The sequence below is a fragment of the Pseudomonas sp. CMR5c genome (genome assembly GCF_003850545.1).
GTDB lineage: Bacteria > Pseudomonadota > Gammaproteobacteria > Pseudomonadales > Pseudomonadaceae > Aquipseudomonas > Aquipseudomonas piscis.
In genome coordinates, this window is record NZ_CP027705.1 from 791,843 (window position 1) to 1,689,050 (window position 897,208).

841 protein-coding genes, 9 tRNA genes, 3 rRNA genes, 1 other RNA gene, 3 pseudogenes and 1 CRISPR repeat array (2 of these 858 cut by a window edge) are annotated in these 897,208 nt (G+C 63.4%); of the genes and pseudogenes, 524 read left to right on the forward strand and 333 right to left on the reverse strand.

The genetic code is table 11. The features are described 5' to 3' along the window. A protein-coding gene (locus C4K40_RS03600) for a TetR/AcrR family transcriptional regulator (RefSeq protein ID WP_022642121.1) crosses the window boundary here: on the reverse strand, positions 1 to 100 show its 5' portion. The gene continues 569 nt to the left of window position 1, outside the view; only the first 100 of its 669 coding nucleotides appear in the window; the start codon lies at positions 98 to 100; its stop codon lies beyond the left edge, outside the window. Between the two features lie 94 nt (positions 101 to 194). After that, the gene (locus C4K40_RS03605) at positions 195 to 1,115 is read right to left on the reverse strand and encodes a LysR family transcriptional regulator (protein WP_022642122.1); all 921 of its coding nucleotides are present in this window, start codon (positions 1,113 to 1,115) and stop codon (positions 195 to 197) included. A 125-nt stretch (positions 1,116 to 1,240) separates the two neighbouring features. Between C4K40_RS03605 and C4K40_RS03610 the strand changes: the two genes are divergently transcribed. The 13 genes from C4K40_RS03610 to C4K40_RS03675 all read left to right on the forward strand — a co-directional run bounded on the left by C4K40_RS03610 (position 1,241) and on the right by C4K40_RS03675 (position 21,791). After that, positions 1,241 to 2,590, forward strand: coding sequence for an aspartate aminotransferase family protein (locus tag C4K40_RS03610; protein WP_053132178.1), 1,350 nt, complete (start codon positions 1,241 to 1,243; stop codon positions 2,588 to 2,590). 74 nt (positions 2,591 to 2,664) lie between these two features. After that, positions 2,665 to 4,158, forward strand: coding sequence for a CoA-acylating methylmalonate-semialdehyde dehydrogenase (locus tag C4K40_RS03615; protein ID WP_022642124.1), 1,494 nt, complete (start codon positions 2,665 to 2,667; stop codon positions 4,156 to 4,158). 626 nt (positions 4,159 to 4,784) lie between these two features. Further along, positions 4,785 to 6,321: ribosomal RNA gene (locus C4K40_RS03625) — 16S ribosomal RNA — on the forward strand. Positions 6,322 to 6,444: 123 nt separating this feature from the next. Further along, positions 6,445 to 6,521: transfer RNA gene (locus C4K40_RS03630), tRNA-Ile, on the forward strand. A gap of 10 nt (positions 6,522 to 6,531) precedes the next feature. Continuing rightward, positions 6,532 to 6,607 (forward strand) — tRNA-Ala (locus tag C4K40_RS03635). Between the two features lie 214 nt (positions 6,608 to 6,821). Beyond that, a 23S ribosomal RNA gene (locus C4K40_RS03640) occupies positions 6,822 to 9,713 on the forward strand. Positions 9,714 to 9,853: 140 nt separating this feature from the next. After that, positions 9,854 to 9,969: ribosomal RNA gene (gene rrf, locus C4K40_RS03645) — 5S ribosomal RNA — on the forward strand. The 16S, 23S and 5S rRNA genes sit together here with 2 tRNA genes alongside, the layout of an rRNA operon. 160 nt (positions 9,970 to 10,129) lie before the next feature. Continuing rightward, on the forward strand, positions 10,130 to 13,582 hold the full coding sequence (gene recC, locus C4K40_RS03650; protein ID WP_053136769.1) for an exodeoxyribonuclease V subunit gamma: 3,453 nt from the start codon (positions 10,130 to 10,132) through the stop codon (positions 13,580 to 13,582). After that, complete coding sequence (gene recB, locus C4K40_RS03655) at positions 13,579 to 17,268, forward strand: exodeoxyribonuclease V subunit beta (protein WP_053136772.1); 3,690 nt, start codon at positions 13,579 to 13,581, stop codon at positions 17,266 to 17,268. The genes recC and recB overlap by 4 nt, the downstream gene beginning before the upstream one ends. Then, a complete protein-coding gene (gene recD / locus C4K40_RS03660) occupies positions 17,265 to 19,334 on the forward strand; it encodes an exodeoxyribonuclease V subunit alpha (RefSeq protein WP_053136775.1) in 2,070 nt (689 codons plus the stop codon). The genes recB and recD overlap by 4 nt, the downstream gene beginning before the upstream one ends. 104 nt (positions 19,335 to 19,438) lie before the next feature. Beyond that, entirely contained in the window at positions 19,439 to 20,020 is a 582-nt protein-coding gene (locus tag C4K40_RS03665; protein WP_031320814.1) for a YfiR family protein, read from the forward strand. Continuing rightward, positions 20,017 to 21,282, forward strand: coding sequence for a diguanylate cyclase domain-containing protein (locus tag C4K40_RS03670; RefSeq protein ID WP_022642127.1), 1,266 nt, complete (start codon positions 20,017 to 20,019; stop codon positions 21,280 to 21,282). Before C4K40_RS03665 ends, C4K40_RS03670 begins: the two co-directional genes overlap by 4 nt. 17 nt (positions 21,283 to 21,299) lie before the next feature. After that, entirely contained in the window at positions 21,300 to 21,791 is a 492-nt protein-coding gene (locus C4K40_RS03675) for an OmpA family protein (RefSeq protein ID WP_022642128.1), read from the forward strand. Between the two features lie 72 nt (positions 21,792 to 21,863). On the opposite strand, the gene C4K40_RS03680 is transcribed toward C4K40_RS03675, so the two are convergent. Then, entirely contained in the window at positions 21,864 to 22,814 is a 951-nt protein-coding gene (locus C4K40_RS03680; RefSeq protein ID WP_022642129.1) for a LysR family transcriptional regulator, read from the reverse strand. Between the two features lie 147 nt (positions 22,815 to 22,961). Here C4K40_RS03680 and C4K40_RS03685 point away from each other — a divergent pair, with 147 nt between their 5' ends. Together C4K40_RS03685 and mmsB are read left to right on the forward strand one after the other, a co-directional pair. Further along, positions 22,962 to 24,488, forward strand: coding sequence for a CoA-acylating methylmalonate-semialdehyde dehydrogenase (locus C4K40_RS03685; protein ID WP_022642130.1), 1,527 nt, complete (start codon positions 22,962 to 22,964; stop codon positions 24,486 to 24,488). Positions 24,489 to 24,498: 10 nt separating this feature from the next. Then, positions 24,499 to 25,386, forward strand: coding sequence for a 3-hydroxyisobutyrate dehydrogenase (gene mmsB / locus C4K40_RS03690; RefSeq protein ID WP_022642131.1), 888 nt, complete (start codon positions 24,499 to 24,501; stop codon positions 25,384 to 25,386). Between the two features lie 117 nt (positions 25,387 to 25,503). Here the strand turns inward: mmsB and C4K40_RS03695 are convergent, their stop codons facing one another. From C4K40_RS03695 to C4K40_RS03705, 3 genes are all read right to left on the reverse strand, one after another. Continuing rightward, complete coding sequence (locus C4K40_RS03695; protein WP_022642132.1) at positions 25,504 to 26,022, reverse strand: RES family NAD+ phosphorylase; 519 nt, start codon at positions 26,020 to 26,022, stop codon at positions 25,504 to 25,506. Continuing rightward, complete coding sequence (locus tag C4K40_RS03700; RefSeq protein ID WP_053136778.1) at positions 26,019 to 26,504, reverse strand: antitoxin Xre/MbcA/ParS toxin-binding domain-containing protein; 486 nt, start codon at positions 26,502 to 26,504, stop codon at positions 26,019 to 26,021. The genes C4K40_RS03695 and C4K40_RS03700 overlap by 4 nt, the downstream gene beginning before the upstream one ends. A gap of 123 nt (positions 26,505 to 26,627) precedes the next feature. After that, positions 26,628 to 26,972 carry a cupin domain-containing protein gene (locus C4K40_RS03705; RefSeq protein WP_022642134.1) on the reverse strand — a complete coding sequence of 115 codons (345 nt, stop codon included), beginning with the start codon at positions 26,970 to 26,972 and terminating at the stop codon, positions 26,628 to 26,630. Between the two features lie 262 nt (positions 26,973 to 27,234). Here C4K40_RS03705 and kynB point away from each other — a divergent pair, with 262 nt between their 5' ends. The 3 genes from kynB (at position 27,235) to C4K40_RS03720 (ending at position 30,611) form a co-directional block, all read left to right on the forward strand. Then, positions 27,235 to 27,876 carry an arylformamidase gene (gene kynB / locus C4K40_RS03710; protein WP_053136781.1) on the forward strand — a complete coding sequence of 214 codons (642 nt, stop codon included), beginning with the start codon at positions 27,235 to 27,237 and terminating at the stop codon, positions 27,874 to 27,876. Positions 27,877 to 27,967: 91 nt separating this feature from the next. Next, on the forward strand, positions 27,968 to 28,819 hold the full coding sequence (gene kynA / locus C4K40_RS03715; protein WP_022642136.1) for a tryptophan 2,3-dioxygenase: 852 nt from the start codon (positions 27,968 to 27,970) through the stop codon (positions 28,817 to 28,819). Positions 28,820 to 29,111: 292 nt separating this feature from the next. Further along, positions 29,112 to 30,611: a PLP-dependent aminotransferase family protein gene (locus tag C4K40_RS03720; protein WP_053136784.1), complete on the forward strand. Its 1,500-nt coding sequence runs from the start codon at positions 29,112 to 29,114 to the stop codon at positions 30,609 to 30,611. Positions 30,612 to 30,617: 6 nt separating this feature from the next. Here C4K40_RS03720 and C4K40_RS03725 read toward each other — a convergent pair whose 3' ends face one another. The 5 genes from C4K40_RS03725 to antA all read right to left on the reverse strand — a co-directional run bounded on the left by C4K40_RS03725 (position 30,618) and on the right by antA (position 36,569). Continuing rightward, positions 30,618 to 31,826 (reverse strand): benzoate/H(+) symporter BenE family transporter, encoded by a 1,209-nt coding sequence (locus C4K40_RS03725; protein ID WP_053136787.1) that lies wholly within the window; start codon positions 31,824 to 31,826, stop codon positions 30,618 to 30,620. Between the two features lie 202 nt (positions 31,827 to 32,028). Then, positions 32,029 to 33,429: an amino acid permease gene (locus C4K40_RS03730; RefSeq protein WP_031319922.1), complete on the reverse strand. Its 1,401-nt coding sequence runs from the start codon at positions 33,427 to 33,429 to the stop codon at positions 32,029 to 32,031. Positions 33,430 to 33,649: 220 nt separating this feature from the next. Further along, the gene (antC, locus tag C4K40_RS03735) at positions 33,650 to 34,672 is read right to left on the reverse strand and encodes an anthranilate 1,2-dioxygenase electron transfer component AntC (RefSeq protein ID WP_022638940.1); all 1,023 of its coding nucleotides are present in this window, start codon (positions 34,670 to 34,672) and stop codon (positions 33,650 to 33,652) included. Positions 34,673 to 34,689: 17 nt separating this feature from the next. Continuing rightward, positions 34,690 to 35,181: an anthranilate 1,2-dioxygenase small subunit gene (antB, locus tag C4K40_RS03740; RefSeq protein WP_031319923.1), complete on the reverse strand. Its 492-nt coding sequence runs from the start codon at positions 35,179 to 35,181 to the stop codon at positions 34,690 to 34,692. Between the two features lie 2 nt (positions 35,182 to 35,183). Then, positions 35,184 to 36,569 (reverse strand): anthranilate 1,2-dioxygenase large subunit, encoded by a 1,386-nt coding sequence (gene antA / locus C4K40_RS03745; RefSeq protein WP_053136790.1) that lies wholly within the window; start codon positions 36,567 to 36,569, stop codon positions 35,184 to 35,186. A gap of 370 nt (positions 36,570 to 36,939) precedes the next feature. On the opposite strand from antA, the gene C4K40_RS03750 reads away from it, so the two are divergent. Continuing rightward, positions 36,940 to 37,941 carry a helix-turn-helix domain-containing protein gene (locus tag C4K40_RS03750; protein WP_022638943.1) on the forward strand — a complete coding sequence of 334 codons (1,002 nt, stop codon included), beginning with the start codon at positions 36,940 to 36,942 and terminating at the stop codon, positions 37,939 to 37,941. A gap of 15 nt (positions 37,942 to 37,956) precedes the next feature. Here the strand turns inward: C4K40_RS03750 and C4K40_RS03755 are convergent, their stop codons facing one another. Further along, positions 37,957 to 38,430: an Lrp/AsnC family transcriptional regulator gene (locus C4K40_RS03755; protein WP_022638944.1), complete on the reverse strand. Its 474-nt coding sequence runs from the start codon at positions 38,428 to 38,430 to the stop codon at positions 37,957 to 37,959. 185 nt (positions 38,431 to 38,615) lie between these two features. On the opposite strand from C4K40_RS03755, the gene kynU reads away from it, so the two are divergent. Together kynU and C4K40_RS03765 are read left to right on the forward strand one after the other, a co-directional pair. Further along, positions 38,616 to 39,866: a kynureninase gene (kynU, locus tag C4K40_RS03760; RefSeq protein ID WP_053136793.1), complete on the forward strand. Its 1,251-nt coding sequence runs from the start codon at positions 38,616 to 38,618 to the stop codon at positions 39,864 to 39,866. A gap of 136 nt (positions 39,867 to 40,002) precedes the next feature. Continuing rightward, positions 40,003 to 41,406 carry an amino acid permease gene (locus C4K40_RS03765; RefSeq protein ID WP_053136796.1) on the forward strand — a complete coding sequence of 468 codons (1,404 nt, stop codon included), beginning with the start codon at positions 40,003 to 40,005 and terminating at the stop codon, positions 41,404 to 41,406. A 79-nt stretch (positions 41,407 to 41,485) separates the two neighbouring features. Here the strand turns inward: C4K40_RS03765 and C4K40_RS03770 are convergent, their stop codons facing one another. From C4K40_RS03770 to C4K40_RS03780, 3 genes are read right to left on the reverse strand one after another with little or no spacing between them, the layout of a single operon-like run. Then, positions 41,486 to 41,857, reverse strand: a complete 372-nt coding sequence (locus C4K40_RS03770; protein WP_022638945.1) for a MerR family transcriptional regulator — start codon at positions 41,855 to 41,857, stop codon at positions 41,486 to 41,488. Positions 41,858 to 41,917: 60 nt separating this feature from the next. Further along, positions 41,918 to 42,493 (reverse strand): NAD(P)H-dependent oxidoreductase, encoded by a 576-nt coding sequence (locus tag C4K40_RS03775; protein ID WP_022638946.1) that lies wholly within the window; start codon positions 42,491 to 42,493, stop codon positions 41,918 to 41,920. Positions 42,494 to 42,549: 56 nt separating this feature from the next. Further along, complete coding sequence (locus C4K40_RS03780; protein ID WP_053136799.1) at positions 42,550 to 43,431, reverse strand: LysR substrate-binding domain-containing protein; 882 nt, start codon at positions 43,429 to 43,431, stop codon at positions 42,550 to 42,552. A gap of 108 nt (positions 43,432 to 43,539) precedes the next feature. Between C4K40_RS03780 and C4K40_RS03785 the strand changes: the two genes are divergently transcribed. Next, positions 43,540 to 44,304 carry a sulfite exporter TauE/SafE family protein gene (locus C4K40_RS03785; protein WP_053136802.1) on the forward strand — a complete coding sequence of 255 codons (765 nt, stop codon included), beginning with the start codon at positions 43,540 to 43,542 and terminating at the stop codon, positions 44,302 to 44,304. Here the strand turns inward: C4K40_RS03785 and C4K40_RS03790 are convergent. Continuing rightward, on the reverse strand, positions 44,294 to 44,605 hold the full coding sequence (locus tag C4K40_RS03790) for a putative quinol monooxygenase (protein ID WP_053136805.1): 312 nt from the start codon (positions 44,603 to 44,605) through the stop codon (positions 44,294 to 44,296). The two genes, C4K40_RS03785 and C4K40_RS03790, sit on opposite strands and share 11 nt — an antisense overlap. 207 nt (positions 44,606 to 44,812) lie before the next feature. Here C4K40_RS03790 and C4K40_RS03795 point away from each other — a divergent pair, with 207 nt between their 5' ends. The 9 genes from C4K40_RS03795 (at position 44,813) to C4K40_RS03835 (ending at position 55,372) form a co-directional block, all read left to right on the forward strand. After that, the gene (locus C4K40_RS03795; RefSeq protein ID WP_053136808.1) at positions 44,813 to 45,412 is read left to right on the forward strand and encodes an NAD(P)H-dependent oxidoreductase; all 600 of its coding nucleotides are present in this window, start codon (positions 44,813 to 44,815) and stop codon (positions 45,410 to 45,412) included. Between the two features lie 79 nt (positions 45,413 to 45,491). After that, the gene (locus C4K40_RS03800; protein WP_053136811.1) at positions 45,492 to 46,403 is read left to right on the forward strand and encodes a LysR family transcriptional regulator; all 912 of its coding nucleotides are present in this window, start codon (positions 45,492 to 45,494) and stop codon (positions 46,401 to 46,403) included. A gap of 126 nt (positions 46,404 to 46,529) precedes the next feature. Continuing rightward, positions 46,530 to 47,423 carry an NAD-dependent epimerase/dehydratase family protein gene (locus C4K40_RS03805; protein ID WP_053136814.1) on the forward strand — a complete coding sequence of 298 codons (894 nt, stop codon included), beginning with the start codon at positions 46,530 to 46,532 and terminating at the stop codon, positions 47,421 to 47,423. 296 nt (positions 47,424 to 47,719) lie between these two features. Next, positions 47,720 to 49,387 (forward strand): gamma-glutamyltransferase, encoded by a 1,668-nt coding sequence (ggt, locus tag C4K40_RS03810; protein WP_053136816.1) that lies wholly within the window; start codon positions 47,720 to 47,722, stop codon positions 49,385 to 49,387. 158 nt (positions 49,388 to 49,545) lie between these two features. Further along, positions 49,546 to 50,991, forward strand: coding sequence for a SulP family inorganic anion transporter (locus tag C4K40_RS03815; protein ID WP_022638954.1), 1,446 nt, complete (start codon positions 49,546 to 49,548; stop codon positions 50,989 to 50,991). 216 nt (positions 50,992 to 51,207) lie between these two features. Beyond that, the gene (locus C4K40_RS03820) at positions 51,208 to 52,557 is read left to right on the forward strand and encodes a gluconate:H+ symporter (protein WP_053136819.1); all 1,350 of its coding nucleotides are present in this window, start codon (positions 51,208 to 51,210) and stop codon (positions 52,555 to 52,557) included. Next, positions 52,558 to 53,418 carry a MurR/RpiR family transcriptional regulator gene (locus tag C4K40_RS03825; RefSeq protein WP_053136823.1) on the forward strand — a complete coding sequence of 287 codons (861 nt, stop codon included), beginning with the start codon at positions 52,558 to 52,560 and terminating at the stop codon, positions 53,416 to 53,418. Position 53,419: 1 nt separating this feature from the next. Next, on the forward strand, positions 53,420 to 54,886 hold the full coding sequence (locus C4K40_RS03830; RefSeq protein ID WP_053136826.1) for an amidohydrolase family protein: 1,467 nt from the start codon (positions 53,420 to 53,422) through the stop codon (positions 54,884 to 54,886). A gap of 117 nt (positions 54,887 to 55,003) precedes the next feature. Beyond that, a complete protein-coding gene (locus C4K40_RS03835; RefSeq protein WP_022638957.1) occupies positions 55,004 to 55,372 on the forward strand; it encodes a glyoxalase superfamily protein in 369 nt (122 codons plus the stop codon). 75 nt (positions 55,373 to 55,447) lie between these two features. Here the strand turns inward: C4K40_RS03835 and C4K40_RS03840 are convergent, their stop codons facing one another. The 3 genes from C4K40_RS03840 to C4K40_RS03850 all read right to left on the reverse strand — a co-directional run bounded on the left by C4K40_RS03840 (position 55,448) and on the right by C4K40_RS03850 (position 60,337). Then, complete coding sequence (locus tag C4K40_RS03840) at positions 55,448 to 58,627, reverse strand: efflux RND transporter permease subunit (protein ID WP_053136829.1); 3,180 nt, start codon at positions 58,625 to 58,627, stop codon at positions 55,448 to 55,450. A gap of 20 nt (positions 58,628 to 58,647) precedes the next feature. After that, the gene (locus tag C4K40_RS03845; protein WP_053136832.1) at positions 58,648 to 59,802 is read right to left on the reverse strand and encodes an efflux RND transporter periplasmic adaptor subunit; all 1,155 of its coding nucleotides are present in this window, start codon (positions 59,800 to 59,802) and stop codon (positions 58,648 to 58,650) included. A 91-nt stretch (positions 59,803 to 59,893) separates the two neighbouring features. Beyond that, positions 59,894 to 60,337, reverse strand: a complete 444-nt coding sequence (locus tag C4K40_RS03850; RefSeq protein ID WP_022638960.1) for a carboxymuconolactone decarboxylase family protein — start codon at positions 60,335 to 60,337, stop codon at positions 59,894 to 59,896. A gap of 111 nt (positions 60,338 to 60,448) precedes the next feature. Between C4K40_RS03850 and C4K40_RS03855 the strand changes: the two genes are divergently transcribed. Further along, a complete protein-coding gene (locus C4K40_RS03855; RefSeq protein WP_022638961.1) occupies positions 60,449 to 61,369 on the forward strand; it encodes a LysR substrate-binding domain-containing protein in 921 nt (306 codons plus the stop codon). A 24-nt stretch (positions 61,370 to 61,393) separates the two neighbouring features. Here the strand turns inward: C4K40_RS03855 and C4K40_RS03860 are convergent, their stop codons facing one another. The 3 genes and pseudogenes from C4K40_RS03860 to C4K40_RS32175 form a co-directional block, all read right to left on the reverse strand. Further along, complete coding sequence (locus C4K40_RS03860; RefSeq protein WP_022638962.1) at positions 61,394 to 62,422, reverse strand: AraC family transcriptional regulator; 1,029 nt, start codon at positions 62,420 to 62,422, stop codon at positions 61,394 to 61,396. A gap of 151 nt (positions 62,423 to 62,573) precedes the next feature. Further along, positions 62,574 to 63,437: a methyl-accepting chemotaxis protein gene (locus C4K40_RS32170; RefSeq protein WP_371263511.1), complete on the reverse strand. Its 864-nt coding sequence runs from the start codon at positions 63,435 to 63,437 to the stop codon at positions 62,574 to 62,576. A 42-nt stretch (positions 63,438 to 63,479) separates the two neighbouring features. Next, positions 63,480 to 64,379, reverse strand: a pseudogene (locus C4K40_RS32175) (methyl-accepting chemotaxis protein); the annotation flags it as partial. Between the two features lie 473 nt (positions 64,380 to 64,852). Here C4K40_RS32175 and C4K40_RS03870 point away from each other — a divergent pair. After that, positions 64,853 to 65,530, forward strand: coding sequence for a histidine phosphatase family protein (locus C4K40_RS03870; protein ID WP_053136838.1), 678 nt, complete (start codon positions 64,853 to 64,855; stop codon positions 65,528 to 65,530). Positions 65,531 to 65,566: 36 nt separating this feature from the next. Here C4K40_RS03870 and C4K40_RS03875 read toward each other — a convergent pair whose 3' ends face one another. From C4K40_RS03875 to C4K40_RS03885, 3 genes are all read right to left on the reverse strand, one after another. Next, complete coding sequence (locus tag C4K40_RS03875) at positions 65,567 to 66,145, reverse strand: DUF2589 domain-containing protein (RefSeq protein WP_022638964.1); 579 nt, start codon at positions 66,143 to 66,145, stop codon at positions 65,567 to 65,569. A 68-nt stretch (positions 66,146 to 66,213) separates the two neighbouring features. Then, complete coding sequence (locus C4K40_RS03880; protein WP_022638965.1) at positions 66,214 to 66,870, reverse strand: DUF2589 domain-containing protein; 657 nt, start codon at positions 66,868 to 66,870, stop codon at positions 66,214 to 66,216. 81 nt (positions 66,871 to 66,951) lie between these two features. Then, entirely contained in the window at positions 66,952 to 67,335 is a 384-nt protein-coding gene (locus tag C4K40_RS03885; protein ID WP_053136841.1) for a hypothetical protein, read from the reverse strand. Between the two features lie 168 nt (positions 67,336 to 67,503). Here C4K40_RS03885 and C4K40_RS03890 point away from each other — a divergent pair, with 168 nt between their 5' ends. After that, positions 67,504 to 68,061 (forward strand): pesticin C-terminus-like muramidase, encoded by a 558-nt coding sequence (locus tag C4K40_RS03890; RefSeq protein WP_022638967.1) that lies wholly within the window; start codon positions 67,504 to 67,506, stop codon positions 68,059 to 68,061. A gap of 38 nt (positions 68,062 to 68,099) precedes the next feature. Here C4K40_RS03890 and C4K40_RS03895 read toward each other — a convergent pair whose 3' ends face one another. Further along, entirely contained in the window at positions 68,100 to 68,558 is a 459-nt protein-coding gene (locus C4K40_RS03895) for a hypothetical protein (protein WP_022638968.1), read from the reverse strand. 358 nt (positions 68,559 to 68,916) lie between these two features. On the opposite strand from C4K40_RS03895, the gene C4K40_RS03900 reads away from it, so the two are divergent. After that, the gene (locus tag C4K40_RS03900; protein ID WP_031319928.1) at positions 68,917 to 69,252 is read left to right on the forward strand and encodes a hypothetical protein; all 336 of its coding nucleotides are present in this window, start codon (positions 68,917 to 68,919) and stop codon (positions 69,250 to 69,252) included. Positions 69,253 to 69,328: 76 nt separating this feature from the next. Here C4K40_RS03900 and C4K40_RS03905 read toward each other — a convergent pair whose 3' ends face one another. Together C4K40_RS03905 and C4K40_RS03910 are read right to left on the reverse strand one after the other, a co-directional pair. Next, on the reverse strand, positions 69,329 to 70,795 hold the full coding sequence (locus C4K40_RS03905) for a glycosyltransferase family 39 protein (RefSeq protein ID WP_053136844.1): 1,467 nt from the start codon (positions 70,793 to 70,795) through the stop codon (positions 69,329 to 69,331). Between the two features lie 234 nt (positions 70,796 to 71,029). Beyond that, positions 71,030 to 71,530, reverse strand: a complete 501-nt coding sequence (locus C4K40_RS03910) for a hypothetical protein (protein WP_172681683.1) — start codon at positions 71,528 to 71,530, stop codon at positions 71,030 to 71,032. Between the two features lie 367 nt (positions 71,531 to 71,897). Here C4K40_RS03910 and C4K40_RS03915 point away from each other — a divergent pair, with 367 nt between their 5' ends. Beyond that, positions 71,898 to 72,215: a hypothetical protein gene (locus C4K40_RS03915; RefSeq protein WP_022638973.1), complete on the forward strand. Its 318-nt coding sequence runs from the start codon at positions 71,898 to 71,900 to the stop codon at positions 72,213 to 72,215. A gap of 52 nt (positions 72,216 to 72,267) precedes the next feature. Here C4K40_RS03915 and C4K40_RS03920 read toward each other — a convergent pair whose 3' ends face one another. Then, complete coding sequence (locus C4K40_RS03920) at positions 72,268 to 73,050, reverse strand: helix-turn-helix transcriptional regulator (RefSeq protein ID WP_053136847.1); 783 nt, start codon at positions 73,048 to 73,050, stop codon at positions 72,268 to 72,270. Positions 73,051 to 73,164: 114 nt separating this feature from the next. On the opposite strand from C4K40_RS03920, the gene C4K40_RS03925 reads away from it, so the two are divergent. The 3 genes from C4K40_RS03925 (at position 73,165) to C4K40_RS03935 (ending at position 76,311) form a co-directional block, all read left to right on the forward strand. Further along, a complete protein-coding gene (locus C4K40_RS03925) occupies positions 73,165 to 74,037 on the forward strand; it encodes an EamA family transporter (protein WP_022638975.1) in 873 nt (290 codons plus the stop codon). Positions 74,038 to 74,148: 111 nt separating this feature from the next. Next, positions 74,149 to 75,789 (forward strand): glycosyltransferase family 39 protein, encoded by a 1,641-nt coding sequence (locus C4K40_RS03930; RefSeq protein ID WP_053136850.1) that lies wholly within the window; start codon positions 74,149 to 74,151, stop codon positions 75,787 to 75,789. Between the two features lie 72 nt (positions 75,790 to 75,861). Then, entirely contained in the window at positions 75,862 to 76,311 is a 450-nt protein-coding gene (locus C4K40_RS03935) for a GNAT family N-acetyltransferase (protein WP_031319931.1), read from the forward strand. Between the two features lie 66 nt (positions 76,312 to 76,377). Here the strand turns inward: C4K40_RS03935 and C4K40_RS03940 are convergent, their stop codons facing one another. Beyond that, complete coding sequence (locus C4K40_RS03940) at positions 76,378 to 77,316, reverse strand: cyclase family protein (protein ID WP_022638978.1); 939 nt, start codon at positions 77,314 to 77,316, stop codon at positions 76,378 to 76,380. A 237-nt stretch (positions 77,317 to 77,553) separates the two neighbouring features. Between C4K40_RS03940 and C4K40_RS03945 the strand changes: the two genes are divergently transcribed. Further along, entirely contained in the window at positions 77,554 to 77,805 is a 252-nt protein-coding gene (locus C4K40_RS03945) for a helix-turn-helix transcriptional regulator (RefSeq protein WP_022638979.1), read from the forward strand. After that, positions 77,805 to 79,001, forward strand: a complete 1,197-nt coding sequence (locus C4K40_RS03950) for a type II toxin-antitoxin system HipA family toxin (protein WP_053136854.1) — start codon at positions 77,805 to 77,807, stop codon at positions 78,999 to 79,001. The genes C4K40_RS03945 and C4K40_RS03950 overlap by 1 nt, the downstream gene beginning before the upstream one ends. A 48-nt stretch (positions 79,002 to 79,049) precedes the next feature. Here C4K40_RS03950 and soxR read toward each other — a convergent pair whose 3' ends face one another. Then, entirely contained in the window at positions 79,050 to 79,535 is a 486-nt protein-coding gene (gene soxR / locus C4K40_RS03955) for a redox-sensitive transcriptional activator SoxR (protein WP_022638981.1), read from the reverse strand. A gap of 96 nt (positions 79,536 to 79,631) precedes the next feature. On the opposite strand from soxR, the gene C4K40_RS03960 reads away from it, so the two are divergent. Then, complete coding sequence (locus C4K40_RS03960; RefSeq protein WP_235777270.1) at positions 79,632 to 80,831, forward strand: efflux RND transporter periplasmic adaptor subunit; 1,200 nt, start codon at positions 79,632 to 79,634, stop codon at positions 80,829 to 80,831. A gap of 12 nt (positions 80,832 to 80,843) precedes the next feature. Further along, complete coding sequence (locus C4K40_RS03965) at positions 80,844 to 84,005, forward strand: efflux RND transporter permease subunit (protein WP_022638983.1); 3,162 nt, start codon at positions 80,844 to 80,846, stop codon at positions 84,003 to 84,005. A 99-nt stretch (positions 84,006 to 84,104) separates the two neighbouring features. Here the strand turns inward: C4K40_RS03965 and C4K40_RS03970 are convergent, their stop codons facing one another. From C4K40_RS03970 to C4K40_RS03980, 3 genes are all read right to left on the reverse strand, one after another. Next, positions 84,105 to 85,160 carry a hypothetical protein gene (locus tag C4K40_RS03970; RefSeq protein WP_053136859.1) on the reverse strand — a complete coding sequence of 352 codons (1,056 nt, stop codon included), beginning with the start codon at positions 85,158 to 85,160 and terminating at the stop codon, positions 84,105 to 84,107. A gap of 101 nt (positions 85,161 to 85,261) precedes the next feature. Next, positions 85,262 to 85,639: a RidA family protein gene (locus C4K40_RS03975; RefSeq protein ID WP_022638986.1), complete on the reverse strand. Its 378-nt coding sequence runs from the start codon at positions 85,637 to 85,639 to the stop codon at positions 85,262 to 85,264. Positions 85,640 to 85,667: 28 nt separating this feature from the next. After that, a complete protein-coding gene (locus C4K40_RS03980) occupies positions 85,668 to 86,804 on the reverse strand; it encodes an FAD-binding oxidoreductase (RefSeq protein WP_053136861.1) in 1,137 nt (378 codons plus the stop codon). Between the two features lie 166 nt (positions 86,805 to 86,970). Here C4K40_RS03980 and C4K40_RS03985 point away from each other — a divergent pair, with 166 nt between their 5' ends. Next, positions 86,971 to 87,588, forward strand: a complete 618-nt coding sequence (locus C4K40_RS03985; protein ID WP_022638988.1) for a helix-turn-helix domain-containing protein — start codon at positions 86,971 to 86,973, stop codon at positions 87,586 to 87,588. Between the two features lie 51 nt (positions 87,589 to 87,639). Here the strand turns inward: C4K40_RS03985 and C4K40_RS03990 are convergent, their stop codons facing one another. After that, complete coding sequence (locus C4K40_RS03990; protein ID WP_053136865.1) at positions 87,640 to 88,545, reverse strand: proline iminopeptidase-family hydrolase; 906 nt, start codon at positions 88,543 to 88,545, stop codon at positions 87,640 to 87,642. An 89-nt stretch (positions 88,546 to 88,634) separates the two neighbouring features. Next, a complete protein-coding gene (locus C4K40_RS03995) occupies positions 88,635 to 89,396 on the reverse strand; it encodes a LuxR family transcriptional regulator (protein WP_022638990.1) in 762 nt (253 codons plus the stop codon). Between the two features lie 164 nt (positions 89,397 to 89,560). Between C4K40_RS03995 and C4K40_RS04000 the strand changes: the two genes are divergently transcribed. From C4K40_RS04000 to C4K40_RS04030, 7 genes are all read left to right on the forward strand, one after another. Then, the gene (locus C4K40_RS04000; protein ID WP_053136868.1) at positions 89,561 to 90,448 is read left to right on the forward strand and encodes a proline iminopeptidase-family hydrolase; all 888 of its coding nucleotides are present in this window, start codon (positions 89,561 to 89,563) and stop codon (positions 90,446 to 90,448) included. A gap of 3 nt (positions 90,449 to 90,451) precedes the next feature. Continuing rightward, positions 90,452 to 91,399, forward strand: coding sequence for an ABC transporter permease (locus C4K40_RS04005; protein ID WP_053136871.1), 948 nt, complete (start codon positions 90,452 to 90,454; stop codon positions 91,397 to 91,399). Continuing rightward, positions 91,396 to 92,247: an ABC transporter permease gene (locus C4K40_RS04010; protein ID WP_053136874.1), complete on the forward strand. Its 852-nt coding sequence runs from the start codon at positions 91,396 to 91,398 to the stop codon at positions 92,245 to 92,247. The genes C4K40_RS04005 and C4K40_RS04010 overlap by 4 nt, the downstream gene beginning before the upstream one ends. Continuing rightward, entirely contained in the window at positions 92,244 to 93,230 is a 987-nt protein-coding gene (locus tag C4K40_RS04015; protein ID WP_053136877.1) for an ABC transporter ATP-binding protein, read from the forward strand. Before C4K40_RS04010 ends, C4K40_RS04015 begins: the two co-directional genes overlap by 4 nt. Beyond that, on the forward strand, positions 93,227 to 94,198 hold the full coding sequence (locus C4K40_RS04020) for an ABC transporter ATP-binding protein (RefSeq protein WP_053136879.1): 972 nt from the start codon (positions 93,227 to 93,229) through the stop codon (positions 94,196 to 94,198). The genes C4K40_RS04015 and C4K40_RS04020 overlap by 4 nt, the downstream gene beginning before the upstream one ends. 28 nt (positions 94,199 to 94,226) lie before the next feature. After that, on the forward strand, positions 94,227 to 95,741 hold the full coding sequence (locus C4K40_RS04025) for an ABC transporter substrate-binding protein (protein ID WP_053136882.1): 1,515 nt from the start codon (positions 94,227 to 94,229) through the stop codon (positions 95,739 to 95,741). Between the two features lie 240 nt (positions 95,742 to 95,981). Then, the gene (locus C4K40_RS04030; protein WP_053136885.1) at positions 95,982 to 97,103 is read left to right on the forward strand and encodes an acyltransferase; all 1,122 of its coding nucleotides are present in this window, start codon (positions 95,982 to 95,984) and stop codon (positions 97,101 to 97,103) included. 992 nt (positions 97,104 to 98,095) lie between these two features. On the opposite strand, the gene C4K40_RS04035 is transcribed toward C4K40_RS04030, so the two are convergent. From C4K40_RS04035 to C4K40_RS04100, 13 genes are all read right to left on the reverse strand, one after another. Continuing rightward, positions 98,096 to 101,113, reverse strand: coding sequence for a type I restriction endonuclease subunit R (locus tag C4K40_RS04035; RefSeq protein ID WP_053136887.1), 3,018 nt, complete (start codon positions 101,111 to 101,113; stop codon positions 98,096 to 98,098). 179 nt (positions 101,114 to 101,292) lie between these two features. Continuing rightward, positions 101,293 to 102,615, reverse strand: coding sequence for a restriction endonuclease subunit S (locus C4K40_RS04040; RefSeq protein ID WP_124421260.1), 1,323 nt, complete (start codon positions 102,613 to 102,615; stop codon positions 101,293 to 101,295). Next, entirely contained in the window at positions 102,608 to 105,007 is a 2,400-nt protein-coding gene (locus C4K40_RS04045; RefSeq protein ID WP_053136890.1) for a class I SAM-dependent DNA methyltransferase, read from the reverse strand. The genes C4K40_RS04040 and C4K40_RS04045 overlap by 8 nt, the downstream gene beginning before the upstream one ends. Positions 105,008 to 105,221: 214 nt before the next feature. Further along, positions 105,222 to 105,542, reverse strand: coding sequence for a hypothetical protein (locus tag C4K40_RS04050; protein ID WP_053136893.1), 321 nt, complete (start codon positions 105,540 to 105,542; stop codon positions 105,222 to 105,224). Next, on the reverse strand, positions 105,539 to 106,519 hold the full coding sequence (locus tag C4K40_RS04055; RefSeq protein WP_053136998.1) for an integrase domain-containing protein: 981 nt from the start codon (positions 106,517 to 106,519) through the stop codon (positions 105,539 to 105,541). The genes C4K40_RS04050 and C4K40_RS04055 overlap by 4 nt, the downstream gene beginning before the upstream one ends. A 947-nt stretch (positions 106,520 to 107,466) precedes the next feature. Next, complete coding sequence (locus tag C4K40_RS04065) at positions 107,467 to 108,723, reverse strand: integrase domain-containing protein (protein ID WP_053136895.1); 1,257 nt, start codon at positions 108,721 to 108,723, stop codon at positions 107,467 to 107,469. 187 nt (positions 108,724 to 108,910) lie between these two features. Beyond that, positions 108,911 to 109,304, reverse strand: a transfer-messenger RNA (tmRNA) gene (gene ssrA / locus C4K40_RS04070). A gap of 87 nt (positions 109,305 to 109,391) precedes the next feature. Beyond that, complete coding sequence (locus C4K40_RS04075) at positions 109,392 to 109,679, reverse strand: hypothetical protein (RefSeq protein ID WP_022642139.1); 288 nt, start codon at positions 109,677 to 109,679, stop codon at positions 109,392 to 109,394. A 134-nt stretch (positions 109,680 to 109,813) separates the two neighbouring features. Then, positions 109,814 to 112,624, reverse strand: a complete 2,811-nt coding sequence (locus tag C4K40_RS04080) for an FAD-binding and (Fe-S)-binding domain-containing protein (protein WP_053136898.1) — start codon at positions 112,622 to 112,624, stop codon at positions 109,814 to 109,816. Beyond that, a complete protein-coding gene (locus tag C4K40_RS04085) occupies positions 112,621 to 113,292 on the reverse strand; it encodes a lactate utilization protein (protein ID WP_053136901.1) in 672 nt (223 codons plus the stop codon). Before C4K40_RS04085 ends, C4K40_RS04080 begins: the two co-directional genes overlap by 4 nt. Beyond that, a complete protein-coding gene (locus C4K40_RS04090) occupies positions 113,292 to 114,746 on the reverse strand; it encodes a LutB/LldF family L-lactate oxidation iron-sulfur protein (RefSeq protein ID WP_053136905.1) in 1,455 nt (484 codons plus the stop codon). Before C4K40_RS04090 ends, C4K40_RS04085 begins: the two co-directional genes overlap by 1 nt. Further along, entirely contained in the window at positions 114,743 to 115,567 is an 825-nt protein-coding gene (locus C4K40_RS04095; RefSeq protein WP_053136908.1) for a (Fe-S)-binding protein, read from the reverse strand. The genes C4K40_RS04090 and C4K40_RS04095 overlap by 4 nt, the downstream gene beginning before the upstream one ends. 136 nt (positions 115,568 to 115,703) lie before the next feature. Next, positions 115,704 to 117,398: a lactate permease LctP family transporter gene (locus tag C4K40_RS04100; protein ID WP_053136911.1), complete on the reverse strand. Its 1,695-nt coding sequence runs from the start codon at positions 117,396 to 117,398 to the stop codon at positions 115,704 to 115,706. Between the two features lie 260 nt (positions 117,399 to 117,658). On the opposite strand from C4K40_RS04100, the gene C4K40_RS04105 reads away from it, so the two are divergent. Beyond that, positions 117,659 to 118,426, forward strand: a complete 768-nt coding sequence (locus C4K40_RS04105; protein WP_022642144.1) for a GntR family transcriptional regulator — start codon at positions 117,659 to 117,661, stop codon at positions 118,424 to 118,426. 81 nt (positions 118,427 to 118,507) lie between these two features. Here C4K40_RS04105 and smpB read toward each other — a convergent pair whose 3' ends face one another. Then, a complete protein-coding gene (smpB, locus tag C4K40_RS04110; protein ID WP_022642145.1) occupies positions 118,508 to 118,990 on the reverse strand; it encodes an SsrA-binding protein SmpB in 483 nt (160 codons plus the stop codon). Positions 118,991 to 119,106: 116 nt separating this feature from the next. Between smpB and C4K40_RS04115 the strand changes: the two genes are divergently transcribed. From C4K40_RS04115 to C4K40_RS04125, 3 genes are read left to right on the forward strand one after another with little or no spacing between them, the layout of a single operon-like run. Beyond that, positions 119,107 to 120,510 carry a sodium-dependent transporter gene (locus C4K40_RS04115; RefSeq protein ID WP_053136913.1) on the forward strand — a complete coding sequence of 468 codons (1,404 nt, stop codon included), beginning with the start codon at positions 119,107 to 119,109 and terminating at the stop codon, positions 120,508 to 120,510. A gap of 7 nt (positions 120,511 to 120,517) precedes the next feature. Continuing rightward, a complete protein-coding gene (locus C4K40_RS04120; protein ID WP_022642147.1) occupies positions 120,518 to 120,952 on the forward strand; it encodes a type II toxin-antitoxin system RatA family toxin in 435 nt (144 codons plus the stop codon). Next, positions 120,945 to 121,259 (forward strand): RnfH family protein, encoded by a 315-nt coding sequence (locus tag C4K40_RS04125; RefSeq protein ID WP_053136916.1) that lies wholly within the window; start codon positions 120,945 to 120,947, stop codon positions 121,257 to 121,259. Before C4K40_RS04120 ends, C4K40_RS04125 begins: the two co-directional genes overlap by 8 nt. Positions 121,260 to 121,322: 63 nt before the next feature. Here the strand turns inward: C4K40_RS04125 and C4K40_RS04130 are convergent, their stop codons facing one another. Beyond that, positions 121,323 to 121,850, reverse strand: a complete 528-nt coding sequence (locus tag C4K40_RS04130; protein ID WP_022642149.1) for an outer membrane protein assembly factor BamE — start codon at positions 121,848 to 121,850, stop codon at positions 121,323 to 121,325. A gap of 98 nt (positions 121,851 to 121,948) precedes the next feature. Between C4K40_RS04130 and fur the strand changes: the two genes are divergently transcribed. Further along, positions 121,949 to 122,356 carry a ferric iron uptake transcriptional regulator gene (gene fur, locus C4K40_RS04135; RefSeq protein WP_031320826.1) on the forward strand — a complete coding sequence of 136 codons (408 nt, stop codon included), beginning with the start codon at positions 121,949 to 121,951 and terminating at the stop codon, positions 122,354 to 122,356. Positions 122,357 to 122,461: 105 nt separating this feature from the next. Here the strand turns inward: fur and recN are convergent, their stop codons facing one another. Then, entirely contained in the window at positions 122,462 to 124,135 is a 1,674-nt protein-coding gene (recN, locus tag C4K40_RS04140) for a DNA repair protein RecN (protein WP_022642151.1), read from the reverse strand. Between the two features lie 250 nt (positions 124,136 to 124,385). On the opposite strand from recN, the gene grpE reads away from it, so the two are divergent. From grpE to C4K40_RS04180, 8 genes are all read left to right on the forward strand, one after another. Further along, the gene (grpE, locus tag C4K40_RS04145; protein ID WP_022642152.1) at positions 124,386 to 124,952 is read left to right on the forward strand and encodes a nucleotide exchange factor GrpE; all 567 of its coding nucleotides are present in this window, start codon (positions 124,386 to 124,388) and stop codon (positions 124,950 to 124,952) included. Between the two features lie 102 nt (positions 124,953 to 125,054). Further along, positions 125,055 to 126,971, forward strand: coding sequence for a molecular chaperone DnaK (gene dnaK, locus C4K40_RS04150; RefSeq protein ID WP_022642153.1), 1,917 nt, complete (start codon positions 125,055 to 125,057; stop codon positions 126,969 to 126,971). Positions 126,972 to 127,292: 321 nt separating this feature from the next. Beyond that, positions 127,293 to 128,417 (forward strand): molecular chaperone DnaJ, encoded by a 1,125-nt coding sequence (dnaJ, locus tag C4K40_RS04155; protein WP_022642154.1) that lies wholly within the window; start codon positions 127,293 to 127,295, stop codon positions 128,415 to 128,417. A gap of 10 nt (positions 128,418 to 128,427) precedes the next feature. Then, positions 128,428 to 129,234, forward strand: a complete 807-nt coding sequence (dapB, locus tag C4K40_RS04160) for a 4-hydroxy-tetrahydrodipicolinate reductase (RefSeq protein ID WP_031320828.1) — start codon at positions 128,428 to 128,430, stop codon at positions 129,232 to 129,234. 255 nt (positions 129,235 to 129,489) lie between these two features. After that, positions 129,490 to 130,626 (forward strand): glutamine-hydrolyzing carbamoyl-phosphate synthase small subunit, encoded by a 1,137-nt coding sequence (gene carA, locus C4K40_RS04165; protein ID WP_053136919.1) that lies wholly within the window; start codon positions 129,490 to 129,492, stop codon positions 130,624 to 130,626. Between the two features lie 128 nt (positions 130,627 to 130,754). Then, on the forward strand, positions 130,755 to 133,976 hold the full coding sequence (gene carB / locus C4K40_RS04170; protein WP_053136922.1) for a carbamoyl-phosphate synthase large subunit: 3,222 nt from the start codon (positions 130,755 to 130,757) through the stop codon (positions 133,974 to 133,976). Beyond that, positions 133,973 to 134,449, forward strand: a complete 477-nt coding sequence (gene greA / locus C4K40_RS04175; RefSeq protein WP_053136925.1) for a transcription elongation factor GreA — start codon at positions 133,973 to 133,975, stop codon at positions 134,447 to 134,449. Before carB ends, greA begins: the two co-directional genes overlap by 4 nt. Positions 134,450 to 134,477: 28 nt before the next feature. Continuing rightward, positions 134,478 to 134,882, forward strand: a complete 405-nt coding sequence (locus C4K40_RS04180) for a hypothetical protein (protein WP_053136928.1) — start codon at positions 134,478 to 134,480, stop codon at positions 134,880 to 134,882. Between the two features lie 12 nt (positions 134,883 to 134,894). Here C4K40_RS04180 and C4K40_RS04185 read toward each other — a convergent pair whose 3' ends face one another. Further along, positions 134,895 to 135,203: a YhbY family RNA-binding protein gene (locus tag C4K40_RS04185; protein WP_022642160.1), complete on the reverse strand. Its 309-nt coding sequence runs from the start codon at positions 135,201 to 135,203 to the stop codon at positions 134,895 to 134,897. A gap of 106 nt (positions 135,204 to 135,309) precedes the next feature. Between C4K40_RS04185 and rlmE the strand changes: the two genes are divergently transcribed. The 18 genes from rlmE to C4K40_RS04275 all read left to right on the forward strand — a co-directional run bounded on the left by rlmE (position 135,310) and on the right by C4K40_RS04275 (position 152,032). Next, complete coding sequence (gene rlmE / locus C4K40_RS04190; RefSeq protein WP_031320836.1) at positions 135,310 to 135,939, forward strand: 23S rRNA (uridine(2552)-2'-O)-methyltransferase RlmE; 630 nt, start codon at positions 135,310 to 135,312, stop codon at positions 135,937 to 135,939. A 201-nt stretch (positions 135,940 to 136,140) separates the two neighbouring features. Further along, positions 136,141 to 138,045: an ATP-dependent zinc metalloprotease FtsH gene (gene ftsH / locus C4K40_RS04195; protein WP_053136931.1), complete on the forward strand. Its 1,905-nt coding sequence runs from the start codon at positions 136,141 to 136,143 to the stop codon at positions 138,043 to 138,045. Positions 138,046 to 138,053: 8 nt separating this feature from the next. Further along, positions 138,054 to 138,905, forward strand: coding sequence for a dihydropteroate synthase (gene folP, locus C4K40_RS04200; RefSeq protein ID WP_031320839.1), 852 nt, complete (start codon positions 138,054 to 138,056; stop codon positions 138,903 to 138,905). Positions 138,906 to 138,921: 16 nt separating this feature from the next. Next, positions 138,922 to 140,259 carry a phosphoglucosamine mutase gene (glmM, locus tag C4K40_RS04205; RefSeq protein ID WP_022642165.1) on the forward strand — a complete coding sequence of 446 codons (1,338 nt, stop codon included), beginning with the start codon at positions 138,922 to 138,924 and terminating at the stop codon, positions 140,257 to 140,259. Between the two features lie 66 nt (positions 140,260 to 140,325). Continuing rightward, on the forward strand, positions 140,326 to 141,081 hold the full coding sequence (gene tpiA / locus C4K40_RS04210; protein ID WP_031320841.1) for a triose-phosphate isomerase: 756 nt from the start codon (positions 140,326 to 140,328) through the stop codon (positions 141,079 to 141,081). Positions 141,082 to 141,085: 4 nt separating this feature from the next. Beyond that, a complete protein-coding gene (gene secG / locus C4K40_RS04215; protein WP_083456985.1) occupies positions 141,086 to 141,469 on the forward strand; it encodes a preprotein translocase subunit SecG in 384 nt (127 codons plus the stop codon). Positions 141,470 to 141,498: 29 nt separating this feature from the next. Continuing rightward, positions 141,499 to 141,584 (forward strand) — tRNA-Leu (locus C4K40_RS04220). 96 nt (positions 141,585 to 141,680) lie between these two features. Beyond that, positions 141,681 to 141,757: transfer RNA gene (locus tag C4K40_RS04225), tRNA-Met, on the forward strand. A gap of 130 nt (positions 141,758 to 141,887) precedes the next feature. After that, positions 141,888 to 142,346: a ribosome maturation factor RimP gene (gene rimP, locus C4K40_RS04230; RefSeq protein ID WP_053137000.1), complete on the forward strand. Its 459-nt coding sequence runs from the start codon at positions 141,888 to 141,890 to the stop codon at positions 142,344 to 142,346. Positions 142,347 to 142,393: 47 nt separating this feature from the next. Next, a complete protein-coding gene (gene nusA, locus C4K40_RS04235) occupies positions 142,394 to 143,875 on the forward strand; it encodes a transcription termination factor NusA (RefSeq protein WP_053136934.1) in 1,482 nt (493 codons plus the stop codon). Between the two features lie 26 nt (positions 143,876 to 143,901). Further along, positions 143,902 to 146,415 carry a translation initiation factor IF-2 gene (gene infB / locus C4K40_RS04240; protein WP_053136938.1) on the forward strand — a complete coding sequence of 838 codons (2,514 nt, stop codon included), beginning with the start codon at positions 143,902 to 143,904 and terminating at the stop codon, positions 146,413 to 146,415. Positions 146,416 to 146,574: 159 nt separating this feature from the next. Beyond that, on the forward strand, positions 146,575 to 146,976 hold the full coding sequence (rbfA, locus tag C4K40_RS04245) for a 30S ribosome-binding factor RbfA (RefSeq protein ID WP_053136941.1): 402 nt from the start codon (positions 146,575 to 146,577) through the stop codon (positions 146,974 to 146,976). 3 nt (positions 146,977 to 146,979) lie between these two features. Continuing rightward, the gene (gene truB, locus C4K40_RS04250) at positions 146,980 to 147,897 is read left to right on the forward strand and encodes a tRNA pseudouridine(55) synthase TruB (RefSeq protein ID WP_053136944.1); all 918 of its coding nucleotides are present in this window, start codon (positions 146,980 to 146,982) and stop codon (positions 147,895 to 147,897) included. A gap of 140 nt (positions 147,898 to 148,037) precedes the next feature. Continuing rightward, positions 148,038 to 148,307, forward strand: a complete 270-nt coding sequence (rpsO, locus tag C4K40_RS04255) for a 30S ribosomal protein S15 (RefSeq protein WP_022642180.1) — start codon at positions 148,038 to 148,040, stop codon at positions 148,305 to 148,307. Positions 148,308 to 148,505: 198 nt separating this feature from the next. Then, positions 148,506 to 150,611 carry a polyribonucleotide nucleotidyltransferase gene (gene pnp, locus C4K40_RS04260; protein WP_053136947.1) on the forward strand — a complete coding sequence of 702 codons (2,106 nt, stop codon included), beginning with the start codon at positions 148,506 to 148,508 and terminating at the stop codon, positions 150,609 to 150,611. Positions 150,612 to 150,739: 128 nt separating this feature from the next. Continuing rightward, positions 150,740 to 150,815 (forward strand) — tRNA-Thr (locus C4K40_RS04265). A gap of 161 nt (positions 150,816 to 150,976) precedes the next feature. Then, the gene (locus tag C4K40_RS31835; protein ID WP_083456986.1) at positions 150,977 to 151,513 is read left to right on the forward strand and encodes an integrase arm-type DNA-binding domain-containing protein; all 537 of its coding nucleotides are present in this window, start codon (positions 150,977 to 150,979) and stop codon (positions 151,511 to 151,513) included. A gap of 282 nt (positions 151,514 to 151,795) precedes the next feature. Next, complete coding sequence (locus tag C4K40_RS04275) at positions 151,796 to 152,032, forward strand: hypothetical protein (RefSeq protein ID WP_124421261.1); 237 nt, start codon at positions 151,796 to 151,798, stop codon at positions 152,030 to 152,032. 351 nt (positions 152,033 to 152,383) lie between these two features. Here the strand turns inward: C4K40_RS04275 and C4K40_RS04280 are convergent, their stop codons facing one another. Both C4K40_RS04280 and C4K40_RS04285 read right to left on the reverse strand, forming a co-directional pair. Continuing rightward, the gene (locus tag C4K40_RS04280) at positions 152,384 to 153,247 is read right to left on the reverse strand and encodes an HNH endonuclease (protein ID WP_218188689.1); all 864 of its coding nucleotides are present in this window, start codon (positions 153,245 to 153,247) and stop codon (positions 152,384 to 152,386) included. A gap of 265 nt (positions 153,248 to 153,512) precedes the next feature. After that, positions 153,513 to 154,502 (reverse strand): hypothetical protein, encoded by a 990-nt coding sequence (locus tag C4K40_RS04285; RefSeq protein WP_124421262.1) that lies wholly within the window; start codon positions 154,500 to 154,502, stop codon positions 153,513 to 153,515. Positions 154,503 to 155,331: 829 nt separating this feature from the next. Here C4K40_RS04285 and C4K40_RS04290 point away from each other — a divergent pair. Continuing rightward, entirely contained in the window at positions 155,332 to 156,243 is a 912-nt protein-coding gene (locus C4K40_RS04290; protein WP_053136950.1) for a toll/interleukin-1 receptor domain-containing protein, read from the forward strand. A gap of 154 nt (positions 156,244 to 156,397) precedes the next feature. Here C4K40_RS04290 and C4K40_RS04295 read toward each other — a convergent pair whose 3' ends face one another. Both C4K40_RS04295 and C4K40_RS04300 read right to left on the reverse strand, forming a co-directional pair. Then, a complete protein-coding gene (locus C4K40_RS04295; protein WP_053136953.1) occupies positions 156,398 to 156,964 on the reverse strand; it encodes a hypothetical protein in 567 nt (188 codons plus the stop codon). Between the two features lie 560 nt (positions 156,965 to 157,524). Continuing rightward, a complete protein-coding gene (locus C4K40_RS04300; protein WP_053136956.1) occupies positions 157,525 to 157,938 on the reverse strand; it encodes a hypothetical protein in 414 nt (137 codons plus the stop codon). Positions 157,939 to 158,236: 298 nt separating this feature from the next. On the opposite strand from C4K40_RS04300, the gene C4K40_RS04305 reads away from it, so the two are divergent. After that, positions 158,237 to 158,533 (forward strand): DUF6388 family protein, encoded by a 297-nt coding sequence (locus tag C4K40_RS04305; RefSeq protein WP_164485011.1) that lies wholly within the window; start codon positions 158,237 to 158,239, stop codon positions 158,531 to 158,533. A gap of 63 nt (positions 158,534 to 158,596) precedes the next feature. Here C4K40_RS04305 and nadC read toward each other — a convergent pair whose 3' ends face one another. Continuing rightward, positions 158,597 to 159,445, reverse strand: a complete 849-nt coding sequence (nadC, locus tag C4K40_RS04310) for a carboxylating nicotinate-nucleotide diphosphorylase (RefSeq protein ID WP_053136962.1) — start codon at positions 159,443 to 159,445, stop codon at positions 158,597 to 158,599. A gap of 362 nt (positions 159,446 to 159,807) precedes the next feature. On the opposite strand from nadC, the gene C4K40_RS04315 reads away from it, so the two are divergent. From C4K40_RS04315 to C4K40_RS04335, 5 genes are all read left to right on the forward strand, one after another. After that, on the forward strand, positions 159,808 to 162,036 hold the full coding sequence (locus C4K40_RS04315; RefSeq protein ID WP_053136965.1) for a DUF1631 domain-containing protein: 2,229 nt from the start codon (positions 159,808 to 159,810) through the stop codon (positions 162,034 to 162,036). 63 nt (positions 162,037 to 162,099) lie between these two features. Further along, a complete protein-coding gene (ampD, locus tag C4K40_RS04320; RefSeq protein ID WP_022642186.1) occupies positions 162,100 to 162,660 on the forward strand; it encodes a 1,6-anhydro-N-acetylmuramyl-L-alanine amidase AmpD in 561 nt (186 codons plus the stop codon). Next, a complete protein-coding gene (ampE, locus tag C4K40_RS04325; RefSeq protein WP_053136966.1) occupies positions 162,657 to 163,493 on the forward strand; it encodes a regulatory signaling modulator protein AmpE in 837 nt (278 codons plus the stop codon). Before ampD ends, ampE begins: the two co-directional genes overlap by 4 nt. Before the next feature lie 180 nt (positions 163,494 to 163,673). Beyond that, entirely contained in the window at positions 163,674 to 165,704 is a 2,031-nt protein-coding gene (locus C4K40_RS04330; RefSeq protein WP_053136969.1) for a methyl-accepting chemotaxis protein, read from the forward strand. Between the two features lie 164 nt (positions 165,705 to 165,868). Then, positions 165,869 to 166,240, forward strand: coding sequence for a hypothetical protein (locus tag C4K40_RS04335; RefSeq protein ID WP_053136972.1), 372 nt, complete (start codon positions 165,869 to 165,871; stop codon positions 166,238 to 166,240). On the opposite strand, the gene C4K40_RS04340 is transcribed toward C4K40_RS04335, so the two are convergent. Further along, complete coding sequence (locus C4K40_RS04340; RefSeq protein ID WP_053136976.1) at positions 166,226 to 167,017, reverse strand: TatD family hydrolase; 792 nt, start codon at positions 167,015 to 167,017, stop codon at positions 166,226 to 166,228. The genes C4K40_RS04335 and C4K40_RS04340 overlap by 15 nt on opposite strands. Positions 167,018 to 167,020: 3 nt before the next feature. Continuing rightward, positions 167,021 to 168,016 (reverse strand): catabolite repressor/activator, encoded by a 996-nt coding sequence (cra, locus tag C4K40_RS04345; RefSeq protein ID WP_053136979.1) that lies wholly within the window; start codon positions 168,014 to 168,016, stop codon positions 167,021 to 167,023. A gap of 297 nt (positions 168,017 to 168,313) precedes the next feature. Between cra and ptsP (C4K40_RS04350) the strand changes: the two genes are divergently transcribed. From ptsP (C4K40_RS04350) to C4K40_RS04425, 18 genes are all read left to right on the forward strand, one after another. Beyond that, positions 168,314 to 171,175 carry a phosphoenolpyruvate--protein phosphotransferase gene (gene ptsP / locus C4K40_RS04350; protein WP_053136982.1) on the forward strand — a complete coding sequence of 954 codons (2,862 nt, stop codon included), beginning with the start codon at positions 168,314 to 168,316 and terminating at the stop codon, positions 171,173 to 171,175. After that, on the forward strand, positions 171,175 to 172,116 hold the full coding sequence (pfkB, locus tag C4K40_RS04355) for a 1-phosphofructokinase (protein WP_053136985.1): 942 nt from the start codon (positions 171,175 to 171,177) through the stop codon (positions 172,114 to 172,116). The genes ptsP (C4K40_RS04350) and pfkB overlap by 1 nt, the downstream gene beginning before the upstream one ends. An 11-nt stretch (positions 172,117 to 172,127) precedes the next feature. After that, positions 172,128 to 173,879 (forward strand): PTS fructose-like transporter subunit IIB, encoded by a 1,752-nt coding sequence (locus C4K40_RS04360; RefSeq protein ID WP_124421263.1) that lies wholly within the window; start codon positions 172,128 to 172,130, stop codon positions 173,877 to 173,879. Positions 173,880 to 174,776: 897 nt separating this feature from the next. Next, on the forward strand, positions 174,777 to 175,154 hold the full coding sequence (locus C4K40_RS04365) for a hypothetical protein (protein WP_053138509.1): 378 nt from the start codon (positions 174,777 to 174,779) through the stop codon (positions 175,152 to 175,154). A gap of 156 nt (positions 175,155 to 175,310) precedes the next feature. Continuing rightward, positions 175,311 to 175,583, forward strand: coding sequence for an S-type pyocin domain-containing protein (locus C4K40_RS32180; protein WP_177336497.1), 273 nt, complete (start codon positions 175,311 to 175,313; stop codon positions 175,581 to 175,583). A gap of 140 nt (positions 175,584 to 175,723) precedes the next feature. Next, a complete protein-coding gene (locus tag C4K40_RS31705) occupies positions 175,724 to 175,987 on the forward strand; it encodes a hypothetical protein (protein WP_053138512.1) in 264 nt (87 codons plus the stop codon). Continuing rightward, positions 175,984 to 176,250: an immunity protein gene (locus C4K40_RS04375; protein ID WP_256224310.1), complete on the forward strand. Its 267-nt coding sequence runs from the start codon at positions 175,984 to 175,986 to the stop codon at positions 176,248 to 176,250. Before C4K40_RS31705 ends, C4K40_RS04375 begins: the two co-directional genes overlap by 4 nt. Positions 176,251 to 176,861: 611 nt before the next feature. Next, complete coding sequence (locus C4K40_RS04380) at positions 176,862 to 177,239, forward strand: DUF6124 family protein (RefSeq protein ID WP_053138516.1); 378 nt, start codon at positions 176,862 to 176,864, stop codon at positions 177,237 to 177,239. A gap of 155 nt (positions 177,240 to 177,394) precedes the next feature. Beyond that, positions 177,395 to 177,661 (forward strand): S-type pyocin domain-containing protein, encoded by a 267-nt coding sequence (locus tag C4K40_RS32185; RefSeq protein ID WP_177336498.1) that lies wholly within the window; start codon positions 177,395 to 177,397, stop codon positions 177,659 to 177,661. Between the two features lie 99 nt (positions 177,662 to 177,760). Then, the gene (locus tag C4K40_RS31715) at positions 177,761 to 178,057 is read left to right on the forward strand and encodes a hypothetical protein (RefSeq protein ID WP_218188701.1); all 297 of its coding nucleotides are present in this window, start codon (positions 177,761 to 177,763) and stop codon (positions 178,055 to 178,057) included. 14 nt (positions 178,058 to 178,071) lie between these two features. Then, a complete protein-coding gene (locus C4K40_RS04390) occupies positions 178,072 to 178,335 on the forward strand; it encodes an immunity protein (RefSeq protein WP_083457021.1) in 264 nt (87 codons plus the stop codon). Positions 178,336 to 178,939: 604 nt separating this feature from the next. Then, positions 178,940 to 179,317, forward strand: coding sequence for a DUF6124 family protein (locus tag C4K40_RS04395; RefSeq protein ID WP_053138523.1), 378 nt, complete (start codon positions 178,940 to 178,942; stop codon positions 179,315 to 179,317). Between the two features lie 405 nt (positions 179,318 to 179,722). Next, positions 179,723 to 182,809, forward strand: coding sequence for a type I-F CRISPR-associated helicase Cas3f (gene cas3f, locus C4K40_RS04400; RefSeq protein WP_053138525.1), 3,087 nt, complete (start codon positions 179,723 to 179,725; stop codon positions 182,807 to 182,809). 131 nt (positions 182,810 to 182,940) lie between these two features. Beyond that, positions 182,941 to 184,293 (forward strand): type I-F CRISPR-associated protein Csy1, encoded by a 1,353-nt coding sequence (gene csy1 / locus C4K40_RS04405; protein ID WP_053138528.1) that lies wholly within the window; start codon positions 182,941 to 182,943, stop codon positions 184,291 to 184,293. Continuing rightward, a complete protein-coding gene (gene csy2 / locus C4K40_RS04410) occupies positions 184,286 to 185,269 on the forward strand; it encodes a type I-F CRISPR-associated protein Csy2 (RefSeq protein WP_022642201.1) in 984 nt (327 codons plus the stop codon). Before csy1 ends, csy2 begins: the two co-directional genes overlap by 8 nt. A gap of 18 nt (positions 185,270 to 185,287) precedes the next feature. Further along, the gene (gene csy3, locus C4K40_RS04415) at positions 185,288 to 186,310 is read left to right on the forward strand and encodes a type I-F CRISPR-associated protein Csy3 (protein ID WP_053138531.1); all 1,023 of its coding nucleotides are present in this window, start codon (positions 185,288 to 185,290) and stop codon (positions 186,308 to 186,310) included. Between the two features lie 3 nt (positions 186,311 to 186,313). After that, positions 186,314 to 186,877 (forward strand): type I-F CRISPR-associated endoribonuclease Cas6/Csy4, encoded by a 564-nt coding sequence (cas6f, locus tag C4K40_RS04420; RefSeq protein ID WP_053138534.1) that lies wholly within the window; start codon positions 186,314 to 186,316, stop codon positions 186,875 to 186,877. Positions 186,878 to 187,007: 130 nt separating this feature from the next. Beyond that, positions 187,008 to 188,055: direct repeats of the CRISPR family, unit length 28 nt; unit sequence GTTCACTGCCGTATAGGCAGCTAAGAAA. 230 nt (positions 188,056 to 188,285) lie between these two features. Beyond that, a complete protein-coding gene (locus C4K40_RS04425; RefSeq protein WP_053138537.1) occupies positions 188,286 to 189,827 on the forward strand; it encodes an alkaline phosphatase in 1,542 nt (513 codons plus the stop codon). A 112-nt stretch (positions 189,828 to 189,939) separates the two neighbouring features. Here the strand turns inward: C4K40_RS04425 and C4K40_RS04430 are convergent, their stop codons facing one another. Both C4K40_RS04430 and C4K40_RS04435 read right to left on the reverse strand, forming a co-directional pair. Beyond that, positions 189,940 to 192,471 carry a sulfite reductase flavoprotein subunit alpha gene (locus C4K40_RS04430; protein ID WP_053138540.1) on the reverse strand — a complete coding sequence of 844 codons (2,532 nt, stop codon included), beginning with the start codon at positions 192,469 to 192,471 and terminating at the stop codon, positions 189,940 to 189,942. Between the two features lie 152 nt (positions 192,472 to 192,623). Next, complete coding sequence (locus C4K40_RS04435; RefSeq protein ID WP_053138542.1) at positions 192,624 to 194,900, reverse strand: TonB-dependent siderophore receptor; 2,277 nt, start codon at positions 194,898 to 194,900, stop codon at positions 192,624 to 192,626. Positions 194,901 to 195,108: 208 nt separating this feature from the next. Here C4K40_RS04435 and C4K40_RS04440 point away from each other — a divergent pair, with 208 nt between their 5' ends. Then, entirely contained in the window at positions 195,109 to 195,789 is a 681-nt protein-coding gene (locus C4K40_RS04440; protein ID WP_053138545.1) for a Fe2+-dependent dioxygenase, read from the forward strand. A gap of 3 nt (positions 195,790 to 195,792) precedes the next feature. Beyond that, positions 195,793 to 196,692, forward strand: coding sequence for a tetratricopeptide repeat protein (locus C4K40_RS04445; protein ID WP_083457023.1), 900 nt, complete (start codon positions 195,793 to 195,795; stop codon positions 196,690 to 196,692). 93 nt (positions 196,693 to 196,785) lie between these two features. Here C4K40_RS04445 and C4K40_RS04450 read toward each other — a convergent pair whose 3' ends face one another. The 5 genes from C4K40_RS04450 to C4K40_RS04470 all read right to left on the reverse strand — a co-directional run bounded on the left by C4K40_RS04450 (position 196,786) and on the right by C4K40_RS04470 (position 201,998). Next, positions 196,786 to 197,949: a type III PLP-dependent enzyme gene (locus tag C4K40_RS04450; protein WP_053138548.1), complete on the reverse strand. Its 1,164-nt coding sequence runs from the start codon at positions 197,947 to 197,949 to the stop codon at positions 196,786 to 196,788. Between the two features lie 579 nt (positions 197,950 to 198,528). Then, entirely contained in the window at positions 198,529 to 199,686 is a 1,158-nt protein-coding gene (locus tag C4K40_RS04455) for a betaine/proline/choline family ABC transporter ATP-binding protein (protein ID WP_053138550.1), read from the reverse strand. Then, the gene (locus tag C4K40_RS04460) at positions 199,683 to 200,351 is read right to left on the reverse strand and encodes an ABC transporter permease (RefSeq protein ID WP_022642285.1); all 669 of its coding nucleotides are present in this window, start codon (positions 200,349 to 200,351) and stop codon (positions 199,683 to 199,685) included. The genes C4K40_RS04455 and C4K40_RS04460 overlap by 4 nt, the downstream gene beginning before the upstream one ends. A 12-nt stretch (positions 200,352 to 200,363) precedes the next feature. Further along, positions 200,364 to 201,257: a glycine betaine ABC transporter substrate-binding protein gene (locus C4K40_RS04465; RefSeq protein WP_053138553.1), complete on the reverse strand. Its 894-nt coding sequence runs from the start codon at positions 201,255 to 201,257 to the stop codon at positions 200,364 to 200,366. 24 nt (positions 201,258 to 201,281) lie between these two features. Further along, on the reverse strand, positions 201,282 to 201,998 hold the full coding sequence (locus C4K40_RS04470) for an ABC transporter permease (RefSeq protein WP_053138556.1): 717 nt from the start codon (positions 201,996 to 201,998) through the stop codon (positions 201,282 to 201,284). A 463-nt stretch (positions 201,999 to 202,461) separates the two neighbouring features. On the opposite strand from C4K40_RS04470, the gene C4K40_RS04475 reads away from it, so the two are divergent. Further along, on the forward strand, positions 202,462 to 204,045 hold the full coding sequence (locus C4K40_RS04475; protein WP_022642288.1) for a peptide chain release factor 3: 1,584 nt from the start codon (positions 202,462 to 202,464) through the stop codon (positions 204,043 to 204,045). 235 nt (positions 204,046 to 204,280) lie between these two features. Further along, entirely contained in the window at positions 204,281 to 204,523 is a 243-nt protein-coding gene (locus tag C4K40_RS04480; protein WP_022642289.1) for a hypothetical protein, read from the forward strand. 105 nt (positions 204,524 to 204,628) lie between these two features. Here C4K40_RS04480 and C4K40_RS04485 read toward each other — a convergent pair whose 3' ends face one another. From C4K40_RS04485 to C4K40_RS04535, 10 genes are all read right to left on the reverse strand, one after another. Beyond that, complete coding sequence (locus tag C4K40_RS04485; protein ID WP_022642290.1) at positions 204,629 to 205,597, reverse strand: peptide ABC transporter ATP-binding protein; 969 nt, start codon at positions 205,595 to 205,597, stop codon at positions 204,629 to 204,631. Further along, a complete protein-coding gene (locus C4K40_RS04490) occupies positions 205,597 to 206,565 on the reverse strand; it encodes an ABC transporter ATP-binding protein (RefSeq protein WP_022642291.1) in 969 nt (322 codons plus the stop codon). Before C4K40_RS04490 ends, C4K40_RS04485 begins: the two co-directional genes overlap by 1 nt. Positions 206,566 to 206,575: 10 nt before the next feature. Next, positions 206,576 to 207,487: an ABC transporter permease subunit gene (locus C4K40_RS04495; protein ID WP_053138562.1), complete on the reverse strand. Its 912-nt coding sequence runs from the start codon at positions 207,485 to 207,487 to the stop codon at positions 206,576 to 206,578. An 11-nt stretch (positions 207,488 to 207,498) separates the two neighbouring features. Further along, positions 207,499 to 208,509 (reverse strand): ABC transporter permease subunit, encoded by a 1,011-nt coding sequence (locus tag C4K40_RS04500; protein WP_053138564.1) that lies wholly within the window; start codon positions 208,507 to 208,509, stop codon positions 207,499 to 207,501. Positions 208,510 to 208,581: 72 nt separating this feature from the next. After that, positions 208,582 to 210,177, reverse strand: coding sequence for an ABC transporter substrate-binding protein (locus C4K40_RS04505; RefSeq protein ID WP_031320887.1), 1,596 nt, complete (start codon positions 210,175 to 210,177; stop codon positions 208,582 to 208,584). A 78-nt stretch (positions 210,178 to 210,255) separates the two neighbouring features. Beyond that, complete coding sequence (locus tag C4K40_RS04510) at positions 210,256 to 211,632, reverse strand: OprD family porin (protein ID WP_022642294.1); 1,377 nt, start codon at positions 211,630 to 211,632, stop codon at positions 210,256 to 210,258. A 169-nt stretch (positions 211,633 to 211,801) separates the two neighbouring features. Continuing rightward, positions 211,802 to 213,403 (reverse strand): ABC transporter substrate-binding protein, encoded by a 1,602-nt coding sequence (locus C4K40_RS04515; RefSeq protein ID WP_053138567.1) that lies wholly within the window; start codon positions 213,401 to 213,403, stop codon positions 211,802 to 211,804. A 279-nt stretch (positions 213,404 to 213,682) separates the two neighbouring features. Beyond that, positions 213,683 to 215,308, reverse strand: a complete 1,626-nt coding sequence (locus C4K40_RS04520) for an ABC transporter substrate-binding protein (RefSeq protein ID WP_053138570.1) — start codon at positions 215,306 to 215,308, stop codon at positions 213,683 to 213,685. Positions 215,309 to 216,012: 704 nt separating this feature from the next. Further along, positions 216,013 to 216,576 (reverse strand): helix-turn-helix domain-containing protein, encoded by a 564-nt coding sequence (locus tag C4K40_RS04530; protein WP_022642296.1) that lies wholly within the window; start codon positions 216,574 to 216,576, stop codon positions 216,013 to 216,015. A gap of 227 nt (positions 216,577 to 216,803) precedes the next feature. Continuing rightward, positions 216,804 to 217,523, reverse strand: a complete 720-nt coding sequence (locus tag C4K40_RS04535; RefSeq protein WP_022642297.1) for an SIMPL domain-containing protein — start codon at positions 217,521 to 217,523, stop codon at positions 216,804 to 216,806. 256 nt (positions 217,524 to 217,779) lie between these two features. Here C4K40_RS04535 and C4K40_RS04540 point away from each other — a divergent pair, with 256 nt between their 5' ends. From C4K40_RS04540 to C4K40_RS04550, 3 genes are all read left to right on the forward strand, one after another. After that, complete coding sequence (locus C4K40_RS04540) at positions 217,780 to 219,042, forward strand: ATP-binding protein (RefSeq protein ID WP_022642298.1); 1,263 nt, start codon at positions 217,780 to 217,782, stop codon at positions 219,040 to 219,042. After that, positions 219,035 to 219,595 (forward strand): response regulator transcription factor, encoded by a 561-nt coding sequence (locus C4K40_RS04545; protein ID WP_053138573.1) that lies wholly within the window; start codon positions 219,035 to 219,037, stop codon positions 219,593 to 219,595. The genes C4K40_RS04540 and C4K40_RS04545 overlap by 8 nt, the downstream gene beginning before the upstream one ends. A 98-nt stretch (positions 219,596 to 219,693) precedes the next feature. Beyond that, entirely contained in the window at positions 219,694 to 221,421 is a 1,728-nt protein-coding gene (locus C4K40_RS04550; RefSeq protein WP_053138580.1) for an ABC transporter ATP-binding protein/permease, read from the forward strand. 64 nt (positions 221,422 to 221,485) lie between these two features. Here C4K40_RS04550 and C4K40_RS04555 read toward each other — a convergent pair whose 3' ends face one another. Together C4K40_RS04555 and C4K40_RS04560 are read right to left on the reverse strand one after the other, a co-directional pair. Beyond that, positions 221,486 to 221,677 (reverse strand): hypothetical protein, encoded by a 192-nt coding sequence (locus tag C4K40_RS04555; protein ID WP_022642299.1) that lies wholly within the window; start codon positions 221,675 to 221,677, stop codon positions 221,486 to 221,488. 13 nt (positions 221,678 to 221,690) lie between these two features. Next, positions 221,691 to 223,328, reverse strand: coding sequence for a hypothetical protein (locus C4K40_RS04560; RefSeq protein ID WP_053138576.1), 1,638 nt, complete (start codon positions 223,326 to 223,328; stop codon positions 221,691 to 221,693). Positions 223,329 to 223,578: 250 nt separating this feature from the next. On the opposite strand from C4K40_RS04560, the gene C4K40_RS04565 reads away from it, so the two are divergent. Next, a complete protein-coding gene (locus tag C4K40_RS04565) occupies positions 223,579 to 224,520 on the forward strand; it encodes an AEC family transporter (RefSeq protein ID WP_022642301.1) in 942 nt (313 codons plus the stop codon). 45 nt (positions 224,521 to 224,565) lie between these two features. Here the strand turns inward: C4K40_RS04565 and C4K40_RS04570 are convergent, their stop codons facing one another. The 6 genes from C4K40_RS04570 to gatC form a co-directional block, all read right to left on the reverse strand. Next, a complete protein-coding gene (locus C4K40_RS04570) occupies positions 224,566 to 224,946 on the reverse strand; it encodes a carboxymuconolactone decarboxylase family protein (protein ID WP_022642302.1) in 381 nt (126 codons plus the stop codon). Next, the gene (locus C4K40_RS04575) at positions 224,943 to 226,007 is read right to left on the reverse strand and encodes a calcium/sodium antiporter (RefSeq protein ID WP_031320889.1); all 1,065 of its coding nucleotides are present in this window, start codon (positions 226,005 to 226,007) and stop codon (positions 224,943 to 224,945) included. The genes C4K40_RS04570 and C4K40_RS04575 overlap by 4 nt, the downstream gene beginning before the upstream one ends. A gap of 48 nt (positions 226,008 to 226,055) precedes the next feature. Beyond that, positions 226,056 to 226,430 carry a septal ring lytic transglycosylase RlpA family protein gene (locus tag C4K40_RS04580; RefSeq protein ID WP_031320891.1) on the reverse strand — a complete coding sequence of 125 codons (375 nt, stop codon included), beginning with the start codon at positions 226,428 to 226,430 and terminating at the stop codon, positions 226,056 to 226,058. A 115-nt stretch (positions 226,431 to 226,545) separates the two neighbouring features. Then, positions 226,546 to 227,991 (reverse strand): Asp-tRNA(Asn)/Glu-tRNA(Gln) amidotransferase subunit GatB, encoded by a 1,446-nt coding sequence (gene gatB / locus C4K40_RS04585; protein WP_053134116.1) that lies wholly within the window; start codon positions 227,989 to 227,991, stop codon positions 226,546 to 226,548. A gap of 10 nt (positions 227,992 to 228,001) precedes the next feature. Beyond that, on the reverse strand, positions 228,002 to 229,453 hold the full coding sequence (gene gatA, locus C4K40_RS04590; RefSeq protein WP_053134119.1) for an Asp-tRNA(Asn)/Glu-tRNA(Gln) amidotransferase subunit GatA: 1,452 nt from the start codon (positions 229,451 to 229,453) through the stop codon (positions 228,002 to 228,004). Positions 229,454 to 229,469: 16 nt separating this feature from the next. Then, on the reverse strand, positions 229,470 to 229,757 hold the full coding sequence (gene gatC, locus C4K40_RS04595; protein ID WP_022642307.1) for an Asp-tRNA(Asn)/Glu-tRNA(Gln) amidotransferase subunit GatC: 288 nt from the start codon (positions 229,755 to 229,757) through the stop codon (positions 229,470 to 229,472). A gap of 211 nt (positions 229,758 to 229,968) precedes the next feature. Between gatC and mreB the strand changes: the two genes are divergently transcribed. From mreB to tldD, 8 genes are all read left to right on the forward strand, one after another. Beyond that, positions 229,969 to 231,006, forward strand: coding sequence for a rod shape-determining protein MreB (gene mreB, locus C4K40_RS04600; RefSeq protein ID WP_022642308.1), 1,038 nt, complete (start codon positions 229,969 to 229,971; stop codon positions 231,004 to 231,006). Between the two features lie 142 nt (positions 231,007 to 231,148). Next, a complete protein-coding gene (gene mreC / locus C4K40_RS04605; protein ID WP_083456936.1) occupies positions 231,149 to 232,231 on the forward strand; it encodes a rod shape-determining protein MreC in 1,083 nt (360 codons plus the stop codon). Next, the gene (gene mreD / locus C4K40_RS04610; RefSeq protein ID WP_022642310.1) at positions 232,231 to 232,722 is read left to right on the forward strand and encodes a rod shape-determining protein MreD; all 492 of its coding nucleotides are present in this window, start codon (positions 232,231 to 232,233) and stop codon (positions 232,720 to 232,722) included. The genes mreC and mreD overlap by 1 nt, the downstream gene beginning before the upstream one ends. Positions 232,723 to 232,765: 43 nt before the next feature. Then, positions 232,766 to 233,362 (forward strand): nucleoside triphosphate pyrophosphatase, encoded by a 597-nt coding sequence (locus C4K40_RS04615; RefSeq protein ID WP_053134121.1) that lies wholly within the window; start codon positions 232,766 to 232,768, stop codon positions 233,360 to 233,362. A 56-nt stretch (positions 233,363 to 233,418) separates the two neighbouring features. Continuing rightward, the gene (gene rng, locus C4K40_RS04620; protein ID WP_022642312.1) at positions 233,419 to 234,876 is read left to right on the forward strand and encodes a ribonuclease G; all 1,458 of its coding nucleotides are present in this window, start codon (positions 233,419 to 233,421) and stop codon (positions 234,874 to 234,876) included. A gap of 75 nt (positions 234,877 to 234,951) precedes the next feature. Beyond that, on the forward strand, positions 234,952 to 238,755 hold the full coding sequence (locus tag C4K40_RS04625; RefSeq protein ID WP_053134124.1) for a YhdP family protein: 3,804 nt from the start codon (positions 234,952 to 234,954) through the stop codon (positions 238,753 to 238,755). A 58-nt stretch (positions 238,756 to 238,813) separates the two neighbouring features. Next, positions 238,814 to 239,653: a carbon-nitrogen hydrolase family protein gene (locus tag C4K40_RS04630; protein ID WP_031320894.1), complete on the forward strand. Its 840-nt coding sequence runs from the start codon at positions 238,814 to 238,816 to the stop codon at positions 239,651 to 239,653. A 26-nt stretch (positions 239,654 to 239,679) separates the two neighbouring features. Beyond that, the gene (gene tldD / locus C4K40_RS04635; protein ID WP_053134128.1) at positions 239,680 to 241,122 is read left to right on the forward strand and encodes a metalloprotease TldD; all 1,443 of its coding nucleotides are present in this window, start codon (positions 239,680 to 239,682) and stop codon (positions 241,120 to 241,122) included. A 49-nt stretch (positions 241,123 to 241,171) separates the two neighbouring features. Here the strand turns inward: tldD and yjgA are convergent, their stop codons facing one another. Continuing rightward, entirely contained in the window at positions 241,172 to 241,693 is a 522-nt protein-coding gene (yjgA, locus tag C4K40_RS04640) for a ribosome biogenesis factor YjgA (RefSeq protein WP_022642316.1), read from the reverse strand. A gap of 108 nt (positions 241,694 to 241,801) precedes the next feature. On the opposite strand from yjgA, the gene pmbA reads away from it, so the two are divergent. The 6 genes from pmbA (at position 241,802) to C4K40_RS04670 (ending at position 247,085) form a co-directional block, all read left to right on the forward strand. Continuing rightward, on the forward strand, positions 241,802 to 243,148 hold the full coding sequence (gene pmbA / locus C4K40_RS04645; RefSeq protein ID WP_053134131.1) for a metalloprotease PmbA: 1,347 nt from the start codon (positions 241,802 to 241,804) through the stop codon (positions 243,146 to 243,148). A 164-nt stretch (positions 243,149 to 243,312) separates the two neighbouring features. After that, a complete protein-coding gene (locus C4K40_RS04650; RefSeq protein ID WP_053134134.1) occupies positions 243,313 to 243,708 on the forward strand; it encodes a hypothetical protein in 396 nt (131 codons plus the stop codon). Next, positions 243,701 to 245,077 carry an aspartate ammonia-lyase gene (locus C4K40_RS04655; RefSeq protein WP_022642319.1) on the forward strand — a complete coding sequence of 459 codons (1,377 nt, stop codon included), beginning with the start codon at positions 243,701 to 243,703 and terminating at the stop codon, positions 245,075 to 245,077. The genes C4K40_RS04650 and C4K40_RS04655 overlap by 8 nt, the downstream gene beginning before the upstream one ends. A gap of 27 nt (positions 245,078 to 245,104) precedes the next feature. Next, positions 245,105 to 245,548, forward strand: coding sequence for a hypothetical protein (locus C4K40_RS04660; protein ID WP_022642320.1), 444 nt, complete (start codon positions 245,105 to 245,107; stop codon positions 245,546 to 245,548). A 1-nt stretch (position 245,549) separates the two neighbouring features. Continuing rightward, positions 245,550 to 246,161: a superoxide dismutase gene (locus C4K40_RS04665; protein WP_022642321.1), complete on the forward strand. Its 612-nt coding sequence runs from the start codon at positions 245,550 to 245,552 to the stop codon at positions 246,159 to 246,161. Positions 246,162 to 246,191: 30 nt separating this feature from the next. Next, positions 246,192 to 247,085, forward strand: coding sequence for a ZIP family metal transporter (locus C4K40_RS04670; RefSeq protein WP_031320901.1), 894 nt, complete (start codon positions 246,192 to 246,194; stop codon positions 247,083 to 247,085). Between the two features lie 28 nt (positions 247,086 to 247,113). Here C4K40_RS04670 and C4K40_RS04675 read toward each other — a convergent pair whose 3' ends face one another. The 10 genes from C4K40_RS04675 to C4K40_RS04720 form a co-directional block, all read right to left on the reverse strand. Further along, positions 247,114 to 247,386: an HPr family phosphocarrier protein gene (locus tag C4K40_RS04675; protein ID WP_022642323.1), complete on the reverse strand. Its 273-nt coding sequence runs from the start codon at positions 247,384 to 247,386 to the stop codon at positions 247,114 to 247,116. A gap of 16 nt (positions 247,387 to 247,402) precedes the next feature. Then, positions 247,403 to 248,260: an RNase adapter RapZ gene (gene rapZ / locus C4K40_RS04680; RefSeq protein WP_011059266.1), complete on the reverse strand. Its 858-nt coding sequence runs from the start codon at positions 248,258 to 248,260 to the stop codon at positions 247,403 to 247,405. A gap of 2 nt (positions 248,261 to 248,262) precedes the next feature. Next, positions 248,263 to 248,727, reverse strand: a complete 465-nt coding sequence (gene ptsN, locus C4K40_RS04685; RefSeq protein ID WP_022642324.1) for a PTS IIA-like nitrogen regulatory protein PtsN — start codon at positions 248,725 to 248,727, stop codon at positions 248,263 to 248,265. Positions 248,728 to 248,739: 12 nt separating this feature from the next. Next, on the reverse strand, positions 248,740 to 249,045 hold the full coding sequence (hpf, locus tag C4K40_RS04690) for a ribosome hibernation-promoting factor, HPF/YfiA family (protein ID WP_011059268.1): 306 nt from the start codon (positions 249,043 to 249,045) through the stop codon (positions 248,740 to 248,742). Between the two features lie 159 nt (positions 249,046 to 249,204). Beyond that, on the reverse strand, positions 249,205 to 250,698 hold the full coding sequence (locus C4K40_RS04695) for an RNA polymerase factor sigma-54 (RefSeq protein ID WP_053134137.1): 1,494 nt from the start codon (positions 250,696 to 250,698) through the stop codon (positions 249,205 to 249,207). A 182-nt stretch (positions 250,699 to 250,880) separates the two neighbouring features. Next, a complete protein-coding gene (gene lptB / locus C4K40_RS04700; RefSeq protein WP_022642325.1) occupies positions 250,881 to 251,606 on the reverse strand; it encodes an LPS export ABC transporter ATP-binding protein in 726 nt (241 codons plus the stop codon). After that, a complete protein-coding gene (lptA, locus tag C4K40_RS04705; RefSeq protein WP_053134140.1) occupies positions 251,606 to 252,151 on the reverse strand; it encodes a lipopolysaccharide transport periplasmic protein LptA in 546 nt (181 codons plus the stop codon). The genes lptB and lptA overlap by 1 nt, the downstream gene beginning before the upstream one ends. Then, positions 252,138 to 252,710 carry an LPS export ABC transporter periplasmic protein LptC gene (gene lptC / locus C4K40_RS04710; RefSeq protein ID WP_022642326.1) on the reverse strand — a complete coding sequence of 191 codons (573 nt, stop codon included), beginning with the start codon at positions 252,708 to 252,710 and terminating at the stop codon, positions 252,138 to 252,140. Before lptC ends, lptA begins: the two co-directional genes overlap by 14 nt. Before the next feature lie 10 nt (positions 252,711 to 252,720). Continuing rightward, positions 252,721 to 253,245 carry an HAD family hydrolase gene (locus C4K40_RS04715; protein WP_022642327.1) on the reverse strand — a complete coding sequence of 175 codons (525 nt, stop codon included), beginning with the start codon at positions 253,243 to 253,245 and terminating at the stop codon, positions 252,721 to 252,723. Continuing rightward, positions 253,246 to 254,220 carry a KpsF/GutQ family sugar-phosphate isomerase gene (locus C4K40_RS04720; protein WP_031320905.1) on the reverse strand — a complete coding sequence of 325 codons (975 nt, stop codon included), beginning with the start codon at positions 254,218 to 254,220 and terminating at the stop codon, positions 253,246 to 253,248. 263 nt (positions 254,221 to 254,483) lie between these two features. On the opposite strand from C4K40_RS04720, the gene C4K40_RS04725 reads away from it, so the two are divergent. The 10 genes from C4K40_RS04725 to hisC all read left to right on the forward strand — a co-directional run bounded on the left by C4K40_RS04725 (position 254,484) and on the right by hisC (position 262,470). After that, complete coding sequence (locus C4K40_RS04725) at positions 254,484 to 255,293, forward strand: ATP-binding cassette domain-containing protein (RefSeq protein WP_022642329.1); 810 nt, start codon at positions 254,484 to 254,486, stop codon at positions 255,291 to 255,293. Beyond that, positions 255,293 to 256,090: a lipid asymmetry maintenance ABC transporter permease subunit MlaE gene (gene mlaE, locus C4K40_RS04730; protein ID WP_022642330.1), complete on the forward strand. Its 798-nt coding sequence runs from the start codon at positions 255,293 to 255,295 to the stop codon at positions 256,088 to 256,090. Before C4K40_RS04725 ends, mlaE begins: the two co-directional genes overlap by 1 nt. Continuing rightward, positions 256,090 to 256,557: an outer membrane lipid asymmetry maintenance protein MlaD gene (mlaD, locus tag C4K40_RS04735; RefSeq protein ID WP_011059277.1), complete on the forward strand. Its 468-nt coding sequence runs from the start codon at positions 256,090 to 256,092 to the stop codon at positions 256,555 to 256,557. The genes mlaE and mlaD overlap by 1 nt, the downstream gene beginning before the upstream one ends. Positions 256,558 to 256,568: 11 nt before the next feature. Further along, positions 256,569 to 257,222 (forward strand): phospholipid-binding protein MlaC, encoded by a 654-nt coding sequence (locus C4K40_RS04740; RefSeq protein WP_022642331.1) that lies wholly within the window; start codon positions 256,569 to 256,571, stop codon positions 257,220 to 257,222. Beyond that, positions 257,219 to 257,524 carry a lipid asymmetry maintenance protein MlaB gene (locus C4K40_RS04745; RefSeq protein WP_022642332.1) on the forward strand — a complete coding sequence of 102 codons (306 nt, stop codon included), beginning with the start codon at positions 257,219 to 257,221 and terminating at the stop codon, positions 257,522 to 257,524. Before C4K40_RS04740 ends, C4K40_RS04745 begins: the two co-directional genes overlap by 4 nt. Before the next feature lie 118 nt (positions 257,525 to 257,642). After that, the gene (locus C4K40_RS04750; protein ID WP_022642333.1) at positions 257,643 to 257,882 is read left to right on the forward strand and encodes a BolA family protein; all 240 of its coding nucleotides are present in this window, start codon (positions 257,643 to 257,645) and stop codon (positions 257,880 to 257,882) included. A gap of 22 nt (positions 257,883 to 257,904) precedes the next feature. After that, positions 257,905 to 259,170 (forward strand): UDP-N-acetylglucosamine 1-carboxyvinyltransferase, encoded by a 1,266-nt coding sequence (murA, locus tag C4K40_RS04755; RefSeq protein ID WP_053134143.1) that lies wholly within the window; start codon positions 257,905 to 257,907, stop codon positions 259,168 to 259,170. Positions 259,171 to 259,295: 125 nt separating this feature from the next. Next, a complete protein-coding gene (gene hisG / locus C4K40_RS04760) occupies positions 259,296 to 259,931 on the forward strand; it encodes an ATP phosphoribosyltransferase (protein ID WP_053134145.1) in 636 nt (211 codons plus the stop codon). 155 nt (positions 259,932 to 260,086) lie between these two features. Further along, positions 260,087 to 261,415, forward strand: a complete 1,329-nt coding sequence (hisD, locus tag C4K40_RS04765; protein ID WP_022642335.1) for a histidinol dehydrogenase — start codon at positions 260,087 to 260,089, stop codon at positions 261,413 to 261,415. Between the two features lie 2 nt (positions 261,416 to 261,417). Further along, positions 261,418 to 262,470, forward strand: a complete 1,053-nt coding sequence (hisC, locus tag C4K40_RS04770) for a histidinol-phosphate transaminase (RefSeq protein WP_053134148.1) — start codon at positions 261,418 to 261,420, stop codon at positions 262,468 to 262,470. Between the two features lie 90 nt (positions 262,471 to 262,560). On the opposite strand, the gene C4K40_RS04775 is transcribed toward hisC, so the two are convergent. The 3 genes from C4K40_RS04775 to algW all read right to left on the reverse strand — a co-directional run bounded on the left by C4K40_RS04775 (position 262,561) and on the right by algW (position 266,646). Next, positions 262,561 to 263,280 (reverse strand): DUF4198 domain-containing protein, encoded by a 720-nt coding sequence (locus C4K40_RS04775; protein ID WP_053134546.1) that lies wholly within the window; start codon positions 263,278 to 263,280, stop codon positions 262,561 to 262,563. 21 nt (positions 263,281 to 263,301) lie between these two features. Beyond that, a complete protein-coding gene (locus C4K40_RS04780) occupies positions 263,302 to 265,407 on the reverse strand; it encodes a TonB-dependent siderophore receptor (RefSeq protein WP_053134150.1) in 2,106 nt (701 codons plus the stop codon). Between the two features lie 84 nt (positions 265,408 to 265,491). After that, entirely contained in the window at positions 265,492 to 266,646 is a 1,155-nt protein-coding gene (gene algW / locus C4K40_RS04785) for a Do family serine endopeptidase AlgW (protein WP_022642338.1), read from the reverse strand. A 103-nt stretch (positions 266,647 to 266,749) separates the two neighbouring features. Here algW and C4K40_RS04790 point away from each other — a divergent pair, with 103 nt between their 5' ends. From C4K40_RS04790 to cysN, 4 genes are all read left to right on the forward strand, one after another. Continuing rightward, positions 266,750 to 267,508 (forward strand): Nif3-like dinuclear metal center hexameric protein, encoded by a 759-nt coding sequence (locus C4K40_RS04790; RefSeq protein WP_022642339.1) that lies wholly within the window; start codon positions 266,750 to 266,752, stop codon positions 267,506 to 267,508. 213 nt (positions 267,509 to 267,721) lie between these two features. Then, on the forward strand, positions 267,722 to 268,639 hold the full coding sequence (gene cysD / locus C4K40_RS04795) for a sulfate adenylyltransferase subunit CysD (protein WP_022642340.1): 918 nt from the start codon (positions 267,722 to 267,724) through the stop codon (positions 268,637 to 268,639). A gap of 104 nt (positions 268,640 to 268,743) precedes the next feature. Beyond that, on the forward strand, positions 268,744 to 269,085 hold the full coding sequence (locus tag C4K40_RS04800) for a four helix bundle protein (RefSeq protein WP_022642341.1): 342 nt from the start codon (positions 268,744 to 268,746) through the stop codon (positions 269,083 to 269,085). 53 nt (positions 269,086 to 269,138) lie between these two features. Beyond that, positions 269,139 to 271,037, forward strand: a complete 1,899-nt coding sequence (gene cysN / locus C4K40_RS04805; protein ID WP_053134153.1) for a sulfate adenylyltransferase subunit CysN — start codon at positions 269,139 to 269,141, stop codon at positions 271,035 to 271,037. A gap of 115 nt (positions 271,038 to 271,152) precedes the next feature. Here cysN and C4K40_RS04810 read toward each other — a convergent pair whose 3' ends face one another. From C4K40_RS04810 to C4K40_RS04820, 3 genes are read right to left on the reverse strand one after another with little or no spacing between them, the layout of a single operon-like run. Continuing rightward, complete coding sequence (locus C4K40_RS04810) at positions 271,153 to 272,058, reverse strand: acyltransferase (protein WP_053134156.1); 906 nt, start codon at positions 272,056 to 272,058, stop codon at positions 271,153 to 271,155. Further along, a complete protein-coding gene (gene pta, locus C4K40_RS04815; RefSeq protein ID WP_022642344.1) occupies positions 272,059 to 274,158 on the reverse strand; it encodes a phosphate acetyltransferase in 2,100 nt (699 codons plus the stop codon). It abuts the gene before it with no gap. A gap of 58 nt (positions 274,159 to 274,216) precedes the next feature. Beyond that, complete coding sequence (locus tag C4K40_RS04820) at positions 274,217 to 274,555, reverse strand: DUF3565 domain-containing protein (protein ID WP_083456939.1); 339 nt, start codon at positions 274,553 to 274,555, stop codon at positions 274,217 to 274,219. Here C4K40_RS04820 and C4K40_RS04825 point away from each other — a divergent pair. The 3 genes from C4K40_RS04825 (at position 274,524) to C4K40_RS04835 (ending at position 276,929) form a co-directional block, all read left to right on the forward strand. Then, entirely contained in the window at positions 274,524 to 275,009 is a 486-nt protein-coding gene (locus tag C4K40_RS04825) for a peptidylprolyl isomerase (RefSeq protein WP_022642345.1), read from the forward strand. The two genes, C4K40_RS04820 and C4K40_RS04825, sit on opposite strands and share 32 nt — an antisense overlap. A gap of 121 nt (positions 275,010 to 275,130) precedes the next feature. Then, positions 275,131 to 275,613 carry a glutathione peroxidase gene (locus C4K40_RS04830; protein ID WP_053134161.1) on the forward strand — a complete coding sequence of 161 codons (483 nt, stop codon included), beginning with the start codon at positions 275,131 to 275,133 and terminating at the stop codon, positions 275,611 to 275,613. Positions 275,614 to 275,825: 212 nt separating this feature from the next. Beyond that, the gene (locus C4K40_RS04835; RefSeq protein WP_053134164.1) at positions 275,826 to 276,929 is read left to right on the forward strand and encodes an NADH:flavin oxidoreductase; all 1,104 of its coding nucleotides are present in this window, start codon (positions 275,826 to 275,828) and stop codon (positions 276,927 to 276,929) included. On the opposite strand, the gene C4K40_RS04840 is transcribed toward C4K40_RS04835, so the two are convergent. Both C4K40_RS04840 and C4K40_RS04845 read right to left on the reverse strand, forming a co-directional pair. Beyond that, positions 276,926 to 278,206, reverse strand: a complete 1,281-nt coding sequence (locus C4K40_RS04840) for a glycosyltransferase family 1 protein (protein WP_053134166.1) — start codon at positions 278,204 to 278,206, stop codon at positions 276,926 to 276,928. The two genes, C4K40_RS04835 and C4K40_RS04840, sit on opposite strands and share 4 nt — an antisense overlap. 39 nt (positions 278,207 to 278,245) lie before the next feature. Then, on the reverse strand, positions 278,246 to 278,956 hold the full coding sequence (locus C4K40_RS04845) for a DJ-1/PfpI family protein (RefSeq protein WP_022642349.1): 711 nt from the start codon (positions 278,954 to 278,956) through the stop codon (positions 278,246 to 278,248). Between the two features lie 121 nt (positions 278,957 to 279,077). Here C4K40_RS04845 and C4K40_RS04850 point away from each other — a divergent pair, with 121 nt between their 5' ends. Continuing rightward, entirely contained in the window at positions 279,078 to 280,073 is a 996-nt protein-coding gene (locus C4K40_RS04850; RefSeq protein ID WP_053134169.1) for a GlxA family transcriptional regulator, read from the forward strand. Between the two features lie 14 nt (positions 280,074 to 280,087). On the opposite strand, the gene cysZ is transcribed toward C4K40_RS04850, so the two are convergent. Continuing rightward, on the reverse strand, positions 280,088 to 280,843 hold the full coding sequence (gene cysZ, locus C4K40_RS04855; RefSeq protein WP_022642351.1) for a sulfate transporter CysZ: 756 nt from the start codon (positions 280,841 to 280,843) through the stop codon (positions 280,088 to 280,090). Between the two features lie 310 nt (positions 280,844 to 281,153). On the opposite strand from cysZ, the gene trxB reads away from it, so the two are divergent. Next, positions 281,154 to 282,116 carry a thioredoxin-disulfide reductase gene (gene trxB, locus C4K40_RS04865; protein WP_053134173.1) on the forward strand — a complete coding sequence of 321 codons (963 nt, stop codon included), beginning with the start codon at positions 281,154 to 281,156 and terminating at the stop codon, positions 282,114 to 282,116. Between the two features lie 66 nt (positions 282,117 to 282,182). Here trxB and C4K40_RS04870 read toward each other — a convergent pair whose 3' ends face one another. The 6 genes from C4K40_RS04870 to C4K40_RS04895 form a co-directional block, all read right to left on the reverse strand. Continuing rightward, positions 282,183 to 282,521 (reverse strand): HopJ type III effector protein, encoded by a 339-nt coding sequence (locus tag C4K40_RS04870; RefSeq protein WP_022642352.1) that lies wholly within the window; start codon positions 282,519 to 282,521, stop codon positions 282,183 to 282,185. Next, positions 282,514 to 282,810 (reverse strand): DUF1244 domain-containing protein, encoded by a 297-nt coding sequence (locus C4K40_RS04875; protein ID WP_022642353.1) that lies wholly within the window; start codon positions 282,808 to 282,810, stop codon positions 282,514 to 282,516. Before C4K40_RS04875 ends, C4K40_RS04870 begins: the two co-directional genes overlap by 8 nt. A 63-nt stretch (positions 282,811 to 282,873) precedes the next feature. Then, positions 282,874 to 283,254 (reverse strand): dihydroneopterin triphosphate 2'-epimerase, encoded by a 381-nt coding sequence (gene folX, locus C4K40_RS04880; RefSeq protein ID WP_031320912.1) that lies wholly within the window; start codon positions 283,252 to 283,254, stop codon positions 282,874 to 282,876. After that, complete coding sequence (gene folE / locus C4K40_RS04885; RefSeq protein ID WP_053134175.1) at positions 283,255 to 283,815, reverse strand: GTP cyclohydrolase I FolE; 561 nt, start codon at positions 283,813 to 283,815, stop codon at positions 283,255 to 283,257. 22 nt (positions 283,816 to 283,837) lie between these two features. Next, a complete protein-coding gene (gene folM, locus C4K40_RS04890; protein ID WP_022642356.1) occupies positions 283,838 to 284,548 on the reverse strand; it encodes a dihydromonapterin reductase in 711 nt (236 codons plus the stop codon). 118 nt (positions 284,549 to 284,666) lie between these two features. Then, a complete protein-coding gene (locus tag C4K40_RS04895) occupies positions 284,667 to 285,236 on the reverse strand; it encodes an antibiotic biosynthesis monooxygenase (RefSeq protein ID WP_053134180.1) in 570 nt (189 codons plus the stop codon). Positions 285,237 to 285,447: 211 nt separating this feature from the next. Between C4K40_RS04895 and C4K40_RS04900 the strand changes: the two genes are divergently transcribed. Further along, positions 285,448 to 286,404, forward strand: a complete 957-nt coding sequence (locus C4K40_RS04900; RefSeq protein ID WP_022642359.1) for a MerR family transcriptional regulator — start codon at positions 285,448 to 285,450, stop codon at positions 286,402 to 286,404. Positions 286,405 to 286,421: 17 nt separating this feature from the next. On the opposite strand, the gene C4K40_RS04905 is transcribed toward C4K40_RS04900, so the two are convergent. Together C4K40_RS04905 and C4K40_RS04910 are read right to left on the reverse strand one after the other, a co-directional pair. After that, positions 286,422 to 287,027 (reverse strand): hypothetical protein, encoded by a 606-nt coding sequence (locus C4K40_RS04905; protein ID WP_022642360.1) that lies wholly within the window; start codon positions 287,025 to 287,027, stop codon positions 286,422 to 286,424. A 51-nt stretch (positions 287,028 to 287,078) separates the two neighbouring features. Next, positions 287,079 to 287,552, reverse strand: a complete 474-nt coding sequence (locus C4K40_RS04910; protein ID WP_022642361.1) for a PAS domain-containing protein — start codon at positions 287,550 to 287,552, stop codon at positions 287,079 to 287,081. Positions 287,553 to 287,706: 154 nt separating this feature from the next. Between C4K40_RS04910 and C4K40_RS04915 the strand changes: the two genes are divergently transcribed. After that, positions 287,707 to 288,162 (forward strand): flavodoxin, encoded by a 456-nt coding sequence (locus C4K40_RS04915; protein WP_053134183.1) that lies wholly within the window; start codon positions 287,707 to 287,709, stop codon positions 288,160 to 288,162. Here the strand turns inward: C4K40_RS04915 and C4K40_RS04920 are convergent. Next, positions 288,143 to 289,039: a LysR family transcriptional regulator gene (locus tag C4K40_RS04920; protein WP_022642364.1), complete on the reverse strand. Its 897-nt coding sequence runs from the start codon at positions 289,037 to 289,039 to the stop codon at positions 288,143 to 288,145. The genes C4K40_RS04915 and C4K40_RS04920 overlap by 20 nt on opposite strands. Positions 289,040 to 289,137: 98 nt before the next feature. Here C4K40_RS04920 and C4K40_RS04925 point away from each other — a divergent pair, with 98 nt between their 5' ends. The 5 genes from C4K40_RS04925 to C4K40_RS04945 all read left to right on the forward strand — a co-directional run bounded on the left by C4K40_RS04925 (position 289,138) and on the right by C4K40_RS04945 (position 293,088). Beyond that, positions 289,138 to 289,524: a CidA/LrgA family protein gene (locus tag C4K40_RS04925; RefSeq protein ID WP_022642365.1), complete on the forward strand. Its 387-nt coding sequence runs from the start codon at positions 289,138 to 289,140 to the stop codon at positions 289,522 to 289,524. After that, positions 289,514 to 290,200 carry an LrgB family protein gene (locus tag C4K40_RS04930; RefSeq protein ID WP_053134186.1) on the forward strand — a complete coding sequence of 229 codons (687 nt, stop codon included), beginning with the start codon at positions 289,514 to 289,516 and terminating at the stop codon, positions 290,198 to 290,200. Before C4K40_RS04925 ends, C4K40_RS04930 begins: the two co-directional genes overlap by 11 nt. A 143-nt stretch (positions 290,201 to 290,343) precedes the next feature. Beyond that, the gene (locus C4K40_RS04935) at positions 290,344 to 291,126 is read left to right on the forward strand and encodes a class II aldolase/adducin family protein (RefSeq protein ID WP_022642367.1); all 783 of its coding nucleotides are present in this window, start codon (positions 290,344 to 290,346) and stop codon (positions 291,124 to 291,126) included. After that, entirely contained in the window at positions 291,126 to 292,028 is a 903-nt protein-coding gene (locus C4K40_RS04940) for an alpha/beta fold hydrolase (protein ID WP_022642368.1), read from the forward strand. The genes C4K40_RS04935 and C4K40_RS04940 overlap by 1 nt, the downstream gene beginning before the upstream one ends. A gap of 148 nt (positions 292,029 to 292,176) precedes the next feature. Further along, the gene (locus C4K40_RS04945) at positions 292,177 to 293,088 is read left to right on the forward strand and encodes an SDR family oxidoreductase (RefSeq protein ID WP_053134189.1); all 912 of its coding nucleotides are present in this window, start codon (positions 292,177 to 292,179) and stop codon (positions 293,086 to 293,088) included. Between the two features lie 491 nt (positions 293,089 to 293,579). Here C4K40_RS04945 and C4K40_RS04950 read toward each other — a convergent pair whose 3' ends face one another. Further along, positions 293,580 to 294,377, reverse strand: coding sequence for an IclR family transcriptional regulator (locus tag C4K40_RS04950; protein WP_053134192.1), 798 nt, complete (start codon positions 294,375 to 294,377; stop codon positions 293,580 to 293,582). Between the two features lie 167 nt (positions 294,378 to 294,544). On the opposite strand from C4K40_RS04950, the gene hmgA reads away from it, so the two are divergent. The 4 genes from hmgA (at position 294,545) to C4K40_RS04975 (ending at position 299,470) form a co-directional block, all read left to right on the forward strand. Then, entirely contained in the window at positions 294,545 to 295,849 is a 1,305-nt protein-coding gene (gene hmgA, locus C4K40_RS04955) for a homogentisate 1,2-dioxygenase (protein ID WP_053134194.1), read from the forward strand. A gap of 3 nt (positions 295,850 to 295,852) precedes the next feature. After that, positions 295,853 to 297,157 (forward strand): fumarylacetoacetase, encoded by a 1,305-nt coding sequence (gene fahA, locus C4K40_RS04960; RefSeq protein WP_022642372.1) that lies wholly within the window; start codon positions 295,853 to 295,855, stop codon positions 297,155 to 297,157. Between the two features lie 156 nt (positions 297,158 to 297,313). Further along, complete coding sequence (maiA, locus tag C4K40_RS04970) at positions 297,314 to 297,952, forward strand: maleylacetoacetate isomerase (protein WP_022642373.1); 639 nt, start codon at positions 297,314 to 297,316, stop codon at positions 297,950 to 297,952. 147 nt (positions 297,953 to 298,099) lie between these two features. Next, positions 298,100 to 299,470 (forward strand): aromatic acid/H+ symport family MFS transporter, encoded by a 1,371-nt coding sequence (locus tag C4K40_RS04975; protein ID WP_053134197.1) that lies wholly within the window; start codon positions 298,100 to 298,102, stop codon positions 299,468 to 299,470. A 12-nt stretch (positions 299,471 to 299,482) separates the two neighbouring features. Here C4K40_RS04975 and C4K40_RS04980 read toward each other — a convergent pair whose 3' ends face one another. Both C4K40_RS04980 and C4K40_RS04985 read right to left on the reverse strand, forming a co-directional pair. Next, positions 299,483 to 299,950 carry a GNAT family N-acetyltransferase gene (locus C4K40_RS04980; RefSeq protein WP_022642375.1) on the reverse strand — a complete coding sequence of 156 codons (468 nt, stop codon included), beginning with the start codon at positions 299,948 to 299,950 and terminating at the stop codon, positions 299,483 to 299,485. A 72-nt stretch (positions 299,951 to 300,022) separates the two neighbouring features. Beyond that, a complete protein-coding gene (locus C4K40_RS04985) occupies positions 300,023 to 300,829 on the reverse strand; it encodes a SirB1 family protein (protein WP_022642376.1) in 807 nt (268 codons plus the stop codon). A gap of 181 nt (positions 300,830 to 301,010) precedes the next feature. Between C4K40_RS04985 and C4K40_RS04990 the strand changes: the two genes are divergently transcribed. Next, positions 301,011 to 302,030 carry a Glu/Leu/Phe/Val dehydrogenase dimerization domain-containing protein gene (locus C4K40_RS04990; protein ID WP_031320914.1) on the forward strand — a complete coding sequence of 340 codons (1,020 nt, stop codon included), beginning with the start codon at positions 301,011 to 301,013 and terminating at the stop codon, positions 302,028 to 302,030. Positions 302,031 to 302,136: 106 nt separating this feature from the next. Further along, on the forward strand, positions 302,137 to 302,391 hold the full coding sequence (locus tag C4K40_RS04995) for a hypothetical protein (protein ID WP_022642378.1): 255 nt from the start codon (positions 302,137 to 302,139) through the stop codon (positions 302,389 to 302,391). Positions 302,392 to 302,593: 202 nt separating this feature from the next. On the opposite strand, the pseudogene C4K40_RS05000 reads toward C4K40_RS04995, so the two are convergent. Both C4K40_RS05000 and C4K40_RS05005 read right to left on the reverse strand, forming a co-directional pair. Beyond that, positions 302,594 to 302,848: pseudogene (locus tag C4K40_RS05000) on the reverse strand (YebG family protein); the annotation flags it as partial. Between the two features lie 8 nt (positions 302,849 to 302,856). After that, positions 302,857 to 303,069 carry a hypothetical protein gene (locus C4K40_RS05005; protein ID WP_124421265.1) on the reverse strand — a complete coding sequence of 71 codons (213 nt, stop codon included), beginning with the start codon at positions 303,067 to 303,069 and terminating at the stop codon, positions 302,857 to 302,859. 62 nt (positions 303,070 to 303,131) lie between these two features. Here C4K40_RS05005 and C4K40_RS05010 point away from each other — a divergent pair, with 62 nt between their 5' ends. Then, the gene (locus C4K40_RS05010) at positions 303,132 to 303,632 is read left to right on the forward strand and encodes a phosphate-starvation-inducible protein PsiE (protein ID WP_022642380.1); all 501 of its coding nucleotides are present in this window, start codon (positions 303,132 to 303,134) and stop codon (positions 303,630 to 303,632) included. Here C4K40_RS05010 and C4K40_RS05015 read toward each other — a convergent pair. The 3 genes from C4K40_RS05015 to C4K40_RS05025 form a co-directional block, all read right to left on the reverse strand. Further along, the gene (locus C4K40_RS05015; RefSeq protein WP_053134199.1) at positions 303,629 to 303,946 is read right to left on the reverse strand and encodes a DUF3509 domain-containing protein; all 318 of its coding nucleotides are present in this window, start codon (positions 303,944 to 303,946) and stop codon (positions 303,629 to 303,631) included. The genes C4K40_RS05010 and C4K40_RS05015 overlap by 4 nt on opposite strands. 219 nt (positions 303,947 to 304,165) lie before the next feature. Beyond that, a complete protein-coding gene (locus tag C4K40_RS05020) occupies positions 304,166 to 305,467 on the reverse strand; it encodes a serine/threonine transporter (RefSeq protein ID WP_031320915.1) in 1,302 nt (433 codons plus the stop codon). Between the two features lie 63 nt (positions 305,468 to 305,530). Then, positions 305,531 to 306,907 (reverse strand): L-serine ammonia-lyase, encoded by a 1,377-nt coding sequence (locus C4K40_RS05025; protein WP_022642383.1) that lies wholly within the window; start codon positions 306,905 to 306,907, stop codon positions 305,531 to 305,533. Between the two features lie 135 nt (positions 306,908 to 307,042). On the opposite strand from C4K40_RS05025, the gene C4K40_RS05030 reads away from it, so the two are divergent. Continuing rightward, positions 307,043 to 307,990 (forward strand): LysR substrate-binding domain-containing protein, encoded by a 948-nt coding sequence (locus tag C4K40_RS05030; protein ID WP_053134202.1) that lies wholly within the window; start codon positions 307,043 to 307,045, stop codon positions 307,988 to 307,990. Positions 307,991 to 308,202: 212 nt separating this feature from the next. Beyond that, positions 308,203 to 308,610 (forward strand): HPF/RaiA family ribosome-associated protein, encoded by a 408-nt coding sequence (locus C4K40_RS05035; protein WP_031320917.1) that lies wholly within the window; start codon positions 308,203 to 308,205, stop codon positions 308,608 to 308,610. A gap of 62 nt (positions 308,611 to 308,672) precedes the next feature. On the opposite strand, the gene fecA is transcribed toward C4K40_RS05035, so the two are convergent. The 3 genes from fecA to C4K40_RS05050 all read right to left on the reverse strand — a co-directional run bounded on the left by fecA (position 308,673) and on the right by C4K40_RS05050 (position 312,757). Further along, entirely contained in the window at positions 308,673 to 311,030 is a 2,358-nt protein-coding gene (gene fecA / locus C4K40_RS05040) for a TonB-dependent Fe(3+) dicitrate receptor FecA (RefSeq protein WP_053134205.1), read from the reverse strand. Between the two features lie 234 nt (positions 311,031 to 311,264). After that, positions 311,265 to 312,230, reverse strand: coding sequence for a FecR domain-containing protein (locus C4K40_RS05045; protein WP_053134207.1), 966 nt, complete (start codon positions 312,228 to 312,230; stop codon positions 311,265 to 311,267). A gap of 8 nt (positions 312,231 to 312,238) precedes the next feature. Then, positions 312,239 to 312,757, reverse strand: a complete 519-nt coding sequence (locus C4K40_RS05050; RefSeq protein ID WP_305728855.1) for a sigma-70 family RNA polymerase sigma factor — start codon at positions 312,755 to 312,757, stop codon at positions 312,239 to 312,241. A 182-nt stretch (positions 312,758 to 312,939) separates the two neighbouring features. On the opposite strand from C4K40_RS05050, the gene C4K40_RS05055 reads away from it, so the two are divergent. From C4K40_RS05055 to C4K40_RS05110, 12 genes are all read left to right on the forward strand, one after another. Next, entirely contained in the window at positions 312,940 to 313,245 is a 306-nt protein-coding gene (locus tag C4K40_RS05055) for a DUF3649 domain-containing protein (RefSeq protein WP_053134213.1), read from the forward strand. Continuing rightward, positions 313,242 to 314,819 carry a PepSY domain-containing protein gene (locus C4K40_RS05060; protein WP_031320919.1) on the forward strand — a complete coding sequence of 526 codons (1,578 nt, stop codon included), beginning with the start codon at positions 313,242 to 313,244 and terminating at the stop codon, positions 314,817 to 314,819. Before C4K40_RS05055 ends, C4K40_RS05060 begins: the two co-directional genes overlap by 4 nt. After that, on the forward strand, positions 314,820 to 315,146 hold the full coding sequence (locus C4K40_RS05065) for a DUF3325 domain-containing protein (RefSeq protein WP_022642391.1): 327 nt from the start codon (positions 314,820 to 314,822) through the stop codon (positions 315,144 to 315,146). It abuts the gene before it with no gap. A 14-nt stretch (positions 315,147 to 315,160) separates the two neighbouring features. Next, positions 315,161 to 315,736 carry an RNA polymerase sigma factor gene (locus tag C4K40_RS05070; protein WP_053134216.1) on the forward strand — a complete coding sequence of 192 codons (576 nt, stop codon included), beginning with the start codon at positions 315,161 to 315,163 and terminating at the stop codon, positions 315,734 to 315,736. Beyond that, positions 315,733 to 316,722 carry a FecR family protein gene (locus C4K40_RS05075; protein WP_053134219.1) on the forward strand — a complete coding sequence of 330 codons (990 nt, stop codon included), beginning with the start codon at positions 315,733 to 315,735 and terminating at the stop codon, positions 316,720 to 316,722. Before C4K40_RS05070 ends, C4K40_RS05075 begins: the two co-directional genes overlap by 4 nt. 168 nt (positions 316,723 to 316,890) lie before the next feature. Further along, positions 316,891 to 317,298 carry a biopolymer transporter ExbD gene (locus C4K40_RS05080; RefSeq protein ID WP_022642394.1) on the forward strand — a complete coding sequence of 136 codons (408 nt, stop codon included), beginning with the start codon at positions 316,891 to 316,893 and terminating at the stop codon, positions 317,296 to 317,298. A 4-nt stretch (positions 317,299 to 317,302) separates the two neighbouring features. After that, a complete protein-coding gene (locus C4K40_RS05085) occupies positions 317,303 to 318,088 on the forward strand; it encodes an energy transducer TonB (RefSeq protein WP_022642395.1) in 786 nt (261 codons plus the stop codon). Between the two features lie 42 nt (positions 318,089 to 318,130). Beyond that, complete coding sequence (locus C4K40_RS05090) at positions 318,131 to 320,371, forward strand: TonB-dependent receptor (protein WP_022642408.1); 2,241 nt, start codon at positions 318,131 to 318,133, stop codon at positions 320,369 to 320,371. Between the two features lie 28 nt (positions 320,372 to 320,399). Continuing rightward, the gene (locus C4K40_RS05095) at positions 320,400 to 321,041 is read left to right on the forward strand and encodes a MotA/TolQ/ExbB proton channel family protein (protein ID WP_022642409.1); all 642 of its coding nucleotides are present in this window, start codon (positions 320,400 to 320,402) and stop codon (positions 321,039 to 321,041) included. 131 nt (positions 321,042 to 321,172) lie between these two features. Next, on the forward strand, positions 321,173 to 322,876 hold the full coding sequence (locus C4K40_RS05100; protein WP_053134222.1) for a bifunctional UDP-sugar hydrolase/5'-nucleotidase: 1,704 nt from the start codon (positions 321,173 to 321,175) through the stop codon (positions 322,874 to 322,876). A gap of 312 nt (positions 322,877 to 323,188) precedes the next feature. Next, entirely contained in the window at positions 323,189 to 325,624 is a 2,436-nt protein-coding gene (locus C4K40_RS05105; RefSeq protein WP_053134225.1) for a TonB-dependent receptor, read from the forward strand. Continuing rightward, positions 325,624 to 326,688 (forward strand): hypothetical protein, encoded by a 1,065-nt coding sequence (locus tag C4K40_RS05110; protein WP_022642413.1) that lies wholly within the window; start codon positions 325,624 to 325,626, stop codon positions 326,686 to 326,688. Before C4K40_RS05105 ends, C4K40_RS05110 begins: the two co-directional genes overlap by 1 nt. Before the next feature lie 8 nt (positions 326,689 to 326,696). Here the strand turns inward: C4K40_RS05110 and C4K40_RS05115 are convergent, their stop codons facing one another. Then, the gene (locus C4K40_RS05115; protein WP_053134228.1) at positions 326,697 to 327,572 is read right to left on the reverse strand and encodes a helix-turn-helix domain-containing protein; all 876 of its coding nucleotides are present in this window, start codon (positions 327,570 to 327,572) and stop codon (positions 326,697 to 326,699) included. A 154-nt stretch (positions 327,573 to 327,726) separates the two neighbouring features. On the opposite strand from C4K40_RS05115, the gene C4K40_RS05120 reads away from it, so the two are divergent. Continuing rightward, on the forward strand, positions 327,727 to 328,626 hold the full coding sequence (locus C4K40_RS05120) for a DMT family transporter (protein ID WP_053134231.1): 900 nt from the start codon (positions 327,727 to 327,729) through the stop codon (positions 328,624 to 328,626). 54 nt (positions 328,627 to 328,680) lie between these two features. On the opposite strand, the gene C4K40_RS05125 is transcribed toward C4K40_RS05120, so the two are convergent. The 3 genes from C4K40_RS05125 to C4K40_RS05135 form a co-directional block, all read right to left on the reverse strand. After that, positions 328,681 to 329,049: a hypothetical protein gene (locus C4K40_RS05125; protein ID WP_124345789.1), complete on the reverse strand. Its 369-nt coding sequence runs from the start codon at positions 329,047 to 329,049 to the stop codon at positions 328,681 to 328,683. 174 nt (positions 329,050 to 329,223) lie between these two features. Beyond that, positions 329,224 to 330,201, reverse strand: coding sequence for a D-glycerate dehydrogenase (locus tag C4K40_RS05130; protein WP_053134233.1), 978 nt, complete (start codon positions 330,199 to 330,201; stop codon positions 329,224 to 329,226). A gap of 105 nt (positions 330,202 to 330,306) precedes the next feature. Continuing rightward, on the reverse strand, positions 330,307 to 331,275 hold the full coding sequence (locus C4K40_RS05135; RefSeq protein ID WP_022642418.1) for a LysR family transcriptional regulator: 969 nt from the start codon (positions 331,273 to 331,275) through the stop codon (positions 330,307 to 330,309). A 272-nt stretch (positions 331,276 to 331,547) separates the two neighbouring features. Here C4K40_RS05135 and C4K40_RS05140 point away from each other — a divergent pair, with 272 nt between their 5' ends. Genes C4K40_RS05140 through C4K40_RS05155 form a run of 4 tightly spaced genes read left to right on the forward strand, consistent with a single transcriptional unit; the run spans position 331,548 to position 336,342 of the window. Continuing rightward, positions 331,548 to 333,059 carry an efflux transporter outer membrane subunit gene (locus C4K40_RS05140; protein WP_053134236.1) on the forward strand — a complete coding sequence of 504 codons (1,512 nt, stop codon included), beginning with the start codon at positions 331,548 to 331,550 and terminating at the stop codon, positions 333,057 to 333,059. Positions 333,060 to 333,070: 11 nt separating this feature from the next. Then, entirely contained in the window at positions 333,071 to 335,278 is a 2,208-nt protein-coding gene (locus tag C4K40_RS05145; RefSeq protein WP_053134240.1) for an FUSC family protein, read from the forward strand. Next, a complete protein-coding gene (locus tag C4K40_RS05150) occupies positions 335,268 to 335,468 on the forward strand; it encodes a DUF1656 domain-containing protein (RefSeq protein ID WP_007930063.1) in 201 nt (66 codons plus the stop codon). Before C4K40_RS05145 ends, C4K40_RS05150 begins: the two co-directional genes overlap by 11 nt. A 10-nt stretch (positions 335,469 to 335,478) precedes the next feature. Next, complete coding sequence (locus C4K40_RS05155) at positions 335,479 to 336,342, forward strand: HlyD family secretion protein (protein WP_022642420.1); 864 nt, start codon at positions 335,479 to 335,481, stop codon at positions 336,340 to 336,342. 42 nt (positions 336,343 to 336,384) lie between these two features. Here the strand turns inward: C4K40_RS05155 and C4K40_RS05160 are convergent, their stop codons facing one another. Both C4K40_RS05160 and C4K40_RS05165 read right to left on the reverse strand, forming a co-directional pair. Then, a complete protein-coding gene (locus C4K40_RS05160; RefSeq protein WP_022642421.1) occupies positions 336,385 to 337,410 on the reverse strand; it encodes a hypothetical protein in 1,026 nt (341 codons plus the stop codon). Between the two features lie 49 nt (positions 337,411 to 337,459). Beyond that, positions 337,460 to 338,458, reverse strand: a complete 999-nt coding sequence (locus tag C4K40_RS05165; RefSeq protein WP_172681663.1) for a hypothetical protein — start codon at positions 338,456 to 338,458, stop codon at positions 337,460 to 337,462. Positions 338,459 to 338,777: 319 nt separating this feature from the next. Here C4K40_RS05165 and C4K40_RS05170 point away from each other — a divergent pair, with 319 nt between their 5' ends. Next, positions 338,778 to 339,173 (forward strand): DUF3592 domain-containing protein, encoded by a 396-nt coding sequence (locus C4K40_RS05170; protein ID WP_022642423.1) that lies wholly within the window; start codon positions 338,778 to 338,780, stop codon positions 339,171 to 339,173. Here C4K40_RS05170 and C4K40_RS05175 read toward each other — a convergent pair. The 3 genes from C4K40_RS05175 to C4K40_RS05185 all read right to left on the reverse strand — a co-directional run bounded on the left by C4K40_RS05175 (position 339,159) and on the right by C4K40_RS05185 (position 341,645). Next, entirely contained in the window at positions 339,159 to 340,226 is a 1,068-nt protein-coding gene (locus tag C4K40_RS05175; protein ID WP_124421266.1) for a sel1 repeat family protein, read from the reverse strand. The two genes, C4K40_RS05170 and C4K40_RS05175, sit on opposite strands and share 15 nt — an antisense overlap. Positions 340,227 to 340,321: 95 nt before the next feature. Beyond that, positions 340,322 to 341,146: an SDR family oxidoreductase gene (locus C4K40_RS05180; RefSeq protein ID WP_053134246.1), complete on the reverse strand. Its 825-nt coding sequence runs from the start codon at positions 341,144 to 341,146 to the stop codon at positions 340,322 to 340,324. A 34-nt stretch (positions 341,147 to 341,180) separates the two neighbouring features. Then, positions 341,181 to 341,645, reverse strand: a complete 465-nt coding sequence (locus tag C4K40_RS05185; protein WP_053134249.1) for a hypothetical protein — start codon at positions 341,643 to 341,645, stop codon at positions 341,181 to 341,183. A gap of 876 nt (positions 341,646 to 342,521) precedes the next feature. Between C4K40_RS05185 and C4K40_RS05190 the strand changes: the two genes are divergently transcribed. Next, positions 342,522 to 342,788: a DUF3077 domain-containing protein gene (locus C4K40_RS05190; RefSeq protein ID WP_053134252.1), complete on the forward strand. Its 267-nt coding sequence runs from the start codon at positions 342,522 to 342,524 to the stop codon at positions 342,786 to 342,788. A 287-nt stretch (positions 342,789 to 343,075) separates the two neighbouring features. On the opposite strand, the gene C4K40_RS05195 is transcribed toward C4K40_RS05190, so the two are convergent. The 13 genes from C4K40_RS05195 to yaaA all read right to left on the reverse strand — a co-directional run bounded on the left by C4K40_RS05195 (position 343,076) and on the right by yaaA (position 361,096). Then, on the reverse strand, positions 343,076 to 344,527 hold the full coding sequence (locus tag C4K40_RS05195; protein ID WP_022642429.1) for a mannose-1-phosphate guanylyltransferase/mannose-6-phosphate isomerase: 1,452 nt from the start codon (positions 344,525 to 344,527) through the stop codon (positions 343,076 to 343,078). 98 nt (positions 344,528 to 344,625) lie between these two features. Further along, complete coding sequence (locus tag C4K40_RS05200) at positions 344,626 to 345,282, reverse strand: alginate O-acetyltransferase AlgF (protein WP_053134255.1); 657 nt, start codon at positions 345,280 to 345,282, stop codon at positions 344,626 to 344,628. A 17-nt stretch (positions 345,283 to 345,299) separates the two neighbouring features. Continuing rightward, positions 345,300 to 346,472 carry an alginate O-acetyltransferase gene (locus tag C4K40_RS05205; RefSeq protein WP_053134258.1) on the reverse strand — a complete coding sequence of 391 codons (1,173 nt, stop codon included), beginning with the start codon at positions 346,470 to 346,472 and terminating at the stop codon, positions 345,300 to 345,302. Between the two features lie 11 nt (positions 346,473 to 346,483). Next, positions 346,484 to 348,061 (reverse strand): MBOAT family protein, encoded by a 1,578-nt coding sequence (locus C4K40_RS05210; protein ID WP_053134260.1) that lies wholly within the window; start codon positions 348,059 to 348,061, stop codon positions 346,484 to 346,486. A 210-nt stretch (positions 348,062 to 348,271) separates the two neighbouring features. Beyond that, positions 348,272 to 349,396: a mannuronate-specific alginate lyase gene (locus C4K40_RS05215; RefSeq protein ID WP_053134263.1), complete on the reverse strand. Its 1,125-nt coding sequence runs from the start codon at positions 349,394 to 349,396 to the stop codon at positions 348,272 to 348,274. Between the two features lie 8 nt (positions 349,397 to 349,404). Beyond that, a complete protein-coding gene (locus C4K40_RS05220) occupies positions 349,405 to 350,853 on the reverse strand; it encodes an alginate O-acetyltransferase (RefSeq protein ID WP_022642434.1) in 1,449 nt (482 codons plus the stop codon). Positions 350,854 to 350,864: 11 nt separating this feature from the next. Then, positions 350,865 to 352,451: a mannuronan 5-epimerase AlgG gene (gene algG, locus C4K40_RS05225; RefSeq protein WP_053134265.1), complete on the reverse strand. Its 1,587-nt coding sequence runs from the start codon at positions 352,449 to 352,451 to the stop codon at positions 350,865 to 350,867. 26 nt (positions 352,452 to 352,477) lie between these two features. Beyond that, a complete protein-coding gene (locus C4K40_RS05230) occupies positions 352,478 to 353,935 on the reverse strand; it encodes an alginate export family protein (RefSeq protein WP_256224161.1) in 1,458 nt (485 codons plus the stop codon). Positions 353,936 to 354,009: 74 nt separating this feature from the next. Further along, entirely contained in the window at positions 354,010 to 355,404 is a 1,395-nt protein-coding gene (gene algK / locus C4K40_RS05235) for an alginate biosynthesis TPR repeat lipoprotein AlgK (protein WP_053134269.1), read from the reverse strand. Between the two features lie 2 nt (positions 355,405 to 355,406). Beyond that, positions 355,407 to 356,576 (reverse strand): alginate biosynthesis protein Alg44, encoded by a 1,170-nt coding sequence (locus tag C4K40_RS05240; protein ID WP_022642438.1) that lies wholly within the window; start codon positions 356,574 to 356,576, stop codon positions 355,407 to 355,409. 35 nt (positions 356,577 to 356,611) lie between these two features. Then, positions 356,612 to 358,093: a mannuronan synthase gene (gene alg8 / locus C4K40_RS05245; RefSeq protein WP_053134273.1), complete on the reverse strand. Its 1,482-nt coding sequence runs from the start codon at positions 358,091 to 358,093 to the stop codon at positions 356,612 to 356,614. Between the two features lie 95 nt (positions 358,094 to 358,188). After that, positions 358,189 to 359,505 (reverse strand): nucleotide sugar dehydrogenase, encoded by a 1,317-nt coding sequence (locus C4K40_RS05250; protein ID WP_022642440.1) that lies wholly within the window; start codon positions 359,503 to 359,505, stop codon positions 358,189 to 358,191. Positions 359,506 to 360,316: 811 nt separating this feature from the next. Further along, the gene (gene yaaA / locus C4K40_RS05255) at positions 360,317 to 361,096 is read right to left on the reverse strand and encodes a peroxide stress protein YaaA (RefSeq protein ID WP_053134276.1); all 780 of its coding nucleotides are present in this window, start codon (positions 361,094 to 361,096) and stop codon (positions 360,317 to 360,319) included. A 274-nt stretch (positions 361,097 to 361,370) separates the two neighbouring features. On the opposite strand from yaaA, the gene C4K40_RS05260 reads away from it, so the two are divergent. The 3 genes from C4K40_RS05260 (at position 361,371) to C4K40_RS05270 (ending at position 365,269) form a co-directional block, all read left to right on the forward strand. Continuing rightward, positions 361,371 to 362,495, forward strand: a complete 1,125-nt coding sequence (locus C4K40_RS05260) for a polysaccharide deacetylase family protein (RefSeq protein WP_022642442.1) — start codon at positions 361,371 to 361,373, stop codon at positions 362,493 to 362,495. Between the two features lie 357 nt (positions 362,496 to 362,852). Continuing rightward, entirely contained in the window at positions 362,853 to 364,247 is a 1,395-nt protein-coding gene (locus tag C4K40_RS05265) for a PhoH family protein (RefSeq protein WP_022642443.1), read from the forward strand. A gap of 104 nt (positions 364,248 to 364,351) precedes the next feature. Next, positions 364,352 to 365,269, forward strand: coding sequence for a LysR family transcriptional regulator (locus tag C4K40_RS05270; RefSeq protein WP_053134279.1), 918 nt, complete (start codon positions 364,352 to 364,354; stop codon positions 365,267 to 365,269). Between the two features lie 6 nt (positions 365,270 to 365,275). On the opposite strand, the gene C4K40_RS05275 is transcribed toward C4K40_RS05270, so the two are convergent. Further along, positions 365,276 to 365,722 (reverse strand): DMT family transporter, encoded by a 447-nt coding sequence (locus C4K40_RS05275; protein ID WP_022642445.1) that lies wholly within the window; start codon positions 365,720 to 365,722, stop codon positions 365,276 to 365,278. 188 nt (positions 365,723 to 365,910) lie between these two features. On the opposite strand from C4K40_RS05275, the gene moaC reads away from it, so the two are divergent. The 4 genes from moaC (at position 365,911) to C4K40_RS05295 (ending at position 368,067) form a co-directional block, all read left to right on the forward strand. After that, positions 365,911 to 366,384 carry a cyclic pyranopterin monophosphate synthase MoaC gene (gene moaC / locus C4K40_RS05280; RefSeq protein ID WP_022642446.1) on the forward strand — a complete coding sequence of 158 codons (474 nt, stop codon included), beginning with the start codon at positions 365,911 to 365,913 and terminating at the stop codon, positions 366,382 to 366,384. Next, positions 366,381 to 366,623 (forward strand): MoaD/ThiS family protein, encoded by a 243-nt coding sequence (locus tag C4K40_RS05285; protein ID WP_022642447.1) that lies wholly within the window; start codon positions 366,381 to 366,383, stop codon positions 366,621 to 366,623. Before moaC ends, C4K40_RS05285 begins: the two co-directional genes overlap by 4 nt. A 1-nt stretch (position 366,624) precedes the next feature. Next, positions 366,625 to 367,077, forward strand: coding sequence for a molybdopterin synthase catalytic subunit MoaE (gene moaE / locus C4K40_RS05290; protein WP_022642448.1), 453 nt, complete (start codon positions 366,625 to 366,627; stop codon positions 367,075 to 367,077). Between the two features lie 213 nt (positions 367,078 to 367,290). After that, positions 367,291 to 368,067: an ABC transporter substrate-binding protein gene (locus C4K40_RS05295; RefSeq protein WP_053134282.1), complete on the forward strand. Its 777-nt coding sequence runs from the start codon at positions 367,291 to 367,293 to the stop codon at positions 368,065 to 368,067. A 52-nt stretch (positions 368,068 to 368,119) separates the two neighbouring features. On the opposite strand, the gene C4K40_RS05300 is transcribed toward C4K40_RS05295, so the two are convergent. The 5 genes from C4K40_RS05300 to C4K40_RS05320 form a co-directional block, all read right to left on the reverse strand. Further along, positions 368,120 to 368,749, reverse strand: coding sequence for a transcriptional regulator (locus C4K40_RS05300; protein WP_022642450.1), 630 nt, complete (start codon positions 368,747 to 368,749; stop codon positions 368,120 to 368,122). Between the two features lie 85 nt (positions 368,750 to 368,834). Next, complete coding sequence (locus tag C4K40_RS05305; RefSeq protein WP_053134285.1) at positions 368,835 to 369,962, reverse strand: FAD-binding oxidoreductase; 1,128 nt, start codon at positions 369,960 to 369,962, stop codon at positions 368,835 to 368,837. Between the two features lie 34 nt (positions 369,963 to 369,996). Then, positions 369,997 to 370,950: an ornithine cyclodeaminase family protein gene (locus tag C4K40_RS05310; RefSeq protein WP_053134288.1), complete on the reverse strand. Its 954-nt coding sequence runs from the start codon at positions 370,948 to 370,950 to the stop codon at positions 369,997 to 369,999. Between the two features lie 124 nt (positions 370,951 to 371,074). Continuing rightward, positions 371,075 to 372,553 (reverse strand): ATP-dependent RNA helicase RhlB, encoded by a 1,479-nt coding sequence (gene rhlB / locus C4K40_RS05315; protein WP_031320938.1) that lies wholly within the window; start codon positions 372,551 to 372,553, stop codon positions 371,075 to 371,077. A 96-nt stretch (positions 372,554 to 372,649) separates the two neighbouring features. Then, complete coding sequence (locus tag C4K40_RS05320) at positions 372,650 to 373,306, reverse strand: alpha/beta hydrolase (RefSeq protein ID WP_053134291.1); 657 nt, start codon at positions 373,304 to 373,306, stop codon at positions 372,650 to 372,652. A gap of 262 nt (positions 373,307 to 373,568) precedes the next feature. Between C4K40_RS05320 and C4K40_RS05325 the strand changes: the two genes are divergently transcribed. From C4K40_RS05325 to C4K40_RS05345, 5 genes are all read left to right on the forward strand, one after another. Beyond that, positions 373,569 to 374,228 carry a FadR/GntR family transcriptional regulator gene (locus C4K40_RS05325; RefSeq protein ID WP_022642455.1) on the forward strand — a complete coding sequence of 220 codons (660 nt, stop codon included), beginning with the start codon at positions 373,569 to 373,571 and terminating at the stop codon, positions 374,226 to 374,228. A gap of 14 nt (positions 374,229 to 374,242) precedes the next feature. Next, positions 374,243 to 375,511: a CynX/NimT family MFS transporter gene (locus tag C4K40_RS05330; protein ID WP_022642456.1), complete on the forward strand. Its 1,269-nt coding sequence runs from the start codon at positions 374,243 to 374,245 to the stop codon at positions 375,509 to 375,511. A gap of 98 nt (positions 375,512 to 375,609) precedes the next feature. Further along, entirely contained in the window at positions 375,610 to 376,080 is a 471-nt protein-coding gene (locus tag C4K40_RS05335) for a nuclear transport factor 2 family protein (protein ID WP_053134294.1), read from the forward strand. Between the two features lie 43 nt (positions 376,081 to 376,123). Beyond that, positions 376,124 to 376,453 (forward strand): GIY-YIG nuclease family protein, encoded by a 330-nt coding sequence (locus C4K40_RS05340; protein WP_022642458.1) that lies wholly within the window; start codon positions 376,124 to 376,126, stop codon positions 376,451 to 376,453. A gap of 87 nt (positions 376,454 to 376,540) precedes the next feature. Continuing rightward, positions 376,541 to 377,476: a glutathione S-transferase family protein gene (locus tag C4K40_RS05345; protein ID WP_031320940.1), complete on the forward strand. Its 936-nt coding sequence runs from the start codon at positions 376,541 to 376,543 to the stop codon at positions 377,474 to 377,476. Between the two features lie 16 nt (positions 377,477 to 377,492). Here C4K40_RS05345 and C4K40_RS05350 read toward each other — a convergent pair whose 3' ends face one another. Continuing rightward, on the reverse strand, positions 377,493 to 377,846 hold the full coding sequence (locus C4K40_RS05350; RefSeq protein ID WP_022642460.1) for a glutaredoxin family protein: 354 nt from the start codon (positions 377,844 to 377,846) through the stop codon (positions 377,493 to 377,495). Next, positions 377,846 to 378,850 carry a nucleoid-associated protein YejK gene (yejK, locus tag C4K40_RS05355; RefSeq protein WP_022642461.1) on the reverse strand — a complete coding sequence of 335 codons (1,005 nt, stop codon included), beginning with the start codon at positions 378,848 to 378,850 and terminating at the stop codon, positions 377,846 to 377,848. The genes C4K40_RS05350 and yejK overlap by 1 nt, the downstream gene beginning before the upstream one ends. A 396-nt stretch (positions 378,851 to 379,246) precedes the next feature. Here yejK and C4K40_RS05360 point away from each other — a divergent pair, with 396 nt between their 5' ends. After that, a complete protein-coding gene (locus C4K40_RS05360; protein ID WP_022642462.1) occupies positions 379,247 to 379,528 on the forward strand; it encodes an HU family DNA-binding protein in 282 nt (93 codons plus the stop codon). A 93-nt stretch (positions 379,529 to 379,621) separates the two neighbouring features. On the opposite strand, the gene rlmF is transcribed toward C4K40_RS05360, so the two are convergent. From rlmF to C4K40_RS05385, 5 genes are all read right to left on the reverse strand, one after another. After that, a complete protein-coding gene (gene rlmF, locus C4K40_RS05365) occupies positions 379,622 to 380,647 on the reverse strand; it encodes a 23S rRNA (adenine(1618)-N(6))-methyltransferase RlmF (protein WP_022642463.1) in 1,026 nt (341 codons plus the stop codon). A 157-nt stretch (positions 380,648 to 380,804) separates the two neighbouring features. Then, positions 380,805 to 383,651, reverse strand: a complete 2,847-nt coding sequence (locus C4K40_RS05370) for a valine--tRNA ligase (protein ID WP_053134297.1) — start codon at positions 383,649 to 383,651, stop codon at positions 380,805 to 380,807. Between the two features lie 119 nt (positions 383,652 to 383,770). Continuing rightward, the gene (locus C4K40_RS05375; protein ID WP_053134300.1) at positions 383,771 to 384,229 is read right to left on the reverse strand and encodes a hypothetical protein; all 459 of its coding nucleotides are present in this window, start codon (positions 384,227 to 384,229) and stop codon (positions 383,771 to 383,773) included. A gap of 7 nt (positions 384,230 to 384,236) precedes the next feature. Further along, complete coding sequence (locus C4K40_RS05380; protein WP_022642466.1) at positions 384,237 to 384,665, reverse strand: DNA polymerase III subunit chi; 429 nt, start codon at positions 384,663 to 384,665, stop codon at positions 384,237 to 384,239. A 60-nt stretch (positions 384,666 to 384,725) separates the two neighbouring features. Continuing rightward, positions 384,726 to 386,216, reverse strand: a complete 1,491-nt coding sequence (locus tag C4K40_RS05385; RefSeq protein ID WP_053134303.1) for a leucyl aminopeptidase — start codon at positions 386,214 to 386,216, stop codon at positions 384,726 to 384,728. 306 nt (positions 386,217 to 386,522) lie between these two features. On the opposite strand from C4K40_RS05385, the gene lptF reads away from it, so the two are divergent. The 8 genes from lptF (at position 386,523) to pdxJ (ending at position 394,963) form a co-directional block, all read left to right on the forward strand. Then, on the forward strand, positions 386,523 to 387,641 hold the full coding sequence (gene lptF / locus C4K40_RS05390) for an LPS export ABC transporter permease LptF (RefSeq protein WP_053134306.1): 1,119 nt from the start codon (positions 386,523 to 386,525) through the stop codon (positions 387,639 to 387,641). Continuing rightward, entirely contained in the window at positions 387,634 to 388,695 is a 1,062-nt protein-coding gene (gene lptG, locus C4K40_RS05395; RefSeq protein WP_022642468.1) for an LPS export ABC transporter permease LptG, read from the forward strand. Before lptF ends, lptG begins: the two co-directional genes overlap by 8 nt. 166 nt (positions 388,696 to 388,861) lie before the next feature. Then, on the forward strand, positions 388,862 to 390,661 hold the full coding sequence (gene lepA, locus C4K40_RS05400; RefSeq protein WP_053134309.1) for a translation elongation factor 4: 1,800 nt from the start codon (positions 388,862 to 388,864) through the stop codon (positions 390,659 to 390,661). 5 nt (positions 390,662 to 390,666) lie between these two features. After that, entirely contained in the window at positions 390,667 to 391,521 is an 855-nt protein-coding gene (lepB, locus tag C4K40_RS05405) for a signal peptidase I (RefSeq protein WP_016967828.1), read from the forward strand. A gap of 205 nt (positions 391,522 to 391,726) precedes the next feature. After that, positions 391,727 to 392,416 carry a ribonuclease III gene (gene rnc, locus C4K40_RS05410; protein ID WP_031320944.1) on the forward strand — a complete coding sequence of 230 codons (690 nt, stop codon included), beginning with the start codon at positions 391,727 to 391,729 and terminating at the stop codon, positions 392,414 to 392,416. Further along, on the forward strand, positions 392,409 to 393,311 hold the full coding sequence (gene era / locus C4K40_RS05415) for a GTPase Era (protein WP_022642471.1): 903 nt from the start codon (positions 392,409 to 392,411) through the stop codon (positions 393,309 to 393,311). Before rnc ends, era begins: the two co-directional genes overlap by 8 nt. A gap of 110 nt (positions 393,312 to 393,421) precedes the next feature. Beyond that, positions 393,422 to 394,111 carry a DNA repair protein RecO gene (gene recO, locus C4K40_RS05420; protein ID WP_022642472.1) on the forward strand — a complete coding sequence of 230 codons (690 nt, stop codon included), beginning with the start codon at positions 393,422 to 393,424 and terminating at the stop codon, positions 394,109 to 394,111. A 108-nt stretch (positions 394,112 to 394,219) separates the two neighbouring features. Beyond that, positions 394,220 to 394,963, forward strand: coding sequence for a pyridoxine 5'-phosphate synthase (gene pdxJ / locus C4K40_RS05425; RefSeq protein ID WP_053134312.1), 744 nt, complete (start codon positions 394,220 to 394,222; stop codon positions 394,961 to 394,963). 93 nt (positions 394,964 to 395,056) lie between these two features. Here pdxJ and mltF read toward each other — a convergent pair whose 3' ends face one another. Then, a complete protein-coding gene (mltF, locus tag C4K40_RS05430) occupies positions 395,057 to 396,517 on the reverse strand; it encodes a membrane-bound lytic murein transglycosylase MltF (RefSeq protein ID WP_053134316.1) in 1,461 nt (486 codons plus the stop codon). 286 nt (positions 396,518 to 396,803) lie between these two features. Here mltF and purL point away from each other — a divergent pair, with 286 nt between their 5' ends. Further along, positions 396,804 to 400,700 (forward strand): phosphoribosylformylglycinamidine synthase, encoded by a 3,897-nt coding sequence (gene purL / locus C4K40_RS05435; protein ID WP_022642475.1) that lies wholly within the window; start codon positions 396,804 to 396,806, stop codon positions 400,698 to 400,700. Positions 400,701 to 400,704: 4 nt separating this feature from the next. Continuing rightward, entirely contained in the window at positions 400,705 to 401,016 is a 312-nt protein-coding gene (locus C4K40_RS05440; RefSeq protein ID WP_053134319.1) for a YqfO family protein, read from the forward strand. 75 nt (positions 401,017 to 401,091) lie between these two features. Here the strand turns inward: C4K40_RS05440 and nagE are convergent, their stop codons facing one another. The 7 genes from nagE to C4K40_RS05475 form a co-directional block, all read right to left on the reverse strand. Next, positions 401,092 to 402,798, reverse strand: coding sequence for an N-acetylglucosamine-specific PTS transporter subunit IIBC (gene nagE / locus C4K40_RS05445; protein WP_053134322.1), 1,707 nt, complete (start codon positions 402,796 to 402,798; stop codon positions 401,092 to 401,094). A 24-nt stretch (positions 402,799 to 402,822) separates the two neighbouring features. Next, positions 402,823 to 405,339, reverse strand: coding sequence for a phosphoenolpyruvate--protein phosphotransferase (gene ptsP, locus C4K40_RS05450; protein WP_053134325.1), 2,517 nt, complete (start codon positions 405,337 to 405,339; stop codon positions 402,823 to 402,825). A gap of 27 nt (positions 405,340 to 405,366) precedes the next feature. Then, entirely contained in the window at positions 405,367 to 406,389 is a 1,023-nt protein-coding gene (locus C4K40_RS05455) for an SIS domain-containing protein (RefSeq protein WP_124421267.1), read from the reverse strand. Further along, the gene (nagA, locus tag C4K40_RS05460; RefSeq protein WP_053134329.1) at positions 406,370 to 407,476 is read right to left on the reverse strand and encodes an N-acetylglucosamine-6-phosphate deacetylase; all 1,107 of its coding nucleotides are present in this window, start codon (positions 407,474 to 407,476) and stop codon (positions 406,370 to 406,372) included. The genes C4K40_RS05455 and nagA overlap by 20 nt, the downstream gene beginning before the upstream one ends. Positions 407,477 to 407,505: 29 nt before the next feature. Further along, positions 407,506 to 408,237, reverse strand: a complete 732-nt coding sequence (locus C4K40_RS05465; RefSeq protein WP_053134332.1) for a GntR family transcriptional regulator — start codon at positions 408,235 to 408,237, stop codon at positions 407,506 to 407,508. Positions 408,238 to 408,507: 270 nt separating this feature from the next. Further along, positions 408,508 to 409,011 (reverse strand): murein L,D-transpeptidase family protein, encoded by a 504-nt coding sequence (locus tag C4K40_RS05470; protein ID WP_022642484.1) that lies wholly within the window; start codon positions 409,009 to 409,011, stop codon positions 408,508 to 408,510. A gap of 48 nt (positions 409,012 to 409,059) precedes the next feature. Next, positions 409,060 to 409,611: an NUDIX hydrolase gene (locus C4K40_RS05475; protein WP_022642485.1), complete on the reverse strand. Its 552-nt coding sequence runs from the start codon at positions 409,609 to 409,611 to the stop codon at positions 409,060 to 409,062. A 149-nt stretch (positions 409,612 to 409,760) separates the two neighbouring features. Between C4K40_RS05475 and C4K40_RS05480 the strand changes: the two genes are divergently transcribed. The 5 genes from C4K40_RS05480 to purT all read left to right on the forward strand — a co-directional run bounded on the left by C4K40_RS05480 (position 409,761) and on the right by purT (position 412,996). Further along, positions 409,761 to 410,360 carry a CoA pyrophosphatase gene (locus tag C4K40_RS05480; RefSeq protein WP_022642486.1) on the forward strand — a complete coding sequence of 200 codons (600 nt, stop codon included), beginning with the start codon at positions 409,761 to 409,763 and terminating at the stop codon, positions 410,358 to 410,360. Between the two features lie 55 nt (positions 410,361 to 410,415). Then, positions 410,416 to 410,940: a gamma carbonic anhydrase family protein gene (locus C4K40_RS05485; RefSeq protein ID WP_053134561.1), complete on the forward strand. Its 525-nt coding sequence runs from the start codon at positions 410,416 to 410,418 to the stop codon at positions 410,938 to 410,940. Further along, positions 410,937 to 411,152 (forward strand): DUF1289 domain-containing protein, encoded by a 216-nt coding sequence (locus C4K40_RS05490; protein WP_022642488.1) that lies wholly within the window; start codon positions 410,937 to 410,939, stop codon positions 411,150 to 411,152. The genes C4K40_RS05485 and C4K40_RS05490 overlap by 4 nt, the downstream gene beginning before the upstream one ends. Before the next feature lie 100 nt (positions 411,153 to 411,252). Continuing rightward, positions 411,253 to 411,720, forward strand: a complete 468-nt coding sequence (locus C4K40_RS05495) for a preQ0 transporter (protein ID WP_053134335.1) — start codon at positions 411,253 to 411,255, stop codon at positions 411,718 to 411,720. A gap of 94 nt (positions 411,721 to 411,814) precedes the next feature. Next, the gene (gene purT / locus C4K40_RS05500) at positions 411,815 to 412,996 is read left to right on the forward strand and encodes a formate-dependent phosphoribosylglycinamide formyltransferase (protein ID WP_053134338.1); all 1,182 of its coding nucleotides are present in this window, start codon (positions 411,815 to 411,817) and stop codon (positions 412,994 to 412,996) included. A 93-nt stretch (positions 412,997 to 413,089) separates the two neighbouring features. On the opposite strand, the gene C4K40_RS05505 is transcribed toward purT, so the two are convergent. The 3 genes from C4K40_RS05505 to C4K40_RS05515 all read right to left on the reverse strand — a co-directional run bounded on the left by C4K40_RS05505 (position 413,090) and on the right by C4K40_RS05515 (position 416,738). Continuing rightward, positions 413,090 to 414,406: an MFS transporter gene (locus C4K40_RS05505; protein WP_053134341.1), complete on the reverse strand. Its 1,317-nt coding sequence runs from the start codon at positions 414,404 to 414,406 to the stop codon at positions 413,090 to 413,092. A 289-nt stretch (positions 414,407 to 414,695) separates the two neighbouring features. Continuing rightward, positions 414,696 to 415,916 (reverse strand): HlyC/CorC family transporter, encoded by a 1,221-nt coding sequence (locus tag C4K40_RS05510; protein WP_053134344.1) that lies wholly within the window; start codon positions 415,914 to 415,916, stop codon positions 414,696 to 414,698. Positions 415,917 to 415,925: 9 nt separating this feature from the next. Next, positions 415,926 to 416,738 carry an inner membrane protein YpjD gene (locus C4K40_RS05515; RefSeq protein ID WP_053134347.1) on the reverse strand — a complete coding sequence of 271 codons (813 nt, stop codon included), beginning with the start codon at positions 416,736 to 416,738 and terminating at the stop codon, positions 415,926 to 415,928. Positions 416,739 to 416,946: 208 nt separating this feature from the next. On the opposite strand from C4K40_RS05515, the gene ffh reads away from it, so the two are divergent. The 6 genes from ffh (at position 416,947) to C4K40_RS05545 (ending at position 421,023) form a co-directional block, all read left to right on the forward strand. Next, a complete protein-coding gene (gene ffh, locus C4K40_RS05520; protein WP_022642494.1) occupies positions 416,947 to 418,323 on the forward strand; it encodes a signal recognition particle protein in 1,377 nt (458 codons plus the stop codon). Positions 418,324 to 418,573: 250 nt separating this feature from the next. Further along, entirely contained in the window at positions 418,574 to 418,825 is a 252-nt protein-coding gene (gene rpsP, locus C4K40_RS05525) for a 30S ribosomal protein S16 (RefSeq protein ID WP_003198088.1), read from the forward strand. 5 nt (positions 418,826 to 418,830) lie between these two features. Further along, positions 418,831 to 419,367 (forward strand): ribosome maturation factor RimM, encoded by a 537-nt coding sequence (rimM, locus tag C4K40_RS05530; protein WP_022642495.1) that lies wholly within the window; start codon positions 418,831 to 418,833, stop codon positions 419,365 to 419,367. A gap of 2 nt (positions 419,368 to 419,369) precedes the next feature. Further along, positions 419,370 to 420,122, forward strand: coding sequence for a tRNA (guanosine(37)-N1)-methyltransferase TrmD (trmD, locus tag C4K40_RS05535; RefSeq protein ID WP_031320952.1), 753 nt, complete (start codon positions 419,370 to 419,372; stop codon positions 420,120 to 420,122). Between the two features lie 45 nt (positions 420,123 to 420,167). Continuing rightward, complete coding sequence (gene rplS, locus C4K40_RS05540) at positions 420,168 to 420,518, forward strand: 50S ribosomal protein L19 (RefSeq protein ID WP_053134351.1); 351 nt, start codon at positions 420,168 to 420,170, stop codon at positions 420,516 to 420,518. A 91-nt stretch (positions 420,519 to 420,609) separates the two neighbouring features. Beyond that, entirely contained in the window at positions 420,610 to 421,023 is a 414-nt protein-coding gene (locus C4K40_RS05545; protein ID WP_022642499.1) for an acyl-CoA thioesterase, read from the forward strand. A 3-nt stretch (positions 421,024 to 421,026) separates the two neighbouring features. Here C4K40_RS05545 and C4K40_RS05550 read toward each other — a convergent pair whose 3' ends face one another. Then, positions 421,027 to 422,829 carry a sodium:proton antiporter gene (locus C4K40_RS05550; protein WP_053134354.1) on the reverse strand — a complete coding sequence of 601 codons (1,803 nt, stop codon included), beginning with the start codon at positions 422,827 to 422,829 and terminating at the stop codon, positions 421,027 to 421,029. 106 nt (positions 422,830 to 422,935) lie between these two features. Here C4K40_RS05550 and xerD point away from each other — a divergent pair, with 106 nt between their 5' ends. From xerD to C4K40_RS05580, 6 genes are all read left to right on the forward strand, one after another. Further along, positions 422,936 to 423,832, forward strand: coding sequence for a site-specific tyrosine recombinase XerD (xerD, locus tag C4K40_RS05555; RefSeq protein WP_053134357.1), 897 nt, complete (start codon positions 422,936 to 422,938; stop codon positions 423,830 to 423,832). 147 nt (positions 423,833 to 423,979) lie between these two features. Further along, the gene (locus tag C4K40_RS05560; RefSeq protein ID WP_022642502.1) at positions 423,980 to 424,711 is read left to right on the forward strand and encodes a thioredoxin fold domain-containing protein; all 732 of its coding nucleotides are present in this window, start codon (positions 423,980 to 423,982) and stop codon (positions 424,709 to 424,711) included. Positions 424,712 to 424,848: 137 nt separating this feature from the next. After that, positions 424,849 to 426,153, forward strand: coding sequence for a homoserine dehydrogenase (locus C4K40_RS05565; protein WP_022642503.1), 1,305 nt, complete (start codon positions 424,849 to 424,851; stop codon positions 426,151 to 426,153). 104 nt (positions 426,154 to 426,257) lie between these two features. Next, entirely contained in the window at positions 426,258 to 427,667 is a 1,410-nt protein-coding gene (gene thrC / locus C4K40_RS05570; RefSeq protein ID WP_053134360.1) for a threonine synthase, read from the forward strand. 93 nt (positions 427,668 to 427,760) lie between these two features. Continuing rightward, positions 427,761 to 431,351 carry an ATP-binding protein gene (locus tag C4K40_RS05575; protein ID WP_124421268.1) on the forward strand — a complete coding sequence of 1,197 codons (3,591 nt, stop codon included), beginning with the start codon at positions 427,761 to 427,763 and terminating at the stop codon, positions 431,349 to 431,351. A gap of 91 nt (positions 431,352 to 431,442) precedes the next feature. Next, positions 431,443 to 432,705 carry an EAL domain-containing protein gene (locus tag C4K40_RS05580; RefSeq protein WP_053134366.1) on the forward strand — a complete coding sequence of 421 codons (1,263 nt, stop codon included), beginning with the start codon at positions 431,443 to 431,445 and terminating at the stop codon, positions 432,703 to 432,705. Here the strand turns inward: C4K40_RS05580 and C4K40_RS05585 are convergent. Further along, complete coding sequence (locus C4K40_RS05585) at positions 432,702 to 433,364, reverse strand: response regulator transcription factor (protein WP_031320957.1); 663 nt, start codon at positions 433,362 to 433,364, stop codon at positions 432,702 to 432,704. The two genes, C4K40_RS05580 and C4K40_RS05585, sit on opposite strands and share 4 nt — an antisense overlap. A 207-nt stretch (positions 433,365 to 433,571) precedes the next feature. Here C4K40_RS05585 and C4K40_RS05590 point away from each other — a divergent pair, with 207 nt between their 5' ends. Further along, the gene (locus tag C4K40_RS05590; RefSeq protein WP_053134369.1) at positions 433,572 to 433,859 is read left to right on the forward strand and encodes a DUF3509 domain-containing protein; all 288 of its coding nucleotides are present in this window, start codon (positions 433,572 to 433,574) and stop codon (positions 433,857 to 433,859) included. A 167-nt stretch (positions 433,860 to 434,026) separates the two neighbouring features. On the opposite strand, the gene C4K40_RS05595 is transcribed toward C4K40_RS05590, so the two are convergent. After that, the gene (locus C4K40_RS05595; protein WP_022642512.1) at positions 434,027 to 434,878 is read right to left on the reverse strand and encodes a TIGR02285 family protein; all 852 of its coding nucleotides are present in this window, start codon (positions 434,876 to 434,878) and stop codon (positions 434,027 to 434,029) included. Positions 434,879 to 434,918: 40 nt separating this feature from the next. Then, complete coding sequence (locus C4K40_RS05600; protein WP_031320958.1) at positions 434,919 to 436,118, reverse strand: CaiB/BaiF CoA-transferase family protein; 1,200 nt, start codon at positions 436,116 to 436,118, stop codon at positions 434,919 to 434,921. A 296-nt stretch (positions 436,119 to 436,414) separates the two neighbouring features. Between C4K40_RS05600 and C4K40_RS05605 the strand changes: the two genes are divergently transcribed. The 6 genes from C4K40_RS05605 to C4K40_RS05630 all read left to right on the forward strand — a co-directional run bounded on the left by C4K40_RS05605 (position 436,415) and on the right by C4K40_RS05630 (position 446,595). Next, positions 436,415 to 437,035, forward strand: coding sequence for a YjfI family protein (locus C4K40_RS05605; RefSeq protein WP_022642514.1), 621 nt, complete (start codon positions 436,415 to 436,417; stop codon positions 437,033 to 437,035). Between the two features lie 15 nt (positions 437,036 to 437,050). Further along, complete coding sequence (locus tag C4K40_RS05610; protein ID WP_022642515.1) at positions 437,051 to 437,746, forward strand: PspA/IM30 family protein; 696 nt, start codon at positions 437,051 to 437,053, stop codon at positions 437,744 to 437,746. A gap of 66 nt (positions 437,747 to 437,812) precedes the next feature. Then, the gene (locus C4K40_RS05615) at positions 437,813 to 438,454 is read left to right on the forward strand and encodes an OB-fold-containig protein (RefSeq protein WP_053134372.1); all 642 of its coding nucleotides are present in this window, start codon (positions 437,813 to 437,815) and stop codon (positions 438,452 to 438,454) included. A gap of 36 nt (positions 438,455 to 438,490) precedes the next feature. Next, on the forward strand, positions 438,491 to 440,563 hold the full coding sequence (locus tag C4K40_RS05620; RefSeq protein ID WP_022642517.1) for a flotillin family protein: 2,073 nt from the start codon (positions 438,491 to 438,493) through the stop codon (positions 440,561 to 440,563). Positions 440,564 to 440,712: 149 nt separating this feature from the next. Further along, on the forward strand, positions 440,713 to 445,860 hold the full coding sequence (locus tag C4K40_RS05625; RefSeq protein ID WP_053134375.1) for a DNA repair ATPase: 5,148 nt from the start codon (positions 440,713 to 440,715) through the stop codon (positions 445,858 to 445,860). Positions 445,861 to 445,905: 45 nt separating this feature from the next. Beyond that, positions 445,906 to 446,595, forward strand: a complete 690-nt coding sequence (locus tag C4K40_RS05630; protein ID WP_053134380.1) for a phospholipase D-like domain-containing protein — start codon at positions 445,906 to 445,908, stop codon at positions 446,593 to 446,595. 24 nt (positions 446,596 to 446,619) lie between these two features. On the opposite strand, the gene C4K40_RS05635 is transcribed toward C4K40_RS05630, so the two are convergent. Next, the gene (locus C4K40_RS05635) at positions 446,620 to 448,356 is read right to left on the reverse strand and encodes a hypothetical protein (RefSeq protein ID WP_053134383.1); all 1,737 of its coding nucleotides are present in this window, start codon (positions 448,354 to 448,356) and stop codon (positions 446,620 to 446,622) included. Positions 448,357 to 448,574: 218 nt separating this feature from the next. Here C4K40_RS05635 and C4K40_RS05640 point away from each other — a divergent pair, with 218 nt between their 5' ends. From C4K40_RS05640 to C4K40_RS05650, 3 genes are all read left to right on the forward strand, one after another. After that, complete coding sequence (locus tag C4K40_RS05640; protein ID WP_022642523.1) at positions 448,575 to 449,117, forward strand: YaeQ family protein; 543 nt, start codon at positions 448,575 to 448,577, stop codon at positions 449,115 to 449,117. A 217-nt stretch (positions 449,118 to 449,334) separates the two neighbouring features. Next, on the forward strand, positions 449,335 to 451,044 hold the full coding sequence (gene recJ, locus C4K40_RS05645; RefSeq protein WP_022642524.1) for a single-stranded-DNA-specific exonuclease RecJ: 1,710 nt from the start codon (positions 449,335 to 449,337) through the stop codon (positions 451,042 to 451,044). A gap of 301 nt (positions 451,045 to 451,345) precedes the next feature. Continuing rightward, the gene (locus C4K40_RS05650) at positions 451,346 to 452,452 is read left to right on the forward strand and encodes an NADH:flavin oxidoreductase/NADH oxidase (protein WP_053134386.1); all 1,107 of its coding nucleotides are present in this window, start codon (positions 451,346 to 451,348) and stop codon (positions 452,450 to 452,452) included. Positions 452,453 to 452,517: 65 nt separating this feature from the next. Here the strand turns inward: C4K40_RS05650 and C4K40_RS05655 are convergent, their stop codons facing one another. Beyond that, positions 452,518 to 454,143 (reverse strand): glucan biosynthesis protein D, encoded by a 1,626-nt coding sequence (locus tag C4K40_RS05655; RefSeq protein WP_031320959.1) that lies wholly within the window; start codon positions 454,141 to 454,143, stop codon positions 452,518 to 452,520. Positions 454,144 to 454,343: 200 nt separating this feature from the next. On the opposite strand from C4K40_RS05655, the gene C4K40_RS05660 reads away from it, so the two are divergent. Further along, positions 454,344 to 454,877, forward strand: a complete 534-nt coding sequence (locus tag C4K40_RS05660; protein WP_053134388.1) for a GNAT family N-acetyltransferase — start codon at positions 454,344 to 454,346, stop codon at positions 454,875 to 454,877. Here C4K40_RS05660 and C4K40_RS05665 read toward each other — a convergent pair. The 4 genes from C4K40_RS05665 to C4K40_RS05680 form a co-directional block, all read right to left on the reverse strand. After that, positions 454,874 to 456,067: a DUF418 domain-containing protein gene (locus C4K40_RS05665; RefSeq protein WP_053134391.1), complete on the reverse strand. Its 1,194-nt coding sequence runs from the start codon at positions 456,065 to 456,067 to the stop codon at positions 454,874 to 454,876. The genes C4K40_RS05660 and C4K40_RS05665 overlap by 4 nt on opposite strands. Before the next feature lie 2 nt (positions 456,068 to 456,069). Further along, positions 456,070 to 456,666 carry a TetR/AcrR family transcriptional regulator gene (locus C4K40_RS05670; RefSeq protein WP_022642529.1) on the reverse strand — a complete coding sequence of 199 codons (597 nt, stop codon included), beginning with the start codon at positions 456,664 to 456,666 and terminating at the stop codon, positions 456,070 to 456,072. 133 nt (positions 456,667 to 456,799) lie between these two features. After that, positions 456,800 to 457,816, reverse strand: coding sequence for a hypothetical protein (locus tag C4K40_RS05675; protein ID WP_053134394.1), 1,017 nt, complete (start codon positions 457,814 to 457,816; stop codon positions 456,800 to 456,802). Next, positions 457,809 to 458,258, reverse strand: a complete 450-nt coding sequence (locus C4K40_RS05680; protein WP_022642531.1) for a hypothetical protein — start codon at positions 458,256 to 458,258, stop codon at positions 457,809 to 457,811. The genes C4K40_RS05675 and C4K40_RS05680 overlap by 8 nt, the downstream gene beginning before the upstream one ends. A gap of 232 nt (positions 458,259 to 458,490) precedes the next feature. Between C4K40_RS05680 and C4K40_RS05685 the strand changes: the two genes are divergently transcribed. The 8 genes from C4K40_RS05685 to C4K40_RS05720 all read left to right on the forward strand — a co-directional run bounded on the left by C4K40_RS05685 (position 458,491) and on the right by C4K40_RS05720 (position 467,929). Further along, a complete protein-coding gene (locus tag C4K40_RS05685) occupies positions 458,491 to 459,216 on the forward strand; it encodes a tellurite resistance TerB family protein (RefSeq protein ID WP_022642532.1) in 726 nt (241 codons plus the stop codon). Between the two features lie 264 nt (positions 459,217 to 459,480). Then, a complete protein-coding gene (locus C4K40_RS05690; protein WP_371263479.1) occupies positions 459,481 to 461,043 on the forward strand; it encodes a methyl-accepting chemotaxis protein in 1,563 nt (520 codons plus the stop codon). Beyond that, complete coding sequence (locus tag C4K40_RS05695) at positions 461,043 to 461,579, forward strand: chemotaxis protein CheW (protein ID WP_053134403.1); 537 nt, start codon at positions 461,043 to 461,045, stop codon at positions 461,577 to 461,579. The genes C4K40_RS05690 and C4K40_RS05695 overlap by 1 nt, the downstream gene beginning before the upstream one ends. Then, positions 461,576 to 462,850, forward strand: coding sequence for a protein-glutamate O-methyltransferase CheR (locus C4K40_RS05700; protein WP_053134405.1), 1,275 nt, complete (start codon positions 461,576 to 461,578; stop codon positions 462,848 to 462,850). Before C4K40_RS05695 ends, C4K40_RS05700 begins: the two co-directional genes overlap by 4 nt. Beyond that, a complete protein-coding gene (locus C4K40_RS05705) occupies positions 462,847 to 463,533 on the forward strand; it encodes a chemotaxis protein CheW (protein WP_053134408.1) in 687 nt (228 codons plus the stop codon). The genes C4K40_RS05700 and C4K40_RS05705 overlap by 4 nt, the downstream gene beginning before the upstream one ends. Further along, a complete protein-coding gene (locus tag C4K40_RS05710; protein ID WP_053134410.1) occupies positions 463,530 to 465,872 on the forward strand; it encodes a hybrid sensor histidine kinase/response regulator in 2,343 nt (780 codons plus the stop codon). Before C4K40_RS05705 ends, C4K40_RS05710 begins: the two co-directional genes overlap by 4 nt. After that, the gene (locus tag C4K40_RS05715) at positions 465,869 to 466,879 is read left to right on the forward strand and encodes a chemotaxis response regulator protein-glutamate methylesterase (RefSeq protein ID WP_053134412.1); all 1,011 of its coding nucleotides are present in this window, start codon (positions 465,869 to 465,871) and stop codon (positions 466,877 to 466,879) included. Before C4K40_RS05710 ends, C4K40_RS05715 begins: the two co-directional genes overlap by 4 nt. 48 nt (positions 466,880 to 466,927) lie before the next feature. Next, complete coding sequence (locus C4K40_RS05720; RefSeq protein ID WP_053134414.1) at positions 466,928 to 467,929, forward strand: PleD family two-component system response regulator; 1,002 nt, start codon at positions 466,928 to 466,930, stop codon at positions 467,927 to 467,929. Positions 467,930 to 467,934: 5 nt separating this feature from the next. Here the strand turns inward: C4K40_RS05720 and C4K40_RS05725 are convergent, their stop codons facing one another. Beyond that, positions 467,935 to 468,438, reverse strand: coding sequence for a hypothetical protein (locus tag C4K40_RS05725; RefSeq protein ID WP_053134416.1), 504 nt, complete (start codon positions 468,436 to 468,438; stop codon positions 467,935 to 467,937). A gap of 188 nt (positions 468,439 to 468,626) precedes the next feature. Between C4K40_RS05725 and prfB the strand changes: the two genes are divergently transcribed. The 6 genes from prfB (at position 468,627) to C4K40_RS05755 (ending at position 474,923) form a co-directional block, all read left to right on the forward strand. Further along, positions 468,627 to 469,722 (forward strand): peptide chain release factor 2 gene (gene prfB, locus C4K40_RS05730; RefSeq protein ID WP_103324112.1). Its coding sequence is split into 2 segments (ribosomal slippage): positions 468,627 to 468,698 and positions 468,700 to 469,722, totalling 1,095 coding nucleotides; the frame shifts between segments, so codons are not numbered across the junction. A gap of 91 nt (positions 469,723 to 469,813) precedes the next feature. Further along, entirely contained in the window at positions 469,814 to 471,316 is a 1,503-nt protein-coding gene (gene lysS / locus C4K40_RS05735) for a lysine--tRNA ligase (RefSeq protein WP_022642542.1), read from the forward strand. A gap of 105 nt (positions 471,317 to 471,421) precedes the next feature. Then, the gene (locus C4K40_RS05740; RefSeq protein WP_022642543.1) at positions 471,422 to 472,138 is read left to right on the forward strand and encodes a TetR/AcrR family transcriptional regulator; all 717 of its coding nucleotides are present in this window, start codon (positions 471,422 to 471,424) and stop codon (positions 472,136 to 472,138) included. A gap of 134 nt (positions 472,139 to 472,272) precedes the next feature. Continuing rightward, a complete protein-coding gene (locus C4K40_RS05745) occupies positions 472,273 to 473,550 on the forward strand; it encodes a flavohemoglobin expression-modulating QEGLA motif protein (RefSeq protein ID WP_053134418.1) in 1,278 nt (425 codons plus the stop codon). 102 nt (positions 473,551 to 473,652) lie between these two features. Next, positions 473,653 to 474,600 (forward strand): alpha/beta hydrolase, encoded by a 948-nt coding sequence (locus tag C4K40_RS05750; protein WP_031320967.1) that lies wholly within the window; start codon positions 473,653 to 473,655, stop codon positions 474,598 to 474,600. Next, positions 474,597 to 474,923 (forward strand): hypothetical protein, encoded by a 327-nt coding sequence (locus C4K40_RS05755; protein ID WP_031320969.1) that lies wholly within the window; start codon positions 474,597 to 474,599, stop codon positions 474,921 to 474,923. The genes C4K40_RS05750 and C4K40_RS05755 overlap by 4 nt, the downstream gene beginning before the upstream one ends. Before the next feature lie 103 nt (positions 474,924 to 475,026). Here C4K40_RS05755 and C4K40_RS05760 read toward each other — a convergent pair whose 3' ends face one another. The 3 genes from C4K40_RS05760 to C4K40_RS05770 form a co-directional block, all read right to left on the reverse strand. After that, positions 475,027 to 475,809, reverse strand: a complete 783-nt coding sequence (locus C4K40_RS05760; RefSeq protein WP_022642546.1) for an OmpA family protein — start codon at positions 475,807 to 475,809, stop codon at positions 475,027 to 475,029. Positions 475,810 to 475,858: 49 nt separating this feature from the next. After that, positions 475,859 to 476,272, reverse strand: a complete 414-nt coding sequence (locus C4K40_RS05765) for a DUF4398 domain-containing protein (protein WP_022642547.1) — start codon at positions 476,270 to 476,272, stop codon at positions 475,859 to 475,861. 272 nt (positions 476,273 to 476,544) lie between these two features. Further along, complete coding sequence (locus tag C4K40_RS05770) at positions 476,545 to 476,889, reverse strand: hypothetical protein (RefSeq protein WP_022642548.1); 345 nt, start codon at positions 476,887 to 476,889, stop codon at positions 476,545 to 476,547. A gap of 203 nt (positions 476,890 to 477,092) precedes the next feature. Here C4K40_RS05770 and ppc point away from each other — a divergent pair, with 203 nt between their 5' ends. From ppc to C4K40_RS05805, 7 genes are all read left to right on the forward strand, one after another. Further along, the gene (gene ppc, locus C4K40_RS05775) at positions 477,093 to 479,723 is read left to right on the forward strand and encodes a phosphoenolpyruvate carboxylase (protein ID WP_031320971.1); all 2,631 of its coding nucleotides are present in this window, start codon (positions 477,093 to 477,095) and stop codon (positions 479,721 to 479,723) included. A 289-nt stretch (positions 479,724 to 480,012) separates the two neighbouring features. Continuing rightward, positions 480,013 to 480,660: an adenylate kinase gene (gene adk / locus C4K40_RS05780; RefSeq protein ID WP_022642550.1), complete on the forward strand. Its 648-nt coding sequence runs from the start codon at positions 480,013 to 480,015 to the stop codon at positions 480,658 to 480,660. Positions 480,661 to 480,749: 89 nt separating this feature from the next. Further along, positions 480,750 to 481,424, forward strand: a complete 675-nt coding sequence (gene tsaB / locus C4K40_RS05785) for a tRNA (adenosine(37)-N6)-threonylcarbamoyltransferase complex dimerization subunit type 1 TsaB (protein WP_022642551.1) — start codon at positions 480,750 to 480,752, stop codon at positions 481,422 to 481,424. 187 nt (positions 481,425 to 481,611) lie between these two features. Continuing rightward, positions 481,612 to 481,911 carry a hypothetical protein gene (locus tag C4K40_RS05790; protein WP_053134421.1) on the forward strand — a complete coding sequence of 100 codons (300 nt, stop codon included), beginning with the start codon at positions 481,612 to 481,614 and terminating at the stop codon, positions 481,909 to 481,911. After that, complete coding sequence (locus C4K40_RS05795; protein WP_164485045.1) at positions 481,908 to 482,768, forward strand: DUF72 domain-containing protein; 861 nt, start codon at positions 481,908 to 481,910, stop codon at positions 482,766 to 482,768. The genes C4K40_RS05790 and C4K40_RS05795 overlap by 4 nt, the downstream gene beginning before the upstream one ends. 30 nt (positions 482,769 to 482,798) lie before the next feature. Next, positions 482,799 to 483,632 carry an oxaloacetate decarboxylase gene (locus C4K40_RS05800; protein WP_053134427.1) on the forward strand — a complete coding sequence of 278 codons (834 nt, stop codon included), beginning with the start codon at positions 482,799 to 482,801 and terminating at the stop codon, positions 483,630 to 483,632. A 12-nt stretch (positions 483,633 to 483,644) separates the two neighbouring features. Continuing rightward, positions 483,645 to 484,343 carry an extensin family protein gene (locus tag C4K40_RS05805; RefSeq protein WP_053134430.1) on the forward strand — a complete coding sequence of 233 codons (699 nt, stop codon included), beginning with the start codon at positions 483,645 to 483,647 and terminating at the stop codon, positions 484,341 to 484,343. Positions 484,344 to 484,352: 9 nt separating this feature from the next. Here the strand turns inward: C4K40_RS05805 and C4K40_RS05810 are convergent, their stop codons facing one another. Next, complete coding sequence (locus C4K40_RS05810) at positions 484,353 to 484,970, reverse strand: hypothetical protein (RefSeq protein ID WP_022642555.1); 618 nt, start codon at positions 484,968 to 484,970, stop codon at positions 484,353 to 484,355. A 93-nt stretch (positions 484,971 to 485,063) separates the two neighbouring features. Here C4K40_RS05810 and C4K40_RS05815 point away from each other — a divergent pair, with 93 nt between their 5' ends. Beyond that, complete coding sequence (locus tag C4K40_RS05815; RefSeq protein WP_022642556.1) at positions 485,064 to 485,846, forward strand: class I SAM-dependent methyltransferase; 783 nt, start codon at positions 485,064 to 485,066, stop codon at positions 485,844 to 485,846. A gap of 16 nt (positions 485,847 to 485,862) precedes the next feature. Here the strand turns inward: C4K40_RS05815 and C4K40_RS05820 are convergent, their stop codons facing one another. Next, positions 485,863 to 486,507 carry a TetR/AcrR family transcriptional regulator gene (locus tag C4K40_RS05820; protein ID WP_031320976.1) on the reverse strand — a complete coding sequence of 215 codons (645 nt, stop codon included), beginning with the start codon at positions 486,505 to 486,507 and terminating at the stop codon, positions 485,863 to 485,865. A gap of 94 nt (positions 486,508 to 486,601) precedes the next feature. Here C4K40_RS05820 and C4K40_RS05825 point away from each other — a divergent pair, with 94 nt between their 5' ends. Together C4K40_RS05825 and C4K40_RS05830 are read left to right on the forward strand one after the other, a co-directional pair. Continuing rightward, on the forward strand, positions 486,602 to 487,690 hold the full coding sequence (locus C4K40_RS05825; protein WP_053134433.1) for an efflux RND transporter periplasmic adaptor subunit: 1,089 nt from the start codon (positions 486,602 to 486,604) through the stop codon (positions 487,688 to 487,690). 6 nt (positions 487,691 to 487,696) lie between these two features. Next, positions 487,697 to 490,753 carry an efflux RND transporter permease subunit gene (locus C4K40_RS05830; RefSeq protein ID WP_022642560.1) on the forward strand — a complete coding sequence of 1,019 codons (3,057 nt, stop codon included), beginning with the start codon at positions 487,697 to 487,699 and terminating at the stop codon, positions 490,751 to 490,753. A gap of 55 nt (positions 490,754 to 490,808) precedes the next feature. Here the strand turns inward: C4K40_RS05830 and C4K40_RS05835 are convergent, their stop codons facing one another. From C4K40_RS05835 to plsB, 3 genes are read right to left on the reverse strand one after another with little or no spacing between them, the layout of a single operon-like run. Then, positions 490,809 to 491,498, reverse strand: a complete 690-nt coding sequence (locus tag C4K40_RS05835; RefSeq protein ID WP_053134435.1) for a DUF4197 domain-containing protein — start codon at positions 491,496 to 491,498, stop codon at positions 490,809 to 490,811. A 24-nt stretch (positions 491,499 to 491,522) separates the two neighbouring features. Continuing rightward, the gene (locus C4K40_RS05840) at positions 491,523 to 491,921 is read right to left on the reverse strand and encodes a YbaY family lipoprotein (RefSeq protein WP_022642561.1); all 399 of its coding nucleotides are present in this window, start codon (positions 491,919 to 491,921) and stop codon (positions 491,523 to 491,525) included. A gap of 52 nt (positions 491,922 to 491,973) precedes the next feature. Continuing rightward, positions 491,974 to 494,478, reverse strand: coding sequence for a glycerol-3-phosphate 1-O-acyltransferase PlsB (plsB, locus tag C4K40_RS05845; protein ID WP_053134438.1), 2,505 nt, complete (start codon positions 494,476 to 494,478; stop codon positions 491,974 to 491,976). Positions 494,479 to 494,866: 388 nt separating this feature from the next. Between plsB and C4K40_RS05850 the strand changes: the two genes are divergently transcribed. Further along, on the forward strand, positions 494,867 to 495,076 hold the full coding sequence (locus tag C4K40_RS05850) for a cold-shock protein (protein WP_022642562.1): 210 nt from the start codon (positions 494,867 to 494,869) through the stop codon (positions 495,074 to 495,076). 108 nt (positions 495,077 to 495,184) lie between these two features. On the opposite strand, the gene C4K40_RS05855 is transcribed toward C4K40_RS05850, so the two are convergent. From C4K40_RS05855 to C4K40_RS05870, 4 genes are all read right to left on the reverse strand, one after another. Beyond that, on the reverse strand, positions 495,185 to 495,562 hold the full coding sequence (locus tag C4K40_RS05855; protein WP_053134441.1) for a hypothetical protein: 378 nt from the start codon (positions 495,560 to 495,562) through the stop codon (positions 495,185 to 495,187). A gap of 85 nt (positions 495,563 to 495,647) precedes the next feature. Next, entirely contained in the window at positions 495,648 to 496,457 is an 810-nt protein-coding gene (locus C4K40_RS05860) for a putative RNA methyltransferase (protein WP_053134445.1), read from the reverse strand. Next, the gene (gene dapE, locus C4K40_RS05865; RefSeq protein WP_053134448.1) at positions 496,457 to 497,608 is read right to left on the reverse strand and encodes a succinyl-diaminopimelate desuccinylase; all 1,152 of its coding nucleotides are present in this window, start codon (positions 497,606 to 497,608) and stop codon (positions 496,457 to 496,459) included. Before dapE ends, C4K40_RS05860 begins: the two co-directional genes overlap by 1 nt. 196 nt (positions 497,609 to 497,804) lie before the next feature. Then, positions 497,805 to 500,396 (reverse strand): glycosyltransferase, encoded by a 2,592-nt coding sequence (locus C4K40_RS05870; protein WP_053134451.1) that lies wholly within the window; start codon positions 500,394 to 500,396, stop codon positions 497,805 to 497,807. A gap of 218 nt (positions 500,397 to 500,614) precedes the next feature. Here C4K40_RS05870 and tcdA point away from each other — a divergent pair, with 218 nt between their 5' ends. Continuing rightward, positions 500,615 to 501,424, forward strand: coding sequence for a tRNA cyclic N6-threonylcarbamoyladenosine(37) synthase TcdA (gene tcdA / locus C4K40_RS05875; RefSeq protein WP_371263477.1), 810 nt, complete (start codon positions 500,615 to 500,617; stop codon positions 501,422 to 501,424). Between the two features lie 126 nt (positions 501,425 to 501,550). Here tcdA and C4K40_RS05880 read toward each other — a convergent pair whose 3' ends face one another. The 4 genes from C4K40_RS05880 to C4K40_RS05895 form a co-directional block, all read right to left on the reverse strand. Next, complete coding sequence (locus tag C4K40_RS05880; protein ID WP_022642567.1) at positions 501,551 to 501,958, reverse strand: SufE family protein; 408 nt, start codon at positions 501,956 to 501,958, stop codon at positions 501,551 to 501,553. Further along, on the reverse strand, positions 501,955 to 503,160 hold the full coding sequence (locus C4K40_RS05885) for an aminotransferase class V-fold PLP-dependent enzyme (protein ID WP_053134458.1): 1,206 nt from the start codon (positions 503,158 to 503,160) through the stop codon (positions 501,955 to 501,957). The genes C4K40_RS05880 and C4K40_RS05885 overlap by 4 nt, the downstream gene beginning before the upstream one ends. Before the next feature lie 81 nt (positions 503,161 to 503,241). Then, on the reverse strand, positions 503,242 to 504,276 hold the full coding sequence (gene dapD / locus C4K40_RS05890) for a 2,3,4,5-tetrahydropyridine-2,6-dicarboxylate N-succinyltransferase (RefSeq protein WP_053134461.1): 1,035 nt from the start codon (positions 504,274 to 504,276) through the stop codon (positions 503,242 to 503,244). A gap of 33 nt (positions 504,277 to 504,309) precedes the next feature. Then, positions 504,310 to 504,618 carry an arsenate reductase gene (locus C4K40_RS05895; protein WP_235777349.1) on the reverse strand — a complete coding sequence of 103 codons (309 nt, stop codon included), beginning with the start codon at positions 504,616 to 504,618 and terminating at the stop codon, positions 504,310 to 504,312. Between the two features lie 288 nt (positions 504,619 to 504,906). On the opposite strand from C4K40_RS05895, the gene C4K40_RS05900 reads away from it, so the two are divergent. Then, positions 504,907 to 506,553: a Na+/H+ antiporter gene (locus C4K40_RS05900; RefSeq protein ID WP_022642570.1), complete on the forward strand. Its 1,647-nt coding sequence runs from the start codon at positions 504,907 to 504,909 to the stop codon at positions 506,551 to 506,553. A gap of 121 nt (positions 506,554 to 506,674) precedes the next feature. Here C4K40_RS05900 and dapC read toward each other — a convergent pair whose 3' ends face one another. From dapC to map, 3 genes are read right to left on the reverse strand one after another with little or no spacing between them, the layout of a single operon-like run. Next, positions 506,675 to 507,874, reverse strand: coding sequence for a succinyldiaminopimelate transaminase (gene dapC / locus C4K40_RS05905; RefSeq protein ID WP_053134462.1), 1,200 nt, complete (start codon positions 507,872 to 507,874; stop codon positions 506,675 to 506,677). Between the two features lie 39 nt (positions 507,875 to 507,913). After that, the gene (locus tag C4K40_RS05910; RefSeq protein ID WP_053134466.1) at positions 507,914 to 510,616 is read right to left on the reverse strand and encodes a [protein-PII] uridylyltransferase; all 2,703 of its coding nucleotides are present in this window, start codon (positions 510,614 to 510,616) and stop codon (positions 507,914 to 507,916) included. 47 nt (positions 510,617 to 510,663) lie between these two features. After that, positions 510,664 to 511,446 (reverse strand): type I methionyl aminopeptidase, encoded by a 783-nt coding sequence (map, locus tag C4K40_RS05915; RefSeq protein WP_022642573.1) that lies wholly within the window; start codon positions 511,444 to 511,446, stop codon positions 510,664 to 510,666. A gap of 408 nt (positions 511,447 to 511,854) precedes the next feature. Here map and rpsB point away from each other — a divergent pair, with 408 nt between their 5' ends. The 23 genes from rpsB to ispD all read left to right on the forward strand — a co-directional run bounded on the left by rpsB (position 511,855) and on the right by ispD (position 538,137). Continuing rightward, positions 511,855 to 512,592 carry a 30S ribosomal protein S2 gene (rpsB, locus tag C4K40_RS05920; RefSeq protein ID WP_053134469.1) on the forward strand — a complete coding sequence of 246 codons (738 nt, stop codon included), beginning with the start codon at positions 511,855 to 511,857 and terminating at the stop codon, positions 512,590 to 512,592. A 202-nt stretch (positions 512,593 to 512,794) separates the two neighbouring features. Further along, complete coding sequence (gene tsf, locus C4K40_RS05925; RefSeq protein ID WP_053134472.1) at positions 512,795 to 513,661, forward strand: translation elongation factor Ts; 867 nt, start codon at positions 512,795 to 512,797, stop codon at positions 513,659 to 513,661. A 207-nt stretch (positions 513,662 to 513,868) separates the two neighbouring features. Next, positions 513,869 to 514,612 carry a UMP kinase gene (gene pyrH, locus C4K40_RS05930; protein WP_007924076.1) on the forward strand — a complete coding sequence of 248 codons (744 nt, stop codon included), beginning with the start codon at positions 513,869 to 513,871 and terminating at the stop codon, positions 514,610 to 514,612. After that, on the forward strand, positions 514,609 to 515,166 hold the full coding sequence (frr, locus tag C4K40_RS05935; RefSeq protein WP_022642578.1) for a ribosome recycling factor: 558 nt from the start codon (positions 514,609 to 514,611) through the stop codon (positions 515,164 to 515,166). Before pyrH ends, frr begins: the two co-directional genes overlap by 4 nt. Positions 515,167 to 515,182: 16 nt before the next feature. Continuing rightward, complete coding sequence (gene uppS / locus C4K40_RS05940; protein WP_053134475.1) at positions 515,183 to 515,938, forward strand: polyprenyl diphosphate synthase; 756 nt, start codon at positions 515,183 to 515,185, stop codon at positions 515,936 to 515,938. Further along, positions 515,938 to 516,744, forward strand: coding sequence for a phosphatidate cytidylyltransferase (locus C4K40_RS05945; protein ID WP_022642580.1), 807 nt, complete (start codon positions 515,938 to 515,940; stop codon positions 516,742 to 516,744). The genes uppS and C4K40_RS05945 overlap by 1 nt, the downstream gene beginning before the upstream one ends. After that, entirely contained in the window at positions 516,741 to 517,931 is a 1,191-nt protein-coding gene (gene ispC / locus C4K40_RS05950; protein ID WP_053134476.1) for a 1-deoxy-D-xylulose-5-phosphate reductoisomerase, read from the forward strand. The genes C4K40_RS05945 and ispC overlap by 4 nt, the downstream gene beginning before the upstream one ends. Before the next feature lie 49 nt (positions 517,932 to 517,980). Next, positions 517,981 to 519,333, forward strand: a complete 1,353-nt coding sequence (gene rseP, locus C4K40_RS05955) for a sigma E protease regulator RseP (RefSeq protein ID WP_053134478.1) — start codon at positions 517,981 to 517,983, stop codon at positions 519,331 to 519,333. Between the two features lie 74 nt (positions 519,334 to 519,407). Continuing rightward, the gene (bamA, locus tag C4K40_RS05960; RefSeq protein WP_031320983.1) at positions 519,408 to 521,798 is read left to right on the forward strand and encodes an outer membrane protein assembly factor BamA; all 2,391 of its coding nucleotides are present in this window, start codon (positions 519,408 to 519,410) and stop codon (positions 521,796 to 521,798) included. 45 nt (positions 521,799 to 521,843) lie between these two features. After that, on the forward strand, positions 521,844 to 522,347 hold the full coding sequence (locus C4K40_RS05965) for an OmpH family outer membrane protein (RefSeq protein WP_031320985.1): 504 nt from the start codon (positions 521,844 to 521,846) through the stop codon (positions 522,345 to 522,347). A 3-nt stretch (positions 522,348 to 522,350) separates the two neighbouring features. Next, entirely contained in the window at positions 522,351 to 523,406 is a 1,056-nt protein-coding gene (gene lpxD, locus C4K40_RS05970; protein ID WP_031320987.1) for a UDP-3-O-(3-hydroxymyristoyl)glucosamine N-acyltransferase, read from the forward strand. Between the two features lie 113 nt (positions 523,407 to 523,519). Then, a complete protein-coding gene (fabZ, locus tag C4K40_RS05975; protein WP_007924058.1) occupies positions 523,520 to 523,960 on the forward strand; it encodes a 3-hydroxyacyl-ACP dehydratase FabZ in 441 nt (146 codons plus the stop codon). After that, positions 523,957 to 524,733 carry an acyl-ACP--UDP-N-acetylglucosamine O-acyltransferase gene (gene lpxA / locus C4K40_RS05980; protein WP_053134480.1) on the forward strand — a complete coding sequence of 259 codons (777 nt, stop codon included), beginning with the start codon at positions 523,957 to 523,959 and terminating at the stop codon, positions 524,731 to 524,733. The genes fabZ and lpxA overlap by 4 nt, the downstream gene beginning before the upstream one ends. Positions 524,734 to 524,735: 2 nt before the next feature. After that, complete coding sequence (lpxB, locus tag C4K40_RS05985; protein ID WP_053134483.1) at positions 524,736 to 525,866, forward strand: lipid-A-disaccharide synthase; 1,131 nt, start codon at positions 524,736 to 524,738, stop codon at positions 525,864 to 525,866. Continuing rightward, the gene (rnhB, locus tag C4K40_RS05990; RefSeq protein WP_172681665.1) at positions 525,863 to 526,510 is read left to right on the forward strand and encodes a ribonuclease HII; all 648 of its coding nucleotides are present in this window, start codon (positions 525,863 to 525,865) and stop codon (positions 526,508 to 526,510) included. The genes lpxB and rnhB overlap by 4 nt, the downstream gene beginning before the upstream one ends. A gap of 207 nt (positions 526,511 to 526,717) precedes the next feature. Further along, positions 526,718 to 530,245, forward strand: a complete 3,528-nt coding sequence (gene dnaE, locus C4K40_RS05995) for a DNA polymerase III subunit alpha (protein WP_022642587.1) — start codon at positions 526,718 to 526,720, stop codon at positions 530,243 to 530,245. A 138-nt stretch (positions 530,246 to 530,383) separates the two neighbouring features. Next, the gene (locus tag C4K40_RS06000) at positions 530,384 to 531,331 is read left to right on the forward strand and encodes an acetyl-CoA carboxylase carboxyltransferase subunit alpha (protein ID WP_022642588.1); all 948 of its coding nucleotides are present in this window, start codon (positions 530,384 to 530,386) and stop codon (positions 531,329 to 531,331) included. A gap of 132 nt (positions 531,332 to 531,463) precedes the next feature. Further along, positions 531,464 to 532,780, forward strand: coding sequence for a tRNA lysidine(34) synthetase TilS (gene tilS / locus C4K40_RS06005; protein ID WP_053134567.1), 1,317 nt, complete (start codon positions 531,464 to 531,466; stop codon positions 532,778 to 532,780). 274 nt (positions 532,781 to 533,054) lie between these two features. Further along, positions 533,055 to 534,686, forward strand: coding sequence for a CTP synthase (locus C4K40_RS06010; RefSeq protein ID WP_031320990.1), 1,632 nt, complete (start codon positions 533,055 to 533,057; stop codon positions 534,684 to 534,686). A gap of 5 nt (positions 534,687 to 534,691) precedes the next feature. Further along, on the forward strand, positions 534,692 to 535,537 hold the full coding sequence (gene kdsA, locus C4K40_RS06015; RefSeq protein WP_053134569.1) for a 3-deoxy-8-phosphooctulonate synthase: 846 nt from the start codon (positions 534,692 to 534,694) through the stop codon (positions 535,535 to 535,537). 155 nt (positions 535,538 to 535,692) lie between these two features. After that, the gene (gene eno, locus C4K40_RS06020) at positions 535,693 to 536,982 is read left to right on the forward strand and encodes a phosphopyruvate hydratase (RefSeq protein ID WP_022642592.1); all 1,290 of its coding nucleotides are present in this window, start codon (positions 535,693 to 535,695) and stop codon (positions 536,980 to 536,982) included. A gap of 172 nt (positions 536,983 to 537,154) precedes the next feature. Then, positions 537,155 to 537,433, forward strand: a complete 279-nt coding sequence (gene ftsB, locus C4K40_RS06025) for a cell division protein FtsB (RefSeq protein ID WP_022642593.1) — start codon at positions 537,155 to 537,157, stop codon at positions 537,431 to 537,433. Beyond that, positions 537,430 to 538,137, forward strand: a complete 708-nt coding sequence (ispD, locus tag C4K40_RS06030; RefSeq protein WP_053134486.1) for a 2-C-methyl-D-erythritol 4-phosphate cytidylyltransferase — start codon at positions 537,430 to 537,432, stop codon at positions 538,135 to 538,137. Before ftsB ends, ispD begins: the two co-directional genes overlap by 4 nt. 37 nt (positions 538,138 to 538,174) lie before the next feature. On the opposite strand, the gene C4K40_RS06035 is transcribed toward ispD, so the two are convergent. Then, positions 538,175 to 539,074 (reverse strand): LysR family transcriptional regulator, encoded by a 900-nt coding sequence (locus tag C4K40_RS06035; protein ID WP_022642595.1) that lies wholly within the window; start codon positions 539,072 to 539,074, stop codon positions 538,175 to 538,177. A gap of 106 nt (positions 539,075 to 539,180) precedes the next feature. On the opposite strand from C4K40_RS06035, the gene C4K40_RS06040 reads away from it, so the two are divergent. The 8 genes from C4K40_RS06040 (at position 539,181) to rpoS (ending at position 546,477) form a co-directional block, all read left to right on the forward strand. Then, positions 539,181 to 540,293 (forward strand): S-(hydroxymethyl)glutathione dehydrogenase/class III alcohol dehydrogenase, encoded by a 1,113-nt coding sequence (locus C4K40_RS06040; RefSeq protein WP_022642596.1) that lies wholly within the window; start codon positions 539,181 to 539,183, stop codon positions 540,291 to 540,293. A 91-nt stretch (positions 540,294 to 540,384) separates the two neighbouring features. Beyond that, positions 540,385 to 541,230, forward strand: coding sequence for an S-formylglutathione hydrolase (gene fghA, locus C4K40_RS06045; protein ID WP_053134489.1), 846 nt, complete (start codon positions 540,385 to 540,387; stop codon positions 541,228 to 541,230). Between the two features lie 102 nt (positions 541,231 to 541,332). Then, a complete protein-coding gene (gene ispF, locus C4K40_RS06050; RefSeq protein ID WP_053134494.1) occupies positions 541,333 to 541,806 on the forward strand; it encodes a 2-C-methyl-D-erythritol 2,4-cyclodiphosphate synthase in 474 nt (157 codons plus the stop codon). Next, positions 541,803 to 542,861 carry a tRNA pseudouridine(13) synthase TruD gene (gene truD, locus C4K40_RS06055; protein ID WP_053134496.1) on the forward strand — a complete coding sequence of 353 codons (1,059 nt, stop codon included), beginning with the start codon at positions 541,803 to 541,805 and terminating at the stop codon, positions 542,859 to 542,861. The genes ispF and truD overlap by 4 nt, the downstream gene beginning before the upstream one ends. Further along, positions 542,849 to 543,598 (forward strand): 5'/3'-nucleotidase SurE, encoded by a 750-nt coding sequence (gene surE / locus C4K40_RS06060; protein ID WP_022642598.1) that lies wholly within the window; start codon positions 542,849 to 542,851, stop codon positions 543,596 to 543,598. The genes truD and surE overlap by 13 nt, the downstream gene beginning before the upstream one ends. Positions 543,599 to 543,639: 41 nt before the next feature. Continuing rightward, positions 543,640 to 544,275 (forward strand): protein-L-isoaspartate(D-aspartate) O-methyltransferase, encoded by a 636-nt coding sequence (locus C4K40_RS06065; RefSeq protein ID WP_172681667.1) that lies wholly within the window; start codon positions 543,640 to 543,642, stop codon positions 544,273 to 544,275. 208 nt (positions 544,276 to 544,483) lie between these two features. Next, positions 544,484 to 545,359 carry a peptidoglycan DD-metalloendopeptidase family protein gene (locus tag C4K40_RS06070; RefSeq protein ID WP_083456937.1) on the forward strand — a complete coding sequence of 292 codons (876 nt, stop codon included), beginning with the start codon at positions 544,484 to 544,486 and terminating at the stop codon, positions 545,357 to 545,359. 110 nt (positions 545,360 to 545,469) lie between these two features. Next, a complete protein-coding gene (gene rpoS / locus C4K40_RS06075) occupies positions 545,470 to 546,477 on the forward strand; it encodes an RNA polymerase sigma factor RpoS (protein WP_031320993.1) in 1,008 nt (335 codons plus the stop codon). A gap of 515 nt (positions 546,478 to 546,992) precedes the next feature. Here rpoS and fdxA read toward each other — a convergent pair. Together fdxA and mutS are read right to left on the reverse strand one after the other, a co-directional pair. Then, positions 546,993 to 547,316: a ferredoxin FdxA gene (gene fdxA, locus C4K40_RS06080; RefSeq protein ID WP_022642601.1), complete on the reverse strand. Its 324-nt coding sequence runs from the start codon at positions 547,314 to 547,316 to the stop codon at positions 546,993 to 546,995. 143 nt (positions 547,317 to 547,459) lie between these two features. Beyond that, on the reverse strand, positions 547,460 to 550,039 hold the full coding sequence (gene mutS, locus C4K40_RS06085; protein ID WP_053134498.1) for a DNA mismatch repair protein MutS: 2,580 nt from the start codon (positions 550,037 to 550,039) through the stop codon (positions 547,460 to 547,462). Positions 550,040 to 550,225: 186 nt separating this feature from the next. Here mutS and C4K40_RS06090 point away from each other — a divergent pair, with 186 nt between their 5' ends. From C4K40_RS06090 to recX, 80 genes are all read left to right on the forward strand, one after another. Beyond that, on the forward strand, positions 550,226 to 550,969 hold the full coding sequence (locus tag C4K40_RS06090; RefSeq protein WP_083456938.1) for an XRE family transcriptional regulator: 744 nt from the start codon (positions 550,226 to 550,228) through the stop codon (positions 550,967 to 550,969). 522 nt (positions 550,970 to 551,491) lie between these two features. Further along, positions 551,492 to 551,842, forward strand: a complete 351-nt coding sequence (locus C4K40_RS06095; RefSeq protein WP_022642604.1) for a phage holin family protein — start codon at positions 551,492 to 551,494, stop codon at positions 551,840 to 551,842. A 95-nt stretch (positions 551,843 to 551,937) separates the two neighbouring features. Beyond that, positions 551,938 to 552,549, forward strand: a complete 612-nt coding sequence (locus C4K40_RS06100) for a hypothetical protein (RefSeq protein ID WP_246195900.1) — start codon at positions 551,938 to 551,940, stop codon at positions 552,547 to 552,549. Continuing rightward, positions 552,546 to 553,136: a phage baseplate assembly protein V gene (locus C4K40_RS06105; RefSeq protein WP_053134500.1), complete on the forward strand. Its 591-nt coding sequence runs from the start codon at positions 552,546 to 552,548 to the stop codon at positions 553,134 to 553,136. The genes C4K40_RS06100 and C4K40_RS06105 overlap by 4 nt, the downstream gene beginning before the upstream one ends. A 43-nt stretch (positions 553,137 to 553,179) precedes the next feature. After that, the gene (locus C4K40_RS06110; RefSeq protein ID WP_022643381.1) at positions 553,180 to 553,365 is read left to right on the forward strand and encodes a hypothetical protein; all 186 of its coding nucleotides are present in this window, start codon (positions 553,180 to 553,182) and stop codon (positions 553,363 to 553,365) included. A gap of 4 nt (positions 553,366 to 553,369) precedes the next feature. Continuing rightward, entirely contained in the window at positions 553,370 to 553,696 is a 327-nt protein-coding gene (locus tag C4K40_RS06115; RefSeq protein ID WP_053134502.1) for a GPW/gp25 family protein, read from the forward strand. Further along, on the forward strand, positions 553,693 to 554,574 hold the full coding sequence (locus tag C4K40_RS06120; protein WP_053134505.1) for a baseplate J/gp47 family protein: 882 nt from the start codon (positions 553,693 to 553,695) through the stop codon (positions 554,572 to 554,574). Before C4K40_RS06115 ends, C4K40_RS06120 begins: the two co-directional genes overlap by 4 nt. 1 nt (position 554,575) lies before the next feature. Then, entirely contained in the window at positions 554,576 to 555,181 is a 606-nt protein-coding gene (locus C4K40_RS06125) for a phage tail protein I (protein ID WP_053134510.1), read from the forward strand. After that, complete coding sequence (locus C4K40_RS31840) at positions 555,178 to 557,013, forward strand: phage tail protein (RefSeq protein WP_256224155.1); 1,836 nt, start codon at positions 555,178 to 555,180, stop codon at positions 557,011 to 557,013. The genes C4K40_RS06125 and C4K40_RS31840 overlap by 4 nt, the downstream gene beginning before the upstream one ends. Positions 557,014 to 557,016: 3 nt before the next feature. Continuing rightward, complete coding sequence (locus tag C4K40_RS06135; protein WP_256224156.1) at positions 557,017 to 557,550, forward strand: phage tail assembly chaperone; 534 nt, start codon at positions 557,017 to 557,019, stop codon at positions 557,548 to 557,550. 99 nt (positions 557,551 to 557,649) lie between these two features. Further along, positions 557,650 to 558,816, forward strand: a complete 1,167-nt coding sequence (locus tag C4K40_RS06140; protein ID WP_053134521.1) for a phage tail sheath family protein — start codon at positions 557,650 to 557,652, stop codon at positions 558,814 to 558,816. A gap of 12 nt (positions 558,817 to 558,828) precedes the next feature. Continuing rightward, positions 558,829 to 559,338 carry a phage major tail tube protein gene (locus C4K40_RS06145; protein WP_022643387.1) on the forward strand — a complete coding sequence of 170 codons (510 nt, stop codon included), beginning with the start codon at positions 558,829 to 558,831 and terminating at the stop codon, positions 559,336 to 559,338. A 12-nt stretch (positions 559,339 to 559,350) separates the two neighbouring features. Beyond that, complete coding sequence (locus C4K40_RS06150) at positions 559,351 to 559,656, forward strand: phage tail assembly protein (RefSeq protein ID WP_022643388.1); 306 nt, start codon at positions 559,351 to 559,353, stop codon at positions 559,654 to 559,656. A gap of 135 nt (positions 559,657 to 559,791) precedes the next feature. Beyond that, positions 559,792 to 562,362 carry a phage tail tape measure protein gene (locus C4K40_RS06155; protein ID WP_053134524.1) on the forward strand — a complete coding sequence of 857 codons (2,571 nt, stop codon included), beginning with the start codon at positions 559,792 to 559,794 and terminating at the stop codon, positions 562,360 to 562,362. 9 nt (positions 562,363 to 562,371) lie between these two features. Beyond that, positions 562,372 to 563,217: a phage tail protein gene (locus C4K40_RS06160; RefSeq protein ID WP_022643393.1), complete on the forward strand. Its 846-nt coding sequence runs from the start codon at positions 562,372 to 562,374 to the stop codon at positions 563,215 to 563,217. Then, positions 563,192 to 563,398, forward strand: coding sequence for a tail protein X (locus C4K40_RS06165; RefSeq protein ID WP_022643394.1), 207 nt, complete (start codon positions 563,192 to 563,194; stop codon positions 563,396 to 563,398). Before C4K40_RS06160 ends, C4K40_RS06165 begins: the two co-directional genes overlap by 26 nt. Positions 563,399 to 563,456: 58 nt before the next feature. After that, on the forward strand, positions 563,457 to 564,500 hold the full coding sequence (locus C4K40_RS06170) for a phage late control D family protein (RefSeq protein ID WP_053134527.1): 1,044 nt from the start codon (positions 563,457 to 563,459) through the stop codon (positions 564,498 to 564,500). 87 nt (positions 564,501 to 564,587) lie between these two features. Beyond that, on the forward strand, positions 564,588 to 565,739 hold the full coding sequence (locus C4K40_RS06175) for a glycosyl hydrolase family 18 protein (protein WP_256224158.1): 1,152 nt from the start codon (positions 564,588 to 564,590) through the stop codon (positions 565,737 to 565,739). A gap of 51 nt (positions 565,740 to 565,790) precedes the next feature. Then, entirely contained in the window at positions 565,791 to 565,982 is a 192-nt protein-coding gene (locus tag C4K40_RS06180) for a hypothetical protein (protein WP_022643397.1), read from the forward strand. A 91-nt stretch (positions 565,983 to 566,073) separates the two neighbouring features. Next, positions 566,074 to 566,565, forward strand: a complete 492-nt coding sequence (locus C4K40_RS06185) for a phage tail tube protein (RefSeq protein WP_053134530.1) — start codon at positions 566,074 to 566,076, stop codon at positions 566,563 to 566,565. 8 nt (positions 566,566 to 566,573) lie between these two features. Further along, positions 566,574 to 566,921: a phage tail assembly chaperone family protein, TAC gene (locus C4K40_RS06190; protein WP_022643399.1), complete on the forward strand. Its 348-nt coding sequence runs from the start codon at positions 566,574 to 566,576 to the stop codon at positions 566,919 to 566,921. Positions 566,922 to 566,950: 29 nt separating this feature from the next. Then, on the forward strand, positions 566,951 to 567,205 hold the full coding sequence (locus C4K40_RS06195; RefSeq protein WP_031321344.1) for a hypothetical protein: 255 nt from the start codon (positions 566,951 to 566,953) through the stop codon (positions 567,203 to 567,205). Between the two features lie 57 nt (positions 567,206 to 567,262). Then, positions 567,263 to 568,678: a phage tail tape measure protein gene (locus C4K40_RS06200; protein ID WP_053134532.1), complete on the forward strand. Its 1,416-nt coding sequence runs from the start codon at positions 567,263 to 567,265 to the stop codon at positions 568,676 to 568,678. Between the two features lie 38 nt (positions 568,679 to 568,716). Further along, positions 568,717 to 569,055 carry a phage tail protein gene (locus C4K40_RS06205; RefSeq protein WP_022643403.1) on the forward strand — a complete coding sequence of 113 codons (339 nt, stop codon included), beginning with the start codon at positions 568,717 to 568,719 and terminating at the stop codon, positions 569,053 to 569,055. Next, a complete protein-coding gene (locus C4K40_RS06210; protein ID WP_124421269.1) occupies positions 569,052 to 570,869 on the forward strand; it encodes a pyocin knob domain-containing protein in 1,818 nt (605 codons plus the stop codon). The genes C4K40_RS06205 and C4K40_RS06210 overlap by 4 nt, the downstream gene beginning before the upstream one ends. Continuing rightward, on the forward strand, positions 570,869 to 571,255 hold the full coding sequence (locus C4K40_RS06215) for a hypothetical protein (RefSeq protein ID WP_124421270.1): 387 nt from the start codon (positions 570,869 to 570,871) through the stop codon (positions 571,253 to 571,255). The genes C4K40_RS06210 and C4K40_RS06215 overlap by 1 nt, the downstream gene beginning before the upstream one ends. After that, the gene (locus C4K40_RS31485; protein WP_157064364.1) at positions 571,221 to 571,391 is read left to right on the forward strand and encodes a hypothetical protein; all 171 of its coding nucleotides are present in this window, start codon (positions 571,221 to 571,223) and stop codon (positions 571,389 to 571,391) included. The genes C4K40_RS06215 and C4K40_RS31485 overlap by 35 nt, the downstream gene beginning before the upstream one ends. A gap of 159 nt (positions 571,392 to 571,550) precedes the next feature. Beyond that, positions 571,551 to 573,611 (forward strand): pyocin knob domain-containing protein, encoded by a 2,061-nt coding sequence (locus C4K40_RS06220; protein WP_053134536.1) that lies wholly within the window; start codon positions 571,551 to 571,553, stop codon positions 573,609 to 573,611. A gap of 45 nt (positions 573,612 to 573,656) precedes the next feature. Beyond that, the gene (locus C4K40_RS06225) at positions 573,657 to 574,340 is read left to right on the forward strand and encodes a phage minor tail protein L (RefSeq protein ID WP_053134540.1); all 684 of its coding nucleotides are present in this window, start codon (positions 573,657 to 573,659) and stop codon (positions 574,338 to 574,340) included. Between the two features lie 2 nt (positions 574,341 to 574,342). After that, on the forward strand, positions 574,343 to 575,119 hold the full coding sequence (locus C4K40_RS06230) for a C40 family peptidase (RefSeq protein ID WP_085599321.1): 777 nt from the start codon (positions 574,343 to 574,345) through the stop codon (positions 575,117 to 575,119). Positions 575,120 to 575,174: 55 nt separating this feature from the next. After that, positions 575,175 to 575,807, forward strand: coding sequence for a tail assembly protein (locus C4K40_RS06235; protein ID WP_053135694.1), 633 nt, complete (start codon positions 575,175 to 575,177; stop codon positions 575,805 to 575,807). Between the two features lie 64 nt (positions 575,808 to 575,871). Further along, entirely contained in the window at positions 575,872 to 576,480 is a 609-nt protein-coding gene (locus C4K40_RS06240) for a tail assembly protein (protein WP_053135691.1), read from the forward strand. Between the two features lie 60 nt (positions 576,481 to 576,540). Then, positions 576,541 to 579,633, forward strand: coding sequence for a host specificity protein J (locus tag C4K40_RS06245; protein WP_053135688.1), 3,093 nt, complete (start codon positions 576,541 to 576,543; stop codon positions 579,631 to 579,633). After that, on the forward strand, positions 579,630 to 579,917 hold the full coding sequence (locus tag C4K40_RS06250) for a hypothetical protein (RefSeq protein WP_124421271.1): 288 nt from the start codon (positions 579,630 to 579,632) through the stop codon (positions 579,915 to 579,917). Before C4K40_RS06245 ends, C4K40_RS06250 begins: the two co-directional genes overlap by 4 nt. After that, a complete protein-coding gene (locus C4K40_RS06255; protein ID WP_124421272.1) occupies positions 579,917 to 580,600 on the forward strand; it encodes a hypothetical protein in 684 nt (227 codons plus the stop codon). Before C4K40_RS06250 ends, C4K40_RS06255 begins: the two co-directional genes overlap by 1 nt. Before the next feature lie 58 nt (positions 580,601 to 580,658). Next, entirely contained in the window at positions 580,659 to 581,243 is a 585-nt protein-coding gene (locus C4K40_RS06260) for a hypothetical protein (RefSeq protein WP_053135685.1), read from the forward strand. Beyond that, positions 581,240 to 581,422 carry a DUF2635 domain-containing protein gene (locus C4K40_RS06265; RefSeq protein WP_022642608.1) on the forward strand — a complete coding sequence of 61 codons (183 nt, stop codon included), beginning with the start codon at positions 581,240 to 581,242 and terminating at the stop codon, positions 581,420 to 581,422. The genes C4K40_RS06260 and C4K40_RS06265 overlap by 4 nt, the downstream gene beginning before the upstream one ends. Continuing rightward, on the forward strand, positions 581,422 to 582,918 hold the full coding sequence (locus C4K40_RS06270; protein WP_053135682.1) for a phage tail sheath subtilisin-like domain-containing protein: 1,497 nt from the start codon (positions 581,422 to 581,424) through the stop codon (positions 582,916 to 582,918). The genes C4K40_RS06265 and C4K40_RS06270 overlap by 1 nt, the downstream gene beginning before the upstream one ends. Before the next feature lie 63 nt (positions 582,919 to 582,981). Beyond that, positions 582,982 to 583,329, forward strand: a complete 348-nt coding sequence (locus C4K40_RS06275; RefSeq protein WP_022642610.1) for a phage tail tube protein — start codon at positions 582,982 to 582,984, stop codon at positions 583,327 to 583,329. Further along, on the forward strand, positions 583,326 to 583,622 hold the full coding sequence (locus C4K40_RS06280; protein WP_053135679.1) for a phage tail assembly protein: 297 nt from the start codon (positions 583,326 to 583,328) through the stop codon (positions 583,620 to 583,622). Before C4K40_RS06275 ends, C4K40_RS06280 begins: the two co-directional genes overlap by 4 nt. A gap of 130 nt (positions 583,623 to 583,752) precedes the next feature. Next, positions 583,753 to 585,837, forward strand: a complete 2,085-nt coding sequence (locus C4K40_RS06285; protein WP_083456957.1) for a phage tail protein — start codon at positions 583,753 to 583,755, stop codon at positions 585,835 to 585,837. Continuing rightward, the gene (locus C4K40_RS06290; protein WP_053135676.1) at positions 585,824 to 587,062 is read left to right on the forward strand and encodes a DNA circularization protein; all 1,239 of its coding nucleotides are present in this window, start codon (positions 585,824 to 585,826) and stop codon (positions 587,060 to 587,062) included. The genes C4K40_RS06285 and C4K40_RS06290 overlap by 14 nt, the downstream gene beginning before the upstream one ends. 3 nt (positions 587,063 to 587,065) lie before the next feature. After that, entirely contained in the window at positions 587,066 to 588,106 is a 1,041-nt protein-coding gene (locus C4K40_RS06295) for a phage baseplate assembly protein (protein ID WP_053135673.1), read from the forward strand. Between the two features lie 83 nt (positions 588,107 to 588,189). Further along, positions 588,190 to 588,699 (forward strand): phage baseplate assembly protein V, encoded by a 510-nt coding sequence (locus tag C4K40_RS06300; RefSeq protein ID WP_022642615.1) that lies wholly within the window; start codon positions 588,190 to 588,192, stop codon positions 588,697 to 588,699. Continuing rightward, on the forward strand, positions 588,699 to 589,097 hold the full coding sequence (locus C4K40_RS06305) for a phage GP46 family protein (RefSeq protein WP_022642616.1): 399 nt from the start codon (positions 588,699 to 588,701) through the stop codon (positions 589,095 to 589,097). The genes C4K40_RS06300 and C4K40_RS06305 overlap by 1 nt, the downstream gene beginning before the upstream one ends. After that, on the forward strand, positions 589,087 to 590,127 hold the full coding sequence (locus tag C4K40_RS06310; RefSeq protein ID WP_053135669.1) for a baseplate J/gp47 family protein: 1,041 nt from the start codon (positions 589,087 to 589,089) through the stop codon (positions 590,125 to 590,127). The genes C4K40_RS06305 and C4K40_RS06310 overlap by 11 nt, the downstream gene beginning before the upstream one ends. After that, a complete protein-coding gene (locus C4K40_RS06315; RefSeq protein ID WP_053135666.1) occupies positions 590,115 to 590,714 on the forward strand; it encodes a YmfQ family protein in 600 nt (199 codons plus the stop codon). The genes C4K40_RS06310 and C4K40_RS06315 overlap by 13 nt, the downstream gene beginning before the upstream one ends. 10 nt (positions 590,715 to 590,724) lie before the next feature. After that, a complete protein-coding gene (locus C4K40_RS31845) occupies positions 590,725 to 591,663 on the forward strand; it encodes a hypothetical protein (protein ID WP_053135664.1) in 939 nt (312 codons plus the stop codon). Positions 591,664 to 591,665: 2 nt separating this feature from the next. Continuing rightward, complete coding sequence (locus C4K40_RS06325) at positions 591,666 to 592,064, forward strand: phage tail assembly chaperone (RefSeq protein WP_053135661.1); 399 nt, start codon at positions 591,666 to 591,668, stop codon at positions 592,062 to 592,064. A 13-nt stretch (positions 592,065 to 592,077) separates the two neighbouring features. After that, positions 592,078 to 592,998, forward strand: a complete 921-nt coding sequence (locus C4K40_RS06330; RefSeq protein WP_053135657.1) for a hypothetical protein — start codon at positions 592,078 to 592,080, stop codon at positions 592,996 to 592,998. Continuing rightward, entirely contained in the window at positions 592,998 to 593,516 is a 519-nt protein-coding gene (locus tag C4K40_RS06335) for a phage tail assembly chaperone (RefSeq protein ID WP_053135655.1), read from the forward strand. Before C4K40_RS06330 ends, C4K40_RS06335 begins: the two co-directional genes overlap by 1 nt. Positions 593,517 to 593,655: 139 nt before the next feature. Next, positions 593,656 to 594,585 (forward strand): hypothetical protein, encoded by a 930-nt coding sequence (locus tag C4K40_RS06340; protein ID WP_053135652.1) that lies wholly within the window; start codon positions 593,656 to 593,658, stop codon positions 594,583 to 594,585. Then, the gene (locus C4K40_RS06345) at positions 594,586 to 595,077 is read left to right on the forward strand and encodes a tail fiber assembly protein (protein WP_022642623.1); all 492 of its coding nucleotides are present in this window, start codon (positions 594,586 to 594,588) and stop codon (positions 595,075 to 595,077) included. A 103-nt stretch (positions 595,078 to 595,180) separates the two neighbouring features. Beyond that, positions 595,181 to 596,074: a hypothetical protein gene (locus tag C4K40_RS31720; RefSeq protein WP_053135649.1), complete on the forward strand. Its 894-nt coding sequence runs from the start codon at positions 595,181 to 595,183 to the stop codon at positions 596,072 to 596,074. After that, positions 596,075 to 596,572 carry a phage tail assembly chaperone gene (locus tag C4K40_RS06355; RefSeq protein ID WP_083456956.1) on the forward strand — a complete coding sequence of 166 codons (498 nt, stop codon included), beginning with the start codon at positions 596,075 to 596,077 and terminating at the stop codon, positions 596,570 to 596,572. Positions 596,573 to 596,584: 12 nt separating this feature from the next. Continuing rightward, on the forward strand, positions 596,585 to 597,148 hold the full coding sequence (locus C4K40_RS06360; protein ID WP_053135646.1) for a glycoside hydrolase family 19 protein: 564 nt from the start codon (positions 596,585 to 596,587) through the stop codon (positions 597,146 to 597,148). Positions 597,149 to 597,178: 30 nt separating this feature from the next. After that, a complete protein-coding gene (locus tag C4K40_RS06365) occupies positions 597,179 to 597,694 on the forward strand; it encodes a hypothetical protein (RefSeq protein WP_053135643.1) in 516 nt (171 codons plus the stop codon). An 18-nt stretch (positions 597,695 to 597,712) separates the two neighbouring features. Then, the gene (locus C4K40_RS06370) at positions 597,713 to 598,237 is read left to right on the forward strand and encodes a hypothetical protein (protein ID WP_053135640.1); all 525 of its coding nucleotides are present in this window, start codon (positions 597,713 to 597,715) and stop codon (positions 598,235 to 598,237) included. Positions 598,238 to 598,240: 3 nt separating this feature from the next. After that, positions 598,241 to 598,852 carry a phage baseplate assembly protein V gene (locus tag C4K40_RS06375; protein WP_053135637.1) on the forward strand — a complete coding sequence of 204 codons (612 nt, stop codon included), beginning with the start codon at positions 598,241 to 598,243 and terminating at the stop codon, positions 598,850 to 598,852. Between the two features lie 10 nt (positions 598,853 to 598,862). Further along, positions 598,863 to 599,195: a phage baseplate protein gene (locus C4K40_RS06380; RefSeq protein ID WP_053135635.1), complete on the forward strand. Its 333-nt coding sequence runs from the start codon at positions 598,863 to 598,865 to the stop codon at positions 599,193 to 599,195. Beyond that, positions 599,192 to 600,187, forward strand: coding sequence for a baseplate J/gp47 family protein (locus C4K40_RS06385; protein ID WP_053135631.1), 996 nt, complete (start codon positions 599,192 to 599,194; stop codon positions 600,185 to 600,187). Before C4K40_RS06380 ends, C4K40_RS06385 begins: the two co-directional genes overlap by 4 nt. After that, positions 600,184 to 600,918 (forward strand): phage tail protein I, encoded by a 735-nt coding sequence (locus C4K40_RS06390; RefSeq protein ID WP_053135627.1) that lies wholly within the window; start codon positions 600,184 to 600,186, stop codon positions 600,916 to 600,918. The genes C4K40_RS06385 and C4K40_RS06390 overlap by 4 nt, the downstream gene beginning before the upstream one ends. Beyond that, positions 600,915 to 601,451, forward strand: a complete 537-nt coding sequence (locus tag C4K40_RS06395) for a phage tail protein (protein ID WP_053135623.1) — start codon at positions 600,915 to 600,917, stop codon at positions 601,449 to 601,451. The genes C4K40_RS06390 and C4K40_RS06395 overlap by 4 nt, the downstream gene beginning before the upstream one ends. Positions 601,452 to 601,558: 107 nt before the next feature. Beyond that, positions 601,559 to 602,311: a hypothetical protein gene (locus C4K40_RS06400; protein ID WP_053135620.1), complete on the forward strand. Its 753-nt coding sequence runs from the start codon at positions 601,559 to 601,561 to the stop codon at positions 602,309 to 602,311. Positions 602,312 to 602,322: 11 nt separating this feature from the next. Continuing rightward, a complete protein-coding gene (locus C4K40_RS06405) occupies positions 602,323 to 602,559 on the forward strand; it encodes a tail fiber assembly protein (protein ID WP_053135617.1) in 237 nt (78 codons plus the stop codon). Between the two features lie 87 nt (positions 602,560 to 602,646). Beyond that, positions 602,647 to 602,850, forward strand: coding sequence for a hypothetical protein (locus C4K40_RS06410; RefSeq protein WP_022642635.1), 204 nt, complete (start codon positions 602,647 to 602,649; stop codon positions 602,848 to 602,850). Positions 602,851 to 602,852: 2 nt separating this feature from the next. Then, positions 602,853 to 604,019: a tail protein gene (locus C4K40_RS06415; RefSeq protein WP_022642636.1), complete on the forward strand. Its 1,167-nt coding sequence runs from the start codon at positions 602,853 to 602,855 to the stop codon at positions 604,017 to 604,019. Then, the gene (locus C4K40_RS06420) at positions 604,019 to 604,525 is read left to right on the forward strand and encodes a phage major tail tube protein (protein ID WP_022642637.1); all 507 of its coding nucleotides are present in this window, start codon (positions 604,019 to 604,021) and stop codon (positions 604,523 to 604,525) included. Before C4K40_RS06415 ends, C4K40_RS06420 begins: the two co-directional genes overlap by 1 nt. A 258-nt stretch (positions 604,526 to 604,783) precedes the next feature. Beyond that, complete coding sequence (locus C4K40_RS06425) at positions 604,784 to 605,353, forward strand: phage tail assembly protein (RefSeq protein WP_022642639.1); 570 nt, start codon at positions 604,784 to 604,786, stop codon at positions 605,351 to 605,353. Beyond that, positions 605,350 to 605,475, forward strand: coding sequence for a hypothetical protein (locus C4K40_RS31850; RefSeq protein ID WP_256224213.1), 126 nt, complete (start codon positions 605,350 to 605,352; stop codon positions 605,473 to 605,475). The genes C4K40_RS06425 and C4K40_RS31850 overlap by 4 nt, the downstream gene beginning before the upstream one ends. Positions 605,476 to 605,481: 6 nt before the next feature. Further along, positions 605,482 to 607,980, forward strand: a complete 2,499-nt coding sequence (locus C4K40_RS06430) for a phage tail tape measure protein (protein WP_053135612.1) — start codon at positions 605,482 to 605,484, stop codon at positions 607,978 to 607,980. After that, a complete protein-coding gene (locus tag C4K40_RS06435) occupies positions 607,980 to 608,363 on the forward strand; it encodes a phage tail protein (RefSeq protein WP_053135610.1) in 384 nt (127 codons plus the stop codon). Before C4K40_RS06430 ends, C4K40_RS06435 begins: the two co-directional genes overlap by 1 nt. Then, complete coding sequence (locus C4K40_RS06440; protein ID WP_022642643.1) at positions 608,356 to 608,568, forward strand: tail protein X; 213 nt, start codon at positions 608,356 to 608,358, stop codon at positions 608,566 to 608,568. Before C4K40_RS06435 ends, C4K40_RS06440 begins: the two co-directional genes overlap by 8 nt. Positions 608,569 to 608,577: 9 nt before the next feature. Further along, a complete protein-coding gene (locus C4K40_RS06445; RefSeq protein ID WP_022642644.1) occupies positions 608,578 to 609,588 on the forward strand; it encodes a contractile injection system protein, VgrG/Pvc8 family in 1,011 nt (336 codons plus the stop codon). A gap of 64 nt (positions 609,589 to 609,652) precedes the next feature. Further along, the gene (locus C4K40_RS06450; RefSeq protein WP_022642645.1) at positions 609,653 to 609,826 is read left to right on the forward strand and encodes a Com family DNA-binding transcriptional regulator; all 174 of its coding nucleotides are present in this window, start codon (positions 609,653 to 609,655) and stop codon (positions 609,824 to 609,826) included. A 224-nt stretch (positions 609,827 to 610,050) separates the two neighbouring features. After that, positions 610,051 to 610,233, forward strand: coding sequence for a hypothetical protein (locus tag C4K40_RS06455; RefSeq protein ID WP_022642646.1), 183 nt, complete (start codon positions 610,051 to 610,053; stop codon positions 610,231 to 610,233). A 150-nt stretch (positions 610,234 to 610,383) separates the two neighbouring features. Continuing rightward, positions 610,384 to 610,698 (forward strand): hypothetical protein, encoded by a 315-nt coding sequence (locus C4K40_RS06460; RefSeq protein WP_124421273.1) that lies wholly within the window; start codon positions 610,384 to 610,386, stop codon positions 610,696 to 610,698. A gap of 189 nt (positions 610,699 to 610,887) precedes the next feature. Beyond that, a complete protein-coding gene (locus C4K40_RS06465) occupies positions 610,888 to 611,388 on the forward strand; it encodes a CinA family protein (protein WP_053135608.1) in 501 nt (166 codons plus the stop codon). A gap of 83 nt (positions 611,389 to 611,471) precedes the next feature. Beyond that, entirely contained in the window at positions 611,472 to 612,524 is a 1,053-nt protein-coding gene (gene recA / locus C4K40_RS06470) for a recombinase RecA (protein ID WP_053135606.1), read from the forward strand. Positions 612,525 to 612,532: 8 nt separating this feature from the next. Beyond that, positions 612,533 to 613,000, forward strand: a complete 468-nt coding sequence (gene recX, locus C4K40_RS06475; protein WP_022642650.1) for a recombination regulator RecX — start codon at positions 612,533 to 612,535, stop codon at positions 612,998 to 613,000. 40 nt (positions 613,001 to 613,040) lie between these two features. Here the strand turns inward: recX and C4K40_RS06480 are convergent, their stop codons facing one another. Continuing rightward, positions 613,041 to 614,159 (reverse strand): LOG family protein, encoded by a 1,119-nt coding sequence (locus C4K40_RS06480; RefSeq protein ID WP_053135603.1) that lies wholly within the window; start codon positions 614,157 to 614,159, stop codon positions 613,041 to 613,043. A gap of 452 nt (positions 614,160 to 614,611) precedes the next feature. Here C4K40_RS06480 and C4K40_RS06485 point away from each other — a divergent pair, with 452 nt between their 5' ends. Next, positions 614,612 to 614,806 (forward strand): hypothetical protein, encoded by a 195-nt coding sequence (locus C4K40_RS06485; protein WP_022642652.1) that lies wholly within the window; start codon positions 614,612 to 614,614, stop codon positions 614,804 to 614,806. Here the strand turns inward: C4K40_RS06485 and C4K40_RS06490 are convergent, their stop codons facing one another. Beyond that, the gene (locus C4K40_RS06490; protein WP_022642653.1) at positions 614,807 to 615,232 is read right to left on the reverse strand and encodes a quorum-sensing-regulated virulence factor family protein; all 426 of its coding nucleotides are present in this window, start codon (positions 615,230 to 615,232) and stop codon (positions 614,807 to 614,809) included. Positions 615,233 to 615,421: 189 nt separating this feature from the next. On the opposite strand from C4K40_RS06490, the gene C4K40_RS06495 reads away from it, so the two are divergent. After that, complete coding sequence (locus C4K40_RS06495) at positions 615,422 to 616,132, forward strand: tRNA-uridine aminocarboxypropyltransferase (protein WP_031321021.1); 711 nt, start codon at positions 615,422 to 615,424, stop codon at positions 616,130 to 616,132. On the opposite strand, the gene C4K40_RS06500 is transcribed toward C4K40_RS06495, so the two are convergent. Beyond that, on the reverse strand, positions 616,116 to 617,024 hold the full coding sequence (locus C4K40_RS06500; protein ID WP_053135600.1) for a DMT family transporter: 909 nt from the start codon (positions 617,022 to 617,024) through the stop codon (positions 616,116 to 616,118). The two genes, C4K40_RS06495 and C4K40_RS06500, sit on opposite strands and share 17 nt — an antisense overlap. 233 nt (positions 617,025 to 617,257) lie before the next feature. Here C4K40_RS06500 and erdR point away from each other — a divergent pair, with 233 nt between their 5' ends. Further along, positions 617,258 to 617,908, forward strand: a complete 651-nt coding sequence (erdR, locus tag C4K40_RS06505; RefSeq protein WP_022642656.1) for a response regulator transcription factor ErdR — start codon at positions 617,258 to 617,260, stop codon at positions 617,906 to 617,908. 75 nt (positions 617,909 to 617,983) lie between these two features. Continuing rightward, entirely contained in the window at positions 617,984 to 618,346 is a 363-nt protein-coding gene (locus tag C4K40_RS06510) for a diacylglycerol kinase (RefSeq protein ID WP_022642657.1), read from the forward strand. On the opposite strand, the gene C4K40_RS06515 is transcribed toward C4K40_RS06510, so the two are convergent. Then, a complete protein-coding gene (locus C4K40_RS06515) occupies positions 618,343 to 619,269 on the reverse strand; it encodes a LysR family transcriptional regulator (protein WP_053135597.1) in 927 nt (308 codons plus the stop codon). The two genes, C4K40_RS06510 and C4K40_RS06515, sit on opposite strands and share 4 nt — an antisense overlap. 119 nt (positions 619,270 to 619,388) lie before the next feature. Between C4K40_RS06515 and fpr the strand changes: the two genes are divergently transcribed. Continuing rightward, positions 619,389 to 620,168, forward strand: a complete 780-nt coding sequence (gene fpr, locus C4K40_RS06520) for a ferredoxin-NADP reductase (RefSeq protein WP_003198368.1) — start codon at positions 619,389 to 619,391, stop codon at positions 620,166 to 620,168. Positions 620,169 to 620,237: 69 nt separating this feature from the next. Here fpr and tsaA read toward each other — a convergent pair whose 3' ends face one another. The 5 genes from tsaA to rimO all read right to left on the reverse strand — a co-directional run bounded on the left by tsaA (position 620,238) and on the right by rimO (position 624,172). Further along, entirely contained in the window at positions 620,238 to 620,933 is a 696-nt protein-coding gene (gene tsaA / locus C4K40_RS06525; RefSeq protein WP_022642660.1) for a tRNA (N6-threonylcarbamoyladenosine(37)-N6)-methyltransferase TrmO, read from the reverse strand. An 11-nt stretch (positions 620,934 to 620,944) separates the two neighbouring features. After that, positions 620,945 to 621,406: a DUF1456 family protein gene (locus C4K40_RS06530; protein WP_022642661.1), complete on the reverse strand. Its 462-nt coding sequence runs from the start codon at positions 621,404 to 621,406 to the stop codon at positions 620,945 to 620,947. A gap of 53 nt (positions 621,407 to 621,459) precedes the next feature. Next, positions 621,460 to 622,170, reverse strand: coding sequence for an rRNA pseudouridine synthase (locus tag C4K40_RS06535; RefSeq protein ID WP_053135594.1), 711 nt, complete (start codon positions 622,168 to 622,170; stop codon positions 621,460 to 621,462). An 82-nt stretch (positions 622,171 to 622,252) separates the two neighbouring features. Continuing rightward, positions 622,253 to 622,726, reverse strand: coding sequence for a GNAT family N-acetyltransferase (locus C4K40_RS06540; protein WP_053135591.1), 474 nt, complete (start codon positions 622,724 to 622,726; stop codon positions 622,253 to 622,255). Between the two features lie 108 nt (positions 622,727 to 622,834). Further along, positions 622,835 to 624,172 carry a 30S ribosomal protein S12 methylthiotransferase RimO gene (rimO, locus tag C4K40_RS06545; protein WP_022642664.1) on the reverse strand — a complete coding sequence of 446 codons (1,338 nt, stop codon included), beginning with the start codon at positions 624,170 to 624,172 and terminating at the stop codon, positions 622,835 to 622,837. Positions 624,173 to 624,529: 357 nt separating this feature from the next. Between rimO and C4K40_RS06555 the strand changes: the two genes are divergently transcribed. Both C4K40_RS06555 and C4K40_RS31490 read left to right on the forward strand, forming a co-directional pair. Then, a complete protein-coding gene (locus C4K40_RS06555; RefSeq protein WP_371263495.1) occupies positions 624,530 to 626,371 on the forward strand; it encodes a potassium transporter Kup in 1,842 nt (613 codons plus the stop codon). A 167-nt stretch (positions 626,372 to 626,538) separates the two neighbouring features. Beyond that, complete coding sequence (locus C4K40_RS31490; RefSeq protein ID WP_157064370.1) at positions 626,539 to 626,694, forward strand: hypothetical protein; 156 nt, start codon at positions 626,539 to 626,541, stop codon at positions 626,692 to 626,694. Here the strand turns inward: C4K40_RS31490 and C4K40_RS06560 are convergent. The 4 genes from C4K40_RS06560 to C4K40_RS06575 all read right to left on the reverse strand — a co-directional run bounded on the left by C4K40_RS06560 (position 626,676) and on the right by C4K40_RS06575 (position 631,236). Then, positions 626,676 to 627,968 (reverse strand): virulence factor family protein, encoded by a 1,293-nt coding sequence (locus tag C4K40_RS06560; RefSeq protein WP_053135581.1) that lies wholly within the window; start codon positions 627,966 to 627,968, stop codon positions 626,676 to 626,678. The two genes, C4K40_RS31490 and C4K40_RS06560, sit on opposite strands and share 19 nt — an antisense overlap. After that, positions 627,968 to 630,610: a bifunctional lysylphosphatidylglycerol flippase/synthetase MprF gene (gene mprF, locus C4K40_RS06565; RefSeq protein ID WP_053135578.1), complete on the reverse strand. Its 2,643-nt coding sequence runs from the start codon at positions 630,608 to 630,610 to the stop codon at positions 627,968 to 627,970. The genes C4K40_RS06560 and mprF overlap by 1 nt, the downstream gene beginning before the upstream one ends. Positions 630,611 to 630,885: 275 nt before the next feature. Then, positions 630,886 to 630,962 (reverse strand) — tRNA-Met (locus C4K40_RS06570). Positions 630,963 to 631,159: 197 nt separating this feature from the next. Further along, positions 631,160 to 631,236 (reverse strand) — tRNA-Met (locus C4K40_RS06575). A gap of 291 nt (positions 631,237 to 631,527) precedes the next feature. Between C4K40_RS06575 and dinB the strand changes: the two genes are divergently transcribed. Further along, positions 631,528 to 632,592: a DNA polymerase IV gene (gene dinB / locus C4K40_RS06580; protein ID WP_022642667.1), complete on the forward strand. Its 1,065-nt coding sequence runs from the start codon at positions 631,528 to 631,530 to the stop codon at positions 632,590 to 632,592. Between the two features lie 56 nt (positions 632,593 to 632,648). Here the strand turns inward: dinB and C4K40_RS06585 are convergent, their stop codons facing one another. The 4 genes from C4K40_RS06585 to C4K40_RS06600 all read right to left on the reverse strand — a co-directional run bounded on the left by C4K40_RS06585 (position 632,649) and on the right by C4K40_RS06600 (position 637,428). Then, positions 632,649 to 633,602, reverse strand: a complete 954-nt coding sequence (locus C4K40_RS06585) for a hypothetical protein (RefSeq protein ID WP_022642668.1) — start codon at positions 633,600 to 633,602, stop codon at positions 632,649 to 632,651. 17 nt (positions 633,603 to 633,619) lie between these two features. Then, a complete protein-coding gene (locus C4K40_RS06590; protein WP_031321022.1) occupies positions 633,620 to 635,335 on the reverse strand; it encodes a proline--tRNA ligase in 1,716 nt (571 codons plus the stop codon). Between the two features lie 129 nt (positions 635,336 to 635,464). After that, complete coding sequence (locus C4K40_RS06595) at positions 635,465 to 637,030, reverse strand: AmpG family muropeptide MFS transporter (RefSeq protein WP_053135575.1); 1,566 nt, start codon at positions 637,028 to 637,030, stop codon at positions 635,465 to 635,467. A gap of 44 nt (positions 637,031 to 637,074) precedes the next feature. Then, entirely contained in the window at positions 637,075 to 637,428 is a 354-nt protein-coding gene (locus C4K40_RS06600; RefSeq protein WP_053135570.1) for an MGMT family protein, read from the reverse strand. Between the two features lie 147 nt (positions 637,429 to 637,575). Between C4K40_RS06600 and C4K40_RS06605 the strand changes: the two genes are divergently transcribed. Further along, a complete protein-coding gene (locus C4K40_RS06605; protein ID WP_031321023.1) occupies positions 637,576 to 638,583 on the forward strand; it encodes a DUF481 domain-containing protein in 1,008 nt (335 codons plus the stop codon). 94 nt (positions 638,584 to 638,677) lie between these two features. On the opposite strand, the gene C4K40_RS06610 is transcribed toward C4K40_RS06605, so the two are convergent. Next, a complete protein-coding gene (locus C4K40_RS06610) occupies positions 638,678 to 638,887 on the reverse strand; it encodes a cold-shock protein (protein WP_010445013.1) in 210 nt (69 codons plus the stop codon). A 351-nt stretch (positions 638,888 to 639,238) separates the two neighbouring features. Here C4K40_RS06610 and dcd point away from each other — a divergent pair, with 351 nt between their 5' ends. Both dcd and C4K40_RS06620 read left to right on the forward strand, forming a co-directional pair. Further along, positions 639,239 to 639,805: a dCTP deaminase gene (gene dcd / locus C4K40_RS06615; protein WP_003258001.1), complete on the forward strand. Its 567-nt coding sequence runs from the start codon at positions 639,239 to 639,241 to the stop codon at positions 639,803 to 639,805. A 105-nt stretch (positions 639,806 to 639,910) separates the two neighbouring features. After that, a complete protein-coding gene (locus tag C4K40_RS06620) occupies positions 639,911 to 640,123 on the forward strand; it encodes a hypothetical protein (protein WP_022642673.1) in 213 nt (70 codons plus the stop codon). A gap of 50 nt (positions 640,124 to 640,173) precedes the next feature. Here the strand turns inward: C4K40_RS06620 and C4K40_RS06625 are convergent, their stop codons facing one another. The 7 genes from C4K40_RS06625 to C4K40_RS06655 form a co-directional block, all read right to left on the reverse strand. After that, positions 640,174 to 640,938: an ABC transporter ATP-binding protein gene (locus C4K40_RS06625; RefSeq protein WP_053135568.1), complete on the reverse strand. Its 765-nt coding sequence runs from the start codon at positions 640,936 to 640,938 to the stop codon at positions 640,174 to 640,176. A gap of 13 nt (positions 640,939 to 640,951) precedes the next feature. Continuing rightward, on the reverse strand, positions 640,952 to 642,070 hold the full coding sequence (locus C4K40_RS06630) for a succinylglutamate desuccinylase/aspartoacylase family protein (protein WP_053135565.1): 1,119 nt from the start codon (positions 642,068 to 642,070) through the stop codon (positions 640,952 to 640,954). Positions 642,071 to 642,094: 24 nt separating this feature from the next. Then, a complete protein-coding gene (locus C4K40_RS06635; RefSeq protein ID WP_022642676.1) occupies positions 642,095 to 642,805 on the reverse strand; it encodes an ABC transporter permease in 711 nt (236 codons plus the stop codon). Further along, positions 642,802 to 643,530 carry an ABC transporter permease gene (locus tag C4K40_RS06640; RefSeq protein ID WP_053135562.1) on the reverse strand — a complete coding sequence of 243 codons (729 nt, stop codon included), beginning with the start codon at positions 643,528 to 643,530 and terminating at the stop codon, positions 642,802 to 642,804. The genes C4K40_RS06635 and C4K40_RS06640 overlap by 4 nt, the downstream gene beginning before the upstream one ends. Before the next feature lie 56 nt (positions 643,531 to 643,586). Further along, complete coding sequence (locus C4K40_RS06645; protein ID WP_031321029.1) at positions 643,587 to 644,369, reverse strand: transporter substrate-binding domain-containing protein; 783 nt, start codon at positions 644,367 to 644,369, stop codon at positions 643,587 to 643,589. A 285-nt stretch (positions 644,370 to 644,654) separates the two neighbouring features. Next, positions 644,655 to 647,084 (reverse strand): penicillin acylase family protein, encoded by a 2,430-nt coding sequence (locus tag C4K40_RS06650; protein WP_053135559.1) that lies wholly within the window; start codon positions 647,082 to 647,084, stop codon positions 644,655 to 644,657. A gap of 146 nt (positions 647,085 to 647,230) precedes the next feature. Continuing rightward, positions 647,231 to 647,869, reverse strand: a complete 639-nt coding sequence (locus tag C4K40_RS06655) for a glutathione binding-like protein (protein ID WP_022642681.1) — start codon at positions 647,867 to 647,869, stop codon at positions 647,231 to 647,233. A gap of 144 nt (positions 647,870 to 648,013) precedes the next feature. Here C4K40_RS06655 and C4K40_RS06660 point away from each other — a divergent pair, with 144 nt between their 5' ends. Further along, positions 648,014 to 648,562 (forward strand): cysteine hydrolase family protein, encoded by a 549-nt coding sequence (locus C4K40_RS06660; RefSeq protein ID WP_022642682.1) that lies wholly within the window; start codon positions 648,014 to 648,016, stop codon positions 648,560 to 648,562. Positions 648,563 to 648,615: 53 nt separating this feature from the next. On the opposite strand, the gene C4K40_RS06665 is transcribed toward C4K40_RS06660, so the two are convergent. The 4 genes from C4K40_RS06665 to C4K40_RS06680 form a co-directional block, all read right to left on the reverse strand. Beyond that, entirely contained in the window at positions 648,616 to 648,810 is a 195-nt protein-coding gene (locus tag C4K40_RS06665) for an SEC-C metal-binding domain-containing protein (protein ID WP_031321030.1), read from the reverse strand. Positions 648,811 to 648,816: 6 nt separating this feature from the next. Beyond that, on the reverse strand, positions 648,817 to 649,302 hold the full coding sequence (locus C4K40_RS06670; protein ID WP_053135552.1) for an LEA type 2 family protein: 486 nt from the start codon (positions 649,300 to 649,302) through the stop codon (positions 648,817 to 648,819). Positions 649,303 to 649,368: 66 nt separating this feature from the next. After that, positions 649,369 to 649,845 carry a YchJ family protein gene (locus tag C4K40_RS06675; protein ID WP_022642685.1) on the reverse strand — a complete coding sequence of 159 codons (477 nt, stop codon included), beginning with the start codon at positions 649,843 to 649,845 and terminating at the stop codon, positions 649,369 to 649,371. A 4-nt stretch (positions 649,846 to 649,849) separates the two neighbouring features. Continuing rightward, the gene (locus C4K40_RS06680) at positions 649,850 to 650,347 is read right to left on the reverse strand and encodes a DUF6231 family protein (protein WP_022642686.1); all 498 of its coding nucleotides are present in this window, start codon (positions 650,345 to 650,347) and stop codon (positions 649,850 to 649,852) included. Positions 650,348 to 650,537: 190 nt separating this feature from the next. On the opposite strand from C4K40_RS06680, the gene C4K40_RS06685 reads away from it, so the two are divergent. The 3 genes from C4K40_RS06685 to C4K40_RS06695 all read left to right on the forward strand — a co-directional run bounded on the left by C4K40_RS06685 (position 650,538) and on the right by C4K40_RS06695 (position 652,448). Continuing rightward, the gene (locus C4K40_RS06685; protein ID WP_053135549.1) at positions 650,538 to 651,227 is read left to right on the forward strand and encodes an OmpA family protein; all 690 of its coding nucleotides are present in this window, start codon (positions 650,538 to 650,540) and stop codon (positions 651,225 to 651,227) included. Between the two features lie 191 nt (positions 651,228 to 651,418). Continuing rightward, positions 651,419 to 651,697, forward strand: a complete 279-nt coding sequence (locus tag C4K40_RS06690) for a DUF1145 domain-containing protein (RefSeq protein ID WP_022642688.1) — start codon at positions 651,419 to 651,421, stop codon at positions 651,695 to 651,697. Further along, positions 651,690 to 652,448, forward strand: a complete 759-nt coding sequence (locus C4K40_RS06695) for a hypothetical protein (RefSeq protein WP_022642689.1) — start codon at positions 651,690 to 651,692, stop codon at positions 652,446 to 652,448. The genes C4K40_RS06690 and C4K40_RS06695 overlap by 8 nt, the downstream gene beginning before the upstream one ends. A gap of 52 nt (positions 652,449 to 652,500) precedes the next feature. On the opposite strand, the gene C4K40_RS06700 is transcribed toward C4K40_RS06695, so the two are convergent. Continuing rightward, positions 652,501 to 652,965, reverse strand: coding sequence for a CopD family protein (locus C4K40_RS06700; protein WP_053135546.1), 465 nt, complete (start codon positions 652,963 to 652,965; stop codon positions 652,501 to 652,503). Between the two features lie 99 nt (positions 652,966 to 653,064). Here C4K40_RS06700 and dinG point away from each other — a divergent pair, with 99 nt between their 5' ends. After that, a complete protein-coding gene (gene dinG, locus C4K40_RS06705) occupies positions 653,065 to 655,209 on the forward strand; it encodes an ATP-dependent DNA helicase DinG (RefSeq protein WP_022642691.1) in 2,145 nt (714 codons plus the stop codon). Positions 655,210 to 655,284: 75 nt separating this feature from the next. On the opposite strand, the gene C4K40_RS31495 is transcribed toward dinG, so the two are convergent. Further along, positions 655,285 to 655,434, reverse strand: coding sequence for a hypothetical protein (locus C4K40_RS31495; RefSeq protein ID WP_157064369.1), 150 nt, complete (start codon positions 655,432 to 655,434; stop codon positions 655,285 to 655,287). Positions 655,435 to 655,558: 124 nt separating this feature from the next. Here C4K40_RS31495 and C4K40_RS06710 point away from each other — a divergent pair, with 124 nt between their 5' ends. The 4 genes from C4K40_RS06710 to pdxH all read left to right on the forward strand — a co-directional run bounded on the left by C4K40_RS06710 (position 655,559) and on the right by pdxH (position 661,264). Next, positions 655,559 to 657,919, forward strand: a complete 2,361-nt coding sequence (locus C4K40_RS06710) for a beta-galactosidase (protein ID WP_053135543.1) — start codon at positions 655,559 to 655,561, stop codon at positions 657,917 to 657,919. A gap of 105 nt (positions 657,920 to 658,024) precedes the next feature. Continuing rightward, complete coding sequence (locus C4K40_RS06715) at positions 658,025 to 659,170, forward strand: serine hydrolase domain-containing protein (protein ID WP_022642693.1); 1,146 nt, start codon at positions 658,025 to 658,027, stop codon at positions 659,168 to 659,170. A gap of 140 nt (positions 659,171 to 659,310) precedes the next feature. After that, the gene (locus C4K40_RS06720; RefSeq protein WP_053135540.1) at positions 659,311 to 660,591 is read left to right on the forward strand and encodes an OmpA family protein; all 1,281 of its coding nucleotides are present in this window, start codon (positions 659,311 to 659,313) and stop codon (positions 660,589 to 660,591) included. A 25-nt stretch (positions 660,592 to 660,616) separates the two neighbouring features. Then, positions 660,617 to 661,264: a pyridoxamine 5'-phosphate oxidase gene (pdxH, locus tag C4K40_RS06725; protein WP_053135537.1), complete on the forward strand. Its 648-nt coding sequence runs from the start codon at positions 660,617 to 660,619 to the stop codon at positions 661,262 to 661,264. Positions 661,265 to 661,274: 10 nt separating this feature from the next. Here pdxH and C4K40_RS06730 read toward each other — a convergent pair whose 3' ends face one another. Further along, positions 661,275 to 661,511, reverse strand: a complete 237-nt coding sequence (locus tag C4K40_RS06730; protein ID WP_022642696.1) for a hypothetical protein — start codon at positions 661,509 to 661,511, stop codon at positions 661,275 to 661,277. Positions 661,512 to 661,685: 174 nt separating this feature from the next. On the opposite strand from C4K40_RS06730, the gene C4K40_RS06735 reads away from it, so the two are divergent. Beyond that, the gene (locus C4K40_RS06735) at positions 661,686 to 662,150 is read left to right on the forward strand and encodes a glycine zipper 2TM domain-containing protein (RefSeq protein ID WP_031321034.1); all 465 of its coding nucleotides are present in this window, start codon (positions 661,686 to 661,688) and stop codon (positions 662,148 to 662,150) included. 78 nt (positions 662,151 to 662,228) lie between these two features. Here C4K40_RS06735 and nhaA read toward each other — a convergent pair whose 3' ends face one another. Then, on the reverse strand, positions 662,229 to 663,416 hold the full coding sequence (gene nhaA / locus C4K40_RS06740; protein WP_053135534.1) for a Na+/H+ antiporter NhaA: 1,188 nt from the start codon (positions 663,414 to 663,416) through the stop codon (positions 662,229 to 662,231). A gap of 321 nt (positions 663,417 to 663,737) precedes the next feature. Here nhaA and C4K40_RS06745 point away from each other — a divergent pair, with 321 nt between their 5' ends. Then, entirely contained in the window at positions 663,738 to 664,832 is a 1,095-nt protein-coding gene (locus tag C4K40_RS06745; protein ID WP_022642699.1) for a PLP-dependent cysteine synthase family protein, read from the forward strand. A 42-nt stretch (positions 664,833 to 664,874) separates the two neighbouring features. Here C4K40_RS06745 and C4K40_RS06750 read toward each other — a convergent pair whose 3' ends face one another. From C4K40_RS06750 to C4K40_RS06760, 3 genes are all read right to left on the reverse strand, one after another. Then, positions 664,875 to 666,488 carry an NAD(P)/FAD-dependent oxidoreductase gene (locus tag C4K40_RS06750; RefSeq protein WP_053135530.1) on the reverse strand — a complete coding sequence of 538 codons (1,614 nt, stop codon included), beginning with the start codon at positions 666,486 to 666,488 and terminating at the stop codon, positions 664,875 to 664,877. A 112-nt stretch (positions 666,489 to 666,600) separates the two neighbouring features. Further along, on the reverse strand, positions 666,601 to 667,275 hold the full coding sequence (locus tag C4K40_RS06755) for a COG3650 family protein (protein ID WP_022642701.1): 675 nt from the start codon (positions 667,273 to 667,275) through the stop codon (positions 666,601 to 666,603). 71 nt (positions 667,276 to 667,346) lie between these two features. Beyond that, positions 667,347 to 667,946 carry a short chain dehydrogenase gene (locus C4K40_RS06760; RefSeq protein WP_053135527.1) on the reverse strand — a complete coding sequence of 200 codons (600 nt, stop codon included), beginning with the start codon at positions 667,944 to 667,946 and terminating at the stop codon, positions 667,347 to 667,349. Between the two features lie 105 nt (positions 667,947 to 668,051). Between C4K40_RS06760 and C4K40_RS06765 the strand changes: the two genes are divergently transcribed. Beyond that, complete coding sequence (locus tag C4K40_RS06765) at positions 668,052 to 668,960, forward strand: LysR family transcriptional regulator (RefSeq protein WP_022642703.1); 909 nt, start codon at positions 668,052 to 668,054, stop codon at positions 668,958 to 668,960. Between the two features lie 52 nt (positions 668,961 to 669,012). On the opposite strand, the gene C4K40_RS06770 is transcribed toward C4K40_RS06765, so the two are convergent. The 9 genes from C4K40_RS06770 to C4K40_RS06810 all read right to left on the reverse strand — a co-directional run bounded on the left by C4K40_RS06770 (position 669,013) and on the right by C4K40_RS06810 (position 676,650). Further along, positions 669,013 to 669,510, reverse strand: coding sequence for a DoxX family protein (locus C4K40_RS06770; protein ID WP_053135523.1), 498 nt, complete (start codon positions 669,508 to 669,510; stop codon positions 669,013 to 669,015). A gap of 19 nt (positions 669,511 to 669,529) precedes the next feature. After that, positions 669,530 to 670,282, reverse strand: coding sequence for a DNA-binding domain-containing protein (locus C4K40_RS06775; protein WP_053135521.1), 753 nt, complete (start codon positions 670,280 to 670,282; stop codon positions 669,530 to 669,532). After that, on the reverse strand, positions 670,279 to 671,163 hold the full coding sequence (locus tag C4K40_RS06780; RefSeq protein ID WP_124421381.1) for a DUF692 domain-containing protein: 885 nt from the start codon (positions 671,161 to 671,163) through the stop codon (positions 670,279 to 670,281). The genes C4K40_RS06775 and C4K40_RS06780 overlap by 4 nt, the downstream gene beginning before the upstream one ends. A gap of 28 nt (positions 671,164 to 671,191) precedes the next feature. Further along, on the reverse strand, positions 671,192 to 671,494 hold the full coding sequence (locus tag C4K40_RS06785; protein WP_053135514.1) for a DUF2282 domain-containing protein: 303 nt from the start codon (positions 671,492 to 671,494) through the stop codon (positions 671,192 to 671,194). Between the two features lie 154 nt (positions 671,495 to 671,648). Continuing rightward, positions 671,649 to 672,350, reverse strand: coding sequence for an ABC transporter ATP-binding protein (locus tag C4K40_RS06790; protein ID WP_022642708.1), 702 nt, complete (start codon positions 672,348 to 672,350; stop codon positions 671,649 to 671,651). After that, positions 672,351 to 673,118 (reverse strand): high-affinity branched-chain amino acid ABC transporter ATP-binding protein LivG, encoded by a 768-nt coding sequence (livG, locus tag C4K40_RS06795; protein WP_053135511.1) that lies wholly within the window; start codon positions 673,116 to 673,118, stop codon positions 672,351 to 672,353. It lies immediately after the preceding gene. Further along, positions 673,115 to 674,371, reverse strand: a complete 1,257-nt coding sequence (locus C4K40_RS06800) for a high-affinity branched-chain amino acid ABC transporter permease LivM (RefSeq protein ID WP_053135508.1) — start codon at positions 674,369 to 674,371, stop codon at positions 673,115 to 673,117. Before C4K40_RS06800 ends, livG begins: the two co-directional genes overlap by 4 nt. Next, the gene (livH, locus tag C4K40_RS06805) at positions 674,368 to 675,291 is read right to left on the reverse strand and encodes a high-affinity branched-chain amino acid ABC transporter permease LivH (protein WP_022642711.1); all 924 of its coding nucleotides are present in this window, start codon (positions 675,289 to 675,291) and stop codon (positions 674,368 to 674,370) included. The genes C4K40_RS06800 and livH overlap by 4 nt, the downstream gene beginning before the upstream one ends. Positions 675,292 to 675,522: 231 nt before the next feature. Next, a complete protein-coding gene (locus C4K40_RS06810; RefSeq protein WP_022642712.1) occupies positions 675,523 to 676,650 on the reverse strand; it encodes a branched-chain amino acid ABC transporter substrate-binding protein in 1,128 nt (375 codons plus the stop codon). Between the two features lie 339 nt (positions 676,651 to 676,989). On the opposite strand from C4K40_RS06810, the gene C4K40_RS06815 reads away from it, so the two are divergent. Beyond that, complete coding sequence (locus C4K40_RS06815; RefSeq protein ID WP_022642744.1) at positions 676,990 to 677,295, forward strand: DUF2288 domain-containing protein; 306 nt, start codon at positions 676,990 to 676,992, stop codon at positions 677,293 to 677,295. 262 nt (positions 677,296 to 677,557) lie between these two features. Here the strand turns inward: C4K40_RS06815 and C4K40_RS06820 are convergent, their stop codons facing one another. After that, positions 677,558 to 679,738, reverse strand: coding sequence for a hypothetical protein (locus tag C4K40_RS06820; RefSeq protein WP_031321055.1), 2,181 nt, complete (start codon positions 679,736 to 679,738; stop codon positions 677,558 to 677,560). Positions 679,739 to 679,936: 198 nt separating this feature from the next. On the opposite strand from C4K40_RS06820, the gene C4K40_RS06825 reads away from it, so the two are divergent. Then, on the forward strand, positions 679,937 to 680,833 hold the full coding sequence (locus tag C4K40_RS06825) for an NAD(P)-dependent oxidoreductase (protein ID WP_083456955.1): 897 nt from the start codon (positions 679,937 to 679,939) through the stop codon (positions 680,831 to 680,833). Here C4K40_RS06825 and C4K40_RS06830 read toward each other — a convergent pair. Together C4K40_RS06830 and C4K40_RS06835 are read right to left on the reverse strand one after the other, a co-directional pair. Beyond that, positions 680,724 to 683,003, reverse strand: coding sequence for a bifunctional diguanylate cyclase/phosphodiesterase (locus tag C4K40_RS06830; RefSeq protein WP_053135502.1), 2,280 nt, complete (start codon positions 683,001 to 683,003; stop codon positions 680,724 to 680,726). The genes C4K40_RS06825 and C4K40_RS06830 overlap by 110 nt on opposite strands. Before the next feature lie 144 nt (positions 683,004 to 683,147). Beyond that, positions 683,148 to 683,516 (reverse strand): YkgJ family cysteine cluster protein, encoded by a 369-nt coding sequence (locus tag C4K40_RS06835; protein WP_053135500.1) that lies wholly within the window; start codon positions 683,514 to 683,516, stop codon positions 683,148 to 683,150. A gap of 299 nt (positions 683,517 to 683,815) precedes the next feature. On the opposite strand from C4K40_RS06835, the pseudogene C4K40_RS06840 reads away from it, so the two are divergent. Next, positions 683,816 to 685,186: pseudogene (locus C4K40_RS06840) on the forward strand (spinster family MFS transporter); the annotation flags it as partial. Between the two features lie 75 nt (positions 685,187 to 685,261). Here C4K40_RS06840 and rapA read toward each other — a convergent pair. Next, complete coding sequence (rapA, locus tag C4K40_RS06845) at positions 685,262 to 688,111, reverse strand: RNA polymerase-associated protein RapA (protein WP_053135497.1); 2,850 nt, start codon at positions 688,109 to 688,111, stop codon at positions 685,262 to 685,264. 217 nt (positions 688,112 to 688,328) lie between these two features. Here rapA and C4K40_RS06850 point away from each other — a divergent pair, with 217 nt between their 5' ends. Then, on the forward strand, positions 688,329 to 688,670 hold the full coding sequence (locus C4K40_RS06850; protein WP_022642750.1) for a hypothetical protein: 342 nt from the start codon (positions 688,329 to 688,331) through the stop codon (positions 688,668 to 688,670). Here the strand turns inward: C4K40_RS06850 and C4K40_RS06855 are convergent. From C4K40_RS06855 to gcvA, 3 genes are all read right to left on the reverse strand, one after another. After that, a complete protein-coding gene (locus C4K40_RS06855) occupies positions 688,667 to 689,863 on the reverse strand; it encodes an aminotransferase class V-fold PLP-dependent enzyme (protein WP_053135714.1) in 1,197 nt (398 codons plus the stop codon). The genes C4K40_RS06850 and C4K40_RS06855 overlap by 4 nt on opposite strands. A 5-nt stretch (positions 689,864 to 689,868) precedes the next feature. Beyond that, positions 689,869 to 690,339 (reverse strand): RidA family protein, encoded by a 471-nt coding sequence (locus tag C4K40_RS06860; protein ID WP_053135494.1) that lies wholly within the window; start codon positions 690,337 to 690,339, stop codon positions 689,869 to 689,871. Between the two features lie 88 nt (positions 690,340 to 690,427). After that, entirely contained in the window at positions 690,428 to 691,300 is an 873-nt protein-coding gene (gene gcvA / locus C4K40_RS06865) for a transcriptional regulator GcvA (RefSeq protein WP_218188679.1), read from the reverse strand. 175 nt (positions 691,301 to 691,475) lie between these two features. On the opposite strand from gcvA, the gene C4K40_RS31500 reads away from it, so the two are divergent. Together C4K40_RS31500 and ccoM are read left to right on the forward strand one after the other, a co-directional pair. After that, positions 691,476 to 691,619, forward strand: a complete 144-nt coding sequence (locus tag C4K40_RS31500; RefSeq protein WP_162165142.1) for a hypothetical protein — start codon at positions 691,476 to 691,478, stop codon at positions 691,617 to 691,619. A gap of 144 nt (positions 691,620 to 691,763) precedes the next feature. After that, positions 691,764 to 691,880 (forward strand): cytochrome c oxidase subunit CcoM, encoded by a 117-nt coding sequence (gene ccoM, locus C4K40_RS32080; protein ID WP_007959205.1) that lies wholly within the window; start codon positions 691,764 to 691,766, stop codon positions 691,878 to 691,880. Positions 691,881 to 692,031: 151 nt separating this feature from the next. Here the strand turns inward: ccoM and C4K40_RS06870 are convergent, their stop codons facing one another. Continuing rightward, positions 692,032 to 693,507 (reverse strand): inorganic phosphate transporter, encoded by a 1,476-nt coding sequence (locus tag C4K40_RS06870; protein ID WP_053135489.1) that lies wholly within the window; start codon positions 693,505 to 693,507, stop codon positions 692,032 to 692,034. A 372-nt stretch (positions 693,508 to 693,879) separates the two neighbouring features. Then, positions 693,880 to 694,080 carry a hypothetical protein gene (locus tag C4K40_RS06875; RefSeq protein WP_022642757.1) on the reverse strand — a complete coding sequence of 67 codons (201 nt, stop codon included), beginning with the start codon at positions 694,078 to 694,080 and terminating at the stop codon, positions 693,880 to 693,882. A 637-nt stretch (positions 694,081 to 694,717) separates the two neighbouring features. Here C4K40_RS06875 and pcaR point away from each other — a divergent pair. The 9 genes from pcaR to pcaC all read left to right on the forward strand — a co-directional run bounded on the left by pcaR (position 694,718) and on the right by pcaC (position 704,297). Beyond that, positions 694,718 to 695,560: a pca regulon transcriptional regulator PcaR gene (pcaR, locus tag C4K40_RS06885; RefSeq protein ID WP_053135486.1), complete on the forward strand. Its 843-nt coding sequence runs from the start codon at positions 694,718 to 694,720 to the stop codon at positions 695,558 to 695,560. Positions 695,561 to 695,859: 299 nt separating this feature from the next. After that, the gene (locus C4K40_RS06890; RefSeq protein ID WP_053135482.1) at positions 695,860 to 697,206 is read left to right on the forward strand and encodes an MFS transporter; all 1,347 of its coding nucleotides are present in this window, start codon (positions 695,860 to 695,862) and stop codon (positions 697,204 to 697,206) included. 209 nt (positions 697,207 to 697,415) lie between these two features. Next, complete coding sequence (locus C4K40_RS06895) at positions 697,416 to 698,276, forward strand: CoA transferase subunit A (RefSeq protein ID WP_022642761.1); 861 nt, start codon at positions 697,416 to 697,418, stop codon at positions 698,274 to 698,276. Then, positions 698,273 to 699,052 (forward strand): CoA-transferase subunit beta, encoded by a 780-nt coding sequence (locus C4K40_RS06900; RefSeq protein WP_053135479.1) that lies wholly within the window; start codon positions 698,273 to 698,275, stop codon positions 699,050 to 699,052. Before C4K40_RS06895 ends, C4K40_RS06900 begins: the two co-directional genes overlap by 4 nt. After that, positions 699,049 to 700,254: a 3-oxoadipyl-CoA thiolase gene (gene pcaF / locus C4K40_RS06905; protein WP_172681673.1), complete on the forward strand. Its 1,206-nt coding sequence runs from the start codon at positions 699,049 to 699,051 to the stop codon at positions 700,252 to 700,254. Before C4K40_RS06900 ends, pcaF begins: the two co-directional genes overlap by 4 nt. 116 nt (positions 700,255 to 700,370) lie before the next feature. Further along, complete coding sequence (locus C4K40_RS06910; protein ID WP_031321069.1) at positions 700,371 to 701,666, forward strand: MFS family transporter; 1,296 nt, start codon at positions 700,371 to 700,373, stop codon at positions 701,664 to 701,666. 45 nt (positions 701,667 to 701,711) lie between these two features. Further along, positions 701,712 to 703,076, forward strand: coding sequence for a 3-carboxy-cis,cis-muconate cycloisomerase (locus C4K40_RS06915; RefSeq protein ID WP_053135472.1), 1,365 nt, complete (start codon positions 701,712 to 701,714; stop codon positions 703,074 to 703,076). 11 nt (positions 703,077 to 703,087) lie between these two features. Next, a complete protein-coding gene (gene pcaD / locus C4K40_RS06920) occupies positions 703,088 to 703,876 on the forward strand; it encodes a 3-oxoadipate enol-lactonase (protein WP_053135469.1) in 789 nt (262 codons plus the stop codon). A 22-nt stretch (positions 703,877 to 703,898) separates the two neighbouring features. Continuing rightward, positions 703,899 to 704,297: a 4-carboxymuconolactone decarboxylase gene (gene pcaC, locus C4K40_RS06925; RefSeq protein WP_053135466.1), complete on the forward strand. Its 399-nt coding sequence runs from the start codon at positions 703,899 to 703,901 to the stop codon at positions 704,295 to 704,297. A gap of 86 nt (positions 704,298 to 704,383) precedes the next feature. Here the strand turns inward: pcaC and adeC are convergent, their stop codons facing one another. From adeC to emhA, 3 genes are read right to left on the reverse strand one after another with little or no spacing between them, the layout of a single operon-like run. Then, positions 704,384 to 705,847 carry an AdeC/AdeK/OprM family multidrug efflux complex outer membrane factor gene (adeC, locus tag C4K40_RS06930; protein ID WP_022642767.1) on the reverse strand — a complete coding sequence of 488 codons (1,464 nt, stop codon included), beginning with the start codon at positions 705,845 to 705,847 and terminating at the stop codon, positions 704,384 to 704,386. Continuing rightward, the gene (locus C4K40_RS06935) at positions 705,844 to 708,984 is read right to left on the reverse strand and encodes an efflux RND transporter permease subunit (RefSeq protein ID WP_022642768.1); all 3,141 of its coding nucleotides are present in this window, start codon (positions 708,982 to 708,984) and stop codon (positions 705,844 to 705,846) included. The genes adeC and C4K40_RS06935 overlap by 4 nt, the downstream gene beginning before the upstream one ends. 3 nt (positions 708,985 to 708,987) lie before the next feature. Beyond that, positions 708,988 to 710,145, reverse strand: coding sequence for an efflux RND transporter periplasmic adaptor subunit EmhA (gene emhA, locus C4K40_RS06940; RefSeq protein WP_053135463.1), 1,158 nt, complete (start codon positions 710,143 to 710,145; stop codon positions 708,988 to 708,990). 265 nt (positions 710,146 to 710,410) lie between these two features. Between emhA and emhR the strand changes: the two genes are divergently transcribed. Together emhR and C4K40_RS06950 are read left to right on the forward strand one after the other, a co-directional pair. Further along, positions 710,411 to 711,043 (forward strand): efflux system transcriptional repressor EmhR, encoded by a 633-nt coding sequence (emhR, locus tag C4K40_RS06945; RefSeq protein WP_022642770.1) that lies wholly within the window; start codon positions 710,411 to 710,413, stop codon positions 711,041 to 711,043. 165 nt (positions 711,044 to 711,208) lie between these two features. Beyond that, a complete protein-coding gene (locus tag C4K40_RS06950) occupies positions 711,209 to 712,093 on the forward strand; it encodes a DMT family transporter (RefSeq protein WP_053135460.1) in 885 nt (294 codons plus the stop codon). 71 nt (positions 712,094 to 712,164) lie between these two features. Here C4K40_RS06950 and C4K40_RS06955 read toward each other — a convergent pair whose 3' ends face one another. The 3 genes from C4K40_RS06955 to C4K40_RS06965 are packed head-to-tail and all read right to left on the reverse strand — an operon-like array spanning position 712,165 to position 714,737. After that, positions 712,165 to 713,214 (reverse strand): alkene reductase, encoded by a 1,050-nt coding sequence (locus C4K40_RS06955; protein ID WP_053135457.1) that lies wholly within the window; start codon positions 713,212 to 713,214, stop codon positions 712,165 to 712,167. 35 nt (positions 713,215 to 713,249) lie between these two features. Next, the gene (locus C4K40_RS06960; RefSeq protein ID WP_053135454.1) at positions 713,250 to 714,416 is read right to left on the reverse strand and encodes an MFS transporter; all 1,167 of its coding nucleotides are present in this window, start codon (positions 714,414 to 714,416) and stop codon (positions 713,250 to 713,252) included. 18 nt (positions 714,417 to 714,434) lie between these two features. Further along, positions 714,435 to 714,737 (reverse strand): helix-turn-helix transcriptional regulator, encoded by a 303-nt coding sequence (locus C4K40_RS06965; protein WP_022642772.1) that lies wholly within the window; start codon positions 714,735 to 714,737, stop codon positions 714,435 to 714,437. A gap of 154 nt (positions 714,738 to 714,891) precedes the next feature. On the opposite strand from C4K40_RS06965, the gene C4K40_RS06970 reads away from it, so the two are divergent. After that, positions 714,892 to 715,482: an ACP phosphodiesterase gene (locus tag C4K40_RS06970; RefSeq protein WP_022642773.1), complete on the forward strand. Its 591-nt coding sequence runs from the start codon at positions 714,892 to 714,894 to the stop codon at positions 715,480 to 715,482. A gap of 6 nt (positions 715,483 to 715,488) precedes the next feature. Here the strand turns inward: C4K40_RS06970 and C4K40_RS06975 are convergent, their stop codons facing one another. Together C4K40_RS06975 and olsB are read right to left on the reverse strand one after the other, a co-directional pair. Further along, a complete protein-coding gene (locus C4K40_RS06975) occupies positions 715,489 to 716,283 on the reverse strand; it encodes a lysophospholipid acyltransferase family protein (protein ID WP_053135451.1) in 795 nt (264 codons plus the stop codon). Continuing rightward, a complete protein-coding gene (gene olsB, locus C4K40_RS06980) occupies positions 716,283 to 717,038 on the reverse strand; it encodes an L-ornithine N(alpha)-acyltransferase (RefSeq protein WP_022642775.1) in 756 nt (251 codons plus the stop codon). Before olsB ends, C4K40_RS06975 begins: the two co-directional genes overlap by 1 nt. A 141-nt stretch (positions 717,039 to 717,179) precedes the next feature. Between olsB and C4K40_RS06985 the strand changes: the two genes are divergently transcribed. The 9 genes from C4K40_RS06985 (at position 717,180) to C4K40_RS07025 (ending at position 726,546) form a co-directional block, all read left to right on the forward strand. Then, entirely contained in the window at positions 717,180 to 718,076 is an 897-nt protein-coding gene (locus C4K40_RS06985) for an acyl-CoA dehydrogenase (protein ID WP_022642776.1), read from the forward strand. Positions 718,077 to 718,149: 73 nt separating this feature from the next. After that, a complete protein-coding gene (locus C4K40_RS06990; protein WP_022642777.1) occupies positions 718,150 to 719,247 on the forward strand; it encodes a serine hydrolase in 1,098 nt (365 codons plus the stop codon). After that, positions 719,244 to 719,573: a hypothetical protein gene (locus tag C4K40_RS06995; RefSeq protein WP_022642778.1), complete on the forward strand. Its 330-nt coding sequence runs from the start codon at positions 719,244 to 719,246 to the stop codon at positions 719,571 to 719,573. Before C4K40_RS06990 ends, C4K40_RS06995 begins: the two co-directional genes overlap by 4 nt. A 121-nt stretch (positions 719,574 to 719,694) precedes the next feature. Beyond that, positions 719,695 to 720,870 (forward strand): M20 aminoacylase family protein, encoded by a 1,176-nt coding sequence (locus tag C4K40_RS07000; RefSeq protein ID WP_022642779.1) that lies wholly within the window; start codon positions 719,695 to 719,697, stop codon positions 720,868 to 720,870. A 102-nt stretch (positions 720,871 to 720,972) separates the two neighbouring features. Further along, positions 720,973 to 722,283 carry an MFS transporter gene (locus C4K40_RS07005; RefSeq protein WP_022642780.1) on the forward strand — a complete coding sequence of 437 codons (1,311 nt, stop codon included), beginning with the start codon at positions 720,973 to 720,975 and terminating at the stop codon, positions 722,281 to 722,283. Then, the gene (locus tag C4K40_RS07010) at positions 722,280 to 723,743 is read left to right on the forward strand and encodes an amidase (protein WP_053135448.1); all 1,464 of its coding nucleotides are present in this window, start codon (positions 722,280 to 722,282) and stop codon (positions 723,741 to 723,743) included. Before C4K40_RS07005 ends, C4K40_RS07010 begins: the two co-directional genes overlap by 4 nt. Before the next feature lie 84 nt (positions 723,744 to 723,827). Next, positions 723,828 to 724,601, forward strand: coding sequence for an IclR family transcriptional regulator (locus C4K40_RS07015; RefSeq protein WP_022642782.1), 774 nt, complete (start codon positions 723,828 to 723,830; stop codon positions 724,599 to 724,601). Between the two features lie 204 nt (positions 724,602 to 724,805). Further along, positions 724,806 to 725,387: a YceI family protein gene (locus tag C4K40_RS07020; protein WP_022642783.1), complete on the forward strand. Its 582-nt coding sequence runs from the start codon at positions 724,806 to 724,808 to the stop codon at positions 725,385 to 725,387. Position 725,388: 1 nt separating this feature from the next. Continuing rightward, the gene (locus tag C4K40_RS07025; RefSeq protein ID WP_053135445.1) at positions 725,389 to 726,546 is read left to right on the forward strand and encodes a phosphatidylserine/phosphatidylglycerophosphate/cardiolipin synthase family protein; all 1,158 of its coding nucleotides are present in this window, start codon (positions 725,389 to 725,391) and stop codon (positions 726,544 to 726,546) included. 241 nt (positions 726,547 to 726,787) lie between these two features. On the opposite strand, the gene bglX is transcribed toward C4K40_RS07025, so the two are convergent. Beyond that, a complete protein-coding gene (bglX, locus tag C4K40_RS07030) occupies positions 726,788 to 729,079 on the reverse strand; it encodes a beta-glucosidase BglX (protein WP_053135442.1) in 2,292 nt (763 codons plus the stop codon). A 332-nt stretch (positions 729,080 to 729,411) separates the two neighbouring features. Between bglX and C4K40_RS07035 the strand changes: the two genes are divergently transcribed. The 7 genes from C4K40_RS07035 to C4K40_RS07065 all read left to right on the forward strand — a co-directional run bounded on the left by C4K40_RS07035 (position 729,412) and on the right by C4K40_RS07065 (position 734,746). Then, positions 729,412 to 730,020, forward strand: a complete 609-nt coding sequence (locus C4K40_RS07035) for a LemA family protein (protein WP_022642785.1) — start codon at positions 729,412 to 729,414, stop codon at positions 730,018 to 730,020. Continuing rightward, positions 730,020 to 730,943 (forward strand): YgcG family protein, encoded by a 924-nt coding sequence (locus C4K40_RS32085; protein ID WP_022642786.1) that lies wholly within the window; start codon positions 730,020 to 730,022, stop codon positions 730,941 to 730,943. The genes C4K40_RS07035 and C4K40_RS32085 overlap by 1 nt, the downstream gene beginning before the upstream one ends. Positions 730,944 to 730,976: 33 nt before the next feature. Then, the gene (locus tag C4K40_RS07045; RefSeq protein WP_053135711.1) at positions 730,977 to 731,729 is read left to right on the forward strand and encodes a YgcG family protein; all 753 of its coding nucleotides are present in this window, start codon (positions 730,977 to 730,979) and stop codon (positions 731,727 to 731,729) included. Positions 731,730 to 731,759: 30 nt separating this feature from the next. Further along, positions 731,760 to 732,377 (forward strand): TPM domain-containing protein, encoded by a 618-nt coding sequence (locus tag C4K40_RS07050; protein ID WP_022642788.1) that lies wholly within the window; start codon positions 731,760 to 731,762, stop codon positions 732,375 to 732,377. A 129-nt stretch (positions 732,378 to 732,506) separates the two neighbouring features. After that, positions 732,507 to 733,727, forward strand: a complete 1,221-nt coding sequence (locus tag C4K40_RS07055) for an SAM-dependent methyltransferase (RefSeq protein WP_053135439.1) — start codon at positions 732,507 to 732,509, stop codon at positions 733,725 to 733,727. A gap of 120 nt (positions 733,728 to 733,847) precedes the next feature. Further along, positions 733,848 to 734,429, forward strand: coding sequence for a DJ-1/PfpI family protein (locus tag C4K40_RS07060; protein WP_022642790.1), 582 nt, complete (start codon positions 733,848 to 733,850; stop codon positions 734,427 to 734,429). 14 nt (positions 734,430 to 734,443) lie between these two features. Next, positions 734,444 to 734,746, forward strand: coding sequence for a ribbon-helix-helix domain-containing protein (locus C4K40_RS07065; protein WP_022642791.1), 303 nt, complete (start codon positions 734,444 to 734,446; stop codon positions 734,744 to 734,746). 147 nt (positions 734,747 to 734,893) lie between these two features. Here C4K40_RS07065 and C4K40_RS07070 read toward each other — a convergent pair whose 3' ends face one another. The 7 genes from C4K40_RS07070 to C4K40_RS07100 all read right to left on the reverse strand — a co-directional run bounded on the left by C4K40_RS07070 (position 734,894) and on the right by C4K40_RS07100 (position 742,565). After that, the gene (locus tag C4K40_RS07070; protein WP_053135436.1) at positions 734,894 to 735,514 is read right to left on the reverse strand and encodes a hypothetical protein; all 621 of its coding nucleotides are present in this window, start codon (positions 735,512 to 735,514) and stop codon (positions 734,894 to 734,896) included. Between the two features lie 80 nt (positions 735,515 to 735,594). Next, entirely contained in the window at positions 735,595 to 735,813 is a 219-nt protein-coding gene (locus tag C4K40_RS07075) for a hypothetical protein (protein ID WP_256224202.1), read from the reverse strand. 197 nt (positions 735,814 to 736,010) lie between these two features. Beyond that, on the reverse strand, positions 736,011 to 738,572 hold the full coding sequence (locus C4K40_RS07080; RefSeq protein ID WP_053135433.1) for a TonB-dependent receptor: 2,562 nt from the start codon (positions 738,570 to 738,572) through the stop codon (positions 736,011 to 736,013). A 121-nt stretch (positions 738,573 to 738,693) separates the two neighbouring features. Continuing rightward, positions 738,694 to 739,656 carry a FecR domain-containing protein gene (locus C4K40_RS07085; protein ID WP_022642795.1) on the reverse strand — a complete coding sequence of 321 codons (963 nt, stop codon included), beginning with the start codon at positions 739,654 to 739,656 and terminating at the stop codon, positions 738,694 to 738,696. Then, positions 739,653 to 740,201, reverse strand: coding sequence for an RNA polymerase sigma factor (locus C4K40_RS07090; RefSeq protein WP_022642796.1), 549 nt, complete (start codon positions 740,199 to 740,201; stop codon positions 739,653 to 739,655). Before C4K40_RS07090 ends, C4K40_RS07085 begins: the two co-directional genes overlap by 4 nt. Positions 740,202 to 740,355: 154 nt before the next feature. Continuing rightward, positions 740,356 to 741,939 carry a rhodanese-related sulfurtransferase gene (locus C4K40_RS07095; RefSeq protein ID WP_053135430.1) on the reverse strand — a complete coding sequence of 528 codons (1,584 nt, stop codon included), beginning with the start codon at positions 741,937 to 741,939 and terminating at the stop codon, positions 740,356 to 740,358. After that, positions 741,936 to 742,565, reverse strand: a complete 630-nt coding sequence (locus C4K40_RS07100) for a cysteine dioxygenase (RefSeq protein WP_053135427.1) — start codon at positions 742,563 to 742,565, stop codon at positions 741,936 to 741,938. Before C4K40_RS07100 ends, C4K40_RS07095 begins: the two co-directional genes overlap by 4 nt. 106 nt (positions 742,566 to 742,671) lie before the next feature. Here C4K40_RS07100 and C4K40_RS07105 point away from each other — a divergent pair, with 106 nt between their 5' ends. The 18 genes from C4K40_RS07105 (at position 742,672) to C4K40_RS07190 (ending at position 762,294) form a co-directional block, all read left to right on the forward strand. After that, on the forward strand, positions 742,672 to 743,571 hold the full coding sequence (locus tag C4K40_RS07105; RefSeq protein ID WP_022642800.1) for a LysR family transcriptional regulator: 900 nt from the start codon (positions 742,672 to 742,674) through the stop codon (positions 743,569 to 743,571). Between the two features lie 156 nt (positions 743,572 to 743,727). Continuing rightward, complete coding sequence (locus tag C4K40_RS07110) at positions 743,728 to 744,549, forward strand: ABC transporter permease (protein ID WP_053135424.1); 822 nt, start codon at positions 743,728 to 743,730, stop codon at positions 744,547 to 744,549. 3 nt (positions 744,550 to 744,552) lie between these two features. Continuing rightward, complete coding sequence (locus C4K40_RS07115; protein WP_053135420.1) at positions 744,553 to 745,347, forward strand: ABC transporter ATP-binding protein; 795 nt, start codon at positions 744,553 to 744,555, stop codon at positions 745,345 to 745,347. Next, positions 745,344 to 746,543 (forward strand): acyl-CoA dehydrogenase family protein, encoded by a 1,200-nt coding sequence (locus C4K40_RS07120; RefSeq protein ID WP_053135416.1) that lies wholly within the window; start codon positions 745,344 to 745,346, stop codon positions 746,541 to 746,543. Before C4K40_RS07115 ends, C4K40_RS07120 begins: the two co-directional genes overlap by 4 nt. Further along, positions 746,540 to 747,478: a D-isomer specific 2-hydroxyacid dehydrogenase family protein gene (locus tag C4K40_RS07125; RefSeq protein WP_053135413.1), complete on the forward strand. Its 939-nt coding sequence runs from the start codon at positions 746,540 to 746,542 to the stop codon at positions 747,476 to 747,478. Before C4K40_RS07120 ends, C4K40_RS07125 begins: the two co-directional genes overlap by 4 nt. A 202-nt stretch (positions 747,479 to 747,680) precedes the next feature. Continuing rightward, entirely contained in the window at positions 747,681 to 748,490 is an 810-nt protein-coding gene (locus C4K40_RS07130) for a class II aldolase/adducin family protein (RefSeq protein WP_053135410.1), read from the forward strand. Between the two features lie 11 nt (positions 748,491 to 748,501). Further along, entirely contained in the window at positions 748,502 to 749,464 is a 963-nt protein-coding gene (locus tag C4K40_RS07135; protein WP_022642806.1) for an ABC transporter substrate-binding protein, read from the forward strand. A 37-nt stretch (positions 749,465 to 749,501) separates the two neighbouring features. Next, the gene (locus C4K40_RS07140) at positions 749,502 to 750,725 is read left to right on the forward strand and encodes a dipeptidase (RefSeq protein WP_053135407.1); all 1,224 of its coding nucleotides are present in this window, start codon (positions 749,502 to 749,504) and stop codon (positions 750,723 to 750,725) included. A gap of 206 nt (positions 750,726 to 750,931) precedes the next feature. Further along, the gene (locus C4K40_RS07145; RefSeq protein WP_053135403.1) at positions 750,932 to 752,509 is read left to right on the forward strand and encodes an FAD-dependent oxidoreductase; all 1,578 of its coding nucleotides are present in this window, start codon (positions 750,932 to 750,934) and stop codon (positions 752,507 to 752,509) included. Positions 752,510 to 752,598: 89 nt separating this feature from the next. Beyond that, the gene (locus tag C4K40_RS07150) at positions 752,599 to 753,096 is read left to right on the forward strand and encodes a RidA family protein (RefSeq protein ID WP_022642810.1); all 498 of its coding nucleotides are present in this window, start codon (positions 752,599 to 752,601) and stop codon (positions 753,094 to 753,096) included. A 25-nt stretch (positions 753,097 to 753,121) separates the two neighbouring features. Then, on the forward strand, positions 753,122 to 755,590 hold the full coding sequence (locus tag C4K40_RS07155; RefSeq protein WP_053135399.1) for a TonB-dependent siderophore receptor: 2,469 nt from the start codon (positions 753,122 to 753,124) through the stop codon (positions 755,588 to 755,590). Positions 755,591 to 755,593: 3 nt separating this feature from the next. After that, positions 755,594 to 756,556, forward strand: a complete 963-nt coding sequence (locus tag C4K40_RS07160) for an aliphatic sulfonate ABC transporter substrate-binding protein (RefSeq protein WP_053135396.1) — start codon at positions 755,594 to 755,596, stop codon at positions 756,554 to 756,556. Positions 756,557 to 756,845: 289 nt separating this feature from the next. After that, positions 756,846 to 757,622, forward strand: a complete 777-nt coding sequence (locus C4K40_RS07165; RefSeq protein ID WP_022642813.1) for a 2OG-Fe(II) oxygenase — start codon at positions 756,846 to 756,848, stop codon at positions 757,620 to 757,622. A gap of 4 nt (positions 757,623 to 757,626) precedes the next feature. Beyond that, a complete protein-coding gene (locus C4K40_RS07170; protein ID WP_053135393.1) occupies positions 757,627 to 758,376 on the forward strand; it encodes a tRNA-dependent cyclodipeptide synthase in 750 nt (249 codons plus the stop codon). A gap of 74 nt (positions 758,377 to 758,450) precedes the next feature. Beyond that, positions 758,451 to 759,878 (forward strand): MFS transporter, encoded by a 1,428-nt coding sequence (locus tag C4K40_RS07175; protein ID WP_022642815.1) that lies wholly within the window; start codon positions 758,451 to 758,453, stop codon positions 759,876 to 759,878. Between the two features lie 13 nt (positions 759,879 to 759,891). Continuing rightward, a complete protein-coding gene (locus C4K40_RS07180; protein WP_031321091.1) occupies positions 759,892 to 761,223 on the forward strand; it encodes an LLM class flavin-dependent oxidoreductase in 1,332 nt (443 codons plus the stop codon). Positions 761,224 to 761,285: 62 nt separating this feature from the next. Continuing rightward, positions 761,286 to 761,624: a YegP family protein gene (locus tag C4K40_RS07185; RefSeq protein ID WP_031321093.1), complete on the forward strand. Its 339-nt coding sequence runs from the start codon at positions 761,286 to 761,288 to the stop codon at positions 761,622 to 761,624. A gap of 166 nt (positions 761,625 to 761,790) precedes the next feature. Beyond that, positions 761,791 to 762,294 (forward strand): hypothetical protein, encoded by a 504-nt coding sequence (locus C4K40_RS07190; RefSeq protein WP_022642818.1) that lies wholly within the window; start codon positions 761,791 to 761,793, stop codon positions 762,292 to 762,294. 67 nt (positions 762,295 to 762,361) lie between these two features. On the opposite strand, the gene C4K40_RS07195 is transcribed toward C4K40_RS07190, so the two are convergent. Both C4K40_RS07195 and C4K40_RS07200 read right to left on the reverse strand, forming a co-directional pair. Next, entirely contained in the window at positions 762,362 to 763,249 is an 888-nt protein-coding gene (locus C4K40_RS07195) for a dihydrodipicolinate synthase family protein (protein ID WP_053135390.1), read from the reverse strand. A 34-nt stretch (positions 763,250 to 763,283) separates the two neighbouring features. Continuing rightward, on the reverse strand, positions 763,284 to 764,066 hold the full coding sequence (locus tag C4K40_RS07200) for an aldolase (protein WP_053135387.1): 783 nt from the start codon (positions 764,064 to 764,066) through the stop codon (positions 763,284 to 763,286). A gap of 161 nt (positions 764,067 to 764,227) precedes the next feature. On the opposite strand from C4K40_RS07200, the gene C4K40_RS07205 reads away from it, so the two are divergent. Next, positions 764,228 to 764,770, forward strand: a complete 543-nt coding sequence (locus C4K40_RS07205) for a helix-turn-helix domain-containing protein (RefSeq protein WP_022642821.1) — start codon at positions 764,228 to 764,230, stop codon at positions 764,768 to 764,770. Positions 764,771 to 764,911: 141 nt separating this feature from the next. Here the strand turns inward: C4K40_RS07205 and C4K40_RS07210 are convergent, their stop codons facing one another. Beyond that, entirely contained in the window at positions 764,912 to 765,931 is a 1,020-nt protein-coding gene (locus tag C4K40_RS07210; RefSeq protein ID WP_053135384.1) for a DUF4917 family protein, read from the reverse strand. A 157-nt stretch (positions 765,932 to 766,088) separates the two neighbouring features. Between C4K40_RS07210 and yiaY the strand changes: the two genes are divergently transcribed. From yiaY to C4K40_RS07250, 8 genes are all read left to right on the forward strand, one after another. Beyond that, a complete protein-coding gene (gene yiaY, locus C4K40_RS07215; RefSeq protein ID WP_053135381.1) occupies positions 766,089 to 767,237 on the forward strand; it encodes an L-threonine dehydrogenase in 1,149 nt (382 codons plus the stop codon). A gap of 82 nt (positions 767,238 to 767,319) precedes the next feature. Further along, positions 767,320 to 768,060, forward strand: a complete 741-nt coding sequence (locus C4K40_RS07220) for a hypothetical protein (protein ID WP_053135379.1) — start codon at positions 767,320 to 767,322, stop codon at positions 768,058 to 768,060. 10 nt (positions 768,061 to 768,070) lie between these two features. Beyond that, the gene (locus C4K40_RS07225) at positions 768,071 to 768,796 is read left to right on the forward strand and encodes a hypothetical protein (protein ID WP_053135376.1); all 726 of its coding nucleotides are present in this window, start codon (positions 768,071 to 768,073) and stop codon (positions 768,794 to 768,796) included. A 3-nt stretch (positions 768,797 to 768,799) separates the two neighbouring features. After that, entirely contained in the window at positions 768,800 to 769,216 is a 417-nt protein-coding gene (gene fos, locus C4K40_RS07230; protein WP_022642826.1) for a fosfomycin resistance glutathione transferase, read from the forward strand. 126 nt (positions 769,217 to 769,342) lie between these two features. After that, positions 769,343 to 769,981: a LysE family translocator gene (locus tag C4K40_RS07235; RefSeq protein ID WP_053135372.1), complete on the forward strand. Its 639-nt coding sequence runs from the start codon at positions 769,343 to 769,345 to the stop codon at positions 769,979 to 769,981. A gap of 110 nt (positions 769,982 to 770,091) precedes the next feature. Then, entirely contained in the window at positions 770,092 to 771,441 is a 1,350-nt protein-coding gene (locus C4K40_RS07240; RefSeq protein ID WP_022642828.1) for a sensor domain-containing diguanylate cyclase, read from the forward strand. Between the two features lie 125 nt (positions 771,442 to 771,566). Beyond that, complete coding sequence (locus C4K40_RS07245) at positions 771,567 to 772,091, forward strand: DUF4142 domain-containing protein (RefSeq protein WP_022642829.1); 525 nt, start codon at positions 771,567 to 771,569, stop codon at positions 772,089 to 772,091. A gap of 192 nt (positions 772,092 to 772,283) precedes the next feature. After that, entirely contained in the window at positions 772,284 to 773,054 is a 771-nt protein-coding gene (locus C4K40_RS07250) for a GNAT family N-acetyltransferase (RefSeq protein ID WP_053135369.1), read from the forward strand. 42 nt (positions 773,055 to 773,096) lie between these two features. On the opposite strand, the gene C4K40_RS07255 is transcribed toward C4K40_RS07250, so the two are convergent. The 5 genes from C4K40_RS07255 to C4K40_RS07275 all read right to left on the reverse strand — a co-directional run bounded on the left by C4K40_RS07255 (position 773,097) and on the right by C4K40_RS07275 (position 777,520). Then, the gene (locus C4K40_RS07255; protein WP_053135366.1) at positions 773,097 to 773,873 is read right to left on the reverse strand and encodes an AraC family transcriptional regulator; all 777 of its coding nucleotides are present in this window, start codon (positions 773,871 to 773,873) and stop codon (positions 773,097 to 773,099) included. A 101-nt stretch (positions 773,874 to 773,974) separates the two neighbouring features. Next, complete coding sequence (locus C4K40_RS07260; protein ID WP_053135363.1) at positions 773,975 to 775,243, reverse strand: FAD/NAD(P)-binding oxidoreductase; 1,269 nt, start codon at positions 775,241 to 775,243, stop codon at positions 773,975 to 773,977. Next, positions 775,240 to 775,473 carry a (2Fe-2S)-binding protein gene (locus C4K40_RS07265; protein ID WP_022642833.1) on the reverse strand — a complete coding sequence of 78 codons (234 nt, stop codon included), beginning with the start codon at positions 775,471 to 775,473 and terminating at the stop codon, positions 775,240 to 775,242. Before C4K40_RS07265 ends, C4K40_RS07260 begins: the two co-directional genes overlap by 4 nt. Next, complete coding sequence (locus C4K40_RS07270) at positions 775,470 to 776,591, reverse strand: FAD-binding oxidoreductase (protein ID WP_053135360.1); 1,122 nt, start codon at positions 776,589 to 776,591, stop codon at positions 775,470 to 775,472. Before C4K40_RS07270 ends, C4K40_RS07265 begins: the two co-directional genes overlap by 4 nt. Next, entirely contained in the window at positions 776,588 to 777,520 is a 933-nt protein-coding gene (locus C4K40_RS07275) for a 4-hydroxyproline epimerase (protein ID WP_053135357.1), read from the reverse strand. Before C4K40_RS07275 ends, C4K40_RS07270 begins: the two co-directional genes overlap by 4 nt. Before the next feature lie 319 nt (positions 777,521 to 777,839). Between C4K40_RS07275 and C4K40_RS31505 the strand changes: the two genes are divergently transcribed. Together C4K40_RS31505 and C4K40_RS07280 are read left to right on the forward strand one after the other, a co-directional pair. Next, complete coding sequence (locus C4K40_RS31505; protein ID WP_157064368.1) at positions 777,840 to 777,992, forward strand: hypothetical protein; 153 nt, start codon at positions 777,840 to 777,842, stop codon at positions 777,990 to 777,992. 109 nt (positions 777,993 to 778,101) lie between these two features. Further along, positions 778,102 to 779,673, forward strand: coding sequence for an APC family permease (locus C4K40_RS07280; protein ID WP_022642836.1), 1,572 nt, complete (start codon positions 778,102 to 778,104; stop codon positions 779,671 to 779,673). Between the two features lie 118 nt (positions 779,674 to 779,791). On the opposite strand, the gene C4K40_RS07285 is transcribed toward C4K40_RS07280, so the two are convergent. Next, the gene (locus C4K40_RS07285; RefSeq protein ID WP_053135354.1) at positions 779,792 to 781,969 is read right to left on the reverse strand and encodes a TonB-dependent siderophore receptor; all 2,178 of its coding nucleotides are present in this window, start codon (positions 781,967 to 781,969) and stop codon (positions 779,792 to 779,794) included. Between the two features lie 200 nt (positions 781,970 to 782,169). Here C4K40_RS07285 and C4K40_RS07290 point away from each other — a divergent pair, with 200 nt between their 5' ends. Then, a complete protein-coding gene (locus tag C4K40_RS07290; protein ID WP_022642838.1) occupies positions 782,170 to 782,724 on the forward strand; it encodes a GNAT family N-acetyltransferase in 555 nt (184 codons plus the stop codon). Positions 782,725 to 782,766: 42 nt separating this feature from the next. Here the strand turns inward: C4K40_RS07290 and C4K40_RS07295 are convergent, their stop codons facing one another. Continuing rightward, positions 782,767 to 783,141, reverse strand: a complete 375-nt coding sequence (locus C4K40_RS07295; RefSeq protein WP_053135351.1) for a hypothetical protein — start codon at positions 783,139 to 783,141, stop codon at positions 782,767 to 782,769. A gap of 161 nt (positions 783,142 to 783,302) precedes the next feature. Further along, complete coding sequence (locus C4K40_RS07300; protein ID WP_031321097.1) at positions 783,303 to 783,590, reverse strand: hypothetical protein; 288 nt, start codon at positions 783,588 to 783,590, stop codon at positions 783,303 to 783,305. 577 nt (positions 783,591 to 784,167) lie between these two features. On the opposite strand from C4K40_RS07300, the gene C4K40_RS07305 reads away from it, so the two are divergent. From C4K40_RS07305 to C4K40_RS07315, 3 genes are all read left to right on the forward strand, one after another. Then, the gene (locus C4K40_RS07305) at positions 784,168 to 785,943 is read left to right on the forward strand and encodes a sensor domain-containing phosphodiesterase (protein WP_053135348.1); all 1,776 of its coding nucleotides are present in this window, start codon (positions 784,168 to 784,170) and stop codon (positions 785,941 to 785,943) included. A 181-nt stretch (positions 785,944 to 786,124) separates the two neighbouring features. Beyond that, positions 786,125 to 787,213, forward strand: coding sequence for a hypothetical protein (locus C4K40_RS07310; protein ID WP_164485012.1), 1,089 nt, complete (start codon positions 786,125 to 786,127; stop codon positions 787,211 to 787,213). Positions 787,214 to 787,366: 153 nt separating this feature from the next. Next, entirely contained in the window at positions 787,367 to 787,795 is a 429-nt protein-coding gene (locus C4K40_RS07315; protein ID WP_053135343.1) for an SMI1/KNR4 family protein, read from the forward strand. Between the two features lie 119 nt (positions 787,796 to 787,914). On the opposite strand, the gene C4K40_RS07320 is transcribed toward C4K40_RS07315, so the two are convergent. From C4K40_RS07320 to C4K40_RS07340, 5 genes are all read right to left on the reverse strand, one after another. Further along, on the reverse strand, positions 787,915 to 788,367 hold the full coding sequence (locus C4K40_RS07320) for a hypothetical protein (protein ID WP_053135340.1): 453 nt from the start codon (positions 788,365 to 788,367) through the stop codon (positions 787,915 to 787,917). A 392-nt stretch (positions 788,368 to 788,759) separates the two neighbouring features. After that, a tRNA-Gly gene (locus C4K40_RS07325) sits at positions 788,760 to 788,833 on the reverse strand. Positions 788,834 to 788,985: 152 nt separating this feature from the next. Next, positions 788,986 to 789,870, reverse strand: coding sequence for an alpha/beta fold hydrolase (locus C4K40_RS07330; protein ID WP_022642845.1), 885 nt, complete (start codon positions 789,868 to 789,870; stop codon positions 788,986 to 788,988). 324 nt (positions 789,871 to 790,194) lie between these two features. Then, positions 790,195 to 790,887 (reverse strand): pseudouridine synthase, encoded by a 693-nt coding sequence (locus C4K40_RS07335; RefSeq protein WP_053135337.1) that lies wholly within the window; start codon positions 790,885 to 790,887, stop codon positions 790,195 to 790,197. A 33-nt stretch (positions 790,888 to 790,920) separates the two neighbouring features. Beyond that, positions 790,921 to 791,145, reverse strand: a complete 225-nt coding sequence (locus C4K40_RS07340; protein ID WP_083456954.1) for a cysteine-rich CWC family protein — start codon at positions 791,143 to 791,145, stop codon at positions 790,921 to 790,923. A gap of 266 nt (positions 791,146 to 791,411) precedes the next feature. Between C4K40_RS07340 and C4K40_RS07345 the strand changes: the two genes are divergently transcribed. Next, entirely contained in the window at positions 791,412 to 791,792 is a 381-nt protein-coding gene (locus C4K40_RS07345; RefSeq protein WP_053135334.1) for a hypothetical protein, read from the forward strand. A 31-nt stretch (positions 791,793 to 791,823) separates the two neighbouring features. Here C4K40_RS07345 and C4K40_RS07350 read toward each other — a convergent pair whose 3' ends face one another. After that, a complete protein-coding gene (locus C4K40_RS07350; RefSeq protein WP_053135331.1) occupies positions 791,824 to 792,936 on the reverse strand; it encodes an enoyl-CoA hydratase/isomerase family protein in 1,113 nt (370 codons plus the stop codon). Positions 792,937 to 793,067: 131 nt separating this feature from the next. Here C4K40_RS07350 and ung point away from each other — a divergent pair, with 131 nt between their 5' ends. Further along, a complete protein-coding gene (gene ung / locus C4K40_RS07355; RefSeq protein WP_031321099.1) occupies positions 793,068 to 793,760 on the forward strand; it encodes a uracil-DNA glycosylase in 693 nt (230 codons plus the stop codon). Between the two features lie 42 nt (positions 793,761 to 793,802). Here ung and C4K40_RS07360 read toward each other — a convergent pair whose 3' ends face one another. From C4K40_RS07360 to C4K40_RS07380, 5 genes are all read right to left on the reverse strand, one after another. After that, on the reverse strand, positions 793,803 to 794,831 hold the full coding sequence (locus C4K40_RS07360; RefSeq protein WP_053135329.1) for an AbrB family transcriptional regulator: 1,029 nt from the start codon (positions 794,829 to 794,831) through the stop codon (positions 793,803 to 793,805). Beyond that, positions 794,824 to 796,338, reverse strand: a complete 1,515-nt coding sequence (locus C4K40_RS07365) for a tripartite tricarboxylate transporter permease (protein ID WP_053135326.1) — start codon at positions 796,336 to 796,338, stop codon at positions 794,824 to 794,826. The genes C4K40_RS07360 and C4K40_RS07365 overlap by 8 nt, the downstream gene beginning before the upstream one ends. Before the next feature lies 1 nt (position 796,339). Continuing rightward, positions 796,340 to 796,798 (reverse strand): tripartite tricarboxylate transporter TctB family protein, encoded by a 459-nt coding sequence (locus C4K40_RS07370; RefSeq protein ID WP_053135323.1) that lies wholly within the window; start codon positions 796,796 to 796,798, stop codon positions 796,340 to 796,342. Positions 796,799 to 796,856: 58 nt separating this feature from the next. Beyond that, complete coding sequence (locus tag C4K40_RS07375) at positions 796,857 to 797,843, reverse strand: tripartite tricarboxylate transporter substrate binding protein (protein ID WP_053135321.1); 987 nt, start codon at positions 797,841 to 797,843, stop codon at positions 796,857 to 796,859. Positions 797,844 to 797,945: 102 nt separating this feature from the next. Further along, positions 797,946 to 799,232 (reverse strand): OprD family porin, encoded by a 1,287-nt coding sequence (locus tag C4K40_RS07380; protein WP_053135317.1) that lies wholly within the window; start codon positions 799,230 to 799,232, stop codon positions 797,946 to 797,948. A gap of 233 nt (positions 799,233 to 799,465) precedes the next feature. On the opposite strand from C4K40_RS07380, the gene C4K40_RS07385 reads away from it, so the two are divergent. Further along, positions 799,466 to 800,137 carry a response regulator gene (locus C4K40_RS07385; protein WP_022642855.1) on the forward strand — a complete coding sequence of 224 codons (672 nt, stop codon included), beginning with the start codon at positions 799,466 to 799,468 and terminating at the stop codon, positions 800,135 to 800,137. Beyond that, positions 800,130 to 801,527 carry a sensor histidine kinase gene (locus C4K40_RS07390; protein ID WP_053135315.1) on the forward strand — a complete coding sequence of 466 codons (1,398 nt, stop codon included), beginning with the start codon at positions 800,130 to 800,132 and terminating at the stop codon, positions 801,525 to 801,527. The genes C4K40_RS07385 and C4K40_RS07390 overlap by 8 nt, the downstream gene beginning before the upstream one ends. 9 nt (positions 801,528 to 801,536) lie before the next feature. Here C4K40_RS07390 and C4K40_RS07395 read toward each other — a convergent pair whose 3' ends face one another. Further along, the gene (locus tag C4K40_RS07395; RefSeq protein ID WP_053135312.1) at positions 801,537 to 802,358 is read right to left on the reverse strand and encodes an HDOD domain-containing protein; all 822 of its coding nucleotides are present in this window, start codon (positions 802,356 to 802,358) and stop codon (positions 801,537 to 801,539) included. 37 nt (positions 802,359 to 802,395) lie between these two features. Continuing rightward, positions 802,396 to 803,337 (reverse strand): folate-binding protein YgfZ, encoded by a 942-nt coding sequence (locus tag C4K40_RS07400; RefSeq protein WP_053135309.1) that lies wholly within the window; start codon positions 803,335 to 803,337, stop codon positions 802,396 to 802,398. Between the two features lie 149 nt (positions 803,338 to 803,486). Here C4K40_RS07400 and C4K40_RS07405 point away from each other — a divergent pair, with 149 nt between their 5' ends. Both C4K40_RS07405 and C4K40_RS07410 read left to right on the forward strand, forming a co-directional pair. Next, positions 803,487 to 803,741: a succinate dehydrogenase assembly factor 2 gene (locus C4K40_RS07405; RefSeq protein ID WP_022642859.1), complete on the forward strand. Its 255-nt coding sequence runs from the start codon at positions 803,487 to 803,489 to the stop codon at positions 803,739 to 803,741. Beyond that, entirely contained in the window at positions 803,725 to 804,177 is a 453-nt protein-coding gene (locus C4K40_RS07410; protein WP_031321101.1) for a protein YgfX, read from the forward strand. Before C4K40_RS07405 ends, C4K40_RS07410 begins: the two co-directional genes overlap by 17 nt. Here C4K40_RS07410 and nadB read toward each other — a convergent pair. After that, positions 804,140 to 805,762, reverse strand: coding sequence for an L-aspartate oxidase (nadB, locus tag C4K40_RS07415; RefSeq protein WP_022642861.1), 1,623 nt, complete (start codon positions 805,760 to 805,762; stop codon positions 804,140 to 804,142). The two genes, C4K40_RS07410 and nadB, sit on opposite strands and share 38 nt — an antisense overlap. A 558-nt stretch (positions 805,763 to 806,320) precedes the next feature. Here nadB and rpoE point away from each other — a divergent pair. The 4 genes from rpoE to C4K40_RS07440 all read left to right on the forward strand — a co-directional run bounded on the left by rpoE (position 806,321) and on the right by C4K40_RS07440 (position 810,140). Further along, positions 806,321 to 806,902, forward strand: coding sequence for an RNA polymerase sigma factor RpoE (gene rpoE, locus C4K40_RS07420; protein ID WP_022642864.1), 582 nt, complete (start codon positions 806,321 to 806,323; stop codon positions 806,900 to 806,902). 31 nt (positions 806,903 to 806,933) lie between these two features. Continuing rightward, a complete protein-coding gene (locus C4K40_RS07425; protein WP_022642865.1) occupies positions 806,934 to 807,521 on the forward strand; it encodes a sigma-E factor negative regulatory protein in 588 nt (195 codons plus the stop codon). 8 nt (positions 807,522 to 807,529) lie between these two features. Then, the gene (locus C4K40_RS07430) at positions 807,530 to 808,486 is read left to right on the forward strand and encodes a MucB/RseB C-terminal domain-containing protein (RefSeq protein WP_053135306.1); all 957 of its coding nucleotides are present in this window, start codon (positions 807,530 to 807,532) and stop codon (positions 808,484 to 808,486) included. A gap of 223 nt (positions 808,487 to 808,709) precedes the next feature. Beyond that, a complete protein-coding gene (locus tag C4K40_RS07440; protein WP_022642868.1) occupies positions 808,710 to 810,140 on the forward strand; it encodes a DegQ family serine endoprotease in 1,431 nt (476 codons plus the stop codon). Between the two features lie 75 nt (positions 810,141 to 810,215). Here C4K40_RS07440 and C4K40_RS07445 read toward each other — a convergent pair whose 3' ends face one another. Then, a complete protein-coding gene (locus C4K40_RS07445; RefSeq protein ID WP_031321103.1) occupies positions 810,216 to 811,649 on the reverse strand; it encodes a M48 family metalloprotease in 1,434 nt (477 codons plus the stop codon). A 222-nt stretch (positions 811,650 to 811,871) separates the two neighbouring features. Here C4K40_RS07445 and C4K40_RS07450 point away from each other — a divergent pair, with 222 nt between their 5' ends. Further along, positions 811,872 to 812,111, forward strand: coding sequence for a sulfurtransferase TusA family protein (locus tag C4K40_RS07450; protein WP_011059792.1), 240 nt, complete (start codon positions 811,872 to 811,874; stop codon positions 812,109 to 812,111). A gap of 33 nt (positions 812,112 to 812,144) precedes the next feature. Then, positions 812,145 to 813,215, forward strand: coding sequence for an AI-2E family transporter (locus C4K40_RS07455; protein WP_022642870.1), 1,071 nt, complete (start codon positions 812,145 to 812,147; stop codon positions 813,213 to 813,215). A 48-nt stretch (positions 813,216 to 813,263) separates the two neighbouring features. Here the strand turns inward: C4K40_RS07455 and C4K40_RS07460 are convergent, their stop codons facing one another. Together C4K40_RS07460 and C4K40_RS07465 are read right to left on the reverse strand one after the other, a co-directional pair. Next, positions 813,264 to 813,737 (reverse strand): peroxiredoxin, encoded by a 474-nt coding sequence (locus C4K40_RS07460; protein ID WP_053135301.1) that lies wholly within the window; start codon positions 813,735 to 813,737, stop codon positions 813,264 to 813,266. 10 nt (positions 813,738 to 813,747) lie between these two features. After that, positions 813,748 to 814,308, reverse strand: coding sequence for a glycine cleavage system protein R (locus C4K40_RS07465; RefSeq protein WP_022642872.1), 561 nt, complete (start codon positions 814,306 to 814,308; stop codon positions 813,748 to 813,750). 326 nt (positions 814,309 to 814,634) lie between these two features. Here C4K40_RS07465 and dapA point away from each other — a divergent pair, with 326 nt between their 5' ends. The 13 genes from dapA (at position 814,635) to C4K40_RS07530 (ending at position 826,832) form a co-directional block, all read left to right on the forward strand. After that, a complete protein-coding gene (dapA, locus tag C4K40_RS07470; protein WP_022642873.1) occupies positions 814,635 to 815,513 on the forward strand; it encodes a 4-hydroxy-tetrahydrodipicolinate synthase in 879 nt (292 codons plus the stop codon). A gap of 17 nt (positions 815,514 to 815,530) precedes the next feature. Beyond that, positions 815,531 to 816,646, forward strand: coding sequence for an outer membrane protein assembly factor BamC (bamC, locus tag C4K40_RS07475; RefSeq protein WP_031321104.1), 1,116 nt, complete (start codon positions 815,531 to 815,533; stop codon positions 816,644 to 816,646). Positions 816,647 to 816,650: 4 nt separating this feature from the next. Then, positions 816,651 to 817,409: an MBL fold metallo-hydrolase gene (locus C4K40_RS07480; protein WP_053135300.1), complete on the forward strand. Its 759-nt coding sequence runs from the start codon at positions 816,651 to 816,653 to the stop codon at positions 817,407 to 817,409. Between the two features lie 28 nt (positions 817,410 to 817,437). After that, a complete protein-coding gene (gene purC, locus C4K40_RS07485; protein WP_053135296.1) occupies positions 817,438 to 818,151 on the forward strand; it encodes a phosphoribosylaminoimidazolesuccinocarboxamide synthase in 714 nt (237 codons plus the stop codon). Positions 818,152 to 818,235: 84 nt separating this feature from the next. Then, positions 818,236 to 818,325: transfer RNA gene (locus tag C4K40_RS07490), tRNA-Ser, on the forward strand. Positions 818,326 to 818,784: 459 nt separating this feature from the next. Beyond that, positions 818,785 to 819,249: a macro domain-containing protein gene (locus tag C4K40_RS07495; protein ID WP_053135295.1), complete on the forward strand. Its 465-nt coding sequence runs from the start codon at positions 818,785 to 818,787 to the stop codon at positions 819,247 to 819,249. 301 nt (positions 819,250 to 819,550) lie between these two features. Beyond that, positions 819,551 to 820,219: a class I SAM-dependent methyltransferase gene (locus C4K40_RS07500; protein ID WP_031321106.1), complete on the forward strand. Its 669-nt coding sequence runs from the start codon at positions 819,551 to 819,553 to the stop codon at positions 820,217 to 820,219. Positions 820,220 to 820,557: 338 nt separating this feature from the next. Beyond that, entirely contained in the window at positions 820,558 to 821,271 is a 714-nt protein-coding gene (locus tag C4K40_RS07505; RefSeq protein ID WP_022642879.1) for a GntR family transcriptional regulator, read from the forward strand. Next, positions 821,268 to 822,056: an SDR family oxidoreductase gene (locus tag C4K40_RS07510; RefSeq protein ID WP_022642880.1), complete on the forward strand. Its 789-nt coding sequence runs from the start codon at positions 821,268 to 821,270 to the stop codon at positions 822,054 to 822,056. The genes C4K40_RS07505 and C4K40_RS07510 overlap by 4 nt, the downstream gene beginning before the upstream one ends. Before the next feature lie 102 nt (positions 822,057 to 822,158). Further along, positions 822,159 to 823,091: a 3-keto-5-aminohexanoate cleavage protein gene (locus tag C4K40_RS07515; protein ID WP_022642881.1), complete on the forward strand. Its 933-nt coding sequence runs from the start codon at positions 822,159 to 822,161 to the stop codon at positions 823,089 to 823,091. 67 nt (positions 823,092 to 823,158) lie between these two features. Then, positions 823,159 to 824,037: an SMP-30/gluconolactonase/LRE family protein gene (locus C4K40_RS07520; RefSeq protein ID WP_053135292.1), complete on the forward strand. Its 879-nt coding sequence runs from the start codon at positions 823,159 to 823,161 to the stop codon at positions 824,035 to 824,037. A 65-nt stretch (positions 824,038 to 824,102) separates the two neighbouring features. Then, positions 824,103 to 825,425 carry an MFS transporter gene (locus tag C4K40_RS07525; protein WP_053135288.1) on the forward strand — a complete coding sequence of 441 codons (1,323 nt, stop codon included), beginning with the start codon at positions 824,103 to 824,105 and terminating at the stop codon, positions 825,423 to 825,425. 69 nt (positions 825,426 to 825,494) lie between these two features. After that, positions 825,495 to 826,832 (forward strand): MFS transporter, encoded by a 1,338-nt coding sequence (locus tag C4K40_RS07530; RefSeq protein ID WP_053135284.1) that lies wholly within the window; start codon positions 825,495 to 825,497, stop codon positions 826,830 to 826,832. 51 nt (positions 826,833 to 826,883) lie between these two features. Here C4K40_RS07530 and C4K40_RS07535 read toward each other — a convergent pair whose 3' ends face one another. The 5 genes from C4K40_RS07535 to C4K40_RS07555 all read right to left on the reverse strand — a co-directional run bounded on the left by C4K40_RS07535 (position 826,884) and on the right by C4K40_RS07555 (position 833,163). Beyond that, on the reverse strand, positions 826,884 to 827,900 hold the full coding sequence (locus C4K40_RS07535) for an Ldh family oxidoreductase (RefSeq protein WP_053135282.1): 1,017 nt from the start codon (positions 827,898 to 827,900) through the stop codon (positions 826,884 to 826,886). Positions 827,901 to 827,997: 97 nt separating this feature from the next. Further along, positions 827,998 to 829,575, reverse strand: a complete 1,578-nt coding sequence (locus C4K40_RS07540) for an aldehyde dehydrogenase (NADP(+)) (RefSeq protein ID WP_053135277.1) — start codon at positions 829,573 to 829,575, stop codon at positions 827,998 to 828,000. Positions 829,576 to 829,692: 117 nt separating this feature from the next. Next, on the reverse strand, positions 829,693 to 830,637 hold the full coding sequence (locus C4K40_RS07545) for a dihydrodipicolinate synthase family protein (protein WP_022642888.1): 945 nt from the start codon (positions 830,635 to 830,637) through the stop codon (positions 829,693 to 829,695). Between the two features lie 188 nt (positions 830,638 to 830,825). Continuing rightward, complete coding sequence (gene abaF / locus C4K40_RS07550) at positions 830,826 to 832,199, reverse strand: fosfomycin efflux MFS transporter AbaF (protein ID WP_031321114.1); 1,374 nt, start codon at positions 832,197 to 832,199, stop codon at positions 830,826 to 830,828. A 298-nt stretch (positions 832,200 to 832,497) separates the two neighbouring features. Continuing rightward, a complete protein-coding gene (locus tag C4K40_RS07555) occupies positions 832,498 to 833,163 on the reverse strand; it encodes a GntR family transcriptional regulator (protein WP_022642890.1) in 666 nt (221 codons plus the stop codon). 152 nt (positions 833,164 to 833,315) lie between these two features. On the opposite strand from C4K40_RS07555, the gene C4K40_RS07560 reads away from it, so the two are divergent. From C4K40_RS07560 to C4K40_RS07570, 3 genes are all read left to right on the forward strand, one after another. Then, positions 833,316 to 834,242 carry a LysR substrate-binding domain-containing protein gene (locus tag C4K40_RS07560; protein ID WP_022642891.1) on the forward strand — a complete coding sequence of 309 codons (927 nt, stop codon included), beginning with the start codon at positions 833,316 to 833,318 and terminating at the stop codon, positions 834,240 to 834,242. A 95-nt stretch (positions 834,243 to 834,337) separates the two neighbouring features. After that, the gene (locus tag C4K40_RS07565) at positions 834,338 to 835,525 is read left to right on the forward strand and encodes a low temperature requirement protein A (protein WP_022642892.1); all 1,188 of its coding nucleotides are present in this window, start codon (positions 834,338 to 834,340) and stop codon (positions 835,523 to 835,525) included. Positions 835,526 to 835,604: 79 nt separating this feature from the next. Beyond that, complete coding sequence (locus C4K40_RS07570) at positions 835,605 to 835,970, forward strand: 5-carboxymethyl-2-hydroxymuconate Delta-isomerase (protein WP_053135709.1); 366 nt, start codon at positions 835,605 to 835,607, stop codon at positions 835,968 to 835,970. Positions 835,971 to 836,174: 204 nt separating this feature from the next. On the opposite strand, the gene C4K40_RS07575 is transcribed toward C4K40_RS07570, so the two are convergent. From C4K40_RS07575 to C4K40_RS07595, 5 genes are all read right to left on the reverse strand, one after another. After that, positions 836,175 to 837,113, reverse strand: coding sequence for a LysR family transcriptional regulator (locus tag C4K40_RS07575; protein ID WP_031321117.1), 939 nt, complete (start codon positions 837,111 to 837,113; stop codon positions 836,175 to 836,177). A gap of 168 nt (positions 837,114 to 837,281) precedes the next feature. Next, positions 837,282 to 838,202, reverse strand: coding sequence for a DMT family transporter (locus C4K40_RS07580; protein ID WP_022642896.1), 921 nt, complete (start codon positions 838,200 to 838,202; stop codon positions 837,282 to 837,284). A 31-nt stretch (positions 838,203 to 838,233) separates the two neighbouring features. Then, positions 838,234 to 839,418, reverse strand: a complete 1,185-nt coding sequence (locus C4K40_RS07585) for a cyanate transporter (RefSeq protein ID WP_053135274.1) — start codon at positions 839,416 to 839,418, stop codon at positions 838,234 to 838,236. A gap of 157 nt (positions 839,419 to 839,575) precedes the next feature. Continuing rightward, the gene (gene cynS, locus C4K40_RS07590; RefSeq protein WP_053135271.1) at positions 839,576 to 840,046 is read right to left on the reverse strand and encodes a cyanase; all 471 of its coding nucleotides are present in this window, start codon (positions 840,044 to 840,046) and stop codon (positions 839,576 to 839,578) included. A 35-nt stretch (positions 840,047 to 840,081) separates the two neighbouring features. Further along, on the reverse strand, positions 840,082 to 840,741 hold the full coding sequence (locus tag C4K40_RS07595) for a carbonic anhydrase (RefSeq protein WP_053135268.1): 660 nt from the start codon (positions 840,739 to 840,741) through the stop codon (positions 840,082 to 840,084). Between the two features lie 108 nt (positions 840,742 to 840,849). Here C4K40_RS07595 and cynR point away from each other — a divergent pair, with 108 nt between their 5' ends. Next, complete coding sequence (gene cynR / locus C4K40_RS07600; RefSeq protein ID WP_022642900.1) at positions 840,850 to 841,737, forward strand: transcriptional regulator CynR; 888 nt, start codon at positions 840,850 to 840,852, stop codon at positions 841,735 to 841,737. On the opposite strand, the gene C4K40_RS07605 is transcribed toward cynR, so the two are convergent. Beyond that, positions 841,716 to 842,498 carry a transporter substrate-binding domain-containing protein gene (locus tag C4K40_RS07605; RefSeq protein ID WP_053135265.1) on the reverse strand — a complete coding sequence of 261 codons (783 nt, stop codon included), beginning with the start codon at positions 842,496 to 842,498 and terminating at the stop codon, positions 841,716 to 841,718. The genes cynR and C4K40_RS07605 overlap by 22 nt on opposite strands. A gap of 174 nt (positions 842,499 to 842,672) precedes the next feature. Between C4K40_RS07605 and C4K40_RS07610 the strand changes: the two genes are divergently transcribed. The 4 genes from C4K40_RS07610 to C4K40_RS07625 all read left to right on the forward strand — a co-directional run bounded on the left by C4K40_RS07610 (position 842,673) and on the right by C4K40_RS07625 (position 845,927). Further along, a complete protein-coding gene (locus tag C4K40_RS07610) occupies positions 842,673 to 843,329 on the forward strand; it encodes a class I SAM-dependent methyltransferase (RefSeq protein WP_022642902.1) in 657 nt (218 codons plus the stop codon). Positions 843,330 to 843,451: 122 nt separating this feature from the next. Further along, positions 843,452 to 844,585: a ribonuclease D gene (gene rnd, locus C4K40_RS07615; RefSeq protein ID WP_022642903.1), complete on the forward strand. Its 1,134-nt coding sequence runs from the start codon at positions 843,452 to 843,454 to the stop codon at positions 844,583 to 844,585. After that, positions 844,582 to 844,875 carry a YcgL domain-containing protein gene (locus C4K40_RS07620; protein WP_031321118.1) on the forward strand — a complete coding sequence of 98 codons (294 nt, stop codon included), beginning with the start codon at positions 844,582 to 844,584 and terminating at the stop codon, positions 844,873 to 844,875. The genes rnd and C4K40_RS07620 overlap by 4 nt, the downstream gene beginning before the upstream one ends. A 119-nt stretch (positions 844,876 to 844,994) precedes the next feature. After that, entirely contained in the window at positions 844,995 to 845,927 is a 933-nt protein-coding gene (locus C4K40_RS07625; RefSeq protein ID WP_022642905.1) for a D-2-hydroxyacid dehydrogenase, read from the forward strand. Positions 845,928 to 845,967: 40 nt separating this feature from the next. Here C4K40_RS07625 and C4K40_RS07630 read toward each other — a convergent pair whose 3' ends face one another. Continuing rightward, positions 845,968 to 846,561 (reverse strand): nitroreductase family protein, encoded by a 594-nt coding sequence (locus tag C4K40_RS07630; RefSeq protein ID WP_022642906.1) that lies wholly within the window; start codon positions 846,559 to 846,561, stop codon positions 845,968 to 845,970. A gap of 270 nt (positions 846,562 to 846,831) precedes the next feature. Between C4K40_RS07630 and C4K40_RS07635 the strand changes: the two genes are divergently transcribed. Then, the gene (locus C4K40_RS07635; protein ID WP_022642907.1) at positions 846,832 to 847,281 is read left to right on the forward strand and encodes a YcgN family cysteine cluster protein; all 450 of its coding nucleotides are present in this window, start codon (positions 846,832 to 846,834) and stop codon (positions 847,279 to 847,281) included. 77 nt (positions 847,282 to 847,358) lie between these two features. Beyond that, complete coding sequence (locus C4K40_RS07640; RefSeq protein WP_022642908.1) at positions 847,359 to 848,594, forward strand: hypothetical protein; 1,236 nt, start codon at positions 847,359 to 847,361, stop codon at positions 848,592 to 848,594. 10 nt (positions 848,595 to 848,604) lie between these two features. Here C4K40_RS07640 and C4K40_RS07645 read toward each other — a convergent pair whose 3' ends face one another. From C4K40_RS07645 to C4K40_RS07660, 4 genes are all read right to left on the reverse strand, one after another. Further along, positions 848,605 to 848,979, reverse strand: a complete 375-nt coding sequence (locus tag C4K40_RS07645) for a DUF2892 domain-containing protein (protein WP_022642909.1) — start codon at positions 848,977 to 848,979, stop codon at positions 848,605 to 848,607. A gap of 83 nt (positions 848,980 to 849,062) precedes the next feature. Further along, positions 849,063 to 849,530 carry an RNA methyltransferase gene (locus tag C4K40_RS07650; protein ID WP_031321120.1) on the reverse strand — a complete coding sequence of 156 codons (468 nt, stop codon included), beginning with the start codon at positions 849,528 to 849,530 and terminating at the stop codon, positions 849,063 to 849,065. Between the two features lie 220 nt (positions 849,531 to 849,750). Beyond that, positions 849,751 to 850,128: a YajD family HNH nuclease gene (locus tag C4K40_RS07655; protein ID WP_022642911.1), complete on the reverse strand. Its 378-nt coding sequence runs from the start codon at positions 850,126 to 850,128 to the stop codon at positions 849,751 to 849,753. Positions 850,129 to 850,177: 49 nt separating this feature from the next. Further along, complete coding sequence (locus C4K40_RS07660) at positions 850,178 to 850,864, reverse strand: spermidine synthase (protein WP_053135262.1); 687 nt, start codon at positions 850,862 to 850,864, stop codon at positions 850,178 to 850,180. 75 nt (positions 850,865 to 850,939) lie between these two features. Between C4K40_RS07660 and C4K40_RS07665 the strand changes: the two genes are divergently transcribed. Continuing rightward, on the forward strand, positions 850,940 to 851,245 hold the full coding sequence (locus tag C4K40_RS07665; protein ID WP_053135259.1) for a hypothetical protein: 306 nt from the start codon (positions 850,940 to 850,942) through the stop codon (positions 851,243 to 851,245). Between the two features lie 18 nt (positions 851,246 to 851,263). Here the strand turns inward: C4K40_RS07665 and C4K40_RS07670 are convergent, their stop codons facing one another. After that, the gene (locus tag C4K40_RS07670) at positions 851,264 to 851,737 is read right to left on the reverse strand and encodes a cyclic nucleotide-binding domain-containing protein (protein WP_053135256.1); all 474 of its coding nucleotides are present in this window, start codon (positions 851,735 to 851,737) and stop codon (positions 851,264 to 851,266) included. A gap of 80 nt (positions 851,738 to 851,817) precedes the next feature. Further along, positions 851,818 to 853,872 (reverse strand): S9 family peptidase, encoded by a 2,055-nt coding sequence (locus tag C4K40_RS07675; protein ID WP_053135252.1) that lies wholly within the window; start codon positions 853,870 to 853,872, stop codon positions 851,818 to 851,820. Positions 853,873 to 853,981: 109 nt separating this feature from the next. Between C4K40_RS07675 and C4K40_RS07680 the strand changes: the two genes are divergently transcribed. From C4K40_RS07680 to C4K40_RS07690, 3 genes are read left to right on the forward strand one after another with little or no spacing between them, the layout of a single operon-like run. Next, the gene (locus C4K40_RS07680; RefSeq protein WP_022642915.1) at positions 853,982 to 854,458 is read left to right on the forward strand and encodes a hypothetical protein; all 477 of its coding nucleotides are present in this window, start codon (positions 853,982 to 853,984) and stop codon (positions 854,456 to 854,458) included. Positions 854,459 to 854,491: 33 nt separating this feature from the next. Continuing rightward, positions 854,492 to 855,268: a class II glutamine amidotransferase gene (locus C4K40_RS07685; protein WP_022642916.1), complete on the forward strand. Its 777-nt coding sequence runs from the start codon at positions 854,492 to 854,494 to the stop codon at positions 855,266 to 855,268. A gap of 10 nt (positions 855,269 to 855,278) precedes the next feature. Continuing rightward, positions 855,279 to 855,821 (forward strand): DUF2937 family protein, encoded by a 543-nt coding sequence (locus tag C4K40_RS07690; protein WP_053135249.1) that lies wholly within the window; start codon positions 855,279 to 855,281, stop codon positions 855,819 to 855,821. A gap of 16 nt (positions 855,822 to 855,837) precedes the next feature. Here C4K40_RS07690 and C4K40_RS07695 read toward each other — a convergent pair whose 3' ends face one another. Further along, positions 855,838 to 856,758, reverse strand: coding sequence for a LysR family transcriptional regulator (locus C4K40_RS07695; protein WP_022642917.1), 921 nt, complete (start codon positions 856,756 to 856,758; stop codon positions 855,838 to 855,840). A gap of 133 nt (positions 856,759 to 856,891) precedes the next feature. Here C4K40_RS07695 and C4K40_RS07700 point away from each other — a divergent pair, with 133 nt between their 5' ends. From C4K40_RS07700 to C4K40_RS07715, 4 genes are all read left to right on the forward strand, one after another. After that, entirely contained in the window at positions 856,892 to 858,175 is a 1,284-nt protein-coding gene (locus C4K40_RS07700) for an MFS transporter (protein ID WP_022642918.1), read from the forward strand. 67 nt (positions 858,176 to 858,242) lie between these two features. Beyond that, positions 858,243 to 858,995 carry a 5-oxoprolinase subunit PxpA gene (locus tag C4K40_RS07705; protein WP_053135246.1) on the forward strand — a complete coding sequence of 251 codons (753 nt, stop codon included), beginning with the start codon at positions 858,243 to 858,245 and terminating at the stop codon, positions 858,993 to 858,995. Beyond that, positions 858,992 to 859,696, forward strand: coding sequence for an allophanate hydrolase subunit 1 (locus C4K40_RS07710; RefSeq protein ID WP_022642920.1), 705 nt, complete (start codon positions 858,992 to 858,994; stop codon positions 859,694 to 859,696). The genes C4K40_RS07705 and C4K40_RS07710 overlap by 4 nt, the downstream gene beginning before the upstream one ends. Next, positions 859,693 to 860,610, forward strand: coding sequence for a biotin-dependent carboxyltransferase family protein (locus C4K40_RS07715; RefSeq protein WP_022642921.1), 918 nt, complete (start codon positions 859,693 to 859,695; stop codon positions 860,608 to 860,610). The genes C4K40_RS07710 and C4K40_RS07715 overlap by 4 nt, the downstream gene beginning before the upstream one ends. 121 nt (positions 860,611 to 860,731) lie before the next feature. On the opposite strand, the gene C4K40_RS07720 is transcribed toward C4K40_RS07715, so the two are convergent. From C4K40_RS07720 to C4K40_RS07730, 3 genes are all read right to left on the reverse strand, one after another. Next, positions 860,732 to 861,910, reverse strand: a complete 1,179-nt coding sequence (locus C4K40_RS07720) for a VWA domain-containing protein (RefSeq protein ID WP_022642922.1) — start codon at positions 861,908 to 861,910, stop codon at positions 860,732 to 860,734. 12 nt (positions 861,911 to 861,922) lie between these two features. Then, a complete protein-coding gene (locus C4K40_RS07725; RefSeq protein ID WP_022642923.1) occupies positions 861,923 to 862,768 on the reverse strand; it encodes a MoxR family ATPase in 846 nt (281 codons plus the stop codon). A 143-nt stretch (positions 862,769 to 862,911) separates the two neighbouring features. Continuing rightward, positions 862,912 to 863,988 (reverse strand): DUF748 domain-containing protein, encoded by a 1,077-nt coding sequence (locus C4K40_RS07730; protein WP_022642924.1) that lies wholly within the window; start codon positions 863,986 to 863,988, stop codon positions 862,912 to 862,914. A gap of 125 nt (positions 863,989 to 864,113) precedes the next feature. Here C4K40_RS07730 and cysK point away from each other — a divergent pair, with 125 nt between their 5' ends. From cysK to C4K40_RS07745, 3 genes are all read left to right on the forward strand, one after another. Beyond that, positions 864,114 to 865,088 carry a cysteine synthase A gene (gene cysK, locus C4K40_RS07735; protein ID WP_022642925.1) on the forward strand — a complete coding sequence of 325 codons (975 nt, stop codon included), beginning with the start codon at positions 864,114 to 864,116 and terminating at the stop codon, positions 865,086 to 865,088. 226 nt (positions 865,089 to 865,314) lie between these two features. Further along, entirely contained in the window at positions 865,315 to 866,253 is a 939-nt protein-coding gene (locus C4K40_RS07740; RefSeq protein WP_022642926.1) for an aspartyl/asparaginyl beta-hydroxylase domain-containing protein, read from the forward strand. Positions 866,254 to 866,604: 351 nt separating this feature from the next. After that, positions 866,605 to 867,468, forward strand: a complete 864-nt coding sequence (locus C4K40_RS07745; protein ID WP_053135243.1) for a DMT family transporter — start codon at positions 866,605 to 866,607, stop codon at positions 867,466 to 867,468. Between the two features lie 76 nt (positions 867,469 to 867,544). Here C4K40_RS07745 and C4K40_RS07750 read toward each other — a convergent pair whose 3' ends face one another. Next, positions 867,545 to 868,489 carry a LysR substrate-binding domain-containing protein gene (locus tag C4K40_RS07750; protein WP_053135240.1) on the reverse strand — a complete coding sequence of 315 codons (945 nt, stop codon included), beginning with the start codon at positions 868,487 to 868,489 and terminating at the stop codon, positions 867,545 to 867,547. 252 nt (positions 868,490 to 868,741) lie between these two features. Between C4K40_RS07750 and C4K40_RS07755 the strand changes: the two genes are divergently transcribed. From C4K40_RS07755 to C4K40_RS07770, 4 genes are read left to right on the forward strand one after another with little or no spacing between them, the layout of a single operon-like run. Then, entirely contained in the window at positions 868,742 to 870,067 is a 1,326-nt protein-coding gene (locus C4K40_RS07755) for an MFS transporter (protein WP_053135236.1), read from the forward strand. Positions 870,068 to 870,098: 31 nt separating this feature from the next. Then, on the forward strand, positions 870,099 to 871,274 hold the full coding sequence (locus C4K40_RS07760; protein ID WP_053135233.1) for an L-rhamnonate dehydratase: 1,176 nt from the start codon (positions 870,099 to 870,101) through the stop codon (positions 871,272 to 871,274). 53 nt (positions 871,275 to 871,327) lie between these two features. Next, positions 871,328 to 872,323 (forward strand): AraD1 family protein, encoded by a 996-nt coding sequence (gene araD1, locus C4K40_RS07765; RefSeq protein WP_053135229.1) that lies wholly within the window; start codon positions 871,328 to 871,330, stop codon positions 872,321 to 872,323. Between the two features lie 40 nt (positions 872,324 to 872,363). After that, the gene (locus C4K40_RS07770) at positions 872,364 to 873,944 is read left to right on the forward strand and encodes an aldehyde dehydrogenase (NADP(+)) (protein WP_053135226.1); all 1,581 of its coding nucleotides are present in this window, start codon (positions 872,364 to 872,366) and stop codon (positions 873,942 to 873,944) included. Between the two features lie 19 nt (positions 873,945 to 873,963). Here C4K40_RS07770 and C4K40_RS07775 read toward each other — a convergent pair whose 3' ends face one another. Next, entirely contained in the window at positions 873,964 to 874,857 is an 894-nt protein-coding gene (locus C4K40_RS07775; RefSeq protein WP_053135223.1) for a DMT family transporter, read from the reverse strand. Between the two features lie 251 nt (positions 874,858 to 875,108). Here C4K40_RS07775 and aceK point away from each other — a divergent pair, with 251 nt between their 5' ends. From aceK to C4K40_RS07805, 6 genes are all read left to right on the forward strand, one after another. Further along, positions 875,109 to 876,830, forward strand: coding sequence for a bifunctional isocitrate dehydrogenase kinase/phosphatase (aceK, locus tag C4K40_RS07780; protein WP_053135220.1), 1,722 nt, complete (start codon positions 875,109 to 875,111; stop codon positions 876,828 to 876,830). Positions 876,831 to 876,921: 91 nt separating this feature from the next. Further along, positions 876,922 to 880,833 carry an ATP-dependent RNA helicase HrpA gene (hrpA, locus tag C4K40_RS07785; protein ID WP_022642934.1) on the forward strand — a complete coding sequence of 1,304 codons (3,912 nt, stop codon included), beginning with the start codon at positions 876,922 to 876,924 and terminating at the stop codon, positions 880,831 to 880,833. 252 nt (positions 880,834 to 881,085) lie between these two features. Next, the gene (locus tag C4K40_RS07790; protein ID WP_022642935.1) at positions 881,086 to 882,207 is read left to right on the forward strand and encodes a beta-ketoacyl-ACP synthase III; all 1,122 of its coding nucleotides are present in this window, start codon (positions 881,086 to 881,088) and stop codon (positions 882,205 to 882,207) included. Between the two features lie 79 nt (positions 882,208 to 882,286). Then, a complete protein-coding gene (locus C4K40_RS07795; RefSeq protein WP_053135218.1) occupies positions 882,287 to 882,901 on the forward strand; it encodes an RNA polymerase sigma factor in 615 nt (204 codons plus the stop codon). After that, entirely contained in the window at positions 882,895 to 883,128 is a 234-nt protein-coding gene (locus C4K40_RS07800; RefSeq protein WP_022642937.1) for an anti-sigma factor, read from the forward strand. The genes C4K40_RS07795 and C4K40_RS07800 overlap by 7 nt, the downstream gene beginning before the upstream one ends. Before the next feature lie 350 nt (positions 883,129 to 883,478). After that, positions 883,479 to 884,813, forward strand: coding sequence for an OprO/OprP family phosphate-selective porin (locus C4K40_RS07805; RefSeq protein WP_022642938.1), 1,335 nt, complete (start codon positions 883,479 to 883,481; stop codon positions 884,811 to 884,813). A gap of 95 nt (positions 884,814 to 884,908) precedes the next feature. Here C4K40_RS07805 and C4K40_RS07810 read toward each other — a convergent pair whose 3' ends face one another. Beyond that, the gene (locus C4K40_RS07810; protein WP_022642939.1) at positions 884,909 to 885,310 is read right to left on the reverse strand and encodes a nuclear transport factor 2 family protein; all 402 of its coding nucleotides are present in this window, start codon (positions 885,308 to 885,310) and stop codon (positions 884,909 to 884,911) included. Continuing rightward, complete coding sequence (locus C4K40_RS07815) at positions 885,291 to 886,661, reverse strand: MFS transporter (RefSeq protein WP_022642940.1); 1,371 nt, start codon at positions 886,659 to 886,661, stop codon at positions 885,291 to 885,293. Before C4K40_RS07815 ends, C4K40_RS07810 begins: the two co-directional genes overlap by 20 nt. 84 nt (positions 886,662 to 886,745) lie before the next feature. Between C4K40_RS07815 and C4K40_RS07820 the strand changes: the two genes are divergently transcribed. Then, a complete protein-coding gene (locus C4K40_RS07820) occupies positions 886,746 to 887,654 on the forward strand; it encodes a LysR family transcriptional regulator (protein ID WP_083456953.1) in 909 nt (302 codons plus the stop codon). Positions 887,655 to 887,724: 70 nt separating this feature from the next. Next, entirely contained in the window at positions 887,725 to 888,849 is a 1,125-nt protein-coding gene (locus C4K40_RS07825) for a GNAT family N-acetyltransferase (RefSeq protein ID WP_053135215.1), read from the forward strand. Positions 888,850 to 888,852: 3 nt separating this feature from the next. On the opposite strand, the gene aqpZ is transcribed toward C4K40_RS07825, so the two are convergent. The 5 genes from aqpZ to C4K40_RS07850 all read right to left on the reverse strand — a co-directional run bounded on the left by aqpZ (position 888,853) and on the right by C4K40_RS07850 (position 894,136). After that, a complete protein-coding gene (gene aqpZ / locus C4K40_RS07830; protein ID WP_053135212.1) occupies positions 888,853 to 889,551 on the reverse strand; it encodes an aquaporin Z in 699 nt (232 codons plus the stop codon). Positions 889,552 to 889,889: 338 nt separating this feature from the next. After that, entirely contained in the window at positions 889,890 to 891,722 is a 1,833-nt protein-coding gene (locus C4K40_RS07835) for an ABC transporter ATP-binding protein (protein ID WP_022642944.1), read from the reverse strand. Between the two features lie 88 nt (positions 891,723 to 891,810). After that, positions 891,811 to 892,374, reverse strand: a complete 564-nt coding sequence (locus tag C4K40_RS07840) for a peptidylprolyl isomerase (RefSeq protein WP_022642945.1) — start codon at positions 892,372 to 892,374, stop codon at positions 891,811 to 891,813. Positions 892,375 to 892,377: 3 nt separating this feature from the next. Then, positions 892,378 to 893,181: an alpha/beta fold hydrolase gene (locus C4K40_RS07845; RefSeq protein WP_022642946.1), complete on the reverse strand. Its 804-nt coding sequence runs from the start codon at positions 893,179 to 893,181 to the stop codon at positions 892,378 to 892,380. A 31-nt stretch (positions 893,182 to 893,212) separates the two neighbouring features. Beyond that, a complete protein-coding gene (locus tag C4K40_RS07850) occupies positions 893,213 to 894,136 on the reverse strand; it encodes a LysR family transcriptional regulator (protein ID WP_022642947.1) in 924 nt (307 codons plus the stop codon). A 50-nt stretch (positions 894,137 to 894,186) separates the two neighbouring features. Here C4K40_RS07850 and C4K40_RS07855 point away from each other — a divergent pair, with 50 nt between their 5' ends. The 4 genes from C4K40_RS07855 to C4K40_RS07870 form a co-directional block, all read left to right on the forward strand. After that, positions 894,187 to 894,501 carry a hypothetical protein gene (locus tag C4K40_RS07855; RefSeq protein WP_053135209.1) on the forward strand — a complete coding sequence of 105 codons (315 nt, stop codon included), beginning with the start codon at positions 894,187 to 894,189 and terminating at the stop codon, positions 894,499 to 894,501. A 158-nt stretch (positions 894,502 to 894,659) separates the two neighbouring features. Continuing rightward, positions 894,660 to 895,259 carry an FMN-dependent NADH-azoreductase gene (locus C4K40_RS07860; RefSeq protein ID WP_022642949.1) on the forward strand — a complete coding sequence of 200 codons (600 nt, stop codon included), beginning with the start codon at positions 894,660 to 894,662 and terminating at the stop codon, positions 895,257 to 895,259. 212 nt (positions 895,260 to 895,471) lie between these two features. After that, the gene (locus C4K40_RS07865) at positions 895,472 to 896,335 is read left to right on the forward strand and encodes a carboxylate/amino acid/amine transporter (protein WP_022642950.1); all 864 of its coding nucleotides are present in this window, start codon (positions 895,472 to 895,474) and stop codon (positions 896,333 to 896,335) included. Positions 896,336 to 896,610: 275 nt separating this feature from the next. After that, a protein-coding gene (locus tag C4K40_RS07870; protein ID WP_053135207.1) for an MFS transporter crosses the window boundary here: on the forward strand, positions 896,611 to 897,208 show its 5' portion. 647 nt of this gene lie beyond the right edge of the window; the window shows 598 of its 1,245 coding nt (coding positions 1–598); the start codon lies at positions 896,611 to 896,613; the stop codon falls past the right edge of the window.

Consider the following 897,208-nt stretch of genomic DNA (forward strand, 5'->3'; position numbering starts at 1 on the left):
CTTCGGCGGCCTGGATGATGGCTTGCTCGTTCTTCTGGCGGATGCGGCTGGCCGGTTTGCCTGGGTGGGCAGCGCTGTGGGCAGGGACTTCAAGGTTCATGGAGGTTTCCGAGCGAGTCTGTGGGGGGCAGCCTGTGCGTTGATAGCCTACCCGGCTTGAACAGACAAGCCTTGGCGCGACAAAAGCCAGCGGCTCATCGGGTGGTCGCCAGGCTTTCCAGGAAACTTTCCAGGACCAGGTGCGGGCGCCGGCCCTTGCGGGTGACCGTCGACAGGTTCAGGTCGTAGAACCTGGACCTGGGCTTGAGTGCCCGCAGCCGGCCTTGCTGTACCCACAGGCTGGCGTAGTGATCCGGCAGGTAGCCGATATAGCGCCCGGTGAGGATCAGGAAGGCCATGCCCTCGCGGTCCGAGGCGCTGGCGGTGCAGTTCAGCGCCTGGTAGCGGGCCTGGATCTCGGCCGGCAGGCGGAAGGTTGGGGCAATGGCTTCCTGGTCGTTGAGACGCTGGTCGTCCAGCTGCTTGTCATCCACATAGAACAGCGGGTGGCCGACGGCGCAGTACAACAGCGAGCGTTCGTCGTACAAGGGTTGGTATTCCAGGCCGGACAGGGCGCTGGCCTGGGGCACCACGCCGACGTGCAGGCGACCGTCGAGTACCCCTTGCTCGACCTCGCTGGGGGCGATCATGCGGATCTGGATCTGCACGTCCGGGCCGCGTTCCTTCAGTTGCGCCAGGGCATGGGTGATGCGCATGTGGGGCAGGGTCACCAGGTTGTCGGTGAGGCCGATGATCAGCTCGCCGCGCAAATGGCGGTGCAAGCCGTTGACCTCGGTACGAAAGCTTTCCAGGGCGCTGAGCAGTTGCAGTGTCGACTGGTAGACCTCACGGCCTTCCTCGGTCAGGGAGAACCCGGCGCGCCCACGTTGGCACAGGCGCAGGCCGAGCCTTTGCTCCAGGTCGCTCATCTGCTGGCTGATGGCCGAGCGGCCGATGCCGAGGACCGTCTCGGCGGCGGAAAACCCGCCGCACTCCACCACGCTGCGGAAGATGCGCAAGAGGCGGATGTCGAAGTCGCTGACTTGCGCCAGTGGGTCGGCTCGATGAAGGCTCATAGTTTAGTGGGCGGCTGACTGAAGGTTATTAAAGTTGGATTTCATCGACTTTATAGCCGTGGCAACTTAGCCGCAACAACGCTGCATCATTCCTACGCCGCTTCATTGCCTTGCGAGGTTTTGCCATGAACATGCCGGAAAACGCCCACCAGTCTCTGGCCAGTCAGCTCAAGCTCGACGCCCACTGGATGCCCTATACCGCCAACCGCAACTTCCAGCGCGACCCGCGCCTGATCGTTGGCGCCGAGGGCAGTTGGCTGGTGGATGACAAGGGTCGCAAGGTCTATGACTCGCTGTCCGGCCTGTGGACCTGTGGCGCCGGCCACTCACGCAAGGAAATTCAGGAAGCGGTGAGCAAGCAGTTGGGCACCCTGGATTACTCGCCGGGTTTCCAGTACGGCCACCCGCTGTCGTTCCAGCTGGCGGAGAGAATCACCGCCCTGACCCCGGGCAACCTGAACCATGTGTTCTTCACCGATTCCGGCTCCGAGTGTGCTGATACCGCGGTGAAGATGGTGCGGGCCTACTGGCGCCTGAAAGGCCAGCCGACCAAGACCAAGATGATCGGCCGGGCCCGTGGTTATCATGGCGTGAACATCGCCGGCACCAGCCTGGGCGGGGTCAATGGCAACCGTAAGTTGTTCGGCCAGGCGATGATGGATGTCGATCACCTGCCGCATACCTTGCTGGCCAGCAACGCATTCTCCCGGGGCATGCCGGAGCAGGGCGGTATCGCCCTGGCCGAAGAGTTGCTGAAGTTGATCGAGTTGCATGACGCTTCCAACATCGCCGCGGTGTTCGTCGAGCCGTTGGCCGGCTCCGCTGGGGTACTGGTGCCGCCACAGGGCTACCTCAAGCGCCTGCGGGAAATCTGCGACCAGCACAGCATCCTGCTGGTGTTCGACGAAGTGATTACTGGCTTTGGGCGTACTGGCGCGATGTTCGGCGCCGACAGCTTCGGTGTGACGCCGGACCTGATGTGCGTGGCCAAGCAGGTCACCAACGGCGCGATCCCCATGGGCGCGGTAATCGCCAGTTCCGAGATCTACCAGACCTTCATGAATCAGGCGACTCCCGAGTACGCGGTGGAATTCCCCCACGGCTACACCTATTCGGCGCACCCGGTGGCCTGTGCAGCCGGCCTGGCGGCCTTGGACCTGCTGCAAAAGGAAAACCTGGTGCAGAGCGTGGCCGAGGTCGCGCCGCACTTCGAGAAAGCCTTGCACGGTATCAAGGGGGCGAAGAACGTGATCGACATCCGTAACTTCGGCCTGGCGGGGGCGATCCAGATCGCGCCTCGCGATGGCGATGCGATCGTGCGTCCATTCGAGGCCGGCATGGCCCTGTGGAAAGCCGGGTTCTATGTGCGCTTCGGCGGCGACACCCTGCAGTTCGGCCCAACCTTCAACAGCAAGCCGCAGGATCTCGACCGTCTGTTCGACGCAGTTGGCGAAGTGCTGAACAAGCTCGACTGATCCGATCCTTCTTATATAGCAGCAGGTGCGAAGTGGTTCGCGCCTGTGCCTTTCCTCTTTCCAGGAGTTTGCGCATGAGCCTGATTTCCCACCTGATCCATGGTGAGTTGGTAAGTGATAGCGGTCGCAGCAGCGATGTCTTCAACCCGTCCACTGGCCAGGCGATCCATAAAGTACCGTTGGCCAGTCGCGAGACCATCCAGCAGGCCATCGATTCCGCCAAGTCGGCATTCCCGGCCTGGCGCAATACACCGGCGGCCAAGCGTGCCCAGGTGATGTTCCGCTTCAAGCAATTGCTGGAGCAGAACGAAGCGCGTATCGCCCAGCTGATCAGCGAAGAACATGGCAAGACCCTGGAGGATGCCGTTGGCGAGTTGAAGCGTGGCATCGAGAACGTCGAGTACGCCTGCGCAGCGCCGGAAATCCTCAAGGGCGAGTTCAGTCGTAACGTCGGGCCAAACATCGATGCTTGGTCCGACTTCCAGCCGCTGGGGGTCGTGGCGGGTATCACGCCATTCAACTTCCCGGCCATGGTGCCGTTGTGGATGTACCCGCTGGCGATTGCCTGTGGCAACTGCTTCATCCTCAAGCCTTCCGAGCGTGATCCCAGCTCCACGCTGTTGATCGCCCAACTGCTGCATGAGGCCGGGCTGCCCAAGGGCGTTCTGAACGTGGTGCATGGCGACAAGACCGCGGTGGATGCGCTGATCGAGGCTCCGGAGGTCAAGGCCTTGAGTTTTGTCGGCTCGACGCCGATTGCCGAATACATCTATGCCGAGGGCACCAAGCGCGGCAAGCGCGTCCAGGCGCTGGGTGGGGCGAAGAACCACGCGGTGCTGATGCCGGATGCCGACCTGGATAATGCCGTCAGTGCGCTGATGGGCGCGGCTTATGGTTCCTGCGGCGAGCGTTGCATGGCGATTTCGGTTGCGGTGTGTGTGGGAGACCAGGTGGCTGATGCCCTGGTGGCCAAGCTGGTGCCGCAGATCAAGGCGCTGAAGATCGGTGCCGGTACTTCCTGCGGCCTGGACATGGGGCCACTGGTCACCGCCCAGGCAAAGGACAAGGTCAGCGGTTATGTGGAAGACGGCGTGGCTGCCGGCGCACAGCTGGTGGTGGATGGCCGTGGCTTAAGCGTGGCGGGTCACGAGGAGGGCTTCTTCCTGGGTGGCTGCCTGTTCGATCGAGTGACTTCGCAGATGCGTATCTATAAAGAAGAGATCTTCGGGCCGGTGTTGTGCATCGTGCGGGTCAACAGCCTGGAAGAGGCCATGCAACTGATCAACGATCATGAGTATGGCAATGGCACCTGCATCTTTACCCGGGATGGTGAGGCTGCGCGCTTGTTCTGCGACGAGATCGAAGTGGGCATGGTGGGGGTCAACGTACCGCTGCCGGTGCCAGTGGCCTACCACAGCTTTGGTGGCTGGAAGCGTTCGCTGTTCGGCGACTTGCATGCCTATGGTCCCGATGGTGTGCGTTTCTACACTCGCCGCAAGGCCATTACCCAGCGCTGGCCGCAACGGGCCAGCCATGAGGCTTCGCAATTCGCTTTCCCTAGCCTTTAAGCAAGACGCTGTTCAAGGCCGGCCCGAGAGGGCCGGCCTTGGCATTTATGGGCTTTTTTGACCGATGTGACAGATTTATGAAAATAAGTGTTGACGGCAGATTCTACAGGTCTATAATTCGCCCCACTTCCGGCGCAGTCGAAACGGAAAACTCCTTGAAATTCAACGAGTTACGAAGATTTCGGCAGCGGTCACGCTTCAGTTCATCGAAGTCCGAAAGGAGCTGATAAGGCAGCGAAAGTAGCCTTGTTAGCGTTTCGATCCTCTCGATCGAAAGCGGTTAAAAAGAGGTGTTGACAGCAGCGTGTAACGCTGTAGAATTCGCCTCCCGCTAACGAGAGATCGAAAGCGCAAGTGGTTGAAGTTACAAAGGAAACTTTGAAAACTTCTTAAAAAAATCACTTGACAGCAAATGAGGCTGCTGTAGAATGCGCGCCTCGGTTGAGACGAAAGATCTTAACCAACCGCTCTTTAACAACTGAATCAAGCAATTCGTGTGGGTGCTTGTGTAGTCAGACTGATAGTCAAAAAGATTATCAGCATCACGAGTGACCATGCGAGAAATCACATAGTCATTTGAGATTGCTGAGCCAAGTTTAGGGTTTCTTAAAAACCCAAGCAGTATTGAACTGAAGAGTTTGATCATGGCTCAGATTGAACGCTGGCGGCAGGCCTAACACATGCAAGTCGAGCGGATGAAGTGAGCTTGCTCACGGATTTAGCGGCGGACGGGTGAGTAATGCCTAGGAATCTGCCTGGTAGTGGGGGATAACGTTTCGAAAGGGACGCTAATACCGCATACGTCCTACGGGAGAAAGCAGGGGACCTTCGGGCCTTGCGCTATCAGATGAGCCTAGGTCGGATTAGCTAGTTGGTGAGGTAATGGCTCACCAAGGCGACGATCCGTAACTGGTCTGAGAGGATGATCAGTCACACTGGAACTGAGACACGGTCCAGACTCCTACGGGAGGCAGCAGTGGGGAATATTGGACAATGGGCGAAAGCCTGATCCAGCCATGCCGCGTGTGTGAAGAAGGTCTTCGGATTGTAAAGCACTTTAAGTTGGGAGGAAGGGCAGTAAGCTAATATCTTGCTGTTTTGACGTTACCGACAGAATAAGCACCGGCTAACTCTGTGCCAGCAGCCGCGGTAATACAGAGGGTGCAAGCGTTAATCGGAATTACTGGGCGTAAAGCGCGCGTAGGTGGTTTGTTAAGTTGGATGTGAAAGCCCCGGGCTCAACCTGGGAACTGCATCCAAAACTGGCAAGCTAGAGTATGGTAGAGGGTGGTGGAATTTCCTGTGTAGCGGTGAAATGCGTAGATATAGGAAGGAACACCAGTGGCGAAGGCGACCACCTGGACTGATACTGACACTGAGGTGCGAAAGCGTGGGGAGCAAACAGGATTAGATACCCTGGTAGTCCACGCCGTAAACGATGTCAACTAGCCGTTGGGGTCCTTGAGACTTTAGTGGCGCAGCTAACGCATTAAGTTGACCGCCTGGGGAGTACGGCCGCAAGGTTAAAACTCAAATGAATTGACGGGGGCCCGCACAAGCGGTGGAGCATGTGGTTTAATTCGAAGCAACGCGAAGAACCTTACCAGGCCTTGACATGCAGAGAACTTTCCAGAGATGGATTGGTGCCTTCGGGAACTCTGACACAGGTGCTGCATGGCTGTCGTCAGCTCGTGTCGTGAGATGTTGGGTTAAGTCCCGTAACGAGCGCAACCCTTGTCCTTAGTTACCAGCACGTTATGGTGGGCACTCTAAGGAGACTGCCGGTGACAAACCGGAGGAAGGTGGGGATGACGTCAAGTCATCATGGCCCTTACGGCCTGGGCTACACACGTGCTACAATGGTCGGTACAGAGGGTTGCCAAGCCGCGAGGTGGAGCTAATCCCACAAAACCGATCGTAGTCCGGATCGCAGTCTGCAACTCGACTGCGTGAAGTCGGAATCGCTAGTAATCGCGAATCAGAATGTCGCGGTGAATACGTTCCCGGGCCTTGTACACACCGCCCGTCACACCATGGGAGTGGGTTGCACCAGAAGTAGCTAGTCTAACCTTCGGGAGGACGGTTACCACGGTGTGATTCATGACTGGGGTGAAGTCGTAACAAGGTAGCCGTAGGGGAACCTGCGGCTGGATCACCTCCTTAATCGACGACATCAGCTGCTTCATAAGCTCCCACACGAATTGCTTGATTCATTGAAGAAGACGATAGAAGCAGCTTTAAGCTCCAAGCTGATAGCTCCAAGCTAACAGTTACAAGCTCGAAATTGGGTCTGTAGCTCAGTTGGTTAGAGCGCACCCCTGATAAGGGTGAGGTCGGCAGTTCGAATCTGCCCAGACCCACCAATTTTGTTATGGGGCCATAGCTCAGCTGGGAGAGCGCCTGCCTTGCACGCAGGAGGTCAGCGGTTCGATCCCGCTTGGCTCCACCATAAACTGCTTCTGAAAGCTTAGAAATGAGCATTCAAATCGAATGTTGATTTCTAGTCTTTTGATTAGATCGTTCTTTAAAAATTTGGGTATGTGATAGAAAGATAGACTGAACACTACTTCACTGGTAGTGGATCAGGCTAAGGTAAAGTTTGTGAATTCAAACTTTCGGCGAATGTCGTCTTCACAGTATAACCAGATTGCTTGGGGTTATATGGTCAAGTGAAGAAGCGCATACGGTGGATGCCTTGGCAGTCAGAGGCGATGAAAGACGTGGTAGCCTGCGATAAGCTTCGGGGAGTCGGCAAACAGACTTTGATCCGGAGATCTCTGAATGGGGGAACCCAACCATCATAAGATGGTTATCTTGCACTGAATACATAGGTGCAAGAGGCGAACCAGGGGAACTGAAACATCTAAGTACCCTGAGGAAAAGAAATCAACCGAGATTCCCTTAGTAGTGGCGAGCGAACGGGGACTAGCCCTTAAGCTTCTTTGATTTTAGCGGAACGCTCTGGAAAGTGCGGCCATAGTGGGTGATAGCCCTGTACGCGAAAGGATCTTAGAAGTGAAATCGAGTAGGACGGGGCACGAGAAACCTTGTCTGAATATGGGGGGACCATCCTCCAAGGCTAAATACTACTGACTGACCGATAGTGAACTAGTACCGTGAGGGAAAGGCGAAAAGAACCCCGGAGAGGGGAGTGAAATAGATCCTGAAACCGTATGCGTACAAGCAGTGGGAGCAGACTTTGTTCTGTGACTGCGTACCTTTTGTATAATGGGTCAGCGACTTATATTCAGTGGCAAGCTTAACCGAATAGGGGAGGCGTAGCGAAAGCGAGTCTTAATAGGGCGTTTAGTCGCTGGGTATAGACCCGAAACCGGGCGATCTATCCATGGGCAGGTTGAAGGTTAGGTAACACTGACTGGAGGACCGAACCGACTACCGTTGAAAAGTTAGCGGATGACCTGTGGATCGGAGTGAAAGGCTAATCAAGCTCGGAGATAGCTGGTTCTCCTCGAAAGCTATTTAGGTAGCGCCTCATGTATCACTCTAGGGGGTAGAGCACTGTTTCGGCTAGGGGGTCATCCCGACTTACCAAACCGATGCAAACTCCGAATACCTAGAAGTGCCGAGCATGGGAGACACACGGCGGGTGCTAACGTCCGTCGTGAAAAGGGAAACAACCCAGACCGTCAGCTAAGGTCCCAAAGTTATGGTTAAGTGGGAAACGATGTGGGAAGGCTTAGACAGCTAGGAGGTTGGCTTAGAAGCAGCCATCCTTTAAAGAAAGCGTAATAGCTCACTAGTCGAGTCGGCCTGCGCGGAAGATGTAACGGGGCTCAAACCATACACCGAAGCTACGGGTATCACGTAAGTGATGCGGTAGAGGAGCGTTCTGTAAGCCTGTGAAGGTGAGTTGAGAAGCTTGCTGGAGGTATCAGAAGTGCGAATGCTGACATGAGTAACGACAATGCGAGTGAAAAACTCGCACGCCGAAAGACCAAGGTTTCCTGCGCAACGTTAATCGACGCAGGGTTAGTCGGTCCCTAAGGCGAGGCTGAAAAGCGTAGTCGATGGAAAACAGGTTAATATTCCTGTACTTCTGGTTATTGCGATGGAGGGACGGAGAAGGCTAGGCCAGCTTGGCGTTGGTTGTCCAAGTTTAAGGTGGTAGGCTGAAATCTTAGGAAAATCCGGGATTTCAAGGCCGAGAGCTGATGACGAGTTACCTTTTAGGTGACGAAGTGGTTGATGCCATGCTTCCAAGAAAAGCTTCTAAGCTTCAGATAACCAGGAACCGTACCCCAAACCGACACAGGTGGTTAGGTAGAGAATACCAAGGCGCTTGAGAGAACTCGGGTGAAGGAACTAGGCAAAATGGCACCGTAACTTCGGGAGAAGGTGCGCCGGTGAGGGTGAAGGACTTGCTCCGTAAGCCCATGCCGGTCGAAGATACCAGGCCGCTGCGACTGTTTATTAAAAACACAGCACTCTGCAAACACGAAAGTGGACGTATAGGGTGTGACGCCTGCCCGGTGCCGGAAGGTTAATTGATGGGGTTAGCGCAAGCGAAGCTCTTGATCGAAGCCCCGGTAAACGGCGGCCGTAACTATAACGGTCCTAAGGTAGCGAAATTCCTTGTCGGGTAAGTTCCGACCTGCACGAATGGCGTAACGATGGCGGCGCTGTCTCCACCCGAGACTCAGTGAAATTGAAATCGCTGTGAAGATGCAGTGTATCCGCGGCTAGACGGAAAGACCCCGTGAACCTTTACTATAGCTTTGCACTGGACTTTGAGCTTGCTTGTGTAGGATAGGTGGGAGGCTTTGAAGTGGGGACGCCAGTTCTCATGGAGCCATCCTTGAAATACCACCCTGGCAACCTTGAGGTTCTAACTCAGGTCCGTTATCCGGATCGAGGACAGTGTATGGTGGGTAGTTTGACTGGGGCGGTCTCCTCCTAAAGAGTAACGGAGGAGTACGAAGGTGCGCTCAGACCGGTCGGAAATCGGTCGCAGAGTATAAAGGCAAAAGCGCGCTTGACTGCGAGACAAACACGTCGAGCAGGTACGAAAGTAGGTCTTAGTGATCCGGTGGTTCTGTATGGAAGGGCCATCGCTCAACGGATAAAAGGTACTCCGGGGATAACAGGCTGATACCGCCCAAGAGTTCATATCGACGGCGGTGTTTGGCACCTCGATGTCGGCTCATCACATCCTGGGGCTGAAGCCGGTCCCAAGGGTATGGCTGTTCGCCATTTAAAGTGGTACGCGAGCTGGGTTTAGAACGTCGTGAGACAGTTCGGTCCCTATCTGCCGTGGACGTTTGAGATTTGAGAGGGGCTGCTCCTAGTACGAGAGGACCGGAGTGGACGAACCTCTGGTGTTCCGGTTGTCACGCCAGTGGCATTGCCGGGTAGCTATGTTCGGAAAAGATAACCGCTGAAAGCATCTAAGCGGGAAACTTGCCTCAAGATGAGATCTCACTGGGATCTTGAATCCCCTAAAGGGCCGTCGAAGACTACGACGTTGATAGGTTGGGTGTGTAAGCGCTGTGAGGCGTTGAGCTAACCAATACTAATTGCCCGTGAGGCTTGACCATATAACACCCAAGCAATTTGCGAACTCGATAGAGACCAGATTGCGGTGTGTGAAGATGACCAACCGAAAGTTTGACACACAAACCTATTACATACCCATTCGCTGGAACGTTGCCCAAACAACGGCTCAGCTACAGAATTTCTTGACGACCATAGAGCATTGGAACCACCTGATCCCATCCCGAACTCAGCAGTGAAACGATGCATCGCCGATGGTAGTGTGGGGTTTCCCCATGTGAGAGTAGGTCATCGTCAAGATTAAATTCCGAAACCCCAATTGCGAAAGCAGTTGGGGTTTTGTCTTTGCGCGGACGAAAAACCATAGCGGCCCACAGCTCTTTGATCGGCTCGGCTGCCAGCCTTCCGTGACAGTGCTAAGGTTCCGCCCTAGCTTTTTGCATTCTCCAAGGAAGCCCTTATGCCGGACGTCTCGTCCATCAACCCTGGTTTCATGGTGGTTCATGGCAATCGCCTGGACGAGTTGCGTAGCCTGGTGGTCAGCTGGATGCGGCGTTACCCACTGGCTCCCCTGGAAAATGAAATCGCCCTGGTCCAGAGCAACGGTATTGCCCAGTGGTTGAAGCTGGCCCTGGCCGAAGATCCAGAGGACGATGACTCCGGCGGTTGCGGCATCGCTGCTGCCATCGATGTGCAATTGCCCGGCAGCTTCATGTGGCAGCTGTATCGCCAGGTACTGGGACGCGACGAAATCCCGCCCAAGTCCCTGCTGGACAAGGCCCCGTTGACCTGGCGACTGATGCGGCTGCTACCGGAGCTGATCGACGAGCCCCATTTCGAGCCCCTGCAACGCTTCCTGACCCACGACAGCGACTTGCGCAAACGCTATCAGTTGGCCGAGCGCCTGGCCGACCTGTTCGACCAGTACCAGGTGTACCGCGCCGACTGGCTGGAAGACTGGGCCGCAGGTCGCCACCAACTGCGCAACGTCCGTGGCGAGCCCAAGCCCCTGACCCCGGCCAACTGCTGGCAGGCCGAGCTATGGCGAGCGCTGCTCCTGGATGTTGGCACCGAAGGCATGGCCCAGAGCCGTGCAGGCGTGCACCAGCGCTTCATCGAACGCATCAACCACCTGCACACCGCCCCCTCTGGCTTGCCGTCCCGGGTGATCGTCTTCGGCATCTCCTCATTACCGGCCCAAGTGCTGGAAGCCCTGGCCGGCCTGGCTCGCTTCAGCCAGGTGTTGCTCTGCGTGCACAACCCTTGCCGCCACCACTGGGCCGATATCGTTGCCGACAAGGACCTGTTGCGCCACCAGTACAAACGCCAGGCGCGCAAGGCCGGCATGCCTCAAGCCCTGGACCCGGAGACCCTGCACCAGCACGCCCACCCCTTGCTGGCCGCCTGGGGCAAGCAAGGCCGGGACTACATCAATCTGCTGGACAGCTACGACGATCCCAACAGTTATCGCGCGGCCTTTCGCGATGGACGGATCGACCTGTTCAGCGAGAGCCGCCCTGCCAGCATGCTCCAGCAGCTGCAGGACGACATCCTCGAGCTGCGCCCCCTCGGCGAAACACGCGAACTGTGGCCAGGGGTCGATCCACAACAGGACCAGTCGATCCGTTTCCACATTGCCCATAGCGCCCAGCGCGAGGTGGAGATCCTCCACGACCAGTTGCTGGCCCGCTTCAGCGCCGACCCCGATCTGCGCCCACGGGATGTGATCGTCATGGTCCCGGACATCGACAGCTACGCACCGCATATTCGGGCGGTGTTCGGCCAGCTGGAGCGTGATGACCGGCGCTTCATCCCCTTTACTCTCACCGACCAGGGCCAGCGTGGCCGCGATCCGCTGCTGATCGCCGTGGAACACCTGTTGAAGCTTCCGGACAGCCGCTTTCCGGTCAGCGAAATCCTCGACCTGCTGGACGTCCCGGCGCTGCGTGCACGTTTCGGCGTCGACGAAGCCGACTTGCCCACCCTGCATCGCTGGATCGAAGGCGCCGGCATCCGTTGGGGCATGAATGCCGAACAACGAGCCGAATTGGGCCTGCCCCAGGAGCTGGAGCAGAACAGCTGGCGTTTCGGTCTGCGGCGGATGCTGCTGGGTTATGCCGTCGGTCGTTCCGCGGCCTGTGGCGGAATCGAACCCTACGATGAAATCGGTGGCCTGGACGCAGCCCTCATCGGCCCGTTGGTGGCCCTGCTCGATGCCCTGCAACTGGCCTACGAGCAGCTCTGCCAGCCCGCCGCGCCGGAGCAGTGGGGCGAACGCCTGCACAATCTGCTGGAGCTGTTCTTCCTGGCCAGCACCGAACATGACGACTACCTGCTGGGCCAACTGGAAGACCTGCGTGAAACCTGGCTCGAAACCTGCGAAGCCGTGGGCCTGCAAGATGAGCTGCCGCTGACCGTGGTCCGCGAAGCCTGGCTGGCGGGCCTCGACCAGGGGCGCCTGTCCCAGCGCTTCCTCGCCGGTGCGGTGAATTTCTGCACCCTGATGCCGATGCGTGCCATTCCCTTCAGGCTGGTGTGCCTTTTGGGAATGAACGATGGCGACTATCCTCGGGCCCAGCCGCCGCTGGACTTCGACCTGATGGGCAGCGACTACCGTCCGGGCGATCGTTCGCGCCGCGAAGACGATCGCTACCTGCTGCTCGAGGCTCTGCTTTCGGCTCGTGACCAGCTCTATATCAGCTGGGTCGGCCGCAGTATCCGCGACAACAGCGAGCGCCCCGCGTCGGTACTGATCGGCCAATTGCGCGATCACCTGGCCAGTGGTTGGCACCTGGCGGACAACGGCCAATCGCTGTTGGAAGAACTGACCCAGGAGCATCCGTTGCAACCCTTCAGCGCTCGCTATTTCCACGACAGCGATCCGCTGTTCAGCTATGCCCGGGAGTGGCAGGTGCTGCACCAGGACCGCGAAGAGCAGGCTGTGGCCGAGTGCCTGGAGCCCTACGTGCAGGAAGAACCCCTGAGCCTGGCCCAGTTGCAGGATTTCCTGCGCCACCCGGTTCGGCATTTCTTCAGCCAGCGGCTCAAGGTGTTCTTCGAAGCGATGGAGGCCCCCCTGGCCGATGAAGAACCCTTCGTCCTCGATGCGCTGCAACGCTACAACCTCAGCGACAGCCTGCTTGCGGCCGCGCTGGCCGATGTCGAGCAACCGGAGCAGGCATTGCAGGACCAGGCCCAGCGTCTTCAGGCCAGCGGCCTGCTGCCCATGGCCGGTTTTGGCGAGTGCCTGCAGCGGGAGTTGATGGAGCCGCTGCCCGACCTGCTGCAACGCTATCGGCAGCTGTTGGCCCTGTGGCCAACGCCCCTGGCCAGCGCCTTGCCCATCAGCCTGGAAGTGCAGGGCGTACGGATCGAAGGCTGGCTCAGTGCCCTGTACCAGCGGGCCGACGGTGGCTTGCTGGCGGTGACCACCATCGCCAACGCCATCGGCTCCACCAAAACCCGCAAATGGCACCGGCTGATCAAGCCGTGGATCAACCACTTGCTGGCCTGTGCCAGCGATTACCGCCTGACCACCGCGCTGGTGGCCAGCGATGACAGCCTGTTGCTGGCTCCTTTGGAGTCGCAAGTGGCCCGGCAGATCCTCGAGGACTTGCTGCGCGCCTGGCAGGCGGGCATGCGCCAGCCATTGCCCGTGGCGATCAAGACCGCCTTCGCCTGGCTGGGCCAGGGCGATCCGGACAAGGCCGCGGCCGCCGCGCGCAAGACCTACGATGGCGATGGCCAGAACAGCCAGGGCGAACGTCGTGAAAGCCCGGCCCTGGCCCGGCAGTTCGCCGACTACAACGCATTGATTGCCGATGAAACCTTCAGCGCCTGGGCCGAAACCCTTTACCGCCCGCTGCTCGATGCACCCTGGCGCTCGGCCCTCGGCGAGGAGGCCGGCGCATGACTGTACAGACTCCCCTGGCCCTGGCTTTTCCCCTGCGTGGCAGCCAGCTGATCGAGGCCAGCGCCGGCACCGGCAAGACCTTCACCATTTCCGCACTCTACCTGCGCCTGGTGCTGGGCCATGGCGGCACGAGGACAGGCTTTGGTCGCGAGCTGCTGCCGCCGCAGATCCTGGTGGTGACCTTCACCGACGCCGCCACCAAGGAATTGCGTGAACGTATCCGCACCCGCCTGGCCGAGGCCGCCCGCTTCTTCCGCGATGAAACCCCGGCCCCGGACGGTCTGATCGAGCAACTGCGCCAAGAGTATTGCGCCGAGCAATGGGCGGCCTGCGCCAACCGCCTGGATATCGCTGCCCAATGGATGGATGAGGCTGCGGTTTCCACCATCCACAGTTGGTGCCAACGGATGTTGCGTGAGCACGCTTTCGACAGCGGCAGCCTGTTCACCCAGACCCTGGAGACCGACCACAGTGACCTGCTGGGCGAGGTCCTGCGCGACTACTGGCGGCTGTTCTGCTATCCGCTGCAAGGTGAGGCGCTGAACTGGGTGCGCAGCCATTGGGTGGGGCCGGCCGAACTGCTGCCCCGGGTCCGGGCGTTGTTCGGCAATGAGCGACGCGATCCACAGGACCAGACGCCCGGCGAGCTGATCGATGCCAGCCTGCAAGAGCGCCGCGCGGCCCTGGTGCAGATCAAGGCTCCCTGGCGCCAATGGGCCGAGGAATTGCGCGAGATCTGCCTGCAAGGGGTGGCGAGCAAGAGTGTCGATGGCCGCAAGATGCAGGCCCGCTATTTCGAGCCCTGGTTCGACAAGATCAGCGCCTGGGCCGAGGACGAGAGCCTCGAGCAACTGGATATCGGCACCGGTTTCAGCCGCCTGACGCCCGAAGGCATGGGCGAAGCCTGGAAGGGCGAGCCTCCCAGCCATCCCGGTCTCGATGCCATGGCCGGGCTCAAGGCCAGCCTCGAGGCCTTGCCCAGCCCGGATGCGGCGGTGCTGCAACACGCGGCGCAGTGGGTCGGGGCGCGGTTCGAGGAAGAGAAGCGCCGTCGCGCCGAGATGGGCTTCGACGACATGCTGTTGCGCCTCGATGGCGCCTTGCAGAATGACGATGGCGGGCGCCTGGCCAGCCTGATTCGCGAGCAATTCCCAGTGGCCCTGATCGACGAATTCCAGGACACCGACCCGGTGCAGTACCGGATCTTCGAGAGCATCTACCGCATCGAGGACAACGACCCGGCGACCGGGCTGTTCCTGATCGGCGACCCCAAGCAGGCGATCTATGCCTTTCGCGGCGCCGATATCTATACCTACCTGCGAGCGCGCCAGGCCACCGATGGCCGCTTGCATACCCTGGGCACCAACTTCCGCTCCAGCCAAGCTATGGTCGCTGCGGTCAACCATGTCTTCCTGCAAGCCGAGCAGCGCCCGCAAGGGCGCGGTGCCTTCCTGTTCCGCGAGAGCAATGGCAACAACCCGGTGCCGATCCTGCCCGTGGCGGCCCAGGATCGCCAAGAGCGTTTGCAGGTCGATGGGCAGCCGCTGCCGGCGTTGAATTTCTGGCTGCTGCCCTCGGAACAACCGGTATCCGGTGCTTTGTATCGCCAGCAACAGGCCGCGGCCTGTGCCAGTGCCATCGTCGGCTTGCTCAACGGTGGCCAGCAGGGCCGCAGCGGTTTCGTTCGCGATCAGCAAGGGTGCACGGGCCTGCTGCCCGCGGACATCGCCATCCTGGTGCGCGACGGCAAGGAGGCCCAGGCCATCCGTACCGAGCTGGCTGCCCGTGGCGTGCGCAGTGTCTACCTCTCGGACAAGGATTCGGTATTCGCCGCCCAGGAGGCCCGCGACCTGCTGGTGTGGCTCAAGGCCTGCGCCGAGCCGGATGTGGAGCGGCCGCTACGGGCGGCCCTGGCTTCGCTGACCCTTGACCTGCCGCTGCTGGAGCTGGAGCGCCTGAACCAGGATGAACTGGCCTGGGAAGCACGGGTCATGCAGTTCCGTGGTTACCGTGGGATCTGGCGCAGCCAGGGCGTACTGCCGATGCTGCGCCGCCTGCTGCACGACTTCCAGCTACCCCAGGCGCTGATGGCCCGCAGCGATGGCGAGCGGGTGCTGACCAACCTCCTGCACCTGTGCGAGCTGCTGCAGCAGAACGCCGCCGAGCTGGATGGCGAGCAGGCGCTGATCCGCCATCTGGCCGAGCACCTGGCGCTCTCCGGACAGGCCGGCGAAGAGCAGATCCTGCGCCTGGAAAGCGATGAACAACTGGTCAAGGTGGTCACCATCCACAAGTCCAAGGGCCTGGAGTATCCCTTGGTCTTCCTGCCATTCATCTGTTCCACCAAACCGGTGGACGGCAGCCGCTTGCCGTTGCATTACCACGATGGCGCCGGCAAGCCCCAGGTCAGCCTGCGGCCCACCGAGCAACTGATCGCCCAGGCCGACGAAGAACGCCTGGCCGAGGACCTGCGCCTGCTCTATGTGGCCCTGACCCGGGCCCGGCATGCCTGCTGGCTGGGGGTTGCCGATCTCAAGCGGGGCAACCAGGGCAGTTCGATCCTGCATCTTTCGGCCCTGGGTTATCTCTTGGGGGGCGGTGCGGCGCTCACTGAATCCACGGGCCTGCAGCGTTGGCTGCTGGATCTGCAGCAAGGCTGCCCGGCCATCGGCGTGGGCGAGTTGCCGGCCGTCGATGAGCAGCGTTTCCATCCGCCTCGCAACCCGGCCCGCCTGCTGGCCCCGCTGGTGCCTGCACGACGTGCGGCGGAGCACTGGTGGATCGCGTCCTACAGCGCCCTGCGCATCAGCGACACCCTGGGCAGTGCCAGCCAGGCGCCGGACGACCCCCAGGCCCAGAAGCTGTTCGACGACGAACGCCTGGATCCCGAGGCCCCTCGGGAAGTGGTCGCCAGCAGTGGCGATATCCACCGTTTCCCCCGTGGACCGAATCCCGGCACCTTCCTCCATGGCCTGTTGGAGTGGGCGGGCGGGGAGGGTTTCGATGCCAGCCCCGAGGCGATCACCGATGCCGTCGCCCGCCGCTGCAACCGTCGTGGCTGGCAAGGCTGGATCCCGACCCTGAGCGGCTGGCTGCAGCATCTGTTGCAGGCGCCGATGCCCATTGGCGATGGCCTGCCGCCGGTGGTGCTGGGACAACTTGACCAGTACCGGGTCGAAATGGAGTTCTGGTTCGCCAGCCACAAGGTCGATGTGCTCAAGCTTGATGAACTGGTGCGCCAGCAGACTCATCAGGGCGCGGCCAGGGTCACCGCCGAGCCGGTGCTGCTCAATGGCATGTTCAAGGGTTTCATCGACCTGACGTTCGAGCACCACGGCCGTTACTACGTGGCTGACTACAAATCCAACTGGCTGGGCGCCGATGACGCCGCCTACACCGAGCAGGCCATGGAACAATCGATTCTCGACAACCGCTACGACCTGCAATACGTGCTGTACCTGCTGGCCCTGCATCGACAGTTGAAAGCCCGCCTGGCCGACTACGACTACGACCGGCACATGGGCGGCGCCTTGTACCTGTTCCTGCGCGGTACCCACTCGGCCAGCCAGGGTGTGTATTTCGCCCGGCCGCCACGACAGTTGATCGAACGCCTGGACCTGATGTTCCAGGGCCGGGCCGAGCCACCCAAGGCCGAACCGGCCTGGGAGCAGGGAGTACTGCTATGACCCCGGACCTGTTTGGCGCCCTGGACGAGCCGGTTCCCCAAGCCCCGGACCTGGCGCCGCTGAGCCATTGTGCCGACCTGTTGCTGTTGCTCGATCGTTGGGTCGCCCGTGGCTGGCTGCGGGCCCTGGACAGGGCCTTCGTCGGTTTTCTCCATGAACTGGACCCGGACTGCGACCCGCTGGTGCTTATGGCTGCGGCCCTGACCAGCCATCAATTGGGACATGGGCACGTTTGCCTGGATCTGTTCGAGACACTCAAGGAGCCGGATTTCGCCCTGTCGCTGCCGCCCGAGGGCGATGTGCAGGGCGGCGCCCCGGTGTTGCCGTCCCAGGTCCTGGCCAGCCTGGAAGGCGCCCACTGGTGCAAGGTGCTGGCCGGCAGCCGGCTGGTGGCCCTGGCGGCGGATCATGGCGAGGCCGCCCGGCAACGGCCGTTGGTGCTGTCGGGCAAGCGCCTGTACCTGAGGCGCTACTGGGCCTACGAGCGGCGCATCGACCAGGCCTTGCGCCAGCGCCTGGCCCAGACCGAGGCGGCCCCGGAACACCTGGCCCGGCGCCTCGACGACTTGTTCGGCGCGGCCCGGCCATCCGGTCCCGTCGACTGGCAGAAGCTCGCCTGCGCCCTGGCCACCCGGGGCGCGTTCAGCATCATCACCGGCGGCCCGGGCACCGGCAAGACCACCACCGTGGTGCGCCTGTTGGCCTTGCTCCAGGGGCCGGCGGTGGAGGCGCGCAAGCCGCTGCGCATCCGCCTGGCAGCGCCCACTGGCAAGGCAGCGGCGCGTCTGACCGAGTCCATCAGCCTGCAGGTTCGCTCGCTGTCGGTGGCCGATGAAGTGCGGGAAAAGATCCCCAGCGACGTCACCACCGTGCACCGTCTGCTGGGCAATCGACCCGGCACCCGGCACTTCCGCCATCACGCCGGCAATCGCCTGCCGCTGGATGTACTGGTGGTGGATGAAGCCTCGATGATCGACCTGGAAATGATGGCCAACCTGCTGGACGCCTTGCCGGCCCATGCCCGCCTGGTGCTGCTGGGGGACAAGGACCAGTTGGCGTCGGTGGAGGCCGGGGCGGTGCTGGGCGACCTGTGCCGCGATGCCGAGGCCGGTTGGTACGATCCTCGGACCCGGGCCTGGCTGGAAGCGGTCAGCGGTGAAGACCTCTCCACCAGCGGCTTGCAGGAAGACACTGGGCACCAGCATCCGCTGGCCCAGCAAGTGGTGATGCTGCGTCACTCCCGGCGCTTCGGCGAAGGCAGCGGCATCGGCCAACTGGCGCGCTGGGTCAACCAGCAGCAAGCCGACGAAGCCCGGCGCCTGCTGGCGGCGCGCAGTCATGCCGACCTGTACTGCCTGGGTCTCAAGGGTGAACAGGATCGGGCCCTGGAGCGGCTGTTGCTGGAAGGTCACGGCGAGGGGCCGCAAGGTTATCGTCACTACCTGAATGTCCTGCGCAGCCAGCGTCCCGCCGCCGACACTGCTGTCGACGACCGGCTCTGGACCGACTGGGCGCGCCATGTCTTGCAGGCCTTCGACCGCTTCCAACTGCTGTGCGCGGTGCGCAAGGGGCCTTGGGGCGTGGAGAACCTCAACCTGCGCGTGACCCAGGCCTTGTTCAAGGCGCGGCTGATCGACAGCGACCAGCAGTGGTACGAGGGCCGGCCAGTGCTGATGACCCGCAACGACTACGGCCTGGGCCTGATGAACGGCGATATCGGCATCGCCCTGCACCTGCCGGAGCAGGGGGGGCGCCAGGTGCTGCGCGTGGCCTTCCCGCGCAACGACGGCCAGGGCGGAGTGCGCCTGGTACTACCCAGCCGTCTGAATGATATCGAGACGGTTTATGCCATGACGGTGCACAAGTCCCAGGGCTCGGAGTTCGCCCACACTGCGTTGATCCTGCCCGATGCGTTGAATCCAGTGCTGACCAAGGAACTGATCTACACCGGCATCACCCGCGCCAAGGACTGGTTCAGCCTGATCGAGCCCCGTGCCGGAGTGTTCGAGGAGGCAGTGCGGCGCAAGGTCAAGCGCTTGAGCGGGCTGATGCTGGAGCTGGACTGACGCCCCGGTTCCAGGCATCTTGCAGCGCTTCGATATCGCGGCACTTTCCTGGGCTGTGCTATCGTTGCGGCATCATTTCCGTGAAAATCAACGAGATTCCCTGCATGGACGTGGCTGTCTTGAGGACAGAGCGTATTTTAGGGTGGCGGCAGTGCGTGCTGTCGACCTTCCTCTGCCTGTTCAGCCTGTTGGCCATCGCTCAGCCGGAGCCCTCGGCCCCGGTCAGCCTGGCCGAGCAGCGCGCGAAGGCGGTGACGCAGGTGGTGCTGGGCATCCTCAGCTACGCTCGTTGGCCGGTGGAGCCCGCCCAGCTGCGACTGTGCGTGGTAGGTCCCACCGAATACACCGACGATCTCCTCAAGGGCGCCACCCAAGCGACCGGGCGCCCGGTAGTGGTGCGCCGCCTGCTGGCCAGCAACCCGAAGATCGCCAGTGACTGTGACTCGGTCTATGTCGGCAAGCTGACCGTCGAGGAGCGCACCCGGCTCTTCAGCTCGTTGACCGGCCAGCCGGTACTGAGCATCAGCGAGGGCGGCGACCAATGCACCGTGGGCAGCCTGTTCTGCCTGCGGGTCAGCGACAGCCAGGTGTCGTTCGAGGTCAACCTGGACTCCGTAGCCCGCAGTGGGGTGAGAATCCATCCCAGCGTGCTGCAACTGTCCCGTCGACGCCCGGCCACGCCATGAAACTGTTCAAGCCCAACCCCCGTCCCACGTTGCGGTCGGTCATAGGTCGCGGCCACCTGGCGGTTGCCTTGCTGGCGATCGGCCTGGCCAGCTTGTCCCTGACTTGCCTGGGCGTGCTGGCACTGCGGGTGTACGCCGACCACAACCTGCACCTGATCGCCCGCTCCATCAGTTACACGGTGGAAGCTGCGGTAGTGTTCAACGACAGCGGCGCGGCCGCCGACTCCCTGGCCCTGATCGCCTCCACCGAAGAGGTGGCCGATGCCAAGGTGTACGACAGCCAGGGCCAGTTGCTGGCCAGTTGGCAGCGCCCCGACAGCGGCCTGCTGGCCAACCTGGAAATGCACATCGCCAGTGCCTTCCTGGAAAAACCCATCAGCCTGCCGATCTTCCGCCAGGGCCAGGAGATCGGCACGGTCAACGTCACCGGCCATGGCGGCAACCTGTTGCGTTTCCTCTTCAGCGGCCTGGTGGGCATCGTGCTGTGCATCGCCTTGAGCGCCTGGGCGGCGCTGTACCTGGCGCGCCGGCAATTGCGCGGCATCACCGGCCCCCTGCGCAGCCTGGCGGACGTGGCCCACGCGGCCCGGCGCGAACGAGCCTTCGACCAGCGGGTGCCGCCGGCGCAAATCGCCGAGCTGGACAACCTGGGCAATGACTTCAATGCCCTGCTCGATGAGCTGGAGGTCTGGCAGACCCACCTGCAGAGCGAAAACGAAACCCTGGCCCACCAGGCCAGCCATGACAGCCTCACCGGCCTGCCCAACCGGGCGTTCTTCGAGGGCCGGCTGATCCGCGCCTTGCGCAGTGCCAACAAGCACAACGAGCGCATGGCGGTGCTGTTCCTGGACAGCGACCGGTTCAAGGAGATCAACGACAACTTCGGCCATGCCGCCGGCGATGCGGTACTGGTGGCGGTGGCGACGCGGATCCGCGCGCAACTGCGTGAGGACGACCTGGTGGCGCGCCTGGGTGGCGACGAATTCGCGGTGCTGCTGACGCCGCTGCACCGGGTCGAGGATGCCCAGCGCATCGCCGACAAGATCATCAGCAGCATGGAGGTGCCGATCCAGTTGCCTGGCAGCCTGTCGATCCTGACGTCGCTGAGCATCGGCATCGCCGTGTACCCGGAGCATGGCGCCACTCCGGGCAGTCTGTTGAACGCCGCCGACGCGGCCATGTACCAGGCCAAGCGTGGCGCGCGAGGCGGGCAACACACAGTGGGGGCGGAGTCCCCCGTCCAGGTTCAAAACAGGAGCTAATTCCCTTGTTTTCATCGATGCAACGTCCGGTTCGACTTTTCAGCACCCTGGTGTTCATGGCCCTGCTGGCCCTGAGTGGTTGCCAGAGCGTGCCGCCCAAGGGGCTGACCCCGAAGCAGATCGCGGTATTGAAACAGGAGGGCTTCGAACTGACGGATGAAGGCTGGGCCTTCGGCCTGTCGGGCAAGGTCCTGTTCGGCAGCGACGTGGAAAGCCTCAATCCGGCCAGCACCGCGATCGTCCAGCGCATCGGCACGGCCCTGCTCAGCGTCGATATCCAGAAGGTGCGGGTCGACGGCCATACCGATGCCTCGGGCAAGGAGGCCTACAACGTGCAACTCTCCGTGCGCCGCGCCAAGAGCGTGGTCAAGGTGCTGACCCAGGTCGGCATGCGTGAAGAGAACATCCAGTTGCGCGGCCTGGGCAGCAGCGAGCCGGTGGCTTCCAACAGCACCCCGGCCGGGCGCACCGAGAACCGCCGGGTATCGATCGTGGTGATCGCCGACTGACCGGCGATCCACGCTATAGCGGCTGTAGTCCTACGGCCGTTTCTCCAGGCCGCGCGCATGCCAGAGGGCCATCTAGGGGGCGCTGAACGACATGTTCCGGCTGTCCCCCATCAACAGGGGCTGGTTCTGCTCGGTCACTTCCCTGATGTAATCCCACAGCAAGGTGATGCGCTTGAGCTTGCGCAGGTCCTCGCGGCAGTACATCCAGAACTGCCGGGTCAGGTTGATTTCCTTGGGCAGCACCGGCAGCAGGCGTGGGTCCTGGGCGGCGAGGAAGCACGGCAGGATCGCCAGCGAGCGGCCCTGTTGCGCCGCCACGTATTGGGCGATGACGCTGGTGCTGCGCAGGTGGGCGCTGGCCCCGGGCACCACGTTGGCCAGGTACAACAGCTCGGAGCTGAAGGCCAGGTCGTCGACATAGCTGATGAACTGATGCTCGCCCAGGTCGCTGGGGCGGCGGATCGGCGGGTGGCGATCGAGGTATTCCTGGGTGGCGTACAGCTGCAGGCGGTAGTCGCATAGCTTGCAGCACACATAGGGCCCGTGCTCCGGGCGCTCCAGGGCGATGACGATATCGGCCTCGCGCTTGGACAGGCTGATGAAGTGCGGCAGCGGCAGGATATCCACCGAGATCGCCGGGTAGGCGCCGAGGAAGTGGCTCAACTGCGGGGTGATGAAGAAGGTGCCGAAGCCTTCGGTGCAGCCCATGCGTACATGTCCGGAGAGCGCCACGCCGGACCCCGAGACCTGCTCGCAGGCCATGTGCAGGGTGCTTTCGATGGCCTCGGCGTAGCCCAGCAGGCGCTGGCCCTCGGCGGTCAGGACGAAACCGTTGGTACGGGATTTCTCGAACAACAGGGTACCCAGGGCGGTTTCCAGCGAGCCGATGCGCCGCGACACCGTGGTGTAGTCCACCGCCAGGCGCTTGGCCGCGCTGCTGGCCTTGCGGGTACGGGCCACTTCCAGGAAGAACTTCAGGTCGTCCCAGTTCAGGCCGCTCAGGGAGGTGATGTTTTTTTGCATGATGGACCGGATTTTATGTGCGTTCTTATTAGAAGTTTGCACATCTATACTCCAAAAACAGTCCGACACCAACTCGCGACGCCTCTCTTTTCAAGGCCTGCAATGCCTTGGCTCCCTGCATAAGAACCCAAGAAGTCAGGAGACCCCATGAACGCATCCCTCCAGTCCGGTGGCACCACCCTGCAGCAGGTCAAGCTGTTGATCGACGGTCAATGGGTCCAGTCCCAGAGCCAGGAATGGCATGACATCGTCAACCCGGCGACCCAGGAAGTGCTGGCCAAGGTGCCATTTGCCACCGCTGCCGAAGTCGACGCCGCGATCGCCGCGGCCCAACGCGCCTTCCAGACCTGGAAACTGACCCCGATCGGCGCGCGGATGCGCATCATGCTCAAGCTCCAGGCCCTGATCCGCGAACACTCCAAGCGTATCGCCCAGGTCCTGAGCGCCGAGCAGGGCAAGACCATCGCCGATGCCGAAGGTGACATTTTCCGTGGCCTGGAAGTGGTCGAGCATGCCTGCTCCATCGGCACTCTGCAGATGGGCGAGTTCGCCGAGAACGTCGCCGGCGGCGTGGATACCTACACCCTGCGCCAGCCTATCGGCGTGTGCGCCGGCATCACCCCGTTCAACTTCCCGGCGATGATCCCGCTGTGGATGTTCCCGATGGCCATCGCCTGCGGCAACACCTTCGTCCTCAAGCCTTCCGAGCAAGACCCACTGTCCACCATGTTGCTGGTGGAGCTGGCGGTGGAGGCGGGAGTCCCGGCCGGCGTGCTCAACGTGGTCCATGGCGGCAAGGAAGTGGTGGATGCCCTGTGCACCCACGCCGATATCAAGGCCGTGTCCTTCGTCGGCTCCACTGCCGTCGGCACCCATGTCTATGACCTGGCGGGCAAGCATGGTAAGCGCGTGCAATCGATGATGGGTGCCAAGAACCACGCCGTGGTGCTGCCTGACGCCAACCGTACCCAGACCGTCAACGCCCTGGCTGGTGCGGCGTTCGGCGCGGCCGGCCAACGGTGCATGGCCACCTCGGTGGCGGTGCTGGTGGGCAAGGCTCGCGAATGGCTGCCGGACATCAAGGAAGCCGCGAGCAAGCTCAAGGTCAACGCCGGTTGCGAGCCGGGCACCGATGTCGGCCCGGTGATCTCCAAGCGGGCCAAGGAGCGCGTGCTGGGCCTGATCGAAAGCGGTATCAAGGAAGGCGCCAAGCTCGAGCTGGACGGCCGTGACGTCAAGGTCCCGGGCTACGAGCAAGGCAACTTCGTCGGCCCGACCCTGTTCTCCGGGGTGACCACCGACATGCAGATCTACACCCAGGAAATCTTCGGCCCGGTGCTGGTGGTGCTGGAAGTCGACACCCTCGACCAGGCCATCGCCCTGGTCAACGCCAACCCCTTCGGCAACGGCACCGGCCTGTTCACCCAGAGCGGCGCGGCGGCACGCAAGTTCCAGAGCGAAATCGACGTTGGCCAGGTGGGGATCAACATCCCGATCCCGGTGCCGGTACCGTTCTTCAGCTTCACCGGCTCGCGCGGTTCCAAGCTCGGCGACCTGGGGCCGTACGGCAAGCAAGTGGTGCAGTTCTACACTCAGACCAAGACCGTCACCAGCCGCTGGTTCGACGATGACAGCGTCAACGACGGTGTGAACACCACCATCAGCCTGCGTTGAGGAGCCTGACATGAACATCGCATTCATCGGCCTGGGCAACATGGGCGCGCCCATGGCCCGCAACCTGATCAAGGCCGGCCATCAGCTGAACCTGTTCGATCTCAACCAGAGCGTGCTGGCCGAGCTGGCGCAACTGGGCGGGCGCATCAGCGCCTCGCCCAAGGCCGCCGCCGAAGGCGCCGAACTGGTGATCACCATGCTGCCGGCCGCCGCCCATGTGCGTAGCGTCTGGCTCGGCGAAGACGGCGTGCTGGCGGGCATCGCCCGTGGCGTGCCGGCGGTGGACTGCAGCACCATCGACCCGCAGACCGCCCGCGAAGTGGCCAATGCCGCGGCCAAGCAGGGCGTGGCCATGGCCGACGCGCCGGTTTCCGGCGGCACTGGCGGCGCCCAGGCCGGCACCCTGACCTTCATGGTCGGGGCCAGCGCCGAGCTGTTCGCCACCCTGCAGCCGGTACTGGCGCAGATGGGCCGCAATATCGTGCACTGTGGCGAGGTCGGCACCGGGCAGATCGCCAAGATCTGCAACAACCTGCTGCTGGGCATCTCGATGATCGGCGTCAGCGAAGCCATGGCCCTGGGTGATGCCCTGGGTATCGACACCAAGGTGCTGGCCGGGATCATCAACAGCTCCACCGGGCGTTGCTGGAGCTCCGACACCTACAACCCGTGGCCGGGAGTGATCGAGACCGCGCCTGCCGCGCGCGGCTACACCGGCGGTTTTGGCGCCGAGCTGATGCTCAAGGACCTGGGGCTGGCCACCGAGGCTGCCCGCCAGGCCCATCAGCCGGTGGTGCTGGGCGCGGTGGCCCAGCAGCTGTACCAGGCCATGAGCCAGCGCGGGGAAGGTGGCAAGGACTTCTCGGCCATCGTCAACAGCTACCGCAAGCCGCAGTAGCCCTTTGCGTGGCGAGGAGCCGCTCCTCGCCACGAATACCGTCTCATGATCGCAGCCCCCCGAATGGGGGCGTTTCCGGGAATCCGCGTCGGGCGGCTTCCCGTTTTTTTTGCCCGCTCAGTTGGGTCGGCCAGCCGGAGTGCGCGCTGGCGGATTGAGGCGGGTATCGAGGCCGAAGCGCTCCTGGATCACCACCTGGTACAACCCCTTGGCCAACAGCGGGTTGATCAGGATGTTCCAGCTGTGGCGCGAAACCGAGGAGGGCACCAGCACGAAGGGATGCTCGGCCAGCAACTGGTCGGCGAATTGCTGCTGGCCGGCACTGGGAATGCCCGGCACCAGCCAGTTGGGATTGGGCACGCGGCCTTCGTCCAGGCGGTAGATGGTCGACGGGTCGTGGATCAGCGCCCCGGTCAGCACATGGGGCACCTGGTCGAGCGCGGCGAACCCCTTGTGCACGGCCACCTCGAGGATCGCCGTGGCAGGGTCGGCGCTGCCGTACACGGCCTTGACCCCCTTGGAGTTCCAGCGCCCGCCGCACAGCTCGGCGCCGATGCCGCTGTCCCAGCTGTCGGCGTGCTGCGCGGCGTCCAGGCGCCAGAAGTGGACGGCACTGCCGCCGGGGACGCTGATCACTGATAGACCCCGTATTCCAGGCGGGTGAGGAACTCATCCACCAGCTCGAAGCCGATGGGGTTGGTCAGCAGGTCCACCGGCTTGTGGCCGTCCAGGGCCATCACCGGCTTGGCCATCCAGTCCTGGGCCTGTTCGCTGCTGCCGAAGATCTCCTGGGCCTTGGACAGGACCTGGGCGAAGCGCACCGCCCGGGCACTCTGCTCCGGGTTCAGCGGTTCGTCGGGAGTCTTCAGGCGCCGGTGCAGGGTGCGCTCGGACAGGCCGATGATCTTGGCCAGGACCTGTTCGTCCTTGAGCATGGGCACCGAAGACACGAACTTGACGATCGCCGCCAGCGGAATGCCTTCCTCGGTCAGGCGATAGATGGAGATGCGGTCGTCGAAACGCGCCCGGCCACCGAGCAGGATCTCCGAGGTCCGATCCTTCAATACGGGTTTGCCGCGTCGTTTCACGGCGATGTCGCTACCGGTCATTGCAACCATGTGCGTGACTCCTGCCTTTGCCATTTGGCAGGGATTATAACGACATTTGGCAGATTGCGCCGAGCCGGGCGTCGCCAGGCCGGGTGGACCGGCCGGACGCTGCCTCGCCTTGTACGGCAGGACTCAGGCGAACACGAAATACTTGCGCACGGTCTGCACCACTTCCCAGGTGCCCCGCATGCCGGGCTCGACCACGAAAATGTCGCCGGCTCGCAGGTGGATCGGCTCCTGGCCATCCGGGGTGATCACGCAGTAGCCCTCCTGGAAGTGGCAGTACTCCCATTTCTCGTAGGCCACCCGCCATTTGCCCGGGGTGCAGATCCAGGTGCCCATGATCTTGCTGCCATCATCGCTGGTGTAGGCGTTGAGGTTGACGGTATGGGGATCGCCTTCGAGTTTTTCCCATTTGCAGGCGTCGAGGACCGGCAGTGGATGGGTATCGCGCAGAACGGTGATGGGCTTGGACATGCTGTGCTCCTGGCAGGTCGCGAACTGGAAAGCGCACCCTATAGCGCACGGCGCCAGTGGGGATGCCTGGACTCGACACCCAGCTATCCAGAAACGCTGCACCGGGGGCTTGGAGCTGCTTGCAGGCTTGAAAGATTCATCCGCCAAATCCGGCTTTATTGGCAGTTCTTGCGAAACATCCAGGGTTGCTCGCGTTATTTCGCAAGAATCTTTACCGGCTTCGCTCGTATCATTCAGTCCGGACCGACCGAGAGCCGCACCCATGGAAAACACTCCCCGCTGGTGGGATATCAGCCCACCCTTGAGTACCGCGACCCCGACCTGGCCGGGGGATACCCCATTCCAGGAGGAGCGCGTCTGGCAGTTCGGGCCCGAGTGCCCGGTGAATGTCGGGCGTATCACCTTGTCCCCCCACACCGGCGCCCATGTCGATGCGCCGCTGCATTACCGCCCTGACGGCTTGCCCATCGGCGAAGTAGCGCTGGATGTGTACATGGGCCCGTGCCGGGTCCTGCACTGCCTGGGTAGCGGCCCGCTGGTGCAACCCGAGGACTTGCTCGGGCGCCTGGACGACCTGCCCCGGCGAGTGCTGCTGCGGACCTATCGTGAGGCTCCGCTGAGCGCCTGGGATCCTGACTTCACCGCCGTCGCCCAGGCCACCATCGACTTGCTGGCCAGCCTCGGTGTGCGCCTGGTGGGCATCGACACACCCTCCCTGGACCCGCAACAGTCCAAGACCATGGATGCCCACAACGCCGTGGCCCGGCATGGCATGGCGATCCTCGAAGGAGTGGTGCTCGACCAGGTGCCCGAAGGCGACTACGAACTGATTGCCCTGCCACTGCGCTTCGCCCACCTGGATGCCAGTCCGGTGCGGGCGATCCTGCGCCCGTTGGCCGATTGATTCCTACAATAACTGATACGGCGGGCCACTCGCGCACCCTTGCCCAGGCACAGGTGCCGGACCCAGCCGACCGAGACGAGGAGCCCACGCGATGAGCCAATGTCCTTTTTCAAGCAATCCACCGGATGAATGGCATAACGCCCAGTTGAATTTCTCCGACTCCATGAGCTACGGCGACTACCTGGACCTGGGGCGCATCCTCAGCGCCCAGCATCCGTTGTCGCCAGACCACAACGAGATGCTGTTCATCATCCAGCACCAGACCTCCGAGCTGTGGATGAAGCTGATGCTCCACGAACTCAAGGCCGCCCGTGAGCAGGTGCGCCAGAGCCAGCTGGCGCCGGCGTTCAAGATGCTGGCGCGGGTCTCGCGGATCTTCGACCAGTTGGTACATGCCTGGGCGGTGCTGGCCACCATGACCCCTTCGGAATACAAGTCCATCCGTCCGTACCTGGGCCAGTCCTCGGGCTTCCAGTCGTTCCAGTACCGCGATATCGAATTCATCCTGGGCAACAAGAGTGCGGCGCTGCTGCGTCCCCATGCCCACCGTCCCGAATTGCTGCAGGCGCTGCAGGAATCCATCGCCACCCCGTCGCTGTACGACGAGGCGATCGCCCTGATGGCCCGCAGCGGCCTGGACATCGATCCGCAGCGCCTGGCGCTGAACAGCACCAGCGCGACCCAGCATGATCCGTCGGTGGAGGCGGCCTGGCGCCAGGTGTATGCCGATCCTGCGAAGTACTGGGACCTGTACCAGTTGGCGGAAAAGTTCATCGACCTCGAAGACTCGTTCCGCCAGTGGCGCTTCCGCCATGTGACCACCGTGGAGCGGATCATCGGCTTCCAGCCCGGCACCGGCGGAACCGAGGGCGTGGGCTACCTGCGCAAGATGCTCGATACCGTGCTGTTCCCCGAGTTGTGGCGCGTACGCTACCCGCAATGACCCAGGCCAGCGCCCTATCAGCCTGTTCACCTAAGCGCGGTGGTCCCCTGTAGGAGCAGCGGCTCGACGCTCGATTGCTCGCGATGCTCGTTAACGCCAGCGCGTGTTTACTGGATGAACGCAGCGCCCTGAAGTCCATCGCGGGCAAGCCTCGCTCCTGGCCATTCCTCGACGGATCGGCATTACGCCTGCCGGGGCGTTTTTCATCGGCCGGCCAGCAGGTGACCGACCAGGTTCCCGGGGTTAAAGTGGCCGCCCTTCAGGCGGACTTTCACTTGCCCAGGCAGACCACATGGCCCAGATATTCGAACTCGAGACCCTGAACATGCGGCTCAACGACCCGGAGTTCCAGGCGTTGGACCTGCATCAGCGCATCCAGCGCGCCCTGTGCGGGCTGATCCTCGATGGCGCCCTCGATCCGGGATTGAAGCTGCCGGCGACCCGGGCCCTGGCCAAGTCCCTGGGGGTATCGCGCGATACCGTGGAGAACGCCTATGTGCAGTTGCAGCGCGATGGCTTCATCGTCCGCCGCGAAGGATCCGGCAGCTATGTCAGCCAGACCATCGGCGCCCAGTTGCGCGGCGCGGCGCGTCGCCGCCTGCGCTGGCAGGAGCAACCGTCCAGTGCCCGGGAGCCGGGTTCGGGCCTGAGCCGCCGGGGGCGGGTGCTATTCGAGCGCGGCGGGGTCAGCGACCAGCAAGTGGTCCGTGCCTTTGCCACGGGCCTGCCGGAAACCCGCAGCTTTCCGCTGGCGGCCTGGGAGCGCCTGCAGCGCCAGGTGCTCAAGGAATCCCGCGCCACGGTGCTGCTGCATGGCGATCCGCAAGGCGCCGAGCCGCTGCGCAAGGCCATCGCCGCCTACCTCAACCTGGAGCGCGGGGCCAAGGTGGTGCCGGGGCAGATCCTGGTGTTGAGCAGTACCCGCCAGGCGCTGTTCCTGTGTGCCCAACTGCTGGTGGACGCCGGCAAGCCGATCCTGATGGAGAACCCCGGCTACTTCGGCGCCCGCAAGGCCTTCGAAGCCGCCGAGGCGCGGATCGTGCCCATCGAGGTCGACGCCCAGGGCCTGCGCACCGACCTGCTGCGGGCCGACCGCAGCGGCGCCCAGTGCGTCTATGTGACCCCATCGCATCAGTACCCCAGTGGCGCCACCCTGGCCCTGGAGCGCCGGCTGGAACTGACCCGCTGGGCCGCCGAGCACCAACGCTGGATCATCGAGGACGACTACGACAGCGAGTTCCACTACGACGGCTTGCCCACTGCCTGCGTCCAGGGCCTGGACCCCTACCAGCGGACGCTGTACATCGGCACCTTCAGCAAGACCCTGTACCCCGGCCTGCGCATGGGCTACATGGTCCTGCCCGATGAGTTGGTGGCGCCCTTCAGCGCGGCCCGCAGCATCATGGACGGCCACACTCCGCAGATCCTCCAGCTGACCCTGGCGCGGTTCATGGAGGAGGGGCACTACAACGCTCACGTGCGGGCCATGCGCAAGCTCTACGCCGGCCGCCGGCAGGCCATGCTCGAGGCCATCGAGCGCCATCTGGCGGGCATCGCCCGGGCCTTGCCGCCGCCAGGCGGCCTGCAGATCCCCTGCCTGCTGGAGCCCGGCTGGACCGAGCACGAGACCCAGCGCCGGGCGGCTGCCATCGGCCTGCAACTGCCCGGGCTCAGCCGGCTGTATGCCGGCGAACACAAGGAGCAAGGCTGGCTGCTGGGTTATGCGTCCCTGAGCGCCCATGAAATCGATGCCGCCATGGCGCGCCTGGGGCAGGCCCTGCGAACCCCTTAGCCAGCCTCAGGAACGTGCGTTGCTGGCGCTGAAGCGGCGATACCGGCCATGGATCAGCAGGTGGGCGGTCAAGCCGGCCAGCAGCCCCCAGAATGCCCCGCCGATGCCCAGCAAGGTGACATTGGCCGCTGTGGCGAGGAAGGTGATCAGCGCGGTTTCTCGGGTCCTGGCATCGGCCATGGCGTTGCCCAGGCTGCCGCCGATGGCGCCCAGCAGCGCCAGGCCCGCCAGGGTGCCGATGAACGCCTTGGGCAGCACCAGGAACAGGCTGGCCAGGGTCACGCCGAAGGTCCCCACCAGGATGTACAGCAGCCCGCAGGCGATGCCGGCGAGGTAGCGCTTGCTCGGGTCCGGGTGGGCATCCTTGCCGGTGCAGATGGCGGCGGTGATCGCCGCCACATTGAAGGCATGGGCACCGAACGGCGCCATCAGCAGCGAGCCCAGCCCGGTGACCCTGAGCAGCGGGTTGGCGCTGGTGGCGAAGCCATCGTTGCGCAGCACCAGCATGCCCGGCATGTACTGGCCGGTCAGGGTGATGACGAACAGCGGCAGCGCCACCCCGAGCAGGGCCTGGACGGAGAATTGCGGAGCGGTGAACAGCGGCGTCGCCAGGCTCGGCTGCAAGGCGCCGAAGTCGATCCGCTGCTGGGCCACCAACAGGCCCAGGCCGATGAGCAGGATATCCACCACGGCGAACCGCGAGGTGAAGCGCCGCAGCAGTGCATAGGACACCAGCAGCACCATCACCAGCCAGGGATCGCTGCTGGCGCCGCCAAAGGCATTGATCCCGAACTGCAGCAGGATGCCGGCCAACAAGCCTGCGGCGATCCCCTGGGGAATCAGCCGCACCAGCTTGTCGAAGGTCCCGGACAGGCCCAGGAGCATGAAGCCCAGGGCCGAGACCATGTAGGCGCCGATCGCTTCGGCGTAGGGCGTGCCAGGCAGTACCGTGGCCAGGAACGCCGCCCCGGGTGTCGACCAGGCGGTGATGATCGGAGCCCGGTGGCGCAGGCTCAGCCAGAGACCGGTGACGCCCACGCCCACAGACACCGCCCAGACCCAGGAGGCGGTCTGGGCCGGCGTCAGGTGGGCCAGTTCAGCGGCCTGGAGCACCAGGACGAAGGTCCCGCCATAGTTCACCAGCACCGAGATCAGCGCCGCCACCGTGGGGGAAAAGAAATCGCTCGGCCTCAGGCCCGCGGTCGTTCTGCTCATATGCCACTCTCCATCCAGGATCCGGTTCCCGGGCCGATATCGCCGGGAAGAGCGTCGATTCTAGAGAGCGAGCGGCCTGGAATTTCAGGCCGCTTGTGTAGATGGCAGCAGACCACTTTTCCGGTGGGCATGAAAAAGCCCGGCCTTGGAGCAAGGCCGGGCTTGGCTTTGCACAGGGGCCTGCACGCGGCCCCTGATGGGGTCAGCGCAGGGCCGGTTGGCTGGCTTTCTTCGCCTGGCTCAGGCGGTAGAACACCCAGATCAGCGCGATCCACACCGGGATCGCGTACACCGAGGCGCGGATCGGCGGGATCATCAGCATCACGCCGATGATCATGACCATGAAGGCCAGGCACAGGTAGTTGCTCAACGGCGACCAGAAGGCCTTGAACGAAGGCACCACGCCTTGCTCGGCCATGGCTTTGCGAAAGCGCAGGTGGGTCAGGCTGATCAGCGCCCAGTTGATCATCAGGGCGGCCACCACCAGGGCGAACAGCAACTCCAGCGCTTCGTGCGGAGCCAGGTAGTTGACCAGCACGCAGAGCATGGTGATCAGCGCCGAGATACCCAGGGCCAGTACCGGTACGCCCTGCTTGTTGAGCTTCATCAGCGCGCGCGGGGCATCGCCCTGTTCGGCCAGGCCGTAGAGCATGCGGCTGTTGCAGTACACGCCGCTGTTGTACACCGAGAGCGCCGCGGTCAGGACCACGAAGTTGAGGACCTGCGCCGCCGCGTCGCTGCCGATCAGGGCGAAGATCTTCACGAAGGGGCTGCTGCTGTAGGAGTCGCCGCCGGCGTTGAGGCTCACCAGCAGCTCGTCCCACGGGTACAGCGACAGCAGCACTGCCAGGGCGCCGACGTAGAAGATCAGGACCCGGTAGACCACCTGGTTGATGGCCTTGGGGATCACCTTGCGCGGTTCGGCGGCTTCGGCGGCGGTGATGCCCACCAGCTCCAGGCCGCCGAAGGAGAACATGATGAAGGCCATGGCCATCAGCAGGCCGGTGCCGCCGTTGGGGAAGAAACCGCCATGGGACCACAGGTTGCTCACCGAGGCCTGGGCGCCGCCGCTACCGCTGAACAGCATGTAGCAGCCCAGCACGATCATGCCGACGATGGCCACCACCTTGATGATGGCGAACCAGAACTCGGCCTCGCCGTAGAACTTCACGTTCATCATGTTGATCAGGTTGACCAGCACGAAGAACACCGCGGCGCTGACCCAAGTGGGGATTTCCGGCCACCAGAACTGGATGTACTTGCCCACCGCCGTGAGTTCGGCCATGCCCACCAGCACGTACAGCACCCAGTAGTTCCAGCCGGAAAGAAACCCGAAGTAGCCGCCCCAGTACTTGTGGGCGAAATGGCTGAAGGAGCCGGCCACCGGCTCCTCGACGATCATCTCGCCCAATTGGCGCATGATCAGGAAGGCAATGAATCCGGCGATCGCATAACCCAGGATCATCGAGGGTCCGGCGGACTTCAGGACCCCGGCCGAGCCGAGGAAGAGTCCGGTGCCGATCGCCCCACCCAGGGCGATCAGCTGAATATGGCGGTTCTTCAAGCCACGCTTGAGTTCACCCTGCTTCAAGGTCTGATCCACTAACTTGCGCTCTCTTCTAGTTGTTATCAGGACCGCTACCCGGATGCAGGCAGCGGTCGCGTCTTATTGTCGACGGGATCAGATATTACTCCGCGTCAAGCTCCCGTAGTAAAGCCGAACACGCCCAAGTCCCTGTTCTTGCTGCCATCTGCCGCTGGGCCGACCTGTGGTCGGGCGGTGTCCGGTGTCCTGGCAGGGCGTTGGGCGATCGCCGGTGGAGTCAGTTGGTACTGTCGGTGAAGCGCTCGTAATACAGCTGGATGTGCTCCAGGCCCTGTTGCTGCTGCCAGGCGCGGATCGAATCGACCATCGGCGGTGGCCCGCAGACGTACATGTCGGCCTCGCTGGTGCGCAGCTCCTCGGTGTCGAAGTGTTCGCTGATGTAGCCGCGCTTGCCGGTCCAGGCCGGATCGGCATCGCTGATCACCGGGGTGAAGCGAAACCCGGGCAGGCGCTCGCCGTAGGCCTGGATGCGCTCCAGCTCGCACAGGTCGGCGCTGTGGCGCACCCCGTAGTACAGGTGCACCGGTTGCTGGCAGCCTTGCTCGACGACCTGCTCGAGCATCGCCAGCAACGCCGACAGCCCTGTGCCGCCGGCCACCAGCAGCAGCGGGCGGCTGACCTGGCGCAGGTAGAAGGCGCCCAGCGGCGCTTCCAGTTCCAGGCTGTCGCCCACTTGGCAACGCTCACGGATGTAGTTGCTCATCGCCCCGTCGGGCAGCAGGCGGATCAGGAATTGCAACTGCTGGTCCGCCGCCGGGCGGTTGGCGAAGGAGTAGGCGCGGCTGGTGCCGGTGCCGGGGATGCCCAGGCGGGCGTACTGGCCGGGCAGGAAGTCCAGCGGAGCCGGGTTGGCCCCAAGGTCCAGGCGCAGGATCGCCGTGCTGTCCGAAACCTGGCGCACCTCCTGGACCGAGGCGCGATAGCGCACCGGCTCGGCGGCGTGGCACAGGCTGGAATCGAAGTCGAAGTAGAACGCCGCATCGGACTGCACCCGGGTCTGGCAGCTGAGCATCTTGCGCTGCGCCAGGTCCTGGGCCGACAGCGCCTCTTCGTCCACGTAGTCCTGGCTGTACTGGCCCGCCTCGCAGCGGCCCTGGCAGGTGCCGCACACCCCCTCGCGGCAGTCCAGGGGGATCTTGATGCCGTTGCGCAGGGCGGCGTCGAGCAATATTTCATTGGCGTGCACCGGGAAGAACAGGGTCTTGCCGTCGGCGAAGCTGAACGCGACCTTGTGCGTCATGGAGAATATCCGTCGAGTCAGAGGTGATAGAAGTCCAGCACCGAGTTGATCTGGTCGTTGAGCAGCACCACGTGCTTGCGCTGGATCAGCCAGCTCTCGCCGTGGGGCTTGAGGTCATAGGTGGCGTGGCCGTAGAACTGCTCGGAGGTGGCCAGGCGGTAGAACAACGTGTGCCAGTTCAGGCGAACCTGCAGCAGCTCTTGCTCGCCTGGGGCGATGCGCAGGTTGCTGACCGTGTGCAGGGTGCGCGGCATCGGGATGGTGGACGCGGCCTTGCCGGTGCGCAGGCGGAACACCCGGTCCTCCAGGCCCGAGCGGTTGCTGTAGTAGATCAGCGACATGCCGCGCTTGGGGTCCTGGGTATAGACATGCTCGGAATCCCATTGGGGCAGGTGGAACACGCTGTCCGGGGCGAACAGTTGCAGGTAGGCGTCCCAGTCCTGGGCGTCGCACAGCTCGGACTTGCGATAGAAGAATTGTTCGATGCGGTATTGCAGTTGTGCATTCATGGTCATGCCTCCCGCAGTTTCAGGGGCCGGCGCTGCAGGCCGTCGAGGAGAAAGCGCTGCCAGTTCTCGTGCTGGTTGACGTACAGCCCTTCATGGGTGATTTCGGTGCCGGTCATGGCCGGCTGGATGTCCAGGTTCCGGGTGTTGGCGGTCGGCCCGGTGGCCCAGCGATGATGGCCGCGGGAGACATCGCTCCAGCGTTCCAGGCGGGCCTGGAAGCCGCGCTGGGCCTCGCGGAATTCCACCAGGTCGTCCGGGGTGCCCATGCCCGAGACGTTGAAGAAGTCCTCGAACTGGCGGATGCGGTTTTCCCGGTCGGCGTCGCTCTCGCCCTTGACCCCGATGCACTGGCTGATGATCTCGGTCTTGTTCCAGGCCATGGGGCGGATGATCCGCAGCTGCGAGCTGATCTGGTCGAGGAAGAACAGGCTGGGGTAGATGTTCAGGTTGCGCAGGCGATGCATCATCCATTCGGCCCGGGCCTGGCCGTGCTCCTCCACCAGGCGCGGCATGATGCTGGCGTAGCCGGAGCGCACCGCCGGGTTGGGCATCTCGCTGAACAGCACGCTGTGGCCGTTGGCGAAGGCGAACCAGCCGTCGTCGGTGGCGGCATCGCCGGCGCCGAGCTTGCTGTAGTCCAGGGTGGCGCTGGCGGTGCCGGTCTCGCTGTTGACCTGCTGGCGATGCTGCACCGTGGCCACGTAGTTGTAGTGCACGGTGCTGACGTGATAACCGTCCAGGCCGTTCTCGTTCTGCAGTTTCCAGTTGCCGTCGTAGGTGTAGGCGGACTTGCCCGGCAGCACCTCCAGCTCGCCGGTGGGCGACTGGGCGACCATCATGTCGAAGAAGATCCTGGCGTCGCCGAGGAAGTCTTCCAGGGAGTCTTCGCCGCTCGCGTCCAGGCTGATGAACACGAACCCCTTGTAACTATCGATCCGGGCTTTCTTCAGGCCGCGGGTGGCCTTGTCGAAATCCTCGGCGTACTCGCCGGGGGCCTTGACCTTCACCAGACGGCCGTCGCTCTTGTAGCACCAGGCATGGAAGGGGCAGGTGAAGGTCGACTGATTGCCCTTGCCGACCCGGGTCAGGGTGGTGCCGCGATGCTGGCAGGCGTTGACCAGCGCATTGAGCCGGCCCTCGCCGTCGCGGGTGATGATCATCGGCTGGCGTCCGGCCCGCATCGTGACGAAGTCGTGGTTGTTGGGCAGTTCGCTTTCGTGACAGGCGTAGATCCAGTTCTTCTCGAAGATCAGCTCCATCTCCAGGTCGAACAGTTCGGGCTCGGTGAACATCTCCCGGGCGATGCGGAACACCCCGTCAGCGGGGCGAAAATCCAGGCAGCCGTGGATGAACTCCTGCCATTGCTCGACGCTTCTTGCACCACTCATGGTCGGTACCTTTTTTATTCAGGCCAATCGGTACGGTCATTAGAGTGAGAGCGGGGCAGGGGTGGCTATCCGCTTAGTCGGCCAAGCGCATCCACAAATTGGCCAGGGTGCCTGTGGCCGCGGTCGAGCACGGGAGATTGGGTGAAAGTCCCCGGCGGCGCCCCGTGTGACGGCCGCAGGGTGGGGAGTTTCTACACGGCAGGTGGCAGCACGAGGGTGGACACGACCCGGATGGCCGGGCGGTTTATCCACTTAGTCGGCTATTGTTATCCACTGGGTTGGCAGCTTCGCCGGTTGGCGCAAAACTTGCCCTGCCAGACAAGACGCGCCGTCAGAGCGCGCTAAAGAAAATTGCCGTGGGTGTGCCGTGATGAACAACAAGGCTGATGGGCAGTTGCGCGATATTCGCGTCGATCACTACGACCTCGAAGGCGCCAGGCGCTGGATGTCGGGCATCTGCGGCCCGCATCGCCTGGAGACCGCCACTCCGGAGCGGATCCGTTTCCACCACAGTGCCCATGTGCTCAGGTCGCGGGCCACCACCCTGGGCATCATCGAGTACGGCACCGACGTGGTGGTGGATATCGAGGATATCGAGCGCTTCAGCAGCTACAGCCTGAGCTTGCCGCTGTGTGGCCAGCAGGAGCTGAGCAAGGACGGCCGCCTGTTGCACTCCGACAGCGCCCATGGGGTGATCATCGCCCCCAATGAAAGCCAGGCGCTGGCCATCTCCGGCGACTGTCGCAAGCTGCAGGTAGTGATTTCCCGGCCGGCCATGAGCGAGGCCCTGGAGGCCCTGCTGCAACGACCGGTGCAGCAGCCGCTGCGCTTCGAGCCGGGCATGGATGCGCTGCATGGCGCGACCGCTTCCTGGTGGCGCATGGCCCGGCACTTCCTCGGCGAACTGGCCCAGGGCAACGAGCTCTACGAGCAACTGGCCTTCACCCGGGAGATCGAGAACTCGCTGATCAAGGGCCTGATCCTGGCCCAGCCCAACAATTACTCCAGCGAGTTGCGCCAGGTGCTCGGGGTCAAGCTGCCGCATTACCTGGTGCGGGCCCGCCAATACCTGCAGGAGCATGCCCGCGAGGCGGTACACCTGGAGGACCTGGAAGCTGCCGCCGGGGTCTCGCGCTACAAGCTGTTCGAGGCCTTTGGCAAATACTTCGCGCTGTCACCGATGGCCTATCTCAAGCGCCATCGACTCAACGGCGTGCGCCAGGAAATCCTCGAGCAAGGCGCGGCGCGCAACATTTCCGAAATTGCCCTGGGCTGGGGCTTCACCCACCTGGGGCGGTTCTCCGCCGAGTACCGCAAGCTGTTCGACGAAGCCCCGAGCGTCACGGCCCAGCGCCATCCGACCCGCAGTTGAGCGGTGGCGCGGCGGTCATTTGCGTGGCACCAGGTCCAGCAGGTTGTTCTGTTCCTTGATCTTCTGCAGGACGATTTCCGAGCGGATGTCGGTGACCCCGCTGGCGCGGTTCAGGTGGTTGACGATGAAGTCCGAGAAGTGCCTGAGGTTGCGTGCCTGGATGCGCAGTACGTAGTTGCTGGCGCCGGTGATCACGTAGGCGGCCATCACCTCCGGCCACTGCTGGACCTTGGCGATGAAGGTCTCGTGCCAGCCTTCCACATCCTGGCGCAGGGACACGTGGACGATGGCCTCCAGTTCGATGCCCAGGCGTTCGGCGTCGAGCTGGGCGCGGTAGCCGCTGATGATGCCTTCGTTCTCCAGCATGCGCAGCCGGCGCAGGCAGGCCGAGGGCGAGAGGGCGACTTTCTCCGCCAGTTCCTGGTTGCTGATGCGCCCGTCCTGTTGCAGGTGATGGAGGATGCGCAAGTCGGTGGCGTCGAGAATCATGGCTGGCATAAATCCACGTTTTTTATTGAAGGTTTAGAATTTAATTCGAGATTAGTACGGGATCGCGCCGCACTTTGCACGAAAATTCTCCATCGCTTCGTTCATTATTTTCCGGGTTTATCCATTGCCGACGCCCTGCGCTCCCGCTCGGGACGGGCAGGGCACTGACCAAGACAGGACTTCCAATGATCGATAAAAACCACTGCCTGTGTCTCGATGAACAAGATGCCCTGGCGCCGCTGCGCCAGCGCTTCGCCTTGCCCGAGGGGATCATCTACCTCGACGGCAACTCCCTGGGCGCGCGCCCCGTGGCCTCCCTGGAGCGGGCCCGGCAGGTGATCGAGCAGGAGTGGGGCGATGGCCTGATCCGCAGCTGGAACAGCGCCGGCTGGCGCGACCTGTCCCAGCGCCTGGGCGATCGCCTGGCACCGCTGATCGGCGCCGATGCCGGGGAAGTGGTGATCACCGATACCACCTCGATCAACCTGTTCAAGGTGCTCAGCGCCGCCTTGCGGGTCCAGGCCGAGCGCGCGCCCGAGCGCCGGGTGATCGTCTCCGAAAGCAGCAACTTCCCCACCGACCTGTACATCGCCGAAGGCCTGACCCAGCTGCTCCAGCAGGGCTATTCGCTGCGCCTGGTGGACAGCCCCGAGCAGGTGCCGGCGGCCATCGACCAGGACACCGCGGTGGTGATGCTCACCCACGTCAACTACAAGACCGGCCACATGCACGACATGCAGCAACTGACCGGGCTGATCCACGAGGCCGGCGCCCTGAGCATCTGGGACCTGGCCCACTCGGCCGGCGCGGTGCCGGTGGAGCTCAAGCGTTGCGGCGCCGACTACGCCATCGGCTGCACCTACAAGTACCTCAATGGCGGCCCCGGCTCCCAGGCATTCGCCTGGGTCGCCCCGGCACTGTGCGACCTGGTGACCCAGCCGCTGTCCGGCTGGTTCGGCCATGCCCGGCAGTTCGACATGGCCACCGCCTACGAACCCAGTAGCGGTATCGCCCGCTACCTGTGCGGCACCCAGCCGATCACCTCGCTGGCGATGGTCGAGTGCGGCCTGGAGATCTTCGAGCAGACCGACATGCAGAGCCTGCGGCGCAAGTCCCTGGCCCTGACCGACCTGTTCATCGAACTGGTGGAACAGCGCTGCGCCGGCCACCAGCTCAAGCTGGTGACCCCCCGTGAGCACGCCAAGCGCGGCAGCCATGTGAGCTTCGAGCATCCCGAGGGCTACGCGGTGATCCAGGCCCTGATCGCCCGGGGCGTGATCGGCGATTATCGCGAGCCGCGAATCATGCGCTTCGGCTTCACCCCGCTGTACACCACCTTCAGTGAGGTGTGGGACGCGGTGCAGATCCTCGGCGAGATCCTCGATGCCAAGACCTGGGCGCAACCGCAGTTCCAGGTGCGCCACAGCGTGACCTGAAGCCGCTAGCCGCTGGCGCAGGCCGCGACCGGGTCCGGCTCGCTCGCGGCCTGCGCCGCATGACGACACTGCGTGGCACAAGGACGCGCCGCCAAATAGATCAACACGTGCACACAACAATAAAGAGGCACTGAACGTGACCACCACCAACAAGGGTTTCGAAGCGATTTCCAATCGCGAGCACGGCCTGAGGCGGCAGCTGACCGCCGGCCAGATGAGCATGATCGCCATCGGTGGAGCCATAGGTACCGGGCTGTTCATGGGCAGCGCCTATGCCATAGGTTATGCCGGGCCCAGCGTGCTGCTCAGCTATGCCATCGGCGCCCTGATCACCCTGCTGCTGATGGGGTGCCTGGCGGAAATGACCGTGGCCCATTCCACCTCCGGCTCCTTCGGCGCCTATGCCGAGTTCTACATCGGGCCCCTGGCCGGTTTCCTGGTGCGCTATGCCTACTGGGCGGCCATCGTCCTGGCGGTGGGGGCCGAGGTCACGGCCATCGCCATGTACATGAAGTACTGGTTCGCCAACGTGCCGGAGTGGGTGTGGATCATCTCCTTCTCCAGCATGCTGATCCTGCTCAACGCCATCAGCGTGAAGACCTTCGGCAACTTCGAATACTGGTTCTCCACCATCAAGATCGCCGCCATCGTCGGCTTCATCATCCTGGCGGTGTACGTGGTGTTCGGCTCCGGCAACCCCGACTACGGAGTGCACAACTACAGCGCCCACGGCGGCTTCTTCCCCAACGGTTTGCAGGGCATGTGGATCGCGGTGATCGTGTCGATCTTCAGCTACCTGAGCGTGGAGATGATCGCGGTGGCGGCCGGTGAGGCCAAGGATCCGCAGCGCGCGGTGAAGCAGGCGTTTCGCGCCACCATCCTGCGCCTGGTGGTGTTCTATCTGCTGACCCTGGCACTGATGCTGGCCATCGTGCCCTGGGTCCAGGCGGGCAAGGCCCAGAGTCCGTTCGTCACGGTGATGCAGACCATCGGCATTCCCGGGGCCACCGGGGTGATGAACTTCGTGATCCTGATCGCCGCGCTGTCGGCCATGAACAGCCAGCTCTACATCACCACGCGGATGATGTTCAGCCTGTCCCGCGCCGGTTATGCGCCCAAATCCATGGGCGCCCTGAGCAAGACCGGGATCCCGCTCAATGCCTTGCTGCTGTCCAGCTCCGGCATCGCCCTGGCGACCCTGATCAACGTGTTCTACCCGGAGAGCTCGTTCGCCCTGATGATGGCGATCTCGATGTTCGGCGCGATCTTCACCTGGTTCATGATCTTCCTCACCCACTACTGCTTCCGGCGCTATCACCAGCGCCATGGCGAGCAGCCGCTGTCGTTCCGCATGCGCCTGTTTCCCTACAGCACCTTGCTCGGCTTGTTCTTGATGGGGGCGGTGATGATCACCACCTTCTTCACCGATGCATTCAAGATGACCCTGGTGTTCGGCGTACCCTTCCTGCTGTTGCTGAGCCTGGTCTACTGGCTGTTCTTCCGCCGGCCCAGGAGCACGGCCGCGTTGTCGCAAGTCTGATGCGCCGCTTCCCGGGCGGCCCTGGCAGACCGTTGAAAAACATAGGCGATGGCAACGCCGCCAGTTTTTCAACGGCCCGCTAGAGGCTGTCCAGGGGGCACTCCTCCCGGGCCTGTTGCAGGCTGTCCTCGAAGGCTTCCAGTCGGGCGTGCAGTTGTTGCAGGTCATCGATCTGGCGCCGCAGGTCGCGCTTCTTGCGCGCCAGGGCCGCCTGGGCCTGGTCCCAGGGGAAGGCCTGGCCCTGGTGGGCGGCGAATACCTGTTGCAGCTCCTTGAGCTTGAATCCCAGCTGTTGCGCGCACTTGATGAACACCAGTTGCTCGACGCTCTGCGCGTCATAGAGCCGGTAGCGGCCCTGGCGCGGCGCTTCGGGCAACAGGCCGATGGCCTCGTAGTGGCGGATGCTCTTGATGGTGGTTCCGGACAATCGCGCGGCTTGGCCGATGTACATGGCGGCTTCCTTGTGCTGAACCGGGCAGGGTGGCCGGGTGCCGCGCATTATCGGGCGGATTCAGCGCCTGGCAAGTCGATCCGCCTGCTGCAACCAGCTGGCGCGGGCCAGGTCGCTGGCGTCCAGCACCGGGCCGAAAGCCAGGGTGCGCAAGGTGCGGATGCCGCAGAAGGCCAGGGTGGTGCGGCGCATCTGGTGCAGGCCGGGCATGCGGTAGAACCAGCGGTAGTACCAGGGCGGGGTGTCCATGGTCACCAGCAGGTCGGCGGTGCGGCCCTTGAGCAACTGCTCGGGAAAGGCCTTGCCGGGGCGGTACTTGAAGGCGTAGCCGGGCAGCAGCACCCGGTCGAGAAAGCCCTTGAGCAAGGCCGGGATCCCACCCCACCAGATGGGGAAGACCCAGGCCAGGTGCTCGGCCCAGAGGATATCGGCCTGGGCTCGCTGCAGGTCGTCCTCCAGTGGCTGGATCCGTCGATAACCCTCCTGCAGCACCGGATCGAAGCGCAGGTCGCCCAGGTACAGGCACCGCACTTCATTGCCGGCCTGCTGCGCCGCGGCGACATAGCGCTCGCTCAATGCCCCGCACAGGCTGGCGCGGGAGGGGTGGCCGAGAATCACCAGGATGCGTTTGCTCATTGCCTTGGTCCTTGAGGAAGAAGCCCGCAGGCTAAGGTCTGCCCCTAGGGGTAGAGTCAAGGTTCGAGCAAGGCCTGGCACAGCTCCTGGGCATACAGCGGCAAGGTGGCAAAACCCCGGGCGCACAGCAGCAACCGGCGCCGGGCCCAGGGCTCGCCCAGGGGCCGGGCATGCAGGGCCAGGTGGCGGTTGCGTTCCACGGCGGCCTGGGGCACCAGGGCCAGCCCGGCGCCACGGGCCACCATGCGCAGGGCGGCGTCGAAGCCTTCGGCGCGGATTCGCAACTGCATGCGCCGGCCCAGGTGCAGGGCCTGTTCTTCCAGGTACACCGCCAGGGCGCTGTGGCTGGCCAGGCCGACATAGTCGTAGGCCAGGGTGTCGCTGAAGCGCGGTTCGGCCTGCTGGCGCAATGGATGGTCCACAGGCATCGCCAGGAACAGCGGGTCGTCGCGAAACGGCCGGCTCTCCAGGCCATGGGTATCCACGGCGTCGGAGACGATGCCCAGCTCCGCCGCGCCCTGGCGCAGGGCATGGGTGATGCGCATGCTGGGCAGCTCCTGCAGCTCGATGTCGACCTGGGGCCGGCCACGCAGAAAGTCCGCCAGCAACTCCGGCAGGTATTCGCTCAGGGCGCTGGTGTTGCACAGCAAGCGCACCTGGCCCTTGACCCCCCTGGCGTATTCGGTGAGGTCCTGTTGCAGGTGCTCGGCATACCGCAGCAGGGTCCGGGCGTGCTGGGCCAGGGCCTTGCCGGCCGGTGTCGGGCTGACCCCGCGACGGCCACGTTCGAGGAACTCGATGCCCAGGGAGCTTTCCATGGCGCGGATCCGCGCGCTGGCGGCGGCCAGGGACAGGTGGCTGCGCTGGGCGCCGGCGGTGATATTGCCGGCTTCGAGGACATTCAAGTACAAGCGCAGGTCCACCAGGTCGAAGTGCATGCGGGGCCTCCACAGCCAGGGTATCGGGAACCAGCCTCTTGTACGGCAAGAGGCTGGCTCAGTATATGGCAGATTTTCAGCGCAGCCGGGCGAGTGCAGGATAGGCCCATGAATACTTCCCTCGCGTTCTATCAGGATCTCGGCCTGGCCCTGTCTTTATGGGTGCTCGGCATCTTCGTCATGGCTGGCATGGTCAAGGGTGTGATCGGCCTGGGCCTGCCCACGGTGGCCATGGGGCTCCTGGGGCTGGCTATGGCTCCGGCGCAGGCTGCGGCCTTGCTGATCATTCCGGCGACCCTGACCAATCTCTGGCAACTGGCTTTGGGTGGGCACCTGCCGGCCCTGCTCAGGCGTTTGTGGCCGCTGTTGTTGGCGACCTGCGCCGGCACCCTGGGCGGCTGCCTGTGGCTGGGCATCGATGGTGGGCCGTGGGTGGTGCGGGGGCTGGGCGCGGCGCTGTTGCTCTATGCCCTGGCGGGCCTGTGCTTACCGCAGCTGCGCATCGCCCCGGCCCATGAGCGTTGGCTGGCGCCCTTGTGTGGATTGGCCACTGGCCTGGTCACTGCGGTCACCGGGGTGTTCGTGATTCCGGCGGTGCCTTACCTGCAAGCGTTGGGCCTGGGCCGCGATGCGCTGGTCCAGGCCCTGGGCCTGTCATTCACCGTCTCGACCCTGGCCCTGGCCGCCGGCCTGGCCTGGGGCGGTCAACTGGGCGGTGCGGAGCTGGGGGCCTCGTTGCTGGCCCTGGTTCCGGCGCTGCTGGGCATGTGGCTGGGGCAGTGGTTGCGCCAGCGCATCAGCGCGTTGCTGTTCAAGCGGGTGTTCTTCATCGGCCTGGCCCTGCTGGGGGCCCACCTGCTCGTCAGCGGCTAGCAGAAGCCGGGCTGAGCATGTCGATGGCGCGGATCTCGAAGTCGCGTTCCAGGTACTCCATGCGAGCATCGCGGAACTGCTTCATGTGCGGCAGGTTGGAGTGCACGTCCAGTGCCTCCTGGGACTCCCAGACTTCGTAGAAGATGAACAGGCTGGGGTCCTGCCGGTCGCGCAGCATGTGGTACTCGATGCAGCCGGGTTCGGCCCGGCTGGCGGCGACATAACCCAGGAACAGCGCTTCGAATTCGGCAGCCCGTTCGGGGCGGGTCTTGGCATGGAGGATGAAAGCCTGGCGGGACATGGCGATGCACTCATGGCAAAGGAAATTGCCAGGGATTCTAAGGCAACAATCAAGGTTTGATTCGTGCCTTTACGGCAAATGTATTTTGAGCGCCCGGGGCTTATTCCCGCGCGAGCCCTTCACTAACCTGCCGCCCTCGTTTTCCACCCCAACGGCCTGGCGTCGCGCGACGCATGCAAGGGGCCGTTCCCGCGACAGGGCCCGCTCATGAAAAAAGTACTGCTGCTCAATGGCGCCAAGCAATTCGCTCACTCCGATGGCCGCTACAACACCACCTTGCATGAGGTTGCGCTGGCGGTGCTGGATCGTGGCGGCCTGGACGTCAAGGTCACCCATATCGACCAGGGCTACGACGCCCAGGAAGAAGTGGCGAAGTATCTCTGGGCCGACGTGATCGTCTACCAGATGCCTGCCTGGTGGATGGGCGAGCCCTGGATCGTCAAGAAGTACATCGACGAAGTCTTCACCCAGGGCCACGGCAGCTTGTATGCCAACGACGGCCGGACCCGCTCCGACGCTTCGCAGAAGTACGGCAGCGGTGGCCTGGTCCAGGGCAAGCAGTACATGCTCTCGCTGACCTGGAATGCACCGCAGCAGGCCTTCGACGACCCGAGCGATTTCTTCGAAGGCAAAGGGGTGGACGCGGTCTATTTCCCGTTCCACAAGGCCAACCAGTTCCTGGGCATGAGCCCCCTGCCGACCTTCCTCTGCGTCGACGTGATGAAGCGTCCGGACGTCGAGGGCGACGTGCACCGCTATGAGCAGCACCTGCGCCAGGTGTTCGGTCTTAAGGCCCAAAGCCGCTAATATCGGTAGGCCGTTCCTGTAGCCGCCGCGCGTCGCAGTCTGCGCGCGGCTACAGCTACCAATCGATAGAGGGTTGCCTGTGAAAGCCAGATCCGACGAACTGCAGATATTCGTCTGTGTCATCGAGTGTGGTTCCATCTCCGCCGCCGCCGAGCAGGTCGGGCAGACGCCATCGGCGGTCAGCCGCACCTTGTCGCGCCTGGAATCCAAGCTCGATACCACGCTGATCAACCGCACCACCCGGCGCATGGACCTGACCGAGGAGGGCAAGTATTTCTTCGAGCAGGCCAAGTCGATCCTCGACCAGATGGACGAACTGGAAGAGCGCCTGTCGTCGCGCCAGCAGACCCCTTCGGGACGCCTGCGGATCAACGCCGCCTCGCCGTTCATGCTGCATGCCATCGTGCCCTACATCGCCGAGTTCCGCAGTCTGTACCCGCATATCCAGCTGGAGCTCAACAGCAACGACCTGATCATCGATCTCCTGGAGCAGAGCACCGATATCGCGATCCGCATCGGCACCCTGGCCGACTCGACCCTGCATGCCCGCTCCCTGGGTTGCAGCCCGTTGCGCATCCTGGCCAGCCCGGCTTACCTGGAACGCCATGGCACCCCACACAGCGTTGCCGAGCTCAGCGCACACACGCTGTTGGGCTTCACCCAGACCGAAAGCCTCAACCACTGGCCGCTGCGCCACCCCCATGGCGACCGCTGGCAGATCCAGCCAGGCATCAGCGCCTCCAGCGGCGAGACCCTGCGCCACCTGGTACTGGAGGGGCAGGGCATCGCCTGCCTGTCGCACTTCATGACCATCGACGACATCCGTGCCGGGCGCCTGACGCCGATCCTCGGCGAGTTCAACAGCGGCTACCGCCAGCCGATCAACGCCGTGTACTACCGCAACTCGCAGTTGGCCCTGCGCATCCAGTGCTTCCTGGACTTCATCCAGAGCAAGCTGGCCGACTACGCTGACCCGGACTTCGAGGGCTGAGGTCCTGCTTCCCTGGCTGGGGATTCGTGATTCCTGCGCAAGAGTGATTTGGTCCAGCCCGGCTGTTTCGTCGGAACAGGCGCGCCGATACTGGCGCCATCACTTATCCACCCAGGGAGTCTCTCCATGAACGTATTCGTTACCGGTGCCGCGGGTTTCATCGGCGGTTCCATCGCCACCGGCCTGGTCAAGGCCGGGCATCAGGTCACTGGCCTGGTGCGCAGCGCCGAGCAAGCCGCCGAGCTGACGGCCCTGGGCATCAAGCCCGTGGTGGGCAGCCTGGACGACAGCGCCCTGCTGAGCGAACAGGCCCGGGCCGCCGATGCGGTGATCAACGCAGCCAGCAGCGACCATCGTGGTGCGGTGGAAGTGTTGCTGGCCGCGCTCAAGGGCTCGAACAAGCCGTTCCTGCACACCAGCGGTTCGAGCATCGTCGGCGACGCTTCCGGCGGCAAGGCCAGCGATACCCTCTACTACGAAGACCAGTTGCCGGAGCCCACCGTGGACAAGGCCGCCCGGGTGGCCATCGACAACCTGATCCTGGCGGCGGCCAAGGACGGGGTGAACTCGGCGGTGCTGTGCAACACCCTGATCTACGGCCACAGCCTGGGCGTCAAGCGTGACAGCGTGCAGCTGCCGCGCCTGCTCAAGCAAGCGCGCAAGAGCGGTGTGGTGCGCCACGTCGGGCCGGGGCAGAACATCTGGTCCAACGTGCACATCGAGGACGTGGTGGCGCTCTACGCCCTGGCCCTGACCGGCAACACCCCGGGCAGTTTCTACTTCGTCGAGAGCGGCGAGGCGTCCTTCATCGACATGACCCGCGCCATGGCCCGTGCCCTGCATCTGGGCGAACCCGAGGACTGGCCGCTGCCTGCCGCCGAGGCCGAGTGGGGCTACGAGATGGCCAACTATGGCCTGGGCTCCAACAGCCGGGTACGCGGCAAGAAGGCTCGCGAGCTACTGGGCTGGGCACCACGGCGGACTTCGGTGCTGGAGTGGATCGAGCACGAGATGGTCTGAGGAGCGGCTGCTCCACTGATCCATCTGCGACAAACGGCTGCCTGCGGGCGGCCGTTTTGCTGTGGGCGTTTGCCCTCCGCGCAACAAAGCGCCTAACAGGCCGTTGAAAAACGTAGGCGAGGCAGCCAGCGCAAGGCGAAAACAGGCGAAAAAGCGCAGTTTACAAATGGTAAATGAGCATTTTGACCGGGCTGGCGCACCAGCCTGTTTTTAACGCAGCGATGGCAACGCAGATAGTTTTTCAACGGCCTGCTAAGGTTCGTCTGGTCTGAAAACAACGACAAAGGACGGACTCCATGGGTATCTTGCCGTGCACGACCCTCACTCTGGGCCTGGCGCTCGCTGCCAGTATTCCAGCCTTCGCCGCGCCCCTTGAAGGCGGTGCGGTGGCCGCACCCAACCAGTACGGCGCCGATGTCGCGGCGCAGATCCTCAAGAAGGGCGGCAACGCGGTGGACGCTGCGGTGGCCACGGCCTTCACCCTGGCCGTGACCTATCCCGAGGCCGGCAATATCGGCGGTGGCGGCTTCATGACGCTGTTCATCGACGGCAAGCCGTATTTCCTCGACTACCGGGAAACCGCGCCCAAGGCCGCGACCCGCGACATGTACCTGAATGACAAGGGCGAGGTGATCGAGAACCTCAGCCTGGTGGGCGCCCGCGCCGCCGGGGTGCCGGGCACCGTGATGGGCCTGTGGGAGGCCCACCGGAAGTTCGGCAAGCTGCCCTGGAGCGAACTCATCACCCCCGCAGTGGCCTACGCCAGGAACGGCTTCAAGGTGGCGGACAAGCAGTACCAGTACCGTGAGGATGCCTTGAAGCTGTTTAACGGCAGCACCAACTTCGGTGATTACTTTGGCAGCATGCAACCCGGCCAGACCTTCCGCCAGCCGGAGTTGGCGGCGACCCTGGAACGCATCGCCGACCAGGGCGCCAAGGAGTTCTACAGCGGCAAGACCGCCGACTTGCTGGTGGCCCAGATGCAGGCCGACAAGGGCCTGATCACCAAGCAGGACCTGCAGGACTACAAGGTCCAGTGGCGCCAGCCGCTGCAGGTGAGTTTCCGTGGCAACGTGCTGTACACCGCACCGCCGCCCAGTTCCGGCGGGGTCGCCCTGGCCCAGCTGATCGGCATCAAGGAGGAACGCGCCGCCGACTTCAAGGGCGTCGAGCTCAATTCGGCCAAGTACATCCACCTGCTGGCGGAAATCGAGAAGCGCGTGTTCGCCGACCGCGCCGACTACCTGGGCGATCCGGCGTTTTCCGAGGTGCCGGTCAAGCCATTGACCGACCCGGCCTACCTCAAGCAGCGCGCGGCCCAGGTCAACCCCGACGCCATCTCGCCCACCGACAAGGTGCGCCCAGGGCTGGAGCGGCACCAGACCACCCATTTCTCCATCGTCGATGCCCAGGGCAATGCAGTGAGCAATACCTACACCCTGAACTGGGACTACGGCAGCGGCGTGGTGGTCAAGGGCGCGGGGTTCCTGCTCAACGACGAGATGGACGACTTCAGCGCCAAGCCCGGCGTGGCCAATGCCTTCGGCGTGGTGGGCGGCGATGCCAATGCCATTGCCCCGGGCAAGCGCATGCTGTCGTCCATGAGCCCGAGCCTGGTGACCCGCGACGGCAAGGTCACCCTGGTCCTGGGCACTCCCGGCGGATCGCGGATCTTCACCTCGATCTTCCAGGTGTTGAACAACCTCTACGACTTCCACCTGCCCCTGGAGAAAGCCGTGGCCGCGCAACGCGTGCATCACCAACTGCTGCCCAAGGACACGATCTACTACGACGCCTATGCGCCGCTCACCGGCCAGGTCGCCGATGAACTCAAGGCCATGGGCTACACCCTCGAGGACCAGGGCTGGGAGATGGGCGATATCCAGGCCATCCGGGTCAATGGTACCCAGCTTGAAACCGCTTCCGACCCACGCGGGCGTGGCGTAGGCAAAGTCGTCAAGTAACCGCTGCGCTCTTGCCTGAGCCGGTACGCCGGTTCCGGCAAGGGCTTGGCTGCGCGCCGACGGCCGGCTGGTCGGCGGCGTTTCGATTCCGTACCATTCCCGCCTGATTTCCCCCGCCATTCCCCGGGCCCCTGCGTGGCCTAACTATCAGGTCAATCATGAAAGCAAAACGTCTGCGTGCCGATGTCCTGGCCGGACTCACCACCTCCTTCGCCCTGCTGCCCGAGTGCATCGCCTTTGCCCTGGTCGCCCACCTCAACCCGTTGATGGGCCTGTACGGCGCCTTCTTCATCTGCACCCTGACCGCGCTGTTCGGCGGCCGTCCGGGCATGGTCTCCGGCGCGGCCGGCTCCATGGCGGTGGTGATCGTCGCCCTGGTGGTGCAGCACGGCGTGCAGTACCTGCTGGCCACGGTACTGCTGGGCGGGCTGGTGATGATCGCCTTCGGCCTGCTGCGCCTGGGCAAGCTGGTGCGCATGGTGCCGCACCCGGTGATGCTGGGCTTCGTCAACGGCTTGGCGATCGTCATCGCCCTGGCCCAGCTGGAGCATTTCAAGAGTGGCGAGCACTGGCTCAGCGGCCAGCCGCTGTACCTGATGGCCGGCCTGGTGGCGCTGACCATGGCCATCGTCTACCTGCTGCCGCGCCTGACCCGGGCGGTGCCGCCGGCGCTGGTGGCGATCCTCGGCGTGGGCCTCCTGGTGTACGTGCTGGGGTTGCCGACCCGCACCCTGGGGGACATGGCCCACATCGCCGGCGGCTTGCCGGCGCTGGCGCTGCCGGACGTGCCCTGGACCCTGGAAACCCTGGGCATCATCGCGCCCTATGCCTTCCTGATGGCCATGGTCGGCCTGCTGGAAACCCTGCTGACCCTGAACCTCACCGACGAGATCACCGAGACCCGCGGCTACACCAACCGCGAGTGCGTGGCCCTGGGCGCGGCGAACATGGTCTCCGGCGTCTTCGGCGGCATGGGTGGCTGCGCGATGATCGGCCAGACCGTGATCAACCTCAGCTCCGGCGGCCGTGGGCGCTTGTCCGGGGTCGTGGCCGGGGTGCTGATCCTGCTGTTCGTGCTGTTCCTGTCGCCGCTGATCGAGCGTATTCCCCTGGCGGCGCTGGTGGGCGTGATGTTCGTGGTGTCGCAGCAGACCTTCGCCTGGGCCTCCTTGCGGGTGGTCAACAAGGTGCCGCTCAACGACGTGCTGGTGATCCTCGCGGTGACGGTGATCACCGTGTTCACCGACCTGGCCACCGCGGTCATGTGCGGCATCGTCATCGCCGCCCTCAACTTCGCCTGGCAGCAGGCCCGCGAGCTGTACGCCGACAGCCACCTGGAAGCCGACGGCAGCAAGCTCTACCACCTGCACGGCACCTTGTTCTTCGCTTCCACCACGCCGTTCCTCAACCAGTTCGACCCGGCCAACGACCCATCGCGGGTGACCATCGACTGTCGGCACCTGAGCTTCGTCGACTATTCGGCCATCGCCGCGCTCATGACCCTGCGCGAACGCTATGCCAAGGCCGGCAAGCAGTTGCGGGTGCTGCACCTGTCCGAGCGCTGCAAGAAGCTGCTCAAGCGCGCCCGGGTCCAGCACGACTGACGGCCTGCGGGCGAGTCTTCGCGCTCGCCCGTCCCGCCCGACATATGTATGAAAATACCCGGTGCCGATTTTCATCACCGGGGCCTTGGCATAGCCATGCACGACAAAGCCTGCCTCTTTACGAAAATCAGTTTCATATGGTTTGAAATTCACTGCCTAAAGTGATTAAAAACTTTCATAACCATTCGAAACGACGCTGTTTTCAAGGAGGTATCCGTGGCTCCTGTATCGGCTTACGGACTGCTGGGTTACGCCGCAGTCGCCATCATCGCGTTGATCGTCCTGATCGCGCGCTACCGTCTCAATCCCTTTATCGTCATTACCCTGGTCTCGGTGGGCCTGGCGCTGGTGGCCGGCATGCCGGCCTCCGGGGTGGTGGCGGCCTATGAGGCCGGGGTCGGCAAGACCCTGGGGCATATCGCCCTGGTGGTGGCCCTGGGCACCATGCTCGGCAAGCTGATGGCTGAATCCGGCGGGGCCGAGCAGGTGGCGCGCACCCTGGTGGCTCGTTTCGGCGAGCGCAATGCCCACTGGGCCATGGTCTGCATCGCCTTCCTGGTGGGGCTGCCGTTGTTCTTCGAGGTGGGTTTCGTGCTGCTGGTGCCGATCGCCTTCACCGTGGCGCGGCGGGTCGGGGTATCGCTGCTGATGGTCGGCCTGCCGATGGTCGCCGGGCTGTCGGTGGTGCATGCCCTGGTGCCGCCGCATCCGGGGGCGATGCTGGCGGTGCAGGCCTACCAGGCACCGGTGGGGCAGACCTTGCTGTACGCGATCCTGATCGGCGTGCCCACGGCGATCATCGCCGGCCCGGTGTATGCGCGGCTGATCGTGCCGCACATCCAGTTGCCGGCGCACAACCCGCTGGAGCAGCAGTTCATCAACCGTGAACCGCGCGTGCGGCTGCCGAGCTTTCGCCTGACCCTGGGCACCATCCTGCTGCCGGTGGTGCTGATGCTGCTGGGTGGCTGGGCCAACTTGATCGCCGCGCCGGGCACCGGCCTCAACCAGTTCCTGTTGTTCATCGGCAACTCGGTGATCGCCCTGCTGATCGCCACCCTGGTGAGCTTCTGGACCCTGGGCCTGGCCCAGGGGCTGAACCGCGAGTCGATCCTCAGGTTCACCAACGAATGCCTGGCGCCGACCGCCGGCATCACCCTCCTGGTGGGCGCCGGTGGCGGCTTGAACCGGATCCTCATCGACTCCGGGGTGACCGAGCAGGTGACCGGCCTGGCCCATCAGTTCCAGCTGTCGCCGTTGTGGATGGGTTGGCTGTTCGCGGTACTGATGCGGGTCGCCACCGGTTCGGCCACCGTGGCCCTGACCACCGCCTCGGGGGTGGTGGCGCCGGTGGCCGTCGGCCTGGGTTATCCCCATCCGGAACTGCTGGTGATCGCTACCGGCGCCGGCTCGGTGATCCTCTCCCATGTCAACGACGGCGGCTTCTGGCTGGTCAAGGAATACTTCAATATGAGCGTCATCCAGACCTTCAAGACCTGGACCGTGCTGGAGACCCTGATCTCGCTGATCGCCTTCGGCCTGACCCTGGTTCTCGCGGAGTTTCTCTAGATGGACATCCTTTACCAGATCCGCTCGCGCCTGGACGATCTCAGCACCGGGGAGGCGCGGATCGCCCGGCTGATGCTCGATGACGTGGGCTTCGCCGCCTCCGCCAGCCTCGAGGAGCTGGCCCGGCGCGCCGAGGTCAGTGCCGCCACCCTGTCGCGTTTCGCCCGCAGCGTCGGCTGCCGGGACTTGCGCCAGCTGCGCCTGCAACTGGCCCAGGCCAGCGGCGTGGGCAGCCGCTTCCTCGATCCGGGGGCGAGCACCGAGGCGTCCGGTTTCTACCGGCAGATCGTCGGCGATATCGAGGCGACGCTGCACCGGCACCTGGCGGGTTTCGAGGAGGCGCAATTCGCCGATGCGGTGCGCCTGTTGGGCCGCGCGCGGATGATCCACGCCTTCGGCACCGGCGGCTGTTCGACCCTGTGCAGCGCCGAGCTGCAGGTGCGCCTGGTGCGCCTGGGCTACTGCATCGCCGCCTGCCATGACCCGGTGATGATGCGGGTGACCGCTGCCTCCCTGGGATCGCAGCACGCAGTGATCGCCTGTTCCCTCAGCGGCCTCACCCCGGAGCTGCTGGACGCGGTGACCCTGGCCCGCAGCTACGGCGCCGCCGTGCTCGCCATCACCTTGCCCGACTCGCCCCTGGCCGGGCTGGCGGACGTGCTGTTGCCACTGCACAGCGCCGAGACCCCGTTCATCTACAAGCCCACCGCTGCCCGCTACGGCATGCTGCTGGCCATCGACGTGTTGGCCACGGAACTGGCCCTGGCCATGCCCGACGACAATCAAGAGCGCCTGCGCAGGATCAAGCTGGCCCTGGACCATTACCGTGGCGGCGCTGACAGCCTGCCCCTGGGAGACTGACATGCGCTACGACACTCTGATCCGCAATGCCCTGGTCATCGACGGCAGCGACCGTCCTGGCTATCACGCCGACCTGGCTATCCTCGACGGGCGCATCCAGCGCATCGGCGAGCTGGCCGGTGCGGTCGCCGAGGTCGAGATCGATGCCGCCGGTCGCGTGCTGGCCCCGGGCTTCATCGATGTGCACACCCATGACGACACGGTGGTGATCCGCCAGCCGCAGATGCTGCCCAAGCTCAGCCAGGGGGTGACCACGGTGGTGGTCGGCAACTGCGGCATCAGCGCTGCGCCGGTGACCCTCAAGGGCGATCCGCCGGACCCGATGAACCTGCTGGGGCAGCGCGAGATGTTCGTCTACCCGCGTTTCGCCGACTACCGCGCGGCGGTGGATGCGGCCCGCCCGGCGGTGAATGTCGCGGCCCTGGTGGGGCATACCGCCCTGCGCAGCAACCATCTGGCGGACCTGTACCGCACGGCCACCGCCAGCGAGATCGCGGCGATGCGCGGGCAACTGCGCGACAGCCTGGAGCAGGGCGCCCTGGGCCTGTCCACCGGGCTGGCCTACGCCAGTGCCTTCTGCGCCGAGACCGATGAGGTGCGTCAGCTGGCCGAGGAGTTGACGGCCTTCGGCGCGCTGTATGCCACGCATCTGCGCAGCGAGTTCGAGCCGGTGCTGGAGGCCATGGACGAAGCCTTCCTGATCGGCCGTTCGGCCAGGGCACCGGTGATCATCTCCCACCTCAAGTGCGCCGGCGCCGGCAACTGGGGGCGCAGCCCGCAACTGCTGGCGGCCCTGGAACAGGCGGCGCAGGAGCATCCGGTGGGCTGCGACTGCTATCCCTATGCCGCCAGTTCCTCGACCCTGGACCTCAAGCAGGTCACCGATGCCTATCGCATCACCATCACCTGGTCCACGCCGCATCCCGAGCAGGGCGGACGCGACCTGGCGCAGATCGCCGCCGACTGGGGCCTGGACCTGCAGGCCGCCGCCAAGCGCCTGCAACCGGCGGGAGCGGTGTACTACGGCATGGACGAAAGCGACGTGCGGCGCATCCTCGCCCACCCGCTGACGATGGTCGGCTCCGATGGCCTGCCGGAAGACCCGTTCCCCCATCCCCGGTTATGGGGCGCCTTTCCCCGGGTGCTGGGCCACTTCAGTCGTGACCTGGGGTTGTTCCCGCTGCACACCGCGGTGCACAAGATGACCGGCCTGTCGGCGGCGCGCTTCGGCCTGCGCCAGCGTGGCGAGATCCGCGAAGGCTATTGGGCCGACCTGGTGCTGTTCGATCCAGAGCGGGTCCGGGACGTGGCCGACTTCCAGGAGCCACGGCGCCCGGCCCTGGGGATCGACGGGGTCTGGGTCAATGGCGTGAGCAGTTATGCCGCCGGCCAGGCCAGCGAGCAGCGCCACGGGCGCTTCCTGCCCCGGGAGGGCGATTTGCGCCAGGGCTTCGATGCGCCAGGCTGATTTGTTGATCGCCGTCACAATGGTGGCGCATTGATATTAAAGAAAGCTCGTGTGGCGCCGAAGTGCTGGCAATCGGGGTCGCTCTCAGCGACCTGTTTCCAGTCAGGGAGTCACCTAATGAGCTTTGGCAAAACCACCCCCGTCCTGCGCATCTTCGATGAAGCCGAGGCCCGGGCGTTTTACCTGGACTTCCTGGGCTTTCACCTCGATTGGCAGCATCGCTGCACCCACGACCTGCCGCTGTACATGCAGGTCTCCCGGGGCGAGTGCGTGCTGCATCTGTCCGAGCACCAGGGCGACGGCAGCCCCGGCGCTGCGCTGCGCATCCATACCGACGAACTGGAAGACTTCCAGCAGCAACTGCTGGCCAAGCAGCTGCCGTTCACCGATCCGCGTATCCAGGCCATGCCCTGGGGCAGCCTGGACATGACCATCGACGATCCGTTCGGCAATCGCCTGGTGTTCACCCGCACCATCAGCGCCTGACCAACCCTCTCGCCGCCAGGCGCGGTGGTCGATGGCAGGCCCTGTCGTGGGTTGCCATCGGGCGTGCTGCCACTGTCAACCGTGGCTCGGGCCCAGTGTTTCTTCAGACACGCTGCTTGAGGGGCGGCCGGGAATGGTGGCTCCGAGCTTTCTCAGCACGACGTAGAACACCGGGGTCAGGAACAGGCCAAACACCGTCACCCCGAGCATGCCGCTAAACACCGTGACTCCCGTGACATGGCGCACTTCGCTACCTGCCCCAGTGCCGATCAGGAGCGGAACGGCACCGGCGATAAAGGCCACGGAGGTCATCACGATCGGTCGCAGGCGCAGCCTGCAGGCTTGCAGCGCCGCGTCGACGGTGCTTTGGCCGTGCATTTCCAGTTCCCGCGCGAACTCGACGATCAAGATCGCGTTCTTGCAAGCCAGCCCCATCAGTACCACCAGTCCCACCTGGACGAAGACATTGTTGTCCACGCCCGCCAGCCAGACCCCCGTCAAGGCGGCAAACAGGCAAATGGGCACGATCAGGATGACGGCAAGCGGCAGCAGCCAGCTCTCGTACAGGGCGGCCAGGACCAGGAACACCAGCATGGCGGCGATCGCAAAGACGATCGCCGCGCTGTTGCTCTGGGTCACTTGCTGGTAGCTCAGGTCGGTCCATTCCAGCTCGATGCCGCGTGGCAGGGTGCGGGCGGCGATCTCTTGCAGTGTCTCGATGGCCTCGCCCGACGACAGGATGCGAGGGTCGGCGTCGCCGATCAGGTCAGCCGCCGGATAGCCGTTGTAGCGCATGACCGGATCCGGGCCGAAGGTCGGCACGATGTTCACCACGGAACTGAGCGGCAGCATTTCGCCCCGGGCATTGCGCACCTGCAGGTTGCCCACATCCGCCCTGGTTTGGCGGAAGCTGGCGTCCGCCTGGGCAACGACCCGATACACCCGTCCCAGCAGGTTGAAGTCGTTGACGTAGACCGAGCCCAGGTAGGTCTGCAGGGTCTCGAAGATGGCTGTCAGCTCCACCCCCTGGGCTTGGGCCCTGGTCCGATCGACCTGCACTTGCAACTGCGGGATGTTGGACTGGTAGGAACTCACCGGGAAGGTCATGCCCGGGGTGCTGGCGATCTCGGCCTGGAACCTGTCCAGCGCCTGCTGCAGTGCCGCGTAACCCAATCCACCCCGGTCCGTCAGGAACAACGCGTATCCGGAGCCGTTGCCCAGCCCCTGGATCGGTGGTGGCAACAGGGCATAGGCCGCCCCATCCTTGATCGCCGCGAACTTGCGGTTCAATTCGGCGTTGATCTGCTCGGCGCTGCGGGAGCGTTGGCCAAAGGGCTTGAGAATGACGTAGGAGGTCACCAGGTTCGGCGTGTTGGTGCTTTGCAGGGCGTTCGAACCGACGTACGAGTTGCTGTAGTCGACACCCTCTACGCTCGAGGCGATGGCCGACATCTCGCGGGCCACGGCCTCGGAGCGGGAAAGCGAAGCGCCCGGGGGCAAGGTGGCTCCGGCGAACAGATAGAGCTTGTCCTGGTTGGGGATGAAGCCGCTGGGAATCGCGTTGAACAGGATCCCGGTGGCGCCGAGCAATGCGCCATACACCGCGAAGACGACTCCGCGCCGTGGCAGCAGGCGGTCAATGCTGGCTCCGTAGCGTTCGGCGTTGAGCTTGAAGAATCGCTCGAACGGTCGCAGCAGCCAGCCCAGGGTTCCATCCATCCAGCGGGTCATGCGGTCCCTGGGGGCGTCATGCCGACGTAACAGGCGGGCCGCCAGGGCCGGCGACAAGGTCAGCGAGTTGACTGTCGAGATCAGGGTCGAAATCGCAATGGTGACGGCGAACTGCTTGTAGAACTGCCCGGTGACGCCACTCATGAAGGCCATGGGAATGAACACGGCGCACAGCACCAGCCCGATCGCCAGGATCGGCCCCGAGACTTCGGCCATGGCCTGATGGGCCGCTTGCAACGGGCTCAGGCCGAGCTCGATGTGGCGCTCGACGTTTTCCACCACCACGATCGCGTCATCCACGACGATGCCGATGGCCAGGACCAGGCCGAACAAGGTCAGGGTATTGATGGAGTAGCCCAGCAGGTACAGGACCGCGAAGGTGCCGACAATCGATACCGGCACCGCGATCAGCGGGATGATCGAGGCCCGCCAGGTCTGCAGGAAGAGCACCACCACCAGGACGATCAGGACCATTGCTTCGAACAAGGTATGGCGCACGGCGCTGATCGATTCGCGGACGAAAACGGTCGGGTCCCAGACACTGGTGTAGCCCACGCCTTGCGGGAACTCCTTGGACAGGCTCGCGAACCGGGCATGGACCGCGTCGGCCACCTCGATGGCGTTGGCGCCTGGCGTGAGGAAGATGCCCACCGCGACTTCCTGGCTCTGCCCGCGAAAAACACGCAGGCTGTAATCGCCCGAGCCCAGCTCGATGCGCGCCACGTCCGCAAGGCGGGTGACCTGGCCGTCGCTACCCGCCTTGATGATGATGTCGCCGAATTCCTGTTGGGTCTTCAAGCGCCCCTGCACGTTGAGCGAAACCAGAAAGTCGGTGGTTGTCGGCGACGGCTCCGCGCCCAGTTGGCCCGCCGAGACCTGGACGTTCTGTTGGCGAATTGCCGCGATGGTGTCCTGGGCCGTGATGCCGCGTGTGGCGAGTTTGTCGGGGTCGAGCCAGATGCGCATCGCATAGTCGCCCGAGCCGTAGAGAATCACCTCGCCGATGCCCGGGATGCGCGCCAGTTCATCCTTTACATGCAGGCGCAGGTAGTTACGCAGGTAGAGCGCATCGAACTGCGGGTTGCTGGAGTACATGTCCAGGTACATCAACGGTGTCGGCGATTGTTTCTGGGTGGTGACTCCGTACTGGCGCACGGGCTCCGGCAAGCGCGAGAGCGCCTGGCTGACCCGGTTCTGGACACGCACCGCCGCTGTATCGGGGTCCACCTTCGGGTTGAAGGTGGTGACCACTTGCAACGTGCCGTCGGAACTGGCGACGGACTTCATGTACAGCATGCCTTCGACGCCGTTGATCGCTTCTTCCAGGACGACGGCGACCGATTCGGCGATTTCCTTGGGGTTGGCGCCAGGGTAGGTGGCTTTCACCACCACGGTCGCAGGCACGACTTCCGGGTATTCGCCAACCGGGAGCAACGGCATGGCAATCAGGCCTGCGGCGAAAATGACCAGCGACAGCACGATCGCGAAGGTTGGCCTGTCGATGAAAAACCTTGAGAAATCCATGGGGGAGGAGCCTTTGGCAATTACTTTCCGATCAAGATCGCGCGGGAGACCTGCAGCGCACTGTCTTCGGGGGGGAGCTCATGGGGGGTGACGGCGGTTCCGCTGGCGTAGATCTGCTGCAGGCCGGCAACGACGATCTTGTCTTCGCGGGTCAGCCCCGCCGTCACGACGCGCTGGTTGCCGACCTGCCTGCCGGTTTTTATGTAGCGTCTTTCGGCGGTGTTTTCCGGGCTCAAGCGGTACACGTATTGTTGGTCCTGGTCAGTCAGGATCGCCCGCTCGGGTACCACGATGACCGGTACCGAACCACCGATCGCAAGTTGCACCCTGGCATACAGGCCGGGGGTCAGCCGTCGCTCCGGATTGCGCACCGTGGCGCGGGCGCGAATGGTCCCGGTGCTTGCATCGACCTGGTTGTCGATGAAGCTCAAGTCGCCCTCGTAGGGGAAGCCTTCGTCGCTGGCCAGGCCAATGCGCACCTGGGTTTCGCGCGATTCTTTCAAGGCCTTTCGAAACCCCGGCACATGGTGCTCGTCCGGATCGAAGTAAACGTAAAGCGGATCTTGGGACACCACCGAGGTAAGGACCGATTGATCGGCGACGGCCAGGTTGCCTCGCGTCAGCTGGGCGCGGCTGGTGCGGCCATCGATGGGCGAGCGGACTTCGGTGAACTCCAGGTTCAGGGCCGCGCTTGCCACCGCCGCCTCGGCGGCATGGACTTCGGCCAGGCTCTGGCCATGGCTGGTGTGCCGTTGCTCGGCCTCTTCCTTGGAGACTGCGTTGAGCTTGAGCAACTGCTGTGCCCGCCGGTCCTGCTGTTCGGCGAACAGCAGCGATGTCCGGGCCCGTTCCAGCTGGGCGCGGGCATTGGCCAATGCGGCGCGGTAGGGGCGCGGGTCGATGACGAAGAGCAGGTCGCCGGCCTTGACCTCGCTACCTTCCCGGTAGGCCACCTGGGTGATGTGGCCGCTCACGCGGGGCAGGATAGCTACGGTTTCCATGGCGCCTATACGGCCATTGAAGCTGTCCCAGGCCTTGACGGGTTGCATGGCAACCCTGGCCACATCCACGACCGGGGCGCTGGCGGCTGTGGTCGGGCCGGGTTCCTTGTTGCAGCCAGTCATCAACAAGAGCGTGATGATGACGACGCTGGCGCTGGTTGATCGGGCACGCACGGGATGGTCCTTGTGTGGCGTTGAAAAAATGAGCGGGCAAGCCGGTATCCGGTTCGCCGATGGCGGCGGGGCGCCTGGCAATCACTGGGGCCTAGTGCTGCGGCTGCATGGCAAAACCGACACCGAAACGGTTCCAGGCGTTGATGGCGGCAATAACGAACGTCAGCTCGCAGAGTTCCTGTTCGCTGAAGTGCCCGCTGACTTCTGCATAGATCTCGTCCGGGGCCTGGCGCTGCGCAACCAGGGTCAGTGTCTCGGTCCACAACAGGGCCGCACGTTCACGGGCGTCGAAGAATGGCGTCTCCTTCCAGGCGCTGATGGCCATCAGGCGCCGGGGCGTTTCCCCGCCTTTCAACGCGTCGGTGGTGTGCATGTCGATGCAGTAGGCGCATCCATTGATCTGGGAGGCGCGGATCCGCACCAGTTCCCGCAGCGCGGCGGGCAGGACGGATTGGGCGGCGGCTTTTTCCAGCCCCATCATCGCCCGCATGGCCTGGGGGGCGGCCTGGTAGTAATCGATGCGTTTGTTGCTCATGGATGTGCTTCTCCTGATGTCGCCACATGTCGTGGAATGGGTGTACTTTAGAAAAAGCCATTACTCGGATAAATTGGCTCCAATCGTTTTGTTTATACGGATATTCGTACAATGGCATTTGACCGGCTGGAGGCCATGCGCGCGTTTTGCCGCATTGTGGAAGTGGGCAGTTTCAGTGGCGCGGCCGATTCGCTGGATCTGGCGAAAACCACGATTTCGGGCCAGGTCCAGGCCCTGGAAAGCTTGCTGGGCATCAAGCTGCTGCACCGCACGACGCGCAAGGTGTCGCCTACCACGGAAGGGGCGGCGTACTACCTGCGCGCACGGGCGGTCATCGATGACGTAGACGAGTTGGAAGCTGCTGTTTCGCAAAGCCGCAATGTGGTTCGCGGCCGGATCAGGATCGAGATGCCATCCCCGGTCGGCATCCTGTTCGTCGTTCCGGCACTGCCGGACTTTGCCGCCAGGTATCCAGAGATCCACCTGGATATCGGCTGCAGTGAGCGGGTGGTCGACCTCGCCCAGGAAGGTGTCGATTGCGCCCTGCGCGGTGGTGTCGTCACAGACCAGGACCTGGTGTGTCGCCCAATCGGGCAGATGCGCTTTTGCCTCTGCGCAGCTCCCCGGTATCTGGCCGGGGTTGCCCCGATCACCGCGCCAACGCAGCTGCCGACCCACAAGCATCTGGGCTTCAAGTTCCCGGTGACCGACCGGCGCTATGTGCCGACGCTCAGGCGCGGGGCGGAAAGCTTCACCCTTGACCAGCCACCTTCCTTGTACTTCAACAACGGTAGCGCCACGGCTGCCGCCGCCATCGCGGGGTTGGGGGTGGCGTTTGTGCCCAGGGCGGAGGCCGAGCCGCATTTTCGCAGCGGGGCGCTGGTCGAAATACTCCCGGATTGGCATATGGCGAGCATGCCCATCTCGGTGGTCTACCCCTATACCCGCCACCTTTCCGCGAGGGTCCGCGCGTTCACCGACTGGGTCACGCTGCTCATGGCCAGCGACCCTCTTTGGGCGCTTTCCCAATAGAACACAAGAAGGCCCGGCCGGGATTCAAGGCCCGGCGGGACCGCGGTGCTTCTGGCGATACTCTCCGGGAGGCATGCCGGTGCGGGTCTTGAAGCTGCGATGGAACGAGCGGGGCTCGGTGAAGCCCAGGCGATCGGCGATGGCCTGGATCGACAGCTCGCTGTGCAGCAGGTGGTGCTCGGCCAGTTCCTGGCGCAGGTCGTCGAGGATCTGCTGGTAGGAGGTGCCGGCCTTGAGCAACTGGCGCTGCAAGGTACTGACCGACACTTGCAGTTGTTCGGCCACCTGTTCCTTGCGCGGCAGGCCATCCTTGAGCAGTTGGCGCAGGACGTTCTGCACCTGCAGCGCCACCGGCGCATCGGCCAGCGAGGCCATCATCGTCTGGGCATGGTCTTCCAGGGTCTTGAGCAGCCGCGCATCGGCCTGGCGCAGGGGCAATTGCAGGTAGTGCAGGGGGGCCACCAGGGCCGAGCAGGGTTGCTGGAACAGCACCGGGCAGCCAAATAGCGCCTCGTATTGTTCGAGCCGGGCCAGTTCCGGCAGTGGATGCTCGAACCACACCGCACCTGGCGAAAGCTGCGAGTCGGCGATCCAGCGGGCATACAGCAGCCAGGAGGCGAGCACGTTTTCCACCAGATGCCGGCGGATGTCCGGGCGTTGGTGGCGGCAGCTCCAGATCAGGCGTACTTCGTCGCCTAGCACTTCGGCGCGGCTGGTGCCCATGTCCCCCACCAGTTTCTCGAACGGCATGATGCGGCCCATGGCTTCGCCCAGGGTCGCGCAGTTCATGGTGATGTAGCCCAGCACGTTCCAGGACCCGGGCTTGACGAAGCGTGCCGAGTTGAGCCCGAACAGCGGGTCGCCCGAATGCAGGCAGAAGTAGTCCAGCAGGCGTTCGTGAACCTCTACCGGCAGGCGCAGGCTGGTGTCGTTCAACTGCGCCGCCTGCAAGCCGGCGGCTGCCAGCGCCGGTTCCGTGGCGATACCCAGCTGCTCGGCATAGAGCAGGTACTTGAGCAGGGGCGGGACCGAGGTAAAACCGAGGCTGGGCATGATTGGGTTCCTGGCAACGAATCCTTCGGACAGCAGGATGGAGACCGGGAAAGGTAAGGGCAAACCGCGAACGCTGTAAATGCCTGTCCGGCAGACCTCATGTAGCCGCTGCCGAAGGCTGCGGCTACATGAGCGAAGGACGCGCTACAAGTCAGACGCGGAAGTGGCTGACCATCATTTGCAGTTGGCCGCCCAGGCGGGCCAGCTCGACGCTGGAGGCCGCGGTTTCCTCGCTGGCGGCGGCGGTCTGTTCCGACACATCGCGCACGTTGATGATGCTGCGGCTGATCTCCTCGGCCACGGCGCTCTGTTCTTCGGCAGCGGCGGCGATCTGCTGGTTCATCGACTGGATGTTGGACACCGTGCGGGTGATGTTCTCCAGGGAGGCACCGGCCTTGCGCGTCAGGTCGACACTACTGTCGGTCAGCACCCGGCTGTTGTGCATCACGGTCGCCACTTGCTGGGTACCGTTCTGCAGGCCGGCCACCAGTTCCTCGATTTCCTCGGTGGACTTCTGGGTGCGCTGGGCCAGGGCCCGGACCTCGTCGGCCACCACCGCGAAACCACGACCGGCTTCACCGGCGCGGGCGGCTTCGATGGCGGCGTTCAGGGCCAGCAGGTTGGTCTGTTCGGCCACGGCCTTGATCACGTCCATGACGCTGCCGATCTTGTCGCTTTCCTGTTGCAGCATGTTCATGGCGTCGGTGGAGCGCACCACTTCGCTGGCCAGGCGCTCGATCTGCTCGATGGCCTGGGCCACCACCTTGTCGCCTTCGCGGGCTTCGCCATCGGCGGCGGCCGCAGCCTGGGAGGCTTCCTCGGCGTTGCGCGCGACTTCCTGCACGGTGGCGGTCATCTCGTGCATGGCGGTGGCCACCTGGTCGGTCTCGACTTTCTGGCTGTTGACCCCGGCGCTGGTTTCCTCGGTCACCGCCGACAGTTCCTCGGCGGCGCTGGCGATCTGGGTCACGCCGTCGCGGATACCGCCGATCAGCTCGCGCAGGGTCACGCCCATGCGGGCGATGCCTTGTTGCAGCACGCCCAGTTCGTCACGACGGGTGACGTGCAGGTCCTGGGTCAGGTCGCCGGAGGCAATGCGCTCGACCGCTACCAGGGTCTCGCGCAGCGGACGGGTGATCTGGCGGGTGATGATCACCGCAGCCAGCACGCCCACCAGCAGCGCCAGCAGGGTGCTGGTCAGTTGCAGGCTACGGGCCTGGGCACTTTCGACATCGCGGCGATCCAGCTGGATCTGGTACAGGGCATCGCTGCGCTCGACGATATCGGCGCCTTGGTCGGTCATTTCCTTGCGTGCCTGCACGGCGTCGGAGAAGGCTGCCTTGAAGGTCTGCAGCGAGCTGCGGTAGCCGGTCAGGGCGGTGGTCAGGCGTTGCAGGACATCGCCCTGGGTGCGGCTGAAGTGCTTGTTCAGCTGCTCGAGCTCAGTGATCGCGGCGTTGAGCTGGGCAACGGCCTTCTGCTCGGTCTCCGGGTTGCTGGTGGTGACGTAGCCACGCACTTCATAGCGGGCCAGCTGGAAGGCTTCCTTGGCCTCGGTGATGGCCTGGAACTGCTCGAAACGCTCGTCGCTCAGGGGCATCTGCTTGACCCGCTCGTTGATCCCGTTGATCAGGTCGTTGGCGTCGTCGGCATTCTGGTTCATGGTCTGGCGCGCGGCGTTGCCGGTGCGGTAGGCGTTGCGCATCTTGTTCAGCGAGTCCTGGTAGGCGGCGATGGTCGCGCCCAGGCCTTGCAGCAGCTTGATGTTCTCCGGGCTCTGGAACGACGCCAGGAGCTTCTTCTGCTGGGCGCTGAAGTCGTCCAGGGTGACCTGGACATTCTGCGCGGCGGTTTCGTCGCCGTTGGTCAGCATGTATTGCAGGCGGGTGACCCGCAGCTTGGTCAGGCCGATGTTCAACTGGGTGATGTCGCTCATCCAGTTGCTGCGGTCGATCATGCCGCCCAGGCTGGTCCAGCCGGTCAGTGCAAGAATGGTGGTCAGGGCCAGGACCAGGCCGAAGCCCAGGCCCAACTTAAGGTTGACGCTGATGTTGGCGAACCAGCTATTCATTGAATTCCTCCAGGAACGTAGCGCTTCTTGATCTCAGTTGGCCGGAAGATTGTTGTTCTTGGTGACCAGCAAGGTGATTTGTAGGGGGTATATCGGCGGGATGTGCCATAGCTAAAACGATTTCGTCGGCATTGCGCCAAGACAATGTTTCAGGCTTTGACGGCTATTTTGCGGGATGAACCACCTGTGCGTTGAGCTTTTTTTCACATTGATTTCACCGCTGCCCCACGGTCATCCCCCTAGAGTCTGGCCGGTCGCTGCCCTTGGGCATGCGGCGCAGCTCGTCTGCCACCAGGCCTGCCTGGCCTTGGCACGGGCTGCTCGATATCCCGGATCATTCTCTGAAGGGCGACTGGAACGTGACCACAAGACTGGTATTGGCGCAGGTCAGGGGCCCATCCCTGGGACGCACCCTGGCCCGTTACAAGCGGCACCTGGCGTGGTTGCTGGGCCTGGGCCTGAGCCTTTTGGCGGGCCTGTACCTGCTCCAGCCGGCGGCGGTTCCCGACCTGGCCCACGGCAATGCCAGTGGGCTCAAGGCATTGGCCAGCAGTTGGGCCAAGGGCGACATGATCGTCCTGGTGCGCCATGTGGAGCGCTGCGACCAGTCCAATGCCCCTTGCCTGGGGCCGGCCGACGGCATCACCGACCGCGCGCGGGACATGGCGGTGGGGCTCGGTGCGCGGTTCGAGCACCTGGGCTTGGCCCATGCCGACATCTACAACAGCCCCCTGACCCGCACCGCGCAGACTGCCGGCTACATGTTCAGCAAGGTCAGCAGCGGCGACAACTGGCTCTTCAACTGCAAGGGCAGCATGTTGCGCGACGCCCTGGCGCACAAGGTCGCCGGACACAACCTGGTGCTGGTGACCCACAGTGAATGCATGGCGCAACTGGAGCGTGACCTGAAGCTGGCGACCCCGACCCTGGGATACGGCGCGGCCCTGTTCGTCACCACCGACACCCTGGACGGCGCACCGAAGATGCTCGGGTCGATCGAAGCCAGCGACTGGCGCTCGGTGGACTTCAAGCGCTGAGGCGAGCGCGCGGCCGCGCCCTGGACGCTGGCGGCTTCAAGGCATCAGCAAGTCTGCTTCTTCAGGCTGGCCGGGCCGCGGTGGCAGGTTCGGCGGGGCATCGCTGAGCCGCTGCGGGCTGATCAGGTTGGTGAACTCTTCGATCAGGCGCTGGATCGCCTCCGGCGGCTCGCAATCGCGAAACTCCATGCTGATCTGCACCTCGTCGGGGTCGCGCTCATGGCCTTCGCGCTTGCCGTGGCCGAAGGTGACGAAGAACTTCTCGCACTGCAGTTCACCGTTCTCCAGGTCGTGGGTGGCCTTCTGCAGTTCGGTGCCTTGCATGCGCACCGAGAGGTCGACGGTCATCTTGTGCAGGGCCAGGCCCTTGGGCGAGACCAGGGCAATCAACGGGACGTTGATGATGTGCTGGTCGTTGAGCGCCACCTCGACCATCTTGGCTTTCATCGGCGTGCCCAGGTCGTTGACGTCGTAGTCGAAGAACTGGTCGAACAGCTTGATGTACTGCTGGGCGATCAGGTTGTGGGTCGCGGCCGCAGCCTGGTGCATGCCCCGGGTGATGTGGCTCAGGTCGCTGGCGGACATGGGCTCCTTGCGGCGGGAAAAAAACGCCATGGATCACGCTCCTGGTTAGGTGGCTTAAGTGCCCCGCCGGATGGGGCGGGGCTCGTTGGCAGAGGCAATCACTCTTTGTCTTTTTTCTTTTCCGCAGGCGCATCAGGCTGCTTCAGCGTATTGGCGGTGGGTAGCTTGTCGGTGTCGGTCGCGGTGGCATTGGGCAGCATCACCGGCTTGGTCGCCGCATCGGTGAGGAAGTCGATCACCCGCATCAGGGCTTCCGGTGGGTCCTGGCGGACGATCTTGGTGTTGATGGCATAGCGTGCGCGGGTATCGGTCTTGCGGGTCTGGGTGGACTTGTGGCTCGCTGCGCCCTTGACCGAGACGCTGAAGGGGCCCCAGCCCATCTTCGCCTCGAAGCTGCCGGAGGCTTCGGTGGAACTGGTGTCCTCGGCCATCTGGCTGATGGTCAGCTCGAATTCGATCGAGCCTTCCTCGATGGTGATGTTGGGGTGACTGATGGCCGCCAGCAGCGGGATGCGCATCGACTTCTTCACCGTGCCCTTGTAGACGCCCTGATCATCCACCAGGGTCTCGTCGTAGTCGAACTGCACCGATACCGCCTGGCCGTTCTGGATGCACACGCCCATCAGGAAGTCCGCGTAGGCTTTGCTCGCGGCGACCTGCGCCTGGATCATCGCCATCAATGGACCGGTGATCATCTTGTCCAGGGGCAGGGCGGCTATCACGCCGCCGATCAGGCCCTTGTCTATTTCTGCCATGGTCTTTCTCCTTGTCGTCTATGCGCTGGTTGCGCACTTGCAGCCTATGCGGGCCGCTGTCGACGCTTCAGCGGGAAGCGATTACCGGGGAGTGTTGGCGTCCAGGCGACGGATGTTGCCGATCTGCCGCAGGCTCAGGCCGTATTTGTCGGCCAGTACGCTGCGGGAGATCCCTCCCAGGCTTTCCAGCTGGATATGCTGGTTGCGGATCTGCCGGCAGAAGTGATCGGCCTTGGGAATTTCCAGGGCCAGGCCGGCGAAACGCTCGATCAGCGCGTCGAGGGCTTCCGGTGGCAGGAGCAGGGCCAGGGACGTGCGTTCGGCGTGCTTGGGGATGTACTTGGGGCGGCCACCGTATTCGCAGGTCAGGCGATAGGCGTTTTCCAGGCCAATGCAATCGATGAGGGCCTGGAGCGAATGGGGAAGTTGGCGAACATCGATAAGGCTGAGGTCTTTTACGTCCATTTGGTACCTCCTTGGAATTATGGATAAAGCCGGTTCGATCCTAAGGAGGTGTTGGTTCCTCTTTGCAGTGGGAAATATCCCCCTTATTGCGGGGAACTATTACAGCCTGACGCTGTATCGGTCGTGGGTGTTGCACTGGATTTTCTTCAACTGGATGAGGGAATTCCCATGTCGCGCTATTCGATCGATTTCAATTTCATCTCCGAACGAGAAGGCGGCGCCCGCACCAAGGGGTATGTGCCCGCCATTGCCCATAGCAAGAGCGGGGTCACGATTGCCACCGGTTTCGACCTGGGGCAGCGCAAGCTGGCGGATCTGCAGGCGCTCAAGCTGCCGGCGGACCTGGTGCGGCGCCTGAGCCCCTATCTGTTCCTGACCACCGTGGACGCGCAGGCTGCACTCGACGAGAACCCCTTGACCATCAGCCCTGATGAAGCGCGCCTGATCGATGAGGCATTCAAGGCACCCTTCATCGAGCAGTTGGCGAAGAAATATGCCGCGGCCAGTGGGCGGGACTTCGCTCAGTTGCCGGCGCCAGCGCAGACGGTGATTGCCTCGGTGGCCTTTCAGTACGGAGACCTGGCCAGCCGCACGCCGAATTTCTGGCGCCAGGTGATTGCTTGCGACTGGGCCCAGGCGGTGGCCAACCTGCGCAACTTCGGTGATATCTACAAGAGCCGGCGCGGCAAGGAGGCCGACCTGCTGAGCTCGCAACTCAAGCCGTGAACAGCACCGCCCGGGCCAGGGTCCGGGCGGTCTGGTTTTCAAGGGCAGGGCAAGGCGAGGAGCAGGCTGACACTGGCCATGGCACCGGCGTCATCGGGGCGAGTGCCGGCGGGCAAGGTGCGCCAGTCCACCAGCAGGCACAGGGCGTTGACCGGCAGGTTGGCGATGCTGCCGATGGGGGCGGTGAATTCGTAGCGGTACAGCGCCTGGGTGGTGTTCTTGGCCCAGACGCTGGTGGCGCTGCCCAAGGTGGTATGGGCCATGTCCGGCAGCTTGTCCTGGCTGATGGTGAAGCGCGGATGCTCGCCCTGCAGGGCAAATGCCCCGTTGTCCCGGGAGCGTTTCCACATCTGCTGCCACTGGTTGCCGGCGGCGGCCTGCTCCAGTGTGGCGGCGTAGGCCTTCAGGGTTGCTGGAGGGGTGCTGGTGGTTTCCAGGGCCTGGGCGGCGCCGGCAAGCAGGCCCAGGGCAATGATCAGTGAACGCAGAATCAACATGGGGTACTCCTTTCCAATCCCTCGCGGGGCTGGTACGCAAACAGGGCAAGGATCTTGGCGCAATCGCGCCGTCCACAGGCAAGGCTTGGCCGGGGCTAGGCAAGCCCGGTGCCGCCCTTGCTCGTCGACGGTTTGCGAACCTTGGCCTGGCTTCGGGTGGTGCTGACAGTGATGGTCATGACTGACTCCTTGAGGGAATGCCCATGGGGGCGCCGGTCATGGTTGCAACAGTGGCGGGGGGTATCAGCGGGAAAGGATTCAAGGGGTGTGCCTGCGCGGATGGGCATTTCAGGGCGCGGCGAGTACAGTGCCGGCGCCCGAGAAATGAATCCCGGGCGCTTTTCCATGGAGTTGCGTTGTGAAATACATCAGTAAAGTCGTTGCTTGCGCCTGTCTCGGCCTGGCGCTTGCCGGTTGCACTGGCACCCCGATGAAAACCCAGCAACTGGACAGCAGCCAGTACACGGTCATCGGCCACAGTGAAGCGACCGCCACCGGGATCATGCTGCTCGGGTTCATCCCGATCCAGCAGAACAACCGTTTCGTGCGCGCCCAGAATGCTGCCATCAAGGCCAAGGGCGGCGATGCGCTGATCAATACCCAGGTCCAGGAAAACTGGTTCTGGGCCTGGGTGCTCAATGGCTACACCACCAAGGTCTCCGGTGACGTGGTCAAGCTGAAGAACCCGCAGTAATCCTGCGCTTGCCGGGTGCGACCTACTCGTTCCGACCAGCTCGACGGCACCCCGATGGGTGCCGTTTTTGCTTGTGTCAGTTGGTGGGTGCCAGGTTGACGAAATAGTAGGCCTGGCGTCCCACCATCATCATTTTCTGCACCCGCAGCGGCGACTTGGGTGGCTCCAGCCCGCCCAGTATCGCCATGTGCTTGGGCGACTCGGCGAGAAACGCCATGAGCTGGGCCTCGGACTCCAGGTCCTGGAGTACCGTCTGGACATAGAACACACTGGCTCCGGCGATGCGTTCGCTGGCCTGGTAGAGCACCAACTGGTGGCCCTCGGCGCGTAGCGCCTTGATCTGGTCGGTCACCGGCACGAAGGACATCTCGCGGTCCAGGCGCGGCGCGAACCACTGGGCGTTCGCCAGGTAGGCGGCCACCACCAGGCTCATGAGGGCAATGACCAGGCCCTTGCGTCGGCGCCCCACCGCGCTCCAGAACCCATTGCCCGTAGCGCGCCGGGCGAGGCGCTGGTACAGCACCGCCCCGTACTCGGCCGCCAGCACCGCCGCTGCCGGGGTCAGCGACATCAGGTACACGGTGCGCTTGCTCGACGCCAGGCATAGCAGGGTGAACTGCGCCAGCAGCCAGAGCACGAAGAACAACAGGTAGCGGTTGTTCGCCAGTTCCTTGCGCCAGTGCCACAGGCCCAGGTAGACCAGGATGTTCCACGGCAGGAAGGCCTGGGGCAGCTTGGCCAGGTAGTAATAGAAGGGTTCGTAGTGGCCGGCCTCGACGAAGGAGCCGCCGAAGCGTCCGATGCTGTTGGTCCACAGCACTTCCGCCAGGGCGGCCGTGCCGCCGCGCTGGTACAGCAGCGCCAGCCAGATCGCCAGGGGCACCAGGCCCAGCAGGGTCAGCAAGGCGGGGCGTACCCAATGGCCCAGGGCCAGGCGCTTGGCAAGCAGGCTGTCCACCAGCAGGTAGGCGAAGATCACCACCCCCGGCATGGCCAGGCCCAGTACTCCCTTGCTCAGGGTGGCGATGGCGATGCCGACGGCGAATGCCAGCCAGGCCAGGGATGCAGGCTGGCGCTCCTGCTGGCGCCGGTGGGCCTGGAAGAACGCCAGCAGGGCCAGGGTCACACCCAGGCTCAGCAGTGCATCCTCGCCCACGCCGCGTACGTTGCTCCAGTAGCTGGCCATGGTCGCCAGCATCAGCCCGGCCATCAGCGCCACTGCGGCGGGACGCCCGAAACGCCGCAACAGGCCATACAGCAGCATGACGCTGAACAGCCCGGCAAAGGCCGAGGCCAGGCGTACCGCCAGGGGCGTACCGCCGAAGGCGCGAATGGCGCCGGCATCGAGCCACAGGCTCAGCGGCGGTTTCTCCAGGAAGGGCACGCCGAACAGGCGCGGAGTGACCCAGTCATCGTCCAGGTGCATCTGCATGGCGATCCCGGCGACCCGGGTTTCGGTGGAACCCTGCAGCTCATGGTTGCCCAGGCCGAAGAAGAACAACAGGCAGGCCAGCAGGAATAGCAGCGGGGCAGGTCGTGACATGGGAGGCGTCCGGGGGCGCAGGCGAGGGCTGCGGGCAAGCGCCGGAGTATACGCAGGCGAGTCTTAACGAATTGTGAACAAGTGGAGGGTTTTGGTGCCGTGCCCCGCTGGAGCAGAGCGGGCGCCAGGCCGCTCCGCGGGTTCAGCTGTTGGTGGCTGGGAGCAAGCGGGCAGCCGGGCAAGCGGGTGGCCGACACGACAGGACGGTGTCGACCGCTGAGAAGCCGGATTCGATCAGGCCGAGGCTCGGCGCAGGTGACGCCCGGTGCGCCACCAGAACACCGCCCCCAGGAAGGCCCCGGAGCCTGTGAACAGCGGCGCCATGACCAAGTAGTCTTCAAGCTCGCCTGCTTTGGGCTCGACCTCGGGCGGGTCGGTGAAGAAGCTGCTCGAGAACATGCTGGCCACCACCGGCATGGTCGGCAGCGAGCCGAGGATGCCGCAGAACAGATAGATCAGCACGTTGCGCCAGGCGAAGCGCTGGGCCAGCCAGAAGAACAGCGCGCAGGGCAGGGCGGCCAGGATGCTGACCACCACGGTGATCAACAGCATCGCCTGCAGCGCGATGGAGAAGATATCGGTGAAGGTCGTCCACAGCGATGCGCTGCTGCTGGCCAGGATCAGCAGCGAGCACAACACCACCACCGCCAGGGCCAGTGCTGCAATACCGATGAAGTAGGTGGCGAACCATTGCAGCGGTTGCACGCTGCGAATGGCCGGGGAGTTATGAGGCATGGGAAGGGTCCGTTTCCAGCTGTTGATGATCGGTCCAAGGTTATCGACGGCGGCGGCGGTGCTGAGTGGAGTTTGTGTGGGTTTTGTGTGGGGCGCTTGCCGGTGGTGGATGACAGCTATCGCCGAAATACTCTATACAGGTGACGACCCGCCGACCTTGCCGCGGGCCTTGTGCTTAGCCCACCCCAAAGGAGATGGAGATGATCAAGTTCCTCAACGTAACCGAGTTGCCCCGTACCCCTGTGCATTGCCATGCCGGCTCCGTCAACGGAGCGATCAATGCCTGGGAGCTGAAAAATCGGGCTCTCAATACGAAGGGGTTTGTTTCATGTCCAAAGAATTACTCGGAGTTTCTGCTGTAGGGCTGATGGTGCTGGGCGAGTTCTGCGCCATCTACAGTGAAGTGGTGGTCGCGCGGCTGGCCCATGCCGGCAACACGGGGAGCAGCGGGCTCTTGGTGCCGGTGCTGATCATGTGCCTGGGCGGCCTTTGCCTGCTGGCGGCCTACTGGCTGGGATACATGGCGGTGGGGGATATCTGGATCGTCACCGTGGTCTCGGTGACTTCGCTGCTGCTCCTGGAACCGCTGGTGATCTGGGCGCTGTTCCAGCAGATGCCCGGGCGCGGTGCGCTGATCGGCTTCTGCCTGGGCGCGCTGGGCATGTTGTCCGCCGTGTTCCTGTAGCGCGGATCTCGCAGGCCGGGCCTGGCAGTTCAACTGCCGGGCCTGCGGCCTTTCAAGCCCGGTCCCGGGCGAAGTAGCGACTGGGTGCCTGCCCCAGGAGCTTGCGAAACACCCCGGTGAAGGCGCTCGGGCTGCTATAGCCCAGGTCCATGGCCACCCGGGTCACGGACTCGCCATTGCCCAGGCGCACCACCGCGGCCAACAGGCAGGCTTGCTGGCGCCATTCCACGAAGCTGATGCCGGTGTGCTGGCGGAACAGGCGGGTGAAGGTGCGGCGGCTCATGCCGGCCCGTTGGGCCATTTCATCCAGTGGCCATTGCAGCGACGGCCGTTCCAGCAGCGTGCGGCAGGCCTTCATCAGGCGTGGCTCGGTGGGAAGCGGGGCGTTGAGCGACAGCGGCGCCATGGCCGCGATCTCGTGCAGCAGCAGGCCCATCAACTGCTCGTGGGCCCCCTCGGTGGCGTAGTGCGCGGGAATGTCCACGGCACGCAGCAGCAACTGGCGCAGCAGCTCGGAAACCTCCAGCACCTGGCAATGCCCCGGCAGGCCCAGGCGTTGCGCAGCCTGCGGGTGGACATAGGTGTTGAGCATCAGTACCGGGCCGCTCATGTGCATGGCGTGGGGCACTTCGGCGGGAACCCAGATCGCCCGGCGTGGCGGCACCACCCAGTTGCCCTGGTCGGTGAATACGCTGATCACCCCGCAAGCGGCGTAGGCGAACTGCCCACGCCGATGTTGGTGCTCGGCAAAGTGCTGTCCGTCCTGGTAGTCGATGGCGGTGACCAGCGCATCCCGGGGGGAATCCTGGTAGGGGTCGAGGGTGATTGGTGGCATGGCCCGAATCTACTGGTATATGACCTGATACTGCAAGCGGGCCAGCGGGCCGCAGGGGATAGTGCCTGCCCGGTCGGGGATTGGCCCGCGGCCGCTTTCCACGGATCGTGCGACATGCAGAACAAACACTTGCTCCTGGCCTTGCTGGTGACGGCCTTGTGGGGCTTGAACTTTCCCATCACCAAGCTCGGATTGGCGAGCATCGACCCATTGCTGCTCACGGCCCTGCGTTTCACCCTGGCGGCGTTGCCCTGGGTGTTCCTGGTGCCACGGCCACAGGTGGCCCTGGGTTGGCTGGTGGCCTACGGATTGATCTTCGGCGTGGCCATGTGGGCGTTGATCAACCTGGGGATCGACCAGGGCGTCGCCCCTGGTACCGCATCCTTGCTGATCCAGTTCAGCGCGTTCTTTTCCCTGGGCTGGGGAGCCCTGCTGTTCGGCGAACGCTTGCGCCCGGCACAGTGGCTGGCCATGGCGATCGCCCTTTGGGGCCTGCTGAGGATCATCGGTTCCAGCCCCGGGCAGGCCACCAGCCTGGGCTATGGTTTGCTATTGGCCAGCGCTTTCAGCTGGAGCCTGGGCAACGTGATCATCAAGCGCTGCGGGGTGCGCGAGGTATTCGCCTTCGTGGTCTGGGCCAGTCTCTTCGCGCCGCTGCCGTTGCTGGTGCTGACCTGGCTGGTCCATGGCCCGGCGCCCTTCGTGCAAGTGCTTGGGCCGTTCCGCTGGAGCGCTGTGCTGTCGCTGTTGTTCCAGGTCTATGTCGCGACGCACTTCTGCTACTGGGGGTGGAACCTGCTGCTGCGCGAGTACCCGGTGTCACGGGTGGCGCCCTTGTCGCTGTTGATTCCACTGTTCGGTACCGCAGGCTCGATGTTGTTGCTGGGCCAAGGCATCAGTCTGGACGACGGATTGTCCATGGCCCTGGTGCTGCTGGCGCTGGTGGTGGGCCAGGTGCGCTGGCGCCAGTTGGCGCTGGCCCGCTGACGAAGCACCGCGATTTTCAAAAGCTCGTTCAGGCACTGTTCAGTGTCCGCTCCGGCAACATTGCCTGCCTCCCGCCGAGCCCAGGCACCGGCACTTTCTGGTAGAGCGAAGATGGTTCGAGAAAAGCGTTTCGGTGCAGAGTCCTGGGCGGTATACCTGGTGGCGCTGGTGTTGTTCACCTGGGGCATCTGGGACGAGCAGCCCCAGGGCTTCGATGGGCGTTGGGCGCTGTTTCTGCAGGAGATGTTCCGTCACGGCGCCAGTTTGTTTCCCACCACCTATGGCCAGCCCTATCCGGACTACCTGGGGACTGCGTCTTTTTTCAGCTACCTGTTCGCCCAGGTGTTCGGCGCCCCCAACCATCTGGCCAATATCCTGCCCACGGCCCTGGCGTCGGCCGGGGTGCTGGCCCTGCTATATCGTTTGCTGGCGCCCCAGGGGCGGACCTGGGCCCTGCTTTCGGTACTGCTCACGGCGCTGACCAGCCAGTTGCTCGACAAGTCGCGTTCGGTTTGCCTGGACCAGATGATTTCCCTGTTGTGCCTGGGCGCCTTCTACCTGCTGCACTCCGGCGAGCAGCTGGGCTCGCGGTGGCGACAACTGGCGGTGTTGCCGCTGCTGGTGCTGGCTTTCGCCATCCGCGGGCCCCTGGGGTTGGTGGAGGTGTGTGGCGTGATCTGCTTCTACTGGTTGCTGGGCGATGCTCGTACCCCAGAAGCGCGCAAGGCGATGTTCATGCGTGTAGTGGGTTACGGCATCGCGGGGCTGGCGCTGCTGGCCGGCTGCTGGTGGCTGCTGATGAAGCTTGCCTATATCAGTGGCGGTGACGGTTTTGTCCAGCAGGTCTACGGCATGCAGGTGCGTGGGCGCCTGGATGAGAGCGGCGAGCCGTTCTACTTCTACTTTCAGCTGTCGCTGTACCGTTACTTTCCGGTCGTGCCCCTGGCCCTGGCCACGCTCTGGGTGCTACGGCGCCAGTGGGCCCAACGCCATGTCGATGCGCAGTTGCAACTGGTGCTGCGCCTGGGGGCTTGTGGCCTGATGATCTTGTTCGGGCTTTCTGTGCCGAGTTTCAAGCGCGCCTATTACATCCTGCCCATGGTGCCGATGTTCGCTGCCGTGGCGGCCTACGGCTTGCTCAACGCCAAGGGATGGCTGGCCCGCGTGGGCCAGGGCTACCAGTGGCTGGTGGCCTTGTTGCCGGGGCTGTGCGTCGTGGTGCTGTTCGTCCTGCGCCATAGCTGGCACAAGCACGGCTACTGGCCGCCGGTGTCGATGCCGTTGCTGGTCGTCATCTTCGCCTTGCTGCAAGCGCTGGCGTTGTACCACTGGCGGCGCACCATGGCAGACCGGGGACGCCGCCTGGTGTTGCTCAGTGGCCTGGCCCTGGCGGCGCAATGGCTGCTGCTGGTATCGGTGGTGGATCCGGCCAAGGACTTGCAGTTCGATACCCAGGGCTTCGTCTCCCAGGTCGAGCGCTTGCGGGCCGAGCGGCCCGGGCCGCTGGTGTTCTTCAACCTCGGCCAGGACACCTGGGCGGTGCGCTACATGATGAACCTGGACTATGACGAACGACCGCTGTTCGTCATGGACGACGCCGTGCAACAACTGGATCGGCTGCCCCATGGCTCTTGGGTGATCGTCGCGCGCAAGGAGCGCGGACAACTCCAGGGCACCGCGCTGGAGCACCTGCAGCCGGTGTACGAGGGGCGCTTGAACGATAATTCCTGCCTGGTGTTCAAGTTGCCCTAGCGCCTTGGCAGCCGGCGCGCCACAACGTAATTTGGCCCTTTGATCAGGGCCAGCCAGGGAGCGCTCATGCAGATGCAGTGTCAGGTACGGGAAGCCGCAGCGACCGATGCCACGCGGATCAGCCAGGTGATACTGGCGGCGCTGCTCACCAGCAATGCCCGGGATTACCCGGCAAGCGTGATCGAGCGGGTCCGGCACAGTTTCACCGCCGCCGGAGTGCTGCAGCTGATGCAGCGCCGACGGATGTTCGTCGCCTGGGTCGATGGCGTGCTGGTGGGCACCGCCAGCCTGGACGCCAACGTGGTGCGTACCATGTTCGTCGAGCCCTCCTGGCATAAGCGCGGTGTCGGCCGGCACCTGATGACCGTCTTGCAGCAGGCGGCCAGGGAGGCCGGCGAGCAGTCGTTGATCGTCCCGGCCTCGATCACTGCCGAAGGTTTTTATGCGCGCCTGGGGTTTCGCACGGTGCGCGAGCAGTTCGACGGCGAGGAGCGGACCCTGGTCATGGAGCGCCCGCTTTGAGGAAGGGCGATAAAAAAGCCGCGCCTTCCGGGGAGGGCGCGGCCGGGTCGTATCCGGGTCAGCCGATCAGTGGATCGCCACCGGGTTGATGTTGACCTGGGTCGAGCCTTTGTACAGCGGTTGGCCGAGGACGAACATGAACTCCCAGGCCTTGTCCCGGACCAGCGCCCGGCTGTCGATCAGCTCCAGGTTGTAGATGCCGTTCTTGGCCAGCATGTACTGGTTGACCGGGAACTCCTGGCCATCTTTGGCCGGGTAGATTTCCGAGGCCCAGGTGTCGCCGCCGAAGGCCACGATCTGCTTGTCCACCAGCCACTTGGCGGCCTCCATGCCGATACCGGGCTCGACCGCGAGGAATTTCTGGTTGTCCTTGCCGATCAGCTCCAGCCAGCCGGTGTTGAACAGCACCACGTCACCCTTGCGGATGCTGACGCCCTGCAGGTCCAGGGCTTTCTGGATGTCAGCGACGGTGAACTCGGTCTTCTCCGGGACTATGGCCTTGCCGTAGACGGCGGTCATGTCCAGCACCACGCCCCGGGTCACGATCGGCGGCACTTTCTCGATGCCGAGCTTCTTCACGCCCTCGACGCTGACGAAGTCCGCCGCGCGATTGCCGTTGTAGTAGACGTTGTCGATACCGATGTGGCCGATCCCGTTGAGCTGGGTGCCGACCCCGGTCCAGCCCACCACCAGTTCATCGTTGAAGGTGAACTTGTTGGGCCCCAGGGAGGTACCGCCGGCTTCGCCGGGTTGCACGTTGGTCAGGTGGAAGCTGCGGTGGCGGAAGGCCGGCAGGTTCTTGTCGATGGGCACCGCCAGCGGGTAGGTCTTGCCGGTCTTGATCAGCTTCGCGGCATCGAGCACCGATTGGGCATCCAGCAGGTTGACCGCGCCGATCTCGTCTTGCGCGCCGTATTTGGAGGGGTACCACTTCTGGGTATCGGCGGCATGGGCCGCACCGATGGAAAACACCAGGGTGAAGGGCAGGATCAAGCGATTGAACATGGGAAAGTCCTTGGCAGGTTGCAGTGGGGCCAAGGTACGTGGCGCGGCCTGGGGGAAACAGGCAGGTATGCTCAATACAGTTGTTCGTAGAAGTCAGCAATAGCGGCTGGAATCCGTATCGCCGATGGTCAGAAGCCGCTTTTCCTGGGCCTCGAATGCAACTGGTCGGAGTCGCTTTGATTTTTTCGTAGGTAATGTATACGTTACTTTAATATCTGATTGTTACGTATATAGAACATGGATCATGCACTCATCACATTGCGTCTAGGTGAGCAGATTCGCCAGCGCCGCCTGAACCGCGGGTTGACCCAGGCCAGCTTGGCCTCCTTGGCGGGCATTACCCGGCAGAAAGTCATAACCATCGAAAGGGGCGATTTGTCGGTGGGCATGATGGCGTACGCACGAGTACTGGCAGCTCTGGACTGTGAGTTCACTCTGATGCCTGCCGCCATGCCCACGTTGGACGAGATCCAGGGAGTGTTCGAGTGATGCCGGCCATGCTGCAAGTCGCAACGCCAGAGGGTGGGAGCGGAAAGGTCTTCAATACCGCCGGGGACTATCTGTTTCGCTACCACGAAGACGCCGTGGCCCAGGCCGCTATCAGTCTGTTGATGCCTGTGCGCCTGGAGGAATACCGCTACCGCGAACTGCACCCGATTTTCCAGATGAACCTGCCGGAAGGTTATGTTCTGGAGCAGTTGCGCAACCGTCTGGCCAAGTTGGTGAGCATCGATCCCATGTTGCTGTTGGCCCTGTCTGGCAGCAGTTCTCCCATCGGCCGGGTAATGGTGCACTCCCCTGAAATCGATGCGCTCTTGCAACGCCAGCAGTTTGCCGGAGAACGGCTTGAGGAAATCCTGGCCTGGGACGGTACCGAGGATATTTTCGCTGGCCTGGTGGATCGCTACATCCTGCGCGCCGGTATCTCGGGTGTTCAGCCCAAGGTGCTGGTGCCTGAGCAGCAGGACGCCATGCCAGCGCGTTTTACCTCGAAGACTTCCGACTTGATCATCAAAAGTGGCCGGGATGAGTATCCAGGGCTGGCGATCAACGAATTTCTTTGCATGTCCATGGCCCGGGAGGCGGGGATTGCGGTTCCGGAGTTCTATCTATCCGCCAACGGCAAATTGTTCGTCATGCGTCGCTTCGATCGGGACGAGCGGCTCGACCCTCTGGGGTTCGAGGACATGGCTGCGCTGATGGGGTTGGGCACCGAACAGAAGTACAGCAAGAGTTATTCGGCGATTGCCAAGGCAGTCCGCCTGTTCTGTGCGCCCGAGCACGTGCGGGGCTCGCTAGACCAGTTGTTTGCCATGGTAAGCCTGAGTTGCATCGTGGGTAATGGCGATGCCCACCTGAAGAATTTTGGCCTGTTGTACTCCGATCCTACCCAGCGCAACGCACGGCTTGCGCCGGCCTACGACATCGTCAATACCACCGCGTACATTCCGGAAGATTTCCTTGCACTGGATCTGCTTGGCAACAAGTCTCTGTTCTCTTCGCGCCAAGGCTTGCTGGAATTTGCCAGGGTCTGTGATGTAGCGCGGCCCGAAGAGGTCATTCGCGAGCAGCTACAAGTTGTGGAGCGGGTGTTGGCCCGTTCGCCAGAGTGGGTTGAACAAGCACCGCAGGTCGTCGCCGCAATCAGGCAGTGTGCCGAGCCGTTCATGAGAACCTTCGGCTAGCTCCAGGCACACGCTGGCAGCCCCGCTAGCCACTGAGCTGCCAGAAACTCAAGCTTCCCCCCGCAATTCCTCCACATCGATCTTCTCGTCGCCGATCCAGCGCCGGGCGCCGCAGCCGTTGCGCGAGTAGATATCCCCCGGGTTGTTCATCTTGCAATGGTCCATGGACATGCAGCCGCAGCCGATGCATTCCTCCAGGCTCATGTTCAGCCGTTCCAGCTCGGCGATGCGCTGTTGCACCCGGGCTTTCCAGGTGGCGGACAGGCGTTGCCAGTCTTCGCCCATGGGGGCGTGGTTGTTGGGCAGGCCGTCGAGCTGCTCGCTGATTTCCTCCAGGGAGAAGCCTACCCGCTGGGCGAACACTATGTAGGCCACGCGCCGCAGCACCGAGCGTGGATAGCGCCGGTGGCCGCTGCCGGAACGGGCTGAATTGATCAGCCCGCGGGACTCGTAGAAACGCAGCGCCGAGGCGTTGACTCCGCTGCGTCGGGCGATTTCGGTGATGGTCAGGTGAGGATCGCCTTGGGAATACATGCTCGCTCCTGGGAGGGCTTTACTTAAAGTTGACTTTAACTTGTACCGTGCCGGCAGCAAAAAAACCAATGTTCGATTGTCGGGGAGTGCATGTTCGTGAATTCAGCCCAGCGAGTTCTCTACCGGGCCCGTGGTGTATCGCGAGGTGTGGCGTTGTACGGCGTGGTTCTGGCCTTGGCGGCCTGTGGTGAAAGCAAGGCGCCCCCGGCGGCGCAGGCTCCGGAGGTGGAGGTCAGTACCCTGGCCTTGCGCAGTATCCGCGAGTGGGACCAGTTCAATGGGCGCATCAGTGCGGTGGACACCGTCGACCTGCGGCCACGGGTCAGCGGTTATGTCGATCGGGTGGCGTTTCGTGATGGTGAACAGGTGCGCCAGGGCCAGGTGCTGTTCGAGATCGATCCGCGGCCTTACCGCGAGGCCCTGGCCAGCGCCGAGGCGCGCCTGCAGCAGGCCCAGGCTTCGCTGCGCCTGGCCAAGGCCCAGGACCAGCGCGGCCAGGCGCTGGTTCGCCAGGCGGCGATTTCTCGCGAGGAGGGCGATATCCGCAGCGCCTCCCTGGGCCAGGGCCAGGCCCAGGTCAATGCGGCCATCGCCGATGTCGCCATGGCCCGGCTCAACCTGGGGTTCACCCAGGTGCGGGCGCCGTTCGCCGGGCGCGCCGGGCGGGCGCAGATCACCGCCGGCAACCTGGCCCAGGCCGACCAGACAGTGTTGACCACGGTGGTGTCCCAGGACCCGATATACGTCTACTTCGATGCCGACGAGCACAGCTTCCTGCGTTACAGCGACCAGGCCGTGGCGGGTGCCCGCCCGGGGCTGGCCCATCAGGTGCGGGTCGGCCTGGCCAGCCAGCGCGACAGTTTTCCCTTCAGTGGCCAGGTGGACTTCCTGGATAACCGGGTGGATGCCACCACCGGCACCATCCGCGCCCGGGCGGTACTGCCCAACCCCGACGGCAAGCTGACCCCCGGGCTGTATGCGCGGGTGCGCCTGGAGGGCGCCGGGGAAACCCAGGCGCTGCTGGTGGACGATCGCGCGATCCTCACCGACCAGAACCGCAAGTACGTGTATGTGCTGGGCCCGGAGGACAAGGCCGTGCGCAAGGACGTGACCCTCGGGCGCTTGCTCGATGGCTTGCGGGTGATCGATTCGGGCCTGGCCCCAGGCGACCAGGTGGTGGTCAGCGGCGCGCAGAAGATCTTCTATCCCGGCATGCCGATCCGCCCCAAGGAGGTGGCGCCGCCCGTCGCGAAGCCGTCGTTGAGTCCTGATGCCCCGGCGTTGTCGGCCCACTGACGGAGACGGAACATGGATTTCTCGAAGTTCTTCATCGACCGGCCGATCTTCGCCATTGTCTTGTCGATCATCATTTTCGCCCTGGGGCTGATCTCGATCCCGCTGCTGCCCTCCGGGGAATACCCCGAGGTGGTGCCGCCCAGCGTCATGGTCCGCGCCACCTATCCCGGCGCCAACCCCAAGGAAATCGCCGAGTCGGTGGCGGTGCCCCTGGAGGAGGCGATCAACGGCGTCGAAGGCATCATGTACATGAAGTCGGTGGCCGGCTCCAACGGCACCCTGGCCCTGACCGTGACCTTCAGCCCCGGCATCGATCCGGACGCCGCCGCAGTGCGGGTGCAGAACCGCGTCAGCCAGGCGTTGTCACGCTTGCCAGAGGAGGTGCGGCAATACGGCGTCACCACCCAGAAGCAGTCGCCGACCCCGCTGATGTACGTCAGCCTGTATTCCAAGGAAGGCCACTACGACTCGCTGTACTTGCGCAACTACCTGACCCTGCACGTCAAGGATGCGCTGTCGCGCCTGCCCGGCATCGGTGATGTCGGGGTCTATGGCTCCGGTGACTACGCCATGCGCCTGTGGCTGGACCCCGATGCTTTGGCGTCTCGCGGGTTGACGGCGGCCGACGTGCTGAGCGCCGTGCGCGAGCAGAACGTGCAGGTCTCGGCGGGCCAGCTGGGGGCCGAACCATCGCCGCAGAAGGCCGATTTCCTGTTGTCGATCAACGTTCGCGGACGCCTGCGCAGCGAGCAGGAGTTCGGCGATATCGTGCTCAAGTCCGGCAGGGACGGCCAGGTGGTGCGGTTGTCCGACGTGGCGCGCATCGAGCTGGGGGCTGGCGACTACACCCTGCGTGCCTCCCTGGACGGCAAGGAGCAGGCCACCGTGGGCATCTTCCTGCTGCCGGGGGCCAACGCCCTGCAAGTGGCCGATGCGGTCTATGCCAAGTTCGACGAGCTGGCGCAGACCTTCCCCGAGGACGTGGCCTACAAGGCGATCTGGGACCCGACGGTGTTCGTCCGCGAGTCCATCGCCGCAGTGCAGCACACCTTGATCGAGGCAGTGATCCTGGTGGTGCTGGTGGTGATCGTGTTCCTGCAGACCTGGCGGGCTTCGATCATCCCGCTGCTGGCGGTGCCGGTGTCGATCATCGGCACCTTCGCCTGGCTCTACCTGCTGGGGTACTCGATCAACACCCTGACGCTGTTCGGCATGGTGCTGGCCATCGGCATCGTGGTGGACGACGCCATCGTGGTGGTGGAGAACGTCGAGCGCTTCATCGCCCAGGGCCTGCGCCCGCGGGAGGCCGCGCACCGGGCGATGAAGGAGGTCTCCGGGCCGATCGTCGCCATCGCCCTGGTGCTGTGCGCGGTGTTCGTGCCCATGGCCTTCCTCTCGGGCGTCACCGGGCAGTTCTACAAGCAGTTCGCGGTGACCATCGCCATCTCCACGGTGATCTCGGCGATCAACTCGCTGACCCTGTCGCCGGCGCTGGCGGCCAAGCTGCTCAAGCCCCACGATGCCCCCAAGGACCCCCTGGAACGCTTGATCCAGCGCCTGCTGGGCGGCTTCTTCAAGGTCTTCAACCGCTTCTTCAATCGCAGCTCCGAGCGCTACCAGGGATCGGTCACCGGGATCCTGCGTCATCGCGGCAGTGTCTTTGCGATCTACGGCCTGTTGCTGGTGGCCACGGTCTGGCTGTTCCAGATCGTGCCCGGCGGTTTCATCCCGACCCAGGACAAGCTCTACCTGTTCGCCGGCACCAAGCTGCCCGAGGGATCGTCGCTGTCGCGCACCGACGAGCTGACGCGCAAGGTCATCGATACCGCCCTGAGCGTGGAAGGCGTGGACATGGCGCCGGCCTTCAGTGGCCTGAATGCCTTGCAGGGGGTGAATACGCCCAACGTGATGGCGGCGTACATCATCCTCAAGCCGTTCGACCAGCGCACCCGCAGCGCCGCGCAGATCAACGCCGAGCTCAACGCCAAGCTGTCGCAACTGCATGAAGGCTTCGCCTATGCGCTGTTGCCGCCGCCGATCCAGGGCCTGGGCAACGGCTCGGGCTACGCCCTGTACCTGGAGGATCGCGAGGGCCTGGGCTACGGCGCCCTGCAAGGGGCCATGAGCGCCTTCCAGGCAGCCGTGGCCCGGACCCCGGGCATGAGCTTCCCGGTGAGCTCCTACCAGGCCAACATTCCCCAGCTGGAGGTGCAGGTCGACCGGGTCAAGGCCAAGGCCCAGGGCGTGGCCCTGAGCGATGTGTTCAACACCTTGCAGGTCTACCTGGGCTCGGCCTACGTCAATGACTTCAACCTGTTCGGGCGGGTGTACCGGGTGATGGCCCAGGCCGACGCCCGTTATCGCCAGAGCGCCGAGGACATCGGCGCGCTGCGGGTACGCAACGACCGGGGCGAGATGGTGCCGCTGGCAGCGATGATCACCGTCACCCACACCTTCGGCCCGGACCCGGTGGTGCGCTACAACGGCTACCCGGCGGCGGGGATGATCGGCGATGCCAACCCCAAGCAGCTGTCCTCGGCCCAGGCCCTGGTCAAGTTGCAGGAGATCGCCGACCAGGTGCTGCCCAAGGGCATCGTCCTGGAGTGGACCGACCTGAGTTATCAACAGGTGACCCAGAGCCATGCGGCGCTGGTGGTCTTCCCCCTTGCGGTGATGCTGGTGTTCCTGGTGCTGGCGGCGCTCTATGAAAGCTGGACCCTGCCCCTGGCGGTGATCCTGATCGTGCCGGTGTGCATGCTGGCGGCGCTGAGCGGGGTATGGCTCAGCGGTGGCGACAACAACGTGTTCGTCCAGGTCGGGCTGGTAGTGCTGATGGGCCTGGCCTGCAAGAACGCGATCCTCATCGTCGAGTTCGCCCGGGAGCTGGAAGCCCAGGGCTGGGGTATCGTCGACGCGGCGCTGGAGGCCTGCCGCCTGCGTCTGCGGCCGATCGTCATGACTTCGGTGGCCTTCATCGCCGGGGCGGTGCCGTTGCTGATCGGTACGGGCGCCGGTAGCGAGATTCGCGCTGCCACCGGGATTACGGTGTTCTTCGGCATGCTGGGGGTGACGCTCCTGGGCTTGTTCCTGACCCCGGTGTTCTACGTGACCCTGCGCAAGCTGGCCGGTGGCTCGGTGCATGCCCTGGCGCAGGCCGAGCCGGTTCAGCCGTAGGGCTGCCTGGCGCAACGAGACAGCGGGTGCCTTCGGGCACCCGCTGTCGGTTCAGGCCGGGCTTTTGTGGCTTGTACCGAGCCTATCCGAGCTGGTGCCTTACGCCAGCGCCAGCCGCCGTGGGCGCAGCCAGCCGATCACCACGGCGGCGATCAGCAGGAACCCCAGGTAGCCGAAGAACGGGTAGACCTGGCCCACCAGGCTGATGAAGCCCACCAGGCTGCCGACGAAGGCCAGGGCCCCGGCCAGGATCGAGCCGATGCGGAACTGCCGGGTGCCGGCGGGCAGCAGGCGGGCGGAGAAGGAGTAGAGGGTGCCGACGGCAGTGTTGAGGATCATGCAGAAGATGATCAGCGCCATCAGCAGGCCCAGGGTCGGCGAGACTTCGCTGGCGATCGACAGCATCGGCATTGGCAACTGCGCCACGCTGTCCAGGCGCGACAGCAGGCCCAGGCTCATCACCAGCATCAAGACGCCCAGCAAGGCGCCACCAAGGATGCCGCCCCACATCGCCTGTTTCTCACCCTTGGCCGCACCACCCATGATCGCCAGGATCGGCACCCCGGCGACGATGTTGTAGGAGACGTAGAGCAGGGCGCCCAGCAGCCAGTGGCTGGCCCCGGCCTGTTGCTGGCTGGCCAGGTGGTCGAGCTGCTCGAAGTCCAGGTGGCGGGTCGCGGCGCCGTACAGGGCGATGCCCACGGCGGTGATGATGAGGAACGGGGTCACCGCGCCGATCATGCCGATCACCTTGTGCACGTCCAGGCAGACGATGGCCACCACCACCAGGGTCACCAGCACGCTGCCGGTGATGGCCGGGATGCCAAACTGCTGCTCCAGCAGGGCGCCGCCGCCGGCGAGCATGACCACGGTCACGGCGAACATGAAGAAGGTGATCATCAGGTCCACCAGGGCGCCCAGGTGCCGGCCGCACAAGGCATGCACCACGTCCTTGTGCGAGGCAGCCCGCAAGCGGCTGCCCAGGCTGGCCAGGGCCATGCCGAGGAAGGTGAACAGCGCGGCGCTGACCACGGCCCCGAGCAGGCCCCAGACGCCGAAGTCGACGAACATCAGCAGCAGCTCCCGGCCGGAGGCGAACCCCGCCCCGACAATCACACCGACGAAGGCGCCGGCGATCTTCAGACTTTCTTTCATGACGATTGGCCTCGGATTGTTCTTGTTATGTAAGGAGGACGCCACGGCGCTGGAGGGCCGTGGTCATCCTGGGCATCGCACTTGAAGGTTGGGCGGGTGGCTCAGTTGTCCCCGACCCAGACCTGGACTTCGATCTCTACGTCCACGCCCAGCGCCAGTTGCGCAGCGACCGTGGAGCGCACCGGGAAACCGTTCTTGAAGTAGCCCTGGTACACCTCGTTGAAGCCGGCGAAGTGCTGCATGTCGGTGATCCAGACGGTGCTTTTCACCACCTGGTCGAAGCTCGCGCCGCACTCGGCCAGGGTGTCGCCGATGCGCTGCATGGCCGCGTCGGTCTGGACGCGAATATCGCCACGTACCACTTCGCCTTCGGCGCTCATGGGGATCTGCCCGGAGAGAAACAGGAAGCCGCCGACCCGGATCGCCCTGGAGAAGGGCAGGGGCAGGGAGCTGGGGTAACGCTGGATTTCGTTGGACATGGAGTATTCCTCGTGGACGGGGTTTGGATTAACGCAAGCGTGCCGGGGCCAGGCGCTGCGGGTCGACGCCCTGGCCCAGCAGTTCTTCGGGGACCGGTTGGCCGAGCAACAGGGCACAGGCCAGTTGCGAGACACCGGCGGCCGACTGGATGCCGTAGCCGCCCTGGGCCGCGAGCCAGAAGAAGCCTTCGCGGTCGTCGTCCCAGCCCACCACCAGGTCGCCATCGGCGACGAAGGAGCGCAGGCCGGCCCAGCTGTGGCGCGGACGGCGGATGTTCAGCGAGGTGGCGTTCTGGATGTGGTAGATGCCGGTGGCGATGTCCAGCTCCTCGGGCATCACGTCCTGGGGCGGCACCGGGTCGGCGTTGGCCGGGGAGCCGAGCAGCTGGCCGGCATCGGGCTTGAAGTAGAAGCTTTCGTCGATGCCGATCACTGCCGGCCAGCGGCTGAAGTCGGTGTCTTGCGGACCTTCGAAGGTGAAGGCGCTGCGCCGGCAAGGTTGCAGGCCCACGGGCGCCACGCCGCACAACCGGGCCACTTCGTCGGCCCAGGCGCCGGCGGCGTTCACCAGGCTGCGGGCCTGCACCTGCCGGCCATCCTTGAGCCTGAGGAGCCATTGGCGGTCTTCGCGGGTGGCCTCGACTATCTGCGCGTCGCACTGCAAGACCCCGCCGGCTCGGCGCATGGCCCGCAGGAAGCCCTGATGCAGGGCGTGCACGTCCAGGTCCTGGGCAGCGGTTTCCAGCATGGCGCCAGCGATGGCCTCGGGACGCAGGCAGGGCACCAGCGCCTGGGCCTGGTCGGCGTCGATCAGGCGCACATTGGCCGAGCGGGCGCGGGTTTCGTCGTAGGTCTGCTGCAATTGATCCAGCTGTTCGTGGTTGGCGACGTACAGGCAACCCCGGGGTTCGAGCAGCGGGTGCTCGCAGAAGCCTTCCGGAGGCCGTTGATAGAAGACCCGGCTGGCGCGGGTCAGGGCCTGGATCTGCGGGGTGCCGTAGGCCTCCATGAACATCGCCGCCGAGCGCCCGGTGGCGTGATAGCCCGGCTGCGATTCGCGTTCCAGCACCAGCACGCTGGCCTGGCCGGCCAGGCGGTAGGCCAGGGAGGCTCCGGCGATACCGCCGCCGATGATGACGAAATCGAAGCATTGGGTGTCGTGCATGGCGAACTACCTTCATTGTCCGGAAAAGGGCTGCGAGATAAATTCTCGCATACGAGAAATCTAAGATATGAGAATTTTCCAGTCAACCGGGAATCATGGGGTAATATTTCGCCATTGGCCCCGGCTCCTGTCGCGGCAGTCCTTATCCGCCTGACAGAGAGCCTCCATGAGTGCCGACCGAGCCCAGCCCGCCTCGTGCTCCCCCGCCCATCCACTGACCGACCGGACCCAGGTCGGGGCGCGCCTGCGCAGCATCCGCAAGGCGCAGAAACTGACCCTCAAGCAGCTCTCGGAGCGCTCCGGCGTGGCGCTGTCGACCTTGTCGAAAATGGAGCTGGCCCAGGTTTCGGTGAGTTATGAAAAGCTCGCGGCGGCGGCCCGGGCCCTGGGTGTGGACATCGCCCAGCTGTTCGCCCCGTCGGCCATGGCCAGCCGGGCGGTGCAGCCCACGGTGGTCAGCACCACCATCGCCGATGCCCCGGGCTACAGCACCGGCAACTATGATTACCACCCCATGGCCGGCGACTTTCCCGGGCGCAACATGACGCCCATGTATGCGCGGATCTTCGCCCGTGAGCTGCAGCAGTTCGAGGACTACATCCGCCACCCCGGGCAGGAGTTCGCCCTGGTGCTGTCCGGGCGGGTGCGCATCCAGTTCGAGACGGGGGAGCAGGTGAGCATCGGGCCGCAGGAAACCGCCTACTTCAACAGCAGCATCGGCCATATCTACCTGGCCGAAGGCGTGGAAGACGCCGAGGTGATGGTGGTGATGTCCGAGCGCTGAGCCCCGGCGCCTGCCAGCCCAGGCCGCGGGAGGCCTGGGGCGAGGGGGAAATCAGCGGGCCAGGGATTCGTCGAGGAATTTCACCACGGTGCCCATGCAGGCCATGCGCTCCTCGATGTGGGGCATGTGGCTGGAGGCTTCGAACAGCGCCCAGCGAATATCCGGCACGAGATCCAGGAACGGCTTGACCACGGTTGGCGTGGCTTCGTCGTGGCGCCCGGAAATCAACAGGGTCGGCACCTTGATCCGGTGCAGGCCATCGACGATGGACAGGTCCTTGGTGTTGCCGATGATGTGGAATTCGTTGGGGCCGGTCATGGCGTGGTAGACGGTCGGGTCGGCATCGACTTGGGCGAAGGTGCGCGCCACTTCGTCCGGCCAGGGGCTGATCCGGCACACATGGCGGTCGTAGAACACCCGTGATGCGGCGAGGTATTCGGCGGCCCCGTAGTTACCGACCCGCTCGTGCTCGAGCAGCGTCTGCTGCACATCCTCTGGCAGGAGCTGGCGCAGGCGATTGGCCTCCTCGACCCAGGTGCGCATGTCCGCCGGGGAGTTGGCGACGATCAGCGCGCGCAGGCCGGCCGGCTGCCGGGCCGCATGGGCGCTGGCCAGCATGCCGCCCCAGGACTGCCCCAGCAGCGCGTAGTCGTTGCTGATACGCAGGTGGTCGAGCAGGTTGTCCAGTTCTTCGAGGAACAGTTGCAGGTTCCAGAACGCAGGGTCTTTTTCCGGCAGGTGGGTCGAGTGGCCGTTGCCCAGTTGGTCGTAGTGGATCACCGGGCGCCCGCTGCTGGCGATATCGCTGAAGGCGTCGAGGTAGTCGTGCGTGCAGCCCGGGCCGCCATGGATGATCACCAGCGGCGTGTAGCCGCTGTCCAGGTCGCCGGTGATGCGATACCAGGTCTGATAGGGACCAAAAGATGCAAAGCCTTCGCGTGTTGCGAGAAATTCCATTTCATGCCGCTCTGTGAAAAACCCTGCAACACAAGATACCGGGACGCGGTCACCGGGATAACTAGAGAAACAGATAGGTTTTTGCCGGCTCAGCTATCCAGGAGGCGGTAGTGGGTCGCCCTGACCACGGCCTGGACCCGGTTCTTGGCACCCAGCTTGTGCATCGCCGAGGTCAGGTGCAGGGTGATGGTGGCCAGCGAGCGGTTCAGGCGGCTGGCGATTTCGGCCGCCGTCAGCCCGTCGGCCGCGAGTTTCAGGCACTCGCGCTCGCGTTTGGTCAGGTGGATCCGGCAGGCCGGGGACTCCTTGGCCAGCAGCGGGAAGGCCGCCTCCTGCAGGGCGTGGGAGATCAGGGTGAAATCCCCCAGGGCCTGGCGGGCATCGGCGAGGGAACTGGCGCTGGTGTCCGAGCGCAGCCCCGTCAGGGTGGCGAAACCGCCCTTGGGCAGGTGGATCGGCACCGTGACCCCGCAAGTCATCTGCGAATCATGCAGGTAGCTGATCACGGGCGCATGGTTGCGGTCCATGAACCGCTGCAGCACCGTCTCGTCTTCCGGGCGATAGGACCAGGCAAAAGGGGAAACGGCATCGACCGCCACGTGCTGGACGGGATCGATCTGGTAGAAGCCTTCCTGGCACCAGAGCGACTGCCAGTCATCGGGGGTGTTGCGCAGCCTGACCACCGAGGGGGTGAGCAATATGCCCTCGTGGTCCAGCGGTACCGGACTGTAGTCGTAGACCAGGGCATCGAAGCCCAGCGCCTGGGCCATGCGCAATACGTTGTCCATCTGTTCGTCCAGGCTCCTGCCGGACACGAGACGGGCATTGAAATCAGACAGCTTGGTCTGCATCCATTCAGCTCCCTTGGCAATTTCAATCCTGAAATCGGGCCGGTAGAATGCCACGCCCGGACAAAGGACTGCCAGACCAAACCTATAGGAAATACTAGGTTATGGACGTACGGCTTCCTCGGTAAGGTTTCGCCAAAAGGGCATTGACCAGATGGAGAACAAGGATGTGGCGTGAAGTCGAGCCAGACCAGCGATACGAAGTGCAAGTCGATGGTCACAAACTGGTGGCCTATGGCTTTGGCGAAGGCGATGAGGTGCTGTTGTGCCTGAACGGCGGCCCGGGCCTGCCCTGCGATTACCTGCGCGATAGCCATGGCTGGCTCAAGGAGCATGGGTTGCGGGTGATTGCCTTCGACCAGCTGGGCACCGGCGCCTCGGACCGGCCCACCGATCCGACGCTGTGGGATATCGGCCGCTATGTGGCCGAGGTGGAGACCGTGCGCCAGACCCTGGAGCTGGGCCAGGTCCACCTGCTGGGGCATTCCTGGGGTGGCTGGCTGGGGATCGAATACGCTATCCATCATCCCCAGGCCCTCAAGACCCTGATTCTGGAGAACACCGCCGGCGACCTGCCGCACCTGTCCCTGGAACTGGAGCGCCTGCGCAGCGCCCTGGGCAGCGAGACCGTGGCCATGATGCAGCGCCACGAGGCCATGGGCACCCTGGATCATCCCCAGTACCAGGCCGCGGTCACCCTGCTCAACTACCGGCACGTGTGCCGCCTGGACCAATGGCCGGCACCGGTGAACCGTTCCCTGGGCGACTGGAACATGGGGCCGTACGTCACCATGCAGGGCCCCAACGAATTCCTCTATACCGGTAATCTCAAGGACTGGAACCGCATCCAGGAGATGGCCAGCTTCCAGATGCCGGTACTGATCACCACCGGCCAGCACGACGAGCTGACCCCGGCCTGCGCCATGCGCATGAAGATGGCGCTCAAGGATGCCCAGTTGCATGTCTTCCCCAACAGCAGCCATATGCCGTTCTACGAAGAACCCCAGGCCTACTTCCCGGTGTTGCTGGACTTTCTGCAGCGCCACCGGAGCTAGTGCATGAACCTGGCGCGTTATCGCTTCATCCTGTCGCGCCCGCTGCAGCTGTTGCCGGTGTTGTTCGGCATCAGCCTGATCACCTTCGTGCTGGTGCGCTCGATTCCTGGCGACCCGGCACGGGCGTTGCTGGGCTCGCGCAGCACCCCGGATGCGTTGATCAAGATCCGTGCCCAGTACGGCCTCGACCAGCCGTTGTGGCTGCAGTACTTCTATTTCCTCAAGAACCTGCTCAAGGGCGATCTCGGCCAGTCGCTGCTGTACAAGGTCGATGCCCTCAAGCTGATTGCCAGCCGCATCGAGCCGACGCTGTTGCTGGTGTCCGGCAGCGTGGTGCTGGCGCTGTTGATCGCCATTCCCCTGGCCACGCTGGCGGCGCGCAACAAGGGCGGCTGGAGCGACCACCTGATCCGCCTGTTCACCACCGCCGGCCTCGGCATGCCGGCGTTCTGGCTGGGGATCATGCTGATCCTGCTGTTGAGCGTGCAGTTGGGGCTGTTCCCGGTCTCGGGTTATGGCCGCACCCTGGCCGACAAGCTGCACCACATGGTCCTGCCGTGCCTGACCATTGCCCTGGCGCTATCGGCGGTGCTGGTGCGCAACCTGCGGGCCAGCATGCTCATGGAGCTGCAGGCCGACCACGCCACTGCTGCCCGGGCCCGAGGCTTGTCCGAAGGGGCGATCTTTCGCCGGCATGTCTTGCCCAACTCGCTGGTGCCGGCGGTCAACCTGCTGGCGGTGAACATCGGCTGGCTGATCAGCGGCACGGTGGTCATCGAAAGCCTGTTCGCCATTCCCGGCATCGGCCAGTTGCTGGTGCGTGGCATCTTCACCCGTGACTACATGGTGGTGCAGGGCGTGGCCATGGTGCTGGCCTGCGCCACGGTGCTGGTCAACTTCCTCGCCGACGTGGTGACGGTGGCGATCGATCCCCGGGTGAACATGCGATGAGCGTCCAGGCCTCGATCCCCGCCGGGCGCCTGGGCCTGGGCTTGCGCAATGGCCGGTTGGCCACGGTGCTGGGCCTGGCCATCGTCGGCGGCTGGTTGCTGCTGGCGCTCTGCGCGCCGTGGGTCGCGCCTTTCGACCCGATCGCGCAGAACACCGATATCCGCCTGTTGGCGCCGAGCCTGGCCCATCCCTTTGGCACCGACAACTTCGGGCGCGATATTCTCTCCCGGGTGATCTGGGGCGCGCGCGTCGACTTGCAGCTGGCGGTGATCGGCGTGTTGTTCCCGTTCCTCATCGGCACTTGCATCGGCGCCTTGGCAGGTTATATCGGCGGGCGTTTCGACACGGTGTGCATGCGCTTGATCGATGTGATCCTGGCCTTCCCGTTCCTGGTGCTGATGCTGGCGATCATGGCCATCCTCGGGCCGGGCCTGAGCAACTTCTACATCGCCATGGCCCTGGTGGGCTGGGTGTCCTACGCGCGGCTGATCCGCTCGCAGATCCTGGTGCTCAAGCACAGCGATTTCGTCCTGGCGGCCAAGAGCCTGGGGTTCGGCCATGGGCGCATCCTGTTCCGCCATTTGCTGCCCAATGCGCTGTTCGGCTCGATCGTGTTCTCCATGTCCGACGCGGTGCTGGTGCTGCTCAATGGCGCAGCGGTCAGCTACCTGGGCCTTGGTGTGCAACCACCTACTGCGGAGTGGGGCACCATGGTCGCCGAGGGCCAGAGCTTCATCACCTCGGCCTGGTGGCTCTGCACTTTCCCGGGATTGGCCATCGTCACCCTGGCCATGGGCTTCAGCCTGTTGGCCGACGGCGTCGCCGAGCACTTCGGGGGGCGCCCATGAGCTCGCCGGTATTGCGTGTCGAAGAACTCAGCGTGATCGCCCACAACGATGGCCGTGAGGTCACCCTGGTGGATCGCTTGTCATTCGACCTGGCCGAGGGCGAGATCCTTGGCCTGGTGGGCGAGAGCGGCTCGGGCAAGACCATGGCCTGCCGGGCGCTGATGCGCCTGTTGCCGGCGACCAACCTGCGGGTCCAGGGCAAGGCCGTGCAACTGGCCGGCCAGGACTTGCTGCAACTGGATGAGGGCGGTATGCGCAGTGTGCGCGGTCGGCGCCTGGGGATGATCTTCCAGAACCCCAGCAGTCATCTCGACCCGCTGATGCGCATCGGCGAGCAGATATCCGAGGGTATCCGCCTGCACCAGGGCGCCTCCAGGCGCGAGGCGCGGGCCAAGGCCATCGATGTGCTGCGCCAGGTAGGCATTCCCGACCCGCAGCGGCGGGTCGACAGCTACCCCCACGAGTTTTCCGGCGGCATGCGCCAGCGAGCGATGATCGCCGTGGCCCTGGGCTGCAATCCCCAGGTGCTGATCGCCGACGAGCCGACCACGGCCCTGGACGTCACCGTGCAGGCGCAGATCCTGCGCCTGCTGCTGGACCTGCGCGACCGGCATGGGCTGTCGATCATCATGATCACCCACGACCTGGGCGTGGTCGCCCAGACCTGCGATGCCATCGCGGTGATGTACGCCGGTCGACTCTGCGAACACGGCGACAAGCAGGCGCTGCTGGCCCATCCACGACATCCCTATACCGCGGCGCTGATCGGTTGCCAGCCGACCCATGGCGCCGGTGAAGCCCGGCTGCGTACCATCGCCGGCCAGCCGCCGTTGCTCGATGCCCTGCCGGCGGGTTGCCGTTTCAATCCCCGTTGCCTCCAGCCGGGCAGCCGTTGCGCGCAGGCGCTGCCGGACATGCAAGCCCTGGGGCAGGGCACGCGGGTGGCCTGTCATTACCCCTTGCTGGCTGGAAGCCCGTCATGAACCTGCTGCAAGTGAAGGACCTAGAGGTGCGCTTCGCCGCTCCCGGCACGGGTTTGTTCGGTTTCAAGCCTCAGTGGCTGCAAGCGGTCAACGGGGTGTCGCTGCACCTTGCCCCCGGGGAAATCCTGGGGCTGGTGGGCGAGTCGGGCAGCGGCAAGAGCACCTTGGGCCGCGCCATCCTGCGCCTGAATGACATCCACGCAGGCCAGGTGCTGTTCGATGGCGTGGACGTGACACGCGGCCGCAAGCCGGATATCCAGCACCTGCGCCGGCAGACCGCGATGATCTTCCAGGACCCCTATGCCGCGCTCAACCCACGCCTGAGCATCGGCCAGGCCATAGCCGAAGTGCTGCGGGTACAGGGCGTGATCGCGGCGCCGTTGATTGCGCGCCGGGTCGACGAGTTGCTGACCCTGGTCGGGCTGCGCCCTGAACTGGCCGGGCGCAAGCCGGGCGAGCTCAGTGGCGGCCAGTGCCAGCGTGTGGGGATCGCCCGGGCGCTGGCAGTGGAACCGCGCTTGATCGTCGCCGATGAATGCGTGGCGGCGCTGGACGTGTCCATCCAGGGGCAGATCATCAACCTGCTGCTGGAGCTGCGCGAGCGCATGAATCTGGCGATCCTGTTCATCGCCCACGACCTGGCGATCGTCCAGCGCCTGTGCAGCCGGGTGGCGGTGATGTATCTGGGGCAGATCGTCGAGCAAGGGCCTACCGATGCGGTGTTCGGTGCCCCACGCCATCCCTATACCGCTGCGCTGATCCAGTCGATCCCGCATATCGACCCCCATCGGCCTTTGGCGAGCGAACCCTTGCCGGGTGAGCCACCCAGCCCCTTGGAACTGCCAGGCGGCTGTGCCTTCCATCCGCGCTGCCGGCAGGCCCGATCCACCTGCGCCGCAACACCGCCACCCCATCGAAACCTGGGTGGGCACAGCTACCGTTGTGTGCTCGCCGAACCCGTGCTTTGAAATACGTTCATCAAAAAGGAGTTTGACCATGCGTTCGAAACACCTGCGGTTGCTGACCGCCGCCACATTGACCCTTTGTTCGTTGGCCGCCGGTATCGCCCAGGCGGCCGGGGTGCTGACCATTGGCTGCCGTGAGGAAAGCACCACCTTCGACCCGATCAAGAGCGCGCAGAACCGCGACAGTTGGGTCTTTGCCAACGTCTACGACGTGCTGGTGCGGGTCGACAACACCGGCACCAAGCTGCTGCCGGGTTTGGCGGAAAGCTGGCAAGTATCTGCCGACGGCCTGACCTACACCTTCAAGCTGCGGCCGGCCAAGTTCTCCGACGGTTCGCCGATCACTGCTGGCGATGCCGCGTTCAGCCTGCTGCGGATTCGCGACAACAAGGGCTCGCTGTGGAGCGATTCCTACAAGATCATCGACAAGGCCCAAGCCACCGACCCGCAGACCCTGGTGGTGACCCTCAAGGCACCGTCCGTGCCTTTCCTCGCGCAACTGGCCACGCCCAACGTCTCGATCCTGTCGCAGAAGGCCATGGAGAAACTCGGCGAGGACGCCTATGCCCAGGAGCCCGTGGCCTCGGGTGCCTTCATCGTCAAGGAGTGGCTGCGCGGCGAGCGCGTGGTGCTGGAGAAGAACCCGCACTTCTGGCAGGCCGACAAGGTGAGCCTGGATGGCGTGGAGTGGATCTCCATCCCGGACGACAACACCCGCATGCTGAAGGTCCAGGCCGGCGAGCTGGACTCGGCGATCTTCGTGCCGTTCTCCCGGGTCGAGACCCTGAAGAAAGACCCGAACCTGGTGATCCACATGGACCCGTCCACCCGTGAAGATCACTTGTTGATCAACCACGATCACGGCCTGCTGGGCAAACCCGAAGTGCGCCAGGCCCTGGACATGGCGATCGACAAGAAATCCCTGGTCGACACCGTGACCTTCGGCCTGGGCCAGGTGGCCTATTCCTACATCCCCAAGGGCGCGCTGTATCACAACGCCAACAACCCGCAGCGCCCCTATGACCCGGTCAAGGCCAAGCAACTGTTGAAGGATGCCGGGGCCTCGGGCCTGAAGCTCAACTACGTGGTCAATGCCGGCAACGAGGCCGACGAGCAGATCGCCGTCCTGGTCCAGCAGCAACTGGCTGCCGTGGGCGTGACTGCCAACCTGCAGAAAGTCGACCCGACCCAGAGCTGGCAGATGCTGGTGGACGGCGACTACGACCTGTCGGTGATGTACTGGACCAACGACATCCTCGACCCCGACCAGAAGAGCACCTTCGTCCTCGGGCACGACACCAACATGAACTACATGACCCGCTACAAGAACGACAAGGTCAAGGCCCTGGTAGCCGATGCCCGGGTCGAGGCCGACCCGGCCAAGCGCCAGCAGATGTACACCGAGCTGCAGGCCATCGCCAAGCAGGACACCCACTGGATCGACCTCTACTACAGCCCGTACATCAACATCTCGCGCAAGAACATCGAGCACTTCCAGCAAAGCCCGCTGGGCCGTCTGTCGCTGGAGGAGACGGTGAAAAACTGAGGGTGATGGACGATGCAGGGAGAGCGCTCGGCGTTGTCCCTGGATGATCGCCCGGGGGGAACTGCACCGAAATGTTTGACCCACAGCGTGTGTGTATTGATGTATCAACGGTGAGTCCGCCCCCGAGATCGGTTGGCTGTATGATGGCCCGAAGTTCGGCCTCGCTCCCATCGAGGAAGAATGAGTTCGCGGAATTCTGATCACAGGGATCAAAAACACGACTAGAGATGGAGTGAGTGGATGGCGAGTCGCCTTTCGTATGTATACGGGTTCGATGCTCTTAGGGCGATTTCGGTTTTTCTAGTTGTGCTATTCCACTTCACCGCTCCGTTTCTTGCCGGACTTTCTGACAGCTGGTTTTTCCCGATAGCCAAAGTACTGGGCAGCGTCGGCTGGGTTGGCGTCGACGTTTTCTTCGTCATCTCTGGCTACCTGATCGCTAAGATATTGGCAGGCGGAGATCCGCTTTCGCTCAATGGATATGCAGGGTTCATCAAGCGCCGTGCCGCCAGGTTGCTTCCGGCGTATATCGTCTGTGTTGCACTGGTCGTTGTGCTCGCGCTGCTGCTGTATCCGAACAGCAAGGTGCTGCGCAACTCGTGGCAACTCTTCGGCATGGTTGCGAATATGGGCCTGAGCTTCTGGGATCGGCTGGCTCTTGTTGATCCAGGTTTTGTCATGGTGCACTTCTGGTCGCTATCAGTGGAGTGGCACTTTTACCTGCTGTTCCCGATCGCTGTGGTGGCTTTTCGATCTATTGCCAGGGCTTCACTGGTGATCATTGCTCTGGCTTTGATTGTCCGGGTTGTGTTCGTCGCTCTCGGGCTGTCGGACAATGCTACTTACTCGTTCTCGCTGTGCCGCTTCGACTCACTTGCAATCGGTGCTCTTGTAGCCACTTCCGATTCATCGGTGCTTAGACGGTATTGGGCCGTATTCATGCTGCTTGGACTTTCCGTATTTTCTATTCTGATGTCGGCGATACTATTGGCCGGAGTTCCGTTCAAAACAATTCCATGGCTTCAGATGTGGGGCTATTCAGCCATATCAGTGGCTGTTGGCCTGTTCATTTTTGGCCTCGTCCGCGCGCCTATCGACTCATTGATAATAAGAGTGCTTGAGTCAAAGCCCTTCGTTGCCATCGGGCGATCCAGCTATAGCATTTACATTTGGCATCTCGTTTTCTACCCGCTGCTGCTCAGCTATGTAACGACGCGCCTCGGGCTGTCAGGTGGAACTGGCTATGTCGTGTTCTTGCTCCTCTCCATATTGGTTACCTGCGTTCTCGGGTATGCGTCCTACACGTTCATCGAACAGAGGTCGATAAGTCGGCCACCACATCGCAACGCTACGATCGCCTAACATTCCTCTTTCCCCGAAGCCGGCACCGAGCCGGCTTTTGGTGCCTGGAGGAAACTCTCATGGCGTACCCGATACGTCCCCAACAACGACCCTGGAAACATCGATTTCAACCGTGCCAATAGCTGGGGCGGCCAGATCAGCAAGGAGCCCGACGGCCGGTTCTGCATCTTCGACACGCCCGAGAGCGGCGGTCGCCTGGACGAGTGCTGCAGATCTCCTGCAACAAGCGGGGCCTGCATCCTATGGCTGCGATCATCCAGCGCCGGGCGTCGGAGATCGAGAACTCTTGATGGGAGTTACTGTGGTGCTGGCGGGCTGCGCAGGTCAGCGAGTGTCCGCGGCTACGGGGTAGAGTTGCCCGTGCAAGTGCTGTGCCGCGCTCTGGAAGTGGTTGAGGGTGAGAGTAGCGAGAAACTTCCCCGCCATGCTTTGGCTCATACACCAACCACCTTGCCGTCATCAAGCTGTCATTCCGGAGCCAAAACCAGCCATCCGGGCACAAAAAAAGCACTTGCGGTATACGCTAAGTGCTTGATTTGTATAGCTTGTTTGGTGGGCCGGGGTAATCTGAAACAAGCCGGTATCTAGCTGTTTTTGTTGCTTAATAATGGATCGGTTAACTCGCTTGGAATACCAGTTGGAACGCCGCGTTATCTGGCTTCCGATGGACGGTAATTTTAAATCCAGCCCCTTTCAGCACTTCGAAGGTTGAAGCTTCCAAGCGAATGGGCGTCATGACGTTACCCGAGACTCATGGCTAGCTGCTGTGAATCGTTGTCCCCTACGGATGTCTCCACCCGAAGGTACAACGTTCACACAGGTTATTTACTTGTCGAAACGCTGCGAAGGCCCCGCCTCCGTTGACTTTGCAAAGAGTCGATCACCGTGAGCCTGTATCGGAGTACCGTTGCGCACGATGAATGTCCCAAGCGTGTGACTCAGTGCTCGCCGTATCGACCGGACATGTTAATCGCACCGAGCTTGCACATGTCTCAGTCCAGCATGCCCCTCATGCTCTGCTGTAACGAAGACTTGAGCGCAGCATCACTGGCTACCAGGCGGTAGAGCTCTAGGTCCTGGCGGCGGCGTATTAGCATGACTTCCTCGAAAATCTTCTCAAACGCCAGTGCTCGATGGTCTTCGTCCTTGCTATTTTGGTACTTGGGCTCAAAGTCGGGATGCTCCTGAATGCCCTTAAGGATGCTCAGAAACTTCACGCGCTTTTCTTCCGTGGTAACCCCCCAGCCCTGGAACCAACGCTCGTTGAAACTCTGGATGATTTGGTCCAGCGGGTCTTTTTCCTGCTCACCGCCATGCACCCCACGCGGATTGGGGTTTGCTGGGTCCAGCTCGGTTTCTGCGTCATCCAGCCCAATGCTGTGGTTCAACTTAACCCGTTCCAGCCCATAGGACGCCAGGTCAACCGAGTTGAGCAGAGCGTCGATTTCGTCGGCGTCTTTGTCCTGCACTTTGAGTTTCGGAATCAGAAACTTGAGAAACCAGAACAGCTTTTCCCAGGCTACAATCTCGTACGGCATGATCGAGGCCATCTGGCCGTAGATCTTTACGAACTGTTTGGCCTTGATCTTGAAATCGACCTTGGCCTCATCCTCCAGCTCTAGTTCCACGTCGAAACGCTCAGCGGCGATATCGATCAGCACAGCCAGCTTTTCAGCATCGACGTTGTCGAAATACTGCGTGGCGAATGCCTCCACCTCCGACCACTCGTATACGCCGACCTCGTCCAGTTGGTCCTTGAGTTCATGCAGCACATTGATATCCGTTGCGCCGGACAGGCTGGTGGCCGTGTAGAACGGGTCGAATGAGGCTTTGATGTCTTCCACTTGGTTGAAGAAATCCAGAACGAACAGATCTTCAGTCTTCTTGCCCCACTTTGGAGCGGCACGATTGAGGCGCGACAGCGCTTGCACGGCGAGTACGTACTGCAGCTTCTTGTCCACGTACATGGCACACAGCTTAGGCTGATCGAAGCCGGTCAGGTACTTGTTGGCCACCACTAGCAAGCGATACTCGTCAGTTTCGAACTTGTCACGAGTGTCCGCTTCGGCGAAGCCGTTGATGCCGGCTTCGGTGTATTCGATACCATCAACCAATTTTTCGCCGGAGAAGGCAATTAGCGCCTTGAACGGGTTGCCGCGCGCCGCCAGCAAGCGGCTGATGGCCTTGTGATAACGGATGGCGGCTTCGATGTTCTGAGTGATGACCATGCCCTTGGCCTGGCCCTTGAGCTTTTTCGGCGTGACCACCTGCTCAATAAAATGCTCCAGCATCACCTCGGCCTTAACGTCGATGGTCTGCTGGTCGCGTTCGACATAGGCGCGTAGCTTCTTCTGCGCTTTCAGCGTGTCAAACAGCGGATTGTCCTCGATGGACTTCTGAATTTCGTAATAGCTGCGGTATGTGGTGTAGTTGGCCAGCACGTCGAGGATAAAGCCCTCTTCAATGGCTTGTTTCATCGAGTACAGGTGGAAGGGCGCGAAGCGGCCATCGGCCTGCCGCTCGCCGAACTTCTCCAACGTGCTGTTCTTCGGTGTAGCGGTGAAGGCGAAGTACGAAGCATTACCGCGCATCTTGCTGTTCTTGATGGCGTTGAGGATCTTCTCCTGAGTGTCGTCTTGCTCGTCGCCGCCCATCACCTTGTTCATCGTGCCATGGCTGCTACCGTCCTGCGAGCTGTGTGCCTCGTCGATGATCACGGCAAAGCGTTTGCTGGCCATGTCGTCGATGCCGTCCACGATCACCGGGAATTTCTGGATGGTGGTAATGATGATTTTTTTGCCCTGCTCCAGCGCCTGCTGGAGATCAGATGACTTCAGCGCCGGAGCGATGATGTTTTTCACCTCGGAGAACTCGCGCAGGTTTTCGCGCAATTGCTTGTCCAGCAGGCGGCGGTCGGTCACCACAATCACCGAGTCGAACAGCGGCACATCCAGAGCGCGCGCGCCGGCAACCTCCAGCGAAGCCGGATAGGTTTCTATCAACTGGTAGGCCGCCCAGGTGATGGAATTCGATTTGCCCGAGCCGGCCGAGTGCTGGATCAGGTAGCGCTGGCCCACACCATGCTGGCTGGCATGCGTCACTAGACGGCGCACCACATCCAACTGGTGGTAACGCGGGAAGAACAGCGTACGCTTGGCTAGTGGTGTCTTACCGCTGCCGTCCAGACGCACGAAATGCTGGATGATGTTGGCCACACTTTCGCGGCTGAAAACTTCCTGCCACAGGTAGGCACTCTTGTGCCCGGCAAGGTTGGGTGGGTTGCCAGCCCCGTGGTTGTGTCCCCTGTTGAACGGCAGGAAGAAGGTCGCAACACCGGCCAACTTGGTGGTCATGTAGACCTCATCAGTATCTACCGTCATATGTACAAGGCAGCGGCCAAATTGCAGCAACGGCTGGTCCGTGTCGCGGTCATGCTTGTACTGCTTTTGCCCGTGATAACGAGCGTTCTGGCCCGTCCAGGGGTTCTTTAGCTCCAGCGTGGCGAATGGCAAGCCATTGATAAACAGCACCAGGTCGATCTCTTCCCGTGAATTACTCATGGAATAACGCACTTGGCGGGTGCTGCTAAAAATATTTGCCGCAAACTGCTGTTTGACCCGCTTCGAACTGCTGGCAAGCGGCGCGGGGTACATCAGGTTGAAGTGAACGTCGTCGATGGCCAAGCCGCGCTTGAGCAGGTGCAGTACGCCGTACTTCCTCGCCAGTCGGTCGAAGCGTTCGAGAATGCGCAGATCCCAGTCGTCGTAGCGCTGCTTGAGACGCTCTAACTCATCTCTTTGGCTGCCTTCAAAAAATAGCCACAAGCAACGGCTATCCACTGCATAGCGGGCATTGAAATCCTGTGCACGGCCTAGTTGGTACCCGTGGTTGAGGTCCGTTGACGCCGGCACCGCCGTGTCACGGGCTGCCGCTTGTTCTTCCAGGCAAGTGCCGGTCAGGTATTTCTCAATGCTAGCTTCCAGCGCCTGTTCGTTGGTCTTGCTTACCATGCCGGCTTCCTTGTGCCTGTTGTAGCTGCCAGGTTAGCCCGGCGCGCAGTACGAATTTCTAAAAATATATAGAACTATCCAGTTAACGGGAGTTGAGATTCTCCACTCGGTTTCCCGCGCCCGCGTTCATAGCTCCCGTAATAGCGATTGCGGATAGCTAAATTCGCGCTTCCCGCTCATCAGGCGAGTTCCTGTTTCTTTCGTTCGGCTGGCTCCACCACCCCTGGCACCTTAATCTTGCCGGTCACAGCGCTATTGATTAGGGTGGATTTGTACTCTATAAGCCTTTTAATTTGACGAGTAATATTGGTTATGGCCTGATCCATTGGGGCTGAATGTTTCTCAATATGCCTACATATTTCAGTTTGTTCATGAGGGCTAGGAAGTAGGGATTTAATTGCGTAGAAATTGTTGTTTGAAAGATTTTGCAACCCTACCGTCATTCCATTTGACGCGCCAGCGTATATGGTCTTATAAGGCCCGGTGTGGAATAAGTGCTCAAAATATTTTGTGACTACATTTTTTTGAGGTGCGAAAACTCCATAGTGGAAAGTTACGATTCCCTCATGGGCAGATTCAAAGAAAACTCCTAAATGCCCTTTGAAGCGATTTACCACTAAATCGCCTGGTAAGCAAAGTTTGAAATTCTTTCTGTGAGCAGGACTAAGGGAGCGTTCCTTCATCTCGTTGGAAGGGACAACTCCGTCGACCTGTGATAGCGACAGTGGCAGTTCATTTCCTTGAATAGGCCTAGTTTCCTCCCTGAAAAGCCGGCGATTATAGACAACCTTCCAATGCGCCGGAATCTGGCCAATCCATTCGATACCGGATTCCCGCACGGGTGCATCCGGATTCAGGCCACGAGTTACGGTCTGCTGGATCAGTATCTGCTTACGTTCTTTGAGCAGATCGATTTGGTGCTCTTTGGTCTGGATCGCCTGATCAATTTGTGCAGTTTTAATAGATAAAAACTGAGCAATAAGCCTTTGCTCTTGAATTGGCGGAGCAAGTGATTTAAAAGATTGAAATACATCCTTCGGGATGGTGTTTCTTAAACCCTTGTACAGGAATTTCAGTCGCTTTCCTGAGTCAAGGCTTAGGTAAAGGTATTGAAGATATTCTGCGTCAAATTCCCTACGTGGGCGGAACACCGTGTAGGCGCCTGTTATCATTCCGTGCAACGAAGAAAGGCCAATTGTTCTAGGCGTTTCCTCAACATCGAATAAGCAGAAAACGAAGTCGCCTGGAGCGACCTCTTGGTAGGTGTCAAACTCTGCGGGAAACTTCCCTTCTGGGTTCTCCATGTCGCGTTTGATAATGCCGCCAAGGGTGAGCGATAACAGCGTATAACGATTGGAGTTCTTTCCTACAAGTTTTTTATTAAGGTCAAGCACGTACCTGTTTGCTAAGGTTCTCCAGTGCATAGGAACACTGCCATAGCACTCAACTCCGGAGGCGCGATAGTTGTCATAGGGCGGCAGAGATTCGAAAGGCTTAGTCATTATGGACTCCCGAAACCTCGTCGATTGACACGCCCAAAATTTCCGCAATCAACCCTTCTGCCTGCTGTTCCAGCGCTACTATCTCGCGCGCTACCTCGTCCATGCTGCGCAGCGGTTGGTATTTGTAGAAGTATTTGTTGAAACTGATCTCATAGCCAATTTTTACCGACTCCAGATTGATCCAGGCCTCGGCGACATGGGGCTGCACTTCGGCCTTAAAGAAGCGGTGAATGGAATCCGCCAGCGGAATGCTTTCGCTGTCGCGCAGGTCGCTGTTAGATTCGTAGGTAATAAATTCGCCGTCCCTGTCGCTGGGGTAGTAGCCGAAGTCCGGTAGGTCGGCCTCGCGGCACTGCAGCCGCTCTAGCAGCGCGGCCAACTCGGAGCGGTCGAATCTTTCTACCTTTCTGATGACCTTGGTAGCGTTTTCATCGTACCAGCTTATCGCATTAAGCACTTGGTTCCGCTCACTGGCGCCGAGTTTTATGCCGGCCTCTTTGCTTAGTTGCTTGAGCACCTTGTCCACCAATTTGGCGAACAAGTTGAAGTCGTCGTAAACGTCGCTGCCGATGGCCTGCATCAGGTAGTTGGCCACGGTTACCAGCAGTGACTGCTTGACCCAGGTTTCTAGGCTCAGCAGCTTCTTGCGTTGCTTGGCGTTGAGTTCCAGGCTCTGTTCCTCGCACCAGGCGAGAATGGCTTTTTCATAGGTGGCCAGGGTTTCATCTTGATACACCGCCTCGCCCCATTGCTCGTAAATCCATTGCATGGGTTCGCGCAGAGCTTTTTCGTACCGCAGGGTTTCAATACGCTCGGCGCTGAACTGCGCCTTGCGCCGGTCTGGCCGTTCGATGCTGACCTTGTGGTAGCCGAAGTCGCGGTTGTCGAACACTTGCGCTGCAATGCCGTCGCCACCGGCCGGGCAGTCGATGCTGGCGAGATTGAGGTAGGTTTCGGTAATCAGTTCAATATGTTCGTGGGCGAATTCGCAGTTTTTGTTGCCCAGGTTTTTGCGCAGTTTGCGGTACAACAGGCTGGCGTCGATCAGTTGCACCTTGCCGCGACGTTGCAACGGCTTGTTGCTAGACAGTAGCCAGATATAGGTGGTGATGCCGGTGTTGTAGAACAGGTTGTTGGGCAGTTGGATGATAGCCTCAAGCAGATCGTTCTCTATGAGATGGCGACGGATATTGCTCTCGCCACCGCCTGCGTCACCAGTGAACAGGCTGGAGCCGTTGTGCACTGAGGCGATGCGCGAACCTAGACCGTTTTCGCCCGGCGGCTTCATCTTGTTGACCATTTCCATCAGAAACAGCAGTTGCCCATCGCTTGAGCGCGGGGTTGCGTCCTGCATTTCGACTTTGCCCCAATAGTCTGCCAGGGCGATCTTGAAGCGCGAGTCGATTACATCCACGCCGTCTTTTATGAACTTCTGCTCGCTGGCCCAGCTTTTACCGTAGGGCGGATTGGACAGCATAAAATCGAAGCGGCTACCGGCGAATTCGTCCACCGAGAGGGTCGAGCCGGGGCGGATGTGAGCAGGGTTGTTACCCTTGATCATCATGTCCGACTTGCAGATGGCATAGGTCTCGTCATTGATCTCCTTACCGTAGAGGTGGATGTCCCGTCGAGTAGTCGAGTCCGGATATTTCTCTTCGATAAAGTTCTGAGACTCGGTGAGCATGCCGCCACTGCCGCAGGCCGGGTCGTAGATGGTCATCACGGTGGGCAAGCGGTCTTTAATCGGGTCGAAGACCAAGTGGGTCATCAGTTCGATCACTTCGCGCGGGGTGAAGTGCTCGCCGGCTTCCTCGTTGTTCTCTTCGTTGAACTTGCGTATCAGTTCTTCGAACACGTAGCCCATGCCAAGGTTGCTCAGGGCTGGTAGACGGTTGCCTTGAGGGTCTTCGCTGTCGTGCGGGGTAAGGTTGATGGTGGGCGAGGTGAATTTTTCCAGTACGTCAAGCAGCACATCTTTGCTGGCCATGTGGCGCATCTGTGACTTGAGATTGAAGCGCCGGATGATGTCTTTGACGTTGTCGCTAAAGCCGTCGAGGTATTCCTCAACGTTGCTCAACAGGATCTGCTGGTTGTTGGTGGCGGTCTTCTGCAGTTGGCTTAGCGTCCACTTGCTGGTGTTGTAGAACACATAACCGGAAGCGGCACGCAGGGCGCTGTCGTCCAGTTCGGTCTGGCTCATTTCATTTTGCTGAAAGGCCAGCTCTTCCATTACCTTGGCCTTGCTCGCCTCCAGGAGAGCATCGAGCCGGCGCAGCACTACCATGGGCAGGATGACGTCACGGTATTTTCCGCGCACATACACGTCGCGCAGGCAGTCGTCGGCAATCGACCAGATAAATGAAACCAGTTTGTTGTGGACCGCGTGGTTCAACTGCAGATACTCCAAATCAAAACGCTGAATAGCAGCGCTGCTAGGTCGGCTGTACCGGACCCATGTGTAAGCTAAGGCGCGCATCTTAACCAATGCAGACGAGCTTTTGGCGGCAGAGATATCAACAAATGGGGAACCGGCCGTTGTAGGTTAGGGTGTCGAGGATGCTCGTGACCAGGTGCTGGAGAGCATAGGAACGCGGTTCGACGGTCAACTATCTTAAGCACCAAGCATCAGCCTGACTCACTTTGCATCGCGACGAGCGGTGAAATACCCAGGATGTCTCTAATCGACGAGCGAGCAACTGCACTGTCAGCAAGTAGTAGTACCGCGTCGCCTGACTGCGCTCGGCTAGGCGATGGTCGAGAAACCATGCGACGTGCTTTCTCTGCCAAGCCCAAGGCGTTTTTCGCTGCCAGCGCTTTGCAATTTCAGCCTGAATGATTTTCGCCTGGCGCACATGTCGTTGCTGGGTTGCGTGCGAGCCGGTCAGAACGCCAGCCAAGAACAGCTCCATGTCGAATGGCTTGCTCATGACCGCCCTCCAATGTAGGCCGCGACCACGTCGATCCGACCGTGCCCCAGCTCGTAGCTGATTTTCCTTCGGGCCTCACGATTTAGATTCCTATCTGCCTGGCAACATTGGCCGCCGTTGATAGGCGCGGGGTGCTGGGTGATTTGCTCATAGCGTTCGCATGCGTACGCTGCTCGTAGCTCATGGAAGCCTTTAAGGTTGTGTGCATGCAGGATGTCCCGCGCAGGGCGGATGCTGTCTTGCAGAAGACTTAGGTAGCTTTCGTGCGGCGCAATCAGGTTGCGGCTGCCCGCAGGCGACACCTGCCGTGCAAACCCAAGCGCACCTCGAATATGGTCGTCCACCGCAATCCAACGCGGTGCCGAAGCGCCAGCGCGGCCGCCTTTAGTACCATCTTGAATGTTAATCCTGCCTAGGTCGTTAGCCTCACGGCTTAGCCGTGGTAGGTCAGCCAACATGGCCTCACGCAAGCGCATGCCGGTGGCTCGTGCTAGCAGAACGATCGCGGCGGCGCGTTGTTGATGTTGGCGGCAAAGTGCATCGACGATCTGCATAACCTGCTTGCGGTCCTGGCCTTGTGGCACAGACTGTCGAACCCCGGTGCGCTGCATACCCAACGCCTTGCTCGGACTTGGCACCTTCACGCACTGATCACCGCGAAGCGCTGCCATGGTCCTGTTAACGCTGGAGAGCCGATTTTGTGCGGTGCTGATGGCGAGGTCGCCGCGCCTAACCTCGTCGCGAAGATATGCCGCATAGTCGACCAACACACTTCGATCAATCTGCCGCGAATCATTGATACCGGGCCCTTGTTCGGAGCGGCACCACTTAACGAATGCCTGCCACCGATCACAGTGCGCTTTTACAGTGCCGTAGTGGCCACCACCGAACATGTCCTTCAACGCTTGCGGCCCCGCGTAGCTCAACTGCCTGCCGTAGCCGAAATTACGGCCATCGCGTCTGCCCACCAATGCCATGTCGGTCTCCTCATCTTCCGATCTCCGATCCTCGCCCCACGTCATCCCGCCAAGAATGCTAAGTGTTATCAGGGATCAAGGCCCCTGCGACCTGTGGGGAATGTCCTCTACGCGGGACTGGCGGCTCCTTACGTCCGGGAGCAAGGGCATCTCATGATCTGGCCTCCTGAACACCGTTACCGGTGGGCGGGTGGAGGCAGCACTGGCTGACGAGACCAGCGCCTGAAGATCCTGAGCCATGTACAAGCAGCAATGCGATGACCGGGGCATGCCTGACTGTCAGTCAGGTGCAGTCCATTCCTTGGTCTGCGGCACCATCATCTACAGCGCGGTTGCTGGTGACATCGGTGTTTGTCACGCCGATTGTCACGAGGGGGAGTGCCGCAAAGCCATGTGCGATTAGGGCTGCAGCAGTGGTAGAAGTGCCCGTCTCTTTCCAGAAGAAAGAGACGGGCACAGGTTGGCGCAAAATTCGGCCAAGCGGATGGGTTGCTGCAGGGCAGCACAGTACTGTGTCGCTGGCGCACAAGGGCCATGAGATTAGAGAGCATCCATCACCGGGGAGGTGACCGGGCGAGCTGCCGGATGCGAATCGCCCTTGGGGAGAACCACTGCGGGAGCGGCGTGACCTTTAAGGTTCGGGTCACCTGGGGTGCTGTCATCGACAGCGCTTGCACGGCCAGTTCTACCCCTGTGGATAAACCCGGTCAAGGGCCGAAATTCAGCGCTCTCGGGGACGTGAAAAGCGGTTATCCACCGGTGGAATTCCGTGGTAAATCCCGGACAATGTCGTGGCTTTTAGCTCTTCAAAGTAAGGTCCATCCAAACAGGGCGGCTTTGCAGCCCTGTTTGGATGGACCCGCGCAGAGAAGCGGATAAGCGAGGCTGCTTTCCCTGAATCTTGAACGCTCAGCTGTTGTCGCTGCCGTTATTGCGCCTGCATAGCGCTAGCGGATCGGCACCACGTTTTTGTCTCTGACTTGGCCGTATGCGGAGGCGAGTAGGCTGCCGGTGGCGGCTTTCTGGATGTACTCACTCCACCAAGCCATCATCGGTCGCCGACGCTCAATGTAGTCGGCTCGGTTGTAGGCACTGCGCACCTCATCCTTGTCGACATGCGCCAGTGCGACCTCAATGAGTTCCGGGTCCCACCCATGTTCATTCAAGATGGTGCTGGCCATTGAGCGCATGCCGTGGCTGACCAACCGATCCTGGAATCCCATGCGTTTCAACGCCATGTTGGCCGTTTGGCTATTAGCGTGGGTGCGTGGATTTCTGTCTGCCGGGAAGACGTATTCGCGATGGCCGCTGTGGGTCTTCAGTGACTCCAACAGTGCGACAGCGTGATCACTCAAAGGAATGCTGTGTGGGCGGCGCTTCTTCATCCGCTCCGCAGGGATAGTCCAAACGCGCCTTTCAAAGTCGATGTCTGCCCAGCGAGTAGTCGCCGCTTCGGCGGGGCGAGTCATCGTGTGCAACTGCCATTCGATCAGACAGCGGGTAGTGCGTTTGATGCTGGCGTTCGCGATCTCCAGCATGAGCTCGGGGAGCTCTTCGGGCGGAAGCGCAGCCATGTTTTCTTTCTTGGGCTTCTTGAATACTGCCCTGATGCCGCTGAGTGGGTTGGCGAAGATCAGGCCGGAATTTACGCCGTAGGTCATGATCTCGTTTAGCCGCTGGCTAAGACGTTTGACCGTCTCCAGGCTGCCTTTCGCTTCGATTGGACGAAGCAACGCGATCACCATCGGCGCGGTGATTTTCGTCAGTGGCGTCGTCTTCAAATCGGGGAACACGTGCAGCGTGAGCGACCGCCAAATGTCCTCGGCGTAGGCCGGGGTGACCGAGTCTTTCTTGAGTTCAAACCAGGCGGTGGCCACGTTCTCGAAGGTGTGTTCCGTTTCTGCGCGCTTGGCTTCATTCAACGTATCGCGCTGCACCTTCGGGTCGATGCCTTGGGCGAGCAGCTCGCGTGCTTCTACCGCCTTCTTTCGGGCATTCGCCAGTGACAGTTCGGGATAGGTCCCGAAGCCGATGTTGATGCGCTTCTTGGTCACCGGTTCGCGGTAGTTGAAATTCCACAGTAACGAGCCGTTGCTGCGTACGCGGAGCTGCAAACCGTCACCGTCAGTAAGGACGTAATCCTTGGACGCCGGTTTGACTCCCTTGAGCTGTCGATCGGAGAGACGGAGGTTTTGAGCAGGCATGAGATTGTCCTCAAGCACTGATTCGGTATTCCAAAGATTAGCACCGGGTGAGCTGGAATACCGTCTGGAATACCCGAACGGCTGGAACTCAAAAACTCTCAAAAGACCGCAAAAACGCTGGAAGCCGCGTATTTACTGGCTTGCAGGCACAAAAAAAGACGTCCGTGGACGTCTTTGATTGATCATTTGGTGGAGCCGGGGGGATTTGAACCCCCGTCCGCCAGTACTCCGCTGTCGGTCCTACATGCTTAGCCGTGTCTATTGAGTTAACCCTCAGCGACCCGACGGGCAGGGTGCTTTGGGCGAGTTGTGTAAGTTTTAGCCGCTTCGTCCACAACGTACTGCACGGCGATTCTGTTCTATATGACAATCATTTCGGGTTTACAGACATCCCCTGATGATTGCTGGACCCGAAGGTACCAGGGGGGAAGGGCTAGCGCCGCTTACGCAGCGAGAGCGTAATCCCCGTAGGTTTCGTCATTGGCAACTATAGGAAGTTGCAACAGTGGATTTACGAGTTCTGTTACCAACTCGGCATGCACCTAAAGTTTCGCAACCGGCGTCGAATCCAAAACGGCCCCGAGCCTGTCATGCATCGACAACAGGTTGGCGGATTCTACGCTAATCGTCGTCAGAAGGCCAACCCGAAGGTTGGCCTTGGTGGCGCGCTACTGATCGCCCTTGGTGTTGTTCTGCAACATCTGGATCGCCTGGGTGGTCAGGGAGATGCAGTTCTTGGTGCCCTGCTCGGTGCCCTTGGCCTGCTCGGCGGTGGCTTGCTGGACCTTGGAGTCGATGTCGCTGCTCAGGGTCGAGCTCATGGCTTCGGTGCTGACCTTGGCGTCGCGGATCTTTTGCAGGTTGATCTGGCACAGGTCTTCTTGCCCGGCGGCGAACGCCGGTGAGGCCAACATTGCAGCAGTGATGAACAGTCCAGCCAGTGCAGAGCGCTTCACGGTCGTCTCCTTGGATCACAGGGGGAAGGCCCACTTTTATCGTGGGCTTGGAGAGTGGACTGCGCCCGTGGGCCGGGGTTCGTTTTTTGTACGAAAAGGCCGGAGCAGGCGCCCGTCGCCGGGCACCTTGGGCCTCAGGCGGACTTGGCGCGGGTGACCCGGTCCACCAGGTAGACCAGCCCGTGATAGTCGATCCCGCCATGTCGGCTGAGGCCGATTTCACAGCTGCGGCTGGTGGAGATGCCTTCGCTGCAGTACTGCACCGCGTCCTTGAGGCTGCGCAGCGAATGGGCATTGAGCTCCGGGGTGGTGAAGCCCTTGTCGCCGGCGAAACCGCAGCAGTGGATGCCTTCGGGGATCACCACGTTGTTGCTGCAACGTCGGGCCAGTTCGATCAGCGCCTGGCTTTCCCCCAGGTGCTGGGTGCTGCAGGTGACGTGCACGGCGATCGGTGCTTCCTGGGGGGTGAACTCCAGGCGATCCAGCAGGTGGGTGCGGATGAAGCGCACCGGATCGTAGAGGTCCAGGCGCACGTCGCCCAGGTCCTGCACCAGGCGCAGGGTGCAGGGGCTGGTATCGCAGTAGATCGGGTCGAGGCCGCCACGGCTGGCGTGGAGCAGGGCGCCGATCAGTTCCTGGCGCTTGTCCTCGGCCTGGGTCGCATAACCCTTGGAAGCGAACGGCTGGCCGCAGCAGAGGTTGTCCAGGTTGTCCGGCAGCACTACCTGGTAGCCGGCCTTCTCCAGCAGGCTGCGGGTTTTCTCGTACAGCGAGTCTTGCTCCTTGTCGCCTGCCGCCGGCCCCATAACCCGCGACACGCAGGCCGCCAGGTACACCACCTTTGGGCGTGAGTCCGGCACGGCCGGGCTGAAGCGAATGGCTTTCTGCGGCTGAGGCATGGCGTTGGTCCATTGCGGCACCCGCCCTTTGGACAGCCGGGTCAGGCCCGCCGACAGCTTGCCCAGGCGCGGCGCCCCCAGCAGCAGGCGTGCGCCATTGGCCACGTGCAACGTAAAGCGAGCGCCTTGCAAGGTGCTGGCGAAGTGGGTGCTGAGCCAGTCGGCGGTGCCGTTATGAGTGGCGTGCTCGCTGCGCAGTTTCTTCACCAGCTCGCCGGTGTTGATGCCCACCGGGCAACGCTGGGCGCACAGGCCGGTGGCGGCGCAGGTGTCGACGCCCTGGTACTGGTAGGCCGCCTCCAGCTCCCTGGTATCGATGCCGGCACGCTTGCGGGCCTGGATATCACGCCAGATGACGATGCGCTGGCGTGGGCTCAGGGTCAGCCCTTTGGACGGGCACACCGGCTCGCAGAAGCCGCACTCGATGCACTTGTCCACAATCTCGTCGGCCGCCGGTAGCGGCTTGAGGTGCTTGAGGTGGATCTGCGGATCTTCGCTGAGCACTACGTCGGGGTTGAGAATGCCGTTGGGGTCCAGCAGGCGCTTGAGCTGCCACATCAGCTGGTAGGCATCGCTGCCCCATTCCAGCTCGACGAAGGGCGCCATGTTGCGCCCGGTGCCGTGCTCGGCCTTGAGCGAACCACCGAACTCCACGGCCACCAGTTGTGCCACGTCATCCATGAAGGCCTGGTAGCGCTGCACTTCCTCAGTGCTGTTGAAGCCTTGGGTGAAGACGAAATGCAGGTTGCCTTCCAGGGCATGGCCGAACAGGATCGCCTCGTCGTAGCGGTGCTTGTCGAACAGCTCGATCAGGCGATTGACACCGATGGCCAGTTGTTCGACCGGGAAGGTCACGTCCTCGATGATCACCGTGGTGCCGGTCTTGCGCACTGCGCCGACGGCCGGGAAGGTGTCCTTGCGGATCGCCCAGAGCTTGGCGTTTTCCTGCGGGTCCTCGCTGAAGTCCACCTGTTTTTCCACCGCGAAGGCGGCCAGGGAATCCATGATCTGCGCCAGTTGCTCATGCAGCAGCGACGAGGAGGCAGCGCGGGACTCGATCAGCAGGGCGCAGGCGTTGGCCGAGAGCTGGCGGACGAAGGCCGGCATGCCGGGCTTGTCCTGCACCGAGCGCAGGCTACGACGGTCCAGCAGCTCCACCGCCGACACCGGCTGGCTCTTGAGCACGGTCACCGCGTTGCAGCAGGTCTCCACATCGGGGAAGACGATCAGGGCCGAGGCCTTGTGCGGATGATCGACCACGGTGTCGTAGGTCACTGCGCTGATGAACCCCAGGGTGCCCTCGGAGCCCACCAGCAGGTGGCTGAGGATCTCCAGCGGCTCGTCGAAGTCCACCAGGGCATTGAGGGATAGGCCGGTGGTGTTCTTCAGCCGGTACTTGTGGCGGATGCGGCTGGCCAGCTCGCTATTGGCGCGGGTGGCGCGGCCCAGTTCCGCCAGGCGTTGCAGCAGCGCAGCGTGGCTGTGGCGAAAGGCGGCGACGCTGGCGGCGTCCTCGGTGTCCAGGCGGGTGCCATCGGCGAGGACCACGCGGATGCCGGCCAGGGTGTGGTAGCTGTTCTGGGCCGTGCCGCAGCACATGCCGCTGGCGTTGTTGGCGACTATGCCGCCGATCTTGCAGGCGTTGATCGAGGCCGGGTCAGGGCCGATCTTGCGTCCGAACGGCGCCAGCCAGGCGTTGGCCTGGGCACCGATGACCCCGGGTTGCAGGCGGATCTGCGCGCCCTGTTCGCGGATCTCCCGGGCGTTCCAGTTATCCCCGAGGACGATCAGCACCGAGTCGCTGATGGCCTGGCCGGAAAGGCTGGTGCCGGCGGCGCGGAAGGTCACCGGTACCTGGTCGCGCTGGGCCAGTTGCAGCAGGGCGACCACTTCGTCCTCGGATTCGACGCGGATCACCAGCTTGGGGATCAGCCGGTAGAAGCTGGCGTCGGTGCCGAAGGCCAGGGTCGAGAGTGGGTCGTCGAAGCGCCGCTCCTGGGGAATCAGGCGCTGGGCATCACGCAGAAAAGCGGCCGGCAGGCTCATTGGTCCTCCAGGATCAGCACCACCAGGTCTTTCGGGCCGTGGGCGCCGTAAGCCAGGACTTGCTCGATATCAGCGGTTTTCGACGGGCCGGAAACCAGCAGCGCGTTGGTCGGCATGCCGGCGGCCCAGTTCATCTGTTGCTGCACCTGGTAGAAGTTGTCGCGGATCTCGCTGGCCTTGAGCAGGGCGAAATGCACCGGTGGCACCAGGCTCATCAGCCGCGGTTCCTCGCGGGTCGGCCAGAGGATCAGGCTGCCGGTGGCGGCGATGGCGCCCAGGGTGCCGGTGAGGCTGGCCGGGGTGTCGTTGAACAGCTCGGCCTTCCATTCTTCCACTGGCCGATCGTAGGTCTTGAGTTCGGGCAGCTCGGGATGTTCGGCCCAGTGCTGCTGCACCTGCTGGCCATGGGCGGTGCCCGGGGCGATCAGCAGGCTGCGCAGCTGGCGCTCCTGGAGCAGGCGGGCGAGCAATCCGGGCCACTCGGCCGCGCAGCTCAGGTGGATCTCGGTGTGCACCGCTTCCATCTGCTTGCGCAACTGCGGGATACGCTGCTCGGCGGTGTAGGTATAGGGCTCGGTGACCAGTGTCTCGTCGAAGTTATCCACAATAGGCGTGGTGCCGCTCAGGCTGTTACGCAGCTTGGCGAGGATGTTGTGCTTGGCACTCATCAGCGATCTTCCTGCTTGGCCAGGTGCTCGCGGGCCAGGTCGTGCAGCGACCGGGCGGCGGGTTTTGGCGCACTGTGGTTCTGGGTCCAGGGGCCGACGTTGCTCGGGGCCAGCGCCCGCAACCGGGTGGCCGCCAGGGTGAACAGGCGATACAGGGTGGGCGAGCTGTTCAGCCGTGCCCAGGCGTTCCAGATGAAACGCTCCTTGCGCGAGAACTTGCTGCCCTGGCCACGCATTACCGGGTGCGGGCTGTCCGGGGCCTTGACGTTCTCTTCGCGCAGGCGCCGCAGCAACGTGGGGATCGGGATCTTCACCGGGCAGACTTCGCCGCAGGCACCGCACAGCGACGAAGCGCTGGGGTGATCCGGGACCTTGGCCAGGCCCACCATGTGCGGGGTGATGATCTTGCCGATCGGCCCCGGGTAGACCTCGCCATAGGTGTGGCCGCCGACCCTCGTGTACACCGGGCAGTGGTTCATGCAGGCGCCGCAGCGGATGCAGTTCAGGGTCTGGCGCAGTTCGCTGTCGGCAAACGCCTGGCTGCGGCCGTTGTCCAGCAACACCAGGTGCACCTCCCGGGGGCCGTCGAGCTCATGCTCTTTGCGTGGGCCGGAGATCATGTTGACGTAGGTGGTGATGGGCTGGCCCAGGGCCGAGCGGGTCAGCAGCGACAATAGCGGTACTACGTCGCGCAGGTTCTCGACCACTTTCTCGATCCCGGTGACGGCGATGTGCACCGGCGGCACGGTGGTGGACATGCGCCCGTTGCCTTCGTTTTCCACCAGCAGCAGGGTGCCGGTCTCGGCCACGGCGAAGTTGACGCCGGAGACGCCGATGTCGGCTTCGAAGAATTTCTGCCGCAGGACCCTGCGACCGATCTGGATGAGTTGGTCGACGTCCTTGGTGTACTCCACGCCAAGTTTGTCGTGGAACAAGGACGCGACCTGACCGGCATTCTTGTGGATCGCCGGCATAATGATGTGTGAAGGCTTCTCGTGGTCGAGCTGGACGATGAACTCGCCCATGTCCGACTCAAGGCATTCAATGCCTTGTTCAGCGAGGACATGGTTCATTTCCATTTCCTCGCTGACCATCGATTTGCCCTTGATCACTTGCCGTGCCTCGTGAGCACGGATGATCGAAAGAACGATGCCATTGGCCTCGTCCACCGTTTCCGCCCAGTGCACTGTCACACCGTTGCGGGTCAGGTTCTGTTCCAGGCGCTCGAGCAGGTCGGGCAGCTTGGACAACGCCCGGGCGCGAATCGCATTGCCCAGGGCGCGCAGGTGTTCGCGCTCAAAGGCATCGCTGAACGAGGCCGCACGCTTGGCCATGAGTGAATCCATGGCGCTGCGAAAGTTGTTGCGCAGTTGCTGGTCACCCAGGGCCTGGTGGGCCCGGGTGCGAAAATCGTCCGCCACCGTCGTGGTCGGAATCAGCTCGGGAGTGCTCATTGGGCACCTCCGGTACGCTGCCAGAGGAAGCTCGCCAGGTGCTGGCCGCGCAATGCCTCTCTTTGTTTCTCCAGGGCACCGTTGATATTCATCAGGCAGCCGCAGTCGGCACTGACCACCTGGTGCGCGCCGGAGTCTTTCAGCGAGCGGGTCTTGTCCGCGACCATGGCGCCAGAGATATCCGGCATTCGGACGCTGAAAGTCCCGCCAAAGCCACAGCATTCGCTTTCGTGGCTGTGTTCTACCCGTTCCACGTTGCCCAGTTGTGACAGCAGCTCACGCCCGTGCAGGTGGGTGTTCATTTCCCGGCGCGCCGAGCAGGAGGTGTGCAACGCCACCTTGATCGGCTCACCGCTGTCCTTGAGTTGCACCTTGCACACATGCAGGAGGAACTCGGCCAGCTCATAGGTGCGTGCGGCCAGGGCCTGCACCTGTGCCAGGGTCTCGGGCTCGTCCTTGAACAAGTCCGCGTAGTGCTCGCGAATCATCCCGGCGCAGGAGCCCGAGGGCACCACCACCGGATAGTCCCCGGCGAACAGCGCCAGTTGTGCGCGGGCCACGGTGCGCGCCTGCTCGGTGTAACCGCTGGTGTAGGCCGGTTGTCCGCAGCAGCTTTGCCCCTGTGGGTATTCCACGCGAATGCCTTCGCGCTCCAGCAGGTGGATCGTATCCATCCCGGCTTCGGGATAGAACAGATCGACCACACAAGTGCCGAACAGGTAGACCCGCGCCGGCTTGGCGCCAGGGTACTGCCGGGGCTCGGCCAAGGGTGGCGCGACACGGGTCGCATTGGGCACGGCGTTGTAGAAAAGCTCGCTCATCAGGCGTGTCTCCGGGTGGTCCCGGTTATTCGTCTGTCGCGGCGGCTGAAAGATAAACCAGCAAGCTTTCAGCAGCCTTGCAGACCGGGTAGTGAATGACTGGCGCCGCGATTCCTTGCGGCGCCATCAGTATTGCCTAGTGCACCAGCATGCCGGTGAACCAGTAGGCCTGGGCCAGGGTGATCAGACCGACGATAGTGGCAAAGAACAGGCTGTGCTTGAGGGTGAAGCGGAACAGATCGGACTCCTTGCCCACCAGGCCGGTGGCGGCGCAGGCCACGGCGATCGACTGCGGCGAGATCATCTTGCCGGTCACGCCGCCGCTGGTGTTGGCCGCCACCAGCAGGGTGTCATTGACCCCCAGTTGATGCGCGGTGGTGGCCTGCAGCGAACTGAACAGGGCGTTGGACGAAGTATCGGAACCGGTGAGGAACACCCCCAGCCAGCCCAGGAACGGCGAGAAGAACGGGAAGGCCGCGCCGGTGGCCGCCAGGACCAGGGCCATGGTCGAAGACATGCCCGAGTAGTTGGTGACGAAGGCGAAGGCCAGCACCATGCCGATGGACAGGATCGGCCAGCGCAGCTCGTAGAAGGTTTCCTTTAAAGTGGTCAGACCAGTTTTGAAGTCGATCTTCAGTACCAGCATGGACAGCAGTGCCGAGAAGAAGATCGCGGTGCCGGTGGCCGAGATCGGGTCGAACTTGAACACCGCAGGAATGGCTGTGGGCGTGGTGACGATCGGCGCCACCTTGATCACCAGCTGATCCAGGTGCGGGATGGCGAAGTTGAACACCCAGGCGTACATCGCGCCACCGGTGGCGAACATCGCCTTGAATGGCTTGAGGGTCCAGATGGTGACCAGCACGGTGAGGATCAGGAATGGCGACCAGGCCTTGAAGATCTGGCCCAGGCTGTAGGGCGAGGCCAGGGTGCTGCGTGGCTGGCCGAAGCCGCCGGCGCTGGCGGTGATGGCGATGTCGGCGCTGACCCCGGGAATGCGCGCGCCGGCGCTGCGCTTGGGTTGCCAGACCTTCAGGAACAGCGTCAGGGCGACCAGGCTGGCCAGGGCCGAGGTGATGTCCGGCAGCTCCGGACCGATGAAGTTCGAGGTGAAGTATTGGGTCACGGCGAAGCTCAGGCCGGCCACCAGTGCCGCTGGCCAGGTCTCCCTGACGCCGCGCAGGCCATCCATCATGAACACCAGCCAGAACGGCACGAACAGCGACAGCAGGGGCAATTGGCGGCCGGTCATGGCGCCGATCTTGAAGGCGTCGATACCGGTCACCTGGCCGGCGACGATGATCGGGATGCCCAGGGCGCCGAAGGCCACTGGCGCGGTGTTGGCGATCAGGCACAGGCCCGCGGCGTACAGCGGGTTGAAGCCCAGGCCCACCAGCAGGGCGGCGGTGATCGCCACTGGCGCGCCGAAGCCTGCGGCACCTTCGAGGAAGGCGCCGAAGCAGAAGCCGATCAGCAGTACCTGCAGGCGCTGGTCGTCGGTGATCGACAGCACCGAGCTGCGGATGATCTCGAACTGGCCGCTCTTCACGGTCAGCTTGTAGAGGAATACGGCGGCGACGATGATCCAGGCGATGGGCCAAAGACCGTAGGCAAATCCATAGCCAGCGGCAGCCAGGGCCATGTCGGCGGGCATCTGGAAGGCGAAGATCGCCACCAGGATCGACAAGGCCAGAGTGATGCTCCCAGCGACATGTCCCTTGAGGCGGAACACGGCCAGAGCCAGGAAGAAGAACACGATCGGGATGACAGCGGCGAGAGCGGACAGGCCGAGGCTGCCGAGCGGGCTATAGAGCTGTTGCCAGGTTTGCATAGTGGGGTGGCCCCTAATTGTTGTTGGTCAGGCACTACTAGCGACTTGGTTAATTGGTAAGACCAATTTACAATCGCTGTTGGCTAGGGTAAAAGCCCGATGCTCGGTGTGTCAATTTGCCGCCCTAGAACTTTTGTCGAAAGCGGGCGCGGGAGCGCATCTGATCGCTGGAAATGTCTGCCTTCTGCCAGGTGTTGGCGCGGCGTGAATAGGCCAGAATAGAGCCCCCCGACGATGGGTCGGAGGCTGGGGAGTGAGTGATGGGGTTTGACCAGATACGCCAGCGCCGTTTGTCCGACGACATAGTCGAGCGCCTGGAAGCGATGATTCTCGAAGGTACCTTGAAGGCGGGTGAACGCTTGCCGGCCGAGCGCGCCCTGGCCGAGCAGTTCGGGGTTTCACGTCCATCGCTGCGTGAAGCGATCCAGAAGTTGACCGCCAAGGGGTTGCTGATGAGCCGCCAGGGCGGCGGCAATTATGTGGTGGAAGCCCTGGGCTCGACCTTCAGCGATCCACTGCTGCATCTTCTGGAAAACAATCCCGAGGCCCAGCGTGATCTATTGGAGTTCCGCCATACCCTCGAAGCGTCCTGCGCCTACTACGCGGCGCTGCGGGCGACCCCGGTGGATCGCGAGCGCCTGACCCAGGCCTTCGAAGAGTTGCAGGATTGCTACGCCCATGCCAATGACGACAGTCGCAGCGAGGAGGGTGCGGCGGATGCCCGGTTCCATCTGGCGATTGCCGAGGCTAGCCATAACGCTGTGCTGTTGCACACCATTCGCGGGCTGTTCGATCTGCTCAAGCGCAACGTGGTGACCAATATCGGCGGCATGTACAAGCAGCGCACGGAAACCCGCGAGATGCTGATCAGCCAGCACCGTGACCTGTACCTGGCGATTATCGAAGGGCGTGCGGAGGACGCGCGCGAAGTCTCCAGTCGGCACATTCTCTATGTGCAGGAGGTGCTCGAGGAGGTGCGGCAGGAAGTACAGCGGGTGGCCCGGGCCGAGCGGCGCAAGGGCATCTGATGCAAATCGCCGGTACTGCGGTTCCTGCATCGATGGTGCAGAAACCGCAGTACCGGCGATGACGACTTCAGGGTAGGACGGTCAGTCTTCCTTGCCCTTGGTCCGCACGGCGCGCTGCAATTCCCGGTCGGAATCGCGCTCGCGCTCGGTGTGCCGCTTGTCATATTCCTTCTTGCCCTTGCCCAGTGCGATCTCGCACTTGACCAGGTGCTTGCTCCAGTAGAGCGAAAGGCAGACGCAGGCATAACCCTTCTGCTGCACCGCGGCGAACAGCTTTTCCAGCTCGCGCTGGTTGAGCAGCAGCTTGCGCGTGCGCGTCGGGTCGGCGATGACGTGGGTGCTGGCGGTGGTCAGCGGGGTGAAATGGCTGCCGAACAGCCAGGCCTCGCCATCCTTGAGCAGCACGTAACTGTCTACCAGTTGTGCCTTGCCCGCCCGCAGGCTCTTTACTTCCCAGCCGGCCAGGACCAGTCCAGCCTCGAAACGATGTTCGATGAAGTAATCGTGACGCGCCTTTTTGTTTTGCGCGATGGTCCCTGTTGGGTGTTTCTTCTGTTTAGCCATAGGGGCGGCATTATAGGGAGTTGCGCGGTCGCCCGCTACGGTGATGCAGCGTGCTTGAGCAGGTTGATTGAATCCCGGACAATGCGCGCTCTTTTTTTCGGTTGGGCGCGTTAACGATGTCGACAGACAGGGTCTCTGTCCACGGCGGCTGGGCAAGCCGCTGGGTCTTTATACTCGCAGCAACTGGTTCGGCCGTAGGCCTGGGGAGCATCTGGAAATTCCCCTATATGGTTGGCGTCTATGGTGGCGGTGCTTTTGTCCTGGTGTTCCTGGCGTGTATCGCCCTGATCGGCTTGCCGGTGATGCTGGCCGAAACCCTGATCGGGCGCCGGGCTCGGCAGAGTCCGGCCAACGCCTTGAAAGTCCTGGCCCAAGAGGCCGGGCATTCGGCCAAGTGGTCCTGGGGTGCCTTCGCCGGAATGATCACGGCGTTGCTGATCCTTTCCTTCTATAGCGTGGTCGGTGGTTGGTCGCTGGACTACATCATCGACATGGGGCGCGGTGATTTCAGCGGCGTCACGGCCGAGCAGGTCAGCGCCTACTTCGCTTCGGTGACCGCCGATCCTTGGCGCCTGACCCTCTGGCACACCCTGTTCATGGCGCTGTCGGCGCTGGTGATCGCCAAGGGTGTGGTCGCCGGGCTCGAGCGTAGTCTGCGGGTCATGATGCCGCTGCTGTTCGTCATGTTGCTGGTGCTGCTGGGCTACAGCATGACTACTGGGCACTTCATGCAGGGCCTGCACTTCATGTTCGACTTCAGCCTGGAGCGCCTGCTGGATGGCCTGTTGCCGGCCATGGGCCATGCCTTCTTCTCCCTGAGCGTGGGGGTTGGGTCGATCATGATCTACGGCGCCTACATGCCCAAGCATTCGTCCCTGGCCGGAACGGTGGTGGGCGTGGCGCTGCTGGACACCTTTGTCTCGCTGTTGGCCGGGATGGCGCTGTTCCCCATCGTCTTCGCGGCGGGCCTGAACCCCAGTGAGGGGCCGGGACTGATGTTCATCAGCCTGCCGTTCGCCTTCGGAAATGTGGCGTTCGGCCAGCTCATGGGCGTAGTGTTTTTCATCCTGGTGGCCATCGCCGCATGGAGTTCGGCCATCTCTCTGCTGGAGCCGATGGTGGCTTATCTTGTCGAGAGGACTAAAATCCGCCGCGCCTGGGTGACATTCTGGCTGGCGTTCAGCTGCTGGTTCGTGGGGTTGGGAACGGTGTTTTCCTTCAACATCTGGCAGCAGGCCAAGTTTTTCGTGAACGAAGGCGGCGCTTTCCACCTCTACCAATGGGGGGCGGCTGGCGGCCTGGACTTCTTCGGCGTGATCGACTTCTTCACCTCGCGGATCATGTTGCCTCTAGGCGGTTTGTGCTTCGTGGTATTTGCAGGTTGGGTGATGGGCCGTGAGGCGGTGCGTGATGAGCTGTCGCTGCGTAGCCCCTTGTTGTTCGCCCTGGCCTTGTTTTTGATGCGCTATGTGGCGCCCGTCGGCATTCTTGTGGTGTTTGCCGCCCAGTTGTGGAAATGAAGCTCACATGACGACCCATATTCAACGCTCGGCCCTTTTGCCCTATCCGGCGCAGTTTCTGTATGACCTGGTCAACGATGTGGCCCGGTATCCGGAGTTCCTCCCTTGGTGTTCTTCGTCCACGGTGCTGGAGAGCAGCGCCGAACAGATGCGTGCCAGCCTGGAGGTGGCCAAGGGGGGGCTGAGCCAGCACTTCGTCACTCGCAACACCTTGGTGCCGGGTCAGTCGATCGAGATGAATCTGGAGGAGGGGCCGTTCAACCAGCTGCACGGCCTGTGGATATTCAAGCCGCTGGGGGAAAAGGCCTGCAAGATCAGCCTCGACCTATCGTTCGACTACGCCGGGCCGCTGGTTCGCGCCACCCTGGGGCCGTTGTTCAACCAGGCGGCGAATACCCTGGTGGATGCCTTCTGCCAGCGCGCCAAGCAACTGCATGGCTGAGCCCATGATGCGGATAGAAGTGGTGCATGCCGCGGTAGATCGCCAATTGCTGGTCGAGGTGCAGGTGCCTGAAGGCACGACCCTGCGTGTTGCGCTGCTGGCTTCTGTCCTGGGCGAGCATTTTCCCGAGCTGGACTTGGCAAGCTGTCCGGTCGGGATCTTCGGCAAGCAGGTCAACGACCCGGGGCGGCATGTGCTCCAGGATGGGGAGCGGATCGAGATCTACCGTCCGCTGTTGGCCGATCCCAAGGAAGTGCGGCGCATGCGAGCGGCCAAGGCTGCCCAGGCGCGCAAGCTCGAAGGGTAGCTGCAGGTTGCGACAGGCAATAAAAAAGCCCGGGTAATCCCGGGCTTTTTAGTGGCCGCAGATTTATTGCGGCGAGGTGTCCAGTGGCTCTGGCGTAGGTACTGGAACGGTTTCGACACCATCCACGTCCTTCTGGATCTGGTCCAGCAAGGAGCCAGGCTTGGCCGGTTTCTCGGCCTTGGGCTTCTCGGCGTTTTCGGCTGGAGTGGTAACGGTGTTGCCGTTCTCTTTACCCAGCAGGGCCTCGTCGCGGCTCACGCCTGGCATGAAGTCGCCGGCCAGGCTGACCAGTTGATCGCCTTCATTGAAGATCAGGCTGATGCGTTCCTGCTGGCGTTCGCCACCACCAGGTTGCAGGCTGTAGAGATAATCCCAGCGATTGGCATGGAACGTGTCGGTCAGCAGAGGGTTGCCCATGATAAACCGTACTTGCCGCCGGGTCATTCCAGGGCGCAACTGGTCTATCATGTCCTGCGTCACGACATTGCCCTGCTGGATGTCGATTTTGTAAACCCCGGGGAATGAACAACCGGCGAGTGCGAGCAGTCCCACGAAGGTGAAACTGGTTAGCAAGAGCTTGGTGTTTTGCATCGGTGGGCGACTTCCACTATCTTGGCTGGGACAACGTAAACCCCGATCATACCCGCATTAAGAGAAGCTGCGAAGCAGCATCGGCGAGAAAGCTGACCATGGTTGAAAATAGCGAACTACGTAAAGCCGGCCTTAAAGTGACTCTGCCACGGGTCAAGATTCTACAAATGCTCGATTCCACCGAGCAGCGGCACATGAGCGCTGAAGATGTCTACAAGGCGCTGATGGAGGCTGGTGAAGATGTCGGGTTGGCCACGGTCTACCGTGTACTGACTCAATTCGAAGCCGCCGGACTGGTGGTACGTCATAACTTCGATGGCGGCCATGCTGTATTCGAACTGGCTGACGGCGGCCACCACGACCATATGGTCAACGTGGAGTCTGGCGAAGTGATCGAATTCTTCGACGAAGAAATCGAGAAACTCCAGAAGGCGATTGTCGAGAAGCACGGTTTCGAACTGGTGGATCACAATCTTGTGCTGTATGTGCGCAACAAGAAGAAATAAGCTTCCTACGCGACTTTCATAGTCGTGAAACGATCGAAGGCGACCCTAGGGTCGCCTTCGTGTTTTCTAGTATGAAGACTCTTATATAAAGGAAGGGGCCGGGGCTCAGGCCTTGGTGGTCACCACCATCTTTTTGGCGTGAGCCAGGGATTCCTTGGTCAGGTCGATGCCGCCCAGCATCCGGGCGATTTCCTCGACTCTTTCGTTTTTACCCAGCTTGGATACCGCGGTATGGGTCGCGTTGCTGCCGCGCACCTTGTGCACGAACAGATGCTGGTGTCCTTGCGCGGCGACCTGTGGCAAGTGGGTGACGGTCAGTACCTGCCCACGCTCGCCCAGGCGCCGCAGCAACTGGCCGACGATCTCGGCGGTCGGCCCGCCGATACCCACGTCGACTTCGTCGAATACCAGGGTCGGGACTCGTGATGTCTGGGCGGTGATGACCTGGATCGCCAGGCTGATGCGTGACAGTTCGCCACCCGAGGCTACCTTGGCCAGGCCCTTGAGGGGTTGGCCGGGGTTGGCGCTGACCAGCAGCTCGACCTGTTCCAGGCCGTGGGGCAGCAGTTCGTCGCCGGCATTGGCTCGTAGTTCGATGGTGAAGCGCCCGCCGGGCATGCCCAGGCGCTGGATCTCCTGCTCCACTGCGTTGGCCAGGCCGGTGGCGGCCTGCTGGCGCAGTTGGCTCAACTCCTGGGCCTTCTCGTGATAATGCCGCGCGAAAGACTGCAGTTCGTCGCCCAGTCGCTCGATGGATTCGTCGTTGGCGTCCAGGGTCTCGATCTCGTCCAGCAAGGTCTGTTGCATCGCGGCCAGTTCGAAGGGCTGGATGCGATGCTTGCGAGCCAGGGTGTAGATGGAGTCGAGACGCTCCTCCAGGTGCTGCAGGCGTGCCGGGTCGGCGTCGAAGTTGTCAACGAAGCGATTCAGTTCCCCCACGGCTTCTTCCACCTGGATCTGGGCGCTGGCCAGCAGGTTGGTAGCCTCCGCCAGGGCTCCTGACGAGCTGCCGATGCTGGTCAGGCGGTTGAGGCTGACGGTCAGGGCGTTGAGTACATTGCCCGAGTCGCTTTCGCTGCACTGTTCCACTACTTGCCGGCAGATGCCCAGCAGGGTTTCGGCGTTGGTCAGGTTCTTGTGTTCCTGCTCCAGTTCCTCGAGTTCGTTCTCGCCCAGGCCGAGGTTTGCGAGTTCTTCCAGCTGGTAGCTGAGCAGTTGGTGGCGGGCTCGTTGTTCGTCGCCGGAATTGGACAGGCGCTCCAGCTCCTGGCGGGTCTGGCGCCAGCGTTGTGCGGCAAGCTGCACCTGGCGCGCCAGGTCGGTGGCGCCAGCATATTCATCCAACAGGCGGCGATGGGTATCGGTCTTGAGCAGCGACTGGTGTTCGTGCTGGCTGTGGATGTCGATCAACAGCTCGCCCAGGGCCTTGAGGTCGCCGAGAGGGCAGGGGGTGCCGTTGATATAGCCGCGGGAGCGGCCTTCGGCGGTGATCACCCGGCGCAGGATGCAGGGGCCGTCGGTGTCCAGGTCGCGCTCGGCCAGCCAGGTGCGGGCTTCTGGTATGTCTCCCAGGTCGAAGGTGGCGAGGATGTCGGCTTTGTCCGCGCCCGGTCGCACCACGCCGCTGTCGGCACGATCACCCAGGGTCAGGCCGAGCGCGTCGAGCATGATCGACTTGCCGGCGCCGGTTTCGCCTGTGATGACGCTCATCCCGCGATCCAGCTCCAGGTCCAGGTGTTCGACGATGGCGTAATTATGTACGGACAGGTGCACCAGCATTAAGGCCGCTCCCAAACTAGATGTCTGGTTATTTATACAGTGTTTTGTTTCTGGCTGACAATGCCTTCCCTTAGCTCGATTCGCTTGGCTGTCGTTGCTCTTTAGCGCGTTCGGGAATGAGGTTGCCCTGGATTTGTCGGTCCGTGCCGACTTTTGCCATGGTGGCGGGCTTGAACCCGGAAAATGCGTCCCCATATAGCTGGGCAGAAGAGTGGGTTCGACCCACGGACGATATTGAAAGGAGAATTTCATGGCTGACGAACAGACCCTGGACACGCAAAACCCGGATACCAATCAGGCCCCCGAGGTTGCGGGTGAAGACCTTGCAGCTCGCGTACAAGTGCTCGAAGAGCAGCTGGCTACCGCGCAGGACCAGGCTCTGCGCGTCGCTGCCGATCTGCAGAACGTCCGCCGCCGTGCCGAGCAGGACGTGGAAAAGGCCCACAAGTTCGCTCTCGAGAAGTTTGCCGGCGACCTGCTGCCGGTGATCGATAGCCTGGAGCGCGGCCTGGAGCTGTCCAGCCCGGATGACGAGAGCATTCGTCCGATGCGCGAAGGCATCGAGCTGACCCTCAAGATGTTCCACGACACCCTCAAGCGCTACCAACTGGAAGCCATCGACCCCCATGGCGAGCCCTTCAACGCTGAACAGCACCAGGCCATGGCCATGCAGGAAAGCGCCGACGTCGAGCCCAACAGCGTTCTCAAGGTGTTCCAGAAGGGTTACCAGCTCAACGGTCGCCTGTTGCGCCCGGCCATGGTCGTGGTCAGCAAGGCTCCAGCACCGGTTTCGCCTTCGATCAACGAGAAGGCTTGAAAACGGCTGTAGAGCCCCCATTTATCAGTCAAGCGTTTAAGTGCTACCGCAGTTTGCCACCACAGCTGCGGCATCCAAATCCAAAGTTTCGGGAGAGTTAACATGGGCAAAATCATTGGTATCGACCTGGGGACCACCAACTCGTGCGTTTCCATTCTTGAAAACGGCAACGTAAAAGTTATCGAGAACGCCGAAGGCGCGCGTACCACTCCATCGATCATTGCGTACGCCAACGATGGCGAAATCCTGGTAGGTCAGTCGGCCAAGCGTCAGGCTGTAACCAACCCGCACAACACCCTGTACGCGGTAAAGCGTCTGATCGGTCGCCGCTTCGATGAAGAAGTGGTGCAGAAAGACATCCAGATGGTCCCTTACAAGATCGTCAAGGCCGACAACAGCGACGCCTGGGTCGAAGTGAACGGCCAGAAGATGGCTCCACCACAGATTTCGGCTGAAATCCTGAAGAAAATGAAGAAGACCGCCGAAGACTACCTCGGCGAGTCCGTGACCGAAGCGGTGATCACCGTTCCGGCCTACTTCAACGACAGCCAGCGCCAGGCCACCAAGGATGCCGGTCGCATCGCCGGTCTGGACGTGAAGCGCATCATCAACGAACCAACCGCGGCGGCTCTGGCCTACGGCATGGACAAGGCCAAGGGCGACCATACCGTGATCGTCTACGACCTGGGTGGCGGTACCTTCGACGTTTCGGTGATCGAGATCGCTGAAGTCGATGGCGAGCACCAGTTCGAAGTGCTGGCTACCAACGGCGACACCTTCCTGGGTGGCGAAGACTTCGACATCCGCCTGATCGACTACCTGGTAGACGAGTTCAAGAAAGAAAGCGGCATGAACCTCAAGGGTGACCCGCTGGCCATGCAGCGCCTGAAGGAAGCTGCCGAGAAGGCCAAGATCGAGCTGTCCTCGAGCCAGCAGACCGACGTCAACCTGCCGTACATCACTGCAGATGCCACCGGTCCTAAGCACCTGAACGTGAAGATCTCCCGCGCCAAGCTGGAGTCGCTGGTCGAAGACCTGGTTCAGCGCACCATCGAGCCATGCCGTATCGCCCTGAAAGACGCCGGTATCGACGTTGGCTCGATCAACGACGTGATCCTGGTCGGCGGCCAGACCCGTATGCCGCTGGTACAGAAAGCCGTGACCGATTTCTTCGGCAAGGAAGCTCGCAAGGACGTCAACCCTGACGAAGCCGTTGCCATGGGTGCTGCCATCCAGGGCGCCGTACTGGCCGGTGACGTGAAGGACGTACTGCTGCTGGACGTCAGCCCGCTGACCCTGGGTATCGAAACCATGGGTGGCGTGATGACCGCGCTGATCGAGAAGAACACCACCATTCCGACCAAGAAGTCCCAGGTGTTCTCGACTGCCGACGACAACCAGGGCGCCGTGACCATCCACGTGCTGCAGGGCGAGCGCAAGCAAGCCGCGCAGAACAAGTCGCTGGGCAAGTTCGACCTGGCCGACATTCCACCGGCTCCACGTGGCGTGCCGCAGATTGAAGTGACCTTCGACATCGACGCCAACGGCATCCTGCACGTAGGTGCCAAGGACAAGGCTACCGGCAAGACTCAGTCGATCGTGATCAAGGCCAACTCGGGTCTGTCGGATGAAGAAATCCAGCAGATGATCCGTGATGCCGAAGCCAACTCGGAAGAGGACCGCAAGTTCGAAGAGCTGGCGACTGCCCGTAACCAGGGCGATGCGCTGGTGCACTCGACTCGCAAGATGGTGGCTGACGCCGGTGACAAGGTGACCGCTGAAGAGAAGACCGCCATCGAAGCTGCCGTGGTTGCCCTGGAGGCTGCCGTCAAGGGCGACGACAAGGCTGCCATCGAAGCCAAGGTCGAAGAGCTGTCGAAGGTTTCGGCTCCGGTTGCCCAGAAGATGTACGCCGAACAGGCCCAGCCTGCTGAAGGCGCGGCCCCGCACGCCGAGTCCGCCGAAAAGGCCGATGACGTGGTCGATGCCGAGTTCGAAGAAGTGAAAGACAACAAGTAATGGCTTGTTGGTCGGCCGGTTGACTGCCTTCAGGCGGTGACTGGTAGGATGTCGCCGCGCGGGAGCTTGCTCCCGCGTTGGCGTGTCTGGAGTCAGTGAATTTCTAACGGCATGCAACCTTGGTTTGCGTGCTGGCGGTCAGCTTCGAAAGCTCCTGCTTTCCAGCTGCGATGACCGCGATGGTCGATCCGCAACCGGGTCGGCTTCCAAGACCAGGATCGTTGAATTGACGTGAGTTGGGTCCGGGCCTGTAGAGGGGCTCAGCGAGTTTGGCGGAGCTCAGGAGGGGTTTGCCGGACGTCCTTAAGAGTGCAAAGACTTATGGCAAAGCGTGACTATTACGAAGTGTTGGGTGTGGAGCGTGGCTCCAGCGAAGCGGAGCTGAAGAAGGCTTATCGTCGCCTGGCGATGAAGCACCACCCGGACCGTAATCCCGGCGACAAAGCGTCGGAAGATCTGTTCAAAGAGGCCAACGAGGCCTATGAAGTGCTGTCCGATTCCAGTAAGCGCGCAGCCTATGATCAGTATGGTCATGCCGGTGTGGATCCGAGCATGGGTGGCGGCGGTGCCGGTTTCGGTGGGCAGAACTTCTCCGATATCTTCGGCGATGTGTTCAGCGACTTCTTCGGTGGCGGCCGCGGCAGCTCGCGCGGCGGCGCCCAGCGTGGCAGCGACCTGCGTTACACCCTGGAGCTGAACCTGGAAGAAGCGGTGCGCGGTACCACGGTCAATATCCGTGTGCCGACACTGGTCAACTGCAAGCCGTGCGATGGTTCGGGTGCCAAGAAGGGGTCGTCGCCGGTCACTTGCCCAACCTGTGGCGGTATTGGCCAGGTGCGCATGCAGCAGGGCTTCTTCTCTGTGCAGCAAACCTGCCCGCGTTGCCATGGCCAGGGCAAGATCATTTCCGATCCGTGCGAGTCGTGCCACGGCGAAGGTCGGGTCGAAGAGTACAAGACCCTGTCGGTGAAGGTGCCGGCTGGTGTCGATACCGGCGACCGTATCCGCCTGTCGGGTGAGGGCGAAGCCGGAACCCAGGGTGGTCCCACCGGCGACCTGTATGTGGTGATCAATGTGCGCGAGCACGCGATCTTCCAGCGCGATGGCAAACATCTGTTCTGTGAAGTGCCGATCAGTTTTGCCGATGCGGCCTTGGGTGGCGAGCTGGAGATTCCGACTCTGGATGGCCGGGTCAAGCTGAAGATCCCCGAGGGCACCCAGACCGGCAAGCAATTCCGGGTGCGTGGCAAGGGCGTGGCACCGGTGCGCGGTGGCGGTGCCGGCGACCTGATGTGCCGGGTTGCGGTGGAAACCCCGGTCAACCTGAGTCGTCGTCAGCGTGAGTTGCTGGAAGAGCTGCGCGGCTCGCTGGAAGGCGATAATTCGCATTCGCCCAAGACCGCTGGCTGGTTCGAGGGCGTCAAGCGCTTCTTCGGCGACCTGTAAGGAGTAAGGCATGCGACGTATAGCTGTGATGGGCGCCGCCGGGCGCATGGGCAAGACCCTGGTCGAGGCCGTGCAGTTGCGCTCGCCGCTCTCCGGCCTGACGGCCGCCATCGTGCGTCCGGGCAGTTCGCTGGTCGGGGCGGATGCTGGTGAGTTGGCATCCCTGGGGCGCCTGGGCGTACCGATGTCCGACAGCCTGGACAAGGTGGTCGACGAGTTCGATGTGCTGATCGACTTCACCCTGCCCGAGGTGATGCTCAAGAACCTGGCGTTTTGCCGCAAGGCCGGCAAGGCCATGGTGATCGGCACCACGGGCTTGGGGGCCAAGGAAAAGCAACTGTTGGCGGAGGCGGGCAAGGAAATCCCGATCGTCTTCGCGGCCAACTTCAGCGTCGGTGTGAACCTGTCGCTAAAGCTGCTGGACATGGCGGCCCGGGTGCTGGGCGATGATGCGGACATCGAGATCATCGAGGCTCATCACCGGCACAAGATCGATGCGCCGTCGGGCACTGCCCTGCGCATGGGTGAGGTGATTGCCAGCGCCCTGGGGCGCGATCTGCAGCAGGTCGCGGTGTATGGGCGTGAAGGCCACACCGGGGCTCGCGAGCGTGAAACCATCGGCTTTGCGACAGTGCGCGGTGGTGACGTGGTGGGCGATCACACCGTGCTGTTCGCCACCGAGGGCGAGCGCCTGGAGATCACCCACAAGGCCTCCAGTCGGATGACCTTCGCCAAGGGGGCGGTGCGTGCGGCCTTGTGGCTGGATGGTCGCGAGCCTGGGTTGTACGACATGCAGGACGTGCTAGACCTGCGTTGAGATGTATCCGGAGCGGTGTCGGGCCTCGAGTTCGGCTCCGCTCCAGGCCGCCAAGCGATGTCCTGTCGCATTCTCCAGCCTTTGAGGCTCATTAACGGTGGACCGAAAAAGCATTTTTCTGTAAGCTACAGCTTTAGTGTGTCCACTAAAAGCGCGCAGATAATTCGGTGAAGAAGCGGGGTGACGTGTCCAAACGTCATTCCGCTTTTTTGCAACCTGCGATCGCCCCTTCAGGCTCTATATACGGGAGGTCTCTTGACTAAGCCAGCCATACTCGCCCTTGCTGATGGCAGCATTTTTCGCGGCGAAGCCATTGGAGCCGACGGTCAAACCGTTGGTGAGGTGGTGTTTAACACCGCAATGACCGGCTATCAGGAAATCCTTACCGATCCTTCCTACGCCCAGCAAATCGTTACCCTGACCTACCCTCATATCGGCAATACCGGCACCACGCCGGAAGATGCCGAGTCCGATCGCGTCTGGTCGGCCGGCCTGGTCATTCGCGACCTGCCCCTGGTGGCCAGCAACTGGCGTAACACCCTGTCCCTGTCTGATTACCTGAAAGCCAACAACGTGGTGGCGATCGCCGGTATCGATACCCGTCGCCTGACCCGCATCCTGCGTGAGAAAGGTGCACAGGACGGCTGCATCATGGCGGGCGACAACATTTCCGAGGAAGCCGCCATCGCCGCAGCGCGTGGCTTCCCGGGCCTGAAGGGCATGGACCTGGCGAAAGTCGTCAGCACCAAGCGGAGCTACGAATGGCGTTCGACTGTCTGGGACCTGAAGACCGACAGCCATGCCACTATCGAGGCCTCCGAACTGCCTTACCACGTGGTCGCCTATGACTACGGGGTCAAGCTGAACATCCTGCGCATGCTGGTAGAGCGCGGTTGCCGCGTCACCGTGGTGCCGGCCCAGACGCCAGCGAGCGAAGTGCTCGCACTCAACCCTGATGGCGTGTTCCTGTCCAACGGTCCTGGCGATCCCGAGCCTTGCGACTACGCGATCAAGGCGATCAAGGAAGTCCTGGAGACCGAGATCCCGGTGTTCGGTATCTGCCTGGGTCACCAACTGCTGGCCCTGGCTTCCGGTGCCAAGACCGTGAAGATGGGCCACGGCCACCACGGTGCCAACCACCCGGTCCAGGACCTGGATACCGGCGTGGTGATGATCACCAGCCAGAACCACGGTTTCGCGGTGGACGAAACTACCCTGCCGGATAACGTCCGGGCGATCCACAAGTCGCTGTTCGACGGCACCCTGCAGGGTATCGAGCGTACCGACAAGAGCGCGTTCAGCTTCCAGGGCCACCCTGAGGCCAGCCCTGGCCCGAACGATGTGGCGCCACTGTTCGACCGCTTCATCAACGAGATGGCCAAGCGACGCTAAGCGCTCGCCTTGAAAGTGTAGCGAGACGCGCCCGAGGGCGGCCCCGGTGAACCGGTGGAGTCCCCTCAGGCGCCTCAGAGAATGTTCAAGACGGCTTGCCGACTGACCTGCGGATTTGAGTGACAACCATGCCAAAACGTACAGACATTAAAAGCATCCTGATTCTCGGCGCTGGCCCGATCGTGATCGGCCAGGCCTGCGAGTTCGACTATTCCGGCGCCCAGGCCTGCAAGGCCCTGCGCGAAGAAGGTTTCCGCGTCATCCTGGTGAACTCCAACCCCGCCACCATCATGACCGACCCGGCCATGGCCGATGCCACCTACATCGAGCCGATCAAGTGGCAATCGGTGGCCAAGATCATCGAGAAGGAGCGTCCTGACGCCCTGCTGCCGACCATGGGCGGCCAGACCGCGCTGAACTGCGCCCTGGACCTGGAGCGCGAAGGCGTCCTGGAGAAATTCGGTGTGGAAATGATCGGCGCCAACGCCGATACCATCGACAAGGCCGAAGATCGCTCGCGTTTTGACAAGGCGATGAAGGCCATCGGCCTGGAGTGCCCGCGCTCCGGTATCGCCCACAGCATGGAGGAGGCCAATGCGGTCCTCGACAAGCTGGGCTTCCCTTGCATCATTCGTCCGTCCTTCACCATGGGCGGCACCGGTGGTGGCATTGCCTACAACCGTGAAGAGTTCGAAGAAATCTGCGCCCGTGGCCTGGACTTGTCGCCAACCAAGGAGCTGCTGATCGACGAATCTCTGATCGGCTGGAAGGAATACGAGATGGAGGTGGTCCGTGACAAGAAGGACAACTGCATCATCGTCTGCTCCATCGAGAACTTCGATCCGATGGGTGTGCACACCGGCGACTCGATCACCGTCGCTCCGGCCCAGACCCTGACCGACAAGGAATACCAGATCATGCGCAACGCCTCGCTGGCGGTGCTGCGTGAAATCGGCGTCGAGACCGGTGGTTCCAACGTGCAGTTCGGTATCTGCCCGAACACTGGCCGCATGGTTGTGATCGAGATGAACCCGCGGGTATCGCGTTCCTCGGCCCTGGCTTCCAAGGCTACCGGCTTCCCGATCGCCAAGATCGCCGCCAAGCTGGCTGTCGGCTACACCCTCGACGAGTTGCAGAACGACATTACCGGTGGTCGTACCCCAGCGTCTTTCGAGCCTTCGATCGACTATGTGGTTACCAAGCTGCCGCGCTTCGCTTTCGAGAAGTTCCCGAAAGCCGATGCCCGCCTGACCACGCAGATGAAATCCGTGGGTGAAGTCATGGCCATCGGCCGTACCTTCCAGGAATCGCTGCAGAAAGCCCTGCGTGGCCTGGAGGTCGGTGTTTGCGGCCTGGATCCCAAGGTCGACCTGGCCAGCCCCGAGGCTGCCGCCATCCTCAAGCGCGAGCTGACCGTTCCGGGTGCTGAGCGTATCTGGTATGTGGCCGACGCCCTGCGCTCGGGTATGAGCTGCGACGAAATCTACGCCCTGACCGGTATCGATCACTGGTTCCTGGTGCAGATGGAAGACCTGATCAAGGAAGAAGAGAAGGTCAAGACCCTGGGCCTGGCCAACATCGACAAGGCGCTGATGCTGCGCCTCAAGCGCAAGGGCTTCTCGGACCAGCGGCTGGCCAAGTTGCTGGGTATCACCGACAAGAACCTGCGTCGTCACCGCCACAAGCTGGAAGTGTTCCCGGTCTACAAGCGTGTCGACACCTGTGCGGCCGAGTTCGCCACCGACACTGCATACCTTTACTCGACCTACGAGGAAGAGTGCGAAGCCAATCCGTCGACCCGCGACAAGATCATGATCCTGGGCGGCGGTCCGAACCGTATCGGCCAGGGCATCGAGTTCGACTACTGCTGTGTGCACGCGGCGCTGGCCCTGCGCGAAGACGGTTACGAGACCATCATGGTCAACTGCAACCCGGAAACCGTTTCCACTGACTACGACACCTCCGATCGCCTGTACTTCGAGCCACTGACCCTGGAAGACGTGCTGGAAGTCGTGCGGGTCGAGAAGCCGAAGGGCGTGATCGTCCACTACGGCGGCCAGACTCCGTTGAAGCTGGCTCGTGCCCTGGAAGAGGCCGGCGTGCCGATCATCGGCACCAGTCCTGACGCCATCGACCGCGCGGAGGATCGCGAGCGCTTCCAGCAGATGGTTCAGCGCCTGAACTTGCTGCAGCCGCCGAACGCCACCGTGCGCAGCGAAGACGAGGCCATCCGTGCCGCTGGTACCATCGGCTATCCGCTGGTGGTTCGTCCGTCCTACGTGCTGGGCGGTCGCGCCATGGAGATCGTCTACGAGTTGGACGAGCTCAAGCGCTACCTGCGTGAAGCGGTACAGGTGTCCAACGACAGTCCGGTGCTGCTCGACCACTTCCTCAACTGCGCCATCGAGATGGACGTGGATGCGGTCTGCGACGGCACCGACGTGGTAATCGGCGCGATCATGCAGCACATCGAACAAGCAGGTGTTCACTCCGGTGACTCCGCCTGCTCGTTGCCACCTTACTCGCTGAGCAAGGAAGTGCAGGACGAAGTCCGCGTACAGGTCAAGAAGATGGCCCTGGAGCTCGGCGTGGTCGGCCTGATGAACGTGCAACTGGCACTGCAGGGCGACAAGATCTACGTGATCGAGGTCAACCCGCGCGCCTCGCGTACCGTGCCGTTCGTTTCCAAGTGCATCGGCACCTCTCTGGCGATGATCGCGGCCCGTGTCATGGCTGGTAAGTCGCTGAAAGAGCTGGGCTTCACTCAGGAAATCATTCCGAACTTCTATAGCGTCAAGGAAGCGGTGTTCCCGTTTGCCAAGTTCCCTGGTGTCGACCCGATCCTCGGCCCGGAAATGAAGTCCACCGGCGAAGTGATGGGTGTGGGTGATACCTTCGGCGAAGCCTTCGCCAAGGCCCAGATGGGCGCCAGCGAGGTTCTGCCTACCGGCGGTACTGCGTTCATCAGCGTACGGGATGACGACAAGCCCCTGGTTGCAGGCGTGGCTCGTGATCTGATCAACTTGGGCTTCGAAGTAGTGGCCACTGCGGGCACTGCCAAGGTGATCGAGGCAGCCGGTCTGAAAGTGCGTCGTGTGAACAAGGTGACTGAAGGTCGTCCGCATGTGGTCGATATGATCAAGAACGACGAAGTCACTCTGATCATCAACACCACTGAAGGTCGTCAATCGATCGCTGACTCCTACTCCATTCGTCGTAACGCCTTGCAGCACAAGATCTACTGCACCACTACGATCGCTGCTGGCGAAGCTATCTGCGAAGCGTTGAAGTTCGGTCCTGAAAAAACCGTGCGTCGCTTGCAGGATCTACACGCAGGATTGAAGGCATGAACAAATACCCTATGACCGTCCAGGGCGCTCGCGCCCTGGAAGAAGAGCATGCTCACCTGACCAAGGTCGTGCGTCCGAAGCTTAGCCAGGACATCGGCACCGCCCGCGAGCTGGGTGACCTGAAGGAAAACGCCGAATACCATGCTGCGCGCGAGCAGCAGGGTATGGTCGAGGCGCGGATCCGCGATATCGAAGGCCGCCTGCAGAACTCGGTGGTCATCGATGTCACGACCATCGCTCATACTGGCAAGGTGATCTTTGGCACCACGGTGGAGATCGCCAACGTCGAGACCGATGAAAGCGTGACCTACCAGATCGTTGGTGAGGACGAGGCTGATATCAAGCTCGGCAAGATCTCCGTTGCTTCGCCAATCGCCCGTGCCCTGATCGCCAAGGAAGAGGGTGATGTGGTTGCGGTCACAACGCCTGGTGGCGTTATCGAGTATGAGATTGTCGAAGTTCGTCACATCTGAAAGAAGGCGCCCGCTGCATGCGGGCGCCATGCTTTGGCAGCTGACCCAGATGTTGTGGGTCGGCGGCTTGTGGCTACTGCATCTTGGGCTGCTGCCAGCTCTTGGGCAGATTGGCCTTGCGCCGTTGTTGATCGAGGAGATCTCGACGCTGCTCAGTGCGCTGCTGGTGGGTTTTTCAGCGGTGTGCCTGGTCCTTCAGACGTTGGTGTTGATCCAGTCCGAGGGGTTGCAGAGCTTGTGGCGGGACATTCGGGGGCAACTGCTATTGATGGCGACGTATGCATGTGCGATGTATTTCGCTGTGCACATACTGTTGCCTGAGTCTCAGCGCTGGCAGCTGTTCAGCTATCTGATCCTGGGATTTTCCGGTTTGCTGCTGGTCTTGCAACCGGTGCCGGGGTGGGGTGGCAGGGTGCGACAAGCACACCCTTGACCCGGGCCGACGTCAGTTGAAGCGATGGACGTTCGACAGTTGCTTGTTTACCTTGGCGTTCTTGCGGTAGATCAGCGCCATTTTACCGATGGATTGCACCAGGTCCGCCTTGCCGGCCTTGCACAGTTCGGTAATGGCTTCCTGGCGCGACTCGCGCTCGAGGATGTTGAGCTTGATCTTGATCAGCTCGTGATCGCTCAAGGCGCGTTCAAGTTCGGCTAGTACACCTTCGGTCAAACCGTTATCAGCCACAGTCAATACTGGTTTCAGATGGTGGCCAATGGATTTGAACTGTTTCTTCTGCTCTTGAGTGAGCGGCATAATCTGACCCCTGCGTCTGATCTTGAAAAAAAGCGGCGGCCAGTTTACCCGAGCGAGTCCGGGACCGCCCAGTTAATCACGACGCGTTTTATTTTTGAGGTGGCCCGTGGCCCGTTCCAAGACTAGCCATAACTGGCTGAAAGAACATTTCAACGACCCATTCGTCAAAATGGCGCAAAAAGATGGGTACCGTTCCCGCGCCAGCTATAAGTTGCTGGAAATCCAGGAAAAGGATCGCCTGATCCGTCCGGGCATGAGTGTTATCGACCTGGGGGCGGCTCCTGGGGGCTGGTCGCAGGTGACCAGTCGTCTGATTGGTGGCCAGGGGCGCCTTATCGCTTCCGATATCCTGGAAATGGACAGTATCCCCGATGTGACCTTCATCCAGGGCGACTTCACTGAAGACGAAGTATTCGCGCGGATTCTTGAAGCTGTAGGAAATTCCGAGGTCGACCTTGTGATTTCCGACATGGCCCCCAATATGAGTGGATTACCAGCCGTAGACATGCCACGAGCGATGTTCCTGTGCGAGCTGGCATTGGATCTTGCCGGTCGGGTGCTGCGTCCGGGTGGCGATTTCCTGATCAAGATCTTCCAGGGAGAAGGTTTCGATGAGTTCCACAAGAGTGTCCGGCAGATGTTCGAGAAAGTGCAGATGCGCAAGCCGACATCTTCTCGTGATCGCTCCAGGGAACAGTACCTGCTGGGGCGTGGCTTTCGTGGGCGCGCCGAGTAAATGAAGGTTTTGGGCGGGGTGATAGGATTTTCGTATTTCGCCCCGTTGGATTAAGCGAATATTGTGTAGTCTAGGTTTCACATAGGGTTACAGACGGCGCCTGCCAGAGCTGTAGGTAATGTAGTAAGTTAGGCCGGTGAATATCATGCGAAGCGCGCGCCAGTAGCGGAGCTTGCTTCAGAGGGTAGTTAATTGAACGACATGGCAAAGAATCTGATCCTTTGGTTGATCATCGCGGCTGTCCTGGTGACGGTGATGAACAACTTCTCCAGCCCTAACGAGCCGCAGACCCTCAACTATTCCGACTTTATTCAACAAGTTAAGGATGGCAAGGTCGAGCGAGTTGCCGTTGACGGTTATGTGATCACCGGCAAGCGCAACGATGGCGACAGCTTCAAGACCATCCGTCCCGCGATCCAGGACAACGGCCTGATCGGCGACCTGGTGGATAACCATGTAGTGGTCGAAGGCAAGCAGCCCGAGCAGCAGAGCATCTGGACCCAGTTGCTGGTGGCCAGCTTCCCGATCCTGGTGATCATCGCGGTCTTCATGTTCTTCATGCGCCAGATGCAAGGTGGCGCCGGCGGCAAGGGTGGGCCGATGAGCTTCGGCAAGAGCAAGGCTCGCCTGCTGTCCGAGGATCAGGTGAAAACTACCCTGGCTGACGTTGCCGGTTGCGACGAGGCCAAGGAAGAAGTTGGTGAGTTGGTTGAATTCCTGCGTGATCCGGGCAAGTTCCAGCGCTTGGGTGGTCGTATTCCTCGTGGCGTGCTGATGGTCGGTCCGCCAGGTACTGGTAAGACTTTGCTGGCCAAGGCTATTGCCGGTGAGGCGAAGGTACCGTTCTTCACTATTTCCGGTTCCGATTTCGTCGAGATGTTCGTCGGCGTGGGTGCCAGCCGTGTTCGCGATATGTTCGAACAGGCCAAGAAACATGCTCCCTGCATCATCTTCATCGATGAGATCGATGCTGTCGGTCGTCACCGTGGTGCCGGCATGGGTGGCGGTCATGATGAGCGCGAGCAGACTCTCAACCAGTTGCTGGTGGAGATGGATGGTTTCGAAATGAATGACGGCATCATTGTGATCGCCGCCACCAACCGTCCTGATGTACTGGATCCTGCGCTGTTGCGTCCTGGTCGTTTCGACCGCCAGGTAGTGGTCGGCCTGCCGGACATTCGTGGCCGTGAGCAGATCCTCAAGGTTCACATGCGCAAGGTGCCGATGGGTGACGACGTTGCTCCTGCAGTGATCGCGCGCGGTACCCCGGGCTTCTCCGGTGCCGACCTGGCCAACCTGGTCAACGAGGCTTCGTTGTTCGCTGCGCGTGGTGGCAAGCGCATCGTCGAGATGAAGGAGTTCGAACTGGCCAAGGACAAGATCATGATGGGCGCCGAGCGCAAATCGATGGTCATGTCCGAGAAAGAAAAGCAGAACACCGCCTACCACGAAGCTGGTCATGCCATCGTCGGTCGAGTAGTGCCTGAGCATGATCCAGTCTACAAGGTCTCGATCATCCCTCGTGGTCGGGCTCTGGGCGTCACCATGTTCCTGCCGGAAGAGGATCGCTACAGCCTGTCCAAGCGCGCTCTGATCAGTCAGATTTGCTCGCTCTACGGTGGTCGTATCGCCGAGGAGATGACCCTGGGCTTTGATGGCGTGACCACCGGTGCCTCGAACGACATCATGCGGGCCAGTCAGATTGCCCGGAACATGGTGACCAAATGGGGGCTTTCCGAGAAGCTGGGGCCGCTGATGTATGCGGAAGAAGAAGGCGAAGTGTTCCTGGGTCGTAGCGCGGCTAGCCAGCATGCCAGTCTGTCTGCTGAAACGGCGAAGCTGATCGACTCCGAAGTTCGCAGCATCATCGATCAGTGCTATGGCACTGCCAAGCAAATCCTTACTGACAACCGCGACAAGCTGGATGCCATGGCAGACGCCTTGATGAAGTACGAGACCATCGATGCCGACCAGATCGACGACATCATGGCCGGGCGCACTCCACGTGAACCTCGTGACTGGGAAGGTGGCTCGGGTACTACGCCTCCAGTGGTGCAGAACGAGCGTCCGGAAACACCTATCGGTGGCCCTGCCGCCGATCACTAAGGTTCTAAATGACTTCTGTTTCTTCCTCCACCCGGTTGCCTTGCGGCAACCGGGTTCTTGATTTAGCCCGTGCGCATGTCATGGGTATCTTGAATGTCACTCCCGATTCCTTTTCCGACGGTGGCCGGTTCAACCAGCTGGATGTGGCTTTGCGCCATGCCGAAGCTATGGTTGCGGCCGGTGCTACGCTGATCGATATAGGCGGAGAGTCGACTCGCCCAGGAGCGCGGGCGGTATCGCCGCTGGAAGAGTTGGAGCGAGTGGCGCCAGTGGTCGAGCGAATAGGTCGCGAACTGGACGTGATCATTTCTGTTGATACTTCGACGCCAGCTGTCATGCGGGAGACCGCGCGGCTTGGTGCTGGGTTGATCAATGATGTGCGCTCGCTTCGTCGTGACGGCGCTCTGGATGCCGCCGCCGCCAGTGGCTTGCCCGTATGCCTGATGCATATGCTCGGTGAGCCAGGGGATATGCAGGACAGTCCGCACTATCAGGATGTGACCCGTGAAGTGGGAGCATTCCTGGCTGAGCGCATGGACGCCTGTGCGGCTGCAGGAATTGATGCGCAGCGGATCATCCTCGATCCTGGTTTTGGTTTCGCCAAGACCCTGCAGCACAATCTGAGCCTGTTCAAGCACATGGAGGCCCTGCACTCCCTGGGGCGGCCGCTATTGGTGGGTGTCTCGCGCAAGAGCATGATCGGCCAGGCCCTTGAGCGTCCCGTAGGCGAACGGCTGCATGGCAGCCTGGCATTGGCTGCGCTGGCTGTGGCCAAGGGAGCGAAAATTATCCGCGTCCATGATGTCGCCGAGACCATGGATGTAGTGCGAATGATTACGGCTGTGGAATCCGCCGAATAAGAATGATGGAGTACCTATGACTAAGAAATACTTTGGCACCGACGGCATTCGTGGCCGTGTGGGCGAATACCCAATTACTCCTGATTTCATGCTCAAGCTCGGATGGGCGGCCGGTATGGCTTTTCGCAGCATGGGCGCTTGCCGGGTTCTGGTGGGCAAGGACACGCGAATTTCCGGCTACATGTTCGAATCGGCTCTGGAGGCCGGGCTGTCGGCGGCTGGTGCTGATGTCATGCTGCTCGGGCCTATGCCGACCCCGGCGATTGCCTATCTGACGCGTACTTTCCACGCAGAAGCGGGCATCGTCATCAGTGCGTCGCATAACCCCCACGACGACAATGGCATCAAGTTCTTCTCGGGAGAGGGCACCAAGCTGCCTGATGAAGTCGAACTGATGATCGAGGAGTTGTTGGATGCGCCCATGACCGTGGTGGAGTCCAGCAAGCTCGGCAAGGTGTCGCGAATCAATGATGCCTCGGGACGCTACATCGAATTCTGCAAGAGCAGTGTTCCCTCCAGTACCAGCTTTGCGGGCCTGAAGATCGTTCTCGACTGCGCCCATGGTGCCACCTACAAGGTCGCGCCGAGCGTGTTCCGCGAGCTGGGGGCCGAGGTCACCGTGCTGTCGGCACAGCCCAATGGTTTGAATATCAACGAGAACTGCGGCTCGACCCATATGGCGCAGTTGCAGGCTGCGGTCCTGGCTGAACATGCCGACTTGGGTATCGCCTTCGATGGTGATGGTGACCGAGTGCTGATGGTCGACCAGACGGGGGCGATCGTCGACGGCGACGAATTGCTGTTCATCATCGCTCGCGACCTGCATGAGCGCGGCAAGCTGCACGGGGGGGTGGTTGGAACCCTCATGAGTAACCTGGGCCTGGAGTTGGCCCTGGCGGACCTGGGTATTCCTTTTGTCCGTGCCAATGTTGGTGACCGCTATGTGATTGCTGAGTTGCTGGAGCGCAACTGGCTGGTGGGTGGCGAGAACTCCGGGCACATCGTGTGTTTTCGTCATGCCACCACGGGCGATGCGATCATCGCTGCACTGCAGGTGCTGATGGCGCTCAAGGCTCGTGGCGAAAGCCTGGCTCAGTGCCGGCAGGGGCTGCGCAAATGTCCACAGGTTCTGGTCAACGTACGTTTTGGTGGTGGTGATAGCCCCGTCGAGCACCCTGCGGTGAAGGAAGCTTGTGAGCGAGTGACTGCTGCGATGGCGGGGCGTGGACGGGTCCTGCTGCGCAAGTCCGGAACAGAGCCTCTGGTGCGGGTCATGGTCGAAGGTGACGATGAAATCCAGGTTCGTGCCTATGCCGATGAGCTGGCAAAACTGGTTGCTGAAGTTTCTGCCTGATTTCAGCTTGCCAGTGGTGTTTTGGTTGGGTAACATCTGCGCCCACTTTGACCGACGAGGTAAAGCATGCGTCGCCCTATGGTAGCTGGTAACTGGAAGATGCACGGTACCCGCGCCAGCGTCGCTGAGCTGATCAATGGCCTTCGTCATCTGGCCTTGCCAAGCGGTGTTGATGTTGCGGTGTTCCCGCCTTGCTTGTACATCAATCAGGTGATTGATGGCTTGAAAGGCAAGTCGATCATGGTCGGCGCGCAGAACTCCGCAGTAGAGCCGATGCAGGGTGCGTTGACGGGCGAGATCGCCCCGAGTCAATTAGTGGATGCAGGTTGTTCCCTGGTATTGGTTGGGCACTCCGAGCGCCGTCAGATGATGGGCGAGCGTGATGTGACTCTCAATCGCAAGTTCGCAGCAGCACAGGCCTGTGGTTTGAAGCCGGTTCTGTGTATAGGGGAGACCCTGGAGCAGCGCGAAGCCGGGAAGACTCTTGAGGTTGTCGGGCGTCAGCTGGGCAGCATCATCGAAGAGTTGGGTGTTGGTGCGTTTGCCAATGCTGTTATCGCTTACGAGCCGGTCTGGGCCATTGGCACCGGGCTGACGGCAACACCGCAGCAAGCTCAGGATGTGCATGCAGCCATCCGCGCGCAGCTGGCGGCAGAGAATTCTGAAGTGGCACGAGGTGTGCGGCTTCTATACGGCGGCAGCGTGAAAGCGGCCAATGCGGTCGAACTGTTCGGCATGCCGGATATCGATGGGGGGCTCATTGGTGGGGCTTCCCTGAATGCAGATGAGTTCGGTGCGATTTGTCGCGCCGCGGGAAACTGAAAAAATGCTGGAAACAGTCGTAGTCGTTTTTCATCTGCTGGGCGCCTTGGGCGTAGTCGCTCTGGTTTTGCTGCAGCAGGGTAAAGGTGCGGAAGCTGGCGCGTCTTTCGGTGCAGGTGCTTCAAATACTGTGTTCGGAAGCCAAGGTTCCTCTACCTTTCTTAGTAAGTTTACTGCTATACTTGCCGCCGGTTTCTTCATAACCAGCTTGGGGTTAGGTTACTTTGCTAAAGAGAAAGCTCACCAGCTGACTCAAGCAGGTCTACCGGATCCAGCAGTACTAGAAGTACCAAAGCAAAAGCCGGCTTCTGATGATGTCCCGGTGCTTCAAGAGCAAAAGTCGGCTAACAGTGTGACTGACGTACCTCCAGCTCCAGAGCAGAAGTAAGAAGAGTTTCAAGCAGTAACGTAGTCTATGCCGAGGTGGTGGAATTGGTAGACACGCAACCTTGAGGTGGTTGTGCCCATAGGGTGTAGGGGTTCGAGTCCCCTTCTCGGTACCAATTATCAGGAGAGCCCGCTGTTGCGGGCTTTCTTGTAGGCGGAAGGTTACATTGACCCAAAATTGGATCAGTCGTATACTTCCGCCCCAGCTTTGACGCGGGGTGGAGCAGTCTGGTAGCTCGTCGGGCTCATAACCCGAAGGTCGTCGGTTCAAATCCGGCCCCCGCAACCAGTTTTAGCAGAGCCCCTTTTCAGGGGCTTTTTGTTAGCTGGACACTTTATAGCGCCGCTGTTCAACGGCGTTTCCGGGATGGGCGTTTCGCCCATTTTTTATTTGCACAAGCATGCACGAGGGGGTTCAGGTGTCGAGCAAGCTAGAACAGTTGCAGGCCTTGTTGGCCCCGGTGGTCGTGGCCCTTGGCTATGAATGCTGGGGTATCGAGTTTTCGGCTCAGGGCCGCCATTCATTGTTGCGCGTTTATATCGATAAAGAAGGCGGTGTACTGGTGGACGACTGTGCCATCGTCAGCCGCCAGCTCAGCGGTGTCCTGGACGTTGAAGATCCAATTTCCGTTGAATACACCCTTGAAGTTTCCTCTCCTGGCATGGAACGCCCGCTGTTCACCCTTGAACAGTTTGCCAAGTATGTCGGTGAGCAAGTGAAGATCAAGCTGCGCTCGCCCTTCGAAGGTCGGCGTAATTTCCAGGGCCTTCTCCGCGGGGTGGAGGAGCAGGATGTCGTGGTGCAGGTAGATAACCACGAGTTCCTGTTGCCGATCGATATGATCGACAAGGCCAACATTATTCCCAGTTTTGACTGAGACGCGGATCCCGCGGATCCAATGGCTTGCGAAAGGCGAGGCGTACGATGAGCAAAGAAGTACTGCTGGTTGTTGAGTCGGTATCCAATGAAAAGGGTGTACCGGCAAGCGTGATTTTTGAAGCGCTGGAGCTGGCCCTGGCCACTGCTACCAAGAAGCGTTTTGAAGACGAAGTGGACCTGCGTGTGGATATCAACCGCCACACCGGTTCCTATGAAACTTTCCGTCGCTGGACTGTGGTCGAAGAAGCCGACCTGGATGATCCGGCGGTGGAGATCTGGCCGAGCAAGGCCCGCGAGACTCATCCCGATGCCAAGGTCGGTGATGTGATCGAGGAAAAGATCGAATCCATCGAGTTCGGCCGCATCGCTGCCCAGACCGCCAAGCAGGTCATCGTGCAGAAGGTTCGCGAAGCCGAGCGCGCACAGGTGGTGGATGCCTACCGCGAGCGTCTGGGCGAGATCATCTCCGGCACCGTCAAGAAGGTGACCCGGGACAACGTGATCGTCGACCTGGGCAACAACGCCGAGGCGTTGCTGGCTCGTGAAGACATCATCTCCCGTGAGACTTTCCGGGTTGGCGTGCGCCTGCGCGCGCTGCTCAAGGAAATCCGCACCGAGAACCGCGGCCCGCAACTGATCCTGTCGCGTACCGCTCCGGAAATGCTGATCGAGCTGTTCCGTATCGAAGTGCCGGAAATCGCCGAGGGCCTGATCGAAGTCATGGCCGCTTCCCGTGATCCGGGTTCGCGGGCCAAGATCGCCGTTCGCTCCAAGGACAAGCGCATCGATCCGCAGGGCGCGTGCATCGGTATGCGCGGTTCGCGCGTCCAGGCCGTTTCCGGCGAATTGGGCGGTGAGCGCGTAGACATCGTCTTGTGGGACGAGAACCCGGCGCAGTTCGTGATCAACGCCATGTCGCCGGCCGAAGTAGCGGCCATCATCGTCGACGAAGATGCCCACGCCATGGACATCGCCGTTGGCGCTGACAACCTGGCCCAAGCCATTGGCCGCGGCGGTCAGAACGTGCGCCTGGCTAGCCAGTTGACTGGCTGGACCCTGAACGTGATGACCGAATCGGACATCCAGGCCAAGCAGCAAGCAGAAACCGGCGACATCCTGCGCAATTTCATCGACGAGCTGGAAGTCGATGAAGAGCTGGCGCAGGTTCTGGTTGATGAAGGCTTCACCAGCCTGGAAGAGATTGCCTACGTACCGTTGGAAGAAATGCTCAACATCGACGGCTTTGACGAAGACATCGTCAACGAGCTTCGCGCTCGCGCCAAGGACCGTTTGTTGACTAAAGCCATCGCTACTGAGGAAAAGCTGGCAGACGCCCATCCGGCCGAAGACCTGCTCTCGCTTGAGGGTATGGACAAGGATTTGGCGATGGAACTGGCGGTGCGCGGCGTAATTACCCGCGAAGACCTGGCCGAGCAGTCTATTGACGACCTGCTCGACATCGACGGCATCGACGATGATCGTGCCGGCAAGTTGATCATGGCCGCCCGAGCCCACTGGTTCGAGTAATAGGCGCGGCCTGAGGAGAGAAGTGCATGACGCAAGTCACGGTGAAACAACTGGCCGATGAGGTCAAAACACCGGTAGAGCGCCTGCTGCAGCAGATGCGTGAGGCAGGTCTGCCGCACACCGCCGCCGAGGAACATGTGAGCGACAGCGAGAAACAATCGCTGCTGACTCACCTGAAAAGCAGCCACAAGGCGAAAGTGGAAGAACCGCGCAAGATCACTTTGCAGCGCAAGACCACCAGCACCCTGCGTGTCGCTGGCAGCAAGAGCATTAGCGTTGAAGTGCGCAAGAAGAAAGTCTTCGTGCAGCGCAGCCCGGAAGAAATCGAAGCCGAGCGCCAGCGTGAACTGGAAGAGCGTCGCGCAGTAGAAAATGCTGCCCGTCAAAAGGCTGAAGAAGAAGCCAAGCGCCGCGCCGAAGAAGAAGCGCGTCGTCAGCCTGCTCCGGTTGCCGAGCCTGTTGTCGAAGCTGTCGCGGAACCAGCCCCGGTGGCGGTCGAGCCTGTGCAGGAGGCGCCAGCGGCGGCTCCAGTTCCGGTTGCGGATGCTCGCAAGAAGGATGAACAGCGTCGTCCGGACAAGTCCCGCAACGACGACAACCGCCGTGGTGGCGATGGCGAGCGCAAGAACGCTCCGCATCGTGCCTCGGTCAAGGAAAAGGCTCCTGCGCCACGCGTTGCCCCGCGTACCACCGACGAAGAAAGCGATGGCTTCCGTCGTGGTGGTCGCGGCAAGGCCAAGCTGAAGAAACGCAACGCTCACGGTTTCCAGAACCCTACCGGGCCGGTGATTCGTGACGTGCAGATCGGCGAGACCATCACCGTGGGCGAACTGGCCCAGCAGATGTCGGTGAAGGCTGCTGAAGTCATCAAGTTCATGTTCAAGCTGGGTACCCCAGCCACCATCAACCAGGTACTGGACCAGGAAACTGCCCAGCTGGTTGCCGAGGAACTGGGCCACAAGGTGACCCTGATCAGCGACACCGCCCTGGAAGATTCCCTGGCCGAGTCCCTGAAGTTCGAAGGTGAAGCGGTTTCCCGTGCGCCGGTCGTGACCGTAATGGGCCACGTTGACCACGGTAAGACCTCGCTGCTGGACTACATCCGCCGCGCCAAGGTGGCTGCGGGCGAAGCCGGTGGCATTACCCAGCACATCGGCGCCTACCACGTGGAAACCGAGCGTGGCATGGTCACCTTCCTCGACACTCCTGGTCACGCCGCGTTTACCGCAATGCGTGCCCGTGGTGCCAAGGCGACCGACATCGTGATCCTGGTGGTCGCGGCGGATGACGGCGTGATGCCGCAGACCATCGAAGCTGTCCAGCACGCCCAGGCTGCTGGCGTTCCACTAGTGGTTGCGGTGAACAAGATCGACAAGCCGGGTGCTGACCTGGACCGTATCCGCAGCGAGCTCGCAGCGCACGGCGTGACTCCGGAAGACTGGGGTGGCGATACTCCGTTCGTACCGGTCTCCGCGAAAATGGGTACTGGCGTCGACGACCTGCTCGAAGCCGTCCTGCTGCAAGCCGAGGTACTGGAACTCACCGCAATGCCTTCGGCCCCTGGCCGTGGCGTAGTGGTCGAATCCCGTCTTGACAAGGGTCGTGGTCCGGTGGCTACCGTGCTGGTTCAGGACGGTACCCTGCGTCAGGGCGACATGGTGCTGGTTGGTTCGAACTATGGCCGCGTGCGCGCCATGCTCGACGAAAACGGCAAGCCGATCAAGGAAGCGGGCCCGGCCATTCCGGTCGAGATCCTCGGCCTGGACGGTACCCCGGACGCTGGCGACGAGATGAGCGTGGTGGCTGACGAGAAGAAGGCCCGTGAAGTGGCCCTGTTCCGTCAAGGCAAGTTCCGCGAGGTCAAGCTGGCCCGCGCCCACGCCGGCAAGCTGGAAAACATCTTCGAAAGCATGGGCCAGGAAGAGAAGAAGACGCTCAACATCGTCCTCAAGTCCGACGTCCGTGGTTCGCTGGAAGCCCTGCAGGGTGCGTTGAACGGCCTGGGCAACGACGAAGTGCAAGTACGCGTGGTCGGCGGCGGCGTCGGTGGTATCACCGAGAGCGACGCCAACCTGGCACTGGCTTCCAACGCTGTACTGTTCGGCTTCAACGTGCGTGCCGATGCCGGCGCGCGCAAGATCGTCGAGCAGGAAGGTCTGGATATGCGTTACTACAACGTGATCTACGACATCATCGAAGACGTCAAGAAAGCCCTGACCGGTATGCTGGGCAGCGACGTCCGGGAGAACATCCTGGGTATCGCCGAAGTCCGCGACGTGTTCCGTTCGCCGAAGTTCGGCGCGATCGCCGGTTGCATGGTCATCGAAGGTGTCGTGCACCGTAACCGTCCGATCCGCGTACTGCGTGAAGACATCGTTATCTTCGAAGGCGAGCTGGAATCCCTGCGCCGCTTCAAGGATGACGCTTCCGAAGTGCGTGCCGGCATGGAATGCGGTATCGGCGTCAAGAGCTACAACGACGTCAAGGTTGGCGACAAGATCGAAGTCTTCGAGAAGGTCCAGGTTGCTCGCAGCCTCTGACTCGCGCACTTCAAGAGCCCCGATGGATCGCCGCATGCAAATGCGCGGCATCGCTGGCGGGCTCTAAACGCAACGCCCGGTCCGGCTTCTGCCAGGCCGGGCGTTTGCCGCTTTCAGACCACACGGGTTTCGCCGTGAGGCAGTAACAGGTAACAAGACATGGCAAAAGAATATAGCCGTACCCAACGCATCGGCGATCAGATGCAGCGCGAACTGGCGCAACTGATCCGCCGCGAAGTCAAGGATCCACGTGTCGGCCTGGTGACCATCACCGCCGTGGACGTCAGCCGCGATGTCGGCCACGCGAAGATCTACATCACCGTCATGGGCCAGGAAGGCGCCGAGTCCATCGCCCAGAGCATCAAGGTGCTGAACTCGGCTGCAGGTTTCCTGCGCATGCAACTGGCCCGCGAAATGAAGCTGCGCAGCGTGCCGCAGCTGCACTTCCATTACGACGAGAGCGTGGCCCGTGGCGCACACCTGTCGGCGCTGATCGAGCGTGCCGTGGCTGAAGACAGCCTGCACGGCGAAGCCTCTGCTCCTGAAGACACCAAGGAGTAAGCGGTGGCCCAGGTCAAGCGTATCCGCCGTAACGTCAGCGGCATCATCCTGTTGGACAAGCCCCTGGGCTTCACCTCCAACGCGGCATTGCAGAAGGTCCGCTGGCTGCTCAATGCCGAGAAGGCCGGCCATACCGGCAGCCTCGACCCCCTGGCCACCGGCGTGCTGCCGCTGTGCTTCGGCGAGGCCACCAAGTTCTCGCAATACCTGCTCGATTCCGACAAGGGTTACGAAACCCTGATGCAAATGGGCAAGACCACCAGCACCGCGGATGCCGAAGGCGAAGTCCTGCGTACCCGCGAAGTGACCGTTGGTCGTGCCGATATCGAAGCGGTATTGCCGGAATTTCGTGGTGAAATCAAGCAGATACCACCGATGTACTCCGCCCTCAAGCGCGACGGTCAGCCTCTCTACAAGCTGGCTCGTGCAGGGGAAGTGGTGGAGCGCGAACCGCGTTCTGTTACTATTGCGCGCCTGGAATTGCTCGCCTGCGAAGGTGACACCGCTCGCCTGGCGGTGGATTGCAGCAAAGGCACCTATATCCGCACCCTGGTGGAGGATATTGGTGAGAAGCTCGGTTGTGGTGCGTACGTCGCGGAACTGCGGCGGACCCAGGCCGGCCCTTTCAGTCTGGCCCAGACGGTCACCCTGGAAGAGCTCGAGGCAGTGCATGCCGAAGGTGGCAACGAGGCGGTTGATCGTTTCCTGATGCCATCGGATAGCGGTCTGCAGGATTGGCCCTTGCTGCACTTCTCGGAACACAGTGCGTTCTACTGGCTCAATGGCCAACCGGTACGCGCTCCCGATGCACCGAAGTTCGGCATGGTGCGGGTACAAGATCACAACGGTCGCTTCATCGGTATCGGTGAAGTGAGCGAAGACGGGCGCATCGCGCCGCGTCGACTGATTCGGTCAGAGTGACCGAAACCAGTCCGGGTAACAGCGGGCTGGCGAGTGTGGCTGTCAGCAGGCACGGTCACCACTCTTTTTTAGATACAGGGATTTGTCCCTGGCCTGTTGAAACTGTTCTTGAACAGTTTCCTGATATAAGGAATGCCCACATGGCACTCAGCGTTGAAGAAAAAGCTCAGATCGTAGCCGACTACCAGCAAGCTGTTGGTGACACTGGTTCGCCAGAAGTGCAAGTTGCACTGCTGACCGCCAACATCAACAAACTGCAAGGTCACTTCAAGGCCAACGGTAAAGACCACCACTCCCGTCGTGGCCTGATCCGCATGGTAAACCAGCGTCGTAAGCTGCTGGACTACCTGAAGGGCAAGGACCTGAGCCGTTACAGCACCCTGATCGGTCGTCTGGGTCTGCGTCGCTAATCAGCGATTGCGCTATGAGGTTGGTTGCTTGCCATGCGTCAGCGGTTTTTCCGCCGGCGTATGGCAGGCTTCCAGCCTCAAGTTTTATCTGGGCTGTAGTTTTACCTGGACAATAAAGGCTGGGCCGATTCCCGCTGTTGCCCAAGAATTTCGCAAGAACACAAGTTTCCCCAAGAGCCACAAAGAAGGTAGGACACCGTGAACCCGGTAATCAAGAAATTCCAGTTCGGTCAGTCGACCGTAACCCTCGAGACTGGCCGTATCGCCCGTCAGGCCTCCGGCGCAGTATTGGTCACCGTTGACGACGACGTCAGCGTATTGGTGACCGTAGTGGGTGCCAAGCAAGCCGATCCAGGCAAAGGCTTCTTCCCTCTGTCTGTCCACTACCAGGAAAAAACCTACGCCGCCGGCAAGATCCCTGGTGGTTTCTTCAAGCGTGAAGGCCGTCCTTCCGAGAAAGAAACCCTGACCTCGCGTCTGATCGACCGTCCGATCCGCCCGCTGTTCCCAGAAGGCTTCATGAACGAAGTGCAGGTTGTCTGCACCGTGGTTTCCACCAGCAAGAAGACCGATCCGGACATCGCTGCGATGATCGGTACCTCCGCTGCCCTGGCCATCTCCGGCATTCCTTTCGATGGCCCGATCGGCGCTGCTCGCGTCGCTTTCCACGAAAGCACCGGCTACCTGCTGAACCCAACCTACGAGCAACTGGCTGCTTCGAGCCTGGACATGGTCGTAGCCGGTACCGAAGAAGCGGTACTGATGGTTGAGTCCGAAGCCAAGGAACTGACCGAAGACCAGATGCTGGGCGCCGTGCTGTTCGCCCACGACGAATTCCAGTCGGTGATCAAGGCCGTCAAGGAACTGGCCGCCGAAGCTGCCAAGCCAACTTGGGACTGGGCGCCTGCCGCCGAAGCTACCGAGCTGCTGGGTGCCATCCGCGCCGAGTTCGGCGACGCCATCTCCCAGGCCTACACCATCACCGTCAAGGCCGACCGTTATGCCCGCCTGGGCGAGCTGAAGGACCAAGTGGTCGCCAAGCTCTCCGGCGAAGAAGGCCAGCCATCGGCTGCCGACGTCAAGGCCGCTTTCGGCGAGATCGAATACCGCACCGTTCGCGAGAACATCGTCAACGGCAAGCCACGTATCGACGGCCGCGACACTCGCACCGTACGTCCGCTGAATATCGAAGTCGGCGTTCTGGCCAAGACCCACGGTTCGGCCCTGTTCACCCGTGGCGAAACCCAGGCCCTGGTCGTCGCGACCCTGGGTACTGCCCGTGACGCCCAGCTGCTGGACACCCTCGAAGGCGAGAAGAAAGACCCCTTCATGCTGCACTACAACTTCCCGCCGTTCTCGGTGGGCGAGTGTGGCCGCATGGGCGGTGCTGGTCGTCGTGAAATCGGCCACGGTCGCCTGGCCCGTCGTTCCGTCCAGGCCATGCTGCCGGACACCGACGTGTTCCCGTACACCATCCGCGTGGTATCGGAAATCACCGAGTCCAACGGCTCCAGCTCCATGGCTTCGGTCTGCGGTGCTTCCCTGGCCCTGATGGACGCCGGTGTACCAATGAAGGCTCCGGTTGCCGGTATCGCCATGGGTCTGGTGAAGGAAGGCGAGAAGTTCGCCGTCCTGACCGACATCCTGGGTGACGAAGACCACCTGGGCGACATGGACTTCAAGGTAGCCGGTACCGCCAAAGGCGTGACCGCGCTGCAGATGGACATCAAGATCAAGGGCATCACCGAAGAAATCATGGAGATCGCCCTGGGCCAGGCCCTGGAAGCTCGCCTGAACATCCTCGGCCAGATGAACCAGGTGATCGGCCAGTCGCGTACCGAGCTGTCGGCCAACGCTCCGACCATGATCGCGATGAAGATCGACACCGACAAGATCCGTGACGTCATCGGTAAAGGCGGCGCCACCATCCGCGCGATCTGCGAAGAAACCAAGGCTTCGATCGACATCGAAGACGACGGTTCGATCAAGATCTTCGGCGAAACCAAGGAAGCTGCAGAAGCTGCTCGCCAGCGCGTCCTGGGCATCACCGCAGAAGCCGAGATCGGCAAGATCTACCTGGGCAAGGTTGAGCGCATCGTCGACTTCGGCGCCTTCGTCAACATCCTGCCGGGCAAGGACGGTCTGGTGCACATCTCCATGCTGAGCGACGCTCGCGTAGAGAAAGTCACCGACATCCTGAAAGAAGGCCAGGAAGTGGAAGTGCTGGTACTGGACGTGGACAACCGCGGCCGTATCAAGCTGTCCATCAAGGATGTGGCGGCAGCCAAGGCTTCGGGCGTTTGATCACCCGCTAGCCTTACGCTGAACACGCAAACGCCCCGACTGGTTCGGGGCGTTTTGCTATCTGCGCTTGATATCTCTTTGCCCTCTTGCCTGGCGCGCCCCAGGCGCCGGTGCTAGGTTTAGCCCACGCCGGTGTAGCTCAGTCGGTAGAGCAGCGCACTCGTAACGCGAAGGTCGCAGGTTCGATTCCTGTCTCCGGCACCATCCAGCTGTTCCGATACGTCTCTCCCTGTATACGGAACCCCCTGAAAAGCTAGCCTAGTAAGGGATTTCTTGTTTCTGCCTATTTCGTTCTGTCTCTAGGTATATACCTGTTTTAGGTATACGTTAGGGTATACGCCGGTTCGACGAGAAAACGTATACCTATGGCACGCACCGTTACCCCCCTGTCAGACCCCAAATGCGAGGCCGCCAAGCCGCGAGACAAGGACTACACCCTGTTCGACGGGCAGGGCCTGTTCCTGCTGGTCAAGAAGAACGGCAGCAAAATCTGGCGCATGAAGTTCAAGCGGCCTGATGGCAGGGAAGGGTTGGCCACCTTCGGCAACTATCCAGCGTTGACCCTAAAGGCAGCACGGGAGCGCGCCGGGTCTTTACAAACTGTAGTAGGAGCCGTACTCGTCATTGTCGGCGCAGTGGTTACCGCACTCGGTGGCGGAGCTGTAGGTGTTCCCATGATGAAAATGGGGGCGGTGGTGGCCATTGGCGGTGTGATTCAAATGCTCAGCCCCCAGGCTGGCGGGCTCAAAACCAGTGCCGCACCAGAGAACACGGCCGGCTACGCCTTCGGCAGCGCTAAGAACACGACGGCAAGCGGCAACCCGGTCCCGATCTGCATCGGTGAACGCCGATGGGGCGGGGCGATCATCAGCGCTGCCATCTACGCAGAAGATCAGGTATAGCTCGGCCCTGGTCGAACCCTTGGGGCCATCGCCAGCAACCGGCCCCGAGTCATAAAGGAGTGATACATTCTTCGTTTTATGGAGAAGATCTCAATGCAAAGGATAGTTGCCCCGTGCTTGTTAAGTGCCCTGTTGGTGGGTTGCTCGACCTCCGCGGTGCCCACCGACAAAGCAAGACAAGTAGGCGCGGACAAGGTGTATTCGTATCAGGCACCCCCTGCTACTCCATACGGAACGCTTACCGTGGTGCGCGGCTCCGGATTCATCAGTGCTGGTTGCGACATGGGTATCTATGTCGATGGTAAGCTTGTGGCCAAGCTGGCAGCGAAAGAAAAGGCCACATTCAAGATCCCGGCCGGCGAAATCATCCTGGGGGCCGGGGTGATCGGCAACGGACTTTGCAGCACCGCTGCGGAGCGCCGGGAGCGAGAAGTTACCCTGAGCGCCGGGCAGACCAAGAACTACCGGGTTTTCATTAGTAGCGAGGCCGATGTCGACATTCTTCCAAGTACCCTTTGAGGTCGCGCACCAGAGAGTTTTTGGCGTTTCCTTGAGGTGGCGAGCTGAAACCATATCATCTCTCACTGGTAGTCTTGCGGACGCGTTGGAACCACACCGATAACCACCCCAAACAACCAGCTTACCGGGTTACCAGCCATCAAAGGGATCTCCGTCACGGAGTTGCCTGGCGCCCACCAGTTTTGATAATTATTAACAGCCTGATTGGCTGGCCAATGTCAGGTTTTCGCGTCGGCCGGATATTAGGTTTTGTTAGGTCGCTGGCGCTGACCAGATCGGCCGGTATCCACCCCAATATCCACGACTTGGCTATCCAGCATGCCACCGCATATTCAAGAATATGCGAAGACATTATGATCCGAGCTTTAAATCAAACGCTTTGTTGTGAACGCGTAAAAAATCTCCAAGGGATCTTGAGTTAGAAGGTGTCATTACGCCCAAGTCAAGCCGCCTACGCTGAAGTTTAAAGTGATTTTCCACCATCGCCGCGTATTTCGGATTTACGTCCAACCGAAATCCATTCGCGTCTTCTCGAAATGTTATCAGGTGGCTATCGAAAAGCTTGTCGATGTGGCTCGCTAAGAGAATGCCGTTGCAGCCATTTCGATGTTCTCCATTTTCACATTCGGCCCACGGTTTGATATGTGAGGCGATCAACATCTCGGGTACGTCGATCCCTGTTAAAGCACAAACCTCACTTCCCCACACGCTCATGACATTTTTCTTAAACTCTCCTTGACCCAGCCTGCACATTACCTCTCTTGCAACTGACGTTTCTCCAGAGGTGACGCGGGTAATTTCTTCAATGTCTTCCTCTAAAGGAGATCTATACTGCCCGCTAGCAGCTATCATTTCGTCGTAGAGAGCTTTGTAATCATCTGAAACAAGCCCTAAAGAGGTGATGTTATTTCCGATGAAAGTGTTGAATGTATGTCCATCTGGCAGCATTTTTTTTGTTATTTCTAGCGGCGGCGCAAGAGGAGTAAGCGCTTCGATCAGATATTTACGTCGCCCCGGTTTATCTGTTTCATCCTCCTTGATATACCTGTAAATTCCGTGAAAAAAATATCGCTTAGGTTTGCCTGCGCTCCCGGAAACCACATGTATTAGGTCGCCGGATCTAATCCTGTTTGAACTTGCAGAGTACATTGCGATCCCGTTGAACTCGCCAAATTCACTTAACTCGTCTTTATTGTAAAGGTGTCTATTCGCCATAGACTTCTTCCCCTTCCATAGGAGTGGCATACCTCATCAGAGGCCCCCGTTGCTTGAAGCAAAACATGGCACGCTGAGGGCTCCGTGACAACCATCAGTTGTACGTGACAATACAAGACTACCTAAGTCTTTGACACTCAGCGCAACGACCACTCAGGGCGGCGGTATGCAGAGAGGTACGCATGATCGGCACGCGCCGGCCGATGCGTACTAGCCCAAGTTCGCACTGAGGTTCGCAACCGCCATTGCGCGAACCTAGCAGGATTTAATCAGCCTCTGCTGATTGTAATTGCTCAGGGAGCGAATCCATCACTGGGTAGGAGATACGAACATAAGCGGAGTTTTCCCAGCGTCGAGTCTTCAAGCGGTTCGCTAGATCGATTGTCTCAGCTGGTGCGCATGATCGGAGCTCGCCTACTTTATGAGCTAGCCCGTGCTCTACCAGAAGCGTGGTATGGTCTTTGATGTTGGTTCCTGTGTCAGTGAATTCAATCACCGCTCCTCCAAGATCAATATGTAGCTCTCCATTCATGTGCTCGTATGAAAAGTTAGTGTGGCCAAGTTCATATAGTGCTAGCAGAACGGCCTCTATTTGTTTTGTAGATTCAGTCCAATCTTCACTGGCTTCTGATTCGGCGATCTCCAATATTCCAAGGAAGTCACTAATGAATAAATTCAGCTTGATCGGCAGATAGACTCGCTGACGACTCCATAGGTCGCATACGAAGAAAATTTCTCGGAAAGATGATCCGCGCAACGCACTTCTGTCAAGGTGATGGACGAAAAGCTGATGGAATATTTCGTCATCCTGTATATGAAACAGGCCGGAAGAATCATTTATTACGAGGTCGACGGTATGGCATGAGTCTAGATACGTTGAGCTTTTTTTACTTTTTTCTTTTATGGCATATGCAATTTTATTTAGAGCTTCTTCGAGGCTGATGACTTTGCGTATTACTGCTATGTTTTCTGAATGTAGGCCGCCATCTTCGTTGTAAATTTCTATTGTATCGACGGTAATTGTGTCTTTGTCCGACCTGAATACTTTTCCAGTTCCGCTCAGAAGATTTTCAAGGTATCCGTCAGCGTGCCGTAGCCTTGCTTCAGTAGCGTCACAATAAACTTCAGTGATTTCGATTCCGTGTATTTGGTTGCTTTTAATAATGAAGTCAGGTGATTCGGTGTGATCTAATAAATCATCAAATAAATGTCCGAAGACTTGTCTGAAAATTTTGAGTTCTTCATCCTTGTTCATGGGGCGGCTTCCAAGGCAGGCGGTGTCATAGGCTATCGCTGTCAGGGCTGGGCCCGACAGCATTTGTCGTTGATCTATCGCTCACATGTTGGAGGTGAAGAAAAACACTGGTCAAGTGAGTTCCCAGATTTTGCTATTTGGTGTGAGACAGGCATGAGACGGAATCCAAGCCGGGCAGGCGTCTGAGGCTTATTGCGTGCGGGTTGCATCAAAGTAGGCTTTCTGGCCGTCTCATACCCCTGACAGGCCCCTGACGGATTTTGGACAGCTTTGTACGGATCAGCGCCAGCACCAGCAGATGGAATGCCGTGGGAGTGGTGGCTTCCCTGGTGCGCAGGAGGATGGCCATCACCGACCGGCGAGTACCCGTCCAAAATTGCAGTGGAATAGCGAAATTCTTGACAGGCCTTGACGGAATTCTTGACAGGGCCTTGACGGATTCAGCCGCTGGCGCTTAAGCAGGATTGGCCGGAGGCCTTGCTGTACAAGGGCTGGCGCTGATTCTGGCAGACCAGTGGGACCGGAGGGCGTCAAGAGTTTCCGAGGATGCTCGTTAAGGGAAAGACTGACATGATCGGACCAGGGCGGCGGGCCAGGCGGCCGACCCCGATTGGATGCTGAGAAGTGGTGAAGACCACCATACCCTAGCGCAAAGGTGTCTCCGAGAAGGATATACCCTCAGAGGTGAGGGCATTGATTGGGGCCGGCCTGCATCTGTGAAACTACCAGTATCGGTCGACTCGACTAAAACTGATGGTCGTAGAGCTAAGGCTCGCTATATTCAGATGCAAACCGTTTACTTCGACAGTTCGACAGCAAGGACGTGTACATGTACAACCTATTCATGACCGCTGGTGAGGACGATTGGAACAACCCCACATGGACGATCGAAACGGGGAGGTTCCTGGAGCATACCGTTACGGTCCTTCAGGAAAGATTCCGGAACCTTACCCCTGATGCTGCCCTGCATCTAAAACAGATTCCTGCTCTGTTCGCATATGAATCATTTCGTGATCAGTCTGCCCGGGTTGGGCGTGTAACCGAAGTCCAGCAACTGCAGAACGCTCTTCGAATCACATTAGCGATAGATCCCGCTGTGGCCCCCATACCTCAGGCCGTCTTGGCAACTCTCTATCCGGACCTCGATATCAATACGCGGAGGTTTGAGCATTGTCGAACACATTGGGCAGTGAAGGATGTTGATTTGGTCGACGTTTTGACCAGGGCGAATCTCCTGGGTATTCCTCAGTTACCACCTCAGCCGATTCCACCTAAAGTGTTCGTTTCCTATTCATGGGATTCGCCTGAGCATCGTCAGTGGGTTGCTCAGTTGGCTGGCACCCTACGCGCCAATGGTATTGATGCCATCCTTGATCAGTGGCACGTGCGCGGAGGAGAAGATCTCGCGGTGTTCATGGAAAGGTCGATTCGGGAGGCGGACCGAGTACTGGTAATTTGTACCGAAGGATATTTTAACCGTGCAATGAATCGACAGGGCGGCGTAGGTTACGAGCACACAATGGTTACCGGCGAGCTTATGAGGAACGTTGGCACAGCCAAGTTCATACCCATCGTTCGGCAGTCCGGTCCCACCGCACTCATCCCTACTGAATTGAACACCCGCTTGAGGTTCAATCTGAGTGCCGGCGTGGGATATGTGGCTGAGTTAGAGGCATTGATCATGGATCTCCACAATGTCCAAACTCAGATGCCCCCGCTTGGTCCGAATCCCTACGCCTGAAAATCCGCTGGCTTCTCCGCATTTTTTATCGAGAATGCAGGGAGGAAGCTGTGAGTGCCATTCGAGGTGCTCACATCGATGTACCTTAGAGTTGCCTGGCTAATTTCACCGAACAGTTTGCGCCACAGGACCTGATTTTGTGGCGCCAGACTGTTCAAGGAATTGGGATAGACTTCACCACATTGAACATGGTCAGCATATCGCTGGCTTCAAGATACGCGGTAAACACCAGTCCATAGGCTCCGAGGACCAAGCCGCACGCAGTCCATTGGCAACAATCTCCTGCTCGTTTATGCCAGGGCTTGCGCTCAGCAAAGAAATACTGAGAAAGGTAAGTGAATGCTGTCGCCAGCCCGGTGAGCAAGATGGCGATTCCCAAGTACATCATCGTCTTACTGAGCGCTTCGATACCTGCGGGCTTCAAAGCAGACCAGGCTGAACCTGCGAACGCCAACAAGGCCGCTGCTGAGCCGCCAGAAATAAGGAGGCATGTTTTCAGTGCTTGGACGCCGGCCTCTATTCCGGAGCGCACCATTTCCACACCCCATTGATGAGTGTGCTCTTCCGATTGTAGGTATTGATCTGGACTTTGAAGCTGACCAGAGTGCTTAAGTGCCTCTAGAAATCCCTCGAGGGAGTCGATGGTGACTGATGTGTCGCCCAAGCCCTTTCGCTCGGTGAGTGCTTTCTGGATGACGTCGATCGTTTGATGGCTGTCCATGGAATCGTGCTCGCGTTGCTGAGTGCTCTATCCTAGCAACACCTCCTAGGCTACGTGCTTATAGGACCGGGCAGGGATTTCGAAGTGGCCAAATTGCAGCTCCCGTTCTTCTGCTGGAGAGTAGAGCCGTCCATTGGTGGTGAAGCGCCACATCCAACGTTCCGGGTAGTGAGGCCTGGCTATACACACCCCCGGCATCGCCAGTTTTTCGCAGTGAGACGACGGATTCATGTCGGCATCCATTGCGCCCAAATACGGCAATGTCTGATTTCGTGGCACGGGGCTGTGTCGCCAACAGTGGGGAGCAGGTGTTGCGATGACAGCGCCCCCATGAAGTGAGTAGGCAAGGTGGCTGTTATGGTTTGTTATGGTGCTGAGCGACTTGCCTGGGGAGGGGTAGATTTCGGTTTAGGTATACGTTTAGGTATACGGAATCGATTGCGTTATGTCGGAATCATTGATTTACGTGGCCTGTAGGTGCCTGATTCGATTCCTGTCTCCGCACCACTGACACCCGACAAAGCCCGCCTGCCGCGGGCTTTTTCTTTCTTGGCTCAGCCTTACCTGACCTTGCGGTTCAAGTTATCCACATCGCGCTGGAGCCGTTGCAGATCGCTACCCTGGTCGCGCAGTTCACGCTTGATGTCGGACAGGTCACCAGAGTTCGAACTGCTGCCGTTGTTGCGCTTGAGGTCGGCAATCGTCCTGGCTTGGTCGTCGACGGTGCGTTTGAGCTTTTCCATCTCGGCGCTGGTGTTCTTCAAGGCGTCCCGCAGTTTTTGCAGGTCCTCGCTACTGAAATCCGAGCTGCGCAGGCTGATATCGCCGCTGGGCGCTCGATGAACAGTGCCAAGCTTGTCGTAGGAGGAAGGGTTGGCGTCGTCGAACTCGACAGCGGCTTGGGCCGTACTGCCCAGCAGGGCCAGGGTGCAGGTTGCGAACAGGATGGGGGCGAAAGAAGAGCGACGGGACATCACTGCAGTTCCTTGTGAGATGCCGATATGGCACATCGCTACGACTGCATCCGACGAACCTTGTTCCCGGGGTGAAGCGAGAAGATACCGCCGTTGCAGGGAAATCTGCGGTTTTTCCCACAAGGCTGCATTGAGTCATATAAATCACCGGCCAAAGCCCCTATATTCGGTCCCTGTCTGAGTACCAGCATGCTGTTTTCAGATGATCCCGAATGGCTCTGCAGGCCGGTTGAATCGAGCGGCCCAGAGATCCCAGCGACCCCGATCCACTTCCATTCCCATGATCAGAGAGAACGAGATGATTCCTAAAGAGGCAAGAATCGACGTAGCGCTTGAAAGGTACCTGGCTGCCACGCCTTCCTTGCAAGAAGAAATCAGCGCCCTGAGCCCTGAGGAACAGAAGCAACAGGCGCAATGGGCCTTTGAAGACGAGGCGGAGTCTCGCGGTATCGAGCCGTGGGAACTGGTGCTCGACCTGGTGGCCGAGACACCCGAGGAGCTGAAGGCCATGCGCCTGGAAGTACACCAGGAGTTTGCCGAGGCACTGGGCATGGATCTTCAGGACTATCTGGAACTCAACGAAATCGACGATTGAGCGCTAGCGGCGGCAAGCTTCAAGAACGCTTCTTGAAGCTTGTAGCCAAACCCGCCGCAGTTTTCAGAGGCTCAGGCGCATGGACAGGTCCAGGGCCTTCACATCCTTGGTCATGGCGCCGATGGAGATGTAGTCCACGCCGGTCTCGGCGATCGGACGCAAGGTACTTTCGTTGATCCCGCCGCTGGCTTCGAGCTTGGCCTGGCCAGCATTCAGGCGCACAGCCTCGCGCATGTCGTCCAGGCTCAACTCGTCGAGCATGATGATATCGGCACCCGCCGCCAGCGCTTCTTTCAATTCCACCAGGCTTTCCACCTCCACCTCCACCGGCTTGCCCGGGGCGATCTTGTGGGCGGCGCTGATCGCCTGGGCGATACCACCGCAGGCGGCGATATGGTTTTCCTTGATCAGGAAGGCGTCATACAGGCCGATGCGGTGGTTGTGGCAGCCGCCGCAGGTGACTGCGTACTTCTGTGCCAGGCGCAGGCCGGGCAGGGTCTTGCGGGTATCCAGCAGCTTGACCTGGGTATCGGCGACAAAGTCCGCCAGGTAGCGAGCGCGGGTGGCCACCCCCGACAGCAGTTGCAGGAAGTTCAAGGCGCTGCGCTCGCCGGTGAGCAGCGAGCGGGCCGGGCCTTCGAGATGGAACAGCGCCTGGTTGGGCACTACCCGCTCGCCATCCGCCACCTGCCAGTGCACGGCGACCCGTGGGTCCAGTTGGCGAAACACCGCATCGACCCAGGCTGTACCACTGATCACCGCCGCTTCCCGGGTAATGATGGTGGCCTTGGCCAGGCGTTCGGCCGGGATCAGTTGCGCGGTGATATCGCCGCTGCCGATGTCTTCCAGCAGTGCGCGGCGCACGTTGGCTTCGATTTCGGCGGTCAGGTCGGCGAGGCGTAGATTCGGCATAACGGACTCCACAAACAAGGTGCGCCGATTATAGGGGCATGGTACCGACGAACCCAAGGCGGCTAATCGGCAACCCCGGGCCGAACCTGTGTTTCGTCGCTTTGTCTTAATTGATGAGAGATTTTTCCTAGAAACCTAAGGGTTATTTCCGAGGAGTCGACAGAGTCTGCTGGCGCAACAGGGGAGTTTTACAAGATAATGCGACTTGTAATTGACGTCATAGCTTTGACGTGTCTTTGGCTTCCCCTTACATGAAGTGCAGCGCAGTGCATTTATGCCTTCGCTCAGAGTCGGCTGTGAGCGTCACCGGCTCGGCAGGACCTTGATATCGAACCGAAGAAACACCTTTGCAGGAGGCTTGGATGCACAACGACGGGAATGTAGTGCCTTTGCGCAAGGCCGCTACAGAACAGGCGAGCGCTTCGCCGTTGGCCCGCCTGCCTGTGATTCTGCTTCAGGTTCGTGACAAGGCCGCCCAGCAGCTGCGCCATGGCTTGCAAGAGCTGTTCGATAACGCCGACGACACCTTGTTCGAGATGGCTGACCGGGCCCAGGACAACATCGAGCAGAACATCCTGTTCGAGGCCATGCGCGACCTGCGCCTGAAGCGCAAGAGCATCGAGCGCGGCTTTCTCGAGAAGTTCTTCGAGGCCTTCGCCGGCCTGGTCCAGTACGACCCGGCCCTGGTCATCGCCCATGCCGCGGCCTACGACCCGGAGCAGCAACCCACCCGCGATGACCTGGAAAAGACCGTCGCCGTGGATGCCATGGTGGCCAAGGTGCTCAACCGGGCCGGCTTCGCCCTGGGGCACCTGACCGCACGCCTGGGAGTATTGCTGGGCCGGCGCCTGGCCGAAGGCGAAAACCCCCTGGGGCCGGCGCTGCTCTGCGAATATTTCCTGCAGGCCGGGCGCAGCCTGGGGGTGGAGATCAAGGTCAAGCTGATCATCCTCAAGCTGTTCGAGCGCTACGTGCTCAGGGAGGCCGAGCAACTCTATGCCGAGGCCAACCAGTTGCTGATTGCCACCGGGATCCTCCCCGACTTGCTGCCGGCCCCGGCGCGGCGTGCTTCGGACCGGGTCCGCGCCGAGGTCCAGGACGAGGCTGGCCAGGGCGGCGCTGGTAAAACCGGACAACATCCCTTCGACGAAAGCGTCCAGGAAGTCTTCGCTGCCCTGCAGACCCTGTTGCTCCATGTGCGCGGCAGTGTGGCGCCGACCCTGGAAGCCAGCGCCGAGACCCAGCCGATTTCCACTCGCGACCTGTTGCGCCTGCTCTCGCACCTGCAGCAGTACGTGCCGCCACCCAGCCTCCAGGACGATTTCGACCTGCGTAACCAGCTGGAGCAGTTGCTGACCCGGGTCAGCGTCAAGAGCGGCAAGTCGCGGGTGGTGGATGTGGCCGACGAAGACGTGATCAACCTGATCGCGATGCTGTTCGAATGCATCCTCGACGACCGCAACCTGCCGGACTCGCTCAAGGCGCTGATCGGCCGCCTGCAGATCCCCATGCTCAAGGTGGCGGTGCTGGACAAGAGCTTCTTCAGCCGTGGCAGCCATCCAGCCCGGCGCCTGCTCAATGAAATCGCCGCCGCAGCCATGGGCTGGGGCGGCTGTGACGACCACCAGCGTGACAGCCTGTACCTGCGTATCGAACAAGTGGTGCAGCGGCTTTTGAGCGAGTTCAGCGACGACCCGGCGATTTTTTCCGAGCTGCTGGCGGACTTCCTGGCCTTCACCGCGGACGAGCGTCGTCGGGCCGAGTTGCTCGAACAGCGCACCCGCGATGCCGAAGAAGGCCGGGCCAAGGCCGAGCTGGCCCGGCGCCGGGTGGAACAGGCGCTGAACCAGGCCTTGCTGGGCAAGGTCATGCCCCAGGTGGTGGTGGATTTCATCCGCGATGCCTGGAGTCAGGTGCTGTTGCTCAGTTGCCTGAAGCACGGCGACGACTCGCCGCAGTGGCAGGCGGCCGAACAGACCATGGAACAACTGATCTGGAGTGTGCAGCGCCACGCCGAGCCGGACACCGCCATGCGCCTGCTGGCCCTGGTGCCCGGCCTGCTCAAGGGGCTGCGCGACGGCCTGAGCGGCGCGGCCTTCGATCCTTTCGCCACCAGCGAATTCTTCGCTCAGCTGGAGCTTCTGCACCTGCAGGTGTTCGAGCACCAGGCCCTGGCCACGCAACAGCCTGTGGTCGCCCAGGAGCCGGCACCTACGGACATGGTCGAGGTGGCCCAGCAGATCGTCCTGCCCAGTGCCGAGGAAGGCCCGCTGGAAGCGGCGCCCCTGGCCTTGCCGGTCAATGACCCGAGCCTGCAACTGGTGGATCAGCTGCGCCTGGGGGCCTGGGTCGAGTTCCAGGAGGATGAAGACAGCATCTTGCGCTGCAAGCTGGCAGCCATCGTTCCCCATCCCGTGGCCAAGTACGTATTCGTCAACCGTACCGGGATGAAGGTGCTGGAGCGCACCCGCATGGGCCTGGCCCTGGAATTCCAGCGTGGCGCGGTACACGCCCTGGACGACACCCTGCTGTTTGACCGGGCTCTGGAATCGGTGATCGGCAATCTGCGGCGCCTCAATCACGGCAAGTGATCGCAACCGGCACCGGGATCGCGGCATACTGGGCCACTCAAGGCTTTAGTTGAAGGAATCGGTATGCGGCTGGACCCTGCCACGGGTTGGTGCGATGGCGTACGTCACTGTCCGTCACCCAATTTCAATGAACGCCCGGCGGGCGAGATTTCCCTGCTGGTGATCCATAACATCAGCCTGCCGCCGGGGCAGTTCGGCACCGGTAAGGTGCAGGAATTCTTCCAGAATCGCCTCGATGTCACAGAGCATCCCTATTTTGCCGGGATCGCCGACTTGCGCGTGTCCGCGCATTTTCTGATCGAACGTGACGGCGCGGTCACCCAGTTTGTCTCCTGTCTGGAGCGGGCCTGGCATGCCGGGGTGTCGAGTTTCGAGGGGCGCGAGACCTGCAACGACTTTTCCCTGGGTATCGAGCTGGAAGGCACCGACGAGCTGCCGTTCACCGATGCCCAGTACCAGGCGTTGAATCTGTTGACCGAGCAATTGCAGGCGGCCTTCAGCGCCATCACGCCACACAGGATTTGTGGCCATAGCGATATCGCGCCCGGGCGCAAGACCGATCCGGGCCAGGCTTTCGACTGGGCACGCTATCGTGCCGCCTTGGAGAAGGGGGAAGGGCAATGAGTTTTCTGGTGTTGCTGCTGGCGGTGTGGATCGAGAAGTTCTCGGCCCTGCGCCAGAAAGTGCAGCGCGACGGCTGGTGGCTGGCGCGCCTGGCACGACTGGAATCGAGCCCGCGCATGGCCGGGCGTCCCTGGAGCCTGCTGGGCTTGCTGGTGCTGCTGCCGGTGCTGGTGCTCGGTTTGCTGTTGCTGATCTTGCAGCCGCTGGCCTACGGCCTGCTGGCGGCGCCGCTGCACCTGCTGGTGGTGATCTACGCCCTGGGGCGCGGCGACTTGCTCGGCGGCCTAGGGCCGTTCCGCGATGCCTGGCGGCGCGAGGACCTGCAAGCGGCGCTGCACGTGGCCAAGCGTGACCTGGGCATTGGTGGCGACAACGGCGAGCAGTTGCTGGAGCGAGTCCAGGGCCACTTGCTGTGGCAGGCCTACCAGGGCTTCTTCGCGGTGATCTTCTGGTACTTCCTGCTGGGGCCGGTGGCGGCCCTGAGTTATCGCCTGCTGGCGCTGGCCGCCGAACACGGCAAGAACCCGGCCCTGGTGGAGCGCGCGGCGCAACTGCGGCATGCCTTCGACTGGCTGCCGGTACGCTTGCTGGCGGCAAGCTTCGCCCTGGTGGGCAACTTCGTGGCGGTGGGCCGGGTGATGCTCCACGAACTGCTCAACTGGCACATCGACGCCGCGCATCTGGTGGAGAAGGTCGGTCTGGTGGCCGCTGAGATCCCGCCGCCAGTTACCGGCCCCGAAGGCATCAACAGCCTGGACCGCATCTGGGAACTGCTGCTGCGGGCCGCCGTGCTCTGGTACGCCGGTTTCGCCCTGTATACCGTGCTCATCTGAGCCTTCTGGCGAGGGGGCCGGCTCCCTCGCCCTGTTCCCCGCAGCGCCGCCCTGGCGCGGTTAACTTTAAGTTACAAAACCTCCTCCGAAATTACGCTATACAGACGGAGCGCCGAATAGTGGCTATCTGCTGCCTTCGCCTGCCTGCCAATAAAAATAAAAGAAAAGGGAGACTTCTTTGTGAAGAGCTTGCTCTATCCCGCTGTCGCGCTGATGAACCGCCTGAGCTTCGGCATGAAGTTCAGCCTGATCAGCGTGCTGTTCTTTGTACCGATGCTGGTGACCAACTTTTATCTGGTGCGCGATTCCTACCGCGAGTTCCAGGGCACCCGGGTCGAACTGCAAAGCCTCGACCTGCTGGGCAGCAGCCTGGCCCTGCGCCGCGACCTGGAGACCCTGAACAACCAGGTGCAAATCAACGCCGGCCTGGGCCAGTCCGGCAAGGCGGGGGACCTGGAGAGTAAGATCGCCGCCCAGGAGCGCCTGGTGCTCGAGCGCCTGCAAGCCATGCAAGCGGTGACCACCGACCCCCAGCAGGTGGAGATCTTCAACGCCAAGCGCGATGAACTGGTGACGGCCTTCAAGGCCCAGCAAGTGGAAAACTCGCTGCTGAACAAGAGCGGGCTGATCGGCAAGCTGCTGGGCAGCGCGCAGCTGTTCAGCCAGATCATCGCCAGCCAGTCGGGCCTCAGCCGCGATGCCCAGGGCGATATCCGCCAGCTCAGCGAGCTGATCACCGGCGTCACCCCGCAAGTCACCCAGATCCTGGGCGAAGGCCGGGCCATGGGCGCCTTCTCCCTGGGCCAGGGCTTTCTCAATTCGTCCTCCAGCACCCGTTTCGACGAGCTGCTGGTGCAGATCGAAAAACTCCAGGCCGAGTATGGCCTCAAGCTCCAGGACGCCCTGGGCTCCAGCCGCGCCGCCCACGATGCCCTCGACGGCGCGGCCAATGCCAGCAAGGCCAGCCTCAAGCAGGCCAGCGAGCTGTTCGAGGAGCAGGTGGTGATGGCCGAGACCCTGGAGGCGCCCTGGCCGGCGTTCTACGAGCAGGTCAGCCAACTGATGGGGCAGACCTACCAGCTCAACGAAAACACCCTGAAGTTCCTCGACGTCGAGCTGCAAAAGCGCCTGGCGCAGAACCGTAGCCACATGGTGCTGCTGGTGGCGGCCCTGGCCCTGGTGTTCCTCTCGATCGTCTACCTGTATGGCGGTTTCTACGCCTCGACCCGCACCACCCTGCGTCGCCTGGGCGCCATGATGGACAAGGTCGCGGCCGGCGACATGACTGTCACGTTCACCGCCCACAGTCGTGATGAGCTGGGAGAGCTGGGCAGCCTGTTCAACGGCACGGTGCTGAAGATCCACGATTTGATCGAGCGGGTCGGGCATACCGTCAGCGAGGTCGAGCGCCAGGCCGGGCAAGTGGAAAACGTCTCGGCCCAGAGCAACCAGGCGGTGGCCGGTCAGCGCAGCCAGATCGAGCAGGTGGCCACGGCGATGAACCAGATGTCCGCCACCTCCCAGGAAGTGGCCCGCAGCGCAGCGGCGGCGGTCAGCAGCGCCCATAGCGTCAACGACGAAACCATCAGTGGCCGGGGCCTGGTGGAATCCCAGCAAGGCAGCATTGCCCGGCTGGCCAGCGAGATCGACCAGTCGGTGCTGGTGATCAACCAGCTGGCCAGCGATAGCCAATCCATCAGCCGGGTGCTGGAAGTGATCAAGAGCATCGCCGAGCAGACCAACCTCCTGGCCCTCAACGCGGCGATCGAGGCGGCCCGGGCCGGTGAGCAGGGGCGCGGGTTCGCCGTGGTGGCCGATGAAGTGCGCACCCTGGCCAAGCGCACCCAGCAGTCCACCGAGGAAATCGAAGACATGATCGGCAAGCTGCACGGCGGGGTCAGTGCGGCGGTCAAGGCCATGGGCAGCAGCCATGCCATGGCCAATGGCACGGTCGATCAGTCGGAGAAGGTCCAGCTGGCCCTGGAAAACATCCTCGGCGCGGTGGGCATGATCGTCGACCAGAACCAGCAGATCGCCGCGGCGGTGGAACAACAGACGGCGGTGGCCCACGACATCGACCAGAACATCGTCGAGATCAACCGCGCTGGTGAACGTACCGCCGAAGGCGCGCACCAGACCGAGGATGCCAGCCGCCAGCTCGCGGCCCAGGTGGTCCAGCTCAAGCAATTGATCGGTGCGTTCCGGGTCTGAGCTCGCCCTGTAGTGCAGCCCGGCCAGGCCGGGCTGCCACAAGCTGTAGTAATTAATCGCTTTGTCTGGGGTGTTTTTCCTGTTTTCCTGCGCGTTTTTTCCGGGCGCCGCCTGCGCCCGGCCAGTCAGCCATGGCGTGTCCATGGCCCTGAGGAAATACGCCGATGACCGTTTCTTCCGGAGTCCTGGGACGCTGCGCCCACTGCCAGGCTCTGCTCGATCTCGAACCCTGGCAACTCAACGCCATGGCCATGCAGGAGCCCTTCGCCTGCAAGCACTGCCACAAGCCGCTGAAGCTCGACTGTCCGGAGCAGATCAAGCGCCTCAAGACCCTGGGCTCGTTCGCCACCCTGCGGGCGCTGTTGATCGTGCTCTGTGCCACGGTGCTGCTGGTGAGCCTGGCGTTGCAGTGGATCGGGCTGCTGGAGCGGAGCCTGCAACTGGGCATCTCGGCACTGGTGCTGGTGGGGTACCTGCTGGTGATGACGGTTGCCCGGCGCCGACAGCGCCGCCCCCTGCTGCTACAGGCCGGCTGAGGACCAGCCGAACACTGCGCAGGCGTTACGGGTGCTGGCGCTGGCCAGGTGCTTGGCGTCGACGCCGATGATTTCGGCCAGGGCCGCGCAGATCTCCGGCAGGTGCTGGGGGCTGTTGCGCTGGTTGGGGTACATCGCCGGGGCCATGTCCGGCGCGTCGGTCTCCAGCACCAGGGCTTCCAGCGGCAACTCGGCGAGCACCTTGCGCAGGCGCAGGGCCTGGGGCCAGGTCGCGGCGCCGCCCAGGCCCAGCTTGAAACCCAGCTTGAGGTATTCCCGGGCCTCCTCGCGGCTGCCGGCGAAGGCGTGGATGATCCCGCCGCGCTGGAGCTTGAAGCGCTTCAGGGTGGCGATCACCGCCGCGTGGCTGCGCCGCACATGCAGCAGCGCCGGTAGCTGGAAGTCCACCGCCAGCTGCAGTTGGGCCTCGAACAGCGCCTGCTGGCGCTCGCGGTCCAAGTGCTGGAGAAAGTAGTCCAGGCCGATTTCGCCCACCGCGCACAGTTGCGGATGCCCGGCCAGGCGCGCCAGCCAATCGCCCAGGTGCTGCAGGTCGGCGGGCTGGTGATCGTCCAGGTACACCGGGTGCAGGCCGAAGGCCGCATAGAGCTGCGGGTCGCCTTGCACCAGGTCCCAGACCCGCTGCCAGTTGCCCTGGTAGACCCCCAGCACCACCATCCGGCCGACGCCCCGGGCGCGGCTGTCGGCCAGCAGCGCCGTACGATCGGCGTCGAAATCCGGAAAATCCAGGTGGGTGTGGCTGTCGATCAGCTCCACGGTTCAGCCCTGCTGGATACGCTGCTTGAAGGTCCGGGCGATGGCCTGTACGCCGGGCTGGTACTGGCCTTCTTCGATAGCCGCCAGGGCCAGTTGCAGGGCGGTGTCGGCGATCAGCTGATGTTGCTGGGCCATGGCGTTGACCGGCAGCGGCAGGAAGTCCAGCAGTTGGGTGTCGCCGAAGGTGCCCAGGCGCAGTGGCCGGGACTTGAGCGGGAAGTCGTGCAGGGCATCGAACACCCCTTGCAGCAGCACATAGGAGGTGGTCACCAGGGCATCGGGCAGGTGGCCCAGGCGCTGCAGCAACTCTTCCATCAACTGCCGGCCGCAATCGCGGCTGAAGGCCTCTCCGTGCTCGATCACTACGTCGCCGCCGAAACCCTCCAGGGCCTGGCGGAAACCCGCGGCCCGTTCCTGGCTGATGCTCAGCTCCGGGCGGGCGCCGAGCAGCACGATCTGCCGGGGCTCGGGTTGCAGCAGGCTCTGTGTCAGGTGCAGGCTGGCTTGCAGGTCGTCGCTGATCACCGAGCAGAACTGCCCGGCCGGCATCACCCGGTCGATGGCGATGATCGGCAGCCCCTGGGCCTGCAATCGCTGGTAGCTGTCGTCTTCCGGCGGCAGGCAGCTGGCGACGATCAGGGCATCGCAGCGGCGCGCGCGAAACAGTTGCAGCAGTTGCCGTTCGCTGTCCGGCGCATCGTCGGAGCTGGCGATCAGCAACTGGTAGCCCCGGGCCCGCGCCCCTTGCTCGAGCAACTTGGCGATCCGTGCGTAGCTGGGGTTCTCCAGGTCCGGGAGAATGAAGCCCAGGGTCCGGGTATGGCGGCTGCGCAGGCCGGCCGCCTGGGGATTGGGAGTGAAGCCGTGTTCTTCGACCACCGCTCGCACCCGCTCCACGGTGGCGTTGCTGATCCGTTGCTGTTCGGCCTTGCCGTTGATGACGTAACTGGCGGTGGTGACGGACACACCGGCCAGTCGAGCGATATCACTGAGTTTCAACCCGGGATTTCCTTATTTTTGGTGCTTGCCCCGACATTTTCGCCAATCCTACCTGATCTGGGCACGCGACCAATGTCGGAAGCGGCAGGCGACCAGCAGGACTTCAAGAGGCGAAGATTATCGAGTAACTTGCCGATCCTGCTAGATTAAACGTTTCAGCAGGCGTATTTTCTGGGCCAAAGCGTAAACGTAGAAGCGCCTCCGCCGGCTGGCCAGTCCCATTTTTGGCCATGACAGCGCCTACGCTGCTGACTTAAAACAATACCTAGCGCTGCCCCGCGCTAAATAGGAGAACCCATGCTCGAACTCACCGTAGAGCAGATATCCATAGGTCAGACGGCTGTGGATAAGTCCGCGGCATTACGCTTGCTGGCCGACAAACTGGTGGCCGATGGCCTGGTGGCCGCGGGTTACCTGAGCGGCCTCGAACAGCGCGAGGCCCAGGGCTCGACCTTCCTTGGCCAAGGCATCGCCATCCCCCACGGCACCCCTGAAACTCGCGACCAGGTCTTCGCCACCGGCGTGCGCCTGCTGCAGTTTCCCGAAGGCGTGGACTGGGGCGACGGGCAGATCGTCTACCTGGCCATCGGCATCGCCGCCAAGTCCGACGAGCACCTGCGCCTCCTGCAACTGTTGACCCGCGCCCTGGGCGAGACCGACCTGGGCCAGGCCCTGCGTCGCGCCAGCTCGCCGCAGGCGTTGCTCAAGCTGTTGCAGGGCGCGCCCCAGGAACTGGCGCTGGATGCGCAGATGATCGGCCTCGGGGTGGCGGCCGAAGATTTCGAAGAGCTGGTGTGGCGCGGCGCACGCCTGCTGCGCCAGGCCGAGTGCGTGAGCAATGGCTTCGCCGCCGTGCTGCAGCAGGTCGAGGCGCTGCCCCTGGGGGATGGCCTGTGGTGGCTGCACAGTGAGCAAACCGTGCTGCGTCCGGGCTTGGCCTTCGTCACCCCGGATAAACCCATCCGTTACCTGGGCCAGCCGCTGAGTGGCCTCTTCTGCCTGGCCAGCCTCGGTGAAGCCCACCAGGCCCTGCTCGAACGCTTGTGCGCCCTGTTGATCGACGGTCGTGGCCAGGAGTTGTGGCGTGCCACCAGCACCCGCGCGGTGCTCGAAGTACTGGGCGGCGAGTTGCCGGCGGACTGGCCCAGCGCCCGGATCGCCCTGGCCAACGCCCATGGCCTGCACGCGCGCCCGGCCAAGGAGCTGGCGCAACTGGCCAAGGGGTTTGACGGCGAGATCCGCATTCGTCTCGCCGACGGCAACGAACCGGCGGTCTCGCTCAAGAGCTTGAGCAAGTTGCTCAGCCTCGGCGTCCGCCGTGGCCAGGTGCTGGAACTGATCGCCGAGCCGAGCATCGCCACCGAGGCCTTGCCGGTGTTGCTGGCGGCCATCGAGCAAGGGCTGGGCGAAGAGGTTGAGCCCTTGCCGACCGTCGCGGCGCCCGTGGACGTGCCGCAAGAACTCGCCGCCCGGGTCAGTGCCCCAGCACCCGGCAGCCTGGTCCAGGCCGTACCGGCGGCCCCCGGGATCGCCATCGGCCCGGCCCATGTGCAGGTCCAGCAGGCCATCGACTATCCGCTGCGTGGTGAGTCCCCCGCCATCGAGCGCCAGCGCCTGCAGCAGGCCCTGGGCGAGGTGCGCGAGGACATCCAGGGCCTGATCCAGCGCAGCCAGGCCAAGGCCATCCGCGAAATTTTCATCACCCACCTGGAAATGCTCGACGATCCCGAGCTGGTGGACGAGGTGCAGGCCCGCCTCAAGCAGGGTGAAAGCGCCGAGGCCGCGTGGATGAGCGTGATCGAAAGCGCCGCCCGGCAACAGGAGTCCTTGCAGGATGCGCTGCTGGCCGAACGCGCCGCCGACCTGCGCGACATCGGCCGCCGGGTGCTGGCCCAGCTGTGTGGTGTGCTGGCGCCGGTGGAGCCGGAGCAACCCTACATCCTGGTGATGGATGAGGTCGGCCCCTCGGATGTAGCCCGCCTGGACCCAGCCCGGGTGGCCGGGATTCTCACCGCCCGTGGCGGCGCCACGGCCCACAGCGCCATCGTCGCTCGGGCCCTGGGCATCCCGGCGCTGGTGGGGGCCGGCGCCGGGGTACTGCTGATGGCCTCCGGCACCGCCTTGCTGCTGGATGGCCAGCGTGGTCGGCTGCATGTCGCCCCGGATCCGGCGACCCTGCAGCGGGCGGTCGAGGAACGCGACAACCGCGAACAGCGGCTCCAGGCCGCCGCCGAACAGCGCCATCTGCCGGCCCAGACCCGCGACGGTCACGCGGTGGAAGTGTTCGCCAACGTCGGGGAAAGCGCCGGCGTCGCCGCAGTGGTGGAGCAGGGCGCCGAAGGCATCGGCCTGCTGCGCACCGAACTGATCTTCATGGCCCATCCCCAGGCCCCGGACGAAGCCACCCAGGAAGCCGAATACCGCCGCGTGCTCGATGGCCTGGGCGGGCGGCCGCTGGTGGTGCGCACCCTCGATGTGGGCGGCGACAAACCGCTGCCCTACTGGCCGATCGCCCAGGAGGAAAACCCCTTCCTAGGCGTGCGCGGCATCCGCCTGACCCTGCAACGTCCGCAGATCATGGAAGCGCAGTTGCGGGCGCTGCTGCGCTCGGCGGACAACCGCCCGCTGCGGATCATGTTCCCCATGGTCGGCAGCGTCGAGGAATGGCGCCAGGCCCGGGACATGACCGCGCGCCTGCGCCAGGAAATCCCCGTGGCCGATCTGCAACTGGGGATCATGGTCGAGGTGCCCTCGGCGGCCCTGCTGGCCCCGGTACTGGCCAAGGAAGTGGACTTCTTCAGCGTCGGCACCAACGACCTCACCCAGTACACCCTGGCCATCGATCGCGGCCATCCGACCCTTTCGGCCCAGGCCGATGGCCTGCACCCGGCGGTGCTGCAACTGATCGACATCACCGTGCGCGCCGCCCATGCCCACGGCAAGTGGGTCGGCGTCTGCGGCGAGCTGGCGGCCGACCCGCTGGCGGTGCCGGTGCTGGTGGGCCTGGGCGTGGATGAACTGAGCGTCTCCGGACGCAGCATCGCCGAGGTCAAGGCGCGCATTCGCGAACTCAGCCTGGCCCAGGCCCGAACCCTTGCTCAACAGGCCCTGGCCGTCGGCAGCGCCAACGATGTGCGCGCCTTAGTGGAGGCCATGTAATGGCGAAGATTCTCACCCTGACCCTCAACCCGGCGCTGGACCTGACCGTGCCCCTGGCGCGCCTGGAAGTGGGGCAGGTCAATCGTAGCGAGGCCCTGCACGTGCATGCCGCCGGCAAGGGGGTGAACGTGGCCCAGGTCCTGGCCGACCTGGGCCATCGCCTGACCGTCAGCGGCTTTCTCGGTGCTGGCAATCCCCAGGCTTTCGATGAGTTGTTCGCCCGCCGTGGGTTCGTCGATGCCTTCGTTCGCGTGCCGGGGGAAACCCGCAGCAACATCAAACTGGCCGAGGCCGATGGACGGGTTACCGACGTCAACGGCCCGGGCCCGCGGGTCGACGCCGTCGCCCAGCAAGCGCTGCTGGCGCGCCTGGAGCAGATCGCCCCCGGGCATGACGCGGTGGTGGTCGCCGGCAGCCTGCCCCAGGGCGTGAGCCCGCAATGGTTCCAGGCCCTGTTGCTGCGCCTGAAGGCCATGGGCCTGAAGCTGGCCCTGGACACCAGCGGCGTTGCCTTGCGTGCCGGGCTGGCGGCCGGGCCCTGGCTGGTCAAGCCCAATGGCGAGGAACTGGCCGATGCCCTGGGCCGGCCGGTGGCCACGCCGGACGACCAAGCCGCCGCTGCGCGCCAGTTGCAGGCCCAGGGTGTCGAGCATGTGGTGGTCTCCCACGGCGCCGAGGGCGTCCACTGGTTCGCCGCTGGCCAAGCCTTGCAGGCGCTGCCGCCCAAGGTCGCGGTGGTCAGTACCGTGGGCGCCGGCGACTCGTTGCTGGCCGGGGTGCTGCACGGCCTGCTCGCCGGCCAGGACGCCCCCCAGGCCCTGCGCACGGCCACGGCCATCGCCGCCATGGCGGTGACCCAGATCGGTTTCGGCATCGGCGACCGGGCACAACTGGCCCGGCTGGAACAGGGGGTGCGCGTGCAGCCCCTGGCAGAACAATAAGAGAGGTGCCCATGAAGTTAGCCATCGTTACCGCCTGCCCCAACGGCATGGTCACCAGCGTGCTCTGCGCACGCCTGCTGGACGCCGCGGCCCAGCGCCAGGGCTGGAGCACCAGCGTCGAGGTCCACGACCCGGCCCGTCCCGAGCGCCAGCTGTCGGCCGCGACCCTGGCGGCGGCCGAGTGGGTGCTGGTGGTCAGCAGCGGGCCTGTGGATCTGTCGCGTTTCGTCGGTAAGCGGGTCTATCGCAGCAGCCCGTCCCAGGCCCTGCAGGATGTGGATGCCTTGCTGCGCCGGGGTGCCGAGGACGCCCAGGTGCTGATGGCCGCGCAAGAGCCGGGCGAGCCCGCGCCCAGCATCGAACAATCAATGCCACGGGTGGTGGCGATCACCGCTTGCCCCACCGGGGTGGCCCACACCTTCATGGCCGCCGAGGCCTTGCAGCAGGCGGCCAAGCGCCTGGGTTACCAGCTGCAAGTGGAAACCCAGGGCTCGGTGGGCGCGCGCAATCCGTTGAGCGCCGAGGCCATCGCCGAAGCCGATGTGGTGCTGCTGGCGGCGGACATCGAAGTGGCCACCGAACGCTTTGCCGGCAAGCGCATCTATCGCTGCGGCACCGGGGTGGCGCTGAAGCAGGCCGAGGCGACCCTGGACAAGGCGCTGGCCGAGGGCCGGCCGGAGTCCGTGGCCAGTGGCGCCCAGGCGCCGGCCAAGCAGGACAAGGCCGGGGTCTACAAGCACCTGCTGACTGGGGTTTCGTTCATGCTGCCGATGGTGGTGGCGGGCGGCTTGATGATCGCCCTGTCGTTCGTCTTCGGCATCACGGCCTACAAGGAGGAGGGCACCCTGGCTGCGGCCTTGATGCAGATCGGTGGTGATACCGCGTTCAAGCTGATGGTGCCGTTGCTGGCTGGCTACATCGCCTACTCCATCGCCGACCGGCCGGGGCTGGCCCCGGGGATGATCGGTGGCCTGCTGGCCAGCACCCTGGGCGCGGGGTTCATCGGCGGTATCGTCGCCGGGTTCCTGGCCGGGTACGCGGCCAAGCTGATTAACCGCTACCTGCAATTGCCCCAGGGCCTGGAGGCCCTGAAGCCGATCCTGATCATCCCGTTGCTGGCCAGCCTGTTCACCGGCCTGGTGATGATCTACGTGGTGGGCAAGCCGGTGGCGGGCATGCTCGGGGCCCTGACGCATTTCCTCGACAGCATGGGCACCACCAACGCGATCCTGCTGGGGGTGTTGCTGGGGGCGATGATGTGCGTGGACCTGGGCGGGCCGATCAACAAGGCGGCCTATGCGTTTTCGGTGGGGCTGCTGGCGTCCCAGAGTTATGCGCCGATGGCTGCGGCCATGGCGGCGGGGATGGTGCCGCCCATTGGCCTGGGCATTGCGACCTTCATCGCTCGGCGCAAGTTCGCCCAGACCGAGCGGGAGGCGGGCAAGGCGGCGCTGGTGCTGGGGTTGTGCTTTATCTCCGAGGGGGCGATTCCGTTCGCGGCCAAGGACCCGTTGCGGGTGATCCCGGCTAGCATTGCCGGTGGGGCGTTGACCGGGGCCTTGTCGATGTATTTTGGCTGCAAGTTGATGGCGCCCCATGGGGGGTTGTTCGTGATGTTGATTCCGAATGCGATCAATCATGGGGTGTTGTATTTGCTGGCGATCGTGGCGGGGAGTTTGTTGACGGCGGGGGTGTATGCGGTGGTGAGGCGGGGGGATATGGGGGTGGAGCCTGAGCCTGGGCAGGTGGGCGGGGCGGCCTGATAGCCGGCCCGGGCTTTTGTTTTGTGTACATATCCGTTGTTGGTGGGGTGGCTTGCTTATGGTTCCGCCCTTACGGCGGGTCACTTTTTTCAAACGCCAAAAAAGTAACCAAAAACGCTTGCCCCCACGTCCGGCCGCTCGCTGCGCTCGGGTTCCCTCGTTCCGGTACTTCTCAGGGGGCATCGCTTCCAGCGATGTCCTCGACTGCGTCGAGGGGCGCTGCGCGCCATTCCCCTGATAAGCACCTGCACTCGGCCTTCCCAGGGGGCGGGTGAGTCAAGATCACCAGCCCCACGGCGCGCCCTACCGGGCGGCGCATCGCGGGGTGTGGTGTGCGTGTTTGGCCCCGCTTTGTGTAGCCGCTGCCGGAGGCTGCGTACGGGCACACAGCGGCCGCCCGGTTCTTGAATCCGCTGAAGGCCTTGCGGTCCTTGTCGCAGCCTCGCCCCGGCTCGACAGCGGCTACAGACTCGCTTTGTGTAGCCGCTGCCGCAGGCTGCGCACGGGCGCGCAGCGGCCGCTGGATCTTGAATCCACCGAATACTTTTTGGCCTTTTCGCTGCCTTCGACAGGCTCAAAACCTATCCAAATCTCTTTCTTTTGTAAGGGGTTTCCGAGAGACTCCGGTGCGCTTGTGCCTGAAGAATCCGCTGGCTAGTCTCCGGTCGTCACTGATCATCAGTGACCGGGTTTAGCAGCCCGACCAAACTCAGGCACGCCAAGCTCCATCTCCATCCGACCAGCATGCGAATGCTGGTCAATGCGTTATGGCAGCTGTACGCGGGGCACCTTCGGGTGCGCTGGGCTTGCCTGACTGCCTGGTCTGCTAACCCGCGTCCAGCTGCCACCCTCCGTTTAGCAGCGATGGGTGAAAGCTCCATAGTCAGGAGTGCCACCATGAAAAAGCTCGTCCCCGATCCACCCATTTTCTCTTCTGTTTCACGTCGCAACCCGGAGCATGACCGGGCCAACGAGGTGATTCTCCATGCGCTGGTGAACACCCGTACCGGCTCGCTGATCCGGACGCTGAAACCCACGGTCGCCGCAGCGGTGGGGCGCGATTTATTGTTCAACGTCCGCTCCGGTATCAGTGCCGAGGAGGCGCTGGTCCATGTGTCCATGCTGCTCAAGGCCGCCGAGGAGGTGTCCGATGAGATCACCGAGCAGGCCAGTGGCGTCGAGCGTGGGTTGATCTGGTCCCTGGTGCATTCGGTGGAGATGGCTCGCGGCGTGGTGGATGCCTTGCTCGATGGCCATCGTCTTTCCTCTGACTGAATACGCACCACCTGTGGCGAGGGAGCTTGCTCCCGCTGGGGCGCTTTCTCGCCCCAGTGCCCGGTGTGCAAGGTCACCAGCCGGACGCCTTGGAGAGTCCGGGGTCTGCCGGCCAAGATCTTCAGTCATGGGCCCGTGCGCAGCTGGCCGTGACCTTTGCTTTACCTTGACCTTCCACCTCGCACCTTGACCTGGACACCTGCGGCGCCCACTGGCTACAGCTCAACCAATCTGCCGATAGGAACTGCACCGCCACCCGTTTATAACGGAGCGAGGATCACTCATGTCGAAGGACGAATCGACACCTTCTCCGAGGTGGCCGACGTCCATTTTGACGATTGCATTATGACCTTCCCCGTCGGTACAGGATTTGCTCCTGACTATGTGATGTTCAATAGCCCTTACGGGGAAGTCAGCGTTAAGGGCTAATACAGCATAATTACGATACGGATAAAATCGACGGCCCTATTCTTGATTTTGATTGGCGTACGGCGATCGTTGATCAGGCAGGCGTGGATAAGTTGAAACTGCATACTAGGCGGTTTGGTGAGTCGCCCGATAATAAAGTAATGATCGATCGTCTGGAGATGATTCTGAAGGGTGAGCTACAGGTCACCGATATTGATAAACGCTTTTATACCCATGAGATTAGGGAGCTAGAGCGTTATAGGAGTCTTGGAGTCAAGGATGGTATGTTGCCGGAAAATATAGCCGAAATTTGGAATAATGCTCACACCGCAACTCTAGAAGATTATAAGGTCAATGAGAAAACGCAGCCTTTATATACGGCTGAGGCTAAAGAAGCGTATCGTAAGGCAGAGGAGGGTAAATGATGTTAGACCTTGAAGGCATTTACAAAAATGAAAGCGTGGAAGATGTTCTTTTGCATTTTGCTCCGCGAACGCCCTATCCAGGCATCGACAGAATGTACGTTGAATATAATTTTGACGTTATTGCAAATGGAGAGCTCTTGCGGACATATCAACGATTACTTAAAGAGGGAAAGTTGGTGGAAAATAAAAAGCCCCTCCCAGAAAAAGGCCCAAACTGGAAAGAGCCGGTCTTTGTTACAGAGAAAAGATACGGTCTTGAATAACTTGTGATGCAACTTGCAGAAAGCCCAGCCCAAACTGGGCTTTTCTGCCCCTGCTAGCCAGGACTTCATATCACTCTCCAGCAGAAGAAGCTTTTCTCCTCGTCCAATCTCTCTCTGTGACCCTCATCCGGGGCGGATGGGTCAGGATCACAAATCGAAGCACAGTGCTCACGTCCGTTTGTACCGCTTCGTGTAGCCGCTGCCGCAGGCTGCGCACGGGCGCGCAGCGGCCGCCTGGATCGTGAGTCCGGCGAAGATTTTGTGGCCTTTTCATAGCCTTCGACAGGCTCAAAACCTATCCAAATCTCTTTCTTTTGTAAGGGGTTTCCGAGAGACTCCGGTGCGCTTGTGCCTGAAGAGTCTGCTGGCTAGTCTCCGGTCGTCACTGATCATCAGTGACCGGGTTTAGCAGCCCGACCAAACTCAGGCACGCCAAGCTCCATCTCCATCCGACCGGCATGCGAATGCTGGTCAATGCGTTATGGCAGCTGTACGCGGGGCACTTTCGGGTGCGCTGGGCTTGCCTGACTGCCTGGTCTGCTAACCCGCGTCCAGCTGCTACTCTCCGTTTAGCAGCGATGGGTGAAAGCTCCTTAGTCAGGAGTGCCACCATGAAAAAGCTCATCCCCGATCCACCCGTTTTCTCTTCTGTTTCACGTCGCAACCCGGAGCATGACCGGGCCAACGAGGTGATTCTCCATGCTCTGGTCAACACCCGTACCGGTTCGCTGATCCGGACGCTTAAACCCACGGTCGCCGCGCCGGTGGGTCGCGATTCATTGTTCGACGTTCGCTCCGGCATCAGCGCCGAGGAGGCCCTGGTCCATGTGTCCATGCTGCTCAAGGCCGCCGAGGAGGTGTCCGATGAGATCACCGAGCAGGCCAGCGGCGTCGAGCGTGGGTTGATCTGGTCCCTGGTGCATTCGGTGGAGATGGCTCGCGGCGTGGTGGATGCGTTGCTCGATGGCCATCGTCTTTCCTCTGACTGAATACGCATCACCTATGGCGAGGGAGCTTGCTCCCGCTGGGGCGCTTTCTCGCCCCAGTGCCCGTGTTCAACTTCATCAATGGGATGCTTTGGCGCACCCGTAATCTGCGGGCCAAGATCCTCGAGCATGGGGCCGTGGGCAGCTGGCCGTGACCTTTGCTTTACCTTGATGTTCCACCTCGCACCTTGACCTGGACACCTGCGGCGCTCACTGGCTACAGCTCAACCAATCTGCCGATAGGACCTGCACCGCCACCCGTTTACAACGGAGCGAGGATCACTCATGTCGCAGGACGAATCGACACCTTCTCCGAGGTGGCTTACGTCCATTTTGACGATTGCATTATGACCTTCCCCGTCGGTACAGGATTTGCTCCTGACTATGTGATATTCAATAGCCCTTACGGGGGAAGTCAGCGCTAAGGGCTAATACAGCATAATTACGATACGGATAAAACCGACGGCCCTATTCTTGATCTTGACTGGCGTACAGCGACTGTTGATCAGGCAGGCGTGGACAAGGTGAAACTGCATACCAGTCGATTTGGGGAGTCGCCCGAAAACAAAGTAATGATCGAGCGTTTGGAAATGATTCTGAAGGGCGAGCTACAGATCACCGATATTGACAAACGCTTTTACACCCATGAAATTAGAGAACTAGAGCGATACAGAAACCTTGGAGTTAAGGATGGTATGTTGCCGGAAAACATAACCGAAGTTTGGAGTAGTACCCATACTGCAACTTTAGAGGACTACAAAGTTAATGAGGGAACTCAGACTTTATATACTCCAGAGGCCGAAGAAGCATATTTCAAGTAAAAGGAGAAACAGCTATGATCGATCTGGAAAACATTTTCAAAAAGGAAAGCGTGGAAGATGTTATTTTGCATTTTGCTCCGCGCATTCCCTATCCAAGAATAGACAGAATTTACGTTAAGTATAATTTCGAGGTTATTGCAAGTGGAGAGCTATTGCGGACATATCAACGATTACTTAAAGAGGGAAAGTTGCTGGAAAATAAAAAGCCCCTCCCAGAAAAGGGCCCAAACTGGAAAGAGCCGGTCTTTGTTACAGAGAAAAGATACGGTCTTGAATAACTTGTGATGCAACTTGCAGAAAACCCAGCCCAAACTGGGCTTTTTTACCCCTGCTAGCCAGGACTTCATATCACTCTCCGGCAGAAGAAGCTTTTCTCCTCGTCCAATCTCTCTCTGTGACCCTCATCCGGGGCGGATGGGTCAGGATCACAAATCGAAGCACAGTGCTCACGTCCGTTTGTACCGCTTCGTGTAGCCGCTGCCGAAGGCTGCGCACGGGCGCGTAGCGGCCGCTTGGATCGTGAGTCCGCCGAAGATTTTGTGGCCTTTCTTAGCCTTCGACAGGCTCAAAACCCATCCAAGTCTCTTTCTTTTGTAAGGGGTTTCCGAGAGACTTCCTGGCGCTTGCGGGTGAGCACTCTGCTCACTAGTCTCGGTTCGTCACTGACCCTCAGTGATCGGGTTTAGCAGCCCGATACCAAGACTCGTAAAGCATCGTCGTCAGCCCGGTTGGTTATCTACCTGCTGGGTTTTGTTATGGCGGCTGTGCGTGGGGCACCCTCGGGTGCGCCGGGTTCCTTGGACCGGTCTGCTAACCCGCGTACAGCTGCCACCCTCACGTTTAGCAGCGTCGGGTGATAGCTCAACTCCAAGGAGCTACACCATGAAAAAGCTCGTCCCCGATCCCCCCGTTTTCTCTTCTGTTTCACGTCGCAACCCGGAGCATGACCGGGCCAACGAGGTGATTTTCCATGCGCTGGTGAACACCCGTACCGGCTCGCTGATCCGGACTCTGAAACCCACGGTCGCCGCAGCGGTGGGGCGCGATTCATTGTTCGACGTCCGCTCCGGCATCAGTGCCGAGGAGGCGCTGGTCCATGTGTCCATGCTGCTCAAGGCTGCCGAGGAGGTGTCCGATGAGATCACCGAGCAGGCCAGCGGCGTCGAGCGTGGGTTGATCTGGTCCCTGGTGCATTCGGTGGAGATGGCTCGCGGCGTGGTGGATGCGTTGCTCGATGGCCATCGTCTTTCCTCTGACTGAATACGCATCACCTGTGGCGAGGGGGCTTGCACCCGCTGGGGCGCTTTCTCGCCCCAGTACCCGGTGTTCGACTTCATCAGCGGGACGCCTTGGAGAGCCCGGAATCTGCTGGCCAGGATCTTCAGTCATGGGCCCGTGCGCAGCTGGCCATAACCTTTGCTTTACCTTGGCCTTGTGCCCGCAAACCCTGGCGCCAGCAGGGGCTGCTTGCTGTTTGCCGGGGTTTGGGGCGTGCCTTCATGCCCTCTATTTGAACTTCCAATACGCCATGGACGAACAATCGGACATTGCTTATAACCGCTAGCGCTCAATGGATGATGCAGCAGGCGGTTGTATTTCATGGAAGACATCAACTCCGCGACTCTAGAAACAACGCTTCATTGCAAACGCGCTCGAACTCCAGGCTTGTCGCGTCGTGCCGCGAACAAGGGCTGGCACACCGCCCAAGACATCTCGCTGCTGGCGCAGTTGGCGGCGCTGCTGCATGACTTGGGCAAGGCCAGCCGGGCCTTCCAGCAGAAGCTGCGGCGCTGCAGCCTGGAACACAACCTGTATCGCCATGAGTGGGTATCGCTGCGGCTGTTCCTGGCTTTTGTCGGGACGGATGATGACCCTGCCTGGCTCCGGCGCTTGGCCTCGCCCAGTGCCGAGGATGATCATGCTTGGCTGTCTGCCGGGCGTTTTCAGCGGGATGGGCTCGATGCCACGACGCCGCCATTCAAGCAGCTCGCGCCCTTGGCGGCTGCCGTGGCTTGGCTGGTGGTCAGCCATCATCGCTTGCCGACGCTGCCCAGCTGGAACGAGGCCGGTGATGGCGAGCAGTCGTGGCTGGGCAAGAAGTCCGCCCGCTTCAATCCCGCGATGCTGGACAACCTGATCGAGGGCATCACCCACGAGTGGAACGAGTGCAGTCGTTCGGCGCCGCTCAACGAGGTCGAGGCATTCTGGCAGTTCGAGCATGGCCTGCCGGTGGTCTATCCCCAGTGGCGGGCCCAGGCGGCCAAGCTCGCCCAGCGGTTGTTGGTGTTGCAAGCCAAACCCGGTCACGGCAATTGGCTGGACAATCCTTATGTGATGCACCTGGCACGCATGAGCCTGATGCTGGGTGATCATCACTATTCCAGCCTGCCGCCGGAGTCGAGCCAGCGAGTCAGGGGCGATGACCAGGGCCTGGTGTTCGCCAATACCCATAGCGACGGCCAGCTCAAGCAGCCCCTGGATGAACACTTGCTCGGGGTTGCTCGCATGACCCGCAGCATCGTTCATGGCTTGCCCGATTTCGAGCGGCACCTGCCGCGTTTGGCGCGTCATGCAGGCTTGTGCAAACGCAGTGGTTCCGGGCGTTTTGCCTGGCAGGACCAGGCGGTGGATGCGGCGACCGGTTTGCGTAGTCAGTCGCAGCGACAAGGGGCTTTTATCGTCAACATGGCCTCTACCGGATGCGGCAAGACCCTGGCCAACGCACGGATCATGCATGCCCTGGCCGACCCCCTGGCCGGCATGCGTTGTACCTTCGCCCTGGGGCTGCGCAGCCTGACCTTGCAGACCGGCAACAGCTACCGCCAGCTACTGAATCTGGGGGATGACGACCTGGCCATCCGGGTTGGCGGCTGCGCCAGCCGGGCGTTGTTCGAGCATTACCAGGCCCGGGCCGAAGCCAGCGGTTCGGCTTCGGCCCAGGCGCTGATCGAAGAAGACAGCCATGTGCGCTACGAGGGTTCGCTGGCCGCCCACGGCCTGTTGTCCAAGGTGGTGAACCAGCCCCAGATCACCGCGTTGCTCAATACGCCCATGCTGGTCTGCACCATCGATCACTTGATGCCCGCCACCGAAGCGCAAAGGGCCGGGCGGCAGATTGCGCCGATGTTGCGCCTGCTCAGCAGCGATCTGGTGCTCGATGAACTGGATGATTTCGACCTGGCCGACCTGCCGGCCCTGACGCGCCTGGTGTACTGGGCGGGTTTGCTGGGCACGCGGGTGCTGTTGTCGTCGGCGACCCTGCCTGCGGCCCTGGTGCAGGGGATGTTCCAGGCCTATGGCGCCGGGCGCCGGCACTATCGGCGCAATCGTGGAGAGCTCGACACGCCTGATGAGATCCCTTGCCTGTGGGTCGATGAGTTCACGGCCCAGCCCTTCAGCTGCCACGACGCCGAGACCTTCAGCCAACAGCATCGGACCTTCGTCGACCAGCGGGTGCAGGCGCTCGGGCGTATCGAGCCCAGGCGGCGTGGCGAACTGGTCGCCTTGAGCATTGGCGTGCTGCCAGTGGCGGACATACGCCGGGCGTTTGCCGAGCAGGTGCGAGCCACGATGTTGCAGGCCCATGCCCGGCATGCCGAGGTGTGTCCGCACAGTGGCAAGCGCGTCAGTTTTGGTCTGGTGCGCATGGCCAATATCGAACCGCTGTTCGATGTGGCCCTGGCCCTGTTCGCTCTCGGTGCACCTGCCGGCCAGCGCATTCATCTGTGCGTCTACCACTCGCGGTTCCCGCTGCTGCTGCGCTCGGCCATCGAGGCGCAGTTGGACACCTGCCTGGACCGTCGCCAGCCGGGCGCGGTTTATGACCAACCACAGATCCGCCAGCTGCTCGACCAGTACCCCGAAGAGGAACATCTGTTCGTGGTGCTGGGGTCGCCGGTCACTGAAGTCGGGCGCGACCATGACTACGACTGGGCAGTGGTCGAACCCTCATCGATGCGTTCGCTGATCCAGCTGGCCGGGCGGGTACAGCGCCACCGCCAGCAGCCGTGCCAGCACACCAATATTTTTATCTTCGATAGCAACCTGCGGCATTTCGAACAACCTGGAGCCGCAGCGTTCATCCGCCCGGGTTTCGAGCATGACAGCCGCCAAGCGGATCACCCCATGCGCCTGGCCAGCCATCGCCTCGGGCAGTTGCTGGATCCGGCCGACTACCAGGAGCTCAGCGCTCGCCCGCGCATTCAACCCAGGGCCAACCAGGCGTGGCGTCCACGGCACAACCTGGTGGACCTGGAGCAGGCGCGGCTCAGCGCACAGATGTTGCCCAAGGATCGCAGCCGCGCAGGCCAACCGGCCCCACGCGGGGTCAAGCCTGTGGCTTTCGATCTGGACGCGGCCTGTGCCTGGCAATACCCCAGGGCGGCCCTGACCTGGGCCTTGCCCCAGCAACAGCCTTTTCGTGAAAACACCATCAGGGAGGCAGAGTTGCTGTGGTTGCCCGATGACGATGAAGAACGTTTGGTCCTGCACCGCATTCATGAGCAGCCCGGCGCGGCGGAGCTGTACCTGCCGGCCCAGCGGTTGCTGGAGAACATCGACCTGCAAGGGGTGTCCGCCCCAGGTATCAGCCCCTGGGGCCAGCATGACTTGTTGTCATTGCTGAACGAACAGGCGGCGATCCAAGGCCTGCCGTTGCGGACCTGCGCCGAGCGCTTCACCACGGTCAAGCTGAGCGCCAGTCCCCAGGGTTGGCGCTTTCATCCGGTGCTGGGGTTTGCCGCAAGAGCTTGAACCACTGCCTCTGCTCAGGGGGCATCGGCCTCTTGAAGGCACAATCGCAGGTTGCTAAAACCCTGGATGGCCAAGAGCCATCAAGGATTGTCACGGACTTGTCATCGACAAGCGCTCTACAGGGAAGGGACATGAATCAAGGAACGAACCCGGCAATACGCTCCAGGCTGTTTCGCCACACCATCAACGCGTTCATCCAGGAACGGCGAGACGCAAAACTGAAAGGCGCTGAGGCCAGTGATGCACTTAGCGCCGCAAAATATGAATACGCCACCTGGCTCGCCGACGCGGCCCGTCGAGTAGGGCAGGTCCAGGCCGTCACCCATGTGCTCAAGGCCACCCATCCCGACGCTCGCGGCAGCAGCCTGCATGTCGCTCCGCAAACATTGCCGCGGCACCGGGAAGTCGGCAGCCACATGCTGGGCAGCGATTACGCGCAGGATATCGTCGGCAACGCCGCCGCGCTGGATGTCTACAAGTTCCTCAAGCTGGAGGTGGAGCAACGTCGGCTACTGGACTGGCTGCTGGAGGACGATGCCGACCTGTTGGCCGCCCTGAGCCCGGACCCGGCCCTGGCGCAAAGTTGGGCCGAAGCCTTCAAGGGCCTGGTTCGCCCCCATCAGACCTTGAGTTCCCACGCCATGGCCAAGCAGGTGTTCTGGTGTGTGTCGGGCGAGCCTGGCGACGATGCCGGTTTCGAACTGTTGCAACCGATGTTTCCCAGCAGCCTGGTCCATGCGGTCCATGCCGATATCAACGATGCACGTTTTGGGGAGCGCAACCAGGCGGCGCGCCAGGCCCGGCGCGAGCGTCAAGCCCACGACGGAATCTATCGCGACTATCCACAACTGGTGATACGCAAGCTCGGCGGGACCAAGCCGCAAAACATCAGCCAGCTCAACAGTGAGCGTGGCGGAGTGAATTACTTGCTGGCGTCCTTGCCCCCTAAATGGCGCCAGCAGCATCCGGGCAACCTGCTGCACCTGGAGTCGGTGTTCAGTCGCCTGCGGCGTTTCGAAGACATGGGCGAGCTGATCGAGGCCCTCTGCCTCCTGCTGCAAGCCGATCCGGCGCGCAGCCTGCGCACTCGGGCTCAACGTGAACGTATAGAGCGCGCCCTGGGCCGGGCGTTGGCGGCCTTTGGCCTGAGCTTGCGGGCCTCTTTACCTCCTGGTTGGAGTCGTGACCGGCACTGCCAGCTGCCGCTGTGCGAACAACTCTGGCTCGACCCGCAACGCGCGCAGTTGGCATCGGCTGATGACCACCAGGACGCGGACCAGGCCTTCGCTGCGGCCTTCGCCCAACGCCGTTGGCCGGACGAGATCGCCCAGCGTTTCGGCCACTGGTTGAATGCCATCCTGCTGCAACGGGGCCTGCCGGTGGGTGATACCGAACAGGCGCATTGGGCGCGGCAGGCGGTGGTCGATGCCGAGATCTCATGCGCTACCCGTGAGGTGGTGGAGCAGGAGGTGCGCCATGGCTGAGTGCCCACATTTCGAGCACCTGCTGGTCATCCCTCACCTGCAAGTACAGAACGCCAACAGCCTTTCCAGCCCGCTGACCCATGGCTTTCCGTCGATCACCGCCTTTCTCGGGCTGATGTGGGCCCTGGAACGCAAGACGGTCGATACGGGCCTGGATCTGCAATTCAACGCGGTGGGCGTGGTGGTCCACGATCACGAAGAACAGGTCACCGCTGGTAATTTCGTCAACACCCTGCGCCTGACTCGCAATCCCCTCAATCGCGATGGCAGCACCGCCGCGATTGTCGAGGAAGGGCGGGTCCATCTGCGCATCAGCCTGGTATTCGCGGTCCAGAGCCAGGCCCTTGACGACCAGCGAAGCACCGTCGCCCGCCAAGTGCGGGAGCTCTTGCTGCAGATGCGTATTGCCGGCGGCAGCCTGATTCCCTCCCGTGCCCCCCAGGGCCAGCAACAGCCCTATTCGATCCCCATGACGGGTGATGAAGAGGCACGGGACGTGTTGTTCTACCAGGCCAAGTTGCGCCTGCTGCCGGGTTTCACCCTGGTGGAGCGCCAGGACCTGCTGGAGCAGCGCCATCGCGATCTGCAAGCCAGGCAACCCGGGGCTTCGGTGTTGGACGCCTGGTTGTCGCTGGCGCGGATCAACTGGTCCAGCGTGGCCCCCGCCGCAGACGGGGAGGCTTCAGGGCCGGTGCAGTGGCGCAACGACCGCACCGACCTCGGCTGGCTGGTGCCGATCCCTGTGGGTTATGGCGCGCTCACCGCCTTGCAGGCGCCGGGCACGGTGGCCAGGGCCCGCGACTCGCAAACGGCCTTTCGCTTCGTGGAAAACCTCTATGGCATCGGGCAGTGGATCAGCCCACACCGTTTGCAATCGCCACAACAATTGCTCTGGTACGCCGACTCTCGCAGCGACCAGGGCCTGTACCGCTGCCGCAACGACTACCGCGCGCCATCGCTGGCGCACCTCGACTGACTTCAAAGGAGTTCGAACATGAGCAATGACGCCCTGAAAACCGCTTCGGTCCTGGCCTTCGAGCGCAAGCTCGACCCTTCCGATGCGCTGTTCCATGCCGGCGACTGGCAGTCGCGCAGTCAGTGGGAGCCGGTGGTGGTGCGGGAAAAATCCGTACGCGGAACCATTTCCAACCGACTCAAGGCCAAGGAGCTGGACCCCGCCAAGCTGGATGCCGCCATCGAGCATCCCAATCTGCAAACCGTGGACGTGGCCACCCTGCCGCACGATGCCGACACCCTGCGGGTCAGCTTCACCCTGCGGGTGCTGGCCGGTACTGGCCAGCCTTCGGCCTGCAACGATTTCGCCTACCGGCAGAAACTGCTGGAGACTGTACAGGGGTATGTCCAGGCCAATGGCTTCGGCGAATTGGCCCGCCGTTACGCCCATAACCTGGCTAACGGTCGCTTCCTGTGGCGCAACCGCATTGGCGCCGAGCAGGTCGAGGTGGAGGTCGAGCATCTGGTGGAGGGCCAGGCGGCGACTCAATGGCGCTTCGACAGCCTGAGCCTGTCCTTGCGCCAATTCGACGCTGCCGGTGAGCACGGCGAGGCCTTGCAGTCGTTGGCTGGCTTGATTGCCCGGGGCCTGGCCGGCGAACAGCATGTGTTATTGCGCATCACTGCCTACGCACGCATGGGCGCCGGGCAGGAAGTGTTCCCGTCCCAGGAGCTGATCCTGGACCGTGGGCGCGGTGACAAGAGCAAGACGCTGTACAGCGTGGGCAACATCGCCGGCATCCACTCGCAGAAAGTCGGCAATGCCTTGCGCAGCATCGACACCTGGTACCAGGGCGCCGACAGCAACGGGCCGATCGCCGTGGAGCCCTATGGTTCGGTGACTACCCAGGGCAAGGCCTATCGCCAGCCCCGCGGCAGCCAGGATGATTTCTACACCCTGCTGGACAGTTGGGTGCTCAAGGATCGAGTACCCGCGCTGGACCAGCAGCACTTCGTGATCGCCACCCTGATTCGCGGCGGCGTGTTCGGCGAGGCAGGTTGAGCCATGGACCATTACCTGGATTTGAAACTGCTGCCGGACCCTGAGTTTCCCGAGCCGCAGTTGATGAGCGCCTTGCTCAATAAATTCCATCGGGCTCTGCACGACCTGCGGCGCAACGATATCGGCATCAGCTTTCCCGATACTCGGCGGCCGATCAGGCATCTGGGTTCGCACCTGCGCATCCACGGCAATCGCCAGGCCCTGGGCCATTTGCTGGCCATCGATTGGCTGGCCGGCATGCGTGACCATGTAGAGATCGGCCAGCCCTGCTCGGTGCCGACGCCGGTGCAGCATCGCCATGTCAGCCGGGTACAGGTCGATAGCAGCCCGGCACGCCTGCGTCGCCGCCTGATCAAGCGCCATGGGTTGACCGAGGACCAAGCCCGCCAGCGCCTGCCCGACAGCGCGGCGAAACGTTGCGACCTGCCGTTCGCGGTGATGCGCAGCCATACCAGCCATCAGCTGTTCAACCTGTTCATCCGCCACGGCCCGCTGCTTGAACAACCACAGCCCGGCACGTTCAACGGCTATGGCCTGAGCTCCAGCGCGACAGTGCCCTGGTTCTGACCCTTTTTTTCGGGTGCAGTGGAGCGCTTTGTAAAATCAATGACTTACAAGGCGCTTCAAAAAAAGGGTGTACAGCAACTTTTAACAGCCTTTCTTTTGAAATTCAGGAGGTTATAGAGAAATTGCTCTAGTTCACTGCCGTATAGGCAGCTAAGAAAGCCCCATTCGCACCATCCCCACCGCTGTTATCGTTCACTGCCGTATAGGCAGCTAAGAAATTCATCTAGAGCCTGCTCCCAGGTGATGGCTTGTTCACTGCCGTATAGGCAGCTAAGAAATGAAACAGTCGGCTAGCAGCGCCAGGACATAGGTTCACTGCCGTATAGGCAGCTAAGAAAAATTCCTTCAGGAATTCAAGATTCTCTCCATCGTTCACTGCCGTATAGGCAGCTAAGAAAGTGGGCCCGCGGTTGTTTTAGTTCATTTCCTGGTTCACTGCCGTATAGGCAGCTAAGAAACAGTTCGTGATCGACGCTGCATTGATCATCTGGTTCACTGCCGTATAGGCAGCTAAGAAAAGAGAACGGTATTCGCGCCCTGGGCAAGCTTTGTTCACTGCCGTATAGGCAGCTAAGAAAGTTACACAAACTGCCTCTGAAGGCTGCACTCCGTTCACTGCCGTATAGGCAGCTAAGAAAAGCAGATTCAGCTCGAGTACTCCCACCAGGAAGTTCACTGCCGTATAGGCAGCTAAGAAATGGAGAAATCCGCCGGCGAGCCGGTGACAGAGGTTCACTGCCGTATAGGCAGCTAAGAAAAAACGGCGCCGGTCATGCGGAACACCAGGCGCGTTCACTGCCGTATAGGCAGCTAAGAAAGAAGCGATGTATGCCGAGCTTACGCGCCTGATGTTCACTGCCGTATAGGCAGCTAAGAAAAGCGACACCTTGGCCTTGGCCAGAGGGAAGCGGTTCACTGCCGTATAGGCAGCTAAGAAATCAGAAACGAAAACCCCTGCATTTGCAGGGATGTTCACTGCCGTATAGGCAGCTAAGAAATTGCCGGCAGCACGCAGGGCCAGGATGCCGCGGTTCACTGCCCTATAGGCGGCTAAGAAAATAAAATTTCTACAGGTCCGCAATCCGGTGTAGTTCACTGCCGTATAAGCAGCTAAGAAAAGGAGTACTTGCTGCTTTGGAGGTTTGGCCATGTTCACTGCCGCACAGGCAGCTAAGAAACCAGTCCTTCAGCGTCCATCGGTGCTGTTCATCTCGATTGCCGAACAGGCAGGCAAAACACAATCCATCATCAATCCATCGGCACCCGTTACTGCCGTAGAGGCAGCTTGAGAGACTTGATGCACTAATCGCTGGCTGGCCTGGGACTCCCGGGCCGGGCGCGTCTTTGTCACATCCCCTTCATCGGCGCTGGCTAAGGTGGCCTCTTTTGACCATGTCAGGGAGTCACCATGAGCGAGTTCAACCTCGGCCGTCGACGGATCATGCAAATCGCCGGGGCGGGGATGTTGCTGCCCAGCCTGGCGCCGGCGGTGATCGCCTCGGTCAAGGATCGGCCCAAGCTCACCGATGGCGTGCAGTCCGGGGACTTGCAGGGCGATCGGGCGATCATCTGGAGCCGCAGCGACCGCCCGGCGCGGATGGTGGTGGAGTGGGACACCCGCAGCATGTTCACCAACCCGCGACGCTTGGTCTCGCCACTGGCCGATGCCCGCACCGACTTCACCGCCCGGGTGGACCTGAGCGGGCTGCCGGTCAACCAGGCGATTTTTTATCGGGTGACCTTCGAGGACGCCCGCACCGGGGTGGCCAGCGAACCCTGGTTCGGCCATTTGCGCAGTGCCCCGAGCCAGCGCCGGGATATCCGTTTCGTCTGGAGCGGCGACACCGTCGGCCAGGGTTTCGGCATCAACCCGGACATCGGCGGCATGCGTATCTACGAGGCGATGCGCCTGCGCCTGCCGGACTTTTTTATCCACAGCGGCGACACCATCTACGCCGATGGCCCGGTGCCGGCTCAATTGACCACCGAGGGTGGGCGCATCTGGCGCAATATCACCACCGAGGCCAAGAGCAAGGTGGCCGAGACCCTGGACGAGTATCGCGGCAACTACCGCTACAACCTGCTGGACGAGAACCTGCGCCGGTTCAACGCCGAGGTGCCGCAGATCTGGCAGTGGGACGACCACGAGGTGGTCAACAACTGGTCGCCGAGCAAGCAGCTGGACGAGCGCTACATGGTCAAGGACATCCAGACCCTGGTGGGCCGTGCGCGCCAGGCCTGGCTGGAGTACGCGCCGATGCGGCGGCAGAGCGCCGACGGTGGCGGGCGCATCTATCGCAAGCTCAGCTACGGGCCGCTGCTGGATGTGTTCGTGCTGGACATGCGCAGCTATCGCGGGCCCAACGACGACAACCTCGGCGGCGAGAAGCCGTTCCTCGGCCGTGAACAGCTGGACTGGCTCAAGCGCGAGCTCAAGGATTCCCAGGCGCAGTGGAAGGTGGTGGCGGCGGACATGCCCATCGGCCTGGGCGTGCCCGACGGCGAGGTCAGCCCCGGCGTGGCGCGCTGGGAGGCCATCGCCAACGGCGACCCGGGCCAGGCCCAGGGCCGCGAGCTGGAGATCGCCGAGTTGCTGGCCTACCTGCGCAAGCATCGGGTGCGCAACCATGTGTGGCTGACCGCCGACGTGCATTACTGCGCGGCCCACCACTACCACCCGGACCGGGCGGCGTTCCAGGATTTCGAGCCGTTCTGGGAGTTCGTCGCCGGCCCGTTGAATGCCGGCAGCTTCGGGCCCAACGTGCTGGACAAGACCTTCGGCCCCGAGGTGGTGTTCCAGAAGGCGCCGCCGACCCAGAACGCCTCGCCGTTCGCCGGGTTCCAGTTCTTTGGCGAGGTGCAGATCGATGGCCAGACGACGGAGATGAGCGTGATCCTGCGTGATCTCGATGGCGTGGCGGTGTTCGAGCGCAAGCTGCAACCGGCCTGATGCGCGCCTATGGCCCATGGGGTAGGAGCGCAGCTCGCCCGCGATGAATGCTAACGCGGTGTCCCAGGTACACCGCATCGCGCTTATCGCGGGCGAGCTTCGCTCCTGCGGGTCAGTAGACGTCGCGGCGGTAGCGGCCTTGTTCGATCAGGCGCTCGACCTGTTCGGCGCCCAGCAGCTCGTTGAGCACCTGGTCCACCCCCGAGGCCATGCCTTGCAGGCTGCCGCAGATGTAGAGCGCGGCGCCGTCGTCGAGCCACTGTTGCAAGGTCGCGGCGGCTTCGCGCAGGCGATCCTGGACGTAGATCTTGTGTTCCTGATCGCGGGAGAAGGCCAGGTCCAGGCGGCTCAGGTCGCCCCGGGCCAGCCATTCCTGCAGCTCGTCCTTGCAGTAGAAATCATGCTCGGCATTGCGCTCGCCAAAGAGCAGCCAGTTGCGTTGCTGGCCCTCGGCGATCCGCGCCTTGAGCAGGCTGCGCAGCCCAGCCAGGCCGGTGCCGTTGCCCAGCAAGATCAGTGGGCAGGGCTCGGCCGGCAGGTGGAAACCGCTATTGCGGCGCACCCGCAGGCTGATGCTCGCGCCTACCTGGACATGCTCGGTAAGCCAGCCGGAGCCGATGCCCAGGCTGCCGTCGGCGTGGCGTTCCTGGCGCACCAGCAGTTCCAGGCAGCCGTCGGCGGCGATCGAGGCGATGGAATATTCGCGCTGGGTCAGCGGCACCAGCGCATCCACCAGGGCCTGGGCATGCAGGCCCACCAGGTGGGCGCGGTTCTCCGGTAGCTGGCGGCTGCCCAGGGCCTGCTCCAGGCTCTCTTCCAGGCCGTCGAGCTGCACCGGGCTCTCGCCGGAAAGCCCCAGGCCCTCGAGGAAGTGGTCCACCAGCCACGGGCAGTTGCGCGGCATGACTTCCACCAGGTCGCCGGCCAGCCAGCTGCTGGTGCCGGGCGGTTGCAATTGCAGCAAATAGACCCCGGAGCCGCTGCTCTCGGGGTTCAGCAGGTGGCGCTGGCTCAGGGTCCAGTTGGCGAAAGCCGGGGCCTGCCACAGGTCCACCGGGGCATGCCCGGTGAGCTGGCCCAGTTGTTGTTGCCAGTGGCGCAGGGCGTAGCTGTCGCCATTGTCGACTTCCACCGGGGTGAACAGGCTGCTGGCGCCCTGGCTCGACAGCCAGGTGTGCAGGCGCCGGGCGAAACCGCAGAACTGCGGGTACTGGCGGTCGCCCAGGCCCAGCACTGCGTACTCCAGGCCGTCGAGGGCCAGTTCGCGGCCCAGCAGCTTGCGCTCGAAGCCCCGGGCGCTGTCCGGGGCCTCGCCATCGCCGAAGGTGCTGACCACGAACAACGCCCGCTGGGCACTGCGCAGGTCCTGCTCGTCCAGGCTGGCCAGCGGGCGGACCCGGGCGCCGATGCCGGCGGCCTGCAATTGCCCGGCGGTCTGCCAGGCCAGTTGTTCGGCGAAACCGCTCTGGCTGGCAAAGCCGATCAGCCAGCCGTTGGTATCGTCGGTGGCCTGTTCCAGGCCCTTGCGGGCGTCCCTGATCTGGCGCTTCTTGCGCCGGCGATCCAGGTACAGCAACCAGCCGGTGATGAAGAACAGCGGCATGCACAGCGAGGCCAGGGTCAGCACGATGCGCCCCACCAGGCCGAAGTAGCTGCCCACGTGCAGGGCGTAGACGCTGGTCAGCAATTGCGCCTTGAAGCTCTTGTCGGCGTAGCGCTCGTGCCGGCTGATGACGCCGGTGGCCGGGTCCAGGGTGATCTGGTTCAGGGCGCGCTCGTGGGGCGAGTCCTTGAGCAGGTAGAACACCGTCGCCGGCTGCCCGGCCACGGGCGGCATGCGCACGTTGTAGGCGCTAAGGTCCTTGCCGGCGGCGCTGTAGATGCTGCTCCACATGGCGTTGTAGTCGGCCACCGGGGCCGGGCCCTTGGCCGGCGGGCCGCCACGCCCGCCCCGGGCGCGCTCGCTGTGTGGCGAGTCGGACAGCAAACGGGTCAGGCCCTTGCTGTACCATTCGTACGACCAGTACAGGCCGGTGAGGGCGAACAAGAGGTAGAACAACAAGCACCAGGTGCCGAACACCGCGTGCAGGTCCCAGTTGAAGGCCCGGCCTTTCTTGGCCCAGTCCAGGGTCAGCCAGGCGCGCCAGCTGGCGACCTGGCGCGGCCAGCGCAGGTACAACCCGGACAGGCAGAAGAAGATCAGGATCAGGGTGCAGGCGCCGGTGATCTGCCGGCCGCTGTCGCCCATGGCCAGGAACCGGTGCAGTTGCAGCATGAAGCCGAAGAAGCCCTGGCCCACGGCCTCGCCGGTGAACTGGCCGGTGTAGGGGTCGAAGTAGCGCATCTGCCCACGGCGTTCCCCGGGCGGCGGGGTGTAGAACACCCGCGCGGCATTGCCGCTGTCGGTCTCGACCCAGAGCATGGACACGTCCTTGCCCTCGGCCGCCTGGAGCTTGGCCACCAGCTCGGCCGGCGGCAGGGTGCCGGCGGGCAGCTTGTCGACCTGCAGCACCGAGGGGTTGAGCGCCCGCAGGATCTCGTCCTCGAACGACACCGTGGCCCCGGTGATGCCCATCAAGGCCAGGACCAGCCCGGCGCTGATGCCGAAAAACCAGTGCAGCTGGAACAGGGTTTTCTTCAACACATCGACCGCCTTGTTCGTCCGAAGAGGTGAAACACGGCGCGCATTATGCCGTGTGTGAGCGAGAAGCATTCTTCTTTACATGCAAAAGCCCCAGGCAGCGGGTGCATGGGGCTTGGGCACCTGTGGCCGGGGCCACAGGGTGTCGCGGTGGATCAGAAGTGGAAGTTGGCACTCATCAGGGCGGTACGGCCTGGGGCCTGGTTGGCGAAGTGCGCCGCGTAGGCCTTGTCGTAGTAGGTCTTGTCCGTCAGGTTCTGCACGTTCAGTTGCAGGTCGACGTTCTTGGTCAGCTTGTAGCTGGCCATGGCGTCGTAGCGGGTGTAGGACGGTACGTAGACAGTGTTCGCGGGGTCGCCATACACGTCGTCGACATAGAAGGCGCCGCCACCGACGGTGAACTTCGAGGTGACGTCGTAGGTTGTCCACAGGCTGAAGCTGTTCTTCGGCGTGTTGGGCATCTGGTTGCCTTTGTTCGAACCGGCGCTCACCACGCCGTTACGTCCGTTCAGGCCTGCATCCACCAGTTCGCTTTTCAAGTAGCTGTAACCGGCGAAGACCTGCCACTTGTCGGTGATCTTGCCGCTGGCGCCCAGTTCGATACCGTCGACGCGGGACTCACCAGCGTTCTGATAGGTCAGAGAGTCCACCAGGATGCGGGTGTTCTTTTTCTCGGTACGGAACACCGCGGCGGTCAGCGAGAGGCGGTTGTTGAGTACGTCCCACTTGGTGCCCAACTCGTAGTTGACGGTTTCCTCGGGTTTCAGGTCGCTGGTGGCCAGGCCTGCCGATAATGGGTTGTCGGCGGCGCCATCCAGTACACCACCGGCGGGATTGGCCGAGGTGGCGTAGGAGGCGTAGATGCTGCCGTTATCAGCTGGTTTCCAAACCAGGCCGGCCTGCCAGTTCCAGAACTGGCTATCGCTTTTGAGTTTGGTCCGGCCGCTGGCGGCATTGGTGTTGGCTTCGGTGTCGAAGGTGTCGTAGCGCACACCCAGGTTCAACAGCCATTGCGGATCCAGCTCGATGGTATCGAAGGCATAGGCGGCACGGCTGGTGGCCTTGGTATTGGTGCCGTAGTAGTTGCGCGCGATGGAGCCGGTCCAGTCGTCATTCGGGTTTGGATTGCCCAGGGACGTACAGCTACCACCACTCGCCTTGCCAGGGGTGCAAGTGGGGTTGGAGTTGGGAGAAACGGTGTAGCTGCTGACCCGAGTTTCTTCGCCGGTGAACTCAAGACCGGTGGAGTAGTTGTGTTTGAAGCCCAGTGCATGGAATTCACCAAACAGATCGGTCTGGTTGGTGGTGGTTTCCGTAGTCGATACCCGGCTGTTGGCTCGACGCCAGACGGTGCCGAACTGGTTGACGTTGTGCTGGCTGTCGTCCGGTTGGGTGAGGATGTAATCCTGGCCGGTGTTGCCATGACGCAGGGTGTTTTTCAGCGTCATGTTGTCGTTCAGGTCATGCTCGATGGAGATGGTGCTGATGTCGGCGCGGGTCTTGCGGAAGTCCCGATGCTTGAGGCCATAGAAGTTGTTGCTATCGCCGCCATCGGTAGGCTTGTCATGCACATGCGGTGCCTTTGCACCGTTGGAGCTGTAGCCATAGGGAATGCCCGAGTCCGGCAGGTCGTCGCTTTCCATATGGTAGTAGCTGAGGTTGACCCGAGTAGGGCTGCCCAGGCCGAAGGTCAGGGATGGCGCCACGCCCCAGCGGTCGTAGTTGATGGAATCACGGCCTGCGACGTTCTGCTCGTGGCTCATCAGGTTCAGACGGAACGCTGCGCCTTCGAGGAACTGGCGGTTGACGTCGAGGGTGTAGCGGCGAGTCTGGTCGGAACCGTAGGTGAAGCCGCCGTTGAGGAAGTCTTGCTGCTTGGGCAGCTTGCTCACCAGGTTCAGGCTGCCGCCTGCCGAGCCGCGGCCGCCGAACGAGGAGTTCGGGCCCTTGCTGACTTCCACCGATTCGATATCGAAGATTTCGCGGCTTTGGCCGCCAGTGTCACGCACGCCATCCAGGAAGGTGTCGCTTTGGGCATCGAAACCACGAATGAATGGGCGATCGCCCTGGGGGTTGCCACCTTCGCCAGCACCAAAGGTGATGCCGGGCACGGTGCGCAGCGCATCTTGCAACGAGGTCGCCGCCGTGTCCTTGAGAACTTGCTGGGGAATGACAGTCACCGAACGAGGAGTATCCACCAGCGGCGCGGTGTACTTCTGCGAGGAAGCCTTTTCCACCTGATAGGACGTCGCGTCCTGGGCCTCGCCAGTGATGCTGGTGGCTTCCAGGGCAATCGCTCCCGAGGCTTTCTTGCCGGTGTCCTCGGCGGCCTGGACCATGTGCGCGGCGGAGCCGGCGGTGATGGCGACGCCGATGGCCGATGCCAGCAAACGTGGCGAACTGACAGCGGATAATGGTTGTTGGCGTGTCATGTCTTGTCCCCTCCCCGAGGTTTTGAGGCCGCGGAATATAGGGGATGCGAGCATTCGTTATCAATTGCGAAATATTGCTATTCGCACTGAATTTACATTCTTTACAATTTATCTTTACGGTTTTTGCATTCCCATCCGTCCCGGGCGTTTTACACAGTCAATAAGAATCAATACCATTGCCGCACTTTCGGCTTCCAGGTACCTGGCCATGTTGCTGCACATCCCCGGCGTGTTCACCCGTGATGAAGTAGGGCGCATCCGCCAAGCCCTGGAGCAGGCGGACTGGGCGGACGGCAAGATCACCGCCGGCTACCAGTCGGCCAAGGCCAAGCACAACCTGCAACTGCCCGAGGGCCATCCGCTGGCCCGGGAGATCGGCGAGGCGATGCTCGAGCGGTTATGGCAGAACCCGCTGTTCATGTCCGCCGCCTTGCCGCACAAGGTGTTCCCGCCACTGTTCAACTGCTACACCGCAGGGGGCAGTTTCGACTTCCATATCGACAATGCCGTGCGCCAGCCCAAGGGCAGCGCCGAGCGGGTGCGCACCGACCTGTCCTCGACCCTGTTCTTCAGCGACCCCGAGGACTACGACGGCGGTGAGCTGGAGATCCAGGACACCTACGGCGTGCAGCGGGTCAAGCTGCCGGCCGGCGACCTGGTGCTGTATCCCGGCACCAGCTTGCACAAGGTCAATCCGGTGACCCGCGGTGCCCGCTACGCTTCGTTCTTCTGGACCCAGAGCCTGGTGCGCGAAGACAGCCAGCGGGCGCTGTTGTTCGAGATGGACGGGGCGATCCAGGAGCTGACCCGGGACATGCCCGAACATCCTTCGTTGATCCGCCTGACCGGCACCTATCACAACCTGCTGCGCCGCTGGGTCGAGGTCTAGGCCATGGCTTTTCGACTGCGCCGCGAGGAAAGCCTCGATGGCGGGCAACTGAGCGCCATGCTCGAAGAGAGCCCGGGCCGCGCCGCCCAGGCGATCCTGCTGGCCGCCGGCGAAGGCCTGGTGGACGCCCAGGCGCTGCTGGGGCAGATCCTGCTCGATGGTCGCGGCATCGAGCAGGACCAGGCCCTGGCCCTGCGCTGGTTCGGCATCGCCGCCCAGCGCGGGCACCTGATGGCGCGCAACATGCTCGGCCGTTGTCATGAACACGGCTGGGGCTGCCCGGCGGACCCAGGCGTCGCTGCCGAGCATTACCGCCAGGCCGCGGCTGCCGGCCTGGACTGGGGCCTGTACAACTACGCCAACCTGCTGGCCACCGGCCGTGGCGTGGAGCAGAACCATGCCCAGGCCCTGGCCTGCTACCAACGCGCCGCGCAGTTGGGCCATGCCAAGTCGATGAACCTGCTGGGGCGTTACCTGGAAGAGGGGCTGGTTTGCCCGGCCGATCCCCAGGCGGCCCGGGATTGGTATCGTCGCTCGGCCGAGGGCGGTGACTTTCGCGGGCAGTTCAGCCATGGGGCGATCCTCGCCGATGCCGGGCGAATCGACGAAGCCCTGGACTGGCTGCAGCGGGCCCTGGCTGGCGGCAACCTGAATTTCCTCCGGGTCGCCCGTGATGCGCTGCTAGAGGCCCGGCATCCACAAGTACGCGCCCTGGCCCTGGCCTATCACCAGCGCGCAGCGCAACTGGGGGATGAGCGGGATGCCGCAAGGCTTGCCGAGTTGGCGGCCACGCTCGACCTGTTGCCTTCTGAGGGCCTGGCCGAGGTGGACGCGGACAGAGTCGTCGAGCATCAGGTGGTGCAGGCTTGGGCCGAGGACCTCTCCAAGGACGCAAAGGTGTAAACCTTATTCAGGACGGCACAGCGCTCATAAAAAAGCCCATGACACGTCATGGGCTTTTTCTTACCGCTTGCAGCTCAAGGCTTGCCGCTGCCGTCAGACGTAGTAGGCCTTCAGCGGTGGGAAGCCGTTGAACTCCACGGCGCTGTAGCTGGTGGTGTAGGCGCCGGTGGACAGCCAGTACAGGCGGTCGCCGATGGCCAGGTTCAGCGGCAGGCCGTACTTGTAGTTCTCGTACATGATGTCGGCGCTGTCGCAGGTCGGGCCGGCAATCACCACTTCTTCCACTTCGCCTTTCTTCTCGGTCCAGATCGGGAACTTGATGGACTCGTCCATGGTTTCGATCAGGCCGGAGAACTTGCCCACGTCGGTGTATACCCAGCGCTCCACGGCGGTGCGCGACTTGCGTGCCACCAGGACCACCTCGCTGACCAGGATGCCGGCGTTGGCGATCAGCGAACGGCCCGGCTCGAGGATGATTTCCGGCAGGTCGTCACCGAAGTCTTCCTTGAGGAAACGGATGATTTCCTCGGCGTAGGTTTCCAGGCTGTTGGTGCGGGTGATGTAGTTGGCCGGGAAGCCACCGCCCATGTTGATCAGCTTCAGTTCGATGCCGTCTTCTTCTTTGAGACGCTCGAAGATCACCTTGACCTTGGCGATGGCGGCGTCCCAGACGCTGATGTCGCGCTGCTGGGAGCCGACATGGAACGACACGCCGTAAGGCACCAGGCCCAGGTCGCGGGCCAGGATCAAGAGGTCCATGGCCATGTCGGTCTGGCAGCCGAACTTGCGTGACAGCGGCCAGTCGGCGGTGGTGGAGCCTTCGGTGAGGATGCGCACGTAGACCTTGGAACCCGGGGCGGCCTTGGCGATGTTGCGCAGGTCGGCTTCGGAGTCGGTGGCATACAGGCGCACGCCCTTCTCGTAGAAGTAGCGGATGTCCTTGGACTTCTTGATGGTGTTGCCGTAGCTGATGTTGGCCGGGTTGACGCCGCGACCCAGCACCTTGTCCAGCTCGTAGATCGAGGCGATGTCGAAGCTCGAACCTTTTTCGTGCAGCAGGTCGATGATTTCCACGGCCGGGTTGGCCTTGACCGCGTAGTAGACCTTGGCGAACTCGAACCCGGCGCGCAGGTCGTCATAGGCCTGGGCGATCATCTGGGTATCGATCATCACGAACGGGGTTTCTTTCTGGTCGGCGAACGCCTTCATTTTCTGAAAGGTTTCGCGCGCGAAATAGTCTTCGACGTTAATCGACATGCGTTGGGAGCTCCTGATGGCAAACGTTGGTAATCAATGGGTGCATATGAACGTCCTCCGTATCCCCACTTTGGTTCGCCTACTTCCCAAGGCATGTCGCCGAAAGCAAAAAGGCCATGGGAAATCTGCCCTTGGCCTTGCTGTCTCGTCGTCAGTACTTGAGCCGGATGGATCGTTTCCAGCATGGACGTTCGGCGCGAACTTTAGGCGGTGAGGGGGCTGAGATCAACAAAAAATGTCGCGTTTTTGCACTTGTCTGACGTGCGTTATCAGCATGTCCTTTTGTAGCCGACACAGATGACCGGCAGATGTTCCCGAAGAATTCCCGAGTGTTAAAAATACCTGCACGTTCGCGGCTTTTGCGCGCCAAGTGGTGGTGAACTGCCGAAGTCGCCAACATCGGCGACGTTAGCGGCGAGAGAGTGGCCAGAGGGGGATTTTGCCTGTTGCACCAGGTGCCGGCGGGTAGCTTTTGCCGGGGCGGCTGTTGATATTTCTTTTCGCTGCCCGGGTGGGTAAAAAAACGCTGGCGAGCAAGCGTGCTTGCTCGCCACGGGTTGGCTTTTGATTATTTATTGATCAGGCACTCACGGCCTCGGCCGGGGAGACGATGTTGGTCTTCATCCCACGGGAGCGTCCCGAGCTGAGATAGGCAGCGATGGACTCCTGGGTCACTTCGCCGAGGAACACCCTTTCGGCGTCCAGCACCGGCAGCCACGAGCGGTTGAACTCGTACATGCGCGACAGCAGGATGCGCAGGTGCTCGTCGTAGGCGGCGGTGGCGTTGAACTGGCGCAGGAACTGGCCGCAGGTGCCGCCCTGGCGGTGCAGGTCGCGGCGCCGTACATAACCCAAGGCTTTGTTCTCGGCGCAGGTCACCACCACGTAGCGCCGGTCGTGCTCGTCCATCAGCTCCAGGGCCTCGGCCACCGGGGTGTCCGGGCTCACCGACGGCGCGTTGTCGGCCGCGTCCTCGGCCTTGACCAGCAGCAGGCGCTTGAGGGTGCTGTCCTGGCCGACGAAGTTGCTGACGAAATCGTCCGCCGGATGGGCCAGCAGGGTGTCCGGGTGGTCGATCTGCAGCAGTTTGCCGGCGCGGAAGATGGCGATCTTGTCTCCCAGCTTGATGGCCTCGTCGATGTCGTGGCTGACCATGATCACGGTCTTGTTGAGCGCCCGCTGCATCTCGAAGAACTCGTTCTGGATCATCTCGCGGTTGATCGGGTCCACCGCGCCGAAGGGTTCGTCCATCAGCAGCAGCGGGGCCTCGGCGGCCAGGGCGCGGATCACTCCGATCCGCTGTTGCTGGCCGCCGGACAGCTCGCGCGGGTAGCGATGCAGGTAGTGCTTGGGTTCGAGCTTGATCATGCTCATCAGCTCGCGGGCGCGGTCGTGGCACTTCTGCTTGTCCCAGCCCAGCAGGCGCGGCACCACGGTGATGTTTTCCTCGATGGTCATGTTGGGAAACAGGCCGATCTGCTGGATCACGTAGCCGATGTTGCGGCGCAGGGTCACTTCGTCCAGGCCGGTGGTGTCCTCGCCGTTGATCAGCACCTTGCCCGAGGTGGGCATGATCAGGCGGTTGATCATCTTCAGCGTGGTGCTCTTGCCGCAGCCGGAGGGGCCGAGGAATACGCAGATCTCGCCTTCGTTGACGGTCAGGCTGACCGAGTCGACGGCTTTGACATCCTTGCCGTTGCTGCGAAAGGTCTTGCTCAGGTTCTGTAGTTCGATCATTTCAGGGCTCCTATTGGGCTCAATCCTTTTGGCGTCAGCGAACGTTGCAGCCATTGCAGAAGCAGGTCGGCAAAGATGGCCAGCAGGCTGACCAGCACGGCGCCGACGATCAGCATCGACATGTCGCTGCGGCTGATGGAGGCCAGGATCAGCACCCCCAGGCCGCCGGCGCCGATGGTGGCGGCGATGGTCATGACACCGATGTTCATCACCACCGCGGTGCGTACTCCGGCGAGGATCACCGGCACCGCGATCGGCAGCTCGACCATGCGCAGGCGCTGGCCGAAGGTCATGCCGATGCCCCGGGCGGCCTCGCGGATGCCCGGTTCGACGCCGGTCAGCGCCAGGTAGGTGTTGCGCATGATCGGCAACAGGGAATAAAGGAACACGGCGGTGATCGCCGGCAGCGGCCCCAGGCCCTGGCCGAACTTGGAGTAGAACGGCAGCAACAGGCCGAACAGGGCGATGGAGGGGATGGTCAGCAACACCGTGGCGCTGGCCTGCAATGGCCCGGCGAGGCTGGGGAAGCGGGTCATCAGCACGCCCAGGGGCACGCCAAAGACGATGGCCAGGGTGACGGCGATGCCCACCAGGGTGATGTGCTGCCAGGTCAGGTGCAGGACCTGGGCCCAATCGAGATGGGAAAAGGCGTTCAAGAATTCCATGTCTTCTCCTCTTTAGTTGATCGGGTGCTGGCGCAGGAAATCTGCGGCCACGGCGGAGGGGCTTTCATGGTCGACGTCGACCCGCGCGTTCAGCTGGCGCATGGTTTCGTCGTCGAACAGCGCCGCCAGCGGCTCGAGCTCGGCGGCCAGTTGCGGGTGAGCGTCGAGGTAGGCCTGGCGCACCACGGGAGCGGCGGTGTAGTCCGGGAAGTAGTGCTTGTCGTCTTCCAGCAATTTGAGCTTGAAGGCGCTGAGGCGTCCGTCGGTGGTGTAGACCAGGCCGGCAAACACCTGGCCATTGCGCAGGGCGGTATAGACCAGGCCGGCGTCCATCTGCCGGGTGTTCTTGCGGGTCAGGGCCATGTCATACAGCTTGACCATCCCGGCCATGCCGTCGGAACGGTTGGCGAACTCGGTGTCCAGGGCCACCAGGCGGTTTTCCCGGGTGTTTTCGTCCAGGGCCCGGGTCAGGTCGCTGATGCTGTTGATCCGTGGATGTTCCTTGGCCACGTTTTCCGGCAGCGCCAGGGCATAGGTGTTGCTGAACTTGGACGGCGACAACCAGACCAGGCCTTTTTTCGCGTCGAGTTCTTTCACCCGGGCGTAGGACTGCTGCTTGTCGAGTTTCTCGTCGATGTGGTTGTAGGCCACCAGCGACACCCCGGTGTATTCCCAGATCAGGTCCAGTTGGCCGCTTTCCTGGGCGCTGCGCGCCAGGTTGCTGCCCAGGCCGCCGGTGACCCGGGTGTCGTAGCCCTTGCTGCGCAGGTACTGGGAGGTGATTTCCGCCAACAGGGTCTGCTCGGTGAAGACCCGGGCGCCGATGCGGATCAGCGGTTTTTCCGCGGCGTGGGCCAGTGCGCTGAAAAGCAGGATGCAGCCGAGTATCAGGCTCAATTTCTTCATGTCGGTTCCTTGTCTCTGACGGGCTTAGGACGGGCGCAGGCCACGTTCCAGCCAGAGGCGGCTGGCCAGGGTCACCAGGCCGTCCAGAAGCAGCGCCAGCAGGGCGGTGCAGGCGGCGCCGAGCAGCAGTTGCGGCTGATTGTTCAGGGCGATGCCGGGGAAGATCAGGCTGCCCAGGCTGTTGGCGCCGATCAGGAAGGCCAGGGGCGCGGTGCCGACGTTGATCGCCAGGGCCACCCGCACGCCGCCGACGATGATCGGCACGGCATTGGGCAATTCGACTTTCCACAGCACCTGGCGCGGGGTCATGCCGATGCCGGTGGCGGCTTCCTTGAGCGAGCCCTGGACGTTCTTCAGGCCTTCATAGGTATTGCGCACGATGGGCAGCAGGGAGGCCAGGAACAGGGCGAAGATCGCCGGCCCGCTGCCGATGCCGAGGACCCCGAGGGCAATGGCCAGGACGGCCAGGGGAGGAATGGTGTTACCGATGTTGAACACTTGCATGAAGCGTTCGGCGCGCCTGGCCATGGCGGGGCGGCTGAGGAGGATGCCGGCGGGAATGCCGACCAGCAGGGCGGCGCACATGGACGCCAGGACCAGGAACAGATGAGCTTGCAGGTAGAACAGTAGATCGTCGCGGTAGTGTTCGATCGTCTTGATGCCGATCCAGTGGACCAGCAGGGCCAGGAGGGCAATGACCGCAGCCCCTCCTATCAGCCCTTTGCCATAGCGAATAGCCACGGGCGGACTCCTTTTTTCTTATCGGTCGGCGGGCGCTTTCCCCTGTGGCAGGGCCGTGGCCGACTGCCGGGAAAGTCCCCGCGAAAAGCAGTTCGTCGAGTGCCGGCAGGGCGGCGGTGAACGAACCATGAGCGCAGCTTCGTCAAGCTAACTTGCTGAAATTCCAGGCATCTGATGAGCGCCTGGCAGGGAAATGGACGTCTCCACCTTTTAAAAGGTTCCATAGTCGGCGGCGTTTGGCCACCCTTGTGGCCGCGACCTCGTAGCGCGAGGCGGTGATCGAGGCGGGGAATCCAACGGGTTCCAGGGCGATGGCCGGGTTGCGGATGATGCGCGCCCGGTCGCAGCCGTCGCTGGCGCTCGACAGCGGCTACAGGGGGATGGCGGGGCCGGACGGTGGTCCGGGAAGGCAGCTTTGCGCTATACTCGCCGCCCTTTTTTGATCACCGCCAGGCGATTTCCCATGACCCAACAGGCCGCCGAAGTCGCGAAACGCCGCACCTTCGCCATCATTTCCCACCCGGATGCCGGTAAGACCACCATCACCGAGAAGCTGTTGCTGATGGGCAAGGCCATTGCGGTGGCGGGTACCGTCAAGTCGCGTAAGTCCGACCGCCATGCCACCTCCGACTGGATGGAGATGGAGAAGCAGCGCGGTATCTCCATCACCACCTCGGTGATGCAGTTCCCCTATCGCGAGCACATGATCAACCTGCTCGACACCCCCGGCCACGAAGACTTCTCGGAAGATACCTACCGCACCCTGACCGCGGTGGACTCGGCGCTGATGGTGCTCGACGGTGGTAAGGGTGTAGAGCCGCGGACCATCGCCCTGATGGACGTCTGCCGCCTGCGGGATACGCCGATCGTCAGCTTTATCAACAAGCTGGACCGCGACATCCGCGACCCGATCGAGCTGCTGGACGAAATCGAGGCGGTACTGAAGATCAAGGCCGCGCCGATCACCTGGCCGATCGGTTGCTACCGCGATTTCAAGGGCGTGTACCACCTGGCGGGTGACTACATCATCGTCTACACCCCGGGCCATGGCCACGAGCGTACCGAGACCAAGATCATCGAGAAGCTCGACTCCGCCGAAGCCCGTGCCCACTTGGGCGACGAGTACGAGCGTTTCCTCGAGCAGCTGGAGCTGGTGCAGGGCGCCTGCCACGAGTTCGACCAGCAGGAGTTCCTCGACGGCCACCTGACTCCGGTGTTCTTCGGCACCGCCCTGGGCAACTTCGGTGTCGACCACGTGCTCGACGCCGTGGTCGACTGGGCGCCGCTGCCGCTGCCACGGGCGGCCAACGAGCGCAGCGTGGCGCCCCAGGAAGAGAAGTTCTCGGGCTTCGTGTTCAAGATCCAGGCGAACATGGACCCCAAGCACCGCGACCGCATCGCCTTCATGCGCATCTGCTCGGGCAAGTACGAGAAGGGCATGAAGATGCGCCACGTGCGCACCGGCAAGGACGTGCGCATCGGCGACGCCCTGACCTTCTTCTCCTCCGAGCGTGAGCAACTGGAAGAAGCCTATGCCGGCGACATCATCGGCCTGCACAACCACGGCACCATCCAGATCGGCGACACCTTCACCGAAGGCGAGGCCCTGGGCTTCACCGGTATCCCGCACTTCGCCCCGGAACTGTTTCGTCGCGTGCGCCTGAAGGACCCGCTGAAGTCCAAGCAACTGCGCCAGGGCCTGCAACAGCTGGCCGAAGAGGGCGCGACCCAGGTGTTCTTCCCCGAGCGCAGCAACGACATCATCCTCGGCGCCGTCGGTGTGCTGCAGTTCGATGTGGTGGCCAGCCGCCTGAAGGAAGAATACAAGGTCGAATGCGCCTACGAGCCGATCACCGTGTGGTCCGCGCGCTGGATTAGCTGCGACGACAAGAAGAAGCTGGAGGAGTTTTCCAACAAGGCGGTGGAGAACCTGGCACTGGACGGCGGCGGTCACCTGACCTACCTGGCGCCGACCCGGGTCAACCTGGCGTTGATGGAAGAGCGCTGGCCGGACGTGAAATTCCGCGCGACCCGCGAACACCACTAAGTTCGCCGGCAACATCCCAAGCCCCGCGGTGCAGGCCGCGGGGCTTTTTTGTGCCTGCTGGCAAGCCCAGGGTGGCACGCACCGTTAGTCGGGCAGGAGCTCCTGGCGAGAGGATCGATAGCTGGCTATCTGGAAAGTCCCGGGTATCGCGACTAGGTTTCAGGTGGTGCTGTGGCCGCTGCACGTCAGGGTTTGCAGCCATCGATGATTCACCTATGAAGGGATGGAATCGGCTATGAGAATTTTTCAACGCGTGGTGCTGCTGATCAAGGTGCTGGTGCTGCTGAGCCTGGGAACCTCCGGGGCCTGGGCCCACAACCTGTTGCAGGTCAAGGAGCCGGGTTACTCGTCGGAGCAGAGCACGCCGGTGCAGATGCTGGCCAAGTCCGAGTCGGAGCCGGGGGATGAAGGGCAGGGCGGCAGTTCGGGGGATGACGACCAGACCACCGACGATGGCGGGGAGCCCGATCAGGGGTGAAAAAAAACCCCTCGCGGCGGATCGATGCGCAATCCGTCGCAAGGGGCCGGTGCAACAAGGTCAAGGCGTCTGCGGTGGTCCCGCAGGCGCCTTTTTCATGCTCGTCTACAAGAACTGCTCGGCGTAGTGGCAAGCCACTTGACGTGTGTCGAGCTGGCGCAGGGCCGGCTCTTCAGTGCTGCAACGCTCGGTGGCGTACGGGCAGCGCTTGTGGAAGGCGCAGCCGGGCGGCGGGTTCAGCGGGTTGGGCAGTTCGCCGGCGATCTTGATCTTCGGTTTGTCCGGGTCCGGGTGGATGGCCGGGGTCGCCGAGAGCAGGGCCTGGGTGTAAGGGTGCAGGGGACGGTTGTAGATGTCCTCCTTGGGGCCCATTTCCACCGGCCGGCCCAGGTACATCACCAGTACCTGGTCGGCGACGTGGCGCACCACCGCCAGGTTGTGCGAGATGAAGACGTAGGCGGTGTTGAATTCCTGCTGCAGGTCCATGAACAGGTTCAGCACCTGGGCCTGGATCGACACGTCCAGGGCCGAGGTCGGCTCGTCCGCCACCAGCACCTTGGGTTGCAGCATCATCGCCCGGGCCAGGGCGATGCGCTGGCGCTGGCCGCCGGAGAACATGTGTGGATAGCGCTGGTAATGCTCGGGGCGCAGGCCCACCTGCTTCATCATCGCCTGGACTTTCTCGCGGCGCTCGGTGGCCGACAGCTTGGTGTTGATCAGCAGCGGCTCGGCCAGCTGGTCACCGATCTTCTGCCGTGGGTTGAGCGAGGCATAGGGGCTCTGGAACACCATCTGCACGTCGCGGCGCAGTTGCTTGCGCTGCTCCTTGGTGGCGCCCTTGACCTCATGGCCGGCGATCTGCAGCGAGCCCGAGGATGGCTCTTCGATCAGGGTCAGGGCCCGGGCCAGGGTGGACTTGCCACACCCGGATTCGCCCACCACGGCCAGGGTCTTGCCGGCCTCCAGTTCGAAAGACACGCCATTGAGTGCGCGGACGGTGGCGTGGCCCTTGAACAGGCCCCGGGACACTTCGTAGTGACGGGTCAGGTCGCGGGCGGTTAGAACGACGGCCATCACGCCACCTCCTGGTTGAGCGGGTAGAAGCAGCGCACCAGGCTGGCGGCTTGCGGATCGAGGCCGGGGCGTTGCTGGCGGCAGTTTTCCTGGACGTAGGGGCAGCGTGGCGACAGCAGGCAGCCCTGGGGCCGGTCATAACGACCGGGAACGATGCCCGGCAGGGTGGAGAGCCGCGAGGCACCGAGGCTGTGCTCGGGAATCGCCGCCAGCAGGGCTTCGCTGTAGGGGTGTGCGGGGATGTCGAACAGCTCCGGCACCTTGCCCACTTCCACGGCCTGGCCGGCGTACATCACGCAGACGCGCTGGGCGGTCTCGGCCACCACGGCCAGGTCGTGGGTGATCAGTACCAGGCCCATGTTCTGCTCTTTCTGCAAGCTCAGCAGCAGGTCCATGATCTGTGCCTGGATGGTCACGTCCAGGGCGGTGGTCGGTTCGTCGGCGATCAGCAGCTTGGGTTCGCCGGCGATGGCCATGGCGATCGCCACGCGCTGGCTCATGCCACCGGACAGCTGGTGCGGGTAGGCGTCCATGCGGCTGGCGGCGCCCGGGATCTCGACCTTCTCCAGCAGTTCGATGGCGCGCTTGCGGGCAGCCCTGCCGGACATCTTCAGGTGCAGGCGCAGCACTTCCTCGATCTGGAAGCCCACGGTGTAACTGGGGTTCAGTGCGGTCATCGGGTCCTGGAAGACCATGGCCAGGTCCTTGCCGACGATCTGCCGGCGCTGGCGGGCGCTGAGCTTGAGCATGTCCTTGCCGTCGAAGGTCAGGGCGTCGGCGGTGACGATGCCGGGATGCTCGATCAGGCCCATCAGGGCCATCATGGTCACCGATTTGCCGGAGCCGGACTCGCCGACGATGGCCAGTACTTCGCCCTTGTCGACCTTGAGGTCCAGGCCGTCCACCACGGGAACTGCCTTGGCGTCGCCGAAACGGACATTGAGATTCTTGATTTCTAACAGTGACATGGGAATCTCCTCAGGCGGCATTCTTGAGCTTCGGATCCAGCGCATCGCGCAGGCCGTCGCCCATCAGGTTGATTGCCAGCACGCTGAGCAAAATGGTCAGGCCAGGCAGGCTCACTACCCACCAGGCGCGTTCGATGTAGTCGCGGGCCGAGGCCAGCATGGTGCCCCACTCGGGGGTAGGCGGCTGGACGCCGAGGCCGAGGAAGCCCAGGGCGGCGGCGTCGAGGATCGCCGAGGAGAAGCTCAGGGTGGCCTGGACGATCAGCGGCGCCATGCAGTTGGGCAGCACGGTGATGAACATCAGGCGCGGCAGGCCGGCACCGGCCAGGCGTGCGGCGGTCACGTAGTCGCGGTTGAGCTCGCCCATGACGGCGGCTCGGGTCAGGCGCACGTAGGACGGCAGCGAGACCACGGCGATGGCGATCACGGTGTTGATCAGGCCTGGGCCGAGGATGGCGACGATGGCCACGGCCAGCAGCAGCGAAGGCAGGGCCAGCATGATGTCCATCAGGCGCATGATGCTCGGGCCCAGCAGGCGCGGGAAGAAGCCGGCGAACAGGCCCAGCAGGATCCCCGGGATCAGCGACATCACCACCGACGACAGGCCGATCAGCAGCGACAGGCGCGAACCCTGGATCAGCCGCGAGAGCAGGTCGCGGCCCAGTTCGTCGGTACCCAGCAGGAACTGTATCTGACCGCCTTCGAGCCAGGCGGGTGGGGTCAGCAGGAAGTCGCGGTATTGCTCGCTGGGGTTATGCGGGGCTACCCAGGGGGCGAACAGTGCGCAGAACACCACCAGCAGCATGAACAGCAAGCCGGCCACGGCGCCCTTGTTGCGGGAGAAGTGCTGCCAGAATTCTTTGTAGACGGACGGGTAAAGCAGGCTTTGATCGACTGCTACCGAGGAAGTTGGAGTGCTCATGAGTCTTGGCCTCAGCGCTGATGACGGATGCGTGGGTTGGCAAAGCCGTAGAGGATGTCCACCACGAAGTTGACCATGATCACCAGGCAGGCGATCAACAGGATGCCGTTCTGCACCACGGGATAGTCCCGGGCGCCGATGGCTTCGATCAGCCATTTACCGATGCCGGGCCAGGAAAAGATGGTTTCGGTCAGGACCGCGCCGGCCAGCAGGGTGCCGACTTGCAGGCCGACCACGGTCAGTACCGGGATCAGCGCGTTGCGCAGGCCGTGGACGAAGACCACCCGGTTGGGCGACAGACCCTTGGCCTTGGCGGTACGGATGTAGTCCTCACGCAGCACTTCGAGCATCGAGGAGCGGGTCATCCGCGCGATCACCGCCAAGGGAATGGTGCCCAGCACGATGGCGGGCAGGATCAGGTGTTCCAGGGCATCGACGAAGGCGCCGGTGTCGCCGGCCAGCAAGGTATCGATCAGCATGAAGCCGGTCTTGGGCTCGATGTCGTAGAGCAGGTCGATACGTCCGGAAACCGGGGTCCAGCCCAGGCTCACCGAGAAGAACATGATCAGGATCAGGCCCCACCAGAAGATCGGCATCGAGTAGCCGGCGAGGGAAATCCCCATCACCCCGTGGTCGAACAGCGAGCCGCGCCTGAGGGCGGCGATCACCCCGGCCAGCAGGCCGATGACGCCGGCGAAGAGCAGGGCGGCCATGGCCAGTTCCAGGGTCGCGGGGAACAGCGAGGAAAACTCGCTCCAAACGCTGGTGCGGGTGCGCAGGGACTCGCCCAGATCGCCATGGGCAAGCTTGCCGATGTAGTCCAGGTACTGGGCATACAGCGGTTTGTTCAATCCAAGGCGTTCCATTGCCTGGGCATGCATCTCGGGGTCGACCCGGCGCTCGCCCATCATGACTTCCACGGGATCGCCGGGAATCATGCGGATCAAGGCGAAGGTCAACAAGGTGATGCCGAAGAATGTGGGAATCAACAACCCCACACGGCGGGCAATAAAACTAAACATCTTCTGAAGTACCTCAATCAGCCGGTTAGGCGTGTCCGCCGCTCCCGGGTCGGGAGCAGCGGGCGTTTCTTATTACTTCACCTGGGTGGTAGCGAAGTTGTTGGTGGTCAGGGGGCTCTGGTGATACCCCTCGACGTTCTTGCGCATGGCGGTGAACATTTTCGGATAGGCCATGGGAATCCAGGGTTGATCCTGCTCAAAGATCAGCTGGGCCTTTTCATAGAGTTCGGCACGCTTGGCAGGTTCAGCCTCGGCGCGGGCCTGGTCGATCAGGTCCTGGAAGGTCTTGTTGCACCAGCGGGCGTAGTTTTCGCCGTTTTTCGCCGCGTCACAACTCAGGTTCGGGGTCAGGAAGTTGTCCGGGTCACCGTTATCCCCGGCCCAGCCCGCGGACACCATGTCGTGCTCGCCGTTCTTCGCGCGCTTGAGCATTTCGCCCCATTCCATCACGCGGATATCCAGCTTGAGGCCGATCTTGGCCAGGTCGGCCTGCATCATCTGTGCGCCCAGCAGCGGGTTGGGGTTGGTCGGGCCGCCGCCGTTGCGGGTGAACAGGGTGATCGCGGTGCCTTCGGGCACGCCGGCTTCCTTGAGCAGGGCGCGGGCCTTGTCCAGGTCCCGGGGCGGGTTCTTCAGGCTGGTGTTGAAGCCCAGCAGGGTCGGTGGGTACGGGCCGGTGCCGACCAGGGCATTGCCCGGGCCATACAGGCTGTTGACGTAGGCTTCCTTGTCGAAGGCGATGTCGATCGCCTTGCGGACCCGCACGTCGCTCATGTACTTGCGGGTGGTGTTCATGGCGATATAGCCGGTGGTCATGGCCGCCAGTTCATGTACCTGCAGGTTCGGGTCGGCCTTGATGCTGGGAATGTCATCGGGCTTGGGATACAGGGCGACCTGGCACTCGTTGGCCTTGAGCTTCTGTAGCCGTACGTTGTTGTCGGTGGTGATCGCCAGGATCAGTGCTTCGGCCGGTGGCTTGCCACGGAAATAGTCCGGGTTGGCCTTGAATCGCACCTGGGCGTCCTTGGCATAGCGGATGAATATGAACGGTCCGGTGCCGATCGGCTTGCTATTGAGCTCGGCGGTCTTGCCTTCCTTGAGCAGCTTGTCGGCGTATTCGGCCGGGAAGATCGACGAGAAGGCCATGGCCACGTCGGCCAGGAACGGAGCTTCGCGGCGGGTCAGTGTGAAGACCACGGTGTGGTCGTCGACTTTCTCTACGCTCTTGAGCAGTTCCTTGAAGCCCATGCTTTCGAAATAGGGGAAACCCACGCTGGACTTGTCATGCCAGGGGTGTTTCGGGTCCAACTGGCGCTGGAAGCTCCAGAGCACGTCGTCGGCGTTCATGTCGCGGGTCGGGGTGAAGTAGTCGGTGCTGTGGAACTTGACGCCCTTGCGCAGGTGGAAGGTGTATTGCAGGCCGTCGGGGCTGATCTCCCAGGACTCGGCCAGGGCCGGCTCGATGTCCGTGGTGCCCGGCTTGAAGTCCACCAGGCGGTTGAAAATGGTTTCCGCCACTGCGTCGGCAGTCACCGCGGTCGTGTACTGGACCATATCGAAGCCTTCCGGGCTGGCTTCGGTACAGACCACCAAGGGTTTGGCCGCGGCGCCCAGGGCGACGCTCAGCAATGCGGCGCTCAAGGCCGCTTTCATGGGTAGCATTTTCATCGAGAACCCCTTTCGAACGATGGAACCAGCGTAGCTTGAAGGGCGGACTCGTCATGAGTCCGCCGTTCGACTGGTGGGTTATAGGATATTGAATGGAACCGTGGTGACCAGGCGGAACTCGTTGATGTTGCCGTCGGCCTGGTACTTGCTGGCGCGGTGGGTGGTGTAGGTCGCGCGGATCGCGGTGGCCTTGAGCGGGCCGCTCTGCACCGCGTAGCTGGCGCCGATGCCGTATTCGTAGTGGGTTTCGCCGTCCATCTTGTTCACGTCGTAGGCGGTACCACGGTAGTGGGTACCGTCGATGCCCCAGCCGCGAGCCTGGTAGAGGTTGAACTTGAGGCCGGGCACGCCGTACTCGGCCATGTTCAGGCCGTAGGCGATCTGGAACGACTTCTCGTTCGGGCCGTTGAAGTCCGAGAGCAGGGAGTTGGCCAGGTAGATGCCGTTGGTTTCGTGCAGGTAGTCGAAGTACTCGTTACCGTTCACCGCCTGGTAGGAGAAGGTCAGGCTGTGGGCCTGGTGGGCCAGGCCCAGGGACAGCGAGTAGGTATCGTTGTCGATCTCGCCCATCTCTTTCTTGCCGGCATCGACGGTCTTGTAGTAGTTCAGGCCGGTGGTCAGGCCCAGCACCGAGCTGTCACCCAGTTCGTGGGTGAAGCCGAAGTAGTACTGGTTCCAGAAGTCTTCCACCTTGGAGGCGTAGAGGCTGGTCTTCAGGCTCTTGAGTGGCTGGTAGTTGGCGCCGATCACGCTGACGCGGTCGGTCTCGGCGCTGTTGTTGGTGTATTCGGAGCGGAATTTCGACAGGCTCTGTTCGGTCCGTGGCGATACCCGATCATAGCTACCGGCGTCGAACGACAGGTTGTTGAATTCTTCGCTGTGGATACTGGCCCCTTCGAAGCTCGAAGGCAGCGGACGGTTGCCGATGACATCGACGATCGGCGTGCTGACGTTCTGCCGGCCGACGGTCAGGGTGGTGTTGGATACGCGGAACTTGACGTTGGCCAGGCCCAGCTTGCTCCACTGGCCCACGGCGTCGCCGTCGGAGTGGGTCAGGGTACGGTTGTTCTTGCCGGCGATGTCCTTGCGGTCACGATCCAGGGCAATGGCGTTGTAGGCGGCGACTTCGGTGCTGACCCCAACGGTGCCTTCGGTGAAGCCGGAGGTGTAGTTGAGGATGGTGCCCTGCACCCAGTTGATACGGCGCGGGGTGGAGGTAGGCTGGCCGTTGTGGTTGTAGGAGAAGCGGTCGTTACGACGCTTCAACTCGTTGGCGTACCAGTTACGGGTGCTCCCGGACAGGCTCTGGCCTTCGATGAACCCCTTGGACTCGGCCTGGGCATTCTTGCTGTTCAGTTCAGTCGGGACGAAGTCCTGGCTGACGCTCTCTGCATAGGCCGTAGCAGTGATGCTACTGATGGCCAGGGCTAACAATGCGCTGCTGCTCAGTTTCATGGGTGATGCTCCTTTGTTTTGTTTTTTTACTTGCCGGTTTTTTTCGGCCGGCTGGCTTTTTGGAACTCATTCAAGGCATCGCAAACGTTTGCAGAGGGCTCATTCTCTGAATCCAGGCAATACGCCTGCATGAGGGCGAGCAACGCCCTCAGGGTTCTAGGCTCATCGGTTATGGGGTCAGGCCGACCCCGGAAAAGGAGTTGCGGCCAAAGGGGCTGACCTTGAAGCCCTCGACTTTCGAACTCAACGGCTGGTTGATCGTCGAATGGGCGATAGGGGTGATCGGCACCTGTTGCTTGAGCAGTTGCTGGGCCTGCTTGTACAACAAGGTGCGCTGGTCGCGGTCGGTGACGATCTTGGCCTGCTTGATCAGCTTGTCGTACTGCGGGTCGCACCACATCGAATAGTTGTTGCCGCCTATGGCATCGCAGCTGTACAGGGTGCCCAGCCAGTTGTCCGGGTCACCGTTGTCGCCGGTCCAGCCGATCAGGCTGACGTCGTGCTCGCCGTTCTTGGTGCGCTTGATGTATTCGCCCCATTCGTAGCTGACGATCTTCACCTTGAGGCCGATCTTCGCCCAGTCCGCTTGCAGCATCTCGGCCATCAGCTTGGCGTTGGGGTTGTAAGGGCGCTGCACAGGCATGGCCCACAGGTTGATCTCCGTGCCTTCCTTGACTCCGGCGGCCTTGAGCAGCTCGCGGGCCTTGTCCGGGTTGTAGGCGGCATCCTTGATGCTGTCGTCGTAGGACCACTGGGTCGGCGGCATGGCGTTGACCGCCAGCTGACCGGCACCCTGGTACACGGCATTGAGGATGGCCGGCTTGTTCACCGCCATGTCCAGCGCCTGGCGCACTTCCAGGCGGTCGAACGGCTTGTGCTGCACGTTGTAGGCGATGTAGCCGAGGTTGAATCCGGGCTTCTCGATCACTTGCAGTTTCGGATCGCTCTTCAGGGCGTCGACATCCGCCGGGCGCGGGTGCAGGGTGACCTGGCATTCGCCGGCGCGCAGCTTCTGCACCCGCACCGAGGCATCGGTGTTGATGGCGAAGATCAGGCGGTCGAGCTTGACCCGGCTCGGGTCCCAGTAGTGAGGGTTGGCGGTGTAGCGGATCTGCGAGTCCTTCTGGTAGCGCTGGAAGACGAAGGGACCGGTGCCGATGGGTTTCTGGTTGATCTGGCTCGGGGTGCCGGCCTTGAGCAGGTGCTCGGCGTATTCGGCGGAAAGGATCGAGGCGAAGCTCATGGCCAGGTTCTGGATGAACGCCGCATCCACGGTATTCAGGGTGATGACCACGGTCAGCGGGTCGGTCTTCTCGACCTTGGCGATGTTCTTGTTCAGGCTCATGCCGTTGAAGTAGGGGAACTCCGTCGGGTAGGCACGGCGGAACGGATGGTCGGCGTCGAGCATGCGGTTGAAGGTGAACAGCACGTCGTCGGCATTGAAATCACGGGTCGGCTTGAAGTACGAGGTGCTGTGGAACTTCACGCCCTCGCGCAGGTGGAAGCTGTACTTCAGGCCATCCTCGGAGATGTCCCAGCGGGTGGCCAGGGCGGGCAAGACGTTGGTCGCGCCTCTCTCGAACTCCACCAGGCGGTTGTACAACGGCTCGGCGGCATCGTTGTCGGTGGCGGTGGTGTATTGCGCGGTGTCGAAGCCGGCCGGGCTGCCTTCGGAGCAGAACACCAGGCTGCGATCGGCAGCCTGGCCCAACGAACTGGCGACCAACAAGCTGCTGCCCAGCAATGCCGGGATGATCAAGGAGTGACGCATGACGATCCATCTCCATTTTTTGTTGTGATGATCAAGGGACCATGGCTCCTTCCTGGAGCCTGTACAGGCCATTGATGCCAAACCATGGTTGCAAAAATGCCCACCGTCGCCCTTGCAAGTTGAAGGCCAGGGCCGTATCCGGCGCGGGCTCTGCAAGTCTTTTCGGGTACGGCTCCGGGATCGCGCGGCTGCGAGGTAGCGCAGTTGCGTCGATGCCGGGGCGGACTCTTTCGGGGGGGCAAGGCGACGGTGGCGTCAGGACGCCACCGTCGTCGCAAGTTACTTGCTGATGCTCACGCCGTAGAAGGAGTTCAAGCCGAACGGGCTGATCTTGAAGTCCTGCACGTTGGCGCGCATGGGTTGGAACACCGTCGAGTGTGCGATAGGTGTCATCGGGACTGCGTCTTTGAGGATGTGCTGCGCCTGCTTGTACAGCTCGGTGCGTTTAGCGACATCCGATGTGGCCTTGGCTTGCTTGATCAAAGCGTCGTAAGGCTTGTCACACCATTTCGAGAAGTTGTTGCCGTTCATGGAGTCGCAGCCGAACAGGGTGCCCAGCCAGTTGTCGGGGTCACCGTTGTCACCGCTCCAGCCGATGATCATCGCCTGGTTCTCGCCGCCCTTGGAACGCTTGATGTACTCGCCCCACTCATAGCTGACGATGTTCACCTTCAGGCCGATCTTCGCCCAGTCGGACTGCAGCATTTCTGCCATCAGCTTGGCGTTGGGGTTGTAGGGACGCTGTACCGGCATGGCCCACAGGGTGATCTGGGTGCCTTCCTTGACGCCGGCTTCCTTGAGCAGTTGGCGGGCTTTCTCGGGATCGTACTTGGCGTCCTTGATGGTGGTGTCGTAGGACCACTCGGTCGGCGGCATGGCGTTGACCGCCAGCTGGCCGGCGCCCTGGTACACCGAATCGATGATCTGCGGCTTGTTCACCGCCATGTCCAGGGCCTGGCGTACCTTGAGGTCGGCCAGTGGGTTGGCGTCGGTGCGGCCCTTGAGGACCGGCATCACGTTGTAGGCGACATAACCCAGGTTGAAGCCGGCCTGTTCAGGCATCTTCAGGTCCTTGTCTTCCTTGAGGGCCTTGAGGTCGGCCGGACGTGGGAAGAGGGTGACCTGGCATTCGTTCTTCTTCAGCTTCTGGATACGCACCGATGGGTCGGTGGTGATGGCGAAGATCAGGTTGTCGATCTTCACGTCTTCAGGTTTCCAGTAGTCCTTGTTGCCGGTGTAGCGGATGTTCGAGTCTTTCTGGTAGCTCTTGAACACGAATGGGCCGGTACCGATCGGCTTCTGGTTGATGTCGCTGGTCTTGCCTTCCTTGAGCAGCTTGTCGGCGTATTCGGCGGACTGGATGGAGGCGAAGCTCATGGCCAGGTTCTGGATGAACGCGGCGTCGACGCTCTTCAGCGAGAAACGCACGGTCTTGTCGTCGAGTTTCTCGATCTTGGTGATGTTGGTGTCCATCCCCATGTCGGTGAAGTACGGGAATTCGGTCGGGTATGCCTTACGGAACGGCATGTCCTTGTCGATCATCCGGGTGAAGGTGAACACCACGTCGTCGGCATTGAAGTTGCGGGTCGGGGTGAAGTACGGCGTGGTATGGAACTTGACGCCTTCACGCAGGTGGAAGGTGTAGGTCAGGCCGTCTTCGGAGATGTCCCAGCTGGTGGCCAGGCCCGGGATGACCGCGGTGCCGCCACGTTCGAACTGGCTGAGACGGTTGAACAGGGTCTCGGCCGAGGCGTCGAAGTCGGTTCCGGTGGTGTACTGGCCCGGGTCGAAACCGGCAGGGCTGCCCTCGGAGCAGAACACCAGATTAGTCGCCGCCTGGGCGATGGGGGCGCTGGCCAGCAGACCGGCGCTGACTAAAAACGGAATGACTGCTTGTTTGAACATGGTGGCCTCATGATTTGTTGTCATTGTTTGTGTTGAGGGCGACCTTGTGAGTCGACCCGCCGATACTTATGCAGGCCCCATACCCAATGCAAGATGTGGGGCCGGCGCAGGTATCAAAGAGTGGAACGAACGTACAGGAATGACGCATTTGTATAAAACTTGACGCATTTGATCGTTTGCGTCGGTTCTTTATGGTGCATCTGCCGCCTTTTTTGTGGGCATGCATGGGCGATTGCGCCCCGTAATGGTGCATGCCTTGGGCGGGCGGCGAGCGATTTGCGCAGCGGATTTCCCGGCGCACGGGCGGTCCTGCAGGAGAACTGCAACGCCATGGCGGCCGGAAGGGAAGACGCGGGGTAATGGTTGCCAACAGCGTGGGGCAGCGGGGAGCCGAGGCTCAGACCGGCGGCTTGCCAAACCTGGAATGGGTGGAACTTACACATGCAAACCTCATTTTTTCTTTTTCTAGGGCTTACCTGAGGGTGGCCTTGTGGGCCGTGGCAACTCGCCTTGCCATGGGAAATGGATGAACCCATGGAGCCTTTGCGGCGATGGCGAGTGCCTGTCATGTGTTTGCATGGTCACTCGCCGATGCCGAAATTAAGTCATGCTGAAATTGCGGTCAACGAAAATTAAGCATGACTAACTTTTCTCCTGCGCAAAGCCTCGTCCTTGAGGCTCGGCAGGCATGGCGGGAATGGGTTTCAGGAGGCGGGGAGGTCGTCGAACAGGCCCATGGTGGTGACGGTCAGGACTTCCGCCGGACCGTCGCCGACATTGGCCAGGAAGTGGGCCTTGGTCGCGTCGAAGTGCACCGAGTCGCCGGGGCCCAGGGGGTATTGCCGGCCTTCGATGGTGTACACGATCTGTCCAGAGAGAACGTAGGAAAACTCCGAGCCATCATGGGAGATGAGTTCTGATTGATATCCCACTGAGATGTTCATCTTCACCGCGTTGATCATGTTTCCGGGAAATGAACTGGACAGGCGCTCATAGGCCAGCGGCTGGCCCTCGATGGTGTAGCGCACCCGTTCGCCGTCGTGGGAGTCGGGCTGGGCCTGGATTGGCTGGTCGAACAGGGCGTTCAGCGGAACATTCAGGGACTTGGCGATGTTGACCAGGGATGAAATGGACACGCCGGTGAGATTGCGTTCTGCCTGGGAGAGGAAGCTGGCAGTCAGACCGGACTCGCTGGCAATCTGACGCAGGGTTTTCTTGGCGGCGCGGCGATAGCGGCGCAGGCGTTCGCCGATGCGATCTGCGGTCATTGAAGAGACTCTTATTGGAAAGCTGCAGTAAAAATACCCGGCGTGTATCTGGCGGACGTCAGCAACGTATGACAGATCCATGACGGGGGCGTCACTGTAACATCACCTTGCTGGTTGGATTCATACACAACGACGCGAGTTTTCCTAATTCGCCAGACGACAGGTAGAAACGCAAAACGGCGACCACGTTTGCACGGGGGCGCCGTTTTGCGTGGTTGATGCGTGGCTTATTGCATCAGCACTTCGATGGCGCCGTCGGCGGTCATGTTGACCTTGCTGGTGCCGGCTTCGACTTCCGGGGTGACGGAAGAGGAAGCGAAGTCCGCGCCGGCGGCCTTCATCATCGGTGCGCGCAGGTAGGGCTGTGGATAGCCGTTGCTGTTGAGGTTCAGGTTGACGATCTTGTAGCCCTTGCCACCCAGGGCCTCGGTCGCCAGCTGGGCCCGGGCCTTGAATGCCTGGACCGCGTCCTTGAGCAGGGCATCCTCGCTGGCCTTGCGGGTCGCAGGGGCGATGGCGAAGTCCATGCCGTCCATCTTCAGGTCGGTCAAGAGTTCGCCGGTCAGCTTGGACAGGGCGGCGAAGTTGGAGCTTTCCAGGCGCAGTTCCGCGCGCTCGCGCCAGCCGGTGATCTTCTGGCCCTTGCTGTCGTAGATCGGGTAGCTGTTGCGGCTACCCTGGCTCAGGGTCACTTCCTTGACCTGGCGCGCCTGTTCCAGGGCCTTGTTCATGGTGGTGCTGATTTCTGCCGCCAGCTTGGCTGGATCGGAGTTCTGCGACTCGCTGTAGAGGGTCACGATCATCAGGTCCCGGGCCACTTCCTGGCTGGCTTCGGCGCGCAGGGAAACCTGGTTGTAATGCAATTCATCGGCGGCCAGGGCAGGCAGGCTGGTGAGGGTGCCGGCGCCAAGGGCCAGAAGGGCGACGCTGCGAGTGAAAGGCTGCATGGGATCTCCTTGAGTGCAGTCCGCAAGCCGAAAGTTCGCGCCTGCGTGAGCGATATGACTCTAGCTTTTATTCCCAGTTGCACCCATTACAACTTTGATACACCTTGGCCTCCCTTATTCCGGGACTTGTGCTTGTAGCTCAAAGCTTGCCGCTTGCCGCTGCTTTTCCTGTGGCGCTTTGCCGCAGTTTGCCTGCGTTGGGGGCTGCTTGGTTATACTCCCGCCGATTGCCCTGGAGCGCTCATCAGGAGAGCTCATGCTCGCCCCCGTAAAATTGCTGTCTGCAACTCGCCAGAACCTCTGGCGCCTGACCTTCATCCGCACCCTGGTTCTGGCCGCTCAGGCCGGTTCGGTGGGGCTTGCCTACTGGCTCGACCTGCTGCCGCTGCCCTGGTTGCAACTGGGCATCACCCTGGTGTTCTCCATGGTGCTGTGTGCCTTCACCGCCATCCGTTTGCGCACCTCATGGCCGGTGACGGAGCTGGAATATGCCCTGCAACTGGCTTGCGATCTATTTATCCACAGCGTGCTGCTGTATTTCTCCGGCGGCTCCACCAACCCTTTCGTCTCCTATTACCTGGTGCCCCTGACCATCGCCGCGGTGACCCTGCCCTGGCGCTATTCGGTGGCACTTTCCGGGATCGCCCTGGCCCTCTATACCCTGTTGCTGGCGTGGTTCTATCCCTTGCAGACCCTGCCCATCGCCCGCGAGAACCTGCAGGTCTACGGCATGTGGCTGAGCTTTGCCCTGGCCGCGGCGGTGATCACCTTCTTTGCCGCACGGATGGCCGAGGAGCTGCGGCGCCAGGAAGAACTGCGGGCGATCCGCCGCGAGGAAGGGCTGCGCGACCAGCAGTTGCTGGCCGTGGCCACCCAGGCCGCCGGCGCCGCCCATGAGCTGGGTACGCCGCTGGCGACCATGAGCGTGCTGCTCAAGGAAATGCGCCAGGACCATCCCGATCCGTTGTTGCAGGATGACCTCAGCGTGCTCCAGGACCAGGTCAAGCTGTGCAAGGAAACCTTGCAGCAACTGGTACGTGCCGCCGAAGCCAATCGGCGGATGGCGGTAGAGATGCAGGATGTGACCCAGTGGCTCGACGAAGCCCTGAACCGTTGGCACTTGATGCGTCCTGAGGCCAGCTATCGTTTCCACCTGCTGGGCCAGGGCCCGATGCCACGCCTGGCACCGCCGCCGGACCTGACCCAGGCGCTGCTGAACTTGCTCAACAATGCCGCCGATGCCTGCCCCGAAGGCCTGGAGGTACGCCTGGACTGGAATGCGGAAGACCTGACCATCAGTATCCGCGACCACGGCGCCGGAGTACCCTTGGCCATCGCCGAGCAGATTGGCAAACCGTTTTTTACCACCAAGGGCAAAGGTTTCGGCCTGGGCCTGTTCTTGAGCAAGGCCAGCGTGACCCGCGCTGGTGGCTCAGTAAAACTCTACAGTCATGAGGAAGGCGGTACGCTCACCGAGCTGCGCCTGCCCCGTGCCGCCCGAGGAGACGACCATGAGTGAAGAGAACCAAGTCGAAGGCGAGGAACTGCCGCACCTGTTGCTGGTGGATGATGACGCTACCTTTACCCGCGTGATGGCGCGAGCCATGAGCCGTCGCGGCTTTCGCGTCAGTACCGCGGGTTCCGCCGAAGAGGGCCTGGCGCTGGCCCAGCAGGACCTGCCGGACTATGCCGCGCTGGACCTGAAGATGGACGGCGATTCCGGCCTGGTGCTGCTGCCCAAGCTGCTGGAGCTGGACCCGGAGATGCGCGTGCTGATCCTCACCGGCTACTCGAGCATCGCCACCGCGGTGGAGGCGATCAAGCGCGGAGCCTGCAATTACCTGTGCAAGCCGGCGGATGCCGACGATGTACTGGCGGCGCTGCTGTCCGAGCATGCCGACCTCGACACCCTGGTGCCGGAAAACCCTATGTCGGTGGACCGCCTGCAGTGGGAGCACATCCAGCGGGTGCTGACCGAGCACGAAGGCAACATCTCCGCCACTGCCCGGGCCCTGGGCATGCACCGCCGTACCTTGCAGCGCAAGCTGCAGAAGCGCCCCGTCCGCCGCTGATCCGCGCCGGGCGCCGTGTCCTCCAGGACAGGTGAAAAAGCGAGCCGATCGACTATGATCGGCTCGATGCTTTCCCCCCTCTCAATCGAGCTCCAATGATGAATCAGAACGCTGAATACTCTGCGGTCAACGATGCCGTGCGCGGGCAATTCTTCCGTCGGGTGTGGGCCATGACCGTGCCCTACTGGCGCAGCGAGGAAAAGGGCAAGGCCTGGCTGCTGCTGATCGCGGTGATCGGCTTGTCGCTGTTCAGCGTGGCGATCTCGGTGTGGATCAACAGCTGGTACAAGGATTTCTACAACGCCTTGCAGAAGAAGGACGAAGCGGCATTCTGGCACCTGATCCTGTATTTCTGCGGCATTGCCGCGGTGGCGATCCTGGGCGCGGTGTACCGCCTGTACCTGACCCAGATGCTGACCATCCGCTGGCGGGCCTGGCTCACCGAGAAGCACTTCGCCCGTTGGCTGGACAACAAGAACTACTACCAGCTGGAGCAGGGCGGTTATACCGACAACCCCGACCAGCGGATTTCCGAGGACCTCAACAGCTTCACCACCAACACCCTGGCGCTGGGCCTGGGGCTGATCCGCAACCTGGTCAGCCTGGTGTCCTTTTCCATCATCCTCTGGGGCGTGTCCGGCAGCATCGAGGTGCTGGGCTATACCATTCCCGGCTACATGTTCTGGTGCGCCCTGGTGTATGCCCTGGTCGGCAGCTGGCTGACCCACCTGATCGGGCGCCGGTTGATCGGCCTGAACAACCAGCAGCAACGTTTCGAGGCCGACCTGCGTTTCTCCATGGTGCGGGTCCGGGAAAACGCCGAGAGCATTGCCCTGTATGACGGCGAGAAGAATGAGAACCAGCGCCTGAGCAGTCGTTTCGGCAAGGTCTGGCACAACTTCTGGGACATCATGAAGGTATCCAAGCGCCTGACCTTCTTCACGGCCGGTTATGGCCAGATCGCGATCATCTTCCCGTTCATCGTCGCGGCCCCACGTTACTTCGCCGGCAAGATCGAGCTGGGCGAACTGATGCAGATCAACTCGGCCTTCGGCAACGTCCAGGAGAACTTCAGCTGGTTCATCACGGCCTATTCCGACCTCGCAGCCTGGCGCGCCACCTGCGACCGTCTGCTGAGTTTCCGCCAGGCCATGAGTGACAACGAGGAACGCCCCCCGGCCATCGACGTGCGAACCGAGGGCAAGCAGCTGCAAGTGCATGACCTGGGCCTGGACCTGGCCGATGGCCGGCACCTGCTGGCCGGTGCGCAGATGACCGTGAGCCCGGGCGAGCGGCTGATGCTCAGCGGTCGCTCCGGCAGTGGCAAGAGCACGCTGCTGCGGGCCATGGGGCGCCTGTGGCCGGCGGGCCACGGCAATATCCGCTTGCCGGACCAGCGTGCGCTGTTCCTGCCGCAAAAGCCCTACCTGCCCATTGGCAGCCTGCGTGAGGCCCTGAGTTATCCACAAGCGGGCGACAGCTATGCCCAGGAACGCTACGAGCAAGTGCTGGATACTTGCCGTTTGGCGCATCTGGTGCCGCGCCTGGTTGAGCCCAATCACTGGCAGCGCATGCTTTCTCCGGGCGAACAGCAGCGCCTGGCCTTTGCCCGGGCGCTGTTGTATGCACCGCAGTGGCTGTACATGGACGAGGCCACCTCGGCCATGGATGAAGAAGACGAAGCGGCGTTGTACCAGGCGTTGATCGACCAGCTGCCGGGGTTGAGCATCGTCAGTGTCGGCCACCGCAGCAGCCTCAAGCGTTTCCATCCGCGGCATGTTCGCATCGACCAGGGCCAGCTGGTGGAGCAGCCCCTGAGCGCCTGATCACCGTCCGGATGTACGAAGGCCCGCCCGGCAGTAGCTGCCGGCGGGCCTTTTTTCGCGGGTGTCAGCCGTTCTTGAGGATAGTGCGGTCGACTCGCACCGCCAGCTGGCCGCTGCCCGGCTTGGCGTTGAAGGCCACGTTGCCGCGTTCGTCGACGCTGGCCCGGGCGATGGGCGCGCCGTTGAGCAGCAGCTCCAGCGGAGCGCCCTTGAGGGATTGGCCGGAGGCCAGTTGCAGGTTCAGATTGATAGCCATGGTGATGTCCTTGTCAGGCGTTGCGGTCGATGAAGCGGGTGGCGTTCTTGTCGATGGAGCCGATCAGCTCCGGTGAGCCGCCACGGAACTGGCGGAACACATTGCGCCCGCTGGCGCCGCTGTTGCTGGTGCCGGCCGGGATCGCCAGGGTCGGCTGGAAGCTGTCGCCGAGCTCGACATAGGCCGACCAGGGGCCGATGTACGACTCGTTCAAGCCATTGGTTTCGCTGACGGCGTAGCGCACCGCGTGGCCTGGCAGCCAGTTCGGTTCGCTGGGGGTGTGGCTCTGCCAGCCATCGGCGACGATCGAAGGCATCGCACCGGGGGTTTCCAGGTAGCCCGCCGGCTTGTTGGGGCTGTAGTTCTTGAGCAGCAGGTAGGTGCTCCAGCCCCACCAGTTGTCGATGGTCTTGCTGTCGTTGAGGTTGTTGACGTCGCTGCGACGCAGCACCTGGTCGCCCTTGGTGACGAACAGTGGCGAGAAGTTGCCGCTCTTGGCGGCGTTCAGGTCCGGCGCCACTTTCAGCGCCGCATAGCTGGCCGGGGCCGGCAGGCTGCCGCTGAGGTAGCTGGCGAAGATCTCGTCGGCCGAGCGTTGGACCGCCAGTTTCACCAGCTGGCGATTGCGGTGGTCGACGCTGTCGAAATAGCGCTTGTCGCCGTAGGAGTGCCAGCGATCGCCCTGGGCGTTGCTGACATTGAGGCCGAACTTGCTGTCCTCGTCATGCATGAAGCGGGTGATCAACGAACCCAGGTCGCTGGGAGTGACCACAGCCGCTACTTGCTTGCGCGGCACCCGTACATGGCCGGCGGAGAACAGGTCGGTGAGGAAGTGGTCGGCGAAGGCGCTCATCGCATAGGCCAGTTCCAGTTGCTTGTCATCCGCGGTCTTGCCTGCCTGCACCGCTTGTTGCAGGGCGGCGGTATGGCCGGCGGTGTAGGCCGCCAGGGCCCATTCGCCGAAATGGTCGGCGTTGTTGGCGGCCAGCTTCAGGTAGCGGCCCAGGGGGAACAGCGCGGATACCGCGCTGCCACCGCCGGTGATCTTGTTCCATTCCTCGGACAGGCTGTCGCCGAGGGCGTCATAGGCCTCATGGGGTTGCTTGCCGTCACGGATGGCCTGGTTGGCGGCGGCGATTTCCTTCTGCATCACGGCCAGGATCTGCCGGGCCTCGTCCTTGGAAGCGGGGAGCACTGCCAGGGAGTTGAATGCGGCGATGAAGCGTTGCACCCGTTCTGCCGGGGTCGCGCCATCGCAGATCGGCTGGTCGGGAATACCGTAGAAGTCACCGCCCAGGGCGACGACCTGGCCGTAGGTCAGGGCCAGGCCGTTGGGCAGGTGCAGTTCGACTTGCCAGGCAGGGATGGCGGGGGCGTCCTTGGCGAAACGCAGCAGGGTGCTGTCGCCGATGGCAGTGTGTTCGCCGCCTTCGAAACGCAGCGATGGCTGGCCCGGTGCCACGGGCTGTGGCTCACGGGGCAGGTGTTCCGGGCGGTGGTACTTGATGGTGTGGTGGCCGTCGGCGACCAGTACCAGGTTGTCGCCATCGCCGTTGATGGCGATGCCTTGTTCGGTGAACAGGCGGTCCAGGTCGGCGATGATCTTGCCGGCATGTTGCGGTTGCTGCTTCTGTGCAGAGATTCCTGACATTTCTAGCTCCTTGATATGTCATGGGTTATTTGAATTTAACTGTATGTATATACAGTTAAAATCGAGGATAAACGAAAATCATTTCCCGTCAAGATGGCAAGCATTCGAAGCAGGATGTTTTTTCGCGTCGGCCGGAGTGATGGTTTGGCGAGGCCTCTGGCCCAAGGGTTGGCGGCTCGCTCCTTGAGCGGCCGCGGAATGATTGGATTACCATTGGCCGCCTTACGACAGGCTCAAGGTCCACCCGCCCATGCTGGCCATCTTTTTCGAAACGCTGACGATCACCGCGCCCGTCTTCGCCATGCTGTTGCTGGGCCTGTTGCTCAAGCGGGTGGGCTGGATCAACGACAACTTCATCCATACCGCCTCGGCCCTGGTGTTCAACGTCACCATGCCGGCGTTACTGTTCCTGGGTATCGTCCACGCCGACCTGCGTTCGTCGCTCAAGCCCGGGGTGCTGGTGTATTTTTCCCTGGCCACCCTGGCGTGCTTCGCCCTGGCCTGGCTCTGGGCGATCTGGCGTTGTCCGCGGGAGGACCGCGGCATCTATACCCAGGGCGCGTTTCGTGGCAACAACGCGATCATCGGCCTGGCCCTGGCGGCCAGCATGTATGGCAGCTACGGCATTTCCCTGGGGGCGGTGCTGGCGGCGCTGGTGATCCTTTTCTACAACACCCTGTCGACCATCGTCCTGGCGGTCTACAGCCCGGTGATCAAGTCCGACCCCTGGAGCATCTTCAAGAACGTGATCAGCAATCCGCTGATCGTCAGCGTGCTGGTGGCCGGGCCATTCGCCTACTGGCAGATCGGCCTGCCTGGCTGGTTGCAGACCTCGGGCCAGTACCTGGCGCAGATGACCCTGCCGCTGGCGCTGATCTGCATCGGCGGCACCCTGTCCATGGCGGCCTTGCGCAACAGCGGGCGGATGGCTATCAGTTCCAGCTTGATGAAGATGATCAGCCTGCCGGCGCTGGCGACTTTCGGCGCCTGGCTTTGCGGCTTTCGCGGGGCCGAACTGGGAATCCTGTTCCTGTACTTCGGCAGCCCCACCGCGGCGGCAAGCTTCGTCATGGCCCGGGCGGCCAACGGCAATCATGAACTGGCAGCGGCGATCATCGTCATCACCACGGTGATGGCGGCAGTGACCACCAATATCGGGATCTTCCTGCTGCAGTGGGGCGGCTGGATCTAGGGGGGGGGGGGGCGCCGGCGCGCAGGGGCGACCGGCGACGAGATATCACTGGTCTTGCTGGTAGGCGTCTATCACTTCCTGGGCGGCGCGAAAGGCATCGACGGCCGCCGGCACCCCGGCATACACCGCGCAGTGCAGCAGCGCTTCGCGAATCTCTTCGACAGTGCAGCCGTTGTTCAGCGCGCCGCGTACGTGGCCCTTGAGTTCCTGCGGGCACTTGAGGGCGGTCAGGGCCGCCAGGGTGATCAGGCTGCGGGTCTTGAGCGGCAGGCCTTCGCGGTTCCACACGCCTCCCCAGGCATGTTCGTTGACGAAGTCCTGCAAGGGTTGGCTGAACTCGGTGGCGTTGCCCAGGGCTCGGTCGACGAAGGCATCGCCCATCACCTGGCGACGCATCTGCAGACCGCTTTTATTGTTCTCGCTCATGGCGTTTCCCTCTTGTGTTGGCGGTGCCAGGCCCGTAGCGAACTGAACAGCAGGAACGCCACCAGCGCCGGCAGGATGAAAAACAGCATCAGGCGCTCCAGCTTGCCCGCCAGGGGCATGCCGGTCGTGAAGGACATCACGTGCAGCCCGTAGGCCAGGTACAGGCCGAGCAGCAGCAAGCCCTCGGCCCGAGTCACGCGGTAGCCTGAATAGAACACCGGCAGGCACAGGATCGCGACACCGAGCAGCACCGGCAGGTCGAAGTCCAGGGCATTGGGCGAGACCGACAGCGGCGTGGGCGCCACCAGGGCGGTGAACCCCAGGACCCCCAGCAGATTGAACAGATTGCCGCCGATCACGTTGCCCACGGCGATATCGCGCTGGCCGCGCAGGGCGGCCAGCAGCGAGGTGGCCAGCTGGGGCAGCGAGGCGCTGACGGCGATCACCGTCAGGCCCATGACCCGCTCCGACAGGCCCAGGTCGTCGGCCACTGTGATCGCGGCGCCCAGCAACAAGTGCCCGGCGAATACCAGCAGGCCCAGGCCCAGGAGGATCAGCAGCAGGCTGCTGAACCAGGGCGCCGGGTGCTTGCGCGCGGGTGGCGCGGGGGAGTGCAGGCGCGTGGCGTGGCGTGACTGGCGCGACAGCAGGGCCAGGTACAGCACCAGCGCCGCCAGCAGGATCGCGCCGTCGAGCGGGCCCAGGTGCTCGTTGTAGGCCAGGGCGAATACCAGCAGGCTGGCGCCGATCATCAACGGGATGTCCAGGCGCACCAGTTGCCGGGAAACCCGTAGCGGAATGATCAGCGCCGAGAGGCCCAGGGTCACCAGGATGTTGAAGATGCTGCTGCCGATCACGCTACCCACGGCGATATCGGTGCTGCCGCCCAGCGTCGCTTGCAGGCTGATGGCCAGCTGCGGGGCACTGCTGCCGAAGGCGACGATGGTCAAGCCGATGATCAGCGGCCGCACATGCAGGCGGACCACCAGGCGCACGGCCGCGCGGACCAGCAGCTCGGCACCGGCGACCAGCATCAGCAGGCCGCTGATGAGCTGGATCAGGCTGAGCAGGGGCAGTTCGGCGAAGGCGGTAATGATGAACTCCGGGAATCAGTCGCTGAGGGCTTGGACACGTACTTTCGCGGTTCCGCTGCGCAGCATGTCCAACTGCTGGGCGGCACCGCGGGATAGGTCGATCAGGCGGCCACGGGTGTGCGGGCCTCGATCGGTGATACGGACCACGACGCGCTTGTCGTTGGCCAGGTTGGTGACTTGCACCCGGGTGCCGAAGGGCAGTTGGCGATGGGCGGCGGTAAGGCCGTTCTGGTCGAAGGCTTCGCCGCTGGCAGTGCGCTTGCCGTGATGCCGGGCACCATAGTAGGAGGCGGTTCCGGTCTCGTCATAACCCCGGGGGTCGACCAGTTGGCTACTGGCGCAGCCGCTGAGCAGTGCCAGCAGGGCGCAGGCGCCGAGCCAGGATTGCAGGGGCGAACGCATGGGGAAAAGGGGGGCGGGCATCGATGGGGAAGGAGGGCTTGCCAGCGAGAACGGCGGTACGCGGACCACGTTTCGACTGGCAAGCCACGGCTTCATGTCCCGGTCAGCCTTCGAGCTTGCTTTTCAGCAATTCGTTGACCTGTTGCGGGTTGGCCTTGCCCTTGGAGGCCTTCATCGCCTGGCCGACGAAGAAGCCGAACATCTTGCCGCGCTTGGCTTCGTCCGCGGCGCGATATTGTTCGACCTGCTCGGCGTTGGCCGCGAGCATTTCGTCCAGTACCGCCGAGATCGCGCCGGTGTCGGTGACCTGCTTGAGGCCGCGCTTGTCGATGATCTCGTCGGCGTTGCCTTCGCCGTTGGCCATGGCTTCGAACACGGTCTTGGCGATCTTGCCGGAGATGGTGTTGTCCTTGATGCGCAGGAGCATGCCGCCCAGTTGCTCGGCCGATACCGGGGCTTGGTCGATCTCCAGGCCCTGCTTGTTCAGCAGGCTGCCCAGCTCGACCATGACCCAGTTGGCCGCCAGCTTGGCGTCGCCGGCGATGTTGGCGACCTTCTCGAAGTAGTCCGCCTGCTCACGGCTGGAGGCCAGTACGCTGGCATCGTATACCGACAGGCCGAACTGTTCCTGGAAGCGCTCGCGTTTCTGCGGTGGCAGCTCCGGCAGGGTCGCGCGCACCTGGGCGAGGAAGGCGTCCTCGATGACCACGGGCAGCAGGTCCGGATCGGGGAAGTAACGATAGTCGTTGGCTTCTTCCTTGCTGCGCATCGGACGGGTCTCGTCCTTGTTCGGATCGTACAGGCGAGTCTGCTGGATCACCTTGCCGCCGTCCTCGATCAGGTCGATCTGGCGCTGGATCTCGGAGTTGATCGCCTTCTCGATGAAGCGGAACGAGTTGACGTTCTTGATCTCGCAGCGGGTGCCGAACTCGGCCTGGCCCTTGGGGCGGATCGAGACGTTGCAGTCGCAGCGCAGGGAACCTTCGGCCATGTTGCCGTCGCAGATCCCCAGGTAGCGCACCAGGGCGTGGATCGACTTGACGTAGGCCACGGCTTCCTTGGCGCTGCGCAGGTCAGGCTCGGAAACGATTTCCAGCAGCGGCGTGCCGGCGCGGTTCAGGTCGATGCCGGTGGCGCCGTTGAACTCTTCGTGCAGGCTCTTGCCGGCATCTTCCTCCAGATGCGCACGGGTGATGCCGATGCGCTTGACGGTGCCGTCTTCCAGGGGGATGTCCAGGTGACCCTTGCCGACGATCGGCAGGTCCATCTGGCTGATCTGGTAGCCCTTGGGCAGGTCCGGGTAGAAGTAGTTCTTGCGGGCGAACACGTTGTGCTGGCCGATCTGGGCGTCTACCGCCAGGCCGAACATCACCGCCATGCGCACCGCTTCCTGGTTCAGCACCGGCAGCACGCCGGGCATGCCCAGGTCCACCAGGCTGGCCTGGGTGTTGGGCTCGGCGCCGAAGGCGGTGGAGCTACCGGAGAAAATCTTCGATTGAGTGGTGAGCTGGGTATGGATCTCCAGCCCGATCACGACTTCCCATTGCATGTGTGTCTCCTCAGAAGCCGGTTGGGGTGCGGGTGTGCCAGTCGGTGTGCAACTGGTACTGGTGCGCAACGTTGAGCAAGCGGCCTTCCTGGAAATACGGGGCAAGCAGTTGCACGCCCACCGGCAGGCCATCGACGAAACCTGCCGGCATGGACAGGCCCGGCAGACCGGCGAGGTTGGCGGTGATGGTGTAGACGTCTTCCAGGTACGCAGCGACCGGGTCGCTGTTCTTGGCGCCGAGTTTCCAGGCCGGGTTCGGCGTGGTCGGGCCGAGGATGACGTCGACTTCGTTGAAGGCGTTCATGAAGTCGTTCTTCACTAGGCGCCGGATCTTCTGCGCCTTGAGGTAGTAGGCGTCGTAGTAGCCGGCGGACAGCGCGTAGGCGCCGACCATGATCCGGCGCTGTACTTCGCTGCCGAAGCCTTCGCCACGGGAGCGGGTGTACAGGTCTTCCAGATCCTTGGGGTTCTCGCAGCGGTAGCCGAAGCGCACGCCGTCGAAACGCGACAGGTTGGAGGAGGCTTCCGCCGGGGCGATCACGTAGTACGCCGGGATCGCGTGCTGCATGTTCGGCAGGCTGATTTCCTTGATCACCGCACCGAGCTTCTCCAGCTCCTTGATGCTGGTGTGGATCAGGTCGGCGATGCGCGGGTCGAGGCCGGCGCTGAAGTACTCCTTCGGCACGCCGATGCGCAGGCCCTGCAGCGAGCCGTTGAGGCTGGCGCTGTAGTCGGGCACGGGTTCATCGATGCTGGTGGAGTCGTTCGGATCGAAGCCGGCCATGCCTTGCAGCAGGAGCGCGCAGTCTTCGGCTGTGCGTGCCAGCGGGCCGCCCTGGTCGAGGCTGGAGGCGTAGGCGATCATGCCCCAGCGGGACACGCGACCATAGGTCGGCTTCAGGCCGGTGAGGTTGGTGAAGGCCGCAGGCTGGCGAATCGAGCCACCGGTATCGGTGGCCGTTGCGGCCGGCAGCAGGCGTGCGGCCACGGCTGCGGCGGAACCGCCGGACGAACCGCCCGGCACGTGCTCGAGGTTCCACGGGTTCTTCACCGCGCCATACCAGCTCGACTCGTTGGCCGAGCCCATGGCGAATTCGTCCATGTTGGTCTTGCCCAGGGTCACGGTACCGGCGGCGGCCAGCTTGGAGACCACGGTGGCGTCGTAGGGCGCCTTGAAGTTGTCGAGCATCTTCGAGCCACAGCTGGTGCGGATGCCCTGGGTGCAGAACAGGTCCTTGTGGGCGATCGGCGCGCCCAGCAGGGCACCGCTCTCGCCATTTGCGCGACGGGCATCGGCGGCCTTGGCCTGGGCCAGCGCGAGGTCTTCGGTGAGGCTGATGAAGCTGTTGATCTGCGGGTCGAGCTGGGCGATGCGCGCCAGCAGGGTCCGGGTCAGTTCTTCGGAGGAGAATTTCTTGTCGGCGAGTCCGCGGGCGATCTCGGCCAGGGTCATGTGGTGCATTGCAGGCTCTTTCCCTTTAGTCGATGACTTTCGGAACCAGGTACAGGCCGTTTTCGACCGCTGGCGCGATGGACTGGTAGGCCTCGCGATGATTGGACTCGGTCACAACGTCTGCGCGCAGGCGCTGGCTGGCTTCCAGGGGGTGGGCCAGCGGCTCGATACCGTCGGTATCGACTGCCTGCATTTCATCCACCAGCCCCAGAATGCTGTTCAGGGCGGAGGTGATGTGTGGAAGATCGCCTTCATTGAGCTTGATGCTGGCCAAATGAGCGATTTTTTCCACATCGGAGCGTTCAAGCGCCATGGGATTCTCCAGTGGAAAACAAAAGCGGAAATCGTCCGCGTGTCAGATTGTCGGAACACTACCGTATTTCTACGGTCTTACGGCCGCGATTGTGGGGGTTGGTGCACAGAAAAGCCGCCAATTTAACATATTGGCGCCTTGCCCAAAATCCCTGTCGTTGTTAGAGTTTGCCGCACTTTTTTACCCACGCGTTGCCTAGGGTCCCTTTCCCATGTTCAAGAAACTGCGTGGCATGTTTTCCAGCGATCTTTCCATTGACCTGGGCACTGCCAACACCCTTATTTACGTGCGCGAGCGCGGTATTGTCCTGAATGAACCATCTGTCGTAGCCATCCGGACCCACGGTAATCAGAAAAGTGTTGTGGCGGTTGGTACCGAAGCCAAGCGCATGCTCGGTCGTACTCCGGGCAACATTGCTGCCATTCGTCCGATGAAAGACGGCGTGATCGCCGATTTCAGCGTCTGCGAAAAGATGCTGCAGTACTTCATCAACAAGGTTCATGAAAACAGCTTCCTGCAGCCCAGCCCTCGTGTGCTGATCTGCGTTCCATGCAAGTCCACCCAGGTTGAGCGTCGTGCCATCCGTGAATCGGCCCTTGGCGCCGGTGCCCGTGAAGTGTTCCTGATCGAAGAACCGATGTCCGCCGCTATCGGCGCCGGCCTGCCGGTCGAGGAAGCCCGTGGCTCGATGGTCGTGGATATCGGTGGCGGTACCACCGAGATCGCCCTGATCTCCCTGAACGGCGTGGTCTATGCCGAGTCCGTCCGTGTCGGCGGCGACCGCTTCGACGAAGCCATCGTCACCTACGTGCGCCGCAACTACGGCAGCCTGATCGGCGAATCCACCGCCGAGCGCATCAAGCAGGAAATCGGCACCGCCTACCCGGGCGGCGAAGTGCGCGAAGTTGACGTGCGCGGCCGTAACCTGGCCGAGGGCGTGCCACGTGCCTTCACCCTGAACTCCAATGAAGTGCTGGAGGCTCTGCAAGAGTCCCTGGCCGCCATCGTTCAGGCAGTGAAGAGCGCCCTGGAGCAGTCGCCTCCGGAGCTGGCCTCGGATATCGCCGAGCGTGGCCTGGTGCTGACCGGTGGTGGCGCGCTGCTGCGTGACCTGGACAAGCTGCTGGCCCAGGAAACCGGCCTGCCGGTGATCGTCGCCGAAGACCCGCTGACCTGTGTCGCCCGCGGCGGTGGCCGTGCATTGGAAATGATGGACAAACACACCATGGACCTGCTCTCCAGCGAATAACTTCGCTGTCGGCATCTATGCTGTTGCGCTCACAGGCAGCACTTTGCAGTGCTGCCTGTCGCGTTTATCTTCTGTCAATCTGCACCCAGGCCGGTTCGACGCCTTATGAATAGACACAACATTTGCCCGGGAGGAGCGGCTTATTAAACCGCTTTTCGCCAAAGGCCCCTCATTGGGCGTGCGCCTCCTCGTGCTGGTCGTGCTGTCGATCACGCTGATGGTGGTCGACGCGCGCTTCACACTGCTCAAGCCGGTGCGTAGCCAGATGTCGCTGGTGCTGATGCAGTCCTACTGGATCACCGATCTGCCGCAACGGCTATGGCAAGGCGTGGCCAGCCAATTCGGCAGCCGCACCGAACTGGCCGCTGAAAACGAAAAACTCAAGACCGAGAACCTGCTGTTGCAGGGGCGCCTGCAGAAGCTTGCGGCCCTGACCGAGCAGAACGTACGTCTGCGCGAGCTGCTCAATTCCTCGGCACTGGTCAACGAAAAGGTCGAAGTGGCCGAGTTGATCGGCATGGACCCCAATCCCTTCACCCACCGCATCCTGATCAACAAGGGTGAGCGCGACGGCGTGTTCCTCGGCCAACCGGTGCTCGATGCCCGGGGCCTGATGGGCCAGGTAGTGGAGCTGATGCCCTATACCTCGCGCGTCCTGTTGCTCACCGACACCACCCACAGCATTCCCGTGCAGGTCAATCGCAACGGCTTGCGCGCCATCGCCAGCGGCACCGGCAATCCGGAGCGCCTGGAACTGCGCCATGTGGCCGATACCGCAGACATCAAGGAAGGCGACCTGCTGGTCAGCTCCGGCCTGGGGCAGCGTTTCCCCGCCGGCTACCCGGTGGCCACCGTCAAGGAAGTGATCCACGACTCCGGCCAGCCGTTCGCTATCGTTCGCGCGGTGCCCACCGCGGCGTTGAACCGCAGTCGCTACCTGCTGCTGGTGTTCAGCGATTCGCGTACCGCCGAAGAGCGCGCCAATGATGCGGCCCAGGCCCAGGAGGCCCAGGACCAGCAAGGTGGCGTCATTGTGCCGGCCACGGTCGCCAAGCCCGCGGCAGCGCCTGCACCTGCAGCGGCCGCGCCGGCCAGCGCTCCTGCGGCAACCCCGGTCAAGCCCGCGGCCCATGCTCCGGCCAAGCCGGTCCACAAACCCGTGGTGAAACCGGCAGCCGCCAAGCCGCCAGCCGCAGCGCCGGCCACCACCGTAGGAAGAGAATAATGGCGGGCACTACCTATTCGAATAACGGCTGGATCGTCTGGCTGACATTCCTGGTGGGCATGTTGCTCAGCGTGTCGCCGATGCCGCAGTTCATGGAGATCCTACGACCCCTGTGGCTGGCCTTGCTGCTGGCATTCTGGAGCCTGGCCCTGCCGCACAAGGTGGGCATGGTCACTGCCTGGTGCCTGGGGCTGGCCATGGACGTGCTGTATGGCACGTTGCTGGGACAGAACGCGTTGATCCTGACCCTGATCACCTTCCTGGTGCTGTCCTTGCAGCAGCGCCTGCGGATTTTCCCGATGTGGCAGCAGAGCCTGGTGATCCTGGTGATCTTCGGCCTGGCGCAGCTGGTGCAACTCTGGCTCAGTGCCCTGACCGGCAACCGCCAGCCGACCTTGGCGGTGGTCCTGCCAGCCCTGGTCAGCGCCTTGTTATGGCCTTGGGTCAGCTTCGGCCTGCGCGGCTTGCGCCGGCGTTTCAAGATCAACTGAGCCGGTCAGGCATTGGCCCGCACCTCGACAGGGAGATGTCTTGATGAATCCGCTCTACCTCGCTTCCGGTTCACCGCGTCGGCGTGAACTGCTCACCCAGATCGGCGTGCCGTTCACTGTCATCGGCGCGGACATCGATGAAACCCCGCTGGCCGCCGAAACCCCTGCCGCCTATGTCGAACGCCTGGCCCGTGGCAAGGCGGCGGCCGGTCGCGCGGCACTGGCCAGCGATTCCACGGCCTGTGTCCTGGGCGCCGATACCGCAGTGGTGCTCGATGGCCGCATCCTCGGCAAACCGAGGGACCAGGCCGACGCTCTGGAGATGCTCATGGCGCTTTCCGGGCGCGAGCATGAGGTGCTGACGGCAGTCGCCCTGCTCGACGGTCAGCGCAGTCAGGCGCGGGTGGTGCGCAGCCTGGTGCGGTTGCGCTCGATCAGCGAACAGGAAGCGACGCGCTACTGGGCCAGCGGCGAACCCCGGGACAAAGCCGGCGGTTATGCGATCCAGGGGCTTGCAGCGGTGTTTGTGGCAGGGCTCAATGGCAGCTATTCCGCGGTGGTCGGCTTGCCAGTGTGCGAAACCGCAGAGCTGCTCGGTGATTTCGGCATTTCCTGCTGGCAAGACGTTCCAGCGCACTAAGGTATTCAATCCGACCCATGCGGCCCTCCATGAACACGTCCGAACGAGACCTTGCCATGAGTGAAGAGATCCTGATCAACATCACACCGATGGAATCGCGGGTGGCGGTGGTCGAAAACGGCGTGCTGCAGGAGGTCCACGTCGAACGTACCCAGCGTCGCGGTATCGTCGGCAATATCTACAAGGGCAAGGTGGTGCGGGTCCTGCCCGGCATGCAGGCGGCCTTCGTCGATATCGGCCTGGACCGCGCGGCCTTCATCCATGCCTCGGAAATCTCCAGCCGCGAGGGCACGGCGGTGGAGAGCATCAGCGCCCTGGTCCATGAGGGGCAGAGCCTGGTGGTACAGGTCACCAAGGACCCCATCGGCACCAAGGGCGCGCGCCTGACCACCCAGCTGTCGATCCCGTCGCGCTACCTGGTGTACATGCCGCGCACCGCCCATGTCGGCATTTCGCTGAAGATCGAGGACGAGGCCGAGCGCGAGCGCCTCAAACAGGTGGTCAGTGATTGCGTGGCCCAGGAGGGCATCCAGGAGGCCGGCGGCTTCATCCTGCGCACCGCCGCCGAAGGCGCCGGCGCCGACGAGATCATGATGGACATCCGCTACCTGCGCAGGCTCTGGGACCAGATTGGCGCACAGATCAAGACCATCGGTGCACCCAATGTGATCTACGAGGACCTGGGCCTGGCCCTGCGTACCTTGCGTGACCTGGTGAGCCCGAAGATCGAGAAGATCCGCATCGACTCCCGGGAAACCTTCCAGAAGACCACGCAGTTCGTTGCCGAATTGATGCCGGAAATCGCCGACCGCCTGGAGCACTATCCGGGCGAACGGCCGATCTTCGACCTGTACGGGGTCGAGGACGAAATCCAGAAGGCCCTGGAGCGCAAGGTACCGCTCAAGTCCGGCGGCTACCTGGTGGTGGACCCGGCCGAGGCCATGACCACCATCGACGTCAACACCGGCGCCTTCGTCGGCCATCGCAATCTGGAAGAGACCATCTTCAAGACCAACCTGGAGGCGGCGACAGCCATCGCCCGCCAGCTGCGCCTGCGCAACCTGGGTGGGATCATCATCATCGACTTCATCGACATGGAAGACGAAGAGCACCAGCGCCAGGTGTTGCGGACCCTGGAGAAACAGCTGGAGCGCGATCACGCCAAGACCAACATCATCGGCATCACCGAGCTGGGACTGGTGCAGATGACCCGCAAGCGCACTCGGGAAAGTCTGGAACAGGTACTCTGCGAGCCCTGCAGCAGCTGTCAGGGGCGGGGTAAGTTGAAAACCCCGGAAACCGTCTGTTACGAGATATTCCGCGAAATCCTCCGTGAGGCCCGGGCCTACCAGGCCGAAGGTTATCGGGTACTGGCCAACCAGAAGGTGGTCGACCGCCTGCTCGATGAAGAGTCGGGCAATGTCGCGGAGCTGGAAGGTTTCATCGGTCGCACCATCAGGTTCCAGGTCGAAACCATGTATTCCCAGGAACAATACGACGTGGTGCTGCTCTGATTCCGCGTGTTCTACATGATTGGAAACGGCTGGCTTCAGCTTTTTGCATGACATTTGCCATGGGAGCCAACTGACATGGAGCGGCTGATCCGCTTGTTCACCACACTGGTCCGCTGGGGACTGGGCCTCTGTACGCTGGCACTGGTGGCGACCGCCCTGTACGTCAGCCTGGGCCGGGAACTGACGCCGCTGGTAGCCGAGTACCAGGCCGAGGTCGAGGCCAAGGTCCAGGACGCCGTCGGCCTGCCGGTGCATATCGGCAGCCTGGAGGGGCGCTGGAGCGGCCTGTCGCCGATCCTCCTGGCCCATGACGTGATGGTGGGCGAGGGCGCCAATGCCCTGCGCCTGGATCGGGTCAGCGTCGCCCCGGACATGCTCGGTAGCCTCTTGGCCCGCGACTTGCGGATCGGCCACCTGGAGCTCAGCGGCCTGAGCCTGAGCTTCAAGGAAGGCGCGGACGGCCAATGGCAGCTCGAAGGCCTGCCGGTGCAGCAAGACCAGCCCTTGGAGCCGGAGCAACTGTTGTCGCGCCTGCAGCAACTGGCGGAACTCTCGGTGCTGGACAGCCAGGTCACCCTGTTGCCCCGTGACCACCAGCCCATCGCCTTGTCGTATGTCGGCCTCAATTTGCGCAGCGGATCCAGCCGCCAACGCCTGGACCTGCGCCTGAACCTGCCGGACGGCCAGCCCCTGGCCCTGAGCTTGCGCACGCGGATCCGCGCCGAGGCCTGGCGCGATGCACAGGCCGACCTGTACCTGAGCCTGCCGCAGAGCGACTGGGCGCGTTGGCTGCCACCGCGCCTGACCCAGCAATGGAAGTTCTCGGAGCTCAAGGCCGGCGGCGAGCTATGGCTCAGCTGGGGCCAGCGCACCGTGCAGAGCGCAGCGCTGCGCCTCAATGCACCGCAACTGACCGGTGCCTACGCCGCGCGTACCCCGGTGACCCTGAAGAACCTGGCGCTCAACGCCAATCTGCAGCGCAATGCCCAGGGCCTCGAGGTGCAGTTGGACTCCCTGGCCTTGAACCTGGGCCAGACCCGCTGGGAGTCGCGCCTGCAATTGCAACAGCGCAATACTGGCGAGCAGAACGAAGAACTCTGGCACCTGCAGGCCGACCGCCTGGACCTGGCGCCCATCACCCCGATCCTCGATGCGCTGGCACCTTTGCCCGAGGGCGTAGCCACGGCTGTCGACCACCTGAAGGTCACTGGTGGGCTGCGCAATGTGCTGCTGGACTACCGACCCCAGGCCACGGGCGATGAGCGCCTGAGTTTCGCCGCCAACCTCGATCGTGTCGGTTTCGATGCCTATCACGGCGCTCCTGCTGCACGTAACGTCAGCGGCAGCATCAGCGGCAACCTGGGCAAGGGCGAGCTGCGCATGGACAGCAAGGACTTCTCCTTGCACCTGTACCCGATCTTCGCCAAGCCTTGGCAGTACATCCAGGCCAACGCGACGCTGACCTGGAAGCTCGACCAGGAAGGCTTCACCCTGATCGCTCCGTATCTCAAGGTGCTGGGCGAGGAAGGCAAGATCGCCGGCGACTTCCTGATCCGCCTGCACTTCGATCATGCCCAGGAAGACTACATGGACCTGCGGGTCGGCCTGGTGGACGGCGATGGGCGCTATACCGCCAAGTACCTGCCCCAGGTGCTCAACCCGGCGGTGGATGAATGGCTGCGCACGGCAATCCTCAAGGGCGCGGTGGACCAGGGCTTCTTCCAGTACCAGGGCTCGCTGAACCACGACGCCATCGAGGCCGCGCGCAGCATCAGCCTGTTCTTCAAGGTGCATGATGCCGAGCTGGCCTTCCAGCCGGGCTGGCCGCACCTGACCAAGGTCAACGGCGACGTGTTCATCGAAGGCAGCCGGGTGCGCATCGTCGCCAGCAACGGCCAGTTGCTCGATACCAAGGTGCGCGATGTGTTCGTCAACATCCCCCATGCGCCGGACGGGCAAAGCTCGCACATGTACATCGACGGCGATTTTGCCGGTGGCCTGGGCGATGGCCTGAAGATCCTCCAGGAGGCTCCGATCGGCACCGCCTCGACCTTCGCGGGCTGGCAAGGCGAGGGCGACCTGCAAGGCAAGGTGGACCTGGATATCCCCCTGGCCAAGGGCGAAGAGCCGAAGATCGTGGTGGATTTCAAGACCGACAAGGCCCGTCTCAAGCTCAGCGAACCGCCGCTGGAGCTGACCCAGCTCAAGGGCGACTTCCGCTTCGACAGCGCCAAGGGCTTGAGCGGCGAAGGGATCAGTGCCCAGGCATTCGAGCGGCCGCTGACGGCGCAGATCTTCGCCGATGGCCGCGCCGGCAAGCTCAATACCCGGGTGGTGGCCAAGGGGCAGGTGGCGGTCAAGAAGCTTACCGACTGGTTGCAGGTCAGCCAGCCATTGCCGGTGTCTGGCGAGTTGCCGTTCCAGTTGCAGCTGAACCTCGATGGCGCCGATAGCCAGCTGATGGTCAGTTCCAGCCTCAAGGGCGCCGCGGTGGACCTGCCGGCACCATTCGGCATGTCCGCCAATACCGGGCGCAACAGCGTGTTTCGCATGACCTTGCAAGGTGCCGAGCGTCGCTACTGGTTCAGTTACGGCGACCTGGCGGGCTTCACCTTCGCCGCCCCCAATGGCAAGTTCGCCGAAGGCCGGGGGGAGTTGTTCCTCGGTGGCAGCGAAGCCCAGTTGCCGACGGTCAAGGGCCTGCGGGTGCGAGGCGTGTTGTCGGAGCTGGATGTCGAGCCCTGGAAGGCCCTGGCCGACCGCTATGCCGGGCAAGACCCCGGAGGCAGCGCCAAGCAACTACTCAGCAGTGCGGACTTCAAGGTCGGCAAGCTCACGGCCTTCGGCAGCACCCTGGACCAGGTCAACTTGTTGCTGACCCGCAAGCCCAGCGCCTGGGAGCTGCAGATCGATAGCCAGCAAGCCAAGGGCAATGTCGGTATTCCCGATGCCAAGGCGGCGCCCATGGCCATCGACATGCAGTACGTCCGCCTGCCGGCTGTCGACCCGACGGTCCAGGCCGATGAAAACGCCCCTGACCCCCTGGCATCGGTGGATCCCAAGAATGTGCCGCCGCTGGACATCTCCATTGCCCAGCTGTTCCAGGGCCCGGACCTGATTGGCCGTTGGGCGCTCAAGGTCCGGCCTACACCCAAGGGCATGTCGTTCAATGGCTTGAACCTTGGACTCAAGGGCATGTTGCTCGAAGGCGACGGTGGCTGGGAGGGGCAGGCGGGGGCCAGCAGCAGTTGGTACCGGGGACGCATCGGTGGCAAGAACCTGGCTGATGTACTCAAGGGCTGGGGCTTTGCCCCTACCGTCACCAGCGAGGACTTTCACCTGGACGTCGATGGCCGTTGGCCCGGTTCGCCGGCCTGGGTTGGCTTGAAGCGTTTCTCCGGCAGCCTCGATGCGACCCTGAACAAGGGGCAGTTCGTCGAGGTCGAGGGCGGTGCCCAGGCCCTGCGGGTATTCGGCTTGCTCAATTTCAACTCCATTGGCCGGCGCTTGCGCCTGGACTTCTCCGACCTGTTCGGCAAGGGCCTGAGCTACGACCGGGTACGGGGCGTGCTGGCGGCCAGCAACGGGGTGTATGTCACCCGTGAGCCCATCGCGCTCACCGGGCCATCGAGCAACCTGGAGCTCAACGGCACCCTGGACATGGTGGCCGACCGGGTGGACGCCAAGCTGCTGGTGACCCTGCCGGTGACCAACAACCTGCCGATCGCCGCCCTGATCGTCGGGGCGCCGGCGGTGGGTGGCGCGCTGTTCCTGATCGACAAGCTGATCGGCGATCGCGTGGCGCGGTTCGCCAGCGTCAAGTACAACGTCAAGGGGCCGTGGAAAGAGCCGAAGATCACCTTCGACAAGCCGTTTTGAGCATCTGCGGCTTGCGTCCATGGAGTAGCATGGCGCTCTACCCAATATGGAGTTCGCCATGTCCCTTGCGGTGATTCAAATGGTCAGCCAGAGCGATGTGCTGGCCAATCTGGCACAGGCTCGCGGCCTGTTGGAGCGAGCCGCTGCCGGCGGGGCGAAGCTGGCGGTGCTGCCGGAAAACTTCGCCGCCATGGGCCGCCGGGACATGGCCGCCGTCGGGCGTGCCGAAGCCCTGGGCGAAGGTCCGATCCTGCCCTGGTTGAAACAGGCCGCCCGCGACCTCAGGTTATGGATAGTCGCCGGTACCTTGCCGTTGCCACCCCAGGACCAGCCCGAGGCCAAATCCAATGCCTGCTCGCTACTGGTGGATGACCAGGGGCAAGTGGTGGCGCGCTACGACAAGCTGCACCTGTTCGATGTCGACGTGGCGGACAATCGCGGGCGCTATCGCGAATCCGATGACTATGCTCATGGGAACCGGGTGGTGGTGGCGGATACGCCGGTGGGGCGTTTGGGGCTGACGGTCTGCTACGACCTGCGTTTTCCCGAACTCTACAGCGAATTGCGCGCTGCCGGGGCTGAGCTGATCACCGCGCCCTCGGCCTTTACCGCCGTGACCGGGGCCGCCCATTGGGAGGTGCTGGTAAGAGCCCGGGCCATCGAGACCCAGTGCTACCTGCTGGCGGCGGCCCAGGGCGGAGTGCACCCCGGCCCCCGCGAGACCTACGGGCATGCGGCGATCGTCGACCCTTGGGGGCGGGTGCTGGCCGAGCAGGAGCAGGGCGAAGGCGTGCTGCTGGCCGAGCGTGACGGCAGCGAACAGGCGTCCATCCGGGCGCGGATGCCGGTGTTCAGCCACCGGCGCATTTTCTCGCAAGGCGTTCAACGACTTGCATAAGTACGACGAATTTAAGGCCAAAGCATATGAGCGGGTTGTTGTCCTCAGTCAGTGAACATCTTCTAGCCCCTGGCGGCGTGACCATCGAAAGCCTGCAAGGCGTGCTGGGCGACCTGGCAGGTCCGGGCATCGATGCTGCCGACCTGTACTTCCAGGGACAGATCTCCGAGTCCTGGTCCCTGGAGGACGGGATCGTCAAGGAAGGCAGCTTCAACCTCGACCAGGGTGTCGGGGTGCGCGCCCAGTCTGGCGAGAAGACCGGTTTTGCCTATAGCAACGCCATCACCCTGGAGGCCCTGGGCCAGGCCGCTCGCGCGGCGCGTTCGATTTCCCGGGCCGGGCAGAACGGCAAGGTGCAGGCGTTTTCTACCCAGGACGTGGCACAACTGTATGCCCCGGACAATCCGCTGGAGGTCATCAGTCGTGCCGAGAAGGTCGAACTGCTCAAGCGCGTTGACGCTGCGACCCGAGCCCTGGACCCACGTATCCAGCAGGTCAGCGTGAGCCTGGCCGGGGTCTGGGAGCGGATCCTGGTGGCTTCCACCGATGGTGGCCTGGCGGCGGACGTGCGGCCGCTGGTGCGCTTCAACGTCAGCGTCATCGTCGAGCAGAACGGCCGGCGCGAGCGCGGTGGCCATGGCGGTGGCGGGCGTACCGACTACCGTTATTTCCTCAGCGAGGACCGGGCCATGGGTTACGCCCGCGAGGCGCTGCGCCAGGCGCTGGTCAACCTGGAAGCGATTCCGGCTCCAGCCGGCACCTTGCCCGTGGTACTGGGCTCCGGTTGGTCCGGGGTGCTGCTGCACGAAGCCGTGGGCCACGGCCTGGAGGGCGACTTCAACCGCAAGGGCAGTTCGGCCTACAGCGGCCGCATCGGCGAGATGGTAGCCTCCAAGCTGTGCACCATCGTCGACGACGGCACTTTGGCCGAGCGCCGTGGCTCGCTGAGCGTGGACGATGAAGGCACTCCCACCCAGTGCACCACGTTGATCGAGAACGGCGTGCTCAAGGGCTACATGCAGGACAAGCTCAACGCGCGCTTGATGGGCGTGGCGCGCACCGGCAACGGTCGCCGCGAGTCCTACGCACACCTGCCGATGCCACGCATGACCAACACCTACATGCTGGGTGGCGAAAGCGATCCGGCGGAAATCATCGCCTCGGTGAAGAAGGGCATCTACTGCGCCAACCTCGGCGGCGGCCAGGTGGATATCACCAGCGGCAAGTTCGTGTTCTCCACCAGCGAGGCGTACCTGATCGAGGACGGCAAGATCACCGCGCCGGTCAAGGGGGCGACCCTGATCGGCAACGGCCCGGAAGCCATGAGTCGGGTATCGATGGTGGGCAACGACCTGTCCCTGGACAGTGGCGTCGGCACCTGCGGCAAGGACGGGCAGTCCGTACCGGTAGGCGTCGGCCAGCCAACTTTGAAGATCGATGCGATCACGGTGGGTGGCACAGGGGCGTGATTGGGCAAGAGACGGCTGGGCTGCCTGGGCGGCCCAGCCGGAGCAAGGCTCAGCGCAGGCCGCGCTGGGTCTCGTCGATGTCGCGGATGTACTTGAAGATCTTGCGGCTGGTGGCAGGGGGCTTGTTATGGGCCACCTCATGCTGGGCCTGGCGGATCAGCGAGCGCAGTTGCTGGCGATCGGCCTCGGGATACTCGCTGACGAACTTGTCCAGCACGTCGTCGCCGCCGGCGATCAGGCGATCGCGCCAACGCTCCAGGTTATGGAAGCGTTCGTTGTACTGCCGGGTGGAGGCATCGAGTTGATCGAGCAACTGCAAGATGGCGTCGATGTCCTGGTCCCGCATCAGCTTGCCGATGAATTGCAAGTGGCGTTTACGGGCGATATGGGCGACATGCTTGGGGGCTTCCGCCAGGGCCCGGCGCAGGGCGTCGGTCAATGGCAGTTTGGCCTGCAGATCGGGTTTGAGAGTGGTAAGGCGCTCGCCGAGATCAACCAGAGCATGCAGCTCGCGTTTGACCTGGGTTTTGCTTTTCTCCCCATCGAGGGAGTCGTCGTAAGAATCAACCATGGTGGCAGTCCGCAAAGAAACGCCGCCATGATAACCAGTCGAGGGCCGCTTGTCCGGCCCGGTCGCTCGCCGGCCTTAATCGAAAGCAGAATTTGAGTGGAGAACACCATGAGTGCAGCACAAAGCGTCGGCCCACAAGCTTTGCCGGCCCTGCAGGAGCAAGTGGAGCAGATCATCGCCGAAGCGCGGCGCCAGGGAGCCAGTGCCTGTGAAGTGGCAGTATCCCTGGAACAGGGACTGTCGACCTCGGTGCGCCAGCGGGAAGTGGAGACCGTGGAGTTCAATCGCGACCAGGGCTTTGGCATCACCCTCTATGTAGGCCAGCGCAAGGGCTCGGCCAGCACCTCCGCCAGTGGTCCGGACGCCATCCGTGAAACCGTGGCCGCGGCCCTGGCGATCGCCAAGCACACTTCCGAGGACGAGGCCTCGGGCCTGGCTGATGCGTCCCTGATGGCTAGCGAGGTGCGGGACTTCGATCTGTTCCATGCCTGGGACATCACTCCCGAGCAGGCCATCGAGCAAGCCCTGGCCTGCGAGGCGGCGGCGTTCGCTGCCGATGCGCGAATCAAGAATGCCGATGGCACTACCCTGAACACCCACCAGGGTTGCCGGGTATATGGCAACAGCCACGGCTTCATCGGTGGCTACGCCTCTACCCGTCATAGCCTGAGCTGCGTGATGATCGCCGAGGCCGATGGCCAGATGCAGCGCGACTACTGGTATGACGTCAATCGCCAGGGTCAGTTGCTGGCGGATCCGGCGAGCATCGGCCAGCGCGCCGCCCAACGTGCCGCCAGTCGCCTGGGCGCTCGCCCGGTGCCTACCTGCGAAGTGCCGGTGCTGTTTTCCGCCGAGTTGGCCGGTGGTCTGTTCGGCAGCTTCCTGGGGGCGATTTCCGGCGGCAACCTGTACCGCAAGTCTTCGTTCCTGGAAGGCGCCCTGGGCCAGCAACTGTTCCCGCAATGGCTGACCATCGACGAGCGTCCGCACCTTCTGCGCGCCATGGGCAGCTCGGCCTTCGATGGCGACGGCCTGGCCACCTACGCCAAGCCTTTCGTCAAGGATGGCGAGTTGGTGTCCTATGTGCTTGGCACCTATTCGGGGCGCAAACTGGGCATGCCGAGCACCGCCAACGCCGGTGGGGTGCACAACCTGTTCGTCACCCATGGCGATGAAGACCAGGCCGCCTTGCTGCGGCGCATGGACCGAGGGCTGCTGGTCACCGAGCTGATGGGCCATGGCCTGAACATGGTCACCGGCGACTATTCCCGCGGTGCCGCCGGTTTCTGGGTCGAGAATGGTGAAATCCAGTTCCCGGTGCAGGAGGTGACCATTGCCGGCAACCTGCGGGACATGTTCAAGCAGATCGTGGCCGTGGGTAATGACCTGGAACTGCGCAGCAACATCCGCACCGGCTCGGTACTGATCGAACGCATGACCGTCGCTGGCAGCTGATCATCGTTTGTGTCTTCAGAACGCGCCGCCCTTTGGGTGGCGCGTTTTTTTATGCCTGGCATTTCCATGGCGGTGCAGGAGCTGGACAAAACCTGTACAAGCCAGATTGATTTGATTCTCAATATCATTTAATAATGAAAATCATTATTCAATGAGCCCAGGTCATGAGTTCTGCCTTGCACGAGCAGCCTTACCTTGAAAGCTGGCGCTGGATGAGCCGCCAGATCCGTTGCGCACTGGACCCGGACGAACCCCGTCTGATCGAGCATTACCTGGCCGAGGGGCGATATCTGGCCTGTTGCACGGCCATATCCGCCTGGACCGTTGCCGAAACCTCCTTCCGTTTGTTGATCGATACCGCAACCGATACCGCGTTGCCCTGGCACTGGCGCAGCTTGTGCCTGGACCAGGCGTGGCGACCTCTGCGCGATATGGAGCGGTTGTCGTTGTGCAAGTGCCGGCTCAAGCGCTGGCAAAGCCATGCCTGGCGACTGGCGACCTGTTCGCTGTTGCCTTCCATTCCCCTGATTGAACTGGTGCAAGGATTTCCCGATGAGTAATACCCGTATCGAACGCGACAGCATGGGCGAGTTGCAGGTCCCGGAGCAGGCGTTGTATGGCGCGCAGACCCAGCGTGCGGTGGATAACTTTCCTATCAGCGGGCAGCGCATGCCGCGGGCTTTCATCCGGGCGCTGATCCTGGCCAAGGCCGCGGCGGCCAGGGCCAACGTCGAGCTGGGCCAGATCAGCCAGTCCCAGGGCAAGGCCATCGTCGATGCCGCCCAGGGGCTGCTGGAAGGCGACTTCATGCAGCACTTCCCGGTGGATGTGTTCCAGACCGGTTCCGGTACCAGTTCCAACATGAATGCCAACGAAGTGCTGGCGACCCTGGCCAGCCGGTTGCTGGGCGAGGTGGTCAACCCCAATGACCATGTGAACTGTGGCCAGAGCAGCAACGACATCATTCCCACCACCATCCATGTCAGTGCCGCCCTGACCTTGCACGAGCAACTGTTGCCGGCCTTAGTGCACCTGGTCGAGGTCATCGAGCGCAAGGCGTTGGAGGTGCACTCGTTCGTCAAGACCGGCCGTACCCACCTGATGGATGCCATGCCGGTACGCATGAGCCAGGTGTTGGAGGGCTGGGCGCAGCAGCTCAAGGCCAACATCGCGCATCTGCAGGATTTGTTGCCGAGCCTGCAGGCCCTGGCCCAGGGTGGTACTGCGGTAGGTACGGGAATCAACGCGCATCCGGAGTTCGCCGCGCGTTTCAGCCGGCAGTTGAGCGAGCTGACCCAGGTGCAGTTCACCCCGGGCAAGAACCTGTTCGCCCTGATTGGCTCCCAGGACACCGCGGTAACCGTCTCCGGGCAACTGAAGGCAACAGCGGTTTCGCTGATGAAGATCGCCAACGACCTGCGTTGGATGAACTCGGGACCACTGGCCGGATTGGGGGAGATCGAGCTGGAGGGCTTGCAACCTGGTTCGTCGATCATGCCTGGCAAGGTCAATCCGGTGATTCCGGAGGCGACAGCGATGGTGGCGGCCCAGGTGATCGGCAACGACAGCGCCATTACCGTGGCCGGGCAGTCGGGTAACTTCGAGCTCAACGTAATGCTGCCGATCATTGCCCAGAACCTGCTGAGCAGTATCGAGTTGCTGGCCAACTCCAGCCGCCTGCTGGCAGACAAGGCCATCGCCAGCTTCAAGGTCAATGAAGCGAAGCTCAAGGAAGCGCTCTCGCGCAACCCGATCCTGGTGACCGCCCTCAACCCGATCATCGGTTACCAGAAGGCCGCGGAGATCGCCAAGACCGCCTACAAGCAGGGGCGCCCGGTGATCGATGTGGCACTTGAACACACCGATCTGTCGCGCAGCCAGCTGGAGGTCCTGTTGGATCCGGAGAAGCTCACCGCAGGTGGCGTGTAACCCCCGTTAGCGCTTTGGAGGTCGATCATGGAGCACTGGAAACGCACGATTGAAAGGGCCAATCGCCTGTTCATGCAGGATGAGCTGGTGGATGCCCGTGAGTTCTACCTGCAAGCGCTGGCATTGGCCCAGGTGCTGTTCGAGCGCTGGCCTGATGCCGACGAAGCGGTGGCGGCCTGCGTGATCTCCCACCACAACCTGGCGGACCTGCATTTACGCCTGAACCAGCCGGAGGAGAGCGCGGAGTATCTCTGCGCTATCCACCAGCGGTTGTTGCAGACCATGCAAGACAACCGCTTGCCCCTGGCGCTGCGTGAAGCGGCCTTGCGCCAAAGCAGCAAGACCTACCTCGAGCTGCTCAATTTCATCGGTGAGCACGGCGCATATCCCCGTTCCCACCGCTTGCTGGACAACAACATTGAGTGCCTGTCTGCGGATAGGCACGGCAGCCCCTCTCATGGAGTGCACTGACATGTCCTTTACCTTGCCTGTTCTGCCGTATGCATACGATGCCCTGGAACCGCATATCGATGCGCAGACTATGGAAATCCACTACACCAAGCACCATCAGACCTACGTCAACAACCTCAACGCGGCGATAGAAGGTACCGAATGGGCCGAGTGGGAAGTAGAGAGACTGGTGGCGAGCATCCAGCAGTTGCCGGAAGGGTTGCGTGCCGCGGTGATCAACCAGGGCGGCGGGCATGCTAACCATTCGCTGTTCTGGGCGGTGATGACGCCTGCCGGCGGGGGTAAGCCCGATGGTGCACTGGCACAGGCCATTGACCGGCATTTGGGTGGGTTCGAGAGCTTCAAGGAGGCTTTCACCAAGGCCGCGCTGACCCGTTTTGGCAGCGGTTGGGCTTGGCTCAGCGTGACTCCGGAGAAAACCCTGGTAGTGGAGAGCAGCGGCAACCAGGACAGTCCGCTGATGAATGGCAACACACCGATTCTTGGCCTGGATGTGTGGGAGCACGCCTACTACCTGCGCTATCAGAATCGCCGGCCCGAATACATTAATGCTTTCTACAACGTGATCAATTGGCCAGAAGTCGCCCAGCGTTACCACGCCGCGATGGCCTGATTTTTCCTTGGATAATAAATAAGGTCGACTATGGGCACAGAGACATTGGCGATCAGCAGCGGACGGATGTTTCGTTATGCCTTCGGTTCGCTGCTGCTGTTGGCGGGTACCGCATTGCTGGTGGCTCAGGGGCTCAACTGGCTGAACCTGGAACCGCGTTTGTTGCGTGCCTTGCAGGGCGGCGCGATCTGCGCCTTGGGTACTGCGCTGGGAGCGGTGCCGGTGCTGGTGATCCGCAAGATGCCGATCGCGGTGAGCGATACCTTGCTCGGCTTTGGCGCTGGAGTGATGTTGGCGGCGACGGCGTTTTCGCTGATCGTGCCGGGCATCGCAGCGGCCCAGGAGCTGGGGCTGTCGGCCTGGGGCGCCAGTGGCCTGGTCTGTACCGGGATCATGCTGGGTGCCCTCGGCCTGTTCCTGGTGGACCTGAAGATTTCCGGCGGCAGTTCGGAGACCCTGGTGGGCACGCCGGAGCATCCAGTCATCGCGCCGCGGATCTGGTTATTCGTCTTCGCCATCATTGCCCACAACATTCCCGAAGGCATGGCGGTCGGAGTGTCGGCCGGCGGCGGCATGGCCGATGCGGATAGCCTGGCCATGGGTATCGCGCTGCAGGATGTGCCGGAAGGGCTGGTGATCGCTCTGGTGTTGGCAGGTGCTGGAATGTCGCGAGTCAGGGCGTTCCTGATCGGCGCTGCTTCTGGCCTGGTAGAGCCAGTGTTCGCCCTGCTTTGTGCCTGGCTGGTGAGCTTGGCACAGGTGCTGTTGCCTTTGGGGTTGGCCCTGGCGGCCGGAGCCATGCTGTTGGTGGTGACTCATGAGGTGATCCCCGAGTCCCGGCGCAATGGTCACGAAAAGCTTGCCAGTCTTGGCTTGTGTATCGGCTTCTGCCTGATGATGGTAATGGACACGGCACTCTCCTGAGTGCCGGCTGGGCAATGCCCGGGCAGGCTTACTCGCCTTCGTCGAAGTAGTTGTTGATCAAGGCGACCAGGGCATCCAGCGCTTGCTGTTCCTGTTCGCCCTCGGTCTTGAGATGGATCTTGGTGCCTTTGCCGGCGGCGAGCATCATCATGGCCATGATGCTCTTGCCGTCGACCATGGATTCCGGCGTCCGGCCAGCGCGAATCTGGCAGGGAAACTGGCCAGCGACGCCGACGAACTTGGCTGATGCGCGGGCATGCAGGCCCAGTTTGTTGATGATCTCGATTTCCAGAGCTGGCATCGCGGGGTAGATCCTTTCAGCTAAGGTCGCGGTGGCGAACCTGGACGTTCTTCAGGGATTTTTGCAGGACCTGGCCCAGGCGCTCGGTCAGGTACACGGAACGATGGTGCCCGCCGGTACAGCCGATGGCGATGGTCACGTAGGCGCGGTTGCTGGCGGCGAAGCGTGGCAACCACTTGAGCAGGTAGCTGGAGATGTCCTGGAACATCTCTTCGACATCCGGTTGCGCAGCCAGGTACTCGGCCACGGGAGCGTCCAGTCCGGATTGGGCGCGCAGTTCGGGTTTCCAGTACGGGTTGGGCAGGCAACGCACATCGAACACCAGGTCGGCGTCCACCGGCATGCCGCGCTTGAATCCGAAAGATTCCACCAGGAAGGCAGTGCCTGGCTCGGGCTGGTTCAACAGCCGCAGCTTGATGGTATCCCGCAGCTGGTAGAGATTGAGGTTGGTGGTGTTGACCTTGAGGTCGGCCAGGTCGACGATCGGCCCCAATAGTTGGGTCTCGTCATGGATGGCCTCGGCCAGCGAGCGGTTGGCGCTGCTCAAGGGATGGCGCCGGCGGGTTTCCGAGAAGCGCTTGAGCAGGGTTTCCTCGTCGGCGTCCAGGTACAGCACATCGCACTGGATGTGCCGGCTGCGAACTTCTTCCAGCAGCTCCGGAAAGCGCGACAGGTGGCTTGGCAGGTTGCGGGCGTCGATGGACACCGCCACCAGCGGTTGCGCCAATTCGGTATGGATCAACGCGCGTTCGGCCAGCTCGGGCAGCAGGCCGGCTGGCAGGTTGTCAATGCAGTAGTAGCCGTGGTCCTCCAGAACATCGAGGGCGGTGCTTTTACCTGAGCCGGAACGGCCGCTGACGATGATCAGACGCATGGTTACCGACCGTTCTGTTCGTCCAGCACGACCTGGTACAAGGCTTCGTTGCTGGTGGCGCTGCGCAGCCGCTCACGAACTTCCTTGCGATCGAGCATGCTGGCGATCTGCCGGAGCAGTTCCAGGTGCGCATCGGTGGCGGCCTCCGGGACCAGCAGTACGAACAGCAGGTCCACGGGAGCGCCGTCGATGGCATCGAAGTCGATCGGGGCGTCCAGGTGCATCAGCGCGCTGATGGGGGACTCGCAGCCTTTGAGGCGGCAGTGGGGAATAGCGATGCCGTTGCCGAACCCGGTGGAGCCGAGTTTCTCGCGGGCGATCAGGCTCTCGAATACGTCCTGCATCTCCAGATCAGGCACTTCACGGCTGATCAGGTTGGCAATTTGTTCGAGGGCGCGTTTTTTACTGCCGCCCGGCACGTTCACCAGGGAACGGCCGGGGGTCAGGATGCTTTCAAGTCGGATCATGGGAGGGGAGTATCAGCGACCCGTGCCTTGGAGAAGGTGGAGTTGCTTTTCCTTATGCTTTTTCAGTTGGCGGTCAAGCTTGTCCGTGAGCAGGTCGATTGCGGCATACATATCGTCATGTTCTGCATTGGCGACGACCTCCCCACCGTGGATGTGCAGGGTCGCCTCGATTTTCTGCTTCAGCTTCTCGACGGCCATGGTGACCTGCACATTGGTGATCTTGTCGAAATGGCGTTCCAGTCGGTCGAGCTTCTCGCCGATGTAGACGCGCAGAGGTTCAGTCACTTCGAGTTGGTGTCCACTGATGTTGACTTGCATACAGCTTCTCCTTCGTTGCCAGTGCATAACGCGGCAGGCCGTTTTGCCTGCCACCTAGACTGTGTCTGAAACCAGCCTGCACATCGATCGGGCTACCTTGCCCGGTCATCGCTCGGCGGGTTTCAAGCACACTCCGAAACGCTGTGGCCAGCCCGGCGGCTACATCAACCGCTTGCGTTCGCTGGAAGGCGCGATCCCAAGGGATTCGCGGTACTTGGCGACGGTCCGGCGGGCTACCTGGATACCTTGTGCCTCCAGTAAACCAGCGATCTTGCTGTCACTCAACGGCTTTTTCTGATTTTCCGCAGCCACCAGTTTCTTGATGATCGCGCGGATCGCCGTAGACGAGCATTCACCGCCTTCGGAGGTGCTGACGTGGCTCGAGAAAAAGTATTTCAGCTCATATATGCCCCGTGGGGTATGCATGAATTTCTGCGTGGTCACCCGGGAAATCGTCGACTCGTGCATGCCCACCGCTTCGGCGATGTCGTGCAGGACCAGGGGCTTCATCGCTTCGTCGCCGTACTCGAGGAATCCGCGTTGGTGCTCGACGATCTGGGTGGCGACCTTCATCAGGGTTTCATTGCGGCTCTGCAGGCTCTTGATGAACCAGCGGGCCTCCTGCAACTGGTTGCGCATGAAGGTGTTGTCCGCACTGGTATCGGCGCGGCGCACGAACCCGGCGTACTGGGCGTTGACCCGCAGGCGTGGCACGGATTCCTGGTTCAGCTCCACCAGCCAGCGTTCGTTGTCCTTGCGCACGATGACGTCAGGAACCACGTACTCGGCTTCGCTGGACTCGATCTGCGAACCCGGGCGCGGGTTGAGGCTCTGGACCAGTTCGATGACCTGGCGCAGTTCGTCTTCCTTGAGCTTCATGCGGCGCATCAGTTGGCTGTAGTCGCGGCTGCCCAGCAGGTCGATGTAGTCGTTGACCAGGCGCTGGGCCTCGGCCAGCCAAGGTGTTCTCGCCGGCAACTGGCGCAGTTGCAGCAGCAGGCATTCGCCCAGGCTGCGGGCGCCGATGCCGGCCGGCTCGAATTGCTGTATGCGGTGCAGCACGGCCTCGACCTCATCCAGCTCGATATCCAGCTCGGGGTCGAAGGCTTCGAGAATCTCTTCCAGGGTTTCGTCCAGGTAGCCCTGGTTGTTGATGCAGTCGATCAGGGTCACTGCGATCAGGCGGTCGGTGTCCGACATCGGGGCCAGGTTCAGCTGCCAGAGCAGGTGGCTCTGCAGGCTTTCGCCAGCCGAGGTGCGGGTGGTGAAGTCCCACTCGTCATCATCGCTGCTGGGCAGGCTGCTGGCGCTGGTCTGGTACACATCTTCCCAGGCGGTATCCACCGGCAGCTCGTTGGGGATGCGCTCGTTCCATTCACCGTCCTCGAGGCTGTCCACCGTCTGGGTGGTTTCCTGGTAGGAGGGTTCCTGGATCTCGGTGTTGGGTTTGGACTCGGTGTTGTCGGCCAGGGGGTCGCTGTTGTCGAAGTCGTCGCCCTCTTCCTGGCGTTCGAGCATCGGGTTGGACTCCAGGGCTTCCTGGATTTCCTGTTGCAGGTCCAGGGTCGACAGTTGGAGCAGGCGGATGGCCTGTTGCAGCTGCGGTGTCATCGTCAGCTGCTGGCCCATTCTCAGGACTAGCGATGGTTTCATGGCAGGGGCTTAACACCTTAATTGCCGGCGCACATGCGCCATCCACTACAGGGCGCCGGAGCGCCAAACATAAGCAAATTATATGCCTGAAACTGAAGTGTTTGCCTAGAGCGCTGTAACAATAAAGTTTGTGGGGTTTTATCGTTCCCAGCGCCCAGGCAATGGGTCCTGCACCTCAGCCCTTACAGGCGGAACTCATGGCCCAGGTAGACTTCCTTGACCAGTTCGTTGGCCAGGATGGTCTGGGAGTCGCCTTCGGCGATCAGTTGTCCGTCGTTGACGATATAGGCGGTCTCACAGATGTCCAGGGTTTCGCGGACGTTGTGGTCGGTGATCAGCACGCCGATCCCCTTGGCCTTGAGGTGGTGGATGATCTGCTTGATGTCGCCGACCGAGATCGGGTCCACGCCTGCGAAAGGTTCGTCCAGCAGGATGAACTTGGGGGCGGTGGCCAGGGCCCGGGCGATTTCCACGCGGCGGCGCTCACCACCGGACAGGCTCATGCCGAGGTTGTCGCGGATGTGGTTGATGTGGAATTCCTGCAGCAGGCTTTCCAGCTCCTGGCGACGGCCGGCCTTGTCCAGTTCCTTGCGGGTCTCGAGGATGGCCATGATGTTGTCGGCCACCGACAGCTTGCGGAAGATCGAGGCTTCCTGGGGCAGGTAGCCGATACCTGCACGGGCGCGGCCGTGCATCGGCTGGTGGCTGACGTCCAGGTCGTCGATCAGGACTCGGCCCTGGTCGGCCTGGACCAGGCCCACGATCATGTAGAAGCAGGTGGTCTTGCCGGCACCGTTGGGGCCAAGCAGGCCGACGATCTGGCCGCTGTCGATGGACAGGCTGACATCACGCACGACCTGGCGGCTCTTGTAGCTCTTGGCCAGGTGCTGGGCTTTGAGAGTTGCCATTACTGGGCCTTTTGCTCGTCGGTTTTCTTTTTCGGCTGGATGACCATGTCGATTCGCGGACGTGGCGCAGTAACCGAGCTGCCGTTGGCGCGACCGGCGTTGGCCACTTGCTTGACGGTGTCGTAGACGATCTTCTCGCCTTCGGTGGTGTTGCCGTCGTTGATGACCTTGGCCTTGTCGATCAGCACGATGCGGTTTTGCTGGGCATGGTACTGGATGGTCACGGCATAGGCCTGGACCGGCTTCGGATCGGTCTGCTTCTGCAGTTGCTCGAAGTAGGCCAGGTTGCCCACCGAGGTCACTACGTCGATTTCACCGGTCTTGGCCCGGGTGATGGTCACGGTATTGCCGGTGATCTTCATCGAGCCCTGAGTGATGATCACGTCGCCCTTGTAGGTGGCCACGCCATTCTTGTCGTCGAGCTGGGCGTCATCGGCCTGGATGCGGATCGGCTGTTGGCTATCGTTCGGCAGAGCCCAGGCGCTCACGCTTCCCAGTGCTGCGCCCAGACTGAGCAAAATAGGGAGGGTTTTAACGAGCCTCATACTGTCCTCTTACGTTCGATAGCAGGTTCATCCTGCCGTCTTTCAAATACGCTTTCATTCCCTTGGCAGTGGTCACGCCGTCGGCGCCGTCGATTCTAACGGCTTGCTCGGTCTGCGCATATTGCTTCTGCGGGAATACTGTCATGCGGCTGGTGGTGATCAGCAGGTTGCGATTTCTCTCGTCGGTGCGGGCCACGCGGACGGAGTCGATCAGCTCGACTTCGGTGCCATCGGGGTTGACCTCGCCACGCTCGCTCTGGACATGCCACGGATAGGTGGTGCCGCGATACATCTGCAGGTCCGGCTTGGTCAGCAGGGTCACTTCGCTGGCCTTGACGTGCTCGACCTTGTCCGAGGTCATCTCGTACTGCAGCTTGCCATCGGGCAGGTACTGCACGCTGTGGGCGTTGATCACGAAGTAGTCGATGGCGCTTTCGTCGACCTGCACCATTGGCTTGTCGAGAAACCGCTCAGGGCTGATGTTCCAGTAACCGACCGCCGCGAACAGCAGGGCGATGGTCCCGAAGATCAGGATGTTGCGAATCTTTTTGCTCAGCATCGGTGGGACCCTATAAATAAGCAGCGTTGGCTGCTTCGAGGCGGTCCTGGGCATGCAGGATCAGTTCGCAGAACTCGCGGGCAGCGCCTTCGCCGCCCCGTGCCGTTGTAGTGCCGTGGGCATGCTCGCGGACGAACGGGGCTGCGTTGGCGACCGCCATGCCCAGGCCGACGCGGCGGATCACCGGCAGGTCGGGCAGGTCATCGCCCAGATAGGCGACCTGTTCATAGCTTAGGCCCAGTTGGGCGAGAAGCCCGTCCAATACCACCAGTTTGTCTTCGCGGCCCTGGTACAGGTGAGGGATTCCCAGGTTCTTGGCCCGGCGCTCCACTACTGGCGTCTTGCGACCGCTGATGATGGCGGTTTGTACTCCGGCTGCCATGAGCATCTTGATGCCCTGGCCGTCGAGAGTGTTGAAGGTCTTGAATTCGCTGCCATCCTCGAGGAAGTACAGGCGCCCGTCGGTCAGCACGCCATCGACGTCGAAGACCGCCAGCTTGATGTGCTTGCCGCGTTGCAGCAGGTCGTCATTCATTTACATCACTCCCGCGCGCAGCAGGTCGGACAGGTTGAAGGCGCCGATCGGGCGATCCTCGTTATCTACCACGATCAGTGCGTTGATTCGATTGTCTTCCATGATCTTCAAGGCTTCGGCTGCCAGCATTTCGGCGCGTGCGGTCTTGCCGCGCAGGGTCATGACTTCATCGATAGTGGTGTGATGGATGTCGATGTTGCGGTCCAGGGTGCGGCGCAAGTCGCCGTCGGTGAAGACCCCGGCCAGGCGCCCGTCGGCCTCGGCGATAGCGGTCATGCCCAGGCCCTTGCGGCTCATCTCCATCAGGGCGTCCTTGAGCAGGGTGCCGCGCTGGACCTGGGGCAGCTGTTCGCCGGCATGCATGATGTTTTCGACCTTCAGCAGCAGGCGACGCCCCAGTGCACCACCGGGGTGGGAGAAGGCGAAGTCTTCGGCGGTGAAGCCGCGCGCCTCCAGCAGCGCCACGGCCAGGGCATCGCCCATGACCAGGGCGGCGGTGGTCGAGGAGGTCGGTGCCAGGTTCAGCGGGCAGGCCTCATGTTCGATATGGGCGTTGAGGTTGACGTCGGCGGCTTTGGCCAGCGGTGAATCAGGGTTGCCGGTAATACTGATCAGTTGGATGCCCAAGCGCTTGATCAGTGGCAACAGGGTCACGATTTCATTGGTGGAGCCGGAGTTGGAGAGGGCGAGGATCACATCGTCGCGGGTGATCATGCCCATGTCGCCATGGCTGGCTTCGGCCGGGTGGACGAAGAACGCCGTGGTGCCGGTGCTGGCCAGGGTGGCGGCGATCTTGTTGCCGATATGCCCGGACTTGCCCATGCCGACCACTACTACTCGACCTTTGCTGGCCAGAATCATCTCGCAAGCACGAACGAAATCTGCGTCGATATGAGGCAGCAAGCTCTCTACTGCCTGGATTTCGAGGCGAATTGTGCGTTGTGCCGATTGAATCAGGTCGCTGGATTGACTCATGTCTGAAATCGTATAGCCCGATGAAAAGGCGGCGATTATAACGGTAATGATCGAATCCCTCACGCAAGTTCGTCAGCCTTTGTCTACTTGCGCAGAGAATCCGGCGATTTTGCCTGTCCTATACCTGAACGGTCATGGCTTCGGCCTTGGGGGCTCTGCATCAGCAGTGATATAGTTCGCCGCCAGTTCGGCCTGCCCAGGGGCACGTGCTCTCGGGAGAGAGCCTAGCGTCCGAGTGTTAGGCTGCATCGCAAGGAGTTTAGATGAGTGCCGACAACGCTTACGCGGTCGAGCTGAAGGGCGTTTCCTTCAAGCGCGGTGCGCGCAGCATATTCAATAACGTGGATATCCGTATTCCGCGGGGCAAGGTCACCGGCATCATGGGGCCTTCCGGCTGTGGGAAAACTACCCTGCTGCGCTTGATGGGCATGCAGTTGCGGCCCAGCAGCGGCGAGGTCTGGGTCAATGGCCAGAACCTGCCGACGCTCTCGCGCAGCGATCTGTTCGATGCTCGCAAGCAGATGGGCGTGCTGTTCCAGAGCGGTGCGCTGTTCACCGACCTGGATGTCTTCGAGAACGTGGCCTTTCCGCTGCGGGTGCACACCCAGCTGCCTGACGAAATGATTCGTGACATTGTCCTGCTCAAGCTGCAGGCAGTGGGGCTGCGTGGGGCCGTCGACCTCATGCCCGACGAACTTTCAGGCGGCATGAAGCGCCGGGTCGCCCTGGCCCGGGCCATCGCCCTGGATCCGCAGATCCTCATGTACGACGAGCCTTTCGTGGGCCAGGACCCGATCGCGATGGGGGTGTTGGTGCGCCTGATTCGCCTGCTCAACGATGCCCTGGGCATCACCAGCATCGTGGTGTCCCATGACCTGGCGGAAACCGCGAGCATCGCCGACTACCTCTATGTAGTGGGTGATGGCCAGGTGTTGGGCCAGGGAACTCCTGCCGAGTTGATGGACTCCGACAATCCGCGTATCCGGCAATTCATGAAGGGCGATCCCGACGGCCCGGTACCGTTTCACTTTCCAGCGCCGGACTACCGCGCAGATCTTCTGGGGAAGCGCTGATGCGCAAGATATCGCTAATCGAGAGGATTCGTCTCTTCGGTCGCTCAGGCATCGATGTCCTGGCGGTACTGGGGCGTTCCACCCTGTTCCTGTTCCATGCGCTGCTCGGTCGCGGCAGCATCGGCGGTGGTTTCGGCCTGTTGGTCAAGCAACTGCATTCAGTGGGCGTCATGTCCCTGGTGATTATCGTCGTGTCGGGGATCTTCATCGGCATGGTGCTGGCGCTGCAGGGCTTCAACATCCTCTCCAGCTACGGTTCGGAGCAGGCGGTAGGCCAGATGGTCGCCCTGACCCTGCTGCGCGAGCTGGGGCCGGTAGTCACCGCGCTGCTGTTCGCCGGGCGCGCCGGTTCGGCACTGACCGCCGAGATCGGCAACATGAAATCCACCGAGCAGCTCTCCAGCCTGGAGATGATCGGTGTCGATCCGCTCAAGTACATCATCGCCCCGCGCCTATGGGCCGGTTTCATCTCCTTGCCCTTGCTGGCCATGATTTTCTGCGTGGTGGGTATCTGGGGGGGCTCGTGGGTGGCCGTCGACTGGCTGGGGGTCTATGAAGGCTCCTACTGGGCGAACATGCAGAACAGCGTGAATTTCAGTAGTGACGTGCTCAATGGCGTGATCAAGAGCATCGTCTTCGCCTTTGTAGTGACCTGGATCGCCGTATTCCAAGGCTACGACTGTGAGCCCACCTCAGAGGGGATCAGCCGTGCCACTACCAAGACCGTGGTGTACGCCTCGTTGGCCGTACTGGGCTTGGACTTTATTCTGACCGCCTTGATGTTTGGAGATTTCTGATGCAAAACCGCACCCTGGAAATCGGTGTCGGCCTTTTCCTGCTGGCCGGCATCCTGGCTTTGCTGTTGCTTGCCCTGCGGGTCAGTGGCTTGTCTCCGACCGCGAGCACCGATACTTATAAACTTTATGCCTATTTCGACAATATCGCCGGTTTGACGGTCAGAGCTAAGGTGACCATGGCCGGGGTGACCATCGGCAAGGTCACGGCAATCGATCTGGACCGCGACAGCTTCACTGGCCGGGTGACGATGCAACTGGAAAAGCGCGTGGATAACCTGCCGACCGACTCCACTGCATCTATCCTGACTGCTGGCCTGTTGGGTGAGAAATACATCGGTATCAGCGTGGGTGGGGAAGAGGCCCTGCTCAAGGATGGTGGAACCATCCACGACACTCAGTCGTCGCTGGTATTGGAAGACCTGATCGGTAAATTCCTGCTCAATACCGTTAGCAAAGACGCCAAATGAGGAGTTTTTCGATGATTTCTATCTTGCGACGTGGCCTGCTGGTGCTGCTCGCTGCGCTGCCGTTGCTGGCCAATGCGGCGAGCCCGACCTCCGCCCATGACCTGGTGCAGGACACTACCAACCGCCTGCTGGCCGATCTTGCCGCCAATAAAGAGAAGTACAAGCAAAGCCCGAACGACTTCTACAACTCCCTGAACGGCATTGTCGGCCCGGCGGTGGATGCCGATGGCATCTCCCGCAGCATCATGACCGTGAAGTATTCGCGCAAGGCCACCCCGGAGCAGATGGCGCGCTTCCAGGAGAACTTCAAGCGCAGCCTGATCCAGTTCTATGGCAACGCGCTGCTGGAATACAACAACCAGGGCATCACCATTTCTCCTCCCAAGGATGAAAGCGGTACCCGTACTAGCGTCGACATGCAGGTCAAGGGCAACAACGGGGCGATCTACCCGGTGTCCTACACCCTGGAGAAGATCAGCGGCGAGTGGAAAATTCGTAACGTGATCATCAATGGCATCAATATCGGCAAGCTGTTCCGCGATCAATTCGCCGATGCCATGCAGCGCAACGGCAACAACCTGGACAAGACCATCGATGGCTGGGCCGGCGAAGTGGCCAAGGCCAAGGAAGCTACCGACAACGCCGCGCCAAAGGCCGAGCAATGAGCGAGGCGGGCGTACGCCTCGGTACCGCCGGGGAGCTGTTGATCAGCGGCGTGCTGGACTATCGCAGCGGCCCGGGCCTGCGCAAGCAGGGTCAGGCGCTGATCAAGTCGAGCCAGGCCTCGGCGCTGGTGCTCGACTGCTCGGCGGTAGAGCGCTCCAGCAGTGTCGGCCTGGCCTTGTTGCTGGCCTTCATGCGTGACGCCCAGGCGCTGGGCAAGGCCGTGAGCGTGCATGCGCTTCCGGACGGCATGAAGGAAATCGCCGAGGTGTCCGGGGTGACCGAGATCCTCGCGCAGCCCTAGTCGCCACAGGGTCACGCAAAGCCCCCCGTCAGAGTCCTGCTTATGCGGGGTTCGCAGGCGCGGGGCTTTTTTGTATGATGTCCGACCCGCGCGCACAGGGCGCCGATTGAGGTTGAGCATGCAGGCCAACGAAGTGAAGAGCTTTCTCGAGGGAAAGCTGCCCGGAACTCAGGTAGAAGTTGAGGGCGAAGGCTGCAACTTTCAGCTGAACGTGATTAGCGACGAACTGTCGGCCTTGAGCCCGGTTAAGCGTCAGCAGAGCATCTATGCCCATTTGAATCCATGGATTGCCAATGGCAGCATCCACGCGATCACCATGAAATTTTTCAGCCGCGCGGCCTGGGCCGAGCGCACCTGAGCCCAAGGGCGTCGAGACTCTTATGGATAAATTGATTATTACCGGCGGTGCTCGCCTCGATGGCGAGATCCGCATTTCCGGGGCCAAGAACTCCGCGCTGCCTATCCTGGCGGCAACCCTGCTGTGCGATGGCCCGGTCACCGTGGCCAACCTGCCGCACCTGCACGACATCACCACCATGATCGAGCTGTTCGGTCGCATGGGCATCGAGCCTGTGATCGACGAGAAACTCAGCGTCGAGATCGACCCGCGCACCATCAAGACCCTGGTGGCGCCTTACGAGCTGGTCAAGACCATGCGTGCCTCGATCCTGGTGCTGGGCCCGATGGTCGCGCGCTTCGGTGAAGCCGAAGTGGCCTTGCCTGGCGGCTGTGCCATCGGCTCGCGTCCGGTGGACCTGCACATCCGCGGCCTGGAAGCCATGGGCGCGCAGATCGACGTCGAAGGCGGCTACATCAAGGCCCGTGCCCCCGAAGGCGGCCTGCGTGGCGCGAACTTCTTCTTCGATACCGTGAGCGTGACCGGTACCGAGAACATCATGATGGCCGCTGCCCTGGCCAAGGGCCGCAGCGTGCTGCAGAACGCCGCCCGCGAACCCGAAGTCGTCGACCTGGCGAACTTCCTGATCGCCATGGGTGCGAAGATCTCCGGCGCTGGCACCGACACCATCACCATCGATGGCGTCGAGCGCCTGCACTCGGCCACCTACAAGGTCATGCCTGACCGTATCGAGACCGGCACCTACCTGGTGGCCGCCGCCGTTACCGGTGGTCGGGTCAAGGTCAAGGATACCGATCCGACCATCCTTGAAGCCGTATTGGAAAAACTCAAGGAAGCGGGCGCCGAAGTCACCACCGGCGGCGACTGGATCGAGCTCGACATGCACGGCAAGCGCCCCAAGGCGGTCAACGTGCGTACCGCTCCATACCCAGCGTTCCCGACCGACATGCAGGCGCAGTTCATTTCCCTGAACGCGATTGCCGAGGGTACTGGCGCGGTGATCGAGACCATCTTCGAGAACCGCTTCATGCACGTGTACGAGTTGCACCGCATGGGCGCCAAGATCCAGGTCGAAGGCAACACCGCCATCGTCACCGGCGCCGACCTGCTCAAGGGCGCGCCAGTGATGGCCACCGACCTGCGGGCTTCGGCCAGCCTGGTGATTTCGGCCCTGATGGCCGAAGGCGATACCCTGATCGATCGCATCTACCACATCGACCGTGGCTACGAATGCATCGAAGAGAAGCTGCAGATGCTGGGCGCGAAGATCCGCCGCGTACCGGGCTAGCCTGCCGTGGGCACAGGGAGGTGCCACAGATTCTTGTTCCACGTCGAGCCTGTCTTCAGGCTCGACGCATGTCTGGCGCCGTTTGCGTCCGGGCATCAGTCGCCGCATAAGGACTTACGTTACTCATGTTGACCATCGCACTGTCCAAGGGCCGTATCCTCGACGACACGCTGCCGCTTCTGGCTGAAGCGGGCATCGTGCCAACCGAGAATCCGGACAAGAGCCGCAAACTGATCATCCCCACGACCCAGGACGATGTACGCCTGCTGATCGTGCGTGCCACCGACGTGCCGACCTATGTCGAGCATGGCGCCGCTGATCTCGGGGTGGCCGGCAAGGACGTCCTGATGGAGTACGGCAGCCAGGGCCTGTACGAGCCGCTGGACCTGCAGATCGCCAAGTGCAAGTTGATGACTGCCGGCGCCATCGGTGCCCAGGAGCCCAAGGGCCGCCTGCGGATCGCCACCAAGTTCGTCAACGTGGCCAAGCGCTACTACGCCGAGCAGGGTCGCCAGGTGGACATCATCAAGCTCTATGGTTCCATGGAGCTGGCACCGCTGATCGGCCTGGCGGACAAGATCATCGACGTGGTCGATACCGGCAATACCCTGCGAGCCAATGGCCTGGAACCCCAGGAACTGATCGCTACCATCAGCTCCCGCCTGGTGGTCAACAAGGCATCCATGAAGATGCAGCACGCCCGCATCCAGTTGCTCATCGATACCCTGCGCAAGGCAGTGGAATCGCGACACCGCGGCTGACTCACATGCGTGGCCCCCGAGCCGCGCCCATCTATCCGCGTCATACCCAGCATGCTCAGGTGCCCACGCGGATGGCCTGGTAGTCTTGCGGCGCCTGAGTCATGCAAAACCAAGCTTGTCCTTTTGTGCATTCGCCAATCAATGAGGCCTTCGCTATGACCGCTCCCACTGCAATTCGCCGACTCAACGCTGCCGATGCGGATTTCGCCCGACATCTGGATCATCTGCTGAGCTGGGAAAGCGTGTCCGACGACGCGGTCAACCAGCGTGTGCTCGACATCATCAAGGCCGTGCGCGAGCGCGGTGACGCGGCGCTGGTGGAGTTCACCCAGCGTTTCGATGGCGTCCAGGCCAAGGCCATCGATGACCTGATCCTCGACCGTGCCCGCCTGGAGCTGGCCCTGACCCGCATCACCCCGGTACAGCGCGAGGCCCTGGAAAAGGCCGCCAACCGCGTGCGCGTCTACCATGAGCGGCAGAAGCAGGACTCCTGGCAGTACACCGAGGCCGATGGCACCGTGCTTGGCCAGAAGGTTACGCCCCTGGACCGCGCCGGCCTGTATGTGCCGGGTGGCAAGGCGTCGTATCCGTCGTCGGTGCTGATGAACGCCATCCCGGCGAAAGTTGCCGGCGTCTCCGAGGTGGTGATGGTGGTGCCGACTCCTCGTGGCGAGGTCAACGAGCTGGTGCTGGCCGCCGCTTGCATCGCCGGGGTCGACCGGGTGTTCACCATCGGTGGCGCCCAGGCCGTGGCCGCGCTGGCTTATGGCACCCAGAGCGTGCCCCAGGTGGACAAGATCGTCGGTCCGGGCAACATCTATGTGGCCACCGCCAAGCGGCATGTATTCGGCCAGGTCGGTATCGACATGATCGCCGGCCCCTCGGAGATCCTGGTGGTGTGCGATGGCCAGACCGATCCGGACTGGATCGCCATGGATCTGTTTTCCCAGGCCGAGCATGATGAGGATGCCCAGGCGATCCTGGTCAGCCCGGATGCCGAGTTCCTCGATCGGGTAGCCGCCAGCATCGCCAAGCTGCTACCGACCATGGAGCGGGCCGAGATCATCAACACCTCGATCAATGGCCGGGGTGCGCTGATCCAGGTCCGCGACATGCAGCAAGCCATCGAGGTGGCCAACCGCATCGCCCCCGAGCACCTGGAGCTGTCGGTGGCCGACCCGCAAGCCTGGTTGCCGCAGATCCGCCACGCCGGGGCGATCTTCATGGGCCGCCACACTTCGGAGGCCTTGGGCGACTACTGCGCCGGCCCGAACCACGTGCTGCCGACTTCCGGCACCGCGCGTTTTTCCTCGCCGCTGGGGGTGTATGACTTCCAGAAGCGCTCGTCGATCATCTTCTGTTCCGAGCAGGGCGCATCCGAACTGGGCCGTACGGCCTCGGTGCTGGCCCGTGGCGAGTCGCTGACCGCCCACGCCCGCAGCGCTGAATACCGTATCGTCGACGACCAAGATCAGGGGCAATGAGCATGAGCAAATTCTGGAGTCCGTTCGTCAAGAACCTGGTGCCCTACGTACCGGGCGAACAACCCAAGCTGACCAAGCTGGTCAAGCTCAACACCAACGAAAATCCCTATGGCCCGTCGCCCAAGGCCCTGGCCGCGATGCAGGCCGAGCTCAACGACAACCTGCGGCTGTACCCCGATCCCAACAGCGACCTGCTCAAGCAGTCGGTGGCCAGCTACTACGGGGTGCAGGCCAACCAGGTGTTCCTCGGCAACGGTTCCGACGAAGTCCTGGCGCACATCTTCCATGGCCTGCTGCAACAGGACCTGCCGCTGCTGTTCCCGGACATCAGCTACAGCTTCTATCCGGTGTATTGCGGCCTGTATGGCATCGATTTCGAGGCGGTGCCGCTGGACAAGCAATTCCAGATCCGCGTGGCCGACTACGCCAAGCCCAATGGCGGCATCATTTTCCCCAACCCGAATGCGCCTACCGGTTGCCTGTTGGCCCTGGAGGCGGTGGAGCAGGTCCTCAAGGCCAGCCCCGATTCGGTGGTGGTCGTGGATGAGGCCTACATCGATTTCGGTGGTCAGACCGCCATCAGCCTGGTGGATCGCTACCCGAACCTGCTGGTGACCCAGACCCTGTCCAAGTCCCGTTCTCTGGCGGGTTTGCGGGTGGGCCTGGCGGTAGGGCATCCGGACCTGATCGAGGCCCTGGAACGGGTCAAGAACAGCTTCAACTCCTACCCCCTGGATCGCCTGGCGATCGTCGGTGCGGCCGCGGCTTTCGAAGATCGCGAGTACTTCCAGAAGACGTGCCAGCAGGTAATTGAAAGTCGCGAATGGCTGGTGGCGCAGTTGCAGGCCAAGGGTTTCGAAGTGCTGCCTTCGGCGGCCAACTTCATCTTTGCCCGCCACCCGCAACACGATGCCGCGGGCCTGGCAGCCAAGCTGCGGGAGCAAGGCGTGATCGTGCGTCACTTCAAGCAGCAGCGGATCGCCCAGTTCCTGCGGATCAGCATCGGCACGCCGGAGCAGAACCAGGCCCTGGTCGACGGATTGGGGCAGCTCTAAGCGGCAAGCTGGAAGCCCTGAGCATGTGCCTGGGGCTTCTCGCTTGCAGCTAAAGGCTTGCCGCTTTGCCACTGCAGCCTGCGGCTGCGCTTATTCGTGGTGCGGTTGTCCCAGGAAGGTCAGGGAGCTGAACAGGCCGCGGGAGGCCGCGTCGGGGTTGTCCTTGAGCGGCACCTCGACCTGCGCGGCGATCACGTTCAAGCCCTCGTTGCGCACCAGTACCTGGGCGCGGCCCTGGGCATCGGTCTCGGTGCTCAGGGTATTGGGTGCATTGCGGTAATCTCCCACCAGCTTCACTCCCGCCGCCGGCTGGCCGTCGAGCAGGACCCGTACCGGCAGGCTCTTGCCGGGGCCCACCAACAGCGGATCGGTCTCGGGCGCGATCACCAGCTTGAGCTGATCGAGGCTGGGCAGCTTCGCTCCGGGCTGATAGATCGCCAGGCTGTACTTGAAGGTATGGGTCGAGGCGATGGCGCCAGGCACCTGGCTACGTCCCTGGTTGATCCACTGTTTGTCGGCGGTTTGCGACCAGGGCCCGTTGTCCAGGGCGACCGCCAGCACAGCTGGAGGCTTGAGCGGTTGCAGCCGGGCGTGATCGGCAAGGCGTTGCACCGTCACCGGGATCATCCTTCCCAGGCTGTCATAGGCCCAGGCGCCGCTGATCTTGCGCGGCTTGAAGGCATCATCCTCGGCGCCATGGCCGTACACCACCTCGATGTTGCCGCGTCGCTGTTCGGTCCACAGGCCATGGGCCACGGCTTGGGTGGTGCCCAGGGTGCCGAGCAGGCCCAGCAGGACAATGGTTTGCATCGATTGCATGGTGGTTCCCTTCTACAGGTTGAGTGTCAGGCTGACGGTGAAGTTGCGCGGTTCTCCCGGGGTGACCCAGTAGTTGCTGTAGGAGCGCTCGTAGTACTTCTCGTCGAACAGGTTGTTCAGGTTCAGGCCCAGGGTCAGGTTGTCGCTGGCCTTGTAGTGGGCCAGCAGGTCCAGGGTACGGTAGGCGGGAAGTTCGAAGCGGCCTCCGGCCTCGCCCGAACGGTCGCCGACATAGGTCAGGGCCGCGCCGATATCCGAGCCCTTGAGGCGACCGTCCTGGAATTCATAGACTCCCAGCAGGCTGCCACTGTGCTTGGCGACCCCGAGAATGCGGCTGCCGGCGGGAATTGCCTGGTCGCCCTTGGTGACTTCGGCATCGATCAGCGCATAAGCGCCAATCACCCGTACCGTGTCGGTCAACTGCCCACTGAATTGCAAATCGAAGCCCTGGCTGCGGGCCTTGCCCATGGCGCGGCTGGAATCGGTGCCGGGATCCAGGGCCAGGACGTTTTCCTTGTCGATGTGGAAGGCGGCAAGAGTGGCGCTCAGGCGTTCGTCGAACAGCTCGCTCTTGATCCCCACTTCATAACCGACGCCTTCCTCGGGTTTGAAGGTCTTGCCGGCAGCATCCACCCCATTGTTGGGCTTGAACGAGGTGGAGGCGTTGGCGAACAGGCCGAACTGCGGAGTCAGTTGATACAGGAGCCCGGCGCGTTGGGTCAGGGCGTCGTGGTTCTGGCGGCTGCGCTTGCCGGTGGCGTGGTCGTCGATCCGTTGCTCGAAATGTTCGAAACGCGCGCCCAGCATGCCGCTCAGGCGTTCGCTGAAGACGATCTGGTCCTGGAGGTTCAAGGCGTGGCTTTCGACGTGCTCGAAAAAGTCAGTGCCGGAGCGCTTGCCGTCGGGCTTGGCCTGGCCGTAGACCGGGTTGTAGATATCGATGGCATAGGGGCTGCCAGCAATGGCGGTGACCCGCTCGTTCTTGCGGTAGTTCTCGTATTCGCTACCGATCAGCAGCTCATGCTGCCAACTGCCGAGGTCGAACAGGCCGCGCAGTTCCAGCTGGGTGATGCTGTCGTGCCAGTTATTGTCGCGCTCGCGGTAGCGCCGGTCGACGGTATGCCGGTCGGCATTCAAGGGGCGGGTTTCCGAGGCGAAGCCCCACAGTTTGCCCTCCTTGTAGTGGCTGGCCAGGCGCAGCTTCCAGTTGTCGTCGAGGTGATGTTCCAGGGTGGCCTGAAGCATGCTGTTGTGGTTGTCGATGTTGCCGTCGCTGGGCTCGCCGAGAAAGGTCGAGCGCGAGACGCCATTCCAGCGGTTGCCGGGGGCGACGATGCCGCGGTCGAAGGTCGAGCTGTGGCGAACGAACTCGCTTTCCAGCAGCAGGCTGGTATCCGGGTTCAACTGCCAGCTCAAGGAGGGGGCGACGAACACCCGGCGACTGTCGACGTGGTCGCGAAAGCTGTGGTTGTCCTCCACCGCCAGGTTGACCCGCGACAGCAGGTTGCTCTGGGCATCCAGCGGGGTGTTGAGGTCCAGTTCGGTGCGGTAGCGATCCCAGCTACCGGCACTGGTGCGCAGGGTGGTGAATGCCTGCGGCTGGGGCTTCTTGGTGACGATGTTCACCGTGCCCCCGGGGTCGCCGCGGCCGTAGAGGCTGGCGGCCGGGCCCTTGAGCACTTCGATGCGTTCGATGCTGGCGGCGTCCGGGGTGCTGGGGTAGCCACGATTGGCGCTGAAGCCGTCCTTGTAGAACTCCGAGGTGGTGAAGCCGCGGATGCTGTATTCATACAAGGTCAGGCCGCCGAAGTTGTTCTGCTTCGAGACGCCTCCGGCGAAGTCCAGGGCCCGCTCGACGTTACTGCTGCCCAGGTCCTGGAGCACGCTGGCGGGGATCACGCTGATGGACTGCGGGATCTCGCGAATCGCCGTATCGGTCTTGGTGGCGCTGGCGGAGCGGGTGGCCCGGTAGCCTTTCACCGGGCCCGTGGCGGATTCGGACTCGCCGCTGATGCGGATGGTCTCCAGTTCCACCGGCTGCGGTTCTTCGGCGTATACGGGATCGGCCAGCAGGCCTAGGGCCAGGCCTGCCAGGGGGAAGATTCTTCGGGGCGTCATGAGGCTGTTCCAATAGCGATATTGAAACAATATAACATGACCAATGAGAGTGTATATTGTTAGCCCGGCATGGCCGGGCTCACATCATTCCTCTTCCTTGACTGGCGCGGGAGGCGGTCGCAGGCCGATCTCGGCGGTCAGCTTGAGTTCCTTGCCGTTGCGCATGACCTGGATCGCCACCTTCTCGGTGGGCTTGATCCGGGCCACCTGGTTCATCGAGCGGCGGCCGTCGCCGGCAGGTTCGCCATCGATGCTGAGGATCACGTCGCCCAGTTGCATGCCGGCCTTTTGCGCCGGGCCATCGCGGAAGATCCCCGCCACCACGATGCCCGGGCGCCCGGCCAGCCCGAAGGACTCCGCCAGCTCCTGGGTCAGCGGCTGCACCTCGATTCCCAGCCAGCCACGGATGACCTGGCCGTGTTCGATGATCGACTTCATCACTTCCATGGCCAGCTTGATCGGGATGGCGAAGCCGATGCCCTGGGAGCCGCCGGACTTGGAGAAGATCGCGGTGTTGATGCCGGTCAGGTTGCCGTTGGCGTCCACCAGGGCGCCGCCGGAGTTGCCCGGGTTGATCGCCGCATCGGTCTGGATGAAGTCTTCGTAGTTGTTCAGGCCCAGCTGGTTGCGGCCAGTGGCGCTGATGATGCCCATGGTCACGGTCTGGCCTACCCCGAACGGGTTGCCGATGGCCAGGGCGACGTCGCCAACGCGGACGTTTTCCGAGCGGCCGACGGTGATCGAGGGCAGGTTCTTCAGATCGATCTTGAGTACCGCCAGGTCGGTTTCCGGGTCGCTGCCGATGACCCGGGCCAGGGTTTCCCGGCCGTCCTTGAGGGCCACCACGATTTGCTCGGCGCCGGAGGTCACGTGGTTGTTGGTCAGCAAGTAGCCTTCGGGGCTCATGATCACCCCGGAACCCAGGCTCGACTCCATGCGCTGCTGCTTGGGTAGGTTGTCACCGAAGAAGCGTCGGAACTGCGGGTCCTCGAACAGCGGGTGGGCCGGCCGGTTGATCACCTTGGTGGTGTACAGGTTGACCACCGCAGGGGCGGCGATGATCACCGCATCGGCGTAGGACACCGGGCCCTGTTGGGTACCAGTGGTTTGCGGCGCTTGCTGCAGGTTCACATCCAGGCTGGGCAGGCCGACCCATTGCGGGTAACGCTGAATAATCAACAACGCGATAAGCACGCCGGCCAGTAGTGGCCAGCCGAAAAAACGCAGAGCCTTGAGCATCGGGCAAGTCCTGGGTGGTTACGAAGGGCTGCGCACGGCCCCATAATGTCGCGCATTATACGAGGCCGCACGCGCCTCTGGACGGGATATTTAGGAGTCTTTCATGGCCGTTGCCCTGAGCACACTGGTAGAAGAAGCGGATCGCTACCTGGGCAGTTCGCGTATCGCCGACTATTGCCCCAATGGCCTGCAGGTCGAAGGGCGTCCACAGGTCATGCGCATCGTCAGCGGAGTCACCGCCAGCCAGGCGTTGCTGGACGCGGCAGTAGAGGCCAAGGCCGACTTGGTGCTGGTCCACCATGGCTATTTCTGGAAAGGCGAGAACCCTTGCATCACCGGCATGAAGCAGCGCCGCTTGAAGACCCTGCTCAAGCATGACATCAGCCTGCTGGCCTATCACCTGCCCCTGGACCTGCATCCGGAAGTGGGCAACAACGTGCAATTGGCCCGGCAACTGGACATCACGGTGGAAGGCCCGCTGGATCCGGAGAACCCCAAGGTCGTGGGGCTGGTGGGGTCCCTGGACGAGCCCGTCACTGCGCGGGACTTCGCCCGCCGGGTACAGGAGGCGATGGGCCGTGAACCGCTGCTGGTGGAAGGCAGCGAGATGATCCGCCGGGTCGGCTGGTGCACCGGCGGTGGCCAGGGTTACATCGACCAGGCGGTGCAGGCCGGGGTCGACCTGTACCTGAGTGGCGAGGCTTCGGAACAGACCTTCCACAGCGCCCGGGAGAACGACATCAGTTTCATCGCTGCCGGCCACCATGCCACCGAGCGTTACGGCGTGCAGGCTCTGGGTGACTACCTGGCCCGGCGCTTCGCCCTGGAGCACCTGTTCATCGATTGCCCGAACCCGATCTGACGGCATTTCGTCAGGTCTTTCCCGGTGGGCCCCGCCGGTTTCGATCGCCGTTTGCGGCCGCATCGGCAGGGCCCGGAACCAGCGAACGGGCGGGTATATTCATATATCGTTTCGTTCTAGTTGGCTCCCTGATTAGAAGAAGGCCGCTGTGCTAGCATGCCCCGCTCGAACACGGCCCGCAGGCCGTCCATAAGAAAGCTTTCGTGAGTAGCCATGGTCGACAAACTGACGCATCTGAAACAGCTGGAGGCGGAAAGCATCCACATCATCCGCGAGGTGGCGGCCGAGTTCGACAATCCGGTGATGCTGTACTCCATCGGCAAGGACTCTGCGGTGATGTTGCATCTGGCCCGCAAGGCGTTCTTCCCCGGCAAGCTGCCATTCCCGGTGATGCACGTCGATACCCGGTGGAAATTCCAGGAGATGTACAAGTTCCGCGATCGCATGGTCGAGGAAATGGGCCTGGACCTGATCACCCACGTCAACCCCGATGGCGTGGCCCAGGGCATCAACCCCTTCACCCACGGCAGTGCCAAGCACACCGATATCATGAAGACCGAGGGCCTCAAGCAGGCCCTGGACAAGCACGGCTTCGACGCCGCGTTCGGCGGGGCTCGCCGCGATGAAGAGAAGTCCCGCGCCAAGGAGCGCGTCTACTCGTTCCGCGACAGCAAGCACCGCTGGGACCCGAAGAACCAGCGTCCCGAGCTGTGGAACGTGTACAACGGCAAGGTCAACAAGGGCGAGTCGATCCGTGTGTTCCCGCTGTCCAACTGGACCGAGCTGGACATCTGGCAATACATCTACCTGGAAGGTATCCCGATCGTGCCGCTGTACTTCGCCGCCGAGCGTGAAGTGATCGAAAAGAACGGCACCCTGATCATGATCGACGATGAGCGCATCCTCGAACACCTCAGCGATGAGGAAAAGGCGCGCATCGTCAAGAAGAAAGTGCGTTTCCGTACCCTGGGCTGCTACCCGTTGACGGGCGCGGTCGAGTCCGAAGCCGAGACCCTGACCGACATCATCCAGGAAATGCTCCTGACCCGTACGTCGGAGCGCCAGGGCCGGGTCATCGACCACGATGGCGCAGGCTCGATGGAAGACAAAAAACGCCAAGGGTACTTTTAAGCTTCGAGTTACAAGCGGCAAGCAGCAAGTTAAAGGCGGTATGCGTAACGTCGTGGTTTGTTGCTTGCAGCCGGTTGTTGCGAGCCGGAATCGGAACACTCGTCATGGATTTCGAGAAACTGATTGTTTGGCAGCGAAGCAAAGCTTTGGCGGTGGGGATTTATAAAGAGTTTGCGCAGTGCGGGGACTTTGGATTCAAGGACCAGATCACTCGCTCTGTTCTTTCGGTGCCTTCCAATATTGCCGAGGGCATGGAGCGTCGTAGCAATAGAGAGAAAGTCCATTTTCTCTGGATTGCGAAAGCTTCTTGCGGCGAACTCCGGACTCAAATCCTTATCGCTCGTGAAATTGCCTACATCGCGAACCCGCTGGCTGAGAATTGGATTAAAGAAACCCGCGAGCTATCGAAGATGCTCAGCGGCTTGATCAAAAAAATTTCTGACTAGCTGTACGCCGACAAGCTTGCCGCTTGAAGCTTACAGCTTGGAGCTTGAACGCTATGAGCCACCAATCCGATCTGATCAGCGAGGACATCCTCGCCTACCTGGGCCAGCACGAACGCAAGGAACTGCTGCGCTTCCTTACCTGCGGCAACGTGGATGACGGCAAGAGCACCCTGATCGGGCGCCTGCTGCACGACTCGAAGATGATCTACGAAGATCACCTGGAAGCCATCACCCGTGACTCGAAGAAGGTCGGCACCACCGGTGACGACATCGACCTGGCCTTGCTGGTGGATGGCCTGCAGGCCGAGCGCGAGCAGGGCATCACCATCGACGTGGCCTACCGTTACTTCTCCACCGCCAAGCGCAAGTTCATCATCGCCGACACCCCGGGCCATGAGCAGTACACCCGCAACATGGCCACCGGCGCCTCCACCTGCGACCTGGCGATCATCCTCGTGGACGCCCGCTACGGCGTGCAGACCCAGACCCGCCGACACAGCTACATCGCTTCCCTGCTGGGGATCAAGCACATCGTCGTGGCCATCAACAAGATGGACCTCAAGGGGTTCGACCAGGACGTGTTCGAGTCGATCAAGGCCGACTACCTGCAGTTCGCCAAGGGCCTGAAGATCCAGCCCACCAGCCTGCACTTCGTGCCGATGTCGGCGCTCAAGGGCGACAACGTAGTGAACCGCAGCGAGCGTTCGCCGTGGTACACCGGCCAGTCACTGATGGAAATCCTCGAGACCGTGGAGGTTTCCGGCGATCGCAACTTCACCGACCTGCGTTTCCCGGTGCAGTACGTCAACCGTCCGAACCTGAACTTCCGCGGTTTCGCCGGCACCCTGGCCAGCGGCATCGTGCACAAGGGCGACGAAGTGGTGGTGCTGCCTTCGGGCAAGAGCAGCCGGGTCAAGTCCATCGTCACCTTCGAAGGCGAACTGGAGCAGGCCGGTCCCGGCCAGGCCGTGACCCTGACCATGGAGGACGAGATCGACATCTCCCGGGGCGACCTGTTGGTGCATGCCGACAATGTGCCGCCGGTGACCGAGAACTTCGAAGCCATGCTGGTATGGATGGCCGAGGAACCGATGCTGCCGGGCAAGAAATACGACATCAAGCGCGCCACCAGCTATGTGCCGGGTTCGATCGCCAGCATCGTTCACAAGGTCGATGTGAACACCCTGGAAGAGGGTGCAGCCAGCGCCCTGCAACTGAACGAGATCGGTAAGGTCAAGGTCAGCCTCGACGCGCCGATCGCCCTGGATGGTTATGAAAGCAACCGCACCACGGGCGCGTTCATCGTCATCGATCGCCTGACCAACGGCACCGTTGGCGCCGGCATGATCATCGCCCAGCCTGTGGCCCACGGCAGCGCCTCCCAGCATGGCAAGCTGGCCCATGTCGCCACCGAGGAGCGTGCCCAGCGCTTCGGCCAGCAGCCGGCCACCGTGCTGTTCAGCGGCCTGTCGGGCGCAGGCAAGAGCACCCTGGCCTATGCCGTGGAGCGCAAGCTGTTCGACATGGGGCGTGCGGTGTTCGTCCTAGATGGCCAGAACCTGCGTCACGACCTGAACAAGGGCCTGCCCCAGGATCGCGCCGGGCGTACCGAAAACTGGCGGCGTGCGGCCCAGGTTGCCCGTCAGTTCAACGAGGCCGGCCTGTTGACCCTGGCGGCGTTCGTGGCGCCCAGTGCCGAAGGTCGCGAGCAGGTCAAGGGGCTGATCGGCAAGGAGCGTCTGGTGACGGTCTATGTCCAGGCTTCGCCAGCCGTATGCGCCCAGCGTGATCCCCAGGGCCTCTATGCCGCCGGTGGCGACAACATTCCGGGCGAGTCCTTCCCCTATGACGTGCCGCTGGATGCCGACCTGGTGATCGACACCCAGTCCGTGTCGCTGGAAGAGGGCGTCAAGCAAGTGCTGGATCTGCTGCGCAAGCGCGGCGCGATCTAAGGTAAGGGCAGCGGCGAGCTTCTAGCTTCAAGCTGCAAGAAAAAGCCCGCGGACAGGTGACTGTCTGCGGGCTTTTTTGTGTCTGTTCGAACGCGAAGCGGCCCTTGCAGGCGCTTCATCGCTTGCCCGGATATTCCCGGTGCAGCTGCTCGAGCAGCGCGTCCTTGGCTTGCCAGCGCTGGTTGATCCAGTCCTGGAAGGCCTGCCGATAAACCGCGTCCTGTTCGTAGTTGCGCCCGATGAACTGCTGGGGAATCGACACTTCTTCGAAACGCACCACCACGTCCTTGAGCTTGCCGCTGAGCAAGTCCCAGAACCCCGGGCGGCCGGCCGGATAGTGGATGCTCACGTCGACGATCGATTGCAGCTGCTCGCCCATGGCATCCAGCACGAAGGCGATGCCGCCGGCCTTGGGCTTGAGCAGGTACTTGAATGGCGATCGCTGCTGGGCATGCTTGGCCTCGGTGAAGCGCGTGCCCTCGACGAAGTTGAAGATACCTACCGGATTGCTGCGGAATTTCGCGCAGGTCTTGCGGGTGGTTTCCAGGTCCTTGCCCTTTTTTTCCGGATGCTTTTCCAGGTAGGCCTTGGAGTAGCGCTTCATGAAGGGAAAGCCCAAGGCCCACCAGGCCAGGCCGATCACCGGCACCCAGATCAGTTCCTGCTTGAGGAAGAACTTCAACGGGCGGATACGCCGGTTGAGCACGTACTGCAGCACCAGGATATCGACCCAGCTCTGGTGGTTGCTGGTGACCAGGTAGGAGTGCTGGTAATCCAGGTCTTCAAGGCCCTGCACGTGCCAGCGAGTGCGGCAGACCAGCTGCATCCAGGCCTTGTTGTTGCTGATCCAGGCCTCGTGGGTGTGGTTCATCAACCAGTGGCTGAAACGCTGGGTGAGGCGCAACGGCAAGGCCTTGAAGAGCGCCACGCAGAACAGGAACGAGCACAGCAAAATAGTGTTGAGCGCCAGCAGCAGCGAGGCGATGGTGCCGCGTACGGCACCCGGTAGAAAGTCCAGCATTCAGGCATCCATGGGTCGGTTGGCAGCTTGGATCGCAGTCAGGGCGATGGTGTAGACGATATCGTCAACCTGGGCGCCGCGCGGCAGGTCGTTCACCGGCTTGCGCAGGCCTTGCAGCATCGGCCCCAGGCTCACGCAATCGGCGCTGCGTTGCACCGCCTTGTGGGTGGTGTTGCCGGTGTTCAGGTCGGGGAACACGAACACCGTGGCCTTGCCCGCGACCTGGCTGTTGGGGGCCAGTTGCCGGGCGACGTTCTCGTTGGCGGCGGCGTCGTACTGCAACGGGCCGTCGATCAACAGCGAGCGCTGGGCTTCATGGGCCAGCAGGGTGGCCTCGCGGACCTTCTCCACTTCTTCGCCGCTGGCCGAGTCGCCACTGGAGTAGCTGATCATCGCCACCCGTGGCGAGATGCCGAAGGCCGCTGCCGAATCGGCGCTCTGCAGGGCGATCTCCGCCAGTTCGCTGGCGCTGGGGTGGGGGTTCATCACGCAGTCGCCGTAAACCAGCACCTGCTCGGGAAACAGCATGAAGAACACCGAGGACACCAGGGTGCAGCCCGGCGCGGTCTTGATCAATTGCAGGGCCGGGCGGATGGTGTTGGCGGTGGAGTGGACGAGCCCGGAAACCAGGCCGTCGACCTCGTCCAGGGCCAGCATCACGGTGCCGATCACCACTGGGTCTTCCAGTTGCTGCTCGGCCATCGGCGCGTTCAGGCTCTTGCTCTTGCGCAGGGCCACCATGGGCTCGACATATCGCTCGCGGATCAGGTCCGGGTCGAGGATCTCCAGGCCCTCGGGCAGCTCGATGCCCTGGGCCCGAGCCACGGCGTGGACGTCGTCCGGCTTGGCCAGCAGCACGCAGCGGGCGATGCCGCGGGCCTGGCAGATGGCGGCGGCCTGCACGGTCAGGGGCTCGCTGCCCTCGGGCAGGACGATGCGCTTGTCGGCTTGCTGGGCGCGCTGGATCAACTGGTAGCGGAACACCGCCGGCGACAGGCGCATTTCCCGCGGGGTGCCACAGCGCTGGTGCAGCCAGTCGGCGTCCAGGTGACTGGCCACGAAGTCGGTGATGATTTCCGCACGCTCGCGGTCATCGATGGGGATTTCCTTGTTCAGGCCGTTGAGCTGGTTGGCGGTGTCGTAGGAACCGGTGCTTACCGACAGCACCGGCAGGCCGGCATTCAGCGCTCCACGGCACAGGTCCATGATCTTCGGGTCGGGCAGGGTGCCGCTGGTCAGCAGCAGGCCGGCCAGCGGTACGCCGTTGATCGCTGCGAGACTCACGGCGAGGATGATGTCGTCACGGTCGCCCGGGGTCACCACCAGCACTCCGGGCTTGAGCAGCTCCACGGTGTTGCGCATGGTGCGCGCGCAAATGATGATCTTGGTCATGCGCCGGGTTTCGTAGTCCCCGGCGTTGAGTACCTGGGCGCCCATCAGGTCGGCCACGTCGCGGGTGCGCGGGGCATTGAGCTCAGGCTGGAACGGAATGCAGCCCAGCAGGCGGAAGTCGCCACTGCGCAACAGCGGCGAATGTTCCTTCAGACGGGCGCTGAACGCCTCGATGCTTTCGTCGGTGCGCACCTTGTTGAGGATCACCCCCAGCACCTTCGGATCCCGTGGGCCACCGAACAACTGCGCCTGCAGCTCGACCCGCCCGGACAGTTCGGTGAGCACTTCGTTTTCCGGGGCCGAGACCAGGATCACCTCGGCATCCAGGCTCTTGGCCAGGTGCAGGTTGACCCGGGCCGCGTAGCTGGCGGCACGGGTCGGCACCATGCCCTCCACGACCAGTACATCCTTGCCGATGGCCGCCTGCTGGTAGAGGGTGATGATTTCTTCCAGCAGCTCGTCCAGCTGACCATCGCCCAGCATCCGCTCCACATGGGCCAGGCCCAGGGGTTGTGGTGGTTTCAGGCCGTGGGTGCGAGCCACCAGCTCGGTGGAGCGTTCGGGGCCGGTGTCGCCCGGATGCGGTTGGGCGATGGGCTTGAAGAAACCGACCTTGAGGCCGGCGCGTTCCAGGGTGCGTACCAGCCCGAGGCTGATGGAGGTCAGGCCCACACCAAAATCGGTGGGTGCGATGAAGAAAGTTTGCATGCGAATTCTCGAAGGGTGCATGGCAAGGGCGACGGTCTTTGGCCGTCTGCCGCGGTAGTCAGGGGCTAAGGTTATCGTTTCCGGCGTCCTGCGCACACCAGCCACAGGCAAAGGGCCGGCCTATTTTTTCTGCCCGCCGCGCTGGGTCCAGGACCCAGGCGCGTGACTGCCATGGTGGCTGGTGGCGCAGGTGCTGGGTGTGGCCGCACGACAGTTCGACCACCCAGTGGCCGTCCTCGTCCTGATGGAAACCGCAGATTGTCGGGGGCTGCTGCATATTCCGTTTGTCCGGGTTCCGTTCGCTTTCGCGCGATTGCTTCGCTAAACTTGGACGTTCTTCATTCTTATGCAAAAGGTCTCGCCCCATGCTGATCGCCGCCAATAAGGCTGTCTCCATCGACTATACCCTCACCAACGACGCTGGTGAGGTCATCGACAGCTCTGCCGGCGGCGCCCCGCTGGTCTACCTGCACGGCGCAGGTAACATCATCCCAGGCCTGGAAAAGGCCCTGGAAGGCAAGCAGGTCGGTGACGAGCTTAAGGTTGCCGTGGAACCTGAAGACGCCTACGGCGAATACGCTGCCGAACTGGTCAGCACCCTGAGCCGCAGCATGTTCGAAGGCGTCGACGAGCTGGAAGTGGGCATGCAGTTCCACGCTTCCGCTCCGGACGGCCAGATGCAGATCGTCACCATCCGTGACCTGGACGGCGACGACGTGACCGTCGATGGCAACCACCCACTGGCTGGCCAGCGCCTGAACTTCCAGGTCAAGGTCGTTGCCATCCGTGATGCCAGCCAGGAAGAAGTCGCCCATGGCCACGTCCATGGCGAAGGTGGTCATCACCACTGAGTTTCTGCGCTAAGCTCAGGATTACTCGAAAGGCGCCCGCGGGCGCCTTTTTAGTCTGCGGCTTTTGGCTGTACTGTCGAGAGGCTGTCTTCTGCAAGAACACGGGAATTTGGAGTTCGTCATGAGTGCTTTTCACGACCTTAAACTGAAAGCCCTGGATGGTCAGGAACTGCCGCTCGCGCCCTTCAAGGGGCAAGTCGTGCTGGTGGTCAACGTCGCTTCCAAATGTGGCCTGACGCCACAATATGCGGCTCTGGAAAACCTCTACCAGCAATACAAGGCCCAGGGTTTCAACGTGCTGGGCCTGCCCTGCAACCAGTTCGCCGGGCAGGAGCCCGGGACCGAGCAACAGATCCAGGAATTCTGCAGCCTCAACTACGGGGTGACTTTCCCCCTGAGCAGCAAGCTGGAGGTCAACGGCCCGGAGCGGCACCAGTTGTACCGCCTGCTGGCAGGCGAGGGTGCGGAGTTTCCCGGGGACATCACTTGGAACTTCGAGAAGTTCCTGGTGGGCAAGGATGGCCGGGTACTGGCGCGTTTCTCCCCGCGCACCGCCCCCGATGATCCCGCAGTGGTCCAGGCCATCGAGAAAGCCCTGAGCTGACTCCGCGCGCCGGGCGCTCGCCCGGCCTGCCGCGCTACCTGTCCGACGCCGCTGCATAGCGGCGTTTTTGCCTCCAGATCACTCAAATCAATAGTGCTGTGCAGTGCCTTGGGGGACGAATATTATCCTCATCATAAGTGCGCCGGGAGCTATACCCGGCGCGGCCTTGTGCGTCGATCCTCGACTCCAGTCCTTTTCTGTCGGAGTGCAGCATGCCTGTCCAAGCCTTGTTCAAACCCTTCCGCCTGGGTGCGTTGGAATTGCCGACCCGTGTGGTGATGGCCCCGATGACCCGCTCGTTCTCGCCGGGCGGCGTGCCCAATTCCAAGGTCATCGAGTACTACCGCCGGCGTGCCGCGGCAGGGGTCGGCCTGATCATCACCGAAGGCACCACCATCGGGCACCAGGCATCCAACGGCTACCCCAATGTGCCGCAGTTCCACGGCGAGGCGGCACTGGCCGGCTGGAAGAAGGTGGTGGACGCGGTACACGCCGAGGGCGGCAAGATCGTCCCGCAGCTGTGGCATGTGGGCAACGTGCGGCGCCTGGGCACCGAGCCGGATGCCAGCGTGCCGGGCTACGGTCCGTGCGAGAAACTCAAGGACGGCCAGGTGGTGGTGCATGGCATGACCCACCAGGATATCCAGGAGGTGATCGCTGCATTCGCCCAGGCCGCCAAGGATGCCCAGGGCATCGGCATGGACGGCGTGGAGATCCATGGCGCCCACGGTTACCTGGTGGACCAGTTCTTCTGGGAAGGCAGCAACCAGCGCACCGACGAGTATGGTGGCGACCTGGCCCAGCGTTCGCGTTTTGCCATCGAGCTGATCCAGGCCGTGCGTGCTGCCGTCGGCCCGGACTTCCCGATCATCCTGCGCTTTTCCCAGTGGAAGCAGCAGGACTACGCGGCCCGCCTGGTAGAGACCCCAGAGGCCCTGGAAGCCTTCCTCAAGCCATTGGTGGCGGCTGGCGTGGATATCTTCCACTGCTCGACCCGGCGCTTCTGGGAGCCGGAGTTCGAAGGTTCCGAGCTGAACCTGGCCGGCTGGACCCGCAAGCTCACCGGCAAGCCCACCATCACCGTGGGCAGCGTTGGCCTGGATGGCGAGTTCCTGCAGTTCATGGTCAAGACCGACAAGGTGGCGCAACCGGCCAGCCTGGAGAACCTGCTGCAACGCCTGGATAACGATGAGTTCGACCTGGTGGCCGTAGGCCGCGCACTGCTGGTGGATCCGGACTGGGCGCAGAAGGTCCGGGACGGGCGTGACCAGGAAATCCTGCCGTTCAGCCGTGATGCGCTGACAACCCTGGTCTAACCACCGGCTCCGGGTGGCGAGGGGGGCAACCCCCTCGCCACGCCGAGCGTCTCGCTGTCGTCCTCTACCAGGCCGGTCGCCCCGGCCACGGCCTGGAGGGCCGCCGTTGGCGCCTCTTGGCAGGCGCTGCGCAATTGCTCCTCGAACTGTTCGATCACCGTTGCCCAGCCTTGGCGGCTGGCGTGTTGGCGGGCGTTGAGGCGTACCCGGCGCAGGGTCTCGGTTTCTTCCAGCAGCCAGCTGGCGGCATCGCAGAAGGCATTCTCGTCACCCGGCATCGCCAGCACGCCGTTGTAGCCGTGACGGATATGTTGCGCCGCCGCAGCCTGATCGTAGGCCACTACCGCCAGGCCTGAAGCCAGGGCCTCGAGCACCACGTTGCCGAAGGTCTCGGTAAGGCTGGGAAACAGGAACACGTCACCGCAGGCGTAATGGGCCGCCAGGGCTTCGCCGCGCTGGCTACCGCAGAACAGCGCTTGGGGCAGGCTGCGCTCCAGGCTGGCCCGTTGCGGGCCATCGCCCACCACGATCAATTTCATCTTGCGCTGCACGTAGGTCGCCTGCAGTTGTTCGAAGCAGCGCTTGAGCAGGCCCAGGTTCTTTTCCGGCGCCAGGCGCCCGACATGGATCACCGCCAGGTCATCCGGCTCCAGGCCCCAGCTGGCGCGCAGCTCATTGACCCGTTTGGCCGGGTGGAACAACTGGCTGTCGACGCCCCGGGACAACAGGGACAGGCGTTCGAAGTGGCGCCGCTCCAGCTCCAGGCGCTGGCTGGCGCTGGGGACCAGGGTCAGTTTCGAGCGGTTGTGGAACCAGCGCAGGTAGTGGGTCAGCAAGCGCGTCAGCAAGCCCAGGCCGTACTGGCTGGAGTACTGCTGGAAATTGGTGTGGAAGCCGCTGACCACCGAGATCCCCAGGCGCTTGGCCGCCCGCAGTGCGGACAAGCCAAGGGGCCCTTCGGTGGCGATGTACAGCACATCCGGGCGCTGGCGTTTCCAGCGGCGCAGCAGCTTGTGCATCGACGACTGGCCCCACTGCAACCCCGGATACCCCGGCAACGGCCAGCCCCGGCACAGCAGCAGGGCCTCGTCGCTGCGCCGGCTCTGGTCGCAGCCCTGGCGCGGGCGCACCAGTTCCACCTGATGCCCACGGGCCCGCAGGCCATCGCACAGGCGGCCAAGGGTATTGGCCACACCGTTGATTTCCGGCGGGAAGGTCTCGGTGATGAGAGTGATATGCAGGGCTGTGCTCATGGCCCCAGTGTCGGCTGGGGCCATGTCGTCATTGTGACCTTGGGATGATGGATTTATGACCGCTCAGCGCTGCGGTTGCAGGGCGTTGCGATAGTGCTTCAGGGCGGTCTCGGTGCTCCGGCGGAAAAAATCCGCATACAACTCCAGGGTCTGGCGGGTCAGTTCGGGGCCGGCCAGCTCCGGGGTGCCGACATTGAAAGGTGCGCGAGGGTGGTACTCGATGGTCAGTTCCAACAGCTTGGCGATCTGCTCGCCCCGCAAGCGGGCCAGTACCATCAACGCCGTCTCGAAGGAGCCGGTGGCGGGGCCTGCACTGTACAGCGGGCCGTCGATCACTACTTCGCCACCGCTGACCGCCGTGGCACCGAATGCTTCCAGGGTATGGGTCAGGTGCAGGTTGGTGGTCGCCCGGCGTCCTTCCAGGAAACCAGCGGCGCCCAGCAGCAGGGCGCCGGCGCAGATGGAGATGACGAAGCGGGTACGTGGGCACTGTTCACGCAGGAACTGGATCAATTGCGGGTCTTCGATCGCCGCCGTGCCCACCGCACCTATCACCAGCACATCGAGGTCGGGCGGGCATTCGTCGAACGTCGTGCTGGCATGGCAGGGGAAGTCCGGCATGGCCATGACCGGATGGCGATCCTTCCACAGCACATGCAGTTCGGTATTGGGTGCCATGCCGAACACCGAGTGGGCGCCGGCGATATCCATCAGGGCGAACCCCGGGGCGATGAGAATCCCGACTTTTAGAGGTGTTCCTGGTTCGATCAGCATCTGAGGTTCCTTGGATTGTGCCGCGGCGGGTGCCGGGCTGGACGTACCTTAATCAGCCTGCACTTGGCGTTTTTGCCAAAAATGCGACAATTCACGCCAACTCCTTCCAGGTATCCAGGTCATGTCGCAGCCGCCCAGGCTCATTCAGTTTCTGGTGTTTCCCGCAGTGAACATGCTCGATCTATCGGGCCCCCTGCGGGTGTTCGCTACCGCCAATGAGCTGCTGGCATTCGCCGGCCAAGCCGCGGCCTATGACGTCACTGTGATCGCTGCCCAGGCACCATTGCTGTCTTCCGAGGGGCTGGAGCTCACCCCGCTGCCATTACCTGATGTCCAGTCGCCCTGCGACACTTTGCTGGTGATCGGTGGCCAGGGAGTGGGGGCGGCCTGCCGGGATGGCGCCCTGCCACGCTGGATCGGACAGAGGGCGCTGGTGGCGCGCAGGTTGGTGTCGATCTGTAATGGTGCCTTTCTGCTGGCGGCCGCGGGGCTGCTCGATGGTCGGCGTGCCGTGACTCACTGGAGCCGCTGCGAAGCACTGGCCCGGCGCTTTCCCCTGGTCCGGGTCGAGTCCGATTCGATCTTCGTCAACGACGGGCCGATCTGGACTTCAGCCGGGGTTACGGCCGGCATCGACCTGGCCCTGGCCCTGGTGGAAGAGGACCTGGGTCATGAGCTGGCCTTGGAAATCGCCCGCTACCTGGTGGTTTTTCTCAAGCGCCCAGGCGGCCAGGCGCAGTTCAGTGTGCCGCTGTTCCTGCAGCACCGTGCCGGCGGTTTTGCCCAGTTGCATGCCTGGATCACCGAACATGTCGCTCAGGATCTGTCGATGGCAGTGCTGGCGCAGCGGGTGGGAATGAGCGAGCGCAGTTTCCTGCGTCACTACCGAGAGCAGACCGGCACTACGCCGGCCAAGGCGGTGGAGCGGATCCGGGTGGAGGCGGCCCGACAACTGTTGGATGAAACCCCGTGGCCGCTCAAGCGGATCGCCCTACGTTGCGGCCTGGGTAGCGAGGCGACATTCCGTCGTGCATTCCAGCGAGTTTTCGGCATCAACGCCCAGGATTACCGCCAGCGCTTCAGCTCTCGCGATGAGGCCAAAGCGCAGGTCCTCTGAGGTGCAGGAAGGGGTCAGCGTGGTTGGCCCGGCAAGTTATCCACACCGCGCTCGCGGACCCAGAACAGGGTCGCCCCGGCCACGGCGGCGGGCATCATCAGGATGTTGACGAAGGGAATCATCAGCGCCAGGTAGACGATGCCGCCGAAGCCCAGGCTCTGCCAGCGCTTGGCCCGCAGCCAGGCAAGCATGTCCTGCCAGCTCATCTTGTGGTTGTCCGCCGGGTAGTCGATGTACTGGATGGCCATCATCCAGATACCGAACAACAGCCACAGCGGCGCGGCCACCAGGTTGACCACCGGGATCAGCGAGAGGATGAACAAGCCGATGGCCCGGGGCAGGAAGTAGCCCAGCTTGCGCATCTCCCGGGACAGGGTGCGGGGGATCATCGCCAGCAGTTCGCCCCAGCTGAAGGGAGGGAAATCATCGGTGCCGCGGACCACGGTCTCGACCTTTTCCGCGAGGAAGCCGTTGAACGGGGCGGCGATGATATTGGCCAGCATGGTGAAGCTGAAGAACACCATCAGCACTACCAGCACCACGAACAGCGGCCACAGGATGTAGCTGAGAAAGCTCAGCCATTGCGGCAGGGTCGGCATCAGGGCGTCGACCCAGAGGCTGAATTGATGACCGGCGAAATAGATCAATCCGACGAACAGCACCAGGTTGACCAGCAGCGGCAAGAGCACGAACAGGCGCAGGCCGGGCGTGAGGATCAACTTGAGGCCCTCGCGCAGGTATTGCGGGCCGGACAAGACAGGGGCGGGCATAGAAGGCTCCGAGCAGAAGGAAAACGCGCCGACCTTACCGGCTTTGCACAAGGGGCGAAAGTGCGGCGCATAGGGCGACATCAACGGTAACAAAGACCTCTTCATACTGGTCTTCAGAAGATAGAGACCGCCTATGAGCTGGATTGTTAAACCGTATTTCCTTAATCTTCGCCCCCTCTATACGCTGCACCCATTATTTTTTGGACGGACGAGTTTTAGCCTTCCCCAAGGTTTCGCCGTCCTTTTTTATTCCAGCCGGCAATCCGGCGTTCCGCGCCAGGGCAGCCGGGCCGGTCGATAGGAGTGAGTCATGTCTGATGTACGTCATTCGCGTGTGATTATTCTCGGTTCCGGCCCTGCCGGTTACAGCGCCGCGGTCTATGCCGCCCGCGCCAACCTGAAGCCACTGCTGATCACCGGCATGCAGGCCGGTGGCCAGCTGACCACCACCACCGAAGTCGACAACTGGCCGGGCGACGTGCACGGCCTGACCGGCCCGGCGCTGATGGAGCGGATGCGCGAGCACGCCGAGCGCTTCGAAACCGAAATCGTCTTCGATCACATCAATGCCGTGGACTTCGCCGCCAAGCCCTACACCCTGACCGGTGACAGCGGCACCTACACCTGCGACGCCCTGATCATCGCCACCGGCGCCAGCGCACGCTACCTGGGCCTGCCATCGGAAGAGGCTTTCATGGGCAAGGGCGTTTCCGCCTGCGCCACCTGCGACGGTTTCTTCTACCGCAACAAGCCAGTGGCCGTGGTCGGTGGCGGCAACACCGCTGTCGAGGAAGCCCTGTACCTGGCCAACATCGCCAGCAAGGTCACCCTGATCCACCGTCGCGATACCTTCCGCGCCGAGAAGATCCTGATCGACAAGCTTCACGCCCGGGTTGCCGAAGGCAAGATCGAGCTCAAGCTCAACGCGACCCTGGACGAAGTGCTGGGCGACAACATGGGCGTGACCGGTGCCCGCCTGAAGAACAACGATGGCAGCTTCGACGAGCTGAAAGTCGACGGCGTGTTCATCGCCATCGGCCACACTCCGAACACTTCGCTGTTCGAAGGCCAGCTGGCGCTCAAGGACGGTTACCTGGTCGTGCAGGGCGGTCGTGAAGGCAATGCCACCGCTACCAGCGTCGAGGGCATCTTCGCCGCCGGCGACGTGGCTGACCACGTCTACCGCCAGGCCATCACCTCGGCCGGTGCCGGTTGCATGGCGGCCCTGGACACCGAGCGTTACCTGGACGGCCTGCAGAACGCTTCGTTCTGATCGTCCTGAAATGAAAAAACCGGCGCAAGCCGGTTTTTTTATGGGTGATGGTCTTGCCGGTGTGGATCAGCGGCGGGTCAGCGGCTGGGCGTTGAACTTCACTCCGGCCAGGCCATGGGCGATCAGGGCGCGGATGTTGCCGTGGTCGCTGCCTTGCGGGGTGGCCAGCACCGAGCGATAGTGCTCGCCGAATGCCAGCAATGCTTCGGCGTCGCTCAGGCCTTCCAGCAGGGCCAGGCCCAGGGTCTTGCACGAGCCTTCGTTCTGCCCGGCGGCGTTTTCCACGCCACCGTTGTTGAACGCCTGGGGCTGGTAGTCATAACCGGCGGCGATGAACGCCAGGGTGTCGGCAAAGGCGTGTTCGCCGCTGTTGAGGCTGGCGCGCAGGGTGTTCAGGTCAGTCATGGGGTTTTCCTTTGGCGAACGCCGCTTGCTGCTCGGCGCTGGCTTCTTTCTGATAGAGATTCTTCCACTCGGCGTAGGGCATGCCATACACCACTTCACGGGCGTCATCGAGGCTGACCTCGATCTGGCGCTGGTCGGCTTCGGCCTTGTACCACTTGGACAGGCAGTTGCGGCAGAACCCGGCAAGGTTCATCAGGTCGATGTTCTGTACGTCCTTGCGGTTGTCCAGGTGGGCCACCAGGCGGCGAAAGGCCGCCGCTTCCAGTTCCAGGCGTTGTTGTTCGGTCATGGGATTCTCCGAGGGGGGACAAGCTCCTGGGGGGTACATGGAGCTTGTCGCTTGAGGCGGTGGTCAGGCTGGATCGCGACTTGCCGCTAACGTGATGGATACCGATTCGGCAAAGCGCAGGGCGTGGGGTTTGTCCACTTCGACCTCGGCGTACTGCACCGAGGCGTTGCTCATCACCAGGTCCAGCAGTTCCTGGGTCAGGCGCTCCAGCAGGGCGAAGCGGTTGCCCTCGACGTGGGCGATGATTGCCTTGGTGATGGTGCGATAGTTCAGCGCGTGATCGATGTCGTTGTCGCGCACCGCATCTTGGGCGGGATACAGGATGGTCAGGTTGATCAGGACATCCTGCTTGTTGAGGATTTCTTCCTCGTTGATTCCGATGTAGGTCCGCAGGAGCAGGTCCTTGACTCGGATACGAGCCATTCCTGGCTGAAGTTGTGGCATTTACTTGCTCCGTCCAATCAATTGCAGGAATTCCTGGCGAGTGGTGCTCGATTCGCGAAAGGCGCCGAGCATCACCGAGGTATGCATGGTGGAATTCTGTTTCTCGACACCGCGCATCATCATGCACATGTGCTTGGCTTCGACCACCACGGCGACGCCGGCGGCCTGGGTCACGCTCTGCATTGCGTCGGCGATCTGCCGAGTGAGATTTTCCTGGATCTGCAGGCGCCTGGCGAACATGTCGACGATGCGCGCGATCTTCGACAGCCCCAGCACCTTGCCCGTGGGAATATAAGCCACATGGGCCTTGCCGATGAAGGGCAGCAGGTGATGTTCGCACAGGGAGTACAACTCGATGTCGGCGACTATCACCATCTCGTCATTGTCGGAGGCGAACAGCGCGCCGTTGACGATTTCCTCCAGCGACTGCTCGTAGCCATGACACAGGTACTGCATGGCCTTGGCGGCACGCTTGGGCGTATCGAGCAGACCCTCGCGCTCGGGGTCTTCGCCGAGACCCTTGAGGATCTCGCGGTAGTGCTGGGGCAGGGAAAGGCTCATGCAAGGTCCTCGCGGGGCCGGTCTATTTGACGTGCCGCCCGCCGTTGACGGTCAGGGTGGTGCCGGTGACATAGGGATTGTCCAACAGGTAGCGCAGGCTCTGGTAGATCACTTGCGCGCCGGGCTCGATGCCCAGTGCGGATTTGGCCAGGGTCTTGGCGCGGTACGCCGCGTCGTCGTCGGGATTGAACAATAGCAGGGCCGGTGCGATGCCGTTGACCTTGATTGTCGGGGCGTACTTGGCGGCGAAAGACAGGGTCAGGCTATCCAGGCCGGCCTTGCTGGCGCAGTAGGCGATGTGCTTGGCGCTGCCCTTGCGGGTCACGTCGTCGCTGATGTGGATGATGTCCGCCGGGCTGCAGGCCTGCAGCAATTGGGCGCAGTGCAGGTTGATCAGGTAGGGCGCCAGCATGTGCACGCCGAACATCCGGGCGAAGGCCTCGGTTTCCTGGCCCGGGCTTTCCTCGAGCCATTCCGAGGCGTTGTGGATGATCGCCCGCAGGCTGTCGGTGCGGGCCTTGAGTTCGGTGATCAGGGCCATGATCCCGGCCTCGCAGGACAGGTCGGCGAACAGCAGGGTCGCGCCCTGCTCACGCAGTGTTTCGAGCCCCGGGCGCTGGCTGCGGTAGGTGACGATCAGCCGATGCCCGTCTTCGAGCAGGCGCAACGCGCAGTGCAGGCCGACACGCTGGCTGGCGCCGGTGATCAGGATCGGTGCGGAGGAAGCGTTCATGGCGGGCTCGCGTCGGCGGGTAGGGCAGAACTATACCAGCGGGGACGCCCGGGCGTGGGATGGATCGGCAGCAAGCCGGCACCGCTCCGTGGTAGGCGGTGGCCGGCTTGGGCGAGGCTCAGGAGTTTTGCGTCGAAGGCGCCACGGGCAGCCGGCGGGGCGGGGCGGCGTTGAGCCAGTTGGCCAGCAGCCGGGTGGACAGCGGGATGAAGAAGTAGACCATCAGTGGGGTCAGGGCCAAGGTGCTGACGAACACCCGGGGCAACATGCCCAGGTCGTTGAGCAGCGGGCCGAGGACGAAGTTGAACAGCAGCGAGACCGGGAAGAACGCCAGCCAGATCGCCACGGCCTGCTTCCAGCGCGGCGGACGCTGTCCGGCGGCGCCGAACCAGCCATCGATACCGCTGACCCGATGTTCCAGTGGATGGGCGAACAGATCGCTGCCCCGGGCCAGCCAGGCGGTACGCGAGGCGGAGTGTTCCCAGGTGTGCAGGGTCTGTTCGTCGGCGAAGCGGAAGATGATCTGGAATTCATCGTCGCCGGGCGGAGGGGCCAGGACGCCGGAGCCCAGGTAGCCGGGAAAGTCGGTGGCCAGTTGCTCGCCTTCGCGCAGCCAGGCGATCAGGTCCTGGTAGCGACCATCGGCAACGCGCCGGGCCACCATCAGGGTGACGGGTGAGGTAGACATCATGTATCTCCGTAAAACCAATACGCTGCCTGGGTAAGGCAGTCGCTGACGGGGCACCGGGGTGTCGGGCCGCACCTTGGACAAGCAAGGATTATTCCTGATTGGCACGGATGTACCAATGACAGTGGTCGGATATTCCCGCCCTTGAAGCTTCGGCACCCTGGGAGAGTAGAATGACGGCCATTTTGTCCATCGGTGTTCTCTCCCCCAGATGCCCGCCACCATTGCACCTTCCGTCACCCACCAGGCTCCGGACGCCCTCGCGCAGGACGAGCTGTTCCCGATCCGCGAGGTTTCCCGCCTGACCGGCATCAATCCCGTGACCCTGCGGGCCTGGGAGCGACGCTACGGTCTGATCCAGCCGACGCGCACCGAAAGTGGGCACAGGTTGTATTCCATGCACGATGTTGAGGCGGTGCGCGAGATTCTCGGCTGGATCGAGCGCGGCGTGGCGGTGAGCAAGGTCGGGCGGATCATGGCCAAGAACCGCGCCGTCCAGACCCAGCTCAAGGCTTCGGCAGACGATGGCCAGCAGGATGAATACGCCCAGTGGCGCGATCAGTTGAAGCTGGCGGTCAATACCTTCGATGAAGAGCAGTTGGAGCGGATCTACGGCCAGGTGTTCTCCAGCTATGCCCTGCCGGTGGTGTTCCAGGACATCTTCCTGCCGTTCTGGAAGCAGCTGCTGCAGCAACGCGACACCTTCGGCCATACCAGCGAATGGCTGTTCCTGGATGCCTTCCTGCGCTCGCGAATCAGCCAGCGCCTGTTGTTGCAGCGCACAGGCTCGCAGCCGCTATTGCTCACCGCATTCAACCAGCAATGCCGTGAGCTGGAGCTGCTGGTGGCGGCGCTGCTGCTGGGGCACGACCAGCTCGGCGTACAGGTGCTGGGGCCGGGAGTACCGCTGGAGGAATTGACCCTGGTCTGTGAAAAGCTCAAGCCCCAGGCCCTGGTGGTGTTCTCCAACCATGCGCCGACGGCCGAGCTGCCCAAGCGTCTCAAGCGCCTGGCGCTGACCCTGGACTGCCCGCTGATGCTGGCCGGGGATGCCGCGGACCTGGCCCAGGACAGCCTGGCGGAGTCGCCAGTGGCCTGCCTGGGTGGAGAGGGGCGGTTGATGCAGCAGCGCCTGCGGCAATTCCTCGGCGGGCACCTGGATACCTGACACCGCGCGCGGATGCCTCAGGCGTGCAGGGCGGGGTGGGAATGGCGGTGTTGCTGGAGGATGAACTGGCGCAGGCGCTCGGTTTCCTCGGCATCGTCCTGCTCCAGGCGATAGGCGTAGAAACCCGCCTCGGTCTCGCGCTCGAAGTGCCCGCGCAGGGCGATCCGCTCATATCCCGAGGGGCTGAACCACTGGGCGAACTGCCTGGGCGGCCGGGTCTTGTTGCGGACTTCCAGCAGCACCCCCTTGAACGACACTTCCCGCACCCACAGGCGCCCGGGCTGGCCCTTGGCATTCTCCAGGGCCACCGGTTCTTCCAGGGCCAGGCGCCATGGCCGCACCATGGGGCCGTCCTCGAAGATGCTCGGTACTCCCAGGCGCAGGTGCAAGGCGTGGAATTCGTCTTCCACCAGGTGCAGCGGGAAGGTCATCTGCTGATTGTCGAAATGCGCCTGGATGGTGACCTTCTCGTTGGCCGCCAGGCGTGTCAGCAAGTCACGGATCTGCGAGCCGCCGTTGACCAGCAGGCTGGATGTGGTGTCGCGCACATTAAGGTGCGGGTTGTGCTGGATGCTCCGGATGAAGTCCAGTTCATCCTGAGTGAGAAGGGCGTCGCGCTGCATGATGTTGCTCGGAAGGTGGAAGACAAGTCAGCGGGGATACCCCTACGACCACTAAACCTGCGACTTATTAGGGCCGTTGGTCGCCTTGAGGGCGGCCAGTTCAGCCCGGGCCTCGGCCAGTTGCTGCTCCACCTGCGAGAGGCGCTGCTGGGCCTTGACCTGTTCGGTGACGTCCTTTTGCACCCCGATGAAATAGTGCAGCCGGTCGCTGTCGTTGAATACCGGGGTGATCGACAGCTCGTTCCAGAAGTGGCTGCCGTCCTTGCGATAGTTGCGCAGCACCTCGCGGCACGGCCGGCCCTCCTTCAGGGCCTGGCGGACCGCCTGCAAGCCTGGCTGGTCCCGATCGCCCGATTGCAGGAAACGGCAGTCCTGGTACAGCACTTCATCGGCGCTGTAGCCGGTCAGTCGCTCGAAGGCCGGATTCACATAGATCAATATGGTGTCCTCGCCTTCCTGCTCGGCGACCACAATCCCGTCGTTGGAGGCGTTGATCATCCGTTGCAGCAAGTGGGCGTTGATCATCCCGGAGTTCCGTCTTCGATCGGCAAGGGCTGGATTCTAAGGCATGCTGGCATTGTGTCTACAGCTGCTTTGCAGCCTGAGGGCGAGCGAAGACGGGATTTTACTCCGTAGCTGTTAATATCCCAGGCTTTTAGTCAGCTTCAGGATCAGATTGATGAAAGTCGCCATCCTTTCCGGCACGGTGTACGGCACGGCTGAAGAAGTCGCCCGGCATGCCGCCAAACTCCTCGACGCCGCGGGCTTCCAGGCCTGGCACAACCCCCGTGCGACCCTGGCCGATGTCCAGGCGTTCGCGCCAGAGGCGTTCCTGGCCGTGACCTCGACCACCGGCATGGGCGAGTTGCCGGACAGCCTGCTACCGCTGTATTCGAGCATTCGCGATCAACTGCCGGCCGCCTGGCGCGGTTTGCCCGGGGCGGTGATCGGCCTGGGTGACTCCAGCTATGGCGATACCTTTTGCGGTGGCGGCGAGCAGATGCGCGAGCTGTTCGCCGAACTGGGCGTACGCGAGGTGCTGCCGATGCTGCGCCTGGACGCCAGCGAGACCGTGACCCCGGAAACCGACGCCGAGCCTTGGCTGGCGGAGCTGGTCAGCGCACTGCGGGGCTGACTGGCTGTTCCCGTAGCAGCGCCAGCCAGGCCTGTGCGGCCTTGGACAGGTAGGCCCCTTCGCGCCAGATGAAGGCAATGTCCCAGCGCAGGTACTCCGGAGCCTTCAGGGTCAGGCGTACCACGCCCGGGCGTACCAGGGCCCGGGCCACCACGCTGGGCAGCAGCACCACGCCCTGGCCCGCCGCCACCAGCGCCGCGAGGAAGTCCGCCTGGCCGCTGCGCCCACCTTCCCTGGGAGTGAACCCCAGCTGCTGGCAGGCCTGGAGCAGGCGGTCGTTGAGCACGAAGCTGCGCTGGTACAGCAGGAACGGGGTATCGGCCAGCTCCTCCAGGCGCACCTTGGCATTCATCGCCAGCGGATGATCGGCGGGCAGCAGGGCATCCAGCGGCTCGTCGCAGAACGGCTGGTAGGCGAAGGCCGGATCCTTGGGAGTCAGGCTGCCGCCCAGTTCCAGCTCGCCGCTGCGTACCGCCTGCTCGACGTTCAAGCTGCCGCCCTCGAGCAAATGCACCTGGATATTCGGATAGCGCCGCCGGTACTCGGCGAAGCGGCTGGCGAACAGCGTATCGCTGCCCAGCATCGGCAGGCCCAGGCGCAGCTCGCCCCGGGTCATGTGGCTCAGGTCGTCCAGTTCGCTGAGCAGTTCATTGCGCAGACGCAGCATGCCCTCGGCCCGTTGCAGCACCACGTTGCCAGCGGCGGTCAGGTGGATGTGCGAACCCTGGCGCTCCAGCAGCGGCGTGCCCAGGCTCTGTTCCAGCTGGGCGACCTGCTTGCTCACCGCCGACTGGCTGATATGCAGGGTCTTGGCGGCCTGGGTGAAGCCGCCCTGGTGGATCACTTCGACGAAGCTGCGCAGTTGCTTGAAATCCATGGTGGTAATTCCAGTTTGGAATGGCTTCCAGTCTAACAATTCGCTTCGGTGATGAAGGGGCTTTTCATAAAATAGGTCCCCGAGAGGACCGAACCACCATGAACATTCCCACCTTGAAACGCTTGGGCCGCCTGCTTTGCGAGCTGGCGGTGCTGCTGGCCATCTATTTTCTCGGCTGCCAACTGGCTACCTGGCTGCCCTGGCCGATTCCCGGCGGGGTCATCGGCCTGGCCATGTTGTTGCTGGCCTTCGCCCTGGGCTGGGTCAAGCCGGCAGCCCTGCAATTGGGCGCTGGCCTCTTGATGGCCGAGATGCTGCTGTTCTTCATCCCGGCGCTGATGAGCCTGCTGGACTACGGCGGCCTGCTGCGCCAGGACGGCTGGCGGATCCTGCTGGTGATCGGCGTCAGCACCCTGCTGGTGATGCTGGTGACCGCGCTGACCGTGGAACTGGTGTGCCGCTGGAGGATGCGCCATGAAGCTTGAGGCGATGCCGATGTTCTGGCTGGCGCTGACCCTCGGCGCCTATCTGTTCAGCCGCTGGATCTACCGGCGCACCGGGCGCTACCTGTTGTCGCCGCTGATCCTGGTGCCGGCGCTGCTGCTGGCGGTCGCGGTGCCATTGCACACCGCCTACGCCGAATATGCCGCCAATACCCACTGGCTGATGCTGGTGCTGGGCCCGGTGACCGTGGCCTTCGCCATTCCCATCTGGCAGCAGCGCCAGTTGCTGATGCGCCATTGGTCGGCACTGCTGCTGGGCATGCTGGCCGGTAGCGCGGCCTCCATCGGCAGCTCCTTCGGCCTGGCCCGGCTCTTGGCCCTGGACAGCTCGGTGACCCTGTCGCTGGTACCACGCTCGATCACCACTCCGTTCGCCATGCCCCTGGCCCACGACCTGGGTGGCGTGCCCGAGCTGACGGCGGTATTCGTGATGTTCACCGGGGTCTTCGGCGCCATGCTCGGCGGCGTGCTATTGCGTTGGCTGCCCCTGCGCAGCGCCCTGGCCCGGGGTGCGCTGTTCGGGGTCGGCGCCCATGGCGCCGGGGTCAGCCGGGCCCACGAAGTCGGGGGCGAGGAAGGCTCGGTAGCGGGGCTGGTGATGGTGCTCACCGGGCTGTTGAACCTCTTCGCCGCGCCTTTGCTGGCGTCGTTGCTTTGACGTGAAGGCCCGGCGGCGTGGCTCGGCCGCCGGCTGACCCGCTCGGCCATCAAGCTGGCTGCCAAGGCGACTCCGTGGTGCGCCAGGGGTGTCTAGACTCCGAGGGTCCTCCTTCCAATAAAAGCCAACATGAGGTCCCAGCCGTGAGCCTAGCCCCCGTTCAATCCACTGCGAGTGTCAAGGACCAGGTCAGCGCCCTGGAATGGCAAACCCGCCTGGACCTGGCCGCCTGTTATCGCCTGGTGGCGATGCATGGTTGGGATGACCTGATCTTCACCCACATCTCGGCCAAGGTGCCGGGCACCGACGAGTTCCTGATCAACCCGTTCGGCATGATGTTCCATGAGATCACCGCATCCAGCCTGGTGAAGGTCGACCAGGCCGGCAACAAGCTGATGGACAGCCCCTACGAGATCAACCCGGCGGGCTACACCATCCACAGCGCGGTCCATGCGGTGCGCCACGATGTGCTTTGCGTGCTGCATACCCACACCGCGGCGGGCGTGGCGGTGTCGGCGCAGCGGCAGGGCGTGTTGCCCATCAGCCAGCAGTCGCTGTTCGTCCTTGCCAGCCTCGGCTACCACCCCTACGAGGGCGTGGCCCTGAACCCCGAGGAGAAGGCCCGGCTGCAGGCCGACCTGGGCGACAACAATTTCCTGATGCTGCACAACCACGGCCTGCTGACCTGTGGTGCGAGCATCGCCGACACTTTCCTGATGATGTTCATCTTCCAGCGTGCCTGTGAAATCCAGGTGCTGGCGCAGAACGGCGGTGCCGAGTTGATCGCCATTCCCGCGCCGGTGCTCAGTGGAGCCAAGGCGATGATCGCCGGGGTCACCCGCAGCGCCCAGGGCATGGGCGGGGTGTTGGCCTGGCCGGCCCTGCTGCGCAAGCTCGAGCAACTCGACCCGGGGTACAAAGCCTGATGCCTCTCGCCGAGATTCCCCTGAGTGTCTGGCGCACCCATGGGCAGGACTTGCAGTTTCGCGGCCAGGCCGTTCGTTACTGGGTGGCCGGGCAGGGCGAGCCGCTGTTGCTGATCCATGGCTTTCCCACCGCCAGCTGGGACTGGCACTACCTGTGGCAACCCCTGGCGCGGCGCTACCAGGTGATCGCCTGCGACATGCTCGGCTTCGGTGATTCGGCCAAGCCCCTGGATCACGACTACAGCCTGCTGGAACAGGCGGACCTGCAGCAGGCGCTGTTGGCGCATCTGGGGATCGCGGGGCCGCTGCACGTGCTGGCCCATGACTATGGCGACAGCGTCGCCCAGGAACTGCTGGCCCGGCATTACGAGGAGCGCATCGAGATCGCCAGTTGCGTGTTCCTCAATGGCGGCCTGTTCCCGGAAACCCATCGTCCGGTGCTGAGCCAGAAACTGCTGCTCAGCCCATTGGGCTGGATGCTCGGGCGCGTGTTCAGTCGCGAGGGCCTGGCCAGGAACCTACAGCAGGTGTTCGGTCCGCAGAGCCAGCCCAGCGAAACGGTGCTGGACGACTTCTGGAGCCTGGTGCAGAGCAACCGGGGGCCGCGCATCCTGCACAAGTTGATCGGCTACATCCCGCAGCGGCGCCAGCAGCGCGAGCGCTGGGTCGCGGCCATGCAGCACGGCGAGGTGCCGCTGCGGGTGATCGATGGCGCCCAGGACCCGATCTCCGGGGCGCACATGGTCGAGCGCTATCGCCAACTGATCCCGCAGCCGGACACCGTGCTGCTGCCGGGCATCGGTCATTACCCGCAGATCGAGGCGCCGCGGGCGGTGCTCAAGCACTACCTGGCCTTTCGCGATGCACTACAGGCTCCAGTCAGCCGCGCCGTAGGCTCCTGAACCCTGCGGGGCACAGCCTCGCTGCGGTCCTGGCTCGACTATCCCGCTGTCTTATCGCGCACCATTCAGCTGCGGCCCTGTTCGTTGTAGGCCCCGGCCGGCTGCCCGACACTCGGATTCTTGTCCATTGGCCCTGCTGGAGTTCGGTATGAGTGAGTCTGTGCGCTTGGAAGACAAAGTGGTGATCATCACCGGGGCCGGTGGTGGCCTGGGGCGTGCCCACGCCTTGTTGTTCGCCCGCCACGGCGCCAAGGTGCTGGTCAATGACCTGGGTGGTTCGGCCCAGGGCGAGGGCGCCAGTGCCTCGGCGGCCGATCGGGTGGTCGCGCAGATCCGCGAGGCGGGCGGAATCGCCGAAGCCAACCACGACTCGGTGACCGACGGCGAGAAGATCGTGCAGAACGCCCTGGATGTCTTCGGCCGGGTCGACGTGGTGGTCAACAACGCCGGAATCCTGCGGGACAAGACCTTCCACAAGATGGACGACACCGACTGGGACCTGGTGTACCAGGTGCACGTCGAGGGGGCCTACAAGGTCACCCGCGCCGCCTGGCCGCACCTGCGCGAGCAGGCTTATGGGCGGGTGATCTTCACCGCCTCCACTTCGGGCATCTACGGCAATTTCGGCCAGTCCAACTACGGCATGGCCAAGCTGGGGTTATATGGCCTGACCCGGACCCTGGCACTGGAAGGGCGCAAGAGCAATATCCTGGTCAACGCCATTGCCCCCACCGGCGGCACGCGGATGACCGAGGGCCTGATCCCGCCCCAGGTGTTCGAGCAGCTCAAGCCGGAACTGGTGAGCCCGCTGGTGGTGTACCTGGGCAGCGAGCAGTGCCAGGAAACCTCCGGCTTGTTCGAGGTCGGTGGCGGCTGGATCGGCAAGGTGCGCTGGGAGCGCAGCCTGGGCGCCGGCTTCGATCCGCGCCAGGGTTTCTCGCCGGAGGATGTCGCGGCCCATTGGCGAGAGATCTGCGATTTCGACGGCGCGGTCCATCCCAAGGACAACCTCGAGGCCCTCAAGGAGATGATGCAGAACCTGCAAAAGTACACGATCTGATTGCGTCCGGCCGCCGCTTCGAACGCTTTCTCCCGGGCCATGTCCGTGCCCTGGAGCGGCGGCCGCAACTACCCTTCACGGGCGTCCTGCCCGGCCATTTTCCCAGGCATAAAAAAGGCCGCTGCAAGAGCAGCGGCCGAAGTAAGACGTTAGATCAAGGAGCTACAAAATCAACGTCAGTGAACCTGGGTGGGCGGCTTGGGTCGAGTCGCTTCAAGCCTGCCGGAATCGGTTGCCGAGAAGCCCTGCACAGCACTTGTCTCGGTGGTGGAGCCAGGCTGTTTGCCGTGACTGCGAAAGAAGAATAAGCCCTGGCCGACCCCGGAAAAATAGCGATTCAGGACAAGGACTGTTACAGCCAGAGCAATAGTCGGGGCTGTCGCCAAGTGCGCATCGATGCTGCTTGCCAGGTGCCAGCCTAGCCATGCAGAAGCCGGCAGATGGCCTGGACGGCGGGTCCCAGGCATTGAGCCAGGTGGGTGCGCAGGCGATTATTCCTGGGGCTGATAGCCCATGCGCCAGCTCACCGTACGACAGGCCGCCAGCAGGCGTTGCGCCGCCGGGCCGTTTTCGTCGGCATGGAACATCGAGGCCGGTCCGACCACCGTCAGCACCGCGGCGATCTTGCCGGTGGCATCGAACACCGGCGCCGACAGGGCATCGACCCCGGGCATCAGCAGCCCGTGGATGTGGTGCAGGCCGCGCTGGCGGATCTGCTCGGCCAGGGCATCGTGGACCTGGCTCTCGGCCAGGGGATGGGCGTCGGCCTCGGCCAGTTCCTCCTGGCGCAGGTCGAGGGTTTCCCGCAGCGGCAGGTAGGCGTTGAACACCAGCCCGGTGGACGAGCTGAGCAGCGGCAGCACCGAGCCCAACTGGGTGACCACGGTCATCGCCCGCACCGCGGGCTCGATGTGCACCACGGTGGCGCCCTGGTTGCCCCACACCGCGAGGAAACAGGTTTCGTTCAAGTCATCGCGCAGCTCGGCCAAGGGCAGGGCGGCGACTTTCAGCACGTCCATGCTGCCCAGGGCCGCGAGGCCCACCCGCAAGGCTTCGCGGCCCAGGCCATAGTGGTTGGTGGCGGTGTTCTGCTCGGCGAAGCCGCTGGCGATCAGTGCCTGCAGGTAGCGATGGACCTTGCTCGCAGGCATCTGCACATGCTCGGCCAGGCGCGAGAGGGACGTGGACGGCGAGAGTTCGGCAAGAGCCTTGAGGATGTCGGTGCCGACCTCGGCCGAGCGGACTTTCTGTTTACCGTTGCTGTCGCTGGTGCTGCGCGGCTTTTCCATGGAGGTGTAGGGGTCCCGTGACAAGTGGCGGTCTTTATAGCTTGACGCTCCTGGGCAATCAAATTACGTTATGCGTAATTGGATTACGATAAAAATAACCCAGGCGTGCCGATAACTCTTGCGAAGGAGTGGTGGGCCCCTGCCTATTCCAACTTCCAGGAGGCTCCATGAACCTCGATTCTTTGGCGTCCGCCCTCAGCTACCAATCCGGCTTCGGTAACGAATTTTCCAGCGAAGCCCTGCCAGGCGCACTGCCCGTCGGCCAGAACTCCCCGCAGAAAGCCCCCTACGGCCTGTACGCCGAATTGTTCTCCGGCACGGCCTTCACCATGACCCGCAGCGAAGCCCGGCGCACTTGGATGTACCGCATCCAGCCTTCGGCCAAGCACCCGTCCTTCACCCGTCTCGAACGCCAGTTGGCGGGCGGCGACCTGGGACAAGTGACGCCTAACCGCCTGCGTTGGAGCCCGTTGTCGATCCCGGCGGAGCCTACGGATTTCATCGATGGCCTGGTGGCCATGGTGGCCAACTCGCCGGCGCAGAAACCGGCCGGCATCAGCGTCTATCACTACCGCGCCAACCGCTCCATGGAGCGAGTGTTCTTCAACGCCGACGGCGAGTTGCTGCTGGTGCCCGAGCTGGGCCGCCTGCGCATCCTCACCGAACTGGGCGTGCTGGAGCTCGAACCGCTGGAGATCGCCGTGCTGCCCCGCGGCCTGAAGTTCCGCGTCGAGCTATTGGACCCGCAAGCCCGTGGCTATATCGCCGAGAACCATGGCGCGCCGCTGCGCCTGCCCGACCTGGGGCCGATCGGCAGCAACGGCCTGGCCAACCCCCGGGACTTCCTGGCCCCGGTGGCCCATTACGAAGACCTGCGCCAGCCCACCGCCCTGGTCCAGAAGTACCTGGGTGAGCTCTGGGGCTGCGAGCTGGATCACTCGCCGCTGGACGTGGTGGCCTGGCACGGCAACAACGTGCCGTACAAATACGACCTGCGCCGTTTCAACACCATCGGCACCGTCAGCTTCGACCACCCCGACCCGTCGATCTTCACCGTCCTGACCTCGCCCACCAGCGTACCGGGCATGGCCAACCTGGATTTCGTGATCTTCCCGCCGCGCTGGATGGTGGCCGAGAACACCTTCCGTCCACCATGGTTCCACCGCAACCTGATGAACGAGTTCATGGGCCTGATCCAGGGGGCCTACGACGCCAAGGCCGAAGGCTTCCTGCCCGGCGGCGCTTCGCTGCACAGTTGCATGAGTGCCCATGGCCCGGATGGCGAGACCTGCACCAAGGCGATCAACGCCCAATTGCAGCCAGCCAAGATCGACAACACCATGGCCTTCATGTTCGAGACCAGCCAGGTGCTGCGCCCGAGCCGTTTCGCCCTGGAATGCGCCGAACTGCAGAACGACTACGATGCTTGCTGGGCTTCGCTGCCCGTCACCTTCAACCCGAATCGGAGATAACCCATGACCTTGTCCACCATCACCCGCAGCTGGGTCGAGTCTGCCAACGGTCACCCCGACTTCCCGTTGCAGAACCTGCCCCTGGGCGTCTTCAGCACCCAGGGCTCGGCACCTCGCAGCGGCGTGGCCATCGGCGAGCAGATCCTGGACCTCGAGGCCGCGCTGGATGCCGGCCTGTTCGAAGGCCCGGCCAAGGCCGCGGTGGAGGCTACCCGTGGTGGCCAGTTGAACGCCTTCTTCCAGCTCGGTCGCCCGGCCCGCGTGGCCCTGCGTGAGCGCTTGCTGGAACTGCTGGCCGAAGGCAGCAGCCTGCAAGGCAAGATCCAGGCCCTGGGGGCGAAGCTGCTGCCCCAGGCCACCGATTGCCAGATGCATGTGCCGGCCAGGATCAATGACTACACCGACTTCTACGTGGGCATCGAGCATGCGCAGAACGTCGGCAAGCTGTTCCGCCCCGATAACCCCCTGCTGCCCAACTACAAGTACGTGCCGATCGGCTACCACGGCCGGGCCTCGACCATCCGCGCCTCCGGTGCCGACGTGCGCCGGCCCAAGGGCCAGACCCTGCCGGCCGGGCAGAGCGAGCCGACCTTCGGTCCTTGCGCGCGCCTGGACTACGAGTTGGAACTGGGGATCTGGATCGGCCAGGGCAACGAGCTGGGCGAGTCGATCGCCATTGGCGACGCCGCCGAGCACATCGCCGGTTTCTGTCTGCTCAACGACTGGTCGGCGCGGGATATCCAGGCTTGGGAATACCAACCGCTGGGGCCGTTCCTGTCCAAGAGCTTCATCACCAGCATCTCACCCTGGGTGGTGACCGCCGAGGCCCTTGAGCCCTTCCGCAAGGCCCAGCCGGCGCGCCCCGAAGGCGACCCGCAACCACTGCCGTACCTGCTGGACAAGCGTGACCAGGCCAGTGGTGGCTTCGACATCGAGCTGGAGGTGCTGCTGCTGACCAGGACCATGCGCGAGCAGGGCTTGCCAGCCCATCGCCTGACCCTGAGCAACAGCCAGTACATGTACTGGACCGTGGCGCAGATGGTGGCGCACCACAGCGTCAACGGTTGCCAGTTGCAGGCCGGCGACCTGTTCGGTTCGGGCACCCTGTCCGGCCCGCAGAGCGGCCAGTTCGGCAGCCTGCTGGAGATCACCGAGGGCGGCAAGAAACCGGTCGAGCTGGCCACTGGCGAAGTGCGCAAGTTCCTCGAGGACGGCGACGAGATCATCCTGCGCGGGCGTTGCCGCCGCGAAGGCTTCGCTTCCATCGGCTTCGGCGAATGCCGGGGTACCGTCCAGCCAGCCCGCTAGCAGGCCGTTGAAAAACGTAGGCGAGGCAGCCAGCGCAAGGCAAAAACAGGCGAAAAAGCGCAGTTTACGAGTGGTAAATGAGCATTTTGAGTCTGTTTTTAACGCAGCGATGACAACGCAGGTAGATTTTCAACGGCCCGCTAAGGGGAGTGCAGTATGGAGCTTTATACCTATTACCGTTCCACCGCGTCCTACCGGGTGCGGATCGCCCTGGGCCTCAAGGGCCTGGACTACCAGGCCATCCCGGTCAACCTGCTGGTGCCCAAGGGCGGCGCCAACCGCCTGCCGGAGTACCTGGAGATCAACCCCCAGGGCCGGGTTCCGGCCCTGCGTACCGACCAGGGCGACCTGCTGATCCAGTCGCTGGCGATCATCGAGTACCTGGAGGAGCGTTATCCACAGGTGCCGCTGCTGCCCGAGGATCTGGTCGGCCGTGCCCGGGCCCGGGCCGTGGCGTCCATCATCGGTTGCGACGTGCATCCCTTGCACAACTCCAGCACGCAGAACCTGCTGCGTGAATGGGGCCATGAGGAGGCGCAGTTGCTGGTGTGGATCGACCACTGGATCAGCCAGGGCCTGGCAGCCCTGGAACAACTGATCGGCGATGCCGGCTTCTGTTTCGGCGAGCAGCCGGGACTGGCCGATGTGTTCCTGATCCCGCAGCTGTACGCTGCCGAGCGCTTCAAGGTGTCGTTGGAGGCCTACCCGCGGATTCGCCGGGTGGCCGCGCTGGCTGCCGAGCATCCGGCGTTCCAGGCCGCGCACCCGGCCAACCAGCCCGACACTCCGGCCTGACCCTGGGCGCCCTGGCCCAGGGCGCACCCGGCCCCTGCAGCCGCTTTGGAGCGGCTGCAGGATCTTGAGTCCCACCACCAGAGGATCTGCCCAGGCACCTCTCGCATCACCCTCCATAACCATAAGAAACCGAACAGGTACCTTGCGATGCAAAACCAGATTGCCAGCTTTCGCGCTGCGCTCGACGCCCGCCCGGTGTCCGGCTACCAGTGGTCGTTGTTGTTGCTCCTCGCCTTGCTGCTGGTCACCGATGGCTACGACGCCCAGGTCCTGGGCTACGTGGTACCGGCCCTGGCCCAGGACTGGGGCCTGGAGAAAGCCGCCTTCGGCCCAGTGTTCAGTGCCAACCTGCTGGGCCTGACCCTGGGCTCCCTGGCGGTGACGCCCCTGGCGGATCGTTTCGGCGTGCGCCGGATCCTCCTGGGCTGCGTGCTGATCTACGCCAGCCTGACGGTGTTGATGGTGTTCAGCCAATCCCTGGACAGCCTCATGGCCGCGCGCTTTATCTGCGGTATTGGCATGGGTGGGGCGATGCCCAGCGCCATGGCGCTGATGTCCGAATATTCGCCGCCGCGCCTGCGCACCCTGATGGTGACCCTGGCCGCCTGCGGTTTCTCCTTCGGTGGTGCGGCCGGCGGTTTCGTCGCGGCCGGCTTCATCGATCGCTTCGGCTGGGAGGCGGTGTTCCTGGCGGGCGGCGTGACCCCGTTGCTGCTGTTCCCGTTCCTGCTCTGGCGCTTGCCCGAATCCCTGCCACGCCTGCTGCGCGATGCGCCACCCTATGCGCGCCTGCGCAAGCTCAGCGCGCGCATGCTGCCGGACTGGCAGCCGCCAATGGCGAGCGGCGATGAGGGCCAGCAACAAACCGGTGGCAAGTTCACGGTGGTGGAACTGTTCCGCCAGGGGTATGCGCGGCCGACGCTGCTGATCTGGTCGACCTTCTTCGTCAGCCTGATCCTGCTGTATTTCATGATCAGCTGGCTGCCGACCCTGCTGCTGGAAAGCGGCCTGGCCTTGAAGCAGGCCAACCTGGTGACTTCGATGTTCCTGTTCGCCGGAACCCTGGGGGCGATCTGCATGGCCTGGGTCGCCGATCGTCTCAAGCGCAAGGTGCGGCTGTTGTCCGCAGTGCTCGCCCTGGCGGCGCTGTGCACCGTGCTGCTGGGGTTGAACCACGACAACCCGCGGTACCTGGTGGTGTTCGTGTTCGCCGCGGGCTTTTGCATCATCGGCGGGCAGCTGACCCTGAATGCCTTTGCCAGCAACTTCTATCCGGCCCAGGTGCGCGCCACCGGTACCGGCTGGGCGCTGGGAGTGGGGCGCTTCGGCTCGATCCTCGGGCCGCTGCTGGGCAGCATGTTGCTGGCGATGCATATCCCGGTGCAGCAGATTTTCTTCTTCTGCGCGGTGCCGGCCCTGCTGGCCGCGTTGCTGATCATCCGGGTGCGTGCACCCTCCGAAGGGAGCGACGACGGCACAGGCGCGGCGCAGCCGTTGCAGGCACCGCTCAAGTCCTGAGGGGAGAGCGGGTCAGCAGGCCAGGTGCTTGATCATCGGCACACAGGCCAGGGTCAGGCCCCGGGGTGACTGGTACTGGGCGACGCGCTCGCCGACGAAGCCGCACTGGCGGTAGAAGTCCGCGGCATTCAGGGTCGAGTCCAGGATCAAGTGCGACAAGCCGGCCTGCAGGGCCTGCTGTTCGACGTAGTCCATCATCTGCCGGCCGATTCCACGGCCCATGTAGGCCGGGTCGACGAAGACCGCATCGACCTGGCCTGACTCAAGGTCGAGGATGGCACTGGCGGCGACCTGGCCGTCGATGACCGCCACGTGCCCGTTGCTTTCCAGCCATTCGATGAAGGACTGGCCAAGGTTGCCAGCGGTCCACACTTGCAGGTCGGCAGCCGGGTAGTACCCCGCGCATTGATGGTTGATGGCCTGGTTACGTATGTCGAAGACTCGTTGCGCGTCGCCGCCGTGGGCTTTTCTGATCAGCATGCTCGGTCCATTCCTTGGAGTGGGCCGGCCATCATGCCTAGGCGCCAAAGGCGCTGTCATGCCTTGCCGTGCTCAGTGCACCACTTTGTTCGCCGGCGGCAGGTGGCCCAGGCGTTCGGTCAGGCGCAGGCGCTGGATCGGATCCTCGCTGAGCAGCAGGGCGCGCTCCAGGTCGAAGCGTTCGGCATTGGGGCATTCCAGGCGCTGGTAGAGGCTGGCCCGGGCCAGGTAGTCGGCGGCGTTGCCATCGCCCAGTTCCAGCACCCGCTCGGCGTCGACCAGGGCGCCGAGCAAGTCGTCATGGGCCAGGTGCAACTGGCGCAGGTTGCGCGACAGACGCTGGAACATCTGTCGTGGTTCGGCGCTGGCCAGGTGTTCGGCCTTGAGCTTGAGGTGATCGCCGTATTGGCGTTGCAGCAGTTCGCGGCAGTCGTTGGGGTACAGGCGGCGCCCGCCGCAAGGATCCAGCAGGTGGTCGGCGCCGGGCACCCGCAGCAGGAAGTGGCCGGGAAAATTCACCCCCACCAGGGGAATATGCAGCCGCTGCGCCAGTTCAAGGGCGATCAGGGCCAGGGCCAGGGGCTGCCCGCGACGCCGTTCGAGAACCTTGTCCATCAGTGCTGCCTGGGGCCGCAGCGGCAGGTACTCGTCCTGCTGGAATTCCAGGTCGTTCATCCGCCGCAGCAGGGGCTGGCCCAGTTCGCTGGCAGGCAGCGACGGCAGGCTGCCGCCGATCTGCTGCTGGATATGCTTGAACTCCTCCAGCAACTGGCCCGGCACCAGTTGTGGCTCGTGTTCGGCGGCGATCCATAGCGCGGCCTCCAGCAAGGCCGGTGGCGAGCGGTGCAGGCAGGCGAAAAAGGCTTGGCGCGGGTTCATGGCAACCTCCGGCGAATGCCTCGTTTTAGCCCCGTCCCGGCGCTTCGTCCAGTGTTGCGACCATCGCCATTGGTTATTTCCCCAAGGTTGCAAAGCCGGGCGGCTTATTCCTGCGCGGCGCAGCAATTTTCAGGCGCAAGCCTATACTGGCGACTACAAGAAGTGATTCGGGAGCCCGTCGATGTTCGCTCTCATGCACAGCACCCGCCTTGAATCGCTGCATCTGAGTATCGACCCCGCGACCGGGTTGAAAGCAGTGATCGCCATCCACGACAACCGCCTGGGGCCTGCCTTGGGCGGTTGTCGTTATCTGCCCTATCCCGACGATGCCAGTGCCGTGGCCGATGCCGCGCGCCTGGCCCAGGGCATGAGCTACAAGGCGGCGCTGGCCGGCCTGCCCCAGGGCGGCGGCACCGCCGTGATCATTCGCCCGGCCCATGTGGAAAATCGTGCAGCGCTGTTCGAAGCCTTCGGCCGTTGCGTCGAGCAACTGGACGGACGCTACATCACTGCCATCGACAGCGGCACCTCGGTGGCCGACATGGACTGCATCGCCCAGCAGACTCGTTACGTCACCAGTACCAGCGCCGCTGGCGACCCGGCGCCCCATGCGGCCATGGGGGTGTTCGCCGGTATTCGCAGCACTGCCATGGCACGCCTGGGCAGCGATAACCTTGAGGGCTTGCGGGTGGCGATCCAGGGCCTGGGCAATGTCGGTTATGCCCTGGCCGAGCAGTTGCATGCCGCTGGCGCCGAATTGCTGGTCAGCGACATCGACTCCGGCAAGGTCCAGCTGGCCATGGAACAGTTGGGCGCGCATCCGGTGGCCAACGACGCCTTGCTCAGCACCCCTTGCGACATCCTCGCGCCCTGTGGCCTGGGTGCGGTGCTCAATAGCCGCAGCGTGGCGCAGCTGCGCTGTTCGGCAGTGGCCGGTTCTGCCAACAACCAGCTGACCAACCTGCAGGTCGCCGACCAGCTGGAGCGGCGTGGCATCCTCTACGCTCCGGACTACGTGATCAATTCCGGAGGGCTGATCTACGTGTCGCTCAAGCACCATAACGAGGAACTGCCGGTGATCACCGCCCACCTGTCGCAGATCAGCCTGCGCCTGACGGAGATCTTCGCCCATGCCCAGGCGGAAAAGCGCTCGCCGGCACGCATCGCCGACGAGCTGGCGGAGCGGGTGCTCTATCGCTAGGCAGCGGTAACCTGATGCTGGCTTTATGTAACATCGGTATCTGCAGCGGTTGGCGGGCAAGGGCCAACCATTGCTGCGGCCGACCACCCGGGGAATGCATTGGACGATGGCTGAAGTGCTCGACGACGGATTGGATCAACAGCTGACCCGGGTGCTGCACAGCGCTCTGGATCTTCAGGCGATCCGCCAGGTCCTGGTGTTGTACAGGGAGCGCGGGTTTTCAGCGCAGGCTGTATACGACCGTCTTGCCCACCTTCGGCTCGAGGCGGTTGGCGCTGAAGAAGAGCGCATCCTCGAGGCCATGGACATCGCGTCCGGGTATTGCCCGGCACGGTGCAGGGTGTGGGAACCTGCTCCGTGAGCGTGGCGAGTACGCAAAGGCGTTACAGGGCAAACGCCATCGGATGGCAACTCCATTCCCAGGCATGAAAAAAAGCCCTGTGTCGTGGACGCAGGGCTTTTTGATCGGGGCAAGCCTATTTCGCGGCCTTGGCCGCTTTCGCCGGCTTGGCTGGCGCCTCCACCTCGACGGGCTGCTCCTTCTCGACCGGCGCCACGGCTGGCGCCGTTTCGCTGAGCAGTTCGTTCAGCGCATCCGGCTGGCTCTTGAAGGCCTTGGCGAATACATCGCGATTCTTGGCCATGTAGATGCCGGCTTCTTCCACTTGTTGCTCGGTCAGCGACGGCACCGCTTTTTGCAGCACCTGCGCCAGCACTTCAGCCAGTTCGAGCATCTTGTCATGACGGTCAGCTTCGGCTTTATCCATGAACAAGCGCTCCAGATCTCGGCTGCTGCGGTATACCACTTCGACGGCCATTCACCACCTCACATGCCTTCACGATAATGGGTCGGTACAAATACTGTATCGATATACAGGGTCGAGAGAATAGGCGAAACCTTTTCCCTTGGATAGTGGCTTTTCAATGTAGACGGATTTTTTTCCCCGGCCATTGATCCCAGCAGTAGTTGCTGTCGGGTACGTGCCTCGCTGGCAATGCTCGCCATCTCAATGACGTGCCCCTGGCCTTTTTTCTGCATGCAGGACAACCGTCACGTCCCTCGCGCATCATCCGGTCGAAACGACCTAAGGAATAACCATCGTGAAAATCAATTGGGCCGAAAACCTGCGGCAGAACGTCCATCAGTTGGCCGAGTCCCTGGGCAACCTGTTCGTCGAATCGTTCCACTACCTGGCGCTGTTCGCCATCGGCGCTGTGACCGCCTGGGCGGCGGTGATGGAATTCCTGCAGATGCTCGAGGAAGGCCACATCAAGATCGACGACATCCTGTTGCTGTTCATCTACCTGGAATTGGGCGCGATGGTCGGTATCTACTTCAAGACCAACCACATGCCGGTGCGTTTCCTGATCTACGTGGCGATCACGGCATTGACCCGGCTGCTGATCTCTAACGTCTCCCACCACAATCCGCCGGACCTGGGGATCATCTACCTGTGCGGCGGCATCCTGCTGTTGGCCTTTGCCGTGCTGGTGGTGCGCTACGCGTCCTCGCAATTTCCCTCGGTGAAGATCGAACACCCGCAACGCAAGGTCGGCGAGGGTTCCAGCGAGCATCCGGAAGTGGAGAAAGGCGAGATCTAGTGAGGTCGCGCCTGCACCTGGGCTGCCTGGTTTGCCGGTGGCGGAAGGGGTAGGCGGTCGCCGTTGGTCATGGCCTGGAGGATCGCCATGGCGCTGTGGCCTTGCTCGATGGCGATACCGAACTGGATGCTCTGTACCAGGCGTTCGATGCGTTGCGGGTCGCTGCGCTGGGCCGAGCTGATCAGGCGCTTGGCCACCACCTGGCCGGCCTGGGACAGGGTCAGCATCATGCTGCCGTCCAGGCCCTGGATGCTCAGGTTGACCTGGTACTGGGGAGCGAAAGTGTCGGTAATCAATTGCAATGGGTTGTCCATGTCGCGTCACCGCCTGCTGGGATCGTGCAGACATTGACCGGCCGGGTGCGAGATTAGTTCGCAATTGCGGACCACTGGCCGGTCGTTCGTCGAGGCTTGCCGGCATCCGTGCGCCTCTCGGGCGATCAAGCAAGGGGCATGCCGCGGCCGGCGCCGGCCAATGAATCCGGGAGCAAAAAAAGCGGACCGCAAGGTCCGCTTTTTCGTTGTCGCCCCGTTTCAGGGCAGGAAGGAGAAGATGATCGCCGACAGGGCGATCAGCCCGATCAGTACCACGAACAGATTCGACAGCTGGCCCGAGTACTGGCGCAGCGACGGTACGCGCTGGATCGCATACATCGGCATCAGGAACAGCAGGCAGGCGATCACCGGGCCGCCCAGGGTCTCGATCATGCCCAGGATGCTCGGGTTGAAGGTCGCCACTGCCCAGCAGCTGAACACCATGAACAACGCGGTGAGCTTTTCCAGGCGGCTGGAGGACAGGGCGCGGCCGCGACCGCGCAGGCTTTTCACGATCAGCCCCTGGAAGCCTTCGCTGGCGCCGATGTAGTGGCCCAGGAACGACTTGGTAATGGCTACCAGCGCGATCAGTGGCGCGGCGTAGGCGATGACCGGGGTCTGGAAGTGGTTGGCCAGGTACGACAGGATCGAGATGTTCTGCGCCTTGGCTGCAGCCAGGTCCGCCGGCGACAGGGCCAGCACGCAACTGAAGCAGAAGAACATCACCGTCAGCACCATCATGGCGTGGGCCATGGCCAGGATGCCGCTGCTCTTGCGTTCGGCCTGCTGGCCATAGTGGCGCTTCTGGTCCACGGCGAAGGCCGAGATGATCGGCGAATGGTTGAACGAAAACACCATCACCGGGATCGCCAGCCACAGGGTCTTGAGGAACAGCGGCATGGACATGCCGTCGCCGGCGGAGGCGAAGAACGCGCCGTTCCAGTTGGGGATCAGGCTCAGGGCCAGCAACAGCAGGGCGGCGACGAAAGGGTAGACCAGCAGGCTCATGGCCCGCACGATCACGCCCTGGCCGCAGCGCACGATGGCCATCAGGCCCAGGATCAGCAACAGCGACAGCACCGCCCGCGGCGGCGGGGCCATGTGCAACTGGTGTTCCATGAAGCTGCCCAGGGTGTTGGTCAGGGCCACGCTGTACACCAGCAGGATCGGGAAGATGGCGAAGAAGTAGAGCAAGGTGATCAGCTTGCCGGCGCCGACCCCGAAGTGTTCTTCCACCACCTCGGTGATGTCCCCGGAGCGTCCGGACAGGACGAAGCGGGTCAGCCCACGGTGGGCGAAGAAGGTCATGGGGAAGGCCAGCAGCGCCAGCACGATCATCGGCCAGAAGCCGCCGACCCCGGCGTTGATCGGCAGGAACAGGGTGCCGGCGCCGATAGCGGTGCCATACAGGCCGAGCATCCAGGTGGTGTCGTGCTTGCTCCAGCCCCGGGAGGCTGGCGCGCTGTCGCGGGGTGTCGCTACGGCAGGATTTTGAGTAGCAGGTGTGGGTACATCGGTCATCGGTATCGCCTCGTTATTATTCTTGCTCGGGCTCACGTGTTACGGACGGTCAGGGAAGGCTCCTCAGCATTCCACCCAGCTCACCGCCAGGCCGCCCCGTGAAGTCTCTTTGTATTTGTCGTGCATGTCGGCGCCGGTATCGCGCATGGTGCGGATCACCCGGTCCAGGGAAATGAAATGCTGGCCGTCGCCGCGCAGGGCCATCTGGGTGGCGTTGATCGCCTTCACCGCGGCAATCGCGTTGCGCTCGATGCAGGGCACTTGCACCAGGCCGCCCACCGGATCGCAGGTCAGGCCAAGGTTGTGCTCCAGGCCGATCTCGGCGGCGTTTTCCAGTTGTTCCGGGGTAGCTCCCAGGACTTCCGCCAGGCCGGCTGCGGCCATGGCGCAGGCCGAACCCACCTCGCCCTGGCAGCCGACTTCGGCGCCGGAGATCGAGGCGTTCTTCTTGCACAGGATGCCCACTGCGGCGGCGCCGAGGAAAAAGCTCACGACATCGTCGTCGCAGGCTTGCGGGTTGAATTTCATGTAGTAGTGCAGCACTGCCGGGATGATCCCTGCCGCGCCGTTGGTGGGGGCGGTGACCATGCGTCCGCCGGCGGCGTTCTCTTCGTTCACCGCCAGGGCGTAGAGGTTGACCCACTCCATGGCCGACAGGGTCGAGGTGATGACGTTGGGCTTGCCGATCTCCAGCAGGTTGCGATGCAGCTTGGCGGCGCGGCGTGGCACGTCGAGCCCGCCGGGCAGGATGCCTTCGTGGCTCAGGCCCTGTTCCACGCATTCGCGCATCACCGACCAGATGTGCAGCAGGCCGCTGCGGATCTCGGCGTCACTGCGCCAGGCCCGCTCGTTGGCCATCATCAACTCGCCGACCCGCAGGTTGTGGGTCTTGCACAGGGCCAGCAGCTCGGCGGCGCTGTTGAAGTCGTAGGGCAGTTGCACGCTGGCGCCGGCTTCGGTCCCGGCCTCGACCTGCGCGGCCTCGACGATGAAACCGCCGCCCACCGAGTAGTAGGTCTGTTCCAGAAGGGCGCCGTGTTCGCCCAGGGCGACCAGGGTCATGGCGTTGGGATGGTAGGGCAGGCTCTCGTCCAGCAGGAGCAAGTCCTGCCGCCAGTCGAAGGCGATGCTCGAGCGGCCGCCCAGCAGCAACTGGCCGCTTTCGCGCAGTTGCTGGATGCGTGGACCGATGCTGCGCGGATCGATGCTGTCCGGCCATTCGCCCATCAGGCCCATGACGCTGGCGCGGTCGGTGGCGTGGCCGACACCGGTGGCGGAGAGGGAGCCGTAGAGGCGGATCTGCACTCGCCGCACCTGCTCTTGCAGGCCCTGCTCGAACAGCGCCTGGGCAAAGGTCGCGGCGGCGCGCATCGGGCCGACGGTATGGGAACTGGACGGACCGATGCCAACTTTGAACAGATCGAAAACACTGATAGCCATGCTAAAGCCTTACAAGCAATGGAAGGTAGATCGCTGCCATTTTTTGTAGGCCAAGCGCAATGTCGGCGATACTGCCAACCTCGGTCAGCAGTGACCAACGAAATTTCCTAAGAGATCCTTTAGTAGGGCTAAACGATGAGCCGTCAGTTTCATGCCCAGACCTACGTCTGGCTGCATGTGTTTTCCTGTGCCGCGCGGCACCTGTCCTTCACCCGCTGTGCCGAGGAGTTGCACATCACTCCCGGGGCGGTGAGCCAGCAGATCCGCCAGCTCGAAGAGCGCCTGGGGTTTCGCCTGTTCCACCGCCGGGCCCGGGGTGTCGAACTCAGCGCCGAGGGCCAGCGCCTGGCCCTGACAGTGAGCGAGGCCTACGGCAGCATCGACGCCGAATTACGCCGCCTGGATGCGGGCATGATCGGCGGCACCTTGCGCCTGCGCTCGATCCCGTCGTTCCTCGGCAAGTGGCTGACCCCGCGTTTGCCGCGCCTGCAGCAGCGCTATCCGGAGATCCAGTTGCGGCTGGTGGCGGAGGACAGCAGCGTGGCGCTGCATGAGGGTGACTTCGACCTGGCCATCGACCTGAACGACGGCAGCTATCCGGGCCTGCAATCCACCGCCCTGCTGGACGAGCAGATCTTCCCGGTGTGTGCGCCGAGCCTGCTGCGCGGGCGGCCACCGTTGCACGGTCCGGCGGACCTGGCGCACTTTCCGCTGCTGCACGACATCACCGCCTGGCGCGGCAGCTACGAATATGCCGAATGGGAGTTCTACCTCAATGCCATCGGCTTCGAAGGCGCCGATGTGCGTCGCGGCCATACCTTCAACCGCAACCACCTGACCATCGAAGCGGCGATCGCCGGCATGGGCGTGGCGATCGCCCGGCGCACCCTGCTCAACGACGAGCTGGAGCGCGGCACCCTGATCGTGCCGTTCGGCCTCGCGGTGCCCAATCACAAGCGTTACGTGCTGCTTTATGCGCCAGGCGCACTGAGCCACCCCGGGGTGCGGGCGGTGCATGACTGGCTGGTGGAGGAAGCGGAGATATTTCGCGGCCTGCACCCCCTGGGAGAGGGGCAGGAATGAGCTGTTTCAAGCCGTGTCGCCAGCGCGGCTGACTCCCCACACTAACAGCGCCCTGGCGGTTTGTCCGGCTTTATTTGCGTATGAATATTTATATTTTTCCAGGGGTTGAAATGTTCTTCGCCGTGCCTAATTGTGTAATCAAGAGGTCACGAAATGCTGGTCAAAGCCAGGTTCCAGGCCTCTTGCGAGCAAGCTGAAATAAGGGAAGAACTATGCAAATCCAAGTCCATAGCGATAACCATATTCAAAGCAGCCTTCGGATGGAGGAGTGGGTGCGCAGCACCGTTGAAAGCACGCTCGAACGTTACGAGGAAGACCTGACCCGGGTGGTGGTCCATCTGCGTGACGAGAATGGCGGCAAGTCGGGTCCCGATGACCTGCGTTGCCAGCTCGAGGCCCGGCCCAAGGGGCACCAGCCGATTTCCGTGACCCACAAGGCCGATACCCTGGAGCAGGCCATCGACGGCGCTACCGTCAAGCTGGAAAGTGCCCTGGAGCACATGTTCGGCAAGTTGCGCGCCAAGCGCCCGGCAGCAGTGTCCGACAATGACGGCAGCGAGGCGGATGCCCTGCTCGAAGAAGAATTCCTGGAAAACCAGCAGGCTGCGCTCAATAGCTGATAGCTGGATTTTCCCTCGACCCGACGGGCCTGCATTGCAGGCCCGTTTTCTTTTGTGGGGCCTTAGAACGCGACCGACGTCTGCACGTACAGGGTCCGCGGCTCGCCCACGTACTTGCCCTTGTTGTTGTCGTCGAAGGAGCGGGTGAAGTACTGGTGGTTGAAGATGTTCTTCACCCCCACCGCCACGTTCAGGTCCGACAGTTGCGGCCCGAAGTCATAGCCGGCGCGGGTGCTGAACAGCATGTAGCCGGGAATGCGTCCATTGCTGCCGTCGAGGCTTTCGCGGGAAGTGTTGGCGTTGTCGGCGAACTGGCTGCTCTGGTAGCTGCTGTCGAAGTTGAGCTTCCACGGACCTTCGGTGTAGCTCACCCCCAGGGTGCCCTTGTGCTTGGACGAGAAGGGCACGCGATTGCCTTTGTTCGGCCCGTCCTCGCGGATGGTGGCGTCGACGTAGGCATAGGTGGCATAGACATTGAACCCGGCCAATGCCGGATCCAGGCCGTCGAGGGCGTAGTTGATGCTGCTCTCGATGCCCTGGTGCCGCGTTTGCCCGCGGGCGATCACCGTATCGTTGGTCTGGTTGCTGTCGTACTGGTTGTCGAAGTTGATCAGGAAGGCGCCCAGCTCGGCGCGCAGGGTGCCATCGTCGTAGCGAGTGCCGATTTCCCAGGTGCGGGCCTTTTCCGGCTTCACCTCACCGCTGGCCACCCGGTTGGGCATCTGGCTGTACTGCACGCTGCCGAACGAGCCCTCGGTGTTGGCGTAGAGATTCCAGTTTTCGTCGACGTGGTACATCACGTTCAACGCTGGCAGCGCGGTGTTGTAGTTGCCCTTGTACTTGACGTTGCTGAGGTTGTTGCTTTGCTGCGACTCGATCATTTCGTAGCGGATGCCCGGGGTCAGGGTCCACTTGCCGATATCGATGCGGTCATCGACAAACAATGCGTGGGCCTCGGTGCCGCCACGGGTGTCGCGGTCGTTGCGGCTGTTACTGGTGGGCAGCTGCTGGTTGGCGCTGATGGGCGTGCGGTAGCGCAGCTCGTGCCCGGCTTCGTTGATGTAGCGATAGCCGATGCCGACTTCGTGGCTACTGTTGCCCAGGTCGAAGCCCTGGGCGAGGCGCGTCTCCAGGCCGCGCACCCAGTATTCCCGGGGCGACAGGGAGAGGAAGCTGCCCTGGTCCAGGTAGCCGCTGCGCAGGGTCTTGGTGAAGAAACTGTTGACGGTGAATTCGCGGCGATCCTCCTGGTAGCGATAGCCGAGGTTGAACATCGTCCGCCGGCCCCAGAACTTGTCGTAGGGGCGAGTCGATTGGTAAGGGTTGGCCTTGTAGTCCGCCACGTTGAGGCCGCCGGGCATATCGGCCTCGCCTTCATAGTATTGGGCCATGGCGTTGAGGCTGTTGGCTTCGTCGAGCTGGTACTTGCCCTTGAGGATCAGGTCGTCGATCCGCGTGCCGCTGTGTTCGCGCCAATCGCCGCCGCGGGTGCCGGAGTACAGCAGCGCGCCGCCCAGGCCATTGTCGGCAGTGCCGCCAGCCAGCAGGTTGGCGTTGGTCTTGAAGCCGTCATGGCTGGAGGAGGGGCTGGTCTCGGTCTGGAAGCCGCCCTTGAAGGTCGGCGTCTCGGGAATCGCCCGGGTCACGAAGTTGACGATGCCGCCAACGTTCTGCGGGCCGTAGCGCACGGCACCGCCGCCGCGCACCACGTCCACGGCGTCCATGTTGCCCATGCTGATGGGCGCGAACGACAGCTGGGGCTGGCCATAAGGGGCGAACGGCACCGGGATGCCATCCATCAGCACCGTGGAGCGCGAAGCCAGGCGTGGGTTGAGCCCGCGGATGCCGAAGTTCAGCGCCATGTCATGGCTGCCGGTGCCGTTGTTGTCCGGTGCGTTGACCCCGGGAATCCGGTTGAGCACGTCCCGCGCCTGGGTGGCGCCCTGGCGCTCGAACTCTTCACGGCGGATCACGTCCCGCGCCCCGGCATGCTCGAAGACATCGACCTGGCGGGCATCGCCCAGCCAATCGCCGACCACGCTGGAAGCACCCAGTTGCAGGGTGGCTGCTGCCCCGGGTGTTGCCGGTTGCAGACTGAAGGCATTGCCGCCCTCGGCCCGGGCTTGCAGGCCAGTACCCTGCAGGAGGATCTGCAAGGCCTGTTCGGTGCTGTATTGCCCATCCAGGCCGTGGCTCTGCACACCACTGGTGAGTTGCGAGCCGAAGGAAATCAGCACGCCTGCTTCACGGCCGAACTGGTTCAGCGCGCTTTCCAGGGACATCGGGGCGATGTGGTAGGACTTGCCCGCCACCTCGGCGGCCTGGAGCTGGGACAGGCTGGCCAGGCCCAGGCTGGCCCCCAGCAGCAGGTGACGCAGTGAGCGGGCCAGGGGCGTGGGGCGAGAGGGTTGCTGAGTCATCGATGGCGATCCTGAGAAGGAAGAATCAAGGTGGCTTTCCCTTCTTGTCACCCGAGCCTGGCAAAACGGCTCATGCCTCATCAAAAAAATGTTCCAGCGGCGTACAGACGGGTTGTCTATCGCTTCGTGTAGCCGCTGCCGCAGGCTGCGCACGGTTGGGCACGAGCCGCTGGATCTGGCGGCCGCTGCGCGCCTGTGCGCAACCTCGCCGGGGCTCGACAGCGGCTACAGGGGTCAGGCGCGAGCCTCGACGTTGACCCAGTAACGGGTGAAGCGGCGCACCCGGACTGGCAGGCTGACCTGCAACAGGTCGAGGATCCGTTCGCTGTCATCCAGGGGGTAGCTGCCGGAAATCAGCAGGTCCGCCACTTGGGCATCACAATGCAAGCGGCCCCGGCGATAACGTCCCAGCTCGTCGAGGAAGTCCGCCAGGCGCATGTGGGCCGCCACCAGCATGCCCTCGCTCCAGGCGCCGCTGCCGGCCTCCAGGGCGCGGGGAGCGTCCCAGCCGTCGCGGCGAAAGTCCAGCTGCTGCCCGGCCGCTACCTGGGGAGGCGCGGCGCTGTAGGTTCCGGGCTCCACACGGGCGGCGCCGGCATACACCGCCAGTTGGCTGTGGCCGCTGAACTGGCGTAGGTTCAAGCGTGCGGCGCTGGTCTTCACCAGGCCCTCGGCGCTTTGCACCACCAGTGGCCGTGGGTCCTTGCCGGCGCTGAGCATGATTTCGCCTTCCAGCAGGCGGATCAGCCGTTGCTGGCTGTCGAAGCGCACATCCACCGCGCTGCTGGTGTTGAGCTGCAACTGGCTGCCGTCGCTAAGCTGCAGCTTGCGCCGCTGGCCCCGGGCGCTGCTGTAGTCCGCCAGCAACGGCGGTAGCGGGTTGTGCTCGCGCAGGTTCCAGGCCGCCGCGGAACCGACCCCCAGGACCAGCAGCAGCTTGAGAGCCTGGCGCCGGCCGCTGGACCTCGGGGCATTCAAGGCGGCATGGGCCAGGGGCGAGGGCAAGCCGCGCAAACGCTGGTTGACCCGCAGGATATGGGCCCATGCCCGCTGATGTTCGCTGTGGGCGTCGTGCCAGTGCTGCCAGGCCTGCTGCTGGCGCGGATCCAACGGGCCGTCCTGCATCTCGATCAACCAGTGCACCGCCTGCTCGGCGACCTGGTTGCTGAACTCAGCTTGGGCATTGAGGTGGGGATTCATCGGCGCTCTCAAAGGGCGAAGTAGCAGCGCATGGCCGCCTTGTTCAGGTGGCGCTTGACCGTGGCGATGGAAATACTCAGTTCGCGGCCGATCTCGGCGTAACCCAGGCCATCCAGTTGGCACAGCAGGAACGCACGCTTGACCTGGGGTGGCAGGCCATCGAGAAGGCTGTCCAGCTCCTGCAGGGTCTGCAGGATGATCGCCCGTTCTTCTTCCGAAGGCGCGACCTGCTCGGGCAACTGCGCCAGGGCTTCCCGATAGGCGCGCTCCAGGTCCTGGCGCCGGTAGTGATTGCACAGCACGCGCTTGGCGATGGTGGTGAGGAAGGCCCGGGGTTCGACGAGGAGCGGGGTTTCCCGGGCGCCCAGCACCCGGATGAAAGTGTCCTGGGCCAGGTCGGCGGCGCTGTCGGGGCAGCCGAGGCGGCGCCGCAACCAGGTGTTCAACCAACTGTGATGGGCCAGGTAGAGACCTTCGACGGTAGCGGAATGGGACAAGCCGGACGCTCCTGCACTGACAAGACGCATAAGGTAACGAGAATTGTTCGCATTGTAGTGGGGCGATATGAGCTTCGGCAATTGGCGCGGATGGACGGGCAGGGCGATGACTCTCAGTGCTTTTTGCGTATGAGAATATTTATCATTAATATTGTCCGCCTTCTGTGCCCGGGCATGCGCGCCCGGGCTTTCTTTTGCTGCAAGGTCCGAACATGAAAAGCAAGGCCGGCGGGATTTCCGCTTCCTATCGTCTGGCAGTGGCATCAAGGGTCTGCGCCGCGGTCCTGGGCGGCTACCTGCTGGCGGCGCTGGCCTGCTCCTGCCTGACCTTGCTGCTGCCGTTGTCCAAGGTCGACGCGGTGCTCAGCGCGATGATGAGTTCGTTCCTGTTCTACCTGCTGGCGGTGATCTGGTGCTTTGCCTGCCGCAGCGCCTGGCATGCCTGGTTCGGCTTGCTCCTGGCTTGCCTGGTGCTGGCGTTGGTGGCTGGCAGCGCCTATTGGGCGGCCCTGCCATGAAAGAGGGTTTGCGCCAATCCATGGCCTGGTTGCACACCTGGAGCGGATTGCTGTTCGGCTGGCTGCTGTTCGCCATCTTCCTCACCGGGACCCTGTCCTATTTCAAGCACGAGATCAGCCACTGGATGCAGCCCGAGATCCCGGCCCGGGCCCTGGACGCCGAGGCCAGCCTGGGCCTGGCCCAGCGCTACCTGGAGCAGCATGGCCAGGGCGCGCAACGCTGGTTCATCGGCCTGCCCGACGCCCGTGAGCCGGCGCTGTCGGTGGCTTGGCAGGCACCGGGCAAACCCGGCGAGCGCGGCGCCTTCAGCGAGAAGCTGCTGGACCCGGCCACGGGCAGCGAGCTGCATGCGCGAGATACCCGGGGTGGCGAGTTCTTCTATCGCTTCCACTTCCAATTGCAGATGCCCTATCCATGGGGTCGCTGGCTATCGACCATGGCGGCCATGGTGATGCTGGTGGCGCTGGTCAGCGGGATCATCATCCACAAGAAGATCTTCAAGGACTTCTTCACCTTCCGCCCGCGCAAGGGCCAGCGCACCTGGCTCGACGGGCACAACGCATTGGGCGTGCTGGTGCTGCCGTTCCACCTGATGATCACCTACAGCAGCCTGGTGATCTTCATGTCCATGGTCATGCCGGCGGGTGTCTTGATCGCCTACAAGGGCGACAACAATGCCTTTTTCCAGGACCTGCAACCGGCAGCCCGCAACACCCCGGCTGCCGGTGAGCCAGCGCCGCTGGCGCCCTTGCAACCGATGCTCAGGCAAGCCTTGCAGCACTGGTCGGGTGGGCGTGCGCAGCGGGTGGTAGTGAACAATCCCGGGGATGCGAACGCCTCGGTGCAGGTCATGCGCCATGGGGCCGACCAGGTGGCCCGCAACTTCGGCAGTGCGCTGGCGTTCAACGGCGTCACCGGCCAGCCCTTGTCGGAAAGTCCCGGGCAGTCTCTGCCCAAGGCCATCGGCGGCAGCTTCTATGGGTTGCACATGGGGGTGTTCGCCGGGCCGGTGCTGCGCTGGTTGTACTTCATCTGTGGCCTGGCCAGCACCGCGATGATCGGCACCGGGCTGGTGATCTGGCTCGGCAAGCGCCAACTCAAGCACGCCAAGAGCCCGGTCATGCCCTTCGAGCTGCGCCTGGTGGAGGTGCTGAACATCGCCAGCATGTCCGGGCTGGTGCTGGCGGTGGCGGCGTTCTTCTGGGCCAACCGCCTGCTGCCGGCCGGCTTCGCCGAGCGCGCCGACTGGGAGGTCAACAGCTTCTTCAGCGCCTGGGGCCTGGGGCTGTTGCATGCGGCGTTGCGTCGTGGGCGCCGGGCCTGGATCGAGCAGTTGGCGCTGGCGGCCTTGTTGCTGGCCGGCATTCCGCTGCTCGATGCCTTGACCGCGCCGAACCTGGCCGATGGTTTCCTCAGTCGTGGGGACTGGACCCGGGCCGGCTTCGACCTGGCTTGCCTGGCCAGTGGCCTGTTCCTGGCCTGGGCCGCGTACAAGATGCAACGCGCCGCCCGGGCTCCTGTCGCCAACCAGTCCCGGGCCCGCTCTCGGGCCGCTGAAACCGAGGTGGATTGAATGCTCCTGGCCCTGTTGCTCTGTTATGCCGGCTTCACCGGTTTGTGCCTGTCCCTGGATCGGCACCACGGTGAGGTGCTGGGCAGCAAGCCCAGCGCCCGCCGTCGCCAGGGCCTGCGCCTGGGCGGCTGGCTGCTGCTGGGGCTGTCGCTGGTGGCCGCAGTGCAAGACACCGGCTGGAGCCTGGGGCTGGTGCAGTGGTGCGCGGTGTTGATGTGCAGCGCCTTGCTGCTGGTCTGGCTGCTGCCGTACCGCCCGCGCCTGGTGCTGTCCATGGCGGGCGCGAGCCTGTTGGCCAGTCCGCTGGCGGCCCTGGCCCAATTCTGAGTGCTGCGCCTGCGATGAATATCCTGCCGCCGGAACCCACAGAGCTGGATCGCTCCGACCCGCAGGGCACTCGTGCGCATTTTCTCCAGGTGTTCCTGTCCCAGCGGGCGCAGATGGAGGCCCTGGTCAGTCGCCGGGTCGGTTGCCGGGCCACCGCCGCGGACCTGGTGCAAGAGTTGTTCCTGCGCTTCTGGCGGCGGCCCCTGGTCCAGGTCGAGGAACTGAGCACCTACCTGCTGCGCTGCGCCGGCAATATCGCCATCGACCACCTGCGTAGCGAAGGAGCGCGAGTCCGGGTCAGCGCCGGCTGGCTGCCGGAGCAGCAAGACCAGCACGCTCTCGAGCCCCAGGCCGTGCTGGAGGCCGGTAACGATCTGCGCCATGTGGAGGCGGCCTTGCGCGGCCTGCCCCAGCGTACCCGGCAGATCTTCCTGCTCAATCGCATCCATGGGCGCAAGTACGCCGAGATCGCCAAGGCGATGGACCTGTCCCAAAGCGCCGTGGAAAAACATATGATGCGCGCCCTCGAAGCCTGCAAGGCCAGCCTGCGGGAGCCCTCGACCACGCGTACGCCAAGGAATGCCCCGTGAACCAGCGCTCCACCGTCACCCCGACGCCCGCTCAGGAACAGGCCGCCCTGGCCTGGCTGAGCCTGCTCCACGACCAGCCCAGCAGCGGCGACCAGGCGACTTTCAGCCAATGGCTGCAAGCCGACCCGGCCCATGTCGAAGCCTATGCCCGGGTCCAGGTGCTATGGGAGTTGAGCGAGCAGCCGGCGCGGACCCTGGCCGCCGAAGAGGACCAGGCCCTGCAAGGCTTGCTGCGGCAGATGGACGGGGCCAGGGGGCGGGCCCGGCGCCGCTGGTCGGTGGGCCTGGCGCTGGCTGCCAGCTTGGTGCTGGCCGTGACCCTGGGCGCCGGGTGGCAGCCGGGGCGCTGGGTCGACGACCTGGGCGCCGACTATGTATCGGCCCCGGGCCAGGTGCGCACCGTGACCCTGGCCGATGCCAGCCAAGTGACCCTGGACGCCGACAGCGCCATCGCCGTGGACTTCAGCCATGGCCAGCGGCACGTCCAACTGCGCCGTGGCGCCGCGTTCTTCCAGGTCAGTCATACCGGCGAGTCTTTCGTGGTGAGCGCCGAGCAAGGCGAGGCCCGGGTTCTGGGCACCCAGTTCGAAGTGCGCCTGCAACCCCAGGGCGCCCAGGTCACGGTGCTGTCCGGACGGGTCGGGGTCACGCCGGCCGAGGGCGCGCCCCAGCAAGTGCTTGGCGCCGGCCAGCAAGTGGCCTATGGCCAGGGCCAGGCCGCGCCGTTGCATGGGACCGACAGCGAAGCGCAACTGGCCTGGCGCCAGGGTTGGCTGAACTACTACCACGCACCATTGGCCGAGGTGGTCGCGGACCTGCGGCGTTATTTCCCGGGGCGCATCCTGTTGCTCGACTCGCAATTGGCCCAGCGCCGAGTCAGCGGCAGCTTCTCCAGCAAGGACCCGCAAGCGGTCCTCGACTCCCTGCAGGCAGTGCTGGGTTTTCGCCAGCACAAGATGTTCGGCAGGCTGCTCGTCCTGCGCTGAGAAGCCTGTCCCAGAGCTCCCGAACATTCATCGATATCACTTCGTTCTGTCACTAAACCGTTACACGAGGCGCGGATGATCTGCGCATTCCTGAGCACATGGTCAGGATCGGAGAGGGTTGTGATTCAGCTCTCGTAGGGGAGGGATGGCTGAAGCAGGAGCAAGTCGATGCGCAGCTGGGATGTAGCTAAAAAGAAAAAAGCCCATATCGAAATCATCCCGATGATCGATGTGATGATGTTTCTCTTGGTGTTCTTCGTACTCATCAGTCTCAACGTGATCCCGGCCGTGGGGATCAAGACGCAGTTGCCGGTCGCCAGTACCGCGCAACAGTTGAAACCGCAAAACAAGGCGGTCATCACCCTGGGCCTGCAGGAGCGCCTGCAACTCGATGGTCAGGACCTGGATGAAGGTGCCCTGCTGGCGCAACTCAAGGTGCTCAATACCGGCAGCGAAAAGCTGGTGATCATCATCAACAGCGACCAGGGCGTGGAGGTCAAGCGCCTGGTCGCGGTGATGGACCTGCTCAAGGGCAATGGTTTCTCGTCCGTCTCCATCGCCACGCGCAAGTCCTGACGCCATGTTCAGTCTCTATCGAACCCGCAAGCTGCTGGCATGCCTGCTGCCGGCCGGCCTTCTGCTGCTGGTGATCTACAGCAGCCAGTTGCAGCGATTGCAGATCACGCCGGTGTACGACGAAAGCACCGTGGAAGTGGCCCTGGTGGATGCCAGCGAACTATTGGCCGTGGCCGAGCCGCCACCGCCCGAGCCGGAACCGTTGCCCATCGAACCCGAGCCGCCGGTGGTGGCACCGGATGAAGAGCCCCTGGTGATCGAGCCGCCCAAGCCCAAGCCGGTGGTCAAGCCCAAGCCCGTGGTACCCAAGCCGCTGGTGGCCAAGCCCGAGCCAGCCAAGCCCGTGGCGCCTAAACCGGCCCCGGCGCAAGTGGCCAAGAGCACCCCGGCGCCGCAGCCCATCGTGGCCGAGGCGCCAAGACCCCCGGTGGCGACACCGGCCCCAGCACCGGCTCCAGCGCCAGCCCCCGCGGCGCCGGCCAGTGCCATCAAGGAAAGCCTGTACACCGCCGCTTTGCGCAAGGAACTGGAAAAGCACAAGCAATACCCCAGCGGCCGCGAGGCCTCGTTGCAGCGTCCCCAGGGCGATGTGGTGATCTGGCTGGAAGTCGATCGGGCCGGCAACGTGCTCGACAGTGGCATCGAAAACAAGGCGCCGAACATGTTGCTCAACCGTGCCGCGCAAACCAGTTTGCGCCGTGTGGAAAAGGTCTCGCCGTTCCCGGCGGACGCCTTCTCGGGCAAGAACAAGCAACGGTTCACCGCGACCTTTAGCTACAACGTGGAATAACCCATCACCTATTAACGAAAGTTGTAAGCAAGGGATTGACCCGTGAAGATCAATAAACTTTATGCCCTGCTTCTGGCATCGGGCCTGGGCAGTTTTGCGCCATTGGTTCTGGCCGACGATACCGTGGACGTCGGTGCGGTGAACGTTGTCGGCAAACAGTCCCTGGGCAATGGCCACATGATCAAGGAAGAAAGCGCCAAGGCGCGTTCCACCGTGACCAAGGAAGCCATGGACCAGATGGCGCCCACCGCCAACGCCGTGGACAAGCTCAAGTACACCCCGGGGATCAACGTCTCCAGCACCGATGCCACGGGCCTGAGCGGCACCAGCTTCACCATGCGCGGGATGAACTCCGACCAGGTGGGTCTTTCTTCCGATGGTTTCCCGATCAACGATTCGGGTGACTACTCCATCTATCCGAACCTGATGGGCGATTCGGAAAACTTCAGCGAAGTGTTCGTCACCCAAGGCTCGTCCGAGGCCGACGGACCGCACATCGGTTCCAGCGGCGGCAACATCGGCCTGGTGACCGCGCGCCCGACCAAGGATTTCGGGGTGTTCGTCAAGCAATCTGTGGGCTCGAACAACCTGCGCAAATCCTTCGCCCGGCTGAACACCGGCGACCTGGGCGGCTTCAAGACCTGGGTCTCGGCGTCCCATACCGAAGGCGACAAGTGGAAGGGCAAGGGCACCTTGCGTGCCGACAAGATCGAGTGGAACACCCTGTTCGAAGACGGCAACGGCAACTCCACCAACGCCATCTTCAAGTACAACAAGCAGGAGAACTACAACTACAACAGCGTCAGCAAGGCCCAGTTCCAAACCCAGGGCCGGCGCGTGGACTACTCGGAAAGCACCGTGTTCAAGAACGGCAGCGTGTCCCAGTCCTACAAGCTCAACCGCAACCCCTTCGAAAGCCTGACGGCTTCGGTGACCCAGCGCTTCCAGCTGCGTGACGACCTGAGCCTGACCTTCAACCCGTACTATGTGTGGTCCAATGGCGGCAGCTTCAGTGGCCAGACCGCCACTACCTTGTCCAGTTCTTCCAGCAAGGCTGGCAACTATGACCTGACGGGCCTGCCCACCGGTAGCTACTACCGGCCCTCCTGGACCGAGACCTGGCGCCCGGGGATGACCACCAAGCTCAAGTGGGACCTCAACGAAGAGCACAGCCTGGACTTCGGCTACTGGTACGAGCGCGCCCGCCAGCGCCAGACCCAGCCCTTCATCGGCATCAAGGCCAATGGCGCGCCGGAGAACGTCTGGGGTGACTACAACGGTTCCGACCAACTGGTGGACCGCAATGGCACCACGGTCCAGGGCCGGCATCAGTACACCGTGACCCCGGCGCAGAAGCTCTGGGTGCAAGATACCTGGCAGGCGACCCCGGACCTGACCCTGACCGGGGCCCTGGCCTATCAGTACGTGGAGCGTGATGGCAACAATCTCGGCAGCCTGACCGACAAGGCGGAAAAGCGGAACGTGCGTTATCACCAGTTCCTGCCCAGCTTCAACGCCAAGTACCAGATCGATCCGAACAACCAGGCGTTCTACAACGTCACCCGCAACATGCGCACGCCACCCAACTACGTGCTCTACAACAAAGGCGACTCCATCAGCCTGAAACCCGAGCTGAGCTGGAACCAGGAGTTGGGCTGGCGCTACAGCGAAGAGAAGATGGCGTTGAGCGCGACCTTGTTCTACATCACCTTCAAGGACCGGCAGATCTCCACCACCGACCTCAATGGCGACTACGTGGTGGCCAACGTCGGCGAGGTGAAGAACCGCGGCCTGGAGCTGGAGTGGAGCGGGCTGCTGCCGCACAACTTCAACTACTACGCCTCGTACACCTACACCAAGTCCGAGCAGATGGACGACCTGACCAACAAGAACGTGCTGCTGCCGACTTCCGGCAAGCAACTGGTCAACGTACCGGAGAACATGTTCAACCTGAGCCTGGGCTACGACGATTCGCGCTACTACGGCAACGTCGTCGGCAAGTACGTCGGCGCCTTCTACGGCGACCTGACCAACGACGAGAAGATCTCCGGGCGCACCGTGTTCGACCTCAACGCCGGTATCCACCTGCCGGTGGACAAGAAGGTGCTGAAGTCCGCGACCCTGCGTTTCTCGATGCTCAACGTGTTCGACAAGGAATACCTGGCCTCGACCCGCACCGTGTCGTTCAACTCGGTGAAGACCAATGGCCTGGCGCCGAGCACCGCCTACTACAACGTCGGCGAGGAACGGACCGCGATGGTCTCCCTGGAAGCCGCGTTCTGATTCGTTTCAGGTACAAGAGGACATGACGATGGACATGAATCTGCTGCACGACATCACCTTCTACACCATGTACGGCGCGGCCGCGATCGCCGCCTTCATCGCGGTGGAGCGGGGCATCTACTTCAGCTTCAGCCTGCGCCAGGCAAAGAAGCTGGAGACCGTGCTCAACCCGAAGATGCACAGCGTCGACGACCTGCCGGCGCAGCTGCGCGAGCGCAACAGCCTGCCGCTGGAGATGGTCGCCGAGCTGTTCGCCCACAAGCAGGGGCTGGCCAGTCACAAGGACCTGGAAGACCTCAGCGAGTCGATCTACATCGCCACCCGCAGCAAGCTGATGCATGGCCTGTGGCTGCTGGAAACCGTGGTCACCGCGGCGCCGTTGCTGGGCTTGCTGGGGACCATCCTGGGGATCATCGACACCTTTAAGGCCCTGGCCGAGACCGGTGTCTCCGACCCGGGCGAGGTGTCCAAGGGCATCGGCACCGCGCTGTACGCCACGGCACTGGGGATCGCCATCGCCCTGGGCAGCATGATCTTCCACAACCACTTCCAGGATCGGGTCGAACGCATCACCGACCACCTGAAGATCCTGCTGCTGCGCGCCGGCATGGGCACGGCCCTGAAAGCCCCGGCGGCGCAAGCGGTGCATGGCACCCTGCAACCTGCCTGATAAGCTACGCGCCGTAGCCGCTGCCCAAGGCCGCGGACGATGACCGGGCGGGCGCTCCCACAGCGTCCGCCAGGCTCGCCGCGCCGCCTGCGCCAGCGGCTTTTTCTTGCCGACAATACAAGGACTTTTCAATGTCGCGTCTTCGTCCCGTACCCCTGTTGCTGGGTGCGCTGACCCTGGCCCTGGCCACCCTGGCCGGTTGCAACTCGGTCTCCCACGAACCGCAACCGGTGGCGGTGAATATCGTCGCCATCAACGACCTGCACGGTAACCTGCAGGCCAACCCCTTCAGCTTCAAGGACCCAACCGCCCCCGGTGGCGTGCGCAAGCTCCAGGCCGGCGGCATCGCCACTCTCGGCGGCATGCTCGGCCAACTACGCCAGGAAGATCCACAGCTGTTGTTCATCGGCGCCGGTGACCTGGTGGGTGGCAGCCCGCCGCTGTCGGCCATGTGGGCCGACGAGCCGACCCTGGACGCCCTGCGCCAGATGGGCCTGAAGCTCAGCGCCATCGGCAACCACGAACTGGACCAGGGCAAGGCCGAGTTCCTGCGCCAGGTCAACGGTGGCTGCCAATCGCCACGGCCGGACAAGGCCTGCCAGTTCCGCCCGGACTACGCAGGCAGCGGCTTTCCCTACCTGGCCGCCAACCTGATGGACAGCGACACCGGCAAGCCGTTGCTGCCGGCCTATCGCATCGAGGAGGTACGCGGGGTCAAGGTGGCCTTCGTCGGCGCGGTACTGCGCGACGTGGCGGCGATGGTCAGCGCCAAGGGCATGCGTGGCCTGCAAGTGGCGGATGAAGCCGATTCCATCAATAAACTGATTCCCGAGCTCAAGGCCCAGGGCGCCAACGCCATCATCGCCGTGGTGCACCAGGGCGGCGCGACCCCCGAGCCGTTCGACAAGCCCGACTGCTCGCAACTTGGCGGCGACATCATCGACGTGGCCAAGCGCCTCGACCCGGCGGTGGACGTGCTGGTCAGCGCCCATTCGCACCAGGGCTACCTGTGCAAGGTCGGTTCGCTGCTGGTGACCCAGGGCAATTCCTACGGTCACCTGCTGACCCACCTGACCCTGCAAGTGACCCCGGGCCAACACCGGGTCACGGACATCAAGGCAGTCAACCTGCTGGCCGACCCGGCGCGTTATCCACAGGACCCGGCCCTGGCCCGGTTGCAGCGCGACGTCGAGGCGCGCAGCAATGAGGTGCTGCTCAGCCCGGTGGCGGCGATTGGCGCCCCGTCCATCACCCGACGCGCCGATGGCGCCGGGGAAATGCCCCTGGGCGACCTGATCGCCGATGCCCACCTGGCCGCCGGCCAGGCCAATGGCGCGAAGATCGCCTTCATGAACACCGGCGGCATTCGCAGCGACCTGGCCCTGGAGCCCGGGCAGGCCAAGCTCAACTACGGTCAACTGGCGACCTTGCAACCCTTCAACAACGCCCTGGTTGCCTTCGACCTCACCGGCCGGCAGTTGCAACAGGTGCTCAACCAGCAGTGGAAGGGCACGGACGATGCCAACATCCTCCAGGTCTCCCGGGGCTTCAGCTACCGCTGGGACGCCAAGCGCCCGGTGGGGGATCGCGTGGTGCCGGGCAGCTTGCGCCTGGATGGCCAGCCACTGCGTGCCGATGCCCGTTACCGGGTGGTGATGAACGCCTTCCTGGGCGAGGGCGGTGATCGCTTCAGCCTGTTCAAGGACGGCACCCAGCGCAGCGACCTGGGCATCAGCGACCTGGACGCCATGTTGCAGTACCTCAAGGACATGGAGCACCAGGGCAAGCCGGCCGGCTCCGCCACCAGCGCAGGAAGGATCCAGCGCAGCAACTGAGGTGTCCGGGCGGCCGCTGCGCAGCGGCCGCCGATCGGGCGCCGAAGGTCCTGCGGACCTTGTCGCAGCTTCGCAGGCTCAGCAGCGGCTACAGGTGCGTGCGTTCGCTCGCTTCGTGTAGCCGCTGCCGCAGGCTGCGCCCGGTCGCGCAGCGGCCGTAGATCCGGCTTGCCAGGTCCGCTGGTCAACTCACTCCAGCGCGGCTGAAAATATTTTCAAAAAATTGCTGAGGTCTTTGCCCTCGACATCCGTGTAGTGCTTGAAAGTGCGATCAATTCGCATTCAATGTGCTCCTACACACGAGTCTCAAGCATGAAGTCCAGGGCAAATTCGGCGGCAAACGCTTCGGTAAAACGTTGGTTCGGCGCATCCGCGCTGATGGTGTCGGGGTTGGCACTGCTGCCTCTGGGCGTGGCCCTGGCGGCCGAATCCGGCAGTGCCCAGCACAGCACGCTGTTCAATTTCGCCATCGCGGCCAAGCCACTGCCCCAGGCCCTGAGTGATTTCACCCGGGTCACCGGTATCAGCGTGGTCTACACCTCCGAGGCGCCCTATGGCCTCAAGGCCCCGGCGCTCAATGGCCAATTCAGCGCCGAGCAGGCCGTGCAGCGCCTGCTCGGCAACTCCGGCTTCAGCTACCGGCGCAGCGATGCCCATACCCTGGTCCTCGAGCCATTGCCCCAGGGCGCAGCCTTGAACCTGGGCGCCACCAGTGTCACCGCCGTGGGCGCCGACGACAGCACCAGCTACCAGCCGCCGGCCACTACCTCGGTGGCGCGCAGCCAGGCGCTGAACCAGGAAATCCCGCAGATCATCAACGTGGTCCCGGCCCAGGTCCTGAAGGACCAGACCCCGCGCAACCTGGACGACGCGCTGAAGAACGTCAGCGGCATCACCCAGACCAACACCCTGGGCGGCACCCAGGATGCGGTGCTGCTGCGGGGTTTTGGCGACAACCGCAACGGCTCGATCATGCGCGACAGCATGCCGGTGGTGCAGGGTCGCGCTCTGAACGCCACGGCCGAGCGGGTCGAAGTGCTCAAGGGGCCGTCATCGCTGCTCTACGGCATCCAGGACCCGGGCGGGGTGATCAACGTGGTCAGCAAGAAGCCCGAGCTGCAGCAATCCACCGCGCTGACCGTGCGCGGTTCGACCTACGGCTCGGGCAAGAACGGCAGCGGCGGCAGTCTCGACACCACCGGGCCGATCGGCGATTCCGGGTTGGCCTACCGCTTGATCGTCGATCATGAGGACGAAGATTACTGGCGCAACTTCGGCACCCATCGCGAATCCCTAGTGGCGCCGTCCCTGGCCTGGTATGGCGAGCGCACCAAGGTCCTGCTGGCCTACGAGCATCGCGAGTTCCTGACCCCGTTCGACCGTGGCACGGCCATCGATCCCAAGACCAACCATCCACTGGACATCCCGGCCACCCGGCGCCTGGACGAGCCGTTCAACAACATGGAGGGCCGCTCGGACCTGTACCGCTTAGAGGTCGACCACGAACTTGGCGACGACTGGAAAGCCCACTTCGGCTACAGCTGGAACCGCGAGACCTACGACGCCAGCCAGGTGCGCCTGACCGCGGTGAATGCCAACGGCACCCTGACCCGGACCATGGACGGCACCCAGGGCGCCCTGACCACCGACCGCTATGCCACCGCCAGCCTCGAAGGCAAGGTGCAGCTGGCCGGCATGCAGCACGACCTGGTGTTCGGCCTAGACGACGAGTACCGCAAGATCTATCGCGCCGACCTGATCCGCGGCAAGAACACCAGTTTCAACTACCGCAACCCGGTGTATGGCCAGCAGGTGGCGGGCACCAACGTCAGCGCCCCGGACAGCGACCAGACCGATCTGCTGCGCAGCGATTCGCTGTTCTTCCAGGACGCCATCCACCTCACCGACCAGTGGATCCTAGTGGGCGGTGGACGCTTCCAGGAGTACGACCAGTACGCCGGCAAGGGCCGGCCGTTCCATGCCAACACCAACAGCAACGGGCAGAAGTTCGTGCCCCGTGCCGGCCTGGTGTATCGCTACACCGACCAGCTGTCGTTCTATGGCAGCTATACCGAATCGTTCAAGCCCAACTCCAGCATCGCCCAGCTGGCCGGTGGCACCGCGGTGCTGGACGGCTCCATCGAGCCTGAAGAAGCCAAGTCCTGGGAGCTGGGGGCCAAGCTCGATATTCCCGGGCGCATCACCGCCAGCGCGGCGCTGTTCGACATCACCAAGCGCAACGTGCTGGTGTCCACCGCCACGGCGACCGAGACGGTCACCAGCGTGGCCGGCGAGGTGCATTCCAAGGGCCTGGAGCTGGACCTGACCGGCCAGCTCAGCGACCAGTGGAGCCTGATCGGCAGCTATGCCTACACCGATGCCGAAGTGACCAAGGACACTAAGTACAAAGGCAAGCAATTGCAGAACGTGGCCAAGAACAGCGGCTCGCTGTCGGCGGTCTACGACTTCGGCAGCCTGCTGGGCGGCGATCGCCTGCGGGTCGGCGCCGGTGCCCGTTATGTCGGCGAGCGCGCCGGCGATGCGCCCAACAGCTTCGACCTGCCGGGCTACACCGTGGCCGACGCCTTCGCCACCTACGACACCAAGCTCGAAGGGCAGAAGGTCAAGTTCCAGCTCAACGTGAAGAACCTGTTCGACAAGACCTACTACACCTCGTCGGTGAGCAAGTACTTCGTTTCCCTGGGCGACTCACGGCAAGTGTCGCTGTCCAGCACCCTGGAGTTCTGATGAAGATCCGTCACCTGTGGTTCCTGGCCCTGGGGTTCTGCCACCTGGCCCTGGCGGCGCAGCCCGAGGGCGCGGCGGCCGATGCCCGCTTGTATCACCGTGAGCACCAGGCGCTGTTGCCGGGCGCCGGTTCGAGCTGGGGTTTCATCGCCCTGGACCCGGTCCGGCCGTACCTGTTCCTGGCCCGGCGCGACAACGGCCTGAGCGTGTTCGATGTGGACAAGCAGCGCCCGCTGCGGACCCTGGAGCAGTCGGCGGGGGCCAATGGCGTGGTGTTCGTGCCCGAACTGGACCGGCTACTGGTGCTCAACACCGATGGCAGCCTGGGCGTGGTGCAGTTGTCCACACTCAAGCCGCTCAAGCGCATCGTCGTGACCCAGAGCAACCTCAACAGCGCGGTGTACGAGCCGAAAACCGGCCAGGTGATCATCGTCAGCGGGCGCCGGGCCGATCGCTCGACGCTGTTCGTCTTCGATCCGCAGCAGGAGCGGATTGTCGCCGCCCATGACCTGGCGGTGAAGAAGATCGACCCGCTGCTGCTCAAGGGCGATGGCAGCTTCTTCTTGCCGATGCGCGACGAAGGCGTGCTGGCGCGGCTGTCGTCCAGCAGCTTCGAGGTCCTGGATCGCTGGCAGTATCCCGATTGCCAGCGACCCAGTGCCCTGGCCCAGGATGAACAGCGTTCGCGATTGTTCGTCGCCTGTCGCGGCGAGCGCCCACGGTTGCTGGTGCTCGATCGCGACAACGGCGCGCTCAAGGCCAGCCTGCCGATTCCCCGGGACGTCAATGCCCTGGCCTACGACCCGCAGTCCCGCCGGGTGCTGGTGGCCAGCGGGGTGGAAGCCAACCTCAGCCTGATCGCCCAGCTCGATGCCGACCACTATCAGGCGCTGGGCAGCGTCAGCACCCAACCCATGGCCTATAACATGGCGTTCGACCCGCGTAGCCGGAAGGTCTATCTGGCGGCGATGGACTTCACCCAGCCGGCGTCGGTCCCGGGTGAGCCGAAGGCGGATCCGTTGTTCCACGCCAATACCTTCAGCGTCCTGACCCTGGCGCCCTGAGGCCAGGGTCAGCCGGCGAAGGCCTGGCGGTATTCGCCCGGGGTGCCGCCCAGGGCCTGGCGGAAGCGGTTGGTGAAGTGGCTGGCGCTGGCGAAGCCGCAGGCCAGGGCGATGTCCCCCAGGGGCCGGGCGCTGCTGCGCAACAGCAGGCGCGCCCGCTCCAGGCGCCGGGCCAGCACATATTGGTGCGGCGGCAGGCCGAAGCTTTCACGGAACATCCGCGCGAAGTGGTACTCGGAGAGGGCGCACAAGCCGGCCAGTTGGCCCAGGCTCAGGGGCGTGTCGAGCTGGCTGTCGATGTAGTCCGCCAGCAGGCGCCGTTGGTGGGCGGCCAGGCCGCCCTTGAGGCGCAGGCCCTGGCGCAGGCCGGCCTGGTTGAGCAAGGCGTGGCCGAGCATTTCGTGGGCCAGGCTGCTGGTCAGCAGGCGTTCGCCGGGCTCGTCCCAGTTCAAGCGGATCAGTTGCTGGAAGTGCCAGGTCTGCTGCGGGTCGTCGAGGAACACGCTCTCGCGCAGTTGCATCTCCCGGGGTTCGCGGTCCAGCAAGGTGACGCAACCCAGGGCGAACTGCTGTGGGCTGAAGTACACGTGGGCCAGGCGAATGTCGCCATTGATCACCCAGGCCGACTGGTGCTCGGCGGGCAGGATGCACAGCTTGCCCGGGCCGCCCATGGTCCCGGGCCGGTCGCGGCGGAAGGTACCGGTGCCGCCGGCGATGTAGCAGGACAGGGTATGGTGGCTCGGCGCGGCATATTCCTGGGCGTCGTGATGGTTGCTCCACATGGCCGCCCACAAGCCGTCCCCCAGTTCGGCGCTGTGCTCCAGGCGCGCGTTGGGCGAGCGGTTCAGGGCTTGGAAGACTTGCAGGCTATCCAGTGCGGACATGATGGTCGAATCGCGAGGTTCGTGTGCCGATGTTGCGCATCCTACTCCGTCGCGTCCGAGCTGCCAGCCGGTTGCCGATAAAAACCGCAAGTTTGTGCAAGCGCAGGCTGCTTGTCGGGCGCGAGACTGTGTTCCTTATACGAGGAGCCGTGCCATGAACCTGTCGTTGTACTTGTTGACCGTGCTGATCTGGGGCACCACCTGGATCGCCCTGAAGCTGCAGTTGGGCGTGGTGGCGATTCCGGTGTCCATCGTCTATCGCTTCGCCCTGGCGGCGCTGGTGCTGTTCGTCCTGCTCCTGGTCAGCGGCAAGCTGCAGGCGATGAACCGCCGCGCCCACCTGATCTGCCTGGCCCAGGGCCTGTGCCTGTTCTGCCTCAACTTCATGTGCTTCCTGCATGCCAGCCAGTGGGTGCCCACTGGCCTGGTGGCCGTGGTGTTCTCCACCGCGACCTTGTGGAACGCCCTCAATGCGCGGTTGTTCTTCGGCCAGAAGATCGCCCGCAACGTGCTGCTCGGTGGCGGCCTGGGCCTGCTGGGGCTGGGGCTGCTGTTCTGGCCGGAGCTGGTGGGCCATAGCGCCAGCCCGCAAACCCTGCTCGGCCTGGGGCTGGGCCTGTTGGGCACCCTGTGTTTCTCGGCCGGCAACATGCTCTCCAGCCTGCAGCAGAAGGCCGGGCTCAAGCCCATGACCACCAACGCCTGGGGCATGGCCTACGGGGCGACGATGCTGGCGCTGTACTGCCTGGCCCAGAGCATTGCCTTCGATGTGGAATGGAGCACGCGCTACATCGGCTCGCTGCTGTACCTGGTGATTCCCGGCTCGGTGATCGGCTTCACCGCCTACCTGACCCTGGTGGGGCGCATGGGACCGGAGCGGGCGGCCTATTGCACCGTGCTGTTCCCGGTGGTGGCGCTGAACGTCTCGGCGGTGGTGGAAGGCTACCAGTGGACCGCCCCGGCCCTGGCCGGCCTGGTGCTGGTGATGCTGGGCAACGTGCTGGTGTTTCGCAAACCCAGGGCCTTGGCGGCAATTCCCGGGAAGCTGGCCTGATTCTCCACGCCGGCCTGTCGCTGCCGGCGGAGGGCGATCACGTCGGTGGGAGCGTTACTGGCAAGGATCGGACCCATAGTCCTGATGGCCCCGGCCCGGGTAGCATTTCACCTGGGTCGTCTTGTCGGTCACGGTCCAGCGCTCGTTCTCGATGGACAGGTTGAATATTGTCTTTTGCGCGAACACCGAGTCATCCAGCAACCCTGACTCCTCGATCTCGACCACCGCCTCGGTCGGGGACTCGCCGGTGACTTTCTGATTCACCATCACGTTGCTGGGTTCTTGCTGGAAGTGGCTGCCCATGGACTCCAGGGCCACTATCAGCGGCGATTTGGCCGTGGCGCTGGTCGCCTGTGCTGGTGATTGCTGATCGCAGGCCGCGAGGAAGAACGCCGGGGCCAGGAGTAGATATTTCAACTTCATGCAGGATCTCTCTGAGACAGTGGCCAGCCTGCGGGCATTGCCTTGGCAGGGCAGGTTGGCCAAGCGGGCTTGGCCATCTGACTGGTGGCGCAGGTTTTCGTTCATCGCCCGCCGGCTGTGCCTGGCTATGCGGTTGTGGGCGCGAAGTGGGCCGGGGGTATCGTTTGCCGGCTGTTACTGGGCCTTCCACACCTGCGGGTTGACCAGGTCCTGGGGGCGCTGGCCCAACAGGGCGCTGCGCAGGTTGCTCATGGCGCGCTCGGCCATGGCGTCGCGGGTCTCGGTGGTGGCCGAGCCGACGTGCGGCAGGGTCAGGGCGTTCTTGAGCTGGAACAGCGGCGACTGCGCCAGCGGTTCCTTTTCGTACACATCCAGACCGGCACCACGAATCTGGCCGTTCTGCAGGGCTTGGACCAGCGCCGGCTCGTCCACCACCGGGCCACGGGAAATGTTCACCAGGATCGCGCTGGGCTTCATCAGCGCCAGTTCGCGCTGGCCGATCAGGTGCCGGGTCTGCTCGCTCAGCGGCACCACCAGGCAGACGAAGTCGGCCTCGGCCAGCAACTGCTCGAGGCTGCGGTACTGCGCGCCGAGCTCCTGTTCCAGGGCGGCCTTGCGGCTGTTGCCGCTATAGAGGATCGGCATGCCGAAGCCCAGGCGCCCACGGCGGGCGATGGCCGCGCCGATATTGCCCATGCCGACGATCCCCAGGGTCTTGCCGTGCACATCGCAGCCGAACAGCGCCGGGCCGACGCTGGCCTGCCACTGCCCGGCCTTGGTCCAGGCGTCCAGCTCGGCGACCCGGCGCGCACTGCCCATGAGCAGGGCGAAGGCCAGGTCGGCGGTGCTTTCGGTGAGCACATCGGGGGTGTTGGTGAGCATCAGCCCGCGTTCGTTGAAGTAGTCCAGGTCGTAGTTGTCGTAGCCCACCGAGATGCTCGACACCACTTCCAGCTGCGTCGCGTGCTCCAGCTGCGCGCGCCCCAGCTTGCGGCCGACGCCGATCAGGCCGTGGGCCCGGGGCAGGGCTTCGTTGAATTGGGCGGCGATATCCCCCTGCTTGGGATTGGGCACTATGACTTCGAAGTCCTGTTGCAGGCGTTCGGTCATCTGGGCAGTGATGCGGCTGAAGGCTAGTACGGTCTTTTTCATCGCGAAGCGGCTCGTCAGGCGGGGGAAAATGCTTGGCACGCTAACATCAAACAGCCCGTTCCATGGGCTTTTTCTGGCCTGGCCCCCGCGCCAGGGACCGGTTGTTCAATGCCCGGAGCGGGCGCTGGCCAGGGTGCCGCTCAGCTCATAGGACGCCAGCTCGGTCTGGTTCGCGGCGAGGATCTCCGGCAACGAACCGCGCAGGTACTCGACCCAGGTCTTGATCTTGGCGTCCAGGTACTGGCGCGAGGGGTAGATGGCGTAGAGGTTCAGCTCCTGGGAGCGGTACTTGGGCATGACCCGCACCAGGGTGCCGTTGCGCAAGGCCTCGATGGCGGCGTACACCGGCAGCACGCCGATGCCCATGCCGCTGATGATCGCGGCCTTCATGGCGTCGGCCGAGTTCACCAGGAACGGCGAGCTGTTGATGGTGACCATCTCCTGGCCTTCCGGACCGTCGAAGGCCCACTTCTCCAGGGGAATCACCGGGCTCACCAGGCGCAGGCAGGCATGGTGCAGCAGGTCGCTGGGCTTCTGCGGGCAGCCGTGGGCCTTCACGTAGGCTGGTGAGGCGCAGACGATGCTGTAGGTGATCCCCAGGCGCTGGGACACGAACCCCGAATCGGGCAGCTCGCTGGCCAGGACGATGGACACGTCGTAGCCCTCGTCCAGCAGGTCCGGCACGCGGTTGGCCATGGTCAGGTCGAAGGTCACGTCCGGGTGCGACTTGCGATAGCGGGCGATGGCGTCGATCACGAAGTGCTGGCCGATGCCGGTCATGGTGTGGACTTTCAACTGGCCGGCGGGACGGGCATGGGCATCGCTGGCCTCGGCCTCGGCTTCCTCGACGTAGGCCAGGATCTGCTCGCAGCGCAGCAGGTAGCGCTTGCCGGCCTCGGTCAGGGCGATACGTCGGGTGGTGCGGTTGAGCAAGCGGGTTTGCAGGTGCGCCTCGAGATTGGAGACGGCACGCGAGACGTTGGCCGTGGTGGTGTCCAGTTGCACGGCAGCGGCGGTGAAGCTGCCTGCTTCGGCGACACAACTGAAGGCACGCATGTTTTGCAAGGTGTCCATGGGGTGCTCTCAAAGGAGATTGCAAATTGTGACACGAAGTTTCTGTTTTTACAGGCGTCTGGGGATACGACCAAGGGATTATCGCGTTTACGGTAACAAAGATTCACAGGAATCCCAGCTTATCGCCGAACCGACCGCCCCCTAGAATTGCGCCGATCCGCAGGAGCCTTGCCGACGAAGCGCCGTCCGACCCGATATCCGGGCCTGGACCGTTGGCCTGCCGGCACCTGCGAGAGATTTGCCTTCCCCCTCGATCTCAGGAATTCGCAGCAGTGCCGCGTCGCATCAGCAGAGGGTTCAAGACCCTCAGTGTTTGGGCTTTATCGTTAGCAATCAGCGGCTGCATCGGAACCGGAGGCATTGCCCCACAAGGCAAGACACTTCCCGCTAATACATTGGCCACCGACGAGGCGATCCAGAGCGCCGCGCGGGATGCCCACTGGCCCAGTGCCCAGTGGTGGCAGGCCTATGGCGACCCGCAGCTCAACCGTTGGATCGACCTGGCCATACAAGGCAGCCCGAGCATGGCCATGGCCGCCGCCCGGGTGCGCCAGGCCAAGGCCATGGCCGGTATCGCCGAGTCGGCCGAGTCGCTGCAGGTCAAGGGCGACGCCACCCTCAAGCGCCACAACTGGCCCACCGACCCTTTCTACGGCCCCGGGGCGCTATCCAACAGCACCACCTGGGACAACAACGCCGCCCTGGGTTTCAGTTATGCGCTGGACCTGTGGGGCCGGGAAAGCAACGCCACCGAGCGCGCCGTGGACCTGGCCCACATGAGCGTGGCCGAGGCCCGCCTGGCCCAGTTGGAGCTGGTGAACAACGTGGTGCGCAGCTATATCCAGCTGTCCCTGCACTTCGCCCAGCGCGATATCGCCCTGGCTACCCTCAAGCAGCAGCAACAGATCCTCGAGCTGGCGCAACGGCGCCTGGACGCTGGCATCGGCACGCATTTCGAGGTGAGCCAGGCCGAGGCGCCACTGCCGGAGACCCATCGCCAGATCGACGCCCTGGATGAAGAAATCGCCCTGGCCCGCAACCAGCTGGCGGCCCTGGCCGGCAAGGGGCCGGGGGAGGGCGCGCAATTGCAACGGCCGAGCCTGGCCCTGGGCGCGGCGCTGAAACTGCCTTCGGCCCTGCCCGCCGAGCTCTTGGGCCAGCGCCCGGACGTGGTGGCCAGCCGTTGGCAGGTGGCGGCCCAGGCCCGGGGCATCGATGTGGCCCATGCCGGGTTCTATCCCAACGTCGACCTGGTGGGCAGCATCGGCTTCATGGCCACCGGCGGCGGGGCCCTGGAGTTCCTCACCGGCAAGAAGCTCAACTACAACGTCGGCCCGGCCATCAGCCTGCCGATCTTCGATGGCGGGCGCCTGCGTTCGCAGTTGGGTGAAGCCTCGGCCGGCTACGACCTGGCCGTGGCCAAGTACAACCAGACCCTGGTGGATGCGCTCAAGGGCATTTCCGACCAGTTGATCCGTCGCGAGTCCATGGACAAGCAGCAGTCGTTCGCCGCCGAGTCGGTGGCCGCCGCGCAGAAGACCTACGACCTGGCCACCGTGGCGTTCCAGCGCGGCCTGACCGACTACCTCAATGTGCTCAATGCCCAGACCCTGCTGTTCCATCAGCAACAAGTGCAGCAGCAAGTCCAGGCCGCGCGCCTGAGCGCCCAGGCCGACCTGGTGACCGCCCTGGGCGGTGGCCTGCAAGCCGGTCGCGACGCGCCCTCCGACAAGCAGATCCAAGCGCCCAAGACCCCGGCGGCCCTGGCCGTCTTTGATCACTGAAGCAGGTTTCGATGACTTCCTTGCCCGCACCCTTGCGCTGGCTGTATTCCCTTGAGTGGCGCCGGGGTTTCTTCGACTGGGCACGCAGCGATGGCGTGACCTGGGTCTATATCTTCAAGGTGCTGGCGGCGGCGTTCCTCACCCTGTGGCTGGCCATGCGCCTGGAGTTGCCGCAGCCGCGCACGGCGATGATCACCGTGTTCATCGTCATGCAGCCGCAGAGCGGCCAAGTGTTCGCCAAGAGCTTCTATCGCTTCCTCGGCACCCTGGCCGGCTCGGCGGTGATGGTGGCGCTGATCGCCTTGTTCGCCCAGAACACCGAGCTGTTCCTGGGCTCGCTGGCGATCTGGGTCGGCATCTGCTCGGCTGGCGCTGCGCGCTATCGCAACTTCCGCGCCTATGGTTTCGTCCTCGCCGGCTACACCGCGGCCATGGTCGGCCTGCCGGCCCTGGCCCACCCGGAAGGCGCCTTCATGGCGGCGGTCTGGCGGGTGCTGGAGATCTCCCTGGGGATTCTCTGCTCGACCCTGGTCAGCGCCGCGATCCTGCCGCAGACCGCCAGTGCCGCCATGCGCAACGCCCTGTACCAGCGCTTCGGGGTGTTTGCGATGTTCGTCACCGATGGCCTGCGCGGGCGCAGCCAGCGCGACATTTTTGAAAGCAGCAACGTGCGCTTCATCGCCGAGGCGGTGGGCCTGGAAGGGCTGCGCAGCGTCACCGTGTTCGAAGACCCGCACATGCGTCGGCGCAACGGTCGCCTGAGCCGCTTGAACAGCGAGTTCATGGGCATCACCACGCGCTTCAACGCCCTGCACCAGTTGCTCGAGCGCCTGCGCAGCAGCGGTGCCGATCACGTCGTGGCGGCGATCAAGCCCGGGCTCTACGACCTGGCTGAGCTGCTGGACGGGTTCTCCGGCCGGGCCCTGACCAGCCCCGACGCGGCCCGCCTGGCCACGGCGCTGGCGGTTTATAAAGGCGAGCTGCCGGCACGGGTGCGCAGCCTGCGCGCGGCGTTCCAGGAAACCGCCCCCAGCGATGCCGAGCAGCTGGATTTCCATACCGCCTACGAGCTGCTGTACCGCTTCGTCGACGAACTGCACAGCTACGCCCAGACCCACGCCTCCCTGGCCGAGCACAGCCATGAGCGCGAGCGCTGGGACGAACCTTACACCCCGCAGACCAACTGGCTGGCCTCGGCCGCCTCGGGGATTCGCGCCGCCTTCGTCCTGGTGGTGCTGGGCAGCTACTGGGTCGCCACCGCCTGGCCCAGTGGCGCCACCATGACCCTGATCGCAGCCGCCACCATCGGCCTGTCGGCCGCCACCCCCAACCCCAAGCGCATGGCGTTCCAGATGGCCTGCGGCACCTTCATCGGCGCCCTGGTGGGGTTCGTCGAGATGTTCTTCGTGTTCCCCTGGCTCGACGGCTTCCCGCTGCTGTGCCTGACCTTGGCGCCAGTGATCGTGCTGGGCTCGTTCCTGGCCTCGCGGCCCAAGTACGCCGGGGTGGGCCTGGGCTTGCTGATCTTCTTCAGCACCGGCTCGGTGCCGGACAACCTGACGATCTACAACCCCTACACCTTCATCAACGACTACATCGCCATGGTCATGGGCATGCTGGTCTGCGCCGCGGCCGGGGCGATCATCCTGCCGCCCAACAGCCGCTGGTTGTGGCGCCGCCTGGAGCAAGACCTGCGCGGCCAGGTGGTGTATGCCATCAGCGGCAAGCTCAAGGGCCTGGCATCGAGCTTCGAGAGCCGCACTCGCGACCTGCTGCACCAGGCCTATGGCCTGGCGGTGGGCCAGCCCAAGGTGCAGAGCGAGCTGCTGCGCTGGATGTTCGTGGTGCTGGAGGTCGGCCACGCCATCATCGAGCTGCGCAAGGAGCAGGCGATCCTCCCGGTGCACCCGGCCTATGCCGAATCCCAGCCCTGGCGCCAGGCGATCCGGGTCATGGGCCGTTCCCTGGTGCGGCTGTTCCTGCAGCCTAGCCAGAGCAACCTGGAGCGCGGGCTGATCGCCGTGGACCATGCCATCAGCCGGGTCCAGGCCACCGACGAACCCTTCGCCCCGCACTTCGACACCTCGGCCCTGCGCCGGGTGAAGAGCTACCTGCATTTCATCCGTACTTCGTTGCTCGACCCGCAATCGCCGCTGGCGGCCTATGCCGTGGCCAAGCCGGCGGTGCCTGCACCCCAAGGACCTGCACATGCCTCGTGAAATCGCCTTCCATGGCGTTTACATGCCGACCATGACCCTGATGTTCTTCATCGCCGCGGCCCTGGCCTGGGCCCTGGACCGGTTCATCTCCGGTTATGACCTGTATCGCTTCTTCTGGCACCCGGCGCTGCTGCGCCTGAGCCTGTTCTGCTGTCTGTTCGGCGCCATGGCGCTCACTGTCTACCGTTGAGACCCCCGCAATGAAAAAGTTCTTCAGCCTGCTCGCCACCCTGCTCGTGCTGGCCCTGGCCCTGTGGATCGGCCGTACCCTGTGGGAGCACTACATGTACACCCCCTGGACCCGCGATGGGCGAGTGCGCGCCGACGTCATCAATGTCGCCGCCGACGTCACCGGCGAGGTGGTGGACGTACCGGTCAAGGACAACCAGCTGGTGCACAAGGGCGACTTGCTGATGCAGATCGACCCCGAGCACTACCAGATCGCGGTCAAGCAGGCGCAATCGCTGGTGGCTTCGAAAAAGGCCACCTGGGAGATGCGCAAGGTCAACGCCCGGCGCCGCGCCGACCTGGACAGCCTGGTGATCTCCAAGGAAAACCGCGACGACGCCGGCAACATCGCCGACTCGGCCCTGGCCGACTACCAACACGCCCAGGCCCAGCTGGAAGCCGCCGAACTCAACCTGGCCCGCACTCAGGTACGGGCGGCGGTGGACGGCTATGTCACCAACCTCAACGTGCACCGTGGCGACTACGCGCGCATCGGTGAACCGAAGATGGCAGTGGTGGACATGAATTCGTTCTGGGTCTACGGCTTCTTCGAGGAAACCAAGCTGCCCCACGTGCGCGTGGGCGATAAAGCCGACATGCAGTTGATGAGCGGCCAGGTGCTCAAGGGCCATGTGGAAAGCATTTCCCGGGGGATCTACGACCGTGACAACCCCGAGAGCCGCGAGCTGATCGCCGACGTCAACCCGACCTTCAACTGGGTGCGCCTGGCCCAGCGGGTGCCGGTACGCATCCATATCGACGAGGTGCCCGAGGGCGTGCTGCTGGCGGCGGGCATCACCTGCACCGTGGTGGTCCGCCAAGACCCGCAGGACTGAGCCGCCAGCCGCCGGCGAAACAGCGGCTGGCGCGGGAGTGCGCTACTTGTAGTGCTTGTCGAGGATGATCTGGGCCTTGTCCAGGATCTGCGCCACTGTCAGGTCGTCGTTGCCCAGGAGGGCGACGATCTGCTTGTTCTGCAGCACGTCGGCGTTGGCTTGCTTGAGCTGCGCCCGGCGGCTGATGACCATGTAGCTGGTGATCTGGCGGCGGTTGTGGATGTACGGCAGGTCGATGCCCTTGAGCATGGCCTGGCGGACGAAATCCCGACGTTCCTGGCTGGCCATGCCACGGAAAGTGTCCGGGTAGGCCTGCTGGATGGTGGCCGAGTAGCGGCCGATATCTTCTTCCCGGGCTTGGGCGTACATCGCATCCTTGCTGGTGACCTGGCCCAACAACTGGTTGTAGTGCTGCTCGGCGGCCAGCAGTTGCTCGGGGCTCAGGCGTGCCTTGAGTGCTTCGCGCTCACCGCTGGCATTGCGGTCGTCGATGATCTTCGACCAGGCATAGGCGCTTGCCAGGTCACCTTGTTCTTCGTGGATCTGGACCAGGGCCTGTTGCGATACCGGGTAGCCGTGCTGGGCCGAGCGTTCCAGCCAGCGCTGGGCCAGGGCCCGGTCCGCGGTCATGCCCTTGCGGCCGAAACGGTACACCTGGTACAGCCCGTATTCGGCGCACCAATCGTTCTGGCTGGCGGCGTAGGCCAGGTAGTCGAACGACTGGCGGTTGGGCGTGGCATCGCTGGCGTCGCTTTCCTGTTCGGCGATCATCGACAAATAGCAGAACGCCCGGTGCTGCTCGGGGGCGGCCAGTACCAGGCAGCTCTTGGCCGCCGGATAGTCGTTGTCGTTGAAGTGCGCCATGCCGATGCCGTAGAGCACATCGCTGTCCATCTGGCGGTTGCAGTCCTGGGTGTCGGGTACCTGCGGCAGCAGGGTCTGCAAGCTCAGCTTGGGCAGGCTGTCATTCAGGTCCGGGACCTTGGGCGCGGCAGGTTGCGGGGTTTCGGGAGAACATGCGGCCAGTACGGCGAGCAAGATCAGTGGCAATGCCTTGAGCAATTTCAAAGGATGTTCCCTGGTCGGTGATGGAGAAAAGACAATGGCGCCGTGCAGCCTATGAGCCGCTTGGCGCAAGGATCGCCAGGGCCTGGGTCACGGTCGGTTCCAGGTCCAGGTCGGGGTTCTGCAACAGGGCCAGGACCTGGGGGGTTTGCAGGATGTCCAGTTGCGGGTCCCGCAGCTGCGCCTGGCGGGCGATGATCGCGTAGGTATAGAGCTGCAGCCGGTTGGTGAACGCAGGGAGCGCGCTGACCCGGCTCAGGGCCCGGTCCATGAAGGCATGGCGTTCGGCTGCCGGCATGCCCTCGAAGGCCGTGGGGCGCAGTTGATAGACGCCCGCTGTATACAGCGCGATGTTCTGTTCGCGGTTTTGCTGGCGCACGCTGTCCTGGCTGGTCAGCTGTGGGCTTAGCCGCTGGTACTCCTGCTCCCCTTCGCCCAGTTGCTGCGCGCTCATCTTCTGCTTCAGGCCCTGGATCTTCTGCTGGTCGTCCAGGGCCCTGGCCCAGCTGTAGGCCAGGGCCAGGTTGCCCTTGTTGGTATGCAGGCGCACCAGGGTCTGCTGGGCGTCGGTGTCGCCATGGCGCGCCGAGCGCTCCAGCCAGCGCAGGCCCAAGGCGGTGTCCGGGGTTTGCCCGCGCATCCCGAAGGTGAAGTTCTGGAACATGCCGAATTCGGCGCAGGAGTCGTTCTTGCGTGCCGAGTAGGCCATGTAGCCAAAGGCCTCGCGATCACGCTCGGCACTGTCCTTGGTGCTGTCTTGCTCCGCGATCTTCGCCAGGTAGCACAGCGCCCGGTCGTAGCTGGGCGCGGCCATGATCAGGCAACTGCGCGCCAGCTCGGGTTGGTCGTGGTCGTACAGCTGGTAGCCGAGGCCGAACAGCAGCTCGCTGTCCAGCTGGGTGGTGCAGTACTGGTTGGGCGTGGCTTGGGGCAGCAACTGGTCGAGGCCGACCTTGGGCAGGGTCGCGTTCAGCGCTTCGTCCGGCGACGGTTCGCCACAGCCGATGAGCAAGGTGGCCAGGGCCAGTGGCAGCAAGTGTTGGGGCTTCAATGACGGATTCCTGGTGTGCTTTGGGCGAAGTAGCGCATGGACGGGCAGGAAAGGGTGGGAGGAGCAGCTTCAGCAGTTCCGTGCTTGAGACGCCAGCGATTCCATGCGGCTTGATCGAGGCCTGGGGCCTTGAGTGCGCGCATTCTACTAAGATTGCGCCGGGCTACAACCTGGACCGTCGCACTCGGAGTTTGCGTGCGGCCTGAAGGGCACGGGGCATTTGCCTCGCCATGAGGCGGATCTATATATTCGCCACCCTTTGGTGCCGGTTCTTGAGTGGAAAGAGGGCCGGCAGATCGAACGAGCAAGGAGTGCGCGGGTGCGTTATGTCGGCAAGGTGTTGATCTTCCTAGTGATGCTGGCCTGTGGGGCGGGTGCCTATGATTCGGGCTGGGATTATTTTGCCCTCAGGGTGACCGGTGTCTATGCCCCTGCCCAGGTAGTCGGCGTCAGCCGGTCACGGATGGTCGGGGTGCAGAGCGGTCACAGCTATCACTCGACCCGAACGGTGTCCTATGTGGTCGCCGATGGCAGTGTGCTGACCCACACGTTCGGCAGTGAATTTTCCGACTCCCAGGTGGGCGATACGGTGGGGGTGTTCTATAACCCCGCCAACCCCGCCGAGGTCATCCCCGATACCTGGACCCAGCTGTACTTTGCCTCGTTGCTGAGCATTGGGACCCTGGTGGCGCTGGGCATGTTATTTGGCCTCTGAATGGCCTGCGGCCGCGGCGTTGTCGGGGTTGCGCTTGGCCAGGATGGCCAGGCCCCGGGCCACGGTGTCCTCCAGGCCGAGTTTTTCGTTGACCAGCAGGGCGTGCAGCGCCGGGTCTTGCCACAGGTTCACGGCGGGGCCCGTGAGGTTGGCTTGCCGGGCAATCAGTACGTAGGCGTAGAGCTGGCGGCGCTTCTGGAAGTCCGGATTGGGCTCGAGGGCATCCACCACGTTGGCCATGAACTGCCGACGCTGCAAGGGCGACAGGCCCTCGAATGCCTGGGGGTGGTTCATGTAGACGTCGGCCATGTGCAGGGCGATCAGCTCCTTGCGATCGGCCTTTTTGCGCAGCTCCTGCGGTGGCAACTGAGCGAGTAGCTGCTGGTAGTGCTGCTCGCCTTCGGCGATTTGTGCCGGGCTCATGGCCTGCTTCAGCGGCTCGATGTTCTCGGCATCGCCCAGCACCCTGGCCCAGGCATAGGCCAACGCCAGCTTGTTCTGCTTCTTGCTCTGGCTGAGCATTTCCTCCTGCGCCTCGAGTGCGCCGTGCCGCGCCGAGCGTTCGAGCCAGGCCATGGCCAGGGCCTTGTCGGGTGGCTGCTTCAATTTGCCGATGTTGTAGATGTCGTACAGCGCCCATTGCGCGCAGCCTTCGTTTCTCTTGGCGGCATAGGCGATGTAGTTGAACGCCTCGCTTTTGGCATAGACGCTGGGACGCTCGGCGGTGACCATGGCCAAGCTGCAAAGGCTGCGGGTGTAGCGGGGGGCGGCCATGGCCAGGCAGCTCCTGGCCATTTGCACTTCTTCGCTGGCGAACTGGGTGCGCAGCACGCCATGGTTTTCCTGGTCTTCATCGATCAGCAGGCGGCCGAGGCCGAACAGCAATTCGCTGTCCATGTCCGCCGTGCAATACGCATTGGCCTCGGCCTTGGGCAGGATCTGCTCAAGGCCGAGATCGGGCAGGTTCTGGTCCAGTTTTTCGTCTGGCGAGGAGAGTTCGCAGCCGGTCAGCAAGGTGAACAGGGCCAGCGGCAGGGCACTACGACAGTTCAATGGCTAGTCTCTGGGGGATCGATCAAGGGCATGGCGTGTCCTGGCGCGTGGCTGGTACGCACAAGCGCCGGGTGAGTTGTTAAGACTCGGCAGCGTCAGAGCTTGGCGGCCAGGCCGAAGCGCTTCATCAGCCCCTTCTCCAGCAAGCCCTTGGGCAAAAGGTTGGCCAGTAGCGGCAGGGCGCGGCTGCCGTTGCCCAGGCGGACCAGGCGCGGCGGGTTGGGTTGTTGCACGGCCTTGAGCAGGCCGGCGGCGAAATCGCTGGCCGGGGTCGGCTTGTCCTGGGAGGCCTTGGCCCGGGAGCGGATGCCCTCGCGCAGCGGCCACCAGGGCGATTGTTCGTTGAGCAGTTGTTCGGCTTCATGCCCGGCGTTCTTGGCAAAGCTGGAGGCGATGGCCCCGGGCTGCACTTCCATGACCTTGATGCCGAACGGCGCCAGCTCCATGCGCAGGGCATCGCTCAAGGCGTGCACCGCGGCTTTCGAGGCGCAATAGGCGCCGGCAAATGGCGTGACCAGCACCCCGGACACACTGCCGATATTCACCACCAGGCCACGGCTGCGACGCAGTACCGGGAACAGCGCCCGGGTCACCCCGACCACTGCGAACACGTTGGTTTCGAACTGGCGCTGCATGGCCTCCACGCCGCCATCGAGCAGCGGGCCCATGGCGCCGTAGCCGGCGTTGTTGATCAGCACATCGAGGCCGCCGTGCTGTTGGTTGATGTCCTCGGCCAGGGCGGCCAGGGCCGCGCCGTCATTCACGTCCAGCTGCACCGCGTGGAAGCCGGCGGCTTGCAGGGCGGCGACGTCCTCGGCCTTGCGGGCGCTGGGCAGGACGGTGTAGCCGGCCTGTTTGAAGGCATCTGCCAGGGCGCGGCCGATGCCGCTGGAACAACCGGTGATCAACGCTACGGGCATGGCGCGGTCCTTGTGCTGGGCGATGGGAAGGGGATCAGCGAGAGAAACTACCCTGTAAACGCTCGGCGCGAAACTCCAGGGTTTGCGGGCGATAGCCCGGGCGTAGCGGTGGCAGGGGCAGGCAGTCCTGCCAGTTGGCGCCGGCCTGCAATTCGCCGGGCCCGCGATAGCGTGGGGCGCTGTATTGGTTGTCGGCAAGGTTGACCGTGTCGCCCGGGGCGTAGGCGGCGACGCGCCAGCGCAGTTCGGTCAGGGGGACTTTGTTGCCGTTGTTGAGCTTGACCTGTAGCGGGCGGTCGGCGGGGCAGTGTTCGGGGGCGTAGGCCAGGCGCAGTTCCAGGCGCGCCAGCTGCTGGGCTTCGCGGTTGTCCAGCCAGACCACCCAGCCGGCCACCAGGGCCAGGCCGCAGGCGGCGGCCAGGGACACGGGCAGGGCTTTGGCGGGGTAGCGCAGGAGCAGGACCAGCCAGGTGATGATCAGCAGAACGCCGATGAACATGACGCGAACCTCTGGGGAATATGCGGGCATCCTACCTAAGCGTAGGTGGGGTTGGCGATGGTGGGGGTTGTGGGGCGGGGCGGCCTGATAGCCGGCCCGGGCTCTTTGGGTTTTGTGTACATATCCGTTGTTGGTGGGGGGGCTTGCTTATGGTTCCGCCCTTACGGCGGGTCACTTTTTTCAAACGCCAAAAAAGTAACCAAAAACGCTTGCCCCCACGTCCGGCCGCTCGCTGCGCTCGGGTTCCCTCGTTCCGGTACTTCTCAGGGGGCATCGCTTCCAGCGATGTCCTCGACTGCGTCGAGGGGCGCTGCGCGCCATTCCCCTGATAAGCACCTGCACTCGGCCTCCCCAGGGGGCAGGTGAATCAAGATCACCAGCGTACGGCGCGCCCTACCGGGCGGCGCATCGCGGGGTGGGGTGCAACCCGCTTCGTGTAGCCGCTGCCGCAGGCTGCGCACGGGCGCGCAGCGGCCGCTGGGTCTTGAATCCGCTGAAGGTCCTTCGGCCCTTGTCGCAGCCTCGCGGGCTCGGCAGCGGCTACACGAGGTGATGTGCTTCCCAGGTCAATGGCATGGACATAAACTGCGACGCCTTGGTTGTTGTTCTGTATCGAGTCCGGGACTAGCCTTCGATGGTCGCTGCCAATTCAGCGACTGGGCTTGGTAACCCATTTCGATACAGGCGCAACAGCGCCACATTTCACTATTGCAGGCGCTTTTTTTGTGTCTGCACATCCGTGTAATGGCAGCTGTGCGTGGGAGGGCTCGTCCCTGCCGGGTTCCTGTATCTCCGGTTTACCAACCTGCGCGCAGCTGCCACCCATTCGCTTGGTAACGAACGTGGTAGCTCTCACTTGGATACGGGAGTTCAATCATGTGCGCTATCAAGACCCTTGGCTTCGTCACCTTCGGTAGCTGTGGTGATGCCGATCAGACCCTGTTTCGCGTCAATGCCGACGTGCCTCTGCACCAGGCCCTGGAGCACGCTTCCACGCTGTTGTACTACGCCAAGAAACTCGCGCTGGATGCGGTCATGGAGGAGCAGGGCGAGCGCTACGCCTGGGCCGCGCATTTCCTGGCGGAGATGGGCAAGGCAGTGATCGACGATATCGGTTTGGGAATAGAAGCGCTCCAGGCGTGATCGTGTAGCCGCTGCCGCAGGCTGCGCACGGGCGCGCAGCGGCCGCTTGGATCTTGAATCCGCTGAAGGTCCTTCGGCCCTTGTCGCAGCCTCGCCCAGGCTCGACAGCGGCTACAGAGGCAAAAAAATCCCCCTGTCCAACCGCCTGCGGATAGGGGACGCAGGCGCCTGGAAAGGGGGAGCACAAAGGTCTTGCTAGCACGACTCCCTGCTTTTACTTGCAGCTTGCCGCTTGAAGCTCACGGCTGCGTCTCTTGCCGCTTGTCGCTTGAAACTTGCCGCTGCCCTTATTGGGCGATGGTCTTCACCGAGACGCCGCGTTCCAGCGGGGTCGAGCGGCCGTAGATGTCTTCGAAACGTTCGATGTCGTCTTCGCCCAGGTAGCTGCCCGATTGCACTTCGATGATCTCCAGGGGGATCTTGCCGGGGTTGCGCAGGCGGTGCACCGAGGCGATGGGGATGTAGGTGGACTGGTTCTCGGTGAGCAGGAACACGTTCTCGTCACAGGTGACTTCGGCGGTGCCGCTGACCACGATCCAGTGTTCGGCGCGGTGGTGGTGCATCTGCAGGGACAGGCACGCACCCGGCTTGACCGAGATGTGCTTGACCTGGAAGCGCCCGCCCATGTCCACCGAGTCGTAGGAGCCCCACGGACGGTAGACCTCGCAATGGTTCTGGGTTTCGCTGCGGCCTTGTTCGTTGAGAGTGTTGACCATCTGCTTCACGCCTTGGACCTTGTCCTTGTGGGCGATCATCATGGCGTCCTTGGTCTCGACCACGACGATGTTCTCCAGGCCGATCACCGACACCAGCTTGCCGTTGCCGTGGATCATGCAGTTCTTGCTGTCCTGGATCACCACATCGCCCTTGCTGACGTTGCCGTCGGCGTCCTTTTCATGCACGTCCCACAGCGACGACCAGCAGCCCACGTCGCTCCAGCCGGCACTGAGCGGCACCACGCAGGCGCGCTGGGTCTTTTCCATCACTGCGTAGTCGATGGAGTTGTCCGGGCAGCAGGCGAAGGTGGCTTCGTCGATCATCACGTTGTCCGGGTCCTGCTGGCTGCGCTCCAGGGTCAGCAGGCAGGTGTCGTAGATGTCCGGATCATGTTTTTTCAGCTCTTCGAGGAAGCGGCTGGCGCGGAACAGGAACATGCCGCTGTTCCAGAAGTAGCCTCCGGCCTGGACGAACTCGGTGGCGCGTTTTTCATCGGGCTTCTCGACAAAGTGCGAGACCCGGCTGACGCCCTCCGGCAGCAGCGCATCGTGGGTCGACTTGATGTAGCCGTAGCCGGTTTCCGGCTTGGTCGCCGGTACGCCGAACAGCACCATCTCGCCGCGCTCGGCGGCCACGGTGGCCAGGGCCAGGGCCCGCTGCAGGGCCTTCTGGTCGTCCATCACGTGGTCGGCCGGCAGCACCAGCATCAGCTCGTCGCGACCTTCGTTGACCAGCATCATCGCGGTCAGGGCCACGGCCGGCGCGGTATTGCGGCCGAAGGGCTCCATCAGGATGCGCTGGGATTCGAGGCTGCGGTTGCTCAATTGTTCGTTGACGATGAAGCGGTGGTCCTTGTTGCAGACCACGATGGGGGTGTCCATGCCTTCGAACACCAGGCGCTCCAGAGTCTGCTGGAACAGCGTGTGTTCGCCGGTCAGGGCGAGGAATTGCTTGGGGAATTGCTTGCGCGAAAGCGGCCAAAGACGTGAGCCGCTACCACCTGACAAGATCACCGGAATCATGTTGTTACTCCTTCAAATATCGTATGGGTCAGAGCTACTGCGTTCTGTCGTTTCACTCTCTTGTTTTTGTCTCGTTGTAGGCGTTGCCGAGGTTCTGGTTAGCGAGTGGAGACCGGGCGTTTCACCCACACCGGCGACAGGTTGCTGCCGTTGCCGGTGACGTAGAGCACCGCCGCTTCGCCGCGCTCCAGGGCCACGGGCTTGAGGTCGCTGACTTTCTTCTGGCCGTCGTACAGGGCGAAGCTGACCTTCACCGGGTTGATTTCGCGTTCGCCGCGGCCCTTGGCGGCCACGGCCTGGACCACGTCGGTCTTGCCGTCGGCGGTCTTGAGCGTCAGGGCCTGGTCGCTGAGGTTCTGCACTCGCACCAGGGATTTCTGCTTGTTCTTGAACGGCGGCTCCTCGATCAGTTGCGGCTGGCCGCTGGCGTTGTTGACCAGGGTGTAATAGTGGTCGGCGGCCAGTTTGACCGGCACGCTCTGGCTGCCCAGCTTGGCGGTGTAGTCGCCGCCGGGCATGAAGCTGAAGTCGCTGCTGGCCAGGGGCGCGACGTCGTTGACGTTGGTGCTGCCGATGGTGGCGCTGACTTCGCTGTTGCTGGCGTTGTAGATGCGCACGAAGGTCGAGCCCTTGGGCGCGGTGGGGCCGTACAGCGCGGCGTCGCCCCCGGCGAAGGCGGGCAGGGACAGGACGCTCATGCCGGCAGCCAGGGTGATGGCCTTGGCGAGACGACGCGGATTGATAGTGAAAGTCATGGGTGTCACCTCTCTTTTCAGTTTTGTGCCCGGTCGGGCGTCTCGGATTTGTTCAGTGCCACAGTTTGTTGGCGGGCACCGGTTTGCTTGAGCTCTGCGACCCACTGCGGGTCGGCGTCGCCAATTTCGTTGTTCACCGGCAGGTAGCGTTCAGGGAATTCCCAGATCAGCACCTGGGGCGGGTGGTTCTTGAAATCGTCGCTTTTGAGGTAGCTGAGCATCGGCAGGATCGGGCCGTGGCCGTCCTCGGCGTAGCTCAGCACGTCGCTGTGCAGGGCCTGCTTGAGGGCGCCGACAAAGTTCCAGTTGGGGTTGGCGCTGTAGCTGGTGCCCACCAGGGTCACGGGCACTTCGTGGTCGGCGAACAGGTTGTCTGTGGCGCCGGCCTGTTCCCCAGCGGCGTGGGTCTCGCGTTTTTGCAGGGGCTCCTGGGCCGGCATCAGGTTCTCGAACAACGGGTCCAGGGGCAGGAAACGCCGCAGGTCGCCCTTGTGCTTGACGGTCTCCTGAGTCTGGGTGACGAAGCGTTGTGGCTGGCCACTGAGCGGAGTCTTGGCGGCGATGGCCTGGGCCAGTTGGTGGGCGACGACTTCGGCGCCGGCCGGCGTCCAGTGGGTGTCGGTGCGCAGGAACACTGGCTGGCCCTGTTGCTTGGCCTGTTGCAGGGGCCCCAGCAGGTCGGGGGCGAGGATCTTGTCGGCGGCCACCCGGGCATGGAAGTCCTGGTAGAGGTTGGCGTGGATGCGCGCCGGGCGCACGGTGTCCAGGTGTTCCGGATACAACCGCACCTTGGCCGGGACGATCGCCATCACCAGTTTCACCCCGTGCTGCTTCAAGGTCTGGCGCACACCCTCGACCAGGGCGTAGTTGCCCTGCAGGTTGAGTTCCTCGTTGACCACCGGATGGAATTCTTCATCGCTGTACAGCCACTGGTCGCGGCCGAGGATCACCCCGGGACGACCCTCGTTGAACAGCTTGAAGTCCAGCGCGGCCCAGAGGTTGGTACCCAGGCGCTTGATCGGGAACTGGTCGTCGTAGTGGGTTTCCACCGCCTTGGTCCAGCGCCCGTTGAGCACGGTGGCGTCACTGTTGGTGCTGAAGCCGAAGAAGCTGCGCGCCGACCACAGACCCAGGACCAGCAGGGTCACCAGGAACAGTGCGACGTAGAACAGGCGTAATGAGCGGGTCATGAGCGGCCTCCTCAGAACTGGAAGTACAGGAACGGCGAAAAGCTTTGCGCCGAGAGTTTGAGAATCGAGGCGATGAACAGCAGCAGCACCAGGGCGCGCATGGCATAGCGCGACCAGTCGGCGCTCCAGTAGGCCGGCTGCACCTGGGCCTCGCGGCCGACGATGTAGCCCGGCTGGTGGATGCTGCCGGGGTTGTCGCCGGGTGCTGCCTTGATCAGGCCAGGTTGGGCGGTGGCCGGGCCATCGGCCTGGGTGTCCAGGACCGGGCCGGCTTCGGGCTTGCTTTTGGCCGGTGCTGGGTTGCGATACAGGTCGCGCAGGCCGAAGAACGCCAGGGTCAGGTAGGCCACGACCAGGGTCGCCACTTGCAGGCCGGTGAGGCTGGCGCGGTTGAGTTCCGACAGCGACCAGTCGCCGAAGCTGAACATGGCGCCGTACATGCGCCCGGCCACGTGCAGGTTCTCGGCGCGGAAGATCACCCAGCCCATCACCACCAGCAGGAAGGTCAGGGCCCAGCGGATCGGGTTGAGGCTGCGTGGGCTGGTGTTGATGCCCAGGGCCTTCTCGATGGCCAACCACATGCCGTGCCAGGCGCCCCAGACGATGTAGGTGAAGTTGGCGCCGTGCCACAGGCCGCCCAGGAGCATGGTCAAGAACAGGTTGCGATAGGTGATCAGGGTGCCTTTGCGATTGCCGCCCAGGGTGATGTACAGGTAGTCGCGCAGCCAGGTGGACAGGCTGATGTGCCAGCGCCGCCAGAACTCGGTGATCGACTGGCTGATGTAGGGCTGCTTGAAGTTCTCCATGAAGCGAAAGCCCATCATCAACCCCAGGCCGATGGCCATGTCGCTGTAGCCGGAGAAGTCGAAGTACAGCTGCGCGGTGTAGGCCAGGGCGCCCAGCCAGGCGTCACCCGTGGTGGGGTGTTGCAGGGCGAAGCAATGGTCGGCGACCACCGCCAGGGTGTCGGCGATGAACACCTTCTTGATGAAGCCCTGCATGAAGCGCGTGCAGCCTTCGGAGAACTTGTCCAGGGTGTGGGTGCGATGGTTGAACTGGTCCGCCAGGTCGCGAAAGCGCAATACGGGGCCGGCGATCAGGTGCGGGAAGATCGCCACGAACGCCGCGAAGTCGATCAGGTTGCGGGTCGCCGGGGTGTCGCCGCGATAGACGTCGATGATGTAGCTGATGGACTCGAAGATGTAGAACGAGATACCGATCGGCAACAGCACGTGGGTCAGGATGAACGGCTCCAGGCCCATGGAGGTCATGATCGCGTTGAGGCTCTCGACGCCGAAGTTGGCGTACTTGAAGTAGCCGAGGATGCACAGGTCCACCGCCACTCCCAACAGCAGCCAGCGCTGGGCGGGCTTGGTCCTGACGCCGTCGGCGCCGACCTTCAGGCCGATCCAGTAGTTCCACAAGGTGACCGCGGCGAACAGCGCGAGGAAGTCCACCCGCCACCAGGCGTAGAACACGTAGCTGGCGATCAGCAGCAACAGGTTGCGATAGCGTTGCCCGCTCAAGTAGTACAAGCCGAGGAACACCGGCAAGAACAGGAACAGGAACACATTGGATGAGAAAACCATCCCGAGCTCTCCATGTTTAACCAATAGTCAGGGGCCGCAGCCCCCCCAAACCCCCCCGTGGAAAACCATGGGAGGCGTATTGCATTCATCTCGCCCTGTAGCCGCTGCCGGGGCGCCGCTCTTGAGGGCCCTGGAAGGCTCTTCGAGCCTTGGCGCAGCCTCGCTGGAGTTCGGCAGCGGCTACAGGTATTGCGTCTTGAGGTCCAGGTATCACGAGCCCTTCTTGCCCTTCTCGAAGGCCGGGTCGTAGACCTTGGTCAGGTCACCGCCCAGCCGGAAGGTCTTGAACGGCTGCATCTGGTGCTTGCGTTCCAGCACATCCGGGGCGCAGGTGTAGAGGCTGCAGAAGGGCTCGAGCCAGGCGAATTTCGCGTCGACCTTGAGATCGGTCATGTCCTGCTGCTTGCCGTTCTTGCGCTCGAAGGTGTCCGGGTCCTTGACCCCGGCCAGCACCCGCTCGCCCAGGCGCTTGAGCGCGCCGTTGTTTTCCTGGCGCAGATCGACGCCGTTGACCTGGGCGAAGCTGGCGATCATCGCCAGCGGCGGCAGGGCGTAGTTGTGGTAGGCCAGGGCCCGTTGCTGGCGCTTGAGTTCGTTGGGCAGGTAGCCATCGGCGTCGACCTGGCCTGCGCCGACCTTGTATTCCTTGACGGCCCAGTCGAACAGGTCGCGGCGGTTGGTGGCCACGGCGGTGGCCATCACCGACCAGGCGGCCCAGTAGGAATGGTTGTTGGTCTTGTCCAGGGGCAGGTTGTCCCAGTCGCTGACCACCTGGTCGGCCATCTTGCCGAACCAGGCCTCGATCTTCTGCGCCTGCTCCTGGTGAGTGGCCAGGGGATGAGAGTCGGAGAACTTCAGCCGCAGGTAGGCCGAGGCCATGCTGCCCAGGGCCCATTTGCGCATGGACTTGCCGGTGTGGTTGAAGTCCCTGGACATCAGCGCGTCGGCCTGGGCCCAGGCACTGAGCCAGTTCAGGGTGCAGTCCAGCTGTTGCGGACGACCATCGCGCATGAACTGCATGACCTGCTTGCTGGTGCCGCGCTCGATCTTGGTGATGTCCGCGGTGCTGTCATGGAAGGCCTGCTGCGATTGCACGTTGAGGGTCGCGCGCGCCTTGTCCGAGCCTTCGTACTTGCTGCGAAACTGCAGGGCGCCGGTGTAGGGGGCCGGCATCGCATCGCAGCCGTCGCTGTTGTCGCTGGTCTTGAACTTGTCTACCGGGGCGTAGTAGCCCTGGGGCGGGCGCAGCGGCGCGGCGGCCTGGGCACTGCCGGCGACCATCGCCAGGCCCAGCAGGCCCGGTATCAGTAGTTGTGTCACGCGTGTGCTTTGCATGGATAACCTCACTGCCCGATCTGCGCGGTGCGTTGCTCGGCGCTCGGGAACACGTTGCGTTTGCAGATTTTCGCTTCGACCTTCTGCCCGGCGGTGCCGGCCTCGGGGCCCTGGATTTCCACCGCCAGCAGGTTTTGTGCGGCCCAGTCCTCGTCGGTACGCAGTTCGAAGGCGAAGCGCCCGTCGGTGTCGGATGTCTCCGGTTTTTCGATCTTGATGTCCTCGTGCCGGCCGTTCATGTACCAGAGGGTGGCCTGCAGGGTTTTCACCGAGGTGTCGGCGAAGCGGATGTCCACCTGGTGGGCGCTGTTGCGCAGGTCCTTGTTCTGGCTGTTGACCAGCAGTTCGTTCTTGCCGGGCTTCAAGGTGGTGCTGGCGCTCATCTGCGCCGGCTTGCCTTCGCAGCCGTTGTCCAGCAGCGCCATCATCTGCCGGTAGATGGTCTCCTGGTCCAGGCGGTACAGCGGCGAGAACTCCCAGATCAGGATCTTCGGCGGGTTCTTCTGGAACTCCTCGCTGCCCAGGTATTGCAGCATCGAGCCTTCCAGGCCGCCGCCGGGGAAGGCGACGTTGAGAATGTCGGCGCCGATGGCTTCCTCGAGGAAGCCGGCGAAGTTGTAGTTCTTGCCGCTGTGGCTGGTGCCCACCAGAGTGATCTGCGGGTTGCCGGAGTCGCCGAACAGATCGCCATCGCCGGCCTCGCCCTTGGGCTCGGTGGTGAACTGGTCCATGTACTGGATCGCATAGCTGGTGCCGCACAGTTGCCCGGCCATGTTGTGCAGGGTGCCGGTCTTGCCCATGCGCCCGGACTTGTGGGTCTCGAACTCACGCCGGGGAATGTCGGCGAACGCCGGCAAGTGCTTGACCTTGTCGGCGACGATCCGCGCCGTGCGCTGGGCGCCGTAGGGGGTCCAGTGCTGGTCGCCACGGAAGTAGAAGTCGTGGGCCGGCAGGGTCTCGGGCAATTGCTCGTCGGTCAGCGGCGACAGGTCCGGGACCACGTAGCCCATCTGCGCGAAACGCCCGAGCATGGCCTTGTAGTTGGCCAGGGCCTTGTCGTAGTCGAAGCGGGCCTTGTCCGCCGGGTTGAGCTTGTTGCGGTTCACCAGGCCGCGGGTCGGCTGGTAGACCACCACCAGCTCCACGCCCTTGCTCTTGAAGGCTTCGTGCAACTGCTTGAGACGGCGATAGCCTTCGGGTGTGGTGTTGAACTCGGTACGCAAATCTTCCTGGGTACGGAACAGCCAGTCGCCCTGGGCCTGTACCAGGGTGGTGAAGTTCTGCTGGTAGCGGGTCACGTAGTTCTTCGCATCGTGGGCGGCCGGGCACAGGTTGCAGCACGGTTCGGCCTTGAACGACGGCGCGGCGACCTCATCGGCCCGGGCCGTGGCGCTGGCGGCGAGGATGCCCGCGGCGAGGGCCGACAAGCCCAGGAATTTGATCAAGTGTGGGTGCATGCAAGTCATCCTCAATCGCGCATTTCGGTCTGGCGTTCGACGGGGTCGATCAATACGGCTTTGCGCTGGCGTACCAGCAGGTCGAGAATTTCGTCCTGGCGCTCGCCCAGCACGCCGGAGAAGCTGATGCCGCTGCTCTTGGTCGGTGCCAGCATCGACACCCGGTACAGCTCCACGCTCAGGGGCGAGTCGATGGACATCGGTCCGCTGCCGTTGGCCGCCAGCTCGCCGCCGACCACGATCAGCGAGACCTGGGCATCGAACGGGTCGAGCTTGATGTCGCGGTCGGTGTTGGTCAGGTCCTTGATGTGGCCGTAGACCCCGGTCAGGCCGTTGGCCATGGCGACGTTCTCGTAGAGGCGGATGTTGACGCTGTTGCGGATGCGGATGCCGTGGCGGCGGTTGCTGACTACCTTGTTGCCGTAGATCAGGTTGTCGGCACTCTCGTAGAGGGTGATGCCGTCGGTGTGGTTGCGGTAGATCTCGTTGTAGGCGATCAGGTTGTTGATGCTGTTACGGTCGATCACCAGCCCCGAGAGGTGGTTGTCGTAGCTGCGGTTGTTGAAGATGAAGCTGTCGTTCACCTCCCGGGAAATGATGATGCCGTGCTTCTTCCGGGTGCCGTAGACGGTGTTCTCGGCAATGATCAGGCCATGGGAACGGTCGTGGGGGTCGATGCCGTAGACGATGTTGTCGCGGTAGGTATTGCCCTTGAGCACGAAGCCTTCGGTCTCGTAGCAATAGAAGCCGTACCACATGTCCGAGAACGCAGAACCGATGATCCAGCCGGTGGGCTCGGGGCGCTTGAGCACCTTGGCCATGTTCGGCGTGTACTGGGAAATGCTCACCCCGTAGGACTTGGAATTGGCGTAGCCGAAGCTCGCCATCTTGCTGTTGGCGATGTAGGTCTGGGTGCCGCCCCAGGCCAGCAGGAAGGGGCGAAATTCCTTGGCCGAGCGGAAGGTCGCCGGGCCGTTGTCCTTCTCGCGCCAGCCGGTGACCTGGGTATCGCGCACGAACAGCTGGCCATCGTTGACCAGGAACGCGCCGGCTTCCTGGGACAGGCGCAGCTCGCGGGTCTGCTGGTCGATCTCCAGGATGCCGTGGCGCCCGACCACTATCGGCAGGCGGGCCAGGTAGACCCCTGGGGCGGTTTCGCTGATGTACTGCTTGGGCAGCTTGCCTGCCAGGTCCTTGAGGTTGACGTAGCCATCGTCGACGAAGATCGCCTGGGGAATGCCGTGCTGGCGCACCACCCATTCGGCCATCTTGTTGTCGCCGCCGATGAAGTCCTTCAGGGCGTCTTCCTGCATCATCCGCCGCACGCTGATCTTGCCCGGCTTGCTGCGCACGATCTTCGCCGCCACGGCTTCGGCGGTGTAGCCGGAGAGGTCGGGCAGGGTTGGCTTGGCCAGGGCCAGCGGTTCGGTGGGGGCGCTGCTGACGGTGTAGGTCTTGGCCTGTTGCAGCTCCTTGACGACGGTCGGCGCCTTGGCCGTCTCGACGTTGCCCAGGGCCGTGCCGCTGGCCAGCAGCAGGGCACCGGCCAGCAGGCCCAGGGAGCCTTTGTGCAGCGGGGTGTGGGGATGGCGATGCATCTGGGGGACTCCGTTCATGGCTGGCCTCAGAAGCGCCAGATCACGTCGATGAAGGCGCGGTGCATATAGGAGTCGACGTCCTTGCCGTAGGCGTCGCCGGGCTTGAACACGCCCCCGCGAAAACGCACCAGGGCCGCGGGCTCGTCGATCGACTGGCTCAGGGCCGCCGGCAACAGGCCTTGCTTGAAGTACTTGGTGACCACCAGGTCCATCTCCTGGCCAAGGTCCTTCTTGCCGTCTTGCAGGGGGAGCGAGGTGCTGCCCAGCAGGGCGCCGGTGGTGTCGTCGTAGTCGTTGTGCACGGCATTGATGCCATTGCTGCCCACCGGCTTGTTGCCGTCCACGCGCCAGAACTTGTGGTAGACCAGGCTGGCGTCGTAGTCCTCGCGCAACTGCCAGGAGCCGAACAGGGTGGCGGTCTGGGTGTTGTTCATTTCGCCTCGGAAGGCTTCGCCGAAGCGGTGCACCCGCGAGCGAGTGCCGGTGTAGTTGGAACGGTTGCTTTGCAGGCCGTTCTGCTCGTACTCGGCGCTGGCCCGGGCATAGGCCGCGCCCACTTGCCAGTTCGGGTCCAGGCGCAGGCGCACGCCCAGGTCGGTGGCCCAGCCATTGAGGTTTTCACCACGCTTGGCCTGGGTCGGGCGGCTGCCGTCGGCGTTCAGCGGGTTGACCGTGTCGCGGTCGCCGCGCATGCCGGTGAGGCTGGCCCAGTAGTTGACCGTGTTGGTGTTGCGCCAGTTGTAGGCGTCGCTGTTGGCCTCCAGGCCGAGCCAGGTCAGGTCGCCGTTCTGCTTCTTGTCCAGCGGGTCGCTGGCGACTCCGGGCTCGGCATAGTCGAGCTTGCCGTCATCGTGGGTATGGTGGGCGCGAATGCCCACCCACTGGCCGGGCGTCCACTGGTAGGCGACGTCGGCGTAGGCGTGCAGGCGGTCCTTGTCCTTGGGCGCCAGCTCCTTGAGGTCGGTGCGGTATTCGCTGAAGCGCTCGGCCAGGCCCAGGTTGGCCCGCAGCAGGGTGGTGTCGAAGGTCCAGTTCAGCGCCTCGATGTTGGTGTCGCGCCATTGGCCATCGTCGTTGCGCAAACGCTGGCGGCCGAACTTCAGTTGCTCGCCGGGGTAGGCGGTGAAGCCGCTGTAGCCGACCCAGAATTCGCGCAGGGCCAGGTAGTTCTTCTTGGCCTTGCGGTCGTCGTTGGCCGACTGCTGGCTGGCATCGTCGCTGGATTGTTGCAGGGTGTCGGTCTCGATCACGTCGGTGGAGGTCACCGCCTGGCCCATGGCATAGGCGCTCCAGTTGCCGCTTTCGCCATAGACCCAGGGACGCAGGTCCAGGCCGATGCCGTTGACGTCGCCGCCACGCTGGGTACCCAGGTCGCGGTCGTCCTCGGATTGCGCGGTGATCTTCACTTCCAGGCCGAAGTTCTTGGTTTCGCTCAGTGCCGCGAAAGAGGGTGTCGACCAGGCCAGGGCGACGCCCAGGGCCATGCCCAGTTTCGACAGGCGCAAGGGGGCCTGGCGGTCGCAGCCTGCGGCAGCGGCTACAAGGTGAGTAGAGCGTTTCATAGGGATTCCTCGCCGTCTTCTTTCTGCAGGGCCTGCAGTTGCAGCGTGCTCTGGGCCAGGGTGCCGCGCACGGCCTGTTCCTGTTGCAGCAGGCGCTGGGCTTCGGCGCGTTGGCCGGGGGGCAGTTGTTCATCGAGTTGCTGGGCCAGTTCATTGGCCTGGGGGGTGTCCTGGACCTTGGCCAACTGGCTGAAGACGTAGGCATTGACCGGGTCGGGGCGGGTACCGCGGCCCTGGGAAAACAGCTGGGCAATGGCGAAGTCGGCGCTGTTCTGGCCGTTGCGGGCGGCGGTCAGCAGATGGTCCAGGGCTTTTTGCGGATACACCTGGCCCAGGTAGCCACGGCGGTAGATCTGGCCCAGGTAGTAGTCGGCGGCGACCTCGCGGCCCTGGGCTTGCTTGAAGTGTTGCTCGGCCACCTTGGCATCGGCCGGCACCCACTTGCCCTCGTAGTAGAGCTTGCCCAGCAGCAGTTCGGCGCGGGGCTGGTCGGCGGCGCGGCCGTTGTCCAGGTACTTCATCATCTGTTCGACGTCGCCCAGTTCGGGGAAGTCGTAGAGCAGTTGCGCCAGGCTGACCCAGGACGCCGGGTACACCGGGGCCACTTGCTCGAGCAGGGCCTGGGCGGTTTTCTCGTCGGGCTTGCCGAGGCTGGCGTCGCCCAGGACCCGGGCCACGCTGTCGACCCGCTGGGCGCTGACGGCGCCACGGCCATGGCTGGCTTGCAGTTGCTTGACCAGCTCGGCTTGCTGCTCGGCCTGGCCGCGTTTCTGGTAGACGGTGGCCAGCTCGACGTAGCAGATGTCGGTGCTGTTCAGGGACGCCTTGCAGATCTTCTCAACCTCGTCCAGGTGCTGGTCGTAGGTGCCCTGGGTCCGATACAGCAGGACCTGGGCCAGCCCGGCCTCGGGGTAGCCGGCGGCGCGCCATTGGCCGATCTGCCGCTGGGCGTCGACGTTGGGGAAGCTGTGGGGATATTGCAGGTAGAGCATCGCCAGGGGGATCAGGGTGTTGCCTTCGCCGTTGGCGAAGGCCTTCTTCAGCAGGCCCTCGGCTTCGTGCTGTTCGGCTTCGCTGGCCCCGGGCTTGGTCGCCAGCAACCGGCCCAGGCGCGCCTGGGCCCGTGGCGAGGTATCGGCGGCGCCGCGGTAGGTGGCCTCGGCCTGCTTGATCTGCGCCGGGTCGCGGCTCTCCACCTGGATATCCGCCAGGCCCACTTGCGCCTCGCTATAACCCAGGTCCGCCAGCTGGCGATAGTTCTGCTGGGCCAGGGCGGTGTCGCCGCGCTTGAGGGCTTCGTTGGCCAGGCGCTGGTCCGGCAGGCCGGCGCAACCGGCCAGGGCCAGGGCGGCCACCAAAGGCAACACCGCGAGTTGAGTAGGCGTGTTCATGGTTACAGACCCGCGGCCATGGCTTTGTCGATCAGCCAGTTCATCGAAGGCCCGCGGTCGCTGCTGACTTCCACCGGGCGGCCGGCGAACTCGCTGCCCAGGGGCGCGTCGGGCTTGATCTGCACGCGAATATCCGAAGACAGGTCGTTGCCGTTGAGGCTGGTGCTGCTGACGATGGTGCCGGTGCGCACCTGGTCTTCGCCGGCGATCTGCAGGTTGACCTTGGTGCCCGGGCGCACGTCGCCGAACTGACGGTAGGAGAAGCGCGCCTCGACGGTGGCCAGGCTGCCCCGTGGCACCAGTTGGTAGATCACGTCGCCCTTGCTGGCGTACTGACCGTCGGCCACCAGCTGCTGGGCCACGGTGCAGTCGCAGGGCGAGGTCAGGGTGCCGGTCATCTGCTTGCCGAACAGCTCCTCGACTTTGGCCGGCTGTAGCTGGTTCTCGTCCAGGTGGCCCTTGAGCACATCCAGCATGCTGGTGCTGAAGCTGGCCAGGGGCGCGCCCTTGGCCACGTTGCCGTTGGCCTGCACCAGGCTTTGCACGGTGCCGTCGCGCGGCATGGTCACGTTCATCCCCGGCACGTTCACCAGGCCGGCCTCGGCGTGGCTGACGAAGTACATGCCATACACCGACTTGAGGATGAAGCCGAAGGCGGCCAGGCCGACGATGAAGATCCCGGCACTGAAGGTCACGGCCCGCAGGCGGCCCAGGGGGCTCATGCCGCTGCCGTTGTCCTTGGTCTTGCGCGCCTTGGTGAAGTTGTCGCGCTGCAGGGTGGCGAGCACGTCGCCCATGCTGACGATGTCGCCGGCCAGGTGCGAGGTGATCAGGTGGCGCAGGGTGGCGATGTCCTGGGGTTCCAGGTTCTGGAACTGGCAGCCGACGCGGCCGCTCTGGCGGTCGAAGGAGCGCACTTGCAGCTCCACGTCCATGGCCAGGCCGAGGTTGTCGATGACGAATTGCAGGCGGCCCTTGTGCACGCTGCCCACGGCCAGCAGTTGTTGCCCGGCGTTGAAGCTCAGGCCACCGGCGGAGAGGTCGTGGATCCGCACTTCCAGGGGCTTGGCCTCGGTGCCGAAGAAGCGCAGCTTGGCCGGGATCCTGACCCGGGCGTGCTGGCGCTGGGCTTCGGATTCATGCACTACGTTGACGTTGACTGCGGTGTTCATAGGGTCGATTTCCTAGTTCATTCAGGCAGGGCGGTTCAGACCATCAGCAGCAGTACGGCGACGAATACGCTGCCGGCCGAGAAGGTCATGGTCCGGGACGACCAGGTGTTGAACCAACGTTGAAAACTGGCGAGGTCGCGGGTCAGCTTGGTGTCCTGGCGGGTCCAGGATTGCTGGTCGAGGCGGAAGAACACGTAGATCTTCACCAGGGCCCCGACGATCTGGTTGTAATAGAGGATCAGCGGATAGGCCGGGCCGATCCGGTGTCCCGAGCAGGACAGCAGCAGGGTCAGGATCAGCCGGGTGATGCCGATCCACAGCAGGTAGGCGAGGATGAACGCGGTGCCGTACTTGAAGCTGGCGATGATGGCCACCGTCAGGCCCAGCAGCGAGGTCCACATCGATACCCGCTGGTCGAACAGCACCACGCTGGTGAACAGGCCCAGGCGCTTGACCCCCAGGCCCAGGGCCCGGGAGTTCTGCCGCAGGTTGTTGCCGTACCAGCGGAACATCAGCTTGCGGCTGGCCTTGATGAAGCTCTTTTCCGGCGGGTGCTCCACGGTGTTGATCGCCGCGTCAGGCACGTAGAAAGTGTCGTAGCCCAGGCGCATCAGGCTGAACCAGCTGGACTTGTCGTCGCCGGTGAGGAACTTGAAGCGGCCCAGGCGCCAGTGCTGCAGGGAGTCGCTCTCGACGTCGGCGATGAAGTCCGGGTCGGTGACCACGGTGGCGCGAAATACCGACATGCGCCCGGTCATGGTCAGCACCCGCTTGGACAGGGCCATGGAGCACATGTTGATGTGCCGCTGGGCGAAGCGCAGCTTGTGCCACTCGCTCATGATGTAGCCGCCGCGCACTTCGCAGAATTCGTTGGTGGTCAGGCCGCCGACATTGCCGAACAGCTGGAACCAGGGCACGGTCTTGCGGACCACGCCTTCGGCCAGCACGGTGTCGCCGTCGATCACCGCGACCACGGCACGTTCGTCCGGCAGGTGGCGGGAGATGGCGCGGAAGCCGAAGGCCAGGCCGTCGCGCTTGCCGGTGCCGGGAATGCGCACGAAGTCCAGCTTGACCTGCTCGGGCGGGTTCATCCGCGCCCACAGGCTCTTGATCAACAGCTCGTCGGACATCTCCACGATCGAGCAGACCACGGTGGTGGGAAAACCACAGTTGATGGCCTCGCGGATCACCGAGCCGTAGACCTGGGCGGTGGTCAGCGCGTCGATGCGAAAGCTGGTGACCATCAGGTACACATGGGACGGGTCCGCCGCCTTGCCGAGCTTGCGTACCTTGCGCCGCAGGTGTGGGTAGACCACGTAGAGGAACAGCATGCCGCGCACGAAATGCGTGGCGCCCATGGAGTAGCGCCAGATGCCCACGGCGCCGATCAGGAAGATGAAGTCCTTGGATTGCGAGTCGAAGGTCGAGGCGGGCAGCAGCAGGGCCATCCCCATCAACAGACTCAGGTAGAACAGCCAACCGGTGGCCTGGAGCAGGCAGTGTTTTAGCCTGTGCATAATCAACGTCCTAAAATCAGTTGCAGGCTCCAAGCGGCAAGCTGCAAGCGCGGTGCTCTCACTTGCAGCTTGAAGCTCGGAGCTTGCCGCTGCCGTTACCAGCAAATGCCTTCGGTACGGCCCTGGGCGCAGGTCGACTTGGACATGAAGCCCACCAGGTCGATGACCTGCTTGCCGTGGGGGACGTCCTCGACCAGGGTGCGGAACTTCTCGTCACGGTTGCCCAGGATGATCACGTCGGAATGGTCGATCACCGCGTCGAAGTCCGAGTTGAGCAGGGACGAGACATGGGGGATCTTCGATTCGATGTAGTCCTTGTTGGCGCCGTGAACCCTGGCGTACTCGACGTTGCTGTCGTAGATGCGCAGGTCGAAGCCCTTGCCGATGAGCATTTCCGCCAACTCCACCAGCGGGCTTTCCCGCAGGTCGTCGGTGCCGGCCTTGAAGCTCAAGCCGAGCAGGGCGACCTTGCGCTTGTCGTGGCTGGAAACGATGTCGAAGGCGTTCTGCACCTGGGATTCGTTGCTGCGCATCAGCGAGTTGAGCAGTGGCGCCTGCACGTCCAGGGCGCCGGCGCGGTAGGTCAGGGCGCGCACATCCTTGGGCAGGCAGGAGCCGCCGAAGGCGAAGCCCGGGCGCATGTAGTACTGGGACAGGTTGAGGGTCTTGTCCTGGCAGACCACGTTCATCACTTCGCGGCCATCGACGCCCACCGCCTTGGCGATGTTGCCGATCTCGTTGGCGAAGGTGACCTTGGTCGCGTGCCAGACGTTGCAGGTGTACTTGATCATCTCGGCGACTTCGATGTCCTTGCGGATGATCGGCGCGTCGAGTTCTTCGTAGAGCGCTTGCAGCACATCGCCGGAGGCCTGGTCGAGCTGGCCGATGACGGTCATGGGCGGGAAGTCGTAGTCCTTGATCGCGGTGCTCTCGCGCAGGAACTCGGGGTTGACCGCGACGCCGAAGTCGACGCCGGCCTTCTTGCCCGAGCAGTCTTCGAGGATCGGGATCACCACGTTCTTCACCGTGCCCGGCAAGACGGTGCTGCGCACCACCACGGTATGGCGGGTGGTCTTGTCGCGCAGGACGAAACCGATTTCGCGGCATACCGATTCGATGTAGTCCAGTTCCAGGTCGCCGTTCTTCTTGCTCGGGGTACCGACGCAGATCATCGACAGCTCGGTATCGCGGATGGCTTCGGCGAAGTTGGTGGTGCCGCGCAGGCGGGCCGTGCGGATTCCCTGTTCCAGAAGTTCACCCAGACCCGGTTCGACGATCGGTGACTTGCCGGCGTTGATCAGGTCGATCTTGTCTTTGGAGATATCTACGCCAACCACTTCATGGCCCCGAGCGGAGAGGCAACCGGCACAGACTGCACCGACGTAACCCAAACCAAATATGCTGATGCGCATCGCATTTACCTCTGTGTTATTCACGCCATTAGATGGCCGGAGTTAATGTTTGCCAGCTGTAGTTGTGCACTGGGAAGTACGGCGAAAAATGCCGTAATATCCTGTGCAGGCAGACTAAGTTCCGAGTGACTTAATAAATGCACTCAAGTTGTGCGCAACCGGTCCTTGTTGTTTCGATTTGCCCTTGAATGTTGCCGGCGGCTCCTGCTGCAGGACTCCCGAAAAACCACCCGCGTTCCGGTGGGTGGCTGGATGCCACGTGATTCGTGCTCTCCAATTGCTTGCTGGGAGGCCTTGAAGGCCAGCTGTTCCTTGGCTTGTTAGGGGATAGTTGGGACTGTTATCTCCTGTTGTTATTCCGTTAGTTCAAGTTGTCGTTATGCTGCTGTAAGCGGTTTTGTAACTTTCTTAGTTTTCAGGGTGTCCGTGTAAGTCATCTCGTACAGCGTCGTTGAGAATCGTTACCGGTGGTATGAGCAGTCTCTGGAGGCATAGTTCCTGCCCGCTCATCCTGTTTTCTGAAATTTCCTGAAATATCGAGAAAGATGGCACTGCTCGCAATTTGATAGCACTAAGGGTTTGGCCCTTTAGTTCTGGGGAGTTAAAGCGGTGGGATATTTTTGTGCCACTACCGAATAAAAAAAGTGGTGCCACTACTGAAAAAAATCACTCTTGTCGAGTGAAAGAAAAGTCATGGAAATAGATGAAAGTTTTATGACGCCAAAAAAATGACTTGGTGGGATGGAAAGAATGTGCAGGTGCTCACATTCTGGCGCGCTCGCCATGAAAACGAGCGCGGCAGGGGAACGCGTTATTCCGGTGCGTGGTCGCGCAGGAATACCAGGTTGTCGGACTTGGATTGTTCGGCGCTGAAACGATAGCCCTGGACGTCGAACTGCTTGAGCTGGGCCGGGTCGTTGATGCGCTCCTGGATCACGAAGCGGCTCATCAGGCCCCGGGCCTTCTTGGCGTAGAAGCTGATGATCTTGTACTGGCCGTTCTTCAGGTCCTTGAACTCGGTGTTGATGATCCGCGCCTTGAGAGCCGTACGCTTGACCGCCGAGAAGTACTCGTTGGATGCCAGGTTGAGCAGCAGGTCGTCGCCTTGCTCGGCCAGGGCTTCGTTGAGCCATTCGCTGATGCGAGTGCCCCAGAACGCATACAGGTCCTTGCCCCGGGCGTTGGCCAGCTTGGTGCCCATTTCCAGGCGATAGGGCTGCATCAGGTCCAGGGGGCGCAGCAGGCCATAGAGGCCGGAGAGCATGCGCAGGTGCTGCTGGGCGTAGTCGAAATCCGCCTCGCCAAGGGTCTGGGCATCGAGCCCGGTATAGACATCGCCCTTGAATGCCAGCAGGGCCTGCTTGGCGTTGGCGGGGGTGAAGGCCGGGGTCCAGCTGCCGAAGCGCGCGGCGTTGAGGCCGCCGATCTTGTCGGATACGTGCATCAGCTCGCTGATCTGCGCCGGGGTCAGTTCCCGCAATTGCTGGATCAGCTCCTGGGAGTGGTCGAGGTACTGCGGCTGGGTAAAGCGCTGGGTTACCGGCGGGGTCTCGTAGTCGAGGGTCTTGGCGGGTGAAATCACCATCAGCATGGGGCGTCTCCTTTAAGCGTCGGGGGATTCTAGGGGCTCGGGCCGCCGGACTCCACCTATCGAGGCAATAGCTGACGCATGGTGGCTTCGGGGCTGTGGCGATGGCGGGTGGATGTGGCGAGCGAGGTGGCCCCACTACAGATCCGTCAGTAATACCGCGACTCGCCGGGAGCGCTGCGCTCCAGCGGGAGCAAGCTCCCGCGCCACAGGGATGCCTTGGCAGCCTGGCAGATCGGCTATAGTGCCGCGCGGGTTCTGTTCTGGAGGTTTCCCCTTGCGTATCGCGTTGTTCTTCTCGGCCTGGTTATTCAGCTTCGGTGCGCTGGCGGCGCCCAATGATGTGGCGACCCTGGACCGCAGCACCTGGCCGGAAAAACTCGACAGCCCGACCCTGTTCGACGTCGCCTCGCGGGCCGAGATCCTTGGTTTCGCCCGGGCCTTGCTGGTCAGCGAAGCCTGGGACGAAGCGTCCCTGAAGCAGCGCCTGGGCTTGCGGGTGATCAACATGGAAGCCATCGGCAGCCTGCGCGAGCAACTGTGGAAGCGCCTTTTGGAGAACTACGACTTCGCCCAGCAGAGCTGCGACCAGGATGCGTCCTTCTGTTTTCTGGTGGAGAACATGCAGCAACTGCGCAAGCAGGCCGGCAAGTTCCAGCTGGGCGAGGACTCCTATTACGCCCGTTGGGGTGAGCCGAGCCGGACCTTCCATGAGCGCTACCTGGACGAGTTGCTGCGCAAGGCCGCCCTGACCCCGCAGACCAGCAGCGAGGTCTTGCGCCTGGGCGACTACGAGCGCAATGGCGACGAACTCCACGACCGGATGTTCCTCCTGACCTTCGATAGCGCCGCCAACCTGGCGCCGGACAACACCGCCTGGCTCACCGAATACCTGCGCAAGTCCAACCTCAACGGCACCTTCTTCGTCCTGGGCAACGATATCCAGGGCCGTCTCGACAAGGCTTCGGTCGCTAGCCTGCAAGCGCTGTATTCGCAGCAGTGCGTCGGGGTCCAGGGCTGGGAATTCCGTTCCCATAGCCACTGGCAGGATTGGCAGTACTCGATCCAGCGCAGTGCCGACCTGGTCAAGGGCAAACTGCCGGAAAACTACGTGCCGCTGTTCCGCCCGCCCATGGGCCAGCGCCGGGCCGATGCCCAGGGCTTCTTCAATGCCCAGGGCATGCAGGTCGCGTTGTGGGACATCGATGCCCAGGACGGCCCGGGCAAGCTCAAGGCCGAAGACAGCCGCCAGCGGGTACTGACCCTGATGCTGTTGTGGCGCCGTGGGGTGATTGCCTTCAATGCCAAGCAGGATGGGGTCAAGGCCAGCCTGCCCTGGTTGCTGGAACAGACCGCGCAAAGCGGGATCGGCTGGGAAGACTGCCAGGATGCGTTTCGTTGAAAAACGCCAAATGCCCGTAAATACGGGACAAGGGCAGGAAAACCAGGGGAAAAGGGCAAATCCGCAAGGGATTTCGAGGCAGGCGGACTTCCGACTTTAGCGGCGCCCGGGCCGCTCGCCAAGGGCTATTCGTCACTCTGAAAAATAAACATCAAAAAAGCTTCAAAGTGCTTTTTCCTGTCACGCTTTTTGGAGTATTACGGACTCAGACCGCCGAAACCTGCAACACAGGTGGCGTCTCCCAAGACTCCTTGTGTGCGGCTCACCTCCAACCCGGATGGGTGGATTTCGGTGGTCCTTCGAGGCGCGATACCCGATGGTATGGCGTCGACTGGCTCCCACATAAGGTGACCGAGTATGGATGACCGCGGACGCAGCCCTTCCTCCAACCAGCCAATCCTTTACGTACTCGATACCAATGTATTGATTCACGATCCCAACGCCCTGCTGAATTTCGAAGAACACCATGTCGTGATCCCGATGACCGTCCTGGAGGAGCTGGACAAGCTCAAGAGCGGGCATCACAGCGTGGCCGCCGAGTGCCGCCAGGCGATTCGGCTGATCGACAAGACCCTGGGCGAGGCCTCGCCCGAGGATGTCGAGCTGGGAGTGCCGATCCAGCGTGGCAAGGGTGATCCAAAGGGCTTGCTGTCGATCCTGATGAGCAAGCGCAACGAGCCCAACAGCCTGCTGCCGGACAACCTCAACGACAACATCATCATCAACCAGTTGGTCGACCTGCACGCGCGCAACAAGGACTTGTCCGTGGTGCTCGTGACCAAGGACATCAACATGCGCCTCAAGGCGCGGGCCTGCGGGATCGCCGCCGAGGACTACAGCACCGACCAGCTGGTGGACGACGTGGAGCTGTTGCCCAACGGCTTCCACAACATGAGCGGTTCGTTCTGGGACCGGGTGAGCAAGGTCGAGACCCGCCAGGATCACGGCCGTACCTGGCACCAGGTGCCGTTGAACGACGAGCTGCCGGTGGTGCACATCAATGAGTTCATCATCGACGAGCAGGGCTTCGTCGGCTGGGTCAAGGAAATCCGCGATGGTGTGATGCTGATCCTCGACCTGCACCAGGAGCCCCTGCTGCACCAGGAGGCCTGGGGCCTGAAGCCGCGTGATATCTACCAGGCCCTGGCCTTGTACGCGCTGCTCGATCCGGACATCCACCTGGTCAACCTGTCCGGCGCCGCCGGCTCCGGCAAGACCATCCTGGCCCTGGCCGCCGCGATCGAGCAGACCATGGTCAGCAAGCGCTACCGGCGCATCATCGCCACCCGCAGCGTGCAGGGTCTGGACCAGGAAATCGGCTTCCTGCCGGGCACCGAGGCGGAGAAGATGGAGCCCTGGCTCGGCGCGATCACCGACAACCTCGAGGCCCTGCACATGGATGACGAGAGCACCCATGGCAGCGTCGACTACATCCTCAGCAAGGTGCCGTTGCAGTTCAAATCCCTGAACTACATTCGCGGTCGCAGTTTCCAGCAGAGCCTGATCCTGATCGACGAATGCCAGAACCTCACCCCGCACCAGATGAAGACCATCATCACCCGTGCCGGCGCCGGTTCCAAAGTAGTGTGCCTGGGCAACCTGGCGCAGATCGATACCCCTTACCTGTCGGCCACCAGCTCCGGGCTGACCTACCTCACCGAACGCTTCAAGGACTTCCCCAACGGCGTGCACATCACCCTGCAAGGGGTGCCGCGCTCGATCCTGGCCGAATACGCCGAAAGCCACCTGTAGTTCCCTCCCACACCTGCCACGGGCGGCCCTCGGGCCGCCCGTTTTGCATTCGCCTGCGGGGCCTGGGGTATCCTGCGTTCCCGCCGTGAACCTGGAACGCCCGGATGGCCACTGTTTCCCTGCGTAATATCGACCTGAACCTGTTGGTGGTGCTCGATGCACTGCTGACGGAGAAGCACGTGACCCGCACCGGCGAGCGCCTGCACCTGAGCCAGCCGGCCATCAGCCACTCCCTGGGCAAGTTGCGCTCGCTCCTGGACGACCCGCTGCTGATCCGCCAGGGCAACGATGTGTTGCTCAGCCCACTGGCCCGCAGTCTGCAAGCGCCGCTCAAGGAAATCCTCAGCCAGATCGAGACCCTGCTGGGCAAGTCCATCGACTTCGACCCGGCCGCTTCCCAGCGCATCTTCCACCTGGCGATGTCCGACTACGGCGCGGCGATCGTGCTGCCCCGGTTGCTGGTGCGCCTGCGCCAGGAGGCTCCGCTGATGCGGGTGGTGGTGACCCAGGGCAGCCGCCACGAGATGTTCGAGCAAGTGGTGCAGGGCAAGCTGGACCTGGCCCTGGGGGTGTTTCCCGACCTGTCGGAGGAGGTGGTCAAGGAGGTGCTGTTCGAGGAGACCTTCAGCTGCCTGCTGGATCGCACGACCCTGGGCCCCGATGGCATCCTGGACCTGGCGCAGTACCTGGCCCGGCCGCATTTGCAGGTGTCGATGGATGGCTGTTTCAACGGCGAAGTCGATCATCGCCTGCGGGATAAGGGTTTGCAGCGCCAGATCGTGGTCAGCGTGCCCCATTGGGGCACGGCACCGGGGATGATCCGTGGCACCGACCTGATCCTCACGGTGGCCAGTCGTACCCTGGATGAGCTGGCGCTGGAGGATGGCCTGGTGCGCCTGGCGCCGCCGATGCAGGTGCCGGCGTTCAATTTCGTCCAGGTCTGGCATGGGCGCTCCCGTGACGACCCGGCCCATGCCTGGTTGCGCGAGCAGATCCGCCTGGCCAGCGTGGCCGGCCCCTGAGAGGCGTCAGCCGCGGACGGTGATCACGAAACCGCCGATCACCACCAGCACGCCGAAGAGCTTCTGCAGGCTGATGTCCTTTTGCGGCAGGCCCACCAGGCCGAAGTAATCGATGATCAGCGAGATCAGTAGTTGGCCGATGATCACCGCCATGATGAAGTTGAGCGCTCCCAGGCGTGGCGCCATCAGCAGCGCCACGGTGATGTAGAGCACTCCGGCCAGGCCCCCGAGCCATATCCACCAGGGCCCCTGGGCGGCGGCCAGCAGGTTGGGCCGAGGCACCTTGATGAACAGCAGCAGCACGCCCAGGGCCAGCAGGCTCACCAGCAGCGAGATGCCGGTGGCCCAGAGTGGATGCCCCAGCAGGCTGCCCAGCCGGGCGTTGGTTCCGGCCTGCAGGGGCACGGCGAAACCGGCGAGCAGGCTGAGCAGGATCGGGATGAGCAAGGCCATGAAGAAGTTCCTGTGTGTCGTTGCCTGACCTTGTACGCGGATGCCGGCAGCGGCTCCAATTCGCTGTTCTGATGCGGGCCATTCGTCGGGTCGATTCCGGGCCGCAGGGCCCTGGCGGCGGCAGATTGTCCCGTGCGGAAAACTGACCTGCGGGTTTACAATCGCCCCACCTGATCAGGAGTAACGCCGTGCTGACTCATCTCGATTCCCAAGGGCGCGCCAATATGGTCGACGTCACCGACAAGGCCGTGACGTTTCGCGAAGCGACGGCCGAAGCCCGGGTGCGCATGCTCCCGCAAACCTTGCAGATGATCGTCAGCGGCGGTCATCCCAAGGGCGATGTGTTCGCCGTGGCGCGGATCGCCGGGATCCAGGCGGCGAAGAAGACCAGCGACCTGATTCCCCTGTGCCATCCGTTGATGCTCACCAGCGTCAAGGTCGAACTGCGCGCCGAAGGCGAGGACAGCGTGCACATCGTGGCGCGCTGCAAGCTCTCGGGGCAGACCGGGGTGGAGATGGAAGCGCTGACCGCCGCCAGCGTCGCCGCGCTGACGATCTACGACATGTGCAAGGCGGTGGACCGGGGCATGACCATCGAGGGCGTGCGAGTGCTGGAAAAACTCGGCGGCAAGAGCGGCCACTACCAGGCGGAGCCGGCATGAAGATCAAGGTGAAGTTTTTCGCCCGCTATCGCGAGGCCATCGGTCTGGACGAGACCCAGGTCGACGGCGAGTTCCGTACCGTCGAGGATGTGCGCCAGCACCTGCTACAGGGCGTGGGCGCCCCGGTGCTGGGGGAGCTGAACCTGATGTGCGCGCGCAACGAGGAGTTGTGCCAGTTGGCCGAACCCCTGGCCGACGGCGACGAAGTGGCGTTCTTCCCCACCGTGACCGGAGGCTGACATGGGCATTCGGGTACAGGACGCGGCATTCGATCCCGGCGCCGAACTCAATGCCATGCACGCGGCCAATGTCGGCGTCGGCGCGGTGGTGGGGTTCGTCGGCTACGTGCGTGATTTCAACGATGGCCAGGATGTCCACGGGATGTTCCTCGAGCACTATCCGGGCATGACCGAGAAGGCCCTGGCCAAGATTGCCGAGGAGGCCGGGCAGCGCTGGCCGTTGCTCAAGCTGGAGATCCTGCACCGCATCGGCGCCCTGGCCCCGGGTGAGCCGATCGTCTTCGTCGCCGCCGCCAGCGCCCATCGCCAGGCGGCCTTCGACGCGTGTGCCTTCGTGATGGATTACCTCAAGACCCGGGCGCCGTTCTGGAAGAAGGAGCAGACCGCCGATGGCCCGCGCTGGGTCGAAGGCCGGCACAGTGACCAGGCCGCCGCCGAGCGCTGGGAAGACTGATCCACCACAGGCCCTGGCGCATTCCTGCGCCTTGTGCAAAACCTGCCAAGCCGCGCGTCTGTTCCTGGTGATCACCAGGTGCAGGCTTTATCGTGCCCCGTTGACGATATATACATTAAAGTCCAGTATGGATTTCAAAGTACAAAACAGCTCCGCCGTTCCACCTCTTCTTTCTGTCTTGCCAAACCAACAACAATTCGCGAGAGAACGAACATGAAAAAACTCCCCCTCATCAGTGGCCTGGTCCTGGGCCTGTTGGCGTGCACCCAGCTCTCGGCCGCCGAGAAGACCCTGCGCTTCGGGATCGAGGCCGCTTATCCACCCTTTGCCTTCAAGACCGCCGAAGGCAAGATCGCTGGCTTCGACTACGACATCGGCAATGCCCTGTGCGCGCAGATGCAGGTCAAGTGCGAGTGGACCGAGGTCGAGTTCGATGGGCTGATTCCGTCGCTGAAGGTGAAGAAGATCGATGCCGCGCTGTCGTCCATGACCATCACCGCCGAGCGCCGCAAGTCGGTGGATTTCACCCACAGGTACTACTTCACCTCGTCGCGCCTGGTGATGAAGAAAGGCGCCGTGGTGGACGACCAGTACCAGAGCCTCAAGGGCAAGACCATCGGTGTGCAGCGTTCCACCACCACCGACCGCTACGCCACCGAGGTCCTGGAACCCAAGGGCATCAAGGTGACGCGCTACAGCAATAACGAAGAGATCTACATGGACCTGGCGGCGGGGCGCCTGGATGCGATCTTCGCCGACACCATCCCGCTGGAGGATTTCCTGTCGATGCCCCGCGGCGCCGACTATGCCTTCGTCGGCCCGGAGCTCAAGGATCCGAAGTACGTCGGCGAGGGCGCCGGGATCGCCGTGCGCAAGGGGAACGAGCAACTGGTGGGCGAACTGGACAAGGCCATCGCCGGCATCCGCGCCAACGGCGAGTACCAGAAGATCCAGGCCAAGTACTTCAAGTCGGATATCTACGGCGACTGATGCCGCAGGCGTTTGCGAGCGATCGCTCCCAGGGGCGATCGCTCGCCGAGGATCACTGCTCCTTGAGTTCCTTGAGGTGCTTGTACACCGTCGCCCGGCCCATGTTCAGCACGTTGGCCACATAGTTGGCAGCGCTCTTGCCCTTGAATGCGCCTTCGGCGTGCAGCGCCAGCACCAGTTCGCGCTTGTGGTCGCGGGTCAGCAGGTTCAGCCCCAACTGCCGCTCGCGCAGCCAGTTGTGCAGGAAGGTGTTGATCCGCTCCTGCCAGTCATCGCGAAACAGTGAGTCTGGCTGTGGGATCAGCTTGCTGGGGGAGAGGAACAGGTCCAGCGCGGCCTTGGCATTCTCGAACAGCGAGATGTTCAGGTTGATGCACAGCACCGCCAACGGCTGGCCCTTGGCGTCGCGCAGCACGGTGCTCAGGCTGCGGATCTTCTGGCCGTCCCAGTTGAGTTTTTCGTAGGGGCCGATGTTCCGTTCATCGCTGTCGCCGCTGAGCATGTCTTCCAGGGCCGCGTCGTCACCCACTTCACGCTTGGACAGATTGTTGGCGATGTAGTCGACCTTCTGCGTGCGCAAGTCGTGGAGCACCACTTCGGCGTGGGGGAAGAACAGGGTGGCAATGGCGTCGGCGATCGCCCGGAAATTGTCCAGGGCAGGGTCCTTTGCGGGTGTGGTCATGGGTGTACTCCTGGCGGCTTCAGCGCCCGCCGTTGGCGGGCGCTGGGAGTGTGCCGCAATCGTCCGGGCGCGTCATCCCGAGGTATCAGCCCAGGCGGGCGGGGGACAGCATGGCGGCGTCCAGACTGAAGGCCGCCAGTGCCTCCGGCAGGGCGCCGTCGCGTACCAGGGCGGCGCTGGCCTGGCCCATGGCCGGTGAGGTCTGGATGCCGTAGCCGCCTTGGCCCGCCACCCAGAACAGCCCGGGCACTTGCGGATCGAACCCGGCCAGCAGGTCGCCATCGCTGACGAAGCTGCGCAGGCCGGCCCAGGTCCGGGTCGGGCGGCGGATGCTCAAGGTCGTGGCTTCCTCGATCCGGTGGATGCCCAGGGCGATGTCCAGTTCTTCCGGCTGCACATCGTGGGGCGGCACCGGGTCGGCGTTGGCCGGGGAGCCGAGGAACATGCCGGCATCGGGTTTCATGTAGAAGGATTCGTCGAGGCTGACCAGCATCGGCCAGTGCTGGCAGTCCGGGTCTTGCGGGCCGGCGAAGATGAACGCGGCGCGGCGCTTGGGTTGCAGGCCCAGGGGCCGGGCGCCGGCGAGCACGCCGACCTGGTCGGCCCAGGCGCCGGCGGCGTTGATCAGCACCGGGGCGCTGAACGTCTGGCCGCTGGTGCGTACCAGCCAGTGGCCCTGGGCATCGCGCTCCAGCCCCAGGACTTCGCAATCGATATGCAATTGGCCCTGGTTGCGGCGGATGCCGCGCAGGTAGCCCTGGTGCAGGGCATCGGTGTCGATGTCGCTGGCAGTCGGGTCGTAGAGGGCGCCGTGGACCTTGTCGCGGCGCAGGATCGGCAGACGGGCGCAAGCTTCGTCGGCGTCGAGCAGTTGCATCTGCGGCACGCTGGCCTTGGCGCTCAGGTACTGGCGCTGCAACTCGTCGGGGTCGTTGTCGAAGTCCACGGTCATCTCGCCTCGTGGGCTCAGCAGCGGATGCTCGCAGAAGCCTTCGGGCGGCTGGTCGAAGAACGTCCGGCTGGCCAGGGTCAGCGCGCGGACCTGGGGCGTGCCGTAGGCGGCGGTGTAGAGGGCGGCGGAGCGGCCGGTGGAGTGGTAGCCCGGATGGGATTCGCGTTCCAGCACCAGCACCCGGCCATGGCGCGACAGCCAGTAACCGGTGGAAGCCCCGGCAATACCGCCGCCAATTATGATGAAGTCTGCTTCGGTCATTCGAAACTCCGCAAAGGATTCAGGTAACTGGTGCTCATTGCTGGCGGCGCAAGTGGTACAGGGCGTTGGCTAGGGCGATATCTTCCAGGCCCAGGCCGATGGAGCGGAAGAACATGTGGCGTTCGCCGCTGGGCATCCGGGCCTGGTCGCTGAGCAACTCCGGCAGGTCGCCGAGAATTGCCCCGCTGTCCCAGCCGTGCTGTTGGCTGGCGATCAGCATGTCGCCGGCCGCGCCGGGGGTGGTGCGCCGGTAGTCACAGTACACCTGCATGTCCTGCAGGGCAGCGGGCGGCACCTCATGGGCTTGTGGCGCATTGGTGCTGATGGAGGTGATCAGCGCGGGCCGCTTTAGCTGGCGCGGATCGATCACTGGCCCGGCGGACGAGGTGCAGAGCAGGATCACCTCGGCTTGCTCCAGGGCCGCCTCGCGCTGGTCGACGAGCACCAGGCGCGGGTCGAGGGCCTGCAGGCGCGCGCGCTCCGCTGCGGACCGCCGGGCCAGGCTCGGGGAGTACAGGCGGATGTCCTGCCAGGGGCGCAGGTCCTTGATGTAGTGCAGGTGGGCCTGGGCCACCGGGCCACTGCCGATGATCGTCAGGCGCTGGACGCCGGGGCCGGCCAGGGCATCGACGGCGACGGCGGTGGTGGCGGCGGTGCGAGCGGTGGTCAGTTCCCCGGCATCGCACAGCAACAGCGGTTGGCCGTGGTCCATGGACATCAGCAGCGTCCAGGCGGTGACCAGCGGGCCTTGGGTACGCACGATGTAGGGGGAAGTCTTGACCCCGTAGACCCGATCTTCGGCCAGCACGCCCTGGAAGTTGATGAAGTCCCCGGCGCCCTGGGGGAATTCCACCAGCTGTTGCGGTGGTTGCACGGCCAGCCCGGCGGCCAGGTCACGGAACAGCTTGCGCAGGATCCGGGGCACGTCGAGTTGCTCGAGCAACTGGCGGGCCTGGGGCTGGGCAATCACGAATGGCGTGCTGGACATGGAAGTACTCCGTTTTTATAAACTTATTTGTCCATTATGGACTTTTAGTTTATATGGGCAATATCCAGGCGAAAAAAAACGCAGCCCCAGGGCTGCGTCTTTGCTTGGCCGGGTCCGTTTGGACTCAGGCTTGCGGGCGCTTGCGCTCCACGGCGCGCAGCAGCTCGGTGGGCGGCATTTCGCAGCTGATCTTGCGTCCCAGCAGTTCCTCGATCGCCGGCAACTGGTAGGAGTCGTCCTCGCCGGCGAAGCTGATGGATACGCCGTCGGCGCCGGCCCGGCCCGTCCGGCCGATACGGTGCACGTAGTCGTCGGGGACTTCCGGCAGGGTGAAGTTGATCACGTGGCTGATGCCGTCGATGTGGATGCCGCGGCCGGCGACGTCGGTGGCCACGAGGACCCGGATCTTGCCTTCGCGGAAGCCTTCCAGGGTCTTGATCCTTTTGTGCTGCGGTACATCGCCGGACAGCTGGGCGGCATTGACGCCGTCACGCACCAGGCGTTCCTCGATGCGCCGCACTTCATCCTTGCGGTTGGCGAAGACCATCACCCGTTCCCAGCCGTTGTCGTTGACCAGGTTGTACAACAGCTTGTACTTGTCGGCACCGGCCACGGCGTAGATGTGCTGCTCGACGTTGGCGTTGGCGACGTTCTCGGCTTCGATCTCGACGATCGCCGGATCGGTGGTCCACTGCTTGGCCAGGTTCATCACGTCTTCGGTGAAGGTGGCCGAGAACAGCAGGGTCTGGCGTTCGCTCTTGGGCGGAGTCTGGCGGATGATCTGCCGCACCTGGGGGATGAAGCCCATGTCGAGCATGCGGTCGGCTTCGTCCAGCACCATCACCTCGACCATGTCCAGGTGCACGTCGCCGCGCTGGTTGAAGTCCAGCAGGCGGCCGGGGGTGGCCACCAGGATGTCGCAGTGGCGGGCTTCGAGCTGCTTGAGTTGCTTGTCGAAGTCCATGCCGCCGACGAAGGTCATCACGTTCAGGCCGGTGTACTTGGTCAGCGCCGCGGCGTCCTTGGCGATCTGCACCACCAGTTCCCGGGTCGGGGCGATGACCAGCGCCCGCGGCTCGCCCATGTAGCGTTCCTTGGGCGGCGGGGTTTGCAGCAGCTGGGTGATGATCGAGATCAGGAACGCGGCGGTCTTGCCGGTGCCGGTCTGGGCGCGGCCGATGGCGTCCTTGCCCGCCAGGGTGAAGCCCAGTACCTGGGCCTGGATCGGCGTGCAGTAGGGGAAACCCAGGTCGTGGATGGCATGCATCAGTTCCGGGGCGAGCTTGAAATCATGGAAACGGGTCTTGCCTTCCTGGGGCTCGACCACGAAGTCCTCGAGCTTCCAGGTACTGACCGGCGGTTTCGGGGCGCGTGGGCGACGCTGCTCGGCCTTGGGTTTTTCCGCGCGCGGCGCCTTGGGAGTGGAAGGGGTGGCCGGTGTGGTCACCGGTTCTTTTTTAGTGGCGGTAGCGGGCGCGCTCCGTTCCGGCTGGTGGCCGTCATTGCGGCTGCTGGAAGGGGGGATGGGAGCGCTGGGGCTTGGCGCTATCGGCTCTGCCTCGCTTTTACCGAAGATTTTCTTGAGTGCTTTGAGCACGGTCATCTCATCAATTGGTTAAGGAATGTACGCCGGCCAGTGTAATGCAAGAAACGGGCGCGGCGTAGTCTGTTGCTCGCCCTGTGTTCCCTGGGCGGACGGTTAGCGCAGGCGCGCGGCCAGCCAGGTGCCGATGTCGCGAATTTCCTCGGGCAGCACCTCGTGTTCCATCGGGTATTCCTGCCAGCTCACGTCGACCCCGCGTTGCTTGAGGTGTTCGTAGGCGGTGCGGCCCATGGCGTTCTGCACCACTTCATCGTACTGACCGTGCAGCGCCAGCACCGGGATCCGCTGCTGGCTGGCCGACAGTTGCAGTTCGTCGCTGAAAGTCGGGGCATAGGTGGACAGCGCCAGCACGCCGCCCAAGGGGCCCTGCCACCTGAGGAAGGCGGTGTGCAGCACCACCGCGCCGCCCTGGGAGAAGCCGGCGAGGAAGATTCGCGAGGCGTCGATGCCGCTGGCCCGTTGCTCCTCGATCAGGCGGATGACCTCGTCGGCCGATTCCTCCAGTTGCTCGCGGCTGATGGCCCGGGCCGGGTTCATGGCCAGGATGTCGTACCAGCTGGGCATGGCGTAGCCGCCATTGATGGTCACCGCGCGGGTCGGCGCCTGGGGCAAGACGAAGCGGGTACTGAGCAGCGTCTCTTGCAGCGCCTCGGCCACCGGCAGGAAGTCGTAGCGATCCGCGCCCAGGCCGTGAAGCCAGATCACGCAGGCATCGGCAGGCTTGCTGGGCTGAAGGGTCAGGGGCTGGGTCATGGTTGCTCCAATTGTGTGCATGTGCGCCGGCCCGGGCATGGCCCAGGGGCGCGGCAAATTGATCGGTGAGGATGGCGCCAAGGCCAGCGGTTGCTGGCGTAACACTAACAGGCTGGCGCCCGCCTGGGGATAGCCAGCTATGTCCTTCAACTTGCAGGATGAGGTACAGGAGGAATTGCAAGACAGAACATTGAACTCCGCGAAAAGCCTGAATACCATGTCGGTAAATTCGTCCAATGATTGGATGATAAGAGCGCATGCCATGAGTGAAATGTCTCCTTTGATCAAACGCTCCCTGGTCGACCAGGCTCTGGAGCAGCTGCGCCTGCGGATCACCCGGGGCGCCTGGGTCGTTGGCCAGCGCCTGCCTACCGAGCCGGAACTGGCGGCCGAGCTGGGCATCAGCCGCAACACGGTGCGCGAGGCGATGCGGGTTCTGGCGTTTTCCGGGTTGATCGAGATCCGCCAGGGCGACGGTAGTTACCTGCGGGCGGTGGCCGATCCCCTGGACATGCTCCAGGCCCTGTCCCAGTGCTCCGTGGAGCAGGCCCGGGAAACCCGGCAGATCCTCGAAGTGGAGGCCGTGGGCCTGGCGGCCTTGCGTCGCACCGAGCAGGACCTGCACGAGCTGCAGGTGGCCCTGCATGACAGCAGTGGGCACTTCCATGGTGACCTGGAGCGCTACATCGCCTGCGACCTGGTGTTCCACCAACGGCTGGTGGACGCTGCGCACAACCCGACCCTCAGCCAGCTGTACCGCTACTTCTCCAGCGTGGTGGGGGCCCAGTTGCGCCAGAGCCTGACCATCACTCCGCGCCGCCAGGACGTCTTCGACCTGCACCAGCACTTGCTCGATGCCATCGAACAAGGCGACCCCGAGCGCGCCAAGGGTATTTCCCGCCAACTGATCAACGAATCCTGAAGCCGAGACCGACCATGTCCAACCACCAGGCATCCCCCCATACCCCACCGCCGGAACTGCTGATCGACGCCGAGGCCGACGACGAAGAAGTACAGCAGGCTCCCCCGGTGCTGCGTCGCCCCTGGTTGTTGCTGCTGGGGTTGATCCTCGTGGCGCTGAACCTGCGGCCGGCGCTGTCGAGCATGGCGCCGCTGCTCAGTGATGTATCGCAGCACCTGGGGCTGTCGGCAGCCAAGGCCGGTTTGCTGACCACTTTGCCAGTGTTGTGCCTGGGCCTGTTCGCGCCGCTGGCGCCGGTGCTGGCCCGGCGTTTCGGCGCCGAGCGGGTGGTGCTGGGGATCTTGCTGACCTTGGCCCTGGGCATTGTCGTGCGCAGCTCGTTCGGTGAGGTCGGGGTGTTCGCCGGGAGCATCCTGGCGGGCGCCAGCATCGGGGTGATCGGCGTGTTGCTGCCGGGTATCGTCAAGCGTGATTTCGCGCACCATGCCGGGACCATGACCGGGGTCTACACCATGGCCCTGTGCCTGGGCGCCGCCATGGCGGCCGGAGCCAGCGTGCCCTTGAGCCATGCCTTTGGCGACAGCTGGACCATGGGCCTGGGCTTCTGGGTGGTGCCGGCGCTGGTGGCGGGGCTGTTCTGGCTGCCCCAGGTCGGGCAGAAGCACGGCGCCCATCATGTGGCTTTTCGCGTGCGGGGGCTGTTGCGTGACCGCCTGGCCTGGCAGGTGACCCTGTACATGGGCCTGCAATCTTCCCTGGCCTACATCGTGTTCGGCTGGTTGCCGTCGATCCTCATCGGTCGTGGCCTGAGCCCGACCCAGGCCGGGCTGGTGCTGTCGGGCTCGGTGATCGTGCAGTTGATCAGCTCCCTGGCCGCTCCCTGGCTGGCGACCCGGGGCAAGGACCAGCGCCTGGCCATCGTGATCGTCATGCTGATGACCCTGGGTGGCCTGTTCGGTTGCCTGTACGCGCCGCTCGATGGCCTGTGGGGCTGGGCGATCCTCCTGGGCCTCGGCCAGGGCGGCACCTTCAGCCTGGCCCTGACCCTGATCGTGCTGCGCTCGCGCGATACCCACGTGGCGGCCAACCTGTCGAGCATGGCCCAGGGCATCGGCTATACGCTGGCATCCATGGGCCCGTTCGCGGTGGGCCTGGTGCACGACTGGACCGGTGGCTGGAATGCCCTGGGCTGGATCTTCGCGGTGCTGGGCGGTGGCGCCATCATCGCCGGGCTGGGCGCCGGCCGTGCGCTTTACGTGCAGGTGCAAAGCGAAAGGATCTGAGCGGCCTCACCGACGGTATTTACCCGGCAAATGTCGGTAGTGTTCCGCCGGTTTGCGGATTATCGTGCAGGCATTCCACGTCCCTTCGGAGTCTGTCCATGAGCGATGCCCATCGTGCGCTGATCAGCGAGTTCTACCAGGCTTTCCAACGCCTGGATGCCGAGGCCATGAGCGCCTGCTACACCGAGGATGTGCTCTTCAGCGATCCGGCGTTCGGTGAGCTGCGCGGGCGTGACGCCGGCGACATGTGGCGCATGCTGGCCTCGCGGGCCAAGGATTTCTCGTTGACCTTCGACAGTGCGCGCGCCGATGAGCGCAGCGGTGGCGCGCACTGGGTGGCGACCTACCTGTTCAGCCAGACCGGGCGCACCGTGGTCAACGATATCCAGGCGCGTTTCGTGTTCCGCGACGGCAAGATCTGCGAGCACCACGATCATTTCGACATGTGGCGCTGGGCTCGCCAGGCCCTGGGAGCCAAGGGCTTGCTGCTGGGCTGGACGCCACTGCTGAAGAATGCCGTGCGTGCCCAGGCGCGCAAGGGTCTGAAGGCTTTCCAGGGCGGTCGCTGAATCCATCCTCTGTTAAGATCGCGGCTTGTTATCCACAAGCCCGATGCCTTTCGTGACCAACCCCGATCCGTCCCCCGTCGCATGCGCCGTGCCACCGGCAGCGGCCAGCAAACCCTGGTTCGTTTACCTGGTGCGGGCGGCCAATGGTGCCTTGTACTGCGGTATCAGCGACGATCCGCAGCGGCGTTTCGCCAAGCACCAAAGCGGCAAGGGCGCGCGTTTCTTTCTCTCCAGTCCGGCGGTCGCGCTGGTCTATACCGAGGCTTGTCGCGACAAGAGCGAAGCCCTGCGCCAGGAGCGGCTGATCAAGAAACTCAAGAAGAGTGCCAAGGAGTGCCTGGTGGCGGGGGCGGCAGGGCAGTCATCAATCTGACTGATGGTTTCCCATCAGTCGAATTCGTAGGTCATCCGTCGATTGCGCGCTAAGCTCAAGCCTCTTTTTCTCATGGCGGAGCCTGGTATGTCTGAGTTGATCCTTCATCATTACTCGACCTCACCCTTTGCGGAGAAAGCCCGCTTGCTGCTGGGTTTCAAGGGGCTTTCCTGGCGTTCGGTGAAGATCGCCCCGGTGATGCCCAAGCCCGACCTGACCGCGCTGACCGGTGGTTATCGCAAGACTCCGGTGCTGCAGGTCGGAGCCGACGTCTATTGCGATACGGCCATGATCGCCAGGCGCCTGGAGCAGGAAAAAGCCAGCCCGGCGCTGTTTCCCGAAGGTCAGGAGCTGACCAGCGCGACCTTCGCCGCCTGGGCCGACTCGACGGTGTTCCAGCATGCGGTGACCCTGGTGTTCCAGCCTGAGTCGGCTGCGGTGCGCTTTGGCAAGCTGCCGCCGGAGGCACGCAAGGCGTTCATGGCCGACCGGGCCGGGCTGTTCAGTGGCGGCAGTGCCAGCCGGGTACCCCTGGAGCAGGCCAAGCACCAATGGCCGACTTTCATGGCGCGCCTGGAGCAGCAGTTGCAACGTGAGCCGGGGGACTTCCTGTTTGGCCAGCCGTCGATCGCCGACATCGCCATGGCCCATCCCCTGTGGTTCCTCAAGGGCACCCCGGTGACCGCGCCGCTGGTGGATGAATACCCGGCGGTCGCCGCCTGGCTGGCCCGGGTGCTGGATTTCGGCCACGGCGCCTCCAGCGAGATGAGCGCCGAAGAGGCCCTGGCGGTGGCGCACGCCGCCACGCCGGCCCCGCTGCCCCAGGAAGCTTTCGCCGATCCCAATGGTTTCAAGGCCGGCCAGCAGGTGGTGATTGCCGCGACCGACTATGGGGTCGATCCGGTGGCCGGGGAGTTGCTGTTCGCCGGGAGCGAAGAGCTGATCCTGCGTCGCGAGGACCCGCGCGCCGGTGTGGTGCATGTGCACTTCCCGCGCCTGGGGTTTGGCATCCAGGCCCAGTGAACTGCTGCCATGGCCGCTACTTGGGCAGGGCGGCCATGATGGCGTCGGGATCGTAGGTGCGGATCAGGGTGCCGTTCACGTCCAGGATCGGAATCCCGGCGCCACCCAGGTCGATGTAGGCCTGGCGCGCGCTGGGGTCTTTCTCGATATCGAACTCCCGATAGGGAATGCCCTTCTGGTCGAGAAAGCGCCGGGTGGCCTTGCAGTAGCCGCACCAGTCGGTGGCGTACAGCACTACCTTGGCCTGGCTACGGGTGGTCTCGGAAACCGCCGCGCCGGGATCAAACAATCGCTCGATCTTGCCCCAGTGCTGGTAGAGCACCACTACCAGCAGGATCAGCAGGAACTTCTTCAAGACCCCCTGGAGCATCAGTTGCGACGCTTGAGCTGGTCGGTCAGCTGGGTCGGCAGGCCCTTGATGATCAAGGTCCCGGCTTCTTCGTCGTACTCGATCTTCGAGCCCAGCAGGTGGGCCTCGAAGCTGATGGACAGGCCCTCGGCGCGGCCGGTGAAGCGGCGGAACTGGTTGAGGGTGCGCTTGTCTGCCGGGATTTCCGGCGACAGGCCGTAGTCCTTGTTGCGGATATGGTCGTAGAACGCCTTCGGCCGGTCTTCGTCGATCAACTCCGACAGCTCTTCCAGGCCTACGGGCTCGCCGAGCTTGGCCTGGCTGCTGGCGTAGTCCACCAGGGCCTTGGTCTTCTCCCGCGCCGAGTCCTCGGGCAGGTCTTCGCTTTCGACGAAGTCGCTGAAGGCCTTGAGCAGGGTGCGGGTCTCGCCCGGGCCGTCGACGCCTTCCTGGCAACCGATGAAGTCGCGGAAGTATTCCGAGACCTTCTTGCCGTTCTTGCCCTTGATGAATGAAATGTACTGCTTGGACTGCTTGTTGTTCTGCCACTCGGAGACGTTGATCCGCGCCGCCAGGTGCAGTTGGCCCAGATCCAGGTGACGGGAGGGCGTCACGTCCAGCTGGTCGGTCACCGCCACGCCTTCGCTGTGGTGCAGCAGGGCGATGGCCAGGTAGTCGGTCATGCCCTGTTGGTAGTGGGCGAACAGCACGTGACCGCCCACCGACAGGTTGGATTCTTCCATCAGCTTCTGCAGGTGTTCCACCGCCACTCGGCTGAAGGCGGTGAAGTCCTGGCCACCGTCGAGGTATTCCTTCAGCCAGCCGCTGAAGGGAAAGGCGCCGGACTCCGGATGGAACAGGCCCCAGGCCTTGCCCTGCTTGGCGTTATAGCTTTCGTTGAGGTCGGCGAGCATGTTCTCGATGGCCGCGGACTCTGCCAGCTCCGAGTCGCGGGCGTGCAGCACGGCAGGGCTGCCGTCGGGTTTCTTGTCGATCAGGTGGACGATGCAATGACGGATCGGCATGGGCTTCTCGGCTGGTTGAAGGGGGGAGGGCGGGCTCCCCTGAAAAAGTGCCCAGTGTACCGCACCCGCTGGTTTTGGCGGGGTTGGCCGGGCGATGAACGGCTCGTAGGTGCAGCTTATGCAGTTTTTTACCGATTTAGAGCAATAAAGCTGACCAAATGGCTAGGTAGAGGCGGATATTTCGCCGTCTGTGTGCTAGTTTTGCCCCGTCTTACGCGGTGTCTCTGCGTTAAGCGTGCAGTCAGCATTTGTCGGGTCGAACCAAACCCAGAATTCGGTATCTATAACCCCGATCCGTCGTGGTTGTAACCGGGGTGCCAGATCCACAAGATCTGGCTCGATGGCTGACACTGCACTCTGCAATCCAAATGAATTTGATAGGGAAGGAACACCATAATGGCTATTACTAAAGACCAACTGATCGCCGATATCGCTGAAGCTATCGACGCGCCGAAAACCACCGCGCGTAACGCCCTGGATCAACTGGCCCAGATCGTTGCTGATCAATTGGAAAATGGCGGCGAAATCACTCTGCCAGGCATCGGCAAACTGAAAGTGACCGAGCGTCCTGCCCGTACTGGCCGTAACCCATCGACTGGCGCTGCCATCGAAATCGCTGCCAAGAAAGTGATCAAGCTGGTTGTGGCCAAAGGCCTGACCGACGCTATCAACAAGTAATACCTGCAGTGAAACCGTGCTCAGAGTCTTCCGGGCACGGTTTGTGTGATAACGGTTCACGCAAGGTGAATCGTCGCTGAATCCCCCGCCGACTCAGTTCTTCCCTGCCCAGCGCTCCTGACTCCAGGCCTGTTGCTGTGCCTTGTCCTTGAAGGTCCAGGCCACGAAGCGGCTCTGTTTCTGCCCCTGGGACATTTCCACTACCCGGCTTTCCAGGACCCCGGCCTTGCGCAGCGCGCTGTCGATCGCCGGCAGGTTCGATGCCTTCGACACCAGGGTGCTGAACCACAGCACTTGCTGGCCGAGCGCGGCGCTTTCGCTGATCAGCTGGCTGACGAAACCGATCTCGCCACCTTCGCACCACAGCTCCCGGGCCTGGCCGCCAAAGTTCAGCACGGGCAGCTTGCGCTTGGGGTCGGCCTTGCCCAGGGCGCGCCATTTACGCTGGCTACCCCGAGTGGCCTCTTCGAGGGAGGAGTGGAAGGGCGGATTGCACAGGGTCAGGTCGAAGCGCTCGTTGCTGTCGAGCAAGCCGTCGAGGATCCGCTTCGGGTTGCCTTGCTGGCGCAGGCTGATGGCCTTGCTCAAGCCATTGGCCTGGACGATGGTCTTGGCCGCCGCCAGGGCGGTGCTGTCGATGTCCGAGCCGAGGAAGTGCCAGCGGTAGTCGCTGTAGCCGATCAGTGGATAGATGCAGTTGGCGCCGACGCCGATATCCAGCGCCCGTACGGCTGCGCCCCGGGGAATCTCGCCCTGGTTGTGGCTGGCCAGCAGGTCGGCGAGAAAGTGCACGTAGTCGGCGCGGCCGGGCACCGGCGGGCAGAGGAAATCCGCTGGAATGTCCCAATGGGCGATGCCGTAGAAGGCCTTGAGCAGGGCGCGGTTGAACACGCGCACGGCGGCGGGGTCGGCGAAGTCGATGCTTTCCTTGCCGTAGGGGTTGAGGATCACGAACTGGCCCAGTTCCGGGGTGCCCTTGATCAGTTGCGGGAAGTCGTAGCGCCCCTGGTGGCGGTTGCGCGGGTGCAGGCTGGCTTTTTCCCGGGGGGCGGCGACCTTGGCTGCAGTGGCGGGCTTGGGCTTCTTGCGCGGCGGCTTGGGGGTGTTGGGGGCGGTCATGGCGGAATGAATTCGGGGCTGGCTCAAATTGGCGGGCATTGTCCCACAACAGCAGCGGCAAGTTTCAAGCGGTGAGCGACAAGAGAGGAGCGGACAAACGCCATAAAAAAAAGGGAGGCCCTGTGGGCCTCCCTTCTTCACGTCGCGCTGGTCGCCGTTACAGGCTGGAGATCCGTGCGTGCTGCTCGGCCAGTTTGCCCAGGGCCTGCTCGGCCTCGGCCAGCTTGGCGCGTTCCTTCTCGATCACCTCGGCAGGGGCCTTGTCGACGAAGGAGGCGTTGGACAGCTTACCGCCTACACGCTGCACTTCGCCTTGCAGGCGCTGGATTTCCTTGTCCAGGCGAGCCAGTTCCGCACCTTTGTCGATCAGGCCGGCCATTGGCACCAGCACTTCCATCTCGCCGACCAGGGCGGTGGCCGACAGCGGTGCTTCGTCGCCGGCGCCCAGCACGGTGATGGACTCGAGCTTGGCCAGCTTCTTCAGCAGGGCCTCGTTCTCGGCCAGGCGGCGCTGGTCTTCGGCGCTGGCGTTCTTCAGGAACAGTGCCAGGGGCTTGCCCGGGCCGATGTTCATCTCGGCACGGATGTTACGGGTGCCGAGCATCAGGCCCTTGAGCCATTCGATGTCGTCCTCGGCCGCCTGGTCGATGCGGGCCTCGACGGCCACCGGCCATGGTTGCAGCATGATGGTCTTGCCAGTGCTGCCTGCCAGCGGCGCCAGGCGCTGCCAGATTTCCTCGGTGATGAACGGCATGAACGGATGGGCCAGGCGCAGGGCCACTTCCAGCACGCGCACCAGGGTCCGACGGGTGCCGCGCTGGCGCTCGACCGGAGCGTTCTCGTCCCACAGTACAGGCTTGGACAGTTCCAGGTACCAGTCGCAGTACTGGTTCCAGATGAACTCGTACAGCGCCTGGGCGGCCAGGTCGAAGCGGAACTGGTCGAGTTGGCGGGTGACTTCGGCTTCGGTGCGCTGCAGCTGCGAGATGATCCAGCGATCGGCCAGGGACAGCTCGTAAGCCTCGCCGTTCTGGCCGCAGTCTTCGCCTTTGTCCAGCACGTAGCGCGCGGCGTTCCAGATCTTGTTGCAGAAGTTGCGGTAACCCTCGACGCGCCCCATGTCGAACTTGATGTCGCGGCCGGTGGTGGCCAGGGAGCAGAAGGTGAAGCGCAGGGCGTCGGTGCCATAGCTGGCGATGCCGTCGGCGAACTCGGCGCGGGTCTGCTTCTCGATGGCTTTCTGCAGCTTGGGCTGCATCAGGCCGGTGGTGCGTTTTTGCACCAGGGTCTCGAGGTCGATGCCGTCGATGATATCCAGCGGATCAAGGACGTTGCCCTTGGACTTGGACATCTTCTGGCCCTGGCCGTCGCGGACCAGGCCGTGCACATAGACGGTCTTGAACGGAACCTGCGGCGTGCCGTCCTCGTTCTTCACCAGGTGCATGGTGAGCATGATCATCCGGGCGACCCAGAAGAAAATGATGTCGAAACCGGTCACCAGCACATCGGTGGGGTGGAAGGTCTTGAGGAATTCGGTCTGCTCCGGCCAGCCCAGGGTGGAGAAGGTCCACAGGCCCGAACTGAACCAGGTGTCGAGGACGTCGTTGTCCTGCTGCAGGGCGATGTCCGCGCCGAGGTTGTGCTTGGCCCGTACTTCGGCCTCGCTGCGGCCGACGTAGACCTTGCCCGACTCGTCGTACCAGGCCGGGATGCGATGGCCCCACCACAGCTGGCGGCTGATGCACCAGTCCTGGATATCGCGCATCCAGGAGAAGTACATGTTTTCGTACTGCTTGGGCACGAACTGGATGCGGCCATCTTCCACGGCAGCGATGGCAGGTTCTGCCAGCGGCTTGGTGGAGACGTACCACTGGTCGGTCAGCCAGGGCTCGATGACGGTGCCGGAGCGGTCGCCCTTCGGCACTTTCAGGGCGTGGTCGTCGACGCTGACCAGCAGGCCGGCGGCGTCGAAGGCGGCGACGATCTGCTTGCGCGCCTCGAAGCGGTCCAGGCCCACGTATTCGGCCGGGATCTTGCCGTCGATGCTGTCGTTCAGGCTGCCGTCCAGGTTGAATACCTGGCAGGCCGGCAGGACGCTGGCGTTTTTGTCGAAGATGTTCAGCAGCGGCAGGTTATGGCGCTTGCCGACGTCGTAGTCGTTGAAGTCGTGGGCCGGGGTGATCTTCACGCAACCGGTGCCGAATTCAGGGTCGCAGTAATCGTCGGCGATGATCGGGATGTGCCGGCCAACCAGCGGCAGCTCGACGAACTTGCCGATCAGGGCCTGGTAGCGCTCGTCGGTCGGGTTCACCGCGACGGCGGCGTCGCCCAGCATGGTTTCCGGGCGGGTGGTGGCGACGATCAGGTAGTCGTTGCCTTCGGCGGTCTTGGCGCCGTCGGCCAGCGGGTACTTCAGGTTCCACAGGAAACCCTTCTCGTCGTGGTTTTCCACTTCGAGGTCGGAGATCGCGGTGTGCAACTTGGTATCCCAGTTGACCAGGCGCTTGCCGCGGTAGATCAGGCCGTCTTCATGCAGGCGCACGAAGGCTTCCTTCACGGCTTCCGAGAGGCCGTCGTCCATGGTGAAGCGTTCGCGGCTCCAGTCCACGGAAGAACCCAGGCGGCGGATCTGGCGGCTGATGTTGCCACCGGATTGATCCTTCCATTCCCAGACCTTCTCCAGGAACTTCTCCCGGCCCAGGTCGTGGCGATTCTGGCCCTGGGCTTCGATCTGGCGCTCCACCAGCATCTGGGTGGCGATACCGGCGTGGTCGGTACCGGGCTGCCACAGGGTATTGCGCCCCTGCATGCGGCGGAAACGGATCAGGGCGTCCATGATCGCGTTGTTGAAGCCGTGGCCCATGTGTAGGCTGCCGGTGACGTTCGGCGGCGGGATCATGATGGTGTAGGAGTCGCCCGCGCCTTGCGGGGCGAAGTAGTTCTCGGACTCCCAGGTCTGGTACCAGGAAGTTTCAATGGCGTGCGGCTGGTAGGTCTTATCCATGCGCGGCGGGACCCTATTGGCATTTATTCAGGAAAAGCCGGGAAGTATAGCGGAGGGGGGCAGCTGCAAGCCATAAGCGGCAAGCGACAAGATGGCCAGGCCCGGCTTTGATTCGTGGCTTACGGCTTGCCGCTGGTGGCTGCTGCGAGCAGGCGCTCCAGGCGGGCATCGAGGCGGCGCTTGATCTCGGTCTCGATGTGCGGGGCGAAGTCGTCGATCACGTCTTGCATGATCAGCTGGGCGGCAGCGCGCAGTTCGCTGTCCAGGTGCAGCAGGGCATCGGCATTGCTGTCGGCGGGGGCTGGCTTGGCGCTGGCGGCCGGTTTTGGGGTCGGGGCTGGAGCCGGTTCGGAGCTGGCGGCCGGTACCTGGGGCTTGGCTGGTGTCGTGGGTTCCACTGGCGTCGCTGCGGGCTGCTGGTTGCCCACCATATCGAACAGCAGTGGGATCTGGCCTTCGCCGGTGACGGTTTCGGTCAGCAGCGGCGGTTGCAGGTTCTCGTCACCGAGCAGTTGGCGGATCGACTCGAGGTCGTCCAGCAGGTGTGCGGACTTGGGGCGTGGGTTGGGAGTGTCCATCGGATGCTCAGAGTCGTTGTAAGCGGTGATCTTGCAGAGAATAGCCCTGTTCGCGATAGAAACGGAAACTCTCGCGGGCGGCCTGACGAATAGTGGGTTCTTCCACCACTACCTCGGCTATCCGGGCAAAACGTGGGGCGAAGGTCGGGACCTTGAGGTCCAGGTTCACCAGCAGGTCGGCATGCTCGCCGGGGTCCAGGCCCAGGCCCAGGACGATCCGGCCTTCGGGCTCGCTCTCCGCGGGGCCGTGGGGGACGAAGGTCTCGCCCTTGAAGCGCCATAGCCGGGCATCGAGTTCGTCGCGCTGGGCAGCATCGCTGCAATGCAGGTAGATGCGGTGGCCCATGCGCCAGGCCTTGTCGGTGAGCTTGCAGGCGAAATCCAGGCGGGCCGCCGGGTCCGCGCTGGGGAGAATATAGAAGTCGACTTTGGTCATCGGGGTTCCTGAGCCGAGGAGGGCGCGGCGCTCATGCCTGGCCCCCCACGGTCATGGTTTTCAGGCCTTGGCGCGGTCCAGCAGGTATTGGGTCAGCAGCGGCACCGGGCGACCGGTGGCGCCTTTGTCCTTGCCGCCGCTGGTCCAGGCGGTACCGGCGATGTCCAGGTGGGCCCAGTTCATGTTCTTGGTGAAGCGCGACAGGAAGCAGGCCGCGGTGATGGTGCCGGCCTTCGGACCGCCGATGTTGGCGATGTCGGCGAACGGGCTGTCCAGTTGCTCCTGGTACTCGTCGAACAGCGGCAGTTGCCAGGCACGGTCGTCGGCTTGCTGGCCGGCGCTGAGCAGCTGGCCGATCAGTTCGTCGTTGTTGCCCAGCAGGCCCGAGGTGTGGGCGCCCAGGGCCACCACGCAAGCACCGGTCAGGGTGGCGATGTCGATCACCGCCTGGGGCTTGAAGCGTTCGGCGTAGGTCAGGGCATCGCACAGCACCAGGCGGCCTTCGGCGTCGGTGTTGAGGATTTCCACGGTCTGGCCGCTCATGGTGGTGACGATGTCGCCAGGACGCGAGGCGCCGCCGCTAGGCATGTTCTCGGCGCAGGCCAGGATGCACACCAGGTTGATCGGCAGCTTGAGTTCGAGCACTGCACGCAGGGTGCCGAAGACGCTGGCGGCGCCGCCCATGTCGTACTTCATCTCGTCCATGCCGGCACCCGGCTTGAGGCTGATGCCGCCGGTATCGAAAGTGATGCCCTTGCCCACCAGGGCGAACGGCTTGTCGGACTTCTTGCCGCCGTTGTACTGCATGACGATCAGCCGTGGCGGCTGCTCGCTGCCCTGGCCCACGGCATAGAACGAGCCCATGCCCAGTTCCTTGATCTTCTTCTCGTCAAGGACCTCGACCTTCAGCCCCTTGAACTCCTTGCCCAGGGCCTTGGCTTGTTCGCCGAGGAAGCTTGGGTGGCAGATGTTCGGCGGCAGGTTGCCCAGGTCGCGGGTGAGTGCCATGCCGCTGGCGATGGCCTGGGCGTGGGTCGCAGCGCGTTCCACTTCAGCCTGGGCGGCCTTGATGGTCAGCAGGGTGATCTTCTTCAGTGGACGGGCTTCGGCCTTCTGGCTCTTGTAGCGATCGAAGACGTAGCCGCCGTCCAGCAGGGTCTCGGCCAGCAGGCGGGTCTTGCCGTAGCTGTCGCGGCCCTTGACCGCTAATTCGTCCAGGGCCAGCACCGCATCGGCGCCGCCCAGGCCCTTGAGGGTGCTCAGCACGCCGCTGATGATCTTGCGGAATGGACGGTCGCCCAGTTCGTCATCCTTGCCGATGCCCACCAGCAGCAGGCGCTCGGCCTTGAGCTTGGCCACACCGTGCAGCAGCAGGCTCTGGCCGACCTTGCCAGCCAGGTCGCCGCGCTTGAGTACGGCGCTGATGGCGCCGCCGCTGAGTTCGTCGAGTTGCTTGGCGACGTTGCCGAGTTTGCGGCCTTCGCCGACGGCGACCACCAGGGTGGCGGTCTTCAACGTTTCCGGGCTAACGCTTTTTACAACCAGTTCCATGTCCGGGTCCCTGAATGAATGGTCAAAGCGCGCGGGAAAGACTCCAGCGCGGGGCTTAGCTATATAGAAGAAGGCGTCGCGTGCTGCCGACGACAAAGCCGCCAGTTTGAACCTCGGTGCTTGCGGCTGACAACCCTCGTTTGGCCCAAGTTCGCCGCTTTGCCGCGTCGGGTGAGCATCCACCGTGACAGGCGCATGCATTCACAGGATAATGCGCCATTCTTTTTCGGCGGCCCTGCATCCTGGGGCCGGCTCGATCGTTTGCTTGTTCGGCCGCCTTAGCCTGACAACCCTGGAGTGTCTGGTTTGATCGTCTTTCGTTATCTTTCCCGCGAAGTCCTGCTGACCCTCAGTGCCGTGAGCGCGGTGCTGCTGGTCATCATCATGAGCGGGCGCTTCGTCAAGTTCCTCGCACAGGCTGCCTCGGGCGCCCTGGATCCGGGCTCGCTGTTCCTGATCATGGGCTTTCGTCTGCCGGGTTTCCTGCAACTGATCCTGCCCCTGGGATTGTTCCTGGGTATTCTCCTGGCCTATGGCCGGCTCTATCTCGAAAGCGAGATGACCGTGCTCTCGGCCACCGGCATGAGCCAGCAGCGCCTGCTGGGCCTGACCATGGTCCCGGCGGCCCTGGTGGCCTTGTTGGTGGCCTGGTTGAGCCTGAGCCTGGCTCCGCAGGGGGCCAACCAGTTCCAGTTGCTGCTGAACAAGCAGGATGCCCTGACCGAGTTCGACACCCTGGTGGCCGGGCGCTTCCAGGCCCTCAACGACGGTAGCCGGGTGACCTATACCGAGCAGTTGTCGGACGACCGCACCCAGCTGGGCGGCGTGTTCATTTCCGAGAAGCGCCTGAACCAGGAAAAGAAGGACCAGGGCATTTCCGTGCTGGTGGCCGAGAAGGGGCACCAGGACATCCGGCCCGACGGCAACCGCTACCTGATCCTGGAGAACGGCTATCGCTATGACGGCAACCCGGGCGAGGCCAACTACCGGGTGATCAAGTACGACACCTATGGCGTACTGCTGCAGCGCCCGGATATCAGCGAGGAGGTCACTGATCGTGACGCCATGCCGACTTCCGAGTTGATCGGCAAGGACGACCTGCGGGCCCGTGCCGAGCTGCAGTGGCGCCTGTCCCTGCCGCTGCTGGTGTTCATCGTGACCCTGATGGCGGTGCCGCTGTCCCGGGTCAACCCGCGCCAGGGCCGCTTCCTCAAGCTGATCCCGGCGATCCTCTTGTACATGGCCTACCTGACCATCCTGATTTCCGTGCGCGGCGCCCTGGAGAAAGGCAAGATCTCGCCGGCCCTGGGTTTGTGGTGGGTTCATGTACTGTTCCTGGTGATCGGCCTGGGACTGATGTATTGGGAACCGTTGCGTTTGAAAATGGCGAGTCGTCGCAGCATGAAGGAGATGGCTCGTGGTTAAGCTCGATCGCTACATCGGTAGCAGTGTGTTCATGGCGATTCTCGCGGTCCTGGGGATCATCCTCGGGCTGGCCTCGCTGTTCGCCTTCATCGATGAGATGGGCAGCATCAGCGATACCTACACCGTGATGGACGTGATGAGCTACGTGGTGCTCACTGCCCCGCGCCGGGTCTATGAAATGCTGCCGATGGCCGCGCTGATCGGCTGTCTGATCGGTCTCGGCGCCCTGGCCAGCAACAGTGAGCTGACCATCATGCGTGCCGCGGGCGTATCCGTCGGTCGGATCGTCTGGGCGGTGATGAAGCCGATGCTGGTACTGATGCTGGCTGGCCTGCTGGTGGGCGAGTACGTGGCGCCTGCCACCGAAACCCAGGCCCAGGCCGCTCGCGCCCTGGCCCAGGGTTCCGGCGATGCCCAGAGCTCCAAGCATGGCCTGTGGCACCGCCAGGGCGACGAATTCATCCATATCAACGCTGTGCAACCCAACGGCCTGTTGTATGGGGTGACTCGCTATCATTTCGACGACCAGCGCCACATGCTGTCCTCGAGCTTCGCTCGCCAGGCCCGTTTCCACGAGAACTACTGGCAGCTGACCGAGGTCACCACCACCTATTTCCGTGAGGGGCATACCGAGGTCATCAGTGTTCCCGAGGAGCGCTGGGATGTGGCCTTGAGCCCGCAACTGCTGAGCACCGTGGTGATGGCGCCGGAATCCCTGTCTATCAGCGGCCTGTGGGGCTACATCCACTACCTGGCTGACCAGGGGCTGAACAATGGTCGCTACTGGCTGGCGTTCTGGGTCAAGATCCTGCAGCCGCTGGTGACTGCGGCCCTGGTGCTGATGGCGATTTCCTTCATCTTCGGCCCGCTGCGCTCGGTGACCCTGGGGCAACGCGTGTTCACCGGCGTGCTGGTGGGCTTCGTGTTCCGCATCGCCCAGGACCTGCTGGGACCTTCGAGCCTGGTGTTCGGGTTCTCGCCGCTGTTCGCGGTGCTGGTTCCGGCCGGGATCTGCGCGGTCGCCGGGTTCTGGATGCTGCGCCGGGCCGGTTGACGCGGCTTTTTGCCTCGTTTTGGTGCGACGCCCTGGCCTGCAAGCCGGGGCGTTTTTGCATTTGCCGGACGCTGACCGGTGAGCGTGACGCTTGTGCCGAGTATCAGGTACAATTCCCGGCTATTTTTCGGCGGGCCCTGCCTGCAGCCTTTTTGAGTGTTCATCCGTGAGTGATTTGAGTCATATCCGCAATTTCTCCATCATCGCCCACATTGACCATGGCAAGTCGACCCTGGCCGATCGCTTCATCCAGATGTGCGGCGGCCTGGCCGATCGCGAAATGGAAGCCCAGGTCCTGGACTCCATGGACCTCGAGCGTGAGCGCGGGATCACCATCAAGGCCCACAGCGTCACCCTCTACTACAAGGCACGCGATGGCGTGACCTACCAGCTGAACTTCATCGACACCCCGGGCCACGTGGACTTCACCTATGAAGTCAGCCGTTCCCTGGCGGCCTGCGAAGGCGCGCTGCTGGTGGTGGATGCCGGCCAGGGCGTCGAGGCCCAGTCGGTCGCCAACTGCTACACCGCCATCGAGCAGGGCCTGGAGGTCATGCCGGTACTGAACAAGATCGATCTGCCCCAGGCCGAGCCGGAGCGGGTCAAGGAAGAAATCGAGAAGATCATCGGCATCGATGCCGCCGACGCCGTGACCTGCAGCGCCAAGACCGGCCTGGGCGTGGACGAAGTGCTCGAGCGCCTGGTGACCACCATCCCGGCACCGACCGGCAATATCGAAGACCCGCTGCAAGCGCTGATCATCGACTCCTGGTTCGACAACTACCTGGGCGTCGTGTCCCTGGTGCGCGTGCGCCATGGCCGGGTGAAGAAGGGCGACAAGATCCTGGTCAAGTCCACCGGCAAGATCCACCTGGTGGACAGCGTCGGTGTCTTCAACCCGAAACACACCGCTACCGCGGACCTCAAGGCCGGTGAGGTGGGTTTCATCATCGCCGGCATCAAGGACATCCATGGTGCGCCAGTGGGCGATACCCTGACCCTGAGCTCCACGCCCGACGTGGAAGTGCTGCCAGGTTTCAAGCGTATCCAGCCGCAGGTCTATGCCGGCCTGTTCCCGGTCAGTTCCGACGACTTCGAGGACTTCCGCGAAGCCCTGCAGAAGCTCACCCTGAACGACTCCTCGCTGCAGTACACCCCGGAAAGCTCCGACGCCCTGGGCTTCGGCTTCCGTTGCGGGTTCCTCGGCATGCTGCACATGGAGATCATCCAGGAGCGCCTGGAGCGCGAATACGACCTGGACCTGATCACCACCGCGCCGACGGTAATCTTCGAGCTGCTGCTCAAGACCGGTGAAACCATCTACGTCGATAACCCGTCCAAGCTTCCGGACCTGTCCTCCATCGAGGACATGCGTGAGCCGATCGTACGGGCCAATATCCTTGTGCCCCAGGAGCACCTGGGCAACGTCATAACCCTGTGCATCGAGAAGCGCGGCGTACAGCGCGACATGCTGTTCCTCGGTTCGCAGGTCCAGGTGACCTACGACCTGCCGATGAACGAGGTGGTACTGGACTTCTTCGACCGCTTGAAGTCCACCAGCCGTGGCTACGCCTCGCTGGATTACCACTTCGACCGCTACCAGTCGGCTAATCTGGTGAAGCTGGACGTGCTGATCAACGGTGACCGGGTCGATGCCCTGGCCCTGATCGTGCACCGCGACAATGCCCACTACAAAGGGCGTGCGTTGACCGAGAAGATGAAAGAACTGATTCCTCGGCAGATGTTCGACGTGGCAATCCAGGCCGCCATCGGCGGTCAGATCATCGCGCGGACAACCGTCAAGGCCCTCAGAAAGAACGTACTGGCCAAATGCTACGGCGGTGACGTCAGCCGTAAGCGCAAGCTGTTGGAAAAGCAGAAAGCCGGTAAGAAACGCATGAAGCAAGTGGGTAACGTGGAGATTCCACAGGATGCCTTCCTTGCTGTGCTCAGGTTGGATAGTTAGGTCCTATGTCACTAAATTTCCCGCTGTTGCTGGTCATCGCTGTCTTCGTATGCGGTTTCCTGGCGTTGCTCGACCTGGTGTTCCTGGCTCCGCGTCGCCGCGCAGCCATCGCCAACTATCAGGGCAGCGTCAGCCAGCCGGATGGTCTGGTGGTCGAGAAGCTGAACAAGGAACCGCTGCTGGTTGAATACGGCAAGTCGTTCTTCCCGGTGCTCTTCATCGTCCTGGTGCTGCGCTCGTTCCTGGTGGAACCGTTCCAGATTCCATCGGGCTCGATGAAGCCGACCCTGGATGTGGGCGACTTCATCCTGGTGAACAAGTTCTCATACGGCATTCGCCTGCCGGTGATCGACAAGAAGGTCATCGAGGTCGGTGATCCGCAGCGCGGCGATGTGATGGTGTTCCGTTACCCGAGCGATCCGAATGTCAACTACATCAAGCGTGTGGTCGGCCTGCCGGGCGACGAGGTGCGCTACACCAGCGACAAGCACCTGTTCGTCAACGGCCAGCCGGTGGCGGAGCAACTGGTAGGGGCCGAGCCAGGAACCCTGGGCAGCGCGGAACTGTACAAAGAAAAACTCGGCGCCGCCGAGCACCTGATCCGCAAGGAAATGAGTCGTTATCGGGCTACCCCGGACGGTCGTTGGGTAGTTCCCGCCGGGCACTACTTCATGATGGGCGACAACCGCGACAACTCCAACGACAGTCGCTACTGGGATGACCCGAGCATTCCCAAGGACCTGCTGGGCATGGTTCCCGACAAGAATATCGTCGGCAAGGCCTTTGCAGTCTGGATGAGCTGGCCCGAACCGAAACTCAGCCACCTGCCGAATTTCTCGCGGGTTGGCCTGATCAAGTAATCACCCACGGCGCTGTTGAATACAGCGCCGAATGCTTTTCTGGCTCTTGTGTAAAACCACCCGTCCCCCGGGTGGTGCGTGGCCAGGGGCATGCAATCAACGATATTCAGGATGTGGATTTGAACACAGCGTTAATTGCCACCCGCACCTCGTGCGCGGCCCATAGGATGGCGAGTTTCGGTGACGAAACCAGTGTGGGTAGATCGTGAGCGTTTCTTTGAGTCGTCTCGAGCGCCAGCTCGGTTATTCCTTCAAGGACCAGGAGCTGATGCTCCTGGCCCTCACTCACCGCAGCTTTGCCGGACGCAACAACGAGCGCCTGGAATTCCTGGGTGATGCGATCCTCAACTTCGTGGCTGGCGAGGCGCTGTTCGAGCGTTTTCCCCAGGCTCGCGAAGGCCAGCTGTCGCGTCTGCGCGCACGCCTGGTCAAAGGCGAGACCCTGGCGGTGCTGGCCCGCGGCTTCGACCTGGGTGAGTACCTGCGCCTGGGCTCCGGCGAACTGAAGAGCGGTGGTTTCCGTCGCGAGTCGATCCTCGCCGACGCCCTGGAAGCCCTGATCGGCGCGATCTACCTGGACGCCGGCATGGAGACCGCCCGTGACCGCGTTCTGTCCTGGCTGGCCTCGGAATTCGACAGTCTGACCCTCGTGGACACCAACAAGGATCCCAAGACAAGGCTGCAGGAGTTCCTCCAGTCCCGTGCCTGTGAACTGCCACGCTACGAAGTGGTGGATATCCAGGGCGAACCCCATTGCCGGACCTTCTTCGTGGAATGCGAAGTCACCCTCTTGAATGAAAAAAGCCGGGGCCAGGGCGTGAGCCGTCGCATTGCCGAACAGGTAGCGGCCGCCGCAGCACTGATTGCCCTGGGCGTGGAGAATGGCCATGACTGATTCAACTGCAACACGCTGTGGCTATGTCGCCATCGTCGGCCGCCCCAACGTGGGCAAGTCGACGCTGCTCAACCACATCCTCGGCCAGAAGCTGGCGATCACCTCGCGCAAGCCGCAGACCACTCGCCACAACATGCTCGGGATCAAGACCGAAGGTGACGTGCAGGCGATCTACGTCGACACCCCCGGCATGCACAAGAGCAACGAGAAGGCGCTGAACCGCTACATGAACAAGACTGCCTCGGCAGCCTTGAAAGACGTGGACGTGGTGATCTTCGTGGTCGACCGCACCAAGTGGACCGACGAGGACCAACTGGTCCTGGAGCGTGTCCAGTTCGTGCAGGGCCCGGTGATTTTGGCGATCAACAAGACCGATCGCATCGAGGACAAGGCCGAGCTGATGCCGCACCTGACCTGGTTGCAGGAGCAGTTGCCCAATGCCGAGATCGTCCCGGTATCGGCCCAGCAGGGGCATAATCTGGATGCCCTGGAAGGCTTGATCGCCAAGCACTTGCCGGAGAACGAGCACTTCTTCCCGGAAGACCAGATCACCGATCGCAGCAGCCGTTTCCTTGCCGCCGAACTGGTACGCGAGAAGATCATGCGCCAGTTGGGCGCCGAGCTGCCGTACCAGATCACCGTGGAAATCGAAGAGTTCAAGCAACAGGGCAAGACCCTGCACATCCATGCCCTGATCCTCGTCGAGCGTGACGGCCAGAAGAAAATCATCATTGGCGACAAGGGTGAGCGGATCAAGCGCATCGGCATGGAAGCGCGCAAGGACATGGAGCTGCTGTTCGACTCCAAGGTCATGCTCAACCTCTGGGTCAAGGTCAAGGGCGGCTGGTCCGACGACGAGCGCGCCCTGCGCTCGCTGGGCTACGGCGACCTTTAAAGCCTCGTGCCGGCGAGTCGGCTCCGGGCAGGAGTCGACTCGCCAACGAACAGTTTCGATACTCCTTTCGGACCCGGTTCCCTCTCTATTTCCTGAGACTCCTCGCAACCATGTCCAGCAACGCCCCTGTCGGCCAACTCGCCTATGTCCTGCATAGCCGTGCCTATCGCGAGAGCAGCGCCCTGGTGGACTTCCTCACGCCCCAGGGGCGCCTGCGGGCGGTGTTGCGCAATGCTCGGGGCAAGGCCGGTACGCTCGCGCGCCCCTTCGTGCCCCTGGAAGTGGAGTTTCGTGGTCGGGGCGAACTGAAGAATGTCGGGCGCATGGAAAGCGCCGGCGTCGCTGCCTGGCTCAATGGCGAGGCGCTGTTCAGCGGGCTTTACCTGAACGAGTTGCTGATCCGCCTGTTGCCGGCGGAAGATCCCCATCCGGCGGTGTTCGATCACTACGCCGCGACCTTGCTGGCCCTGGCCGCCGGCCGTCCCCTGGAGCCTTTGCTGCGAGCCTTCGAATGGCGCTTGCTGGACGATCTGGGTTACGGCTTCGCCCTTGACCAGGATATCCATGGCGCTCCCATCGCCGCCGATGGCCTGTATCGCCTGCAAGTGGATGCGGGCCTGGAGCAGGTGTTCCTGCTGCAGCCGGGCTTGTTCAATGGCGCCGAGCTCCTGGCCATGGCCGAAGCCGACTGGAGCGCGCCTGGCGCCTTGTCGGCGGCAAAGCGCCTGATGCGCCAGGCCCTGGCTGTTCACCTGGGTGGCCGGCCACTGGTCAGTCGCGAGCTGTTTCGCAAGCCTTGAGCCCGCCGCGCTTGCCGGGTCGATGCCAAGGTGCATCGGTAAATGGCAACCAACCCCGTTCTGCCCGTATGCTGTGCGCCGAATCTTCATTTATTCAGGAGCGCTTTCGTGACCACCAGCAATCGCATTCTTCTTGGCGTGAACATCGACCACGTTGCCACCCTGCGCCAGGCCCGGGGCACGCGTTATCCCGACCCGGTCAAGGCTGCGCTGGATGCGGAAGAGGCGGGCGCCGACGGCATTACCGTGCACCTGCGTGAAGATCGCCGGCATATCCAGGAGCGCGATGTGCTGCTGCTCAAGGACGTGCTGCAGACCCGCATGAACTTCGAAATGGGCGTCACCGAGGAAATGATGGCCTTCGCCGAGCGCATCCGTCCGGCGCATATCTGCCTGGTGCCGGAAACCCGCCAGGAGCTGACCACCGAGGGTGGCCTGGATGTCGCGGGGCAAGAGGAGCGGATCAAGGCTGCAGTGCAGCGCCTGTCGAAAATCGGCTCCGAGGTCTCGCTGTTCATCGACGCCGACGAGCGCCAGATCGAGGCCGCCAAGCGGGTCGGCGCGCCGGCCATCGAACTGCACACCGGGCGCTACGCCGATGCCCAGACCCCGGCCGAAGTGGCGCAAGAGCTGCAACGCATCGTCGACGGTGTGGCGGTGGGCCTGGCCCAGGGCCTGATCGTCAATGCCGGCCATGGCCTGCATTACCACAACGTCGAGGCCGTGGCGGCGATCAAGGGGATCAACGAGCTGAACATCGGCCATGCCCTGGTGGCCCATGCGCTGTTCGTCGGTTTCAAGGGCGCGGTCGCGGAAATGAAGGCGCTGATCCTGGCGGCGGCCAAGAGCTGATCAGGCGCTGCGGTAGGCTGCGGCAAGGTCTCAAGACCTGGCGCGATCAAGCGATCGCCACAGCCTGGCTTCTCCGCTCCGAGGCTGGCGGCTTCAGAGCGGCGGGTTTTCCTCGGCCGGCTTGGCCTTGTTGACGCCCGGGACGTGCAGGTTGCCTTCGGCGACCTGGTCGCCCTCCAGCTGCGGCTGGGTCACCCAGGTGAGGATGTCGTAGTAGCGACGGATGTTGGCCACGAAGTGCACCGGCTCGCCGCCCCGGGCATAGCCATAGCGGGTCTTGCTGTACCACTGCTTCTGCGACAGGCGCGGCAGCATCTTCTTCACGTCCAGCCACTTGTTCGGATTCAGGCCTTCGCGCTTGGCCAGGGTGCGCGCGTCATCCAGGTGGCCGGTGCCGACGTTGTAGGCGGCAAGGGCGAACCAGGTGCGGTCCGGCTCCTCGATCTTGTCATCCAGCTGATCCCTGATGTAGGCCAGGTACTTGGCCCCGCCGCTGATGCTTTGCTTGGGGTCCAGGCGGTTGGAGACGCCCATGGCCTGGGCGGTGTTCTGGGTCAGCATCATCAGGCCGCGCACGCCGGTCTTGGAGGTCACCTCGGCCTGCCACATGGATTCCTGGTAGCCGACGGCGGCCAGCAGGCGCCAGTCGAGCTTCTGCTGCTTGGCCGAGGCCTTGAAGTGCTTCTCGTACTTGGGCAGGCGTTGCTGCAGGTGCTGGGCGAAGGTGTAGGCGCCCACATAACCGAGCACGTCCACGTGGCCGTAGTAGCGGTCCTTGAGGCGTTGCAGGGTGCCGTTCTTCTCCACTTTGTCGAGGAAGGCGTTGATCTCGTTGAGCAGGCTGTTGTCGTCGCCGGCGGCCACTGCCCAGCTCTGGCTGCGGGCGTCGCCGAGGTCGAAGGCTACTCGCACATTGGGGAAATACACCTGGTTCATCGCCAGTTCGTTGGAATCCACCAGGGTCAGGTCGATCTGACCCTCGTCGACCATGCGCAGCAGGTCCACCACTTCCACGGCGTCCGATTCTTCGTAGGCGATAGCGGGATACTTGAGCTTGAGTTCGGCCAGTTGTTCGGCATGGCTGCTGCCCTTGAGCACCATGATGTGCTTGCCCACCAGGTCCTGGGCGGTGGTGGGGCGGGACTGGCCGTTGCGATAGATGATCTGCGGGGTGACCTCCAGGTACGGGTGGGAGAAGCGCACCTGCTGCTTGCGCTGCTCGCTGCCCACCAGGCCGGCGGCGGCCAGCACCGGGCCCTTGGGTTGGCCCAGCTGGCCGAACAGGTCGTCGAGGTTGTCGGCGGTCTCGATCTTCAGCTCGACCCCCAGATCGTCGGCGAAGCGTTTCACCAGCTCGTATTCGAAGCCGGTTTCACCATTGCGATCCTGGAAGTAGGTGGCGGGACTGTTCCGGGTGATCACCCGCAGCACGCCATCCTCCTTTACACGCTCCAGGGTGCTGGGTTTTTCAACGCAGGCACCGAGCATCAGGAAGAGTCCGGTAACGATGAGCCACTTGGCGCAGCGCGGACGTAAAGCCATAGGGGAAAACATTGGCGCAGTATACGCAAAGCACAACGGCCGCCATATCTCGACAGCGAAGGGCTTGTCTGCTAGCGATTGGCGGCCTGGGCTGGAGGCCACGGGATTGGGCCTTCGGCGGCCAATGTGACGATTCAAATAACCCTTGGCGATAACCTTGATAAGCCTTTGTTATAGGGTGCCATGCCCGGGCCGACGCCCGGAGGCGTGGGTGGATAGCGTTTCGAGTGCCGATGCTGGCGGTTTACGTTAGAATGCACGGCCTCAAAGCACACCCCTTCCCGAGGCTGTCCCGAAGATGTTGATCCTGCGCGGCGCTCCTGCCCTTTCTGCCTTTCGCCACAGCAAACTCCTTGAGCAACTGAGCCAGAAAGTACCGGCTGTCAGTGGCCTGTATGCTGAATTCGCTCACTTCGCCGAAGTCACCGGCGTCCTGACCGGCGACGAACAGCAGGTGCTTGCGCGCCTTCTGAAGTACGGCCCAAGCGTTCCGGTACAAGAGCCGAGCGGCCGACTGTTCCTGGTCCTGCCGCGGTTCGGCACCATCTCGCCCTGGTCGAGCAAGGCCAGCGACATCGCCCGTAACTGCGGCCTGGCGAAAGTCCAGCGCCTGGAACGGGGTATTGCCTTCTATGTGGCCGGCGAGTTCAGCGAGGCCGATGCCCAACTGATCGGCGATGCGTTGCACGACCGCATGACCCAGGTGGTGATGGCCAACCTGGAGCAGGCCGGCGGCCTGTTCAGCCACGCCGAACCCAAGCCGTTGACCGCAGTGGACATCCTCGGCGGCGGTCGCGCCGCCCTGGAAAAGGCCAACAGCGAGCTGGGCCTGGCCCTGGCCGAAGATGAAATCGACTACCTGATGACGGCCTTCCAGGGGCTGGCACGCAACCCCCACGACATCGAACTGATGATGTTCGCCCAGGCCAACTCCGAGCACTGCCGCCACAAGATCTTCAACGCCAGTTGGGACATCGACGGCCAGGCCCAGGAAAAAAGCCTGTTCGGCATGATCAAGAACACCTACCAGATGCACAACGAAGGTGTGCTCTCGGCCTACAAGGACAACGCCGCGGTAATCGTCGGTTCCGTCGCCGGGCGCTTCTTCCCGAATCCCGAGACCCGCCAGTACGGCGCGGTGCAGGAGCCGGTGCATATCCTGATGAAGGTCGAGACCCACAACCACCCGACCGCCATCGCCCCGTTCCCTGGCGCTTCCACCGGTTCGGGCGGCGAGATCCGCGACGAGGGTGCCACCGGTCGTGGCGCCAAGCCCAAGGCCGGTCTCACCGGTTTCACCGTTTCCAACCTGCAGATCCCCGGCTTCGAACAGCCTTGGGAAGTGCCGTACGGCAAGCCCGAGCGCATCGTCGACGCCCTGGACATCATGATCGAAGGTCCGCTGGGTGGCGCAGCCTTCAACAACGAATTCGGCCGTCCGGCCCTGACCGGCTACTTCCGGACCTTCGAACAGTCCATCACCACCCCCCGTGGTGAAGAAGTGCGTGGCTACCACAAGCCGATCATGCTGGCTGGCGGCATGGGCAACATCCGCGACGAACACGTGCAGAAGGGCGAGATCACCGTCGGCTCCAAGCTGATCGTCCTCGGCGGCCCGGCGATGCTCATCGGCCTGGGCGGCGGCGCCGCTTCCTCCATGGCTACCGGCACCAGCTCGGCGGACCTGGATTTTGCCTCGGTACAGCGCGAGAACCCGGAAATGGAGCGCCGTTGCCAGGAGGTCATCGACCGTTGCTGGCAGCTGGGAGACAAGAACCCCATCAGCTTCATCCACGACGTCGGCGCGGGCGGCCTGTCCAACGCCTTCCCCGAGCTGGTCAACGACGGCGGCCGCGGCGGTCGCTTCGAGCTGCGCAACATTCCCAACGACGAGCCGGGCATGGCCCCGCACGAGATCTGGTCCAACGAATCCCAGGAACGTTATGTCCTGGCGGTGGGCGCCGAGGACTTCGAGCGCTTCAAGGCCATCTGCGAGCGCGAGCGCTGCCCGTTCGCGGTGGTCGGCGAAGCCACCGCCGAGCCGCAGCTTACGGTCACGGATAGCCACTTCGGCAACAGCCCGGTGGACATGCCCCTGGAAGTGCTGCTGGGCAAGGCCCCGCGCATGCACCGTTCGGCCGTTCGCGAAGCCGAGCTGGGCGACGATTTCGATCCGAGCACCCTGGACGTCGCCGAGAGCATCGAGCGTGTCCTGCACCACCCGGCCGTAGCCAGCAAGAGCTTCCTGATCACCATCGGCGACCGCACCATCACCGGCCTTGTGGCCCGCGACCAGATGGTCGGCCCGTGGCAGGTGCCGGTAGCCGACGTGGCGGTCACCGCCACCAGCTTCGATGTCTACACCGGCGAAGCCATGGCCATGGGCGAGCGTACTCCGCTGGCCCTGCTGGATGCCCCGGCGTCCGGGCGCATGGCCATCGGCGAGACCCTGACCAACCTCGCGGCCTCGCGCATCGGCAAGATCAGCGACATCAAGCTCTCCGCCAACTGGATGTCCGCTGCCGGCCACCCGGGCGAAGACGCGCGCCTGTACGACACCGTCAAGGCTGTCGGCATGGAGCTGTGCCCGGAGCTGGGCATCACCATCCCGGTGGGCAAGGACTCCATGTCCATGGCCACCCGCTGGAGCGAAGAGGGCGTGGACAAGAGCGTCACCGCGCCGCTGTCGCTGATCGTCACCGGCTTCGCCCCGGTCACTGACATCCGCCAGACCCTGACCCCGCAACTGCGCATGGACAAGGGCACCACCGACCTGGTCCTGATCGACCTGGGCCGTGGCCAGAACCGCATGGGCGCCTCGATCCTCGCCCAGACCCACGGCAAGATCGGCAAGCAGGCTCCGGACGTCGATGACGCCGAAGACCTGAAGGCCTTCTTCGCGGTGATCCAGGGCCTCAATGCCGACGGCCACCTGCTGGCCTACCACGACCGTTCCGACGGCGGCCTGCTGACCAGCGCAGTGGAAATGGCCTTCGCCGGCCACTGCGGCCTGAACCTGAACCTGGATGCCCTGGCTGCCAGCGCGGCCGATATCCCGGCCATCCTGTTCAACGAGGAATTGGGTGCTTTGATCCAGGTTCGCCAGGACGCCACTCCGAGCGTGCTCGCACAGTTCAGCGCCGCGGGCCTGGGCGACTGCGTGGCGGTGATCGGCCAGCCGGTCAACAACGGCCACATCAACATCACCTTCAATGGCGAGAACGTGTTCGCCGGCGAGCGTCGCCTGCTGCAGCGCCAGTGGGCCGAGACCAGCTACCAGATCCAGCGCCTGCGCGACAACGCCGACTGCGCCGAGCAGGAGTTCGACGTGGTCCTGGAGGAAGACAACCCGGGCCTGAGCGTCAAGCTGAGCTTCGACGTCAACCAGGACATCGCCGCGCCTTACATCAAGAAGGGCGTACGGCCCCAGGTGGCAGTGCTGCGCGAGCAGGGCGTCAATGGCCAGGTGGAAATGGCCGCGGCGTTCGACCGTGCCGGCTTCAACGCCATCGACGTGCACATGAGCGATATCCTCGCCGGTCGCGTCGACCTCAACGAGTTCAAGGGCATGGTCGCCTGCGGCGGCTTCTCCTACGGTGACGTACTGGGCGCCGGCGAAGGCTGGGCCAAGTCGGCGCTGTTCAACAGCCGCGCCCGCGATGCGTTCCAGGGCTTCTTCGAGCGCAACGACACCTTCACCCTTGGTGTGTGCAACGGGTGCCAGATGATGTCCAACCTGCACGAGCTGGTCCCGGGCAGTGAGTTCTGGCCGCACTTCGTGCGCAACCGTTCCGAGCAATTCGAAGGCCGCGTGGCCATGGTCCAGGTGCAGGAGTCGAACTCGATCTTCCTGCAGGGCATGGCTGGTTCGCGGATGCCGATCGCCATCGCCCACGGCGAAGGCCATGCCGAGTTCGAAAGCGAAGAAGCGCTGCTGGAAGCCGACCTGTCCGGTTGCGTGGCCCTGCGCTTCGTCGACAACCACGGCAAGGTCACCGAGCGCTACCCGGCCAACCCCAACGGTTCGCCACGCGGGATCACCGGCCTCACCAGCCGCGACGGTCGCGTCACCATCATGATGCCGCACCCTGAGCGGGTGTTCCGTGCCGTGCAGAACTCCTGGCGTCCTGACGACTGGAACGAAGATGCGGGCTGGATGCGCATGTTCCGCAACGCTCGCGTCTGGGTGAACTGAGGCGATGTACAAGCTCAGCTTCTTCGTGCCTCCCAGCCATGTGGAGCAGGTCAAGAGCGCCGTGTTCGCCGCAGGTGGCGGACGCATCGGCACCTACGACCAGTGCGCCTGGCAGGTGCTCGGCCAGGGCCAGTTCCGCCCCTTGGACGGCAGCCAGCCGTTCCTCGGGCAGACCGGCCTGGTGGAGTGGGTGGAGGAGTGGAAGGTCGAGCTGGTGGTGGCCGATGAACTGATCCGCGACGTGGTGATGGCCCTCAAACAGAGCCATCCCTACGAGACTCCGGCCTACGAGGTGTGGCGTCTGGAGCAGTTCTGAGGTTATCCACAGACAAAAAGCCCGCTGAGCCGGAAACGGCCAGCGGGCTTTTTTATTGGCGCGCGGTTTCGCTCCTCAGGCGCTGGCACTGACCTCGCGCTGCATCAGCACCTGGAGCGCGGCTTGCAGGCCGGCGGCCTTCTCGCCGATCAGCACATGCCAGACGTCGCCTTCCAGGCGCCTTGTGCCCTGGCAGCCCAGGTTGCGTAGCGCCGCTTCCGACAAGCCACGGCTGTCGCCCAGTTGCACCCGCAGCCGGGTCAGGGCTACGCAGTCCAGTTGCAGCAGGTTGTCGCGACCGCCCAGGGCGGTGAGCCATTGCTGGGCTTCCTGGGTGGGAACCGCGATCGATACCGGAGCCGGCGTCTGCGGCAGCGGTTCGGGAGTGCTGCGCGAGGCCGGCAGGGCCTGGCGGATTTCATCGGCGATGCTATCGGCGGTCGGGCCGACCACCACTTGCAGGCTGCAGCCCTTGCCGGGGCGTACCACGGCCATGGCGCCCAGGGCCTTGAGGTCGGCGTCGCGGGCCAGGTCGCGGTCGGCCAGTTCCAGGCGCAGGCGGGTGGTGCAGGCGCCCACGGTGATCAGGTTCGCGGCGCCGCCCAGGGCCTTGATGTAGGCCGTGGCGCGCTGGTCGCTGGCCAGCTCGCTCTTGTTGGCGGTGGGGATGTCCTCGCGACCCGGGGTCTTGAGGTTGAAGCGGCGAATGCAGAAATCGAACACCAGGTAGTAGATCACCGCATACAGCAACCCCACCGGCAACACCTTCCAGCCATTGGTGGAGCGACCCCAGCCCAGGGCCATGTCGATGGCGCCGCCGGAGAAGGTGAAGCCCAAGTGGATATCCAGCAGGTTGGTCAGGGCCATGGACATCCCGGTGAGCAGCGCATGCACCAGGTACAGCAGCGGCGCGAGGAACATGAAGGCGAACTCGATGGGTTCGGTGACCCCGGTGAGGAACGAGGTCAGGGCCATGGACAGGAAGATCCCGCCCATCACCTTGCGCCGCTCCGGCAGGGCATTGCGGTACATGGCCAGGCAGGCGGCGGGCAGGCCGAACAGCATCATCGGGAACATCCCGGTCATGAACTGGCCGCCGTTGGGGTCGCCGGCAAAATAGCGGGTCAGGTCGCCGGTGACCACGGCGCCGGTGTTCGGGTCGGTAAAGCTGCCGAAGATGAACCAGGCCATGTTGTTGAGGATGTGGTGCAGGCCAGTGACGATCAGCAGGCGGTTGAACACGCCGAAGACGAAGGCGCCGAAGCTGCCGCTTTCCAGCAGCAGTTGGCCGAAGCTGTTGATGCCATGCTGGATCGGCGGCCAGATCAGGCCGAACACCACGCCCAGGCCCACGGCGGTGAAGCCGGTGACGATGGGCACGAAGCGCCGGCCACCGAAGAACGCCAGGTATTCCGGCAGCTTGATGTCCTTGAAGCGGTTGTACAGCGCACCGGCCGTCAGCCCGCTGATGATCCCGGCGAGCATGCCCATGTTGATGCTGGCGTCCAGCACCTTGAGGGTCGAGATCATCACCAGGTAACCGATCGCTCCGGCCAGGCCGGCGGTACCGTTGTTGTCCTTGGCGAAACCCACGGCGATACCGATGGCGAAGATCAGCGCCAGGTTGCCGAAGATCGACTGCCCGGCATCGTGGATGATGGCGATGTCCAGCAGGTCGGTGTCGCCCAGGCGCAGCAGCAGGCCGGCGATGGGCAGGATGGCGATGGGCAGCATCAGCGCCCGGCCGAGGCGCTGCAGGCCCTCGATGAAATACTGGTACATGGCGTCTCTCCTGGATTCTTGTGCTTATAGAGGCCAATGCTCGGCGCAGGCCTGGCGGACTGCGGCGGCGCCGGGCAGGTCGAGCAGGGTCTGGCTCAGATGACGGCATTGGCCGGCATCGAGCTGGCGGACCCGGTCCTTGAGTTCCCCGACCTGGGGCGGGCTGACCGACAGTTCGCTGACGCCCAGGCCGATCAGCACCGGGGTGGCCAGCGGATCGGAGGCCAGGGCGCCGCATACCCCGACCCAGCGTCCATGGCGCCTGGCGCCAGCGCAGGTCTGGGCGATCAGCCGCAGCAGCGCCGGGTGCAAGGCGTCGACCCGGGCGGCCAGCCCGGCATGGTCGCGGTCCATGGCCAGGGTGTACTGGGACAGGTCATTGGTGCCGATGGACAGGAAGTCGGCATGCTCGGCCAGTTGCTCGGCCATCAAGGCCGCCGCCGGGACTTCGATCATCACCCCCAGTTCAGGACGCTGGGCGATCCCCAGTTCGCTGGCCAGGGCATCCAGGCGCTGGCGGATATGCAGCAACTCGGCCACCTCGGTGACCATCGGCAGCATGATCCGGCAACGCTCCAGCGGCGCCACCTGGAGCAGGGCGCGCAGTTGCTGGTCCAGCAGTTCGGGGCGGGCCTGGGCCAGGCGGATGCCGCGCAGGCCCAGCACCGGGTTGGCCTCGGCCGGCAGTGGCAGGTAGTCCAGTTGCTTGTCGCCGCCGACATCGATGGTGCGGATGATCACCGGTTTGTCGCCCATGGCATCCAGCACGTCCTGATAGGCCTGGCGCTGTTCCGCCTGGTCCGGTGCGTGCTGGCGGTCGACGAACAGGAACTCGGTGCGCAACAGGCCGATGCCGTCGGCACCACCCAGGTGGGCGTCCCGGGCCTCGTCGCTGGAGGCGACGTTGGCCGCCACTTCGATCACCAGGCCGTCACGGGTCAGGGCCGGCTCCGTGGCCTGTTGTTGCTGCAAGGCGCGGCGCTGCAAGCGAGCCCGATGGGCCTCTTGTACCTGCTGCAGGCGTTGTGGGTCGGGTGCCAGTTCCAGGCGTCCGCCGTCGGCATCCAGCACCACCTGGCGACCACTATCCAGGTGCAGGACTTCCTGGCCCAGGGCCACCAGGCACGGCAAGCCCTTGCCCCGGGCCAGGATCGCCACGTGGGAAGTCGCGCCGCCGGCGGCCATGCACAGGCCGGCCACGCCCTGGGCGCTCAGTTGCAGCAGGTCCGAGGGGGTCAGCTCATCGACGGCGACCAGCGCCCCGGGCGGCAGGTCGTAGTGCCAGGTTGTACCCAGCAAGGCCCGCAGCACCCGTTGTTGCAGGTCGCGCAGGTCGTTGGCGCGCTCAGCCAGCAAGGAGTTGTCCAGGCCTTGCAGCACCTGGCACTGCTCGGCGATCGCCGCGCTCCAGGCGTGGGTGGCGGCCCGGCCCTGGGCGATGGCGGCGTGCGCGGCGTCCAGCAGGGTCGGGTCTTCCAGCAGGGCCAGGTGGGCGTTGAAAATATCCTGTTCTTCCTGGTTGTGGCGCCGGCGGGCCTGGTCCAGGGTCTGGTGGATGTCGGCGCGGACCTGCTCCAGGGCTTTCTCCAAGGCTTGGCGCTGTTCATGGGGCTGGTGCTGGCCAAGGTCCTCCGGCAATTGCATGGCCTCAAGTCGCAGCAGTGGGCCGGCGATCAGCCCTGGTGCGGCACAGACCCCATGCAATACGCCGTCTTCGGCGGGGCGCCGGATGCTGGGCGCGACCACGGCGGGCGCGGGATGGGCGTCGCTCTCCAGCGCCGTGCCCAGGGTCTTGAGCAGTGCTTGCAAGGCGGCGTGGCAATCGGCGCCCTGGCAACTGACCAGCACTTCATCCTGTTCGCCGATACCCAGGCCCATCAGGGCCACCAGGCTGGTGCAGGGGGCGCTCTTGTCCTTGAAACTCAGCTGCGATTGGCTGGCGAAGCCGGCGGCGCATTGGCGGACCAGGGCCGCGGGGCGCGCATGCAGGCCGCCGCGATGGGCAACCCGGACCCGGGCGCTGGCCTGTTCCGCCGAGCCCGGGGCGCTAGATGAGGATGCCGGAGCCTGGCTGCGTCGAGTGATATGCAACAGTGGTTCGCCGATCTTCACGGCGCCCAGGCTCAGCGGACGCAGCTCGAAGCCCTCGCTGTTGGTCAGGATCAGCAGGCTGATCAGGCTCCGGCAATGCTGCGCGACATAGTCCAGGTCGAAGCGCAGCAGAGGCTGGCCGGCGCTGACGCGCTGGCCTTCCTGGACCAGCAGCTCGAAGCCTTTACCCTTCAGCTCGACGGTATCCAGGCCCAGGTGCAGCAGTACTTCGGCGCCGTTGTCGGCGCGCAGGGTCACGGCGTGGCCGGTGCGTGCGACCTGGATCACCTGGCCGGCGCAGGGGGCGTGCAGGGTGTCGTTGAGCGGATCGATGGCGATCCCGTCGCCCATGGCGCCGGTGGCGAACACCGGATCGGGAACGTTGCGTAGCGGCAAGACGGGCCCGCTTAGCGGGGCACCGAGCGTCAGGTCGTTATTGTTGTTGTGCATGGCGCAGTACTCATCGATCAAGGGGGCTTAGTGAGTGCGGGTCACTTTGCTCAGGTGCCGTGGCTGGTCGGGGTCCATGCGGCGGGCCTCGGCCAGGCCGGCGGCCATGACGTAGAAGCTCTGGATCGCCAGGACCGGGTCCAGCGCCGGGTGTTCGGCCAGGCACAGGGGCAGGTCCCGTTCCTGGATATCGTCCGGGGCGGCCAGCAGTACCTTGGCGCCACGCTGGCGCATGTCGGCGGCCAGGCTCAGCAGGCCGCCCTGTTCCGCGCCCCGTGGAGCGAATACCAGCAGGGGGTAGTCGTGCTCGATCAGGGCCATCGGGCCATGGCGCACCTCGGCGCTGCTGAAGGCTTCGGCCTGGATCGCCGAGGTTTCCTTGAGCTTGAGCGCCGCTTCCTGGGCGATGGCGAAGCCCGCGCCACGGCCGATCACCATCAAGCGCTGGCAATTGCGCAGGGCTTCGATGGCCGGGCTCCAATCCTCGGTGGCGGCTTGCTCGAGCCCCTCGGACAGGGCCAGGCCGGCTTCGAGCAGGTGCGCGTCCTCGTTCCAGTGGCCGATCAGCCGCGCGCTGGCGCTGAGGGTAGCGATGAAGCTCTTGGTGGCGGCCACGCTCTGTTCGGGCCCGGCGTACAGCGGCAGGGAAAACTCACTGGCCGCTTCCAGCGGGCTGTTCGAGGCGTTGACCAGGCCGACAGTGAGGGCGCCGCGCTTGCGCAGCAGGCGCACGCTGTTCACCAGGTCCGGGCTCTGGCCCGACTGCGAGAAGGCGAAGACCGCCTGGCCGCTGACCCTTAGTGGCGCTTGCTGCATGGTGACCACCGACATTGGCAGGGAGGCCACTGGAATGCCTACATGCTGCATGGTCAGGTAGGCGAAGTAGCTGGCGGCATGGTCGGAACTGCCCCGGGCCACGGTCATCGCCACTTGCGGCGGTTGGCGTCGCAGGCGACCGGCCACCTCCACCAGCGACGGCTCCAGGTGCTGCAGCTGGTTGCTCACGGCGGTGTGCGAGGACAGCGCCTCTTCAAGCATCTTGGAAGTCAAGCTCTTCTCCTTCGACCATGACGGCGGTCAGTTTGAGTGCGCGGTCCAGGCGCACGCTGTCGGCCCAACTGCCAGGTTGCAGGCGGCCGCGCTCGGGTAGGCCGAGGTAGTCGGCGGGAAACTGCGACAGGCGCTGCGAGGCTTCGGCCAGGGGCAGGCCGATCTTCACCAGGTTGCGCAGGGCCTGGTCCATGGTCAGGGTGCTGCCGGCCAGGGTGCCGTCCGGCAGGCGTACGCCACCCAGGCACTTGGTCACCGTGTGGCTGCCCAGCTTGTACTCGCCGTCGGGCATGCCAGCGGCGGCGGTGGAGTCGGTGACGCAGTACAGGCACGGGATCGAGCGCAGGGCCACGCGCATCGCCCCGGGGTGCACATGCAGGAGGTCGGGAATCAGCTCGGCGTACTGGGCATGGGCCAGGGCCGCGCCGACGATGCCCGGTTCACGGTGATGCAGCGGGCTCATGGCGTTGTACAGGTGGGTGAAGCTGGTGGCGCCGGCGGCCATGGCGGCCACGCCTTCTTCATAGCTGCCCAGGGTGTGGCCGATCTGCATGCGGATCCCGCGCTCGCTCAAGGCCCGGATCAGTTCGTTGTGGCCGGCGATCTCCGGAGCGATGGTAATCACCCGGATCGGCGCCAGCTCCAGGTACTGCTCGATTTCCGCCAGCAGCGCGGTATGGGCGAAGTTGGGCTGGGCGCCGAGCTTGCCGGGGTTGATGTAGGGGCCTTCCAGGTGCACGCCCAGGACCCGGGCGGAGCCGGCGGGGCGCTGCCGGGCGTAATGGCCCAGTTGCCCCAGTACCTGGCGGATTTCCGCGCTGGGCGCGGTCATGGTGGTGGCCAGCAGCGAGGTGGTGCCGAAGCGCAGGTGGGTGCGGGCGATGGTCTCGAAGGCCTCGCTGCCCTGCATGATGTCCTTGCCGCCGCCACCGTGTACATGCAGGTCGATGAAACCGGGCAGCAGGTAGGGCAGGTCGTTGTCGGCCGGGTCGCAGGGGCTGCCATCGATGGCGGTCACCTTGCCTTGGTCATGGACCAGGTGGCCGCGGATCCAGCCCTGGGGCGTGAGTATGTTGGCTTCGGACATGGGCGTTTCTTGGCCTCCTGAAATCGGGCTCAGCGTCGCAATTCAGCGACGAAGTCGTAGTAGTCGTTGCGGCAGTAGGTGTCGGTGACTTCGATCGGCGTGTTGTCTTCCAGATAGCCGACCCGGGTCATCAGCAGCATGGCGGTACCGGGGGCGATGCCCACCAGGGAGGCGAACTCGTCCGAGGCGTTGATCGCCTGGATGTGTTGCAGCGCCCGCACCACGGGTCGGCCGATACCGTCGAGGTACTCGTACAGCGAGTCGCCCACCGCTTCGGGGCGGGCGATGATGCGTGCCGGCAGGGTGCTCATCTCGATCGCCATCACCACATCGTCGGCTTTGCGCAGGCGCTTGAGGCGCGCCACCTTGTCGTTGGGCGACAGGCCGAGGCGGATCAGTTCTTCGTGGGTCGGCGGGGTGAGGGTGCGTTCCAGCCATTGGGAACCGGGCACGAAGCCCTTGAGGCGCAGCATCTCGCTGAAGCCGGAGAGCCGCGACAGCGGTTGTTCCAGGCGCGGCGTGATGAAGGTCCCGGAGCCTTGGTTGCGGCGGATCAGGCCCTGCTCGAAAAGCACTTCCAGGGCCTTGCGCGCGGTCACCCGGGAAATGCCCAGCAGCTCGCTGAGGTTGCGCTCCGAGGGCAGGGCCTGCTCGGCTTTCCACTGGCCGGCATGGATCGCCGCTTCCAGGTTGCGGGCCAGTTGCAGGTATAGCGGGGTGGGCTGGGTGTCGTCCGGGCGCAGGTTCAGGAGGTGGTTCATGGTCGGTTTCCGATGCGGTTATAGGTTGTTGTCGCCCGGTAGTGCCGAAAAACTAATACCACTTAAATACCATGTCAACGCCACTGGTCCGCAGTAGGCGCGCCAGCATGGGCACTATCGGGGTGCTGGCGAGGATAAAGGATTGAAGTGGTATTAGGCAGGTCTGGCAGCGAGGGCCAGAAGCCAGGCCGCGACCCGCTGCGGGTCGCGAAGTGGTATGGGTAGGCGGGTTTTGCGGGGCGGAGAAAATATTTTTTGCAGGAGAGGGGATTAAGGGCGGATCTCGATCATGGTGCCGTCCTTGACCAGGCCCCAGACCTCACGCATGTCGACGTTGCGCATGGCGATGCAGCCGTCGGTCCAGTCCAGGGTATGGAAGTACTGCTCGGGGAATTCCTCGGTGTCCGGAGTGCCGTGGATCATGATCATGCCGCCGGGAGGCACGCCCTCGCGCCGGGAGCGGGCCGAGTCGCTGATATTCGGATAGGAGATGTGCATGGCCAGGTAGTAGCGGTCGCTGGTCTTGCGCCAGTCTAGCCAGTACAGGCCCTCGGGCGTGCGCTTGTCGCCTTCCATGAGCTTGGGCCCCTTGGGTTTCTTGCCCAGGGAAATGCGGTAGGTCTTGAGGGGCTTGCCGTCGTTGATCAACTGCAGTTGATGGGCGGACTTGAGCACCAGGACCTTTTCCACGACCTTGCCGCCCAGGGTTTCTACCGTGGAGGCATGGGATGCGGCGACGAACGAACAGCACAAGAGGGCAAGCAACCAGCGCATTGACACAATATCCCCAGTCGCGCACGGGGTCCCGTGCACGATCATTGTTTAACTGATGGCAGGCTGAGCGAGTGGCGGTATGGACTCGGTGCGTACTTGGAAAGCACCTGCCCGCCGGTCAGCGAAGAAGCATTCTAAGGTACGGCCGACGGTGCGGAAAGCCAGCTCGGACCAAGGGATATCGGCTTCGCTGAACAACCGCACTTCCAGGCTCTCGGGGCCGGGGCCGAAATCCGGGTCGGCCAGCTCTGCGCGAAAGAACACATGCACCTGGCTGATGTGTGGGACGTCGATCAGTGTATAGAAGCTGAGGTCGCGCACCCTGGCGCAGGCTTCCTCGAAGGTTTCGCGGATCGCTCCCTGTTCCACGGTCTCGCCGTTCTCCATGAAGCCCGCCGGCAGGGTCCAGTAGCCCAGGCGTGGCTCGATGGCCCGGCGGCACAACAGGACCTTGCCTTCCCAGGTGGCCAGGCAACCGGCGACGATGTTCGGATTCTGGTAGTGGATGGTCTGGCAGTGATCGCAGACAAAGCGCAGGCGCGAGTCGCCTTCGGGAATGCGCTGGGTCACCGGGTTGCCGCACTGGCTGCAAAATTTCATGGGGGCTGTCCGGAAAAGGCTGCGGCTATCTTGGCGCGGGCGGCCCGTTGTCGGCAAGTTATCCTTGAGCGACATGCCCGGGGAACGGGGGTTGGGCGGCTGCCGGGATTGGTGCATGATGCACGGTAGCCAACAGATCGAGATACCCCATGCTGGACGAGCTACTTCATCGGGTAAGCCACTACACGCCGCGTACATTGGAGGCCGACCGACGTTTTCCCGAGGCCGCGGTGCTGGTGCCCATCACCCGCAGCGACGAGCCGGAACTGGTGCTGACCCTGCGTGCCAGCGGGCTTTCCACCCATGGCGGCGAGGTGGCTTTTCCTGGCGGCCGGCGTGACCCGGAGGACCCGGACCTGGTGTTCACCGCCCTGCGCGAAGCAGAGGAAGAGATCGGCCTGCCGCCTGGGCTGGTGGAAGTCATTGGTCCCCTGAGCCCGTTGATCTCCAAGCATGGACTGAAGGTCACGCCCTACGTCGGGGTGATTCCCGACTTCGTCGAGTATCGCGCCAACGACGCCGAGATCGCCGCAGTGTTCAACGTCCCCCTGGAGTTCTTTCGCCAGGACCCCAGGGAGCATACCCACCGCATCGATTACCAGGGGCGCAGCTGGTACGTTCCGAGCTATCGTTTCGGCGAGTTCAAGATCTGGGGCCTGACCGCGATCATGATCGTCGAGCTGGTCAACCTGCTGTATGACGCCGGGATCAGCCTGCGCCACCCACCGAAGAATTCCGTCACCCTCTGAAGCCATCGCACGTATGGCACTCACCCGCGGCTGCCTGAGCCATGAGGACAACAAGATGAAATACCGCCTGGGCGATGCCCGAGTCCAAACCCATCCACAGAGTTGGGTAGCCCCGAACGCCACGCTGGTGGGCAAGGTCAAGCTGGAGGAGGGCGCCAGCGTGTGGTTCAACGCCGTGCTGCGCGGCGACAACGAACTGATCCTGATCGGCAGGCACAGTAACGTCCAGGACGGCACCGTGATGCATACCGACATGGGGTATCCACTGACCATCGGCACCGGGGTGACCATTGGCCACAACGCCATGCTGCATGGCTGCACCGTGGGCGACTACAGCCTGATCGGCATCAACGCGGTGATCCTCAACGGCGCGAAGATCGGCAAGAACTGCATCATCGGCGCCAACTCGCTGATCGGCGAAGGCAAGGAGATTCCCGATGGTTCGCTGGTCATGGGCTCGCCGGGCAAGGTGGTACGTGAACTCACCGAACCGCAGAAGAAGATGCTCGAGGCCAGTGCCGCTCACTATGTGCACAACGCCCAGCGCTATGCCCGGGACCTGGCCGAGCAGGAGCCATGAGCCTTCCGGAGAAACCCGTGGCCTCGCCTTGCGTGAGCATCTGCGCCCTGGACGAACGGGATATCTGCACCGGTTGCCAGCGTACGGTGGACGAGATCACCCGTTGGGGACGCATGGACAATGCCGAGCGCCGTGCGGTATTGACCCTGTGCCATGAGCGCGCTAGGGACAGTGGGCTGCTGTGGCTGACGGGCTCGGGGAGTAGCAGCTGATTCGTTTCTGCTGTCTTGTCGGGGAATCGAGGACTTTCCTGGCCCGATTCCCACGGCGCAAGTAATCTGTACGTCTTCCCGACAGGTACTCTTCGCCTCCATGTTCTTCCTGATCGCCTATATCAGCAGTGTCGTGCTGACCAACTACGCCTTCTCCGTCGCTCCGCACCTGGACATCATCTGGTCGGCCTGGGGCGGGTTGCTGTTCGTCCTGCGCGACATGGTGCAGACCCGCTTCGGCCATGGCGCCATCGTCGCCATGCTGGCGGCCCTGGCGTTGTCCTACCTGACCTCCGACCCGGCTATCGCCCTGGCCAGTGCCACTGCCTTCGCGGTCTCGGAGAGCATCGATTGGCTGGTGTTCAGCATCACCAAGCGCCCGCTGCACGATCGGCTGTGGATCAGCTCGGCGCTGAGCATCCCCCTGGATACCTTCATTTTCTTCGGCATGATCGACGCGCTGACTCCAGGGGTGATACTCACTGCCCTGGGTTCGAAGTTCGCCGGGGTCACGGCGGTGTGGCTGGCCATGGCCTGGCGTTTGCGCAAAGCGGCGTGCGCCGGCTGAGCCAAAGGCCACGGTTCATGTAAAATGCCGCGCTTTCCCGGGTCGCCAGCCTGGCGCTCGGCCTTCGATGATCCGCTTCCTTGAGGACCTTCAGATGACTCGTATCGGAACTCCACTGTCGCCAACCGCGACCCGCGTCTTGCTTTGTGGCTGTGGTGAGTTGGGCAAGGAGGTGGTGATCGAGCTGCAACGCCTGGGCGTCGAAGTGATCGCCGTGGACCGCTATGCCAACGCCCCGGCGATGCAGGTGGCCCATCGCAGCCACGTGATCAACATGCTCGACGGCGCAGCGCTGCGCGCGGTGATCGAGGCGGAAAAACCTCACTTCATCGTGCCGGAAATCGAGGCCATCGCCACCGCGACCCTGGTGGAGCTGGAAGCCGAAGGCTTCACCGTGATCCCGACCGCCCGGGCCACCCAGCTGACCATGAACCGCGAAGGCATCCGGCGCCTGGCCGCCGAAGAGCTGGACCTGCCGACCTCGCCATACCACTTCGCCGATACCTTCGAGGACTACAGCAAGGCCGTGCAGGGCCTGGGCTTCCCCTGCGTGGTCAAGCCGGTGATGAGCTCCTCGGGCAAGGGCCAGAGCCTGCTGCGCAGCGCCGACGACGTGCAGAAGGCCTGGGACTACGCTCAGGAAGGCGGCCGGGCAGGCAAGGGCCGGGTGATCATCGAGGGTTTCATCGACTTCGACTACGAAATCACCCTGCTGACCGTGCGCCATGCCGGTGGCACCACCTTCTGCGCACCCGTGGGCCATCGCCAGGAGAAGGGCGATTACCAGGAATCCTGGCAGCCCCAGGCCATGAGCCCGAAGGCCCTGGCCGAGTCCGAGCGGGTCGCCAAGGCGGTGACCGAGGCCCTGGGCGGGCGTGGCTTGTTCGGTGTGGAGCTGTTCATCAAGGGCGACCAGGTGTGGTTCAGCGAAGTCTCGCCACGGCCCCATGACACTGGCCTGGTCACCCTGATCTCCCAGGACCTGTCGCAGTTCGCCCTGCATGCGCGGGCGATCCTCGGCCTGCCGATCCCGCTGGTTCGCCAGTTCGGCCCTTCGGCCTCGGCGGTGATCCTGGTGGAGGGCAAGTCCACCCAGACCGCCTTCGCCAACCTGGGAGCGGCCTTGAGCGAGCCGGATACCGCGCTGCGCCTGTTCGGCAAGCCGGAAGTCAACGGCCAGCGGCGCATGGGCGTGGCCCTGGCCCGTGATGAATCCATCGAAGCCGCCCGCGCCAAGGCGACCCGCGCCTCCCAGGCAGTCGTTGTAGAACTGTAAAAGAACATCGCGGGCAAGCCTCGCTCCTACCAGGTTGCGCCAACCTGCAGGAGCGGGCGGACGGCGATCCGACTTGCCCGCGATGACGCCCCGTCAGCCGACCTGGTTCAGGTCGCTGCTGAGGGTTTCCTTCAGGCACAACACCGCGATCAGGCTCAGGATCGCCGCTCCTGAGACATATCCCCCGACCCAGCTCAAGCCGCCCATCGCCACCAGTTTCTGGGCGAAGAACGGGGCTGCCGAGGCGCCGACGATTCCTCCCAGGTTATAAGCCGCCGAAGCGCCGGTGTAGCGCACATGGGTGGGAAACAGCTCCGGCAATAGGGCGCCCATCGGAGCGAAGGTCACTCCCATCAAGAACAGCTCGATGCACAGGAACAGCGCCACCCCGGCGGTGGAGCCCTGGGTCAGCAACGGTTCCATGGTGAAGCCCGAGAGGATTGCCAGGACGCCGCCGACGATCAGCACCGGCTTGCGTCCGAAGCGGTCGCTGGCCCAGGCCGCCAGGGGCGTGGCGGCAGCCATGAACAGCACGGCGAAGCACAGCAGGCCAAGGAAGGTTTCCCGGCTGTAGCCCAGGGTCGAGACGCCGTAGCTCAGGGAAAATACCGTGGAGATGTAGAACAGCGCGTAGCACACCACCATGGCGGCGGCGCCCAACAGCACCGGCAGCCAGTATTGGCTGAAGAGCTCGATCAGCGGCAGCTTCACCCGTTCGTGGCGGGCCACGGCGTTGGCGAAGATCGGGGTTTCATGCAGCTTGAGGCGCACATACAGCCCGACCATGACCAGCGCCGCGCTGAGCAGGAACGGAATGCGCCAGCCCCAGGCCCGGAACTGCTGGTCGTCCAGGCCCATGGCCAGGCCGAGGAACAGGCCGTTGGCGGCGAGAAAGCCGATGGACGGCCCCAGTTGCGGGAACATGCCGAACCAGGCGCGCTTGCCTGGTGGGGCGTTCTCGGTGGCCAGCAGGGCCGCGCCGCCCCATTCGCCTCCCAGGCCCAGGCCCTGGCCGAAGCGCAGCAGGCACAGCAGGATCGGGGCCCAGGCGCCGATGCTGTCGTAGCCCGGCAACACGCCGATCAGGGTGGTGCAGATGCCCATCAGCAGCAGCGAGGCCACCAGGGTCGACTTGCGCCCGACCCGGTCGCCGAAGTGGCCGAACAGCGCCGAGCCCAGGGGGCGGGCGAGGAACGCGATGCCGAAGGTCAGGAATGCCGAGAGCATCTGGGCGGTGCCGGAGCTCTGGGGGAAGAACACCGGGCCGATCACCAGCGCGGCGGCGGTGGCGTAGACATAGAAATCGTAGAACTCGATGGCGGTGCCGATGAAGCTGGCCGTGGCCACCCGGCTGGCGGAGTTGCCGGGGTGGTCGGTGGCGCCGGTGCTGTAGGTCGTGCTGGTCGTCATGCGGTTATCCCTGACAGTCATTGCTCCAGTGGAGCGAATTGTTATGGTCGAGCACCCAGGGATGTGGGTTTGATGCGGGCGTGGCTCGGGATGGGAGCGACGTCGAACGGACACGGTGGTTGCGTGCAGGATCTCGCAGGGTGCGGGTAGCACGCGAGGCTGCGGGGGCTTGGGTAAGCCAGGGGATTATAGAAAGGCTGCTAACGATCCAACAAGGAATTGTCGCAGTGGTTTGCAGCTTGCCTGCCGGGCCGTGAACGACGGCTTGCGGGCTTGTGGCCGGCGGGTCTCAGCGAGTGGTGCTGGTGTGCCAGATGAGCACTCGGCTGACGCGGTTCTCCTCGGTTTCGAGGATTTCCAGGCGGTAGCGGCCGATCTTCAGGCACACGGCGCTGTCGGGGATGGTTTCCAGGGCTTCGGTGACCAGGCCGTTGAGGGTCTTGGGGCCGTCGCTGGGCAGGTGCCAGCCCAGGCTCTTGTTCAGCTCGCGGATCGAGGCCGCGCCTTCCACCACGTAGCGACCGTCGGCCTGGGGGTGGATGTGCGGGTTGTCGAGGCTGTGTTCGCTTTCGAATTCGCCGACGATTTCTTCCAGGATGTCTTCCAGGGTGACGATGCCCTGCACCTCGCCGTACTCGTCCACCACCATGCCCAGGCGTCGTTGCTGCTTGTGGAAATTGAGCAGCTGCAATTGCAGTGGGGTGCTTTCCGGGACGAAGTAGGGTTCGTGGCAGGCTGCCAGCAGGGCTTCCTTGGTCAAGCTGGCGTCGGGCAGCAAGTGACGGATCTGGCGGGTATTGAGCACCGCCTCGACCTGGTTGATATCGCTATGGAACACCGGCAGGCGGGTACGCCGGTTCAGCCGTAGCTGGGCGATGATCTGCTCGATCGGCTCGTCCAGGTTGATGCCGTCGACTTCGCTGCGGGGCACTAGGATGTCGTTGACGGTGATGTTGTCCAGGGCGTGGATGCCAGGCAGCGCGTGCTGCTCCTGGGGAGCTGGCTCGTCGTCCAGCAGGGCGGGGTCGTCATCGCTGTGCTTGACCGCACTGGCCTTGCTGGCGAAGGGGCGTAGCAGCAGTTGGCCGATGGCGTCGAGCAGCCAGGCCAGGGGGTAGACGAGCTTCATGGGGATGGCCAGCAGGCCGTTGCCGAAGCTCAAGGTGCCCTCCGGGTAGCGCGCGGCCACGGCTCGCGGCAGGTACTCGGCCAACACCAGCAGGCCGCAGGTGCTGGCCAGGCAGGCCAGCCACGGACCGTTCTCTGCCCAGTAAAATAGGGCCAGCACGGTGCTGATGATGACTGCCAGCACCCGGCACAGGGTGTTGCAGAGGATCAGGCTTTCCTTGGGAAAGGCCAGTCGGGCTGCGGCTTTGTCACCTGAGCGCGAGCTGCTGCGCAGGGCCAGCAGGTGCAATTGGGCAGTATCGATGGCGGTGAACAGTCCCGACCAGACGATCAGCAGGGCGATTACCGCGAGCATCGGGCCGGTGGGCAGAGAGTCGGTCATGGCCGGTGGTCAGATGTGCAGGATGTATTCACGGACCAGCTTGCTGCCGAAATACGCCAGCATCAGCAGGCAGAACCCCGCCAGGGTCCAGCGGATCGCCTTGTGCCCACGCCAGCCCAGGCGATTGCGGCCCCACAGCAGCACGCTGAACACCACCCAGGCCAGGCAGGCCAGCAGGGTCTTGTGCACCAGGTGCTGGGCGAACAGGTTCTCGACGAACAGCCAGCCGGAGATCAGCGACAGCGAAAGCAGGGTCCAGCCGGCCCAGAGAAAGCCGAACAGCAGGCTTTCCATGGTCTGCAGGGGTGGGAAGTTCCTGATCAGGCCGGAAGGGTGCTTGTTCTTCAGTTGATGGTCCTGGACCAGCAGTAGCAGGGCCTGGAACACCGCGATGGTGAACATGCCGTAGGCCAGGATCGACAGCAGGATGTGCGCCAGGATCCCTGGTGCTTCGTCGATGACCGGTACGGTGCCGGTCGGGGCGAACTGGGCCAGTAGCGTGGTCAGGGCGCCCATGGGAAACAACAGGACCAGCAGGTTTTCCACAGGGATGCGCCAGCAGGCCAGCAGGGTCAGGCCGATCACCGCCGCGGCGATCAGGCTGGCGGCACTGAAAAAGTCCAGGCCCAGGCCGACCGGGGTCAGCAGGTGGGTCATCAGGCTGGCGCCATGGGCCAGCAGCGCCAGGATGCCGAGCATGACCAGCAGGCGCTTGTTCGCCTTGGCGCCTTTGGCCAGGCTGGAACCTTGATAGAGGGTCGCAGCGGCATAAAGAACGGCGGCGGCGAGGGTGGGTAGCAAGCTGGGTGACAAGGGGAGCATAAATCCTGTTAGGCAAGCCCGAAAGCAGCTGAGTTTGGCATAGAACCCACAGCCCTGAAAGACCAGGCAAGCAGACGGCGAGGTGTGCGCCACGCACAGTCTTCGCTATAATCCGCCGCCTGCCCACGCCGCGGGCTCATCGAGCACTTGTTTGTCATGCTCTGGGCCGCCATTACCCCGGTCTACCCTGGGCCTGAAAGGATCGAGCATGTTTGAAAACCTAACCGAACGTCTCTCGCAGACGCTGCGCCATGTCACCGGCAAGGCCAAGCTGACCGAGGACAACATCAAAGACACCCTGCGCGAAGTGCGCATGGCGTTGCTCGAGGCCGACGTCGCCCTGCCGGTGGTCAAGGATTTCGTCAACTCGGTGAAGGAGCGTGCGGTCGGCACCGAAGTGTCGCGCAGCCTGACTCCGGGCCAGGCCTTCGTGAAGATCGTCCAGGCCGAGTTGGAAAGCCTGATGGGCGCGGCCAACGAAGACCTGAACCTCAGCGCGGTGCCACCGGCGGTGGTGCTGATGGCCGGCCTGCAGGGCGCGGGCAAGACCACCACTGCCGGCAAGCTGGCGCGCTTCCTTAAAGAGCGCAAGAAAAAGAGCGTGATGGTGGTGTCGGCGGACGTCTACCGTCCTGCGGCGATCAAGCAGCTGGAAACTCTGGCCAACGATATCGGCGTGACCTTCTTCCCATCGGACCTGAGCCAGAAGCCGGTGGCCATCGCCGAAGCGGCTATAAAGGAAGCCAAACTCAAGTTCATCGACGTGGTGATCGTCGACACCGCCGGTCGCCTGCACGTCGACAGCGAGATGATGGACGAGATCCAGGCGCTGCACGCGGCGATCAAGCCGGTGGAGACCCTGTTCGTGGTCGATGCCATGACCGGCCAGGACGCGGCCAATACCGCCAAGGCCTTCGGCGATGCGCTGCCGCTGACCGGTGTGGTCCTGACCAAGGTCGACGGTGATGCCCGTGGCGGTGCCGCGCTGTCGGTGCGGGCCATTACCGGCAAGCCGATCAAGTTCATCGGCATGGGCGAGAAGACCGAGGCCCTGGACCCTTTCCATCCCGAGCGTATCGCTTCGCGGATCCTGGGCATGGGCGACGTGCTCAGCCTGATCGAGCAGGCCGAGCAGACCCTCGACAAGGAAAAGGCCGACAAGCTGGCCAAGAAGCTGAAGAAGGGCAAGGGCTTCGACCTCGAAGACTTCCGCGACCAGCTGCAACAGATGAAGAACATGGGCGGCCTGGGCGGCCTGATGGACAAGCTGCCGAACATCGGTGGGGTCAACCTGTCCCAGATGGGCAACGCCCAGAACGCTGCGGAAAAGCAGTTCAAGCAGATGGAAGCCATCATCAACTCCATGACCCCGGCCGAGCGTCGCGATCCCGAGATGATCAGCGGCTCGCGCAAGCGTCGGATCGCCATGGGTTCCGGTACCCAGGTGCAGGACATCGGTCGCTTGATCAAGCAGCACAAGCAGATGCAGAAGATGATGAAGAAGTTTTCCGCCAAGGGCGGGATGGCCAAGATGATGCGCGGCATGGGCGGCATGCTGCCCGGCGGCGGCATGCCGAAGATCTGAGAATCCGCGCCGGCAACCATGCCGGCGCTTTTTCCACGGGGACGTGGAAGTCGGGACGGGTCTCCGATCGGGGCCTGTCCTCCCTGCTGCCGCACAAGGCAGCTCCATGGTGAATCTGGATGACAGCCGACGGGCGTCGGAAAAAGGCATTTGCAAAAGTCCGGATATTCCTTAGAATATGCGGCCTTTCGGGCACCCATGCCCGCTGTGCATTTAGATTTGCAGCACCGACTACAGGAACGATGTTCACATGCTAACAATCCGTCTTGCCCTTGGCGGCTCCAAAAAGCGCCCGTTTTACCACCTGACCGTAACCGACAGCCGTAACCCACGTGACGGTTCGCACAAAGAACAAGTTGGCTTCTTCAACCCGGTTGCCCGTGGTCAAGAAGTTCGCCTGTCCGTGAACCAAGAGCGCGTAGCCTACTGGCTGAGCGTGGGTGCACAGCCATCTGAGCGCGTTGCTCAGCTGCTGAAGGAATCGGCCAAGGCCGCAGCCTGAACCCTATGAACGCGACGCCAGCCCCTGCTGATGATTTGATCGTCGTCGGCAAAATTTATTCTGTTCATGGCGTTCGCGGCGAAGTGAAGGTCTATTCCTTTACTGATCCGATTAAAAACCTGTTGCAGTACAAAGCCTGGACGCTCAAGCGCGAAGGCAGCGTGAAACAGGTAGAGCTGGTCAGTGGACGCGGGAACGACAAGTTCCTGGTCGCCAAGCTCAAGGGTCTTGATGATCGTGAAGAAGCTCGTCTTCTGGCCGGTTACGAGATCTGCGTGCAGCGCAACCTGTTCCCTGAACTGACCGACGGCGAGTACTACTGGTACCAGCTGCAAGGTCTCAAGGTCATCGACACCCTCGGGCAATTGCTCGGGCAGATCGATCACCTGCTCGAGACTGGCTCGAACGATGTAATGGTGGTCAAGCCTTGCGCTGGCAGCCTGGATGATCGCGAACGCTTGTTGCCCTATACCGAGCAATGTGTGTTGGCCATCGACCTGGTCGCGGGCGAGATGAAGGTGGATTGGGACGCGGATTTCTAAGCGTGGCTAACTTGCGCGTAGAAGTGATCACTCTGTTTCCCGAGATGTTTTCCGCCATCAGCGAATACGGCATAACCAGCCGCGCGGTGAAACAAGGGCTGTTGCAGCTCACTTGTTGGAATCCGCGAGACTACACCACGGATCGACATCACACTGTGGACGATCGCCCGTTTGGCGGTGGTCCGGGCATGGTGATGAAGATCAAGCCCCTGGAAGATGCGCTGGTTCAGGCCAGGAATGCAGCCGGGGAGGGTGCGAAGGTGATCTACCTGTCGCCCCAGGGCCGTCAACTGAAACAGTCGGCGGTACGCGAGTTGGCCAATGAGGATGCATTGATCCTGATTGCTGGTCGTTATGAAGGCATCGACGAGCGTTTCATCGACGCTCATGTAGATGAAGAGTGGTCGGTTGGCGACTATGTACTGTCCGGTGGCGAGCTGCCGGCGATGGTCCTGATCGATGCGGTTACACGGCTGCTGCCCGGAGCTTTGGGGCATGTGGACTCCGCGGAGGAAGACTCCTTCACGGATGGTCTGCTGGATTGCCCGCACTACACCCGACCTGAGGTGTATGCGGATCAGCGTGTTCCCGACGTGTTGCTAAGTGGCAATCACGCACATATCCGGCGTTGGCGTTTGCAGCAGTCCCTTGGTAGGACCTACGAACGACGCGTCGATCTTCTGGAAAGTCGCTCACTTTCTGGAGAAGAGAAGAAGCTGCTCGAGGAATATCTCCGCGAGCGGGACGATAGTTAACAACGTATCGATGGTAGATCCGACGATTTACCTTAGGAGCACAGCATGACCAACAAAATCATCCTTGCACTCGAAGCAGAGCAGATGAGCAAAGAGATCCCTGCCTTTGCCCCGGGCGACACCGTAGTCGTTCAGGTGAAAGTGAAGGAAGGCGATCGTTCCCGTCTGCAGGCGTTCGAAGGCGTAGTTATCGCCAAGCGCAACCGCGGTGTGAACAGCGCGTTCACCGTACGTAAAATCTCCAACGGCGTTGGCGTAGAGCGTACTTTCCAGACCTACAGCCCGCAGATCGACAGCATGGCTGTCAAGCGTCGCGGTGACGTGCGTAAAGCCAAGCTGTACTACCTGCGCGACCTGTCGGGTAAAGCAGCTCGCATCAAGGAAAAACTGGCCTGAGTCCAGCTTCCGATGCAGAAAAAAGCAGCCTACGGGCTGCTTTTTTGTTGCCCGTCATTTATTCCTCATCAGTGTTTCAGGCAGTAGATCCATGTCCCCTCGCGAGCAAGAAATCCAGCGCCGTACCGAGCTTTCGGTAACCCGCGTGACCAAGGCTGTATTCCCTTCCACCACCAACCACCACAACACCCTGTTCGGCGGCACCGCCCTGGCCTGGATGGATGAAGTCTCGTTCATCGCGGCCACTCGTTTTTGCCGGCTGCCGCTGGTGACGGTGTCCACCGACCGTATCGACTTCAATCATCCGATCGCCGCCGGGTCGATCGTCGAACTGGTCGGACGGGTGGTGAAGGTGGGTAATACCAGCCTCAAGGTCGAAGTGGAGGTATTCGTCGAGAGCATGAGTTGCGACGGTCGCGAAAAGGCCATCCATGGCCTGTTCAGCTTCGTCGCCATCGATGACGACAAGCGCCCGGTTCCGGTATTGCCCGGGTTCGCGGCCTGAGGCTCAGGGCGTCTGTGGCTGGACCAGCGCCAGCAAGGTCCAGCCTGGCGCCGGCTTGAGGCTGCTGTCCGGGGTCAGTACATGGACCCAGCCGCCGGTGTCGCGGGCGAACAGCAACGTCGCACGCTCGCCATGCAGCGCCTGGTAGTCCTCCCAGCCGAACGCCTCGGTCAGGTTGGTGCTGTAGAGTTCCGCGCCCTGGCCCAGCAGGCTGGCGAGCTTGGTATAGGTCAGGGCCTCGCTGCCCAGCAACTGCCCGCGGTGCTCATGGCTGGCGCGATGCTTGTCGGTGCGCCGGCTTTCCTGGCTGTTGGCCAGGGCGTACAAGCGCTGGTGGCCGAAGTCATGGCGAAAACGCATGGCCGCCAGGGTGTTCAGCTCGCCTGAGGGCGACAGCGCCAGCAGGTGCCCCAGGCCCACCAGGTCCAGGTGCGCGTCGGCGTGCTGCGAGGCCGGGTTGCCGAAATAGGTGGGCAGGCCTTCCATGCGTGCCGCGCGGATGTTCTCCCAGCTGGAATCGGTCAGCAGCACGCGGCTGCCAAGCTGCTGCAAGGCTTTGCCAATGATCCGTGCCGGGCTGTTGGCGCCGACGATCAGGAAGCCGCTGGGTGCCGGTTCGGCCACTTTCAGCAGACGGGCCAAGGGCCGGGCGGTGGCGCTTTGCAGGACCACGGTGCCGATGATCACGGCAAAGGTCAGGGGCACCAGCAGCAGGGCGCCTTCATGGCCAGCCTGGTCCAGGCGGATGGCGAAGATCGCCGAGACCGCCGCCGCGACAATCCCCCGCGGAGCGATCCAGGCCAGCAGGGCGCGTTCGCGCCAATTCAGGCTCGAGCCGGCGGTGGACAGCAACACGTTCAGGGGCCGGGCCACCAACTGGATCACCAGCAGCAGGATCAGCACCAGCGGGCCCAGGGCGATCAATGCCTTGAGGTCCAGGCGCGCGGCGAGCAGGATGAACAGCCCGGAAATCAGCAGCACGCTGAGGTTTTCCTTGAAGTGCAGGATATGGCGCACATCCACGCCCTTCATGTTGGCCAGCCACATGCCCATCAAGGTCACCGCCAGCAGCCCGGACTCGTGCATCACCTGGTTGGAGGCGATGAAGATACCCAGCACTCCGGCCAGGGTCGCCAGGTTATGCAGGTACTCCGGCAGCCATTGGCGGCGCATGATGCTGCCCAGGACCCAGCCGCCGGCGATACCGAACAGGCTGCCGCACAGGATCACGCCGCCGAAGGTCATCAAGCTGTGGCTCAGGCCTGCGCCCTCGGCACTGGCGATGATGAAGCTATAGACCACCACCGCCAGCAGGGCGCCGATGGGGTCGATGACGATGCCTTCCCAGCGCAGGATGTTGGCGATCGAAGCCTTGGGGCGCACGACCCGCAGCATCGGCACGATCACCGTCGGGCCGGTGACCAGGGTCAGGGTGCCGAACAGCAACGCCAGCATCCAGTCGAAGCCCAGCAGCCAGTGGGTGGCCAGGGTGATCACCGCCCAGGTGGACAGGGCGCCGAGGGTTACCAGGCGATGCACCACGCTGCCGATTTCGCGCCACTCCGAAAGATGCAGGGTCAGGCTGCCTTCGAACAGGATCAGCGCCACCGCCAGGGACACCAGGGGCATCAGCAGCGGGCCGAACAGCTCCTGGGGGTCGAGCCAGCCCAGCACCGGTCCGGCGAGAATGCCGCTGAGCAGCAAGAACAGGATGGCCGGCAGCTTCAGGCGCCAGGCCAGCCACTGGCAGCCCAGGGCTGCCGCACCGATGCCACCGAAGGCCAGCAGGATCTGTTGTTCACTCATGGGATTACCCTGTTCCTTGAAATGGCTGGCTATGAAAGACTAGCGACCCTGCGCGCAGTTCACTATTTTTTTCCGCCGCCTCGCCAGCCGCGCCGTTTGAGTCTTTATGCCTGCCATCGACCACCCCCTCATCGACCGTTTCCTCGACGCCTTGTGGCTGGAAAAAGGCCTTTCCGACAACACCCGGGGCGCTTATCGCAGCGACCTGGCGCTGTTCAACGGCTGGTTGCAGGAGCAAGGGGTGGAGCTGTCGAGGGCCGGGCGCGAGTCGATCCTCGATCACTTGGCCTGGCGTGTGGAGCAGGCCTACAAGCCGCGCTCCACTGCGCGTTTTCTTTCCGGGCTGCGGGGGTTCTATCGCTACTTGCTGCGCGAGAAGCTGATCGAGGTGGACCCGACCCTGCAAGTCGACATGCCGCAACTGGGCCGCCCGCTGCCCAAGTCGCTGTCGGAAGCGGATGTCGAGGCGCTGTTGGCAGCGCCGGACCTGGGCGAAGCCATCGGCCAGCGCGACCGCGCCATGCTGGAGGTCCTCTACGCCTGCGGCTTGCGGGTCACCGAGTTGGTGAGCCTGACCCTGGAACAGGTCAACCTGCGCCAGGGCGTGCTGCGGGTGATGGGCAAGGGCAGCAAGGAACGCCTGGTACCCATGGGCGAGGAGGCCATCGCCTGGGTCGAGCGCTACCTGCGCGATGCCCGGGCCGAGCTGCTTGGCGGGCGCCCCAGCGATGTGCTGTTTCCCAGCCTGCGGGGCGAACAGATGACCCGGCAGACCTTCTGGCACCGGATCAAGCATCAGGCCAAGGTCGCCGGGATCGGCAAGGCCTTGTCGCCGCACACCCTGCGCCACGCCTTCGCCACCCACCTGCTCAACCATGGTGCCGACCTGCGGGTGGTGCAGATGCTGCTGGGCCACAGCGACCTTTCTACGACCCAGATCTATACCCATGTGGCCCGCGCGCGCCTGCAGGATCTGCACGCCAAGCATCACCCGCGAGGCTGAGCGACCTGCCGATGGCGCTTTGCGTCGCCCGTAGTCGGTGCAGACAAACAGATGTGTTAGGCTTTGCCGGTTCGCAAAACGGCTGTTGCGAGCCGTCGCCACCGCGACCGCTCCCATTTGCCTATTTGCCCGCCTTCAGGAGTTCCCATGCGCTTGACCCAGATTATTGCCGCCGCTTCCCTGGCGTTGCTCAGCACTTTCGTCATGGCCGATGACAGTGCCGAGAAAGCTATTCGCAAAAGCCTCGAGACCTTGCAGCTCGAGGTTCCGGTAGAGAGCATCAGCGCCAGTCCGCTGGCCGGCCTTTACGAAGTCAAGCTCAAGGGCAGCCGCGTGCTTTACGCCAGCGCCGACGGCCAGTTCGTGGTCCAGGGCTACCTGTTCCAGCTCAAGGACGGCAAGCCGGTCAACCTCACGGAAAAAACCGAGCGCCTGGGGATTTCCAAGTTGATCAACGGTATTCCAGTCGCGGAAACTGTGGTCTACCCGGCGATCGGCGAGACCAAGACCCACATCACCGTGTTCACCGACACCACCTGCCCGTACTGCCACAAGCTGCACGCCGAGATCCCGGCGCTGAACAAGGCTGGTGTCGAAGTGCGCTACGTGGCCTTCCCACGCCAGGGCCTGGGCTCGCCAGGTGATGAGCAACTGCAGGCGGTCTGGTGCTCGGCGGACAAGAAGGCGGCCATGGACCAGATGGTCAACGGCAAGGAAATCAAGGCGGCCAAGTGCGCCAACCCGGTTTCCAAGCAGTTCGCCCTGGGCCAGTCGATCGGCGTCAACGGTACTCCAGCCATCGTCCTGGCCGACGGCCAAGTAATTCCGGGCTATCAGCCTGCACCACAGATCGCCAAACTGGCGCTGGGTGCGAAATAATCCTGCATCGTCACGCTAGCCTTTGACGATCATGACCCGGCGGTTGCAGCCACCGGGTCATCTAATAGAGAGCCGCGCTGTTTGCGGCTGATTTCCACGGCCGGCCTTCGAGTCGGCCGTTTTATGGGGAGTTCAGAGTGAATCCGGTCAAAGTAGGCATCTGTGGGCTGGGTACCGTCGGTGGCGGTACCTTCAACGTACTTCAGCGCAACGCCGAGGAGATTGCCCGTCGTGCCGGGCGTGGAATCGAAGTAGCGCAGATTGCTACCCGTACGCCAAAGCCTCAGTTCCAAACGACCGGTATTGCGATTACCAACGATGTGTTTGCCGTGGCCACCAACCCCGAGATCGATATCGTCATCGAGCTGGTGGGCGGCTACACCGTGGCCCGCGAGCTGGTGCTCAAGGCCATCGAGAATGGCAAGCATGTGGTCACCGCCAACAAGGCGCTGATCGCCGTACACGGCAACGAGATCTTCGCCAAGGCCCAGGAGAAGGGCGTGATCGTCGCCTTCGAAGCGGCGGTGGCTGGCGGCATCCCGGTGATCAAGGCGATCCGCGAAGGCCTGTCGGCCAACCGCATCAACTGGCTGGCCGGGATCATCAACGGCACTGGCAACTTCATCCTTTCGGAGATGCGCGAGAAGGCTCGTACCTTCGAAGATGTGCTGGCCGAGGCCCAGGCCCTGGGTTACGCCGAGGCCGACCCGACCTTCGACGTGGAAGGCATCGACGCCGCGCACAAGCTGACCATCCTGGCGTCCATCGCCTTCGGCATTCCGCTGCAGTTTGACAAGGCCTACACCGAGGGCATCACCAAGCTGACCACCGCCGACGTGAACTACGCTGAGGCCCTGGGCTATCGCATCAAGCACCTGGGCGTGGCCCGGCGCACCGAGGCCGGCATCGAGCTGCGGGTGCATCCGACGCTGATCCCGGCCGATCGCCTGATCGCCAACGTCAACGGCGTGATGAACGCAGTCATGGTCAACGGCGATGCCGCCGGCTCGACCCTGTTCTATGGTGCCGGCGCCGGCATGGAGCCTACCGCTTCCTCGGTGGTGGCCGACCTGGTGGACGTGGTCCGCGCCATGACCAGCGATCCGGAGAACCGCGTGCCGCACCTGGCCTTCCAGCCGGATTCGCTGTCCGACCATCCGATCCTGCCGATCGAAGCCTGCGAGAGCGCCTATTACCTGCGCATCCAGGCCAAGGACCATCCGGGCGTACTGGCCCAGGTGGCGAGCATCCTTTCCGAGCGCGGGATCAACATCGAGTCGATCATGCAGAAGGAAGTCGAGGAACAGGACGGCCTGGTGCCGATGATCCTGCTGACCCACCGGGTCCTGGAGCAGCACATCAACGATGCGATCACCGCGCTGGAGGCCCTGCAGGGCGTCGTCGGCCCTGTGGTGCGTGTCCGCGTCGAACATCTCAATTAATGCAGCGGCAAGCTGCAAGTAGCCAGCGGCAAGTCAGAAGCGGATCTGCTTTGACTTGTCGCTTGTAGCTTGCAGCTTGCAGCTCAAACCGAAGGTTTGCTCTTATGCGCTACATCAGCACCCGCGGCCAGGCACCGGCCCTGAATTTCGAAGATGTACTGCTGGCCGGTCTGGCCAGCGACGGCGGTCTCTACGTGCCGGAGAACCTGCCGCGTTTCACCCAGGAAGAAATCGCCTCCTGGGCTGGCTTGCCGTATCACGAGCTGGCGTTCCGGGTCATGCGCCCATTCGTCAGTGGCAGCATCTCCGATGCGGACTTCAAGAAGATCCTCGAGGAAACCTACGGCGTCTTCGCCCATGGCGCCGTGGCGCCGCTGCGCCAGCTCAATGGCAACGAATGGGTGATGGAGCTGTTCCATGGCCCGACCCTGGCGTTCAAGGACTTCGCCCTGCAACTGCTGGGTCGCCTGCTGGACCACGTCCTGGAGAAGCGCGGCGAGCGCGTGGTGATCATCGGCGCCACTTCCGGCGATACCGGTTCGGCGGCCATCGAAGGTTGCAAGCGTTGCGACAACGTCGACATCTTCATCCTGCACCCGCATAACCGCGTCTCGGAAGTGCAGCGCCGGCAGATGACCACCATCCTGGGCGAGAACATCCACAACATCGCCATCGAAGGCAACTTCGACGACTGCCAGGAAATGGTCAAGGCCAGCTTCGCCGACCAGGGCTTCCTCAAGGGCACGCGCCTGGTAGCGGTCAACTCCATCAACTGGGCGCGGATCATGGCCCAGATCGTCTACTACTTCCATGCGGCCCTGCAGCTGGGCGGCCCGGCGCGCTCCGTGGCGTTCTCGGTGCCTACCGGCAACTTCGGCGACATCTTCGCCGGCTACCTGGCGCGCAACATGGGCCTGCCGATCAGCCAGCTGATCGTCGCCACCAACCGCAACGACATCCTGCACCGCTTCATGAGCGGCAACCAGTACGTCAAGGAAACCCTGCACGCGACCCTGTCGCCGTCGATGGACATCATGGTCTCGTCGAACTTCGAGCGCCTGCTGTTCGACCTGCACGGTCGCAACGGTGCGGCCCTGGCTGGCCTGATGGACAGCTTCAAGCAGGGCGGCGGCTTCAGCGTCGAGCAGGATCGCTGGACCGAAGCGCGCAAGCTGTTCGACTCCCTGGCGGTCACTGATGAGCAGACTTGCCAGACCATCGCCGAAGTCTTCGCCCAGACCGGCGAGGTGCTGGATCCGCACACTGCGATCGGCGTGCGCGCTGCCCGCGAATGCCGACGCAGCCTCGATACGCCGATGGTCACCCTCGGCACCGCGCACCCGGTCAAGTTCCCCGATGCGGTACAGAAGGCTGGCGTTGGCAAGGCCCTGGAGCTGCCGGCGCACCTGACCGACCTGTTCCAGCGCGAAGAGCGCTGCACGGTGCTGGCCAACGACCTCAAGGCAGTGCAGGCTTTTGTCAGCCAGCACGGCAATCGTGGCAAGCCGCTCTAAGTATCCTGGCCTTGCCGATCACGAAGCCCGTCTCCTGACGGGCTTTGTTTTTTCGCGAACCTGTAGCCCGCCAGAGGCAGGGAGGCCCGGTTGATGTCCCTTCGAACTTCTCGCACTTGCCCTGCGCTGTCCTGGCTGCTCGCCGGCCTGCTGGCCTGGGCCATGCTCCATGCCTTGCCGGCCAGTGCCGCGAAGAGCCTGCCGTTCAAGCTGGTGCCGGCCTTCATCGACCTCGAGCCGCTGGAGCTGAAGCCGGCCGAGCGCCAATGGCTGGTGGCGCACCCGACCCTGCGGGTAGGCATCGCCATCGACGACTATCAACCCATCGACATCACCCGCGACCGCAACCGCTACCAGGGCATCAGCGCCGATTACCTGGGGCTGGTGGGCGAGCGACTGGGGGTGAGCATGGAGGTGCTGGGGTTTTCCGAGCGTGAACAGGCGGTAGAGGCCTTGCGCAACGGCACCATCGATATCCTCACCAGCGCCAACGGTTATGAGCGTGGCGTACCGGGGCTGCGCTTCACCAGCGACTACATGCCGGACAAGGCCGTGGTGGTCGTGCGCCGCGACGAGCCGGAACCCGGCGACGACCTGGCCGGCAAGCGCCTGGTGCTGCTCGATGGCTATGCCAATGCCGCGCAGGTCCATGCGGCCTACCCGGACAGCCAGATCATGCTTTCGCCCAACCTCTACAGCGGCCTGGAAGCCCTGAACCAGGGCGATACCGATGCCTTTATCGGCAACGAGATCATCGTTCGCGCCTACAAGGCCCTGCGGCCCTACCTGGCGGTGCAGATTCATGAGCAAAGCCGCTTGCCGCCCACCGGCTTCGCTTTCGCCACACGTGACGACAACCCGCGCCTGGCGCAGTTGCTGGAGCAGGCGCTGCAGAGCATCGACGAATCGCTGCGCCGGGAAATCCAGGCGCGCTGGACCACGGGCCTGGGAACCAACTCCGGCGAGCGCATCGAGCTGAGCGCCGAGGAGCAAGCCTGGATTCTCCAGCATCCCCATGTCCTGGTGGCGTCCCAGTCCTATCCGCCCCATGTGTTCAAGGACAAGGAAGGTCGCTGGGTCGGCCTTAACATCGACCTGCTCAACCGGATTGCACGCATGACCGGGCTGCATTTCGTCCACAAACAAAGCGCATCCACCGCCCAGACCCTGGAGTTGCTGGAAAGCGGGCAGGCGCAGATGAACACCACCCTGACCGACAGCGAGGACCGGCGGCTGTTCCTGAATTTCTCCCATGCCTTCGGTGGCGCCGCCTGGGTGTTCGTCGTCCGTCCCGAGGATCGTCGCCTGGGCAGCCTCAAGCAGATGGCGGGGGAGGTGCTGGCCCTGCCGGCCCGGCATACCCTGGAAAGCTATATCCGGCGCAACTATCCGGATATCCGCCTGCGCAGCGTGGCCAACTACGAGGAGGCCCGGGCCCTGGTCAAGAACGGCGAAGCCCTGGCCACTATCCAGAACGAGATCCAGGTTCAAGCGCTGGACCTGGCCTATGAAGGCTTGCGGGCAGGGCGCAGCGTCGAGGGGACCTGGTCCGCCGACGAATTCGCCGTGCGCAAGGACCAGCCGGAACTGCTGAGCATCCTGAACAAGGCCCTGGAAGCCCTGCCAGTGGCGGAGCTCAGTGCTACGCGCCTGAAGTGGCTGGGCTCGACCCCGGTGCCGATGCCCGTCTGGCAGCGGGTGCCGGACTGGGTCTACTGGGCCGTCTGCACGGCGTTGCTGTTCGGCCTGCTGTCACTGGCCTGGAGCAGCCGGCTCAAGCGCCAGATCCAGCAGCGGCTGGAGGCCGAGCAGCGTTTGAACGACCAGCTGGCCTTCAAGCGCGCGTTGCTCGATGGCATGCCCAACCCGGTTTTCGTCCGCGACCTGCAAGGGCGCCTGATCACTTGCAACAAGAGCTACGAACAGCAACTGGGCACTCGTCTGGAGCGGATCCAGGGGCGCCGGTTGATCGACCTGGACCTGCTGCCGGCGGACACCGCCCGCCAGCTGCACGACGAACTCATGCAACTGCTGGCCTCCGAGCAGTCGGTGTTCGCCGACCGGCAAGTGGAAACCCGCCACGGGCCGATCCACGCCTACCAGTGGACGGTGCCGTTCTACAGCGCCGAAGGGCAGTTGCAGGGGCTTTTGGGCGGCTGGATCGACATCACCGAGCGCAAGCGCCTGGAGAACCAGCTGGTCCAGGCGCGTCACGCCGCCGACCAGGCCAACGCGGCCAAGAGTGCCTTCCTTTCCACCATGAGCCATGAAATCCGCACGCCGATGACCGCGATCATCGGCCTGCTGGAGTTGGAGAAGGAACAGGCCAGGGTGCGCGGCGCGCCGTTTTCCGAAGCCCTGCGAGTGGCGTACCAGTCCGCCCAGGAGCTGATCAGCCTGATGGGCGACAGTCTCGACCTGGCCAAGATCGAGGCCGGCTACATGCAGCTGGCGCCAGAGGCCACGGCCCTCAAGCCGTTCTTCGAGAGCATTCGCCAGCTGTTCGACGCCACTGCGCGCAGCCGCGGTGTGCAGCTGCATCTGGTGTTCGACGAACAGGCCGGGGGCCGTTACCTGTTCGACCCATTGCGCCTGCGCCAGGTCATGCACAACCTGTTGAGCAATGCCCTGAAGTTCACCAGCGAAGGCCAGGTGCGCATCCAGGTCGAGCGCCAGGAGCTGGACTGCACTCTGGCCAACCTGCGTATCAGCGTTGCGGATACCGGGCCGGGGATCGGTCCCGAGCAGCAGCAGAAGCTGTTCACGCCTTTCGTCCAGGCTACCGCCGCGACTTCCCAGGCCCATGGCGGCACGGGCCTGGGGTTGAGTATCTGCCGCCAGTTGGTCGAGCTGATGGGGGGGCGCATCGAGCTGCACAGCGCCCCGGGTGCCGGGACGCTGGTGACCATCGAACTGGCGCTGGAACGACTGGACGAGGACTGGGCAGCCTCGCCCACGGCGGCCGAGCGTCCGCCCAGTCGCAGCATCGAAGTGCTGGTGGTGGATGACTTGAGCGCCAACCGCATGGTCCTCAGCCAGCAGTTGATGTTCCTCGGGCACCGGGTGGTGGCCTGCGACAACGCCCAGGAAGCGCTGGAGCTCTGGCAGGGCGGCGGGTTCGACCTGGTGATGACCGACTGCCAGATGCCGGGCATGAGCGGTTATGCCCTGGCCGAGGCGATCCGCAGGTTCGAGGTGCAGCAGGGGCGCGGTGCTTGTCCGGTCATCGGCTGCACGGCCAATGCCTTCGAGGATGAGCATGAACGTTGCGAGCGGGCGGGCATGGACCTGCTGCTGGTCAAGCCGGTGACCCTGGATCAGCTGGCGCAGACGCTGGCGCGGTTCCTGCCGCCGCCGTCCTTCGATATCCAGACCCTGCGGACGATGACCCAGGCCGACGAACAGGTACTGCAACGCATGCTGCAGGAGTTGCAGCGCAACCTGGCCCAGGAGCGCCAGGCCCTGGAGGCGGCCATGCAAGACCAGCATCCTGGGCGCCTGGGCGCCACCTTGCACCGGCTCAAGGGCGTCTGTTGCCTGATCGATGCCTTGCCACTGGCCAAGGCCTGCATCGAGGCGGAGGCGCGGATCAAGGCCGGGGAAGGGATCGAGGACCGATGGCCGGCGTTGCTGGAGGCTATCGACAACTTGCGTGGCGATATCGATGCGGCCCTGGACGTTTAGGACTTGTCCTATGTGTGATTAAGGTTTGCCTGGTTACCGTGTCGACCCCTTAGTGGACTGTTCCCGCTTGTGTCGTACCGGAGGTTGCCCCATGCATTCGCTTAAAGTGCTGATTCTCGAAGACAACTCGTTCCAGCTGATGGCCCTGCACCAGATGCTCAACGCCAATGGCGTGTACAACGTGCTGGCCGCCGAGAACCTTGAGTCCGCACGGCGTTCGCTGGCCAGCAAGGGGCCGGTGGATATCGCTATCTGCGACCTCTACCTGGAACAGGCCGATGGCCTGGAGTTGATCCGCGAACTGGCCCGGGAGCGGCAGGCCGAGGCCCTGATCATCCTCAGCGACGCCGAACCGGATGTGCTCGAAGGCGCCGCGGGCATGGCCCGGGAACTGGGGCTGAAAATCCTCGCCTGCCTGCCAAAGCCGGCGTCGGTGGCGGTGATCGGCGAGCTGCTCACTACCTACCAGCAGCTGTCCCGGCAGACGCCAGCGGTCAACCAGGCATTGCTCCGGGATTTGCTGGCACTGGACCTGTTCGCCCCCGAGGATGTCTCCCCAGAGGAAGGCGTGGCGGCGATCCTGGGGCACGGGGTGGCGCACTTCCAGCCGGTCATCCAGCGGTGTGGCGGGTTGCACGGCGTCGAGGCGCTGGCGCGCTGGGAGCATCCGGAACGAGGGCTGTTGATGCCGGCCGAGTTCTTGCCGTTGATCGAGTTCGCCGGCCTGCAGGAGGTGTTCACCTGGCACATGCTGGAGCAGGCGCTGGAGCTGGCGGCGGGGGTGCGGCTGGTGATGGGCCATGCTCTGCCGGTGGCGGTGAACGTGCCGGTGGGCATCCTCGAACGGCCGTTGTTCCCGCGCCAATTGGAGGCCCTGTTGCGGCGCTTCGAGATCCCCGCGCGGCTGTTGACCCTGGAGATCGTCGATACCACGTGCTTGCAAACCGACGCCGCCCATGTGGAAGCCTTGCTGCGCCTGCGGATGATCGGCTGCAAGTTGTCCATCGGTGATTTCGGCGTTGGCGGCACTAGCCTGCAACGCCTGCTGGAGTTGCCATTCACCGAGCTGAAGATCCCTCCGGCATTCGTTGCCGGCATGGCCATGGACGAGCGCAAGCAGGCGCTGGTCGGTGGTGCCGTGGGCATGGCCCGGCGCATCGCCCTGGGCGTGGTGGTGGCGGGGATCGAGACCGAAGCCGAGTACCAGGTGGCCAAGACCATGGGCGCCGCCCATCTGCAAGGGCGCTTCATGGCGCCGCCGATGAGCGCCGCCGACATGCGCCAATGGCTGGCGCAATCCCTGGGGCGCGAGTCCGCGGAATCGGCGGTACGGGCTGCCGGGATGTGTGCCTAGGCCAGGCCGTGTTCCTGGACGTAGATATACAGCGCCGCCTCGCTGGCCAGGCCCAGCTTGCGCATGGCGCTGACCTTCTGTGCGCTGACGGTCTGTTTGCTGCGGTTGAGCTGGGCGGCGATCTCGCCCACCGCATGGCCGGCGGCGAGCAGGCGGATCACCTCCAGCTCCCGGGGCGAGAGCTGGTCCTTGGACGCCAGGCGATCGGGCCCCACCTCGCCGGCCAGGCTCAATGCCCGCTGGATCGCCTGGGCCACGTAGGGCCTGTTCTGGCGAGCGTGCTCGATGGCACTGGGCAGCTCCTGGGCCAGGCTGGCCTTGCTCAGCAGGCCCATGACTCCAAGGTCGAGGATCGAGCGGAACAGCCCGGCGTGATTGAGCATGGTCACCACCACGATGGGCAGCCCGGGATGATGCCGGCGCAGTTGCTCGAGCAGGCGCAGGCCATCGTTCTGCTGCTCCTCGGGCATCATGAAATCGGTCACCAGCACGTCGCAGGGGGTGTCTTGCACCAGCTGGAACAGCGCTGAGGGCGAGCTGGCTTCGCCGACCACCTCCAGGCTGTGGTCCTGCTCCAGCACTGCCCGCAGGCCGATCAGGAAGATCGGATGATCGTCGGCGAGGATGATGCGCAATCTGTTGTTCGGCGTAGCTATCAAGGCGGGACTCCATTGCAGGGACGGTATGGCGGGCGCCTGGTTGGCCGTTTTTTGCTTGTCATATTACCCGTGCATGCTCGATTGACTCAGATCGGTAGCTGTAGGTTTGGCGAACTTTCCTCTCTGAGCAACGGTCACTTGAATGTCAGAAAGCTACCGGCATTTTTGTTTTCGAACCTTAATTCGAGCTATTGAGTGGTGATCTAGATGGAAAGTATCAGTCTTTTGTTGAGCGAGGCACTAAGTCCGTACCAAGTGGCCCTGACCCCTTCGGGAGCCCATGGCGAGTGCCTGGTAAGCGTGAGCGATGCCGCTGGAGCCCTGGTAGTGGAGCGTGAGGTCAACCAGGCCCAGCTCACCGACAAACGCTTGCTCACTGATGTGGTCGACGGTCTGCACCGTGACGTGCTGATCGCCGAGGGGCGCCTGGAGCCCTGTGTATTCGCGGCCTTGCGCCACGCCACCGAGGGCAAGGTCTTCGAACGTCGTACATGAATTGATTTTTACGGAACCTTCCGACAATCCCGTCAGTCAGACCCAATGCCAGCAGGAAACAGGCATTTTGCTCCGATGCTTGCAACCTGCAGGTACGGGTCTTGAAGACCACGTTTAACCCCGAGTCGTCTCCCCACTTCTCGGGGTTTCTTTTTGCCTGGCGTTTGTCAGCGGTCCGGGTGGGCCTGGAAGTAGGCATGGGCATCGGCCCGATATGCATCGCGCATGGCGGGCTCCAGCCAGGCGGCGTACAGCTCCACCAGGCGCTCTTCGCGCAGCTTGAGCAGGGCCTGGTTGATCTGGGCGATGGCTAGCCGGCCCTGGGGCGTGTCGGAGCAGCCGACATGGACATCCTGGTACTTGTCGATGCCCTGGATCGGATAGAACAGCAGTTCTTGCGGGTCGATGCCTTGCTGCACGGCCTGGTAGCGGATCTCCGGCCAGTAGCCCAGCAGCAGTTGCAGGCGTTCCAGGCGCTGCATCTGCAACAGGCTGCCCAGGGCGTCATTGCCGTAGTGGGCGTTGAGAGTGCCGGCTGGCGCTTGTTGCAGCAGGCTGTCGAGCTGCTGGCCGTAGCTGCGTTCGGCCACCATGCCCAGCCGCTGCTTGCCGCTGGCGAGCAGCGCCGGCAGATCGACCTGGCCGTCATGGATGAATGGCGCCAGGTGCTCGCGATCGGCGCGGCGGATCACCAGGCCGTTGCTCATGACCCGCAGGCTGGTGATGGAGTAGGCCACCCATTGCGCCCGCTCCTTGCTCCAGATCAGCGAGGGATCACAGGTGAAGCTGGGTTCGCGGAGCATCTGCATGCCCCGGGCGCGGTTGACCCGCATCAGTTCGTGCTGGTACTGCGGCAGCTCGGCGATCAGTTGCGGCATGAGCAGGTCGACCACCCCGCGTCCTTTCAGCTCGCCCTCGAAAATGCTCAAGGGCGGCAGGTCGCGCAGCAGCCAGGTCAGCAGCTCTGCCGTCTGGCCCGGCAGGCTGGGCAGCCAGAGCAGCAGCGCCACCAGGGGCATCGCCAGCCGCCGGCGGGAACTCGGGCGCTGGCGGGCCAGTTCAGATCGCTCCGCTGCTGCGCAGGTCGCGGATCTGCTCGGCGCTGTAGCCCAGGCCTTGCAGGATTTCGCTTGAGTGTTCGCCCAGTTGCGGTCCGACCCAGTCGGCGCTGCCCGGGGTCTGCGAAAGCTTGGGCACGATGCCGGGCATCTTGAAGGGCTTGCCGTCCGGCAGGCTGGCCTGGAGGAACATTTCCCGGGCCAGGAACTGCGGGTCGTGGAACATATCCTCGGCGCTGAAGATGCGGCTGGCCGGTACTTCGGCCTGGTTCAGCTGCTCCAGCACCTGGTCCAGGGGCAGCGAGGCGACCCAGCGATCGATCACCCCATAGAGTTCGTCGCGCCGGGTATCGCGGCCGTCGTTGCTGGCCAGGGCCGGATCGTCCGCCAGGTCCTGGCGGCCTATGAGCAGCATGAAGCGCTTGAAGATCGCATCGCCATTGGCGCCGATCTGCACATGCCGGCCGTCGGCGCTGGTATGGATGGAGGAGGGGGTGATGCCGGGCATGATATTGCCGGTACGCTCGCGGATGAAGCCGAACACGTCGAACTCGGGGACCATGCTCTCCATCATGGCGAAGATCGCCTCGTACAGCGCCACGTCCACCACCTGCCCCTGGCCGCCGTTGACTTCCCGGTGGCGCAGGGCCATCAGTGCGCCGATCACGCCCCACAGGGCGGCGATGGAATCACCGATGGAGATCCCGGTGCGCACCGGTGGCCGGTCCTCGAAGCCGGTGATGTAGCGCAGGCCGCCCATGGATTCGCCCACGGCGCCGAAACCCGGCTGGTCCTTCATCGGCCCGGTCTGGCCGAAGCCCGACAGGCGCACCATCACCAGCTTGGGGTTCAGCGCGTGCAGCACGTCCCAGCCCAGGCCGAGCTTCTCCAGCACTCCGGGGCGGAAGTTCTCGATCAGGATGTCCGCCTCGCCCAGCAGTTGCTTGAGCACTGCCAGGCCCTCGGGGTGCTTGAGGTTGAGGGTCAGGGATTTCTTGTTGCGGGCCTGCACGAACCACCACAGGGAGGTGCCCTCATACAGCTTGCGCCACTTGCGCAGCGGATCGCCGCCGTCGGGGGATTCCACCTTGACCACCTCGGCACCGAACTCGGCGCAGATGCGTGAGGCGAAGGGGCCGGCGATCAGGGTGCCGAGTTCGATCACTTTCAATCCGGCGAGGGGCTTGCTGAGACTGTTCATGAGGCATCCGCAGGGCAGGAAAATCCGCCTAGCCTAGACCATTGGTCGGCATTAAGGCAGCGCCAGGAGGTTCTGCTGGGCATTTTCCCGGCATGGGCCTTGCGCGGTTGCGCTTCTCAGCGGGCCGGCGCGCAGTGTCTAATGGCGTCCTTTTCGCAGAACAAGGTTCGGTAGGGCGGCGTTGATCGTGGCTGCAGATGTCGCAACATTTTGAATAATCTTGTTACAAATACCGATCTTAAAAATTACATGTGATGAATTGCGATCATTACATGTGATGTTTTAGTCTGTGCGCCATGGAAAACAAATCCTCAGCCCATTACCAACGTTTATTCCGCCAGCGCCTGCGTGACCAGGGCCTGGTGAAAAAGGAAGTCTGGATACTGCCGGAGAACGCCAAGGCGTTGCTGGCGGTTGAACGCCAACTGCGCCAGCCCTGCGAGGGGCTGGTTTCTGTGGAAAAGGATGGAGAAATGAGCATGCCGCAGATCTGGAATGCCCGATCGCTGTGCCAGGCCCTGGCGGCCACCGAGTTGTTCACTGGCGGTGAAGCCAACGTCGAGCTGCTCGAAGGCGCCGAGCCGAGCTTGCACGTGACCATGCGCGAATACGGCGACTTGCCGTTGTTCGTCGCCGTGTCCGGCGAGCAGATCCTGGTGGAAGCACTGCTCTGGCCGCAGAGCGAAGTCACCGACGTAGCCGCATTCAACGAGGAAGTGCTGCTCAGCCGCCAGCTCTTCCCGCTGTCGAGCATCGGCCTGGAGACAGGCCCTGGAGGCGAGCGTTTCTACATGATGTTCGGCGCCCTGAGCGCCACCTCGATCCTCTCCAATGTGCTCTACGAGATCGAAACCCTGGCCGGCAACGTGATCAGGGCCACCGAAGCCTATGAAGGCTACCTGAAGGCTCAGGCCTGACCTGGAGGAATGCACATGAACGTATGGAGCAAGCTGCTCACTGCCCTGCGCGGTGGCGCCAACGAGGCGGGCGAAGCCCTGGTGGACAGCCAGGCACTGCGGATTCTCGATCAGGAAATCCGCGACGCCGACCAGGAACTGCGCAAGTCCAAGGAGGCCCTGGCCGAGATCATGGCTCGGCAGAAGCTCGCCGCCGAGCGCGCCGATGCCACCGCGGCCAAGGTCGCCGAATACGAGAGCTATGCGCTCAAGGCCCTGGAAGCAGGCAATGAAAGCCTGGCCCAGGAAGTGGCGCAGAAGATCGCCAACCTGGAAAACGACCTGGTGGTGGAGCGCGAGCAGGCCGACGGGTTCGCCGCCAGCGTCGCCCAGTTGCGCAAGGCCGTGACCCAGGCTGAAGGCAACATTAAGCATTTGAAACAACAGGTCGATACCGTAAAGGCCACCGAAAGCGTGCAGAAGGCCCAGCAGGCCGTGGCCCAGCGTTATGGCGGCTCGCAGAGCAAGCTGCACACCGCCGTGGAGTCGCTGGAGCGAATCAAGCAGAAGCAGGCCGAGCGCGCGGCGAAAATGGAAGCCGCGGCCGAACTGGCCAGCTCCGGCAATCCGGACGATGCCCTGGATGCCAAGCTGCGCGAGGCCGGGATCGTCGCCGGCAGCACCAGTGCCGACAACGTGCTGGCGCGTTTGAAGGACCGTAGCAAGTCCTGATTCATCGTTGTGTGTCAGGGGCGGGGCCGATGGGCCTTGCCCGGCTTTTTCAGGGATAGGAAAGCAATGGAAATCTTCCTGCGGACAGTCTTGTCGTTCCCCACTGTGCTGTTCAGCTTCATGCTCTGCCTGGCAGTAATCTACTGGGCCGTGGTCGCCATGGGTTTGCTCGAGGTGGACCTCCTGGATTTCGAGGCCGACTCGCTGCTCGACGGCGCCCACAGCGCCGAAGGCCTGGCCGGGCTGCTGATCAAGTTCAAGCTCAATGGCGTACCGGTCACCCTGGTGCTGACCTTGCTGATGTTCTTCAGCTGGTTCCTGACGTATTTCACCGAACTCTACATTTTCAGCCAGCTGCCCCTGGGTTGGCTGCGCTATCCCCTGGGCCTGCTGCTGGCGGTGCTCGCACTGTTCCTGGCGGCGCCCCTCAGTGCGGCGATCTGCGCTCCGTTGCGCCCGCTGTTTCACAAGATGGAAGCCACCAGCAGCAAGTCGGTGCTGGGGCAGACTGCCGTAGTGCGCAGTGGCCGGGTCACCCTGGAGCATGGCGAAGCCGTGCTCGAGGATGGTGGCGCGGGGCTGATCCTGCGGGTGCGTGCCGATGAGGCGCGGGCATTCAAACGCGGCGACCGAGTCGTGTTGCTGGAGTATCTGGAGGCGCAACACGCCTATCGGGTCATTACCGAGGACGAGTTTCGCGGCCTCTGAGCCCGGACTCCCTCAGAATCAAAGGAGATTGATTGCATGAACTTACCGTCGCTGCTGCCCATCCTGCTCGGGCTCGGCCTTGTCGTCCTGGTGGTCTTTGGCCTGCTGGCCCTGTTCAAGGCCTTCTACATCAAGGTCCCCCAGGGCACTGCCCTGATCGTCAACGACATGTCTTCCACGCCCAAGGTGCATTTCACCGGTGCCCTGGTGTACCCGGTGATCCACCTCAAGGAATTCATGCGTATCTCGCTGATCACCCTGGAGGTCGATCGTCGGGCCAAGGACGGGCTGATCTGCCGCGACAACATGCGTGCCGACATCACCGTGGCCTTCTACCTGCGGGTCAACGAAACCCAGGAAGACGTGCTCAAGGTGGCCAAGGCCATCGGCGTCGACCGTGCCTCCGATCGTGCGGCGGTCAATGAGCTGTTCAACGCCAAGTTCTCCGAAGCCCTGAAGACCGTGGGCAAGCAGTTCGACTTCGTCCAGCTGTTCGAGAACCGCCAGGACTTCCGCGATCGGATCATCGAGATCATCGGCAACGACCTCAACGGTTATGTGCTTGAAGACGTGGCCATCGACTACCTGGAGCAAACCGCCAAGCATTCCCTGGACCCGAGCAACATCCTCGACGCCGAGGGTATCCGCAAGATCACCGAGCTGACCGCGACCCAGAACGTCATCACCAACGAGCTGGAGCGCAACCAGGAGCTGGCGATCCAGAAGAAGAACGTCGAGACCCGCGAGGCATCCCTGGCCCTGGAGCGCCAGCAGGCCGATGCCGAGGCCCGGCAGAAGCGCGAGATCGAGACCATTCGTGCCCGCGAGGAAGCCGAGACCGCCAAGGTCAAGGAAGAAGAGCGACTGAAGGCCGAGCAGGCGCGGATCCAGTCCCAGCAGGAAATCGACGTGCGCACCGAGAATCACCAGCGCGAAGTCGAAGTGGCCCAGCAGAACCGCCAGCGTGCCGTGGTCATCGAGGTGGAGAAAGTCACCCGCGCCAAGGACCTGGAAGTGGTGGCCCGCGAGCGCGAAGTGGAGTTGCAGCGCATCGAGAAGGAAAAGGCCCTGGAAGAACAGCGCAAGAACATCGCCACGGTGATCCGCGAGCGTGTGGCGGTCGAGAAGACCGTGGCCCAGGAAGAAGAGCGCATCAAGGAAGTGCGTGAAGTGTCCGAGGCCGAGCGCGCCAAGCAGGTGGTGGTGATCCAGGCCCAGGCCGAAGCCGAGCAGGACCTGGTGCGCCAGGTCAAGCAGGCCGAAGCCGACGAAACCCGCTCCAAGCACAAGGCGGTGGAAATCAACAACCTGGCCCAGGCCGAGCTGGAAGCCGCGGCCAAGCAGGCCGAGGCCAAGAAACGCCTGGCCGAGGGCCTGGAAGCCGAGCGTGCAGCGCCTGGCCTGGCCGATGCGCGGGTGCTGGAAGTCTCTGCTGCAGCCCAGGAGAAAGAAGGCCTGGCCCTGGCCCGGGTACGTGCCGAGCAGTTGATCGCCGAGGCCCGTGGCGACCAGGAAAAAGGCCTGGCCGACGCTCGGGTGCTGGAAGCCCAGGCTGCCGCCAAGGAAAAAGACGGCCTGGCCGACGCCAAGGTCCTGGAAGAGAAACTCGGTGCCCAGGCACGCGGCGAGGAACAGCTGGGCGCGGCCAAGGCCAAGGCCACCAAGGACCTGGGTTCGGCCGAAGCCGAAGTGCTGCTGCAGCGCCTGAACGCCGAGGCCGAAGGCCTGGGCAAGAAGTTCGGTGCCCTGGATGCCCTCAGCGACAGCGCTCGCCAGCACGAAGAGTTCCGCATGCAACTGGAGAAGAACTTCGAGGAAGCGATGGCCGCCATCGCCGCCAACAAGGACATCGCCAAGGAGCAGGCCGAAGTGCTGTCCGCGGCGCTCAGCAAGGCCAAGATCGAGATCGTCGGAGGCGAGGGCGACTTCTTCAACTCCTTCGCCAAGTCGCTGTCGGTGGGCAAGGCCATCGAGGGCGTGGTGGGCAAGAGCCCGGTGGTCCAGGACGTCCTGGCACGCCTGCTCAACGGCAAGACCGCACCGGCCGTAGCCGCCGAGCTGGCTGCCGCCGCCGCGCGCAAGGTCGAGGCACCCTCTGCCGAAGCCTGAAATACCTGAACTCACCTGCTGATGCACCGGTAGCCGCTGTCTTGGGCAGCGGCTACCGGGTGGGCTCCAGGGGTTGAGTCCGGGTACCGGGAGCCAGGTTCCAGGCTCCCGCTTTTTTTGCACACCGCCGTAGATCCAGGAAGGCCACGATGTCGGACGCTCAAGTCGCAACTCCCCCGCAGGACGTATTGGACAAGGCTGTCGCCGAAGGCGGCGCCTATGAGGTGCTGCAAAAGCGCCTGCAGGACCAGGGCCAACGCCTGCGCGCCACCACGGACAGTCTCAACCAGAAGCGTCTGGACGAGTTCGGCAACAGCCGCATGGAAGTGGTCGGGCGGGTGCGCATCCGCACCGAGAACAACTGCATCGCCCGGGACATCGTCCAGGTCGGCGACTGCCTGTTGTTCGGCTACAACGTGTTCATGGGCCTGAAGAAGGAAACCAGCGTCGCCGACGTGTTTTCCCTGTACCGGCTGGTGGAGGAGGGCGAGGGCTACGAAGCCGAGTCCGTGCCCCTGGACGGCAGTTTCCTGGGAGCCCAGGGCTTCCTCAACGATTTCAACGAGCTGTACACCTATTACAAGAACACCCGCCTGCTGCAGTTGGCGATTCGCGATGGCAAGCTCCTGGCCAGTTTCCAGATCGGCGAGCGAGTCACCGATGTGCGGGTGTTCCGCTGGTCGATCTCGGCGGACGGCCGGGACGTGCGCTACATCGACAACCGTGGTGAACGGGATATCGCCTTGCCGGCGCCCTTCGATTTCGAATGGAAGAAGGCCACCCGCGAGATGGTGGTCGAGGGCCGTTTCCCGCACCTGAATATCCTCGACACGGTGTTCGTCGAAACCATCGGCGGCGACCTGACCATCAAGGTCGAGAACAATACCGAGTCGGGCCTGGGCATCTACCGCGAAGAGGTGCTGGACAAGACCCAGTCCCTGGACGACTCGCAGATCGAGTTCGCCCGCCTGGGCAGCCTGATCCTGCTCAAGGTCCTGCCGTATCGCGAGGAGCAGTGGCGCTACCTGGTGTTCAACAGCCTGACCCGCCAGGTGGAGCGCATCGACGCCATGGGCCTGGCCTGCGTCCAGCTACCGGAGGACCACGGGATCATCTTCCCCGGTGGCTACTACCTGCAAAGCGGCGAGTACAAGACCTTCGAGCAGTCCATGGAAGGCATGCGCTTCAAGCGCTCGGTCCGTTCGCCCAACGGTGAAGATGTGCAGTACATCTTCTACCACCCGGAGCAGGGGCGCTCGGTACTGCTGACCTACAACATGATCAACCGCCAGCTGCAGAACCCGCTGTTCGGCCATGGTTATGCGCGTCTGGAAGACGGGCGTATGGTGATCTTCGCCGCCGAGGGCGACGAGCCGACCCGGGTCCACCCGATGCAGGTCTGGCAGACCCCGTTCTTCACCGAGGAATACGCCGCGCGGCAACCGGCCCGCAGCGGCTTCCTGGGGCGCATCGGCAATGCCGAGCTGGTGCGCAGCGTTTCCGATCTCTATGACCTGTGCCGCGAGATCGACACCCCGGCGGTCTCGGTCCAGCGCTACTCGCTGCTGTGCCAGAACACCCGGCGCCTGTTCGATGTGTACCACTGGCTGGGCAGCGCCGAGCTCGATGGCCTGGCGCCGTTGCTGCGCGAAGTGGCCGCCACCTCGGAGCTGGTGCTGGATGAATACGAGAAGGTCGAGAGCATCCGGCTCCAGTCGGAGCAGGCCATGGTGGCCGCCGAGGCCAAGCAGAAAGCCCTGCTCGATGGCTTGCTGGTGGACAGTTGGGACCAGGTGCAGAGCTTCGTCGATGCCCTGAACGGCATCACCGCCCAGCGCGGCCTGCTGCTGACCATCCGCGACTATCGCTACATCGACGTGGTCCGCATCGACGCCATGGAGGCCGAGCTGCTCAAGGCCCAGGAGCGTACCGCCGCTGGCACCGCGACCTTCCTGGCCAGCGAGCAGGCCCTGCTGCCCTTGGTCAGCCAGCTGGAAAACCTCGATGCCCAGGCCCAGAAGGCCGAGACCGTGGCCCAGCTCGGCGAGCCCCTGGGTGCCCTGCAAGCCATGGCCGGCGACCTGGACATGCTCTCCAGCCTGATGGCTTCGCTGCAGATCGACGATGCCACCCAGCGCACCCGGATCATCGAATCCATCTCGCAGATCTACGCCCGGCTGAACCAGGCCAAGGCCCGCGCCGAACAGCGGCGCAAGGGCCTGGGCTCGACCGAGACCGTGGCGCAGTTCGGCGCCCAGTTCAAACTCTTCAGCCAGGGCATCACCAATGCCCTGGCCCAGGCCCAGGACCCCGAGCGTTGCGACGAGCAACTGTCACGGTTGCTGGTGCAACTGGAGGAGCTGGAAAGCCGCTTCGGCGACCATGAGCAGTTCCTCGGCGACATCCTCGGCAAGCGCGAGGAGTTGCTGGAGACCTTCGAGGCCCATAAGCAGTCGCTGCTCGATGAGCGCCAGCGCAAGGCCCAGGGCCTGCTGGACGCGGCGCGGCGGATTCTCGACAGCCTGGGGCGGCGCACTGCCCGCTTCACCCAGGCCGAGGAGCTCAATGCGTTCTTCGCCGCCGACCCGCTGATCCTCAAGCTGCGGGAGTTGGCCGAGCGCCTGCGCGAGCTCAAGGACAGCGTCAAGGCCGATGACGTCGAGGCGCGCCTCAAGGGCGCCCGGGACCAGGCCGTGCGCGCCCTGCGGGACAAGACCGAGTTGTTCGAGGAAGGCGGCAATGTCATCAAGCTGGGGCCGCGCCATCGTTTCAGCGTCAACACCCAGGAGCTGGACCTGACGCTGATGCCTCGGGGCGACGAGCTCTACCTGCACCTGACCGGCACCGATTTCCTCGAGCCCCTGCAAGACCCCGAGCTGGAAGCCCTGCGCGACTTCTGGCAGGTGGCCCTGGAGTCGGAATCGCCACAGCTGTATCGCGCCGAGTACCTGGCCGGACAGGTGCTGGACGCAGCGGACCGTGGCCAGGAAGGCCTGAGCCTGGAAAACCTCAAGCCACTGCTGGCCCACCCTGAGGAACTGGCCCGGGTGATCCGCGACTTCGCGGCGCCACGCTACAAGGAAGGCTACGAGAAGGGCATCCACGACCACGACGCGGCGGCGATCCTCCTGCAATTGCTGCCCCTGCGCGACAGTGCCGGACTGTTGGCCTATGGCCCGGCGGCCCGGGCCTTTGCCGCACTCTACTGGGACCGCCAGCAGGCCGAGCCGCAACCCCGGCAATGGGTGGAGCGTGCCCGTACCAGCCGGCACATCCAGCAGCTGTTCGGTCGGCGCGAGGGGTTGCTGCAATTGCAGGCGGAAATCCTCGTGGCCCTCGAAGGCTGGCACCGGATGCAGGGCTTCGCCGTGGCCACCGAGCTGTTGCCCGAGGCCGCCGAATACCTGGTACAGGAGCTGGCTGCGGACCGTGTGGAGTTCACCTTCAGCAAGTACGCCCGGCAATTGCAGGAGGCCCTGGCCCTGCGCCTGCAAGGCGCGCGGATGTGGGACGACTACCAGCAGGCCCTGGCGCGCCTGGCCGAGCGCCCCGCAGCGCAGTGGGCGTTGACCGGCAACTGGCTGGCGGCCTTGTGCGCCGAGGGCGAGTTCGCCCCGCTGGCCGGCTACGTGCCCGAGGCCGTGGCGCTGTCGCTGCTGGGCGAAGGCTGCGCCCGACGGCTCACCGAGGTCGACCTGCGTTTCACCGTGGACAACCTGATGGGCGAGCACCCACGCATCGAGGAGCGCAGCCTGGCGCTGACGGTGGACGGTTTCTTCGCCCGCCTGCGCGCTCATCGCGAAACCTTCCTGCCAGGCCTGCAGCGTTACCAGAACCTGCGCCAGGGCATCGTCGTTCGTGAGCGTTCGGCCCTGCGCTTGAGCGAGTTCAAGCCACGGCCACTGAGCTCGTTCGTGCGCAACAAGCTGATCAACGACGTCTACCTGGGCTTCATCGGTGACAACCTGGCCAAGCAGATGGGCACCGTGGGCGAGAACAAGCGCACCGACCTGATGGGCCTGTTGATGCTGATTTCGCCTCCGGGCTACGGCAAGACCACCCTGATGGAGTACGTGGCCCACCGCCTGGGGCTGATCTTCATGAAGATCAACGGCCCGGCCCTGGGCCACCAGGTGCGCTCCCTGGACCCGGCCCAGGCGCCGGACGCCACTTCGCGCCAGGAGCTGGAGAAGCTCAACCTGGCCCTGGAGATGGGCAACAACGTGATGCTCTATGTCGACGACATCCAGCACACCCATCCTGAGTTCCTGCAGAAATTCATCTCGCTGTGCGACGGCACCCGGCGCATCGAAGGCGTATGGAAGGGCGGGACCAAGACCTACGACATGCGCGGCAAGAAGTTCTGCGTGGTGATGTCGGGTAACCCGTATACCGAGTCCGGCGAGGTGTTCAAGATCCCCGACATGCTGGCCAACCGGGCCGACATCTATAACCTCGGCGACACCCTGGGCGGCATGCAGGAGGCCTTCTCCCTGAGCTACATCGAGAACGGCCTGACCTCCAACCCGGTGCTGGCGCCGCTGGCCACCCGCGACATGGCCGACGTCTACCGTTTCGTCGCCAAGGCCGAGGGCAAGGCCTTCTCCAGCAACGAGCTGAGCCACAGCTACAGCGGTGCCGAGATCAACGAGATCACCACCACCCTGCAACGCCTGATGCAGGTGCGCGACGTGGTGCTGCGGGTCAACCAGCAGTACATCGCCAGCGCCGCCCAGGCCGACCAGTACCGCACCGAGCCGCCGTTCAAGCTGCAAGGCAGCTACCGCAACATGAACAAGATGGCGGAGAAGATCTCGGCGGTGATGAACGATGCCGAACTCCTGCAACTGATCGCCGACCACTACCAGGGCGAATCCCAGCTGCTGACCACCGGCGCCGAGGAGAACCTGCTCAAGCTCGCCGAGCTGCGCGGCAACCAGACCCCCGAGCAGGGCGAGCGCTGGACGCAGATCAAGCGCGACTTCGTGCGCAACCGCTCCATGGGCGGCAGCGACAGCGATGTCGGCACCCGCGTGGTGGCCCAGCTCAACGACCTGGTGGATGGGGTTCGTGGCCTGGCTCGGCCCACGGAGCAGCACAGGGTGCGCGAGGTGCTGGAGAGCCTCTCCGAGCAGTTGCAGAGCAGCTTCCTGCCGCTGGTCCAGGTGATGCACAAGAAGATCGATGTCGACCTGCATAGCCATCAGCGTATCGGCGATATCGCCCAGCGCCTCGATGAGCTGAGCCGCATGCTCAGCAATGGTGAAGTACCGACGCTCAAGGACCCTCAACCCTAGCCTGCCCAGCCACCGGCTCGCTGGTGGCGGCCCAAGGAAAACGACATGGATTTCGCCCATCTGGACCGGCAACTGCGCGACAGCCTGCTGGACTTGAAACTGAGCAACGAGGAGCGCGACGAGCTGCGCCAGCTGGGCAGCGAGCTCAGCGCCGACCAGGTGCGCTACTTGCGCAATCGTGCCTTCGACCTGGTGCGCGAGCTGAGCCTGGCGGACAGCGCCAACGTGCTGCCGGCCCTGAAATGGCTGGAGCAGGTGGTCAAGACCCTGGATATCAGCGTCGCGCCGGTACGTGACATGGCCAGCGCCCACTTCAGCCCCGGCGAGGATTGCCGGCGCAAGATCCGCGAGCTGTGCCGCCAGGCCCGCAGCTCGGTGGATATCTGCGTGTTCACCATTTCCGATGACCAACTGAGCGACGAGATTCGCGCCTGCCACCAGCGCGGCGTGGCGGTGCGGGTGATCAGCGACAGTGAAAAGCAGTTCGATGTCGGCAGCGATATCGCCGCGCTACGGGAGGCCGGAGTGCCGGTGCGGATCGACGACACGCCGTTCCACATGCATCACAAGTTCGCCCTGTTCGATGGTCGCACCTTGCTCAATGGCAGTTTCAACTGGACCCGCAGCGCCACCACCGGCAATGAGGAAAACCTGCTGGTGATCGACCACCCGCAACTGGTGGCCAGCTACCTCAAGGAGTTCAACGAGCTCTGGGAGCGCTACGCGCCTCGTTGAAGGCGCGCAGCGGGAGCTTGTCGGTCAGCTCGTCTGGGAGGGGCGCCAGGCCAACCCGCTGGAAAACCGCTCCATCAACTGTTGCTGGAGTTCGCTGGCCCGCTCCGGGGAGCGCTGGTGCAGCTCCTCAAGGGCTTGATACAAGCGTGACAGGGGCTTCTTGTCGCTGAGCAGGGTGCTCAGGTTCAGGGCCTCGATGGCTTCGGCAAAGCGCTGGTGCTCGATGTGGTTGAGCAGCAGGTCTTCTTCCAGGGTCCGGCTACCGGCCTCCAGGGCGTTCAGGCGGTCTTGCAGGGCTTGGGCCTGCTGCACCTCGTCGATATCCAGGTAGGCGCTGGCGATATCCTCCAGGTAGAAGGTCTTATCCATCTCGTCCAGCTCCGGCAGGCTGTCGCTGTCCAGCAGCTCCAGGGCCTGTTCCAGCAAGATCCTGGCCTGTGGGGTCTGGCCCAGGGCGTGCAGCAGGCTGGTCTGTTCGCGAAGGCAGAGCAGTTGCTGCTCGCCTTCTTGCTGCTGGCGCAGCTTGTGCATTTCCTCCAGGCCGCTACGCACCAACCAGCTGTCCCGGCGATGGGCCGGCAGGCGGCTTTGGATCTGCAACTGCGTCTGCAGGGCCTGCATGCGCATGCCGCTCCAGAAGTCGTGGTCGTCCCGGTAGCCATCGATCTGTTGCAGGGCCTTGGCCAGCAAGGATTCGCTCCATTGCGGTTGTGCAGCATGGTGCTGCTCGCAGAGAGTGAGCATCAGTCCCGGATGCTGGCTCGGCTCTGTCTCCAGGGTCTGGAGCATGGTTTCGGCTTCGGCCATCCGGCCTTGGGCGGCCAGATGGTTCAACAGGGTCAGCAGCAGGCCATGACGATGCAGGTCCGGGACGCTATCCAGCAGGCGCACGGCATCGTCGATCGACGGCCGGGCCAGGGCCAGGTCCATCAGTTCGCTGTACGTGGTGTAGTAGAGGTCGTCGCCCAGTGCCGCCAACAGGCCGAGGGCCGAGTCCAGTTGGCCGGCACCGATCAGCGCGGCGATTGCCTGGGCCTGCTCTTCTGCGGGCAATGCTGCGGCCCGGGTGAGGATCGAGTCGAACCGGCCTTGGGCCGCACACGCATCGAACAGGCTGCGCAGTACGCTCTGGCGATAACTTTCATCGGACTCCGTGAACGCCGTCCAGGCCTGTTCGAGGCTGGCCAGTGCGGCATCCTGCTGGCCGGCCTGATGCAGCAAGCGAGCGAGCACCAGCAGGTTGCCGACGCTCTGGCGTTCGTGAGCGGCAGGCTGTCGTGGATCGCTCAGTTCCTGGAGCAGTACCAGGGCCTGGTCTTGTTCGCCACGGGCCTGGAGTATCTGGGCTTGCAGCAGCGGCCAGCTGGGCAGGGACTCCTCCCAGGCATCCAACAGTTCCAGGCACGCCTGGGTCTGGCCAGTGTCGAGCAGTGTTTCGACCAGGGTATTGAGGGCGTATTCCTGGGCGTGAGGCGGCAGTTGCTCGTATACCTTCCGGGCCTGGGCTTTTTCTCCTGCCAGATAGAGTTCGCTGGTCACCAGTTGCAAGGCCAGTAGCTGGGCCTCGCCAGGCAGGCGTTCTGCCAGTTTCAGCGCCAGCAGCGGTTCGGCCTTGCTCAGCAGCAGGGTCTGGCTGATCTGGGCGCTGATCTCGCCAGTTTCTGGCAGGCCTTGGTTGTATTTCGCGAGTTTCTGGCGGGTGTACAAGATCAGTGCGATGAACATCAGCACGATGACAAGCAGGGTGACAAAGAGGGTCATGGACTTCCTTTTCTACTGGGCTACGGCTCTGGCGCGGAGCGCGCCTGCCGACTCGCGGGGGGTTATAAAGCCGTGGGGCGGGCCTGGCAACCGACTTTACCCAGGCCGCGCATCTGGGTGAGCGGCGCCCTGGAGCCGGGCAACGGGCCAGCGGTCGGGCAGGGCGGCGGGTTTCGGGTTAGACTTGCCGCCTTTTCGCATACTCAAGAAGCCCGCACATGGCCCAGCCGTCCACCACCTACAAATTCGAACTGAACCTGACCGACCTCGACCGCGGGGTCTACGAAAGCGTCAAGCAGACCATCGCCCGCCACCCTTCGGAAACCGAAGAGCGCATGACCGTGCGCCTGTTGGCCTATGCCTTCTGGTACAACGAGCAGCTGTCGTTCGGGCGCGGCCTGTCGGATGTGGATGAGCCGGCGCTGTGGGAAAAGAGCCTGGATGACCGCGTGCTGCACTGGATCGAAGTCGGCCAGCCGGACGCCGAGCGCCTGACCTGGTGCTCGCGTCGTACCGAGCGCACCAGCCTCCTGGCCTACGGCAGCCTGCGGGTCTGGCAGACCCGGGTGGTGGACGCGGTGAAGAACCTGAAGAACCTCAACATCGCCGGTGTGCCCCAGGACGTGCTGGAGACCCTGGCCAAGGACATGCCACGGGTGATCAAGTGGGACGTGATGATCAGCGAAGGCACCATCTTCGTCACCGACGATCGCGGCCAGCATGAAGTGCAGTTGGAGTGGCTATTGGGCGATCGCGGCTAACAGACCGTTGAAAAACTATCTGCGTTGCCATCGCTGCGTTAAAAACAAGCTGGTGCGCCAGCCCGGTCAAAATGCTCATTTACCACTCGTAAACTGTGCTTTTTCGCCTGTTTTTGCCTTGCGCTGGCTGCCTCGTCTACGTTTTTCAACGGCCTGCTAAGCCTTCGTCCCCGTTCCTGATCGATCCACCGTATCCAAGAGAAGCTGTCGTTAGCCCATGCGTATCGAACCCCGTGAGTTGCCCGCCGTCCTGCCCTTTCTCGGCGACCTGCCGCCGTTGCTGACCCGTCTCTACGCCGCCCGAGGCGTGCAGACGGTGGATGAGCTGGACAAGAGCCTGGCACGGCTGATCCCGTTCCAGCAGCTCAAGGGCATCGATGCCGCGGTGGACCTGCTGGTGACCGCCCTGGACCTGCGCCAGCGCATCCTCATCGTCGGCGACTTCGACGCCGACGGCGCTACCGCCAGTACCGTCGGCTTGCTGGGCCTGCGCCTGCTGGGCGCGGCCCATGTCGACTACCTGGTGCCCAACCGCTTCGAGTACGGCTATGGCCTGACTCCGGAAATCGTCGCGGTGGCCCTGCAGCGCCAGCCGCAGTTGCTGATCACCGTGGACAACGGCATCTCCAGCGTCGATGGCGTGGCCGCGGCCAAGGCCGCGGGCTTGCAGGTATTGGTCACCGACCACCACTTGCCGGGCCCGGAACTGCCTGCGGCGGACGCCATCGTCAACCCCAACCAGCCGGGCTGCGAGTTTCCCAGCAAGGCCCTGGCCGGGGTCGGGGTGATCTTCTATGTGCTGATGGCGCTGCGCGCGCGGCTGCGCAGCCTGGGCCGCTACGAGAGCCGGCCGCAGCCGAATATCGGCGAGCTGCTGGACCTGGTGGCCCTGGGTAGCGTGGCGGACGTGGTGCCGCTGGATGCCAACAACCGCATCCTGGTGCACCAGGGCCTGGAGCGGATTCGCGCCGGTCGCGCCCGGCCGGGGCTCAAGGCGATCCTGGAAGTGGCCAAGCGCGACCATTCACGCATCACCTCCACCGACCTGGGGTTCATCCTCGGGCCTCGGCTGAACGCCGCCGGGCGCTTGGACGACATGAGCCTGGGTATCGAGTGCCTGCTCAGCGACGATGCGTCGGCGGCGCGGGCCATGGCCGCCCAGCTCGATGAGCTGAACCAGGACCGCAAGTCCATCGAGCAGGGCATGCAGCGTGAAGCCCTGGCCCAGCTCAAGGAGCTGCCGGTGGAATCGATGCCGTTCGGCCTGTGCCTGTTCGATGCCGACTGGCACCAGGGGGTGATCGGGATCCTCGCCTCGCGCCTGAAGGAGCGTTACCACCGGCCAACCATCGCTTTTGCCGACGCTGGCGACGGCATGCTCAAGGGCTCTGCACGTTCGGTGCCGGGGTTCCATATCCGTGATGCCCTGGACGCGGTGGCCGCCCGTCATCCACAACTGATCAGCAAGTTCGGTGGCCACGCCATGGCCGCCGGCCTGTCGCTGCCGGAGCAGAACTTCCCGGCCTTCGCCGAGGCTTTCGATGATGAGGTGCGGCGCCAGCTCAACGAGGAAGACCTCACCGGGCGCCTGCTGTCGGACGGTACCCTGGCCGTGGAGGAATTCCACCTGGAACTGGCCCGCGCCCTGCGCCACGCCGGACCCTGGGGCCAGCACTTCCCCGAGCCGATGTTCCATGGGGTGTTCGAGCTGGTGGAGCAGCGCATCGTCGGCGAACGCCACCTGAAGGTGGTGCTGCGCAGTGAATGCGGTTCGCTGAAGCTGGACGGCATCGCCTTCGGCATCGATCGCGAAGTCTGGCCCAACCCGACCATTCGCTGGGTGGAGCTGGCCTACAAGCTCGACCTCAACGAGTTCCGTGGCCAGGAAACCGTGCAACTGATGATCGCCCACATCGAGCCCCGCTGACGCACCTGTAGCCACTGCCGAGCCTGCGACCGGTCGCGCAGCGGTCGCACAAGCCCGCTGTGCGGTCATGCGCAGCCTGCGGCAGTGGCTAGATGGAGCACTGCCTGGGGTATTCGCTCGGCGAGCGATCAGGAACCCTGCTTCGGCCAATGTTGTCGACTAGTCTGTTAGGACTGTCTGATTGGCCTTGTGACGTTTTGTCCTTTTCTCTTCCCGCGGGGGCGGGCGCTTCAACTTCGCAGTCACTCGTCGACCGTTCAAACAGATCCCTGGAGCCTGACCACTGACCGAGAGGTGCCCCATGAGTCTGCTGCTTGAACCCTATACCCTGCGTCAACTGACCTTGATCAACCGCATTGCCGTGTCGCCCATGTGCCAGTACTCGTCGGTGGACGGGCTGGCCAATGACTGGCATCTGGTGCACTTGGGCAGCCGTGCCGTGGGCGGCGCCGGGCTGATCTTCACCGAGGCCACGGCGGTCACCGCCGACGGCCGGATCACCGCCCAGGACCTGGGGCTGTGGAACGACGACCAGATCGAACCCTTGCGCCGCATCACCCGTTTCATCAGTGCCCAGGGCGCCGTCGCCGGCATCCAGCTGGCCCACGCCGGGCGCAAGGCCAGCACCCACCGGCCCTGGCTCGGCAAGTCCGGCAGCGTCAAGCCCGAGGACGGGGGCTGGGTGCCGGTAGGGCCGTCGCGGATCGCCTTCGACCCGCAGCACACGCCACCGGCGCCACTGGACGAGCAACAGATCGCCGACGTCGTCCAGGCCTTCGTCGCCGCTGCCAAGCGGGCCCTGGAGGCCGGCTTCAAGGTGGTGGAAGTGCACGCCGCCCACGGCTATCTGCTGCACCAGTTTCTTTCGCCCCTGAGCAACCAGCGCCAGGACAGCTACGGTGGTTCGTTCGAGAACCGCATCCGCCTGGTACTGGAGGTGACCGAGGCGGTGCGCCAGGTCTGGCCGCAGGAGCTGCCGCTGTTCGTGCGGGTCTCGGCCACCGATTGGGTGGAAGACGGCTGGAACCCCGACGAAACCGTGGAACTGGCCAGGCGCCTCAAGGACCTGGGAGTGGACCTGATCGACGTGTCGTCCGGCGGTACGGCGGCCAATGCCGAGATCCCCACCGGCCCCGGCTACCAGACGCGCTTCGCCGAGCGGGTGCGCAAGGAGTCGGGAATCGCCACCGGCACCGTGGGCATGATCACCGAGCCGGCCCAGGCCGAGCACATCCTGCGTACCTGCCAGGCGGACATCATCCTGCTGGCCCGGGAGCTGCTGCGCGATCCCTACTGGCCGCTGCATGCCGACGACGACCTGGGCGGGCGCAACGCCACCTGGCCGGCGCAGTACCAGCGGGCGACCCACAGGGACCAGCCGATCCACGAATCGGACCTGCGGGACTGACCGTTTGCAGGCAAGAAAAACCGGCCAGTCAAGGAGGTTGTAGAGGGCATCTCACCGGTAGAGTATCAAGGGTACTTGCGTTTCTCCGGGGCCGGCGGGAAGTACTGGTACAGCCAGGTCTCGCTCAGGGTGCGGTCGTTGGTGCGGATGAACAGCCGCAGTTCCACCGGGTCCACGCTGTCGTTGGTGGGGTACCAGTCGAAGAGGATGCGGTAGCCCTTGATCTCGTCCAGCACCAGTACGCTGAAGTCCTTGACCTGGCCGTTGGAGGCGGTGACCACCGGCTCGATGCCGGTGCCCGCCGGCAGGCGATCGAGGCCGCCGCCGGTGAAGTCCACGGCGAAGCGCCGCGCCCAGACAGGCGGATAGTGTTCGCCCGGAGCCCACCCCTCGACGAAGCCGCCCATGCCCGAACGGGTGGCGTGGACCCGCGCCAGGGGCGTGCCCACCGGTGGCAGGGCGCTCCAGTAGAGCTTGTAGCCGTAGTTCAGCGAGTCGCCGGCGGCCACCGGTTTCTTCGGCGTCCAGAAGGCCACGATGTTGTCCATGGTCTCGCCGGTGGTGGGGATCTCCAAGAGGTCGACGCTGCCCTCGCCCCAGGCGGTGGTGGGTTCGACCCACAGGCTCGGGCGACGGCTGTACCAGTCCACGGTGTCCTGGTAACTGGCAAAGTCATGGTCGGTCTGCACCAGGCCGAAGCCTTTCGGGTCCTTGTCGGCGAAGGCGTTGAATTGCAGGGTCGCCGGGTTGTTCAACGGCCGGCAGATCCATTCGCCGTTGCCGCGCCACATGGCCAGGCGGTCGGAGTCGTGGATCTGCGGGTGGATGGTGTCGCACATGCGGCGCTCGTGGGTGCCGCAGCTGAACATGCTGGTCATCGGTGCGATGCCCAGTTGCTCGATGGCGGTACGCGCATTGACGTGGGCGTCGACTTCCATCACCACGCGCTCGGCCTGGCAGTCGATGTCGAAGCGATAGGCGCCGGTGGCGCTCGGCGAGTCCAGCAGGGCATAGACCACGAAGCGGGTGCTGTCCTTGTCCGGGGTCTCGAACCAGAACTGGGTGAAGTCGGGGAATTCCTCGCGATGCTTGGCGTAGGTATCGATGGCCAGGCCCCGGGCCGAGAGGCCGTACTGGCCGGTGGCGTCCACGGCGCGGAAGTAGCTGGCGCCGAGGAACGACACCACGTCGTGTTTATCCAGCTCCGGCGCCTTGAACAGCTTGAACCCGGCGAAACCCAGGTCGCCCTTGAGCTGCGCGGTGTCGACGCGGGTGTTCTGGTAGTTGAACAGCGGCGGACGGAAGTGCACCTCCCGCGACAGGCGGGTTTTGGGGTCGACGCTGTGCATGCGCACCGGCTGGCGAAAGCCCATGCCGACATGGAAGAACTGCACATCCAGCTGGCCGTTGAGCTCATTCCACAGCGAATGCTTGGCGTCGTACTGGATAGCGTTGAAGTCCTGCGGGGTCATCTGCGCCAAGGTCGGCGGCAGCACCTGCTTGGTGTCCACGTACTGCTTGGCGGCCAGCTGCCTGGCCTGGGTCTTGAGGCGCTCGAAGTCGAATGCCTGTGCCTCGCCATCGGCGGCACCGGTACCGGCCCAGGCTCGGGCTGCCAGCAGGCCACTGGCCGACAGGCCGGTATAGGCCGCCAGGGCCATGGACGCTTTGAGGAGATTCCTACGATGCATGGTTAAGCCTTGTACAGGGAAAGATCCGCAGCCGTTCTTGGCCGCTCGGGGGATCGCGTGGATGAGGTCCGGCCAAGCCGTTGGCCGAACCCGTCTGACCTTAAACAGATGCTGCGTAGAATAATCGGTTCGCCCGGGGCAGAAAAATGATTAGCTTGTGTCCATAGGTAACGACTTAACCAGCCCTAGGAAATTGCCCCATGCTGCGCCTGCGACCACTTGTCGAAGACGATATCGCCCTGCTCAAGACCATCGACCGCGCCGAGCTCATCGACGAGTTTTACCGCCTGCAGGATGGGGGGCTGGTGCGTTATGCCCAGCATGAAGTGGTGACCGGGTGGCCAGCCGGGGAAGCCGAGCATGACGAAGTGATCTTGCAGCAGTGTTACCAGCGCGGCGGCTGGCTGCACGGGGTCTTCGACGACACCCGGTTGGTGGCGGCGGCGGTGGTGGATTGCCTGCCGATCGCCAACGCCGGGCTGGACCTGCGCCAACTGAAGTTCTTGCATGTGAGCCAGGGCTGGCGCGGTCATGGCCTGGGCCGGCAGTTGTTCGCCCTGGCCCGGAAGCAGGCCCTGGCCATGGGCGGCCAGGGCCTGTACGTGTCGGCCACGCCGTCGCGGCATACGGTGGATTTCTACCAGGGCCTGGGTTGCCAGTTGCTGGACGTCCCGGACCCGGAGCTGTTGCGCCTGGAGCCCGAGGACATTCACCTGTACCTGCGCCTGGCCTAGGCCTGGCGGGGTTTGCTCCAGTTTGGCCAGGCGCCGATGGTCACCGCGCGCAGCAGCCATTCGCAAGGGCCGTACTGGTGGTGGCGCAGCCACAGGGCACTGAGTTGCATCTGCACCAGGTAGATGGCGATCACCACCAGCGGCAAGGCCAGCGGTGGCAAATGGTTGACCAGCCCCAGCCCGTAACCGGTGAACAGCAGGCAAAGGATCAGCGATTGCAACAGGTAGTTGCTCAGGGACATGCGCCCCAGGGGCGCCAGGTGCCGGCACAGGCGCTGGCCCAGGGGTGAGTCGAAGGCCTTGAGCAGCAGCATGGCGTAGCTGGCCGAGAGCAGCGGCGCAGTCAACTGGCTGAGGCCATAGCCGATCAATTCCAGGCCACCACCGGGGGCATAGGCGGCCCAGTAGCCATAGAGCATGGCGCCGCCCAGGCCCAGGGGCAGGGTGCACGCCAGCAGCCATGGCAGCCGGGACGCAAAGCGATAGGGCGCCACCAGCAGTTCCTTGCGCCCGGCCACGTAGCCCAGCAGGAACATCGCCAGGGTGCTGGGCCCTTGCAGCAACCACAGGGCCGAGGCGGTGTCCAGCAGGTGCGAAGCGTTGTAGACCAGGGTCTCCAGCGCAGTGCCGCCCAAGGCCAGGTCCTTGAGCAGCGATTCGCCGTCGGCCTTGCCGGTGTAGAGGCCGATCTCCAGCAGTTCGCCCCCCAATAGCAGGAACATCAGCGTGCTGGCGATGACCAGCAGCAGCGCCAGTACCGCCGCCGACTTGGCCGATAGTCCGCGCAGCGCCAGCAGGATCAACCCGAGCAAGGCATACAGCGAGAGGATCTCGCCATAGAACAGCAGCGCGCCGTGCACCAGGCCGATGACCAGCAGGGCCAGTTGCCGGCGCAACATGCGCGGCACGAAGGACGCCCCCGAACGTTCGGCGGAGCTCATCTGCAAGGTGAAGCTGTAGCCGAACAGGAAGGAGAACAGCAGGTAGAACTTGGCCTCGAAGAAGACCGACACCAGCCAGCGCACCAAGTGATCGAGGGCGCTGGAGTAGGCCGGGTTGCTGGTCGGCGAAGCGTAGTAGGGGTCGGCGAAGGACCAGATGTTCACCGCCAGGATGCCCAGCAGGGCGAATCCACGCAGGGCGTCCACATGTTGCAGGCGGGGCGGTGCCAGGTTCTGGGGTTGGGCCATGTTCAATCTCCCTGCAGCAGGTGTAGGGCCAGTTGCCTCAAGACCGGAGCCTGGGCCTGGGGCGAGAACTGCGGGTCGACGGCAATGCGGGTGAACAGCCCGTCGATCAGCGCGGCCAGCCAGGTGGCGGCCTGCTCGGGGCACAGTTGGGGCCGGGTCAGGCCTTGTGCGCTGGCCTGGCGTACCAGCGCCGCCAGGCCGTCGCGCAGCACCAGGTCGTTGTGCCGTGCGTGCCATGCGATGTCCAGGTCGCGATGGCTGAGGGCGGCGATTTCCAGTGCCAGGCCGGTGTAGTGCGGATCTTCGGCCAGCTGGCAGACATGCTGGAGAAACCCCAGCAGGGCCGAGAGCGGTGCCTGTTCCAGCAGCAGCTGGTCCATGGCCTGCTGGATTTCCTGGCCTTCACGGGTGATCAACGCCAATAGCAGCGCTTGCTTGCTGGGAAAGTAGTGAAACAGGTTGCCGGCACTCATATCGGCCCGCAGGCAGATGTCCGCGGTGCGGGTGGCGGCATAGCCGCTTTCGGCGAAACAGCGGGCGGCGGCATCGAGCAGGGCGTTGCACCGGGCTTCGCGTTGCGCAAGGTTGGCAGGACGCATCCAATGGCCTTTTAGTTAATTGAGCAGTCACTCAATTAACTCAGGCACGCAGGATCCGGGCAATGTAATTCTTGTTAAAAAGCGTCAATGAGGGTCGACACCGGCATCGGCCTGATCCCGGTTTCGAAGTCGTTCAGCCTTGCTGCCGCGCCGGTTCCGGCAGGCACTGGACTGGCTGCTTGGGCAGTTGGCCCTGGCTGGTGCTCCAGGTCAGGGGCGAGAGGCTGGGCAGGTAGTCGCGTTGCAGCGCTTGCTGGTAGCAGGCCACGGCCCGGTCCGGGTCCCTGGTGCCCCAGCGTCCGCTGGCCAGTGCGCTGCCGAGGGTGTTGTAGAGCACGCCTGCATCCAGCTTGCGCAGTGCCTGCATGACTACCGCTTCGGCCTTGACCGGGTCCTGGCAGCCTTCTTCCGGGCCATTGGCGTGCGGGTCGCAGTAGTACATGGACAGCATCAAGGCGGCCTCGGCGTCGCTCTGGGCGTAGGGCAGCAGCAACTCCTCCGGCTCCCCTGGCTTGAGTTCCGGGGCCATGCCCGAGTATCCCAGGCTCACCGCTTGTACTGCGGCATTGGCCGAACCGTGGCGGGCGGCATCCAGCAAGATGCGCTGGCCCAGTTCGAAGAAATAAGCGGTCAGCGGATACTGCTCGCGGGCACCGTAGTCCAGGAACAGCTCGGCCTTGCGTACCTGGCGCTGGACCTCGGTCTCGCCGGGCGTCGCCTTCTGGTCCAGCAGGTCGCCCATGGACCATTGCTCCACCCGGACCAGTTGCCAGCAGCTGTCCTTCTCGAACACGAAGGCCTGGACCACATCGCCCTGGGCGTCGTGCACGACCAGGGTCTCGCCTTCCCAGAAGGTTTGCAGGCCGCTCCAGGCCTGGGCCTGGGGGGCGAGCAGGGTCAGTTGCGGACGCTCGGCGCCTTCGCGCTTGTGTCGGGTGGTGATTGCCCGGCCCCGTTCGTCATAGACCACGCGTTGCTCGACCATGGGCGAGCGGCTGAACGCTTGCTGCAGCTCGGGGCTGCTGGCAAAGGCCTGGGCGAAAGTCGACAGGTCCGCGGATGGGCACGCCACCGGTTCGGCGCGAAGGCCTTGGGCAGCGCAGGCGAGCACCAGGCCCAGGGTGGCCAGGCTGTATTTGTGCTCAAGCATGGGCCAGCTCCAGGCGCTCGAAGCGTTGGCACAGCCTTTGGGTCAGCCAGATGGCCAGCAGCGGTGGCACTGAGCTCAGGAAGCAGTAGACGTAGCCGCGTATCGGGTTCTCGGGAAACAGCGCCCAGATATTGAACAGCACCAGGGCGGCCACCAGGCCCAGCTTGAACTTCCGGCCGGGCAGCAAGGCCAGCAGGGCGCTGACCAGGATCAGCAGGAAGAACGAGAATTGCGCCATCGGCTCCACCACCGCCGGGTTGACCAGTTTGCGGTACAACGGGATGCCCCAGGCATGGGCCAGGTAGAACAGCAGTACCGGCAGCGAGTGGACCGCCAGGCCGAGGCCGATGCGTACGACCTGGTCGCGGTTGCCCTGGTCGTGGTTCAGGCGGCGGGCTCGCTGGCGGTCCAGCGAGGTCTTGATGGGGGTATGACGAGACATGGCACGTCCTTACTGCCGGAGGTGTCTGGGAGGGCCGTTCAAGGGCACCAAAGGTTCATGGCGGCGGATAGTGCCGTAACTCCAGGCGCTAATCCAGCGCGGCAAAGCGCTGCTGGCAAGAGCTGGCGTACGCAACATCCAGAAGCATTATCGCCCCCAGGACCCGGGCACTTCTCTCTAGGCTTGCAACCTTAGGTGTCGACGTGCACTCGTTTTTCTTGGGAGGTGGCAGATGAATACCCGTGGCTTGCTCGACCAACTCTTGAAGTCGGGCCAGGAGCTTTTGCAGAACAAGGCGGGGGCGAGCCCGCAAGCCAAGCCCCAGGGCGATCCGGTGGGCCTGGGCGCCTTGCTTGGCGGCAAGACCGGCAACCTGGGCGGCTTGCTTTCCGGGGCTGGTGGCGGTGCGCTGGCCGCTGGGGCCATGGGCTTGTTGTTGGGCAACAAGAAGGCCCGCAACTTCGGCGGCAAGGCGCTGGCTTATGGTGGCCTGGCCGCGCTCGGGGTGCTGGCCTACAAGGCCTACGGCAACTGGCAGGCGCAACAGGCTGGCGCACCGGGCAATGAGCCGCAGACCCTCGATCGCCTGCCGGCGCAGCAAGCCGAACAGCACAGCCAGGCGATCCTCAAGGCTCTGGTGGCGGCGGCCAAGGCCGACGGCCATGTGGATGAGCGCGAGCGGACGCTGATCGAAGGCGAGTTCAGCAAGCTGGACGACGATCCGCAGTTGCAGCGCTGGCTGCACGCTGAACTGAACAAACCGCTGGACCCGGCGGATGTGGCCCGGGCCGCCAGTACCCCGGAAATGGCCGCCGAGATGTACCTGGCCAGCCTGCTGTTGGTGGATGACCAGCACTTCATGGAAAAGGCCTACCTGGAGGAGCTGGCGCGCCAACTGCAGTTGGCACCGGGGCTCAAGGCCGAGCTGGAGCGACAGGCGCACCAAGGCGTGGCCTGAGGCAGCGAACGGCCAGGGATGGCGGTTCTGCCTGGGGAATTTGCCGAAATGCCCGATCAGGGCGGATGGGGCTGCGCAATGCCGCTATCCAGAGCGGCTGAACCCATTGAGCAAAAGTCCTGCCTGTGTCGTTAAACCACCCATAAAACCCGGATCGTCCTCGGCTATACTCCCCCCATTTTTGAATGGGTTCGAGGGCTGGCTGTGAAGAACTGGACGTTGCGCCAACGCATTTTGGCGAGCTTTGCGGTGATCATCACCATCATGCTGCTGATGGTCGTCGTCTCGTACTCGCGGCTGTTGAAGATCGAGGCCGGAGAGGAGCGCATGCGTTCCGATGCCATCCCGGGGGTCTATTTCAGTTCGATGATCCGTGGCTCGTGGGTCGACAACTACCTGCGCACCCAGGCCATCCTCGGCTTGAACCAGAGCAAGGGCGTCACCGCCCAGGACGATGCCGACTACAAGGCTTTCGAGCAGCGCCTGCAGCAGTACATGGCCGGCTACAAGGACAGCATTCGTAGCGAGAGCGACCTGAAGGAGTTCAACGATTTCGAGAACTACCACCAGAGCCTGCTCAATATCCTGGCCACGATCCTGGACCTGCATCGGCGCAACCAGACCGCTGAAGCCATCCGCCTGTTCAATGAACAAATGACCCCCACCTGGGTTGCCGGCCGGATGAAGCTCAACGACATCATCGAAGAGAACAAGGGCGTGGCCGATTCGGCCGCTGCGCAGATCGATGACGCGGTGCTTGCCGCCAAGGTCAGCATGGGGGTTTCGCTGCTGGTGGCGATCCTGGCGGCCGGCCTGTGCGGCCTGTTGCTGATGCGGGCGATCATGTCGCCGATGAACCGTATCGTCGACATCCTGGAAATCATGCGCACCGGCGACTTGAGCGGTCGCTTGAACCTGGAGCGCAAGGACGAATTCGGCGCGGTGGAAACCGGCTTCAACGACATGATGAGCGAACTTGCGGCCCTGGTATCCCAGGCCCAGCGCTCGTCGGTGCAGGTCACCACCTCGGTGACCGAGATCGCCGCCACGTCCAAGCAGCAACAAGCCACGGCCACCGAGACCGCAGCAACTACCACCGAGATCGGCGCCACCTCTCGGGAAATCGCCGCCACCTCGCGGGACCTGGTGCGCACCATGACCGAAGTCTCCAGCGCCGCCGACCAGGCCTCGGTGCTCGCCGGCTCGGGCCAGCAGGGGTTGGCGCGGATGGAAGACACCATGCACTCGGTGATGGGTGCGGCGGACCTGGTGAATGCCAAGCTGGCGATCCTCAACGAGAAGGCCGGCAACATCAACCAAGTGGTGGTGACCATCGTCAAGGTCGCCGACCAGACCAACTTGCTGTCGCTCAACGCCGCTATCGAAGCGGAGAAGGCCGGCGAGTACGGGCGCGGTTTTGCCGTGGTGGCCACTGAAGTGCGGCGCCTGGCGGACCAGACGGCGGTCGCGACCTATGACATCGAGCAGATGGTTCGCGAGATCCAGTCGGCGGTGTCGGCGGGTGTCATGGGCATGGACAAGTTCTCCGAAGAGGTCCGGCGCGGCATGGCCGAAGTGCAGCAGGTGGGCGAGCAGCTGTCGCAGATCATCCACCAGGTCCAGGCCCTGGCGCCGCGGGTGCTGATGGTCAACGAGGGCATGCAGGCCCAGGCCACAGGCGCCGAGCAGATCAACCACGCACTGGTGCAGTTGGGCGATGCCAGCAGCCAGACCGTCGAGTCCCTGCGCCAGGCCAGCTTCGCCATCGATGAGCTGAGCCAGGTGGCCGTGGGCCTGCGTGGCGGCGTTTCGCGTTTCAAAGTCTGATGGACGAGCTCGCGCACAAGCGCCATGGCGCTGCCGGGGCCAAGAGCGTCTTGTTCCTGGTCTTTCGCATCGGCGACGAGCGTTATGCGCTGCGCGCCGTGGACGTAGTGGAGGTGTTGCCGCGCCTGCAGCTCAAGCCCATTGCCCAGGCCCCGGCCTGGGTGGCGGGGGTCTTCGCCTATCGTGGCGTGGTGGTCCCGGTCATCGATTTGTGCCAGCTGACCTTCGGCCGTCCGGCACAGCAGCGCACCAGCACGCGGTTGGTGCTGGTGCACTATCACGGCGATGCCGGACAGCCGGCCCGGGTGCTGGGGCTGTTGCTGGAGCAGGCCAACGACACCCTGCGCTGCGATCCGGCGCGGTTCCAGCCCTATGGCCTGGACAACTCCCAGGCGCCCTACCTGGGGCCGGTGCTGGAGGATGAGCAGGGCCTGTTGCAGTGGGTACGGGTCGACGACCTGCTGGGCGCGCCGGTCCGCGACTTGCTGTTTCCCAATCCGCCGCTGGACCCGGCCGCGCTCGAGGAGCTTCGATGAGCGGCGAACAACGGTTCTTCGATTTCCTCAAGGAACGCATCGGCCTGGATGTCGCCTCCGTGGGGCCGGCGATCATCGAGCGGGCGCTGCGCCAGCGCTGCAACGCCTTGCATATCCATGGCAGCGACGAGTACTGGCAGCGGTTGCAGGGCTCGCGGGAAGAGCAGCAGGCCCTGATCGAGGCGGTGATCGTTCCCGAGACCTGGTTCTTCCGTTACCCGGAATCCTTCTCCACCCTGGTCAAGCTGGCCACCGCGCGCCTGGCCCAACTCAAGGGCATGCGTGCCCTGCGCCTGTTGAGCCTGCCCTGTTCCACCGGCGAGGAGCCCTATTCGATCGCCATGGCCCTGCTGGACGGCGGCCTGGCGCCCCATCAGTTCAAGGTCGATGGCCTGGACGTCAGTCCGTTGTCGGTGGAGCGCGCCAGGAGCGCGGTCTACGGCAAGAACTCCTTCCGTGGCCAGGACATCGGCTTTCGTGAGCGGCATTTCGTCGCCGAGGACGAGCGCTATCGCCTGAGCGAGAGGGTGCGCGAGCAGGTGCGCCTGCAAGTGGGCAACGTGATGGAGCCAGGGTTGCTGGCCGCCGAGCCGGCCTTCGACTTCGTCTTTTGCCGCAACCTGCTGATCTATTTCGACCAGCCGACCCAGCGTCAGGTGTTCGAGGTGCTCAAGCGCCTCACCCACGAGGAGGGCGTGCTGTTCATCGGACCGGCCGAGGGCAGCCTGCTGGGGCGCCTGGGCATGCGCTCGATCGGCATTCCCCAGTCCTTCGCCTTCAGGCGCCACAACGAACCCGAGCCGGTACCGGTGCTGGCGCAACCCATGCCGCCGCCACTGCCGATTCCGTCTCGCAATATCGTGCCGCCGGCGCCGCGCCAGCGCCCTTTCGCCAGCCGCCTGGCGTCCTTGCCGGCGGTGGAGCCCGCGCGGCCCGCCAGCGATGCCGCCAGCTTGCTGGCCAGCATCGCCACGCTGGCCAACGAGGGCAAGAGCGCCGAGGCCCGCGCCGCTTGCGAGCGCTATCTGCGCGAGCATGAGCCGGCGGCCCAGGTGTTCTACTGGCTGGGCCTGCTCAGCGATGTTTCCGGCAACGCCATGGAGGCCCAGGGTTTCTATCGCAAGGCCTTGTACCTGGAGCCGCAGCACCCCGAGGCCCTGGCCCACCTGGCGGCGTTGCTGGCCTCCCAGGGCGATGCGGCTGGCGCCCAACGCTTGCAGGATCGCGCGGCCCGTAGCTCGCGCACCGCCGACAGTGAGTTGAAACGATGAGCCATCCCTATTCATTGGACGTGACCCGTGAAGATGCGCAGGCCATCGATGACTGCTGGAACCGCATCGGCATCCATGGCGACAAGTCCTGCCCTCTGCTGGCCGAGCACATCCATTGCCGCAACTGTTCGGTGTATTCGGCTGCCGCCACGCGCCTGCTGGACCGTTATTCGTTGCGCCAGCAGGACCGTGAGCGCTCGGTGGCCGAGGAAACCGACAGCGATGTGGCCAGCCGCTCGCTGCTGATGTTCCGTCTTGGCGAGGAATGGCTGGGGTTGCCTACCCGCTGTCTGTTGGAAGTGGCGCCGCAACAGGCGATCCATTCCCTGCCGCACCAGCGTTCACGAGCCTTGCTGGGGGTGGCCAATGTCCGCGGGGCGTTGGTGGCCTGCCTGTCGTTGACCGAGTTGCTGGGGCTCGACAGCACGCCGGCGATAGCCTCCAGTGCCCGGGTGATGCCGCGGATGCTGATCATCGGTGCCGAAGGCGGCCCGGTGGTGGTGCCGGTGGACGAGGTGCATGGCATCCATGCCATCGAGGAACGCATCCTCGACAACGCTTCGGCGTCCGGTGACCAGGCCAATGCCAAATACACCCGTGGCGTGTTGCAATGGCAAGGACGCAGCTTGCGCTTGCTGGATGAAGAGCAATTGCTCTCGGCCGTGACCCGGAGCCTGACATGACCCCCGATCAAATGCGCGACGCCTCGCTGCTGGAGCTGTTCAGCCTGGAAGCCGAGGCTCAGACCCAGGTGCTCAGCGCCGGGTTGCTGGCCCTGGAGCGCAACCCGACCCAGGCCGACCAGCTGGAGGCCTGCATGCGTGCGGCCCACTCCCTCAAGGGCGCGGCCCGGATCGTCGGGATCGATGCCGGTGTCAGCGTCGCCCATGTCATGGAGGATTGCCTGGTCAGTGCCCAGGAAGGGCGCCTTTATCTGCAACCCGAGCACATCGACGCCTTGCTCCAGGGCACCGACCTGCTGATGCGCGTCGCCACTCCAGGCGGTGCCGAACTGGCGGCCCCGGATATCCAGGCCTATGTGGCGCTGATGGAGCGCTTGTTGACCCAGGGCCCTGGCGCGCCGCAGCTGGCAGCGCCAGGCGTGCCGGCGCCTGTTGCTGCTGGCCTGCCGGAACTGTTGCTCGAGCCCAGGCTGCAGATGCCGGAGCCTGCGCCGACGCTGGCCGATCTCGAGCCTGAAGCGCAGGCGCCTGACGATCCAGCCCAGGAACCAGTCCCGGGCCTGCGCCGTGGCCGACGGGTCACCGATGGCGGTGAGCGGGTACTGCGGGTCACCGCCGAACGGCTCAACAGCCTGCTGGATCTGTCCAGCAAATCCCTGGTGGAAACCCAGCGGCTCAAGCCGTACCTGGCCACCATGCAGCGTCTCAAGCGGATCCAGAACAACAGCCTGGCGGCCCTGGAGAACCTCAACCTGCATCTGAAGGAGCATGCCCTGGGCCTTGAGGCCCAGGAGGCCCTGGCGGATGCGCGGCGGTTGCTGGCCGAGTCCCAGCAGCTGCTGGCGGAAAAGACCGCCGAGCTCGATGAGTTCGGCTGGCAGGCGAGCCAGCGCGCCCAGGTGCTCTACGACACGGCCCTGGCCTGCCGGATGCGGCCCTTCGCCGATGTGTTGGGCGGCCAGGCCCGCATGGTCCGGGACTTGGGGCGCAGCCTGGGCAAGCAGGTGCGCCTGGAGATCGAGGGTGAAAAGACCCAGGTCGACCGCGACGTGCTGGAAAAGCTCGAAGCACCGCTGACCCATCTGTTGCGCAATGCCGTCGACCACGGCATCGAACTGCCCGAGCAGCGCTTGCTGGCGGGCAAGCCGGCCGAGGGGGTGATTCGCCTGCGGGCCTCGCACCAGGCCGGGTTGCTGGTGCTGGAGTTGAGCGACGACGGGCATGGCGTGGACCTGGAGCGCTTGCGCCTGAGTATCGTCGAGCGTCATCTATCGCCGGCCGAGACTGCCGCCCAGCTCAGCGAGGAGGAGTTGCTGACGTTCCTGTTCCTGCCGGGTTTCAGCCTGCGGGACAAGGTCACGGAGGTTTCCGGCCGGGGCGTCGGCCTGGATGCGGTGCAGCACATGGTGCGCCAGCTGCGTGGGGCGGTGGTGTTGGAGCAGGTCAGCGGCCAAGGCAGTCGCTTCCACCTTGAGGTGCCGTTGACCCTGTCGGTGGTGCGCAGCCTGGTGGTGGAGGTGGGGGGCGAAGCCTATGCCTTCCCGCTGGCCCATATCGAGCGCATGCGCGACCTGGAGCCGGAGGACATCGTCCAGGTGGAGGGGCGCCAGCATTTCTGGCACGAGGGCCGGCATGTCGGCCTGGTAGCCGCCAGCCAGCTGTTGCAGCGGCCGGCGACCCAGGATGGCGCGGCTACCTTGAAGGTGGTGGTGATCCGCGAGCGCGAGGCGGTGTACGGCATCGCCGTGGAGCGCTTCATCGGCGAGCGGACCCTGGTGGTGCTGCCGCTGGACGAGCGCCTGGGCAAGATCCAGGACATTTCCGCCGGTGCCCTGCTGGATGACGGCCGGGTGGCGTTGATCGTCGATGTCGAGGACATGCTGCGCTCGGTGGACAAGCTGCTCGACACCGGTCGCCTGGAGCGCATCGCCCGGCATCACCAGCAACATGCCCAGGCCGCGCGCAAGCGGATCCTGGTGGTCGACGACTCGCTGACGGTGCGCGAACTGCAGCGCAAGCTGCTGATCAATCGCGGCTACGACGTGGCCGTGGCCGTGGACGGCATGGACGGCTGGAATGCCCTGCGCTCGGAAAGCTTCGACCTGCTGATCACCGACATCGACATGCCGCGCATGGATGGGATCGAACTGGTCACGCTGCTGCGTCGCGACAATCGCCTGCAGTCGTTGCCGGTGATGGTGGTGTCCTACAAGGATCGTGAGGAAGACCGGCGCCGTGGACTGGATGCCGGTGCCGACTATTATCTAGCCAAGGCCAGTTTCCATGACGACGCCCTGCTGGATGCGGTGGTGGAACTGATTGGAGGAGCGCGGGCGTGAAGATAGCGATAGTCAATGACATACCCATGGCGGTGGAGGCGTTGCGCCGGGCGCTGGCCTTCGATCCCAGCCATGAGGTGGTCTGGGTCGCCACCAACGGGGCGGAAGCGGTGCAGTACTGCGCCGAGCTGACCCCGGACCTGATCCTGATGGACCTGATCATGCCGGTGATGGACGGGGTCGAGGCCACGCGGCGGATCATGGCCGAGTCGCCTTGCGCCATCGTCATTGTCACCGTCGACCGCCAGCAGAACGTGCATCGGGTGTTCGAGGCCATGGGCCACGGCGCCCTGGATGTGGTCGACACGCCGGCGGTGGGGGCGGGCAACGCCCAGGAGGCGGCGGCGCCGTTGCTGCGCAAGATCCTCAATATTGGCTGGCTGATCGGCCAGAGTGGCAGTCGCGTGCGTTCCGCGCCGCAACCCCTGCGCAACGGTGCGGCGCGTCGCAGCCTGGTGGCCATCGGTTCCTCGGCCGGCGGGCCGGCAGCCCTGGAAGTGTTGCTCAAGGGCTTGCCAAAGGACTTTCCCGCCGCCATCGTGCTGGTCCAGCATGTCGACCAGGTGTTCGCCGCGGGCATGGCCGAGTGGCTCAGCAGTGCATCGGGGTTGCCAGTGCGCCTGGCCCGGGAAGGGGAGCCGCCACAAAGCGGCACGGTGCTGCTGGCGGGCACCAACCATCACATCCGCCTGTTGAAGAACGGCACGCTGGCCTATACCGCCGAGCCGGTGAACGAGATATACCGACCCTCCATCGACGTATTTTTTGAAAGTGTCGCCAGTTACTGGAATGGCGATGCGGTGGGCGTGTTGCTGACGGGCATGGGCCGAGATGGCGCCCAGGGCTTGAAGCTGATGCGCGATCAGGGTTATCTGACCATCGCTCAGGACCAGAACAGCAGCGCGGTGTATGGCATGCCCAAGGCGGCCGCTGCCATCGGCGCCGCCGCAGAGATTCGCCCACTGGACAAGATCGCTCCACGTTTGCTGGAGATATTCGCCAAATGACTGATAAACGCAGCTGTCCTGGCCAGGTAGCACTTCAGGTGACAACCCATGAATGATTTACAGCTCGACGAATTCAAGACCGACGAAAACGCCGCCATGGTGTTGCTGGTGGACGACCAGGCCATGATCGGCGAGGCGGTTCGGCGTGGGTTGGCGAATGAGGAAAATATCGACTTCCACTTCTGCGCCGATCCACACCAGGCCATTGCCCAGGCGATCCGCATCAAGCCCACGGTGATCCTCCAGGACCTGGTGATGCCGGGCCTGGACGGCCTGACCCTGGTGCGCGAGTACCGCAACCACCCGGCGACCCAGAACATCCCGATCATCGTCCTGTCCACCAAGGAAGACCCGCTGATCAAGAGCGCGGCCTTCGCCGCCGGGGCCAACGACTACCTGGTCAAGCTGCCGGACAACATCGAGCTGGTGGCACGCATCCGCTATCACTCGCGTTCCTACATGACCCTGTTGCAGCGGGATGCCGCCTACCGGGCGCTACGGGTCAGCCAGCAACAGCTGCTGGACACCAACCTGGTGCTGCAGCGGCTGATGAACTCCGACGGCCTGACCGGGCTGTCCAACCGTCGGCACTTCGACGAGTACCTGGAGCTGGAATGGCGCCGGGCCATGCGTGAGCAGACCCAGCTGTCGCTGCTGATGATCGACGTCGACTACTTCAAGACCTACAACGATACCTTCGGCCACCTGGAGGGCGACGAAGCCCTGCGCAAGGTGGCCGCGGCGATCCGCGAGGCCAGCAGCCGGCCATCCGACCTGCCGGCGCGCTACGGCGGCGAGGAGTTCGTGCTGGTGCTGCCCAATACCTCGCCGGGTGGTGCGCGCCTGGTGGCCGAGAAGCTGCGCCAGACCGTCGAGGCCTTGAAAATCCCCCATATCGCGCCGGTGGAAGGGGCCAGCCTGACCATCAGCATCGGCCTGTCGACCATGACTCCGCAGCCCAACAGCCATTGCCGGCAGCTGATCTCGGCGGCGGACAAGGGCCTCTATCTGGCCAAGAACAATGGGCGCAATCAGGTGGGGATCGAGTAACCGCTTCAGTTGCCGGGCTGTTGGTCCCTGGGTACTTCGATAAAGGTATCGGGGAACAGGTAATAGCAGTGGCTCGAGGTTTGCGAGCAGGTCAGCAGCACGGCTTCGACTCTGTACTGGGCATGGGTGTTGAGTTTTCCAGCGCTGAACAGATTGTCGATCAGGTTGCTGGCGGCGATAGGATAGTCACCGAAGGCGTAGCGCCAGTGGCTGTTTCTGTGGGCGTTGACCCAGGTGGCGCTGAACTGCGCCTGCAGCCATAGGGTTTGCGTGCCCACGGTGTTTTCCATGGCGCGGGTGCGGTAGTAGATCCACCACCAGAGAAATACCGCCAAAGGCACGGCCAGGGTCCAGGCCAGCAGCGGGTGGATGAACAAGCCGAGGCCCAGCAGCGGTATGGCGGCGAACAGGCTGAGGATGAAGTACACCACTGCCCGTGAGCCCCTCAGGTTGCGCCTTTCCCGGGCGAGGATATGGCGGATCTCTGAATCAGTGAGGGTTCTTTCCATGGAGGGGCGCTGGCGGTTTCTGCTGGTAGTGGGAAACAGGGAATGAAGCCTGAGCCAGGATTATAGAGCTCCCGATATGCCGGTTGGCGTGGCTATTCGTTGTTAAAGCCGCCAAGCGGGCTGCCGCCATTCGGTGATTCCGTTATAATCGCCGGCTTTCAAAAGTTCGCCAACGAGTGCTGCCATCCATGGAAATCAACCCGATCCTGAATACCATCAAGGACCTGACCGAGCGTTCCCAGTCCATTCGGGGGTATCTTTGACTACGATCAAAAGCATGACCGCCTGATCGAAGTCAACCGCGAGCTGGAAGACCCCAACGTCTGGAACAAGCCCGAGTACGCCCAGGCACTGGGGCGCGAGCGCTCCATGCTGGCACAGGTCGTGGAGACCCTGGACAAGCTGTCCGGTGGCCTCGCGGACTGCAAGGACTTGCTCGACATGGCCGTCGAAGAGAATGACGAAGGCGCCGTTAGCGACGTCGAGACCGAGCTGCAGGGCCTGGAAGAAGCCCTGGCCCAGCTTGAGTTCCGTCGCATGTTCAGTGGCGAGATGGACATGAACAACGCCTACCTGGACATCCAGGCCGGCTCCGGTGGCACCGAGGCCCAGGACTGGGCCAACATCCTGCTGCGCATGTATCTGCGCTGGGCCGACAAGCGCGGTTTCGACGCCACCATCATGGAACTGTCCGAGGGTGACGTCGCCGGCATCAAGGGCGCCACCGTGCACATCAAGGGCGAGTACGCCTTCGGCTGGCTGCGTACCGAGATCGGCGTGCACCGCCTGGTGCGCAAGAGCCCGTTCGACTCCGGCGCCCGTCGCCATACTTCGTTCTCGGCGGTATTCGTCTCGCCCGAGATCGACGACAAGGTCGAGATCGAGATCAACCCGTCCGACCTGCGCATCGATACCTATCGCTCCTCCGGCGCCGGCGGCCAGCACGTGAACACCACCGACTCGGCGGTGCGGATCACCCACGTGCCGACCAACACCGTGGTCAGCTGCCAGAACGAACGTTCCCAGCACGCCAACAAGGACACCGCCATGAAGATGCTGCGGGCCAAGTTGTACGAGCAGGAAATGCAGAAGCGCAACGCCGCCTCGCAGGCCTTGGAAGACACCAAGTCGGACATCGGCTGGGGCCACCAGATCCGTTCCTACGTACTGGATGACTCGCGCATCAAGGACCTGCGCACCGGCGTTGAGCGCAGCGACTGCCAGAAGGTCCTGGACGGCGACCTCGACCAATACCTGGAAGCGAGCCTCAAGCAGGGGCTGTAAACCGCACACCACCGCCGCGATACCGGCCATTGCCGGTATCGCGTGCCCTGCCCGACAGGGGCAATGAACACCTGATGGAAAGAATGACGACATGAGCGACCTCAAGACCGAAGCGCAAGACCTGCAACAGGAAGAAAACGCCCTGATCGCCCTGCGCAAGGAAAAACTTGCCGCAGAGCGTGCCAAAGGCAATGCCTTCCCCAACGACTTCCGTCGCGACAGCTACTGCAACGATCTGCAGAAACAGTACGCGGACAAGACCAAGGAAGAGCTGGAAGCAGCGGCGATCCCGGTCAAGGTGGCAGGTCGCATCATGCTCAACCGTGGCTCGTTCATGGTGATCCAGGACATGACCGGCCGCATCCAGGTCTACGTCAACCGCAAGACCCTGGCGGAAGAAACCCTGGCCGCGGTGAAGACCTGGGACCTGGGCGACATCATCAGCGCCGAAGGCACCCTGGCCCGTTCCGGCAAGGGCGACCTGTACGTCGAGATGACCAACGTGCGCCTGCTGACCAAGTCGCTGCGCCCGCTGCCGGACAAGCACCATGGCCTGACCGACACCGAGCAGCGCTACCGCCAGCGCTACGTCGACCTGATGGTCAACGAGGAAACCCGCCACACCTTCCGCGTGCGCTCCCAGGTCATCGCCCACATTCGTAGCTTCCTGGCCAAGCGCGACTTCCTCGAAGTCGAGACGCCGATGCTGCAGACCATCCCTGGCGGCGCGGCGGCCAAGCCGTTCGAAACCCACCACAACGCCCTGGACATGGCCATGTTCCTGCGTATCGCGCCGGAGCTGTACCTCAAGCGCCTGGTTGTCGGCGGGTTTGAGAAAGTGTTCGAGATCAACCGCAACTTCCGTAACGAAGGCGTCTCGACTCGTCACAACCCTGAATTCACCATGCTTGAGTTCTACCAGGCCTACGCCGACTACAACGACAACATGGACCTCACCGAGGAACTGTTCCGCGAGTTGGCGCAGTTGGTCCTGGGCAGCACCGACGTGCCGTACGGCGACAAGGTGTTCCACTTCGGCGAGCCGTTCGTGCGCCTGTCGGTGTTCGACTCGATCCTCAAGTACAACCCGGAGCTGACCGCCGCCGACCTGCAGGACGTCGACCGCGCCCGCGAGATCGCCAAGAAGGCTGGCGCCAAGGTGCTGGGCCATGAAGGCCTGGGCAAGCTGCAGGTGATGATTTTCGAGGAGTTGGTGGAGCACAAGCTGGAGCAGCCGCACTTCATCACCGAGTACCCGTTCGAAGTTTCGCCACTGGCCCGTCGCAACGACGACAACCCGGCCGTGACCGACCGCTTCGAGCTGTTCATCGGTGGTCGCGAGATCGCCAACGCCTATTCCGAGCTCAACGATGCCGAGGACCAGGCAGAGCGCTTCCTGGCCCAGGTGGCCGAGAAGGACGCCGGTGACGACGAAGCCATGCACTACGACGCCGACTTCGTGCGGGCCCTGGAATACGGCATGCCGCCGACCGCCGGTGAAGGCATCGGCATCGACCGCCTGGTGATGCTGCTGACCAACTCGCCGTCGATCCGCGACGTGATCCTGTTCCCGCACATGCGGCCACAGGCCTGACATGTCGTGAATGAGAAGCCGCCTTCACCAGGCGGCTTTTTATTGTCTGGGTGGAACTGACGTACCGCTTCTGATTCCGTGTGACTGATAAGAGGAATACCTGTCGTGAACCGCGCAATTGCTCAAGAGGGTGCAGCTGGCATCGCCACCGCGGTGGCTGAAAGCGTTCAGTACCAGGGCCGCAAGGCCAGTCGCCAGGGCAGTGAACAGCGCCGACAGGAGATTCTCGATGCCGCCATGCGCATCGTCGTACGTGATGGCGTGCGGGCCGTGCGCCATCGCGCGGTAGCCGCCGAGGCCGGTGTGCCGTTATCGGCCACCACCTACTATTTCAAGGATATCGATGACCTGCTCACCGATACCTTCGCCCAATATGTCGAACGCAGCGCGGCGTTCATGGCCAAGCTGTGGACCAACAATGAAGGGCTGCTGCGGGAAATGGTCGCCTATGGCGACGGCAGCCCGGCGTGTCGTTCGCAACTGGCTGACGATATCGCGCGGATGACCGCCGACTACGTGCAGCGCCAGCTCAGCACCCGGCGCGAGCACCTGATGGCCGAGCAGGCGTTCCGCCAGGAGGCGCTGCTCAATCCGCGCCTGGCGCAGTTGGTGCGCTCGCACCAGCAGATCCTGCTGCAGGGTACTTGCCAGTTCTTCCAGGTCCTGGGATCGCGGGAGCCACAGCAAGATGCCAAGGTGTTGACGTCTATAATCGGCCGAATGGAGTATCAGGGCCTGCTCAACGATGCCGAGCCTCTGGCCGACGAGGAAATGCTCGGCATCCTGACCCGCTACATGCACCTGGTGCTGGCCTCCGTATGAGGTAGCGGCCCGGCCGGGAACGGATCAACCGAGCACCAGGTCAATTCAGGAGCGACGAGCTCTTCGTCGCAGCGGTACGCGTCCAGCGGGCCGCCCAGTAACAGGTTCGAGCGATTCAACAGAGGGAATTTCCGGTGGACGATTACCAGCAGACGATACGCACCTTGTCCGATCGCATAGTGCTGGCGCAGACACCGATCCGCGTGCTGGATGCGGTGAAGTGGGACGAGAGCATCCGCAAGGGTTTTCTCAAGGCCAAGGGCAAGGAAATGCCGGCGGTAGACCGCGCCTACTACGAAGGTCGCCCGCTGTCCTTCGACTCCGGCGCGGTGAAGCTGGAATTCCAGAACATCGAGCGCGACATCACTCGCCAGCTGGGCCAGTTCAACCCGGTGGGGCAGATCATGCGCCGCATGTGCAAGGAATACCGCATGGTGGTGCGCATGCTCGAGGCCCGCGGCACCGGCGACTTCGGCCTGATTTCCCAGGAGCTGTACGGCGCCGCTTCGGATGCCTTCCATGCCGGCGACCCGACCCTGGCGGACCTCGGCCTGATGATGTCCGACTACCTGAACAACATCGACGGTCGTGGCGACCTCAAGGACGAGCCCAAGACCCTGAGCGCCAAGGATGCGGTGAGCCTGCTGCAGGGCCGGCTGAACAAGGTCTTCGGCGAGGCCGAGGAGACCATCCGGGTCTTCGAGTCCGACGGTATCGTCGCCGATGCGGCGGCGGGTGCCGACTACATCAAGATCCGCAGCGATGCGATGTTCAACGACCGTGATGTAAGGGCCCTGGAAGTCCACGAAGGGCTGGTGCATGTAGGCACCACCCTGAACGGCTTGAACCAGCCGATCTGCACCTTCCTGGCCAAGGGCCCACCCTCGTCGACGGTGACCCAGGAAGGCCTGGCGATCCTCATGGAGATCATCACCTTCGCCTCCTACCCCAGCCGCCTGCGCAAGCTGACCAACCGGACCCGGGCCATCCACATGGTGGAGGAGGGGGCGGATTTCCTGCAGGTGTTCGAGTTCTTTCGCGAACAGGGTTTCGAGATGGCCGAGAGCTATGGCAACGCCAGCCGGGTGTTCCGTGGTTCGGTGCCCACGGGGCTGCCTTTTACCAAGGACTTGTCCTACCTCAAGGGCTTCATCATGGTTTACAACTACATTCAGCTCGCCGTGCGCAAGGGCAAGCTGGAGCAGGTGCCGCTGCTGTTCTGCGGCAAGACCACCCTGGAAGACATGCGTACCCTGCGCCAACTGGTGGACGAAGGGATGGTGGTGGCGCCCAAGTACCTGCCCGACCAGTTCCGCGACATGAACGCCCTGTCGGCATGGATGTGCTTCTCCAACTTCCTCAACCACCTGAGCCTGGACCGGATCGAGGCCGACTACTCCAACATCCTTTGACTGCAGCCGGGGGGCGCACATGGACGTATCCAAAGATATCCGTAGCCGCCACGGGCTGCTTCAGCAGGCGCGGCCATCGAATGCGGACCACGCCCCGGCGCAATGCCGTGCGGGGTATCGCGGGTGAGCAGGCTACTCAAGTGTTGCGCGGTTCTTGCCCTGTTGCTGGGCCTGCACGGTTGCAGTTCGCTGCTGTTCTATCCCGAGCCGGGCCTGCCCTTCACCCCGGAGCGGGCCAAGCTCGAATACCGTGACGTCACCCTGACCACCGCCGATGGTCTCAAGCTCCATGCCTGGTGGCTGCCGGCCAAGGCCGGGGTGCCGGTCAAGGGGACGGTGCTGCACCTGCATGGCAATGGCGGCAACCTGGCCTGGCACCTGGGCGGCAGCTGGTGGCTACCGGAGCAGGGCTACCAGGTGTTGTTGCTGGACTATCGCGGCTACGGCTTGTCCGAGGGCGAACCGTCCCTGCCGGCGATCTACCAGGATCTGGACAGCGCCTTCGCCTGGCTGGACCAGGCCCCCGAGGTCCAGGGCAAGCCACTGGTGGTCCTCGGCCAGAGCCTGGGCGGTGCCCTGGCCATCCACTACCTGGTGGAGCATCCCGAACGCCAGGCCCGGCTCAAGGCCATCGTTTTCGATGGCGTGCCGGCCAGTTATCGCGATGTCGGGCGCTACGCCCTGAGCACTTCCTGGCTGACCTGGCCCTTGCAGGTGCCGCTGTCCTGGCTGGTGCCGGATGGCGACAGCGCGATCCATTCCATGGCGCGCCTGACCGGGGTGCCGAAGCTGATCTACCACAGCCTCGACGACCAGCTCGTCCCCTTGTCCAATGGCATCCGCCTGTATCAAGCTGCGCCGCCGCCGCGGGTCCTGCAACTGACCCGCGGCGACCATGTGCAGACCTTCGCCGATCCGACCTGGCGCAGCGTGATGCTGCGCTACCTCGACGACCCACAGCATTTCGACGGGTTGCGCCGCCTGGGGGAAATCCCCAACTACCCGACGACCCCCAATTCAGCAGTTGAACCTCCAGAGAGTCCGCAATGAGTGAAGAACGTAACGTCCTGCCAATGATCATCACCGGTATCTGCAGCATCATCGGTACCGTGGCCTGCCTGTGGTACTACGGCTACCTGCATTTCGCCAAGCCGGAGGATGCGTTGCTGCTCAACGACTTCACCATGCTCAAGACCATTCCCGGGGAGGACTACAAGATCTCCCTCAAGCCGGCAGCCCAGGTGGCCCAGTGCGTCGATGGCGTGCTGGTGCTGTTCGATACCGAGCAGAAGGGCCTGACCGGGGTGCTGGTCGACAACAAGAAGCAGGCGGTGCGCTGCATGGGCCAGGAAACCCCGCAACTGGTGCAGTAGGTTCCCCAGGCTTCGGGGCTGTTTCAGCCAGGCATGAAAAAACGCCGCGGACCTGGGTCCGCGGCGTTTTGTTTTCCCGGCCGGTCAAGGCCGGGGACCGGCATCAGCGGATCGTGGAGCGAGGAGCCACTGGCTGGTTGTCGTTGGAAATGGTCACTTCCACGCGGCGGTTCATGGCTCGGCCGGAAACGCTGCCGTTATCGGCTACCGGGTATTCCTTGCCATAACCCTGGGAGACGATGCGCGCCGGGTCGATACCCATGCGGATCAGCGCCATCTGTACCGAGCCGGCACGGCGCTCGGACAGCGACTGGTTGTAGGCATCGCGACCGGTGCTGTCGGTATAGCCCTCGACGATCACCTTGCGGTCCGGGTTCTGCTGGAGGAACTGCGCCAGCTTGTTGATGTTGGCCAGGCCGGCGGGCTTGAGGTCGGACTTGTTGAGGGCGAACAACACATCGCCGAAGGTCACCAGGGTACCGCGATCGGTCTGCTTGGCGTTGAGGCTGGCCTGCAGTTGCTTGATCTGTGCATCGCGGGCATCGAGGATGGCGCGGGCACGCTGGTCGCCGGCGTCCTTGAGCTTGATCTCGGCGGTACGCAGGGCGATGGTTTCCTTGGCTACTTCAACCCGCTGGTTGGTCAGGTAGGCCAACTGGTCGACTTTTTTCTCGTTCTCCTTGTCCAGGTAGGCCTGGTCGGCCTTGTTCATCCAGTCGGAGGCGTCCTTGGTTTCCAGGGCGGCGAGCTTGCTGGCCTGCGGGTTGGCTTGCAGGGCCGAGAAGTTGGTCCGGGCGTTTTCCAGGTTGGCGTTAGGCGGGGTGGAGCAGGCCGCCAGGGCTACGCTCATGGCCAACAGGGCAGGGATCATCAGTTGTTTGCGCATAGTGTTCGTCCTTTCAATCGATTACGAGTACGTGGGAATCGGCGGCGGCTTACTGCACGCTGCGCATACCTTCCTGACGCAGTTCCTGAACGCCTTTCTGGGAGTCCTTCAGCGCCTGCTCGGCCTTGGCGGCCTGGGCCTTGCGCTCGGCTACCCGGGCATCCCACTCGGCCTGTTCAGCCAGGCGCCGAGCCTCGTCGTAGTTCTTGTCGTGCATGGCGATTTCAGCTTGCTTGAGCTTGTCCTGTGCAGCCTTCATTTCCACTGCGGCGAATTCGGTGCCGCCCGCGGTCACTGCGCTATTGACCGCAGATTGGGTGACCGCGTACTGCTCGGAAGGCGGATTCCCGGCACAACCGGCCAGTACCATGCTGCTACCGAGGGCCAGCGCGGCCAGTTTCAGTCCGCGCAGAGAGGTGAACGAGGATTTGGCAGTGCTGATCTTCATGGTCTTCAACTCCATTGGGTAACTCCTGGGAAACATCAAAATCCACCCCGGTCCTGGCGCCGTGACGCTGAGTGACTACAAGCGCTGATGGCAAAATTTGAAACGGCCGTTCCAGTGATGGCTAATGGGTGTGACCTGAGGCGTTTTTGAATAGTTCAGCGAAAGCTGGCGATTGGCCAAAAAAAATTTGGCGCCCCGAAAACCCCCGGAAACCGGGAACTTTTGCCGCTTGCAGAGGTAATCCCGGTCGCTTGCGCAGCCGGGAAAGGGGAGGGAGGAAGGGCGATTCAGTGCTTGGGTTTGTCCACCTGGCTCGACATCAGGTGCAGATGCTGGCGCGACAGCGCCAGGAAGCGCGGAGTAGGGCCGACGTCCTCATACAGTGGATCGCCTTCCTCGTCGGTGGCCACCACATGTTGGCCCTGGACATAGGGGAAGCTCGCCTCGAGCTCCTCCAGGGCGGCGCCGATCAGTTCGCCCAAAAGCTCCTCGGTCTGGCGCTTGGGGTACATCTCGGACAGGGCGGCCAGGCGCGCGGCGGCCTCCATGTCCAGGTGGATCCGGTAGCTGGTCCGGGTCAGGCGACCCTTGGCGTTCTCTTCCCAGTGTTGCGCGAGTTCACGGATTTTCATGCTGGCCTCGATGACACCTGCTCGTGGCAGGGCAGTGGGTTGACCGGACGATGCCGGTGAGCGGCCGTTGTGCGGCCTATCCTTGAGACTAGCTTCATCGCCGAAGGTCGGTGCCCGGTTCGTCCCATGCTTGCTAAGGAGCGCATGCAGGCGGCACTCTTGAGCCTTCCGTGCTGCCTCATAGCCTGCTGGAGAACACCTCGATGACCGATATTGATGCGCGCCTGCGCGAAGACGTCCACCTCCTGGGGGAGTTGCTGGGCAACACCATCCGCGATCAGTACGGGGAGGGGTTTCTCGACAAGATCGAGCAGATTCGCAAGGCGGCCAAGGCCGATCGCCGCAGTTCCACCGGAGCCGAGCTGAGCGCCAGCCTCGATCCGCTGGCCGAGGATGAACTGCTGCCGGTGGCCCGGGCCTTCAACCAGTTCCTCAACCTGGCCAACATCGCCGAGCAGTATCAGTTGATCCACCGACGCGACGAGGCACAGCCGGCGCCGTTCGAGGCCCGGGTCCTGCCGCAGTTGCTGGAGCGCCTGCGGGCCGAGGGGCATTCGGCCGATGCCCTGGCCCGACAGTTGGGGCGCCTGGAAATCGAACTGGTACTGACCGCGCATCCCACGGAAGTGGCGCGCCGCACCTTGATCCAGAAATACGATGCCATCGCCGGGCAACTGGCCGCCCAGGACCACCGCGACCTGACCAGCGCCGAGCGCGCGCAGATCCAGGAGCGCTTGCAGCGCCTGATCGCCGAGGCCTGGCACACCGAGGAAATCCGCCGTACTCGCCCGACCCCGGTGGACGAGGCCAAGTGGGGGTTCGCGGTGATCGAGCATTCGCTGTGGCAGGCTATTCCCAACTACCTGCGCAAGGCCGACAAGGCTTTGTTCGACGCCACCGGGCTGCGCCTGCCGCTGGAGTCGGCGCCGATCCGCTTCGCCTCATGGATGGGCGGTGACCGCGATGGCAACCCCAATGTCACGGCTGCAGTGACCCGTGAAGTACTGTTGCTGGCGCGCTGGATGGCCGCCGACCTGTACCTGCGGGACGTCGATCACCTGGCCGCCGAGCTGTCCATGCAGCAGGCCAGCGCCGCTTTGCTGGCCAAGGCCGGAGATAGCGCCGAGCCTTATCGGGCCTTGCTCAAGCAACTGCGCGAGCGTTTGCGGGCGACTCGCAACTGGGCCCATGCGGCACTCGGGGCGGCGGTGCCGGCCGGTCCCGAGGTGTTGCAGCACAACCGCGAGCTGCTGGAGCCGCTGCAACTGTGCTATCAGTCGCTGCACGAGTGCGGCATGGGCGTGATCGCCGATGGGCCGCTGCTCGATTGCCTGCGCCGGGCGGTAACCTTCGGCCTGTTCCTGGTACGGCTGGACGTGCGCCAGGATTCTGCCCGGCACACCGCGGCCATGACCGAGATCACCGATTACCTGGGGCTGGGCCGCTATGAGGACTGGAGCGAGGAAGACCGCATCACCTTCCTGATGCGCGAGTTGGGCAGCCGGCGTCCGCTGTTGCCAGGCTACTTCAAGCCTTCGGCGGACACCGCCGAGGTGCTGGCTACTTGTCGCGAGATCGCCGTGGCCCCGGCAGCGTCGCTTGGGTCCTATGTGATCTCCATGGCTGGCGCCGCCTCCGACGTGCTGGCGGTACAGCTTTTGCTCAAGGAGTCCGGGGTATTGCGGCCGATGCGCGTGGTGCCGCTGTTCGAAACCCTGGCGGACCTGGACAACGCCGGCCCGGCGATGGAGAAGCTGCTGCACCTGCCGGGCTATCGCGCACGCTTGCAGGGCCCGCAGGAAGTGATGATCGGTTACTCCGACTCGGCCAAGGACGCCGGCACCACGGCTGCGGCCTGGGCCCAGTACCGGGCCCAGGAGCGGCTGGTGGATATCTGCCGTGAGCAGCAGGTGGAACTGCTGTTGTTCCACGGCCGTGGCGGCACCGTGGGGCGTGGCGGCGGTCCGGCTCACGCGGCGATCCTGTCGCAGCCGCCGGGGTCGGTGGCGGGGCGTTTCCGTACTACCGAGCAGGGCGAGATGATTCGCTTCAAGTTCGGCCTGCCGGATATCGCCGAGCAGAACCTCAATCTCTACCTGGCGGCGGTCCTGGAGGCCACTCTGCTGCCGCCGCCACCGCCCGAGCCGGCCTGGCGCCACCTGATGGACGAGTTGGCCAGCGACGGGGTCCAGGCTTATCGGGCGGTGGTGAGGGACAACCCGCAGTTCGTCGAGTATTTCCGCCAGTCCACCCCGGAGCAGGAACTGGGGCGCCTGCCCCTGGGTAGCCGGCCAGCCAAGCGCCGGGCCGGGGGCATCGAAAGCCTGCGGGCGATCCCGTGGATCTTCGGCTGGACCCAGACCCGCCTGATGCTGCCGGCCTGGCTGGGCTGGGAGGCGGCGCTGAGCAAGGCGCTGGCCCGGGGCGAGGGCGAGCTGCTGGGGCAGATGCGTGAGCAATGGCCGTTCTTCCGCACCCGTATCGACATGCTGGAGATGGTCCTGGCCAAGGCCGATGCCGAGATCGCCCGGTCTTATGACGAGCGCCTGGTGGAGCCGGAGCTGCTGCCACTGGGTGCGCACTTACGCGACCTATTGTCGCAGGCCTGCGCGGTGGTCCTGGGGCTGACCGGGCAGTCGCAACTGCTGGCCCACAGTCCCGAGACCCTGGAGTTCATTCGCTTGCGCAACACCTATCTCGACCCGCTGCACTTGTTGCAGGCCGAACTGCTGGCTCGTTCGCGCAAGCAGGAGGCGCCCCAAGGAAGCCCCGTGGAACAGGCGTTGCTGGTCTCCGTGGCGGGTATCGCCGCTGGCCTGCGCAATACGGGTTGAGGTCGGCGGGGAGCGTCGGACGGAATTGGCGCAGCCCTGATTGAGACAAATCCTGAGTGTCGCTCAGATCTATCTGGCGACACTTTGTTACGGGGTTGCGACTTGTCATACCTCGCCAACAGGGCACGAAAAGGCCGGGTTCCTCCGACTTTCGACTGCTTGTGTGCGCTGTGTCGGCTGTGTATCTTGATCAGCCTTTGGCCGTTTGGGCGGCTTTAACCTGATTTTTGAGATTGGCCCGACGAGGCGAATCCGAGCGTTTCTAAATAAAAAATTGAGGAGCACATCGATGCGCGTAATTCTGCTGGGAGCTCCCGGGGCCGGTAAAGGTACTCAGGCAAAGTTCATCACCGAGAAGTTCGGCATTCCACAGATCTCCACCGGCGACATGCTGCGTGCTGCGGTCAAGGCGGGTACCGAGCTGGGCCTGAAGGCCAAGAGCGTGATGGACAGCGGCGGCCTGGTTTCCGATGACCTGATCATCAACCTGGTCAAGGAACGCATCAGCCAGCCTGATTGCGCCAACGGCTTCCTGTTCGATGGCTTCCCGCGCACCATTCCCCAGGCCGAGGCGCTGGTGAAGGCTGGCGTCGAACTGGACCATGTGGTGGAAATCGCCGTCGACGATGAAGAGATCGTCCAGCGCATCGCCGGTCGTCGCGTGCACGAGGCTTCGGGTCGTGTGTACCACACCGTCTACAACCCGCCGAAGATCGCCGGCAAGGACGACATCACCGGTGAAGACCTGGTGCAGCGCAAGGACGACACCGAGGAAACCGTGCGCCATCGCCTGTCGGTCTACCACTCCCAGACCAAGCCGCTGGTTGAGTTCTACCAGCAGTTGGCCGCGTCCCAGGGCAAGCCGAAGTACAGCCATATCCCTGGCGTGGGCTCGGTGGAAGTGATCACCGCCAAGGTGCTCGAAGCCCTGAGCTGAATAACCTGATCGTTTGATCGCACAACGGCCCGCTTGCGGGCTGTTGCTGTTTATAATGCGCCACTTTTTTCAATGCTATGGAACCCCCGATGAGCACCTTGCTGGCCCTGGACACCGCGACTGAAGCCTGCTCCGTTGCTTTGCTGCATGACGGCAAGGTCACGAGCCATTACGAGGTGATCCCGCGCCTGCATGCGCAGAAGCTGTTGCCGATGATCAAGGAGCTGCTGGCCAACGCCGGGACTACCTTGCAGGCGGTGGACGCCATTGCCTTCGGTCGTGGCCCGGGAGCCTTCACTGGGGTGCGGATCGCGATCGGCGTGGTGCAGGGCCTGGCCTTTGCCCTGGACCGCCCGGTGCTGCCGGTGTCCAACCTGGCGGTCCTGGCTCAGCGGGCCCTGCGCGAGCACGGCGCGACCCAGGTCGCGGCGGCCATCGATGCGCGGATGGATGAAGTCTATTGGGGCTGCTACCGGGAAGTCGCCGGCGAGATGCGCCTGGTGGGTAATGAGGCGGTCCTGCCTCCCGAGGTTGCCGCGTTGCCCGAGGGCAGCACCGGCGACTGGTTCGGCGCCGGCACCGGATGGGGTTACGGCGAGCGCATTGCGCTCAACCTCAGCGGCCAGGACGCGGGCATGCTGCCCCATGCCGAAGACCTGCTGGCGCTTGCGCGGTTCGCCTGGGAGCGCGGCGAATCGATCCGTGCCGACGATGCCCAGCCGGTCTACCTGCGGGACAAGGTAGCCACGCCCAAGGCTCGTTGAATAATCCCGTGCCGATTGGCGGATGGAATGGGTAACCTCCACGACTGACGCCAATCGTCCGGTTTTTGACGCGAATCCTGCCCGGATTCAAACCTTTTGGCTTTTCTGTGTTCTAGTTATCACTCGGGCATTTGCTAAGTCGAAGCGGTGCCTCTAAATTGCCATCATCGACCCCGGGCTTTTCAGTATGCGTATAGACGGCATCTCCTCGCACTCCTACCCCATCAAGCGCAAGCCTCGCAAAGGCCGGGCGCAGGTAGACGAGTCCCTGGACGATATCGAGGCCGTCGATGTCCAACCCGAGCCCGCAACCCAGGGCCGTTCCCAGTCAGCCTCCCGTACCAGCAATCTTCCCGCCCGTCCCCAGGACATGATCTTCCAGCGCGCAATGAAAAGAAGCGTGGCCAATGCCCTGGCCAGCTACCTGACCACCGCTGGTTTCGTCGATTGGGATATGGAAGTGGTGGGGCTCGACCTGCACATCTGATGCTGCCCTATTTTCTCGGCTGTCCTTCCTGGAGCGAAAACGCCTGGCGCGAGTACCTGTACCCGGAGGATGCGCGACCCAACGATTTCCTCGGCCTGTACTGCCAGGTGTTCAACGCCGTCGAGGGCAATACCACCTTCTATGCCCGGCCCGCGCCAGCCACGGTGGAGCGTTGGGCACAGATCATGCCCGGGCATTTTCGCTTCACCGCCAAGTTCCCGGGCGATATCAGCCATGGCGGCGACCTGCGCGAACAACTGCCGGCTGCCGAGAGTTTCATCCAGTTGCTCAGCCCCCTGGGTGAGCGGGTGTCGCCGTTGTGGCTGCAGTTGCCGGCCACCTTCGCGCCACAGCGCCTGGGCGAACTGATGGAATTCATCGATGGCCTGCAGCGACCGCTGGCGGTAGAGGTCCGGCATCCGGAGTTCTTCGCCAAGGGCGATGCCGAGCGGATGCTCAACCGCTTGCTGCGCGAACGCGGTGTGGAGCGTATCTGCCTCGACCCACGAGCCCTGTTCAGCTGCACTTCGACGGCGCCAGCGGTGCTGCATGCGCAGTCGAAGAAACCCAAGGTGCCGCCGCGCCCTGCGGCATTCACCCAGTTTCCCCAGGTGCGTTTCATCGGCCATCCCGAGCTTGCGGCCAACGATCCGTTCCTGGTGCCCTGGCTCGACAAGGTCGCCGGCTGGATCGAAGAGGGGCGTACGCCCTATGTTTTCCTGCACACCTCCGACAACCGCATGGCCGCTGAACTGGCCCGGCGTTTTCATGCGTGCCTGATGCAACGTTTGCCTGGTTTGCCCGCCTTGCCTGAGTTATACAGGGAGCCCGCCGCGGAGCAGCTTGGTTTGCTCTGAGGTGCTTTTGCAGCCTTCGAGGAGCGAGTAATGGACCACGCGCAAACCCTTCGTGCCAATGCCTTCAGGGCCCTGCATGAACGTGCCGGGGCTTTTGTCATTCCCAATCCCTGGGATGCCGGCTCCGCCAGGATGCTGGCCGGCCTGGGCTTCGAGGCCCTGGCCACCACCAGTGCCGGCTATGCGTTTTCCCTCGCGCGCCCGGATGCCGAAGGCGCCTTGAGCCTGGCCGATACCCTGGCCAATGTGCGCGGCATCGTCGGCGCCAGCGAGCTGCCGGTAGCCGTGGACCTGGAGAACGGTTTTGCCGACAGCCCAGGGGAGTGCGCCCAGGCCCTCTTGCAAGCGGCTGCCTGCGGTGCGGTGGGTGGCTCGATCGAGGACGCCAGCGGTCGTGCCGAAGAGCCCATCTATGATTTCCAGCTGGCGGTGGAGCGCATCGAGGCTTGCGTCGCGGCGGTGCGTAGCCTGCCGTTCTCCTTCACGCTGACTGCCCGGGCGGAGAACCAGCTGCACGGCTGCAATGACCTGGCGGACACCATCCGCCGCTTGCAGGCCTATGCCGAGGCCGGCGCCGACGTGCTCTACGCCCCGGCGCTGCGCAGTGCGCAGGAGATCAGCCAAGTGGTGCGGGCGGTGGCGCCCAAACCGGTGAACGTGCTGATGTCCGGCGGCCTGGACCTGAGCGTGGCGCAACTGGCGGCGCTGGGTGTCAAGCGCATCAGTGTCGGTTCGGCCCTGGCCCGGGCGGCCTATGGCGCGTTCTACCAGGCGGCGCAGGAGATCCGTGACCAGGGTCGCTTCGATTTCGCCGAGCGGGCGATTCCCTTCGGGCAGATCAATCAATTGTTCAAGCAGTCGTAAAAAGGAATTGGCGTGAGGGCAAGGAAGGTTGTGGGCGCCCTGGTGTTACTGGGCGCCCTGTTGTTGATTGGTGTGCGGTCGGGCTGGCTGCCGCTGGCCGATGCCTGGAATCCCTGGGCGCCGCTGGATGTGCGGGCCAAGCCCAATCTGTTGACCCGCTTCAAGCTGTCACGACTGCAGGATGACCCGCAGCTGTGCGACCAGGCCCTCGCGACCTCGGGCTTGCGCACCAGTCGCCAACCCGACAGCCGTGCCGATGTGGACTGTCCCTTGAGCAATACCGTGCGAGTGCAGGGCGGCGATATCGCCCTGAGCAGCAGCTTCCTCGCCAGTTGCCCGCTGGCCGTGGCCTTTGCCCTGTACCAGCGCCATGGCTTGCAGCCGGCGGCGCAGCAGGTGTTTGGCCAGCGGGTGGCGCGCGTCGATCACCTGGGCAGTTTTGCCTGTCGCAATATGTATCACCGCAAGATTGGCTGGCGCAGCGAGCATGCCAGCGCCAACGCCCTGGATATCGCCGGCTTTCGCCTGAGTGACGGACGCAATATCAGCGTGCTCAAGGATTGGCCGAAGGACAGTGCCGAGGGACGGTTTCTGCGCCTGGCCCGGAATGGTGCCTGCGACGCTTTCAACGTGGTGCTGGGGCCGGACTTCAACAGCGCCCATCGCAACCATTTCCACCTGGACCTGGGGCCGCTCTGGCGTTGTCGCTGAGGGACAGGGTCAGGCGGCGATGCGCAGGTTCTGCAGGATCAGCGGACGGGCCCAGCCCATGTCGAAGTCCATCTGCCGTTGCTGCTCGATAAGCTCTTGTGGCGGGAACGGCTCGGCCGGCTTGTCCAGCAGGTCCATCTCGAATTCGGCGATCGGCAGGTGCAGTGGGCGCGGGTCCGGGGCCGGACCGGGCGCTGGCAGGGGCTGGCCGGCATTGAGCACGATCGGGCGTACCCAGCCGTTCTCGAAATCTTGCTGGCGTTGCTGGGCGATGATTTCTTCCGGCGGGAAGGGCGGGGCTGGCTTGTCCAGCAGTTCCATCTCGAACTCGGCGATGGGCAGGAACAGTGGCTCGGGCGGACGGACTTCGGTGTCCTGGACCTCGCAACCGCGCTGGTTGACGATCTGCGCCAGTATCTCGCTGCCACCGGCAGGTTCCACCGGGCCATCGACGGCCACCTTGGGCATGGTTTCAACGCCGGCGCCATCACCTCTTTGCTCGGCCAGGGCCTGGGCAAAGAAGTCCTGCCACAGGTGGCTGACGCCACTGAGTGCCTGGGAGTTGCGCAGGCCATAGTCGCCATGGGGCGAGATATAACCTATCGATGTGCGTTGAATGTCTGACATTGCTCTCGGTCGACGCTGAGCTCTGGCAAAATGGCCGATAGTCCTGTTATCGGCAGTTTTTGCCGATCATTAATTTTTTGAGTGTGTTTTCAGATGAGTGAGCAACCTGCGGCCTGCCGCATCAACGTCGAGGCCCTGGATGCCGGGTTCGAGTCCGAGGCCCGGCAGTGGGCCGAGCGCCTGGGCTTGCCGTTGCAGATCGAGGACGCCGAGTTCGCCCTGCAGGTGGGCGAGCAGGGGTTGCAACTGCAGCAACTGGGGCCTGACGCCCCGGGGCCGGTACGGGTGGATTTCGTCGAAGGCGGCGCGGCCCATCGGCGCTTGTACGGCGGGGGCAGCGGCCAGATGATCGCCAAGGCCGTGGGCGTGGCCCAGGGCGTGCGGCCACGGGTGCTGGATGCCACGGCGGGCCTGGGCAAGGATGGCTTCGTGCTGGCGACCCTGGGTTGCCAGATGAGCCTGATCGAGCGCCAGCCGCTGATCGGCGCCCTGCTGGAGGATGGCCTGGCCCGTGCGGCGCAGGATGCCGAGGTGGCGCCCATCGTTGCGCGGATGCAACTGCTCAAGGGCAACTCCATCGAGCTGATGCGCAACTGGCAAGGCGAACCGCCCCAGGTGATCTACCTCGACCCGATGTTCCCCCACCGGGAGAAAAGCGCCCTGGTAAAGAAGGAAATGCGCCTGTTCCGGCCTCTGGTGGGCGACGACAACGACGCTCCGGCATTGTTGGAAGCGGCCCTGGCCCTGGCCAGCCACCGGGTGGTGGTCAAGCGTCCGCGCAAGGCGCCGTGCATCGACGGACCCAAGCCCAGCCATGGCCTGGAAGGCAAATCCAGCCGCTACGACATCTACCCCAAGAAGGCGCTCAAGGCCTGAACCCTGGCCGGCGCGCTCAGTCCGGCTCCGGACGATAGGCGCGCATGAACAGCCCCACCACTTCCCGCACGTGCTCCTCTGCGGCGGCCCCGGCCAGGGGCTTGCCGCAGCCGTAGAGCAAGCGGAAATTCGCCCCGCCCTTGAGCATGCAGAAGAAGTGTTCGGCGGCGTTGCGCGGCTTGTCGATACTCAGGGTGCCCTGCTGGTGGATCTTGCCCAGGAGCCGTTCCATGCCCTGCAGGACACGTTCGGGACCGGCTTCGAAGAACACCTGCGAGAGCTTGGGGTCCTGGCTGCCCAGGGTCATGATCAGGCGATGCAGGTTGATCGATTCGTCGCTGTTGACCAGATGATGAAACCCCCGGCCGATGGCTAGCAGCAGGCTTTCCACCGAGGTGCCGGGCGTCAGCTCGTAGATCAGCGTAGGCAGTTGTTCCTCGCACTTGGCCACCACGGCGGCGGAGAACAGCGTCTCCTTGTCGTTGAAGTGGCTGTACACCGTGAGCTTGGAAACCCCGGCTTCGGCGGCGACCGCATCCATGCTGGTATTGGCGTAGCCATTGCTCAAGAACAGGCTCTTGGCTGCGTCGAGAATGGCTTGGCGTTTTGCCAGATCCTTGGGCCTGCCTGGCCCAACGTGTGCGGCGTGATTGTCGGACATTTTTTCGTTGTTAATACTGGACTGGTGAGTTTGCTATTAATAACATACTGGCCAGTATAATTATTCCAAGCCCCATTAGCGAAAGGTCGCCGCCATGTTCCGCTATGCCCTGCCAGTCAGCCTGGCTTTTTTTCTGTCTGCTTGTGGGCACGAAGAGCCCGTCCAGATCGGCGTCCGGCCGGCCATGGTGGTACAGCCAGAGCCTTCGGCACGGGCTTCGGACAGCTACCCCGGCGAAGTACGGGCCCGCTACGAACCGGACCTGGCGTTCCGCATCGGCGGCAAGGTCAGCCGACGGCTGGTAGAGGAGGGCGAGCGAGTCAAGGCCGACCAGCCGCTGGCCGAGCTCGACCCCCAGGACGTGCGTCTGCAACTGGAGGCCACCCGGGCCCAGGTCACCGCCGCCAGCGCCAACCTCAACCTGGTGCGTGCCGAGCGCGATCGCTACAAGGCCCTGCTGGACCGGCAGATGGTCAGCCATTCGCAATACGACAACGCCGAGAACCTCTATCGTTCCGGCGAAGCGCGGCTGAAGCAGATCAAGGCTGAGTTCGATGTCGCCAATAACCAGGCCGGCTACGCCGTGCTGCGAGCGCCCCAGAATGGCGTGGTGGCCAAGCGGGCAGTGGAAGTGGGGCAGGTCGTGGCCGCCGGGCAGACGGTCTTTACCCTGGCTACCGATGGCGAGCGGGAGGTACTGATCAGCGTCCCGGAACAGAATTTCGGTCGCTTCAAGGTCGGCCAGCCGGTATCGGTGGAGCTCTGGACCCAGCCGGGCCAGCGCTTTGCCGGACATATCCGTGAGCTGTCGCCAGCCGCCGATCCACGTTCGCGGACCTTCGCCGCGCGCATTGCATTCAACGCTGGCAAGGTCCCGGCGGAACTGGGCCAGAGTGCCCGGGTGTTCGTCCAGAACGGCGAGCAAGTGGCGCTGTCGGTACCGCTGTCGGCCTTGACCGCCGAAGGCGGGGCCACCTACGTCTGGCGGATCGACGCCAATAACACCCTGCACAAGACCCCGGTACGGGTTGGTGCCTTCAATGAAAAGACCGTGCCGGTGCTCGAAGGCCTGAGCCCATCCGACTGGGTGGTGGCGGCAGGCGTGCATGTGCTCCATGAGGGCTTGCAAGTGCGCCCGGTGGATCGCTCCAACCGTGTGGTCAACCTGGCGGCCAAGGAGTAATCCCCGATGGGTTTCAACCTTTCCGCCTGGGCGTTGCGTAATCGCCAGATCGTCCTGTTCCTGATGTTGTTGCTGGCCATTGTCGGGGCGCTGTCCTACACCAAGCTGGGTCAGAGCGAAGATCCACCCTTCACGTTCAAGGCCATGGTGATCCGCACCAACTGGCCGGGAGCCACGGCCCAGGAAGTGTCGCGCCAGGTCACCGAGCGCATCGAGAAGAAGCTGATGGAGACCGGCGAGTACGACCGTATCGTGTCCTTCTCGCGGCCCGGTGAGTCCCAGGTGACCTTCATCGCCCGGGACTCGATGCACTCCAACCAGATTCCCGAGCTCTGGTACCAGGTTCGCAAGAAGATCAGCGATATCCGCCACACCCTGCCGCCTGGCATCCAGGGGCCGTTCTTCAACGACGAGTTCGGCACCACCTTCGGCAACATCTATGCGCTGACCGGGCAGGGTTTCGACTACGCGGTGCTCAAGGATTACGCCGACCGCATCCAGATCCAGTTGCAACGGGTCAAGGACGTGGGCAAGGTCGAGCTGCTGGGCCTGCAGGACGAAAAGATCTGGATCGAACTGTCCAACGTCAAGCTGGCGACCCTGGGCCTGCCTCTGGCGGCAGTGCAACAGGCCCTGGAGGAGCAGAACGCGGTATCCACCGCAGGGTTCTTCGAGACTTCCAGCGAGCGGGTGCAATTGCGCGTGTCCGGTAATTTCCAGACTGTGGAGCAGATCCGCAGCTTCCCGATCCGCGTCGCCGGGCGCACCTTCCGCATCGGCGATGTCGCCGATGTGCGCCGCGGTTTCAACGATCCGCCCGCGCCACGCATGCGCTTCATGGGCGAGGATGCCATCGGCCTGGCCGTGGCCATGAAGGAAGGCGGTGACATCCTGGTGCTGGGCAAGGCCCTGGAGGGCGAGTTCGCGCGGCTGCAGAAAACCCTGCCGGCGGGCATGGAGCTGCGCAAGGTCTCCGACCAGCCGGCGGCGGTGAAGACCGGGGTCGGCGAGTTCGTCCGGGTACTGGCCGAGGCGCTGATCATCGTACTGCTGGTGAGCTTCTTTTCCCTGGGTATCCGCACCGGGATGGTGGTGGCCCTGGCCATTCCCCTGGTGCTGGCGATGACCTTCGCCACCATGTATTACCTGGGCATCGGCTTGCACAAGATTTCCCTCGGCGCCCTGGTCCTGGCCCTCGGCCTGCTGGTGGACGACGCGATCATCGCGGTGGAGATGATGGCGATCAAGATGGAACAGGGGTTCGACCGGATCAAGGCCGCGAGCTATGCCTGGACCAGCACCGCGTTCCCGATGCTGACCGGCACCCTGATCACGGCGGCCGGCTTCCTGCCGATCGCCACGGCCCAGTCGGGCACGGGTGAGTACACCCGGTCGATCTTCCAGGTAGTGACCATCGCCCTGGTGACCTCCTGGATCGCCGCAGTGGTGTTCGTGCCGTACCTGGGCGAGAAGTTGCTGCCGGACCTGGCCAAGCTCCATGCCGCCAAGCACGGCGCCGAGTCCAATCCCCACGGTACGCCGTTCTACCAGCGGGTACGCCGGGTGGTGGGCTGGTGCGTGGAGCGGCGCAAGACGGTGATCGTCCTGACCATCCTGGCGTTCGTCGGCTCGGTGCTGTTGTTCCGCTTCGTCCCGCAGCAGTTCTTCCCGGCTTCGGGCCGCCTGGAACTGATGGTCGACCTGAAACTGGCCGAAGGCGCCTCCCTGAGCAACACCGCCGAGGAGGTCAAGCGCCTGGAAGCGATGCTCAAGGATCACCCGGGCATCGACAACTACGTGGCCTATGTCGGCACCGGTTCACCGCGTTTCTACCTGCCCCTGGACCAGCAGCTGCCGGCCACCAGCTTTGCCCAGTTCGTGGTCCTGGCCAAAAGCATCGAGGACCGCGAGAGCCTGCGCAGCTGGTTGCTCGATACCCTCAACCAGCAGTTCCCGGCCTTGCGTTCGCGGGTCACGCGCCTGGAGAACGGCCCGCCGGTAGGTTATCCGGTGCAGTTCCGGGTCACTGGCGAGCACATCGAGGAGGTGCGTGCCCTGGCCCGCAAGGTGGCGACCAAGGTGCGTGAAAACCCCCATGTGGCCAACGTCCACCTGGACTGGGAAGAGCCGAGCAAGGTGGTCTACCTGAACATCGACCAGGACCGTGCCAGGGCCCTGGGCGTGAGCACCGCCAACCTGTCGAAGTTCCTCCAGAGCTCGTTGATCGGTTCCACCGTCAGCCAGTATCGCGAGGACAACGAACTGATCGAGATCCTCCTGCGTGGCACCCGCGAGGAACGCACCGAGCTATCGCTGTTGCCGAGTCTTGCGGTACCCACCGACAACGGCCAGAGCGTGTCGCTGTCCCAGGTGGCGACCGTGGAGTACGGCTTCGAGGAAGGGGTGATCTGGCATCGCAATCGCCTGCCTACGGTGACCGTGCGGGGCGATATCTATGGCAAGGAGCAGCCGGCGACCCTGGTCCAGCAGATTCTCCCGACCCTGGAACCGGTGCGTGCCGAGTTGCCCGATGGCTACCTGCTGGAAGTCGGTGGCACCGTCGAGGACTCGGCCCGTGGCCAGAACTCGGTGAAGGCCGGCGTGCCGCTGTTCATCGTGGTGGTGCTGACCTTGCTGATGGTCCAGCTGCGCAGCTTCTCGCGCACGGCCATGGTGTTCCTCACCGCGCCCCTGGGGCTGATCGGCGTGACCCTGTTCCTCCTGGTGTTCCGTCAGCCCTTCGGCTTCGTGGCGATGCTGGGGACCATCGCCCTGTCGGGGATGATCATGCGCAACTCGGTGATTCTGGTGGACCAGATCGAGCAGGACATCAGGGCCGGGCAGAAACCCTGGGATGCGATCATCGAGGCCACGGTGCGGCGCTTCCGGCCTATCGTGCTGACCGCCCTGGCGGCGGTGCTGGCGATGATCCCGCTGTCGCGCAGCGTGTTCTTCGGGCCGATGGCGGTGGCGATCATGGGCGGGCTGATTGTCGCTACGGTGCTGACCCTCTTGTTCCTGCCGGCACTGTATGCGGCATGGTTCAGGGTCAAGAAGGACTGAGGCGATTGCGCGAAGCAGGAGCCGGACGACCGGCTCCTGTGGGTGAGGGCAGGGCTTACAGGGTGCCGAAGACTTTCTTGGCCAGGCTGGTGGCCGCGGCGCCCGGGTTCTGGCGAATGGTTTCTTCCTGCTTGCCGATCATCTCGAACAGGCCGTTGAGCGCCTGCTCGGTCACGTAACCCTCGATATTGGCGCTCTTGGCATCCAGCACGCCGAGGGTCGCAGCCTGTCCGGCGAAGGAGTTGTACTGCTTGGCCAGGCCGACCTGGTCGGTGGCCTGCTTGACGATCGGCAGGAACTTGGCGCGGATCTGTTCACGGCTGCTCTTGTCCAGGTACTGGGTGGCCGAATCCTTGCCGCCGGCCAGGATGCCCTTGGCATCGGCCACGGTCATCTTCTTCACTGCATCCACCAGCAGCGCCTGGGCCTGCGGGACTGCCGCCTCGGCGGCCTTGTTCATGCTGGTTTCCAGCTGTTCGACCTGCTCGCCCATGCCGAACTGTTTCATCTTCTTGGCGACCTTGCCCAGGTTGCCTGGCAGCTCGATGCGTACGTCCGGGTTGTTGCTGAAGCCGCCGGGGGTGCCCAGCTGCTTGACGGCGATTTGCGCACCCTGGGTCAGGGTATCCTTGAGACCGCCGCTGGCATCACCCTGGGACAGGTCGCTCAGGGACAGGGCCAGGGCGCTGGCGGAGATCATCAGGCCAGCGCACAGGCTGGTGAAACGAAGCGAGGTACAGAGCATGGCGGCTTCCTTGTGCAGTGGGGATTAACGGACAGCGTCGACACGGAGCTTGAACGGCCGCGGATCGCTGCCGTCGAGTTTGACCCCGTTGTGTTCGGTGGTGATGAAGATCAGCCGGCCATCGACTTCGATGCGCGCGCTGAGCGAATAGGTATGGCCAGGCTTGACCTGGGCCGGATCGTAGTCGAGATGGAAGGGCAGTGGCACCTGGCCCTTGACGGGTCCGCGCTGCTCGGCCAGGACCACCGCCGGCGCATCGGCCAGGGATACGTCCTGCAGGCTCACGCTCAAGGTGGCGGTCGCTGGCAGGGCGATGCGTTGCAGATAGAAGACTTCACCTTCGAGGCTGGCCTTGGCCGCAGGCGCGGTGGATTGGCAAGCCCCGAGCAGCGCGGCGGCGGCCAGCAGGATGAACTTCTTCATGGCGGATCTCCGTATCTGGGGGCGCCGCACGAGCCGCGGCGCCCATGAGAATCTACTCGCTTTGCGCCGCAGTCGCGACTTGCTCGGCGGCGTCTTCGCTGCGATGCAGGGCGACCTGGCGGATCGACAGGCGAATCTCCGCCGGGAGCACGCGCTTGGCGGCGCCCTCGGCCAGTTCCCCGAGCAACTCGTGGTAGCTCAACTTGCCGGCGTCGTCGCGCCGCAGCACGCCCTGGTCCAGCAAGGTCTGGATGAAATGGCGGAACAGGCTCTTGTCGAAGAACTCCGGGGCATTGAGACCATGCAGGATCGACAGGCGCTGGGCCATGACCGTGCAGAGGTCTTCCAGCTCTTCGGCGCTGATGCTGTTCTGGCCGCTGTTGAGCAACAGCGAAATGGCCATGTAGAAGCGCTGCAGGGTCTGGGCGATGCTCTTGGACAGCAGGGTCAGCAGGACGAAGTGCCGCGAGCTGGGCGCCGGGCGCTGGTACATCTCTTTCTCGAAGCGCAGCAGGCCTTGTTCGACGAAGGCTTGCAGCCACTGGTCCACCACGGCATCCAGTTCCTCCAGGGGCCAGCGGATGAACAGCTCGGCCTGCAGGTACGGATACAGGGCCCGGGTGTAGCGCAGGATCTGCTCGCGGCTCATGCGCGAGGAGCTCTGGAAGAAGCTCGCCAGCAGTGCCGGCAAGGCGAAGATGTGCAGCACGTTGTTGCGGTAGTAGGTCATCAGGACGGCGTTCTGCTCGTCCAGGTAGAGGATCTTGCCCAGGGCGTCGCTCTGCTCGGCCAGCAGGTCCATGTCCTTGACGTGCTGGATCAGCGCCTGGCCATCGCCTTCCGGCAAGGTGGTGTGGGGCGAATAGGGCACGCTGCGCAGCAGGGCCAGGTACAGGTCCAGTACCCGGGCCATGGCGCGGTCGTCCAGGGCCAGGCGGCTGGTGGAGAGCAGGGCCAGGGCCACCAGGTTCACCGGGTTGATCGCCGCGGCTTCATTGAGGTGCTGGGCCACCCGCTCGCCCAGGCGATTGGTGGTTTCGTTGAGCCAGGCCGGGCGGTACTGCGGGCCCAGTTCCTGGGTGCGCCAGTCCGGTTGTTCCTGGTCGAGGAATTCCGCCAGCTTGATGGGCTCGCCGAAGTTCACCGCCACCTGGCCGAAACGCTGCTTGAGGGCGCCGATGACCTTGAAGATGTCGAAGATCGACTCCTTCTTCTTGCTCGCGCCACGCAGTTCGCCCAGGTAGGTGCGGCCTTCCAGCACCCGCTCGTAGCCGATGTACACCGGTACGAAGACGATGGGCATGCGCGAGGAGCGCAGGAAACTGCGCAAGGTGATGGCCAGCATGCCGGTCTTGGGTTGCAGCATGCGCCCGGTGCGCGAGCGCCCGCCCTCGACGAAGTACTCCACGGGGAAGCCCTTGGTGAACAGGGTGTGCAGGTACTCGTTGAACACCGAGGTGTAGAGCGGGTTGCCCTTGAAGGTGCGGCGCATGAAGAAGGCCCCGCCGCGTCGCAGCAGGCCGCCGATCAGCGGCATGTTGAGGTTGATCCCGGCGGCGATATGGGGTGGGGTCAGGCCGTTGCGGAACAGCAGGTAGGACAGCAGCAGGTAGTCGATATGGCTGCGATGGCAGGGCACGTAGATGACTTCGTGGCCCTGGGCGATCTTCTGCACGCCCTCGAGATGGTTGACCTTGATCCCGTCGTAGATCTTGTTCCAGAACCAGCTCAGCACTACTTCCAGGAAGCGGATCGCGGTGTAGGTGTAGTCCGAGGCGATCTCGTTGCCATAGCGCAGGGCCTGGGCCTTGGCCTTTTCCGGGGAGATCTTCTCGCGTTCGGCTTCATCCAGGATCGCCTGCTTGACCAGGGGCTGGTTGAGCAGGCCCTTGACCAGGTTGCGCCGGTGGGAGATGTCCGGGCCGATGACGGCGGCCTTGAGGTTGCGAAAGTGCACCCGCAGGATGCGCTGGGCCATGCGCACGGTGCGTTCATGGCCCTTGTTGTGCTCGATCAGCTCGCGCAGGTGGATCGGCGCCGAGAACTGCACCCGGGTCTTGCGTCCCAGGATCATGATGCTCAACAGGCGACGCAGGCGCCCGGTGACCGCCCAGCTGTCGGCGAACAGCAGTTTCCAGGGGCTGGACTCGCTGTCCGGGGACTGGCCCCAGAACACGCTGACCGGGATGATCTGCGCATCTTCGGTGGCGTTCTGGGTCAGGGCGCTGACCAGGCGGGTCAAGGTCGGCGGTGCGCCGCGCTTGTCCTGGCGGCCGAGCCAGTCCGGCTCCGGGGTCAGGTAGAAGAACGCCGCAGGCTCCAGCATGTTGCCCACCGACACCGGCAGTACCGGGCGTGGCAGGCCGGCCTTGGTGCACTCGGTGTCCACCACCGCCAGGTCGCTCAAGGATGGGTTTTGCAGGACGTAGAACACCGGTCGGCTGCGGTCCAGGTCAAGAGTGAAGGACGACTGGTTGATGGTTTCCGAGCGCACCCAGAGATACAGCAGGCGGCGCAAGGTGCCAAACACGAGACGGCGGATCGGGGAGCGGGTCATACGGTTTCTACGTGAGTGAATAAAAAACCAAGCGCAAGCCTGGGGGGAGGAGCTGTGGTCGCTGGGACAGGTCGCGACGGCAGCTCGCTTGTTGCGGAAAAAGGCGCGAGAAGTGCGGTTTGCTCGCTCCAGCCCGGTAGTCGGCAACGTCGTCCGGCAACGCGGCTCTTTACCTGGCAGTAGTGGGCGCTAGTGTGCCGGATTCGTCGAAAATCGGCAAAAACGCCACTAAACAAGATTGAGTTGAGAGTTTTTCCACCTGTCATATACTCGGCCAACTCTCCCGCAGTCGTATCGCTTCCACTCATAGAGAAGCAGGCCCAGGGAAAGTTCTCCAGGTTTGGCGGCAGAGCGCCGAGCCAATAATAAAAAATTGAGGGATGGATTCATGACTACTCGTGAGACCGGCAGCGTGAAGTGGTTCAACGACGCCAAGGGCTACGGCTTTATCCAACGTGAAGGTGGGGCGGACGTGTTCGTTCACTACCGGGCAATCCGTGGCGAAGGCCACCGTTCCCTGACCGAAGGCCAGCAGGTGGAGTACGCCGTGGTCGAAGGCCAGAAAGGCCTGCAGGCCGAGGACGTCGTCGGCTTGTAAGGGCTCTGCCCGATAGGCGCGAGTCTTGCCCGCGATAACGTGCTACCAGGCACAACGCTATCGCGAGCAAGCCTCTCTCCTACTGCAATTGGAATCAGGCGCACGAAATCAGGCGGTGCGCCAGGTAATCTCTTCTTCACCGTCGGTGCTGATGCGAATCCAGCGATCGGCGGACTCCTCACCTTCCTCCTCGACCCAGCTACCCGGTGCGCAGCGCACCTCGACGTTGAGCGCGGCGAACGCGGCGCGGGCGCAGGCGATGTCGTCGTCCCAGGGCGTCTGGTCGCTTTCCAGATACAGGCTGTTCCATTTGCCAACGGCCTTGGGCAGCCAGGTCACCGGTACTTGGCCGGCGGTGCATTTGTAGGTCTGGCCCTTCTGTACCCATTGGCTGCAAGGACCCAGCACGGCGCCGAGCCAGGCGGCGATGACCTTGTGGTCGACGTCGGCGTCTTTCAGGTAAATCTCGATATCGGGCTGGCGCATGGATGTCCTCATTGCCGGTCTGAAAAATCCATTCGCGGATTTATCCGACCCCAGGCCCATGCCCGGGGTCGTGGTTGAAGTGGGGTCACTGCAGTACGAAATAATCGTAGCGCATCGATACGCTGACCTCGAACGGCTGCTCTTGCTCGATCACCGCGGCCCGGCGCTCGGCGCTGGCACGCCAGCCATGGGGCGTCATGGCCAGCAGGTTGGCGCGATCTTGCGGGCGATCCAGGCGCAGCTTGAATTCCAGGACCTCGTTATGGTCCAGGGCCATGCCCTGTGGCACCAGGGCCAGGTGCTTGTCGTCGGTGTATTCCCGGACCTCGTCGTACAGGCGTTCACGCAGCTCCATCAGGTGGCCGCTGGTAGGCCCGACCTTCATCAGGCCGCCGCCAGGGCTCAAGAGGCGCTTGGCTTCCTGCCAGTCCAGAGGACTGAAGACACTGGCCAGGAACTGGCAACTACCCTCGGCCAGGGGAACACGCGCCATGCTGGCGACCATCCAGGTCAACTGCGGGGCCCGGCGGCAGGCGCGCTTGACCGCTTCCCGGGAAATATCCAGGGCGTAGCCATCGGCGTCGGGCAGGGCCTGGGCCAGCTGCGCGGTGTAGTAACCCTCGCCGCAGCCGATATCGACCCAGCGCTGTGGTGCCCGCTCGGCGGCCAGCTCGGCCAGGCGCGCGGCCACCGGGGCGTAGTGCCCGGCGTTGAGGAAGTCGCGGCGGGCCTCGACCATGGCTTGGTTGTCGCCCGGGTCGCGGCTGTTCTTGTGTTGCACCGGCAGCAGGTTCAGGTAGCCCTGGCGGGCACGGTCGAAGCGATGCCCGGCCGGGCACACCACGCCGTTGTCCTGGGTGTTCAGCGGGGCGCTGCAAAGAGGACAGGCGAGCATCAGGCGAGCAACCGGACCAGAGTTTGGTAGTAGATCTCGGTCAGCACGTCGAGGTCGCTGGCCAGGATCCGCTCGTTGACCTGGTGGATGGTGGCGTTGACCGGCCCCAACTCCACGACCTGGGTGCCCAGGGTGGCGATGAAGCGACCATCGGATGTACCGCCGCTGGTGGAGGCCTTGGTCTGGCGACCGGTGACCTGCTTGATGCTGGCCGATACCGCGTCCAGCAGGGCGCCTGGCTCGGTGAGGAACGGCAGGCCGGACAGCGCCCACTCCACATGCCAGTCCAGTTCGTGCTTGTCGAGGATCGCCGCGACCCGCTGCTGCAGGCCTTCGACGGTGGACTCGGTGGAGAAGCGGAAGTTGAACAGGGCCACCAGTTCACCGGGGATCACGTTGGTGGCGCCGGTACCGGAGTTGAGGTTGGAGATCTGGAAGCTGGTGGGCGGGAAGAAGGCGTTGCCGTCGTCCCAGTGCTCGGCCGCCAATTCCGCCAGGGCCGCAGCGGCCAGGTGGATCGGGTTCTTGGCCAGGTGCGGATAGGCCACGTGGCCCTGGACCCCACGGACCGTGAGCTTGGCGCCCAGGGAGCCGCGACGGCCGTTCTTGACCACATCGCCCACCAGGCTGGTACTCGACGGCTCGCCGACGATGCACCAGTCCAGGCGCTCCTTGCGTGCCGCCAGGCGTTCGACCACGGCCTTGGTGCCATGGTGCGCCGGACCTTCTTCATCGCTGGTGATCAGGAACGCCACCGAACCCTTGTGGTCCGGGTAATCGCCGACGAAGCGCTCGGCGGCCACCAGCATCGCCGCCAGGCTGCCTTTCATGTCCGCCGCGCCACGGCCGCAGAGCATGCCGTGTTCGTCGATCAGGGCCTCGAACGGATCGTTCTGCCAGGCCTGGACCGGGCCGGTGGGCACCACGTCGGTATGGCCGGCGAAGCACAGCACCGGGCCCTCATGCTTGCCATGGGTGGCCCAGAAGTTGTCCACGTCCTCGATGCGCATCGGTTCCAGCTGGAAACCGGCATCGCCCAGGCGCTGCATCATCAGCTTCTGGCAGTCGGCATCGACCGGGGTCACCGAGGGGCGACGGATCAGGTCACAGGCAAGTTGCAGGGTCGGCGAAAGCTCGGCATGGGCCGTCATGGGAAACTCCGGAGACGTTATAGGTAGGAGCGAGGCTGGCCCGCGATGGTCGCGACGCGGTTTGCCCAAAGCACCGCAAAGGTTTCATCGCAGGTAAGCCTGGCTCCTACTGTAATGGGGGGCAAGGCGCGCAAAATGGCGGATATCTTAAAGCAAAACGGCAGCCTCAGGCCGCCGTTTAGTGCTTTGCGTCGATTCAGCCCGCAGGGATCGGTTCAGGCTCCGGCGCCGGCTTGGGCAGCGACGACAGGAAGGCCATGACCAGTGCCGCCACGTAGGGCAGCGACTGCACCAGGAGCATGGTCACCCAGAAGCGCATGTCGTTGCTCGGCAGGCCCTGGACCAGGAAGATCCCCAGCGCCGCGCCCCACAGCAGCAGCATGATGAACAGCTCTTCCCGAGCCTCGGAGATCGCCACCCAGAAACCATGGCTGTTGGCGTTCTTCGGCGTGCGGAAGAACGGAATGCTGCTGGTGAAGAAACCGTACAGCACCGCCTTGGCGATGGTATGGGACAGGGCCAGGCCGGCCAGGGCCGCGCAGAAGGCGTCCTTGAGGTTCACGCCCACCGCGCGGCGGTAGAGGAAGATGATCTTGCCGACCTTGAACACGAACAGCGCCAGGGGCGGAATGGCGAAGATCAGCAGCGGCGGGTCCACCTGCTTGGGCACGATGATCATCGCCGCCGACCACAACAGTGCGCCGATGGTGAAGAAAATGTTCATGCCGTCGGCCACCCACGGTAGCCAGCCCGCCAGGAAGTGGTAGCGCTGGCCGCGGGTCAGCTCGGTGTCCTTGCCGCGCAGCAGGCTGGCGGTATGGCGCTTGATGATCTGGATCGCGCCGTAGGCCCAGCGGAAACGCTGCTTCTTGAAGTCGATGAAGGTATCGGGCATCAGGCCCTTGCCGTAGCTTTCGTGGTGGTAGGCGGCCGACAGGCCCTTCTCGAACACCCGCAGGCCCAGCTCGGCGTCCTCGCAGATGCACCAGTCGGCCCAGCCCAGCTCTTCGAGCACCGAGCGCCGGGTCATGGTCATGGTGCCGTGCTGGATGATGGCGTCGCGGTCGTTGCGGGTGACCATGCCGATATGGAAGAAGCCCTTGTACTCCGCGTAGCAGAGCTTCTTGAAGGTGCTTTCGTCCTGGTCGCGGTAATCCTGGGGCGACTGCACGATGGCGATCTTCGGGTCGGCGAAGTGCGGCACCATGTGCTTGAGCCAGTTGCGCTCCACGCAGTAGTCGGAGTCGATGACCGCGATCACCTCGGCGTCCTTGGCGGTGTGCGGGATCAGGTAGTTCAGCGCGCCGCCCTTGAAGCCGGCCAGCGGCGAGACATGGAAGAAGCGAAAGCGCGGCCCCAGGGTCTGGCAATAGGCCTGGACCGGCTCCCAGACGGCCGGGTCCTTGGTGTTGTTGTCGATGATCAGGACTTCGTAGTCCGGGTAATCGAGGTTGGCCAGGGCATCGAGGGTCTGCTTCACCATCTCCGGTGGTTCGTTGTAGCAGGGCACGTGGATCGAGACTTTCGGCCGGTAGCCGGAATCGCCTTCCACCGGCAGGAACTCGCGCCGGCGCTTGCGCACCCACACCGCCTCGGCCAGTTCGTGAGCTTCGGTGAGCAGGACGATGAACACCCCCAGGGCGCCCAGGGCCAGGAGGAAGCCCACGGTCAGGCTGAACCAGGTGCTGTACTGCTGGCTGTAGTCATAGCCGATCCACACCAGCACCGAACCGCAGAGGAAGGCGATGAAGGTCAGGAACGTCCGTCCACGCTGGCGCAGGGCCGAGCCGTCGATCAGCAGGATCGCCAGGGACAGCATCGCCAGGACCACCGAGCCGATGGCCAGTACCCGCCATTGCGGGATCGCCACCACCGGGCCTTCGAAGTTGAATTTCTGCTGGCGCGCAGCGTTGAACACACCCCAGTAGGCGCCCACCGAGCCTTCGTCGCTGGCCTTCCACGGTTGGTCGAAGGCTTCGATGACGAAGTAGTTGTAGCCCTGGCGGTTGAGCTGGTTGACCAGGGTCCGCAGGTAGATCGCCTGGTCCGCCGGGCTGGCGTCGGCGCCACCGCGCATCCGGCCATTGCTCGGCCAGCCCACTTCGGACAGCAGCAGCGGTTTTTTCGGGAACATCTTCTTCAGGTCGCGAGCCCGGTCGAGGACGAACTGTTCGGCCTTGTCCACCGGGATGAATTCCCAGTAGGGCAGGATGTGCGCGGCGATCAGGTCGACGTGCTGGGCCAGTTCCGGATGTTCTTCCCAGACGTGCCACTGCTCGGAAGTGGTGACCGGCACCTTCACTGCGGCACGTACCCGGTCCAGGACCACGGACAGCTGGTCGGCGCTGATTTCCTTGCGGAAGATCGCCTCGTTACCCACCACCACCCGGACCACGCTGCGGGAGGTATTGGCCAGTTCGATGGCGCGCATGATCTCGCGCTCGTTGCGCTCCAGGTCCGGGCTGATCCAGATCCCCAAGGTCACGCGCAGGCCGAATTCTTCTGCCAGCCGGGGAATGTCCTGCAGGCTGCCATCCACCGAATAGGTACGAATGTTGTCGGTCAGCTTGCTCATGATTTCCAGGTCGCGACGCATTTCATCGTCGGACGGGTACTGGTCCTTTTGCGGGAACTGACCCAGCTGGAAGGGCGAGTAGGAAAAACCGGAGATCTGTTCCGGCCAGTCGGGGGCCGAGACCGGGCGATTGATCAGCGCCCAGAAACCGGTGAACAGTGCGGCGATGGCCAGTACTACCACCAGGTTGAGTCCAAATTTACGCGATGACATGGCTATTTCGGGTTCCAAGAAGTGTGGAACGAGGGAAGGGGCGGCAGGCGCCAAAACGGCGCGCATCCTACACTGGCCCTCAACTGAGCGTACAGCGCACAGGGGACGGCGGGACCTTGGGCACCGTAATTGGGTTTAAGTTCTTTACTTGTAGCTGGCGGCTTAAAACTTGTCGCGGCGAAGCCCTATAATGCGCGCCGGTTTTTTAGGTGATGGTCATGAGTACAGAAGATCCACGGTTTGCCGGCGTCGCCCGCTTGTATGGCATCGAGGGCCTGGAACGGCTGCGGGCGGCCCACGTGGCGATCGTCGGTATCGGCGGGGTCGGTTCCTGGGCGGCGGAAGCCATCGCCCGTTGCGGAGTGGGGGAAATCTCGCTGTTCGACCTCGACGATGTCTGCGTCAGCAACAGCAACCGCCAACTGCATGCCCTGGACAGCACCGTGGGTCGGCCCAAGGTCGAGGTCATGGCCGAGCGCCTGCGGGGCATCAATCCGCACTGCGCGGTGCACCCGGTCACGGACTTCGTCACCCGCGACACCATGGCCGAGTACATCACTCCCGAAATCGACTGCGTGATCGACTGCATCGACAGTGTGAATGCCAAGGCGGCCCTGATCGCCTGGTGCAAGCGCCGCAAGATCCAGATCATCACCACCGGCGGGGCTGGCGGGCAGATCGATCCGACCCAGATCCAGGTCTGCGACCTGAACCGCACCTTCAATGACCCGCTGGCATCCAAGGTGCGTTCGACCTTGCGCCGCGACTACGGGTTCTCGCGCACCATGAACCGGCACTACAGCGTGCCCTGCGTGTTTTCCACCGAGCAACTGCGCTATCCCAAGCCCGACGGCGGTATCTGCCTGCAGAAGAGCTTCGTCGGTGATGGGGTCAAGCTCGATTGTGCCGGCGGTTTCGGTGCGGTGATGATGGTGACCGCGACGTTCGGCATGGTCGCGGCGACCAAGGCGGTGGACAAGCTGGTAGCCGGCGTGCGCCGTCCGTCCGAGCGCAACAAGGCGGTGTAGCCTTGCGGCCTAGGCATTCACGGACTGGCCCGTGTAGCCGCAACCGCAGGCTGCGTACGGCCGCTGGGTCTTGAATCCGCTGAAGGTCCTTCGGCCCTTGTCGCAGCCTCGCAGGCTTGGCAGCGGTTACACGCTGGCCAGTTCGCCCATCCGTTGCAACACGGCATTCAGGCCGTTGGCGCGTGATGGCGAGAGCTGGCGCGACAACCCCAACTGGTTGAACCAGTCCGCGAGGTTCACCTCGCGCAACTCTTGCGCGGACAATCCGTTGACCCGCGCCAGCAGCAGCGCCACCAGGCCACGGATCAGCCGCGCATCGGTGGCCGCGGCGAATTGCCAGCGGCCTTGATCCAGGCTTGCCACCAGCCACACCTGGCTCTCACAACCGTGCACCCGATTGGCCTCGACCCTGGCGCTGTCGTCCAGGGCCGGCAGGCGCTCGCCCCATTGCATCAACAGGCGCGCCCGCTGCTCCCAGCCTGCGGCTTCCTGGAACACTTGCAGCGCTGTGCTGGCGTCTTCCGGCAGGCTCATCGCAGCAGCTCCAGAGCCTGGTCCAGGGCCTCGAAGAAGCGCTCCAGGTCCTCGGAGTCGTTGTACAGCGCCAGGGACACGCGGATCGCTCCGTGCAGGCCGAGGCTCTTGAGCAAGGGCATGGCGCAGTGATGGCCGGCCCGCACGGCGATGCCCTGTTCGGTCAACAGGTGTGCCAGATCGGCGCTGTGTACGCCGTCGACCACGAAGCTGACCAGCGCCAGCTGCGGCGTGCCCAGCAGGCGGATGCCGTTGCGCGCCTGTAGCCCGTGCAGCAGGTAGGCATGCAGTTTTGCTTCATGTTCGGCCACGGCTTGCTGGTCCAGGCCAGCGAGGTAGTCCAGGGTGGCGCCAAGGCCGATGACCCCGGCGATCGCTGGCGTTCCTGCCTCGAAACCCAGGGGGGCAGGGCGGAACCTGGCGTGCTGGTAATCGGCGTCCTGGACCATCTCGCCACCGAATTGCCAATGGCGCACTCCCTTGAGCGCCCCATGGCGGCCGAAGAGCACGCCGACGCCTTCCGGGCCGTACAGCTTGTGGCTGGAAAACACATAGAAGTCGCAGCCCAGGGCCTGAACGTCATGTCGGCCGTGGACCACCCCCTGGGCGCCGTCGACCACGGTCAGCGCGCCCTGGGCCCTGGCCATGGCCAGCAGCGGGGTCAGGGGTTGCCAGGCGCCGAGCACGTTGGACAGCTGGCTGACTGCCAGCAATCGGGTACGAGGGCCGATCAGGCGGCTCGCGGCGTCGATATCCACCAGCCCGTCGGCATCCAGCGGCAGGACCACCAGGCTCAGCCCGCGGCGCTGGGCCAGTTGCTGCCAAGGCAGCAGGTTGGCGTGATGTTCCAGGGCGCTGACGACGATTTCATCGCCAGCCTCGAATCGATGCTCCAGGCCATAGGCCAGGAGGTTCAGCGCGGAAGTCGCGCCGTGGGTGAAGACGATCTGCCCGCTGTCGCCGACATTCAGCCATTGCCCGACCTTGCTGCGGCTGTCCTCGAAAGCCTGGGTGGCGTGGGCGCCGGGCAGGTGCTGGGCGCGATGCACGTTGGCCGCGCCATTGGCGTAGTAGTGCGCCAGGGCGTCCAACAGGGCCTGGGGCTTCTGGGTGGTGGCGGCGTTGTCCAGGTAGGTCTGGTCCTGGCGTTGCAGGGCGGCGATGGCCGGGAAATCGGCGCGCCAGGGGGAGGGTAAAAGCATGATGGCGAAACTCGTTCGAACAGGCCGGGCGCTGATGATAAGCGCCCGGCGGGTTCCGGTGGAACCGCGTGCTGGGCTCGCTTAGTTGTGAGCGTGCAGCGCTTCGTTCAGCTCGATGGCCGACTTGTGGGTCTTGCACTCCACGGCGCCGGTTTCCGAGTTGCGACGGAACAGCAGGTCAGGCTGGCCGGCCAGTTCCCGGGCCTTGAGGACCTTGACCAGTTGGTTGTTCTCGTCCAGCAGCGCCACCTTGGTCCCGGCGGTCACGTACAGGCCCGATTCCACGGTGTTGCGATCGCCCAGCGGGATGCCGATGCCGGCGTTGGCGCCGATCAGGCAGCCTTCGCCGACCTTGATCACGATGTTGCCGCCACCCGACAGGGTACCCATGGTGGAGCAGCCGCCGCCCAGGTCCGAACCCTTGCCGACGAACACGCCAGCCGATACGCGGCCTTCGATCATGCCCGGGCCTTCGGTGCCAGCGTTGAAGTTGACGAAGCCCTCGTGCATCACGGTGGTGCCTTCGCCGATGTAGGCGCCCAGGCGGATCCGTGCGCTGTCAGCGATACGCACGCCGCTCGGCACGACGTAGTCGGTCATTTTCGGGAACTTGTCCACCGAGAACACTTCCAGCAGTTCGCCGCGCAGGCGTGCTTCGAGTTGGCGCTCGGCCAGTTCGGCCAGGTCGATGGCGCCCTGGCTGGTCCAGGCGACGTTCGGCAGCAGCGGGAATACGCCGGCCAGGCTCAGGCCATGGGGTTTGACCAGGCGATGGGACAGCAGGTGCAGCTTGAGGTAGGCCTCTGGGGTGCTGGTCAGTTGGGCGTCTTCGGCCAGCAGGGTGGCGACCAGGGGCTTGTGGCTTTCGGCCAGGCGGGTCAGTAGGGCGGCCTGGGTGGCGTCGATACCCTTGAGGGCGTCGGCCATCTGCGCGGCCTGGGTGGTGCTGAAGGTGATGGCCTGGTTGCCTTCGCTGTAGCCGAGGATCGGCGCTACGGCGGCGACGATTTCAGCGGCTGGCTTGAGCAGCGGCGCTGCGTAAAACACTTCCAGCCAAGCACCTTGGCGGTTCTGGGTGCCGACACCGAATGCCAGGCTGAACAGGGTAGTGGACATGCAGTTACCTCTTGCGAAATTGATTGAGCAGGCTTACTTGAGCGCCGCTGCGTAAAGGTCTGGCTTGAAGCCAATCAGGGTTCTGTTTCCGAGGTCGAGCACCGGACGCTTGATCATCGACGGTTGCGCGAGCATCAGTTCGACGGCCTTGGCCTGGTCGAGGTCGGCCTTGCTGGCCTCATCGAGCTTGCGGAAGGTAGTACCCGCGCGGTTCAGCACCACTTCCCAGCCGTGCTCGGCGCACCACTGGTTCAGGTGCTCGCGATCGATGCCGGAGGTCTTGTAGTCGTGGAAGTCATAGCTGACAGCGTGTTCATCGAGCCAGGTGCGCGCCTTTTTCATGGTGTCGCAGGCCTTGATGCCGAAAAGGTGCAACGTTTTGCTTGAAGCGGTCAAGGAATTGCCCCCTCTGGAGTGCTGGTAATCAAAGGTCCGGGATTATGCCACGACGGCGGCGCTTAGGCGTCGGCGGCTGCGGGGCTTTGTCGCATTGTGTTGCGCGGACCTGGGCGTTGCGACTTTCGTGCAGCGGCGTGAGCGCAGCTTAAGCGGCTAATATGGCACTTCTGCGGCGAATTGTTGCCGAGTTTGTGTGTCTGCTCTGAAAGTCCGAATCAGGAACCCCGCTTTATGCAAACCGCCTACACCGTTCTCATCATGCTGATGCTGGTGAGCCTCTCGCGTCTTGTCGGGCGGGTGATCCCACTGCCATTGCCCCTGGTGCAGATCAGCGCCGGGGCCTTGCTGGCCTGGCCGACCCTGGGCCTGCACGTGGCCCTGGACCCGGAGCTGTTCCTGTTTCTGTTCCTGCCGCCGCTGCTGTTTTCCGATGGCTGGCGCATGCCCAAGCGCGAGTTCTGGCGCTTGCGTGGCCCGATCCTGACCCTGGCTGTGGGGCTGGTGCTGTTCACGGTGGTCGGCGCCGGTTATTTCATCCACTGGCTATTGCCGACCATTCCCTTGCCGGTGGCCTTCGCCCTGGCGGCGGTGCTGTCGCCCACCGACGCCGTGGCGGTCTCGGCGATTTCCCAGAACCGCCTGCCGACGCCGTTGATGCACATGCTCCAGGGCGAGGCGTTGATGAACGACGCCTCGGGCCTGGTGACCTTCAAGTTCGCCCTGGTGGCGGCGGTCACCGGGGTGTTTTCCCTGGCCAATGCCAGCCTGACCTTCGTCCTGGTGGCGGTGGGTGGCCTGGCGGTGGGCGTGGCCCTGAGCTGGCTGGTGGGGCGCTTGCGGGCCTGGATGATCGCCCGTGGCTGGGATGATCCGGCGACCCACGTGGTGTTCATGTTGCTGCTGCCGTTCGCCGCCTATGTCCTGGCCGAGCGCCTGGGAGCCTCGGGTATCCTTTCGGCGGTGGCGGCGGGGATGATGCAGAGCTGGCTCGACCTGCTGCCGCGCCAGACCAGCACCCGCCTGCTCAACCGCAGTGTCTGGTCGTTGCTGGAGTTCGCCTTCAACGGCCTGATCTTCCTGCTGCTGGGCCTGCAGTTGCCGGACATCATCAAGGCGGTGGTCAGCCACGAGACGTCGCTCTGGCCGACCCTGGCCTACCGCTGCCTGGATGTGGTGGCGATTTTCCTGGTGTTGCTGGTGCTGCGCTTCATCTGGGTGCAGAGCATCTGGCGCTTGTCGGGCCTGCTGCGGCGCTGGCGCGGCAAGGGCGAGCTGACCCTGGTGCCCACCGCGCGTTCCTGCTGGCTGCTGACCGTGGGCGGTGTGCGCGGGGCGGTGACCCTGGCCGGCGTGATGTCGGTGCCTCTATTCCTGGGCGCGGGCGAAGCCTTTCCCGAACGTGACCTGCTGATCTTCATTGCCGCCGGGGTGATCCTGCTGTCCCTGGTAGCGGCGTGCATCGCCCTGCCGCTGCTGCTGCGTGGCATCGTCAAGAGCCCTGACGACAAACGCCGGGGCGAAGTGCGCGATGCCTGGCGCAAGACCGCCGAGGCAGCGATCCACGCACTTGAAGCCGAGGAGGTCGCCGAGTCCGGCGAGGCTCCGGATGCCGCCCAGGCCGCCCTGAGCAGCGAGCTCAAGGGCCGGTTGATGGCCGAGTATCGGCACCAGTTGGAGGTCTACAACGATTCTGCCGAGGCCCAGGCCCTGGCCCAGCAGATGGACCTGCTGGAGCGGCGCCTGCGGCTCAAGGCCCTGCGCGCGCAACGGTTGGAGCTGTACCGCCTGAGCCGCCAGCATCAGATCGGCGACGATGTGCTGCGTGAAGTGCTGGCGGAACTGGATTTGAGCGAGGCGAACCTGGGATCGGTGAAATGACGCTGATGTGGGAGCGAGTGGGCGGCGATCCGACTTGCCCGCGATTCAGACAACGCAGTGCACCTAATGCACCGCGTTGTCGTCCATCGCGAACAAGCTTCGTTGCTGCAGGTTCGCGAGATTATTTACGGCGCAATACGAAATCGCGAATCCGCTCGGCAGCCTCGACGCACTCAGCCAATGGCGCCACCAGGGCCATGCGCACGCGGTCGGCGCCGGGGTTGGTGCCGTCCACATCGCGGGAAAGATAGGAGCCCGGGACTACGGTCACGTGTTCCTGTTCGAACAGGTCGCGGCAGAACGCTGCGTCATCACCGGCCACGTTCGGCCACAGGTAGAAACTGCCGTCCGGACGCTGCACGTCCATGACCGGTGCGAGAATCGCCAATACCGCATCGAATTTCTCGCGGTACAGCGCACGGTTGGCCCGTACATGGACTTCATCGTTCCAGGCGGCGACGCTGGCCAGTTGGGTCTGTACCGGCATGGCGCAGCCGTGGTAGGTGCGGTACAGCAAGAAGCCCTTGAGGATCTCGGCATCGCCGGCGACGAAGCCCGAGCGCAGGCCCGGCAGGTTGGAGCGCTTGGACAGGCTGTGGAACACCACGCAGCGCTTGAAGTCCTTGCGGCCCAGCTCGGCACAGGCACTGAGCAGGCCGGGTGGCGGCGATTGCTCGTCGAAATACAGCTCGCTATAGCATTCGTCGGCGGCGATCACGAAGTCGTGCTCGTCCGCCAGGGCGATCAGCTTCTTCAAGGTCGCCAGCGGAATCAGTGCGCCGGTGGGGTTGCCCGGCGAGCACAGGAACAGGATCTGGCAGCGCTGCCAGATCTCGGCCGGTACTGCGTCGAAGTCCGGGTTGAAGCCGTTTTCGTCCAGGCAGGGCAGGTAGTGCGGCTTGGCCCCGGCCAGGAACGCTGCGCCCTCGTAGATCTGGTAGAACGGGTTGGGGCTGACCACCAGGGCGTCCTCGCCGCGATTGACCACGGTCTGGGTAAAGGCGAACAGCGCCTCGCGGGTACCGTTCACCGGTAACACGTTACGCGCCGGGTCGATCCAGCCTTCCGGCACACCGAAGCGCCGCTCGCACCAGGCACCGATGGCCTCGCGCAGGGCCGGGATGCCCAGGGTAGTGGGGTACACGGCCATCTGGTCGAGGTTGTTGGCCAGGGCCTCGGCGACGAAGCTCGGCGAACGGTGCTTCGGTTCGCCGATGGACAGGGCAATGGGGCGCTTGTCTGGGTTGGGGGTGACGCCGCCGAGCAAGGCGCGGAGCTTTTCGAACGGGTAGGGCTGCAGCTGGTTCAGAGCGTTGTTCATCGGTGCGGGGTCTCGATCAAAGCGTCGGGTCATGACCTGTCAGATGCTCAGGCGGGTCATTTCGATAGTCGGTTCATGGCTGACGCTCAACTGGCTGACGATCGCATCCTGCAGGCGACTGCACAGCTGGGGGTCGGAAAGGGGCTGGTTGTTCGCGTCGGTAATGAAGAACACGTCTTCCACGCGCTCGCCCAGGGTGGCGATCTTGGCGTTCTGCAGCGACAGGTCGAACTCCAGGAAGATCTTGCCAATGCGCGCCAGCAGGCCCGGGCGGTCGGGAGCGCTGAGCTCCAGCACGGTGACCGGGCGCTGGGCGTCGTTGTGGATGGTCACCTCGGGGGCGAAGGCGAAGTGCTTGAGCTGGCGCGGTACCCGGCGCTGGATGATGGTCGGGTAGTCGTCGGGATTGCGCAGGGCATCGGTCAGGCCCTTGCGGATCTGCTCGACCCGCTCGGGGTTGTTGCCGATGGATTCGCCGTCGTTGTCCAGGACGATATAGGTGTCGAGGGTGAACTGGCTGCTGGAGGTGATGATCCGGGCGTCATGGATGTTCAGGTTGAGCTGGTCCATGGCGGCCACGGTCACGGCGAAGAAATCGTGCTGGTCGGGGGCATAGATGAAGATCTGCGTGCCGCCCTCGAATTCGCGCTGGGTGATTTCCTTGATCAGCACCAGCGAGCCGCCGTCGACCGGCTGCTGGAGGATGGCGTCGCTGTGCCAGGCCACGTCGCCGGCGGTGTGGCGCAGGAAGTAGTCGTCCCCCAGCTGTGACCAGAGTTGCTCGACCTCGTCCGGATCGGTGCCATTGCGCACCAGGATATCCAGGGCCGCGCTCTGGGTCTGGCGGATCTGCTCCTCGCGATCCACCGGGTTCTCCAGGCCGCGGCGCAGGGCGCGCTTGGTCTCGGTGTAGAGCTGGCGCAGCAGGCTGGCGCGCCAGGAGTTCCACAGGCTGGGGTTGGTGGCATAGATGTCGGCCACGGTCATCACGTAGAGGTAGTCCAGGCGGGTCTGGTCCACCACGACCTGGGCGAAGTCGTGGATCACTTGCGGGTCGGAGAGGTCCTTGCGCTGGGCTGTGGTGGACATCACCAGGTGGTTCTGCACCAGCCAGACGATCAGCCGGGTGTCCCATAGCGGCAGTTGGTGGCGGATGCAGAAGGCCTCGGCGTCCACTGCGCCGATTTCCGAGTGGTCGCCTTGCCGGCCCTTGCCGATGTCGTGGTAGAGGCCGGCCATGTAGATCAGCTCCGGCTTGGGCAGCTTGCCCATGAGCTTGCTGGCCAGCGGGAATTTCTCGGAAATGGGCGTGTACTGCAGTTTGCGCAGGTGCTTGATCAGGTTCAGCGTGTGGGCGTCCACGGTATAGATGTGGAACAGGTCGTGCTGCATCTGCCCGACGATGAAGCCGAACTCGGGCAGGTAGCGTCCGAGAATGCCGTAGCGGTTCATCCGCCGCAGGTTGCGGTGGATGCCGATCTCGCACTTGAACAGCTCGATGAACAGGCTGGTGTTGCGGATGTCGTGGCGGAAATCGTCGTCGATCAGGTGCCGGTGCTCGCGCAACAGGCGGATGGTGTCGGCGCGCACGCCCTTGATCTCAGGGTGCTGGGCCATCAGCACGAAGATCTCCAGCATCGCGAACGGGGTGCGCTTGAACACCTTGTCGTTGATCGCTTCGATATAGCCGTCGTGCAGTTGGAAGCGGGCGTTGATCGGCTGGGGCGGGGCTTCATCCTCGGGCGCGAGGATCACCTCTTCGAAGTGCTGGATGATCAGGTCGCTCAGCTGGGCGATGCTCATCACCACGCGGTAGTACTGCTGCATGAAGCTTTCGATGCTCTGCTTGGCGTCTTCGCCCTCGAAGCCCAGCAGGGTGGCGATGGAGCGCTGGTGGTCGAGCAGCAGGCGGTCTTCGGCGCGTCCGGCGAGCATGTGCAGGGCGTAGCGCACACGCCAGAGGAACTCCTGGGAGGACGCCAGCAAGGCGTTCTCGCTTTCCAGCAGGAACCCTTCGCCGGCCAGGGCCCGCAGGTTCAGGGTGCCGTACTGGCGGCGGGCGACCCAGAGAATGGTCTGGATATCCCGCAGGCCGCCGGGCGAGCCCTTGACGTTGGGCTCCAGGTTGTACTCGGTATCGTTGTACTTGTGGTGGCGAGCCTTTTGTTCGGCGTGCTTGGCCAGGAAGAAGTCCTTGCTCGGCCACATGTGTTCGGTGCTGGTGACTTCCAGCATGCGCTGGCGCAGGCGCTCGGGGCCGGCGATGGTGCGGCTTTCCATCAGGTTGGTGATCACCGTCAGGTCGGCCCGTGCCTGTTCCGCGCACTCATCCACCGAACGCACGCTTTGCCCCACCTCCAGGCCGATATCCCAGAGCAAGGTGAGGAAGCGTTCGATGGAATCGCGAAAGATCTCGTGGTCGGCGCTGCCCAGCAGGATCAGCAGGTCGATGTCGGAGTAGGGGTGGAGCTCGCCGCGCCCGTAGCCGCCGACTGCCACCAGGGCGATATCGGCTTCGGCGCTCCAACTGAACTGGTCCCAGGCCTTTTGCAGGATGTTGTCGATGAACCAGGCGCGGTCTTCGATGAGCCGGCGGATTTCCCGTCCGCTGCGAAAGCGGTTGTCGAGCACTTCCCGTGCCTGGCGGATGGCTTTCTTGAAGGCTGCGATGGGGCTGGCCTTCAATGCCAGTTCCGCCTGGAACTGGCCGCGGTCGAAGAGTTCGGGATCCACCTGCGGCATCGATTGCTTTCCTTTCTATCTATAAGGTCGGGGCGCGGCGGTGTGGATCAGGGCGACACCCGGGCGATGGTGTCGTCGCTGCGCAGGGTGAAGATCTCGTAGCCGGTCTCTGTCACCAGCAGGGTATGTTCCCACTGCGCCGACAACTTGCGGTCCTTGGTGATGGCGGTCCAGCCGTCGCCCAGGACCTTGGTGTCGGCCTTGCCCTGGTTGATCATCGGCTCGATGGTGAAGGTCATGCCGGCCTTGAGCTCCATGCCGGTGCCAGCGCGGCCGTAGTGCAGGATCTGCGGTTCTTCGTGGAACACCTTGCCAATGCCATGGCCGCAGAATTCACGGACCACCGAGAAGCCGTTCTTTTCGGCGTGCTTCTGGATCACTTCGCCGATATCGCCCAGGCGGCATCCCGGTTTCACCAGCTCGATGGCCTTGTACATGCATTCCTGGGTGATCTGCGACAGGCGCTCGGCCCAGACCGGCACGGTGCCGACGTGGAACATGCGGCTGGTATCGCCGTGGTAGCCGTCCTTGATGACGGTCACGTCGATGTTCAGGGTGTCGCCATTCTTCAACGGTTTATCGTTGGGAATGCCGTGGCACACCACGTGGTTGATCGAGGTGCAGATGGACTTGGGGAAGCCCTTGTAGTTCAGCGGGGCCGGGATGGCGCCTTGCACGTTGACGATGTAGTCATGGCAGATGCGATCCAGTTCTTCGGTGGTGACACCGGGTTTGACATGCTCGGCAATCATTTCCAGCACTTCGGCGGCCAGTTTGCCGGCGACACGCATTTTTGCGATGTCCTCGGGGGTTTTGAGGGTGACGGTCATACAGGCTCTCTTGACGCTCAGGGGGAGCGATAAACACGGGATGGCCAGAAAACCGCGCTCGCCAGGCTTGGCCTGCGATAGGGCCGCGAGGTTTTCGGAAGCCGCAAAGGTGCGATTCTAACAGAGGCTCGGCGCAAATCCGCGGTTGTGCCGGTGCTTGCCTTTATCCAAGGGTGCATTCTGGACCGATTCAAGGGGCAGGGCAAAAAACCGCGCAGATCGGCGGATGTGAAACCGGGTTCCGTTTTTGCCCTTGCTGTGATATAAAATGCGCCGCTTTCCGGGGATGTCCCTGAAAAGCCCAAACCCACACACGTGTCGACACGATGACCTGGGTGCCCTCAGCTCAAGCTGTTGGTTGGTCATTGGGATACGTGGAGGCCTAACCCGACTTATTAAGGAACTATCATGTCCCAAGTCAACATGCGCGATATGCTGAAGGCCGGTGTGCACTTCGGTCACCAAACCCGTTACTGGAATCCGAAAATGGGCAAGTACATTTTCGGCGCGCGTAACAAGATTCACATCATCAACCTGGAAAAAACCCTGCCAATGTTCAACGAGGCTCTGACCTTCGTAGAGCGTCTGGCCCAGGGCAAGAACAAGATTCTGTTCGTCGGCACCAAGCGTTCCGCCGGCAAGATCGTTGCTGAAGAAGCAGCACGTTGCGGCTCGCCGTACGTCGATCACCGCTGGTTGGGCGGCATGCTGACCAACTACAAGACCATCCGTGCTTCCATCAAGCGTCTGCGTGACCTCGAAGCCCAGGCTGAAGACGGTACCTTCGCCAAGCTGACCAAGAAAGAGGCGCTGATGCGCACTCGCGATCTGGAAAAGCTGGATCGCTCCCTGGGTGGTATCAAGGACATGGGCGGTCTGCCTGACGCACTGTTCGTGATCGACGTTGACCACGAGCGCATCGCGATCACCGAAGCCAACAAGCTGGGCATCCCGGTCATCGGCGTTGTCGATACCAACAGCAGCCCGGAAGGCGTTGACTACATCATCCCAGGCAACGATGACGCCATTCGCGCCATCCAGCTGTACATGGGTTCGATGGCTGATGCCGTGATCCGTGGCCGCAACAACGTTGCTGGCGGCACCGAAGTGTTCGAAGAAGCTGCAGCACCGGCGGCTGAAGCCTGAGTAACTGACGCTTAGCGTTTACTCAGTACGCAAAAAGGGGGCTTGGCCCCCTTTTTGCCAACTCGAAAATCATTTCGTAGCGGGCCCCGACAGTTTCTGTAATGCGTGGCTGCTATGAAGTGGATTCGGGGTAGTGCCCAAGAATTGAGCGCCCGTTCAGTCGGGTGGAATGGTTGAAAACCTATCCAAGAGGATTTTGAAAATGGCAGAGATTACTGCAGCGCTGGTTAAAGAACTGCGCGAGCGTACCGGCGAAGGCATGATGGACTGCAAGAAGGCCCTGACCAAGGCCGGCGGCGACATCGAGAAAGCCATTGATGACATGCGTGCCTCCGGCGCGATCAAGGCTGCCAAGAAAGCTGGCAACGTTGCCGCTGAAGGCGCTATCGCCATCAAGGACGACGGTAAAGCCGCCGTTCTGCTGGAAGTGAACTCGCAGACCGACTTCCTGGCTCTGCAGGACGACTTCAAGGCGTTCGTTGCTGCCAGCGTGGAAAAAGCTTTCGCTGACAAGCTGACCGACGCAGCTCCGCTGATCGAAGCTCAAGAAGCTGCCCGCCTGATCCTGGTTGGCAAGACTGGCGAAAACGTCAACATCCGTCGTCTGGCTCGCGTTGAAGGTGACGTGGTCGGTACTTACCTGCACGGTAACAAGATCGGTGTTGCGGTTGTCCTGAAAGGCGGTTCCGTAGAACTGGCCAAAGACATCGCCATGCACGTAGCTGCCAGCAACCCTGAGTTCCTGCTGCCATCGCAAGTTTCCGCCGAAGCCATCGAGCGCGAAAAAGGCGTCTTCCTGCAGCTGAACGAAGACAAGATGAAAGGCAAGCCAGCTGACATCGTTGAAAAAATGATCGCTGGTCGTATCAGCAAGTTCCTGGCCGAGGCCAGCCTGGTTGAGCAAGCTTTCGTCAAGGATCCAGAAGTCACCGTTGGTGCTCTGGCCAAGAAAGGCGGCGCTGAAATCGTTTCCTTCACTCGTTTCGCCGTAGGCGAAGGCATCGAGAAGAAAGAAGACAACTTCGCCGAAGAAGTTGCTGCACAACTGGCTGCTGCCAAGCAACAGTAAGACGGTTTTACAACTGTCGCCCGAAAGAGGCTGCCCGCTCACGCGCGCAGCCTCTTTTCAAATGGGTAGGGCAATTTTGTTGTCCGCTCCCGGAACCGGCTTACAAAGCCGTGTTCTGATGGCGCTGTGACAGCGTCAAGCTAGAGTGAACGCAAGCTGCAAACAGCTCGCAAAGAATTTTTAAATACGCCGCAGGAGAGATTCGCAATGGCTCAGCAGGGCAGTGGTTATCAAGCTCGCTATAAACGCATTCTACTCAAGCTTAGCGGCGAGGCCCTGATGGGCTCGGAAGAGTTCGGGATCGATCCCAAGGTGCTGGACCGCATGGCGCTGGAGGTCGGCCAACTGGTCGGCATCGGTGTTCAGGTGGGCTTGGTGATCGGTGGTGGCAACCTGTTCCGTGGCGCCGCCTTGAGTGCCGCCGGCATGGATCGGGTCACTGGCGACCACATGGGCATGCTGGCCACCGTGATGAACGGCCTGGCGATGCGTGACGCGCTGGAACGTGCCAATATCTCGGCCATCGTGATGTCGGCTATTTCCATGGTCGGCGTGACCGATCACTATGACCGTCGCAAGGCCATGCGCCACCTGAACTCCAAAGAGGTGGTGATCTTCGCGGCCGGTACCGGTAACCCGTTCTTCACTACCGACTCTGCAGCGTGCCTGCGGGCCATTGAGATCGACGCCGACGTCGTGCTCAAGGCGACCAAGGTCGATGGTGTTTACACTGCAGATCCGTTCAAGGACCCGCATGCCGAGAAGTTCGATCATCTGACCTACGATGAAGTGCTGGATCGCAAGCTGGGAGTGATGGACCTGACGGCTATCTGCCTGTGCCGCGACCACAAGATGCCGCTGCGGGTATTTAACATGAACAAGCCCGGCGCCCTGCTGAACATCGTGCATGGTGGCGCTGAAGGAACCCTGATCGAGGAAGGCGAACAATGATCAACGAAATCAAGAAAGACGCCCAGGAGCGCATGAAGAAGAGCCTGGAGTCCCTGGCCCATGCGTTCGGCCAGATCCGCACTGGCAAGGCGCACCCCAGCATCCTGGGCAGCGTGATGGTGCCTTACTACGGCGCCGACACTCCTTTGAGCGGCGTCGCCAACGTGACCGTGAAGGATTCCCAGACCCTGCAGGTCGTGCCGTTCGAGCGCAACATGCTGGGGGCCATCGACAAGGCCATTGGCAGTGCCGGCCTGAACCTCAACCCAACCAACCTGGGTGAGTTGCTGCTGATCAAGATGGCGCCGCTGACCGAGGAAACCCGCAAGGGCTTCACCAAGCAAGCGCGCGCTGCTGCCGAGGACGCACGGGTTGCGGTACGCAACATTCGTCGTGACGCCCTGGGCGAGCTGAAGAAGCTGTCCAAGGACAAGGCCATCAGTGAAGACGAGGAGCGCCGCGCCGGTGCCGAAATCGACAAGCTGATCAAGGAGTTCGAGGGCCAGATCGCCAAGGCGACCGAGGAAAAAGAAAAAGACCTGATGGCCGTATAAGGATCAGGACGTTTTCATGGAAAAGACCAAACAGCCTGTGCCGTCTTCAGTGCCACGCCATGTCGCGATCATCATGGACGGAAACAACCGCTGGGCAAAAAAACGCTTCATGCCGGGTGTGGCCGGGCATAAGGCGGGTGTTGATGCGGTACGCGCAGTCATCGAGGTGTGCGCCGAGGCCAAGGTCGAGGTTCTGACCCTGTTTGCCTTTTCCAGTGAAAACTGGCAGCGCCCGGCCGATGAGGTCAGCGCCTTGATGGACCTGTTCTTCAAGGCGCTGCGTCGTGAGGCCAAGCGCCTCAACGACAACAACATCAGCCTGCGGATCATTGGCGATCGTTCGCGTTTCCATCCCGAATTGCAGGCGGCGATGCGCGAGGCCGAAGCCATCACCGCCGGCAGCGATCGTTTCATCCTGCAGATCGCCGCCAACTACGGCGGCCAGTGGGATATCGCCCAGGCTGCCCAACGCCTGGCGCGTGAGGTGCAGGCCGGCCATTTGCGCCCCGACGACATCACTCCGGACTTGCTGCAGGCTTGCCTTGCCACCGGCGATTTGCCGTTGCCCGACCTGTGCATCCGCACCGGTGGCGAGCATCGCATCAGCAATTTCCTGCTGTGGCAGCTGGCTTATGCCGAGCTGTATTTCTCCGACCTGTTCTGGCCGGACTTCAAACACGATGCCATGCGCCATGCGCTGGCCGATTACGCATCTCGCCAGCGGCGCTTCGGTAAGACGAGCGAGCAGGTCGAGGATGGAGCCCGGGTTTAATGCTCAAACAACGAATCATTACCGCGTTGATCCTGCTGCCGATCGCCTTGGGTGGGTTTTTCCTGCTCGAAGGCTCGAACTTCGCCCTGTTCATCGGCCTGGTGGTCGCACTGGGTGGTTGGGAGTGGGCGCGGCTGGCAGGGTTCAGTGCGCAGCCGGCGCGAATCGCCTATGCCGTGGCGGTGGCGGCACTGTTGTTCATGATGCACCTGGTTCCAGGTGTCGCTCCATGGATCCTGGGAGCTGCGGTGCTGTGGTGGGGCTTGGCGACATTCCTGGTGCTCACCTATCCGCGTAGCAGTGAACAATGGTCCGGGGCAGCCCCCAAGCTGTTGATCGGCTTGCTGATCCTGCTGCCGGCCTGGCAGGGCTTGGTGTTCATCAAGCAATTGCCGCTGGGCAATTGGCTGATCATGGCGGTGATGGTGTTGGTCTGGGGTGCGGATATCGGCGCCTATTTCTCGGGCCGGGCCTTTGGCAAGCGCAAGCTGGCACCCCAGGTCAGCCCTGGCAAGAGCTGGGAGGGCGTATACGGCGGCCTGGCCCTGAGCCTGGTTATCACCGCGGTGGTGGGGCTGGTTCGTGGCTGGGGCTTTGGCCAGATGGTCGTGGGCCTGCTGGGGGCGGCCATCGTGGTCTTCATCTCGGTGGTGGGCGACCTGACCGAAAGCATGTTCAAGCGCCAGGCCGGCATCAAGGACAGCAGTAACCTGCTGCCTGGCCATGGCGGCGTTCTGGACCGGATCGACAGCCTAACTGCAGCGATTCCAGTGTTCGCAGTGCTGCTGTGGATGACCGCATCGTGAGCGGTGTTCAGCAAATCACGGTCCTGGGAGCTACTGGCTCCATCGGCCTGAGTACCTTGGATGTCATCGCTCGCCACCCGGATCGCTACCAGGTATTCGCTCTCACCGGTTTCAGTCGCCTGGCCGAGTTGTTGGTCTTGTGCGTGCGCCATGTGCCGCGTTTCGCCGTGGTGCCACAAGAGGCGGCCGCCAGGCGCTTGCAGGAAGATCTGCGGGCTGCCGGGTTGTCGACCCGCGTGCTGGTGGGGGAGCAGGGGTTGTGCGAAGTCGCCTCGGCTCCTGAGGTCGATGCGGTGATGGCGGCGATCGTCGGTGCTGCCGGCCTGCGTCCGACCTTGGCGGCGGTGCAGGCCGGCAAGAAGATTCTCCTGGCCAACAAGGAAGCACTGGTGATGTCCGGTGCGTTGTTCATGGAGGCGGTGGGGCGTAGCGGTTCGGTGTTGCTGCCTATCGATAGCGAGCACAATGCGATTTTCCAGTGCATGCCGAGGGACTTCTCTCGTGGTCTCGGCCAGGTTGGGGTGCGCCGCATCCTCTTGACCGCCTCGGGCGGCCCGTTCCGGCAGACGCCGCTGGCCGAGCTGGAAGATGTCTCGCCGGAGCAGGCTTGCGCTCATCCGAACTGGTCCATGGGTCGCAAGATCTCGGTCGACTCGGCGAGCATGATGAACAAGGGCCTGGAGCTCATCGAAGCTTGCTGGCTGTTCGATGCCAGGCCGGCGCAGGTCGAGGTGGTAGTGCACCCGCAAAGTGTGATCCACTCGCTGGTGGACTACGTCGACGGCTCGGTGCTGGCGCAGCTGGGGAACCCGGATATGCGTACCCCGATCGCCAACGCCCTGGCCTGGCCGGAGCGAATCGACTCCGGTGTGGCGCCGCTCGACCTGTTCGCCATTGCCCGCCTGGACTTCCAGGCGCCCGATGAGCAGCGATTCCCATGCCTGCGCCTGGCTCGTCAGGCGGCCGAGGCAGGCGGCAGCGCCCCGGCGATGTTGAATGCGGCCAACGAAGTGGCGGTCTCGGCATTTCTCGAGCGGCGCATCCGCTACCTGGAGATCGCGAGTATCATCGACGAGGTTTTGAATCGTGAGCCGGTGGTTGCGGTCAACGAGCTGGATGCCGTATTCGCGGCGGATGCCCAGGCCCGGTTGCTGGCTGACCAATGGTTGCAGCGTAACGGGCGATAGGATTCGCGACCCGCGCGAGTGACGGCGAATAGGATTGCGGAGAAAGTAGATGAGCGCGCTCTATATGATTGTCGGCACCCTGGTAGCCCTGGGCGTGCTGGTCACCTTTCACGAATTCGGTCATTTCTGGGTTGCCCGCCGTTGTGGCGTCAAGGTGCTGCGCTTCTCCGTGGGTTTCGGCATGCCCCTGGTGCGCTGGCATGATCGCCATGGCACCGAGTTCGTGATCGCCGCCATTCCCCTGGGCGGTTACGTGAAGATGCTCGACGAGCGCGAGGGCGAGGTGGCGCTCGCGGAGCTCGATCAATCCTTCAATCGCAAGTCCGTTCGTCAGCGTATTGCCATAGTCGCGGCGGGCCCGATTGCCAACTTCCTCCTGGCCCTGGTGTTTTTCTGGGCCCTGGCGATGCTGGGCAGTCAGCAGGTGCGACCGGTCATCGGTGAAGTCGAGGCCGGTAGTATCGCCGCCAAGGCTGGACTGAGTTCGGGTCAAGAAATCATCGCCATCGACGGCGAGCCGACCACTGGCTGGGCGGCAGTGAACCTGCAATTGGTGCGCCGCCTGGGCGAAAGCGGCACGTTGCAGTTGCTGGTTCGTGAGCAAGGCGCCACAGCCGATTCGCCACGCCAGTTGGTGCTGGATAAATGGCTCAAGGGCGCCGATGAGCCCGATCCTATTCGTTCCCTGGGTATCCGCCCCTGGCGCCCGGCCTTGCCTCCGGTGCTGGCCGAACTCGATCCGAAAGGTCCGGCCCAGGCTGGCGGCCTGAAGACCGGTGATCGCCTGCTGGCTCTCGATGGCCAGGCGCTCGATGACTGGCAGCAGGTGGTCGACTGGGTGCGTGTGCATCCTGCGGCCAGGGTCGTCCTGCACGTCGAGCGTGATGGCGCCCGAATCGAGGTTCCCGTGACCCTGGCCAGCCGGGGTGACAGCAAGGCCCCGAGCGGTTACCTGGGGGCTGGTGTGAAGGCCGTCGACTGGCCGCCGCAAATGTTGCGCGAAGTCAGTTATGGCCCGCTGGAGGCGATTGGCGAAGGCGCCCGGCGCACTTGGACCATGAGCGTCCTGACCCTTGAATCACTGAAGAAAATGTTGTTCGGCGAGCTCTCGGTAAAAAACTTGAGCGGACCGATAACCATTGCTAAAGTGGCGGGCGCTTCTGCCCAGTCGGGCATTGCCGATTTCTTGAATTTCCTTGCTTATCTGAGTATTAGCCTGGGGGTTCTGAATTTGTTGCCCATCCCGGTACTGGATGGGGGGCATTTGTTGTTTTATCTGATCGAGTGGGTGCGTGGTCGCCCCTTGTCGGATCGGGTGCAAGGTTGGGGGATACAGATCGGTATCAGCTTGGTGGTCGGAGTCATGCTGCTTGCTCTGGTCAACGATCTGGGTCGTCTGTAACGCTTCGCTGAATTGCGAATCTGCCGCATTTTGCGGCAGTTTGTTTATTGCCAGTTGGAATAAGAAAGGACTTCATGAAACGTCTGCTGCTAACTGCGGTTCTCTCCGTATTGATGATCGCCGAAGTTCACGCCGAGTCCTTCACTATCTCCGATATTCGCGTCAACGGCCTCCAGCGCGTTTCCGCGGGTAGCGTCTTTGGTGCCTTGCCGTTGAACGTCGGCGAGCAGGCGGACGACCGTCGCCTGGTGGAATCCACTCGTGCGCTGTTCAAAACCGGTTTCTTTCAAGACATCCAGCTGGGGCGCGATGGCAACGTCCTGGTCATCACGGTAGTCGAGCGGCCTTCGGTTGCCAGCATCGAGATCGAAGGCAACAAGGCGATCTCCACCGACGACCTGATGAAGGGCCTCAAGCAGTCCGGCCTGGCCGAAGGCGAAATCTTCCAGCGTGCGACCCTCGAAGGGGTGCGTAACGAACTGCAACGTCAATATGTTGCTCAGGGTCGTTACTCGGCCACCGTCGAGACCGAAGTGGTTCCGCAGCCGCGTAACCGTGTCGGCCTGAAGGTGAAGATCAACGAAGGCACGGTCGCGGCCATCCAGCACATCAACGTGGTAGGCAATACGGTCTTCCCCGACGACGACCTGATCGGCCTGTTCGAGCTCAAGACCACCAACTGGCTGTCGTTCTTCAAGAACGATGACAAGTACGCCCGTGAAAAACTCTCCGGTGACCTGGAGCGCCTGCGTTCCTACTACCTGGACCGCGGCTATATCAACATGGATATCGCTTCGACCCAGGTGTCCATCACTCCGGACAAGAAACACGTCTACATCACCGTCAACATCAACGAAGGCGAGAAGTACAGCGTTCGTGACGTCAAGCTCAGCGGCGACCTGAAAGTACCTGAAGACCAGGTCAAGGCACTGCTGCTGGTGGAGAAGGGCCAGGTGTTCTCGCGCAAGCTGATGACCACCACCTCCGAGCTGATCACCCGTCGCCTGGGTAACGATGGCTATACCTTCGCCAACGTCAACGGTGTGCCACAACCCCACGATGACGACCACACCGTCGACATCACCTTCGTGGTGGATCCAGGCAAGCGCGCCTACGTGAACCGCATCAACTTCCGTGGCAACACCAAGTCCGAGGACGAAGTACTGCGTCGCGAGATGCGCCAGATGGAAGGCGGTTGGGCTTCGACCTACCTCATCGACCAGTCGAAGACTCGCCTCGAGCGCCTGGGCTTCTTCAAGGAAGTCAACGTCGAGACTCCGGCCGTGCCGGGTGTCGATGACCAGGTCGACGTCAACTACGCCGTAGAAGAGCAGGCTTCGGGTTCGATCACCGCCAGCGTTGGTTTCGCCCAGAGTGCGGGCCTGATCCTTGGTGGTTCGATTACCCAGAACAACTTCCTGGGTACCGGTAACAAGGTCAGCATCGGCCTGACCCGAAGCGAATACCAGAGCCGCTACAACTTCGGCTACGTGGACCCCTACTGGACCGCCGATGGCGTGAGCCTGGGCTACAACGCCTTCTATCGCACCACTGACTACAAGGACCTCGATGTCGATGTAGCCAGCTATGCGGTGGATAGCCTGGGTGCTGGTGTCAGCGTGGGCTACCCGATCAGCGAGACTTCGCGCCTGACCTTCGGCCTGACGGCCCAGCAGGACAAGATCAAGACCGGTCGCTACACCGTCGACGAAATCTTCGACTTCGTGAACAAACAGGGCAAGAGCTACCTGAACTTCAAGGCCTCTGCCGGCTGGTCCGAGTCGACCCTGAACAAAGGTGTATTGGCGACCCGCGGTCACTCGCAAAGCCTGGTGCTGGAAACCACTACCCCGGGTAGCGACCTGTCGTTCTTCAAGCTCGACTACCGTGGCCAGTTGTTCACGCCACTGACCGACAACTACACCATGCGTTTCCATACCGAGTTGGGTTATGGCGATGGCTTTGGCGATACCAAGGGCTTGCCGTTCTACGAGAACTACTATGCCGGTGGTTTCAACTCGGTTCGTGGTTTCAAGGACAGCACCCTGGGCCCACGCAGTACGCCTAGCCGTGGTGTGGGTGTAACCGGTAACGCCGGTACCGTTCGCGATCCGGATCAAGACCCGCTGCCATTCGGCGGTAACGTGTTGATCCAAGGCGGTGCGGAGTTGCTTTTCCCTCTGCCATTCGTCAAGGACCAGCGTTCCCTGCGCACTTCCCTGTTCTGGGATGTGGGTAACGTCTTCAGCTCTCGTTGTGAAAAGACATCCAACACCATCGCGGCGTCGAACGTGAAGCCCGAGTGCAACGATGTCAGCTTCAGCAACCTGGCCAGTTCGGTGGGTGTCGGCGTGACGTGGGTAACTGCTCTGGGTCCATTGAGCTTCGCCCTGGCGATGCCGATCAAGAAACCGGATGACGCTGAAACCCAGGTGTTCCAATTCTCTCTCGGCCAGACTTTCTAACCGTCTGGCCCAAGACAACGACAATGGATTTTGTAGGAGTGCATCGTGCGTAAGTTGACTCAATTGGTTCTCCTGGCCTCCGTTCTGGTCGCGAGCCCGGCATTTGCCGAAATGAAAATCGCCGTCCTGAACTATCAGATGGCTCTGCTGGAGTCGGACGCGGCCAAGAAGTACGCCGTGGACGCCGAGAAAAAGTTCGGCCCGCAGCTGAACAAGCTCAAGACCCTGGAAAGCAGCGCCAAGGGTATCCAGGACCGCCTGGTTGCCGGTGGCGACAAGATGCAGCAAGGTGAGCGTGAGCGTCTGGAGCTCGAGTTCAAGCAGAAAGCTCGCGACTTCCAGTTCCAGTCCAAGGAGCTGAACGAAGCCAAGGCCGTGGCCGACCGCGAAATGCTCAAGCAGCTCAAGCCCAAGCTGGACGGCGCTGTTGAAGAAGTCATCAAGAAAGGCGGTTTCGACCTGGTCTTCGAGCGTGGCGCAGTGATCGATGTCAAACCTCAGTACGACATCACGCGCCAGGTTATCGAGCGCATGAATCAGCTGAAGTAAGCCATGACCGCAATTATGAAGCTCGGCCAGTTGGCCGAGTTCCTCGGCGCCACCTTGCGTGGCGACGCGGAGAAGGAAATCACTGGGCTGGCCACCTTGCAGGAGGCTGGCCCAGCTCAGTTGAGCTTTTTGGCAAATCCCCAATATCGCAAGTACCTGGTCGATAGCCAGGCTGGCGCGGTGTTGTTGAAAGCCGCCGAAGCCGAGGCCTATGCCGGTGATGCACTGGTGGTGGCCGACCCTTACCTGTCCTATGCCCGTGTTTCCCACTTCTTCGATCCCAAGCCCAAGGCGCCGGCCGGTATCCATCCGTCCGCGGTGATCGCCGATGATGCCCAGGTCGATCCAACGGCCAGTATCGGCGCCTTTGCCGTGATCGAAAGCGGAGCCCGGATCGACGCCGGCGTAACCGTTGGCGCCCATTGCGTCATCGGTGCCCGTAGCGTGGTGGGCGAGGGTGGCTGGTTGGCACCACGGGTGACCCTGTACCACGACGTGCGCATCGGCAAGCGCGTGGTGATCCAGTCGGGTGCGGTGTTGGGCGGCGAAGGTTTCGGTTTCGCCAACTCGAAGGGCATCTGGAACAAGATCGCCCAGGTGGGCGGCGTGACCATCGGCGATGATGTGGAGATCGGTGTCAACACGGCCATCGACCGTGGAGCCCTGGCTGACACCATCATCGGCAACGGCGTGAAGCTCGACAACCAGATCCAGATCGCCCACAACGTCCAGGTCGGTGATCACACCGCGATGGCCGCTTGCGTGGGGATCTCCGGCAGCACCAAGATCGGCAAGCACTGCATGCTCGCCGGCGGTGTCGGCCTGGTGGGTCATATCGAGATTTGTGACAACGTTTTCCTCACCGGGATGACCATGGTGACCCACTCGATCACCGAGCCGGGCGCCTACTCTTCCGGTACTGCCATGCAACCGGCTGCCGAGTGGCGCAAAAGCGCGGCCCGCATCCGCCAGCTCGATGATCTCGCGCGGCGTTTGCGCCAGTTGGAAAAGCGCGTCGGGGACGTGACCCCCGGCGACAATGCTTCATCAGATGGCTGATACCATTTCCACATCAAGTGTGCACAGCCGCTAGACTGCCTGCTTCCTTGATTTGCTAGAGGGGCGTGCGTTGACCGCATGCTCCCAATCTTTACTACAGGCTTCCCCCCGAAATGATGGACATCAACGAGATTCGCGAATACTTGCCTCACCGTTACCCTTTCCTGCTGGTGGATCGGGTGGTGGATCTGGATGTCGAGGGCAAGTGCATTCGTGCCTACAAGAATGTCAGCATCAACGAGCCGTTCTTCAATGGCCACTTCCCTGCGCATCCGATCATGCCAGGCGTGCTGATCATCGAAGCCATGGCCCAGGCTGCGGGCATTCTGGGTTTCAAGATGCTCGACGTGAAGCCTGCCGACGGCACCCTCTACTACTTCGTCGGCTCCGACAAGCTGCGCTTCCGACAGCCGGTGCTGCCGGGAGACCAGCTGATCCTTGAAGCCAAGTTCATCAGTTGCAAGCGTCAGATCTGGAAGTTCGAGTGCCAGGCATCGGTCGACGGCAAGCCAGTGTGCTCCGCCGAGATCATCTGCGCGGAACGCAAACTATGAGTTTGATTGACCCTCGCGCAATCATCGATCCGACGGCCGTCCTGGCCGACGACGTTGAGGTTGGCCCGTGGTCGATCGTCGGCGCTGGTGTGGAAATCGGCGAGGGTACAGTGATCGGGCCCCATGTGATCCTCAAGGGCCCGACCCGGATCGGCAAGCACAACCGCATCTACCAGTTTTCCTCGGTAGGCGAAGACACGCCCGATCTGAAATACAAGGGTGAAGAAACCCGCCTGGTAATCGGTGATCACAATGTGATCCGCGAAGGCGTGACCATTCACCGTGGCACCATCCAGGACCGTTGCGAGACCACCCTGGGCGACCACAACCTGATCATGGCCTATGCCCATATTGGCCACGACAGTGTGATCGGCAACCATTGCATCCTGGTCAACAACACCGCGTTGGCCGGCCACGTGCATGTGGATGACTGGGCGATTCTTTCCGGTTTCACCCTGGTGCATCAGTACTGCCACATCGGTGCCCACAGCTTTTCCGGCATGGGCACCGCCATCGGCAAGGACGTCCCGGCGTTCGTCACCGTATTCGGCAACCCTGCCGAAGCTCGTAGCATGAACTTCGAAGGCATGCGCCGTCGTGGTTTCAGCGATGATTCGATCCACGCCCTGCGTCGTGCCTACAAGGTGGTCTATCGCCAGGGGCTGACGGTAGACCAGGCCCTGGCCGAATTGACCGAAGCCGCCGAGCAGTATCCCGAAGTTGCACTGTTTCGCGACTCGATCCAGTCTTCGACCCGCGGCATCACCCGCTAATCATGAGCACTCTGCGTATTGCGCTGGTGGCTGGCGAAGCCTCCGGCGATATTCTTGGCGCTGGTCTGATGCGCGCCCTCAAGGCCCAGCATCCGGCGGTGGAGTTCATCGGTGTCGGTGGGCCATTGATGGAGGCCGAGGGGCTGGTCTCCTACTTTCCCATGGAGCGCCTGGCGGTCATGGGGCTGGTCGAGGTTCTCGGGCGCCTGCGTGAGCTGCTGGCCCGACGCAAGAAACTGGTGCAGACCCTGATCGCCGAAAAGCCGGATGTATTCATCGGTATCGATGCCCCGGACTTCACCCTGAATATCGAGCTCAAGTTGCGCCAGGCCGGGATCAAGACCGTGCACTACGTCAGTCCATCGGTATGGGCCTGGCGCCAGAAGCGCGTGCTGAAGATCCGCGAAGGCTGCGACCTGATGCTGACCCTGTTTCCTTTCGAAGCCAGGTTCTACGAGGAAAAGGGCGTTCCGGTGAAGTTCGTCGGCCACTCCCTGGCCGATGCCATCCCCTTGCAAGCTGATCGAGCAGCGGCTCGCGCCGAACTCGGTTTGCCCGACGGCCCGCTGGTGGCGTTGATGCCAGGCAGTCGTGGCGGCGAAGTAGGACGCCTGGGCGGCCTGTTCCTGGATGCCGCCGAGTGCTTGCGGGCCATGCGCCCGGGTGTGTGTTTCATCCTGCCTTGCGCCAATGCCCAGCGGCGAGCCCAGGTGGAAGAGCTGCTGGCCGGTCGCGACCTGCCGCTGACCCTGCTCGATGGCCAGTCGCATAAAGCACTGGCGGCCTGCGACGCGGTATTGATCGCCTCGGGTACGGCGACCCTGGAAGCCCTGTTGTACAAGCGGCCGATGGTGGTGGCCTACCGCCTGGCGCCGCTGACGTTCTGGATTCTCAAGCGCATGGTCAAAAGTCCGTACATTTCCCTGCCCAACCTGTTGGCCCAGCGCTTGCTGGTGCCTGAGTTGCTGCAGGATGCTGCGACTGCCGAGGCCCTGGCCAAGACCCTGTCGCCGCTGATCGAGGGTGGCGAGGAGCAGACCAACGGTTTCGACCAGATCCATCGCACCTTGCGTCGCGACGCATCCAACCAGGCCGCTCGGGCGGTGCTGGAACTGATAGGTAAAGCCCAATGAGCAATTCCAAGAAGCAGATGGGCCTGGACTTCACCCTGGTGGCCGATGCTGGCGACCTGGTGGCGGGTGTCGATGAAGTCGGTCGTGGCCCCCTGTGCGGTGCGGTGGTTACCGCTGCGGTGATTCTCGATCCGAACCGGCCGATTCTCGGCCTGAACGATTCCAAGAAACTCACCGAGGCCCGCCGCGAACAGCTGTTCGACGAGATCTGCGAGAAGGCCCTGAGCTGGTGCATCGCCCGAGCGGAAGTCGAGGAGATCGACGAGCTGAACATCTTGCACGCCACCATGCTGGCCATGCAGCGGGCGGTGGAAGGCTTGAGCGTGACCCCGAAGCTGGCGATGATCGATGGCAACCGCTGCCCCAAGCTGGCAGTGCCGGCCGAAGCGGTGGTCAAGGGCGATAGCAAGGTTCCGGCGATCGCCGCGGCGTCGATCCTGGCCAAGGTCAGCCGCGACCGCGAGATGGCCGCCTTCGAGCTCATCTATCCCGGTTACGGTATCGGCGGGCACAAGGGGTATCCGACTCCAGTCCACCTGGAAGCTCTGGCGCGCCTGGGCCCTACTCCGATCCACCGGCGCTCTTTCGCGCCGGTACGCCTGGCCTATGAAGCGCGTGAAGCGCTGGGCCTGGTTCAGTCTTGAGGCTGATGTTTTAACCAAGGCCCGGTACAATCCGGCTGCTTTAAAGCTCCACGAACGACGGCAATGGCCTGCCGGCAGTGGCGATGAACCACTATCGATGGTCGCCGCGCGCAGGCCTTGGCTGCCTTGCGCTGTAACGCCGAGTTCGAGTCTTTAAGTCGCCCGATGTCCGGGCCTCGTTGTTTTCGCGCTATTTACAGGATCACTATGCCGGCTTCATTCGTTCACCTGCGCCTGCACACTGAATTTTCCCTGGTCGACGGTCTGGTGCGGATCAAACCGCTGGTCAAGGCCCTGACCGGCATGGGCATGCCGGCGGTAGCGGTTACCGACCAGAGCAACATGTGCTCCCTGGTCAAGTTCTACAAGACCAGCATGGGCGCCGGGATCAAGCCGATCTGCGGTGCCGACCTGTGGCTGGCGAACAAGGACGATGCGGACGGCCCCCTGAGTCGTATCAGCCTGCTGGCGATGAATGCCGTGGGCTATCGCAACCTCACCGAGCTGATATCCCGTGGCTTTACCGAAGGCCAGCGCAACGGGCTGACCATCATCGAGCGCGACTGGGTGGTGCAGGCTGCCGAAGGCCTGATCATGCTCTCGGCGGCCAAGGAGGGCGAGATCGGCATGGCTCTGGTGGCGGGCGACCTTGCGGTCGCCGAGGCCCTGGCCCTGGAATGGATGGGAGTGTTCCCGGATCGCTTCTACCTGGAAGTCCAGCGTACCAATCGTCCCAACGACGAAGAGCAACTGCATGGTGCCGTGGCCCTGGCCGACAAGATCGGCGCGCCGTTGGTGGCGACCAACGATGTGCGCTTCATCAAGCAGGACGACTTCGAGGCCCACGAGACCCGGGTTTGCATCGGTGAAGGCCGCGCCCTGGACGATCCGCGCCGCTCGAAGAACTACAGCGACCAGCAGTACCTCAAGAGTGCCGAGGAGATGGCCGAGCTGTTCAGCGACCTGCCCGAGGCGCTGGAAAACACCGTGGAGATTGCCAAGCGCTGCAACATCACGGTCCAGCTGGGCAAGTACTTTCTCCCCGACTTCCCGACGCCCAACGGCATGGGCATCGATGATTACCTGCGCCATGTGTCCCACGAGGGGTTGGAAGAGCGCCTGGCGGTGCTCTGGCCCAAGGACACCACGCCCAACTATGAAGAGAAGCGCCAGCTCTATCTGGATCGCCTGAAGTTCGAGCTGGATATCATCATCCAGATGGGCTTCCCCGGTTACTTCCTGATCGTTATGGACTTCATCAAGTGGGCCAAGAACAACGATGTACCGGTGGGTCCGGGGCGGGGATCGGGTGCCGGTTCTCTGGTGGCCTATGTGCTGAAGATCACCGACCTCGACCCGCTGGCCTATGACCTGCTGTTCGAACGTTTCCTCAACCCCGAACGTATTTCCATGCCCGACTTCGACGTCGACTTCTGCATGGACGGCCGTGACCGGGTGATCGACTACGTGGCCGAGGCCTACGGGCGTAACGCGGTAAGCCAGATCATCACCTTCGGCACCATGGCCGCCAAGGCGGTGGTGCGCGACGTGGCGCGGGTGCAGGGCAAGTCCTACGGCCTGGCCGACCGCCTGTCGAAGATGATCCCCTTCGAGGTCGGCATGACCCTGGAGAAGGCCTACGAGCAGGAGGAGATGCTGCGCGACTTCCTCAAGACCGATGAGGATGGCCGCGAAATCTGGGACATGGCCTTGAGGCTCGAAGGGGTCACGCGCGGCACTGGCAAGCACGCCGGTGGCGTGGTGATCGCGCCGACCAAGCTCACCGACTTCTCGCCGATCGCCTGTGACGAAGAGGGCGGCGGCCTGGTGACTCAGTTCGACAAGGACGACGTCGAGGCGGCGGGCCTGGTGAAGTTCGACTTCCTCGGCCTGCGGACCCTGACCATCATCAAATGGGCGATGGAGACCATCAATCGCGAGCAGGCCAAGAGCAACCTGCCCGACGTCAACATCGACTTCATCCCGCTGGACGACAAGAAGACCTACGAGCTGTTGCAGAAGGCCGAGACCACGGCCGTGTTCCAGCTCGAATCCCGCGGCATGAAGGAGCTGATCAAGAAGCTCAAGCCCGACTGCCTGGAAGACCTCATCGCACTGGTGGCGCTGTTCCGTCCGGGCCCGCTGCAATCGGGCATGGTGGACGACTTCATCAACCGCAAGCACGGTCGTGCCGAACTGGCGTATCCGCATTCGGACTATCAGTACGAAGGCCTCAAGCCCGTGCTGGCGCCCACCTACGGCATCATCCTGTACCAGGAACAGGTGATGCAGATCGCCCAGGTCATGGCCGGCTACACCCTGGGTGGTGCGGATATGCTGCGCCGGGCCATGGGTAAGAAGAAACCCGAGGAGATGGCCAAGCAGCGTGGTGGTTTCATCGAGGGTTGCGTTGCCAACAACATCGAAGCGGACCTGGCCGGTAACATCTTCGACCTGGTGGAAAAGTTCGCCGGTTACGGCTTCAACAAATCCCACTCGGCGGCCTATGGCCTGGTGTCCTACCAGACCGCCTGGCTCAAGACCCACTACCCGGCGCCTTTCATGGCTGCGGTACTGTCGGCGGATATGCACAACACCGACAAGGTGGTGGTGCTGATCGAGGAAGTACGCAGCATGAAGCTGCGCCTCGATGCGCCGGACGTGAACAGCTCCGACTTCAAGTTCACGGTCAACGACGATGGCCGCATCGTCTATGGCCTGGGGGCGATCAAGGGCGTGGGCGAAGGCCCGGTGGAAGCGATCGTCGAGGCCCGGGCCGAAGGCGGCCCGTTCAAGGACCTGTTTGACTTCTGCAGCCGGGTCGACCTCAAGCGCATCAACAAGCGCACCCTGGATGCGCTGATCCGCAGTGGCGCCCTGGACCGCCTGGGGCCTTACTTCCATGACGAGCTCAAGGCCTACCAGGCCAATATCGACCGCAACCGCGCCGTATTGCTGTCGGCCCTGGAAGAGGCGATCAAGGCGGCCGAACAGACCGCCCGGACCGCCGATAGCGGCCACGCCGACCTGTTCGGCGGGTTGTTCGTCGAGGAGGATGCGGACGTCTATGGCAACCACCGCAAGGCTCGTGAACTGACGCTCAAGGAACGCCTGCGAGGCGAGAAGGACACCCTGGGCCTGTACCTGACCGGCCACCCGATCGACGAGTACGAGGGCGAGATCCGTCGTTTCGCCCGCCAGCGCATCATCGACCTGAAGCCGGCGCGCGATACCCAGACCGTGGCCGGGATGATCATTGCCCTGCGGGTGATGAAGAACAAGAAGGGCGACAAGATGGGTTTCATCACCCTCGACGACCGCTCCGGGCGAATCGAGGCCTCGTTGTTCGCCGACTCGTTCATGGCTGCCCAGGCCCTGCTGCAGACCGACGCCATGGTGGTGGTGGAGGGTGAGGTCAGCAACGATGACTTCTCCGGCGGCCTGCGCCTGCGGGTCAAGCGGGTAATGAGCATGGAGGATGCGCGGACCAACCTGGCCGAAAGCCTGCGCCTGAAAGTCCACAGCGATGCGCTCAAGGGCGATCAGCTACGCTGGCTGGGCGATCTGCTCAAGCGCCACCGCGGCGCGTGCCCCATTTCCATGGAGTACAGTCGCGACGATGCCAAGACCCTGCTGCAGTTCGGCGAGGCCTGGCGCATCGATCCGGCGGACAGCTTGATTCAGGCCCTGCGTGACCAGTTCGGCAAAGACAACGTCTTCCTGCAATACCGTTGACGGTCAGGTGCCAGCATTACGCCTTGCTGTCACTTGATCTTTACTATCGACCTCATCGCGCCTGTCCCTTAAGGTAGGGCGCGAACAGACAATCGGCCGGCCCCAGCTTTCCTGGATGTCGAGCCCAGACGGACGCCTATGAACCCGAATTTTCTTGATTTCGAACAGCCGATCGCCGACCTGCAAGCCAAGATCGAAGAGTTGCGCTTGGTCGGTAATGACAATTCGCTGAATATCGGCGATGAGATCTCCCGCCTGCAGGACAAGAGCAAAACCTTGACCGAGGATATCTTCGGCAAGCTCACCAGCTGGCAGATCGCTCGTCTGGCGCGTCACCCGCGTCGTCCTTACACCCTGGACTACATCCAGCACATCTTCACCGAGTTCGACGAGCTGCATGGCGATCGCCACTTCTCCGATGACGCGGCGATCGTGGGTGGCGTTGCCCGCCTGGACGAGCAGCCGGTGATGATCATCGGCCACCAGAAAGGCCGCGAAGTGCGCGAGAAGGTTCGCCGCAACTTCGGCATGCCGCGTCCGGAAGGCTACCGCAAGGCCTGTCGCCTGATGGAAATGGCCGAACGTTTCAAGATGCCGATCCTGACCTTCATCGATACCCCGGGCGCCTACCCGGGCATCGACGCTGAAGAGCGCAACCAGAGCGAAGCCATTGCCTGGAACCTGCGGGTCATGGCACGCCTGAAGACCCCGATCATCGCCACCGTGATCGGTGAAGGTGGTTCGGGCGGCGCCCTGGCCATTGGCGTGTGCGACCAGCTGAACATGCTGCAGTACTCCACCTATGCGGTGATCTCGCCGGAAGGTTGCGCCTCGATCCTGTGGAAAACCGCGGAAAAGGCCGCCGACGCCGCCGAAGCCATGGGTATCACCGCCGAGCGCCTCAAGGGCCTGGGTATCGTCGACAAAGTGATCGCCGAGCCGCTGGGCGGCGCCCACCGCGATCCGGCCGCCGCTTCCGCGCTGATCCGTGCCGAGCTCAGCTCGCAACTGGCGATGCTCAAGGAAATGGATAACGACACCCTGCTGGCCCGTCGTTATGACCGCCTGATGAGCTACGGTCTCTGACCGCCCGCCGCTCCGGCTTGCCGGAGCAGGCCTGCTCGCGAACCTGGCGCCGTCGATCGCTCCGATCACGGCGTCTTGTTCATTCTGGGGCAACCGCAAGGCCAGCTGATCGCTGCTGCAGGTCCTGAACGCATGACTCCTCTCGCCGACTCTTTGCTGCAAATCCTGGCTCCCTGGCGCCAGGCCAGCGCGTGGCGCGTGGCCTTCTCCGGGGGGCTGGACTCCACTGTCCTGCTGCACCTGCTTGCCAGTCTGGCGCGCCAGCATTGTCTCCCGGCGCTTTCGGCGATTCACGTCCATCATGGCCTGCAACAGGCGGCGGATGCCTGGCCGCAGCACTGTCAGCAAGTCTGCGACGCCCTGGGCGTGCCGCTGCAGGTAGTCAGGGTCCAGGTGCCGGCTGGCGCCAGCCTCGAACGTGCCGCCCGGGACGCGCGCTACAGCACCTTCGAGCAATCGCTGGCGAGCGATGAGCTGTTGCTGCTGGCCCAGCATCGTGACGACCAGGCGGAAACCCTGCTGTTTCGCCTATTGCGCGGTGCCGGGGTGCGGGGTTTGGCGGCGATGCCCCAGTGCCGCCCCCTGGGGCGTGGGCATTTGCTACGGCCCTTGCTTGACGTGCCTCGCGCCGAGCTGGAGCGTTATGCCGCCGAGCATCGGCTGGACTGGGTCGATGACCCTTCCAACAGCGATCACCACTATTCGCGTAATTACCTGCGACACCAGGTCATGCCGGTGTTGCAGTCGCGCTGGCCCCAGGCCGCGGCCAGTCTCGCTCGCAGTGCCGCGCATCTTGGCGAGGCCCAGGGCTTGCTCGGCGAGCTGGCTTCGATGGATCTGCGCGCCGCCGAACAGGACCGGAACCCGCCCTGGCTGCCCTTGCCAACCCTGGCCTTGGCGCCCCTGCGAGAGTTGTCCGCTGCGCGCCAGCGCAACGCCCTCAGCCATTGGTTGGCCAGGTTCACCCGCTTGCCGGACACCGATCACTGGGCGGGTTGGGAAACCCTGCGTGATGCCAAGGACGCAGCCCTGCCGATCTGGCGCCTGGCCGATGGCGAGCTGCATCGCGGGAGGATGAACCTGTGGTGGTTGTCCGGAGCCTGGCTGCGGCCGGTCGGGCAGGGGGCTGAGTGGCACGCTCCGCAGCAACCGCTGTGCTTGCCGGATAACGGCCATGTGGCTTTCAGCGGCTCGGTGCCCGATGGCCCGCTGAGCATCCGATATCGTCTTGGCGGCGAGGTGATGCACCTGGGCGATCGCGGCCATCGCGATCTCAAGCGGCTGTTAAACGAGGCCGGGGTGCCGGCTTTCGTCCGTGGCAGATTGCCGCTGCTGTATCGCCGGGAACAACTGTTGGCCGTGGCGAACCTGCCAATGGCCGGCACAAACGCCCGGGGCGCCTGGCAATTGCATTGGCGACCACCGACCAGCGATCAAGGTTTGAGCTGAAAGGGGCTTTCCGGTAGACTACGCTCCCTTCTTGATACAACTTCTGTGGATTCGCCTGAATTGCAGGAGTTGCCGATTACCAAGCAGTCTTTGCTGGGCGATTCCAAAAAATGTGTAGCGAGCAACGTACCGGTGTTTTTGCATCCGGTCTGTCACAACGCGGCGGTTTTTTTGAAACATGCACTGTGATTAATGCAGGTGATCGGGGGCTTCGGCCTTCCTTCGCTTTCCCCGGCGGCACTGACCGCTTTAACGCAGACTTCTAGGGTTTTTCATGACGCGCTACATATTCGTCACGGGCGGTGTTGTTTCTTCATTGGGGAAAGGCATTGCCTCGGCTTCATTGGCGGCCATCCTGGAGGCGCGGGGGCTCAAGGTCACCATGCTCAAGCTGGACCCGTACATCAACGTCGACCCGGGCACCATGAGCCCGTTCCAGCACGGTGAAGTATTCGTCACCCATGATGGCGCCGAGACCGACCTGGACCTGGGCCACTACGAGCGGTTCATCCGCACGACCATGACCCAGAACAACAACTTCACCACCGGTCGTGTCTACGAGCACGTGCTGCGCAAAGAGCGCCGTGGTGACTACCTGGGTGCCACCATCCAGGTGATCCCGCACATCACCGACGAAATCAAGCGCCGTATCATCAAGGGCGCCGGCGATGCCGACGTGGCCCTGGTCGAAATCGGCGGCACCGTGGGTGACATCGAGTCGCAACCGTTCCTCGAGGCCATTCGCCAACTGCGCGTCGAAGTCGGCTCCAAGCGGGCGATGCTGATGCACCTGACCCTGGTTCCTTACATCGCCACCGCTGGCGAGACCAAGACCAAGCCGACCCAGCACTCGGTCAAGGAACTGCGCTCCATCGGCCTGCAGCCTGACGTGCTGATCTGCCGTTCCGACCATCCAGTGGACGCTTCGTCGCGTCGCAAGATCGCCCTGTTCACCAACGTTGAAGAGCGTGCGGTGATCTCCCTGGAAGACGTCGACACCATCTACAAGATCCCGGGTGTGCTGCATGCCCAGGGCCTGGACGATTTCGTCGTCGAGCGCTTCGGCCTGCAGTGCAGCAGCGCCGACCTGTCCGAGTGGGACAAGGTCGTGGACGCCAAGCTGAACCCCGAGAAAGAAGTCACCATCGCCATGGTCGGCAAATACATGGAGCTGCTGGACGCGTACAAGTCGCTGATCGAAGCGATGAGTCACGCCGGCATCCAGAACCGTACCAAGGTCAACCTGCGCTACATCGACTCCGAAGACATCGAGAACCAGGGCACCGGCCTGCTGGAAGGCGCCGACGCCATCCTGGTTCCAGGCGGTTTCGGCCTGCGCGGTGTGGAAGGCAAGATCACCGCGGTGCAATACGCCCGTGAGAACAAGGTCCCGTACCTGGGTATCTGCCTCGGCATGCAAGTGGCAGTCATCGAGTTCGCTCGTAACGTCATGGGCTGGAAAGACGCCAATTCCACCGAGTTCGATCGCACCAGCGGCCATCCGGTCGTGGGCCTGATCACCGAGTGGGCCGATTCCACCGGCGCGGTCGAGACTCGTACCGAAGCTTCGGACCTGGGCGGTACCATGCGCCTGGGCGCCCAGGATTGCCAGATCGTCGCGGGCTCCAAGGTCCACGACTGTTACGGCAGCGACGTGATCACCGAGCGTCACCGTCATCGCTACGAAGTGAACAACAACCTGCTGCCGCAACTGATGGAGGCCGGCCTGCTGGTGTCCGGTCGTTCCGAAGACGGCGCGCTGGTGGAAGTGGTCGAGAGCCAGGATCATCCATGGTTCGTGGCTTGCCAGTTCCACCCCGAGTTCACCTCCACTCCACGTGACGGTCACCCGCTGTTCAGCGGTTTCGTCAAGGCGGCACTGGCTCAACACCAGAAGAAGGCGTGAACCTGATGGCGCAGAAGATCATCCGCGTAGGCAACATCGAAATCGCCAACGACAAGCCGATGGTGCTGTTCGGCGGCATGAACGTGCTGGAAAGCCGCGACATGGCGCTGAAGGTCTGCGAAGAGTACGTGCGGGTTACCGAGAAGCTCGGTATCCCCTACGTGTTCAAGGCCAGCTTCGACAAGGCCAACCGTTCGTCGGTGACCTCGTACCGTGGTCCAGGCATGGAGGAAGGGCTGAAGATCTTCGAGGAGATCAAGCGGACCTTCAACGTGCCGGTGATCACCGACGTGCACGAGCCCTACCAGTGCGAACCGGTGGCCAAGGTATGCGACATCATCCAACTGCCGGCCTTCCTGTCGCGCCAGACCGACCTGGTCGTGGCGATGGCCAAGACCGGCGCAGTGATCAACATCAAGAAAGCCCAGTTTCTCGCGCCCCAGGAAATGAAGCACATCCTGAACAAATGCGTGGAAGCCGGTAATGACCAGTTGATCCTCTGCGAGCGTGGTTCCAGCTTCGGCTACAACAACCTGGTAGTGGACATGCTCGGCTTCGGCATCATGAAGCAGTTCGAGTATCCGGTGTTCTTCGATGTGACCCACGCCCTGCAGACGCCGGGCGGCCGCGCCGACTCGGCCGGTGGTCGCCGCGCCCAGGTCACCGACCTGGCCAAGGCGGGCATGAGCCAATCCCTGGCCGGCCTGTTCCTGGAAGCCCATCCTGATCCGGACAATGCCAAGTGCGACGGTCCTTGCGCACTGCGCCTGGACAAGCTCGAACCGTTCCTGTCCCAGCTCAAGGCCCTGGACGAACTGGTCAAGAGTTTTCCGACGGTAGAAACCGCGTAAGACCAGTTTCTCCGGTAAAGTACCGCACGATTATTGCTCGGGCCTTCGGGCCTGAGCCTTATCGTCTGCAAGACTGCCTGTTTTTCCCGCCTTGCCGACGGTAGAAGATTTCCTACAGCTGCGTCGTTTTCGTCAACTTTGGAGTGTTTACAACAATGGCAAAAATCGTCGACATCAAAGGTCGTGAAGTCCTCGACTCCCGTGGCAACCCCACTGTCGAAGCGGACGTGCTTCTCGACAACGGCATCATCGGCAGCGCCTGCGCTCCGTCCGGTGCTTCCACCGGTTCCCGTGAAGCACTGGAACTGCGTGATGGCGACAAGACCCGCTACCTGGGCAAGGGTGTGCTCAAGGCGGTAGCCAACATCAACGGTCCGATCCGCGACCTGTTGCTGGGTAAAGACCCAATCGACCAGAAGGCGCTGGATCAGGCGATGATCAAGCTGGACGGTACCGAGAACAAGGCCAACCTGGGCGCCAACGCGATCCTGGCCGTGTCCCTGGCCGCTGCCAAGGCCGCCGCCCAGGACCAGGACCTGCCGCTGTACGCGCACATCGCCAACCTCAATGGCACTCCTGGCGTCTACTCGATGCCGGTGCCGATGATGAACATCATCAACGGTGGCGAGCACGCCGATAACAACGTCGACATCCAGGAGTTCATGGTGCAGCCGGTCGGCGCCAAGTCCTTCTCGGAAGGTCTGCGCATGGGTACCGAGATTTTCCATCACCTCAAGGCTGTGCTGAAGGCCCGTGGCCTGAACACCGCAGTGGGTGACGAAGGTGGTTTCGCCCCGAACCTGGCTTCCAACGAAGACGCCCTGAAGGTGATCTCCGAAGCCGTGGCCAACGCCGGCTACACCCTGGGCACCGATGTGACCCTGGCCCTGGACTGCGCAGCCAGCGAGTTCTACGAAGACGGCAAGTACAACCTGGCTGGTGAAGGCCAAGTGTTCACCAACGAAGGTTTCGCTGAATACCTCAAGGGCCTGACCCAGCGCTACCCGATCATCTCCATCGAAGATGGCCTGGACGAGTCCGACTGGGCTGGCTGGAAGATCCTGACCGACAAGATCGGCGACAAGGTACAACTGGTGGGTGACGACCTGTTCGTGACCAACACCAAGATCCTGAAGGAAGGCATCGACAAGAAGATCGCCAACTCCATCCTGATCAAGTTCAACCAGATCGGCAGCCTGACCGAAACCCTGGAAGCCATCCAGATGGCCAAGGCCGCTGGCTACACCGCGGTGATCTCCCACCGTTCCGGTGAAACCGAAGACTCCACCATCGCCGACCTGGCCGTGGGTACCGCGGCTGGCCAGATCAAGACTGGCTCGCTGTGCCGCTCCGACCGCGTATCCAAGTACAACCAGTTGCTGCGTATCGAAGAGCAACTGAACGGCAAGGCCAAGTACAACGGCCGCAGCGAGTTTCGCGGTTAAGCTGTAGATGGTAAAAAGACACCGGATTGTGTCGGAAAAGTCGCTACAGCGAATTTTTTGCCACTAATCTGATGCCTTAAGAGCACAAGCCTGGTTTTTCCAGGCTTCGTGCTATCAGTAGGTCCGAAGTTGCAGGCATGGCTGTCTTTTTTCACTGGATACCCGATATTCGATGCGCAGTCCCAATTGGTTGTTCCTGGTCTTGCTCTTGCTGCTGGCTGGCTTGCAGTACCGCCTTTGGGTGGGAAATGGCAGCTTGGCCCAGGTCGCCGACCTGACCCAGCAAATTGCCGACCAGCAGGCTGAAAACGAGCGCCTGCTGGAGCGCAATCGCGTACTCGATGCGGAAGTCATGGAATTGAAGAAGGGCATGGAGACCGTCGAAGAACGGGCTCGCCATGAACTGGGCATGGTCAAGGAGGGCGAGACCCTCTACCAGTTGGCCCAATGAGCGATCTGCTGCCGGCCTTCTGGGCCGTGATTCCTGCCGCGGGCGTTGGCGCCCGCATGGCCGCGGACCGTCCCAAGCAGTATCTGCAACTGGGCGGCCGCACTATTCTCGAACACAGCCTTGGCTGTTTCCTCGACCACCCCGGTCTCAAGGGCCTGGTGGTCAGCGTTGCTCCCGACGACCCCTACTGGCCGACCCTGGCCTATGCCCAGGATGGACGAATCCAGCGGGTCGACGGCGGTGCGGAACGCTCCGACTCAGTGCTCAACGCCTTGCTCCACCTGCATGCCCAAGGCGCTGCGGATGATGATTGGGTGCTGGTGCACGATGCCGCGCGACCTAACCTCGCCCGGGATGACCTGGACAAACTGCTGGCCGAGTTGGCGGACGACCCTGTGGGTGGCCTGCTCGCGGTGCCGGCCCGGGACACCCTCAAGCGTATCGACTCGCGGGGGCGGGTCCTGGAAACCGTGGATCGCAGCCTGATCTGGCAAGCCTATACCCCGCAGATGTTCCGCCTTGGCGCCTTGCACCGAGCTCTGGCCGACAGCCTGGTGGCTGATGTCGCGATCACCGACGAGGCCTCGGCCATGGAATGGGCCGGCCAGGCCCCACGCTTGATCGAAGGGCGTTCCGACAACCTCAAGGTCACCCGCCCGGAAGACCTGGAGTGGTTGCGCCAGCGCTGGGCCAACCGTCGCTGACCCACCGCTGTAGCCGCAGGCTGCGATAAGCCTGCAGCTACCGCTCCTGGTACTCCGGGCGCCGGGCCAGGCCTTCCTTGAGATAGTCCACCAGCTTGCGCACCTTGGGCGACAAGTGTCGTTGTTGCGGGTAAAGCGCCCATACTGCAGTGTTCGGCGGCTGATGGGCTTCGAGCAGTGAGGCCAGCGCGCCGCTCTGCAGATGCTCCAGCACGTAGTAGTCCGGCAGTTGGCACAGACCCACTCCCTGCAACGCCGCATCCAGCACCGCCTGTCCGCTGTTGCAGCGCCAGTTGCCTTGAACCCGCTGGGCGAACTCGCGGCCATCCTGTTCCAATTGCCAGATATCCGAACTGCCGATCAGGCAGTTGTGGCGGCTCAACTCCGAAAGGCTATGGGGGCGACCGTAGCGCTCCAGGTACGACGGCGATGCACACAGGTACATGCGCCGGGGAGCCAGGCGGGTCGCCACCAGTCGCGAGTCTTGCAGGCGTCCCAGGCGCACGGCCAGGTCCAGCCCCTCGTGCACCAGGTCCAGGGGCCGATTGCTCAATTCGATATCCACCCGCAACTGCGGATACAGGCCCATGAAGCTGGTCACCAGCGGCACGATGAAGCGCTCGCCGTAGGCCACCGCGCAGGTCATGCGCAGCATGCCCTTGGGCTCGCTGGCCAGGTCGCCCACGGCGCGCAACGCCTCTTCCCGGCCATCCTGCAAGCGCTGGCAATGCTGGAGGAAGGTCTGGCCGGCTTCGGTCAGGGTTACCCGGCGGGTACTGCGGTACAGCAAGCGAGTCTGCAGGCGCTCTTCCAGGCGGGCGATCTGCCGGCTGATATGAGAAGAAGAGACACCGAGGCGTTCTGCTGCAGCGGTGAACTGGCTGCATTCGGCCACGGCGACGAACTCGTCGATGCCTTCCCAGCGGTTTTCACTCATGATGATTGTCCCTGTACAGCAATAATGTTTTGCTTTTGGTTGGATTATTCATCGTGGTGCGCTGTTTTACACTCCCTGTCTCGTTTTTATTCGCTGGAGACCCAGGATGATCAAGTCGCGCGCTGCCGTAGCCTTCGAGGCCAAGAAACCCCTCGAGATCGTTGAAGTCGATGTCGCCATGCCCAAGGCTGGCGAGGTGTTGTTGCGGGTGGTGGCCTCCGGTGTCTGCCACACCGACGCCTACACCCTGTCGGGCGCCGACCCGGAAGGGATCTTCCCGTCGATTCTCGGCCATGAAGGTGGCGCAGTAGTGGAAGCGGTGGGCGAGGGCGTGACTTCGGTGGCCGTGGGTGACCACGTGATTCCGCTGTACACCCCGGAATGCGGCCAGTGCAAATTCTGCCTGTCGGGCAAGACCAACCTGTGCCAGGCCATCCGTGCCACCCAGGGCAAGGGCCTGATGCCGGACGGCACCACACGCTTCTCCTACAAGGGCCAGCAGCTGTTCCACTACATGGGCACCTCGACCTTCTCCGAGTACACCGTGCTGCCGGAAATCTCCGTGGCCAAGATCCAGAAGGATGCACCGCTGGAGAAGGTCTGCCTGCTGGGCTGCGGCGTGACCACTGGTATTGGCGCGGTGCTCAATACTGCCAAGGTCAAGCCGGGTGACACCGTGGCGATCTTCGGCCTGGGTGGCATTGGCCTGTCCGCGGTGATCGGCGCAGTCAAGGCCAAGGCTTCGCGCATCATCGCCATCGATATCAACCCGGCCAAGTTCGAGATCGCCCGCCAGCTGGGTGCCACCGATTGCATCAACCCCAAAGACTACGATCGCCCGATCCAGGAAGTGATCGTCGATCTCACCGACGGCGGTGTGGACTTCTCCTTCGAGTGCATCGGCAACGTGCAACTGATGCGCGCCGCGCTGGAGTGTTGCCACAAGGGCTGGGGCGAGTCGGTGATCATCGGCGTGGCCGGTGCCGGCCAGGAAATCGCCACCCGTCCGTTCCAGCTGGTGACCGGCCGTGTCTGGCGCGGTTCGGCCTTCGGCGGCGTGCGTGGCCGCAGCGAACTGCCGAGCTATGTGGAGATGTCCGAGAAGGGCGAGATCCCGCTGGACACCTTCATCACCCACACCATGGGATTGGAGGACATCAACAAGGCCTTCGACCTGATGCACGAAGGCAAGAGCATCCGTTCGGTCATTCATTTCTAAGGAGCAGCGACAAACTGCAAGCCACAGGCTGCAAGTGGGGGCAACCGCTTTCGCAGCATGAGGCTTGCAGTATGTGCGCTGGAGGTCCGCCATGAGTCTGGAAAACCTTTCCTGCCAGAAAAGCTTCGGCGGCTGGCATAAACGCTACAAGCATCATTCCCAGGTACTGGGCTGCGACATGGTGTTCGCCGTCTACCTGCCGCCCCAGGCCGAGCAGGGCGGCAAGCTGCCGGTGCTGTACTGGTTGTCCGGCCTGACCTGCACCGACGAGAACTTCATGCACAAGGCCGGTGCCCAGCGCATGGCGGCCGAGCTGGGGCTGATCATCATCGCGCCAGACACCAGCCCGCGTGGTGTCGGGGTACCCGGTGACCCGGATGGCGCCTGGGATTTCGGCCTGGGGGCGGGGTTCTACCTCAATGCGACCCAGGAGCCTTGGGCCCAGCACTATCGGATGCACGACTATGTGGTCCATGAGCTGCCGGCGCTGGTTGAGGCGCATTTCCCGGCTTCCGACAAGCGTGGTGTCAGCGGCCATTCCATGGGCGGGCACGGAGCCCTGGTTTGTGCCTTGCGCAATCCCGGGCGCTACCGCTCGGTGTCGGCGTTCGCGCCCATCAGCAACCCCATGGATTGCCCCTGGGGGCAGAAGGCGTTTTCCCGTTACCTGGGGGAAGAGCGCTCTCGTTGGCGTGAATGGGATGCCAGTGTCCTGATCGCCGAGGCCAGCGAAAAACTGCCATTGCTGGTGGATCAGGGCGACCGCGATGACTTCCTCGCCACCCAGCTCAAGCCTGAAGCCCTGCAGTTGGCGGCCAAGCAGGCCGGCCATGAATTGACCCTGCGCCTGCAGCCGGGCTACGACCATAGCTACTTCTTCATCGCCAGCTTCATCGATGACCACCTGCGCCATCATGCGCGGGCACTGAACGGCTAGGTCGTACGAGCCTTGGCGCCCGTCCGCGGGGACGCTCGTACCAGCCCTAAGGGCCAGCAAAGCAGGTAGAATCACGCCCTGACTTTTTCGGGGCGTTTTTTTATGCGTATTGGCCACGGCTACGATGTGCACCGTTTCGCTGAGGGCGACTTCATCACCTTGGGTGGTGTGCGTATCGCCCACCACTCCGGGCTGCTGGCCCATTCCGATGGCGACGTGCTGCTGCACGCACTCAGCGATGCCCTGTTGGGGGCTGCGGGGCTGGGTGATATCGGCAAGCATTTCCCTGACACCGATCCGCAATTCAAGGGTGTCGACAGCCGTGTACTGCTGCGTCACGTTGTCGCGTTGATCCATGCCAAGGGCTGGAAGGTCGGTAACGTCGACAACACCATCGTCGCCCAGGCGCCGAAGATGGCGCCGCATATCGCCACCATGCGGGCGCTGATCGCCGAGGACCTGCAGGTCGAGCTCGATCAGGTGAACGTCAAGGCCACCACCACCGAGAAGCTTGGTTTCACCGGGCGCGAGGAAGGTATTGCGGTGCATTCCGTAGCCTTGTTGCTGCGCGCATGAACGAACTGCAACTGTTGGGCCCGCGGGCCTATGGCGATGCCTTGGGCAGCGCGGTCCTCAAGGCCACGGCCGAGGATTTCCAGGTCGATGAGGTCCTGGACATTCCTCTGAGCGGCGATGGCGAGCATTTATGGCTGTGGGTGGAAAAACGCGGCCTGAATACCGAGGAAGCTGCCCGGCGGATCGCCAAGGCCGCCGGGGTCCCGCTGCGTACGGTGAGCTATGCCGGACTCAAGGACCGCCAGGCCCTGACTCGCCAATGGTTCAGCGTGCAACTGCCGGGCAAGGCCGATCCAGACCTGGCGGCAGCCGAAAACCACACCCTGAAGATCCTCAAGGCCAGCCGCCACAGGCGCAAGCTGCAACGCGGCGCCCATGCAGCCAATGGCTTCACCTTGCGCTTGACCGAGCTGCGGGCGGATCACGCGGCGATCGATGCCCGCCTGCAACTGATCGCCCGGCAAGGCATTCCCAATTACTTCGGTGCCCAGCGTTTTGGCCATGATGGCGGCAACCTGGTGGATGCCCGGGACTGGGCGGCACGCCAGGCGTTGCCGGAACAGCGCAACGTGCGTTCGCGCTTGCTGTCTGCCGCTCGTAGCTACTTGTTCAACCAGGCCCTGGGCGCACGGGTGGCCGACGGCAGTTGGCAGCAGGCCCAGGTGGGCGATCTGCTGGCCTTCACCGACAGCCGCAGTTTCTTCATGGCTGGAGCTGAGGAGTGCCACGATCCACGCCTGGCGATTCTCGACCTGCATCCCACCGGGCCCTTGTGGGGCAAAGGCGACTCGCCTGCCGCCGGTGCTACCCAGATCCTGGAGCAGGGCGTCGCTACCCGTGAACCGGCGCTGTGCGATTGGCTGGTAAAAGCCGGCATGGAGCACGAACGACGCATCCTGCGGCTGCCCATTGGCGGTTTGACGTGGCATTATCCCGTGCCTGACATTCTGCAATTGGAATTCGTCCTGCCGGCCGGATGTTTCGCCACCGCATTGGTGCGCGAACTCGTCGATCTGGTGCCGGTGGGGCAGACGGACAGCCCATGCGTATTCTGATTTCTAACGATGATGGGGTAACCGCACCCGGTATCGCCGCGCTGCATGCTGCGCTGGCCGATCATGCCGAGTGCATGGTTATCGCACCGGATCAAGACAAAAGCGGCGCCAGCAGCTCGCTGACGCTCGACCGTCCGTTGCATCCGCATACTCTCGGCAACGGCTATATAAGCATCAACGGCACGCCGACCGATTGTGTGCATCTGGGGCTCAATGGCCTTCTGGAGCATGAGCCGGACATGGTGGTCTCGGGCATCAACCTGGGGGCTAACCTCGGGGATGACGTGCTGTATTCCGGGACTGTCGCGGCCGCCCTGGAAGGGCGTTTCCTGCAGCGTCCGGCGATTGCCTTTTCGCTGGTCTCGCGGCAGGTGGAGAACCTCGCCACCGCGGCTCATTTCGCGCGCAAGCTGGTCGAGGCGCAAGGCTTGCTGGATCTACCACCACGGACGGTGCTGAACGTGAACATTCCCAACCTGCCGCTCGATCGCGTCCGCGGTATCCAGCTGACCCGCCTGGGCCATCGCGCCCGTGCCGCGGCTCCCATGAAGGTGGTGGACCCCCGCGGCAAGGCCGGTTACTGGATCGCCGCCGCCGGGGACGCCGAGGATGGCGGTCCTGGCACCGATTTCCATGCGGTCATGCAGGGCTACGTATCCGTGACCCCGCTGCAGCTGGATCGCACCTTCAATGATGCGTTCAGGAGCCTGGACGGCTGGCTGGAGGGGCTGCGCTGATGGCCCGTGAGCAAGACGATCTGCTGCGCCGGGGAATCGGCATGACCTCCCAGCGCACCCGTGAACGCCTGATCCAGCGGCTCTACGATGAAGGCTTGTCCAACCCCCAGGTGCTGGAAGTCATCCGGCGCACGCCCCGGCATCTGTTTGTCGATGAAGCACTGGCCCATCGGGCCTATGAAGACACAGCGTTGCCCATCGGCCATAACCAGACCATTTCCCAGCCTTATATGGTGGCCCGCATGAGCGAGCTGCTGCTGGAGGCTGGCCCCCTGGACAAGGTGCTGGAGATCGGTACCGGCTCCGGCTACCAGACCGCGGTGCTGTCGCAGCTGGTGGAGCGGGTGTTCTCGGTGGAGCGGATCAAGGTCCTGCAAGATCGGGCCAAGGAGCGCCTGCAGGAGTTGAACCTGCGTAATGTGGTGTTCCGTTGGGGTGATGGCTGGGAGGGCTGGCCGGCATTGGCGCCTTACAACGGCATCATCGTCACCGCGGTGGCCACCGATATTCCCCAGGCGCTGCTCGACCAGCTGGCACCGGGCGGGCGCATGGTGATTCCGGTAGGCGCCGGTGAGGTGCAACAGCTGATGTTGATCGTCCGCGAAGAACACGGCTTTGCCCGGCATGTCCTGGGAGCGGTGCGGTTTGTACCCCTGCTCAATGGCCCCCTGGCCTGAGCATTTCTGCGAGCCGGGTGAATTCTGTCCGTCAGGCTGTGTCTTAGTGGCGTATCGATCGTCAACCTGTGGGGCGACGACCCGTGACAAACCCCGGTCGTCCCCTGTGCCGTGCCGGCGGTAAAGCGCCGGCGTCCGGTTATACTTGCGTCATTTCATGCCTGAGCCAGGCAATCTATATCGTCAACCATCAGAAAGGGAGCGGCGGGTGAGTCTCACAGTCATTGCGCAGCGTATGGGTACAACAAGCTTTCAGCGACTGATGATTGGCCTTGTATTGAGTTCCTTGTTGGTTGGTTGCTCCAGCACCAGGTCCAGCAGCGTCGGAGTGGTTGATCGCAACAGCAATGCGGCACCGCAACGCCCGACCGTCACCACCGGCCAGTACGCCGTGCGCCGCGGGGATACGCTGTTCTCCATCGCCTTCCGTTATGGCTGGGATTACAAGGCATTGGCCGCCCGCAACAATATCAGCGAGCCCTATACCATCCATCCGGGGCAAACCATTCGTTTCGATGGCCGCACCGGTACCGCTCCGGCTACCGTGGTGACCAGAACCCAGTCCTCCGGTGCTTCCTCCTCGAGCAAAACCACGGTCATTCGTCGCCCGGTGACGACCACTACATCTCCGGCAACAGGTGCCGCAACCAGCCCGGCGAACAAGCCGAGCCCAGCTCCGGCGCCGGTTCCAGCCACTCCGGCAGGCCCTGCGCCGACCGGTTGGGGCTGGCCTTCCAACGGTGTTCTCATTGGAAAATTTTCTTCAAACGGTAGTTTGAATAAAGGCATTGATATCGCCGGGGATTTGGGACAGCCTGTTTTAGCTGCGTCTGATGGGACGGTGGTTTACGCCGGGAGTGGCTTAAGGGGCTACGGCGAATTAGTCATCATCAAACACAGCGAAACCTACGTCAGCGCTTATGGTCACAACCGTAAGCTTCTGGTTCGGGAGGGGCAGCAGGTCAAAGTCGGACAGACAATTGCCGAGATGGGATCAACTGGTACAGACCGGGTGAAACTGCACTTTGAGATTCGCCGACAAGGTAAACCTGTAGATCCGCTGCAATTCCTGCCACGTCGTTGATCCGTTACCAACCTGTTCCACTCGCTCACGTAGAGGGAACAGGTTCCAGTGTTGCCAGGGATATAGGCGACGCTCGAGCCTGAGGTCGAACTCACCAAAGGACTATAACAATGGCTCTCAGTAAAGAAGTGCCGGAGTTTGACATCGACGATGAAGTTCTCCTTATGGAGAGCGGAATCGATATGGATTCGATGTCGAATAATGAGGGGGCAACTCCACCTTCCGTTCGCACCAAATCCAAAAGCTCCGCTGCAATCAAGCAACACAAGTACATTGACTACACTCGCGCGCTCGATGCGACGCAGTTGTACCTCAATGAAATCGGTTTTTCTCCATTGCTCTCTCCCGAAGAGGAAGTGCACTTTGCGCGTCTATCGCAAAGTGGCGACCCGGCTGGGCGTAAACGCATGATTGAAAGCAACTTGCGGCTGGTGGTGAAAATCGCCCGACGCTATGTCAATCGTGGGTTATCGCTGCTGGACCTGATCGAAGAGGGCAACCTCGGCTTGATCCGAGCGGTGGAAAAATTCGACCCCGAACGTGGTTTCCGTTTCTCGACCTACGCTACCTGGTGGATCCGCCAGACCATCGAGCGTGCAATCATGAATCAGACCCGGACCATCCGGTTGCCGATCCATGTGGTCAAGGAACTCAACGTCTACTTGCGCGCCGCCCGCGAACTGACGCAGAAACTCGACCATGAACCCTCTCCCGAGGAAATCGCCAACCTGCTCGAGAAGCCGGTGGCGGAAGTCAAACGCATGCTCGGCCTGAACGAGCGCGTTTCTTCGGTGGATGTCTCGCTGGGCCCGGATTCGGACAAGACCCTGCTGGACACCCTGACCGACGAGCGGCCGACGGATCCTTGTGAACTGTTGCAGGACGACGACCTTTCGCAAAGCATCGATCAATGGCTTTCCGAGCTGACCGAAAAACAGCGTGAGGTTGTCGTACGCCGGTTTGGCCTGCGAGGGCATGAGAGCAGCACCCTGGAAGACGTTGGCCTGGAAATTGGCCTGACCCGTGAACGGGTGCGGCAGATCCAGGTTGAGGGCCTCAAGCGCCTGCGGGAGATCCTCGAGAAGAATGGCTTGTCCAGTGAGTCGCTGTTTCAGTAGCCGCTGACTTGCCTATAAAAAGCCCCGACTGGTTCGGGGCTTTTTCATGGGGGGACGAAAAGTCTTGATTTGGAGGGGCACGTAGGAGAAGCGGAACTGTTCTTAATTCCCATGTAAGCCAAAGATTACTTTTGCGTAATCTATTGGGGGTCGATCACTTCTGAGTTGCCTAAATCGACTTAGGTAATTTTTTATCTAACTGATTTAAAAGGCTTTTTATTTATTGCTGGATTAGATTGGACAGAATTTCCCGCTGATAGTGCGATTGCCGTTATCTGGGAAGTCTCTAATATCAACCCTGTGTCGACGGATAGACACAGCCATCAAGGATGATGGTCAGGACATCGCAAGAAGCGATTCATCAGGATGATGACAAGGAACACAGGGACTAGGGAAAAAATGTGGGCGGGTCATACCGCCCCTTTTTTTTGCCTGTCGAAAAGTGCAGTCGCAAATCCCTGAGTCCATAAACGCAAAAAGGCCCGCAAGGGGCCTTTTCAAGGAACGCCGAAGTATCAGCGTTCGAGATCCTTGATCTTGCCTTTGACGCCATCCCACTCTTCGGCATCGGGCAACGAATCTTTCTTTTCAGTGATGTTCGGCCAGATCTCTGCCAGCTCGACGTTCAACTGAATGAATTCTTGCATCTCGTCCGGGACTTCATCCTCGGAGAAGATGGCTACAGCAGGGCATTCAGGCTCGCACAGCGCGCAATCGATGCACTCATCCGGGTGAATTACCAGGAAGTTCGGGCCTTCGTAAAAGCAGTCCACCGGACAGACTTCTACGCAGTCGGTGTACTTGCACTTGATGCAGTTGTCGGTGACGACGAAGGTCATTTCTAATTTTCTCCTCAGGCGGCGGCAGCGGAGCCCCTACAGGATTGGGGTCGCCAGGTTTGGGAGCGATAGTCTGTGGACCAGGCTAATAGTCCACAGCATCCCAAACCGCGCGAGATTCTAACAGCTTGAAGGCGTTCGCGTTAGATGCGTGTCTTCAATGTGTAAAGCATTTCCAGTGCCCGACGAGGGGTCATGTCGTCCAGTTCCAGCTTGGCCAACTCGTCCAGAACCGGGTGTGGCAGGCTGGCGAACAGGTCGCTTTGCTGCGGAACCGAGGTTTTTCCCGGTGCCGGTTTGGCTGCTTCATGGGGCAGGCTGGTGGTTTCCAGGCGGCTCAAATGCTCCCGTGCGCGGACGATCACAGCGCTCGGAACCCCGGCCAGCTGGGCTACGGCCAGGCCATAGCTCTGGCTGGCAGGCCCGGGCAGGACGTGGTGCAGGAAGACGATCCGTTCATTGTGCTCGGTGGCATTGAGATGCACGTTGGCCACCAGCGGTTCGCTTTCCGGCAGTACTGTCAGTTCGAAGTAGTGGGTGGCGAACAGGGTATAGGCCCGCAGGTGGGCGAGACGTTCTGCCGCAGCCCAGGCCAGGGAAAGACCGTCGAAAGTGCTGGTGCCACGCCCCACTTCGTCCATCAGTACCAGGCTGCGCTCGGTGGCGTTGTGCAAGATGTTCGCGGTTTCGCTCATTTCCACCATGAAGGTCGAGCGCCCGCCGGCCAGGTCGTCGCTGGAGCCGATCCGGGTGAAGATCCGGTCCACCAGGGACAGCTCGCAGCTTGCCGCCGGCACGAAGCTGCCGATATGGGCCAGCAGCACGATCAGCGCGGTTTGTCGCATATAGGTGGACTTACCGCCCATGTTCGGGCCGGTGATCACTAGCATCCGTGTGCTGTCGTCCAGGTTCAGGTCGTTGGCCACGAACGGCGTGGTCAGCACCTGCTCCACCACTGGGTGACGACCCTGAGTGATGCGCATGCAGGGTTCGCTGACGAAGCGCGGGCAATTCAGGTCCAGGTTCAGGGCGCGCTCGGCCAGGTTGCTCAGCACGTCCAGTTCAGCCAGCGCTCCGGCGGTGTCCTGCAGGGGCGGCAAATGGCTAATCAGGGTTTCCAGCAGGGCGTCGTAGAGCATCTTCTCGCGCGCCAGGGCACGGCTCTTGGCCGACAGTGCCTTGTCTTCGAAAGCCTTGAGTTCAGGCGTGATGAAGCGCTCGGCACCCTTGAGGGTCTGGCGCCGGATGTAGTCCGCAGGGGCCTGTTCGGCCTGCTTGCTCGGCAATTCGATGAAGTAACCGTGGATGCGGTTGTAGCCGACCTTGAGGTTGGACAGTCCGGTCCGGGCTTTTTCCCGCGCTTCCAGGTCGATCAGGAACTGGCCGGCGTTCTCGCTCAGCGATTGCAACTCGTCCAGCTCGGCGTCGTAGCCGGTCTTGAGCACACCGCCGTCGCGGATCACCGCTGGCGGGTTGTCGATGATGGCTTTCTCCAGCAGCGCCGCCAGTTCCGGATAGGTAGCGGTGGTGATGGCCAGTTGTTTGAGGTGCGGCGCTTCCAGCTCGGCCATCGCCACTTGCAGTTCAGGCAATGCCGCCAGGGCGTCCCGCAGGCGTGCCAGGTCCCGTGGCCGGGCGTTGCGCAAGCCGATCCGCGCGAGGATTCGCTCGATATCACCGATTTCCTTCAACTGCGGCTGCAGGCGTTCGAAGCGATAGCCATCGAGCAGGCAGGTGATAGAGGACTGGCGTGCCTCCAGGACCTTCAGGTCACGCAGCGGTCGGTTCAGCCAGCGGGTCAACAAGCGGCTGCCCATGGCGGTCTGGCAGCGATCGACCACCGATTGCAGGGTATTGTCGCGACCGCCCGCCAGGTTGGTATCCAGTTCCAGGTTGCGTCGGCTGGCGCCGTCCAGCACCACGGTATCGTCCAGGCGTTCGTGGCGCAGGCTGCGCAAATGGGGCAGGGCGGTGCGCTGGGTTTCCTTGGCATAGCTGAGCAGGCAGCCGGCGGCGCCGATGGCCAGGGTCAGGGTTTCGCAGCCGAAGCCTTTGAGGTCCTGGGTGGAGAACTGTTGACACAGGCTCTTGTGCGCCGAGTCGCGCTCGAAGTCCCAGGGGGCACGGCGCCTTGTGCCACGGCGCTTTTCCGCTGGCAGGCCCTGTGGCCAGTCATCCGGGATCAGCAACTCAACCGGATTGATGCGCTCCAGCTCCGCCAGCAGGTTTTCCCAGCCCTTGATCTCCAGGACGCTGAAGTTGCCGCTGGTGATATCCAGCACGGCCAGGCCGAACAGGCGCTCGTCACCCAGTACCGCAGCGATCAGGTTGTCCCGACGCTCGTCCAGCAACGCTTCGTCACTCACGGTCCCCGGCGTGATGATACGCACCACCTGGCGTTCCACCGGGCCCTTGCTGGTGGCCGGGTCGCCCACCTGTTCGCAGATCACCACCGACTCGCCAAGCTTGACCAGCTTGGCCAGGTAGCCTTCAGCGGCATGGTAGGGGATGCCGCACATGGGAATGGCCTGGCCTGCCGACTGTCCCCGTGCGGTCAGGGTGATGTCCAGCAGCTTGGCGGCCTTCTTCGCGTCTTCGTAGAAGATCTCGTAGAAGTCGCCCATGCGATAGAACATCAGCTGATCGGGGTGTTGATTCTTGAGACGCCAGTACTGTTGCATCATCGGCGTGTGGGAAGACAAGTCGGAGGTATTTTTACTCATTGGTATATAGGCGGATTCGTTGAATGGCTGACGCAAAGGGGCCCCAGGAGCCCGGCTTTTTGCTGATGGCGGCAAGGTTACCACGGGTTCCCGCGGCCTCGCAGGCGCCAGGGGAAGCTATGCTTGTCGGGCAAATGCATTAAATATGCAAATCAGCATTTGTCTTCCCTTGAAAGTTCGCGCAATATGCGCTTTATGCAAATACGCAACGTTTCTACCGTCTTAAGAGAGCTGCTGGATCGCGATGGAATCTCCCCCACGGAGCTTCACCGTCGCACTGGTGTGCCTCAATCCACCCTCTCGCGGATCCTCAGCGGGAAGATCGTCGATCCTTCGGACAAGCACATTTCCAAGATCGCCGAGTACTTCCAGGTGAGCACCGACCAACTGCGCGGGCGCGTGGATATCGCCCCGGCCCGCAGTGCGGTGCGCGACGAGATTCATTCGGAACTCAAGGACATAAGCCTGTGGGACGACGATACCCCCGTCGATGACGACGAGGTGTCGGTTCCCTTTCTGCGTGAGGTTGAATTGGCTGCTGGATCAGGAAGATTCGTCATCGAGGAGAGCGAGCGCGCCAGCCTGCGCTTCGGCAAGCGCAGCCTGCGGCATAACGGCGTGCAGTTCGACCAGGCCAAGTGCGTCACGGTGCGCGGCAACAGCATGTTGCCGGTACTGCGTGACGGCGCCACGGTCGGGGTCAATGCCGGCAAGTGCGCCATTGGCGATATCGTCGATGGCGACCTGTACGCCATCAATCACAATGGCCAGTTGCGGGTGAAGCAGTTGTACCGCCTGCCCACCGGTATCCGCCTGCGCAGCTTCAACCGCGATGAGCATCCTGACGAGGACTACAGCTTCCAGGACATCCAGGAAGAGCAGATCAGCATCCTCGGTCACGTCTTCTGGTGGGGCATGTACGCCCGCTAACCCGCCACCCGCAAACCAAGCCCGCCCCTGAGCGGGCTTTTTTTTGTCCCGCAAAACCCCTTCATCCCCAATGCCTATGCGGCTTCCATGCATGGAAGCAAAAAGCGTGCATAAATAAATGCATTTACGCATTGACTGCATATGCATGAATGCATAATATTCGTCTCAAGCCGTTCGAAAACGGCTGCAACAACGCTCTTTAGTGGCACAAGCAAAAGGCAGCGATGAACCGGCCTCGACGGTTCAGAGGGTTGGCAACTGACCCGGGTGTGCAGCGTAAAGCACCAGAAGCAGTTATCCGGCGGACAGGGGTCGCGGTCGGAGGAACAATTTAAATGGGTCCGTACCGCGCCAGTAGCGCCGAAAGACCAAGGATTGCATTACTGAAAAGCCCGGGCGACCGGGCTTTTTGGAATGCCTGCCTAACGTGGGCCGCCAATAGACAGGGACCCCTTGAATCATCGTTTCGAGTTTTTCATCAATTGGCCGCTTCTTTGGCCCCAATCCACACGGGAGACCTGAATGACAAACGAGCAACAAGCGTTGCTGGATATGCCGATCTGGATGGTCATCGTCCTGGCGCTGCTGGGCGGCGTGTCCGGTGAAATGTGGCGTGCCGACAAGGAGGGCGCCCGTGGCTGGGCACTGCTGCGACGCCTGGTGCTGCGTTCTGGAGCCTGTGTGATCTGTGGTGTCTCGGCGATCATGCTGCTGTATGCCGCCGGCGTCTCGATCTGGACCGCCTGCGCCTTCGGTTGCCTGACCGCCATGGCCGGCGCCGACGTCGCCATCGGCCTCTACGAGCGCTGGGCGGCCAAGCGCATCGGTGTGTGCGAGGTGCCCGAGCGTGACTCGCACTCCGATCGATCCTGAACGGCCTTTCATCAACCCCATTTGCATCTGCCGGCAAGCCCGGGCGGGTGCACCTTGCCTGTGCCTGGCCGGTGGAGCGCTGGCCGGCGCTTTTCATGCGTCTTGATCGACAGTGGTACCAGCGCGCCGGCCTGCGGGCCAGGGCCTCGCTGGTATCGCCGTCGACCCGATTCCAGGACTGGACAATGAGCGAACTGACGATATTGCACGACGCTATCGCCGCCACGATCAAGGCGGCGATGCCCGCTGTCCGAGCGGTGGAGGCGTTCCCCGAGACACCCGATGGCCTGGCCAGGCCGGCAATCGTCTTTGCCATCACCGCCATGGATCCAGCTGTTGATCCGGGCGATGGCCGTAGCTGTGTGAAGGCCACGTTCGAGGCCAGCATGCTGGTGGACGCCAACCTGCCAGGGGCAGCTTTGCAAGCGGTCGAACTGGCGGCGCAAATGGCCGACCTGCTGCATTGCCAGCACTGGAACCTCGATTTCGTCGAGGGCACCAGCAGCGTGCGGGCCAAGCCTGCCGACGCCACCAGCGAGTCGTGGCGCAAGAAGGCCTGGACCGTGCAATGGCAGCAGTTGGTGTACCTCGGCCAGGAACAGTGGCCCTGGGCCAACCAGGGCCCGGGGTCGCTGCTGCTCGGTTTCGCTCCTGATACCGGGGCTGGCCACGAAGATGGCTACTTCTCCCCGGAGCAACTGGCATGAGCTTTGTCGCCGCGACTCACGATCGCATGCTCGCCGGCCTGATCATTCCCTGCAGCGTGGTCGGGGTCGACCTGGCCGCCGCCATGGTGCGCGTGTCCGACGGTGCCGGCTGGACCAGCGCCTGGGTGCGCTGGCACAGCCAGGCCGCCGGCAAGGCCCGGCACTGGCGGGCGCCGAGCCTGGGCGAGCAGGGGGCCTTGATCAGTCCCAGCGGCGAGCCGGCCCAGGGCACCTTCGTCCCGGGGCTGTATGGCAACGCCGGGACCCAGCCGGACAACCGCGACCATGTCGAAGTCTGGCGCTTCGACGATGGCGGCTCGCTGGTCTACGACTGGCAGGCCAAGAGCTACAGCATCAGCTTGCCCAGCGGCACGGTGACCATCCAGGTGGCCGGCAGCTCGGCGGTGATCACCGATAGCGCGATCACGGCCAAGGCCGACACCATCAGCCTGACCGGGCAAGTCACCTTGAACGGTGATGTGCAGATCAACGGCGCCAGCTTGCAGCACAACGGGGTGAACGTCGGTTCCACCCATACCCATCCGGGCGTGATGCCCGGCGGTGGCTCGACTGCCACGCCGCAATGACCAACCGCCCGCCACCGCGGGCTTTTTTATGCCTGGAGCAACCATGAGCAGCAAGAAAAAGAACACCGGCCCGGTCGTGTTCCGCGACACGGTCTACACCTCCCGCGTCCTGGTCCTGCCCGATGGGCGGATGCTGAACGTCGCCAATGGCCAGGTCGCGGTCGAAGCCAGCGACAACCTCGCCCGGGATTACCTGGGCCAGCACCCGGATCTGCAAGCGCAGGAGTGACGCGATGATCGGAATGGATCGCCGCACCGGCCAGTCGTTGTCGGGCATCGCCCATGTGCGCCAGTCCATCGAGGACATCCTGAGCACGCCCCTGGGCAGCCGGCGCATGCGCCCGGAATACGGCAGCAACCTGCGGCGCTTCGTCGACCTGCCAGTGACCGGTGGCTGGAAAAGCGCAGTACAGGCCGAAGTCGCCCGGGCGCTGTTGCGCTGGGAGCCGCGGCTGAAGCTGGAGCAAGTGCAGGTGGTTTCGGTGGTGGCGGGCCAGATCACCTTTCAACTGACGGGCCAATACCTGGGCAATAGTGCGATTTTGGAGGTGACGGCATGAGCACCCTGGATTTATCGGCGCTACCGGCGCCACAGGTGCTGGAAGCCCTGGATTTCGAAGCGCTGTACCAAGACAAGCTGGCGACCTTCCGCCAGCACATGGGCGGTAACTGGAGCGCCGCCCTGGAGAGCGACCCGGTGGTCAAGCTGCTGGAACTGGCGGCCTACCGCGACCTGCAATTGCGCGCCCGGGTCAACGATGCGGCCAAGGCCTTGCTGTTGGCCCACGCCCAGGGCAGCGACCTCGACCAGCTAGCGGCCAACGTCAAGCTCAAGCGCCTGGTCATCCGCCCGGCCGACCCGCAAGCGCTGCCGCCCACGCCGGAGGTCAAGGAGACCGACGACGCCCTGCGCGAACGCATCCAGCTGGCCTACGAAGGCCTGACCACCGCCGGGCCGCGCAACAGCTACATCCTGCATGCCCGCAACGCTTCGGCCCTGGTGGCCGATGCCGCGGCCCAGAGCCCATCGCCGGCCTGCGTCACCGTCACCGTACTGGGGCTGGAGGGCGATGGCAGTGTCGCCCCCGAACTGCTGGCGACGGTGGCCACCGCCCTCAATGACGAGGACGTGCGGCCCCTGGGCGATCGGGTCACGGTGCAGAGCGCCCAGGTGCTGCCCTACCGCATCGATGCGGTGTTGCACATGAAAGGCCCCGGGCCGGAAAGCGATGCCGCGTTGGTCGAGGCCCGGCGCAAGCTGGCGGCCTGGATCAATCCGCGCCGGCGCCTCGGGCTGGAAGTGCCGCGCTCGGCCATTGATGCCCAGTTGCACGTCGCCGGGGTCTCCCGGGTCGACCTGGCCAACTGGCAGGACATCGCCCCGACCCCGGCCCAGGCAGCCTACTGCACCGGCTACAGCATCACGCTGGGAGGCTGACATGAGCAGCCTGCTGCCGATCAACGCCACCCCGCTGGAACGCGCCCTGGCCGCTGCCAGTACCGGCGATACCGCCGTCGTCCTGCGTACCTTGTACAACCCCGACACCTGCCCGGCGCACCTGCTCTCGCAACTGGCCTGGGCCTGGTCGGTGGATCGCTGGGACCCGACCTGGTCCGAGACGGTCAAGCGCAACGCCATCAAGGCCTCGTTCTTCATCCATGCCCGCAAAGGCACCATCGGTGCGCTGCGCCGGGTAGTGGAACCTTTGGGTTACCTGATCGAAGTGGTCGAGTGGTGGCAGATGGTGCCCCAGGGCGAGCCGGGCACCTTCGCCCTGAAAGTTGGAGTGATGCAGACCGGCATTTCCGAAGCGACCTACCAGGAGCTGACCCAACTGATCGACGACGCCAAGCCGGTCAGCCGCCATATGAGTGGCTTGGCCATCAGCCTGGAAACCGCCGGGACTATCGGTTACGGCATCTTCCTGGAGCAGGGCGAAGAGCTCGACGTGTATCCCCCGGCATCTCGCGATATCGAAGTGATCGGCCGTTTGGCGCCGGTCGTGTGCATTGACGAAATAGACACCCTGGATGTGTACCCATGATCGATTCCAACAGTCAGTTCTTCGCCACCCTCACCGCGGTGGGCGAGGCGAAGCAGGCCAACGCCACCGCCCTGGGCATTCCCTGGACCTTCAAGGAGATGGCGGTGGGGGATGCCAATGGCACCGACCCCGTGCCGAACAAGACGCAGACCAAGCTGATCAACGAATGGCGTCGGGCGCCGGTCAACCAAGTGCGAACCGACCCCGCCAACCCGAATGTCATCATCACCGAGCAGGTGATCCCCCCTGATGTCGGTGGGCATTGGATTCGTGAAATCGGCCTGTTCGATGCCGACGGTGACCTGGTGGCGGTGGCCAACTGCGCTCCCACCTTCAAGCCCTTGCTGGCCCAGGGCACCGGCAAGACCCAGATCATCCGCATGAACTTCATCGTGTCGAACACCGCGCAGATCGTGCTCAAGATCGATCCGTCGGTGGTGCTTGCGACCCGGCAGTATGTGGATGATTCGCTGGCGACAGCGCTGCCTGCGAACAAAACGCCAGGTACTTATCGGCAGGTCACCATCGACAAGCGTGGCATCGTTGTCAGTGGCGCTAATCCCACCACGCTGGCTGGCTATGGCATCACCGATGCTTTCACCAAGCCGGAAACGTCGGTGGCGATCAATCAAGCGGTGGCCGCGCTAGTTGCTGCCTCGCCCAGTGCACTCGACACGTTGAAAGAGCTTGCAGATGCGCTCGGCAATGATCCGAACTTTGCTGCGACTATGACGAATGCTTTGGCGGGGAAGGCAGCAAAGGCTACAACGCTAGCGGGCTATGGCATTACCGACGCGATGAAGAAGTTCGCCGGCGGCATTGAGGCTCAGGCTGTGCAGTCTTCAAATGATCTCGACAAAATCAATTCTTCGGGACTGAACAGCTTTCATGCTTCAACTGCGAATCGTCCACCAGGGTCTACGTATGGAACTGTCCTTCATATCTCTTATGACCAGCCCTCCGGAAGCTGGACCCAGTTCGCAGTGGCGGCGGGTGATAGCCGGGCGTGGTTTCGGGGGTGTGTGAATGGAACTCTTCAGGCGTGGCAAGAGATATGGAGTTCTGGAAATCTCAATCCTGGAAACCTCCAGCAAAAGCTTGGTTTTACGCCGGTTCAGCAAGGAACAGGACACGGACAAGGCAGTAATGCGATAAAAATCGGATGGTCAAATGACCAGAGTTCGAAGTTAAGACTGACTGTAGATAACAGCGATATAGGGTATTTCCTGACATCCGCAGACCTCAAGCCTGCCGACTACATCAAGAAAGGCCAGGCGCTGGCCCCCGGAGAAAGCCCTGCATGCATTTCTTTTGCATCTGGCTCAATCACTGGAGTGAGCGGAAGCTCTGGTGGAATTGAAGTTCGTGGGTCTGGCGGTGCCGCAATTTTTAGCTTTCATCGTCCGGGGTCTTTTGGGGTTAACTTCGGGCTTGATACCGACAACCAACTTAAAGTTGGTGGCTGGAGCATGGGCGGCGTTGCCCATACGATTTGGCACTCTGGCAATAGCCCACGCGATACGGCATCTCTTGGTGCGGCAGGCTGGACCAAGAACGCGGACACCGGCGAAATTATTCAGTGGGTAGAGGCGCCTGTTGGCGACTTCACCCACGGAAAGCTTGTCAACGTTACTTGGCCTTTTCAGTTCCCTACGCAACTCCTCAATGTCATCACCAGCTTTCGCCAGGCATCTGGCTCAGGCGTCTTTTGTGGTCAGGCCGTCTATTCCGGCGGCACTCAGACAGGGTGCACTCTACGAATGGAAGAATGGTCCGCGACCGGGCTCGTACAGGATGGTTTGGTCGTAATTGTCACAGCTAGAGGGTTTTAGTCAGTGAATCTATTTTATTGTGCAAAACAGAATTCATTTTTTAATGAGGCTCTGCACGGCGCCCGCACGATTAAAGTGCCTGATCCTGAATGGGTTTCCCCGGCAGATCAAACCGCAGTCGCCCCCTTGATCGTTGCTCAGAATCCTGCGTGCCTACTTCCACCTGAAAATGAGCTGGTGCAAATCTCGCAGGAGGATCACGACGCTATTTTTCGGGCACTTGCAAAAGGCGGCTCTGTTTTGACAAGCGATGATAAGGGGTTCCCGAAACTTGCTGCCGCGCCCGGATTGACAGCGGAAGAGCTGATGGCTGCCGAACGCATGTCGCGGGACCGGATTCTGCTTAGCACTGATTCGCTGGTAGCACGACACCGAGATGAAATTGAGGTTGGACGAGCGACAACTATCACTGTGGAGCAATACAAGCAGTTGCAGGTTTATCGCCAGGCACTGCGGGATTGGCCCGAGGCATTAGGGTTTCCCTCGATAGACAAGCGCCCGGTGTCGCCGCCCTGGCTCGCCGAGCAAATACGCTAAACGCGCCGCCATCCGGGGCGTTTTCATATCCGCGCCTTAGCGCACCGTCTTCTCTTCCAGCCCCGCCATCCGGGGCTTTTTTATGTCTGGAGCTTATCCATGAGTGGTTTTTTCCACGGCGTCACCGTCACCAACGTGGACACCGGCGCGCGCACCATCGCGCTGCCCACGTCCTCGATCATCGGCCTGGTGGACACCTTCACCGAGGGCCCGGGCGTCAGCGCCAAGGCCAACGACCTGCTGCTGATCACCAGCGAGCGCGAAGCCATTGCGGCCTGGGGCCCGAATGCCGCGATCACCAAGGCTTGCCAGGCCATCTACCAGCGGGCCAAGGCGGTGATCGTCGCCTGTGGCGTGACCAAGGTCGAGGATGCCGAGCAGCAGGCTTCGGCGATCATCGGCGGCGTCCTGGCCAACGGCAAGCGCACCGGCCTGCAAGCGCTGCTGGACGGCAAGAGCCGTTTCAACGCCCAGCCCCGCCTGCTGGTGGCACCCAAGCACAGTGCCACCCAGGCGGTCGGCACGGCCCTGGTGGGCCTGGCGGACAAGCTGCGCGGCCTGGCCATCATCGACGGCCCCAACAGCACCGATGAAGCAGCCATGGCCTACGCCAAGAACTTCGGCGCCAAGCGCGCGTTCATGGTCGACCCGGGCATCCAGTACTGGGACACCGCCGCCAGCGCCACTGTCGATGCCCCGGCCTCGGCCTGGGTCGCCGGCCTGTTCGCCTGGACCGACAACGAGTACGGCTTCTGGGCCTCGCCTTCGAACAAGGAGTTCGTCGGGGTCACCGGTACCTCCCGGGCCATCGAATTCCTCGACGGCGACGAGACCTGCCGCGCCAACCTGCTGAACAACGCCAACATCACCACCATCATTCGTGATGCCGGCTTCCGCCTGTGGGGCAACCGCACGCTGTCCAGCGATCCCAAATGGGCCTTCGTCACCCGAGTGCGGACCATGGACATCGTCATGGACGCCATCCTCTACGGCCACAAGTGGGCAGTGGACCGCTCCATCACCGCCACCTACGTCAAGGACGTCACCGAGGGCCTGCAGGCCTTCATGCGCGATTTGAAGAACCAGGGCGCGATCATCAACTTCGAGGTCTATGCCGACCCCGAGTTGAACACCGCCAGCCAGCTGGAGCAGGGCAAGGTGTACTGGAACATCCGCTTCACCGATGTACCGCCTGCCGAGAACCCGAATTTCCGCGTCGAAGTCACCAACCAGTGGCTGACCGAAGTCCTCGATAAAACCGCTTAAGGAGCCGCAGCAATGGCAATGATTCCCGAAACCCTGGCGAACATGAACCTGTTCGTCGATGGCATCAGCTTTCAAGGCGACGTGCCGAGCCTGACCCTGCCCAAGCTCACCCTCAAGACCGAGGAGCACCGGGTCGGCGGCATGGATCTGCCCATCGAGCTGGACATGGGCATGGAGAAGCAAGAGGCCGGCTTCACCACCACCGGTGTGCGCCGCGAATCCCTCAAACTGTTCGGCCTGACCGACAGCAGCGCCTTCAACGGCGTGTTCCGTGGCGCCTTCAAGGGCCTCAAGGGCAAGACCACCCCGGTGATCGTGACCCTGCGCGGCCTGCTCAAGGAAGTCGACATGGGCGACTGGAAGTCCGGCGACAAGGCCGAGATCAAGCACAACGTCGCCGTGAGCTACTACAAGCTGGAAGTCGACGGGCGCCTGATCTACGAGATCGATGCCCTGGGCATGAAACGCGTGATCAACGGTGTCGACCAGCTCGCCGCCCAACGTTCGGCCCTGGGCCTGTAAGGAACTTCCTCGATGTCTGAAGCAATCAATGGCACGCCGTCCTGGATGGTGTTGAGCCCCGAAAACGTGGTGATCAGCCTCAGCAAGGCGGTGTCGATGAACGGCGTGCAGTGCGACAAGCTCACCCTGCGCGCGCCCACCGTGCGTGATATCCGCGCTGCCAACAGCGCGGCTGCCGGCGATGACGAACAGCGCGAGCTGATGCTGTTCGCCAGCCTGGCCGAGGTCGGCAGCAAGGACCTGGAGGGCCTGACCCTCAAGGACTACCAACGCCTGCAGGCCGGTTATTTTCGCTTGGTGCAAGACGACGAGCTTTGACCCGGCAGTGATGAAGGTGGCGGCGAAGCGGCTCGCTCGCGAGCTGCATTTTTGCGCTGAGGAAATCATGACCATGCGCTATTGCGACATGGTCTGGTGGCTCACGGATTGAGCCTGTCACCACGGGGGCGGCAAATGGCGAACAACAAGCTGGTATCGACAGTGATAAAGATCGGCGGCGCCCTGGACGCGACCTGGGCTGCTGCCACCAAGACAGTGGAAGACCGGATCAAGGCGCTCGACGAGCAGGCCAGCAAGGCCCGGGGGCTGGCGACGGCCATCGGTGAAACCCAGCGCCTGCGCCGGGAGCTGAACCAGGCCCGCAAACAAGGCGCGCTCTCGGTCGGTGACTTGCAGGCCAAGCTGGACAGTAGCCTGGATGGATTACGCAAGCAGGGCATCCAGGTACGCAAGCTGAACCAGGAGTACCAGGCCCTGGGCCGTGCGGCCCGGGGCCTTGAGCTCAGGGCCACGGGCCAGCGGCAGATCGAGCAGGGCAAGACGGACCTCAAGTCCGGCTACGAGCTGGCGAAGAAAGCCGTTGGGGTGCTGGCGGTGCCGGTCAAGGTCAACGCCGACTACCAGGCGACGATCCGCGACATCGCCATCAAGGGCAATATCGCCAATACCCCGCAAGAGGCGCAGCTGGCGCGCAATGTCCTCCAGGTTTCCCAGGACTCCGGGCTGGGTCGCGGCGAGGTCGCCAGTCTCATAGCCGGGATGACCGCCAATGGCACGTCGTTGGACAAGGCCCAGCAGTATGCCGGGCTGGCGGCCAAGTTCGTGGTTGGCCAGGGGGCCGGCGTCAGCGACACCGCGACTCTGATCCGAGCCCTGGAGACGCAGGCCGGGATCACCGATCCCAAGACCCTGGAGCGGGCCCTGGAGGCCATGGCCCTGCAAGGCCAGGCGGGCAACTTCGAGGCGGCCGACATGGCCCGCTTGCTGCCCGACCTGCTGGAGAGCGCTGCGAAAATGAAGCTCACCGGCATGGATGCGGTGAGCCAGGTGGGGTCGATGTTGCAATTGCAGATGTCGACGGCCAACGGCGCCGATCAGGCCGCCGGCAACCTGAAGAACTGGATGGGCGAGATTCGCTCACCGGCCACTGCCGCGGCTTATGCCAAGGCCGGCATCGACTATGAGGGATCGCTGCAGACCGGCCTGGAAAAAGGCATGTCGACCCTGGAGGCGAGCTTCGCCCTGGCCATGAAGTACATCCAGGTCACCGACCCGGCCAAGGCCGCGCAGATGACCGCGGCCCAGGCGCAGATCAGCCAGCAAACCGACCCGCAGAAGGCCCAGGCGATGCTGGCCGCCCTGGCGCAGTCGCTGCGCGGCGACAACCTGTTCGTCAACATGCAGGTCGATGCCGCGTTGCAGGCCTACGCCCAGGGCCAGGATGGGTACCAGAAGCTCAAGCAGGACTCGCTGACGGCCTCCGGTGTGCTGGACAAGAACCAGGCCGAGCGCCGAGGGACGTCGGCGCAGATCTGGAAGGAAGCCGATGGCGCGGTCGACAACCTGCAACAGGCGTTCGGCCAGGCCCTGACCCCGGCCACGGACCGCTTGGGCCAGAGCATCACCTGGTTGGCGAACGGCCTGACCGAGCTGACCAACCAGGCCGCTCTGGCGGTACTGGGGGTGACGGTCCTGGCCGGCAGCCTGCTGGCGCTGAAGAAGTTGCAAGCGGCCTACACCCTCGGCAAGGGCCTGTTCAACGTGGCCCGGGGCTCGATGATGGGCAATCCGGACTTCATCCAGAAGGTGCTGGTGACCAACCCGGAGGCACTGGGTGGCGGTGACTACGACATCGACACCAGCCGTGACAAAAAAGGAGGCAAGGGACGCAGGGGTGGGGGCGCTAAACCAGGCCGCAGTTGGCCCGGTAGAGCCGCCCAGGCGGTTAGAAATGCCTTCAGGCCGGGCGTTGTGGGACGGGTTGCACAAGGAGCGGCCAGCCTGGGCATGTCGACTTGGCGAGGGATCAAGACGGTGGCTCAGTATCTGTGGCCCAAGGTCAAGGGCAAGGGCGGGGGCAACGTGGCGCAGGCTGTGCTGGGTGCGGGTCTCCAGGTTGCCGATACCTACCTGAATGCCAAGACCAAGGACGAAAAGGCCGAAGGCTATGGTCGCGCCGCAGGTGGGCTGGCAGGCGCCATGCTCGGAACCAAGGCCGGTATGGCAGCAGGGGCTGCTATCGGCTCTATCGTCCCAGGGCTTGGAACCGCCATTGGCGCAGGCGTAGGCGGCCTGGTAGGGGGCGCTCTTGGCTACTGGGGCGGTGATGCCCTGGGTGGGCGCCTTGGCAAGTCGATGTTCGGCGGCGATGACTCGCTCAAGTCGATGCCCGCCGCCGGCCCGCTGATGATGCGTGACGCCGGCAAGAACATCCCGCCGGTCATGGACGATATCGCCAACTCCTTCAAGAGCGGGCAGACCCCGCCGCTGATGGGCCAGGTGGTGCGTTCCATGCCGCCGGCGCCCGGCACGTCGAGCACCCTGGCCGAACCCTTCAATGCCCCCTTGGCGCCGGCGATCGAGCAGCAGTTCAGCTTTGCGCCGGCGATATCGGTCACCGTCCAGGGCGATGTCAAGGACCCGGCGCAACTGGCCCGGGAACTGGAGCCCTACCTGCGTTGGCAGTTCGACGAGTACAGCCGCCAGGCCTCGGCTCGCCAGCTGTCCGATGCACCTCACGTTTAAGGAGACGCCATGGCCTACATGGAACAGCTGCAATCGGGGTTGCAATCCCTGGTGGCGGCAGCGGAGGCGGGGCGGCGCAGTGCGGACGAGATGCTGGGGCCCATGAACGGGGCCATCGGCGATATCACCGGCGCCGCCCTGGAGCTGGAGAACCTGCCCGTGGTCGGGCCGCAAGTCGGCACCCGGTTGCGACGCATCCTGCGCGGTATCGATGCCGCGCAAAGCCGGGTCGGCGAGGTGGCGGCCCAGTACAACCAGGCCGTCACGGTAGCCGGGCAGGTGCAACAGCGCCTTGGCGCCTTGCAAGAGCAGACGGCCAAGGTCGGGGCGGCGATCAACCGTATTGGCGGGCAGATCAGCCCGGCCCTGGGCACGATCTTTCCCAGCAGCCTGTTCGCTGCCAAGGAAACGCCCACCGCCGAAGCGGTCAAGCCGTTCCCGCACCTGCTGATCCTCCAACCCCTGGGGGCTGCTTCCCAACCCTATTACTTCAACCTGGACACGGCGGCCTTCGACGATTTGCGGCGCCAGACCAGCTTTCGCTGGACTGGCCAGGAGCGCCTGGGGCGCAGCAGTGCCCAGCAGGCGGTGGGCCTGGGCGACGAACGCATCAGCCTCAAGGGTGCGATCTTCCCCGGGTTCAAGGGCGGACTGGGGCAGTTGCAGGCCTTGCGCAGCATCGGCCGGCAGTTGCGCCCCTTGAGCCTGACCACCGGCTACGGCGAGGTCCTGGGCTCCTGGTGCCTGACCAGCATCGACGAAGACCAGGGCCACTTGCTGGCCGGCGGCATTCCACGCAAACAGGCCTTCTCACTGGAGTTCGTAAGCTATGGCGACGACTTGCAGAACCTCTGACGGCGATCTGCTCGACACCTTGTGCCAGCACTATTACGGGCATTTGAACGGCACTGTCGAGGCGGTGCTGGATGCCAACCAGGGCCTGGCCGACGAGCCCCAGCCATTGCGGGCCGGGGTGCTGATCCTGCTGCCGGACCTGCCGGCGCCGGAGCAGGCGCTGGTCCAGCTATGGGACTGAACCCTGGTCTCGCTCCTGCAAATTCCTTTACTGATCGGCACCCAGTGCGAGGCGTTTTATGACCCCAGAGTTTCGTATCGTTGCCGATGGCCGGGACATTACCAGCCAGATCAACGACCGTTTGCTGTCCCTGCGCACCTCGGACAAACCCGGCATGGAGTCGGACGAATTCGAGCTGCGCATCGACGACCGCGATCGTGCGGTGGTGCTGCCCAGCCGTGGCGCCAGCATCGAGGTGTTCATGGGGTATGCCGGCCAGGGGCTGACCCGCCTCGGGCGCTACACCGTCGATGAGGTGGTGGTCTCCGGACCACCGGACACCCTGGAGATCCGCGGCAAGGCCAGCGACATGCGCGGCAGTGGCAAGACCACCCGCAGCGGCAGTTGGGAAGACGTGCCACTGCAACAGGTGGTCCGCGACCTGGCGGCCCGTAACGGCTGGACCCCGGTGTGCCCGGTGGCGATCAAGGTCCTGCGGGTCGACCAGCTCAACGAGTCCGATTTCAACTTCATCACCCGCCTGGCCCGGCAATACGACTGCACCGCCAAGGTCGCCGAAGGCAAGTTGCTGGTGCTGCCGCGCCAGGCGGGACAGAGCGCCAGCGGCAAGGCCCTGGGCAAGGTCACCATCCACCGCCACGAGGTGAGCCGCTATCAGTTTCGCCTGGGCGACACCAGCAGCCACAAGGCGGTGCAGACCCGTCACCAGGACAAGAAGAGCGGCAAGCTGCAGGTGATCGAACTGGGTAACGACAGTGCCCCGGCCGGGGTGCCCGCGGTGCACACCGACCGGCATATCTACCCGAACAAATCCGCGGCAGAGCAGGCCGCCAAGGCGCGCCTGGCGGCGTTCAACCGCAGCACCGCGGCCCTACGCCTGGATCTGCCCGGACGCATCGACCTGTTCGCCGAACGCCTGATCGACGCCCAGGGTTTCAAGGCTGGGCTGGATGGCGAGTACCTGGTGGATTCGGTGGAGCAGGTCTTCAGCCCGTCGGGCTGGAGCACCACGGTGGAGTGCAACGCCGGCAAGCAGGGCAAGGCCCGGGCCAAGGGCAAGCCGAAACCCAAGGCCAAGCCGCTGAAGGTGCTGCAACTCTAGGTCGGCGGCGCCCGCTGCAAGCCTTTGGGCGGCCCCTTTGCGGACGTCCGGTTTTTTTCCCGATGCGGTTCACCCGCAGGAGATTTCATGAATTCCAACATCATCCAGCCGGCCTCGACGCGAGGCATCCGGCGGTTCTTGCGTGGCCTGCTTGGCGGCTGCGCCCTGGCACTGGCCAGTGCGGCCCAGGCCGCGCCCTTTATCCTGGCCTACACCGACGGCCAGGTCGAGACCTCCTACAGCAACCTCAAGGCTTTTTATCGCAACCTCTCGGCCGTGGGCCTGGGCAGCACCTACGGCCTGACGGTCACCGGCCAGTTGCACCAGGAGGGCATGAACGACACCACCCGGCAGATCATCGCGTTCGCCAAGTCCAAGTCCTTGCCGCTGTACCCGACGGTATCGGACTACAACCAGGACATCGCGGCTTTCGACCCGGCCATTTCCCACTCCATCGTCAACAGCAAGGCCTTGAGTGCCAGCACCATCAAGCAGTTGGTGACGCTGGCCCGGGATAACGGGTTCGCCGGTATCAACCTGGACTTCGAACAGGTTGAACCGCGCAACGCCAAGGCGTTTTCCGCCTTTGTCAAAGCCCTGGGCCAGGCCCTGCATGCCCAGGGGCGCAAGCTGATCATCAGCGTGCCGCCCAAGCTCGACGACCAGCAGCCCGAATACCTGCAAGGCTACGACTACCGGGCCTTGGCAGCAGCGGTGGATTACTTCCAGCTGATGACCTACGACCAGGTCGGCCCGGGCTGGAGCAGCGGCGGCTTCCACGGTGAAGTCTGGCCGGGCCCTGGCTCGGGGCTTGACTGGCAGCAAGCGCTGCTGGCCTACGCAGTGACGCGGGTACCGGCCGGCAAGCTGCTGTCCGGGCTGGCGGCCTACGGCCAGGACTACAGCATCGGCAATCGGGTGCACTGGTCGGCCTACGAGGAAATCATCGCCGAGCACAACGCCGTCACCCACCTGGACGCCCCCTCGGCCACTCCTTATGCCACCTGGGGTCCGGTCAACAGCTTCGCCGACGGCGTCGAGTGGACTGCGGAGCGAGCGCAGCCGGTGCTCTGGTATGACGACGCCCAGAGCATTCGCAGCAAGGCCGCCCTGGTCGGGCGCCTGGGCCTGGGCGGCACCAGCGTCTGGGCCATGGGCTACGAAGACGCAAGTTTCTGGAACGCACTGCAGGCCGGCCTGGCCAAGGCCCCGGCGTTGCTGCCCAGCGGACGCGAATGATGCAGTCCCGCGCTCGCCCAATAACCTTCGATGGATACGGAGCACCCAGCCATGAATGACGAAGAACTGGCGGCCATCAATCGCCTGATCGCCGCCCTCCAGGCCCAGGCCGATGGCCAGTCCGCCTTGAACGGCGCGATCCGCCTGCTGGCGCAGAGCAACCAGGCCCTGGTGGACCTGATCAAGAGCCGTGAACCGGACCCCAACGCGCCACCCTACCTGGATGGCTCGCCAACTCCCTGAGCCCTGGCCCCGGCGCCTTTGGTCCGCACCCGAGCAACACACCCTCGACCCGCCAACCGCGGGTTTTTCATTGTTTTCTGGAGAACACCCGATGTCGATTCTTACCCAAGGTACGCAAATCTTCGCCCTGGTCCCGCCTGTGACCGGCAGCGGCCCCTACACCGTGCTGGAAGTCGAGCACGTCACTTCCTTCGAGCCCGGCGGCGCGCCTGCCGAGCAGATCGAGGACACCACCCTCGACGCCCAGGAGCGCAGCTACAAGAAAGGCCTGCGCACCCCTGGCACTGCCAGCCTGGGGCTCAACGCCGACCCGGCCAACGCCAGCCATGTGCGCCTGCACCAGCTGTCCGAAGCCAATGGCGAGACCAGCATCAAGTGGGTCGTGGGCTGGTCCGACGGCAAGGGCATCGCGCCGACCGTCAACACCAAGGGCGATAACTTCGAGCTGCCGACCACTCGCACCTGGTTCACCTTCGACGGCTACGTCTCGGACTTCCCGTTCAACTTCGCCCTCAACGCCGTGGTCACCACCACCGTGACCATCCAGCGCACCGGTGGCTCCACCTGGATCAAGAAGGCCTGAGCATCGCCATGAACCTCAAGCAACTCAAAGCCAAGGGCGGCATCGTCGATGCCCTGCCCGTGAAGAAGCAGGTGAGCTGGACTCACCTGGACAGCAAGACCGGCAAGGAGGTGACCGACACCTTCACCTTGCACATCCGCCGGCAGTCCTTCGGGGTCATCGAGCGGCTGTTCGCCGACAGCGACAACGAGCAGAGCCGCAACGCCCGCTACATCGCCGCTTCGGTGGCACTGGGCACCGATGGCGGCGAGGCCCTGAGCTACGAGGATGCCTACGGCCTGGAGCCGACCCTGGGGTTTTTGATCCTCAATGCGGTCAATGAGGTCAACGGCACCGGCGGTGCGGCAAAAAACTGACGGCCGCCGATGAGTTCTGGCACGAGTTGGTGCTGAACGGAGTCGGCGGCCGGACGATTGCCGAAGCCAAGGAACGCATGACCTACCACGAAGCCCTGGCATGGGGACGCTATATCGACCGATATGGCTCCTTGCATACCGGTAGGCGGCTGGAGGCGGGCAGCGCCCTGGTGGCGCTGCAGACCCACCGGCTGGGCGGGGGCGTGGCGGAGTTGTTGGACTTCATGCCCCATGAACAACGTTTGGGCCTGTCGCTCGAACGCGCGATGAACGAGTGGCGCTGATTCCAGGCCACTTTTCCCGAACCCGTTTCGACGGGTTTTCATGACCCGGAGAACCCCATGGCAACAGCTTCCCAAGGGCTGGACCTGAGCGGCCTGGAGCGGGCCCTGGACAAGGCCCAGCGCATCACCGACCAGGCCATGCGCAACATGCAGCGGCGGATCGACGAGGCCGGCAAGAAAATCGCCGAGTCCATGACCCTGTCGTCCGCCTCGGCGCTGGACGCCAGCGCCAGTGCCTTCGACGACATGCGCAAGGCCTATGACCCGGCCACCACCGCGGTCGACCAGTACATCAAGAAACAGGGCAGCCTGGCGGCGTTGCTCAAGCAGAACAAAAGCGCTGAAACCGACTACGCGCAGACCCTGGAAAAATCGGGGAAAAAACTCGCGACGTATTCCGATGAATTCGACAAGTTGCGCAGCGACGGCGCGCTGGCAGCGGCCCAGGTGGGCATGGGCGCGCGGCAGAAGGAACGGGCCAAGCTCCTGAGCGACAACGACCTGCAATACGCCCAGGCCCGCAAGGCTCTGGACGCCCAGTTTCCAAAGGGAGCGACCCAGGCGCCGGCCACCTATGCCGACCAGGCCGGGATCAAGTTCCCCTCCGGCGATGCCTATGGCAAAGGCGGTGAACAGGGTGACGAATACGCCACCAGGCTCGAAGAGCTCAAGACCAAGCACAGCGAAACCGCACTGCAGATCCAGAGTAACTACCAGCAGATGACGGACGCGATGCAGGACTGGAAGAACGGCGCCTCGGAAGCCTTCGACGACTACATGAACGCCTCCGACAACACCGCAGCCCAGTCGAAGGCCGTGTTCGCCAACGCCTTCGACAAGATGGGCGCGGGTATCGTGCAGTTCGCCACCACGGGTAAGTTTTCCTTTTCCGACTTCGCCAGTTCGGTACTCAAGGACATGGCGATGCTGGCGGCCAAGACGGCCGCATCGCGGGCGTTGAGCTCGCTGTTCAGCATGGCCGGCTCGGCCCTGATGAGCCTATGGCCGGGTTCTGCTGCTGCGACTCCTGCTGCCCAGCAGTTCAAGGTGGGGGATGCCACCACTGTCTTCAACTCACAGATTGACACTTCGAAAATGCCGATGCCGGTATTCGCTCATGCCAAGGGCGGGGTCTTCAGCAACACCGTGGCCAGCGCTCCGACCCTGGCGCCCATGGCTTTGTTCGGCGAAGCCGGGCCCGAGGCGATCATGCCCCTGAGCCGGGGCGCCGATGGTTCCCTGGGCGTGGTGGCGCTGGGGGGCGCACCGGCCGGCAGCACCAGCAACCAGCAGGTGGTGATCCAGCAGACCATCAACGTCGGCGAAGGCCAGGGCGCTGCCCAGGGAGCCGGCGCCAACCAGCAGAACCTCGCCAACGCCTATGCCAGCGCCGCCCGACAAGGCGCTGCCGAACAGATCGCCCGTGACCTGAAGCCGGGCGGCCAGATCTGGTCCGTCATCAACGGCCGCTGATACCCAGCGGCCGCGACGGCTCACGCCCGGAGAAAAGCATGACCATCGAAACCTTCGCCTGGGTGCCCAAGGTGGAACCCGTGGGCACCGTCGAATTCCGCCTCAAGTCGGCCCGCTTCGGCGACGGCTACCAGCAGGTGGTCCAGGACGGCATCAACAACAAGACCCAGTCCTGGCCGCTGACCTTCGTCGGCGACGAAAGCCGGATCAAGCCGATCATCGCCTTCATCGACGCCCATCGCGGCGCCACGCCGTTCTACTGGACCCCACCCCTGGGAGAACAGGGGCTGTACCGCTGCAAGACCTACCAGCCCTCGCCGTTGGGCGCAGGGATGTACACCCTCAGCGCCACCTTCGAACAGGCCTTCCATCCATGACCCTCAAAACCATCAAGGCGGGCGCCCAGCCCAACGATGGCACCGGCGACAACCTGCGCAGCGGTGCCCAGATCATCAATGAGAACTTTGCCGAACTGGATCAGCGAGCGGCGCAGGTCAGTGCCCAGCTCAGCTCGATCGAAACGGGCGCGACCAAAAACCGGTCGGATGCCGAGCTGCTCGATCGCGCGAACCACACTGGAGCGGACAAGCGAGTTATCGTCTCTAGCGGTTCCATCGACGACGTTAAAACCCCTGGCTTCTACGCGGTATTCGGTCCGAATAGCACGGCGCTGGCTGGTGCTCCAGCCCTGGACGGCGTACCTCGCGTAAACGCCATCCTGGATGTTCTTACAACCGGGAAACCTGAGGGAGATCCGCTGTACACCCTTCGGCAGGTATGGCGCGCTCCAGGAAAGGGTGGGCAAGTGTGGGAGCGAGGTTACGCTGCTGATGGATGGGGCGCGTGGCGAATGGTGCTGATGCAGGGCGATTTCGGTCTCGGAGCAAAGGCGGACGCCACATTTCAGGGAACAAACCTCAACCCGGACACGTACCGAACTGGTGGATATGTCGTCGGGCAATTCAACATTAGCCCGCACGGCCTGCTGACTGGGGTGGTTGTTACTCAAGCAGGGAGCAACTCGACGGTATGCTCGCAGCAATTCTATGACTGGGCCAACGGCCGCCAGTACAGTCGAGCGATGCAGAGCAATACGTGGACAGACTGGGTCGCATTTGTGGTTCGGGGAGATTATGGGTTGGGCGCCAGGTCCTTGCCGGAGCTTCCAGGAAACACCTTAAACGGCGCAGAGGCTTCCGGTCTTTATAAGTGGACCAACCTCAATGCTGGCGCCCCAGCTGTTCGGCAGGGGGAGTTGATCAACATGATGGGAGGCCCGAACTATGGCTTCCAGCTTGCCGGCTCCCATGAGTCGGATGAACTGTGGTGGCGCAGAAAAACAGCTACTTGGCAACCATGGAAGAAGGTCGCCTTAGACGGAACTTACCTATCTAGAAACACTTCGCTTACTGGCGTGGTAACCGATTTGAACTCAGTTACCAGTCGACAAGTTCTTTGGGTTGATAGTTCAGTTTTGAATAGTCCGGTATCAGGGGACTGGTACGTCGAGGTTTTCGCTCTGGAGGAGGGGGGATCTTACGGTGGTTATGTGTTGCAGAGAGCAACAAACCTTGGTCCTGATGCTCCGGTATATGTTCGCAAAAGAATAGCAGGTACTTGGTACGGCTGGACACAACATGAAGGTCAGGCTTCTCCAAGACTTTCTGATATGAATGTATTTACCGGTGGTGGTGTTTTCCGTTTTGATCCAAATACAGCTGGTATTCCCGTGCCAAACATATGGGGCACTTGCCAAACTACAATGTATGATTCGGTAAACTGGACCCAGGTGGCGATCACTACTGATGGGTCGAGTATGTGGACGCGTGGTTGTGTGAACGGTGGTGTCCAGCCATGGGTTAGACAAACTCCAGAATTTGTAAGTAACGCCAACGGAAGTGCCATTAAATATGCAGATGGCACCATGATGTGTTGGTTTGAGTCCGCATCCAGAGGGGTTGCCGGCGCTGCTAATGGTTCGCTGTTTACTTCGCAACAGTACTTTTATACCTTTCCTGTACCGTTTGTTACTTTTCCGATTGTTCACTGGTCAACAGGTTCATCATCTAACGGTGTGTGCTGGGCGAATCACGAATGGTCAAATACGACCCAAACTGTTGGTCGTATCAATGCTGCCTTTTCAGGAATAGACGGATACCCACGTTACATGGCCATTGGGAGGTGGAGATAATGGTAAAAATTAAGTTTTCCCCTGTTTACGCCCCGGACTGGAAGCGGCTGGAGTCGATTAACGTTGACGGGTACACGATCACAATAAACGGTTCCACGTTCGATTTCTCGCCGCTCCGGCCCGGCTACGAACTTTCGCTTGAGGCCCTCGACTCGCCCCTGTTCGCCGATAAGGCCGTCATGTCCGTCGATGGAACGCTCTCGGTGACATTACTCATGCCCTACGACGAAGCCACGGCCACCGATGCCATCCGCTTCCCTGAGCCGGTGACCGTCACCACCGCCGGCCCGGTGGATATCCCCACCGATCACCCCGCACAGCCCCCCGTAACTCCAACCGTCGAGGACAACCATGGACTTCTCGCAGAGCAAGAAAACCTTCACTGAGCAGGACCGGAAAGCCAACGAGGCCCGGGAATACCTGCGCCAGACCGACTGGCTGGTGGTGCGAAAACTTGAGACCGGCAAAGAACTCCCGGCAGATGTTGCAGAGAAACGCGCAGAGGCCCGCAGCCTGATCTAGGCGCAGCCAGAGCCCATCCCACCCGCCAGCGTGCGGGTTTCTTTTTGCCTTGTGCAAAGCCCTGGTGACCATCGTCGGACTGGCCTCCTGATCGGCTGCTCCTGACCACCGAGTAGAGGGCAAGCCCCTCAGTACCCATCTTTAGCAGGCTGTTCATCCATGACCCTCAAAACCATCAAGACGGGCGCCCAGCCCAACGATGGCACCGGCGACAATCTGCGCACCGGTGCCCAGATCATCAATGAGAACTTTGCCGAGCTGGATCAGCGAGCGGTTCTGGCCAGTACTGAGATCGGTAAGCTCGATGCCCTGACCAAGGCGCTTGCTGACAAGACCGGACCTGGTCTCGACCCCGCTGTGCGAGCGATTCTTACACGCTGGGGGCTAGGAGATTCGGTAACGACTCTTGAAGAGCGCCTGCTTAGCTGGATCACTGTTTCCGCATTTGTGTTTGTGTTCCCTCAAAACGGGCAGAACTCCTTGCCTACCAGGGAGACGGGGTACTACGTCGTTCATTTGCAAAATGCCGACCCCAAATATGCGGCCCAATTGGCTTTTAACGGTTCTGTTGGTGTCATGTTCCGTCGAGTCAAGGCCGGTGATGTATGGACGCCGTGGACTCGGCTGATGCAACAAGGTGATTTTGGAGTCGGGTCCAAGGACGATGCGGCTTATGTAGGTAACAACCTGAACCCCAACGACTATCTCACTGGCGGTGACGTAGTGGGCCAGTTCAACATGGACGGTACGTTGAGAACCGGTGCCCTGATCGTACAGGCTGGTAGCAACGCCACGGCGTGCGCGCAGCAGTTTGTAGACTGGGCGTCGGGCCGCATGTACAGCCGTGGAAAGTCTGGTAGTGCTTGGACCAAGTGGCGCTTTACTGTTTCAGTCGGTGACTTCGGGCTTGGAGCCAGAGCGCTAGAAGGTCCGGGAGCCCCAGATATGGACGCTCCCATCGGAGCCGGTATCTACGGGTGGACAAAAAGCTATAAGGGCGCGCCATCAACCATTGCCAATGGTGAATACATCCATTTGCCCGGTAATGATGACTACGCATCCCAGATAGCGGCCTCGCATGATTCCGACAACCTGTGGTACCGCCGCAAGACCGCGAGTTGGCAGACGTGGAAGCGGTTCATGATGGAGGGGACCCGTCTGCCTCGAAACTCCAACGTCGACTTGAACAACCTCACGTCAAGGACCGAGATCTGGTGCGACTCCAATTGCTTGAATCTTCCACTGCCAGGGGACTGGATAGTCGAAGTCTTCTCTCTGGACGCCGGAATCGGCGATTACGTGCTGCAACGGGCAACATTCGCCGTCGGTTCGACTTTGCCTGTCTTCCATCGCAGGCGTGTAGCTGGTGTGTGGGGCGCGTGGTTCCAGGGTGAGGATTCATCCGTCGTAATGAACGACATGAACGCTATCGTTTCATCGGGTAAATACAGGATCACCGCTTCTACGCTCAATACGCCGTTTCCAAACATGTGGGGCATGGTTGACGTAAGCATGTACGACGCAACCAACTGGACTCAGTTGTTGGTTGGCACCTCGGATGGGACGGTCTATTCCAGGAACTCGATCAACGGCAGCATCGGCCCGTGGCATGCCTGCATCAAGCACGGCGACTATGGAGTCACCGGCTCTATCCAGCGGGTGTCCGGCGCTGATGCCAACAACTTGCCCAAGAGTTCAGGAAAATTCTGGATCGATGGATCGGGAGTCAACCAACCTACTGCAGGGACTGACTACTTTATCGATCAGACCTATATCAGCGATATGTGGATCACCCAGCTGGCTATTGGACTACAGGCGAAGGGGATCTGGTCCAGGGTCAAGAACGATCCGGCTGGGTGGTCGCCCTGGACTCAAGTCGGTGGTTCCAAGGTATGGGTGAGCGATTGGAGGAAGTTTACGGCCAATGGGCAGTCGTCCTTCGTGCATAACCTGGGCGCTATCTCGACAACGATCACCTGGGAGATCCGGTTGACCGTCGTGACTGCGGGGTACCCGGCAGGAACCGTGCTGAGGCACGAATTCAATGTGAACCCCGCCTATCCGACTGGCCTGACGACCTACGATATGGGGGCTAACCAGTTTGCGGCGAAGATGACCAATGGAGCCAACCTCGGTTGTATCGTCGACAAGAACACCGGGGCTTCCACCTGGCTGCCCTGGGCCAACTGCGAAGTCCGCGTAATTGTGACCGCCGCCTGAACCAACCCGCCATCGCGCGGGTTTCTTTTGCCTTGAGGAAACACGATGCCAATTACGGCCGATATCCAGACCCTGGAGCCTGGCGCGTGGGTGGAGCTTTTCGAGCTCGACGCCACCAGCCTCGGCGCCGAACTCTACCGCTTTCACGGTTACCCCCAGCAGTCGTCGATCTTCTGGCAGGGGCTCGAGTATTCCCCCTGGCCGATCCAGGCCGAGGGCTTCGAAATGACCGGCAAGGGCTCGCAGCCGACCCCGACCCTGTCGGTGGGCAACGTCGATGGTTTCATCACCGCCCTGGTGCTGTATTTCGAAGACCTGGTAGGGGCCCGGCTGATTCGCCATCGGACCCTGGGCAAGTACCTGGACGGCCAGCCCGAGGCCGACCCCGAGGAAGAGCTGCCGCCGGACATCTGGTACGTCGAGCGCAAAGTCGCCGAAGACAACGAGGTGGTGCAGTTCGAGCTGTCTAGCGCCCTGGACTTCAACGGCGTGCAGCTGCCACGGCGGCAGATCGTCGCCAACGTCTGCTGGTGGCTCAGTTGCGGCGGTTATCGCGGCCCTTACTGTGGCTACAACGGCGGCCCGGTGGCAGACGTCAACGACGTGATCGTCACCGATGCCGCCAAGGATAAATGCGGCGGGCGCCTGAGCAGCTGCAAGCTGCGTTTCGGCGAGAACAACCCGCTGCCCTACGGTTCGTTTCCTGCGGCGGGCCTGCTACGGAGCTGAACATGAACAAGGCGAACCTTGCGGCCATCGAGCGCCACGCCCTGGCCGAATACCCCCGCGAGTGCTGCGGGTTGCTGATTCGCGAGGGCCGGCGGCGGGTCTATGTGCCGTGTCGCAATACCGCCGCCACCCCCAGCGAGCACTTTCGACTGGCTCCCGCGGACTACGCGGCAGCCGAGGAGCGCGGCGAGGTGCTGGCGGTGATCCACAGCCACCCGGATTACCCGGCCACGCCCAGCGAGGCGGATCGGGTGGCCTGCGAGGCCTCCGGGCTGCCCTGGCACATTGTCCAGGTACTGGCGGACGACGCCGGCCAACCGCGTATTGGCCAGTGGGCCCAGCTGGCGCCCAACGGCTACCAGGCACCCTTGGTTGGCCGGGCCTTCGCCCATGGCGTGCACGACTGCCTGAGCATCATCCTCGACTACTACCGGCGCGAGCTGGGTATAGAACTGGGCGACTACCAGCGCGAGGACGGCTGGTGGGACAAGGGCGGCAACCTCTACCTGGAGCACTTGCCCGAGGCCGGTTTCGAGCGGGTAGGGGACCTGCGTCAGGGCGACGTGGTGTTGATGCAGATCCGCTCGCCGGTGCCCAACCACGCGGCCATCTACCTGGCCGATGGCGTGCTCAAGAGCGAGCCGGCGCACTACCCGGCGCCGGGCTCCATCCTGCACCACCTCTATGGCCGCGACAGCAAGCGCGACACCTATGGCGGCTACTGGGACGAGGTCACGGTCAGCATCTGGCGCCATCGCCAGCTCATGGCGTCGGCTTGAGGCCGTTGCCTTTCCCGGCTGCCAACCGGGGATCTTTCTTCCTGGGAGTCATGTGATGAATCAGCAAAAAGTCCGGGTCGTGCGTTTGTACGGCTCGCTGGGAGCCCGCTTCGGCCGGGTGCATCGGTTGGCGGTGGGCAGCGCTGCGGAGGCGATCCGCGCCTTGTGCGTGCTGGTGCCGGGATTCGAGGCCTTCCTGATGGAATCCAAGGATCGCGGGGTGACCTACTCGCTGTTCCTCGGGCGCGACAACCTGGGCCAGGATCGCCTGCATGCTCCTTGCGGCAACAGCGATATCCGCATTGCCCCGCTGCTCATCGGCAGCAAGCGCTCGGGCGGGTTGCAGACCATCATTGGCGTCGCCCTGGTGGTGGCCGCGTCCTATTTTTCCGGTGGCATTGCCGCCGCGGGTGGCAGTTCAACCTTGATCGGGACTACCGGCACCACTGGCTGGACCTTCGCCGCCAGCATGGGCATTTCCCTGGCCATGGGCGGGGTGATGCAGATGATGTCGCCGCAGCTCAAGGGCCTGGGGGCCATGGACCGTCCCGACAACCGCGCCAACTACAGCTTCAACGGCCCGGTCAACACCACGGCCCAGGGCAACCCGGTGGGACTGCTCTATGGCCAGTTGATCGTCGGCAGCTCAGTGATCAGCGCTGGCATCTACGCCCAGGACCAGCTCTGAAACAGCGGTCTGCGTTGTCCATCCCAACCCGCCGCGGCGGGTTTTTTATCGCCAGGAGAACCCCATGGGCTTGGCCGTAGAACCACAAAAGATGCAAACCGTGCTGCTGTCCGGCTCCCTGGCACGGCTGTTCGGGCGTGAACACCGGGTGGCCATCAGCGCAGGCTTCAAGGACGTGATGGGTTACTTCCGGCAGTTCCCGGGTTTTGAGCGCTACATGGTGCAAAGTGCCGACAAGGGCCTGCGCTTTGCCGTGTTCAACGGCCGGCGCAACCTGTCCGAGACCGATATCCACCAGCCCCTGGGCAAGCAGGTGATCCGCATCGCCCCGGTACTCGGTGGTTCCAAGCGCGCTGGAGGCCTGCAGACCATTCTCGGCGCGGTGTTGATGGCCGTGGCCTACTACAACCCCTTCGGCTTTCTCACCGGTCCGGCAGTCACTGCCATGATGATGACCGGGGCGACCTTGGTGATGGGCGGCGTGACGCAGATGCTCGCGCCCATGCCCAAGGGCCTGGGCGCCCAGGAGCGCCCGGAAAACCGCCCCAACTACAGCTTCAACGGGCCACTCAACACCACGGCCCAGGGCAATCCGGTGGGCCTGCTCTATGGCCAGTTGACCATCGGCAGCACCGTGATCAGCTCCGGCATCTACGCCCAGGACCAACTCTAAGCATTCCCGTCTTCCACCTGCCTGCGATGCCGCGGGCCTCATTTCGCCTGAAGGAAAGCCATGACCGACCACATTCTCGCCGGTAGCAAGGGCGGCGGCGCCAAGCCGCCCCGTCCCTCCGTGGAAGCCCCGGACAGCCTGCACAGCACGGCCTATGCCCGGATCCTCGATCTCGTCAGTGAAGGCGAGATCGTGGGCCTGAAGAACGGCAAGCGCTCGGTGTTCCTCAACGAGACGCCCCTGGCCAACGCCGACGGCAGCCTGAACTTCTCCGGGGTCAGCCTCGAGACCCGCAACGGCAACCAGGACCAGACCTACATCCCGGGCTTTCCGGCGGTGGAGAACGAGTCCCAGGTGGCGGTGGAACTGCGCAGCGACCAACCCTGGACCCGCGCCATCACCAACCTGCAACTGTCGGCGGTGCGCATCCGCCTGGCGGTCTCGCGCCTGGCCCAGACCAACACCAGCAACGGCGACACCAACGGCTACACGGTGCGTTACGTCATCGAGCTGTCCACCGATGGCGGGGCGTTCGTCGAAGTGCTGCAGTCGGCCTTCAGCGGCAAGAGTTCCAGCAAGTACGAGCGCTCCCACCGGGTCGACCTGCCAGCGGCCAAGGCCGGCTGGAGCGTGCGGGTGCGGCGGCTGACGGCGAACTCCAGCAGCGGGGCGATCGCCGATACCACCAGCGTGGAGTCCATCACCGACGTGATCGACGCCAAGTTGCGCTACCCGGGTTCGGCGATCATCGGCCTGCAGTTCGATGCCTCGCAGTTCCAGTCGATTCCCAACCGCTCCTTCGAATTGCAAGGACGGATCATCCGCGTGCCGAGCAACTACGATCCGGCCACCCGGACCTATAGCGGCGTGTGGGACGGCACCTTCAAGTCGGCCTGGACCGACAACCCGGCCTGGATCTACTACGACCTGCTGCTGCACCAGCGTTATGGCCTGGGGCATTTGCTCAACGCCGCCCAGGTGGACAAGTGGGAGCTGTACCGCATCGGCCAGTACTGCGACCAACCGGTGTCCGATGGCAAGGGCGGCACCGAGCCGCGCTTTACCTGCAACCTCTATCTCTCGGTGCGCGCCGATGCGCTGAAAGTGCTGCAGGACCTGGCCACCACCTTCCGCGGCATGGCCTATTGGGGCGCAGGCTCGGTGATGGCGGTGGCCGACATGCCGGAAGACCCGGTGTACACCTACAGCAACGCCAACGTGATCGACGGCAAGTTCGTCTACGGCGGCTCGGCGAAAAAGACCCGCTACAGCGTGGCCCTGGTGAGCTGGAACGACCCGGCGGACTTCTACCGGCAGAAGGTGCAGTACGTCGACGATCCGGAAGGCATCGCCCGTTATGGCGTGCAGCAGACCGAGATCACCGCCACCGGCTGCACCTCCCAGGCCCAGGCCCAGCGCATCGGCAAATGGGCGCTGCTGACCAACCGCCTGGAAACCGAAAGCGTGAGTTTTTCCGTGGGCCTGGACGGCACCCTGGTGCGTCCGGGGCAGGTGATCCGCGTGGCGGACAACGACCGGGCCGGCCGGCGGATCGGCGGGCGCCTGCGCTCGGCGACCCTGGACGCCCTGGTGCTGGATGCCGACGTCAAGGCCTACCCCGGCGATACCCTGACCTTGATCATGCCCACCGGCAAGGCGATCTCCCGGGTGATCAAGTCCGTGGGTTATCCACTGACCTGGGACAGCACCGGCATCACCTGGGACAGCGGCGCCACCACCCTCGACACCACCGGCTTTCCTGCTGAAGTGCAGCGGGTGGTGCTGGAGAAAAAACTCGAGGAGCTGCCACCGGTGCACTCGATGTGGGCCATCGATTCGCCGACCCTGGCGGTCCAGCAGTTTCGCGTGTTGTCGGTGGCCGAGGACTTCTCCGACTCGGCGATCAAGTACAGCATCAGCGCGGTCAAGCATGTCGCCGCCAAGTTCGCGGCGATCGACAACGGCGCGCGCATCGACCAGCCACCGGTGACGGTGATCCCGCCGAGCGTGCAGAACCCGCCGAAGAACGTGCGGGTGCGCAACGAGCATTTCGTCGACCAGGGCAGCGCGGTCGGGGTCATGACCATCGACTGGGAACGCCCGGACAACGCCATCGCTTACGAGGTGCACTGGCGCAAGAACGACGGGGATTGGGTGTTCGCCGGACGTACCGGGGGCAACTCCTTCGAAGTCAGCGGTATCTATGCCGGGCGCTACGTGGCCAAGGTCCGGGCGATCAACGCCCTGGACATCGGCTCGGTGTTCGCCACCTCGGCCGAGACCGTGCTCAGTGGCAAGACTACACCGCCGCCGATGGTGGCTTCCTTCAACGCCGAGTCGATCGTGTTCGGCATCAAGCTCAAGTGGAGCATCCCGGCCGGGCTGAGCACCGCCGACCTGCAACGGACCGAGATCTGGTACAGCCAGGGCAGCGACGTGGCGACCGCCACCAAGTTTGGCGACTACGCCTACCCGCAGACCGACCTGACCATCATGGGCCTGGCCGCTGGCGTACGGTTCTTCTTCTGGGCGCGCCTGGTGGACAAGATCGGCAACCAGGGCCCTTATTCGAAAGCTGTAGTCGGTCATTCCAGCAGTGATGCTGGCCCGATCCTTGAGTATTTGAGTGACCAGATCAGTGAGACTCAACTCAGCAAGGAGTTGTTGCGAAAAGTTGAGACCGGCGGTGGTTCGGCTGTCGAAATCAAGACGATGAAAGATGAACTTTCTGCCATGTACAGCATAAAGACACAAATGACAGTAGATGGGAAACCGTATCTGGCTGGAATTGGTGTTGGTGTCGAAAATGACAAAGGTATTGTCAGTAGCCAGGTTTTGATTGCAGCTAATAGGTTTGCGATTGTTGATCCTCAGCTGGCTGAGCCGATCTATCCGTTTGTAGTATCCGATGGAAAGGTTTTTATAGATGAAGCTTTCATCGGCAAGGGATCTATTACGACAGCAAAAATTGGCGGGTCTATTAAATCGACCAACTATATAGCTGGAGAGACTGGTTGGTGCCTAGGCGAAGATGGATCCATCGAGTTTAATGGGCCGACCAAAGACGGTGGGCGTCTTGTAATAAATAATCAGTCGTTACAGATATTTTATAGTAACGGGAACTTGTGCTTGCGTGCGGGTATATGGCAATGACTTCGGGTATTGAGGTGTATACCCCTGAGGGGATGCTATGTATGGATGGTACCGGAAGATACGCCCGGGTGATCGATATTATTGATGTGTCCAAAGTTGGTTATAACGGTAGTAGGACGTATGAAAAAGTTTCAGCTGATGGGCTTGATTTTGCGTATTTCCAAGGTGGGAATGTTGTCGTAAATGTTTCAAAGGCTGGGAAAACTATTAGCTGGGGTGTGGCTGATAGTTATTACTTTGGGGCCTTCTCAGGCAGTGCAATGCTGATTGTGGTGTCTTACTAATGGACGGATTTGAAGTATTTAATCAAGATGGATTCAAAATTGCCGGTAGTGATTATCCTAACTTGGTTTTTTATCAAAAGGGAACTCTATATCTGTCTCAGTATAATATGCTTGGGAATGGGTTTGGTGGGGTTCAATACATTGGAGTTGCTGCGCTCCCTGATGACGGTGCAACCCTGCGATTTTACCGGTCACCGGTGCCGATCGTTGAAAATAGAGGAGCGATCTGGGGAAGCTCCCATGGCCATACTGTAGAGTATTTTTCATTCGGGCCAGCGCGTAGTCTATCTACTCAGGGGTTGGAGGTTATAGATGATAATAAAGATATAAGGTTTTCAACATCCTCTCCTTGCCTTGCATTGGCAGGGGTATTCATTGATGGAACTGGTCCTAATCAGTCGAGCTATGCAATTCAGACTGAGTTTAATAAAGCTGGCAGAAAATATGCTGCTACATTAGCGAATGGACATTGTTTCTATCAGCTGGTCCGACCATTGGGGCGTCCTTATAATGCTAGCTATGAATATCAAAGAATGGCCTGTTTAAGCCAGAACGGTGTTTATAGCTCTGCAATGGTCGGAACATTGTTTTGGACTCATCCTTGGGCTAAAGGGCGAATTGAAAAATACCCAAATGGAGGCTTGCCGCAGCGAATGTTGGTAGCTGATGTTACAGATCTTTAGCCTTTTTTAATTCTGTTTTTTTTGATTGTTTTTTTGGCGCTAATAATTTGGTGGGTCTATGTTGCTAACTCAACTTATAAGGCAGCTCCAAGAGCATTGTCCTCTATTGACGAATCGTTTCGTTATTAGATTTAGCCCAGGAGTATCGACAAGTAACACTACCCAAGCTCTTCCCACTGCCTACCTCGCTCCAATCAACGACCTCGCTACTCCCTCCACCGCACAAAACACCTTCCGCCAGATCATCCGCGACCGCTTCGAAGTCGCCTTGCTCCTCGATGCCACTCACCCGCAACAGGCCTTGGACCAGCTCCATGACCTGCGTGCCGATCTCTGGCGCGCGCTGGTGGGTTTCAAGCCCGGGGCCGAGTACAGCCCGATCCAGTACGAGGGTGGTGAGCTGGTGCCGGTGGGCAATGAGCGGTTGCTCTATCGCCTGCGCTTTTTCGCCGAGTTCCAGTTGGGGCGCAATCGTTCCGGGCAGCCGGCGGAAACCTGGCATGAACGTGAACTCGACGGCTTGCCGTCCTTTACCGGGGTCACGGTGCGGGTCGATGCCATCGATCCGGCGGACCCCAATTTGAAAAGCCCGGGCCCTGATGGGCGCCTGGAGCTGACTTTCTCAGGAGAGCTGAAGCAATGAGCAAACGCATCACCGTGCTGCCGGCCGCTGGCCGTGCCGTACCCGATCCGGAAGCGGGCGACCTGCTGCCGGTCACTGGCCGCGAAGTCACGGACAACGCCTGGTGGCGTCGCCGTCTGGCCGATGGCGATATCACCATCAACGCCGTGCAAGCGGCACAACCGAAGGGAGCCCAATAATGGCGATCGGATTCAGCAATATCCCCGCGGACATTCGTGTTCCGCTGTTCTATGCCGAGATGGACAACTCGGCGGCCAATAGCGCCTCGTCGGCCATGCGCCGGCTGATCGTCGCCCAGGTCAACGACAATGTGCCCGCCAGCGACGTAGGCAAGCTGGTGCTGGTGTCCAGCGTGGCCCTGGCCAAGAGCATCGGCGGCCAGGGTTCGATGCTGGCCTCCATGTACGAGACCTTCCGCAAGACCGACCCGGTCGGCGAGATCTGGTGCCTGCCGCTGCACAACAGTGAAGGCAGCGTGGCCAAGGGCACTTTGACCCTGACCGGCAGCGCCACCGAGAGCGGCGTGCTCAACCTCTATGTGGGCGGCGTGCGGGTCCAGGCCGCCATCGCCAAGGGCGCCACCGCAGCCCAGGCGGCCACGGCCCTGGTGCAGAAGATCAACACCTCGGCCGACCTGCCGCTGAGTGCCAGCGCCGCCGAAGGCGTGGTGACCCTGAACGCCAAGTGGACCGGCGACAGCGGCAACGACATCAGCCTGCAGCTCAATCGCCTGGGCAAGAGCAACGGCGAGAGCACCCCGGAAGGCCTGGCCATTGTCATCGGCAAGATGGCCGGTGGTGCCGGCGTGCCTGACCAGGTCGCCGCGGTCGCTGCCCTGGGCGATGAGCCGTTCGAGTTCATCTGCATGCCCTGGACCGACGTCGCCAGCCTCAACACCTGGCAAGCGGTCATGGATGACAGCGTGGGTCGCTGGTCCTGGGCCAAGCAGCTGTTCGGCCATGTCTACACCGCCAAGCGCGGCACCTTGGGCACCCTGGTCGCCGCCGGGCAGGCGCGCAACGACCAGCACATGACCATCCAGGCCCTGGAACCGGGCGTTCCGCAACCGGCCTGGGTCCAGGCTGCGGCACTGGCCGCGCGCACCGCGGTGTTCATCTCCGCCGATGCCAGCCGTCCGACCCAGAGCGGCAGCCTGCCGGGCCTGGACCCGGCCGCGGCCAGCGAGCGCTTCACCCTGACCGAGCGCCAGTCACTGCTCAACTACGGCATCGCCACCGCCTACTACGAAGGCGGCTACGTGCGCATCCAGCGTTCGATCACCACCTACCAGAAGAACGCTTTCGGCCAGGCGGACAACTCCTACCTGGACAGCGAGACCCTGCACCAGTCGGCCTACATCGTGCGCCGCCTGCAAAGCGTGATCACCAGCAAGTACGGGCGCCACAAGCTGGCCGCCGACGGCACCCGCTTCGGCGCCGGCCAGCCGATCGTCACCCCGAGCACCATTCGCGGCGAGCTGATCGCCCAGTACGCCAAGCTGGAGCTGGAAGGCCATGTGGAAAACGCCGAGCTGTTCGCCGAGCACCTGGTGGTGGAACGCGATGCCCGGGACCCGAACCGCATCAACGTGCTGTTCCCGCCGGACTACATCAACGGCCTGCGAGTGTTCGCGCTGCTCAACCAGTTCCGCCTGCAGTACGACAACGTCGCCTGAACGCGCGTTCGACTGTGAATCCAGCCCACCTTGCGTGGGCTTTTTATTGAAGGGAGAAACACCATGGGTCAAGTGATTGCGGGCACCTGCTACGTCAAGGTCGACGGTGCTCAACTGACGATCAACGGCGGCTGCGAGGCGCCGCTGATGTCCACCAAGCGTGAAACCGTCGTGCCGGGTTTCTACAAGGAAGTCGAGGTCACCCCGACATTCAAGGTCACGGCGCTGCACACCCCGGACTTCCCGCTCAAGCAGCTGGTGGCCGGTACCGACATGACCGTCACCTGCGAATTCAACAACGGCAAGGTCTTCGTCCTGGCCGGCGCCTACCTGGTGGACGAGCCGGTATCCAAGGGCGACGACGCCAGCATCGCGCTGGTGTTCAACGGCGTGAAGGGGACCTGGCAATGACTCAAGTCGTGAAGCTGCAAGTGGCCATCGAGGCCCACGGCGAAACGCTCGATGAACTGACCCTGCGCCGCCCGACGGTGCAGGAGGTGCGCAACATCAAGGCGCTGCCGTACCGGATCGACAAGAGCGAGGAAGTGAGCCTGGACATGGATGTCGCGGCCAAGTACATCGCGGTCTGCGCCGGTATCCCAGCGTCCTCGGTGAACCAGCTGGACCTGGCCGACCTCAACGGCCTGAGCTGGGCCGTCGCGAGTTTTTTCATGAGTGCGGCGTCGCAGCCATCGGCGACCTGATCGCGGCCGCCTATGACCTGGCCTGGTTCTGGAAGGTTGACCCCGAACAGATGATGGCCAGGCCATTGGATGTGCTCCGCGAGTCACTGGAGCACGCGCAACGGATCAATGCGATGCAGCAGGTGCAGTGATGGCGAATATTCAACAAAGCATGAGCCTGACGAACATCCAGACCACGGTGCACATGTCCGTGGTGGTGCTCGGCGCACAGAAACTCGAAGCCCAGATGTCGGGGATCCGCGCCAGGATCGGCGCCTTCAAGAAGAGCATCGAGGACAGTGGCCTCGGCTCCCTCGACCTGGGCGGCTTCATCAGGGGTGGCGGTCTGCTGGAGCCGTTCATCCATGGCATCAAGCAGGCGATCAAGGCCGAGGACGATCTGCAAGCCAGCAGCCAGCAACTCACCCAGCTCAAGGCGCCGCAAGTGCCCCTGGGGGAAACCTCGGCCCACCTCAAGCAGTTCGACGACGCCCTGCAAGGGGTGTCGCTGAAGATGGGCCAGGCGCTGCTGCCGGCGGTCAACCAGCTGATCACCGGGCTGACGCCGCTGATCAGCAGTGTCGGTGCCTTCGTTGCCGACAACCCGGCCCTGGTGGAAGGCTTGGCCGCAGCGGCCGTGGCCTTCACCGTGGTTACCACCGGGGCCATGGGCCTGGCGGCGGTGGTCGGCCTTTTGGCCTCGCCGGTGGGCATCGTGGCGGCGGCGATCGCCGTGGCCGCTGGTTTGATCGTGGCCTACTGGGAGCCGATATCAGGGTTCTTCAGCGGGATCTGGAACAGCCTGCAGCAGGCGGCGCAGGTGGTCTTCGCCACCTTCAAGAGCCTGTTTGGCTGGAGCCCGTTGCAGGCCCTGGCCGGTGCCTGGGGCGCGCTCACGGGGTTCTTCTCCGGGCTCTGGAGCTCGGTGGTCGGCGAGGCGACCCAGGCCTGGGCACCGCTCAGCGAGTTCTTCAGTGGCTTGTGGCAGGGCATCCAGGCCCTGGCGTTGCCGCTGCTGGATTTCTTCAAGACCTTGTTTTCCTGGAGCCCGCTGGGGCTGGTGATCGATAACTGGCAGCCATTGACCGGGTTGTTCTCGGCGCTGTGGGAGCTGTTGCGGGCGCTGTCGGTGCCGGTGATGAGCTTCTTCAAGACCTTGTTCGACTGGTCGCCCCTGGGCCTGGTGATCAATAACTGGCAGCCGCTGCTGGGTTTCTTCGGGCGCTGCTGGGATGGCCTGCGGGCGCTGTCGGAACCGGTGAAGGGGTTCTTCAAGACCCTGTTCGACTGGTCGCCCCTGGGCCTGGTGATCAATAACTGGCAGCCGCTGCTGGGCTTTTTCGGACGCTGCTGGGATGGCCTGCGGGCCCAGGCGGAACCGGTGTTGGGGTTCTTCAAGACCCTGTTCGACTGGTCGCCCCTGGGCCTGGTGATCAACCACTGGCAGCCGCTGCTGGGTTTTTTCGGGCAGTGCTGGGATGGCCTGCGGGCCCAGGCGGAACCGGTGCTGGGGTTCTTCAAGACCTTGTTCGACTGGTCGCCCCTGGGCCTGGTGATCAATAACTGGCAACCGCTGATGGACTTCTTTTCGGCCACCTGGGACCAGTTGCTGGCGCTGAGCGCGCCGGTGGGCGAGTTCTTTCGGGCGTTGTTCGATTGGTCGCCGATGCCGCTGATCAATGCGGCCTGGGAGCCCGTGGCCGGATTCTTCAGTGGCTTGTGGGACTCGCTGCTGGCGATCACGGCGCCGGTCCAGGGGTTCTTGCAGGAGCTGTTCAACTGGTCGCCCATGGACATGGTAACGGCCAACTGGCAGCCCATCGCCGACTGGTTCTCGGCGTTCTGGGACAAGCTCAAGGGCACCCTGGGCGGTATCCGGGAAATGCTCGGCGGCAGCTTTGGCGGCTTCATCGCCAAGATCACCGGCAAGGTCGAAGGCCTGACCGAGGCCCAGCAGCGCACCAACGCCGAAGGCAAGGGCCAGTTGGCCCCGGCATTCTTCGGTGCCGAGGCTTCGCCGGCGGCGCGCAACCTGAACCAGGGCTCTGGTGCGTTGGTGCAACAGAGTGCGGCCAACAATCGCACGCAACTCGAAGGCGGCCTGACGGTGCGCTTCGAAAACGCCCCGGCGGGCATGCGCACCAGCCAGCCGCAGACCAACCAGCCGGGCCTGGCGGTGACTCCGCGCATCGGCTATCGCTCACTTTCCCTAGGAGGTTCCAATGAGCTGGCGTGATCGGTTGTTGCCGGCGTCGTTTCGCGGCGTCGGTTTCTGGGTCGACCAGGCCAAGACCCCTGTGGGCCAGAAGGGCCAGTTGCATGAGTACCCCCAGCGCGACCAGCCCTTCTACGAAGGGCTCGGCCAGCAGGCCAAGGTCCACGACCTGACGGCCTTCATCGTGGGCGAGAACTGCCTGGAGCAGCGCGACCAATTGCTCCAGGCCCTGGAGCAGGGGGCCGGGGAACTGGTCCACCCTTGGCTGGGACGGATGCAGGTCAAGGTCGGCGAGTGCGATATGACCCATACCCGCCAGGACGGCGGCCTGGTGACGTTCGCCCTCAAGTTCCACCCCGACCAGCCGCTGCTGTTCCCCACGGCGGTGGTCAACTCCCGCGAGCAATTGCTGGTGGCCGCCGACAGCCTGCTGGGTTCGGCGGTGCGGCGCTTCGAGGAGGTCATCAGCCTGATCAAGGCCGCACGGATCGCGGTCAAGGAACTGCGCGATTGCCTCAAGGACGTCTACGCGGTGATCGAGCATGAGTTCAAGGAGCTGATCGACACCTACAAGGACCTGCGCCAGCTGGTGCTGGCGCTCAAGGAGCTGCCCCGGGAGGTCAGCGCCGAGTTCAAGGGCTTGCTCAAGGACATTCGCGAGCTCAAGGACTTCGCCCGCGAGGGTTATCGCGGGGTGCTGGCCAATGCTTCGCAACAGGTCGAGGCGGCGAAGAAGATCGATACGCCCAAGCTCACCACCGGCAAGGATACGGTGGCCGCGGCCCAGGCCATGGCCAACCTGGTGCAGGACATGCTGCTGGTGAAGCTCGGCTACCAGGTCGCGCAGATGCCGGCGGCAGCGCCGGTGGTCAAGCTCAACTCCACGCCCTCGGTGGCCCAGCAGGCGGTCCAGCCGGTACGCCGCCTGGATGTACCGGTGGCCGAGGATGTGCTGAGCCTGCGTGATGCCCTCAATGAGGTGATCTGGCAGGCCGCGCTCAAGGCCGATACCCTGCATTACCAGGCGCTCAACAGCCTGCGCCAGCAGCTGTTCGGCCATCTCACGGCGGTGTCGTCCACCGGAGTGCGGCTGCTGACCCTGTCGCCCAAGCAGAGCCTGCCGGCCCTGGTGGTGGCCTACCAGCGCTTTGGCGACGCCACCCGGGTGGGGGAGGTGAGCCAGCGCAACAAGGCGGTGCATCCAGGCTTCCTGCCGCCGGCCGATCTGAAAATCGCCGAGGTGTAGGCCATGAACCCAGCACAAGATGCCGTCACCCTGACCGTTGACGGCCTGGACTACGGCGGCTGGAAAAGCGTCGAGATCAGCGCGGACCTGGAGCGCCAGTTCCGCAGCTTCAGCCTCAACATCACCTGGCAGTGGCCGGGGCAACTGGAGGTCAAGCCGATCAAGCCCGGCTCGCGTTGCCAGGTGCGTATCGGCAGCGACCTGGTGCTCACCGGCTACGTGTACAAGGCGCCGGTCAGCTATGACGCGCACCAGGTCAGCCTGAGCATCGAAGGCAGTTCGTTGACCCAGGACCTGGCCGACTGCGCGGCCATCAACCGCCCGAGCCAGTGGCAGGAGCAGAGCCTGTTGAGCATCGTCCAGGCCCTGGCGGGCGCCTATGGCGTGGGCGTGGTCAGCGAGATCCCGCAGACCGCCAAGCTCGGCAAGCACAGCATCGTGCCCGGGGAGACGGTGTTCCAGTCCATCGACCGCTTGCTGACCCTGTACCGGGTATTCTCCACCGATGACGCCGAGGGCCGCGTGCTGCTGGCCAAGCCCGGCAGTAGCGGGCGGGCCAGCGATGCCCTGGAGCTGGGCAAGAACATCCTGTCGGCCAATGCGCCGATGGATTTCAGCCAGGTGTTCTCCGAGTACCGGGTCATCGGTCAGCACAAGGGCAGCGACCAGAAAAGCGGCGCTGCGGTCGCCGAGGTCTCGGGCCAGGCCCGGGACTCGAGCATGGCGCGCAAGCGGGTCACGGTGATCAGCGAAAGCGCGCAGCTGACCCCTGAACTGGCCCAGCAGCGGGCCGACTGGGAGAGTGCCACCCGCATGGGCAAGGCGCTGACCACCAGCTATCGGGTCCAGGGCTGGCGCCAGGGCAACGGCGATTTGTGGCGGCACAACACCCTGGTGCGGGTGATCGACAAGGTCCTGGGCTTCGACCAGGACATGCTGATCTCCAAGGTCACCTATTCGCTCTCCGAACAGGGCTCGATCACCACCTTGCAAGTGGCGCCGCCACACACCTTCGACGCCAACCCCATCCCCGCGAAAACCTGAGCCGCCCCCGGCGGCGTACAGGCCACCGGGGCCTGCCATTGCCTGCCCGATGCGTCGGGCCCGGGCCAGCCAAGGAATCCACCATGAGCCTACTGACACGCCTGTTGGCGCGCGGCACCGTCGTGCTCGCCAACTCGGCCAACAAATTGCAATCGCTCCAGATGCGCCTGACCGCTGGCGAAGTGAATGACGACATGGAGCATTTCGAGCCCTACGGTTTCACCAGCAATCCGCTGGCCGGGGCCGAAGGCATCGCCACCTTCCTCGGTGGCGACCGCTCCCACGCCGTGGTGCTGGTGGTCGCTGACCGCCGCTATCGCCTCCAGGCCCTGGCGCCCGGCGAGGTGGCGATCTACACCGACGAAGGCGACAAGGTGCACTTCAAGCGTGGCCGGGTGATCGATATCCAGACCGGCACCTTGAACATCCGGGCGGACACGGCGGTGAACATCGATACGCCGACCCTGACCCAGACCGGCAAGATCGTCTCCCAGGGCGACCAGGTGGCCGGTGGCATCAGCCAGATGCGCCACCAGCATGCCGGCGTGCAGCCGGGCCCCGGCCAGACCGGCGCACCGGTGGGAGGCCCATGATGTTCCTCAGCCACGACCTCAAGACCGCGCTGACCCGTGCTGTGCTGATCAGCCTCTACACCTGGCGCCGCGCCGCCGACGATGACGTGCTCGACGATGACGAGCGCTTCGGCTGGTGGGGCGACAGTTTTCCCACGGTGGCCGACGACCGCATCGGCTCGCGGCTGTGGTTGCTGCGCCGGGTCAAGCTGACCCGCCAGACCCAGCTCGATGCCGAGTTCTACGCCCGCGAAGCCCTGCAATGGCTGATCGACGATGGCCATTGCAGCGCCGTGGACATCAGCAGCGAACGCCTCGACGCCCAACGCCTGAACCTGCGCATCGTGCTGGTACTGGCCGGTGGCGAGCGCCTGGACATCAACCCCGAACACAGTTGGCAGGTGACCTATGCCGTTTGAAACGCCTTCGCTGCCGGTGCTGATCAAGCGCACCCAAAGCGACCTGGCCAGCGATTCGCTGCGCCAGTCCGATGCCCAAGTCCTGGCCCGAACCCTCAGCGGCGCCGCCTTTGGCCTGTATGGCTACCTGGATTGGATCGCCGAGCAGATCCTGCCGGACAAGGCCGATGAGTCGACCCTGGAACGGATCGCCGCCCTGCGCCTGAACCAGCCACGCAAGGCCGCCCAGGCGGCCAGCGGCAACGTCAGCTTCATGGCTTCGGCCGGGGCGGTGCTGGATGTCGATACGCTGCTGCAGTCCAGCGATGGCCGCAGCTACAAGGTGACCGCCGCGCGGACCACCAGCAGCGGCCTGAACAGCACCAGCATCGCTGCCCTGGATGCCGGTTCCCTGGGCAATGCCGAGGCCGGCCTGAGCCTGATCCCGGTGCAGCCGATCCAGGGCATCAGCGGCAGCTTCACGGTGCTGGCGCCAGGGCTGGTGGGCGGCGTCGCGCGCGAGAGCCTGGAGTCGCTGCGCTCGCGGGTGATCCGTTCGTACCGGGTCATTCCCCACGGCGGCTCGGCCCAGGACTACGAGACCTGGGCCCTGGAGTGCCCCGGCGTGACCCGCGCCTGGTGCCGCGGCAGCTACCTCGGGCCGGGCACCGTGGGCCTGTTCGTGATGCGTGACGATGATCCGCACCCGGTGCCGGATGCTGCGCAATTGGCCGAGGTGCAAGCGCATATCGAGCCGTTGCGGCCGGTGACCGCCGAGGTTCACGTGCTGGCCCCGGTACAGCAGCCGGTGACTTACCGCCTGCGCCTGAGCCCGGACACCAGCGCCGTGCGCGCTGCGGTGCAAGCCCAGTTGCGCGACCTGCACCACCGTGAAGCCGGTCTCGGCGAAACCTTGCTGCTGACCCATATCGCCGAAGCCATCAGCAGTGCCACCGGCGAGAACGACCACAAGCTGATGGCGCCCAGCGCCGACGTACCGGCCGCCAACAACCAGCTGCTGACCTTCGGAGGTTGCGTATGGCTGGAATGAGAAGCGCGGCCCAGTACCAGGAACAACTGCGCAGCTTGCTGCCCAGCGGCCCGGCCTGGGACCCGGAGCAAGTGCCTGAACTGGAGCAGGTGCTCGAAGGCATCGCCCAGGAACTGGCACGCCTGGATGCCCGGGCCGCCGACCTGCTCAACGAGATGGACCCGGCCGGGGTCAGCGAACTGGTGCCGGACTGGGAGCGGGTGATGGAGCTGCCCGACCCCTGCCTGGGGGCCACGCCGCTGTTCGACGACCGCCGCCTGGCGGTGCGCCGGCGCTTGCTGGCGGTGGGTAGCCAGGCGCTGAGCTACTACGTGGAAATCGCCCGCAGCCAGGGTTACCCCAACGCCACCATTACCGAGCTGGAGGCTCCGCGCATGGGCCGCGCCCGCTTCGGCTCGGCGCACTTCGGCACCTGGCAGGCGCAGTTCATGTGGACGCTCAACACCGGCGGCCGGCTGCTGCTCGGGCGGCGCTACGGCGCCAGCTACTGGGGCGAACGCTTCGGCATGAACCCCGGATCGGCCCTGGAGTGCCTGATCCACCGCAGCGCCCCGGCCCATACCCGGGTGCATATCAATTACGACTAGAGGGCAGGTGATGGACTTTCCCAGAAGTGTGCCCAGCGCGGGGCTGGTCAACGGCCGGTTTGCCGACGAAAACCCGCTGACCGGGACGCCCGGCTCGTTGATCACCGCCGCCTGGGGCAATGGCGTGACCGAGGAGTTGCTCAATGTGATTCGTGCGGCGGGCATCACGCCAGCCGAAAGCGAATCGGACCAGTTGCTCAGGGCCTTGAAGGGTGTGCTGGCCCAGGATGCCCAACCCCTGGCCGCGTTGGCCTTTCCCACCGTGGCCACGGCCGACGGGCGTATCGCGGTGACACCGGGTACGGCTGCGGCGGGCGGCACGGTCATGGTGCCCGGCGGGGTGCTGGTCAGCCTGGGCGAAGAAGCGCTGGTGGGCATCACCGCCCGCCCGCGGGCGCTGTACAGCGTGCCCTGGATTTCCCCCGACCTGGATATCAACAGCACCTATTTCTTGCGCATGCAGGTCATGGGCGGGGCGTTGGGCTGCTACTTGCAAAAGGGCACCGACAACGACGCCGTTCCCCCTGTGCTCAAGGGCGCCGCCGGCGCCTCCGGAGGTGGTTTCGATTCCACCTGCATCGACCTGCTCCTGGCCAAGGTGGTCACCGCCGGTGCCGGGACCTTGCCGAAGCTGACCTTGCTGGCCAACAAGGCGCGGCTGGAAGCCGTGGGGGTCTGGTCCGGAGCAAGCGGCAGTTACTCGTTGCCCCTGAACTGGGCCAGGAAACCTCGGGCCTACGTTGCGGGAATGATGGACTACGACGACTACGTCAAGACCGACTACACCATCGTGGCCGAGGACACTGGCCATAACTACAAGACAGCGACATCGGTCATGCCCGAAGGTGGCTTCAGCGATCGCTACATGGGGCGTGTACTGATCCTGTCCTGGGCGCAGAACACCAGTAGCGCAGGGGTGATCAACGCCCGTGTCAGATGGGAGGCCTAGGAATGAAAGCCTTTATCGAACAGGGCGTCGTGACGGCCCTGGTGAGCGGCGATATCGACGGTGGCGTCGAGCTGCCGCCAGGCCTTGCGGTGACCGTCGGCTGGCGCTACCAGGATGAGCTGTTCAGCCCGGCTCCGGACAGCCTTGCCGCCGAACCACAGCAGCCGCTTTTGCAAGCCGAGCGCGACTGGCGCCGCACAACCCTGGCCGGGACCGACTGGCTGGTGGCCCGCCACCGCGATGAACTCGACGCCGATGCCCCGGCGACCCTGGGGCGCAAGCAGTTCGCCAAGCTGCTGGCTTATCGCCAGGCCCTGCGGGACTGGCCGGCCTCGGCCGGCCAGTCGCAAACCCAAGCGCGACCCGAGCCGCCCAAGTGGCTGGCGAAGTTGCCCCACTGACAGGACATGAACCATGGATTATCCGAAAAGCGTACCCAGTGCGGGCCTGGTCAATGGCCGCTTCGTCGATGAAAACCCGCTGACCGGCTCGCCGGGATCGCTGATTCCCGCCGACTGGGGCAATGGCGTCACCCAGGAGATCCTCAACGTCATCAAGGCGGCCGGCCTGGTGCCGGATGAACGCAAGACTGACCAGTTGACCCAGGCCATTGGCGAGTTGCTCGACTTCAAGCGCTTGAAGAACACCCCCACCACCCTGGGCGGCTACGGCATCAGCGATGCTGGCGGGCGGCTGTTGGCGGTGAAGCAGTTTGAAACCATGGGCATCACCCTGTATCGGCCCGACCCCAGGGCCAAGCGCATTCGCGTGCGCCTGGTGGGCGCTGGTGGTTCCGGCGGCGGCTGCCAGCCGGTGCCTGCAGGTAGTTTCACCCTGGGTGGCGGCGGTGGTTCTGGCGCCTATGCCGAGGGCTTGTTCGATGTGACTTCACAGATGCTGGCAGGGGTGCCCGTAACCCTGGGTGCCGGTGGCGAGGCGCGCGCGGTGGTGGGTGCCAGCGGCGGTAGCGCCTCTTTCGGCAGCTACATGAGCGCCTCTGGAGGTACGGGTGGCCAGGTGATCACCTTTGTTTCGACTGCTCCCGGATTCGTCCAGGGGGGCGTAGGCGGCGGGGTGGTGACGGGCGGCAACCTTTCCAGTGCCCGTGGCATACAGGGCGGTTATGCCATGAGCAATCCGAACTGGGGCACGTTGGCGGGCTGCGGTGCAGCCAGTCCGTTCGACGGCGGGACTGCCGCTACCGGACTGAACAACATAGGCCTCCCCGGGGTACGTGGTTCGGGAGGCGGCGGCAGTTGTTCCTTCCTAGCCACTGCCGCCTGCTTGAGCGGTGCCGGTGGCAATGGCTTTTGTGAAATCTGGGAGTACGCGTGATGGCCCGTTATGTCCGTGTGGAAGAGGGCGTGGTGGTCGAGTTAATCGAGACCGGCGACTACGCCATCGCTGATTTGTTCGCCCCGCAGTTCCTCGCGTCCATCCACCCTGCGCCCTTGGGGCGCGAAGTGCGGGTGGGCATGGCGTTGCAGGCCAGCCCTGTGCCGGCTTCGGTGGCTGAGGCAAGTGAGCCGGTGGCTGCGCCGCTGGCGACACCGCCAGGCGACAAGCTGGAAACCATGGCCCGGGCCCATGTGGCCGAGGTGGTGGCCCAGGGGGCGGAGGCCCGGGAGCGCCAATGGCGCAGCGACAGCCTGGAAGCCAGCCAGTGGCTGGCGGCCCGGCACCGCGATGAACAGGACCTGGGCCGTGGCACCAGCCTTAGCGCGCAGCAGTACCTGGAGTTGCTGGAGTACCGCCAGGCCTTGCGCGAATGGCCCGATTGCCAGGAGTTTCCGGCCGTGGCGGCGCGTCCGCAGGCCCCCCAATGGTTGCCAGGCAACCTGCCTGGCCAATGACCGGCGCGAATCCTTCGAGCCGTTTTCAATCATCTCAAGACGCCTGCCCGCCATCCCGGGTGCCGACGTTGCCTGGCCGCTGGTCGAGCCGCGTCGCACCCGGGGCGTAGCGGTGGGCGTCCTCTTCAGGACATCACCTGTGGACTATCCAAAAAGCGTGCCCAGCTCTGGGCTGGTCAATGGCCGGTTCATCGATGAAAACCCGGTTGCTGGCACGCCGGGGTCGCTGATCCCGGCCAGTTGGGGCAACGCGATCACCGATGAAATCCTCAATGTGCTGTCGGCCGCGGGCATCGCTCCGCTGGAAGGCAGCAACAACCAGCTGATCACCGCGCTGCGCAGCGGCGCGCTGTTCCAGACCAAACCGCAGTTCGACAACGGCAAGTCGGCAGCCACCACCGAGTTCGTGCAACGCGCCCTGGGCTCGCTGCGCGATGTGGCGGTCTACAACGCGGCCACCACCCTGACCGCCGCCGATATCGGTCGTTGCGTGCGCTTCGGTTATGGCGGCTACAGCATCACCTTGCCCGCGGCCGGACCGGCCATCGCCAATGGCAGCGCCCTGTACCTGATGAACACCGGTACCGGGGCCATGACCGTGGTGGTCAATGGTGGCGACAAGATCGCCGTCGGCAACGGCTACCTGAGTAGCTTCGAGTTCGGCGTGGGCGATTCGGTGGTGCTGGTCAAGCATCTCAATGGCGAGTGGACGGCGCTGCTGGGCAGCGTACCGATGCGCTACATGCCGGGTTTTGCGTGCTCGATGGGAGGTACTGGCTACCAGAAATTGCCCAGTGGCTTGATCGTGCAGTGGATCGCCGGTGGCTCCGACAGTAACGGCAACATGATCGTGTCACTGCCTATCCAGTTTCCCAACGCGGTGCTGGGCGGCATTGCCAACGAACTCAATCCCCTGGGCTGGGGTGCCACGGGCCGGACCACCGTCTGGGCCTTCGACCTGCCCAGCAGCAACAAGGCGGTGGTGGTGGCCAAGGCCCGGGACATCATCGGCAACAACGTACCGGTGCCCAATCCCATTGGCGGCCGCATCCTGGTTTGGGGGTATTGAATGAGCAAGTATTTTCTAGCGCAGACCCTGGGTTTCCTGTGCTCCGACGAGCATGAACCGGCGCTGCTGGAGCAGGCGGTGAAGATCACCGACCTGGAGTACCAGAAGCTGTTCGAGGGCCAGGCCCAGGGCCGGGCCATCGCCGCCGACGAGTTGGGCCGGCCGATCCTGGTGGAACGCCCCGGGCCTTCGGCCGAGACCTTGGCGCTGATCGAGCGCGCCTGGCGCGACGGTCAATTGCAGGAGACCGACGGCGTGGTGGCGCGCCATCGCGATGAGCTGGACGCCGGTGGCGCCACCAGCTTGTCGGCGGCTCAATTCCAGAGCCTGCAGGATTATCGGCGACTGTTGCGCCAATGGCCGGCCCAGGACGACTTCCCCGCTAGCGACAAGCGCCCCGTACAAGTGATGCCGGCACCGGCAGCGGCTCCCGCGGTGAAGCGCACCCGGGCCAGAAAGCCCGCGCAACCGGCACCGGATGCAGCGTCCTGATGCGGCACTGATATTCATCTTCAGCGTGAGCTGTCCTGACCGAGCACCGCCATAAATGGCGGTGCTCGTCAGTCGAAAAGCCAGAGATGGCAGGAGTTAAACAATGGATTATCCAAGGAGCGTGCCCAGCGTTGGCTTGGTCAACGGCAGGTTCGTGGATGAGGATGCCGTGGCGGGAACCCCCGGGTCGCTGATTTCCGCGAGCTGGGGCAATTCGGTGACCGAAGAATTGCTGAACGTTATCCGGGCCTCGGGTACCACACCGGTCGAAGGGGTGAACAACCAGCTGCTGACGGCCTTGCGTGGCAAGGGCGCTTTCGATACGGCGCCGAAGTTCGATGCGAGCAACAAGGTCGCGACCACCGAATTCGTGCAGCGGGCCCTGGGCAGTTACTCGGGGCAAGCCAACTATGATCGCGACGTGGCCCTGGCCCCTGGCGATGTCGGCAAGCTGATTGCCCTGACGGCCCCGGTGACCGTGACCTTGCCCGAGTGGGCGGCGGTGGCACCCGGTGGCCTGGTCACGGTGTTCGGCTGGGGCGGGGCCTTTACCGTGCAAGGCCGGGCTGGTGACAACCTTTCGCAGATCTCCGGTGCCAGCAGTGGCCCGATGACCTTCACCGCAGGTACCCGGGCGGTATTCCGGCGCAACCTGTATGACCGTGGCTGGAGCCTCGACGATGGCGATGCCGCGCTGAAGTATTCGCCCATGTTCAGCGCTTCGTATGGCGCTTCGGGTTTTCAACGACATCCGAGCGGCATCATCGATCAGTGGGGAATTTGCACCAGCAATGAATCCGGTGACGCCTACGTCACCTTTCCGGTTGCCTTTCCAAATGGCGTGCGCTCCATTGTGGCCAACCATGCCGGCACCGGTGCGGCCATGGTGATTGCGGTATGGAACAAGGTAACCAACCAAGGTTGCCAGCTGAGGGTTTTCAACCACTTGGGGAACAGCTCGCAGTGGCTCATCTATTACCGAGTAGTGGGGTACTGAATGAACAACTCGACGATCTTTTTCAGCCCAAGCACCTGTGGTGCCTACTTGCCGGCGATCCATGGTAGCGATATGCCGGACGATGTGGTGGAGGTGCCCGAGCGCTACTGGCATTCGCTGTTGAGCGAGCTGGCCCTGAGCCCGAAGAAAATGGCCGCCAGGGACGATGGTTATCCGGTCCTGGTCGACTTGCCGGCCCCCGATGCGCAGTGGCTACAGGAAAACGAACGTAGCTGGCGCGACGCGCAGTTGCTGCAAACCGATGGGGTGGTGGCCCGGCATCGCGACCAACTGGAGGCTGGGGTAGAAACGAGTCTCTCGGCCGCCGAGTTCGCCAGCTTGCAGCAGTATCGCCAGCAGTTGCGCGACTGGCCTGTCCAGCAGGCTTTTCCGCAGCAGGCGCTGCGCCCGCAACTTGCGGTGGCCGAATCGATTTCGGCCGAGTCCAGGAGCTCATCCAACCCACTGTTCGCGCTGTTTCGTGGGAAGAACAAATGAAAGGAATTCTCTATGTCGATCACTGAAGAGCAGTTGCTCAAGATCATGCCGAACGCCCGCCGCCAAGCGGGCGTTTTCGTATCCCCGCTCAACGCTGCCATGGCTCGCCGGCAGATCGATACGCCCAAGCGCCAGGCGGCGTTCCTGGCGCAGATCGGCCATGAGTCGGGGCAGTTGCAGTACGTGCGCGAGCTGGGCAACGACCAGTACCTGAGCAAGTACGACACCGGCACCCTGGCCGCGCGGCTGGGCAATACCCCCGAGGCCGATGGCGACGGCCAGCGCTATCGCGGGCGTGGGCTGATCCAGGTTACCGGGCGCAGCAACTATCGCCAGTGCAGCCTCGGCCTGTTCGGCGACGAGCGCCTGCTGGAGTTGCCCGAGCTGCTGGAGCAGGCGCAATGGGCCGCCGAATCGGCAGCCTGGTTCTGGGAGCGGGCGGGGCTCAATGCCCTGGCCGATCGTGACGAATTCAACGCCATCACCCGGCGTATCAATGGCGGCCTGAACGGCGTGGAAGATCGCCGCCAGCTCTGGGGCCGGGCGCGCTCGGTACTGGGCCTGCCGGCAGCCTGAGGCCACCGGCCTGCGCCAAGGAGATTCAGCATGAACATTCGCAGTTGGCTGGCCGTGGCGGTCATGGCCGGGCTGCTCTATGCCCTGGGCTACATCACCGGGGTCGGCAGCGAGCGTAGCCGCAACCACGTCCTGGACGAGGCGCGCCTGCGCCAGTCCTTCGAACAGGGCCAGGCCCTGGGTACGGTCAAGGAGAAGGTGGTGGTCGAGTACGTCGACCGCATCGTCAAGGTCTACCAGGCGGGCGCCACTATTACCAAGGAGGTTCCTATCTATGTTTCCCAAGCCGCTGATAGCGCTTGCGTGGTGCCTGCCGGTTTTGTCCGGGTGCACGACGCCGGTGCCCACAACCTGCCCGTGGCCGGAGGCCCCCGCGGCACTGATGGCGCCGCCTCGGGCCTTGCACTCTCTACCGTCGCCGCCAGCGTCGTCGACAACTACAACCAGTGCCACGCCAATGCCGAGCAACTGAAGGCGTTGCAGCAGTGGGTGCGCGAGTCCCAGGCCCTGCTGCAGGGCGCCCCAGCGGTGGCCCGGCATCCCTGAGGGGAACAGGAGACTTTCATGTCCGTACCGGATATTCGTAAACCTTCCGAACTGCTGCAGGCCATCGAGCGAGGCTTGCGCCAGGCCGAACCAGGCCTGCAGGTGGGCACGCGCCAGGACTTCGGCAACACCTCCGGGCAGCCGTGGTTTTTGCTGGATATCGAGCGTAACCAGCAGGCCCCGCGTTCCTCCCAGGGGCGCCAGGTGCAGTTGCTGCGCATCGTCCTGCAGCTGTGTGTGCCGCGCCATGCGGGTTCGACCCAGGCCGCCTGGGACCTGGCCAGCCGGCTGCTGACGGTGCTGGCGGATAACCGCTGGGGCTGGTCGGTCGAGCAGTGTGGCGCGGCGGCCAACATCGTCGCGCAGCCTTTGCCGGTGACCGATCCGCAGCCGACCCATGACGCCTGGAGCTTGAGTTTCGACCAGGCCATCTACCTGGGCCCGACGCTGCTGGACGACCCTGTGGGCAAGCCGTTGTTCGCCCGCACCTGGGAAGTCTCCAGCATCGACGATCCGAGCCAATACCGAGCCCTGGAGGACTGAACCATGTTCGATGCCTTCCTTAGGGTGCAACTGGCCCCGATCATCGAGCGCCTGGCCGAGATGGAAACCGAGCTGGACGACCTGCATCGGCGTGCCGAGAGTTTCTGCCGGATCGGCGTTTGCCATTCGGTGGACGCCGCCAGCAATACCTGCCGGGTCAGCCATGGCGACCTGCTGACCCCGGCCATCCGTTTCTTCAACCCCAGCGCCGGGGAGCAGAGCGAGTCGCGCATTCCTTCGGTGGGCGAGCAATGCCTGTTGCTCAACCATGGCGCGGGGGAGGGCGGGGGCCAGTCGGTGGCTTTGTTCGGCCTCAACAGCCAGCGCTTTCCCCCGGCCGCCACGGTCGCCGGCCTGACCCGTCGGCAATACCGCGACGGCAGCCAGAGCAGCTACGACGACACCAGCCACACCCTGAACTGGAGCAACGGCCCGGCGGCATTCAGCGGCAGCCGTGAAGCGCTGGAGTTGAGCCTGGGCAATGCCCGCCTGGTGATGACCGCCGATGCCGTGGACCTGAGCCTGGGCGCCAGCGGCCTGCGGCTGGACGCCGGGGGCGTGCACTTGCGCGGCCCGCTGGTGGAGCACCAGGGCCGAGTCATCAGTACCGCATAAGGAGTTCGCCATGATCGGCGTTGATAGACACACCGGGGCAGCGGTCGATGACTGGCTGCAATTCGTCCAGCGTGCCACCCGAGCGCTGACCACCCCTTTGGGCACCCGGCAGAAGCGTCCGCTGTACGGTTCGCTGATTCCCCAGTTGCTGGGGCGCAATCTCGGCGACGACCTGCTGGTCCTGGCCCAGAGCCACGCCGCCGAGGCGTTCTACAACAAGGCCAACGGCATCGCCGACTTCGAGCCCGAGGTCATAGTCGCCAGTCGCCAGGGTGCGGGCTTGCTGCTGCGCTTCGCCGGGACCTGGAACAACCGCCGGCAATCTTTCGAGGTGGTGACATGAGCATGCTGATTCCCGGGCAGAACCAGCTCGAAGAACCGGAGATCGTCAAGGTCGATGAGTTCGAGCCGTTGCTGGCCGAGTTCAAGGCCTTTGTCCTTGACTATGTGGCCGCCCGTTCCCCGGAGCAGGCGGCCAAGTTGCGCACCAGCCTGGACAACGAAAGCGAACTGCTAACCATGGCCCTGGAGGCCTTCTGCGTGCGCTTGCAGACCCACGAACGCAAGTACAACGCGCGGATCCGCCAGATGCTGGCGTGGTGGGCCACCGGCAGCAACCTGGACGCGCGCCTGGCCGACATGGGCCTGGAGCGCCAGCTGTTGGTGCCGGGCGACGACCAGGCCTTTCCGCCGGTGCCGCCGGTATACGAAAGCGACGACGATGCGCGGCTGCGCTACTACCTCGCGCCCCATGCGCCAGCGGCCGGTTCGCGGATGCAGTATCGACGGGAGATCTTCACCCTGGGGGAGCGGCCGGTGGTCAAGGTCGACTCCGGCGACGCCGGGGTGGTGGCGGTCACCTACACCTTCGACCCGGATGGCTTCGCCGCCCAGGTCAAGGATGGCAACGCCCGGCGCACGGCGCCGGGGGAGGTGATGGTGACGGTGTTGTCGCGCTCCGGGGATGGCATGCCATCGGCAGAATTGCTTGATGGCGTGCGCAGGCACTTCGCCCGCCCGGATGTGAAGCCGGAAACGGATCGGGTCACCGTCCAGGCAGCGCAAATCTTGCCCTACCGGATTCGCGTGGTGGCCAAGATCAATCCGGGACCCGATTCCGGATTGACCAAGGTCGCGACACAGCAACAGCTCCAGGCCTACGCCGACAGCTGTCACCGCCTGGAGGGGCGGGTCGACCCGAGCTGGATCGATTTCACCTTGCACAAGGCCGGCGCGGTGCAGCTGGAAATCCTCGAACCCTTGCAGCCCATAGTCACCAGTGCATTCCAGGCGCCTTATTGCCTGGGGGTTGAAGTGGAGGTGCGGACTCTATGAACGAAGACAGTGCACCTTCGAGCTTGCTGCCGAGCAACAGCTCGGCACTGGAAAAGGCTCTCGACCTGGGATTTGCCCGGTTGCTGGAGCGTGTGGCACCGCCGTTTCCCCAGTTGATGGACCCGGCCCGTACCCCGGCGCAGTTCCTGCCTTACCTGGCTGCAGACCGTGGGGTCAACGAGTGGGATGCCGGAGCCGGTGAAGCCGAAAAGCGTCTGACCGTGGCGTTGTCCTGGCAGATCCAGCGCCAGGCCGGGACCCACAAGGCCTTGAGCCACGCGGTCGAGTCCCTGGGCTTCAAGCCCAATATCGCGGCCTGGTACGAACAACGGCCCCAGGCACACCCCTACACCTTCGATGTGCAGGCCGTCATCGTGCGGGACTGGTCCAGTGGCGATCACAACCGCTTGATACGGCGCATCAACGCCGCCAGGAGCGAGCGCGACGAAGGCACCATCACTGTGGTTCACCAGACCGCCGCCGGCTTGGGCGTGGCCGCGGCCGCCGAGCCGGGCCTGAGCATCGGCGACGACAGCCACCCGGGCGCATTGCCCCAGGTCCGCCTGCATGGGGCTTTGGGCGTGGGCGCTGGGGCCGGTACGCCATTGAGCGATGGCGAGCTGTGCCTGGCCGGCGTGCTGCCTGAATTCGGGCTCGATGCCCGACTCAACAATGCTGGGGTTGCCCAGCACTACACCATCAACGACTACGACCTCAGGGCGCAGCTATGACAGAAGACATTACGCGCTTGGTTCGCTTCACTTCCGCCGGTCTGGAGGAAGTGCTGGCGGCCAAGAACCAAGGCTTGAAAGAGCAGATCACCCACATCGGCGCCGGTACCGGTCGCTACGATCCGAGCGGTTCGCAAACCAGCCTTCGCGATGAGCGGCAACGGGTGTCAATCGTGGATTACGAGGATCTGGGTTCGAACCAGCTACGGATGGCGGCGCTGTTCGATGGGGCGGACGAATACGAGATCGGCGAGTTCGGTTTCTACCTGGCCAGCGGTACGTTGCTGGCGGTGTATTCGGTGGCCGGCAAGCTGCTGACGTACAAGGCCGCCGCTGCCCGGGTACTGCAGAAATTCACCCTGGATATCTCGCCGTTGCCGGCCCAGAGCGTGACCGTGGTGGTCGGGAGCGAGAATCTCAACATCTTGCTGGCAGATGAGCTGGCCACGCTCTCGGCGGCCAGCATCGACCATATGAACCGGGGCCTCGACGTGCTGTTTCGCCTGCGAGCCCTGGAAAAAAGGACCGTCTGACGGGCCTTGAATCAGGCTTGCAGGTGCCAGTGAAGTGGTTCAGTCACTGGTGCTGAATGGGCAACGCCGTTGTGAACAGTCGCAACGCAATCTAAGGAGTTAGGACTTTGAGTACAGAACAGCAACTGGCCGCGGTGGTAAACGCGGCGAACAACTTGACCAATACCGTCACGGGCAAGGTCGGCGAGATCGACCAGGCCATTGCCAACTCTCGCCAGCAATATGACTCGCAACTTGCGGATCTGAAGAATCGACTGCCACGCCTGGCTGTCACCAAGAACTTCACGTTGATGCCCAATGCCGCAGGGACGGCCATTGACGGCTGGGGGACTCATGAACTGGTCACCTCGACCAAGCTGAGGACGATCTCTCCTGTCTCCCAGACCATGGGCCGAGCGGTAGCCGATGTCGAGTTCATGTTGAAGGTGCAGGCCGATGTCCGGGAGCAGTATCCCAACTTTGATATCCGCGCGACGGAGTATTGGCGTGGGGCGATCAACGTCTGGCAGATGAAATGGACCCAGACTGATATCAGTCCCTGGCTTGCCTTTCCCTATGCCAGTGACCAGACGCTGGCCAACGGTGGTGCGGCAGTGCCCTTGAACTCCTATCTGACTTTGGGGGCATTCGTGCGCGTAGTCGAAGGCTCGCTCAGTGGTGCCTGGAGCTACGGTTGGGAGAAAGGAAAGTGGCGCTGGTGTTCGACCGTGGTGTCCCCGACTGGACAGTTCGGAGCGTATTACCACTTGCACCCGGTACGTACCTCGTCCGCCGGGCTGGTTGAAATCATGCTGGCCGGTGCTTGCACCGGCGTGGTCACCGAGCCCGGTGACTGGGGCACCATGCTGGCCATTAGTTAAGGAGCAACACCATGAAACCTACCTTTGTACCTGCCGAGCTGCATCCGATCATCAAGTGGGAAATGATTCGCAAGGCGCGCGATGAAGACCTGGCCGCCAGTGACTATGCCGCCATGCCCGACTACCCCATGGGCGAAGCCAATCGTCCGGCGTTCGCCGCCTACCGCCAGGGGCTGCGGGATATTCCCGAGCAGGGCAGCGATCCGGATGCGGTCGCCTGGCCGGCCAAGCCGGAATTCCTCAAGTAACTCTTCCGCCGCGCAAGCGGTTTTTTTACGCCTGAACAAAGCCCCGTCCCGGGGTTTTTGCGTTTTTGTCTCTGGAGAAACATGCATATGGCTATCCGCCAGAAATACACCGTGCTCGTGCCATTCCCCACCGGTGGTGGGCATTGGTCGAGCGTCGGTGAAGAACTCGACCTGCTCGATGTCCAGGCCAGCGCGCTGCGCAGTGCCGGGCGCCTGGAGCTGACCAGCGTCCTCGCGGCGCAGACCCCATCCACCAAGGCCGCCAAGGCCGCGACCAAGAAGGCTGACTGACCATGGCTGAGGTTTTGAACTTCGAGCACAACGGCATCACCGTCAATGCCAGCGAATCCCCCGAGGCCATGGGTGGCCTGGGCGACAACGTCATCGGCCTGGTGGGTACCGCGCCCAACGCCCATGCCTCGCTGGCCAAGAACACGCCGATCCGCATCAGCAACTTCAGCACCCAGGCGTTGCTGGACCCCACCGGCGCCGAGGCCGGCACGCTGTTCCAGGCGGTGCTGCAGATCCTCAAGGTGGTCAAGGTGCCGGTCTACGTGGTGATAGTCGACGAGGGCGCGACCCCGGCCGACACCCTGAACAACGTGATCGGCGGCGACGAGGCGGTGACCGGGCGCAAGCTGGGCCTGGCGGCCCTGAGCAGCGTGCCCGAGGACCTGACCATCATCGGCGCCCCGGGCTTCACCGGCAGCAAGGCGGTGGCCGGTGAGTTCGCCGCGTTCGGCAAGCGCATCAAGGCGCGGGTGGTGCTCGATGGCAAGGATGCCTCGGTGGCCGACCAGGTGGCGTACAGCAAGGAACTGGGCGGCGCCGACCTGGGCTTCGACCGTTGCCTGGTGGTGCACAACCTGCCGGCGGTGTACTCCAAGGCGGCCAAGGCCAATGTGTTCCTGGCCCCGTCGAGCCTGGCCATCGCGGCCCTGGCCAAGGTCAAGCAGTGGGAGAGCCCGGGCAACCAGGTGACCTTCGCCGAAGATGTTTCGCGCAGCGTGGAATACAACATCCTCGACACCTCCACCGAGGGCGACCTGCTCAACCGCTACGGCATCAGCTACTACGCACGCACCGTGCTGGGCGGCTTCTCGCTGCTGGGCAACCGCTCCATCACCGGCAAGTTCATCAGCTACGTCGGCCTGGAAGACGCCATCAGCCGCAAGCTGGTCAAGGCCGGGCAGAAGGCCATGGCCAAGAACCTGACCAAGTCGTTCATGGACCAGGAGGTCAAGCGCATCAACGACTGGCTGCAGACCCTGGTGGCCGACGAGACCATCCCGGGCGGCAAGGTCTACCTGCACCCCGAGCTCAACAGCGTCGAGAAGTACAAGAACGGCACCTGGTACGTGGTCATCGACTACGGCCGCTACGCGCCGAACGAGCACATGATTTATCAACTCAATGCCCGCGATGAAATCATCGAGCAGTTCCTGGAGGACGTTCTCTAATGTTTACCAACCGAGTCAGACAGGCCATCGCGGCCACCCTGCAAGGCCTGCCGCTGTCGGCGACGGTGGAGGAGTTCACGCCACCGAAGATCGAGTTCGAGATGCAGGAAATGCGTGGCGGGCGTTTTATCGGCGAGGAAATGGCCAAGGGCGGCAAGGTCCTGGGGGCCAAGCTGGTGCTGCAAGGCGCAGGTCCGGAAGTCATGCTGGCCCTGGGTGTCAGCGTGGGTGACGACATCCTGCTCAACGTCCGGGAAGCCGGGCAGGACCAGGACGGCAACACCTACTTCGTCTACCACACCGTGGGCGGCAAGCTGAAGTCGCTGGAAGAGGCCCCGCTGAAGATGGGCGACCAGCCCAAGACCACCCTGGACTTGAGCTGCCGTACCTACAACCGCCTGGAAAACGGCGTGCCGGTGATCGACGTCGATGTGCGCACCCAGAAGTTCATGCTCAACGGGGTCGACATCCTCGGCGCGGCGCGGCGTGCGGTGTTGCTGCCCTAAAAGGCGCGCCCCGTCCTTGCCAATGCCGGTCAGTCAAGCGCGGTGATCCCCTGTAGGAGCAGCCGGTCGACGCTCGATTGCTCGCGAGGGGCGTTAAAGCCAGTGGATAAACCCTGCTCCCTTGAGTCCATCGCGGGCAAGCCTCGCTCCTGCAAGTTCCCCAACTGACCGGCATTGCCCTTCCATGTCGCCGGTGCCTGCCGGGTCCTGCCCGACTTGCCGTCGGCGGCGTTTTTGTTTTTCCAAGGAATTGATCTCATGTCCTGGACACCTCCGGTCCATGTGCTGCTGGCGCCGATTACCGGCGACGATGGCAGCACCCTTGAGCGGATCGCGCTCAAGCCTTTGTTCTACGCTGCGCAAAAAGACGCCCTGGCCCGTGCCGGGGATGATGAAGACGATCAGTTCTTCGCCCTGGCCAAGCTCGCCACGGGGCTGTCCGACAAGGAGCTGGACCAGCTCAAGCGTCCGGACTACGTGAGCATTGCCCAGTACGTACACGATATGTCGACCCGTCCGACTTCTTACTTTCTGGAGCAGGACGAGCAGGCCGACCCGGACCAGGTACCGCTGCTGTTGCCGCTGGACCTGGCCGGCCAGGGCCGGACGTCGCTGACCCTGGAAATGCCAGCGCTGCGCGCGACCAAGGTGATGAAGAAACTCGCGACGCCCAAGGAACGGGCCGAGTTCATCACCGCCCATTGCACCGGCCTGATGATCCCGGACCTGGCCATGCTGACCGTGCCGGACTGGACCCAGTTGCAGGTGCGCATCGACGATTTTTTAAACAAACCGGCGGACTTCTTTCGCAGCGCGACATCGAAGTGATCCTCGATGTGGTGCCGCTGATCTACTCGGTGACCGAGGCCGAGATCCTGGAGTGGGACGCCGGCAAGGCAATGCGTCGCTACGACATAGCGACGACCCGCCTGGGCCTGAACAAGGAGTAGCGTGCGATGGCACAAGGTAACTTTTCCCTGAGGTTCGCCGCGGTGCAGCAGGCTGGCGGATTGTCCGCCGATGTTGCAGCGACGTTGCAGTGGTCGGCCCCTTTGCCGGAGCGCGACGGCGCCCTTGGCGGAGGGCTCAGGCAGCTGGTTCGCGGGCAGGAACGACTGCTGGCGGTGGTCGAATCCCTAAGGGGCGTGCTGGTCTCCCAGCGTTCGTTGCTGATGACCCTCAATGACCGCCAGGTCCTGGCCGCACCTGCTGCGACGCAGCCAGCCAAGGCCTCGGTGCTGGACAACAAGCCCCTGAGCCATCTCAAGCCGGCCATCGGCCTGGATACCGCGATGGTGGAGCTCAAGCGGGTGCTGCCGCTGACCGCCGAACAGCAGCGGCAGATGGTGGAGCAGCATATCAAGCTGGCCAACGAACCCCTGGTGGCCCCCACCGGCGCCACCGCCACTGACCTGGTACGAGTCGGGCTGGCGGCGGCCAAGGCCGGGGTCGGCGTCGAGGGTTCGGGCGCTTCGGCCCAGTACCAGCCGCAGCAGGTGCTGGACTTTGCCCGGGATGCGGCGCTGGTCGGCTCCGGGCTGGAGTTGAAGGTCAAGCAGGCGGGGGACTTGCTGTTGGGCTGGCGCAGTGCGATGCAACTCGACCGCGGTCAACGCCTGGACCTGGCCGATGCCACCCAGCACTTGGGCAGCGGGCTCAAGGTCTCGGCGGCGGACATCGGTTCGATCCTCGGCCGTTATGGCGGCAATGCCGTGGCCGCGGGCATGAGTCCGGAACAAGCGGCCGCGCTGCTGGCCGCCTTGCTCAAGTCGGGGGCCGACCAGGCCAGTGCCGGAGTGGCATTGGCCCAGTTCAGCCAGGCCCTGGTCCAGGGTGACAAGGCCTCGCCGGAGCAGCTTGCGGCCTGGCGTGAGCTCAAGCTCGATCCACGAGCCGTGGCTCGCGATATGCAAACCCAGGCACCGCAGACGATCCAGGCGGTACTCGCGGCGTTGCAGGCACGACCGGCCGAACGCCAGGGCGCCATCGCCGCGCAGCTGTTCGCCGACAATGGCGCGTTGCAGGCGCTGTTGCCACGTTTGGACGGGCTGGCCCAGGCCTTTGCCCTGGTGGCGGACAAGCCGCAGTACGCCAGCTCGCTGCGGGATGGCCAAGGGGCGGTGGCCAAGGCGGCCCAGGAGGCCGCGCAAACGCCCCAGGCCCAGTGGAACCGCCTCGATGCCCAGGTCGATGGCTTCAAGAGCTCCGTGGGTTCGGCGGTGCTGGCCGACTACGGCAGTTCGTTGACCGGCGCTGGTGCGGTGCTGCAGAAGTTCGGCGAACTGGCGCAGATGTTCCCTCATGTGGCCGCTGCCCTGGCGGTCTCGGTGGCTGCGGTTTCGGCGCTGGTGAAGCTCAAGGGCTTCTACACCGATGTCAGTGACCTGTTCTCGTTGGGCAAGAAGCCTCGCGGGCCCCAACCTCCGGCGGGAGGGATGGGGGGCGGTGGTATTCGCTCACGGCTGGGCCCGGTGTTCTCGCGCTTGGCCGGCACGGTTGCGAACCTGGCCAGCAGGAGCGCGGCCGCCGTGCAAGCGGCGGGCAGGGGGCTGGGCGCGGCGGTATCTGGTCTCGGGACGCGGTTGGCCGCGATGACCCGGCAGGCCTCTGCCAGGGTTGCTGTCAGTGCTGGCCAGCTGTCATCGCGGTTGGCCGGCACGGTGTCGAACCTGGCTGGCAGGAGCGCGGCCGCCGTGCAAGCGGCGGGCAGGGGGCTGGGCGCGGCGGTGTCTGGCCTCGGGATCCGGTTGGCCGCGATGACCCGGCAGGCCTCTGCCAGGGTTGCTGCCAGCGCCGGCCAGCTGTCATCGCGGTTGGGAGCCGCGATGTCCGGGTTGACCACCCGAGCGGCGGCCATGGCGCGCCTGGCCGCTGAGCGAGTGGGTTCCACGGTGGGCCGGCGTTTTTCCGGCAAGGCGCCGCGACTTCCAGGAGGGGGCGGGGGCCGGCTGATGGGCAAGTTGTTCCGGCCCTTGAGCCTGATCGAGGCTGGAGTCGACCTGGTACAAGGCTGGCGCGAGGGTGACTCCGGCAAGGTCGGCGCCGCCGTGGGTTCGGTCGGCGGTGGCCTGGCAGGCACGTATGCCGGGGCCAGCGCCGGAGCGGCGATCGGCACGCTGATCTTCCCGGGTGTCGGTACTGCCATCGGTGGCCTGTTGGGTGGTGCCCTGGGCGGCCTGGCCGGTGGCGAGACCGGTACCTGGCTCGGTGACAAGCTTGGGCGTCAGGCGGACCGCCTGGCCGCGCCGGCGGCGGTCAGCCAGAACCTGGCGGCGCAGGCGGAGAACCGGCAGATCAACTTTGCCCCGGTGGTGCATATCCACGGCCAGGACCAGGCCAGTGCCCAGCAACTGGCCGACCGGGTGGTGCAGCAACTGCAGGCGCAGTGGCTGCCGCTGGCGGGCGATTCACTGGCCGTGCGGCGTGGCGCGGCGTTGACCGATGGAGTGGCGTGATGAAACAACAAATGGCATTGGGAGATTTCATCTTCGGCCTGTCCCGCAGCTTTGCCTATGACTCCCTGGTGCGTACCACCGACGGAGGCTGGAAGCCCCTGAACATCCTGGTGAGCAAACCCCGGACCAACCAGGGCGGGCAGGCCCTGGAAACCTTGAAGATCACCGGCAAGGCCATGTACGGCGTGGCCATGGCGCGCCTCGACGAGTTGCGTGCCTTGCAGGCCCGCCGCGTGCCGCTGCCGTTGATCGACGGCGTGGGGCGCAATTGGGGGCGCTGGGTGATCAAGAGCGTCACGGAAACCCAGAGTTCGGTCATCGACGACGGTACGGCGATGCTGATCGATTGGATGCTGGATCTGGAGGAGTTCGCCAATGCGTAGGGCTCGAAGCATCGCCGGCGATTCGGCGAACCTGTTGCTGTACCGCGAATTGGCCCGCAGCGACGACGAGGTCGAGGAGGCGTTCTGGCGTCTCAATCCCGGGCTCGCGGAGTTGGGACCGGTGTTGCCGGCCGGAGTCTGGGTGCTGCTGCCGGAAGTGGAAGCGCGGCCGCGGGCGCTGGCGCCGGTTTCGGCCTGGGATTGAGGAGGCCACATGACACTTGGATTTACACCCGTGGTGGAGATCTACGGCGCCAACTCGGAGCTGATCATGCAGCGCTTGCTGGATTGGCAGCATGTGGATGCCGCGGGCATCGAGTCCGACCAGCTCAAGCTGACCCTGGACATCGAGGGCCTGGAGGGTTTGCCGAGCCTGGGCGGGAAGATCGGCTTGCGGGTCGGCTATCGGGAAACCGGGTTGGTGGACAAGGGCTTGTTCGTGGTGAACCAGCGCACTCCGTTGCTGTTCCCCATGCGCTTGAAGCTGGTGGCCACTGCCGCGCCATTCGGCGCGGCCGATGAGAGTGGTTTCCGCCAGCGCCGCAGTGCCAGCCATGGGCCAACGACCCTGGGCGCACTGTTTCGTCAACTGGTCAGTCGCCATGGTTTTTCGCCCCGGGTGGCCCCGGAGCTCGAAGGCAAGGTGATCGAGCACATTGACCAGTCCAACGAGACCGACATGGGTTTCCTGACGCGCCTGGCTCGGCGTTACGACGCGGTCACCAAGCCGTTCAACGGGCTCTATGTGCTGGCCCGCAGCGGCCAGCTCAAGTCCCTCTCGGGCAAGCCGCTAGAGGACGTGACGCTGAGCGTGACCCGTGACAACCGGCCGGGGGACCGGGCCTTCATCACCGCCTCCCTCGATGAGGAAGCACGGATGAAGTACAGCGGTTGCATCACGGCCTGGTGGGACGCTGCGGCGGGTCAGGAGCGGCGGGTGAGCCTGGGGATCAAGCCGTTCAAGACCTTGCGCCAGCGGTATCAGAGCGAGGCCGAGGCACGGGCAGCGGCGGAAGGCGAGATACGCAAGCTGGAGCGGGCGGCGCGCAAGGTCAACATCGACTGCCCGGGCAACCCGGCCCTGGCGGCCGAAGGCTTGCTGCTGCTGGATTCAAGCTGGCCGGGGTTCATGCAGGGGCGCTGGTCGATCGACAAGGTGACGGCCAGCGGCAGCCACGAGCAGAGCTATCGCTGCCTGGTGCATGCCAGTTGCATTGGCGGTTAGATGGCGGGGTGGCTCGTAGCCCGGGCCTGGTGGGCTGGGCGGTTGAAATCAAAGGAATTGCAAGATGCTCAAAGAGTGCAGATGCGGTAGTTGCAAACGACTGCTCGCCCGGGTGGGCGAGTTCACGGAGCTCCAGATCAAGTGTTCGCGTTGCGGCACCTTGAATCATGTGAAGGGCTTGAACCTCGGGCGATCGACTGGCGTGGATACGACGGCTACCACGGAGTCTGGTTCGTAAGAGCCCGGTTGAGTCTTCTCTCATCATCACCATGGACCTTGGCGCTGCCGCGCCAGGGTGGGTGGCGAATGCTGTTTCCCAAGACCTGCCGGTGGGGGAGTAGCTAGCTCTTTTGCACCGTAAACGGTCGGCAGGGCAGATATCTGCCGGGTGGTTGGCCGGGTGCAAAAACTTCCCGGACAAGGGTGTCCGGGCAGACATTCAAATCGCAAGGAGAAACAAAAATGGCTGAGAAATACATTTCGGTGACCGCGGTGAACGGTCAGGCGGCGCTGGTCTCCGTAGGCAGCGTTTCCAAGGTGATCGACCAGGGCAACTACCGGGTGATCTACCAGGGCTCGGACACCAACAACTACCAGGTCACCAATACCCTGGCTTCGTTGAAAGTGGCGCTGAACGCAGTGTAGGTGCTGTGGCGAGCCTGAGAAGGTGAGCGCTGTTCGCTCCGGATCCGATGTCTTCGAGGCCAGACACCGGATGTTGTGAAGGCCTGGAGCCTCGAGCGATCCATGCGGCATTCGCCGCTTTTTCATCAAACAACTTCAGGAACATGACCTATGGAACCCATTCGAGTCGGCACTAAATTCATCAATCACAAAGGTTATGGCGATTCTCTGCATACTTTTATCGAACCTGCCCAGAATGTTTCTGGTGCAGTCATCCGGACCTGTTCTGTCAATGGTGGAACGCTTTATTGCAGTAGCGTCAAGCCAACGGGTTATTCATTGAATGCGACGCCCGCGTTCTTCTCCAACCCTCTTGGCGCCCACACCATGCCCTATGAAGTGCTCATTCCTGCAGGCCAGGGAGTGTGGTGGGCTCCGGTCAATTCAAACTCCAGCGCCATGCTGACCTACGATCTTCTCCCGTGAATGTCTTGATCCGGCAGGGCTAGTCCAGCGAGCAGCTCCTTTGAGAGTCCAAGTGTAGTGTCGTGCCGGTTGACCAGACGTGCGAGCTCTTTGCCGGGCCGGGCTCGCTGCCCCTGGGGCAGCGTGTCGCTTGCAAGCCATGGGGCCTGGTGTAGGTTAGGCACATGCCCGCCTCATCAGGAGATCAACGTGAAAGAAATCACCCAGCTTGCCGCGGAACTTGGCCGTCGCCTGCAGGTTCTCAATGCCCACGTCAGTACGGCGGAGTCTTGTACGGGCGGCGGGATCGCCGAGGCTATCACCCGGGTGCCGGGCAGCTCGGCCTGGTTCGAGGCCGGCTACGTGACCTACTCCAATCGCCAGAAAACCGAGCAATTGGGAGTGCCCACGGGGCTTTTCGAGTCAGTGGGTGCGGTCAGCCGCGAAGTGGTGGAGGCCATGGTCCGTGGCGCCCAGGCTCGCAGCCATGCGCGTTTCGCCGTGGCAGTCAGTGGCATCGCCGGACCGGATGGCGGTTCGCCGCAAAAGCCGGTGGGCACCGTATGGCTGGCCTGGGGCGTGGGCGAGCGGCTGGTGACCGAGTGCCGGCACTTCCCCGGCAACCGCGATGAGGTCCGCCGACAAACGGTGAAGGCCGCCCTAGAGGGGCTGCTGCAACATGCGGCGGCAGAAATCGCAAATCAGGGGTAGGCGATCTGCGAACGCTGTGGAATAATACTGGCTACTTATACAGGTGTTGGCCGTCAGGCCTTATTGATTACGTGAGGACTTTAATGGACGACAACAAGAAGAAAGCCTTGGCTGCGGCCCTGGGTCAGATCGAACGTCAATTCGGCAAGGGTGCCGTAATGCGTATGGGCGATCATGACCGCCAGGCGATCCCGGCTATTTCCACTGGCTCTCTGGGTCTGGACATCGCTCTGGGCATTGGCGGCCTGCCAAAAGGCCGTATCGTTGAAATCTACGGTCCTGAGTCGTCCGGTAAGACTACCCTGACCCTGTCGGTCATCGCTCAGGCACAGAAAGCCGGCGCTACCTGCGCGTTCGTCGATGCCGAGCATGCCCTGGACCCAGAGTACGCTGGCAAGCTGGGCGTCAATGTCGACGACCTGCTGGTTTCCCAGCCGGATACCGGCGAGCAGGCCCTGGAAATCACCGACATGCTGGTGCGTTCCAACGCAGTTGACGTGATCATCGTCGACTCCGTGGCAGCCCTGGTACCCAAGGCCGAGATCGAAGGCGAGATGGGCGACATGCACGTGGGCCTGCAAGCCCGCCTGATGTCCCAGGCGCTGCGCAAGATCACCGGTAACATCAAGAACGCCAACTGCCTGGTTATCTTCATCAACCAGATCCGTATGAAGATCGGCGTGATGTTCGGTAGCCCGGAAACCACCACCGGTGGTAACGCCCTGAAGTTCTACGCTTCCGTTCGTCTCGACATCCGCCGTACCGGCGCGGTGAAGGAAGGCGACGAGGTGGTGGGCAGCGAGACCCGGGTCAAGATCGTCAAGAACAAGGTAGCTCCACCTTTCCGCCAGGCCGAGTTCCAGATCCTCTACGGCAAGGGCATCTACCTCAACGGAGAGATCATCGACCTGGGTGTACTGCATGGCTTCCTGGAGAAATCCGGCGCCTGGTACAGCTACCAGGGCAACAAGATCGGCCAGGGCAAGGCCAACTCGGCCAAGTTCCTGCAGGACAACCCGGAAATCGGCAACGCGCTGGAGAAGCAGATCCGCGACAAGCTGTTGAGCGGTTCTCCAGATACCAAGTCTGCTCCGGTCAAAGAAACCGAAGACGATATGGCTGACGCTGACTTCTGATTGAGCCGATGATCGCCGTACTCGATACCCTCGTCGCGGTGCGGCGAGCTGCAATGGACCTGCTTGCGCGACGCGAGCATGGTCGAGTCGAGCTGACGCGTAAGTTGCGTCAGCGCGGCGCCTCTCCTGAAATGATCGACACAGCCCTCGACCGCTTGACGGAAGAGGGTTTGTTGTCCGAATCCCGCTATCTCGAAAGCTTCATTTCCTACCGTGCCCGTTCGGGCTACGGGCCTATGCGCATCCGTGAAGAGCTTGGCCAGCGTGGTTTGCAACGCAGTGATATCGAACTTGCCTTGCGTGAGTGCGGAATCGACTGGCAAGAGCAACTACGGGATGTCTGGCAGCGCAAGTTCGCCGGGCAGCTACCAGCCGATGCTCGGGAGCGTGCCCGGCAAGGGCGTTTCCTGGCATACCGTGGATACCCCATGGAAATGATCAATCGCGTGTTTAGCCGTCGCGGCCTGGATGATTGAGACGCTGCCCGCCGCATGAAGCGGCGGGCGATGCTGTTGCTCAGTTGGCCTTGCTGGTTTCCCTTTCTCGTGGTGCGGCCCTGGCTTGTTGCCTGGACCAGTTTTCCGGCAGGTTGATGAAGTCGATCAGCTCGCGCAGGCGGCCATTGTCTCGGGCATTGAAAGCGAACGACAGCCGCGCCAGATGGCTGAATTGCACGTCGTCCTGCTCTTCGGTGCTGTAGGCATGCTGGTGGAACTGGCCGCTCAGGCACAGGTCGGCGAATTCCTCGTGCATCCTCTGCAACGCCTGCTCATTGAGGTTGTGGTTCATGCGGATGACGAATTGTTGCTTGAGCCAGCGACTGGAGTGGAAATTGGCATAGAACTGCTGGATTTCCTGCACCGCTTCTTCGGTGCTGTGCACCAGGCGCATCAACTTCATGTCGCTGGGCAGGATATAGCGATTGGCTTCCAGTTGGTTATGGATGAAATCCAGGGCACCTTGCCAGAACTGCCCACCGGGAGTGTCCAGCAACACCACGGGTACCAGCGGGCTCTTGCCGGTCTGGATCAGGGTCAGCACTTCGAGTGCTTCATCGAGGGTGCCGAAGCCGCCGGGGCACAGGACCAGGGCGTCGGCTTCCTTGACGAAGAACAGCTTGCGGGTGAAGAAGAAGTGGAACGACAGCAAGTTTTCGGTACCGCCAACGGTTGGGTTGGCGTGTTGTTCGAAGGGCAGGGTGATGTTGAAGCCCAGGCTGTGCTCCAGTCCGGCGCCATCGTGGGCCGCGGCCATGATGCCGCCGCCGGCTCCGGTAATGACCATCAGGTCCGAGCGAGCCAGGGCTGCCCCCAGTTCCCTGGCCATGGCATATAGCGGATGCTCGCTGGGAGTGCGGGCCGAGCCGAACACCGTTACCTTGCGCCGGCCCTTGAATTGCTCGAGCACCCTGAAGGCGTGCTCCAGTTCCCGCAGGGCCTGCAAGGTGATCTTGGCGTTCCAGCGGTTGAGGTCCTCCTCGGCCATGCGCAGGACGGTAAGGACCATATCGCGATAAAGAGGGATGTTCGGACTGTTGGGGGCGATCAGGGTAAGTTGTTCTTCGACCTGGCTTGTGAGATCGATGCCATTGCTTTGAAAGTGGCGGGCCAGCAGGTCGTTCGTTTGGTAGGGCATTCAGCTTCTCCTTCTGCACAGAACCTGATGCACGCCCGGCATGTACCAGCGCGCCACGACACTGCCTGTGCCGCTGCCTGCCTGGCTTGGCGGCCTGGGCAGTTCTTCGATCCGGTCACGACTGGCGATTGTGGGGCGTGGCCGGCTCGTCCTCAGAGGTCCTGCTTTCCTTTATTTGAGAAAAAACTCGCACTGCAAGACGCGGTTGGCGGCCTCCTGAACCGCCGTGGGCAATCATCGGGAATCTCTGAACATGGCTCGATCATGTGCCCATGCAGTCTTGGCTGGCAACCGCTTCTTGCTGATTTTTCAGCTGTGCGCGCCGCTTATCAGAAGGGGCGGCAGTGCTTGCAAGCTCTGATTTACTAAGTGGTAGCGCATGACCTGGAAGCGAGTCCAGGACGAGGTTTGCGTGGTTTCGTCGGCATCGGCCAGGGGCATGGAGGCAATGGATGACCACGGTCACGCTGGATATCGATCAGCAACTCTACCACCTGTTACAGGAAGCCGCAGCGGCCCATGGATTGAGCCTGGAGGAGGAGTGTCGCCGCCGTTTGGCGGGAGGGGAACGAGCTTCGCCTTATTTACAGGCTCTGGTAGCGGAGTTGCGTGCCGACGATCAACAGCGGCGCGCAACCCACGATTGATCATTTCTTCTTTGAGGCGCCTTGCGCTGGGCAGTCCGACTCCTGGAAGCGCGCGGAGGCCACAGGGCGGTTGGTCCGGTTTTCGGTGAACTCGTAGCGCATGACCGCACCCTTGGCCATCAGCTTGCGATAGTTGGGATTGCGGCAGACGCTGGCCCCCAGTTGCAGGTAGACGGCCTTGGGGTTGGCGCGCATTTGCGCGGCGTGGGCAGCCTGGACGCTCAAGTGGTTGATCAGTTCCTTGCCGTCAACGGTGTAACCCTGGTCGAGGATGTTCTCGTTGATTTCCCGGGGAGTGCCGATGTTGCTCTCCGCTGCGACCTTCTCCAGCATCTTGCTCAATTCGAATTCTTGCAGCGACGCCGCCTGGGCACCCAGGGGCAGGGCCAGCAGAAGGGCGACGGTAGGAATGGTAAAGCGCAACATGAAACTCTCCTGGTGCAGTGACTGATGCTTCGACCAGTCACTCGACTGTGCGTTCAGTGGCGTCGGATTATAGGTGCAGAGTCGGGAAGGCGGTACAGGTTTGCATGGAGAGCTCTGATAAACTTGCGCGACTTTTCCCCTTCGAGTCATTTTCGTGTCGATTCTCCCCTCTTGCCGGTGTGGCCAGCGATGAGCCATGCGGTTTCCCGTCTACGCGACCAGCGTATGGCTCGCGTGCTCAAGCCTTTTGTCGCCCGTGGTTCCCGGGCTGAACGCTGCCCGCGTTGCCGGGTGATCCCCAGCCATTGCCTGTGTGCCTGGCGCCCCAAGGTCACGGCCGACTCGGCCATGTGCCTGGTGATGCACGATGTCGAGTCGCTCAAACCGAGCAATACCGGCTGGCTGATCGCCGACGTGGTTGCCGATACTTCGGCGTTTCACTGGTCGCGCACCGAGGTGGATCCACAGTTGCTAGCGCTTCTGGCCGATCCGCAATGGCAGCCGTATATCGTGTTTCCGGGGGAGTTCGTGGCACCGGAGCGGGTGGTTACCGAGGTCCGGCGCCAGGAGGGCAAGCGTCCGCTGTTCATCCTGCTGGACGCCACCTGGAGCGAAGCCCGCAAGATGTTCCGCAAGAGCCCGTACCTGGAGCATCTGCCGGTGCTGAGTCTTTCGTCCGAGCGGCTTTCACGTTACAAGCTGCGCCGCTCCAAGCGTGACGATCACTTTTGTACGGCGGAGGTGGCGGCGTTATGCCTGGAGCTGGCCGGGGACGACCAGGTCAGCCAGGTACTGGATGCCTACCTCGATGTGTTCAGCACCCACTACCTGTCGGCGAAATTCCAGAAGGCGATCGATCCGGATGACGAAGTCCATGCCCGGCTCAAGCCTTTTGTCTAGCTCCGGCGTTTAGTCGTGGGGCCTGGGGCCAGAGTTGCGCCACCAGCATTCCCGTAAGCATCAGGGCGCAGCCGATGTAGCCGCGCATTTGCAGTGATTCATCCAGCAGCCAGGCTCCGGCAATGGCTGCGAACACCGCTTCCAGGGACAGGATGATCGCCGCATGGGAAGCGATGGCGTCTTTCTGGGCGATCACCTGCAGGGTGTAGCCGATGCCGACGGCAACCACGCCGCCATAAAGAATGGCTGGCCCGGCGTCGACTATGGCAGGCCACTCGATGGGTTCCAGGCACAAGGCAAGGGCCAGGCTCACCACCGAGCAGGTGGCGAATTGCAGGAAGGCCAGGCGAATTGGATCGTGACGGCTGGCAAAGAGGCCCACCAGGATCACATGGCCGCCCCAGACGAAGGCGCCGATCAGTTGCAGCCAGTCGCCCGGCGCGATATGGAAATTGGCGCCGACGCTCAACAGGAACATGCCCACCACGGCCAGTACCGCGCCAAGCCAGGTACCCAGCCCGGTTCGGTGGCCGATCAGCAAGCCCAGCAGCGGCACTACAATGACATACAGGCCAGTGATGAATCCGGCATTGGTGACGCTGGTGAACATCAACCCGACTTGTTGCAGGTTGATCCCCAGGGCGAGCACCAGGCCCATGAGCACGCCCCCCAGCAGCAGGCCTTGGGTGAGCATGGGTTCGGACGGTCGGTCACTGGCCGGGCGGCGCAGCACCAGTGGTAGCAGGCACAGCGATCCAAGGGCGAAACGCAGGCCGGAATAAAGGAAGGGGCCGATATGGTTCATGCCGGAGGTTTGTGCGACGAAGGCCGAGCCCCAGATCACTGCGGTGACCAGCATCAGGGCGTCGGCACGCAAGGCTTGGCTGCGCATGATGGCTCTCTTATTAGTTAGCTGGCCAAGATGCCGCAAAGCTTCGAACTTGACCACCCCGGCTTCGCTGGGCATGCTTGGCGCCGGTTAGGGCGCCAGCGCTGTTTGAACCGCCGTTTTACTCAGGCTTTTCGCGGCGTTCGTGCTCTTTGGGTGCCGCATTCTGGCGAGCCCCGTGCTTTGGTGAGGATTGAATGCATCAGTCCTGCCATGAAAACAGGATCATCTGAAAAATGGCCACATACGAAATCCTGATTGCCGATGACCACCCGCTTTTTCGCAGTGCGCTGCACCAGGCCGTTACCTTGGGCCTGGGTTCCGACGTGCGCCTGGTTGAAGTGGCGAGCATCGCCGAACTGGAAACCCGCCTTACCGAGAAAGCCGACTGGGACCTGGTCCTCCTGGACCTGAACATGCCCGGCGCCTACGGCTTTTCCGGGCTGGTGCTGTTGCGCGGCCAGTATCCACAGATTCCCGTGGTAATGGTTTCGGCTCAGGAAGAAGCATCCGTGATGGTGCGCTCCCGCGAGTTCGGGGCCAGCGGTTTCATTCCCAAGTCCAGCTCCCTGGAAGTCATCCAGCAGGCCGTGCGCAGTGTGCTCGACGGTGATGTCTGGTGGCCGCCGCAGGCCTTCGAGCAGGTCAGCGTCTCGGACGAGGCCAAGGCCGCCAGCGAGGGCCTGGCAAGCTTGACGCCGCAGCAGTTCCGGGTACTGACCATGGTGTGCGAAGGGTTGCTGAACAAGCAGATCGCTTATGAGCTGAACGTGTCGGAGGCGACGATCAAGGCCCACGTGACCGCGATCTTCCGCAAATTGGGTGTTCGTACCCGGACTCAGGCGGCGTTGCTCTTGCAACAACTTGAGTCAATTTCCGGCCATTGATCGGCTTTTCGTTCACGCTTTTTTGACCTTGGTTGAACTAGCTTCCCCACACCTTTTCTTGCAGTTGCCCAGCTTATGTCGCCTTTCAAAGGTCAAACCGGTCTCAAACGCATCCTCAACGCCACTGGCTATTCCTTCGATGGCCTGCGCGCGGCCTTCACCGGTGAAGCGGCTTTCCGCCAATTGGTGCTGCTCAATGTAATCCTCGTGCCCCTGAGCTTCCTGCTCGATGTCAGCCGGGTCGAACGTGCATTGTTGATCGCCGTCTGCCTGTTGGCGCTGATCGTCGAGTTGCTCAACTCGGCGGTGGAGGCGGCCATCGACCGGATCTCCCTGGATCGCCACCCGTTGTCGAAGAACGCCAAGGACATGGGCAGCGCGGCGCAGTTCATCGCCCTGAGCATGATCACCATCGTCTGGGCGGTGATCCTGATCTAGGGAATGCTCGGTAGCACTATCTCGTCGCTGCGCCGTACACCGGAAGTGAAGGCGCGACAAAGCTCGAGGAACTCGCGCATCGCCGAAGTCTGGTACTTCTGCTTGTGCCAGATGAAATAGAACTGCCGGGCCAGGTCCAGGCCCGGTGTTTCCACCGGTACCAGGCTGCCGCGGCGAAATGCGTCGCGCAGGGCCAGCCTGGAGATGCAGCCAATGCCCAATCCCGATTCCACGGCGCGCTTGATGGCCTCCGTATGCTCCAGCTCCAGGCGAATGTTCAGGGCGCTGCGGTGATGACGCATGGCCTGGTCGAAGGTCAGCCGCGTGCCCGAGCCTTGTTCCCGCAGGATCCAGGCTTCGCGGGTCAGGTCCTCCATGGTGGCGTGGCCACGCTTGGCCAGCGGGTGCTGGGGGGCGCAGAACACCACCAGTTCGTCCTCGACCCAGCTTTGCACTTCTATATCCGGATGGTTGCAGTCGCCTTCGATTAGACCCAGATCAATTTCGTAGTGGGCGACCTGTTGCACGATATGCGCAGTGTTCTGCACATGGAGCTTGACCTGGCTTTCAGGGTGCACCTGCATGAAGCTGCCGATCAGCAAGGTCGCCAGGTAATTGCCGATGGTCAGGGTCGCGCCCACCGACAGCGAGCCGAAACCGGACTTGCCATTGAGCAGGTCTTCGATTTCCTTGGCCTGGTCCAGCAGTGCCACGGCTTGAGGCAGCAATTGCTTGCCCAGGGCGTTGAGGCTCAGGCGTTTGCCGGCCCGATCGAACAGCTGGCAACTGGACTGGCGCTCGAGTTCGGTGATCGAGGTGCTCGCTGCCGATTGCGACAGGGCCAGGAGCCCAGCGGCCCGGGAGACGCTCTCTTGCTGGGCGACGGCGACGAAAACCTGGAGTTGACGGAGAGTGAATCGCATATCGATATAACCGATAACCCTTATCTTAATAATCCAGTTAACAGATATTGTCGCTGCCATTAGAATGCTGTGCAATTGCGCTCATGGTCAGCGCAGGCAATTTCTAGGAGTCCCCGTACATGAGCAACATGAACCACGAGCGTGTCCTCAGTGTTCATCACTGGAACGACACTCTGTTCAGCTTTAAGTGCACCCGCGATCCGGGCCTGCGCTTCGAGAACGGTCAGTTCGTGATGATCGGCCTGCAACAGCCCAACGGCCGTCCGCTTATGCGTGCTTACTCCATTGCCAGCCCGAACTGGGAAGAGCATCTCGAATTCTTCAGCATCAAGGTTCCTGACGGTCCGCTGACCTCCCAGTTGCAGCACCTGAAGGAAGGCGATGAAATCATCATCAGCAAGAAACCAACCGGTACCCTGGTTCTGGATGACCTGAAGCCTGGCAAGCACCTCTATCTGCTCAGCACCGGCACTGGCCTGGCGCCGTTCATGAGCGTGATCCAGGATCCTGAAACCTACGAGCGGTTCGAGAAAGTGATCCTGTGCCACGGCGTTCGCTACGTCAATGAAGTCGCCTATCGCGAGTTCATCACCGAGCACCTGCCGCAGAACGAGTTCTTCGGCGAGGCCCTGCGCGAGAAGCTGATCTACTACCCCACCGTGACTCGCGAGCCATTCGAGAACGAAGGCCGCCTGACTGACCTGATGCGCAGCGGCAAGCTGTTCCGCGACATCGGCCTGCCGCCGATCAACCCGCAGGACGATCGCGCCATGCTGTGCGGTAGCCCGAGCATGCTGGACGAGACCAGCGAAGTGCTCAACAGCTTCGGCCTGACCGTCTCGCCGCGCATGCGCGAGCCGGGTGACTACCTGATCGAGCGCGCCTTCGTCGAGAAGTAAGCGCCTCGCATCGAGCAAAAAGCCCGCGTTGCCTGTGAAGGCAACGCGGGCTTTTTTGTTTGTGCAGGATCAGTTGGCCGGCACCACTGCCAATACCCGGATCAGTCCGGGCTCGGGGTAATGCCAGCGCACGTCCAGGTCCCAGAACTGGGCACCGTACTCGCGCTCCGGACTGGGCACCTGATAGGCCGGACGAGGGTCCTGGGCCAGGCACTGCTCGATCAGTTCCAGCAATGGCTCCTGCAGGCGCAAGGCGTGCAGCTGCGCTTGTTCCAGGGCCTGGGGTTGCCATTGCACCGGAATGAGCACCGGCGCGGTGCTGGCGATTTCATTGCGGGCCCCGGCGATGCTGTCGGCATAGGGCACGTAGGGCTTGATGTCGAGGATCGGGGTGCCATCCAGCAGGTCGATGCCGGAGATCCACAGGCGATTCGCCTCGACCCGGTCCAGCTTGACCACCGACTGGCCTATGCCGTTGGGCCTGTGGGTGGCCCGGGTGGCGAAGACGCCCATGGACTTGTTGCCCCCCAGGCGTGGTGGGCGCACCTTGAGTCGTGGCTTGTCCTCCAGGGCCTGGTGGAACAGGAACAGCAGCCAGACATGGCTGACCTGCTCCAGCCCCTGGACCGCGTCGCCCTGGTCGAAGGGCGGCACCAGCTCCAGCACACCGCGGGCGGCTGGTGCCAATTGCGGCTGGCGCGGGATGGCGAACTTCTCCTTGAAACAGGAGCGCACGAAGCCGATGGGGGAGACGCTGTAGGCCATGATCGCGAGGCTTAGCCGCGCACGCGCAGGGTCAGGCCCTTGAGGAAGTTGCGCAGCAGCTGGTCACCGCAAGGCCGGTAGTTGTTGTGCCCGGACTTGCGGAACAGGGCGCTCAACTCTGGCTTGGACACCGGGAAGTTGGCCGCCTTGAGCACGGCATGCATGTCGTCTTCCTTCAATTCGAAGGCTACGCGCAATTTCTTCAGGATGATGTTGTTGGTCACCGGCAGTTCGATCGGCAGCGGCGGGCGGCTGTCATCCTTGCCGCGCTTGAAGATCACCAGGCCATCGAGGAAGTACGCCATGGTCTGGTCCGGGCAGCGCACGAAGCCTTCTTCCTCGTCCTTCTTCAGGTAGCTGACGATTTCTTCGAGGCTGGCGCTGAAACCGGTGAGCTTGATGATATCGACCATCTTCTGGTCGCTGATGTCGAGCATGTAGCGCACGCTGCGCAGTACATCGTTGTGGATCATGTTGAGGTCCTGGTCTGTGCACCTGTCCTGAACGAGGGCAGGGGCTGGGGAATTCAGAATTTCTCTTTGGCCGACAGGTAACGCCATTGGCCCAGCGGCACCTTGCCGATCGATACGCCGCCGATGCGGATTCGGCGAATGGCGATGACCTGCAGGCCGACAGCCTGGCAGAACAGCGCGATCATCCCGGGTTGTGGATTCTTCAAGGCGAAGCGCAGGCGGTTCTCGCTCTGCCAGCTGGCCTTCGCCGGCGGCAGCTCGCGGCCCTTGTAGGTCACGCCGTGGTTCAGGCGGTTGAAGCCGTGCTCGATCATCTGCCCGGAAACCTCGACCAGGTATTCCTGTTCGATCTTGGAGGCATCGGCACTGAGCTTGCGCTGAACCCGCCAGTCCTGGGTGAACACCAACAGGCCGCTGGCGCCGGGTTGCAGGTCGTCGCTGGCATTGAGGCGGGCAAAATGCCCGCGCAGGGGGCGTTTGCCGAAGCGATGCTCATCCGACAGGCTGGCAGCACTGATCGACAGCCGGGCGCTTTCCACGTCCTGGCCGGCGGGTACGTTGAGCAGGATGGTCACAGGCTCCGGCGCGGTGGCCTTGGCCTCGGGGTCGAGGACCACCTTCTGGGCGCCGACCTTGAACTGTGGCTCGTCGATGACTTCGCCATCCACGGTGACCCAGCCGCCTTCGATGAACAGCTCGGCTTCCCGGCGGGAGCAGCCGACCAGTTCGATGAGGCGTTTGGAGAGACGAATCGGGTCGGTCATGACAGGGGCCGTTGTAAAAGAGGGCAGCTATTGTACCTGCCTGGCGCCGGTTAATCGCGGGTCCATTTACCGGCTGTGGCCATTAGCCGCTTCGCGCCTGCGCCTGTGGTTGCTTCAGGCGCATGTGCAGCAGAGGGTAGGGCTGGCCCATGCCATCCTGTTCCGAGCGACCGACGATCTCGAACCCTTGCTTGAAGTAGAACCCCAGGGCGTGGGGGTTCTGTTCGTTGACGTCCAGCTGGATGGCATTCAGGTGTTCCACGGCGTAGTGCAGCAACTGCCGCCCCAGGCCCTGGCCGCGGTGGTCCGGATGGATGAACAGCATCTCTACCTTGCCCGCCGCGACCCCGGCGAAACCATTGATGCGCTGGCGCTGGTCGCGGGTACAGATCAGCATCACCGCATCCAGGTAGCGGGTCAGCACCAGATTCCTCAGCAGTTCGATATAGCTATCCGGGAGAAAATCGTGGGTGGCGCGTACCGAGGCTTCCCAGACCTGGGTCAGTTCCGGGTAGTCGCTGAGTTTCGGGGTATGGATGACTGGATGTTGGCGCATGCCGCCTGCTCCTTGGGCTTGGGTTGAAGCGCATTCCAGAGCAAACGATAGACCTAAAAAAGCCCCGCATCTCGTTGCGAGAGCGGGGCTTGGCAGTTTTTTTACGCCTTAGAGGATCTCGGCCCAGAGATCGTACTCGTCGGCGTCGGTCACCCGGCAGCGGACCTTGTCGCCCGGCTTCAGGTGGCTGGCATTGTCGATGAAGACGTTGCCGTCGATCTCCGGGGCATCGAAGAAGCAGCGGCCCACGGCGCCTTGCTCGTCGACTTCGTCGATCAGTACTTCGATTTCCTTGCCGACGCGCTGTTGCAGGCGTGCCGAGCTGATTTCCTGCTGGTGCGCCATGAAGCGCTCCCAACGATCCTGCTTGACGTCATCCGGCACCACTTCCAGGTCCAGGTCGTTGGCCGGAGCGCCTTCGACCGGGGAATACTGGAAGCAGCCGACGCGGTCCAGCTGGGCTTCGGTGAGCCAGTCCAGCAGGTACTGGAAGTCTTCCTCGGTTTCGCCGGGGAAGCCGACGATGAAGGTGGAGCGGATGATCAGCTCGGGGCAGATTTCGCGCCAGTTCTTGATCCGGGCCAGGGTCTTGTCTTCGAAGGCCGGGCGCTTCATGGCCTTGAGCACTTTCGGGCTGGCGTGCTGGAACGGGATGTCCAGGTACGGCAGGATCTTGCCGGCGGCCATCAGCGGGATCAGCTCGTCGACGTGTGGATACGGGTAGACGTAGTGCAGGCGGACCCAGACGCCCAGGGTGCTCAGGGCTTCGCAGAGTTCGGTCATGCGGGTCTTGACCGGCGCGCCATTCCAGAAGCCGGTGCGGTACTTGACGTCGACGCCATAGGCGCTGGTGTCCTGGGAGATTACCAGCAGTTCCTTGACTCCGGATTTGACCAGGCGCTGGGCTTCGTCGAGCACGTCGCCCACCGGGCGGCTGACCAGCTTGCCACGCATCGACGGGATGATGCAGAAGCTGCAGCTGTGGTTGCAGCCTTCGGAAATCTTCAGGTAGGCGTAGTGCCGTGGGGTCAGCTTGACGCCCTGTGGTGGCACCAGGTCGATCAGCGGATTGTGGTCCTGCTTCGGTGGCACCACTTCGTGCACCGCGCTGACTACTTGCTCGTACTGCTGTGGGCCGGTCACCGCCAGCACGCTAGGGTGCACATCGCGGATGTTGCCTTCTTCCACGCCCATGCAGCCGGTCACGATGACCTTGCCGTTTTCCTTGATGGCTTCGCCGATCACTTCCAGGGATTCGGCCTTGGCCGAGTCGATGAAGCCACAGGTATTGACCACCACGACATCGGCGTCCTGGTAGGTGGACACCACGTCATAGCCTTCCATGCGCAGTTGGGTGAGGATGCGCTCGGAGTCGACCAGAGCCTTGGGGCAACCCAGGGAAACGAAGCCGACCTTGGGGTTGGCTGGCGCGGTAGGGGTGGACATGTCTAACCTCGGTATAGGTGTCTGGCCGCTCGGCGATCTGGATGGATGCGCTGGCGGTGAACGGGCGCTTTGGGCGCCTCTGATCAAAAAGTGCGCAATTCTAGCGATGAGCAGCGCACTTGACCAGCTTTATGCAGGGAAATACGACGAGTGCTGCGCTATGCTTCGCGCCGTTGCGCACAGGCGAATTCCTGTAGTCAATCAAACGTCTGTAACAACAAGTAAAGCCGCACATGCTGCAATACCAAAGCATAGCGTTTCATTCTAAGAAGCCGGGTCTGGAATCAGGAGTATTGGATGGGTCAGGCAAGTAGTCAGGCGGCGGGCGCCGAGCATTCGGTCGCGCGGCCTTTGAGCATGCTGGTCGCGGCGGTAGGGGTGGTTTATGGCGACATCGGTACCAGCCCGCTCTATACCCTCAAAGAAGTCTTTTCCGGCAGTTATGGCGTCCAGGTCAACCATGATGGGGTGTTCGGCATCCTGGCACTGATCTTCTGGTCGCTGGTCTGGGTCGTCTCGATCAAGTACGTATTGTTCATCCTGCGTGCCGACAACCAGGGTGAGGGCGGGATCATGGCCCTGACCGCCCTGGCCCGGCGCGCATCGGCCTCCTACCCGCGCTTGCGCTCGGTGCTGGTGATCCTTGGCCTGATCGGCGCCTCGCTGTTCTATGGCGACAGCATGATCACCCCGGCAATCTCGGTACTTTCGGCGGTCGAAGGCCTGGAGCTGGCGTTCAGTGGCCTGGAGCACTGGGTGGTACCGCTGGCGCTGGTAGTGCTGGTGGCGCTGTTCCTGATCCAGAAGCACGGCACCGATCGCATCGGCAAGCTGTTCGGCCCAGTGATGGTGGCCTGGTTCCTGGTCCTCGGAGGCTTGGGCATCCACGGCATCGCCCAGCATCCTGAAGTGCTGCAGGCGTTGAACCCGGTGTGGGCCGTGCGTTTCTTCATCTCCCATCCGGGCATGGGCGTGGCGATCCTGGGGGCCGTGGTACTGGCCCTGACCGGTGCCGAGGCGCTGTATGCCGACATGGGCCACTTCGGGCGCAAGCCCATCGCCCGGGCCTGGTTCGCCCTGGTGTTGCCGGCCCTGGTGCTGAACTACTTCGGCCAGGGCGCGTTGCTGCTGGAAAACCCCGAGGCGGCACGCAACCCGTTCTACCTGCTGGCACCGAGCTGGGCCCTGATCCCGCTGGTGGGGCTGGCGACCCTGGCCACGGTGATCGCTTCCCAGGCGGTGATTTCCGGCGCCTTTTCCCTGACCCGCCAGGCCATCCAGCTGGGGTATATCCCGCGGATGTACATCCAGCACACCTCCAGCGCCGAGCAAGGGCAGATCTACATCGGTGCGGTGAACTGGTCGCTGATGGTCGGGGTGATCCTGCTGGTGCTGGGCTTCGAGTCTTCCGGCGCCCTGGCGTCGGCCTATGGCGTGGCGGTGACCGGTACCATGCTGATCACCAGCATCCTGGTGTCGGCGGTGATGTTGCTGCTGTGGAAATGGTCGCCGGTGCTGATCATGCCGATCCTGCTGGGCTTCCTGCTGGTGGACGGGCTGTTCTTCGCCGCCAACGTGCCGAAGATCGTCCAGGGCGGTGCCTTTCCGGTGCTGGCGGGGATCGTGCTGTTCGTCCTGATGACCACCTGGAAACGCGGCAAGGAGCTGCTGGTGGATCGCCTGGACGAAGGGGGGCTGCCGTTGCCGATCTTCATCGGCAGCATCCGCGTGCAGCCACCGCATCGGGTACAGGGCACCGCAGTGTTCCTCACTGCTCGCCCGGATGCCGTGCCCCACGCCTTGTTGCATAACCTGTTGCACAACCAGGTGCTGCATGAGCAAGTGGTGTTGCTGACGGTGCTCTACGAGGACATTCCACGGGTGCCGGCTCAGCGTCGGTTCGAGGTGGACTCCTACGGCGAAGGCTTCTTCCGGGTGATCCTGCACTTTGGTTTCACCGACGAGCCGGACGTGCCCGAGGCCCTGAAGCTGTGTCACCTGGACGAGCTGGACTTCAGCCCGATGCGTACCACCTACTTCCTCAGCCGCGAGACAGTGATCGCCTCCAAGCTGGTGGGCATGGCCCGCTGGCGCGAAGTGCTGTTCGCCTTCATGTTGAAGAACGCCAACGGCAACCTGCGCTTCTTCAAGCTGCCGGTGAACCGGGTGATCGAGCTGGGAACCCAGGTCGAGATCTGAGGCCGCCCAAACAAAAAGCTCCCGCCTGGTGGTTCAAGGAAATGGTAGGAGCGAGGCCTGCCCGCGATGGACTTCAGAGCGCTGCGTTTGCCCAGTAGACGCACGCTACGACCATCGCGAGCAATCGAGCGTCGACCGGCCGCTCCTGCAGGGATCACTTCGCTTGAGTGAACAGCAAGACCGCCGCAGGGGTTTTTTGTGCCTGCCTGGATGCCGGGATTGTGTTGCGCCAGGCGAAAAAAAGCCCTCGCTGGGAGGGCTTCTATTTCTCGGGTGTCAGCGTGGCCGATGACCCTGGTACCGTTCAGTTGCTGGCGTTTTGATTGGCCTGGCGCTTCTCGATGATCTCCACCAGACGCTTGGCCAGGGCCGGGTAGTTCTCGTCGAAGTGATGGCCGCCTGGCAGTTTCATCGCTTCGCCAACGGCGGTCTTGTCGGTGCAACCGCTCTCGTTGACTTCTTCCACGCCGTAGATGCAGACCACCTTGGGCGCTGGCAGCTTGGCCATTTCCGGCCCGGTGGCGGCTTCCTTGCCAGCGTTGCCCAGCCAGCCCTCGACTTCGATCTCGAAGCTGCCGGTGCGGGCGAAGGCCAGCAGGATAATGGCGTCGACCCGCTGCTGCTCGGCTTCCGGCAGGCGGTTGTAGATGGCCGGCAGGACGTCGGCGCCGAAGGAGTAGCCGGTCAGGACGAAACGCTTGGTGCCCCACTTCTGCCGATAGTGCTGCATCAGTTCGGTGAGGTCGGTGGCGCTTTGCTCCGGGGTCTTGTGCTGCCAGTAGTAGCGCAGGGTGTCGATACCCACCACCGGATAACCGAGCTTGGCCATTTCCCCGGCCACGTCGCGGTCCAGGTCGCGCCAGCCGCCATCGCCCGAGAGGAACAGGGTCACGGTGTCCTTGGCCTGGCCGGCCGGGACTTCAACCACGGGAATGTTCAGGCCGCCGTTGTCCGAGCCCACCAGCAGCTTGCGCAGTTCGTTGTTCAGCACCTGGGGCAGGTGGACGTCGTAGTCGCTGATGCTGGTGGTGGCATTGGGGGTGTCGCGTACGAAGCCGGCGCTTTCGTCATCCGGGTTGTCGTTCCAGGCCACCAGCCAATGGCCATGGCTCATGGTCTTGGGCAGCGGGTCGGTGCAACCGGGCGCCGGGTCGATGGTGAAGCCCACCGATACGGCCTGGGCCTTGTCGTCGTTTTGCGCGGCGATCCAGCGCCAGGCCAGGGCGGCACCCGGGCCGATGCCGCTGACCAGGGTCGCGGGCCCGGCCAACTGTGGCAAGGCGTTTTGCAGGGCCTGTTCCTGCAGCTTGCAGTCGTCCTTGGGCAGGATCACCTGGACGATCTGCGCTGCGCCGCCGCGGCTCAGGGCCAGCAGTTGCTTGTCGCTCAGGGTCGAATCCGGCAGTACGGCGACCAGTACGCGGGCCTTGGCCTTGGTGCCGGGGGTTACACGGGTCAGGGTCGAGCCATCGGCCTGGGGCAATTGCTCCAGGGTCGGTTCGGGCGCGGGGCGATTCCACCACCAATAGCCACCACCTGCGATCAGTGCCAGAACCACCAGGGTGGCCAGCAGATACCGCCAAGTACGTCGAATCATCAGCGTTTCACCAATCCAGTCAGGCCGCCCGCGATCAGGGCGGCGGTGTCGGCCAGTGCTACCAGCGGGTCCAGCCCTGCCGGCACGGCCATGTAACGGGGTTCCCAGTCAGGCTGGAACTTGTCTTTGAAGCGGCGCAGGCCCTGGAAGTTGTAGAGCTGCTCGCCGCGGCGGAACACCATCGAGCCCAGGCGTTGGGTCAGCGGTGCTCCACGGCGCGGTTGCAGGCCGGAAAGGGGCACCATCCCCAGGCTGAAGCGGGCATATCCATGATTTTTATAATGCTGGATCAGGCCGACCATCATGAACTCCATGGTCAGCTTCGGAGCATCCGGGTGCGCGCGCATCAGGTCGAGGCTGGCCAGGTCGTGGCTATAGGTCTCGAGCAGGTTGGCGAAGGCCACCGGGCGTCCTTCAAAACGAATGATCGCGATGCGGAAGTACTTGAGGTAGTCGTCGCTGAAGCGGCCCAGGGAGAAACCCTTCTCCCGGACGTTCTTGCCGGTCAGCCAGGCATCGGAGATCACCTTCAGTTCGTCCATCGGCGCTTGCCCGGGCTCGTGGATCTCCAGCGACAGGCCGTCGCGGGTACCACGGTTCCAGGTGTAGCGCAGGTCCTTCATCTCCTTGCCCTTGGCTTCCAGGTCGAAGCGCTTGAGATCGACCCGGGCCTCTTCGCCGAGCTTGATCGCGGTCAGGCCGATGTCCATGTAGTAGGGCAGGTTCTCCGCCCGTACCTGGTAGAACACCGGGCGCGCGTGGTGCACATCGCACAGGTCACGGAACTGCCAGATCATCTCGGCACGTTGCTGGGTCGGGCCGATGGGGTCATACAGCGCCACCAGGCTACGACCGCGACGGGCATACATCAGGAATGCATCGTCGTTGGGGTGGAACAGCAGCGCCTTGTCGCCGGTCAGCGCCAGGCCGCCGTCGGGCTGGGAGGAGGCCATGAGGATCTTCGCCGCCTTGTCCAGTTCTTCGCCGGTGGGCAGGTGGATCACCGGGCGCGCGGTGCGCAGCAGCCAGGTCAGGGATACCACCAGCAACAGGACCGCGGCGCCCAGCAGCGAGCGCAGGCCCCGTGGGGCATCGGCGTCGAGGGTGAACTGCCACCACAATTGGTGGCTGTAGGGCACATCCTGGTAGGCGAACAGCAGCAGCCAGATCGACGCCCCGAGCACGCAGACGCTGGCCACCAGGTACAGCGGCGAGAACGGCAATTCGGTGAGGCGGCTAGGACGATAGAACGAGCGACGGAAGACGGCCAGCAGGCTGGCGGTCAAGGTCATCAGGCAGGCTTCCTCCCAGTCGAAACCCTTGAGCAGGGACAGCACGGCGCCCACCAGCAGCAGGATGGTGGTGAGCATCCAGGCCGCCGACAGGCGCCGGCGCAGGCCCTGGGCCAGCAGCAGGCAGAGCACGCCGATCAGGCTGGCGCCGAAGTGCGAAGCGTCCACCAGGCGATGGGGAATCAGGAAGCCGATGTGCTGCAGGCGGGTATCGATTTCCGGGGTGGCGCCGGAGAACAGCAGCACCACGCCGGAGAGGAACACCAGCACCGCGAGGACCGGAGCCGCCAGGCCCGATGCCGCGCGAAGCGTTTGGCGAGTCTGGAACAGGCGCTGGGCTTCGTTGATCAGCAGCAGCACGCAGGCCACCAGCATCGGCAGCACGACGTAGATCAGTCGATACAGCAGCAGTGCCGCCGCCAGTGGCGCGGCTCCCAGCTTGTCGGCGAAGGCCGCCAGCAGGATCGCCTCGAACACCCCGACGCCGCCTGGTACATGGCTGAGCACCCCGGCGGCCAGGGCCAGCAGGTAGACCAGCAGGAATGCGCCGAATGGCGGAGCCTCGGGCAGTAGCAGGTACAGCACGGTGGCGGCTGCGGCCACGTCCAGGGCGGTGATGATCAGTTGCAGGAATGTCAGGCGGCGCCCGGGCAGGCGCAGGGTACGACGACCGATTCGCACCAGCAGGTTGTCGCGCAGGGGCTGTTCCGGCAGGCGGCGGCGATAAAGCCCCATGGCCAGCACCGCGCCGAGCAGCAGTACGGCGATGGCGATGCCGGCCAGCAGGCCCTGGGGCAGGCGCAGTGCCGTCGAGGCGGCGGGCAGGTTGCTCAGGGTCGCCAGGGCGGCCAGGGGCGGCAGGGCACAGCCCAGGGACAGGCTGGCGAACAGGGTCATGTGGGCGACGTCGGCAGCCCCCAGCCCGTGCCGTGCATAAAGCCGGTAGCGCACCGAGCCCCCGGAGAGCAGCGACAGGCCGATGGCGTTGCCGATGGCGAAAGCGGTGAACCCGCCCAGGGCCAGGGTGCGCCCGGAAAGATCGACCCCGGCATAACGACTGGCGGACCACTCATAGCCCAGCAGGATGATGAAGCCGACGATGGTCGCGCCCAGTGCGCCGAGCAGGGCCGGCTTGGGTACTTCCAGGATCGAGTCGTGCAGGGCGTAGAAATCCAGCTCGCTGAGCAGGTGGCGGCAGGCGACCAGGGCAATGGCGAACAGCAGCAAGGTCACCACCAGGCCGAGCGGCTGGCGGTATTTGCTCAGCAGTTCCAGCCAGCGCAAACGAGTGACTGTGATGGGTTGTGTAGCGGTATCGGTGTCTTGTGAATCAGACGTGTTGGCGCGCATCAATCACCTCGTGGATTGTGCGCGACAGGATGGGGGTATCCGGCCAAGTTACCAATCCCTGTGGAAAAATAATTTCAAATATTAACGCGTCTCGGCGTGGCCCGACGACCCGGCGTGGGTGGCGCAAGGACAGGCTTGAGACAGAGCATAGCTTGCATATTGAAGAGTCGAAGCATCGCCAAAGGTTCGCAATACTTTGCCAGGTCTTTGTTGCGAAAGGATTTTTTCTACAGGTACAAAAAAGGCCGCTCTTTCGAGCAGCCTTTTTTGATATTTGGTTGCGGGAGCCGGATTTGAACCGACGACCTTCGGGTTATGAGCCCGACGAGCTACCAGACTGCTCCATCCCGCGTCTGTGGGGCGGCATTCTACAGGTGAACGACCGAGTGTCAACCGTTAATGTCCATCAGGGTCAAATAAGCGTCGATTATTCTACTTCGATGCTTAACCCATGGTCACTCAAGGAGTTTTTCCGAAGTACCCGGGGGGAGGACAAAAATCGACGCGCACAAAAAAGGCCACTTCAAAGAAGTGGCCTTTTTCTATATCTGGTTGCGGGAGCCGGATTTGAACCGACGACCTTCGGGTTATGAGCCCGACGAGCTACCAGGCTGCTCCATCCCGCGTCTGATGTGGCGGAATTCTACAGAGAGTTGAGAGGCTGTCAATCATTAATTTTAAAAAATTGCTTTCGGCTCAACCGGTTAGCCGCTTGAGACGGGCTTTGAAAACCGCGTGGAGGTAGATGGCACGGGGCTTTCAGCTCTATTGCCGAGGGACTATCCATTGAGCGGATAAATCCTCGGGTGGCTCTCGTGCACCCGCGGGATGATGCAAGGTACTGGTGCTATATACAGGTATCGTTAGATACTGGGCGCCTGTCCATTCCGGCGGTCTTCCATGATCTCTGCCTTCCCATGATGCAGCGCAAAATCATCCATATCGATTGCGACTGTTTCTACGCTGCCATCGAAATGCGCGACGATCCGCAATTGGCCCGCAAGCCCCTGGCCGTTGGTGGCTCTGCCGAGCGGCGAGGGGTGATCGCTACTTGCAACTACGAGGCCCGTGCCTACGGGGTGCGTTCTGCGATGTCGTCCCGGCATGCGCTGGCGCTGTGCCCGGATCTGGTCATCGTCAAGCCGCGCATGGATGCCTACCGCGAGGCATCCAGGGAGATCCACACGATCTTTCGCGACTACACCGACCTGATCGAGCCGCTATCGCTGGACGAGGCCTACCTGGATGTCTCCGACAGCCCGAACTTCTCCGGCAGCGCCACGCGTATTGCCCAGGACATCCGCCGGCGCGTTTCCAACCAGTTGCACATCACGGTGTCGGCCGGCGTTGCACCGAACAAGTTCCTGGCCAAGATCGCCAGTGACTGGAAGAAGCCCAACGGGCTATTCGTGATCACTCCGGACCAGGTCGAGGATTTCGTCTCCGAGCTGCCAGTGAGCAAGTTGCATGGAGTGGGCAAGGTCACCGCGGACAAGCTCAGCCGGCTGGGCATAACCAGCTGCCTGCAGTTGCGCGACTGGAGCAAGTTGGCGCTGGTGCGTGAGTTCGGCAGTTTCGGCGAGCGCTTATGGAGCCTGGCGCGAGGGATCGATGAGCGGCCAGTACAGAATGACAGCCGGCGGCAATCCATCAGCGTGGAGAACACCTACGATACCGATCTGCCGGACCTGGACAGCTGCCTGCAGAAGTTGCCGGAGCTGATGGAAACCCTGGCCGGACGCATGGCGCGCATCGACAGTAGCTACCGACCGGGCAAGCCGTTCGTCAAGGTGAAGTTCCATGACTTTACCCAGACCACCCTGGAACAGGCAGGGGCCGGGCGTGACCTTGAGAGTTATCGGCAGTTGCTGAGCCAGGCCTTCAAGCGTGGCGGCAAGCCGGTGCGACTGCTGGGCATAGGCGTACGCCTGCACGACCTGCGTGGTGGTCACGAACAGTTGGAGTTGTTCAGGGAGTCATAGGAGAGGAGGGCGAGCCAGGCACCAGGAGCATGAGCCCATGGTGCCGGTCGGGACAATCAGTTGCTGCCAGGATCCGCCACCAGGCGGCCGGCGTTCTTGGTCAGGGCCTTGAGAAACTCTTTCTGCAATTCCGGATCGTTGCGGGTGAGCTCGATCAGGCTCTGCTCCAGTTCGCTGGCTTCTTCTTCGAGGCCCAGTTGCGACAGGCGCTTGACTCGGTGCACCCACTCACTGACTTCGTCGTCCTCGAGGTCGTCGTAGATCAGCGCGTGGGCCTCCACCAGTTTGCTGCGCAGGCCGGGACTGATGCTCAGGGATGAATCGGAGTGCACCTCGTCCTGGGCATCCTCGACACTGATCTGCAGCTTGCCGATGTGCTTGAGGTCCTGCTCGGAAAACGGGTCGTTCAGGAGGTTCAAGCTCAGCACGCCGTTGCGATCGGTACTCAGCTCGTAGGTCTGCTTGCCAGCCTTGACCTGCACCGGGCGTTCGCTCCAGGGCAGGCTCGAATATTCCACGCGCTTGTCGCGCTGGACCTCGTCGATTGCCGCCAGGTTCTGCTGGGCTCGACCATGGGATGGCATGTTCATGAACGGGTTGACCCCGGAGACGCCGTAGCTGAGCCAATCCTTGGTGACGCTATCCGGCAGGTTGCCCAGGGCGAACACGTTGACCACGTTGGCGCCGACACCGGCCACCAGGGCCACCGCGCCCAGCGGAATCTCGTAGATCTCCCGCCAGGGTTGGTAGGGGGTATAGCGGTCGTAGCGGCGTGTAACCTCGAACTCGGTGACCTCGAAGGTTTTCTGCTCGTGGATACGTACCCGTCGTTGCGGCAGCTCAAGCACCTTGGGCTCGCCGACATCGATCTGCAGGCTGTGGTCGAGCAGCTTGCGCTCGACCCGCTCCTCGTGCTCGCTGCGTTGCGACATCTGGTTGGCGCAGCCGCTGACCAAGAGGGCGCCGCACAAGGCGGCGCCACCGAGGCTTAGGGTGTTTCGCTTGAACATGACTTCTCTATCTGGTTTCAGCGACGGATACGGGCTTGGAGGAAGGACAGCACGTCGGCCACTGGCAGCGCTTGCGCCTCGGCTTCGGTACGGCTCTTGTATTCCAGGTTGCCATCGGCCAGGCCGCGGTCACTGACCACGATGCGGTGCGGAATGCCGATCAGCTCCATGTCCGCGAACTTGATGCCCGGGCTGGTCTTCTTGTCGCGATCGTCCAGCAGGACCTCGAAACCGGCAGCGGTGAGCTGCTCATAGAGCTTGTCGGTGGCCTCGCGAACCTGTTCGGTTTCATAGCGCAGCGGCACCAGGGCAATCTGGAACGGAGCCAGGGTGTCGCTCCAGATGATGCCTTTCTCGTCGTTGTTCTGCTCGATGGCGGCAGCCACCACGCGAGATACGCCGATACCGTAGCAGCCCATCTCCAGGGTGACCGGCTTGCCGTTCTCGCCCAGCACTTCGCACTTCATCGCCTGGCTGTACTTGCTGCCCAGTTGGAAGATGTGCCCGACTTCGATGCCGCGCTTGATCTCCAGCACGCCCTTGCCGTCCGGGCTCGGGTCGCCGGCGACCACGTTGCGCAGGTCGGCCACGGCTGGAACCGGCAGATCGCGCTCCCAGTTCACGCCGAAGTAATGCTTGTCGTCGATGTTGGCGCCGACGCCGAAGTCGCTCATCAGGGCCACGGAGCGGTCGATGATGACCGGCAGCGGCAGGTTCACCGGGCCCAGGGAGCCGGCGCCAGCGCCGATGGCTGCACGCAGTTCGGCTTCAGAGGCCATGACCAGCGGGTCGGCGACGCCTGGCTGCTTGGCAGCCTTGATTTCGTTGAGCTCGTGGTCGCCACGGATGATCAGGGCGATCAGCTTGCCCGGCTCTTCGGCGTGCACCACCAGGGTCTTGACGGTCTTTTCGATTGGCAGGCCGTAGCCTTCCACCAGCTGGGCGATGGTCTTGGCGTCAGGGGTATCCACCAGGCGCATGGTTTCGGTCGGCGCCGGGCGCGAGGTTTCGCGAGGCACGGCCTCGGCCTTCTCGATGTTCGCCGCGTAGTCGGAGCCGTTGCTGAAGATGATGTCGTCTTCGCCGGATTCGGCCAGTACGTGGAACTCATGGGAGCCGGCGCCGCCGATGGAGCCGTTGTCCGCTTCCACTGGGCGGAACTTCAGGCCCAGGCGGGTGAAGATGTTGCAGTACGCCTGGTGCATGCGGTCATAGGTGACTTGCAGCGACGCCTGGTCGGCGTGGAAGGAATAGGCGTCCTTCATGATGAACTCGCGACCGCGCATCAGGCCGAAGCGTGGACGGATCTCATCACGGAACTTGGTCTGGATCTGGTACAGGTTCAGCGGCAACTGCTTGTAGCTGCTCAGCTCGTTGCGGACCAGGTCGGTGATCACTTCTTCGTGGGTCGGGCCTGCGCAGAAGTCGCGATTGTGGCGGTCCTTCAGGCGCAGCAGCTCGGGGCCGTACTGTTCCCAGCGACCGGATTCCTGCCACAGCTCGGCCGGTTGGATGCCCGGCATCAACACTTCAAGCGCGCCAGCGGCGTTCATTTCTTCGCGAACGATGGCCTCGACCTTGCGCATCACCCGCAGGCCCATCGGCAGCCAGGTGTACAGGCCGGAAGCCAGTTTGCGGATCATGCCGGCGCGCAGCATCAGCTGGTGGCTGATCACGACCGCGTCGGAAGGCGTTTCTTTTTGTGTGGCGAGCAGATATTGACTGGTACGCATGGTAGGCCGTTATCGGTTGCTTAAGACTGGAAGTGACGGAGCATTGTACGGGCGCGTGCCGCTGGCGTACAGGATTGCGCTCGGCAGGGGCGGGGGCGGTCTGGAAAAGCCCGCAACCCCTGGGAAACGTTAGGATTCTTCGCCGACGGCGTTGTTGCTGGCCGAGGTTTGTTCCTCGGCTTTCGGGCCGGCGCGATGGCTTTCCTGGAACCAGTGCAGGGCAATCAGGATCAGGGTCGGGACACCGAGGATCGCGGTGATGAGGAAGAAGTCGTGATAGCCGAATTTTTCCACCATGACTCCCGAATAGCCGCCGATCAGGCGCGGCAGCAACAGCATGATGGAACTGAGCAGCGCGTATTGGGTGGCCGAGAACTTCAGGTTGGTCAGGCTCGACAGATAGGCGACGAACGCCGAGGTGGCCATTCCGGAGCTGAAGTTGTCCAGGGAAATGGTGACGATCAGCATCTTCAGGTTCGGCCCCATGTCGGACAGCATGAGGAACAGCAGGTTGGTGCCGGCGGATGCGGCGCCACCGATGAACAGGATCGGCAGGATGCCGAAACGCACGATCAGCAGGCCGCCCATGCCAGCGCCGATCAGCGTCATGATCAGGCCGAAGATCTTGCTGACCCCGGCGATCTGGTCCTTGGTGAAGCCCTGGTCGATGTAGAACACGTTGGCCATGACCCCCATGACCGTGTCCGACATGCGGTAGGTAGCGATCAGCCCCAGCAGCAGGAAGGCCTGCCAGCGATAGCGCAGGATGAAGTCGTTGACCGGCGTCAGTACCGGCGCCAGGCCACGGCGGCCCATGGCCGACAGGCACAGCGCGGTGAGGGTGATATAGAGGATGGCACGCAGGAAGGCCCGATCCTCCAATAGCAGGTCCAGCAAGCTGACGCCGTGGAAGATCACGCTGGCGAAGTCGGTGTTGTAGAGCTGGGTGAAGGTGGCTGGCACCGAGACCAGCAACACGATCAGCACGAATACCGAGATCAGTTGGTGGGCGAAGCTGTAGCGCCCCGCCGACAGCTGGGTGCGCAGGGGCACTGCGGGTTCGCGCATGAGCAAGGTGGTGATCAGGGCCGGGATCATCAGCACCCCGAACAGCACGTAGGTGCCGGTCCAGGCCGAATGCTTGTAGCTGAAGCCGGTGGAGCCGAAACCTTCGGCGAAAAACAGCGCGCCGGCGGTGGCCAGCAGTACCGCCACGCGGTAGCCGGACATATAGCTGGCAGCCAGGGCGGCCTGGCGGCTGTCGTCGGCGATCTCCAGGCGGTAGGCGTCGATGGCGATATCCTGGGTAGCCGAGGCGAAGGCCACGATCACGGCAATGGCGATCAGCCAGGACAGGTGTTTCTGTGGATCACAGAAGCCCATGCCGATCAGGCCCAGGATCACCAGTGCCTGGGCCAGGACCAGCCAGGATCGTCGTCGACCCAGTTTGCCCAGCAGCGGCAGGCGCCATTGGTCGAGCAGGGGCGACCACACCCATTTGAAGGCATAGGCCAGGCCGATCAGGCTGGCATAACCGATGGTTTCGCGGGCCACTCCGGCCTCGCGCAACCACACCGAAAGCGTCGAGAACACCAGCATGTAAGGCATGCCGGCAGCGAAACCAAGCAGCAACAGCACGAGCGTCGAGGGGCTGGCATAGGCGGCAAGTGCGGCGCGCCAGGTTTTACGGGGCATGGGCTGGAGTCTGCCTCAAGGATTACGGAAACAAAGCGCGCACTCTAACCGCTGTGCTCTACCGGACGCCAGCCATGGCGCTGAATATCCACCCTGTTGTTCAGGACACTGACACCTTCGCCGCGCAGCCGTGCCCGTTGTTCATCCCCCGATGGGCTGCCTGCGGGCAGGCTGATGCGACCGCCGGCACCCAGCACTCGGTGCCAGGGCAGGCTGGTGTCGGCAGGCAGCTGGCTGAGGGTACGTCCGACCCAGCGGGCCGCTCGTCCCAGGCCGGCCATTTCCGCCAGTTGGCCGTAGCTGACCACCTTGCCTTCGGGAACCTGGGCCAGGGTCAGGTATAGCGCCGTGCGTCGGATTTGCGCGGGCGTCTGTGGCTCTTCGCTGTGTTCGGTCACATTCGCGGTTCCAGATATAGGTGTTCGTGGTGACTGAAGGCCGATGAGTATTGAACTCATTCGTAATAGTCGGGTCATTCGTGGTCAGGGCCTATTTCAACTGGAATAATGCCGTTTTTTTCGCTAGTCCGAGTTTTGTATTTAGCTATGTTGCCTAGAATTTTCGTGTGTTTCGCCATGCTTGGCGCTTCCTTGCCCGTGCTGGCCGATGTCGTTTGGTTGAAAAACGGTGACCGCGTCAGCGGCAAGATCAAGGTATTCGACGGTGGCAAGCTGCTGATCCAGACCGATTATGGCGGGGCTATCTCCATCGACTGGAAACAGGTCAAGACCCTGGAAAGCGACCAGGAACTGTTGGTCAAGGAGGATGCCTATTCGGGGGAGAGGGCCAAGTCGCTGCGAGCGTCGGAGGACGGCAAGGTCGTCCTGGCCAATGGCGAGGCGCCCAGGACGGTGGATCTGGCCAGCATCCAGCAGATCATGAAGCCCAAGCCGCTGGTGGAAGACATCGTGTGGAAGGGCAATGTCGACGTGGCCATGGACTACAAGCGGGCCGAGAAGGACACCGACCGCTATGACATCGACCTCAAGACCTCCGCGCGCCATGGCGCCTGGCGACACAACGCCGAGGCCGAATACAACCGCGAGTTCCAGAACAAGGCGGTGACCACCGATAACTGGCAGGCCGAATACGCCCTGGACCGCTTCATTACCCAGCAGTGGTTCTGGCAGGGCCGCTTGACCTACAAGCGCGACAAGGTCGAGGACCTCGAGCAGCAACGAGTGGTGGGTACTGGTCCGGGCTATCAGTTCTGGGACGACGAACTGGGCGCCTTCTCCCTGGGTTCGCTGCTCAACCGTACGGACTACCGGTATGCCGATGGCGGCAAGGACAACTTCTATTCCCTGGCCATGAAGTGGGACTACAACCGTTACCTGATCGGCAAGCGGGTCGAGTTCTTCACTGCTGGCGAAGTGAGCAGGCCGCTGTCCGGGGTGGCTGATTACGCCTTGGATGCCGAACTGGGCTTGCGCTACAAGGTCACCGATTGGGCTTCGCTGAACCTCAAGGCGGAAAAGGACATGATCCGTGGTACCGAAAACAGCGACCTGGACAAGACTCGCTATACCGTGGGTTTCGGCGTGACCTGGTAACCCCGGGCGCGCTCCAGCGGCAGTTGCGGGAAAACCTTCGGGCACAAAAAAGCCCCGCTGTTGAGGGCGGGGCTTTTTACTGGATCAGTGCAAGTTAGATAACTTGTACTTCCTCAGCTTGCATGCCTTTCTGGCCGCGAGTAGCGACGAAAGAAACCTGCTGGCCTTCTTTCAGGGTTTTGAAGCCGTCAGCCTGGATGGCTTTGAAGTGTACGAACAGGTCGTCACCGGATTGTGGGGTGATGAAGCCGAAGCCTTTCTCATCGTTGAACCACTTAACGGTACCGGTTTGGCGATTAGACATGGTGTATCTCCTTGGACAAAGTTAACTGCGACTCGGGAAAAGCCCGGGCCGAGACTGAGTGCAAAGAGCAGGAAAAATTCTTGAAGATGGTTGGATCGAAATTCAACATCGTGTAGAGATTCTCAGTGACACAAGCAGCACAGTGGCGCCACCTTAAACCTTTTTCCCGAACGTGCCAATGGCCATTGCGAAGGTTTCTCGGTTTTCGTGATCGGTGACCGGCCATCTGTCTTGTAGCCCTTGAAAAACGCGGGATGGAGCGAGAAAAGCAGCCTGGACTTTGAACCCTGCCCCGCGCCCCGGTAAGATGCCGCACAGAATTTTTCACCTCGTTATTTCAGGACTCCCGCCATGAGCATCAAATCGGACAAGTGGATTCGCCGCATGGCGCAAGAGCACGGCATGATCGAACCGTTCGTCGAGCGCCAGGTGCGCGGCGAACAGGACAGCCGGGTCATCTCCTTCGGCGTCTCCAGCTACGGCTACGACGTGCGCTGCGCCGACGAATTCAAGGTGTTCACCAACATCAATTCGGCCACCGTCGACCCGAAGAACTTCGATGCCGGCAGCTTCGTCGACATCAAGAGCGACGTGTGCATCATTCCGCCAAACTCCTTCGCCCTGGCCCGTACCGTCGAGTACTTCCGCATTCCGCGTGACGTGCTGACCATTTGCCTGGGCAAGAGCACCTACGCCCGTTGCGGCATCATCGTCAACGTCACCCCGCTGGAACCCGAGTGGGAAGGCCACGTGACCCTGGAGTTCTCCAACACCACCACCTTGCCGGCGAAGATCTACGCCAACGAAGGCGTGGCGCAGATGCTCTTCCTGCAGTCCGACGAAGAATGCGAAGTGTCCTACAAGGACCGTGGCGGCAAATACCAAGGCCAGCGCGGCGTCACCCTGCCGCGTACCTGATCCCGTTCGTCTGACGAACAGCGGGAATTCCTCGGCGGGCGGACACTCTATTGCAGTGTCCGCCGGCACGCGCAAGGCGTGCCGGGTACAGCCCAGGAGTGCCCCATGAAGATCGATCCCCGAATAAGCGCCACCTTGGCAAGGCTCGAACCCAATCAGGTTGGGGTACTGGCCTGGAGCCTGCTGGCGCATCCTCCTGTCGACATGGCGGGGGGCATCCCCGGCCAGCCAGATCCCGATACCCCACAGCCCGCCGAGCCCAGCGAGCCTGGCGAGCCGACCCTGCCGGACGAGCCGCCACCCGCGCCTGTGGCCTGAGCCGCAGGGCGCCTGGCACCCGCGCCCGCTGAAGCGGCGCGGGCGACGGGCTACTTCAGGTTGCCACTGAGGAACTGCTTCAGGCGCTCGCTCCTGGGGTTGCCCAGGACCTCTTCGGGCGCACCTTCTTCTTCCACCAGGCCCTTGTGCAGGAACAGCACCTGGCTTGAGACCTTGCGCGCAAAGCTCATCTCGTGGGTCACCATGATCATGGTCCGGCCTTCCTCCGCCAGCCCCTGGATCACCTTGAGCACCTCGCCCACCAGTTCCGGGTCCAGGGCCGAGGTGGGCTCGTCGAACAGCATCACCTCCGGTTCCATGGCCAGCGCCCGGGCGATGGCCACCCGTTGCTGCTGGCCGCCGGAGAGGAAGGCCGGGTACTGGCTGGCGACCCGGGCCGGCAGGCCGACCTTGTCCAGGTAGCGTCTGGCCCGCTCCTCGGCGTCCCTGGTGCTGACCCCGAGTACCCGGCGCGGAGCCATGGTGATGTTCTCCAGTACGGTCATGTGGCTCCACAGGTTGAAATGCTGGAACACCATCGCCAGCCGGGTACGAATGCGCTGCAGCTGCGTGGGGTCGGCCACATGCATGCCATGGCGGTCCTTGACCATGCGGATCTGCTGGCCATCCAGGCTCATGGCCCCGTCATCCGGGGTCTCGAGGAAGTTGATGCAACGCAGGAAGGTGCTCTTGCCCGAGCCGCTGGCGCCGATCAGGCTGATCACGTCGCCAGTTCTGGCCTTGAGGGAAACACCCTTGAGCACTTCATTGTCGCCATAGCATTTATGCAGGCCTTCAACGGTCAATTTGTACATGGGGCATGCATCCTCAAGGCGAAAGTAGATAGCCGCTGCGATAGGCTTCGCGACCGGCGACATGGGCGACCACCATGCCGGCGGTGGCCATGCGGCGCAGCGAGCGGGCATACATCAGCCCGGCGTTGCGGCAATGGATGGGGGTGACTCGGTCGGTGATCGGGTCGATGATCTCGGCCACTTGCTGTCCGGCCTCCAGGTACTGTCCCGGCAGGGCGGTGAACACCAGCAGCCCGCCCAACGGCGTCGCCACCGGTTCCACTGCGGCCAGTGGCGTTGCTGGAAACGCCAGCTCCGGCAGCTGCGATGCCTCGCCAGCGATGGCGCCATAGTGGGTCAGGTAGTCCAGCAGGGCCTGGCAATCGCGGCTGGCCAGCGGGTGGTTGACGTCGCCCTGGCCGCGCAGCTCGACGGTGACTGCCAAAGTGCCGGTGGGGATCGTGAAGCGCTCGCCAAAACGTTGCTGCAGTTGCCACCAGGGCAGGGTGAAGCACTCATCGAACGACAAACCGCCGGAGTCGGTGGCCAGCAGGCTCGCCTGGGAGCCGATGTAGCGGGCGAGCGGTTCGATCCGTGGCCAGGCCTCGGGGGTGGTGTACAAATGCGCCACGGCCTCGAAGTCGCAATGCAGGTCCAGTACCAGTTCGGCATCGCAGGCCAGCCGTTGCAGGGTCAGGCGCAGGGACTGCAACTGGGTCTCGGGCCGCTGGCGCGCCAGGGCATCGGCCAGGTGTCGGCGGATCAAGTCGAGATTGTGCTGGGGATCCTCATCGAGCAGGTCCTGGATGGCATCGCCCACCTGCAGGCCGAGGTCGGCGAAGCTGCGATTGAAGTTCTGCCCGCTTTCCAGTTCGTAGCGCCCCAGGGGGACGTCCATCAATACCTGCTCCAGGCCGATGGGGTTGGCCACCGGTACCAGGACGATTTCGTGGTGCAGGCGGCCGGCGGCCTCCAATTGCCCCAGGCGTTGCTTGAGGTGCCAGGCCACCAGCATGCCGGGCATTTCATCGGCGTGCAGCGAAGCCTGGATGTAGATCTTGCGAGCGGCCTGGGCGGGGCCGAAGTGAAAGCTGTGGACCTGCCGCGCGGTGCCCGGCAACGGTGCGAGCAGGTCGTGGATCTCATGGCGCATTGGGTGTTTTTCCTGCTGCAAGTCCTAGTGGGTCGGGCCAAGGAAGGCCAGCCAGCGGCGTTCGGCCAGGCGGAACAGGCCCACCAGGGTGAAGGTCACGCACAGATAGATGAGCGCGGCGATGCCGAACGACTGGAACGTCAGGAAGGTCGCCGAGTTGGCATCACGGGCGATTTTCAGGATGTCGGGAACGGTCGCGGTGAAGGCCACGGTGGTCGAGTGCAGCATCAGGATGACTTCGTTGCTGTAGTACGGCAGCGAACGGCGCAGGGCCGAGGGCATGATCACGTAGGCATAGAGCTTCCACCCGCTCAAACCGTAGGCCTTGGCGGCCTCGACCTCGCCATGGGCCATGCTGCGGATCGCCCCGGCGAAGATCTCCGTGGTGTAGGCGCAGGTGTTCAGGGCGAAGGCCAGGATGGTGCAGTTCATCGCATCGCGAAAGAACGCATCCAGCACCGGCTGGGCGCGGACGGCGGCGATGCTGTAGATCCCGGTGTAGCAGATCAGCAACTGGATATAGAGCGGCGTGCCGCGGAACAGGTAGGTGTAGAACTGCACCGGCCAGCGTACCAGGCGCCTGGGCGAGACCCGGGCGATGGACAGCGGGATCGATACCACGAAGCCGATGGCGATCGAGGCCGTGAGCAGCCACATGGTCATGGCCAGGCCGGTGATGTGGTAGCCGTCGCTGTAGAGGAACGGGCGCCAGTATTCCTGCAGGAGTTCGATCATCGCACGGCCTCCCGGGCACCCGCGGCATAGTGCCGTTCAAGCCGACGCAGGACGAAATTGGAAGCGCTGGTGATCAGCAGGTAGATCAGCGCCGCCAGAACCAGGAAATAGAACAGCTGGTAGGTGCTCTTGCCGGCATCCTGGGCGGCCTTGACCAGATCGGCCAGGCCGATGATCGACACCAGGGCCGTGGCCTTGAGCATCACCATCCAGTTGTTGCCGATGCCCGGCAGGGCGAAGCGCATCATCTGCGGGAAGACCACGAAGCGAAAGCGCTGGCTGCGCTTGAGGCCATAGGCGGTGGCCGCTTCCACCTGGCCCCGGGGCACGGCGAGGATCGCGCCACGGAAGGTCTCGGTGAAATAGGCGCCATAGATGAAGCCCAGGGTGATCACCCCGGCGCTGAAGGGATTGATCTCGATGTATTCCCACTCCATGAAATCGGTGAAGGACGTCAGCCAGGTTTGCAGGCTGTAGAAGATCAGCAGCATCAGCACCAGGTCCGGCACGCCGCGAATCAAGGTGGTGTAGAGCTGGGCAGGTATGCGTAGCAAGGCAAGGCTGGAGAGTTTGGCGCTGGCGCCGATCAGGCCCAGCAGCACGCTGACCAGCAGCGATAGCACCGACAATTTGACGGTCATCCAGGTACCTTCCAGCAGCAAGGGGCCGAAACCCTTCAAGCTGAACGCGGAAAGCCCCAGGTTTGTTAGGAGTTGTTCGAACATCGATTAGTGACCCGTGACGATAAAAAAGGCGCCCATCGAGGATGGGCGCCGGCAGGTTATTTACCGCTGTAGAGGTTCAGGTCACCGAAGTGTTTTTTCTGGATGGTGGCGTAGGTGCCATCATCGTGTAACGCTTTGATACCTTTATCCAGGAGCGCTTTCAGCTCTTTGTTACCTTTCGAGATACCCACCGCGGTCTTGGCTGGCAGCAGGGGGTCGTCCACCGGTTTGCTGATCTCATAGTCAGCTCCCTGGGGCGACTTGAGGAAGCCCAGTTCGGCTTGCAGCATGTCCTGGATCGATGCGTCCAGGCGCCCGGAAGTCAGGTCGGCATAGACCTGGTCCTGGTTCTGGTAGGCCTGGGTCTTGATCCCGGCCTTGTCCAGCACGGCCTTGGCGTAGGCTTCCTGGATGGTGCCTTGCTCGTAACCGATGGTCTTGCCCTTGAGCGAGGCGGTGTCTTCGCTCAACCCCGAGCCTTTCTTGAATACGAAGGCGGTGGGGCCGGAGAACAGCTCGTTGGAGAAGTCGATCACTTTTTCCCGGGCCGCAGTCACGGTCATGGACGAGATCACGCCATCGAACTTGTTGGCCTTGAGGCCAGGGATCATGCCGTCGAAGTCGCTTTCGACCCATTTGCACTTGACCTTCAGCTCGGCACAGATGGCGTTGCCCAGGTCGATGTCGAAGCCCACCAGGCTGCCGTCGGCGGCCTTGGATTCGAAAGGCGCATACGAAGGATCGACGCCGAAGCGCAGCTCCTTGTATTCCTTGGCCAGCGCCGAGCCGGCGGCCATGCACAGTGCCAGTGCAGAAAGGGTCAGCAATGCTTTTTTCATTATTCAATCCCTAAGAGCCGATATGAGCGCTTGTGGCGCATGAGTGCTGTTACTGCAACGCATAAGACTTAATGAAAGTAGCAATTTCCGAACCAGAGTCCCGAACAGCTGTTTTAAAAGCCTGGGGAGCCTTGGTGAGGCAGCGCTCGCGCTGAAAGAGGGCGGGTGCTCAGCTGGCGCTGAAGGAACAGCGGTGCCAGCCGGGGATGGTTGCGTACAGGGTGCACGTTGTGGGGGCAGGCCCCGCTCGTACTGGGTGCACGAGCGGGGCGCAGGGCGGGGGAGTTACTTGCCCGGGACCAGGGTCAGGCGGGTCTTGCCGTAGCTGCGCTCGAAGTTCTGCGGCTGCATCGGGAAGCTCAGGTACTGGGCCTTGAACCAGCCATCGATGCCATTGACGTAGTGGGGGCTGGCCGGGTTGCCGGACTGGCCGCTGCTGTTGAGCCCCATCAAGGGCTCGCTGAGGCCGAAGTCGACGATCATGCGCAAGGCCGGGGCGGCGCTGACGGCAAAGTCCTGGCCCCAGCGGTACGGCGTGGCGTTGATGGTGTTGTGGTCGCCGCCGGCCTGCGATGGCCCGCGGATGGCCTTGCCGTCGTTGCCGATCCAGCTGTAGCTGTGCAGCTTGCCCCATTGCCAGGCCTTGCGATCGTTGCCCAGCAGTTGCTCGCCGGACTTGACCGCGGCGGCCAGGCTGCGGGCCAGGATCGCCGGCTTGTCTTCCTTCTGTGGCGTGCGCGGGTCGTCCCAGAACGGGCTGTCTTCCTGGCCCAGCAGGTGGTCGGCCTGGGCCGAGTAGGACAGGCTGCCGTTGGCGACGAAGGCCTGCCAGGGGGCGGCGGATTCCGGGCCCAGCTTGTCGAGGAAGACCTGCCGGGCGCTCTCCTGCAGGAACAGTTCGTACAGTGCCGCATCCGCCGAGCCGGCGCTGAGCTTGCCATCGAACGCCATCAGGCGGCTGTAGGCCTCGCAGGCCCTGGCCCGGTCGGCATCGGGCAGGGTATCGATGGCCTTCTTCAGCGGTTGGGCCATGCCGGGGGCCTCGAACATTTTCTTCAGCTTGGCAGCGAACAGGGTGGTCTGGTCGTATTGCATGGCGATCAGGCTGCGGTTGTCCTGCTTGCCGCTGGAGGCGAGCTGGGCCAGGCGCTCGGCGCGTTCCGGGGCGTCCCAGGAGTTGGACAGCTGCATGCCGTAGCCACGGGAAATCACCCGCTGGTTGGCGATGGCGAGCCAGCCCTGGGCCGGATCCTGGTCGTAGGGGTGCAGCATCGGATCGGCATAGCCGTCCCAGTCATACCGACCCTCCCAGCCAGGGGAGGGCAGCAGGCCTTCGCCTTCACGACGGTTGGGGAAGCGTCCGGTGACCTGCCAGCCGATGTGGCTGGCATCGGCGAACAGCAGGTTCAGGGCGATGGCGCGGATTTCCCGGCTGGCGTCCGAGGCCTTCTCGGCGCTCTGCGCCCGGGACAGGTCGAAGAACGCATCCAGGCTCCGGTCGTCCTTGAGCTCTGGCATCTGCAGGGCCAAGCCCAGGCCGTTGGCCTGGCTGGCGCCCAGGGCGCTGTTGAGCAAGGGGCCGTGGCGAGTTTCGTACACCGCTTCGCGAAGCGGGCGCTGGCCCTTGACGAAGTAGGTCTCGTTGCGCACGGCCACCGGCTGCCATTTGCCGTTGTTCAAGTAGTACAGGGCATTGCCCTGGCGCTTGAGTTTTTCCAGGAACAGGTCCTGGTTGTCGCCTTGCACCGAGCTCAGGCTCCAGGCCACCTTGCCGTTGAAGCCCTGGAGGATCGCCGGCAGGCCGGGGATCGCAGCACCGGCGGCCTGGTACTTGGGTGCGCGCAACTGGACGTAGTGCCAGGCAGCGGCCTGGCTGTCGCTGGCCAGCAGGCTCCGGCCGTTACGGCTGCGCTGGGGCGCGATGGCCAGGTCGCTGCCACCGCTCAGGCCCAGGGTGTTGAGCCGGGCCAACTGGCTGGCGGCGCGGCTGAGTTCGTCCAGGCCGGGGATCTCGAGGTTCAGGCCCTTGAGCTTCTCGGCCTCGGCCAGGGGCAGGGGTTCGTCGGGGTAGCTGGGGGTCAGCCAGGGCAGCTTGTCGCTGCCGACTTTGCGTGCCAGCACCAGGGCGTTGAGCTCTTCGAACAGGTTGGCGGATTGCCCGAAGTTCAGCAGGCAGAAGATCAGCGCCGAATCTTCGGGTTTCCAGTATTCGGGGGTGTAGCCGTAGGCCGCCAGGTCCGGCGGCAGCTTGTCGCGATAGCGGAACAGGTAGGCGTTGACGCCCCGCGCATAGACCTCGAAGAAGCGCTTGATCCGTGGCGAAGAGGCCTTGTACAGCTCGTCGGCGCTTTTCTTCAGGTTCACCGCGCGCATCAGGCGGTCGACGTCCAGGGCGTCGGCGCCGGACATTTCCGCCAGGCGGCCCTGGGCCAGCAGGCGCAGGGTCACCATCTGGCCGATGCGGTCGCCGGCATGGACGTAGCCCAGGCTGAACAGGGCATCGTGGAAGCTGTTGCTCTCGATCAGTGGCACGCCCACGGCGTTGCGGCGTATCGAGACGTTCTGGGCCAGGCCCTTGAGCGGTTGCACACCGGAGGTGGGAGGCAGGCTGTTCTGGGCGTTCCAGGACTGGCAACCGGCCAGGCTCAGGACGCCGGCTACTGCCGCGGCAACGCCGAATCGGGGAAGAACATGTGAGAAGGCTGGCGAGGCCATGGCAAAGCTCCTGCGGGGGGTAGCGTCGATAAAGGCGCTACGTTAGTGAGCAGGCGTGTGCCGCGCAAGCGGGGCGACAGGTATTTATCGCAGGCCCGGACGAAGGCCTGCGCCGCAGGGTTGCAGGAGCGCTTGCGGGGCCCGGTTCAGGCCGGGTTGACCCGTTCCACCAGGGCGTAGGCACGCTCGGTGGCCGGTCGCGCCTTGATGCCGTTGAACCAGCCATGCAGGTGCGGGAAGTCCTCGAGCCTCTGGCTCTGCTTCTTGTAGGAGGCGACCCAGGGGTAGATCGCCATGTCGGCGATGCTGTAGTCGCGGCCGGCGACGAAGGGCCGGTCCGCCAGGCGTCGATCCAGGACACCGTAGAGGCGGGCGGTTTCGTCCACGTAGCGCTTGACGGCGTAGGGGATCCGCTCCGGGGCGGCGTGGGCGAAATGATGGTTCTGCCCGGCCATCGGCCCCAGGCCTCCCATCTGCCAGAACAGCCATTGCAGGGTTTCCTGGCGTCCGCGCAGGTCCTGGGGCAGGAAGCGGCCGGTCTTCTCCGCCAGGTACAACAGGATCGCCCCGGACTCGAACAGCGACAGTGGTGCGCCGCCGTCGGCCGGCTGGTGGTCGACGATGGCCGGGATGCGGTTGTTGGGCGCGATCTTGAGGAACTCGGCCTTGAATTGCTCGCCCAGGCCGATGTTGACCGGGTACAGGTTGTAGGGCAGCCCGGCTTCCTCGAGGAACAGCGAGATCTTGTGGCCGTTGGGGGTGGTCCAGTAGTACAGGTCGATCATGCAGCGCTCCAGGTGGATGTGACTTGTATAGGGACAACGAACCCCGGCATTGGATCGCTCCGCCGCTGTTCGAGGGCTTGCCCGGGATTGTGGGGTAGTGCTGAAGTGGCAGCCTTCGAACGAATGTCCCAAGGACGAGCCTCCATGCCCCTTACCGCTGATACGGCGCTGATCATCATCGACCAGCAACAAGGCATCCTGCACCCCCGCTTGGGGCCGCGCAACAATCCCCAGGCCGAGGAGCGCATGCTGCAGTTACTCGCCCACTGGCGTGAGCGCAACTGGCCGGTGGTCCATGTACAGCACCTGTCACGCTCGCCGGACTCGGTGTTCTGGCCCGGTCAGTCCGGGGTGGAGTTCCAGTCGCGATTTCGTCCCCAGGGGCAGGAGAAGCTGGTCCAGAAGCAGGTGCCGGATGCGTTTTGTGGCAACTCCCTGGAAGCGGACCTGCGGGCTGCGGGGATCGGGCAAGTGGTCATCGTCGGCGTGGCTACCCACAACTCGGTGGAGTCCACGGCACGCACTGCCGGTAACCTGGGATTCATGGTCTGGGTGGTGGCCGATGCCTGCTTCACCTTCGACAAGCCCGACTTTGCCGGACGGCTGCGAACTGCCGAGGAGGTGCATGCCATGTCACTGGCCAATCTGCATGGCGAATACGCCACGGTGGTGAATCTGGCGCAGCTGCTGTAGGCGCTGCAGCGCTTGCCGGCAAGGCCGCCGGCAGGCGTTGTTTCACGGCTGGATCAGGCGCCGTGGCACTTCTTGAACTTCTTGTTGCTGCCACATGGGCAGGGATCGTTGCGGCCGACGTCTTTCAACGCGTTGCGCACCGGCTCCTGGTGGCCGTGGTTGCAATGCGGGCCGTGGACATGGCCATGGTCGTGATGGTCGTGATCGTGGTTGCAGTCAGGGCCATGGACATGGGGTTGCTGGGTCATTGAAGGTCACTCCGGGATAAAATCGCCGGGAATTATCACGCCATTGCGCTTCAGGTGCACGTCTTTGCCGATGAATAATCCCACTTCCAGGTCGCCTTCCAGGCGATAGGGAATCGGCCGGTCGGGCTTGTGCAGGAGTTTCACCAGGTCACGGATCTGCGGCCACAGGTTGGTGCGCACCGGCACCTTGAAATAGCGACTGCTATGGGGTGTGACGGTGAACCAGTGCTCATGCTCGCCATCGCTGAGCAAAAAGCGCTCCAGGTAGACCCGGTAGGTCAGGCGGCGCACGGTCAGGTCTTCGTCGTTGGGATTGTCCACCCGCAAGTGCAGGGTGAAGCGCTGCTCCAGCAAGTTGGCCTTGACCACCTCGACCTTGACCAGGTGCACCTCGGGATCGATGTCTTCGTCGGCGAACCACGACACGCAGCCGGACAGGCCCAGCATCCCGAGCAGGCAGAGAATTGGTAGCAGGCGCAGCTCACCGATCATCGCAAGGCTCCTTTTGGTCTCCCCTGTATCCATCCTGGATCGGGGCTGATCGTGGCGGACGAGGGCTCAGCGGCTGAAGTAGCCCGCGCAGCACTTCTTGTATTTCTGCCCGCTGCCGCAGGGGCAGGCATCGTTGCGCGAGGCCTTGAGTTGCACCGTGGGGTCGATGAAGTACCAGCGCCCCTGGTTCTGCACGAACGACGAGCGTTCGCGATGGCTGTGCTCGCCCTGGCTGTCGTGCCAGCGGGCGGTGAAGGTGACGAAGGCATGCTCGGGTTGGCCGCCGAATACCTCCGAGTTTTCCACCTGCAAGCCCAGCCAGGTGCTCTGGGCGCTCCAGTCGCTGATGGATTGGCGATCCAGCCCTGCCTGTTGGGCCGGCAGGGTGGTGGCTACCAGGTAGTCCACCTGCCCCAGCACATAGGCGCTGTAGCGCGAGCGCATCAGGGCCTCGGCGCAGGGCGCGGGATGGCCGGCATGGTAATGGCCGCAGCAGGCGTCCAGCAGGTTGCCGCTGCCGCAGGGACAGATCGAAGCGCTCATCGTGTTACCACCAGTACTTTCCAAAATTTTCCGGGTTCGCCCAGAAGCGTGAATTGAGCCAATCGGGCACTTGCTTGTATTCAAGCAGATCGTAGGTAAACAGCGTCAGCACCTGTTGCTCCCGCTGGAAGCGCTCGCCGGCTTGCAGGGCCAGGGAGAAGAAGTCGGTTTCCTGCCAGCCACAGGCGGCCAGGTCGGCCAGCACGGCGATGCGGCTGGCGTTGAGGTTGCGGATGCCTCCAAGCAGGTTCTGGCCCTCGCGCTTGGGCAGGTGCTCCAGGCAATCCACCACCAGGGCCAGGTCGAAACGCTGCGCGGCCAGGTCGGCGGGCAAGGGCCCGGGGGCGGCCTGGGCCACTTCGGTGGCCGGATGGGCGGCCTTGAACGCGGCCAGGGCGGGAAAGTCGCTGGCGCCGATCAGCAGCAGCCTTTGCGGTGCATAACGGTCCAGCAGGGCAGCCAGTGCCTGCTGCGGGGTACGGGCAGAAATACCGACGCTCATCATCGCTCCTCGATCAGAGCGTCCAAGACTAGCTTGCCGGCATCCGCGGGCCTAGAGCGGTTCTTCATTTATTCGCGAGACCCCCGTGTTTACGGGGCGAAACAGGAGCTGGCGGTTTGCTGGCGCGGGCCTTCGGCCAGGTCTTTACTCCGTGAATCGGCCCTCGAGCCGATCCCTCAGGAGAAATCAGATGAGCATCATTCGTACGGCAGTACCCCTGGTTCTGTTGACCGGTGTGTTGACTGGTTGTGCAGGTTTGCAAAAAACCGACTGGCCGATCTGCGCCGCGGTAGGCGGCGTCACCGGCGCGGCGCTGGGCGCCACCGAAAGCTCGGCGTGGGCGGGCGGTGGCGCACTGGTTGTCGGTGGCCTGGCGGGTGCCTATTGCTGGGTGCATGGCGATGGCGACGAGGATGGCGATGGCGTTCCGGACAGCCGTGACAAGTGCCCGCATACGCCCAAGGGCGCGCAGGTCGATGCCAGCGGCTGCCCACTGCCCCCTCCCGTGGTGGAAGAAGTCGTGGTGGTCAAGGAAGAAACCATCGTCGTGCGCGATGTGCACTTCCACTTCGACTCGGCCAAGCTGACCGAGGCCGACAAGACCAAGCTCAACACCATAGTGACTCGCCTGAAGCAAGAGTCTGCCTCGGTACAACTACGGGTGACGGGGCATACCGACAGCGTCGGCAAGGCTGCCTACAACCAGAAACTCTCGGATAAACGCGCCCACTCGGTGGTGGAGTACTTGATCCAGAGCGGTATTCCCCGTGCCAGCTTCGTCTCGGTGACCGGCGCCGGAGCCAGCCAACCCGTGGCGGACAACAAGACCACAGAAGGACGGGCCATGAACCGTCGCACGGAAATCCAGATCAATCGTTGAGTAGACACGCCCGGCGCGGCCCGAGGTGCCGCGCCGGGGCGTCCGAGCGTGGCATGGGGGAGGCGGGCGCAGCGATCCTCGTCGATCCGGTCGCTAACGCACTGTTGTGGGAAGAATTTTCGTCTCCCTCTGGCTTATCCCGGTAATAAGTCGTTACTGTGCGCGCAAAGAAGAACTTACAAGGGGGGCATATGAAGGTCTTATGGGGGCTGGGGAAGTTTCTGACCCTGCTGTTTTGGCTGGTTGTGTTGATCAACCTGGCCAGGCCGTTGATCAATCCACTGCACTTGCTGGTCAACCTGGCGGGCAGCCTGTTGCTGCTGACCCATCTGTTGGAGCTGGTGCTGTTCAACGGCAGCCTCAAGGGCCGTGCCCATCCTTGGCGTGATCGCCTGCAAATCCTGCTGGTAGGTATTTTCCATCTGCAGACCCTTCCAGCCCCCGTTATCGTCGAGGCCGATCATGCGTAAGCTCTGCCCGCTGCTCCTGTTCTTCAGCCCCCTGGTCCTGGCCCAGGAGGTCAGGGTCGAAACCAATTCCTTCATGCGCTTGCCCAATACCGCCAGCAGCCTGGTCCTGGAACGCTTGGACGTGGCCGACTTCGCTACCTTGCTGGTGCCAGCCAATGTCACTGAACTCAAGGTCGAGGACCTGCATCTGGGGCGCGAGGCGCGGATCGCCATAGTGCCCACCGGGCAGAGCCTGCATCTGGTGATCCAGCGGGCACAATTGGACGAGGGCAGTCAGTTCACCTCCCGGGGGGCGCCGGGGACCTATGAAAAGACCGCCAAGCCCGGTCGCAACCTGAACCTGCGGATCGAGTCGCTAAAGGCCCAGGAGCTGTCGGTGGATGCCCGGGGTGGCACCGGGGCGCCGGGTTATGTCGGCCTGGATGGAGCCAATGGTGATGAACCAGGCTGCACCTGGGGCCAGGCCGGACGTGGTGCCGATGGGGACAATGGTGGCAATGGCCACCCGGGTGCGGCGGGTGGCCAGGTACGCCTGGAGCTGCCGCGGGATTTCCCCGACGAGCAGATCAAGGTCTGGGTCGATGGCGGTGCCGGCGGTTTGGCCGGGGCCGGTGGCAAGCCGGGCGCGGGCGGCAAATCCAAGGGCTGCCTGGTCTACCGGGCCGACGGTGGCAAGGGCGGACGTCCCGGTGCCCAGGGTGAACCGGGTCCGGAAGGCGTGGCGGGTTCGCTGACCGTGCAGCGTCTTTAACCGGCTTTGCCAGGTGTCATGCCGATCGCCCGCTCCTGCGGGCGATCGCGTTTCAGAAGCTCGGTCGGGCAGCCGCCAGGGCCACCAGCAGCAGGCCGATGATCAGGTTGATACCCACCAGGCGGCGGATCCGCCCGAGCACCGCGGCACCGGCCGGCCAGTCCTGGGCCGCTACCGCCTGGCGCAACTCCGGCAGTTGCAGCGACTGGATACGGATGAACAGCGCGGTCATCACCAGGTACACGCCCATCATGATCTGCACATAGCGCGGTGCGGTTTCAAAGCCGTTGAACCGCAGGTGCAGCAGGCCGATGCCGCTGATCGGCAAGATCACCACTGCCGCCCAGACCCAGGCGAAGAACCGCGGGAACACCTGGGCCCACAGCTGGAGCCGCTGGGGCCCCTCCAGGGCCACCACGGCGGCGGGCCGCAGGACCATCCAGGCGAAGAACATGCCGCCGACCCAGACCAGGGCGGCCAGGACGTGCAGGCTGTAGGCGAGGGCGAAAGCGGTCATTCGGGTACTCCGTTCTGCGCAGGATGAATTAGCGGGGTATGATAGCGGCCGATTCGAACCACTGAAAATTTATCCAGCGTTTTGTGCGCCTGAAGAACCATGATCAGCAACGAACTCAAAACCACGATCCAGGGCGCCTACTCGCGTTTTCTCGAAGCCAAGAGCCTCAAGCCGCGTTATGGCCAGCGCCTGATGATCGCCGAGGTGGCCAAGGTCCTGGGTGACGTCGATACCGACGACGAGGGCCGGCGCAGCGGCGATCCGGCGGTGGTCGCGGTAGAGGCCGGCACCGGTACCGGCAAGACCGTGGCCTACAGCCTGGCGGCGATCCCCACGGCCAAGGCCGCCGGCAAGCGCCTGGTGATCGCCACCGCCACCGTCGCCCTGCAGGAGCAGATCGTCTACAAGGACCTGCCCGACCTGATGCGCAACAGCGGCTTGAACTTCAGCTTCGCCCTGGCCAAGGGGCGCGGGCGCTATATGTGCCTGTCCAAGCTCGACATGCTCCTGCAGGAAGGCCACGCGCAGACCGCCACCGCCCAGCTGTTCGAAGAAGAAGGCTTCAAGATCGAGGTGGACGAGGCCAGCCAGAAGCTGTTCACCAGCATGATCGAGAAACTGGCCGGCAATAAATGGGACGGCGACCGCGACAGCTGGCCCAACGCCCTGGAAGACGCCGACTGGGCGCGCCTGACCACCGACCACAGCCAGTGCACCAACCGCCATTGCCCCAACTTCGGCCAGTGCGCCTTCTACAAGGCCCGGGAAGGCATGGGCAAGGTCGACGTGATCGTCACCAACCACGACATGGTCCTGGCTGACCTGGCCCTGGGCGGCGGTGCGGTGCTGCCCGACCCGCGCGATACCCTCTATGTGTTCGACGAAGGCCATCACCTGCCGGACAAGGCCATCGGCCACTTCGCCCACTACACCAGGTTGCGCTCCACCGCCGACTGGCTGGAGCAGACCGCCAAGAACCTCACCAAGCTCCTGGCCCAGCACCCGCTGCCGGGCGACCTGGGGCGGCTGATCGAGCAGGTGCCGGAGCTGGCGCGGGAGATCAAGACCCAGCAACAGTTCATGTTCACCGCCTGCGAGCAGATCGCCGATTTCAAGACCGGTGAAGACATGGAAGGCCGCGAGCGGCCGCGCCATCGTTTTGTCGGCGGGCTGATTCCCGATCACATGCGCGAGATGGGCATCGAGCTGAAGAAAGGCTTCTCGCGGCTGACCGACCTCTTCACTCGCCTGACCGACCTGCTCAAGGAAGGGATGGACGGCGAGGTCAACATCGGCATCGCCAGCAACCAGGCCGAGGAGTGGTACCCGCTGTTCGGCAGCCTGCTGGCCAGAGCCTCGGGCAACTGGGAACTGTGGACGGCCTTCACCGTCGAGGACCCGGAGGACAACCCGCCCATGGCCCGCTGGTTGACCCTGGCCGAGAGCGGCTCGCTGTTCGATATCGAGGTCAACGCCAGCCCGATCCTGGCTGCGGAAATGCTGCGCCGCAATTTGTGGAACGTGGCCTACGGCGCCCTCGTGACCTCGGCGACCCTGACCGCCCTGGGCACTTTCGACCGCTTCCGCATGCGTGCCGGCTTGCCGAAGAAGGCCGTCACCGCTGTGGTCCCCAGCCCGTTCCACCATGCCGACGCCGGCGTGCTGCGGGTTCCCGACCTGCGGGCCGACCCACGGGATGCCGCGGCCCATACCGCAGCGATCATCCGCGACCTGCCGGAACTGGTGGAAGGCTCCCGGGGCAGCCTGGTGCTGTTCTCTTCGCGCAAGCAGATGCAGGACGTGTTCGACGGCCTGGATCGCGACTGGCGCAAGCAGGTGTTCATCCAGGGCAACCTGTCCAAGCAGGAGACCCTCAACAAGCACAAGGCCCGGGTCGATGGTGGTGATTCCAGTGTGCTGTTCGGTCTGGCCAGCTTCGCCGAAGGGGTGGACTTGCCTGGCGCCTATTGCGAGCACGTGGTGATCGCCAAGATCCCGTTCTCGGTTCCGGACGATCCGGTGGAGGCTGCGCTGGCGGAGTGGATCGAGGCCCGGGGCGGCAACCCGTTCATGGAAATCTCGGTGCCGGATGCCTCCCTCAAGCTGGTCCAGGCTTGCGGCCGGCTGCTGCGTACCGAGCAAGACCGCGGCACCATCACCTTGTTGGATCGGCGCCTGGTCACCCAGCGCTATGGCAAGGCGATCCTCAATGCCCTGCCGCCTTTTCGCCGGGAAATATCTTAGTCGGCCGTTGAAAAACTACCTGCGTTGCCATCGCTGCGTTAAAAACAGGCTGGTGCGCCAGCCCGGTCAAAATGTTCATTTACCACTCGTGAACTGCGCTTTTTCGCCTGTTTTTGCCTTGCGCTGGCTGCCTTGCCTAGGTTTTTCAACGGCCTGTTCGGCCGGCCCGCGCCGCAATGCGCCGGGCAGGCGAGCACGCCGCCCGGCGACGGTTTGGGTATCCACGTCGCCCAAGGTCTTTTCACGGGTTTACCGAGCAGGGCTGCACCTTTGCGCACCCTGCTGTCTATTTCACTTCAATGCTTGAGCACCGGCCGCCCAGCGGCCCTACAAGGAGAAACCGGCCCATATGATTCGCCGCTCGTTGCCCGTCGTACTTGCCCTGTTGTTTGCCGCGCCTGTGTTGGCGGCCCCTGCCGGACAACAAACGTTGTTCAACTTTGTCCGCCCGGCCTCCGTGGTGCAGGTAGCGACCCAGGATGCCAACCTGCCGCAGTACAACGCCGAACAAACGGCCGAAGGTGAAGTGCTGCGGCGGGTGACGTTCAACCCGACACTGCGTCCCAGCTTGCGCCTGAGCCCCCAGGCGGGGGCCTGGGACTGGTCGCAGTCGGGGCTGATGAGCCTGCGTATCCAGAGTGCGATGGACTGGGCCCTGACCCTCTACGTGACCATCCAGAGCAACGATGGCCAGACCCTGGTCAGCCGGGTCGACTTGCCCGCCGGCCCAGCGCAGACGCTGCTGGTGCCCTTGGTGGCCAGCAGTGCCCTGGAGCAGGGCATGAAGGCCGCGCCGCCGATGCCCATGACCGTGGACGGCCAACGCATCCTGCTGGCCAGCAGCGAAGGGCAGCTGGACCGCAGCCAGGTGGTATCGGTGACCCTGTCCCTGGACAACCCCAAGGCTTCGCAAAGCATCCTTCTCGAGCGTTTCGGCGTGCAGGACGGCAAGGGCGTGGTTCGCGCCGTGTATGGCTCCCTGGTGGACGGCTATGGCCAGTCGACCCGGGACCGCTGGCCGGAGAAGGTCGCCAGCGACGAGCAGCTCAAGGCTGCAGCCAGCAAGGAGCAGCAACAGCTCAAGGGCTGGCTCGCCGAGCGTGAAAAGGCCCCCCTGGACCGCTTCGGCGGCCTGAGCCAGGGGCCGACCTTCAAGGCCAGCGGCTTCTTTCGTACCCAGAAGCGTGATGGCCGCTGGTTCCTGGTGACTCCCGAGGGGCATCCGTTCTATTCCCTGGGGGTCAACACCTTGGCGGCGGACAACAACCGCACCTATGTCGCCGGGCGCGAATGGATGTTCAACGACCTGCCCAAGGACGGCGAGCCGCTGGCGGTCTACTACGGCGATGGCGACAACCGTGGCGGCAACGGCGCCGACCGCGGGCGGGGCTACAACAGCGGGCGCTGGTACGACTTCTACCGGGCCAACCTGCAGCGTACTTATGGCGCACCTTGCGCCGCTGCTGGCGCGGCTGTGTCGGCGCCCGATCAGGCGACGCCCTGCGCGGCACCGGGGTTCGACCAGAAGCGCTGGCTCGGCCACACCCTGGACCGCCTGCAAGCTTGGGGCTTCAACACCATCGGCAACTGGAGCGCGCCGGCCCTGGGCCTGGCCGATCGGGTGCCCTACACCTTGCCACTGTCGATCGTCGGTGATTACGCCAGCATCAGTACCGGCAGCGACTGGTGGGGCGGCATGCCCGATCCCTTCGATCCACGCTTTGCCATGGCCACCGAGCGCGCCGTGGCCATCGCCGCCCGGGATCATCGTGACGATCCGTGGCTGATCGGCTACTTCGCCGACAACGAGCTGGCCTGGGCAGGTCCGGGAAATGACGCGAAATCCCGCTTCGCCCTGGCCTACGGTACTTTGCGCCTGACCACCGATGTCCCGGCCAAGCGCGCCTTCCTCAAGCAACTGCGCGACAAGTATCGCAACCAACAGGGGCTGTCCAAGGCCTGGGGTATCGATCTGCCGGCCTGGGAGTTGCTGGAAGACCCGGGCTTCGAGGCGCCGTTGCCAAGCCTCGAGCATCCCGAGATCGAGGCCGACTATCGGCACTTCCAGCGAGTCTTCGCCGATACCTATTTCAAGACCATCGCCGATTCGTTGAAGTGGCACGCCCCCAACCACCTGCTGCTGGGAGGGCGGTTTGCCGTCAGCACACCTGAGGCGGTGGCTTCCTGTGCCCAGTATTGCGACGTGCTGAGCTTCAACATGTACACCCTCAAGCCTCAGGACGGGCAGGATTTCACCTACCTGCGCAGTCTCGACAAGCCGGTGCTGGTCACCGAGTTCAACTTCGGTTCCCGGGATCGCGGCCCGTTCTGGGGCGCCGTCACTGAACTGGCCCGGGAGGAGGAGCGGGGACCGGCTTATGCCAACTTCCTCAAGCAGGCACTGAGCGAGCCGTCCATCGTCGGAGTGCACTGGTTCCAGTACCTGGACCAGCCGGTGACCGGACGCCTGCTGGACGGTGAGAACGGTCATTTCGGCCTGGTGGGTATTACCGATGTACCGTTCCAGGGCTTCGTCGAGGCCGTGCGCAGGGGCAACCTGCTGGCGCTGGAGCAACTGGGCAAGGCCGCGCAGCTCGCTCGGGCCCAGGCCGAGCAGGCGGCCGCCAGCGGGCCTGCGGCGGAAAACCGGGACGCACCGAGCGCCAGGCCTGAAGCGCACGCCGGTGGCCATTCCGGCAACGGCCATTGAGGACTTTCGGGCCCTGCTCAGGTAGGGCCTGGTTGTTCCCAAATTCCCCTGGGGCTGAAACAATGCGCGCCACGTTGCCGAGCATTGTCGCAGGGGGATTCAGGGGTGCAGATTCAAGGTCATTACGAGCTCAAGTTCGAGGCGGTACGCGAGGCCTTCGCGGCGTTGTTCGAAGATCCCCAGGAGCGTGGCGCCGCGCTGTGCATCCAGGTCGGAGGGGAAACCGTGGTCGACCTCTGGGCCGGCACGGCCGACAAGGACGGCGCCGAGGCCTGGCACAGCGATACCATCGCCAACCTGTTTTCCTGCACCAAGACTTTTGCCGCGGTGACCGCGTTGCAGTTGGTGGCCGAGGGCAAGCTCAAGCTGGACGCGCCGGTGGCCGACTACTGGCCGGAATTCGCCGCGGCGGGCAAGGCGGCCATCACCTTGCGCCAGTTGCTGTGCCACCAGGCCGGGTTGCCGGCCCTGCGTGAGTTGCTGCCGCCACAGGCCCTGTACGAATGGCAGACCATGGTCGACGCCCTGGCCGCCGAGCAACCCTGGTGGACACCGGGGGAAGGTCACGGTTATGCCGCCATCACCTATGGCTGGTTGGTGGGCGAGCTGATTCGCCGGGCCGACGGCCGTGGCCCTGGCGAATCGATCGTGGCCCGGGTGGCCAAGCCCCTGGGGCTGGATTTCCATATCGGCCTGGCCGACGAGGAATTCCACCGGGTGGCGCATATCGCGCGCGGCAAGGGCAATGTCGGCGATGCCGCGGCCCAGCGCCTTTTGCAGGTGACCATGCGCGAGCCCGAAGCGATGACTACCCGGGCATTTACCAATCCACCGTCTATCATGACCAGCACCAATAAACCCGAGTGGCGGCGCATGCAGCAGCCAGCGGCCAACGGTCATGGCAACGCCCGCAGCCTCGCCGGCTTCTACAGCGGCTTGCTCGATGGCAGCTTGCTGGAGGCCGAGATGCTCGAGGAACTGACCCGGGAGCATAGCCTGGGCATGGACAAGACCCTGTTGACCCAGACCCGTTTCGGTCTGGGCTGCATGCTCGACCAGCCCCAGGTGGCCAACGCGACCTTTGGCCTGGGGGCACGGGCATTCGGACATCCCGGGGCGGGGGGCTCCATCGGGTTCGCCGATCCGGAGCATGACGTGGCTTTCGGTTTCGTCACCAACACCCTGGGTCCCTATGTGTTGATGGATCCGCGGGCACAGAAGTTGGTGCGAGTTTTGTCGGATTGTCTGTAAAAAGGTTGCTGTTAAGAACTTTTTTGCTTAAACATGCTTGAAAAGCTGCAGGACGGAACCCTGTGGCTTTTATAATTTCCAAGCGTCTGTTTGTAGCGGTTATTTAGACCGAACTTTTTATCTCATTTTGTGGATATCCCATGTCGTCGAACAAGTCTCTAGCCTTGGCCATTTGCCTGACCGTTACCGGTTGCGCACAAACTCCACAAAATGAAGCGGACGGCAGCCATTGGTGGTCGTTCGGAGGCGACAAGGCCGCCAGCAAGGAAGCCGCTCCTGCTCCTGCCGCTGAACAACCAGCCACGGCCGAGGCTGCTCCGGCAGCCCCCGCGGGCAAGCCGGCTGTCGCGGCCAAGGGCGCTCCGGCTGCCGCTGGCAAGACCACGGCTTCCGCCAAGCAGGCAGCGCCAGCGGCCAAGGCAGCCGCGCCAGCCAAGACTCCTGCAGTCAAGCCGGCAGCTCCTGCCGCCGAGCCGGCTCCGGTAGCGGCAGCTCCGGCCCCGGCCCCAGAGGCTGAGAACGCTTCGGCCAAGGCTGAAGGTGGCAACTGGTGGTGGCCGTTTTCCTCTTCCAAGGATGCCGACAAGCCGGTAGCCGAGGCCAAGAAGGCCGAAGCGGCTCCAGCTCCTGTCGTGGCCAAGGCCGCTGATGCCGAGAACCCATGGTGGTGGCCTTTCGGCAAGAGCCAGCCCAAGCCCCTGAGCAAGGTCAACGTGGCGGACATCCCGATGCCCGACCCGAAAATTACCCAGGCCTGGCTCGACGACTATGAACCGCGCCTGCGTGAAGCCGTGAAGGACAGCAAGCTGCAGGTGGAGCGTCGTGAGAACGTGCTGGTAGTCACCGCATTGGTGGACGCTTCCTTCAACCCGGATCGCCCGGCGATGCTGCTGCCGGTGACCCTGGGCCCGTTCACCCGCGTGGCCAAGGCTGTGGAAGGCGATCCGAAGACCGCCGTGCTGATTCTCGGCCATGCCGATGCGACTGGTCCGACCCTGGCCAATCAGAAGCTGAGCCGTGACCGCGCCCAATCCGTGGCCGCGATCTTCAGCCTCAGCGGCCTGAAGCAGGACCGCCTGATGCTGCGTGGCATGGGCGCGGTGATGCCGCGTGCCGCCAACGACAGCCCGCAAGGCCGTTCGTTGAACCGTCGGGTGGAAATCATGCTGACCCAGCGCAGCACCCTGTTGGGCCTGCTGAGCAAGTACAACCAGCCGACCCCATCCGAAACCGAAATGGTCGCTATCCAGGACGCCAAGCCACCGGTCCCGGCTCCGGCCAGCAAGAAGGCGGCAGCCCCGGCGAAGAAATCCACCGCGGCCAAGAAACCCGCTGCCAAGCCTGCGGCCAAGAAGGCTCCGGCCAAGAAGACCGTGGCCGCGGCCAAGAACCCGACGGCTACCGCCCAGGCCAAGAACTGATCTTCCAGGATAAGGAACAGCAGGCATGACCCAGTCTCTGGCTGACATGCGTCGCGACTACGCTCGTGACGGCTTGTCCGAGGCCCAGGCTCCGGCCGAACCCTTCGTACTGTTTCATCAGTGGTTCGCCGAAGCGGTACAGACCGAGCAGCCACCGGTGGAAGCCAATGCCATGACCCTGGCGACCGTCGATGCCGACGGTCGTCCCCATTGCCGCATCCTGTTGCTCAAGGGACTGGATGAGCAGGGTTTCACCTTCTTCACCAACTATGAGAGCGCCAAGGGCCAGCAGCTGGCCGCGCGGCCTTTTGCCGCCATGACCTTCTTCTGGCCGACCCTGGAGCGCCAGGTGCGGATCGAGGGTCGGGTGGTCAAGGTCTCTGCCGAGGAATCCGATGCCTATTATCAGGTACGTCCCTTGGGCAGCCGCCTGGGCGCCTGGGCATCACCGCAGAGCCGGGTGATTGCCGATCGTGGCGAACTGCAAGAGCTGCTCAAGGCCACCGAGGCACGCTTCAGTGACAGCCAGCCCGACTGCCCCGAGCACTGGGGTGGTTACCGGTTGCTGCCGGAGCGTATCGAGTTCTGGCAGGGGCGCCCCAGCCGCCTGCATGATCGCTTGAACTATCGGCTGCAGGACCTGCAGTGGGTGCGTGAACGCCTGGCTCCCTGAAGCTTCTGGATCACTCGCCGGGATAACCTGCCGCAGCGGCTTCCAGCCATTGCGGCAGATCCCGGCGTTTTACTTTCTGGCGTTGGGCTTCGGCCAATTGTTGCAACATGTATTGCTTCTTCTGGGCGTCCGTCCCGGCCATCGATAACGCCAGGTCCCGGTCCGTCCAGCGCTTGATACGTACGTACAGCCACCAGTGGAAGTACAGGCCGGCGATCGTGACCACGAAGATGATGAAGTAATCCATGGAAAATCCTTTGTTCGATAGCGTTATGCTGGAGGCTGGGGCTACCGTAGCGAGAGTGTCCGGAGTTCACGCAGCCTGTACTTGGGCTGAATGAAAGCAATTTTATCCGGGCGGCGCCGTGACAGGTGTCAAGCTGCGGAGTCTAATGATTTATTGTCCCTTGGAGTTGATCCTATGCGTAAGTCTGTTTTGCTGGTTGCGTCCTTTACCACGATGGCCATGTTGCTCGGCGGTTGCGCCTCCAACCTGACCGGTGATTCCTATTCCCGTGATGAAGCGCGTCGTGTGCAAAACGTGCGTCTGGGCACCATCGAATCCCTGCGTCCAGTGAAGATCGAAGGCACCAAGACCCCAATCGGCGGCGCTGCTGGTGCAGTGATCGGCGGTGTGGGCGGCAGCGCCATCGGTGGTGGCCGTGGCAGTATCGTCACCGCAGTCATCGGTGCCGTGGCTGGCGGCCTGCTCGGCTCGGCTACCGAAGAAGGGCTGACCCGTACCCAGGGCGTGGAGATCACCGTGCGTGAAGACGACGGCAGCATGCGCGCCTATGTACAGCAAGTTCAGGAAAACGAAGTGTTCCGTGTTGGCGACCGCGTACGCATCATGACCGTCAACGGCACCAGCCGTGTAACTCGCTGATTATCCTTCAGCCAAACAAAACCCCGGCCAGGCAACTGACCGGGGTTTTGTGTTTTCAGGCGGGGAGAACTTCGCCGATCAGGACGCCAGGGAGGTGCTCTTGCGGCTGGCTGCGGCGGTGACGGCATAGCCGATCAGGGCGGCGAACAGCGAGCCGGTGAGGATGCCCATGCGATCCATGCCGGCATACTCGCTACTGCCCGGGACGAACGCCAGGGAGCCGACGAACAGGCTCATGGTGAAGCCGATCCCGCAGAGAATCGCCACGCCGAACACCTGGCCCCAGTTGGCCCCGGCCGGCAGGGCCGCAAGACCGGTCTTGACCGCCAGCCAGGTCAGGCCGAATACCCCGACCGTCTTGCCCAGCAGCAGGCCGACGGCGATGCCCATCGGCACGAAGTGGGTGAAGCTCTCGACGGTCACGCCGCTCAGCGACAAGCCGGCGTTGGCGAAGGCGAACAGTGGCAGGATGCCGAACGACACCCAGGGATGCAGTGCATGTTCCAGGGCCAGCAGCGGCGAAGGCTCGACATTGCGGGTGCGCAAGGGAATGCAGAAGGCCAGGGTCACGCCCGCCAGGGTCGCGTGGACGCCGCTCTTGAGTACGCAGACCCAGAGGATCAGGCCGATGATCATGTAGGGCCCGAGCTTGACCACGCCCAGGCGGTTCATCGCCACCAGCGCCGCGATGCAGGCCGCCGCCAGCATCAGCGACAAAGTCGACAGGGCACCGGAATAGAAGATCGCGATGATCACGATGGCGCCCAGGTCATCGATGATCGCCAGGGTCATCAGGAACAGCTTCAGCGAGGTCGGTACCCGCTTGCCCAGCAGCGCCAGGACCCCGAGGGCGAAGGCGATGTCGGTGGCGGTGGGGATCGCCCAGCCGTTGAGGGCCGGCGGGTTGTCGCGGTTGAGGAACCAGTAGATCAGCGCCGGTACCAGCATGCCGCCGATGGCCGCGGCCCCTGGCAGCACTACCTGCGAAGGCTTGGACAGCTGGCCGTCCAGGACTTCACGCTTGACCTCCAGGCCGATCAGCAGGAAGAACAGGGCCATCAGGCCGTCGTTGATCCACAGCAGCAGCGGCTTGGCGATCTTCAAGGCGCCGACCTGGGCCACCACCGGGGTTTCCAGCAGGCCGTTGTACAACCAGGACAGGGGCGAGTTGTTGATGATCAGCGCAAGGATGGCCGCAGCGATCAGCAACAGGCCGCTGGCTGCCTCCATGGCAAAGAAACGAGTGAAAGTACTACGCAGAGGCAAGGGGCGCTCTCCATCTAAAAGCAAACAAGGTGGCACACCCTAACCCGTACAGTTGGTTGTTAAAACAAAAGTTATATTCTTTTTTGTTATATATAGAGGGCAAGCGGCCTGCTGAAAAACGCTCTTGGAAGTTGTGTTTCCAATTGCTTCACAGCTGTACCTGTCAGGGCTGCGAGTTATTTCCTAACATGTCCGGCGGCAGTGGGCCGCAGGGCTTTTCCATCCACGAAAAAATGCCAGCGGTCCCGACCTGGATCTCCTGCGCCGGGTGCATTTCATCTTCTTGCGCCGGTATGGCGTTCGATCCGACGAGAATAGAACATGAGCGACAATCGCCAGTGGGCCCGCGAGGCCATCCGCATCATCGAAGCCGACTTCCAGCGCAGTGCCGACACCCATCTGATCCCCTTGCCCCTGGCCGGTCATCCGGGCATCGAACTGTATTTCAAGGACGAATCGAGCCATCCCACCGGCAGCCTCAAGCATCGCCTGGCTCGTTCGTTGTTCCTCTATGCCTTGTGCAATGGCTGGCTCAAGCCCGGGGCGCCGGTGATCGAAGCCTCCAGCGGCTCCACGGCGATCTCCGAAGCCTACTTCGCGCGACTGCTGGGCTTGCCCTTCATTGCGGTGATGCCGGCCACCACCTCCCAGGAGAAGATCGCCCAGATCGCCTTCTATGGCGGCAAGAGCCACCTGGTGCAGGACCCGACGCAGATCTATGCCGAGTCCGAGCGCCTGGCCCGCGAGAGTGGCGGACACTTCATGGACCAGTTCACCTATGCCGAGCGCGCCACCGACTGGCGGGCCAACAACAACATCGCTGAATCGATCTTCCAGCAACTGCGCTTCGAGCGTTACCCGGAGCCGGCCTGGCTGATCTCCAGTCCCGGCACTGGCGGTACCACCGCGACCCTGGGGCGCTACGTGCGCTATCGCCAGCACCAGACCCGGGTGCTGTGCGCCGATGCCGAACGCTCGGTGTTCTTCGACTACTACAACAGCGGCGATGCCAGCTTGCGCCTGGACTGCGGCTCACGGATCGAAGGCATCGGCCGGCCACGGGTCGAGGCTTCGTTCCTGCCCCAGGTGATCGACGCCATGGTCAAGGTCCCGGACGCCCTGTCCCTGGCCGCCATGCATTACCTGGCTCGGCGCCTGGGACGGCGGGTCGGTGGCTCCAGCGGGACCAACCTGGTGGGGGCGCTGATGGCCGCCCAGCAGATGGCCGCCGCTGGCGAGGCGGGATCGATCGTGGCGATTCTCTGTGACGGCGGCGAGCGTTATGCGACCACCTACTACGATGAGCGCTGGCTGGCGGAGCAGGGCTACGAGTTGGCGGAGTTGATCGAAGCGGTAGCGGCCAGTGTCGAGCAGGGAGCCGCCTTGCCTGCCAGCGTGTTGCGCGCCGGCATCTGAAGCCAGGGGGAAGCCGTTGCGGCGGCTCCCCCCATCCTTGCTTCAGGCCTGGATGCCGAGGATATCGCGGGCCACGGCTTCGGCGATGCGAATGCCGTCGACGCCGGCGGACAGGATGCCCCCGGCATAACCGGCGCCTTCGCCGGCCGGGAACAGGCCCTTGAGGTTCAGGCTCTGCATCGAGGCGTCACGGGTGATGCGCAGTGGCGACGAGGTGCGGGTCTCGATCCCGGTCAGCACCGCGTCATGCAGGGAATAACCCTTGATCTGCCGTTCGAAGGCCGGCAGGGCCTCGCGGATGGCCTCGATGGCGAAGTCCGGCAGCGCCAGCGCCAGGTCGCCCAGGCTCACTCCGGGTTTGTAGGACGGCTCGACGCTGCCGACGGCGGTGCTGGGCTTGCCGGCGATGAAGTCGCCCACCAGCTGCGCCGGGGCCTGGTAATTGCTGCCGCCGAGGACGAAGGCGAGGGACTCCAGGCGCTCCTGGAACTCGATGCCCGCCAGCGGGCCGCCCGGGTAATCCACTTCCGGGGTGATGCCCACGACGATGCCGGAGTTGGCGTTGCGCTCGTTACGCGAGTACTGGCTCATGCCATTGGTGACGACCCGGTTCGGCTCGCTGGTGGCCGCTACCACGGTGCCGCCCGGGCACATGCAGAAGCTGTATACCGAGCGGCCGTTCTTGGCGTGGTGCACCAGCTTGTAGTCGGCGGCGCCGAGCTTCGGGTGGCCGGCGTACTTGCCCAGGCGCGCCTTGTCGATCAGCGATTGCGGGTGTTCGATGCGGAACCCTACCGAGAAGGGCTTGGCCTCCATGAACACGCCCTTGGCGTGGAGCATGCGGAAAGTGTCGCGGGCGCTGTGGCCCAGGGCCAGGACCACATGGCGCGATTCCAGTTGCTCGCCGCTTTCCAGGACTACGCCGGTCAGTTGCTCGCCCTCGGTGAGCAGGTCGGTGACCTTCTGCTCGAAGCGCACCTCGCCGCCCAGGTTGATGATCTCCTCGCGCATCTTCTCGACCATGCTGGTCAGGCGGAAGGTGCCGATGTGCGGCTTGTTGATGTAGAGGATTTCTTCCGGTGCACCGGCCTTGACGAACTCTTCCAGGACCTTGCGGCCATGGTGCTGCGGGTCCTTGATCTGGCTGTACAGCTTGCCGTCGGAGAAGGTCCCGGCGCCGCCTTCGCCGAACTGCACGTTGGATTCGGGGTTGAGCACGCTCTTGCGCCACAAGCCCCAGGTGTCCTTGGTGCGCTGGCGCACTTCCTTGCCGCGTTCGAGCACGATCGGCTTGAAGCCCATCTGCGCCAGCAGCAGGCCGGCGAAGATACCGCACGGGCCGAAGCCCACCACGATCGGTCGCTGTTGCTGCCCGGCGGGGGCCTGGCCGACGAACTTGTAGCTGACGTCCGGCGCCGGGTTGACGTTGCGGTCGTCGGCGAACTTTTGCAGCAGGGCCGCCTCGTCGCGCACGTTGAGATCGATGGTGTAGATGAACAACAGTTCCGAGGACTTCTTGCGCGCGTCGTAGCTGCGCTTGAACAGGGTGAAGTCCAGCAGGTCGTCGCTGGCGATCCCCAGGCGCTGCACGATGGCGGTGCGCAGGTCTTCATCGGGATGGTCGAGCGGCAACTTGAGTTCGGTGATTCGTAACATGACGGGGTCCGGATAGGCGGTGCGCGACAGTGCGCCGGCTTGCTTTGCACAAACCGGCGATTATAAGCCGCAATCCGCCCTGGCCGTGAGGTTAAAACGGCTGCTCGTCGAATCAGTCGTTGCGCGAGCCGCCGAAGTAACCGCAGCCGCGCTGGACCTGGCCGTCCACTCGCAGCTCGGCGCTCAGGTGCTGGACGCTGCCGGTCTGGCTGTCGACGCAACGTTGCGGGGCGACCCAGAGTTCGACGCGCTGGTTGTTGGCTTCGCTGGTGAGGTTGAAGCGGCCATCGCCCAGTTGTTCCTCCAGGTAGGGCAGGGCCAGGGGCGGCTGGCCGTCACGCTCGATGCGCATGCCACGGGCGTTGACGTCGACCTTCCAGTTCGGGTTCTTGCCGCTGGCACGCAGGATCAGGCGCTGGAAGTTGGGATCGCCACAGGCGTTGGAGCGCTCCACCCGATACAGCTGGCGCAGGTCCAGCTGGCCATCGCCGCTGCCGCTGGCGGAGAGTTTGCCCCGCAGGTCGGCGAACAGCTTGCCCTGTTTTTCCGCCAGGGTGGCGGCCTCCTGCAGCACGCTGGTGCCGCCACCATCGCTGACCACGTAGCGCCGGTCTTCGCTGCAAGGCTTGAACAGCAGCTTGCCGTCCGCCGCGCTCAGCTCGCCCTGGACCCGGGTCAACCCGGCCATGGACGGAGCCTGGGGCTGGTCATCGAACAGGGGCAGCATCTGGCAACCGGCGAACAGCGGCAGCAGGGCGAAACAGAGCAGGGAACGGGCGGTGCGCATCAATCGGGCCTCCAGGCGGAAGCCGACACGTTACGCAGCCCGACCGTTCATCACAACCCCGGATTTTTTCGTCAGCCGACGTGGTAGGTCTGGCCGGTCTGCAAGCCTTCCACGCTCTTGGCGTAGGCCAGCGCCACGTCCGCTGCCGGCACCGGCTTGAAGCCGCGGAAGTACGGGGCGTAGCTGCCCATGGCTTCCACCAGCACGTTGGGGCTCACCGAGTTGACCCGCAGGCCTCGTGGCAGCTCGATGGCCGCGGCCCGGACGAAGCTGTCCACGGCGCCGTTGACCAGGGCCGCCGAGGCACCGCTGCGAATCGGGTCATGGCCCAGGATTCCGCTGGTGAAGGTGAAGGAGCCCCCGTCGTTGGCGTACTCACGGCCGATCAGCAGCAGGTTGACCTGGCCCATCAGCTTGTCTTGCAGGCCCAGCTGGAAGTGTTCGGCGGTCATCTCCCCCAGGGGCGCGAAGGTGACGTTGCCGGCGGCGCAGACCAGGGCATCGAAGCGGCCGGTCTTCTCGAACAGGGCGCGGATCGACTGGCTGTCGCTGATATCCACCTGGAAGTCGCCGCTGTTGCGGCCGATACGGACGATGTCATGGCGTTGCGCCAGTTCCCGGTCCACCGCCGAGCCAACAGTGCCGCTGGCACCGATCAGGAGAATCTTCATGGGCTGTTCCTCGTGAGAAGGGAGATGAGGTTGCAGTCTAGAGTGGTTTTTTCCATGGATTAACGCGCTAATAGGCAACCTTTGGTTTTCTGGTGGAAACAATCCATGAGCGAGATGGATGACCTCGCGGCTTTTGCCGTATTGGTGGAGGCCGGCAGTTTCACCCTGGCGGCCCAACGCCTGGGATGCAGCAAGGGCCAGCTGTCCAAGCGCATCAGCGCCCTGGAGGCGCGGTTCGCGGTGGTGCTGCTGCAACGCACCACCCGCCGCCTGGACCTGACCGCCGCCGGTGCCGCGCTGCTGCCCCAGGCCCAGGCGCTGGTGGCCCAGGTGGATCGCGCCCACCAGGCCCTGGCCCGGCTCAAGGACGATGTCGCCGGCCCGGTGCGCCTGACGGTGCCGGTGTCCCTGGGGGAAACCTTTTTCGACGGCCTGTTGCTGGAGTTCTCCCGGCAGTATCCCCAGGTGCAGATCGAACTGGACCTGAGCAATGCCTACCGCGACCTGGCCCGTGAGGGCTTCGACCTGGCGGTGCGCTCCGCGGTGGACAACGACCAGCGCCTGGTGGCCCGGCCACTGCTGGCCTGGCATGAAATGACCTGCGCCAGCCCGGCATACCTGGAGCAATACGGCGAGCCCCGCACGCCCATGGAACTGGCCAACCATCGCTGCTTGCTCAACAGCCACTACAGCGGGCGTGAAGAATGGCTCTACCACCAGCGTCACGAGCTGTTGCGGGTGCGGGTCAACGGGCCGTTCGCCAGCAATCACTACAACCTGCTGAAAAAGGCCGCCCTGGTGGGGGCCGGTATCGCCCGGCTGCCATCCTATGTGCTGCATGGCGAGCTGGCCGATGGTCGCCTGCGCTGGCTGCTGCGGGACTACCAGACCCGCAGCATGCCCATGTACCTGGTGCATCCCTACCAGGGTGGATTACCCAGGCGCACCCAGGTCCTGGCCGATTACCTGATGGATTGGTTCCGCCGCAGTGGCGAAGCCCTGGACCGCTTGTAACGGCGGCCACGGCCAGACGAAACGAGCTGGGTCCGCAGGACCTTCCAGGGCTTCAGCGCAGCCTGCGGCAAAGCAGGTGGTCGATGGAGAATGTGCCCGGCCCACGGGCCAGCAACAGCAAGAAGATGGCGATCCAGGTGCCGTGGGTGGGGTAGGCGTCCGGGTAGACGAACAACTGGATCACCAGGGTCATGCCCAGCAGCGCCAGGGCAGAAAAGCGCGTGGCCAGGCCGAACAGAATCAACACCGGGAAAAAATGCTCGGCGAAGGCCGCCAGGTGCGCCGCCAGTTCCGGAGCCAGTATCGGCAAGTGGTACTCGCTCTGGAACAAGGGAATGGTCGAGTCCGCCAGGTGCGGCCAACCGAACTCGAACGTCCCGGAAACCAGGTCGATGGCCAGTCCTTCGACCTTGGTCTGCCCGGATTTCCAGAACACCGCGGCAATACTGAAGCGCGCGATGAAGGCCACCAGGCTGTAGGGGATGAGTTCCAGTTTCTGGCAGGCCCGCATCAGCAGGTTGGCGATAGGGGAGTGGGTCCGGGTATTCATGATCGGTCTTCTTCTGCGGTTACAAGTCAATGAGTGCGCCGTGGCCAAGCAGCAGGCCCAGGCAGCGGCCCAGGTCGAAGTCGGCTTGGGCGTCCAGGGCCTGGGCGGCGGCGACCGCCAGCGGTTGCCGGGCGCGCAGGCTGTCGGTGAAGGCCAGGCAGCCGGCATCCACCACCAGTACCTCGACCTCCAGGGCGTTGCGTAGCACCAGGATGTGTTGTTCCCGATGCAGATAGAACGATGGCCATTGCCGGCCATCCTGGTGCGCGGCCCACAGGCTGGCCACGGCGTAGCTCGATTGCAGGCTGCGCAGCGATGGATGCGGGTGCAGGTGCAACCGGCCAAGCTGCTCTGGTCGGCTCATGGCTTCTTGCAGTTGCGCCGCTGCCAATGGCCGGGCATCGGCGGCGTGATAACTCTCGACCCGCAAGCGTTCCAGGCGGGCGATATCGCCCAGGTAGGGCAAGGAGGCGGCCGGAGCGAAGTCATCGATGAATTCGGCAAACCCCTCGCCGTAATCGTTGAGCCGTGGGGTGCTGGGAGGCTGGCGCTCGATATAGGTTCGGGCCATGGCCTTGAAAAACGCTTGGCCCACCAGTTGCTCCACCACCGGGTAGCTGTCTGCCAGGGCGTTGATCAGCGAGCCCTGCACATTGTTGCGATAGACCGCGAAGCGGCTGGCCGGATCGGCGCCGTTGCTGCTGCACAGGCCCGGCGGGCAGGCCCGCCCGGTGTCCAGCAGGGCCCTGGTGAACTCAGCCTGGCTGCTCATGTGCGCTCCTTGATCTGGCGCAGCAACGCCTCGGCCTTGCCGGCTTCGGCCTGCAGGGTGGCGAAGGGCGGAATGCGATTGTCTCTTTCGATCAGCGTGGCCATGGGGCCGATACGTTCCAGGACTTGCTGGTACAGGGCCCAGACGGCATCGTCCACCGGGGCGCCGTGGTCGTCGATCAACAGGCGATCTCCCAGCCCATCGCGGTCCTCGGCAAAGCCTGCCAGGTGGATTTCCCCTACGGCATGCAATGGCAGCGCCTGCAGGTAGGCCAGGGGCTCACGCTGGTGATTGACGCAGCAGACATGCAGGTTGTTGATGTCCAGCAAGAGGCCGCAACCGCTGCGGCGGACCACCTCGCTGATGAAGTCCGGCTCATCCAGGGTCGAGCGCTGGAACTGCAGGTAGGTGGCCGGGTTCTCCAGCAACAGCTGGCGACCCAGGCGTTGCTGTACCTGGTCGACGTGTTCGCAGACCCGTTGCAGGGTCGGTTGGTCATAGGCCAGGGGCAACAAGTCGTTGAGAAACACCGGGCCATGGCTGGACCAGGCCAGGTGCTCCGAAAAGGACTGGGGCTGGTAGCGCTCGATCAAGGCCGCCAGGCGCGCCAGGTGCTGGCTGTCCAGTGGGCCTTCGCCACCGATGGACAGGCCGACACCATGCAGCGACAGCGGGTAGTGCTCGCGAATCAGGCCCAGGTAGTGATGGAAGGGGCCGCCGTCCACCATGTAGTTCTCGGCATGGACCTCGAAGAAACCGATGTCGGGCCGTTGGCCGAGCACTTGCTTGAAGTGCTCGGTCTTGAGCCCCAGGCCAGCGCGAGGCGGCAGGCTTGGCGCCAAGGCCCGAGTGTCGTCGTGGCGGTGCGGGTTCAGGGGCATGTTCATGATCGACACTCAGGCCGCGGCATCAGGACTTGGCCTTGAAGGCCGCGAGTTGGCCGAAGCCGGTGGGCGAGGTGTTGCTGGCGGTTTTCTCGCAGGTGCCCTTGGGCACCAGTTTCCAGGCGTTGGCCTGATGGTCGGTCTTCGAGGTGCCCGCGCAGGTGGTTCCAGCACCTGCCGCGCAATCGTTCTTGCCCTTCATGGCGACGCCGAAGCACTTCTCCATGTCGCCCTCGGCATGGGCCGTGACCGGCAGGGCGGCGATGCTCAGGGCAGAGCCCAGCGCCAGGACCAGGGCAGTGGCGGACAGGGTACGAGGATGGCTCATGTTGTTTCTCCAGGGTTGGGTTTGGACAAGGAAGCATTTGTGCTCGCTTGTCCTACTAGAGACGGCACCTGGCGATTCGTTACAGCCCCTGGCGATTTTTTATTGGCCCCGAAAAAAAACGGCCCCGAAGGGCCGTTTCTGGTTCCGCTGGCGCTTAGCCGCCGAGATAGGCGTCACGGACCTTGGGATCGGTCAGCAGCGCTTCGCCGGTGCCTTGCATCACCACCCGGCCGTTCTCCAGCACATAGGCGCGGTCGGCGATCTTCAACGCCTGGTTGGCGTTCTGCTCCACCAGGAACACCGTCACGCCGTCGCGGCGCAGCTGTTCGATGATGTCGAAGATCTGCTGGATGATGATCGGCGCCAGGCCCAGGGACGGTTCGTCCAGGAGCAACAGCTTGGGCTTGCTCATCAGCGCCCGGCCGATGGCGAGCATTTGCTGTTCGCCGCCGGACATGGTGCCGCCACGCTGGGTGAAGCGTTCCTTGAGCCGTGGGAACAGGTGCAGGACCTTGTCCATCTGTTCCTGGTAGTCACCCTTGTCGGTGAAGAAGCCGCCCATGGCCAGGTTCTCCTCCACCGTCAGGCGGGCGAAGACCCGGCGTCCTTCGGGCACCACGGCGATGCTCTTGCGCATGATCTGCGCCGAGCTTTGTCCCACCAGCTCCTCGCCCAGGTAGCGAATGCTGCCGCTGTGGGCCTGTGGCGAACCGCAGAGGGTCATCAGCAGGGTGGACTTGCCGGCGCCGTTGGCGCCGATCAGGGTGACGATTTCGCCTTGGCGGATCTCGACGTTGACGCTGTGCAGGGCCTGGATCTTGCCGTAGTAGGTGGAAACGTTCTCGAACTGCAGCATTTACGCTTCCCCCAGGTAGGCTTTGATCACTTCGGGATTGTCGCGGATCTGTTCCGGCGTACCGTCGGCCAGCGGCGTGCCCTGGTTGATCACGACGATGTGGTCGGAAATGCTCATGACCAGCTTCATGTCGTGCTCGATCAGCAGCACGGTGACGTTGTGCTCTTCACGCAGCACGCCGATCAGGGCCTTGAGATCCTCGGTTTCCCTGGGGTTGAGGCCGGCGGCCGGCTCGTCGAGCATGAGGATCCGTGGCCGGGTCATCATGCAGCGGGCGATTTCCAGGCGTCGCTGCTGACCGTAGGCCAGGGTCCCGGCGGGACGGTTGGCGAACTCGCGCAGGTTGACCTTGTCCAGCCAGTAGCCGGCGTACTCCATGGCCTCGCGCTCGCTCTTGCGGAACGCCGGGGTCTTGAACAGGCCGGCCAGGAAGTTGGTGTTCAAGTGGCGATGCTGGGCGATCAAGAGGTTCTCGACCGCGGTCATGTCCTTGAACAACCGCACGTTCTGGAAGGTCCGCACCACGCCCTTGCGGGCGATCTTGTGGCCGGTCAGGCCCTGGATCGGCTCGCCATCGAGCAGGATGGTGCCGGAGCTGGGCTGGTAGAAGCCGGTGAGGCAGTTGAACACCGTGGTCTTGCCGGCGCCGTTCGGGCCGATCAGCGCCACCACCTGTTTTTCCTTGACGGTCAGGCCCACGCCGTTGACCGCCAGCAGGCCGCCGAAGCGCATGGACAGCCCGGTAACTTTCAGGATCTCGCGGCTCATTTGCGCAGCTCCATGTGAGGACGTTGCATGGGCAGCAGACCTTGAGGACGCCAGATCATCATCAGCACCATCATGGCGCCGAACATCAACATCCGGTATTCGCTGAATTCACGCATCATTTCAGGCAACAGGATCATCACGATCGCCGCGAGGATCACCCCCAGTTGCGAGCCCATGCCACCGAGCACCACGATGGCGAGGATGATCGCCGACTCGATGAAGGTGAAGGACTCCGGGGTCACCAGGCCTTGGCGGGCGGCGAAGAAGCTGCCGGCGAAACCGGCGAAGCAGGCGCCCAGGGTGAAGGCCGAGAGCTTGATCACGGTGGGGTTCAGGCCCAGGGCGCGGCAGGCGATCTCGTCTTCGCGCAGGGCTTCCCAGGCGCGGCCGATCGGCATGCGCAGCAGGCGGTTGATCACGAACAGCGCGAACAAGGCCAGCAGCAGCGCCACCAGGTAGAGGAAGATCACCTTGTTGATCGAGTTGTATTGCAGGCCGAAGAACTCGTGGAAGGTCTGCATGCCTTCCGCTGCCTTGCGCTCGAAGCTCAGGCCGAAGAAGGTCGGTTTCTCGATGTTGCTGATGCCGTTGGGGCCGCCGGTCAGGTCGGTCATGTTGCGCAGCAGCAGGCGGATGATCTCACCGAAGCCCAGGGTCACGATCGCCAGGTAGTCACCGCGCAGGCGCAGTACCGGGAAGCCCAGCAGGAAGCCGAAGGTGGCCGCCATCAGGCCGGCGATGGGCAGGCAGATCCAGAAGCTCAGGCCGAAGTAGTGCGACAGCAGCGCGTAGCTGTAGGCGCCGACGGCGTAGAACCCCACGTAGCCCAGGTCCAGCAGGCCGGCCAGACCGACCACGATGTTCAGGCCCAGGCCGAGCATCACGTAGATCAGGATCAGCGTGGCGATGTCCACCGCGCCGCGGGAGCCGAAGAACGGCCAGACCAGGGCGCCGACGATCAGGGCCAGGATCAGCCAGCGCTGGGTGCTGGGCAGGGTCAGGAAGTTGCTGGCCTTGGCCGGGATCAGCGGCATTTTCGGCGAGGACTTCCACATGGCGCTGACCTGGCTATGGAACAGCACCCGCAGGAACATCAGGACCGAGCACACCGCGATGGTGGCGAGGATGGTCGGGCTGGTGTTGTGCACTTCCAGGTTGATGCCGACGATACTCAGTTTCAGGCCCAGTACCGGATACGCTACTGCCCAGACCAACAGGGCGCTGAACAGCGCCGATTTAAGATTCCTAGTCATACTTTCTCAACCTCCGGACGGCCCAGGATGCCGGTCGGCCGGAACAACAGCACCAGAACCAACAGGCCGAACGCCACCACATCCTTGTACTGGTCGCCGAACACGTCGGCACCAAAGGCTTCGGCCACCCCCAGCACCAGCCCGCCGAGCATCGCGCCCGGGATACTGCCGATGCCGCCCAGGACCGCCGCAGTGAAGGCCTTCAGGCCCACCAGGAAGCCGGCGTTGGGGTTGATCACCCCGTATTGCATGCTCAGCAGCACGGCGGCGATGGCCGCCAGCGCAGCGCCGATCACGAAGGTCAGGGCGATGATGTTGTTGGTGTTGATACCCAGCAGGTTGGCCATCCGGATGTCCTCGGCGCAGGCACGGCAAGCGCGACCCAGGCGAGAGCGGGAGATGAACAGGGTCAGGCCGAGCATGGCGATGAGGGTCACCACGAACACCACGATCTGCATGTAGGAGACCAGCACTTCCTGTGCGCCACCTGGGCCGATGGAGAAGCTGCCCGGGATCAGGTTGGGAATGGACTTGTCCTTGGAGTCCTGCGCCAGCAGAACGGTGTTCTGCAGGAAGATCGACATGCCGATGGCGGAGATCAGCGGGATCAGGCGGTTACTGCCACGCAAGGGGCGGTAGGCGATCCGTTCGATGCTGTAGCCGTAGGCGCTGGTGACGACGATGCTCGCGATGAAGGCCGCGGTCATCAGGAGTGGGACGCTGTCGAGTCCCATCATGGCCAGTCCGGCGATGGCGATGAACGCCACGTAGGAACCGATCATGTAGACCTCGCCGTGGGCGAAGTTGATCATTCCAATGATGCCGTAGACCATCGTATAGCCGATGGCGATCAAGGCATACGTGCTGCCAACGGTGAGACCGTTAACCAGCTGTTGGAAGAAGTGATAGATGTCAGGCATTACAACGCTCCTAAAAACCTGATACGCATTTCACTGGTGGAGTCATTTTCCCGTCCAGGCCCCGTAGGTCTGCACCCACTTCGGGCTGGACTTTGCCAGCGAACCGCTGATGACGGTTTTGAGATTTTCAGGTGGGCAGGCTCCCGGATCACGGGAGCGCGGCCCATACATTCGTAAAACAAAGCCCACGGCAAAGCCGTGGGCTTTATCGGCAGTCAGCCAGGGCCAGCCTTACTGAGGCGAGACTTCGGTCTTGGGCTTGCCGAAGTGCCACTCGTAGACCACGAACTTGAAGTCCTTCAGGTCGCCCTTGGCGTCGAAGCTCAGGTCGCCGGTCGGGGTCTTGAAGGTGCCTGCGTGGATGGCTTCGGCGACTTTGGCCGCGTCTTCGCTCTTGGCGTTGGCAATGGCTCCGGCGATCACTTCAACCGCGGAGTAGGAAGGGAATACGAAAGGACCGCTCGGGTCTTCTTTCTTGGCCTTGAACGCATCGGCCAGGGCGACGTTGGCCGGGTCCTGGTCGAAGGACTTGGGCAGGGTCACCAGCAGGCCTTCGGAAGCGTCCTTGGCGATCTGCGAGATGGAGTCGTTGCCGACACCTTCCGGACCCATGAACTTGGCCTTCAGGCCTTTTTCCTGGGCTTGGCGCAGGATCAGGCCCAGTTCCGGGTGGTAGCCGCCGTAGTAGACGAAGTCGACGTTGGCTTGCTTGAGCTTGGCCACCAGGGAGGAGAAGTCCTTGTCGCCGGCGTTGATGCCTTCGAACACGGCGACCTTGGTGCCTTTCTTCTCCAGGGTCTGCTTCACGGCGGTGGCGATGCCTTCACCGTATTGCTGCTTGTCGTGGAGCACCGCGACGATCTTGGGTTTCACGTGGTCGGCGATGTAGTTGCCGGCGGCCGGGCCCTGGGCGCTGTCCAGGCCGATGGTGCGGAACACCATCTTGTAGCCACGGGCGGTGATGTCAGGGCTGGTGGCGGCGGGGGTGATCATCACCACGCCTTCATCTTCATAGATATCGGAGGCGGGTTGAGTGGAGCTGGAGCAGAGGTGGCCGACGACATACTTGACGCCATCGTTGACCACTTTGTTGGCGACGGCCACGGCCTGCTTGGGATCGCAGGCATCGTCGTATTCGACGGCTTCGAGTTTCTTGCCGTTCACGCCGCCCTTGGCGTTGATCTGTTCAATGGCCATCTTGGCGCCACTGAACTGCATGTCTCCGTACTGTGCTACAGGGCCTGTCTTGGGCCCGGCGATACCGATCTTGATGGTGTCAGCTGCGAACGAATGGCCGGCAACACCTGCCAGGACCATAGCGGCAAACAGTTTGGAAATCTGCTTAGTAGCCTTATTCATAGTGCTCCACTCTTACTGTTGTAATTTTTATAGTTCCGGCGGCCTTGAGTCGCAGAACCGAACCAGATATCGCGAATATCCGTCGGAAATGCCCCTGGCAACTGTACCGGTACAGTGTAGTGCGCCGGTCGTTCGCTTGAAAAGCTGGCTGCTGGGGGCAAAAACGCGGAGTGTCGCTTGATTGAAAGAAAAAGACAGATTTGCGGCGTGGCATTTCGCACGTTTCGGCGTCTATCCCTGGCGCTTCTGAGCTTCTCGATCGATGACGCTTTTGCTACCGGGTTTTTCTGCCAGGACACCGACGTTATGATTGCGCCGATTTCTTTTCTGGACAGTCCCATGACTCAAGAACCTAGCACCCTCTATGCCAAGCTGCTTGGTGAGACCGCATCCATCAGCTGGAAGGAACTGGAGCGGTTCTTCGCCAAGGGTGCCCTATTGTGGGTCGATGCCGACCTGGATCTGATCGAAGTGGCCCAGGCCGTGGCCGAGAACCAGGCGGACAAAGTGGCGGCCTGGTTGGCCCAGGGTAACGTTGAAAAGCTGTCTGCGACGCGGGCGTCCGATCTGCTGGAACGCGATCCGACGTTGTGGGCGGTGGTGGTATCCCCCTGGATCCTGGTCCAGGAAAGGGCGTCGAGCTGAGGCCGTGCGCTGAACTGGTGCAGGCTTTTGTCGGACAAAAGTGTGTAGCCGAGTAACCGTGAATCCAGTGATGGCACCTTGCCGTAGAGAAAGGCCCCACGGGGTCTTTTGGCCAAGGTGACGTTCACGGAAGGGGAACAGTTTCAAGCCCATCCGACGAGCTGCCCAATTGTTCCCCGGCAGCCTTCGCAAGCGTCCTGATCTTTTCCCTTTGCATGACCCGAGCACCGGCCAGCCGATGAGGCTGGCCGGTGCTCGGGTATCAGTAGGCGGTCTTGCCGGTGTGCTGGTTGAGGGAGATGACCCGGGTCTTGCCGATGCGGTGGCGGTAGATTTCCCGCAGGTACTTGATGGCTTTCTTCACGCAATCGCGCGACAGGCGGATGTCGTTGATCGAGACGAACTTGTCCTTGTCGTTGATCAGCTCGCGGTACTTCTTCTCGTACATCGGCTTGATCGCATACCAGTTGGTGTCGAGGATCTTCGCCGGGTTCTCGAACTCGTTGAGCAGGTCGTCGATGCGGTCTTCGTCGAAGTGGTCGCTGGTGATGAAGTCCAGCACCGAGTTGTCCAGGGTATCGTCGAAGCGGTATGGATTGCGTGCGAAGCAGCGCTTGATGAAAGCCACGATCAACGTCAGGAAGTCGTCCGACAGGCACGGGCTCTTGGCGATCAGGGTGGTCAGCGACAGGTTGGCCGAGGCGCCGATCACCAGTGCATAGCGCTTGAGGGTGGTGTTGGGGAACAGGCTGTTGAGGTGGGTCTTGAGCCGGTTCAGATCCATGTAGGACAGCTTGTAGTCCTTGGGCAGCGAGACGATGGACACCACCGACGAGCAGTTCTTGAAGAAATGCAGGTCATGCAGCGCCGCGGCGTCGAAGCCCGAGGCCTTGTATTGCTCCAGCGCCGCGCGATAACGCTTGGATTCGATCGGCAGCAGGCTGATGCCCTCGATGGCCTGGGTCTGCTTGTTGAAGTGCGGCAGGTCGATGGAGCGGAAGAACAGGTCGTCGATGTTCAGGCGCTGCGGCTCTTTCTCGAACACCTTGAACTTGTCGCCGGTGGGCACCGGTTGCTCGGGCACCACGGATTCGGCATAGGCGATCGCCACCGGGCCGGCCAGGCTCATGAACAGGTCGTTGGCGTCCAGGCGGATGGTCTCGCCGATATCGATGCCGGCGCGCCGGAAGTAGTTCTGGTCGTAGTCGGTGGTCACCGCCTGGGCAGTAAGGATGTTGAAGATCTGCTGGGAGATGTACTGGTTGGCGTGCTTCTCCATGGCGTTGACGTCGATGTTCTGGATGTTGCCGTCATCGCTTTCTTCGGCGTAGCGCATGATGTCGTTGGAGATCAGCATCATCGCGTTCCATGGGCGGATCCGTCCCATGACGCTGGCTTCGCTGCTGTCTTCGTTATCGAAGTTGTAGGAGAAGTCCCACTCCTCGGACAGGTACTTGCATAGCAACCGCCCGGCGTTGATGTGCAGGGCCTCGGACATTTCGCTGCGATGGTCGGAGATATTCGGCAGCACGCAGATGCCGCTGGTGAAGATCGGTTCGAAGACGAAGGAGTGCCCGCTCTTGCTGTCGTGCTCGTCCATCGGCTTGGTGTCGAAGGTCTTGTTCATGTACGAGTACTGCTGGGCCAAGCCGAATTCCGAGGCCATGCCCGAGCCGGTACCGCCGCCGGCGCTGAAGATCGAGAAGTACAGGCGCGACTGGTTGGCCTTGATCCCGCAGGAATCGATCAGGTACGAGTGGATCATCTTCCAGTCGGGGCTGGAGAAACGCTGGGTGTCCTTGTTGAGGATGATCTTGGCCAGGTACTGGCCGAGGATCGGTGCGTTACCGGCACCGCCGGCATGGACTTCCGAGAGGTCCATGATCTTCATCTTGCTGTAGTCGCGGATGAACCCGCTCTTCTCACCCTTGCGCGAGAAGCGGATGCGCCCGGCGATGTCCTTGTCCAGGTCGCCGAGCATCACCAGCGGCTCCACCAGGAACACCGGCTTGCTGGCCTTGTTCTGGCCCAGGCGCAAGTTCTGGCGGATCCATTGGCCGGGGCTGTAGCCGCCTTCGTAGGACTTGTCTTCGTTGTTGAATTCGTTGAGGTAGAACTTGCGGGCGTTGTACACCAGCTCCGCCACGTCCAGGGCGATGTTGGAGCCGCAGCGGCCGAGGCCGATCAGGCAGACCGAGGGAAATTCCTGGTCGCGGCGGTTTTCCTGCTCGTCTTCCAGGTGCACCGGACGCGGGAATACCGTGTCACGCAGGCCGTCGAGGTTGTCGAGGATGCGGTCGGTGTTGGTCTCGGTGAAATACAGGTACTGCTGGGTCGACTGGGGGCGTGAACTGGACAATGGCTTCGTATCTGAGTGGCTTGGTTTGTAGGAGGTCAGCGTCATCTCGGAGACTGCGTTGGCAGGATCGTTTTTAGAAGTCATTGTGCGCCATGTGCCTGGTCAGGTTGGCTCGCGGACGAGGTATCGGCGGGCCATCACGGAATGGGACCTCGCAGCTTCGTGGAGTGCGAATTTTGCCCAAGGTGCCAGGGTGTTTTCTGAGCGACGCTCGGGGGAATCCTTTCCTGAATCATGATGGATCGGCCAGTATCCGATGATCTTTAATCAAATGAGGGCAATATGATGTCAGCGTTACCTACGCTCGGTTTTGCCGGAATCGGCCTGATGGGGCTGCCGATGTGCCAGCGCCTGCTGGCTGCGGGCTATCCGCTGGTGGTGTGGAACCGCAACCCGCGCAAGTGCGCGCCACTGGTAGCCGCCGGGGCGCGACAAGTTGCCGCGCCATCGCAGCTCTGCGACCAGGCCGACCTGGTGCTGTCGTGCCTGGCCAATACCGAGGTGGTGCGCGAGGTGGTCTTCGGCGCCGGCGGGATCGCCGAACGCGCCCGGCCTGGCCAGTTGCTGCTGGACTTGTCGAGCCTGGAACCGGCGGCGACCCGGGAGATGGCCGCCACCCTGGCCCGCGATACGGGCATGGGTTGGGTCGACGCTCCGGTATCCGGCGGTACCCAGGGCGCCGAGGCCGGCAGCCTGGCGATCATGGCTGGCGGTACCGCCGCGGATGTCGAGCGGGTGCGCCCGGTGTTGCTGGCCATGGGGCAGCGGGTCACGCATATGGGCGCGGTGGGCGCGGGCCAGGTGACCAAGGCCTGCAACCAGATGATCGTCGCCTGCAATGCCCTGGTGATTGCCGAGGTGGTGGCCCTGGCCGAACGTTCCGGGGTCGATGCGCGTTTGTTGGCCGAGGCCCTGGCCGGTGGCTTCGCCGATTCGCGACCATTGCAGATCCTCGCTCCGCAGATGGCCGAGAGTCGTTTCGAACCGGTGAAATGGCATGTCCGCACCTTGCTCAAGGACCTGGATGGCGCGGTGAAACTGTCCCGGGAGCAGGGCGCGGCGACGCCGATCAGCGGGTTAGCTGCGCAGTTGATGCGTCTGCATGGTGGGCAAGGCTATCTGGAAAAAGATCCAGCGACTCTGGTTCAGCTCTATCGGGATCCGACAGCCGAGGCTTGAGGGCACCGGCATGGCGCTGGTCGAGTTCGTCCAGCACCTCGGGCAGCTCCAGCAGCGGTACCGGCCGACTGAGCAGGTAGCCCTGCAGGTAGTCGCAGCCGTAGTGCTCCAGCAGCTGCTGTTGCTCCAGGGTCTCCACCCCTTCGGTCACCACCTGCAAGTGCAGGGTATGGGCCATGACGATGATCGCCTGGACGATCTCCATGTCCTGGGTCGACTTGGGGATGTCCTGGATGAACGAGCGATCGACCTTCAGGGTGTTGAGCGGTAGCCGCTTGAGGTAGGCCAGGGACGAGTAGCCGGTGCCGAAATCGTCGATCGACAGCGATACTCCCAGGCCGCGGATCTGCTTGAGCAGCGCCAGGGTGCTGGCGATGTTGCCCATCAGGGCGTTTTCCGTGACCTCCAGTTCCAGGCGCTGGGGGGCCACCTGGGCGTCGCGCAGGGCGCTCTCGATCTCCCCGGCCAGTTCCTCGCGGGTCAGGTTCAGCGCCGAGCAGTTGACTGCGATCTTCAGTTCGCCGCGGCCGTGGCGCGACAGGTAGGCCAGGTCTTCGCACGCCTTGCGCAGCACCCAACTGTCCAGCTCGGCGATCATGCCGTTGGCTTCGGCAATGCTGATGAAGCGATCCGGGCTCAACAAGCCATGCTGTGGATGCTGCCAGCGCACCAGGGCTTCGAGCTTGGTGACCCGGGCGCTGCGAAGGTCGTAGATCGGTTGGTAGTACAGCTGCAAGCCCTGGTTGTCGCGCAGCGCATTGCGCAATTCTTCTTCCAGTTGCAGTTCCAGGGTGGCCCGGGTCTTGAGGTTGGAACTGAAGAAATGCAGGCTGTTGCGCCCCGAGTCCTTGGACTGGTAGAGGGCCAGGTCGGCGTTCTTCAGCAGCTCCTCGCAGGTCTTGCCGTCGTCGGGAAAGATACTGATGCCGATGCTGGTGGTCATCACCATGCGCCGCCCGCCCAGTTCGATCGGCTCCTTCATCTTCTGCATGATGCGCTGGGCCATGTTCCTGGCCTCGTCGCGGCCGTACAGGTTGATGAGGATGCAGAATTCGTCGCCGCCCAGGCGCGCCACCACGTCCTCATGGTTGCGGGTCGAGTTCTTGATGTGCCCGGCGATGACCTTGAGCAGTTCATCGCCGGCATCGTGGCCGAGGCTGTCGTTGATGCGCTTGAAGTGGTCGATGTCGAGGAACATCACCGCCAGCATGCCGCCGAAGGTGTTCTTCTCCATCAGCTTTTCAGCGAACAGCTGGTTGAAGCCGCGGCGGTTGATCAGGTTGGTCAGGGCATCGTAGTGGGCCACGTGCTGCAGGGATGCGCGGGCCTGGTCGAGCTGCGAGAGCAGGGCGTTGACCCGGCGCAGGTCGCGCTCCTTGTGCTGCAGCTTCTTGTCCGCCAGGGCTGCGCTGATGCCACTGCCGATGACCAGCAGGATGATCGCGCAGACGGCCAGCCCCAGTTGCAGGTTGCCATCGGGCGTCACCGCGATCGGCAGCGCCCCGGCGGGCAAGGCCAGGGTCATGGACCACATGCCGGTGAAGTGCATGAGGACGATGGCGCCGCCCAGTACCAGGCTGCTGGTGTACTTGAGCAACTGGTGGAATATCCCGCTGCCATCGCGCAGGTGCCGGGACAACAAGAGCGCCGCCAGGCTGCAACCGATGGCCACCAGCAGCGACAGCCCCATGATCCGGGGGTCGTAGTACAGGCTGGCGCTGGAGCGCATGGCCGCCATGCCCACGTAGTGCATGGCGCTGATACCCAGGCCGATCCACAGCGCGGCCAGGCAGTAGCGCCAGAGCGGCAGTTGCATGTGGCTCAGGGTATTCATCGCCAGCCAGGCGGCGATCAGAGCGATGAACAGCGATAGCAGGGTCAGCGGCAGGTCGTAGTGGATTTCCAGCGGCGCCTCGAACGCCAGCATGGCGATGAAGTGCATGGACCAGATACCGCCGGCCAGGCAGCAGGCGCCGACCCAACGCCACAAGCGCTGGCTGCTTGGCTGCTCGACATGGCTGACGCGCTCGGCCATGTCCAGGGTGGCGAAGCTGGCGGCGCAGGCCACCAGGTAGGCCAGCAGCACTAGAACCGGATTGTGGGTGCAATGGAGGACCACCTGCCCGCTATCCGGAAGCTCGGTAATGAAATGCAGACCCAGCCAATCCATAGCGTGCCCATGTCTTTTTTAGTCGTCTGGCGTCGGCGGATCAGCGCCAACGAGTGCTTGCAGTATAGAAGGCACTCGGTGGCTGCAATGGGCGGTGGCACTTTGGCCCTAATGATTTGCTTATGGGGGTTATCGCCAATGGTGCTAAGCGCTTTCCTCGTACCAGGGCTCATCGTTCGCCGGTTCCAATGGCGCGAGGCCGAACGCGGCCCGGGCGGCATCGCAATCGGCGTTGTGCTGGCCGTCGATCCAGGAAGCCTCGAACTCCCGGCATGGGCTGCCACGCTGGGCGTAGATCGAGCAGCTCACACCCTTGCCGACTTCTCCTTCAAGGGCGATGCAGCGTGGCGACTTGCAGTCGGTACCGAGCATCGCTACCCGGCTGGGACTGATGCTCTGCACCAGTTCGTCGGGGACCGTTCCGCCGGACGAGGCGCATTCGCCCCAGAAAAAAGACACACGAAAGTATGAACAGCAGGCACCGCAATTCAGACACGGACTGGCTTCGGACATAGGCGTATTCAACGGGGAAGGGGTGGGAAAGGGGGGAGGCAAGGCGGCTATTCTAGGCTTCGCATCGGGCTTGGGAAGGGGGGGCGCCAGGTATTTTTTCAGCCTCGGCCAAGCCCTTGAAAATATTGGCAAAGCCCCGGGTTACGGGGGCTGTGGGGCGATGGGCGAGGCTGCTGGGTGGAGCGTTTGCCGGAGCTTGCCAGGGCGCGGCGCGATGCCCGGGTATCAGGCTGGCGAATGATCACAGACAGTTGCCCCGTGGCTGACTAGATTGCAGTTTCCAGGCGTGTGTCTGGCCCAATAACAATAAGAGAGATCGACCCATGGATAACTCGACTCAAGCGGCGAATGCCTGGCGCATTCTGTTCCTGTTGTTTTTGGCAAACCTGTTCAACTTCTTCGATCGCACCATTCCCGCGATCATCATCGAGCCGATCCGCATGGAGTGGCACCTGAGCGACTTCCAGCTGGGGATCATCGGCACCGCCTTCACCATCGTCTACGCCATCGCCGGCCTGCCCCTGGGGCGGCTGGCCGATACCGGCTCGCGCAGCAAGCTGATGGGCTGGGGCCTGGCGGTCTGGAGCGGGCTCACCGCAGTCAACGGCATGGTGGGCAGTTTCTGGAGCTTCCTGCTGGTGCGCATGGGCGTTGGCATCGGCGAGGCCAGTTATGCGCCAGCGGCCAACTCGTTGATCGGCGATTTGTTCCCGGCCCACCGCCGGGCCCGGGCCATGGGCATCTTCATGCTCGGCCTGCCCCTGGGCCTGTTGTTGGCCTTCTTCACCATCGGGGCGATGGTCAAGGCATTCGACAGCTGGCGCGCGCCGTTCTTCATCGCCGCGGTACCGGGCCTGTTGCTGGCGGTGTTCATGTTCTTCATCAAGGAGCCCAAGCGCGGGGCGGCGGAAGCCAGCAAGGTGTCCCAGGAACGCATCGAGCGGCCGATCCGCCGGGTGCTGGCGATCCCGACCTTTCTCTGGCTGACCCTGGCCGGCCTGACCTTCAACTTCGCCACCTATGCCTGCAACTCATTCCTGGTGCCGATGTTGCAGCGCTACTTCCTGATGCCCTTGCAGGAGGCGGCGGTGGCCACGGGGATCATTGTCGGGGTGACCGGCCTGGTAGGCCTGACCCTGGGAGGCTGGATCGCCGACAAGATCCACCAGCGGGTGGCCAATGGCCGGTTGTTGTTCGCCGCCGGCAGCCTGCTGATTTCCACGTTGTGCACAGCCTGGGCCCTGCATGCCGGGCGGATCGAGATCGGTGTGTTCGTGGCGGTGTTCAGTATCGGCTGGTTGTTCGCCTACAACTTCTACACCTGCGTCTACACCGCGATCCAGGATGTGGTGGAGCCGCGTTTGCGGGCCACCGCCATGGCGCTGTTCTTCGCCGGCCTGTACCTGCTGGGTGGCGGCCTGGGGCCGGTGGTGGTGGGGGCGTTGTCCGACCGCTTTGCCCATGCGGCGATGGACGCCGCCGGGGCCGTGCAGATGACCGAGGCGTTCAAGGCCATCGGCCTGCACGATGCCATGTACCTGATCCCGGTGGCGCTGCTGCTGACCCTGGTGTTCCTGTTCATTGCCTCGCGCAGCTTCGTGCGCGATGCCCAGCGCATGCGCGACGGGCTGGCGCCGGGCGAGGCGGTTGGAGCGCCAGCGACGGCCTGATGGCACGGTTGTTACGGACGACGATAAAAAAGGCCCGCATGTGCGGGCCTTTTTCGTGGTGCCGAAGCCGGGGAGTCAGCCTGCTACCAGGACCCGGATCGCCTCCAGGCGCAGCGCGGCTTTCTCGAGCATGGCCAGGCCTTGCTCCCGTTGCTTGCGCAGGGCCACCAGCTCGCTGTCGCGGACGGTGGGGTTGACTGCCTGCAACGCGGTCAGGCGCGCCAGCTCTTCGTCCAGGTCGGCCGCCAGGCGCCGTTGGGCCTCGGCCACGCGCTCGGCGTGACGTGGGGCGATCTTAGCTTCGCCGGCGTTGATCTTCGGTGCCAGCTGGTCGCGCTGGGCCTGGATGAACTTGTTGGCGCTGGCCTTGGGCACGCTTTCCAGCTGGTCGTTGAGGGTTTCGAAGGCCACCCGTGGCGACAGGTCGTTGCCATTGGCGTCCAGCAGGCAGCGCAGGGCCGCCGGTGGCAGGTAGCGGCCCAGTTGCAGCGAGCGTGGAGCGACCACTTCGCTGACGTAGAGCAGTTCCAGCAGCACGGTGCCGGGCTTGAGCGCCTTGTTCTTGATCAGCGCCACGGCGGTGTTGCCCATGGAACCGGACAGCACCAGGTCCATGCCGCCCTGCACCATCGGGTGTTCCCAGGTGATGAACTGCATGTCCTCGCGGGACAGGGCCTGGCCACGGTCGTAGGTGATGGTCACGCCTTCGTCGTCGCCCAGGGGGAAGCTGGCGTCGAGCATCTTCTCGCTGGGCTTGAGGATCAGGGCGTTGTCCGAATGGTCTTCGCTGTCGATGCCGAAGGCGTCGAACAGGGTCTCCATGTAGATCGGCAGGGCGAACTGGTCGTCTTGTTCGAGGATCGCCTCCACCAGCGACTCGCCTTCGCCGGCGCCACCGGAGTTCAGTTCCAGCAGGCGGTCGCGGCCAGTATGCAGCTCGGCTTCCAGGCGCTCGCGTTCACCGCGGGCCTCGTCGATCAGGGCCTGCCACTGGCCGTCGTCGGCATTTTCCAGGAGCGGCAGCAAACGCGGGCCGAACTGGTGCTGCAGGGCGTTGCCGGTAGGGCAGGTATTGAGGAAGGCGTTCAGCGCTTCGTGGTACCACTGGAACAGGCGCTCTTGCGGGCTGGTCTCCAGGTAGGGTACGTGCAGCTCGATCACGTGCTTCTGGCCGATCCGGTCCAGGCGGCCGATCCGCTGTTCCAGCAGGTCCGGGTGCGCGGGCAGGTCGAACATCACCAGGTGATGGGCGAACTGGAAGTTGCGGCCTTCACTGCCGATTTCCGAGCAGATCAGCACCTGGGCACCGAACTCTTCGTCGGCGAAGTAGGCGGCGGCGCGGTCGCGCTCGAGGATGTTCATGCCTTCATGGAAGACCGTGGCCGGGATGCCGGAGCGCACGCGCAGGGCGTCTTCCAGGTCCATGGCGGTCTCGGCGTGGGCGCAGATCACCAGGACCTTGGTGCGCTTGAGCATCTTCAACTGGTCGATCAGCCACTCGACCCGCGGGTCGAATTTCCACCAGCGCTGGTCGTCGTCACTGGCCTCGGGCTGGGCCTGGAAGCTGACTTCCGGGTACAGCTCGGCATGCTCGCCCAGGGGCAGCTCCAGGTATTCGTCCGGGCACGGCAGCGGATAGGCGTGCAGCTTGCGCTCCGGGAAGCCCTGGACCGCGGCGCGGGTGTTACGGAACAGCACGCGGCCGGTGCCGTGGCGGTCCAGCAATTCACGCACCAGGCGTGCGCTGGCTTCGCTGTCGCCATCGTTGACGGCGGCCAGCAGGGCTTCGCCCTCGTTGCCCAGGAAACCCTGGATGGTCTTGTGCGCTTCGGGGGACAGCCGGCCCTGGTCCAGCAGTTCCTGCACGGCTTCGGCCACCGGACGGTAGTTCTCGCTCTCGGCGCGGAAGGCCGCCAGGTCGTGGAAGCGGTTGGGGTCCAGCAGGCGCAGGCGGGCGAAGTGGCTGTCCTGGCCCAGTTGCTCGGGGGTGGCGGTCAGCAGCAGGACGCCGGGAATGGTCTCGGCCAGTTGCTCGACCAGGGTGTATTCCGGGCTGGCTTGTTCTTCGTGCCAGACCAGGTGATGGGCTTCGTCCACCACCATCAGGTCCCAGCCGGCGGCGAACAGCGCGTCCTGGGCCTTTTCGTCGTCCACCAGCCATTCCAGGGCCACCAGGGCCAGCTGGGTGTCTTCGAACGGGTTGCTGGCATCGCTTTCGATGAAGCGTTCTTCGTCGAACAGCGCGACCTGCAGGTTGAAGCGCCGGCGCATTTCCACCAGCCACTGGTGCTGCAGGTTCTCCGGAACCAGGATCAGCACCCGGCTGGCACGGCCCGACAGCAGTTGGCGATGGATCACCAGGCCGGCCTCGATGGTCTTGCCCAGGCCCACTTCGTCCGCCAGCAGTACCCGCGGCGCGATACGGTCGGCGACTTCACGGGCGATATGCAACTGGTGGGCGATGGGTTGGGCACGCACGCCGCCCAGGCCCCAGAGTGGCGATTGCAGCTGGCGGCTGGTGTGTTCCAGGGTGTGGTAGCGCAGCGAGAACCAGGCCAGCGGGTCGATCTGCCCGGCGAACAGGCGGTCACTGGCCAGGCGGAACTGGATGAAGTTCGACAGCTGGGTCTCAGGCAGGGTGACGGGCTGGTTCTGTGCGTCGAGACCGTGATAGACCAGCAGGCCGTCGACGTCCTCGACTTCCTGCACGGTCATCTTCCAGCCTTCGAAGTGGGTGATGCTGTCACCCGGGGAAAACCTCACGCGGGTGAGGGGCGCATTCCGTAGCGCATACTGGCGAGTGTCGCCAGTGGCCGGGTAGAGCACGGTCAGCAAGCGGCCGTCCTGTGCCAGAACGGTGCCTAGACCTAGCTCCGCTTCGCTGTCACTGATCCAGCGTTGCCCCGGTTGATACTGCTGCGCCATGCTGCCTGACTCCCGCTTTGAAAAAGCCGACTATCTTAACGGAACCTGCTTGCAGTCCAAAGGATTCTGATGAAAACCCCTGGATAAAAAGTAGCGTAAGCGCTGCGTTCGTCGGGGTAGCGGGCACTATCGGCTGACGACTGGGTCACAGTTTTGCGACCGATGGCTCAAGTCGCCCATGCCGCAGCCGACAGCCTGCTGACAGGAGACCTATAACATGCTGCCACCGATGCTCCCCTTGAGTGCCGTGCCCGTCACTTCACAGCAGGATCCGATCCGCCAGCGGCCGGATATCCCACCCGTGGTGCCGGTGCAGGAGAGCTCCAATGAAAGCACCATCGACCTGCAAAAGCGCGATGCCGAGCAGTCGGCCTTGCTGCTGCGCGAGGAACAGCAGCGCCAGCAGGAACGGCAGCGGCGCCAGCGCGAGGAACAGGACGATCCCGAGCAGCACCTGGCGGTGCCCGGGGACGAGTTGAATGCCGACAACACGGTGCCGGTGGCACCGCTGATCGAGGACGCCCCGCGCCAGGGCCTCTGGGTGGACGTACAGGTCTAGCCCGCCGGCCCCCCTTGGGCCAGCTCTTCGAGCGCCCGCAGCAGGCGCTGGATTTCCCCTTCGGTATTGAGATGGCTCACCGCGATCCGCGCGATGCTGGCCAGGCCCCGGGCCTGCATGTCCAGCGGGGTGTAGGCCACGCCGTTGGCGCCGATGTTGATGCCCTGGCGTGCCAGTCGCGCCTTGAGGGCAAGACTGTCCCAGCCCTTGAGCGTGAAGGCGATCAGCCCGGATTGCCGCCCAGGCGTGCCCAGGTCCTGGCGTTGCAGGCCGGGTATGCGGTCCATGGCTGTGCGCAGCAGCCCGCTGAGGCTTGCGATGCGCTGCTCGATGGCCTGGATGCCGATTTCCTCGAGTTCTTGTAGCGCATTGGCCAATCCGGCCAGCAAGACCTGCGACACCTCGCTGGTTTCGAAGCGTCGGGCATCACCGCGCAGGCTGAAGCCCTGGCCGTTCCAGGGCGCTGACAGCACATCCCGTTGCTGGGGCTGCAACCGTTCGAGAAAACCAGGCCTCACATAGAGCAGTGCCGTACCCCGCGGGCCGCGCAGATACTTGCGTCCGGCGGCCTTGAGCACGTCGCAGCCCAGGGCCTGGACATCACAGGGCAGTTGGCCCAGGGCCTGGCCGGCATCGATGAAATAGGGAACATGCCACTGGCGCGCCAGGTGGCCGATGGCTGCTGCGGGGTTGATCAGGCCGCCGTTGGCCGGGAGCCAGGTCAAGGCGATCAGGCGGACCCGTGCATCGAGCATCGACTCCAGGGCCGGGACCGACACCGCGCCATGGCTGTCGCAGGGAATGACTTCCAGTTGCGCCCCCGCTGCGATCGCCGGCGCCATGCAGGCCAGGTTGCCCCCCCATTCGTGGCGGCCCACCAGGATCCGGTCGCCGCTGCGCCAGCGGGGCAGGGCGTTGAAGGCCAGGCTCCAGGCGGCCGAGCCGCTGCTGGCGAAGGCGATCGCCTCGGCCGAGGTGTTGAGCAAACGGGCCGCGAGGCAGCGGGCCCGCTCCGGCCAGTCTGTCGTCGTGGCGGCCTCCATCGGCCCTTGCTGGGCCTCGTGCTGCAACTGCTGGTACATGGCGTCCAGGGTGCCCTGGCTGGGCAGCGAAGCGCCGGCATGGTTGAAATGACAGACCCGTGCGCAACCCGGCGTGGCTTGGCGTAGCCGGGCGTGCTGAGCCGGGCCCAACAGGGTCACGGTTGCAGCTCGAAGATCCCGTCCACTTCCACGGCGACCCCGGCGGGCAGGCTGGCCACACCCACGGCGGTACGGGCATGCCGGCCCTTGTCGCCGAGGGCATTGACCAGCAAGTTCGAGGCACCGTTGGCTACGCCACTGTGGCCCTGGAAGTCGCCGCTGGCGGCGATGAACACGCCGAGCCGGCTGATGCTACGCAAGCGCGACAGGTCGTCATCCAGTGCAGCACTCAGCTGTGCCAGCAGGCCGAGGGCGGCCAGTTCGGCCGCCTGGGCGCCTTGTTCCGGCGACAGGTTCTCACCGAGCCGGCCGAGCAGGGCGGGCTGGCCCTGCAGCAGGGGGATCTGGCCGGAGATGAACAGCAGGTTCTGGCTGCGTACGTGATTGACATAGTTGGCGGCCGGCTGGCTGGGCTCCGGTAGTTCCAGGCCCAGTTGCTGTACGCGATGCTTCAAGGAGTGGTTCATGGCGGGTCCTCGGATGAAAGACCAGCAGCATCGGCTTTCGCTCCGGGGGCGACAAACGGATAGATCTAATCCGATGTATCCAAATGGCTCATGGATGTTCGGCCTGTTCTTGCAACCACTGGGCGAAGTAGTGCGCGGTCGGGCTTGCCCCGTTTTCAGCAGTGACCAGCCAGTAGCCGATCTGGCTGTCCAGGGGCGGCAGGTCGAAGGCTTGCACCAGGCGGCCTTGGTCCAGGTGACGCTGGATCAAGCGGCGCCGGCCCATGGCCAGGCCTTGGCCGGCCACCGCCGCTTCCACCACGATGTTGTAGTCGTGCAGCATCACGGGCGGGTGCGAGCTGAGGTCGAAACCATGGCTGGCGCTCCAGTCGTGCCACTCGAAGGGCTGCTGGGAGTGCGCCATCAGCCGTGGGGCCCGGTCCAGGGTCGTGGCCTTGAGTTCGGGGCTGCAGACCGGGGCTAGCTGTTCGGCCAGCAGGCGTGTGGCGCGGACCCTGGGCCACACGCCCTTGCCGTAGCGAATGGCCAGGTCGACCTCGGCCCCGGCGACATCCGCCAGTTCGATGGAGGCTTGCAGCTCCAGCTGGATCTGTGGGTAGCGTCGGTTGAAGTCGGACAGGCGCGGTGCCAGCCACAAGGTGGCGAAGGAGGCCAGCAGGCCGACGCGCAGCACCTTGGGTTCAGGTACGGCCTGCAATGCCTGGGTGGCCTGGGCGATCTGCTCCAGGGCCGGGTGGATCTGCCGGTGGTAGGCCGCGCCGGCGTGGGTCAGGTCGATGGCCCGGGTGCGGCGGATGAACAGCGGCTGGCCCAGGTGCTCTTCGAGCTTGTGCACCTGATGGCTGACGGCGCTCTGGCTGACGCACAGCTCCTGGGCGGCCTTGCTGAAACTCAGGTGCCGGGCCACGGCCTCGAAGGCGCGCAGGGCCAGCAGCGGCGGCAGGTGCTTGGGCATTTCCACGGTGGCTTTCCTGGGACGGTTCAAGGGGCCATTGTGCGGATAAAAAACTTCCGAGGCAGAGATTTTATTGCGCCGACACAGGTCAGATGACTGGTCAGGGGCTGCGTCACGCCGCATTATTGCCCCTATTCGCCATTGATCTTTCGTGATGCACGCCATGAATCAAGAACCCAAGTTGATCGACCTGAACGCCGAGCGCGCCAAGCGCGTGCATGACCTCAACGAAAAACGCCTGAATGAAGTGCGCCAGGCATTCGAGCAAGCGATGCCGCTGGGCAAGCCGAAGAAAAAACCAAAAAACAAACCGAAAAAGCGCTGAACAGGGCGTTTTCCGTTGATATAGGTCAGTTATTCCCCCTTCCTCTCCCCCCGTCCTTGGCGTCATTGACGCCGGTCAATTTTCCCCTGCGCCTCTTTGGTTAACTTAGCTCCATCGCAACGAGGCACGAGCAGGAGGCTGGTCATGTTTTTCGACAATGTGGTGTTCGCCGGAGTGCTGACAGTCGGCCTCATGGTGCTGTTCTTCGCAGGTTTTGGATTCTTCATCTGGAAAGACGCGAACAAGCGTAAAAAACCTTAAGTCTCTCCAGAGCAACGAGCACGCAAGGCATTTTGGGCAACTTCGGTTGCCCTTTTTTTTTGCCTGCAGGAAAGGGTCGGGCATCGAATGCCGGGCATAAAAAAAGGTGCGTCCCCAGGGGCGCACCTTTTTTCTGGCCGGGATTTGTTCGTCAGCTGCCCAGGACCTTCGAGGCGGCCCAGAACAGGCCGGCCGACAGGGCCACGGTGGCTGGCAGGGTCAGGACCCAGGCCATCAGGATGGTCTTCACCGTGCCGCTTTGCAGGCCGCTCTTGTTGGCGACCATGGTCCCGGCCACGCCGGAGGAGAGCACGTGGGTGGTGGACACCGGCAGGCTGAACACGTTGGCCAGGCCGATCAGGCCGGCAGCGGTGATCTGCGCCGACATGCCCTGGGCGTAGGTCATGCCTTGCTTGCCGATCTTCTCGCCGATGGTCTGTACTACGCGTTTCCAGCCGATCATGGTACCCAGGCCCAAGGCCAGGGCCACGGCCAGGATCACCCAGAACGGCGCGTACTCGGTGGTGGCGGTCAGGTCCTTGCGCAGCTTGTCCAGGTCGGCTTTTTCACGGGCGGCCAGGCCAGGCAGCTTGCCGACCTTCTTGGCCGTGTCGTCCAGGCACAAGAGGTAGCGACGGACTTCGATGCGGTCTTCCGGAGACAGCGAATGGTAGTCGGAAACACCCTTGAGGCTGCTCAGCAAGGCGCTGATGGTCGGTTCGGTCTGCTGCGGGTTGCAGCGGAACTTGCCAGGGAGATCGTCCTTCACGCTTTTGCCCAGGGCCAGGAATTCGCCCAGGGACTCGTGGTTGCGCTGGTAGAACTGGCTCAGGTGCAGGGTGGCGTCGCGGGTACGCTCGATCTGGTAGGTGGTGCTGTTGAGGTCCAGCACGAACTGCGCGGGCACGATGCCGATCAGCACCAGCATGATCAGGCCGATGCCTTTCTGGCCATCATTGGAGCCGTGTACGAAGCTCACGGCCATGGCCGAGATCACCAGCACCAGGCGGTTCCAGAATGGCGGATGTTTCTTGTCGTCGACCTTGCGGCGCTGTTCCGGGGTCTTGTGCATCTTCGAGATAGGCCGCCACCACTTCAGGCCGATCAATACCAGCGCTGCAATAATGAAGCCGGCCATGGGCGAAAACACCAGGGACGCACCGATATCGATGGCCTTCTGCCAGTTCACGCCATCGCCCAGGGGGATGTCGTTGAGCAGGGCATTGGCCAGGCCGACACCGAGGATCGAACCGATCAGGGTGTGGGAACTGGAGGCAGGAATGCCGAAGTACCAGGTACCCAGGTTCCAGGCGATGGCAGCGGCCAGCAAGGAGAAGACCATGGCCAGGCCGTGGCCGGTATTGACATTGATCAGCAGCTCGACCGGCAGCAGATGGACGATGGCATAGGCTACGCCGACACCGCCGAGGAGCACGCCGAGGAAATTGAATACACCGGAAAAGAATACGGCCAGGTGCGGCGGCATGGCTTTGGTGTAGATAACAGTGGCAACCGCATTTGCGGTGTCATGAAAGCCGTTGATGAACTCGTAGGCGAGGACAAAAGCCAGGGCGAGCAAGAGGCTCACAAGCACCCAAGCATCCAGTCCGCTGAATAAATCGATCATGAAGGTTTTCTGACCCGGTCATAAGGGGGCGCGATTATGCCAGAAAACCCTGCTAATCAACGCACAAGCTGCTCGCCGGTAACATTCTTCAACGAAAAAACTGACCCGGAGCAGAGTTTTCTCCGATTCCTCCCAGGAACGGCAACCCACTGATTTTATTGGACCGTAACCTGTCGGCTGGCGGCCGGGGGCGGTTTCAATGGGGTTAAAACGCTTGTATGAAATTTCACTCTGAGGGCCTGCCGGGTAACGTTCCTCGGCTCTATGGCGCGAGGTACCGAGGCTCGGGATGATGAGCATCGATAGTCTGCCTGCCGCCGAGATCATCGTGCGGGCAAGGAAGCAAGCCCAAGAAAACTCAAGCCGCCCGCATCATGGCTGGTCGGCCCTGAGTTCCTTTTCCATTTTCTGCAGTTCCTGGGTGAACGCCTGGTCGCGAATGCTGGCACGTTTGCGCCAAGGTTTGCGTTCAGGTTCGGGCTGGGCGGCATACAGAGTCACTTCGCCACCGTAAACATCCTTGTAACGTTGCTCCTGGCGCTCAAGTTCCGCGCGCAGTTCGTCTTTCGTCACAGTGTTACCTAATTGTGTAAGGTCCATTCCGATGTAACGCATGGCAGGGGTGCGCCTACGGGAAAGCAGACTCCCCAGCACTCGGGCTTGGGAGTCGCAATCCTTGCAAACGAGCCTTTAATTGCACGCGGCTACGTCATCGGATGAAAACGCCTGTCGTAGCAACAGCGTCGTCTATTGCAAACGGATTGGCCAAATAGTGTTTGGGGTCAAGCGCTTGCGGCAGGTGCTTGGTTATCGCAGTCAATCACCTGGATGAGGTGGAAGGGTGCTGAGCCCTTTTTCCTCATTCGTGCATTATAGCTTCGGTAGAGATTAGCTGTATGTCTGTGAAGTTTAAAATTGCCAACTTCATTGTGAGGCTTTTGTTACGCGAAAGTTTTAATCATCCCCATGCTTTTGGAGTTTCCCAGACTCTTTACCGGGACCTGATGGGTGAATGAAGCAATGAGCAAGGTGATTTTACTGGATGATTGTTACCTTCAATGAATCAATGAACTGCGGGTAATCGCTCCGAACCGGTTGATTGCACTCGCCAATGAGCGGTTCGATAATCGCCCGGTATTGCCGTTGCCTGTCGTAGCGCTCGGTTGATACAGCCTGTAATGCCGCAGAACCACGCCGCAGGGAGCCTGGAATGAACGATCAGATGCGCAACTCCTTCACCTCGATGGCACCGCCGATCGTGGCCTCGGCAGCGAAGAGGATCCAGGCGTTCACCGGCGATCCGGACTTCATGACCTCCCTGGCCCGGGGCCTGGCGGTGATCCAGGCGTTCCAGGAGCGCAAGCGGCACCTGACCATCGCCCAGATCAGCCACCGTACGGAGATTCCCCGGGCGGCGGTGCGTCGCTGCCTGCACACCCTGATCAAGCTTGGCTATGCCACCACCGACGGGCGCACTTATTCACTGCTGCCCAAGGTGCTGACCCTGGGTCATGCCTACCTGTCCTCGACGCCCCTGGCCGTTTGCGCACAACCCTACCTGGACCGCATGAGCGAGCAACTGCACGAGGCCTGCAACATGGCGACCCTGGAGGGTGACGACATCCTCTACATCGCCCGTTCGGCCACCACCCAACGGCTGATTTCCGTCGATCTTTCGGTGGGCGGCCGATTACCGGCCTACTGCACGTCCATGGGACGGATCCTGCTGGCCGCGCTGGATGACTCCTCGCTGCACGAATACCTCGAGCATGCCGACCTGCAGGCCAAGACCAGCCGCACCCTGCATACCCCGCAGGCATTGCTGGAGTGCCTGCAGCAGGTGCGCCAGCAGGGTTGGTGCATCGTTGACCAGGAGCTGGAGCAGGGGCTGCGTTCGATCGCGGTGCCGGTGTACGACGCGTCAGGCCAGGTATTGGCGGCCTTGAACGTCAGTACCCATGCCAGCCGGGTCAGCCACGCCGAGCTGGAACAGCGTTTTCTTCCCGGCCTGCTGGGCGTCAGCCGCGAACTCAGCGGCCAGCTGTTCAGTTAAGCTGTGCGATAAACGCCCAGATCCGCTCCCGGCGAATTGACGTTGTTTCCCCGGGCTGATTAATGTCGCGCCAGTGTCTTCGACTACGCACATCCACAGCCCGCATTTCCTGTGCGGCCCACCCAGTTGCGCCATCCAATAATAAAGAAGAGGCCGGCCCCATGAGCATGTTCACAGTGCGCCCTTGTCCCCATCACAGCCGCGTTGCCTTGCCTGCCAGCTGATTTGCCCTTGCCGTCATGATCCGGCCTGCCCAGGCGGAATGTTGCGCACCGGTGGTCTTGCATGGATGAACAGCCATGAACCAACCGCAATCCGCAGTAGGGAACTGCCTCGATGTGCAGTCCTTCATCAATGCCCAACCGCTGTCGTCCTACCAGTGGCGGGTGGTGATCCTGTGTTTCTTGATCGTTTTCCTCGATGGCCTGGATACGGCGGCCATGGGGTTCATCGCTCCGGCGCTGTCCCAGGACTGGGGCATCGAACGCGCCAGCCTTGGCCCGGTGATGAGCGCTGCGCTGATCGGCATGGTTTTCGGCGCCCTGGGTTCCGGGCCGCTGGCCGATCGCTTTGGGCGCAAGGCGGTGTTGGTGGGCGCGGTGGCGCTGTTTGGCGCCTTCAGCCTGGCGTCGGCCTATAGCGCCAGCGTCCAGCAGTTGTTGGTCTTGCGGTTCCTCACCGGCCTGGGGCTCGGTGCGGGCATGCCCAATGCCACTACGCTGCTTGCCGAATACACCCCCGAGCGCCACAAATCGCTGCTGGTGACCAGCATGTTCTGTGGTTTCAACCTGGGCATGGCCGCAGGCGGGTTCATCTCCGCCAAGCTGATCCCGGCCTTCGGCTGGCATAGCCTGTTGCTGCTAGGGGGCGTCCTGCCGCTGCTCCTGGTCCTGGTGCTCCTGGCCTGGCTGCCGGAATCGGCACGGTACCTGGTGGTGCGCGGTGCTGGCACCGACAAAGTGCGCAAGGCCCTGGCACCCATAGCCCCGGCCCTGGTCCGCGAGGCTGGCAGTTTCAGCGTGCCGGAGCAGAAGACGGTGCGGGCGCGCAATGTGCTCGCGGTGATCTTCTGCGCCACCTACAGCCTTGGCACCCTGTTGTTGTGGCTGACCTATTTCATGGGGCTGGTGATCGTCTACCTGTTGACCAGCTGGTTGCCGACCTTGATGCGCGACAGCGGGGCGAGCCTGGAGCAGGCAGCCTTCATCGGTGCTCTATTCCAGTTTGGCGGAGTACTCAGTGCGGTGCTGGTGGGCTGGGCGATGGACCGCTTCGACCCGCACAAGGTGATCGGCATCTGCTATCTGCTGGCCGGAGCCTTCGCCTACGCCGTTGGCCAGAGCCTGGGCAACATGGTGTTGTTGGCCAGCCTGGTGCTGGTCGCCGGCATGTGCGTCAACGGCGCGCAATCGGCGATGCCGTCCCTCGCCGCTCGCTTCTATCCGACCCAGGGCCGGGCCACCGGTGTCTCGTGGATGCTCGGTGTCGGTCGGTTCGGCGCGATTCTCGGTGCCTGGATGGGCGCGACCTTGCTGGGTATGGGCTGGAATTTCGCGCAGGTGCTCAGCGCCCTGGTGATTCCTGCGGTATTGGCCACCACAGCGGTGCTGATCAAGGGCCGGGTCAGCCACGCCGATGCCACTTGAACCCGGGGCCTTGGCCCGCCTGCCGGCGAACAGTCGGTGGTTGCGAGCGCTGCGGGGCAATAGGTAGCTTCATAACAATGTGTTCGATAATCGAACAGTTAGTCGATTATCGGATTGTTTGGTGGTTTTGCCCCGGCTTAACCTTCAGTCACTGCGGCGCCACCTGAGCGCCTTTCCCCAGTCGCTGGACACCCACCGGGAGCCCCTCCATGGCTGCAATACTCTCGCTGCACGAGGCCGTGAAGCAGTTGATCAACGACGGCGACACCGTCGCGCTCGAAGGTTTCACCCACCTGATCCCCACGGCCGCGGGCCATGAAATCATCCGCCAGGGCAAGCAGGACCTGACCCTGGTGCGGATGACCCCGGACCTGATCTACGACCAGTTGATCGGTGCCGGCTGCGCCCGCAAGCTGATTTTCTCCTGGGGTGGCAACCCGGGCGTGGGCTCCCTGCATCGCCTGCGCGACGCCGTGGAAAAACAATGGCCGCGGCCGCTGGAAATCGAAGAGCACAGCCATGCCGACCTGGCCAATGCCTACGTCGCCGGGGCCTCGGGTTTGCCGTTCGCCGTGCTGCGGGCCTACGCCGGCTCCGACTTGCCCAAGGTCAACCCGCTGATCAAGAGCGTGACCTGCCCCTTCACCGGTGAAGTGCTGGCGGCGGTGCCTTCGGTGCGCCCGGATGTCACGGTGATCCACGCGCAGAAAGCCGACCGCAAGGGTAACGTCCTGCTGTGGGGCATCCTCGGCGTGCAGAAGGAGGCGGCGCTGGCCGCCAAGCGTTGCATCGTCACCGTCGAGGAGATCGTCGATGACCTCGACGCGCCGATGAATGCCTGTGTGCTGCCGACCTGGGCCTTGAGCGCGGTGTGCCATGTGCCTGGGGGTGCCCATCCGTCCTACGCCCACGGGTATTCCGAGCGCGACAACCGCTTCTACCAGGCGTGGGACCCCATCGCCCGCGATCGCCAGAGCTTCACCGCATGGATCGACCAGTACATTCGCGGTACTGCCGATTTCAGTGAATTCCAGGCCAAGCTGGCCGCAGCCCGGGAGGCCCGGCAATGACTTACTCCACCAATGAAATGATGACCGTGGCCGCTGCGCGGCGCCTGCGCAACGGTTCGGTATGCTTCGTCGGCATCGGCCTGCCGTCCAAGGCCGCCAACCTGGCGCGTCTCACTTCGTCACCAGACGTGGTGCTGATCTACGAGTCCGGCCCGATCGGTGCCAAGCCCAGCGTCCTGCCGCTATCCATCGGCGACGGTGAACTGGCGGAAACCGCCGATACCGTGGTCCCCACCGGGGAAATCTTCCGCTATTGGCTGCAAGGTGGGCGGATCGACGTGGGTTTCCTGGGGGCGGCCCAGGTCGACCGCTTCGGCAATATCAACACCACGGTGGTCGGCGATTATCACCAGCCCAAGGTGCGCCTGCCGGGAGCTGGCGGTGCGCCGGAGATCGCCGGCTCGGCCAAGAGCGTGCTGATCATCCTCAAGCAGTCTGCCCGGTCCTTCGTCGACAAGCTGGACTTCGTCACCTCGGTCGGCCATGGCGAAGGCGGCGATTCGCGTCAGCGCCTGGGGCTGCCGGGCGCCGGTCCGGTGGGGATCATCACCGACCTGTGCATCATGGAACCTGAGGTAGGCAGCCATGAGTTCGTCGTCACTTCCCTGCATCCGGGAGTGACCCGCGAGCAGGTGGTGGAGGCCACGGGCTGGGCCATCCGTTTCGCCGAACAGGTGGCCCAGACCAGCGCGCCCACCGCGCTGGAACTGACGGCGCTGCGCGAACTGGAGGCTCGCACCGCCGCCGCCCATGGCCAGACCCCGGGAGAAGCCTGATGCGCGACGTATTCATCTGCGATGCCATTCGCACCCCCATCGGCCGCTTTGGCGGCGGCTTGTCCGGCGTGCGGGCCGATGACTTGGCAGCCTTGCCGATCAAGGCGCTGATGGCGCGCAACCAGCAAGTGGACTGGAGCGCCCTGGACGAAGTGTACCTTGGCTGTGCCAACCAGGCCGGCGAAGACAACCGCAACGTGGCACGCATGGCGTTGTTGCTCGCCGGCCTGCCGGACAGCGTGCCGGGCGTGACCCTCAACCGTCTTTGCGCTTCGGGCATGGAAGCTGTGGGTACGGCGTTTCGTGCCATCGCCAGTGGCGAGATGGAATTGGCCATCGCCGGCGGCGTGGAGTCCATGTCCCGTGCGCCTTTCGTGATGGGCAAGGCCGAAAGTGCCTTTTCCCGCAGCATGCAACTGGAGGACACCACCATCGGCTGGCGTTTCATCAACCCGTTGATGGAGGCCCGGTACGGGGTGGATGCCATGCCCCAGACCGCCGACAACGTCGCGGATGAGCGGCAGATCTCCCGGGCCGACCAGGACGCCTTCGCCCTGCGCAGCCAGCGCAAGGCCGCGGCGGCCCAGGCGGCGGGGTTTTTTGCCGAAGAAATAGTGCCGGTGCGCATCACCCACAAGAAGGGAGAAACCCTCATCGAGGATGACGAGCACCTGCGTCCGCAGACCACCCTGGAGGCCTTGAACAAACTCAAGCCGGTGAATGGGCCGGACAAGAGCGTCACCGCCGGCAATGCCTCGGGGGTCAACGACGGCGCCGCCGCGCTGATCCTGGCCTCGGCCGATGCGGTGAGGCAGCACGGCCTGACGCCAAGGGCCCGGGTCCTGGGCATGGCCAGCGCCGGGGTGGCGCCACGGGTCATGGGCATCGGCCCGGTGCCGGCGGTGCGCAAGCTTACCCAGCGCCTGGGCCTGGCGGTGGGTGACTTCGATGTGATCGAGCTCAACGAGGCGTTCGCCAGCCAGGCCCTGGCGGTGCTGCGTGAACTGGGGTTGGCGGATGACGCGCACCAGGTCAATCCCAACGGTGGCGCCATCGCCCTGGGCCATCCGCTGGGCATGAGCGGGGCCAGGCTGGTGCTGACCGCCTTGCACCAACTGGAGCGGACTGGCGGCAAGAAAGGCCTGGCCACCCTGTGCGTGGGGGTCGGGCAAGGCCTGGCCCTGGCCATCGAACGGGTCTGACGCCGATTGCCCGCAGCCGTCGAGGCGACTGCGTGGCCACCTTGTCATGGAGACAGTGGAACGGGAGTGTTGCCAAGTATGTCTAGACTGACACTGTCCCCCATGAGTGAAAAGACATGACTACAACTACAAGTCACTACACCGGAGAGGAACGCAGCAAAAGGATCTTTGCCATTGTCGGTGCTTCATCCGGCAACCTGGTGGAATGGTTCGACTTCTATGTCTACGCCTTCTGCGCCATTTATTTCGCCCCGGCGTTCTTTCCCTCGGACGACCCCACGGTGCAGTTGCTCAACACCGCTGGGGTGTTCGCCGCCGGATTCCTGATGCGCCCGATCGGCGGCTGGTTGTTCGGCCGGGTCGCCGACCGCCACGGGCGCAAGAACTCGATGATGATCTCGGTGCTGATGATGTGCGCCGGCTCCCTGGTCATCGCCTTCCTGCCGACCTATGCCAGCATCGGTGCCTGGGCGCCGTTCCTGCTGCTGATGGCGCGGCTGTTCCAGGGGTTGTCGGTGGGCGGCGAGTACGGCACCACCGCCACCTACATGAGCGAGGTGGCGCTCAAGGGCCAGCGTGGTTTCTTCGCGTCATTCCAGTATGTGACCCTGATCGGCGGGCAACTGCTGGCGGTGCTGGTGCTGGTGATCATCCAGCAGTTCCTCGACGAGGCCGAGCTCAAGGCCTGGGGCTGGCGCATTCCGTTCGTGATCGGCGCCATCGCGGCCTTGATCTCGTTGCTGCTGCGCCGTTCGCTGAAGGAAACCAGCAGCCGGCAAACCCGCGAGGACAAGAACGCCGGCAGTGTCGCCGCGCTGTTCAAGCACCATTCGGCGGCCTTCATCACGGTGCTGGGCTACACCGCCGGTGGTTCGCTGATCTTCTACACCTTCACCACCTACATGCAGAAATACCTAGTGAACACCGCCGGCATGCACGCCAAGACCGCCAGCTATGTCATGACTGGCGCCTTGTTCCTGTACATGTGCATGCAACCGCTGTTCGGCATGCTCGCCGACCGCATCGGCCGGCGTAACTCGATGCTCTGGTTCGGCGCGCTGGGGACATTGTTCACGGTGCCACTCCTGCTGGCCCTGAAGACCGTCAGCAGCCCGCTCCTGGCGTTCGTGCTGATTACCCTGGCGCTGGCCATCGTCAGTTTCTACACCTCCATCAGCGGCCTGGTGAAGGCCGAGATGTTCCCGCCCGAGGTCCGGGCGCTGGGCGTGGGGCTGGCCTATGCGGTGGCCAATGCGATCTTCGGTGGTTCGGCGGAATGGGTGGCCCTGAACTTCAAGAACATGGGCATGGAAAACACTTTCTACTGGTACGTTACGGTGATGATGGCCATCGCCTTCCTGTTCAGCCTGCGATTGCCCAGGCAGGCCGCCTACCTGCACCACGATCTTTGAACCACGAGCCTGCGCCCGGGTGGACGCAGGCTGCCAAGGACCCTTATGACCCTAGCTGCGAGCAACCAGCTGTTCGATGCCTATTTCACCGCCCGGCCAATGCGCAGGGTGTTCTGCGACCAGGGGCGGATCCAGGCCATGCTCGATTTCGAAGCCGCCCTGGCCCGGGCCGAGGCCCGGGTGGGGTTGATCCCGGCCAGCGCCGTCGCGCCGATCGAGGCCGCCTGCCAGGCCGAGCTGTATGACTTGCAGGCCCTGGGCGAGGCCATAGTCACGGCGGGCAACCCGGCCATCCCGCTGGTCAAGGCCCTGGGCCGGCAAGTGGCTGCAAACGCCTGCGAAGCCGAGCGCCATGTGCACCTGGGCGCCACCAGCCAGGATGTGATGGACACTGGCCTGGTGCTGCAACTGCGCAGCGCCCTGGACCTGCTGGAACACGACCTTGAGCGCCTGGGCCAGTGCCTGGTGGCCCAGGCCGAGCGATACGCCGACCTGCCCCTGGCGGGCCGGACCTGGCTGCAACATGCCACTCCAGTCACGCTGGGCATGAAGATCGCCGGTTGGCTGGGGGCGGTGACCCGCAGCCGCGAACGCTTGCAGCAACTCAAGCCGCGCTTGCTGGTGCTGCAATTCGGTGGTGCCTCCGGGACCCTGGCGGCCTTGGGCGAGCAAGCGCTACCGGTGGCTCGGGCCCTGGCCGAGGAGCTGCGCCTGGGCCTGCCGGAGCAACCCTGGCACACCCAGCGTGATCGCCTGGTGGAGTTCGCCTCGACCCTCGGCCTGTTGGCCGGCAGCCTGGGCAAGCTGGGCCGGGATATCAGCCTGCTGATGCAGACCGAGGCGGCGGAGGTATTCGAGCCGGCGGCGGCGGGCAAGGGCGGTTCCTCGACCATGCCGCACAAGCGCAATCCGGTGGGCTCGGCGGTGCTGATCAGCGCCGCGACCCGGGTTCCGGGGTTGCTGGCGACACTGTTTTGCGCCATGCCCCAGGAGCACGAGCGCAGCCTGGGGCTGTGGCATGCAGAATGGGAAACCCTGCCGGAGATCTGCTGCCTGGTATCCGGTGCCCTGCACCAGGCCCTGTCACTGGCCGAGGGCCTGGAGGTGGATCGCCAGCGCATGGCGCACAACCTCCAGTTGACCCAGGGGCTGGTTCTGGCCGAGGCGGTGAGCATGGCCCTGGCCCAGCGCCTGGGGCGCGAGACCGCCCACCACCTGCTGGAACAATGCTGCAAGCGCGCGGTGGCCGAGCAACGCCACCTGCGCGGGGTATTGGGCGAGGATCCCCAGGTCAGTGCCGAGCTGTCGGCGCTGGAGCTGGATCGCCTGCTGGATCCGGCGCATTACCTGGGCCAGGCCAAGACCTGGGTCGAGCGCGCCGTGGCTGAACATTTTGCCTTGAAGGCCTGAAGGAGATTGCCGTGGGATTCGTGAAACTCGCCGGGGGCGAACTGCATTATCAACTGGAGGGGCCGGAGCAGGCGCCGGTGCTGGTGTTGTCCAACTCTTTGGGTACCAACCTGCACATGTGGGACAGGCAGATGCCGCTCTTCACCGAGCATTTTCGGGTCCTGCGCATGGATACCCGTGGCCATGGCCGGTCCCTGGTCACCGCGGGGCCCTACAGCATCGAGCAACTGGGGCGCGATGTACTGGCGTTGCTCGATGCCCTGGATATCCCGCGTGCGCATTTTTGCGGCCTGTCCATGGGCGGGTTGATCGGCCAGTGGCTGGGGATTCATGCCGGCGAGCGCCTGGGCAAGCTGGTGGTGTGCAACACCGCGGCCAAGATCGGCGACCCTTCGGTGTGGAACCCGCGGATCGAGACGGTGCTGCGTGACGGCCAGGCCGCCATGGTGGCGCTACGGGATGCGTCCATCGCCCGCTGGTTCACCCCGGACTACGCCGAGGCCCATCCGGACCAGGCCAAGCTGATCACCGACATGCTGGCCGCCACTTCGCCCGAGGGCTACGCGGCCAACTGCGCCGCAGTGCGCGATGCCGACCTGCGCGAGCACCTGGCGGCGATCAAGGTGCCGACCCTGGTGATCGCCGGCAGCGACGATGCCGTCACCCCCCCGGCTGGCGGGCACTTCATCCAGCAGCGGGTGCAGGGCGCCGAGTACGCCGAGTTCCGCGCCGCACATCTGTCCAACGTCCAGGCCGGGGATGCCTTCAGCACCCGGGTCCTGGATTTCCTGCTGGCCTGAACGGTCGCCCAAGGAGCCATTCGTGGACGAAAAACAACGTTATGCCGAAGGCCTGCAGGTGCGTCGCGCGGTGCTGGGCGAGGCCCATGTCGAGCGCAGCCTGGCAGCCCTGACCGAGTTCAACTCGGAGTTCCAGGACATGATCACTCGTCATGCCTGGGGGGATATCTGGACCCGTCCGGGACTGCCCCGGCATACCCGCAGCCTGGTCACCATCGCCATGCTGATCGGCATGAACCGCAACGAGGAACTCATGCTGCATCTGCGGGCGGCCGCCAACAACGGCGTGAGCCGGGGCGAGATCAAGGAGGTGATCATGCAAAGCGCGATCTACTGCGGGATTCCTGCGGCCAACGCCACCTTTCACCTGGCCGAGTCGGTGTGGGATGAACTGGGAGTGGAGTCGCGCCAGGCGCCGTAGGCGAGGGCGGGGCGGTCGACCTTGGCCGTGGACTGCAAACGAAAAACCCACCGTGAGGTGGGTTTTTCATGCAGCCGGTTCAGGCTTCAGAACAGATGCAGCTCAGGGGCTTTCTTTTCCGCCGTTTGCTCGTTCTTCGCGCTTTGCTCGCTCCAGCCACCGCCGAGGGCCTTGTACAGGTTGACCTCGCTGGTCAGCTGCGCCAGGCGGTCGGTGATCAGCGCTTGTTGGGCGCTGAACAGCGAGCGCTGGGCGTCGAGGAAGGTCAGGTTGCTGTCGACCCCGATGCGGTAGCGGCGCTCGGCCAGACGGTAGTAGTCCTGGTTGGCGCTGACGAAATCACGCTGGGCCTGCAACTGCTGGTTGTAGGTCTGGCGTGCGGCCAAGCCATCGGAGACTTCCTGGAAGGCGGTCTGGATGGACTTCTCGTACTGGGCGACGCTGATGTCCTTCTGGATCTTGGAGTAGTCCAGACTGGCGCGCAGGCTGCCGGCGTTGAAGATCGGCAGGCTGATCTGCGGCTGGAACAACCAGGTACCCGAGCCACCCTTGAACAGGCCGGAGAGATCCGGGCTCAGGCTGCCGGCGTTGGCCGTCAGGCTGATGCGCGGGAAAAACGCCGCGCGAGCCGCGCCGATATTGGCGTTGGCCGCCTTGAGCTTGTACTCGGCCTCGAGGATATCCGGACGCCGTTGCAGCAGCTCCGACGGCAGGCCGGCCGGCAACTCGCTCAGCAGGTCGGCCGACAGCGGCTGGGCCGCCGGCAGGTTGGCCGGGATCGCGGTGCCCAGCAGCAGGGTCAGGCTGTTTTCATCCTGGGCTACCTGGCGGGTGTAGCGCGCCAGTTGCACCCGGGCGTTTTCCACGGAGGTACGCGACTGGCTCAGGTCCAGGGCCGAGGCGACCCCGACCTCGTTGCTGCGCGAAGTCAGACGGTAGCTTTCCTCGTAGGTCGCCAGGGTTTCCTGGGTCAGCTTCAGCAGCTCCTTGTCGGCCTGCCAGGTGATGTAGGCATTGGCGACGCTGGCCACCAGGCTGATCTGGGTGCTGCGCCGGGCTTCTTCAGTGGAGAAGTAGTTCTGCAGCGCTTGCTCGCTCAGGCTGCGCACGCGACCGAACAGGTCCAGCTCGTAGGCGCTGATGCCCACGGTAGCCGAGTGCTGGCCGGAGATCCGGTCATCGCCGGTCCCCGATACCCGGGCCGGCAGGCGCTGGCGCTGGCCGCTGACGTTGGCGGAAATAGCGGGGAACAGGTCCGCCCGCTGGATCTGGTACTGCGCGGCATAGGCATCGATGTTCAGCGCCGCGACCTTCAGGTCGCGGTTGTTTTCCAGGGCGACCTGGACCAGCTGCTGCAGGGCCGGGTCATGGAAGAACTGCCGCCAGCCTTGTTCGGCGGCCGCCACGTTGGCGGCCTCCTTTGGCGAATAGGCCGGGCCTTGGGGGAATTGCGCCGCCACCGGCGCGTCCGGGCGCTGATAATCCGGTATCAGCGAGCAACCACTTAGCGCGATGGCGGTGATTGCCAGGGAGAGTAGCGACTTGCTCATTGGCCAGCCTCATTAGAATTTGCTGTGGTTTCTGATTGGTCCGCTTTCCTGCGGCCCATGGACGACACGACGACGAAGAACAGCGGGACCCAGAAGATCGCCAGGATCGTCGCGGTAAGCATACCGCCAATCACGCCGGTACCGATTGCATGCTGGCTACCCGCACCAGCGCCGCTGGAGGTGGCCAGAGGCACGACCCCGAGGACGAAGGCCAAAGAAGTCATGATGATCGGCCGCAGACGCATGCGGCAGGCTTCGACCGCGGCGTCGATCAGGGAGCGGCCCTGTTCGTGCAGTTCCTTGGCGAACTCGACGATCAGGATGGCGTTCTTCGCCGCGAGCCCGATGGTCACCAACAGACCTACCTGGAAGTACACGTCGTTGGACAAGCCGCGCAGGCTGGTAGCCATCAGCGCGCCGATGATCCCCAGTGGCACCACCAGCATGACCGCGATCGGAATCGACCAGCTTTCATACAGGGCTGCCAGGCACAGGAACACCATCAGCAGGGACAGGGCGTACAGCGCTGGCGCCTGGGAACCCGACAGGCGTTCCTCGTAGGACAGGCCGGTCCAGGAAATACCGACACCTGGTGGCAGCTTGGCGGCTATGGCTTCGACCTCGGCCATGGCTTCACCGGTGGTGTAGCCAGGAGCCGGAGAACCGAGGATCTCCATGGCCTCCACGCCGTTGTAGCGAGCCAGCTTCGGCGAACCGTAGATCCATTCGCCCTTGGCGAAGGACGAGAACGGCACCATGGTTCCGGCACTGTTGCGCACGTACCACTTCTTCAGGTCCTCGGGGCTCATGCGAGCACCGGGTTGGCCCTGGACGTACACCTTCTTCACCCGACCACGGTCGATGAAGTCGTTGACGTAGCTACTACCCAAGGCGATCGACAAGGTGCTGTTGATATCGCTCAGGGTCACGCCCAGGGCACTGGCACGCTCGTCGTCGATGGTCAGCTGGTACTGTGGTTCATCGTTAAGGCCGTTCGGACGGACCTGGGCCAGCACCTTGCTCTGGGCTGCCATGCCGAGGAACTGGTTGCGTGCCGCCATCAGTTTTTCGTGGCCGATGCCGGCGCGGTCCTGGAGGAACACGTCGAAACCGGTGGCGTTACCCAGCTCCAGTACCGCCGGAGGAGCGAAGGCGAACACCATCGCGTCACGGAAGCTGAAGAAGTGCATCTGTGCACGCTGGGCCAGGTTGAACACGCTGTTTTCCGCAGAGCGTTCGCCCCATGGCTTGAGCATGATGAAGGCCATGCCCGAACTCTGGCCACGACCGGCGAAGTTGAAGCCGTTCACGGTGAACACCGAGGCGACGGTGTCCTTTTCCTTGTCCAGCAGGTAGGAACGCATTTCGTCGACCACCACCTGGGTCCGCTCGGCACTGGAGCCGGCTGGTGTCTGGACCTGGGCGAACAGTACGCCCTGGTCTTCTTCCGGCAGGAACGCGGTCGGGATACGGGTGAACAGCCACATCATGCCCACCACGATCAGCAGGTAGGCCAGAAGGTACGGCGCCTTGTGCCGCAGGATGCTGGCGACGCCGCGCTCGTAGCGCTTCACGCTGTAGTCGAAGCTGCGGTTGAACCAGCCGAAGAAGCCGCGCTTCTCGCCATGGCCTTCAGGGATGGCCTTGAGCATGGTGGCGCACAGGGCCGGGGTGAAGATCAGGGCAACCAGTACCGACAGGGCCATGGCCGAAACCACGGTGATCGAGAACTGCTTGTAGATCACGCCGGTGGAGCCGCTGAAGAACGCCATCGGTAGCAGTACCGCAGACAGCACCAGGGCGATACCCACCAGGGCGCCCTGGATCTGGCCCATGGATTTCTTGGTCGCTTCCTTGGGTGACAGTCCTTCCTCCTGCATCACCCGTTCGACGTTTTCCACCACGACGATGGCGTCGTCCACCAGCAAGCCGATGGCCAGCACCATGCCGAACATGGTCAGGGTGTTGATGCTGAAACCGGCCGCCGCGAGGATGCCGAAGGTGCCCAGCAATACCACCGGTACCGTCATGGTGGTAATCACCGTGGCACGGAAGTTCTGCAGGAACAGGAACATCACCAGGAACACCAGCACGATGGCTTCCACCAGCGTGTGCACCACGCTCTTGATGGATTCGGTCACCACTGGGGTGGTGTCGTACGGGAATACCACCTTCATGCCTGGCGGGAAGAAGGGCTCCAGGTCGCTGATGGTCTTGCGCAGCGCCTTGGCGGTATCCAGGGCGTTGGCGCCGTTGGCCAGTTTCACCGCCAGGCCGGAAGCCGGGTTGCCGTTGAACTGGGCGCTGATGGCGTAGTTCTCACCGCCAAGCGCCACGTCCGCGACATCGCCCAGGCGTACTTGCGAACCATCCTTGTTGACCTTCAGCAGGATCGCCTTGAACTGCTCTGCAGTCTGCAGGCGGGTCTTGCCGATGATGGTGGCGTTCAGCTGTTGGCCAGGCATGGCCGGCAGGCCGCCGAGCTGGCCAGAGGACACCTGGACGTTCTGCGCGGCGACCGCGGTCTTCACGTCCACCGGGGTCAGGTTGTAGTTGTTCAGCTTGGCCGGGTCGAGCCAGATCCGCATGGCGTACTGGGCACCGAACACCTGGAAGTCACCGACGCCCGGGGTCCGGGAGATCGGGTCCTGCATGTTCGACACGATGTAGTTCGACAGGTCGTCCTTGGACATGCTGCCGTCCTCGGAAACCACGCCGATCACCAAGAGGAAGTTCTTCACCGCCTTGGTCACGCGGATACCCTGTTGCTGTACTTCTTGCGGCAGCAGCGGGGTGGCCAGGTTGAGCTTGTTCTGCACCTGGACCTGCGCGGTATCGGAGTTGGTGCCTTGCTCGAAGGTCGCGGTGATGGTCATGCTGCCGTCGGAGTTACTTTCCGAGGACACATAACGCAGGTTGTCGATGCCGTTGAGTTGTTGCTCGATCACCTGGACCACGGTGTCCTGCACGGTCTGCGCCGAGGCGCCCGGATAGGTCACGGAGATCGCGATCGAGGGCGGCGCGATGCTCGGGTACTGGTTGATCGGCAGTTTGAGGATCGCTAGAGCCCCGACCAACATGATCACCAGGGCGATAACCCAGGCGAAGATCGGACGGTCGATAAAGAATTTCGACATGGTTTACTCCCCTTTGCCGCCTGCAGTCTTGCCAGTTGCCTGGGCAGGGGCCGGGTTCTTCGCAGATACGTTGGTGGCTTCGGTGGCCTTGACCTCGATGCCGGGCTTGACGAACTGCAGGCCTTCGGTGATCAGGCGATCGCCGGCCTTCAGGCCATCTTCCACCAGCCACTGGCTGCCGACGGTGCGGCTGGCCTTGAGCTGGCGCAGCTCGACCTTGTTGTCGGCACCTACCACAAGGGCGGTCGGAGTGCCCTTGAGGTCACGGGTCACGCCTTGCTGTGGCGCCAGGATCGCCGCGCTGTTGACCCCGGCTTGCAGCTGGGCATGCACGAACATGCCGGGCAGCAGGGTGTGCTCAGGGTTCGGGAACACCGCACGCAGGGTCACCGAGCCGGTGGTCTCGTCCACCGAGACTTCGGAGAATTCCAGCTTGCCGTCGAGCTTGTACTGGCTACCGTCTTCCAGGGTCAGCTTGACCTTGGCGGCGTTGTCACCAACTTTCTGCAGGCGTCCGCTTTCCAGCTCGCGACGCAGCTCCAGCAGTTCCACCGAGGACTGGGTGACGTCGACGTAGATCGGATCCAGCTGCTGGATCACCGCCATGGCAGTGGCCTGGCCATTGCTCACCAGGGCACCTTCAGTGACCGAGGAGCGGCCGATACGACCGGTCAGCGGCGACAGCACCTTGGTGTAGCGCAGGTTGATCTGGGCATTTTGCAGCGAGGCCTCGGACTGCAGGCGGTTGGCCACGGCAGTGTCGTATTCCTGGCGGCTCACGGCTTGCTCGTTGACCAGCTGCTTGTAGCGATCGGAAATCGAGCGGGTCGATTGCAGGTTCGCCTCAGCGCTCTTCAGCGTAGCTTCATAGATCGATGGGTCGATCTGATAGAGCTGCTGGCCTTCCTTCACATCACCGCCTTCCTTGAACAGGCGTTTGAGGATGATCCCGTTTACCTGTGGACGAACTTCGGCGATACGGAACGCAGTGGTCCGGCCCGGGAGTTCGGAAGTCAAGGTAAAGGCTTGTGGTTGCAGGGTGACGACGCCGACCTGAGGTGCTTGAGGGGCGGGTGCCGCCTCTTCCTTTTTACATCCGCTGAGCAGCGATGCCAGGGCGACGGCAGTGACCAGAGCGGTAACAGCTGGCTTGAGTTGCATGAAGATCCTCGGGTCAGGCACGCGAGATGCGCACAAGAAAAGTGGAAAGGTAAAAAGAGTTGGCTGAGTGGATAAGTAGCTTGCTAAGGAATATACTTACGTGCATGTCTGTTTGTAAATACCTTGGTGGCGTACCCATCCGGTTACAAAAGCTCCCGCAAGTGTTGAATTGTAGGTTGGGTAAACGGCACTCGAGATGTCGTTCCATATTTATTCAGAAGGTCTTTGCGCATCGCTGAAAGATCCTGATCGAGGTTTTACTGCCATGGTCCGTCGTACCAAAGAGGAAGCTCAAGAAACCCGCGCCCAGATACTCGAGGCGGCCGAGAAGGCCTTTTACGAGCGGGGCGTGGCGCGGACCACCCTGGCCGATATCGCGACGCTGGCGGGAGTCACGCGTGGCGCGATCTACTGGCATTTCAGCAACAAGGCCGACCTGGTCCAGGCCATGCTCGACAGCCTGCACGAACCCTTGGGCGAGATGGCGGCCGCCAGCGAGGATGTGGATGAAGTGGACCCTCTGGGTTGGATGCGCAAATTGCTCATTCACTTGTTTCATCAAGTTGCCCTGGACCCGAAAACCCGACGCATCAATGAAATTCTGTTTCATAAGTGCGAGTTCACCGATGAAATGTGCGACCTGCGTCGTCAGCGCCGCGCGGCCAGCCTGGAGTGCAACCTGCATATCGAACTGACGTTGAGCAACGCGGTGAATCGTGGGCAGTTGCCCGAAGATCTCGATACAAGGCGGGCAGCCATCAGCATGCGGGCCTTTGTCGATGGTCTTCTCTACCAGTGGTTGTTGGCCCCGGACAGCTTTGTCCTGCATACCGAGGCGGAGCGCTGGGTCGATATCGGGCTGGATATGTTGCGCCTGAGTCCGAACCTTCGTCATTAAGACAAAATGCGTAATTGAATCTGGTTATGTCAAGATCTGCGCAATGAAGCCATGCATCCCCGGACCACAGGGTCGAAACGGGGGGGGCATTTATATACCGGGCCGGCCCTGTCTTGATAGATAGCGAGCTATGTATTTTGTAGGCAATTTGTTGCGGGGATGTGAATGAGTGTGAGCCCTTCACCATTCAAAGGCGCGGATCATCCCCTGAAGGGTATCGTCCTGATTTGCCTGGCGGTCCTGCTCTTCGCCAGCCACGACACACTGTCCAAGTACCTCTCGGCCTTCTATCCGATCGTGATGGTGGTCTGGGCCCGCTATGTGGTCCATACCCTGTTGATGCTGGTGGTGTTCGTGCCGCGCAGTGGTTTTTCCGCCGTGGTGCGGACCAAGCGTCCCGGCCTGCAATTGCTGCGGGCCCTGTGCATGATCGGCACCAGCCTGCTGTTCACCACCGGCCTGCGCTATATCCCCCTGGCTGAAGCCACCGCGGTCAACTTCCTCGCGCCATTGCTTGTCACCGCCTTGTCCGTGCCGTTCCTGGGTGAGCGGGTCAGCCGCGCCCAGTGGCTGGCGGTGCTGATCGGCTTCGTTGGCGTGCTGATCGTGGTGCGCCCCGGTGGTTCGCTGTTCACCCCGGCGATCCTCTTTCCCCTGGGATCGGCGCTGTGCTTCGGCTTCTATCAATTGCTGACCCGCAAACTCAGCGGCATCGATAGCCCGACCACCAGCAACTTCCTCATCGGCATCATCAACAGCCTGATCATGAGCGCGTTGTTGCCGTTCTTCTGGAGCACTCCGAGCCTGGTCCATGGCCTGTTCATGATCGGCCTGGGCGCCTGTGGCATGTTCGGCCACCTGCTGCTGACCCAGGCGTTCCGCCATGCCGCTCCGGCGATGCTGGCGCCCTTCAGTTACGGGCAGATCCTGTTCGCCGGAATGTACGGCTACCTGATCTTCGGCCATACCCCGGACAGCTACGGCCTGGTAGGCATCGCGGTGATCTGCTTCAGTGGCCTGGCCGTGGCCTGGGCCCAGCGCAAACGCTGATCCTCACGGCATACAGGCAGGCAATAAAAAGCCCCGGGTCTGGTGAACCGGGGCTTTTTCATGGGCAATGCTTACAGCATCGGGTAGTCGATGTAGCCGACCGGGCCCTTGGCATAGAAGGTCTCAGGATGCGGTTCGTTCAGTGGCGCATCGGCTTTCAGGCGGGCCGGCAGGTCCGGGTTGGCGATGAAGGGGACGCCGAAGGCCACCGCGTCGGCCTTGCCTTCGGCCAGCCAGGCATTGGCGCTGTCCTTGGTGAAACGCTCGTTGGCGATGTACAGGCCGCCGAAGGCTTCCTTGAGCCGTGGGCCCAGGCTGTCGGTGCCTTCCTTCTCGCGGGCACAGATGAAGGCGATGCCGCGCTTGCCCAACTCACGAGCGACATACAGGAAGGTCTGCGCCAGGTCGGCATCCCCCATGTCGTGCAGGTCGGCTCGTGGCGACAGGTGCACGCCGACGCGGCCGGCACCCCAGATCTCGATCATCGCATCGGTCACTTCCAGCAGCAGGCGAGCACGGTTCTCCAGGGAGCCGCCGTATTGGTCTGTACGCTGGTTGGTGGTGCTCTGCAGGAACTGGTCCAGCAGGTAACCGTTGGCTGCGTGGACTTCCACTCCGTCGAAACCGGCGGCCTTGGCATTTTCCGCACCGACTCGGTAGGCCTCGATCACATCGGCGATCTCGGCGGTTTCCAGGGCTCGCGGAGTAGGGAAGTCGGCCAGCGGGCGCACCAGGCTGACGTGGCCCTTGGGCTGGATGGCGCTGGGGCCTACCGGGGTTTCGCCGTCCAGGTAGGAAGGATGGGAAATCCGCCCCACGTGCCACAGCTGCATGAAGATCTTGCCGCCGGCGCCGTGCACCGCCTTGGTCACGTTGGCCCAGCCACGGACCTGGTCGTTGGACCAGATGCCGGGAGTATCCGGGTAGCCCACGCCCATCGGCGTCACCGAGGTGGCTTCGCTGAGGATCAGCCCGGCCGAGGCCCGCTGCACGTAGTACTCGGCCATCAGGGCGTTGGGCACCCGGCCAGCGTCGGCGCGGCAGCGGGTCAGCGGCGCCATGATGATGCGGTTGGACAGTTCGAGGTCGCCGAGCTTGATCGGATCAAAGAGAGTCGTCATGGGGTACAGCCTTCTTCTAAGGGGTAGGGAAGCTATCAGTGGGTTGCCGGAGCCAGTTCGGCGTTGCCGCCCTGGCGGAAAGTGATCAGCGTTACCAGCAGGGCCAGGATCGCCAGCGCCGCGGCTGCCAGCGGCACGCTGGTGAGGCCGAAACCGTGGGCGATGACGCTGCCGCCGACCCAGGCGCCCAGGGCGTTGCCGATATTGAAGGCGCCGATGTTCAGGGTCGAAACCAGATTGGGTGCGGCCTTGCCGAAGGTCACCACGTTGACCTGCAGGGCCGGGACCGCGGCGAAGGAGGCGGTGGCCCAGAGGAACAGAGTGATCTCCGTGGGGATCAGCGCCACGCTGGTCCAGGTCAGCACCGTGGAGACCACGGCCATGGCGGCGAATACACCCACCAGGGTGGCCCCCAGGCGCTTGTCGGCCATCTTGCCGCCGATGATGTTGCCCAGCGTCAGGCCCAGGCCGATCAGCAGCAGGGTCCAGGTCACGCCCTTGGGCGACACCCCAGTCACATCGCCCAGCAGCGGCGCGACATAGGTGAACAGGGTGAACATCGACGCCGCGAACAATGCGGTCATGCCCAGGGACAACCAGATCCCGGCACCCTTGAGGGCTGCCAGCTCCGCACGCATGTCGAGCTTTTCCTCATCGCGCTTGGCCGGTAGGAACCGCAGCAGGCCGAACAGCGCCACCACGCCGATCACGGTCACCGCCCAGAAGGTCGAGCGCCAACCGGCTTCCTGGCCCAGCGCAGTTCCCAGGGGAACGCCGAGCACGTTGGCCAGCGTCAGGCCAGTGAACATCAGGGCCACGGCCGAAGCACGCTTGTTGGCTGGCACCAGGCCGGCGGCCACTACAGAACCGATACCGAAGAAGGCACCGTGGCACAGCGCCGTGATTACCCGTGCGAACATCAGCACGTTGTAGTCACTGGCCAGTGCACACAGCAGGTTGCCGATAATGAAGATCCCCATCAGCGTCACCAGGGCGGCCTTGCGTGGCAGCCGGGCAGTAGCCAGGGCCATGAACGGCGCGCCGATGGCCACGCCCAGGGCGTAGCCGGTCACCAGCCAGCCGGCACCTGGAATCGATACCCCGAGGTCCGCCGCGACATCGGGCAGCAGGCCCATGATGACGAACTCGGTGGTGCCGATGGCGAAGGCACTCAGGGCCAGGATGAGAAGCGAGAGGGGCATTATCGGGTCCTTGTCAGGTCAGAGCTGTTGGCTCATTTGCGTGAGGAACTGCTGGATGGTTTCTTCGTTGCGTTTGAAAAAATGCCATTGGCCGACTTTGCGGCTGCTGACCAGGCCGGCACGCTGCAGGGTCGCCAGGTGAGCCGAGACGGTCGACTGCGACAGGCCGCAGCGTTGGTCGATCTGCCCGGCGCATACACCGTGCTCGTTACTGTGGGCCTGGTCGGGGAATTCGACTGCCGGATCTTTCAGCCAGTGCAGGATTTCCCTGCGAACCGGATGCGCCAGGGCTTTTATTATTTCGTCGAGGTCGATGGACATGGCATTGCTCGCTTTTCCATGAAACGTTGTATCGCGATGAGGCGAAATTTAAATCGTTATTTCGCGATATACCAATATGATTTTGATCTTAGCTCAGTCTTTATCGGCATATCGGGTTATAACGATATGATGTGCGCGGTGCTAAGCTGCGCGGATGAATTATCTCGCACATCTGCACCTCGGCGGCCAGCGCCCGGGTCAATTACTCGGCAGCCTTTATGGCGACTTCGTCAAAGGTCGCCTGCAAGGGCAGTTCGCTCCCGAGGTCGAGGCGGCGATCCAACTGCATCGGCGCATCGACACCTATACCGACAGCCACCCTGTGGTGACGGCGGCGCTGGCGCGTTTCGCCCAGACCCGCAGGCGCTACGCCGGCATCGTCATCGATGTGTTCTTCGACCACTGCCTGGCCCGTGACTGGGCGCAGTACGCCGATCGACCCTTGCAGGCGTTCACCGCCGACGTGTACCGGGCGCTGGCCGCCGAGCCACAACTGCCGGGGCGCCTGGCGCAGATCGCACCCTACATGGCGGCCGATGACTGGCTGGGTTCCTATCGGGACTTCCAGGTGCTGGAGCAGGTCCTGCGGGGGATTGCCCGGCGCTTGTCGCGGCCCGAGGAGTTGACCGCGGCCATGGGCGAGTTGGAACGGCTGTACCAGCCCTTGAGCGAGGATTTTCGCGAGTTCTACCCGCAACTGCAGGCGTTCGCCGAGCAGTACACCGCCCCGTCGCCGGGGCGCTGATTCCACTCAGGCCGCAACCAGTTCGCCATCGCGGCGTGGTTCGGCCGGCTGCAAGGCATCGCCGAACAGGGCTTTCTGGACCGCCTGCTGGGCCTGGAAGGCCAGTGCCGCGCGCTCCTGGCCCTGGCAGGAAATCGGCTTGAGCAGGTGGATCTCCACCTGGCCCTGGTCATTGGCGAACAGGCGCAACAGGTGAGACAGCAGGTCGTCGTCGCCGATGAAGGGCGCCAGGGTGTCGATCTGGCCATCGCGCAGGTAGCGGATCGCCACGGGTTGCAGGCAGGCCTCGGCCTCGATGGCGCTGGCCAGCAAGCGTCCATGGAAGGTCCGCAGGCCACAGCCATCGGTGGTGGTGCCTTCGGGGAACAGCAGCAGCGGATGCTGTTCCTGCAGGTGCCGGGTCATCTGCTTGCGGATCAGCTGGCTGTCGCCGGCGCCACGGCGGATGAACAGGCTGCCGGCCTTGGCGGCCAACCATCCGGCCACCGGCCAGGTGCGCACCTCGGCCTTGGACAGGAACGACAGCGGAGTGAGCATGCCCAGCAACGGGATGTCGGTCCAGGACACATGGTTGCTGACCCAGAGCATGGGCTGGCGTGGGAGTTGGCCGTGCACCGTTACTTGGAAGGGCAGAGCGTTGCCCAGGCGGGCCATGAAGAACCGCGACCAGCGCTGGCGGCGGACCATGGAGTTGCTGACCCCCAGGCGCTCCAGCACGCCGAAGATACTGGCCATGCCCAGGCCCAGCGCCACCACCAGCAGCACCCGGGCGATACGCCCGTAGACCCGTAGCCGGCGCATCACACGGCCGCCTTGAAGTGCCGGGCGTAGCGTGGGCACAGCTCGTCGCGCTTGAGCAGGATGAACACATCGGCCACCTGGAAGTCCTGGTCCCAGCAGGGCTCGCCGCAGATCTTCGCCCCCAGGCGCATGTAGGCCTTGAGCAGTGGCGGCATTTCGGCGATGACGTTGGACGGCAGGTCCAGGTTCGGCAGTGGGTGCCTGGGCTCGGCCCGCAGGTGCTCGGTGCTCAGGTAGCGCTCGCGCAGGCGCTGCATGATCGCATGGGCCTGCACTCCACCGTCCTGCATCGGGATGCTGGCGCAACCCATCAGGTAGCTGTAGCCACCCTCGTTGAGGACTTCGGCCAGCTCGCCCCAGAGCACGGCGATGGTGCCGCCGTTACGGTAGGCCGGGTCGACGCAGGTACGGCCGATCTCCAGGATCGGGCCCTGGAGTTGCACCAGGCCGTGCAGGCTGAACTCTTCTTCACTGTAGAAGCGCCCCAGGCTGCTGGCGGCCTGGTGGTCCAGCAGGCGAGTGGTGGCCACCAGGCACCCGCTGTTCAGGTCGCGTACCCCGATATGGCTGCAATGAACATCGTAGTCGTCCATGTCCAGACCCAGCTCCGCGCCCTTGAGCTTGGCGTTGAACTCGCCGCTGAAGACCTTGAACCGCAAGGCTTGGGCTTCCTGCAGGGCCTGGGCGCCGATCAGGCGTTCGGCTTGCAGGCGGCGTTCAGTACCGGTGTCGTTGATGCGGGCGATCTGAGTCATCGTGAATCTCCGTGCGGGCCAGCGACCCGCCTTGGGTTGCAGCCAATCGACTTTGTTGTGCAAAGTCAGGCTATGTAGCCGCGGTGTCATCGCCATGAAACTTTGGTGATGCTTGTGTGACAGCCCCTGAGGACCTTCGAAATGCCCTGGCAAGCCCTGCTCGAGAGCCATGAACGACTGCCCGCAACCCCTGATCTGGCGGAGGGTTACGGCGCTTTGCTGGCCCGCCTGGGCACTGTCACGCCATTCGAGCTGGCGGTGCTTGGCGGGCGCCTGATGGCGACCCCGGGCCTGGCGTTCCTGGTGGGTTACCAGGCGGCATTGCGCATGTTGTGGCCCAGTGCGCCGCTGAGCCTGGGCGCCTTGTGCGCGACTGAACGTCGCAGCCTGCGCCCGGCGGACATGCAGACCCGGCTGCAGGATCTGCGCCTGCATGGGCGCAAGGATTTCGTCACCGCCGGGGACGCCGCCGACTGGCTGCTGGTGGCGGCCCGTTGCGAGGCCCCCGGGGAGCGGGCGGCGCTGCGGCTGACGGTGGTCTATCCGGGCGAGCCCGGGGTCAAGGTCCAGACCCTGCCGGCGATCGCCCTGATGCCGGAGATCAGCCACGGTTGCCTGCTCCTGGACAATGCCGCCTGTGAACTGCTGGCCGGCGATGGCTGGGATGCCTATGTCAAACCCTTCCGCACCCTGGAAGACATCTATGTCCTCAGCGCCATGGCGGCCTGGCTCCATGGTGTCGGCCAGGACAGCGGCTGGCCGCAGCCGTTGCTCCTGCAATTGCTGGCGTTGCTGGCCGGTTGTGCCGAAGCCAGCCGGCAGAACCCGGCCCTGGCCGGCGGGCACGTCCTGCTGGGTGGGTTGTTCGTGCAGTTCGAAGCCCTGAAGCCGGAGATCGCCATGGCATTCGCCCAGGGGCCCGAGTTCTGGCGCGAACAGTGGAGCCGCGACCAGGCCCTGCTCGAGCTGGCCGCCGGCGCCCGGGCCCAGCGCCTGGCCAAGGCCCTGGCGGCCTTGCAGCAACCGGCTGGGCGCTGAGCCCCGGCGCTTGCAGCAAAACTGTCATGAACCTCGATTAGGCTCGGCCATCGGTTTTTCTCGAGTGTCGTCCATGGCCAAGGGCTCGATCCTGCTGGTGCTGCTTGTCGTGCTCGGCCTGCCGGCCCGGGCCGAGGACTGGCCGGCCGAGCAATGGCCGCGCGAACCCTTGCCCTCGGGTCCGGCGCTCCAGGCCCTGGAGGCCTATGCCTTCGCCCCGCGTGACGACGAGTCGCGCCAGGGGGTACGCACCGATGCCCTGCTGGTGGTGCGTGATGGCCGGCTGGTCTACGAACGCTATGCCGGCGAGACCGGGCCACAGACTCCCCACCTGATCTGGTCCGCCAGCAAGAGCGTGCTGGCGGTGCTCATGGGCGTCGCGTCCGGCGAGGGGCGCTTCGGCCTGCAAGACCCGGCGGTGAACTTCTATCCGGCACTCAAGCCCCACCCTGGCATCACCATGGCCGACCTTTTGCACTGGGCCTCGGGCCTGGACTGGCAGGAAGACTACGAGTACGCGCCGCTCAATTCATCGGTGGTAGCCATGCTCTACACCCGGGGCCACCGCGACATGGCGGCCTTCGCCGCGCAGCACCAGGCGGCCAGCCCACCGGGCCGGGCCTTTCGTTATTCCAGCGGCGACAGCAACCTGTTGGCGGCCAGCCTGCGCGGCATGCTGGGGGCGCAGCAATATCCGGACTATCCCTGGCGTGCCCTGTTCGAGCCCCTGGGTATCCGCCAGGCAGTATGGGAGCGGGATGCGGCCGGCACCTTCGTGGCGTCTTCCTATCTTTATATGAGTGCCCGGGACCTGGCCCGCATCGGCTTGCTGATGCAGCGCGAGGGGCGCTGGCACGACCGGCAACTGCTGCCCAGGGCCTGGGTCGAGTTCTGCCGCACGCCGTTCGCCGGCTACCGGGCGGGCCAGGACGTTGCCGTGGCGGGTGGGCACTGGTGGCTCAATCGCATCGTGGACGGCGCGCCCCGGCCCTGGCCGGATGCACCGGAGGATACCTACGCCGCCCTGGGCCACTGGGGCCAGGCGCTGTACATAGTGCCGCAGCAGCGCCTGGTGATCGTGCGCTATGGCGACGATCGCGACGGCAGCTACCAGCACAACGAATTGCTCAAGCGGGTGCTGGCGGCATTTCCTACCCCGGAGCAGCCATGAGCCGCCGAGCCTTCGTCCTGCGCCACCCGCTGCTCTGCCTGCTGCTGGCCGGGTCGCTGGCGCTATCGGGCTGGGCCTGGCAGCAACGGGAGGCGCTCCAGGCATTCCCGGATATCCTCGGCGCCTACACCGCCAAGGAATACTGCTCCTGCCGCTATGTGATGGAGCATCCGGCTGATTATTGCCGCGGGTACGTGCGCCAATACCTGCCCATCAGCAACCTGGTCGATGAGCCGGCATCACGGCGGATCACCGCCAGCGCTCTGGGGCGCACCCACAGCGCCACCTGGCAAGGGAACCGGCAGGGCTGCCGCCTCGATCCCTGAACCGCCTGCTGTTCCATCCTGTGGAACCACATTCGATTGTCCCTGGCGCCGGCTCGCGGTTAGCTACCACCGAGCTGCGTACAACAAGCACGGGAACCCACCCGGCCAGAGGACAGACGCCATGACCCGACACCAGCACATCCTTGCCTGGCTCAATGACATCGCCGGCGACTTGCGTGCCATCCGCCACGACATCCATGCCCACCCCGAGCTGGGATTCCAGGAAAACCGCACCGCGGCTCTGGTGGCTCGCTGCCTGCAAGACTGGGGCTACGAGGTGCACCAGGGCATCGGCTGCACCGGTGTGGTGGGCGTCCTGCGCAACGGCAGCAGCTCGCGCACCCTGGGCCTGCGGGCGGACATGGACGCCCTGCCTATCGTCGAAGCCAGCGACGCGCCCCACAGCAGTCGCCACCATGGCTGCATGCACGCCTGCGGGCATGATGGCCACACCACCATCCTGCTCGGCGCCGCCCGCTACCTGGCGGCCACCCGGCAATTCGACGGCACCCTGAACCTGATCTTCCAGCCGGCGGAGGAGGGCCAGGGCGGTGCCGAGGCGATGCTCGCCGACGGCTTGCTGGAGCGTTTCCCCTGCGATGCGCTGTTCGGCCTGCACAACATGCCGGGCTTGCCGGCAGGGCACCTGGGGTTTCGCCAGGGAGCGATGATGGCGTCCCAGGACCTGCTCGAGGTGGTGGTCGAAGGTGTAGGTGGCCATGGTTCCATGCCGCATCTGGCGGTGGATCCGCTGGTGGCGGCGGCCAGCATGGTCATGGCCTTGCAGACGGTGGTGGCGCGCAACATCGATGCGCAGCGGGCGGCGGTGGTCACCGTCGGCGCCCTGCAGGCTGGCGAGGCCGCCAACGTGATTCCCCAGCAGGCACTGCTGCGCTTGAGCCTGCGCGCCCTCGACGCACCGGTGCGTGAACAGATGCTGGAGCGGGTCAGGGCGATCATCCAGACCCAGGCCGCAAGCTATGGCTGCACCGCCAGCATCCTCCATCGCCCGGCCTATCCGGTGCTGGTCAACAGCCCGGCCGAGACCGAGTTCGCCCGGCAGGTGGCCGTGGAATTGCTGGGGGACAGCGCAGTGGATGGCAATACGCCAAAGCTGATGGGCAGCGAGGACTTCGGCTGGATGCTCCAGCGTTGCCCGGGCAGCTACCTGTTCATCGGCAATGGCGTGGGGCAGCCGATGGTGCATAACCCGGCCTACGACTTCAACGACGACATCCTGCTCACCGGCGCCGCCTACTGGGGCGCCCTGGCGGAGAGTTGGCTCAAGCCGCTCTGAGCGTCGTTCTGCAGGTATTTGCCAGTTCCCCGGGTGCCCTTGCGTGCGCCCGGCACTTCAACGAGCCCGCAAGAAGGCTCAAAAGTCCGTGTGGAGCTTTCCATGAGCCTTTCGACCCCCGCTGTTTCCAAGACCCGGCAGGTGGTTGCCGCCGTCATCGGCAATGCCCTGGAGTGGTACGACTTCATCATCTACGGCTTTCTCGCCAGCTTCATCGCCCGCCAGTTCTTTCCCGGCAGCGACGAATACACTTCCCTGCTGATGGCCCTGGCCACCTTCGGCGTGGGCTTCTTCATGCGTCCGGTGGGTGGTGTGTTGCTGGGCATCTACTCCGATCGCAAGGGGCGCAAGGCGGCCATGCTGTTGATCATCCAGTTGATGACCCTGGCCATCGCGATCATCGTCTTCACTCCCACCTACGCCGCCATCGGGCTCGGCGCGCCGTTGCTGGTGGTGGTGGCGCGCATGCTCCAGGGGTTCGCCACCGGCGGCGAATATGCCAGTGCCACGGCCTACCTGGTGGAGAGCGCACCGCCCCACCGCAAGGGCTTGTACGGCTCATGGCAATTGGTGGGGCAGTGCCTGGCGGTGTTCAGCGGTGCGGCGATGGCGGCGGCGGTGACGCATTTCTTCTCGCCCCAGGCCCTGGAGCAGTGGGGGTGGCGCTTGCCCTTCGTGTTCGGCCTGCTGATCGGTCCGCTGGGCCTGTGGATTCGCAAGTACATGGACGAACCGCAAGTCTTCGTCGAGGCCCGCAAGCAGGTGTGTGGCAAAGGCCCGGGGCTGCTGGAGATCATCCGTACCCATCGCCGGGGCATCCTGGTGGCCATGGGCCTGGCCTGCGGTGCCACGGTGTCGTTCTATGTGCTGCTGGTGAACATGCCGACCTTCGCCCACAACAATCTCGGCCTGCCCCTGGACCAGGTGCTGCTGGTGCAGATGCTTGCGGTGGCGCTGATGACCCTGGTCATCCCGCTGGCCGGGGCATTGTCGGACCGCCATGGCCGGCGGCCGGTGCTGATGCTCTTCACCCTGGTGTTCTTCGTCATGGTCTACCCCTTGTATGCCTGGGTCGCGGCCGCACCGTCCATCGAGCGCCTGCTGGTGATGCAACTGCTGCTGTGCAGCGCCATCGGCGGTTGCTTCGGCCCTGCGCCCACTGCCCTGGCCGAGCAGTTTCCCATCGAGGTGCGTTCCACCGGCGTGTCGGTGGCGTATAACGTCGCAGTGATGTTGTTCGGTGGATTCGCACCGCTGGTGGTGACCTGGCTGAGCAAGACCATGGCCACGCCGGTGGCGCCTGCGTTCTATGTATTGCTGACGTCGATGCTGAGCTTGCTGGCCATCTACTGCCTGCACGATCCGCTCCGGCAGAACAAACCTGCGACCTTGCCCCTGGGAGGTGCGTCTTGAGCAAGCTTCACGAACCCGTGGCTGGCGACTCGATCGTCGAACTCGATGCCCTGGCATTGTCCGCGGCGATCCATGGCCGCGAACTGTCCTGCCGGGAGGTGATGCAGGCCTACTTGGCGCAGATCGAGCGCGTGAACCCGCAGGCCAATGCCCTGGTTTCGCTGCGTGCGCCCGAATTACTCCTGGACGAGGCCGACCAGCGCGACCGGCAATTGGCCCGGGGCCAATCCCTGGGCTGGATGCATGGCATGCCGCAGGCGATCAAGGACCTGGCAGCCACCGCCGGGCTGACCACCAGTCTTGGCTCGCCGCTGTTCGCCACCCAGGTGCCCGGCGAGGATGCCATCAGCGTGGCCCGGGTACGCGCCAGCGGGGCGTTGATCGTCGGCAAGAGCAATGTCCCGGAGTTCGGCCTGGGCTCGCATACCTACAACCAGCTGTTCGGCACCACCGGCAATGCCTACGACAGCAACCTGAGCGCCGGCGGCAGTAGCGGCGGGGCGGCAGTGGCCCTGGCGCTGCGCATGCTGCCGGTGGCCGATGGCAGCGACATGATGGGCTCGCTGCGCAACCCGGCGGCGTTCAACAACGTGTTCGGCATGCGCCCCTCCCTGGGCCGGGTGCCCCATGGCCCGGCGCCGGAGCTGTTCGTCCAGCAACTGGCCACCGAAGGCCCCATGGGCCGCACCGTGGCCGACGTCGCCCGGCTGCTGGCGACCCAGGCCGGCTACGATCCCCGCGCGCCCCTGTCGCTGAAGGATGACCCGGCCGCGCTGGGTGCCTCCCTGCAGCGGGATGTACGCGGGCTACGCCTGGGCTGGCTGGGGAACTACAACGGTTACCTGGCCATGGAGCAGGGGGTGCTGGCGCTGTGCGAGAAGGCCCTGGGGGATTTTCTCGACCTGGGTTGCGAGGTGGACAGCTGCCAGCCGGAGTTCTCCCTGGCCCAGCTGTGGGATTGCTGGCTGGTGCACCGGCACTGGCTGGTCCAGGGTTCCCTGGGCCTGCTGTACAACGATCCGGACAAGCGTCGCTGGCTCAAGCCTGAGGCCCGCTGGGAGGTGGAGGGCGCGGCCAGTCTCGGCGCGGCCGATGTGTATCGCGCCTGCCAGAGCCGCAGCGATTGGTACCGGGCGCTGCTGCGGTTGTTCGAGCGTTACGATTTCCTGCTGTTGCCCACCGCCCAGGTGTTTCCTTTCGATGCACGCCAAGCCTGGCCACGCCAGGTTGCCGGACAGGAAATGGACACCTATCACCGCTGGATGGAAGTGGTGATCGGCCCGACCCTGGCCGGCTTGCCCTGCATCAGCATCCCGGTGGGCTTCAACCTGGCCGGCCTGCCCATGGGCATGCAGATCATCGGCCCGCCCCAGGCCGACCTGGCCGTGCTGCAACTGGCCCAGGCCCATGAGCAGCTCACGCAGTGGGTGCGCCGGCGACCTCCTGGCAATATCCGGTAATCAGGCAGGGGCAATGGTGAGGTCGAGGGGGCCCGCATCTTGCTGGGAAATTCCTTACCCATCCTCAAGCAGAGAGTCCGGACCATGGCCAGCAAGTTAGAAAGCGCAGGCGTGCGTTCAGTGGAGCGGGCCTTGGCCATCGTCGAGCTGTTGGGCCAGCACCAGGCCCTGGGCCTGGAAGAGTTGCACTACCTGACCGGCCTGCCCAAGGCCACGGTGTCGCGCCTGTTGCTGACCCTGCAAGAGCAGGGTTGGATCTACCGTGGCCTGAGCGACCGGCGCTATTGCCTGAGTGCCCGCAGCCTGTTCGGTGACAGCCGGCAGCGCTTCAAGCGCCAATTGGCCGAGCGCGCCGGGCCCTGGCTGCTGGAGCTGAGCGCCCGCACCGGGCTGGTCAGCGACCTGTCGAGTTTCGACGGCGAGCACCTGGAGGTCCTGGAGAGCGTGGTGCCCGAGGTCTTGCGCAAGCGCTATCCGAGCAGTAGTAGCCGCGTGGTTGGCCAGCACGCCAGCCTGTTTCATTCAGCCATGGGCAAGGCCTGCCTCGGAGCCTTGCCCAGGGCGGAAGTCGAGCGCCTGGCAGCACGCGAAGCCGAGCCGATCGAGGCCTGGCTGCAACCAAGCGTGCAGTTCCAGCACCAGGGGTTCGGCCAGCGTACCGAGGGCTATTGGGAATACCCGGTGCGCCTGCCGTTCCTGATCCGTGCCGTGGCCCTGCCGCTGCAGGTCGACGGCCGGGTGGTGGGCAGCATTGCCCTGCATTGGCCGCAGGATCTGTCCTGTGTCGAGCAGGTACGCCATCAGTACCTGGGGCTGTTGGCCGAGACGGTCGGGCAATTGCAGAAGACCTTCGCCTGAATCCCGCCCGTCGCCGTGGCTTTCCCGCGTCGACGCATGGGCGCCTTGCCCTGATCAGCCATCGTGCAGGTGGCCTGGCCATGATTGCCGACACCTCTTTTGGCACCGTATCAATCGCCTTTAGCCCCGGCTAACGGTGTCCCGAGGGTTTGCCAGCCTCCAGACGCCCGGTTAAGGTGGCGCCTTCTGTTCTCGGGAGCTTGCATGCGTACCTCGATCCGCCTTCTTCTCAGCCTGCTGGCAGTGCTGGCCCTTCCGGCCCAGGCCAACTGGTACCTGGACAACGAGTCCTCGCGTATTTCCTTCGTGACCACCAAGAACGCCAGCATTTCCGAGGTCCAGCGCTTCCTGGTGCTGCACGGCAAGGTCGATGGCAAGGGACTGGCCCAGCTGCAGCTGGAGCTGGACTCGGTCAGCAGCGGCATTCCCCTGCGTGACGAACGCATGCGCCAGGACCTGTTCCAGGTCCAGCAGTTTCCCGAGGCCCGGGTCACTGCGCAGATCAACCTGCGGCCGATCAACGACCTGGCCAATGGCGCGCAGATCGAACTGCTGCTGCCGATCACTGTGAGCCTGCACGGCCAGGAGCACACCTACAACGCCGAGTTGCTGGCCACGCGCCTGGACGAGCGGCGTTTCCAGGTGGTGACCCTGGAGCCCCTGGTCCTCAACGCCGAGGATTTCAACCTGGCGCCGGGCCTGGACAGCCTGCGCAAGGTCGCCGGTTTGTCGGCCATCAGTTTCTCGGTACCGGTGGGTGCGGTACTGATCTTCACGGCGCGCTGAAATGCGCGGAGCGGTTTTCCCCTGGCGCGAAGGCAACCGCTTCGAGTTACTGGTCGACGGGCCCGAGTTCTTCCCACGCATGCTGGTGGCCATTGCCCGCGCCCAGCAGCAGGTGGAGCTGGAGCTGTACCTGGTGGAAGCCGGCTCCTGCGCGCAGGCCATGGTCCAGGCGCTGGTCCAGGCCGCCGAGCGCGGCGTGCGGGTACGTTGCCTGTTCGACGACTATGGCAGCCTGGCCTTCACCCAGGCCCTGCGCCGCAGCTTGACCGACGCCGGCGTCGAGCTGCGCTTGTACAACCGCCTGCAGTGGCGCCAGGGCTGGCTCAACCTCTATCGCGATCATCGCAAGCTGTTGTTGGTGGACCGCTCCCTGGCGGTGGTAGGGGGAACCGGGGTCACCGACGAATTCTGGCTGCCGGAACGCAACAGCTGCGACTGGCATGAGGTGATGGTGCAGATCAGCGGCCCGATGGTGGCTGACTGGCAGGTGCTGTTCGACCGCCAGTGGGATGCCAACCCGCATCGCGGAGCCTGGAAACCCAACGCCGATTTCGGCCTGCAACGCTTGCCGCGCCTGCCCGATAGCGGCGAGGGCATGGGCCGGGTGGCCTATGCCGATGCCCGCCAGCACCGCGATATCCTGCATTCGTTGATCCGGGCCCTGCACAGCGGCCAGCGACGGGTCTGGCTGGCCACGCCGTACTTCCTGCCCACCTGGTCGGTGCGTCGCTCGCTGCGCAAGGCGGCGGCCCGGGGCCTGGATGTGCGCCTGCTGCTGACCGGCCCCCGTACCGACCACCCGGCGGTGCGCTATGCCGGGCACCGCTACTATCCGCGCCTGCTCAAGGCCGGGGTGCGGATCTTCGAGTACCAGCCCTGTTTCCTGCACCTGAAGATGGTGCTGGTGGACGATTGGGTGAGCGTCGGCTCATGCAACTTCGACCACTGGAACCTGCGCTTCAACCTGGAAGCCAACCTGGAAGCCCTGGACCCGGCGCTGACCGCCGCAGTGGTGGCGAGCTTCGAGAGGGACTTTGTCCAGAGCGATGAGGTCAGCCTGGCGGTGTGGCGAAACCGGCCTTTGTGGCGCCGGATCAAGCAGCGGATCTGGGGCTGGGTCGATCGCCTGGTGGTCAACCTGCTGGATCGTCGCGGCTGACCGCCACGACTGATACGGCTGACTGTAGCCGCTGCCTCAGGCTGCGCATGAGCGCGAAGCGGTCGCGGCGGTCGTGAGTCCGATGGAGGCTTGGCGGGAGATCGACAAGCAAGGTCCTGCGGACCTTTGCGCAGCCTCCCAGGCTCGGCAGCGGCTGCAGATATTGCAGCGATTGCGGGGATTACAGGGGATTGCAGAGGCAGCCGGCCGACGCAGGTCATGCGCCAGCCGGTGAGGGGGATCAGAGCAGTTCGAAGCTCTGTTGCTGGACGTCCTGGGAATCCAGGCCGATCTGTACGTTGAAGTCGCCAGGTTCGGCGGCGTACTTGAGCTGGGCGTTGTAGAACTTCAGGTCGTCTTCGTTGATGTCGAAGCGGATGACCTTCTCTTCGCCGGCCTTGAGCATGACCTTCTGGAAGTTCTTCAGCTCTTTGATCGGACGAATGATCGAGCCGGCCACATCCTGGATGTACAACTGCACCACGGTCTCGCCATCACGCTTGCCGGTGTTCTTCAAGGTCACGCTGGCCTCCAGCTTGCCGCCCTTGTGCAAGGTGGTGGCGGACAGGGCCATGTCCGACAGGCTGAAGCGGGTGTAGCTCAAGCCATAGCCGAACGGGAACAGCGGGCCGGTGATGTCATCGAAGTACTGCGAGGTGTAGTTGCCCGGCTTGCCCGGGGTGAACGGCCGGCCGATGGTCAGGTGGTTGTAGTAGGTCGGGATCTGGCCCACGGAGCGCGGGAAGGTGATCGGCAGCTTGCCCGAGGGGTTGTAGTCGCCGAACAGCACGTCGGCGATGGCGTTGCCGCCCTCGGTGCCGCTGAACCAGGTTTCCAGGATCGCGTCGGCCTGCTGGTTTTCCTCCAGCAGGGTCAGTGGCCGGCCATTCATCAGCACCAGCACCAGGGGCTTGCCGGTGGCCTTGAGGGCCTTGATCAGCGCCCGCTGGCTGGCCGGGATGTTCAGCTCGGTGCGGCTTGAGGATTCATGGGACATGCCCCGCGACTCGCCCACGGCGGCGACGATCACGTCAGAAGCCTGGGCTGCCTTCACGGCCTCGTCGATCATCTGTTGCGCCGGGCGTGGGTCGTCCACCACTTCCGGGGCGTCGAAGTTGAGGAAGTTCAGGTAGTCCACCACCTTCTTGTCGTCGGTGATGTTCGAGCCCCTGGCGTAGACCAGCCGGGCCTGGTCGCCCAGCACATTGCGCATGCCTTCGTAGAGGGTCACCGATTGCGCCGGCACGCCGGCGGCGGCCCAGCTGCCCATCATGTCGATCGGGGCCTTGGCCAATGGGCCGACCACGGCGATCCTGGCGGTCTTTTTCAGTGGCAGGGTGTCGTTCTGGTTCTTCAGCAGCACCAGGCTGCGCCGGGCGATATCCCGGGCGTCGCTGCGGTGCAGGCGGCTCTCGGCGTTGGTGTCGGCCGGATCGTCCTCGGCCTTGCCGATGCGCAGGTACGGATCCTTGAACAGGCCCATGTCGTACTTGGCCCCCAGGACTTCACGCACGGCGTTGTCGATGTCCTTCTCTTCGATCTCGCCGGACTTGAGCAGCCCGGGCAATTCCTTGCCGTACAGCGAGTCGTTCATGCTCATGTCGATGCCGGCCTTGATCGCCAGCTTGGCGGCCTCGCGACCGTCCTTGGCGACGCCATGGCGGATCAGTTCGATGATCGCGCCGTGGTCGCTCACCGCCAGGCCCTTGAAGCCCCACTCCTTGCGCAGCAGGTCGTTCATCAACCAGGTGTTGGAGGTGGCGGGCACGCCATTGATCGAGTTCAGGGCCACCATCACCCCACCGGCACCGGCGTCGATCGCCGCGCGGTAGGGCGGCAGGTAGTCCTGGTACATCTTCACCGGGCTCATGTCGACGATGTTGTAGTCGCGACCGCCTTCCACCGCACCGTACAGGGCGAAGTGCTTGACGCTGGCCATGATGCTGTCGGGTGCCGCCGGGCTCTTGCCCTGGTAGGCGTTGACCATCACCTTGGCGATTCGCGAGACCAGGTAGGTGTCTTCGCCGAAGCCTTCGGACGTCCGGCCCCAGCGTGCATCGCGGGAGATGTCGACCATCGGTGCGAAGGTGATGTCCAGGCTGTCGGCGCTGGCTTCCTGGGCGGCGATACGCCCGGAGCGGCCGATGGCGTCCATGTCCCAGCTGGAGGCCAGGGCCAGGCTGATGGGGAAGATGGTCCGGTGGCCGTGGATCACGTCGTAGGCGAAGAACATCGGGATCTTCAGGCGGCTGCGCATGGCCGCGTCCTGCATCGGCCGGTTTTCCGGGCGCGAGATGGAGTTGAAGGTTGCTCCGATATTACCGGCGGCGATCTCCTTGCGGATCAGTTCCCGGGGCATTTCCGGGCCGATGCTGATCAGACGCAACTGGCCGATCTTTTCCTGCAGGGTCATCCGCTTGAGCAGATCGGTGATAAAGGCTTCCTTGTTCTCCAAGGGGACCGGGGCAGACTCGGCCAATACAGGGTGACTGGCCAGGCTGACCAGCAGCCCCAGCAAACACAGCTTCTTCATGAATTTGTTCTCAAGGGCTCAAGACCGACGCATGAGTGACGCGCCGAACAGCCAAAATTTAGGGGGCAGCTATTGTTGTTCAGATAATTCCCGCACACTTCAGGCCGTGTGAAAACTGCTGCATTCGGCAATACGGCGTTAACAACAGGCTTGTCTTGCCTTGACTCGCGACGTTTTCACACAGTCTTATTTCTGAACTCTTTTTCGCGCTGGGCATCTTTTAGCCCATCAGCCCGATGCATTCCAGTAGCGTTGGCAGATTTTGCCCTGCCAGGGCCTGAAAACACGGGCAAAAGATTCTCTTCAACCAGGTTGTGCAAGGAGCCTCACCCATGAACCTCACCCAAAGCCTGCGCTCGAGCTGGCCTGTCGCCGCCCTGTTGCTGCTCACCAGCCTGCTCAGCGGCTGCGGCATCAACAACATTCCTACCCTCGACGAGCAGGTCAAGGCCGATTGGGGCCAGGTGCAGAACCAGTACCAGCGCCGTGCCGACCTGATCCCCAACCTGGTGGAGACCGTCAAGGGCTACGCCAAGCACGAGCAGGAAACCCTGACTGCGGTGATCGAGGCCCGGGCCAAGGCGACCTCGATCCAGGTGGACGCCAGCACCCTGGACAACCCGGAAAAACTCAAGCAGTTCCAGCAGGCCCAGGACCAGTTGAGCGGTGCCCTGAGCCGCCTGATGGTGGTCTCCGAGCGCTATCCGGATCTCAAGGCCAACCAGAACTTCCTGGCCCTGCAGTCCCAGCTCGAGGGCACCGAGAATCGTATCGCCGTGGCCCGCCGTGACTTCATCCTGGCGGTGCAGAAGTACAACACCGAGATCCGCACCTTCCCCGGTCGCCTGTGGCACAGCCTGATGTACAGCGATCTGCCGGTGCGCGAGTCGTTCGAGGCCACCAGCCCCGACGCCGACAAGGCCCCGCAAGTGAAATTCTGATGAACCACGGGCAGCGCGTGCTGCGAGGCGCGCTGCTGTGGCTATGGCTGGTGAGTGGCGCCGTACTGGCGCAGCAACCAGGGCCCACACCCACGGATGGGGTGCAGTTGCGTTCGGCGCAACCCACTGTCCAGGTCGGGCCCGCACCGGCCACTGCGACAGCGGTGCCGCTTGAAAGCCTGTTCCCCAAGCTGACGGGCAGAGTGGTGGACACGGCGCAGATGCTCACGCCTTCGGCGCAGGTCTACCTGACGCAGATGCTCGAACGGCTCGAGCAGAGCACCACCGACCAGGTGGTGGTGGTCACTGTGCCGAGCCTGGGCGGCTACAGCATCGAGGAGTTCGGCCTGCGACTGGGGCGGCACTGGGGGATCGGCCAGAAGGACAAGAACAACGGAGTCCTGCTGCTGGTGGCCAAGGACGATCGCAAGGTGCGGATCGAAGTGGGCTACGGCCTGGAAGGGCGGATCGACGATATCTGGGCGCACCTCATTATCAACGACTCGATCATTCCGTATTTCAAGGATGAGCTGTACTCCTCCGGGATCATTACCGGCACCACCTCCATCGTGCGTCTGCTGGAGCCCAACAGCACGCGGATGCTGGCGCACCGCTGGGTGGTGCAGAGCTGGTACCAGCAGATCGAATGGATGTGGTGGTTCAAGGTGTTGTTCTTCCTGGTGTTCGCCGTCTTGCCCCTGGGCGCGATCCTGGCTTCGTGGCGCAACAGCGAGACTGAACCAGGCCGTGCCAGCGATGATCCGCCCACACGTGAACCCAGGGCCGAGCGTGATTCGGGATCGAGCAGTTCATTCGACTGGTTCGACTCCGGCAGTTCGAGTTCCGGCTCAAGTTCCGATTCGGATGGTTTCAGGGGCGGCGGTGGCAGTTTTGGTGGTGGCGGGGCATCCGGCAGTTGGTAGTGCAAGCGAAAAGTCATTGAGGACGAGGTGCTGATGCGACTCTATAAAATCGGCCTGGTGCTGTTGCTCTGGGTCTTGGCGATTTCGGCCCAGGCCGAGCTGAAGTTCCCGGCCCTGAGCGGGCGAGTGGTGGACGATGCGCAAATGCTCGAGCCGGCCACGCGCGCCCAGTTGACCCAGGAACTTGCAGCCCATGAGCAGGCCACCAGTGAACAATTGGTGGTGGTGACCCTGGCGAACCTGCAGGGCGCCACCATCGAGGATTATGGCTACCAGCTGGGGCGCCACTGGGGCATCGGCCAGAAGGACAAGAACAACGGCGCGCTGCTGATCGTTGCCCGGGATGAGCGCAAGCTGCGCATCGAAGTGGGCTATGGCCTGGAGGATCGCCTGACCGATGCCCAGGCCTCGGTGATCATCAACCAGGTCATCACCCCGGCGTTCAAGAACGGGCAGTTCAGCAAGGGCATCAGCGACGGGGTTTCGGCGATGCTCCTGGTGCTGGGCGGCACGCCGCTGGATGAGCCAGCCACCGCATACGATACGGGGCAGAGCAGCGCTCAGGATGATTTTGTCCAGCGTCACCCGTTGCTGTTCATCTTCCTGGTGCTGCTGTTCATCCTGGTGATCATGGTCGCGCAGGCGCTCGGTTTGATCTCCACCACCAGCGGCCGCGGTGGCGGTGGTGGTTTCGGAGGCGGCGGATTTGGCGGTGGGTCCGGCGGTGGCGGCTTCAGTGGCGGTGGCGGCAGCTTTGGCGGTGGTGGCTCCTCCGGCGGCTGGTAACTCAAAATAAAAAATCGGATATCCAACGACATGGCATTACTCAGTGAATTCGAACAACGGCAGGTGGCCGAAGCCATTGCCCGGGTGGAGCAGCAAACCGACGCCGAACTGGTGACGGTGCTGGCCGCCCGAGCCGACGACTACGCCTATATCCCGCTGCTCTGGGCCAGCCTCGTGGCGCTGGTGGTGCCAGGCCTGGTGCACTACGCCACCGGCTGGCTGAACATGCACCTGTTGTTGCTGGCGCAATGGGCGACCTTCATCGTGCTGTGCCTGGTGTTCCGACTGCCGCGGATCACCACCCGGCTGATCCCGCGTTCGGTAAGGCATTGGCGGGCCTCGAACCTGGCCCGGCGCCAGTTCCTCGAGCAGAACCTGCACCACACCGTTGGTGGTACCGGGGTGCTGATCTTCGTCAGCGAGGCCGAGCGCTACGTGGAGATCCTGGTGGACGAGGGTATTTCCAAGCGCCTGGACGACAAGCGCTGGGACACCATCGTCCGCGCCTTCACCCGGCAGGTGAGGCAAGGCCAGACCTTGCAGGGCTTTCTCGACTGCATCGACTCCAGTGGCGAGCTGCTCAAGGAGCATGTGCCCCTGACCCAATCGCGCAACGAGCTGCCCAACCGCCTGGTGGTGCTCAACTGAGCCCTGAGGGCTCGGTTGCTGAAGAATCTGCGCCGTCGGGTCAATAACTCCGTGCCCCGGCGGCCCATCCCCCCTAAAATACCCGCCATTTCCCGATTCGCTCCCCGCACCGCCCGAGGCTCCAGCCCCATGTCCGTCACCGCACCTTCCGTCCGGCCCGCGCCGGACCACCATGCCCAGTTCCTGCAATTGCTGGAGACCAGCCTGGCGCAAAACGCCTTCATCAAGCTGGTGCTGGCCAAGCACGTGGGCGCCGAGGCGGACCTGCAACGGCTGATCATCAAGCAGCTGACGGTCAAGGAGCAGCCGTGCCTGTCCTTCGTCTATCGCTACAAGACCCGCGATATCACCAAGAACCTGCCCCTGGCCGAAGGTGTGGCGAGTATCGCCGGGCTGCTCCCGGCCTCTTTCAAGAATGCCCACTTGCTGACCCTGTCCGATGAGGTCCAGCTGGAGTACAGCAAGAAGGGCAAGAGTTCGTTGTTCAAAGGCAAGCCGCAAACCCAGCGCGATGTGCCGTCCGCCGAGCACAACCGCGAGAAGAACCGCTTCCTCGACCTGGATCGGCCGTTCCTCGCCGACCTGGGCGTGACCAACAAGCAGCACGAGCTGATTCCGGCGATGTCGCGCAAGTGGAAGCAGATCAACAAGTTCATCGAAGTCTTCAGCCATGCCCTGGGCAGCTCGCCGATCGACCTTGCGCAGCCGGTGCGAGTGGCGGACTTCGGCTCAGGCAAGGGTTACCTGACCTTCGCCATCCACGACTACCTGCGCAATACCCTCAAGGCCCAGGGCGAAGTTACCGGGGTCGAGCTGCGCGAAGACATGGTGACCCTGTGCAACGCCGCCGCCGCGCGCCTGGAGCATCCCGGCCTGGTGTTCAAGTGCGGTGACGTGCGCAGCGTGGCCCCCAGCGAACTGGAAGTGATGATCGCCCTGCATGCCTGCGACATCGCCACCGACTACGCGATCCACACCGGCATCCGCTCCGGGGCGGCGATCATCATGTGCTCGCCGTGCTGCCACAAGCAGATCCGCCAGCAGATCCAGAGCCCGGCGTTGCTCAAGCCGATGCTGCAATACGGCCTGCACCTGGGGCAGCAGGCGGAGATGGTCACCGACAGCCTGCGGGCGCTGTTCCTCGAAGCCTGTGGTTACGAAACCAAGGTCTTCGAATTCATCTCCCTGGAGCACACCAACAAGAACAAGATGATCCTCGCGGTCAAGCGTGCCGAGCCCCAGGATCCGACCCAGTTGCTGGCGCGGATCGACGAACTCAAGGCCTTCTACCGCATCAGCGAACACTGCCTGGAAACCCTGCTCAAGGCCGACGGCTACCTCGCGGGATAAGCTTCGAACTTGCCGCTTGTGGCTTGCAGCTGTAGTAGTCGGTTATTACCCGGCCGCAAGGATAAGGACTACCTTGAATACTCCTTCCGCCCACGTGCTTGTTTGAAAGGAGTCCATTCCATGGCCGCGAAAAAAATCCTCATGCTGGTTGGCGACTACGTCGAAGACTACGAAGCGATGGTGCCGTTCCAGGCTCTGCAGATGGTCGGGCACACGGTGCACGCCGTGTGCCCGGACAAGAGCGCCGGGCAGACCGTGCGCACCGCCATCCACGACTTCGAGGGCGACCAGACCTACAGCGAGAAGCCCGGGCACCTGTTCGCCCTGAACTTCGACTTCGCCAAGGTGCAGTCCAGCGACTACGACGCACTGCTGATCCCCGGCGGCCGTGCCCCGGAATACCTGCGCCTGAACGAACAGGTGCTGCAACTGGTCAAGGAGTTCGACCGGGCTGGCAAGCCGATTGCCGTGGTATGCCACGGTGCGCAACTGCTGGCGGCGGCGGGCATCCTCGAAGGCCGCGAATGCAGCGCCTACCCGGCCTGCGCTCCGGAAGTGCGGTTGGCGGGAGGCACCTATATGGATATTCCCGTGACGCAAGGCCATGTCCAGGGCAACCTGGCCACCGCCCCGGCCTGGCCGGCCCATCCCAATTGGTTGGCCGGTTTCCTGGGCTTGTTGGGCACCCGCATCAGCCTGTAAGCGAGGACCGCGCCATGTGCGAGCTGTACGTCAAGGCCGACCCGATCCTCTACGAATCGCGTTCGCGTTCGTTGCGCATCTGTGGCGTGGTCACCACCTTGCGCCTGGAAAACCAGTTCTGGGACATCCTCAGCGAGATCGCCGAAGTGGACGGCATGACCACCAACCAGCTGATTGCCAAGCTGTATGAAGAGGTCATGGATTACCGTGGCGAGGTGGTGAACTTCGCCTCCTTCCTGCGGGTCAGTTGCACCCGCTACCTGAGCCAGCGACGCACCACCGCCCCCGACCTCAACCTGGTTCGCCTCAACCGATGAGCCGTAGCCGCTGCTGAGCCTGCGAAGCTGTGCCCGCCCCGAAGGGGCGCAAGGTCTGCGTTGTAGATGCCAAGCAAGGTCCTGCGGACCTTTGCGCAGCCGCAAAAGCTCGACAGCGCCTACAGGGGCTCTGCTCAAGGCTGAAGGTCACAGCCCCAGGCGCACCAGCTGGCGCAGGTCGGCGATCACCGCCGGGTTGCCGCCTTCGAGCACATCCAGGCGAATCTGCGCGATCAGTGATTTCAGCAGTTCGGTCTGGGTCATCCGCGTCGCCTGCAGCAGGCGCGCGAGATCCTCGGCCACATAGTGGTTCACCTTAAGCGACAGGCGTTTCATTGCATTCACGGCAGGTATCTGGCGGACCTCGGCCTGTTGGGCCAGGTACTGGGCGAAGCCGTCGTGCACTTGTTCCAGGGCAGGTACAAGGGGGGCGCTGAAGTAATAGCTGAAGAACAGCTTGCGCATCTGCACCCCGGCGTCCTCGGCCACCGAGTGCATCGCGGCGTCCAGCACGTCGAGGTAGACCGCAGGCAGCCGCGCCTCGATGGAGGTCAGTTGCTGGCGGCGCGCTTCCTTGATCGCCGGGGTCGACTGGGGGGGAATGGCTACCGTGGTAGCGCACTGATCGCAGACCCCCACCAGGATCTCTCGGGCCTGACCGTTGCCGTCGCTGAAGGGCACGTCGCGCCGGGTGTAGGTAATGCCCACGACCTGCTGGCAATGCTCACAAAGTGCCTTGCCCCGGTCGCCCTGCAGATAGAGTTTCATGGGTTGTCCTCATCGGTGAACGCTGATGAACCACGCATCTGGCTCGATAAAGTAGAACTTGATGTACCAGCCCGCCTTCCTCAGCACATGGACGGCAAGGTCCGGGGGCTGTGGTGGGCACTGCACTGGTGGTCGCTGCCCTTGCAGGCGACGATGACCTCGATCAGTTGGCCGGCCGAAACCTCGCCGGTGGCCAGCAGGTTCTTGACCTCGATCGAGCCGCGTGCGGCATGTAGATAGTTACCGCTCTGTAGTGCATTGATCAGGTCCCGCCTGACCTTCCTGAAGCCTCTGTCCATGATGCTTGCTTTTTGTACGATAATATTCGTACGAGGTCAATGGGGCGTTGGCTGAAAGCGCCCAAAGGCGCTCCAACGGTTTTCAGGGGGGAGGTCGATCCTAGCCCAGGGAGGGCCAGTGGGAGGGCGAAGCTAAAGGCTTGCAATACATCGTTGGTGCTTCGCCTGGCGCAGAGCGCTGCGCCAGGCGAAGGCCTTCAGAAGAACCGGGTCACGCTGATCTTGGCGTTGCGGCCCAGGCTCGAGGCGTTCTCGCCGCTGAGCGGTGGGCGGTAGTCGCGGTTGAACATGTTGTCCAGGGTGAAGTGGACTTCGGTGCCCTTGAGGTAGGGCTGCTGGGGTTTCCAGTTGGCGAACAGGCCGTGCACGTTGTAGCGGTCGTTCTTGTACTGGTTCCAGTAGGAGTCGCCCATGGAACTGGCCGGGCCGCCCGGGTAGATGTCGCTGGGTACGCGGTCGGTCTGGCGCACCCATTGGCCTTGCCAGCCCACCTGCGCATCCCACTGCGGGATCTTCACCCCCAGGGTCGCCACCCACTTGCGTGGCGGGATATCCCGGGCCCAGACGTTCGGCCCCCAGGGGTTGGTGTAGGCGCCTTCATGCTTGCCGGTGATCCAGGAGTAGGACAGCGAGCCGAACAGGTAGTTGGAATCGTAGAAACTCTCGACCTCGAAGCCCTTGATGGTCAGGTCGCCGATGTTGCGGTAGACCCCGATGGTCGGCTGGTTGCACACGTCTCTGATACTTGCACCGGTGCTCAATTGCTCGGGACAGCCGATCCCGAGGTTCTTCATGATCTCGTCCTTGAACTTGTTCTGGAACAAGGTGGTGCGCACTTGTACCCGGTCGTCCTTGGCCAGTACATCGGAGAAGCTGTGGATGCTGCCACCGCGCAGCGCGGTGATGCGCTCCGGATCCAGGTTGCGGCTGGTGGAGGAGCGAGTGCTACCCGGGGCCTGGACTTCGTACTGCTCGTCGATCACCGGGGCGCGCCAGGTCTTGCTGTAGTCGGCGAACAACGCCAGTTGCGGGTTCACCGTCCAGAACGCCGACAGGCGTGGCGACCAGCCGGTGTAGGTCTTGGCGCTGTAGTCGTGACCGACCACCGGATCAGGGCTGTTGTAGACCGGCGCGTCGTTCTTCTGCCCTCGGTTGCGTACATAGTCGTAGCGCAGCGATGGGGTCAGGGTGAAGTCGCCCAGGGAGATAGCGTCCTGGATATAGAAAGCGTTGTTGTCGACCTTGCCGTGGGGCATGAACGCTGGTTGGTAGTAGCCATTGTTGTACTTGGGGGTGCCGTACGTTTTGCCGGGCATCCACATGTCCACCTCGCGAGTGTGCTTGCGGATCTGGATGCCGTTGGTCAGGGCGTGCTCCAGTGGCCCGGTGCTGAAGCGGCTGGTGTTCTTCAGCGCGAGGATCCTGTCCTCGTAGCCCACGGTGATCTTGCGCCCGCCCGAGGATGGCTGGACGAAGGCATTCGGCCCGCGCTCATCGGTCTGCTCGGTGTCGGAGTAGGAGTACTTGGCTTCGAAATCTATCCACGGATTGTCCACCGGGGTGTACTGGTACTTGGTGACCCAGGTGGTGTCGATGGTGTTGCGCCGGGCCAGGTAGCGTCGAGTGGCATCGTCATAGCCGAGTCGGTCGATATCGCTCTTGCTCGGTGGCGTCGGGTAGCTCTTGGCCGAGAAGGGGGCCCAGATGTCGCTGTCCGAGCGCATGTAGGTAAAGCCCAGGCGATGTTCGTCGGTCAGCTGCATGTTCAGCTTGAACAACTGGCCTTCCAGGTCCTGGGCGGTATTGGGCAGGCGCTTGGGGTTGATCGGGTAAGAGTTGTCCGGGTCAGGCTGGGCGCTGGCCAGCTTCATGTCGTCGCCGTCGCGCTTGGTCCAGTAGGCCAGGGCATCGAAGCGGCCGTCGTCGGTACGGCCGTAGACCGCCGAAGTGTAGGCTTGCTCATGGCTGTTGCTGCTGTAGCCGTACTTGACCATGGCACCGACATTGCGCCCGTCCTGCAACAGGTCCGGGGCATCCTTGGTCTCCATGTGCACGGTGCCGCCGAAGCCACCATTGCCGGTCTCGGGAGAATGCGGACCTTTTTCCACCTCGATGCGCTTGACCATTTCAGGCTCGATGAAGATCGAACCCTGCTGGTAGCGTTCGAAGCCGCTCTTGGTGGCGCCATCGACGCTCATTGGTACGTCTTCGGCATCCCCCATGCCCCAGATGTTGATGGTCTGGCCACCGGGCTTGAGCGAGCCGCCCAAGGTCACGCCGGGCAGGGTATCGATCAGGCTGACGACGTTGGTGGCCTGGTGGCGATCGATCTCCGCCTGGTTCAGGGTCGAGCGGCCGACGCTGGAGGAGTCCACCACCGAGCCGTTGCCGATCACGCTCATGGCCCCCAGTTGCAAGGCCGAGCCGCTGCTCTGGCTGGTTTCGGCAGGGCGCACGATATAGGTGTTGTCGACTTTGACCAGGCTGAACTGGCCATTGCGCAGCAACTGGCGGATCGCCTCTTCCGGGCTGTAGTCGCCTTGCAGGGCTGGCGCCTTGGCGTTACGCAGCAGTTGCTCGTCGAACAGCAGCTGGATTTTCGCTTGCTGGGCGATCTGGCTCAGGGACGCGGCCAGGGGCTGCGCCGGCAACTGGAAATGGATCGGCCCGGCATGGGCCTGCAGGCTGAAGGCCAGGCAGGCGGCCAGCAGGGTCGGGCGGGTACGGACTAACGGAACAGGCAAGAGCGCGCGAAACATGACTTCCCCCAGAGCGGCTTAAAGGCCAGAAAAGCGCTGCGGACAAATCGCAGACGGGAGGAAGACGGGACAGTGAAAAAAAACCTCATATGCAAATGAAAAATATTCTCATATGTCGCATTCAACGAGCTTCGATCTTCACCTGGCCATCGGCCAGGGCCACGGTTTTAACCGGTATCAGCGCGGGCAGGGCCTTGATCAGCGCATCCGGATCGTTGACGTCCAGGTTGCCGGAAACCTTGTATGCACCCAGTGGACCTTCGGCCAGTTGCACCGGCTGGCGGCGGTAGAGGTTCAGCTCGTCCACCAGGCTGGCCAGGTCGCGGTTGCGAAAGGCCAGGTGCCCGGTACGCCAGTCGGCCACGTCATCGTTGTCCAGGGTCTGCTGGCGCAGGGTGCCCTTCTGCAAGTCGTAGATGGCTCGTTGCCGAGCGCCCAGCAGTGCCAGGTCGTCGGTCCGGCCGTCGGGGCTGAAGGCCACCTGGCCATGGGCGACGCTGACCACCAACTGGTGCTGGCCGCGCCGCACGTCGAAGGCGGTACCCACCACCCGCACCTTGGCCGCGCCGCTGTGAACCCACAACGGACGCTCCTTGTCGGCGGCCACCTCCAGGTACAGCTGGCCCTGTTGCAAGTAGACATCGCGCTGCTGCGCACTGAAGTCGACCTTCACCCGGGTGTTGGCATTCACATACAAAGTGCTGCCATCGGGCAACTTGAAAGCCCGGGCCCCGTGTTCCTGGGCCGCGATCTGCTGGACATGGGGAGCCGGGGAGGTTCCCAGGTTGAGCGCCAGCACCGCGCACAGCACGGCGGCGGCCGCTGCCAGGGCCGGGCGCCAGGTCGGTGCCTTGCGCCGGGGCAGGGGGATCGGGCGGCTCAGTTGCTGCAACTGCGCCAGGTCGACCCAGAGTTCTTCGAATTCGGCATAGGCCCGGGCATGGGCCGGATGCGCCATCCAGGCATCGAAGGCCTTGCGGCTGGCGCGATCCGGGTCGTTGCGGTTACGAGCGAACCAACTGGCGGCCTCGACATCGATCTGCTCGCTGTCGTTGTCGTCGTGGCGGCCGGGAAAGCGGGTCATTCAGGCAGCTCCTTGCCGTTTTCTCGTTGTAGGTGCTGCTTGCAGTGCAGCAGGGCAAAGGCGATGTGTTTTTCCACCATGCTGATGGAAATCCCCATGCGCTCGGCAATCTGTGCCTGGCTCAGCCCTTCGAAGCGGTGCAGCATAAGGGCTTCGCGGCGTCGCGGCGAGAGCTGGGCAAGGACTTCCTTCAATTGTTCCAGGCGTTGCAGGCGCTGGGCGGCGGGCAGCGGCTCATGCCGTTCGTCGGCCAGGGGCTCGTTGTCGAAGCTTTCTTCGGGATGGGCCTCCTGGTGCGCCTTGGAGCGCACCTGCTGGCGCCGCCAATGGTCACGCAACAGGTTGCGTGCCATCTGGAACAGGAAGGCCCGGGGCTGTTCCACCTGGGCCCGATCACGGTAGTCGAGCCACTGGGTGAATACGTCCTGGGTCATGTCCGCCGCGTCGCTGGCGTTGTCCGTGCGCTTGCGCAGGAAATGCAGGATGTCCGCATAGAACCCGCGAACTGAGTCCACCGAAGCAGAGTCGGGCTTGGAGCGAGACATGGATATCCTTCTTGACGACGCGTTGGGCAGGAGGTCGCGAATGATATCGAGAATTATTGCTATTTGTCACTTGGCCATTTGATGGCACTTTCCAGGCGCCCAACAGCCCCCCGCAACGGCTTGTCGACCCGCGCCGACAAGCCGTTGGCTGCCTTCAGATCACGAAGAACCCATGGGTGCCATCGCGTCCCAGCTGCGCCACCAGGCCGAACTCCCAGTCCAGGTAGGCCTGCATGGCGTCCCGGGGATTGTCGGTGCCCTCATAAGGGCGCCGGTAGCGATCGATGCGAGGCGAGGCCAGGCGCTGCTGGCCTTGCTCCACGGGCAGCCCGGCTTCGATCCAGGCACTGGTGCCGCCGCTGAGAACGAACACCGGGCGTTGGGCCAGGGCCTGCAAATGCGGGGCGACGAAGCGCGCCAGCAGGCTGCTGCCGCAGGTGAGGACGAAGCGCTCGGGCGGTGGCAGTTGCTCCAGGGCCTGGGCCAGTTGGCTGGGCAAGACCCACCAGGCACCGGGGATATGGCGTTGCACATGGTTGGCGCTGGCAGTGACGTCCAGCACCAGGGTGCCGGGTTCGCGCAGCCAGTCGGCCAGGGTCCGCGGATTGATTTCCTCGACCGCCGGGCTGTCCGGCAACGGCGCCTGCCACGCCCCGCGCACGCTGAAATCGCTGTCCCGCAAGCCGTCGAGCACGGCCACTTGCCAGCCCATCTGCGCCAGCCAGGAAGCGCTCATGTTGGCCCGCACGCCATCGTCGTCCACCAGCACCAGGCGCGCGCCGCGCACGCTGGCGAAATGGTCGGTCTCCTGCACCAGCTGGCCGCCTGGGGTGGAGCGGGCGCCGGGCAGGTGGCCGGCGGCGAATTCTTCCGGGCTGCGCACATCGAACAGGTAGCTGGTGCGCTGGGGGTCGGCCTGCCAGCGGCGCCACTGGGCCAGGTCGATGCGCGCCACATCGGCTCGATCGGCCACCGCCCGGGCCGCGGCCTGGGCTTGCGCGCGATGGGCGCCGGCGTGTGCGCTGAAGCGCCGCTGCTGGCCGTGTTCCAGGGCCTGGCCGGCGAGTGTCCAGCCGATGGTGCCGTTGCGCAGGGCCGCCACCGGGTTGGGAATGCCGGCGTTCACCAGCGATTGGGTGCCGATGATGCTGCGGGTGCGTCCGGCACAGTTGACCACCACCCGGGTTTGCGGATCGGGCGCCAGTTCGCGGACCCGCAGCACCAGCTCGGCCCCGGGCACGCTGGTACTGCCAGGGATGCTCATGGTCTGGTACTCGTCGAAGCGCCGGGCGTCGAGCACCACCAGGTCGGCTTGTTGATCGAGCAAGGCCTGCAACTCCTCGGCCGCCAGCGATGGCGTGTGGCGCTCGGCCTCCACCAGTTCGCCAAAGGACTTGCTCGGTACGTTGACGTCCTTGAACAACTCGCCACCGGCGTTGCGCCAACCGTCGAGGCCGCCCGCAAGCAGGGCGACATCGCTGTAGCCCAGTTGCCGCAGGCGGATCGCGGCGCGTTCGGCCAGGCCTTCGCCCTGGTCGTAGAGGGTGATGGCGGTATCGCGCCTGGGGATGCGCGCATACACCTCCAGCTCCAGTTTCGACAGCGCGATATTGGCGGCGAACAGCGGATGGGCTTCGGCGAAGGGCGCTTCTTCACGCACGTCCACCAGGGCCAGCTCCTGGCGTTCGAGCAGGGCCTGGCGAATCTGTGCCGGGCTGCGGGTCGGGAAATCGGTCATTGCAGGGGCTCCTTCGACAGGTCCCAGAGGTTGGGCAGCAAGGTATTGGAATAGCCGGAGATGAAGAGCTTCTCGTGACCGTCCAGGTCGTGCACCCCACGCCGCACCGCGCCTATGTTGGCACCGTAGACATGGATGCTGATGGACACCCGGTCGGCATGGGCGTTGGTCACCTGGTGGATATCGCCAATATTCGGCGACACCGCTTCCACCTGGCCCGGCACCAGGCGCACCGGTGCCCCGGCAGGTTGCAGGCGGCCGTCGGCCAGGCGCTCGAAGCCCTGGGAGTCCTCGGCGCCGCGCAGCATGCCGATCAGGCCCCAGGTGCGGTGGTCATGAATCGGCGTGCGTTGGCCCGGGCCCCAGACGAAGCTGACGACGGAGAAGCGTTGGCGCGAGTCGACGTGCAGCAGGAATTGCTGGTAGCGCTGCGGATCGGCCTGGGCGAAGGCGTCGGGCAGCCAGTCGTCCTGGCTCACCAGGCGTTGCAGCAAAGCCGCGCCCTGGTCCAGGACCCGGGCTTCGTCGGGGTGACTGTCGAGCAGTTCGGCCAACTCGCCGATGAAGCTGCGCAGGCGGGCCAGGTTGGGTGAGGCGATGGAGACGGTCGAGGCGTTGTGGGGCATGGATTCCCTCCGTGGACACAGGACGAGCGACACGAACTACACGGTCGAGCTAAAAGGTATTATTCTTATCAAACATTTTTCCAGTCATTTATTATGCGAAAAAAGAATGAAGATAGATGATCTGAACGCATTCGTGGCGGTGATCCGCTGCCAGACCATCAGCCAGGCCGCCGATGCCCTGCAACTGACCCAGCCGGCCATCACCCGCCGGGTGCAGAACTTCGAGGAGGCGCTCGGGGTCGAGCTGCTCGATCGCAATACCAAGCCGCTCAAGCCCACCAGCATGGGCCTCCGGGTGTATGGCCAATGCCTGGAAGTGCTGCGCAGCATCGATGCGCTGAACGAGCTGGTGGCCAGTGACGGCGCTCCCAGCGGCGCCCTGCGCATCGGCGTGCCACAGACCATCGGCGATGTGGTGCTGCTCGATGCCCTGAGCCAGTTGAAGGCCCTCTACCCGCAGTTGCAGACCTCGGTGGCCACCGGTTGGGGCAGCCACCTGCTGGGCAAGGTCGAGAACGGCGAGCTGGATGTGGTGGCCGCGCTGTTCCCTGCCGGCAAGGTGTTTCCCGAGGCGGTAGTGGGGCGTTCCCTGGCCAGCATGAGCCTGGTGGTCGTGGCGGCCCGGGGCGAAGCACGCAAGCGCTCGTGCAAGCTTGCCGATTGTTACCAGCGCGGCTGGGTGCTCAATCCCGATGGCTGCGGTTTCCGCGCCGGCCTGCAACGGGCCCTGAGTGCCCAGGGCCTGTCGCTGCAGATCAACCTGGAGACCTTCGGCACCGAGCTGCAACTGGGGCTGATCGCCAATGGCCTGGGGTATGGCCTGGTGCCGCTGCCACTGCTGGAGAACAGCAGCCACCGGGACAAGCTGGAGATCGTGCCGGTCAGTGATTTCAAGCCGGTGATCGACCTCTGGCTGATCCATCCGCGCTTCCTCGGCAACCTCCAGGAGCCGGTGAGCATGTTCGGCGAAATGGTGGCCGCCCGTGTCGGCCAGTCACCGTCCTGAACGGCGTGGACAGCTCGCCGATATTAAAGTTAATTGCATATATATTTTGTCAGTTAATGCAATTTTTGTATATTAATTTAGAACCAAAACGAATTTCACGGACGTTTTTTATGTAGTTAGCATGGGATTCGAACGCGCTGAAATAGGGATGTTGAAATGCCTGAGCAAGCCCCGCTCAAAGTCTTCGGCCATTGGACCGCAAGCCCTGGATATCGGGCCCTGGTGCAGCTGCTGCTACGCCTGGCCAGCCCCTTGCTGCTGCTCTTGCTGTGGGAGCTGGCCGCGCGCACCGGGTTGTTGCCGGCGCGAGTCATCGCCGCCCCCAGCACCATCGGTGCCACCCTGTGGCAGATGCTGGGCAGCGGTGAACTGGGCGGGCATCTGTGGGTGTCCCTCAAGCGCGCTTTCGCTGGCCTGGCCATCGGCGTCAGCCTCGGTACGCTGCTCGCCCTGTTGGCTGGCCTGTCACGCGGTGGCGAGCTGGCCATCGATTCGCCGATGCAGATGCTGCGTACCTTGCCGTTCCTGGCCATCGTGCCGCTGTTCATCCTCTGGTTCGGGGTCGGCGAGACGCCCAAGATCGCCCTGATCGCCCTGGGCACCACCTTTCCCATCTACCTCACGCTGTTCTCCGGCATCCGCAGCCTCGATCCCAAGCTGGTGGAAGCCGCGACCCTGCTGGGCCTCAAGCGCTGGGAACTGATCGTCCACGTGATCCTGCCCGGGGCCCTGCCGGCGTTCTTCGTTGGCCTGCGCTATGCCTTCGGCATCAGCTGGCTGGGCCTGGTGGTGGTGGAGCAGATCAACGCCAGCGCCGGTATCGGCTACCTGGTCAACGACGCCCGGGACTTCATGCGCACCGACGTGATCGTGATCTGCCTGCTGGTCTACAGCGTGCTCGGCCTGGGCATCGATGCCCTGGTACGGGGCCTTGAACGTTTCGCCCTGGCCTGGCGGCCGACTTTCATCAGGAGTTGAGCCATGCACCTGTCATCTTCGCCACCGAGCCCGACTGCTGCTGGCCATTCGCCGGCCGCTGTCGAAGGCCGTGGCATCACCCGGCGCTTCGCCGGGCAAGCGGTGCTCGACGAACTGGACCTGGACATCGCCCCGGGAGAGTTCGTCGCCTTGCTGGGCCGCAGCGGCTCGGGCAAGACCACTTTGCTGCGCGCCCTGGCCGGCCTGGAACCCATCGACGCCGGACGCTTGCAGGTACCGACGGCCATGGCTGCGGTGTTCCAGGAGCCACGCTTGATGCCCTGGAAGCGCGTTTGGCGCAACGTCGCCCTCGGCGTGCGTGGCGAGCAGGTGCGCCAGCGGGCCCAGGCGGCGCTGGAGGAAGTGGGCCTGGCCCATCGCCTGGCTGCCTGGCCCGGCACCCTGTCCGGTGGCGAGGCCCAGCGCGTGGCCCTCGCCCGGGCCCTGGTGCGTGAGCCGCAGCTGTTGTTGCTGGACGAACCCTTTGCCGCCCTCGACGCGCTGACGCGGATCCGCATGCATCGGTTGATCATTCGCCTGTGGCAGGCCCATGCCCCGGCGGTGCTGCTGGTGACCCACGATGTCGATGAAGCGCTGCTGTTGGCCGACCGCGTGCTGGTGCTGGCCAACGGGCGCATTGCCGAACAACTGCCGATCCGCCTGCCGCGCCCGCGCCAGGCCGGCCTTCCCGGGTTCCAGCAACTGCGTGGGCAGTTGCTGCAATTACTGGGCGTCGAAACCGAGGCCGAGCCGGCCTCCCTTGTTGCCCCACCCCTGAGCAGGATTGCCAGCCGATGAGCCTTTGCACCGAACCATCCATCGCCACTGCGGCGCCCCTTGAGCTGGACTCCGTAGCGTTCGCCGACCTGCTGCAGCAGTTGAGCGAGGAGTTTGCCGCCACGGCGGCCCACTATGATCGCCACAGCGAGTTTCCCCATGCCAACCTGCAACGCCTGCACCAGCATGGTCTGCTGGCCTTGACCGTACCCCGGGCCCTGGGCGGCAGCGAGGCGACCCTGGCCCAGGCGCGGCGGGTGATCGGCGCCGTGGCCCAGGGCGAACCTTCCACCGCCCTGGTGCTGGTGATGCAGTATCTGCAGCACACGCGCCTGCAGCAGAACACCGCCTGGCCCCTGCACCTGCGCCAGCAAGTGGCCCGCGAAGCGGTGCAGGATGGGGCGTTGATCAATGCATTGCGGGTTGAGCCGGACCTGGGCACTCCCGCTCGTGGCGGCCTGCCGGCGACCCTGGCGCGGCGGGTCGAGGGCGGCTGGTCGCTCAGCGGTCGCAAGATCTACTCCACCGGCATTCCCGGGCTGACCTGGCTGGCGGTGTGGGCCCGCAGCGACGAGCCCGAGCCCCGCGTGGGTACTTGGTTGGTACACCGTGACAGCCCGGGCATCCGCATCGAGGAAACCTGGGACCATCTGGGCATGCGTGCCACCGGCAGCCACGATGTGATCTTCGACGAGGTGTTCGTGCCCCTGGAACAGGCGGTGGACATCCAGCCGGCCAACGTCCCGCGACCTTCGGAACTGGACAGCAAGGGCGTGCTCTGGCTGGCGGTCTTGCTGTCGGCGATCTACGACGGGGTGGCCCGCGCCGCCCGCGACTGGTTGCTGGGCTGGCTCGCTCAACGGGCCCCGGCCAACCTCGGCGCGCCGCTGTCGAGCCTGCCGCGTTTCCAGGAACTGATCGGGCGTATCGATGCCTTGTTGCTGAACAACCGGGTACTGCTCGACGCCGCCGCCGAAGGGCGGATCGCCGCCAGCGAGGCCACCCAGGTCAAGTACCTGGTCACCAGCAACGCCATCAGCGCGGTGGAGTTGGGGATCGAGGCCATTGGCAACCCGGGGCTGGCCCGGGGCAATCCCATCGAGCGCCACTATCGCGATGTGCTGTGCAGCCGCATCCATACGCCGCAGAACGACGCCATCCTCGGCGCGGTGGGGCGTGCCGCGTTCGCCTTGCCCAGCCGTGGAGCCCAGGTGTGACGCGCATCGCCAGCCAGCTCGATGCAGCCTTCAACCGGCAGTTGCGCCAGTGGCTGCCCGGGATCGAGGTGCTGGACCTGCCCCGGGGCATTCCCGTCGGCTTGCCCACGGATATCCAGGTGCTGCTGGCCGCGCCCCATGCCGATTTTCGCGACGCGGCGCAGCCACCGACCGGCTGGCCCTTCGGCCTGGGTTTCGTGCAACTGGCCAGTTCCGGCCTGGATTATTTCCCGCGCTGGCTGTTCGAGCACCTGCCGGTGGCCAGTGCCCGGGGCTGCACTGCGTCCAGCATCGCCGAGTTCGTCCTGGCGGCGATCTTCGCCGCCGCCAAGGGATTGCCCCAGGTGTGGGTCGAGCGCGCCGAACATTGGCAGCAACGACCGCTGGCGGCGGTGGCCGGCAGCACCCTGGGCTTGTTCGGTTTTGGCAGCATTGCCCGGGAGCTGGCGCCCAAGGCCCTGGCCCTGGGCATGCGGGTGCTGGCCTTGCGACGTTCGCCGCAGCCTTTGCAGATGCCCGGAGTGGAAGCGGTGAGCGACCTGGGGCAACTGTTTTCCCGCGCCGACCACCTGTTGCTGGCGGTGCCGCTGACCGAGCAGACCCGCCAGGCGATCGACGCCGATGTGCTGGCCATGGCCAAGCCGGGGCTGCACCTGATCAATATCGCCCGGGGCGCGCTGATCGATCAGCCGGCGCTGCTCAAGGCCTTGGACAGCGGGCGCATCGGCCTGGCCAGCCTGGATGTGGCTGATCCCGAGCCGTTGCCCGAGGGGCATCCGTTCTACCGCCATCCACGGATTCACCTGTCGCCGCACACCTCGGCCAACTCGCCCGGGGTCTACCTGAATATCGCCCGGCTACTGGAGCGCAACCTCCGGCGTTGGGGCGATGGTTTACCCCTGGAGAATCCGGTGGAGATCCAGCGTGGCTACTAGCCTGCGGTGCCTAGGTCTTCCGGTGATCGCCAGGCAAAGCCCTGCGGGCCTCTTCGCAGCCTCGCGGGTTCGGCAGCGGCTACAGGGCCCCTGGCGGTTTGTGTAGCCGCTGCCGAAGGCTGCGTAGCAGGCGCGGGGATCTTGAGACCGCAGAAGGGCAGGCGGGAGCAGGGTATTGATGAGCATTTCAAGGAGAGTGGATATGACCGCACATTTTCGTCCCGCGGTGTATGACTTGCCCCGCGATGGGCATACGGTTTTTCGCTGGGAGCACCCGCCGCGCCAAGCCAGCGTCGAGCTCGAGCGATTGCAACGCAAGCAGAGCCTGGCGGCGGCGTTCCGGGTCTTCGCCCGGTTGGGTTTCGACATGGGCGGGGCCGGGCATATCACGGTGCGCGACCCGGAGCACCCGGAGCATTTCTGGGTCAACCCGGTGGGGGTGTATTTCGGCCATGTACGGGTCTCCGACCTGCTGCTGGTGGACCCTGACGGCGCCGTCGTCGAAGGCGAGGGCGCGTTGAATCTTGCAGCCTTCGCCATTCATGCGGCGCTGCACCAGGCCCATCCCGAGGTGGTGGCCGCCGCCCATGCCCACTCGTTGCACGGCAAGGCCTGGTCGAGCCTGGGTCGCCTGCTGGACCCGCTGACCCAGGATGCCTGCGCCTTCTATGAGCGGCACGCGCTGTTCGACAACTTCTCCGGGGTGGTGCTGGAGGCCAGCGAAGGGGCGCGGATCGCCGCCGCCTTGCACGGGCACAAGGCGCTGATCCTGCAGAACCATGGCCTGCTAACGGTGGGCGAGACCGTCGAGGCGGCGGCCTGGCGCTTCATCGCCATGGACAACGCCGCCCAGGCCCAACTGCTGGCGGAGGCTGCCGGTACGCCCCGGCCCATTCCCCATGAAGTGGCCCGCCACACGGCGCGCCAGGTGGGCACCGAGTTCGGCGGCTGGTTCAGTTTCCAGCCCTACCGCGAGCGCATCCTGCGCGAAGAAGCGGATTTTCTCGATTGAGGACAGCCAGCATGCAGCGTCGTCGTTTCCTGCAACTCTCGGCCCTTGCCGGCCTGGCCGGCGCCTTGCCGCGCCTGGGCCTGGCAGCCGCCACCGATTGGTCCGGGGTCACTTTGAACGTCGCCACCTACAAGGGCGCGGCCCCGAGCTTCTTTACCCAGGCGGGTATCGAACCACCCCCTTACCAGGTCAAGTACGCCGAGTTCACCGGCGGCAACCTGAGCTTCGAGGCCCTGGTCAGCGGCACCCTGGACATCTCGCCGATGAGCGAGATCCCGCCGATCTTCGGCATCAAGAACCAGGCCCCGGTGAAGTTGATCGCGGTGCTCACCGGCGACGTCAACAACCAGGCCTTCATCGTGCCCAAGGGCTCCACGGTGCAGTCGGTGGCCGAGCTCAAGGGCAAGCGCATCGGCTACATCCGTTCCACCAGTTCCCATTACTTTTTACTCAAGGCGCTGAAGGAGCAGGGGCTGGGTTTCACCGATATCGTGCCCATGGCCCTGACCCCGCAGGATGGTTTCGCCGCGTTCCAGAACGGCGCCCTGGATGCCTGGGTCAGCTTCGGTTACTTCATCCAGCTGGCCGAGCTGCGTGCCGGCGCCCGGGTGCTCAAGACCGGGCAAGGCTACCTGTCGGGCAACTACGTGATCGCCGCCAACCAGCAGAGCATCGCCGACCCGCGCAAGCATGCGGCGATCACCGACTACATCCTGCGCGAGTACCGTTCCTGGCAGTGGATCGCCAGCCACCCCGAGGAGTGGGCGACCCGCAGCGCGCAGATCCTCGGCATGCCCCGGGAAGTGTTCCTGGCCCAATACCGCGCCCAGAGCGGCCCGCGCTTGCTGCAACCGGTGGACGATGCGGCGGTGAAGTCCCAGCAGGACGTGGCCGATCTGTTCTACGAGGCCGGGGTATTGCCCCAGCCGCTGGATGTTTCCGGCCTCTGGGACCGCAGCTTCCATTGGGGCTGAGGGCCTGAGTGTCCTTCCAACCGGCCCTGGAGGCCCTATGCTGCGCCGATCCTTGCTGACCCTGGCCATGGCCAGCTCGTGGGCACTGGCCCAGGAGCCCGCCGCGGCCCTGCACCAACGCCTGACCGTACTCGACAGCCACCTCGACACCCCGATGCAACTGGCCCGGCCGGGCTGGGACATCCGCCAGCGCCATCGCTACCAGGACGACCTGTCCCAGGTCGATCTGCCACGGATGCGCGAGGGCGGCCTGGATGGCGGCTTCTGGGCGATCTTCACGCCCCAGGGGCCGCTCGATGCCGAAGGCCGGACCCAGGCCAGCGAGCACGGCCTGGCGGTGCTGACCCGAATCCGCGATCTGGTGGCCGCCCATCCCCAGGACTTCGCCCTGGCCCTGCGCGCCGAGGATGTGCCGGCCATCGTCGGCCGTGGCCAGCGCGTGGTGTTCATCAGCATGGAGAACGCCGAGCCCCTGGCGGCCGATCCCCAACGGCTGCTCACCTACCATCGCCTGGGCCTGCGCATGCTGGGGCTGGTGCATTCGGCCAACAACGATTTCGCCGATTCGGCCACCGCGTTGCCGCAATGGCGGGGCCTGAGCCCGGCCGGACGTGAGCTGGTGAGCGCGGCCAATCGCCTGGGCATTCTGCTGGATGTGTCCCATGCCTCGGACCAGGTATTCGACCAGGTGCTGGCCCTGTCCACGGCGCCGATCATCGCCTCCCATTCCAGCAGCAGGGCCATTACCCACCATCCACGCAACCTGGATGACCAGCGCTTGCGCCAGCTGGCGGCCAAGGGTGGGGTGGTGCAGGTCAACAGTTTCCCCAGCGACCTGATCGACGCCGTCCCCAGCCCCGAGCGTGCCAAGGCCCTGGGGCCGCTGTACCGCGAGTTTCGCCTGGCCGCCAGCCTCAGCCCCGGACAAGTGGCGGACCTGGCCGAACGCATCCGCCAGGTGGAGGCCCGTTACCCGCAACCCAGGGCGACCCTCGACGACTACATGAAGCACCTGCTGCATATCCTCGACGTGGTGGGGCCTGAGCATGTGGGCATCGGTGCCGACTGGGATGGCGGTGGCGGGGTCGAGGGGTTGGAGGATGTGACGCAACTGCCACGCATCAGCGAACGCCTGCTGGCGGCGGGCTACAACGAAGACGACCTGGCGAAGATCTGGGGCGGCAATCTGCTGCGGGTGCTGGCAGCGGCCCAGGCCGCTGCGGCTGAATCTCCAGCGGCAAGCCCCGCGACTCGCGGCTAGCGGCAGGGGTGCTCCGTCTGAGGCTATGCGCGGTACGCAGAATCTTTTGCCTTGAATATGAAACAAAGTAATATTTGCATATGCTTAAAATGTATTTCTCTTATTAAATAAGCGCCCCTAGGATGGCTTTCCATAGACCCAAGTGACTGCACAAGTCACCGGGCTATAACCGAACGTACTATCCATCCGCAGCAGGGAGCGCTGGCATGCCACTGACCAGAAGACAATTGATCGCCCGTATCGCCGCGGTCGGCGGCGTCCAGGCGGCGAGCGCGGTCATGGGCTTGTTCGGCATGGCGGGCAATGCCGAGGCGGTCGAGGAAAACTACGCCTCGTTGCCGGCCATACCGGTGGGTAAGGGCGCCAGGGTGGTGGTGATCGGTGCCGGGATCGGCGGCCTGGTCAGTGCCTATGAGCTGCACAAGGCCGGGTTCAAGGTGACCTTGCTCGAGGCCCGCGACCGGGTCGGCGGGCGCAACTGGACGGTGCGCGGCGGCGATCGGGTGGAGTACAGCGATGGCAGCGCGCAAGTGGCGCGCTTCGATCCGGGGTTCTATCTCAATGCCGGCGCCGGGCGCCTGCCCAGCCACCACCAATTGATGCTCGGCTACTGCCGCGAGCTGGGGGTGGAGCTGGAGGTGCTGGTCAACACCAGCCGCAATGCCCTGGTCCGCCCTGACTTGAACCAGCCGGCGCTGCAGATCCGCCAGGCGGTCAATGACAGCCGCGGGCATTTTTCCGCACTGCTGGCCAAGGCGGTCAATCGCCACGCCCTGGACCAGGAGCTGAGCGCGGCGGATCGCGACAACCTGCTGAGCTTCCTCAAGACCTGGGGCGACCTGTCGGACAAGCTCGAGTACCTGGGCTCGGCCCGTTCCGGCTACAAGGTCTGGCCCGGGGCCGGCGACCAGCTGGCGCAGAAGAACGATCCACTGCCCTTGCAGACCCTGCTCAATCCGGCGCTGACCACGGCGCTGATGATCGACGAATACCCGGAGTTCTCGCCCACCATGTTCCAGCCGGTGGGTGGCATGGACCGCATCCCCCAGGCCTTTGCCCGGCACTTGAAGGGGCAACTGCGGCTGCACAGCGAGGTGCGCTCGATCAGCAACCGCCAGGACAGCGTCGAGGTGACCTACCTGGACCGGCGCACCGGCCGCAGCCAGCGCCTGGTGGCCGACTATGTGATCAGCTCCTTGCCCTTGCCGCTGCTGGCCCGGGTCGAGAACAACTTCAGCGCACCGGTACGCCAGGCCATCGCCGCCGTGCAGTTCGGCTACGCCAACAAGGTGGCCTGGCAGTCGCGGCGCTTCTGGGAGAGCCAGTACCAGATCTACGGCGGGCTGTCCTTCATCAACCAGGAGGCCTCGGGGCTGTGGTATCCCAGTGGCGGCTTCAACCAGCCCGAGGGGGTACTGGTGGCGGCCTACAACAATGGCGAGACCGCGCGCAAATTCGGCGAGAAGAGCCTGGCCCAACAGATCGAGATCTCCCGCCAGGCAGTGGAGTTGCTGCATCCGGGGCACAGCCATGAACTGCGCAATCCGCTGGTGATCGCCTGGAGCCGGATTCCCTACAACTTCGGGCCCTGGATCAGCCATGAAGTGGTCGAGCCGGACTACAGCCTGCTCAATCAGCCCCAGGGCCGGGTCTACCTGACCAGCGACGGCCTGGCCCACAGCGGCGTGGGTATCTGGCAGGAGGCCGCCGCCGGCGCCGCCCGCCGGGTGGTGCGGCAACTGTTCCAGCGGGCGCAAGGCGCATCGCTACAACAAACGGCCTGAACCGGCCGAGCATTCATAAAAACAGCGGTAACCCATGCCGGGTAGCGGACCTCCGAGGCTGGCAACCACAACCTTGGGAGCGTCTTTGCATGTCTTTGAAAAATACCGTCGTAGGGCTGGGGCTGCTGTTCGCTGCCGCCAATAGCTGGGCCGCAGGAATCCAGCGCATACCGTCCACCTATCCCAATTCGCCGATCCTGCAGGCCGTGACCCTGCCGGCCAATAGCGAGGTGACCTACCTGTCCGGCCTGTTACCGGACCCGGTGGACCCCAAGGCCGCCAAGGAGCAGATCCACGCGGTGGGCAATACCGAGGCCCAGGCGCGGGTGGTGCTGGGCAAGGTGCGGGCGATCCTCGCCAGCCAGGGCTTGGGCCTGGGCGATGTGGTGCAGCTGCGCATCTACCTGGTGGGCGATCCGGCCCTGGGCGGCAAGCTGGACTTCGATGGCCTGCAAACCGCCTTTCGCGAGTTCTTCGGGACCCAGGAGCAGCCGCTCAAGCCAGCCCGGACCACGGTGCAAGTGGCGGGACTGGTCCTGCCCGGCGCCTTGATCGAAGTCGAAACCGTTGCCGCCCGAGCGCGCTGAGCATTCTTCGAAAGGATCTGAAGTCATGGGTATTTCCTTGCATAAAATCGCCTTGGGCGCTGCCCCCCTGGGCCTCGGCCTGCTGGGCCTGGCCCCGGCGCAACAGGTGCTGGCCGCCGATGAGACCCTGGGCACCGTGGTGGTCACCGGGGTGCGTGGCAGCCAGCAGCGCACGGTCACCGACAGCCCGGCGCCGATCGATGTGATCGACAGCGAGCAACTGCGCAGCATTGGCCAGAACGGCCTGAAAGAGATGCTCGGACGGCTGCTGCCGTCGTTCAACGTGCCCACCATCAACGGTGGCGGCACCGCGTTCCTGGTGCGAGGGGTGAGCATGCGCGGCCTGGGCGGCGACCAGGTGCTGGTGCTGATCAACGGCAAGCGCCGGCACAACTCGGCGCTGATCAACAACGGAGCGCGGGTCGGTAACGCCTCGGTGCCGGTGGACCTGGACCTGATCCCCACCGCCGCCATCGAGCGTATCGAGGTGCTGCGCGATGGCGCGGCGGCCCAGTACGGTTCCGACGCCATCGCCGGGGTGATCAACATCATCCTCAAGCGCAATGCCGAGGGGTTGACGTCCGACACCAGCCTGGGTCAGTACTTCGACGGCGACGGCACCACCGGCCACGAGGCCTTCAACTGGGGCAGCAAGCTGGGGGATAACGGCGGGTTCATCAACCTGTCCTGGGACGCCAAGCTCCAGGAACCCTACGAGCGTTCCAGCGCCGCCAGCGGCCAGCTGTATTTCAACCAGCCCGATGGTTCGCCCGACCCCAGGGAAAGCCATCGCCAGGGCTGGGGCACCGAGTACGGCCTGGGGCGCGATCGCACCACCAGCCTGGCCTATAACGCCGAATTGCCCCTGGAGGACGACCTCAAGCTGTATTCGTTCTCCACCTTGAGCTACCGCAACAGCAACAAGGACCTGGGGCACCGCAAGCCCACCGACATCACCAGCCTGGCCGGGGTGCCCAACGCCCCGTACCCCAACGGTGGCCAGGCCCGCCGGGAAATCCGCGAGACCGATTTCCAGGTCGCCGGCGGCGCCAAGGGCCTGTTGGGCGGCTGGGACTGGGACCTGTCCAGCACCTATGGCAAGGATCGTGGGGTGCTGGACACAGCCAACAACCTGAACATTTCCAACGGCCCCTACAGCCAGCACGACTTCCACCTGGGCAACCTGGTGTTCGACCAGTGGACCAACAACCTGGATTTCTCCCGGGCCCTGGACATCGGCTGGAGCAGCCCGCTGGAGACATCCTTCGGCGTGGAATACCGCTGGGAGAAGTACGCGCTGGAGGAGGGCGAGGCCAACTCCTATAACCAGGGCAGTTATGTCCCGGCCACTGGCCCCTTCGCCGGCGTGGTGCCCGACCCGGGGCTGTTCTCGGTCAACGGCACCACCCCCGAGGACGCCTACAGCCTCAAGCGGCATAGCGAGGCGGCCTATATCGACCTGGGCCTGAACATCACCCCCAACTGGTACGTGGGGGCGGCGGCGCGCTACGAGAAGTACAACCTCGGGGTGGGCGACACCACCAGCGGCAAGCTCACCACCCGCTACGAGTTCCTGCCCGGCTACGCGGTGCGGGCGGCGGTGAGCAACGGCTTTCGCGCACCGTCCCTGGCCCAGAGCGTGTTCTCCACCACCAGTACCGTGACCCAGTTCGGCGCGGCCGGCACCACTACTTCGGTGCGCACCAAGCAGATGCGTCCCGATTCGCCCGAAGCCATCGCCCTGGGTGCCAAGGACCTGGAACCGGAAACCTCGCGCAACTACAGCCTGGGTTTTACCGCCGAGCCCACCGAGCGGCTGCGCCTGACGGCCGACTTCTACCTGATCGACATCGACAAGCGCATCCTCCAGACCGGCATCCTCAAGGGCCCGGCGGTGTCGCAGATCCTGGTGGAGAACGGCCTGTCGCCCAACCTTGCCGGGCAGTACTACACCAACGCCGCGGACACCCGGACCAAGGGCGTGGATGTGGTGGCCGACTACAGCCAGTCGTTCGGTGAGTACGGCACGGCCAAGTGGAGCATCGCCTACAACCACAACAAGACCACCATTCGCGACCTGGCCGACACCCCGGCGGCGCTGTCGCGGCTGGGGGCCGGTTATGTGCTGTTCGACCGCCAGCAACAGATCGACCTGACCCAGTCCACGCCCAAGGACAAGTGGATCCTGTCCACCAACTACAAGGTCGGCGACTGGACCACCAACCTGCAGCTGACCCGTTTTGGCGAATACACCGAGGGCTCGAACATCCCGGCCAACGACCGGACCTACAGCGCCAAGTGGATCACCGACCTGGACGTGGCCTACGACGTGACCCAGAACCTCACGGTGGCGGTGGGGGCCAATAACCTGTTCGATGTCTACCCGGACAAGATCGGCCTCAAGGCCTGGGCCGGCACCTACGAGTACGGGATGTTCTCGCCCTACGGCCTGGGTGGCGGCTATTACTACAGCCGCGTCAGCCTGGCGTTCTGAGTGATGGCCGAACCTACCGGCAAGTCCTGGCGCCAGCGCTTGGGCCAAGTGATCGCACTATGCGCCGGCTTGCTGCTCGGCGCCCAGGCCCTGGCCGAACCGACTCTGCGGGTCTCCAGCCAGAAGCAGTCGCTGAAGATCCTGCTGCAAGCGGCTGGGGAGCTGGAGCAGGTGCCGTATCCCATCGAATTCGCCTCGTTCGCTGCCGCCGCGCCCACCGCCGAGGCCCTGGCCGCCGGGGCGGTGGACATCGGCAGCCTGGGAGATGCGCCGTTCGTGTTCGCCGCCGCGGCTGGGGCGCCGCTCAAGACGGTGGGGGTGATCAAGCACAAGGTCACCCCCACGGCGGTGGCGATCGTGGTCAGGGACGCCTCGCCCTTGCAGGACGCCACCAGCCTCAAGGGTCGGCGCATCACCACCACCCGGGGGTCCATCGGCCATTTCCTGGCGCTGGCGGCGCTGCGCTCGGTGGGCCTGCATGGCAGCGATGCGCAGTTCATCTTTCTCCAGCCTGCCGAGTCCCGCAGCCTCTTGAGCAACGGCCAGGCCGACGCCTGGGCGACCTGGGACCCCTACACCAGCATGGTGCAGCTGGAAGGCGGCACCCGGGTGCTGGTCAGCGGCGCGGGGTTGTTCGCCGGACATATGCTGCTGGTGGCCAACGACCAGGCGATTGCCGAAAAACCTGTGCAGATCGCCGATTTCCTGCGTCGCCTGGGGCGTGCCTATGCCTGGGCCAACCAGCACCAGGAGGCGTTCTCGCGGATCCAGGCTAGCTACAGCGGGTTGCCGGTGGAGGTGCACCTGCGTTCCAACCGTTATGCCGAACCTCGGCGTATCGCCGTGGGGCCGCCGGTGGTGGAAGACCTGCAACGCACCGCCGACCTGTATCGGGAAGAGGGCATCATCCAGAAGTCTTTCGACGCCTCGGCCCATATCGATCGGCAGTTCAATGAAGTTGAATGAAAGATGGCGGTTTGATTAATAAAGCTCAGGAGGAAAGAGCAACTACCCAATTGAAGATGTGAGTCTTTCAAGTTAACTATCAGTGAATTTAATACTTGTTTTGCAGCCTGTTAAAAGGACCTGTGATGGCCGGTATTTGCCTGATTTTCGATACGTTTTTAAGTTTGGATGTTAGAGATAAAGGGTATTTCACAAGCCTTTGGTGACTGCCTAAGGTGGCCTTGCAACAAATTCTTACGTTCCATCCAAATGCACTTCATCGCTACTTCCAGGGAATAAGGGAGCTTGCATGTTCACAGTCACTACTGCCGACAAACTTGAAGCGCGGCACATTATCGATGTGGTGGAAAAACGCTCTTACGGCGTTCAGCTCAAAGGTTTCTGTCCGCCGGATACCTTGCAGGTGGCACGCGACCACCTGTACCAGCAGGACCTGCGCAGTGCCTTCAGCCAGCAGCAGGAGTTCGTGCGCATCGGCAAGGCCTATATCGAGATCCAGGATGAGCAGAGCCGGGCCGAGTACCACGCCCTGGCGCTGCCCAACATCCGCAAGATCCGCAACCTGTTCCGCCCGCTGGCCTCGCCCATCGATGAGCTGCGCCTGCTGCTGGACGAGGTCTGGCCCCAGGGGGCGCACCTTTTGCAAGTGGACGGGCAGAAGTGCTTTGTCGGTATCGCCCGTTTCCAGGGCTCGGGGGTCGATCTCACGCCCCATACCGACAAGCTCGAGCGCAATGCGCCAGAGGGCCACAGCCCACCGTTGCTGACCCAGCTGTCGACCAACATCTACCTGGAGATTCCCGAGGACGGTGGCGAGCTGGAGATCTGGGGCATCGAGCCGGACGAAGAGGAATACGAGCGCCTGCGCGGCGAACGGGCCTACGGCATCGAACGCCATCTGCTGCCGCCGCCGGACTTCGTGGTCAAGCCCGAGCCCGGCGACCTGATCCTGCTCAACCCGCGGCTGATCCACGCGGTGCGCCCCTCGGCCACCAGCACCCGGGTCACCCTCGGGGTCTTCATCGGTTACTACGGCGAACAACAACCTTTGGCCTACTGGAGCTGAATTCATGAGCAAGGTGCAGGAAATCAACCTCAAGGCCTACTTCAACAAGGGCGGCGAAGAGCATCAGTTCGAGGGCAAGCGGGTGGTACTGGCGGTCAGCGTCGGCCAGGAGTACCACGAGGACCAGAAGCTGCGCTCGACCATCCACCTGATCAACCAGTCCGGCTTCAGCCACGTCAAGGTGGTGGTGGCCGACACCCTGCAACGGCACAACAAGCATGGCCAGTCGCCGGGGGAGGCGCTGTCGGCGGCGATCCGCGATGGCGATGCCTGGCTGGCGCGCAACCAGGTGATCCTCGATGGCCTGCGGGTGCCCTACCACATCACCCGCTGGAACCAGGAGCTGGCCAGTGATCGTTATGCCGAACTGCGCCAGCAACTCAACCTGGTCTACCAGCAGCAGGTGGAACTGCGCGAGGCCATCGACAGCACCATCGGCGTGTTCATCGAGCGCCTGCGCCTGCGTGACGAGCACGCTGACCTGGAGCGGGCAGCGGCCCAGTGCCGGGAATACATCCTCGAGGAGATCCCGATCATCCTGCCGCTGTGGGCCGACGAGGGTTACCACTACGTGCTCTATCCGCAGCAGATGACCACGGCCATGGCCACCAGCCGCGACCTGCTGATCGAGCCCCACAGCCCGGACCGGGTGCGCTGGTTGCCGCTGAAGTTCAAGAAGCGCGGGATCCCGATCCCGTTCACCTTGCCCGGCGCCATCCACCCGAACTGGACCAGCGGCGCCATCGCCATCTGAGTCCGTGTTTTTTTCTGCCAATGGCCGTCGCCGTGGGGCACGGCCAACGGGATTCGTGAATTCAAGGAGTTTCCATGGGCGTTTTTGCGCAACAGCAACGCAAATGGTGGGCCTTGCTCGGAGTGAGCATCGCCAGTTTTCTCGGTTGTGTGGATTTCACCATCGTCAATACCGCGCTGCCGGCCTTGCAGGCCGACCTCGGGGCGGCGGTGGACAGCCTGCAATGGGTGATCAACGGCTTCATCCTGGCGTTGTCCAGCTTCATGGTGCTGGTGGGGCGGCTGGCCGACCTGCACGGTCGCAAGCGCGTGCTGTTCATTGGCCTGAGCGTGTTCGGCCTGGCTTCGCTGGCAGCGGGCCTGGCCGGGCAGATCGACACTCTGATCGCGGCCCGGGTGCTCCAGGGGCTGGCTTGCGCGGTGCTCTACACCGCCTCGGGCGCCATCGTCTCCAGCACCTTCGACAGTGCCGAGCAGGGCCGGGCCTTCGGTGTGCTGTTCGGGGTCAACGGCGTGGGCCTGGCGGCCGGGCCGGTATTGGGCGGGTTGATCACCAGCAGCTTCGGCTGGCAGTGGATCTTTTTGATCAACGTACCGTTCGTGCTGCTGAGCCTGGGGATCTGCAGCTTCAGCGTCAGGGAGTCGCGAGCGGCGCAGGCCGGGACCCGGCTCGACGGCTGGGGCGCCTTGCTGTTGCTGATCGGCCTGCCGAGCCTGGTGCTGGTGATCGTCCAGGGCGCGGCCTGGGGCTGGGGATCGCCGCCGGTCCTGGGCCTGGCGCTGTTGGCGCTACTGGCCCTGGGCGGGTTCGTGGCAGTGGAGCGGCGGGTCGCGGCGCCGATCATCGATCTCAAGCTGTTCGCCAACCGGCGTTTCGTCGCGGCGGTGGTGGCGAGCTTCAGCCTGGCGGTGTTCTATTGCGTGGCGTTCTTCGTCATGCCGCTGTACCTGGCGCAGATCCGTGGCGCCTCGGTGCAGGCCAGCGGCCTGTTGCTGCTGCCCACCACCCTGGGCGTGGCGTTGCTGTCGCCGCTGGTGGGGCGCCTGGTGGACCGCAAGGGGCCGGGGTTGCTGATCAAGGCCGGGCTGGCGCTGTTCATCCTGTCGGCGCTGTTGCAGGCCGGGTTCGAGCGCCAGACATCGTTGCCCTACCTGCTGGGCGCCTTCGTGGTCATGGGCCTGGGTTGGGCGAGCATCCTCGGGCCATCGACGGTGCTGGGGATTTCCTCGGTGCCCCAGGAGGTGGGGTCGGTGGCCATGGGCTCGCTGATGACCTTGCACAATGTCGGCGGCGGTATCGGCTTGGCCGTGGGCGTCGGTTTGTTCCATCAGTTCGCCGCTGCGCCGGCGGGCGATGTCCAGGCGGCCTTTCTCAATGGTTATCAGACGGTAATGGGCTTCCTGGCATTGGTCAGCCTGCTGGCCTGGAGTGCGGTGAGCTTGTTGCTGCGCGCCGCAACCGCCCCGGCGCCGGTGGCGCAGGAGGAAACCAGCCGTGGCTGAGCGCGGCGGGCAGATGGGGCTGGGGGCGTTTCTTTCCGGCTCCGGTGCCCATGGCGGTAGCTGGCGTCACCCCCTGGCGGATGCCGATGCGTCGTTGAATTTCGCGCGTTACCGCCACTATGCGCAGACCCTGGAACGGGGCTGTTTCGATGCCCTGTTCCTCAACGACAACGTGGCGGTGGGCGAGCTCGATCCGCGGGTGCTGGCCCACAGTTCCTACAGCCTGCGCTGGGACCCCTTGACCCTGCTGCCGGCCCTGGCGGTGGTGACCCGGCGTATCGGCCTGATCGCTACCGCCAGCACCTCCTACAACGAGCCGTACAACCTGGCGCGCAAGTTCGCCTCCCTGGATCACCTGAGCGGCGGACGGGCTGGCTGGAACCTGGTGACCGGGCTGATCGGCGGCGAGAACTTCAACCATCCCCAGCCCCCCGAACATGACCTGCGCTACGAGCGGGCCGAGGAGTTCTTCGATGTGGCCAGCGGCCTGTGGGACAGCTGGGCCGATGATGCCTTTCCCCGGGACAAGGCCAGCGGCGTGTGGCTGCACCCGCACCGTATGCACCTGCTGCAGCATCGTGGCCGGCACTTCCAGGTCCAGGGCCCGTTGAATGCGCCAAGGCCGGTGCAGGGCTGGCCGGTGATCGCCCAGGCCGGCTCCTCGGGACCGGGGCGCGAGCTGGCGGCACGCTGCGCCGAACTGGTGTTCACCGCTCAGACCGACCTGGCCCAGGCCAAGGTTTTTTATGCTGGGCTCAAGGAACGGCTACCCCATTACGGGCGGCATGCCGGCCAGTTGAAGATCTTCCCGGGGATCGCCCCCACCGTGGGCCGCAGCCTCAATGAGGCTGAGGAGAAGTATCAGCAGTTGCAGGAGTTGCAGGATCCCCAGGCGCAGCTCAAGGCCCTGTCCTACCTGCTGGATCTGGGCATCGACCTGTCGCGCCTGGCGCTGCATGCGCCAGTACCGTTGCCGGACGACGGCAGCTCCACCGAACGCCATCAGAGCCGGCGGCAACTGGTGGTGGAGCTGATTCGCCGGGAGCGGCCGACCGTGGCCCAGTTGCTGCGCAGCCTGTCCGCCAGCGGGCACAAGGTGCTGGTGGGCACCCCGGAGCAGATAGTCGATGAACTGGTTACCTGGTACCAGGAGTACGCCGCCGATGGCTTCAATGTGCTGTTCACCCACCTGCCGGGGGCCATCGACGACTTCGTCCGGCTGATCACCCCGCAATTGCAGCGGCGTGGCCTGTTTCGCCAGCGCTATACAGGGCGCACTTTGCGCGAGCACCTGGGGCTGGCACGGGTGCCGAACCGTTTTTTCAGTCCGGGGCGGCATGGCTGAATCGTCAGCAACGGCTTTACTGCAAAGGCGTAGCATCTATTGATCAGCCAAGGAGCGACAGCATGTCTGGATGGTATGAGTTGAAGAAAAGCAGCAACGGTCAGTTTCGTTTCGTGCTCAAGGCCGCCAATGCCGAGGTGATCCTCACCAGTGAGCTGTACACCACGCGCGCGGCGGCGGAAAACGGCATCGCCTCGGTCCAGGCCAACAGCCCGCTGGACGAGCGCTATGAGCGCAAGAGCGCCAAGGACGGCAAACCCTATTTCAACCTCAAGGCAGCCAATCACCAGATCATCGGCAGCAGCGAGCTGTATTCCACCGATGCCGCGCGGGACAAGGGTATCGCCAGCGTCAAGAGCAATGGCCCGACCCACAACATCAAGGACCTGACGGCGGTCTAGCCCATGACCGGGCCCGGCCGCCGGGTGGCGGTCGGCGTCCGTGGTGCGGTTTCCTGGCGGCGGAATTTTGTCGACAAGGGCCACGCTGGTTTATCCTGCGTACCGGATCATCCTGGAGCGAACCAGGGTGAGGCCCTCGAACACTGTCCAAGGGAACTGCGACATCATGCTTCGTTCGTTGATTGCGCTGCTCGCGTTGCTGGCGCTGGGCGGCTGCCAGACCTGGCACAGCCTGCCTCCCGTGCAGCTGGAGCCGGCGCGCGAATTGCCGGTGATCCACGTCAGCGGCATGGGTGACCTGACGTCCGCGCCGCTGCGCGAGGCCCTAGCCCGGCGCGGGGCCTTTGCCGACGTGCAACGGGGTCATGACCCCGAAGGCTACAACGTCATCGTCCTGGCCCAGAGCGATCTGGAGGACCAGCACAACCTGCCCCTGACCCTGCTCAGTGCCTGCACGCTGTTCATCGTGCCGGCACCGGTGAGCTGGAACAGCCAGATGATGTTCCACTTAAGCCGTGGCGATCGTCCATTGGCCAAGTACATGATCGACAACCGCACCCGGTCCTGGCGTGGGCTGTTCAACCCCGATGGCGGGCGCAACGAGCATCTGCAGCGTATCGCCGACGACTTCATCGCGCAGATGCGCAAGGATCCCGGTTGGCGCGAATAGCGCCGTGGCACCAGGCACAAGGCCCGAGCGGTTCGCACCGTTCGGGCCTTGTACTTTCAGCGGCAGTTCAAGCCAGCTGGTGCAACAGCCCCTGCAATTGCTGGCGGGCGGCCTGGGCCAGGGGGAACACCGGCCGGCGCGGTTCGCCGGCGGCCAGGCCCGTGAGCTCCAGGCCAGCCTTGACCGTGGCAGGCAGGCCGCCCTTGAGGATGAACTCCAGCAATGGCAATTGCCGGTAGAACAGGGTGCGGGCGCGCTCCAGGTCGTTGTCGCGCGTCGCCTGGTAGAGGTCGAGGTTGAGCTGCGGGATCAGGTTCGCCGCCGCGGTGCACCAGCCCCGGGCACCGGCGGCGAAGGCTTCCAGCGCCAGGGGGTTGCAGCCGTTGTAGAACGGCACCTGGCCTTCGCCGAGCAGTTGCAGCTTGTGCATGCGCTGGATATCGCCGGTGCTTTCCTTGACCAGGGTGACGTTCTCCACGCTGTGGAAGATCTTCAGGATCAGTTCCACCGACATGTCGATGCCGCTGGTGGCTGGGTTGTTGTAGAGCATGATCGGCACGCCGATGCTGTCGCCGATGGCCTGGTAGTGGGCGAGGATCTCGGCCTCGCCGAGCTTCCAGTAGGAGGCGGGCAGCACCATCACCACATCGGCGCCCCGGGCTTCGGCGAAGCGCGCGCGGCGGATGGCCTTGGCGGTGGTCAGGTCGGAAACGCTGACGATGGTCGGCACCCGCCGGGCCACGTGGCGGATGCTGAATTCACTGACCTGCTCCCATTCGGCGTCGCTCAGGTAGGCGCCTTCGCCAGTGCTGCCCAAGGGGGCGATAGCGTGTACGCCGGCGTCGATCATGCGATCGATGGAGCGGCCGAGGGCTTCCAGGTCCAGGCCTTCGCCGTGGGCACTGAAGGGGGTGACGGTGTAGCCGATGATGCCGTGAATGTTGGGGGTGGACATGGTGCAACTCCTGCAAGGCATGAAAAGGGGCGGATCAGTTCAGGCAGTCGGCGTGTCGTTTTAGGTTTTGCCGGGCGTAGTAGTTGAAGGCTGCGCCGTGGCGCTTGGGCTTGGAGATCCAGTCGTGGGCTTCGCGGCCCAGCTCCGGGAGGATCGGCTTGATGCTGCCGGCAGCCATGGCCAGCAGTTGCAGGCGCGCCGCACGCTCGATCAGTTGGGCGATCACGCAGGCTTCCTCGATGCTGGCGCCGGTGGACAACTGGCCGTGGTGCGAAAGCAGGATCGCGCGCTTGTCGCCCAGGGCCGCGGAGATGATCTCGCCTTCTTCGTTGCCCACCGGCACGCCCGGCCAGGCTTCGAGAAACGCGCAATCCTCGTACAGCGGGCACAGGTCCATGTGCGAGACCTGCAGCGGCACTTCGAGCATCGACAGGGCCGCGACGTGGGTCGGGTGGGTGTGGATGATGCAGTTCACGTCCGGCCGGGCGCGATACACCCAGCTGTGGAAGCGGTTGGCCGGGTTGGGCATGCCGTGGCCTTCCAGGACTTCCAGGTCCTCGTTGACCAGCAGCAGGTTGCTGGCGCTGATTTCGTCGAAGCCCAGGCCCAGTTGCTGGGTGTAGTAGGTGCCCGGCTGCGGTCCGCGGGCGGTGATCTGCCCGGCCAGGCCGGAGTCGTGACCGTGCTCGAATAGAATGCGGCAGGTCAGGGCCAGCTTTTGCCGGTCGGTCCACGTATTATCCGCCAGGGTATTGTGCATCTGGGTCAGGGCTTGCTTGACCAGTTGCTCCTTGGGCAATGCTAATGTCTTGGCCATTTTCGGGGTCCTTTGATCGGTGCGATGGACGTCGGGTCTACAGCTCTCCCGCTGCTTGCGAGGTCGTTGGGTGAGCGTGAATGACACTAAAGAGGCTATATGACACTTTGTGTCATTGGCAAGCGCCAATCGTTGCTTCCTAGATGGATTAATCGCTCTACATGTCTATCCGTTTGAAATTATTGAGAAAAAAACTTGGCGTGACCCTGGAGGCCCTGGCCGAGAAATCCGGCATGACCAAGAGCTACCTGTCCAAGGTCGAGCGGGGGCTGAACACGCCGTCGATTTCCGCCGCGTTGAAGCTGGCCAAGGCCTTGAACGTCAAGGTCGAGGAACTGTTCGCCGAGGACAGCATCAGCCTCGACAGCTACAGCCTGGTGCGCAGCCACGAGCGCCAGTCGCTGGCGGCCAATGAACAGGCCCCGGGTTATGCGGTGCTGGCCCATCAGGTCAGCGAGCGCAACCTGCTGCCGTTCATCATCTACCCGGCCCGGGAGTTCAGCGACAAGACCTTCAAGGAGCACCTGGGGGAGGAGTTCCTGTTCGTCCATGAAGGCCGGGTGGAAGTGGATTTCATGAACGAACGGGTGGTGCTCGAGCGTGGCGATGCGCTGCATTTCAACGCGCAGAAACCCCACCGCATCCGCTCCCTGGGGGACGAGCAGGCGCAGTTGCTGGTGGTGGTGCACAGCGCCGAGGAGTGATGCGCTACACCGTCGCTGCTGGGCTGGCGAAGCGGCGACAAGGCTCGCTGGGCCGTGCGCCGATCTCGTTGCCCGGGTGATCGTGCGGCCGCTGCGCGCCCGTGCGGCAGCGGCTACACGGGGCGTTTGTGGTCGATTGGCTCAGCGCTCTACCGGGACTGCCAGCGCCGGGTCGCCCAGGGCGTGGGTCCTGGAGTCGAAGAAGCGCAGGTTCAACTCCAGGCCTTCGAACAGCTTGGCGTAGTGGCGCTTCTGGTGCTGGACGAACGCCGGGCTGCGCGGGTAGACGGAGATGGCCAGGGTGCCGGCGCCGCACTGGCGGATCGCCTGGACCAGGTGGGCATCCTGGGGGCCCAGGTTATGGCCGAAGATGCACAGGGCACCCTGGTGGTCCAGTAGCTGCTGGTAGCAGAACGACAAGTAGTCGCTGCTGCGGATGGTCTTGAGCTTGTCCGCCAGGGGGCCTTCGTTGACGAACAACGGCACGTCGTCCAGCGTCTTGAGGGTGTTGTTGATGGCGAAGTTGCCCAGCAGGGTGCCTTCGGTGGAGGTCAGCTTGCGTGCGCTGCCATCGAGGTTGCGCACCAGGTGCAGGCCGCCGTGCAGGTAGAGAATGCGGGTTTCAGGGGGCTGGGTGCCAGCCAGGTCGAAGGCCGGCTCGCTGCCCTGGAACAGGTCGTTCAGGCCCTGGGGGGCATGCTGCACGGCCCAGTAGTTGAGCAAGTCGTAGTTGCTGGTGAATACCGTGGGGTATTGCCGAAGTTCGCCGTTGATCGCCGCCAGGCTCTCGGGTTGTACCAGGCTCCAGGGAAGGTGCATGGCGTGCACGCTGTTGATCAGCGCTTCCTTGATCGCGTAGTAGCGGTTGCGCGGTGCCGCCGAGCTGATGGCCAGGGCCTTGTTGACTCGGCTGGTGGTCTTCAGCGCACCCAGGACCTGCTCGAAGCTGCGGGTCTGCAAGGCCTCGAATACGCTGAGCTCGGATTGGCCGAGGGGTTTTTCCACGACGCTGCGGACATTTTCGAACAGCGAGTCGTAGGCGAAGTCTTTCCACACCGCCCGGCTGGCGCCGTTGCCGATCAGCAGGCCGGTGAACCGGGTGCTTGCGCGCAGGGCATTCCAGTCTTCAAGTTGGGCATCAAATTCCTGGAAATCCTTCATTGCGGTCATCGGTCTCGGGGCTGTAGGTGGTCGGGGCGCGACTTTATCACGACCGACCCTTGCGCCAGATCAAGAACGCCAGTGACCGATCGGTCGATTCTGTCCCATAGACATTGAATCAAGACCCTGAACGGGGCCCCCGCCTGGAGATTTCCTGATGAGTAGCACCTTCTTCATCCCAGCCGTCAACATCATGGGCATCGATTGCCTCGACGAGGCCATGAGCGCCATTCGCAACTATGGTTTTCGCAAGGCGCTGATCGTGACCGATGCCGGGCTGGCCAAGGCTGGCGTGGCCGGGATGATCGCCGAGAAGCTGGCCATGCAGGACATCGACTCGGCGATCTTCGATGGTGCCAAGCCCAACCCGAGCATCGCCAACGTCGAGCAGGGCCTGTCCCAGCTGCAGCAAGCCAAGTGCGACTTCGTGATCTCCCTGGGAGGCGGTTCGCCCCATGACTGCGCCAAGGGTATCGCCCTGTGCGCCACCAACGGTGGGCATATCAGCGACTACGAGGGCGTCGACCGTTCGAGCAAGCCTCAACTGCCGCTGGTCGCCATCAATACCACCGCCGGCACCGCCAGCGAAATGACCCGCTTCTGCATCATCACCGACGAGTCGCGCCACGTGAAAATGGCCATCGTCGATCGCAACGTCACGCCGTTGTTGTCGGTCAACGACCCGGCACTGATGGTGGCGATGCCCAAGGGCCTGACCGCGGCCACCGGCATGGATGCCCTGACCCACGCCGTGGAGGCCTATGTGTCCACGGCGGCCAACCCGATCACCGATGCCTGCGCGTTGAAGGCCATCAGCATGATCAGCCACAACCTGCGCCAGGCGGTGCATGACGGCGGCGACCTGGTAGCGCGGGAGAACATGGCCTATGCCCAGTTCCTGGCGGGCATGGCCTTCAACAACGCATCCCTGGGGTTCGTGCACGCCATGGCCCACCAGTTGGGTGGCTTCTACGACTTGCCCCATGGCGTGTGCAATGCCGTGCTGCTGCCCCACGTCCAAAGCTTTAACGCGACGGTCTGCGCCGAGCGCCTGACCGACGTGGCCCATGCCCTGGGCGCGGATATCCGTGGTTTCAGTCCGGAAGAGGGGGCCCAGGCGGCGATCACCGCCATTCGTGCCCTGGCCCGTGACGTGGAGATCCCCGCTGGCCTGCGGGAGCTGGGCGCCAAGCTGCAGGACATTCCGACCTTGGCCGCCAACGCACTTAAGGATGCCTGTGGCCTGACCAACCCGCGTCCGGCGGAGCAGCGCCAGATCGAGGAGATTTTCCGCAACGCGTTCTGAGAGGGCACGAGGGTGGATTGAAAGACCAGGCTCTGGAGAGGATAGTGCGGCCTTCGCCCCGCCTCATCACAAGGAGCCGTGAATGATCCGTCCATCGTCCCTGATCCAGATCCTGGGTGGCATCGGGTTGCTGTTGGGCAGCGCGGCGGTCGCTGCCCAGTGCCTGCCGCCGCCACGCAATGCCCAGGTGCCGGGGTTTTCCCTGTGCAAGGAGTGGCCGGCCTTCGCTGGCCAGAGCATCAGCCTGCTGTCCGAACTGACGCCGGATCCGGCGGTGGCCGATACCTCCGGCGACGGCACTTACGATCTGCAACTGGCGGTGCTGGATCGCCAGGACGGAAAGGCGCTGGCCAGCTACCGGCAGCCGGCGGCCTTCGTCTCCGACGCCATCCACCTGGACAGTCTGAAGCTCGACACCGGGCGCTTCCAGCTGGCCCCGCAAGTGCGTGCCTTCGGCGTCAGGGCTGCATTCTCCGGCTCTTCGCGGGTCAATCCCTTCGATCAGGTGCTACTCAGCCTCTACGTGCGCGAAGGGGCCCGGCTGCGTCCGGTGATGGAGAAGTTCGTGGCTTATTCCTACAGCGGCGAGTGGGATGGGCAATGCACCGGGCAACGAGTCGAGATCACCCGTACCCTGGATATCGCCAAGACCAGCAGCCATGGTTATGCCGACCTGATCGTGCGTTCGGTGAGCGTCACCACCCTCGGCGAAGGCCAGGGCGAGCAGTGCCAGTCCCGATCCGTCACCAGCAAGCCTGTGCTGAGCACCCTGCATTACGATGGCCAGCGCTATGTGTTGCCCAATGAACTGAACGGGATTTGAAGAGGTGTCGATGAAGCACTCTGGAGTTGGCCCTGGGCTGGCGTTATTGGGTTTGCTGGTGGTCACGGCGGCCCGGGCCGACTGTGATGACCGCGTCGATGTTCCTGGGCAGTTGCATGCTTGCAAAGCCTGGCCTGCGCAACCTGGGATGAGCATCAGTGCCCGAGCGACCCCGATGCCCGGGCCTGAGGATGCCGACACCCGCAGCTACAGCCTGGATGTGGCCCTGGTGGATAGTGACTCCGGTTGGGCCGTGGCCAGCAACTACAAGGATTCGGCATTGTTCTGCGATGCCGTGGCCGTGCAGGGCCTGCAGATCGATACCGCGCGTTATCGCTTGAACCGGGCGGAGCAGGCCTTTGGCCTGCGGGTTCTTTACAGCCATGACTCCAGCGCCGCTCCTTATGAGAAATCCGTGCTGACCCTCTACCGGCGCGAGGACAAGGAACTCCTGCCCTTGCTGGAAGGGCTGGTGGTGGCTGAAAGCTCCGGTGAGTTCGGCTGGGAAGGCCAGTGCTCGGGGCATTCCCGGGCGATGCGCCGGACCTTGCAGATGGGCCCTGGCCAGCGTCATGGCTACGCCGACCTGATCGTGCGTACCCGCGAAATCAAGACCGAGCATTTCAAGGTCGGCGACGGCTGCGACAGTCGTGACCTGCCTGCTCGCAACAGTACCTTGACCTTGCACTACGACGGTGTGCGTTATCCGATTCCTGACGCCTTGAAAGGATCCTGATCCATGTTGACCGGCCTCAACCACCTGACCCTGGCGGTTACCGATGTGCCCCGCAGCCTGGCTTTCTACCATTCGCTGCTGCAACTGCGCCTGGAGGCCAGTTGGGATGGCGGCGCCTACCTGTCCCTGCCGGGCCTGTGGTTGTGCCTGTCGCTGGATGGGCAACGCCAGGCGCCTGCGGTGGCCGACTACACCCACTATGCGTTCAGCCTGGAGGCGCGCGATTTCGATTCATTCGTCTCGCGCCTGCGTGAAGCTGGGGTGCAGGAGTGGCGCGACAATCGCAGCGAGGGAGCTTCGTTCTATTTTCTCGATCCGGACGGGCATCGGCTCGAGGTCCATGTCGGCGACCTGGCGTCACGCCTGCAGGCCTGTCGCCAGAGGCCCTATGCCGGCATGCGTTTCTATCCGGCCGGCTAGAAGCACAGCATCCTGTTCGACAGTTGAACAAGCCGCTGGTGGTCGGCCCCCGGGATCATGCAGAATCCTGCACATTCATCCTGTGCCTGGCGGCTGCGCCTGGCCCGTCGACTTGGAGTCTTGCCGATGACCTCATCGCTGTTGCTGGCCGTTATCACCTCGGGTTTCATTTATGCGATCACCCCGGGCCCTGGGGTGCTGGCGGTGTTCGGCATCGGGGCAGCCCGTGGGCGGCAAGCCGGGGCAGGCTTTCTCTGCGGGCACCTGGTCGGTGATGTGGTGTGGTGCAGCACGGCCTTGGTGGCCATTGTCGGCGCCCGGGAAATCGGCAGCGAAGCCTTCAATATCCTGGGTTTCCTCAGTGGCCTGTATCTGTTCTGGCTCGGTTTGCGGGCCATTCGCAGCAAGGGCGGCAGCGCCGACAACCCCCAGGGTGCGGCACGCAATCCCTTCTGGCACGGGATCCTTTTCGGCCTGACCAACCCCAAGGCCTATCCGGTGGCGGTGGCCACATTCACGGCATTGCTTTCCAGCCGGGCCGAGATGCTCAGCTGGTCGATGTTGCCCGGCCTGATCGCCCTGAGTTTCCTTGGTGGTCTTGCGGCATACGCTATTCTCATCGGCATCGTCGGCGCCCGTCAGGTGCGGGGCTGGTACCAGCGCCATGAGCTGGCGATCACCCGGGTGTGTGGCGTGATGTTCATCGGGTTCGCGGTCAATGCTCTGGTACATGCGGTGCCAGGGCTGGTCGGCAACAAGTCGTAAGCAGGGCCGTTCGCAGGTTGCGGCGGTGTGCAGTCGGTGCTAGGCACCGGCTGACCGGGCTCAAGGGATGGGTACTCAAGTGCATTCTTCATGGGTAGTAGCTTTCTCTGATGGCAACCAAGAACTCCGCGCCTCTGGCCAGTTTCATCGACCTGCTCCTGGACGCCGTGTGTGCGGTGGATGCGGACGGTCGCTTCGTGTTCGTCAGCGCCGCTTGCGAACGGGTCTTCGGCTATACCGCCGATGAGCTGGTCGGCCGGCCGATGATCGAACTGGTGCATCCGGATGACCGTGAGCGCACCTTGCAAGCCGCCCGAGAAATCATGGGTGGCGCGCCCAAGCCCAATTTCGAGAATCGCTACCTGCGCAAGGATGGCAGGGTGGCGCACATCCTCTGGTCCGCGCGGTGGTCGGAAGTCGACCAGTTGCGCATCGCCGTGGCCCGGGACATCACCGAGCGCAAGCAAGCCGAGTCCCGGCAGGCGGCGCTCTACGCGATCTCCGAAGCTGCCCATGCTTCCGAGGACCTGCTGGCGCTGTTCAAGCACGTGCACCGAATCATCGGCGAGTGGCTGCCGGCCGTGAACTGTTCCCTGGCCCTGTATGACGAGCGCTCCGAAAGCCTGGGTTTTCCCTATCACGTGGATGACTGCGAAGGCAGCCCGGAGCTGCCGGGGACCCTGATCGGGCGCTTTTGCGGCGAGGTCCTGCAACGCGGCCAGCCGTTGCTGCTGACGGCCGAAAACCCTTCGACGCGGGAGCTATGGGAGCAGTTCGCTGCTCTGCAGGGGCCCCGTTGCTGGCTTGGGGTACCGCTCAATGCACAGAAGGGCACCATCGGCGTGCTGGTGGTCAAGAGCGCGCCGGGTTCCCCGGGCTATGGCGAGCAGGACCAGGAATTGCTGCAGTACGTCAGCGCCCAGTTGGCCGCGGCCATCGAGCGCAAGCAACTGCATGCTCGCCTGCACTACATGGCGGAGTACGACCAGCTGACCCACTTGCCCAACCGCGAATTGCTGCGTGAGCGCCTGCGCCAGGCCCTGGCTCGCGCTCGGCGGGAGTCGGGGCGCATGGCGCTCTTGTATGTCGACCTGGACAGGTTCAAGGAGGTCAACGATACCTGCGGCCATGCGGTGGGCGACATGCTCTTGCAGGCGGTGGCCAACCGGCTCAAGGGCTGTGTGCGGGAGGTCGACACCGTGGCGCGGATCGGTGGCGACGAGTTCGTGATCCTCCTGGAGAACGTGCAACATGACGACGATGCCCAGCGGGTGGCAGACAAGATGCGCCGGGTGCTGGGCGAACCGCTGCGCCTGGATGGCCATTCATTGAACATCCTGCCGAGCATCGGCATTGGCCTGTATCCCGAGCACGGCCTGGAGGAGAAGCAATTGTTCAAGCATGCCGACGAGGCCATGTACGCGGCCAAGCGAGCCCACAAGAGCCGTTCCAACGCCTGAGCGCGGGGCCGGGGATGGCTGCGCGCACCGTTCGTCGTTCCGGCTAAACCTTCGCCGGCTTGGGTTTTCCGATGCAGACGGGAGTCGCCACTCCCGATGATTCACTGCAACAGGAGAGCCGTACCATGAACGCCATCGCCACTGGCATGCGCAGCGCCGGCCTGGCGCTGTTTCTGGGCCTGTGGGCCAGCTCAGCCCTGGCCCAGTCTCCCGCCGCTTTCATCGACGACGCCTCGGCCAAGGGCATGGCCGATATCGAGGCCAGCCGCCAGGCGCACCAGCAAACCTCTTCCAGGGCCGTCAAGGAATACACCATCCAGGTCATCAACGACCGCACCACGGCCAACCAGCACCTGGCCAAGATTGCCAAGCGACTGGACTTGCCGGTGGCTCCGCGCGAGCAGGTGATGAGCAAGGCCAGGTCCCTGGTCCCGGTCGTCGCCGAGGGCGAGGACTTCGACCGTGCCTATGCCGCGAACCAGATCCGCAGTACCGAGGAAGCGATCCGCCAGATCCGCCAGCAGGCCCAGGACAGCCAACTGCCGGAACTCAAGGCCTTTGCCGAGGAAACCCTGCCCATGCTGGAAAACCACTTGCAGTTGGCCAAGGCCCTGCAGGCCGGTCGACTGCCGGGCTACCTGGAGGGCTGATGGGAAGGGCCTGCCCGAGCCGGGCAGGCCCTGGCTTAAGGTGCGCAGTCGGGCCTGCGGGCTGCTCCGGTTACACCTGCGAACATTCCTTCGCAGAATAAAACAGGATTGTGCTGGAGCCTCGTGGGCTGCGGGCTTAACGTGGCCGGGATGTGACGCCGCTCGGCGTCACGAGGTTCAAGGAGACAGCGCATGACGCATGCAGGGACTTCGGTCATCGACCTGTACCACCAGGCGGAAGACTATTTCTTCGTATCCATTTCCCAGTTCTATCGGCGTTTCGGTCCGGACCTGGGTGCCTATTGCACCGGCGTCGAGGCCAGCAGCCTGAACTTGCTGATCATGCGCGGCCTGGGCGTCGATAGTGCCGCGCAGTTGGCCGAAGGCGTGGCCTTCCTGCAGCGTACCGACATGCCGTTCTGCGTGGTGGTGCCCGAAGAGCATGTGTCCCGCGTCAGCGAGCAATTGCGCCAGCAGCGCCTGCAGCCGGCGGACCGTACCACCTGCATGGTCCTGGACCTGGCAGCCTATGCAGCGTCACCGACCGCGCGAGGGCTGGCGGATGTGCGCGGTACCGATGACTGCCTGGAGGATTGGGGCGTGCCGGTGCAAAGTGCATTCGCCTCCAGCGGCGGCGGAATCGAGCAGTACCTGGCCCGGCATCGGGCGGCGGCAGAGGCCGGCCGAAACCTGCGCCACTTCGTGCTGTACGTCGACCAGCGACCGGTGAGTGCCCTGACTTTGTCGATGGGACCGGGCGTGGCACGGCTGGACGATATCGGCACCCTGCAAGAGTGCCAGGGGCGGGGGTATGCCACGGCGCTGATCCACTCGGTACTGGCCATCGCCAAGCGGGAAGGGGCCGGGATCTGTGTACTGGAAGCGTCCCTCGATGGCCTGTCGATCTATCGCAAGGTGGGGTTCCGGCGCCTGTTCGACTACTGCACCTTCTGCGAGGAATGAAGCCCTGCCAGCCACCGGCGGGCAGGGCCTGGAGAGTGGCCGTCAGCGTCCGGCATTGAGGCGGAACTGGCGCGGGCTCAGGCCGGTCAGCGCCTTGAACTGCCGGCTGAAGGCGCTGTGGTCGGTATAGCCGCATTGCAGCGCCACTTCGGTGATGGGTTCTTCGGTGACCAGCAGGCGCGAAGCATGCTCCAGGCGGGCCTTGTGGATCATCTGGCGTGGCGTGAGGTGGAAGATGCGCTTGCAATAGCGCTCCAGCTGGGCGATGGACAAGTTGGCGATGCGGGTCAGGTCTTCGAGGCGGATGGCTTCGCTGTAGTGTTCGCGGATGTGCCGGTCCACCGCCGCCAGGCGTTCATAGGCCGGATGGGTGTCGCGGGCGGCCTGCAGGTCCAGGGAGATGCCGGCCATGCCGATGATCTGCCCATCACGCCCGTGCAGCGGCAGCTTATGGGTCAGGCACCAGCCGGGTTCGCGGCTGCCGTACAGGTGCAGTTCCAGCTGGCCCTTGATGGTGATGCCCTGGCGCAGAACCCGTTGGTCCTGTTCGGTGTAGACCGGCCCGAGCATCTCGGGGAAGACCTCGGCGGAGGTCTTGCCCAGCAGTGGCCGGATGTTCTTGAAGCCACAACGCTGGGCCAGGGTCAGGTTGGCGCTCAGGTAGCGCGCGTGCAGGTCCTTGATGAAGAACACCACGTTGGGAACGCAGTCGAGCAGGGGCATGATCAGTTCCATGCTGGCCAGCAAGCTGTCGATATCCCGGGGGCGCTGGGCGGCAATGGCCCGGGGCAAGTGGTGGAGCTGTGCGCTATCGATCATCGTCGTCCTCTCTCCGGGGGGCTTGCTGGGGGCTCGATTGGGCCATGGGGCATGCCAGTGCGGGCCTGGGCCAGCCGGGAAGGTGGCCCGGCCGGCGGTCCTCAGGTACCGGAATGCTGTTGTTCAGCGTCTTGCATCAGGGTGGCGATCCGTGCCGGCACCAAGGGTGCCCGTGGTGGTGGGGCGCACCAACCGAACAGCTGCTGGGCGGCGTTGGCGCAGACCCGGCCTTGGCAGGCTCCCATGCCGCAGCGGCTTTGCAGCTTGGCGGTGGTCCAGTCTGGGGCCGCGGCCACCGCGGCGTAGGGGACATCCTCGCAGCGGCACAGCAGGGTATCAGGCCGGGCCAGCTCCAGGACCTGCGGGCGCAAGGCGAAGTGTTTCCGCAGTTGACTGGCAAAGCGCTGCCAGCGTTGTCTCTGGCGTACCAGGCTGGCGACCCGATCGGTCTGTCCGGTGGCCATGCAACCGGCGATCTCGCCTTCGACCAGGGCCAGTTCGCTGCCACCGATACCGGTGCATTCGCCGGCAGCATAGACGTGGGGCAGGCTGCTGCGCTGTTCGGCATCGACGGCGATCGCGCCTTGTTCCAGGCGACAGCCCAGGTGGCTGGCCAGGCGAGTGTTGGGTACCAGGCCGAAACCGCAGGCCAGGTAGTCGCAGGCGATCTCCTCGATGCGTCGGCCCAGGCGGATGCGCACGGCTTCCAGATGTTGGTCCCCGAGCGCTTCCACCACGTGGGCGTTGCCACGATAGGCCGGGGTCGCCAGGCGCAAGGCCTGGGCCAGCTTGTTGGGCCAGCGCCACAGCTGGCTGCTGAAGCCCAGGAGGGCGCCTGTCGAAGCCTGTTCCAGTACCCGGGTCACTCGGGCCCCGGCCTGGCGAGCGGTGGCGGCACTGGCCAGCAGCAACGGTCCGCTGCCGGCGATGACTACTGAGCGCCCGGCCAGTTGCAGGCCATTCTTCAGGAGCGCCTGCAGGCCTCCGGCACCGGTGACGCCGGGCAGGGTCCAGCCGGGAAACGGCAGCAGCAGTTCCTGGGCCCCGCAGCACAGGATCAACTGTTCGTACTCCACCTGCCAGGCTTGCCGGGCATCTTCCAGCAGTAGGCGGCGCGGGCCCAGGGCACCGACGATGCGGGTGGCGCCCAGGTAGCGCACCGTCGGATGTTGCAAGGCCTCGAAGCGCTCGGCCTGGGCGGCGCTCGGTGGATGGTCCGGGCCGTTGCGCCAGATCTGGCCGCCAGGGCGCGGGTTGTCGTCCACCACCAGGATCGAACGGGCGTTGCGGCTTGCGGCCCTGGCCGCCGCGAGGCCTGCCGGGCCGCTGCCGACGATCAGTACTTGGCATTGCAGGCGTGGGGCGGTCATTGGCTGCGCTCCACCTGCATGCCGTCGCGGCACAAGGTTTGGCAGGCCAGTTGGCGGTGGCCATCGATGGTCATCCGGCATTCATGGCAGATACCCATGCCGCAGAAGGGGGCCCGAGGCCGACCAGTGCAGGACGTACGGGTGCGCAGGTCGCCGCTGGCGGCCAGCGCGGCGGCGACGCTGATGCCTGGGCGCACCTGCAATGGCTGCTGGTCCAGGTAGATGATCATGGGGTCTCTCCAGTCAGGGCGGCGAAACGCCCGGGCAGATAGGGGCGTGGATCGATCGCCGGGCGTTCGCCAAGCAGCAGGTCCGCCAACAGCCGGGCACTGCCAGGGGCGGTGGTCACGCCCAGGCCTTCGTGTCCGACCGCCAGCCACAAGCCGGGTTGGCGTGGGTGTTCGCCGAGGATCGGCAGGCCATCGGGAGTGGCGGCACGAAAGCCGGTCCAGGCGCGGATGCCGTTGAGCTGCGCCAGGTCCGGCAGGTAGTCCACGGCACGACGCAGCATCGTCGCCAATACCTGCGGGTCGGCCTCTGGATCGAGGATGTCGAACTGGCGGGACGAGCCGATCAGCAACTGGCCGGTGGGACGCGGCTGGACGTTGAACGCCACCGAGGCGCCGTCGCTGGCATGGGCGCTGGCGGCATATCCCAGTTCCACCAGCTGATGGCCGACCTGGCGTGGATAGCGGTCGGTGATCAGCAGGTGGCCCTTCTTCGCCCGCAAGGGCAGTGCCGGTAGCAGGCTGCGGGCGCCTAGGCCGTTGGCCAGCAACACCCTGGGAGCACGCAGCAGGCGGCCGTCGTCGAGCTCCAGTTGGTCCCCGGCAAGACTCCGTACATGGGCACGCAGGTGCTTGATTCGCGGATGGCTGTCCAGCAACCACTGGGCGGTGGCGGGAGCGTAGAGGATGCCGTCGCCGGGGACTTTCAGCGCACCGCCCAGCCCCTTGCGCAGCATGGGTTCCAGCGCCGCCAGTTGCTGGCCGTCGAGCATCTGCGTGGCCACCCCATGCTCGGCCAGGATGCCTTGCTTGGCCCGTGCCAGGTCCATCTCGCCGGCATCGGCGGCCAGCCACAGGGTGCCGCAGCCACGATAGGCACAGGCCTCGGGCAGGCGTTCGCGCAAGCGCCGCCAGAGCTCCAGGGAGTAGTGACTCAGGGCCAGTTCCGCCGGGTTGTCATCCATGACCACCAGGTGGCCCATGCCCGCACCGGTGGCGCCGCCTGCGGCATCGTCCAGCACCAGGACCTGCAGGTCACGCCGGGCCAGTTCGTGGGCGCAGGCGGCGCCGATGATCCCGGCGCCAACCACTATCACGTCGGCGGTGGGCGCCTGGCTCACGAACCGATGCCCCAGGCGAACGGATCGCTGTCGTCCAGCAGCAGGGTGGCTTCAGCGCTGATGTGGGCGCTGCCCCGCAGGATCGGGATGATCTGTTCGCCGGCGGTTTCGTAGTAGGCGCTGAACTGGCTGCCGATGACGCTGGCCTGGCGCCAGATCTGGCCCGGGGCGAGCTTGCCGTCCGCCGCCAGGCACGCCAGCTTGGCGCTGGTACCGGTGCCGCAGGGCGAACGATCGTAGGCCTTGCCGGGGCACAGTACGAAGTTGCGACTGTCGGCCTGGGGATCGTCGGCGAACAGTTCGATATGGTCGATCACCCCGCCCTGGGCGCCGGTGATGCCGTTGGCCTCGAGAGCCTGGCGCACGTTCCAGGTGTATTGGGTCAGGGCCTCGACGTTGTCCAGGGCGATGCGCTGGCCATGCTCGCTGATCAGGAAGAACCAGTTGCCGCCCCAGGCGATATCGCCGTGCACCAGGCCCACGCCGGGGACTTGCACGGCCACCTGGTGGCGGTAGCGGTAGGCGGGCACGTTGCGCACGCTCACCGAGAGGTCGTCGTGCAAGGTGGCCTCCACCGTGCCCACCGGAGTCTCGATACGGTGCACGCCGCAGTCGATCCGCCCCAGGTGGTAGAGCGAGCGCACCAGGCCAATGGTGCCGTGGCCGCACATGCCCAGGTAGCCGCTGTTGTTGAAGAAGATCACACCGGCACAGGCGTCGGGCGCCTGCGGCTCGCAGAGCAGCGCCCCGACCAGCACATCGCTGCCCCGGGGCTCGAGGACGCAGGCGCGGCGCCATGGGTCGTGCTGATCGCGCAGGATCTGCAGGCGTTCGGCCATGGAACCTTGGCCAAGCCCTGGGAAACCATCGATGACCAGGCGAGTGGGCTCGCCGCCGGTGTGGGAGTCGATCACGGAAATTCTGTTCATGGCAGCACCTGATGAAAAAGAGCTACAGAGTGGGCCAGGGGAGGGTTGCGCCGCTTGTGGGTTTTCGCTGCTTGCGATGACGAAATCAGCATAGTTACGAGTGCCGGGAGATAGCCCTGGAGGTGCTTGGCCCTGGCGGCCGGCAGCAGGGAAAATGGCGCAGCGCTGCATCTGATGGTGCTGGAGAGGAATGGAAAAGTGTGCCGATTTCGTCTATTTCGCGGAGGAAAACCCTCAAGCTGCCACGAGGATAAAAAGCGACTCTGGTTTTTGTTTCCAGCCCTGATCGGCTGGAACGATTTCATATAAGGAAAAGACCATGAGCCGTACAGCCTTCAGTCACAGCGGTGCCTTGCCCACCGCACCTACTGTGTTCGAAGCCCGTTCATTCCTTGATCCGCAGGCCCCTGGCGAGCTGTCGCCAGGCCTGCCGGACCCCTCGGTTGCAACCCTCCCAGGCACCGGCTGCTGAAGGCTGCCGGCCCCGCGACTCAAGGACCACGACACGCGATGAACGCCGATGGCTCCCTCGGCGTGACATCCGATCTGCCTATTCCAATAACCCATAAAGGCGCGCCTCCATGTCAGGCAAAGGTAAATTCAAGAAACAACTCTCTCTGGTGGACCTGACCTTCATCGGTCTGGGTGCGATCTTCGGTTCCGGCTGGTTGTTCGCCGCCAGCCACGTCTCGGCGATCGCCGGGCCGGCGGGGATCTTCTCCTGGCTGCTGGGCGGTTTCGCCGTACTGCTGCTGGGTATCGTCTATTGCGAGCTGGGGGCGGCCCTGCCCCGTGCCGGCGGCGTGGTGCGCTACCCGGTGTTCTCCCATGGCCCGTTGCTGGGCTACCTGATGGGCTTCATCACCCTGATCGCCTTCTCCAGCCTGGTGGCGATCGAAGTGGTGGCGGCCCGGCAATATGCCGCGGCCTGGTTCCCCAGCCTGACCCATGAAGGCAGCAGCAATCCGACGCTCATCGGCTGGTTGGTGCAGTTCGCGCTGCTGTGCCTGTTCTTCTGGCTCAACTACAACAGCGTCAAGACCTTCGCCAAATCCAACAACTTCATCAGCCTGTTCAAGTTCATCGTGCCGTTGCTGGTGATCGGGGTGTTGTTCACCTTCTTCAAGCCCGACAACTTCCACGTCCAGGGCTTTGCCCCGTTCGGCATGTCGGGGATCGAGATGGCGGTTTCGGCCGGGGGCATCATCTTCGCCTACCTGGGCCTGACGCCGATCATCTCGGTGGCCAGTGAAGTGCGCAATCCGCAGCGCACCATTCCCATTGCCCTGATCCTTTCTGTGCTGCTCTCGACCTTGATCTACGGCCTGTTGCAACTGGCCTTCCTGGGCAGCATTCCCACCGAAATGCTGGCCAACGGCTGGAGCGGCATCAGCAAGGAGTTTTCCCTGCCATACCGCGATATCGCCCTGACCCTCGGAGTGGGCTGGCTGGCCTACCTGGTGGTGGCCGATGCGGTGATCTCCCCCAGTGGCTGCGGCAACATCTACATGAACGCCACGCCGCGAGTGGTCTATGGCTGGGCTCGCACCGGCACCTTTTTCAAGATATTCACCCGCATCGACGAACAATCCGGTATCCCGCGCCCGGCGCTGTGGCTGACCTTCGGCCTGTCGGTGTTCTGGACCCTGCCGTTCCCGTCCTGGGAGGCCTTGATCAACGTGGTGTCCGCGGCGCTGGTACTGAGCTACGCGGTGGCGCCCATCACCGTCGCCGCCTTGCGCAAGAGCGCACCGGAGCTGGCACGGCCTTTCCGGGTCAAGGGTTTTGCGTTGCTGGGGCCGGTGTCCTTCGTGATCGCCGCGCTGATCGTCTACTGGTCAGGCTGGGGGACGGTGTCCTGGTTGCTGGGGCTGCAGATCCTGATGTTCGTGATCTACCTGCTGTGCAAGCGCCTGGTGCCCACCGACCACCTGAGCCTGGGCGAACAGGTACGTTCTTCCCTGTGGCTGATCGCTTTCTACGCGTTGACCATCGGCATTTCCTACCTGGGCAGCTTTGGCGGGATCGGCGTCCTGGCCCATCCGTTCGACACCCTGACGGTCACGCTCATGGCCCTGTGCATCTACTACTGGGGAGCCAACACCGGAGTGCCCAGCGCCAAGCTGGCATTGGATGGCGATGAGTCGGAGTGACAGGCTCGACCTGATCCTGGGCGAAGTGAACTGATCGCCCGGGAACCTGGATTCAGGTCAGGCACGAAAAAGGCCGGCGTCACGAGCATGTGCAGCCGGCCTTCGTGTATTCAGGACATCAGAAGCGGACGTTGGCCGCCAGCTCTGCGGAACGCCCAGGGGCGACGATGGCGAACATGCCGACGTGGGACGCGTCGTAGTAGGTCTCGTCGGTAAGGTTGAGCAGGTTGAGTTGCAGGTCCAGGTTCCGGTTCACCCGATAGGCCAGCATGGCGTCGTAGCGCCAATAGGAATCGAGGCTGCGGGTGTTGGCGTCGTCGGTGTAGCGCTTGTCCACGTAGTTGGCCCCGGCCCCGACCTTCCAGCGATCGGTGAGGCTGTAGGTGGTCCAGGCCGAACCGCTGTTGGGGGCGATGAACTTGGCGCGATTGCCGTCGAAGTTGGTGTTCCTGCCTGAGGCGTACTTGACCGTCCTGGCGTCCAGATAGGTATAGCCTGCCATCACTTCCCACTGGTCCGTGAGATGGCCGGTGGCGCCCACCTCAAAACCCTTGACCTCGACATTGCCATCCAGGGTCACTTCGTTGCTGATCGGGTCGTAGGTCCGGGCGTTGGACTTTTCGGTCTTGAAAACGGCGGCCGTCAGGGCCAGGCGCTGATCGAGCAGGTCCCACTTGGTGCCCAGTTCGATGCTGCGGCTCTTTTCCGGATCCAGGTTGCTCAAGCGCCCGCCGGCGGCGCCATCGGCTCCTCCCGATTGGCCTGCGGTTTCCCCTGATGGGTTGAACGAGGTGCCGTAGGACAAGTAGATGCTGGCGTAGGGCTGGGGCTTGAAGACGATACCGCCCTGGTAGGTCCAGATGTTGCTGCGATTGCTCTGCACGGCGTCCCGGACGTGGTAGCTATCGAAGCGTGCGCCAAGGTTCAGGTCCCACTGCTCGTGCAGGGCCAGGGTGTCCATCACGTACAGGGCGCGGTTGTTGTGCCGGGTGACGTCGTGGTTGCCATGGCCTCGTGCTACCGGGGCATGGGGATCGCGGGGGTTGGGAGTGTGCAGGTCGCCTGGGTCGGAGCCTCGACGGGAGGGCGAGTAGCGGTTCTTCACATCGATCCGCTCGCGGGAGAACTCCAGGCCCGCGCTGTAGCTGTGGCCGATGGGACCGGTGTCGAATTTACCGAAGATGTCGGTCTGGTTGATCAACGAAGTGTTGACCACGTTCCTGCCGCGAGCCGGACCGCGCATCACCACACCGGCCAGTTCATTACCGATGGAGTCCGTATCGGTGCCGAAAGTCGGCCGGCTCATGATGTAGTCCTGCATGCTGCGCCCTTGCCGTGTGGTGTTGCGCAGGGTCAGCTGGTCGTTGAAGTCGTGTTCCAGTTGCAGGGTGGCGATATCGGCGGAGGTCTTGCGGAAGTCGCGCTTGGCAAAGCCGTAGAAGTTGTCCCGATCGACCTTGACCGGCTTGCCCGTGATGGCCGACACCGGATGTCCCTGGTCGGGGATATCGTCGCTCTGCATGTGGTAGTAGCTCAGCGTGCCACGGGTATCGGTGTCCAGGCCGAAGGAAAAACTCGGCGCCAGGCCCCAACGGGTGACTTCGACATCATCGCGTCCGGGAGTATCTGCTTCGTGTTTCATGGCGTTCAGCCGCAGGGCCATGTTTTGTTCGGGCAGGTACTGGTTGAGGTCGAGGGTGCTGCGCCGCAGGCGGTCGGAGCCCAGGGTCAGGCTGGCGGACGTGGAGGACTCGCGCTTTGGAGTCTTGCTGATGAGGTTGATGCTGCCGCCGGTGGAGCCGCGCCCGGAGTAGACCGAGCCTGGTCCCTTGAGGATTTCGATCTGCTCGACGTTGAAGGCCTCGTGGGTCATGCGTCCAACATCGCGAATGCCATCGATCATGATGTCGGTGCTGGCCTCGAAGCCCCTGATGAAAGGGCGATCGCCCAGTGGCGTACCACCTTCGCCGGCGCCGAAGGTGATGCCGGGCGTCGTTCGCAGTGCGTCGGCCAGGGTCGATACCGCGCGTTCCTGCATCAGGGTTTCGGTGATGATGGTCACCGACTTCGGGGTTTCTCGCAGCGGTGCGGTGAACTTCACCGATTCGGAAGTTTCACGCTTGTATCCGGGTTCGTGCTCGCCCCTGACATGGGTGGTATCGAGAGTGACGGCTGCGGCATCGGATGAGTGGCCGGGGTTTTGCGTGGCGACTGCCAGGCTGGCCTCACCGAATGCCAGCAGGCCAAGGGATGTGGGCAGCAGCTTCCATGGATGTGGGCGGTTGGGGTTGGACATTGAGATTGCGCCTCCTGTTTATTTGGAAGTGATTCTCAATTGCGATCATATGTCATTCAATCAGAAGGGTCTGAACGATCATGTCCAAAGGTGTCGGCGCGCCAGGTAGCGACCTTGGCAGGTGGATTTGCTGCCGGCAGTGATTCTCTTTTGCCTGGCGCTGCGGTTTCATGGGCAGCCTTCGACCAGGAAAACGAGCCATGGAACTGCATTTCGAAACCCCCAACCTGCTGTTGCGACCCCGGACCCTCGAGCACTTCGAAGCCTGCCTGCGCATGGACCAGGATCCGCAGGTCACGCAATTCATCCCAGGAACCTGGGACGGTGGGCAATGGCACCGGGATTTCCTGCGGGGGCGGATGTCCCGGGATTTCGGCGAGCGTTGTGGTTACTGGGCGATTTTTGCCAGGCAAGAGCCGGAAGAGTTCCTTGGCTGGGTCTCGTTCATTCCGTTCGAGGCCGTGGGGCCGGAGCTGGAGATGGGCTGGCGCCTGGTGCGTCGGGCCTGGGGACGTGGAGTGGCCTCCGAGGCCGCTAGGCGCATCGTCGAGCATGCCTTCGCCGATCCGTCCATCGACCGGCTGGTGGCCGACGCCCATGTGGACAACGCCGCGTCGCTGGCGGTGGCTCGCAAGATCGGTTTTCGGGTCAGCCACGATGGCGAGTTCGAAGGTGTGCCCAGCCGCTTCCTGGAAATGACCCGCGAAGACTTTCAGCGGCACCAGGCCGAAAGCCGCTCCCCGGCTATTCGCTGACAGCGCGGGCGAGGTGCCGGATCCCGGCGCCTCGCCTGGCACTCACAGATGGCGACCGACCCACCACAGCACCAGGAAGGCGATGCCGGCGGCCAGGGCCGAGAGCTGGAATAGATTGATCAGCCACTTCAGGCCGAGGGGGAAGTTGCGATAGTCGCGCACGCTCATTCCACCGTTGCGCAAGAACAGGTGGGGCATGGCGAACATGCCGCCAATGCACAGCAACATGAAGAAGCGGCTCAGGGGATCCTTGCCCAGCAGCGGCATGCGGATGGCGATGACTCGGCACCGCGACAGATGCCTGACCATGTCATCGAGCCTGAAATAGCCCAGGTAGATCTGGATCGCCAGGGAAACCAGCGCGGACACGACCACCAGTACCCAACCGGCGGTGTAGATATCTTCGGCATTGCACATAGCTGTTCAGTGACCTCCTCAAGCCTCGCGCCTTGGCGTTCGGCGTAGCGCTCCTCCAGTGGGCCCTGCACGCAGGGCAGCCGAACACCATACCATCCCCGGAACGGCGTTGGTCATGCCCGACGACTCTGTGCCGGCCGGTGGGCGAGGGGAGACAAGGGCTAGAGCTTGGCGCAACGCTCCACGTCGGCCTGGGTGGTGACCTGGGTCTCGATGCCCAGGCGGTACTTGCAGTAGTCGATGATCATCTGTCGTTGTTCGCCGGTGAGCTTCTCCACCTTGCGGTAGTCACCATCATTGGCGTGGATGTTGAAGAACTCCAGGCGCAGGCTTGGCGAGTGCTTGATGAACCAGCGGGTATGGGTCTCGGCTTCCTCCAGTTCGGTGTAGTAGCCGACGTTGAGCAGGACCAGCAGGGCGAGGAACAACAGCACGAGAAGTTTTTTCACAGGCGACGCCTTCCATGGATGGGCACCTTGGTGCCGGGGCGGCAATGCTCCCGGGGCAGACCCCGCTTTGCAAGCCCTACTGGAGCACGGTTCCTGTCATTATTTGTCACGAATGCTCCGGGCAGGTTCAGCTGGCAGACAGGTGCCGACTGCTAAAAAACTCCACGCCCGGCAGGAGCTGGGCAGTGACAGGGGGCAAACAGGCCGGGACCAGGTCCCGGCCTTTCCTTGCAATAGCGACACAAGCAGCAGCGAAGCAAACGATCCTTGGATCGTTTTTTTTGCCCGCGGTCAGCGTCAGGATCGGCAGTGCGCCAGGACCGGGGAATTGTGCGGGCACCCGCGTCCTCGGGAGCGCAAGCTCTGGCACGGTTCTTTGCGGGCGATACTGCTGGGGCGTTGGATGACCGTTCGTCCGACGGATGGAATTGGCAAGCACTAGTCACTACGGCATGCTGTCGATGGATATCGTAGTGCCACTACTTGGTCGTAGGGCAATTCTCCGGGTGTTGTACTCCCCCCTTCGCTACTGAGATAGGTTTTTTGATGATGGTGTTGATCCTGTCCGAGTCGCGGCATGCCGGATAAGGCATTGGCCGAGGAGCAGCGCCTGGCCGCCTTGTATGCCCTCGAGCTGCTGGATACGGCCCGCTGCGAAAGCTTCGATCGCATCTGCCGCCTGGCCGCGCAGTTCTTCAAGGTCCCCACGGCGCTGATCACCCTGGTGGATCGTGATCGGCAGTGGTTCAAGTCGCGGGTGGGTTTTGCCGTCGAGCAGACGCCGATCGATCAGTCGTTCTGCGCCTACACGATCAAGTCCGATGAGGTGTTCGAAGTTCAGGACGCTCGCCAGGACGTGCGGTTCCATGCCAATCCGCTGGTGACCGAGGCCCCGGGCATAGGTTTTTATGCTGGGGCGCCCTTGATCACTTCCACGGGGCACGCCATCGGCAGCCTGTGCGTCATCGACAAGCAACCGCAGCGGCTCGATGCCGCCGAACGCCAGCAACTGCGTGACCTGGCCTCCCTGGTGATGGAGCAGATCGAGCAACGCCAGCGCCAGACCCGCCGTGATCCGGTCAGTGGCCTGCCCAACCGCGAGCAGTTCCAGTGCGACCTGCATGACCTGGCGGACGAACACCCCGGGGAGCGACGGGTGCTGGTGCTGGTGGATGCGGTGGACATGACCGTGGCCCATGAGTTGACCCTGGCCCTGGGCATGGCGCCGTTCGAGATCATCGTGCGTTTTCTTGCCCAGCAGTTGCTCGCCTACCTTGGGCGGCATGTGCGGGTCTATCACGTCTCGGCCAAGCGCTTCGGCTTCCTGTTACCGGCCGCTCCTGGGGTCGAGCGCTTGCTGGAGGGCCTGGTGCGCCGCCTGCGCCGCCAGCCGCCGGGCCTGGAGTTGCCGATGGTCCCCGGAGTGTGCGCGGGCATGGTGGAGTTTTCCACGGACCATGACGCCGTGCCGGACGTGTTGCGCAAGGCCATGTTCGCCCTGGAGCTGGCTGCCTTGGAGCGCTGTACCTGGGCGCCCTACGACCTGGTGCGCGACCAGGCCTACCGGCGTGCCTTCAACCTGGCCGCGGACATCGGCGAAGCCCTGGACACCGGGCAGATCTACCTGATGTTCCAGCCGCGCTTCGCCCTGCCCGATGGCGCCCAGGTCAGTGCCGAGGCGCTGATCCGCTGGGACCATCCCTGGCTGGGGCCGATTTCCCCTGCGGAGTTCATTCCGGTGATGGAGCGCAATGCCCAGATCCACCAGGTGACCCACTGGCTGATCGATGCGGTGTTGCACAAGCTGCACCTATGGAGCGCCAGTGATGTGCAACGCTTGTCGATCAACCTGTCACCCCAGGATTTCGAGGACCAGGACATCGCCGATGTGTTGCGCGATGCTTGCCTGCGCCACCGCATCAATCCCCGACGCCTGGAAGTGGAGATCACCGAAGGCGCCTGGTTGCGCTCCAACCCGAAAGTGCTGGAGCAGTTGAGCAAGATTCGCGCCCTGGGCATGGATGTGGCCATCGACGATTTTGGTACCGGCTACAGCAACTTCGCTTATCTGCACCAGATTCCGGCCAATGTGGTGAAGCTCGACAAATCCATGGTCACTGACCTTGAGAGCAGCGCCCAGCACCAGAAGATCACCCGCTCGGTGATCGCCCTGGCCCGCGAACTGGGCTACCGCACCGTGGCCGAGGGCATCGAGAGCTTCAAGTGCCTGCAGATGTTGCGGTCCTTCGGCTGTGACGAGGCCCAGGGCTACTTCCTGGCCCGGCCCATGGCCCAGGATAAATTCCTGGCCCGTAGCGAAGCGCAGCGCTTTCCGCTGCAGGGTGGTTTCTAGGGCCGCAAGCCGTTGCTTGAGCCCCGTTGTCATCGGGCGTTTAACCTTTCTATACAAAATCCCCACACTTGGAGATGAACGGCCCTGGGGCGCTCGTTAGGCTGGGGTCGGCAGGTCTCCTGATACCAGGAGAACGCTGCCGTCTCATTTCCGATCCGAATGACCAAGGGATTGCTCGATGATGAAGTTCGTCAGAGTCATGGCGAGTTGCGGTGTAGTGATTCTCAGCCTGGCCAGTTGCAGCAATGCCGCGCTGGAGCAGCCATATGCGCGGCGCTGCGAGTTGCCGGCGGCGGGCCTGCAGGCCAGGCAGGTGCCGGCGCCCAGCGGCGCCTGGTGCGTGGGCAAGGCTGCTTTCGCCTTGCGCGATCCGGCGCGTGCGGAGATCTTTTCCAAGGTCGCCGGCGCCCGCCGCGAGCTGGCATTGAAAGTCTGGTATCCGATCGTTGCGCCTGCCGGCAGGCTGCCCCGTGCCGAGTACGCCGAACCCGAGGCCCTGGCCGCGATGCAAGCCGGAAGCGCGGTGGAGGTCGCCAGCCATTCGGCGGCCGGAGCCAGGATGGAAAAGCACCGCCAGTATCCGGTGCTGCTGTTTTCTCCCGGCCTGGGAGCAGTGGCCGAGCTCTACAGCGGCCTGCTGGAAGACTTGGCCAGCCGTGGCTATGTAGTGGTAGCCATCAATCACCCTTACATTTCCGGGGTCACGGTGCTGCCGGGAGGCCGGGTGGTCCCGGTCCTGGACGTGCTCGAGCAGGACGAGAAACAACTCGCGGCCGCCGCGCCTTCGGTGGTGGCGGACCTGCGCAGTACCCTCGATTGGCTGCAGCTGCGTAACCAGGAGCCGGAGCACCTGCTAGGCGGACACCTGGACCTCGAGCACGTCGCAGCCCTGGGCCATTCCTTCGGCGGTTCGGCTGCCTTGCAGGCGACGCGCCTGGACCCGCGCCTGCGGGCGGCGGCCAACCTCGACGGCAGCATCCAGGGCGAGCTGGCCGGTCCCTGGAACAAACCCATGCTGTTATATGCGGCTGGCCAGGACCCACGGGACGCTAGCATGGACGCGGTGTGGGCAGCCCGTCGGGGGCCTGGGGCATACAAGGTGCTGGAGAATGCCGGGCACCATGACTTCACCGATGGGCGCTGGGTGCTCCCGGCGTCGGTCATCAAGGCCATGGGCGACGACTTCGGCAGTATCGATCGCGGCCTGGCGGTACGGACCTTGCGCCAGGATCTGGGCGACTTCTTCGCCCGCTACCTGACCCATCCTTGAAGGGAGGTGAGCCCAGGCATGGAAAGCCGGTCGCAAGGTTCGCCCCAGGTTTTGGCTTTGCTTGCTCCGTGTCGGGTTTTCAGTAGGTGCCGGTATGCATTATCGTGCGCCGCGCCCCGAGCCAGAGGGGCGATGCAATCCAGGCGAGGAATCATGGTCAAGGCGAGAGTGATAGGCACCACCATCGAGGCGATCCGCGCTGCCGAGGCGGCATTGGGGCGGGCCTTGCCCCGATCGTTCAGGGATTGGCTGCTGGAGCACAACGGCAAGGCGCTAGGTGCGCTGGAGGTGTTTCCGGTGTTCGATGCCCGTGATCCACGCAAGACCTGGGAGTCGATCGTGCGCCACTTCCAGGGCGGCTGGCAGGCTTGGCTGGACAACTTCGAGGGGCGAGCCGTGGAGTGCTCCAGCCTGCTGCCGTTCGCCCAATTCGGGACCGGCGATTACTATTGTTTCGACTATGCCTTGCTCGGCGATGCCGGCGAGCCGCGGGTGGTGCTGTGGTCCCATGAGACCGGCCGAACCTCTGCCGTTGCAGACAGCTATGGGGCCTTCCTGGTCACGACCGATCGACCTGGCTAGCCGGCTGGCTCCGGGTGCGTTGCCGGGCCCTTCCTGGCGAGTTGTCGTGGCCAAAATCTACTGAGCGCAGATGGCTGAAGTCACTGCCCAGCTTCATCGCCCGAGCCTGGGTCCAAGCTTTAGTCAGCCTTGAGGGTTATTGCGAAACGTTCAGGGGCGACCCTGGCGAAGAATGCACGGCTGGCAGCTGGCTCACTGGCAAAAACCCCATAACCGCAATCGTCGTGGGGATAGATCACCAATCCGCTGTTCTCGAAAACAACAAAAATATGTCCGTGGAATCCACCGCTCAAGATGTTCTGCGCCAGGATTGCATGGCTCACCGCCAGGAAACCATCGAGGTTTTCAGGTGACAGTTCGATGTTGCGTACCTGGAGTCTTGCCGGTGCGTCGTGGTAGTCGTAATCGACAAACTCAACAAAGCCCGAGCGATTGATGGCCCTGGCGTACAACTCTCGCGCTTCGCGTGCCCGATACCCTTTGCCACGCAATTGTCGCTGCGTATGGGAGGTGACGAGTGAGCTGCACACCGTCACTTTTTGCGGGTGCTGGCGGAGGTAGTCGAGGACCATGGAAGTGGCTTCCTCGGCACAGGCTCTTCGGTCATAGCCCTTCCTGGAGTGAAAGTAACCAGCCCAGCTCGGGGATGCACAGTAGCTGCTGAAGTCGAGAAAACGTTGTGTGATGTTCACCAATGGCCTCGTCCAACCTGAGGTTGTTTCATCCATATACCCCAAGGCGTCTAGGGGAATCATCCAGTGGGTGAGCGCCAGCTTCGGCTGTTCTGCGCACCGTTCGCCGTCAAGTGCAGATCGAATTCACTCCGCTGGATTCCTGGACTGGATGATTGGCCAAGAAGGCTGGTTGGAAGCGGTTGCGGCTGGAGTTGCCAGACTGGAAAAACAAGATGGGCTCTTGTTTCAGTGGGTTATGCGAAGTTGGCGGATTGCCATGGAAAGGGAAGTGGAGCGGGTGAAGGGAATCGAACCCTCGTTATCAGCTTGGGAAGCTGGAGTAATGCCATTATACGACACCCGCTCGAACGGCTGACTTTGTACCAGATGTGGCCGTGGATTTGAAGTTTTTCTTTATCCGATCTGTACTTGCGTGCCCCTTCGATATTGCCAGGGCGCGCCACGCGTCCGCTATTCATGAGGTTCGAGGACGGTGGCGGCCTGTGGGAAATCCCATCAACTGGCACGCGCATGCTGGCCCAGGGCGTAGTGCTGACGCGCCTGGTGCTCATGCTGGCCTGGCTTGAGGAAGCTCAGCAGGGCCCGGCGGCTGTCGCGACAGGCGGCCTTGTGCTCCATGTCGAGAAAGTGCCCGGTGGCCTGGATGGTGCTGAAGCTCGAATGCCGCACATGGTTGGCGAACAACTGGGCATCCTTGGCCGAGGTGTACTCATCCCATTCGCCATTGATGAACAATACCGGGACCTGGATGTTGCGCGCCGCCTTGACGTAGCACTGGCGATCGCCGTGCAGCATGTGGCTGATGTGGAAGTGCATCTGCCCGTACTCATGCTCGGCCAGGCTGCTCACATGGCGGTAGTTGAAGCGCTTGAACAGCGATGGCAGGTGCTTGCCGATGGTGTCGTTGACCAGATGGCCGACGCGATGGCGGTCAAGGCTGCCAAGGTAGTCGACTCCACGCTCCAGGTAGTCGCGCATCGGATCGTTGATCACCGGCGAGAACGAACTGATCACTGCCTTTTCGATGCGCCGTGGACGCTGGGACAACGCCTGCAGGGTCGCGGCCCCACCCCAGGAAAACGACAGCACATGCGCGGCGGCGAAGTGTTCGATGAGCTCCAGCAGGATCTGCCCCTCGATTTCCTTGGTCAGCATGCGCTCATGCCGGTTATGGGCCTTGGAGCGACCTGCATAGGGCTGGTCGTAGAGCACCACGTTGAACTGCGGATGGAGGTTCTTCACGGTCTGGGCAAAGGACGCCGTGGTCGCCATCGAGCCATTGACCAGGACGATGGTCTTTTCTGCGGCCTCTGCGCGATAGAACTCCGTGTAAACCCGATACTGACCCTGTATATCCAGCACAGCGATTTCTGGCCTCATGTCATAAGACTCCTGGCAAGCGGGTATGCGCGCATACGATTGAGTGTGCACGGTCAATGTGACAGGTAGGCATACGCCTGGAATCGAAGCCCATGTCGATCCGGTAAGGCAGGTCGACGGGTGTTGTTATAGGCGGGCGGTTACCGGGGGAATGCAGAGCTGGCAGGGCTCAGGCCGGTGGAAGACTTATTGGTTTTCTTTCGTGACTGGTCGGTCACTATTCGGCCGACGGACTGATTCAAGCAGGGCAATCCCGAACCTGCAAGTGCCGTTGGGTAAATTGTTCGACAGCTTCCGCCCAGTGGTCGTCCTGTACCCAGGCCTTCAGATCAGGGCGATCTCGGCGGCGCTGAGCGCCCGGTATGCACCGGGGGCCAGGCCCGCGTCGAGCACTAGCGGGCCCATGCGCTCGCGATGCAGACGCAGGACCTTGTTGTCGAAGTGGCCGAACATGCGCTTGACCTGGTGGTAGCGCCCTTCGACGATGCTCAGCCGGGCGCTGCGGGGGCCAAGGATCTGCAACTGGGCAGGCAGGGTGGTGAGGTCTTCGAAAGCGAAATACAGGCCGCGGGCGAAGGTCTCGACATATTCGGGGCCGATCTCCTGCTCGGTCTCCACGTAGTAGAGCTTGGGCAGCTTGGTCTGCGGTTGGGTCAGGCGCCGTGACCAGCTGCCGTCGTTGGTGATCAGCATCAGCCCGGTGGTGTTGTAGTCCAGGCGTCCGGCGATGTGCAGGTCCTGTGGATCGGGCTCGTGGATCAGTTCGAGCACCGTCTTGTGCTCGGGATCGCGAGTGGCGCTGACGCAGCCCATGGGCTTGTGCAGCATGAAGTAGCGTGCGGGCTTGCCGGCCTGGAGCAATTCGTCATCCAGTTCCACCCGGCTGAACTCGCGGACTTCGACCCTGGGATCGCTGACCGCCTGGCCATCGATGCACACCCGGCGCTGGGCCAGGAGCAGCCGTACCTGCTGGCGGTTGAAACGTGGCAGGTTGCTGAGGAAACGATCAAGGCGCATGGGACAGGGCAGCGAGCGGCAGTGGATGCGGGTTCATGGTCGGGGGTTCGCGCCTTCTCCGTGGCTCAGTTGCGCCTCGACCCCGGCGCAGCGCGGACACAGGCAGGACTGGTTGCGCAACTCTGGCGGCAGGGCCTGGATGATGGCCGGGTCGATGCTCACGCTGTAGCACCAGCAGGCCCGGCCGGCACTGCGTGGGTCAGCCAGGGTGCAGTCGTTGCGGGCGCCACAGGCGGGGCAGGACTCGGGTCGGTTCATGGTCGGGGCGAGAGCGGCTTGGTACGGGACGAAGGAGCGTGCAGGGTGTCTGCCGCTGGCCGGCGGGTCAAGTTGTTGCTGACGGTTCGCCGGGTTTTTTCATCGGGCTGGGGGGAGAATACCGGTGGTCGCAGACATGTATCAATGTGTTGCATAAAACGCACTGAAAGGCGTTTTCACGGTCAGATATTTCGTCGATTGGCCATTTGCCGATTGCCGCCCGCCAGCGTCGCTGGTGTGGCTTCTTCGCGGTCCAGGAGGCCGCCATGTATCGTCGACTTCTGCTGATTGCCTTGCTGGGTTCCAGCCTCTCTGCGTGCGCGCCTTACTACGCCGGGGACTACTACGATTCGCAGATCTACAGCTCCCCGGCGCCGGCCTATTACTACGGTGGCGGTTCTTCCTATTACTACTCCACCGAGCGTGGTTACTACGCGCCGCGCTACTACCAGCCTGCGCCCCGGTATTACCAGCCGTCCCCGCGTTATTACCAGGCGCCGCGCGCGTTGTACCGGCCATATCCGGACCGGGGCTGGGGCGGGCACGACCGCCGCGGCAACTGGAACAACAATGGCGGCAGCCATGATTGGGGCGGCCATGGCCACCATGACCGTGGCGACCGTGGCCGGGGAGGGCGCGGCCACTGATTCACGGTTGTCGATTCTTTCCTGGGACTAACTAGTAGTCGGTGAGGTCCGCCAGTGGATGGCGGCCTTCCCAGACCTTGTGGAAGTGCGCCTGCACCACGGCCTCCGGCACTCCGTTGATGTCCGCCCAGTGCCAGTGTGGCCGCTGGTCCTTGTCGATCAGGCGCGCGCGTACCCCTTCGGCGAATTCCGGGTGGCGGCAACAGTTCAGGCTCAGGGTGTATTCCATCTGGAACACTTCGGCCAGGGACAGGTAGCGCGCCCGGCGGATCTGTTCCCAGACCAGGTGGGCGGTCAATGGGCAGCCTTCGCCCAGGGTCTTGGCCGCACGGCTGTAGAGGGTGTCCGGATGGTCGCGCAGCTGGCTGATGGCGCGCCAGGCGCAGGCCACGTCGCTGACATCCAGCCATTGGTCGATCTGTGGTCGGCGTGGCAGCCACTGGGCTTCGGGCAACTGCCCCAGGGCTTCTTGCTGCAGGGCGCGGAACAGGCTGTTGAGCTGGCGTGGAGTCTGTTCCTGCCAGTTCAGTTGCAGCAGGCCCTCGATCAGTTCTTCTTGCTGTTCATCCAGCAGGAAACGGTCGGCGAGATCCAGGTCCAGGGCATCGCGGGCGTTGATGTGGGCGCCGGTGAGGCCGAGGAACAAGCCGAGCTTGCCGGGCATGCGCGAAAGGAACCAGCTGGCCCCCACGTCGGGATACAGGCCGATGCTGATTTCCGGCATCGCCAGGCGGCTGCTGGGGGTGACGATTCGGATTCCAGCCCCCTGCAACAGGCCCATGCCGCCGCCGAGCACATAACCATGCCCCCAGCAGATCAGCGGCTTGGGGTAGGTGTGCAGGCGATAGTCCAGGCGATATTCGGCGGCGAAGAAATGCCCGGCCAGGGCCGGCACCTCGCCCGGATGCGCCAGGCAGGCCTGGGCCAGGCTGCGAACCTCGCCCCCGGCGCAGAAGGCCTTGGCGCCGTTGCCGCGCAGCAGGACGCAGGCCACTTGCGGATCCTTGGCCCAGGCTTCGAGACGCTCGGCCAGTTGCTGGATCATGGGCAGCGAGAGGGCATTGAGGGACTTTTCCGCGTCCAGGGTGGCGATGGCGATACGCGCGCCACCGGTGGCGGTGAGTTCTTCGACGTGCAGGTTCATCGTGACCTCGTTGCTAAACAAGAGCGGTCAGTATGATCGCTGTGAGGGAAAGTGCCGGTTATGTGTCAGATCAATTGACAAGCGAAGTCGGCTTTCCTAGGGTGCGGCCATTGTTTTTCTCGGGCATGGCCATGACTGCTGACGATCGTATCAAACTCGAACCGAGCTGGAAGGCGGCCCTGCGGGCCGAATTTGAACAGCCCTACATGAGCGAACTGCGGGAGTTCCTGCGCCAGGAACACGCTGCCGGCAAGGAGATCTATCCGCCCGGCCCGCTGATCTTCAACGCCTTGAACTCGACCCCGCTGGACAAGGTCAAGGTGGTGATCCTCGGCCAGGATCCCTACCACGGCCCGGGCCAGGCCCATGGCCTGTGCTTCTCGGTGCAACCCGGGGTCCCGGCGCCGCCTTCGCTGGTGAACATCTACAAGGAACTCAAGCGCGACCTGAATATCGATGCGCCCAACCATGGCTACCTGCAGAGCTGGGCCGAACAGGGCGTGCTGCTGCTCAACACCACCATGACCGTGGAGCGGGCCAACGCCGCTTCCCACGCGGGCAAGGGCTGGCAGTTCTTCACCGACCGGATCATCGAGGTGGTCAGCGAGCACCAGCCGCACCTGGTGTTCCTGTTGTGGGGCGCCCACGCCCAAAGCAAGCAGAAGCTGATCGATAGCACCAAGCACCTGGTGTTGACCTCGGTGCATCCATCGCCGCTGTCGGCTTATCGCGGCTTCCTCGGCTGCGGGCACTTCAGCCGTACCAACAAGTTCCTCGAGCAGAGCGGCGAGACCCCGATCGACTGGCGCCTGCCAGCGCTGTAGGCCAGCCCTGTGGTCGCTGCCCGACCCAGTCTGCGGCAGCGGCTACGGGCCCTTGTTCCAGTGGCGGAACAGGGGCTCGGCGAGAAATAGCACGAACAGCAAGCGCATCACCTGCATCGCCGTCACCAGCGGCACCGAGAGTTGCAGCACCTCTGCCGTCAGGCTCATTTCCGCGATTCCCCCCGGCATCATGCCCAAGGTCAGCGAGCGCAGGTCCAGCTGGGTCAGCAGGCTCAGGCACCAGGCCGCGAGACCGGCGATCAGCATGCTCATGGCCGTACCCAGCAGGGTGCGCCCCATGAACGAAGGCGCCCGGCGAAAGAACTGGCGGTTGAAGTGGCATCCCAGGCCGCTGCCGATCAACCACTGGCCCATCTGGCTGGCGCCATCGGGCAGGCCGGTGTGCAGGTTCCAGGCGATGCTGGCCACAGCGCTGAGCAGCAACGGGCCGAACAGCCACGGGTTGGGTTGGCGCAGCCGCTGCCAGAGCCAGGCCAGCAGCGCGCCGGCGGGGAACAGCAGGGCCAGCCAGCGCCAGTCGACGCTGGCGCTGTGCAGCACCGGCGTCCCCTGGCCCAGGAGGTACTTGAACGCCGCCGGTACGCACAGCACCACCGCCAGCACCCGCAGGCTCTGCCCGGCCGCTACCCGGCTGAGCACCGCGCCGTTGCGCGCGCCGAGATTGACCATCTCCCCGGAGCCGCCGGGCATGCTGGAGAAGAACGCGGTGGCGCGGTCTTCACCGGTACGCCGCAGCAGCCAGACCGCCATCACGCTGGACAGGCTAGTGACCAGGGCACCGCAGAAAATCAGGCCGAAGTGGCTCATCACCTGGTCCATCACCGCCGGGGTGAAGTGCAGGCCGATGCCGATGCCCACTATCCATTGTCCGCACTTGCGTCCGCCGGGGATCTCGGCCAACTGCCAGGGCGTAAGGCAGCGCACCAGGATGATCGCCAGCAACGAGCCGACCATCCAGGGCAGGGGCCAGCCCACCAGGCTGGCGAGATAACCGCCAGCCAGGCCCACCAGTGGCGTGCCCCACCATTGCCGCAAAGCGCCTTCAGGCATCGGTCACCACGCGCTGGCGGGCCGAACGCTTGCGCCAGATACGCAGCAGCGGCAGGCACAGCATGCACGCCGTCAGTACCCAGACCCCGACCGTGATCGGGCTCGACCAGAGGATCTCCAGCGCGCCATTGGAGATCGACAGTGCACGACGCAGGTTCTGCTCCATCAAGCCGCCGAGGATGAAGCCCAGCAGCACCGGCGAGAGCGGGAAGTCGAGCTTGCGCAGGATGTAGCCGAAGATGCCGATGCCCACCATCAGGAACAGGTCGAAGGTGGTGGCGTGCACGGCATAGACGCCGATCGCGGTGATGATCGCGATGGCCGGCACCAGGGCCCAGTTCGGCACCGCGAGGATGCGGGTGAAGATGCGGATCATCGGGATGTTGAGGATCACCAGCATGATGTTGGCGATGAACAACGAGGCGATCAGGCCCCAGACGATGTCCGGCTGTTGCTGGAACAGCAGCGGCCCCGGCGTGATGTTGTACAGCGACAGGGCGCCGATCATCACCGCCGTGGTGCCCGAGCCCGGCACGCCCAGGGTCAGCATCGGCACCAGGGCGCCGCAGGCCGAGGCGCCGATCGCGGTTTCCGGAGCCGCCAGGCCGCGCTTGTCGCCCTGGCCGAAAGTGCCGCTGGCGCCAGCGATGCGTTTTTCGGTCATGTAGGCCACGGCACTGGCCAGGGTCGCCCCGGCCCCGGGCAGCACGCCCATGATGAAGCCCAGCAGGCCGCAACGGATGTTCACTGCCAATACCGAGGCCGCTTCCTTGAAGTTGAACAGCATGCGCCCGGTGGCCTTGACCGCTTCCTGGCCGCGGTGGGTCTTCTCCAGCAGCAGGAGTATCTCGCTGATGGAGAACAGGCCCAGCACCAGCACCACGAACTGGATGCCGTCGGCCAGGTGGATGTTGTCGCCGGTGAAGCGGTACACACCGCTGTTGGCATCGATCCCCACTGCCGACAGGAACAGCCCGATCAGCGCGGCGATGAAGGTCTTCAGCGGCTTGTCGCCGGCCATGCCGCCGAGGGCGACGATGGCGAACACCATCAGCACGAAATACTCCGCCGGGCCGAAGGCGATGGCCCACCGGGCCAGCAGCGGGGCGAACAGCACCATGCCGCAGGTGGCGATGAGGGCACCGATGAACGAGCTCCAGGCAGACAGCGACAAGGCCACGCCGGCCAGGCCCTGGCGAGCCATCGGATAACCGTCGAGGGTGGTCATCACCGTGGAGGCCTCTCCGGGGATGTTCAGCAGGATCGAACTGATTCGCCCGCCGTACTCGCAGCCCAGATAGACCGCCGCCAGCAGGATCAGCGCCGACTCCGGCGGCAGGCCCAGGGCGAAGGCGATGGGGATCAACAGCGCCACGCCGTTGATCGGGCCCAGGCCCGGCAGCAGGCCGACCACGGTGCCGATCAGGGTGCCGGTGAGGGCGGTGACCAGGTTGTACGGGCTCAGCGCGACGCCGAAGCCCTGGCCGAGATAGCTCAAGGTATCCATATCAGTTCTCCAGAACGTCGAGCAGGCCCAGGGGCAGGGGCACGTCCATGACCCGATCGAACAGCCAGTACAGGCCGATGCTGAGCAGGCTGACGATCACCAGGCTGGGCAACCAGCGGCCGCCATACAGGCGGGCCATGGGGACGCCGGCGAGGATCCCGGCGAGGATGAAGCCCAGGGGTTCGAAGGTGCCGGCCAATACCAGCAGCAGGGCCACGCAGAGGGCGATCTTGACCAGGGTTTCACGGTCCAGGGGCGGTTCGTCGTCGCTGTGCTTGATCGGTGTCGGGCGCAGCAGCAGGTACAGCAGCGCCAGGCCCATCAGGCCGAGCATGAGTAGCGGAAAGGCCCTTGGGCCCACGGGTTCGTAGGAAAAGGCCGCCTGGTAGGGCCAGGCCATCAGTGCCAGGCCAGCACAGGCCAGCAACAGCACCGAGGCGAATAGACGTTGAACGAGCATGGCTAACTCCCGGGCCCGACCCTCGCAGCGCAAGGGCCGGGCCGTCAGAATGGGGCGGTCACTGGATCAGGCCGAATTCCTTGGCCAGGGCCTTGTAGTCGGCCACCTGTTTCTTCACGTAGGTGTCCAGCTCCGGGCCGGTCATGGCGAAGGGGAACAGCTCGCGCTGGTCACGCAGCTTGGCGAACTCCTCGGAGGCCAGGAGCTTGTCGAAGGCGTTTTTCCACCAGGCGTATTCCTCGTCGCTGACCTTCGGCCCCAGATAGAAGCCGCGCACCACCGGCCAGACGATGTCGTAGCCCTGTTCCTTGGCAGTGGGGATGTTCTTCATTTCCGGCTCGTCCAGGCGCTGCTCGGAAAACACCGCCAGCAAGCGCATGTCGCCGGCGAGGATGTGCGGCATGGAGTCGGAGATGTCGGTACTGCCCACTTGGATGTGCCCGCCCAGCAGGGCCGTGGCGATTTCCCCGCCGCCCTCCAGGGCCACGTAGCGCAGGTCCCGCGGGTTGATCCCGGCGGCCTTGGCGATCAGCGCGGTTTGCATCCAGTCCTGGCTGCCGACGGTGCCGCCGGAGCCGATCACCACCTTGCTCGGATCTTTCTTCAGGGCCGCGACCAGGTCATCGAGAGTCTTGTAGGGCGAATCGTTCTTCACCGCGATGGCGCCATAGCTGGTGCCCACGGCCGCCAGCCAGTGCACGGCGTTTTCATCGAAGCGCCCGAACTTGCCCTGGGCCAGGTTCAGCAGCGAACCGCTGGACCAGGCCACCAGGGTCCCGGCATCGGCCGGGCGCTGGGCCACGACCGCGTTATAGGCCACGGCCCCGACGCCGCCGGGCATGTAGGTGACGCGCATCGGTTTGCTGAGGATCTTCTCGTTGACCAGGGCGCTCTGCACCAGCTTGCAGGTCAGGTCGAAGCCGCCGCCGGGGGAGGCCGGGGCGATGCATTCCGGGCGCTTGGGTTCGGCGGATGCGGCCAGCAGCTGGCCGGTGAACAACAGGCAGCCGGCGGCGAGGGCCAGTTTACGCAATGAAAAGTCCATGAGTGTCTCCACAGGAGTTGTTATCGGTATGCCCGGGTCGTCCTCGATCCTTGGGCGCAGGGGCCGGCCTGCCAGCACCGGCCGTGGGCGCGGCCTGTGGGATCACCACAGGGCCACGCTGTAGCTCACCAGCAGGCGTACTTCGTCCGCGTCGCGAGCCGAATAGTTGGAGCGGTAGGTGGCATTGCGCAGGCGCACCGCGACGTCCTTGAAGGTGCCGCTTTGCACCACGTACTTGACCTCGATGTTGCGCTCCCATTCCTTGCCGGTGTCGCCGTTCTTCAGGGCGATGTTGTCGCCGCTCAGGTAGCGGGTCATGAAGCTCAGGCCGGGAATCCCCAGCTTGGCGAAGTCGTAGTCGTAGCGGGCTTGCCAGGAGCGTTCCTCGGCGCCGGCGAAATCGTTGATCTGCACGAAGTTCACCAGGTAAGGGTCGCTGCCATCCACGTAGGGAAAGGCGCTGGAGCCGGACAGGTGCTGATAGCCGGCGCTGAGTTTATGCCCGTCCAAGGCATAGCTCACCAGGCCGTTGAGGGCGCGGTTGTCGATCTTGCCGCCGCGGGCCTGGCCCTGGTCGTTGCTGATGGCCAGGCGCAGGTCGCTGGCGAAGGTGCCGGGGCCCAGGGGGCGCGATGCCAGCAAGCCGAGGAAGTGCTGGTTGTAGACGTCGTCCAGCTGGGCGAAATGGTAGCTGGCGATGATCTTGTCGCTGAACTTGTAGTCCAGGCCACCGAAGTTGAAGTGCTTGCCGGCCACGTTGCCGGCGAAGCGACCGTTCTTGTTGTTGAGGCGGATGTCCTCGTAGTTGCTGTCGTCGCGGTCCTTGGCCTTGTCCAGGCGGCCGCCGGTGAAGGTCAGGTTCTTGATTTCCCTGGACGTCAGCAGGCCCCCCTGGAAGGTCTGCGGCAATATCCGCCCATCGTTGGGCTTGAGGATCGGCAGTTCGGGGATCAGGCTGCCGATCTTCAGCTCGGTAGCAGAGAGCCTGACCTTGCCGGTCAGGCCGAGCTTGGAGTACTGGTTGGCCGCGCGCCCATCGTCGTGGGTCGGCAAGAGGCCGGTGCCGGTGCGGTCGGGGCTGGAGTCGAGCTTGACCCCGAGCATGCCCAGGGCATCGACGCCAAATCCCAGGGTGCCTTCGGTGTAGCCCGACTGCAGGTTGAGCATGAAGCCCTGGGCCCACTCGTCGCGCCTGGATTGCTGGGCGCTGGTGCCGTCGCGAAAGTCGCGATTGAAGTACATGTTGCGGGTTTCGAAGGTGGCGCTGCTGTCTTCGAAGAACGCGGCCTGGGTCAGCGGAGCGGCAAGGGCGGCGGCGCTGGCGAGGGCGGTCGGGGTCAGGCGGGAGAAACGCACAGGCGCGCTGGCCTGGGAGTGCGTGGATGGCATCCGGTGGTACTCCGATATTGTTCTTATTCTGATGAAAACGCTTCGAGGCGCTTTGCATGTCGGCGGAACTCGGCAAGGCTGCCGAAACTTTCCGTAACAGGACTCTAAAGGGCCAACCTTTCGCTAACCTTTCAGCCAGCTTTCAAGGTTTTCGGGCTTCACAGCAGCGGTTGCGGCGGTACACTCCGCGCGCAAAAGTACTGTCGATTCCCCCCTGAACGAGGTGCAAAACCATGCGGGTCCTGCTGGTCGAAGACCATCTGCAACTGGCTGAAAGTGTCGCCCAGGCGCTCAAGAGCACGGGCCTGACCGTGGACGTGCTGCACGACGGGGTGGCCGCCGACCTGGCGCTGAGCAGCGAGGAGTACGCCATGGCGGTGTTGGATGTCGGCCTGCCGCGCATGGATGGCTTCGAGGTGCTGGCGCGCTTGCGTACCCGTGGCAAGAACCTGCCGGTGCTGATGCTCACCGCTCGCAGCGACGTCAAGGACCGGGTGCACGGGTTGAACCTGGGGGCCGACGATTACCTGGCCAAGCCTTTCGAGCTGACCGAGCTGGAGGCCCGGGTCAAGGCCCTGTTGCGCCGCAGCGTGCTGGGCGGCGAGCGCCAGCAGCGGTGCGGAGTGCTGGCCTACGACCTGGATACCCGGCGCTTCACCCTGGGCCAGGAGCTGCTGACCCTGACCTCGCGCGAGCAGGCGGTGCTCGAGGCCCTGATCGCCAGGCCCGGGCGGGTCATGAGCAAGGAGCAGCTGGCGTCCCAGGTGTTCGGCCTGGATGAGGAGGCCAGCCCGGACGCCATCGAGATCTACATCCACCGTTTGCGCAAGAAGCTCGATGGCCACGCGGTGGCTATCGTCACCTTCCGTGGCCTGGGCTATCTGCTGGAAAGTCGCGATGCATAGGCCCAGCAGCCTGCGCTGGCGCTTGTTGTGGAACCTGGCGCTGTTGCTGGTGGTATTGATGCTGGCCAGCGGCTTGAGCGCCTACTGGAACGGTCGCGAGGCCGCCGACACCGCCTACGACCGAACCCTGCTGGCCTCGGCGCGGACCATCGCCGCCGGTTTGTCCCAGCGTGATGGCAGCCTCAGCGCCAACGTGCCCTATGTGGCCCTGGACACCTTCGCCTATGACAGCGCAGGGCGGATCTACTACCAGGTCAACGATATCCACCAGCAGTTGATTTCCGGCTACGAGAACCTGCCGGGACCACCGCCGGGCACCCCGCGCACCGATGACTATCCGGCCCTGGCGCGATTCTACGATGCCACCTACCAAGGGCAGAACGTACGGGTGGTGAGCCTGCTCAAGGCGGTCAGCGAGCCGAACATGAACGGCATGGCGGAAATCCGCGTGGCCGAAACCGATGAAGCCCGGGTGGCCATGGCCCGCAGCCTGATGGCCGATACCCTGTTGCGCCTGGGGATGTTGGCCATCGGTGCCTTGCTCCTGGTGTGGTTCGCGGTGAGTGCCGCGTTGCGGCCGCTGGAGCGCTTGCGCAGTGCGGTGGAGGAGCGCCAGCCGGATGATTTGCGTCCCTTGCCACTGGTGTCGGTGCAGCATGAACTGGGGCCGTTGGTACGGGCCTTGAACCATTTCACCGAGCGCCTGCGCGGTCAGTTCGAGCGCCAGGCGCAGTTCATCGCCGATGCGGCCCATGAGCTGCGTACCCCCCTGGCGGCGCTCAAGGCGCGTCTCGAACTGGGGCTGCGCTCCCATGAGCCGCAGACCTGGCGTTCGACCCTGGAGAACGTGGCCCAGGGCACCGATCGCCTGACTCACCTGGCCAACCAGCTGTTGTCCCTGGCCCGGGTGGAAAACGGTGCCCGGGCCATTGCCGAAGGCGGGGCGCAGTTGCTCGACCTCAGCCAACTGGCTCGGGAGCTGGGCATGGCCATGGCGCCCCTGGCCCATGCCCGGGGCGTGGCGCTGGCCCTGGAGGCCGATGAACCGGTGTGGCTCAAGGGGGAGCCGACCTTGCTCAATGAGCTTTTGAGCAACCTGGTGGATAACGCCCTGGCCCATACGCCGCCGGGCGGCAACGTGGTGCTGCGGGTCACGGCGCCGGGAGTGCTGGAAGTGGAAGACGACGGTCCGGGGATTCCCCTGGAGGATCGCGACCGGGTCTTCGAGCGCTTCTACCGGCGCAACCAGCAGGTGGCCGGATCAGGCCTGGGCTTGGCCATCGTCGGCGAGATCTGTCGCGCGCATCTGGCGCAGATCAGCCTGCATGACGGCCAGCCGTCGGGCTTGAAGGTGCGGGTGAGTTTCAGCGCTGGCCAGGAGCCCCTGTAGGGGCGCCACTCAGTAGAGCATCGAACGCGACTCTTCGAGGTCGCGGCACATGGCCTGGTCTTCCGGGTCGATCTTCAGCTTCTTGAAGGCGGGCACGCTGAAGGCATCGATTCGCGAGAGGGGGTGGTCGGTGTCCTTGTGGCAGTACAGGGTTGCTACCTGGACCAGGTCGACGTAGTCGATCCCGGCGGATTGACGCTTGAAGTCCAGGTACTGCTCGGGGATCTGCACCAACTGCTCGGGGAATTCCCAGACCTGCAGCAACTTGTTCCCCAGCAATGGATGGATCTGTTCGATCACGTGGTTGAGGCTGACCGAATCGGCCAGCAGCTCGTAGTGATCTTCGGCGTAGGTCAGGATCGGCAGCACGCCAATCTGGTGCACCAGGCCGCCGAGCGCCGCCTGGTCCGGCTTGAGCTGGCTGTAGCTGCGGCACAGGGCATAGCTGACCCCGGCCACCTCCAGGCTGCGCCGCCAGACGTCGCGCATCTTGCGTTCCACCACCTCGGAGCGGGCGTTGAAGATCTGCTCCATCACCAGGCCGATGGCCAGGTTGCTGCTGTAGTTGACTCCAAGGCGGGTAATGGCGGTGTGCAGGTCGGTGACTTCCTGGGCCGCCCGCAGCAGCGGGCTGTTGACCACCTTGATCAGCCGCGCCGACAGGGCGGTATCGCGACCTATGACCTTGCTCAGGGTGCTGACACTGATTTCCGGGTCTTCGGCGGCCTGGCGAATCTGCATGGCCACCTCCGGTAGGGTTGGCAGGACCAGGTCATCGTTGTCGATGGCCTCCACCAAATCCTGTTGGACCTTTTCCGCCAGCTCAGTCATCTCGGTTCTCTAGGGTGTTGCAGGAAAGGTCAGGCGATCAGCGCTGGATTTCGCGATCACGGTCCAGCTGGTACGGCAGGTCGAGCAATTGCAGGCCCGGTCCTTCGGGCGTTCCCAGGTGCAGGTTGTCATCTTCCACGGCCTCGGCCTGCACCACCGCCAGCAATTCGATCCGTTCCGGAGCGCGGGCCGCCAGGACCACTTCACCAATGGCGCTGCCGTGGGTTGGGGAAAACAGCGGGGTGCCGGGCTCCGGCTGTTCGTCCGCTGCCAGGGCCAGGCGGTACAGGCGGCGCTTGAGCTTGCCCAGGTACTGCATGCGGGCGACGATTTCCTGGCCGGTATAGCAGCCCTTCTTGAAGCTGACGCCGCCCACGGCCTGCAGGTTGAGCATCTGCGGGATGAACAGTTCGCGGGTCTGTGCCATGACCTGGCCCAGGCCAGCGCGGATCTGTCCCAGCAGCCACTGGTTCAACTGGCCTTCGGGTAGTTGCGCAGCCAGTTGCTGGCCCAGGCTGGCGGCGCGTTCGGCCGGGACCCAGAGCTCGGCGCGGTCGGTCGAGACGCGCACGGCGATCAGGCCGTCTGCCCGGGCCACGGCGCCGTCTTCCTGGGGCAGTTCCAGGCCCAGCTGGTCGAGGACGGCTTGGGCCGAGGACAGGCCGAAACGTGCCCAACTGGTGCTTTCATCGCTGAGCTTGGCCTTGGAGAACACCGCGTATTTCTTCAGGTCAACCAGTTGCGCCTCCACCAGCTCACCGGCCATGGCCAGCAGGCAGCCGTCACCCTCCAGGAGGATACGGAAACTGGATTGCATGCGGCCTTTCTGGGTGCAACGGGCGCCAAGGCTGGATTGGCTGTCGCTGAGGTAGTTGAGGTTGCAGGTCAATTGGCCCTGCAGGAATTTGCTGGCATCGGGGCCGCGGACGGCGAGTACGCCTTCGTGGGACAGGGGGCAGAAAAAAGCGGAGTCAGCCATGGTTCATCGCAGGGTAAAAAGTATGGGGCACATAATAAGGGGGCGCCTTTGAAATGGATAGTTCACAAAGGATAGGCGGTGGCCGACCAAAGCCGACTGTCATCACCTGTCCCGGGCTGTATACTGGCGCCCTATTTGAGGAGCGTTCCATGGTTGAAGATGTTGAACTGAATCGCCTCTACTGGCACAGCCGTCGCGGCATGCTCGAACTGGACGTGTTGCTGGTGCCGTTCGTCAAGGAGGTGTATCCGCATCTCAACGAAACGGATCGCCAGTGCTACCGCAACCTGCTCGAGTGCGAGGACCAGGACATGTTCGGCTGGTTCATGGAGCGCAGCGAATCCCCTGATCCCGAGTTGCAGCGCATGGTGCGCATGATCCTGGATCGTGTCCAACCCAAGTAAGCTGTTCGAGAGCCGCTGGCGGGCGTCCATGCAACTGCTGGCGGCTTATCTGTTGGCCCAGGCTTTCGCCCTGGGTGCCGTTTTTCTTCTCGATATCCCGCTTTTCGCCAAGCTCCTGGGGCTGTCGCTGTGCCTGCTGCACGCCGCCTGGGCGCTGCCTCGGCAAATCTTGTTGAGTCACCCCCGGGCCTTCACCTGCCTGCGTCACGGTGTCGCCGGCTGGCAGTTGTGGAACCGCGCCGGCGGCTGGCAGGCGGTGCAGTTGTGTCCCGATAGCCTGGCGCTGCCGTTGATCGTGGTATTGCGTTTTCGCCTGAAGGGCCGGCGCCGGATCCATTCCGTCTGCGTCCCGCGGGATGCGCAGGCGGCCGATGAGCATCGGCGCCTGCGGGTGCGGCTCAAGTTCGCTCGCGATAGGTGGGCGGCTGCAGAATAGTGTCCCGGGCCTCGGGGAGCATCTGCGGGTAGTCGAGGGTGTAGTGCAGGCCCCGGCTTTCCTTGCGGGCCATGGCCGAGAGAATCATCAGCTCGGCGACCTGGGCCAGGTTGCGCAGTTCGATCAGGTCGCGGCTGACCTTGTAATTGCTGTAGAACTCATCGATTTCGTCCAGAAGCAAACGCACCCGGTGCTGTGCCCGTTGCAGGCGCTTGTTGGTGCGCACGATGCCCACGTAGTCCCACATGAACCGCCGCAGTTCATCCCAGTTGTGCGCGATGATCACGTCTTCGTCGGAATCGGTGACCTGGCTGGCATCCCAGGCGGGCAGGGCGATAGGCAAGGCGATCTGCGGCAGTTGCCGGAGGATGTCGGACGCCGCCGAGCGGGCATAGACGAAGCACTCGAGCAGCGAATTGCTGGCCATGCGGTTGGCCCCGTGCAGGCCGGTGAAGCTGGTCTCGCCGATGGCATAGAGGCCTGGCACGTCGGTCCGGCCATGCTGGTCGACCATGACTCCGCCGCAGGTGTAGTGGGCCGCCGGCACCACCGGGATTGGCTGCCGGGTGATGTCGATGGAGAACTCCAGGCAACGCTCGTAGACCGTGGGGAAGTGGCTCTTGATGAAAGCTTGCGGTTTGTGGCTGATGTCCAGGTAGACGCAGTCGATACCCAGGCGCTTCATTTCATGGTCGATGGCCCGGGCGACGATGTCCCGGGGCGCCAGCTCGGCCCGCGGATCGAAGCGCTGCATGAAGCGCTCGCCGTTGGGCAGCTTCAGGTGGGCGCCTTCGCCGCGCAGGGCTTCGGTCACCAGGAAGTTCTTGGCCTGCGGGTGGTACAGGCAGGTAGGGTGGAACTGGTTGAACTCCAGGTTGGCCACTCGGCAGCCCGCGCGCCAGGCCATGGCGATGCCGTCGCCGCAGGCACTGTCGGGGTTGCTGGTATAGAGGTAGACCTTGGCCGCGCCGCCAGAGGCGAGGATCACGAAGCGTGCACCGAAGGTGTCGACTTCACCGGTGGCGCGGTTGAGTACGTAGGCACCCAGGCAGCGCTCGCCCTCCAGGCCCAGGCGCTTCTCGGTGATCAGGTCGACCGCGACCCGCTGTTCCAGCAGCTCGATATTGGGATGCTGCCGGGCCTTGGCCAGCAGGGTGGTGAAGATGGCAGCACCGGTGGCATCCGCGGCATGGATGATCCGCCGATGGCTATGGCCACCTTCACGGGTCAGGTGGAATTCGAAGCCGTTGTCATCGTTGCCGGCTTCTTCGTCGCGGGTGAAGGGGACTCCCTGGTCGATCAGCCACTGGATCGCTTCGCGGCTATGCTCCACGGTGAAGCGCACGGCGTCTTCGTGACACAGGCCGGCGCCGGCATTGAGGGTGTCGTCGACATGGGACTCGACCGTGTCGGTGTCGTCCAGCACCGCAGCCACCCCGCCCTGGGCGCGATAGGTCGAGCCGTTGGCGAGGTTGCCCTTGCTCAGGACCGCAATCCGCAGGTGGCTGGGCAGGGTCAGGGCCAGGCTCAAGCCGGCGGCACCGCTGCCAATCACCAGAACATCGTGTTGAAACTGTTGGCTCATTTGAAGGATTCCGCTCAAAGCGACCCGGGACGGGGTTGGCGCAAGACGCCTGAATCGGCAAGTCAAAGCAGCCACACAGCCCACTAGTATATAGAGGGGGGGAGCGGCACAATAGCCGCGCCTGCATGGCATTGTGCGACTTCGCTGAGCAAAAGCGTTGCTCCCGGTCAGCCAGGGCTCAGGCCGCTACCAGGCCTGGCAGGGACGATCGAGGGTACAAGGCTGTTTTTCTCTTTAGCGTTACACAAACTTCGTCCGGCACGGCTATAAAGATTGGGAACTTTTGCCAAGGCCCCAAACTCAATAGAAGGTTGCCTGAAAGAAGGGACAGCGTCGGTTTTATCCAGGGTTTTCAGCCTGTTTTCCAGGGGTGAAAATCGACGACAGGATTATTCGCGCAGCCGGCCTTGCCCGCGCTGCGTTTTTCGTGCGTGCCGGATCAGAGCCCGCAGGAAACTTGCTTGGAGGGGGAGAACTTTTGCGAAAAGCCCGAGTCTATGTTTGCAAGCCTGATCGATTAGTAGCGCAAGCCTCCTCCGAGCTTATCGAGGAGTGTTCATGCTAACCCAGGAAGAGGATCAGCAGCTGGTCGAGCGCGTTCAGCGTGGCGACAAGCGAGCGTTCGATCTGCTCGTGCTGAAGTACCAGCACAAAATTCTCGGGTTGATCGTGCGTTTCGTGCACGACACCCATGAAGCCCAGGATGTCGCACAGGAAGCCTTTATCAAGGCGTACCGTGCACTAGGTAATTTTCGTGGTGACAGCGCGTTCTATACGTGGCTTTACCGTATCGCCATCAATACGGCGAAAAACTATCTGGTTTCACGCGGCCGCCGGCCGCCGGATAGCGATGTCAGTTCTGAAGATGCGGAGTTCTATGACGGCGATCACGGCCTGAAGGATCTCGAATCACCGGAACGTTCATTGCTGCGGGATGAGATCGAGGGCACCGTCCATCGAACCATCCAGCAACTGCCTGAAGATTTGCGTACGGCTTTAACTTTACGTGAATTCGATGGTCTGAGTTACGAGGACATTGCCAGTGTCATGCAATGTCCGGTGGGTACCGTGCGCTCCCGGATTTTCCGCGCTCGGGAAGCCATCGATAAAGCCCTGCAGCCGTTGTTGCAGGAAACCTGAGACAGCGGCGACAGCCAAGAGAGGAACCGCCATGAGTCGTGAAGCCCTGCAGGAATCGCTGTCCGCGGTGATGGATAACGAAGCGGACGAACTGGAATTACGTCGGGTATTGAATGCCGTCGACGAAGTGGAAACCCGTGAGACCTGGGCTCGTTATCAAATCGCCCGGGCGGCCATGCACAAGGAGTTGCTGCTTCCACGCCTGGATATCGCCGCTGCCGTTTCTGCAGCCCTGGCTGATGAAGCCGTACCTGCCAAGGGTTCCCGTGGGCCATGGCGTAGCCTGGGTCGCCTGGCGGTAGCTGCCTCGGTGACCGTTGCGGTCCTGGCGGGTGTGCGCTTGTACAACCACGATGAGATCGCGGGTGTCGAGCTGGCTCAGCAGGCTGGCCAGCCCACCCTGGCCGCGCCACAGGTCAAAGGCCCAGCGGTATTGGCCGGCTACAATGAGAATTCGGAAGCCACTGGCCCCATGGCCAATGGCGTATTGCAAGGACAGCCAGGCTGGCATGACCAGCGTCTGCCCAGCTATCTGCGTCAGCATGCCCAGCAAGCTGCACTCAAAGGCACTGAAAGCGCATTGCCTTATGCCCGTGCGGCAAGCTTGGAAAACCGCTAAGGAGGATCATGCGCGCCATCCCTCTACTCTCGCTTCTGCTCAGTGGCTGGTTTGTGGTTCCAGCCCACGCCGACGAAGCCCAGGACTGGTTGCAGCGTCTTGGGCAAGCGGAACAGCAGCAAAGCTTCCAGGGCACCTTCGTTTACGAGCGTAACGGTAGTTTCTCTACCCATAACATCTGGCATCGTGTCCAGGATGGAAAGGTTCTCGAGCGTCTGGTCCAGCTCGATGGGTCTGCTCAAGAGGTGGTGCGTGTCGATGGTCGCACCCAATGTGTCAGTGGCACGTTGGTGGCGGGGTTGGGAGATTCTCCCGACTCCGTAGCGCGTGCGCTGGATCCTCAGAAACTCAAGAATTGGTATGACCTTGCCGTCATCGGCAAGTCGCGGGTGGCAGGGCGTCCGGCGGTGATCGTCTCGGTCTCGCCGAAGGACCAGCACCGCTACGGCTTCGAGTTGCACCTGGATCGTGAAACCGGGCTACCGCTCAAGTCCTTGCTGCTCAACGACAAGGGGCAACTGCTCGAGCGCTTCCAGTTCACTCGCCTGGATACCAACGATGTTCCTGGAGATGCCGAGCTGCGTGCCACCGCCGATTGCAAGCCTGTCACCCTTGATAGTGACAAGGCTTCGGCAGTCAAGGCTGCGCAAACCTGGCGTTCCGACTGGCTGCCGCCGGGCTTCGAGTTGACCAGCAGCAGTGCCCGCAAAGATCCGGAAACCAAGGTGATGGTCAACAGCCTGCTGTATGACGATGGCTTGGCACGGTTCTCGGTTTTTCTCGAGCCGCTCAACGGTGCAACCGTCACCGACACCCGGACCCAGCTTGGGCCCACTGTGGCGGTATCGCGTCGCCTGACCACGCCCGATGGCGAGATGATGGTCACGGTAGTCGGGGAGATCCCGATCGGCACCGCCGAGCGTATTGCCTTGTCGATGCGTTCAGACTCTATCGCTAAGCAATGAAACTTTATTGGTTGTGCAAGAGGTCAGTGATGGCTACTCCACAATTGAGAAGATGAAATGTTTGGCCAGCAAATTCATTTGCAAAATCCCCAGAGTTTTTTTATAGGTCAGAGCCTTTCGGTTCTGACCTTATTTGTCGTTCCTGGAACAAAACTGCCGCCCGCTTGGTGTCGGCGCTGTTCGTTCCCTATCGCTTAACCACGCTCGTCGTAACGGGAGCCGTATGTCGATACCACGCTTGAAGTCCTACTTCACCATCCTCGCCACTGTGCTGGTGCTTGGGCAGGCCGTTTCTGCCCAGGCGGCCGAACTGCCTGATTTCACCCAGCTGGTCGAACAGGCATCGCCTGCGGTGGTGAACATCAGTACCACGCAGAAACTGCCTGATCGCCGGGTCTCTGCGGGCCCCATGCCCGACCTCGAAGGCCTGCCGCCGATGCTGCGGGAGTTCTTCGAGCGCGGCATGCCACCACAGCAGCGTTCTCCACGTGGGGACCGCCAGCGTGAAGCCCAGTCCCTGGGGTCGGGTTTCATCATCTCCCCGGATGGCTACATCCTGACCAACAACCACGTGATCGCCGACGCCGACGAGATCCTCGTGCGCCTGGCCGATCGCAGCGAATTGAAAGCCAAGCTGGTCGGTACCGATCCGCGCTCCGACGTGGCGTTGTTGAAAATCGACGGCAAGGACTTGCCCGTATTGAAACTGGGCAAATCCCAGGATCTGAAGGCCGGTCAATGGGTCGTGGCCATCGGCTCGCCGTTCGGCTTCGACCATACCGTGACCCAGGGTATCGTCAGCGCCATCGGTCGCAGCCTGCCGAACGAAAACTATGTGCCGTTCATCCAGACCGACGTGCCAATCAACCCGGGTAACTCCGGCGGCCCGCTGTTCAACCTGGCGGGCGAGGTCGTGGGGATCAACTCGCAGATCTACACCCGTTCCGGCGGCTTCATGGGCGTGTCCTTCGCTATCCCGATCGATGTGGCCATGGACGTTTCCTCCCAGCTCAAGGCGGGTGGCAAGGTCAGCCGTGGCTGGCTCGGTGTGGTGATCCAGGAGGTCAACAAGGACCTGGCCGAGTCTTTCGGTCTGGAGAAGCCTGCCGGTGCGCTGGTCGCGCAGATCCAGGATGATGGCCCGGCTGCCAAGGGTGGCCTGCAGGTGGGAGATGTGATCCTCAGCCTCAATGGCCAGCCGATCGTCATGTCCGCCGACCTTCCGCATCTGGTCGGCGCGCTGAAAGCCGGCGCCAAGGCCAACCTGGAAGTGATCCGTGACGGCAAGCGCAAGACTGTCGAGCTGACCGTCGGCGCTATCCCTGAAGAAGACAAGGATCTGAGCCAATTGTCCAAGTCCGGCGTCGAGCGCAGCAGCAACCGCTTGGGCGTGGCCGTGGTCGAACTCAGTGCGGAACAGAAGAAAGCCTTTGATCTCAAGGGCGGCGTGGTGATCAAGGAAGTACAGGACGGCCCTGCAGCGCTTATCGGCCTGCAGCCCGGCGATGTGATCACTCACTTGAACAACCAGGCGATCAGCTCGACGAAGGAATTCACCGAAATCGCCAAGGCGCTGCCGAAGAACCGCTCGGTTTCCATGCGGGTACTGCGCCAGGGACGAGCCAGCTTCATTACCTTCAAGCTGGCTGAGTAACTCGCCAGCTCCAGGCCTCGCCCAATAAAAAGCCCGCCTCTTGTGAGGCGGGCTTTTTTATTGTGCCGTCCAGGGTCAGCGCATCATGTCCTTGATCATCTGTTCCTGATCCATCATCTCGCGCTGGCGAGCATCGATCCGTGACGACAGTGGGAAGTTGCTGCCGGCGCGGCGCTTGGCGAAATCCAATTGCTGGATTGCCTGGCCATAGTCCCCCACCAAGGCGAAATACTCGGCGCGTGCCTGGTGCAAGCCGATGATGTTGCCGGACAGGCCGCGGGTTTCCGCCACCAGGTACCAGACGTCCGGATCGTCGGGGCGGCTCTTGAGCAGGCTTTCCAGAGCCTTTTCCGCATCGGCCGGACGATTCTGCTTGAGCAGTAGGTCGACCCGGATCTGATGCAGCGGATAGTTGTTCGGATATTGGCCGAGCAAGCGCTCCACTCGCGCCTGTGCGTCCGGCAGGCGATTGCTGTTCATGTCCAGCTCGATCTGGGCCAGGTTGTAGGTGATGTCATTGGCCGATTTGGCCAGTAACGGCTTGAGGTTCTCCCGGGCTTCGTTCCACTGGCTGCCCTTGATCTGGGCGATGGCCAGGCCGTAGCGGGCAATGTCGTTTTTTGGATTTTCGTCGAGCTGGGCGCGGAAGCGCTTGGCAGCCAGGCCGGGCGATTCCTCATAGTTCAGTTGCACCCGTGCGCGGATCAGTTGGTAGCGCAGGCTATCCTCGATGCCGCCGGGCTTGGCTTGTTCGGCACGGTTGCGAGTGTCGGCGATCCGCGACTCGGTGACCGGGTGAGTCAGGAGGAACTCCGGTGGCTTGGCGTCGAAGCGGTATTGGCGCATCAGGCGTTCGAACATGGTGGGCATCGAGCGCGGATCGTAGCCAGCCTTCTCCAGGTTGAGGATGCCGATCCGGTCGGCTTCCTGCTCGTTTTGCCGAGAGAAGCGTCGCTGCTCCTGGATAGCCGCGGCCTGGGTGCCGGCGATGGCGGCGATCCCGGCGTCACCGGCACCGGTGGCAGCAATCACGATGCCGGCCAGCAGGGCGGCCATCATCGGCACCTGCATCCGGCGTTGCGCTTCGACACCACGGGCGAAGTGGCGCTGGGAAAGGTGCGCCAGTTCGTGGGCCAATACCGAGACATATTCACCCTCGGTCTGGGCGTTGAGGAACAGCCCGCCGTTGACGCCGACTATTCCGCCTGGTGCGGCGAATGCGTTGAGCTGGGGGCTGTTGATCAGGATGAATTCCAGGCGTCGGTCGTTGACCTGGCTGGTCTCCACCAGTTTGTAGACGCTGGTTTCGACGTAGTCCTTGAGTTGTGGATCACTCAGTTGCGAGACCTGGCTGCGAAGCAAGGACAGCCAGGCCCGGCCCAGCTGGTATTCCTGTTGTGGAGAGACAATGGCTGAACTGGCGTCGCCAAGTGACGGCAGGTCGTCGGCGAAGCCCGGTGAGGCGAGCAGGCAAGCGAGCGTCAGCAGAGTAGGGCGCAACAAATTCATGCACAGAGCCTTAATCGACAAAGGCTCTACTGTAGCTGGACACCTGTCCGGGAGCCAGACGAGGGTGGTGAAAACTCTGAAGGGACAAAGGTGCTTTTCGGCAAATTACTGCGTCTACGTCTGTAGGTCTTTGGCGCGTTGGTTTTTTGCGCCTGCTGGTTATCGGCTGCCTGGTCCCTCGGGGTATCCTAGCGCCCTTGCATTTACCTGCGGAGTAACACCATGACCGATGTCGTCGCCCATGATGCCGAGCTGGACGCCAGCGGGCTGAACTGCCCGTTGCCGCTGCTCAAGGCCAAGATGGAGCTCAATCGCCTGGCCAGTGGTGCGGTGCTCAAGGTCATTGCCACCGATGCCGGCTCCCAGCGCGACTTCCGCACCTTCGCCCGCCTGGCCGGTCATACGCTGCTGCGCGAAGAGGACGAGGCGGGAGTCTATCGCTACTGGTTGAAAAAGGCCTGACGCCGTTCACCGCTTTCATCTTAAGGATCACTGATGTTCAAAGTGCTACGCGACTGGATACAGCGCTATTTCTCGGACGAAGAGGCGGTGGTGCTGGCTGTCTTGCTGTTCCTGGCCTTCACTGCCGTACTGACCCTGGGTGGCATGCTCGCGCCGGTGCTGGCGGGCATGGTCCTGGCTTACCTGATGCAGGGGCTGGTGGTGAGCCTGGAGCGCCTGCGGTTGCCGGGTGGCGCCGCTGTGGGGCTGGTGTTCGCCCTGTTCATGGGAGTGTTGCTGCTGTTCATCCTGGTGGTGGTGCCGCTGCTCTGGCATCAGTTGATCACCCTGTTCAACGAGCTCCCGGGCATGCTTGCCAAGTGGCAATCGTTATTGTTGCTGTTGCCCGAGCGCTATCCGCACCTGGTGTCCGACGAGCAAGTGCTGCAGGCCATCGAGGTGGCGCGGGGCGAGATCGGCAAGTTTGGGCAATGGGCTCTGACGTTCTCGCTATCGAGCCTACCGTTGCTGGTGAACATCATGATCTACCTGGTGTTGGTGCCGATCCTGGTGTTCTTCTTCCTCAAGGATCGGGCCATGATCAGTCGTTGGGTCATCGGCTACCTGCCACGGGAGCGGACGCTGATCACCCGCGTGGCCCATGAGATGAACCGGCAGATCGCCAACTACATCCGCGGCAAGGTCATCGAGATCGTCATCTGTGGCGGTGTCACTTATATCGCCTTCGTCACCCTGGGCCTGAACTACGCGGCGCTGTTGGCGTTGCTGGTGGGAATCTCGGTGGTGGTGCCCTATGTCGGCGCGGTGGTGGTGACGGTGCCGGTGGCGTTGATCGCCCTGTTCCAGTGGGGGTGGAGCGACCAGTTCATCTACCTGATGGCGGTCTACGGGATCATCCAGACCCTGGATGGCAACGTGCTGGTGCCGCTGCTGTTCTCCGGGGCGGTGAACCTGCATCCGGTGGCGATCATCTGCGCGGTACTGTTGTTCGGCGGGCTCTGGGGCTTCTGGGGGATCTTCTTCGCGATTCCCCTGGCCACCCTGTTCAAGGCCGTGTTGGATGCCTGGCCGAGGAAGGATCCGATGGTGGCGCCACTGCTATAGCGGTGGAGCAGATGCAAGCGGGGCGGCTGATCGGCCGCCCCGTTGGTTTCAGGCCTTGCTCAGGGCCTGGGCTGCGGCCAATACCGCATCGACATGGCCCGGGACCTTTACTGCGCGCCATTCCTGGCGCAGCACACCGTCCTTGTCGATGAGGAAGGTGCTGCGGTCCACCCCCATGTATTCCTTGCCATAGAGCTTTTTCAGCTTGATCACGTCGAACAGTTGGCAGACGGACTCGTCCTTGTCGCTGATCAGTTCGAACGGGAACTCCTGCTTGCACTTGAAGTTCTCGTGGGACTTCAAGCCGTCGCGGGAGATACCGAAGATCTCGGTATTGGCCGCCTGGAAGGCCTTGTACTGGTCGCGAAAGCCCTGGCCTTCGGTGGTGCAGCCCGGGGTGCTGTCCTTGGGGTAGAAATACAGCACCACCTGCTTGCCCTTGAGGCTGGACAGGCTGACGGTCTGGCCGCTGGTGGCGGGGGCCTGGAAATCGGCGACGGGTTGGTCGATAGCTACGGCCATGGGGGATTCCTTACATGGGGTTCTGTGGGCGCCAGGGTTCGATCAGGGCGTCGAGGTTCATGGCGTCGGCGAAATCCAGGAACTGGTCGCGCAGCCAACTGATCTGGGTCCCGGCGGGCAGGGTCACGGTAAAGGTGGCATTGAGCATGGTGCCGCCGGTCTGTGGTGCCTGGTAGGTATCGCAGGTCAGGTTTTCCAGCTCCACATGGTGGTCGATGAAGAACTGGCACAGCTCGTTGATGATGTCCGGGCGGTAAGCCGCGCTGACATAGGCCACATAAGGCAGGGCCTGTGGGCGGTTCTCCAAGGCCGCGCTGCGCACCACGTTGGCGGTGAAGGCGTGCTTCTTGGCCAGGAAGGGCAGGTTGCTCTCCAGGCGTGCCAGGGCATCCCAGCTGCCGGAGACCTCCAGTACCAGCGCGCTGCACTCGCCGTGCCGGGTCAGGCGCGAGGTCACCACGGCGCAGCGGTTTTCATGGCTGGCGCGGCACAGGACGTTGGTCAGCTCCATGGGGTTGGCGCCGAGGGCACTGATGACAAGGAATTGTTCGCGAACTGTGGGGGTGGACATGCAGCGTTCCTAAAGCGATGAGCGGTCGATACTTTCAACAAGCCTGGGCCGGGCAAGCGTCGCCGGTGGCCTTCCGAAGTCCTGGACCACAAGCCGGTGGCGGGCCCCGGGATCCATGGAATCGAGGCAGGCAACGCGGGAATGGGGCTTTGGGGAAGCGGCAGGCGGGCGATAACCCGGCCCATGTGCTTATCAAGTAGCAATCAAAGGCTGAAGGGTAGCGAAAACCATCGCCCAGGGGAATGCTCAGGGTGCGGGACTTCGCTTGTGCAAGGAACTTGGCGCCAGTACCATTACGGCTCTCTTTTTCCGGCAGGAGCGGTTGCATGATTGCGGGCAGTATGGTGGCACTGGTCACACCCATGGATGCACAGGGGAATCTCGACTGGGACAGCCTGAGCAAACTGGTGGACTTCCACCTGCAAGAGGGCACCAACGCCATCGTGGCGGTCGGCACCACTGGCGAGTCGGCGACCTTGGACGTCGATGAGCACATCGAGGTGATTCGTCGGGTAGTCGACCAGGTGGCGGGGCGCATCCCGGTGATCGCCGGCACCGGCGCCAACTCGACACGCGAAGCGATCGAGCTGACCACTAATGCGAAGATCGCCGGCGCCGATGCCTGCCTGCTGGTGACCCCGTACTACAACAAGCCGACCCAGGAAGGCCTGTACCAGCACTTCCGCACCATCGCCGAAGCCGTCGACATCCCGCAGATTCTCTATAACGTGCCGGGTCGCACCGCTTGCGACATGCAGGCCGAGACCGTGATCCGCCTGTCCACCGTGAAGAACATCATCGGCATCAAGGAAGCCACTGGCGACCTGGAGCGTGCCAAGGCCATCCTGTCCGGTGTACGTAGCGATTTCCTGGTGTACTCCGGCGATGACGCCACAGCCGTGGAGCTGATCCTGCTGGGTGGCAAGGGCAATATCTCGGTGACCGCCAACGTCGCGCCGAAGGCCATGAGCCAGATGTGCGCCGCGGCCATGGCTGGCGATGCTGCCAAGGCCCGGGCGATCCACGAGACCCTGATGCCGCTGAACAAGACTCTTTTCATCGAATCCAACCCTATTCCCGTGAAATGGGCCCTGCACGAGATGGGCTTGATGCCGGACGGTATCCGTCTGCCGCTCACCTGGCTCAGTGCCGCCTGTCACGAACCGCTGCGGCAGGCCATGCGCCAGTCCGGCGTATTGGTTTAATTGAGGAAGTACAACGCATGAAGCGAATGGCCGGACTTTCCGCACTTGCCTTGATTATCTCCAGCACCAGTGGCTGCGGTTGGATCTGGGGCCCGGAAGGCTACTTCCGTGACCGGGGTAGCGATTACCTGCAAGCGCAACAAACTGCACCGATGCAACTGCCGCCGGACATCCAGACCTCCAAGCGTCTGGATCCGCTGCTGCCGATCCCGCGTAACGTTGCCGACGATAACGTCAAGGGCGAGTACGAAGTGCCTCGTCCACAACCGCTGTCGGCCATTGCCGATTCCAGCGACTACAGTCTGCAGAAGAGCGGTGATTCCCGTTGGGTCATGGCCCAGCATCCACCGGCCGAGGTCTGGCCAGTGGCGGTACAGTTCTTCCAGGACAACGGTTTCCGCCTGGATCAACAGCGCCCGCAGACCGGCGAGTTCACCACCGCCTGGCAGCGTTCCGACGAACTCTCCGCCGCCGTGGCCAAGCGCCTGGGCAGCGCCGGCGTCGCCGCCGATAGCGAGACCCGGGTACGGGTACGCATCGAGCCGGGCGTACAGCGCAACACCAGTGAAGTCTATGTGGTCAGTGCCGAGCGTCCTGCCGGTAGCACCGCCGATGTGGAGTTCACCAATCGTTCGGTCAACACCGGCCTGGACGCTGCGCTGGTGGATGACCTGCTGGCCAGCATGAGCCGTACCTCCGAGAAGGGTGGCTCGGTATCCCTGCTGGCGGCCCGTGATTTCGACGCTCCGAGCCGTGTCAGCCTCAGCGAGGACGGCAGCGGCAACCCGGTGCTGAACCTGGGTGCCGACCTGGATCGTGCCTGGTCCAGCGTGGGGCGTGCCCTGGAGCAGGGTGAGTGGCGAGTCGAAGACATCAACCGGAGCCTGGGCCTGTACTACATCAACCTGGCGGAAAAGGCCGAGAAAAAGAACGACGAGCCGGGCTTCTTCGGCAAGTTGTTCGGCAGCAAGCCAGCCAAGGAAGAGATCGAGGCTCGTGCCGAGCGTTATCAGGTACGCCTGAGCAAGGTGGGCGAGAACGTCCAGGTCACCGTCGAGAAGAACATCAACACCGTGGCACCCGCCGATGTGGCGCGCAAGGTGCTGGGGATGATTCAGGACAACCTGGGCTGATTGGATGCGTTTCGCCGTTCTCGGCAGCGGTAGCCAGGGCAATGGCACCCTGATCGCCAGCGGCGACACGCATGTACTGGTGGATTGTGGTTTCTCCCTGCGGGAAACCGAGCGGCGCCTGTTGCGCCTGGGCGTCGCCCCAGAGCAACTGAGCGCCATCCTGGTGACCCACGAACATGCCGACCATGTGCATGGCGTGGGTTTGCTGTCTCGGCGCTACAATCTTCCGGTCCACCTCAGCCAGGGAACCTTGCGTGGAATGCGCAAGCCCGTGGCGGCCACGGGCTTCGTGCAGGGTGGCGAGCGATTGCAGGTCGGTGAGCTGCGTATCGACGTGATCGGTGTCGCCCATGATGCCCTGGAACCTACGCAGTTCGTCTTCAGCGATGGCCGGCGGCGCTTCGGCCTGCTGACCGATCTCGGTTCCTACGGTTCCGAGGTGTTGGACGGCTACCGCGGGCTGGATGCCCTGATGATCGAGGCCAATCATTGCCAGGAAATGCTAGCGCGAGGTCATTACCCGTATTTCCTCAAGCAGCGTGTCGGTGGTGATCTGGGACATTTGAACAACCAGCAGGCCGCAAGCCTGGTGGCCGAATTGGGATGGCAGGACTTGCAACATCTGGTCCTGGCTCATCTGAGCAGCAAGAACAACCTGCCGCAGCTGGCCCGGCAATGTTTTGTCGACACCCTCGGGTGCGACCCGGACTGGCTGCAACTGGCCGATCAAGATTCAGGGCTCGACTGGCGTCACATCGCCTAGCCCACCTACTTAGCAAGCGGAGCCCATCATGGAAAAACGTGAAGAACTCTACCGCGGCAAAGCCAAATCGGTTTACAAGACCGATGACGCCGACCGCCTGGTCCTGCTGTTTCGCAACGACACCTCGGCGTTCGACGGCAAGCGCATCGAGCAGTTGGATCGCAAAGGGATGGTGAACAACAAGTTCAACGCCTTCATCATGCAAAAACTCGAAGCTGCCGGCGTGCCGACCCAGTTCGACAAGCTGCTGAGCGACAATGAGTGCCTGGTGAAGAAGCTGGACATGATTCCGGTTGAGTGCGTAGTGCGCAACTACGCCGCCGGTAGCCTGGTCAAGCGCTTGGGTGTGGAAGAGGGCATGAAGCTCAATCCCTACACCTTCGAACTGTTCCTCAAGGACGACGCCAAGGGCGATCCCTTCATCAACGAATCCCACGTGGTGGCATTCGGTTGGGGCACCGCCGAACAGCTGACCCGCATGAAGGAATTGTCGCTCAAGGTCAACGAGGTCCTGGGCAAGCTGTTCGACGACGCCGGCCTGCTGCTGGTGGACTTCAAGCTGGAGTTCGGCGTGTTCAGCGACGGTTCCATCGTCCTGGGTGACGAGTTCAGCCCGGATGGCTGCCGCCTGTGGGACAAGGACACCAAGAAGAAGATGGACAAGGACCGCTTCCGCCAGGGCCTCGGTGATGTGATCGAGGCCTACGAAGAAGTGGCCCAGCGCCTCGGCGTACCGCTGTAATCGACGCAAGCATCTGATAGCACGGAAAAAATTTGCCTAGGGGGCTTCGCTTCCGGCAAAGGTGCTGTTATGATGCGCGCCGTTGGAGAGATGCCAGAGTGGCCGAATGGGACGGATTCGAAATCCGTTGTACCTTCGCGGGTACCTAGGGTTCGAATCCCTATCTCTCCGCCATACATAGAAAAGCCCCTGTAGCTCGATGAGATACAGGGGCTTTTTGTTTTCAGGTGCATTGCTCATTTCATTCGCTGAACGTTGGAAGCACTCCTCGGGCCGCACCTCCAGCCGGGCATGAGTGGGTCGCCTTGTTTGAGTTTGCTCGTCCCTGTTGCAGGGCAGTCACCAAGCAGCATGCTTGCCTCGGTGTTGGTAGGCATATAAGCCAAGGCTGTGAGCGAAGAGAATTTACCCTCTCTACATTTCCCGTCTTTCCCCAACGATCTACATGCCATGAGCATGGGGAGCGCCGTGGGCACGATTCCAGAATTGGTCATCACTATTATTGATGGTGAAGTAGTTCCCTGGCAGGGTATCTACCTCGTTTGGCATTACAGTTAGGTCAAGGCTGAGTGCAAGAGAGCATGTTCCATTCGATGTATCAGCCTGAAGTCAAAAATAAGTGGTGTTCCTCATATGATCGCGCTTAGTGAAGGCAGCCTTCTTGTGGCACCCGTTGAAGCCTTGGTGAACACTGAGGGTGTCATGGGCAAGGGAATCGCACTGCAATTCAAGCAGGCGTTTCCCCAGATGTTTAAGGATTACCAGGCTGCCTGCAGGATTGGTTCTATCCAGCTTGGTGAGCTGCATGTATTTGATCTGGGTGGACTGGCTGGAGGTCCCCGCTGGATTATCAACTTTCCAACCAAGGGGTATTGGAAGTCGAAAAGCAAATTGGAAAGTATTCAACAAGGTCTTGATGACCTAGTTCGTAAAGTCGATGAGTTGAATATCAAATCCATTGCCATTCCACCGCTTGGCTGTGGACTGGGTGGTTTGCAGTGGGAGGAGGTTCGCCCCGCTATTGAAACGGCATTCTCAACGTTGCCAAAGGTACAGGTATTGTTGTTCTCGCCAGCTGGAATGCCCTTGGCAAAGTAAATGCCGAGGAGACTGGATTTTCGAGGATGACGAGTGGTTAAGCCTATTGCTGGGGTTTTGCCTAAAGGTTTTTTGCTCTCTTTTTCCAGTTTGCTGGAAGTTCATAGCCCAATGTACTTAGTGCAAAAAAATGAAGAACTGCTTGGCCTGGGTTCAAAGCCAGGTGGCTCTTGAAGATTGGTTCAGGAGTAGGTCACGACGATGCGCAGCTTATAAAGCTTGATGTACCATCGGCCTTCGCTAGAGCTCCTGTGTGATTTCCAGCACGGCTTGTCCCGTCATCCAAAAAATCAGAGAAGACATGATCACTATCCAAGAGCTTAATGATTTCACCAGCAACCCTGGATTGACTGAGAGCGTAACGCAGGTCTGGGGGTTGATTGGACAGCACTTCGAACAGGCGCAAGCTAGCTTGCCACCTGAACAGGCCATGCAGCGTCGTGAGCTGTCTTTCCATGACCATGTATGTCTCTTGGGTTACCTTTCTCTTCTGATTGCCGAGTTGCCGGGCGACGTGGTGGAAATCGGAGTGTGGAAGGGCAAATCGTTGATGCTGATGAACGAGGTATGCAATCGCGAGCGACGTATCATTGCTATTGATCCGTTCGCCTTGCCAAACCAGTTCGAAGAATTCAACTACTACAAGGATCTGATGCTGCCTAATGCGTTGGTAATCCGTGGTTTTTCGGAGTTGAGTGCCGAACGTTTCTATAACCTAGAGCCCAAGGTTGCGCTGTTGCATATCGATGGTGGGCATTCTGGTCGCAACGTGATCCTGGATTTTCTGCTGTATTCACCCAGCGTGGTGTCGGGTGGTTTCATCGTGTTCGATGACTACGGCGATTTTCAGCACTCGCCTGATGTGGGGCCGACGGTCGATTTGCTCAGGGCTACAGGTTTCTTTAAAGGTTTTAACGTGCTGGGTTGCGTACATGGTTTCGAGAACAGCTACGTTCTACAGCGCATGTAATCGCTGAACCCAGGTAGGTCGCATTTTTTCGCCTGCTAGTGCAGTTGATGATTTGGAGTGGCGGCCATTTGTTCGAATCAGTGTTATGGGCGGGCGCCGTAATCCCGTCGGCCGACTGTCTGGACTGATCGCTGAGGTCCGCCATTTTTCAACACGAAAGCCCCTGTGATCATCGATTACAGGGGCTTTTTTGTTAGGCAGCTTCGAGGGGGATGGATAAAACAGCCTGACGCAAAAGCCACCCGCAGAATTTTCCCGGAACCTGTATTGAGTGTTTGACATATTTGATTTGTGATCACATATTGTCAGGCACAAGAATCACAATACAGGTACGCCCCATGTCCGAAGGTCCAATCCCTCTTCCTACGCTGCGTCAGGTTTCGCGCGATACCTTGCAAGAGCAGGTGTACCGGCAAATCCGCGAGGCCTTGATGAGTGGCCGTTTCCAGCCCGGTCAGAAGTTGACCATCCGTGGCCTGGCCGAAGCCTTGGGCTCCAGCCCTATGCCGGTGCGAGAGGCTCTGCAGCGCCTGAGTGCGGAAAATGCCTTTGAAGTCACCGAGACTTCTCGCCTACGGGTACGAATGATGACCGTGGAACGTCTGCGAGAGATTCGTGATGCCCGGGTGGCCCTGGAGGGGCTGCTGGCGGAGAAGGCGGTGCAGCACATGCAGCAAGGCGACATGCAGGAGATCGCCGAACTCTGCCGGCAGATGCGCAAGGCCGCCGATGAAGTGGATGTTTCCCGCTACCTATGGACCAACTTCGCCTTCCACCGGCGTATCTACGCCGTGGCTCGCGCCGAGCTGACCATGGCTGCGGTGGAGAACTTCTGGCTGCACATGGGGCCTTGTTTCGCCCTGGTGGCCCCCGACAAGGCTCACCTGCAGCGTTCCATGGAGGCCCACGATCGGATCGTCGCGGCCCTGGCGGCCGCTGATGCGCCTGCTGCCCGAGCAGCGGTCACCGACGACATCATGCAGGCCGCCGACTCCCTGGCCCGTTTGCTGGCCAAGACCTCCAAGGCTGTGGCCAAAGGAGGTCGGGCATGAGCGTCCTGCAACGCTTGCAGCCTTATCCGGGCCTGCGGGTAATGATTTCCGGTGGTGCGGCGGGTATCGGCGAAGTGCTCGCCCGTGCCTATCTCGAAGCTGGGGCCGAGGTCCATGTATGCGATGTCAGCGAGGCGGCCTTGGCGGCGTTTCGCGACCGCCATCCCCAGGCTTTGGCCAGCCGGGCCGATGTCGGTGATCCGCAGCAGATCGAGGCGTTGTTCCAACTGCAGGTCCAGCGCTTCGGCGGCCTGGATGTGCTGGTCAACAACGCCGGTATCGCCGGACCCACCGCGGGTATCGATGCGGTCAGCGATGCCGACTGGCAACGCACCATCGATATCAATCTCACTGCCCAGTACCGTTTTGCCCATCATGCCGTGCCTTTGCTCAAGGCCTCGAGCAATGCCCATCTTTTGCATATCGCCTCGGTGGCCGGACGCCTGGGTTATGCCTGGCGCACTCCATATGCGGCGACCAAATGGGCGATCGTCGGCTTGATGAAGTCCCTGGCCGCCGAGCTCGGCGCCAGCGATATCCGGGTCAATGCCCTGTTGCCGGGGATCGTCGAGGGACCGCGCATGGACGCGGTGATCCAGGCCCGGGCCGAACAGACCGGGACTCCCGTCGCGCAGATGCGCCAGCAGTACCTGGACAAGATTTCCCTCAAGCGCATGGTCAGCGCCGAGGACGTGGCCGCCATGGCGCTATTCCTCTGTTCGCCGGCGGCCCGCAACGTCACCGGCCAGGCCATCAGCGTCGACGGTAACGTCGAGTACCTCTAACAGGCCGTACATGCGGCCAACCCTGCCGAAGGACTCGGCGGCGGATTTCATCAGCGACACCCTGGGATTTTTTTCTTCAAGAATAAAAGTCGGAGTACCGTCATGCCTGGAAAAACCCCTGTCATCATCACCTGTGCCGTCACCGGGGCGATCCATACCCCGTCCATGTCACCGCACCTGCCGGTTACCGCCGGGCAAATCGCCGCCGAAGCCATCGCCGCTGCCGAGGCCGGCGCCGCCATCGTCCACCTGCACGCCCGGGACCCTGAGGATGGGCGGCCGAGCCAGGACCCGGAGCTGTTCCGACGCTTCCTGCCACAGATCAAGTCGGCCAGCGACGTAGTGATCAACTTGACCACCGGCGGAGCGCCGACCATGGGGGTCGAAGAGCGCCTACAACCGGTGCTGGAGTTCAAGCCGGAACTGGCTTCGCTGAACATGGGGTCGATGAACTTCGGCCTGTACGAAATGCTCAACCGCTTCACCGAGTTCAAGCACGACTGGGAGCGTCCGTACCTGGAAGAGAGCGACGATCGGATCTTCCGCAATACCTTCCGCGATATTGCGCACATCCTCAGCGCTTGTGCGCAAAACCGCACGCGCTTCGAGATCGAGTGCTACGACATCGGCCATCTCTATACCGCGGCACATTTCCTTGAGCGCGGCTTGCTCAAGGCGCCGCTGTTCATCCAGTCGGTGTTCGGCCTGCGGGGCGGGATCGGCGGTCATCCCGAGGACCTGGCCCATATGCGGCGCACCGCCGATCGTCTGTTCGGCGAGGACTATCACTGGTCGATTCTTGGCGCCGGACGCAACCAGATCCCCCTGGGGACCATGGGCCTGGCCATGGGCAGCCATGTCCGGGTGGGCCTGGAGGACTCGCTCTGGGATGGTCCGGGCAAGCTGGCCGCCAGCAATGCCGATCAGGTGCGGCGCATCCGCACGGTGATCGAGGCCTTGGGCGGCCGTGTGGCGACGCCGGATGAAGCCCGGGCCATGCTCGGGCTCAAGGGTCGCGACCAGGTCGCTTTCTAGGCGGCACACCCAGCCTGGGCGGAGCCTGTCCGCCCATCCCGCACAACAACAATAAAGGGATAACACCATGCGTATCGAAGTCCTGGTGGATGTCAAAACCAATCTCGGCGAAGGTCCGGTCTGGGACCAGGAACAACAACGGCTGTACTGGGTCGACAGCGCCGATGGGCGAATCCTGCGCTGTACCGTCGATGGCTCCGAGCTCAGGGCCTGGGGCGTGGCGCAGAAAATCGGCTCCATGGCTCTGCGCCGCTGTGGTGAGCAAGCGCTGGTCGCCCTGCAGGAGGGGCTGCATAACCTGGACCTGCGTAGCGGCGAACTGCAGTTGATCGTGGATCCGGAGCCCGGCCTGCCGCACAACCGGCTCAACGATGGCAAGGTCGACCGCCAGGGGCGTTTTGTCTTCGGCTCCATGGATACCCGCGAAGAAAGCCCCAGCGCCAAGCTCTATCGGTTGGACCCGGACCTCAGCCTGCATACCCTCGATAGCGAGATCATCGTTTCCAATGGCCCGTGCTGGAGCCCGGGAGGCGACATCCTGTATTTCGCCGACACCTGGTCGGGGGAAATCCGTGCCTACGACTACGACACCACCACGGGTGCGGTGCGTAACCGGCGGACCTTCGCCAAGGTCGATACCGCCGCCGGCGGTGCCGCCGATGGTTGCACCGTGGATGCCGAGGGCTACCTGTGGCAGGCCCTGGTCTATGCCGGCCAGCTGGTGCGCTACAGCCCGGACGGGCGGGTCGACCGGGTCATCGAGATGCCAGTGAAGAAGGTCACCAGCCTGACCTTCGGCGGACCGGACCTGGACATCCTGTTCGTCACCTCAATGGCCCGGCCGCCATTGCCACGCTTCCCAGCGGACGGCCAGCAGCGTGGGGCCTTGTTCGCCATCCATGGCCTGGGTGTGCGGGGTATCGCCGAGCGTCGGTTCGCCGGCTGAAGCAGCCCCCCAATCCCTTCTGCAATCCCGTGTCAGTGCGCGTCATCACGCGCCTGGAGAGGCCCATGGCTATCGTCAAGAAAGCTTCGCTGCGCCAGATTCATCGTCACTCCTGGGTGTCTTTGCTGGTCTGCTGGATGATCTGGATCCTCAATGCCTACGACCGTGAGATCGTCTTGCGGCTGGGGCCGACTATTTCCAAGCACTTCGAATTGTCCGCCGAGCAATGGGGGACGCTCGCGACCCTGATCATGCTGGCCCTGGCTTTGCTGGATATTCCCGGTTCGATCTGGAGCGACCGGCATGGTGGCGGCTGGAAGCGTGCGCGTTTCCAGGTCCCGCTGGTGCTGGGCTACACCGCCATTTCGTTCCTGTCCGGATTCAAGGCCCTGAGCGGCAACCTGGCCGCGTTCGTCGCCTTGCGCGTAGGCGTCAACCTGGGCGCCGGCTGGGGGGAACCCGTAGGGGTGAGCAATACCGCCGAATGGTGGCCAGTGGAGCGCCGCGGGTTCGCCCTTGGGGCGCACCACACCGGTTACCCAATCGGCGCCATGCTCAGCGGCCTGGTGGCCAGTTTCGTCATCGGTACCTTTGGCGAGGACAACTGGCGCTATGTGTTCTTCTTCGCCTTCGTCGTGGCCGTACCACTGATGCTGTTCTGGGCACGCTACTCCACGCCCCAGCGCATCACCCAGCTGTACCTCGACATCGCCGCCAAGGGCATGACCCCACCGGACAGCACTCCCGTGACCCAGGCCAAGGGCCAGGCGTGGCGTACCTTCGTCGCGACCCTGGGCAATCGCAGTATCGCCCTCACGGCCGGCAATACCCTGCTTACCCAGGTGGTGTACATGGGCGTGAACATCGTCCTGCCGGCCTACCTGTACAACATCACCGGCCTGTCCCTGGCCGAGTCCGCGGGCATGAGCGTGGTCTTCACCCTGACCGGGATTCTCGGGCAACTGATCTGGCCGTCGCTGTCCGACATCATCGGTCGGCGCTTGACCCTGATCATTTGCGGGCTATGGATGGCCGCCAGTGTCGCGGCCTTCTACTTCGCCAGCACCCTGGCGCTGGTCATCGTCATGCAGTTGCTGTTCGGCCTGGTGGCCAATGCAGTGTGGCCGATCTACTACGCCGTGGCCTGCGATTCGGCCGAGCCCTCGGCTACTTCCACCGCTAACGGCATCATCACCACCGCGATGTTCATCGGTGGAGGCATGGCACCGCTGCTGATGGGCAGCCTGATCGCCTCCGGCGGAGGCTGGACCAGCCTGCCGGGCTACATCCTGTGTTTCTTCGTCATGGCCGGTTGTGCCCTGGGCGGCGTGCTGCTGCAGCTGTTCGCCCGGCATGCGCAACCGCCGCTGGCGCAACCCGAGTTCTAGAACAACACCGATGCGCTCCCCGGCCATTGCTGGCGGGGCGCCAAAGCCGCTCGATATGAGGCCCGTACCATGCATACCGCCGCACCCACCGCTCCCCGGGACCAGCAGCAGTTGACCCGCCTGATGTTTCGCAAACTCATGCCATTGCTGATCGCAGCCTATGTCCTGAGCTTTCTCGACCGCACCAATATCGCCCTGGCCAAGCACCAGCTGGATGTCGACCTGGGAATATCCGCCGCGGCCTATGGCCTGGGCGCCGGATTGTTCTTCCTGACCTACGCGCTGTCCGAAGTACCGAGCAACCTGATCATGCACCGGGTCGGCGCGCGCTTCTGGATTGCCCGGATCATGGCGACCTGGGGCCTGATCTCGGCCACCATGGCCTTCGTCCAGGGCGAGACGTCCTTCTATGTGCTGCGCCTGTTGCTGGGCATCGCCGAGGCGGGGTTGTTTCCCGGCGTGATGCTGTACCTGACCTACTGGTTCGACCGCCAGCAGCGGGCCCGGGCCACTGGTTACTTCCTCCTGGGGGTATGCCTGGCCAATATCATCGGCGGCCCGTTGGGCGCGGCGTTGATGAAGATGGATGGCTTGCTGGGCTGGCATGGCTGGCAGTGGATGTTCCTGCTCGAAGGCTTGCCGGCGGTGTTCTTCGCCTGGGTGGTCTGGCGCCACCTGCCGGATCGCCCGGGCAAGGCTCGCTGGTTGAGTGCAGAAGAAGCCCAGTCCATCGAACAGCGACTGGCCAGGGAGGCCGACGAAGGAGCGGGGCAGGGCGGGCATTCGTTCAGGCAGTGCTTCACCCCGCAGATCCTGCTGGCGATCTTCGTGTACTTCTGCCACCAGATCACCATCTATACCGTGATCTTCTTCCTGCCCAGCATCATCGGCAAATACGGGAGCTTGAGCATCATGAGCGTCGGCTTGTTGAACTCCCTGCCCTGGATCGCCGCCGCCGTGGGAGCCGTCGCTTTGCCCCGGCTGGCCAACAGTGCCCGGCGCTCGCGACAATTGCTGGTCCTGGGACTGCTGGTGATGGCCTCGGGATTGCTGATCGCCGCGGTTTCCGGGCCGGTATTCAGCCTGGTGGGCTTCTGCGTCGCTGCGCTGATGTTCTTCGTGGTGCAGTCGATCATCTTTCTGTATCCCGCTTCCCGGCTCAAGGGCGCGGCCCTGGCAGGTGGCCTGGGTTTCGTGAACTGCTGCGGCTTGCTGGGCGGGTTTGTCGGGCCCTCGGTGATGGGCGCGATCGAAATGACCACGGGCGACGCCATGAACGGTCTCAAGGTCATCGCCCTGGTTTTGCTGGTAGCGGCGCTGGTGGCGTTGCGTTTGCGCCAGGGACAGGAGGAACGGAGCTATACGGACGCTGTGGCCGGCCGGCCGGTCAAGCAGCACTCGATGTGATGGCCGTGGCCGGCCGGCCCCGCAACGAGCAAGTCGGCCGGCCGCTGCGGATTATCTGCCCAGCAGCTTGAGGATGTCCTCATACAAGGCCTTGGGCAGGAATACCCCGGCGTCCTTGCTGCGCTTGCGGGCCTCATAGCGACGCTGGGATGGCAGGCGCGCGCCCTGCTGCACGATCCCATCGAACAAGGCTTGCGCACGCTGGGCGCCTTCTTCGGGTTTGCCGTTGGAGAACAGTTGCGGATCGAAGGCCAGGATCAGTTCGCCGTGCAGTGGCGTGGCGCCCACGCCGGCGTCGAAGGCCATGGATTCCATGCTCGTCATGTCGTTGATCAGGGCGCCTGCCAGGAGCTCGACCATGGCCGCCAGGGCCGAGCCCTTGTGCCCACCGAAGGTGAGCATGGCACCCGACAGCGCGGCCAGCGCATCGGTGGTGGGCTGGCCGTCGCTGTCGATGGCACAGCCTTCGGGCAGCGGGCTGTTGGCCCGTCGGTGCAGCTCGATATCTCCCCGGGCGATGGCGCTGGTGGCGAAGTCGAAGACGAAGGGATCGCGACCTGGGCGTGGCCAGCCGAAGGCGATGGGGTTGGTACCGAACACCGGTTTGCTGCCGCCAGCCGGAGCGACCCAGCTATGGCTTGGCGTGAGCGCCAGGGCGGCGAGTCCCTGGGCCGTCAGCGCCTCGATTTCCGGCCAGAGGGCCGAGAAGTGATAGCAGTTGTTGATCACCATGGCCGCCACGCCGATCTGGCGAGTCTTGCGCACCAGTACCGGCAGTGCCGTTTCGAATGACAACAGCGAGTAGCCCCGGTGGGCGTCGACCGCGACGATACCGGCGGAGCGGTCGCTCAGGGTGGGCAGGGCCTGTGGGTCGACCTGGCCTTCGCGCATGGATTTCACGCAGACCAGCAACCGATACAGGCCATGGGAGTGGCACTCGTCGGCTTGTCCGCTGGTGACGGTGCGCGCGATGGCTTGAGCATGCGCCTCGGAAAAGCCGTTGCTTGTCAGTACATCGCTGGACAGTCGATAGGCTTGGTCGAGCGACAGATTAATCAAGTCAGACATGGAACTTATCCTTGGGTCCTGGGTGAACGATGGATAGGTCGAGGGCCGGCCCGGCGCAGTGCCGGGTCGGTCCTCTACAAGCTGCTGCGGTACGTCTTCAGCTCTGGCGCTGGCCATTGACCAGGCGTGACAACGCCATGGGGTTGGCGCCCTGGATGGCCACTGGCAGCAATGCGTCCGGGAAGTTCTGGTAACAGACCGGCCGCAGGAAGCGCGCGATGGCTGCGGTTCCCACGGAGGTGGAACGCGAGTCGGAGGTGGCCGGGAAAGGCCCGCCGTGGACCATCGCGTCGCATACCTCGACACCGGTCGGCCAGCCGTTCACCAGGATCCGTCCAGCCTTGCGCTCCAGGGTCGGCAGCAGGTTGCGAACGGCCTGGGCGTCGGCCTCGTCCAGGTGCAGCGTCGTGGTCAGTTGCCCCTCCAGGTGCTCGGCGACCTGCAGTACTTGGGCGGCGTCTTCACACGTCACCACCAGCGAGGCGGACCCGAAGATTTCCGCCTGCAGCGCTGGCTCCCGCAGGAAGTCCTGGGCACTGGCCACGAACAGGTGGGTCTGGCACTGGTTCGGTCCTGCGCCTTCCAGCCCGGCCCCGAGCACTCGTGCCCCGGCATTGCCGGCCAAGGCTTGCAAGCCGTTTGCGTAGGCCCTGAAGATGCCCGGGGTCAGCATGGTCTGGGCGGGGCTGCGCTGGACTGCCTGGGTAGCCGTGGCGAGGAAGGCGTCCAGGGCATCGCCCTTGATGGCGATGACCAGCCCAGGGTTGGTGCAGAACTGGCCGGCTCCCTGGTTCAGCGAGGCGACGAACCCCTCTGCCAGTGCGGGGCCGCGGTTGTGCAGGGCATGCTCGAACAGGAAGACCGGGTTGATCGAACTCATCTCGGCATAGACCGGGATGGGTTCCGGGCGAGCCTGGGCCGCCTGGGTCAGGGCGACACCGCCACTGCGCGAGCCGGTGAAGCCCACGGCCTTGATTCGTGGATCGCTCACCAGGCCGATCCCGATCTCCGCTCCCGAGCCGTACAGCAGCGAAAACACCCCGGGGGCCAGGTCATGTGCGGCCACCGCTCTGCTGATGGCCTGGCCTACCAGTTCGCTGGTGCCAGGATGGGCGCTGTGTGCCTTGACGATCACCGGGCAGCCTGCCGCGAGGGCTGAAGCGGTATCGCCGCCGGCCACGGAGAAGGCGAGGGGAAAGTTGCTGGCGCCGAAGACGGCCACCGGACCGAGGGCGATGTGCCGCTGGCGCAGGTCGGGGCGTGGCAGCGGCTGGCGCTCCGGCAGGGCTTCATCGACACGTACGTCGAGCCATTCGCCGGCCCTTACGGTTCGCGCGAAGGTGCGCAATTGGAAGCAGGTGCGTCCGACTTCGCCCTGGATGCGGGGGCGGGGCAAACCCGACTCCGCCATGGCGCGGTCCACCAGGGCGTCGCCCAGTGCTTCGATCTGTCCGGCGATGCCTTCCAGAAAGGCCGCGCGTTGTTCCAGCGAGGTTTCGCGATAGCTGTCGAAGGCGGACCAGGCCAGGGCGCAGGCCTGGTCGACATGTTCGCGGGAGCCGCCGGGGTACCCAGGCTCCAGTGCCTGGTCGGTCGCCGGGTTGATGGCCTTGATCGCGTCGCGGTTGCCCGGCACGGCTTGCCCGCCGATGAGCATCTTTCCTGTCAGGTCCATATCAGGCCTCCTGAGATGACTAAGGTGTTTGCCTGCCGCCTGTTCGAAGACCCGGGGCAGGGGAGAAATGCGAGCGGCGCGCATGGGCGCGCCGCTCGAGGGGGGCGACCTGCGCCGTCAGGCCAGGTTGTTTTCCTTCAGCCAGTTGGCGTACCAGGTACGGAACAGCTGGTACTGGGCCTCGGCGTAGTTGCGCTGGGCATCGCTCAAGGCGTCGGTCTCGTTGAAGTGCAGGGTGTATTCCAGGTCGCCGTTGAGCACCATCAGGTGCTTGTAGTAGAGGACCAGGTCGCCGCCTTCATCGAACGACGACAGCACGTGCAGCGCCGACTCCAGCTCCAGCGCCAGGCGGCGGGCCTTGGCATCGCCCTTGGCGGCCTGTTTGCTCAGGGCCACCAGTTGCAGGACTTCACGAGGCAGGGCGTTGCCGATACCGGTGATCGAGCCGGTGGCGTTGCAGTTGACGAAGCCGTTCACCACGTCGGTGTCCACGCCCACCATCAAGGTCACGGCGTCATCCTTGGAGGTGATGAATTCCGCCGCATAACGGCTGGCTGCGGCACCCCCGAACTCCTTGAAGCCGATCAGGTTCGGATGCTCGCTGCGCAGTTCGAAGAACAGGTCCGCGCGGGTGGCGAAACCGTAGTGGGGGCTGTTGTAGATGACCGATGGCAGATTCGGCGCCGCGGCCAGGATGGCCTTGAAGTGGGCCTTCTGCGCGACCAGCGAGGCACCACGGGACAGTACGCGGGGGATGACCATCAGGCCATGGGCGCCGACCTTGGCCGCGTGGGCCGCGTGGGATACCGCTTCCTTGGAGTTGACGGCACCGGTGCCGACGATGGTCGGGATGCCGGCGGCCACCAGGCGGGCAACGCCTTCCTGGCGCTGGGCTTCGGTGAGCAGCGGCCAGTCGCCCATGGAGCCGCAATACACCACGGCGCTCATGCCCGCCTCGATCAGCTCGCGGCCCTTGCGTACCAGGGCGTCGAAGTCCGGTTTGCGATCTGGCGTGCACGGGGTCATCAGTGCGGGGATGGTGCCGGTGAAAATGTTGCTCATGACGCTACCTCATGGTTGTTGGGTTTGTTGTAGCTACATCTATGGCTCGAACCGGGTCGCTCGGTTTCTGGTTCATTGCGCATAATCGAATATCGTATACGTTATATAATCGATGCCTGGCGAAGTAAAGCCTTGGGTGTCATTTGCGTGGGGCGGGGCAATATGGGCTCATCCATGAGCCTGGGGGATCAGCGTCCCGCGGTCCGGCTGGCGGAGTCCTGGTCAACTTCCCGCAACGACATGCCACGGGTTTCCCGGGCTGCGCCCACGGCGATGATCGAGATCACGGCCGAGGCCACCAGGTACCAGGCGATGGGAGTCGAGCTGTTGTATTCCTTGAGCAGGGTGATGGCGATCAGCGGCGCCAGGGAGCCAGCCAGGATCGGCGCCACCTGGTAGCACAGCGACAGCGCGGTGTAGCGCACATGGGTCGGGAACAGCTCCGACATCAGGGCCGAGTAGGGCGCGTAGGTCATGGACTCGATGGCCAGGCCCAGGGTGATCGCCGCCATGATCAGCCAGTTGTTGCCGGTGTCCATCATCGGGAAACCGACGAAGCCCCAGACCCCGGTGAGCACCGCGCCCACCAGGTACACCGGCTTGCGCCCGATGATGTCGGACAGGTAGCCCATGAGCGGAATCATGAAGAAGTGCAGCAGGTGGGCGCCGAACATCAGCAGCAGGATCTGCGAGGTGTCCTTGTGCACCACCAGCTTCAGGTAGGTGATGGAGAACGTGACGACTATGTAATACAGGATGTTCTCGGCGAACCGCGCGCCAATGCCGATCAGCACTTCACGCCAGTGCTTGGTCACGACCTCGACGACGCCCAGTTGTTCTTTCTCGACCTTCTGCTGGCGGGCCTGGGCCTCCTTGAAGATCGGTGCGTCATCGACCCGGGTACGGATCCAGTAGCCGATCAGCACCACCACCGCGGAGAACCAGAAGGCCACCCGCCAGCCCCAGTCGAGGAACTGCTCTTCGGAAAGATTGGAGGACAAGAGCAGCAGGATCACCGTGGCGATCAGGTTGCCGGCCGGCACTCCGGCCTGCGGCCAGCTGGCCCAGAAGCCGCGACGGTTATCCGGGCTGTGCTCGGACACCAGCAGCACCGCGCCACCCCATTCGCCACCGAAGGCGAAACCCTGGATCAGGCGCAGCAGCACCAGGAGGATGGGCGCGGCATAACCGATCCGTTCGAAGGTCGGCAGGCAGCCCATGAGAAAGGTGGTGATGCCCACCACCACCAGGCTGATCTGCAACAGGTGCTTGCGGCCGACCTTGTCACCGTAGTGACCGAACACCAGCCCGCCGATGGGCCTGGCCAGAAAGCCCACGGCATACAGGGCGAAGGCGGCGATGATGCCGTCCATCGCGCTACCGGTCTGGCGGAAGAACAACTGGCCGAAGACCAGGGCCGAGGCCGTTCCATATAGAAAGAACTCATACCACTCGGCCACGGCGCCAGCCATCGCCGCGGCTACCACCCGCTTGATCCCCGCAGGTGCCTTGGTCGTCGTTCGTTCCAGTTCGCGAGGTGTCGCAGAAGTCGTCGAGGTCATCGATGTCGCACTCCGATAGGTATTGTCAGGGGGAGTTTCGCTAGGACTTCGAGCCTTGTGCCGGCCCGATGGAGGCCTTGGGTAGGAGGGCCGAAGTCCTATTTTTATACGGTATTTCGTATACGATATATTTTAAAGCAAGAAAGAGGCCAAGCCTTTGCATTGCCTTGGCCATGGCGCCAAGGCGCGGATCTGCTGGGGCGCACGCTCAAGAAGTGACGGTGGGGATGGGCGGGGAGGGGCAGGCAGGTGTTACGGCAAGTGGCACTGGCGGCAGCCGTGCCACGCAAAGGAGCATTCAGTGTGGCAGGTGTTCGTACAGGCTCTGGCACACCCCGTTGATATGGGTCTCGATCAACCGGGCGACGAGCTCGACATCCCGCGCGCGGCAGGCGGCGACGATATCCTTGTGCTCGTGGTCGGCCCGGTCTTTGCCCGCCGAGAGGCTCATCTGCATGCGCAGGTAGCGCTCGATCTTGTCGTGGATCGAACGAATGAGGTTGACCAGGAAGGGCCGCTGGGCCGGTTCATAGAGGCAGGCATGCAGCTCCCAGTTGAGCTCGGCCCAACGTCCGATATCGTCTTCGCCGACGAATTCGGCGCAGATGGCCTCGGCCCTGGCGAAGGTTTCCTCGGTCATGTTCGGCACGGCCAGGCGGATTGCCTTGACCTCCAGCAGCACCCGCACCTCGAACATCTGCGCCAGCTCGGGTTCGGAGATCCGGGTGACCAGGGCGCCACGATTGCGGTGGAAGTCCACCAGCCCTTCGGCTTCCAGGCGCTTGAGCGCTTCGCGAACCGGGATCTTGCTGACGTTGAACGCCTGGGCGATATCGTCCTGGCGAACGGGTTCGCCTTCGGCAAGCTGGCCGGAGATGATCGCTTCACGCAGGTGCTTGGCAATGATTTCCGAGGTCGAGGGCGTCACGCCCAGGTTCGGCGCTTTGTTGAAGGGAAGTGGCACGGAGGTTACCGAAATCGGTTGAGGGTGCGGATATCTTATACGAAACCCCGGGGCCTGGAAAAACCGCACCATGCCAAGCCGCCACATCCGCCTGGACGCCAGCCCCCGGGCCTTTCTACACTGGGCGCCGACTGGGTTATGGAACATCGCCGATGAATCGCAATGAACTGCGCAAGGCCGACATCAACCTGATGGTGGTATTCGAGGCGCTGATGCTCGAACGCAACGTCACCCGGGTGGCGGAGAAGCTGTTTCTCGGCCAGCCCACCATCAGTTCCGCGCTCAACCGGCTGCGGGCGATGTTCAACGATCCGCTGTTCATTCGCGTCGGCCATCGAATGGAGCCCACTGCCCGTGCCGAGCAATTGATCCAGCACCTGTCGCCGGCCCTGGACGCCCTGTCCTCGGCCCTGAGCCTGACCCATGATTTCGATCCCGCCAGCAGCACCATGACCTTTCGCATCGGCCTGTCCGATGACGTCGAGTTCGGGCTGTTGCCGCCCTTGCTGCGGGCCTTGCGCCAGGAGGCGCCGCAGGTGGTGGTCGTGGTCCAGCACGTGGACTACTGGCGGATTCCCGACCTGCTGGCCTCCGGCGATATCACCGTCGGCATCAGCCAGACCCGCGGCCTGCCGGCCAATGCCAAGCGCAAGTTGCTGCGCCATATCAACCCCAGCGTGCTGCGCGCCGATGCCAGCGACACGCCGATGAGCCTCGACGAATACTGCTCGCGGCCCCATGTGCTGGTGTCTCACACCGCCAACGTCGCCGGCTTCGCCGATGAGTGGCTGGCGGAGATCGGCCGCACCCGCCAGGTGGTGCTTTCGGTGCCGCAGTACAGTTCGCTGCCGGCGCTGCTGGCCGGGACCAAGCTGATCGCCAGCCTGCCGGACTACGCCGCCCAGGCCATGGCGACCACCGGGCAGTTGTACTGCGAACCGTTTCCGTTCAAGACCCCGACCCTGGACCTGTCCATGGTCTGGCTCAGCCACGTCGACACCGACCCAGCCGAACGCTGGCTGCGTTCGCGCCTGGAAGCCTTCATGAGCGAGCGCACGCCACTGCCGCAGGCTACCTGATCGGTGGTTCCCGCCGGGCCGCGCTGGCATTGTCGGCGGCACCTGCTTTGCTCAGTACAAACCCCGAGCAAATCCTCCACCGGCGGAGAGTGTCCATGATTCGATCCCGTTCCCTGCTGCGTGGTCGCGGCAGCCATGACAGCGGCAAGGTGGGCATGGTCGAGCTGTTTTTCGACCTGGTGTTCGTGTTCGCCGTGACCCAGTTGTCCCACGCGCTGCTGGCGCACCTGTCGCTGGCCGGCGTGCTGCAGGTGGCGTTGCTGATGGTGGCGGTGTGGTGGGTGTGGATCTTCACCTCGTGGATCACCAACTGGCTGGACCCGGAGACCCTGCCGATCCGCCTCGGGCTGTTCGTGTTGATGGTGGCCGGGTTGTTGCTGTCGTCCTCGATTCCCAAGGCTTTCGGTGACCGTGGCCTGCTGTTCGCCGCAGCCTATGTGTTCATGCAGGTGGGACGTACCGCCTACTCGCTGTGGGCGGTGCGTGGCGAGCCGCTGAACATGACCCGCAACTTCCAGCGCATCCTGCTGTGGTTGATGTTCTCCGGGGTGTTCTGGATCGCTGGCGGCCTGCTCCAGGGCCCGGGACGCCTGGCCTGCTGGACCCTGGCCCTGGGCATCGAGGTCTTGGCGCCATCGCTGTATTTCTGGGTACCGGGGCTTGGCCGCTCGACCCTGGAGGACTGGAATATCGAAGGCAACCACATGGCCGAGCGTTGCGCGCTGTTCGTGATCATCGCCCTGGGCGAATCGCTGCTGGTCACCGGCGCCACCTTCGCCGAACTGGCCACCACCGGCCAAGGCTTGCTGGGGTTCATCGTCGCGGTGCTGGGTAGCATCGGCATGTGGTGGGTGTACTTCGACAGCGGCGCCGAACGCGCCCATCACCGCATCGCCCATTCCACTGACCCCGGGCGCCAGGCGCGGATCGCCTATACCTACATTCACTTGCTGATCGTCGCCGGGATCATCGTCAGCGCGGTGGCCGACGAACTGGTGCTCATCCATCCGGACCACGCTCGCCAGGCGGGAATACTGGTGATCATCGGCGGGCCCTGGTTGTTCCTGCTCGGTTGCGCCTTGTTCAAGTGGGTGATGAACGACCGGCCCTGGCCGCCGCTGTCGCACCTGGCGGGGTTGGCCGGCCTGACGCTGCTGTTGCCGGTGGCCTTGGGCCAGGTGTTTTCCGCCCTGGCGCTGGGCAGCCTGACCACCCTGGTGATGCTGTTGGTGGCGGCCTGGGAAACCCTGGCCCTGCGCGAGCGCGCAGCGGCAAGGCAATGACACCAATGGATGATTCAAGGCCCTCGGCGCTTGTGTAGTATTGAACGCCCTTTTTCCCTGAATGACCGGGAGCTTTGCCATGCCGCACCTGCATATGGAATACACCGCCAACCTGCCGCAACTGGATGCCGACAAGGCACTGCTGCGCTTGAACCATGCGCTGGTGGCGTCCGGGCAGTTCTCGGATGAGTTCGATATCAAGAGCCGGGCGGTGAAGGTCGAGGCGTTCCGGGTCGGCACCGGCCTTGGCGAGCGTGCCTTCGTCCACGTCAAGCTGGCGCTGCTCAGCGGCCGTTCGCCGGAAATCAAGAAGCAGTTGTCCGATAGCTTGCTGGTGGTGCTGCAAGACCTCGCGCCTTGGTCGGCAGAGCTGCAGGTCCAGCTGTGCGTGGAACTCCTGGATATCGACCGGGCCTCCTACACCAAGGCCGCCATCGGTCTCTGACCAAGGCTGCCAGCGCAGGCGCGTTGCCGGGTATTCAACAGGCGCCTGGCAGGCCGTTGAAAAAGTCGGCGAGGCAGTCAGCGCAAGGCAAGAACAGGCGAAAAAGCGCAGTTTACGAGTGGTCAATGAGCATTTCGACCGGGCTGGCGCACCAGCGTGTTTTTAACGCAGCGATGGCAACGCAGGTAGTTTTTCAACGGCCTGCTAGAGCAGGCCCGGTTCGGCGCAGACCTTGACCACCTGCTCGCGCAGCCAGGCCTGGGCGCTGTCCTGGTCACTGGCCTGGCTCCATTGCATGTCCAGGGTGAACCCCGGCAGGCCGGCGGGCGCCTCGCAGTGGTTGAACACCGCCTCGTTGGCCAGCAGGGCCTGGATGCGCCGGGGCAGGGTGAGGATGAAGTCGGTGCCGGTGATCATCTTCAGCGCCGCGCTGTAGCTGTTGGAGCGGGCGGCGATCTGGCGTTTCCGGGCCTGGCGGGCCAGCCAGCCATCCACCATGTTGCTGTCGGATGTCCAGGGCGTGGGGAACACATGACGTCGCTCGACGAACGACTGCAGGCTGAAACGCGCTTGCGTGGGCGGCGTCGCGCGTTTGTCGAAGACGCATACCAACTCGTCTTCCAGCAGCACCTGGGACTGGAGATCGGCGTGGCTGCGGTGGAAGTTGGGGCCGAAGCAGATCACCAGGTCGAGGCTGCCGTCGCGCAACTCGTCAACGGGAATGTCCGCTTCCAGCTTCTGCACGTTGACCGTCACCGGCAGGTCGGCGTAGTCGAAGCCCTTGAGCAGGCGCGGCAGGATCAACAGCTCGAAGTACTCGGGGGCGCAGAGGTTGAAGGTCACGGCCTGGTGGGTCGGATCGAAGGCCGGCACCCCGCTGTGGCACAGGTTGATGCTCTCCAGGATCCTCAGCACGTGGCTGTACATGCTGGTGGCCTTGTAGGTCGGACGCATGCCGGTGCGGGTGTGGATGAACAGCTCGTCCTGAAAGCCCGTGCGCAGTTTCTTCAGGCAGTAGCTGACGGTCGACTGGCTGACGCACAGGGTTTCCGAAACCCCGGTGACACTGCTTTGCTCATACACGGCAACGAAGACCATGAGGTCCTGCATGTCGAGTTTCCTGAGCACATTGCTGATGAGCATCCGTTCCATCCCGCTGGGCACCTGGCGCCGGTGGCGCACAAACCGGATCGATGCTAGCGGAACGATCGTCCTAGTTAAATGCCCGGGGCGGGGAATCGCGGACAGCATCGGGACATAAATTTCCGATAATACGACTTGGTCATTCAGGCCTGCGAAACTGTCCCGTATTCAGGGGGGATTTGCCGCCATGGCCGGCTGCGGGCGACTGCTGCGCACCAGGCCGAGCATGCCCAGCGCCACCAGCAGGGCGCCGATCATTTCCCCGAGACGCGGTGCCTGGCCCAGCCATGACCAATGGAACAGGGTCAGGAACAGGGTGCTGAGATAGACATAGGAAATCACCGTGGAAGGGGCGATGACGCCGATGGCCCGGTGTAGCAGCCAGAAGGTCGCCAGGGTGGCGAACAGCGCCAGGTACAGCAGCCACGCCAGGTCGTGGCCGGTGAGCAATGCCGCGCTGCGCCAGCCGCCGCTGGCCAGGCAAGCGATGAACAGGAACAGTGAGCCGAACAGCATGTTCCAGAAGGTCATGGCCGCCGGGCTCCGGCCTTGCAGGGACCGGGCCTTGAAGCGCTGGCTCAGGGGCGGGTAGGCGGCCATGGCCAGGCAACCCAGGGCGTAGACCCCCACGGCGTACCACGACGGCCATTGGCCTGGCGCGCCGCCCTTGAGGATCAGCAGCAGCGCGCCAGCGGCGGCCGTCAGCATCGGCAGCAGCCTACGCTTGCGGCTGTCGCCGGGCAGCAGCCAGCCTTCGAACAACAGGGTCAGTAGCGGTACCAGGGTGTACAGGGTCCCGGTGTTGACCGCCGAGGTGTAGCGCAGCGCCTCGAACAGCGAACCGAAGTACAGCGCCAGCAACAGGCCCAGCACACCGTGGGCCGCCAGCCCGGAGAGGTTCGGCACGCAGAAGCCCTTGAACCACAGCAGGGGTACGAACAGCAGCGCCGAGAACAGCAAGCGCAAGGCGGTCAGCAGTACCGGATCGATGGCTTGGCCGACCTGGGCGGCGGCGAAGAACGAGGCGGCGATCAGCGCCGCCCAGAGCAGCATGCCGAGGTTGGCCTGAGTGAAGTTCACAGGGTTCATGCAGGCCTCCCGGGCCGGGGTACAAGGCGGCTCAACGAATGTGCCTGGCGTAGTGCCGGGGGTCGAAGCGCAGCACCATGAAGATCATCAGCAGCATCACTGCGGTCAGCGACCACCAGGCCCATTCGAAGCTGCCCAGCTGGTCGCGGATCAGTCCCGCCAGCAGTGGCGACAGCCCGGCGATCAGGTAGCCGATGCCTTGCACGAAGGCCGTCAGGCCGCCGGCGCGGCGCGGGTCGTGCAGATGGTCCAGGGACACGATCAGGCTCATGGGGAACAACCCGCCGATACCCAGGCCCAGCAGGCACGGCCAGAGCAGGCTCAGGTGCCGCGGGCTGAGGATCAGCCCGCAGAAGCCGGCGATGACCAGCAGCAACAGCGCCACCAGGACCAGGCGCCGATCCTGGCTGCGGTTGGCGATGGCTGGGGTGATGAGCCCGGAGATCACCTCCATGGCAGTGAGCAAGCCCAGCAGCAGGCCGGCGCTCTGTTCGCTCCAGCCGTTCTCCACGTAGTAGGGCGCGAGCCAGGCCAGCACGCAGGTGTAGGAGGCGGTGCCGAGACCGAAGAACACCGCCAGCAACCAGGCCCGGCGATTACCGGCGAACGACTCGCGGCCACCGCTGGCGCCCGGCAGGCTGGGCAGGGAGCGTCGCTGGGCATACCAGAACACCAGGGCCAGCAAGGCCAGGGCGGCCCAGATCGCCAGGGCCAGGCGCCAGCTGCCGCTCTGGTTCATCACCAGGGGGGCGAAGGAGGCGGCGATGGCCGCGCCGCCCATGATCGAGGTGACATACAGGCCCATGAACAGCGAGACATTGTCGGCGAAGCGCGACTTGATCAGCGCCGGCATCAGCGCCTGGATCAGGGCGATGCCGATACCGGCCAGCACGGCGCTGAGGATCAGCTGCGCCGCCGAATCCATGAACAATCGCGAGGCCGTGGCCAGGCCGATGATCAGCAACGACAAGACCACGGTGCGGTGTTCGCCCAGGCGCCGGGCGATGTCCATGCCGAAGAACATCGCCAGGCCCATGGCCATGACCGGCAGCATGGTCAGCAGCGATGCCAGGCTGAAACTCAAGGGAATATCGCCACGAATGCCCGAGAGCAACGGGCCGACGGCGGCCATCGACGGCCGCAGGTTGAGTGCCACCAGGACCACGCTGACCATCAGCCAGAGTGCGGGGCGGGAGGTTGCACGAACGCTTTCCATAACCAGACCTTCAATAAGCAGTGGGCTGATTAGGCGGTGCCGTGCGTGCCGGGGGCAAATCAGAAAGTTTGCCGCACTATTTAAAAATTAAATAAGACTTAAGCGGCAAGCTCCAAGCCGCAAGCATGCGCTTGAGGCTTGAGGCTTGCCGCTGCTCTTAGAACGGCTTGGTCGGCAGGTACTTGCCATCCAGGGTGATCACCGCGCGGGAGCCGCCTTCGGGGTCCTCGACCTTCTTGATGTCCAGCTTGAAGTTGATGGCGCTGATGATGCCGTCGCCGAACTGCTCGTGGACCAGGGCCTTGAGGGTCGAGCCGTAGACCTGGAGCATTTCATAGAAGCGGTACACGGTCGGGTCGGTGGGGATGCCACCAGGGATGCTGCCGCGCGAGGGAATGCTCTGCAGCAGGCGGCTGGCGTCCTGGTCCAGGCCCAGTTTGTCGCACACCAGGTCGGCTGCGGTGGCCGGCAGGGCGTGCTGGCCCAGCAGGGCGGCGGTGACGAAGGCCAGGCTCAGGCCGGTGCCGTCGGTGAGGTCCTGCCAGGACAGGTTCTTGCGCGCCTTGGCGTCGATGATGGTGTCGGCCAGGGTCAGGCGTGGGGCTTGGGCAAATTGGGATTGCAGCATGGGTGGATTCCTCTTGGGTGAGTGAAGGTTGCTGCTCAGGCAGCGGTCGAAGGGCGGCTGGCCAAGGCGCAGGTATGCGGGTGCTCGGCCAGGGAGACGAAGCGCCGGGTTGGGCCGTCGAGGGCGGCGATGGCGCCGCTCTCGATGTCGTAGACCCAGCCATGCAGGTTCAGCCGGCCCTGTTCCAGGGCCAGGGCCACCGAGGGGTGCGTCTTCAGGTTAGCCAACTGGGCGATGACGTTGTCCTGTACCAGAGCGTCCAGGTGTTCGGCGGGCGAGGCATGGCGCCGCGCGGCGTTGATCACCCGGGCCGATTCGGCGTGGCGCAGCCAGTTGGCCACGGCTGGCAGGTGCTCCAGGCATTTGCAGGTGGAGAGGGCGGTCATGGCGCCACAATCGGAGTGGCCGCAGATGACGATATCGCTCACCCCCAGTACCGCCACCGCGTATTCCACCGTGGCCGATACGCCGCCGGGCTCTGGGCCGTAGCTGGGCACGATGTTGCCGGCGTTGCGGATCACGAACAGGTCGCCAGGCTCCTGCTGGGTCAGCAGTTCCGGTACCACCCGGCTGTCGGAGCACGTGACGAACAGCGTGCCGGGGCTCTGGGTGCTGGCCAGTTGCTTGAACAGTTCGCTGCGCTGGGGGAAGGCTTCGCGCTGGAACTTGAGGAAGCCGTCGATGATGTGCTGCATGGGGGTCTCCTTGCGTCGCTGATGGGGCAAGGATGGGAGTTTTCAGCTATAGCGTCCAAGACCTGTTTATTATGCTTTCAATAAGTCATGCCTATAGTTGGAGCCGTCATGCTCTTGCGTCATATCCGTTACCTGCTGGCCGTTGCCGAACACAGCAACTTCACCCGCGCCGCCGAGGCGCTGCACGTGTCGCAGCCGACCTTGTCGCAACAGGTCAAGCAACTGGAGGAGTCCCTGGGGGCGCCCTTGTTCGATCGTTCCGGGCGCAGCGTGCGCCTGACCGACGCTGGCCAGGCCTATGTCGCCTATGCCCGGCGTGCCCTGCAGGACCTGGAAGCCGCCCGGCGGGCCATGCATGACGTACAGGACCTGAGCCGCGGCTCGTTGCGCCTGGCCCTGACCCCGACCTTCACCGCCTACCTGGCCGGGCCTTTGCTCAGCCGCTTCAACCAGTGCTATCCGGGCATCCGCCTGAGCATCGAGGAAATGACCCAGGATCGCCTGGAGGCGGCCCTGGCCGAAGATCGCCTGGACCTGGGCATTGCCTTTGCCGGCGAACACCTGGCGGAAATCGAGCCCCAGGACCTGTTCAGCGAGACCCTGAGCCTGGTGGTCGGGCCGCAGTATCAGGCCCGGGAGCACGAGCCGCTGGATGCCGCAGCGCTGGGGCGTCAGTCGCTGGCGTTGCTCAGTGGCGACTTCGCCACCCGCCGCCATATCGACCTGTATTGTCGCCAGCAGGGCATTGCGCCATGCATTGCCATCGAGGCCAATTCGGTCAGTGCGCTGGTGGAGATCGTGCGTCGCGGGCAGCTGGTGACGTTGTTGCCCAGTGCCATAGCCCGGGAACAACCGGGCTTGCGCGCGCTGGCCCTGGCCTCACCCCTGGCGCCGCGCAGCGTGGTGCTGCTGGGGCGCCGGGGTGCCTATCGCAGTGCGGCTTGCCAGGCCTTCCGGCAGTTGCTGGAGCAGGATTACGGCGCCGCCAACCACTGATTGACCACCTGGTCGTAGGCGCCGGTGGCCTTGCTCAGGTGCAGCCACTGGTCGACGTAGCTCTTCCAGGCCACATCGTCCCGGGGCAGGAGGAAGGCCTTCTCGCTGTACTGCAGGGCATGCTCGGGGTTGACCGCACACAGCCCCGGCTTGCGCCGCTGCTGGAAGCGCGCCTCCGAGGCATCGGTGATCATCACGTCGGCCTGGTGGTTGAGCAACTGGTCGAAGATGTTCACGTTGTCGGCGAACAGGGTCAGGTTGGCGTTGGGCAGGCGCGTGCGGGCGAAGACCTCGTTGGTGCCTCCCGGGGGTTCGATCAGGCGCACCGAGGGCTGGTTGATCTGTTCCACCGTCTGGTAGCGCTTGAGATCCTGGCAGCGCACCAGGGGGATCTTGCCGTCGACGCCCAGGGGCTGGCTGAAGAAGGCCTTCTTCTGGCGCTCCAGGGACACCGAGACGCCGCCGACGGCGATGTCGCACTGCTGGCTCTGGAAGTCCGCCATCAGGCCCTTCCAGGTGGTGTTGACCCACTTCACCCGGACCCCGAGGCTCTGGGCCAGGGACTCGGCGAGGCTGATGTCGATGCCCTCGTAGTGCCCGTCGTCGCGCAGGTAGCTGTAGGGCTTGTAGTCGCCGGTGGTGCAGACTGTCAGGTGGCCGCTTTCCAGCACCTGGTCCAGGCGTGAGGTCGGCTCCTGGGCCAGGCAGAGGGCGGGGGCCGTGAGGCCCAACAGGGTACTGAGCAGAAAGCGCGGGAGCATCGAGTCGTTCCTTGAATGGCGGCAGGGCATAGTGCAGGAGCCATGTCGGGCCGGGCAAGGGCCCGGAACCCGGCGCACAACTGCGGCCAATGGCGGTTTGACCGGCTTTCGACCTTTTTTTCACGAATGGCTGGTTAACCTGTGGCCCAGGATCACCACCAGAGCTCACCCGTCATGTCGTCCCACCCCCCACCGTCCATCGAGCTGGAGTTCGCTCGGCGCTACGACCAGGAGCACGCGCGAGTCTGCCGTGAACCTCGTCCTACCGGGATGGGCGCGCGCCTCGGGTTGTGGCGCATGGCGCACCTGGTACGCCATGCGCTGAAGGTCGCCGGCGAACCGGGGCTGATCCTCGACGTGGCCTGCGGTGCCGGGCGCTACTGGCCGTTGCTGGCCGAGCATGGCAACCGGGTGATCCTCGCGGCGGATCCATCCCAGGACATGCTGAATCATGCCCAGACCCATCATCCGGCCGGCCTGATGAAGCGGGTCAAGACCTTCCACAGCTCGGCGTTCGATATCGGGCTGTCGGCCAACGCGGTGGACAGCATCATCTGCATGCAGTTGTTCGCGCACATCCTCCATGGCGAAGATCGCCTGGCCCTGCTGCGCGAATTCCACCGGGTCAGCCGTGACTCGGTGATCGTCGCCGCCCGGGTCGAATTCTTCCTCAAGGCCTGGCGGCCAGCGGTGCAAACGGGCCTGCCAGTGACCGACAAGGCGCAGCTGGAAAAAGAGTTCGCCGAGGCTGGATTCGAGATCCTCAGCCACCAGGACTTGCTGCCTGGTTGCGCACCTTCACGGGTCTACGTGCTGAGAAAACAGGGTTAGTCCCGGCTCTCGGACTATTCTTGCTCTCCGGCAGCAGATTTCACGCTTGCTCTTATCGGGTCAATGCTCGGAAATCGCCGGGGGCGATATATACTGCGCGCCATTCTTCAAGGGAGAGCCGTGTGGCCATCGATATTCACTGGATTCGCGACAACGATAGCCTCGGTCAGCTTTGCGCCGAATGGCAGCAATTGCCCTTCGTCGCCCTCGACACCGAATTCATGCGGGTCGACACTTTCTACCCCATCGCCGGCCTGTTGCAGGTAGGCGATGGGCAGCGCGCCTACCTGATTGACCCTTTGACCATCGACAACTGGCAACCCCTGGCCGAATTGCTGGAGAACCCGGCGGTGGTCAAGGTGGTGCATGCCTGCAGCGAGGACCTGGAAGTCCTGTTGCGCCTGACCGGCAGCCTGCCCGCGCCGTTGTTCGATACGCAACTGGCGGCCGCCTACCTGAACCTGGGGTTCTCCATGGGCTACTCGCGCCTGGTGCAGGAAGTTCTGGGCATCGAATTGCCCAAGGGCGAGACCCGCTCCGATTGGCTGCAGCGCCCGCTGTCGGAAACCCAGGTCAGCTACGCCGCCGAGGATGCCGTGCACCTGGCCCAGGTGTTCAGCCAACTGCGTCCGAAGCTGTCCGAGGACAAGTATCGCTGGGTGCTCGAGGACGGCGCCGAGCTGGTGGCCAACCTGCGCCGCGAGGTGGACCCCAACGAGGTCTACCGTGATGCCAAGCTGGCCTGGAAGCTATCCCGCGCCCAACTGGCGGTACTGCGCGAGCTGTGTGCCTGGCGCGAGCGGGAAGCCCGCGCCCGTGACCTGCCACGCAACCGTATCGTGCGTGAGCATGCGCTCTGGCCCCTGGCCAGGACCCAGCCCGATACCCTGTCGGCGCTGGCCAAGATCGAAGACATGCATCCGCGCACCGTGCGCCAGGATGGCGAGTTCCTTCTCGACCTGATCAAGCGCAGCGCCAAGCTGGGCCCGGAGCACTGGCCGCCGGCCCTGCCCGAGCCATTGCCGATCGAAGCCTCGGCCCTGCTCAAGCGCCTCAAGGCCGTGGGCCAGGCCGAAGCCGAGCGCCTGGGCATCGCCCCGGAGCTGATGCTGCGCAAGAAAACCCTGGAGAGCCTGCTCAAGAGCGGCTTCCCCAGCGGACCCTACCAATTGCCCGATTCGCTGCGTGGCTGGCGCCGCGAATTGATGGGCCAGGCGCTGCTGGATAGCCTGGCCACCGCCGGAGAACAGCCTTGAAACGTATCTGCTCCATCTACAGAAGTCCGCGCAAGAACGAGATGTACCTCTATGTGCTCAAGAGCGAAGCACTGGAGCGCGTGCCGGAAACCCTGCTGGCGGCTTTCGGCAAGCCGCAGCATGCCTTCGACCTGGTATTGACCCCGGAGCGCCAGTTGGCCCGGGAAGACATCCAGAAGGTGCTGGAGAACCTCGACAAGCAGGGGTATCACCTGCAGATGCCACCGGCGGAAGACGAGTACATCGAGCACTTGCCCGAAGAGCTGCTGCGCCGCAATGATCCGGTCTGACTCCTAGGCGCTCGATCCCGGGCGCTTTCCCTGTGCACCTGACTGACCTGGCCGCCGCCTGGAACGATGGAGCGATACTCCGTCGGCGGTGGCCTGTACCGTTTTTTAAGGTTTGAACCATGCGCGTTCTGATTGCCGAACACGATCACGCTGTTTATGCCCGCCTGTTGCGTCAGGCGGCCCCGGACCTGGATGTGCTGACCAGCGGCGATTCCGCCGAGCTGGCTCGCCTGGCGGTGGACTGTCCGGTATGGCTGGGCCAGCCGGACCTGCTGGCGACCCTGCTGCGCCAGGGGCACAAGCCCCAGTGGTTGCAATCGACCTGGGCCGGCATCACGCCGCTGCTGGCCGACGGCTTGCCCCGGCATTACCGGCTGACCCGGGCGGTGGGGATCTTTGGCCAGGTGATGGCCGAGTACGTGCTGACCTACATCCTGGGCCATGAGCGTGAAGTGCTGGCGCGGCTGGTCAGCCAGGTGGAACGCAAGTGGGACAACCGCCTGGGCCAGAGCCTGGTGGGGCGCAAGGTACTGATCGTCGGGACTGGCGATATCGGCCAGAGCGTGGCGCAGTTCCTGGTGCCGTTCGGGGTCAAGCTGTATGGCATCGCCAGCCGGCCCCGGGAGCAGGCGCCCTTCGTCGAAGTGGCCGGCCTGGAGGACCTGGGACGCTTGGTGGGGGAGGTGGATTATGTGGTCAACCTGCTGCCCAACACCCCGAGCACCCACGACCTGTACGACGCGGCGCTGTTCAAGCAGTTCAAGTCCACCGGGCTGTTCATCAACGTCGGCCGCGGGGTCTCGGTGGTCGACGCGGACCTGGTGCAGGCTCTAAAGGATGGCCACCTGGCGGGCGCGGTGATCGATGTCTGTCGCCAGGAACCGCTGCCACAGCGGCATCCGTTCTGGACCGCCTGGGGCTTGCTGCTCACCGGCCACAGTTCCGCCCCCACCTCGCCGGAGCTGATGGTGCAACTGTTCGTGGAAAACCTGCGGGCCTACCAGGCCAAGCAGCCCCTGCGCGGCGAAGTGGACTTCGCCCGGGGCTACTAGGACGCCGGAGTGGCAAGCTCCAAGCTTGAGGCTTGAGGCTTTAGAGGTTGAAGTCGCCTTCGGATACGGTTTCGCTCAGCGGGCGACGCGGGCTCGGTACTTCGCGAGCCTGCAGGTACTCGGCCAGGGTCGACTTGTCGCCCAGCTTGCCCACCGCGACGGCGGCGTGCAGCGCATAGCCATCGGGAATCTTCAGCTCCTTGCGGGTCAGTTCCTGGTCGAAACCGGCCATGCCGTGGGTGTGCCAGCCACTGAGGCTGGCCTGCAGCGCCAGGTGGCCCCAGGCCGATCCGGTGTCGAAGGTGTGCCACAGGGCCGGGGTTTCCTCGCTGGCGCCAGGGGCGGCGAAGGTGGTCTTGGAGATCACGATCACCAGCGCCGAGGCATGTTGTGCCCAGCCGCGGTTGAACTCGTTGAGCAGGCCCAGGAAGCGCTCCCAGTTCGGCGTGTCTCGCCGGGCATAGAGAAAGCGCCAGGGTTGCGAGTTGTAGGCCGAAGGCGCCCAGCGTGCGGCTTCGAAGAAGCTCAGCAGGGTTTTCTCAGGGATGGTTTCTGCGGTGAAGGCTCGTGGCGACCAGCGCTCGGTGAATTGCGGGTGGATGGCGTGGTCGGCAACGCGAGGATTGGCGCTCATGCAAAGACTCCATACAACGTTGGGAAAATGGAATAACCGGCAGGCGCAGTTGGCTGGGCGCAGAGGCTTTCCTGACCCCGTGGGGTGCGCCGGATACAACGCGGTGAGCGTGGATGGCATCCGGGGCGAGGGTCGGTTCGGAAAGCAAAGCTACTGTGCCCATTGGCGGCTGGCAAGCTCCGGGCTACCGACAGTCGCCAATGCTTGGCCCGCCGGGCCTTCGGCACTAGACTGGCGGCCTTTTCACCCTCGGATACTGATGCTTGAGCCATGGCCGCCAAAGTCGAACCTTTCTGGATACGCAAGACCCTCGAACAACTCGACCAGGAGGAATGGGAGTCGTTGTGCGATGGCTGCGGCCTGTGCTGCCTGCAAAAGCTCGAGGATGAGGACGACAACAGCGTCTACTACACGCGTATCGCCTGCAAGCTGCTGGACCTCAAGACCTGCCAGTGCACCGACTACCCCAACCGCCGCGAGTCGGTGCCCGACTGCATCCAGCTGACCCCGGGCAAGGCCGACGAGTTCAAGTGGCTGCCGCCCACCTGCGGCTACCGCCTGGTAAGCGAAGGCAAGGACCTGCCGCTCTGGCATCACCTGGTGTGCGGCGATCGCGATGCGGTGCACCACGAGCGGATTTCCCAATCCGGACGCATGCTCGCCGAGGGCAGCGTTGCGGAAGATGATTGGGAAGACCATCTGATTTTCCGCGCGGGCTGAGCTTGCCCGGCCGCCTTTTCAAGGCCGCATGGGCTGGGTGCACGGCTCGCAGACAGGATCTCAAGCAAGGAGTGTGTATGAGGGTGGGGGCGAAGCTGGCGCTGGCCTGGGTGCTGCTGGGATTGAGCGCAGCGGCTGTCGCGGCGAAGAAGGTCGATCTGGATTATCACGTGCGGTTCCTGTCCCAGGGCGACCAGGCTGAAGTGCGCCTGACCCTGGCTGACGGCGCGGCGCTGCGCAGCCTGGACTTCGACCTGGGCAAGGACGGCGACTACAGCGACTTCAAGGCCGATGGCCAATGGCAGGCCGCCACCACCGAGGCGGGTGGCCGACGTGGTACCTGGCGCCCGGCCGGCGGCAAGGCCAGCCTGAGCTATCGGGTACGCCTGAGCCACAGCCCGAAGAAGGGCAGCTACGACAGCCGCAGCACCGCCAACTGGGCCTTGTTGCGCGGCGAGACGCTGGTGCCGCCGGCCCGGCTCGACCAGCAAGATGGCGTCGAGCTGGTGGCGCGCCTGGACTTCGAACTGCCCAGCGGCTGGAAGAGCGTCGAGACCGCCTGGCCACGTATCGGCAAGCACCGCTTTCGCATCGATAACCCCGAACGCCTGTTCGATCGCCCCACCGGTTGGATGCTCGCCGGTAACCTGGGCAGCCGCCGCACCCGCCTGGGCGCTACGGAAGTCAGCGTGGTGTCGCCCTTGGGCCAGGGGATGCGGCGCATGGATGTTTTGACCCTGCTGACCTTCGTCTGGCCGCAGGTGCAAGCGGTGTTTCCACGCCAGCCGGGCAAGCTGCTGATCGTCGGCGCCGCCGATCCGATGTGGCGCGGCAGCCTCGCCGGTCGCGATTCGTTGTACCTGCATAGCCGCCTGCCGCTGGTCAGCGAGAGCGGTGCCAGTCCGTTGCTGCGCGAGTTGGTGCAATCCTTGGGGCGCATCAACGATAGCCAGCACAGCGACTGGATCAGCGAAGGCCTGGCCGAGTACTACGCCATCGAGCTGCTGCGCCGGGCCGGTGGCATCAGCGACGAGCGCTACCAGGTACTGCACAAGCGCCTGGTGCGGGACGGCCAGGGCGTCAGCAGTTTGCGCGGCGAGCAAGTGAATGCGGCGACCGTGGCCCGGGCCGTGCTGCTGTTGCAGGAACTGGACCGGGAGATTCGCCTGAAGACCCGCAACAAACGCTCGCTGGACGATGTGCTGCAAGGGGCGATGCGCCTGGAGCGCGTCACTACCGCTGAGTTCATCCAACTGGGCGAGAGCGTGCTGGGCGGGTCGTCCCAGGTGCTGGACAGCCCGCTGCTGCGCTGAGTCGCCCGCTTCAGACCTTGGTTTCGGGCGCCTTGGCCGCTTCCTCTACCGTCTTGGCAGTGCGTTCCGCGACATCGGCGTTGGCCTTGAGATCGCGCAACTGCGCCCCGGCGCGCTCGATCCTGCTTCGCACGTCCTGCATGTCCCGGCGGCTCTTTTCCAGCAGGCTCTTGGCCGAGCTGTGTCCGGTGATGCCGCGGGCCAGGGCCACGCCGCCGATCGCCATCTGCACCAGGCCGAACACGCCGCCCCGGCGCAGGCCCTTGCCCATCATCACCACGCCGCCGGCCAGCGAGCCGATGCGTTCCCAGCCCTGGACGTTCTGCTGTGGATGGCTCTGGAACGGGGTCGACTCGATGGATTGCAGCTGTTTGCGCTCGCTCATGATCAGTCTCCTTGGGGAGGTGGGGGATATAGGGCTGACTACACCGGGACCTTGCCGGTTCCCGGAGATTGGGCGCAGGTGATTCAGAACTTGGGGCCGGAGCGGGTGTTGTTGCCCTTGGCCAGGCGATCGTAGAGCACCACGTTGACCGTCGCCGCGAGGTTCATGCAGCCGTTGGTGGGGATGTAGATCACGTCTTCGCACCAGTCGCGGATCTCCTTGTCCAGGGAGCCGTCTTCCGGGCCGAAGATGTACAGGGCGCGGTCCGGGTGGGTGTACTCCGGCAACGGGCGAGCGCCCTCAACAAGTTCTACCGCGACCGGGATGCAGCCCAGGGGAAGGATCTTCTTCAGGTCGTCGATGCCGATCAGCGGAATGTCCTGGTGGACCTTCTTGGTATCGGTGACGAAGTCGCGGGCACGCTCATAGCGCTTGCCGGTGTAGAACACCGAGGCGACGCCATAGCAGCCGGCGGCGCGCATCACCGAACCGACGTTCTCCGGCGACTTGGGGTTATACAAACCGATGCAGCTGTACCTTTTGTTTGCCACGAGCGGGGAGCCTTGGAGAAAAAAAGCGCGATTATACGGGGATTGTCCCAGGGCCGGGGGGGCTTGTTGTGGCGAGGGAGCTTGCTCGCGCTGGCGTGCGCAGCACGCCAGGCAGCGGTCGATGCGGTGTAGCAGGCCGGCCGGGGACATAGGCTTTACGGCTGCCTTGCAGTCGAACGGGAGCAAGCTCCCTCGCCACAAGGTGCCCGGCCGCCGGCGCTTACTCCGGGTCTTTGTTCATCAGTCCGGCCAGGGCAGCGAAGGGGTTGTGGGTCGCCTTGGCGATCTTCGGCGTGCTCAGGGAGCCTTCGCCGAAGTACTGCTGGTCGGTGTAGCGCGAGTGCTCGTTGTCATGGCAGTACAGGCACAATAGCTCCCAGTTGGAACCGTCCTGGGGGTTGTTGTCGTGGTTGTGGTCGCGGTGGTGCACGGTCAGCTCGCTCAGGCGCTTGCCGGAGAATTCCCGGGCGCAGCGACCACAGACGTGCGGGTACATTTTCAACGCCTTGTCGCGATAGCCCATTTCCCGATCGCGCTGGGCATCGGCAAGGATACGATCCAGCTTGGACGTGTTGGACGAAGGAGTGGACGAACTCATGGGTTCACCTTTGTAGAAGGACTAATGACGGTAATGGACAAAGTTTAGCTCAGGCCTTGAGCTTCTCGGCAATCCAGATGGTGTGCCAGGTGCCGCGATTGCCATGGGCGAAGACCTGTACTTCCTCGGCCTTGAAGCCGGCCTTGCGCAGGCGCTCGGAGAATTGCCGGTCGGCGCTGGCCGACCACACCGCAAGAATGCCCTTGGGCCGCAGGGCTCGGGCGCAGGCAGCCAGGCCGGCGCTGGAGTAGAGCCAGCTGTTGGCTTTCTGGGTCAAGCCTTCGGGGCCGTTGTCGACGTCTAGCATGATCGCGTCGAAACCCTGGGGCTCGGCCTGCAGGACCTTGGCCACGTCCTCCAGGCGGATCACCGTGCGTGGGTCCAGCAGCGGCCGGCCGGACTTTTCGCCGAGCGGGCCACGGTTCCATTCCACCACCCCGGGCACCAGTTCGGCGACCACCACTTCGGCGCTCTTGCCCAGGTGCTTGAGAGCCGCGGCCAGGGTGAAACCCATGCCCAGGCCGCCGATCAGCACTCGCGAATCAGGGCGTCCGGCGACCTTGCTGCAAGGGATCTGTGCCAGGGCATCTTCGGAGCCGTGCATGCGCGTGTTCATCAATTGGCCGCCGTCGCCGCCCTGGATCTTGATGACGAAATCCTCACCGTATTCGAACAGGCACAAGGCACCGCCGTTTTCAGGAATCGCAGTAGTGTCCAGCAGTACGAAACGTTTCATGGAGATCTCATTGAGGAAGGCAAAACGCCCCGGTTGGGAGTAGCCTGACGCCAGACAATAGCAATGGAGCCATTGATGAAGCGCACTATTCTAACGGTGATCGCCCAAGCGGCGCTCGCCCTCACCGCTACCCTGGCGCTCAGTGCTGGCCCGGCTTTGGCCGACGAGCCGCAAAGCGCCCCGGTGGTCACGCCGACGCCGACCCTGGGCACGCCGGGAACCGCCACACCGACCCCCTATCCGCAAGTGACCCCGCCCAGCACGCCGAAAGCCGGCAGCAGTGGCAGCGCGCCGTTGCTGCCACCCATCGACATGCCCAAGCCGCCCAAGGACCAGACCCTGCCAGGGCTGGAACAGAACGACAGCAAGAGCGGGCACTAGGTCCCCGGGTTTCGTGGTTCAGATCTGCTGCGCGAGCAACTGGCCGTCGGCCATGCGCAGGCGCCTGGACAGCGACACGGCCAGGGCGCGGATGATCTTGGCGGCGATCTTCGGCGCGTCGTTGAGCATCTTCTCCAGGGAGTCCTTGCCCAGGTTGAGCAGTTGGCAATCACTGGCGGCCACGCAAGTGGCCGAGCGCCGCTCGCCATCGAGCACCGCCATTTCGCCAAAGGCGCGCCCGCTGCGCAGGGTGGCGACGCTGACGAGCTGACCATCATGGCCGCGCTTCTGCACCCCTACCTGGCCACTGTGGATGATGCACATGAAGCTGCCGGCATCGCCCTCATTAAAGATCACATCGCCCTGGGCGATGCTGTTGATGCTGAAGTAGCCGGCGGCGGCGTTGAAGTCGGCGGGCAGCAACTGGTTGAACAGGCCGCAGTCCATCAGCCAGTCGCGGATTTCATTGTTCAGGAGAGTGGGTTCGGACATGGGTCTTTTTCTTGTGTCTGTGGCTCGGGCCCGGATCGGCGGCGGTCCTGGGTTAAGACAGGAGCGCCGCCGGGAGTTCCTCAGCCCAGGCCCAGAATGTTCAGGACAAAGGCATATTCGAGGGCTACGTCACGCAATCCCTGGTAGCGCCCGCTCATGCCGCCATGGCCGGCGCCCAGTTCGGTCTTGAGCAACAGCAGGTTGTCGTCGGTCTTGGTGGCGCGCAGCCTGGCCACCCACTTAGCCGCTTCCCAGTACTGCACGCGGCTGTCGTTGTAGCCGGCGATCACCAGGGTGGCCGGGTACGCCTGGGCCCGGACGTTCTCGTAGGGGGCGTAGGCCTTGAGCCGGGCATGCACCTGCGGCTCCTCGGGGTTGCCCCATTCGTCGTACTCGGTGACGGTCAGCGGCAGTTCCGGGTCGAGCATGGTGTTGAGCACGTCGACGAACGGCACTTCGGCAATGGCCACCTGGAACAGCTCGGGGCGCTGGTTGAGCACCGCGCCGATCAACAGGCCGCCGGCACTGCCGCCGCTGATGGCCAGTTGGCTGGAGGTGGTCAGGCCCTGGGCGACCAGGTGCTCGGCACAGGCGATGAAGTCGTCGAAGGTGTTCTGCTTGTGCTCCTGCTTGCCGGCGCGGTACCAGGCTTCGCCCAGTTCACCGCCACCGCGCACGTGGGCGATGGCGAAGGCCACGCCGCGATCGAGCAGGCTCAGGCGGGCATGGGAGAACCAGGGATCGAGGCTCGCGCCATAGGCGCCGTAGCCGTACAGGTAGAGGGGCGTGGGCTGGCCCAGGTACTCGCGTTTGACCACCAGGCTGATGGGCACCTGGGTGCCATCGGTGGCGGTGGCCCACAAGCGTTGGCTGACGTAGGCGTCGGCATCGAACTCGCCCAGCACCGGAGTCTGCTTGAGGACTTGCTGCTGGCCGTCGGCCAGTTGCAGCTGGCGTATCTGGGCCGGGCGGTTGAGGGCCTCGTAGCGCAGGCGGATACGCTCGCTGCCGAACTCCAGGCTGTTCTGCACATGCAGGCTGTAGGCTGCATCCGGCAATTGCACGCGGTAGCCGGGCAGGCCTTGGGGGCGCACTTCGATGATCGGCAGGCCGCCTTCACGCAGGCTCAGGGTCATGGCCCCGGCATTGAGGGTCACGCCGTCGAGCATCACTTCGGGATCGTGCGGCACCAGCAGTTGCCAGGTGTCCTGGGTGGGGACGCCGCCGGTGTCCTGCGCCTGGTAGAGGGCGAAGTTGATGCCATCGCGGTTGCTGCGGATGAACCAGGTCCACTGGCCATCGAGCAGGCCGTGGTCGACATCGTATTCATGGTCTTCGGTGCGCGGCGCGACGCAGGTGAACGGCAGGTGCGGCTGATCGGCGTCCAGGACCCAGGTTTCGCTGGTGGTCTTGCTGCCCATGGATAGCAGCAACTGGCGTTCGGAACTGGCGCGGTAGCAATGTAGGAAAAAGCGCCCGTCGGGTTCGTGGAATACCTGCTCAGCGGTACTGTCGCCCAGGCGGTAGCGCAACAGCTTGTGCGGGCGATGGGTCTCGTCCAGCTCGCCGAAGAACAGGGTCTGGCTGTCGTTGGCCCAGGTCATGCTGCCGTCGCATTGCTCGAATGGCAGTTCGCTGACCTGGTCGTTGGCCAGTTCCTTGACGAACAGGCTGTAGATTTCCTCGCCGCTGGTGTCGAGGCTGTAGGCCAGGCGCTGGTGGTCGGGGCTGATGCTGAACGCACCCAGGGCGAAGAATCCGCCGTTGGCCAGGACGTTCGGGTCCAGCAGCAGCTGCTCACGGCTCTCGTCCACCGCCAGGCTGTCGTCCGTCGGGCGTGGGCAGCGGTAGTGGCGTGGATACTCGTCGCCGGCGGTGGTGCGGGTGTAGTACAGGTACGGTCCCCAGGGCGAGGGCAGGGACAGGTCGGTCTCGAGGATCCGTCCCTTGATCTCCTGGAACAGCGCTTCGCGCAGGGGCGCCTGGCGAGCCAGTTGCTGTTCCTGGTAGCTGTTCTCCGCCTTCAGGTAGTCGAGCACCGCGTCGGTGTCGCGCTCCTGCAGCCAGGCATACGGGTCAGCGCCATCGGCCTTGTGGGCGATCGGGGCGTTGGTGTCATGGGCGGGTAGGGGCATGGGAGGCTCTCGGACGATGACAAATGAGGGCTTGGCAGACGGCGGTGCAGCCTGACACGGGAAAAGTCGTTATCATAAGCGCCTCTTTGCCTGCCTTGCCACGGACACCATGACCGAGAACGACTATCTGATCGCCTGGGGGTGCTACGCCTTCGCCGCCTTGGGCTGCCTGCTGGTGTGGATGCGCCTGACCCGCTGGATGTGGCGCTGGTTGCGCGAGCCGCTGCGCGTGCTGGTGGCGGTGCTGCTGTTCAGCCCGACCATCATCGACCCGGTCAAGGACAAGCTCGCTCCGGCCGTGGCCATCACCGCCCTGGACGTCGCCTTCAAGGTGGGTAACAACGCCTGGCGCGCGGTATCCGACCTGTTCATGTACGGCATGATCGCCTTCGGCGTGTACCTGCTGTTCGTGCTGATCCGCTGGCCCATCGAACGCGCCGCCCGGGAGCGCCGGCAGCGCAACGAAGCGGCGAAAGCCGCGGCCAAGGCCGCCGAGGTCGAAGATGACCAGCCCTTTGGCAGCGCCGGCAACGACCGCTACGGCCGCCCGTCCGTGGGTGGCGCGCGGGTCGAGCCACGCCTGTAACCCCGTTTCCGGCATTGCAGCGAGAGTCCGAGCATGTGTGAATTGTTGGGCATGAGCGCCAATGTACCGACCGATATCGTCTTCAGCTTCACCGGGCTGATGCAGCGTGGCGGCCGGACCGGCCCCCACCGCGACGGCTGGGGCATCGCCTTCTACGAGGGCCGCGGCCTGCGCCTGTTCCAGGATCCGGCCGCGAGCAGCGAATCGGAAGTGGCCAACCTGGTGCAGCGCTACCCGATCAAGAGCGAAGTGGTGATCGGCCACATCCGCCAGGCCAACGTCGGCAAGGTCTGCCTGGCCAATACCCATCCTTTCGTCCGCGAGCTGTGGGGCCGCAACTGGTGCTTCGCGCACAACGGCCAGCTGGCGGACTTCCACCCCGAGGCCGGTTTCTACCGGGCCGTGGGCGACACTGACAGCGAGGCGGCATTCTGCGACCTGCTCAACCGGGTCCGCACGGCTTTTCCCGAGCCGGTGGAGATCGAGCGATTGCTGCCGATACTGATCCAGGCGTGCGGCGAGTACCGCGTCAAGGGCGTGTTCAATGCCCTGCTCAGCGATGGTGACTGGCTGTTCTGCTTCTGCTCCACCAAGTTGGCGCAGATCACCCGGCGCGCACCGTTCGGCCCGGCTCGCTTGAAGGATGTCGATGTGATCGTCGACTTCCAGGCCGAGACCACCCCCGACGACGTGGTCACGGTGATCGCCACCGAACCCTTGACCGAAAACGAAACCTGGACCCGCTACCAGCCGGGACAGTGGAGCCTGTGGCGGCGCGGCGAATGCGTCAGCCAGGGCCAGACCGAATAAGGACATCCCTATGTTGCTCAGTTATCTGCGTCTGGTGCTGTTCGCCGCCGGTCTGTTGATCGGTGTGCAGGTGCCGGGTTTCATCAACGATTACGCCAAGCGTGTCGAAGCCCACCTGATCGAGTCGCAGAACAGCCTGCAGGGCTTCCAGGCCACGGCGCAGCAGTTCTTCAAGGGCGACCTGAACGCCCTGGTGGCCCATTACCGGGCCAGCGACGACCCGGTGTTTCGTAGCGATGCCCAGAGCCTGAGCGCCTTGCTCGGCCGCCAGCAGGCCCTGGACAAGCAGTACCAGGCGATGCAAGGCCCCTGGTACATCCGCTTGCTGCAAGTGGTACTGGCGGCCGACCCCGCGATCCGCCAGGAAACCTGGGATGGCTACAGCTACCAGATCCTGTTGACCCCGGAGGCGATGTCCTGGGCCATGGGCGGCGCCATGTTGCTGTCCTTCGGCCTGGAATGCCTGTATCGGCTGATCGACTGGGTCGTGCTCGGCGGTCGCCGCCAGCGCCAGAGCCGGCCTATCGAAGAGCGCGACCTCAAGGGCCTCTGAGCCCGCGTCGCAGCGCCTACGGGGACGGCGCCAGGAGCAGGTGCTCCTGGCCGACCTGCTGGGCGTAGCGCTGTACCACGCGCTGGCACAGCTGCACGATGTCTTCCACCAGTTCCACCCCCACTCGCCACGACACCACCACCTGCAGGTTCGGCGGGCGCTGCTCGATGTCCAGCAGCGTCAGCTCGCCACGGGCCAGTTCCTCGCGCACCAGGACCGGCGGCAAGGCGCCGATGCCGAAGCCGTCACGCAGCAGCCGAGTGATGGCCGATACCGAATTGACGCAGTTCAGGCGCGGTGCCAGTACGCCGCTGGCCTGCATCAGGCTCAGGATCTGCTGGTGGGGCAAGGAGTTCTTCGAGTAGGTGACGATCCGCTCCCGGGCCAGTTCCACCAGCGAGCCGTAGTGGCGGTTGTAGATCGAGTTGCTGGCGGCGACCCAGCACACCGGATAGCTGGCCAGTTCCAGGCTGCGGATGCTTTCCTGGCGCAGCAGGTCGGTTTGCAGCACCAGGTCGAGAAAGCCTTTTTGCAACTGCTCGCACAGGTTCAGCGAGGTGTCGGCCACCAGCTCGATTTCCACCTGGGGATAGTGATCCATCAGCTGTGCCACCAGGGGGCTGAGCCAGGTGTGGATCACTGTATCCATGACTCCGATGCGCAGCCGTCCGACCTTGCTTGAGGGCGCTTCGATCGACTGCTTCAGCACCTGCAGGGTATCGAGCATCTGCTCGGCATGTTCCAGCACCTTGAGGCCTTCGGGGGTCAGGCTGACGCCCCGCGAATCGCGCCGGAACAGCTTGACCCCCAGCTCGTCCTCGAGCACGGCGATGCGGCTGGAAACCGCGGCCTGGGTGGTGCAGAGCTTTTCCGCGGTCAGGCTGAAGTTCTTCAGCCGTGCGACCCAGACGAAGGTTTCGAGGAACTTGAGATTCATGGGATCAACTTTTCTTATGCCTTGGAGCGGCTTTTATTAGTTGGACGTGGGCGCTGCCCGAGTCGAAAAATGCGCCGACCCACGATATGCGTCGTCGTGGTCCAGAACAACACCAATAATCCTGGAGATCGCCATGAGTGCGCCCGAACCACAGGCCGCCAAGGCCCCGCATCGCGTCGGCCCGTTCGACTGGTATCGCGACATCAACCAGCAGGAACGCCGGGCGTTCTGGAGCTGCAAGATCGGCTACGGCCTGGATGGCATGGACACCCAGATGCTCAGCTTCGTGATCCCGACCCTGATCGCCCTGTGGGGCATCACTTCGGCCGAAGCCGGCCTGATCCATACCAGCACCTTGCTCGCCTCGGCCCTGGGCGGCTGGATCGCCGGGATCCTGTCCGACCGCATCGGCCGGGTCCGGACCCTGCAGCTCACCGTCTTGTGGTTCGCCTTCTTCACCTTCATCTGTGGCCTGGCCCAGAACTATGAACAGCTTCTGGTGGCCCGGACGCTGATGGGCTTCGGTTTCGGTGGTGAATGGACCGCCGGCGCGGTGCTGATCGGCGAAGTGATCCGCGCCAAGAACCGTGGCAAGGCCGTGGGCATGGTGCAGTCCGGATGGGCATTGGGCTGGGGCCTGACGGCGTTGCTCTATGCACTGTTGTTTTCCCTGCTACCGCCGGAAGATGCCTGGCGCGGTCTGTTCATCCTCGGCATCCTGCCGGCGATCTTCGTGATCTTCGTCCGGCGCCTGGTCAAGGACCCCGAGGTCTACCGGGAAACCCGGGCCAAGGAAGCGCCGAGCAATCCGCCGCGCTTCTACGAGATCTTCGCCCCGGGGATTCTCAGCACCACGCTGCGTGCCTCGCTGCTGGCGGCCGGAGCCCAGGGCGGCTACTACGCCATTACCTTCTGGCTGCCCACCTTCCTCAAGACCGAGCGCGGCCTGAGTGTGCTCAGCACCGGCGGCTACCTGGCCATGGTGATCTTCGGATCCTATGTGGGTTACGTGATCAGCGCCTACCTGACCGATATCCTGGGGCGCAAGAAGAACTTCGTGCTGTTCGCCGCCGGCTCCTTCGCCATCGTCCTGCTCTATACCCAGATGTCGGTGAGCAACGAGGCCATGCTCTGGCTGGGCTTTCCCCTGGGGTTCTTCGCTTCGGGCATCTTCAGCGGCATGGGGGCCTTCCTCACCGAGTTGTTCCCCACCCGTATCCGTGGTTCCGGGCAAGGCTTCTGCTACAACAGCGGGCGCGCGGTGGCGGCCTTGTTCCCGCTGTTGATCGGTTTGCTCAGCCAGCATGTGCCCCTGGGCGTGGCCATCGGTACCTTCGCCGCGGTGTCCTATGGCGTGGTGGTGCTGGCCGCCCTGAGCCTGCCGGAGACCCGTGGCAAGGAACTCGAGGCGCGCTAGCTGATAACCTGCGGATACTGCACCCGGCCCCGTGGCCGGCACTTATAAAAACACAGGAGCACCGACCATGAGCCGCCTGTTATTGAACTGCGACATCGGCGAAAGCTTCGGCAACTGGACCATGGGCCTGGATGCCGAGGTCATGCCCTTCATCGATTGCGCCAACATCGCCTGCGGTTTCCATGCCGGCGATCCGGGCATCATGCGCAAGACCGTGACCCTGGCCCTGACCAATGGCGTGCGTATCGGCGCCCACCCGGCCTACCAGGACCTGGCGGGTTTCGGGCGCCGGTCCATGAGCTATTCCGCCACGGAGATCCAGGATCTGCTGCATTACCAGGTCGGTGCCCTCGATGGCATCTGCCGGGCGCAAGGCACTCGTGTCAGCTACATCAAGCCCCACGGCGCCATGTACAACGACATGATGGCCAACCCGGCCCAGCTGCGCGCGGTAATCCAGGCCGTGGCCGCCTACGACCGGCAATTGCCGCTGATGCTCATGGCCACCCGCGACAACCGCGCGGCCCAGGCCCTGGGCGATGAGCACGGCGTGACCCTGTGGTTCGAGGCCTTCGCCGACCGCGCCTACGACAGCGCCGGGCACCTGGTCTCGCGCCAAGTGCCGGGCTCGGTGCACCACGACTCGGACACCATAGTCCGCCAAGCCCTGGCCATCGCCCGTGGCGAACCGCTGGTGGCCAGCGATGGCAGTGCCTTGCTCCTGCAGGCCAATACCCTGTGCGTGCACGGTGACAACGCCAGCTCGGTGGCGGCGGTGCAGCGCATCCGCGAGGCCCTGAACCAGCAGTCCGATTCATGAACTACCGGGTGGAGGTGGCGGCCATCGATTGCCTGATGGTGCGCCTGTTCGATGGGATCGCCGAAGACCACATGCCCTGGATGCTGGCCGCCGCCGAGCGCCTGCGCCAGGGCTTCGGCGTGGGTTTGATCGATCTGGTGCCGTCGTATACCACGCTGATGGTGCACTACGACCTGCGCAGCCTGGACCCGGCCCAGGCCCGCGAGTTGATCGATGCGGCCCTGGCGGGCCTGGTTCCGCTGGATGCCGGAGGCGGGCGCGAGCATGTATTGCCGGTGTGGTACGACCCCAGCGTCGGGCCGGAACTGGCGCTGCTGGCGCGGCGCAGCGGCTTGCCGGTGGCCGAGGTGATCCGTCGGCACAGCCAGCACGAATATCGGGTGTTCGCCCTGGGTTTCGCTCCCGGTTTCGCCTTCATGGGCCTGGTGGCGCCTGAACTGGCGGCGCCCCGGCTCGATACCCCGCGCAAGCGCGTGGCGGCGGGCAGCGTCGGCATCGCCGAACGCCAGACCGCGGCCTATCCGGCGGTGTCGCCGGGGGGCTGGAACCTGATCGGGCGAACCCCGAGCCGCTTGTTCGACCGCGAGCGCGAGGGCTACAGCCTGTTGCAGCCGGGAGACCGGGTGCGCTTCGCGGCAGTGGAGCGGGCCGAGTTCCTGCGCCTGGGTGGCGACGACAGTCCGCTGGAGGTGCCGGCATGAGCCGTTTGTCGATCGAGGCCAGCACGCCCTTGTGCCTGCTGCAGGACGCCGGGCGGTTCGGTGTGCGCCACCTGGGCGTGACCCAGGGCGGGGCGCTGGACTGGGTGTCGATGTCCTGGGCCAACTGGCTGCTGGACAATGCCCTGGACGCACCGGTGCTGGAGATCACCCTCGGCGGCCTGACCTTGCTGGCCGAGGACTACTGCCTGCTGGCGTTGGCCGGGGCCGACCTGGGGGCCTATGTGGATGAGCGCCCGCTGACCCCGGGGCGCAGTTTCGTCCTGCAGAAGGGCCAGCGCTTGCGCTTTACCCAGCCGCATTCCGGGGCCCGGGCCTATCTTGCGGCCCCTGGCGGTTTCGACGCGCCGCAGGTATTGGGCAGTTGTTCCAGTGTGCAGCGCGAGGCCCTGGGTGGCCTTGACGGGCAGGGGCGGGCGTTGGGCGAGGGCGGGGTGCTGGGGTATTCCGGAACCGGTGGTGCGCTCAAGTGCTTGTCGGCCGCACAGCTGGCGGATTGGCAATGCGCTGCACCGCTGGAACTGATCCTCGGGGCCCAGGTCGGCCAGTTCAGTGGCCTGAGCCTGTTCGATGCCTTCAACCGCGACTGGACCCTGGACAGCCGGGCCGACCGCATGGGCGCCAGGTTGTTGGGGCCGGTGCTGGAGTACCAGGGCCAGCCGATGATTTCCGAAGGCATCGCCCTGGGGGCGGTCCAGGTGCCGCCGGATGGCCAGCCGATCATCTTGCTTAACGACCGGCAGACCATCGGCGGTTATCCGCGCCTGGGCGCATTGACGCCCTTGTCCCTGGCCCGGCTGGCGCAATGCCTGCCCGGCAGCAAGGTGCGCCTGGCGCCGGTGGTGCAGGAGACCGCGCATCGGCAGCAGTTGGCGTTCTTGCGCCGCTTTGTGTAATGGCTGGCGGCCGCTGCGCGCCGGTACGCAGCCTGCGGCAGCGGCTACAGGGTACTGATCTGTAGCCGCTGTCGAGCCATGGCGAGGCTGCGAAAAGGCCCGCAGGGCCTTGCTTGACGGCCTACTTGGACAGAAACCGCATGCCTTCCTCCAGGCCACGCAGGGTCAGCGGATACATCTGGTCCTCGATCAGCTCGCGCACGATGTTGGTGGACGCGGTGTAGCCCCAGGTGTCCTTCGGGTAGGGGTTGATCCAGATGAGCTTCTTGTACTTCTCCATGAAGCGCTGCATCCACACGTAGCCGGCTTCTTCGTTCCAGTGCTCGACGCTGCCGCCGGCCTGGGTGATTTCATAGGGCGCCATGGCGGCGTCGCCGACGAAGATCACCTTGTAGTCGGCGCCGTACTTGTGCAGCAGGTCCTGGGTCGAAGTCCGTTCCGAACCGCGGCGCAGGTTGTTCTTCCACACCGACTCATAGATGAAGTTGTGGAAGTAGTAGTACTCCAGGTGCTTGAACTCGGTCTTGCAGGCCGAGAACAGTTCCTCGCAGATCTTCACGTGGGCATCCATGGAGCCACCGATGTCGAACAGCAATAACAGCTTGACGCTGTTGCGCCGCTCCGGACGCATCTGGATGTTCAACAAGCCGGCATCCCGGGCCGTGTGGTCGATGGTGCCGTCGATATCCAGCTCCTCGGCCGCGCCCTGGCGGGCGAACTTGCGCAGCCGGCGCAGGGCCACCTTGATGTTGCGGGTGCCCAGTTCCACCGAGTCGTCGAGGTTCTTGTATTCGCGCTGGTCCCAGACCTTGGCCGCCTTGCCCTGGCGCTTGCCGGCATCGCCGATGCGGATACCCTCGGGGTTGAAGCCGCCGGAGCCGAAGGGGCTGGTGCCGCCGGTGCCGATCCACTTGTTGCCGCCGGCGTGGCGTTCCTTCTGTTCTTCCAGGCGCTTCTTGAACTCTTCGATCAGTTTGTCCAGGCCGCCCAGGGACTGGATCTGCGCCCGTTCCTCATCGCTGAGCGAACGCTCGAATTCCTTGCGCAGCCAGTCCTCGGGGATCAGTGCCTGCAGGTGGTCGTCGAGTTTCTCCAGGCCGTTGAAATAGGCGCTGAAGGCCCGGTCGAACTTGTCGAAGTGGCGCTCGTCCTTCACCAGCACCGCCCGGGCCAGGTAGTAGAACTCGTCCATGTCGGCGAAGGTCACGCGCTGCTTGAGCGCGTTGATCAGGTCCAGCAGCTCGCGCACCGACACCGGTACCTTGGCGGCGCGCATTTCATTGAACAGGTTGAGCAGCATGCCGATGCCCTCTTAACGACCGCCGCGCCGGCTCATGAAGGCCAGGCGTTCGAGGAGCTGTACATCCTGCTCGTTCTTCACCAGGGCGCCGGCCAGCGGTGGGATGGCCTTGGTCGGATCGCGTTCGCGCAGTACCGCCTCGCCGATGTTGTCGGCCATCAGCAGCTTGAGCCAGTCCACCAGTTCGGAGGTCGAGGGCTTCTTCTTCAGGCCCGGCACCTTGCGTACGTCGAAGAACACATCCAGCGCCTCGCTGACCAGGTCCTTCTTGATGTCCGGGTAGTGCACGTCGACGATCTTCTGCAGGGTCGTGCGGTCAGGGAAGGCGATGTAGTGGAAGAAGCAGCGGCGCAGGAAGGCGTCCGGCAGTTCCTTCTCGTTGTTGGAGGTAATGATGATGATCGGCCGCTGCTTGGCCTTGATGGTCTGGTCGATCTCGTAGACGTAGAACTCCATCTTGTCGAGCTCTTGCAGCAGGTCGTTGGGGAACTCGATGTCGGCCTTGTCGATCTCGTCGATCAGCAGGATCACCCGCTCCTCGGACTCGAAGGCTTCCCAGAGCTTGCCCTTCTTCAGGTAGTTGCGGATGTCGTGGACCTTGTCCACGCCCAGTTGCGAATCGCGCAGGCGGCTCACCGCGTCGTACTCGTAGAGCCCTTGGTGGGCCTTGGTAGTGGACTTGATGTGCCAGGTGATCAGCTTGGCACCGAAGGATTCGGCCAGTTGCTCGGCGAGCATGGTCTTGCCGGTGCCGGGTTCGCCCTTGACCAGCAGCGGACGCTCCAGGGTGATGGCGGCGTTGACCGCCAGCTTCAGGTCATCGGTGGCAACGTATGCGCTGGTGCCTTCGAACTTCATCTGCAATTCCTCGAACGGTGACGACGAGCTGCCCGGGGCAGGTCGCTTGAATGGACACGAATGGCGCGACTATAACGCGGCGCTCGCTTGACTGTGAACGCAGACGCCCCATTCAGTCTCTGAATGGAGCGTCACGGGGTGACTCAGTCAGTCGACGGCTTGGGTTGTTCATAGCGGGCATTGAAGGCCTGGATGAAACCGTTGCGCAAAATCTGCAAAAACGCCTGGAATGCGCTGACATCCTGCTGGTGTACGTTGCCACTGAGCTCGACCCGGGTGGCGAACTGGTTCTTGCGCTGGTTCTTCAGCAGGGTTTCCCCGGCGCCCACCAGGGCTTCCCAGACCGAGCGGAACACATTCTTGTCGCGGTTCTCCACGTCCTGTTGCCAGTCGAAGACTTCCACGTCCCGCAGCAGCGGCTTGATGTAGCCGCGCAGTTGGCCCTTCTCGGCCTGGGCCTCGATCACCAGGTCGCCGTGTCCGGCCTTGAAGTCGAACTTGCCGTAGGCCGAGGCGAAGTCGTTGAAACGCCTGAGCTCGATATCCCGGGCCCGCAGGCGGAACTCGAACTCCTCGAAGTTGCTCAGGGGATCGAAGGTGGCGCTGGCTTCCAGGGGCGCCTGGCCCAGCAGCAGGGCCTTGCCCTCGAAGCGGGCGTCGCGCTTGCCCTGGGTGTCGACCACATTGGTCAGGTTGTAGAAGCTGGCATTGACCTGGGTCGCGCCCAGGTTCACCGGTGGATTGGAGCCGAAGTTGCGAAAGTGGAGGGTGCCATCGTCGATCCGCACTTCATCCAGGGTGATGGGCAACAGCTTGCCCAGTTGCGCCCGCCAGTCGGTGCCGGCACCGGTCTGCGAGGCCTGGCGGTCGCTGCCGCCATCGACGAAGTTCACCTGGGGCTGGACGAATTGCACCCGCGCCACCACCGCATGGTCGTACCACAGCGCATGCCAGCTCACCGCCAGGTCGATCAACGGCGCCTTGACGAAAGGCACCGGCACCTTGCCGCTGACCTTGACGATCTCCAGGCCGTTGATGCGGTAGGCGCCGCGCCACAGGGCCAGGTCGACATCGCTGACCCGGCCGCGGTAGTCGCCCATGTCCGCGAGCTTGTCGTTCAGGTAGTCACGCACCAGGTAGGGCAGGGCGATGTGCAGGCCGACCAGCAGTACGACCAGGCCCGCCAGGGTCCACAGGGGCCAACGATAGCGACGTTTCATGGGGCAGCCTCCAGTCCTATAAAGGCATTGACTGCCCAGGCTCCAGGTCGTTCGGCACGACTGGACGCTCAAGGATGCCAGGCATACCCTTGGGGACTTCTTCACTGCTGCATAAGGACCCAGCCATGAGCCGAATTTTTGCTGACAATGCCCATTCCATCGGTAATACGCCCTTGGTGCAGATCAACCGCATCGCCCCGCGTGGGGTGACCATCCTGGCCAAGATCGAAGGGCGTAACCCGGGCTACTCGGTGAAATGCCGGATCGGCGCCAACATGATCTGGGACGCCGAAAGCACAGGCCGGCTCAAGCCGGGCATGACCATCGTCGAACCCACCTCGGGCAACACCGGGATCGGCCTGGCCTTCGTGGCGGCTGCCCGTGGCTACAAGCTGATGCTGACCATGCCGGCCTCCATGAGCATCGAGCGACGCAAGGTGCTCAAGGCCCTGGGGGCAGAGCTGGTGCTGACCGAGCCGGCCAAGGGCATGAAGGGCGCGATCGACAAGGCGGCGGAAATCGTCGCCAGCGACCCGGGCAAGTACTTCATGCCGCAGCAGTTCGATAACCCGGCCAACCCGGCGATCCACGAAAAGACCACTGGCCCGGAGATCTGGAACGACACCGATGGCGCGGTGGACGTGCTGGTGGCGGGTGTCGGCACCGGTGGCACCATCAGCGGCGTGTCGCGCTACATCAAGAAGACCCAGGGCAAGCCGATCCTCGCGGTGGCGGTAGAGCCGGCCACCTCGCCGGTGATCAGCCAGAAGCTCGCCGGGCAGGAGATCAAGCCCAGCCCGCACAAGATCCAGGGCATTGGCGCCGGTTTCGTACCCAAGAACCTGGACCTGGAAATGGTCGACCGGGTGGAGCTTGTGACCGACGAGGAGTCCAAGGCCATGGCCCTGCGCCTGATGCAGGAGGAGGGCATCCTCTGCGGGATTTCCTGCGGCGCGGCGATGGCGGTGGCGGTACGCCTGGCGGAAACCCCGGAAATGCAAGGCAAGACCATCGTGGTGATCCTGCCAGACTCAGGCGAGCGCTACCTGTCGAGCATGCTGTTCAGCGACCTGTTCACCGAGCAGGAGACCCAGCAGTAGCGTCGGCTGGCCGTCGGTCCATGGCGCTGGCCCCATGGGCCGATGGCTGATCCATATCAGTCGCTGCTTGTGCGGCTTATGCTACTTAACGCCTTTGTTGCACGACCGTTAATGCTGAATGTTCGGTCGTGCGGGTTTTTCCGGGGTTCAGGAGTGTTTATCATGACCGGCTGCCAGGTCGGGTGATCGCTCCCCCCACCGGTGCCTATTTCCAAGGAGTTGTTGCATGAGCTTTTCCTTTGCCGCCAAGTTCGCGGTGTTGTCGCTGTTCATCGGCAGCATCCTTTTCGTGCATCTGCGCGGCAAGGCGCGCCTGCCGGTACTGCGCCAGTTCGTCAACCATTCGGCGCTATTCGCTCCCTACAACACCCTGATGTACCTGTTCTCCGGCGTGCCCTCCAAGCCGTATCTGGACCGCAGCAAGTTCCCCGAACTGGATGTGCTGCGCGACAACTGGGAAACCATTCGCGACGAGGCCATGCACCTGTTCGACGAGGGTTACATCCGCGCCGCCGAGAAGAACAACGATGCCGGTTTCGGTTCCTTCTTCAAGAAGGGCTGGAAGCGCTTCTACCTCAAGTGGTACGACAAGCCGCTGCCCTCGGCCGCGGCCCTGTGCCCCAAGACCGTCGAGCTGGTGAGCGCCATCCCCAACGTCAAGGGCGCGATGTTCGCGCTGTTGCCCGGCGGCAGCCACCTGAACCCGCACCGTGACCCCTTCGCCGGCTCGCTGCGTTATCACCTGGGCCTGTCGACGCCCAACTCCGACGCTTGCCGGATCTTCGTCGACGGCGAGGAATACGCCTGGCGCGACGGTGAGGACGTGATGTTCGACGAGACCTACGTGCACTGGGTGAAGAACGAAACCGAGATCACCCGGGTGATCCTGTTCTGCGACATCGAGCGTCCGTTGAGCAGCGGCCTGATGACCCGCATCAACCGTTGGGTCAGTGCCCAGCTGGGGCGTGCCACCGCACCGCAGAACCTGGACGACGAGCGGGTTGGCGGCATCAACCAGGCCTACGCCTGGAGCAAGCGTTTTAGCGACAGCTTCAGTGGTGTGGTCAAGCAGTGGAAACGCCGCAATCCCAAGCTGTACCGCATCCTGCGCCCGGTCCTGGCGGTGGTTGTGCTGGTTATCCTGTGGAAATGGCTGTTCGGATAAATCTTGCAATGAATATCGGGCGCTGGTTATATTCGGCGCTCGATGAGTCAAGCGACTCATTCTTTTCTTCCTTCGAGAACCCTTGGCACATGGCCTTATCCCTCATCAACGCGGTAGTGGTTTCAGCGGTCAACGCTGGCGTCGTGCCGTGCGGGAATCAGCAGCCTGTGCAGATCGGTCAGAACCCCCCACCTGTCAGTAGCACGCCGGTATACGCAGTCGTATCGCCGTCGGGCGTTGGCTTCTCGGGCTGACTCAGCAACCGCTGCTGTTTCCTCCGCCCGCCTGAAAAAACACTACTGAACTTCAGCTCCGGCTGAATTGGCTTCTTGCCTGACTACAGGTGGTTTCATGTTGCTCATTTCGAAAAAGTCCGCTTTTGCGGCGGCCTCCACGAGTCTGTTCGTCCTGCTCTGGAGCAGCGGCGCGATCTTCTCCAAATGGGGGCTGGCCCATGCCTCGCCCTTCGCCTTCTTGCTGGTGCGCTTCGCCATTGCCCTGGCCGGCCTGGTGCTGCTGGTGCCGCTGCTCAAGCTGCGCTGGCCCAGGGGCCGCCGGGCCATGGGGTTTGCCGTGGCCACGGGCCTGGTGCTGCTGGGCGCCTACCAGATCTTCTACATCCTGGCCCTGGACCTGAAGGTCACCCCCGGGGTGATGGCCACCATCATGGGGGTGCAGCCGATCCTCACCGTGGTGCTGATGGAGCGCCAGCGCTCCTGGAGCCGTCTGTTCGGCCTGGGCCTGGGGCTCGCCGGCCTGATCATGGTGGTGTACCAGGGCATCGGCCTGGCAGGCATCTCGATCTCCGGCATGCTCTGCGGCCTGCTGGCCCTGGTGAGCATGACCGCCGGCTCGATCATGCAGAAACGCATCACCGATAACCCGCTGGGTACCCTGCCGGTGCAATACCTGGCCGGGCTGTTGTTGTGTGCGTTGTTCGTGCCGTTCCAGCCGTTCCACTTCGAATACGACGCAGGCTTTCTGATCCCGGTGCTGTGGATGGGGCTGGTGGTTTCGGTGCTGGCCACCTTGCTGCTGTACCGCCTGATCGCCCAGGGCAACCTGGTGAATGTCACCAGCCTGTTCTACCTGGTGCCGGCGGTGACGGCGCTGATGGACTACCTGATCTTCGGTAATCGCCTGGCGCTGCTGAGCCTGTTCGGCATGGGCCTGATCATCGTCGGGCTGGTGTTCGTGTTCCGCAAGAGCGCCTGATCGAGGCGCACCGGCCGGGTGCAATGCCCGGTCGCAGGCAGTGGCGAGGGAGCTTGCTCCTTCGCCACGCCACCCTTCAGCTACGCATGGGGGCCTGCTCCTGGCGTACGGCATCCATGAAGGCCTGCATCGCCGATGACTGGATCCGCTGGCGCCGGGTGATCAAGCCAAAGGGCGGCAGGCGCGCTTGGAACTGGATCGGCAGGACAGCCAGCAGGTGCCGGCCGGGATAGTCCTCGACCACCGAGACCGGGGTGACGCCGATCATGTCTGTCTGCTGGACCAGGGACAGCAGGGTCATGATCGAGGTGGTCTCGACGATGCTGCTGGGAATATCGACCCGGGCGTTGTGGAACACCTGGTTGACGATCGAGCGCATGGGGCTGGGATGCTGCTGCAATACCCAGGTCTGCTCCTGCAATTGCGCCCAGTCCAGTTGCGTGGCTTGGGCCAAGGGGTTGCGGGCTCCGGCGATCACGCACAGTGCTTCTTCACCAAGGCTGTCGAACAACAGTTCCTCGGCCCGCGCTCCAGCTGGAATCCTCCCCAGGACGACATCCAGTTGCTCCTGCAGCAAGGCTTGCACCAGGACGTCGCTGGTATCCACCTGGATGCTCATGGACAGCCGTGGATGGCTTTGCTTGAGGGTGGCGATGGTCCGGGTCAGCAGTCCCGAGGCCAGGGCCGGAATGGCACCGACCGTGACCCGACCCAGGTTGCCCGATTCCAGGGACACCAGTTCCTCACGCATGCCGCTGAGCTCGGCGAAGACCATTCGCGCGTAATAGATCACCGTTTCGCCGAACGGTGTGGCGCGCATTCCCCGTGGCAGCCGCTCGAACAGCTCGACGCCCAGCAGGGTTTCGGCCTCGTGGAGCATCTTGGTCGCCGCGGGCTGGGTCATGCCGATGTGCTCGGCGGCACGGCGCAGCGAGCCGAATTCCTGCAAGGCGAGCACCAGCCGCAGTTGCCGCAGGCGCAGGCGGCTGTGAATCAGATGGGCATCGGGAATCCTGGTCATGGGCGGCTCTTGGTCGGTGGATGGGGCGATCCCAAGCTATCCGATAACCCTAACTGCTAACAAATGCAGATTAGTGATTACCTGGGGTTATCAGCGGATGCCCATAAGTGATTAGCCGGCGCTCGACCGGCTGGCTACAGTCGGTTCACCCCTTGAGCTGTTGCCAAGCCGCTGTCTTCAAGGGGCGCACAACTACAAAAAGCCGCCTTGTCCCTTGCGCAAGGCACTGACCGGCATTCAAGGAACATCGACATGACTCGTCCAGACCCTGCCCTGGTACTTGCCAGCGCCATCTCCAAAAGTCGGCTGCGCTTGCTGCCCTTCCTGATCCTGATGTACATCCTGGCCTTCATCGACCGTTCCAATGTCGGTTTCGCCAAGGCCGCGCTGCAGGCGGATACCGGCTTGGGTGATGCTGCCTTCGCGTTCGGCGCGAGCATATTCTTCATCGGTTATGCGTTCTTCGAGGTGCCCAGCAATTTCATGCTGCACCGTCTCGGCGCCCGGGTCTGGCTGTGTCGGATCATGGTCACCTGGGGCCTGGTGTCGGCGGCGATGATGTTCGCCCACGATGCCCAGACCTTCTATGTGCTGCGTTTCCTGCTAGGGGTGGCCGAGGCCGGATTCTTCCCGGGCATCATCCTCTACCTCACTTACTGGTTTCCGGCCCAGAGCCGTGGCCAGGCCCTGGGGTTGTTCTATTTCGGCCTGCCCCTGGCCCTGGTGCTGGGTAGCCCGCTGTCGGGCTGGCTGCTGGAGTTCCACGGCATATTCGGCTTGACCAACTGGCAGTGGCTGTTCGTGGTCGAAGGCTTGATGGCATCGGTAGTGGGAGTCGCTGCCTATTTCTACCTGGTCGACCGCCCGGCCGATGCTCGCTGGCTGGACGCGGCGCAGAAGCAGGCTCTGCAAGCCGCCCTGGCCGAAGAAGATGCGCGCAAGCAGCACAGCAGCCCCCATGGTTTCTTCAGCGCCTTGCGCAATCCGCGCGTGCTGCAGTTCTGCCTGGCCTACTTCACCATCCAGATGAGCGTTTATGGGGTGGTGTTCTACCTGCCGACCCGTATCGCCGGATTGCTGGACGGTCACGTGGGCTTGAGCGTCGGCCTGATCACGGCGATTCCCTGGATCTGTGCGCTGCTGGTCACCCGCCTGGTGACCCGGCATGCCGACCGCAGTGGCCAGCATCGGCGCCTGGCGGTGCTGATGCTGAGCATGGCCGCCATCGGGATCGCCGCTTCGGCCCTGGGCAGCAGCATGGTCGCGGTGGTCCTGGCGTTCTGCTTTGCCGCATCCGGCTTCGTCGCCGTGCAGCCGCTGTTCTGGACCATTCCCACCGGTTATCTCAGCGGTGCCGCGGCGGCGGGAGGGATTGCCCTGGTCAACTCGATCGGCAACCTCGGCGGTTTCGTCGCTCCCAATCTCAAGACCCTGACCGAAGCCCAGTTCGCCGACCCCCGTGCCGGAATGTTCGCCCTGGCCCTGGTGGGCATTCTCGGCGCCATCCTGCTCTTGCGCCTCAGTGCCCGGCCCGTCGAAGGCTCCACCGAGCAATTGGCTCCGGCCCGGCTCGACTGATCATTACCCAAGCCCTGACAAGGACCCCCGCATGAAAATCAAAGCGATCCGTACCCGTGTCTTCGAATGGAAAGGCAAGGTCGTGCCCCCCAAGGCGCACTTCTGCACCAACGCCTCGGACATCCTGTTCGAGCGCGGCGACGCCATGGGCTCGTTCCGTTTCCACGGCTGGCTGGTGGTGGAAGTGGAAACCGACAACGGCCTGGTGGGTATCGGCAACTGTGCCCTGGCGCCGCGTGTGGCCAAGCAGGTCATCGATACCTACCTGGCACCGCTGGCCATAGGCGAGGACCCTTTCGACAACGAATACATCTGGCAGAAAATGTATCGCCAGAGCCATGCCTGGGGACGCAAGGGCATCGGCATGGCGGCGATCTCGGCGATCGATATCGCCATCTGGGACATCATGGGCAAGGCCGTGGGCAAGCCGGTGTTCAAGCTGTTGGGCGGACGCACCAAGGAGCGGATCTGGACCTATGCGTCCAAGCTCTACGCCAACGATGACCTCGACCTGTTCCTGGAAGAGGCCCAGGGCTACCTCAACCAGGGCTTCGATGCCTTGAAGATGCGCTTCGGCTACGGCCCGAAGGATGGGCCGGCAGGCATGCGCCGCAACATCGAACAAGTGCGCGCCTTGCGGGAACTGGCGGGACCGGATGTCGACATCATGCTCGAGTGCTATATGGGCTGGACCCTGGAGTACGCCCGGCGCATGTTGCCCAAGCTGGCCGAATTCGAGCCGCGCTGGCTGGAGGAGCCGGTGATCGCCGATGACCTGGAAGGCTACGTCGAGCTGAAGAAGATGGGCATCATGCCGATCTCCGGCGGCGAGCACGAGTTCACCTCCTACGGCTTCAAGGAGTTGCTGGAGCGGCGTGCCGTCGACGTGATCCAGTACGACACCAACCGAGTCGGTGGCATCACCGCGGCGCGCAAGATCAACGCCCTGGCCGAGGCCTGGTCGGTGCCGGTCATCCCCCATGCCGGCCAGATGCACAACTATCACCTGACCATGTCCAGCACCGCCTCGCCCATGGCCGAGTTCTTCCCGGTGTTCGATGTCGAGGTCGGCAACGAGCTGTTCTATTACGTGTTCAAGGGCGAGCCGCAGCCGGTGGAAGGCTATATCCAGCTCGACGACCACAAGCCGGGCCTGGGCCTGGAGATCTGTGAAGACCATCTCGGCGAATTCAACATCATCGAATAAGCCTCGGCAGCCGTCCGTGGACGGCTGCCGCCATGACATCCAGGAGGACGGGCATGCGCCTGATTCAGTTTGAGAACGATGCCGGCCAGCGCCAGGTCGGTAGGGTCGAAGGCGACCGGGTCCACGTTTTGCGCAATACCGCCAGCACTCGCGAGCTGGCCCTGGCGGCGATCGACAACGAGTGCGGCCTGCTGCAAGAAGCCCAAGCCCGTGGTAGCGACAGCAGCCTCGACTATCCCCGGTTGCTGGAGCAGGGGCGCCTGCTGCCGCCGCTGGACCATCCAGACCCGGCCCACTGCCTGGTCAGTGGTACTGGCCTGACCCACCTGGGCAGTGCAGCCGCCCGGGACAAGATGCACCAGCAGCAGGCCCAGGGCGATGCCGGTATCACCGACACCATGCGCATCTTCAAATGGGGCCTGGAAGGTGGCAAGCCGCTGGCCACGGAGGTGGGAGCGCAGCCGGAATGGTTCTACAAGGGTGATGGCAGCATCGTCGTGCGGCCCGGCGGCGACTTTCCGGTGCCGCCCTTCGCCGAGGATGCGGGCGAGGAACCGGAGTTGACCGGCCTCTACGTGATAGGTGCCGATGGCCGGCCCTATCGCCTGGGTTATGCCCTGGGCAACGAGTTCTCCGACCATGTGATGGAGCGGCGCAACTACCTGTACCTGGCCCATTCCAAGCTGCGCTATTGCGCCTATGGTCCTGAGTTGCGGGTGGGTGCATTGCCGGGCCACTTGGCCGGAACCAGCCGGGTGCTGCGTGACGGCAAGGTGCTCTGGGAGCAGGAATTCCTCAGTGGCGAGGACAACATGTGCCACAGCCTGGCCAACCTCGAGTATCACCATTTCAAGTACGCCCAGTTCCTGCGTCCTGGCGATGTCCATGTGCATTACTTCGGCACTGCCACCTTGTCCTTTGCCGACGGCATCCGGCCCCGGCCCGGCGACCGTTTCCAGATCAGCCTCGAGGCATTCGGCGCCCCGCTGGAGAACGGCATCGGCGAAGGCCCGCGTCCGGTGGCGGCGGGCCAGGTTCGTGGCTTGTGACTTTCAATTGCCGGCCGTGGCGGCCGGCCAGGGAGACCCAATGACTTCATCGTCCGGATACAACTACATCGGTGGCACCCGCAGTGCCCGGGGCCATGTCCAGTTGCAAAGCCTCGACGCCCAGACCGGGCAAGCCCTGCCAGGCGTCTTCTACCAGGCCACCGAGGAGGAGGTGGATGCCGCGGCCCGGGCGGCAGCCGGCGCTTGCACCGAATATCGCGATCTTGGCCCTGAACAACGGGCCTTGTTCCTCGACGCCATCGCCGCAGAGCTGGAAGGCCTGGGTGCCGACTTCATCGCCACGGTATGCCGGGAAACCGCCTTGCCCACGGCGCGTATACAGGGCGAACTGGGGCGTACTTGCGGCCAGTTGCGGTTATTCGCCAAGGTCCTGCGCCGTGGTGATTATCTCGGGGCGCGGATCGATCGCGGCCAGCCCCAGCGCCACCCCCTGCCACGGCCCGACCTGCGCCAGTACCGCATTGGCCTGGGACCGGTAGCGGTGTTTGGCGCCAGCAACTTTCCCCTGGCGTTCTCCACCGCCGGCGGCGATACCGCGGCAGCCCTGGCCGCCGGTTGCCCGGTGGTATTCAAGGCCCACAGTGGACACATGGCGACCGCCGAATGGGTGGCCGATGCGATCATCCGTGCGGCACAGCGCTGCCGGATGCCCGACGGAGTGTTCAACATGGTCTATGGCGCCGGGGTCGGAGAGTGGCTGGTCAAGCACCCGGCCATCCAGGCCGTGGGCTTCACCGGTTCCCTCAAGGGCGGCAATGCCCTGTGCCAGATGGCGGCGAACCGACCACAGCCGATCCCGGTGTTCGCCGAGATGTCGAGCATCAACCCGGTGATCCTGCTGCCCGAGGCATTGCAGGCGCGTGGCTCGCAGATCGCCGCTGAGCTGGCAGGTTCGGTGACCCAAGGCTGTGGCCAGTTCTGTACCAATCCGGGACTGATCATTGGCCTGCGCTCCACGGCCTTCAGCTCGTTCCTTGAGCAGTTGGTCGCGCAGATGAACCGGCAGCTGCCACAGACCATGCTCAATAGCGGCACCCTGGCCAGCTATTGCCGGGGCGTGCAGGCCCTGTCGCAGCACCCGCAGGTACGGCGGCTGGCGGGCCAGGCACAGCAGGGCGACCAGGCGTGCCCGCAGTTGTTCCAGGCCGATGCGAGCCTGCTGCTGGAGGGCGATGGCTTGTTGCAGGAAGAGGTCTTCGGGCCGGCCAGCATCATCATCGAAGTGGCCGATATGGCCGAGCTGGCCATGGCCCTGCAGGGCTTGCGTGGACAGTTGACCGCGACCCTGATCGGCCAGGAGCAGGAGTTGCTGGCGCAGCGTTGGCTGAGCGACAGCCTGCAAGAGAAGGTCGGCCGTCTGCTGATCAATGGATATCCCACCGGTGTCGAGGTTTGCGAGGCCATGGTCCACGGCGGACCCTATCCGGCAACTTCGGACCCACGGGGAACTTCGGTGGGTACCCTGGCCATCGAGCGCTTCCTGCGCCCGGTGTGCTTCCAGAACTACCCCGATGCGCTGTTGCCCGGGGCTTTGCAGGATGCCAACCCATTGGGTATCCGCCGTTTGGTGGACGGAGAGCCCAGCAGCGCCGCTCTTTGAAGGCGGATGCCCGGCGATCTCAGGCCGCGGTCTTCGCCGCTGGCCTGAGGACCAGCCACAAGGCCGCGGCGATCAGCACCCCGCCATACAGATGGCCCATGGACAGCGGCTCGTCCAGCAACAGGGCACCCCAGAGCACGCCGAACGGCGGGATCATGAAGGTCACGGTCATGGAGCGCACCGGGCCGATGGAGCTCAGCAGGCGGAAGTACAGGACATAGGCGAAGGCAGTGCAACCCAGGCCCAGGCCCAGCAACGACAGCCAGACACTTACGCCGCCCCAGCTGGCCGGTGGCTGGCTCAGGGCGCTGTAGGCGAACAGCGGCAACAGGAACAGCGTGGCGCCGAGCATGCTGCCCAGGGCCGAGAGGCGGCTGTCCAGGCCCCCGGCCTGGTCCAGCCAGCGCCGTGCGAGGAAGCCGGCGAAGCCATAGCAGGTGGTGGCCAGCAGGCAGGACAGGGCGCCGAGCGCCAGTTCATGGTCGAAGGCCACCGGCCCGGCGCGGCTCAGGATGCCGACCCCGAGCAGCCCCAGGAACACGCCGGCGAGCTTGGCCGGGGTCAGGCGCTCATGGAAGAACAGGCCGCCGATCAGCACCCCCATCAGCGGCGTGGTGGCGTTGAAGATCGCCGAGTAACCGGCAGGCAGCACCAGGGCCGCCACCGAGTACAGGGTGGCGGGCAGCCCCGAGTTGATCACGCCCAGCAGCAGGACGGTCTTGAACTTGCCGTGGAAATTCCAGCTGACGCGCATCAGCGCCAGCATGGCCAGCAAGCCGACGGCGGCGATCGACACACGAAAGAAGGCCGTGGGCACGCTGCCCAGGACCGGGGCGATGATGCGCATGAACAGAAAGCTCGCGCCCCAGATGGCGGCTAGCGACAACAGGCGCAACAGATCGACAGGTCTCACGGAAAGTTCCTTGGGTGGCAGGGCGGGAATCTTGCCCAGCGCGGGTGGGCATGGCAAACCTTATTGGTGCACGGGCCGGGCCAAGCCTGCACTCCGATTGTTGCGTTCGATTGTCGTGCCGGATTTTCCCGGGGCCGATCTCTGGCGACCGATACAGGGCGAGGCGACCGTCGGGTCACAAAAATGCGCTTCTCCTCGGGCCATTGCAGTGGCTAAGCTCAGGCAATCCAAATTCCCGTAGAGGTCTTCCTATGCCGCAGTCATGGCCCGCCGCCGACATCGCTCGAATCATCCTGAGTGGCTTCGACGACTACCGCGACAACTTCCGCCGGATCGCCGATGGCGCCCGGCATCGCTTCGAACAAGCGCAATGGCAGGAAGCGCAGAGGGCCTCCACCGCGCGGATCAACCTCTACGAGGAGAAGGTCGGGGAAACCGTGGCCCGACTGCACCAGGCCTTCAGCGACGAGGTGCTGATGGACGTCAGCCAATGGCCGCTGGCCAAGAGCGCCTGCATCGGCATGATCGACCTGCGCCTGGACGATGAACTCTCCGAGACCTGGTACAACTCGATCTTCTGCGGGCTGTTCAGCCATGACCTGATCAGCGACGGCTGCATGTTCATCCATACCACCCGGCCCAGCCTGCGCCGCGCCCGGGCTGCCCAGACCCGCAGCTATACGCCTCGGGGCGAGCTGTCGAGCATGCTCAGGCAGATATTCACCGACTACCGCTTCAGCGTGGACTACGCCGACCTGTCCGGGGATATGCGGCGTTTGGAGGCGCAACTGCGCGAGAACCTGCCGGATTGGGTCTGCAAGGACCCGGAGCTGACCGTGGAGCTGTTTTCCTCGGTGCTCTACCGCAACAAGGGCGCCTACCTGGTGGGGCGCATCTATACCCACGAGGAGCAGTGGCCGCTGGTGATCCCGCTGCTGCACCGCGAAGGCCGGGGCATCCAGGTCGACGCGCTGATCACCGACGAGGCCGAGGTCTCGATCATCTTTTCCTTCACCCGTTCCTACTTCATGGTGGATGTATCGGTGCCGGTGGAGTTCATCGGGTTCCTCAAGCGCATCCTGCCGGGCAAGCACGTCGCCGAGCTGTACACCTCTATCGGTTTCTACAAGCACGGCAAGTCGGAGTTCTACCGGGCGCTGATCAACCACCTGGCCAATACCGACGATCGTTTCATCATGGCGCCCGGGGTCCGCGGGATGGTCATGAGCGTGTTCACCCTGCCGGGCTTCAACACCGTGTTCAAGATCATCAAGGACCGCTTCTCGCCGTCCAAGAACGTCGACCGGGCCACGGTGATCGAGAAGTACCGGTTGGTGAAGAGCGTCGACCGGGTAGGGCGCATGGCCGATACCCAGGAGTTCGCCGACTTCCGCTTCCCCCTGTCCAAGTTCGATCCGGCCTGCCTCGAGGAGCTGCTGGAGGTGGCGCCGTCCACCGTGGTGGTGGAGGGCGATACGGTGCTGATCCGCCACTGCTGGACCGAGCGGCGCATGACCCCGCTCAACCTCTACCTGGAGCACGCCAACGAAGCCCAGGTGCGCGAGGCCCTGGAAGACTACGGCCTGGCCATCAAGCAACTGGCGGCGGCCAATATCTTCCCAGGCGACATGCTGCTGAAGAATTTCGGGGTCACCCGCCACGGCCGGGTGGTGTTCTACGACTACGATGAAATCAGCTACCTCACCGAGGTCAATTTCCGCCATATCCCGGCGCCGCGCACGCCAGAGGACGAGATGGCGTCCGAGCCCTGGTACTCCATCGGCCCCCACGATGTGTTCCCCGAGGAGTTCCCGCCGTTCCTGTTCGCCGATATCGGCCAGCGCCGCCTGTTCGACCAGTTGCACGGCGAGCTGTACAACGCCGATTACTGGAAGGGACTGCAGGACGCGATCCTCGCCGGCAAGGTGATCGATGTCTTCCCGTACCGGCGCAAGGGGCGCGACGAGGAATAACGCGGCGAAAGGCCGTCACAAGCTGCAAGCTAAAAGCGCCAAGCTGCGTTAACCTTGCGGCTTTTCGCTTGAAGCCAGTCGCTGCTTTCCCATGACCGACCAATCGCCTGCTATCGACCAACTACTGAAAAACCTCGATCAAGCCATGCTCGCCGACCGCCACCGGTTGCGTCGGCAGCTGCTCGAACTGCGCAAGAAGCCCGACGAGGCCAAGCTCGCCCAGTGGCTGGAGCGGATGCAGGCTTCGTGCAACCTGGTGACGGCGCGGCGCGACAGCGTGCCCACTATCCGCTACGACGACAGCCTGCCGATCGCCGCCAAGCGCGACGAGATCAAGGACGCGCTGCTCAAGCACCAGGTGCTGATCATCGCCGGCGAGACCGGTTCGGGCAAAACCACCCAGTTGCCCAAGATCTGCCTGGAGATCGGCCGCGGCCAGCATGGCCTGATCGGCCATACCCAGCCCCGGCGGATCGCCGCCCGCAGCGTTGCCAGCCGGGTCGCCGAAGAACTGGCCACGCCCCTGGGGGCGCTGGTGGGTTACCAGGTGCGCTTCGAAGACCAGAGCGATGCCAACACCCTGGTCAAGCTGATGACCGACGGCATCCTGCTGGCGGAAACCCAGAACGACCGTTTCCTCGAGCGCTACGACACCATCATCGTCGACGAGGCCCACGAGCGCAGCCTGAACATCGACTTCCTCCTGGGCTACCTCAAGACCCTGCTGCCACGGCGCCCTGACCTCAAGGTGATCATCACCTCGGCCACCATCGACCTGGAGCGCTTCTCCAAGCACTTCGACGATGCCCCGATCGTCGAGGTCTCCGGTCGTACCTTCCCGGTGGAAACCTGGTACCGGCCCTTGACCCTGGAGCAGGACGAGGATGGCAACCGCGTCGAGGACGACCTGACGGTGGACCAGGCGATCCTCGCCACCCTGGACGAGATCGCCGCCCATGAGCGCAGCGAGCGCCGCAGCCCCGGCGATGTGCTGGTATTCCTGCCGGGCGAGCGGGAAATCCGCGATGCCGCGGAAATGCTGCGCAAGGCCCAGCTCAAGCACACCGAGATCCTGCCCTTGTACGCGCGGCTGTCGCCGGCCGAACAGCAGCGCATCTTCCAGTCCCACCCGGGACGGCGGGTGGTGCTGGCGACCAACGTCGCCGAGACTTCGCTGACGGTGCCTGGCATTCGCTATGTGATCGACAGCGGCACCGCGCGCATCAGTCGCTACAGCTACCGGGCCAAGGTTCAGCGCCTGCCCATCGAGGCCGTTTCCCAGGCCAGCGCCAACCAGCGCAAGGGCCGTTGCGGTCGGGTCGAGCCGGGCATTTGCGTGCGCCTGTACAGCGAAGAGGATTTCCTCGGACGGCCGGAGTTCACCGATCCGGAGATCCTGCGGACCAACCTGGCGGCGGTGATCCTGCAGATGCTCCACCTGCGCCTGGGTGAAATCACCGCGTTCCCCTTCATCGAGCCGCCGGACGGCAAGGCCATCAGCGACGGCTTCAACCTGCTGCAAGAACTCTCGGCGGTGGATCGCAACAGCCAGCTGACGCCCCTGGGCCGGCAGCTGGCGCGTTTGCCGGTGGACCCGCGCATGGGCCGCATGCTGCTGGAGGCGGCGCGCCTGGGCAGTCTCCAGGAAGTGCTGATCGTCGCCAGTGCGATGTCGATCCAGGATCCGCGCGAGCGCCCACCGGAGCGCCAGCAGGCGGCGGACCAGGCCCATGCCCAGTGGAAGGACGCCGACTCGGACTTCGCCGCGCTGGTCAACCTGTGGCGTGGTTTCGAAGAACAGCGCCAGGCCCTGACGGCCAGCCCGCTGCGTAACTGGTGCCGCAAGAATTTCCTCAACTACCTGCGCCTGCGCGAGTGGCGCGACGCCCATCGCCAGTTGAGCCTGATCTGCCGTGACTTGCAGTTGAGCCTGAACAAGGAACCGGCGGACTACCAGAAACTGCACAAGGCGGTGCTGGTGGGCCTGCTGAGCCAGATCGGCCAGAAGACCGAGGATGGCGACTACCTGGGCGCCCGCCAGCGGCGCTTCTGGATCCACCCGTCCTCGGGCCTGGGCAAGAAACGCCCGCAGTGGCTGATGACCGCCGAGCTGGTGGAGACCACCAAGCTCTATGCGCGCATGGTGGCCAAGATCGAGCCGGACTGGATCGAACCCCTGGCCGGGCACCTGGTGAAGAAGAACCACTTCGAACCCCATTGGGAAAAGAAGCGCGGTCAAGTGGTGGCCTATGAACAGATCACCCTGTTCGGCCTGATCGTGGTCGGCCGCCGGCCAGTGCACTACGGCCCGGTGGACCCGGTGGTATCCCGCGAGCTGTTCATCCGCGAGGCCCTGGTGCGGGGCGAGATCCAGTCCAAGGCCAAGTGCCTGACGGCCAATACCCAGTTGCTGGAGCAGCTCGATGCCCTGGAGGCCAAGGCTCGGCGCCGGGACATCCTGGCGGATGAGGAAACCCTGTTCGCTTTCTACGACGCACGCTTGCCGGCACAGATTCACCAGACCGCCACCTTCGACAGCTGGTACCGGGTCAACAGCCAGAAAGACCCGCAACTGCTGATCATGCGCGAGGAAGACGTGCTGGCCCGCGAGGCCAGCGAAGTCACCGCCAGGCAGTACCCGGACACCCTGCATATCGGCGACCTGGAGCTGGCCCTGAGCTATCACTTCGAGCCCAACCATCCCCGCGATGGCGTGACCCTGCGGGTGCCGGCGCCGCTGTTGCCGGCGTTGCCTGCCGAGCGCCTGGAATGGCTGGTGCCGGGCTTGATCGAGGCCAAGTGCATCGCCCTGGTACGCAACCTGCCCAAGGCCCTGCGCAAGAACTTCGTGCCGGTGCCGGACTTCGTCAAGGCGGCCTTGCAGCGCATGGACTTTGCCGACGGCTCGCTGCCCCAGGCCCTGGGGCGCGAGTTGCTGCGCATGACCGGCGCGCGGGTCAGCGACGAAGCCTGGAGCGAATCCGCGCAGCAGGTGGAAAGCCACTTGCGGATGAACCTGGAAATCGTCGATGCCCAGGGCAAGTTCCTCGGCGAAGGCCGGGACCTGGCCGAACTCACCGCGCGCTTCGCCGAGGCCAGCCAGGCTGCCCTGGCGGTGCCGCAGACCGCCAAGAGCCAGCAGCCGGTGGAAGCCAAGGTGTTCGCCGCGGTGGCGCAGAAGACCCAGCAGAAGATCGCCGGGTTGTCGATGACGGTCTATCCGGCCCTGGTGGAAGAAGCCGGGACGGTCAAGGAAGGGCGCTTCTCCACCGCTGCCGAGGCCGAGTTCCAGCATCGCCGGGCCTTGCAGCGCTTGCTGTTGCAACAGTTGGCCGAGCCGGCCAAGTTCCTGCGCGGCAAGCTGCCGGGGCTCACCGAACTGGGCCTGTTGTACCGCGAGCTGGGGCGGATCGAGGCCCTGGTGGAAGACATCCTCCTGGCCAGCCTCGACAGCTGCATTCTCGACGGCGAGGCCAGCCTGCCCCGGGATGGCGCTGGCCTGGCTTCCCTGGCCGAACGCAAGCGTGGTGCCTGGACCGAACATGCCGAGCGCCTGGCCCGCCTGACGCTGGAGATCCTCAAGCTCTGGCACGGCCTGCAGAAGCGCTTCAAGGGCAAGATCGACCTGGCCCAGGCGGTGGCCCTCAACGATATCAAGGCCCAGCTCGGCAACCTGGTGTACCCGGGCTTCGTCCGCGAGACTCCGGCCCTGTGGTTCAAGGAGCTGCCGCGCTACCTCAAGGCGGTGGAGCTGCGGTTCGACAAGCTGGGCAGCCAGGTGCAGAAGGACCGGGTGTGGAGCACCGAGCTCGCCGGGCTCTGGGCCCAGTACCAGGCCCGGGCCCAGAAGCACGCCCAGGAAGGCAAGCGTGACCCGCAGCTGGAACTGTACCGCTGGTGGCTGGAAGAGTACCGGGTATCGCTGTTCGCCCAGCAATTGGGGACCAAGGTGCCGATCTCCGACAAGCGCCTGAACAAGCAGTGGAGCCAGGTGGAGGCTTGATCCATGCAGGCCCGGCTCCCCGGAGCCGGGCTCCGTCGATCTTGCAATTGCGGCGAAACGCCAGAGGTTATGGCAAACTTCGCCGTCATAAATGCCGGCCCCGGCAGCCTGTACTCCAGGCGACCCGGGCGAAGCGGAATAAAGCGATGCCAGGAAAGCGCTCCAGCACAGGCTGAGCTGCGGGGCGCTCCCTTTACGGTTTGGCACGAGGGTGCCAATACCTTCTGCCTCATACACACTAGAGGAACGACCGTGCATAACGTCGTCATCAGCGGCACCGGCCTGTTTACCCCGGCCAACAGCATTTCCAACGAAGAGCTGGTGGAGTCCTTCAACACCTACGTCCACCAGTTCAACAGCGACAACGCCGCCGCCATCGAGCGTGGCGAGGTGCAGGCCCTGACCGAATCCAACGCCGCCTTCATCGAAAAAGCCTCGGGCATCAAGAGCCGCTTCGTCATGGACAAGGACGGCATCCTCGATCCGCAACGCATGACTCCACGCCTGCCGGAACGCTCCAACGACGAGTGGTCGGTGCTCTGCCAGATGGCCGTGGCCGCCGCCGAGCAAGCCCTGCAACGGGCCGGTCGCACTGCCGCCGACATCGACGGGGTGATCGTCGCCTGCTCCAACCTGCAGCGCGCCTACCCGGCCATCGCCATCGAGGTCCAGGCCGCGCTGGGTATCCAGGGTTTTGGTTTCGACATGAACGTCGCCTGTTCCTCGGCCACCTTCGGCATCCAGGCCGCCTGCAACAGCGTGCAGCTGGGCCAGGCCCGGGCGATCCTGATGGTCAACCCGGAAGTCTGCACCGGGCACCTGAACTTCCGCGATCGCGACAGCCATTTCATCTTCGGCGATGCCGCCACCGCGGTGGTCATCGAGCGTGCCGACCAGGCCACCTCGGCCCACCAGTTCGAGATCGTCAGCACCAAGCTGCTGACCCAGTTCTCCAACAACATCCGCAACAACTTCGGCTTCCTCAACCGCACGGCGGAAGAAGGCATCGGTGCCCGGGACAAGCTGTTCGTGCAGGAAGGCCGCAAGGTATTCCGTGACGTCTGCCCGATGGTAGCCGAGCTGATCGCCGCCCACCTGGAAGAAAACCAGCTCAACGTCAGCGACGTGAAGCGTTTCTGGCTGCACCAGGCCAACCTCAGCATGAACCACCTGATCGTCAAGAAACTGCTGGGCCGCGAGGCTACGCTGGAAGAGGCTCCGGTGATCCTCGATACCTATGCCAACACCAGTTCGGCGGGGTCGGTGATCGCTTTCCACAAGTACCAGGACGACCTGGCCAGTGGTGCCCTGGCGGTGCTCAGCTCCTTCGGCGCGGGCTACTCCATCGGCAGCGTGCTCCTGCGCAAGCGTTGATCGGCGCGGGCCGGGTGTGGCGCGAGGCGCCTGCGAGGCGTCACACCCGGGCAACCCCGCATGATTGAACGAGGCACGAATGGCTGCTGTTGATGACACGCAACTGCTCAAGCGCCTTCTGGCGGGCGAACAGAGGGCTTTCAAGGAACTGGTCGGTACCTACCAGAGCGCCATGCGCGCGGTAGCCTACGCCATCGTCGGCAACCGGCACGCCGACGAGGTGGTGCAGGATGCCTGGCTTTCGGTGGTACGCAACCTGTCGGGCTTCCAGGGGCGTTCCAGCCTCAAGACCTGGCTGCTGACCATCACCGCCAACGCGGCCAAGGGCCGCTACAAGCAGAATCGCCGCGAAGTCCTGCTCGATGACCTGCCCGCGCCCCATGGCACGGTGGGCGACGAGCGGTTCTCCTCCAGTGACGGCCACTGGCTGGTGGCGCCCTTCGCCTGGCACGAGGACACCCCCGAAGCGCTGCTGACCGAAGCCGAGCTGCGAGATTGCCTAGAGCACACCTTGCTCAGTCTCTCCGAGCTACAAGGCAGCGTGCTGAAGCTGCGTGAGCGCGAGGGATTGGAGCTCGAGGAAATCTGTAATCTTCTGGGGATCACCCTGTCCAATGTCCGGGTACTGCTGCACCGGGCGCGGTTGAAGGTGTTCGCCACGGTGGAGCATTTTGAGGAAACCGGCCAATGCTGACCTGTAAGGAACAAGTGGCGCGCTCCAGCGATTATCTCGATGGCCAATTGAGCTTTCGCGAACGCTTGATGGTTCGCCATCACCTGCTGTTCTGCCCCAATTGCCGGCGTTTCATTCGCCAGATGCGCCTGCTGCAGGCCACCTTGCGCGTGTTGCCGGAACCACCGCTGGAAGGTCTCGACGAGCTGGCCGAACGCCTGGCCGCCGAGAGTAAACGCGAGCGCTGAGCGCCATGAAGCCGCGGATGTCGCCAGACATCCGCCGCGATGTTTTTCTGCCTGTTCCTGCCAGGGAGTCACGTTCGTGATTCCCTCTCCCGTCGTGCTCGCTGCGCGGTGGTCCGCACAAAAATAACCATTTCGTCATCTTCGGCATTGTCCCTGAAAACAGCCGCAAACCGCTCTAGGACGGGCCTTTTGCCTTATTTCTTTTCGAAGTAAAAAAGTTCCTCTGTAATCAAATCTTTATTTTCCAGCAACCTGGCTGAAATCCTCGAACCCCAAGATTCCCCCCGACACCAGCGGCCCAGTCCGCGTGTTTTCCAACGCTACAGACCACCAATTAGGGGAACTCTTCGATGATCCGTAAGCACTTCGCCGGTTTTGCCGCCAGCGCCCTGGCCCTGGCAGTGACCGCCCAGGCTTTCGCTGGCACCGTCACCACCGACGGCGCCGATATCGTAGTCAAGACCAAGGGCGGCCTTGAGGTTGCTACCACCGACTCCGCCTTCAGCTTCAAGCTGGGCGGTCGCCTGCAAGCCGACTATGGCCGTTTCGACGGGTTCTATACCAAGAATGGAAACAGCGGTGACGGCGCCTACTTCCGCCGCGCCTATCTGGAATTGGGCGGTACCGCCTACAAGGACTGGAAATACCAGATCAACTACGACTTCTCCCACAACTCCGGTTCTTCCGATGATGGTTACTTCGACGAAGCGACCATTTCCTATGTGGGCTTCAAGCCGGTGACCATCCGCGCCGGTCGTTTCGACCAGGACTTCGGCCTGGAGAAAGCCACCAGTTCCAAGTGGATCACCGCCATGGAGCGTAACGCCGCCTACGAGCTGGCCGACTGGGTCAACTCCCACGAGAACGGCATGGGCCTGCAGGTCAGTTCCGTGGTGGCCGACATGGCCTACCTGTCCGGTAGCGTGTCCGCCAAGGACATCAACGACAGCGACGGCGACAGCGTCAAGCAGTTCAACGCCCGTGCGGTGTTCGCCCCGATGCACGAAACCGGCAACGTCCTGCACTTCGGCCTGGACTTCGCCAGCCGCGATCTTGGCGATACCGCCTTCGACTCGCGGATCCGCCCGCGTCTCGGCGTGCGTGGTATCGCCACCAATGGCGGCAACGATGCCGGTGCCAACGGCAACCGCGCTACCTTCGGCGGCGGTGCCGGCCTCAACGCTTCGAACCTGACCGCTGCTGGCGCCTACGACAACGACCGGGTGTTCGGCGGTGAATTCGCTTTCGCCAGCGGTCCGTTCTCGGCCCAGGCCGAATACCTGACCCGCAAGATGAAGGCCGACAGCGCCTCCTACAAGGACGTCAAGGCCACCGGCTTCTACGGCCAACTGGCCTACACCCTGACCGGCGAGTCCCGCGTGTACAAGCTCGATGGCGCCAAGTTCGACACCATCAAGCCCGAGAACAAGCAGTACGGTGCCTGGGAAGTGTTCTACCGCTACGACAACATCAAGGTCGATGACAAGAACATCGTGACCTCCACCGCGACCCGCGAAGTGGGCGATGCCAAGGCCAACATGAACACCATCGGCGTCAACTGGTATGCCAACGAGGCGATCAAGGTTTCCGCGAACTACATCAAGGTCAACACCGACAAGATCACCAACAGCGTTGGCGACGACAGCGGCGATGCCCTGGTAGCCCGCGTGCAGTACGTGTTCTAAGGCTGTCGCAACAAAGTCGAGCTCTTTCTCATCCGTTATAGCTCCTCTCGTTTTGACCCCGCCCTGGCGGGGTTTTTTTTGCCTGTCGGCCAGGCTCAGGGACAGTTGGTTTCATGCAGGTAGAGCCACTGCGCCGAGTCGCCCTGGATGCGGATCAACGCCAGGGACAGGCGCGCTGTCGCCACTTGATCCAGGCGATGGGTCTCCTTGTAGCGAATCGCCGCGCACTGGCCTTCCTGCCATACGCAGCGCAGGTCGCTGACCTCGATCTGCAAGCCTTGGCGGGCGCCCAGGGCGCCGCGAAACAGCTGCTCGACCTGCTCGCGATCGGCCATGGTTCCGGCGGTGGTGACCATCTGGAAGTCCTCGGCCAGCAGTGCCATGACCTGTTCGATCGGTGCCGCGCCGTCGCCCTGGGAGTGAGTGAAGACGCCATGGATCAACTGGTGGATCTGGTGAACGCTGTGCAGTGCCTGTTTAACGATCGACTGGTGCATGAAGGACCTTCTTCGGTGGGGTGAGCTTGCCGAGCAGCGGCAGGATGAGCAGGCCGGCCAGGGCGGCCAGCAGCAGGCTCAGGTGAAAGGCGCTGGTGGCCGGGACATGCCCGAGCAACAGGTTGTAGAGCATCAGCAACCAGGCGGCGCCGAGGCTGAAGGCCATCTGCCGGTTGATGTTCCAGATCACGCTGGCCTGGTGTGTGTCGCTGCCGCTGAAGTCCAGCAGGGCGGTGGTCTGCGCGGTATTGGCGCCGGCGCCGCCGCCCAGGCCCATGAGCAGGTAGGCACCGATGAGCAATGGCAGGTCGCGGCTCGAGTCGACCCAGCACAAGGTGGCGATACCGGCGCTGTGTAGCACCAGGGCGATGGCGAACAGCCGGGCGGCGCCGAGCTTGTTGTAGAAGCGCCCGCAGGCCAGCATCGCCAACAGCGCGCCGGCGGCGTAGAGCAGCATAAACATCCCGCTGTGCCGGGCGCTCAGGTGCAGGTTGTCCTGGAGAAAGAACAGGCTCAGCAGGTTGACCCCGGTGAAGATCCCGGGAATGGCGTGGTAGATCGCCACCGACAGGCCGAGGCGGACATTGCCCAGCAGGCGCAGGTCGACGATGGGCTGTGGATTGCGCCGGCAATGCCAGCGGTATGCCAGGGCGAACGCCAGGCCGCCGGCCAGGCAGGCTAGGGCCTGCTGGGTCGGATATCCGCTGCCGTACAGCGACATGCCCAGGAGCAGTCCGGCCAGGGCGCCGCTGACCAGCAACAGGCCGCGCAGATCCGGGCGCCTGGCCACCTGGCGGTCTTCATTGGCGATCCAGCACCAGGCCAGCAGCGCGGTCAGTAGCGACAGGGGCAGGCTGGCGAAGAACACCCAGCGCCAGGAGCCCAGGTCGACGATGGTTCCGCCCAGGGTCGGCGACAGCGCCGGCGCCAGCAGCGCCACCGCCATCACCAGGGTCGAGATCCGCGCCCGCTGCGAGCCCTGGAACAGGTTGAAGGTCAGGGCCTGCCCGAGGGGGATCAACAGGCCGCCGGCCATGCCCTGGAGCAAGCGCCAGGCCACCAGTGGCAGGAAGCCTTCGGCCAGCCCGCAGAACAGCCCGGCGAAACTGAACAGCAGCATCGAGGCGGCGATGACCTGGCGGTTGCCCAGGCGTGCCGCCAGCCAGGGGCTGATGGGGATTACCAGGGTCAGGCCGAGGATGTAGGCGTTGGCCACCCAGGCCACGCTGGCGCTGGAAACCTGCAACTGGGTGGCGATGCTGGGCAGCGCCACCGCCGACATGAAGATGTTCACGCAATCGATGAAGAAGCCGAGGAGGAATACCACCGCCACTTTATATCTGTAGGTCATGCCGCCTCCCGTTTTGCCCGCAGCTTAGGGAGCCTGGGCCGAGCCTGTCGAGGCGCCTATACTTGATTCATTGTTCTAGGAAATTTGACAGTGAACGAGAACCTGCACGGCCAGTTGCACCGGATCCAGACCTTTCTCGCGGTGGTGGACTTTGCCTCCTACACCCGTGCCGCGGATTACCTGGGAATCAGCAAGGCCATGGCCAGCCTGCATATCAAGACCCTGGAGCAAGTGCTGGCGACGCCCTTGCTGACCCGGACCACGCGGCATATCGCCCTCACGGAGACCGGCCAGGATCTCTACGATGAATTCAAGGGAATTGTCGCCAATATCGATACGGCCTTCGACAACGTGCTGCATGGGCGCAACCGGGTGTCGGGCAAGCTGCGCATCAGCTCCACCGCGGAATACGCCCAGGCCTTCATCCTGCCGCTGCTGCCGCTGTTCACCGCGCGTTATCCCGAGGTGCGCCTGAGTTATCACTTCAACTCGTCGTTGAACGACCTGGTGGCGGAGAAGCTCGACCTGGTGATCCGCCTTGGGCACCTGGTCGACTCGGGGTTCAAGGGCCGCCAATTGGCGGACTACGGCATTGTCCTGGTGGCCAGCCCGGGGTTGCAGGAGAGCCTCGCCGTGAGCCGCCCCGAGGAGTTGGCGAACTGCCCCTGGATCGGCAACAGCAACCTGGGCGGGCCGCCGGGCTGGACCTTCAGCCACCCGCGCCGGGGCGAGGTGCAGGTGCGGGTCACGCCCGGGCACGAGTCGAACTCGGCGTCGGCGATCCGCGCCATGGCCCTGGGCGGGATGGGCCTGGCGGTGTTGCCGGAGTGGCTGGTCCTGGGCGACCTGGGCGAGGGACGGCTGGTACGGGTGCTGCCCGACTACAGCCTGGCCCGGCAGCCGGTCCATGTGCTGTTTCCCAACAGCCCGCACTTGCCGCGCAAGTCCCGGGTGTTCATCGACTTCCTGGCCGAGCACCTGGGCCCTGCCTGAGTGTCTCGGCGCGGCCGTCGATGGGGGGATATACTCGGCGGGTCGTTCGAGCTGACTCCCGGGGAACCTGATGCCGCTGCAATCCTTGAACAGCCTTTCCGCCGTCGATCCCGTGCAATGGGATGGACTGCTCAAGGATGGGCAACCCTTCGTCCGCCACGCCTTTCTCAGTGCTCTGGAAGACAGCGGCAGCCTCGGGCCACGTTCCGGCTGGCAAGCCGAACACCTGCTGCATGTGGAAGATGGCCGGCTGCTGGCGGCGCTGCCCAGCTATCGCAAGTGGCACTCCTACGGTGAATACGTGTTCGACCATGGTTGGGCCGAGGCCTGCGAGCGAGCTGGCATCGACTACTACCCCAAGTTGCTCAGCGCGGTGCCGTTCAGCCCGGTGAGCGGTGCGCGGGTGCTGGCGGCGACCCAGGCCGACGCGCTGGAGCTGCTCAAGAGCTTGCCCGGCTACCTGGAGATCGAGGGGCTATCCAGTGCCCATGTCAATTTCACCGACGACTTCAGCGACCAGGCCCTGGAGCGCCAGGCGGACTGGATGCTGCGCCTGGGCTGCCAGTTCCACTGGCACAATCGCGGCTATCGGGATTTCCAGGACTTCCTCGATACCCTGAGTTCGCGCAAGCGCAAGCAGATGCGCAAGGAGCGTGAGCAGGTGGCGGGGCAGGGCATGGACTTCCAGTGGCTGGAGGGGGCCGAACTCAGTGAGGCGCAGTGGGACTTCGTCTATGCCTGCTACGCCAACACCTATGCGGTGCGCCGCCAGTCACCCTACCTGACCCGCGACTTCTTCAGCCTGCTGGCCGAACGCATGCCCGAGGCGATCCGCGTGGTCCTGGCCTGCCAGGGCGGGCGGCCGGTGGCCATGGCTTTCAGCCTGATCGGGGGCGGCAGTTTCTATGGGCGCTACTGGGGCTGCCTGGCGGAGCTCGACCGCCTGCATTTCGAGACGTGCTTCTACCAGGGCATGGACTATGCGATCGCCCATGGGCTGCAGCGCTTCGACGCCGGAGCCCAGGGCGAGCACAAGCTGATTCGCGGTTTCGAGCCGGTGCTCACCCGCTCCTGGCATTACCTGCGCCATCCCGGGTTGAAGACTGCGGTGCAGGATTTCCTCCAGCGTGAGCGGGCCGGCGTCCAGGCCTATGCCGAACAGGCCAGGGACGCCTTGCCCTACCGCCAGGCCTGAGCCTCAGCGGTTTTCCTGGCCCAGCCAGCGGTAGACCAGGCCACCGACCACCGCGCCGAGGATCGGCGCCAGCCAGAACAACCACAATTGCTGCAGCGCCCAGCCACCGACGATCAAGGCCGGGCCGGTGCTGCGGGCCGGGTTGACCGAGGTGTTGGTCACCGGGATCGAGATCAGGTGGATCAGGGTCAGCGCCAGGCCGATGGCGATGGGCGCAAGCCCCGCCGGGGCGCGTTTGTCGGTGGCGCCGAGGATGATCACCACGAACATGCCGGTCATCACCAGTTCGCAGACCAAACCCGCAGCCAGCGAATAGCCGCCGGGCGAGTGCTCGCCATAACCATTGGCGGCCAGCCCCGAGGCCAGCTCGAAGCCGGGCTTGCCACTGGCGATGAAGTACAGCAACGCCGCGGCGATCACTGCGCCGATCACCTGGGCCACCACGTACGCCGGCAGTTCCCTGGCCGGGAAGCGTCCACCCACCACCAGGCCCACGGATACGGCGGGGTTGAGGTGGCAACCGCAGATATGGCCGATGGCGAAGGCCATGGTCAGGACGGTCAGGCCGAAGGCCAGGGCGACCCCCAGCAGGCCGATGCCGACATCGGGAAAGGCCGCCGCGAGTACGGCGCTGCCGCAACCGCCCAACACCAGCCAGAAGGTACCGAGCATTTCAGTCATGGAACGCTTGAACAACGACATGGGAGAGTCCTTGATAGGTCGACCTATCAACGCGCTACAGCTGTTATGCATCCAGCAGATTAACTACAGGTTTCGCTCCGCAACCTAGGCTCAGTACAGCAGGCTTTGGCGGCAATTCCACCCGCCCATGAAAAACGCCAGGCCCCGTGGGCTGGGGCTCTGGCGTCTTTTCGGGGTGTTGTGCAGACCCTGTAGCCGCTGCTGGGCCTGCGAAGCTGCGCCAGGGCCCGCAGGGCCTTCCAGCGGTGGTGGTGGCTACCCGATCTTGCGGCCGCCGCGCGCCCGTACGCAGCCTGCGGCAGCGGCTACACCAACCACCTGTAGCCGCTGCTGAGCACTCAGTCGATGCCGACGAAGCCGCCGGTCTGGTGTTGCCACAGCCGCGCATACAGGCCGCCGTGGGCCAGCAGTTCGGCATGGGTGCCGGTTTCGGCGATGCGGCCCTGTTCCAGCACTACCAGGCGGTCCATGCGGGCAATGGTGGAGAGCCGGTGGGCAATGGCGATCACGGTCTTGCCCTGCATCAGGGTCTCCAGGCTTTCCTGGATCGCCGCTTCGACTTCCGAGTCCAGGGCCGAGGTGGCTTCGTCCATGATCAGGATCGGCGCGTCCTTGAGCAGCACCCGAGCGATGGCGATGCGCTGGCGCTGGCCGCCGGACAGCTTGACCCCGCGCTCACCCACGTGGGCGTCGAAGCCGGTGCGGCCCTGGGCGTCGGACAACAGCGGGATGAACTCGTCGGCCCGGGCCTTGTGCACGGCTTCCCAGAGTTCCTCGTCAGTGGCGTCGGGACGTCCGTAGAGCAGGTTGTCACGGATCGAGCGGTGCAGCAGCGAGGTGTCCTGGGTGATCATGCCGATACGCTCGCGCAGGCTTTCCTGGGTCACCCCGGCGATGTCCTGGCCGTCGATCAGGATCTGTCCGCCCTGCAGGTCGTAGAGGCGCAGCAGCAGGTTGACCAGGGTCGACTTGCCTGCCCCGGAGGGGCCGATCAGGCCGATCTTTTCCCCGGGACGGATGTGCAGGTTGAGATCGCTGATGACCTTGTTGGCCTTGCCGTAGTGGAACTCGACATGCTCGAAGTTCACCCCGCCTCGGGTCACTTCGAGCTTGGGTGCCTGTTCGCGGTCGGTCAGTTGCAGCGGCTGGGCGATGGTCTGCAGGCCGTCCTGGACCATGCCGATGTTCTCGAAGATGCCGTTGATCACCCACATGATCCAGCCGGACATGTTGACGATACGGATCACCAGGCCGGTGGCCAGGGCGATGGCCCCGGCGCTGATCAGCGACTGGCTCCACAACCACAGGGCCAGGCCCGTGGTGCCGGCGATCAACAGGCCGTTGAGGGTGGTGATGGTGACGTCCATGGAGGTCACCACGCGACCGGCCAACTGACTCTTCTCGGTCTGTTCGGCGATGGCCTCGCGGGCGTAGCTCTGCTCGAAATGGGTATGGGCGAACAGCTTCAGGGTGGCGATGTTGGTGTAGCCGTCGACGATCCGCCCCATGAGCTTGGAGCGGGCGTCGGAGGCATCCACCGAGCGTTTCTGGATACGCGGCACGAAGAACCGCATGGCGCCGATGAAACCGACGATCCACAACAGCAGCGGGATCATCAGGCGCCAGTCGGCATCGGCGAACAGCACCAGGGCGCCGACCGCGTAGATGGTCACGTGCCACAGGGCGTCGATCACCTGCACCGAGGAGTCCTGCAGCGAGTAGCCGGTCTGCATGATGCGCTGGGCGATGCGCCCGGCGAAGTCGTTCTGGAAGAAGTTCAGGCTCTGGCGCAGCACGTAGCTGTGGTTCTGCCAGCGGATCAGGCTGGTCATGCCCGGGGTGATGGTCTGGTGCATCAGCAGGTCGTGCAGGCCCACCATTAGCGGGCGCAGCAACAGCGCCACCACCGCCATCCAGGCCAGTTCCAGGCCATGGTCGCTGAAGACCTGGACGCTGGGCGTGCCCTGGGCCAGGTCGATGATGGTGCTCAGGTAGCTGAACAGCGACACCTCGATCAGGGCCACGAACAGGCCGACCACCAGCAGGGCGACGAAGCTGGGCCAGACTTGCTTGATGTAGTGGAAATAGAAGGGCAGGACCCGGTTGGGCGGGGCGGTCGCGGGGGTGTCGCGGAAGATATCGATCAGTTGTTCGAAACGACGATAGAGCATGGGGTCTGCAGCCCGTTGTACGGGCTCTCCTGTGCTATAGCGGACGGGGCGCCGGGTAGGGCGCCGCCGTCGGGGACAGGCTGCGTGATCAGTCGATGCGCTTGGCCGACTTGATCAGTACCGGGTCGACCGGGACGTTCTGCATGCCTTGCTTGGTGGTGGTCTGGGAGTTGACGATCTGGTCCACGACTTCCATGCCGTTCACCACCTTGCCGAATACCGCGTAGCCGGCATCGCGGCCCGGATCGAGGAAGGCGTTGTCGGCGACGTTGATGAAGAACTGGCTGGTGGCCGAGTTGGGGTTCGAAGTCCGAGCCATGGCCAGGGTGCCGCGCACGTTGTGCAGGCCGTTGGAGGCTTCGTTCTTGATCGGGTCACGGGTGTCCTTCTGCACCATCTGCGCGGTGAAGCCACCGCCCTGGACCATGAAGCCGGGGATCACCCGGTGGAAGATGGTGTTGGAGTAGAAGCCGCTGTCGACGTAGTCGAGGAAGTTCTTGCTGGAGACCGGCGCCTTGACCGGATCCAGTTCGATCTCGATCTTGCCGAAGCTGGTGTCCAGCATGACGTGGGGTGCCTTGGCCGGTTGCGCTGCCATCAGGTTGGCGGCGAAGAGTACGGAACCGGCGACGAGGGCGATTTTTTTCAACATGGGTCAGTGATCCTGGGTGGTGGTGTCGACTGTATTGATGAAGTGCAGCAGGGTCTGGTTGAAGCGCTGCGGTTGGTCAAGCGGTGTGGCGTGCCGGGAGTCCTCGATCACCACCAGCTGCGCGTGCGGCAGCAGTTTGACGTAAGCCTCCTTGAGCGCCACCGGGGTGTAGTCGTGGTCGGCGCTGACGACCAGGGTTGGACAGGTGATACGGCCCAGGCGTTCCTGGACTCCCCAGCCGACGATGGCGTCGAAGCTGGCGAGATAAGCACGTTTGTCGTTTCTTGCCCAGCGTTCGGCCATCTTCTGCCGCAACTCGGCTTGCTCGGGCTTGGGAAACAGTCGCTGGCCCAGGGCCTTGCCGATGGCCGCCATGCTCAGCAGCCGGGACATGCTCCAGCGCTTGAACCACTGCCAATAGTCGTCGGCCGAGCGCAGCTTGACCTCGGGCGCGCTGTTGACGATGCACAGGCTCTTGAACAGGTGCGGCTGGTCCACTGCCAGCTGGAAGCCGATCATGCCGCCCATGGACAGCCCGACATAGTGCACCGGCCCCAGGCCCAGGTGTTCGACCAGGGCCATGAGGTCGGCGGCAAATCCAGGGATGCTGTAGCGCTCCCGGGGCTTGTCGGAGCGGCCATGGCCGCGTACGTCCGGGATGATCAGGCGATAGCGGGTCGCCAGTTCCGGGACCTGCTTTTCCCAGTCCTGGGCGCTGGAACCCAGGCCGTGGACCAGCAGCAGGGGCTCGCCCCGGCCGTATTCTTCGTAGTGCAGGGTGCAACCTTCATGCTCGAAATACGCCATGGCAGAACTCCTTGTTCTGGTGGTTGGGACTTCAGGCTTGCTCGGGGGCGGCGAACGGCGCGTCCAGCGGCGCGGTGTCGAAGGTGCGCAGCAGTTCCACCAGGATCTGCGTCGCCGGGCCCAGGGGTTTGTCCTTGTTGGAGTAGAGGAAGAAGGTCGGATGGCGGCTGCCGCCCTGGTCCAGGGGCAGCACCTTGAGCAGGCCTTCGTTCAGCTCGCGCTCGATCATGTGCCGTGGCAGCCAGGCGAAACCCAGGCCGCTGCTGACGAACTTCGCGGCGGTGGCCAGGCTGCCCACGGTCCAGCGCTGCTCGGCACCCAGCCAGCCCACGTCCCGCGGTTGCTGGCGGCCGGAGTCGCGGATCACTACCTGCAACTGGCTTTCCAGGTCCTGGAAGGCCAGTTGTCGTTGCAGGCGGTGCAGGGCGTGTTCGGGATGGGCCACGGCGACGAATTCCACCGAACTCATCTCGGTCCCCAGGTAGCCGGGGATGTTGAAACCGCTGATGGCCAGGTCGGCAACGCCCTCGAGCAGCACTTCCTCGACTCCGGACAGCACTTCCTCGCGCAGGCGCACGCGGCAGCCGCGGCTCTGCGGCATGAATGCGGTAAGGGCGCGGACCAGGCGCGCATTGGGGTAGGCGGCATCCACCACCAGGCGGACCTCGGCTTCCCAGCCCTGCTCCATGTGATGGGCCAGGTCTTCGAGCTGGCTGGCCTGCTTGACCAACTGCCGGGAGCGGCGCAGCAGCACGCCGCCAGCTTCGGTGAGCACCGCCTTGCGCCCATCGATACGCAGCAGCGGCACGCCGAGCTGGTCCTGCATGCGTGCCACGGTATAGCTGACCGAGGATTGCGAACGATGCAGGGCTTCGGCGGCTTGGGCGAAGCCGCCGTGATCGACCACAGCCTGCAGGGTGCGCCATTGATCCAGGGTCACGCGGGGCGCTTTCATGAGGGGCTCCTCTTGTCCTAAGCTGGCGCTCCCGCATTGGAGAGCGCCGAATGAGAAAATTCTGTTGTGTGCTGCTGGCCCTGTTGCCCCTGGGGGCCTGGGCCTATCCCATCGATGTCGACAAGCAACTCAACGGCCTGGGCATCGACTACACCGCCTACGACACCGATGAGGACATCGGTTCCATCCAGTTGAACAACTATGGCAAGACCGACGCTACCTGCACCGTGGTGTTTCGCAACGGTCCCGAATCGCCTCGCACTCGCCGGGTGGAGGTCGCGGCGGGGCAGAGCCGGAACGTCACCGCCAAGTTCAACCGCAAGATCATCAAGCTGCGCCTGGACCTGAACTGCCAGGCCAAGTGACTCCAGTGAAGCCAGGGTCGACGACAACGTTGGGACTGGCTTCGCTTATAAACGAAATTATTGATTGGTTATAGCAGTTATTTGCGCTTTTTCATCGATATATCTCTGTTTAATCTGCGCCCCATCGACTTACGCATACCCCGATGGAGGCTTCACCCATGTCCCGCGTCCTGATCATCGAAAGCAGTGCCCGCCAGCAGGATTCCGTATCCCGCCAACTGACCCAGACCTTTATCCAGCAGTGGCAAGCGGCCTATCCGGCGGACTCGATCACCGTGCGCGACCTGGCTCGCAACCCGGTGCCGCACCTGGACGCCAACCTGCTGGGCGGCTGGATGAAGCCTGCCGAGCAACGCAACGCCGCCGAGCAGGATTCGCTGCAACGCTCCAATGAGCTGACCGAGGAGCTGTTGGCGGCCGACGTCCTGGTGATGGCGGCGCCCATGTACAACTTCGCCATCCCCAGCACCCTCAAGGCCTGGCTCGACCATGTGCTGCGCGCCGGGGTCACCTTCAAGTACACCCAGACCGGTCCCCAGGGCCTGCTCACTGGCAAGCGTGCCTTCGTGCTGACGGCCCGTGGCGGGATCTACGCCGGCAGCAGCACTGACCATCAGGAACCCTACCTGCGCCAGGTCATGGCCTTCATCGGGATCCACGACGTGCAGTTCATCCATGCCGAGGGCCTGAACCTGGGTGGCGATTTCCACGAGAAGGGCCTGAACCAGGCCAACGCCAGGCTGGCCCAGGTGGCCTGACGGGTTAATCCCCAGATAATCGCGGGATGTTCAAGTAGCTCCTGCGTACCCCCTTCAAGCCGGTTCGCGCATCGAACCTCCCTTTGCACTGCGTGCTCCTTCAGTGCCAATGCCCGATCGAACGCCTTGCGAGATCGGGCTTTTTTTTGCCGGCGATTTCACCCGCGCTGGCAAAACCGTTATCGTCGCCGCCATCCAAAGATGAGGCGAGCATGGGCTATCTACTTGTTGTCACCCTGATCCAGGCGTTTTCCTTCAATCTGATCGGCGAGTACCTGGCCGGGCATGTCGATAGCTACTTCGCGGTGCTGGTGCGGGTGCTGCTGGCCGGATTGGTCTTCATCCCGCTGACCCGCTGGCGCCGGGTGGAGCCGGCCTTCATGCGCGGCATGCTGCTGATCGGCGCGCTGCAGTTCGGCATCACCTATGTGTGCCTGTACCTGAGCTTCCGGGTGCTGAGCGTGCCGGAGGTGCTGTTGTTCACCATCCTCACGCCGTTGCATGTGACCCTGATCGAGGACGCCCTGAACCGGCGCTTCAATCCCTGGGGCCTGCTGGCGGCCCTGGTGGCGGTGGCGGGCGCCGCAGTGATCCGTTATGACCGGATCAACCCGGACTTCTTCATGGGCTTCTTGCTGCTGCAATTGGCCAACTTCACCTATGCCGCCGGGCAGGTGCTGTACAAGCACCTGGTGGCCCGCTACCCCAGCGACCTGCCGCATTACCGGCGTTTCGGCTACTTCTACCTGGGAGCCTTGCTGGTGGTGTTGCCGGCGTTCCTGCTGTTCGGCAAGGCGCACTTCTTGCCGGATGCTCCGGTGACCTGGGCGGTGCTGCTGTTCCTCGGGCTGGTGGCCACGGCCCTGGGGCTGTACTGGTGGAACAAGGGCGCCTGCCTGGTCACCGGCGCGACCCTGGCGGTGATGAACAACCTGCATGTGCCGGTGGGCCTTTTGCTCAATTTGCTGATCTGGAACCGCCATGAAGATCTGGGACGCCTGGCCCTTGGCGGGCTGGTGATCCTGCTGGCGGTGTGGGTCAGCCGCCATGGCCAGCGCAGGGTGGCCACGGCGTGAAGGTTACGGGCGCTAGCCAGATTGGGTAGCGGTTCTACGCAGCTGTTACCCCCATCCCCAGGAGCGATGCTCTGCCCAGGACCCGCCACATCGGCGGGTTCTTTTTTTGTCACTGTTTTTGTCATTTAAAACAAATAGTTAGCTAGTTAAAGCAAATGGCCGAGCGCAAGGTGACGCGGCTGGCCATGAAATTGCATTCATATGTATATACAAGACATTACAAGGTGGGGCTGGCTTTGCTGAAGCCGGCTCCAGGCAAGGGAGGGCGTTGCGCCATGAAGTTCCAGGTATTCCACGGCTGGTATGTGGTGCTGGCCACCCATGTGCTGTTGGCGCTGATCTTTGGCGGTGCCTATTCCTTCGGTGCGTTCTTCTCGCAGATCCAGGCCAATTTCGCGGTGGGGAGCTTTTCCGTGGCCTCGGTGTTTTCCCTGACTGCGTTGATCTACTACGCCATGGGGGTTGTCGCCGGCGTGCTGGCCGATCGCACTTCCACCCGGCGGGTGGTGGGGGCCGGCATCTTGTCCCTGGCCCTGGGTTTTTTCTGCGCGAGCCTGGCGTCCGGGTCGTTGTGGTGGTTCCTGCTGTGCTTCTGCGTGCTGGTGGGACTGGGCGTCGGCCTGGTGTATGTGCCGGCGGTGGCGGTGGTCCAGCGCTGGTTCGTCAGGCGGCGCAGCCAGGCCTCGGGCCTTGCCCTGGCGGGAACCGGGGTCGGGACCTTTGCCGGGCCGCTGCTGGCCGGCTGGCTGATGGAGCATTTTTCTTGGGAGGCGACCTTGCAGATCTTCGCCGGCGCGATCCTGCTGCTTGGCATGGGTGCCACGGCCCTGATGCGCAGCGGCCCCCAGGAGCTGGGGCTGTTCGCGGACGGCC

What these genes read in the sequence shown, in the direction of transcription:
- C4K40_RS05705 (WP_053134408.1), top strand. Translation starts at nt 462,847, where the DNA reads ATGAGCCATCCCTATTCATTGGACGTGACCCGTGAAGATGCGCAGGCC.
- C4K40_RS06175 (WP_256224158.1), top strand. Translation starts at nt 564,588, where the DNA reads ATGAATTCCAACATCATCCAGCCGGCCTCGACGCGAGGCATCCGGCGG.
- C4K40_RS05655 (WP_031320959.1), bottom strand. Translation starts at nt 454,143, where the DNA reads ATGCATCGTAGGAATCTCCTCAAAGCGTCCATGGCCCTGGCGGCCTAT.
- rimM (WP_022642495.1), top strand. Translation starts at nt 418,831, where the DNA reads ATGAACGCGACGCCAGCCCCTGCTGATGATTTGATCGTCGTCGGCAAA.
- C4K40_RS04115 (WP_053136913.1), top strand. Translation starts at nt 119,107, where the DNA reads ATGTCGACAGACAGGGTCTCTGTCCACGGCGGCTGGGCAAGCCGCTGG.
- C4K40_RS07465 (WP_022642872.1), bottom strand. Translation starts at nt 814,308, where the DNA reads ATGTCCACCCCCACAGTTCGCGAACAATTCCTTGTCATCAGTGCCCTC.
- C4K40_RS05310 (WP_053134288.1), bottom strand. Translation starts at nt 370,950, where the DNA reads ATGTCCAGCACGCCATTCGTGATTGCCCAGCCCCAGGCCCGCCAGTTG.
- C4K40_RS06355 (WP_083456956.1), top strand. Translation starts at nt 596,075, where the DNA reads ATGAACAACTCGACGATCTTTTTCAGCCCAAGCACCTGTGGTGCCTAC.
- C4K40_RS07860 (WP_022642949.1), top strand. Translation starts at nt 894,660, where the DNA reads ATGTCCCGCGTCCTGATCATCGAAAGCAGTGCCCGCCAGCAGGATTCC.
- C4K40_RS06800 (WP_053135508.1), bottom strand. Translation starts at nt 674,371, where the DNA reads ATGACTAGGAATCTTAAATCGGCGCTGTTCAGCGCCCTGTTGGTCTGG.
- C4K40_RS06100 (WP_246195900.1), top strand. Translation starts at nt 551,938, where the DNA reads ATGCGTCTTGATCGACAGTGGTACCAGCGCGCCGGCCTGCGGGCCAGG.
- C4K40_RS06650 (WP_053135559.1), bottom strand. Translation starts at nt 647,084, where the DNA reads ATGGCCTCGCCAGCCTTCTCACATGTTCTTCCCCGATTCGGCGTTGCC.
- C4K40_RS06310 (WP_053135669.1), top strand. Translation starts at nt 589,087, where the DNA reads ATGCCGTTTGAAACGCCTTCGCTGCCGGTGCTGATCAAGCGCACCCAA.
- mmsB (WP_022642131.1), top strand. Translation starts at nt 24,499, where the DNA reads ATGAACATCGCATTCATCGGCCTGGGCAACATGGGCGCGCCCATGGCC.
- C4K40_RS05300 (WP_022642450.1), bottom strand. Translation starts at nt 368,749, where the DNA reads ATGACCACACCCGCAAAGGACCCTGCCCTGGACAATTTCCGGGCGATC.
- rimO (WP_022642664.1), bottom strand. Translation starts at nt 624,172, where the DNA reads ATGTCCACCCCTACCGCGCCAGCCAACCCCAAGGTCGGCTTCGTTTCC.
- C4K40_RS06790 (WP_022642708.1), bottom strand. Translation starts at nt 672,350, where the DNA reads ATGCTGCAGTTCGAGAACGTTTCCACCTACTACGGCAAGATCCAGGCC.
- ispF (WP_053134494.1), top strand. Translation starts at nt 541,333, where the DNA reads ATGCGTATTGGCCACGGCTACGATGTGCACCGTTTCGCTGAGGGCGAC.
- cysD (WP_022642340.1), top strand. Translation starts at nt 267,722, where the DNA reads ATGGTCGACAAACTGACGCATCTGAAACAGCTGGAGGCGGAAAGCATC.
- moaE (WP_022642448.1), top strand. Translation starts at nt 366,625, where the DNA reads ATGGGCATTCGGGTACAGGACGCGGCATTCGATCCCGGCGCCGAACTC.
- C4K40_RS07145 (WP_053135403.1), top strand. Translation starts at nt 750,932, where the DNA reads ATGCCACTGACCAGAAGACAATTGATCGCCCGTATCGCCGCGGTCGGC.
- C4K40_RS06695 (WP_022642689.1), top strand. Translation starts at nt 651,690, where the DNA reads ATGCGTAAGCTCTGCCCGCTGCTCCTGTTCTTCAGCCCCCTGGTCCTG.
- C4K40_RS06825 (WP_083456955.1), top strand. Translation starts at nt 679,937, where the DNA reads ATGATGTCAGCGTTACCTACGCTCGGTTTTGCCGGAATCGGCCTGATG.
- C4K40_RS07825 (WP_053135215.1), top strand. Translation starts at nt 887,725, where the DNA reads ATGCCGCTGCAATCCTTGAACAGCCTTTCCGCCGTCGATCCCGTGCAA.
- C4K40_RS06115 (WP_053134502.1), top strand. Translation starts at nt 553,370, where the DNA reads ATGATCGGAATGGATCGCCGCACCGGCCAGTCGTTGTCGGGCATCGCC.
- C4K40_RS05115 (WP_053134228.1), bottom strand. Translation starts at nt 327,572, where the DNA reads ATGTCCGCACTGGATAGCCTGCAAGTCTTCCAAGCCCTGAACCGCTCG.
- C4K40_RS04790 (WP_022642339.1), top strand. Translation starts at nt 266,750, where the DNA reads ATGGCCGTTGCCCTGAGCACACTGGTAGAAGAAGCGGATCGCTACCTG.
- recC (WP_053136769.1), top strand. Translation starts at nt 10,130, where the DNA reads ATGCCGGACGTCTCGTCCATCAACCCTGGTTTCATGGTGGTTCATGGC.
- C4K40_RS06745 (WP_022642699.1), top strand. Translation starts at nt 663,738, where the DNA reads ATGAGCGACAATCGCCAGTGGGCCCGCGAGGCCATCCGCATCATCGAA.
- folM (WP_022642356.1), bottom strand. Translation starts at nt 284,548, where the DNA reads ATGAACGCTTCCTCCGCACCGATCCTGATCACCGGCGCCAGCCAGCGT.
- C4K40_RS05025 (WP_022642383.1), bottom strand. Translation starts at nt 306,907, where the DNA reads ATGGCTATCAGTGTTTTCGATCTGTTCAAAGTTGGCATCGGTCCGTCC.
- C4K40_RS05285 (WP_022642447.1), top strand. Translation starts at nt 366,381, where the DNA reads ATGAAGATCAAGGTGAAGTTTTTCGCCCGCTATCGCGAGGCCATCGGT.
- C4K40_RS04475 (WP_022642288.1), top strand. Translation starts at nt 202,462, where the DNA reads ATGACCCAACAGGCCGCCGAAGTCGCGAAACGCCGCACCTTCGCCATC.
- C4K40_RS07730 (WP_022642924.1), bottom strand. Translation starts at nt 863,988, where the DNA reads ATGAAACGTCGCTATCGTTGGCCCCTGTGGACCCTGGCGGGCCTGGTC.
- rapA (WP_053135497.1), bottom strand. Translation starts at nt 688,111, where the DNA reads ATGGCGCAGCAGTATCAACCGGGGCAACGCTGGATCAGTGACAGCGAA.
- kdsA (WP_053134569.1), top strand. Translation starts at nt 534,692, where the DNA reads ATGGCGCAGAAGATCATCCGCGTAGGCAACATCGAAATCGCCAACGAC.
- C4K40_RS07840 (WP_022642945.1), bottom strand. Translation starts at nt 892,374, where the DNA reads ATGTTGAAAAAAATCGCCCTCGTCGCCGGTTCCGTACTCTTCGCCGCC.
- fghA (WP_053134489.1), top strand. Translation starts at nt 540,385, where the DNA reads ATGAGTCTGGAAAACCTTTCCTGCCAGAAAAGCTTCGGCGGCTGGCAT.
- C4K40_RS07120 (WP_053135416.1), top strand. Translation starts at nt 745,344, where the DNA reads ATGAGCCTTTGCACCGAACCATCCATCGCCACTGCGGCGCCCCTTGAG.
- C4K40_RS05695 (WP_053134403.1), top strand. Translation starts at nt 461,043, where the DNA reads ATGGACGAGCTCGCGCACAAGCGCCATGGCGCTGCCGGGGCCAAGAGC.
- pfkB (WP_053136985.1), top strand. Translation starts at nt 171,175, where the DNA reads ATGGCGAAGATTCTCACCCTGACCCTCAACCCGGCGCTGGACCTGACC.
- lptA (WP_053134140.1), bottom strand. Translation starts at nt 252,151, where the DNA reads ATGAGGCTCGTTAAAACCCTCCCTATTTTGCTCAGTCTGGGCGCAGCA.
- C4K40_RS05330 (WP_022642456.1), top strand. Translation starts at nt 374,243, where the DNA reads ATGTCCAACCACCAGGCATCCCCCCATACCCCACCGCCGGAACTGCTG.
- C4K40_RS04910 (WP_022642361.1), bottom strand. Translation starts at nt 287,552, where the DNA reads ATGATCAACGCCCACTTGCTGCAACGGATGATCAACGCCTCCAACGAC.
- C4K40_RS05110 (WP_022642413.1), top strand. Translation starts at nt 325,624, where the DNA reads ATGAAGATCCGTCACCTGTGGTTCCTGGCCCTGGGGTTCTGCCACCTG.
- C4K40_RS07430 (WP_053135306.1), top strand. Translation starts at nt 807,530, where the DNA reads ATGCGCGCCATCCCTCTACTCTCGCTTCTGCTCAGTGGCTGGTTTGTG.
- recX (WP_022642650.1), top strand. Translation starts at nt 612,533, where the DNA reads ATGATCGCCGTACTCGATACCCTCGTCGCGGTGCGGCGAGCTGCAATG.
- fur (WP_031320826.1), top strand. Translation starts at nt 121,949, where the DNA reads ATGGTTGAAAATAGCGAACTACGTAAAGCCGGCCTTAAAGTGACTCTG.
- C4K40_RS03795 (WP_053136808.1), top strand. Translation starts at nt 44,813, where the DNA reads ATGAAAAAAGTACTGCTGCTCAATGGCGCCAAGCAATTCGCTCACTCC.
- rng (WP_022642312.1), top strand. Translation starts at nt 233,419, where the DNA reads ATGAGTGAAGAGATCCTGATCAACATCACACCGATGGAATCGCGGGTG.
- C4K40_RS03780 (WP_053136799.1), bottom strand. Translation starts at nt 43,431, where the DNA reads ATGCACTTCGACCTGGTGGACCTGCGCTTGTACTTGAATGTCCTCGAA.
- C4K40_RS05870 (WP_053134451.1), bottom strand. Translation starts at nt 500,396, where the DNA reads ATGTCATCGCGTAAATTTGGACTCAACCTGGTGGTAGTACTGGCCATC.
- C4K40_RS06035 (WP_022642595.1), bottom strand. Translation starts at nt 539,074, where the DNA reads ATGAGTGAAAACCGCTGGGAAGGCATCGACGAGTTCGTCGCCGTGGCC.
- C4K40_RS04280 (WP_218188689.1), bottom strand. Translation starts at nt 153,247, where the DNA reads ATGGCGAATAGACACCTTTACAATAAAGACGAGTTAAGTGAATTTGGC.
- C4K40_RS04010 (WP_053136874.1), top strand. Translation starts at nt 91,396, where the DNA reads ATGAGCGTCCAGGCCTCGATCCCCGCCGGGCGCCTGGGCCTGGGCTTG.
- folE (WP_053134175.1), bottom strand. Translation starts at nt 283,815, where the DNA reads ATGAGCCTTTCCCTGCCCCAGCACTACCGCGAGATCCTCAAGGGTCTC.
- C4K40_RS04000 (WP_053136868.1), top strand. Translation starts at nt 89,561, where the DNA reads ATGTGGCGTGAAGTCGAGCCAGACCAGCGATACGAAGTGCAAGTCGAT.
- lepB (WP_016967828.1), top strand. Translation starts at nt 390,667, where the DNA reads ATGTCACTAAATTTCCCGCTGTTGCTGGTCATCGCTGTCTTCGTATGC.
- C4K40_RS06410 (WP_022642635.1), top strand. Translation starts at nt 602,647, where the DNA reads ATGGCTATCCGCCAGAAATACACCGTGCTCGTGCCATTCCCCACCGGT.
- hisG (WP_053134145.1), top strand. Translation starts at nt 259,296, where the DNA reads ATGTTGACCATCGCACTGTCCAAGGGCCGTATCCTCGACGACACGCTG.
- C4K40_RS06285 (WP_083456957.1), top strand. Translation starts at nt 583,753, where the DNA reads ATGGCGAATATTCAACAAAGCATGAGCCTGACGAACATCCAGACCACG.
- C4K40_RS06950 (WP_053135460.1), top strand. Translation starts at nt 711,209, where the DNA reads ATGAGTGTGAGCCCTTCACCATTCAAAGGCGCGGATCATCCCCTGAAG.
- C4K40_RS06670 (WP_053135552.1), bottom strand. Translation starts at nt 649,302, where the DNA reads ATGATCGGTGAGCTGCGCCTGCTACCAATTCTCTGCCTGCTCGGGATG.
- C4K40_RS07755 (WP_053135236.1), top strand. Translation starts at nt 868,742, where the DNA reads ATGACTCGTCCAGACCCTGCCCTGGTACTTGCCAGCGCCATCTCCAAA.
- C4K40_RS04995 (WP_022642378.1), top strand. Translation starts at nt 302,137, where the DNA reads ATGGCTGAAGTGCTCGACGACGGATTGGATCAACAGCTGACCCGGGTG.
- tsf (WP_053134472.1), top strand. Translation starts at nt 512,795, where the DNA reads ATGGCAGAGATTACTGCAGCGCTGGTTAAAGAACTGCGCGAGCGTACC.
- mreD (WP_022642310.1), top strand. Translation starts at nt 232,231, where the DNA reads ATGGCGGGCACTACCTATTCGAATAACGGCTGGATCGTCTGGCTGACA.
- C4K40_RS03920 (WP_053136847.1), bottom strand. Translation starts at nt 73,050, where the DNA reads ATGCCACCAATCACCCTCGACCCCTACCAGGATTCCCCCCGGGATGCG.
- C4K40_RS07080 (WP_053135433.1), bottom strand. Translation starts at nt 738,572, where the DNA reads ATGTTTCGCGCGCTCTTGCCTGTTCCGTTAGTCCGTACCCGCCCGACC.
- C4K40_RS05060 (WP_031320919.1), top strand. Translation starts at nt 313,242, where the DNA reads ATGAAAGAGGGTTTGCGCCAATCCATGGCCTGGTTGCACACCTGGAGC.
- yaaA (WP_053134276.1), bottom strand. Translation starts at nt 361,096, where the DNA reads ATGCTGATGGTGATTTCACCCGCCAAGACCCTCGACTACGAGACCCCG.
- C4K40_RS04740 (WP_022642331.1), top strand. Translation starts at nt 256,569, where the DNA reads ATGATTTCTATCTTGCGACGTGGCCTGCTGGTGCTGCTCGCTGCGCTG.
- C4K40_RS06230 (WP_085599321.1), top strand. Translation starts at nt 574,343, where the DNA reads ATGAACAAGGCGAACCTTGCGGCCATCGAGCGCCACGCCCTGGCCGAA.
- C4K40_RS03835 (WP_022638957.1), top strand. Translation starts at nt 55,004, where the DNA reads ATGAGCTTTGGCAAAACCACCCCCGTCCTGCGCATCTTCGATGAAGCC.
- C4K40_RS04130 (WP_022642149.1), bottom strand. Translation starts at nt 121,850, where the DNA reads ATGCAAAACACCAAGCTCTTGCTAACCAGTTTCACCTTCGTGGGACTG.
- C4K40_RS07835 (WP_022642944.1), bottom strand. Translation starts at nt 891,722, where the DNA reads ATGCTCTATCGTCGTTTCGAACAACTGATCGATATCTTCCGCGACACC.
- C4K40_RS06010 (WP_031320990.1), top strand. Translation starts at nt 533,055, where the DNA reads ATGACGCGCTACATATTCGTCACGGGCGGTGTTGTTTCTTCATTGGGG.
- tsaA (WP_022642660.1), bottom strand. Translation starts at nt 620,933, where the DNA reads ATGGCCTACAGCGTCTCCCCCATCGGCTTCGTGCGCTCCTGTTTCAAG.
- C4K40_RS06180 (WP_022643397.1), top strand. Translation starts at nt 565,791, where the DNA reads ATGAATGACGAAGAACTGGCGGCCATCAATCGCCTGATCGCCGCCCTC.
- hmgA (WP_053134194.1), top strand. Translation starts at nt 294,545, where the DNA reads ATGAACCTCGATTCTTTGGCGTCCGCCCTCAGCTACCAATCCGGCTTC.
- C4K40_RS07075 (WP_256224202.1), bottom strand. Translation starts at nt 735,813, where the DNA reads ATGGACAGAGGCTTCAGGAAGGTCAGGCGGGACCTGATCAATGCACTA.
- maiA (WP_022642373.1), top strand. Translation starts at nt 297,314, where the DNA reads ATGGAGCTTTATACCTATTACCGTTCCACCGCGTCCTACCGGGTGCGG.
- nusA (WP_053136934.1), top strand. Translation starts at nt 142,394, where the DNA reads ATGAGCAAAGAAGTACTGCTGGTTGTTGAGTCGGTATCCAATGAAAAG.
- dnaK (WP_022642153.1), top strand. Translation starts at nt 125,055, where the DNA reads ATGGGCAAAATCATTGGTATCGACCTGGGGACCACCAACTCGTGCGTT.
- ftsB (WP_022642593.1), top strand. Translation starts at nt 537,155, where the DNA reads ATGCGCAGTCCCAATTGGTTGTTCCTGGTCTTGCTCTTGCTGCTGGCT.
- C4K40_RS04535 (WP_022642297.1), bottom strand. Translation starts at nt 217,523, where the DNA reads ATGCAGCCTTTCACTCGCAGCGTCGCCCTTCTGGCCCTTGGCGCCGGC.
- C4K40_RS07520 (WP_053135292.1), top strand. Translation starts at nt 823,159, where the DNA reads ATGCGTATCGAAGTCCTGGTGGATGTCAAAACCAATCTCGGCGAAGGT.
- C4K40_RS07740 (WP_022642926.1), top strand. Translation starts at nt 865,315, where the DNA reads ATGAGCTTTTCCTTTGCCGCCAAGTTCGCGGTGTTGTCGCTGTTCATC.
- antC (WP_022638940.1), bottom strand. Translation starts at nt 34,672, where the DNA reads ATGACGCACAAGGTCGCGTTCAGCTTCGCCGACGGCAAGACCCTGTTC.
- C4K40_RS07625 (WP_022642905.1), top strand. Translation starts at nt 844,995, where the DNA reads ATGCGCGTTCTGATTGCCGAACACGATCACGCTGTTTATGCCCGCCTG.
- C4K40_RS07130 (WP_053135410.1), top strand. Translation starts at nt 747,681, where the DNA reads ATGACCGCACATTTTCGTCCCGCGGTGTATGACTTGCCCCGCGATGGG.
- C4K40_RS07345 (WP_053135334.1), top strand. Translation starts at nt 791,412, where the DNA reads ATGTATCGTCGACTTCTGCTGATTGCCTTGCTGGGTTCCAGCCTCTCT.
- C4K40_RS07515 (WP_022642881.1), top strand. Translation starts at nt 822,159, where the DNA reads ATGCCTGGAAAAACCCCTGTCATCATCACCTGTGCCGTCACCGGGGCG.
- aceK (WP_053135220.1), top strand. Translation starts at nt 875,109, where the DNA reads ATGCCGCAGTCATGGCCCGCCGCCGACATCGCTCGAATCATCCTGAGT.
- C4K40_RS05240 (WP_022642438.1), bottom strand. Translation starts at nt 356,576, where the DNA reads ATGAACACCGCAGTCAACGTCAACGTAGTGCATGAATCCGAAGCCCAG.
- C4K40_RS06225 (WP_053134540.1), top strand. Translation starts at nt 573,657, where the DNA reads ATGCCAATTACGGCCGATATCCAGACCCTGGAGCCTGGCGCGTGGGTG.
- uppS (WP_053134475.1), top strand. Translation starts at nt 515,183, where the DNA reads ATGGAAAAGACCAAACAGCCTGTGCCGTCTTCAGTGCCACGCCATGTC.
- C4K40_RS07715 (WP_022642921.1), top strand. Translation starts at nt 859,693, where the DNA reads ATGAGCCGTTTGTCGATCGAGGCCAGCACGCCCTTGTGCCTGCTGCAG.
- C4K40_RS07645 (WP_022642909.1), bottom strand. Translation starts at nt 848,979, where the DNA reads ATGAGCGAGCGCAAACAGCTGCAATCCATCGAGTCGACCCCGTTCCAG.
- C4K40_RS04820 (WP_083456939.1), bottom strand. Translation starts at nt 274,555, where the DNA reads ATGGAGACAGCCTTATTGGCGGCGATCAGCATGGGGCGAGACCTTTTG.
- C4K40_RS07165 (WP_022642813.1), top strand. Translation starts at nt 756,846, where the DNA reads ATGTTCACAGTCACTACTGCCGACAAACTTGAAGCGCGGCACATTATC.
- C4K40_RS07540 (WP_053135277.1), bottom strand. Translation starts at nt 829,575, where the DNA reads ATGGACCTGACAGGAAAGATGCTCATCGGCGGGCAAGCCGTGCCGGGC.
- C4K40_RS04810 (WP_053134156.1), bottom strand. Translation starts at nt 272,058, where the DNA reads ATGCTGGACTTTCTACCGGGTGCCGTACGCGGCACCATCGCCTCGCTG.
- C4K40_RS05020 (WP_031320915.1), bottom strand. Translation starts at nt 305,467, where the DNA reads ATGACCGATGTACCCACACCTGCTACTCAAAATCCTGCCGTAGCGACA.
- C4K40_RS06640 (WP_053135562.1), bottom strand. Translation starts at nt 643,530, where the DNA reads ATGTTCGAACAACTCCTAACAAACCTGGGGCTTTCCGCGTTCAGCTTG.
- emhA (WP_053135463.1), bottom strand. Translation starts at nt 710,145, where the DNA reads ATGCAACTCAAGCCAGCTGTTACCGCTCTGGTCACTGCCGTCGCCCTG.
- mprF (WP_053135578.1), bottom strand. Translation starts at nt 630,610, where the DNA reads ATGCGCGCCAACACGTCTGATTCACAAGACACCGATACCGCTACACAA.
- C4K40_RS05100 (WP_053134222.1), top strand. Translation starts at nt 321,173, where the DNA reads ATGTCGCGTCTTCGTCCCGTACCCCTGTTGCTGGGTGCGCTGACCCTG.
- C4K40_RS07050 (WP_022642788.1), top strand. Translation starts at nt 731,760, where the DNA reads ATGGCATTACTCAGTGAATTCGAACAACGGCAGGTGGCCGAAGCCATT.
- C4K40_RS07380 (WP_053135317.1), bottom strand. Translation starts at nt 799,232, where the DNA reads ATGCCATCCACGCACTCCCAGGCCAGCGCGCCTGTGCGTTTCTCCCGC.
- C4K40_RS04065 (WP_053136895.1), bottom strand. Translation starts at nt 108,723, where the DNA reads ATGCCTGCTCAAAACCTCCGTCTCTCCGATCGACAGCTCAAGGGAGTC.
- C4K40_RS05815 (WP_022642556.1), top strand. Translation starts at nt 485,064, where the DNA reads ATGAGTGAGCAACCTGCGGCCTGCCGCATCAACGTCGAGGCCCTGGAT.
- csy2 (WP_022642201.1), top strand. Translation starts at nt 184,286, where the DNA reads ATGGCTGAGTGCCCACATTTCGAGCACCTGCTGGTCATCCCTCACCTG.
- C4K40_RS07000 (WP_022642779.1), top strand. Translation starts at nt 719,695, where the DNA reads ATGACCCGACACCAGCACATCCTTGCCTGGCTCAATGACATCGCCGGC.
- C4K40_RS07275 (WP_053135357.1), bottom strand. Translation starts at nt 777,520, where the DNA reads ATGAACAGAATTTCCGTGATCGACTCCCACACCGGCGGCGAGCCCACT.
- C4K40_RS06415 (WP_022642636.1), top strand. Translation starts at nt 602,853, where the DNA reads ATGGCTGAGGTTTTGAACTTCGAGCACAACGGCATCACCGTCAATGCC.
- fdxA (WP_022642601.1), bottom strand. Translation starts at nt 547,316, where the DNA reads ATGACCTTCGTCGTCACCGACAACTGCATCAAGTGCAAGTACACCGAC.
- C4K40_RS04530 (WP_022642296.1), bottom strand. Translation starts at nt 216,576, where the DNA reads ATGACCGCAGATCGCATCGGCGAACGCCTGCGCCGCTATCGCCGCGCC.
- C4K40_RS06335 (WP_053135655.1), top strand. Translation starts at nt 592,998, where the DNA reads ATGGCCCGTTATGTCCGTGTGGAAGAGGGCGTGGTGGTCGAGTTAATC.
- C4K40_RS05690 (WP_371263479.1), top strand. Translation starts at nt 459,481, where the DNA reads ATGCTGCTGATGGTCGTCGTCTCGTACTCGCGGCTGTTGAAGATCGAG.
- C4K40_RS07320 (WP_053135340.1), bottom strand. Translation starts at nt 788,367, where the DNA reads ATGGTCCTCGACTACCTCCGCCAGCACCCGCAAAAAGTGACGGTGTGC.
- C4K40_RS07235 (WP_053135372.1), top strand. Translation starts at nt 769,343, where the DNA reads ATGACCTCATCGCTGTTGCTGGCCGTTATCACCTCGGGTTTCATTTAT.
- C4K40_RS04920 (WP_022642364.1), bottom strand. Translation starts at nt 289,039, where the DNA reads ATGGATTTCAAGCAACTGCGCAGCTTCGTCGAAGTGATCCACCAGGGC.
- C4K40_RS07505 (WP_022642879.1), top strand. Translation starts at nt 820,558, where the DNA reads ATGTCCGAAGGTCCAATCCCTCTTCCTACGCTGCGTCAGGTTTCGCGC.
- C4K40_RS05820 (WP_031320976.1), bottom strand. Translation starts at nt 486,507, where the DNA reads ATGTCCGACAATCACGCCGCACACGTTGGGCCAGGCAGGCCCAAGGAT.
- lpxA (WP_053134480.1), top strand. Translation starts at nt 523,957, where the DNA reads ATGAGTTTGATTGACCCTCGCGCAATCATCGATCCGACGGCCGTCCTG.
- C4K40_RS07190 (WP_022642818.1), top strand. Translation starts at nt 761,791, where the DNA reads ATGCTTCGTTCGTTGATTGCGCTGCTCGCGTTGCTGGCGCTGGGCGGC.
- C4K40_RS03850 (WP_022638960.1), bottom strand. Translation starts at nt 60,337, where the DNA reads ATGAGCAACAAACGCATCGATTACTACCAGGCCGCCCCCCAGGCCATG.
- C4K40_RS07350 (WP_053135331.1), bottom strand. Translation starts at nt 792,936, where the DNA reads ATGAACCTGCACGTCGAAGAACTCACCGCCACCGGTGGCGCGCGTATC.
- C4K40_RS05055 (WP_053134213.1), top strand. Translation starts at nt 312,940, where the DNA reads ATGAAAAGCAAGGCCGGCGGGATTTCCGCTTCCTATCGTCTGGCAGTG.
- C4K40_RS04725 (WP_022642329.1), top strand. Translation starts at nt 254,484, where the DNA reads ATGAGTGCCGACAACGCTTACGCGGTCGAGCTGAAGGGCGTTTCCTTC.
- C4K40_RS07020 (WP_022642783.1), top strand. Translation starts at nt 724,806, where the DNA reads ATGCGTACCTCGATCCGCCTTCTTCTCAGCCTGCTGGCAGTGCTGGCC.
- trxB (WP_053134173.1), top strand. Translation starts at nt 281,154, where the DNA reads ATGTCTGATGTACGTCATTCGCGTGTGATTATTCTCGGTTCCGGCCCT.
- dnaJ (WP_022642154.1), top strand. Translation starts at nt 127,293, where the DNA reads ATGGCAAAGCGTGACTATTACGAAGTGTTGGGTGTGGAGCGTGGCTCC.
- C4K40_RS06765 (WP_022642703.1), top strand. Translation starts at nt 668,052, where the DNA reads ATGAGCGAGATGGATGACCTCGCGGCTTTTGCCGTATTGGTGGAGGCC.
- alg8 (WP_053134273.1), bottom strand. Translation starts at nt 358,093, where the DNA reads ATGCACAGGCTAAAACACTGCCTGCTCCAGGCCACCGGTTGGCTGTTC.
- C4K40_RS07295 (WP_053135351.1), bottom strand. Translation starts at nt 783,141, where the DNA reads ATGTGCAATGCCGAAGATATCTACACCGCCGGTTGGGTACTGGTGGTC.
- C4K40_RS05345 (WP_031320940.1), top strand. Translation starts at nt 376,541, where the DNA reads ATGTCTGAGTTGATCCTTCATCATTACTCGACCTCACCCTTTGCGGAG.
- C4K40_RS03970 (WP_053136859.1), bottom strand. Translation starts at nt 85,160, where the DNA reads ATGAAAGAAAGTCTGAAGATCGCCGGCGCCTTCGTCGGTGTGATTGTC.
- C4K40_RS05855 (WP_053134441.1), bottom strand. Translation starts at nt 495,562, where the DNA reads ATGCGCCAGCCCGATATCGAGATTTACCTGAAAGACGCCGACGTCGAC.
- C4K40_RS04435 (WP_053138542.1), bottom strand. Translation starts at nt 194,900, where the DNA reads ATGACACGCCAACAACCATTATCCGCTGTCAGTTCGCCACGTTTGCTG.
- C4K40_RS06590 (WP_031321022.1), bottom strand. Translation starts at nt 635,335, where the DNA reads ATGCGTACCAGTCAATATCTGCTCGCCACACAAAAAGAAACGCCTTCC.
- cynS (WP_053135271.1), bottom strand. Translation starts at nt 840,046, where the DNA reads ATGCTGCAATCCCAATTTGCCCAAGCCCCACGCCTGACCCTGGCCGAC.
- C4K40_RS03605 (WP_022642122.1), bottom strand. Translation starts at nt 1,115, where the DNA reads ATGAGCCTTCATCGAGCCGACCCACTGGCGCAAGTCAGCGACTTCGAC.
- C4K40_RS07705 (WP_053135246.1), top strand. Translation starts at nt 858,243, where the DNA reads ATGAGCCGCCTGTTATTGAACTGCGACATCGGCGAAAGCTTCGGCAAC.
- gatC (WP_022642307.1), bottom strand. Translation starts at nt 229,757, where the DNA reads ATGGCGCTTGAACGCTCCGATGTGGAAAAAATCGCTCATTTGGCCAGC.
- C4K40_RS04825 (WP_022642345.1), top strand. Translation starts at nt 274,524, where the DNA reads ATGCTGATCGCCGCCAATAAGGCTGTCTCCATCGACTATACCCTCACC.
- C4K40_RS04830 (WP_053134161.1), top strand. Translation starts at nt 275,131, where the DNA reads ATGAGTGCTTTTCACGACCTTAAACTGAAAGCCCTGGATGGTCAGGAA.
- rpoS (WP_031320993.1), top strand. Translation starts at nt 545,470, where the DNA reads ATGGCTCTCAGTAAAGAAGTGCCGGAGTTTGACATCGACGATGAAGTT.
- C4K40_RS04285 (WP_124421262.1), bottom strand. Translation starts at nt 154,502, where the DNA reads ATGAACAAGGATGAAGAACTCAAAATTTTCAGACAAGTCTTCGGACAT.
- C4K40_RS07605 (WP_053135265.1), bottom strand. Translation starts at nt 842,498, where the DNA reads ATGCTCCCGCGCTTTCTGCTCAGTACCCTGTTGGGCCTCACGGCCCCC.
- rplS (WP_053134351.1), top strand. Translation starts at nt 420,168, where the DNA reads ATGACCAACAAAATCATCCTTGCACTCGAAGCAGAGCAGATGAGCAAA.
- C4K40_RS06205 (WP_022643403.1), top strand. Translation starts at nt 568,717, where the DNA reads ATGACCATCGAAACCTTCGCCTGGGTGCCCAAGGTGGAACCCGTGGGC.
- rlmF (WP_022642463.1), bottom strand. Translation starts at nt 380,647, where the DNA reads ATGACCGCCCCCAACACCCCCAAGCCGCCGCGCAAGAAGCCCAAGCCC.
- C4K40_RS07140 (WP_053135407.1), top strand. Translation starts at nt 749,502, where the DNA reads ATGCTGCGCCGATCCTTGCTGACCCTGGCCATGGCCAGCTCGTGGGCA.
- C4K40_RS05015 (WP_053134199.1), bottom strand. Translation starts at nt 303,946, where the DNA reads ATGGACAACCCATTGCAATTGATTACCGACACTTTCGCTCCCCAGTAC.
- recO (WP_022642472.1), top strand. Translation starts at nt 393,422, where the DNA reads ATGTCCAGCAACGCCCCTGTCGGCCAACTCGCCTATGTCCTGCATAGC.
- C4K40_RS07135 (WP_022642806.1), top strand. Translation starts at nt 748,502, where the DNA reads ATGCAGCGTCGTCGTTTCCTGCAACTCTCGGCCCTTGCCGGCCTGGCC.
- C4K40_RS07570 (WP_053135709.1), top strand. Translation starts at nt 835,605, where the DNA reads ATGCCGCACCTGCATATGGAATACACCGCCAACCTGCCGCAACTGGAT.
- C4K40_RS07845 (WP_022642946.1), bottom strand. Translation starts at nt 893,181, where the DNA reads ATGGCGTATTTCGAGCATGAAGGTTGCACCCTGCACTACGAAGAATAC.
- C4K40_RS06090 (WP_083456938.1), top strand. Translation starts at nt 550,226, where the DNA reads ATGCGCTTTATGCAAATACGCAACGTTTCTACCGTCTTAAGAGAGCTG.
- C4K40_RS06680 (WP_022642686.1), bottom strand. Translation starts at nt 650,347, where the DNA reads ATGAGCGTCGGTATTTCTGCCCGTACCCCGCAGCAGGCACTGGCTGCC.
- C4K40_RS07850 (WP_022642947.1), bottom strand. Translation starts at nt 894,136, where the DNA reads ATGAAAGCGCCCCGCGTGACCCTGGATCAATGGCGCACCCTGCAGGCT.
- C4K40_RS06150 (WP_022643388.1), top strand. Translation starts at nt 559,351, where the DNA reads ATGTCTGAAGCAATCAATGGCACGCCGTCCTGGATGGTGTTGAGCCCC.
- C4K40_RS03790 (WP_053136805.1), bottom strand. Translation starts at nt 44,605, where the DNA reads ATGTCCCGCCAGGCTTTCATCCTCCATGCCAAGACCCGCCCCGAACGG.
- adk (WP_022642550.1), top strand. Translation starts at nt 480,013, where the DNA reads ATGCGCGTAATTCTGCTGGGAGCTCCCGGGGCCGGTAAAGGTACTCAG.
- C4K40_RS04555 (WP_022642299.1), bottom strand. Translation starts at nt 221,677, where the DNA reads ATGGCTATCAATCTGAACCTGCAACTGGCCTCCGGCCAATCCCTCAAG.
- C4K40_RS04025 (WP_053136882.1), top strand. Translation starts at nt 94,227, where the DNA reads ATGCGTTCGAAACACCTGCGGTTGCTGACCGCCGCCACATTGACCCTT.
- C4K40_RS03785 (WP_053136802.1), top strand. Translation starts at nt 43,540, where the DNA reads ATGAATACTTCCCTCGCGTTCTATCAGGATCTCGGCCTGGCCCTGTCT.
- C4K40_RS04840 (WP_053134166.1), bottom strand. Translation starts at nt 278,206, where the DNA reads ATGGCCCCAGCCGACACTGGGGCCATGAGCACAGCCCTGCATATCACT.
- C4K40_RS05325 (WP_022642455.1), top strand. Translation starts at nt 373,569, where the DNA reads ATGAGTGAAATGTCTCCTTTGATCAAACGCTCCCTGGTCGACCAGGCT.
- C4K40_RS06375 (WP_053135637.1), top strand. Translation starts at nt 598,241, where the DNA reads ATGTTCGATGCCTTCCTTAGGGTGCAACTGGCCCCGATCATCGAGCGC.
- C4K40_RS07070 (WP_053135436.1), bottom strand. Translation starts at nt 735,514, where the DNA reads ATGAAACTCTATCTGCAGGGCGACCGGGGCAAGGCACTTTGTGAGCAT.
- C4K40_RS07720 (WP_022642922.1), bottom strand. Translation starts at nt 861,910, where the DNA reads ATGCTGCTCAACCTGTTCAATGAAATGCGCGCCGCCAAGGTACCGGTG.
- C4K40_RS06935 (WP_022642768.1), bottom strand. Translation starts at nt 708,984, where the DNA reads ATGTCGAAATTCTTTATCGACCGTCCGATCTTCGCCTGGGTTATCGCC.
- C4K40_RS05185 (WP_053134249.1), bottom strand. Translation starts at nt 341,645, where the DNA reads ATGTTCATCGGCGTTCTGCTGATCATCACCTGGCTGGTCCTGCTCCTG.
- yjgA (WP_022642316.1), bottom strand. Translation starts at nt 241,693, where the DNA reads ATGGTTGATTCTTACGACGACTCCCTCGATGGGGAGAAAAGCAAAACC.
- C4K40_RS03815 (WP_022638954.1), top strand. Translation starts at nt 49,546, where the DNA reads ATGAAAGCAAAACGTCTGCGTGCCGATGTCCTGGCCGGACTCACCACC.
- C4K40_RS07255 (WP_053135366.1), bottom strand. Translation starts at nt 773,873, where the DNA reads ATGATCGATAGCGCACAGCTCCACCACTTGCCCCGGGCCATTGCCGCC.
- C4K40_RS06780 (WP_124421381.1), bottom strand. Translation starts at nt 671,163, where the DNA reads ATGCCCCTGAACCCGCACCGCCACGACGACACTCGGGCCTTGGCGCCA.
- C4K40_RS07330 (WP_022642845.1), bottom strand. Translation starts at nt 789,870, where the DNA reads ATGAGGCCAGAAATCGCTGTGCTGGATATACAGGGTCAGTATCGGGTT.
- C4K40_RS05860 (WP_053134445.1), bottom strand. Translation starts at nt 496,457, where the DNA reads ATGCTCGCCTGTCCTCTTTGCAGCGCCCCGCTGAACACCCAGGACAAC.
- C4K40_RS06645 (WP_031321029.1), bottom strand. Translation starts at nt 644,369, where the DNA reads ATGAAAAAAGCATTGCTGACCCTTTCTGCACTGGCACTGTGCATGGCC.
- C4K40_RS06560 (WP_053135581.1), bottom strand. Translation starts at nt 627,968, where the DNA reads ATGATTCGACGTACTTGGCGGTATCTGCTGGCCACCCTGGTGGTTCTG.
- C4K40_RS04875 (WP_022642353.1), bottom strand. Translation starts at nt 282,810, where the DNA reads ATGACCGAACAACAACGCCTGGAACTGGAAGCGGCGGCCTTTCGCCGC.
- folX (WP_031320912.1), bottom strand. Translation starts at nt 283,254, where the DNA reads ATGCCACAACTTCAGCCAGGAATGGCTCGTATCCGAGTCAAGGACCTG.
- C4K40_RS03855 (WP_022638961.1), top strand. Translation starts at nt 60,449, where the DNA reads ATGGCATTTGACCGGCTGGAGGCCATGCGCGCGTTTTGCCGCATTGTG.
- antA (WP_053136790.1), bottom strand. Translation starts at nt 36,569, where the DNA reads ATGAGTGGTGCAAGAAGCGTCGAGCAATGGCAGGAGTTCATCCACGGC.
- C4K40_RS05150 (WP_007930063.1), top strand. Translation starts at nt 335,268, where the DNA reads ATGCCTCGTGAAATCGCCTTCCATGGCGTTTACATGCCGACCATGACC.
- C4K40_RS03985 (WP_022638988.1), top strand. Translation starts at nt 86,971, where the DNA reads ATGAGTGCCGACCGAGCCCAGCCCGCCTCGTGCTCCCCCGCCCATCCA.
- C4K40_RS05265 (WP_022642443.1), top strand. Translation starts at nt 362,853, where the DNA reads ATGGATGACCGCGGACGCAGCCCTTCCTCCAACCAGCCAATCCTTTAC.
- C4K40_RS07500 (WP_031321106.1), top strand. Translation starts at nt 819,551, where the DNA reads ATGATCACTATCCAAGAGCTTAATGATTTCACCAGCAACCCTGGATTG.
- C4K40_RS05945 (WP_022642580.1), top strand. Translation starts at nt 515,938, where the DNA reads ATGCTCAAACAACGAATCATTACCGCGTTGATCCTGCTGCCGATCGCC.
- C4K40_RS07175 (WP_022642815.1), top strand. Translation starts at nt 758,451, where the DNA reads ATGGGCGTTTTTGCGCAACAGCAACGCAAATGGTGGGCCTTGCTCGGA.
- C4K40_RS05880 (WP_022642567.1), bottom strand. Translation starts at nt 501,958, where the DNA reads ATGAGCCTGCCGGAAGACGCCAGCACAGCGCTGCAAGTGTTCCAGGAA.
- C4K40_RS05575 (WP_124421268.1), top strand. Translation starts at nt 427,761, where the DNA reads ATGTCCCTTCGAACTTCTCGCACTTGCCCTGCGCTGTCCTGGCTGCTC.
- C4K40_RS07335 (WP_053135337.1), bottom strand. Translation starts at nt 790,887, where the DNA reads ATGCGCCTTGATCGTTTCCTCAGCAACCTGCCACGTTTCAACCGCCAG.
- pcaR (WP_053135486.1), top strand. Translation starts at nt 694,718, where the DNA reads ATGAACGATCAGATGCGCAACTCCTTCACCTCGATGGCACCGCCGATC.
- hpf (WP_011059268.1), bottom strand. Translation starts at nt 249,045, where the DNA reads ATGCAAGTCAACATCAGTGGACACCAACTCGAAGTGACTGAACCTCTG.
- C4K40_RS06675 (WP_022642685.1), bottom strand. Translation starts at nt 649,845, where the DNA reads ATGAGCGCTTCGATCTGTCCCTGCGGCAGCGGCAACCTGCTGGACGCC.
- C4K40_RS05670 (WP_022642529.1), bottom strand. Translation starts at nt 456,666, where the DNA reads ATGCGTCCTGCCAACCTTGCGCAACGCGAAGCCCGGTGCAACGCCCTG.
- C4K40_RS03830 (WP_053136826.1), top strand. Translation starts at nt 53,420, where the DNA reads ATGCGCTACGACACTCTGATCCGCAATGCCCTGGTCATCGACGGCAGC.
- C4K40_RS06585 (WP_022642668.1), bottom strand. Translation starts at nt 633,602, where the DNA reads ATGTTCAAGCGAAACACCCTAAGCCTCGGTGGCGCCGCCTTGTGCGGC.
- C4K40_RS06275 (WP_022642610.1), top strand. Translation starts at nt 582,982, where the DNA reads ATGGGTCAAGTGATTGCGGGCACCTGCTACGTCAAGGTCGACGGTGCT.
- C4K40_RS04300 (WP_053136956.1), bottom strand. Translation starts at nt 157,938, where the DNA reads ATGTCCCGTCGCTCTTCTTTCGCCCCCATCCTGTTCGCAACCTGCACC.
- C4K40_RS07440 (WP_022642868.1), top strand. Translation starts at nt 808,710, where the DNA reads ATGTCGATACCACGCTTGAAGTCCTACTTCACCATCCTCGCCACTGTG.
- C4K40_RS07660 (WP_053135262.1), bottom strand. Translation starts at nt 850,864, where the DNA reads ATGAAACGTTTCGTACTGCTGGACACTACTGCGATTCCTGAAAACGGC.
- C4K40_RS06325 (WP_053135661.1), top strand. Translation starts at nt 591,666, where the DNA reads ATGAAAGCCTTTATCGAACAGGGCGTCGTGACGGCCCTGGTGAGCGGC.
- algK (WP_053134269.1), bottom strand. Translation starts at nt 355,404, where the DNA reads ATGAACACGCCTACTCAACTCGCGGTGTTGCCTTTGGTGGCCGCCCTG.
- C4K40_RS05675 (WP_053134394.1), bottom strand. Translation starts at nt 457,816, where the DNA reads ATGCTTGAGCACAAATACAGCCTGGCCACCCTGGGCCTGGTGCTCGCC.
- C4K40_RS06250 (WP_124421271.1), top strand. Translation starts at nt 579,630, where the DNA reads ATGACTTCGGGTATTGAGGTGTATACCCCTGAGGGGATGCTATGTATG.
- C4K40_RS07180 (WP_031321091.1), top strand. Translation starts at nt 759,892, where the DNA reads ATGGGGCTGGGGGCGTTTCTTTCCGGCTCCGGTGCCCATGGCGGTAGC.
- C4K40_RS06200 (WP_053134532.1), top strand. Translation starts at nt 567,263, where the DNA reads ATGGCAACAGCTTCCCAAGGGCTGGACCTGAGCGGCCTGGAGCGGGCC.
- tpiA (WP_031320841.1), top strand. Translation starts at nt 140,326, where the DNA reads ATGCGTCGCCCTATGGTAGCTGGTAACTGGAAGATGCACGGTACCCGC.
- C4K40_RS07170 (WP_053135393.1), top strand. Translation starts at nt 757,627, where the DNA reads ATGAGCAAGGTGCAGGAAATCAACCTCAAGGCCTACTTCAACAAGGGC.
- C4K40_RS03995 (WP_022638990.1), bottom strand. Translation starts at nt 89,396, where the DNA reads ATGCAGACCAAGCTGTCTGATTTCAATGCCCGTCTCGTGTCCGGCAGG.
- C4K40_RS05495 (WP_053134335.1), top strand. Translation starts at nt 411,253, where the DNA reads ATGTTCTTCCTGATCGCCTATATCAGCAGTGTCGTGCTGACCAACTAC.
- thrC (WP_053134360.1), top strand. Translation starts at nt 426,258, where the DNA reads ATGCGCTACATCAGCACCCGCGGCCAGGCACCGGCCCTGAATTTCGAA.
- C4K40_RS06620 (WP_022642673.1), top strand. Translation starts at nt 639,911, where the DNA reads ATGAAGATCGATCCCCGAATAAGCGCCACCTTGGCAAGGCTCGAACCC.
- C4K40_RS06305 (WP_022642616.1), top strand. Translation starts at nt 588,699, where the DNA reads ATGTTCCTCAGCCACGACCTCAAGACCGCGCTGACCCGTGCTGTGCTG.
- C4K40_RS05465 (WP_053134332.1), bottom strand. Translation starts at nt 408,237, where the DNA reads ATGAACCACCTCCTGAACCTGCGCCCGGACGACACCCAGCCCACCCCG.
- C4K40_RS06430 (WP_053135612.1), top strand. Translation starts at nt 605,482, where the DNA reads ATGGCACAAGGTAACTTTTCCCTGAGGTTCGCCGCGGTGCAGCAGGCT.
- C4K40_RS04655 (WP_022642319.1), top strand. Translation starts at nt 243,701, where the DNA reads ATGAGTAATACCCGTATCGAACGCGACAGCATGGGCGAGTTGCAGGTC.
- C4K40_RS06755 (WP_022642701.1), bottom strand. Translation starts at nt 667,275, where the DNA reads ATGCGCACCGCCCGTTCCCTGCTCTGTTTCGCCCTGCTGCCGCTGTTC.
- dnaE (WP_022642587.1), top strand. Translation starts at nt 526,718, where the DNA reads ATGCCGGCTTCATTCGTTCACCTGCGCCTGCACACTGAATTTTCCCTG.
- glmM (WP_022642165.1), top strand. Translation starts at nt 138,922, where the DNA reads ATGACTAAGAAATACTTTGGCACCGACGGCATTCGTGGCCGTGTGGGC.
- C4K40_RS32170 (WP_371263511.1), bottom strand. Translation starts at nt 63,437, where the DNA reads ATGGGCGTGACCCTGCGCGAGCTGATCGGCGGTATCCGCGACGGCGTG.
- C4K40_RS06315 (WP_053135666.1), top strand. Translation starts at nt 590,115, where the DNA reads ATGGCTGGAATGAGAAGCGCGGCCCAGTACCAGGAACAACTGCGCAGC.
- C4K40_RS06775 (WP_053135521.1), bottom strand. Translation starts at nt 670,282, where the DNA reads ATGAGCAGCCAGGCTGAGTTCACCAGGGCCCTGCTGGACACCGGGCGG.
- purL (WP_022642475.1), top strand. Translation starts at nt 396,804, where the DNA reads ATGTTGATCCTGCGCGGCGCTCCTGCCCTTTCTGCCTTTCGCCACAGC.
- C4K40_RS04520 (WP_053138570.1), bottom strand. Translation starts at nt 215,308, where the DNA reads ATGTTCAAACAAGCAGTCATTCCGTTTTTAGTCAGCGCCGGTCTGCTG.
- nadC (WP_053136962.1), bottom strand. Translation starts at nt 159,445, where the DNA reads ATGCCGAATCTACGCCTCGCCGACCTGACCGCCGAAATCGAAGCCAAC.
- C4K40_RS04900 (WP_022642359.1), top strand. Translation starts at nt 285,448, where the DNA reads ATGCCCGCCACCATTGCACCTTCCGTCACCCACCAGGCTCCGGACGCC.
- lpxB (WP_053134483.1), top strand. Translation starts at nt 524,736, where the DNA reads ATGAGCACTCTGCGTATTGCGCTGGTGGCTGGCGAAGCCTCCGGCGAT.
- C4K40_RS04035 (WP_053136887.1), bottom strand. Translation starts at nt 101,113, where the DNA reads ATGGTAAGCAAGACCAACGAACAGGCGCTGGAAGCTAGCATTGAGAAA.
- C4K40_RS06170 (WP_053134527.1), top strand. Translation starts at nt 563,457, where the DNA reads ATGACCCCAGAGTTTCGTATCGTTGCCGATGGCCGGGACATTACCAGC.
- C4K40_RS07725 (WP_022642923.1), bottom strand. Translation starts at nt 862,768, where the DNA reads ATGAAGTTCGAAGGCACCAGCGCATACGTTGCCACCGATGACCTGAAG.
- C4K40_RS31720 (WP_053135649.1), top strand. Translation starts at nt 595,181, where the DNA reads ATGGATTATCCAAGGAGCGTGCCCAGCGTTGGCTTGGTCAACGGCAGG.
- C4K40_RS06785 (WP_053135514.1), bottom strand. Translation starts at nt 671,494, where the DNA reads ATGAGCCATCCTCGTACCCTGTCCGCCACTGCCCTGGTCCTGGCGCTG.
- C4K40_RS04625 (WP_053134124.1), top strand. Translation starts at nt 234,952, where the DNA reads ATGGAGCGGCTGATCCGCTTGTTCACCACACTGGTCCGCTGGGGACTG.
- C4K40_RS07005 (WP_022642780.1), top strand. Translation starts at nt 720,973, where the DNA reads ATGAGCCTTTCGACCCCCGCTGTTTCCAAGACCCGGCAGGTGGTTGCC.
- C4K40_RS06975 (WP_053135451.1), bottom strand. Translation starts at nt 716,283, where the DNA reads ATGCGCCGGCTACGGGTCTACGGGCGTATCGCCCGGGTGCTGCTGGTG.
- C4K40_RS07635 (WP_022642907.1), top strand. Translation starts at nt 846,832, where the DNA reads ATGGCCGCCAAAGTCGAACCTTTCTGGATACGCAAGACCCTCGAACAA.
- C4K40_RS05375 (WP_053134300.1), bottom strand. Translation starts at nt 384,229, where the DNA reads ATGGACACTCCCAACCCACGCCCCAAGTCCGCACACCTGCTGGACGAC.
- C4K40_RS03755 (WP_022638944.1), bottom strand. Translation starts at nt 38,430, where the DNA reads ATGATTCTCGACGCCACCGACTTGCGCATCCTCCATCACCTGCAACAG.
- C4K40_RS06625 (WP_053135568.1), bottom strand. Translation starts at nt 640,938, where the DNA reads ATGTACAAATTGACCGTTGAAGGCCTGCATAAATGCTATGGCGACAAT.
- C4K40_RS03975 (WP_022638986.1), bottom strand. Translation starts at nt 85,639, where the DNA reads ATGTCCAACGAAATCCAGCGTTACCCCAGCTCCCTGCCCCTGCCCTTC.
- C4K40_RS05760 (WP_022642546.1), bottom strand. Translation starts at nt 475,809, where the DNA reads ATGCGCAAACAACTGATGATCCCTGCCCTGTTGGCCATGAGCGTAGCC.
- C4K40_RS06720 (WP_053135540.1), top strand. Translation starts at nt 659,311, where the DNA reads ATGTCGTCGAACAAGTCTCTAGCCTTGGCCATTTGCCTGACCGTTACC.
- C4K40_RS31835 (WP_083456986.1), top strand. Translation starts at nt 150,977, where the DNA reads ATGGCACGCACCGTTACCCCCCTGTCAGACCCCAAATGCGAGGCCGCC.
- C4K40_RS04085 (WP_053136901.1), bottom strand. Translation starts at nt 113,292, where the DNA reads ATGAGTGCCAAGCACAACATCCTCGCCAAGCTGCGTAACAGCCTGAGC.
- C4K40_RS04870 (WP_022642352.1), bottom strand. Translation starts at nt 282,521, where the DNA reads ATGACTGACCTGAACACCCTGCGCGCCAGCCTCAACAGCGGCGAACAC.
- C4K40_RS04505 (WP_031320887.1), bottom strand. Translation starts at nt 210,177, where the DNA reads ATGAAAATGCTACCCATGAAAGCGGCCTTGAGCGCCGCATTGCTGAGC.
- C4K40_RS05825 (WP_053134433.1), top strand. Translation starts at nt 486,602, where the DNA reads ATGTTCCGCTATGCCCTGCCAGTCAGCCTGGCTTTTTTTCTGTCTGCT.
- C4K40_RS06820 (WP_031321055.1), bottom strand. Translation starts at nt 679,738, where the DNA reads ATGACTTCTAAAAACGATCCTGCCAACGCAGTCTCCGAGATGACGCTG.
- C4K40_RS06450 (WP_022642645.1), top strand. Translation starts at nt 609,653, where the DNA reads ATGCTCAAAGAGTGCAGATGCGGTAGTTGCAAACGACTGCTCGCCCGG.
- C4K40_RS07810 (WP_022642939.1), bottom strand. Translation starts at nt 885,310, where the DNA reads ATGCACCAGTCGATCGTTAAACAGGCACTGCACAGCGTTCACCAGATC.
- C4K40_RS04360 (WP_124421263.1), top strand. Translation starts at nt 172,128, where the DNA reads ATGAAGTTAGCCATCGTTACCGCCTGCCCCAACGGCATGGTCACCAGC.
- C4K40_RS07680 (WP_022642915.1), top strand. Translation starts at nt 853,982, where the DNA reads ATGACCGAGAACGACTATCTGATCGCCTGGGGGTGCTACGCCTTCGCC.
- C4K40_RS06710 (WP_053135543.1), top strand. Translation starts at nt 655,559, where the DNA reads ATGATTCGCCGCTCGTTGCCCGTCGTACTTGCCCTGTTGTTTGCCGCG.
- mltF (WP_053134316.1), bottom strand. Translation starts at nt 396,517, where the DNA reads ATGTTTTCCCCTATGGCTTTACGTCCGCGCTGCGCCAAGTGGCTCATC.
- C4K40_RS03885 (WP_053136841.1), bottom strand. Translation starts at nt 67,335, where the DNA reads ATGGACGTAAAAGACCTCAGCCTTATCGATGTTCGCCAACTTCCCCAT.
- C4K40_RS07060 (WP_022642790.1), top strand. Translation starts at nt 733,848, where the DNA reads ATGGCCGCGAAAAAAATCCTCATGCTGGTTGGCGACTACGTCGAAGAC.
- C4K40_RS05590 (WP_053134369.1), top strand. Translation starts at nt 433,572, where the DNA reads ATGGAAAGTATCAGTCTTTTGTTGAGCGAGGCACTAAGTCCGTACCAA.
- C4K40_RS05305 (WP_053134285.1), bottom strand. Translation starts at nt 369,962, where the DNA reads ATGACCGAAGCAGACTTCATCATAATTGGCGGCGGTATTGCCGGGGCT.
- C4K40_RS05050 (WP_305728855.1), bottom strand. Translation starts at nt 312,757, where the DNA reads ATGCGTCTTGTCAGTGCAGGAGCGTCCGGCTTGTCCCATTCCGCTACC.
- fos (WP_022642826.1), top strand. Translation starts at nt 768,800, where the DNA reads ATGTTGACCGGCCTCAACCACCTGACCCTGGCGGTTACCGATGTGCCC.
- C4K40_RS07460 (WP_053135301.1), bottom strand. Translation starts at nt 813,737, where the DNA reads ATGGCCGTAGCTATCGACCAACCCGTCGCCGATTTCCAGGCCCCCGCC.
- C4K40_RS06995 (WP_022642778.1), top strand. Translation starts at nt 719,244, where the DNA reads ATGAGCCGCCGAGCCTTCGTCCTGCGCCACCCGCTGCTCTGCCTGCTG.
- C4K40_RS06280 (WP_053135679.1), top strand. Translation starts at nt 583,326, where the DNA reads ATGACTCAAGTCGTGAAGCTGCAAGTGGCCATCGAGGCCCACGGCGAA.
- olsB (WP_022642775.1), bottom strand. Translation starts at nt 717,038, where the DNA reads ATGACTCAGATCGCCCGCATCAACGACACCGGTACTGAACGCCGCCTG.
- hisD (WP_022642335.1), top strand. Translation starts at nt 260,087, where the DNA reads ATGACCGCTCCCACTGCAATTCGCCGACTCAACGCTGCCGATGCGGAT.
- C4K40_RS04465 (WP_053138553.1), bottom strand. Translation starts at nt 201,257, where the DNA reads ATGAAGAAATTGAGCCTGATACTCGGCTGCATCCTGCTTTTCAGCGCA.
- C4K40_RS06215 (WP_124421270.1), top strand. Translation starts at nt 570,869, where the DNA reads ATGGTAAAAATTAAGTTTTCCCCTGTTTACGCCCCGGACTGGAAGCGG.
- C4K40_RS06535 (WP_053135594.1), bottom strand. Translation starts at nt 622,170, where the DNA reads ATGACCGACCCGATTCGTCTCTCCAAACGCCTCATCGAACTGGTCGGC.
- C4K40_RS07260 (WP_053135363.1), bottom strand. Translation starts at nt 775,243, where the DNA reads ATGACCGCCCCACGCCTGCAATGCCAAGTACTGATCGTCGGCAGCGGC.
- C4K40_RS03725 (WP_053136787.1), bottom strand. Translation starts at nt 31,826, where the DNA reads ATGAGCAGAACGACCGCGGGCCTGAGGCCGAGCGATTTCTTTTCCCCC.
- C4K40_RS04090 (WP_053136905.1), bottom strand. Translation starts at nt 114,746, where the DNA reads ATGAGCACTCCCGAGCTGATTCCGACCACGACGGTGGCGGACGATTTT.
- C4K40_RS07610 (WP_022642902.1), top strand. Translation starts at nt 842,673, where the DNA reads ATGTCGTCCCACCCCCCACCGTCCATCGAGCTGGAGTTCGCTCGGCGC.
- C4K40_RS07290 (WP_022642838.1), top strand. Translation starts at nt 782,170, where the DNA reads ATGGAACTGCATTTCGAAACCCCCAACCTGCTGTTGCGACCCCGGACC.
- C4K40_RS03675 (WP_022642128.1), top strand. Translation starts at nt 21,300, where the DNA reads ATGCAACGTCCGGTTCGACTTTTCAGCACCCTGGTGTTCATGGCCCTG.
- C4K40_RS05360 (WP_022642462.1), top strand. Translation starts at nt 379,247, where the DNA reads ATGGCTATTACTAAAGACCAACTGATCGCCGATATCGCTGAAGCTATC.
- C4K40_RS06540 (WP_053135591.1), bottom strand. Translation starts at nt 622,726, where the DNA reads ATGCGCCAACATCCAGTCATCCATACCCCGAAACTCAGCGACTACCCG.
- C4K40_RS07055 (WP_053135439.1), top strand. Translation starts at nt 732,507, where the DNA reads ATGTCCGTCACCGCACCTTCCGTCCGGCCCGCGCCGGACCACCATGCC.
- lpxD (WP_031320987.1), top strand. Translation starts at nt 522,351, where the DNA reads ATGACCGCAATTATGAAGCTCGGCCAGTTGGCCGAGTTCCTCGGCGCC.
- ffh (WP_022642494.1), top strand. Translation starts at nt 416,947, where the DNA reads ATGTTTGAAAACCTAACCGAACGTCTCTCGCAGACGCTGCGCCATGTC.
- C4K40_RS04915 (WP_053134183.1), top strand. Translation starts at nt 287,707, where the DNA reads ATGAAAGTCGCCATCCTTTCCGGCACGGTGTACGGCACGGCTGAAGAA.
- C4K40_RS06960 (WP_053135454.1), bottom strand. Translation starts at nt 714,416, where the DNA reads ATGCCCCTCTCGCTTCTCATCCTGGCCCTGAGTGCCTTCGCCATCGGC.
- ftsH (WP_053136931.1), top strand. Translation starts at nt 136,141, where the DNA reads ATGGCAAAGAATCTGATCCTTTGGTTGATCATCGCGGCTGTCCTGGTG.
- C4K40_RS03680 (WP_022642129.1), bottom strand. Translation starts at nt 22,814, where the DNA reads ATGCAAAAAAACATCACCTCCCTGAGCGGCCTGAACTGGGACGACCTG.
- C4K40_RS05580 (WP_053134366.1), top strand. Translation starts at nt 431,443, where the DNA reads ATGCATTCGCTTAAAGTGCTGATTCTCGAAGACAACTCGTTCCAGCTG.
- C4K40_RS05470 (WP_022642484.1), bottom strand. Translation starts at nt 409,011, where the DNA reads ATGCGCTGGTTGCTTGCCCTCTTGTGCTGTTCGTTCGTCGCCGCATCC.
- C4K40_RS07045 (WP_053135711.1), top strand. Translation starts at nt 730,977, where the DNA reads ATGCGACTCTATAAAATCGGCCTGGTGCTGTTGCTCTGGGTCTTGGCG.
- C4K40_RS06110 (WP_022643381.1), top strand. Translation starts at nt 553,180, where the DNA reads ATGAGCAGCAAGAAAAAGAACACCGGCCCGGTCGTGTTCCGCGACACG.
- C4K40_RS04395 (WP_053138523.1), top strand. Translation starts at nt 178,940, where the DNA reads ATGAAAAAGCTCGTCCCCGATCCCCCCGTTTTCTCTTCTGTTTCACGT.
- C4K40_RS06360 (WP_053135646.1), top strand. Translation starts at nt 596,585, where the DNA reads ATGTCGATCACTGAAGAGCAGTTGCTCAAGATCATGCCGAACGCCCGC.
- C4K40_RS07185 (WP_031321093.1), top strand. Translation starts at nt 761,286, where the DNA reads ATGTCTGGATGGTATGAGTTGAAGAAAAGCAGCAACGGTCAGTTTCGT.
- C4K40_RS07695 (WP_022642917.1), bottom strand. Translation starts at nt 856,758, where the DNA reads ATGAATCTCAAGTTCCTCGAAACCTTCGTCTGGGTCGCACGGCTGAAG.
- C4K40_RS06915 (WP_053135472.1), top strand. Translation starts at nt 701,712, where the DNA reads ATGACCCTAGCTGCGAGCAACCAGCTGTTCGATGCCTATTTCACCGCC.
- C4K40_RS05830 (WP_022642560.1), top strand. Translation starts at nt 487,697, where the DNA reads ATGGGTTTCAACCTTTCCGCCTGGGCGTTGCGTAATCGCCAGATCGTC.
- C4K40_RS06500 (WP_053135600.1), bottom strand. Translation starts at nt 617,024, where the DNA reads ATGCGCAGCCAAGCCTTGCGTGCCGACGCCCTGATGCTGGTCACCGCA.
- dinB (WP_022642667.1), top strand. Translation starts at nt 631,528, where the DNA reads ATGATGCAGCGCAAAATCATCCATATCGATTGCGACTGTTTCTACGCT.
- C4K40_RS31705 (WP_053138512.1), top strand. Translation starts at nt 175,724, where the DNA reads ATGATCGATCGTCTGGAGATGATTCTGAAGGGTGAGCTACAGGTCACC.
- C4K40_RS04550 (WP_053138580.1), top strand. Translation starts at nt 219,694, where the DNA reads ATGAATCAGAACGCTGAATACTCTGCGGTCAACGATGCCGTGCGCGGG.
- C4K40_RS05625 (WP_053134375.1), top strand. Translation starts at nt 440,713, where the DNA reads ATGTCGGACGCTCAAGTCGCAACTCCCCCGCAGGACGTATTGGACAAG.
- C4K40_RS04775 (WP_053134546.1), bottom strand. Translation starts at nt 263,280, where the DNA reads ATGCAAACCATTGTCCTGCTGGGCCTGCTCGGCACCCTGGGCACCACC.
- C4K40_RS03905 (WP_053136844.1), bottom strand. Translation starts at nt 70,795, where the DNA reads ATGTCACGACCTGCCCCGCTGCTATTCCTGCTGGCCTGCCTGTTGTTC.
- C4K40_RS03705 (WP_022642134.1), bottom strand. Translation starts at nt 26,972, where the DNA reads ATGTCCAAGCCCATCACCGTTCTGCGCGATACCCATCCACTGCCGGTC.
- C4K40_RS06530 (WP_022642661.1), bottom strand. Translation starts at nt 621,406, where the DNA reads ATGATCCACAACGATGTACTGCGCAGCGTGCGCTACATGCTCGACATC.
- C4K40_RS06690 (WP_022642688.1), top strand. Translation starts at nt 651,419, where the DNA reads ATGAAGGTCTTATGGGGGCTGGGGAAGTTTCTGACCCTGCTGTTTTGG.
- C4K40_RS31505 (WP_157064368.1), top strand. Translation starts at nt 777,840, where the DNA reads ATGAGCCGTACAGCCTTCAGTCACAGCGGTGCCTTGCCCACCGCACCT.
- C4K40_RS05910 (WP_053134466.1), bottom strand. Translation starts at nt 510,616, where the DNA reads ATGCCGCAGGTGGATCCCGAACTCTTCGACCGCGGCCAGTTCCAGGCG.
- dapA (WP_022642873.1), top strand. Translation starts at nt 814,635, where the DNA reads ATGATTGCGGGCAGTATGGTGGCACTGGTCACACCCATGGATGCACAG.
- kynB (WP_053136781.1), top strand. Translation starts at nt 27,235, where the DNA reads ATGGAAAACACTCCCCGCTGGTGGGATATCAGCCCACCCTTGAGTACC.
- C4K40_RS07455 (WP_022642870.1), top strand. Translation starts at nt 812,145, where the DNA reads ATGTTCAAAGTGCTACGCGACTGGATACAGCGCTATTTCTCGGACGAA.
- C4K40_RS04510 (WP_022642294.1), bottom strand. Translation starts at nt 211,632, where the DNA reads ATGAAACTGAGCAGCAGCGCATTGTTAGCCCTGGCCATCAGTAGCATC.
- C4K40_RS07105 (WP_022642800.1), top strand. Translation starts at nt 742,672, where the DNA reads ATGAAGATAGATGATCTGAACGCATTCGTGGCGGTGATCCGCTGCCAG.
- fahA (WP_022642372.1), top strand. Translation starts at nt 295,853, where the DNA reads ATGACCTTGTCCACCATCACCCGCAGCTGGGTCGAGTCTGCCAACGGT.
- C4K40_RS04390 (WP_083457021.1), top strand. Translation starts at nt 178,072, where the DNA reads ATGATCGATCTGGAAAACATTTTCAAAAAGGAAAGCGTGGAAGATGTT.
- rnhB (WP_172681665.1), top strand. Translation starts at nt 525,863, where the DNA reads ATGAGCAATTCCAAGAAGCAGATGGGCCTGGACTTCACCCTGGTGGCC.
- C4K40_RS06910 (WP_031321069.1), top strand. Translation starts at nt 700,371, where the DNA reads ATGACTACAACTACAAGTCACTACACCGGAGAGGAACGCAGCAAAAGG.
- dapD (WP_053134461.1), bottom strand. Translation starts at nt 504,276, where the DNA reads ATGTCCACTACCCTGTTCAGCCTGGCATTCGGTGTCGGCACCCAGAAC.
- C4K40_RS07205 (WP_022642821.1), top strand. Translation starts at nt 764,228, where the DNA reads ATGTCTATCCGTTTGAAATTATTGAGAAAAAAACTTGGCGTGACCCTG.
- C4K40_RS07375 (WP_053135321.1), bottom strand. Translation starts at nt 797,843, where the DNA reads ATGGACTTTTCATTGCGTAAACTGGCCCTCGCCGCCGGCTGCCTGTTG.
- C4K40_RS05125 (WP_124345789.1), bottom strand. Translation starts at nt 329,049, where the DNA reads ATGAAGTTGAAATATCTACTCCTGGCCCCGGCGTTCTTCCTCGCGGCC.
- C4K40_RS06630 (WP_053135565.1), bottom strand. Translation starts at nt 642,070, where the DNA reads ATGCGCCATGAGATCCACGACCTGCTCGCACCGTTGCCGGGCACCGCG.
- C4K40_RS05340 (WP_022642458.1), top strand. Translation starts at nt 376,124, where the DNA reads ATGCCTTTCGTGACCAACCCCGATCCGTCCCCCGTCGCATGCGCCGTG.
- C4K40_RS05790 (WP_053134421.1), top strand. Translation starts at nt 481,612, where the DNA reads ATGCGTATAGACGGCATCTCCTCGCACTCCTACCCCATCAAGCGCAAG.
- bglX (WP_053135442.1), bottom strand. Translation starts at nt 729,079, where the DNA reads ATGAAGAAGCTGTGTTTGCTGGGGCTGCTGGTCAGCCTGGCCAGTCAC.
- C4K40_RS05230 (WP_256224161.1), bottom strand. Translation starts at nt 353,935, where the DNA reads ATGGCCCTGGGCGTCGCCCTGGCCTGGTCGACACCCTCTTTCGCGGCA.
- ptsN (WP_022642324.1), bottom strand. Translation starts at nt 248,727, where the DNA reads ATGATCCGACTTGAAAGCATCCTGACCCCCGGCCGTTCCCTGGTGAAC.
- C4K40_RS06870 (WP_053135489.1), bottom strand. Translation starts at nt 693,507, where the DNA reads ATGATCGATTTATTCAGCGGACTGGATGCTTGGGTGCTTGTGAGCCTC.
- C4K40_RS04545 (WP_053138573.1), top strand. Translation starts at nt 219,035, where the DNA reads ATGAGTGAAGAGAACCAAGTCGAAGGCGAGGAACTGCCGCACCTGTTG.
- C4K40_RS07495 (WP_053135295.1), top strand. Translation starts at nt 818,785, where the DNA reads ATGATCGCGCTTAGTGAAGGCAGCCTTCTTGTGGCACCCGTTGAAGCC.
- C4K40_RS06990 (WP_022642777.1), top strand. Translation starts at nt 718,150, where the DNA reads ATGGCCAAGGGCTCGATCCTGCTGGTGCTGCTTGTCGTGCTCGGCCTG.
- C4K40_RS06425 (WP_022642639.1), top strand. Translation starts at nt 604,784, where the DNA reads ATGTCCTGGACACCTCCGGTCCATGTGCTGCTGGCGCCGATTACCGGC.
- C4K40_RS05095 (WP_022642409.1), top strand. Translation starts at nt 320,400, where the DNA reads ATGGACATGAATCTGCTGCACGACATCACCTTCTACACCATGTACGGC.
- C4K40_RS04005 (WP_053136871.1), top strand. Translation starts at nt 90,452, where the DNA reads ATGAACCTGGCGCGTTATCGCTTCATCCTGTCGCGCCCGCTGCAGCTG.
- C4K40_RS06660 (WP_022642682.1), top strand. Translation starts at nt 648,014, where the DNA reads ATGCCCCTTACCGCTGATACGGCGCTGATCATCATCGACCAGCAACAA.
- C4K40_RS04480 (WP_022642289.1), top strand. Translation starts at nt 204,281, where the DNA reads ATGAGAATTTTTCAACGCGTGGTGCTGCTGATCAAGGTGCTGGTGCTG.
- C4K40_RS04565 (WP_022642301.1), top strand. Translation starts at nt 223,579, where the DNA reads ATGCTGGCCATCTTTTTCGAAACGCTGACGATCACCGCGCCCGTCTTC.
- C4K40_RS07855 (WP_053135209.1), top strand. Translation starts at nt 894,187, where the DNA reads ATGAGAAAATTCTGTTGTGTGCTGCTGGCCCTGTTGCCCCTGGGGGCC.
- C4K40_RS07160 (WP_053135396.1), top strand. Translation starts at nt 755,594, where the DNA reads ATGGCCGAACCTACCGGCAAGTCCTGGCGCCAGCGCTTGGGCCAAGTG.
- C4K40_RS04095 (WP_053136908.1), bottom strand. Translation starts at nt 115,567, where the DNA reads ATGAGCGAGCTTTTCTACAACGCCGTGCCCAATGCGACCCGTGTCGCG.
- pdxH (WP_053135537.1), top strand. Translation starts at nt 660,617, where the DNA reads ATGACCCAGTCTCTGGCTGACATGCGTCGCGACTACGCTCGTGACGGC.
- C4K40_RS06700 (WP_053135546.1), bottom strand. Translation starts at nt 652,965, where the DNA reads ATGACCGCTTTCGCCCTCGCCTACAGCCTGCACGTCCTGGCCGCCCTG.
- antB (WP_031319923.1), bottom strand. Translation starts at nt 35,181, where the DNA reads ATGAATGCACAACTGCAATACCGCATCGAACAATTCTTCTATCGCAAG.
- C4K40_RS07385 (WP_022642855.1), top strand. Translation starts at nt 799,466, where the DNA reads ATGCGGGTCCTGCTGGTCGAAGACCATCTGCAACTGGCTGAAAGTGTC.
- C4K40_RS05005 (WP_124421265.1), bottom strand. Translation starts at nt 303,069, where the DNA reads ATGCAGAAAAAAGGCCAGGGGCACGTCATTGAGATGGCGAGCATTGCC.
- C4K40_RS07225 (WP_053135376.1), top strand. Translation starts at nt 768,071, where the DNA reads ATGAAGCACTCTGGAGTTGGCCCTGGGCTGGCGTTATTGGGTTTGCTG.
- C4K40_RS06240 (WP_053135691.1), top strand. Translation starts at nt 575,872, where the DNA reads ATGGGCTTGGCCGTAGAACCACAAAAGATGCAAACCGTGCTGCTGTCC.
- C4K40_RS05770 (WP_022642548.1), bottom strand. Translation starts at nt 476,889, where the DNA reads ATGAAAATCCGTGAACTCGCGCAACACTGGGAAGAGAACGCCAAGGGT.
- C4K40_RS07115 (WP_053135420.1), top strand. Translation starts at nt 744,553, where the DNA reads ATGCACCTGTCATCTTCGCCACCGAGCCCGACTGCTGCTGGCCATTCG.
- C4K40_RS04895 (WP_053134180.1), bottom strand. Translation starts at nt 285,236, where the DNA reads ATGTCTACCTCACCCGTCACCCTGATGGTGGCCCGGCGCGTTGCCGAT.
- C4K40_RS03685 (WP_022642130.1), top strand. Translation starts at nt 22,962, where the DNA reads ATGAACGCATCCCTCCAGTCCGGTGGCACCACCCTGCAGCAGGTCAAG.
- C4K40_RS07655 (WP_022642911.1), bottom strand. Translation starts at nt 850,128, where the DNA reads ATGAGTTCGTCCACTCCTTCGTCCAACACGTCCAAGCTGGATCGTATC.
- lysS (WP_022642542.1), top strand. Translation starts at nt 469,814, where the DNA reads ATGAGCGACCTCAAGACCGAAGCGCAAGACCTGCAACAGGAAGAAAAC.
- C4K40_RS04030 (WP_053136885.1), top strand. Translation starts at nt 95,982, where the DNA reads ATGGCGAGTCGCCTTTCGTATGTATACGGGTTCGATGCTCTTAGGGCG.
- C4K40_RS07155 (WP_053135399.1), top strand. Translation starts at nt 753,122, where the DNA reads ATGGGTATTTCCTTGCATAAAATCGCCTTGGGCGCTGCCCCCCTGGGC.
- frr (WP_022642578.1), top strand. Translation starts at nt 514,609, where the DNA reads ATGATCAACGAAATCAAGAAAGACGCCCAGGAGCGCATGAAGAAGAGC.
- dinG (WP_022642691.1), top strand. Translation starts at nt 653,065, where the DNA reads ATGATCAGCAACGAACTCAAAACCACGATCCAGGGCGCCTACTCGCGT.
- C4K40_RS06970 (WP_022642773.1), top strand. Translation starts at nt 714,892, where the DNA reads ATGAATTATCTCGCACATCTGCACCTCGGCGGCCAGCGCCCGGGTCAA.
- C4K40_RS07025 (WP_053135445.1), top strand. Translation starts at nt 725,389, where the DNA reads ATGCGCGGAGCGGTTTTCCCCTGGCGCGAAGGCAACCGCTTCGAGTTA.
- C4K40_RS07805 (WP_022642938.1), top strand. Translation starts at nt 883,479, where the DNA reads ATGATCCGTAAGCACTTCGCCGGTTTTGCCGCCAGCGCCCTGGCCCTG.
- tcdA (WP_371263477.1), top strand. Translation starts at nt 500,615, where the DNA reads ATGAGTACAGAAGATCCACGGTTTGCCGGCGTCGCCCGCTTGTATGGC.
- C4K40_RS04100 (WP_053136911.1), bottom strand. Translation starts at nt 117,398, where the DNA reads ATGCAAACCTGGCAACAGCTCTATAGCCCGCTCGGCAGCCTCGGCCTG.
- tilS (WP_053134567.1), top strand. Translation starts at nt 531,464, where the DNA reads ATGACTCCTCTCGCCGACTCTTTGCTGCAAATCCTGGCTCCCTGGCGC.
- C4K40_RS04745 (WP_022642332.1), top strand. Translation starts at nt 257,219, where the DNA reads ATGAGCGAGGCGGGCGTACGCCTCGGTACCGCCGGGGAGCTGTTGATC.
- C4K40_RS05350 (WP_022642460.1), bottom strand. Translation starts at nt 377,846, where the DNA reads ATGCTCCAGGGGGTCTTGAAGAAGTTCCTGCTGATCCTGCTGGTAGTG.
- C4K40_RS06485 (WP_022642652.1), top strand. Translation starts at nt 614,612, where the DNA reads ATGACCACGGTCACGCTGGATATCGATCAGCAACTCTACCACCTGTTA.
- livH (WP_022642711.1), bottom strand. Translation starts at nt 675,291, where the DNA reads ATGCCTGACATCTATCACTTCTTCCAACAGCTGGTTAACGGTCTCACC.
- gatA (WP_053134119.1), bottom strand. Translation starts at nt 229,453, where the DNA reads ATGCACCACATGACCCTGGCCGAGATCGCCCGCGGACTCGCCGACAAG.
- rhlB (WP_031320938.1), bottom strand. Translation starts at nt 372,553, where the DNA reads ATGACCGTGCTCAAAGCACTCAAGAAAATCTTCGGTAAAAGCGAGGCA.
- C4K40_RS04445 (WP_083457023.1), top strand. Translation starts at nt 195,793, where the DNA reads ATGGCTTTTCGACTGCGCCGCGAGGAAAGCCTCGATGGCGGGCAACTG.
- recD (WP_053136775.1), top strand. Translation starts at nt 17,265, where the DNA reads ATGACCCCGGACCTGTTTGGCGCCCTGGACGAGCCGGTTCCCCAAGCC.
- C4K40_RS07575 (WP_031321117.1), bottom strand. Translation starts at nt 837,113, where the DNA reads ATGCTCATCAGCAATGTGCTCAGGAAACTCGACATGCAGGACCTCATG.
- C4K40_RS05545 (WP_022642499.1), top strand. Translation starts at nt 420,610, where the DNA reads ATGTCCCCTCGCGAGCAAGAAATCCAGCGCCGTACCGAGCTTTCGGTA.
- C4K40_RS06605 (WP_031321023.1), top strand. Translation starts at nt 637,576, where the DNA reads ATGTTGCCTAGAATTTTCGTGTGTTTCGCCATGCTTGGCGCTTCCTTG.
- C4K40_RS06735 (WP_031321034.1), top strand. Translation starts at nt 661,686, where the DNA reads ATGCGTAAGTCTGTTTTGCTGGTTGCGTCCTTTACCACGATGGCCATG.
- C4K40_RS05515 (WP_053134347.1), bottom strand. Translation starts at nt 416,738, where the DNA reads ATGCTCCCCTTGTCACCCAGCTTGCTACCCACCCTCGCCGCCGCCGTT.
- C4K40_RS04845 (WP_022642349.1), bottom strand. Translation starts at nt 278,956, where the DNA reads ATGCTGATCGAACCAGGAACACCTCTAAAAGTCGGGATTCTCATCGCC.
- C4K40_RS06260 (WP_053135685.1), top strand. Translation starts at nt 580,659, where the DNA reads ATGTTGCTAACTCAACTTATAAGGCAGCTCCAAGAGCATTGTCCTCTA.
- C4K40_RS04375 (WP_256224310.1), top strand. Translation starts at nt 175,984, where the DNA reads ATGATGTTAGACCTTGAAGGCATTTACAAAAATGAAAGCGTGGAAGAT.
- C4K40_RS05510 (WP_053134344.1), bottom strand. Translation starts at nt 415,916, where the DNA reads ATGACCGACTCTCTGCCCACCGGCCCGATGCTCGCGGTAATCGCCCTG.
- C4K40_RS05295 (WP_053134282.1), top strand. Translation starts at nt 367,291, where the DNA reads ATGAAAAAACTCCCCCTCATCAGTGGCCTGGTCCTGGGCCTGTTGGCG.
- C4K40_RS06770 (WP_053135523.1), bottom strand. Translation starts at nt 669,510, where the DNA reads ATGAATACCCGGACCCACTCCCCTATCGCCAACCTGCTGATGCGGGCC.
- C4K40_RS06330 (WP_053135657.1), top strand. Translation starts at nt 592,078, where the DNA reads ATGGATTATCCGAAAAGCGTACCCAGTGCGGGCCTGGTCAATGGCCGC.
- C4K40_RS05275 (WP_022642445.1), bottom strand. Translation starts at nt 365,722, where the DNA reads ATGGCCTTGCTCATCCCGATCCTGCTCAGCCTGCTCGCCGGTTTCGCC.
- C4K40_RS03950 (WP_053136854.1), top strand. Translation starts at nt 77,805, where the DNA reads ATGCCGGCCATGCTGCAAGTCGCAACGCCAGAGGGTGGGAGCGGAAAG.
- C4K40_RS07065 (WP_022642791.1), top strand. Translation starts at nt 734,444, where the DNA reads ATGTGCGAGCTGTACGTCAAGGCCGACCCGATCCTCTACGAATCGCGT.
- C4K40_RS06985 (WP_022642776.1), top strand. Translation starts at nt 717,180, where the DNA reads ATGCCCTGGCAAGCCCTGCTCGAGAGCCATGAACGACTGCCCGCAACC.
- ispD (WP_053134486.1), top strand. Translation starts at nt 537,430, where the DNA reads ATGAGCGATCTGCTGCCGGCCTTCTGGGCCGTGATTCCTGCCGCGGGC.
- adeC (WP_022642767.1), bottom strand. Translation starts at nt 705,847, where the DNA reads ATGAGCAAGTCGCTACTCTCCCTGGCAATCACCGCCATCGCGCTAAGT.
- greA (WP_053136925.1), top strand. Translation starts at nt 133,973, where the DNA reads ATGAACAAATACCCTATGACCGTCCAGGGCGCTCGCGCCCTGGAAGAA.
- C4K40_RS05610 (WP_022642515.1), top strand. Translation starts at nt 437,051, where the DNA reads ATGAACGTATGGAGCAAGCTGCTCACTGCCCTGCGCGGTGGCGCCAAC.
- C4K40_RS06665 (WP_031321030.1), bottom strand. Translation starts at nt 648,810, where the DNA reads ATGACCCAGCAACCCCATGTCCATGGCCCTGACTGCAACCACGATCAC.
- eno (WP_022642592.1), top strand. Translation starts at nt 535,693, where the DNA reads ATGGCAAAAATCGTCGACATCAAAGGTCGTGAAGTCCTCGACTCCCGT.
- C4K40_RS06065 (WP_172681667.1), top strand. Translation starts at nt 543,640, where the DNA reads ATGACCTCCCAGCGCACCCGTGAACGCCTGATCCAGCGGCTCTACGAT.
- C4K40_RS06210 (WP_124421269.1), top strand. Translation starts at nt 569,052, where the DNA reads ATGACCCTCAAAACCATCAAGGCGGGCGCCCAGCCCAACGATGGCACC.
- C4K40_RS04985 (WP_022642376.1), bottom strand. Translation starts at nt 300,829, where the DNA reads ATGAACCCGCGCCAAGCCTTTTTCGCCTGCCTGCACCGCTCGCCACCG.
- C4K40_RS05605 (WP_022642514.1), top strand. Translation starts at nt 436,415, where the DNA reads ATGGAAAACAAATCCTCAGCCCATTACCAACGTTTATTCCGCCAGCGC.
- C4K40_RS06385 (WP_053135631.1), top strand. Translation starts at nt 599,192, where the DNA reads ATGAGCATGCTGATTCCCGGGCAGAACCAGCTCGAAGAACCGGAGATC.
- C4K40_RS03610 (WP_053132178.1), top strand. Translation starts at nt 1,241, where the DNA reads ATGAACATGCCGGAAAACGCCCACCAGTCTCTGGCCAGTCAGCTCAAG.
- C4K40_RS06105 (WP_053134500.1), top strand. Translation starts at nt 552,546, where the DNA reads ATGAGCTTTGTCGCCGCGACTCACGATCGCATGCTCGCCGGCCTGATC.
- pyrH (WP_007924076.1), top strand. Translation starts at nt 513,869, where the DNA reads ATGGCTCAGCAGGGCAGTGGTTATCAAGCTCGCTATAAACGCATTCTA.
- C4K40_RS05720 (WP_053134414.1), top strand. Translation starts at nt 466,928, where the DNA reads ATGAATGATTTACAGCTCGACGAATTCAAGACCGACGAAAACGCCGCC.
- C4K40_RS07595 (WP_053135268.1), bottom strand. Translation starts at nt 840,741, where the DNA reads ATGCAGCACATCATCGACGGCTTCCTCAAGTTCCAGCGCGAAGCCTTC.
- C4K40_RS04950 (WP_053134192.1), bottom strand. Translation starts at nt 294,377, where the DNA reads ATGGAAAAGCCGCGCAGCACCAGCGACAGCAACGGTAAACAGAAAGTC.
- C4K40_RS07305 (WP_053135348.1), top strand. Translation starts at nt 784,168, where the DNA reads ATGCCGGATAAGGCATTGGCCGAGGAGCAGCGCCTGGCCGCCTTGTAT.
- plsB (WP_053134438.1), bottom strand. Translation starts at nt 494,478, where the DNA reads ATGACCCGCTCCCCGATCCGCCGTCTCGTGTTTGGCACCTTGCGCCGC.
- grpE (WP_022642152.1), top strand. Translation starts at nt 124,386, where the DNA reads ATGGCTGACGAACAGACCCTGGACACGCAAAACCCGGATACCAATCAG.
- C4K40_RS05270 (WP_053134279.1), top strand. Translation starts at nt 364,352, where the DNA reads ATGGCCACTGTTTCCCTGCGTAATATCGACCTGAACCTGTTGGTGGTG.
- C4K40_RS07585 (WP_053135274.1), bottom strand. Translation starts at nt 839,418, where the DNA reads ATGGAAAGCGTTCGTGCAACCTCCCGCCCCGCACTCTGGCTGATGGTC.
- rbfA (WP_053136941.1), top strand. Translation starts at nt 146,575, where the DNA reads ATGGCAAAAGAATATAGCCGTACCCAACGCATCGGCGATCAGATGCAG.
- C4K40_RS06515 (WP_053135597.1), bottom strand. Translation starts at nt 619,269, where the DNA reads ATGCGATTCACTCTCCGTCAACTCCAGGTTTTCGTCGCCGTCGCCCAG.
- C4K40_RS03775 (WP_022638946.1), bottom strand. Translation starts at nt 42,493, where the DNA reads ATGAGCAAACGCATCCTGGTGATTCTCGGCCACCCCTCCCGCGCCAGC.
- C4K40_RS07640 (WP_022642908.1), top strand. Translation starts at nt 847,359, where the DNA reads ATGAGGGTGGGGGCGAAGCTGGCGCTGGCCTGGGTGCTGCTGGGATTG.
- tsaB (WP_022642551.1), top strand. Translation starts at nt 480,750, where the DNA reads ATGAGCACCTTGCTGGCCCTGGACACCGCGACTGAAGCCTGCTCCGTT.
- C4K40_RS06435 (WP_053135610.1), top strand. Translation starts at nt 607,980, where the DNA reads ATGAAACAACAAATGGCATTGGGAGATTTCATCTTCGGCCTGTCCCGC.
- C4K40_RS06750 (WP_053135530.1), bottom strand. Translation starts at nt 666,488, where the DNA reads ATGTTACGAATCACCGAACTCAAGTTGCCGCTCGACCATCCCGATGAA.
- C4K40_RS04940 (WP_022642368.1), top strand. Translation starts at nt 291,126, where the DNA reads ATGCCTCTCGCCGAGATTCCCCTGAGTGTCTGGCGCACCCATGGGCAG.
- C4K40_RS05030 (WP_053134202.1), top strand. Translation starts at nt 307,043, where the DNA reads ATGAGCCGTCAGTTTCATGCCCAGACCTACGTCTGGCTGCATGTGTTT.
- C4K40_RS06555 (WP_371263495.1), top strand. Translation starts at nt 624,530, where the DNA reads ATGCTGGTCGCGGCGGTAGGGGTGGTTTATGGCGACATCGGTACCAGC.
- cynR (WP_022642900.1), top strand. Translation starts at nt 840,850, where the DNA reads ATGCTCTTGCGTCATATCCGTTACCTGCTGGCCGTTGCCGAACACAGC.
- dcd (WP_003258001.1), top strand. Translation starts at nt 639,239, where the DNA reads ATGAGCATCAAATCGGACAAGTGGATTCGCCGCATGGCGCAAGAGCAC.
- C4K40_RS06255 (WP_124421272.1), top strand. Translation starts at nt 579,917, where the DNA reads ATGGACGGATTTGAAGTATTTAATCAAGATGGATTCAAAATTGCCGGT.
- C4K40_RS07390 (WP_053135315.1), top strand. Translation starts at nt 800,130, where the DNA reads ATGCATAGGCCCAGCAGCCTGCGCTGGCGCTTGTTGTGGAACCTGGCG.
- C4K40_RS04050 (WP_053136893.1), bottom strand. Translation starts at nt 105,542, where the DNA reads ATGAGCAAGCCATTCGACATGGAGCTGTTCTTGGCTGGCGTTCTGACC.
- C4K40_RS07250 (WP_053135369.1), top strand. Translation starts at nt 772,284, where the DNA reads ATGACGCATGCAGGGACTTCGGTCATCGACCTGTACCACCAGGCGGAA.
- C4K40_RS04630 (WP_031320894.1), top strand. Translation starts at nt 238,814, where the DNA reads ATGTCCCTTGCGGTGATTCAAATGGTCAGCCAGAGCGATGTGCTGGCC.
- C4K40_RS05145 (WP_053134240.1), top strand. Translation starts at nt 333,071, where the DNA reads ATGACTTCCTTGCCCGCACCCTTGCGCTGGCTGTATTCCCTTGAGTGG.
- C4K40_RS07700 (WP_022642918.1), top strand. Translation starts at nt 856,892, where the DNA reads ATGAGTGCGCCCGAACCACAGGCCGCCAAGGCCCCGCATCGCGTCGGC.
- C4K40_RS07425 (WP_022642865.1), top strand. Translation starts at nt 806,934, where the DNA reads ATGAGTCGTGAAGCCCTGCAGGAATCGCTGTCCGCGGTGATGGATAAC.
- C4K40_RS03980 (WP_053136861.1), bottom strand. Translation starts at nt 86,804, where the DNA reads ATGCACGACACCCAATGCTTCGATTTCGTCATCATCGGCGGCGGTATC.
- mutS (WP_053134498.1), bottom strand. Translation starts at nt 550,039, where the DNA reads ATGAGTAAAAATACCTCCGACTTGTCTTCCCACACGCCGATGATGCAA.
- C4K40_RS04460 (WP_022642285.1), bottom strand. Translation starts at nt 200,351, where the DNA reads ATGGAATTCTTGAACGCCTTTTCCCATCTCGATTGGGCCCAGGTCCTG.
- C4K40_RS06835 (WP_053135500.1), bottom strand. Translation starts at nt 683,516, where the DNA reads ATGTCCGAAGCCAGTCCGTGTCTGAATTGCGGTGCCTGCTGTTCATAC.
- C4K40_RS04290 (WP_053136950.1), top strand. Translation starts at nt 155,332, where the DNA reads ATGTACAACCTATTCATGACCGCTGGTGAGGACGATTGGAACAACCCC.
- C4K40_RS05660 (WP_053134388.1), top strand. Translation starts at nt 454,344, where the DNA reads ATGCTGCGCCTGCGACCACTTGTCGAAGACGATATCGCCCTGCTCAAG.
- C4K40_RS05840 (WP_022642561.1), bottom strand. Translation starts at nt 491,921, where the DNA reads ATGAAGAAGTTCATCCTGCTGGCCGCCGCCGCGCTGCTCGGGGCTTGC.
- C4K40_RS07675 (WP_053135252.1), bottom strand. Translation starts at nt 853,872, where the DNA reads ATGCCCCTACCCGCCCATGACACCAACGCCCCGATCGCCCACAAGGCC.
- C4K40_RS07665 (WP_053135259.1), top strand. Translation starts at nt 850,940, where the DNA reads ATGAAGCGCACTATTCTAACGGTGATCGCCCAAGCGGCGCTCGCCCTC.
- recN (WP_022642151.1), bottom strand. Translation starts at nt 124,135, where the DNA reads ATGCTGGTGCACCTGTCCGTACATAATTACGCCATCGTCGAACACCTG.
- dapC (WP_053134462.1), bottom strand. Translation starts at nt 507,874, where the DNA reads ATGAACAACGCTCTGAACCAGCTGCAGCCCTACCCGTTCGAAAAGCTC.
- C4K40_RS05065 (WP_022642391.1), top strand. Translation starts at nt 314,820, where the DNA reads ATGCTCCTGGCCCTGTTGCTCTGTTATGCCGGCTTCACCGGTTTGTGC.
- C4K40_RS04495 (WP_053138562.1), bottom strand. Translation starts at nt 207,487, where the DNA reads ATGAGCACTCCAACTTCCTCGGTAGCAGTCGATCAAAGCCTGCTTTAC.
- C4K40_RS04945 (WP_053134189.1), top strand. Translation starts at nt 292,177, where the DNA reads ATGAGTGAGTCTGTGCGCTTGGAAGACAAAGTGGTGATCATCACCGGG.
- C4K40_RS06040 (WP_022642596.1), top strand. Translation starts at nt 539,181, where the DNA reads ATGATCAAGTCGCGCGCTGCCGTAGCCTTCGAGGCCAAGAAACCCCTC.
- rpsB (WP_053134469.1), top strand. Translation starts at nt 511,855, where the DNA reads ATGTCCCAAGTCAACATGCGCGATATGCTGAAGGCCGGTGTGCACTTC.
- C4K40_RS04015 (WP_053136877.1), top strand. Translation starts at nt 92,244, where the DNA reads ATGAGCTCGCCGGTATTGCGTGTCGAAGAACTCAGCGTGATCGCCCAC.
- C4K40_RS05835 (WP_053134435.1), bottom strand. Translation starts at nt 491,498, where the DNA reads ATGCTCTGTACCTCGCTTCGTTTCACCAGCCTGTGCGCTGGCCTGATG.
- C4K40_RS04335 (WP_053136972.1), top strand. Translation starts at nt 165,869, where the DNA reads ATGACCGTTTCTTCCGGAGTCCTGGGACGCTGCGCCCACTGCCAGGCT.
- C4K40_RS04560 (WP_053138576.1), bottom strand. Translation starts at nt 223,328, where the DNA reads ATGTCAGGAATCTCTGCACAGAAGCAGCAACCGCAACATGCCGGCAAG.
- C4K40_RS03940 (WP_022638978.1), bottom strand. Translation starts at nt 77,316, where the DNA reads ATGTTCAATCGCTTGATCCTGCCCTTCACCCTGGTGTTTTCCATCGGT.
- C4K40_RS07195 (WP_053135390.1), bottom strand. Translation starts at nt 763,249, where the DNA reads ATGTCCACCCCCAACATTCACGGCATCATCGGCTACACCGTCACCCCC.
- C4K40_RS07750 (WP_053135240.1), bottom strand. Translation starts at nt 868,489, where the DNA reads ATGACCAGGATTCCCGATGCCCATCTGATTCACAGCCGCCTGCGCCTG.
- C4K40_RS05650 (WP_053134386.1), top strand. Translation starts at nt 451,346, where the DNA reads ATGAGTCTGCTGCTTGAACCCTATACCCTGCGTCAACTGACCTTGATC.
- C4K40_RS05725 (WP_053134416.1), bottom strand. Translation starts at nt 468,438, where the DNA reads ATGGAAAGAACCCTCACTGATTCAGAGATCCGCCATATCCTCGCCCGG.
- C4K40_RS07340 (WP_083456954.1), bottom strand. Translation starts at nt 791,145, where the DNA reads ATGAACCGACCCGAGTCCTGCCCCGCCTGTGGCGCCCGCAACGACTGC.
- C4K40_RS05130 (WP_053134233.1), bottom strand. Translation starts at nt 330,201, where the DNA reads ATGAAAAAGACCGTACTAGCCTTCAGCCGCATCACTGCCCAGATGACC.
- C4K40_RS05665 (WP_053134391.1), bottom strand. Translation starts at nt 456,067, where the DNA reads ATGGCCCAACCCCAGAACCTGGCACCGCCCCGCCTGCAACATGTGGAC.
- C4K40_RS07795 (WP_053135218.1), top strand. Translation starts at nt 882,287, where the DNA reads ATGGCTGCTGTTGATGACACGCAACTGCTCAAGCGCCTTCTGGCGGGC.
- dapB (WP_031320828.1), top strand. Translation starts at nt 128,428, where the DNA reads ATGCGACGTATAGCTGTGATGGGCGCCGCCGGGCGCATGGGCAAGACC.
- C4K40_RS06155 (WP_053134524.1), top strand. Translation starts at nt 559,792, where the DNA reads ATGGCGAACAACAAGCTGGTATCGACAGTGATAAAGATCGGCGGCGCC.
- tldD (WP_053134128.1), top strand. Translation starts at nt 239,680, where the DNA reads ATGAGCGGGTTGTTGTCCTCAGTCAGTGAACATCTTCTAGCCCCTGGC.
- C4K40_RS04365 (WP_053138509.1), top strand. Translation starts at nt 174,777, where the DNA reads ATGAAAAAGCTCGTCCCCGATCCACCCATTTTCTCTTCTGTTTCACGT.
- C4K40_RS07110 (WP_053135424.1), top strand. Translation starts at nt 743,728, where the DNA reads ATGCCTGAGCAAGCCCCGCTCAAAGTCTTCGGCCATTGGACCGCAAGC.
- yejK (WP_022642461.1), bottom strand. Translation starts at nt 378,850, where the DNA reads ATGCCGATCCGTCATTGCATCGTCCACCTGATCGACAAGAAACCCGAC.
- C4K40_RS03840 (WP_053136829.1), bottom strand. Translation starts at nt 58,627, where the DNA reads ATGGATTTCTCAAGGTTTTTCATCGACAGGCCAACCTTCGCGATCGTG.
- C4K40_RS03875 (WP_022638964.1), bottom strand. Translation starts at nt 66,145, where the DNA reads ATGGCGTTTTTTTCCCGCCGCAAGGAGCCCATGTCCGCCAGCGACCTG.
- nadB (WP_022642861.1), bottom strand. Translation starts at nt 805,762, where the DNA reads ATGAGCCAACAGTTTCAACACGATGTTCTGGTGATTGGCAGCGGTGCC.
- C4K40_RS03770 (WP_022638945.1), bottom strand. Translation starts at nt 41,857, where the DNA reads ATGTACATCGGCCAAGCCGCGCGATTGTCCGGAACCACCATCAAGAGC.
- C4K40_RS03935 (WP_031319931.1), top strand. Translation starts at nt 75,862, where the DNA reads ATGCAGTGTCAGGTACGGGAAGCCGCAGCGACCGATGCCACGCGGATC.
- C4K40_RS07480 (WP_053135300.1), top strand. Translation starts at nt 816,651, where the DNA reads ATGCGTTTCGCCGTTCTCGGCAGCGGTAGCCAGGGCAATGGCACCCTG.
- C4K40_RS04695 (WP_053134137.1), bottom strand. Translation starts at nt 250,698, where the DNA reads ATGAAACCATCGCTAGTCCTGAGAATGGGCCAGCAGCTGACGATGACA.
- C4K40_RS06235 (WP_053135694.1), top strand. Translation starts at nt 575,175, where the DNA reads ATGAATCAGCAAAAAGTCCGGGTCGTGCGTTTGTACGGCTCGCTGGGA.
- fabZ (WP_007924058.1), top strand. Translation starts at nt 523,520, where the DNA reads ATGATGGACATCAACGAGATTCGCGAATACTTGCCTCACCGTTACCCT.
- C4K40_RS06190 (WP_022643399.1), top strand. Translation starts at nt 566,574, where the DNA reads ATGAACCTCAAGCAACTCAAAGCCAAGGGCGGCATCGTCGATGCCCTG.
- C4K40_RS04665 (WP_022642321.1), top strand. Translation starts at nt 245,550, where the DNA reads ATGTCCTTTACCTTGCCTGTTCTGCCGTATGCATACGATGCCCTGGAA.
- C4K40_RS04040 (WP_124421260.1), bottom strand. Translation starts at nt 102,615, where the DNA reads ATGACTAAGCCTTTCGAATCTCTGCCGCCCTATGACAACTATCGCGCC.
- C4K40_RS07510 (WP_022642880.1), top strand. Translation starts at nt 821,268, where the DNA reads ATGAGCGTCCTGCAACGCTTGCAGCCTTATCCGGGCCTGCGGGTAATG.
- C4K40_RS04315 (WP_053136965.1), top strand. Translation starts at nt 159,808, where the DNA reads ATGCACAACGACGGGAATGTAGTGCCTTTGCGCAAGGCCGCTACAGAA.
- C4K40_RS06955 (WP_053135457.1), bottom strand. Translation starts at nt 713,214, where the DNA reads ATGACGACTCTCTTTGATCCGATCAAGCTCGGCGACCTCGAACTGTCC.
- C4K40_RS05710 (WP_053134410.1), top strand. Translation starts at nt 463,530, where the DNA reads ATGACCCCCGATCAAATGCGCGACGCCTCGCTGCTGGAGCTGTTCAGC.
- recJ (WP_022642524.1), top strand. Translation starts at nt 449,335, where the DNA reads ATGCGTATCGAACCCCGTGAGTTGCCCGCCGTCCTGCCCTTTCTCGGC.
- C4K40_RS04455 (WP_053138550.1), bottom strand. Translation starts at nt 199,686, where the DNA reads ATGATCGAACTACAGAACCTGAGCAAGACCTTTCGCAGCAACGGCAAG.
- C4K40_RS06095 (WP_022642604.1), top strand. Translation starts at nt 551,492, where the DNA reads ATGACAAACGAGCAACAAGCGTTGCTGGATATGCCGATCTGGATGGTC.
- C4K40_RS04055 (WP_053136998.1), bottom strand. Translation starts at nt 106,519, where the DNA reads ATGGCATTGGTGGGCAGACGCGATGGCCGTAATTTCGGCTACGGCAGG.
- C4K40_RS06860 (WP_053135494.1), bottom strand. Translation starts at nt 690,339, where the DNA reads ATGAACCACTCCTTGAAGCATCGCGTACAGCAACTGGGCCTGGAACTA.
- C4K40_RS04835 (WP_053134164.1), top strand. Translation starts at nt 275,826, where the DNA reads ATGCCTGTCCAAGCCTTGTTCAAACCCTTCCGCCTGGGTGCGTTGGAA.
- C4K40_RS05680 (WP_022642531.1), bottom strand. Translation starts at nt 458,258, where the DNA reads ATGTCTCGTCATACCCCCATCAAGACCTCGCTGGACCGCCAGCGAGCC.
- C4K40_RS06850 (WP_022642750.1), top strand. Translation starts at nt 688,329, where the DNA reads ATGCTGCCACCGATGCTCCCCTTGAGTGCCGTGCCCGTCACTTCACAG.
- C4K40_RS07370 (WP_053135323.1), bottom strand. Translation starts at nt 796,798, where the DNA reads ATGCTCGTTCAACGTCTATTCGCCTCGGTGCTGTTGCTGGCCTGTGCT.
- nagA (WP_053134329.1), bottom strand. Translation starts at nt 407,476, where the DNA reads ATGTCCGAAGCCAACATACTCACGCCCCAGGGCTGGATCCGCGGCCAC.
- C4K40_RS06380 (WP_053135635.1), top strand. Translation starts at nt 598,863, where the DNA reads ATGATCGGCGTTGATAGACACACCGGGGCAGCGGTCGATGACTGGCTG.
- rpsP (WP_003198088.1), top strand. Translation starts at nt 418,574, where the DNA reads ATGCTAACAATCCGTCTTGCCCTTGGCGGCTCCAAAAAGCGCCCGTTT.
- rapZ (WP_011059266.1), bottom strand. Translation starts at nt 248,260, where the DNA reads ATGCGTCTGATCATCGTCAGCGGCCGTTCCGGCTCAGGTAAAAGCACC.
- C4K40_RS07395 (WP_053135312.1), bottom strand. Translation starts at nt 802,358, where the DNA reads ATGACTGAGCTGGCGGAAAAGGTCCAACAGGATTTGGTGGAGGCCATC.
- ampE (WP_053136966.1), top strand. Translation starts at nt 162,657, where the DNA reads ATGAGTTTTCTGGTGTTGCTGCTGGCGGTGTGGATCGAGAAGTTCTCG.
- C4K40_RS05370 (WP_053134297.1), bottom strand. Translation starts at nt 383,651, where the DNA reads ATGGATAAGACCTACCAGCCGCACGCCATTGAAACTTCCTGGTACCAG.
- C4K40_RS06405 (WP_053135617.1), top strand. Translation starts at nt 602,323, where the DNA reads ATGAAACCTACCTTTGTACCTGCCGAGCTGCATCCGATCATCAAGTGG.
- C4K40_RS05085 (WP_022642395.1), top strand. Translation starts at nt 317,303, where the DNA reads ATGTTCAGTCTCTATCGAACCCGCAAGCTGCTGGCATGCCTGCTGCCG.
- C4K40_RS06595 (WP_053135575.1), bottom strand. Translation starts at nt 637,030, where the DNA reads ATGCCCCGTAAAACCTGGCGCGCCGCACTTGCCGCCTATGCCAGCCCC.
- folP (WP_031320839.1), top strand. Translation starts at nt 138,054, where the DNA reads ATGACTTCTGTTTCTTCCTCCACCCGGTTGCCTTGCGGCAACCGGGTT.
- C4K40_RS07265 (WP_022642833.1), bottom strand. Translation starts at nt 775,473, where the DNA reads ATGATCATCTACCTGGACCAGCAGCCATTGCAGGTGCGCCCAGGCATC.
- C4K40_RS06395 (WP_053135623.1), top strand. Translation starts at nt 600,915, where the DNA reads ATGACAGAAGACATTACGCGCTTGGTTCGCTTCACTTCCGCCGGTCTG.
- C4K40_RS05630 (WP_053134380.1), top strand. Translation starts at nt 445,906, where the DNA reads ATGGATTTCGCCCATCTGGACCGGCAACTGCGCGACAGCCTGCTGGAC.
- C4K40_RS07580 (WP_022642896.1), bottom strand. Translation starts at nt 838,202, where the DNA reads ATGAACCCTGTGAACTTCACTCAGGCCAACCTCGGCATGCTGCTCTGG.
- rpoE (WP_022642864.1), top strand. Translation starts at nt 806,321, where the DNA reads ATGCTAACCCAGGAAGAGGATCAGCAGCTGGTCGAGCGCGTTCAGCGT.
- C4K40_RS04180 (WP_053136928.1), top strand. Translation starts at nt 134,478, where the DNA reads ATGCTTTGGCAGCTGACCCAGATGTTGTGGGTCGGCGGCTTGTGGCTA.
- dapE (WP_053134448.1), bottom strand. Translation starts at nt 497,608, where the DNA reads ATGACGGCCCATGCCGAGCTTTCGCCGACCCTGCAACTTGCCTGTGAC.
- C4K40_RS06140 (WP_053134521.1), top strand. Translation starts at nt 557,650, where the DNA reads ATGAGTGGTTTTTTCCACGGCGTCACCGTCACCAACGTGGACACCGGC.
- mreB (WP_022642308.1), top strand. Translation starts at nt 229,969, where the DNA reads ATGTTCAAGAAACTGCGTGGCATGTTTTCCAGCGATCTTTCCATTGAC.
- C4K40_RS04080 (WP_053136898.1), bottom strand. Translation starts at nt 112,624, where the DNA reads ATGAGCCTGCCGGCCGCTTTTCTGCGTGATGCCCAGCGCCTGATTCCC.
- secG (WP_083456985.1), top strand. Translation starts at nt 141,086, where the DNA reads ATGCTGGAAACAGTCGTAGTCGTTTTTCATCTGCTGGGCGCCTTGGGC.
- cas6f (WP_053138534.1), top strand. Translation starts at nt 186,314, where the DNA reads ATGGACCATTACCTGGATTTGAAACTGCTGCCGGACCCTGAGTTTCCC.
- C4K40_RS07450 (WP_011059792.1), top strand. Translation starts at nt 811,872, where the DNA reads ATGACCGATGTCGTCGCCCATGATGCCGAGCTGGACGCCAGCGGGCTG.
- C4K40_RS05595 (WP_022642512.1), bottom strand. Translation starts at nt 434,878, where the DNA reads ATGCCCCTGGTGGCGCTGCTGCTCTGGCTGCCCAGCCTGCCGGGCCAG.
- C4K40_RS06270 (WP_053135682.1), top strand. Translation starts at nt 581,422, where the DNA reads ATGGCGATCGGATTCAGCAATATCCCCGCGGACATTCGTGTTCCGCTG.
- algW (WP_022642338.1), bottom strand. Translation starts at nt 266,646, where the DNA reads ATGCTCAAGGCTCTGCGTTTTTTCGGCTGGCCACTACTGGCCGGCGTG.
- C4K40_RS04485 (WP_022642290.1), bottom strand. Translation starts at nt 205,597, where the DNA reads ATGGCCGTCGTTCTAACCGCCCGCGACCTGACCCGTCACTACGAAGTG.
- aqpZ (WP_053135212.1), bottom strand. Translation starts at nt 889,551, where the DNA reads ATGTCGTTGTTCAAGCGTTCCATGACTGAAATGCTCGGTACCTTCTGG.
- C4K40_RS04380 (WP_053138516.1), top strand. Translation starts at nt 176,862, where the DNA reads ATGAAAAAGCTCATCCCCGATCCACCCGTTTTCTCTTCTGTTTCACGT.
- C4K40_RS05105 (WP_053134225.1), top strand. Translation starts at nt 323,189, where the DNA reads ATGAAGTCCAGGGCAAATTCGGCGGCAAACGCTTCGGTAAAACGTTGG.
- C4K40_RS04305 (WP_164485011.1), top strand. Translation starts at nt 158,237, where the DNA reads ATGATTCCTAAAGAGGCAAGAATCGACGTAGCGCTTGAAAGGTACCTG.
- hrpA (WP_022642934.1), top strand. Translation starts at nt 876,922, where the DNA reads ATGACCGACCAATCGCCTGCTATCGACCAACTACTGAAAAACCTCGAT.
- C4K40_RS05640 (WP_022642523.1), top strand. Translation starts at nt 448,575, where the DNA reads ATGGCCCAGCCGTCCACCACCTACAAATTCGAACTGAACCTGACCGAC.
- lptB (WP_022642325.1), bottom strand. Translation starts at nt 251,606, where the DNA reads ATGGCAACTCTCAAAGCCCAGCACCTGGCCAAGAGCTACAAGAGCCGC.
- C4K40_RS31840 (WP_256224155.1), top strand. Translation starts at nt 555,178, where the DNA reads ATGATCGATTCCAACAGTCAGTTCTTCGCCACCCTCACCGCGGTGGGC.
- C4K40_RS04450 (WP_053138548.1), bottom strand. Translation starts at nt 197,949, where the DNA reads ATGTCGATTAACGTCGAAGACTATTTCGCGCGCGAAACCTTTCAGAAA.
- C4K40_RS07095 (WP_053135430.1), bottom strand. Translation starts at nt 741,939, where the DNA reads ATGACCGATTTCCCGACCCGCAGCCCGGCACAGATTCGCCAGGCCCTG.
- C4K40_RS03890 (WP_022638967.1), top strand. Translation starts at nt 67,504, where the DNA reads ATGTCGCGCTATTCGATCGATTTCAATTTCATCTCCGAACGAGAAGGC.
- C4K40_RS04275 (WP_124421261.1), top strand. Translation starts at nt 151,796, where the DNA reads ATGGGTATCTATGTCGATGGTAAGCTTGTGGCCAAGCTGGCAGCGAAA.
- C4K40_RS03670 (WP_022642127.1), top strand. Translation starts at nt 20,017, where the DNA reads ATGAAACTGTTCAAGCCCAACCCCCGTCCCACGTTGCGGTCGGTCATA.
- hisC (WP_053134148.1), top strand. Translation starts at nt 261,418, where the DNA reads ATGAGCAAATTCTGGAGTCCGTTCGTCAAGAACCTGGTGCCCTACGTA.
- C4K40_RS07815 (WP_022642940.1), bottom strand. Translation starts at nt 886,661, where the DNA reads ATGACCTACAGATATAAAGTGGCGGTGGTATTCCTCCTCGGCTTCTTC.
- C4K40_RS03965 (WP_022638983.1), top strand. Translation starts at nt 80,844, where the DNA reads ATGGATTTCTCGAAGTTCTTCATCGACCGGCCGATCTTCGCCATTGTC.
- C4K40_RS06185 (WP_053134530.1), top strand. Translation starts at nt 566,074, where the DNA reads ATGTCGATTCTTACCCAAGGTACGCAAATCTTCGCCCTGGTCCCGCCT.
- C4K40_RS05485 (WP_053134561.1), top strand. Translation starts at nt 410,416, where the DNA reads ATGAAATACCGCCTGGGCGATGCCCGAGTCCAAACCCATCCACAGAGT.
- C4K40_RS05190 (WP_053134252.1), top strand. Translation starts at nt 342,522, where the DNA reads ATGTGCGCTATCAAGACCCTTGGCTTCGTCACCTTCGGTAGCTGTGGT.
- C4K40_RS05335 (WP_053134294.1), top strand. Translation starts at nt 375,610, where the DNA reads ATGAGCGATGCCCATCGTGCGCTGATCAGCGAGTTCTACCAGGCTTTC.
- bamA (WP_031320983.1), top strand. Translation starts at nt 519,408, where the DNA reads ATGAAACGTCTGCTGCTAACTGCGGTTCTCTCCGTATTGATGATCGCC.
- C4K40_RS04295 (WP_053136953.1), bottom strand. Translation starts at nt 156,964, where the DNA reads ATGGACAGCCATCAAACGATCGACGTCATCCAGAAAGCACTCACCGAG.
- rseP (WP_053134478.1), top strand. Translation starts at nt 517,981, where the DNA reads ATGAGCGCGCTCTATATGATTGTCGGCACCCTGGTAGCCCTGGGCGTG.
- C4K40_RS05800 (WP_053134427.1), top strand. Translation starts at nt 482,799, where the DNA reads ATGGACCACGCGCAAACCCTTCGTGCCAATGCCTTCAGGGCCCTGCAT.
- C4K40_RS06300 (WP_022642615.1), top strand. Translation starts at nt 588,190, where the DNA reads ATGAGCCTACTGACACGCCTGTTGGCGCGCGGCACCGTCGTGCTCGCC.
- C4K40_RS04125 (WP_053136916.1), top strand. Translation starts at nt 120,945, where the DNA reads ATGGCTGAGCCCATGATGCGGATAGAAGTGGTGCATGCCGCGGTAGAT.
- surE (WP_022642598.1), top strand. Translation starts at nt 542,849, where the DNA reads ATGCGTATTCTGATTTCTAACGATGATGGGGTAACCGCACCCGGTATC.
- C4K40_RS06445 (WP_022642644.1), top strand. Translation starts at nt 608,578, where the DNA reads ATGACACTTGGATTTACACCCGTGGTGGAGATCTACGGCGCCAACTCG.
- C4K40_RS05560 (WP_022642502.1), top strand. Translation starts at nt 423,980, where the DNA reads ATGCGCTTGACCCAGATTATTGCCGCCGCTTCCCTGGCGTTGCTCAGC.
- cysN (WP_053134153.1), top strand. Translation starts at nt 269,139, where the DNA reads ATGAGCCACCAATCCGATCTGATCAGCGAGGACATCCTCGCCTACCTG.
- C4K40_RS04660 (WP_022642320.1), top strand. Translation starts at nt 245,105, where the DNA reads ATGGAGCACTGGAAACGCACGATTGAAAGGGCCAATCGCCTGTTCATG.
- smpB (WP_022642145.1), bottom strand. Translation starts at nt 118,990, where the DNA reads ATGGCTAAACAGAAGAAACACCCAACAGGGACCATCGCGCAAAACAAA.
- C4K40_RS07100 (WP_053135427.1), bottom strand. Translation starts at nt 742,565, where the DNA reads ATGCCCCACAACGCCTCGACCGTCTCCATCGCCTCACCCAACCTGGCC.
- livG (WP_053135511.1), bottom strand. Translation starts at nt 673,118, where the DNA reads ATGAGCCGCGAGATCCTGAAAGTTACCGGGCTGTCCATGCGCTTCGGC.
- C4K40_RS07210 (WP_053135384.1), bottom strand. Translation starts at nt 765,931, where the DNA reads ATGAAGGATTTCCAGGAATTTGATGCCCAACTTGAAGACTGGAATGCC.
- C4K40_RS04780 (WP_053134150.1), bottom strand. Translation starts at nt 265,407, where the DNA reads ATGACGCCCCGAAGAATCTTCCCCCTGGCAGGCCTGGCCCTAGGCCTG.
- C4K40_RS06830 (WP_053135502.1), bottom strand. Translation starts at nt 683,003, where the DNA reads ATGGATTGGCTGGGTCTGCATTTCATTACCGAGCTTCCGGATAGCGGG.
- C4K40_RS07285 (WP_053135354.1), bottom strand. Translation starts at nt 781,969, where the DNA reads ATGTCCAACCCCAACCGCCCACATCCATGGAAGCTGCTGCCCACATCC.
- C4K40_RS06760 (WP_053135527.1), bottom strand. Translation starts at nt 667,946, where the DNA reads ATGAAGATTCTCCTGATCGGTGCCAGCGGCACTGTTGGCTCGGCGGTG.
- csy3 (WP_053138531.1), top strand. Translation starts at nt 185,288, where the DNA reads ATGAGCAATGACGCCCTGAAAACCGCTTCGGTCCTGGCCTTCGAGCGC.
- araD1 (WP_053135229.1), top strand. Translation starts at nt 871,328, where the DNA reads ATGCGCCTGATTCAGTTTGAGAACGATGCCGGCCAGCGCCAGGTCGGT.
- C4K40_RS06460 (WP_124421273.1), top strand. Translation starts at nt 610,384, where the DNA reads ATGGAACCCATTCGAGTCGGCACTAAATTCATCAATCACAAAGGTTAT.
- C4K40_RS06245 (WP_053135688.1), top strand. Translation starts at nt 576,541, where the DNA reads ATGACCGACCACATTCTCGCCGGTAGCAAGGGCGGCGGCGCCAAGCCG.
- C4K40_RS04980 (WP_022642375.1), bottom strand. Translation starts at nt 299,950, where the DNA reads ATGCTGATCAGAAAAGCCCACGGCGGCGACGCGCAACGAGTCTTCGAC.
- C4K40_RS06965 (WP_022642772.1), bottom strand. Translation starts at nt 714,737, where the DNA reads ATGTCCATCGACCTCGACGAAATAATAAAAGCCCTGGCGCATCCGGTT.
- kynA (WP_022642136.1), top strand. Translation starts at nt 27,968, where the DNA reads ATGAGCCAATGTCCTTTTTCAAGCAATCCACCGGATGAATGGCATAAC.
- C4K40_RS07770 (WP_053135226.1), top strand. Translation starts at nt 872,364, where the DNA reads ATGACTTCATCGTCCGGATACAACTACATCGGTGGCACCCGCAGTGCC.
- C4K40_RS06495 (WP_031321021.1), top strand. Translation starts at nt 615,422, where the DNA reads ATGAGCCATGCGGTTTCCCGTCTACGCGACCAGCGTATGGCTCGCGTG.
- C4K40_RS05810 (WP_022642555.1), bottom strand. Translation starts at nt 484,970, where the DNA reads ATGTCAGACATTCAACGCACATCGATAGGTTATATCTCGCCCCATGGC.
- C4K40_RS05155 (WP_022642420.1), top strand. Translation starts at nt 335,479, where the DNA reads ATGAAAAAGTTCTTCAGCCTGCTCGCCACCCTGCTCGTGCTGGCCCTG.
- C4K40_RS05210 (WP_053134260.1), bottom strand. Translation starts at nt 348,061, where the DNA reads ATGGTTTTCTCATCCAATGTGTTCCTGTTCCTGTTCTTGCCGGTGTTC.
- C4K40_RS06420 (WP_022642637.1), top strand. Translation starts at nt 604,019, where the DNA reads ATGTTTACCAACCGAGTCAGACAGGCCATCGCGGCCACCCTGCAAGGC.
- C4K40_RS07525 (WP_053135288.1), top strand. Translation starts at nt 824,103, where the DNA reads ATGGCTATCGTCAAGAAAGCTTCGCTGCGCCAGATTCATCGTCACTCC.
- ggt (WP_053136816.1), top strand. Translation starts at nt 47,720, where the DNA reads ATGGGTATCTTGCCGTGCACGACCCTCACTCTGGGCCTGGCGCTCGCT.
- C4K40_RS05035 (WP_031320917.1), top strand. Translation starts at nt 308,203, where the DNA reads ATGCAAATCCAAGTCCATAGCGATAACCATATTCAAAGCAGCCTTCGG.
- C4K40_RS04800 (WP_022642341.1), top strand. Translation starts at nt 268,744, where the DNA reads ATGGATTTCGAGAAACTGATTGTTTGGCAGCGAAGCAAAGCTTTGGCG.
- C4K40_RS05685 (WP_022642532.1), top strand. Translation starts at nt 458,491, where the DNA reads ATGAATACCCGTGGCTTGCTCGACCAACTCTTGAAGTCGGGCCAGGAG.
- pta (WP_022642344.1), bottom strand. Translation starts at nt 274,158, where the DNA reads ATGCAAACTTTCTTCATCGCACCCACCGATTTTGGTGTGGGCCTGACC.
- C4K40_RS06125 (WP_053134510.1), top strand. Translation starts at nt 554,576, where the DNA reads ATGAGCAGCCTGCTGCCGATCAACGCCACCCCGCTGGAACGCGCCCTG.
- C4K40_RS07310 (WP_164485012.1), top strand. Translation starts at nt 786,125, where the DNA reads ATGAAGTTCGTCAGAGTCATGGCGAGTTGCGGTGTAGTGATTCTCAGC.
- C4K40_RS05490 (WP_022642488.1), top strand. Translation starts at nt 410,937, where the DNA reads ATGAGCCTTCCGGAGAAACCCGTGGCCTCGCCTTGCGTGAGCATCTGC.
- C4K40_RS07090 (WP_022642796.1), bottom strand. Translation starts at nt 740,201, where the DNA reads ATGTCTCGCTCCAAGCCCGACTCTGCTTCGGTGGACTCAGTTCGCGGG.
- C4K40_RS04425 (WP_053138537.1), top strand. Translation starts at nt 188,286, where the DNA reads ATGAGCGAGTTCAACCTCGGCCGTCGACGGATCATGCAAATCGCCGGG.
- C4K40_RS06370 (WP_053135640.1), top strand. Translation starts at nt 597,713, where the DNA reads ATGTCCGTACCGGATATTCGTAAACCTTCCGAACTGCTGCAGGCCATC.
- C4K40_RS04120 (WP_022642147.1), top strand. Translation starts at nt 120,518, where the DNA reads ATGACGACCCATATTCAACGCTCGGCCCTTTTGCCCTATCCGGCGCAG.
- C4K40_RS07220 (WP_053135379.1), top strand. Translation starts at nt 767,320, where the DNA reads ATGATCCGTCCATCGTCCCTGATCCAGATCCTGGGTGGCATCGGGTTG.
- erdR (WP_022642656.1), top strand. Translation starts at nt 617,258, where the DNA reads ATGGCCACATACGAAATCCTGATTGCCGATGACCACCCGCTTTTTCGC.
- C4K40_RS03925 (WP_022638975.1), top strand. Translation starts at nt 73,165, where the DNA reads ATGCAGAACAAACACTTGCTCCTGGCCTTGCTGGTGACGGCCTTGTGG.
- ampD (WP_022642186.1), top strand. Translation starts at nt 162,100, where the DNA reads ATGCGGCTGGACCCTGCCACGGGTTGGTGCGATGGCGTACGTCACTGT.
- truD (WP_053134496.1), top strand. Translation starts at nt 541,803, where the DNA reads ATGAACGAACTGCAACTGTTGGGCCCGCGGGCCTATGGCGATGCCTTG.
- C4K40_RS07530 (WP_053135284.1), top strand. Translation starts at nt 825,495, where the DNA reads ATGCATACCGCCGCACCCACCGCTCCCCGGGACCAGCAGCAGTTGACC.
- C4K40_RS06220 (WP_053134536.1), top strand. Translation starts at nt 571,551, where the DNA reads ATGACCCTCAAAACCATCAAGACGGGCGCCCAGCCCAACGATGGCACC.
- C4K40_RS06455 (WP_022642646.1), top strand. Translation starts at nt 610,051, where the DNA reads ATGGCTGAGAAATACATTTCGGTGACCGCGGTGAACGGTCAGGCGGCG.
- C4K40_RS07535 (WP_053135282.1), bottom strand. Translation starts at nt 827,900, where the DNA reads ATGTCTGACTTGATTAATCTGTCGCTCGACCAAGCCTATCGACTGTCC.
- C4K40_RS05550 (WP_053134354.1), bottom strand. Translation starts at nt 422,829, where the DNA reads ATGAGTGAACAACAGATCCTGCTGGCCTTCGGTGGCATCGGTGCGGCA.
- kynU (WP_053136793.1), top strand. Translation starts at nt 38,616, where the DNA reads ATGATCGATAAAAACCACTGCCTGTGTCTCGATGAACAAGATGCCCTG.
- C4K40_RS07745 (WP_053135243.1), top strand. Translation starts at nt 866,605, where the DNA reads ATGTTGCTCATTTCGAAAAAGTCCGCTTTTGCGGCGGCCTCCACGAGT.
- C4K40_RS03720 (WP_053136784.1), top strand. Translation starts at nt 29,112, where the DNA reads ATGGCCCAGATATTCGAACTCGAGACCCTGAACATGCGGCTCAACGAC.
- C4K40_RS07015 (WP_022642782.1), top strand. Translation starts at nt 723,828, where the DNA reads ATGGCCAGCAAGTTAGAAAGCGCAGGCGTGCGTTCAGTGGAGCGGGCC.
- C4K40_RS05480 (WP_022642486.1), top strand. Translation starts at nt 409,761, where the DNA reads ATGCTGGACGAGCTACTTCATCGGGTAAGCCACTACACGCCGCGTACA.
- C4K40_RS04570 (WP_022642302.1), bottom strand. Translation starts at nt 224,946, where the DNA reads ATGAGCGAGAACAATAAAAGCGGTCTGCAGATGCGTCGCCAGGTGATG.
- C4K40_RS07085 (WP_022642795.1), bottom strand. Translation starts at nt 739,656, where the DNA reads ATGACCCGCTTTCCCGGCCGCCACGACGACAACGACAGCGAGCAGATC.
- C4K40_RS06610 (WP_010445013.1), bottom strand. Translation starts at nt 638,887, where the DNA reads ATGTCTAATCGCCAAACCGGTACCGTTAAGTGGTTCAACGATGAGAAA.
- C4K40_RS03915 (WP_022638973.1), top strand. Translation starts at nt 71,898, where the DNA reads ATGGTGCTGGGCGAGTTCTGCGCCATCTACAGTGAAGTGGTGGTCGCG.
- C4K40_RS03860 (WP_022638962.1), bottom strand. Translation starts at nt 62,422, where the DNA reads ATGCCCAGCCTCGGTTTTACCTCGGTCCCGCCCCTGCTCAAGTACCTG.
- C4K40_RS04440 (WP_053138545.1), top strand. Translation starts at nt 195,109, where the DNA reads ATGTTGCTGCACATCCCCGGCGTGTTCACCCGTGATGAAGTAGGGCGC.
- C4K40_RS03910 (WP_172681683.1), bottom strand. Translation starts at nt 71,530, where the DNA reads ATGCCTCATAACTCCCCGGCCATTCGCAGCGTGCAACCGCTGCAATGG.
- purC (WP_053135296.1), top strand. Translation starts at nt 817,438, where the DNA reads ATGGAAAAACGTGAAGAACTCTACCGCGGCAAAGCCAAATCGGTTTAC.
- C4K40_RS06000 (WP_022642588.1), top strand. Translation starts at nt 530,384, where the DNA reads ATGAACCCGAATTTTCTTGATTTCGAACAGCCGATCGCCGACCTGCAA.
- C4K40_RS06480 (WP_053135603.1), bottom strand. Translation starts at nt 614,159, where the DNA reads ATGCCCTACCAAACGAACGACCTGCTGGCCCGCCACTTTCAAAGCAAT.
- C4K40_RS03930 (WP_053136850.1), top strand. Translation starts at nt 74,149, where the DNA reads ATGGTTCGAGAAAAGCGTTTCGGTGCAGAGTCCTGGGCGGTATACCTG.
- C4K40_RS05070 (WP_053134216.1), top strand. Translation starts at nt 315,161, where the DNA reads ATGAATATCCTGCCGCCGGAACCCACAGAGCTGGATCGCTCCGACCCG.
- C4K40_RS03945 (WP_022638979.1), top strand. Translation starts at nt 77,554, where the DNA reads ATGGATCATGCACTCATCACATTGCGTCTAGGTGAGCAGATTCGCCAG.
- C4K40_RS03990 (WP_053136865.1), bottom strand. Translation starts at nt 88,545, where the DNA reads ATGGAATTTCTCGCAACACGCGAAGGCTTTGCATCTTTTGGTCCCTAT.
- C4K40_RS06120 (WP_053134505.1), top strand. Translation starts at nt 553,693, where the DNA reads ATGAGCACCCTGGATTTATCGGCGCTACCGGCGCCACAGGTGCTGGAA.
- C4K40_RS05475 (WP_022642485.1), bottom strand. Translation starts at nt 409,611, where the DNA reads ATGAAATTTTGCAGCCAGTGCGGCAACCCGGTGACCCAGCGCATTCCC.
- C4K40_RS04715 (WP_022642327.1), bottom strand. Translation starts at nt 253,245, where the DNA reads ATGAATGACGACCTGCTGCAACGCGGCAAGCACATCAAGCTGGCGGTC.
- C4K40_RS03880 (WP_022638965.1), bottom strand. Translation starts at nt 66,870, where the DNA reads ATGGCAGAAATAGACAAGGGCCTGATCGGCGGCGTGATAGCCGCCCTG.
- C4K40_RS07200 (WP_053135387.1), bottom strand. Translation starts at nt 764,066, where the DNA reads ATGGCCAAGACATTAGCATTGCCCAAGGAGCAACTGGTCAAGCAAGCC.
- C4K40_RS04750 (WP_022642333.1), top strand. Translation starts at nt 257,643, where the DNA reads ATGCAGGCCAACGAAGTGAAGAGCTTTCTCGAGGGAAAGCTGCCCGGA.
- C4K40_RS05120 (WP_053134231.1), top strand. Translation starts at nt 327,727, where the DNA reads ATGAACCTGTCGTTGTACTTGTTGACCGTGCTGATCTGGGGCACCACC.
- C4K40_RS05505 (WP_053134341.1), bottom strand. Translation starts at nt 414,406, where the DNA reads ATGACGACCAGCACGACCTACAGCACCGGCGCCACCGACCACCCCGGC.
- C4K40_RS05195 (WP_022642429.1), bottom strand. Translation starts at nt 344,527, where the DNA reads ATGATTCCGGTGATCTTGTCAGGTGGTAGCGGCTCACGTCTTTGGCCG.
- carB (WP_053136922.1), top strand. Translation starts at nt 130,755, where the DNA reads ATGCCAAAACGTACAGACATTAAAAGCATCCTGATTCTCGGCGCTGGC.
- C4K40_RS06810 (WP_022642712.1), bottom strand. Translation starts at nt 676,650, where the DNA reads ATGAATAAGGCTACTAAGCAGATTTCCAAACTGTTTGCCGCTATGGTC.
- C4K40_RS05135 (WP_022642418.1), bottom strand. Translation starts at nt 331,275, where the DNA reads ATGGACACCTTGCAAAACATGCGTGCCTTCAGTTGTGTCGCCGAAGCA.
- C4K40_RS07670 (WP_053135256.1), bottom strand. Translation starts at nt 851,737, where the DNA reads ATGTCCGAACCCACTCTCCTGAACAATGAAATCCGCGACTGGCTGATG.
- fpr (WP_003198368.1), top strand. Translation starts at nt 619,389, where the DNA reads ATGAGCAACATGAACCACGAGCGTGTCCTCAGTGTTCATCACTGGAAC.
- C4K40_RS05750 (WP_031320967.1), top strand. Translation starts at nt 473,653, where the DNA reads ATGCCGTGCGGGGTATCGCGGGTGAGCAGGCTACTCAAGTGTTGCGCG.
- C4K40_RS07150 (WP_022642810.1), top strand. Translation starts at nt 752,599, where the DNA reads ATGTCTTTGAAAAATACCGTCGTAGGGCTGGGGCTGCTGTTCGCTGCC.
- C4K40_RS06510 (WP_022642657.1), top strand. Translation starts at nt 617,984, where the DNA reads ATGTCGCCTTTCAAAGGTCAAACCGGTCTCAAACGCATCCTCAACGCC.
- mlaD (WP_011059277.1), top strand. Translation starts at nt 256,090, where the DNA reads ATGCAAAACCGCACCCTGGAAATCGGTGTCGGCCTTTTCCTGCTGGCC.
- C4K40_RS04850 (WP_053134169.1), top strand. Translation starts at nt 279,078, where the DNA reads ATGTCGCAGCCGCCCAGGCTCATTCAGTTTCTGGTGTTTCCCGCAGTG.
- ppc (WP_031320971.1), top strand. Translation starts at nt 477,093, where the DNA reads ATGACCGATATTGATGCGCGCCTGCGCGAAGACGTCCACCTCCTGGGG.
- C4K40_RS07360 (WP_053135329.1), bottom strand. Translation starts at nt 794,831, where the DNA reads ATGCCTGAAGGCGCTTTGCGGCAATGGTGGGGCACGCCACTGGTGGGC.
- C4K40_RS07800 (WP_022642937.1), top strand. Translation starts at nt 882,895, where the DNA reads ATGCTGACCTGTAAGGAACAAGTGGCGCGCTCCAGCGATTATCTCGAT.
- ptsP (WP_053134325.1), bottom strand. Translation starts at nt 405,339, where the DNA reads ATGCACAACAACAATAACGACCTGACGCTCGGTGCCCCGCTAAGCGGG.
- C4K40_RS04975 (WP_053134197.1), top strand. Translation starts at nt 298,100, where the DNA reads ATGCAAAACCAGATTGCCAGCTTTCGCGCTGCGCTCGACGCCCGCCCG.
- C4K40_RS04720 (WP_031320905.1), bottom strand. Translation starts at nt 254,220, where the DNA reads ATGAGTCAATCCAGCGACCTGATTCAATCGGCACAACGCACAATTCGC.
- C4K40_RS04105 (WP_022642144.1), top strand. Translation starts at nt 117,659, where the DNA reads ATGGGGTTTGACCAGATACGCCAGCGCCGTTTGTCCGACGACATAGTC.
- C4K40_RS06815 (WP_022642744.1), top strand. Translation starts at nt 676,990, where the DNA reads ATGACTCAAGAACCTAGCACCCTCTATGCCAAGCTGCTTGGTGAGACC.
- C4K40_RS06160 (WP_022643393.1), top strand. Translation starts at nt 562,372, where the DNA reads ATGGCCTACATGGAACAGCTGCAATCGGGGTTGCAATCCCTGGTGGCG.
- C4K40_RS06165 (WP_022643394.1), top strand. Translation starts at nt 563,192, where the DNA reads ATGGCGACGACTTGCAGAACCTCTGACGGCGATCTGCTCGACACCTTG.
- C4K40_RS05080 (WP_022642394.1), top strand. Translation starts at nt 316,891, where the DNA reads ATGCGCAGCTGGGATGTAGCTAAAAAGAAAAAAGCCCATATCGAAATC.
- C4K40_RS05895 (WP_235777349.1), bottom strand. Translation starts at nt 504,618, where the DNA reads ATGAAAAAGGCGCGCACCTGGCTCGATGAACACGCTGTCAGCTATGAC.
- C4K40_RS03825 (WP_053136823.1), top strand. Translation starts at nt 52,558, where the DNA reads ATGGACATCCTTTACCAGATCCGCTCGCGCCTGGACGATCTCAGCACC.
- C4K40_RS06730 (WP_022642696.1), bottom strand. Translation starts at nt 661,511, where the DNA reads ATGGATTACTTCATCATCTTCGTGGTCACGATCGCCGGCCTGTACTTC.
- C4K40_RS31485 (WP_157064364.1), top strand. Translation starts at nt 571,221, where the DNA reads ATGGACTTCTCGCAGAGCAAGAAAACCTTCACTGAGCAGGACCGGAAA.
- C4K40_RS06290 (WP_053135676.1), top strand. Translation starts at nt 585,824, where the DNA reads ATGAGCTGGCGTGATCGGTTGTTGCCGGCGTCGTTTCGCGGCGTCGGT.
- C4K40_RS05320 (WP_053134291.1), bottom strand. Translation starts at nt 373,306, where the DNA reads ATGACCCAGCCCCTGACCCTTCAGCCCAGCAAGCCTGCCGATGCCTGC.
- C4K40_RS05620 (WP_022642517.1), top strand. Translation starts at nt 438,491, where the DNA reads ATGAACTTACCGTCGCTGCTGCCCATCCTGCTCGGGCTCGGCCTTGTC.
- C4K40_RS07865 (WP_022642950.1), top strand. Translation starts at nt 895,472, where the DNA reads ATGGGCTATCTACTTGTTGTCACCCTGATCCAGGCGTTTTCCTTCAAT.
- C4K40_RS05200 (WP_053134255.1), bottom strand. Translation starts at nt 345,282, where the DNA reads ATGACTTTCACTATCAATCCGCGTCGTCTCGCCAAGGCCATCACCCTG.
- algG (WP_053134265.1), bottom strand. Translation starts at nt 352,451, where the DNA reads ATGCATCGCCATCCCCACACCCCGCTGCACAAAGGCTCCCTGGGCCTG.
- C4K40_RS05850 (WP_022642562.1), top strand. Translation starts at nt 494,867, where the DNA reads ATGACTACTCGTGAGACCGGCAGCGTGAAGTGGTTCAACGACGCCAAG.
- C4K40_RS05600 (WP_031320958.1), bottom strand. Translation starts at nt 436,118, where the DNA reads ATGAACAGTCTCAGCAAGCCCCTCGCCGGATTGAAAGTGATCGAACTC.
- recB (WP_053136772.1), top strand. Translation starts at nt 13,579, where the DNA reads ATGACTGTACAGACTCCCCTGGCCCTGGCTTTTCCCCTGCGTGGCAGC.
- C4K40_RS07445 (WP_031321103.1), bottom strand. Translation starts at nt 811,649, where the DNA reads ATGAATTTGTTGCGCCCTACTCTGCTGACGCTCGCTTGCCTGCTCGCC.
- ccoM (WP_007959205.1), top strand. Translation starts at nt 691,764, where the DNA reads ATGTTTTTCGACAATGTGGTGTTCGCCGGAGTGCTGACAGTCGGCCTC.
- C4K40_RS04925 (WP_022642365.1), top strand. Translation starts at nt 289,138, where the DNA reads ATGAACATTCCCACCTTGAAACGCTTGGGCCGCCTGCTTTGCGAGCTG.
- C4K40_RS03665 (WP_031320814.1), top strand. Translation starts at nt 19,439, where the DNA reads ATGGACGTGGCTGTCTTGAGGACAGAGCGTATTTTAGGGTGGCGGCAG.
- C4K40_RS31845 (WP_053135664.1), top strand. Translation starts at nt 590,725, where the DNA reads ATGGACTTTCCCAGAAGTGTGCCCAGCGCGGGGCTGGTCAACGGCCGG.
- C4K40_RS04990 (WP_031320914.1), top strand. Translation starts at nt 301,011, where the DNA reads ATGTTCGCTCTCATGCACAGCACCCGCCTTGAATCGCTGCATCTGAGT.
- C4K40_RS05045 (WP_053134207.1), bottom strand. Translation starts at nt 312,230, where the DNA reads ATGAATCCCCACCTCAATGCCCAAGCTGAGTTCAGCAACCAGGTCGCC.
- era (WP_022642471.1), top strand. Translation starts at nt 392,409, where the DNA reads ATGACTGATTCAACTGCAACACGCTGTGGCTATGTCGCCATCGTCGGC.
- C4K40_RS07760 (WP_053135233.1), top strand. Translation starts at nt 870,099, where the DNA reads ATGAAAATCAAAGCGATCCGTACCCGTGTCTTCGAATGGAAAGGCAAG.
- C4K40_RS07405 (WP_022642859.1), top strand. Translation starts at nt 803,487, where the DNA reads ATGGTTGAAGATGTTGAACTGAATCGCCTCTACTGGCACAGCCGTCGC.
- C4K40_RS05380 (WP_022642466.1), bottom strand. Translation starts at nt 384,665, where the DNA reads ATGACCAAAGTCGACTTCTATATTCTCCCCAGCGCGGACCCGGCGGCC.
- infB (WP_053136938.1), top strand. Translation starts at nt 143,902, where the DNA reads ATGACGCAAGTCACGGTGAAACAACTGGCCGATGAGGTCAAAACACCG.
- lptC (WP_022642326.1), bottom strand. Translation starts at nt 252,710, where the DNA reads ATGCTGAGCAAAAAGATTCGCAACATCCTGATCTTCGGGACCATCGCC.
- C4K40_RS07565 (WP_022642892.1), top strand. Translation starts at nt 834,338, where the DNA reads ATGATTCGATCCCGTTCCCTGCTGCGTGGTCGCGGCAGCCATGACAGC.
- C4K40_RS05180 (WP_053134246.1), bottom strand. Translation starts at nt 341,146, where the DNA reads ATGCCCGTAGCGTTGATCACCGGTTGTTCCAGCGGCATCGGCCGCGCC.
- C4K40_RS03750 (WP_022638943.1), top strand. Translation starts at nt 36,940, where the DNA reads ATGAACAACAAGGCTGATGGGCAGTTGCGCGATATTCGCGTCGATCAC.
- C4K40_RS06345 (WP_022642623.1), top strand. Translation starts at nt 594,586, where the DNA reads ATGAGCAAGTATTTTCTAGCGCAGACCCTGGGTTTCCTGTGCTCCGAC.
- C4K40_RS05700 (WP_053134405.1), top strand. Translation starts at nt 461,576, where the DNA reads ATGAGCGGCGAACAACGGTTCTTCGATTTCCTCAAGGAACGCATCGGC.
- C4K40_RS05385 (WP_053134303.1), bottom strand. Translation starts at nt 386,216, where the DNA reads ATGGAACTGGTTGTAAAAAGCGTTAGCCCGGAAACGTTGAAGACCGCC.
- C4K40_RS03700 (WP_053136778.1), bottom strand. Translation starts at nt 26,504, where the DNA reads ATGGTTGCAATGACCGGTAGCGACATCGCCGTGAAACGACGCGGCAAA.
- C4K40_RS07400 (WP_053135309.1), bottom strand. Translation starts at nt 803,337, where the DNA reads ATGGCTGACTCCGCTTTTTTCTGCCCCCTGTCCCACGAAGGCGTACTC.
- emhR (WP_022642770.1), top strand. Translation starts at nt 710,411, where the DNA reads ATGGTCCGTCGTACCAAAGAGGAAGCTCAAGAAACCCGCGCCCAGATA.
- C4K40_RS07545 (WP_022642888.1), bottom strand. Translation starts at nt 830,637, where the DNA reads ATGAGCAACATTTTCACCGGCACCATCCCCGCACTGATGACCCCGTGC.
- C4K40_RS07315 (WP_053135343.1), top strand. Translation starts at nt 787,367, where the DNA reads ATGGTCAAGGCGAGAGTGATAGGCACCACCATCGAGGCGATCCGCGCT.
- C4K40_RS06490 (WP_022642653.1), bottom strand. Translation starts at nt 615,232, where the DNA reads ATGTTGCGCTTTACCATTCCTACCGTCGCCCTTCTGCTGGCCCTGCCC.
- C4K40_RS06685 (WP_053135549.1), top strand. Translation starts at nt 650,538, where the DNA reads ATGAGCATCATTCGTACGGCAGTACCCCTGGTTCTGTTGACCGGTGTG.
- C4K40_RS06895 (WP_022642761.1), top strand. Translation starts at nt 697,416, where the DNA reads ATGGCTGCAATACTCTCGCTGCACGAGGCCGTGAAGCAGTTGATCAAC.
- C4K40_RS05765 (WP_022642547.1), bottom strand. Translation starts at nt 476,272, where the DNA reads ATGGAGTTGAAGACCATGAAGATCAGCACTGCCAAATCCTCGTTCACC.
- bamC (WP_031321104.1), top strand. Translation starts at nt 815,531, where the DNA reads ATGAAGCGAATGGCCGGACTTTCCGCACTTGCCTTGATTATCTCCAGC.
- C4K40_RS04905 (WP_022642360.1), bottom strand. Translation starts at nt 287,027, where the DNA reads ATGCAGCGCGACGCCCTTCTCACTCAGGATGAACTGGACTTCATCCGG.
- C4K40_RS07630 (WP_022642906.1), bottom strand. Translation starts at nt 846,561, where the DNA reads ATGAGCGCCAATCCTCGCGTTGCCGACCACGCCATCCACCCGCAATTC.
- purT (WP_053134338.1), top strand. Translation starts at nt 411,815, where the DNA reads ATGACTCGTATCGGAACTCCACTGTCGCCAACCGCGACCCGCGTCTTG.
- murA (WP_053134143.1), top strand. Translation starts at nt 257,905, where the DNA reads ATGGATAAATTGATTATTACCGGCGGTGCTCGCCTCGATGGCGAGATC.
- C4K40_RS06295 (WP_053135673.1), top strand. Translation starts at nt 587,066, where the DNA reads ATGAACCCAGCACAAGATGCCGTCACCCTGACCGTTGACGGCCTGGAC.
- C4K40_RS05220 (WP_022642434.1), bottom strand. Translation starts at nt 350,853, where the DNA reads ATGCACCCACACTTGATCAAATTCCTGGGCTTGTCGGCCCTCGCCGCG.
- map (WP_022642573.1), bottom strand. Translation starts at nt 511,446, where the DNA reads ATGACCGTCACCCTCAAAACCCCCGAGGACATCGCAAAAATGCGTGTC.
- C4K40_RS03615 (WP_022642124.1), top strand. Translation starts at nt 2,665, where the DNA reads ATGAGCCTGATTTCCCACCTGATCCATGGTGAGTTGGTAAGTGATAGC.
- rpsO (WP_022642180.1), top strand. Translation starts at nt 148,038, where the DNA reads ATGGCACTCAGCGTTGAAGAAAAAGCTCAGATCGTAGCCGACTACCAG.
- C4K40_RS05615 (WP_053134372.1), top strand. Translation starts at nt 437,813, where the DNA reads ATGGAAATCTTCCTGCGGACAGTCTTGTCGTTCCCCACTGTGCTGTTC.
- C4K40_RS05440 (WP_053134319.1), top strand. Translation starts at nt 400,705, where the DNA reads ATGTACAAGCTCAGCTTCTTCGTGCCTCCCAGCCATGTGGAGCAGGTC.
- C4K40_RS04515 (WP_053138567.1), bottom strand. Translation starts at nt 213,403, where the DNA reads ATGCGTCACTCCTTGATCATCCCGGCATTGCTGGGCAGCAGCTTGTTG.
- C4K40_RS07035 (WP_022642785.1), top strand. Translation starts at nt 729,412, where the DNA reads ATGAACCTCACCCAAAGCCTGCGCTCGAGCTGGCCTGTCGCCGCCCTG.
- C4K40_RS04675 (WP_022642323.1), bottom strand. Translation starts at nt 247,386, where the DNA reads ATGCCAGCTCTGGAAATCGAGATCATCAACAAACTGGGCCTGCATGCC.
- C4K40_RS07710 (WP_022642920.1), top strand. Translation starts at nt 858,992, where the DNA reads ATGAACTACCGGGTGGAGGTGGCGGCCATCGATTGCCTGATGGTGCGC.
- C4K40_RS07280 (WP_022642836.1), top strand. Translation starts at nt 778,102, where the DNA reads ATGTCAGGCAAAGGTAAATTCAAGAAACAACTCTCTCTGGTGGACCTG.
- nagE (WP_053134322.1), bottom strand. Translation starts at nt 402,798, where the DNA reads ATGTACCAGTATTTCATCGAGGGCCTGCAGCGCCTCGGCCGGGCGCTG.
- C4K40_RS05900 (WP_022642570.1), top strand. Translation starts at nt 504,907, where the DNA reads ATGCAAACCGCCTACACCGTTCTCATCATGCTGATGCTGGTGAGCCTC.
- C4K40_RS04490 (WP_022642291.1), bottom strand. Translation starts at nt 206,565, where the DNA reads ATGTCACTGTTAGAAATCAAGAATCTCAATGTCCGTTTCGGCGACGCC.
- C4K40_RS06145 (WP_022643387.1), top strand. Translation starts at nt 558,829, where the DNA reads ATGGCAATGATTCCCGAAACCCTGGCGAACATGAACCTGTTCGTCGAT.
- C4K40_RS04930 (WP_053134186.1), top strand. Translation starts at nt 289,514, where the DNA reads ATGAAGCTTGAGGCGATGCCGATGTTCTGGCTGGCGCTGACCCTCGGC.
- C4K40_RS03805 (WP_053136814.1), top strand. Translation starts at nt 46,530, where the DNA reads ATGAACGTATTCGTTACCGGTGCCGCGGGTTTCATCGGCGGTTCCATC.
- C4K40_RS07560 (WP_022642891.1), top strand. Translation starts at nt 833,316, where the DNA reads ATGAATCGCAATGAACTGCGCAAGGCCGACATCAACCTGATGGTGGTA.
- C4K40_RS04540 (WP_022642298.1), top strand. Translation starts at nt 217,780, where the DNA reads ATGCTCGCCCCCGTAAAATTGCTGTCTGCAACTCGCCAGAACCTCTGG.
- C4K40_RS05635 (WP_053134383.1), bottom strand. Translation starts at nt 448,356, where the DNA reads ATGACCCTCTTTGTCACCCTGCTTGTCATCGTGCTGATGTTCATCGCA.
- C4K40_RS04615 (WP_053134121.1), top strand. Translation starts at nt 232,766, where the DNA reads ATGAATCCGCTCTACCTCGCTTCCGGTTCACCGCGTCGGCGTGAACTG.
- C4K40_RS04650 (WP_053134134.1), top strand. Translation starts at nt 243,313, where the DNA reads ATGAGTTCTGCCTTGCACGAGCAGCCTTACCTTGAAAGCTGGCGCTGG.
- ung (WP_031321099.1), top strand. Translation starts at nt 793,068, where the DNA reads ATGACTGCTGACGATCGTATCAAACTCGAACCGAGCTGGAAGGCGGCC.
- abaF (WP_031321114.1), bottom strand. Translation starts at nt 832,199, where the DNA reads ATGACCTCGACGACTTCTGCGACACCTCGCGAACTGGAACGAACGACG.
- C4K40_RS05205 (WP_053134258.1), bottom strand. Translation starts at nt 346,472, where the DNA reads ATGACCCGCTCATTACGCCTGTTCTACGTCGCACTGTTCCTGGTGACC.
- C4K40_RS07690 (WP_053135249.1), top strand. Translation starts at nt 855,279, where the DNA reads ATGTTGCTCAGTTATCTGCGTCTGGTGCTGTTCGCCGCCGGTCTGTTG.
- mlaE (WP_022642330.1), top strand. Translation starts at nt 255,293, where the DNA reads ATGCGCAAGATATCGCTAATCGAGAGGATTCGTCTCTTCGGTCGCTCA.
- gatB (WP_053134116.1), bottom strand. Translation starts at nt 227,991, where the DNA reads ATGCAATGGGAAGTCGTGATCGGGCTGGAGATCCATACCCAGCTCACC.
- C4K40_RS32085 (WP_022642786.1), top strand. Translation starts at nt 730,020, where the DNA reads ATGAACCACGGGCAGCGCGTGCTGCGAGGCGCGCTGCTGTGGCTATGG.
- C4K40_RS06265 (WP_022642608.1), top strand. Translation starts at nt 581,240, where the DNA reads ATGAGCAAACGCATCACCGTGCTGCCGGCCGCTGGCCGTGCCGTACCC.
- C4K40_RS06900 (WP_053135479.1), top strand. Translation starts at nt 698,273, where the DNA reads ATGACTTACTCCACCAATGAAATGATGACCGTGGCCGCTGCGCGGCGC.
- ptsP (WP_053136982.1), top strand. Translation starts at nt 168,314, where the DNA reads ATGCTCGAACTCACCGTAGAGCAGATATCCATAGGTCAGACGGCTGTG.
- C4K40_RS06890 (WP_053135482.1), top strand. Translation starts at nt 695,860, where the DNA reads ATGAACCAACCGCAATCCGCAGTAGGGAACTGCCTCGATGTGCAGTCC.
- C4K40_RS05755 (WP_031320969.1), top strand. Translation starts at nt 474,597, where the DNA reads ATGAGTGAAGAACGTAACGTCCTGCCAATGATCATCACCGGTATCTGC.
- C4K40_RS06365 (WP_053135643.1), top strand. Translation starts at nt 597,179, where the DNA reads ATGAACATTCGCAGTTGGCTGGCCGTGGCGGTCATGGCCGGGCTGCTC.
- C4K40_RS06635 (WP_022642676.1), bottom strand. Translation starts at nt 642,805, where the DNA reads ATGATCGAACTCCTGCAGGAATACTGGCGCCCGTTCCTCTACAGCGAC.
- C4K40_RS06655 (WP_022642681.1), bottom strand. Translation starts at nt 647,869, where the DNA reads ATGATCGACCTGTACTACTGGACCACCCCCAACGGCCACAAGATCTCG.
- xerD (WP_053134357.1), top strand. Translation starts at nt 422,936, where the DNA reads ATGCCTGCCATCGACCACCCCCTCATCGACCGTTTCCTCGACGCCTTG.
- C4K40_RS07685 (WP_022642916.1), top strand. Translation starts at nt 854,492, where the DNA reads ATGTGTGAATTGTTGGGCATGAGCGCCAATGTACCGACCGATATCGTC.
- cysZ (WP_022642351.1), bottom strand. Translation starts at nt 280,843, where the DNA reads ATGCCCGCCCCTGTCTTGTCCGGCCCGCAATACCTGCGCGAGGGCCTC.
- recA (WP_053135606.1), top strand. Translation starts at nt 611,472, where the DNA reads ATGGACGACAACAAGAAGAAAGCCTTGGCTGCGGCCCTGGGTCAGATC.
- pmbA (WP_053134131.1), top strand. Translation starts at nt 241,802, where the DNA reads ATGAGTGCAGCACAAAGCGTCGGCCCACAAGCTTTGCCGGCCCTGCAG.
- C4K40_RS04500 (WP_053138564.1), bottom strand. Translation starts at nt 208,509, where the DNA reads ATGTTTAGTTTTATTGCCCGCCGTGTGGGGTTGTTGATTCCCACATTC.
- C4K40_RS03895 (WP_022638968.1), bottom strand. Translation starts at nt 68,558, where the DNA reads ATGTTGATTCTGCGTTCACTGATCATTGCCCTGGGCCTGCTTGCCGGC.
- C4K40_RS07245 (WP_022642829.1), top strand. Translation starts at nt 771,567, where the DNA reads ATGAACGCCATCGCCACTGGCATGCGCAGCGCCGGCCTGGCGCTGTTT.
- C4K40_RS04670 (WP_031320901.1), top strand. Translation starts at nt 246,192, where the DNA reads ATGGGCACAGAGACATTGGCGATCAGCAGCGGACGGATGTTTCGTTAT.
- fecA (WP_053134205.1), bottom strand. Translation starts at nt 311,030, where the DNA reads ATGACTCAGCAACCCTCTCGCCCCACGCCCCTGGCCCGCTCACTGCGT.
- C4K40_RS07240 (WP_022642828.1), top strand. Translation starts at nt 770,092, where the DNA reads ATGGCAACCAAGAACTCCGCGCCTCTGGCCAGTTTCATCGACCTGCTC.
- cysK (WP_022642925.1), top strand. Translation starts at nt 864,114, where the DNA reads ATGAGCCGAATTTTTGCTGACAATGCCCATTCCATCGGTAATACGCCC.
- C4K40_RS05250 (WP_022642440.1), bottom strand. Translation starts at nt 359,505, where the DNA reads ATGCGCATCAGCATATTTGGTTTGGGTTACGTCGGTGCAGTCTGTGCC.
- C4K40_RS04185 (WP_022642160.1), bottom strand. Translation starts at nt 135,203, where the DNA reads ATGCCGCTCACTCAAGAGCAGAAGAAACAGTTCAAATCCATTGGCCAC.
- C4K40_RS07365 (WP_053135326.1), bottom strand. Translation starts at nt 796,338, where the DNA reads ATGGATACCTTGAGCTATCTCGGCCAGGGCTTCGGCGTCGCGCTGAGC.
- C4K40_RS05885 (WP_053134458.1), bottom strand. Translation starts at nt 503,160, where the DNA reads ATGCTTTTACCCTCCCCCTGGCGCGCCGATTTCCCGGCCATCGCCGCC.
- C4K40_RS06440 (WP_022642643.1), top strand. Translation starts at nt 608,356, where the DNA reads ATGCGTAGGGCTCGAAGCATCGCCGGCGATTCGGCGAACCTGTTGCTG.
- soxR (WP_022638981.1), bottom strand. Translation starts at nt 79,535, where the DNA reads ATGTATTCCCAAGGCGATCCTCACCTGACCATCACCGAAATCGCCCGA.
- yiaY (WP_053135381.1), top strand. Translation starts at nt 766,089, where the DNA reads ATGAGTAGCACCTTCTTCATCCCAGCCGTCAACATCATGGGCATCGAT.
- C4K40_RS06390 (WP_053135627.1), top strand. Translation starts at nt 600,184, where the DNA reads ATGAACGAAGACAGTGCACCTTCGAGCTTGCTGCCGAGCAACAGCTCG.
- C4K40_RS04020 (WP_053136879.1), top strand. Translation starts at nt 93,227, where the DNA reads ATGAACCTGCTGCAAGTGAAGGACCTAGAGGTGCGCTTCGCCGCTCCC.
- C4K40_RS05215 (WP_053134263.1), bottom strand. Translation starts at nt 349,396, where the DNA reads ATGCAAAGCACACGCGTGACACAACTACTGATACCGGGCCTGCTGGGC.
- csy1 (WP_053138528.1), top strand. Translation starts at nt 182,941, where the DNA reads ATGAATCAAGGAACGAACCCGGCAATACGCTCCAGGCTGTTTCGCCAC.